901 protein-coding genes, 12 tRNA genes, 3 rRNA genes, 1 other RNA gene, 10 pseudogenes, 2 CRISPR repeat arrays and 1 riboswitch (1 of these 930 only partly in view) are annotated in these 922,746 nt (G+C 48.3%); of the genes and pseudogenes, 408 read left to right on the plus strand and 519 right to left on the minus strand.

Annotation, left to right across the window (positions count from 1 at the left end):
• Positions 1 to 211 precede the first annotated feature (211 nt).
• The 4 genes from WS_RS04325 to WS_RS04340 are packed head-to-tail and all read left to right on the plus strand — an operon-like array spanning position 212 to position 6,446.
• Positions 212 to 1,234, plus strand: a complete 1,023-nt coding sequence (locus WS_RS04325; RefSeq protein WP_158305199.1) for an efflux RND transporter periplasmic adaptor subunit — start codon at positions 212 to 214, stop codon at positions 1,232 to 1,234.
• Positions 1,235 to 1,244: 10 nt separating this feature from the next.
• Positions 1,245 to 4,379 carry a multidrug efflux RND transporter permease subunit gene (locus WS_RS04330; protein WP_011138805.1) on the plus strand — a complete coding sequence of 1,045 codons (3,135 nt, stop codon included), beginning with the start codon at positions 1,245 to 1,247 and terminating at the stop codon, positions 4,377 to 4,379.
• A complete protein-coding gene (locus WS_RS04335) occupies positions 4,372 to 5,820 on the plus strand; it encodes an efflux transporter outer membrane subunit (RefSeq protein WP_011138806.1) in 1,449 nt (482 codons plus the stop codon). Before WS_RS04330 ends, WS_RS04335 begins: the two co-directional genes overlap by 8 nt.
• Positions 5,820 to 6,446 carry a TetR/AcrR family transcriptional regulator gene (locus tag WS_RS04340; RefSeq protein ID WP_011138807.1) on the plus strand — a complete coding sequence of 209 codons (627 nt, stop codon included), beginning with the start codon at positions 5,820 to 5,822 and terminating at the stop codon, positions 6,444 to 6,446. The genes WS_RS04335 and WS_RS04340 overlap by 1 nt, the downstream gene beginning before the upstream one ends.
• A 103-nt stretch (positions 6,447 to 6,549) precedes the next feature.
• On the opposite strand, the gene WS_RS04345 is transcribed toward WS_RS04340, so the two are convergent.
• Genes WS_RS04345 through WS_RS04370 form a run of 6 tightly spaced genes read right to left on the minus strand, consistent with a single transcriptional unit; the run spans position 6,550 to position 12,793 of the window.
• Positions 6,550 to 7,764 carry an NnrS family protein gene (locus WS_RS04345; RefSeq protein WP_011138808.1) on the minus strand — a complete coding sequence of 405 codons (1,215 nt, stop codon included), beginning with the start codon at positions 7,762 to 7,764 and terminating at the stop codon, positions 6,550 to 6,552.
• Entirely contained in the window at positions 7,764 to 8,501 is a 738-nt protein-coding gene (locus WS_RS04350; RefSeq protein ID WP_011138809.1) for an ABC transporter ATP-binding protein, read from the minus strand. The genes WS_RS04345 and WS_RS04350 overlap by 1 nt, the downstream gene beginning before the upstream one ends.
• Complete coding sequence (locus WS_RS04355) at positions 8,489 to 9,271, minus strand: ABC transporter permease (RefSeq protein WP_011138810.1); 783 nt, start codon at positions 9,269 to 9,271, stop codon at positions 8,489 to 8,491. Before WS_RS04355 ends, WS_RS04350 begins: the two co-directional genes overlap by 13 nt.
• An 11-nt stretch (positions 9,272 to 9,282) precedes the next feature.
• Positions 9,283 to 9,693 carry a hypothetical protein gene (locus WS_RS04360; RefSeq protein ID WP_041571748.1) on the minus strand — a complete coding sequence of 137 codons (411 nt, stop codon included), beginning with the start codon at positions 9,691 to 9,693 and terminating at the stop codon, positions 9,283 to 9,285.
• Positions 9,693 to 10,670: an ABC transporter substrate-binding protein gene (locus tag WS_RS04365; protein ID WP_011138812.1), complete on the minus strand. Its 978-nt coding sequence runs from the start codon at positions 10,668 to 10,670 to the stop codon at positions 9,693 to 9,695. Before WS_RS04365 ends, WS_RS04360 begins: the two co-directional genes overlap by 1 nt.
• Before the next feature lie 8 nt (positions 10,671 to 10,678).
• The gene (locus tag WS_RS04370; protein WP_011138813.1) at positions 10,679 to 12,793 is read right to left on the minus strand and encodes a TonB-dependent receptor plug domain-containing protein; all 2,115 of its coding nucleotides are present in this window, start codon (positions 12,791 to 12,793) and stop codon (positions 10,679 to 10,681) included.
• Positions 12,794 to 13,014: 221 nt separating this feature from the next.
• Here WS_RS04370 and WS_RS04375 point away from each other — a divergent pair, with 221 nt between their 5' ends.
• The 3 genes and pseudogenes from WS_RS04375 to WS_RS04385 all read left to right on the plus strand — a co-directional run.
• Positions 13,015 to 13,929, plus strand: a complete 915-nt coding sequence (locus tag WS_RS04375) for a WD40 repeat domain-containing protein (RefSeq protein WP_129545365.1) — start codon at positions 13,015 to 13,017, stop codon at positions 13,927 to 13,929.
• A 94-nt stretch (positions 13,930 to 14,023) separates the two neighbouring features.
• Complete coding sequence (locus WS_RS04380) at positions 14,024 to 14,662, plus strand: Crp/Fnr family transcriptional regulator (protein ID WP_011138815.1); 639 nt, start codon at positions 14,024 to 14,026, stop codon at positions 14,660 to 14,662.
• Between the two features lie 138 nt (positions 14,663 to 14,800).
• Positions 14,801 to 15,979: pseudogene (locus WS_RS04385) on the plus strand (Sec-dependent nitrous-oxide reductase); the annotation flags it as partial.
• A 62-nt stretch (positions 15,980 to 16,041) separates the two neighbouring features.
• Here WS_RS04385 and WS_RS04390 read toward each other — a convergent pair.
• On the minus strand, positions 16,042 to 17,232 hold the full coding sequence (locus WS_RS04390; protein ID WP_011138235.1) for an IS3-like element IS1302 family transposase: 1,191 nt from the start codon (positions 17,230 to 17,232) through the stop codon (positions 16,042 to 16,044).
• 44 nt (positions 17,233 to 17,276) lie between these two features.
• Here WS_RS04390 and WS_RS04395 point away from each other — a divergent pair.
• The 12 genes and pseudogenes from WS_RS04395 to WS_RS10595 form a co-directional block, all read left to right on the plus strand.
• Positions 17,277 to 18,704 (plus strand): annotated as a pseudogene (locus WS_RS04395) (c-type cytochrome); the annotation flags it as partial.
• 107 nt (positions 18,705 to 18,811) lie between these two features.
• Entirely contained in the window at positions 18,812 to 19,585 is a 774-nt protein-coding gene (locus WS_RS04400; protein WP_041572071.1) for a hypothetical protein, read from the plus strand.
• A 9-nt stretch (positions 19,586 to 19,594) separates the two neighbouring features.
• Positions 19,595 to 20,812 carry a nitrous oxide reductase family maturation protein NosD gene (locus WS_RS04405; RefSeq protein ID WP_011138819.1) on the plus strand — a complete coding sequence of 406 codons (1,218 nt, stop codon included), beginning with the start codon at positions 19,595 to 19,597 and terminating at the stop codon, positions 20,810 to 20,812.
• Positions 20,812 to 21,531: a 4Fe-4S dicluster domain-containing protein gene (locus WS_RS04410; protein WP_041571751.1), complete on the plus strand. Its 720-nt coding sequence runs from the start codon at positions 20,812 to 20,814 to the stop codon at positions 21,529 to 21,531. Before WS_RS04405 ends, WS_RS04410 begins: the two co-directional genes overlap by 1 nt.
• Complete coding sequence (locus tag WS_RS04415; protein ID WP_011138821.1) at positions 21,528 to 22,082, plus strand: c-type cytochrome; 555 nt, start codon at positions 21,528 to 21,530, stop codon at positions 22,080 to 22,082. Before WS_RS04410 ends, WS_RS04415 begins: the two co-directional genes overlap by 4 nt.
• Positions 22,079 to 22,543 carry a c-type cytochrome gene (locus WS_RS04420; RefSeq protein WP_011138822.1) on the plus strand — a complete coding sequence of 155 codons (465 nt, stop codon included), beginning with the start codon at positions 22,079 to 22,081 and terminating at the stop codon, positions 22,541 to 22,543. The genes WS_RS04415 and WS_RS04420 overlap by 4 nt, the downstream gene beginning before the upstream one ends.
• Positions 22,544 to 22,549: 6 nt before the next feature.
• The gene (locus WS_RS04425; protein WP_011138823.1) at positions 22,550 to 23,446 is read left to right on the plus strand and encodes a NapH/MauN family ferredoxin-type protein; all 897 of its coding nucleotides are present in this window, start codon (positions 22,550 to 22,552) and stop codon (positions 23,444 to 23,446) included.
• A gap of 21 nt (positions 23,447 to 23,467) precedes the next feature.
• Positions 23,468 to 24,106, plus strand: a complete 639-nt coding sequence (locus tag WS_RS04430; RefSeq protein ID WP_011138824.1) for an ABC transporter ATP-binding protein — start codon at positions 23,468 to 23,470, stop codon at positions 24,104 to 24,106.
• The gene (locus WS_RS04435) at positions 24,093 to 24,548 is read left to right on the plus strand and encodes a nitrous oxide reductase accessory protein NosL (protein ID WP_011138825.1); all 456 of its coding nucleotides are present in this window, start codon (positions 24,093 to 24,095) and stop codon (positions 24,546 to 24,548) included. The genes WS_RS04430 and WS_RS04435 overlap by 14 nt, the downstream gene beginning before the upstream one ends.
• Positions 24,548 to 25,375: an ABC transporter permease gene (locus WS_RS04440; RefSeq protein ID WP_011138826.1), complete on the plus strand. Its 828-nt coding sequence runs from the start codon at positions 24,548 to 24,550 to the stop codon at positions 25,373 to 25,375. Before WS_RS04435 ends, WS_RS04440 begins: the two co-directional genes overlap by 1 nt.
• A complete protein-coding gene (locus tag WS_RS04445; protein WP_011138827.1) occupies positions 25,372 to 25,869 on the plus strand; it encodes a nitrous oxide reductase accessory protein NosL in 498 nt (165 codons plus the stop codon). Before WS_RS04440 ends, WS_RS04445 begins: the two co-directional genes overlap by 4 nt.
• 6 nt (positions 25,870 to 25,875) lie before the next feature.
• Entirely contained in the window at positions 25,876 to 26,319 is a 444-nt protein-coding gene (locus WS_RS10595; protein ID WP_011138828.1) for a hypothetical protein, read from the plus strand.
• Between the two features lie 4 nt (positions 26,320 to 26,323).
• Here WS_RS10595 and WS_RS11210 read toward each other — a convergent pair whose 3' ends face one another.
• The 3 genes from WS_RS11210 to WS_RS04465 form a co-directional block, all read right to left on the minus strand.
• The gene (locus WS_RS11210) at positions 26,324 to 27,475 is read right to left on the minus strand and encodes a methyl-accepting chemotaxis protein (protein ID WP_011138829.1); all 1,152 of its coding nucleotides are present in this window, start codon (positions 27,473 to 27,475) and stop codon (positions 26,324 to 26,326) included.
• Positions 27,476 to 27,550: 75 nt separating this feature from the next.
• Complete coding sequence (locus WS_RS04460; RefSeq protein WP_011138830.1) at positions 27,551 to 28,450, minus strand: DMT family transporter; 900 nt, start codon at positions 28,448 to 28,450, stop codon at positions 27,551 to 27,553.
• A 5-nt stretch (positions 28,451 to 28,455) separates the two neighbouring features.
• Entirely contained in the window at positions 28,456 to 29,055 is a 600-nt protein-coding gene (locus WS_RS04465; protein WP_041572079.1) for a MarC family protein, read from the minus strand.
• Positions 29,056 to 29,180: 125 nt separating this feature from the next.
• Between WS_RS04465 and WS_RS04470 the strand changes: the two genes are divergently transcribed.
• From WS_RS04470 to WS_RS04500, 7 genes are all read left to right on the plus strand, one after another.
• Entirely contained in the window at positions 29,181 to 30,467 is a 1,287-nt protein-coding gene (locus WS_RS04470) for a phenylacetate--CoA ligase family protein (RefSeq protein ID WP_011138832.1), read from the plus strand.
• Positions 30,464 to 30,871: an ACT domain-containing protein gene (locus WS_RS04475; protein ID WP_011138833.1), complete on the plus strand. Its 408-nt coding sequence runs from the start codon at positions 30,464 to 30,466 to the stop codon at positions 30,869 to 30,871. Before WS_RS04470 ends, WS_RS04475 begins: the two co-directional genes overlap by 4 nt.
• Positions 30,872 to 30,877: 6 nt before the next feature.
• Positions 30,878 to 31,570, plus strand: coding sequence for a response regulator transcription factor (locus WS_RS04480; RefSeq protein ID WP_011138834.1), 693 nt, complete (start codon positions 30,878 to 30,880; stop codon positions 31,568 to 31,570).
• Entirely contained in the window at positions 31,571 to 33,331 is a 1,761-nt protein-coding gene (locus WS_RS10600) for a cache domain-containing protein (protein ID WP_011138835.1), read from the plus strand.
• A gap of 74 nt (positions 33,332 to 33,405) precedes the next feature.
• Positions 33,406 to 34,215, plus strand: coding sequence for a sulfate reduction electron transfer complex DsrMKJOP subunit DsrO (dsrO, locus tag WS_RS04490; RefSeq protein ID WP_011138836.1), 810 nt, complete (start codon positions 33,406 to 33,408; stop codon positions 34,213 to 34,215).
• Between the two features lie 2 nt (positions 34,216 to 34,217).
• Positions 34,218 to 35,405, plus strand: a complete 1,188-nt coding sequence (gene nrfD / locus WS_RS04495; protein WP_011138837.1) for an NrfD/PsrC family molybdoenzyme membrane anchor subunit — start codon at positions 34,218 to 34,220, stop codon at positions 35,403 to 35,405.
• Complete coding sequence (locus WS_RS04500) at positions 35,405 to 38,437, plus strand: molybdopterin dinucleotide binding domain-containing protein (RefSeq protein ID WP_011138838.1); 3,033 nt, start codon at positions 35,405 to 35,407, stop codon at positions 38,435 to 38,437. Before nrfD ends, WS_RS04500 begins: the two co-directional genes overlap by 1 nt.
• A gap of 14 nt (positions 38,438 to 38,451) precedes the next feature.
• On the opposite strand, the gene WS_RS10605 is transcribed toward WS_RS04500, so the two are convergent.
• Both WS_RS10605 and WS_RS04510 read right to left on the minus strand, forming a co-directional pair.
• Complete coding sequence (locus tag WS_RS10605; RefSeq protein ID WP_049770644.1) at positions 38,452 to 40,140, minus strand: HAMP domain-containing methyl-accepting chemotaxis protein; 1,689 nt, start codon at positions 40,138 to 40,140, stop codon at positions 38,452 to 38,454.
• Between the two features lie 145 nt (positions 40,141 to 40,285).
• Positions 40,286 to 42,322, minus strand: a complete 2,037-nt coding sequence (locus tag WS_RS04510; protein ID WP_049770645.1) for a GGDEF domain-containing phosphodiesterase — start codon at positions 42,320 to 42,322, stop codon at positions 40,286 to 40,288.
• Positions 42,323 to 42,690: 368 nt separating this feature from the next.
• Here WS_RS04510 and WS_RS11125 point away from each other — a divergent pair, with 368 nt between their 5' ends.
• On the plus strand, positions 42,691 to 42,846 hold the full coding sequence (locus WS_RS11125; RefSeq protein ID WP_232013742.1) for a hypothetical protein: 156 nt from the start codon (positions 42,691 to 42,693) through the stop codon (positions 42,844 to 42,846).
• On the opposite strand, the gene WS_RS04520 is transcribed toward WS_RS11125, so the two are convergent.
• From WS_RS04520 to WS_RS11220, 9 genes and pseudogenes are all read right to left on the minus strand, one after another.
• Entirely contained in the window at positions 42,802 to 44,025 is a 1,224-nt protein-coding gene (locus tag WS_RS04520; RefSeq protein WP_011138842.1) for an MFS transporter, read from the minus strand. The two genes, WS_RS11125 and WS_RS04520, sit on opposite strands and share 45 nt — an antisense overlap.
• A gap of 24 nt (positions 44,026 to 44,049) precedes the next feature.
• Complete coding sequence (locus WS_RS04525) at positions 44,050 to 45,807, minus strand: EAL domain-containing protein (RefSeq protein ID WP_011138843.1); 1,758 nt, start codon at positions 45,805 to 45,807, stop codon at positions 44,050 to 44,052.
• 19 nt (positions 45,808 to 45,826) lie between these two features.
• Entirely contained in the window at positions 45,827 to 46,744 is a 918-nt protein-coding gene (gene pstS, locus WS_RS04530) for a phosphate ABC transporter substrate-binding protein PstS (RefSeq protein ID WP_129545367.1), read from the minus strand.
• Positions 46,745 to 46,749: 5 nt separating this feature from the next.
• Positions 46,750 to 47,538, minus strand: a complete 789-nt coding sequence (pstB, locus tag WS_RS04535) for a phosphate ABC transporter ATP-binding protein PstB (protein ID WP_011138845.1) — start codon at positions 47,536 to 47,538, stop codon at positions 46,750 to 46,752.
• A gap of 9 nt (positions 47,539 to 47,547) precedes the next feature.
• Positions 47,548 to 48,720 (minus strand): phosphate ABC transporter permease PstA, encoded by a 1,173-nt coding sequence (gene pstA, locus WS_RS04540; protein WP_011138846.1) that lies wholly within the window; start codon positions 48,718 to 48,720, stop codon positions 47,548 to 47,550.
• A gap of 12 nt (positions 48,721 to 48,732) precedes the next feature.
• Positions 48,733 to 49,752, minus strand: coding sequence for a phosphate ABC transporter permease subunit PstC (pstC, locus tag WS_RS04545; protein WP_232013743.1), 1,020 nt, complete (start codon positions 49,750 to 49,752; stop codon positions 48,733 to 48,735).
• A gap of 63 nt (positions 49,753 to 49,815) precedes the next feature.
• Positions 49,816 to 49,938, minus strand: a pseudogene (locus WS_RS11215) (phosphate ABC transporter permease family protein); the annotation flags it as partial.
• Positions 49,939 to 50,083: 145 nt separating this feature from the next.
• The gene (locus WS_RS04550) at positions 50,084 to 51,121 is read right to left on the minus strand and encodes a PstS family phosphate ABC transporter substrate-binding protein (RefSeq protein WP_011138848.1); all 1,038 of its coding nucleotides are present in this window, start codon (positions 51,119 to 51,121) and stop codon (positions 50,084 to 50,086) included.
• A gap of 96 nt (positions 51,122 to 51,217) precedes the next feature.
• Positions 51,218 to 52,975, minus strand: a complete 1,758-nt coding sequence (locus WS_RS11220; protein ID WP_011138849.1) for a methyl-accepting chemotaxis protein — start codon at positions 52,973 to 52,975, stop codon at positions 51,218 to 51,220.
• 171 nt (positions 52,976 to 53,146) lie between these two features.
• Between WS_RS11220 and WS_RS04560 the strand changes: the two genes are divergently transcribed.
• From WS_RS04560 to WS_RS04605, 10 genes are all read left to right on the plus strand, one after another.
• The gene (locus WS_RS04560) at positions 53,147 to 53,821 is read left to right on the plus strand and encodes a response regulator transcription factor (protein WP_011138850.1); all 675 of its coding nucleotides are present in this window, start codon (positions 53,147 to 53,149) and stop codon (positions 53,819 to 53,821) included.
• Positions 53,815 to 55,182: a sensor histidine kinase gene (locus tag WS_RS04565; protein ID WP_011138851.1), complete on the plus strand. Its 1,368-nt coding sequence runs from the start codon at positions 53,815 to 53,817 to the stop codon at positions 55,180 to 55,182. The genes WS_RS04560 and WS_RS04565 overlap by 7 nt, the downstream gene beginning before the upstream one ends.
• Before the next feature lie 19 nt (positions 55,183 to 55,201).
• Positions 55,202 to 56,590, plus strand: a complete 1,389-nt coding sequence (locus WS_RS04570) for a bifunctional ADP-dependent NAD(P)H-hydrate dehydratase/NAD(P)H-hydrate epimerase (protein WP_011138852.1) — start codon at positions 55,202 to 55,204, stop codon at positions 56,588 to 56,590.
• 77 nt (positions 56,591 to 56,667) lie between these two features.
• On the plus strand, positions 56,668 to 57,450 hold the full coding sequence (locus tag WS_RS04575) for a thiazole synthase (protein WP_011138853.1): 783 nt from the start codon (positions 56,668 to 56,670) through the stop codon (positions 57,448 to 57,450).
• A 145-nt stretch (positions 57,451 to 57,595) separates the two neighbouring features.
• The gene (locus tag WS_RS04580; protein ID WP_011138854.1) at positions 57,596 to 57,826 is read left to right on the plus strand and encodes a FeoA family protein; all 231 of its coding nucleotides are present in this window, start codon (positions 57,596 to 57,598) and stop codon (positions 57,824 to 57,826) included.
• On the plus strand, positions 57,823 to 59,937 hold the full coding sequence (gene feoB / locus WS_RS04585; protein WP_011138855.1) for a ferrous iron transport protein B: 2,115 nt from the start codon (positions 57,823 to 57,825) through the stop codon (positions 59,935 to 59,937). The genes WS_RS04580 and feoB (WS_RS04585) overlap by 4 nt, the downstream gene beginning before the upstream one ends.
• Before the next feature lie 83 nt (positions 59,938 to 60,020).
• Positions 60,021 to 60,098, plus strand: a tRNA-Pro gene (locus tag WS_RS04590).
• Between the two features lie 45 nt (positions 60,099 to 60,143).
• A tRNA-His gene (locus WS_RS04595) sits at positions 60,144 to 60,220 on the plus strand.
• 13 nt (positions 60,221 to 60,233) lie between these two features.
• Positions 60,234 to 60,310, plus strand: a tRNA-Arg gene (locus WS_RS04600).
• A gap of 43 nt (positions 60,311 to 60,353) precedes the next feature.
• Positions 60,354 to 60,430, plus strand: a tRNA-Arg gene (locus tag WS_RS04605).
• A 43-nt stretch (positions 60,431 to 60,473) separates the two neighbouring features.
• Here WS_RS04605 and WS_RS11290 read toward each other — a convergent pair.
• A pseudogene (locus WS_RS11290) lies at positions 60,474 to 60,590 on the minus strand (hypothetical protein); the annotation flags it as partial.
• 134 nt (positions 60,591 to 60,724) lie between these two features.
• On the opposite strand from WS_RS11290, the gene WS_RS04610 reads away from it, so the two are divergent.
• Positions 60,725 to 61,579 (plus strand): HipA N-terminal domain-containing protein, encoded by an 855-nt coding sequence (locus tag WS_RS04610; RefSeq protein ID WP_011138856.1) that lies wholly within the window; start codon positions 60,725 to 60,727, stop codon positions 61,577 to 61,579.
• Positions 61,580 to 61,616: 37 nt separating this feature from the next.
• Positions 61,617 to 62,807, plus strand: coding sequence for an IS3-like element IS1302 family transposase (locus WS_RS04615; protein ID WP_011138235.1), 1,191 nt, complete (start codon positions 61,617 to 61,619; stop codon positions 62,805 to 62,807).
• 1 nt (position 62,808) lies between these two features.
• Here WS_RS04615 and WS_RS04620 read toward each other — a convergent pair whose 3' ends face one another.
• The gene (locus WS_RS04620; RefSeq protein WP_232013707.1) at positions 62,809 to 63,972 is read right to left on the minus strand and encodes a ShlB/FhaC/HecB family hemolysin secretion/activation protein; all 1,164 of its coding nucleotides are present in this window, start codon (positions 63,970 to 63,972) and stop codon (positions 62,809 to 62,811) included.
• Positions 63,973 to 64,477: 505 nt separating this feature from the next.
• Positions 64,478 to 64,846, minus strand: coding sequence for a hypothetical protein (locus tag WS_RS04625; RefSeq protein ID WP_041571752.1), 369 nt, complete (start codon positions 64,844 to 64,846; stop codon positions 64,478 to 64,480).
• Positions 64,847 to 64,919: 73 nt separating this feature from the next.
• Here WS_RS04625 and WS_RS10610 point away from each other — a divergent pair, with 73 nt between their 5' ends.
• From WS_RS10610 to WS_RS04645, 4 genes are all read left to right on the plus strand, one after another.
• Positions 64,920 to 65,807 (plus strand): polysaccharide deacetylase family protein, encoded by an 888-nt coding sequence (locus WS_RS10610; RefSeq protein ID WP_011138859.1) that lies wholly within the window; start codon positions 64,920 to 64,922, stop codon positions 65,805 to 65,807.
• 82 nt (positions 65,808 to 65,889) lie between these two features.
• A complete protein-coding gene (locus tag WS_RS04635) occupies positions 65,890 to 67,014 on the plus strand; it encodes an iron-containing alcohol dehydrogenase (RefSeq protein ID WP_011138860.1) in 1,125 nt (374 codons plus the stop codon).
• Complete coding sequence (locus WS_RS10615) at positions 67,014 to 69,425, plus strand: diguanylate cyclase (protein WP_049770647.1); 2,412 nt, start codon at positions 67,014 to 67,016, stop codon at positions 69,423 to 69,425. Before WS_RS04635 ends, WS_RS10615 begins: the two co-directional genes overlap by 1 nt.
• A gap of 76 nt (positions 69,426 to 69,501) precedes the next feature.
• Positions 69,502 to 71,052 carry a bifunctional diguanylate cyclase/phosphodiesterase gene (locus tag WS_RS04645; protein ID WP_011138862.1) on the plus strand — a complete coding sequence of 517 codons (1,551 nt, stop codon included), beginning with the start codon at positions 69,502 to 69,504 and terminating at the stop codon, positions 71,050 to 71,052.
• Here WS_RS04645 and WS_RS10915 read toward each other — a convergent pair.
• The 5 genes from WS_RS10915 to nrfH form a co-directional block, all read right to left on the minus strand.
• A complete protein-coding gene (locus WS_RS10915; protein ID WP_129545369.1) occupies positions 70,953 to 71,375 on the minus strand; it encodes a hypothetical protein in 423 nt (140 codons plus the stop codon). The genes WS_RS04645 and WS_RS10915 overlap by 100 nt on opposite strands.
• Positions 71,376 to 71,486: 111 nt before the next feature.
• Complete coding sequence (locus tag WS_RS04655; protein ID WP_011138864.1) at positions 71,487 to 72,140, minus strand: hypothetical protein; 654 nt, start codon at positions 72,138 to 72,140, stop codon at positions 71,487 to 71,489.
• Positions 72,137 to 74,845: a cytochrome c biogenesis protein gene (locus tag WS_RS04660; RefSeq protein WP_011138865.1), complete on the minus strand. Its 2,709-nt coding sequence runs from the start codon at positions 74,843 to 74,845 to the stop codon at positions 72,137 to 72,139. The genes WS_RS04655 and WS_RS04660 overlap by 4 nt, the downstream gene beginning before the upstream one ends.
• Before the next feature lie 65 nt (positions 74,846 to 74,910).
• Entirely contained in the window at positions 74,911 to 76,434 is a 1,524-nt protein-coding gene (gene nrfA, locus WS_RS04665; protein ID WP_011138866.1) for an ammonia-forming cytochrome c nitrite reductase, read from the minus strand.
• 20 nt (positions 76,435 to 76,454) lie between these two features.
• The gene (nrfH, locus tag WS_RS04670) at positions 76,455 to 76,988 is read right to left on the minus strand and encodes a cytochrome c nitrite reductase small subunit (protein ID WP_011138867.1); all 534 of its coding nucleotides are present in this window, start codon (positions 76,986 to 76,988) and stop codon (positions 76,455 to 76,457) included.
• Positions 76,989 to 77,342: 354 nt separating this feature from the next.
• On the opposite strand from nrfH, the gene mreB reads away from it, so the two are divergent.
• Positions 77,343 to 78,356 carry a rod shape-determining protein gene (gene mreB / locus WS_RS04675; protein WP_011138868.1) on the plus strand — a complete coding sequence of 338 codons (1,014 nt, stop codon included), beginning with the start codon at positions 77,343 to 77,345 and terminating at the stop codon, positions 78,354 to 78,356.
• A gap of 10 nt (positions 78,357 to 78,366) precedes the next feature.
• Positions 78,367 to 79,101 carry a peptidoglycan editing factor PgeF gene (pgeF, locus tag WS_RS04680; RefSeq protein ID WP_011138869.1) on the plus strand — a complete coding sequence of 245 codons (735 nt, stop codon included), beginning with the start codon at positions 78,367 to 78,369 and terminating at the stop codon, positions 79,099 to 79,101.
• Between the two features lie 11 nt (positions 79,102 to 79,112).
• On the opposite strand, the gene WS_RS04685 is transcribed toward pgeF, so the two are convergent.
• The 10 genes from WS_RS04685 to WS_RS04730 form a co-directional block, all read right to left on the minus strand.
• The gene (locus tag WS_RS04685) at positions 79,113 to 79,661 is read right to left on the minus strand and encodes a manganese efflux pump MntP (RefSeq protein ID WP_011138870.1); all 549 of its coding nucleotides are present in this window, start codon (positions 79,659 to 79,661) and stop codon (positions 79,113 to 79,115) included.
• A gap of 68 nt (positions 79,662 to 79,729) precedes the next feature.
• Positions 79,730 to 80,935: a sensor histidine kinase gene (locus WS_RS04690; protein WP_011138871.1), complete on the minus strand. Its 1,206-nt coding sequence runs from the start codon at positions 80,933 to 80,935 to the stop codon at positions 79,730 to 79,732.
• On the minus strand, positions 80,932 to 83,991 hold the full coding sequence (locus WS_RS04695; RefSeq protein WP_011138872.1) for an ATP-binding protein: 3,060 nt from the start codon (positions 83,989 to 83,991) through the stop codon (positions 80,932 to 80,934). Before WS_RS04695 ends, WS_RS04690 begins: the two co-directional genes overlap by 4 nt.
• Before the next feature lie 94 nt (positions 83,992 to 84,085).
• Positions 84,086 to 84,595: a GNAT family N-acetyltransferase gene (locus WS_RS04700; protein ID WP_011138873.1), complete on the minus strand. Its 510-nt coding sequence runs from the start codon at positions 84,593 to 84,595 to the stop codon at positions 84,086 to 84,088.
• Complete coding sequence (locus WS_RS04705; protein ID WP_011138874.1) at positions 84,592 to 85,344, minus strand: ABC transporter ATP-binding protein; 753 nt, start codon at positions 85,342 to 85,344, stop codon at positions 84,592 to 84,594. Before WS_RS04705 ends, WS_RS04700 begins: the two co-directional genes overlap by 4 nt.
• A complete protein-coding gene (locus tag WS_RS04710; protein ID WP_011138875.1) occupies positions 85,341 to 86,126 on the minus strand; it encodes an ABC transporter ATP-binding protein in 786 nt (261 codons plus the stop codon). The genes WS_RS04705 and WS_RS04710 overlap by 4 nt, the downstream gene beginning before the upstream one ends.
• The gene (locus WS_RS04715; RefSeq protein WP_041571754.1) at positions 86,123 to 86,965 is read right to left on the minus strand and encodes an ABC transporter permease subunit; all 843 of its coding nucleotides are present in this window, start codon (positions 86,963 to 86,965) and stop codon (positions 86,123 to 86,125) included. The genes WS_RS04710 and WS_RS04715 overlap by 4 nt, the downstream gene beginning before the upstream one ends.
• Positions 86,962 to 87,891, minus strand: coding sequence for a nickel/cobalt ABC transporter permease (gene opp1B, locus WS_RS04720; protein ID WP_041571756.1), 930 nt, complete (start codon positions 87,889 to 87,891; stop codon positions 86,962 to 86,964). Before opp1B ends, WS_RS04715 begins: the two co-directional genes overlap by 4 nt.
• Entirely contained in the window at positions 87,891 to 89,399 is a 1,509-nt protein-coding gene (nikA, locus tag WS_RS04725) for a nickel ABC transporter substrate-binding protein (RefSeq protein WP_011138879.1), read from the minus strand. The genes opp1B and nikA (WS_RS04725) overlap by 1 nt, the downstream gene beginning before the upstream one ends.
• A gap of 329 nt (positions 89,400 to 89,728) precedes the next feature.
• Positions 89,729 to 90,919: an OprD family outer membrane porin gene (locus WS_RS04730; protein ID WP_041571760.1), complete on the minus strand. Its 1,191-nt coding sequence runs from the start codon at positions 90,917 to 90,919 to the stop codon at positions 89,729 to 89,731.
• A 244-nt stretch (positions 90,920 to 91,163) separates the two neighbouring features.
• Between WS_RS04730 and nikA (WS_RS04735) the strand changes: the two genes are divergently transcribed.
• From nikA (WS_RS04735) to WS_RS04770, 8 genes are all read left to right on the plus strand, one after another.
• Positions 91,164 to 92,807 carry a nickel ABC transporter substrate-binding protein gene (gene nikA / locus WS_RS04735; protein ID WP_011138881.1) on the plus strand — a complete coding sequence of 548 codons (1,644 nt, stop codon included), beginning with the start codon at positions 91,164 to 91,166 and terminating at the stop codon, positions 92,805 to 92,807.
• Positions 92,808 to 92,899: 92 nt separating this feature from the next.
• Positions 92,900 to 93,838 carry a nickel ABC transporter permease subunit NikB gene (nikB, locus tag WS_RS04740; RefSeq protein ID WP_011138882.1) on the plus strand — a complete coding sequence of 313 codons (939 nt, stop codon included), beginning with the start codon at positions 92,900 to 92,902 and terminating at the stop codon, positions 93,836 to 93,838.
• Complete coding sequence (gene nikC / locus WS_RS04745) at positions 93,838 to 94,662, plus strand: nickel ABC transporter permease subunit NikC (protein WP_011138883.1); 825 nt, start codon at positions 93,838 to 93,840, stop codon at positions 94,660 to 94,662. The genes nikB and nikC overlap by 1 nt, the downstream gene beginning before the upstream one ends.
• Positions 94,659 to 95,480, plus strand: a complete 822-nt coding sequence (nikD, locus tag WS_RS04750) for a nickel import ATP-binding protein NikD (protein ID WP_011138884.1) — start codon at positions 94,659 to 94,661, stop codon at positions 95,478 to 95,480. Before nikC ends, nikD begins: the two co-directional genes overlap by 4 nt.
• Complete coding sequence (locus WS_RS04755; RefSeq protein ID WP_011138885.1) at positions 95,471 to 96,238, plus strand: ABC transporter ATP-binding protein; 768 nt, start codon at positions 95,471 to 95,473, stop codon at positions 96,236 to 96,238. The genes nikD and WS_RS04755 overlap by 10 nt, the downstream gene beginning before the upstream one ends.
• A 9-nt stretch (positions 96,239 to 96,247) precedes the next feature.
• Complete coding sequence (locus WS_RS04760; protein WP_011138886.1) at positions 96,248 to 97,555, plus strand: MATE family efflux transporter; 1,308 nt, start codon at positions 96,248 to 96,250, stop codon at positions 97,553 to 97,555.
• A gap of 75 nt (positions 97,556 to 97,630) precedes the next feature.
• Positions 97,631 to 98,434, plus strand: coding sequence for a helix-turn-helix transcriptional regulator (locus WS_RS04765; RefSeq protein WP_041571762.1), 804 nt, complete (start codon positions 97,631 to 97,633; stop codon positions 98,432 to 98,434).
• Entirely contained in the window at positions 98,431 to 98,787 is a 357-nt protein-coding gene (locus WS_RS04770) for a hypothetical protein (protein WP_011138888.1), read from the plus strand. Before WS_RS04765 ends, WS_RS04770 begins: the two co-directional genes overlap by 4 nt.
• 7 nt (positions 98,788 to 98,794) lie before the next feature.
• Here WS_RS04770 and WS_RS04775 read toward each other — a convergent pair whose 3' ends face one another.
• Positions 98,795 to 99,967, minus strand: coding sequence for a TsoY family (seleno)protein (locus WS_RS04775; protein ID WP_011138889.1), 1,173 nt, complete (start codon positions 99,965 to 99,967; stop codon positions 98,795 to 98,797).
• Between the two features lie 178 nt (positions 99,968 to 100,145).
• Here WS_RS04775 and WS_RS04780 point away from each other — a divergent pair, with 178 nt between their 5' ends.
• Positions 100,146 to 102,359 carry a TonB-dependent receptor domain-containing protein gene (locus tag WS_RS04780; RefSeq protein ID WP_011138890.1) on the plus strand — a complete coding sequence of 738 codons (2,214 nt, stop codon included), beginning with the start codon at positions 100,146 to 100,148 and terminating at the stop codon, positions 102,357 to 102,359.
• Between the two features lie 88 nt (positions 102,360 to 102,447).
• The gene (locus WS_RS04785; RefSeq protein WP_011138891.1) at positions 102,448 to 102,744 is read left to right on the plus strand and encodes a MoaD/ThiS family protein; all 297 of its coding nucleotides are present in this window, start codon (positions 102,448 to 102,450) and stop codon (positions 102,742 to 102,744) included.
• Here the strand turns inward: WS_RS04785 and WS_RS04790 are convergent.
• Genes WS_RS04790 through selD form a run of 3 tightly spaced genes read right to left on the minus strand, consistent with a single transcriptional unit; the run spans position 102,723 to position 106,645 of the window.
• Positions 102,723 to 103,712, minus strand: a complete 990-nt coding sequence (locus WS_RS04790; protein WP_011138892.1) for a DUF4760 domain-containing protein — start codon at positions 103,710 to 103,712, stop codon at positions 102,723 to 102,725. The two genes, WS_RS04785 and WS_RS04790, sit on opposite strands and share 22 nt — an antisense overlap.
• Positions 103,705 to 105,603: a mechanosensitive ion channel family protein gene (locus tag WS_RS04795; RefSeq protein ID WP_011138893.1), complete on the minus strand. Its 1,899-nt coding sequence runs from the start codon at positions 105,601 to 105,603 to the stop codon at positions 103,705 to 103,707. Before WS_RS04795 ends, WS_RS04790 begins: the two co-directional genes overlap by 8 nt.
• Before the next feature lie 4 nt (positions 105,604 to 105,607).
• On the minus strand, positions 105,608 to 106,645 hold the full coding sequence (selD, locus tag WS_RS04800) for a selenide, water dikinase SelD (RefSeq protein WP_041571767.1): 1,038 nt from the start codon (positions 106,643 to 106,645) through the stop codon (positions 105,608 to 105,610).
• Positions 106,646 to 106,762: 117 nt separating this feature from the next.
• On the opposite strand from selD, the gene WS_RS04805 reads away from it, so the two are divergent.
• Together WS_RS04805 and WS_RS04810 are read left to right on the plus strand one after the other, a co-directional pair.
• Complete coding sequence (locus WS_RS04805) at positions 106,763 to 108,406, plus strand: hypothetical protein (protein WP_011138895.1); 1,644 nt, start codon at positions 106,763 to 106,765, stop codon at positions 108,404 to 108,406.
• A gap of 104 nt (positions 108,407 to 108,510) precedes the next feature.
• Positions 108,511 to 110,157 (plus strand): hypothetical protein, encoded by a 1,647-nt coding sequence (locus WS_RS04810; RefSeq protein ID WP_041571770.1) that lies wholly within the window; start codon positions 108,511 to 108,513, stop codon positions 110,155 to 110,157.
• A gap of 3 nt (positions 110,158 to 110,160) precedes the next feature.
• Here WS_RS04810 and yedF read toward each other — a convergent pair whose 3' ends face one another.
• From yedF to WS_RS04865, 11 genes are all read right to left on the minus strand, one after another.
• Complete coding sequence (gene yedF / locus WS_RS04815; RefSeq protein ID WP_011138897.1) at positions 110,161 to 110,751, minus strand: sulfurtransferase-like selenium metabolism protein YedF; 591 nt, start codon at positions 110,749 to 110,751, stop codon at positions 110,161 to 110,163.
• Positions 110,752 to 110,799: 48 nt separating this feature from the next.
• Positions 110,800 to 112,803 carry a methyl-accepting chemotaxis protein gene (locus WS_RS04820; protein WP_011138898.1) on the minus strand — a complete coding sequence of 668 codons (2,004 nt, stop codon included), beginning with the start codon at positions 112,801 to 112,803 and terminating at the stop codon, positions 110,800 to 110,802.
• A gap of 232 nt (positions 112,804 to 113,035) precedes the next feature.
• Positions 113,036 to 114,301: a uroporphyrinogen-III C-methyltransferase gene (cobA, locus tag WS_RS04825; RefSeq protein WP_011138899.1), complete on the minus strand. Its 1,266-nt coding sequence runs from the start codon at positions 114,299 to 114,301 to the stop codon at positions 113,036 to 113,038.
• Entirely contained in the window at positions 114,298 to 116,592 is a 2,295-nt protein-coding gene (locus WS_RS04830; protein ID WP_011138900.1) for a sulfurtransferase TusA family protein, read from the minus strand. The genes cobA and WS_RS04830 overlap by 4 nt, the downstream gene beginning before the upstream one ends.
• Positions 116,593 to 116,595: 3 nt before the next feature.
• Positions 116,596 to 116,988, minus strand: coding sequence for a M67 family metallopeptidase (locus WS_RS04835; protein ID WP_011138901.1), 393 nt, complete (start codon positions 116,986 to 116,988; stop codon positions 116,596 to 116,598).
• On the minus strand, positions 116,972 to 117,790 hold the full coding sequence (locus WS_RS04840; protein WP_011138902.1) for a HesA/MoeB/ThiF family protein: 819 nt from the start codon (positions 117,788 to 117,790) through the stop codon (positions 116,972 to 116,974). Before WS_RS04840 ends, WS_RS04835 begins: the two co-directional genes overlap by 17 nt.
• Positions 117,787 to 117,996, minus strand: a complete 210-nt coding sequence (thiS, locus tag WS_RS04845) for a sulfur carrier protein ThiS (RefSeq protein ID WP_011138903.1) — start codon at positions 117,994 to 117,996, stop codon at positions 117,787 to 117,789. Before thiS ends, WS_RS04840 begins: the two co-directional genes overlap by 4 nt.
• A complete protein-coding gene (locus WS_RS04850) occupies positions 117,993 to 119,372 on the minus strand; it encodes a sulfate adenylyltransferase subunit 1 (protein ID WP_011138904.1) in 1,380 nt (459 codons plus the stop codon). Before WS_RS04850 ends, thiS begins: the two co-directional genes overlap by 4 nt.
• Positions 119,372 to 120,250 carry a sulfate adenylyltransferase subunit CysD gene (gene cysD, locus WS_RS04855; protein ID WP_011138905.1) on the minus strand — a complete coding sequence of 293 codons (879 nt, stop codon included), beginning with the start codon at positions 120,248 to 120,250 and terminating at the stop codon, positions 119,372 to 119,374. Before cysD ends, WS_RS04850 begins: the two co-directional genes overlap by 1 nt.
• A complete protein-coding gene (locus tag WS_RS04860; RefSeq protein ID WP_011138906.1) occupies positions 120,238 to 120,921 on the minus strand; it encodes a phosphoadenylyl-sulfate reductase in 684 nt (227 codons plus the stop codon). Before WS_RS04860 ends, cysD begins: the two co-directional genes overlap by 13 nt.
• Positions 120,918 to 121,145 (minus strand): DUF2061 domain-containing protein, encoded by a 228-nt coding sequence (locus tag WS_RS04865; RefSeq protein WP_041571771.1) that lies wholly within the window; start codon positions 121,143 to 121,145, stop codon positions 120,918 to 120,920. Before WS_RS04865 ends, WS_RS04860 begins: the two co-directional genes overlap by 4 nt.
• A gap of 215 nt (positions 121,146 to 121,360) precedes the next feature.
• Between WS_RS04865 and WS_RS04870 the strand changes: the two genes are divergently transcribed.
• Complete coding sequence (locus WS_RS04870; protein ID WP_011138908.1) at positions 121,361 to 122,584, plus strand: aminotransferase class V-fold PLP-dependent enzyme; 1,224 nt, start codon at positions 121,361 to 121,363, stop codon at positions 122,582 to 122,584.
• 43 nt (positions 122,585 to 122,627) lie between these two features.
• Entirely contained in the window at positions 122,628 to 123,431 is an 804-nt protein-coding gene (locus tag WS_RS04875) for a class I SAM-dependent methyltransferase (protein ID WP_011138909.1), read from the plus strand.
• 3 nt (positions 123,432 to 123,434) lie between these two features.
• Here the strand turns inward: WS_RS04875 and WS_RS04880 are convergent, their stop codons facing one another.
• The 3 genes from WS_RS04880 to WS_RS04890 form a co-directional block, all read right to left on the minus strand.
• A complete protein-coding gene (locus WS_RS04880; RefSeq protein WP_011138910.1) occupies positions 123,435 to 124,628 on the minus strand; it encodes a multidrug effflux MFS transporter in 1,194 nt (397 codons plus the stop codon).
• A gap of 4 nt (positions 124,629 to 124,632) precedes the next feature.
• Positions 124,633 to 125,931 (minus strand): O-acetylhomoserine aminocarboxypropyltransferase/cysteine synthase family protein, encoded by a 1,299-nt coding sequence (locus WS_RS04885; RefSeq protein ID WP_011138911.1) that lies wholly within the window; start codon positions 125,929 to 125,931, stop codon positions 124,633 to 124,635.
• Between the two features lie 104 nt (positions 125,932 to 126,035).
• The gene (locus tag WS_RS04890) at positions 126,036 to 126,749 is read right to left on the minus strand and encodes a YebC/PmpR family DNA-binding transcriptional regulator (RefSeq protein WP_011138912.1); all 714 of its coding nucleotides are present in this window, start codon (positions 126,747 to 126,749) and stop codon (positions 126,036 to 126,038) included.
• Between the two features lie 165 nt (positions 126,750 to 126,914).
• Between WS_RS04890 and cowN the strand changes: the two genes are divergently transcribed.
• Together cowN and WS_RS04900 are read left to right on the plus strand one after the other, a co-directional pair.
• Positions 126,915 to 127,223 carry a N(2)-fixation sustaining protein CowN gene (gene cowN, locus WS_RS04895; protein WP_041571772.1) on the plus strand — a complete coding sequence of 103 codons (309 nt, stop codon included), beginning with the start codon at positions 126,915 to 126,917 and terminating at the stop codon, positions 127,221 to 127,223.
• Between the two features lie 76 nt (positions 127,224 to 127,299).
• A complete protein-coding gene (locus WS_RS04900) occupies positions 127,300 to 129,201 on the plus strand; it encodes a PilZ domain-containing protein (protein ID WP_041571773.1) in 1,902 nt (633 codons plus the stop codon).
• Positions 129,202 to 129,212: 11 nt separating this feature from the next.
• Here the strand turns inward: WS_RS04900 and WS_RS04905 are convergent.
• Both WS_RS04905 and WS_RS04910 read right to left on the minus strand, forming a co-directional pair.
• Positions 129,213 to 129,289, minus strand: a tRNA-Arg gene (locus WS_RS04905).
• A 101-nt stretch (positions 129,290 to 129,390) separates the two neighbouring features.
• A complete protein-coding gene (locus WS_RS04910) occupies positions 129,391 to 129,678 on the minus strand; it encodes an HU family DNA-binding protein (protein ID WP_041571774.1) in 288 nt (95 codons plus the stop codon).
• Positions 129,679 to 129,890: 212 nt separating this feature from the next.
• On the opposite strand from WS_RS04910, the gene WS_RS04915 reads away from it, so the two are divergent.
• The 3 genes from WS_RS04915 to WS_RS04925 all read left to right on the plus strand — a co-directional run bounded on the left by WS_RS04915 (position 129,891) and on the right by WS_RS04925 (position 133,200).
• Positions 129,891 to 131,372 (plus strand): response regulator, encoded by a 1,482-nt coding sequence (locus WS_RS04915; RefSeq protein WP_011138916.1) that lies wholly within the window; start codon positions 129,891 to 129,893, stop codon positions 131,370 to 131,372.
• Positions 131,373 to 131,389: 17 nt separating this feature from the next.
• Positions 131,390 to 132,580, plus strand: coding sequence for an IS3-like element IS1302 family transposase (locus tag WS_RS04920; protein ID WP_011138235.1), 1,191 nt, complete (start codon positions 131,390 to 131,392; stop codon positions 132,578 to 132,580).
• Positions 132,581 to 132,675: 95 nt separating this feature from the next.
• Positions 132,676 to 133,200, plus strand: coding sequence for an EAL domain-containing protein (locus WS_RS04925; RefSeq protein ID WP_049770650.1), 525 nt, complete (start codon positions 132,676 to 132,678; stop codon positions 133,198 to 133,200).
• On the opposite strand, the gene WS_RS04930 is transcribed toward WS_RS04925, so the two are convergent.
• Positions 133,180 to 134,706, minus strand: a complete 1,527-nt coding sequence (locus tag WS_RS04930) for a hypothetical protein (protein WP_129545371.1) — start codon at positions 134,704 to 134,706, stop codon at positions 133,180 to 133,182. The two genes, WS_RS04925 and WS_RS04930, sit on opposite strands and share 21 nt — an antisense overlap.
• A 232-nt stretch (positions 134,707 to 134,938) precedes the next feature.
• Between WS_RS04930 and gap the strand changes: the two genes are divergently transcribed.
• The 6 genes from gap to corA all read left to right on the plus strand — a co-directional run bounded on the left by gap (position 134,939) and on the right by corA (position 142,640).
• Entirely contained in the window at positions 134,939 to 135,931 is a 993-nt protein-coding gene (gene gap / locus WS_RS04935; RefSeq protein ID WP_011138920.1) for a type I glyceraldehyde-3-phosphate dehydrogenase, read from the plus strand.
• A gap of 6 nt (positions 135,932 to 135,937) precedes the next feature.
• The gene (locus WS_RS04940; RefSeq protein ID WP_011138921.1) at positions 135,938 to 137,200 is read left to right on the plus strand and encodes a glucose-6-phosphate isomerase; all 1,263 of its coding nucleotides are present in this window, start codon (positions 135,938 to 135,940) and stop codon (positions 137,198 to 137,200) included.
• Entirely contained in the window at positions 137,197 to 138,156 is a 960-nt protein-coding gene (locus WS_RS04945; protein WP_011138922.1) for a 6-phosphofructokinase, read from the plus strand. The genes WS_RS04940 and WS_RS04945 overlap by 4 nt, the downstream gene beginning before the upstream one ends.
• A 26-nt stretch (positions 138,157 to 138,182) precedes the next feature.
• The gene (locus WS_RS04950; protein WP_011138923.1) at positions 138,183 to 140,117 is read left to right on the plus strand and encodes an acetate--CoA ligase family protein; all 1,935 of its coding nucleotides are present in this window, start codon (positions 138,183 to 138,185) and stop codon (positions 140,115 to 140,117) included.
• 61 nt (positions 140,118 to 140,178) lie between these two features.
• Entirely contained in the window at positions 140,179 to 141,384 is a 1,206-nt protein-coding gene (locus WS_RS04955) for a phosphoglycerate kinase (RefSeq protein ID WP_011138924.1), read from the plus strand.
• Positions 141,385 to 141,674: 290 nt separating this feature from the next.
• Complete coding sequence (gene corA, locus WS_RS04960) at positions 141,675 to 142,640, plus strand: magnesium/cobalt transporter CorA (protein ID WP_011138925.1); 966 nt, start codon at positions 141,675 to 141,677, stop codon at positions 142,638 to 142,640.
• Here corA and WS_RS04965 read toward each other — a convergent pair.
• Genes WS_RS04965 through WS_RS04980 form a run of 4 tightly spaced genes read right to left on the minus strand, consistent with a single transcriptional unit; the run spans position 142,637 to position 147,662 of the window.
• Positions 142,637 to 143,332 (minus strand): response regulator, encoded by a 696-nt coding sequence (locus tag WS_RS04965; protein ID WP_011138926.1) that lies wholly within the window; start codon positions 143,330 to 143,332, stop codon positions 142,637 to 142,639. The genes corA and WS_RS04965 overlap by 4 nt on opposite strands.
• Positions 143,329 to 144,966: a sensor histidine kinase gene (locus tag WS_RS04970; protein ID WP_011138927.1), complete on the minus strand. Its 1,638-nt coding sequence runs from the start codon at positions 144,964 to 144,966 to the stop codon at positions 143,329 to 143,331. The genes WS_RS04965 and WS_RS04970 overlap by 4 nt, the downstream gene beginning before the upstream one ends.
• Positions 144,963 to 146,144: an ABC transporter substrate-binding protein gene (locus WS_RS04975; protein ID WP_041571776.1), complete on the minus strand. Its 1,182-nt coding sequence runs from the start codon at positions 146,142 to 146,144 to the stop codon at positions 144,963 to 144,965. Before WS_RS04975 ends, WS_RS04970 begins: the two co-directional genes overlap by 4 nt.
• Positions 146,145 to 146,162: 18 nt before the next feature.
• Complete coding sequence (locus WS_RS04980; RefSeq protein WP_011138929.1) at positions 146,163 to 147,662, minus strand: hypothetical protein; 1,500 nt, start codon at positions 147,660 to 147,662, stop codon at positions 146,163 to 146,165.
• A gap of 247 nt (positions 147,663 to 147,909) precedes the next feature.
• On the opposite strand from WS_RS04980, the gene WS_RS04985 reads away from it, so the two are divergent.
• The 7 genes from WS_RS04985 to cutA all read left to right on the plus strand — a co-directional run bounded on the left by WS_RS04985 (position 147,910) and on the right by cutA (position 154,027).
• Positions 147,910 to 149,496 carry a cation:proton antiporter gene (locus WS_RS04985; protein WP_049770651.1) on the plus strand — a complete coding sequence of 529 codons (1,587 nt, stop codon included), beginning with the start codon at positions 147,910 to 147,912 and terminating at the stop codon, positions 149,494 to 149,496.
• 22 nt (positions 149,497 to 149,518) lie between these two features.
• Positions 149,519 to 151,240: a M3 family oligoendopeptidase gene (locus WS_RS04990; protein ID WP_011138931.1), complete on the plus strand. Its 1,722-nt coding sequence runs from the start codon at positions 149,519 to 149,521 to the stop codon at positions 151,238 to 151,240.
• Positions 151,237 to 151,707 carry a hypothetical protein gene (locus WS_RS04995; protein ID WP_011138932.1) on the plus strand — a complete coding sequence of 157 codons (471 nt, stop codon included), beginning with the start codon at positions 151,237 to 151,239 and terminating at the stop codon, positions 151,705 to 151,707. The genes WS_RS04990 and WS_RS04995 overlap by 4 nt, the downstream gene beginning before the upstream one ends.
• A gap of 110 nt (positions 151,708 to 151,817) precedes the next feature.
• Positions 151,818 to 152,525, plus strand: a complete 708-nt coding sequence (locus tag WS_RS05000) for a DUF5644 domain-containing protein (RefSeq protein WP_041571779.1) — start codon at positions 151,818 to 151,820, stop codon at positions 152,523 to 152,525.
• Positions 152,522 to 153,355, plus strand: coding sequence for an HdrB C-terminal domain-containing protein (locus WS_RS05005; protein ID WP_011138934.1), 834 nt, complete (start codon positions 152,522 to 152,524; stop codon positions 153,353 to 153,355). Before WS_RS05000 ends, WS_RS05005 begins: the two co-directional genes overlap by 4 nt.
• Positions 153,356 to 153,379: 24 nt before the next feature.
• Entirely contained in the window at positions 153,380 to 153,691 is a 312-nt protein-coding gene (locus WS_RS05010) for a hypothetical protein (protein ID WP_011138935.1), read from the plus strand.
• Positions 153,692 to 153,706: 15 nt separating this feature from the next.
• Positions 153,707 to 154,027 (plus strand): divalent-cation tolerance protein CutA, encoded by a 321-nt coding sequence (gene cutA, locus WS_RS05015; RefSeq protein ID WP_011138936.1) that lies wholly within the window; start codon positions 153,707 to 153,709, stop codon positions 154,025 to 154,027.
• Here cutA and WS_RS05020 read toward each other — a convergent pair.
• Positions 154,024 to 155,028 (minus strand): LLM class flavin-dependent oxidoreductase, encoded by a 1,005-nt coding sequence (locus tag WS_RS05020; RefSeq protein WP_011138937.1) that lies wholly within the window; start codon positions 155,026 to 155,028, stop codon positions 154,024 to 154,026. The two genes, cutA and WS_RS05020, sit on opposite strands and share 4 nt — an antisense overlap.
• A 125-nt stretch (positions 155,029 to 155,153) precedes the next feature.
• Here WS_RS05020 and WS_RS05025 point away from each other — a divergent pair, with 125 nt between their 5' ends.
• Entirely contained in the window at positions 155,154 to 155,600 is a 447-nt protein-coding gene (locus WS_RS05025; protein ID WP_011138938.1) for a Fur family transcriptional regulator, read from the plus strand.
• A 20-nt stretch (positions 155,601 to 155,620) separates the two neighbouring features.
• Positions 155,621 to 156,499 carry a metal ABC transporter solute-binding protein, Zn/Mn family gene (locus WS_RS05030; RefSeq protein WP_041572115.1) on the plus strand — a complete coding sequence of 293 codons (879 nt, stop codon included), beginning with the start codon at positions 155,621 to 155,623 and terminating at the stop codon, positions 156,497 to 156,499.
• Here the strand turns inward: WS_RS05030 and WS_RS11225 are convergent.
• Positions 156,496 to 158,106 (minus strand): methyl-accepting chemotaxis protein, encoded by a 1,611-nt coding sequence (locus WS_RS11225; protein WP_011138940.1) that lies wholly within the window; start codon positions 158,104 to 158,106, stop codon positions 156,496 to 156,498. The two genes, WS_RS05030 and WS_RS11225, sit on opposite strands and share 4 nt — an antisense overlap.
• 106 nt (positions 158,107 to 158,212) lie before the next feature.
• Between WS_RS11225 and WS_RS05040 the strand changes: the two genes are divergently transcribed.
• On the plus strand, positions 158,213 to 158,431 hold the full coding sequence (locus WS_RS05040) for a hypothetical protein (RefSeq protein WP_011138941.1): 219 nt from the start codon (positions 158,213 to 158,215) through the stop codon (positions 158,429 to 158,431).
• On the opposite strand, the gene purN is transcribed toward WS_RS05040, so the two are convergent.
• From purN to flhA, 4 genes are read right to left on the minus strand one after another with little or no spacing between them, the layout of a single operon-like run.
• Positions 158,428 to 159,018 (minus strand): phosphoribosylglycinamide formyltransferase, encoded by a 591-nt coding sequence (gene purN / locus WS_RS05045; protein WP_011138942.1) that lies wholly within the window; start codon positions 159,016 to 159,018, stop codon positions 158,428 to 158,430. The genes WS_RS05040 and purN overlap by 4 nt on opposite strands.
• Positions 159,019 to 159,261, minus strand: a complete 243-nt coding sequence (locus tag WS_RS05050) for a hypothetical protein (protein WP_011138943.1) — start codon at positions 159,259 to 159,261, stop codon at positions 159,019 to 159,021.
• Positions 159,258 to 160,313, minus strand: a complete 1,056-nt coding sequence (locus WS_RS05055) for a DHH family phosphoesterase (protein ID WP_011138944.1) — start codon at positions 160,311 to 160,313, stop codon at positions 159,258 to 159,260. The genes WS_RS05050 and WS_RS05055 overlap by 4 nt, the downstream gene beginning before the upstream one ends.
• Positions 160,314 to 160,321: 8 nt before the next feature.
• Complete coding sequence (gene flhA / locus WS_RS05060) at positions 160,322 to 162,571, minus strand: flagellar biosynthesis protein FlhA (RefSeq protein ID WP_011138945.1); 2,250 nt, start codon at positions 162,569 to 162,571, stop codon at positions 160,322 to 160,324.
• A 165-nt stretch (positions 162,572 to 162,736) separates the two neighbouring features.
• Here flhA and rpsO point away from each other — a divergent pair, with 165 nt between their 5' ends.
• The gene (gene rpsO, locus WS_RS05065) at positions 162,737 to 163,009 is read left to right on the plus strand and encodes a 30S ribosomal protein S15 (protein WP_011138946.1); all 273 of its coding nucleotides are present in this window, start codon (positions 162,737 to 162,739) and stop codon (positions 163,007 to 163,009) included.
• 46 nt (positions 163,010 to 163,055) lie between these two features.
• On the opposite strand, the gene WS_RS05070 is transcribed toward rpsO, so the two are convergent.
• The 7 genes from WS_RS05070 to WS_RS05100 are packed head-to-tail and all read right to left on the minus strand — an operon-like array spanning position 163,056 to position 170,008.
• Positions 163,056 to 163,829: an energy transducer TonB gene (locus WS_RS05070; protein ID WP_041571780.1), complete on the minus strand. Its 774-nt coding sequence runs from the start codon at positions 163,827 to 163,829 to the stop codon at positions 163,056 to 163,058.
• A gap of 16 nt (positions 163,830 to 163,845) precedes the next feature.
• Positions 163,846 to 164,799: a hypothetical protein gene (locus WS_RS05075; RefSeq protein WP_011138948.1), complete on the minus strand. Its 954-nt coding sequence runs from the start codon at positions 164,797 to 164,799 to the stop codon at positions 163,846 to 163,848.
• Positions 164,796 to 165,149, minus strand: coding sequence for a flagellar motor switch protein FliN (gene fliN / locus WS_RS05080; protein WP_011138949.1), 354 nt, complete (start codon positions 165,147 to 165,149; stop codon positions 164,796 to 164,798). Before fliN ends, WS_RS05075 begins: the two co-directional genes overlap by 4 nt.
• Complete coding sequence (locus WS_RS05085; RefSeq protein ID WP_011138950.1) at positions 165,142 to 165,561, minus strand: chemotaxis protein CheX; 420 nt, start codon at positions 165,559 to 165,561, stop codon at positions 165,142 to 165,144. Before WS_RS05085 ends, fliN begins: the two co-directional genes overlap by 8 nt.
• A gap of 49 nt (positions 165,562 to 165,610) precedes the next feature.
• Positions 165,611 to 166,258: an endonuclease III gene (gene nth / locus WS_RS05090; RefSeq protein ID WP_011138951.1), complete on the minus strand. Its 648-nt coding sequence runs from the start codon at positions 166,256 to 166,258 to the stop codon at positions 165,611 to 165,613.
• Positions 166,251 to 167,435, minus strand: a complete 1,185-nt coding sequence (locus tag WS_RS05095; protein ID WP_011138952.1) for a BaiN/RdsA family NAD(P)/FAD-dependent oxidoreductase — start codon at positions 167,433 to 167,435, stop codon at positions 166,251 to 166,253. The genes nth and WS_RS05095 overlap by 8 nt, the downstream gene beginning before the upstream one ends.
• Positions 167,432 to 170,008 (minus strand): YhdP family protein, encoded by a 2,577-nt coding sequence (locus WS_RS05100; RefSeq protein WP_081454359.1) that lies wholly within the window; start codon positions 170,006 to 170,008, stop codon positions 167,432 to 167,434. The genes WS_RS05095 and WS_RS05100 overlap by 4 nt, the downstream gene beginning before the upstream one ends.
• 67 nt (positions 170,009 to 170,075) lie before the next feature.
• Between WS_RS05100 and mltG the strand changes: the two genes are divergently transcribed.
• From mltG to WS_RS05140, 8 genes are all read left to right on the plus strand, one after another.
• Positions 170,076 to 170,879 carry an endolytic transglycosylase MltG gene (gene mltG, locus WS_RS05105; RefSeq protein WP_232013708.1) on the plus strand — a complete coding sequence of 268 codons (804 nt, stop codon included), beginning with the start codon at positions 170,076 to 170,078 and terminating at the stop codon, positions 170,877 to 170,879.
• Positions 170,880 to 170,955: 76 nt separating this feature from the next.
• Entirely contained in the window at positions 170,956 to 171,918 is a 963-nt protein-coding gene (locus WS_RS05110; protein WP_041571781.1) for a malate dehydrogenase, read from the plus strand.
• A 30-nt stretch (positions 171,919 to 171,948) separates the two neighbouring features.
• A complete protein-coding gene (sucC, locus tag WS_RS05115; protein WP_011138956.1) occupies positions 171,949 to 173,127 on the plus strand; it encodes an ADP-forming succinate--CoA ligase subunit beta in 1,179 nt (392 codons plus the stop codon).
• Complete coding sequence (gene sucD, locus WS_RS05120; protein ID WP_011138957.1) at positions 173,124 to 174,008, plus strand: succinate--CoA ligase subunit alpha; 885 nt, start codon at positions 173,124 to 173,126, stop codon at positions 174,006 to 174,008. Before sucC ends, sucD begins: the two co-directional genes overlap by 4 nt.
• 46 nt (positions 174,009 to 174,054) lie before the next feature.
• On the plus strand, positions 174,055 to 174,378 hold the full coding sequence (locus WS_RS05125; protein WP_011138958.1) for a 4Fe-4S binding protein: 324 nt from the start codon (positions 174,055 to 174,057) through the stop codon (positions 174,376 to 174,378).
• Complete coding sequence (locus WS_RS05130) at positions 174,375 to 175,499, plus strand: 2-oxoglutarate synthase subunit alpha (RefSeq protein ID WP_011138959.1); 1,125 nt, start codon at positions 174,375 to 174,377, stop codon at positions 175,497 to 175,499. The genes WS_RS05125 and WS_RS05130 overlap by 4 nt, the downstream gene beginning before the upstream one ends.
• A gap of 1 nt (position 175,500) precedes the next feature.
• Positions 175,501 to 176,328 (plus strand): 2-oxoglutarate ferredoxin oxidoreductase subunit beta, encoded by an 828-nt coding sequence (locus WS_RS05135; protein ID WP_011138960.1) that lies wholly within the window; start codon positions 175,501 to 175,503, stop codon positions 176,326 to 176,328.
• Complete coding sequence (locus tag WS_RS05140; protein ID WP_011138961.1) at positions 176,325 to 176,879, plus strand: 2-oxoacid:acceptor oxidoreductase family protein; 555 nt, start codon at positions 176,325 to 176,327, stop codon at positions 176,877 to 176,879. Before WS_RS05135 ends, WS_RS05140 begins: the two co-directional genes overlap by 4 nt.
• A 28-nt stretch (positions 176,880 to 176,907) precedes the next feature.
• Here the strand turns inward: WS_RS05140 and dcd are convergent, their stop codons facing one another.
• The gene (gene dcd, locus WS_RS05145) at positions 176,908 to 177,468 is read right to left on the minus strand and encodes a dCTP deaminase (protein ID WP_011138962.1); all 561 of its coding nucleotides are present in this window, start codon (positions 177,466 to 177,468) and stop codon (positions 176,908 to 176,910) included.
• A 95-nt stretch (positions 177,469 to 177,563) separates the two neighbouring features.
• Between dcd and accB the strand changes: the two genes are divergently transcribed.
• The 8 genes from accB (at position 177,564) to WS_RS05185 (ending at position 182,966) form a co-directional block, all read left to right on the plus strand.
• Entirely contained in the window at positions 177,564 to 178,025 is a 462-nt protein-coding gene (accB, locus tag WS_RS05150) for an acetyl-CoA carboxylase biotin carboxyl carrier protein (protein WP_011138963.1), read from the plus strand.
• Positions 178,026 to 179,372, plus strand: a complete 1,347-nt coding sequence (locus WS_RS05155) for an acetyl-CoA carboxylase biotin carboxylase subunit (RefSeq protein ID WP_011138964.1) — start codon at positions 178,026 to 178,028, stop codon at positions 179,370 to 179,372.
• 51 nt (positions 179,373 to 179,423) lie between these two features.
• Positions 179,424 to 180,185 (plus strand): flagellin, encoded by a 762-nt coding sequence (locus WS_RS05160; RefSeq protein ID WP_011138965.1) that lies wholly within the window; start codon positions 179,424 to 179,426, stop codon positions 180,183 to 180,185.
• Positions 180,186 to 180,188: 3 nt separating this feature from the next.
• Positions 180,189 to 181,319 carry a UDP-4-amino-4,6-dideoxy-N-acetyl-beta-L-altrosamine transaminase gene (gene pseC, locus WS_RS05165; RefSeq protein WP_011138966.1) on the plus strand — a complete coding sequence of 377 codons (1,131 nt, stop codon included), beginning with the start codon at positions 180,189 to 180,191 and terminating at the stop codon, positions 181,317 to 181,319.
• A gap of 118 nt (positions 181,320 to 181,437) precedes the next feature.
• On the plus strand, positions 181,438 to 181,824 hold the full coding sequence (locus WS_RS05170) for a response regulator (protein WP_041571782.1): 387 nt from the start codon (positions 181,438 to 181,440) through the stop codon (positions 181,822 to 181,824).
• 2 nt (positions 181,825 to 181,826) lie between these two features.
• The gene (locus WS_RS05175) at positions 181,827 to 182,303 is read left to right on the plus strand and encodes a chemotaxis protein CheW (protein WP_011138968.1); all 477 of its coding nucleotides are present in this window, start codon (positions 181,827 to 181,829) and stop codon (positions 182,301 to 182,303) included.
• A 22-nt stretch (positions 182,304 to 182,325) separates the two neighbouring features.
• Complete coding sequence (locus tag WS_RS05180; RefSeq protein WP_011138969.1) at positions 182,326 to 182,586, plus strand: hypothetical protein; 261 nt, start codon at positions 182,326 to 182,328, stop codon at positions 182,584 to 182,586.
• Between the two features lie 5 nt (positions 182,587 to 182,591).
• Positions 182,592 to 182,966, plus strand: a complete 375-nt coding sequence (locus WS_RS05185; protein WP_041571783.1) for an Hpt domain-containing protein — start codon at positions 182,592 to 182,594, stop codon at positions 182,964 to 182,966.
• A 1-nt stretch (position 182,967) separates the two neighbouring features.
• Here the strand turns inward: WS_RS05185 and WS_RS05190 are convergent, their stop codons facing one another.
• A complete protein-coding gene (locus tag WS_RS05190; RefSeq protein ID WP_011138235.1) occupies positions 182,968 to 184,158 on the minus strand; it encodes an IS3-like element IS1302 family transposase in 1,191 nt (396 codons plus the stop codon).
• 229 nt (positions 184,159 to 184,387) lie between these two features.
• On the opposite strand from WS_RS05190, the gene WS_RS05195 reads away from it, so the two are divergent.
• Together WS_RS05195 and WS_RS05200 are read left to right on the plus strand one after the other, a co-directional pair.
• A complete protein-coding gene (locus tag WS_RS05195; RefSeq protein WP_049770653.1) occupies positions 184,388 to 184,813 on the plus strand; it encodes a hypothetical protein in 426 nt (141 codons plus the stop codon).
• A gap of 61 nt (positions 184,814 to 184,874) precedes the next feature.
• Positions 184,875 to 184,951: transfer RNA gene (locus tag WS_RS05200), tRNA-Met, on the plus strand.
• Positions 184,952 to 184,975: 24 nt separating this feature from the next.
• On the opposite strand, the gene WS_RS05205 is transcribed toward WS_RS05200, so the two are convergent.
• The 19 genes from WS_RS05205 to WS_RS05290 are packed head-to-tail and all read right to left on the minus strand — an operon-like array spanning position 184,976 to position 201,617.
• The gene (locus tag WS_RS05205; protein WP_041571784.1) at positions 184,976 to 186,187 is read right to left on the minus strand and encodes a tyrosine-type recombinase/integrase; all 1,212 of its coding nucleotides are present in this window, start codon (positions 186,185 to 186,187) and stop codon (positions 184,976 to 184,978) included.
• Between the two features lie 45 nt (positions 186,188 to 186,232).
• Positions 186,233 to 186,475, minus strand: coding sequence for a hypothetical protein (locus tag WS_RS05210; RefSeq protein WP_011138974.1), 243 nt, complete (start codon positions 186,473 to 186,475; stop codon positions 186,233 to 186,235).
• Positions 186,472 to 187,203, minus strand: a complete 732-nt coding sequence (locus WS_RS05215; protein WP_011138975.1) for a hypothetical protein — start codon at positions 187,201 to 187,203, stop codon at positions 186,472 to 186,474. The genes WS_RS05210 and WS_RS05215 overlap by 4 nt, the downstream gene beginning before the upstream one ends.
• The gene (locus WS_RS10830) at positions 187,200 to 188,852 is read right to left on the minus strand and encodes a DUF3991 and toprim domain-containing protein (RefSeq protein WP_011138976.1); all 1,653 of its coding nucleotides are present in this window, start codon (positions 188,850 to 188,852) and stop codon (positions 187,200 to 187,202) included. The genes WS_RS05215 and WS_RS10830 overlap by 4 nt, the downstream gene beginning before the upstream one ends.
• A complete protein-coding gene (locus tag WS_RS05230) occupies positions 188,849 to 189,247 on the minus strand; it encodes a DUF7768 domain-containing protein (RefSeq protein WP_049770654.1) in 399 nt (132 codons plus the stop codon). The genes WS_RS10830 and WS_RS05230 overlap by 4 nt, the downstream gene beginning before the upstream one ends.
• Positions 189,248 to 189,257: 10 nt before the next feature.
• Complete coding sequence (locus tag WS_RS05235) at positions 189,258 to 189,572, minus strand: single-stranded DNA-binding protein (RefSeq protein WP_041571787.1); 315 nt, start codon at positions 189,570 to 189,572, stop codon at positions 189,258 to 189,260.
• Complete coding sequence (locus WS_RS05240) at positions 189,569 to 191,380, minus strand: type IV secretory system conjugative DNA transfer family protein (RefSeq protein ID WP_011138977.1); 1,812 nt, start codon at positions 191,378 to 191,380, stop codon at positions 189,569 to 189,571. Before WS_RS05240 ends, WS_RS05235 begins: the two co-directional genes overlap by 4 nt.
• On the minus strand, positions 191,377 to 191,736 hold the full coding sequence (locus WS_RS05245; protein WP_041571788.1) for a hypothetical protein: 360 nt from the start codon (positions 191,734 to 191,736) through the stop codon (positions 191,377 to 191,379). The genes WS_RS05240 and WS_RS05245 overlap by 4 nt, the downstream gene beginning before the upstream one ends.
• Positions 191,733 to 192,644, minus strand: a complete 912-nt coding sequence (locus WS_RS05250) for an ATPase, T2SS/T4P/T4SS family (protein ID WP_011138978.1) — start codon at positions 192,642 to 192,644, stop codon at positions 191,733 to 191,735. The genes WS_RS05245 and WS_RS05250 overlap by 4 nt, the downstream gene beginning before the upstream one ends.
• Positions 192,644 to 192,802 (minus strand): hypothetical protein, encoded by a 159-nt coding sequence (locus tag WS_RS10965; protein ID WP_158305200.1) that lies wholly within the window; start codon positions 192,800 to 192,802, stop codon positions 192,644 to 192,646. Before WS_RS10965 ends, WS_RS05250 begins: the two co-directional genes overlap by 1 nt.
• A 17-nt stretch (positions 192,803 to 192,819) precedes the next feature.
• Positions 192,820 to 194,880, minus strand: coding sequence for a hypothetical protein (locus WS_RS05255; RefSeq protein WP_011138979.1), 2,061 nt, complete (start codon positions 194,878 to 194,880; stop codon positions 192,820 to 192,822).
• Complete coding sequence (locus WS_RS05260) at positions 194,877 to 195,980, minus strand: DNA type IV secretion system protein ComB10 (protein ID WP_011138980.1); 1,104 nt, start codon at positions 195,978 to 195,980, stop codon at positions 194,877 to 194,879. The genes WS_RS05255 and WS_RS05260 overlap by 4 nt, the downstream gene beginning before the upstream one ends.
• Positions 195,977 to 196,906, minus strand: coding sequence for a TrbG/VirB9 family P-type conjugative transfer protein (locus WS_RS05265; protein ID WP_011138981.1), 930 nt, complete (start codon positions 196,904 to 196,906; stop codon positions 195,977 to 195,979). Before WS_RS05265 ends, WS_RS05260 begins: the two co-directional genes overlap by 4 nt.
• Complete coding sequence (locus tag WS_RS05270; protein ID WP_049770655.1) at positions 196,903 to 197,496, minus strand: VirB8 family type IV secretion system protein; 594 nt, start codon at positions 197,494 to 197,496, stop codon at positions 196,903 to 196,905. Before WS_RS05270 ends, WS_RS05265 begins: the two co-directional genes overlap by 4 nt.
• Before the next feature lie 43 nt (positions 197,497 to 197,539).
• Complete coding sequence (locus WS_RS11230; RefSeq protein ID WP_269763967.1) at positions 197,540 to 197,674, minus strand: hypothetical protein; 135 nt, start codon at positions 197,672 to 197,674, stop codon at positions 197,540 to 197,542.
• A 20-nt stretch (positions 197,675 to 197,694) separates the two neighbouring features.
• Entirely contained in the window at positions 197,695 to 198,690 is a 996-nt protein-coding gene (locus tag WS_RS05275; protein ID WP_041571790.1) for a TrbL/VirB6 family protein, read from the minus strand.
• Positions 198,691 to 198,692: 2 nt separating this feature from the next.
• The gene (locus tag WS_RS05280) at positions 198,693 to 200,981 is read right to left on the minus strand and encodes a VirB4 family type IV secretion/conjugal transfer ATPase (protein ID WP_011138984.1); all 2,289 of its coding nucleotides are present in this window, start codon (positions 200,979 to 200,981) and stop codon (positions 198,693 to 198,695) included.
• Positions 200,965 to 201,210, minus strand: coding sequence for a hypothetical protein (locus WS_RS05285; RefSeq protein ID WP_011138985.1), 246 nt, complete (start codon positions 201,208 to 201,210; stop codon positions 200,965 to 200,967). The genes WS_RS05280 and WS_RS05285 overlap by 17 nt, the downstream gene beginning before the upstream one ends.
• A gap of 8 nt (positions 201,211 to 201,218) precedes the next feature.
• A complete protein-coding gene (locus WS_RS05290; protein WP_011138986.1) occupies positions 201,219 to 201,617 on the minus strand; it encodes a TrbC/VirB2 family protein in 399 nt (132 codons plus the stop codon).
• 178 nt (positions 201,618 to 201,795) lie between these two features.
• Between WS_RS05290 and WS_RS05295 the strand changes: the two genes are divergently transcribed.
• The 7 genes and pseudogenes from WS_RS05295 to WS_RS05325 form a co-directional block, all read left to right on the plus strand.
• Entirely contained in the window at positions 201,796 to 202,146 is a 351-nt protein-coding gene (locus tag WS_RS05295) for a helix-turn-helix domain-containing protein (RefSeq protein WP_041571793.1), read from the plus strand.
• Positions 202,147 to 202,150: 4 nt separating this feature from the next.
• On the plus strand, positions 202,151 to 204,928 hold the full coding sequence (locus tag WS_RS05300; protein WP_041572121.1) for an AAA domain-containing protein: 2,778 nt from the start codon (positions 202,151 to 202,153) through the stop codon (positions 204,926 to 204,928).
• Between the two features lie 52 nt (positions 204,929 to 204,980).
• Complete coding sequence (locus WS_RS05305; protein WP_011138988.1) at positions 204,981 to 205,955, plus strand: hypothetical protein; 975 nt, start codon at positions 204,981 to 204,983, stop codon at positions 205,953 to 205,955.
• A 329-nt stretch (positions 205,956 to 206,284) separates the two neighbouring features.
• Complete coding sequence (locus WS_RS05310) at positions 206,285 to 207,925, plus strand: relaxase/mobilization nuclease domain-containing protein (RefSeq protein ID WP_041571794.1); 1,641 nt, start codon at positions 206,285 to 206,287, stop codon at positions 207,923 to 207,925.
• A 107-nt stretch (positions 207,926 to 208,032) separates the two neighbouring features.
• A complete protein-coding gene (locus WS_RS05315; protein ID WP_011138990.1) occupies positions 208,033 to 208,707 on the plus strand; it encodes a ParA family protein in 675 nt (224 codons plus the stop codon).
• Between the two features lies 1 nt (position 208,708).
• A complete protein-coding gene (locus WS_RS05320; protein WP_011138991.1) occupies positions 208,709 to 208,969 on the plus strand; it encodes a hypothetical protein in 261 nt (86 codons plus the stop codon).
• Between the two features lie 484 nt (positions 208,970 to 209,453).
• A pseudogene (locus WS_RS05325) lies at positions 209,454 to 209,767 on the plus strand (transposase); the annotation flags it as partial.
• A 67-nt stretch (positions 209,768 to 209,834) separates the two neighbouring features.
• On the opposite strand, the gene WS_RS05330 reads toward WS_RS05325, so the two are convergent.
• Entirely contained in the window at positions 209,835 to 211,025 is a 1,191-nt protein-coding gene (locus WS_RS05330) for an IS3-like element IS1302 family transposase (RefSeq protein WP_011138235.1), read from the minus strand.
• 143 nt (positions 211,026 to 211,168) lie between these two features.
• On the opposite strand from WS_RS05330, the gene WS_RS05335 reads away from it, so the two are divergent.
• The 18 genes from WS_RS05335 (at position 211,169) to WS_RS10625 (ending at position 231,109) form a co-directional block, all read left to right on the plus strand.
• On the plus strand, positions 211,169 to 211,450 hold the full coding sequence (locus WS_RS05335) for a helix-turn-helix domain-containing protein (RefSeq protein ID WP_049770657.1): 282 nt from the start codon (positions 211,169 to 211,171) through the stop codon (positions 211,448 to 211,450).
• Between the two features lie 108 nt (positions 211,451 to 211,558).
• A riboswitch (guanidine-I (ykkC/yxkD leader) is annotated at positions 211,559 to 211,660 on the plus strand.
• A 47-nt stretch (positions 211,661 to 211,707) separates the two neighbouring features.
• Positions 211,708 to 212,775: a putative urea ABC transporter substrate-binding protein gene (locus WS_RS05340; RefSeq protein ID WP_011138993.1), complete on the plus strand. Its 1,068-nt coding sequence runs from the start codon at positions 211,708 to 211,710 to the stop codon at positions 212,773 to 212,775.
• 9 nt (positions 212,776 to 212,784) lie between these two features.
• A complete protein-coding gene (locus WS_RS05345) occupies positions 212,785 to 213,609 on the plus strand; it encodes an ABC transporter permease (protein WP_041571795.1) in 825 nt (274 codons plus the stop codon).
• Positions 213,606 to 214,343: an ABC transporter ATP-binding protein gene (locus tag WS_RS05350; RefSeq protein WP_011138995.1), complete on the plus strand. Its 738-nt coding sequence runs from the start codon at positions 213,606 to 213,608 to the stop codon at positions 214,341 to 214,343. The genes WS_RS05345 and WS_RS05350 overlap by 4 nt, the downstream gene beginning before the upstream one ends.
• A complete protein-coding gene (locus WS_RS05355) occupies positions 214,340 to 215,065 on the plus strand; it encodes an urea amidolyase associated protein UAAP1 (RefSeq protein ID WP_011138996.1) in 726 nt (241 codons plus the stop codon). The genes WS_RS05350 and WS_RS05355 overlap by 4 nt, the downstream gene beginning before the upstream one ends.
• A gap of 9 nt (positions 215,066 to 215,074) precedes the next feature.
• On the plus strand, positions 215,075 to 215,692 hold the full coding sequence (locus WS_RS05360) for an urea amidolyase associated protein UAAP2 (RefSeq protein WP_011138997.1): 618 nt from the start codon (positions 215,075 to 215,077) through the stop codon (positions 215,690 to 215,692).
• Between the two features lie 89 nt (positions 215,693 to 215,781).
• Positions 215,782 to 219,384: an urea carboxylase gene (uca, locus tag WS_RS05365; protein ID WP_011138998.1), complete on the plus strand. Its 3,603-nt coding sequence runs from the start codon at positions 215,782 to 215,784 to the stop codon at positions 219,382 to 219,384.
• Between the two features lie 2 nt (positions 219,385 to 219,386).
• On the plus strand, positions 219,387 to 220,271 hold the full coding sequence (locus WS_RS05370) for a DMT family transporter (protein ID WP_011138999.1): 885 nt from the start codon (positions 219,387 to 219,389) through the stop codon (positions 220,269 to 220,271).
• On the plus strand, positions 220,268 to 221,593 hold the full coding sequence (gene atzF / locus WS_RS05375) for an allophanate hydrolase (RefSeq protein ID WP_049770658.1): 1,326 nt from the start codon (positions 220,268 to 220,270) through the stop codon (positions 221,591 to 221,593). The genes WS_RS05370 and atzF overlap by 4 nt, the downstream gene beginning before the upstream one ends.
• Positions 221,590 to 221,979: an allophanate hydrolase-related protein gene (locus WS_RS11080; protein ID WP_011139001.1), complete on the plus strand. Its 390-nt coding sequence runs from the start codon at positions 221,590 to 221,592 to the stop codon at positions 221,977 to 221,979. The genes atzF and WS_RS11080 overlap by 4 nt, the downstream gene beginning before the upstream one ends.
• 69 nt (positions 221,980 to 222,048) lie before the next feature.
• A complete protein-coding gene (locus WS_RS05380) occupies positions 222,049 to 222,426 on the plus strand; it encodes an ArsR/SmtB family transcription factor (RefSeq protein WP_011139002.1) in 378 nt (125 codons plus the stop codon).
• Entirely contained in the window at positions 222,413 to 224,536 is a 2,124-nt protein-coding gene (locus WS_RS05385; protein ID WP_011139003.1) for a heavy metal translocating P-type ATPase, read from the plus strand. Before WS_RS05380 ends, WS_RS05385 begins: the two co-directional genes overlap by 14 nt.
• A 155-nt stretch (positions 224,537 to 224,691) precedes the next feature.
• Complete coding sequence (locus WS_RS05390; protein WP_011139004.1) at positions 224,692 to 225,705, plus strand: FecCD family ABC transporter permease; 1,014 nt, start codon at positions 224,692 to 224,694, stop codon at positions 225,703 to 225,705.
• Positions 225,706 to 225,707: 2 nt separating this feature from the next.
• Entirely contained in the window at positions 225,708 to 226,496 is a 789-nt protein-coding gene (locus tag WS_RS05395; RefSeq protein WP_011139005.1) for an ABC transporter ATP-binding protein, read from the plus strand.
• Positions 226,493 to 227,512, plus strand: coding sequence for an iron ABC transporter substrate-binding protein (locus WS_RS05400; protein WP_011139006.1), 1,020 nt, complete (start codon positions 226,493 to 226,495; stop codon positions 227,510 to 227,512). The genes WS_RS05395 and WS_RS05400 overlap by 4 nt, the downstream gene beginning before the upstream one ends.
• A 1-nt stretch (position 227,513) precedes the next feature.
• The gene (locus WS_RS05405; protein ID WP_011139007.1) at positions 227,514 to 229,565 is read left to right on the plus strand and encodes a TonB-dependent receptor; all 2,052 of its coding nucleotides are present in this window, start codon (positions 227,514 to 227,516) and stop codon (positions 229,563 to 229,565) included.
• A 23-nt stretch (positions 229,566 to 229,588) separates the two neighbouring features.
• Positions 229,589 to 230,392 (plus strand): class I SAM-dependent methyltransferase, encoded by an 804-nt coding sequence (locus tag WS_RS05410; RefSeq protein WP_011139008.1) that lies wholly within the window; start codon positions 229,589 to 229,591, stop codon positions 230,390 to 230,392.
• Positions 230,393 to 230,413: 21 nt separating this feature from the next.
• Positions 230,414 to 231,109: an energy transducer TonB gene (locus tag WS_RS10625; protein ID WP_158305201.1), complete on the plus strand. Its 696-nt coding sequence runs from the start codon at positions 230,414 to 230,416 to the stop codon at positions 231,107 to 231,109.
• Positions 231,110 to 231,153: 44 nt separating this feature from the next.
• On the opposite strand, the gene WS_RS05420 is transcribed toward WS_RS10625, so the two are convergent.
• The 7 genes from WS_RS05420 to WS_RS05450 all read right to left on the minus strand — a co-directional run bounded on the left by WS_RS05420 (position 231,154) and on the right by WS_RS05450 (position 239,817).
• Positions 231,154 to 233,973: a type I restriction endonuclease subunit R gene (locus tag WS_RS05420; protein ID WP_011139010.1), complete on the minus strand. Its 2,820-nt coding sequence runs from the start codon at positions 233,971 to 233,973 to the stop codon at positions 231,154 to 231,156.
• A 9-nt stretch (positions 233,974 to 233,982) separates the two neighbouring features.
• On the minus strand, positions 233,983 to 235,149 hold the full coding sequence (locus WS_RS05425) for a Fic family protein (RefSeq protein WP_041571796.1): 1,167 nt from the start codon (positions 235,147 to 235,149) through the stop codon (positions 233,983 to 233,985).
• Between the two features lie 191 nt (positions 235,150 to 235,340).
• Positions 235,341 to 235,775 (minus strand): type II toxin-antitoxin system death-on-curing family toxin, encoded by a 435-nt coding sequence (locus tag WS_RS05430; protein WP_041571798.1) that lies wholly within the window; start codon positions 235,773 to 235,775, stop codon positions 235,341 to 235,343.
• Positions 235,775 to 236,788 carry a hypothetical protein gene (locus WS_RS05435; protein ID WP_011139013.1) on the minus strand — a complete coding sequence of 338 codons (1,014 nt, stop codon included), beginning with the start codon at positions 236,786 to 236,788 and terminating at the stop codon, positions 235,775 to 235,777. Before WS_RS05435 ends, WS_RS05430 begins: the two co-directional genes overlap by 1 nt.
• Positions 236,789 to 236,798: 10 nt before the next feature.
• Positions 236,799 to 237,365: a restriction endonuclease subunit S gene (locus tag WS_RS05440; protein WP_011139014.1), complete on the minus strand. Its 567-nt coding sequence runs from the start codon at positions 237,363 to 237,365 to the stop codon at positions 236,799 to 236,801.
• On the minus strand, positions 237,362 to 238,246 hold the full coding sequence (locus WS_RS05445; RefSeq protein WP_011139015.1) for an ORF6N domain-containing protein: 885 nt from the start codon (positions 238,244 to 238,246) through the stop codon (positions 237,362 to 237,364). Before WS_RS05445 ends, WS_RS05440 begins: the two co-directional genes overlap by 4 nt.
• 8 nt (positions 238,247 to 238,254) lie before the next feature.
• Positions 238,255 to 239,817 carry a type I restriction-modification system subunit M gene (locus WS_RS05450; protein ID WP_011139016.1) on the minus strand — a complete coding sequence of 521 codons (1,563 nt, stop codon included), beginning with the start codon at positions 239,815 to 239,817 and terminating at the stop codon, positions 238,255 to 238,257.
• Between the two features lie 152 nt (positions 239,818 to 239,969).
• Here WS_RS05450 and crcB point away from each other — a divergent pair, with 152 nt between their 5' ends.
• Both crcB and WS_RS05460 read left to right on the plus strand, forming a co-directional pair.
• On the plus strand, positions 239,970 to 240,356 hold the full coding sequence (gene crcB / locus WS_RS05455) for a fluoride efflux transporter CrcB (RefSeq protein ID WP_011139017.1): 387 nt from the start codon (positions 239,970 to 239,972) through the stop codon (positions 240,354 to 240,356).
• Positions 240,357 to 240,360: 4 nt separating this feature from the next.
• On the plus strand, positions 240,361 to 240,666 hold the full coding sequence (locus tag WS_RS05460) for a DUF190 domain-containing protein (RefSeq protein WP_011139018.1): 306 nt from the start codon (positions 240,361 to 240,363) through the stop codon (positions 240,664 to 240,666).
• Here the strand turns inward: WS_RS05460 and WS_RS10630 are convergent.
• Both WS_RS10630 and WS_RS05470 read right to left on the minus strand, forming a co-directional pair.
• A complete protein-coding gene (locus WS_RS10630; protein ID WP_049770659.1) occupies positions 240,614 to 241,120 on the minus strand; it encodes a protein tyrosine phosphatase family protein in 507 nt (168 codons plus the stop codon). The two genes, WS_RS05460 and WS_RS10630, sit on opposite strands and share 53 nt — an antisense overlap.
• A gap of 45 nt (positions 241,121 to 241,165) precedes the next feature.
• Positions 241,166 to 241,777 (minus strand): hypothetical protein, encoded by a 612-nt coding sequence (locus WS_RS05470; RefSeq protein WP_011139020.1) that lies wholly within the window; start codon positions 241,775 to 241,777, stop codon positions 241,166 to 241,168.
• A 252-nt stretch (positions 241,778 to 242,029) separates the two neighbouring features.
• Between WS_RS05470 and WS_RS05475 the strand changes: the two genes are divergently transcribed.
• From WS_RS05475 to fdhD, 7 genes are all read left to right on the plus strand, one after another.
• A complete protein-coding gene (locus WS_RS05475) occupies positions 242,030 to 243,634 on the plus strand; it encodes a 4Fe-4S binding protein (protein WP_011139021.1) in 1,605 nt (534 codons plus the stop codon).
• Positions 243,634 to 244,227: a TorD/DmsD family molecular chaperone gene (locus tag WS_RS05480; RefSeq protein ID WP_041571800.1), complete on the plus strand. Its 594-nt coding sequence runs from the start codon at positions 243,634 to 243,636 to the stop codon at positions 244,225 to 244,227. Before WS_RS05475 ends, WS_RS05480 begins: the two co-directional genes overlap by 1 nt.
• A gap of 87 nt (positions 244,228 to 244,314) precedes the next feature.
• Complete coding sequence (locus WS_RS05485) at positions 244,315 to 244,521, plus strand: hypothetical protein (protein ID WP_011138003.1); 207 nt, start codon at positions 244,315 to 244,317, stop codon at positions 244,519 to 244,521.
• A gap of 50 nt (positions 244,522 to 244,571) precedes the next feature.
• The gene (locus WS_RS05490) at positions 244,572 to 247,391 is read left to right on the plus strand and encodes a formate dehydrogenase subunit alpha (RefSeq protein WP_011139023.1); all 2,820 of its coding nucleotides are present in this window, start codon (positions 244,572 to 244,574) and stop codon (positions 247,389 to 247,391) included.
• 10 nt (positions 247,392 to 247,401) lie between these two features.
• Complete coding sequence (fdh3B, locus tag WS_RS05495; RefSeq protein WP_011138001.1) at positions 247,402 to 248,004, plus strand: formate dehydrogenase FDH3 subunit beta; 603 nt, start codon at positions 247,402 to 247,404, stop codon at positions 248,002 to 248,004.
• A 2-nt stretch (positions 248,005 to 248,006) separates the two neighbouring features.
• Entirely contained in the window at positions 248,007 to 248,927 is a 921-nt protein-coding gene (locus WS_RS05500; protein ID WP_011138000.1) for a formate dehydrogenase subunit gamma, read from the plus strand.
• Entirely contained in the window at positions 248,924 to 249,784 is an 861-nt protein-coding gene (fdhD, locus tag WS_RS05505) for a formate dehydrogenase accessory sulfurtransferase FdhD (protein WP_011139024.1), read from the plus strand. Before WS_RS05500 ends, fdhD begins: the two co-directional genes overlap by 4 nt.
• 53 nt (positions 249,785 to 249,837) lie before the next feature.
• Here fdhD and WS_RS05510 read toward each other — a convergent pair whose 3' ends face one another.
• Entirely contained in the window at positions 249,838 to 250,347 is a 510-nt protein-coding gene (locus WS_RS05510; protein ID WP_011139025.1) for a DinB family protein, read from the minus strand.
• A 152-nt stretch (positions 250,348 to 250,499) separates the two neighbouring features.
• Here WS_RS05510 and WS_RS05515 point away from each other — a divergent pair, with 152 nt between their 5' ends.
• Genes WS_RS05515 through WS_RS05525 form a run of 3 tightly spaced genes read left to right on the plus strand, consistent with a single transcriptional unit; the run spans position 250,500 to position 253,001 of the window.
• Positions 250,500 to 251,087, plus strand: a complete 588-nt coding sequence (locus tag WS_RS05515; RefSeq protein WP_011139026.1) for an LPP20 family lipoprotein — start codon at positions 250,500 to 250,502, stop codon at positions 251,085 to 251,087.
• A gap of 31 nt (positions 251,088 to 251,118) precedes the next feature.
• Positions 251,119 to 252,354: a hypothetical protein gene (locus WS_RS05520; RefSeq protein ID WP_011139027.1), complete on the plus strand. Its 1,236-nt coding sequence runs from the start codon at positions 251,119 to 251,121 to the stop codon at positions 252,352 to 252,354.
• Positions 252,351 to 253,001, plus strand: coding sequence for a hypothetical protein (locus tag WS_RS05525; protein WP_011139028.1), 651 nt, complete (start codon positions 252,351 to 252,353; stop codon positions 252,999 to 253,001). Before WS_RS05520 ends, WS_RS05525 begins: the two co-directional genes overlap by 4 nt.
• Here WS_RS05525 and WS_RS05530 read toward each other — a convergent pair.
• The 7 genes from WS_RS05530 to WS_RS05560 form a co-directional block, all read right to left on the minus strand.
• Positions 252,927 to 253,532: a LysE family translocator gene (locus tag WS_RS05530; protein ID WP_158305202.1), complete on the minus strand. Its 606-nt coding sequence runs from the start codon at positions 253,530 to 253,532 to the stop codon at positions 252,927 to 252,929. The two genes, WS_RS05525 and WS_RS05530, sit on opposite strands and share 75 nt — an antisense overlap.
• A 129-nt stretch (positions 253,533 to 253,661) precedes the next feature.
• Positions 253,662 to 254,429 (minus strand): AraC family transcriptional regulator, encoded by a 768-nt coding sequence (locus WS_RS05535; RefSeq protein ID WP_011139030.1) that lies wholly within the window; start codon positions 254,427 to 254,429, stop codon positions 253,662 to 253,664.
• A 38-nt stretch (positions 254,430 to 254,467) separates the two neighbouring features.
• Entirely contained in the window at positions 254,468 to 255,226 is a 759-nt protein-coding gene (locus tag WS_RS05540) for a DUF364 domain-containing protein (protein ID WP_011139031.1), read from the minus strand.
• A gap of 15 nt (positions 255,227 to 255,241) precedes the next feature.
• Positions 255,242 to 256,879 (minus strand): ABC transporter ATP-binding protein, encoded by a 1,638-nt coding sequence (locus tag WS_RS05545; protein WP_041572128.1) that lies wholly within the window; start codon positions 256,877 to 256,879, stop codon positions 255,242 to 255,244.
• A 1-nt stretch (position 256,880) separates the two neighbouring features.
• A complete protein-coding gene (locus WS_RS05550) occupies positions 256,881 to 257,684 on the minus strand; it encodes an ABC transporter permease (protein WP_011139033.1) in 804 nt (267 codons plus the stop codon).
• Positions 257,681 to 258,616, minus strand: coding sequence for an ABC transporter permease (locus tag WS_RS05555; protein WP_158305203.1), 936 nt, complete (start codon positions 258,614 to 258,616; stop codon positions 257,681 to 257,683). The genes WS_RS05550 and WS_RS05555 overlap by 4 nt, the downstream gene beginning before the upstream one ends.
• A gap of 36 nt (positions 258,617 to 258,652) precedes the next feature.
• Entirely contained in the window at positions 258,653 to 260,230 is a 1,578-nt protein-coding gene (locus WS_RS05560) for an ABC transporter substrate-binding protein (protein ID WP_011139035.1), read from the minus strand.
• A 134-nt stretch (positions 260,231 to 260,364) separates the two neighbouring features.
• Here WS_RS05560 and WS_RS05565 point away from each other — a divergent pair, with 134 nt between their 5' ends.
• Together WS_RS05565 and WS_RS05570 are read left to right on the plus strand one after the other, a co-directional pair.
• Entirely contained in the window at positions 260,365 to 261,663 is a 1,299-nt protein-coding gene (locus tag WS_RS05565; RefSeq protein WP_041571802.1) for a DUF2157 domain-containing protein, read from the plus strand.
• On the plus strand, positions 261,660 to 262,208 hold the full coding sequence (locus WS_RS05570) for a GDYXXLXY domain-containing protein (protein WP_011139037.1): 549 nt from the start codon (positions 261,660 to 261,662) through the stop codon (positions 262,206 to 262,208). The genes WS_RS05565 and WS_RS05570 overlap by 4 nt, the downstream gene beginning before the upstream one ends.
• On the opposite strand, the gene WS_RS05575 is transcribed toward WS_RS05570, so the two are convergent.
• The 3 genes from WS_RS05575 to WS_RS05585 are packed head-to-tail and all read right to left on the minus strand — an operon-like array spanning position 262,205 to position 263,469.
• Positions 262,205 to 262,507 (minus strand): PAAR domain-containing protein, encoded by a 303-nt coding sequence (locus tag WS_RS05575; protein WP_011139038.1) that lies wholly within the window; start codon positions 262,505 to 262,507, stop codon positions 262,205 to 262,207. The two genes, WS_RS05570 and WS_RS05575, sit on opposite strands and share 4 nt — an antisense overlap.
• Before the next feature lie 9 nt (positions 262,508 to 262,516).
• A complete protein-coding gene (locus WS_RS05580) occupies positions 262,517 to 262,849 on the minus strand; it encodes a hypothetical protein (RefSeq protein ID WP_041571803.1) in 333 nt (110 codons plus the stop codon).
• Positions 262,850 to 262,905: 56 nt separating this feature from the next.
• The gene (locus WS_RS05585; protein WP_011139041.1) at positions 262,906 to 263,469 is read right to left on the minus strand and encodes an NAD(P)H-dependent oxidoreductase; all 564 of its coding nucleotides are present in this window, start codon (positions 263,467 to 263,469) and stop codon (positions 262,906 to 262,908) included.
• Between the two features lie 146 nt (positions 263,470 to 263,615).
• Between WS_RS05585 and WS_RS05590 the strand changes: the two genes are divergently transcribed.
• Positions 263,616 to 263,954, plus strand: a complete 339-nt coding sequence (locus WS_RS05590; RefSeq protein ID WP_011139042.1) for a winged helix-turn-helix transcriptional regulator — start codon at positions 263,616 to 263,618, stop codon at positions 263,952 to 263,954.
• A gap of 19 nt (positions 263,955 to 263,973) precedes the next feature.
• Here WS_RS05590 and WS_RS05595 read toward each other — a convergent pair whose 3' ends face one another.
• On the minus strand, positions 263,974 to 264,300 hold the full coding sequence (locus WS_RS05595; protein WP_011139043.1) for a winged helix-turn-helix transcriptional regulator: 327 nt from the start codon (positions 264,298 to 264,300) through the stop codon (positions 263,974 to 263,976).
• Positions 264,301 to 264,420: 120 nt separating this feature from the next.
• Here WS_RS05595 and WS_RS05600 point away from each other — a divergent pair, with 120 nt between their 5' ends.
• Complete coding sequence (locus WS_RS05600; RefSeq protein WP_011139044.1) at positions 264,421 to 265,065, plus strand: flavodoxin family protein; 645 nt, start codon at positions 264,421 to 264,423, stop codon at positions 265,063 to 265,065.
• Positions 265,066 to 265,069: 4 nt separating this feature from the next.
• Here the strand turns inward: WS_RS05600 and WS_RS05605 are convergent, their stop codons facing one another.
• From WS_RS05605 to napA, 7 genes are read right to left on the minus strand one after another with little or no spacing between them, the layout of a single operon-like run.
• On the minus strand, positions 265,070 to 265,423 hold the full coding sequence (locus WS_RS05605; RefSeq protein ID WP_011139045.1) for a chaperone NapD: 354 nt from the start codon (positions 265,421 to 265,423) through the stop codon (positions 265,070 to 265,072).
• Entirely contained in the window at positions 265,420 to 266,379 is a 960-nt protein-coding gene (locus WS_RS05610; protein WP_011139046.1) for a WD40 repeat domain-containing protein, read from the minus strand. Before WS_RS05610 ends, WS_RS05605 begins: the two co-directional genes overlap by 4 nt.
• The gene (locus WS_RS05615; protein WP_011139047.1) at positions 266,376 to 266,873 is read right to left on the minus strand and encodes a 4Fe-4S dicluster domain-containing protein; all 498 of its coding nucleotides are present in this window, start codon (positions 266,871 to 266,873) and stop codon (positions 266,376 to 266,378) included. Before WS_RS05615 ends, WS_RS05610 begins: the two co-directional genes overlap by 4 nt.
• Positions 266,873 to 267,433 (minus strand): nitrate reductase cytochrome c-type subunit, encoded by a 561-nt coding sequence (locus tag WS_RS05620; RefSeq protein ID WP_041571806.1) that lies wholly within the window; start codon positions 267,431 to 267,433, stop codon positions 266,873 to 266,875. The genes WS_RS05615 and WS_RS05620 overlap by 1 nt, the downstream gene beginning before the upstream one ends.
• Entirely contained in the window at positions 267,414 to 268,256 is an 843-nt protein-coding gene (gene napH / locus WS_RS05625; protein ID WP_011139049.1) for a quinol dehydrogenase ferredoxin subunit NapH, read from the minus strand. The genes WS_RS05620 and napH overlap by 20 nt, the downstream gene beginning before the upstream one ends.
• 1 nt (position 268,257) lies before the next feature.
• Positions 268,258 to 269,058 (minus strand): ferredoxin-type protein NapG, encoded by an 801-nt coding sequence (gene napG / locus WS_RS05630; RefSeq protein WP_011139050.1) that lies wholly within the window; start codon positions 269,056 to 269,058, stop codon positions 268,258 to 268,260.
• A gap of 15 nt (positions 269,059 to 269,073) precedes the next feature.
• On the minus strand, positions 269,074 to 271,860 hold the full coding sequence (gene napA, locus WS_RS05635) for a nitrate reductase catalytic subunit NapA (RefSeq protein WP_041572131.1): 2,787 nt from the start codon (positions 271,858 to 271,860) through the stop codon (positions 269,074 to 269,076).
• 186 nt (positions 271,861 to 272,046) lie between these two features.
• On the opposite strand from napA, the gene WS_RS05640 reads away from it, so the two are divergent.
• Positions 272,047 to 272,805: a TSUP family transporter gene (locus WS_RS05640; protein ID WP_011139052.1), complete on the plus strand. Its 759-nt coding sequence runs from the start codon at positions 272,047 to 272,049 to the stop codon at positions 272,803 to 272,805.
• On the opposite strand, the gene WS_RS05645 is transcribed toward WS_RS05640, so the two are convergent.
• Positions 272,802 to 274,184 (minus strand): type IV pili methyl-accepting chemotaxis transducer N-terminal domain-containing protein, encoded by a 1,383-nt coding sequence (locus WS_RS05645; RefSeq protein ID WP_011139053.1) that lies wholly within the window; start codon positions 274,182 to 274,184, stop codon positions 272,802 to 272,804. The genes WS_RS05640 and WS_RS05645 overlap by 4 nt on opposite strands.
• A 17-nt stretch (positions 274,185 to 274,201) precedes the next feature.
• The gene (locus tag WS_RS05650; RefSeq protein ID WP_041572133.1) at positions 274,202 to 274,849 is read right to left on the minus strand and encodes a Crp/Fnr family transcriptional regulator; all 648 of its coding nucleotides are present in this window, start codon (positions 274,847 to 274,849) and stop codon (positions 274,202 to 274,204) included.
• Between the two features lie 173 nt (positions 274,850 to 275,022).
• On the opposite strand from WS_RS05650, the gene WS_RS05655 reads away from it, so the two are divergent.
• From WS_RS05655 to WS_RS11235, 3 genes are all read left to right on the plus strand, one after another.
• Positions 275,023 to 275,328, plus strand: a complete 306-nt coding sequence (locus WS_RS05655) for a c-type cytochrome (protein ID WP_011139055.1) — start codon at positions 275,023 to 275,025, stop codon at positions 275,326 to 275,328.
• 106 nt (positions 275,329 to 275,434) lie between these two features.
• Positions 275,435 to 276,763 (plus strand): hydroxylamine reductase, encoded by a 1,329-nt coding sequence (gene hcp / locus WS_RS05660; RefSeq protein WP_041571807.1) that lies wholly within the window; start codon positions 275,435 to 275,437, stop codon positions 276,761 to 276,763.
• Positions 276,764 to 276,886: 123 nt separating this feature from the next.
• Positions 276,887 to 277,009, plus strand: coding sequence for a hypothetical protein (locus tag WS_RS11235; protein ID WP_269470909.1), 123 nt, complete (start codon positions 276,887 to 276,889; stop codon positions 277,007 to 277,009).
• Between the two features lie 126 nt (positions 277,010 to 277,135).
• Here WS_RS11235 and WS_RS05665 read toward each other — a convergent pair whose 3' ends face one another.
• The gene (locus WS_RS05665; protein ID WP_232013747.1) at positions 277,136 to 277,699 is read right to left on the minus strand and encodes a carboxymuconolactone decarboxylase family protein; all 564 of its coding nucleotides are present in this window, start codon (positions 277,697 to 277,699) and stop codon (positions 277,136 to 277,138) included.
• Positions 277,582 to 277,923, minus strand: a pseudogene (locus WS_RS10835) (transposase); the annotation flags it as partial. The gene WS_RS05665 and the pseudogene WS_RS10835, both read right to left, overlap by 118 nt.
• 74 nt (positions 277,924 to 277,997) lie before the next feature.
• On the opposite strand from WS_RS10835, the gene WS_RS05675 reads away from it, so the two are divergent.
• Positions 277,998 to 278,981 (plus strand): DUF475 domain-containing protein, encoded by a 984-nt coding sequence (locus WS_RS05675; RefSeq protein WP_041571809.1) that lies wholly within the window; start codon positions 277,998 to 278,000, stop codon positions 278,979 to 278,981.
• On the opposite strand, the gene acnB is transcribed toward WS_RS05675, so the two are convergent.
• A complete protein-coding gene (acnB, locus tag WS_RS05680; RefSeq protein WP_011139059.1) occupies positions 278,978 to 281,539 on the minus strand; it encodes a bifunctional aconitate hydratase 2/2-methylisocitrate dehydratase in 2,562 nt (853 codons plus the stop codon). The two genes, WS_RS05675 and acnB, sit on opposite strands and share 4 nt — an antisense overlap.
• A gap of 298 nt (positions 281,540 to 281,837) precedes the next feature.
• On the opposite strand from acnB, the gene cysK reads away from it, so the two are divergent.
• From cysK to moaC, 13 genes are all read left to right on the plus strand, one after another.
• Complete coding sequence (gene cysK, locus WS_RS05685; RefSeq protein WP_041571810.1) at positions 281,838 to 282,764, plus strand: cysteine synthase A; 927 nt, start codon at positions 281,838 to 281,840, stop codon at positions 282,762 to 282,764.
• A 52-nt stretch (positions 282,765 to 282,816) separates the two neighbouring features.
• The gene (locus tag WS_RS05690; protein ID WP_011139061.1) at positions 282,817 to 284,130 is read left to right on the plus strand and encodes an aminotransferase class V-fold PLP-dependent enzyme; all 1,314 of its coding nucleotides are present in this window, start codon (positions 282,817 to 282,819) and stop codon (positions 284,128 to 284,130) included.
• A gap of 116 nt (positions 284,131 to 284,246) precedes the next feature.
• Positions 284,247 to 284,681, plus strand: a complete 435-nt coding sequence (locus WS_RS05695) for a hemerythrin domain-containing protein (RefSeq protein WP_011139062.1) — start codon at positions 284,247 to 284,249, stop codon at positions 284,679 to 284,681.
• On the plus strand, positions 284,678 to 284,929 hold the full coding sequence (locus WS_RS05700; RefSeq protein WP_011139063.1) for a DUF2249 domain-containing protein: 252 nt from the start codon (positions 284,678 to 284,680) through the stop codon (positions 284,927 to 284,929). The genes WS_RS05695 and WS_RS05700 overlap by 4 nt, the downstream gene beginning before the upstream one ends.
• Positions 284,930 to 284,938: 9 nt before the next feature.
• Positions 284,939 to 286,222, plus strand: a complete 1,284-nt coding sequence (locus WS_RS05705; protein ID WP_011139064.1) for a hypothetical protein — start codon at positions 284,939 to 284,941, stop codon at positions 286,220 to 286,222.
• The gene (locus WS_RS05710; RefSeq protein ID WP_041571811.1) at positions 286,203 to 286,844 is read left to right on the plus strand and encodes a Crp/Fnr family transcriptional regulator; all 642 of its coding nucleotides are present in this window, start codon (positions 286,203 to 286,205) and stop codon (positions 286,842 to 286,844) included. Before WS_RS05705 ends, WS_RS05710 begins: the two co-directional genes overlap by 20 nt.
• Before the next feature lie 60 nt (positions 286,845 to 286,904).
• Positions 286,905 to 287,474 (plus strand): GTP cyclohydrolase II, encoded by a 570-nt coding sequence (gene ribA / locus WS_RS05715; protein WP_011139066.1) that lies wholly within the window; start codon positions 286,905 to 286,907, stop codon positions 287,472 to 287,474.
• Positions 287,475 to 287,480: 6 nt separating this feature from the next.
• On the plus strand, positions 287,481 to 288,728 hold the full coding sequence (locus WS_RS05720; RefSeq protein WP_081454366.1) for a molybdopterin molybdotransferase MoeA: 1,248 nt from the start codon (positions 287,481 to 287,483) through the stop codon (positions 288,726 to 288,728).
• Positions 288,729 to 288,730: 2 nt separating this feature from the next.
• On the plus strand, positions 288,731 to 288,952 hold the full coding sequence (locus WS_RS05725) for a MoaD/ThiS family protein (RefSeq protein WP_011139068.1): 222 nt from the start codon (positions 288,731 to 288,733) through the stop codon (positions 288,950 to 288,952).
• A 3-nt stretch (positions 288,953 to 288,955) separates the two neighbouring features.
• Positions 288,956 to 289,393, plus strand: coding sequence for a molybdopterin synthase catalytic subunit (locus WS_RS05730; RefSeq protein WP_011139069.1), 438 nt, complete (start codon positions 288,956 to 288,958; stop codon positions 289,391 to 289,393).
• A complete protein-coding gene (mobB, locus tag WS_RS05735) occupies positions 289,390 to 289,890 on the plus strand; it encodes a molybdopterin-guanine dinucleotide biosynthesis protein B (protein WP_011139070.1) in 501 nt (166 codons plus the stop codon). The genes WS_RS05730 and mobB overlap by 4 nt, the downstream gene beginning before the upstream one ends.
• Complete coding sequence (gene mog, locus WS_RS05740) at positions 289,887 to 290,411, plus strand: molybdopterin adenylyltransferase (protein WP_011139071.1); 525 nt, start codon at positions 289,887 to 289,889, stop codon at positions 290,409 to 290,411. The genes mobB and mog overlap by 4 nt, the downstream gene beginning before the upstream one ends.
• 12 nt (positions 290,412 to 290,423) lie before the next feature.
• Entirely contained in the window at positions 290,424 to 290,900 is a 477-nt protein-coding gene (gene moaC, locus WS_RS05745) for a cyclic pyranopterin monophosphate synthase MoaC (protein ID WP_011139072.1), read from the plus strand.
• Between the two features lie 16 nt (positions 290,901 to 290,916).
• On the opposite strand, the gene WS_RS05750 is transcribed toward moaC, so the two are convergent.
• Complete coding sequence (locus tag WS_RS05750) at positions 290,917 to 292,299, minus strand: glutamate synthase subunit beta (RefSeq protein ID WP_011139073.1); 1,383 nt, start codon at positions 292,297 to 292,299, stop codon at positions 290,917 to 290,919.
• 1 nt (position 292,300) lies between these two features.
• Positions 292,301 to 296,719: a glutamate synthase large subunit gene (gene gltB, locus WS_RS05755; RefSeq protein WP_011139074.1), complete on the minus strand. Its 4,419-nt coding sequence runs from the start codon at positions 296,717 to 296,719 to the stop codon at positions 292,301 to 292,303.
• A 257-nt stretch (positions 296,720 to 296,976) separates the two neighbouring features.
• On the opposite strand from gltB, the gene WS_RS05760 reads away from it, so the two are divergent.
• A complete protein-coding gene (locus WS_RS05760; RefSeq protein ID WP_041571813.1) occupies positions 296,977 to 297,186 on the plus strand; it encodes a hypothetical protein in 210 nt (69 codons plus the stop codon).
• Between the two features lie 3 nt (positions 297,187 to 297,189).
• On the opposite strand, the gene WS_RS10635 is transcribed toward WS_RS05760, so the two are convergent.
• The gene (locus tag WS_RS10635; RefSeq protein ID WP_011139076.1) at positions 297,190 to 298,941 is read right to left on the minus strand and encodes a diguanylate cyclase domain-containing protein; all 1,752 of its coding nucleotides are present in this window, start codon (positions 298,939 to 298,941) and stop codon (positions 297,190 to 297,192) included.
• Positions 298,942 to 299,069: 128 nt separating this feature from the next.
• Here WS_RS10635 and WS_RS10640 point away from each other — a divergent pair, with 128 nt between their 5' ends.
• Both WS_RS10640 and WS_RS05775 read left to right on the plus strand, forming a co-directional pair.
• Entirely contained in the window at positions 299,070 to 300,863 is a 1,794-nt protein-coding gene (locus WS_RS10640; protein ID WP_011139077.1) for a sensor histidine kinase, read from the plus strand.
• A gap of 67 nt (positions 300,864 to 300,930) precedes the next feature.
• Positions 300,931 to 301,581, plus strand: coding sequence for a response regulator transcription factor (locus WS_RS05775; RefSeq protein ID WP_011139078.1), 651 nt, complete (start codon positions 300,931 to 300,933; stop codon positions 301,579 to 301,581).
• Here WS_RS05775 and WS_RS11145 read toward each other — a convergent pair.
• Positions 301,578 to 303,632: a methyl-accepting chemotaxis protein gene (locus WS_RS11145; RefSeq protein ID WP_011139079.1), complete on the minus strand. Its 2,055-nt coding sequence runs from the start codon at positions 303,630 to 303,632 to the stop codon at positions 301,578 to 301,580. The genes WS_RS05775 and WS_RS11145 overlap by 4 nt on opposite strands.
• Before the next feature lie 113 nt (positions 303,633 to 303,745).
• On the opposite strand from WS_RS11145, the gene WS_RS05785 reads away from it, so the two are divergent.
• From WS_RS05785 to hemJ, 6 genes are all read left to right on the plus strand, one after another.
• Positions 303,746 to 304,582 carry a TerB family tellurite resistance protein gene (locus WS_RS05785; RefSeq protein WP_011139080.1) on the plus strand — a complete coding sequence of 279 codons (837 nt, stop codon included), beginning with the start codon at positions 303,746 to 303,748 and terminating at the stop codon, positions 304,580 to 304,582.
• Entirely contained in the window at positions 304,579 to 306,444 is a 1,866-nt protein-coding gene (gene ciaB, locus WS_RS05790) for an invasion protein CiaB (RefSeq protein WP_011139081.1), read from the plus strand. The genes WS_RS05785 and ciaB overlap by 4 nt, the downstream gene beginning before the upstream one ends.
• Before the next feature lie 21 nt (positions 306,445 to 306,465).
• A complete protein-coding gene (locus tag WS_RS05795) occupies positions 306,466 to 307,305 on the plus strand; it encodes a CheR family methyltransferase (RefSeq protein ID WP_011139082.1) in 840 nt (279 codons plus the stop codon).
• A 2-nt stretch (positions 307,306 to 307,307) separates the two neighbouring features.
• Positions 307,308 to 308,000, plus strand: a complete 693-nt coding sequence (locus WS_RS05800; RefSeq protein ID WP_011139083.1) for a CheB methylesterase domain-containing protein — start codon at positions 307,308 to 307,310, stop codon at positions 307,998 to 308,000.
• Positions 307,987 to 308,592, plus strand: a complete 606-nt coding sequence (locus tag WS_RS05805; RefSeq protein WP_011139084.1) for a YigZ family protein — start codon at positions 307,987 to 307,989, stop codon at positions 308,590 to 308,592. The genes WS_RS05800 and WS_RS05805 overlap by 14 nt, the downstream gene beginning before the upstream one ends.
• A 68-nt stretch (positions 308,593 to 308,660) precedes the next feature.
• Complete coding sequence (gene hemJ, locus WS_RS05810) at positions 308,661 to 309,095, plus strand: protoporphyrinogen oxidase HemJ (RefSeq protein WP_011139085.1); 435 nt, start codon at positions 308,661 to 308,663, stop codon at positions 309,093 to 309,095.
• Positions 309,096 to 309,140: 45 nt separating this feature from the next.
• Here the strand turns inward: hemJ and WS_RS05815 are convergent, their stop codons facing one another.
• Positions 309,141 to 310,877, minus strand: a complete 1,737-nt coding sequence (locus WS_RS05815) for a methyl-accepting chemotaxis protein (RefSeq protein WP_011139086.1) — start codon at positions 310,875 to 310,877, stop codon at positions 309,141 to 309,143.
• Positions 310,878 to 311,036: 159 nt separating this feature from the next.
• Here WS_RS05815 and argH point away from each other — a divergent pair, with 159 nt between their 5' ends.
• The 3 genes from argH to ubiE are packed head-to-tail and all read left to right on the plus strand — an operon-like array spanning position 311,037 to position 313,560.
• Positions 311,037 to 312,425: an argininosuccinate lyase gene (gene argH / locus WS_RS05820; RefSeq protein ID WP_011139087.1), complete on the plus strand. Its 1,389-nt coding sequence runs from the start codon at positions 311,037 to 311,039 to the stop codon at positions 312,423 to 312,425.
• On the plus strand, positions 312,422 to 312,856 hold the full coding sequence (locus WS_RS05825; protein ID WP_011139088.1) for an OsmC family protein: 435 nt from the start codon (positions 312,422 to 312,424) through the stop codon (positions 312,854 to 312,856). Before argH ends, WS_RS05825 begins: the two co-directional genes overlap by 4 nt.
• A complete protein-coding gene (gene ubiE / locus WS_RS05830; protein WP_011139089.1) occupies positions 312,853 to 313,560 on the plus strand; it encodes a bifunctional demethylmenaquinone methyltransferase/2-methoxy-6-polyprenyl-1,4-benzoquinol methylase UbiE in 708 nt (235 codons plus the stop codon). Before WS_RS05825 ends, ubiE begins: the two co-directional genes overlap by 4 nt.
• Here the strand turns inward: ubiE and WS_RS05835 are convergent.
• Both WS_RS05835 and WS_RS05840 read right to left on the minus strand, forming a co-directional pair.
• Positions 313,557 to 314,648, minus strand: coding sequence for a tyrosine-type recombinase/integrase (locus WS_RS05835; RefSeq protein WP_011139090.1), 1,092 nt, complete (start codon positions 314,646 to 314,648; stop codon positions 313,557 to 313,559). The genes ubiE and WS_RS05835 overlap by 4 nt on opposite strands.
• Positions 314,649 to 314,676: 28 nt before the next feature.
• Complete coding sequence (locus WS_RS05840; protein WP_011139091.1) at positions 314,677 to 315,720, minus strand: bifunctional 3,4-dihydroxy-2-butanone 4-phosphate synthase/GTP cyclohydrolase II; 1,044 nt, start codon at positions 315,718 to 315,720, stop codon at positions 314,677 to 314,679.
• 97 nt (positions 315,721 to 315,817) lie between these two features.
• Between WS_RS05840 and WS_RS05845 the strand changes: the two genes are divergently transcribed.
• Together WS_RS05845 and WS_RS05850 are read left to right on the plus strand one after the other, a co-directional pair.
• Positions 315,818 to 315,892 (plus strand) — tRNA-Gln (locus WS_RS05845).
• 46 nt (positions 315,893 to 315,938) lie between these two features.
• Positions 315,939 to 316,015: transfer RNA gene (locus tag WS_RS05850), tRNA-Met, on the plus strand.
• Positions 316,016 to 316,073: 58 nt separating this feature from the next.
• Here the strand turns inward: WS_RS05850 and WS_RS05855 are convergent.
• The 5 genes from WS_RS05855 to truD all read right to left on the minus strand — a co-directional run bounded on the left by WS_RS05855 (position 316,074) and on the right by truD (position 320,080).
• Positions 316,074 to 316,796, minus strand: coding sequence for a MipA/OmpV family protein (locus WS_RS05855; protein WP_011139092.1), 723 nt, complete (start codon positions 316,794 to 316,796; stop codon positions 316,074 to 316,076).
• A complete protein-coding gene (locus tag WS_RS05860; RefSeq protein ID WP_011139093.1) occupies positions 316,793 to 317,419 on the minus strand; it encodes a TetR/AcrR family transcriptional regulator in 627 nt (208 codons plus the stop codon). Before WS_RS05860 ends, WS_RS05855 begins: the two co-directional genes overlap by 4 nt.
• 69 nt (positions 317,420 to 317,488) lie before the next feature.
• Positions 317,489 to 318,031, minus strand: coding sequence for a GTP cyclohydrolase I FolE (gene folE / locus WS_RS05865; protein ID WP_041572142.1), 543 nt, complete (start codon positions 318,029 to 318,031; stop codon positions 317,489 to 317,491).
• Between the two features lie 10 nt (positions 318,032 to 318,041).
• Entirely contained in the window at positions 318,042 to 318,968 is a 927-nt protein-coding gene (htpX, locus tag WS_RS05870) for a zinc metalloprotease HtpX (RefSeq protein WP_011139095.1), read from the minus strand.
• Between the two features lie 26 nt (positions 318,969 to 318,994).
• Entirely contained in the window at positions 318,995 to 320,080 is a 1,086-nt protein-coding gene (gene truD / locus WS_RS05875) for a tRNA pseudouridine(13) synthase TruD (protein WP_011139096.1), read from the minus strand.
• A gap of 101 nt (positions 320,081 to 320,181) precedes the next feature.
• Between truD and WS_RS05880 the strand changes: the two genes are divergently transcribed.
• The gene (locus tag WS_RS05880; protein ID WP_011139097.1) at positions 320,182 to 320,580 is read left to right on the plus strand and encodes a hypothetical protein; all 399 of its coding nucleotides are present in this window, start codon (positions 320,182 to 320,184) and stop codon (positions 320,578 to 320,580) included.
• Here WS_RS05880 and WS_RS05885 read toward each other — a convergent pair.
• From WS_RS05885 to WS_RS05900, 4 genes are all read right to left on the minus strand, one after another.
• Complete coding sequence (locus tag WS_RS05885; protein ID WP_408646048.1) at positions 320,569 to 321,690, minus strand: methyl-accepting chemotaxis protein; 1,122 nt, start codon at positions 321,688 to 321,690, stop codon at positions 320,569 to 320,571. The two genes, WS_RS05880 and WS_RS05885, sit on opposite strands and share 12 nt — an antisense overlap.
• Before the next feature lie 654 nt (positions 321,691 to 322,344).
• Positions 322,345 to 323,535, minus strand: coding sequence for an IS3-like element IS1302 family transposase (locus tag WS_RS05890; protein WP_011138235.1), 1,191 nt, complete (start codon positions 323,533 to 323,535; stop codon positions 322,345 to 322,347).
• A 112-nt stretch (positions 323,536 to 323,647) separates the two neighbouring features.
• Positions 323,648 to 324,223, minus strand: a complete 576-nt coding sequence (locus WS_RS05895; protein ID WP_011139099.1) for a hypothetical protein — start codon at positions 324,221 to 324,223, stop codon at positions 323,648 to 323,650.
• Positions 324,223 to 326,193 carry a TonB-dependent receptor gene (locus tag WS_RS05900; protein WP_011139100.1) on the minus strand — a complete coding sequence of 657 codons (1,971 nt, stop codon included), beginning with the start codon at positions 326,191 to 326,193 and terminating at the stop codon, positions 324,223 to 324,225. The genes WS_RS05895 and WS_RS05900 overlap by 1 nt, the downstream gene beginning before the upstream one ends.
• A 137-nt stretch (positions 326,194 to 326,330) precedes the next feature.
• Here WS_RS05900 and metH point away from each other — a divergent pair, with 137 nt between their 5' ends.
• Positions 326,331 to 329,693: a methionine synthase gene (metH, locus tag WS_RS05905; protein ID WP_011139101.1), complete on the plus strand. Its 3,363-nt coding sequence runs from the start codon at positions 326,331 to 326,333 to the stop codon at positions 329,691 to 329,693.
• An 8-nt stretch (positions 329,694 to 329,701) separates the two neighbouring features.
• Here the strand turns inward: metH and WS_RS05910 are convergent, their stop codons facing one another.
• Positions 329,702 to 330,940 carry a hypothetical protein gene (locus WS_RS05910; protein WP_011139102.1) on the minus strand — a complete coding sequence of 413 codons (1,239 nt, stop codon included), beginning with the start codon at positions 330,938 to 330,940 and terminating at the stop codon, positions 329,702 to 329,704.
• Positions 330,937 to 331,587, minus strand: coding sequence for a uracil-DNA glycosylase (locus WS_RS05915; protein ID WP_158305204.1), 651 nt, complete (start codon positions 331,585 to 331,587; stop codon positions 330,937 to 330,939). Before WS_RS05915 ends, WS_RS05910 begins: the two co-directional genes overlap by 4 nt.
• A 147-nt stretch (positions 331,588 to 331,734) precedes the next feature.
• On the opposite strand from WS_RS05915, the gene WS_RS05920 reads away from it, so the two are divergent.
• Complete coding sequence (locus WS_RS05920; protein WP_041571815.1) at positions 331,735 to 332,895, plus strand: hypothetical protein; 1,161 nt, start codon at positions 331,735 to 331,737, stop codon at positions 332,893 to 332,895.
• On the opposite strand, the gene WS_RS05925 is transcribed toward WS_RS05920, so the two are convergent.
• The 14 genes from WS_RS05925 to WS_RS05990 form a co-directional block, all read right to left on the minus strand.
• The gene (locus WS_RS05925; protein WP_011139105.1) at positions 332,892 to 333,707 is read right to left on the minus strand and encodes a TIGR00282 family metallophosphoesterase; all 816 of its coding nucleotides are present in this window, start codon (positions 333,705 to 333,707) and stop codon (positions 332,892 to 332,894) included. The genes WS_RS05920 and WS_RS05925 overlap by 4 nt on opposite strands.
• Entirely contained in the window at positions 333,704 to 336,688 is a 2,985-nt protein-coding gene (mfd, locus tag WS_RS05930) for a transcription-repair coupling factor (RefSeq protein WP_011139106.1), read from the minus strand. Before mfd ends, WS_RS05925 begins: the two co-directional genes overlap by 4 nt.
• Complete coding sequence (locus tag WS_RS05935; RefSeq protein ID WP_041571816.1) at positions 336,675 to 337,100, minus strand: bactofilin family protein; 426 nt, start codon at positions 337,098 to 337,100, stop codon at positions 336,675 to 336,677. The genes mfd and WS_RS05935 overlap by 14 nt, the downstream gene beginning before the upstream one ends.
• The gene (locus WS_RS05940; protein ID WP_011139108.1) at positions 337,022 to 337,948 is read right to left on the minus strand and encodes a M23 family metallopeptidase; all 927 of its coding nucleotides are present in this window, start codon (positions 337,946 to 337,948) and stop codon (positions 337,022 to 337,024) included. Before WS_RS05940 ends, WS_RS05935 begins: the two co-directional genes overlap by 79 nt.
• Complete coding sequence (locus WS_RS05945) at positions 337,938 to 339,140, minus strand: bifunctional folylpolyglutamate synthase/dihydrofolate synthase (RefSeq protein ID WP_011139109.1); 1,203 nt, start codon at positions 339,138 to 339,140, stop codon at positions 337,938 to 337,940. Before WS_RS05945 ends, WS_RS05940 begins: the two co-directional genes overlap by 11 nt.
• Positions 339,141 to 339,149: 9 nt before the next feature.
• Entirely contained in the window at positions 339,150 to 340,592 is a 1,443-nt protein-coding gene (locus tag WS_RS05950) for a GGDEF domain-containing protein (protein WP_011139110.1), read from the minus strand.
• On the minus strand, positions 340,579 to 341,091 hold the full coding sequence (gene lptE, locus WS_RS05955; RefSeq protein ID WP_041571817.1) for an LPS assembly lipoprotein LptE: 513 nt from the start codon (positions 341,089 to 341,091) through the stop codon (positions 340,579 to 340,581). The genes WS_RS05950 and lptE overlap by 14 nt, the downstream gene beginning before the upstream one ends.
• On the minus strand, positions 341,088 to 343,547 hold the full coding sequence (leuS, locus tag WS_RS05960) for a leucine--tRNA ligase (RefSeq protein ID WP_011139112.1): 2,460 nt from the start codon (positions 343,545 to 343,547) through the stop codon (positions 341,088 to 341,090). The genes lptE and leuS overlap by 4 nt, the downstream gene beginning before the upstream one ends.
• Positions 343,548 to 343,582: 35 nt before the next feature.
• The gene (locus WS_RS05965; RefSeq protein WP_011139113.1) at positions 343,583 to 343,924 is read right to left on the minus strand and encodes a DUF6394 family protein; all 342 of its coding nucleotides are present in this window, start codon (positions 343,922 to 343,924) and stop codon (positions 343,583 to 343,585) included.
• A gap of 29 nt (positions 343,925 to 343,953) precedes the next feature.
• Positions 343,954 to 344,925 carry a protein translocase subunit SecF gene (secF, locus tag WS_RS05970; RefSeq protein WP_011139114.1) on the minus strand — a complete coding sequence of 324 codons (972 nt, stop codon included), beginning with the start codon at positions 344,923 to 344,925 and terminating at the stop codon, positions 343,954 to 343,956.
• Positions 344,926 to 344,927: 2 nt separating this feature from the next.
• Entirely contained in the window at positions 344,928 to 346,505 is a 1,578-nt protein-coding gene (secD, locus tag WS_RS05975; protein ID WP_011139115.1) for a protein translocase subunit SecD, read from the minus strand.
• A gap of 8 nt (positions 346,506 to 346,513) precedes the next feature.
• A complete protein-coding gene (gene yajC, locus WS_RS05980; RefSeq protein WP_011139116.1) occupies positions 346,514 to 346,795 on the minus strand; it encodes a preprotein translocase subunit YajC in 282 nt (93 codons plus the stop codon).
• A gap of 82 nt (positions 346,796 to 346,877) precedes the next feature.
• Entirely contained in the window at positions 346,878 to 348,236 is a 1,359-nt protein-coding gene (gene nhaA / locus WS_RS05985; protein WP_011139117.1) for a sodium/proton antiporter NhaA, read from the minus strand.
• A gap of 60 nt (positions 348,237 to 348,296) precedes the next feature.
• Positions 348,297 to 351,014: a RecB-like helicase gene (locus tag WS_RS05990; protein ID WP_011139118.1), complete on the minus strand. Its 2,718-nt coding sequence runs from the start codon at positions 351,012 to 351,014 to the stop codon at positions 348,297 to 348,299.
• Positions 351,015 to 351,182: 168 nt separating this feature from the next.
• Here WS_RS05990 and WS_RS05995 point away from each other — a divergent pair, with 168 nt between their 5' ends.
• From WS_RS05995 to WS_RS06005, 3 genes are all read left to right on the plus strand, one after another.
• Positions 351,183 to 352,064: a DnaJ family protein gene (locus WS_RS05995; protein WP_011139119.1), complete on the plus strand. Its 882-nt coding sequence runs from the start codon at positions 351,183 to 351,185 to the stop codon at positions 352,062 to 352,064.
• A 15-nt stretch (positions 352,065 to 352,079) separates the two neighbouring features.
• Complete coding sequence (locus WS_RS06000; RefSeq protein ID WP_011139120.1) at positions 352,080 to 352,457, plus strand: heat shock protein transcriptional repressor HspR; 378 nt, start codon at positions 352,080 to 352,082, stop codon at positions 352,455 to 352,457.
• Between the two features lie 146 nt (positions 352,458 to 352,603).
• On the plus strand, positions 352,604 to 353,794 hold the full coding sequence (locus WS_RS06005) for a replication-associated recombination protein A (protein WP_011139122.1): 1,191 nt from the start codon (positions 352,604 to 352,606) through the stop codon (positions 353,792 to 353,794).
• Here WS_RS06005 and lolA read toward each other — a convergent pair.
• Positions 353,781 to 354,299 (minus strand): LolA-like outer membrane lipoprotein chaperone, encoded by a 519-nt coding sequence (lolA, locus tag WS_RS06010; RefSeq protein ID WP_011139123.1) that lies wholly within the window; start codon positions 354,297 to 354,299, stop codon positions 353,781 to 353,783. The genes WS_RS06005 and lolA overlap by 14 nt on opposite strands.
• Before the next feature lie 111 nt (positions 354,300 to 354,410).
• Between lolA and secA the strand changes: the two genes are divergently transcribed.
• On the plus strand, positions 354,411 to 356,990 hold the full coding sequence (gene secA / locus WS_RS06015; RefSeq protein ID WP_011139124.1) for a preprotein translocase subunit SecA: 2,580 nt from the start codon (positions 354,411 to 354,413) through the stop codon (positions 356,988 to 356,990).
• On the plus strand, positions 356,987 to 358,198 hold the full coding sequence (locus WS_RS06020) for an ABC transporter permease (RefSeq protein ID WP_011139125.1): 1,212 nt from the start codon (positions 356,987 to 356,989) through the stop codon (positions 358,196 to 358,198). The genes secA and WS_RS06020 overlap by 4 nt, the downstream gene beginning before the upstream one ends.
• On the opposite strand, the gene WS_RS06025 is transcribed toward WS_RS06020, so the two are convergent.
• The 4 genes from WS_RS06025 to WS_RS06040 are packed head-to-tail and all read right to left on the minus strand — an operon-like array spanning position 358,199 to position 360,384.
• Positions 358,199 to 358,456, minus strand: a complete 258-nt coding sequence (locus WS_RS06025; RefSeq protein WP_011139126.1) for an HP0495 family protein — start codon at positions 358,454 to 358,456, stop codon at positions 358,199 to 358,201.
• A 4-nt stretch (positions 358,457 to 358,460) separates the two neighbouring features.
• Positions 358,461 to 358,838 carry a YbgC/FadM family acyl-CoA thioesterase gene (locus WS_RS06030; protein WP_011139127.1) on the minus strand — a complete coding sequence of 126 codons (378 nt, stop codon included), beginning with the start codon at positions 358,836 to 358,838 and terminating at the stop codon, positions 358,461 to 358,463.
• 15 nt (positions 358,839 to 358,853) lie between these two features.
• A complete protein-coding gene (locus tag WS_RS06035; protein ID WP_129545302.1) occupies positions 358,854 to 359,171 on the minus strand; it encodes a hypothetical protein in 318 nt (105 codons plus the stop codon).
• A gap of 22 nt (positions 359,172 to 359,193) precedes the next feature.
• Positions 359,194 to 360,384: an IS3-like element IS1302 family transposase gene (locus WS_RS06040; protein WP_011138235.1), complete on the minus strand. Its 1,191-nt coding sequence runs from the start codon at positions 360,382 to 360,384 to the stop codon at positions 359,194 to 359,196.
• A gap of 30 nt (positions 360,385 to 360,414) precedes the next feature.
• Here WS_RS06040 and WS_RS06045 point away from each other — a divergent pair, with 30 nt between their 5' ends.
• The 9 genes from WS_RS06045 to WS_RS06085 all read left to right on the plus strand — a co-directional run bounded on the left by WS_RS06045 (position 360,415) and on the right by WS_RS06085 (position 372,514).
• On the plus strand, positions 360,415 to 360,774 hold the full coding sequence (locus tag WS_RS06045) for a TonB-dependent receptor domain-containing protein (RefSeq protein ID WP_041571819.1): 360 nt from the start codon (positions 360,415 to 360,417) through the stop codon (positions 360,772 to 360,774).
• Between the two features lie 195 nt (positions 360,775 to 360,969).
• A complete protein-coding gene (locus WS_RS06050) occupies positions 360,970 to 362,733 on the plus strand; it encodes an ABC transporter ATP-binding protein (protein WP_011139129.1) in 1,764 nt (587 codons plus the stop codon).
• Positions 362,730 to 364,514: an ABC transporter ATP-binding protein gene (locus WS_RS06055; RefSeq protein WP_011139130.1), complete on the plus strand. Its 1,785-nt coding sequence runs from the start codon at positions 362,730 to 362,732 to the stop codon at positions 364,512 to 364,514. Before WS_RS06050 ends, WS_RS06055 begins: the two co-directional genes overlap by 4 nt.
• Complete coding sequence (locus WS_RS06060; RefSeq protein WP_011139131.1) at positions 364,511 to 365,728, plus strand: MFS transporter; 1,218 nt, start codon at positions 364,511 to 364,513, stop codon at positions 365,726 to 365,728. The genes WS_RS06055 and WS_RS06060 overlap by 4 nt, the downstream gene beginning before the upstream one ends.
• A complete protein-coding gene (locus tag WS_RS06065) occupies positions 365,715 to 366,917 on the plus strand; it encodes an MFS transporter (protein ID WP_011139132.1) in 1,203 nt (400 codons plus the stop codon). The genes WS_RS06060 and WS_RS06065 overlap by 14 nt, the downstream gene beginning before the upstream one ends.
• Positions 366,918 to 366,919: 2 nt before the next feature.
• A complete protein-coding gene (locus WS_RS06070) occupies positions 366,920 to 367,468 on the plus strand; it encodes a manganese efflux pump MntP (RefSeq protein ID WP_011139133.1) in 549 nt (182 codons plus the stop codon).
• 14 nt (positions 367,469 to 367,482) lie between these two features.
• Positions 367,483 to 368,742 (plus strand): TolC family protein, encoded by a 1,260-nt coding sequence (locus WS_RS06075; protein WP_011139134.1) that lies wholly within the window; start codon positions 367,483 to 367,485, stop codon positions 368,740 to 368,742.
• Positions 368,739 to 369,485 carry an efflux RND transporter periplasmic adaptor subunit gene (locus WS_RS06080; protein ID WP_011139135.1) on the plus strand — a complete coding sequence of 249 codons (747 nt, stop codon included), beginning with the start codon at positions 368,739 to 368,741 and terminating at the stop codon, positions 369,483 to 369,485. The genes WS_RS06075 and WS_RS06080 overlap by 4 nt, the downstream gene beginning before the upstream one ends.
• A complete protein-coding gene (locus WS_RS06085) occupies positions 369,485 to 372,514 on the plus strand; it encodes an efflux RND transporter permease subunit (RefSeq protein WP_011139136.1) in 3,030 nt (1,009 codons plus the stop codon). Before WS_RS06080 ends, WS_RS06085 begins: the two co-directional genes overlap by 1 nt.
• Here WS_RS06085 and WS_RS06090 read toward each other — a convergent pair.
• The 10 genes from WS_RS06090 to WS_RS06135 all read right to left on the minus strand — a co-directional run bounded on the left by WS_RS06090 (position 372,511) and on the right by WS_RS06135 (position 380,866).
• Entirely contained in the window at positions 372,511 to 373,347 is an 837-nt protein-coding gene (locus tag WS_RS06090; RefSeq protein ID WP_011139137.1) for a thiamine-phosphate kinase, read from the minus strand. The genes WS_RS06085 and WS_RS06090 overlap by 4 nt on opposite strands.
• Positions 373,344 to 374,171, minus strand: a complete 828-nt coding sequence (gene nadC / locus WS_RS06095; protein ID WP_011139138.1) for a carboxylating nicotinate-nucleotide diphosphorylase — start codon at positions 374,169 to 374,171, stop codon at positions 373,344 to 373,346. The genes WS_RS06090 and nadC overlap by 4 nt, the downstream gene beginning before the upstream one ends.
• On the minus strand, positions 374,168 to 375,160 hold the full coding sequence (gene nadA / locus WS_RS06100) for a quinolinate synthase NadA (protein ID WP_011139139.1): 993 nt from the start codon (positions 375,158 to 375,160) through the stop codon (positions 374,168 to 374,170). The genes nadC and nadA overlap by 4 nt, the downstream gene beginning before the upstream one ends.
• Before the next feature lie 7 nt (positions 375,161 to 375,167).
• On the minus strand, positions 375,168 to 375,959 hold the full coding sequence (locus WS_RS06105) for a phosphatidylserine decarboxylase (RefSeq protein WP_011139140.1): 792 nt from the start codon (positions 375,957 to 375,959) through the stop codon (positions 375,168 to 375,170).
• Positions 375,956 to 376,693: an arginyltransferase gene (locus WS_RS06110; RefSeq protein ID WP_011139141.1), complete on the minus strand. Its 738-nt coding sequence runs from the start codon at positions 376,691 to 376,693 to the stop codon at positions 375,956 to 375,958. The genes WS_RS06105 and WS_RS06110 overlap by 4 nt, the downstream gene beginning before the upstream one ends.
• A gap of 69 nt (positions 376,694 to 376,762) precedes the next feature.
• Positions 376,763 to 377,941 (minus strand): murein transglycosylase domain-containing protein, encoded by a 1,179-nt coding sequence (locus WS_RS06115; RefSeq protein ID WP_011139142.1) that lies wholly within the window; start codon positions 377,939 to 377,941, stop codon positions 376,763 to 376,765.
• A gap of 6 nt (positions 377,942 to 377,947) precedes the next feature.
• Positions 377,948 to 378,505 carry a DJ-1 family glyoxalase III gene (locus tag WS_RS06120; RefSeq protein WP_011139143.1) on the minus strand — a complete coding sequence of 186 codons (558 nt, stop codon included), beginning with the start codon at positions 378,503 to 378,505 and terminating at the stop codon, positions 377,948 to 377,950.
• Positions 378,505 to 379,068, minus strand: a complete 564-nt coding sequence (gene efp, locus WS_RS06125; protein ID WP_011139144.1) for an elongation factor P — start codon at positions 379,066 to 379,068, stop codon at positions 378,505 to 378,507. The genes WS_RS06120 and efp overlap by 1 nt, the downstream gene beginning before the upstream one ends.
• Positions 379,069 to 379,105: 37 nt before the next feature.
• Positions 379,106 to 380,029 carry a class II fructose-bisphosphate aldolase gene (locus tag WS_RS06130; protein ID WP_011139145.1) on the minus strand — a complete coding sequence of 308 codons (924 nt, stop codon included), beginning with the start codon at positions 380,027 to 380,029 and terminating at the stop codon, positions 379,106 to 379,108.
• A 21-nt stretch (positions 380,030 to 380,050) separates the two neighbouring features.
• Positions 380,051 to 380,866, minus strand: coding sequence for a peptidyl-prolyl cis-trans isomerase (locus WS_RS06135; RefSeq protein WP_011139146.1), 816 nt, complete (start codon positions 380,864 to 380,866; stop codon positions 380,051 to 380,053).
• Positions 380,867 to 380,986: 120 nt separating this feature from the next.
• On the opposite strand from WS_RS06135, the gene WS_RS06140 reads away from it, so the two are divergent.
• Positions 380,987 to 381,502 carry a DUF2628 domain-containing protein gene (locus WS_RS06140; RefSeq protein ID WP_041571820.1) on the plus strand — a complete coding sequence of 172 codons (516 nt, stop codon included), beginning with the start codon at positions 380,987 to 380,989 and terminating at the stop codon, positions 381,500 to 381,502.
• Positions 381,502 to 382,197: an EI24 domain-containing protein gene (locus WS_RS06145; RefSeq protein ID WP_011139148.1), complete on the plus strand. Its 696-nt coding sequence runs from the start codon at positions 381,502 to 381,504 to the stop codon at positions 382,195 to 382,197. The genes WS_RS06140 and WS_RS06145 overlap by 1 nt, the downstream gene beginning before the upstream one ends.
• Here WS_RS06145 and mnmE read toward each other — a convergent pair.
• The 7 genes from mnmE to WS_RS06175 form a co-directional block, all read right to left on the minus strand.
• Positions 382,186 to 383,556: a tRNA uridine-5-carboxymethylaminomethyl(34) synthesis GTPase MnmE gene (mnmE, locus tag WS_RS06150; protein WP_011139149.1), complete on the minus strand. Its 1,371-nt coding sequence runs from the start codon at positions 383,554 to 383,556 to the stop codon at positions 382,186 to 382,188. The genes WS_RS06145 and mnmE overlap by 12 nt on opposite strands.
• The gene (locus WS_RS11150; RefSeq protein ID WP_011139150.1) at positions 383,540 to 384,475 is read right to left on the minus strand and encodes a Jag N-terminal domain-containing protein; all 936 of its coding nucleotides are present in this window, start codon (positions 384,473 to 384,475) and stop codon (positions 383,540 to 383,542) included. Before WS_RS11150 ends, mnmE begins: the two co-directional genes overlap by 17 nt.
• Positions 384,476 to 384,487: 12 nt before the next feature.
• Positions 384,488 to 386,098 (minus strand): membrane protein insertase YidC, encoded by a 1,611-nt coding sequence (yidC, locus tag WS_RS06160; RefSeq protein ID WP_011139151.1) that lies wholly within the window; start codon positions 386,096 to 386,098, stop codon positions 384,488 to 384,490.
• Positions 386,092 to 386,436, minus strand: coding sequence for a membrane protein insertion efficiency factor YidD (gene yidD, locus WS_RS06165; protein ID WP_011139152.1), 345 nt, complete (start codon positions 386,434 to 386,436; stop codon positions 386,092 to 386,094). The genes yidC and yidD overlap by 7 nt, the downstream gene beginning before the upstream one ends.
• A gap of 13 nt (positions 386,437 to 386,449) precedes the next feature.
• Positions 386,450 to 386,785: a ribonuclease P protein component gene (gene rnpA / locus WS_RS10840; RefSeq protein ID WP_081454373.1), complete on the minus strand. Its 336-nt coding sequence runs from the start codon at positions 386,783 to 386,785 to the stop codon at positions 386,450 to 386,452.
• A complete protein-coding gene (gene rpmH, locus WS_RS10845) occupies positions 386,782 to 386,916 on the minus strand; it encodes a 50S ribosomal protein L34 (RefSeq protein WP_081454374.1) in 135 nt (44 codons plus the stop codon). The genes rnpA and rpmH overlap by 4 nt, the downstream gene beginning before the upstream one ends.
• A gap of 85 nt (positions 386,917 to 387,001) precedes the next feature.
• Entirely contained in the window at positions 387,002 to 388,423 is a 1,422-nt protein-coding gene (locus WS_RS06175) for an acetyl-CoA carboxylase subunit A (RefSeq protein WP_011139153.1), read from the minus strand.
• 131 nt (positions 388,424 to 388,554) lie between these two features.
• On the opposite strand from WS_RS06175, the gene WS_RS06180 reads away from it, so the two are divergent.
• Positions 388,555 to 389,325 (plus strand): undecaprenyl-diphosphate phosphatase, encoded by a 771-nt coding sequence (locus tag WS_RS06180; protein ID WP_011139154.1) that lies wholly within the window; start codon positions 388,555 to 388,557, stop codon positions 389,323 to 389,325.
• Positions 389,326 to 389,350: 25 nt separating this feature from the next.
• On the opposite strand, the gene WS_RS06185 is transcribed toward WS_RS06180, so the two are convergent.
• Genes WS_RS06185 through WS_RS06210 form a run of 6 tightly spaced genes read right to left on the minus strand, consistent with a single transcriptional unit; the run spans position 389,351 to position 393,938 of the window.
• Complete coding sequence (locus tag WS_RS06185; RefSeq protein ID WP_011139155.1) at positions 389,351 to 390,319, minus strand: L,D-transpeptidase family protein; 969 nt, start codon at positions 390,317 to 390,319, stop codon at positions 389,351 to 389,353.
• An 18-nt stretch (positions 390,320 to 390,337) separates the two neighbouring features.
• A complete protein-coding gene (gene era, locus WS_RS06190) occupies positions 390,338 to 391,237 on the minus strand; it encodes a GTPase Era (RefSeq protein ID WP_011139156.1) in 900 nt (299 codons plus the stop codon).
• Positions 391,234 to 392,556, minus strand: coding sequence for an HslU--HslV peptidase ATPase subunit (hslU, locus tag WS_RS06195; RefSeq protein WP_011139157.1), 1,323 nt, complete (start codon positions 392,554 to 392,556; stop codon positions 391,234 to 391,236). Before hslU ends, era begins: the two co-directional genes overlap by 4 nt.
• Before the next feature lie 21 nt (positions 392,557 to 392,577).
• Complete coding sequence (gene hslV, locus WS_RS06200; RefSeq protein WP_011139158.1) at positions 392,578 to 393,108, minus strand: ATP-dependent protease subunit HslV; 531 nt, start codon at positions 393,106 to 393,108, stop codon at positions 392,578 to 392,580.
• Positions 393,101 to 393,553, minus strand: a complete 453-nt coding sequence (rplI, locus tag WS_RS06205) for a 50S ribosomal protein L9 (protein WP_011139159.1) — start codon at positions 393,551 to 393,553, stop codon at positions 393,101 to 393,103. The genes hslV and rplI overlap by 8 nt, the downstream gene beginning before the upstream one ends.
• 43 nt (positions 393,554 to 393,596) lie before the next feature.
• Positions 393,597 to 393,938: a ferredoxin-thioredoxin reductase catalytic domain-containing protein gene (locus tag WS_RS06210; RefSeq protein WP_408646032.1), complete on the minus strand. Its 342-nt coding sequence runs from the start codon at positions 393,936 to 393,938 to the stop codon at positions 393,597 to 393,599.
• A gap of 57 nt (positions 393,939 to 393,995) precedes the next feature.
• Here WS_RS06210 and WS_RS10645 point away from each other — a divergent pair, with 57 nt between their 5' ends.
• On the plus strand, positions 393,996 to 394,622 hold the full coding sequence (locus tag WS_RS10645; protein WP_049770660.1) for a M48 family metallopeptidase: 627 nt from the start codon (positions 393,996 to 393,998) through the stop codon (positions 394,620 to 394,622).
• Between the two features lie 133 nt (positions 394,623 to 394,755).
• Positions 394,756 to 395,187: an Hsp20/alpha crystallin family protein gene (locus tag WS_RS06220; protein ID WP_011139162.1), complete on the plus strand. Its 432-nt coding sequence runs from the start codon at positions 394,756 to 394,758 to the stop codon at positions 395,185 to 395,187.
• A gap of 24 nt (positions 395,188 to 395,211) precedes the next feature.
• On the opposite strand, the gene WS_RS06225 is transcribed toward WS_RS06220, so the two are convergent.
• The 3 genes from WS_RS06225 to ispG are packed head-to-tail and all read right to left on the minus strand — an operon-like array spanning position 395,212 to position 398,907.
• A complete protein-coding gene (locus WS_RS06225) occupies positions 395,212 to 396,447 on the minus strand; it encodes a glutamate-5-semialdehyde dehydrogenase (RefSeq protein ID WP_011139163.1) in 1,236 nt (411 codons plus the stop codon).
• 15 nt (positions 396,448 to 396,462) lie between these two features.
• Complete coding sequence (locus WS_RS06230; protein ID WP_011139164.1) at positions 396,463 to 397,791, minus strand: alanine/glycine:cation symporter family protein; 1,329 nt, start codon at positions 397,789 to 397,791, stop codon at positions 396,463 to 396,465.
• Positions 397,792 to 397,806: 15 nt separating this feature from the next.
• A complete protein-coding gene (gene ispG / locus WS_RS06235; RefSeq protein WP_041571823.1) occupies positions 397,807 to 398,907 on the minus strand; it encodes a flavodoxin-dependent (E)-4-hydroxy-3-methylbut-2-enyl-diphosphate synthase in 1,101 nt (366 codons plus the stop codon).
• A 178-nt stretch (positions 398,908 to 399,085) separates the two neighbouring features.
• Here ispG and WS_RS10650 point away from each other — a divergent pair, with 178 nt between their 5' ends.
• Both WS_RS10650 and WS_RS06245 read left to right on the plus strand, forming a co-directional pair.
• The gene (locus tag WS_RS10650) at positions 399,086 to 400,309 is read left to right on the plus strand and encodes a response regulator (protein ID WP_049770661.1); all 1,224 of its coding nucleotides are present in this window, start codon (positions 399,086 to 399,088) and stop codon (positions 400,307 to 400,309) included.
• On the plus strand, positions 400,306 to 402,447 hold the full coding sequence (locus WS_RS06245; protein ID WP_011139167.1) for a WD40 repeat domain-containing protein: 2,142 nt from the start codon (positions 400,306 to 400,308) through the stop codon (positions 402,445 to 402,447). Before WS_RS10650 ends, WS_RS06245 begins: the two co-directional genes overlap by 4 nt.
• Positions 402,448 to 402,456: 9 nt before the next feature.
• Here the strand turns inward: WS_RS06245 and WS_RS06250 are convergent, their stop codons facing one another.
• Positions 402,457 to 402,819 (minus strand): histidine triad nucleotide-binding protein, encoded by a 363-nt coding sequence (locus WS_RS06250; protein WP_011139168.1) that lies wholly within the window; start codon positions 402,817 to 402,819, stop codon positions 402,457 to 402,459.
• Between the two features lie 144 nt (positions 402,820 to 402,963).
• Between WS_RS06250 and pheS the strand changes: the two genes are divergently transcribed.
• From pheS to serA, 7 genes are all read left to right on the plus strand, one after another.
• Positions 402,964 to 403,956 (plus strand): phenylalanine--tRNA ligase subunit alpha, encoded by a 993-nt coding sequence (gene pheS / locus WS_RS06255; RefSeq protein ID WP_011139169.1) that lies wholly within the window; start codon positions 402,964 to 402,966, stop codon positions 403,954 to 403,956.
• Positions 403,953 to 406,313, plus strand: coding sequence for a phenylalanine--tRNA ligase subunit beta (gene pheT, locus WS_RS06260; RefSeq protein WP_011139170.1), 2,361 nt, complete (start codon positions 403,953 to 403,955; stop codon positions 406,311 to 406,313). The genes pheS and pheT overlap by 4 nt, the downstream gene beginning before the upstream one ends.
• The gene (gene aroA / locus WS_RS06265; RefSeq protein WP_011139171.1) at positions 406,310 to 407,623 is read left to right on the plus strand and encodes a 3-phosphoshikimate 1-carboxyvinyltransferase; all 1,314 of its coding nucleotides are present in this window, start codon (positions 406,310 to 406,312) and stop codon (positions 407,621 to 407,623) included. Before pheT ends, aroA begins: the two co-directional genes overlap by 4 nt.
• Positions 407,601 to 408,431, plus strand: coding sequence for a 4-hydroxy-3-methylbut-2-enyl diphosphate reductase (locus WS_RS06270; protein ID WP_011139172.1), 831 nt, complete (start codon positions 407,601 to 407,603; stop codon positions 408,429 to 408,431). The genes aroA and WS_RS06270 overlap by 23 nt, the downstream gene beginning before the upstream one ends.
• Before the next feature lie 83 nt (positions 408,432 to 408,514).
• Positions 408,515 to 410,176: a 30S ribosomal protein S1 gene (locus WS_RS06275; protein ID WP_011139173.1), complete on the plus strand. Its 1,662-nt coding sequence runs from the start codon at positions 408,515 to 408,517 to the stop codon at positions 410,174 to 410,176.
• A 9-nt stretch (positions 410,177 to 410,185) separates the two neighbouring features.
• Positions 410,186 to 410,665: a hypothetical protein gene (locus WS_RS06280; protein ID WP_011139174.1), complete on the plus strand. Its 480-nt coding sequence runs from the start codon at positions 410,186 to 410,188 to the stop codon at positions 410,663 to 410,665.
• Positions 410,666 to 410,681: 16 nt separating this feature from the next.
• On the plus strand, positions 410,682 to 412,268 hold the full coding sequence (gene serA / locus WS_RS06285) for a phosphoglycerate dehydrogenase (protein ID WP_011139175.1): 1,587 nt from the start codon (positions 410,682 to 410,684) through the stop codon (positions 412,266 to 412,268).
• A gap of 8 nt (positions 412,269 to 412,276) precedes the next feature.
• Here serA and WS_RS06290 read toward each other — a convergent pair whose 3' ends face one another.
• The 7 genes from WS_RS06290 to WS_RS06320 are packed head-to-tail and all read right to left on the minus strand — an operon-like array spanning position 412,277 to position 416,724.
• The gene (locus WS_RS06290) at positions 412,277 to 412,483 is read right to left on the minus strand and encodes a DUF5408 family protein (protein WP_011139176.1); all 207 of its coding nucleotides are present in this window, start codon (positions 412,481 to 412,483) and stop codon (positions 412,277 to 412,279) included.
• On the minus strand, positions 412,480 to 413,295 hold the full coding sequence (locus WS_RS06295) for a metal ABC transporter permease (protein ID WP_011139177.1): 816 nt from the start codon (positions 413,293 to 413,295) through the stop codon (positions 412,480 to 412,482). The genes WS_RS06290 and WS_RS06295 overlap by 4 nt, the downstream gene beginning before the upstream one ends.
• Positions 413,288 to 414,055 (minus strand): metal ABC transporter ATP-binding protein, encoded by a 768-nt coding sequence (locus WS_RS06300; RefSeq protein ID WP_011139178.1) that lies wholly within the window; start codon positions 414,053 to 414,055, stop codon positions 413,288 to 413,290. The genes WS_RS06295 and WS_RS06300 overlap by 8 nt, the downstream gene beginning before the upstream one ends.
• Positions 414,056 to 415,369 (minus strand): SH3 domain-containing C40 family peptidase, encoded by a 1,314-nt coding sequence (locus WS_RS06305; protein ID WP_158305205.1) that lies wholly within the window; start codon positions 415,367 to 415,369, stop codon positions 414,056 to 414,058.
• Positions 415,370 to 415,385: 16 nt separating this feature from the next.
• Positions 415,386 to 415,730, minus strand: coding sequence for an arsenate reductase family protein (locus WS_RS06310; protein ID WP_232013717.1), 345 nt, complete (start codon positions 415,728 to 415,730; stop codon positions 415,386 to 415,388).
• An 11-nt stretch (positions 415,731 to 415,741) separates the two neighbouring features.
• Entirely contained in the window at positions 415,742 to 416,059 is a 318-nt protein-coding gene (locus tag WS_RS06315; protein WP_011139181.1) for a branched-chain amino acid transporter permease, read from the minus strand.
• Complete coding sequence (locus WS_RS06320) at positions 416,056 to 416,724, minus strand: AzlC family ABC transporter permease (RefSeq protein ID WP_011139182.1); 669 nt, start codon at positions 416,722 to 416,724, stop codon at positions 416,056 to 416,058. Before WS_RS06320 ends, WS_RS06315 begins: the two co-directional genes overlap by 4 nt.
• 130 nt (positions 416,725 to 416,854) lie before the next feature.
• Here WS_RS06320 and WS_RS06325 point away from each other — a divergent pair, with 130 nt between their 5' ends.
• Together WS_RS06325 and WS_RS06330 are read left to right on the plus strand one after the other, a co-directional pair.
• Positions 416,855 to 418,210 (plus strand): SLC13 family permease, encoded by a 1,356-nt coding sequence (locus tag WS_RS06325; protein WP_011139183.1) that lies wholly within the window; start codon positions 416,855 to 416,857, stop codon positions 418,208 to 418,210.
• A 12-nt stretch (positions 418,211 to 418,222) separates the two neighbouring features.
• The gene (locus WS_RS06330; protein ID WP_011139184.1) at positions 418,223 to 418,969 is read left to right on the plus strand and encodes a M48 family metallopeptidase; all 747 of its coding nucleotides are present in this window, start codon (positions 418,223 to 418,225) and stop codon (positions 418,967 to 418,969) included.
• Here WS_RS06330 and WS_RS06335 read toward each other — a convergent pair.
• Positions 418,964 to 419,428: a low molecular weight protein-tyrosine-phosphatase gene (locus WS_RS06335; protein WP_011139185.1), complete on the minus strand. Its 465-nt coding sequence runs from the start codon at positions 419,426 to 419,428 to the stop codon at positions 418,964 to 418,966. The genes WS_RS06330 and WS_RS06335 overlap by 6 nt on opposite strands.
• 58 nt (positions 419,429 to 419,486) lie before the next feature.
• Here WS_RS06335 and WS_RS06340 point away from each other — a divergent pair, with 58 nt between their 5' ends.
• Both WS_RS06340 and WS_RS06345 read left to right on the plus strand, forming a co-directional pair.
• Positions 419,487 to 420,602 carry a metallophosphoesterase gene (locus WS_RS06340; protein WP_011139186.1) on the plus strand — a complete coding sequence of 372 codons (1,116 nt, stop codon included), beginning with the start codon at positions 419,487 to 419,489 and terminating at the stop codon, positions 420,600 to 420,602.
• Between the two features lie 57 nt (positions 420,603 to 420,659).
• A complete protein-coding gene (locus WS_RS06345; protein WP_011139187.1) occupies positions 420,660 to 420,902 on the plus strand; it encodes a hypothetical protein in 243 nt (80 codons plus the stop codon).
• Here the strand turns inward: WS_RS06345 and WS_RS06350 are convergent.
• A complete protein-coding gene (locus WS_RS06350) occupies positions 420,899 to 421,336 on the minus strand; it encodes a rhodanese-like domain-containing protein (RefSeq protein WP_011139188.1) in 438 nt (145 codons plus the stop codon). The two genes, WS_RS06345 and WS_RS06350, sit on opposite strands and share 4 nt — an antisense overlap.
• Positions 421,337 to 421,425: 89 nt before the next feature.
• On the minus strand, positions 421,426 to 424,776 hold the full coding sequence (locus WS_RS10655) for a PAS domain-containing sensor histidine kinase (protein ID WP_049770663.1): 3,351 nt from the start codon (positions 424,774 to 424,776) through the stop codon (positions 421,426 to 421,428).
• Positions 424,777 to 424,907: 131 nt separating this feature from the next.
• Between WS_RS10655 and WS_RS06360 the strand changes: the two genes are divergently transcribed.
• A complete protein-coding gene (locus WS_RS06360) occupies positions 424,908 to 425,648 on the plus strand; it encodes an SIMPL domain-containing protein (RefSeq protein ID WP_011139190.1) in 741 nt (246 codons plus the stop codon).
• Between the two features lie 15 nt (positions 425,649 to 425,663).
• On the opposite strand, the gene WS_RS06365 is transcribed toward WS_RS06360, so the two are convergent.
• The gene (locus tag WS_RS06365; protein ID WP_011139191.1) at positions 425,664 to 426,269 is read right to left on the minus strand and encodes a LysE family translocator; all 606 of its coding nucleotides are present in this window, start codon (positions 426,267 to 426,269) and stop codon (positions 425,664 to 425,666) included.
• Between the two features lie 102 nt (positions 426,270 to 426,371).
• On the opposite strand from WS_RS06365, the gene WS_RS06370 reads away from it, so the two are divergent.
• From WS_RS06370 to WS_RS06385, 4 genes are all read left to right on the plus strand, one after another.
• Entirely contained in the window at positions 426,372 to 426,656 is a 285-nt protein-coding gene (locus WS_RS06370; protein WP_011139192.1) for a hypothetical protein, read from the plus strand.
• A gap of 175 nt (positions 426,657 to 426,831) precedes the next feature.
• Positions 426,832 to 428,724 carry a methyl-accepting chemotaxis protein gene (locus WS_RS06375; RefSeq protein WP_129545305.1) on the plus strand — a complete coding sequence of 631 codons (1,893 nt, stop codon included), beginning with the start codon at positions 426,832 to 426,834 and terminating at the stop codon, positions 428,722 to 428,724.
• Positions 428,725 to 428,787: 63 nt separating this feature from the next.
• Positions 428,788 to 430,002 carry a putative DNA modification/repair radical SAM protein gene (locus WS_RS06380; RefSeq protein ID WP_011139194.1) on the plus strand — a complete coding sequence of 405 codons (1,215 nt, stop codon included), beginning with the start codon at positions 428,788 to 428,790 and terminating at the stop codon, positions 430,000 to 430,002.
• Between the two features lie 23 nt (positions 430,003 to 430,025).
• Complete coding sequence (locus tag WS_RS06385; RefSeq protein WP_011139195.1) at positions 430,026 to 430,739, plus strand: TIGR03915 family putative DNA repair protein; 714 nt, start codon at positions 430,026 to 430,028, stop codon at positions 430,737 to 430,739.
• Here the strand turns inward: WS_RS06385 and WS_RS11240 are convergent.
• The 4 genes from WS_RS11240 to WS_RS10660 all read right to left on the minus strand — a co-directional run bounded on the left by WS_RS11240 (position 430,736) and on the right by WS_RS10660 (position 435,616).
• The gene (locus WS_RS11240) at positions 430,736 to 432,160 is read right to left on the minus strand and encodes a methyl-accepting chemotaxis protein (protein ID WP_011139196.1); all 1,425 of its coding nucleotides are present in this window, start codon (positions 432,158 to 432,160) and stop codon (positions 430,736 to 430,738) included. The genes WS_RS06385 and WS_RS11240 overlap by 4 nt on opposite strands.
• A complete protein-coding gene (locus WS_RS06395) occupies positions 432,135 to 432,638 on the minus strand; it encodes a PAS domain-containing protein (RefSeq protein ID WP_011139197.1) in 504 nt (167 codons plus the stop codon). The genes WS_RS11240 and WS_RS06395 overlap by 26 nt, the downstream gene beginning before the upstream one ends.
• Positions 432,639 to 432,713: 75 nt before the next feature.
• Entirely contained in the window at positions 432,714 to 433,841 is a 1,128-nt protein-coding gene (locus tag WS_RS06400) for a response regulator (protein WP_041571827.1), read from the minus strand.
• A gap of 2 nt (positions 433,842 to 433,843) precedes the next feature.
• The gene (locus WS_RS10660) at positions 433,844 to 435,616 is read right to left on the minus strand and encodes a sensor histidine kinase (protein WP_011139199.1); all 1,773 of its coding nucleotides are present in this window, start codon (positions 435,614 to 435,616) and stop codon (positions 433,844 to 433,846) included.
• Between the two features lie 99 nt (positions 435,617 to 435,715).
• Between WS_RS10660 and WS_RS06410 the strand changes: the two genes are divergently transcribed.
• On the plus strand, positions 435,716 to 436,882 hold the full coding sequence (locus tag WS_RS06410; protein ID WP_011139200.1) for a cation:proton antiporter: 1,167 nt from the start codon (positions 435,716 to 435,718) through the stop codon (positions 436,880 to 436,882).
• Positions 436,883 to 436,892: 10 nt separating this feature from the next.
• Here WS_RS06410 and WS_RS06415 read toward each other — a convergent pair whose 3' ends face one another.
• On the minus strand, positions 436,893 to 437,258 hold the full coding sequence (locus WS_RS06415) for a c-type cytochrome (RefSeq protein WP_041571829.1): 366 nt from the start codon (positions 437,256 to 437,258) through the stop codon (positions 436,893 to 436,895).
• 68 nt (positions 437,259 to 437,326) lie between these two features.
• Here WS_RS06415 and folD point away from each other — a divergent pair, with 68 nt between their 5' ends.
• From folD to WS_RS06475, 12 genes are read left to right on the plus strand one after another with little or no spacing between them, the layout of a single operon-like run.
• Positions 437,327 to 438,187, plus strand: coding sequence for a bifunctional methylenetetrahydrofolate dehydrogenase/methenyltetrahydrofolate cyclohydrolase FolD (folD, locus tag WS_RS06420; protein ID WP_011139202.1), 861 nt, complete (start codon positions 437,327 to 437,329; stop codon positions 438,185 to 438,187).
• Complete coding sequence (gene lepB, locus WS_RS06425) at positions 438,184 to 439,008, plus strand: signal peptidase I (RefSeq protein WP_011139203.1); 825 nt, start codon at positions 438,184 to 438,186, stop codon at positions 439,006 to 439,008. Before folD ends, lepB begins: the two co-directional genes overlap by 4 nt.
• Positions 439,005 to 439,658, plus strand: coding sequence for a site-2 protease family protein (locus WS_RS06430; RefSeq protein WP_011139204.1), 654 nt, complete (start codon positions 439,005 to 439,007; stop codon positions 439,656 to 439,658). The genes lepB and WS_RS06430 overlap by 4 nt, the downstream gene beginning before the upstream one ends.
• A gap of 34 nt (positions 439,659 to 439,692) precedes the next feature.
• The gene (gene rpiB, locus WS_RS06435; RefSeq protein WP_011139205.1) at positions 439,693 to 440,124 is read left to right on the plus strand and encodes a ribose 5-phosphate isomerase B; all 432 of its coding nucleotides are present in this window, start codon (positions 439,693 to 439,695) and stop codon (positions 440,122 to 440,124) included.
• Positions 440,125 to 440,130: 6 nt separating this feature from the next.
• Positions 440,131 to 440,463 carry a hypothetical protein gene (locus tag WS_RS06440; protein ID WP_011139206.1) on the plus strand — a complete coding sequence of 111 codons (333 nt, stop codon included), beginning with the start codon at positions 440,131 to 440,133 and terminating at the stop codon, positions 440,461 to 440,463.
• 27 nt (positions 440,464 to 440,490) lie between these two features.
• Positions 440,491 to 441,039 (plus strand): adenine phosphoribosyltransferase, encoded by a 549-nt coding sequence (locus WS_RS06445; protein ID WP_011139207.1) that lies wholly within the window; start codon positions 440,491 to 440,493, stop codon positions 441,037 to 441,039.
• A gap of 2 nt (positions 441,040 to 441,041) precedes the next feature.
• On the plus strand, positions 441,042 to 442,244 hold the full coding sequence (gene trpB / locus WS_RS06450; protein ID WP_041571831.1) for a tryptophan synthase subunit beta: 1,203 nt from the start codon (positions 441,042 to 441,044) through the stop codon (positions 442,242 to 442,244).
• Positions 442,245 to 442,277: 33 nt separating this feature from the next.
• Positions 442,278 to 442,838: a DedA family protein gene (locus WS_RS06455; protein WP_011139209.1), complete on the plus strand. Its 561-nt coding sequence runs from the start codon at positions 442,278 to 442,280 to the stop codon at positions 442,836 to 442,838.
• Between the two features lie 14 nt (positions 442,839 to 442,852).
• On the plus strand, positions 442,853 to 444,304 hold the full coding sequence (locus WS_RS06460) for a leucyl aminopeptidase (protein WP_011139210.1): 1,452 nt from the start codon (positions 442,853 to 442,855) through the stop codon (positions 444,302 to 444,304).
• A gap of 3 nt (positions 444,305 to 444,307) precedes the next feature.
• Positions 444,308 to 445,408: a redox-regulated ATPase YchF gene (ychF, locus tag WS_RS06465; protein WP_011139211.1), complete on the plus strand. Its 1,101-nt coding sequence runs from the start codon at positions 444,308 to 444,310 to the stop codon at positions 445,406 to 445,408.
• Positions 445,401 to 446,258 (plus strand): radical SAM/SPASM domain-containing protein, encoded by an 858-nt coding sequence (locus WS_RS06470; RefSeq protein ID WP_041571833.1) that lies wholly within the window; start codon positions 445,401 to 445,403, stop codon positions 446,256 to 446,258. The genes ychF and WS_RS06470 overlap by 8 nt, the downstream gene beginning before the upstream one ends.
• A 32-nt stretch (positions 446,259 to 446,290) precedes the next feature.
• Positions 446,291 to 446,575, plus strand: coding sequence for a hypothetical protein (locus tag WS_RS06475; protein ID WP_011139213.1), 285 nt, complete (start codon positions 446,291 to 446,293; stop codon positions 446,573 to 446,575).
• A gap of 40 nt (positions 446,576 to 446,615) precedes the next feature.
• Here the strand turns inward: WS_RS06475 and WS_RS06480 are convergent, their stop codons facing one another.
• Positions 446,616 to 447,053, minus strand: coding sequence for a nucleoside deaminase (locus WS_RS06480; protein ID WP_011139214.1), 438 nt, complete (start codon positions 447,051 to 447,053; stop codon positions 446,616 to 446,618).
• A gap of 177 nt (positions 447,054 to 447,230) precedes the next feature.
• On the opposite strand from WS_RS06480, the pseudogene WS_RS11295 reads away from it, so the two are divergent.
• From WS_RS11295 to WS_RS06495, 3 genes and pseudogenes are all read left to right on the plus strand, one after another.
• Positions 447,231 to 447,482, plus strand: a pseudogene (locus WS_RS11295) (transposase); the annotation flags it as partial.
• A gap of 309 nt (positions 447,483 to 447,791) precedes the next feature.
• Positions 447,792 to 448,982 (plus strand): IS3-like element IS1302 family transposase, encoded by a 1,191-nt coding sequence (locus WS_RS06490; RefSeq protein WP_011138235.1) that lies wholly within the window; start codon positions 447,792 to 447,794, stop codon positions 448,980 to 448,982.
• 93 nt (positions 448,983 to 449,075) lie between these two features.
• Positions 449,076 to 450,068, plus strand: coding sequence for a hypothetical protein (locus WS_RS06495; RefSeq protein ID WP_041571834.1), 993 nt, complete (start codon positions 449,076 to 449,078; stop codon positions 450,066 to 450,068).
• Positions 450,069 to 450,150: 82 nt separating this feature from the next.
• Here WS_RS06495 and WS_RS06500 read toward each other — a convergent pair whose 3' ends face one another.
• The gene (locus WS_RS06500) at positions 450,151 to 450,438 is read right to left on the minus strand and encodes a hypothetical protein (RefSeq protein ID WP_041571836.1); all 288 of its coding nucleotides are present in this window, start codon (positions 450,436 to 450,438) and stop codon (positions 450,151 to 450,153) included.
• A gap of 212 nt (positions 450,439 to 450,650) precedes the next feature.
• Entirely contained in the window at positions 450,651 to 451,823 is a 1,173-nt protein-coding gene (locus WS_RS06510; protein WP_011139217.1) for an IS3 family transposase, read from the minus strand.
• A gap of 220 nt (positions 451,824 to 452,043) precedes the next feature.
• On the opposite strand from WS_RS06510, the gene WS_RS06515 reads away from it, so the two are divergent.
• Genes WS_RS06515 through WS_RS06525 form a run of 3 tightly spaced genes read left to right on the plus strand, consistent with a single transcriptional unit; the run spans position 452,044 to position 457,608 of the window.
• Positions 452,044 to 453,183 carry an MFS transporter gene (locus tag WS_RS06515; RefSeq protein WP_011139218.1) on the plus strand — a complete coding sequence of 380 codons (1,140 nt, stop codon included), beginning with the start codon at positions 452,044 to 452,046 and terminating at the stop codon, positions 453,181 to 453,183.
• 7 nt (positions 453,184 to 453,190) lie between these two features.
• The gene (locus WS_RS10665) at positions 453,191 to 455,578 is read left to right on the plus strand and encodes a dynamin family protein (protein WP_011139219.1); all 2,388 of its coding nucleotides are present in this window, start codon (positions 453,191 to 453,193) and stop codon (positions 455,576 to 455,578) included.
• Positions 455,575 to 457,608: a dynamin family protein gene (locus WS_RS06525; RefSeq protein WP_011139220.1), complete on the plus strand. Its 2,034-nt coding sequence runs from the start codon at positions 455,575 to 455,577 to the stop codon at positions 457,606 to 457,608. The genes WS_RS10665 and WS_RS06525 overlap by 4 nt, the downstream gene beginning before the upstream one ends.
• Here WS_RS06525 and WS_RS06530 read toward each other — a convergent pair.
• The gene (locus tag WS_RS06530; protein WP_011139221.1) at positions 457,605 to 458,024 is read right to left on the minus strand and encodes a hypothetical protein; all 420 of its coding nucleotides are present in this window, start codon (positions 458,022 to 458,024) and stop codon (positions 457,605 to 457,607) included. The two genes, WS_RS06525 and WS_RS06530, sit on opposite strands and share 4 nt — an antisense overlap.
• Positions 458,025 to 458,106: 82 nt before the next feature.
• Positions 458,107 to 458,940, minus strand: a complete 834-nt coding sequence (gene tupA / locus WS_RS06535) for a tungstate ABC transporter substrate-binding protein TupA (protein WP_011139222.1) — start codon at positions 458,938 to 458,940, stop codon at positions 458,107 to 458,109.
• A 109-nt stretch (positions 458,941 to 459,049) separates the two neighbouring features.
• Between tupA and tupB the strand changes: the two genes are divergently transcribed.
• Positions 459,050 to 459,745, plus strand: coding sequence for a tungstate ABC transporter permease TupB (gene tupB / locus WS_RS06540; protein ID WP_011139223.1), 696 nt, complete (start codon positions 459,050 to 459,052; stop codon positions 459,743 to 459,745).
• Positions 459,746 to 459,747: 2 nt separating this feature from the next.
• Positions 459,748 to 460,797: an energy-coupling factor ABC transporter ATP-binding protein gene (locus WS_RS06545; protein ID WP_011139224.1), complete on the plus strand. Its 1,050-nt coding sequence runs from the start codon at positions 459,748 to 459,750 to the stop codon at positions 460,795 to 460,797.
• Positions 460,798 to 460,813: 16 nt separating this feature from the next.
• Here WS_RS06545 and WS_RS06550 read toward each other — a convergent pair whose 3' ends face one another.
• Both WS_RS06550 and WS_RS06555 read right to left on the minus strand, forming a co-directional pair.
• Positions 460,814 to 461,008: a hypothetical protein gene (locus WS_RS06550; protein ID WP_011139225.1), complete on the minus strand. Its 195-nt coding sequence runs from the start codon at positions 461,006 to 461,008 to the stop codon at positions 460,814 to 460,816.
• Between the two features lie 66 nt (positions 461,009 to 461,074).
• A complete protein-coding gene (locus tag WS_RS06555; RefSeq protein ID WP_011139226.1) occupies positions 461,075 to 461,722 on the minus strand; it encodes a ferritin family protein in 648 nt (215 codons plus the stop codon).
• A gap of 140 nt (positions 461,723 to 461,862) precedes the next feature.
• Here WS_RS06555 and WS_RS06560 point away from each other — a divergent pair, with 140 nt between their 5' ends.
• The 3 genes from WS_RS06560 to WS_RS06570 all read left to right on the plus strand — a co-directional run bounded on the left by WS_RS06560 (position 461,863) and on the right by WS_RS06570 (position 465,121).
• Positions 461,863 to 463,392 (plus strand): sensor histidine kinase, encoded by a 1,530-nt coding sequence (locus WS_RS06560; RefSeq protein ID WP_011139227.1) that lies wholly within the window; start codon positions 461,863 to 461,865, stop codon positions 463,390 to 463,392.
• Positions 463,364 to 464,668 (plus strand): response regulator, encoded by a 1,305-nt coding sequence (locus WS_RS06565; RefSeq protein ID WP_011139228.1) that lies wholly within the window; start codon positions 463,364 to 463,366, stop codon positions 464,666 to 464,668. Before WS_RS06560 ends, WS_RS06565 begins: the two co-directional genes overlap by 29 nt.
• 66 nt (positions 464,669 to 464,734) lie before the next feature.
• A complete protein-coding gene (locus WS_RS06570; RefSeq protein WP_011139229.1) occupies positions 464,735 to 465,121 on the plus strand; it encodes a Gfo/Idh/MocA family oxidoreductase in 387 nt (128 codons plus the stop codon).
• Positions 465,122 to 465,137: 16 nt separating this feature from the next.
• Here WS_RS06570 and WS_RS06575 read toward each other — a convergent pair whose 3' ends face one another.
• Positions 465,138 to 465,800 (minus strand): potassium channel family protein, encoded by a 663-nt coding sequence (locus WS_RS06575; protein WP_011139230.1) that lies wholly within the window; start codon positions 465,798 to 465,800, stop codon positions 465,138 to 465,140.
• On the minus strand, positions 465,797 to 467,125 hold the full coding sequence (locus WS_RS06580; RefSeq protein WP_011139231.1) for a TrkH family potassium uptake protein: 1,329 nt from the start codon (positions 467,123 to 467,125) through the stop codon (positions 465,797 to 465,799). Before WS_RS06580 ends, WS_RS06575 begins: the two co-directional genes overlap by 4 nt.
• A gap of 78 nt (positions 467,126 to 467,203) precedes the next feature.
• On the opposite strand from WS_RS06580, the gene WS_RS06585 reads away from it, so the two are divergent.
• On the plus strand, positions 467,204 to 468,040 hold the full coding sequence (locus WS_RS06585; RefSeq protein ID WP_011139232.1) for a hypothetical protein: 837 nt from the start codon (positions 467,204 to 467,206) through the stop codon (positions 468,038 to 468,040).
• A gap of 21 nt (positions 468,041 to 468,061) precedes the next feature.
• Here WS_RS06585 and rpoN read toward each other — a convergent pair whose 3' ends face one another.
• The 16 genes from rpoN to nifB all read right to left on the minus strand — a co-directional run bounded on the left by rpoN (position 468,062) and on the right by nifB (position 481,452).
• On the minus strand, positions 468,062 to 469,276 hold the full coding sequence (gene rpoN, locus WS_RS06590; protein ID WP_011139233.1) for an RNA polymerase factor sigma-54: 1,215 nt from the start codon (positions 469,274 to 469,276) through the stop codon (positions 468,062 to 468,064).
• Between the two features lie 75 nt (positions 469,277 to 469,351).
• Positions 469,352 to 469,651 (minus strand): 2Fe-2S iron-sulfur cluster-binding protein, encoded by a 300-nt coding sequence (locus WS_RS06595; RefSeq protein WP_011139234.1) that lies wholly within the window; start codon positions 469,649 to 469,651, stop codon positions 469,352 to 469,354.
• Between the two features lie 69 nt (positions 469,652 to 469,720).
• Positions 469,721 to 469,978 carry a nitrogen fixation protein NifZ gene (locus WS_RS06600; RefSeq protein ID WP_011139235.1) on the minus strand — a complete coding sequence of 86 codons (258 nt, stop codon included), beginning with the start codon at positions 469,976 to 469,978 and terminating at the stop codon, positions 469,721 to 469,723.
• Complete coding sequence (locus WS_RS06605; RefSeq protein ID WP_041571839.1) at positions 469,972 to 470,274, minus strand: nitrogenase-stabilizing/protective protein NifW; 303 nt, start codon at positions 470,272 to 470,274, stop codon at positions 469,972 to 469,974. Before WS_RS06605 ends, WS_RS06600 begins: the two co-directional genes overlap by 7 nt.
• A 26-nt stretch (positions 470,275 to 470,300) precedes the next feature.
• Positions 470,301 to 470,549, minus strand: coding sequence for a ferredoxin III, nif-specific (fdxB, locus tag WS_RS06610; protein WP_011139237.1), 249 nt, complete (start codon positions 470,547 to 470,549; stop codon positions 470,301 to 470,303).
• 10 nt (positions 470,550 to 470,559) lie between these two features.
• A complete protein-coding gene (locus WS_RS06615) occupies positions 470,560 to 470,982 on the minus strand; it encodes a NifX-associated nitrogen fixation protein (protein WP_011139238.1) in 423 nt (140 codons plus the stop codon).
• A gap of 3 nt (positions 470,983 to 470,985) precedes the next feature.
• Entirely contained in the window at positions 470,986 to 471,408 is a 423-nt protein-coding gene (gene nifX / locus WS_RS06620; RefSeq protein WP_011139239.1) for a nitrogen fixation protein NifX, read from the minus strand.
• On the minus strand, positions 471,401 to 472,660 hold the full coding sequence (locus WS_RS06625) for a nitrogenase component 1 (protein WP_011139240.1): 1,260 nt from the start codon (positions 472,658 to 472,660) through the stop codon (positions 471,401 to 471,403). The genes nifX and WS_RS06625 overlap by 8 nt, the downstream gene beginning before the upstream one ends.
• Positions 472,661 to 472,794: 134 nt before the next feature.
• Entirely contained in the window at positions 472,795 to 474,141 is a 1,347-nt protein-coding gene (nifE, locus tag WS_RS06630) for a nitrogenase iron-molybdenum cofactor biosynthesis protein NifE (protein ID WP_011139241.1), read from the minus strand.
• Positions 474,142 to 474,168: 27 nt separating this feature from the next.
• Positions 474,169 to 475,698: a nitrogenase molybdenum-iron protein subunit beta gene (nifK, locus tag WS_RS06635; RefSeq protein WP_011139242.1), complete on the minus strand. Its 1,530-nt coding sequence runs from the start codon at positions 475,696 to 475,698 to the stop codon at positions 474,169 to 474,171.
• A 17-nt stretch (positions 475,699 to 475,715) separates the two neighbouring features.
• Positions 475,716 to 477,170, minus strand: a complete 1,455-nt coding sequence (gene nifD, locus WS_RS06640; protein ID WP_011139243.1) for a nitrogenase molybdenum-iron protein alpha chain — start codon at positions 477,168 to 477,170, stop codon at positions 475,716 to 475,718.
• Between the two features lie 10 nt (positions 477,171 to 477,180).
• Positions 477,181 to 477,558: a hypothetical protein gene (locus WS_RS06645; RefSeq protein WP_011139244.1), complete on the minus strand. Its 378-nt coding sequence runs from the start codon at positions 477,556 to 477,558 to the stop codon at positions 477,181 to 477,183.
• Between the two features lie 26 nt (positions 477,559 to 477,584).
• Positions 477,585 to 478,496 carry a nitrogenase iron protein gene (gene nifH / locus WS_RS06650; RefSeq protein ID WP_011139245.1) on the minus strand — a complete coding sequence of 304 codons (912 nt, stop codon included), beginning with the start codon at positions 478,494 to 478,496 and terminating at the stop codon, positions 477,585 to 477,587.
• Between the two features lie 216 nt (positions 478,497 to 478,712).
• Positions 478,713 to 478,943: a hypothetical protein gene (locus tag WS_RS06655; RefSeq protein WP_011139246.1), complete on the minus strand. Its 231-nt coding sequence runs from the start codon at positions 478,941 to 478,943 to the stop codon at positions 478,713 to 478,715.
• Between the two features lie 3 nt (positions 478,944 to 478,946).
• The gene (nifV, locus tag WS_RS06660; protein WP_011139247.1) at positions 478,947 to 480,077 is read right to left on the minus strand and encodes a homocitrate synthase; all 1,131 of its coding nucleotides are present in this window, start codon (positions 480,075 to 480,077) and stop codon (positions 478,947 to 478,949) included.
• Between the two features lie 25 nt (positions 480,078 to 480,102).
• Complete coding sequence (gene nifB, locus WS_RS06665) at positions 480,103 to 481,452, minus strand: nitrogenase cofactor biosynthesis protein NifB (RefSeq protein ID WP_011139248.1); 1,350 nt, start codon at positions 481,450 to 481,452, stop codon at positions 480,103 to 480,105.
• Positions 481,453 to 481,598: 146 nt separating this feature from the next.
• On the opposite strand from nifB, the gene WS_RS06670 reads away from it, so the two are divergent.
• The 7 genes from WS_RS06670 (at position 481,599) to WS_RS06700 (ending at position 488,830) form a co-directional block, all read left to right on the plus strand.
• On the plus strand, positions 481,599 to 482,735 hold the full coding sequence (locus tag WS_RS06670) for an aldo/keto reductase (protein WP_011139249.1): 1,137 nt from the start codon (positions 481,599 to 481,601) through the stop codon (positions 482,733 to 482,735).
• Positions 482,725 to 484,380: an L-aspartate oxidase gene (locus tag WS_RS06675; RefSeq protein ID WP_011139250.1), complete on the plus strand. Its 1,656-nt coding sequence runs from the start codon at positions 482,725 to 482,727 to the stop codon at positions 484,378 to 484,380. Before WS_RS06670 ends, WS_RS06675 begins: the two co-directional genes overlap by 11 nt.
• Positions 484,381 to 484,410: 30 nt before the next feature.
• Complete coding sequence (nifT, locus tag WS_RS06680; protein ID WP_011139251.1) at positions 484,411 to 484,617, plus strand: putative nitrogen fixation protein NifT; 207 nt, start codon at positions 484,411 to 484,413, stop codon at positions 484,615 to 484,617.
• A 9-nt stretch (positions 484,618 to 484,626) separates the two neighbouring features.
• On the plus strand, positions 484,627 to 484,926 hold the full coding sequence (locus WS_RS06685) for a nitrogen fixation protein NifQ (protein ID WP_041571843.1): 300 nt from the start codon (positions 484,627 to 484,629) through the stop codon (positions 484,924 to 484,926).
• A 2-nt stretch (positions 484,927 to 484,928) separates the two neighbouring features.
• Positions 484,929 to 486,122 carry an ATP-dependent Clp protease ATP-binding subunit ClpX gene (gene clpX / locus WS_RS06690; RefSeq protein ID WP_011139253.1) on the plus strand — a complete coding sequence of 398 codons (1,194 nt, stop codon included), beginning with the start codon at positions 484,929 to 484,931 and terminating at the stop codon, positions 486,120 to 486,122.
• Positions 486,115 to 487,653 carry a sigma-54-dependent Fis family transcriptional regulator gene (locus tag WS_RS06695; protein WP_011139254.1) on the plus strand — a complete coding sequence of 513 codons (1,539 nt, stop codon included), beginning with the start codon at positions 486,115 to 486,117 and terminating at the stop codon, positions 487,651 to 487,653. The genes clpX and WS_RS06695 overlap by 8 nt, the downstream gene beginning before the upstream one ends.
• A 67-nt stretch (positions 487,654 to 487,720) precedes the next feature.
• The gene (locus tag WS_RS06700) at positions 487,721 to 488,830 is read left to right on the plus strand and encodes a DNA adenine methylase (RefSeq protein ID WP_011139255.1); all 1,110 of its coding nucleotides are present in this window, start codon (positions 487,721 to 487,723) and stop codon (positions 488,828 to 488,830) included.
• Here WS_RS06700 and WS_RS06705 read toward each other — a convergent pair.
• The 21 genes from WS_RS06705 to exbB form a co-directional block, all read right to left on the minus strand.
• A complete protein-coding gene (locus WS_RS06705; protein ID WP_011139256.1) occupies positions 488,827 to 490,716 on the minus strand; it encodes a methyl-accepting chemotaxis protein in 1,890 nt (629 codons plus the stop codon). The two genes, WS_RS06700 and WS_RS06705, sit on opposite strands and share 4 nt — an antisense overlap.
• A gap of 125 nt (positions 490,717 to 490,841) precedes the next feature.
• Positions 490,842 to 491,225 (minus strand): ACT domain-containing protein, encoded by a 384-nt coding sequence (locus WS_RS06710; RefSeq protein WP_011139257.1) that lies wholly within the window; start codon positions 491,223 to 491,225, stop codon positions 490,842 to 490,844.
• A 112-nt stretch (positions 491,226 to 491,337) separates the two neighbouring features.
• Positions 491,338 to 492,003: a DUF4198 domain-containing protein gene (locus tag WS_RS06715; protein ID WP_011139258.1), complete on the minus strand. Its 666-nt coding sequence runs from the start codon at positions 492,001 to 492,003 to the stop codon at positions 491,338 to 491,340.
• Positions 492,000 to 493,196 carry a PepSY-associated TM helix domain-containing protein gene (locus tag WS_RS06720; RefSeq protein ID WP_011139259.1) on the minus strand — a complete coding sequence of 399 codons (1,197 nt, stop codon included), beginning with the start codon at positions 493,194 to 493,196 and terminating at the stop codon, positions 492,000 to 492,002. Before WS_RS06720 ends, WS_RS06715 begins: the two co-directional genes overlap by 4 nt.
• A 155-nt stretch (positions 493,197 to 493,351) precedes the next feature.
• Positions 493,352 to 493,495, minus strand: coding sequence for a hypothetical protein (locus WS_RS10975; protein ID WP_158305206.1), 144 nt, complete (start codon positions 493,493 to 493,495; stop codon positions 493,352 to 493,354).
• Between the two features lie 10 nt (positions 493,496 to 493,505).
• Positions 493,506 to 493,817, minus strand: coding sequence for a hypothetical protein (locus WS_RS06725; protein ID WP_011139260.1), 312 nt, complete (start codon positions 493,815 to 493,817; stop codon positions 493,506 to 493,508).
• The gene (feoB, locus tag WS_RS06730) at positions 493,814 to 496,093 is read right to left on the minus strand and encodes a ferrous iron transporter B (protein WP_011139261.1); all 2,280 of its coding nucleotides are present in this window, start codon (positions 496,091 to 496,093) and stop codon (positions 493,814 to 493,816) included. Before feoB (WS_RS06730) ends, WS_RS06725 begins: the two co-directional genes overlap by 4 nt.
• The gene (locus tag WS_RS06735; RefSeq protein WP_232013720.1) at positions 496,080 to 496,328 is read right to left on the minus strand and encodes a FeoA family protein; all 249 of its coding nucleotides are present in this window, start codon (positions 496,326 to 496,328) and stop codon (positions 496,080 to 496,082) included. The genes feoB (WS_RS06730) and WS_RS06735 overlap by 14 nt, the downstream gene beginning before the upstream one ends.
• Before the next feature lie 130 nt (positions 496,329 to 496,458).
• The gene (locus WS_RS06740) at positions 496,459 to 497,127 is read right to left on the minus strand and encodes a hypothetical protein (RefSeq protein WP_011139263.1); all 669 of its coding nucleotides are present in this window, start codon (positions 497,125 to 497,127) and stop codon (positions 496,459 to 496,461) included.
• Positions 497,128 to 497,153: 26 nt separating this feature from the next.
• Positions 497,154 to 499,127, minus strand: a complete 1,974-nt coding sequence (locus WS_RS06745; protein WP_011139264.1) for a TonB-dependent receptor domain-containing protein — start codon at positions 499,125 to 499,127, stop codon at positions 497,154 to 497,156.
• 145 nt (positions 499,128 to 499,272) lie between these two features.
• A complete protein-coding gene (locus WS_RS06750; protein ID WP_011139265.1) occupies positions 499,273 to 500,664 on the minus strand; it encodes an efflux transporter outer membrane subunit in 1,392 nt (463 codons plus the stop codon).
• Between the two features lie 21 nt (positions 500,665 to 500,685).
• A complete protein-coding gene (locus tag WS_RS06755) occupies positions 500,686 to 502,617 on the minus strand; it encodes a MacB family efflux pump subunit (protein ID WP_011139266.1) in 1,932 nt (643 codons plus the stop codon).
• Positions 502,617 to 503,804 carry an efflux RND transporter periplasmic adaptor subunit gene (locus WS_RS06760; protein ID WP_081454379.1) on the minus strand — a complete coding sequence of 396 codons (1,188 nt, stop codon included), beginning with the start codon at positions 503,802 to 503,804 and terminating at the stop codon, positions 502,617 to 502,619. The genes WS_RS06755 and WS_RS06760 overlap by 1 nt, the downstream gene beginning before the upstream one ends.
• Before the next feature lie 132 nt (positions 503,805 to 503,936).
• Positions 503,937 to 506,321: a ferric-rhodotorulic acid/ferric-coprogen receptor FhuE gene (fhuE, locus tag WS_RS06765; RefSeq protein WP_011139268.1), complete on the minus strand. Its 2,385-nt coding sequence runs from the start codon at positions 506,319 to 506,321 to the stop codon at positions 503,937 to 503,939.
• A 91-nt stretch (positions 506,322 to 506,412) separates the two neighbouring features.
• Positions 506,413 to 507,375 carry a FecR family protein gene (locus tag WS_RS06770; RefSeq protein WP_011139269.1) on the minus strand — a complete coding sequence of 321 codons (963 nt, stop codon included), beginning with the start codon at positions 507,373 to 507,375 and terminating at the stop codon, positions 506,413 to 506,415.
• A complete protein-coding gene (locus WS_RS06775) occupies positions 507,372 to 507,845 on the minus strand; it encodes a sigma-70 family RNA polymerase sigma factor (protein ID WP_011139270.1) in 474 nt (157 codons plus the stop codon). Before WS_RS06775 ends, WS_RS06770 begins: the two co-directional genes overlap by 4 nt.
• 15 nt (positions 507,846 to 507,860) lie before the next feature.
• The gene (locus WS_RS06780) at positions 507,861 to 508,301 is read right to left on the minus strand and encodes a hypothetical protein (RefSeq protein WP_011139271.1); all 441 of its coding nucleotides are present in this window, start codon (positions 508,299 to 508,301) and stop codon (positions 507,861 to 507,863) included.
• Between the two features lie 14 nt (positions 508,302 to 508,315).
• Positions 508,316 to 510,430 carry a TonB-dependent receptor plug domain-containing protein gene (locus WS_RS06785; RefSeq protein WP_011139272.1) on the minus strand — a complete coding sequence of 705 codons (2,115 nt, stop codon included), beginning with the start codon at positions 510,428 to 510,430 and terminating at the stop codon, positions 508,316 to 508,318.
• Positions 510,431 to 510,536: 106 nt separating this feature from the next.
• A complete protein-coding gene (locus WS_RS10675; RefSeq protein WP_049770668.1) occupies positions 510,537 to 511,211 on the minus strand; it encodes an energy transducer TonB in 675 nt (224 codons plus the stop codon).
• Positions 511,212 to 511,230: 19 nt separating this feature from the next.
• A complete protein-coding gene (gene exbD, locus WS_RS06795) occupies positions 511,231 to 511,614 on the minus strand; it encodes a TonB system transport protein ExbD (RefSeq protein WP_011139274.1) in 384 nt (127 codons plus the stop codon).
• Positions 511,604 to 512,032, minus strand: a complete 429-nt coding sequence (exbB, locus tag WS_RS06800; RefSeq protein WP_011139275.1) for a TonB-system energizer ExbB — start codon at positions 512,030 to 512,032, stop codon at positions 511,604 to 511,606. Before exbB ends, exbD begins: the two co-directional genes overlap by 11 nt.
• A 209-nt stretch (positions 512,033 to 512,241) precedes the next feature.
• Between exbB and WS_RS06805 the strand changes: the two genes are divergently transcribed.
• From WS_RS06805 to WS_RS06835, 7 genes are all read left to right on the plus strand, one after another.
• Positions 512,242 to 514,644, plus strand: coding sequence for a DmsA/YnfE/YnfF family dimethyl sulfoxide reductase (locus WS_RS06805; protein ID WP_011139276.1), 2,403 nt, complete (start codon positions 512,242 to 512,244; stop codon positions 514,642 to 514,644).
• 17 nt (positions 514,645 to 514,661) lie between these two features.
• Entirely contained in the window at positions 514,662 to 515,315 is a 654-nt protein-coding gene (locus WS_RS06810; protein ID WP_011139277.1) for a DMSO/selenate family reductase complex B subunit, read from the plus strand.
• Positions 515,302 to 516,165, plus strand: a complete 864-nt coding sequence (locus tag WS_RS06815; RefSeq protein WP_011139278.1) for a DmsC/YnfH family molybdoenzyme membrane anchor subunit — start codon at positions 515,302 to 515,304, stop codon at positions 516,163 to 516,165. Before WS_RS06810 ends, WS_RS06815 begins: the two co-directional genes overlap by 14 nt.
• An 11-nt stretch (positions 516,166 to 516,176) precedes the next feature.
• Positions 516,177 to 516,827: a TorD/DmsD family molecular chaperone gene (locus tag WS_RS06820; protein WP_041571847.1), complete on the plus strand. Its 651-nt coding sequence runs from the start codon at positions 516,177 to 516,179 to the stop codon at positions 516,825 to 516,827.
• A 37-nt stretch (positions 516,828 to 516,864) separates the two neighbouring features.
• Entirely contained in the window at positions 516,865 to 517,548 is a 684-nt protein-coding gene (locus tag WS_RS06825; protein WP_011139280.1) for a response regulator transcription factor, read from the plus strand.
• Positions 517,549 to 517,678: 130 nt separating this feature from the next.
• The gene (locus WS_RS06830) at positions 517,679 to 519,127 is read left to right on the plus strand and encodes an ABC transporter substrate-binding protein (RefSeq protein WP_173355311.1); all 1,449 of its coding nucleotides are present in this window, start codon (positions 517,679 to 517,681) and stop codon (positions 519,125 to 519,127) included.
• Positions 519,124 to 520,770, plus strand: coding sequence for a sensor histidine kinase (locus tag WS_RS06835; protein WP_011139282.1), 1,647 nt, complete (start codon positions 519,124 to 519,126; stop codon positions 520,768 to 520,770). The genes WS_RS06830 and WS_RS06835 overlap by 4 nt, the downstream gene beginning before the upstream one ends.
• Here the strand turns inward: WS_RS06835 and WS_RS06840 are convergent.
• From WS_RS06840 to WS_RS06875, 9 genes are all read right to left on the minus strand, one after another.
• Positions 520,757 to 521,197, minus strand: coding sequence for a nucleotidyl transferase AbiEii/AbiGii toxin family protein (locus WS_RS06840; RefSeq protein ID WP_011139283.1), 441 nt, complete (start codon positions 521,195 to 521,197; stop codon positions 520,757 to 520,759). The two genes, WS_RS06835 and WS_RS06840, sit on opposite strands and share 14 nt — an antisense overlap.
• 137 nt (positions 521,198 to 521,334) lie before the next feature.
• Positions 521,335 to 521,505 (minus strand): nucleotidyl transferase AbiEii/AbiGii toxin family protein, encoded by a 171-nt coding sequence (locus WS_RS10850; protein WP_158305207.1) that lies wholly within the window; start codon positions 521,503 to 521,505, stop codon positions 521,335 to 521,337.
• Positions 521,477 to 521,902, minus strand: coding sequence for a hypothetical protein (locus tag WS_RS06845; RefSeq protein WP_011139284.1), 426 nt, complete (start codon positions 521,900 to 521,902; stop codon positions 521,477 to 521,479). Before WS_RS06845 ends, WS_RS10850 begins: the two co-directional genes overlap by 29 nt.
• A gap of 212 nt (positions 521,903 to 522,114) precedes the next feature.
• Positions 522,115 to 522,230, minus strand: a 5S ribosomal RNA gene (gene rrf, locus WS_RS06850).
• 130 nt (positions 522,231 to 522,360) lie between these two features.
• Positions 522,361 to 525,243 (minus strand): 23S ribosomal RNA (locus WS_RS06855).
• A 290-nt stretch (positions 525,244 to 525,533) separates the two neighbouring features.
• Positions 525,534 to 525,609: transfer RNA gene (locus tag WS_RS06860), tRNA-Ala, on the minus strand.
• Positions 525,610 to 525,611: 2 nt separating this feature from the next.
• Positions 525,612 to 525,688, minus strand: a tRNA-Ile gene (locus WS_RS06865).
• A gap of 109 nt (positions 525,689 to 525,797) precedes the next feature.
• Positions 525,798 to 527,297 (minus strand): 16S ribosomal RNA (locus WS_RS06870).
• The 16S, 23S and 5S rRNA genes sit together here with 2 tRNA genes alongside, the layout of an rRNA operon.
• A 444-nt stretch (positions 527,298 to 527,741) precedes the next feature.
• A complete protein-coding gene (locus WS_RS06875) occupies positions 527,742 to 528,656 on the minus strand; it encodes a methylenetetrahydrofolate reductase (protein WP_041571850.1) in 915 nt (304 codons plus the stop codon).
• A gap of 192 nt (positions 528,657 to 528,848) precedes the next feature.
• Between WS_RS06875 and WS_RS06880 the strand changes: the two genes are divergently transcribed.
• Positions 528,849 to 530,531, plus strand: coding sequence for an N-6 DNA methylase (locus WS_RS06880; RefSeq protein WP_011139286.1), 1,683 nt, complete (start codon positions 528,849 to 528,851; stop codon positions 530,529 to 530,531).
• A 17-nt stretch (positions 530,532 to 530,548) separates the two neighbouring features.
• Positions 530,549 to 531,179: a CRISPR direct-repeat array (repeat unit 36 nt; unit sequence GTTATAGCCGCCTACTCAGCCATTCCTCGCTATAAT).
• 68 nt (positions 531,180 to 531,247) lie between these two features.
• Here WS_RS06880 and cas2 (WS_RS06885) read toward each other — a convergent pair.
• From cas2 (WS_RS06885) to cas9 (WS_RS06895), 3 genes are read right to left on the minus strand one after another with little or no spacing between them, the layout of a single operon-like run.
• On the minus strand, positions 531,248 to 531,553 hold the full coding sequence (gene cas2 / locus WS_RS06885; RefSeq protein WP_041571851.1) for a CRISPR-associated endonuclease Cas2: 306 nt from the start codon (positions 531,551 to 531,553) through the stop codon (positions 531,248 to 531,250).
• Entirely contained in the window at positions 531,531 to 532,475 is a 945-nt protein-coding gene (gene cas1 / locus WS_RS06890; RefSeq protein WP_011139288.1) for a type II CRISPR-associated endonuclease Cas1, read from the minus strand. The genes cas2 (WS_RS06885) and cas1 (WS_RS06890) overlap by 23 nt, the downstream gene beginning before the upstream one ends.
• Positions 532,476 to 532,481: 6 nt before the next feature.
• The gene (cas9, locus tag WS_RS06895; protein ID WP_011139289.1) at positions 532,482 to 535,661 is read right to left on the minus strand and encodes a type II CRISPR RNA-guided endonuclease Cas9; all 3,180 of its coding nucleotides are present in this window, start codon (positions 535,659 to 535,661) and stop codon (positions 532,482 to 532,484) included.
• A 345-nt stretch (positions 535,662 to 536,006) separates the two neighbouring features.
• Between cas9 (WS_RS06895) and WS_RS06900 the strand changes: the two genes are divergently transcribed.
• Both WS_RS06900 and WS_RS06905 read left to right on the plus strand, forming a co-directional pair.
• Positions 536,007 to 536,726 carry a hypothetical protein gene (locus WS_RS06900; protein ID WP_041571852.1) on the plus strand — a complete coding sequence of 240 codons (720 nt, stop codon included), beginning with the start codon at positions 536,007 to 536,009 and terminating at the stop codon, positions 536,724 to 536,726.
• Complete coding sequence (locus WS_RS06905; RefSeq protein WP_011139291.1) at positions 536,711 to 537,031, plus strand: hypothetical protein; 321 nt, start codon at positions 536,711 to 536,713, stop codon at positions 537,029 to 537,031. Before WS_RS06900 ends, WS_RS06905 begins: the two co-directional genes overlap by 16 nt.
• A gap of 245 nt (positions 537,032 to 537,276) precedes the next feature.
• Here WS_RS06905 and WS_RS06910 read toward each other — a convergent pair.
• Positions 537,277 to 537,353: transfer RNA gene (locus WS_RS06910), tRNA-Arg, on the minus strand.
• Between the two features lie 46 nt (positions 537,354 to 537,399).
• Positions 537,400 to 538,728 (minus strand): histidine--tRNA ligase, encoded by a 1,329-nt coding sequence (gene hisS / locus WS_RS06915; RefSeq protein ID WP_011139292.1) that lies wholly within the window; start codon positions 538,726 to 538,728, stop codon positions 537,400 to 537,402.
• 84 nt (positions 538,729 to 538,812) lie between these two features.
• Here hisS and waaF point away from each other — a divergent pair, with 84 nt between their 5' ends.
• Positions 538,813 to 539,799 (plus strand): lipopolysaccharide heptosyltransferase II, encoded by a 987-nt coding sequence (waaF, locus tag WS_RS06920; RefSeq protein WP_011139293.1) that lies wholly within the window; start codon positions 538,813 to 538,815, stop codon positions 539,797 to 539,799.
• A 42-nt stretch (positions 539,800 to 539,841) separates the two neighbouring features.
• Entirely contained in the window at positions 539,842 to 540,102 is a 261-nt protein-coding gene (locus tag WS_RS06925) for a heavy-metal-associated domain-containing protein (protein WP_011139294.1), read from the plus strand.
• 16 nt (positions 540,103 to 540,118) lie between these two features.
• Here the strand turns inward: WS_RS06925 and WS_RS06930 are convergent, their stop codons facing one another.
• Complete coding sequence (locus tag WS_RS06930; RefSeq protein ID WP_011139295.1) at positions 540,119 to 541,462, minus strand: class II 3-deoxy-7-phosphoheptulonate synthase; 1,344 nt, start codon at positions 541,460 to 541,462, stop codon at positions 540,119 to 540,121.
• Between the two features lie 27 nt (positions 541,463 to 541,489).
• A complete protein-coding gene (locus WS_RS06935; RefSeq protein WP_011139296.1) occupies positions 541,490 to 542,758 on the minus strand; it encodes a citrate synthase in 1,269 nt (422 codons plus the stop codon).
• Between the two features lie 174 nt (positions 542,759 to 542,932).
• On the opposite strand from WS_RS06935, the gene icd reads away from it, so the two are divergent.
• Positions 542,933 to 544,225, plus strand: coding sequence for an NADP-dependent isocitrate dehydrogenase (gene icd, locus WS_RS06940; protein WP_011139297.1), 1,293 nt, complete (start codon positions 542,933 to 542,935; stop codon positions 544,223 to 544,225).
• Positions 544,226 to 544,227: 2 nt separating this feature from the next.
• Here the strand turns inward: icd and WS_RS06945 are convergent, their stop codons facing one another.
• Complete coding sequence (locus tag WS_RS06945) at positions 544,228 to 544,425, minus strand: hypothetical protein (protein ID WP_041571853.1); 198 nt, start codon at positions 544,423 to 544,425, stop codon at positions 544,228 to 544,230.
• Positions 544,426 to 544,602: 177 nt separating this feature from the next.
• Between WS_RS06945 and WS_RS06950 the strand changes: the two genes are divergently transcribed.
• Positions 544,603 to 545,265 (plus strand): hypothetical protein, encoded by a 663-nt coding sequence (locus WS_RS06950; protein ID WP_011139299.1) that lies wholly within the window; start codon positions 544,603 to 544,605, stop codon positions 545,263 to 545,265.
• Here the strand turns inward: WS_RS06950 and WS_RS06955 are convergent.
• Entirely contained in the window at positions 545,262 to 546,197 is a 936-nt protein-coding gene (locus tag WS_RS06955; RefSeq protein WP_011139300.1) for a hypothetical protein, read from the minus strand. The genes WS_RS06950 and WS_RS06955 overlap by 4 nt on opposite strands.
• Before the next feature lie 4 nt (positions 546,198 to 546,201).
• Positions 546,202 to 546,948, minus strand: coding sequence for an NYN domain-containing protein (locus WS_RS06960; protein ID WP_011139301.1), 747 nt, complete (start codon positions 546,946 to 546,948; stop codon positions 546,202 to 546,204).
• 96 nt (positions 546,949 to 547,044) lie between these two features.
• Here WS_RS06960 and WS_RS06965 point away from each other — a divergent pair, with 96 nt between their 5' ends.
• On the plus strand, positions 547,045 to 547,830 hold the full coding sequence (locus WS_RS06965) for a patatin-like phospholipase family protein (RefSeq protein ID WP_049770670.1): 786 nt from the start codon (positions 547,045 to 547,047) through the stop codon (positions 547,828 to 547,830).
• Here the strand turns inward: WS_RS06965 and WS_RS10935 are convergent.
• A complete protein-coding gene (locus tag WS_RS10935) occupies positions 547,783 to 547,992 on the minus strand; it encodes a hypothetical protein (RefSeq protein ID WP_129545309.1) in 210 nt (69 codons plus the stop codon). The two genes, WS_RS06965 and WS_RS10935, sit on opposite strands and share 48 nt — an antisense overlap.
• Positions 547,993 to 548,060: 68 nt before the next feature.
• Here WS_RS10935 and WS_RS06970 point away from each other — a divergent pair, with 68 nt between their 5' ends.
• The 4 genes from WS_RS06970 to WS_RS06985 are packed head-to-tail and all read left to right on the plus strand — an operon-like array spanning position 548,061 to position 550,633.
• Complete coding sequence (locus WS_RS06970) at positions 548,061 to 548,264, plus strand: 2-hydroxymuconate tautomerase family protein (RefSeq protein WP_011139303.1); 204 nt, start codon at positions 548,061 to 548,063, stop codon at positions 548,262 to 548,264.
• On the plus strand, positions 548,265 to 548,834 hold the full coding sequence (locus WS_RS06975; protein WP_011139304.1) for a YqiA/YcfP family alpha/beta fold hydrolase: 570 nt from the start codon (positions 548,265 to 548,267) through the stop codon (positions 548,832 to 548,834).
• A complete protein-coding gene (locus WS_RS06980) occupies positions 548,827 to 549,477 on the plus strand; it encodes a response regulator transcription factor (protein ID WP_011139305.1) in 651 nt (216 codons plus the stop codon). Before WS_RS06975 ends, WS_RS06980 begins: the two co-directional genes overlap by 8 nt.
• A complete protein-coding gene (locus tag WS_RS06985; RefSeq protein WP_081454381.1) occupies positions 549,431 to 550,633 on the plus strand; it encodes a sensor histidine kinase in 1,203 nt (400 codons plus the stop codon). The genes WS_RS06980 and WS_RS06985 overlap by 47 nt, the downstream gene beginning before the upstream one ends.
• Here the strand turns inward: WS_RS06985 and WS_RS06990 are convergent.
• From WS_RS06990 to WS_RS07050, 14 genes are all read right to left on the minus strand, one after another.
• Positions 550,622 to 551,908 carry a DNA recombination protein RmuC gene (locus WS_RS06990; RefSeq protein WP_049770671.1) on the minus strand — a complete coding sequence of 429 codons (1,287 nt, stop codon included), beginning with the start codon at positions 551,906 to 551,908 and terminating at the stop codon, positions 550,622 to 550,624. The two genes, WS_RS06985 and WS_RS06990, sit on opposite strands and share 12 nt — an antisense overlap.
• Positions 551,898 to 552,593, minus strand: a complete 696-nt coding sequence (locus WS_RS06995) for an ABC transporter ATP-binding protein (RefSeq protein WP_011139308.1) — start codon at positions 552,591 to 552,593, stop codon at positions 551,898 to 551,900. The genes WS_RS06990 and WS_RS06995 overlap by 11 nt, the downstream gene beginning before the upstream one ends.
• Positions 552,580 to 553,356 (minus strand): ABC transporter ATP-binding protein, encoded by a 777-nt coding sequence (locus tag WS_RS07000; RefSeq protein ID WP_011139309.1) that lies wholly within the window; start codon positions 553,354 to 553,356, stop codon positions 552,580 to 552,582. Before WS_RS07000 ends, WS_RS06995 begins: the two co-directional genes overlap by 14 nt.
• A complete protein-coding gene (locus WS_RS07005) occupies positions 553,353 to 554,396 on the minus strand; it encodes a branched-chain amino acid ABC transporter permease (RefSeq protein ID WP_049770672.1) in 1,044 nt (347 codons plus the stop codon). Before WS_RS07005 ends, WS_RS07000 begins: the two co-directional genes overlap by 4 nt.
• Positions 554,396 to 555,295 carry a branched-chain amino acid ABC transporter permease gene (locus WS_RS07010; RefSeq protein WP_041571855.1) on the minus strand — a complete coding sequence of 300 codons (900 nt, stop codon included), beginning with the start codon at positions 555,293 to 555,295 and terminating at the stop codon, positions 554,396 to 554,398. Before WS_RS07010 ends, WS_RS07005 begins: the two co-directional genes overlap by 1 nt.
• A gap of 12 nt (positions 555,296 to 555,307) precedes the next feature.
• Entirely contained in the window at positions 555,308 to 556,426 is a 1,119-nt protein-coding gene (locus WS_RS07015) for an ABC transporter substrate-binding protein (protein ID WP_011139312.1), read from the minus strand.
• Positions 556,427 to 556,554: 128 nt separating this feature from the next.
• Complete coding sequence (locus WS_RS07020; RefSeq protein ID WP_011139313.1) at positions 556,555 to 557,016, minus strand: tRNA (cytidine(34)-2'-O)-methyltransferase; 462 nt, start codon at positions 557,014 to 557,016, stop codon at positions 556,555 to 556,557.
• Positions 557,013 to 557,156 (minus strand): hypothetical protein, encoded by a 144-nt coding sequence (locus WS_RS10980; RefSeq protein ID WP_158305208.1) that lies wholly within the window; start codon positions 557,154 to 557,156, stop codon positions 557,013 to 557,015. The genes WS_RS07020 and WS_RS10980 overlap by 4 nt, the downstream gene beginning before the upstream one ends.
• Positions 557,131 to 557,964 (minus strand): formyltetrahydrofolate deformylase, encoded by an 834-nt coding sequence (gene purU / locus WS_RS07025; protein ID WP_011139314.1) that lies wholly within the window; start codon positions 557,962 to 557,964, stop codon positions 557,131 to 557,133. Before purU ends, WS_RS10980 begins: the two co-directional genes overlap by 26 nt.
• Positions 557,965 to 557,992: 28 nt before the next feature.
• Positions 557,993 to 558,865 carry a signal peptide peptidase SppA gene (gene sppA / locus WS_RS07030; RefSeq protein WP_011139315.1) on the minus strand — a complete coding sequence of 291 codons (873 nt, stop codon included), beginning with the start codon at positions 558,863 to 558,865 and terminating at the stop codon, positions 557,993 to 557,995.
• Between the two features lie 5 nt (positions 558,866 to 558,870).
• A complete protein-coding gene (gene mqnF, locus WS_RS07035; protein WP_011139316.1) occupies positions 558,871 to 560,112 on the minus strand; it encodes an aminofutalosine deaminase family hydrolase in 1,242 nt (413 codons plus the stop codon).
• Positions 560,109 to 560,954 (minus strand): mechanosensitive ion channel family protein, encoded by an 846-nt coding sequence (locus WS_RS07040; protein WP_232013721.1) that lies wholly within the window; start codon positions 560,952 to 560,954, stop codon positions 560,109 to 560,111. Before WS_RS07040 ends, mqnF begins: the two co-directional genes overlap by 4 nt.
• Positions 560,955 to 560,957: 3 nt before the next feature.
• Positions 560,958 to 562,202: a metal-dependent hydrolase gene (locus WS_RS07045; protein WP_041571856.1), complete on the minus strand. Its 1,245-nt coding sequence runs from the start codon at positions 562,200 to 562,202 to the stop codon at positions 560,958 to 560,960.
• A 43-nt stretch (positions 562,203 to 562,245) separates the two neighbouring features.
• Positions 562,246 to 563,001, minus strand: a complete 756-nt coding sequence (locus WS_RS07050; RefSeq protein ID WP_011139319.1) for a cytochrome c biogenesis protein CcdA — start codon at positions 562,999 to 563,001, stop codon at positions 562,246 to 562,248.
• Between the two features lie 260 nt (positions 563,002 to 563,261).
• On the opposite strand from WS_RS07050, the gene WS_RS07055 reads away from it, so the two are divergent.
• From WS_RS07055 to WS_RS07075, 5 genes are all read left to right on the plus strand, one after another.
• Positions 563,262 to 564,779: a DEAD/DEAH box helicase gene (locus WS_RS07055; RefSeq protein WP_011139320.1), complete on the plus strand. Its 1,518-nt coding sequence runs from the start codon at positions 563,262 to 563,264 to the stop codon at positions 564,777 to 564,779.
• Between the two features lie 117 nt (positions 564,780 to 564,896).
• Positions 564,897 to 566,021, plus strand: a complete 1,125-nt coding sequence (locus WS_RS07060) for a succinyldiaminopimelate transaminase (RefSeq protein WP_011139321.1) — start codon at positions 564,897 to 564,899, stop codon at positions 566,019 to 566,021.
• Positions 566,006 to 567,325, plus strand: coding sequence for a UDP-N-acetylmuramate--L-alanine ligase (murC, locus tag WS_RS07065; protein ID WP_011139322.1), 1,320 nt, complete (start codon positions 566,006 to 566,008; stop codon positions 567,323 to 567,325). Before WS_RS07060 ends, murC begins: the two co-directional genes overlap by 16 nt.
• Before the next feature lie 3 nt (positions 567,326 to 567,328).
• Entirely contained in the window at positions 567,329 to 567,598 is a 270-nt protein-coding gene (locus tag WS_RS07070; RefSeq protein WP_011139323.1) for a hypothetical protein, read from the plus strand.
• Positions 567,595 to 569,832, plus strand: a complete 2,238-nt coding sequence (locus WS_RS07075) for an endonuclease MutS2 (protein ID WP_011139324.1) — start codon at positions 567,595 to 567,597, stop codon at positions 569,830 to 569,832. The genes WS_RS07070 and WS_RS07075 overlap by 4 nt, the downstream gene beginning before the upstream one ends.
• Positions 569,833 to 569,996: 164 nt before the next feature.
• Here WS_RS07075 and WS_RS07080 read toward each other — a convergent pair whose 3' ends face one another.
• On the minus strand, positions 569,997 to 570,767 hold the full coding sequence (locus tag WS_RS07080) for a UDP-N-acetylmuramate dehydrogenase (RefSeq protein WP_011139325.1): 771 nt from the start codon (positions 570,765 to 570,767) through the stop codon (positions 569,997 to 569,999).
• Between the two features lie 9 nt (positions 570,768 to 570,776).
• On the minus strand, positions 570,777 to 571,043 hold the full coding sequence (fliQ, locus tag WS_RS07085) for a flagellar biosynthesis protein FliQ (RefSeq protein WP_011139326.1): 267 nt from the start codon (positions 571,041 to 571,043) through the stop codon (positions 570,777 to 570,779).
• Between the two features lie 187 nt (positions 571,044 to 571,230).
• Here fliQ and WS_RS07090 point away from each other — a divergent pair, with 187 nt between their 5' ends.
• A complete protein-coding gene (locus WS_RS07090) occupies positions 571,231 to 572,256 on the plus strand; it encodes a cytochrome-c peroxidase (RefSeq protein ID WP_408646039.1) in 1,026 nt (341 codons plus the stop codon).
• A gap of 37 nt (positions 572,257 to 572,293) precedes the next feature.
• Here the strand turns inward: WS_RS07090 and WS_RS07095 are convergent, their stop codons facing one another.
• A complete protein-coding gene (locus WS_RS07095; RefSeq protein ID WP_011139328.1) occupies positions 572,294 to 573,157 on the minus strand; it encodes a menaquinone biosynthesis family protein in 864 nt (287 codons plus the stop codon).
• Between the two features lie 126 nt (positions 573,158 to 573,283).
• On the opposite strand from WS_RS07095, the gene recA reads away from it, so the two are divergent.
• The 6 genes from recA to WS_RS07125 all read left to right on the plus strand — a co-directional run bounded on the left by recA (position 573,284) and on the right by WS_RS07125 (position 577,924).
• Positions 573,284 to 574,336 (plus strand): recombinase RecA, encoded by a 1,053-nt coding sequence (gene recA / locus WS_RS07100; RefSeq protein ID WP_011139329.1) that lies wholly within the window; start codon positions 573,284 to 573,286, stop codon positions 574,334 to 574,336.
• A gap of 9 nt (positions 574,337 to 574,345) precedes the next feature.
• The gene (gene eno, locus WS_RS07105; protein WP_011139330.1) at positions 574,346 to 575,614 is read left to right on the plus strand and encodes a phosphopyruvate hydratase; all 1,269 of its coding nucleotides are present in this window, start codon (positions 574,346 to 574,348) and stop codon (positions 575,612 to 575,614) included.
• A gap of 12 nt (positions 575,615 to 575,626) precedes the next feature.
• Positions 575,627 to 575,890, plus strand: a complete 264-nt coding sequence (locus tag WS_RS07110; RefSeq protein ID WP_011139331.1) for a hypothetical protein — start codon at positions 575,627 to 575,629, stop codon at positions 575,888 to 575,890.
• A gap of 1 nt (position 575,891) precedes the next feature.
• On the plus strand, positions 575,892 to 576,518 hold the full coding sequence (locus WS_RS07115) for an AMIN domain-containing protein (protein WP_011139332.1): 627 nt from the start codon (positions 575,892 to 575,894) through the stop codon (positions 576,516 to 576,518).
• Positions 576,505 to 577,005, plus strand: a complete 501-nt coding sequence (locus tag WS_RS07120) for a shikimate kinase (RefSeq protein WP_011139333.1) — start codon at positions 576,505 to 576,507, stop codon at positions 577,003 to 577,005. The genes WS_RS07115 and WS_RS07120 overlap by 14 nt, the downstream gene beginning before the upstream one ends.
• Positions 577,006 to 577,072: 67 nt before the next feature.
• Positions 577,073 to 577,924 carry a J domain-containing protein gene (locus WS_RS07125; RefSeq protein ID WP_011139334.1) on the plus strand — a complete coding sequence of 284 codons (852 nt, stop codon included), beginning with the start codon at positions 577,073 to 577,075 and terminating at the stop codon, positions 577,922 to 577,924.
• Here WS_RS07125 and WS_RS07130 read toward each other — a convergent pair.
• From WS_RS07130 to topA, 3 genes are read right to left on the minus strand one after another with little or no spacing between them, the layout of a single operon-like run.
• On the minus strand, positions 577,910 to 578,719 hold the full coding sequence (locus tag WS_RS07130) for a YihY family inner membrane protein (protein ID WP_011139335.1): 810 nt from the start codon (positions 578,717 to 578,719) through the stop codon (positions 577,910 to 577,912). The two genes, WS_RS07125 and WS_RS07130, sit on opposite strands and share 15 nt — an antisense overlap.
• Before the next feature lie 17 nt (positions 578,720 to 578,736).
• The gene (locus tag WS_RS07135) at positions 578,737 to 579,576 is read right to left on the minus strand and encodes a biotin synthase (protein WP_011139336.1); all 840 of its coding nucleotides are present in this window, start codon (positions 579,574 to 579,576) and stop codon (positions 578,737 to 578,739) included.
• On the minus strand, positions 579,573 to 581,798 hold the full coding sequence (gene topA, locus WS_RS07140) for a type I DNA topoisomerase (RefSeq protein WP_011139337.1): 2,226 nt from the start codon (positions 581,796 to 581,798) through the stop codon (positions 579,573 to 579,575). Before topA ends, WS_RS07135 begins: the two co-directional genes overlap by 4 nt.
• Before the next feature lie 149 nt (positions 581,799 to 581,947).
• Here topA and WS_RS07145 point away from each other — a divergent pair, with 149 nt between their 5' ends.
• From WS_RS07145 to WS_RS10680, 7 genes are all read left to right on the plus strand, one after another.
• The gene (locus WS_RS07145; RefSeq protein WP_011139338.1) at positions 581,948 to 583,504 is read left to right on the plus strand and encodes a flagellin A; all 1,557 of its coding nucleotides are present in this window, start codon (positions 581,948 to 581,950) and stop codon (positions 583,502 to 583,504) included.
• A 103-nt stretch (positions 583,505 to 583,607) separates the two neighbouring features.
• A complete protein-coding gene (locus WS_RS07150; protein ID WP_041571857.1) occupies positions 583,608 to 585,197 on the plus strand; it encodes a tetratricopeptide repeat protein in 1,590 nt (529 codons plus the stop codon).
• Complete coding sequence (locus WS_RS07155) at positions 585,187 to 585,840, plus strand: 3-methyladenine DNA glycosylase (protein WP_011139340.1); 654 nt, start codon at positions 585,187 to 585,189, stop codon at positions 585,838 to 585,840. The genes WS_RS07150 and WS_RS07155 overlap by 11 nt, the downstream gene beginning before the upstream one ends.
• Positions 585,837 to 586,460: an NAD(P)H-dependent oxidoreductase gene (locus tag WS_RS07160; RefSeq protein ID WP_011139341.1), complete on the plus strand. Its 624-nt coding sequence runs from the start codon at positions 585,837 to 585,839 to the stop codon at positions 586,458 to 586,460. Before WS_RS07155 ends, WS_RS07160 begins: the two co-directional genes overlap by 4 nt.
• 10 nt (positions 586,461 to 586,470) lie before the next feature.
• Positions 586,471 to 587,760, plus strand: coding sequence for a M20/M25/M40 family metallo-hydrolase (locus WS_RS07165; RefSeq protein ID WP_011139342.1), 1,290 nt, complete (start codon positions 586,471 to 586,473; stop codon positions 587,758 to 587,760).
• Between the two features lie 47 nt (positions 587,761 to 587,807).
• The gene (locus WS_RS07170; protein WP_011139343.1) at positions 587,808 to 589,571 is read left to right on the plus strand and encodes a methyl-accepting chemotaxis protein; all 1,764 of its coding nucleotides are present in this window, start codon (positions 587,808 to 587,810) and stop codon (positions 589,569 to 589,571) included.
• 7 nt (positions 589,572 to 589,578) lie between these two features.
• Positions 589,579 to 589,950: a CZB domain-containing protein gene (locus WS_RS10680; protein WP_269470911.1), complete on the plus strand. Its 372-nt coding sequence runs from the start codon at positions 589,579 to 589,581 to the stop codon at positions 589,948 to 589,950.
• Here WS_RS10680 and bioV read toward each other — a convergent pair.
• From bioV to WS_RS07200, 6 genes are read right to left on the minus strand one after another with little or no spacing between them, the layout of a single operon-like run.
• Positions 589,917 to 590,450 carry a pimelyl-ACP methyl ester esterase BioV gene (bioV, locus tag WS_RS07175; protein ID WP_011139345.1) on the minus strand — a complete coding sequence of 178 codons (534 nt, stop codon included), beginning with the start codon at positions 590,448 to 590,450 and terminating at the stop codon, positions 589,917 to 589,919. The genes WS_RS10680 and bioV overlap by 34 nt on opposite strands.
• Positions 590,437 to 592,176 (minus strand): AAA family ATPase, encoded by a 1,740-nt coding sequence (locus WS_RS07180; protein ID WP_011139346.1) that lies wholly within the window; start codon positions 592,174 to 592,176, stop codon positions 590,437 to 590,439. Before WS_RS07180 ends, bioV begins: the two co-directional genes overlap by 14 nt.
• Positions 592,136 to 593,383: a tRNA (N(6)-L-threonylcarbamoyladenosine(37)-C(2))-methylthiotransferase MtaB gene (mtaB, locus tag WS_RS07185; RefSeq protein WP_041571858.1), complete on the minus strand. Its 1,248-nt coding sequence runs from the start codon at positions 593,381 to 593,383 to the stop codon at positions 592,136 to 592,138. Before mtaB ends, WS_RS07180 begins: the two co-directional genes overlap by 41 nt.
• A complete protein-coding gene (locus WS_RS07190; protein WP_011139348.1) occupies positions 593,383 to 594,975 on the minus strand; it encodes a mechanosensitive ion channel domain-containing protein in 1,593 nt (530 codons plus the stop codon). The genes mtaB and WS_RS07190 overlap by 1 nt, the downstream gene beginning before the upstream one ends.
• The gene (aroB, locus tag WS_RS07195; RefSeq protein WP_011139349.1) at positions 594,966 to 596,006 is read right to left on the minus strand and encodes a 3-dehydroquinate synthase; all 1,041 of its coding nucleotides are present in this window, start codon (positions 596,004 to 596,006) and stop codon (positions 594,966 to 594,968) included. Before aroB ends, WS_RS07190 begins: the two co-directional genes overlap by 10 nt.
• A 55-nt stretch (positions 596,007 to 596,061) precedes the next feature.
• On the minus strand, positions 596,062 to 597,474 hold the full coding sequence (locus tag WS_RS07200) for a COG3400 family protein (RefSeq protein WP_011139350.1): 1,413 nt from the start codon (positions 597,472 to 597,474) through the stop codon (positions 596,062 to 596,064).
• Positions 597,475 to 597,536: 62 nt separating this feature from the next.
• Here WS_RS07200 and tgt point away from each other — a divergent pair, with 62 nt between their 5' ends.
• Positions 597,537 to 598,670: a tRNA guanosine(34) transglycosylase Tgt gene (gene tgt, locus WS_RS07205; RefSeq protein ID WP_011139351.1), complete on the plus strand. Its 1,134-nt coding sequence runs from the start codon at positions 597,537 to 597,539 to the stop codon at positions 598,668 to 598,670.
• Here the strand turns inward: tgt and WS_RS07210 are convergent.
• The 4 genes from WS_RS07210 to WS_RS07225 all read right to left on the minus strand — a co-directional run bounded on the left by WS_RS07210 (position 598,667) and on the right by WS_RS07225 (position 602,568).
• Positions 598,667 to 599,851 carry a methyl-accepting chemotaxis protein gene (locus WS_RS07210; protein ID WP_408646033.1) on the minus strand — a complete coding sequence of 395 codons (1,185 nt, stop codon included), beginning with the start codon at positions 599,849 to 599,851 and terminating at the stop codon, positions 598,667 to 598,669. The genes tgt and WS_RS07210 overlap by 4 nt on opposite strands.
• A gap of 72 nt (positions 599,852 to 599,923) precedes the next feature.
• On the minus strand, positions 599,924 to 600,538 hold the full coding sequence (locus WS_RS07215) for a DUF6515 family protein (RefSeq protein ID WP_011139353.1): 615 nt from the start codon (positions 600,536 to 600,538) through the stop codon (positions 599,924 to 599,926).
• A gap of 63 nt (positions 600,539 to 600,601) precedes the next feature.
• A complete protein-coding gene (locus WS_RS07220) occupies positions 600,602 to 601,864 on the minus strand; it encodes an ArsS family sensor histidine kinase (protein ID WP_011139354.1) in 1,263 nt (420 codons plus the stop codon).
• Positions 601,861 to 602,568, minus strand: a complete 708-nt coding sequence (locus WS_RS07225; protein WP_011139355.1) for a response regulator transcription factor — start codon at positions 602,566 to 602,568, stop codon at positions 601,861 to 601,863. Before WS_RS07225 ends, WS_RS07220 begins: the two co-directional genes overlap by 4 nt.
• Positions 602,569 to 602,716: 148 nt before the next feature.
• Here WS_RS07225 and WS_RS07230 point away from each other — a divergent pair, with 148 nt between their 5' ends.
• The 3 genes from WS_RS07230 (at position 602,717) to WS_RS07240 (ending at position 604,317) form a co-directional block, all read left to right on the plus strand.
• Entirely contained in the window at positions 602,717 to 603,376 is a 660-nt protein-coding gene (locus WS_RS07230) for an EF-hand domain-containing protein (protein WP_011139356.1), read from the plus strand.
• 144 nt (positions 603,377 to 603,520) lie between these two features.
• Complete coding sequence (locus tag WS_RS10685; protein WP_011139357.1) at positions 603,521 to 604,027, plus strand: hemerythrin family protein; 507 nt, start codon at positions 603,521 to 603,523, stop codon at positions 604,025 to 604,027.
• On the plus strand, positions 604,024 to 604,317 hold the full coding sequence (locus WS_RS07240) for a hypothetical protein (protein WP_011139358.1): 294 nt from the start codon (positions 604,024 to 604,026) through the stop codon (positions 604,315 to 604,317). The genes WS_RS10685 and WS_RS07240 overlap by 4 nt, the downstream gene beginning before the upstream one ends.
• A gap of 45 nt (positions 604,318 to 604,362) precedes the next feature.
• Here the strand turns inward: WS_RS07240 and ttdB are convergent, their stop codons facing one another.
• Together ttdB and ttdA are read right to left on the minus strand one after the other, a co-directional pair.
• Entirely contained in the window at positions 604,363 to 604,977 is a 615-nt protein-coding gene (gene ttdB / locus WS_RS07245) for a L(+)-tartrate dehydratase subunit beta (protein WP_011139359.1), read from the minus strand.
• Complete coding sequence (gene ttdA, locus WS_RS07250; RefSeq protein WP_011139360.1) at positions 604,974 to 605,873, minus strand: L(+)-tartrate dehydratase subunit alpha; 900 nt, start codon at positions 605,871 to 605,873, stop codon at positions 604,974 to 604,976. Before ttdA ends, ttdB begins: the two co-directional genes overlap by 4 nt.
• Before the next feature lie 209 nt (positions 605,874 to 606,082).
• Here ttdA and WS_RS07255 point away from each other — a divergent pair, with 209 nt between their 5' ends.
• Positions 606,083 to 606,754, plus strand: coding sequence for a GntR family transcriptional regulator (locus WS_RS07255; protein ID WP_041571860.1), 672 nt, complete (start codon positions 606,083 to 606,085; stop codon positions 606,752 to 606,754).
• Here the strand turns inward: WS_RS07255 and WS_RS07260 are convergent.
• The 14 genes from WS_RS07260 to WS_RS07325 form a co-directional block, all read right to left on the minus strand.
• Positions 606,751 to 607,584: a CvfB family protein gene (locus WS_RS07260; protein ID WP_011139362.1), complete on the minus strand. Its 834-nt coding sequence runs from the start codon at positions 607,582 to 607,584 to the stop codon at positions 606,751 to 606,753. The two genes, WS_RS07255 and WS_RS07260, sit on opposite strands and share 4 nt — an antisense overlap.
• A 4-nt stretch (positions 607,585 to 607,588) precedes the next feature.
• The gene (locus tag WS_RS07265; RefSeq protein ID WP_011139363.1) at positions 607,589 to 607,807 is read right to left on the minus strand and encodes an alkylphosphonate utilization protein; all 219 of its coding nucleotides are present in this window, start codon (positions 607,805 to 607,807) and stop codon (positions 607,589 to 607,591) included.
• A gap of 62 nt (positions 607,808 to 607,869) precedes the next feature.
• Complete coding sequence (locus tag WS_RS07270; protein ID WP_011139364.1) at positions 607,870 to 608,874, minus strand: M48 family metallopeptidase; 1,005 nt, start codon at positions 608,872 to 608,874, stop codon at positions 607,870 to 607,872.
• Positions 608,871 to 609,890 carry a YjgN family protein gene (locus WS_RS07275; protein WP_011139365.1) on the minus strand — a complete coding sequence of 340 codons (1,020 nt, stop codon included), beginning with the start codon at positions 609,888 to 609,890 and terminating at the stop codon, positions 608,871 to 608,873. Before WS_RS07275 ends, WS_RS07270 begins: the two co-directional genes overlap by 4 nt.
• 15 nt (positions 609,891 to 609,905) lie before the next feature.
• Positions 609,906 to 610,376 (minus strand): methylated-DNA--[protein]-cysteine S-methyltransferase, encoded by a 471-nt coding sequence (locus WS_RS10690; RefSeq protein WP_011139366.1) that lies wholly within the window; start codon positions 610,374 to 610,376, stop codon positions 609,906 to 609,908.
• Positions 610,373 to 612,211: a menaquinone biosynthesis decarboxylase gene (locus WS_RS07285; protein ID WP_011139367.1), complete on the minus strand. Its 1,839-nt coding sequence runs from the start codon at positions 612,209 to 612,211 to the stop codon at positions 610,373 to 610,375. Before WS_RS07285 ends, WS_RS10690 begins: the two co-directional genes overlap by 4 nt.
• Positions 612,211 to 612,717 (minus strand): acyl-CoA thioesterase, encoded by a 507-nt coding sequence (locus tag WS_RS07290; RefSeq protein ID WP_011139368.1) that lies wholly within the window; start codon positions 612,715 to 612,717, stop codon positions 612,211 to 612,213. Before WS_RS07290 ends, WS_RS07285 begins: the two co-directional genes overlap by 1 nt.
• Positions 612,714 to 613,127 (minus strand): DoxX family protein, encoded by a 414-nt coding sequence (locus WS_RS07295; protein WP_011139369.1) that lies wholly within the window; start codon positions 613,125 to 613,127, stop codon positions 612,714 to 612,716. The genes WS_RS07290 and WS_RS07295 overlap by 4 nt, the downstream gene beginning before the upstream one ends.
• 46 nt (positions 613,128 to 613,173) lie before the next feature.
• Positions 613,174 to 613,722: a GNAT family N-acetyltransferase gene (locus WS_RS07300; protein ID WP_011139370.1), complete on the minus strand. Its 549-nt coding sequence runs from the start codon at positions 613,720 to 613,722 to the stop codon at positions 613,174 to 613,176.
• Positions 613,723 to 613,735: 13 nt separating this feature from the next.
• Positions 613,736 to 615,079 carry a cryptochrome/photolyase family protein gene (locus WS_RS07305; protein WP_011139371.1) on the minus strand — a complete coding sequence of 448 codons (1,344 nt, stop codon included), beginning with the start codon at positions 615,077 to 615,079 and terminating at the stop codon, positions 613,736 to 613,738.
• On the minus strand, positions 615,076 to 616,026 hold the full coding sequence (locus tag WS_RS07310) for a YbgA family protein (RefSeq protein ID WP_011139372.1): 951 nt from the start codon (positions 616,024 to 616,026) through the stop codon (positions 615,076 to 615,078). The genes WS_RS07305 and WS_RS07310 overlap by 4 nt, the downstream gene beginning before the upstream one ends.
• Positions 616,023 to 616,964 (minus strand): ArsA family ATPase, encoded by a 942-nt coding sequence (locus WS_RS07315; RefSeq protein WP_011139373.1) that lies wholly within the window; start codon positions 616,962 to 616,964, stop codon positions 616,023 to 616,025. Before WS_RS07315 ends, WS_RS07310 begins: the two co-directional genes overlap by 4 nt.
• Before the next feature lie 9 nt (positions 616,965 to 616,973).
• A complete protein-coding gene (locus WS_RS07320; protein ID WP_011139374.1) occupies positions 616,974 to 617,243 on the minus strand; it encodes a cory-CC-star protein in 270 nt (89 codons plus the stop codon).
• Positions 617,227 to 618,930: a carbon starvation CstA family protein gene (locus WS_RS07325; RefSeq protein ID WP_011139375.1), complete on the minus strand. Its 1,704-nt coding sequence runs from the start codon at positions 618,928 to 618,930 to the stop codon at positions 617,227 to 617,229. The genes WS_RS07320 and WS_RS07325 overlap by 17 nt, the downstream gene beginning before the upstream one ends.
• A 194-nt stretch (positions 618,931 to 619,124) precedes the next feature.
• Between WS_RS07325 and phnD the strand changes: the two genes are divergently transcribed.
• The 8 genes from phnD (at position 619,125) to WS_RS07360 (ending at position 625,753) form a co-directional block, all read left to right on the plus strand.
• Complete coding sequence (gene phnD, locus WS_RS07330; RefSeq protein WP_011139376.1) at positions 619,125 to 620,069, plus strand: phosphate/phosphite/phosphonate ABC transporter substrate-binding protein; 945 nt, start codon at positions 619,125 to 619,127, stop codon at positions 620,067 to 620,069.
• Positions 620,070 to 620,078: 9 nt separating this feature from the next.
• Positions 620,079 to 620,906 carry a phosphonate ABC transporter ATP-binding protein gene (gene phnC, locus WS_RS07335; RefSeq protein WP_011139377.1) on the plus strand — a complete coding sequence of 276 codons (828 nt, stop codon included), beginning with the start codon at positions 620,079 to 620,081 and terminating at the stop codon, positions 620,904 to 620,906.
• Positions 620,903 to 621,433: a PhnE/PtxC family ABC transporter permease gene (locus WS_RS07340; protein ID WP_011139378.1), complete on the plus strand. Its 531-nt coding sequence runs from the start codon at positions 620,903 to 620,905 to the stop codon at positions 621,431 to 621,433. The genes phnC and WS_RS07340 overlap by 4 nt, the downstream gene beginning before the upstream one ends.
• Positions 621,405 to 621,707, plus strand: coding sequence for a PhnE/PtxC family ABC transporter permease (locus WS_RS11085; RefSeq protein WP_011139379.1), 303 nt, complete (start codon positions 621,405 to 621,407; stop codon positions 621,705 to 621,707). Before WS_RS07340 ends, WS_RS11085 begins: the two co-directional genes overlap by 29 nt.
• A complete protein-coding gene (gene phnE, locus WS_RS07345; protein WP_011139380.1) occupies positions 621,707 to 622,516 on the plus strand; it encodes a phosphonate ABC transporter, permease protein PhnE in 810 nt (269 codons plus the stop codon). The genes WS_RS11085 and phnE overlap by 1 nt, the downstream gene beginning before the upstream one ends.
• A complete protein-coding gene (locus WS_RS07350; protein ID WP_011139381.1) occupies positions 622,513 to 623,412 on the plus strand; it encodes an HAD-IIA family hydrolase in 900 nt (299 codons plus the stop codon). The genes phnE and WS_RS07350 overlap by 4 nt, the downstream gene beginning before the upstream one ends.
• Positions 623,413 to 623,508: 96 nt before the next feature.
• Positions 623,509 to 624,117, plus strand: coding sequence for a class I SAM-dependent methyltransferase (locus WS_RS07355; protein WP_011139382.1), 609 nt, complete (start codon positions 623,509 to 623,511; stop codon positions 624,115 to 624,117).
• A 10-nt stretch (positions 624,118 to 624,127) separates the two neighbouring features.
• On the plus strand, positions 624,128 to 625,753 hold the full coding sequence (locus WS_RS07360) for a GGDEF domain-containing phosphodiesterase (protein ID WP_011139383.1): 1,626 nt from the start codon (positions 624,128 to 624,130) through the stop codon (positions 625,751 to 625,753).
• Here the strand turns inward: WS_RS07360 and WS_RS07365 are convergent.
• From WS_RS07365 to WS_RS07400, 8 genes are all read right to left on the minus strand, one after another.
• Positions 625,742 to 626,239 carry a TlpA family protein disulfide reductase gene (locus WS_RS07365; protein ID WP_011139384.1) on the minus strand — a complete coding sequence of 166 codons (498 nt, stop codon included), beginning with the start codon at positions 626,237 to 626,239 and terminating at the stop codon, positions 625,742 to 625,744. The genes WS_RS07360 and WS_RS07365 overlap by 12 nt on opposite strands.
• Positions 626,236 to 626,718, minus strand: a complete 483-nt coding sequence (locus tag WS_RS07370; protein WP_011139385.1) for a peroxiredoxin family protein — start codon at positions 626,716 to 626,718, stop codon at positions 626,236 to 626,238. The genes WS_RS07365 and WS_RS07370 overlap by 4 nt, the downstream gene beginning before the upstream one ends.
• Complete coding sequence (locus WS_RS07375) at positions 626,715 to 627,365, minus strand: ABC transporter ATP-binding protein (protein WP_011139386.1); 651 nt, start codon at positions 627,363 to 627,365, stop codon at positions 626,715 to 626,717. Before WS_RS07375 ends, WS_RS07370 begins: the two co-directional genes overlap by 4 nt.
• A gap of 4 nt (positions 627,366 to 627,369) precedes the next feature.
• Complete coding sequence (locus WS_RS07380; RefSeq protein WP_011139387.1) at positions 627,370 to 628,515, minus strand: ABC transporter permease; 1,146 nt, start codon at positions 628,513 to 628,515, stop codon at positions 627,370 to 627,372.
• Complete coding sequence (locus WS_RS07385; RefSeq protein WP_041572195.1) at positions 628,502 to 629,773, minus strand: ABC transporter permease; 1,272 nt, start codon at positions 629,771 to 629,773, stop codon at positions 628,502 to 628,504. Before WS_RS07385 ends, WS_RS07380 begins: the two co-directional genes overlap by 14 nt.
• Positions 629,773 to 631,182 carry a Fe-S-containing protein gene (locus tag WS_RS07390; protein WP_011139389.1) on the minus strand — a complete coding sequence of 470 codons (1,410 nt, stop codon included), beginning with the start codon at positions 631,180 to 631,182 and terminating at the stop codon, positions 629,773 to 629,775. Before WS_RS07390 ends, WS_RS07385 begins: the two co-directional genes overlap by 1 nt.
• Positions 631,183 to 631,280: 98 nt before the next feature.
• Positions 631,281 to 631,811, minus strand: coding sequence for an iron transporter (locus WS_RS07395; RefSeq protein ID WP_011139390.1), 531 nt, complete (start codon positions 631,809 to 631,811; stop codon positions 631,281 to 631,283).
• Positions 631,812 to 631,865: 54 nt separating this feature from the next.
• The gene (locus tag WS_RS07400; RefSeq protein WP_011139391.1) at positions 631,866 to 633,791 is read right to left on the minus strand and encodes an FTR1 family iron permease; all 1,926 of its coding nucleotides are present in this window, start codon (positions 633,789 to 633,791) and stop codon (positions 631,866 to 631,868) included.
• Positions 633,792 to 633,962: 171 nt separating this feature from the next.
• Between WS_RS07400 and WS_RS07405 the strand changes: the two genes are divergently transcribed.
• Complete coding sequence (locus tag WS_RS07405) at positions 633,963 to 634,799, plus strand: hypothetical protein (RefSeq protein ID WP_011139392.1); 837 nt, start codon at positions 633,963 to 633,965, stop codon at positions 634,797 to 634,799.
• On the plus strand, positions 634,796 to 636,484 hold the full coding sequence (locus WS_RS10695) for a GGDEF domain-containing protein (protein ID WP_011139393.1): 1,689 nt from the start codon (positions 634,796 to 634,798) through the stop codon (positions 636,482 to 636,484). Before WS_RS07405 ends, WS_RS10695 begins: the two co-directional genes overlap by 4 nt.
• Here WS_RS10695 and WS_RS10940 read toward each other — a convergent pair.
• The 22 genes from WS_RS10940 to WS_RS07520 all read right to left on the minus strand — a co-directional run bounded on the left by WS_RS10940 (position 636,481) and on the right by WS_RS07520 (position 654,415).
• The gene (locus WS_RS10940) at positions 636,481 to 636,702 is read right to left on the minus strand and encodes a hypothetical protein (protein ID WP_011139394.1); all 222 of its coding nucleotides are present in this window, start codon (positions 636,700 to 636,702) and stop codon (positions 636,481 to 636,483) included. The genes WS_RS10695 and WS_RS10940 overlap by 4 nt on opposite strands.
• Positions 636,703 to 636,810: 108 nt before the next feature.
• Positions 636,811 to 638,976: a heavy metal translocating P-type ATPase gene (locus tag WS_RS07420; RefSeq protein WP_049770676.1), complete on the minus strand. Its 2,166-nt coding sequence runs from the start codon at positions 638,974 to 638,976 to the stop codon at positions 636,811 to 636,813.
• Positions 638,939 to 639,271, minus strand: a complete 333-nt coding sequence (locus tag WS_RS11160) for a hypothetical protein (RefSeq protein ID WP_011139396.1) — start codon at positions 639,269 to 639,271, stop codon at positions 638,939 to 638,941. The genes WS_RS07420 and WS_RS11160 overlap by 38 nt, the downstream gene beginning before the upstream one ends.
• A 20-nt stretch (positions 639,272 to 639,291) precedes the next feature.
• On the minus strand, positions 639,292 to 639,618 hold the full coding sequence (locus WS_RS07430; RefSeq protein ID WP_011139397.1) for a hypothetical protein: 327 nt from the start codon (positions 639,616 to 639,618) through the stop codon (positions 639,292 to 639,294).
• Positions 639,615 to 639,932, minus strand: coding sequence for a hypothetical protein (locus WS_RS07435; protein ID WP_011139398.1), 318 nt, complete (start codon positions 639,930 to 639,932; stop codon positions 639,615 to 639,617). The genes WS_RS07430 and WS_RS07435 overlap by 4 nt, the downstream gene beginning before the upstream one ends.
• 3 nt (positions 639,933 to 639,935) lie before the next feature.
• Positions 639,936 to 640,613, minus strand: a complete 678-nt coding sequence (locus tag WS_RS11050; RefSeq protein ID WP_011139399.1) for a ferritin-like domain-containing protein — start codon at positions 640,611 to 640,613, stop codon at positions 639,936 to 639,938.
• On the minus strand, positions 640,600 to 640,923 hold the full coding sequence (locus WS_RS07445) for an HMA2 domain-containing protein (protein WP_011139400.1): 324 nt from the start codon (positions 640,921 to 640,923) through the stop codon (positions 640,600 to 640,602). The genes WS_RS11050 and WS_RS07445 overlap by 14 nt, the downstream gene beginning before the upstream one ends.
• Positions 640,924 to 641,084: 161 nt before the next feature.
• The gene (locus WS_RS07450; protein ID WP_041571862.1) at positions 641,085 to 642,245 is read right to left on the minus strand and encodes an Opr family porin; all 1,161 of its coding nucleotides are present in this window, start codon (positions 642,243 to 642,245) and stop codon (positions 641,085 to 641,087) included.
• Positions 642,246 to 642,314: 69 nt separating this feature from the next.
• Positions 642,315 to 643,250, minus strand: coding sequence for a hydroxymethylbilane synthase (gene hemC, locus WS_RS07455; protein ID WP_011139402.1), 936 nt, complete (start codon positions 643,248 to 643,250; stop codon positions 642,315 to 642,317).
• A complete protein-coding gene (locus WS_RS07460; protein ID WP_011139403.1) occupies positions 643,247 to 643,672 on the minus strand; it encodes an FxsA family protein in 426 nt (141 codons plus the stop codon). Before WS_RS07460 ends, hemC begins: the two co-directional genes overlap by 4 nt.
• Positions 643,672 to 645,384 (minus strand): proline--tRNA ligase, encoded by a 1,713-nt coding sequence (locus tag WS_RS07465; RefSeq protein WP_011139404.1) that lies wholly within the window; start codon positions 645,382 to 645,384, stop codon positions 643,672 to 643,674. Before WS_RS07465 ends, WS_RS07460 begins: the two co-directional genes overlap by 1 nt.
• A gap of 7 nt (positions 645,385 to 645,391) precedes the next feature.
• Positions 645,392 to 646,702, minus strand: coding sequence for a glutamyl-tRNA reductase (gene hemA / locus WS_RS07470; protein ID WP_011139405.1), 1,311 nt, complete (start codon positions 646,700 to 646,702; stop codon positions 645,392 to 645,394).
• Between the two features lies 1 nt (position 646,703).
• A complete protein-coding gene (locus WS_RS07475) occupies positions 646,704 to 647,606 on the minus strand; it encodes a polyprenyl synthetase family protein (protein WP_011139406.1) in 903 nt (300 codons plus the stop codon).
• Positions 647,584 to 648,024 carry a hypothetical protein gene (locus tag WS_RS07480; protein ID WP_011139407.1) on the minus strand — a complete coding sequence of 147 codons (441 nt, stop codon included), beginning with the start codon at positions 648,022 to 648,024 and terminating at the stop codon, positions 647,584 to 647,586. Before WS_RS07480 ends, WS_RS07475 begins: the two co-directional genes overlap by 23 nt.
• Positions 648,025 to 648,026: 2 nt before the next feature.
• Complete coding sequence (locus WS_RS07485) at positions 648,027 to 648,287, minus strand: DUF2018 family protein (protein WP_011139408.1); 261 nt, start codon at positions 648,285 to 648,287, stop codon at positions 648,027 to 648,029.
• Positions 648,288 to 648,296: 9 nt separating this feature from the next.
• Positions 648,297 to 648,926 carry a superoxide dismutase gene (locus tag WS_RS07490; RefSeq protein WP_011139409.1) on the minus strand — a complete coding sequence of 210 codons (630 nt, stop codon included), beginning with the start codon at positions 648,924 to 648,926 and terminating at the stop codon, positions 648,297 to 648,299.
• 83 nt (positions 648,927 to 649,009) lie between these two features.
• On the minus strand, positions 649,010 to 650,308 hold the full coding sequence (gene hisD, locus WS_RS07495; protein WP_011139410.1) for a histidinol dehydrogenase: 1,299 nt from the start codon (positions 650,306 to 650,308) through the stop codon (positions 649,010 to 649,012).
• Positions 650,283 to 651,383 carry a CNNM domain-containing protein gene (locus WS_RS07500; RefSeq protein ID WP_011139411.1) on the minus strand — a complete coding sequence of 367 codons (1,101 nt, stop codon included), beginning with the start codon at positions 651,381 to 651,383 and terminating at the stop codon, positions 650,283 to 650,285. The genes hisD and WS_RS07500 overlap by 26 nt, the downstream gene beginning before the upstream one ends.
• A gap of 129 nt (positions 651,384 to 651,512) precedes the next feature.
• Positions 651,513 to 651,950, minus strand: coding sequence for a Dps family protein (locus tag WS_RS07505; RefSeq protein WP_011139412.1), 438 nt, complete (start codon positions 651,948 to 651,950; stop codon positions 651,513 to 651,515).
• A 97-nt stretch (positions 651,951 to 652,047) separates the two neighbouring features.
• Complete coding sequence (locus tag WS_RS07510) at positions 652,048 to 653,055, minus strand: sensor histidine kinase (protein WP_011139413.1); 1,008 nt, start codon at positions 653,053 to 653,055, stop codon at positions 652,048 to 652,050.
• Complete coding sequence (locus WS_RS07515) at positions 653,052 to 653,354, minus strand: hypothetical protein (RefSeq protein WP_011139414.1); 303 nt, start codon at positions 653,352 to 653,354, stop codon at positions 653,052 to 653,054. The genes WS_RS07510 and WS_RS07515 overlap by 4 nt, the downstream gene beginning before the upstream one ends.
• Positions 653,355 to 653,365: 11 nt before the next feature.
• Complete coding sequence (locus WS_RS07520; RefSeq protein WP_011139415.1) at positions 653,366 to 654,415, minus strand: flagellar basal body P-ring protein FlgI; 1,050 nt, start codon at positions 654,413 to 654,415, stop codon at positions 653,366 to 653,368.
• A 141-nt stretch (positions 654,416 to 654,556) separates the two neighbouring features.
• Between WS_RS07520 and WS_RS07525 the strand changes: the two genes are divergently transcribed.
• Positions 654,557 to 654,635, plus strand: a tRNA-Pro gene (locus WS_RS07525).
• Between the two features lie 33 nt (positions 654,636 to 654,668).
• Here the strand turns inward: WS_RS07525 and WS_RS07530 are convergent.
• The 4 genes from WS_RS07530 to WS_RS07540 form a co-directional block, all read right to left on the minus strand.
• Entirely contained in the window at positions 654,669 to 654,941 is a 273-nt protein-coding gene (locus WS_RS07530; RefSeq protein ID WP_011139416.1) for a hypothetical protein, read from the minus strand.
• 67 nt (positions 654,942 to 655,008) lie between these two features.
• On the minus strand, positions 655,009 to 655,158 hold the full coding sequence (locus tag WS_RS10990) for a hypothetical protein (RefSeq protein WP_158305209.1): 150 nt from the start codon (positions 655,156 to 655,158) through the stop codon (positions 655,009 to 655,011).
• A 149-nt stretch (positions 655,159 to 655,307) separates the two neighbouring features.
• Complete coding sequence (locus tag WS_RS07535) at positions 655,308 to 655,922, minus strand: peptidase E (protein ID WP_011139417.1); 615 nt, start codon at positions 655,920 to 655,922, stop codon at positions 655,308 to 655,310.
• Positions 655,923 to 655,924: 2 nt separating this feature from the next.
• Positions 655,925 to 656,926, minus strand: coding sequence for an agmatine deiminase family protein (locus WS_RS07540; RefSeq protein ID WP_011139418.1), 1,002 nt, complete (start codon positions 656,924 to 656,926; stop codon positions 655,925 to 655,927).
• Positions 656,927 to 657,009: 83 nt separating this feature from the next.
• Here WS_RS07540 and WS_RS07545 point away from each other — a divergent pair, with 83 nt between their 5' ends.
• The 3 genes from WS_RS07545 to tpx are packed head-to-tail and all read left to right on the plus strand — an operon-like array spanning position 657,010 to position 659,137.
• Positions 657,010 to 657,570: a hypothetical protein gene (locus WS_RS07545; RefSeq protein ID WP_011139419.1), complete on the plus strand. Its 561-nt coding sequence runs from the start codon at positions 657,010 to 657,012 to the stop codon at positions 657,568 to 657,570.
• Positions 657,571 to 657,585: 15 nt separating this feature from the next.
• A complete protein-coding gene (gene tsaD / locus WS_RS07550) occupies positions 657,586 to 658,581 on the plus strand; it encodes a tRNA (adenosine(37)-N6)-threonylcarbamoyltransferase complex transferase subunit TsaD (protein WP_011139420.1) in 996 nt (331 codons plus the stop codon).
• A gap of 55 nt (positions 658,582 to 658,636) precedes the next feature.
• Positions 658,637 to 659,137 carry a thiol peroxidase gene (gene tpx, locus WS_RS07555; protein ID WP_011139421.1) on the plus strand — a complete coding sequence of 167 codons (501 nt, stop codon included), beginning with the start codon at positions 658,637 to 658,639 and terminating at the stop codon, positions 659,135 to 659,137.
• On the opposite strand, the gene WS_RS07560 is transcribed toward tpx, so the two are convergent.
• The 4 genes from WS_RS07560 to WS_RS11245 are packed head-to-tail and all read right to left on the minus strand — an operon-like array spanning position 659,120 to position 662,919.
• On the minus strand, positions 659,120 to 659,764 hold the full coding sequence (locus WS_RS07560; protein WP_011139422.1) for a uroporphyrinogen-III synthase: 645 nt from the start codon (positions 659,762 to 659,764) through the stop codon (positions 659,120 to 659,122). The genes tpx and WS_RS07560 overlap by 18 nt on opposite strands.
• The gene (gene guaA, locus WS_RS07565) at positions 659,764 to 661,329 is read right to left on the minus strand and encodes a glutamine-hydrolyzing GMP synthase (RefSeq protein WP_011139423.1); all 1,566 of its coding nucleotides are present in this window, start codon (positions 661,327 to 661,329) and stop codon (positions 659,764 to 659,766) included. Before guaA ends, WS_RS07560 begins: the two co-directional genes overlap by 1 nt.
• A gap of 22 nt (positions 661,330 to 661,351) precedes the next feature.
• Positions 661,352 to 662,791: an L-aspartate oxidase gene (gene nadB, locus WS_RS07570; protein ID WP_011139424.1), complete on the minus strand. Its 1,440-nt coding sequence runs from the start codon at positions 662,789 to 662,791 to the stop codon at positions 661,352 to 661,354.
• Positions 662,791 to 662,919 (minus strand): hypothetical protein, encoded by a 129-nt coding sequence (locus WS_RS11245; RefSeq protein ID WP_269470910.1) that lies wholly within the window; start codon positions 662,917 to 662,919, stop codon positions 662,791 to 662,793. The genes nadB and WS_RS11245 overlap by 1 nt, the downstream gene beginning before the upstream one ends.
• On the opposite strand from WS_RS11245, the gene WS_RS07575 reads away from it, so the two are divergent.
• Both WS_RS07575 and uvrC read left to right on the plus strand, forming a co-directional pair.
• Positions 662,911 to 663,336, plus strand: coding sequence for a hypothetical protein (locus WS_RS07575; RefSeq protein ID WP_011139425.1), 426 nt, complete (start codon positions 662,911 to 662,913; stop codon positions 663,334 to 663,336). The two genes, WS_RS11245 and WS_RS07575, sit on opposite strands and share 9 nt — an antisense overlap.
• Complete coding sequence (uvrC, locus tag WS_RS07580) at positions 663,315 to 665,123, plus strand: excinuclease ABC subunit UvrC (protein ID WP_011139426.1); 1,809 nt, start codon at positions 663,315 to 663,317, stop codon at positions 665,121 to 665,123. Before WS_RS07575 ends, uvrC begins: the two co-directional genes overlap by 22 nt.
• A gap of 152 nt (positions 665,124 to 665,275) precedes the next feature.
• On the opposite strand, the gene WS_RS10705 is transcribed toward uvrC, so the two are convergent.
• A complete protein-coding gene (locus tag WS_RS10705; RefSeq protein WP_011139427.1) occupies positions 665,276 to 666,214 on the minus strand; it encodes a helix-turn-helix transcriptional regulator in 939 nt (312 codons plus the stop codon).
• A 115-nt stretch (positions 666,215 to 666,329) separates the two neighbouring features.
• Between WS_RS10705 and WS_RS07590 the strand changes: the two genes are divergently transcribed.
• Together WS_RS07590 and WS_RS07595 are read left to right on the plus strand one after the other, a co-directional pair.
• The gene (locus tag WS_RS07590) at positions 666,330 to 668,324 is read left to right on the plus strand and encodes a TonB-dependent receptor (RefSeq protein WP_011139428.1); all 1,995 of its coding nucleotides are present in this window, start codon (positions 666,330 to 666,332) and stop codon (positions 668,322 to 668,324) included.
• 105 nt (positions 668,325 to 668,429) lie between these two features.
• On the plus strand, positions 668,430 to 668,903 hold the full coding sequence (locus WS_RS07595) for a pyridoxamine 5'-phosphate oxidase family protein (protein ID WP_041571864.1): 474 nt from the start codon (positions 668,430 to 668,432) through the stop codon (positions 668,901 to 668,903).
• Here the strand turns inward: WS_RS07595 and WS_RS07600 are convergent.
• A complete protein-coding gene (locus tag WS_RS07600; protein WP_011139430.1) occupies positions 668,881 to 669,663 on the minus strand; it encodes an AraC family transcriptional regulator in 783 nt (260 codons plus the stop codon). The two genes, WS_RS07595 and WS_RS07600, sit on opposite strands and share 23 nt — an antisense overlap.
• A 244-nt stretch (positions 669,664 to 669,907) precedes the next feature.
• Between WS_RS07600 and cas9 (WS_RS07605) the strand changes: the two genes are divergently transcribed.
• The 5 genes from cas9 (WS_RS07605) (at position 669,908) to WS_RS07625 (ending at position 678,590) form a co-directional block, all read left to right on the plus strand.
• On the plus strand, positions 669,908 to 674,137 hold the full coding sequence (gene cas9 / locus WS_RS07605) for a type II-B CRISPR-associated RNA-guided endonuclease Cas9/Csx12 (RefSeq protein WP_011139431.1): 4,230 nt from the start codon (positions 669,908 to 669,910) through the stop codon (positions 674,135 to 674,137).
• Positions 674,134 to 675,132 (plus strand): CRISPR-associated endonuclease Cas1, encoded by a 999-nt coding sequence (gene cas1, locus WS_RS07610; protein ID WP_011139432.1) that lies wholly within the window; start codon positions 674,134 to 674,136, stop codon positions 675,130 to 675,132. The genes cas9 (WS_RS07605) and cas1 (WS_RS07610) overlap by 4 nt, the downstream gene beginning before the upstream one ends.
• Positions 675,133 to 675,135: 3 nt before the next feature.
• Positions 675,136 to 675,426, plus strand: a complete 291-nt coding sequence (gene cas2, locus WS_RS07615; protein WP_011139433.1) for a CRISPR-associated endonuclease Cas2 — start codon at positions 675,136 to 675,138, stop codon at positions 675,424 to 675,426.
• On the plus strand, positions 675,413 to 675,994 hold the full coding sequence (gene cas4, locus WS_RS07620; RefSeq protein WP_011139434.1) for a CRISPR-associated protein Cas4: 582 nt from the start codon (positions 675,413 to 675,415) through the stop codon (positions 675,992 to 675,994). The genes cas2 (WS_RS07615) and cas4 overlap by 14 nt, the downstream gene beginning before the upstream one ends.
• 211 nt (positions 675,995 to 676,205) lie before the next feature.
• A CRISPR array of direct repeats spans positions 676,206 to 677,775; the repeat unit is 37 nt; unit sequence GCAACACTTTATAGCAAATCCGCTTAGCCTGTGAAAC.
• Positions 677,776 to 678,005: 230 nt separating this feature from the next.
• Positions 678,006 to 678,590, plus strand: a complete 585-nt coding sequence (locus WS_RS07625) for a hypothetical protein (protein ID WP_011139435.1) — start codon at positions 678,006 to 678,008, stop codon at positions 678,588 to 678,590.
• A gap of 10 nt (positions 678,591 to 678,600) precedes the next feature.
• Here WS_RS07625 and WS_RS07630 read toward each other — a convergent pair whose 3' ends face one another.
• From WS_RS07630 to WS_RS07655, 6 genes are all read right to left on the minus strand, one after another.
• Positions 678,601 to 678,912 (minus strand): hypothetical protein, encoded by a 312-nt coding sequence (locus tag WS_RS07630; RefSeq protein ID WP_011139436.1) that lies wholly within the window; start codon positions 678,910 to 678,912, stop codon positions 678,601 to 678,603.
• Positions 678,913 to 678,916: 4 nt separating this feature from the next.
• A complete protein-coding gene (locus WS_RS07635) occupies positions 678,917 to 680,248 on the minus strand; it encodes an NFACT family protein (protein WP_011139437.1) in 1,332 nt (443 codons plus the stop codon).
• Complete coding sequence (locus tag WS_RS07640; RefSeq protein ID WP_041572204.1) at positions 680,248 to 681,780, minus strand: AAA family ATPase; 1,533 nt, start codon at positions 681,778 to 681,780, stop codon at positions 680,248 to 680,250. The genes WS_RS07635 and WS_RS07640 overlap by 1 nt, the downstream gene beginning before the upstream one ends.
• Complete coding sequence (locus tag WS_RS07645; protein ID WP_011139439.1) at positions 681,777 to 682,649, minus strand: NAD(+)/NADH kinase; 873 nt, start codon at positions 682,647 to 682,649, stop codon at positions 681,777 to 681,779. Before WS_RS07645 ends, WS_RS07640 begins: the two co-directional genes overlap by 4 nt.
• Positions 682,646 to 683,311: a hypothetical protein gene (locus tag WS_RS07650; protein ID WP_011139440.1), complete on the minus strand. Its 666-nt coding sequence runs from the start codon at positions 683,309 to 683,311 to the stop codon at positions 682,646 to 682,648. Before WS_RS07650 ends, WS_RS07645 begins: the two co-directional genes overlap by 4 nt.
• 89 nt (positions 683,312 to 683,400) lie before the next feature.
• On the minus strand, positions 683,401 to 684,204 hold the full coding sequence (locus WS_RS07655) for a J domain-containing protein (protein ID WP_041572206.1): 804 nt from the start codon (positions 684,202 to 684,204) through the stop codon (positions 683,401 to 683,403).
• 157 nt (positions 684,205 to 684,361) lie between these two features.
• Here WS_RS07655 and WS_RS07660 point away from each other — a divergent pair, with 157 nt between their 5' ends.
• The 3 genes from WS_RS07660 (at position 684,362) to WS_RS07670 (ending at position 688,560) form a co-directional block, all read left to right on the plus strand.
• The gene (locus WS_RS07660; RefSeq protein ID WP_041571865.1) at positions 684,362 to 685,111 is read left to right on the plus strand and encodes a sulfite exporter TauE/SafE family protein; all 750 of its coding nucleotides are present in this window, start codon (positions 684,362 to 684,364) and stop codon (positions 685,109 to 685,111) included.
• Between the two features lie 65 nt (positions 685,112 to 685,176).
• Positions 685,177 to 687,990: an excinuclease ABC subunit UvrA gene (uvrA, locus tag WS_RS07665; protein WP_011139443.1), complete on the plus strand. Its 2,814-nt coding sequence runs from the start codon at positions 685,177 to 685,179 to the stop codon at positions 687,988 to 687,990.
• A gap of 120 nt (positions 687,991 to 688,110) precedes the next feature.
• A complete protein-coding gene (locus WS_RS07670; RefSeq protein WP_011139444.1) occupies positions 688,111 to 688,560 on the plus strand; it encodes a rhodanese-like domain-containing protein in 450 nt (149 codons plus the stop codon).
• Positions 688,561 to 688,612: 52 nt separating this feature from the next.
• Here the strand turns inward: WS_RS07670 and WS_RS10860 are convergent, their stop codons facing one another.
• Positions 688,613 to 690,526: an HD domain-containing phosphohydrolase gene (locus WS_RS10860; RefSeq protein ID WP_011139445.1), complete on the minus strand. Its 1,914-nt coding sequence runs from the start codon at positions 690,524 to 690,526 to the stop codon at positions 688,613 to 688,615.
• Between the two features lie 122 nt (positions 690,527 to 690,648).
• On the opposite strand from WS_RS10860, the gene WS_RS10710 reads away from it, so the two are divergent.
• From WS_RS10710 to WS_RS07690, 3 genes are read left to right on the plus strand one after another with little or no spacing between them, the layout of a single operon-like run.
• Positions 690,649 to 691,839 (plus strand): FecR family protein, encoded by a 1,191-nt coding sequence (locus WS_RS10710; protein ID WP_011139446.1) that lies wholly within the window; start codon positions 690,649 to 690,651, stop codon positions 691,837 to 691,839.
• 9 nt (positions 691,840 to 691,848) lie between these two features.
• Positions 691,849 to 693,171: a surface lipoprotein assembly modifier gene (locus WS_RS07685; protein WP_011139447.1), complete on the plus strand. Its 1,323-nt coding sequence runs from the start codon at positions 691,849 to 691,851 to the stop codon at positions 693,169 to 693,171.
• On the plus strand, positions 693,172 to 695,313 hold the full coding sequence (locus tag WS_RS07690; RefSeq protein WP_011139448.1) for a CHASE2 domain-containing protein: 2,142 nt from the start codon (positions 693,172 to 693,174) through the stop codon (positions 695,311 to 695,313).
• Between the two features lie 14 nt (positions 695,314 to 695,327).
• On the opposite strand, the gene WS_RS07695 is transcribed toward WS_RS07690, so the two are convergent.
• From WS_RS07695 to aroQ, 12 genes are all read right to left on the minus strand, one after another.
• A complete protein-coding gene (locus WS_RS07695) occupies positions 695,328 to 695,873 on the minus strand; it encodes a peptidylprolyl isomerase (protein WP_011139449.1) in 546 nt (181 codons plus the stop codon).
• A complete protein-coding gene (locus tag WS_RS07700; RefSeq protein WP_011139450.1) occupies positions 695,845 to 696,774 on the minus strand; it encodes a ribose-phosphate pyrophosphokinase in 930 nt (309 codons plus the stop codon). Before WS_RS07700 ends, WS_RS07695 begins: the two co-directional genes overlap by 29 nt.
• A 66-nt stretch (positions 696,775 to 696,840) precedes the next feature.
• The gene (gene mnmA, locus WS_RS07705; protein ID WP_129545314.1) at positions 696,841 to 697,893 is read right to left on the minus strand and encodes a tRNA 2-thiouridine(34) synthase MnmA; all 1,053 of its coding nucleotides are present in this window, start codon (positions 697,891 to 697,893) and stop codon (positions 696,841 to 696,843) included.
• 67 nt (positions 697,894 to 697,960) lie between these two features.
• Complete coding sequence (fliY, locus tag WS_RS07710; protein ID WP_011139452.1) at positions 697,961 to 698,830, minus strand: flagellar motor switch protein FliY; 870 nt, start codon at positions 698,828 to 698,830, stop codon at positions 697,961 to 697,963.
• Positions 698,827 to 699,891, minus strand: coding sequence for a flagellar motor switch protein FliM (fliM, locus tag WS_RS07715; protein WP_011139453.1), 1,065 nt, complete (start codon positions 699,889 to 699,891; stop codon positions 698,827 to 698,829). Before fliM ends, fliY begins: the two co-directional genes overlap by 4 nt.
• The gene (locus WS_RS07720) at positions 699,884 to 700,588 is read right to left on the minus strand and encodes an RNA polymerase sigma factor FliA (protein ID WP_041571866.1); all 705 of its coding nucleotides are present in this window, start codon (positions 700,586 to 700,588) and stop codon (positions 699,884 to 699,886) included. The genes fliM and WS_RS07720 overlap by 8 nt, the downstream gene beginning before the upstream one ends.
• A 3-nt stretch (positions 700,589 to 700,591) precedes the next feature.
• On the minus strand, positions 700,592 to 700,945 hold the full coding sequence (locus WS_RS07725; RefSeq protein WP_011139455.1) for a hypothetical protein: 354 nt from the start codon (positions 700,943 to 700,945) through the stop codon (positions 700,592 to 700,594).
• Positions 700,946 to 700,990: 45 nt separating this feature from the next.
• Positions 700,991 to 701,860, minus strand: a complete 870-nt coding sequence (locus WS_RS07730) for a MinD/ParA family protein (RefSeq protein ID WP_011139456.1) — start codon at positions 701,858 to 701,860, stop codon at positions 700,991 to 700,993.
• The gene (flhF, locus tag WS_RS07735) at positions 701,857 to 703,260 is read right to left on the minus strand and encodes a flagellar biosynthesis protein FlhF (protein WP_011139457.1); all 1,404 of its coding nucleotides are present in this window, start codon (positions 703,258 to 703,260) and stop codon (positions 701,857 to 701,859) included. Before flhF ends, WS_RS07730 begins: the two co-directional genes overlap by 4 nt.
• Positions 703,261 to 703,274: 14 nt before the next feature.
• On the minus strand, positions 703,275 to 703,760 hold the full coding sequence (gene folK, locus WS_RS07740) for a 2-amino-4-hydroxy-6-hydroxymethyldihydropteridine diphosphokinase (protein WP_011139458.1): 486 nt from the start codon (positions 703,758 to 703,760) through the stop codon (positions 703,275 to 703,277).
• A complete protein-coding gene (locus WS_RS07745) occupies positions 703,757 to 704,779 on the minus strand; it encodes a M24 family metallopeptidase (RefSeq protein WP_011139459.1) in 1,023 nt (340 codons plus the stop codon). The genes folK and WS_RS07745 overlap by 4 nt, the downstream gene beginning before the upstream one ends.
• 2 nt (positions 704,780 to 704,781) lie before the next feature.
• Complete coding sequence (gene aroQ, locus WS_RS07750) at positions 704,782 to 705,282, minus strand: type II 3-dehydroquinate dehydratase (RefSeq protein WP_011139460.1); 501 nt, start codon at positions 705,280 to 705,282, stop codon at positions 704,782 to 704,784.
• A gap of 99 nt (positions 705,283 to 705,381) precedes the next feature.
• Here aroQ and purT point away from each other — a divergent pair, with 99 nt between their 5' ends.
• Complete coding sequence (gene purT, locus WS_RS07755; RefSeq protein WP_011139461.1) at positions 705,382 to 706,545, plus strand: formate-dependent phosphoribosylglycinamide formyltransferase; 1,164 nt, start codon at positions 705,382 to 705,384, stop codon at positions 706,543 to 706,545.
• Here the strand turns inward: purT and WS_RS07760 are convergent.
• Entirely contained in the window at positions 706,535 to 707,773 is a 1,239-nt protein-coding gene (locus WS_RS07760) for a BaiN/RdsA family NAD(P)/FAD-dependent oxidoreductase (protein WP_011139462.1), read from the minus strand. The genes purT and WS_RS07760 overlap by 11 nt on opposite strands.
• 73 nt (positions 707,774 to 707,846) lie before the next feature.
• Between WS_RS07760 and ybaK the strand changes: the two genes are divergently transcribed.
• Both ybaK and WS_RS11165 read left to right on the plus strand, forming a co-directional pair.
• Positions 707,847 to 708,314, plus strand: coding sequence for a Cys-tRNA(Pro) deacylase (gene ybaK / locus WS_RS07765; RefSeq protein WP_011139463.1), 468 nt, complete (start codon positions 707,847 to 707,849; stop codon positions 708,312 to 708,314).
• A 274-nt stretch (positions 708,315 to 708,588) separates the two neighbouring features.
• Positions 708,589 to 711,810, plus strand: coding sequence for an N-6 DNA methylase (locus tag WS_RS11165; protein WP_011139464.1), 3,222 nt, complete (start codon positions 708,589 to 708,591; stop codon positions 711,808 to 711,810).
• Positions 711,811 to 711,812: 2 nt separating this feature from the next.
• Here the strand turns inward: WS_RS11165 and WS_RS07775 are convergent, their stop codons facing one another.
• A complete protein-coding gene (locus WS_RS07775; RefSeq protein ID WP_011139465.1) occupies positions 711,813 to 713,840 on the minus strand; it encodes an ATP-dependent helicase in 2,028 nt (675 codons plus the stop codon).
• 8 nt (positions 713,841 to 713,848) lie between these two features.
• Entirely contained in the window at positions 713,849 to 714,235 is a 387-nt protein-coding gene (gene fliW, locus WS_RS07780; protein WP_011139466.1) for a flagellar assembly protein FliW, read from the minus strand.
• Between the two features lie 148 nt (positions 714,236 to 714,383).
• Between fliW and WS_RS07785 the strand changes: the two genes are divergently transcribed.
• Genes WS_RS07785 through WS_RS07795 form a run of 3 tightly spaced genes read left to right on the plus strand, consistent with a single transcriptional unit; the run spans position 714,384 to position 718,235 of the window.
• On the plus strand, positions 714,384 to 717,011 hold the full coding sequence (locus WS_RS07785; protein ID WP_041571867.1) for a valine--tRNA ligase: 2,628 nt from the start codon (positions 714,384 to 714,386) through the stop codon (positions 717,009 to 717,011).
• 3 nt (positions 717,012 to 717,014) lie between these two features.
• The gene (gene upp, locus WS_RS07790; protein WP_011139468.1) at positions 717,015 to 717,641 is read left to right on the plus strand and encodes a uracil phosphoribosyltransferase; all 627 of its coding nucleotides are present in this window, start codon (positions 717,015 to 717,017) and stop codon (positions 717,639 to 717,641) included.
• Positions 717,642 to 717,656: 15 nt separating this feature from the next.
• Complete coding sequence (locus tag WS_RS07795; protein ID WP_011139469.1) at positions 717,657 to 718,235, plus strand: hypothetical protein; 579 nt, start codon at positions 717,657 to 717,659, stop codon at positions 718,233 to 718,235.
• An 11-nt stretch (positions 718,236 to 718,246) separates the two neighbouring features.
• On the opposite strand, the gene lepA is transcribed toward WS_RS07795, so the two are convergent.
• On the minus strand, positions 718,247 to 720,037 hold the full coding sequence (gene lepA, locus WS_RS07800) for a translation elongation factor 4 (protein ID WP_011139470.1): 1,791 nt from the start codon (positions 720,035 to 720,037) through the stop codon (positions 718,247 to 718,249).
• Positions 720,038 to 720,142: 105 nt separating this feature from the next.
• Here lepA and WS_RS07805 point away from each other — a divergent pair, with 105 nt between their 5' ends.
• Complete coding sequence (locus WS_RS07805; RefSeq protein WP_011139471.1) at positions 720,143 to 720,724, plus strand: 7-carboxy-7-deazaguanine synthase QueE; 582 nt, start codon at positions 720,143 to 720,145, stop codon at positions 720,722 to 720,724.
• Entirely contained in the window at positions 720,721 to 721,422 is a 702-nt protein-coding gene (queC, locus tag WS_RS07810; protein ID WP_011139472.1) for a 7-cyano-7-deazaguanine synthase QueC, read from the plus strand. The genes WS_RS07805 and queC overlap by 4 nt, the downstream gene beginning before the upstream one ends.
• Here the strand turns inward: queC and WS_RS07815 are convergent.
• From WS_RS07815 to WS_RS07825, 3 genes are read right to left on the minus strand one after another with little or no spacing between them, the layout of a single operon-like run.
• Entirely contained in the window at positions 721,407 to 721,949 is a 543-nt protein-coding gene (locus tag WS_RS07815; RefSeq protein WP_011139473.1) for a 6-carboxytetrahydropterin synthase, read from the minus strand. The two genes, queC and WS_RS07815, sit on opposite strands and share 16 nt — an antisense overlap.
• A 9-nt stretch (positions 721,950 to 721,958) precedes the next feature.
• Complete coding sequence (locus tag WS_RS07820) at positions 721,959 to 723,698, minus strand: ATP-binding protein (RefSeq protein WP_011139474.1); 1,740 nt, start codon at positions 723,696 to 723,698, stop codon at positions 721,959 to 721,961.
• Positions 723,699 to 723,737: 39 nt separating this feature from the next.
• A complete protein-coding gene (locus WS_RS07825; protein ID WP_011139475.1) occupies positions 723,738 to 724,604 on the minus strand; it encodes a cation diffusion facilitator family transporter in 867 nt (288 codons plus the stop codon).
• A gap of 194 nt (positions 724,605 to 724,798) precedes the next feature.
• Between WS_RS07825 and WS_RS07830 the strand changes: the two genes are divergently transcribed.
• A complete protein-coding gene (locus WS_RS07830) occupies positions 724,799 to 725,137 on the plus strand; it encodes a hypothetical protein (protein WP_041571868.1) in 339 nt (112 codons plus the stop codon).
• 27 nt (positions 725,138 to 725,164) lie between these two features.
• On the opposite strand, the gene WS_RS07835 is transcribed toward WS_RS07830, so the two are convergent.
• The 4 genes from WS_RS07835 to flgB are packed head-to-tail and all read right to left on the minus strand — an operon-like array spanning position 725,165 to position 728,219.
• Positions 725,165 to 726,925: a peptidoglycan D,D-transpeptidase FtsI family protein gene (locus tag WS_RS07835; protein ID WP_011139477.1), complete on the minus strand. Its 1,761-nt coding sequence runs from the start codon at positions 726,923 to 726,925 to the stop codon at positions 725,165 to 725,167.
• A 12-nt stretch (positions 726,926 to 726,937) separates the two neighbouring features.
• Positions 726,938 to 727,240, minus strand: a complete 303-nt coding sequence (gene fliE / locus WS_RS07840) for a flagellar hook-basal body complex protein FliE (protein ID WP_011139478.1) — start codon at positions 727,238 to 727,240, stop codon at positions 726,938 to 726,940.
• 18 nt (positions 727,241 to 727,258) lie between these two features.
• The gene (gene flgC, locus WS_RS07845) at positions 727,259 to 727,753 is read right to left on the minus strand and encodes a flagellar basal body rod protein FlgC (RefSeq protein ID WP_011139479.1); all 495 of its coding nucleotides are present in this window, start codon (positions 727,751 to 727,753) and stop codon (positions 727,259 to 727,261) included.
• A gap of 28 nt (positions 727,754 to 727,781) precedes the next feature.
• Positions 727,782 to 728,219, minus strand: a complete 438-nt coding sequence (flgB, locus tag WS_RS07850; RefSeq protein WP_011139480.1) for a flagellar basal body rod protein FlgB — start codon at positions 728,217 to 728,219, stop codon at positions 727,782 to 727,784.
• 149 nt (positions 728,220 to 728,368) lie between these two features.
• Here flgB and WS_RS07855 point away from each other — a divergent pair, with 149 nt between their 5' ends.
• Positions 728,369 to 729,529 carry an FtsW/RodA/SpoVE family cell cycle protein gene (locus WS_RS07855; RefSeq protein WP_041571869.1) on the plus strand — a complete coding sequence of 387 codons (1,161 nt, stop codon included), beginning with the start codon at positions 728,369 to 728,371 and terminating at the stop codon, positions 729,527 to 729,529.
• A gap of 5 nt (positions 729,530 to 729,534) precedes the next feature.
• Here the strand turns inward: WS_RS07855 and WS_RS07860 are convergent, their stop codons facing one another.
• From WS_RS07860 to rpsJ, 50 genes are all read right to left on the minus strand, one after another.
• A complete protein-coding gene (locus WS_RS07860; RefSeq protein ID WP_011139482.1) occupies positions 729,535 to 730,080 on the minus strand; it encodes an isochorismatase family protein in 546 nt (181 codons plus the stop codon).
• A gap of 70 nt (positions 730,081 to 730,150) precedes the next feature.
• Positions 730,151 to 730,942 (minus strand): M15 family metallopeptidase, encoded by a 792-nt coding sequence (locus tag WS_RS07865; RefSeq protein ID WP_011139483.1) that lies wholly within the window; start codon positions 730,940 to 730,942, stop codon positions 730,151 to 730,153.
• A 2-nt stretch (positions 730,943 to 730,944) separates the two neighbouring features.
• Positions 730,945 to 732,384 carry a methyl-accepting chemotaxis protein gene (locus WS_RS11250; protein ID WP_011139484.1) on the minus strand — a complete coding sequence of 480 codons (1,440 nt, stop codon included), beginning with the start codon at positions 732,382 to 732,384 and terminating at the stop codon, positions 730,945 to 730,947.
• On the minus strand, positions 732,359 to 732,868 hold the full coding sequence (locus tag WS_RS07875) for a PAS domain-containing protein (protein ID WP_011139485.1): 510 nt from the start codon (positions 732,866 to 732,868) through the stop codon (positions 732,359 to 732,361). The genes WS_RS11250 and WS_RS07875 overlap by 26 nt, the downstream gene beginning before the upstream one ends.
• A gap of 111 nt (positions 732,869 to 732,979) precedes the next feature.
• On the minus strand, positions 732,980 to 734,299 hold the full coding sequence (locus WS_RS07880) for an MATE family efflux transporter (protein WP_041571870.1): 1,320 nt from the start codon (positions 734,297 to 734,299) through the stop codon (positions 732,980 to 732,982).
• Between the two features lie 2 nt (positions 734,300 to 734,301).
• A complete protein-coding gene (locus WS_RS07885; RefSeq protein ID WP_011139487.1) occupies positions 734,302 to 735,174 on the minus strand; it encodes a carbon-nitrogen hydrolase in 873 nt (290 codons plus the stop codon).
• A complete protein-coding gene (locus WS_RS11035; RefSeq protein WP_164997300.1) occupies positions 735,175 to 735,342 on the minus strand; it encodes a hypothetical protein in 168 nt (55 codons plus the stop codon).
• A gap of 2 nt (positions 735,343 to 735,344) precedes the next feature.
• Positions 735,345 to 735,995, minus strand: coding sequence for a tRNA threonylcarbamoyladenosine dehydratase (locus WS_RS07890; protein WP_011139488.1), 651 nt, complete (start codon positions 735,993 to 735,995; stop codon positions 735,345 to 735,347).
• Positions 735,986 to 736,765, minus strand: coding sequence for a 5'/3'-nucleotidase SurE (surE, locus tag WS_RS07895; protein WP_011139489.1), 780 nt, complete (start codon positions 736,763 to 736,765; stop codon positions 735,986 to 735,988). The genes WS_RS07890 and surE overlap by 10 nt, the downstream gene beginning before the upstream one ends.
• 9 nt (positions 736,766 to 736,774) lie before the next feature.
• On the minus strand, positions 736,775 to 737,635 hold the full coding sequence (locus WS_RS07900) for a polyprenyl synthetase family protein (RefSeq protein WP_011139490.1): 861 nt from the start codon (positions 737,633 to 737,635) through the stop codon (positions 736,775 to 736,777).
• Between the two features lie 7 nt (positions 737,636 to 737,642).
• On the minus strand, positions 737,643 to 738,668 hold the full coding sequence (locus tag WS_RS07905; RefSeq protein ID WP_011139491.1) for a PDZ domain-containing protein: 1,026 nt from the start codon (positions 738,666 to 738,668) through the stop codon (positions 737,643 to 737,645).
• 11 nt (positions 738,669 to 738,679) lie between these two features.
• Positions 738,680 to 738,988: a YbaB/EbfC family nucleoid-associated protein gene (locus WS_RS07910; protein ID WP_041571871.1), complete on the minus strand. Its 309-nt coding sequence runs from the start codon at positions 738,986 to 738,988 to the stop codon at positions 738,680 to 738,682.
• A 3-nt stretch (positions 738,989 to 738,991) separates the two neighbouring features.
• Entirely contained in the window at positions 738,992 to 739,357 is a 366-nt protein-coding gene (gene panD, locus WS_RS07915; protein ID WP_011139493.1) for an aspartate 1-decarboxylase, read from the minus strand.
• Positions 739,358 to 739,426: 69 nt separating this feature from the next.
• The gene (locus tag WS_RS07920; RefSeq protein WP_011139494.1) at positions 739,427 to 741,067 is read right to left on the minus strand and encodes a protein HydE; all 1,641 of its coding nucleotides are present in this window, start codon (positions 741,065 to 741,067) and stop codon (positions 739,427 to 739,429) included.
• Positions 741,068 to 741,070: 3 nt separating this feature from the next.
• Complete coding sequence (locus WS_RS07925; protein ID WP_011139495.1) at positions 741,071 to 741,607, minus strand: HyaD/HybD family hydrogenase maturation endopeptidase; 537 nt, start codon at positions 741,605 to 741,607, stop codon at positions 741,071 to 741,073.
• A 22-nt stretch (positions 741,608 to 741,629) separates the two neighbouring features.
• Positions 741,630 to 742,322 (minus strand): Ni/Fe-hydrogenase, b-type cytochrome subunit, encoded by a 693-nt coding sequence (gene cybH, locus WS_RS07930; protein ID WP_011139496.1) that lies wholly within the window; start codon positions 742,320 to 742,322, stop codon positions 741,630 to 741,632.
• An 11-nt stretch (positions 742,323 to 742,333) separates the two neighbouring features.
• Positions 742,334 to 744,064, minus strand: coding sequence for a nickel-dependent hydrogenase large subunit (locus WS_RS07935; RefSeq protein WP_011139497.1), 1,731 nt, complete (start codon positions 744,062 to 744,064; stop codon positions 742,334 to 742,336).
• 11 nt (positions 744,065 to 744,075) lie between these two features.
• Complete coding sequence (locus tag WS_RS07940; RefSeq protein ID WP_011139498.1) at positions 744,076 to 745,236, minus strand: hydrogenase small subunit; 1,161 nt, start codon at positions 745,234 to 745,236, stop codon at positions 744,076 to 744,078.
• Between the two features lie 155 nt (positions 745,237 to 745,391).
• Positions 745,392 to 746,696 carry a UDP-N-acetylmuramoyl-L-alanyl-D-glutamate--2,6-diaminopimelate ligase gene (locus WS_RS07945; RefSeq protein ID WP_011139499.1) on the minus strand — a complete coding sequence of 435 codons (1,305 nt, stop codon included), beginning with the start codon at positions 746,694 to 746,696 and terminating at the stop codon, positions 745,392 to 745,394.
• Positions 746,693 to 747,283, minus strand: coding sequence for a hypothetical protein (locus WS_RS07950; RefSeq protein ID WP_011139500.1), 591 nt, complete (start codon positions 747,281 to 747,283; stop codon positions 746,693 to 746,695). Before WS_RS07950 ends, WS_RS07945 begins: the two co-directional genes overlap by 4 nt.
• A complete protein-coding gene (locus tag WS_RS07955) occupies positions 747,268 to 747,543 on the minus strand; it encodes a NifU family protein (RefSeq protein ID WP_011139501.1) in 276 nt (91 codons plus the stop codon). Before WS_RS07955 ends, WS_RS07950 begins: the two co-directional genes overlap by 16 nt.
• Before the next feature lie 154 nt (positions 747,544 to 747,697).
• Positions 747,698 to 748,048 carry a 50S ribosomal protein L17 gene (gene rplQ, locus WS_RS07960; protein WP_011139502.1) on the minus strand — a complete coding sequence of 117 codons (351 nt, stop codon included), beginning with the start codon at positions 748,046 to 748,048 and terminating at the stop codon, positions 747,698 to 747,700.
• A gap of 26 nt (positions 748,049 to 748,074) precedes the next feature.
• On the minus strand, positions 748,075 to 749,070 hold the full coding sequence (locus tag WS_RS07965; RefSeq protein ID WP_011139503.1) for a DNA-directed RNA polymerase subunit alpha: 996 nt from the start codon (positions 749,068 to 749,070) through the stop codon (positions 748,075 to 748,077).
• 14 nt (positions 749,071 to 749,084) lie between these two features.
• Positions 749,085 to 749,711 carry a 30S ribosomal protein S4 gene (rpsD, locus tag WS_RS07970; protein ID WP_011139504.1) on the minus strand — a complete coding sequence of 209 codons (627 nt, stop codon included), beginning with the start codon at positions 749,709 to 749,711 and terminating at the stop codon, positions 749,085 to 749,087.
• A 17-nt stretch (positions 749,712 to 749,728) separates the two neighbouring features.
• Complete coding sequence (gene rpsK / locus WS_RS07975; protein WP_011139505.1) at positions 749,729 to 750,124, minus strand: 30S ribosomal protein S11; 396 nt, start codon at positions 750,122 to 750,124, stop codon at positions 749,729 to 749,731.
• Between the two features lie 10 nt (positions 750,125 to 750,134).
• Positions 750,135 to 750,503 (minus strand): 30S ribosomal protein S13, encoded by a 369-nt coding sequence (gene rpsM, locus WS_RS07980; RefSeq protein ID WP_011139506.1) that lies wholly within the window; start codon positions 750,501 to 750,503, stop codon positions 750,135 to 750,137.
• Positions 750,504 to 750,506: 3 nt separating this feature from the next.
• Entirely contained in the window at positions 750,507 to 750,620 is a 114-nt protein-coding gene (rpmJ, locus tag WS_RS10865; protein WP_081454389.1) for a 50S ribosomal protein L36, read from the minus strand.
• Positions 750,621 to 750,725: 105 nt separating this feature from the next.
• Positions 750,726 to 750,944 carry a translation initiation factor IF-1 gene (infA, locus tag WS_RS07985; RefSeq protein WP_011139507.1) on the minus strand — a complete coding sequence of 73 codons (219 nt, stop codon included), beginning with the start codon at positions 750,942 to 750,944 and terminating at the stop codon, positions 750,726 to 750,728.
• Positions 750,945 to 750,953: 9 nt separating this feature from the next.
• Positions 750,954 to 751,712, minus strand: a complete 759-nt coding sequence (gene map, locus WS_RS07990) for a type I methionyl aminopeptidase (protein ID WP_011139508.1) — start codon at positions 751,710 to 751,712, stop codon at positions 750,954 to 750,956.
• 4 nt (positions 751,713 to 751,716) lie between these two features.
• Positions 751,717 to 752,976 carry a preprotein translocase subunit SecY gene (secY, locus tag WS_RS07995; protein WP_011139509.1) on the minus strand — a complete coding sequence of 420 codons (1,260 nt, stop codon included), beginning with the start codon at positions 752,974 to 752,976 and terminating at the stop codon, positions 751,717 to 751,719.
• Entirely contained in the window at positions 752,976 to 753,377 is a 402-nt protein-coding gene (gene rplO, locus WS_RS08000; protein ID WP_011139510.1) for a 50S ribosomal protein L15, read from the minus strand. The genes secY and rplO overlap by 1 nt, the downstream gene beginning before the upstream one ends.
• A 9-nt stretch (positions 753,378 to 753,386) precedes the next feature.
• Positions 753,387 to 753,827 (minus strand): 30S ribosomal protein S5, encoded by a 441-nt coding sequence (gene rpsE, locus WS_RS08005; protein WP_011139511.1) that lies wholly within the window; start codon positions 753,825 to 753,827, stop codon positions 753,387 to 753,389.
• 9 nt (positions 753,828 to 753,836) lie between these two features.
• Complete coding sequence (rplR, locus tag WS_RS08010; RefSeq protein ID WP_011139512.1) at positions 753,837 to 754,193, minus strand: 50S ribosomal protein L18; 357 nt, start codon at positions 754,191 to 754,193, stop codon at positions 753,837 to 753,839.
• A 9-nt stretch (positions 754,194 to 754,202) separates the two neighbouring features.
• Positions 754,203 to 754,739: a 50S ribosomal protein L6 gene (gene rplF, locus WS_RS08015; protein ID WP_011139513.1), complete on the minus strand. Its 537-nt coding sequence runs from the start codon at positions 754,737 to 754,739 to the stop codon at positions 754,203 to 754,205.
• A gap of 9 nt (positions 754,740 to 754,748) precedes the next feature.
• Complete coding sequence (gene rpsH / locus WS_RS08020; RefSeq protein ID WP_011139514.1) at positions 754,749 to 755,144, minus strand: 30S ribosomal protein S8; 396 nt, start codon at positions 755,142 to 755,144, stop codon at positions 754,749 to 754,751.
• A 9-nt stretch (positions 755,145 to 755,153) separates the two neighbouring features.
• A complete protein-coding gene (locus WS_RS10870) occupies positions 755,154 to 755,339 on the minus strand; it encodes a type Z 30S ribosomal protein S14 (RefSeq protein ID WP_081454390.1) in 186 nt (61 codons plus the stop codon).
• The gene (gene rplE / locus WS_RS08025; RefSeq protein WP_011139515.1) at positions 755,332 to 755,886 is read right to left on the minus strand and encodes a 50S ribosomal protein L5; all 555 of its coding nucleotides are present in this window, start codon (positions 755,884 to 755,886) and stop codon (positions 755,332 to 755,334) included. The genes WS_RS10870 and rplE overlap by 8 nt, the downstream gene beginning before the upstream one ends.
• A gap of 6 nt (positions 755,887 to 755,892) precedes the next feature.
• Positions 755,893 to 756,123 (minus strand): 50S ribosomal protein L24, encoded by a 231-nt coding sequence (gene rplX, locus WS_RS08030; RefSeq protein ID WP_041571873.1) that lies wholly within the window; start codon positions 756,121 to 756,123, stop codon positions 755,893 to 755,895.
• A gap of 1 nt (position 756,124) precedes the next feature.
• Positions 756,125 to 756,493: a 50S ribosomal protein L14 gene (gene rplN, locus WS_RS08035; RefSeq protein ID WP_011139517.1), complete on the minus strand. Its 369-nt coding sequence runs from the start codon at positions 756,491 to 756,493 to the stop codon at positions 756,125 to 756,127.
• Positions 756,490 to 756,756, minus strand: a complete 267-nt coding sequence (gene rpsQ / locus WS_RS08040) for a 30S ribosomal protein S17 (RefSeq protein ID WP_011139518.1) — start codon at positions 756,754 to 756,756, stop codon at positions 756,490 to 756,492. Before rpsQ ends, rplN begins: the two co-directional genes overlap by 4 nt.
• 2 nt (positions 756,757 to 756,758) lie before the next feature.
• Positions 756,759 to 756,947 (minus strand): 50S ribosomal protein L29, encoded by a 189-nt coding sequence (rpmC, locus tag WS_RS08045; RefSeq protein ID WP_011138201.1) that lies wholly within the window; start codon positions 756,945 to 756,947, stop codon positions 756,759 to 756,761.
• Positions 756,934 to 757,359, minus strand: coding sequence for a 50S ribosomal protein L16 (gene rplP, locus WS_RS08050; protein WP_011139519.1), 426 nt, complete (start codon positions 757,357 to 757,359; stop codon positions 756,934 to 756,936). The genes rpmC and rplP overlap by 14 nt, the downstream gene beginning before the upstream one ends.
• Before the next feature lie 3 nt (positions 757,360 to 757,362).
• Complete coding sequence (rpsC, locus tag WS_RS08055; protein ID WP_011139520.1) at positions 757,363 to 758,073, minus strand: 30S ribosomal protein S3; 711 nt, start codon at positions 758,071 to 758,073, stop codon at positions 757,363 to 757,365.
• A gap of 2 nt (positions 758,074 to 758,075) precedes the next feature.
• The gene (rplV, locus tag WS_RS08060; protein ID WP_011139521.1) at positions 758,076 to 758,405 is read right to left on the minus strand and encodes a 50S ribosomal protein L22; all 330 of its coding nucleotides are present in this window, start codon (positions 758,403 to 758,405) and stop codon (positions 758,076 to 758,078) included.
• Positions 758,406 to 758,417: 12 nt separating this feature from the next.
• Positions 758,418 to 758,699: a 30S ribosomal protein S19 gene (rpsS, locus tag WS_RS08065; RefSeq protein ID WP_011139522.1), complete on the minus strand. Its 282-nt coding sequence runs from the start codon at positions 758,697 to 758,699 to the stop codon at positions 758,418 to 758,420.
• A 14-nt stretch (positions 758,700 to 758,713) separates the two neighbouring features.
• Positions 758,714 to 759,541 carry a 50S ribosomal protein L2 gene (gene rplB / locus WS_RS08070; RefSeq protein ID WP_011139523.1) on the minus strand — a complete coding sequence of 276 codons (828 nt, stop codon included), beginning with the start codon at positions 759,539 to 759,541 and terminating at the stop codon, positions 758,714 to 758,716.
• 13 nt (positions 759,542 to 759,554) lie between these two features.
• The gene (locus WS_RS08075) at positions 759,555 to 759,836 is read right to left on the minus strand and encodes a 50S ribosomal protein L23 (protein ID WP_011139524.1); all 282 of its coding nucleotides are present in this window, start codon (positions 759,834 to 759,836) and stop codon (positions 759,555 to 759,557) included.
• A 2-nt stretch (positions 759,837 to 759,838) separates the two neighbouring features.
• A complete protein-coding gene (gene rplD / locus WS_RS08080) occupies positions 759,839 to 760,453 on the minus strand; it encodes a 50S ribosomal protein L4 (protein WP_011139525.1) in 615 nt (204 codons plus the stop codon).
• Positions 760,450 to 761,028: a 50S ribosomal protein L3 gene (gene rplC / locus WS_RS08085; protein ID WP_011139526.1), complete on the minus strand. Its 579-nt coding sequence runs from the start codon at positions 761,026 to 761,028 to the stop codon at positions 760,450 to 760,452. The genes rplD and rplC overlap by 4 nt, the downstream gene beginning before the upstream one ends.
• A 21-nt stretch (positions 761,029 to 761,049) precedes the next feature.
• Entirely contained in the window at positions 761,050 to 761,361 is a 312-nt protein-coding gene (rpsJ, locus tag WS_RS08090) for a 30S ribosomal protein S10 (RefSeq protein ID WP_041571874.1), read from the minus strand.
• A 171-nt stretch (positions 761,362 to 761,532) separates the two neighbouring features.
• Between rpsJ and WS_RS08095 the strand changes: the two genes are divergently transcribed.
• Together WS_RS08095 and WS_RS08100 are read left to right on the plus strand one after the other, a co-directional pair.
• Positions 761,533 to 762,603, plus strand: a complete 1,071-nt coding sequence (locus WS_RS08095; RefSeq protein ID WP_011139527.1) for an ATP-binding protein — start codon at positions 761,533 to 761,535, stop codon at positions 762,601 to 762,603.
• The gene (locus WS_RS08100) at positions 762,600 to 763,151 is read left to right on the plus strand and encodes a ribonuclease HII (RefSeq protein ID WP_011139528.1); all 552 of its coding nucleotides are present in this window, start codon (positions 762,600 to 762,602) and stop codon (positions 763,149 to 763,151) included. Before WS_RS08095 ends, WS_RS08100 begins: the two co-directional genes overlap by 4 nt.
• Here the strand turns inward: WS_RS08100 and WS_RS08105 are convergent.
• The 4 genes from WS_RS08105 to WS_RS08120 form a co-directional block, all read right to left on the minus strand.
• Positions 763,138 to 764,709, minus strand: a complete 1,572-nt coding sequence (locus WS_RS08105; protein WP_011139529.1) for a hypothetical protein — start codon at positions 764,707 to 764,709, stop codon at positions 763,138 to 763,140. The genes WS_RS08100 and WS_RS08105 overlap by 14 nt on opposite strands.
• Positions 764,710 to 764,795: 86 nt before the next feature.
• A complete protein-coding gene (locus tag WS_RS08110) occupies positions 764,796 to 765,023 on the minus strand; it encodes a DUF2798 domain-containing protein (RefSeq protein ID WP_041571875.1) in 228 nt (75 codons plus the stop codon).
• A 12-nt stretch (positions 765,024 to 765,035) separates the two neighbouring features.
• On the minus strand, positions 765,036 to 766,076 hold the full coding sequence (gene hemW, locus WS_RS08115) for a radical SAM family heme chaperone HemW (RefSeq protein ID WP_011139531.1): 1,041 nt from the start codon (positions 766,074 to 766,076) through the stop codon (positions 765,036 to 765,038).
• Positions 766,077 to 766,116: 40 nt separating this feature from the next.
• Entirely contained in the window at positions 766,117 to 767,256 is a 1,140-nt protein-coding gene (locus tag WS_RS08120) for a glycosyltransferase family 4 protein (protein WP_011139532.1), read from the minus strand.
• 99 nt (positions 767,257 to 767,355) lie between these two features.
• Between WS_RS08120 and WS_RS08125 the strand changes: the two genes are divergently transcribed.
• Positions 767,356 to 768,096, plus strand: a complete 741-nt coding sequence (locus tag WS_RS08125; protein WP_011139533.1) for a UDP-2,3-diacylglucosamine diphosphatase — start codon at positions 767,356 to 767,358, stop codon at positions 768,094 to 768,096.
• Between the two features lie 12 nt (positions 768,097 to 768,108).
• Complete coding sequence (locus tag WS_RS08130) at positions 768,109 to 768,882, plus strand: RMD1 family protein (protein ID WP_011139534.1); 774 nt, start codon at positions 768,109 to 768,111, stop codon at positions 768,880 to 768,882.
• Here the strand turns inward: WS_RS08130 and WS_RS08135 are convergent.
• Positions 768,879 to 769,928, minus strand: coding sequence for an HD domain-containing phosphohydrolase (locus tag WS_RS08135; protein WP_011139535.1), 1,050 nt, complete (start codon positions 769,926 to 769,928; stop codon positions 768,879 to 768,881). The two genes, WS_RS08130 and WS_RS08135, sit on opposite strands and share 4 nt — an antisense overlap.
• Entirely contained in the window at positions 769,925 to 773,716 is a 3,792-nt protein-coding gene (locus WS_RS08140; protein WP_011139536.1) for a transporter substrate-binding domain-containing protein, read from the minus strand. The genes WS_RS08135 and WS_RS08140 overlap by 4 nt, the downstream gene beginning before the upstream one ends.
• A gap of 148 nt (positions 773,717 to 773,864) precedes the next feature.
• On the opposite strand from WS_RS08140, the gene WS_RS08145 reads away from it, so the two are divergent.
• The 6 genes from WS_RS08145 to WS_RS08170 are packed head-to-tail and all read left to right on the plus strand — an operon-like array spanning position 773,865 to position 778,859.
• Positions 773,865 to 774,347: an RNA pyrophosphohydrolase gene (locus WS_RS08145; RefSeq protein WP_041571876.1), complete on the plus strand. Its 483-nt coding sequence runs from the start codon at positions 773,865 to 773,867 to the stop codon at positions 774,345 to 774,347.
• A 1-nt stretch (position 774,348) separates the two neighbouring features.
• The gene (locus WS_RS08150) at positions 774,349 to 775,554 is read left to right on the plus strand and encodes an aspartate kinase (RefSeq protein WP_011139538.1); all 1,206 of its coding nucleotides are present in this window, start codon (positions 774,349 to 774,351) and stop codon (positions 775,552 to 775,554) included.
• A 5-nt stretch (positions 775,555 to 775,559) separates the two neighbouring features.
• Positions 775,560 to 776,108 (plus strand): HobA family DNA replication regulator, encoded by a 549-nt coding sequence (locus WS_RS08155; protein ID WP_041571877.1) that lies wholly within the window; start codon positions 775,560 to 775,562, stop codon positions 776,106 to 776,108.
• A gap of 2 nt (positions 776,109 to 776,110) precedes the next feature.
• Positions 776,111 to 776,743 (plus strand): DNA polymerase III subunit delta', encoded by a 633-nt coding sequence (locus tag WS_RS08160; RefSeq protein WP_011139540.1) that lies wholly within the window; start codon positions 776,111 to 776,113, stop codon positions 776,741 to 776,743.
• On the plus strand, positions 776,724 to 777,869 hold the full coding sequence (folP, locus tag WS_RS08165; RefSeq protein WP_011139541.1) for a dihydropteroate synthase: 1,146 nt from the start codon (positions 776,724 to 776,726) through the stop codon (positions 777,867 to 777,869). The genes WS_RS08160 and folP overlap by 20 nt, the downstream gene beginning before the upstream one ends.
• Entirely contained in the window at positions 777,870 to 778,859 is a 990-nt protein-coding gene (locus tag WS_RS08170; protein WP_011139542.1) for a hypothetical protein, read from the plus strand. It abuts the gene before it with no gap.
• Here WS_RS08170 and WS_RS08175 read toward each other — a convergent pair.
• Positions 778,856 to 779,095 carry a helix-turn-helix domain-containing protein gene (locus WS_RS08175; protein WP_011139543.1) on the minus strand — a complete coding sequence of 80 codons (240 nt, stop codon included), beginning with the start codon at positions 779,093 to 779,095 and terminating at the stop codon, positions 778,856 to 778,858. The genes WS_RS08170 and WS_RS08175 overlap by 4 nt on opposite strands.
• A 163-nt stretch (positions 779,096 to 779,258) precedes the next feature.
• Between WS_RS08175 and WS_RS11000 the strand changes: the two genes are divergently transcribed.
• Entirely contained in the window at positions 779,259 to 779,435 is a 177-nt protein-coding gene (locus WS_RS11000) for a hypothetical protein (protein ID WP_158305210.1), read from the plus strand.
• 90 nt (positions 779,436 to 779,525) lie between these two features.
• A complete protein-coding gene (gene htpG, locus WS_RS08180; RefSeq protein WP_173355317.1) occupies positions 779,526 to 781,388 on the plus strand; it encodes a molecular chaperone HtpG in 1,863 nt (620 codons plus the stop codon).
• Here htpG and WS_RS08185 read toward each other — a convergent pair.
• A complete protein-coding gene (locus WS_RS08185) occupies positions 781,385 to 782,398 on the minus strand; it encodes a glycosyltransferase family 4 protein (RefSeq protein ID WP_011139546.1) in 1,014 nt (337 codons plus the stop codon). The two genes, htpG and WS_RS08185, sit on opposite strands and share 4 nt — an antisense overlap.
• A 63-nt stretch (positions 782,399 to 782,461) precedes the next feature.
• A complete protein-coding gene (locus WS_RS08190) occupies positions 782,462 to 783,652 on the minus strand; it encodes an IS3-like element IS1302 family transposase (RefSeq protein WP_011138235.1) in 1,191 nt (396 codons plus the stop codon).
• A 53-nt stretch (positions 783,653 to 783,705) separates the two neighbouring features.
• Between WS_RS08190 and zupT the strand changes: the two are divergent.
• From zupT to WS_RS08205, 3 genes and pseudogenes are all read left to right on the plus strand, one after another.
• Positions 783,706 to 784,401: pseudogene (gene zupT, locus WS_RS08195) on the plus strand (zinc transporter ZupT); the annotation flags it as partial.
• Positions 784,398 to 785,153 (plus strand): ABC transporter permease, encoded by a 756-nt coding sequence (locus WS_RS08200; RefSeq protein WP_041571878.1) that lies wholly within the window; start codon positions 784,398 to 784,400, stop codon positions 785,151 to 785,153. The pseudogene zupT and the gene WS_RS08200, both read left to right, overlap by 4 nt.
• Positions 785,154 to 785,155: 2 nt before the next feature.
• Positions 785,156 to 786,622 (plus strand): potassium/proton antiporter, encoded by a 1,467-nt coding sequence (locus WS_RS08205; RefSeq protein ID WP_011139549.1) that lies wholly within the window; start codon positions 785,156 to 785,158, stop codon positions 786,620 to 786,622.
• On the opposite strand, the gene WS_RS08210 is transcribed toward WS_RS08205, so the two are convergent.
• On the minus strand, positions 786,619 to 787,215 hold the full coding sequence (locus tag WS_RS08210) for a hypothetical protein (protein WP_129545321.1): 597 nt from the start codon (positions 787,213 to 787,215) through the stop codon (positions 786,619 to 786,621). The two genes, WS_RS08205 and WS_RS08210, sit on opposite strands and share 4 nt — an antisense overlap.
• 91 nt (positions 787,216 to 787,306) lie before the next feature.
• On the opposite strand from WS_RS08210, the gene WS_RS08215 reads away from it, so the two are divergent.
• From WS_RS08215 to WS_RS08230, 4 genes are all read left to right on the plus strand, one after another.
• Positions 787,307 to 788,020 (plus strand): peroxiredoxin, encoded by a 714-nt coding sequence (locus tag WS_RS08215; RefSeq protein WP_011139551.1) that lies wholly within the window; start codon positions 787,307 to 787,309, stop codon positions 788,018 to 788,020.
• 140 nt (positions 788,021 to 788,160) lie between these two features.
• On the plus strand, positions 788,161 to 788,913 hold the full coding sequence (locus WS_RS08220; protein WP_011139552.1) for a DsbA family protein: 753 nt from the start codon (positions 788,161 to 788,163) through the stop codon (positions 788,911 to 788,913).
• A 2-nt stretch (positions 788,914 to 788,915) separates the two neighbouring features.
• Entirely contained in the window at positions 788,916 to 789,851 is a 936-nt protein-coding gene (msrP, locus tag WS_RS08225) for a protein-methionine-sulfoxide reductase catalytic subunit MsrP (RefSeq protein ID WP_011139553.1), read from the plus strand.
• 5 nt (positions 789,852 to 789,856) lie between these two features.
• Complete coding sequence (locus WS_RS08230) at positions 789,857 to 790,417, plus strand: protein-methionine-sulfoxide reductase heme-binding subunit MsrQ (protein WP_232013727.1); 561 nt, start codon at positions 789,857 to 789,859, stop codon at positions 790,415 to 790,417.
• On the opposite strand, the gene WS_RS08235 is transcribed toward WS_RS08230, so the two are convergent.
• The 12 genes and pseudogenes from WS_RS08235 to fliK form a co-directional block, all read right to left on the minus strand.
• The gene (locus WS_RS08235; RefSeq protein WP_041571879.1) at positions 790,379 to 791,656 is read right to left on the minus strand and encodes a (Fe-S)-binding protein; all 1,278 of its coding nucleotides are present in this window, start codon (positions 791,654 to 791,656) and stop codon (positions 790,379 to 790,381) included. The two genes, WS_RS08230 and WS_RS08235, sit on opposite strands and share 39 nt — an antisense overlap.
• A gap of 2 nt (positions 791,657 to 791,658) precedes the next feature.
• The gene (hemN, locus tag WS_RS08240; RefSeq protein ID WP_011139556.1) at positions 791,659 to 793,026 is read right to left on the minus strand and encodes an oxygen-independent coproporphyrinogen III oxidase; all 1,368 of its coding nucleotides are present in this window, start codon (positions 793,024 to 793,026) and stop codon (positions 791,659 to 791,661) included.
• A 9-nt stretch (positions 793,027 to 793,035) separates the two neighbouring features.
• Positions 793,036 to 793,473, minus strand: coding sequence for a DUF2603 domain-containing protein (locus tag WS_RS08245; RefSeq protein WP_011139557.1), 438 nt, complete (start codon positions 793,471 to 793,473; stop codon positions 793,036 to 793,038).
• Between the two features lie 5 nt (positions 793,474 to 793,478).
• A complete protein-coding gene (gene argF, locus WS_RS08250; RefSeq protein ID WP_011139558.1) occupies positions 793,479 to 794,402 on the minus strand; it encodes an ornithine carbamoyltransferase in 924 nt (307 codons plus the stop codon).
• Positions 794,403 to 794,511: 109 nt separating this feature from the next.
• Positions 794,512 to 795,360, minus strand: coding sequence for a deoxyribonuclease IV (nfo, locus tag WS_RS08255; protein WP_011139559.1), 849 nt, complete (start codon positions 795,358 to 795,360; stop codon positions 794,512 to 794,514).
• Between the two features lies 1 nt (position 795,361).
• A complete protein-coding gene (locus WS_RS08260; RefSeq protein ID WP_011139560.1) occupies positions 795,362 to 795,868 on the minus strand; it encodes a hypothetical protein in 507 nt (168 codons plus the stop codon).
• Between the two features lie 3 nt (positions 795,869 to 795,871).
• Positions 795,872 to 796,231: pseudogene (locus WS_RS08265) on the minus strand (LPP20 family lipoprotein); the annotation flags it as partial.
• A gap of 203 nt (positions 796,232 to 796,434) precedes the next feature.
• The gene (locus WS_RS08270; protein WP_011139562.1) at positions 796,435 to 798,435 is read right to left on the minus strand and encodes a motility associated factor glycosyltransferase family protein; all 2,001 of its coding nucleotides are present in this window, start codon (positions 798,433 to 798,435) and stop codon (positions 796,435 to 796,437) included.
• Between the two features lie 77 nt (positions 798,436 to 798,512).
• Positions 798,513 to 800,663: a flagellar hook protein FlgE gene (gene flgE, locus WS_RS08275; protein WP_011139563.1), complete on the minus strand. Its 2,151-nt coding sequence runs from the start codon at positions 800,661 to 800,663 to the stop codon at positions 798,513 to 798,515.
• Between the two features lie 71 nt (positions 800,664 to 800,734).
• Positions 800,735 to 802,972: a flagellar hook-basal body complex protein gene (locus WS_RS08280; RefSeq protein WP_011139564.1), complete on the minus strand. Its 2,238-nt coding sequence runs from the start codon at positions 802,970 to 802,972 to the stop codon at positions 800,735 to 800,737.
• 3 nt (positions 802,973 to 802,975) lie between these two features.
• Positions 802,976 to 803,788, minus strand: coding sequence for a flagellar hook assembly protein FlgD (gene flgD, locus WS_RS08285; RefSeq protein ID WP_011139565.1), 813 nt, complete (start codon positions 803,786 to 803,788; stop codon positions 802,976 to 802,978).
• A 9-nt stretch (positions 803,789 to 803,797) separates the two neighbouring features.
• A complete protein-coding gene (gene fliK / locus WS_RS08290; RefSeq protein WP_041571880.1) occupies positions 803,798 to 805,684 on the minus strand; it encodes a flagellar hook-length control protein FliK in 1,887 nt (628 codons plus the stop codon).
• A gap of 144 nt (positions 805,685 to 805,828) precedes the next feature.
• On the opposite strand from fliK, the gene typA reads away from it, so the two are divergent.
• The 8 genes and pseudogenes from typA to tilS all read left to right on the plus strand — a co-directional run bounded on the left by typA (position 805,829) and on the right by tilS (position 817,085).
• The gene (typA, locus tag WS_RS08295; protein ID WP_011139568.1) at positions 805,829 to 807,634 is read left to right on the plus strand and encodes a translational GTPase TypA; all 1,806 of its coding nucleotides are present in this window, start codon (positions 805,829 to 805,831) and stop codon (positions 807,632 to 807,634) included.
• A 64-nt stretch (positions 807,635 to 807,698) separates the two neighbouring features.
• On the plus strand, positions 807,699 to 810,065 hold the full coding sequence (locus WS_RS08300; RefSeq protein WP_011139569.1) for a ribonucleoside-diphosphate reductase subunit alpha: 2,367 nt from the start codon (positions 807,699 to 807,701) through the stop codon (positions 810,063 to 810,065).
• A gap of 113 nt (positions 810,066 to 810,178) precedes the next feature.
• Positions 810,179 to 811,606, plus strand: coding sequence for a PhoH family protein (locus WS_RS08305; protein ID WP_011139570.1), 1,428 nt, complete (start codon positions 810,179 to 810,181; stop codon positions 811,604 to 811,606).
• 84 nt (positions 811,607 to 811,690) lie between these two features.
• Positions 811,691 to 812,536, plus strand: coding sequence for a fumarate hydratase (locus tag WS_RS08310; protein WP_011139571.1), 846 nt, complete (start codon positions 811,691 to 811,693; stop codon positions 812,534 to 812,536).
• A gap of 17 nt (positions 812,537 to 812,553) precedes the next feature.
• Positions 812,554 to 813,111, plus strand: coding sequence for a Fe-S-containing hydro-lyase (locus WS_RS08315; protein ID WP_011139572.1), 558 nt, complete (start codon positions 812,554 to 812,556; stop codon positions 813,109 to 813,111).
• A 218-nt stretch (positions 813,112 to 813,329) separates the two neighbouring features.
• Positions 813,330 to 814,689: pseudogene (locus WS_RS08320) on the plus strand (anaerobic C4-dicarboxylate transporter).
• Positions 814,690 to 814,797: 108 nt separating this feature from the next.
• Positions 814,798 to 816,117: a 30S ribosomal protein S12 methylthiotransferase RimO gene (gene rimO, locus WS_RS08325; protein ID WP_011139574.1), complete on the plus strand. Its 1,320-nt coding sequence runs from the start codon at positions 814,798 to 814,800 to the stop codon at positions 816,115 to 816,117.
• Positions 816,105 to 817,085, plus strand: coding sequence for a tRNA lysidine(34) synthetase TilS (tilS, locus tag WS_RS08330; protein WP_011139575.1), 981 nt, complete (start codon positions 816,105 to 816,107; stop codon positions 817,083 to 817,085). Before rimO ends, tilS begins: the two co-directional genes overlap by 13 nt.
• Here the strand turns inward: tilS and WS_RS10715 are convergent.
• The 7 genes from WS_RS10715 to WS_RS08365 all read right to left on the minus strand — a co-directional run bounded on the left by WS_RS10715 (position 817,049) and on the right by WS_RS08365 (position 821,983).
• Positions 817,049 to 817,600, minus strand: a complete 552-nt coding sequence (locus tag WS_RS10715; RefSeq protein WP_011139576.1) for a hypothetical protein — start codon at positions 817,598 to 817,600, stop codon at positions 817,049 to 817,051. The two genes, tilS and WS_RS10715, sit on opposite strands and share 37 nt — an antisense overlap.
• 5 nt (positions 817,601 to 817,605) lie before the next feature.
• Complete coding sequence (locus WS_RS08340) at positions 817,606 to 818,115, minus strand: hypothetical protein (protein ID WP_041571881.1); 510 nt, start codon at positions 818,113 to 818,115, stop codon at positions 817,606 to 817,608.
• Positions 818,105 to 819,133: a hypothetical protein gene (locus tag WS_RS08345; RefSeq protein WP_041571882.1), complete on the minus strand. Its 1,029-nt coding sequence runs from the start codon at positions 819,131 to 819,133 to the stop codon at positions 818,105 to 818,107. The genes WS_RS08340 and WS_RS08345 overlap by 11 nt, the downstream gene beginning before the upstream one ends.
• A 94-nt stretch (positions 819,134 to 819,227) precedes the next feature.
• Positions 819,228 to 819,680 carry a hypothetical protein gene (locus tag WS_RS08350; RefSeq protein WP_011139579.1) on the minus strand — a complete coding sequence of 151 codons (453 nt, stop codon included), beginning with the start codon at positions 819,678 to 819,680 and terminating at the stop codon, positions 819,228 to 819,230.
• Positions 819,677 to 820,279 carry a lysophospholipid acyltransferase family protein gene (locus WS_RS08355; protein WP_011139580.1) on the minus strand — a complete coding sequence of 201 codons (603 nt, stop codon included), beginning with the start codon at positions 820,277 to 820,279 and terminating at the stop codon, positions 819,677 to 819,679. Before WS_RS08355 ends, WS_RS08350 begins: the two co-directional genes overlap by 4 nt.
• A 20-nt stretch (positions 820,280 to 820,299) precedes the next feature.
• Complete coding sequence (gene miaB, locus WS_RS08360) at positions 820,300 to 821,601, minus strand: tRNA (N6-isopentenyl adenosine(37)-C2)-methylthiotransferase MiaB (protein ID WP_011139581.1); 1,302 nt, start codon at positions 821,599 to 821,601, stop codon at positions 820,300 to 820,302.
• A gap of 139 nt (positions 821,602 to 821,740) precedes the next feature.
• Positions 821,741 to 821,983 carry an HP0268 family nuclease gene (locus WS_RS08365; RefSeq protein WP_011139582.1) on the minus strand — a complete coding sequence of 81 codons (243 nt, stop codon included), beginning with the start codon at positions 821,981 to 821,983 and terminating at the stop codon, positions 821,741 to 821,743.
• Between the two features lie 182 nt (positions 821,984 to 822,165).
• Here WS_RS08365 and nusA point away from each other — a divergent pair, with 182 nt between their 5' ends.
• The 9 genes from nusA (at position 822,166) to WS_RS08410 (ending at position 833,045) form a co-directional block, all read left to right on the plus strand.
• Positions 822,166 to 823,293: a transcription termination factor NusA gene (gene nusA / locus WS_RS08370; protein ID WP_011139583.1), complete on the plus strand. Its 1,128-nt coding sequence runs from the start codon at positions 822,166 to 822,168 to the stop codon at positions 823,291 to 823,293.
• A 106-nt stretch (positions 823,294 to 823,399) separates the two neighbouring features.
• Positions 823,400 to 824,707 carry a major outer membrane protein gene (locus tag WS_RS08375; protein WP_011139584.1) on the plus strand — a complete coding sequence of 436 codons (1,308 nt, stop codon included), beginning with the start codon at positions 823,400 to 823,402 and terminating at the stop codon, positions 824,705 to 824,707.
• Positions 824,708 to 824,873: 166 nt separating this feature from the next.
• Complete coding sequence (locus WS_RS08380) at positions 824,874 to 826,199, plus strand: major outer membrane protein (RefSeq protein ID WP_011139585.1); 1,326 nt, start codon at positions 824,874 to 824,876, stop codon at positions 826,197 to 826,199.
• A 157-nt stretch (positions 826,200 to 826,356) separates the two neighbouring features.
• Positions 826,357 to 828,111: an aspartate--tRNA ligase gene (aspS, locus tag WS_RS08385; protein ID WP_041571883.1), complete on the plus strand. Its 1,755-nt coding sequence runs from the start codon at positions 826,357 to 826,359 to the stop codon at positions 828,109 to 828,111.
• 14 nt (positions 828,112 to 828,125) lie between these two features.
• Positions 828,126 to 828,698, plus strand: coding sequence for an adenylate kinase (locus tag WS_RS08390; protein WP_011139587.1), 573 nt, complete (start codon positions 828,126 to 828,128; stop codon positions 828,696 to 828,698).
• Positions 828,695 to 829,426, plus strand: a complete 732-nt coding sequence (locus WS_RS08395; protein ID WP_011139588.1) for a competence/damage-inducible protein A — start codon at positions 828,695 to 828,697, stop codon at positions 829,424 to 829,426. The genes WS_RS08390 and WS_RS08395 overlap by 4 nt, the downstream gene beginning before the upstream one ends.
• A 16-nt stretch (positions 829,427 to 829,442) precedes the next feature.
• A complete protein-coding gene (gene ppa, locus WS_RS08400; protein WP_011139589.1) occupies positions 829,443 to 829,988 on the plus strand; it encodes an inorganic diphosphatase in 546 nt (181 codons plus the stop codon).
• Complete coding sequence (locus tag WS_RS08405; RefSeq protein ID WP_011139590.1) at positions 829,954 to 831,492, plus strand: complex I subunit 5 family protein; 1,539 nt, start codon at positions 829,954 to 829,956, stop codon at positions 831,490 to 831,492. Before ppa ends, WS_RS08405 begins: the two co-directional genes overlap by 35 nt.
• Positions 831,489 to 833,045 carry a proton-conducting transporter transmembrane domain-containing protein gene (locus tag WS_RS08410; RefSeq protein ID WP_011139591.1) on the plus strand — a complete coding sequence of 519 codons (1,557 nt, stop codon included), beginning with the start codon at positions 831,489 to 831,491 and terminating at the stop codon, positions 833,043 to 833,045. Before WS_RS08405 ends, WS_RS08410 begins: the two co-directional genes overlap by 4 nt.
• A 7-nt stretch (positions 833,046 to 833,052) precedes the next feature.
• On the opposite strand, the gene WS_RS08415 is transcribed toward WS_RS08410, so the two are convergent.
• Entirely contained in the window at positions 833,053 to 833,988 is a 936-nt protein-coding gene (locus tag WS_RS08415) for a chemotaxis protein (protein ID WP_041571884.1), read from the minus strand.
• Positions 833,989 to 834,095: 107 nt separating this feature from the next.
• On the opposite strand from WS_RS08415, the gene ligA reads away from it, so the two are divergent.
• Complete coding sequence (gene ligA / locus WS_RS08420) at positions 834,096 to 836,048, plus strand: NAD-dependent DNA ligase LigA (RefSeq protein ID WP_011139593.1); 1,953 nt, start codon at positions 834,096 to 834,098, stop codon at positions 836,046 to 836,048.
• A gap of 72 nt (positions 836,049 to 836,120) precedes the next feature.
• Here ligA and WS_RS08425 read toward each other — a convergent pair whose 3' ends face one another.
• The gene (locus tag WS_RS08425) at positions 836,121 to 836,867 is read right to left on the minus strand and encodes a tRNA 2-thiocytidine biosynthesis TtcA family protein (RefSeq protein WP_011139594.1); all 747 of its coding nucleotides are present in this window, start codon (positions 836,865 to 836,867) and stop codon (positions 836,121 to 836,123) included.
• A gap of 6 nt (positions 836,868 to 836,873) precedes the next feature.
• Positions 836,874 to 838,187: an MFS transporter gene (locus WS_RS08430; RefSeq protein WP_011139595.1), complete on the minus strand. Its 1,314-nt coding sequence runs from the start codon at positions 838,185 to 838,187 to the stop codon at positions 836,874 to 836,876.
• A 96-nt stretch (positions 838,188 to 838,283) separates the two neighbouring features.
• Here WS_RS08430 and rdgB point away from each other — a divergent pair, with 96 nt between their 5' ends.
• The 5 genes from rdgB (at position 838,284) to WS_RS08450 (ending at position 844,707) form a co-directional block, all read left to right on the plus strand.
• Positions 838,284 to 838,895 (plus strand): RdgB/HAM1 family non-canonical purine NTP pyrophosphatase, encoded by a 612-nt coding sequence (rdgB, locus tag WS_RS08435; RefSeq protein ID WP_011139596.1) that lies wholly within the window; start codon positions 838,284 to 838,286, stop codon positions 838,893 to 838,895.
• A gap of 96 nt (positions 838,896 to 838,991) precedes the next feature.
• Entirely contained in the window at positions 838,992 to 839,783 is a 792-nt protein-coding gene (locus WS_RS08440; protein WP_011139597.1) for a sensor histidine kinase, read from the plus strand.
• Positions 839,773 to 840,108, plus strand: coding sequence for an ATP-binding protein (locus tag WS_RS11300; RefSeq protein ID WP_408646040.1), 336 nt, complete (start codon positions 839,773 to 839,775; stop codon positions 840,106 to 840,108). Before WS_RS08440 ends, WS_RS11300 begins: the two co-directional genes overlap by 11 nt.
• Positions 840,105 to 844,055 (plus strand): hypothetical protein, encoded by a 3,951-nt coding sequence (locus tag WS_RS08445; protein ID WP_011139598.1) that lies wholly within the window; start codon positions 840,105 to 840,107, stop codon positions 844,053 to 844,055. The genes WS_RS11300 and WS_RS08445 overlap by 4 nt, the downstream gene beginning before the upstream one ends.
• A 4-nt stretch (positions 844,056 to 844,059) precedes the next feature.
• On the plus strand, positions 844,060 to 844,707 hold the full coding sequence (locus WS_RS08450) for a response regulator transcription factor (protein ID WP_011139599.1): 648 nt from the start codon (positions 844,060 to 844,062) through the stop codon (positions 844,705 to 844,707).
• On the opposite strand, the gene WS_RS08455 is transcribed toward WS_RS08450, so the two are convergent.
• Entirely contained in the window at positions 844,697 to 845,266 is a 570-nt protein-coding gene (locus tag WS_RS08455; RefSeq protein ID WP_011139600.1) for a DedA family protein, read from the minus strand. The genes WS_RS08450 and WS_RS08455 overlap by 11 nt on opposite strands.
• Positions 845,267 to 845,393: 127 nt before the next feature.
• Between WS_RS08455 and WS_RS08460 the strand changes: the two genes are divergently transcribed.
• Both WS_RS08460 and flgG read left to right on the plus strand, forming a co-directional pair.
• A complete protein-coding gene (locus tag WS_RS08460) occupies positions 845,394 to 846,227 on the plus strand; it encodes a flagellar hook-basal body protein (protein ID WP_011139601.1) in 834 nt (277 codons plus the stop codon).
• A gap of 12 nt (positions 846,228 to 846,239) precedes the next feature.
• Complete coding sequence (gene flgG / locus WS_RS08465) at positions 846,240 to 847,031, plus strand: flagellar basal-body rod protein FlgG (protein ID WP_011139602.1); 792 nt, start codon at positions 846,240 to 846,242, stop codon at positions 847,029 to 847,031.
• 13 nt (positions 847,032 to 847,044) lie between these two features.
• Here flgG and WS_RS08470 read toward each other — a convergent pair whose 3' ends face one another.
• The 9 genes from WS_RS08470 to WS_RS08510 are packed head-to-tail and all read right to left on the minus strand — an operon-like array spanning position 847,045 to position 853,232.
• Complete coding sequence (locus WS_RS08470) at positions 847,045 to 847,920, minus strand: ABC transporter ATP-binding protein (RefSeq protein ID WP_011139603.1); 876 nt, start codon at positions 847,918 to 847,920, stop codon at positions 847,045 to 847,047.
• The gene (gene modB / locus WS_RS08475) at positions 847,917 to 848,600 is read right to left on the minus strand and encodes a molybdate ABC transporter permease subunit (protein ID WP_011139604.1); all 684 of its coding nucleotides are present in this window, start codon (positions 848,598 to 848,600) and stop codon (positions 847,917 to 847,919) included. The genes WS_RS08470 and modB overlap by 4 nt, the downstream gene beginning before the upstream one ends.
• Positions 848,601 to 848,996, minus strand: a complete 396-nt coding sequence (locus WS_RS10720; RefSeq protein ID WP_158305211.1) for a TOBE domain-containing protein — start codon at positions 848,994 to 848,996, stop codon at positions 848,601 to 848,603.
• Positions 848,993 to 849,364, minus strand: coding sequence for a hypothetical protein (locus WS_RS08485; protein WP_041571885.1), 372 nt, complete (start codon positions 849,362 to 849,364; stop codon positions 848,993 to 848,995). The genes WS_RS10720 and WS_RS08485 overlap by 4 nt, the downstream gene beginning before the upstream one ends.
• Entirely contained in the window at positions 849,361 to 850,200 is an 840-nt protein-coding gene (gene modD / locus WS_RS08490) for a ModD protein (RefSeq protein ID WP_173355312.1), read from the minus strand. Before modD (WS_RS08490) ends, WS_RS08485 begins: the two co-directional genes overlap by 4 nt.
• A gap of 34 nt (positions 850,201 to 850,234) precedes the next feature.
• Complete coding sequence (locus tag WS_RS08495; RefSeq protein ID WP_129545324.1) at positions 850,235 to 850,897, minus strand: molybdate ABC transporter permease subunit; 663 nt, start codon at positions 850,895 to 850,897, stop codon at positions 850,235 to 850,237.
• Positions 850,898 to 850,915: 18 nt separating this feature from the next.
• A complete protein-coding gene (gene modA, locus WS_RS08500; protein ID WP_011139608.1) occupies positions 850,916 to 851,638 on the minus strand; it encodes a molybdate ABC transporter substrate-binding protein in 723 nt (240 codons plus the stop codon).
• 13 nt (positions 851,639 to 851,651) lie between these two features.
• Positions 851,652 to 852,404 carry a molybdate ABC transporter substrate-binding protein gene (modA, locus tag WS_RS08505; RefSeq protein ID WP_011139609.1) on the minus strand — a complete coding sequence of 251 codons (753 nt, stop codon included), beginning with the start codon at positions 852,402 to 852,404 and terminating at the stop codon, positions 851,652 to 851,654.
• A 51-nt stretch (positions 852,405 to 852,455) separates the two neighbouring features.
• A complete protein-coding gene (locus tag WS_RS08510) occupies positions 852,456 to 853,232 on the minus strand; it encodes a TOBE domain-containing protein (RefSeq protein ID WP_011139610.1) in 777 nt (258 codons plus the stop codon).
• Positions 853,233 to 853,380: 148 nt separating this feature from the next.
• Here WS_RS08510 and WS_RS08515 point away from each other — a divergent pair, with 148 nt between their 5' ends.
• The 11 genes from WS_RS08515 (at position 853,381) to WS_RS08565 (ending at position 860,876) form a co-directional block, all read left to right on the plus strand.
• Positions 853,381 to 853,884 (plus strand): 3-isopropylmalate dehydratase small subunit, encoded by a 504-nt coding sequence (locus tag WS_RS08515; RefSeq protein ID WP_011139611.1) that lies wholly within the window; start codon positions 853,381 to 853,383, stop codon positions 853,882 to 853,884.
• 4 nt (positions 853,885 to 853,888) lie between these two features.
• A complete protein-coding gene (gene leuB, locus WS_RS08520; RefSeq protein WP_041571886.1) occupies positions 853,889 to 854,965 on the plus strand; it encodes a 3-isopropylmalate dehydrogenase in 1,077 nt (358 codons plus the stop codon).
• Positions 854,966 to 854,970: 5 nt separating this feature from the next.
• Positions 854,971 to 855,219 carry a hypothetical protein gene (locus WS_RS08525; RefSeq protein ID WP_041571887.1) on the plus strand — a complete coding sequence of 83 codons (249 nt, stop codon included), beginning with the start codon at positions 854,971 to 854,973 and terminating at the stop codon, positions 855,217 to 855,219.
• Complete coding sequence (locus WS_RS08530) at positions 855,210 to 855,593, plus strand: CiaD-like domain-containing protein (protein ID WP_011139614.1); 384 nt, start codon at positions 855,210 to 855,212, stop codon at positions 855,591 to 855,593. Before WS_RS08525 ends, WS_RS08530 begins: the two co-directional genes overlap by 10 nt.
• Before the next feature lie 73 nt (positions 855,594 to 855,666).
• Positions 855,667 to 856,161, plus strand: coding sequence for a hypothetical protein (locus WS_RS08535; protein ID WP_041571888.1), 495 nt, complete (start codon positions 855,667 to 855,669; stop codon positions 856,159 to 856,161).
• A complete protein-coding gene (locus WS_RS08540) occupies positions 856,155 to 856,847 on the plus strand; it encodes a response regulator transcription factor (RefSeq protein ID WP_041571889.1) in 693 nt (230 codons plus the stop codon). Before WS_RS08535 ends, WS_RS08540 begins: the two co-directional genes overlap by 7 nt.
• A complete protein-coding gene (locus tag WS_RS08545; RefSeq protein WP_011139616.1) occupies positions 856,840 to 858,069 on the plus strand; it encodes an ArsS family sensor histidine kinase in 1,230 nt (409 codons plus the stop codon). The genes WS_RS08540 and WS_RS08545 overlap by 8 nt, the downstream gene beginning before the upstream one ends.
• Positions 858,059 to 859,198: a tRNA nucleotidyltransferase/poly(A) polymerase family protein gene (locus tag WS_RS08550; protein ID WP_011139617.1), complete on the plus strand. Its 1,140-nt coding sequence runs from the start codon at positions 858,059 to 858,061 to the stop codon at positions 859,196 to 859,198. Before WS_RS08545 ends, WS_RS08550 begins: the two co-directional genes overlap by 11 nt.
• Positions 859,199 to 859,257: 59 nt before the next feature.
• Positions 859,258 to 859,557 carry a hypothetical protein gene (locus WS_RS08555; protein ID WP_041571890.1) on the plus strand — a complete coding sequence of 100 codons (300 nt, stop codon included), beginning with the start codon at positions 859,258 to 859,260 and terminating at the stop codon, positions 859,555 to 859,557.
• Between the two features lie 11 nt (positions 859,558 to 859,568).
• Positions 859,569 to 860,540: a porphobilinogen synthase gene (gene hemB / locus WS_RS08560; protein WP_011139619.1), complete on the plus strand. Its 972-nt coding sequence runs from the start codon at positions 859,569 to 859,571 to the stop codon at positions 860,538 to 860,540.
• A 15-nt stretch (positions 860,541 to 860,555) separates the two neighbouring features.
• Entirely contained in the window at positions 860,556 to 860,876 is a 321-nt protein-coding gene (locus WS_RS08565) for a BON domain-containing protein (protein ID WP_011139620.1), read from the plus strand.
• A gap of 7 nt (positions 860,877 to 860,883) precedes the next feature.
• Here WS_RS08565 and WS_RS08570 read toward each other — a convergent pair whose 3' ends face one another.
• The 4 genes from WS_RS08570 to panB are packed head-to-tail and all read right to left on the minus strand — an operon-like array spanning position 860,884 to position 864,366.
• On the minus strand, positions 860,884 to 861,510 hold the full coding sequence (locus WS_RS08570) for a LysE family translocator (protein ID WP_011139621.1): 627 nt from the start codon (positions 861,508 to 861,510) through the stop codon (positions 860,884 to 860,886).
• Between the two features lie 11 nt (positions 861,511 to 861,521).
• Positions 861,522 to 862,559, minus strand: a complete 1,038-nt coding sequence (locus tag WS_RS08575) for an AI-2E family transporter (protein ID WP_011139622.1) — start codon at positions 862,557 to 862,559, stop codon at positions 861,522 to 861,524.
• 11 nt (positions 862,560 to 862,570) lie between these two features.
• The gene (gene ruvB, locus WS_RS08580; RefSeq protein ID WP_011139623.1) at positions 862,571 to 863,578 is read right to left on the minus strand and encodes a Holliday junction branch migration DNA helicase RuvB; all 1,008 of its coding nucleotides are present in this window, start codon (positions 863,576 to 863,578) and stop codon (positions 862,571 to 862,573) included.
• Entirely contained in the window at positions 863,578 to 864,366 is a 789-nt protein-coding gene (gene panB, locus WS_RS08585) for a 3-methyl-2-oxobutanoate hydroxymethyltransferase (protein ID WP_011139624.1), read from the minus strand. Before panB ends, ruvB begins: the two co-directional genes overlap by 1 nt.
• 93 nt (positions 864,367 to 864,459) lie before the next feature.
• On the opposite strand from panB, the gene trpA reads away from it, so the two are divergent.
• The 6 genes from trpA (at position 864,460) to WS_RS08610 (ending at position 869,419) form a co-directional block, all read left to right on the plus strand.
• Positions 864,460 to 865,203: a tryptophan synthase subunit alpha gene (gene trpA / locus WS_RS08590; protein WP_041571891.1), complete on the plus strand. Its 744-nt coding sequence runs from the start codon at positions 864,460 to 864,462 to the stop codon at positions 865,201 to 865,203.
• Positions 865,204 to 865,233: 30 nt separating this feature from the next.
• Positions 865,234 to 865,602: a transfer-messenger RNA gene (gene ssrA, locus WS_RS10880) on the plus strand.
• Positions 865,603 to 865,799: 197 nt separating this feature from the next.
• Complete coding sequence (locus WS_RS08595; RefSeq protein ID WP_011139626.1) at positions 865,800 to 866,924, plus strand: acyl-CoA dehydrogenase family protein; 1,125 nt, start codon at positions 865,800 to 865,802, stop codon at positions 866,922 to 866,924.
• A 27-nt stretch (positions 866,925 to 866,951) separates the two neighbouring features.
• A complete protein-coding gene (locus WS_RS08600) occupies positions 866,952 to 867,767 on the plus strand; it encodes a phosphate/phosphite/phosphonate ABC transporter substrate-binding protein (RefSeq protein ID WP_011139627.1) in 816 nt (271 codons plus the stop codon).
• 10 nt (positions 867,768 to 867,777) lie between these two features.
• Positions 867,778 to 868,947, plus strand: a complete 1,170-nt coding sequence (locus WS_RS08605; protein ID WP_011139628.1) for a cobalamin-independent methionine synthase II family protein — start codon at positions 867,778 to 867,780, stop codon at positions 868,945 to 868,947.
• On the plus strand, positions 868,940 to 869,419 hold the full coding sequence (locus tag WS_RS08610; RefSeq protein WP_041571892.1) for an OsmC family protein: 480 nt from the start codon (positions 868,940 to 868,942) through the stop codon (positions 869,417 to 869,419). Before WS_RS08605 ends, WS_RS08610 begins: the two co-directional genes overlap by 8 nt.
• 30 nt (positions 869,420 to 869,449) lie before the next feature.
• Here the strand turns inward: WS_RS08610 and WS_RS08615 are convergent, their stop codons facing one another.
• The 11 genes from WS_RS08615 to WS_RS08665 all read right to left on the minus strand — a co-directional run bounded on the left by WS_RS08615 (position 869,450) and on the right by WS_RS08665 (position 879,839).
• A complete protein-coding gene (locus WS_RS08615) occupies positions 869,450 to 870,067 on the minus strand; it encodes a lactate utilization protein (RefSeq protein WP_011139630.1) in 618 nt (205 codons plus the stop codon).
• Positions 870,068 to 870,282: 215 nt separating this feature from the next.
• Complete coding sequence (locus tag WS_RS08620; protein ID WP_011139631.1) at positions 870,283 to 870,729, minus strand: hydrogenase 3 maturation endopeptidase HyCI; 447 nt, start codon at positions 870,727 to 870,729, stop codon at positions 870,283 to 870,285.
• A 15-nt stretch (positions 870,730 to 870,744) separates the two neighbouring features.
• Entirely contained in the window at positions 870,745 to 871,098 is a 354-nt protein-coding gene (locus WS_RS08625; protein ID WP_011139632.1) for a formate hydrogenlyase maturation HycH family protein, read from the minus strand.
• Complete coding sequence (locus tag WS_RS08630; protein WP_011139633.1) at positions 871,092 to 871,922, minus strand: NADH-quinone oxidoreductase subunit B family protein; 831 nt, start codon at positions 871,920 to 871,922, stop codon at positions 871,092 to 871,094. The genes WS_RS08625 and WS_RS08630 overlap by 7 nt, the downstream gene beginning before the upstream one ends.
• A complete protein-coding gene (locus WS_RS08635; protein WP_011139634.1) occupies positions 871,919 to 872,458 on the minus strand; it encodes a formate hydrogenlyase complex iron-sulfur subunit in 540 nt (179 codons plus the stop codon). The genes WS_RS08630 and WS_RS08635 overlap by 4 nt, the downstream gene beginning before the upstream one ends.
• The gene (locus WS_RS08640) at positions 872,455 to 874,194 is read right to left on the minus strand and encodes a hydrogenase large subunit (protein ID WP_011139635.1); all 1,740 of its coding nucleotides are present in this window, start codon (positions 874,192 to 874,194) and stop codon (positions 872,455 to 872,457) included. Before WS_RS08640 ends, WS_RS08635 begins: the two co-directional genes overlap by 4 nt.
• 9 nt (positions 874,195 to 874,203) lie before the next feature.
• On the minus strand, positions 874,204 to 875,673 hold the full coding sequence (locus WS_RS08645) for a hydrogenase 4 subunit F (RefSeq protein WP_011139636.1): 1,470 nt from the start codon (positions 875,671 to 875,673) through the stop codon (positions 874,204 to 874,206).
• Position 875,674: 1 nt separating this feature from the next.
• A complete protein-coding gene (hyfE, locus tag WS_RS08650; protein ID WP_011139637.1) occupies positions 875,675 to 876,322 on the minus strand; it encodes a hydrogenase 4 membrane subunit in 648 nt (215 codons plus the stop codon).
• 1 nt (position 876,323) lies between these two features.
• Complete coding sequence (locus WS_RS08655) at positions 876,324 to 877,241, minus strand: respiratory chain complex I subunit 1 family protein (protein WP_011139638.1); 918 nt, start codon at positions 877,239 to 877,241, stop codon at positions 876,324 to 876,326.
• Between the two features lie 7 nt (positions 877,242 to 877,248).
• Positions 877,249 to 879,189 carry a proton-conducting transporter transmembrane domain-containing protein gene (locus WS_RS08660; protein ID WP_011139639.1) on the minus strand — a complete coding sequence of 647 codons (1,941 nt, stop codon included), beginning with the start codon at positions 879,187 to 879,189 and terminating at the stop codon, positions 877,249 to 877,251.
• Positions 879,189 to 879,839 carry a 4Fe-4S dicluster domain-containing protein gene (locus WS_RS08665; RefSeq protein ID WP_011139640.1) on the minus strand — a complete coding sequence of 217 codons (651 nt, stop codon included), beginning with the start codon at positions 879,837 to 879,839 and terminating at the stop codon, positions 879,189 to 879,191. Before WS_RS08665 ends, WS_RS08660 begins: the two co-directional genes overlap by 1 nt.
• A gap of 215 nt (positions 879,840 to 880,054) precedes the next feature.
• On the opposite strand from WS_RS08665, the gene WS_RS08670 reads away from it, so the two are divergent.
• On the plus strand, positions 880,055 to 881,791 hold the full coding sequence (locus WS_RS08670; protein ID WP_011139641.1) for an aldehyde ferredoxin oxidoreductase family protein: 1,737 nt from the start codon (positions 880,055 to 880,057) through the stop codon (positions 881,789 to 881,791).
• Positions 881,792 to 881,840: 49 nt separating this feature from the next.
• Here WS_RS08670 and WS_RS08675 read toward each other — a convergent pair whose 3' ends face one another.
• Together WS_RS08675 and WS_RS08680 are read right to left on the minus strand one after the other, a co-directional pair.
• Positions 881,841 to 883,499, minus strand: coding sequence for a methyl-accepting chemotaxis protein (locus WS_RS08675; protein ID WP_011139642.1), 1,659 nt, complete (start codon positions 883,497 to 883,499; stop codon positions 881,841 to 881,843).
• Between the two features lie 149 nt (positions 883,500 to 883,648).
• On the minus strand, positions 883,649 to 884,347 hold the full coding sequence (locus tag WS_RS08680; RefSeq protein ID WP_011139643.1) for a superoxide dismutase: 699 nt from the start codon (positions 884,345 to 884,347) through the stop codon (positions 883,649 to 883,651).
• A gap of 197 nt (positions 884,348 to 884,544) precedes the next feature.
• Here WS_RS08680 and WS_RS08685 point away from each other — a divergent pair, with 197 nt between their 5' ends.
• The 3 genes from WS_RS08685 to WS_RS08695 all read left to right on the plus strand — a co-directional run bounded on the left by WS_RS08685 (position 884,545) and on the right by WS_RS08695 (position 888,578).
• Positions 884,545 to 885,291, plus strand: coding sequence for a thioredoxin domain-containing protein (locus WS_RS08685; protein ID WP_011139644.1), 747 nt, complete (start codon positions 884,545 to 884,547; stop codon positions 885,289 to 885,291).
• 162 nt (positions 885,292 to 885,453) lie between these two features.
• Entirely contained in the window at positions 885,454 to 888,000 is a 2,547-nt protein-coding gene (gene torA, locus WS_RS08690; protein WP_011139645.1) for a trimethylamine-N-oxide reductase TorA, read from the plus strand.
• A gap of 11 nt (positions 888,001 to 888,011) precedes the next feature.
• On the plus strand, positions 888,012 to 888,578 hold the full coding sequence (locus WS_RS08695) for a hypothetical protein (protein ID WP_011139646.1): 567 nt from the start codon (positions 888,012 to 888,014) through the stop codon (positions 888,576 to 888,578).
• Between the two features lie 15 nt (positions 888,579 to 888,593).
• On the opposite strand, the gene WS_RS10725 is transcribed toward WS_RS08695, so the two are convergent.
• The 7 genes from WS_RS10725 to WS_RS10740 form a co-directional block, all read right to left on the minus strand.
• A complete protein-coding gene (locus WS_RS10725) occupies positions 888,594 to 890,099 on the minus strand; it encodes a cache domain-containing protein (RefSeq protein WP_011139647.1) in 1,506 nt (501 codons plus the stop codon).
• Positions 890,100 to 890,279: 180 nt separating this feature from the next.
• Positions 890,280 to 891,407, minus strand: coding sequence for a cytochrome d ubiquinol oxidase subunit II (gene cydB / locus WS_RS08705; RefSeq protein ID WP_011139648.1), 1,128 nt, complete (start codon positions 891,405 to 891,407; stop codon positions 890,280 to 890,282).
• On the minus strand, positions 891,400 to 892,935 hold the full coding sequence (locus WS_RS08710) for a cytochrome ubiquinol oxidase subunit I (protein WP_011139649.1): 1,536 nt from the start codon (positions 892,933 to 892,935) through the stop codon (positions 891,400 to 891,402). The genes cydB and WS_RS08710 overlap by 8 nt, the downstream gene beginning before the upstream one ends.
• 4 nt (positions 892,936 to 892,939) lie before the next feature.
• Positions 892,940 to 893,146, minus strand: coding sequence for a DUF4492 domain-containing protein (locus WS_RS08715; protein WP_041571893.1), 207 nt, complete (start codon positions 893,144 to 893,146; stop codon positions 892,940 to 892,942).
• A 95-nt stretch (positions 893,147 to 893,241) separates the two neighbouring features.
• Positions 893,242 to 893,757, minus strand: coding sequence for a NifB/NifX family molybdenum-iron cluster-binding protein (locus WS_RS10730; protein WP_049770678.1), 516 nt, complete (start codon positions 893,755 to 893,757; stop codon positions 893,242 to 893,244).
• 45 nt (positions 893,758 to 893,802) lie between these two features.
• Positions 893,803 to 894,405, minus strand: a complete 603-nt coding sequence (locus WS_RS10735) for a DUF134 domain-containing protein (protein WP_011139652.1) — start codon at positions 894,403 to 894,405, stop codon at positions 893,803 to 893,805.
• 46 nt (positions 894,406 to 894,451) lie between these two features.
• Positions 894,452 to 895,138: a hypothetical protein gene (locus tag WS_RS10740; RefSeq protein WP_011139653.1), complete on the minus strand. Its 687-nt coding sequence runs from the start codon at positions 895,136 to 895,138 to the stop codon at positions 894,452 to 894,454.
• A 121-nt stretch (positions 895,139 to 895,259) separates the two neighbouring features.
• Here WS_RS10740 and WS_RS11005 point away from each other — a divergent pair, with 121 nt between their 5' ends.
• Both WS_RS11005 and WS_RS08735 read left to right on the plus strand, forming a co-directional pair.
• On the plus strand, positions 895,260 to 895,433 hold the full coding sequence (locus WS_RS11005; protein ID WP_158305212.1) for a symporter small accessory protein: 174 nt from the start codon (positions 895,260 to 895,262) through the stop codon (positions 895,431 to 895,433).
• Positions 895,433 to 897,064: a sodium:solute symporter family protein gene (locus tag WS_RS08735; protein WP_011139654.1), complete on the plus strand. Its 1,632-nt coding sequence runs from the start codon at positions 895,433 to 895,435 to the stop codon at positions 897,062 to 897,064. The genes WS_RS11005 and WS_RS08735 overlap by 1 nt, the downstream gene beginning before the upstream one ends.
• Here the strand turns inward: WS_RS08735 and WS_RS10745 are convergent.
• A complete protein-coding gene (locus WS_RS10745; RefSeq protein WP_011139655.1) occupies positions 897,048 to 899,345 on the minus strand; it encodes a PAS domain-containing sensor histidine kinase in 2,298 nt (765 codons plus the stop codon). The two genes, WS_RS08735 and WS_RS10745, sit on opposite strands and share 17 nt — an antisense overlap.
• Before the next feature lie 286 nt (positions 899,346 to 899,631).
• Here WS_RS10745 and WS_RS08745 point away from each other — a divergent pair, with 286 nt between their 5' ends.
• The 6 genes from WS_RS08745 (at position 899,632) to WS_RS08770 (ending at position 905,475) form a co-directional block, all read left to right on the plus strand.
• Positions 899,632 to 900,621 carry a DctP family TRAP transporter solute-binding subunit gene (locus tag WS_RS08745; RefSeq protein ID WP_011139656.1) on the plus strand — a complete coding sequence of 330 codons (990 nt, stop codon included), beginning with the start codon at positions 899,632 to 899,634 and terminating at the stop codon, positions 900,619 to 900,621.
• 39 nt (positions 900,622 to 900,660) lie between these two features.
• Positions 900,661 to 901,173: a TRAP transporter small permease gene (locus WS_RS08750; RefSeq protein ID WP_011139657.1), complete on the plus strand. Its 513-nt coding sequence runs from the start codon at positions 900,661 to 900,663 to the stop codon at positions 901,171 to 901,173.
• 44 nt (positions 901,174 to 901,217) lie between these two features.
• Positions 901,218 to 902,504 (plus strand): TRAP transporter large permease, encoded by a 1,287-nt coding sequence (locus WS_RS08755; RefSeq protein WP_011139658.1) that lies wholly within the window; start codon positions 901,218 to 901,220, stop codon positions 902,502 to 902,504.
• A gap of 95 nt (positions 902,505 to 902,599) precedes the next feature.
• Entirely contained in the window at positions 902,600 to 903,163 is a 564-nt protein-coding gene (locus WS_RS08760) for a DedA family protein (protein ID WP_041572231.1), read from the plus strand.
• On the plus strand, positions 903,163 to 903,807 hold the full coding sequence (locus WS_RS08765) for a YdcF family protein (RefSeq protein WP_011139660.1): 645 nt from the start codon (positions 903,163 to 903,165) through the stop codon (positions 903,805 to 903,807). The genes WS_RS08760 and WS_RS08765 overlap by 1 nt, the downstream gene beginning before the upstream one ends.
• 72 nt (positions 903,808 to 903,879) lie before the next feature.
• Complete coding sequence (locus WS_RS08770; RefSeq protein WP_011139661.1) at positions 903,880 to 905,475, plus strand: inorganic phosphate transporter; 1,596 nt, start codon at positions 903,880 to 903,882, stop codon at positions 905,473 to 905,475.
• Here WS_RS08770 and WS_RS08775 read toward each other — a convergent pair.
• Complete coding sequence (locus tag WS_RS08775; protein WP_011139662.1) at positions 905,425 to 906,369, minus strand: chemotaxis protein CheV; 945 nt, start codon at positions 906,367 to 906,369, stop codon at positions 905,425 to 905,427. The two genes, WS_RS08770 and WS_RS08775, sit on opposite strands and share 51 nt — an antisense overlap.
• Positions 906,370 to 906,422: 53 nt before the next feature.
• On the opposite strand from WS_RS08775, the gene modD (WS_RS08780) reads away from it, so the two are divergent.
• Entirely contained in the window at positions 906,423 to 907,268 is an 846-nt protein-coding gene (gene modD, locus WS_RS08780; RefSeq protein WP_011139663.1) for a ModD protein, read from the plus strand.
• 19 nt (positions 907,269 to 907,287) lie between these two features.
• Here the strand turns inward: modD (WS_RS08780) and rpsR are convergent, their stop codons facing one another.
• The 7 genes from rpsR to WS_RS08815 form a co-directional block, all read right to left on the minus strand.
• Positions 907,288 to 907,545, minus strand: coding sequence for a 30S ribosomal protein S18 (rpsR, locus tag WS_RS08785; protein WP_011139664.1), 258 nt, complete (start codon positions 907,543 to 907,545; stop codon positions 907,288 to 907,290).
• A gap of 24 nt (positions 907,546 to 907,569) precedes the next feature.
• Entirely contained in the window at positions 907,570 to 908,058 is a 489-nt protein-coding gene (locus WS_RS08790; protein ID WP_011139665.1) for a single-stranded DNA-binding protein, read from the minus strand.
• A 21-nt stretch (positions 908,059 to 908,079) separates the two neighbouring features.
• Complete coding sequence (gene rpsF, locus WS_RS08795; protein ID WP_011139666.1) at positions 908,080 to 908,493, minus strand: 30S ribosomal protein S6; 414 nt, start codon at positions 908,491 to 908,493, stop codon at positions 908,080 to 908,082.
• A gap of 68 nt (positions 908,494 to 908,561) precedes the next feature.
• Positions 908,562 to 909,560: a DNA polymerase III subunit delta gene (locus tag WS_RS08800; RefSeq protein WP_041571894.1), complete on the minus strand. Its 999-nt coding sequence runs from the start codon at positions 909,558 to 909,560 to the stop codon at positions 908,562 to 908,564.
• Complete coding sequence (locus WS_RS08805) at positions 909,541 to 911,502, minus strand: ribonuclease R family protein (RefSeq protein WP_011139668.1); 1,962 nt, start codon at positions 911,500 to 911,502, stop codon at positions 909,541 to 909,543. The genes WS_RS08800 and WS_RS08805 overlap by 20 nt, the downstream gene beginning before the upstream one ends.
• Complete coding sequence (locus tag WS_RS08810; protein WP_011139669.1) at positions 911,499 to 912,320, minus strand: HDOD domain-containing protein; 822 nt, start codon at positions 912,318 to 912,320, stop codon at positions 911,499 to 911,501. Before WS_RS08810 ends, WS_RS08805 begins: the two co-directional genes overlap by 4 nt.
• A 73-nt stretch (positions 912,321 to 912,393) precedes the next feature.
• Complete coding sequence (locus WS_RS08815) at positions 912,394 to 915,051, minus strand: phosphoenolpyruvate carboxylase (protein WP_011139670.1); 2,658 nt, start codon at positions 915,049 to 915,051, stop codon at positions 912,394 to 912,396.
• A gap of 203 nt (positions 915,052 to 915,254) precedes the next feature.
• On the opposite strand from WS_RS08815, the gene ilvC reads away from it, so the two are divergent.
• The 8 genes from ilvC to purH all read left to right on the plus strand — a co-directional run.
• Positions 915,255 to 916,277, plus strand: coding sequence for a ketol-acid reductoisomerase (gene ilvC / locus WS_RS08820; RefSeq protein ID WP_011139671.1), 1,023 nt, complete (start codon positions 915,255 to 915,257; stop codon positions 916,275 to 916,277).
• A gap of 25 nt (positions 916,278 to 916,302) precedes the next feature.
• The gene (minD, locus tag WS_RS08825) at positions 916,303 to 917,109 is read left to right on the plus strand and encodes a septum site-determining protein MinD (protein ID WP_011139672.1); all 807 of its coding nucleotides are present in this window, start codon (positions 916,303 to 916,305) and stop codon (positions 917,107 to 917,109) included.
• Positions 917,106 to 917,348 carry a cell division topological specificity factor MinE gene (gene minE / locus WS_RS08830; RefSeq protein ID WP_011139673.1) on the plus strand — a complete coding sequence of 81 codons (243 nt, stop codon included), beginning with the start codon at positions 917,106 to 917,108 and terminating at the stop codon, positions 917,346 to 917,348. Before minD ends, minE begins: the two co-directional genes overlap by 4 nt.
• Positions 917,349 to 917,351: 3 nt before the next feature.
• Positions 917,352 to 918,494: a divergent polysaccharide deacetylase family protein gene (locus WS_RS08835; RefSeq protein WP_049770681.1), complete on the plus strand. Its 1,143-nt coding sequence runs from the start codon at positions 917,352 to 917,354 to the stop codon at positions 918,492 to 918,494.
• 122 nt (positions 918,495 to 918,616) lie between these two features.
• Complete coding sequence (locus WS_RS08840; RefSeq protein ID WP_011139675.1) at positions 918,617 to 920,746, plus strand: WD40 repeat domain-containing protein; 2,130 nt, start codon at positions 918,617 to 918,619, stop codon at positions 920,744 to 920,746.
• Positions 920,743 to 921,522, plus strand: coding sequence for a DNA processing protein DprA (locus WS_RS08845; RefSeq protein WP_011139676.1), 780 nt, complete (start codon positions 920,743 to 920,745; stop codon positions 921,520 to 921,522). Before WS_RS08840 ends, WS_RS08845 begins: the two co-directional genes overlap by 4 nt.
• Positions 921,519 to 921,902, plus strand: coding sequence for a Holliday junction resolvase RuvX (ruvX, locus tag WS_RS08850; RefSeq protein WP_011139677.1), 384 nt, complete (start codon positions 921,519 to 921,521; stop codon positions 921,900 to 921,902). The genes WS_RS08845 and ruvX overlap by 4 nt, the downstream gene beginning before the upstream one ends.
• Positions 921,903 to 921,960: 58 nt before the next feature.
• Positions 921,961 to 922,746, plus strand: the 5' portion of a protein-coding gene (gene purH, locus WS_RS08855) for a bifunctional phosphoribosylaminoimidazolecarboxamide formyltransferase/IMP cyclohydrolase (RefSeq protein ID WP_011139678.1). It continues 747 nt past the right edge of the window; only the first 786 of its 1,533 coding nucleotides appear in the window; the start codon lies at positions 921,961 to 921,963; the stop codon falls past the right edge of the window.

Here is a 922,746-nt window from a genome sequence, read left to right on the forward strand (position 1 = left end):
AATGATTATAGACCATTGGTTTATATAAATAAAAGCTTTTTTTGGAACAATAGACCGATGGTTTATAAAAACTGATTTTGACTTCGAGGTCGTTTAAATGATTTCTTTTGGCTTAAAAAAAGAGAGATGGCTCCCCTTTGTTATAGCGCTAATTTTAGCTGGATGTGGAGATTCGGAAGAATCAGATAAGAGTTCACAGGCTTTACCTAAGGTGAGTTACTCGCTCGCGAAACCTTGGTCTTTTCCTCTAGAGGAGGATCTTCCAGGAAGAGTGGTGCCTTGGCGTGTGGCGGAGGTTCGGGCTCGAGTGGAGGGGATTGTGCTCAAGAGGCATTTTGAAGAGGGGGCAGAGATTAAAGAGGGACAAAAACTTTTCACCATTGATCCTGCACCCTTCAAGCTTGCACTTCTTAGGGCAGAGGGAAATCTAGCTCAGGCCGAGGCCTCCCTCCAAGAGACCCAAAGTCTTTTTCGCAGAAATGAAACGCTTATTCAAAGCGGAGCGATCAGTCAGCAGGAGTATGAGGCGACTCTGGCAGGCTTCAAGACGGCTCAAGCCAATTGGTTGGTCGCCAAAGCAAGCGTAGAGACGGAAAAGCTGAATCTCGAATATGCCGAAGTGAAAGCACCTCTTTCGGGCAGAATCGGGAAGGCGCTGGTGAGTGAAGGTGCTTTTGTGGGACGAAGCGAAGCGACTCCTTTGGCAATCATTCGTCAAATCGACACAGTTTATGTTGATTTCACCCAGCCTATCGCCTCATGGGTTCGCTTCCAAGAATCGATCAAAGAGGAGCTCCAAAAGACCAAGATTACTCTCGTGGCCGAGGGTTCAAATCACCCAATGGAAGGAGAGTGGGGTTTTGCCGAATCGGCAGTCAGTCAGGAGAATGATCGAATCTCTCTTCGGGCAAAGTTTGCCAACCCGGAGCATCGACTGCTTCCAGGCATGTATGTGAGGGTCAGGTTGCAAAATCAGCAGAACAAAGAGACGCTAGCTCTTCCCCAAAAGTCAATTGTTCGCCATGTCGATGGAAGTGCTTCGGTTTGGGTGATTGATTCGGATAATGCCGTGAGGGCGCGTTTAGTGAAAACGGGGAAAATGCAGAATGGATTGTGGCAGATTCTTGAGGGTCTCCAAGAGGGGGAGAGGGTAGTGAGCGTGGGCGAGGGCAAGATCAGCGAGGGAATGCAGGTCTCTCCTGTGGAGTCGATGATGATGACGCCACGTCCTTGAGGAGCCCTGAATGTCAAAGTTTTTTATCTATAGGCCCAATTTTGCTTGGGTGATTGCGATTTTCATCTCTCTAGCGGGAATATTGTCGATTCCTAAACTACCAATCGCTCAATTTCCTGTGGTGGCTCCCCCTCAAATTAGCATCAGTGCAAGTTATCCAGGGGCTTCTGCGAAGATGGTTGCTGAGACGATTACAAGTATTATCGAAGAGGAGATCAATGGGGTTAAAAATCTTCTCTATTACGAATCATCTAGCAGCTCTGATGGCTCTTCGGAGGTGACGGTGACTTTTAAATCAGGGACAGATTCCGATTTGGCTCAGGTTGATATTCAAAACCGCCTCAAAAAAGCAGAAGCCAGATTGCCGCAAGTGGTCATCAATCAGGGTGTTCAGGTAGAGCAGGCTAATGCCGACTTTCTCATGATGTACGCCCTCAACTACAAAGAGGGGGCTTCAGGCGATTTGGTCACCTTGAGTGACTACGCGGTGAGGAATATCAACAATGAAATTCGCCGTCTTCCTGGAGTGGGTCGCGTCCAGTTCTTTAGCTCTGAGGCGGCTATGAGGGTTTGGATTGACCCCATCAAACTGTTGGGCTATGGACTCTCCGTCTCGGATGTGACTCAGGCTATAAAAGCCCAAAACCTTCAGGTATCAGCAGGTGCTCTAGGGAGGAATCCCACAGATGGGGTGCAGGAGATAGAGGCGATGCTAAATGTCAGGGGCAACCTAGAAAATACAGAGGAGTTCGAAAAAATTATACTCAAGGCCAATTTGGATGGCTCAACTGTCTCACTCTCTGACGTGGCGCGCCTTGAAATAGGCAATTTGGATTACGGTTTTTCCACCAGCCTGAATGGAAAAGAAGCGATTGCTGCGGCAATTCAGCTCGCTCCTGGGGCTAATGCCATCAAAACCGCTGGATTGGTCAAGGAGAAAATGGCGCAACTCTCAGCAGGGTTTCCTGAGGGGATTGAATACTCGATTCCTTATGATACTTCGCGCTTTGTAGAGATTGCTATCCAAAAGGTTATACAGACACTTTTAGAGGCAATCGTGTTGGTCTTTTTCGTGATTTTGCTTTTTTTGCAGAATCTTCGTTACACCCTCATTCCTTCCATTGTTGTCCCTGTCTGTCTTTTGGGTACATTGGCGGTGATGAATGCTCTAGGCTTCTCTGTCAATATGATGACAATGTTTGGCATGGTTTTGGCCATTGGAATCTTGGTGGATGATGCGATTGTAGTGGTGGAGAATGTCGAGCGTATCATGAGGGAAGAGAGAATCTCACCCAAAGAGGCAACCCTCAAAGCAATGAAACAGGTCTCAGGGGCGATCGTGGGGATCACTTCTGTACTAACGGCAGTTTTTCTCCCCTTGGGTTTTATGGAGGGCTCAGTGGGGGTCATTTATCGTCAATTCTCGCTTTCGCTAGCGGTTTCGATTCTCTTTTCTGGATTTCTTGCACTCACGCTCACGCCAGCTTTGTGCGCAACGATTCTTAAGCCAATCAAGAGCGAAGGGGAAGAAGAGGGGAAAAAAGGGAAGTTTTTTGCTGGATTTAACAAGTTGTTTGCGGCTATCGGAGAGAGATATGCAGGCCTCAATAAGAAGAATCTCAAGCGTCCTAGTAGAATTATGCTCCTTTATGTAGGGCTGATTGGAGTTTTGGCGGCACTCTATATTCCTTTGCCTCAAAGCTTTGTTCCTGATGAGGATCAAGGGTATTTTCTGGTGGATATTCAGTTGCCCGCAGGAGCAACCACCCCCAGGACGATGAACGCCACGGATGATGTGGAGGCGTATGCTTTGGGGCGCAGCTCCATGCAGGATGTGATTATCGTGAGGGGCTTTAGCTTTTCTGGGGTGGGATCTAATGCGGCGGTGGCATTTCCTGTTTTGAAGGATTGGTCGGAGCGGAATGGGATGGAATCGGTCGAAAATGAGGTGATGGCTTTTGGGGCCAAGTTTGCAGGCTATGAAGAAGCCAATATCATGGCGATCAATCCTCCACCCATTGAAGGACTGGGTACGTCAGGTGGGTTTTCGTTGCGTCTTCAAGATCGAGGAGGGATTGGAATGGAGGCATTGCTTCAGGCGACAAATGACCTTTTGGCTAAACTCTCCACCTCCCCTCAAATTGCCTATGCCTATATGGAAGGACTTGGCGATGCCCCTAGGCTGAGTTTGGAAATCGACAGGATTAAGGCGGAGAGTTTAGGGCTTAGCTTTGAAGTGATAGGAGATACGCTCTCCTCTGTCTTTGGTTCGTCGATTCTAAATGACTTCCCCTATCAAGGGCGTATGCAGCGAGTCGTGGTTCAGGCGGACGCCCCCTTTCGTATGACCCCTTGGGCGCTAGAAGATCTCTATCTTGTGAGTCGCATGGGGGAGCAGGTGGCGCTTTCAAGCGTGGTGCACTCCAGATGGGATCGAGCGCCCATTCAGATCGTGCGTTACAACGGTTACCCTAGCGTTCGCATCACTGGTGATGCGTCGCCTCTTCACAGTACGGGAGCCGTGATGGCGCTCGTTGAGGAGATCATCAAAGAGCTCCCCAAGGGGATTGGTTATGAGTGGACGGGACTCTCTTTGCAAGAGAGAGAATCGGGGGCACAAGCACCTAGACTTTTTGCACTCTCGATTCTGGTGGTTTTTTTGATTTTGGTGGTACTCTATGAGAGCTGGTTATTGCCTTTTTCGGTGATGCTGATTGTTCCTGTTGGAGCTTTTGGAGCGGTCTTGGCGGCTTGGATAGGCGGGATGAGCAACGATGTCTACTTTAAGGTGGGCTTGGTGACGATCATCGGCTTGGCGGCTAAAAATGCGATTTTGATTGTGGAGTTTGCCAAAGAGATCAGAGCCGAGGGTCATAGCGTTGTCGAATCGGCACTGAAGGCGGCTTCTCTTAGGTTTCGCCCTATCGTGATGACCTCTATGGCCTTTATTTTAGGAGTTTTACCTTTGGTGTTAGCCCAAGGTGCGGGAGCCGCCAGTCAAAAGTCCATTGGGACGGGGGTGATGGGAGGGATGCTCTCCGCGACGCTTCTTGGAGTGCTTTTGGTGCCAATTTTTTATGTCTGGGTCTTTTCTTTAGCGGAACCTAGAGCAAAGAATCAAGGGGGAGAAAAAGGCCATGAGTAGCCGAACCATTGCTATAGCTCTCATGGGAATCGTAGGGATATCGGGGTGCTCTTTGGCCCCCAAGTATGAGCATCCCAGCGTGGTCATGCCTAGTTCGTGGGAGGGGGGAGCGCACCCTAAAGAGAGTGTTTTTGCAGGAGGGAAGCTCTCTTGGGATGAGTTTGTTTTGTCAAAAAATCTCAAAAAAAGTATTCAGATTGCACTAGAAAACAACAAAGACCTAAAGCAGGCACTCATCAATCTGGAGGCAACGCAACGACTCTATGGCATTCAGCGAGCGGATCGATTCCTTCAGCTGGAGGCTCAAGCAGGGGGAAGTCGTCAAAGAATCCCCGCCGATCTCTCGCAGAGCGGAGAGGCAATAATTCAGCATAGCTATAGCGTAGGGCTTGGAGTGAGTGCTTTTGAGCTTGATCTTTTTGGGCGAGTGAAAAGTCTATCAGAAGCCGCTCTTGAAGAGTACCTAGCGACCAAGTATGCCTCTTATGCAGTACGCATTGCCTTGGTGGGAGAGGTGATGCGTGTTTGGATTGAGCGACAAAGAGCGCACGAGAGGGTGAAGATTCTCCTTGGGATGGTGGATTCTCACAAGAAAAGTCAAAGCCTCATCAAAGAGCGCTATGAGAAGGGAGCGAGTGGTGCGATGGAGTATCAGGAGGCGGTGAATTTGGCCATCAAAGCACAGATGGATAGATATAAAGCCCAAGCAGAGCTTCAGCAAGCAGAAAATGCCCTTGTTGCTCTCTTGGGTCTTAAGAGTGCTTTGGAGCTGCCAGCGATGGAAGAAGAAGAGGCAATTTTGCATGGCGAAATCACCCCCTATCTCCCTTCAGAGCTTTTGCAACGACGACCTGATATTGGAGCAGCAGAGCATAGACTCAAGTCCAAATACGCTAATATCGGAGCAGCAAGGGCAGCCTTCTTCCCGAGAATCATCCTCACGGCCAACGGGGGAAGCTCCAGCGAATTGCTATCCAAGCTCTTTGATGGGGGATCGGGGGCGTGGAGTTTCGCTCCTCAGATCACCTTACCGATTTTTGATGCCGGGAAGAATCAAAACTCCTTGGAGCTCGCCAAACTCAGACGCGATGAGGCACTAGTCGAATATGAGAGAAGTATTGAGATTGCCTTTAAGGAGGTGAAGGATGCGTTGTCTTTGAGCGCTTCTCTCCACCGGATTGAAAAGGCCTCCAAGGAATCGATGCAAAACGAAGAGAAAAGGCTGAAACTTAGTGCATCACGCTATTCTGCGGGGATGGATAGTCATGTGCACTACTTAGAGGCCGAGCGTCGATGGTTGTCAGAGCGACTGGCTTGGGTGGAGGCAAAAAGCGCCGATGAGGTTGCCATGGCGACACTATTTAAAGTTTTGGGAGGCGGATGGAATCCCGAGGAGATTCTTGGCGAGGACGAAGGATTGGGTGCAAACAAGGAGGAGTGATGCCAGCGGTAGTGGATAGAGAGGAGAAGGCTAGAGAGATATGCCAGAGGGCTTATGAAGTGTTCACGACAGAGGGAATAGAGAAATTTTCTCTCAATCAATTTATTGCCTTGCTGGGAATCTCTAAGGGGCAGTTTTATCACTATTTTAAAACCAAAGAGGAGCTCATCTTTGCCGCTATATCGGAAAAATCGGAGTGGTTTGTCAAGGAGATCAAAGAGAATCTAAAGGGCGCCAAGACGCTTATAGAAAAGCTTCGAATCCTCTTTGTTTTTTATGTGGGAGAGGAGGAGGAGATGGTGCGTTTTAGAAGAATCCTCTTTGACACTTTTCATCTCTATATCTACTCCAAGGACTTAAAAGCTAGAGAGTTTAACGCTGAGACCTATGAGTGGATGGATCGAGAGCTCGAAGCGATCCTTAAAGAGGAGATCGCCCGCGGCCATCTGCGAGAAGAGGTTTTGGAGTGGGTGGAGATCATCCCCTCTAGTGTGGATGGAATCTATTTGCGCTCTATCATGACGGATGGATATGATCTCAAGAAAGCCTTGGAAGATCTTTTTATAAAAATTGAGAAAATCTTTGGAGTGGAAGGCGAGAGGGGGAGGGGGTTGGATGTGAGATGATTCTTTTTGCTCGATGAAAAGAATCCACTGCTTTGAAAATCCAACCCATGCCAAGCTCCCTCAAGAATAAAAACGAATTGCATTATATATCCAAAAGAGCCTCTCATCCCGCTATCCCATCCGCACGGGGATGTCTTAGGTGGTTTTTGAAGCGATAGTAGTAGAGAATGAAGCTTAGGGCAAAGAGTAGTGCGCTGAGGCCATACCCCCAGCCCTCGATCCAAGTCCCTGAGGCGAATCGAATCAGCACAGAAAAAAGTAGGCTCCATATCGAGAATCCGATGAGCCAATCAAAGACGATTCTTCGTCCTGTATGGACAAAGCCCACGACGAGCATCACCATAAGAAATGATCCTCCCCAAGCTCCCACGGTGAGCAGGTGTCTTGCTTGGCTTAAATAGGGGAGCTCAAAGAGGTAGCTCACTCCTAAAAGCGCGTACCCTCCTGCCATCGTGCCAAAAATAGCGGTGAAAAAGAGAACATAGGGGAGCCAAAAGATTCGCTCAAATCGCAAATGAAAGTCATTAATGATAGCAAGAATCGCTGCACTACTAGCTAGGGCCAGCCAGCCTGATGTGCTCGTCTCTCCCCAAAACTCAACCGCACTAAAAAGAAGCACACTAAAAATAGCGAGGTTGTATCGATAAGGTCTTGCAACAAAGAGATCCTCTCTCTTTTGATCCTCCATGAGTTCATTGATCGCCTCTGTCTGGACGCGTCTAAGAGCCAAAAGAATAAGCACCATGAAGCCTCCAAGGGCTAGATAGAGCCAAGAGAGAGGGGGTGTCTCTATCCATCCAAGGATTGAGGCAAAAAAGGCTCCTTGGAGAAGAGTGAGCCAAAGAATCGTGTACGCAAGAGAGGCGTGGCGTTGGAGTGGATCGAGCACAACAGGCTTAAATGCCCAAAGCAAAAGCGCCAAGGAGAAGGCAAGATTGAGCAGCATAGCAGGGTAGATTCCTATCAAACCCATTGTCCAAAATGTGATTCTCCCTAGAAGATAGAGCGCGACGAGCCATTGGAGTTTTCGACCGACTATGGGGATAACCCCCGGAAAGAGTTCGGGCAGGCCTGTGAGTAAAAAGGCAGCGATTCCTGCAAAACCCACGCCATAAAGAAGCTCATAAATATGCCACAAGAGAGGATCGCCAAAGGGAATCATGGGGATGATTCCGCTAAAGCCAAGCCCCCAAAGAAGGGTGATGAGGGCTATATACCAAGGCAATAAGAGGAAAAAAGGTCGAAATCCATAAGCCCAAACAGGAGAGAGTGATTCTTGAGTGGGGTAATATTGATAGTGTTTAGCAGCGGTGGACATCAGCGTAACTCCCATGTAAAAGTTTGAACGACAAGGGGATGGGCAAGGAGTCTAGCGCTCTCCTCCAAGAGATAAGACTCGTTTCGCTCCAAGGCAGGGGTGGAGAGCTCAAAGGTGTGGATAATCTCTCCAGGGTCGGCTTTGAGAAGCAGGATTTTGTCGCTAAGAGCGATCGCCTCTCTGGGGTCGTGAGTGATGAGAAAAAGAGTGGCTCTGTTCTCTTGAAGATATTCCAATAGCAGGGTCGAGAGCTCTTTTTTGATGCCTATATCTAAAGCACTAAAAGGCTCATCCAAAAAAAGAAGCGTGGGATTTCCCACGAGCGCTCTAGCTAGAGAGACGCGCTGGCGCATTCCTCCGCTTAGGTCTTTGGGGAATTTCTCAAAGTCGCACTCTTTGAGTCCAAAGCGTGAAGCGATCTCTTTAGAGCGATGGATGGCCTCTTTGAGGGGAGTTTTTTGATGAAGTAGTCCTAGGGCGATGTTGTCGATCGTATTTTTCCAAGGGAGCAGTCGCGGCTCTTGAAAGGCGATCGTGGACGAAGCAAAAGAGCACTCAATGCTCCCCTCTTGAATATCCAAAAGTCCCGCGCATAATTTCAAAAGAGTGCTTTTTCCACCTCCGCTTGGGCCGATGATGGAGAGGGTGTCGCCTCGATGAAGATCTAGGTGGATATTTCGAAGAATCTCTGCATAGCCAAAGCGATGATAGAGTCCTTGGACGCTTAATTTCTCCATGATTGCACCTCTCTTTTGATGGGCTCTAGGATGAGATATTCAATAATGAGCAAAGTGCCGACCATCATGCAGACGAGCGCTAAAGCGGTGATAGTCTCTAGATGGCTTCTAGCGATGGCCAATTCGGCTCCGATTCCATCGCTCGAGGAGAGAAGTTCCGCCATGATGACGATCTTCCAACTCATTCCAAGGGCGGCAATATAGGAGGGAAAAAGATAGGAAAAGAGATGGGGGATATAGAGGTGGAAGAGCTTTTGTATCCACGAGAGAGAGAAGGCATCGCACATCTCTTGTGACTCTCCCTCAATAGCGCGACTTCCTTCGAGGGCGCCCACAAAGACGATAGGAAACGAGGCGATAATGATCGTAAAAAGCACCGTTCCCTCGCCCAGTCCAAACCAAATCATCGCCAAAACAATCCAAGCGATTGGAGGAATTCCAACCAAAATCGTGACGATAGGACGCGCTAAAAGACTCGCTGTTTTGAAGAGCCCTGCTAAGAATCCAAGCAGAGAACCTAAGGCTAGAGAGATCAAAAGTCCTTTTAAGGCTCGATGGAGCGTAAGAGAGAGGTGCTCTTGGATTCTTGGATCACCAAGAAGAAGCGTGAGCTTTTCAAAAGTCTCTAAAGGGGAGGGGAGGATGAGGGAGCCATAGAGCTGATGAGCCACATTCCATAGGGCGACAAAAAGAAGAATCGAAGCCACCGATCCCCATCCACTCCATAATGTCCATGGAAGCTCTTTTAAAATTTTGACTGTTGTTTTCACCAAGAGACCTTTTAGAGAAGAAATAGAGCCTGAGAGAGTACCACCAAGAGGAGCATCATCCCAAGGAGAAATCGATGAAAGGCGCTTTTAAAACCCGCATAAGAACGAGTCAAAGGGGGCACAAAAAAAGGAGCGAGATAGAAGAGCACGACAAGGAGAAGCCCCAAAAATGCCTTGAAGTGCAAAAGCCAAGCCGAAGAATCAAAGTAGAGATAATAGAGACAGAGTCCGCTAATAAGCAAGAGAGCGTTGTTGAAGTTGCCAAAACGCCGAGAGTGAATCGCCAAAAGAGATTCGACTTCGCCAAATTTCTCTGTGCCTAGAGAGGGCTTGATTCTAGGCACAATGAGAGTCCGAAAATAGACGCAACCGATAAAAAAGATCGCGGTGATTAGGTGTAGAGTTTTGAGAAAAATTAGCATCAAAAATCCTTAGATTGATAAAAGGAGTCATCGGGGCGCTTCGAGCCAATGAGCCGTGCATCAAACTCCTCCAAGATGGCAAAAAATCTCTCTAGAGATTCGCGCGCTTCATGGATGGGGGTTGAGCGAAAGCGAATGTGAGGAATCGAATCGCTAATGGCTTGAGGAGTGAAAAAAGTGATTTTTTGGGCGATAAGCTCTCCCGCCTCTTTGGGGTGAGATTGATACCACTCTAGTGCCTTTTCATACTCCTCCATCACTCGTTTTTTGAGGTGGGGCGAGAGACTCTTTTTGGCGGCGATACCTGCTTGGGGAATGAGGGGCTCACCGTGGAAGAGCCGACCCCACTCCTCCTGAAGATTGATGGCGCGATAGAGCTCAGGCGCAACAAGCTTGAGCGGAAAGCTCCCCGTTTTTCGCATGGCCATAGAGGTGGCAGGCTCGGCGAGTAAGACATGATCACCCCTCCGTAAAAGGAGCATCTGGAGGGCGTCTGGAGGGGAAGAGACATAGCGAAGCTTTACGTCCTTTTGCGGGTTTAGACCTGCTTTTTGGAGGAGGGCTTGAAGAATAATATCGGGCATATCCGCCCTAAAAGGCACAAGAATCTCTTTTCCTTTGAGATCCTCAAGGTGGCGGATAGAGGGGTCGCGGCTCACGATCTCTAAGATTCCCCATACAGAGACATTCAGCAGTTCGATCTCTTGATTCTTGTGATGAAGAATCGCCGCCACATTGGTCGGTAGGGCAATAAAATCAATCTCTTTTTGAAGAACCAAGGCGCGCAACTCATCGGGATTGTTCCAAAGGCGAAACTCCACCTTGGAGGCAACGTCCTCCAAGACCCCCTCCTCGATCATCTTCAAAAAGGGATGCGAGACGCTCGCCACGGGGCCTGAGAGGATAAGCTTCTCTAGGCGCTCTTGTGCGTAGGCTCCCCAAAAAAGCGTTAGAAGCAGGAAAATGGCTCGACTCATAAGGAATCCTAAAAAAAGTAGCGCAAGCCCGCATACATGACGCGGCCTCGATTGGCAAGGATGTTCTCATCCACTTTTTCACCCAGTACATTATTCATCCCTCCAAAGAGCTTGTAGCGCTTGCTTCCTTCAATCGTGTAGTCGATGGAGAGATCAAGAAAAGTGTCCGCTTTGGCTTTGTAGCGATGCACATTGTCGGAGAGATCGCTTAGTTCGTACTCTTGCGCACCTACATGTCGGAGGGTTGCCCCTAGAATCAATCGAGGGAGGGGTTCGTATTCGGTTTTGAGTCGCACGGTGCGAAGGGGGGTGAGCAGCAGATCCTCTTTAGTCTCTCTATTTTCACTTCTTAGCTCCATCCACCCCAAAGAGCTCTTGAGTGAGTCGCTCCATGCGTATCCTAAGGTCGCTTCGATTCCTAGAGTGCGGGCATCGGCGATGTTTTCAAAGGTGTAGTAGGCGGGGTAGCGCACCATCTCAATTTTGTCTTTGATATCGTTATAAAAGAGGGCTAGATCGTAGCTCCATGCATCCAGTCTGCCCCCTAAGCCAATCTCATAGGCATTCACAAATTCAGGTTTGAGATCGTAGGCGGAGGTTTTGACTCCGCGAATCACCTCTGAACCCAATTGAAGACCCACGGGAGTCTGCTTGCTGATGTAAAGCTCTCGAATATCAGCGGTGCGATAGCCTTGAGAAAAGCTGGAGCGCAGGCGCAAGGAGTCGCTTAGGGCATAGTGGGTGCCAATTTTAAAAGTGGTCTTGGAATCGGCATTGGAAATATCATCGTATCGAACGCCAAAGAGCCAATTCCACCGATCGCTTGCCTCCCACTCATCCTGGAAGTAGAACGCCTTGTAGTCCACTTTTTTAGTCTCCATGGTGCCCTCTTGATTAAAAACGGTGCCCTCGCGCGTCTCATCTCGGTATTCGCCCCCTAAAGTGAGAAGATGGCTTTGGGCAGCGAGATATTGAAGGTAGCTCTCATAAGCGCTTACTTTGACATTGGCATCCATCCCGTTGCTTGCAGAGGCCTCTTTGGAGGCGTACCCCATATCTTCCCAGTAGAGAGCTGAAGTGCTATTACGCTTTTTGTATTTAGATTGATAGGCCTGCCCAAAGAGAGTGAGATCGGGGGTGAGCTTGGCCTTGAAGTGGGTGCCCCAATGGGTGCGGCGATTGGAATCTTCGGATTTGACGGGGATGTTGTAGAGGGGGATTTTATTGCCTCCTGAGCCGTAGTTGCTTGGGTGATAGTTGCCGATATAGTCCCCTTCGCGCTCCTCTTTCATGAAGCTAAAATCCACTCCCGCGGTGAGGGCTTCGGTGAATTCATATTGGAATTTGGTGTTGAGATTGTAAACGGTCGCCTCTTCTGTGAGCGATTCTTGGACGGCATAAAAGTCTTTGACATTATTTTGAAGGGCGGGTAGAGGATGGGTAGAGGGTTTGACCTTGGCTCCACTTACGGGATGTTTGGCATAGACATTGGCCACTTTGCTCTCCTCTTGACCCGCACCCTCTAGGATGCTTCCGCTTAATGCATAGGAGAATTTCTCTTTTTTCCCTCTTATATCCAAATCGCTCATCCCCTCAAACCCTTCTCCTTTGTAGCTTGATTCGCCACGAAGCCCAAAACTGCCTTCGACCTCTTTGGTGGGAGCTTTGGTGATGATGTTGATGACGCCACCCATTGCATCAGACCCATAGAGGGCGCTGGAGGGGCCTTTGATGATCTCGATTCGTTCGATAATGGAGAGGGGGATTCGATCTAGATCATAGGGGTTTTTAACCTCTCCAGCGAGCCTCTTTCCATCGATTAGAAGCAGGGTTCCGCTGCTTCCCAATCCTCGAATTGAGAGGGCGCTTTTGTTTTTGGCGCTTGCTGAGGGGAAGGCTCCATTTTGCAGAGTGAGAGAGGGAAGATTTTCAAATAGATCTCGAAGTCGCCCCGCATGGCTGTTTTGAATCTCTTCTTGGGTGATGACAATCACAGAGGCAGCGACTCCATCGACTCTTTTTTCGCTTTTGGTGGCGCTAGTGATGGTGATGGCTTCTAGGTTTTCACTCGCTTCTAGGGCGAGGCAAGCGCATAGGCTTAGATAGACGATTTTAGACTTCATTCGACAACGCTCCTCATAAATTAAGAATGGGTCGCATTATATGAACATGACGAAGAAAAGGCATTGATTTTCATCAATAAAGAGTATTAAGAAATCTAAATAGAGGAGGAGGGGTTTCATTAGGAGGTCATTAATTTTAAGAAATCGTTTAAAAAACAAGCGAGCTATTTTCGATCTTTGCATAAACTTATAAAAACATAAGATTTTCATAGGACTTGCAAATGATAAAGTTTATTTTAACTTCAATGCTTCTTTGGAGTTTTGGCTGGGGAAAATACGCACTCATTGTCGAGGAGCGTTTGGGTGAAGGAATCGAGGTGAGTGCGCTGGCTATGGAATCATCAGGAAAGCAGATAGCTCTTGGCTGTAGTGATGGCGGAGTGAGAATCGTGGGGATTCCTTCAGGAAGAGTGGAGTTGATTCTAAAGGGGCACGCAAGTCCCGTGAGTGCACTTGCCTTTCTGGATGGAGAGACGCTTCTCTCAGGGGATCGAGGAGGCGAGATGAGGAGATGGAATCTAAAGCTCCAAGAGGGAGAGGTTTGGCCTGAGCGCTCATTGGAAGCAAGAGGGGCAGTGAGGGCGATAGCGGCGCAAGAGGGCTTTTATGCGGCAACCTTCGAGAATCACACTTTGGAGTATCAGGATAGAGAGGGGAAGAAGCACTCTCTTTTTTATCCAAGGAATTTTCAAATGATTGGCTGGAGAGGCTCCTCTCTCTATCTGCTTGGCTGGGATCGGAGGCTTAGGGTGGTCGAAGCCCAAAGCGGCAAAGAGACGCTGGAGAGAGAGCACTCTGATGAGGTGCTTGCCTCGGCTTATTGCGCCTATAGAGATGATCTGTTAGTCGCGGATGCGGGGAGAAGGGTGTGGAAAATTCCTTTTGATTCTAAAAAACCCTCTCAAGAAGTAGGAATGGTGGAGTTTTCCCCTAGCGCTTTAGCGTGCGACCCGTTTGAGAAGGGGGTTTGGATTGGAGGGAGTCAGGGGGAAGTGATCTTTTGGGGGGAGGGGGGAGTCAAAGAGTTTTTAGGTGAGATGAGGAGTGGGGGAGTGAGAGGGTTATTCGCTCCTAGTGAGGGAATTCTCGTGGGAATTTCATGGGAAGGGAGAGTTGTGGTTTGGAAAAAATTATAGATTTCTTATAAATTGATTTAAGTCAATGACTTAAATCTCTTTTTGATATTAAAATTAATGATGGTTTAAACTAAATTTCACGGGGGGATAAAATATGAGGGAAGCCATCAGAGGGCTATTTAAGGATATATCCGAATCGGTGGTGGATGAGATTTTGCTCATGGCGACCCTGCAGAGGGTGAGACATGGAGATCTGATTTTTGCCGAGGGAGAGAAACCTGAGAGGCTTTATGTGTTGATTGAGGGAGAGGTGAAGGTTTTTAAAGTCAATCACAAGGGGGATGAGACGATTTTGCGATTCTTTCATCCTGTACAGTTTATCTCAGAGCTTGCCTCGCTGGACAATCTCCCCTTTCCCACCTCAACCAAAGCGCAGACGGATTTGAGGCTGGCCACTTTTGAGATTGAATCATTTAAAGAGTTGATGCGGGCTCATATTGAGCTTTATGATTTTATGCTCCACTCTTTGTGTCAAAAGCTCCACTATCACATGAATGTGACGATTGCCAAAAATAGTGACAATGAAGATTCTTACTCCAAAATTGCGCTGCTTCTTTTGGAGGATTTTACCTCTTTTGCCCAGACTAAACATTGGAAGATTGCCCAGTCGATCAATGTAGCCCCAGAAACGCTTTCAAGGGTTTTGAGGCGTTTTAGAGAGGAGGGGGCTATTGGGGGCGTGGGGAAGAAAATCTCCCTCCTGGATCGCTCTAAACTGAAAAAATACCTCTAAATCTCTTTTAAAAGATTAGTAGAAAATAAAAATTATTATTTATAAAAATTTTAGTAATACTTAATGACTCAAATCAATGCGCTATTTCCACTTTTAAAATAGACTGTTAATGCCAAATTAACAAAAAGGAGTGGGTAAATGCAAAGATTACTAAAGCAATCTTTGGTTGTGACCGCTAGCCTATTGGCGCTTGGGACAGCCTCTTTGGCTTCGTCTGATCTTCAAACGATCATGAAGGAGCGAAAGCTTACCGAGAAGGATGTGCTAGCGGCGGCTAAGACTTACCAGCCAAGCGGAAGAAAAGATGAGTTCGTTGTCTTCTCTTCGGGGGGTCAGTCAGGTCAGATTCTTGTCTATGGGGTTCCTTCGATGAGAATTTATAAGTATATTGGTGTCTTCACCCCTGAGCCTTGGCAGGGCTATGGGTTTGATGATGATTCTAAAAAGGTTCTTCGCCAGGGGGATATTCGAGGGCGAGAGATCAATTGGGGCGACACACACCACCCCAACTTTACCGAGAAAAATGGTGAGTATGTGGGGGACTACCTTTTTATCAACGACAAGGCCAACCCTCGAATCGCCGTTGTGAATCTGCATGACTTCGAGACCACGCAAATTGTTGTCAACCCCATCATGAAGAGCGAGCATGGTGGATCGTTTGTGACTCCCAATACTGAATATGTGATTGAGGCGAGTCAATACGCCGCCCCGCTTGATCATCAATACCATCCCATCGAAGAGTATGAGGCGGTCTTCCGAGGAGCGGTGACGCTTTGGAAGTTTGACTACGCTAAGGGTAAAATCGATGAAAAGGCCTCTTTTTCTCTAGAGTTTCCTCCCTATATGCAGGACTTGAGTGATGCGGGCAAGGGGGAATCTTTTGGCTGGGCATTCACTAACTCTTTTAACAGTGAAATGTACACTGGCGGAATCGAAAAAGGACTCCCTCCCTTTGAGGCGGGAATGAGCCGTAACGATACTGACTATATGCACGTGTATAACTGGCAGATGTTAGAGAAGCTTGCTCAAGACCCCAAGAATTACAAGATCTATCACGGGCACCGAGTCATCTCCATTGAGGCGGCGGTCAAAGCAGGAGCCCTCTTTTTGATTCCTGAGCCCAAGTCTCCTCATGGGGTGGACGTGAGTCCAGATGGGCGATACATCGTGGTAGGCGGGAAGCTTGACACACACGCTTCGGTCTATGATTTCCGCAAAATCAAGCAACTTATCGACAAAAAAGAGTTTATCGGCGCTGATCCTTACGGCATTCCCATTTTAGATATGAAGAAGACGTTGCATGGGCAAGTCGAGCTATACTGCCACCATTTGTCAAGACAACTTTTTGAGAATTCATCTTCCAGCCTCTAGCCTTTAATTTAAGCAACGTTTTTCAACCCTTCTAGATAAACATTCATGGGCTTTTGATAATTTAGTGCTGAATGAAATCTATTGTGATTGTAAAAATTGATATATCTTGAAACCTTAAATCTGAGATCTGAAATAGAGCTATACTCATTGATATAGATTTCATCATATTTTAAAGTCCTAAAAAATCTCTCAATGGCAATATTATCAATGGATCTGCCTTTACCGTTCATAGAGATTTGAATGTTGTGTTTCTTGAGAAGTTCTGTATGTTCATGGCTGGTATATTGGCTACCTTGGTCGGAGTTGAATATTACAGGAATGTCATATTTTTCAATGGCTTCTTTTAAAACATCTGTTACAAGAGATGTATCCATAGTTGTTGATATTTTCCATGAGAGTATCGTTTTACTGTGCCAATCAATAATGGCGCACAAATACACGAAACCACCCTTGATTGGGATATAGGTAATATCTCCACTCCAAACCTGATTGGCTCTGTTAATTTCAAGCTCTCGTAGTAGATATGGATAGATTTTATGTTTATAGTTTTTAATGGATGTGTGTCGTTTCTTTTTTGGAAAGATTGCCTGTATCCCCATAGTGTTCATTAGCTTATTGACTTTATTTACACCAATTGAAAATCCATCTTCCAAAAGCTGCCTATGCATAAACCGATAGCCATAGGTTGAGGATATATCAGTATATATCTCATCTATCCTTTTCATGATTTTTAAATCATTGTCTGATATGGGTTTAGGTTCATAATAAAGGGTTGAGCGATTTAAATCTATTATTTCACATTGTCTTGCCATGGAGAGATTCTTTAGCTTGGGTGTGACAAGATCTTTTTTATTTGATAAGCCCAAGCTCTTTAGCTTTCCCACTGCCCAATCCCTCTCTATGGTTGTTTTTCCTAATTTCTTTGCTAGAGCATCATTCTCTGTTTTTAGCTCTTCTATCTCATCTTTATAGGCTTTAGTAGCCGAACCTACATCAAATACTAGTGATGCATTCTCTAAAAACTGCTTTTTCCAATCAATGAGACTTTTTGGTGTAATCTCATATTTACTGGCAATCTGTGCTACAGTCTCTTCGCCACCTAGTAATTCTAAGACAACTCTAGTTTTAAATTCTGCACTATAGCTTTTTCTTTTTCTACTCATTTTTTCCTCTCCTAAATCTTTAGAAAATTCTACCATTTAGGAAGATAAACCTTTCAATTTATTGTCTTGAATTTTAGTGGCAGTATAAGCTAGGATTGGGGCCATTACATCACACCTATGATGCGCAAGATGGAATCATCTACACCTCTTTGTATGTCGATTCGCAGATCGTCAAGTGGGATTATAAGAATCTTAAAGTGCTTGATCGGGTGAATGTTCACTACAACATTGGACACCTTGATTCTATGGAGGGTAAATCCGCCAAGCCTAAAGGCAAGTATGCCCTAGCGCTTGACAAACTCTCTATTGATCGATTCAACCCTGTGGGTCCTTTGCATCCTCAAAATCATCAGCTCATCGACATCGGCGGGCCAAAAATGGAACTCATCTATGATCTGCCCATTCCTCTTGGCGAACCCCACGATGTTATCAGTATTGCAGCGGATAAGCTCAAACCTCAAGTGACCTACCCCATGGGAACCAACTCAAGGACGGGCAAGCAACATGAGGCAATGACGCTTGCAGGCCAAGAGCGTGTGGAACGCAAAGGCAATGAGGTGAAGATCTATGGAACACTGATTCGAAGTCACATTAATCCTGAGCACGTCACCGTGAACAAGGGAGATAAGGTGACTTTCTACCTCACCAATCTAGAGCGAGCACAGGATGAGACACATGGATTTGCCGTGAGTGGCTATAACGTCCATGCCTCTGTTGAGCCAGGCAAAACAGTCGCGGTCACATTCACAGCCGATGAAGAGGGTGTTTTCCCCTACTACTGCACCGAGTTCTGCTCAGCGCTTCACTTGGAGATGATGGGATACCTCTATGTCAAAGATCCAAAGAAAAAGTATGAGTCAGTCAAAGAGCTGAAGCTTCAAAAGATGAGCAAAGAGCAATTGGAATCGGAATATAAAAAGGTCATCGCCACCAACAAGGCCACGGATGATGTGATCCAGAGCGTAGTGAAGTTCCTCAAAGATAAAAACTACGCCAAATATCCCAAGGTGAAATCTCTTGTGGAGGATGCGCTTGATCAGTATGGCAAGATTGGCGAAGTGAAGGCCAAAGCCGATGAATCCTATAAAAAGGGCGATGTCAATGGGGCCATTCTTTGGGAGTATCAAGTTTGGCAATACATGGTCAAAACCGCTGATGTAGGACTTCGAGCGAAAAATAACCTTGCTAAAGAGCTGGCCACTCCCATGAAGCCAGCGGCTCAAAAGGGTGAAGAAGCCTACCTCAAGGGAGGTTGCAACGGGTGTCACGTGATTGGTCAGGTGAGTTCAGGCCCTGATCTTACAGGGGTTCTCTCCCGACATGAAAACGCCGAAAAATGGGTGTTTGACTTTATTAAGAATCCCGCCAGCAAGTATGAAGAGGATTATGTGAAAACCATGATCAACTACTTCAATCTTCGTATGCCCAATCAGCATATGAACGATCAGGAGATCAAAGACATCATCGAATACCTCAAATGGATCGATGAGAACGCGGGTCTCTTCTAAAACCCTCTCCTCTCCCTCTTTGGGGGAGGAAAATCTTACAAAACTTTTTTGCTTGCCAGAGAGGTTTTTTAATATTTTGAAGGAGTGAAATCATGGAAAACAGAGGAATCGCCAAATATAAGATTTACACAATTTTGGCGCTTTTGTTGATGACGATTGGCTTTACTATCCCCGTGCTTGGATTCCATGGCATGATGGGCAAGATCAAACAGGGAGAGGCTCTGCCCTCGTATGTCTATCCACTTTGGAACACCTACACCTCTTTTCACTACAAGAATCACATGGTCCCCAAGGAAGTGGCGGGAGATTTAAAGAAAATGATTGAGAGGAGGGCGGAGATTGGGGTTCCCTCCCTCCCCGTATGGTCGGTCTCGCTTGAAGCTCCCAACTATCCAAAATCGGCTTTTCCTAATGGAATCCCCGTCTATTTTCATGTGGATGGATATAGTGGAGATGTGCATGAGATGAACACCATCAATCACTACATCGGGATGTATCCCATGGAGCATGGAGGGAATCTAGAGCGGAGCCTTGTGCCCTATTATCTTCTTCTGGCCACGCTGATGATGCTCGCTTTTCTCTATTATGATGGGCGAGGGAATTCGCTTTTGATGGTGCTGCCCATCATTGCTCCTGCGCTTTTTCTTTCGATTTTTGCGGGCTGGCTCTATTGGTATGGGCACAATATGCAAGAGTGGGGGGCGTTTAAAATCAAGCCTTTCATGCCAACGGTTTTTGGGGATGGCAAGGTGGCGCAATTCACCACGCACTCCTACCCCTCTTTTGGTTTTTGGGTGATGGTTGTCATGTCGGCTCTCTCGATTCTTGCACTATTTTCCAAGAGGCAACACCTCAGACAGAATTCCCCTGAGGCGAAGTAGGTCGTGGGGATGTGGCGAACGGCTCTCCTTGGGTGGGGGCTGGCGACCTCCTTGTTGAATGCCTCGATTCTTCAAGAGGCCATTGATAGGGCTTCGCCTGGAGATATTTTAAGGCTCGCTCCTGGAATCTATCAGGGAGCTATCCGCATCGATAAGCCTCTCACAATTGAGGGACAAGAGGGAAGGGTGATCATTAGAGGCGAAGGCAAGGGCAGTGTGATCCGGATTCTTGCCTCTTCTGTGACGCTAAAAGGGCTTTGGATTGAGGGAAGCGGGAGTGAGCACTCTAGCATTGATGCGGGAATTGTGGCAGAGAAGGTGAGCAATCTGAAGATTCTGGATAATCGTCTGCGAGACGTCCTCTTTGGAATCGACCTAAGAGAGACGCATCGATCGGAAGTCTCTCGGAATCATATCACCTCCAAGCCCTTTGATCTTGGACTAAGAGGGGATGCGATACGGCTTTGGTATAGCCATGACAACACCATTTCAGAGAACACCATCCAAGAGAGTCGAGATTTTGTGGTGTGGTACTCCAGCGGCAATCGAATCTTTAAAAATCACGGAATGGATGGGAGATATTCGCTCCATTTCATGTATGCAGGAAAAAATCTTGTGGAAGATAATCTATTTGAGCGCAACTCTGTGGGGATTTTTTTCATGTATTCAGAGGGGACAACCGCTAGAAACAACACAGTGAAAAACTCCATTGGTTCTTTTGGCGTGGGGATTGGGATGAAAGATGCCTCTAATTTCACCCTCAAAGAGAATACAGTGATCTATAACGCTAGAGGGTTTTATATCGACCAATCCCCCTTTCAGCCAGGAAGTGTCAATCGCTATGAAGGAAATAGAATCCTCTACAACACCACAGGAGTGCAATTTCACGCGACCCAGCATCGCAGTCTCTTTTATGGGAATCTTTTCAAAGGGAATGTCGAGACGATTGCCAATGACACCCCTGGGGCCAAGATTCGCCTCAATGAGTGGCTGGGAAATTATTACGATGATTATGAAGGGCTTGATCGAAACAAGGATGGAATCGGAGATATTCCCCACCATCACTATGCGTATGCCGACAAGCTATGGCTCTACTATCCCGCACTTCGATTCTTTTACGGATCAACGGTGATGAGCGTACTCAATTTCTTGGCCAAGCTCGCTCCTTTTTCGGAACCCGACTTGTTGCTAGAGGATTCTAAGCCCAAAATGGAGGCGAAATTTTGATGGATCGACGAGACTTTATTTTTTATGGAGCGGGCGGGACGGGAGCGCTTTGTGCAGGATTTTTGGGAGGGCATCTCTTGTCTGGATTCTTGCACTCCAAAGAGCCTTTATTGCGGCCTCCAGGCGCTTTAGAAGAATCGGAATTTCTTGCCACTTGTATCAAATGCGGCCAATGCGTGCAGGTTTGCCCCTATTACGCCCTTTCGCTTCTTGATATTTGGCATGGGAGCTCCTTGGGGACTCCTTATGTTGATGCAAGAGAGCGTGGATGCTATCTGTGTGATCTCTATCCTTGCGTGCTGGCGTGTCCAAGTGGAGCGCTAAGCCATGAGACCACAGAGATCAAAGATGTTCATATGGGGATGGCCTATGTGAAGCGAATCGACGCTTGCTTGGCCTTTTTGGGAGAAGAGGTTAAAGCGGAAGCGGTCTCTAGGATGATCCATCGAAAACTTCATAATGATCGAGAGCGAGCTGTGGCAGAGAGAATCGCTGATTCCGTGGGTAACCCCTGTTCCCTCTGCGCCGATCTCTGTCCCCATCCCTCACCCCTAGAGGCGATTGCAATGGTGCAACTTGAGGGGAAGAAGAGGGCTCCTCAGATTCGCTCTGGCTGTGTGGGGTGCGGAGTGTGTCAGGAGGTTTGCCCTGCAAGCGAGTCGGTGATAGAAATTGTTCCAAGAGTGGGGTATGAAGAGCTTTATGGAGGTCAAAAATGAGGAGAGAATGGGTAGTGATTTGGGTGGCTTTGATGCTAGGTTTATCAGGGTGCGATTCTAAGGAGGAGAGGGCTAAGGAGCGATTTCCGACCTCTCTTTCTGAGGTCAAAGAGGCGGGTATGATCATCATCGAAAAGGGGAAGACTCCAGAGGGCGAGAATCCTTTTATCACCTACAACATTGATGGGGAGCGCCAAGTGAAGGTAGGTTTTGGAGAGGATGATAATGAGACCACCAAAAGCATTGGAGCCATCGCCTCCGTGAAAACCCCTTATGATCGAATCAATATAGAGCTTCTCAAGGGACGACTTAGTAAAAACTTTATCCTCAAGTGTTCGGCGTGTCACGATGATTACGCCAATGGAATCATTGGCCCCTCTCTTTTGAAAAAGAGTGAGGCAGAGGTCTTTGACAAGATCATCGCCTATAAAACCAAAAAAGAGGCCAATGTCCTCATGAGAGAGCTGGTCATGCAGATGGATGAGACAGAGATTCGATCCTTGGCTAAAGAGATCAGCGAATTTAACCAACAATTTAGGAGTCAACCATGAAAACAGGTCAAATCATCACCCTCGCTATGGGAGGTGTCGTAGTGGCGTTGATGCTCTATGTCGCGCTTAGCGGGGGAGAATCCACCCCTACTCCCGCCAAGCCGTCTCTCGCTCCCGTCAGCGAGGCTGCTTCTTCGCTTGCTCAAAACCCCAAAGAGGTTGCCTTGGAGGCGGAAGATGAGGAGATGAAGAAGATCAGAGAGCTTCAAGGAAGCGTCAAGAACAGAGAGCTTAAAGTGAGCCATCTCTACAGCCTTAAGTGCGCTCCTTGTCATGGGTATGACGGAGAGGGCAAGATTGCCCCTTCGCTGCTTGGCAAGAGTGAGACAGAGCTTTTGGCTAAACTAAGAGACTACAAAGAAGACAAAGTTCCAAACTCTTTAATGAAGGGGCTTTTGACCAATTCAACTCAGCAGGAGCTAGAGGACTTGGCTAAAGAGATTGCTGGATTCTCCAAGTAGGTTATCATGAACAAATATACGACTAGAGCCACTCTCGCCCATGTTGGTTTTTGGGATAGTTTCGTCTCGACTCGACCCGATGGAAAGAGGCGCCCAAGTCTCCGAGCTTGGCGCTATACAGTCGTCATCTCTGTGCACCTGCTCTTTTTGCTCTCCTATTATGCAGATATTCAGATTTTAGAGGGCTCTATTAGCGGCTCGCGGATGCTTGGGTTTCACCTCGCCGATCCTTTTATCACGCTTGAGGTGATGAGTGCCTACCGCGGAATTCCTACCAACCTCCTCATCGGTGCGGTAAGCATAGGAGGTTTTTATCTTTTTTTTGGCGGCAGGGCTTTTTGTTCTTGGGTCTGTCCCTATGGAATTTTTGGTGAAATAGGAGAGAGGCTGCACCAAAAATTGCTCTCAAAAAAAATCATCCAAGAGCGGACATTCAGCCCCTACTGGCGTTATATCTTTTGGATTTTTTTCCTCTCGCTCTCCTTTTTTGGAGGTTTTTTGGTCTTTGAGCTGTTCAATGTGGTGGGGATCCTTTCTCGATTCATCATCTATGGTTGGAGTGCCGCCATCTCGTGGGTGATTTTGATCTTTGCTTTTGAAGTCTTTTTTTCACAACGAGCTTGGTGCCGCTATGTCTGCCCCTTGGGAACCACCTATACGATGCTAGGGGGTGCGAGCGCAATGAAGATCGCTTGGAGTGAGGAGCAATGCAACCATTGCGGGGTCTGTTCCACCGTCTGCATTGTGCCCCATGTGCTGGATATGACCAAGAAAAAAAGTGAGGGCCAAAAGGGTGGAAAGCACCTCGTCCAAAGTGGTGATTGCACCCTATGCGGACGATGCATTGATGTGTGCCATACGGATGCTTTGGGTTTTGAAAATCGACTCAAAAAGCTCCTCTAAAAGAGCCAAAAGGAGAAACTATTGATTGAGATTGATTGCGTCAGCAAAAGCTTTGGTGGACAAAAGGTGCTAGAGGAGGTCTCTTTGGGAATCGCCAAAGGAGAGAAGCTCCTGCTTATGGGGCAAAATGGCGCAGGAAAGACAACGCTTATGAGGATGATTTTGGGCGAGTATCGTCCCGATAAAGGAGGGGTCAAAATCGATGGATGCGACCCCCTTAGGGAGCGTCAAAAGGCTTTGGCGCAAATCGCGTTTGTTCCTCAGATGCCTCCGCCCCTCAAGCTCACGCTAGAAGAGCTGACCTATTATGTGAGCCAAAGTTGTGGCATAGAGAGCGAACGGGTTTGGAAGTTTGCCGAGGCGATGGAGCTGGAGTGGAAACAAAATCTTAAAAAGACTTTTTTCAAGCTCTCTGGGGGGATGAAGCAGAAACTTTTAATTGCTATTGCCTTGAGTCGTGACGCTCAAGTGCTCATGTTTGATGAACCCACAGCCAATCTTGATCCTAGCGCGAGAATACGATTTGATGCGCTTTTGAGAGAGTTTGCCATGGATAAGAGCCTCATTTTCATCTCCCATCGTATTCAAGAAGTGGAGGGATTAGTAGAGCGAATCGTCGAGATGGATCTTGGAAAGGTGGTGCGTGATGAGAAGATTTAGTTATTGGGCGGCGATTTTAGCGGCATGGTTTCTTTTGGCGGGATGCCAGGAGATGGACACGAGTGCTGGGAAGTTGCGTTTTGATCGAGATATTTGCGAACGATGCAAGATGATCATTAGTGATAGAAATCACGCCCTAGAGGTGGTTTATCCCAAGGAGAGAAGGCGATACTACTTTGATGATGTGGGTTGCTTGGCACTTTGGGTGCGGGACAATCAAATCTCATGGTTGCCAGAGGCGCTCATCTATGTCACTGATTTTTCTAATGGGAGATGGATTGAGGCAAGGAGTGCGGCTTGGGTTGAGGGATACATCACTCCTATGGCGTTTGGCTATGCAGCCTTTGCTCCTGAAAAAAAGGAGATGCTTGAAGCTCAAGGAAAGCATATTTATCAATTTTCTGAAGTGATGGAGACGATCCAAAAAGAGAAGGAGCGCTGATGGGAAAGATTGCTTTAGTGGCATGGCTGGATCTTAAAGAGTCGTTTCGTTCTCGTTGGTTTTTGGTCTATTCGCTGGTTTTTGGAGGAGCGGTGGCACTCTTTTTCCTTGCAGGGGTGACAGAGTCGCGTGTTCTTGGTTTTAGCGGATTAGGTCGATTGCTTCTGCTTTTTATTCAAGTTTGTGTCGTGATTCTGCCCGTATTCATTCTTATGAGCACTGTTAGGGCGATCGCTTCTGATCGAGACAGCAATGTGCTTGAGTACCTGCTCTCCTTCCCTATTTCGCTAGCGGATTACTACTTTGGAAAATCTCTTGGAAGGCTAGTGAGTGTCTTTGTTCCCATTTTTGCCTCTTTGGTGCTAGCCATTGTGTGGGGAGGAATCAAGGGGGCGTCAATTCCATGGGAGATTTTTGGCTTTTATGTTTTGCTCATGTTTTCGCTTTCAGTGAGCTTTTTGGGAATCGCGCTTTTTATCTCTACTCTTGTGAAATCCCAAGAGATTGCCCTTGGATCGGCTTTTTTTGTCTGGTTGATTCTATTGGCTTTCATGGACATTTTGCTTATTGGAGTGATGATGAAAAATGCCTTTCCCGAGGAGGCAATTTTTGGCGTGGCGCTTCTTAACCCTATTCAGGTTTTTCGGGTGGCGGCGATGGCGCTTTTTGATCCAGAGCTCTCCGTGATGGGCCCTGCGGCCTATTTTATTTTGGATAGTTTTGGCAAAGCAGGTTTTGCCCTCTATTCGATTTTCTATCCATTTCTGCTTGGGATGGGATGGCTTTGGGGGGGATATTTGATTTTTAAACGAAGGGATTTAGTGTGAGACAAAGAGTGAAAATAGGGGTAAAGATTTTCCTTATTGGGGTCTGTTTTTCAGGAATCTTGATGGCAGGATCGGGAGTTTCGCCAGAGAGGATGGAGGAGTGGCTCAAAGAGAGCAATACCACATGCCCTATCAAGTTTGTGGACACGAGCCGCTATCCCAAATGGCGCGCTGTGATTCTCTATAAAGACAACCAAAAGGAGTTTTTTAGTTCGCCAAAATCAATGCTCCACTACTTTTATACCCAATCGTATCGTAACTTCTCAGGTGTGCAAGCCCTCTATGTGACGGACTATGAGACAGGAGGTTTGATTGAATCAAGTGAAGCTTATTATGTTTTTGGAAGTCGAATCGTCAGTATGTCGGGAGATGATCTTATCCCCTTTGGCACTAGAGAATCGGCGGAAAAGTTCGCCAAAGAGCACTCAGGGAAGCGAATATTTGAGTTTAAAGAGGTCACTAAAAAGCTCGTGGACTATTTAGAAATCAGGTGATAAGCGATGGAGAGAAGAGCCTTTATTCAGAGCTTTGTCCCTTTGGCGGCACTTCTTTGGTGGGGGGGATGCGAGAAGAGCGAGAAGAAATCCCGATGCGCCTTGTGTGGCATGGATATCACGGAAGTGGAATATTATGCTAAAGCTATCGATTCTAAAGGGAGGGTGTATGAGTTTGATGATTTTGGATGCATGATTTTATACACTCAAAAGCACCCCTTGGCATGGAGCTATTTTGTCTATGCAAGAGATATTGGAGCCTTGGTGGATGCCACTAAAGCTCACTATTCTCGCACCGAGACGACCCCGATGCATTATGGCTTTGGGGCTTATAAGGAGGAGGGGGAGGGAAGGGTGAGCTTTGAGGAAGCCAAAGAAGCGATGCTCAAAAATGAGACCTTGGCCAACCCTCTCTTTAGGCGAGTGCTTCTTAAAAGAGAGGGCCAATAATCCATCAAGAGGGAGAATCCACGAGAGATTGGAGGCCGCTTCTTAGGTACTCGCTACTGTTTTGAAGCCCCAAGGAGACCCCTTGTATCTCCTTGGAATGGATGGAGCGTCGCTCGCCCAATCCTTGAATATTTTGAACCTCTTTGGTGACGCGATTGATGCCCTCTTCGATCTCTTGGGTTGTTCCCAGAATCTGTTCAGATTCCTGGATGTTTCCTAAAAGGATCGACTCAAGCGATCCCATCTCTGTTTTGGTGCTCTCAGAGGCGAGCAGCAAGAGCTCCATCTGCTTGGAGTTGCGATGGATTTTGGATTCATTTGCATCAACGGAGAGGAGAATGGACTGGATGCCTGTATCAATCTGGAGGAGGTTTTTCTGGGTGCGTTCAGCGAGCTTTCGCACTTCGTCCGCCACCACGGCAAACCCTCGACCATGCTCGCCTGCTCTAGCGGCTTCAATGGCGGCATTGAGAGCCAAAAGATTGGTTTGATCAGCAATCTCCTTGATGGTCTCAATCATCTTCTTGGCTCCCTTGGCGTTCTCGGCGAGCCCCTTGAATTCCTCTAAAAGCTCGCGCTCGATTTCGTGCACCATTTGAATTTGGGCGATGAGGTTTCCCACCTCTTTTTGGTTGTCATCAAGCCCTTTTTTGGCCTCTTTTGTCCCTTCTTGGTTCTTTTTGATTCCTTGGGCGAAGAGGGCGAGATTTGTTTTGGCTTCTTGGGAGATTTTCATGGAGCGTTCGATGATGGAGTGCTCTTCCTCCCCAAAAAGACGCACTTCATGTGACACTCGCTCGAGCCGATTGATGTAATTTTGGTTTTGGGTCTGTGCCTTTTGAATGCCTTGAGCGATTGTTTGAATATTCTCTTTAAAAGCGCTAATGGCCTCCAGTGTTTCTTGGGCTTCTTGGTTGTAGCGGGTGTCGATGGAAAGCTTTTTTTGCAGATCCATTTGGGTGAGTTCTTGATTCATCGCCCTAGAGAGATCGACGCCCCAGCGCTTTTCATCAATATCATGAAAGAGTAAAACCAAGGCGCAGGAGTATTGGATCATTTCCCCAAGGGGATTGTCGGTAAAGAAGTAGGCGTTAAAGAGAAGCAGAGCGATTCCTAGATAGTGGATTGCGCGCATACGGAAGAAGAGGGATTTCATGGTGAGGATTCCTTGTTAAAAAAGCAAAATAAGACCCAAGATACCTCACTTTGAAATTTCCTTCATTGATTCATATCAACCCCTGCTTTTTTGTCGATAAAACGCTCCAACTACTCCTAAAAAGATGAGTCCACAGCCAAAGAGTTGCGAAGAGTTGAGCGTCTCGCCCAGCAGAAGGTAGCCAAGGATGAGAGAGAAGAGGGGGATGAGGTTGGTGAATCCTGCGGCTTGGCTTGCCTCCACTTTGGAGAGGGCGTAGTTGTAGAGCCCATACCCGCCAAAGCTCACCACCACTCCTAAGTAAACAATAGCCCCAATCGCTCCAAAATGAAGCTCATCCCTTCCCATGGGTTCACTCAAAGGAGAGGCAAAGGTCAAAACTCCAAAAAAGAGCGCTCCCATGAGCGACTGAAATCCAGTGAGAAAAAAGGCATTGTAGCGCTGGCTTAAACGCTTGACGCTAATGGTGAAGAAAGCGGCGCAGAGCATCGCTAAAAACTCCAAGAAATTCCCCAGCAGAGGGTTGGGAGCGTAGTCACTCAAAGAGGAGGAGAGGCTAAGCCAAAGAGCCCCTAGAATCGCCACTAAAAATCCAATCATCATTCGACTCTTAAGCCGTTCGCCTAGAAGCCATGCGGCCAACAGAGCGACCAATACAGGGAGCATGGATGAGATCATGCCCGCTTGAGAGGCGGTGGTGTTTTCAATCGCTTTGGATTCAAAGACGAAGTAGAGGCAGGGTTCAAGCAGGGCCATGAGAAGCAGAGCGGGGAGGTCTTGGGGGCGAAAAGAGCGAAGAGACATTTTGGGAATAAAGAGGAGAAGAAAGAGCGTGGCAAAAAGGAGTCGCCAAAAAATCACCCAAGAAGAATCGTAACTGATAAACGCATATTTGAGCGCGATAAAGGAGCTCCCCCAAATGAACATCGCTAAGATGAGCGCCCCATAGGGGAGGAGGGTGGAGCGATTTGACATGGGCTTTAGAGGGTGAGGCTGTTTTTCACGCCAGTGAAGATGATCTCCGCTGAGAGCGCGGCTAGGAAGAGTCCTGTGAGTTTAGTGAGGATGCTGATTCCTATTTTTCCAATGAGCTGCTCAAGGTAGCTTCCTAGATAAAGCAGAATGCCCGTGCTTACGACGGCGCCAAAGAGAGCGCTTAAGCTCACAACCATCTCCACGAGCTCCTTGGTCTCGGCTCCCATCACAAGAAGCATCCCCGTGGTGGCAGGTCCAACCGTGACGGGAATGGCCAAAGGAACGACCGCAGGATCACCGACTTCATCACCGATCATGATCTTCTTATCTTGAATGAGCGAAACAGCCGAAAGGAAGAGGAGCGCTCCCGCGCCGATTCTAAACGAATCGATGGTGATTCCTAGCACCTTGAAAATGCCCTCTCCAAAGAAAAAAAGCACAAAAGAGGCGATGAGAATCGCCACAGTGGTTCTTAGGGCGAGCTTGCCCATCGCAGGGCGGCTCATCTCTTTGGTCAGAGAGAGGAAGACGGAGAGAACGAAAAAGGGCGAAAGGATGAAGAAAAACTTCACATAGATGGCAAAAAAGAGGCTGAGCGGACTCACTAGAAACACCTTCGAAAAGATTTGACGAAAATGTAGCATACTTCTCCTTGAGGCGGAGCTCAAAACTGCTATAATCAAAACTTTCCAAGCGATTGGACTACTTCCAAAAAGAGATAGGATAAGCGATGTTTTACGATCCCAACGAAGGCCTCTCTCGCTCCGAGCTAGACGCCTTAGCCCTTCAGCGCTTCCAAGAGACTTTAGCGCGCGCCTCGAAATCTCCCGCCTACCAGAAGAAAAATCTTCCCTCCACTCTCCGTTCCCTCCAAGAGGTTCGCGAGCTTCCCTTTACGCTCAAGCAAGACCTGCGTGATGCTTTCCCCTATGGATTCCTTGCCGCCCCCTTGGAATCGTGTGTGAGGCTCCATAGTTCCAGCGGCACGACGGGCAATCCCACGGTGATGCTCTACACGCAAAATGACTTAGACAATTGGTCTAAGTTGATGGCGCGCTGTATGAGCTTAAGTGGAGCGAATCGCCATGATATTTTTCAGAATATCATGGGATATGGACTCTTCACGGGAGGGATCGGATTCCATTATGGTGCAGAGAGATTGGGGATGCTCACGATTCCTATTGGTCCAGGAAATAGCAAGCGTCAGGGCTGGTTCATGAAGCATTTAGGGGTGAGTGTGGTGCATATCTTGCCAAGCTACGCCTTTAGATTATATTCCCACCTCAAAGAGGAGGGGGTCGATCCCAAAGAGCTTCCTTTAAGAATCGCTTTTATTGGGGCAGAGCCCCACAGCGAGGCGATGCGGCGTGAAATTGAGCGTCTGTATGGAATCAAGGCTTTCAACTCTTTTGGGCTCTCTGAGATGAATGGTCCAGGCGTGGCTTTTGAGTGTCAGGAGCAGAGCGGGATGCATCTTTGGGAGGACTACTACTATGCGGAGATCATTGATCCAGAGACGCTTGAGGTCTTGCCCGATGGAGAGTGGGGGGAGCTGGTGATTAGCTCCATCCATAGAGAGGCGATGCCTTTGGTGCGCTATCGAACGCGCGATTTGACAAGAATTATCCCTGAGCCATGCAAGTGCGGAAGAGTCCATCGGCGAATCGATCGCATCAAGGGACGCACCGATGATATGCTCATTATCAATGGGGTCAATCTTTTCCCTATGCAGATTGAAAAGACGATTCTAGGGATGAAGGGAGTGGGAAGCCACTATATTATCGAAGTGCATAAAGAGCAGTTTCTTGATAAGCTCTATGTCAAAATCGAAATGACCGAGGAGGCATTTTCGGGCAGCCTCAGTGAGTTAGAGGCACTCCAAAAGAGCCTCACAGCGGCGCTCACATCAGAGCTTGGGGTCAACCCCAAGGTGAAGCTAGTCGAGAGAGGGAGTCTGCCTGTGGAAGAGGGAAAAGCCAAGCGAGTCTATGACTACCGAGAAAAGGAGCTTGCATGAGAGAGCATCTATCCATTTTTATGGAAAATAAGCCGGGGATGCTAGAGCGACTCACGCGACTCTTTAGCGAATCGAAAGTGAATATTATCGCTTTTAGTATCGCTAGCGGAGGAGAGTTTGGGGTGGCAAAGTTTTTGCTCGATCAGCCCAAGATTGCCTATGCGGCGCTCAAAAAGGAGGGAATCGCTGTCTCTTTGCGCCCTGTGGTGATTCCTATCATCCAAGAGAAGATAGGAGGATTGCATGAGCTTTTACTTTTTTTGAGAGAGCAGGGAATCAATATCGAGGATAGCTATGGATTCTTGCTCAAAGGAGAATCAAAAGCCGCTGTGGTGCTAGAGAGCAAAGAGGAGCGATTAGAAGAGGTCTTACTAGAAGGCGGGTATGAGTTTTTCAAAGGGTGAAGGGGAGTGAATCTAGAGATTTTTAAAACACAAAGTGTGCTTTACGCCGAAGATGAAGAGGGGATTTCTCGTCATGTGGGGGCGATTTTGGAGATTTTCTTCAAAAAGGTCTATATTGCACGCGATGGGGAGGAGGCGCTAGAGCTCTTTTATCGCCATCAGCCTGATGTTCTGGTTTTGGATGTTTGCATGCCAAAGCTTGATGGATTGATGGTTTTAGCACAAATAAGAGAGCACGATCGAAAGATTCCTGCCATTATGATTACAGCTCATACGGAACAGCCCTATCTTTTGCGTGCCGTAGAGCTCAATATCACTAAATATCTCCAAAAGCCCTTTTCCAAGGAATCGCTCATGGAATCGCTTAGGGCGTGCGAGGAGTATATGCGCGGTTGGCTAGGTGGAGAGCTGAGGGTCGAGATTGATGAATCGCTCTCCTATAACCCTTCTAATAAGAGGCTCCAGATTCAAGAGCGAGAGATTTGGCTCACCAAAAAAGAATCAACCCTCTTGGAGATACTTTTGGCCAAGAGAGGGCAGGTGGTGGGGTTTGATGAGCTTATCAATGAGGTTTGGGGCTTAGAGGGAGGGAGTCGAGAGACACTCAAATTTGTGATCAAAGAGATCCGTCGCAAGGCGGGAAGAGCCTTTATCCAAAATAGCTTTGCTCAGGGTTATTTTATTCCCAAGAGAAGCTAAATGAATCCTAGCCACTTCTCCACAAAAGCCAAAACAATGATTTTAGTTTTGGGGCTTTTTCTGCTTCTCTCTTTTGTTTTTGGATGGCTTCGTTACGCTGATGTCAAGGAGTCAATTCAGGAGGCTCAGCTCAACTACTCTCGTCAAATTGATAACATCTACCAAGCCTCGCTCAATCGCCTCAGCCTCTTTTATGTTAACCGAGGATATGCCAACCTGAACTCTCATGGCATCAGAGAAGCCCTAGAAGAGGGAAATGGGGCAGAGCTTGAGAGGCTTTCTCGTTTTCGTTGGGAGGTTTTAAGTCAAGAGAATCGATACTTGATGCAGATGCGCTTTTATGATACTTCGCTCATGCTCATTGCCTCTCTGGGGGATTCTAATCTGCCATCAAAACTGAGAATCACCTCTCCCTTGGATGAGAATCCTCGCTATGGCTTTGCCCTGTTTCCTCGCTCCTTTAGCTATAACATCTTAATTCCCGCCTACAAAGAGGGGAAGTTTTTGGGAATCTTGGAGTTTGTGGTTTCGGCGGACTATTTTTTGAAAGAGGTGGAGGCTTTTTCGGAGATTCGAGGTTTTATTTTTGTAAGAAGCGAACTTTTTCAGGAGGAGAGGTCTGACTTGCCCCGCTCCACCCCTTTTGTTCTCTTTGCGACCAATCAAGAAGAGCCCATAGCGGATGAAAAAGCCTTGGCTGGAGCGAGCCTTCTCTCTAAGAGAGAACATGAAATTCAAGGACGCTTTTTCGTGACACACGATTTTGGGCTCTACTCCTATGTTAAGGAGGAGGTGGGCAAACTTGTTTTTTTTCAAGAGGTGAGCGCTGCTCACCAGAAGCTTTGGGGGGCGATTTACGGTTCATTTTTTGGAGCATTGGCACTATTTTTAGCCGTGATTGTGATTTTGCACTATGGGTTTGAGGTGTTGATTCGACGCCTTGAAGAATCTAATAAACTTCTTTTGCAAAGCCAAACCAATCTCCAACTTCTCAACCAAGGGCTTGAAGAGCGCGTCAATAGGGAAATTGAACATCGAATGCGCCAAGAAGAAGAATCTAAAGAGAAAGAGCGGCTGCTTCTCCATCAGAGCAAGCTAGCCAGCATGGGCGAGATGATCGGTAATATTGCTCACCAATGGCGCCAACCCCTCACGGAGCTCAGTGCAATTTTTATTCGCTTAGAGATATTGAGCGAACAGGGAACATTGGGGCATCAAAAGCTTCAAGAGGGTTTTAGAGAGTGCGAAAGATTGGTGGGATTTATGTCAAAAACCATTGACGATTTTCGCGGTTTTTTTGTCCAAGATAAGGGGCTTGAACTTTATAGCATCAATGAGGCGTGCAAAAACACTCTCAAGCTTCTTCACTCCGCCCTCCACGCCCACGCTATTGAGGTGGAGATTATTGAAGAGGAGGAGATTTGGATCAAGGGGCATCCAAGAGAATTTGCTCAGGCGATTCTCAATATTTTAGGGAATGCCAAAGATATTCTTCTAGAGCGCCAAGTGCGCTCTCCTCAAATCAAGCTTTTGATCGGCAGGAGAGCGAATCAAGCCTATGTGAGAATCGAAGATAATGGCGGAGGAATCGAGCTCTCTCCTGTCGAAAAAATTTTTGAACCCTACATCTCCACCAAACACGCAGGAAGTGGCACGGGGATTGGGCTTTATATGAGTAAGACAATCATCGAAAAAAATGCCAAAGGAACACTAAGCGCTCACAACTCCTCTGTGGGGGCTGTGTTTGAAATCTATCTTTAGCCTCTTCTTTCCTCTCTAATTCCTCTCTACTTTCGGCTAATCTCCTGGGTTGAAATTCAACCAAAGGAGAGGAGATGGCACACAAGACGCCACTGAGCCGTCGAGATTTTGTGCAAAAAGCAGGGATTTTGCTTGCAGGAGGAACGGCGCTTGGAGGGAATCAAGCCCAAGCGATCAGCCTCCAAAATCCTGGTCGAGATGCCAAAGAGGCTCGTTATATTGGACAAGAGGGAAAGCGCTTTGGGATGGTGATTGATCTGAGATTGTGTGTGGGATGCCAAGCCTGCACGAGCGCTTGTAAAAGTGAAAATAGAGTCCCCAAAGATAAGTTTCGAACCTATGTTCCTGAATATGAATTAGGGAGCTATCCGAGCGTGCGAAAAGCTTTTTTACCTCAGCTTTGCAACCACTGCGAAGCCCCTTCGTGCGTGAGCGTCTGTCCTACGGGAGCCACCTTCAAGCGCACGGATGGAATCGTGGTTGTGGACAACACCATTTGCTGGGGGTGTGGCTACTGTCTTAATGCCTGTCCTTATGACAAACGCTATTTCAATCCTCTCACCAAAGTTGCAGACAAATGCACTCTTTGCGCCCATCGAGTGGATGCAGGGCTCTTACCAGCGTGTGTGGAGAGCTGCGTAGGAGGGGCGAGAATTTTTGGTGACTTGAATGATCCTCATAGCGCAGTCTCAAAGCTGCTTCAAAACGCTCCCGCTTCAGTGCTCAACCCTGCTCAGGGGACTAAACCAAGAGTTTTTTACATCGGACTTAGCCATGAGATACAGAGCATTCCCGTGAGTCAAGCCGTGCTGGATGATTGGGCAAAGAAGCTAGATGGCTTAGCCCCTAGCGAATGGGCTAGCACCTATGAAGGAGGAAAATAGAGATGGATTTTGGATTATTGCTTCACACAATCAGCACTATCACTCCCGATCGACCTTGGGGGATTGATATTCCAAATTATTTTTGGTTCACGGGAAGTTCAGCGGCGGCTTTTATTATTTCTAGTTTTGCTCATGTTTTTGGGATGAAACAGTATAAGCCCATCGCTGGATTCTCTTTGTTGTTGGCTTTTGTGCTTTTGGCCGCCGCACCTTTTAATCTTGTGGATGACCTGAGACAGCCCGGAAGAATCTTTAATTTTTTCCTTTATGGTTGGGAAAACTTCCCCACTTCTCCAATGAAATGGGGTGTTTTGCTGCTGCTCTCCTATCCGATTCTCATTCTCTTTGAGGCACTGATTCTCTATCGACCCTATTTTGTGAGAGCCTATCATCAGAGCCAAAAGGCTCTAGCCCGTCAGGTTTATCGTCTGGCGAGTCTGGGGCGAATGGAGCTTAGCGATGCAGAAGAGGAGAGAGATCATCGTTTAGGATTTATTCTTGGGGCGGCGGGGATTCCTCTTGCGCTGAGTGTGCATGGTTATACGGGCTACATCCTTGGGGCGGTGCATGCGATTCCCCTTTGGCACACCCCTTTGATGCCCATTTTATTCCTTGCTTCCGCGATGGTTTCGGGGACGGGATTGCTTTTGGTGGTTTTGCCGCTATTTCAGAAGTTTTTCACTGACTTCAAACAGGTGGACCGGGAGGTGATGCAAAAGCTCATGAGGCTTTTGGCTTGGTTTATCGTGATTGATTTGGCGATTCGATTCTTTTGGCTCACTTTTGCCATGCCTTTTAATGGCGAGGAGAAGTATGCGTTGGAGCGGTTCTTTTCGCATCATTTCTATGATGTGGTCTTTATTGAATATCTGCTTTGCCTTATTTTACCCATGGCAGTGGGATTCTCATCGCGCTTGAGCCAAAAGACTCCCCTCGTGATTCTTATGGGGGTCATCTGCGCCATTGGCGTGTGGCTTTTTCGATGGAATACGGTCATTGGCGGGCAAGGAATTGGCAAGAGCACCCCGGGGCTTTTAGAGTATCACCCCCATTTTTGGGGGCAGGATAGTCTTTTGGCTATTGCTTCTAATTGGGGAATCTTTATTGCCCTTTTAATGATTGTCATGGCGATTTTTCCTTGGGATAAAGAGATGGCAACCCACTACGAACAAAACAAAGGAGGTCAATGATGGAAGAGGGAAGAAGGCGATTTTTGCTTGGAAGTGGGGTTGTAGCGGGAAGTGCGGCCGTGGTCGGCTACAAAGAGACATTGGGTGCGGTAGCTCTGTTGAAAGATAAGGGCGAGCGAGCCAAGGATTCGATTTATGGAGAGGCAGCGGAGCCAGAGGTGCGATTTGAGTCGGGGAGGACTTTGATCAATCCTAAATACTCAATTCGCCCTAGTGTTTGTAATGGCTGCACGACACACTGCGGGATTCGGGTCAAGATCAACCAAGAGAGTGGTGCGGTGGAGAGAGTTTTTGGGAATCCTTATAGTCTCCTCTCTTCTGATCCTTGGCTCCCTTACAATACCCCTTTAAAAGAGAGCCTAGAGGTACTCTCTGCCCAGAAAGAGAGCGGACTTCATCATCGCTCCACGGCGTGCGCGAGAGGCAATGCAGTTTATGATAAATTGAATGATTCCTTTAGGGTGACAAAACCTTTAAAGCGTGTAGGCAAGAGAGGAGAGAACGCTTGGGTTGAGATATCTCCTGAGCAGCTAATTCAAGAGATTCTCGAAGGGGGAAATCTCTTTGGCGAAGGAGAGGTAGAGGGACTTAGATCGATTCGCCAATTGGATAAGCTCATCGATGAGGAAAATCCAGAATATGGATCCAGCGCGAATCGGCTTTGTGTGCTGGGAACGGCTGATGAGGGTCGGCAGGTGGTGATGGTCCAGCGTTTTGTTCAGAGTTTTGGCACAGTTAATTTCATGGGGCATACCTCTATTTGCGGGCTTTCCATGAGGGCGGGTGAGGCCGCCTATCTTAATGACTTTGTTGGCTATCCTCATCTTAAGCCCGACTTTAAGAACTGTAAGTTTTTACTCAATATTGGGACGGCTCCCGCTCACGCAGGGAATCCATTCAAGCGCCAAGCGAAGCTTTTAGCCCAGGCTAGAACCACGGGAGAGTGTCGCTATGTCACCGTGACTCCCATTTTGGCTAATAGTGACAATATTGCCGTAGGGGAACGCTCTAGATGGCTTCCTGTCGCTCCATCGGGAGATCTAGCATTGGTAATGGGGATGATTCGCCTAATCATTGAAGAGAAGCGGTATTTAGCGGATTATCTAGCAATTCCAAGCCTTGAATCGCAAAAGGCTTTGGAGGAGGTTAGCTTCACCAACGCCACCCATCTCATCATTCAAAAGGGTGAAAAAGAGGGTCAAATTCTTAAAGATTCTCAAGGAAGCCCGTGGGTGATTGATGTTAAAGAGGGAGTCCTAAGGGATTCTAAATCGGTGCTTCGGGGAGAGCTGGATTTTGCTGGTGAAGTAACCCTTGAAGGGGTGAGCTATGAGGTGAAAAGCGCCTTCTTGCTTCTTAAAGAGAGCGCTTTGGCTTACACTTTGGAAGAGTATGCAAGCTTTAGTGGTATTGATTCTAAAGAGATAGTTCATTTGGCGCGCGAGTTTACCTCTTATGGTCGATCCGTGGGCGTGGATTGCCATGGAGGGACGATGCACACCACAGGCTTTTATGCCACCTATGCGGTGATGATGCTAGGGGCTTTGGTGGGGAATCTAAACCACAAAGGGGGGATGAGCATGGGGGGAGGGAAGTTTGAAGACTTTAATGGCGAAGCCTACAACCTCATTGCCTATCCAAATAAGCCCAAGCCCCAAGGAGCGAGAATTGATCGTGCACGCATGGCCTATGAAAAGACCTCCGAATTCAAAAGAAAAGTAGCTCAAGGAGAGAATCCCTATCCGGCAAAAGCACCATGGTATGGGCTTGCTAACGCTCTAGAATCGGACGTAATCACCAACAGCGAAGAGGGCTATCCCTACAAATTGGGAGCGCTCATCTCTTGGTGCGCCAATTTTATTTATGGACAGAGTGGCTCAGAACATCTCCTTGAATCGCTTAAAGATCCAAAGAGAGCCATTCCTCTTTTTATTGCCATCGATCCATTTATTAACGAGACCAGTCGATGGGCGGACTATATTGTTCCTGACAGTGTGATGTATGAGACATGGGGCGTGGTTTCTCCTTGGGGAGCATCGCTCACCAAAGCGAGCCATTTGCGCTATCCGATCCTTCCTTCGCCGAACGCTAAATGGAGCAATGGCGAACCCGTGAGCATGGATAGCTTCATTATTGAACTGGGCAAAGCGTTAGGTTTGCCAGGATTTGGAAAAAATGGAATCGTCGCTAAAAGTGGCGAAAAGTTTCCCTTTGACAGACCAGAAGAGCTCTATTTAAGAGCATTTGAAAACATTGCCCTTTCGGGGAAGGCCGTTCCTGAAATTAGCGATGAAGAGATAGAACTCGCAGGATTAAAGGAGTATGCGAGCAAGCTTCAAGCCATTAATGGAGAGAATTGGCGCAGGGTTGCTTATGTGATGGCAAGAGGGGGGCGATTCGCTCCTATAGAGGATGCTTACAAAGGAGATTCGCTTTCTAGAGCCTATCCAAAGGCTATTTCGATCTACAATGAAGCCCTCGGAACATCCAAAAATTCTCTCACGGGTGAGCGATACAGCGGGGTTCCAAGATTTTATGCCCCTAGATTTACGGATGGCCGAGCGCTAGAAGAGGCGGGATTGGGTGACTCTCGAAGCTTTTTGGCTTTCAGTTATAAATCCAATGTCCTCTCTGCTCCTACCACGGCAAGCCGCCATCTTAAAGAGCTTCGATACACCACCTTTGTGGATATGAATAGCCAAAGCGCCAAGGCATTGGGAATTGTTCATGGAGAGAGGGTGAGGGTTGTATCTAAAGGGGGTTTTGTTATTGGAATCTGCCGTTTAAGAGAGGGAATTCATCCTCGATCCATTGGTATAGAACATGGAGCGGGACGCGAGGGTGAGGGAGCCATAGATTTGCTCATTAATGGAAACGTGATTCGTGGGGAGATTGCAAGACGCAGTGGTGTCAATATTAACAAACTTGGTCTCAAAGACGCCTCAAAAGGAAAAGTGGGAACTTTAAGTGATTTTGTGATTGGCTCTAATGCCAGACAAGGAATCCCCGTCTGGATAGAGAAGCTTAGCTAAGGCATGGAAGAGGTCTAAAACCTCTTCCCTCTCACCTCCTTCACAATTCCCTCAGCCATGCTTGCCACCATACTAGCAATCCCATCCGTCTTATCCGCTACTCCTGCATTTTGTTGGGTTACGGTATCAAGTTGGGCAATAGCCTCATTGATCTGAGTGATTCCTTGGGCTTGCTCTTTAATACTCTCTCCCATCTCATTAATCGATTGAACTAGAACATTGGTATTGGCCTCTATCTCTCCTAAAGACTTCTGAGTTCTCTCGGCTAGCTTTCTCACTTCATCGGCAACGACTGCAAATCCTCTTCCATGCTCTCCTGCTCTTGCGGCTTCAATGGCAGCATTTAAAGCCAGTAGGTTGGTTTGATCGGCAATGTCTCTAATGATTCCAATCACCCCTTTGATCTCTTCAGACTGTTTGATCACCTCAGAGGTTCTATCATTGACACTATGCATAGAGCTACTCATCTCTTCAATAGCGGCGGCACTCTCTTCTAGGCTGGCGGCTTGTTCGTTGGTGCCTTGGCTTAGAGTCTGCATGGAATCATTGAGGAGTCGGCTCTGCTCCTCTAGGCGTTCTCCTGCTTGGAGAGAATCTCTTAGGCTTTGAACAATAGCATTTCTTAGAGTGTTGATGTCATTGACAAGGATCTCAAATACTCCTCCTTTCTCAATTCCTTCTAGTCGGAGCTCTTCCCGATAATCGTATTTGGCATACTGCTCCAGAACCACATTCATATTGGTAAAGTGAGCTTTAGTGGCTTTGATCATTTCGTTGACACTATTTTTGAACTCTTCTAGGGAGGGGTTGGTGGTTTTCTTTTCAATGTATTGACTATACCAGCCATGCTGGACTCGCCTAGCTACCCCTTTAGCCTCTTCAATCAGCTCGCTATCACTGCGAATCTCTTTTTCGATTCTCTCTACATTCTCATTGATCGCTCCTGCCATCTTTCCAAACTCATCACTAGAGTTCAAAGTGATCTTCTTGGCTTCTCTAGATTCTCTTGAGAGGAAGGCAAAGAAAGAGTCAAGTCCCTCCTCTATAGAGGTGAGGGAGGAGGTGATGTTGCGGATGATGAGGAGGGAGATGAGGATTCCTGTGGCGATTCCCGCAAGCAAGAGAATCGTGATGAGCATCTGGGATTGAGCGGCTAGCTCATCATTGGAGTCAGAGAGCTTTTTAGCATCTTCAAGTTTATCCTTGAAGAGATCTTGAACTCCCTTGATAGTCTTGCCTGCTTGGGGCACCCATACGGTCGAAGTCATCTTATCCGCCTCTTCGATGCGGCCTTGTTCAAGGAGCTTGAGTACCTCTAGGGTAATTTTTTTATACTCTTTGAAATTTGCAATTAGCTCATCATGAATCTCTTTGTCTTTGCTATCAAGATAGATTTTTGAGTACTCTTTGTTGAATTTTTCAACATAATCAAAAAAATCTTGACCGACTTTTTCGTAATCCTTAAGGCTAATAAGATTGGTCTTGTATCGATAAAAAGCCACTCGATAGAGGCCAAACTGCGTATTTAGCTCTGAGACTAAAGCAATGGATACAGCACCCTTCTCATAGAGAATCGTATCTGCGTCATTGATTTTTCCTGTTGAGTAAATCCCAAGAACACCCATGACGGACATGATGAAGAGCAGTAATCCTGAAAGAAAGAAAAGCTTGACCTTGACGGAAAGATTTGTCAAAAATCCCATGAGCAACCCCCTTTATTACTAATTGAATACATTTTAACAATAAATTATACTCAATTTTTATCTGATTCTATTATTTTAAATATAGCTTTAATATATATTATTGATTTATACGAAGGGTTGATAAGTTTAATTCAATTGACTGATGCTACTCGGCGCTTAATACAGGAGAGGGCTTGGAGAAGAGGAATCCCTGGAAGAGCTCGCATCCCATGCTCTGTAGTTTCTTTAGCTGTTCTTGGGTCTCTACTCCCTCAGCGACGACATTGAGGTTGAATTTTTTGCCAATGCCAATCATGGTGTCAACGAGAATCTGATCTTGTTCATCCTCTAGGATGTTTTGGATGAAGCATCGATCAATCTTCAGCTCTTGTATGGGGAGCTTTTTGAGGTATTGCAGGGAGGAGTAGCCCGTCCCAAAATCATCAATGGAGAAGAGAATTCCCATGGAGGCGAGAGCGAGGATTTTTTGAATCGACTTCTCAGGGTCTTGGATCAAGATTCCCTCGGTCAGCTCAATGCAGAGGCGATGGGGCGGGCAAGGGGTCTGGTTGAAGTTTTTTTGGACATTTGAAATAAAATCCTCCCTCTCGAACTCTTTGGCGCTGATGTTGATAGAGAGGCGCCAATGAGATTTTTGGGGATCTTTTTGCCATTTTTGGAGCTTTTGAAGCGCGTGCTTTAGCACCCACTCCCCAAGGAGATGGATGTAGCCGCCCTCTTCAGCCAAGGGGATGAACTCTAGAGGAGAGATAAAACCTCTCGCAGGATGTTTCCAGCGCAAAAGAGCCTCCGCTCCCATGCACTCGGCTTGCTCATTCACGCGCATCTGTTTTTGGTAGAAGAGCTCTAGCTGTTCTTTGTCGATGGCGTCTCGTAAATCCTCTTGAAGCTCCAGCCTCTCCTCGAAGCGGCGCTGAAGGAGTGGCTCAAAGAAGCAGATCGTGTTGCATCCCTTTTTCTTGGCATGATGCATAGCGCTTGTGGCGTATTTAATCAGGGTGCGGGGCGAGCGTGCCGTCTCTTTAAAGGAGATGATGCCAATGCTTGCGGTGATGCTAATGGATTGCCCTAGCAGAACAAAAGGAGCCTGAAGTAATTTAGAGATTGACTCGGCGCTTTGTCGGGCTGAGCGGCGAATCTGCTCCTCGCTCTTTGACCCATCTTCCAAAAGCAGGGTAAACTCATCTCCCCCAAAGCGAGCTAAAGCACCCATGGAGGCGGTGGCGGCTTTGAGGCGCTGAGCTATCTCATAAAGGAGCTGATCGCCAAAGGAGTGCCCCTTGGAATCGTTAAAGAGCTTGAAGCGATCCACACCGATAAAAAGGAGCGCGCGATAGCAGCCATTTTGGTGGCTGGTGTGAAGTGATTTTTTGAGGAGATCCTCTAGGAATCGACGATTAGGAAGGGAGGTGAGGGAGTCGTATCGCTTGATCTGGAAGAGCTCGTTCTCTTTCTCTCTCATCTTGGTGATGTCAATGACAGCAGAGAGGCGAAACTTCTCCTCTCCGAGCTCGATAGCCTTGCCTCGAATCATGATAGGAAAGAGGCTCCCATCATTTTTAATTCCGAGGACTTCATAGGGGGGCTGGTCTCTATTTTGCGAGAAGCGTTTGACCTTGTTGCGGAAGCCAAGCGCAATAAAATCAAGAATACTCTTGGAATGAACCTCCTCTAGAGTGTAACCGAAGAGGTTGAGGGCGATGTGATTGGCATAGACGCATTTTTGGTTGCGATCAAAGATGAATAGCCCCTCAATGGTTGCGTCAAGAAGCGCTTTGATGACCTCAAGCATTTGATTTTGTTCCAGCATGATTCCCTCAGGCGAGAGTCTCTGCTCGGTCACGTCGATGGCGATTTGGAATTTCACTTTTCGTCCATCGCTCCATTGCCCCGAATGGCTATGGAGGAGATAGATTCGGCCGTTGTTGAGATTGATATGTTCATGCTGCGTTGATTTGGAGAAAGGGAGTTGCATGCAATGTCCGCAAGGAATCGAGCGATTGTGGATGGCCTCAAAGCAAGGTCTGCCGATGATATCGCTAAATTCTTGACGCATGGCGCGATTGGCATAGAGAATCTCAAAGGTTCGAGGGTCGATCACATGAATCATTACGCGAGATTCATCTAAAATCGCCTTTAGAATTTCTTCAGGCGTTTGGATCTCTGTTTCGGGTGGTTTCAAGGATTCTATCTCTCGGTTTGAATGTTGGAGTTTATCCATAGATAAGCGCGATCCCTCGCGCCTGTTTTGTGATGCGCTTTGATCATTGGGTCTGTTCCTTTGCAAGGATGCAGTCGATATTGCATCATTGGGTCGATTTTTAGCGAGCTATACTCGTGAAATGCCCCTTGGCATGGATTTGACAAATATAACCTATAGGTCATAGACCTAGCCATTGTATATGAATAAAATTGAAAAAGTATTTAACCTATAGGATACTTATTTAGGATATTTTCTTGCTAAACAACAACTATGTGCCCGTCGATGATATTGAAGAATTTCATCGCAAGATTTCTTGTAATATCAAAAGAATTCGCATAGAAAAAGAGATGTCCAAACTAGAGGTTGCCTTGAGTTTGGGGTTTACCTCTGTGACTTTTTACACTAATGCTGAGAATAATAAACGAGGCAAGCACTTTAACTTGGAGCATCTATACAAACTATCTAAAATCTTTGAAGTTGAAGTCGCCGATCTTCTCGCCTAAGAATCGCTCCCTCCTCTTGGCATAAGCCACCCCTATGAGGATGAAAAAGCCTCCAATAAGAGCAATCCCCCAGCGCTCCTCCATGCCAAGCTCCAGCAGATAGCCAATCAGAAGAGAGGAGAGGACGGCGATGAGAGTGAAAAACATATCATTATAGGCAACCACTCGCCCATAATAGCGCTTTTCTATACGCTTTTGAAGCATCGTCATAGTGTAAGACCAAAGCGTGGTGATGAGGATTCCAGCCCCCAGCACCCCAAGAATCGAAGCATAAAACTCTCTCGCTAAAAACGCCCAAAAAATCAACAATACCCCCTCAAGAGCGAGCATCCAGCCAAGATTCTTTTCGCTAATGATTCGACCAAAGATAAAAGGCCCCACCATGGCTGAAAAAGCGCGAGCGGCGTTGATGAAGCCAATAGCAAGCGGGATGGCTAGGGTTTGGTGGTAGTGATTCTTTGCTAAAAGGGTGACGATTGCATCAAAGAGTGTAGTGGCGACTACCGCATGAATGGCCATGATAAAAAGAAGCGACTTTTGGGAGAAGAGATAGAAGAATCCGTCTTGAAGCATGGCAAGAATTGGCTCATTGGGGCTCTCTTCTCGAGGAAGTGGAGTGGCAATTAGAATCATTAGGGCGATGAGATAGAGCGAGGCATCGATCAAAAAAGCACTCTTTACGCCCAAAGAGTGGACTACAATCCCTCCAAGCGCCATGCCAAGCGTGAGGCAGACGGAGTAGATCATGGAGTGAAGCTCATTAGCCCTCTGCAGAGAATCGCCCTCTAGAATCTTTGGCAGAAGGCTCATGGTGGCGGTGTAGTAGGTCGTCCCCGCGGCACTACGAAGGAAAAGAAGCGCTAGAAGCATCCCGAAATCCTCCTTGGCGGTGAAGGCAAGAAAAAGCAAAGTGGCAAGTATCTCCACAAGGAGTAAAAAAGGCAGAAGCTTTTTAGATGAGAAGCGATCAATGAGCGTGCCGCTTAGGGGCGAGAGCAGGATAGAGGGCGCCCAAAAGAGAGCCGCCGCCAAAGAGAGTCCTAGGGCGCCTATGCCATTTTGTGCCATGAGGGTAAAGAGCGCCACTTGGGTGAACATGAGCGCAAAGTAGTTGATGAGCTGGATGAGGCTTAGATTGCGCACCAGCGGATTGGACTTTAAGAGGGAGAGATGAGTCATGCCGACATTATAAAAGAGAGAGGCTTAGAGGAGCGAAGCGATGGCGATTTTTTCTTTGGAGGCTTTGGCGCTCTTTTTGAGCGAGGAGAGGGTGGCATCGAATTCGAGGTTCTTTTTGGCCTTGCATTCAGAGCGGACAAAGAGCACGCCTGCGCTCACGCTAAGCAAAGGAAATCGCTTCTTCTCGCCCTCTCTAGAGCTCAGCATGACATAACCCGCTTCTCGCTCCTCATCAGAGTAGAAGAGCTTGGCATCTTGGGCGAATTTTTGTAAAAGCGCGAGGGTTTCGGGGAGGAGATTCTCTTGAAGCTCCTCCTCTTTGCAGGCGCAAAAGAAGTCATCTCCACCGATGTGTCCAATGAAGTAGCCTTTTTGCTCCAGCCGTTCGCGCATGAGGTCGCTAAACATCAAAATGGCACGATCGCCGCTACGGAATCCATACTTATCATTGAAGGGCTTGAAGTTGTCAAAGTCAAAATAGACAAGCGCAAAAGACTCTTCCCCCATGAAGCAGTCAGAGATGTGGCGGCTGATGAGATTGTTGCCAGGAAGCTTAGTGAGGGGATTTTGGTCGCGCGCAATGAGGAGATTTCGCTCGTTGATGGCGCTAATGAGGGCTTTGGAGTTGAGGAATCCAACATATTTAGAGTTTTCAGTGAGGATGATTCCCTCGTTTTCGCTTCGATTCGCAAAGGTTTCAATGAGCGTTTCTAGAGGTGTGTGGACATCCGCGGTGGGGCAGGGGCTAAGGAAATCCAAGACACTCTTTTTGGAGGCGGATTTGTTGCGCAGGAGAGAGGTTCCATAGGCGGAGTAGACATAATCTTTGAGATCAGAATCTTTGATAATTCCTAAGGGCTCGTTGCGCGGATCAAGGATGGGGAAAAAGGAGTAGTTTTTGTGCTGGCGGAAGAGCTCTAACACCTCTAGCATATCTTGAGCTTTATAGACGGGCGGGATGAGATCGGTGAGATTGCGGATTGCCTCGCTGCCGCCATGATCGCCGCGCTTGTCTTCCATGTAGAGTTTTTGGATTTGCGGATAGAGGGATTTGAGCTCTTTTTGGTGGTGCGTGCGCTCTTGGATAAGTTTCCCCTGAATAAGATCAACGCTCAACTCTTTGAGCAGAAAATAGACCTTTTTGCTTTCGACTTGGGGCGCGATGACGGTGATTCCTAAGACCTTGAGGATTCTCATCAAATGAGAGACAAAGAGGCGCTTTTTGGGGCTCTTTTCGATGTTTTGAATAAAGTAGGGATCAAGTCGTACGAAGTGAGGGCGAATCTCATAGAGGTGGCGGAAGTTGAACCCCCCATCTCCGTAGCGATCAAACATCAGCGTGTAGCCATGCTTGGCGTAGATGCTCACCATGGCATTGAGCTCAATGGAATCGGAGAAGGGTTTCTCTTGAGAGATTTGCAACACAAAGAGCTCAGAGAGAAGATTGACATTCCCAAAGTCCTCTTGCGCGTCCCGATGGATGAAATCAGGCATATAGAGAATCCGAGAATCAAAGGGGTAGAAGAGTTTGTGTTTTTCGTGCAAGCCCTTGCTCATGAAGTCAAAAACTGCTTTTTTGCGAAGCTCTAGCTCGAAAGGAACGAGGATTTTCTCTAAAAGGGCGCGCTCTTTGAGCTCCTCAAAACTTTTAAACCCCTGCTTCTCTGCACCCCCAAAAAAGACCTCAAAGCCATAGGTGGTGCCGCTGAAGGTATCAATAATAGGCTCATACTCCAAGCGAATTGAGTGGAGAATTTCTAGCCAAAAATCTGGCAGTCGCATGCATCCTCCTTCTTTAAGATTATAAGAGCCCAAGTTCTTGCCAACGCTTTTGGATCAATCCTTTTTCTTCTTTATTCAAAGGGATGAATCCAAGTCTTCTAAGGGTTGCATCTCCCTGCTTAAACGAGTAGTCAAAAAAGTGGACCACCTCGCGTGCTTTTTTGCTTTTGAGGGGAAAAATGATGTAGCTTGTAGTGATAAGCGGGTATCCTTTTTCGACATCCACGGGAGAGAGCCACTCTTTGAGATCAGAGGAGAGAGGGAGAAGGGCAGCGCTCAGCTTCTCTTGGAGTTTATAGGAGAGCTCTACATAGCCTAGACTCCCCTCTTTTTGGGAGACAAGCTGGCTCATGCCCGCGTTGCCTTTAGCGCCCATGCCTTTTGGCCAAGCGAGCGCCTTGCCCTTCCCAATGCTTTCGCTCCAAGTCTTGGATTGGTGATCCATGTAGCTTGTGAAGGCAAGGGTGGTTCCGCTTCCATCATTTCGATGAAGGGGGGTGATGGGGAGATTGGGAAGGGGGATGTTGGGATTGAGAGCTCTGATTTTGGGGTCTTGCCAGTGAGTGATAAGGCCCAGGTAGATATCACTGATGAGCTCAGGCGTGAGGCGTAGATCACCATCTTTGAGAGAGGGGAGGTTATAGACTAGGGCAATGGAGCCTCTTAGAGAGGGGAATTGATGAAATCCTACGGCCAATTCACTCTCTTTGAGAGGCTCTTCGCTTGCACCAAAATCGACCACACCACTTTTGATCTGTTTGATTCCTCCGCCTGATCCAATAGAGAGATAAGAGACACGATTTTGGGTGCTCTTTTCATACTCTTTGATCCACTCTGCATAGGCATTAGCGGGGAAGGTTGCCCCCGAGCCAAGCAGGGTTTCGCCTGCTTGCAAAAAGGTCAAGGCCAAGGCCAAAAGAAAAGGAAAAGGGCGCATGAGAATCACCCGAATTTTCCCGTGATATACTGTTCGGTCTTGGATTTTTGGGGGCTAACAAAAATCTTCTCTGTCTCATCATATTCAATGAGCTCACCCAAATGGAAAAAGGCGGTGTAGTTGGCGACTCTCGCGGCTTGCTGCATATTGTGAGTGACAACCACAATGGTGAACTGCTCTTTGAGTGTAACCATGAGATTCTCGATGGTTTGAGTGGAGATGGGGTCAAGTGCGCTGGTGGGTTCATCCATGAGGATGATCTCAGGCTTGACCGCAATGGCTCTAGCGATACAAAGGCGTTGTTGCTGACCCCCTGAGAGTGCTGTGCCCGGGGATTTGAGTTTGTCTTTGACCTCTTCCCAAAGCCCTGCGCCTTTGAGCGATTCTTCAACGAGTTGATCGCAATCGCTTCCCTTTTTGACAAGGTCATGCATGAGGGGGGCGTAGGCGATGTTTTCATAGATGCTTTTGGGAAAGGGGTTGGGCTGCTGAAAGACCATCCCAACACGCTTTCGTACAGCCACCACATCGATGGCAGGGTCATAGATGTTGAATCCATCCACCTCCACAAGTCCCTCCACGCGACACCCACCAACAAGGTCATTCATGCGGTTGAGGCATCGAAGAAACGTCGATTTTCCACAGCCTGAGGGGCCAATGAGCGCGGTGATTTTCCGCTCATAAATATCAATATTGATGTCATGCAATGCCTGTTTTTGGCCATACCAAAGGTTGAGATTGGAGGCCTTGGCTTTGACGCTAAGATCGGAGGTGAGATATTGAGCTTCTTGCATGAATGATTCCTACCACTTTCTTTCAAATTTTTTTCTAAAGTATATCGCGACAGCATTAAGAGAGAGAAGCACCGAGAGAAGCACCAAAATCCCCGCAGCGGTTCTCTCGACATAGGCTCGCTCTGGCATACCTGACCAAGTGAATATCTGGGCGGGCATGACAGTGGCAGCGTGGAAGATGCTATCAGGTGCATCGGGGATAAACGCGATCATTCCTACAATAATAAGCGGAGCGGTCTCTCCCATCGCTTGAGCGAGCGAGATAATGGAACCCGTCAAAATCCCTGGAGTGGCTAAGGGGAGGACATGATCTTTGACGATCTGCCACTTGGTGAGCCCAAGGGCGAAGCCCGCTTGACGAATAGAGGCAGGGACAGCTTTGAGGGCGGCCTTGGAGCTGACGATGATAATGGGAAGCGACATGAGGGCGAGCGTCATTCCCCCTACAAGCGGTGAGCTTCGAGGTGCACCAAAGAAGTTGATAAAGATCGCCAAGCCCAAGAGACCAAAGAGAATCGAGGGGATAGCGGCGAGGTTGTTGATGTTGACCTCGATGATTTGAGTCACTCGGTTATCGGGGGCAAACTCCTCCAGGTAGATGGCGGTCATCACGCCAATAGGCACGGAGATGGCCATCGTGACCAACATGGTGAGGATTGTCCCTATCACCGCAGAGTAGAGGCCTGAATTTTCGGGAATCTTTGAATCGCCCGTAGTGAAGAAGATGGAGTTCCACTTCATCTCCAATTTGCCCTCATTCTTTAGATGGGTGACCATCTCGATTTGGGTATCGCTGAGGCGATGGTGATGGCCTTTGAGGTATTGATCCACTTCGGCTGAGGCGAGTGCCCAAAAAGTGTGAGTTTTGTCCATCCACTCGGGATTGGCACGAATTTGATTGGGAAGATCGCGGAGCCAAGCACGGCTCACAAGGCGGCTGAGCTGCTTTTCTAGCACGCCATAGGGATTCTCAGCCGCTTCTTGTGAGATAGGCATTTCCACTTTGATGTAAGCCTGTTTAAAGGCAGGATAGCCCTGCCTCACCATGTCGTAGAGGAAAAAGAGCAAAAAGGCGATCGAGACAAAAAGTGCGGAGGCGGCAAGAATCTTGAAGCGCTCACCTCGGCGATTCCGCTGGTTGATCTGAGGGATGATGAAAGGATTGTTGGAGTTTGATTCCATGGGTCGCGCCTTTTAAAGGTTGGAGATTTTATATTTTTTATGGAAGCTTCGGATGATCATGACCGAAACCACGTTGATGATGAGCGTCACGATAAAGAGCACCAAGCCAAGCGCGAAAGCAGAGAGGGTGAGAGAGCTGTTAAACTCCTGATCGCCTACGAGTGATTCGACGATCTTGACGGTTACCGTGGTCATATCTTCTAAAGGATTCCATGTGAGGTTAGGACGCAATGAGGCAGCCATGACGACAATCATCGTCTCTCCAAGGGCACGTGAGATGCTAAGCAAGCAAGCGGCGATGATTCCAGGCATAGCAGAGGGGAGGGTGATGAATTTGATCGTTTCGGATTTGTTCATCCCAAGGGCGAGGGAGCCGTTTTTGATATTTTGAGGAACAGAGCTAATCACATCATCTGAGAGGGAGGCGATGATGGGGATGATCATGATGCCCATGACGATCCCTGCGCCCAAAGCGCTCTCAAAAGAGGCTTGGATACCAAAACCTTTGAACACCTCCACGATAAAGGGTGCCACGGTGAGTGCGGCAAAGAATCCATAAACGACTGTAGGGATTCCCGCAAGAATCTCTAGAATGGGCTTGATAAAATCACGCGCCCTTTGGGAGGCGTATTCGGCCATGTAGATAGCCGAGAGCAGACCTACGGGAACGGCGACAAGCATCGCAATGGCAGTGATGTAGAAGGTGCCCGCAAAAAGGGGGACCGCTCCAAAATTCGCCTTGGCGGCGTGAGCCCCTTCTCTAGCAGCTCCCTCAAGGAAGGAGGTGTCAGGCGACCACTCCGTCCCAAAGAGAAAATACCAGACACTCTCTCTGGCAAAAAAGTGCATGGCTTCAAAGAGAATCGAGATCAAGATTCCAAAGGTAGTGAGAATTGAGATGAAAGAAGCAAGGATCAGAAGACCCCTGATGAAACCCTCCACCAAGTCTCGCGCTTTGGTTTTAGAATTGAATCGAAAGAGGATGAAAAGAAGAGCAAAGGCGGCCACGCTAAGGGCGGCGGCAATGAGCATCAAAGGGGGGATGGCATTGATTCCAAAAAGGTATAAAAATACCCCGCACACAGCGATAGAGATCGCGGGCAGACCGGTATAAAGAGCGGCGAACCATCCGTATTGGTCGGGCTGAGAGTGTATTTTTATGCCCTGCTGGACGAGCCTAAAGGCTTTGCCTCTGGCCAAAACATAGCCGATAAACATAAGGGGGATGAGCCCACCAAAAAAGATAAGGTAGAGGTTATCAATACTCAAGATGCTATTCCTTGCACGCGATGATCAAAATCATAAAACATCCATGGCGAGGAGGCTCGCCATGGATAAAAAGGTGGAAGAGAAGAGCCTAGATTTAGGGAAGAACAGTGTGCTTGTCAACCATTTCAGCGGTGAGTTTGGTTTTGGCCTTAACTGTATCTTGAACTTTTTTGAGAAGATCGGGCTGCATAGGGATAAGACCGATGTTCTTAAGAACGCCATTGCCCCCAATCATCTTGTCGCTGATAAAGAGGTCAACGAACTGATCAAGGCCTTTAACGCCGGCTCGGTGAGAGTTTTTGACATAGAAGTAGAGGCTTCTAGAGACAGGGTAGGAGCCATCGCCGATGGTCTTAGCTGTAGGAGCGATACCGTTGATGTTAGCGCCGCTAACTTTATCAGGATTCTCCTCTAGGAAGCTATAGCCAAAGATTCCAAGAGCATTTTTGTCTTGGACGAGCTTTTGAACGATGAGGTTATCGTTTTCACCCGCAGGGATATAGGCACCATCTTGGCGAATTTTCTTGTATTTGCCCTTGGCATCGCCATAAGCATCAAATTTCTTAGAGCCTACTTCCATGACGAGCTCTTCAAAAGCGTCTCGTGTTCCAGAAGTGGTGGGGGGTCCATAAACCACGATGGGTCGATTGGGAAGAGAAGCATCCACTTGATTCCAAGTTTTGTAGGGGTTTTTGACAAGTTTGCCATCAACAGGAACTTCCTCAGCCAAGGCCAAGAAAAGATGCTCAATTTTGAAGTTGATCGCCGCATTGGCTTTGCTTTGAGCAATAGAGATACCATCATATCCGATCATCACGCCTGTGATGTCAGTCACGCCATTGGCGACGCAGTTGTCAAACTCAGACTTTTTGATAGGTCTAGAGGCGTTAGCGATATCAGTAGTGTCAAGTCCATCGCCTGCGCAGAACACTTTGAAGCCGCCGCCTGTTCCAAGGGATTCGACCACAGGAGTTTTGTTGCCAGTGGTGGCGCCAAACTCTTCGGCTACATAGCTGCTAAAAGGATAGACAGTGGATGAACCTGCCATTTTGATTTGATCTCTTGCTTGGGCGCTGAGTGCCAAAACTGCCGCCGCTGTCACGCTTAGGGCGAGCTTACCGAAATGAGCCATTTCTTCTCCTTGATTGATCTTTGGATTGATGTTTTTGCGAGGGAGATTGTAGGATAGCTAGGTGACACAATGGAGACAAAAAGAGGGGCAAGACCCCTAAAAGCGAAAGGCTTGGAGGTCGCTGTATAGGGCGTTAGCGCCACTTTTAAGGGAGAGGGCGATCTCTTCTACACTACTGGCTTGCTGGCGATTGCTTTGGGCGTAGGCGAGCGTTTGTCCGATGGAGGCGAGACAAGCTTCACTTCGCTCTTTGGCCTCTTGACTGATGGCTTGCATGGAGAGAGAGATTTGGGAAGCCTCAAGAATCTCTCTCTGTGCACAAAGCGCCTCTTGGATGAGCTCACTAGCTTGCTCGGAGACTCGATGGAGGTTGCGGCTTAGTTCAGTCATCTCCTGGGTGCTCTCTCCAAACTCATCCAAGACCTTGATGTTGCCTAGACTCTCTTGGGTGCGCTCAGCGAGCTTTCTCACCTCATCAGCAACCACTGCAAATCCTCGACCATGTTCGCCCGCCCTAGCGGCTTCGATGGCGGCATTGAGTGAGAGGAGGTTGGTTTGGGAGGCGATCTCGCTGATGAGATTGAGCATCTCTTTGGTTTGAGAGACTTGGGCGGCGAGCACTTTCATGTTCTCAGAGATGTGCGCCTGTTTAAGGCTGCTTTGCTTCATCATCTCAATCACAAGCCGAAGATTCTCTACAAATCGCTTCAATGTATCCTCGTTTCGCTGAAGGGTTTGGGCGGTTTTTTGCGAGAGGTGCTGGGCGTTTTGCGTCTCTTGGCTCATGAGGAGAATATTGGAATTGAGCTCGTTAATTTGGTCGAATTGCCCTTGGATTCCAAAGGAGAGATTTTCAGAATTTTCTTGGAGGGAGCCACTTGATTCTTGGCTATGGATGGAGAGGGATTGGGCTTTGGCGATGGCGGCTTTGAGGTTTTGAAGCAGGTGAGAGATAGCGCGCGAGATGAAGTCGGTCTCCTCTTTGGAATTCTGCGTGTAGTCGATCTCTTTTGAGAGATCAAAAGAGCCTTTTTGGGCGGTCAGGCCTTCTAAGTATCGTGTGATTTTGCGCAAATCATAGAGGAATCGAGCGATGATGAGCGCCATGGTCATGAGCAAAAGGATAGAGATTCCCATCGCTCCAATGACAAAAAGGAGCGCTTGAAATCCCTTTTTAGCGCCGATCTCTCGCTCTTTGACCCCTTGATGAAGGAGTGATAAATCTTCATCCAACCCTGCATTGATCTCTTTTAGCTTTGTGGCCACATGAAGGGTCTGTTTGCCCTGTTCCTCGCTGATTTTGAGCGATTCTTGGATGATTTTATTGCTAATATCTTCCACCACGACTCGGATATCATCCACAATCATGGAGTTGGGGTTGGACTGGAGAACATTAGAGAGGATGAGAAATTGGCTAGCCGTCTCTTCAATGTAGGGATTTTTGGCGGTGGGAGTCTCCACCCAAGCGCGCAACTCATTGGCAAGTCGTTCGGTTTTGCGCTTTTCGCTCTCTTTGAAGCCAAGCAGAAGAATCTCCCGCATGATGGCTTGAAGCTTGCCCAAGTCCTCATAATAGCCTAGAAACTGCTTCGAACTCTTTTGCATCTTCTCAAAGAGAGCGATTGATTCTTCGTTGCTTTTGGTGGTGTGCTCAAGACTCTCTTTGAGCTCAATAGCGTTTTTTAGCTCTAGGGTGTGGCTCTTTTGGATATGGGAGTAGTAGAGGTAAAAAGCAACAAAAATCGCCAAAAGCGCGAAAAAGAGAAGCGATAAATTCCCGATAAACTTACTGGCGAGAGTGGTCTTTTTGAAAAATCGTTTGTAGATTTTCCATAGGGTTTGGATCTGAATCACGAGATATCCTTGAACATAGAGACGGAATTTGGCGCGCCATGCTACAAAAAAAGGGTAACATCGGGGTGACGAGAGGGTAGGGTGTCGCTGTGTTGTGGCCTATTTGAAACCTTTTTGAAATAAAATAGTCGCGTTGTTTTATAATGGCGAGGAGTGAAAGGATTGTCGAATATGGTAAAGCCGTTGATTGCGATTATTGAGGACGAAGAGGATCTTTTGGAGTTGCTTGAGTTCCATTTGAAGAAGGCAGATTTTGAAGTGGAGGGGTTTTTGAATGTGCAAAACATCGAAAAACTTCTCAAAGAGGAGCCTATTGATCTTCTTTTGGTGGATCGGAATCTCCCTGGGGTGGAGGGGGCAGAGTTTATCAAGCGCCTAAGAGAGAAGGGTTATGCCACGCCCGTGATCTTTCTCACCGCCAAGAGCGGAGACAAGGAGAAGCTAGAGGGCTTTGAAGCGGGAGCAGATGATTACATCACTAAGCCCTTCAAGTTTGAAGAGCTTATCGCTCGTATCAGGGCGGTTCTTAAGCGAACCAAGGGTGAAGAGCAGGAGGTTTATCAATATAGGGATTTGATTTTAAAGCCCAAGAGCCGGGAGCTTTTTGTTGATAGCGAGAGTGTTGAGCTCACGAAGTTAGAGTTTTATCTCCTGCTTGAATTCATCAAGAATCGTCATATTGTGCTCAGTCGCGAATATCTGCTAGAGACGGTTTGGGGGGCTTGTGGTGAGTATCAGGATAAGACCGTCAATGTCGCCATCAAGCGCCTAAGGGAGAAGATTGACCCTGATAAAGAGAAGAACTATTTCCGCTCGGTGCGAGGCGAGGGCTACACTCTTTGCTAAAACTCCACCAGCTCTTCTCCATCAACTTCACGCTCGTCTTTTTGGGCACCTTTGGATTCCTTGTCTTTTTCACCTATCAAAATCACCAAGAGCGCGAGCTTGCGGTGGTGGAACAGAAGCTAAGGACGATGATTGAGATCGTGGATATTTCGATTCTAGAGGGGAGCATTAGCTATGAGTTCACGCGTGATTTGGCGCGGCGGACGGGGACTTATATCGTCATCTTCAATAAAGCACTCGGCACCTTCACTGCAAGCCATGAGGATGCAGTGAACATGGATATATTCCTTGGGATTGATAGTTCCAAGCGCCCCTTGGGGGGAGAGCGGCTTAAGATTGATCGAATCGAGGACAAAGAGGTGATGTATCTCGCCCAAGATACGGTGATTGATGATCGTGGCTATATTATCGCCATTTCACTTCCTATCGAAGGGGCTAAAAGCCCGCTTTATGAGCTTTGGTGGAAGATCGCTCCTCTCTTTTTGGTTTCGCTTCTTCTCTCCTTCGTAGTGGCGCGTCTCATTGAGCGTAATATTAACTTTGAGTTGCGAAAGATCACTCTCTATCTGCGCGAAGTGGCAGAGAAAAACTATCAAGCGACTCTATCGGGCTCTTTTATCGGTGAGTTTGCGGTGCTCTCAGAATTGCTCACGAATTTGGCTAGAAAACTAGAGAAAAAAGATCGCAAGACACGCAAGCAAGCCGCCAAGCTTCGCCTCAAGAATCGTCAAAATGCCGACATTATCTCCGCGATTTCCCATGAGTTTAAAAACCCTATCGCCATCATCATCGGCTATTGTGAGACGCTACTAGGCGAAGAATCGCTCCCTGAGGAGAAGCGGCGGCGATTTTTGGAGCGAATCTCCCACAATGCCCAAAAGCTCTCTACGCTCATTGATCGGTTGCGGCTCACCTTTAGTCTTGAAAATGATATCGCCCGAATCGAACCCACACGATTCTGCCTTAAAAGCCTTGCTCTAGAGATCGCTAAAAGCTTGGAAGAGAAGCATAAGCGGCGCGAAATCGAGGTAGTCGGAGAGGCACGTGAGGTTGAGGCGGATAAGACACTCATGGAGCATGTCATCCACAATCTCGCCGAGAACGCGCTAAAATACTCTAGTGATAAGGTCACGATTGAGGTTGCGCCCAAGGCTTTGTGGGTCGTTGACCGCGGAGTGGGGCTAGAAGAGAGCGAGCTAAAGCTCATCACAAAGAAGTTCTATCGCGTGGATAGCCATAGCTGGGAGAGCTCTTTGGGGCTTGGGCTCTCTATCGTGAAATATATTTTGAAGCTTCATGGAAAGAATCTTCAAATAGAGAGCGAGCTGGGCAAGGGCTCGAAGTTTGGCTTTGAGATTTGAAGATTGAAAAGGGGTTTAGATGCAGCCACTCTTTTTGGAGGTCTCCACACTAGATAGCGCCGCTGTGGAGCTTTTTGGGATGAGTCATGAGCTACTCATGGAGAATGCCGCTAGGAGTTTAGCCGAGCTTATTCGTGCGAGATTTAGAGCAGGAAGCGTGGTGAGAATCGTCTCAGGGTCGGGGAATAATGGCGCGGATGGAATCGCTTTGGCGCGAATGCTTTGGGGGGATTATCGCGTGCGGCTTTGGCTCCCTTTGGGCTGCGCGAGCGATCTAGCCAAACTTCAGCTAAGGCGCGCCCAAGCGCTTGGCATAGAGGGGGTCGAGAAGCTAGGGCAGGGCGATGTGCTAGTGGATGCACTCTTTGGCTCAGGGCTCTCTAGGGATTTGGGTCTTGATTCTTTAGAGGTGATTAGGGAGATGAATGAGGCGAGAGGCTACAAGATCGCTTGTGATATTCCCAGCGGAATCGATTCCAAAGGCAACCCAAGACCCATCGCCTTTAAGGCTGATCTCACCTGTGCGATGGGTGCGATTAGAGAGGCGCTTTTGAGTGATTCTACGAAGGAGTTTGTCGGAGAGCTGGTGGTGGGAAATCTTGGAATCTCCCAAAGGCTTTATGAGCAAAATCAGCCGCCCAGCGCCTATCTTTTGGGTCGCGAGGATGTGAGGCTCCCTTGGCGCGTGCGAGAAGATTCTCACAAGGGAAGCTATGGACACCTTGCGGTGGTTGCAGGGGAGAGGGAGGGAGCGGCGGTTTTGGCCGCTTTGGCGGGGCTCCATTTTGGTGCGGGACTGGTGAGTCTCGTGGGGGAGGTGAAAAACCCTCCCTATGAGCTGATGCAGGGAGTGAGCGTGCCAAAGGGAGCGAGCGCTTTGGCGTGCGGAATGGGACTTGGCGAGAGGGAGTGCCCTAAAGACGCTTGGGAGCTCCCAAGCGTCCTAGACGCGGATATTTTAGGCAGGGAGGAGATACTCTCTCTTTTGGAGAAGAATCCCTCTCTTGTGCTCACTCCGCACCCTAAAGAGTTTGCAAATCTTTTAGGGGTTTTAGGAATCGCCCAAGTGAGCACCCTAGAGGTGCAGAAAGATCGCATGGGCTGGGCGAGAATCTTTGGAGAGCGCTATCCTAGGGCGGTCTTGCTTCTTAAGGGGGCTAATCCTATCATCCTTCAAGGGGAGCGACTCTATATTAATCCTCTAGGGGGAGCGATGCTCGCTAAAGGGGGCAGCGGTGATGTGCTCGGCGGAATCATCGCCTCTTTGCTCGCCCAAGGGAGAAGCCCGCTTGAGTCAGCTATTGAGGGCTCTTTGGCGCACACGCTAGCCGCTAGTAGGGTGGAGAAGGCCAACTACGCACTCACCCCTTTGGACCTTATTCAAGCACTTGGGAAACTCTCTCTTTAGGCACGCTTTAAGAATGCCCCAAGAGGGGGCGTGCTATAAAATCCTCCCTTAAAATCCAACACCAAGGCAACCCCAGGATGAATAGTGACACACTCAATATCGGCAACAAGATTTTTCAGAGCCGCCTCATTGTAGGAAGCGGGAAGTATAAGGATTTCAAGACCACTTACGAGGCGACCATGGCTTCAGAGGCGGAGATGATCACCGTGGCGGTGCGACGCGTGAACATCACTAATCCCAAAGAGGAGAATCTCTTGGACTATTTCAAAGGCTCCTCTGTGCAGTTCCTTCCCAACTCCGCGGGGTGCACTACAGCCGAGGAGACTATCACACTTTTTCGGCTCACTCGCGAGGCAACAGGAATTGACTTCATCAAGCTAGAGATTATCGGAGACACACAAAAGACCCTCTATCCTGATGTGATGGAGACGCTCAAAGCGTGCGAAGTGTTAGCCAAGGATGGATTCACGGTGTTGGCCTATACAAACGACGACCCCATCATGGCTAGGCGTCTTGAAGAGGCAGGCGCGAGCGCGATCATGCCTTTGGCTGCGCCTATCGGGAGTGGCCTAGGTATCCAGAATCGATACAATGTGGTTTTTATCAAAGAGGCGATCAAAGTCCCCCTTATCGTGGATGCGGGTGTGGGGTGCGCTAGCGATGCAGCCATCGCCATGGAGCTAGGAGCGGATGCGGTTCTCACCAACACAGCCATCGCCCAAGCTCAAAATCCTATTTTGATGGCAAGCGCGATGAGGGATGCGGTTAGGGCAGGGCGCCAAAGCTACCTTGCTGGACGGATTCCTAAAAAACCCTATGCGAGTGCCAGCTCACCTACGGACGGAATGGCGCGGTTTTAAACCGCGCCTAAGCTTAACAATCTCCTAATATTCGACTCCTATAATCTCTCTGTAAATAATGATAACGACTGTTAGAATCGCGTTTGACAAGACTTTGTCGTTAGATTACAATAACTATTATCATTAAACAGGGGCGAAAGAATCCATGAAATTGCATGAGTTACAAAAAGGTGAAAAAGCGGTCGTCAAAGGACTGCCTAGTGATCAGATTTTGAGAGAGAGGTTGCACTCTTTTGGGATTTTCAAAGAGAGTCATTTGGAGGTCAAAGAGGTCTCTTTGGTGAAGGCAACGCTAGTGGTTGCGCTCAATCAAAGCCTCATGATTCTCCGCTCCAGCGAAGCAGAGAGTATCGAAGTCGAAAAGCTCGTCTCATGAAGAAGCCCCTCACTGTCGCCCTCGTAGGGCAGCCCAATGTGGGCAAAAGCCTCGTGATTAACGCTATTAGCGGAGCTCACATGAAGGTGGGAAATTTCACCGGTGTGACCGTAGAGAAAGCCGAAGCCTTCTTTAGGCGAGGGGATCAAGAGATCCAGATTATTGACCTCCCTGGAACCTACTCGCTGAATGATTACTCCATTGAGGAGCGTGTGACCAAGCAGTTCTTGGAAGAGGAATCGTATGATTTGATCGTGAATGTGGTCGATTCGACCAACTTGGAGCGAAACCTTCTTCTCACTTCAGGCCTCATGGAGCTTGGGAAAAAGATCATTGTGGCGCTCAACATGAGTGATGAGGCGGAAAAAGAAGGAATTGAGATCGACGAAGTCCAGCTCTCCTCGATCCTTGGCTTGCCCTGCCTCAAAATCTCAGCGGCAACCAAGAGTAATATCGACCAGCTCGCCGATCTTATCATTAAGACGCATGAAGCACCCGCCAGAGAATCGAAGCGAACCTATGGGGATGCCATCGAGGAGGAGCTAGCAAGAATTGAGGAGTTTATTAAAGAGCGCCAAAGCGAGTGTCTGAAAGAGTGGAGAGGAAGCGCTAGAAGCGTGGCTTTAAAGCTCTTGCAAAAGGATAAGGCGCTTTATGCTTTCTTGCATGATAAGCCTCTGTGGATGGAGCTTCAGCCCCTTGTGAATGAGTCGCTGGATCGACTCTATCTTAAGTTTGAGAGCAAGGATGTGCGAGAGATATTTTTAGCCGATGCTCACGCCTTTGCCAAGGGTGCGGCGATGGAGACAAGCCGATCCAAGCCTCCCAAGGCAAAGAACTACACTCAAGTGATCGATTCGATTCTGATTCATAAATATTTGGGTCTGCCTATCTTTCTTTTCTTGATGTGGGGGCTGTTCCAGCTCACTTTTGAGCTGGGGTCAATTCCAATGGACTATATCGAAGCGCTCTTTGGCTCTTTGGGAGATATGGTCAAGGAGAATATTGCTCACGAGGGTCTGGCTTCGCTGCTTGCAGACGGTATTTTGGGTGGTGTGGGCTCAGTCTTGCTCTTTTTGCCCAATATCCTTATCCTCTTCTTTGGAATCGCGCTCCTTGAGACCACGGGCTATATGGCGCGCGTGGCATTCCTTTTGGATGGATTCTTCCATAAATTTGGAATGCACGGAAAGAGCTTTATCCCTTTGGTGACGGGATTTGGATGCTCTGTGCCTGCTTTTATGGCCGCGCGAACACTTAAAAACGAGAAAGATCGTCTTTTGACGCTTTTTATTGTTAACTTTATGAGTTGTGGTGCGAGACTTCCTGTTTATGTGCTTTTTATTGGGGCATTTTTCCCTGAAGAGGTGGCGGGTAATGCCCTTTTTGGAATCTATATCCTTGGAGCGGTTTTAGGGCTTGTAGCAGCGAAGATTCTTCGTCTTACAGCTTTCAAAGGACCCGAAGAGCCTTTTGTTATGGAGATGCCAAAATATCGTCTTCCCAGCCTCCGCTTGGTATGGTTTACTATTTGGAATAAGGCGCTCATGTATATCAAAAAGGCAGGAACCTTCATCCTTGCGGCCTCTATGCTGATTTGGTTTGCGAGCAATTATCCAGGCAATGAGGCACTAGAGGAGCAATTTGGCGCTCAGATTGAGCAGGCGGCGAATAACGAAGAGCTCGTGGCAGAGCTAGAGGCAAAGCTTGCCGAAGCCAAACTGGAGCAGAGCTATCTAGGGCGTGTTGGGCAGACGATCGAGCCAGTTTTCGCTCCTATGGGATTTGATTGGAAAATGAGCGTAGCGCTCGTCTCCGGATTGGCCGCTAAAGAGGTGGTGATCTCCACGATGGGCGTGCTCTACTCTCTAGGAGGCGAGGTGGACGAGGAGAGCGAGACGCTAATGGAGGTGCTTCAAGCGGCAGTTCCTTTCCCCACGGCGATTGCCTTTATCCTTTTTATCATGCTCTATAACCCTTGCCTAGCTGCTACGGTCGTCTTTGGCAAGGAGGCAGGTGGTACAAAATATATCTATTATCTCTTTGCCTTTACAACTGTGGTGGCTTATTTAGTGGCGTTGGTTGGATATGCCATCGCTCAAAGTCTGTGAAAGCGCCTAAAATACTTGACAAAAGCCATCTCTTAGACTATAATTTCACCCTCAAAAGCAACATTTAGTTGCTGGCGGGGTGACGGGGCGTAGCGCAGCCTGGCTAGCGCACCTGGTTTGGGACCAGGGGGTCGCAGGTTCGAATCCTGTCGCCCCGACCATGTTCTTTGAGAGTCTTCCTTAAAGTGGAAGATTTTTTATGTGTGGTGGGCGTAGCTCAGTCGGTTAGAGCATCAGATTGTGGTCCTGAGGGTCGTGGGTTCGATTCCCATCGTCCACCCCATTTTTATTTTTGTGCGTTCATAGCTCAATTGGATAGAGCATCAGACTTCGGATCTGAGGGTTGGGGGTTCGACTCCCTCTGAGCGCACCATAATTCTTCTTTTTTCTTCTTTTCACTTTTTTTCCTTTGGTATGCGCTCGTAGCTCAGCTGGATAGAGCAACAGCCTTCTAAGCCGTAGGTCTCAGGTTCGAGTCCTGACGGGCGCACCACTTCTAAACTTCTAAAATACACCATCTCTAGCACCCCTTGTGAAGTGAGACTCAAATCTCCACCTGAAACAATAGAGCCATTTTGATTGGCAAGGAGAGAGCCTGTATTGACTTTCAGATTGCCTTTTGAGGCGATAAGACCACCCTTGGAGTAGCGGATAAAACTATTAAAATTTTATAAAAAAATACAATATTGGCGTAATTTGACACAAGTTTAGCTATACTTTTAATTATTAAGATTTACTAAATTAGTATAATATTGGCACATTTTGGCATGATTACGAGGGCACTCCAATGGAACATAATAAAGTTAAACAGATTATTCTTGAAGCATTTGAAAAAACACCTGAACTCAGTATTTCTAAATTAGTTGCCAATACCTTCATTGCCAAAAGAACCGTTCAACGCTATGTTGATGAGTTGATTCAAGAGAATAGACTAATCGCATTAGGGCAAGGACGAAGCCGTTATTATCAACGAGTGTATGTTAATGAAGAGACATTGACACGCTTAGCGGTCTTAAAAAATGGCTCACATATGGGTACGCTCATTTTTGCTAACGGTCATTATGAATTTGTCTACGAAAAAGGTTACGAAGATCTTTTGTTTGGGATCAGCTCGACCCATAATAGCTCCGGTGAACTCTACGCCATTTTTGAAAATCTTATTCCTGAACATGATAGGCGAGAAAGACTCACAAGAGGATTTAAAGAGTTAGGATCGATTCTTGTTGGGCTTGATAATGCGCATGGTGATTTTAAATTTATCCCATTAGGGGAGCTCTTTAAACACAAGTCTCCTTTAGAGCAAAGACCCTCATGGCTTGAAAATAAGCACAAGATACTAGGCGTTAACGAATATCCAAATATCATTCAAGCAAAAGTCTCAATCGATGAAGATGTGCTTAACGATACTTCAAGCACAGAACACTCCAACTTAAGCGGATATCAGCATAAAATCGATGTTGATTTTGAAGATAATGAAATTAAAGAGAGTGCACACAGGGCACACTATTTACTTAAGCCTCTTAATAGAACGCTAACAAATTATTTTGAAAAAGATGAAGCAAATCATGCCAATTACTATCCCTTTCTCGCCCTCAACGAACACCTCTTTATGAGCTTTGCCAAAAAAGTATACTGCCACTAAAATTCAAGACAATAAATTGAAAGGTTTATCTTCCTAAATGGTAGAATTTTCTAAAGATTTAGGAGAGGAAAAAATGAGTAGAAAAAGAAAAAGCTATAGTGCAGAATTTAAAACTAGAGTTGTCTTAGAATTACTAGGTGGCGAAGAGACTGTAGCACAGATTGCCAGTAAATATGAGATTACACCAAAAAGTCTCATTGATTGGAAAAAGCAGTTTTTAGAGAATGCATCACTAGTATTTGATGTAGGTTCGGCTACTAAAGCCTATAAAGATGAGATAGAAGAGCTAAAAACAGAGAATGATGCTCTAGCAAAGAAATTAGGAAAAACAACCATAGAGAGGGATTGGGCAGTGGGAAAGCTAAAGAGCTTGGGCTTATCAAATAAAAAAGATCTTGTCACACCCAAGCTAAAGAATCTCTCCATGGCAAGACAATGTGAAATAATAGATTTAAATCGCTCAACCCTTTATTATGAACCTAAACCCATATCAGACAATGATTTAAAAATCATGAAAAGGATAGATGAGATATATACTGATATATCCTCAACCTATGGCTATCGGTTTATGCATAGGCAGCTTTTGGAAGATGGATTTTCAATTGGTGTAAATAAAGTCAATAAGCTAATGAACACTATGGGGATACAGGCAATCTTTCCAAAAAAGAAACGACACACATCCATTAAAAACTATAAACATAAAATCTATCCATATCTACTACGAGAGCTTGAAATTAACAGAGCCAATCAGGTTTGGAGTGGAGATATTACCTATATCCCAATCAAGGGTGGTTTCGTGTATTTGTGCGCCATTATTGATTGGCACAGTAAAACGATACTCTCATGGAAAATATCAACAACTATGGATACATCTCTTGTAACAGATGTTTTAAAAGAAGCCATTGAAAAATATGACATTCCTGTAATATTCAACTCCGACCAAGGTAGCCAATATACCAGCCATGAACATACAGAACTTCTCAAGAAACACAACATTCAAATCTCTATGAACGGTAAAGGCAGATCCATTGATAATATTGCCATTGAGAGATTTTTTAGGACTTTAAAATATGATGAAATCTATATCAATGAGTATAGCTCTATTTCAGATCTCAGATTTAAGGTTTCAAGATATATCAATTTTTACAATCACAATAGATTTCATTCAGCACTAAATTATCAAAAGCCCATGAATGTTTATCTAGAAGGGTTGAAAAACGTTGCTTAAATTAAAGGCTAGAGGCTGGAAGATGAATTCTCAAAAAGTTGTCTTGACAAATGGTGGCAGTATAAAAGAGCTGATCGCTGGAGTGCTGATAGTGACCCGTAAAAGTGTATTGCAGTTCGCTTAGTTGCTGCATCAGCAAAAAATCCACCGTGTAGAGAGAATATTTTTCATTGAGATCAGTTGGATTATAGGCGTTGAACCAATCCGTTCCCTTGGTGTAGCCAAGGGCAAGATAGGCGTAGAGGCCTCTGTTTTGATAGCTGTAATCCATGCTGAGCATGGCCTTGGAGAGATCATAGCTTGCGGTCTCAATCAGGGAATCGCTCAGGTAATTTTCTGTTTTGTATTGAGAAACGGAAGAGCCCATGGAGATTCGATTGAATTGGTCGTGAAAGAGTTGGTACTGGAGAGAGAAGGTGTAGGTCTTGGTGTGGCCATTGGACTCATACTCGTTGATGCCTCCATGGATGAGCTGCCGATAGCTGCTTTGTCGATATCCTATGGTTGCAAGAAGATTTTTGTAGGGCACGGAGTATTCATAGCTATCGCCCGTAGAGTTTTCGTTTTGAAAATGTTTATCGGTGCTGTTGAGATTGATGCTGATTTGGTCATTAATATCAAGTGGATTGTCATAGTTGAGAGAGAGTGATCCTTGCTTGTCACCTGTTTTTTTTATTCCAAAGTTGTTGATTCCAATCACTCCATTGAGTCGATTGGACGGATTATTTTCGATGCTAATATCGGTGTAGCCTAGCTGCTCGCTTGGCAAGAGATTCATAGTGGCGCGATTGCTCGGCAGGCGATTGATGGTCTCTAGGGCATTTTCTAGCTCTCTTATGTTGAGGAAATTTTCCTCTTCTCCTCTAAAAGCATGATGAATATAAGATTCTTCGGGAGTGATTTTTTTGATCCTACCCTCAAGGGCGTAGAGGGTGACCTCTCCATCGGAAATGTTTTGAGGCTTGATATAGACCTGAGAGGTCACATAGCCTTTATCAATATAGAGACCTGTTAGTTGGCGAGCAAGGTTGGTGAGGTCAGTGAGGGTGTTGCATTTTCCTACGTATTGCCTATAAAGAGACTGTTTTTTCTCCTCTTGCAGGAGGGTGATGCCCTCGTCATGAATAGAGCGGGTGATGAAGCAGGGCTCTTCGCTTTCGGGCAATAAGGCGGGTTTGTCAATGGCAAAAGAGTCTCTTCTTTCATTGTCTCTTTGTAATTTTTCAAAGTTGTTAAAAATTTTTATCTGCTTATCAAGCTGTTCATTTTGGTGAATATCATCATTTGAATTAGCGGTAATAGCAGTGATGAGCAATAGAAATAGATATATTTTTTGCTTTGGCGTGTCATGATTTCTCCAGCAGGTGCGCTTGGGATTTTTTGGTGTAAATTATGCATTGATTAAGATTTTTATAATAACAAGAACTATTACTATAATTTATTTTTTATAAAAAATGCCAATTTTTCGGTACTTCTAAAAAGAATACGAATATAAATTAAGAAATTTTGTCAAAAAATATTAATATAAATAACAAATAAATTTTCCCGAAATTCTGCCTTTTAAATAATTATAAAATACTTAAATATTATGAAAATCTAATCTTTTCTATATTGATAGATTTTATTTTTTTCAGTGATGGATATTGATGGGTTTATTAGTTTTTCATCCCCTATCTCTTCAGATAGAAGCTCGAATCTTTTTGCATATCCTTTGGAAAGTCACAATCGGTGAAGGTGGCGAGGTCGCGCATGAAGCATTCGCCATAGTAGAGCTCGTTGCGCGAGGGGAAGAGGTTGGGCTTGGAGTTCTCGAGAATCATGCGCATTCCCGTACTTTTGGCGGGAGTGGGGTGGGGCTGGCGCGCATAGATTTCAAGGAGATAAGTCCAATTTTTCTTGGGGGTGTTGTAGATGGATTGGACGGGTCGGAAAATGACGCTATAGCGCGAAGAGCCAAAGAGATTAGGATCTTTTTTCTCAAAGAGGGGCAGCTCGGCCCACAGTAAGAGGGGCAAAAGAAGAAGCGCAAAATATTTCATAAAAATCCTTGTCAAAATAGAAGCCAAAACGGGTTATTGTAACGGCAAGAAAAAAGATAGTCAAGGAGGCAAGATGCGCTTTTGGATAGGGATGCTCTTTTGGGCGGGGGTCTGTTTTGGCGAGATAGTGCGCTATGAGCCCCTCTCTTTGGATGTTTGGTATCAAGGGAGATTCTATCATGCCTTTCGCCTCCTTGAAGAATCATCGGCTCAAAGCTATCTTGCGTTTGATCATCAGACCCTCCAAGCCCAAAAAATTCCCCTTCAAGAGGCCAAGATCGCCCCTGGTGCCGCTTTAGAGGATTCGCTCTATAAAAAAATGATGAGAGAGGCCTATAAGCCTCCGCGTCTTCTTGCCAATGATGGACTAAAGAGCTTTGGGGGCGAGAGCCACTATTTGAGTGTCGATCTCTGCCCCTCTCGTCATAAAGGCTTTGAGGAGCGGCTTTGGACTCTTCTTGAAGCGAGACAGAAGGCCTTCCCCGTGATCGTTTGCGTGAGCGGTCGATGGATGGATAGTCACAAGGAGGAGTGGGCTGCCTTGATTCAAAAAGAGCGCCAAGGATCACTAGAGATTCTCTGGTGCAACCACACCTATGATCATTTCTATGAGAAGAATCTTCCGCTAGAGCGCAATTTTCTTCGCCACGAATCGCAAAATCTCTCCAAAGAGGTGCTCCAACTAGAAAAGAGATGGCTAAAAGAGGGGATTCTCCCTAGTCCCTTTTTTCGCTTTCCTGGGCTCATCTCCTCCCCCTCTTTGATGCAGGAGCTCCAAAAACTAGGGCTCATTCCCTTGGGGGCGCAGGCGTGGATGGCCAAGGGGGAGATTCCTCAAAAAGGCGGGATTATTCTTTTGCATGGAAATCTCAACGAGCCCTTAGGGATTGATCTTTTTGAGCGATTCTTGGAGGAGAATCAAGGGGCGCATTTTGGGGGAGTGAAAGAAATGCAAAATTAAAGAGATTCTTCAAGAGAGGACAATATAATCCTTCATCATCACAGCTAAGAGCCAAAAATAAGGTAATAATAAGGGGACAGGGATGCACGATTTCACCTTTTTCAATCCAACGAGAATCCTTTTTGGAGAGGGGAGAGAACAGGAGATCGCTAAAGAGATCGGAATCTTGGGGCACCAAAAGGTTTTGGTGGTTGTAGGGGGTGCCTCAGCCAAAAAGAGCGGTCTCTTGGATTCGACTTTGAGGCGCTTGGATGAGGCTAACCTCCTTTGGGTGTTGCATGAAGGAGTGGTCTCTAACCCCGAGCTTGGACATGTCGAGGCGGGAATCGCCAAGGCCAAAGAGCATCGCGTGAGTGCGATTTTGGCTATAGGGGGTGGAAGCGTGATTGATGAGGCTAAAGCGATCGCTCTGGGGGCCTGTAACGAGGAGGAAATATGGAGTTATTTCCTTGAGCGTCGCCCTATTGAGCGGGCGTTGGATCTTTTTGTGATTCTCACGCTGGCGGCCACGGGGAGCGAGATGAACGGCAATAGTGTCATCACGAACGAGCGCACCCGCCACAAACTCTCTATCGCCTCGCCTCGCCTCAATCCCAAGCTCTCCATCCTCAACCCTCGCCTAATGATGAGCGTGCCTGATGCCTATATTGCCTATTCAGCCGTGGATGCCCTCGCCCATATTCTTGAATCCTACCTCACTTCGCAAAAACCTCTGCCTCTCCAAGATTCGCTTTGTGAAGCGGTGATGAAAAATATAGTCTCCTCAGCCGAAGCCATTTTGGCTGATCGAAGCGCCTATGAGCCTATGGCGCGCTTTGCTTGGAGTGCAACCCTCGCCCTCAATGGCCTCTTGACCACGGGCATTGGAGGCTACTCCTTTCCTAATCACATGATCGAGCATAGCCTGAGCGCGCTCTACAAAGTAGCTCATGGAGCGGGGCTAGCGGTGATTGTGCCCGCGTGGATGAGCTGGTATGAGTCAAAGAATCCTGAGGCTTTCAAGCGCTTGGAGCGTGAGTTTATGAGCGCCAAAGAGCTTAAGGCGTGGTTTAAAAAGATAGGCGCTCCCGTGAGCTTGGGAGAGCTTGGAATCAAAGAAGAGGAGATTCCTAAAATCGTCCATAATATTTTAGAGACTGCATCACGCTGGGATTCTAGAGAGTATGACTCCTCTTCGCTTGAGGTCATCCTTCAAAAGGCGCTTTGATGATCATCCAAAGCCTGATCGACAAGAAAATCGAGCCTCTGGGGTTAGGGGCAACCCTCAAAGAGGTTCATGAGCGCATCAAGGAGAGCGGCTGTGGAGCGGTAGCCTTCATAGACGAAGAGAGTCGCCCCGTGGGGATTCTTACAGAGAGAGATATCTCTAGGCTGCTTTTTGAAGGGTGCGGATTTGACGATTTGGCCTTTCCCTTAGCGATTAAGGAGCTGGTGGTCTCTCAGGAGAATCGAGACTTGGAGTATGTGCTAAGCCTCATGACGGGGAATAATATCCGCCGCATTGTCATCTGCAACAAGGCAGGGCGCTATAGCGGAATCATCACGCAAGACACCATTTTCCATGAGTTGGGCGAAGAGATCTACAAGACCAAGCTGAGGGCACGTCATCTCATCAATGCTAAGAACCTCATCCATAAGATCACTCCAAGCCACTCGCTCAAAGAGGCGCTTTCGCTCATGGTGGAGAATAAAATTGGCACGCTCCCGATGCTTGGCGAAGGAGAGCGGATTTTGGGGATGCTCACGGAGCGAAAGATTGTCCGTATGGTGGAGCTTGGCGTCTCTTTGGAATCGCCTGCAGTTGAATTTATCGACAAGAATCCTTATCTTGTGCATGAGGATTCTTTTATCAATGAGATCATTGATATTTTTGAGAAAAATAGCGATTCCCTTTGCGTGCTGGTGATTGATTCTTCGCGCGAGCTCAAAGGAATTATCACCAAACGCGACCTGCTCAAAAATGCTGAGAATAGCTACAAAAACGCTATTGAAGAGAGCTTTCGTGCGACCCGATATGCCCTCAATAACTTTCCCCAAAGCGTGCTTGAGTGCTACTATCTTGAGACCACGATGCTTATCCAGTGGGCAAATAAGCGGGCTTTTGAGCTTCTTGGAAGCGATATTGTGGACAAGCCATTGAGTGCGATTTTGGATCAGGCGACTTATGAGCACATGGCAGAGCGCATCGCGGCAGGCCTTAGGGTCGAACCCTTTAATATTGAGATTGGCGGAAACTACTATGAGGTGACGCTTGCCAAATCGACTCGCCGAATCATGCAGTTGGTTTTCACGGATGTGACCAAACATAAAGAGTATGAAGAGACGCTAAGAAAAGAGCAGCAGGTGGTGCAGGATATTTTGGATTTCCAATCCTCCATCGTGTTGGTCGCAGGGAGTGATGAGGGGGTGCTGAGTGCGAATCGGAGCGCTTTGGACTTTTTTGGCTTTAGGGATGTCAAGGAGTTCAGGATGCACTATCGCTGCATCTGTGAGGCGTTTATCGATCGGGAAGGATTTTTGAAAAATCGTCATGAGGCATGGCTTCATGAGGCGTTGCTGGCCAATCAGACGGGGCGTGATTCTAAAGCCATTATCAAAGACCGTCATAGCGGAGAGGAGAGGATTTTTGTCGTCAAAGTGGGGCGCTACCCTAGAGATTCGCATAAATTCATTGTCTCGCTCACTGATGTGACGGAGCTGGAGATGAGCAAACGAGAGCTTGAGGGGAAGGTGATGGCGCGCACCGCCGAGCTCTCTAGGGCGATGAGCATCTTGGAAGAGGCGCAAAAGATCGCTCGTTTGGGCAATTGGCAGCTCTATCTTCATAATGCGGAGTTTGAATACTCCAAGGAGATCACCAAAATCCTAGGAATCGACGAAGAGGATCGGCTGAGCATCAAGGATTTGATGAGTTTTGTGCATCCTGAGGATAAGCGAAGGCTCATGAGAGGATTCATCCGTTCAGCCAAAAAGGGGCAGAATGCGAGTTGCAATATTCGATTCCTCAATCTTTATGGACAGACTCGTATGACTCATATCCAAATAAAAGCGCCCGATGAGTGGCATGAAGAGAAGATTCTCTTTGGAATCTGCCAAGACATCACCGAGCAGATTGAGCTAGAGAAGATCGCCTACTACGATTCCCTCACCCAAATCTACAATCGCAATAAGTTCAATGAGCTCATTACGCGCGAGATCGAGCTGCTCAAACGCTACAAGCAACCCCTCTCGCTGGTGATTTTTGATATTGATCGCTTCAAGCGAATCAATGACACCTATGGGCATCGTGTAGGCGATGAGGTGCTAGCGGAGCTGGCGGGGATTGTTTCGCGCGAGATTCGGAGCACGGATATTTTCGTGCGATGGGGAGGAGAGGAGTTTGTGATCGTCACACCTCAAACCCCTACGCAAGGGGCGCAGCTCTTGGCGGAGAAGATTCGCTCCAAAATCGAAGAGTGGAAGTTTGAAGGGGTGGAGGAGTGTGTCACTTGCAGTTTTGGCGTGACCAACATCCTCCGTCTAGAGAGTATCGAATCGGCGATAGAGAGAGCGGATGAGCTTCTCTACAAGGCCAAGAACAACGGGCGCAATCAGGTCGTCATGGCTGAGGAGAGATAGCGCCCGTTATTCAATTGTCACTAAGTGTCACTAACATTCCGCTACTATCTATCTTCTTTTTTTGCGGAAGGACACGGTGAATCAACAACTACTCTACGCTGGAATGCTTCTTTATATTGCTGTCGTTCTCATCGTCGGCTATATGGTAGCAGGGAGGGGCGAGAACCCCTCTTTTCTGGCTCCTTTTTTGCTTTTTGTTCTTCCATTGCTTCCTCTCTCTTATCTCTACTTTCGTGGCACTAAAAAGCGTGAAAAAGAGCTCTTTGAGATATTTTACGGGGATCGTTTGACAGGACTTGGGAATCGGCGAAAGCTTCTCAAAGATATCGAATCGACCCCCAAAGAGCAGGCTTTGGGATTGGTGATCTTTGATGTGGACAGCTTTGGTGAGATCAATGACCTCTTTGGAATCCATGGAGGCGATGGGGTGATCCGCCAGATTGGCAACTTTTTGAAAGAGTTTGTCGGGCGCGAAGGAATCGGCGGCAAGGAGGGGGAGTATCTCTATCGTCTCTCTGGTGATGAGTTTGCGCTCCTCTTTCTTCAGGCACCCTCTGAGGATGAGCTTTTGAGAATCTCCGCCAAGGCGGTTTTGGAGCTCTCTCAGCGCCGATTCTTTGTGAAAAGCAACGATATTAGACTCACTATGAGCGCAGGCGTGGCGAGATCATCCAAGCACCAAGAGCTCTATTTTGGTGCCAATTCTGCCAAAAACTATGCCAAAAAAGAGCGGCTGGAGGTGGCGCTTTATGATGAGCGGATGAATCATAAGGAGGCCTACAAGAAGAATCTCTTTTGGCTCAAAAAGCTCAAAGAATCGATTCTTCACCACCGAATCATCCCCTATTATCAGCCTATTGTGAATTCCAAGACGGGCAAAATTGAGAAGTTTGAGACGCTAGCTAGAATGATTGATGAGATTGGAGCGGTGATTCCCCCTTCGCAATTTCTTGAGGTCGCCAAAAAGAGCAAGCTCTACCCAGAGATCACCAAAACCATCATCGAAGAGAGCTTTAAGACTTTTGCCAAAGAACCTTTTCTCTTCTCCATTAACCTCTCCATCAAAGATCTGCTCAACCAAAAAACCATGGATTTCTTTTTTGATCGACTGAAGCACTATGGAGTTGCCTCCAAGCTTTCGGTGGAGATCGTGGAATCAGAATCGATTCATGATTATGAGGGGGCTAGAAGGGTATTAGAGGAGATTCGTCAGGCGGGGTGCAATATCTCGATTGATGATTTTGGAAGCGGCTACTCCAACTTTGGCTACATCTTAAAGCTCAATGCCAAATTCCTCAAAATCGATGGCTCGCTCATCAAAGAGATCGCCCAAGATGAAAAATCGCAATCCATCGTCAAGGCCATTGTCTATTTTGCCAAGGAGACGGGGCTCTTTACGGTCGCAGAATTTGTGCACTCCAAAGAGGTGCTAGAGAAGGTGGTGGGGCTGGGAGTGGACTATCTGCAGGGCTATTATGTGGGAGAGCCTCTGGATGGTCGCGCCTATTTTAGTCGTCCTAAGGAGAATCAACCCTTAGGCTTCTCCTCCCAAGGGAGGGCGCTTGATTGGCAGGCGCTGATGCTCTCTAGCTCGTGGGGGATCGTGCAGTTAGAGCAGTCGTTGTGAGCTTCATTATTGCGAATTGTGAGCTTTCGATGGGGACTAGCATTGCCACAAGCGCTGATGAGTTTGAAGTTGCCAAACTCGGCGATTCCTTCATCATCATAGAGAAAAAAGGGGCAACCGCAGTGGTAGCAGTTGAGCGATTCCATCTCATGGCATTTTTGATTCCTGGCGTAGAGCTCGCAGTAGTTGGGCTCTCTTTGGCGCATATTTTCCCAAGAGAAGTAGCCCCAAATCTCTGCATCGCTCAAACCTTGGAGGCGAAGCAAGCTCTCAAGCCTCTCTCGGCGCGCCAAAAAATCCTTCATCCATGCGGTATAAATCATCTTCTCAATCCTAAAAAAGATTTTCGGGAATCAGAAAAAAATTGATTAGAATTAGAGACTATACCATAAAAAAGCGCGAAATAGAGCAGGACTTTTTGGCCTAGGCAATGACTATTTTTGGAAGGTGGATTCCTCTAGGATGATGGGGTAGATATACCCAGAGCCAAAATCCTTATCCAAAGAGGCTTTTCCTTTGGCGGTGACGATTTCTCCGACTTTAAGCCCTGAAGCTTCTCCGGTAAAGACGATTCTAGCGACCTCTTTCTCTCCTGTTCCATCTTGGATGTGCACCCAATCTCGCCCTAAAATATTGGAGGAGATTTTGACGATTTTGCCTCGAACTTGAACGCTCTTATCTTTGTAGTTTTGTCGATTCTTCACCACTTCATAGACGCTTAGGGTCTCCTTGGTTTGATAGGGGGAGCGATCGACTCGCTCCTTGATGAAGGCGAGGTGGTCACTCTCAGGGATGGGGGTGCGATACTCTAGCGAAGAGGTGAAGATGAGGCGATCAAACTTTCTTTGGAGGGCTTGGGAGGTGAAATTTTCAGCCACTAGCTCCTCAATGAATCGCACCTCTAATCCTGGATTGATAGGCATATCGGTGATGGCGACCCAGTGTTTGGTGCCTTTTTTGTCAATCTCTAGATAGGCGTAGCCGCCTCCATGCAGGACTTGGGTGATGATTCCTTGATGAAGAATCGGCTCTTTGGCGCCAAGAGAGAGTCCAAGGAGAAGAAGGGAGAGCGCGAGAAGTTTTTTCATGAGTTTCCTTTATCTGAATTTTGGAGGTGGCGATGGGGATAGGCGATGAGGCTAAGGAGTGCAAGAGCCAAGGAGAGCGCATAGACCCAAAGAGGAATAGGGAGAGGGTCGCCTTGGGCGTAGGAGTGGAGTCCTGCGAGATAGAAATTGACTCCAAAATAGGTCATGAGAATCGAGCCAAAGCCCCAGAGGGAGAGGAGGGAGAAGAGATAGTCGTAATGTTTGGGTCTAAGCAAGCGAAGGTGCAAGATAAGCGCATAGAGAAGAATCGAGATGTAAGACCATGTCTCTTTGGGGTCCCACGCCCAGTATCGCCCCCAGCTCTCATTAGCCCAAATGCCTCCGAGGAAGTTCCCTATCACCAAAAGGGTGAGGCCGAGAATGAGAGAGACCTCATTGATTTGGCTGAGCTGATGGATGGGCTTATCTAGCGGGGTCTTGAGGTGATCTTTGAGGATAAAAAGAGCGAGGGCAAAAGAGCCCAAAAAAGCTCCTACGCCAAAAAATCCGTAACTGGCGGTGATGACGGAGACATGCAGCGTGAGCCAAAAAGATTTGAGCACGGGGACGAGATTCGTGATCTCAGGATCAATATGGCTTAGGTGTGCTCCAAAGAGGAAGATTCCCGCCATGAGAATGGAAGCAGAGAGTGCAAAGAGGGAGTGTCTAAAAAAAAGGAGCGCGCCGAGCATTCCCGACCAAGAGATATAGAGCATCGATTCGTAGGTGTCGCTCAAAGGGGCGTGACCGCTCACATAGGCACGCAGGAGGAGCCCCAAGGTGTGAAGCGCAAAGAGAATCCACCCCAGGAGGTGGAAACTAACTCTCACTCTATGGGAGGCGAGTGGCGGGAAAAAGAGTAATCCAAAGGCAGAGAGAAGCACCAAAAAGCCCAAAACAAGGTAGGCAGGAGTGAGATGGGGAAAAATCTCAAGACGATTAAAGAGGAGCTCGGCTTGGAGCTTTGATTCGCTAGGAATCACCTCATTTCCTTTTTTGTATTGATAGAAAGAGATCGTTTGGAGCGCCTCTATCCCCTTGAAGTATTGCCGTTCAAAAGCGCTATCAAGGAGGAGTGCGGTGGCTTGGTGGAGGGTTTTGGCCTCCTCTCCCTCTAGCATGAAGATCGATTCTTTGAGATTGAGCCAGCGATGATGAGGATCGCTAGGCAGGGGGAAGAGCTTAAAGAGAGAGCCTTGAAAGACCATGAGTGCAATATTGAGGCGCTCATCGACCTTGAGAAGATCATTTTCATAGCTTCCACGCCTAGAAGGGGGGAGGGTGCTGGCGCGCTCGACCTCTTTTTGGAGCTTGTAGGCGGAGTTCTCATCAAAAAAGTCATTAAAGCGGGCTCTGTTTTGGGGGTGGATTCCGATGAGTTCTTGGAGGGGTTTGGTTTTGACTCGAATAAGAGGCACGCCCTGCCAAGCTCTTGGATTGGAGAGCATCCCCAAAACCACCTGATCCGCGCTCATTCCTAAAAAAGAGCTCTTCCCGCTCAGCTTATAGAGTATTTCGCGATTGAGTGTATTAAGAGGCTCCATGCGCCCCATTTTGGCTTGAACGATGAGCTCTCCAAAGCCTTTAGAGAGCTCCTGACTTCCCTTTTGGTGCTCTTTGAGGTAGCCCTGCAAATAGTCGCTTTGGGCGTAGAGCGAAGAGGCGAGGGGGGAGAGGAGGCAAAGGGGCAGAAGAAGCGAGAGAGAATCTTTTTTGATTCGCCCAAGAAGCACCCTAAAACGCGAAGTCGGATCGAGAAGATTCCAAAGGAGACCCAAAAAAAGGAGAGCGTAACCTAGATAGGTCACCTCTTTTCCGGGGTCTTGATTAAGGGTGAGAATCGTCCCCTTTTCGTCCATGTCATAGGAGGTTTGGAAAAACTTATAACCTCCATAAGAGAGGGTGTTGTTCATAAAGATGGTCTCCTCTAGGGCGACCTTTTGGCTTGGGTCAACAAGAGCGACATGACTAGTGTATTCTGAGGGAGAGCGGCTACCGGGGTAGCGTTTGAGTTCAAAGGCTTTAAGCGAGAGCGAAAAGGGGAGGGGAATCTCTTGGGGGCCATAGGCGAGATCGACTTGAAGATCATCTAGCCAAAGGGTCTCTTTTTGCAAAGAGGAGGCGAGGTTGTGCGTGAAGCGTTTTTTGATTCGCTTCTCTTTGTGGAGTAGCTCCAAATCGAAATAGCCCGAAACACCCAACCCCTCTTTGTGGATAAAAGAATCGACAAGAGCAATCTTTAAGGGCGTGCTTTGGGTGGGAAGGGATTTTTGGAGTCGATTCTTCCATGCGGTGATCTCTAGGGGAAAAAAGTGCGTCCTTGGAGATGTGCCCTCATGAAGAGTGACTTGGAGGTAGGGCTTGGTGGTGAGAAAGCTTGAGGCACTCTCCCCCTCTCTAATGTGCATGATTCCCTCGTTCCCTAAATATCGCGTCAGTCCTGCGCCTAGAAGAATCACGACAAAGGCGATATGAAAGAGGAATCGAGCTTTGAATCGATAGAGTTTAGTGCGATGAATCACCGCTAAAAGATTGAGTGCTAGAACTCCTAAAAGCGCCTCATACCAAAGATGATCATAAACAAGAGCTCTGGCGCTGGCTGTGCCAAAGTCATTTTCGATAAAGGTGGCTATGGCCGCTCCAACGGCAAGAAGAAGAAAGAGGAGCGTCAGGGTGATATAGGAGCTTAAGAGTTTGTATAGCACCGTGATATCCTTATGAAGAGAATCAAAATGAGGCCATCCCTCCTGATGGAGGGCGCCTCAGGGGGTTATTTTTTGGTTTTATCGTAGTAAGAAGACTTCTCATCCACTCCTTTGAGAGACTCAGGATTGAGTCGCCCTTTGGCGATGGCTTGCTTTTTCCACTCTTGCTCTAGCGTCTGCTTGAACTTGAGTTTCTCAGCGATGAAGGCTTCCATATCCACTTTGGCTAGTTTTTGGGCTTTCTCTTTGGTCTCGAAATCAGGAGCGACATAGTCGATCGCGCCATACTTAGCGAGCACCTTGACGAGCTTGATTCTAGCTTTTTGAGCCTCTTCGTTGCCTGAAGCAAGAAGTCTTAGCACCTCTTCAGGAGCGTGGAAGAAAGAGCCATGTCCAGCAATCGCCATATCCGCTCTCCACTGGGCGTGTCGGATGTGGGTGCGAATCTCTTTAAGCTCAGCATCCGTGGCGCCAAGCTCCATCGCTTTGCCGGTCTCTAGGTGGGCTTTGCCAATATTGTCAAACGCGATATCTTGCAAGAACTCTTTGCGCTCAAACTTTTGCTTCACGATATCTTTGAGTTTCTGCTCGCTCTCTCGGTGGCAGTTCATGCAGCTCTTGTCCATGTTATCAAGGGGATTGCCGACTTTGTGATCAGAGTATTTCACCGCTCCCTCTTGAGTGTAGGGCATATGGCAATCCGCACAAGAGACCCCTTTTTGTCCATGGATTCCCGTTTTGTAGAGCTCCCAATCAGGGTGCTGGGCTTTGAGCATAGGAGTCTTAGAGATTCCATGCGTCCAGTCGGCGAAGTTGATCTCATCATAGTAGGCCTCCATCTGCTCAGTGGAGATTCCCTTCGACCAAGGAAGCGTGACGACCATTGCGGTTTTATCTACGCCTTTGTCATCTTTCCACTCTGTCTTTTTGAAGTAATACTCCACATGGCACTGGGCGCATACAAGGGATCGCTTCTCTTGGTGAGTCGATTCGGCAAAGGTTTTAAAGCCTGCTGCACTGAGGCCTCGATCAAGATAGGGCACTTTGGATTTGAGCTCAGCACTCTTATCGTCGTGACAGTTGTAGCAGCCAATCGTGTTGACAATCTCATCTCCATATTTAGCCCACTTGCCCGTGAAATATTCTAGCTCTCCATCTTGCTCAATGATTCTAGGAACATCAGGAGATTTGCAAGTCCAGCAGGCGCTTGGGAGAGGACCTGTTTTGCCATCCACGGGTGCCCCTGTTCTTAGGGTGTTGATATTATCCTGCAGGGCGTAGTAGTGGCCTCTTGGAGCATTGTAGTCCTTAGAGAAGGGATATCCAGCCCAAGCCACCACAAGGGCGGGCTTCTCTTTGAGCATATCGGTAATATTGTCGCTCTCTTTGGTCTTTTTCCAAGAATCAAATTGTCTTGGATAGTATCTCGCCCACTCCTCGCTCATTGCCTTGCCCTCGATGCCTTGGCTGTGGGCTGTTTTGTTGAGAGCGACTCGCTCCTTCTCTCTTTCGTTGATATTGCTCGCGAGTAACCCCATAGAGACGATCGCGACCAGTGATCCCGCAAGTAACAACTTGAATTTTGTCATCTTGGCTCCTTCTTTTAGATTTACTTAACTTCTCTGACACCCAGATTGTCAGGTGTGGCGGTTAGACTTCGGACTTTTCCGTGTGGAACACTTTTGTGGCACTCCCAGCACAACCTCTCGGATGCGCCTTTTGGATCGTTGAATTGGTGATTCCTATCAGCATTCTCAAGCAGTGTTGAGGAGAGAGAGGCGTGACAGGAGATGCAGTTCTCTTGAACTCTTCTCGCCCCATCTTCGCTGATTTTCATGCTGTGATCATAGGTGCCTAGCGTAAAGGCGACGGAGTGATTCCATCCATCCCTTGCCTTGGAGATATACTTCTGCACCATGTTACCCGTGGGGAGGTGACATTCGACACAGGAGGCTCTCTCTGCGTGGGAGCTGTGCTGCCATGTAGCGTATTGCGGATTCATGACATGACAGTTGATGCACGCTTTTGGATCGCTCGATAGATAGGAGAGTGCCTTGGAGGCATTCACCAGATAGACGAACAAGCCCAAAGCGATGGCGAACACCACCAGCGAGCTATACACTAGGAATTTACTTTTATTCACATTCCCTCCTTCAGATGGTAAAACCTTACATAGGTGCTTGCAAAGCACCGCCATGGCCAAAGCCCTAAAAGCTTTTGTAACCCCTCCCGCATGATTTTCATTGAATCATGCGAACCCTCTGAACAACCCTATTTTATTTTGTTGCAAAGGGTTGTTTTGAAAGCTCATCGACAAAAGGGGAGACCACGCTGTAAATTCTAATGAAAATCATAGGGTGAAGTAATTGACTTAAGTCAATATTCTGATTGAGGCTGGGCGGGAAAGATTCAGCTGAGGATTAAAAAGAGAGTTATACAGAGTTTCAACGATGATACTTTACAATAAAGTCAAATAACTTCACACTAGAGGGCAAGAATGATCGATTTTTTCACCAAGCGACGCGATATCGTGATCGACCTAGGGACGGCGAATACTATTGTCTGTCTTGAACCCCAGGGAGTCGTCTTCAACGAGCCCTCTTGTATTGCCATTGAGCGAAAGTATGGCAGCGACAAGGTGGTGGCGATTGGAAGCAAAGCTAAGGCAATGCGCGGCAAGACACCCGAGAAGCTCAAAGTGATCTATCCCCTCTCCAGTGGAGCCATTAGTGATTTTGAGATGACCAAGACCTTTATGGGGACGCTTATTTCAGGGCTTTTGGGACGATTCATCTTTAAGCCTCGCGTGGGGATTAGTATCCCTCAAAATCTCACCCCCGTGGAGCGAAATTCTCTCTATGAGGCGACCCTCTTAGCGGGTGCCAAAGAGGTGGTTTTGATTGAAGACCCTTTTAGTGCGGCGGTGGGTGCAGGGATTGACATCAGCTCTTCAAGGGGGCGTATGATCGTTGACCTTGGGAGTGGGCTTACGGAGGTGAGTATCATCTCTTTAGGGGGATTGGTGGCCTCTAAATCGAGCAAAGTGGCGGGAGATTCGCTGGATATGGCGATTGTTGAATATATCAAGCACCACAAAAGCCTCTCCATCTCCAAAGATATGGCCGAAGAGATCAAGATTAAGCTAGGCAATATCGAGAATCCAAGCCATGAGGAGAGAATGAGCGCAAAGGCAAAAGATCTAATCCATGGACTTCCTGTGAGTTTTGAAATCAGCTCCTATGAGCTCTACACCGCGATTATGCCAAGTATTGAGAAGATCAAAAAAACTATCGCCGAGGCGATCTCTATGACTCCTCCGCAGATTGCCCCTGATATTTTAGAAGATGGTGTGATTCTCACGGGCGGCGGGGCACTGCTTAAGGGCTTGAGGGAGTATCTCTCTAGAGAGCTTCAGCTGGAGGTTCGACTCTCGCCCAATCCTTTGCTTGACATCTCTACGGGAGCACGCGATATCTTAAAGACCATGGGGCATCTCCCCGCGCCACTTTAAGGAGAGGAGGGTGCGCCAGATTTGGAAAGAGGGGGTGAATCTTTGGATGAGCGACCGTTCTTTAGGCGTGAGTCCTCCGCCCTACGAATCGCTCAATATTGCTTTTCATGTGGGAGACAAAGAGGAGAATGTCAAGCGCAATCTTGCCCTCGCGCTCCAAGGGGCGGGGATGGAGAAAAAGAGACTTTTTTACCTTCAACAGGTGCATGGCACAAAAATTTGGGAAGTTGATTCTTCGATATCAGGATTCCCCAAAGAGGGGGATGGACTCATGACGAATGATCCTAATGTGGTGCTTCTTTGTATGGTGGCTGACTGCAACCCCATCGCGCTCTATGATCCCAAAACCCGTGCTTTAGCGCTACTTCATGCGGGCAGAGCAGGGGTTTATAAAAAGATTCTCACCCAAGCTATCCACCAGATGAAGAATCGATATGGGAGCGAGGCTTTGGATCTAAGGGTCTATGTGGGGCCTTCGATTCGAGGGTGCTGCTATGAGGTGGGCGAGTCAATCGCTAGAGAATTTGAGGGCGATTCTTCACTCTCGATGGCAGTGAAGAGGAGAGAGGAGCGATTCTATCTTCATCTCATTGCCCCCCTCCTAGAGGAGCTCAAAGTCTTAGGGGTGAGCGAAGAGAGAATCTTGGTGGATGAACATTGCAGTGCATGCGATGAGCGATTTTTCTCCTATAGGCGCGAGGGAATCACGGGGCGAATGGGGCTTTTTGGTTCATTGGAGGCTTGATTTTTGACCTCTTAAAAGAAGAGGTGCTCCAGAAGAATCTTGCTCCCAATCCCAATGAGAATCACGCCTCCTAAAATCTCCGCCCCCCTCTTGCACTGCTCTCCTGCTCTCTTTCCCCAAAGCACCCCAAGATAGGAGAGGAGAAAGGTAGTGAAAGCGATGATGGTGCAGGAGAGGAAGACATTCACATCAATAAGGTGGAGCGATACTCCTGCGGCGAGCGCATCAATGCTTGTGGCGATGGAGAGAATCAAAAGGGTGCGGTGGCTCAGTTCATCGAGTCGCTCTTCTTCTGATTGGCTCAATCCTTCATAGATCATTTTTGCCCCAATTAGAGCCAATATTCCGAAGGCAAGATAGTGATCAAAAGCCGAGATAAAGGCGATGAAGGTCACTCCGACAAAAAAACCAAGAAGCGGCATGATTCCTTGAAAGATTCCAAAGCTAAGCGCTGGTCTTAAAGATTCTCTTTTGTTATAGCCAAATCGTGCTCCAAGTCCAAGAGAGACGGCAAAGGCATCCATGCTGAGTGCGAGTGAAAGAAGCAGAAGTTCAATCAAGCGATTCCTTGTGAGGTTGGAGGTTTAAGGGGGTGATTGTAGGGAAAATTGGCTTAGAAACCCCTCTTTTAAGGAGTCACTAAGCAAGGAAGCGTAAGGGCGAAGAGTGCTCCCTCTGACTCATTTTGCACGGTGATTTCACCTTGAAGGCTATCCTCAACGATCATCTTGGTCATATAGAGTCCAATCCCCGTCCCCTTTCCCTCCTCTTTGGTGGTGAAATCGGGGTCGAAGATCACCTCTAAAGGTTCAGCGCTGATTCCTCCGCCATTGTCTAGCAGGGTGATCACTAGGCTCTTCTTGCCCTTCTCGTGCGCTATGGCTTTGGCTTCAAGGGTGATCTTACCTCCCTTGATTCCTCTCTCAATGATGGCATCTCTAGAGTTGGAGAGAAGATTGAGGAGGGCTTGCTTGAGCTCATTTTTGTAGCAGTAGAGCGAGAGGGATTGGGTGGGGGTGATGATCTCTAGAGTGATTTTATGCTTGATGAGATCGGGCTGAATGATATTTTTACACTCCTCGAAGGTGCGCTCAATCGTGGTGAGGTCTTTGACTTTATTTTGACGGAGGAAATTGCGGAAGTCATCCACGGTGGTGCTCATGTAGTGAATCTGCTCGCTCATCTCATCATGGAAACGCTGGAGTCGCTCCAGCTCTTTTCCTGCGAGATGGGTGTTGGCCCAATCAAGCAGGAGATGGCTATGGAGAGAGAGAATATTGAGTGGCTGTTTCCATTGGTGAGTGATGATTCCTAGCATCTCGCCCAGGTGGGCGAGCTTGTTTTGGCGAAGGAGGAGCTTCTCGCTCTGAAGACGCTTGGCAAGCTCCTCTTCGACTCGCTTGGCTAGGAGCTCTTTTTGGGTGTTTTGGTGATCTCTATGGAATTTGAGCTCTAGATGATTGCGCACTCGAAGAAGCAGCTCTGAAGGACTAAAGGGTTTTTTGACATAGTCCACCGCCCCCAAAGAGAGTCCGCGCAGAATCGATTCTTCATCACTGTGAGCGGTCAGAAAGACCACGGGAATCTCACCAAGATTCTCTTCCTCGCGTAGTCTGGTGAGCACCTCAAAGCCATCCATTTCGGGCATTCTTATATCCAATAGGATGAGGTCGGGCTGATGTTTTCTGGCGGCTTGGAGTCCTTGGATTCCGCTTTTGGCCATGGTGATGAGATAGCCCGCCTCTTTAAGGACGCTTCCTAGGAGGCGGAGATTTTCGGGGGTGTCATCAATGATGAGAATCTCGGCTTGGTCTTGGTCAAAGGGGTCGCTCATGAACACTCCTTGGGGGAATTAAAATAGGGCTGTAGCTGCCCAAAAAGCGCCTCCATGCGCTCAATCTCAAAAGATTGAGTTGCCTCAAGAAGTGCGCTAGAGAGAGGAATGAGAGAGGGAATCTGCTCTCCAGCAAGCGCCAAGAGGCCTTGGGCGAATCGCTCAATATCGACATTAAGCATTAAGAGCGAAGCTTCTTCGTATTCTCCTTGAAGCGCTTCTTGGAGGAGGGAGTGCTCTTTTGGTGTGAGATCAGGGGCACTCGTATGGAGGGGGCGAGAAGCGAGGTGGGCGGAGAGTTCCTCTAAGAGGGTGGCCTTGGTGAAGGGCTTTTTGATGTAGCCCTCGCAAAAGGAGCGAATCACTCTCTCCTCCTCCTTCATGGCCAAGGCGGTGAGAGCGATGATTTTGGTGGGGCGTGTTTTGGGTGATTCTTTGAGGAGCTTGGCCGCCTCTAGTCCATCTTTGAAAGGCATTTGAATATCCATCAAGATGAGGTCGGGAAGCTCTTTTTGGGCGATAGCGATAGCCTCTAGCCCATCTTTGGCTTCGATAATATGGAGGGGCTGTCCCTCTAAAAAGGCACGGACAATCTCTCGATTGTCACTCACATCATCCACCAGCAAAATCTTAGCGCAGGGGAGGGAGGAGGGAGGGGTTTGAAGGGAGCTCTTAGAGGTTTTAGGGGTGGCAATCTGGAGATGGGGTAGAGTGATAAAAAAGGTGGAACCCCATTTTGGACGGCTCTCTAGCGTGAGATCTCCCCCCATGATCTCCACGAGGCGCTTGGTGATGGTGAGCCCCAATCCTGTGCCCCCATACTTTCTCGTGTTTTGGGCATCTTGCTGAGTGAAGGGCTCAAAAATTCTTGATTGCTGGCTTAGGGGAATGCCTATTCCCGTGTCGCTCACCTCGATAAAGAGGGTGATTTTAGAGGCACTTTGGCGCTGAAATCTAAAAGAGCAGGAGACTTTTCCCTCGTGAGTGAATTTAAAAGCATTGCCAAGAAGATTGAAGAGCACTTGGCGCAAGCGAATCTCATCCATCACCAAAAAATCAGGGATTCCCTCCTGAAGATTCAATTCGTAGGAGAGATTTTTTTTGAGGGCACTGGGGAGGAAGAGTGATTCGAGCTCTTTAAGAAATGCTTTAATATCAGTGGGTGAAGGATGTATCTCCATCTTGCCCGATTCGATCTTGCTGAGATCAAGAATATCATCGATAATAAGGAGAAGGTTTTGGCCGCTGGTGGCGATACTCTCTAGGTATCCAGCAAAACGCTCGTTCTTCTCTAAAGCAGGCTTGAGAAGCTCGGCAAAGCCAAGGATGGAGTTGAGCGGTGTGCGAATCTCATGGCTCATATTGGCGAGGAATTCAGATTTGGCGAGGTTGGCTTGTTGGGCTTGGATGCGCTGCTCTTTCTCCGAGCGCTCCCATCCCCTGCGCTCAATGGCTCCCGCAATGATCGTCGATATGGAGCGCAAAAGCTCGATCTCCTCCTCGCTCCATTCGCGTTTTTTGCGGCAAGAATCAAGCCCCAAATAGCCATAGAGCCGTCCTTGGGCAAAGATAGAGACCGCAAGAATGGATTTTATTCCTTGGGGGGCGAGTGTCTCAGAGAGGTCTAGGGGAAGGGTGGATATATCAGAGGCACAGATCATCTTCTTCTCCACAATAAGAGGCTTCCATGAGGGCATAAGGCTATATTCGAAGTGCTGAAGAAGATGGATTTGCGGAGCGATTCCCTCTTGACACCACTCAAAAGTGTTGGTCGCATAGGAATCATCAGGAGAGTTTTCAAAAATATAGGAACGATCCGCTTGGGTGAAGCGTCCTAGGAGCTCCATCACCTTGGCAATAGATTGATTCCAATCAAGTGGACGGTAGAGGAGATGCAGGACGTCATTGATGAATTTTTGGCGTTCTAGGTTGTTTTTAGTGCGAAGTTCGTACTGTTTGCGCTCCGTGACATCTTGGATGACTCCTTTGAGGTAGCGTAATCTCTGCTTCTCGTAGAGGGTTTTGGCAACCCCTTTGACCCATATCTCTTTGCCATCTTTAGGGCGAGTGATCTTTTGATCTATCTCTAGGTGATCAATTTTGATGGGGTTTTGAGGGTCAAAAAGAGGTAGAGAATCGCGCGGATCTTCTCCAAAGAGGGAGACCCAATCTTCTAGGGTTTTGGGCGAAGAGGGGGAGAGCCCAAGGAGTTGGTCAAAAACCTCAGAGCTTTTGAGTGTTTCTTGGAGAAGATCGAGTGTGAAACTCCCTATTTTTCCAAGCTTTTGAGCCTCTTTGAGCTCTTTTTCGCTTTCATGTAAAGCGGCGATGAGGCGTTTTTGCTCAGTAAAGTTGCGGGTGATTCCGATGATTTTGGCGAGATTGCCCCCCTCGTCTTGCACCACTCTTGCAGTCACCTCCGTCTCAATCACCTCGCCATCATGCGTGTATTGATCGAAAAACTCTGAGAAGATTTTGATTTCTCGGTGGCTTGGATTGCTTAGTCTTAAACGCTCCCCCTCGAGAATTTGCATGGCTCTTTGATAGGAGGAGGGGGTGAGCGTCTCTTCTAGGGACATCGCCTCGGCCTCTTCTTTGGGGAGACCCCGCATTGCTTCCACGGAGGGGCTAATATAGCGGAATCGATTGAGCTTGAGATCATAAACCCAGATCACATCCGTGACATTTTGGGAGATAATCTCAAAGAGCGCCTCTCCCTCCTTTTGTTCGCTAATATCAAAAGAGATACCCACGCGAACGCTTTTTTGAGGCTCAATCTCAATCACTTTGCTATGGCATCGATACCAGCGCTGGGTTTGTCTATTTTGGCTTTGCCAAATATGGCGATGGGGAATAGCACCTGCCTCAAGGCAGCCTTCGCAAGGCTCGCTTCGTCCATACTTTGCCTCATAACAGGGGATCCCCACGATCTCGCCAAGCACCTTCTTGGCCTCTGCATTGGCGTAGAGAATGGAGTAGTTCTCAACATCCAAGACGACCACAAGGGCATCGAGTTCATCAAAGAATCGATGAAAGGGGAGAGGAAGGGGGTCCATAGGGAATCACCTTGTCATGCTCTTTTGGGGATAGGGTGAAATGGTTGGTGCGCTCTTTTTTTGGTTAAAAAATATTATAACCAAAAATTGGCGCTCAATCTTCTACTCCTCTCTCCATGTGGATCGTCTGCCACTCTCCCTCCTCTTTGAAGAGTGCTTGAAAGCCACGCTTTTTCCAAAAGTCAAACCCTCCTGAAAGAAAGGGGTGGGTATGGAGGTAGAGCGTCTCATATCCAATCTCTTGAGCTCTTTGGAGGGCTTGTTTAAAGAGAAAAGAGCCAATCCCTTGACGCTGGAGACTCTCTTTGACATAGCATCGCCCTATTTCACCCACAAAACCCTCCGTATAGCGTAATCTCAAACTAGAGATCCGCTGATCATAGGGAGAGAGGGCGATACAGCCGACAATCTCCTCTCCTTCTAGGGCGATGAAAAAAGAGTAAAGAGGGTCAAGGCGCTCCTTTTTGAAGCGCTCTTGCAGCTCCATGAGGCGCTGGCTAGAGACTTTGGTGCCATAATGGAGACGGAACTGCTCCCAAAGAAATTGCTCGGCTTCGGAGTGCTCCAGGGGGAGATAGGGGAGAATCTGAAGGGAAGAGATCATGAAATCCTTTCTTGTTGGGGTTTAGGACGGGGGAGGGGCAGGAGGGCTCCAAGGAGCTCTTGGGTGCAGGGGTGGCGCGCGAGGTGAGAGGAGCGAGATTCCACCTCCTCGATGAGGCACCCCCCGCAAAGCACGCCAAAGCGTTCGCATAAGGCCAAAATAGTCTCCAGATCATGGGCAATGATGAGCGCGGTGAGACCGCTCTGCTCTTTGGCTTTTTGAAGGAGGCGGATGATCTCAACTTTGGTGGAGACATCAAGAGCGCTTAACGCCTCATCAAGGATTAAAAATTTTGGCTGGAGTGCGAGGGCTCTAGCCAAAGAGACTCTTTGAAGTTGTCCTCCGCTTAGCTCATGCGGATAGCGCCTTAAAAGAGTGGAGGAGAGCTCGACTTGCTCAAGAATCGTAGAGATTTCAGCGAGGCTGGCACGCTTGTTTTGACACCAAAAAGCCTCCTCTAACGCGGTCTGGATAGTAAAGTGGGGATTGATGGAGCGATGATAGTCTTGGAATACCACCCCAATGCGCCCCTCAGCACTTCTCCTCCACCTCTTGAGCGCCACTCCTTGGATATAAATCTCGCCAAGGGTTGGCTGATCGACCCCCATGAGTATCCTCGCTAGAGTGCTTTTCCCACTACCGCTTTCGCCTACAATTCCTCTCCACTCTCCTTGGGGGATATTGAGCGAGAGATTTTGAAGCACGAATCGATTCGCGTAGCGCTTGGAGAGGTTTTGGATGGAGATCATGGGTGGAGTCCTTGGAGGAGGAGTTGGCGATCTTGGATCAGCTTTTGAGTTTGAGGGTGAGTAGGGCGAGAGAATATCTCTTGGGTGGGGGCGCATTCGACTTCTCGTCCTTGATGCATCACCAAAATTCTATCAGCAAGGTGGGCAATGGCGGCGAGATCATGCGAGACGAAGAGCAGGGAGAGGGATCGTGATTCTTGGATGGCTTGGAACTGTTCTAGGATTCGCTTCTGCCAAAGAAGATCCAAGGCGCTAGTGGGTTCATCGGCGATGATAAGCTCAACTTCTTGCGTGATGGCTAGGGCAATCATGACTCTTTGGAGCTCCCCTCCGCTTAGCTCATGCGGATAGCTCTTAAGGATTCGTTCGCTCTCTTGGAGTCCTGCTTGATGGAGGTTTTGATGGGCTATCTCTAGGGCGCGCTCTTTGGGGAATTTGAGGCGCAATGTCTCCACCATCTGCGAGCCGATCTTGGAGAGAGGATCAAAGGCGCTCATAGCCTCTTGGAGAATGAGTGCGATTTTTTGTCCTCGCCAAGGGCGTAGACGCTCTTTTGGAAGGGAAAGAAGGTCGATTCCTTGAAAGTCGATTCTTCCCGTGGGGCAAAGTGAAGGAGGATTGAGCCCTAGGATGCTTTTGCAAAGGAGTGATTTGCCACTACCGCTCTCTCCAATAACCCCCAATACTTCGCCTTGTAGAATCTCAAGTGAGAGAGAATCGATTAGTTTTTGCCCTGTGGGGGCGTGAGTGAGCGTGAGATCATCGATTCGAAGTAGGGTCATGAATGCCCTTTGGGGAAGGAGTGCTTGGGATCAAGAAGTGTTTGGAGGGTGTCTCCCCAGAAGTTGAATGCCAGCACAATGAGCAAAATTGCCATTCCCGGAGGAAGCATTTGGATAGGGTTGAAGCTCATCGCCTCTTTGGCTTCACTGAGCATCACGCCCCACTCAGGAGTGGGGGCTTGAACACCTAAACCCAAAAAAGAGAGGGCTGAGAGACTTAAAACCATCCAGCCTATATCCATCGTGGCAAGCAGAATCACCTTCAAGCTGAGGGCGCGCCAAAGGTGCTTGCGGAGGATGAGGTGCAGAGGGGTTTTGGCGGCTTGAGCAAAAAGAAGATAGTTTTGGTCTTTGAGGTGGAGGGCAAAGGCATAGATCATTCTTGTGTGCCACGCACTTTTAGCGATGATTCCTGCGATGAGGGTGTTGAGGATACCTGGTCCAAGCATCCCCACAATAGCAAGAAACATCAGCTCGCTAGGAAAAGAGAGCATGGCATCACATGCCCTCATGATCCACTCCTCGGCTCGCCTAAAAAAGGCTGCACTAAGCCCCAAAACAAGAGCAATCAAGAGCGATAGCGCAACAATCGCCATGGAGAGAAAGAGGGTTGTTCGCACCCCATAAAGAAGCCTAGAGAGAATGCAGCGTCCCAAATGATCACTTCCTAGGGGATAGTCTAAAGAGAAAGAAGCGAATTTCATCGCCAAGTTGGGGGTGAGGGGATCATGGGGAGAGAGGAGGGGGGCGAAAATCCCCGCAAAGATAAAGAGTCCAGTGACAAGAAGCCAAAAGAGGGCTAGGGGTCGGGCAAGGAGTGAATGGATTGTAAGATTCATGGGCGTGCAACCATCCTAGGGTCAAGGAGACGAGCCAAGAGATCAGCAAGGAGATTGAAGAATAGAAAGAGAATGGCCATCATGAGGATGTAGCCCTGAATCATCGGGTAATCCCGCGCAAAAATCGCCTGCACGCAAATTCGCCCCACTCCGGGTAAGGCGAAGATGTTTTCGACGATGACCGAACCAGCGATGAGCTTAGGAATGGAGACTCCTAGGGCTATGAGCGAAGGGCGAAGGGCGTTTTTTAGGATGTGAGAGCCGATTTGCCACTCACTAAGGCCTCTAGCGCGGGCGTAAAGGACATAAAGCTCGCTCTTTTGCTGGATCATCTCATGGCGCACTAGACGCACATAGGTCGAGATATAGGCACACGCAAGAGTGAAGGAGGGCAGAAGAATCGATGCAGGACTCTCCAATCCTCCCGTGGGAAGGAGATCTAAATGAATTGAAAAGAGCCAGATGAGCCAAAGCCCAAGCCAAAAATTGGGAATTCCTGAAAAGGTAAAGGCCAAGGTTCGAATAAGGCGATCCAAAGGGCTATCTTCATAAAGAGCACTAAGCACACCCAAGCCAAAACCTCCAAAGAGAATCATGACAAGCGATGCAGAGGCAAGGGCTAGCGTGATGGGAAGAGCGGCAAGAATCTCTTGAATTACAGACTCTTTATGAACATAACTCACGCCAAGGTCTCCTTGGAGGGCGGAGGTGAGCCAAGAGAAGTATCGCTCCAAAAAAGGGCGATCCAATCCAAGCTCTAGGCGCACTTCGCGGATGAGATCAGGAGTGGGCACAATATCGTTCATCCTGAGGGCGACCTCCGCGGGGTCGCTGGGGCTCAGGCTCATTAGCCCAAAAGAGAAAAAGGAGATTCCCAGCAAAAGCCAAGGAATCACCAAAAGACGCTTAAAGAGATAACGATTCATCACTTTTTGGAATCAAAAAACATCTTTTCGAAGGGAATCTCGTATTGAGAGACATTGAAGCTAACTCCTTGAAGGGCAGGAGTGAAGACCGCTTTGGTTCTTGAGTAGCTAAGGGGCACATAGACAGCTTGCTGGTCAATATAGGTGAGAATTTCCGTGTAGAGTGCTTGACGCTTCTCTCTATCAGGCTCAATCAAAACCTTTTGGATGCTCTCATCTAGCCACGCTTTACGCTCTAATCCTAGCTGGGCTTGGTAGTCTCCGTGCGTCGCCATCCTCCAAGAGGAGAGGTAGGATTGGGGATCGTAGGGGATGCCCCATGAGAGGGAGTATTGGAGGTCAAAGTCACCATTTTTTTGGCGATCAAGGAAGGCTTGCTTCTCCTCGCCGATAATTTGGAGATCGATTCCGATGGATTTGAGGTTGCTTTGAACGAACTCGCTGATGCTCTTCTCTTGGGCGTTATTGATGTTGTAGTAGAGTCTAAGGGAGAGGGTTTTGCCCTCTTTTTGGCGGTAGCCAAGCTTCTCATCCATCATCCAACCCGCCTCATCCAGCTTGGTTTTGGCTTGATGGAGGTCGAGCTTTTTAGGGGAGAGGGGAATATTGGCGTAGGGAACAGAAGGGGAGAAGAGTGAAGAGGCGGGTGTCTCTAACCCATTGAGGATTCCTTTGGCAATGGCCTCTTTATCGATGGCGTGAGAGATGGCTTCACGAATGCGGACGTCTCCCGTGAGGGGCTGCTTGGTATTGAGCAGAATCGCTCTTGAGGCGATGGGGTCGCTTAGCAAGGTGGTATATTTTTGGGCTTTTTGGAGGGCGTTGAAAGCATCAATGTTCACCATGTCACCATCGGCTCCAAAGATGAGGTCGACTTCGCTTTTTTGAAGCGCTAGTAGAATCGCCTGATGATCAGGCATCACGCGCCATCTAATTGCCTCCAGCCGAGGCTTTTCTCCCCAGTAAGTCGGATTGGCTTTAAAGAGAGCATAGGAGTTTTTCTCATGCTCGGCCAAGATCCAAGGGCCTGTTCCTGCGTAGCTTTTCACTCCGTTTTTGGTTCCGCCATCTATAAAGCTAGCGGGGGAGATGAAATGGAAAGGGCGTGTGAGGGCTAGCTCGATAAGCGTGGGATAATAGGGGTTTTTGAGGGAGAGCTTGAAGGTGTGCTCATCCAGTGCCTCGGTGCTCTTGATGGCGTTGACCAACTCTAGCCAAGCGTGTCTAGATCGATTCTCAAGAATCGCATCGATATTTTTCTTTACCGCGAGTGCGTTAAAGGGCTCTCCATCACTGAATTTCACTCCTTTCCTGAGGTGGAAGAGATAAGTTGTGCCCTCATCTTTGATCTCCCAAGAGGTGGCGAGCCAAGGCTTGATCCCCTCTGGGGTGTTGATCACCAAAGGCTCAAAAAGCATATTTCGTGCTGCCATCTCTCCGCCATAGAGGTGAGGGTTGATATTTCGAATATCTTTAGTGCTCGCATAGGAGAGCTCTGTTTTGGCCAAAGGGGTGGACTTTTTCTCTTCAGGTTTGCCTTGGCAACCCAAAAAGAGAAGAAACAGGGGTAGGAGAAGGAGTCGGCTACAAGAGGTTATAAGAGGTTATAAGAGACATGATGTTATCCTGCGTTTTTTGTTACGAAATACTAAAAAGTATTATAGCGACAAGAGAGAGAAAGTTCAAGAAGATTTTGAATATAAAAATAGTTAATTTTTATGAAAAAACTATTGGAAAAATATTATTTATAAAATAAACTTTTTGATTAATTGAAGAGTATAGAAGATTCGTATATTTTCACTATTAAAGGAGGAGTATATTCCTCCTTTAATATATTTTAGAATTTATAAATAGTGCGGAATCTAAAGGAATCGCCATCACCATCCTTGCCCTCGTTGTCATACTGGGCGCTTAGGGTGAGTCCTTTGAGGGATCCTGAGAAAGCATAGGAGATATAGCCACCCGTATAAGAGACCTCTGTCTTATCATCATCGACATCCACATAGAGGAAGCCTGCTTTGAGGCTTGGTGTGAAGGCATAATCGAGGTTAAACGCCCATGCTTCCATGTTGGGATAGTAGCTGTAAGATCGGATAAGAGAGTAGGTGTAGATGGTATCCGTGCCATTCCCCACCCCATGAACTAGCTGCTCGTTGCGTCCGCTAGCGGTAAGCTCATAGTCAGAGACTTTAGAGTAGGCGGCATAGGCACTGAAGTCAGAGTAGCTGGCTCCAGCTTTAAGGCCATAGAGGGAGGGGGAGCTAGAGCTTTCGTCGCCTGAGTTGTAGCGGTTTTTCCAATATTGTCCAGAGAGGTCATAGCCAAAATCGGCGATTTTTCCCTTGTAGACGGCTTCGCCATAGAAGATATCTAGGTCAGAGGCGCTTCCCTCTTTTTCGATTCTTGCCCAAGCAGCAGTGAGGGTGAGCCCAGGGATAGATTTGTTGATCGCATAGAGAGAATAGGCGCCATCTTGGTATTTGTTGAACTTTCCGATATGCCCCTCTTTATCGGTTCTGGCTTGGAATTTATTAATGTAGAGTAACCCTAGCGTGGTGTCAGGAATGTTTTGGTTGGTGATGGAGTAGCCCTCAAACGATTCTCGGATGAGTCGCGATCCACTTCCTGCGACTAAAGGGGTGCTAATGAACATTCGACCACCCTTGAGGGTTGTTTGGTCGTAGGTGTAGGAGAGATAAGACTCAGAAAGCTGCGCGCCTTGAGCCCACATATCGTTTTTGAACATCTGCTTGGAAGCCTCATCAGCAAAAGGAGTGGCGCTGGATTGGAAAGTGCCTCCCGCTTTAAAACCATAGAAAGAGTCCGTGACATAGTTCATCATCACGCCCGCTGCGAGGATATCTTCACTATTTTTCTTCTTCTCTTGGGTGAAGTAGTAAGCTTTGAGCTCTCCAGCGAATTTCCCCCCTTTGAGGGCGTCCGTGAGACTCTCGGCCGCCAGTGCGCTAGAGGCGGATAGTGCGAGTGCAGAGAGAGTGGCTAGGCTAAATGCAGATTTCAACCTCATCGTTTTGATCCTTTATTTTTAAGAATGATAATCATGATGTTACATTTATTACACTTAATATTTATTTTAAATTAAACTTTATATTTGCAAATATTATTGAAGTAATTAAATATTATATACTATTATTTACATAAATAAAATGGTATAACAAAATTGACAAGAATCTATATTTAATAGTATAATATGGGATTGATTTTCATAATCAAGCAATTTTCCTAACCATCTCCATACAAGAAAGGATCGCATGAAAAAAGTAGGTCTATCCTCTATTGCCGCAACGCTCTTAGGCGCGAGTATGCTATTTTTTAGCGCTTGCTCAGGTGATAAGCCCGCCTCCAAAGAAGAGGCAAAAAGTGAAGCAAAAGTCGAATCTCCCAAGGTTTTGACTTTTGCCAACTTCCGCGACATTCGCGATCTCAATCCACACCTCTACGCAGGGGAGCTTTATGCGCAAAATATGCTTTTTGAGTCCTTGGTTCATATTGATAGCGAGGGGAAGATCACTCCTTGGCTCGCCCAATCTTGGAAAATTTCCGAAGATGGCAAAACCTACACCTTTAAGTTGCGCGAAGATGTCTTCTTTTCTGATGGAGAGAAGTTCAACGCAGTAGCGGCTAAGGCCAACTTTGATGCGATTTTGGCCAACGCTCCTAGGCACACATGGCTAGAATCGGTGCGCCTTATGGAGGCAATCGATAAGGCGGGAGGAAAGTCGGTCGAAGCCACGAGCGAGTATGAGCTTACGATTCGTCTTGATGCCCCCTACTACCCCTTTTTGGTGGAGCTTGGGGTGATTCGCCCTTTCCGATTCGTCTCTCCTAAGGCCTTTATCAATGGAGGCACCAAAGAAGGTGTAAGCGCACTAAGCGGCACAGGTGCTTATATTCTCAAAGAAAATCATAAAGATCAATACGCCATCTTTGAGGCCAATCCTAAATATTGGGGTGAAAAACCTCAAACCAAGCAGGTGGTCGTGAAGGTGATTCCCGACAACCAAACTCGCGTCATGGCGCTAGAGAAGGGTGAAGTCGATCTTCTTTTTGGAACCAATATGATTGATGCGGAGGCCTATAATCGATTCTCCAAGATGAAAGGCTTTGGAGCGGCTATGTCTGCGCCGACCTCCACTCGAATGCTGCTTATCAATACGGCCGATTCTGTGATGGGTGATTTGGCGATTCGAAAGGCGATCCAGCACGCGACCAACAAAGAGACCATCTCCAAGGCGATCTTCTCAGGGATTGAAAGTCCTGCGGACTTGACGCTTGCCCCTAGCGTTCCCTACGCCAACCTTGGACTCACCCCTTATGAGTACAATCTAGCCAAGGCAGAGGCTATTCTTGAAGAATCAGGATGGAAAAAGGTCGAAGGTAAAAAGTACCGAGAAAAAGAGGGCAAAGAGCTAGCTATCACTCTTCACTACAATAGCAACAATGTGGTTGATAAGACGATTGCTGAGTTTGTTCAGGGCGAGTGGAGCAAAATCGGGGTGAATCTAAAAATCACAGGCGAAGAGGAGCAGGCCAATCGGGACCGAATGAAGGCGGGGCAGTTTCAGATCGTCTTTAACATCTCTTGGGGAACCCCCTATGATCCCCAATCTTTCCTTGCAGGGATGAGAAAGCCAGTCTATGGAGACTATTTTGCTCAGCTTGGAATCGCCGATAAAGCAGCGATTGACCAGAGCATTCTTGAGGCCTTAGAGAGCACGAGCGAAGAGAAGCGCCAAGAGCACTATCGATTTGTTTTGACACGCTTGCATGATGAGGCGGTCTATCTGCCTTTGACCTATGAGCGAAACCGTGCGATTTTCAATGAGAAAGTGAAAAATGTCGGTTTTGGGGTCTCTAAGTATGAGGTTCCATTTGAGCGCATGACGCTTCAATAGGAAAAATCTCCTTTTTTGCCTATCGCCACGCCTCTGTGCGAGTCTCCTTTTGTGAGGGGGCGTGGCATTTTTGTTTTTTGAGTAGGGGTGCAATGAGAAACTATATTATTCGGCGACTGTTGTTAGTTTTTCCCATGGTGTTGGCCATTTCGTTTGTGGCTTTTATTTTGATTAGCTTCATCCCTTCCGATCCCGCGGAGGTGGCTTTGAGGGTGAATGAGATTGTCCCCACTCCTCAGGCAATTGCTGATATGCGCGAAAGCTTGGGGTTGAATGATCCTCTTTGGGTGCGCTATTTTCATTGGCTTCAGAACTGCCTCCATCTTGACTTTGGGCACTCCTATATCAATATTGATCGCACCGTCTATGACGAGATCGCCCGCAGCCTTCCTGTCACGCTCAAGCTTGCCGCTTTTGCCTTTGTGATTGTGGTGGCAGTGAGCTTCCCTTTGGGAATCTTATGCGCGGTCTATCGTGATTCTCTTTTTGATAAGAGCATGAGAGTTTTTATTTTTATTTTCACGGCGATTCCCAATTATTGGCTTGCGCTACTTTTGATGTGGGGCTTGGCGGTCTATCTCAATCTCCTTCCTACTAATGGTGCTAGCACATGGAAGCACTACATCCTCCCCGCGGTGACGCTTAGTATGACCTATGTTTCGACCTATATTCGACTCATTCGTAACAGTATGCTCGACAATATGCAAGAGAACTACATCTTTTATGCACGCGTGAGGGGAATCAAAGAGCGATGGGTGATTCTTAGGCATCTACTTCCCAACTCCATCCAGTCCACTACCACAGCCCTTGGAATGAGTGTGGTTCAGCTCATCGCAGGGACTTTTGTGATCGAAAATATCTTTTCGCTTCCAGGGATTGGCCGACTCTGCATTACGGCGATTTTTAATCGCGACTATCCCATTATTCAGGCTTATATCCTCATGATGGGTCTGCTCTTTGTCTTTTGCAATCTTTTGATTGATATTTTCCAAGCGCTCATGGATCCGCGCCAAAGAAGAGGAGTGAAATAGTGGTCAGCTTTATAAGACAAGATAAGCTTGGGGCAATGGCTCTAGCGATTTTACTCGTGGTGTTTATCATGGGAATCTTTGCTTCTTTTTTCGCGCTTCATGATCCGCTGGAACAAAATATTTTGATGAAATTTGCGGGTGTATCGATGGAGTATCCCTTTGGAACAGACCATTTGGGGCGTTGCATCTATTCGCGGATGGTGTTTGGGATCCAAAACACTGTCTTTTTGGCGCTTTTGACCATGGTCTGTGCGATTGTTATCGGAGTTTTAGTCGGAATCGTGGCAGGCTATTATGGGGGAGTGGTGGATGAAGTGATCATGCGTTTTTGTGATGTGATGCTCTCTTTCCCCAGCCAAGTGATGATTCTTGCAATCGTAGGGATCATGGGGGTGGGAATTGAGAATATCATTATTGCCAACATCCTCATCAAGTGGACATGGTATGCGAGGATGATTCGTGGAATCGTGGTCTCTTATGCGCACAAAAATTATGTGCTCTATGCCAAGACGATTGGCAAGAGCGACTCTTTTATCATCTCTCGTCACCTTGTCCCCAGCATCACCTCTGAGATTATTATCCTTGGGACGCTTGATATAGGGTGGGTCATCATCAACATCTCCACGCTCTCCTTTTTGGGGCTTGGCATCCAGCCTCCTTTCCCTGAGTGGGGGGCGATGCTTGGAGAGGCAAAAAACACGCTCATTACTCAGCCAGCCCAAATGATTGCCCCTGGAATGGCGATCTTGACCGTGGTGGCGTGCTTTAACATCTTGGGCGACTCGCTTCGAGACATTCTAGACCCTAAAAGGCATAATCGATGATTTTAGAAGTGAAAAACCTCTGCGTGGACGCCTTCACCCATTCACGGCGGCGATTTCCTTTGGTGCAAGGAGTCTCTTTTTCACTCAAGGAGAATCACTGCATTGGAATCTTGGGCGAATCAGGCAGTGGAAAAAGCCTCACTTGCAAGGCGATTTTAGGACTTTTGGGTGAAGATTTTGAGGTGAGGGGGGAGGTGCGCTTTAAAGGGCGAAATCTCTTGGAGCTCCCCAGAGAGGAGCGAGAGAGGATTCGTCAACGAGAGCTTTGCATGGTGATCCAAAGCCCTATGACTGCCTTTAATCCGCTTTTTAGCATGAAAAATCAGATGCTTGAGACGCTCATGCTCGCCCTCTCTTTGGAGACCAAGAAGGCCACGAAGCTGATCTTGGAGGCCTTTGAAAAGGTCAATTTGCGCGAGGGCGAGGAGATTTTAGAGAAGTATCCTCACCAGCTAAGCGGAGGGATGCTGCAGAGAATCATGATTGCTCTATGCATCGCGCTGAGTCCTGCAGTGATCATTGCTGATGAGCCCACCACTGCGATTGATGTAGCCAATCAGGTGGAAGTGCTCAAAGAGTTTCGCCGAATTAGAGAGCTTTTTGGCACCTCGATGATCTTCATATCGCATGATCTAAGCGTGCTGAGCCAGATTGCTGATGAGCTTTTAGTGATGTGCCAGGGCGAGGTGATTGAGCGAGGAACCCCTAAAGAGATCATTGTCAATCCGACCCACAAAACAAGCCAAGAGTTGATTGGGCGGCGTTTGCAACTGATCAAAATCTTTCAAGAGTGTTTAGGAGAGCGTCCATGCTTTTAGAGTTGCAAGAGATTCACAAGAGCTACAAAGGGGGCTCTGGTATCTTTAAAAATGAGATGAAGCCCATCCTTAAAGGAGTTTCTCTCGCCCTCCGCGAAGGAGAGTGCCTAGGAATTGTTGGCGAATCAGGGAGTGGAAAAAGCACTCTAGGGAGAATTGCTCTAGGGCTTGAGGAGGCTGATAGCGGGAGGGTTCTCTTTGAGGGGAGGAGGCATGACAGGGCTAGCCATCAGGCCATCAGCGTGGTTTTTCAAGACTACACCAGCTCGGTCAATCCTCGCTTCAGGGTGGTTGAGATTTTATCAGAGGGGATTAGATCAACGATGAGATCCTCCAAGGAGCGGCGTGAGTACGCCAAGAACCTGCTAGAAGAGGTGGGGCTATGTGAGGGGATATTGGATCGATTTCCTCATCAGCTAAGTGGCGGACAGCTTCAGCGAGTCTGTATCGCTAGGGCGATCTCAACCAAACCCCGTTTTATTTTGCTGGATGAGGCGGTGAGCTCCTTGGATGTTTCGGTGCAGGTGCAGGTGCTAGAACTCCTCAAAAATCTCAAAGAGAAGTATAATCTCGCCTATCTTTTTATCACTCATGATCTCATGAGTGCCACTTTTTTGTGTGATCGACTGCTCTTTTTTCAAGAGGGGAGAATCGCAGAGACACTGGAAGATATTCGGGAATTGGGCAAGATCCAAAACCCCTATTCTCGATCGCTTCTTGAAGCGGTCAAGGCGCTTGAAGTCCCCCATTTTTGCTAAGGAATCGTATTGGCGATAGGTTATAGAGAATATTTGAGCGTGGCGCTTCCCTTTGTGGTTTCCACGCTCACCCAGCCTCTTTTAGGGGCGGTGGATACGGCGGTGGTCGGGCGGCTTGGTGATGCCTCTTATATTGGAGGGGTCGCGATAGGGACGGTGATTTTTAATACCCTTTATTGGCTTTTTGGCTTTTTGCGCGTGGGGACTTCTGGATTCTCGGCACAATCATTAGGGGCAGGGGTCGCCAAAGAGCAATATTTTGCCTATTTTAGACCCGCAAGCGTGGCACTTTTGATCGGGTTGGTTTTTTTAGTATTGCAAAAGCCTATTTTATCGGGGGCCTTTTGGATTTATCAGCCCAAAGAGGCTGTCATCACGAGTGCTCAGACCTACTTTGAGATATTGATTTGGGGAGCGCCTTTGGTGCTTTTGGGTTATGTCAATCTAGGCTGGATCATGGGGCAGCGCCTCATCAAGGAGACGCTTTGGCTGCAGATTTCCACCAATCTTATCAATATTGCACTGGATGTGATTTTTGTCTTTGTTTTTGAGTGGGGAGTGGCGGGAGTGGCTTATGCGACTCTCATCGCCCAATCTTACGCATTTGCTTTGGGACTTTGGCTTATTGGGCAGAGAATCCCTTTAAAGGATCTCTTGGTTTACGGAGAGGAGCTATGGGATAGGGAATCGCTTCGCCGTCTTATGAGCGTCAATCTCGATTTGATGATTCGCACAATCTGCCTATTGACTATGACCAATATTTTTGTGGCGCAGGGGAGCCGCTTTGGCACAGAGGTGCTAGCGGCCAATGCGATTTTATTTCAGATCCAATACCTTTTCTCCTATTTTTTTGATGGAGTGGCTAATGCTTCTAGTGTCTTTGCGGGGAGGGCTTTGGGGGCAAAAAATGTCAAAGATTATGATGAAGTGGTCAAAATCTCCAATCAAGCCATTGGGGTGTTGAGCCTCTTTTTGGCCTTTTTGATTCTTGTGGGGGGCGAGCTGATGATCACGTTTTTCACGGAGCTCTCAGATGTGCGAGAGATCGCCTCAGCCCATAAACTGTGGTTAGCGATCTTCCCTTTTGTGGGAGGAATCGGGCTAGTCTATTATGGAATCTTTACAGGGGCGACCTTCACGCGCCCTGTTAGGAACTCCATGATTGGAGCATTGGCGTGCTTTGGAGTGGCGTATAGTCTCGCTGTACCCCTTTGGGGGAATCACGGGCTTTGGCTGGCCTTCATTGTTTTTAGTTTTTGCCGAAGCCTCTTCCTCTATGGGGCGCATCGAGAGCTTAGGATGCGCTGCTTAAGATAGGGAGTGCAATTTTATTCAATACAAGGGGTGGTTTTTGAGCTATAGTCTCCTGTGAAATTGCATCAAGGAGAAAGAGTGAGCTTTGTCAAAACCATCCCATCACTCCAAGAGACAGAGTTCTCAAGGCTTGAAGAGCGACTCTGTTTTGCCAAACACGCCCATCCGACCTACTCTATTGGAATTATGCCCTTGGGGCTTAGCCTCTGCCAAGGGGAGGGGGAGACCTACTTTATGGGGCGCCACAAGGTCTGCGTCTATCACCCCGGTGAGGAGCACACTTGTGTCTTTGAACATACGGGGGGAAGCTGGGCTTACTGGAACTGCTATCCCAAGGAAGAGATGCTAAGAGAGTACGCCAGTGAGATTCTTGGGGAGAGGGGTGAACCTCACTTTGCCAAAACCGTGGTCGAAGACCCCTATGCTTATCGTCTTTTTTGGGAGCTTTTTGATTTGGTCGGTAAGGAGAGAGAGCTGCTCGCCCTTCAGGAGGCTTCTCTTAAAGCCTTCTCTTATCTTATCGCGCATCATGCGAGCCCGTGGCATCCCTCTTCTCGATTCCTTTTGATGGAGCGCGCCAAGATCACCCAAGCCAAAGAGCGGATACTTGAGGGGGATGAGGTGGAGAAGATCACCCTAGAAGAGCTCGCCTCTTTGTGTGGGATGAGTCGTTTTCGCTTTTTGAGGCTTTTTGCCAAGCTAGAGGGGATGACACCCCATCGTTTTTTGCTCATGCACAAGACCCAAAAGGCCAAGCGCTATCTTCAAGAGGGGTGCGATATTAGCGAGGCGGCGCTTTTGAGCGGCTTTTGTGACCAAGCACACCTGAGCCGAACGCTCCGCCGATTCTATGGCTACACACCTCGGAGCCTTCGATCGTGAGCGGGGGGCTTAGGACTCTTTGGGGAGAGTTTTTTGGAGCGCGATGCCTTCAGGGGGAATGGCTTGAGATGCCTTTGGCTAGAGAGTTTGGCGAAGGGGGCGTGGAGTGCTTAGGGGGTGAGATGGATTCTTGTGGATGGCGCTTGGTGAGCGCGGGTGAGGGCGGAGTCTTTGAGTCGCCCTTGAGCGATTCTAAGCGTCTTGGTTTTATTCTAGAGGGGCGCGTGGGGGTGAGACTCGCTGGTCAAGAGCGATTCTTGGAGAGAGGAGAGAGCTTTGGGGTTAAGGGTGCGCACCCCTATCGTGTTCGATTCTTAGAAAGAGGAACGATGCTAGAGGTGACACTCCCTTGAAAAATCTTTAGGCGGCTAAGAGTTTTTCGTAGAGTCGCTTAAAGACAATGATGGTGAGAAGCTGCACCGCCACAAAGGGAATTAGGAAAAGGAAATAGGGCAGGGAGAAGGGGGCGATAATCCCCGGACTTAAAAGGGCAAGCGAGAGGAAAAACATCCCAAAGACAAAAAAGGCAACCCCGGGGCAGATGATCGCAAAGCTAGAGGCACTCTTCTCTTCACCCCAGATGAAACGCTCAAAATAACCCACCTTTTTCATCACTTTGTAGCCAAGATAGCCGAACATGAGTTGAAGCGAGAAGATTAAAGAGGCAAGGATGAAGCCGATAAAAGGCTTGGCTTGGGTATGCTCAAATCCATGGGCAAATCCGTGGATCATCCTTGTGGCAGTGATTCCTAATACAGTGAGAATGGGGATGGCAACCCATAGGGAGACGCTGGTTTCGGGGTGAATTCCCTCTTTGATCATCGATTTGGTTCCAGCCACAAGAATCACCAAGCCAAAGGTGATTGCCAAAGCGGCAAAGAAAATAGAGAAGAAGAGTCCTATGGCGTTTACAAGGAGAGACTGGCTCATCGCTCCTGGGGCGGCGAATCCGACAGAGATCATAGAGAAGGCAAAGACGGCGATGAGTTTAGAGAAGTTGGCGTTGCTTTTTGAATCGCATCCTCCAAAAGCGAGCAGACGACTAAAGTAGTCGCCAAAGATTTTAAGGGCGTAAATACCAATGGCTAAAAAAGCGATCAACGCCCCAGGGAAGAGATACTCCACCACACTCCAAAGCCCCGGAACAAAGACACCTCCAAGAATAAAGAGCACATTCACGGTCATGGCGTAGGTGAGGGGAAGTGCCATTAAAGAGACCTCTTCGGGACTATTCTTGAGCCTAGTGAAGGCTTCACTCTTTTTAAAGAGGGAGAACTCTTGGATATTCCACCAAAGAAGGCGAAGGTGGGCGAGGGCAAAAAAGAGGATGATGGCCAAGTCAATCACCACCAAGAGAGAGATGAAATCTCCTCGCATCACATAGGGGAAGATGTCCTCAAAAGTAGCCATAGGGCGCGTGGGGTGAGGAATCATGAACATGAGATAGAGATAAAAAGAGACCGCCAAGCCCCCGCTTCCTAGGGAGGACAAGAAGAGGGATGGCTTGTAACTCTCGACTAATTGAGTGCGCATCAGACAATCCTTTAAATAAGAATATTTTATAAGTTAATTATACATAAAAATATTTAACTAATGGTAAACAGAGAAGAGTGAAGGGTGGATTAGTAATATATTTTTTAACTCCGTATTAATGTTGCTCCGATAATATTAACAATTCATAAAAATTAATATTTTAAAGGAGTCTGGATCGATGGATTGGAAGCTTGGGTATGGGAGTCTAGCACTTGGGATCTCTCTTTTGGCAAGTGAGCCTTTGAGTGTGGAGCTAGAGAGGGTAGAGGTGAGTCAAGAGCGATACATTGCCCCCACGATGCAGACCTATGAGACGGTCTACACAGGGAGTGAAGTGAGTCAAAAAGGGATGGAGCTCTCAGGAGTAAGGGCAAAAAGTAGCGTCTATGAAGCGGCGGGAATCTTGCCTGGAGTTCAGGTGGAGAGTGTTGAAAACAATGGACTAGGGATTGAGCAAAGCAATGTGCGAATCCGCGGGGTCAAGAGCTCTTTGGGAGCGTTGAGTGTCGAAGGGATTCCCAATTACGGCGGGAATCCTATTGGGCCAAGAGATTATCTCTATGACATGGAAAACATGGAGAGCCTTTCGCTTTATAAAGGGGCGATTCCGGGGGATATTGGGACGGGAGTCGGCTCTAGAGGAGGGGCGATCACGCTTCACCCCAAATGGGCGAAAGAGGAGAGCGGGGTGGAGTTCTCTCAAGGGGTGGGAAGCCATGGCTACACGCGAAGCTATTTGAGGCTTGATTCGGGAAGTCTTGGGGGGAGCGGGACGCGTGCTTCGGGTTCATTCTCCTATACAGATGCGGAAAAATGGAAAGGAGAGGGCGATCTTGGAGGGAGAAAAAATGGCAATATCACGCTTGTTCAGCCTCTTGGAGAAAAAGGAAGTCTCAAGCTTTGGGCGAATCGTAACGATCAAGACAGCCATCTTTATCGAGGGTTGAGCTATACACAGGCAAGCGACTTAAACGCCAACGCTCGCCTAGATTACAATGACCAAAAGACGGGTGTGGCGGCAACGGATATCAACTACTACGACTACAACAGAGGCGAGTATCAAAACGATGATTACCTCGCAGTTTTTGACTACGCTTTGAGCGATTCTTTGAAGCTCTCGCTTAAACCCTACTACTCCAAAGAGGACGCGCAGGTCTATCAAGGGGTCACTTCAGGGGGCGGGAGAGTCCAGAAGCGGACGCGAGATATTGAGCGCAAAGGGGTGATTGGAGAGCTTGGAGGGGAGCTTTTAGGTATCAAATCCCTCCTTGGTTACCACTATGAAGAATCGGACATGAATATCTACACTCAAAACTACGCTATCACGGGTCAAACCCTCTCCTATCGAGGCTATGGAGTTTTTGCCACCGCAGGCACAGCAAAGATTCATAGCCCCTATCTTAAGCTCTCCACTCAGAGCGGGAATTGGCACTATCAGGCGGGGATGAAATATTTCCGCTTTGAGGATTCAGATAGCCAAGGCTATGTGAGTAGCGCTGCGGCTCCCTATGGGCTTAATAGGGCAAGCGATTTAGATCGAGAGGGCGAGGTGCATGATCTATGGGTGCCCACGCTTGGAGTGGCGTATGATATCTCTGAGTCGTGGCAAGCCTATGCGAGCTATGGTAAGGGCTTCATCCGTCCCTACTCCTATATGCCGCTTATGAACACCTATCAAAACAATCGTGCCGCTTTTATGGCTGCAGGGGTGAGTGCCAAAGATCTCTTTGATGGCTATGGGTTAGAGAAATCGGACAATTTTGATCTAGGAATCCGCTATAGAGGTGAGAGCTTCGAGATAGCCCCCACGCTCTTTTATGGTCGCCACCAAAATCTCCTCACCAATATATCCGATGATCGGGTGATCGTGGGCGGAAAACCCATCAGCTATCAGCAAAATATCGGCAAGGCGACCAGCTATGGCGTGGAGCTAGAGTTGAATGCCTTTGTGAGCGAGGATTGGACTCTATTTTTCAATCCCACCTACACACGCATGACCTATGATGAGGATTTGAGCTATCAAGGAAGCGTGATGGAGGTCAAAGGCAAACAGGTGGTGGACACGCCAGAGTGGATGTTTCGAGCGGGAGCGATCTACACCTATGGGGCGTGGGAGCTTGCCCCTGCGCTGAGGTATCTAGGGAATCGCTACGGAGATAGCACGCACAATGAGAAGATCGATTCTCATCTCTTGGCCGATGTGCGCCTTAGCTACCTAAGGCCTAAATTCTACCAAGGGAGCTCGCTCAAGCTCTCCCTAGAGGTCAATAACCTCTTTGATAAAAAATATATCTCAGTGATCAATGCCTCCGATGACGCGAGAAATGGAAGCGCGACCTACTATGTCGGAGCGCCTAGAAGCGTGATGTTAAGCGTGGCGCTAGGATTTTAGGGGAATCGTTAGATTTTTTAGGGTCTTTTTGGGGGCGGATTGGTGCTAAAATGGTTGGATGAATTAGAATAATCCAAAAGGAGGCTCCATGAAACTCTCTCTCAAGGCCTTTTCGACTCTGCGCCCTCATCTTAAAGAGCAGAATATAGGTTATCTTGGGGAGCTTTATGAGTGCAAAGAGGGTATCACAGTAAAAGAGCTGGTCGCTCAGCTTGGTTTTAGAGACGAGGAGGTGGAGGGAGCTTTTGTGAACTATATGATCACCCCTAAAAACTTCACTCTCAAAGAGGGGGATCGAGTCGCCCTAGTCCCTCCAGGCACGCCGGGGTCTTGTCGGCTGATGTTGGGAATCAAGGAGGGGAGTCATGAAGAAGAGAATCGATAAGCTCCATCAAGTCTAGGAAGAGATCCAATATCAAGAAGTGTCGAATCATTCGCTTTTTGGACGATTCCTAGATAGCGCTCCAAGACATAGGCGTCACTGGATTGACCAAGATAGTGGCGCTCTTGACCGACAAAAGTCACCACCACATCCCGAGGCTCTAGGGCTAGAGAGCTTTGGATGTAGGGCGTCACCTCAAGGCAGTCGTAGTTGATCTCTCTTTGGCGTAAAAGCCCCAACTCCTCTTCGCTCACCTCGAAAATAACTCCTTGAGTGCTTGCGCCCTTCTCCTTGATGATGTTTAGAAAAATCCCAAGAATCGGCTTTTGGAGTGCGTCAGAGAAGAGGGGCACGGTGAGATTCCACTCGCGTCGATACCCTTGGATGGTGGCGGGGTGAAGTGTGTAGGAGGCGCTTGGGCGTTTGAGCGTGGCGTGGATGCTCTCTGGAACCAAAAGAGAGCCATAGCCAAAGGCGAAGATTCGTCTTGAAGAGAAGGCGCGGCGGTGGCGTTTCACCTCTTTGACCATCCACTCAAAGCGCTTGTAGATGGTGTAGTCTCCTGTGTAAGCACGATAGGCGAAGATAAACTCCTCGAATCTATCCCAATGGCTTGTGATAAGAAAATCAAAATTATAGTAGAAGATATTTTTATCCACCATTCCCTTTTCAAATGCCACAGCAAGCTCTTGAAAAAGATTTAAAAAGGTTCGAATCTTGATGGATATTTCAATCTCTTCAGGTTCCTTGGAGGCGAGCAAAAGGCGAAAGGAGTCGACTCTAGGATTTTGGGCGAGCCACTTTTCAAGGGCGATTCTTAGCTCCATGAAATCTTTGTGGTTGAAGCGCTCAATATAGGTAAAGGCACGATTACGGATGAAGTGCGCGTAGGTTTGTCGCCCCACAAAGAAGGCAACAAGGAGGGTGATAACGATTCCTAGGGCTTCGATGAGGGCTGAGGTTTCAATCATGTTGAGGCTCTTTGAGGCGCTCAAGCGCGTCATTAGGGATGCTTTCGATATAGAGGCTTTGGCTGGGGAAGGCAAATTTGAGTCCGTGGCGCTCGATGATTTCCATGATTTGCAAGATGATGTTCTCCTTGGTGGCGAGCCACTCCGCCCAGACCGTGGAGCGACTGAAGCAGTAGATCAGAATATCGATGGAGGAGGGGGCAAAAGAATCGACATAGACAAGAAGGTTGGATTTGAGTCCTAGGAGATCATCGATAGAGACGATATCGCGTTTGAGGGCGAGGGAGTGATGACGCCCTAGCGATTCTCCTTCGGCTTTGGCGATTCCGGGGTGAGCAAGGAGCATGGCGCGAATCTCATGAACGCAGGCTTCGAGCTTCTCCTTGGGGGAATCGTAGGTGACTCCAACGCTCATCTTGATGCGCCGTCCGATTTGACGCCGATTCCAGTTGCGAATCGATTCGTTGGCGAGTTTGGAGTTGGGGACAAAGAGCATCGCATTGTCAAAAGTTCGGATGGTGGTGCGGCGTAGGCCAATCTCGACCACCGTCCCCTCAACGCCCCCGCATTCAATCCAATCCCCTTGAGAGAAGGAGTTATCAAAGAGAAGCATCACAGAGGCAAAGAAGTTAGCCAATATATCCTTGGCCGCGAGCGCTACAGCAAGTCCACCGATTCCCAAGGAGGCGACAAGCGCGGAGATATCAAAACCAAGACGACTAAGAATCATCAATAGAGCAATTAAAATGACAATGAAGTAGAGAATTTTCAGGGCGAGATTGACCACCTCTTTGCGGAATAGATCGCGATTTTTCTTGGCAAGCGAGGTGAGCCAAAGTGTCCCATAACCCTCCAAGACGGAGATGCTAAACCAAGAAAAGAGGATGATATAGAGCACCCCAAACCACTTTGAGAAGAGCATTGGAACGGGCGAGGGATAGTAGAGGACATTGAGACAGACATCAAAACCATAGAAGAAGAGCAGGAGTGAGAGGGGCTTGGTGATGGTGGTGATGATGTGACTTTTGGTCGAGGCATCTTGCTCCATCCGCGTGGGAAGGGTGACAAAGAGGTAGAAGGTTCCTTTGGCCAAAAGGCGTCTTAGTGACCAAAAGAGAATCAATATAAGCCCGCTGATAAGGAGCTTGCCGAGGTTGAGATTCCAAAGCGAGAGAGGAATCTTGCCGTTTAAAAAATCAATCGCCCCTTTGAGATTAAGACTGGAGAAGAGATAGTTGGGAACAAGGAGGGCGCTGTTGGCGCGGAGATACTCCAAAACCTCCAGATAGGTCGAAAGACTCCCTTCGAGGCGTTCTAGGTTTTGAGAAATCTCTAAATCGATTGGACTCTCGCCCCCTTCCTTGAGCGCCTTTTTGAGCTCTTCTAGGGGAAGAGATTGGAGGGCGAGGATCGATTCATCAAGGCGAGTCTGTATCTCATGGGGCGAAGTGAAGCCTTTGAGCTTTTGTTCTAAATCCTCTAGGGTTGCCAAAAAAAGCCGATCCGCTCGAATCGTCTCTAGGAGAATCTTGTCTCGCCAAACCGCCTTTTTGTAGCCCATTTGGTCGTTGGTTTTGATTTTGATGGCGAGCTCTGATTCCTCTTTTTGAAAGTTTCGCTCTTGAGGGCGGAGACTCTCTTGGTGGCTGGCAAGCAGCATGGGAATTTTCTCTAAAAGAGAGAGCTTGCGCTCAATCACTCCTTGAAACTCCTTGGAAAAAGCGCTTTCATTGGTCTCAAGATTGCGACTTTTGGCAACTTGAAGCTGTTCGTTGATGGTTTGGATGCGCTGAATGATCAAAAAGAGATCGACCGTATCCTCTTGCGCCCTCAAAGAGAGGGGAGGAAAGAGGAGGAGCGAGAGAAGAAGAGAGGCCAAGAAGCGAAGCATGAGGTTATCCAATGTAGAGGGGTTTCTCACCTCTAGGGAGAACCTCTCCCACGAGGGAGGCGTGGGAGATTCCTCCTTGGCGGAGTGCCTCAAGGAGTTTGGGAGCTTCTTTGGCGCTAAGAGAGAAGAGGAGCCCGCCTGAGGTCTGAGCATCATAAAAGAGCATCGCCTCTTCAGCGCTCAAAGAGGCCTCAATGGAGGTGAGAGGCTCCAGGTAGCTTTTGTTTGCATAGCTTCCTGCAGGGATAATTCCCATTTTAGCCATCTCTAGGGCTTCAGAGAGGTAGGGGGTTTGGGAGGCAAAGAGACGGATGGAGCGATTCCCGCACATCTCCAGTGCGTGCCCCAGTAGTCCAAAGCCTGTCACATCGGTGCAAGCGTGAATCTCAAACTCGCTAGCAATCTGGGCGGCATAGAGGTTGAGAGTCGCCATCAACTCACCCGCTTCGTGCGTGCTTTGAGGGGAGAGCATATCGGCTTTGATGGAGGTGGTGAGAATCCCCATACCAATGGGCTTGGTGAGAATGAGCGCATCGCCTTCTTGGGTGGTGTGGTTGCGCCAAATTTTTTGAGGATGGACAAAACCTGTGACGCTTAGTCCATACTTCTGCTCGCGATCATCAATCGTGTGCCCTCCGATGAGAATCCCTTGAGATTCGATGATCTTGGAGAGCCCCCCTTGGAGCACCTCGGAGATCATTTTTTCATCCAAATGACACTTATCCCACATGAGGAGATTGAGCGCAGTTTTGACCCGCCCTCCCATGGCAAAAACATCACTCAGGGAGTTCGCCGCGGCAATTTGTCCATAGAGATAGGGGTCATTCACCACGGGTGTGATGAAGTCCGCAGTTTGCACGAGGGCGCACTCGGGTGAAATCTGGTAGACTCCAGCGTCTTCATTTCCCTCAAAGCCGACCAATAGCGAGGGATCATGGGGCTGGTGGAGCAAGGAAGAGAGATGATGGAGGTCCCCCGGACCTACTTTCCCTGCACAGCCAGCCACCTTGACAAATTGGGTGATTTTGGTGGTTTCGTTCATGGCGTTAGCGTTGGATTCACTCCTTTTGGATTTACAGAGCAGGTTATCGCAAAAATGTATAAAACGCGATAAAATAGCGCTTTTTGAGTGTTGTGAATTCGATTTCAAGGGCATAGTGTGACATTAAAAGAGTGCAATTTGATCGTGCTGGACAAGCCTAGGGCGCTTAGTTCTGAACAAGAGGTCTATCTTGTGGATCAGTTTGGACTCTTTTTTGTTCATCACTCCTTTGAATCGCTTCTCTCCGGTTTCAAGAGTCATCCGATGGATATGATTCTCCTTGTTTTGGAAGCCTTGGGGGGCTCTGAATCGCTCTCGGCTCTCAAGGCGGTCAAGGGGATGTATCCTGAGATTCCTATTCTTTTGGCGACGGATATCGCGCCTGATGAAATTGATAAAAGCATCCCCTTTGCACTAGCGGGAATGCTTCCTGTGGCGTGGCAGGGGGATCGATTCTCTGAAGTGCTCAGAAGTCAAGAATCATCCATCCTTCGCTACGCCAAAAAGGAGCGCGAGCGGCGCGGAGATGCCCCTCAAGAGCTTGGTCTTGAAGAATCGATCGCTCGATTCTTCTCTCATACCAAAGAGAAGCTTGCTGCTTTTGATCTAGAGGCGGAGAGCGGCAAGCGCTTTAACTATCCACTCATGAAGCGCTTCATCCACACCGCCTACAATAATTTCATCGAAGTTGATCCCAAAATACGCTCTATTCGAAAACTCACTGAGGCTAAAGATCGTCTGAGTGAGGCGCTGAGACTACAAATTTTACTGAAGAAGCGAATCGATGTCTCGATTGAGTACAACTATGAAGAGGTCTATCTCAAAAATCAACCCGCCTATATTGACGTGATCCAAAAGCTAGAGCAAACCCTGCACAAGATGGGTGTTTATCGCAAAGAGATGGGAATCTTGACCTCTCAAATGGAGCGATTCAAAGAGGAGATGAAGCACGCAAGTGACCCCTCTCTTAAGGTGGAGGCGGAGCAGTCGTTTAAAAATGCCAATCGCCGCTATGTTGATCGGATGCATGAAATCAAGCAGATGCAAGAATCCTTGGGGGTGATGGAGGCGACTAAGGAGGAGCTTTGGAAAAGGGATTTTGAGGCATTTATGAGGGTTTTTAAGGAGGAGGCGGGGAAGTATGAGCGAGAGTATGAAGAGCTAGTGGATGCGCTCGCCTATCGCTTTGATCGATTCCTTTGGATTGCCGCACGAGAATCAAGGCTGGTGCGAGAATATTTTGAAAAGGGGATGATTGAGGGGGTGTTCTCCTCTAAAACCTATCTAGAATATTATGTCAAACATCTCGATAAAAATCTCTCCTCTAAAGCCAATCGAGAGCTGATTCGATACCGTCACAAGATGGAGGAGGAGAATGCGATTCATGTGGCTTTGGTCGGAAATGTGACCGAGGATCTGCTCCAAGACAAGCGGCGCCTTGAAGCAACGGATGGCTATATTCGCGTGAGTCTTTATGTGCCCCAGACGCTGGAAAATTTCTTTGAAGAGGCCAAAGAGGGGAAGTATGAAATTGTCATGATGGAGGATGTGGTGGGGAGATGGCTCTTTTTTCAGCTTTGGAAGCGTCTCAAAGAGAGCCTAGTTGATTCCTCTTTTTTGCCCAAGCAAGTCCTTTTGGTGCGCCACTACAAAGATCCTGAGCGAATCCGAGAAAAAGCCCTATCCATGCGATGGGAGAATATCCTCACCCCGCCCATCACGCGCGAAAAGCTTAAAGCGCTTCTCCTCTCCATCGCCTAAATCTTGCAAAAATAACCAATTCGATGCGCTAGTCTCTCGCTTTTGAGGCTCAAAGAGAGTAAAATGAGAACGATTCTGCGCTGAAATTTTGCCTAGGAAGTGCCGTGACTTTTAAAGAGTGCCATCTCGTGGTGTTGGATCCCTCTAGGCTCATCAAGCCTCACCAAGAGATCTACCTTGTAGATCAATTTGGGCTCTCCTTTATCTACGATTCGGGTAAAAAGCTTTTTGAGGGGTTGAGAAGCCACCCTATGGATGTTTTGCTCCTGTTCTTGGGGGATGGAGCCAACAAGGAGGCGTTAGAGACGCTTTGTACTCTCAAAGAGCAAAATCCTGATCTTCCCTTGATTATTGCCACCCAAGAGGGGACGGCTGAGCTTGATAAGATTCTCTCCTTTTCATCCATGGGCTATCTCCCTTTGGAGTGGGACGAGGATCGCTTGGCGGGTTTTTTGAAGACCCAAGGCAGGATGATCACTTGTTATGCGCTCAAGGCCTCTAAAGAGCGAGGTTTGGGGATAGAAGAGCGAAGCGTGGAGGAGGCAATTGCCCACTTTTTTGCTCAAGCTAAAGAGCGACTTGGGGTCTTTGAATTTCGTCATGAGGAGAGCAAAGAGCTTGACTACTCTCTCATGAAGCGTTTCATTCATACCGCCTATAACAACTTCATCGAGATTGACCCTAAGATCCAAGGCTTAAAAAAATTGAGTGAAGCCAAAGAGCGCTTTAGTGAGGCATTGGGAATCCAGTATCGTCTCCAGCGAAGAATCGGCTCCTCGATTGCCTACAATTATGAAGAGATATTTTTAAAAAGTCAGCCCCTTTATATTGATACGCTTCGAGCCCTTCAGCAGAGCATCCATAAAATCACTCTCTACCAAAAAGAGATTGGAATCCTCTCGGCGCAGATGGATCGAATCAAGCTAGAGCAAAAAGGAGCAGGTATCGAGCCTGAGAGCAGAGAAGATTTGGAGCGCTCTTTTAAAAATGTCAATCGTCGTTATATCGATCGCGTGCATGAAGTGAAACGCCTCCAAGAGGAGCTTGGGGCGCTGGAGAAGCGCAGGGAAGAGCTTTGGGAGAGGGATTTTGATAATTTTGTGAGAATCTTTAGGGAGGAGGCGGGCAAATATGAGAAGGAGGCCAACGCTCTAGTCAATCGACTTGCCTATCGCTTTGATCGGATTCTTTGGATAGCCGCAAGAGAATCGCGCTTTGTTCGAGGTTATTTTGCCCAAGGGATGATTGAGGGGGTCTTCTCCTCTAAAACCTACCTCGATTACTATGTCAAACAGCTGGATAAAAGTCTCTATTCGGAGTTCAACCATCGCCTCATCAGCTATCGCCAGAAGATGGAGGAGGAGAATGCGATTCGTGTAGCGCTCCTGGGAAATGTCATGGAGGATTTGGCGCAAGAGGGGCGTCAGATGGAGGAGATTGATAGCTATATTCGCGTGGAGGTTTTCACCGCATCAACGCTGGAGCGATTCTTTACCAAGCTTCAAGAGGGGAGGTTTGAAATCATCGTGATGGAGGATGTGGTGGGGCGCTCGCTTTTTACGCAGCTCCATGAGCAGATTCAAGAGAGAATCGCCTCTGGCCTCTGTGCTCCTAAAAAAGTGGTGATTGCCCGCCACGCCAAAGAGCCCTCAAGGATTCGGCAAAAGGCGATGAAATTACGATTTGATGGAGTTTTGATAGTGCCTGTGACGAGGGAGAAGATCAAGAATCTTCTCCTCTCCATCGCCTAGTTTTTAAAGAGAGATCACTCCAGAAGAATCCAAAAGGGTGTTGATTGTCTCAAGAGCATTGCCGATTTTGCCCACTTTGAGCTCCTGAGCGAGACCAAAATAGTCTAGACAAGCTCCGCATGAGTAGATCTCCACTCCTTTTTTCTCAAGCAAAATGAGGTCATCAATGGTGGCTCGATTCTCCTCTTTGGTGGTGAGCCAAACGCCTCGATTGACGAAGATGATCTTTTTAGGGAGGGTGTTGGCCTCTAAGAGCGCCTTGAGGAAACCTCGCGCCAGCTTTTCACCCAGCTCGCTACGCTCTCCGATGCAGTCATCTTTCACGAACATCACCTTCTCACCGCTCTCTCTGGAGGGCTTAGGTGAGGCGAGGGTGCACTCATAGCCCTTGGTGAGAGTGATGAGGAACTCTCCTCCCGCTCTCTCTTCGAGTGAGGCGCCATAGCCGCTATTTTGGGCAAATCGTAAAATGTTCTCCTTGGAGGCTTCGGTATTCCCGAGAACCTCGAGTATGCCTTCCGTGCCTAGGGCATCTAGAGCTTTTTTGGTCCTTATGACGGGCTCTGGACAACCCAAGTTGCGAACATCAATCACTCTCTATCCTTTTTGTTGGAATAAAGCTAAAGCATACCTCAAAAAGGCTCAAAGTTTGAACTGCGAGAGGCGCTCGTTGATCTCGGAGGTCTTCTGGTCAAGGCGATGGGAAGCCTCTGAAATATAGCCCATGCTTTGAGCAATCTCTTGGAGGCGTGCATTGATCTGCTCGCTATTGCCTAGAAGCTCGTTGGAATTTTCGCCAAGCTCCTTGGAGCTTTCTAGCGAGTTTTGGGCGATAGAGACGGCTTCTTGCATGATCTGGGCTACGCTTGTGATCTTCTCTTCCACTTCAGAGGAGGCATCCACGAGCTGATAGATTCGACCTGAATTGTCGTTCATCTGGGCGCTCACATCGCTGATGGCCTGCATGAGGGTGTTGATGGTGATATTGATCTCACCCAAGCTCTTTTGGGTGCGCTCGGCAAGCTTTCGCACCTCATCGCTCACCACGGCAAATCCTCGTCCATGCTCTCCTGCCCTGGCAGCCTCAATCGCAGCGTTGAGAGCGAGAAGGTTGGTTTGGTCGGCAATATCAGCGATGACGGTGAGCACTCCTTTGATGTTTTGGGCGTCTTGATTGAGCGAATGAATGCTTTCAGCGAGCATCTCTTCGGTTTTGGCATCCTCTTTGACGCTTTCAGAGAGCTTGACCATAAAGGAGGAGGCTGCACCCAGCTGCTCTTGGGCTCCTTGAATATCATGGGCGGTTTTATCCGCTTCGGCGAGATTTTGGCTGACCACCTCTTCCATGCGTTTTCCGACCCCAATCGTATTCTCAGAGAGGCTAGAGCTCTGGGCGGTGTTCTGCTTCACGCGCTCAGCGGTAGAGAGGAGATCATGCGAGATTTGAGTGTTTTCATGACTCTGCTTGGAGAGCTCTAGAAGAATCTCCCTAATGGAATCGAGGAATCGATCCAGAGCTAAAGCGATCGTGCCGATCTCATCTTTGCAATGAAGCCCAATAGGGTGGCTTAAATCCTTCTCTCTTTGGATGTGGAGGAGTCGATCCTGCACGATGGCCACCCTAGAGATGATATCTTTGGCAATAAGGAAGCCAAAAAGTAGAGCAAAAAGCACCACAATGGAGATTCCAAGGAGGGCGAGCGTGAACTCCAAGGAGGAGCGCTCTTTGATCTCTACAATATCTTTGATGAGCTTCATGGCAAGGTGATCTTCAACTTTTTTGAGGAGATCGATCTTTTCGGTGATAGTGGAAAACCAGTAGGTCGCCTCGATCCCAAAGCCTCCCTCTAAGTAGCGCTCAAGCGCAATCTTTCTCATGCGCCCCACCTCTTCCACACTTTTGCCTTGGAGGGTTTTTTGGTAGAAGCTCACATCCTCCTTTTGCCCGAAGGTTTGGAAGGATTTCATGAAGGTCTCCTGCTCGGTGAGGAGGGCGACGAATCGCTGGTAAATTCCTGGGGCGAATCGATCCTGGCTGAAGGTGTTAGAGAGGGTCGCACGCTCCAATCCTGCCCGCTCCTTGGAGAGCAAAAAGTTGGTGTAGGCAAAGAGGCGCCGAGTGATCTTGCTGTGTGTACTCATGTTGGCGATGGAGCCGATGGTGTCGATTCCATGGGAGATGGTGGTGGTATAGTAGCCAAGCACTTCGGCGATATTTACATTGAGGCTATCGACTTTTTGGCGGATAGAATCACGATTCTTTATCGCCTTTTGGCCCTCTTGCAAGAAGCCTTGGAAACTTTGATCATAGCGTGTGGGATCAAAGTTTTTCAAAAAGCTCTCCAATTCGGCGATTTTGGTGTTGGTGAGCTGGCGCTGCTCGCGCAAAATATCGCCAAATTTCTCCCCCTTGCTTCCCAAAAATCCCGCTGAGGCGCCACGCTCTTTTTGGAGCTCATGCACTACCTGTGAGATTTGGGTGGAGAGAATGACGCTCTGCTCTAAGAGGAGACTCTCGTTTTTGAGCCTGTAACGCTCTCCTATGATAATGCCCGAGAGGAGAAGAAGGGCAAGAACGGGAATGAAGATAACCAGCTTCATTTTGGTGGCAATTTTGAGATTTTGGATGAAGGCAAGCATGGACATTTCTCGCTTTTGGTTTAGAATAGGTGCAGAATCCTGACTAACATTATAAACAAATAAGTTTTGAAAGGTTCTTGACGCAAGTCAATCAAACATAAAGGATTCTGGAGTAAAATCGCTCCAGATTATTGAGTTGGTCGGGCAAAAGTTTGGTCATGTCCTCTTGCTCGGTAATTTAGGGACTAAATCCTCTGCCATCCCTCCTTCACACACATTGGATTTGGGTCCCGCTTCTTCACTCTAGAATCACTCTCTCCCCTACATAAGGCATCCTTAACGACTCTTTCACCGCTTCTCCAATCACCAAAATCGCTGGTTTTTCACACTCTTTGGCCATCTCTTCTAAGCAGCCTAGATTTCCAATGACACTTTTAGGCGATGGGGAATCGATCTTTGAGACAAACGCGGCTGGAATCGTTAGAGGAACCCCCCGATTCTTGGCTCCTAGCGTGATCTCTCTGGCAAAACTATGCGCCATGAGAACCACGAGCGTATAGGGAGAATCTTTGAGCCACGCCAGCCACTCATCATGAAAGCGACTCTCCTTAAGGTGGGCGGAGACAACCAGTGCGCCCGCGGAAACTCCACGGAGCGTGGGAGTGATTCCGCTTTGGAGGCAGCCCGCCAAAAAGGAGGTGACGCCACTTAAGAGCTCAACCTCGATTCCTTGTTCCATCAAGAATCCAGCCTCCTCCGCCACGCGACCAAACACCATCGGATCACCCCCCTTAAGGCGCCCGACATTAAGCCCCTCTTTGGCGTAGCGCAACATGAGCCCATTGATCTCCTCTTGGGTGTAGCTGTGGCAACCCTTCTGCTTGCTGACGCTGATTTGGAGGCATTGGGGCGATAAAAGATTGAGAATCTCCTCTCCCACAAGTGCATCGATGAGCGCCACATCCAAAATCTCAATCGTCTCTAGGGCTTTGAGGGTGAGATTGCCCACGCTATGGGGGCCACAACCAATCAAAAAGACCTTTCCCAGTGCCTTTTGGATGGAGGGCAGGGCGCTTTTAGGATCGATTCGTCCTTTTTGGCGCTCCTCTTTGAGACGATTTAAAAGCGGTGCAAGAAGCGAGGGAAGGAATCGAGCGATCTTATCACGCACGCCTTGGGCTAGCGTGGGTGAAGCGCCGCCACTACTGACTGAAACGCACAGATCACCCCGCCGCACTGTGGCACTAAAATAGAAGTCGCAAAGCGCGGGAACATCCACCACATTAAGCCAGTAGCGATACTCCTTTTTGTGTTCCCAAAGCCACCTCCCCAAAGCCTCATCGCCCGTGGCATCGATGATGAGATCAAAGCCTTCGAGCTCTTGGGGTGAAAAAGGGGCAAGTTTTACCTCTTTGTCCAAAAAATAGTCATCGCGCACCTCTTTGGCAAGGATAAAGAGGGGGCAGTCTGATTCCAAGATCGCTCGTGCCTTTTGTGCAGCGACCTTCCCCGCTCCAATAAGAAGAATCTTCTTGGGGGTGAGGGCTAGAGGGAGAGGATTCATCGTTTTTGAATCCTCACGCGCCACCCTTTTCCCTCTTTGGTTTGGCCTAGGATGAGGTGACCCTCGTTGGCTACGGATTTGGGGACATTTTCGATGGGAGCGCCCTCATCGAGCAAAATCTCCAAAATCTCGCCGCTTTGCATTTGGGCTAAGTCCATTTTGGTCTTGACAAAGTTCATGGGGCAGGCGACCCCTTGGTAATCTTTAAAGCGATGGGCACTAGAGGAGCTAGAGGTGGGGGCAAGAGGTGCTTCTTTTGGCTGCTCTTTGGCAAATTTCAGGCTATTATCCATGGTGCCATAAAGAGCAATGACCGCCTCACCTAGAGCTTTGAGCTCGATTCTTGGCCTGCCTTCTAAAAGGGGCGCAAAAGAGGAATCAATCAATCCTCCTTCGACAAAAAGTCGCCTGAACGCCTGAAGCACCGAGCGTTCATCGCGCGCCTCTTCGCCTTTGGTGATGAGGAGCATTCTTGAGGCGAGCAGGCGGATTTTGGCGAGATTCTCCTCCTCGTCTCCTCCCTCTAGCGCCTCTTTGAGTGCTTTTTTATCCGCCTCAATTAGGTCATACATTCCCGCGCTGCACTCACCCACTCCTCGACCTTTGAGCGAAAATATCTCTTCGCTTCCGTAGTCAAAGTAGGGGTTTTTATCCTCTTCAAAGCTAGGAATCTTGGCATAGGAAGAGGCGAGGTGGATGATTTGAGCCTCGCCCTCTTGATCCACCCATGCAGCAAAGTTCGCATAATGGGGCTTGGCATGGAGCCAAAGCTTGAGCACCTCTGTCACAAAAAGAGGAAGAGCATAGGCGCTCACCTCGGCGATTTTTTTGGCAAATCGAGTGGAATCTTCTTGGATGATGGCGCCCACAAGGACATTATAGGCGGGATAGGGATGACCTCCCTCTCGATTCACTTTGCCAAAAAATCCCAAATCAGCGATGGCGTGTTTTCCGCAGCTATTGGGGCATCCAGAGAGATGGATTCTAAAGCCTTGAAGCGCATCTAGGTCGATATTGGCTTTTTGGAGCTCTTTTTCTATTGCCACCACGGCTCCTCTGGGGCGCGTGATTCCAAGCTGGCAAGTGGCCGCGCCTGTGCAAGCGACCATATCCCCAAGAATCCTTGCGCGGCTTGATTGTCCTGAGAGCTCTTGAATAAGGGGGTAGAGCGAGAGAAGTTCATCGGCTTGGAGGTTTCTTAGGTAGAGATTCTGATCGCTTCCAAAACGAATCGACTCTTTGCCATACTTGAATCCTTGAAGGGCTTGGGCAAGGGATTTGGCGTGTTCTGATTCCAAGTCGCCCAATTTCAGGGGGACTTTGGCACTGTAGTAGCCTTTTTGTTTTTGAGGGATAACAAAGCGATTCCACCAGAGTTTTTGCTCTTGATTTAATGGAGGAATCTCATCGCTCTCTAAAGGGATTGCCTCAAAAGCCTCCTCTAGCTTAATCTCCCACCCCCCTTGATCGCGAAGCGCTTGGACCTCTTTAAAGACAAGCTCTCTAAATTGCCCCTCTCCAAGCTCCTCGATGAGGAATCGAAGTCTTGCGGCGTGCTTGTTTTTGCGATTGCCGTGCTGGTCAAAAACCTGCTTGATGGCTTGAGAAAAAAGGAATATCTCTTCTTGGGGTAAAAAGTCGATAAAAGCGCTTCCAAGGCGTGATTTAGCCCCCATGCCCCCAGCGACAAATAGACGGAATCCTCGCACTCCTTCGTGGATCTTGGCGATGAATCCCACATCGATGTAGGTGGCTCCGCCCCTATCCTCGCTAGAGCCACTGAAGGCGATTTTGAATTTTCTTGGGAGCGAATAGGAGTCTTTTGTCTCAAGCATTTTCGTGGTGAGAGAGAGCGCACAAGGAGTGACATCAAATGCCTCATCAGGGGCGATTCCTGCATAGGGATCGGCAGTGATGTTGCGCACGGTGTTCCCGCCTCCGCCTCGCCCTGTGAGCCCCATCTCATGAAGCGCTTGGATGATTTGGGGGAGATCTTGGAGCTTGGCATAGTGGAGCTGGACGCCTCCGCGCGTGGTGACATGGAGATGGGGTTTGGCGTAATGCTCGGCTAGAAGGGCGAGCGAGTGGAGTTGAGCGGGAGTAAGAATGCCCCCTGCTAGCTTCACTCTCACCATATAGGTGTCGCTCTCTCGTTGCTCATAGATTCCAAAGGGAACACGAATGGTTTTAAAGGTCAGTGCATCGAGTTTGCCCGCCATAAAGTCGGCGTGACTCTCTTTGAAAGAGGCAAAATCCTCAGCGACGGAGGGGGGTAGGGTGTAGTGGCTCATGATTTAGATCACCTCGATATTTTCGGGAGTGACGACTCCCTCTTTGATTTTAAAAGAGTTTAAAACAGGCTCCTTGGCCAGCGAGACAATGAGGTAGCTGAGGCTACTGTCATAGGCTAGGCGAATATCCTCATCGGAGGGTCTTGCAGGAGTGCTTGGGTGAGAGTGATAGCAGCCAATGAGCCGCAATCCCTCTTTTTGCGCCTCTTTAAAAGCGCTAAATTGTTCGGCGGGATCAAAGCTGAAATGCTCAGGGCTCGCATCGACATTCCTCATAGGAAAGAGCCGCTTCACCTCGCCCTCCACTCCAGCTACATAGCCGCACGCCTCTAAGGGAAGCTCTCTTTGGGCGTGCTCGATAATGGAATCAAAGAGCGCTTTAGGGATTTTGAGCATGATTCACCTCGCATATGGGTTGTTCATATTCGCGTAAAATCTTCACTCCCTCGCCTCCGCAAACACGACAATGGGGGTTTTTGGTGAATTTCACGGTGCGGAAATTCATGCTTTTGGCATCAAAGCTTAAAAGGCGATTATAGAGGGGTTCGCCTACGCCTGTAATCACTTTGAGCGCCTCGGCGGCTTGAATGGTGCCAAGCATCCCTGCAATCGCCCCTAAAATCCCTGCGCTAGAGCAGGTGGGAATAGAGCCAGCGGGGGGAGGCTGATCAAAGACACACGCATAGCAGGCGCTCTCTCCCGGTTTTATGGTCATGCTCTGCCCTGCAAATTTCAAGATTCCACCGTGGGAGTAGGGTTTGCCCGCCATGACACACGCATCATTGATGAGGAATTTGGCCGCAAAATTATCCGTCCCATCGATGATAAAATCGTAGGGGGCGATGATTCGTGAGATGTTTTCGGCATTGATCATGATCTGCCAAGTTTGAACTCGAATATTGGGATTGAGCGCCTTGAGCTTGCGGCGTGCCGATTCGACTTTGGGGATTCCAATCTCATCCGTGGTGTGAATGATCTGGCGCTGAAGATTGCTCCGATCCACCACATCCCCATCGATGATTCCGATCTCTCCCACTCCCGCTGCGGCCAAATAGAAGGCAATGGGCGAACCAAGTCCGCCTGCACCGATGATAAGGACTTTGGAGTTCATGATCTTCTCTTGCCCCTCGATTCCCACCTCTTCAAGGATGATATGCCTTGAGTAGCGTTCTAGCTCCTCTTCGCTAAACTCTCTCATGCGCCCCCTCCCATGAAATATAAAAAGTTAATCGTATCGCCCTCTTTAAGCGAAGTGGTCGCATACTCAGGCTCTCTTAAAAACTCGTCATTGAGCTGAATGGAGACCATTTCAGGCATTTTAACCGATTCTAAAACCAAAAGCTCCTTCACGCTTAAGCCCTCTTTTTCAAAACTCTTATTCTCTCCGTTGATGATGAGATTCATGCTTTTTCTCCTTGTGTGATGGGTGATGGGGTGAGTGTAAAACGATGAGGAAAATATTTTTGCAATAACGCAAAAAGCTCCTCCTCAAAATCATTGACTTGGGGGGATTGGCTTGATTCTTCTAAGCCCTCTAAGACGATTCCTCCGCCTGCGGCATCAAATCCATCCACGATAACAAAACGCCCCAGGGTAGGATTCTCTCTAAAGGCTGTGAGCGCGATGGGGTGGGAGAGACGCAAGATCACTTGACCTGATTGATGGCGATATAAGGCCTCGTTTTGAAGTGATTCTTGAGATTCTTCATCCAAAATGCGCTCGATTCTCTCTAAGGAGGCTTTGACCTTGGCGCTCCCTAGTTTGAAAAGATACTCTCGCCCCGCTTGGAGAGGATTCTTGCCAAGCCAGATGAGATTGGCTTTGAGCCTTTGGACCGACCTTATGGGGGTTCTTTCTTGGGCTTTAGTGAGCACCTCACCGTTTTTGACATAGATCTCCTCTTGGAGGGTGAAACCCACGGCTTCATCGGCTTTAGCACTCTCTTTAAGGGGCGCGCTCCATGTTTCGATGCTTTTTAGATGCGCCTCTTTGCCCGAGGGAAGGAATCGTATCTTCTCGCCTACGCCAATAGAACCGCTTGCGATCGTGCCAGCGTAGATTCTCCGATCATCATTTTCATTGCTGAAGCGATAGACATCCTGCAAGGGCATTGCAAAAAAAGAGTGATCCTCGCGTGGGGCATTCTTAAAGCCATCCAGCACCTCTAACACGCTCTCTCCTTGATACCATGCCATCTCCGGAGCCTTTTGAATGAGGTTTTTACCCTCTCTAGCGCTGATGGGCACAAAGGCTTTAGGGGTGATTCCTAGGGTTTTGAGATAGGCTTCATACTCCGCTTGAATGGCTAAAAAGGCGTTTTTGTCATATCCAAGCGCGTCTAGCTTGTTGATCACAACAACCACCTGAGAGATCCCAAGGAGCGAGAGGAGCAGTCCATGGCGCTTGGAGTTCTCCGCCACCCCCTCAATCGCGTCAATCACCAAAACTGCCGCCACGGCTCTGGAGGCACCGCTCAACATATTGCGCAAAAACTCAATATGACCGGGCGCATCAATGATCACATACTCGCGCGCTTGGCTTTTAAAGAAGATTCGGGCGCTATCGATGGTGATGCCCTGTTTTTGCTCATCTTCGAGTGCGTCAAGAAGCATGGAGTATTCAAAAGGTCGGGCATTTTTGGCGCACGATTCCCTCACGCTCTCTAGCTTGCCCTGAGGCAATGAGCCTGTATCAGCGAGCAATCTCCCCACAAGCGTGCTTTTGCCATGATCGACATGGCCTGTGATGACGATATTCATCCTCTCCAAATGGGCTGACATTACATATACCCCTCTTTCCTCAAAGTTTCTAGCGTGCCGCCACCCTCTTTATCCTGCGCTCTGCCTGAACGCTCTGCAATATCTTTAAACTTCCCGCTCACGAGCTCCTCAATGATCTCTTTGGGATTCTTCGCGCTTGATTCCACGGGCGTGGTGCACGGATAGCATCCCAAAGAGCGGTAGCGCCTCCCTGTGCCTTGATCAAAATAGACAGGAATCACGGGAATCTTCTCTCGCTCGATATACTCCCAAATATTGAGCTCCGTCCACTCTAGGAGCGGATGGACGCGCACATGGGTGCTGGGGGCAAACTCGGTCTTGTAGAGATTCCATAGCTCAGGGGGTTGGGTGCTTGCGTCCCACTCGCTCTTTTCATCTCTGGCCGAAAAGACGCGCTCTTTAGAGCGGCTCCCTTCCTCATCGCTCCTTACGCCCACGATCACTGCATTATAGGCTTCTGCGTGTGCAAACTCTGTCCAAGAATCGCTCCTTGGATCATAGATTCTCCGCGCTCCTGTCCCCTCCAAGGTTCGCTTGAGCGCATCACTCTTGAGGCGTTTGCAGCAATCGAGTCGGCTTAAGCCATTGGGGTAGGTTTCACCTTTGGCGAGCGCCTCTTGATTCTGTCCAACCACGAGACGGAGCTTTAGCTCTTTGGCGATTCGGTCACGATAGGTGATCATCTCTGGAATCTTAAAGCTAGTGTCAATATGAATCAGCTCAAAGGGAACATGACCCAAAAAAGCCTTTTTGGCCAGCCACAAAAGCACCGTGCTATCTTTGCCAATCGACCAAAGCATCCCGATATTTTTAAACGATTTATAGGCTTCGCGCAAGATGAAAATGCTCTGCGCCTCTAGCCGCTCTAACTTGTCCATTGAGCTCCTTTTAGATGTAGTCCGCACTCTTTGTGTTCGGGATTTTCCCACCACCACCTTCCCGCTCTTAGCTCCTCGCCTGCCTCAATAGCGCGAGTGCAAGGCGAGCAGCCGATGCTTCGATAGCCCTCTGTGTAGAGAGGGTGAAGGGGGAGGGCGTGTTCCTTGATGTATTCAAAAACCTCTGTTTCGCTCCAAGTGCTTAGAGGATTGAATTTGAGCAGATCAAAAGTTTCATCAAATTCAACGCTCTTAAGCTCAGCGCGAGTGATCGACTGCTCGGCCCTAAGCCCTGTGACCCATGCACTCTTGCCTTTGAGGGCTTCTTTGAGGGGTTCGATTTTTCGCACACGGCAACAGCGATGGCGATTCTCTAAGCTTTCACGCATCCCCCACTCGCCAAGCTCTCGTTCAAGCTCTAAGAGCGCCTTGGGCGAGGGGTGATACTTTTGGATGGTGAGATTAAAAAATCGCTCCACTTCCTCATGAAAAGCGAGTGTTTGAGTAAAGAGTTTGCCCGTCTCTAGCGTGAAAACCTCAAAAGATCGAGGATAGTGTTTGAGCAAAAGATCGAGAACCACGACATCTTCGGCTTGATGGCTGAAGGCAAGCGTGATGAGGCCTTTGACCTCACAAAGGCGCTCCAGAGATTCTTTTGTGGCGTCTCTCATATGGTGTACTCCGGTGCTTTGGATTTTCCAAAGGAGATGCGATTCCACGCTCGCTCATGGAAATAGTAGAGGGCGGTTTTGGTGATGAGCTCAAATGCTCCAATAGAGAGAGCCGCCGTGAAATTGCCTGTGACAATGAAGCTAATGAGCATCGTATCAAGGGTGCCCGTGGCACGCCAAGAGATGGCTTTAATCAGACTGCGGCGTTTGAGTTCCTCCGCCATAATGATTCCTTGGATGGAATGGATTTGGCGAAATTCTAACGGAATCATTCTAAATAGTCAAGTATTTTGATTGATTTAATATAGATAATAAAATAATAGTCAAATTTTGCTCTAAAATAGGCAATTTTAAAAAACAGAGTAATATACTATACAAAGTCAAAAAAAGATATTGTCTAGTTATTTACTAGGTTTTATTTTAATCAAGGAGAGATCAAGTGAGGGGATTCACCACGAGGGCGCTTCATGTTCCCAAGGCCAAGAGAGACGTCCATGGAGCGCTTCGCACGCCCGTCTATGATAACGCGGCGTTTGAGTTTGAAAATAGCGATGAGATCGCCCAAGTTTCCTTGGGTAGGGCACTTGGGCATGTCTATAGCCGCTCTAGCAACCCCACGGTGGAGGATTTGGAGCAGCGCCTCAAGAATCTCACGGGAGCCTTGGGGGTGTTGGCGCTAGGGAGTGGGATGGCAGCGATCTCAACGGCGATTTTGACCTTGGCGAGGGCAGGGGATAGTGTGGTCACCACCGATCGTCTCTTTGGGCACACCCTCTCGCTCTTTCAAAAGACACTGCCTAGCTTTGGAATCGAGGTTCGTTTTGTGGATGTGATGGATTCTCTAGCAGTGGAGCATGCCTGTGATGAGACAACCAAGCTTCTTTTCTTGGAGACCATCAGCAATCCTCAACTTCAAGTGGCCGATCTAGAGGCTCTCTCTAAAGTGGTGCACGCCAAAGGAATCCCACTAGTGGTCGATACGACCATGACCCCTCCCTATCTTTTGGAGGCAAAACGCTTAGGGGTGGACATCGAAGTGCTCTCTTCAACCAAATTCATCTCAGGCGGAGGAACAAGCGTGGGAGGAGTCTTGATTGATCATGGACTTTTTGAGTGGAAGAGTCTCCCTTCGCTCGCTCCCTATTATGCCAAGGCGGGGCCGATGGCTTTCCTCTACAAGGCGCGCAAGGAGGTGTTTCAAAATCTAGGACCCTCGCTTAGCCCCCACAACGCCTATCTTCAAAGTTTGGGGTTGGAGACGATGGCGCTTCGAATCGAGCGTTCGTGTCAAAACGCCCAAGAGCTTGCGCATTGGCTTTTGTCTATCCCTCAGGTGAAATGCGTCAATCACCCTTCGCTCCCTGATTCTCCTTTTTATGCGATTGCTAAGCGTCAGTTTCGCTACGCAGGCTCGATTCTCACCTTTGAGTTGGAGAGCAAGGAGGCCTCCTATCGCTTCATGGATGCGCTCAAGCTCATTCGGCGCGCCACCAATATCCATGACAATAAAAGCCTCATCCTCTCCCCCTATCATGTCATCTATGCCCTCAATAGCCACGAAGAGCGCTTAAAGCTTGAGATATCTCCTGCAATGATGAGGCTTTCTGTGGGAATTGAAGAGATTGAAGATCTGAAAGAGGATATTTTGCAAGCGCTATGTTAAAATGACATAAAGTTTTAATCCCCTCCCTCCAAAAGGAATCGATATGCACCCCATGACCCTTGATGCGATTGACTTCAATCTCCTCTACCGCCTCCAGAAGCACTCCTCCACCTATAAGAAAAAGAGCCAAGAGGAGTGGGATGGGAAGGCTTGGGAGATCAATGAGAAAATCCATGAAGGATTTTATAATGATGAGATGGAGCGGCGTATTGATTTGGATGGAGTGCAGAGCCTGCTTGATGTGGGATGCGGGCCTGGCACCTTCGCCTTGCGATTTGCTCCAAGGCTCAAACAGGTCTATGCGCTAGATTACTCTCCAAAAATGTTGGAGGTTTTGGAACACAATGCCCAAAAACGCGCGATTAGCAATATCTGCCCCCTTTGTTTGGATCTGGAGGAGAGCTGGGAAGGGGTTGCGCCTTGCGATGTGGTGATCGCTTCTCGATGTCTTGAGGTCGAGGATATGCGTGCTGTGCTCCAAAAGCTCCATGAAAAAGCAAAGAAAGCGGTCTATATCACCTACAAAAATGGCGGAAGCTTCTTGGAGGCGGAAGTGCTAGAGGCGATGGGGCGCAAGATCACTCCAAAGCCCGATTATATCTATCTTCTCAATATTCTCTATCAGATGGGAATTCGCGCTTCGCTTGATTTTATCTCACCCCAAGGGGAGCCTTATGGCACTTTTGATTCATTTGAGAGTTACCATCGCTCGACCCTTTGGAGTATTGGCGAGATGACGCCTCAAGAAGAGGCGGGGCTCAAAGACTATTATGAGGCTTGTCAAAAAAAAGGGAAGACTCCCGCCCACAAAAATAGTAGCTGGGCGTTTATCTCATGGAGGAAATGAAGCCTAGTGGGCTCTCTTTTTTAACATGAGAAAGACTGCGATGGCGCTCCAGCCGCACACCGCGATCAAAAATCCTAACATCAAAGGGGTGGTCGCCCCTAAAGAGCCAACCCCCCAAGTTAAAATTCCCGCAAGAACAAACTGAATTGTCCCAAGGAGCGCGGAGGCAGAGCCTGCGTGCGAGGTGAAGTGTGCCATGGCTAGGGCTGTGGTGTTGGGCAGGATAAAGCCAAGAGCTGTGATATAGCCAAAAAGGGGAATTACAAAAGAGAAGAGCTCATGGGTCGCATAGGCTTGAACCAAAAGCAAGAGTGCACAGAGGGATTGACACAGAAGCGCTCTAGAGAGAATGGAAGTGGAGCTGTAGCGGCGAAGGAGTCGAGCGTTGATTTGTGAGCCAAGCACCAATCCTACGGCATTCGCACCAAAGAGAATCGCATAGCCCTGCTCGGAAAGCCCAAAGTGCTCGATAAAAAGAAAAGGTGAGCCCGCAATGTAGGCAAAAAGTCCTGCCATCGCCAAGCCTCCTGTTAGGGTGTAGGTGAGATAGTGGCGGTGATGGAGCAGGGATGAGTAGCTCTCTAGTGCCTTGGAAAGCTTTAAGGCAGAGCGTTTGGAGGGCTCTCGTGTCTCGGAGATTCCCAAAAAGGAGGAGAGAAGCACGATCGCCCCAAGGAAGGCGAGAAGATAGAAGATCGCCTCCCAGCCAATCGTCCCTAGAATTGAACCGCCGATAATGGGAGCAAGAATGGGGGCAACCCCAGAAATCATCATCATGGAGGAGTAGATTCCTGCCGCCTCTTCGGCCCTAAAAAGATCGCTCACAATGGCGCGCGCAATGACGATCCCCGCGCAAGCGCCGAGGGCTTGAAGAAATCGCAAAAAGATCAGCATCTCCACGCTCTTAGCCCAAACGCAACCTATGGAGGCAACGATAAAGAGAATCACGCCTGCATAGAGTGGCTTTTTACGACCATAGGCATCACTCAAAGGACCATAGAAGAGTTGACCCAAGGCAAAAGCGACAAAAAAAGAGGCGAGAGTGAGTTGAATAGCGCTTGCGTCGGCATGGAAGAATCCTTGCAAAAAGGGAAGGGCGGGGAGGTACATATCAATGGAGAGCGGCGCGAGGCTCGTCATCATCCCAAGAATGATGATGAGCCCAAGGGTGGCGTGTTTTTGTGGTATAGAGTCCAAAATCTTAAGCTTTGGCTAGGGCTTGCTCAAGATCGCCCAAAATATCTTCGATGTGCTCAATTCCCACAGAGAGGCGCACAAAGCCATCGCTCACGCCCGTGCTGAGGCGCTCCTCTTTGGAGAGCTGCTGGTGGGTGGTGCTCGCGGGGTGGATCGCTAGGGATTTAGCATCGCCCACATTGGCTAGATGGGAGAAGAGCTGGAGAGAATCGATAAAGCGTCGCCCCGCCTCCACTCCGCCTTTGATCTCAAAGCCAACAATCGCACCTGCGCCAAATTTGAAGTAGCGTTGCGCTCGCTCGCTCTCGACCTTATCGCCCACTCCTGGATAGATGACTCGTTCGATTTTAGGGTGATTGGAGAGGAAGGCGCTCACTTTTTGGGCGTTTTCAACATGGCGCTCCATACGAAGATGGAGGGTCTCTACTCCTTGAAGAATCAAGAAGGAGTTAAAGGGTGAGATGGCGGCACCAAGATCGCGAAGCACGGATATTCTCGCCTTGATGATGTAGGCGATATTGCCTAGAGGCTCTAGGGCGCTGATGAATTCAGCACCATGGTAGCTCTCATCGGGCGCAGCAATGAGGGGGAATTTGAGCTCTCCATCCTCGCCTTTGACGCTCCAGTCAAACTTTCCTCCATCCACGATGATTCCCCCAAGGCTCGTGCCGTGGCCGCCAAGGAATTTGGTCGCTGAGTAGACTACAATATCCGCTCCATGAAGGAGGGGCTTAAAGATGTAGGGGGTGAGGGTGTTGTCAATAATGAGAGGGATATGGTGCTCGTGGGCGATTTTGGAGAGTTTTTCTATATCAGTGACATTGAGCTTTGGATTCCCGATACTCTCGGCATAGATCGCTTTGGTCTTGGGTGTGATGAGCGCTTGAACACCCTCAAGGCGGCTAGAATCGGCGAATTTGACGGTGATTCCACTTTTTTTGAGCGTGTGCTTGAAGAGGTTGTAGGTGCCGCCATAAAGATTATCCAGCGAGATCACCTCATCGCCCACTTGGGCAATATTAAAAATTGCTGCTGCGATAGCCGCTTGACCTGAGGCTAGCGCCAGTGCTCCCACGCCTCCATCTAGAGCATTGATGCGTTTTTCAAGCACATCAGTGGTGGGATTCATGAGTCGTGTGTAGATGTTACCAAACTCTTTGAGTCCGAAGAGATTCGCGGCATGTTCGGTGTTATCAAACTGGTAAGAGGTGGTCTGATAGAGGGGGACGGCGCGGGATTTAGTCACTGGGTCAATCGTGTATCCTGCATGCAGTAGGGCAGTCTCATCTTTGTGGGCTGGCATAGAATCTCCTTTGGTCAGCTCTAGGGATAGGGTGGAAATTTCCCCTAATCGTAGCCGAAAATTCCCATATTGTCAAGTATCTCTATTGAATTACTAAAGAATTATCAAGCGATGTTGGTGAAAACCGCCTGAACATCATCATCATCTTCGATTCGGTCGATGAGCTTCTCAATGTCGGCCAATTGCTCTTCGCTGAACTCCACAGGGGTGTTGGCGATGCGTTGGAGGCTCGCTTTGGTCACATCAATCTTGAGCTCCTCTAGCGTAGAGGAGAGGGAGCCAAACTGTGTATAGTCGCCATAGACATAGAGGGTCTCCTCTTGTTCATCAAGCTCTTCTAGCCCCGCATCAATGAGGACAAGCTCTAATTCCTCTCTATCCATATGGAGATGGCTTTTGGGGAATTCAAAGACCGCTTTATGAGAGAACATGAACTCCAAAGAGCCATTTTGAAGTAGCTGTCCGCCGATTTTGTTGATATAACTTTTGACATTGGCAACCGTTCGAGTGGGGTTGTCCGTGGCGCACTCGATAAAAAGAAGCACGCCATGGGGTCCCTTGGCTTCGTAGTTCACTTCGGTGATGACAACCCCATCTTTACCCAAAGCGCGTTTAATCGCGGCATCGATGTTGTCTTTGGGCATATTTTGGGCTTTGGCGTTGGTGATGGCAGTGCGGAGTTTGGCATTCATCTCAGGATCAGCTCCGCCCTCTTTGGCAGCAATAGTGATGAGCTTGCCTAGTTTGGGGAAAAGTTTAGACATTTTGTCCCAGCGTTTTTCTTTGGCCGCACGGCGATATTCAAAGGCTCGTCCCATACAGATTCCTTCTTTGGTTTGTAGCATTTTAGGGTTTTATGGCGCGGATTATAGCTTTTTTCCTCTAGGTCGAAGATTAAAAAAGGGCAGAAATGTGGAGCGGAACAGCTTATGCAAAGCGCTCTTGAATAAATGTCGTCTATTTTTATCAACAAAGGAGTTGAAATGATGGAGAGCGAAAAATCAGGGGGCATGGATCGCTATGTCACTTTTGAGCGGATTGACTGTTTTAAAAATGCTCATGAAGTGGTGAGCAATGCGTTACGGGTGCTAGAGGCAAATCCAGAAATGAAGAATCCTTTTTGGGAGAAGTTTTGCTCCAAGATTCCTGACTCTTTTTATAGCTACACGCCCCAAGAAGATCTTCTCTATCTCGTCTGTGCCAATGTTTTTTATCTCGAAGAGCTTTTTGATGAGGCGGAAGATGAAGAGGGGCAAGCGATCATGAGTCGCTGTGAATTTGAGTGCTGTTAAAAGAGTGAGAATTCATCTTTTTATTTTGCTATAATCCAGCTCGTTACGATTCTTGGTTCAAAGGATGGGCGAGGGAATGGAGGAGCTTAGGCGCTATTTTGAGAGCTTTGAGGTGGTCTATATTCAAGATCAGTGTGGGAACTCAGAGATTCTTCCCTATTTTCGTTCCGTCTGTCCAAAGTTTCGAGAGTATCGTCTCTATGAATCTGACCTCTCCCAGCTTGCGCTAGAGGCGCATTTGATGATCTTGGAGATTCCTCGACCGATTGAGGATGATATAGTCAAAATAAGAGAAATTCTAAAAAATTCAAATTACTGGGAATGTTTGATTCTAAGTGATGATTTTAAAAACTACTCCTTATCAAGAATCGCCTTCTCTCACTCTATTGTCGATATTCTTCCCCGTAAACTTGAAGCCTCCGATCTTCATAATCTCACTCGATTCCTTCTTGGAAAGCTCATCACCCGCAAAAAAGAGCGCTTAGCGCACGAGTATCATCGTCGGCTCATTGAACAAGAGGATCGATTTTTTCTCATTCGGCACAAAGGCAGGACGGTTTTTGCCAATCGCCCCTTGCAGCGCTACACTCAAGTGAAGCAGCCCTCTGAAATCGATTCGCTCAACGAGCGAGAGATTCCTCTTTTGGCTAAACTCAAAGAGTTTCAAGGGGCGGGGAGGCAGGTGTGGCAAAACCCCTATAACAAGGAGACATTTCTTATTGAGATGGGGGTGGAGGATGAAAATGGCGAGTCGATGGGGGTTTGCTGGCGAGTCGATTCGAGCTTTTATCGAGAAAAGCGCCAAGAGCCTCTCACGAGAATCCGTTTCACTGAGGCGTTCAAAGATCGTTTGGTGGTGCGCAATGTCAATGATGAAAACCTCTATTTGCTTTGCATTAAAGTCGAAAATGGTCGGAAGATTTTAGAGGATTTTGGGGCGCTGGCTCTCCATGAATTTTCCAAAGAGTTAGTCGAGTATAGCACGAGTTTCGCTCAAGAAGAGGAGCCTCTTTGCACTTTTTGGAATCGAGATTTTCTAGTTTTTTTGCTGGAGAATCGTCAGATTATCGAGATTAAAAAGCGTGTCACTCGGCTTTTTCAAGCGATTCCCTCTTATGATTTCACGCAAGGAATCGTGCCTTTTGTTGATTTGGCAGTGATTGACTTTCGCTATCTAAGCCCCAACGATTCTCTCTTCTTTTTGGATCGATTCTATGAGAAAAATTACACCCCCCAAGAGGGTAAACGTATCATGGTGCGCCTCTCTAGCGCGATGCATGGAGAGGGAGATGAGAATCGTCAAGCGATGTTCTATTTAGAAAACATTCACAGCAAAGAGCAAACCATCCGTATCCTTAATCTCTACAAAGGGCTGAGCGTCCACGCCAACACCAAGATTCTTAAAATCAAAGAGGGTGATATCTATGTGAGGGCTGAGAAGATTCAGCGCTGCCTTATGAATATTGAAAAAAAGATTGTGATCGAATCGGCCAATCTCCCTAGGGATATTCGTGCCGAGGTGAAGTATGTGGATAAGGAGCGCTCCTTCGCAATTTTGTGCGATCCTAGCTTCATGGAATTTTCGGCGAATAATCGCCAATACTCCAGAGTGCAATGCGATATTCGTATTCCCATCACGCTCTCTTCAGGGCGATACGCCTACACGGGTGAGATCATTGATATTTCGATTCAAGCCATCGCGATTCGCTATCGAAGCACCATCAGTCGCAATATTCTGCAAAGTGAGGCACGATTGCACTTCTCTCTTCCTAATATCTCATTTGAGAATAGTCTTGTGAAACTTGCCATGAATGGAAAGGTGGTTGCGATCAAATCTGATGAAGATGGACACACGCGAGTCGTGGTGATGATACGACCCGAATCACCCCATGATGGCTATCTGCTTGAATACATCTATGCGCGTCAAAAAGAGCTGATGCAAGAGATTAAAAAGATAGGAAATTTGGCGTTCCGATAGGAGTTTTGAGGTGGTGTCCACGGCGGGATTCGAACCCACGGCCTTTCGATTAGGAATCGAATGCTCTATCCTGCTGAGCTACGAGGACACTGGCGGCTAAAAAGAGGCGAGATTATAGCAAGGAGTAACTGATAAGAGGATGAAATGTCTCCCTACAAGGAAGCAGGGAGACAAAAGAGGCGAGAAGGGTTATTTCTTAGCCTTGGCAACGAGGTCTTTAAGGCCTTTGCCAGGTTTGAATTTAGGAACGAATTTATCTTTAGTTTTGTATTTTTTGTCGCTTCCAGGAACTTTGCCCTCTTTGCCTTTTTGAAGGACCGCTTCAAATTTACCAAAACCAACGAGCTCAACGTTGCCTTTTTTCTCTAGGGCTTTTTCTACCGCTGCTGTGAAAGCGCTTACTGCTTTTTCAGCCTCTTTTTTGGTTTCAAAACCACCAACCTCTTTAACCAATTCAACGAATTCGGCTTTATTCATGCACTCCTCCAAATATTAATTGTCGACACGCGAAGATTTTATCACAGAAAATGAATTTTTCAGCTACTCCTGCGATATTTTCGAGCTTCTAGTGTGAAAATTTGTAATTTATTTATTTTTTTATCCAAAATAGAGCCCCCAAAATAGGGCTTTTTGTGTCACAATATGTCATGAAAAAGTGAAGAGTTTTTGAGCTCAATGGGAGGAAAAGATTGGAAAGCGTATCCAAAAATAGTTCGATTTTGATTGTCGAGGACGAGGAGCGAGCAAGAATCGACACCCAATCGCTTTTGAGCAAGCATTATGAGCGAGTTTTGAGTGCAGGAAGCGCCAAAGAGGCACTAGAGCTCTACTATGCGCACAAGCCTGATATATTCATCGTGGATATTTTCTTGCCCGATATGAATGGAATTGATCTCATCAAGGCCATTAGGCGCCACTTCCCCAAGGCTTGCGTTGTGGTGATTAGCGGCACAGGGAGCGTGGATTTGCTCGCTGAGGCGATTGAGCTTAATATTGATCGATTTATCAAAAAGCCTTTTGACCCCTCCGCTTTTCTTGAGGTGATTCGCTCTCTTGAGGTGAGGATTCTCTTGGAGCGAGAGAATATCCACCAACAAAAGATTTTGGGTGAATACAAAAAAGCGATTGATGTGAGCAATATCGTCTCTATCACCGACAAAAGAGGAGTGATCAAATACGCCAATGATATGTTTTGTCGCATTTCTGGCTACTCAAGAGAAGAGCTGGTGGGGCAAAAGCACAACATTATCCGCCATCCTGAGATGGAAGATGCGGTTTTTAAAGAGATGTGGCAGCAGATCACGAGTAAGCAGGTTTGGAAAGGGGTGGTGAAGAATCGAGCCAAAGATGGCTCCACCTATATAGTCGATTCGGTGATTGTGCCAATCGTGGATGAGTATGGGCGCATTGAGGAGTATATCGCCATTAGACACGATCTCACGGAGCTCATGCAGAAAAATGCCATCATCAAGCGTCAGAGCACGGATAGCTTGACGGGTTTGGAAAATCGCATCAAGCTCATCGAGGATATTGAATCCTCCTCTTCTGTGGTGCTTTGCCTCATCAATATTGATGGTTTTAGTGATGTAAATGATGTCTATGGAATTGAGTTTGGCGACAGGATATTGGCTTTAGTGGCCAAGCGGATCGTACAATCCCTCCCTGATAGAGACTACAGACCCTATCGTTTGGGCGGGGATGAGTTTGCCATCCTTTTGAGCAGTGCACGAGAGGATTATATGGAGGTGTTCAAAAAAGCGGTGGAGAGCATCACGCTTGAACCTCTTCTTAATGAGGGGCAAATCGTCTATCTCACGGCTCGAATGGGTATTGCAATCAACGAAGGCAGGGACTCTCTTAGCAAGGCTTCTTTGGCGATTAAGCACGCCAAGGAGATGAGGCAGGGAATCATCATCTATGAGCGCCATTTTGATCTAGAGAGTGGATATAAAAGCAATATTCTTTGGGCGAATCGACTCTTTAGGGCTTTGGGTGAGCGTCGTATTAAGCCCTTTTTTCAGCCTATCCTCAATCTTAAAACAGGCAAAATCGAGAAGTATGAGGCGCTGGTGAGGATGATGGATGAAGAGAAGGGAGAGGTGAGCCCCTTCTATTTTTTAGAAATTGCCAAAAAGACTATACTGCCACTAAAATTCAAGACAATAAATTGAAAGGTTTATCTTCCTAAATGGTAGAATTTTCTAAAGATTTAGGAGAGGAAAAAATGAGTAGAAAAAGAAAAAGCTATAGTGCAGAATTTAAAACTAGAGTTGTCTTAGAATTACTAGGTGGCGAAGAGACTGTAGCACAGATTGCCAGTAAATATGAGATTACACCAAAAAGTCTCATTGATTGGAAAAAGCAGTTTTTAGAGAATGCATCACTAGTATTTGATGTAGGTTCGGCTACTAAAGCCTATAAAGATGAGATAGAAGAGCTAAAAACAGAGAATGATGCTCTAGCAAAGAAATTAGGAAAAACAACCATAGAGAGGGATTGGGCAGTGGGAAAGCTAAAGAGCTTGGGCTTATCAAATAAAAAAGATCTTGTCACACCCAAGCTAAAGAATCTCTCCATGGCAAGACAATGTGAAATAATAGATTTAAATCGCTCAACCCTTTATTATGAACCTAAACCCATATCAGACAATGATTTAAAAATCATGAAAAGGATAGATGAGATATATACTGATATATCCTCAACCTATGGCTATCGGTTTATGCATAGGCAGCTTTTGGAAGATGGATTTTCAATTGGTGTAAATAAAGTCAATAAGCTAATGAACACTATGGGGATACAGGCAATCTTTCCAAAAAAGAAACGACACACATCCATTAAAAACTATAAACATAAAATCTATCCATATCTACTACGAGAGCTTGAAATTAACAGAGCCAATCAGGTTTGGAGTGGAGATATTACCTATATCCCAATCAAGGGTGGTTTCGTGTATTTGTGCGCCATTATTGATTGGCACAGTAAAACGATACTCTCATGGAAAATATCAACAACTATGGATACATCTCTTGTAACAGATGTTTTAAAAGAAGCCATTGAAAAATATGACATTCCTGTAATATTCAACTCCGACCAAGGTAGCCAATATACCAGCCATGAACATACAGAACTTCTCAAGAAACACAACATTCAAATCTCTATGAACGGTAAAGGCAGATCCATTGATAATATTGCCATTGAGAGATTTTTTAGGACTTTAAAATATGATGAAATCTATATCAATGAGTATAGCTCTATTTCAGATCTCAGATTTAAGGTTTCAAGATATATCAATTTTTACAATCACAATAGATTTCATTCAGCACTAAATTATCAAAAGCCCATGAATGTTTATCTAGAAGGGTTGAAAAACGTTGCTTAAATTAAAGGCTAGAGGCTGGAAGATGAATTCTCAAAAAGTTGTCTTGACAAATGGTGGCAGTATAGACCAAGCAGTACCACCATATCACCAAGATCATGGTCTCTGAGGGAATCCAAAAAGCGCTAGAGAGTGGCAAGGAGATATCGATCAATCTTAGCGTGGAAGACCTCGAAAATCCTTTCACGCTGGAGTATATCTTTGGTGAATTGGAGCGTTATGGATGCGGGGAGAGGATCATTTTTGAGATCACCGAATCTGAAGGGGTGAACAACTATGAACAGGTGAGAAACTTCATCAAGCACTCCAAGGAGCGCTTTGGGTGCAAGATCGCTATTGATGACTTTGGGAGCGGCTATTCTAACTTCAGTAACATTTTGGAGCTAGAGATTGATTTCCTCAAAATTGATGGATCTATTGTTAAAAATATTCTCGAAGACCCAAGATCTAGAGCGCTTTTAGATGGGATCACGAGTCTTAGTCACAAGCTGGGAATTGAGTGTGTAGCGGAATTTGTCTCAACCAAAGAGATCATGGAGAGCCTTAGGGAGAGCGGGGTTGATTTTGCGCAAGGTTATTATGTTGGCAAGCCAAGCCCAGAGTTAATATCCTCTAAAGCTTGATATGGCCTTGGAGAGTGCCTCAGCAGCAACTTGGTAACGCTCATCTAGGGGCACTTGTTTCTCCAAGAGAGTGCTCTTTTGGACGAGATTCCTCTCTAGTTTCTTCTCAAAGGCGAGCTTGTCTTTTTCTAGGGTGACGATTTTGATCTGCGCCTTCTCAATCTCGCTCTCTAGCTTTTTCTTCTCTCCTAAGACACGCTCATCCTCTTTGTCGAGCTTCTTGATCTGAGTGGAGAGCTCGTTGATCTTCTCTTGAATGGCTTGAGCTTGCGGAGTACCCTTTTTCTCTTGGTGGAGCCGCTTTAGAGAAAAGATCTTATCTTTGGCCTGCTGGGAGACATCAAGCATATGGCGAAACTCGGCTTCAAGTTTTTCAATCTCTTCACCTTTTTGGGCTAAAAAGTTTTTTTGCTCATCGATTCCTGCTTGAATATTGTCGATAAACTCTTTGGTCTTGGCAATATCATCATCGTTTTTTTGGATCTTCTCCAATCCCGCCTTGCGCTGAGCCCCCACTTGAAAAAGGGTTGCACTATTCCAGCGATTCCCTTCTGAATCGATAATATCGGGCTTTTTGAAGCGCTTCCCTTCGGGAGAGAAACTAATGTCACCATTGTAAAATCGCACAAAGGTCTCTGCTTTGCGATCCTTCTCCACCAAGAGTCCTAGAAGCGCTTTGGAGAGATGAAGCATCAAGGTATCAAAGTAGCGACGAAGCAAGAAGTTGGCGTAAGCTTGCTTGATAAGGGGCTCTTCAGAATCGACTTCTGGAGGGAGAAGGGTGAGGAATTTTTCTTGAAAAATCTGGATGAAATTTTTGGCAAAGTAGAGGTTGTCAAAGCGATTAAAGCTAAGCTCGTTATTAGAGAGCTGTTTGGCTAGCGCGTAGAGTTTGTTTTTAAGACCTGATTGAAGAGCCTTCTGCTCAATCTCCAAAAGAGTCTCCTCGGGGATTCCATCAAACATTCGGCGCTCTTTTTCGACCTCGACCTCTTGGAATTTTTTGATCATGATCTGACCACTCACAAAAAAGATCGCATCTCTTGGCTGGAGAGATAGAGAGAGCTTTAAGATGGAGCGAATCACCTCCTTTTTCTCCTCTTCATCGCCTAAAACCTTGAGTTTGTCATAGATAAAGGCGGTCACCTTGTCTTGAAGAAGAAAAACCCCTTTTTTGTTGTTGGCGGGGATGAGATAGGAGTTGGTGTCGCCTAAATTTTCAAGAACCAGCTGGGTGTAGACATTGGAATCAAAGTCAAAAACTTTGGTTTTAAGAGCGATCTCTTTAGGGCTTTTGAAGAAGATGTAACTTTTGAGGCCTCTTTGGCTGAAAAAGAAGGAGAGCGCGCGACGTACCTCCTCTTTGAATCCCTCAAAGTCGCATCCACCAAGCGTTTCAAAGAGGATCGATTCGAGGGTTTGAGTATCAAGGCGCAAGAAAGCCTCTCCATCGCCGAAGAGATTCTCTAGCGTGATGACCAATTTTTCGTAAATCTCTTCTTTCATGATCGCTCGCAAAGGTAAAATAGTGCCAAATTTTGGGATGTGCACGGGCTGTGTCAGCCTGTGCACATATTGTGGCGGGAAAATATAGGAAACATTATCGCCTAAAGAGCTTAAAAAGCTGATTACACTTCAAGCTCTAAAAGGTAACCAAAGACGCCCCAAAGGCGCTTCGTTGGTTAAGTATATCTGTTGTAGGATTCGACTATTCATCTATACTTTTCAAGGAGTGTCAATGGCGTTGAAGGTAGCGATCAACGGTACAGGAAGAATCGGACTTTGCGCGTGTAGAGTGATTGGGAATCGAGACGATATCGAATTGGTGGCGCTCAATACGACTGCGCCTATTGATACGCTAGTGCATCTGCTCAAATACGATTCGGTTCATCGAGACTATGATGCCGAGAAGATTGATGAGCAGACGATTCGCATCGGAAAGCATCGCCATGTCAAAGTCTATAGCGACCGCGATCCTTTGAAAGTTCCTTTTGGCGAGAGCGGGGCCAAGGTAGTGATCGAGTGCACAGGCGCTTTTAACTCTTTGGAGAAATCCTCAATACACCTTCATGGCGGAATAGAAAAAGTGGTCATTTCAGCGCCCGCGGATAATGCCCCTACCTTTGTCTATGGAGTCAATCATGAGAGCTACCAAGGGGAGAGCGTGGTGAGCAACGCCAGTTGCACCACTAACTGCCTCGCTCCCATCGCTAAAGTGCTTCATGAGGCGTTTGGTATCGAAAATGGTCTCATGACCACCATCCATAGCTACACCAACGACCAAAACATCTTGGATGTGAAACACAAAGACCTTCGCCGTGCCAGAGCGGCTGCAATGAATATGATTCCCACCTCCACGGGGGCGGCCAAGGCGATTGGGCTAGTGATGCCTGAGCTAAAGGGCAAGATGAGTGGTTTTTCCGTCCGAGTCCCTACGCCTGATGTCTCGCTGGTGGATCTGAGTGTTAACCTCTCTTGTGCCATCACCAAAGAATCGATCAATGCCGCGATGAGAGAGGCGGCTCTAGGCGCCATGAAAGGGCTGCTGTTGGTGGATGAGGAGAAGAGAGTCTCCTCGGATTTTATCGGTTCTCCCTATAGTGCGATCTTTGTGCCTGACTGCACAACCGTGGTGGGTGAGAAGAGTGCGAAGGTTTTGGCGTGGTATGACAATGAGATGGGCTACTCCCATCGTCTCGTGGATATGGCGCTTTGGGTAGGAACCCACTAATGCTTTATGCTTGAGTTTCAACACTTCTTCACCGCCTCTTTTAGCGATGAGGAGCGAGAAGCCCTTTTGGGTCGAGTCAAAAAGGAGAGAGAAGAGGGGGTGAGCGCCTATTATGACCTCCCTTTTCAAAGGCGTGCCTTAGAGGATAGTGATCGCTACATGAAGGCGAATGCCGCTCTTTTGGAGAGACTTGAGACCATTTTGGTGGTGGGGGTTGGAGGGAGCAGCTTGGGGCTAAAGGCGATTGATTCGCTTCTCTCCCATCTTCCTGAGCGACGCGCTATCGATTTGCACTTTTTGGAACACACCGACCCTATTGCCATCGAAAAGAGCCTTAGGGGAATTCAAACCAAGAGCTCCCTCTTTATCGTGATCAGCAAGTCAGGCTCCACGATTGAGACCTCTTCTCTCACCAAATATGTCCTCAAGCGCTTTGAACTCCTCAAAGAGGAGAATCGCTCTCATTTGTTGGTGATCACCGATGAAGGCTCGCCGCTAGAGCAATGGTCAAAGCAAGAGGATGTAGCGTGCGTGACGATTCACCCTAAAGTCGGGGGTCGATTCTCGGTGCTTAGTGCCGTGGGGATTCTCCCTCTCTCTCTTCTTGGATATCCAGCCAATGAGATATTAGAGGGAGCCAAGGGGATGGCAGTGGAGTTTTTTGCTGGGCGAGCCACACAGATTCTGGATAAGGCGCTCTTTTATGCCAAAGAGAGGAATCGACTCTCGATTAATGTCCTCTTCTCCTATGCAAGCGCTTTCAAAGAGTTTAACGCGTGGTATGTTCAGCTCTGGGGGGAATCGCTTGGCAAGCTCAACGCCCAAGGGAATCGCACTGGAATGACGCCCGCTGCGCTCATTGGGAGTATCGACCAGCACTCTTTTTTGCAACTCATCGTGCAGGGGCCGCTCGATAAGAGTGTCACTTTTTTGAGCATCAAAGAGCCTCTTAAAGAGCCTATTGAGATTCCCAATTGGAGCATGGAGTTTTTGGAGGGGACGGATTTTGTCAATGGCTCCTCCTTTAAGGATTTGCTCAGACATCAGCGTGAAGCGACCATGGAGACAGTGATTGAAGAGGGGGTGCCAACAGACCTTATCCTCATTGATCGGCTAGAGGGGAGAAGCGTTGGAGCGCTCCTTTATTACTACGAACTTCTCACCTCTTGCGTAGGGACTCTTTTGGAGATTAATACCTATGATCAGCCAGGCGTGGAGTTTGGCAAGCGACGCTTAAGGGAGAAATTTCACTCCAAGGATACTTTATGAGGATCGGGCTTGTTTGCTCTGGGGGAGATTGCGCGGGGATGAACCCCGCCACCAAAAAATTCGTTGAATATTCACTAGAGTTGGGCTATGAGCCCTACTTTATCCGCGAAGGTTTAGAGGGCTTGATCGAAGGGAAGATTGAGCCCGCCACCCTCAAAGAGGTCTCTGGAATTCTTCATAAAGGAGGCACCATCCTCCAATCTTCTCGCTCCAAACGCTTTTTTGATCCAGCCTTTCGTCTCCAAGCCTACCAAAATCTCCAGCGCCACTCCATCGAAGCGTTAGTAACTCTAGGGGGTGATGGCTCTTTTAGGGCGATGGAGGTTTTGGCCAAAGAACACTCCCTGCTCTATGCAGGGATTCCCGCCACAATTGATAATGACATCCGTGCAAGCGATTACGCTCTAGGTGTGGATAGTGCACTTAATGTGATTTTGGAGAGCACGGATAGACTTCGAGATACCGCCGAATCATTTCGTCGAGCGTTTGTGGTGGAGGTGATGGGGAGAGATTGTGGCTATTTGGCATTAGCAAGCGCGATCGCTTGTGGGGCGGAAGTCTGCATCATCCCTGAGATGGGCTATTCGCTCCAAAGCCTTGGCGCAAGGCTCAAAGAGGAGCTAGGCACAGGCAAGCGCCGCTATGTATTAGCCATCGTCTCTGAGGGAGCCAAAGCCTCTTCAGAGGTTGTCTCTTGGCTCAAGGAAGAGGTGGGAATCGAGACGAGAATCACGATTCTTGGGCATGTTCAGCGAGGAGGGTCGCCGAGTGTTTATGACCGTTTGATGGGTTTTCGATTCATGCAAAAGGCACTCGATTCTCTTTCGCTAGGCAAGAGTGGCGTGGTGGTATTGCGCGAGGGGAGGGTGGAGTTTCTCTCTTCACAAGAGGCCTCATCTGCCCCCGCATCACTGCCCTTGGATATGGTGAGGCTGGCTTCGCGCCTCATGTTTTGAATTTTTAATCAAAGGAAAGATGGAAAATGACTGAGAGTGAACTTTATTCTTGGCTGCAACGCTATGAGATTCAAACCCCCAAGCATATTCGCTTTGGACTCAACGAAGAGATTGATGTTGATTTTTTCCCCGCTGTGTTGAAGGTGGAATCTTCCAAAGTGATCCACAAAAGCGATGTAGGCGGGGTTGTTGTGGGACTCCACTCTAACGCAGAGCTCAAAGAAGCCAAAGAGATGATGATTCAAAGTATCGCTTCGCACGGGATCACCCTAGAAGAGCGCGATGGATTCATTGTGAGCGAGATGGTGATGGGCGATGAGCTTTACGTTGGGGCGGTGGATGATGAGATTTTTGACCATGTGATTCTCTTTGGAAAAGGGGGAATCTATCTAGAGCTCTACAAAGATATCGCTTATATCGACAGTGAGGCGGATGAGGCAGAGATCATTCGTGCCGTTAAAAAGACCAAATTTGGGAAGCTTTTTGAAGGGTATCGTGGGAGCCCCCATACTCTTAAAGAGGCAGTGGATGTGGTGAAAAAGGTGCAAAAGCTTTTGGCTGAAAACCCCCAAATCATCGAATTTGACCTCAATCCCATCAAGTTAACCAAGCGGGGGCTCATCGCCGTGGATGGGCGAGTGAAGTTTCGAGACAAGCCCAAAGGTCCCAAAAGCAAGAGGGAGAATCGACCCCTCTTTTTGGAGAATCGAAGCGTTGCCATTATTGGCGCCTCCACGGATGAGAGTAAAGTGGGATACGCTATCGCCAAAAACGCCGCTTCCTTCCAAGGGGAGCTCTATTATGTGAATCCTAAAGGAGGAGAGCTCTTTGGGAGGCCACTCTTTCAAAATGTTGAAGCTATTCCTGGTGATGTTGATATGGCGGTGTTGGTGATTCCTGTCTCTAGCGTGATTCCCACCATTGAGAAGCTGGTGTTAAAAAATCTCAAAAACCTTGTCATCATTACCGCGGGCTTCAAAGAGAGCGGGAACGAAGAGGATGAGCTAAAGATCGCCGAGCTTGCCAAAAAGCACAACTTCAATGTCATTGGTCCCAACTGCCTTGGATACTACAACGCCCAAAGCGATCTCAATCTCACCTTTGGAAGCTCCAATGTGCACAAGGGAAATCTTGCGCTCATCTCCCAATCAGGTGCGGTGCTTGCTTCACTGATGGATAAAGCTTATAGTGGGAATGTGGGCTTTTCTCATCTCATTAGCGCGGGCAACATGGTTGATCTTAACTTCTCGGAGATGGTGGATATGCTGGTGGCTGATCCTGCTTGCGAGGCGATCTCTGTCTATGCAGAGGGGATCAAGAATGGTAAGCGATTTTTGCGAAGCATTCGTCGATCGCACAAAAAAATCTATGTCTTTAAAACAGGCAAAAGTGAAGAATCCAAAAAAGCCGCCTTTTCCCATACAGGGAATCTAAGCGGTAACTATGAGATGTTCAAAGGGCTTTTGGAGGGAGTAGGGGTGAAGATGGAGGATAATATTGAAGCGCTCCTCTTTAACCCCACCTATGAAGTGCAAAAGATCGCTATCATCACCAATGCAGGGGGGCCAGCGACGATTCTCACGGACTATATCATCGAAAAAGGCAAGAGCTTGCATGCACTCACCAAGGAGGAGATTGAGCGACTTGATTTGGCCATGCCTCCTCACTGGTCTAAGAATAACCCCATCGACATCATCGGGGATGCACTCCCTGAGCGATACTTGAAGGCGTTAGAGATTGTGGATGAGTTCGAGGAAATCGATCTCATCTACCTGCTCATCACACCCCAATTCATGACGGATGCGTTAGAGACAGTGAAGCTACTAAAACACAAGGATTGGAAACATCCCGTGCTTCCGATTCTCTTGGGGGGCGATATGGTGGAGCAGGCGAAGCAGTTTTGCCGATCCCACAAGATGCAGTTTTTCAAAACCCTACAATCAGCGACCTCTTTTCTATGAAAATAAAAGCTAACTTTTTGTAGAATCCCGACATTTTAATCGTTTTTTGGAGGAAATATTCATGGTAGCGGGTATCAATTTAATGCAGGAAACCAAAAGCATCAGAGATGTTGAGATCGAGGGGAAGCGGGTCTTAATCCGTGTCGATTTCAACGTGCCCATGGATAGTGATTTTAATATCTCCGACGACACTCGAATTAGGGAGGCGATTCCTACGATCAATCATTGCATCGACAATGGCGCCAAAAGCATTGTCCTTGTAAGTCATCTAGGAAGACCCAGAGGAAAAAGTTCGGAGTTTTCACTCAAGCATATCCTCAAACGCCTAGAGCGCCTGCTCAATCGTAGCGTGATTTTTGTCGAGAGCCTTGAGGGCGTCTCTTCGGTAATGGCAACCCTGCCCCAGAAGAGCGTGATTTTGCTTGAAAATATTCGATTCCTTGAGGGGGAAGAGAAGAATGACGAAAAGCTCTCCAAGAACCTCGCATCGCTTTGTGACATCTACATCAATGATGCTTTTGGAGCTTCACACCGCAAGCATGCTTCCACCTATGGTGTGGCGAAGTTTGCCCCTGTGAAGGTGGCGGGATTGCTTCTTAAAAAGGAGATCGATTCTTTTGCCAAGGCGCTCGCTAGTCCGCTTAAGCCTGTGCTTTTGATCGTGGGAGGATCCAAGGTCTCTTCTAAAATCACTCTCCTTAGCAACATCCTTGATGTGGTCGATAAGATTGTGATTGGTGGGGCGATGAGTAACACCTTCTTGAAGTCGCTAGGCTATGATATGCAGCGATCACTAGTGGAAGATCCTCTTGTTCCTGAAGCGGCCAAAATCCTAGGGCTCGCCAAGCAAAAAGGGGTGAAAATTTATCTTCCCGTGGATGTGGTTTGCACCGATGACATTAAAAATCCCAAAGAGATTAAAATCACCCCCGCCCAAGATGTTCCTGAAAACTTCCTTGCCGCGGATATTGGACCTGCAAGCGTGAAGCTCTTTGGCGAGGTGATTAGGGATTGCGAGACGATCATCTGGAATGGACCTATGGGGGTCTATGAGGTGCAAAACTTCTCTCGAGGAACCTTCCAATTGGCGCATGTGGTGGCTGACACCTATGCCTATAGCGTCATTGGAGGGGGAGATACGGCCGATGCGATTGATAGGGCAGGTGAGAAAGACAATATGAGTTTCACCTCCACGGGGGGTGGGGCGAGTTTGGAGCTTCTTGAAGGGAAGATTCTTCCTGCTTTTGAGGTGCTAGAGCGAAAATAGCCTCGATTAAGGGGCTGCAAAGCCCCTTAATACTCCTATTCTGCGACATTCTCGTAACAAAAAATTCAGCGAAACTTGTTATAATTCCACGCCTAAAAAGATAACCTTTGAAAGAAAGGATTTTGTTTTGACAAGCGACCCGGTTCGTTGTTAGCTATGTAGTCACCAAGACTTTGCCTAAGCCTTTTTGACTGCATAGTGAGAAAATTCAAGGCTTTGGCAAACTCTTGCGCCTTTTGTCTCGGTTTGTCGATGGCCTCTTTTGAAAAAACAGAAGAGGAGCACTCCCCATGATGAACATATTCACCAAGCGTGAAGGACTCGTCCTTCGCGAGAGCTTCAGCTCAATTCAGACCCCTCACTCCACTAGTAATGTGCTATGGATCGACCTATTGCACCCTTCGCCAGCTGAGGTTTCTTATATTTCTCAAATCTTTCACTTGGACATTCCGACCAAAGAGGAGCGAGAAGAGATCGAGCAGAGTGCGAGATATTGGGAGGATAGCGAGAGTATCACCATCAACACCTACTTTTTGGTTTCGCTTTTTGCCAGCACCAACAAAAAAGATCTCCACAACGAGACAGTCACATTTTTGCTCTGCAAGGATATTCTCTTCACAATTCGCTATGGAGAGTTTAGAACCTTTGATGAGATTCAAAACAAGGTGCTCGCCAGTCCCAAAAATTTTCAAAATGGCTATGACATTTTGAGCAAGATTTTTGAGATTCGCGTGGAGCAAGACGCGGATATGTTGGAGAACACCGCCAAGGACACAAGAGGGCTTAGAAGTGGGGTCTTTGGGAATCAATTCGGCTATGATGAGCTTTTGGAGAATCTCTCTAGACTGCAAGAGCTCAACATGAGAATCCGTGACAGTCTATTTGATAAAAGACGCGCCATTACAGCCCTTTTGAAGACGGATAAGGCTGATATAGAGGTGAAGAAGAATCTCACCATCGTCCTTAAAGACTTGAATTCACTGGTGGAGTTCACGACTGTGAACATGAACGCGCTGGATAATATTCAGAGTCTCTTCTCGAGTCAGATCAATATCGAGCAGAATAAAACGATTAAAATTTTCACCGTCGCAACCGTTGGATTCATGCCCCCCACGCTAATTGCAAGCATCTATGGGATGAACTTTGATGTGATGCCAGAGCTTCACTGGGAGTGGGGTTATCCGCTCACTCTTTGCCTCATGGTGATCTCCACCATGATTCCAATTCTCTACTTCAAAAAGAAGAAGTGGCTCTAGGCCTCTTCTTCCTCCTCTTCAACTTCCACGAGTGCGCGACTTCCTGAAATATCAGGATGCAATCGGTAGATTTTGTTTTTGATTCGGGTGAGCAGACCTGTGTCCATGAGTTGCTTGAAGGTTTTTACCACCGTGGGTTTGCTGACATTGAGTGCGGCGATGATATCCTCATAGGAGCCATGAAAGACATTGTCTTGATCGCAGTTATCCAAAAGATATTTGATGATCTCAATCTTTTTACCACCAACAAAGACGGAGATGGCATTAATAAGGAGATTTTTTGAGGCAAGCTCGTGAGCTTGCATTTTGGGGAGGAGAGCCTTCTCCATAACCCTAAGCAGATCTTCGACATCAATAGGCTTGAGCACATATCCATCCACCCCCAAGTCAATCGCTTCAAGGAGATAGTGGGTCTCGGCGTGCGCGGTGGTGATGATGGTGGAGATGCTTCGTCCATAACGTTGTCTCATCTCTTTGATGAGCTCGATTCCGCTCACTCTTGGCATCAAGATATCCGTGATCAGAAGATCGATTTTTTGATGGGCGAGAATCTCCAGTGCCTCTTCGCCATTTTTGGCGATATAAAGCTCGCCCGTGTAATCCTCTAGCACCATAGAGGTGAATTTCAACACATCCTCTTCGTCCTCCACGTAGAGAATTCTTGCGTTTTTTAGCACTTCATACTCTTTCATTGCTCCCCCTCGTCTATCTCGTTCTCATTTTTGATCGGCACAGTGATGATGAACATTGCCCCTGTGTAGGTTTTGCGGTCAGTTTCGCAATACCAAAGGCTATTCATCACTTCGATTCGACCGTTCATCTGTTTTTCGATGATCTGCTTGGACATATAGAGCCCAATCCCTGTCCCTACGGATTTGTGTTTGGTGGTGAAGTAGGGCTCAAAGACTTTCTGTATATCATCAAACACGATTCCCCCCGCGTTATCGACGATAGAGACTCTCGCCATCTTGGTGGGATAGATCTCGATTCTCTCTAGAGTGATTTTGATCCTCTTGGGGTGAATCTCTTTCTCCATCAAGATATCTTCGGCGTTTTTGATGATATTCAAAATAACCTGTGAAAAAGCATTTTTGTAGCCTATAATGCGCAAATCATCCTTGGCCTGAACAAATAATCCAATCTCGCTCTGCTTATAGAGCGTCTCAACCAGCGAGATGCAATCTTGCACGCTCTCTAGGACGCTAAAGACCTCTTTGGTTTTGTTGGGGCGGAAAAACCCTCGAAAATCCTCAATTGTTTCAGACATCCCTTTGGCGATTCTCAACCCCTCTTTGACTTGATGCTCAACAAACTCTTTATCGAGTTTGCCATTGTCGGCTTTGCTTTTGAAGCTTTGGATGAGCATGGTGAGGGCATTGAGGGGCTGGCGCCATTGGTGGGCGATATTTTGGATCATCTCTCCCATGGAAGCAAGTCTAGCTTGTTGGTACATGATTTGATCTTTTTTGCGGCTCTCTTGCACTTCGCAGGCGATACAACGCTCCAGGGTAGCGTTTAGTTCTTGGAGCTCTTTGGTCTTCTCGGCCACCTTCTCTTCGAGGGTATAGTGGAGGTTTTCAATGGTTTTGAGAATGAGAGCGGAGAGGAAGAGTGTGACGATCATGATGAGGCACATCATGATGATGATGAGCTTTAAAGTGGTCTGGTAGAGATTGTCGGTGGAGCGTTTGCCGATGGCGGCAGAGTTGAGCTTGTGGCGAATGAGTTGAGAGAGATAGGTGTTGACGATATTGATAGAAGGGTAGAGCTCTTGACGAATCTTTTGGGTTGCTTCACTCTCTTTGTGGAGGGCAAGGAGGGCAAAAACCTCCTCACTAATCTGTCGCCCTAGAAGAATCTTTTCTTCCGTCTTTGAGATCATCGCCCGCTCGCTTAAGGAAGGCTCCCAGAGGGGCTGGGTGTCGTCTTGGAAGAATCGTTTGTGAATCTGTTTGATCACTGAGATGATGCGATTCTCCTTTTGGATGAGCTGCTGGTGTTTGTAGCTTTTCCAAAGATCAGCAATGAGATCTTCGCTGAGCAAAATTGCCTCTTTGGCTTGATGGGGGGTGATATGGCCTTTTTCAAGCTCGATGAGGGTGCCATAGATATTGGCGGTGTAGTTGTTTTTGATCTCTTCAAGCTTGGTGAGCGAGACGGTGTGATTGCGGAAGAGATCATCAAAATCATACTTGATGCTATAAAGCGCGATATAAGAGACCACCCCCAGCGAAAGAAGGCCTGAGGCGATATTAAAAACAAGGAAGCGCGTCCTAGAGCCCAGGGAGAGGCGAGGGAAGAGGCGATTGGCGATCTGGACAATCACGGATAGCTCTTTAGTGTCACAAAGCGACCATTTTCATAACCCGTGATGAAGACCTGTTCAAACGCTTGATGGTTTGTGGCAGAGAATCGAAGCTTTAAATCGCTCAGAAAATCAGGCGAGAGATTCTCCATCGCCTTGATGAATCGTTTGTGGCTGAGGATGGGGCCTGTTTTGTGAAGCGCTTCAACAATGATCTTGGCGCTCAAAAATCCCTCAAAGCTTAGGAAGCAAGGGGGATGACCCATGGATTCGACATAGAGTCGGTGATACTCTCGCACCAGGGGGTTGGAGATATCCCAAGGAGAAGGGGTGACATTGGAGACAAGCACTTGGCGCATGTTCCCTTGGAGCGCCTCGGCCAAAGCGGTGGCGGCGACAAAAGAGATATTGACAAAAAGAGGAGGAGAGGCGGGATTGAGCTCTTTATAGCGCTGGATGAAGAGTGCACTCGCTTCATAGGTTCCCACCATCACGATCGCCTCAGGGCTTTTGGGGTGGATTGCATAGACTGCATCGCTTACAGAGAGGGTGTTTCTGGGGTAGATTCCCTCGGCTACGATTTTGAGACCCCTTTTGTCAAGAGATTGGGTGAGCCCCTCTAGTCCTTCGATTCCAAAGCTATCATTTTGGTAGAAAATAGCGATTCTTTTAAAACCTCGCTCCTCGGTGAGATAGGAGCTAATCGCTTCGATCTCTTCAAAGTAGCTAGGGCGCAGGTTGAAGATGAGTCGATTAAAAGGCTCTCGCAAGAATCTCGCTCCGCTTAGAGGCATGAGGAAAGGAATCTGCTCCTCCAGCGCCACAGGAATCGCCGCCATAGCTGTGGGTGTGCCAATAGTGCCCATGAGGGCAAAGACTCCCTCCTTGTCGATGAGATGGCGAACATTGGATTCGGTGAGCTTGGGCTCATATTTGTCATCATAGGTGAGAAGTTCAAGGGCGCGGCCATAGATTCCACCTTGGGTGTTGACATAGTCAAAATAGGCATTTGCCCCCTGCCTAAAGGAGTTCCCCATGTGCTTGGAGGCTCCGCTTAAAGGGGCGCTTTGTCCTAGCTTGATGACGGGGTAGCGATAGATCTTTTCGGCTTTAAGCACAAAAAAGAGGAAAACAATCACCCCTGCGAGGAAGAGCGTGGAGAAAGATAAAAAGAGGAGGGTTTTGTTTTTGCGTTTCATGAAAAGATTTTAGCAGATTTAATCATCGACTTTGAAAGAGGCGATGGCTTGAGCTAGTGCACGCTTCATCATCTCATACTCCTCAAAAAGCGCTCTGGAGGCTTCGATCTTGTGTGTGATCTGCTTCTCTAACATACGAATCGTCTCAGGAATCTTACGACGCTCTTTGCGCAGATGGTCGAGGTTTTCATTGGTCTCCTCTAGACTTGAGGTGAGGGTGCGATTTTTGGCGAGCCAAAGACTCTCGGAATCGACGAGTTTTTTGAGCGATTCGGGCTGATTTTTGCTCTGCATTTTAAGCTTTTTGATCTCTATGGAGACCCTCTCAAGTTCCCCTTCAATATGCCTTTTTTCCTCCTTGCGCACGATGAGTTTGTCTTCTAGGAGCTTGATCTGCTCCTCCATCTCCTCTTTGCTTTTGCCTAGGTCTAGGATTCTGGTTTGGAGAGTCTCCACTTCGGTGGCAATATAGCGGCGATTTTGGACGAGCTGATAGATGCTTTCACTTTGGTGAATTCGCTCTTTTTCGTCTTTGATGAGGGGTTTTTTGACTCTTTTGGAGGGGGCTAGAAAGGTCACCTTGCCATTGTAAAAGTCGATGAATTTTTTCGCCTCCTTGTCTTTGGCAATGAGTTTGGCTAGAAGTTCTGAGACGACACTTTGATAGATGAGGTCTAGGTTTTCGCGAATTAAGTGCTCACAAAAGAGATTTTTGAGTTGATTGGAGAGAGGGCGCTTCCAAAACTCCTCTAGTGCGAGGCGGAGCTTTTGGCGGATAAAAAAGAGGAACCGCCTAGAGAAATCGATATTGTTCACCCCGCCAATGGGAGTGTGATAGCGCAAAACCTCGGTGGTGATGTCACCCAGCAGAAAGCCCAAATTGACCCCCTCAAGTGAAGAGGCGATCTGGCTCTCTTCGCTCTCGCTGATGGGTTCGATAGAGGAGCGCTTGCCTAGCTCTCTTAACTCGTTGTTGAGGCGCACAAAGTTATAGTCGAAATTTTTAATGTGGGCTTCATTGTCAAAGAGAAAGATTGCATCTCTCACATCAAACCCAAACCCCTTTTTGATCGCTTGGCGTATCACATCTCGCCGCAAAAACTCATCTTTGAAATCAATTAGATTATCCGCCTCTTCAGAGATTTGAGCGATCTCCTCTTGGCTAAATTTTTGCTCTCGAATCGATTCTTTAAACTCCTCTTTGTGTTCCAAAAGCCATCGGGTGAGGAAGGTAACATAGGGGCTTTTGTGAACCTCTTTGATTTTTTTGAAGATTCGGAGACGATCATCTTTTTCAAAAAAGATAAAGACGCTCATACCATGAAGGTGGAAAAAATCGATGATGCTTGCGCGAACACTCTCTCTAGCGAGGCGAATCTCTTCAGGCGAATAGGAGGGGGGGAGGAGCCCCGGGAGAAGCGTGACGTACTGCTCTTCAAACTCTTTCATGCGTGAGCACTTCTCTAGACCTTGAGCGAGAATCTCTTGAACAATCTCATAAAGGGGGTGGGTTTTCATCGTCTCCCTTTGGGCGTTTAGACTGGACTTTGACCACTAAATCGACCAAAAACTAATAAAATAATAATTTTTTGTCCATACTACTATAATTTCTCTTCGAACTCTCTCATGCCTCAAAGGGTCATCAACCTCTCTTGGGAATCGCTTAAAATTGAACATTATTACGATAAAATAAACTCATTAAATTTTTATCAAAGGCCGACCCATAGACTTCTTTATCATCGCCATCGCTGCTTTGGGCATCGCTGTGAGTGTCAATATCTTCTTTAAAAAAATCGGAATTCCTGTGATTATAGGCTATGTGACTACGGGCACGCTGATCGTCTACGCCTTTGGTTTGGCCAGCGTGGCGGGCTCCTCCACCCTTTCGCATATTGCTGAGTTTGGAATTGTCTTTTTGATGTTCATGATTGGCTTGGAGTTCTCTTTTGACAAGATTAAGGCGATGAAGCAGGAGGTGTTGCTTTTTGGAACCTTGCAGATTCTTCTTAGTTGGGTGATTTTTTATCTTGTAGCGCACCTCTTTTTTGGAATTGAGAGCAAAGTGGCCTTGGTGGTGAGCGCGGCTTTTTCGCTCTCTTCTACAGCGATCGTTTTAAAGAGTTTCAATGAGACACGAGAGACCCATACGGGCTATGGACGCAACGCGATAGGAATACTCATCATGCAAGATATCGCGGTGATTCCTATCTTGCTCCTCATCTCTCTGCTAGCCAACCATGAGGCGCGCCTTGAAGAGCTCCTGCTTCATACTTTTTTAAGTGCAGTGTTGGTGCTTTTTATCCTTTTTGTTCCAGGTAAAAAAGTGGCGACGATGATTCTTAAACTAGCGGCTGATGCACGCATGGATGAGATTTTTGTAGGGACGATTCTTTTCATTGTGCTTGGGGCTAGTGCTCTGGCGGGTTATTTTGGATTCTCCTACTCTTTGGGGGCTTTTATTGCGGGAATGATCATCGCAGGAACCAAATATAAATACCAAGCCGAAGCCGATCTTTCACACTTTAGAGACCTGCTTTTGGGTCTCTTTTTTATCACTGTGGGGATGCAGGTCGATTTGGAGTTTTTACGGAATCACCTCTTTAGGATTCTTTGGGTGCTTTTGGCGGTGATGGGGCTTAAAGCGCTTATTATTTATATCATTATCCGATTCTTTAGAAGTGCAAAGGTTGCCTTTAAGACGGCTCTTTCACTTGCACAAGTGGGGGAATTCTCCTTTGCCATCTTTGCCCTCTCGCAATCCAATGGGTTGCTGGATAAAGAGACCCATCAGCTTTTGGTCTTAACGGTCATTTTTTCGATGATTCTTACCCCCTTTTTACTCAAGAATCTTCGCGCTATTTCGGCCGTTTTTGTTCGAGAGCGCGAGAAGAGTGTGCCTGCTTTTAGCGGTACAATAGGGCTTCATAATCATATCGTGGTGTGCGGTTATGGAACCTTCGGGAAGGAGGTGGTGACCTATTTGAAGCGTTATGACATTAACTATATCGCCATTGACTATAACCTCGCTCAAGTGGAGGAGGGAATAAGAGCGGGAGATAATGTTCAGTTTGGGAACATTGCCCAAAAGGCGATTTTAGAAAAGCTCAATCTAGAAGAGTGCGTGGCGGTCGTGGTCGCGGTGGATGACACAAGAAAAATTAGGGTAATATGCGAATCGATATTACAAAAAGCGCCTCACTGCCACATCATCGCCAAGGTGACGACCAAAGCCGAAGAGGAAGAGCTTGGAGAGCTTGACATCTATCGGGTGGTCAATGAGAAGCATGAAATCGCTAGACTTCTTGGGCAAGCCGCCATCTCGTGCGAGTATGAGCGTCTCAAGGGGCGGTGAGGTCTTTTTTAGGAGGTGATTCTTGAAACGATGGGATTTAAGCGCCCTTTTTGAGAGTGTAGAGGCGCTGGATGAGGCACTGAAGGTTTGCGCGAGGGAGAGTGTAGCGTTTAAAGAGAGCTATGCGGGGAGACTCTCAACTCTTGAATCAAGTGCCTTCGAGAAGGCCATTGGAGAGTATGAGAACCTCTCTGATGCCATTGGAAGAATCATGAGCTATGCTTTTTTGGTCTTTGCCGAGGATACCCAAAAGGGTGATTTCTATGCCAAGTATGAGCTTAAATGCAATGAGATTAGCGAACATCTGCTCTTTTTTGAGATCGAGTTTGGGGATTTAGAATCCCTCAAGCGCCAAGAGTTTATCCAAGCGATTCCAAGATACGCCTACTACCTCCAAAAAATCGAAGAGAACAAAAAACACACCCTCTCCCTCCCTGAGGAGAGAATCATGTTAAAGCTCGATCCCGTAGGATCAAATGCCTTCTCAAGGCTTTTTGACGAGCACCTAAGCTCGCTCTCATTCAAGTTTCAGGGCAAAGAGCTGAGCGAAGAGGAGATTCTCGCCCTCTTGCATCACCCTAAGCGCTCTAAAAGAGAGAAGGCCGCCAGATCACTCACTAAGGGGCTCGCTCCTCATCAGGGGGTTTTGGCCTATATTTTGAATGTGGTGCGCAAGGAGAATGCGATTCTTTGTGATATTCGAGGCTATGCAACGCCCGAAGAGTCGCGTCATATCGACAATCAAATCTCTCAAAAAAGCGTTGATTCAATGCTCGAAGTGGTTAATGCAGAGATGGGAATCGTCGAGGAGTTCTATGATCTCAAGCGTGAAATTTTGGGCTATGAAGAGCTCTATGACTATGATCGTTACGCTCCTTTGGGCAGAAGCAAGGAGAAGATTGATTTTGAGAGTGCCCAAAAAATTGTCCTTCAAGCCCTAGGAGAGTTTTCGCCTCGTTTTGGCGAAATAGCGCAAAGGGCGTTTGATGAGGGGTGGATTGATTCGCATCCGCGTCCACGCAAACGAGGGGGAGCCTTCTCCCATGGCACGGTCCCCTCGGCTCACCCCTATGTCCTCCTTAACCACACGGATGGCAGAAGGGATATATTCACGATGGCGCACGAGCTAGGCCATGCTATTCATCAAGAGCTTTCCAAAGGAGTAGGGTGCCTTAATGCCGACACCCCCCTCACCACCGCAGAGACGGCTTCGGTTTTTGCCGAGATGCTGCTGTTTGATAAGATGAAGCGCTCACTTAAACCCAAAGAGAAGAGAACGCTTTATGCGGGGAAGCTGGAGGATATCTTCGCTACGCTCTTTAGGCAGAGCGTATTCACTAATTTTGAGCGCCTCATCCATGGAATCAAAGAGGAGATCAAAGCGGAGGAGTTCAACCATCTCTGGATGGAAGAGAATCAAAAAATGTTCGGCAAGAGTGTGACCTTGACTCAGAATTACGCCTCTTGGTGGAGCTACATCCCCCACTTTGTGCACACCCCTTTTTATTGCTACGCCTATAGCTATGGACAGTTGTTAGTGCTGGCACTCTTTGGGCTCTACAAGCGAGGGCTTCCCCAATTTGAGGATCGTTATGAGGAGTTTTTGAGCCTTGGAGGGAGCAAGAGACCTGCGGAGTTGGTGGGGATTTTTGGCTTTGATATTGAGGATTCAGAATTTTGGAATATCGGGATAGCCGAGGTGCGTTCACTCCTAGAAGAGTTTAAAGAGACGGTGAGATCATGATAGAGCAGATCATCAAAGATAGAAAATTCAAAAACCTCATGGAGGCGCACGCTAAGGCGGTCATTGAGTACCTGCTCTCCAAGCAGATCACTTTTTCGATTCTTTGCAATGTAGGCTTGGTGGAGTTCAATCCTCCCCTCCCCGAGAGCATCACTTCAAGCTTCCGCCCCTTGACCCTTTTTGTATTGGCGGGCTACACTTTTGAGAGCATCGAGCTAGATCATCACAACCTCTACTTTGAAGCGGGTTTTGGGGCGCAGAATTTGGGAAGTTTTGTAACAGTTCCACTCTATAGTATTCTCCAAATTATCCTTCAAGACAGCAACAATATCCAAGATAGCACGCTTTTTGTCAATCTTACGGCGGGAAATGACTCTTTTGAGGTGAATTTGGAAGACGAAGAGGGGGTAAAATCCTCCATGGAGGCACTTCTCTCCAACCCCGAAAACCAAAGATTTAAAAAATAGCTGAATTAAAAAGAGTAATATTGAAACACCAAGGGATGATAATCTTTAATCTTTTCCATGATATACTCGACCAACCTCCCATGAAATCCCATAAAACAGAAGGTTGAGTGATGTCGCTTAAATTGCAGATTGAACTGATACGTTTTGACTCCAAAATGGACTATCTTCCCTATAGCGCTAGGGTTGAAATCCTCTCCACTTCCCCCTCCAAGGAAGGCCTGGTAGAGCTTTATCACCACATTAAGATCAAGATTCCTGATTTTGGTTTTGAGGAGCGCGTTCCCTACTGCAAAATCAATGGTCGCATAGTGTATAAAAATGTAACTATTACCGAAATCATAGAGGGTTTTGGCTCCTCTATCACGCTTGAGCCCATCGCCCCCAAATGGGCGTTGAAGGATCTAATCATTGACAAAAATCCCTACGTCAAAGCCCTTTTTGCCGTGGATGAGATTCTGGACCTTTCTGAAGAGGATTTGGACTACTATCGTGCCATGTTGCCTTTTCGCTTTGCCTCCTCGCTAGCGTTGAGCGATGAAGAGTATTTGGGAGAGGCATTTTTCCTCTTTGTGGCGGAGATGGCAAGGCGCTATCCCAAGGAATCGACGCGACTCTTAGCCCTTCTCTCTGATCCTCAAAAAGGCGTGATGAAGGCGATCCCTCTCCGTGCTCGTCTTTTTCCTTTGGATGATTGGTTTGATGTTGAGATTGAAACACTCCAAAGAAAAATTCTTCAAGGCTATCCTCATCAAGAATCTCGCTGGAAAAACCTAAGAGAGTCGGTAGTGAAGAGCTTTGGTGCGGGAGGCAAGCGATGATAAAAGGGCAGAGATTTTTATTGATTGAGGGCGAAGGGAAGGCCTTTGCCCCTTTGGCGGTGAGCTCTAAGCGTCTTTTGGGGTCCCTTGGGTTGGAAATCATCAAGAGTTATGAGACGCACAGTGATGGAGGGTATTGGGGAAGAGTTGCCGATTTGGAGGGATTCTTGGAGATTTGGGCACTCCTCTTTTCTAAAGCCCAATCGCTAGGAGCGACTCCTTTGGCACTAGAAGAGGATTCTTATCTTAATGCACTCTATGCCTTCAAAATTTTGAGTGAAAATGGCTCTCTTTGTGACAAAATTGCCCATAAAGTCACCCAAAGAGGAGGGGAGTTTGCCTTGTGTGAACCTTTATATCTCCCCTCGATGCTTTTTGAAAGCGGGGTGATGGAGGGCAAAATTCAAAGTCGTTTTGAAGAGTTTAGAGCCGCATGGATTGGTTCGCCACGAGCCTGTGAGCTTCCCTCTAGTGCCAAGGGATGGATGATGGGATGGAAAAAACTCTTGGGGCTTGGGATTATGGAAGGCTTCTTCTCTTTTGAAGGATACGCACAGATGCTCTCTTTTGATCCAAAAGCGGCACTCGCGCAATCCGCACGCCTCTATTTTGAGGCTGTGGATTTGGGAATCGACTTTATTTTAACCACTTCGGCCTCACAATTTGGTATGATGGATGCTCAAAAGGGAGCGATTCTTAAAGCTTCCAAAAGGGATCGCTTGGAGACACCTTTGCTCTACCCCGCACAGCTTCTTTTGATGGCTTTGGGCGAGAGAGAGAGGAAGCATCTAGGAATCGACCTCCATCAGATCAAGGTGGAGATGGTCTAGAGGACCAAAAATAGGAGGACAGAGTTGAAGCATTTTATTCGTTTCTTTGTGTCGCTTTTGGTGGCCATGATCTGGTATCACCTGGGGGGAGGCATGGAGGTCGCGATCTTCTTTTTCCTCGCGCTTTGGGCAATCCTCTCGCTCAATCCTATTAAATTTCAAAACCCTAGACTCCGCGAGGAGTATATTGAGAAGCTCAAGCGTGCCAAGGAGCGCAAGCGAGAGCTTGAAGAGGCACGCTTGGTTGAGAAAAAACGCCTCAAGGATGACGGAATGGATAAAGAGGAGAAGATGCGGCTCGACTTTGAAAATCTCAAAAAGAAAACCCTCTACTAAGAGCAGGAGCTTTTCATGAAAAGTAGTGATTTTATCATCGTCCTCACCACCGCTCCCAAGAGGGAGGAGGCAGAGGCGTTAGCGGCCTATATAGTGAGTGAGCGTCTAGGGGCTTGTGTGCAGATCAAAGAGATAGAGAGCTTCTATCTTTGGCAAGATGAATTGGTCTCTTCAAAAGAGTTTGAGCTCTCCATTAAAACCCTCAAAAAACACTATAAAAAGATCAAAAAAGCCATCACTGAAATCTCAAGCTATGAGCTTCCTCAGATCATTGTCCTGCCCTCTCTTCAAGGGGAAAAAGAGTACCTTGGTTGGGTAAAGGAGGGACTCCGCTAGAGGAGGGGTTCGATCTCCTCTTTGTAGATTCTAAGAGCTTCTTTGGCCTTCTTGTATGAGGCGGTGGCGGGCTTAAGGATGAGCGAGGAGAGAGGGAGATTCTCTTTGAGGGTGCGTATTTTCTCTATGCACTCCTTGGGGGTGCCAATGATCGCCTGATCCAAGATCGCATTTTGATCAAAGAGCTCGGAGCGTAATCTCTCGTATGTGGTGTCTTGGATGATCTGCACAAAGGTTGGGTTATTCTCTTTGGCGGCGTTCATGCACTGAATAAAGATATCAATCGCCATCCGCGCTTCTTCCATCGCTTCCTCGTGACTTTCTGCAACAAAAAAGGCTCGCGTGAGCGCCAGCGTGAAAGGGGTCTCCTCTAAGGCGTTGGTGCGAAAATTCTCCTCTATGAAATGCAACTTCTCAAGCGAAGCACCCATTCCTGCTAGGATTCCATACCCTTCCTTGGCTGCCTCTATGATCGATTCTATGCTTTCAGAAGCGATGTAGGTGGGGATGAGGCGCTGTGGTTTGGGGCGTATGCTCACATTATTGATCTCAAAAAATTCTCCCTGAAAATAGACCTCCTCTTCATAGAGAAGTTTTTGAATGATTCGATTCGCCTCTAGCATGAGAGTTCGATTCTTGTCGGGATTGGCACCCATGGAGATATCAAAGATGGGGAAGGCTCCTTTGGCGATTCCAAAGAGGAACCGACCTTGACTAAGGAGCTCTAGAGTTGCGATGCTTTCGGCCATTTTGATGGGGTGGTAGTGGGCTAGAAGAATCGCGGCTGAACCGATAGAAATTTTGGAAGTGGAGGCAAGTGCATAGCTTAGAAGCGCAATGGGCGAAGGGCAGAGGCTGAAGTTATTAAAGTGGTGTTCCGTCAGCCAAGCCTCATCAAAGCCAAGCTTTTCAGCGTATTGAATAAACTCAATTTGCTCCTTTAGGGACTCTTGGTGGTCTTGATTCCAGTTCTCAAAGAGGCAGAAGATTCCGCTACGCATACTTCCTCCATTGATTAAAAGTTTATTATAAATTTATAAATAGAACATCTTAGCCTCTTTTGGCTGACATCAAGATAATAAAATTTTCTTGCAAATCATTTGCATTTGTAGTAGGATTCCTTCCCATGAAAAATGAAAAAGTTATAGCCATAATGAAGGCTAGGGGAATTAGAAACAGTATCATCAAAAGCAAGATGCTTGAAGTCTTCCTTGAAGAATCAACTCCAATTAATGCCAATCATTTGCATCAAAAAATCAGCTCGGAAATTCAGGTGGATCTGGCAAGTGTCTATCGAAATCTCCACCTCTTTAAAGAGAAAGGGATTCTTCGAGAGGTACTCGGAGGCTCTAACGAGAGCTATTTTGAGCTTGCCACGGGGGAGTTTCCTCTGCACCCTCACTTTTGGTGTCACCAATGCAAGCAGGTTTCCTGTCTCTCGCCCCTAAGTCTAGAAGAGACGCTCTGGCTCTCTTCTTTGGCTAAAAAGCAAAAGGTTCGCTCTATCGACCTCACCCTAAAAGGGGTTTGCGAGCGGTGCTTGCTGGAGCTAGAGAGAGGCTCATCTATTTAATCAACAAAGGAGAAATCATGATGAAAAAGTGGCTAATTGGATTTTGGTTAAGCGCGGGATTGGCGCTTTGGGCTTCGCCCAAGCCGATGGTTTTCGTGAGTATTGAGGCGCAAGAGTATTGGGTGAAAAAGATTGCGGGTGAGGGGGCGAGAGTAGAGAGTCTCATTAAAACAGGCATGAACGCCCACACCTACGAGCCAAAACCCTCCACAATGAAGAAGTTGGGAGAGGCTTCCTTGCTTCTTGGAATCGGGATTGATTATGAGGAGGCATGGTTTCCAAAGTTTCGACAACTCTATCCAAGCCTTAAAATCGTCGCGCTTGACGCAGGAATGGAGAAGATAGAGATGCAAGAGCATGAGCATCATGACCATGGGCATAAACACGATCACAAGCATGGCAAGCTTGATCCCCATGTCTGGCTCAGTGTTAAAAATGCTCAAATTGCCTCTAAGGTGATTCTAGAGAGTCTTGTGGAGGTGGATGGAGCGAATGCGGCAGAGTATCAGAGCAACTATGATCGCTTTGCCAAAGAGCTAGAGACCCTCGATCAAGAGCTTTCTTTAGAGTTGAAGGATCTTAAAGGGGCTCATTTTATGGTGTTTCATCCCACTTGGGGCTATTTCGCCAGGGATTATGGATTGGCGCAGGTGGCTATTGAGGTGGAAGGCAAAGAGCCCAAGCCCGCTCAGTTGAAAAACCTCATTAAAGAGGCCAAAGAGGAGGGGGTGAAGACGATTTTTGTCCAAAAAGGTTTTTCGCAAAAAGCCGCCGCTCAGCTAGCCAAAGAGATAGGAGCGGTGATTTTGGAAACAGATCCTTTGAGTGCAAAGTGGAGCGAGGGAATGCGCTCATTTGCCAAAGCCATCACCCAGGGGGAGGGTACCCCTAAGCCCTAAAGGGAGAATCGCGATAGCTCCTCTTTGAGTCGATGGGAGGAGCTATCTAGCGAATCGGCGACCTTTTGAATCTCTTTGGAACTCTCATCATTCTCTTTGGCAACGTTAGAGATGGCATGAAGAGAGCCCATCAAAACCTCCATCATCTTCTTGGCTTCCTTTTGAATCTGAACCGCTTTTTGAGAGAGATCTAGCGTGGCGTTTAGCTCTTCGTAATTTTGGGAGCTAAGGCTGACAAGCTCAGCCGTCTCTTTGGTCATGTCGCGCAACTCCTCTGTAAGAAGTGTCATCTCAGAGCTGTTGTCTTGAATGGATTGGGCAATAGTGTTAATCGTAATATCAATTTCATGCAGGCTCTTTTGGGTCTTCTCGGCGAGCTTTTTCACCTCCTCGGCGACCACTGCAAACCCTCGTCCATGTTCCCCAGCTCTTGCGGCTTCAATCGCAGCATTGAGCGCGAGAAGGTTGGTTTGATCGGCGATCTCGGAGATGATTCCCAGGACATTTTTGGTCTCTTTGGCTTGAAGAGTGAGGGTTTGCATCTTGCTTGAGAGTCCCTCTTGCCTGGCTTCGGTCTTCTCGATCTCATCAATCGCCCCTTGGAGCTTGGAGGCGAATGAACCTAGATTTTGCTGAGTTTTAAGCAGATCCCCAAGGGAAGATTCGACTCCTTGGGCGGCACTCTCAAGAGAGCCTTGGACATTTTGAGCAAGATCATCGGTGTGAAGAATCTGATCTAGTTGCCTAGAGATGGCCAAAGAGAGAGTCTGGCTCTCTTTGGAGAGGCTTTGGCTAGATCTTGCGCAGTCGTTGGAGACATGGGTCGATTTCTCTAAGGCTTCTACCATAGCGATGCGGAGTTGTTCGAGCGATTCGGACATTTGAGCGATCTCATCCCTGCCTTTGATGGTGAAGTTTTTTTGGAGATTAAGGGTGGCAGCGCTTTGGGAGATGAGGGCGCCTAGGCGTTTGAGGTTAAAGGTGATTTGGTGATTGAGCATGAACATTAAAATCGCGAAAAGCACGATTCCCCCAATGGAGCAGGCAACTTGAATATAGAGTCCGCGAGTGAGCTTCTGGGCGGTCGATTCTTCAATATTTTTGATCGATTCTTGGGCGAGTTGATTCATGAGTTTGAGACGATTCCCGATGTAGTTGTCTCCGATAATCCAATCATCAATGGCCTCAGCCGCCTCCTCTTTGCTGTCTTTGGCGTAGGCTTGCAGGAGTTTATTGAGGACTCCTTGATACTCCCTGTAAGATTGGATCGATTCTTCAAAAGGGGTGCGAATCTTCTCTTGCTGGAAAAAGGTGTTTCCCTTTCCATATTCAAAAAAAGCCTCTAGATTCTTCATGTGGAGCTCTAGGTTGAGCTTGGAGCTTTCACCAAAGTTGGTGTCAGTGAGATAGTCGGAGGCATCTTTGGAGATAAAAACAAAGGTGTCAACCGCTCTTTGGATATTGCTTTGAGGAATCACGGTATCATAATAGATTGTGTCCAATGCCTGAATACCATTCTTTCCATTGCTATACCCGACAAAGCCAATGAGTCCTAAAAGAAAAAGAGTGAAGAGGAGCATCCCCTTGAGTTTGAGATTGATAGACATGAATTTCCCCCAGGATTGAACGCTAGAATCGTTCTTTGAGTTATAATATGAGCTTATTAATTAATAAAAGATAAATAAAAATAATTGATTCACAAAAGGATAGAGGATGGATGAGCAGAGAGAAAGCCTAAAAATCGAGATTGAGGTGCTTTTAAATCGCTTAGGAGGCAAGGAGGTCATGATCGATTCAAAGATGATAGAGCTGTTCCCCACTGAAACACTTGAGGGGATATTGGAGGGTTTGAGAAAGAAAGCAGAGCAGATCAACGAGGACCATTTGGAGTGGCTCGTGGGGCTCGTTGATGGAGAGAAGAGGGGCTCTTAGAGCGTCACCTTCTCTTTTAAGACCCGAAGGATTGCCTCTGGATAGAGGCGATGCTCCAGCGAGTGGAGTCGCGCCTTGAACTCCTCAAAGCTCTCGCCCTCGATTTTGCCCACAGCCTCTTGGGCGATAAGATCACCACTATCGAGCTCCTCGCTCACATAATGGACGCTCACTCCCGCTACTTTCATGGGAGAGAGGTAGCTCTCTTGCATGGCGTTTCCTCCTTTAAAAAGAGGAAGGAGCGAGGGGTGGATATTGATCGCTCGTATTTGGCGAAGAAAAAGAGGAGAGAGAATCCTCATAAAACCTGCCAAAACCGTTAAATTGGGTCGATGAGCTAATATAGCCTGAGCTAGAGCCGCGTCAAAAGCCTCTCGACTCTCAAAGGCACGATGATCGATCACCTCGCAAGGGATGCCAAGCTCTTTGGAGCGCTCGATTCCTTTGGCGTTTGGATTGTTGGTGAGGGTGGCAACGACATGAACTTGAAATCCTTCAAACTCTTTCTTGTGGAGTGAACGAATGATCGCCTCCATGTTGCTCCCCTCTCCGCTAAAAAGAATAACGATTTTTTGGGTAAGAGACATTTAGATAAAGAGTTCCTTGTGGGTTTGGCGAAGATTTTCGATGATTTTAATCATGGCCTCTCTCCCATACTCCTCCTCATCGTCAAACTCATCCAAGGCACTCAAATAGGCATCCATGGCAGCTTCGATCTTATTCTCTTTGATGCCCGCAAAATGGAGAGCTACGCTTAGCATATCGGATAGCTCTAGCGCCATCTCTTCGGAGATGAAATCATCCTGCTCTAATTCAATTTTCTTTTTCATTGGGTTTTCTCCTTGATCATTTGTTCTATATTTTTTTTCACTTCATCATAGAGGAAGCTCTCTTTGAAACCTTCGATTCTTCCGCCAGCGGCATTTTTATGCCCCCCTCCGCCAAAGAGCTCAGCGCTTAGGCGACTCACATCACATCGGTGGTTAGCTCTGAGGCTCACTGAGCCTCTAGGGCCTACATCCATAAAGAAGTCAAATTCAGGGTGGGCGCGCAAAAAGGCATTGGCTAGCACTGAGACACTCCCCATGGAGTAGCTCAAAAACCCTTTATGCCCTCGATATTCTATCATGCAAGATTCCCTTTTGGTGCCAAGAAGGGTGACTTGGCGGAGCGAAGCGATATTATCGAGCGTCTCTTCATTGACCTTGCCTAAAAGTAGGCGTTTTTTCATCGCATGCATCGCATTGTCTAAGCGAATATGTCCCTTGGAATCAAAGAGATAACGCTTGGCCGCTTTGATCATGCCAAATTTATAGTCACGATGCTCCCTGTCAAACATATAGCGATTGAGCTCTTTGGTCTCCACCACCATACGCATAAGCACTTTACCCAGCTCAAAACAAGGCGATTCTTCTTTCCAAAGATCAATGGCGTTAACCACTTCAACAAACTCTCTCATCCATGGAGTATGAGCCTCTTTTTTGGCTTGTAAGCCGAAGCGCTCAAGGAGGGTTTCGTAGGTGATTTTGGTGGCGGATCGCTCATTATCTAGATAATACCATGGATATTTTTGGGCGCAATCGCTTCCGCTGATATGGTGGTCAAGAAGCAGAATCGTGACCTTTTTGTTCTCTTGGGCTAATTGAGCAGCACGCTCTTCCAAAAAGGCGCATTCAGTGAGGGTGAGATTGAGATCGGTGATGAGCCAAAGAATCTCTTTGGGGCGAGCCTCTTTGGTGCGCCTAGCGATCTCTTCAAGCTTTGCGCCCACCTCCTTGCCATAGTTAGCGTTATAGAAGTCGATCTTTTTAAAAAAATGCGAGGCAACAAATTGGCATCCATAACCATCTAGGTCAATGTGTGAGAGATGATGAACGTGCATGGGGCTCCTTAGAAGGGTATAGTGATGGTGCCAAGCACCTCAAATTTAGCGCTGGTATCGATCTCAGCATGGCTTAGGACGACCACATCCAGTCCAAACTGCTCCATCTTGTCGGCAAGAAATTTTCTTAAGAGAGGGTCTACAATGATGACCACGGGAACCACGCCTCGCTGAAGCACCCTTTGAACTTCGCCGCTCACTCCTTCAATGAGTGCATTGGTTTCATTGACACTCAATAGGAACTGTCGTCGCCCCTGCTGATCTTTAACTTTGTTAAGGAGGTGCTGTTCGGTTTGAGTGGAGAGGGTGAGGAGTTTTAGGATTCCATCTTCATTCTTAAAGACGGTGGTGATGACACGCGAAAGTCGGGCACGCACCTGCTCCACGATCACGTCGAGATTTCCACCCACTTGGGGGGCGACATCAGCGATAGTCTCTAGGATGGTGAGCATATCCTTGATGGGGATTCTCTCGTGTAGCAACGCTTTAAGCACTTGCTGGATGAGGCCTGTGTTGGCCGATTTTCTCGCATCTTCCACGATGATGGGGTAATCTTTGGCGAGCTTATCCATGAGCGCGTGCACCTCTTGGCGTGTGATGAGCTCCTCGGCATACTTTTTGACCAACTCGCTCATGTGCGTGGAGATGACGGTGGCGGGATCGACAACCGTATAACCCCTCATAATTGCCTCTTCTTTTTCCCTTGGATCAATCCAGATCGCATCGAGTCCAAAAGCAGGCTCTTTAGTGGGGGTGCCCTCGATCTCATCGGTTACAAGACCACTGTTCATCGCCAAGAATCGATCAGGGAGAACGCTTCCCTCGCCAATAGCGACCCCTTTGAGAAGAATCTCGTAGTGGCTAGGGGGAAGTTGAAGATTATCTCTAATCCTCACCTGAGGCATCAAAAAGCCATAGTCCGCCGCCATTTTGCGCCGCATTCCACGCACTCGCTCTAGGAGGTCGCCCCCTTGATTGCTATCGGCTAGCTTGATGAGCTGGTATCCTAGATCAAGCTCTAGAATCTCCACCTTTAATATCTCGCTCAGCGCCTCCTCTTCTTGCTTCTTGATCTCTTCGGGACTCTTTTTAGGCGGAGTGGCAGGGACTTGCCCTTCGCCCGCTTCACCTGGGGCTGCCCCCTCTTTAGCGGTTTTAGGTTTTTTGCTGGGGAGAGGTGCAGCGAGAGGTTCGCCTGCTTTTTTATTGATGAAGCGCTCCAATAGGTCAAACGCTCCCCCCTCTTCTTGACGCTTAATGAGGTAGGCCATCCCCACAAAAAGAAGCCCCACAAACCCAAGGGAGAGTGTGGGCAGGCCAGGAACCAAAGCAAACATCAGCAAGATTCCCCCCACAATGGTGAGAATCTTTGACTCACTCATGAGCTGGGTGATAATTCCCTCGGCAAAGTTACCCCCCTCGTCATTCTTGCTGGATCGAGTGACGATGATACCTGTGGCGGTTGAGATGATGAGTGCGGGGAGCTGGGAGACTAGACCATCGCCGATAGTGAGGATAGTGAAGGTGGTCGCGCTATTGGCCATGGTGAGATCATGCTGGAATACTCCAATCAAGAATCCGCCGATGATATTGATGAGCGTGATGATGATGCCCGCAACCGCATCCCCTTTGACAAACTTGCTTGCACCATCCATGGAGCCGTAGAAATCGGCCTCTTGAGCGAGCCCCTCGCGGCGTTTTTTGGCCTCTTTTTCATCAATAAGCCCCGCATTCATATCCGCATCAATAGCCATCTGCTTTCCAGGCATCGCATCAAGGGTGAATCGCGCCGCCACTTCAGCCACTCGCGTGGAGCCGTTGGTGACGACCATGAAGTTGATGATGACGAGAATCAAGAAGACGATGATTCCAATTACGTAGTTTCCGCCCACCACGAAATTTCCAAAGGAGCTGATGATATCACTCACAGCATCAGGGCCGTTGTGTCCTTCGCTTAGAATCATCCTCGTGGTCGAGACATTGAGCGCTAGACGGAAGAGGGTGACGATGAGAAGCAGGGTGGGAAAAGCGGTGAAGTCGGTGGGTTTAGCAATATAGAGCGAGATTAGGATGATAAGCACCGAAACGGCAATGGAGATCGTCAAGAAAAAATCTAGCAGTGCGCTAGGAAGCGGAACGATGATGATGGCAAGAATCGAGATGATAAAGACAACGACCGTGAGGTCTTTGGATTCAGAAATCGCTTTTAAAAAAGGCAGAGCCCTCTGCGCGAGCGTTTTTTCTTTGGTTTTTGCCACTCTTTTGTTCACCTGCTTGGAATCTAGACTCTGGAGCTCTCAATGAGATTCTTTAAGAAGTAAAGATTATACAAGACTTAATGTAAATTTTGGCTTTTCATCGGTAGAATGCCCCTCCCGAAAAGTTTCGGGAAAATCCCTAAAAACCAATCATGGAGGTCTATCATGGCTTTAGATTCGGCGATTAAACTAGAGATCATCTCAAAGTTTGCCCGAGGCGAAAAAGATACGGGTTCACCCGAAGTGCAAGTGGCGCTCCTTAGCCGCCGCATCTCTGATCTAACAGAGCATCTTAAAGTGAACGTGAAAGATCACGCTAGCCGACTTGGTTTGCTTAAGTTGGTCGCTCAAAGAAAACATCTTCTTAAATACCTCAAGAAAACCGATTACGCTAAATATAGCGAGCTTATCAGCACTCTAGGTATCCGAGACCGATAAACTCTTTCTCCAAAGAGGCATTTTCGCCTCTTTGGATTCTTCTCTTCTATCTTCCGTAAATCTTATAATAAACTTTAATTCTAATCTTGGTCTTTGTTTTGGGTCGAGGATAGTCTTTGTAGGCAACCTCAATGGTTTTGAGACTGTTTTTATCCAGCAAAGTGTAGCCCACCGAGCGGATAAGCCTAAGATCGCTAATGTCTCCATTGGGATGGAGATAGAACTCCACGGCATTGATTCCCTCTTGCCCCAATTGTCCTGCGATAGAGGGATATTTGAGATAGCGCTGCGTGATAGCGCCAATGGTGCGCAGATTGTCCTCCAGAAACTCCTGCTCCTCTTCGCCCAAGCCAAAAAACTCTTCTCCATAGAGCTCTTTGATGTCGCTATCTTTGAATTTTTTGCTCAAATCATAGGCGGTAGGGGCGGAGGGTTTGGAAGGGGCTTGGCTTTGGTTGCTCTCTTGGGCTGGATGAGGCTCGCTTTTGGCGGAGCTTGGAGCTGGCCTCTCTTGGGTAGCTTTGGGAAGAGGCTTTGGGGTGGGCATCGGTTTGGGTGCAGGCTCCTTCATGGGTGGCTTAGGATTCTCTTGATGCTCCTTTTCCTTTGAAGGAGGGGTTGGTTCTTGTGGAGCAGGCGCGGGCGCAGGAGGCATAGGGGGGGTGAGCTTCAGATTTTGCAAAGAGATTTTTTTCTCTTTTTGTTCACCCTGCTTGAGGGGCTCTTTGGGTGGAGTGGGCTTGGGCATATAAAAGAGCAGCCACAAGAGTAGAGCGTGTAGCAACAATGAGATGAAGAGGGCGATAAAGTTTCTTTGCATGGGTGGTTAAAGTGAGTCAGTAGCGGCTGGCTTTCTCTTTAAAATCCTCGAGTTTTCTATCTTCGCTATTGAGATAGTGCAAAAGGTGATCTCGTTTGCGCTCTAAGAGCCTCTCAAACGATTCTCCCTCCACATAATCTTCTTCAATCTCTTTAGAGGGGTGCGCTCCAATAGGGTAGCGATCAATAAGCGTATTCCCCGCGGCCCCAATGAGAATTAAGTAGCGATAGCCATGGCTTTCAATCGTGACGAAGCGATTCTTGATATCTAGGGGTTTTTGAGAGATGATCTCTATCTCCTCCTTGAGGGGCGTTTTGCTCTTAAAGAGCCATGATTGAGAGGGGAAAAGAGAGCCCTGAGAGCGTTTGGAGCTTGGTGAGAGCGTGCGCTTTCTCCAAAAAAGAAGCAGAGCAAGCGAGAGGATCAAAATTCCAATCATGGCGAGATATTGGTTATAACTAAAGGTTTCAACCCCCATGCCATCGAAGATTCCGCTCGCAGGGGGAGCGGAATCTTCGGAGTTGGTGGCAGGGGTTTTGGCTAGGGCAAGGGCGTTGCTCTCTCTTTTGGGGGAGTTGGAGGGTTTGATTCCCTCCATCTCTTTAATGCGAATCCTTAGCCCAAAGCCATTAGCGGCCTTGGAGGCGGTGATGGCAGGAATCTTGGGACCAATCACCATCAAATAGAGGTCACCCCCTTGACCAAAGATTTTGACCTCTTCAATCCCCATGGCGTCCACACGCTCTTCTAAAACTCCCTCAAAGACAGTATTTTTCAAAACGACCGTGCGATAACCAGCGCCATCTTTTTGAGAAATGGTCTCATTGAAACTCTGCTCAAAAGTGAAGAGCACATCCACCCGATCGGTACGTTTGAAAATCTCGATATCTTTAATAATTCCTCCCGCTAAAAGCGAAGAGGAGAGGGTGAGCCAAAGAGCCAAAAGAGAGCCAAAAGAGGGGTATTTCACGCCTTCTCCCGCGTCAAATAATAGACAATAGCGTTAGAATCAAGAATCTCATTGATACGAATCGCGAGATTCTTCTCATAAACCATCACTTCGCCTTTGCCGATGATTCTTCCATTCACAAAGGTCTCCACGCTCTCTCCTGCGGGCTTTTGCAAGTCAATAATAGAGCCTTTTTCAAATTTTAAAATCTCCGCTAAGGTGATCTTGGTCGCTCCTAGCTCTGCGGTGAAGATCACTTCCATGTCCAATAGGCCTGAGTAGTTTCTAATCACCTCTTCAAGGTAGTTGGAGAGCTCTTGCTGTCGGGGGTTGATAAGGTTGGGGGTTTCAAAGATGAATTCGTTATCCACGCACGGCTCCTATGTAGAGACTGCAAAAAGAGTAGCTTGTCTTGAAGTGGAGCGAAGCCTCGCTCTTGGGTTCAAATTTGCCTATTTTGAGGAATTGCGGCGTAGAGATGGTGAAATCTTTCCCCTCGTCGGAGGCGATGACCTTGGCCACACCCACCACCAAGTTGGAGAGCTCATTGGCCAGATCAATAAGGGTCGCTTCATCAGGCTCTTTTTCACCCAAAAGGCGATTGGCGAGGGCTTGCAAAAGAAGAGGGCGGATGATGAGAAAAACGGGAATTCGCTCTCCGCTAGATAGAATCTCAATAGAGGAGATAAAGCCATTTTTCATCATTCGCTTGGCTTTTTTGGGAGTCTCCTCCAGCATCTCTTGGATCGACTTGATGAATGCTTTTTCAAGAACCTCGATCATGGCGCCCCCACTCCTAAAATATTAGAAGTCATTATATCGGATTTATACCTCACTTGGGTTTGAAATTTTGTCGGGTTTGGCAGAACTCCGTGAGGAAACACTCCTCGCAGAGCGGTTTTTGTGCTTTGCAGAGATAGCGACCAAAAAGCACCATCGCCTGATGAAGAGTGGAGAGATCTTTTTTAAAAGCTTTAGAGAGCTCCTCTTCGGTTTGGGCAGGGGTTTTGGATTTGGCCAGCCCTAGACGATGAGAAACCCTAAAAACATGGGTGTCCACCGCCATAAGATTCTTCTCTAAATACTCAATCAGCACTACATTGGCGGTCTTTTGACCCACTCCAGGGAGCGCCATAAGAAGCGACTGCTCTAGGGGAATCTCGCCTCCATGCTCTTGGAGAATCTTTTGAGCCATGAGGATTAGGTTTTTGGCTTTGTTGTTGAAAAAAGAGCAGCTTTGGATGATTTTTTTCACCTCATCAATCTCGGCTAGAGCGAGCGATTCGGGGGTGGGGAAGCGCTCAAAGAGTGCGGGGGTGATGAGATTGACTCGCTTGTCGGTGCATTGGGCGGAGAGCATGACAGAGACCAAGAGCTCATAAGCATTGCGATAGAGAAGCTCTGTTTTGGCCTCTTTGTAGTGACCAAGAAAACGATGGCGGATAGTCTCAATCGCCTCTTTGGAGGGTCGCTTAGCCATGAGGGATTCCTTTTGAGGAGGATGAGGAGAGTTTTTGGATGATTCCCTGTGCGGCTACATAGGCCGAAGAAAAAGCCCATTGGAGATTGTAACCTCCTAATCTGCCCGTGACATCAAGCACCTCGCCCGCCCAAAAAACTCCCGAACAAAGGCGACTCTCCATGGTCTTAGGGTCGATTTCCCCAAGAGAGACGCCTCCTAGGGTCACCTCGGCCTTGCTATAGCCAAAGTTTCCTGCGGGGGCAAAAGTGTAGGCCATCAGGGCATTCAGCAGGGTGGTTTGGAGGGGGCTTTGGAGGGAATCAAAGGGTCCATCCATGATTCCAAGAGCGTCAAGAAGCGCCTTGGTGAAGCGTTTTGGCAAAGGAAGCGAAGAGGAGATGAAACCCTTGGAGCCTTTAAGATAGCGCAAAGGATCAGACAAGAAAGAGATCTCAATGCTCCCCTTTTTCCAAAAGAGCGAAGCATCAAGAATCAAGGGACCGCTGATGCCTCGATGGGCAAAGAGCATATCCCCTTGAAGTGTGTGATTCTCTACTTTGAGGGTGGCAGGAAGAGAGATTCCGCTTAGCTCTTTCATCCACGATTCGCTGCTTTGGAGTGTGAGTCCTACTAGAGCAGGCTTGAGAGGATTCACCTCGTGTCCCAAAGCTTGCGCGATCTCATAGCCAATCCCGCTTGCTCCAAGCAGGGGATAGCTCATCCCTCCTGTGGCCACCAGCACCAAGGTGGCCTCGATGGAGCCTTTGGAGAGCATGATCTTGAAGCGATTCTCGGGAAGCTTGGTGATTCCTTGGATGCGCTCTCCTTTTTTGAAACTCTGTTTTTGGAGGGAGCGAAGAAGAATCGCCAAGAGCTCTTGGCTATTCTTGGCGCAAAAATATTGGTGATTTTTGACCTTGACATAGGAGAGCCCCTCGCTCTCTAGCCACGCTAGAAGTTCTTTGGGACCAAAGCGATCCAATGCCTCTTGAATGAATCGCTCCTCCCCCACAAAATGTTCGGTGCCTACATATTCGTTAGTAAAGTTGCACCTACCTCCTCCACTGACTCGAAGTTTTTTACCTGCCTCTAGATTGGAATCAATCAAGCAGACGCTCAAGCCCTCTAGCCACCTAGCGGCAAAAAGTCCGCTCGCCCCTGCGCCCAAAATAGCCACATCAAAGCGTTCTCTCATTCTCCAAAGAGCCTCAAAGGGGTTTTGATGAGACGTTCTAAAATATTTAGAGGAGCTTTGAGGGTGTCCTGGGCAAGGTTGGTCTGTGCAATGGGCTTATCTAGCGTGCCTGTAAGGGTGACCTCGGTGGAGAGGGAACCATCTTCTCCCATGATGATGTAGCCAAGCAAGGGGATGTTGCTCACGATGGTGCCAAGGGATTTGAGGGTCTTGAAACGGGTTTGAAACTCAATCTGTGAGCTCTCCAGCTCAATGACACCAGAGCCTTCGCTATCAATGGAGGTTCCATGAAGCAAGAAGCGCTCAACCACTGCGTAACGATCATTGATTCCAATCTCTGCCTCCCCTTGTTTGATCGCATACCCCTCAGCGCTAAATCCAGGGGCTTTGAAGATGAGCAGAGAGGGGATCGAATCAATGAGGGCGATCACATTTTGGAGGGTGTTAAGGTTTTTAAGCGTGGTGTCCCAAATGAAGCTCTTGCCCTTAAAGACTCCGCCTCCATACTCGCCGATGAGATCAAATCTCCCGCCTGAGGCGATCTCTTTGTTGAAAAAGGTGTTCACAAACTCATCATTGAAATGGCGTGCTTCGATTTTGAGCCGTTTGTTTTGGAGGTTGGCTTTGAGGGTACCATTTTTATAGGAGAGGGTGGCGCTGATGTTCTCTTTGCCTTTGAGAGTGGCTTTGAGTCTATTAGAGAGGATTCGCTTCCCTTTGTAGATCAGATGGAGATTTTCCCCCGTGATTTCAGTCTCACTCTTTTTTGATTCCGACTCTTTGGGGTTTGATTCTTCGATGAGAGGAATATCATAATCTCTCAAGAAGAGCTTCGCCTTATCTAAAATCTCTAGGCGAAGACGCCCATCTAGGGAGGAGATTTGGGTGGAGCTAGGGCTGGTTTGTCCTTCGATCTCTAGCGACTCCACAGGGGTTCCATCGCGCTCAGCCAAGGGATAGGAGAGCCCTTGGAGGCTGGCTTGGAGGGAGAAGCGCTCAAAATCTTTGGTCTCTAGGTTGACCCATCCCGCGCGAATAGATTCTTCTTGAAGAAGCCTAGAATAGGGGTAGAGTAGGGCGAGATTTTGGGCTTGGATGCGGTGAAGCCTCTCTCCAAACACAAGACGTGTCTCTAAAGTGGGAAGGCGCAGAGGAATCTCAGCGCTCTTGTAATCGGCGCTAAAGGGAATCTCGATGCCCTTGATGCGGAGAATCTCGCCTCTATCTCCAATAGAAAAGTCAAGAATATGAGCCTTTCCTTCGATGAGCTCTTGGCGTGTATCGATGCTAAAGGCGAGCTCTGAGTCAAGAAAATTGCCAATTTTGATTCTCGAGGGAAGAATCTCAATGAGTGAATTGACCAGCTTCACGCTCGCCTCTTGGGCATAAAAGTCGAGACGATTGAGAGAGAAGTTGGATTTTTTGGTCTCAAAATAGCCGATGGCCTCCGTCTCGTAGTCGTTAAGATCGACCTCTAATTTGAGTTTAGCCAGCGTGGTGGAATCTTTTTGATGCAAAGGAAGCTTGATTTTATAGGCTTTGAGAACCTTATGGATGCGCTCATCTAGCACCGCTTCGGTTTTGATGAGGAGATCAAGCCAAGGCTTCTCCCCCCAAATATCTCGCAATCCCACCTGACTCCCCTCTAGGGAGAAACCCTCAAAGCTTGGCTCATAGAGCTCAAAACTCACACCGCGTTCATCATAGATTACGCTCACGCCACGCCCATGGAGCGGGGGGAGGTCAGGATGGAAGGTGACTTCTGGGGAGGCAATCTCTAGTCGTGCTTTAAGGCGTTTCTCAATCGATTCTAAAATCGCCTTCTCGTTAAGCTCACTATCAAAAGAGAAGGAGGCGAGTTCCATGCCAGGGGAGTGAATGTTGTCATAGAGCCACGCACGAATGTTAGGATTTTCAATCTCAACGACATCTTTGAGGAATCGCAGAGAATCAAAAGGGAGGCTCTCGCCCTCTAGATGGAGGCGCTTGAAGTCGCTCTCTCCACGCACATTGAGATGAATAGCCGAATCGATGGAGAGCATCCCCTCCAAGGTGAGATGATTTTTGAGCACCCCGTAGTCGGCTTTGCCTATAAAGCGCGCCTTATAGGGTTTGTAGAGAATCTCTTGGATTTGGGCAAGTACATGACCTTTCTGTTCATCTAGCGTGATGGAAGCATAGAGGTCAGGGAGGCTCAGCTCATAGCGCTCTCCCCTAAAAAGCAACGAGCCTTGATTCTCCCCTAAAATCACCTCCTTGAGGTGAATCTCTTGAAAGTAGCCTAGAAGAAGTTTCGTGTTTTTGATCCAACCGAGAATCTCGCTAAGGTCAGAGCTCTCTTGTGATGCGGGAGAGTCCAGAAGAGGGGTAAGGTTGAGCGAATCAAGGCGCAGAATGAGCTTTTTATCTAAGCTAAGATAAAATCCGCGCATTTCAATGGAGGCGACTCGAAGTTTTGGAATCTCGATTCCGTTATGGAGCACTCGAAAAAATCCCCACAGCAAGGCGATCATGAAGAGGACAAGGATTATTGCTTTATACACGTTTTTGGAACTGATTTTAATCTTTTTCATGGCCCTGTCGTATCACCTAGCTCAACCGATGCTCTCTAGCAACGTCATTTTTTTGCCCAAAGGCGGTGTGAATGAGATTATAACACACCTCTCCCGCAATCACTTTCAGGTCACGCGTGTGGATGGCTGGGTGATTAGGGCGATGGGCTACCCCCAGAGTGGCTGGATTGATATTCATGCCAATCTTCTCTCTCGGGGTGATTTCCTCTATCGCCTCACCAAGGCCAAAGCTGCCATGAAAGAGGCAACTCTCATCCCCGGAGAGACGCTCCACTTTTTTATCTTGGATCTGGCTCAAAACTTTTCACTCTCCCCACTTAAGCTCAAAGAGGCTTATCACCGCTATGCGCCCCATCCTGAGGGGGTAATTTTGGCGGACACTTATAAGATTCCTTTGGGAATCTCTGAGGAGCATTTGATGTATTATTTGGTCAATCACTCCTTAAGAGAGCACCAAAAACTCTCCAAAAAGATTTTAGGGGTCTATGATGAGGTGCAGTGGTTCAAATATATCACGATTGCCTCCATTATCCAAAAAGAGGCAGCCAACATCGAAGAGATGCCGCTGGTCTCAGCCGTGATTCGCAATCGACTCAAAAAGCGAATGCGGCTTCAGATGGATGGGACGCTCAACTATGGTGAATTTTCTCGCACCAAGGTGACTCCTGAGATGATTCGCCAAGATAGTTCCCCTTATAATACCTATAAGATTGAGGGGATTCCTCCCTACCCAGTAGGAAGTGTAGGATTTGACGCTATCAAGGCGGCTATATTCCCTGCAGATGTGGACTATCTCTATTTTGTGCGCAACAAAAAAGGGACTCACACTTTCACCAACAATTACGAAACACACCTTAAGAATATTAAATGAAAATTTGAAAAATAAAGTAGTTTGTAAGGCTTTTTCGACAAGACTAACGACAAATATCCATGAAGGGGCAAAATCATTGAATAAGAATAAGCGAGTGGGAATCATCGGGGCGGGTCATGTGGGATCAACCGTCGCCTTTATCTTGGCGACTCAAGGGATTTGTCAAGAGATTATCATCAAAGATCTCAACCTCGACACCGCCAGAGGAATCGCCCTGGATATGGGTCACGCCGCCTCGGCGACGAAGACTCACACCATCGTGCGTGTTGCCAATGAACCCTCGGATTTGCGAGGGTGCGATGTGGTGGTTTTTTGTGCAGGCTCTCCAAGACAGCCTGGGATGAGTCGCGATGATCTTTTATTGGCCAATGCCAAGGTGATTCGTACCGTTTTATCTGAAGTGAAGCCCTACATCCAAGAGAGCGTTTTGGTGATGGTCTCCAATCCGCTGGATGCCATGGTTTATACAGCGATTAAAGAGAGCGGGCTCTCTCCTTTGCAGGTGTTGGGAATGGCAGGAATCCTAGATAGCGCCCGAATGGCCTCCTTTATCTTTGAGAAACTCGGCTATGGAAGCGATCAGATTGTGGCCTCAGTGATGGGGGGACATGGAGATGATATGGTGCCCTTGCCTCGCTATAGTAATGTCGCAGGGGTTCCTATCACGGAGCTTCTTGAGCCTCAAGAGATTGAAGAGATCATCCATCGCACCCGAAACGCAGGAGCAGAGATTGTAGGCTATCTCAAAAAAGGCTCTGCCTATTTTGCTCCCGCCAAATCGACCGCGATTATGGTTGAGGCAATTTTGAAAAACTCTCATCAGGTTTTTCCCTGCTCGGTGCTTTTGCAGGGCGAGTATGGCTACAGCGATGTGGTGGGGGGTGTGCCCGTGAAGCTTGGCAGTCGAGGGGTCTGTGAGATCATTGAACTTGAGCTTCTTCATGAGGAGAGAGAGCGCTTTGACCAGTCGATCCAGTCGGTTAAAAGTCTCATTGATGCCCTCTATCACCACGCCTTTTTTGTTTCTAGTCGTCCCTAGATCCCTTAAAACAAGGAGAGAGTTGAGCGTATGAATATTCATGAGTATCAGGCAAAAGCCCTTTTGGCGCAATATGGGGTGGGAATTCCTAGGGGTGGAGTGGCGGAAACGCCTGCTGAGGCGACCGTCATCGCTCAGAGACTTGGGGGCGAGATTTGGGCGATCAAGGCCCAGATTCACGCTGGAGGTCGAGGCAAAGCAGGCGGGGTGAAGCTCGCCAAAACTCCCGAAGAGGCAGGGGAGATCGCTAAAGCGATGCTAGGCTCAAGACTCATCACACACCAAACCTCGCTTGAGGGGAAAGAGGTGCACAAGGTTTATGTCGAAGAGGGGTTGGGAATTGAACGAGAGTATTATCTGGGAATCGTTCTAGATCGTTCTTTGGAGATGCCTGTGATCATGGCGAGCCGCCAAGGGGGCGTGGATATTGAAGAGGTGGCCAAAAATAGTCCTAATGAGATCATCAAGGTGGCGGTTGATCCTATGATTGGATTTCGTCCTTTTCATGGGCGCAAACTCGCTTTTGCTCTAGGGCTTGCTAAAGAGCAGGTGGGACTTTTTGTCGATTTTTGCACTTCGCTCTTTCGACTCTATGTTCAAAAAGATGCAGAGATTGTCGAGATCAACCCTCTTGTTTTCACCTCCTGTAAGCGATTTGTGGCGCTTGATGCCAAAATCTCCTTTGATAACAACGCCCTCTATCGGCACCCAGAGATTGTTGCGATGCGTGATTTAAGCGAAGAGGAATCGAGCGAAATTGAGGCAGGCGAATACAATCTTAACTATGTGAAGCTTCAGGGGAATGTCGGCTGTATGGTTAATGGTGCTGGCTTGGCGATGGCTACAATGGATATCATCAAGCATGAAGGGGGAGAGCCTGCCAACTTCTTGGATGTGGGCGGGGGCGCGAAGCCTGAGACGGTGGCCAAAGGTTTTGAGATCATTCTTAAAGACCCCAATGTCAAGGCGATTTTCGTCAATATTTTTGGAGGAATCGTGCGCTGCGATCGCGTGGCCAATGGAATCTTGGAGGCGGCCAAGATTGTTCATGTCTCCGTCCCTGTAGTGGTGAGGCTTGATGGCACCAACGCCAAAGAGGCCAAAGAGATATTAGAGCAGGCCAATATCCCTAATATTTTCGCCGCTCCTTCGCTTGAGGGTGGAGCGAAAAAAGCCGTGGAGCTAGCTTGTCAAGGAGGTGCTTCATGAGCATTTTGATCAACAAAGAGACTCGCGTGATTGTGCAGGGATTCACAGGCAAAGAGGGGACGTTTCACTCAGAACAGTGCCTCGCCTATGGAACACAAATCCTAGGGGGCGTGACTCCGGGCAAAGGAGGTAGCACTCATTTGGGTCTGCCCGTTTTTGATACGGTCGAGGAGGCGGTGAGAGAGACGGGAGCGTGGGCGAGCATGGTCTTTGTTCCTCCTGCTTTTGTCGCGGATGCAGTGATGGAGGCGGCCTCTTCAGGAATCAAGCTTGCGGTGGTGATCACCGAAGGAGCTCCCATCAAGGATATGGTAGTGGCCAAGCGATACGCCCAAAAATGTGGGATGGAGATCATTGGACCTAACTGTCCCGGAATCATCACGAGTGAAGAGTGCAAGATCGGAATCATGCCCGGTTCGATTTTTAAAAGTGGTTCTATCGGACTCATCAGCAAGTCGGGCACTCTCACCTACGAGGCTAGCCATCAGATTGTCCAAGCAGGCTTTGGAATCTCCACAGCGATAGGAATCGGGGGTGATCCTGTGATTGGTCTAGGCTACAAAGAGCTTTTGGATCGTTTCGAAAAGGATGAAAAGACCGAAGCGATCGTCCTCATCGGAGAGATTGGAGGGACGCTAGAGATTGAGGCGGCCTCCTTTATCAAAGAGAGGGTGAAAAAGCCTGTGGTTGCCTTCATCGCGGGTCAAACCGCTCCCAAAGGAAAGCGCATGGGTCATGCGGGTGCGATTGTGAGCGGCGGGAGTGGGAGCGCAAAGGAGAAGATGGATGCCCTAAGAGAGGCGGGTGTTAGGGTCATAGAGAGTCCCGCAGACATTGGCAAGGCGATCGTCTCGCTTCTTCATCCCGCTCAAACACTCTAGAGTTTGTTTAGATATTTAGGTCAATTTTAAAGAATAGGAAAACATCATGGCAAAAATCAATGCTCCAGCCAACACTCCTGTATGGGTGGATGAGAGTCGCTGTAAGGCCTGTGATCTCTGTGTCTCGCTCTGTCCGAGTGGAACATTAGCGATGAAGGCTGATTCTAAACGAGTGCTTGGCAAGATGATCGCCATCACCCACCCTGAAAGCTGTATCGGCTGTGGTGAGTGCGAGCTTCACTGTCCCGATTTTGCGATTTATGTAGCCGATCGATTAGAGTATAAATTTGCCAAATTGAGCGAAGAATCCAAGGCAAGAGCGGAGAAAATCAAACAAAATCGCTTCATGGCGTTAGAGGAAGTAAAATGAGAGAGCTGATTTCAAGCGGCAATGAGCTCGCTGCGCTGGCGGCGATTGATGCAGGATGTCGATTCTTTGGAGGTTACCCTATCACTCCTTCAAGCGAAGTGGCGCACGAAATGAGCGTGATGCTTCCGCAAGTGGGAGGAACATTCATTCAAATGGAGGATGAGATCGCGGGAATCTCGGTGGCTCTTGGTGCTTCCATGAGTGGAAAAAAAGCAATGACCGCGACTTCGGGTCCTGGACTCTCGCTCAAAGCAGAGCAGATTGGACTCTCCTTTATGGCGGAGGTTCCCCTAGTGATTGTCAATGTCATGCGAGGAGGTCCCTCCACGGGTCTCCCCACAAGAGTGGCGCAAGGGGATGTTAATTTTGTCAAGAATCCCACCCATGGTGATTTCAAATCTATCGCCCTCTGCCCTGGAAGCCTTGAAGAGGCTTACACGGAGACGGTACGGGCGTTTAATTTGGCTGAAGAGTTCATGACTCCCGTCTTTTTACTCCTTGATGAGACATTGGGGCATATGTATGGAAAGGCGGAGATTCCAAATCTAGAAGAGATTGAGCGCAAAGTAAAGAATCGCCGTGTTTTTGAGGGGGACCCTAAGGATTATAAGCCCTATGGTCAGCCCCAAGATGAGCCGGCGATTCTCAATCCCTTTTTTCAGGGGTATCGTTATCATGTCACAGGACTCCACCATGGAGCGATGGGATTTCCTACGGAGGATGAGAAGCAGTGCCAAGCTCTCATCGAACGGCTCTTCAGCAAGATTGAAGCGCATGAGGATCGAATCAAATCTTATGAAGAATATAAGCTAGAGGACGCGGAGATTCTACTGATTGCCTATGGGTCTGTCTCTAGAAGCGCTAAAGAGGCCATCGATCGCTTGAGGGAGGGGGGGCTCAAGGTGGGGCTCTTTAGGCCCATTACGCTTTGGCCTTCTCCTGCTAGAGAGCTGGAGGAGCTAGGAAAGCGCTTTGAGAAGGTGTTGGTGGCGGAGCTCAACATGGGGCAGTATAAAGAGGAGATTGAGCGAAGCATGAAAAAAGAGGTGAGATTCTTTGGCAAGGCCAATGGTCGAGCGATTTCGCCCGCTGAAATCATCCAAAGCGTCAAGGAGCTATAAGATGGCATTTGCATATGATGAATATCTAAGAGTTGACAAGATGCCCACGCTTTGGTGCTGGGGGTGCGGAGATGGCGTGATTTTAAAGTCGGTCGTCAGAGCTATTGAGGCGGTTGGCTGGAATATGGATGATGTTTGTGTGGTGAGTGGGATTGGCTGTAGCGGTCGATTCTCCTCTTATGTGAATTGCAACACCGTCCACACCACCCACGGTCGTGCGCTAGCCTACGCCACAGGAATCAAGCTCGCCAATCCCACCAAAAAGGTGATCGTGGTCTCAGGTGATGGCGATGGAATGGCTATTGGCGGAAATCACACGATTCACGCTTGTCGCCGTAATATTGACATCAATTTTATTTTGGTGAACAACTTCATCTACGGGCTTACTAACTCTCAAACCTCGCCCACCACGCCCAAGGATATGTGGACGGTCACCGCTCAGTATGGCAATGTTGATCCTGAGTTTGACGCGTGCCGACTCGCTGAAGCTGCGGGAGCGACCTTTATCGCTAGAGAGAGTGTGCTTGACCCTAAAAAGATTGAAAAGGTGCTCACGCAGGGCTTCACCCATGAGGGTTTTAGCTTTTTTGATATTTTTAGCAACTGCCACATCAATCTTGGGCGCAAAAATAAAATGGGCGAAGCGGTGGAAAATCTCGCATGGATCAAGAGTCGAATCCTCCCCAAACGCCAATTTGACGAGCTTTCTACCGAGGAGCGCGCGGGCAAATTCCCTACAGGTGTCCTGAAGGCCGATGGGAGCGAGATGGAGTATTGCAAGGCCTACGCGCAGGTGATTGAGAGAGCGCAAAAGGGGACAAAGCGATGAGAACACAGCTACGATTCACGGGCGTAGGAGGACAGGGCGTCCTTTTGGCGGGTGAGATTTTGGCGGAGGCAAAGATTCGCGATAAAGGCTATGGGGTGAAGGCGGCGACCTACACCTCGCAAGTGCGCGGAGGCCCCACAAAGGTCGATATTTTACTCGATGATCACGAGATTCTCTATCCCTACGCTAACGAGGGCGAGATTGATTTTATGCTCTCCACAGCGCAAGTGAGCTTTGATCTATTTAAAAGTGGAATTAAAGAGGGAGGCATGGTTGTCATTGAGCCCAACTTGGTCAAGGTGAGTGAAGAGGATAAAAAGCGACTCCAAATCTTTGAGATTCCCATCATCACCATTGCCAAGGAAGAGGTGGGCAATGTCGTGACTCAGTCGGTGGTTGCACTCGCGGTGACGGTGACATTCACGAAGTGCGTGGATAGGGATCTAGTCTATGAGACGATGATTGAGAAGGTTCCCGCCAAGGTGGTGGAGCAGAACAAAAAAGCCTTTGAGCTAGGCGAATACTACGCCAAACGCGCCCTAGGGGGATAAGAGAGGAGCATCCCTCTCCTCTCCCTAGTTACTTCAAGATTCTAGGCAGGGTGATTCCCTCTTGTTTTTGATACTTCCCTTTTTTATCTTTGTAACTCACTTCACAATCCGCATCTCCCTGCAGGAAGAGCACCTGAGCGATCCCTTCATTGGCATAAATTTTGGCAGGCAAAGGGGTAGTGTTGCTGATCTCAATCGTGATATGCCCCTCAAACTCAGGCTCAAAAGGGGTGACATTGACGATGATTCCGCATCGAGCGTAGGTGCTTTTCCCCAGGCAGATGGCCAGCACATCGCGGGGAATTCGAAAATATTCCACGGTGCGAGCTAGTGCGAAAGAGTTAGGGGGAACGATGCAGATATCCCCGATGAAATCCACCACATTGGCCTCATCGAAATTTTTGGGATCGACTACGGTGGCGTTGATATTGGTGAAGATTTTAAACTCATTGCTCACTCTAATATCATACCCATAGCTGCTAAGCCCGTAACTCACGACATTTTTACCCACTTGATTCTCGCAAAAAGGCTCGATCATATTGTGAGGTAGCGCCATGTCTGTGATCCATCTATCTTCTTTGAGTCCCATGCTTTCCTCTATTTTGGTTTGATACGATTTGTGGTATTATACCGAATTATTCGCCCTGCCAAAGGGCGTTCAAAGACTTCTGCAAAGGCTGTTTCATGAACTTCGACGAAATCAAAGAACTTATAGAAATCTTCAATCAAAGTGACGCTTCCAAGCTTCAAATCTCTAAAGATGAGTTCTCCATCAAGCTCGAAAAACCCACCGCTTCCGCTCCCCTCCAAGTCCCCGCTTACGCCACTCCCGTAGCTCCCTTGGCATTACCCCAAGCCCCTTGCGTTCCTGAGGCGCCTAGAGCGAGCGAATCATCAAACTCTAGTGGTGAGGCAATCACCTCTCCAATGGTGGGAACCTTTTATCGATGTCCTTCACCCGATGCTCCTGCCTATGTCAATGTGGGTGATAAGGTCAAAAAAGGGCAGACGCTCGGTATCATCGAGGCGATGAAGATCATGAATGAGATTGAAGCAGAGTTTGATTGCAAGATTCTAGAGATTGTGCCTTCTGATTCTCAGCCCGTAGAGTATAACTCTAAGCTCTTTATTGTTGAAAGAATCTAAATGCAAAAGAAGAAGCTAGAGAGGATTCTCATCGCCAATCGAGGCGAGATTTCGCTTCGAGCGATTCGCACGATTCGCGAGATGGGCAAGAAGTCTATCGCGGTCTATTCTACGGCTGATAGAGAGGCAAACTATCTGGATGTGGCTGACGCTAAAGTCTGCATCGGAGGGGATAAATCAAGCGAGAGCTATCTTAATATCCCCGCGATTATCTCAGCCGCTGAGCTTTTTGAAGCGGATGCGATCTTCCCTGGATATGGCTTTTTGAGTGAAAATCAAAATTTTGTTGAGATTTGTCAGCATCACGGAATCGAATTCATCGGACCCACGCCTGAGGTGATGGTGCTCATGAGTGATAAGAGCATGGCCAAAGAGGTGATGAAAAAGGCGGGTGTGCCCGTGATTCCCGGAAGCGAAGGCGCGCTGAGTGGCTACGAAGAGGCCAAAGAAGAGGCGAAAAAGATCGGCTACCCCGTGATTCTTAAAGCTTCTGCGGGAGGAGGGGGGCGAGGGATGAGAATCGTCGAAAAAGAGGAGAATCTCATCAACTCTTATCTAGCCGCCGAGAGTGAAGCCCTAAGTGCCTTTGGCGATGGGACTATCTATATGGAGAAGTTCATCGATAAGCCCAAGCATATCGAGGTGCAGGTGCTTGCCGATAAGCATGGCAACGCTATTCATGTGGGAGAGCGAGACTGCTCTTTGCAGAGACGCCATCAAAAACTCATCGAAGAATCGCCCGCACTCGCCCTTCTTCCAGAGACTCGCGAGAAGCTTCTTAAAACCGCCATTGAGGCCACTAAAGCGATCAAGTATGTGGGCGCGGGAACCTTTGAATTTTTGCTTGATTCCAACCAAAACTTCTATTTCATGGAGATGAACACTCGACTTCAGGTCGAACATCCTGTGAGCGAGATGGTGAGTGGATTGGATATTGTAGAGTGGATGATTAAAATCGCTGAGGGCGAAGAGCTCCCCCCTCAAGAAGAGATTCGCTTTAAAGGTCATGCGATTGAGTGCCGTATCACCGCTGAAGATCCAGAGAAGTTTTTCCCTTGTCCAGGAAAGATTACCAAATGGATCGCCCCAGGGGGCAACTATGTGCGAGTCGATTCTCACGCCTATGCGGGATATACGGTGCCCATGCATTATGATTCGATGATTGGAAAGCTGATCGTTTGGGGTGAGACGCGAGATAGAGCGATCGCTAGGATGGCGCGAGCTTTGAGTGAGTTTAGTGTTGAAGGGATTAGGACGACGATCCCTTTCCATCAAAAGATGATGGAAAATGTCGATTTTAAAGAAAGCAAGATTCATACGAAGTATTTGGAACAGAAGGTGCTTTAAGGCTCTTAGACACTCTTGCAAGGAAGCAAGAGCTGAAAAAAGGAGTTTGATATGAAGATAGGACAATCCCAGACCCTGAGCCAAAACATCAACACCACTCTTGAGAAGAGCAAGGCCGAGGAAAAAAAGGCGCTTGAGAATCTAATGCTAGAGCGAGCGCTTGGTTCACAAGATGGCGCAAGCCTCATGAGTGCTGATGCGTTAGTGAGCCAAATCTCCTCCATGATGCAAGGAGTGAAAAACTCCAATGATGCGATCGGAATGCTTCAAATCGCCGATGGCGCCCTGGGAAGTGTCACCGACAGCACCGTTCGTCTTAGTGAGCTCTCCGTTGCCATGGGGAATCCAGCGCTAAGCAGTGATCAGCGCTCTATGATCGAAAGCGAAGCCAAGGCGCTAACGCAGAGCATGAATGATGCCATGGGACAAGCGACCTTCAATGGAAAGAGCGTCTTTGGCTCTTCGATGAGTTTTGTCACCTCGGACAGCTCTTTGGTTGACATGACGCTAAACGCTCCCAATACCGCTGGTTTAAGCGTTTTGGATCAGGATTCTATTCAAGATTTCATGAAGCGTGTGGGTCAGGAGCGGGCGAATATCGGCTCCACAATCAACGGAATCCAGTCTTTGGTCGATTCTCATCTAACCACGGTCGTCAATCTTAAAAATGCTGAGAGCAACTTGCAGGACAATGATGTGGCTGAGAACTACAACGAGCTCAATACGGCCAAAATCAGGGAGGGGGCGGCTCTATACGCCCAAAGCTTCAACGCTCAGTATCTCCAAAGCAAGCTCGGTGCGCTTTTAGGCTAGTCATTGCTTCCTTATAGCCGTCAATCCATTTCGCCTGAAGATATTCAGGTGGTCATTGAAGCCCTAAATAGCTCCTTCCTCACCCAAGGTCCAAGGGTTGAGGCCTTTGAAGAGGCGCTCGCAGATTGCACGGGCGCTAAGTATGCACTAGCGCTCAACTCCGCCACCTCAGCCCTCTACTGCGCCTACGCTGCGGCAGGAATCAAAGAGGGAGACGAGGTAATCACCACTCCCATTAGCTTTGTTGCGACCTCCAATATGCTCCTTGCACTTGGGGCTAAGCCTATCTTTTGTGATGTGAAAGAAGATGGAAACATCGATGAATCGCTTATCCCCTCGCTCATCACCCCCAAGACTAGAGCGATTGTTTCCGTCGATTATTCGGGGAATCCTGTGGCGTTTGATCGTATCGCCTCTATTGCCAAGACTCACGGGCTTGCCTTTATCTCAGATAGCTCCCATGCGATTGGAGCAGAATTTGGCGGCAAAAGAGTGGGGGTTTGGGCGGATGCGACTGTTTTTAGCTTCCATGCGATCAAGCCCATCACCACGGGTGAGGGCGGGGCGCTAGTCACTGATGATGAAGCGATCTATGAGCGAGCCAAACTTTTAAGAAGCCATGGAGTGGAAAAAAAGCGACTTTGGAATAGCGATGTTCACTCTTGGGGGTTTAATTTTAGAATGAGTGACTTTGCTGCCGCGCTTGGCACTTCGCAGCTCAAACGGCTCTCTAGCTTTATTAAAAGGCGTGAAGAGATTGCTCTTTTTTATGACGATTCCTTTAAAGAATCTCCCTATTTTACGACTCTTTCACGCTCCAAAGAGGGGAAGAGCTCCCATCATCTCTATCCAATTTTTCTAAAGCAGGAGTTTTGGTGCCCCAAAGAGGAGATTTTCACTGCTTTGCAAGAGCACGGCTTGGGCGTTCAGGTCCACTACAAGCCCATCCACACCTTCTCTCTTTATGATACGCCTAGAGATTCTCTCTTTTTGCCCAAGGCAGAGTCCTTTTATCTCTCTGAAATCTCCATTCCCTGCCATCAAGAGATGGGACTTAAAGAGGCCAAAGAGGTAGTAGAGACGCTCTCTAAGGTCTTTCAAGAGGCCTCTAAACGCTCCTTGTGTGGGGCATAATCCTTCTCTTCCTCTTGCTTACTAGACAATTACCAAAATTATTGTAGAATCACTCCTAGTTAACGAGGCGTTCGCTCTTTCGTGAGGGAGGGTGTTTCGCGCATAAGGAGTGAGAAATATGGCAAAGCGTGTAGTAATAGTGGACGATTCCAAGACGATTATCGCGACTGCTCAAATGGCCGTCGAAGAGATGGTGAATCGCGGTGAGATCAGTTTCGCCTTCTATTATAACCCAGCCGAGCTCTTGGATGATGCAATCGAAGGAAGCCTTCAGTACGATCTTCTCATTAGCGATATCAATATGCCCCAAATGAACGGATTAGACCTCTCAGCCTCACTAAAAAAAATGGAAACTTTTAAAAACAAGCCCATCTTGATTCTCACCACAGAGAGCTCAGCGGATATGAAGAGTCGCGGCAAGGCGATTGGAGTCACGGGATGGATGGTGAAGCCCTTTGATGGGGTGAAGCTCGCCAAGTCGATCCGTATGCTTCTAGGAATCTAAAGATGGGAGCGATGGAGGCTTCGAGGGCAGGTGTTCGATTTTTGACCTTCTTTTTGGAGGGAGAACACTATGGAATCGAGATTCATCGCGTCAAAGAGATCATCGCTTGGATCAAAGTGACGAAGATTCCTAAGGCTCCTGCCTATATTCGCGGGGTGATGAATCTTCGCGGAAATATCATTCCTGTTTTAGATTTGAGGGCAAAATTTGGACTCCCTTTCCGCGAGCCCGATATGCAGACCTCTATTGTCGTCGTCTCGATTAGCGGAATTAGCATTGGTCTTGTGGTCGATCGAGTGGACGAGGTGATCAACACGGACAAAGAGCACCTCTTTGCTCCTCCCAAATTCAATGCAAAGATCGATGCGAGTGCGATTAGTCAGATGATTCAGGGGGATTTTGGAGTGGTAGCGGTTTTGTCTCTCGAATCGATTTTTAGCCAAGAAGAGTTGGAGAAGCTCGACAACGCTCCGCTGTGAATTTCTCAACAAGGAGGCTATCATGTTCCATATCGAGGGTGACACGCTTAATCTCTCTTGGGAGATGACGCTTGATGAAGTCAAAGAGCTCAAAGAGTTCCTTGAAGAGAAGCTCGTCTATATCGAGGCAATCGAGCTTGATGAAGAGGGCGATCCCTCCACCTCATCATTGCTGCAGCTGCTCTTTAGCGTTAAAAAGAGCAAGCCCGAGATAGTGATTCCTGCGTTAGAGGTAGGGGTGATGCGCTTTGGGCGCTTTGGTAAGATTGGCTGGAGGGTTTAAAGAGCGTGGATAAAGCAAAACTCAAAGAGATATTCATCGAAGAAGCGGGCGAGATCATTGAGAAGCTTGATGTGGAGATTATCAATCTTGAAGAGAATCCTTCGGATAAAAATCTCCTCAATGAGCTTTTTAGGGGAGTGCACACGCTCAAAGGGAGCGCAAACTCATTTGGATTTAAAAGGTTGGGCGAATTTGTCCACGGCTTTGAGGATATTTTAGACTTTTATCGTAACGCCTCCACCCCTCCAAAGGCACGAGCCATTGACCTCTTTTTGCAATCCGTGGATGTGATCAAAGAGATTTTTGAGTTAGAGATCTATACTGCCACCATTTGTCAAGACAACTTTTTGAGAATTCATCTTCCAGCCTCTAGCCTTTAATTTAAGCAACGTTTTTCAACCCTTCTAGATAAACATTCATGGGCTTTTGATAATTTAGTGCTGAATGAAATCTATTGTGATTGTAAAAATTGATATATCTTGAAACCTTAAATCTGAGATCTGAAATAGAGCTATACTCATTGATATAGATTTCATCATATTTTAAAGTCCTAAAAAATCTCTCAATGGCAATATTATCAATGGATCTGCCTTTACCGTTCATAGAGATTTGAATGTTGTGTTTCTTGAGAAGTTCTGTATGTTCATGGCTGGTATATTGGCTACCTTGGTCGGAGTTGAATATTACAGGAATGTCATATTTTTCAATGGCTTCTTTTAAAACATCTGTTACAAGAGATGTATCCATAGTTGTTGATATTTTCCATGAGAGTATCGTTTTACTGTGCCAATCAATAATGGCGCACAAATACACGAAACCACCCTTGATTGGGATATAGGTAATATCTCCACTCCAAACCTGATTGGCTCTGTTAATTTCAAGCTCTCGTAGTAGATATGGATAGATTTTATGTTTATAGTTTTTAATGGATGTGTGTCGTTTCTTTTTTGGAAAGATTGCCTGTATCCCCATAGTGTTCATTAGCTTATTGACTTTATTTACACCAATTGAAAATCCATCTTCCAAAAGCTGCCTATGCATAAACCGATAGCCATAGGTTGAGGATATATCAGTATATATCTCATCTATCCTTTTCATGATTTTTAAATCATTGTCTGATATGGGTTTAGGTTCATAATAAAGGGTTGAGCGATTTAAATCTATTATTTCACATTGTCTTGCCATGGAGAGATTCTTTAGCTTGGGTGTGACAAGATCTTTTTTATTTGATAAGCCCAAGCTCTTTAGCTTTCCCACTGCCCAATCCCTCTCTATGGTTGTTTTTCCTAATTTCTTTGCTAGAGCATCATTCTCTGTTTTTAGCTCTTCTATCTCATCTTTATAGGCTTTAGTAGCCGAACCTACATCAAATACTAGTGATGCATTCTCTAAAAACTGCTTTTTCCAATCAATGAGACTTTTTGGTGTAATCTCATATTTACTGGCAATCTGTGCTACAGTCTCTTCGCCACCTAGTAATTCTAAGACAACTCTAGTTTTAAATTCTGCACTATAGCTTTTTCTTTTTCTACTCATTTTTTCCTCTCCTAAATCTTTAGAAAATTCTACCATTTAGGAAGATAAACCTTTCAATTTATTGTCTTGAATTTTAGTGGCAGTATAGGGCTTGGGCTATTCATGGCGAGAAATATTGTTGAGAATCGTATGTATGGCTCAATCAGTGCCGCTAATACCCCCAATGGAGCGAAGTTCACCCTCTCGATTCCTACCTGCAAGTAATCCATAAAGGAATCCTTTTTGCTTATTCCTTCCCAAATATTCTTTTTGGGAGTTTTGGACGATGCAAATCGCTTCATTGCAAACCTCTCCACTTGCTGGGGTTCTTTCTGACAATCTATCCACTAAAAACCAAGAGACCGTCGCCTCCGCCACGCCAAAGGTCGCCGAGGTCACCAAGCTATCTATTAGTACTGAGGATGCGGGCTATGAGCTCTCCACGAGCCGAGAGACCTATGGACTCATGGTGTTAGAGCTCATGAGTGATCCAGAGTATCAGGCGTTTGAGCGGGCGACTGTCGGCATGACACAGGGTGAGAAGATGGTGGCGGCGCAATCACTCTATCGACTCTCTGAGCTGCAATCGCAAAACGCCAAGGCCTCTTTCCCCCAAGAGCAGAACAATGGATACGCCAAAACGGTCAACTTTGGTGATAAATTTGCGCGAGCGCTCTATCTTGGTGAAACAGGCGTGGACATACGGAGCTAGGCCTCTTGCAAGGCTTGACTTTTTGTCTTTATTAGAGTACAATTTCGCTCTTTAAACGCGTGTCAAGGTAGCTCAGCTGGTTAGAGCGCTGGTCTCATAAGCCGGAGGTCGAGAGTTCAAGTCTCTCTCTTGACACCACCTTCAAATGGGCTTTGTGGTCTTTTATCCCCCTTTCTTCTTCTGATTAGGGTCACCTAAATGGTCACCAAAAAGTCTGATGTTTTTGTTTGCTGACATTGCTTTTCCTCCAATCCACTTCGCATAATGATTGAGTATCATCTGGAGGCTTCCATGGCCTAGAAAGTTCGCTAGTTCCTGAAAAGTGAGACTTTTTGTCTCGAGCGCACGCACTGCGAAGGTATGGCGCGTATTTTTGAGATCTCTATAGGGAATTCCACAATCCAAAAGAAGCCTATACCACTTTGTTGTTTTTTTAATACGAAGATTCTCTTTGATAATTTCTTTTTCTCCTCGTATAATCTCAATGTCGGGCAAATAATTTCCATCATCTCCAGAAAATAGCCAAATTGAGCGTTTTTTCTTTGCTTGAAAATCAAGCGTTTCAATATATGGAAGAGCTCCATCGAGAATTGGAAGAATTCTATCTCGATATGTGGTTTTTGTCTCTTTGATTTTCCCTTTCGTAATGTTGCGCTGAATCCTCAATATCCGATTTTTCAGGTCAATGTCGCTCAGTTGGAGACCAAGGATTTCTGCTGGTGACATTCCCATATTGAAGGCTATCCCAAGGTATTCGTGCAGCAATTGGCCGTACTTCTCTCTGCACTGACTTCTTTGGATTAAAAGGCATGTCTCTTCAACACTAAAGGGTTCTATCTTGTTCAGATTTCGTCTTTCTTGTTGAATTCTGATCTCATCGCAAAGATTGTGAGAAATTAGTTGAGCATCAATGGCAAGCTCAAAAATACCTCTGAAAATTCCCAAGTATTTGAGTTTTGAGTTTTTACTCAAAGGTATTCCTGTTGCTTTATGCTTCAGTGCTTGGAGCCAAAGCTTGATTTCTAGCTTGGTGATACTTGTGATACTTTTTTTGCCAAAGTCTTCCAAAACTCTTGAAGTTCGATATTGAGTGTTTTGGTAGTCATGAAAATTCTCTCGAGCTGCCAAGAAAATGTCCGCAAAGTAAGCAAACTGATGATTTGCTTTTTCTTGGATCTTGAGCTTTTCTTTTTTTCTGGCTATCCAAACTGGAAGGTACTTTGTCTGCATCCATGTGAGACTTTTTTCCCTTTTGGGCACTTTTGTACTCTCTTCGGCCGTGGATCTGTTACCATTGTCAAAGAACACAGTGTATCGAACATACCACATTTTCTTGGCAGCTCGATCCAGAATCATTGCTTTTATTTCTTGCACTTTCACCTCTTTTGAGGATTGGCGCCTATGATTAAGCATGAGATTTTAGCTGATTCGATCCAGAAGTTCAAAAACTTCTGGATCAGCCTTTGAGTTTTCGTAGCCCCTGAGCCAATTCTCGAGAGCCTCTAAATCCCACAGGATGGCTTTTTTTGTTTTAGAGGTGGTGGGTGGAATAAAATAATGAACGCCTGCAACAAACTCTTTTCCCATACGTGCATAGAAGTAATCAACGCTTAAATCAAAAATATCTGGCAAGTTCTTGGTTTGAGCAAATTTTTTTTTCATAATACCCCCAGTAGGTCAAGATTGCTCAACTCTAAAATAAGCACTTGTCCGTCAGCTCTAGTCAATTGCACTTTTTTCTGCTCTGAATCGATTATGCATTTAATAATTTTTTCATCATTTTTCATATTGTAGATTTCTATTTGATTTTGAATTTTTTCTTGAAGAGCATCTCGCTCCCTTTTTTGCTCTTCAGCTGTCCTGGCGTGTTTGAAATTCTCAAAGTTCTCAACAGTCGCAGGATCTCCTGCGCGAAGATTCTCTTTGATCTTGCGCCTGTAAAAGGCTGGATTATTTTTTGCCACTCCCGCCATTGCATCAAGAAAAAGTTTTTCAATTTCACTCTCATCGCCTTTGGTGCTGGAGTTGAAAATTTTCCCTCGAGCTTTATAGACATATTCTTTGGCTCGTTGTGCGTATTCTTCAGCTTTGCGCTTGAGACGCTGAAAGCGTGCATCGAGATTTTCGAGTGCTTCCATCACGATTACAAAAAATCTCAGTGTTTTTGTCCAATTCCATCCCCACGCTTTTGCAAAATACGCTATACTTCTTTGGTTCGGTTTAAGCGAGCCCAATTTTATCGCCTTGAAGTAATCTTCAAGGCTTTTGAGTGCTACTGTGTAGCTCAGGATGCCTCTGGCATGTTTTTGAGCACTCCAGTATCGTCGATCTTTATCCTCAACCCATGTTCTTAGCCAGTCCGGGGTTGGGGTAAAAGCGGCTTTCTTCATCTCTCTCGTCCTCCTTTTTCTATTTGGTTTTGCTGAAGTTGATTGATTGCTTGAAGTTGTAATCGATCTGGTGGTATGAGTTTTGTGATTTCATTAATTTTTTGAAGCAATTTGTTGTGATTATGATTCTGATCCCTGGCTGCACGAATAGTTTGACTGAGTTCATTGCTGAGTTCAGAACGAAGATCACTTGATGCTTGATTGAGAATTTTCAAGGCTTTTAGATCATCATTATGGTCTTTGAGCTGTGGAAAGAGTTCGACGGATTCTCGCTGAAGAATTCCTGCAATCTTCTCTGTCATCCTTATACCATCTCGATCATTATCGGGTGCACGAATGAGCTCAGCATTTGGGTATCTCCTCGAGAGTTCTCCTAATAGTTTTTGAGCAGATTCATTTAGTTGGCCACCTGTCGCGACGAGAAGGGACGAGAATGGATCTATTTTTTTCATTTCAACTAGTGAAAGCATATCGATGGAGCTCTCGCCTATAACCAGAGTTTTGATGTTGGATTGTTTGAGTCCTGTCGCCTTGAGAATTTCTAAGCCTTTTTCCCCAGAATGAAGAGCTTTGATTGGCTTCTCGTAGGGCTTGCCTTCTTTATCTTTGGTGAGTGGGCTCTGCAGTCGTTTGTTATAGCCGACAATCATGATATAGCCACTCTTTTCGTCAAGGGCATAACTAGGAAAGCAGATATTCTTCCGTTCATCGATTTTAATTTCAGAGTAGAGGGCAATAGTCTCTCGAGAGAGTTTACGCACCTTTTCTAAATAAGTGTCTTCACTTTTAGAGTAAGGGGGTAGGGCATTCCAAGTGTCTTGTATTTTTTTCAGATTCGCTGGTGTTCGTGAGGTTCCCGTTCGCTCTATGCTATGCTGTATCTCACCTCCTCCCCTTTCATAGGCTCCTATCAAATCTCGTGCGCTAATTCCACGATTCCTGCAAAAGTCAAAGATTGTTCCACGGTCGCTGTCGTTGTTGGCATTGAAGTAGAGATAATGATCGTCGGGCATCCTGGAGATAACAAGGTTATCTCCAGGGCCACCACGCATAACCACATTATTTCGTGAAGTTTTGTCTCTCTTGGGCTCATATCCAGCAAGCGCTAGGAGCTCATTGAGGGGAATACTAAGTGGGTTTACATCGCTTTTTTGTGGGCTTCTTTGAGAATCTCCATACGCTGAAATAGCTCGCTGTTGTTCTCGTGTAGATATTCCACTCGATCCAGCATCGCCTCGTAGAGCTGCAGATCTATCCCTTCTAAATCTTGCCCTGGCTTGAAGTTCTTCATCTGTACTTGCAGTGCTTCTATCTCGTCGTTGTTCTCCTTCGCGTGGGTGATCAAGTCTTCCATCTCGTCTAGTATCTTTTCTCTCTCTTTCAAGGATTTCTCCCACTCTTCGAATGACCTCTCTTCGCCATGTTCCGCTCTCGATATATTCTCTTGCATTGCCTAGTTCCTCCAGTGTTTTTTGATAATTATGCCCAAATATTCTACCATCGGGCAAAATAACTCTGATTTTTGTTTCACTCTCTATGATTGAGATTTTTAGGTGCTCATTAAACTTTTCAATAGAAACAAATTCTTCTTTCAGTCGTTCAATCTCAAGCTTCAGTGCTTCGCTTTTTAATATCTCTTCGAAACTCATTTGTCTCCTCCTAACTCTGGTACTTCATCGATTAAGAATGTTGGTAGGTTTAACTTTTTGGCTGTCTCAAGTTCAATTGCCATTCCATCTGAGATTCCATATCGAGGGCAAAGTACTAAAGCCTTACATCTAGCTAGTTCTTCCAACCCCAAGCCAATTCCTAATTCTCGCTCTGCGGGATCAAAGTCGTCTAAAACTTGTGCATATAATAAATGGGGCGCTACGACCAAGTAACCCTTGAGAATCAATGATTTCAGGCATACTCTTGCGTAAATTTCGTTTCTGGTTCTTTTGAGCTGTTGGTACCTAATTGCGCTACCATCCCCCCGAATTTCTCCGATTCCTTCGTCATTACCGCCCATGAGGGGCGAACAAAGATAGACCTCTTTTTTCATGATGATCCTCCTAGCAAAGTTGCACAGAATTAGCTTCAAGCCATTTTTTCCGTTGTCGTTTCTTGTCCTTATCCTCGAAAGAATCTTCTCTTAAGGTGCCACTCACCACAACGCCCTTTCCTTTTGTTAAGTGCTGAGCGATAGCTTCTGCATAAGCTCCAAAAACAGTTACTGGCATGAATATGATTTCAGCTTCTCGACCTTGATAGTTATGTGCTATGGTGAAGTTAACTATGGTGAAATTTTCATTCTTCTCTCTTTTTTTGACACTTTTCTGATCGCAATCAGCAATCAAGTTTCCGCTCATTGTGATGGTATTGATCATTTGTTCTCCTTTTTGATTTTTGTTTTTTGACGCTCTGTTCGATCTTTAAAATAAAAATTAGCCTGCGCTAAAATTGGTGTTGCTTTATGCCCAGTGGCGAGAATCAAAACTTTATCTTTTGGGATATTGAGAATATCTTGAGCTGTCACGAGTCGTTTCGCCTCTTCGCTTGTGCTGTAGCTTTGAAGGATTTTGATATCTTGACTTGATGTTGTTTTTTTGTGCGCAGTGAAATCACCAACCTCTTTTGAGATATCTTCTGCTGCTTGCTGCCGATTTGCGCGAAAAACGACCTGATAGGCAACTGTGTCAAGCATGATCTCGAGATCCTCTTGTGAATAGTGTTTGCGAATCTGCGCATAACTCTGCGCTGCAAAAATATTTGGTAAGTTGTAGCTTCTTGAAATGCTTGGAAGCTCAATCATGAAATCAAGTTCACCAAAGCGCATCACTTCATCAAGCTCGAGATATATTCTCTCTTTTGGATCTGTGCTCTCTCTGCTCATGAGCTCTTTCACGATTGTTTCAAGAAGAATTCGAATGATCGGAGAGAGGGAGGGGATATCTTTTTCCAAGCACTTAATGTAAAGCGTGATATTGTCTTCGCGAAGCCTCTCTGGCATGAATGAATTTTGATCTGTGAGCTCTTTCACGCGCAGATCGCCAAAAATACTCATTTTCGTTGAGAATGTCGAGAGCACACTCCCAAATTCATTTGCCGGTGTGCCGAGAAAGCGTCTTGCATCATCACGAATATTGTCATGAAGAGTTTCATTCTCGGCAATTTGCCGAAGGAGAAGGCGAAAAGTATTCACCTCCTCACCAAGTTCCTCCCTTTTTTCCTTCTCATCAAAATATTTGTCTTCAAGCTCGTCTGTCCAGTCTTTCTTTGGAAATCTATAAATTTCGTAAAGTGTTGTGTAGCCATATTTTTCGATGTTATGCATTGCCGCGAACTCGAAAAAAGTTTTCGCCGTTTCTCTCCAGTGTGAATCTTTTTCATCTTTCGGTTTTGGAAATATTGTGCTTCCAACTTGTCGCACGATTGCTGTCTTCTCGGCAAAGCCAAGTTTTGACATTCGTTCAAGATTGAATGGATTGAAATGAAAATTCGAATCCTCTCCAAAGGGATTGAAGATGAATACTTGATTGAGGAGTTTTTTCTGTCTGTATCCAGCCGTGAGGGAGCATATTTCTCCTTTGACATCAATCACAACTTGAGAGTTTGGGATTGATAGAAGATTTGGAATGATGATTGCGCTTGTTTTTCCTGTTCCTGGCGGAGCAATGACAAGTGTAGAAAGTGGAGTGTCATATTTGATCTTTTTACCCCACGCCCGTGCGAGGATAAATCCTCGCTCACAGTTTAATCCCATCTTTTGAATATCCGATTTTTCAGCCCATCTTGCTCTACCATATGCGGTCGATTTGGCGGGAGTGAACAAGTATAACAATGCGAGTGATAGAGGAGTGAGTGCCCATGCAACACATAGCCAAAACTCATTTCGAAGCTTCGAAATATTCGTAGAATCTATACTTTCGATCAGCTTTTGAATTTTTATAGGTGTGTCCAAAAGAGGGATTTCAAAGTAGATCGATAGAGAAATTGCAAAAAGGGGAATGGCAAGAATAGCTCCCAGAAGCACGAAAGAGAGACGCTTGAATAGTGCTTTGAGTATATCCTTTGTTGCAAGTTCGAATCGATTTTTTGAGCTTACAAAAGCTCTAATTGAACTGACGATGAGAAGTAGAAGGGACATTCCAAAAATAACAATAATGAAATGATTTCCAAGTTTTTGAAATATCATAAAACATTCCTCAGTATGAGATTATTTTCTGCGATAACGGACTTGACATCTTTTGCAGCTTTCTTCAATTCGTAGGCTGTTTTAAAAAAATCATTCATGTCTACTTCTTCTATTTTTCCGCTGTTTAGATGGTATGCTATTTGATTGACGTTAGATGTGAGTGATGCGATGAGTCGAATGACTTCAAAGTTCAGTTGTTGACATTTGTAGATCGTTGTGATTTTGTGATTTTGTGCTCGAGCACTAATCAGATCTCTAATATATTTGCTTTTTGTTTTTTTTGCGCGCTTTGCTTGAAATTCAAGTGCGAGCATAGTTTCTTGATCAATTCTGATTTCTAGTCTTTTTGTCTTCATGAGAGCGCTTCTTTGAGATTGAGTATGTCTGAAATGATTCGAGATTTCCCCTCCCTTTTAATTTGAATGATCACATCGATCGCTGATTTGATATATCCCCTCATGATTGATTCTGCGACTGGCTGAGATCCAAACATCGCGTTATTGATGATTGCATGAATCGCATCTGCTGGGGAGTTTGCATGAAGAGTGGAGAGCATACCAGAGTGACCTGTATTTGATAGTCTTAGGTAGGTCATTGTGTTTTTTGTGTCTATTTCTCCAAGCAGAATTCTGTCTGGTCGAAGTCTCATCGCACTATTGAGTGCAAGTTCATAGCTCATACTTTTTGTATCAATTTTTGGGACAAGAATTTGTGTTCGATTTGGATTTTCAACAAAAAGTTCTTCGCTGTCTTCTATCGTGACAATTCTGTCGTCACGGTCAACAAACCGCAAAAGTGCATTGAGAAAAGATGTTTTTCCACTACCCGTTCCACCACTTATCAATACATTTTTTCTTTCTGAAATGAGACGCTTGAGATCATCGTGAGTTGTTTTGATGTTTGGAGAAATCAGAAAATTTTCAATAGGGAAAATATTTGAGTTTGGTACACGAATTGAAAGCGCAATATCACTATCCCGAAGTATGACCGAGTGCAAAGCTTGCACTCGGTAGCGTGTTTGAGGAATTGCGCAGGATAGAGAGCAAAAGTCTTCATTGAATCTCATCTCTCTACTGTTTGCGAGCTCGATACAAAAATCTTTCAGAAATTTTGTCGTGAGACGAGCGTCAAAAATGGGCCCATGCCAACCCCCACCTTTGTCAAGCCAAACCTCTCGCTCTCTATTGATGACAACTTCGTTCACTCCATCTGCTGTGAGATACTCTTCTAGTGTTTTGAGGAGGTTTTGGAGAACTTTCGTCATCATTGTTCCCTCATTTTTTGTTCTAGTTCGGCTAGAAGTTTGTCGTATTTTTCTTTTTTGACGCGCCAAGTTTTTTCTGCTTTTTCTGCCTCTGCTGCTGCTTTTTCTGTGAGTCCAATCAGAGATCGAAGCTCTTTCACTTTTTTTATGAGTTCCATATTTTTCACTCCCATTGCTATTTTGCGATGTATCGCGTCTCTGTTTGCCAAGATTCGGGATCTTCGTATGTTGATCCATCGCCTCGAATGTATTTATGCTTTGATTCGGTTTGCACAATATCGATTGTCTGATTGTTTGCGTGAGGCGATTGATTGATTGCTTGCACCCTGTATATGGTTCCGCAGTATGTATTATTTGGAGGGTCTAATGATATAAAAGTGTAACAACTTCCGTCCTGTTTGATCAAGTTGTAGTTAGTGCTATGCCATCGTTCTCCCATGTAGTTTTGCGCGGAAACTTTGATTGTGTCGTCTGAAAAAAATTGTTTAGTTCCAGTTTCAGTATACATTTGAAATGGACAAGAATTTTCCCATGAATATGATCCGGGAACAAAATGTGAAGGGATTGTGCGGGCGGAGCAATCTAAACTCACAACTCTAGAGTAGTTTGGCGTGTTCGATAGATATGCCTCTACGCCATATATTTTGTACCCCGTTCCATCAAAAGTCACGGTTTTGTTTGTCAATGTCTCAAGCGTTGTGGTTGTCGCTTTTGTGTCTGTGATGACATATGAGATTTGAGTTTTTGTTTTGCATTCATTCTGAAAATCAACTCTCACATTCTCGTCTGTATCGAAGAAATACCATCTGCTTTTTTGATAACTCACTCGCATGGTATCGTTATGATCCCAGCCACAATCCTCCTCTTCGTAAGGATAAGAGCTGCTTGTTTGTACGTCTTTGTCGGTGTATATTTTACGTGTTGTATTAGGCACAATAAAATATTTATTTATCTTCCTTAATGCTTGTCGGGATTCATCCATGTAGATATAGCCAGCAAACTCCTCTATGAGTTCGAGACCTCCGCTTGTGATCGTCTCGCATTCGGTTGCATATCGAACATGATTGTTCATATCTTTGTATGCTAGTCTAGTTTTATAAAATACTCTTCCCTCGAGCTCTTGCCAGTCGCATGTCGTATCATCTTCGTAATGCATATAAGGGAGAATGTCAGGATTATCTACGCACTCACCTACATTATGGCGTGTATTGTTGTATGAATAGAAATATTGTGTTTGATCATAGGTGATACCGTTGATAAAGTCATGTCTATCTTTTGTGCAGCTATTTGTATCGTGTTTGAGTTCAATCTTTTTTCCTGAGGGACGACATGAGCCAATTGTCTTTTTTTCGCCATCAAGATAGTAATAGTATTGCTCCTGAATGAGCGCAACTCCATTGTCATAATCTGGAGTTGCATCGCAATACCCAACCTCGCTATAAAGTGGTATGGCCTCTTTCCATGTGCATGTGCTGACTCGTGCTTCTTTTCCCGTATCAATCGTTGTATATAATTCTACGCCAAGCTCGATAGTGTTGTTTGCATAGTCAATGCGATTCTTGCATGTCGCTGTATTATATTTTTCGTAAATGTTGTTGGATTGATAAGGGGTGCACTGATTATCTTCGATCACATAAACGGTTGCAATTCCATCTTGAACAAATGCACTAGGGCAGGATACTTTGCTGCTGTTCGTGCTATCCTTTGATGTGCTGTCGCTATAGCTTCCGTATGGATTGACTGATGTATATCCATTGCTACCATTTGAGCCATTGCTTCCACCGCTGGCAGTTGCCGCTTGACCTGTGCCCGCATTGCTCTCTTTTTCTTTCCCCTTTTCTTCTTTCTCAAGCTTCGTCTTGTTCAGAATTGCAAGGAGCTCTTCTTTGCTGCCACCCTCAACGATGATTTTTGAGTTGCGCTTGAGAGTCGCGTTCGATGGATCCTTCAGCCTTGCGCTTTTTTCGAATGGTGCTGAGAGATTGTAGGTTTTGTCTTGATATTCGGCCTGATTAAAATTGATCTCTACCTTGCCATCTGGGGCTGTTTTATACTGACCTCGAAGGATCAGCTCCTCATCAACATTGAGCACTGGTTTGGCCTCAATCATGCCCTGGTATTTTAGAATCGTATCCTTCTTGATTGTCACATCAAGCTTGTCGCCGCTACTGTTGTTGTCCTTGCTCGCCCCAAAAAGGCAAACACTCAAAAGTACGAAAAGCCATATTTGTCTCATTTTTTGAACTCCTTGTATTCGGTAAAGTATTGGACTAAAACCTCATTGTCTTTTGGAATCGGAACCCAAATATCAACCGTAGGATTGATGAAAATTCGACTGCCCGCACTGATTGTGATTGTGGGTGCAATCTTGGTCTGTTCTTTGATGATATTGTTCATTATTGTGGAAATGTCGTTACCTGACTTATCGAGCAATGTAGTGGTTTGATGATCGTTTGGGAATTTTTGTGTTTGATTCGCTACAGTCAAAAGAATTGCATTTGCTACAGTTGAGAGACTCAGCGCTAAGCCATACCTATCCCAATACTTATTATCCAGTTCTCCTAGTGCTCCACTCATACCAGTGACATCTGCTGCCTGTGCTTGAGTAAGAAGAATATTGACTCCTTGTGGGGTGATGATTCGAGTCCAGACAATCTGCAAACGATTCTCTCCGAGCTTGTTATTGCTGCCATATATGCCGATTGCCCTAGAGCCTTTGGGGACGAGATTTGCACGCCCCATTGCCGCAAAAATATCATCTTCAATCAGGGCCGTGACTTGACCTGGTAAATCTGAAGTGATTGGTGTGATCAATATTGCTGGCATCATGCGATCTGCCGTGATAGTGCGAAGGAGTCTATGCTCATTTGAAGCAAGATCTTGCTTGTCATAATTCGAGAATCTGTTCGCACCGTAGTCAATTTCTTTTTGCTCTGGAGTGAATTGATTGATAGGTGGGTTGATTTGAATAGGTGCACCAAGTCTTTGCGCGAGCATTGATTGTCGTTTTTGTTCTTTGAGGCGAGCCTCCCCATCATCTCTAGGAAAAATATCCATTGTGTATGCAGTGGTTTTTTTTGAGATTGTCTCTTTGAGAGTGGAAAGCTCTGCCAGTGTATCTTTTGGTTCCTCTTTTTTGGCCTCAATTGTGATCTTTTCTTCTTTTGGCGATTCCTTGTAAAGATAACCGGTGAGCGGAAACTTTGTTTCATCAATAAAGCCTTCAGAGTCGCTAGAATCCTCTTTAGAATCCATCCATGCAACAAGAAAAAAAGACCCCATGAGAAGCAGAACAACACTTGAGCTAATCAGAATTGCCTTGAGTACGGGTTTCATTTCTTCCCTTTTTTGACGCACACCCATTTTTCTCCCGCTCTCAGCGTGAATCTATTCGAGAGAGTCTCCGCGATAATGTAATTTCCGACAACGCGAGTGTTCACTGGGTTGTCATACCCATCAACAACGCGATACACAGCTGGAAACCTAGAATCGGCGCGATTCCTGTCGTAGCGGAAATATGTGAATTTATTATCGTTGAAGATGTCATACGCCTTCAGAGAATCCTCTCCCTCTTGTGCGTAGCCACGCTCAATTTCATCTATTTTCACGCGAAGACGATTAACTTCATCTCCAATCAGGAGATAGTCATCTGCTTCTAGGGATATTTTCTTTTTTGCTTCTTCGGCTTCTTTTTCCGCTTTTGCCAACTCAAATGCTTCTTTTTCGAGATTGCGTATAGGGATTCGTGTGATTTGATCATGTTTTTCACTGACAAAAACAACTAAGTTTGGGTATTTTGTTGAGTTGTGATCTGTTGAATAGAGATAGAAGCTATAGAGCCTTCCGCTTTCTCCGATGATCGTGAGGCTCGTGTCAATACCTATCATTTTTGGCTTGACAATGATGATATTGCTCAAGTCATATTTGTCTTTTGACGGAATCACCTTCTCAAATCCAACACTATCTCCAAGAATTGCGTCAATGATTCTGTCCTCATCCAAAATGATAGTCGTGCTCATCGCATACCTGGTTCGTATACGAAAAGTTTTCCCATGTATAAAGTTGATCGAGAGAATGTTCTCATTTCCTGAGAATTTCTCATTGAGAAAGATTTGTTGGGTTGCTTTGAGATCGATCATTGTTTCTGGGGTGGCCATTGGGGATGAGGGCGTCTTTGTGCTCATTTCTCCTTCATCAAAAATCGATACTTCAGCCCAAAGAGAAGCTGAAGCAAGTAAAAGAATCCAAATATTTTTCATCATAGTGCATCTCCTATGTTGATTTGTGTCACACCGTAGTCATTGACAAGAAATCCTGTTGGATTCATGTTTTTTTCATCAAAGCGAAGTTTTGTATCTGCAAAACCATAAGAAAGGACCGCTCTATATCTCTCCTCCGAGATCGTTGAGCCGTTCTCGCCATTTGTTGTTTTTGCAATGAAATCTACAGTCGAGATTCCTACGCGCAAAAAAGAGATGTTCACCAATCTTATTTCCCTTTTGAGCTTTTTTTGCGCGTATATTGAATTCTCGGTATTCACAAGTGTCTCAAAGCTTCGCCACACCTTTGCACTTGATTGAAGTCTCACTTCTTCGAAACGCTCTTTCTCTGTCATGCGATCGATCATCTCTCTGTTTCGCACATATGTTGCCATCAGTGCTGTCAGAACCGCTTTATCACTACGCAGTTCAGCCCCAGCTCGCTCAAGAGTGACAAAGTTTTGTTCAGCGTTCGAGAAATGGACGAGATACGGCTCTTTTTCCTTTAGAGGAAAAAGAGTGATGATTGCGGTGATGAGCACAACTATCACGAGGAGCTCTGCGATACAAGCCAGCAGGAGATAGTCGATCAATCGTCGCTTCAGACGATGTAGCGATGTCGCTACTCGCACTTTTTCATACACGAGTCATCACCGCAGGGGCAGGGGTGCAAGCGCATGGCGATCGCTCAAGCCCTTTGTATTTATCAGAGCATCCAGCTGCAATTAGTCCTATCGCAATCATCAAAGTGACAGAAAACAATTTTTTCATCTTTTTCATCGCTCTTCCTTTTAACTTGATTTGATTTTGCTTGAAGAATGTTCTTTGGCTTTAAGCCAAGAGTCTCTTGCAGCTTTTCCTACTTGCCACCCCCCCTGAGTGGCCGCTCTGCTAGCGCTCACACTTGCCGCAATTCCATTTATTGCGCCGACGAGACTACCACTGTCGTTTTGAGTGCCAATGATTTGATTGACGAATTGCGGGATTTTCCAAATCACGATTCCAATGATGACTTCGGCGATGATGAGGGCAAAGAGATTTCCAAGATCAAAACTTGATGTCATATCCGCTTTGGTTTGAATTGCGAGCGTGGAGATTTCGGCGAGAAGGTATCCAAAAAAGATCGTGAATGGTCCATACAGAGAATACGAAATATAAAATTTCATCCACCCGAAAAACATACCTCGCGTAGCTTTGAATAGCAAAAAGGGGAGCAAGATAGGAGCAAGTCCTAGAGCAACTATGCTGATCATCTTGCTCACTAGTAGCATGAAAATGATGACCAAAACCAATGCGAGTGAGACGAGCCAAAATATTATCATCGCAAAGATTGCAGAGAATACATTCGAGACTGTCCAGCCCACATTGTCCAATATCACGCCCCCAACATCCCCAAGAACTGTTTGAAGTTGATCTAAAATGATGTGCGGTTCGCTTTCTAACTCTCCGCCTACTACGAAGCTCACGGCTGAAGCGAAGATGTCAGCAGGCAACTGCATCACGCCAAGAAAAAGAAAGAAAAGTTCTCGATTCCAAATGATTGCTTTGACCAAAATGGCCATCAATAAAATATTGATGAGTCGCAACACTCCCTCACGAGTGAATCCACCTTGCATCACTTGAAAAGCGTAGATGATGATAATCACGAGAAAAGATGCTTCAAACCAGGAATTGTTATAGATTGCTTGAGCTGCCTCAAGCATATTGTTGACAACATTCTCTTGAAATGCCCCCATGATTTCACTCAGATAGTGATATGCTCCGATAATCCCTTCTCCAGTTGCCATTCTCACCCCTCCCTTTGTAGATATTTTTCTCTCCAGCCTTCGCCCTCAGCTAGAAGCGCCTTCATCTGTAGGACATCCTCTGCGCTTGAAGAGAATACGCGAAGATATTCTCGTAGTCTGCTTAGATTCACATCGAGTATGACACTCTCTTTCGTGTTTGCATTTTTCCAAAGTAGTTTTCGTTCTAGGGGATTTGTATTTTTTAAAAAGCGCAATTCAGCAGGTGTTAGCTCGATATGCTTTTGTATTGATTCTGTATTTGTCGTGGGAAAGATTGCAAAATGGGCCATTGAGTTGATCCATGAGCTTGCATTTTTGATGTTGTCAAAAAAATCTAAATTTTGCACTCCAAGCGCCACGACACCGTTGAGCTTTCGAATTTCAAGAATTGTTTCAAGAAGCTTATGTGCCATCACATCATTCGCCAAATAATCTTTGAGCTCATCAACAAAGACAAAAGCTCCTTTGCCTTTCGTCTTTGCTTGATATAGGATTTTGTGAAACACATAGTAGGCGAGATGTGAAGCTTTGATTTCGTCTTTGAGCACAGAATCCATGTTGAGGATCGTGATCTGCTTCTGAAACGAGAGTGCATCATCAGGATGTGCAAAAATTCCATCGAGATGAGATTTGTATCGATGTTTGAGATTGGGAACTCGTTCAAGCGATTCGTAAAAATCAAGAAGCGTAATATTTTCAGAATTTTCATAGATACGCTCAAGAGTATCAGCGATTGCATTCACTTCTTCATATTCTCGCTCATCGATATTCCCAAGCAGACGCAGGAATGAATTGAGAAAGAGACTATTCTCGTGCGTTGGTGCTAGCGAGAATGGATTGAGTCGAAATTCGTCATTGATATCACTATAGTCTCCTCCGAGAAAAGTGCAAAAATTGTGCATTCCTCGCAATTTGTCAAGTGCAAAAATATCAATCTCAAACTTTGTAAGACAAGTCATCAGGAAACTCATGAATGTTGTTTTCCCAGCGTATGTATTGCCTATCACAAGCGTATGTCCATTTGGACAGTCTTTTCCAGGACTCATATGAAAATTGAAAAAATATGGAGTTTCGGTGATATTTTTGAAAATTGTGACAGGAGATTCCCCCCAGGAATTTTGAGAAAATCCTTCTATGTCTTTTTCGAAAGTCAGAATTGTTGATATAGCAGTGGAGCTCTGAAGACGAGTTCTGCTATTGATGGTTCTGCCTGGAAAAAAAGAAAAATACAAAGGCTGTTGATTGAGGGTTTCTCGCACGGCAATGAGCCCTTTTGCAACCAAAGCAGCTTTGACTTCATTGCATCGTTGATTGAGCTCCTCTTGAGTCTTTGCGCTCACCATGACCGCAAAGGAAAAGTAGAGGAGCATCTCTCTGTCTGATTGCAACTCCTTCAGCAGGGTATCAAGCTCTGCCACAACAAGCTCATTTTGACTATTCATTTTGATTTTTTGGCTGACTTTCCAAAGCACGCTCTCTTTTGAAATGCTTTGAATTTGAAAGAGTACATTCATGCTGACTGGAATATTGAAGAGCGTGGAGAGGATAGAGGAGCTGATCTCCTCTGTATCGTACGCCTTGATTGCAATGTATCGGCTATAGATCTCACTCCCGTCTCGTTCGTGAATGATATAGTCGCGCTTGAAGAGAATGTTTGAGTCGATGTAGCTGTCACGGAGATAGCCATCTTTGTAGGAACAAAGGGTTGGGCTCATGTTGCAATAGCTTGCGTATACATTCATGAGTTCCTCACCATCCAACGCTCTTGGTCGAAATCGACCCAAATAGAGCTCTAACATTTTGGCCGCATCTTTAAGCTGCTCGATTTTGTAGAGAGAGTTTTCTCCCCCTTCTGTGGTCATTTTCTCTCTCTTTTCCTCCAAAAAAGAGAGGATTCCCTTGTTCTTTGTAGAGAGGATCAAATAATATGAGAGTCGATAGGCGTTGAAGTTATTCTCCCATCTTTGAATGATTCTGCTGCTATGTGGATTTTTTGCACGCGCGTGGTGCTCAAGGGAGAGAGACTCTTTTTTGACTGAGATATCAATGCGTATGTTTGGATTGTTTTTGGCAAAAAATATTTTTCGAGTCAGATGAAGTGCTTCCTCGTCTTCTGGTGTTAATCCGCCATACGAAAGTCCGCCAATCTCAAAGCCTATGGCGTAATTATCATCCTTGGTGACGATGATTCCAGCTGATCTATCGTAGATGCCAATGATATTATTGTCCTCCGCAATAGAATGCATAGGCTTTGAGATGAGCAGCTCTAAGAACCTAGGCAAAATATTCATTTTTTGCCTTCAGTTCGATTTTAGCTGAAAAGATATCCATGATATCTTCATCAAAAAACTCTGCAACATAAAAAAAGCAGAGAAGAAAAATAAAAAAGGGGATATTCCAAAACAAAATGTGAGGAAAAGAGCCACCAGCGATGATCATTGATAGTGCCCATGCGGTTCTGCTCAATCCCTTGATCTTCTCCTTTTTTGTGATTTCACGAATATTGTTTGCTTCAATCATTGCTTCGCCTAGTTGACAATTGCATTCACGATGAAGGTGCCGCCATAGAGAAGAGCAATACCTCCAATGATTCCAACAAACCACCACTTAAACTGCTCAAACATTTTGAACATCAGCATGAAACCCATGATGATGATCACCAGCGAGGCGACACCCGCAACGACTCCATTTTGAATCATGTCATAGACCCTCTCAACGATCTCTGCGAACTTCGCGCCTGGATCTCCGCTTGCAGCCAGAAGAGGAAGCGATAGCAGCCAAAGCCAAACTATTTGTTTCATCTGTTTTCCTTTGTTTTGGTGGGTAGGTAGGGCAGTGGAAGATATCGGAGAGGGTGTCGAGATCTCTCCGATGGTCGAGCCTTTTAACCTCGTGCTTAGGAGGGGTAGAGGGTGATTTGAGCGCATGGCAGGGCACCATGCAAAAACCGTTAATTCGGGTTAATTTGTTATAATGAGTGGTTTTGTCTGTTCGCATTTCGACACCTTTCGACACCAGATGGACAATCTGAACCAAATTCTATTTCAAAATGCGAATAATGTCAAGACAAAATGCGATGCTTATAGATAATAAAGGATTTTGTGAATGGAACAAAAAGTTAAATTCGTGCTAGAACGGCTTTTTGAGGCGTTATCTGTACGCAATAGTTCCGAGTTTTGCGAGATGTATAAAATAAAGCCAAATACTTTAAGCACATGGAAAAAGCGAGGAACTATTCCATACGATTTAATTTTAACTATTTCGCAAAATGCGAATATATCTCTAGATTATATTTTTGGTCTGAATCCAAAAAAAGAAGTTCAGCGTTTGCCATCAGGCTTGGACGACCAAGAGACTGAATTACTCAATTCCTATCGAAAGCTAAGCATCAAAAAAAAGGAGATATATCTTTTTCGAATCAAAGCTGATGCCATTGAAGCAGAAGAGGGGGTTTAGTAGAGTGGTCGATATTAGAAATTACTTAATTTTTTTAAAAAAGGAAGAGAAGACAATCGAGATTCAAGAGGTAGAGCGAAGCGGTGAAAAAACCAAAGTGACATTTATCAACAAAAACACCAAAGCTTATTTCTATAATGATTGTGAGGTTGAAATATTTCAAAATCCTTCTTCGATCGATCCTAAATTACATTATGTTTTAGCTGGTTCAAAAGAGCTAGTTGATATTCAAGAGATTCTCAGTTTTGAAAAGCATACAAAAATATTTTTTAACAATGGCTCGTCCCAGCTTTATCTTAATGAGCTCTTGGAAATCTCGCCCATTCCCAAGGTATTGCAGTATCTCACGAAGATAGCTAAGGTGATTGGCAATAAAAAATCAGAAAAAGATGAGGATTCTGAATATCCTGCGCAAAGTGGCGGTTTTTTGCTCGGACAATATCAAAAGATGCGCATGCATCAAGGTGATATTCTTAAAGACAGCATTCTTGCTAAATATCTTAGTGGTGAACAGCCAAAATCTTTTGATGACCCACAAGAAGATGAGATTATCTTCCCTTTTGGGCTCAACCTGAGTCAGGAAAAAGCACTTAAACGGGTTTTCTCCCATCAGGTGAGCATTATAGAGGGGCCTCCAGGAACAGGAAAAACTCAAACTATCCTAAATATTGTCTCGAACATACTTTTGAGAGGAAAAACAGTTGCCGTGGTCTCAAACAATAATTCGGCAGTTGATAATATCTATGAAAAGTTTGATGCTCTTGGACTTTCTTTTTTTATGGCAAAACTTGGAAATCAAGATAATCGAAAGAAGTTTTTTGATGCCCAGCTGAAAAAGTATCCCTCATTTGATATCAAGACAGACGATCAGCATGGCTATGAAAGTTTAAAAAGTAAAGTCTCAAGTTTAAGAGAAATACTTCAGGTCCATAATGACTTAGCACAAGCGATACACAGCATGGAGGAGCTCAGGCTTGAGAGAACATATTTTGCAAACGAGGTGATCAAGAGTTTAGAAATTGACCATCTTCGAAGTCTTCTTGATTTATCTCGATATAGCGTGGAAGAGATTCTTTCTCTGCTGGCGGAGATTGAGAAGATTGAGGCTGATGGGGTGAAAAATGTAACGCTATTTATTAAAATTAAATTCTTTATAAAGTTCAGAATAACCTCGTTCTCTTTATATAACTATAGCCTTAAGCAGATCGCAATATTTTTAAAAGAGCAATTCTATGTCATTAAAACAAAGGAGCTAGAAGAGAAGATTTCTACTTTAGAGAAAAAGCTCAGCGGAATTGATTTTGAAAATGTATTAAATGAGTACAAAGATATCTCAATGGAGATATTTAAGTCCATGCTTTCCCAAAAGTATAAATCGGGCGAACAGAGAAAAGAGTTCGATAAAGACAGCTTTCGATGTGATGATTTTATGGAAGAATACCCCGTTTTGTTGAGCACAACCCATTCGCTTCGAGAGTGCAAAAAAGATGATTATCTATTTGATTACTTAATCATTGATGAGGCTTCTCAGGTTGATTTGGTTGCTGGTGGTCTCGCCCTATCTTGTGCTAAAAATGCGGTTATTGTTGGTGATCTCAAGCAATTGCCTCCTGTTATTGAGGGCCAAATGGTCGAAAAGGCCAAAGAGCTTCTCTATTTTTTTTCCATAGAGGCTAGCTATGACTATCAAAAAAGCCTACTGGAGAGCATATCTAGAGTCTTTCCTCATGCACCAAAGACTTTGCTGAGGGAGCATTATCGATGTCACCCAAAGATAATTGATTTTTGTAACAAAAAATTTTATAACGGTGAATTGATTATTCTTACTAAAAATTGTGAAGAGACTTCACCTATAGTTTTGATTGAAGCCCAAAGTGATCGAAAGACAGAGAGCAACAAGTGCAATATGCATCAAATCTGCAGTATTTCTAAACACTTATCAGATGCTGATATCAGTGACGCTGCTTGTATTTCGCCCTTTAAAGCTCATAATCAACAAAGCAGAGAAGTGTTCAAAGGGGATAATATTGAGATTGAAGTTAACACTGTGCACAAATACCAAGGGCGCGAGAAAGATACAATAATCCTCTCAACAGTAGTGGACCAAGAAAATAGTTTTGTTGATGATCCTAGACTGCTGAATGTAGCAATTTCAAGGGCAAAAAAGCGACTCTATGTGGCTGTTTCCGATCGAGGACAAAATCAAAATATCAAAGACCTGGTAGAGTATATCAAATACAATCATTTTGAAGTGATTGAGAGCAAGCTTCATTCAATTTTTGATATTTTATTTAAAAGCTACTGCCCTCACTCAAATAAACACCGTATTTCCCTTTTGGATAAATATAAAGCTCGATGGGCACAGCAAGCGGGTCGATCTAAGTATTCCTCTGAAAATTTAATGTATGACCTCATTCAGGAAACCCTATCGGAGCAATTTTCTTCTCTGGCTTTGGATGTCTCGCTGAATTATCCTTTGCGTTGGCTCATCAAAAACAAGGAGATCCTAGAAGAAGAGGAGCTTCGGTTTGTCAACTCTTTTTCTCATGTAGATTTTCTCCTTTATAGCAAAGTGTCTAAAAGAGCAGCTTTGGCCATTGAGGTGGATGGGGTCTCGTATCATCGAAACAATCCCCAGCAAAAAAAGCGAGATGAGCTGAAAAATCGAATATTGGAAAAGTATCAAATACCTCTACTTCGTTTTTGTACTAATGATTTTGAAGAAAAGGAAAAATTGATCAAGAAACTAAAAGAAATAAAAAGCCAAACAGACCAGAGATGAACCCCGTAAAGCTTTTTGCTATAATCCCTAAAATCAATACAAAGGGGAAATAATGAAGAAGTTTTTAGTCGCTGCCGCTATCTCCTCCAATCTAATGGCTGCGCAAGTAGTCACCGATCCCGGATCGTATGTGCATCTGATGAATACGATCAAAGCAATCAATGATCAGATATCTATTGCTACAGATCAGCTCAAAGAGATCAATAAGTTGAATGACATGATCAATGAAACAGAGAAGCTGATTTTTGAATCAAACGAAAAACTTTTCAACCCAGCCACCCGCATCAAAAACTTTGTCAATAATGTTCAAAATATTGATCGAAAACTCAAGCGTTTGGCAAATCGAATTCAAGAGACTGGAATTGAACAATTTGTGAAAAATTATCATAATTCTAATGCCGATACAAAGCTCTATCTTGAACAACTTCTCAGAAATGATAAAGACCCTCTCTATAAAACACTGCTCGAGGACTATCAGAAAGCAACGCATAGTGGAAACTATGATAGCTATGTGCTTGCATCTGATCGACTCAACTCATACATGAAAATCAAAGGAGTTGAACTCAACGAGCTCAAAAAAGAGGCAACCTATGCCAATCTCGATGCGCTCAATAACTATCTCTATAATGAGGATGAAATCAAGGAGCGAGAAGAAAAAGTTCAACGCCTTGCTGATCTCCTCGAAAGTATCCAAAATGAGATTGACATGATCAAGCAACAGCAGATCACTAATACGATCTTGATGGAAATGGTAGAGATATTGACTCGACAGTATGAGCAGTCAATGAAGATGGATTATGCACTTTCGCTCAATATGCTTGTTGCGGCAAATGAGATCAACAAAGAAGATGTCGATAAAAATAAGAAACGCCTAGAGGGCGGTCAAAGAGCAGAAGAAGGCAAGAAGAAAACAGCCGCAGAAATGATGCGAGAAAAGGCTGAGCGTGGCAAGGAAAGAAGACCTAAAAATGGATGGTATGAAACAAGCGATGAAATGTTTGAAAGATTGGGCCTAAAACCCATTTGATTGTCATTTGACAAAGGGTTGGTGTAACTTGTTCTACTTGCTATACTAACCTATGTATTCTCCTTCTCGTATGCTCTTCAATCCGCCTCTTTTTTGATTTGTCGTCTATCAAAATTTTTTAGTAACTCATTTGATTTTTTCTCAATTGAGGGCTAAATACCCCTGAAGATACGATTGTTTCAATATTTTGAGGCTTTTTTGTCCGTAAAAAAGGGTTATCCTGCCTCTATAAGAGCAGCTCCGTTACCGCCAGCTTTTTTTGAGCAAACTTCAAAAAAAAAGGGGGGGGTGGATTTTGATGGAAGAATCTTTTTTGCTATCATTTTTTCATGAAAACTTTTGACGAAGAAATAGCACAACTTCTAGACGAAATTCGAGGCAAGGGCAAGCGCAATAATGAGAAGCTTTCCTCCTCTTTTCGCACGCCACAAATACACAATAAACAAGTTGTTGTAAAGATGATTTCAAATATAGGGGCAGTGGGTGCAAAAAATGCTCTGAAATATATTCTCACGCACTCTTTTCGAGAGACGCTTGAGGATGAGCTTGGAAATGAAAAAAGTGTTGAAGAAGTTTTAAAAGATTGGGGGATTGATTTTTCAAAAACAAAAACAATCCTGAATGGTAAAGTCATTCAGTCTCGAGAAGCATGGCATTTGACTTTTGGAATTGATGAAGAGAATACATTTTCAAACATCAATGCATTGAAAAAAAGTGTGCGCGATGCGATGGAAGCAAATTTTTTTGAGTATCGATATGTCATGGTTGAGCACATGCATCAGTCAAAGCCTCATGTGCATGTGATTGTCAATAAGCGAAATAAATATACGGGGAAAAAACTTCATTTTAAGGGCAAGGATGAGATTCGTGAGTTTTTCAATAAAGTGAGGACTGATTTTGCTGATGCACTCAATGTGAATGGCTCTTTTCAGCGTCAATATGAGAATCGATATGCACACGACAGAAGTATTGATATTCAAAAGCTTCAAGAGCAAGCTGGGGCTATTGCGTTTGAGCAGTTAGAGAAAAAACTAGAGCCAACGCTGAAGCTTGAATATATTCAATGGAGGCTAATCACAAAGATCGAAAATCTTGATGCAAAAATCAATGAAAAAAAGAGAAAAATTTCAAAGATTAAAATCAAAGAACTTGAAGATAAAAAAAACATGAGTTTTGATCGAATCAAGCAATATACCTTCCAGCTCGAAAAACTTGTCAAAGAAATTCAAGAGCTTGAGACTCCTAGGAAAAAGTATTTTGATCTTTTTCAAAAGAACACCGATGCAATCAAAGCAGAAAGCGATAGAATTTTTGATCATTTCTCAAATATTGTGGCAATTCAAAGATCTCTTTCCTCCCTTTCTAAAAACAAAGAGCTTTCACTTCGTGACAGACAAGAGATTGAAATCATTCGTCAAACAGTCGATGAATGCCTACACGATTCTTCTTTTGCAATGTGGGAGCAAACGAAATCTACAAAAATTCAAAAGCTGATTGCGACAAGATACGAAAAAGGCGCATATTTCTATAAGAGTGCGCATAAGCTGATTCAGCTTTTGCGTGAATCAGAAAGAAATCTCAAAACTCTCGAAGCTATTGAGCCAAAAAACAAAAATCTTCTTTGGTATAAAGTTGCGCAGCTCAAAAATATCGAAGATCTTAGAGGGGTGCTCAAACAACGATATGAGTTGAATCTCAAAAAAACAGAGAAGCTTCAGCTTGGCATTGGCAAGAGAGAGGAGAAAATCGGTATAGAGGAGTATATGCCTCTCAAAAAACGCTACATTGCTGAAAATGTCAAAGCTTCCAAGCAAGCTGAATTTGCCCTCAGAGAAAATCGCTTAATCCAAAAATATTTTGAAATCAACAAAATCAAATTTTGCTCAAATCGTGCGCAAGAAGAAGTGCATTTCGAAAGAATTGATCAGCTCAAAGAGTTTATTAAAATGAAAGAAAATAGAGATAGATAAATAGATAAGTAGCTCTTCGTCTGAATTATTTAATTTTAAATAATGTAATTTCAAATTATTTTAAATTACATTACATTAAAATAAATAAAATAACCAAGGAGGAAAGCATGGTAATAACAGTGGCGACGGATAAGGGTGGTAGCGGAAAAACAACAATCGCTATAAATCTCGCAGCTATGCTCGCTCTGAGTGGTGATAATGTCCTAGTCATCGACGCCGACCCGCAGGCATCATGTAGTGTATTTGGAAATATTCGAAGTGAAGCTGGCATAGAGCCGATTTTTTCGCTCATCTCAAAAACTGGACCGAGTCTTGGAGATGAGATCAAGCGTTTAAAAAAACTTTACGATGCTATCGTCATTGACACAGGTGGACGTGATTCTGTTGAGACGAGAAAAGCACTTCTTGGATCGGATATAGTAATTATACCCGTAGTGCCATCTCAACTCGATATTGCAGTTTTTGAGTCAATGATTCGTAGATTTGAAGAAGCAAAAGATTTCAATGAATCGCTTCAAGCAATAGTGGTGGTATCTAAAGCTGCTCCAAATCCATTTTTGGACAAAGAGGTGAAGCTTGCTCGTGAATTTGTGCTTGCGCTAGAAAAAGATGGAATTTTTCTCTCAAGAGGGACGCTCTTTGAGCGTCAAATATACAAAAAGGCGATTTTTGAAGGAATGTCGATCAGCGAGATGCCCGATGGGGCGAAGGCATCATCGGACTTTGGGATTTTTTTTGAAGATGTTCTGACATTAGGACAAAGTTTAATTAAGGGTAGATAACATGGGTTTCAAATCAATGCAAAAAAAAGACTATAGCGAATCTCCAAAAACTGCTGATGATTTTGTCTCAAGTGCAACAGGTGAAACTGCTTTGAGCGAGATCAAAAAAAGCAAGAAAAAACTTGTGACGGTTTATCTCTCGCTTGAGATCATTGATCGTCTCAATCTTTTTGTTGAAACGGAAGCAAAACGTTCAGAATCGAAAAGTGTCATTGTTGAGAAAGCTCTAGAGATGTTTCTTGAAAGTCGTCTCTCTAAATAGAGAGAGATTTTTTTCAAAAAATCTTTTTTAGGTTTTGTATTGTCTTTTATATGCTCCCTAACAAATTCCTAAAACTTTCCTAACAGGCTTTTTTGTCCGTAAAAAAGGGCATGAACAAATTCCTAAAACTTTCCTAACAGGCTCCTGTCAAATAATATTCTACTTTCTCGATGGAGATTGGGAGTGAAAAAAAAGGGGGGATGGTCACCTAAATGGTCACCTAAAGATGAAGAAAAAGCGGGAAAAAGCGTTAATCATAGGCGCTTCATCCCTTGTATTTGCGTATATTTTGAAAATACGACCCCCCTCATAAGCCGGAGGTCGAGAGTTCAAGTCTCTCTCTTGACACCACCTTCAAAACCCCCATAAAATCGAACTTTTAATCTTTTTAATAAAGACTAGAAAACTACAACTGTACCCCTCCCCAAAAACTAGACCGAATATGAGTTGATAACTTCTGCTAAAATAATTGCAGGAGTTAGGAATGAAGAAGAGTAGATTTACAGAGAGCCAAATTGTGGGCATTTTAAATGAAGTAGAAGCTGGGATGAGAGTTTCTGATGTGTGTCGTAAACATGGTGTTAGTAATCAAACCTTTTATGTGTAGAAAAGTAAGTATGGAGGTATGAGCGTCTCGGACATAAAACGTCTCAAAGAGCTAGAGAATGAGAACGCTAAGCTTAAAAAGATGTTTGCAGATATGGCACTTGAAAATCACGCACTAAAGGATCTTTTAGAAAAAAAGCTCTAACGCCTGACGGTAAACGAGAAGCTGTAGAGCATCTTCATAAAGAACATGAGTATACTGCCACCATTTGTCAAGACAACTTTTTGAGAATTCATCTTCCAGCCTCTAGCCTTTAATTTAAGCAACGTTTTTCAACCCTTCTAGATAAACATTCATGGGCTTTTGATAATTTAGTGCTGAATGAAATCTATTGTGATTGTAAAAATTGATATATCTTGAAACCTTAAATCTGAGATCTGAAATAGAGCTATACTCATTGATATAGATTTCATCATATTTTAAAGTCCTAAAAAATCTCTCAATGGCAATATTATCAATGGATCTGCCTTTACCGTTCATAGAGATTTGAATGTTGTGTTTCTTGAGAAGTTCTGTATGTTCATGGCTGGTATATTGGCTACCTTGGTCGGAGTTGAATATTACAGGAATGTCATATTTTTCAATGGCTTCTTTTAAAACATCTGTTACAAGAGATGTATCCATAGTTGTTGATATTTTCCATGAGAGTATCGTTTTACTGTGCCAATCAATAATGGCGCACAAATACACGAAACCACCCTTGATTGGGATATAGGTAATATCTCCACTCCAAACCTGATTGGCTCTGTTAATTTCAAGCTCTCGTAGTAGATATGGATAGATTTTATGTTTATAGTTTTTAATGGATGTGTGTCGTTTCTTTTTTGGAAAGATTGCCTGTATCCCCATAGTGTTCATTAGCTTATTGACTTTATTTACACCAATTGAAAATCCATCTTCCAAAAGCTGCCTATGCATAAACCGATAGCCATAGGTTGAGGATATATCAGTATATATCTCATCTATCCTTTTCATGATTTTTAAATCATTGTCTGATATGGGTTTAGGTTCATAATAAAGGGTTGAGCGATTTAAATCTATTATTTCACATTGTCTTGCCATGGAGAGATTCTTTAGCTTGGGTGTGACAAGATCTTTTTTATTTGATAAGCCCAAGCTCTTTAGCTTTCCCACTGCCCAATCCCTCTCTATGGTTGTTTTTCCTAATTTCTTTGCTAGAGCATCATTCTCTGTTTTTAGCTCTTCTATCTCATCTTTATAGGCTTTAGTAGCCGAACCTACATCAAATACTAGTGATGCATTCTCTAAAAACTGCTTTTTCCAATCAATGAGACTTTTTGGTGTAATCTCATATTTACTGGCAATCTGTGCTACAGTCTCTTCGCCACCTAGTAATTCTAAGACAACTCTAGTTTTAAATTCTGCACTATAGCTTTTTCTTTTTCTACTCATTTTTTCCTCTCCTAAATCTTTAGAAAATTCTACCATTTAGGAAGATAAACCTTTCAATTTATTGTCTTGAATTTTAGTGGCAGTATAAGCTTTTTTATAACTATTTTTCCATGGGCGTAGATTTGCCCGATTCTTTATCGAACAGACATCAAGCTTCGGTTCATAGAGCCAAAGAGATATTGCTCTCAAACATTGCCTCTCCTCTTTCAATCAAGGAAATTGCTTATAAAGCTGCAGTGAATGAGTGTGATTTAAAGAAGGAATTTAAAAAGCATTTTGGAACAACTATGCACACTATGCTTCAGGAATATAGACTAGATATAGCCAAAGAGTTGCTTGTTCGTGGCGACTTAAGCGTTGCAGAGGTGGCGAAGCGAGTAGGATACTCCAGCCTCAGCCACTTTGGAAAAATTTTTCATGAACGCTTTGGACTCCTGCCAAGGGAACTAAAGAGGGGTTAACCTAAAACTTTTGCCTAATTTTTAATCAAAGCACTCTTGGTTGGAGCGGAGAGCTTGCGCTACAATCTCCTCATAACATGTCATGAGGCTGAAAAGCCTCGAGATACGCGAACAGATGGCTAGGGTTCCGATGATCGCTTGATCATGCTGGTCCGAGAGCTATCGGCCTCTTGAGTAGAGGTTACACGGAGGGATAAAAGCCCGGGAGGTTTTCAACCTCTTGGCGTGTTTACCCTTATCTACTCAAGGAGCCTTACATGAAGACCCTCTTGCAAACGACCCTCAAACTACTGGTTGCCTCCTCATTGGTTCTTGGAATGACTGCTTCAACTCTCATGGCGGAGACAAAGAGCAAGTTTCAGGTCGCATGGACGATTTATGTCGGCTGGATGCCTTGGGATTATGCTGCGCAAAGCGGGATTCTCGACAAATGGGCAAAAAAGTATGGCATCGAGATCGAGATGGTGCAGGTCAACGACTATGTCGAATCAATTAACCAATACACCGCGGGCAAATTTGATGGGTGCGTCATGACCAATATGGATGCGCTCACGATTCCTGCGGCTGGAGGTGTTAATTCTACGGCGCTCATCGCAGGTGATTTTTCTAATGGAAATGATGGAATCATCCTCAAAGGAAAAAAGAGACTCTCAGAGATCAAAGGTCAAAAGGTCAACCTGATGGAGCTCTCAGTCTCTCACTACCTTTTGGCGAGAGGGTTAGAGAGTGTGGGGCTTAGCGAGCGTGATGTGAGCGTGGTGAACACCTCGGATGCGGATATTGTAGCGGCCTATTCCACCAAAGAGGTGAGCGCGCTTGTGACATGGAATCCTCAGCTTAGCGAGGTCAAAAGCATGAAAGGGGCGAATCTCGTCTTTGATTCTTCTCAGATTCCCGGTGAGATCATTGACCTTATGGTGCTCAACACTCAAACCCTCAAAGAGAATCCAAATCTAGGCAAGGCGCTCACTGGGGCGTGGTTTGAAGTGCTAGCTCTCATGAAAAAGGGCGATTTGACTGCCTTGAGCGCAATGGCCAAGGCCTCAGGAACCGATCTAGCAGGGTATAAAAAACAGCTTGAGTCAACCAAGATGTTTTATGAAGCGAGCGAGGCGGTGAAGTTCATCACGAGCGCGGAGCTTCCTGAGACGATGAAGAAGGTGAGCGAGTTCTCCTTTGAGCATGGAATCTTGGGCGAGGGCGCCTCTAGTGCTGCATTTGTTGGCATGGAGTTTCCCGGAGGCAAAAGCTTTGGCGACCCCAAGAATCTCAAACTTCGATTCATTGACACCTATGTGAAAATGGCCGCCGAAGGGAAACTGTAAGGTTTCTGCATGAAGAGGCTGATGAACCAAAAGCCCTCTAGGGCGGCGGCGATCTTTTGGGGGTTACTCCCCTTTTTATTGCTCACTCTCTTTTATTTTGTTGCCTCCGAGGCTCGGTTGGCAGAGAATCCTAACGACAAGCTGCTCCCCTCTGCGGGCAGCTTTGCCTCTGCGATGGATCGCATGGCATTCACGCCAAGCCCACGCACAGGAGAGATTCTTTTTGTGGTGGACACGGCTGCTTCGCTAGAGCGTCTAGGGCTTGGGGTGATCATCAGTGTGCTTTTGGGGCTGCTCATTGGGGTTCCTTTGGGGCTCATCCCCTATCTTAGAGCGGGCCTCTCCCCTTTTGTGGCGGCTTTTTCGATGGTGCCGCCGATGGCCATATTGCCGATTCTCTTTATTATTTTTGGCATGGGCGAGCTCTCAAAGGTGGCGCTCATTGTCATTGGAGTGACACCGCTTATTGCGAGAGATATGCAGCAAAGAGTCCAAGAGCTTCCCCTAGAACAGCTCATCAAAGCCCAAACACTAGGGGGTTCGACTTGGAATATCGCCCTTAGGGTGGTTTTGCCTCAAGTCTTCCCTAGGCTCTTGGATGCGGTACGCTTGACGCTGGGGACGGCGTGGATATTCCTTATCTCAGCCGAAGCGATCGCCTCATCAGAGGGACTTGGCTATCGGATATTTTTGGTGCGGCGCTATCTTTCGATGGATGTGATTTTGCCCTATGTGGTGTGGATCACGCTTTTGGCTTTTGCGCTAGATTTTTCTATCAAACGGCTCACCTACGCACTTTTTCCTTGGTATAAAGCGGGAAGGGAGGAATCGTGAGTCTCATCACCCTTAAAAATCTTTGGAAGAGCTATGGCGATCATGTGATTTTGGAGAATCTCTCTCTTGAAATCAAAGAGGGCGAATTTTGCACGCTTGTGGGGCCTTCTGGTTGTGGAAAGAGCACCTTTTTGAGGATGCTTTTGGGGCAGGAGAGTCCTACGAGGGGGCTTTTTCTCTTTGAGGGCGCGCCTTTTCCTCAAGAGCCAAGTCCTGAGCGAGGAATCGTCTTTCAGCGCTACTCAGTTTTCCCCCATCTCAATGTCCTAGAGAATGTGATGTTGGGAATCGAGCTCAAAGAATCGCCCTTTTTAGGGAGGCTTTTTGGCGCTAAAAGGAGGGAGGCTAAGGCACGCGCTTTGGAGATGTTAGAGGCGGTGGGCTTGAGCGATTCGGCACAGAAGTATCCTAGCGAGCTCTCTGGTGGGATGCAGCAGCGTCTCTCTATTGCTCAATCGCTGATTAAGCACCCCAAATTGTTGCTTTTGGATGAGCCTTTTGGGGCGCTTGATCCCGGAATTAGAGCGGATATGCATGAGTTAATCTTGAAACTTTGGAAGAAAAACTCTCTCACTATCGTGATGGTGACGCATGATTTGCATGAGGGATTTTATCTGGGGACGAGGCTTTTGGTGTTTGGCAAAGTGCGCCAAGACCCGCATGCACCGCATGCTTTTGGCTCTTGCATCACCTATGATATTCCTGTGAATAGGGACAAAAAGGAGAAGAAATGAATACGATTGATCCATCTAGGATTCTTTTGCAAGAGATTCTCCCCGGGGGGGCGAGATGGTCTAAGATTATCCATCGGGGGAGCAAGATTCGTCTGATTACGCCTGAGGGCAAAGGTTCGCTCTCAGCGCTTTTTTACAATGCGGACAACACCGCTGAGCGCTACAACTCAGCGGACACGATGAAAATCCAATGGAATGCCTTCCTTGGCAAGGGCAAGGTGCTCTTTTCAGAGCAGGGAAGAATCCTCTTCTCCATCACCGAGGATACAACGGGAGGGATGTTTGATGCGCTTTGTGGCATGAGCCACCCCAAGCTTTTAGAGGAGCGCTTTGGGAAGGGCGATTTTGAGGCGCTTCGCAATGGCTATTACAAGAGCGATCGAGAAAATTTCCTCGTGGAGCTCGGTAAATACGGCATGGGCAAGCGCGATATCATGCCCTGCCTCAATCTCTTTCGCCAAGTGGAGGTCAAAGAGGGGAGCCGTCTCTCTCTATCTCCCAAGCTCCCAAGTGCGGGAAGTTATATTGAGCTGAGGGCGGAGATGAATATCCTTTTAGTGCTCTCTAATACCCCTCACGTGCTTGATGAGGGGCGCTATGCTCCGAGTCCTATTGAACTTTTGATCTACAAGGCGGAGCCTTTGGGTGAAGATGATTATTGCCTCAACAGTGGCCCTGAAGCTAGGCGAGGTTTTGAAAACAATGCACGATATTTTGCCTAGGAGGATGGGATGAGAGAAGCCAAAAACGCAATCCATCAAGAGAGAGTTGCCGCGGGGATTCCTTGGTATCGAGTGGTCAAAAAAGGAGAGGTGATTCGCATCATTGATCTTTTGGGATGTCAAGCAGTGGATACGCTTTTTTATAATGCGCACAATCACGAAGAGCGCTATAGTGCGCCTGATACGATTAGAGAGCAGGGAAGTATCTTTATCACCAAGGGAACGAAGCTCTACTCTAGCGAAGGAAATGTGATGCTGGAGGTACTGGAGGATACCTGCGGGAATCATGACACCTTGGGAGGTCACTGTAGCGCTGAGAGCAACACAGTGCGCTTTGGACATGACAAAAAATATATGCACAGCTGCCGTGATAACTATCTCTTTGCCATAGGCGAGCTAGAGATGAATCCTAGGGATTTGACCAATAATATTAACTTTTTCATGAATGTGCCCGTAGAGGAGAATGGCCACCTTGCGATCGTGGATGGCATCTCCAAGGCGGGCGATTATGTTGAGATGGAGGCCAAAATGGACACGCTAGTGCTCATCTCCAACTGCCCCCAGCTCAACAACCCTTGCAATGGCTTCAATCCAACTCCTATTGAGATTCTCATCTGGGAGGCTTGAGCCTTTAAGAAATGGCCCCTAGGACGACCTAGAGGGTGACTTCACCGATGATGGGACGACCCAAATCCAAACCCCAAAGAGGAACCACTATGTTTCAAAAGGTTTTGATTGCCAATCGTGGCGAGATTGCCTGCCGCATCATACGCACACTTCAACACCTCCAAATCGCTTCTGTGGCGATCTATACGGACGCTGATGCCGATTCTTTGCATGTGGATTTGGCGGATGAGGCCTATTGTATTGGAGAATCTCTTGTGAGTGAGAGTTATCTTCAAGGGGCAAAAATCTTAGAGATTGCCAAGCGAAGCGGAGCGGAAGCGATTCATCCCGGATATGGATTTTTGAGTGAAAATGCCGCCTTTGCCAGAGCTTGCGAGAGAGAGGGAATCGTCTTTATCGGACCTAGACCCGAACAGATGGAATCCTTTGGGCTCAAACACACCGCCAGAGAGCTGGCGATTCAAAGCGGAGTGCCACTGCTTCCGGGGTCGGGGCTTTTGAGTGATCTCTTGGAGGCCAAGAGTGAAGCCAAGCGTATCGGTTACCCTGTGATGCTCAAAAGTACTGCTGGGGGCGGAGGCATCGGAATGCAGCTCTGCTCCAATGAGCAAGAGCTAGAAGAATCGTTCCTCACGGTGAAGCGGTTGAGCGAGAATCACTTCGCCAATAGCGGAGTTTTTTTGGAAAAATATGTGAGCACGGCACACCATATTGAGGTGCAGGTTTTTGGAGATAGGAAGGGAAAAGTGACGATTCTAGGGGATCGGGACTGTTCGCTTCAGCGCCGAAACCAAAAAGTGGTCGAGGAGACTCCTGCGCCTCACCTAAGCCAAGAGTGCCGAGAATCGCTCTATGCGTGCGCCAAGAAGCTCATGGAGAGTGTCTCTTATCTCTCGGCGGGCACGGTAGAGTTCATCTACGATCCTCTAGAACAAAAGTTCTACTTTTTGGAGGTGAACACTCGATTGCAGGTGGAGCATGGAATCACCGAAGAGGTGAGTGGGGTGGATTTGGTGGAGTGGATGGTGCATCAAGCCTATGGACTAGACCCCTCTAGTCCAATCACTCCCCAAGGTCACGCAATCGAGGTGCGCCTTTATGCCGAAGACCCCGCGAAAAACTTCCAGCCAAGCTCAGGGCTTTTAAGTGAAGTTCGATTCCCCAAAGGGGTGCGATGTGACACTTTCGTGCGAACGGGGGTGGAGGTCTCTCCCTATTATGACCCTATGATTGCCAAGCTCATTGTCAAAGGAGAGAGTCGAGAGGAAGCGATAGAGAAGCTCTCCCAAGCCCTTCAAGAGACCAAAGTGGAAGGAATCGTGACCAACTTGGACTACCTTCTTGGTGTCACCCAGTCGGAGACTTTTTTGAAAGGGGCGCAGAGCACGAGATTCTTGAATGATTTTGTCGTGGAGGGGAGGGGGATTGATATCCTCTCTCCGGGAGCCCAAACGAGTGTACAAGATTATCCGGGTCGTGAAGGGTATTGGGATGTGGGAGTGCCTCCCTCGGGGGCTTTTGATTCTTTGAGTTTTCGCTACGCCAATGCGCTGGTAGGGAATCATCTAGAGGCGGCAGGCTTGGAGATGGTGATGAGCGGGCCAACACTACGATTCAACCAAGAGGCGATCATAGCGCTATGCGGAGCGGAGATTCAAGCCGAGCTTGAGGGGCAGATCGTGCCGATGAATAAGGCCATGTTGATTCCCAAAGGAGCCACGCTCAAGCTCAAAAAAATCCAAGGCGCAGGGCTGCGTGCCTATTTGGCAATTCGCGGGGGGATTGATGTGCCTCTCTATCTAGGGAGTCGTTCCACCTTCACCTTGGGGCGTTTTGGAGGCCATGCGGGAAGGAATCTTGTCGCAGGAGATCGGCTCAAGGTGGCTAGCATGATGCAGGGGGAGGCGAGGTTTGAGGTTTGTGCTCCCATGCGCCCTTGGGGCGAACTCTGGGAGATTGGCGTGCTCTATGGTCCTCATGGGGCGCCTGATTTTTTCACCAATAAAGATATAGAGCGATTCTTTGAGGCGGAGTGGGAGGTGCATTTCAATTCCAACCGCACAGGTGTGCGCCTCATTGGCCCTAAGCCTGATTGGGCGAGGAGAGATGGGGGCGAGGCGGGCTTGCATCCCTCTAATATTCACGACAATGCCTACGCCATTGGGGCGGTCGATTTCACGGGGGATATGCCTGTGATTTTGGGGCCTGATGGGCCAAGCCTTGGAGGGTTTGTCTGCCCTGTGAGTGTGGTGAGTGCGGAGTGGTGGAAGATTGGACAGCTCAAAGCAGGGGATAGAGTGAGATTCATCCCTATTGCCCATGAGGATGCCCTAGCGATGCTTGATGCGCAAGAGGAGGCGATCCAAAATCTCGCTCCTTATGATGAGCGCCCCTTTTTGAGGGCTCTTGCGCCCACCACGCCTAGACTCTATGAGGAGGAGGGCGAAGGGGAGCTCCCTGCGCTTGTGGTGCGCCAAAGCGGAGACGCCTATCTTTTGGTGGAGTATGGAGAGATGACGCTGGATATTGCGCGGAGATTTCGTGTGCATCTGCTCATGGAGGCGCTCCAAAAGAGTCAGATTCAAGGAATCATCGATATCACTCCGGGAATTCGCTCGCTCCAAATTCACTTCAATCCCAAAATCTGCGACCGAGGAGAGCTCATTGAGCGGCTCAAGAGGATTGAGCGCAATCTCCCCTCAGCTGATGAGATGGAAGTCCCCTCTCGAACGCTCTATCTGCCGCTCTCATGGGATGACCCTGCCACTAAAGCAGCGATAGAGAAGTATATGACCACCGTGCGACCCGATGCGCCTTGGTGTCCGAGCAATATTGAATTTATTCGCCGAATCAATGGACTATCGAGTATAGAAGAGGTGAAGCGAATCGTCTTTGAGGCGAGCTATCTTGTGATGGGCTTAGGAGATGTCTATTTGGGCGCTCCTGTGGCGACTCCGCTAGACCCTAGGCATCGACTCATCACCACCAAGTACAATCCAGCGCGCACTTGGACACCCGAAAATGCCGTGGGAATCGGGGGAGCGTATATGTGCGTCTATGGGATGGAGGGGCCGGGGGGCTATCAGTTTGTTGGGCGAACAGTGCAAATGTGGAATCGCTACCCTAAAGAGGGTGATTTTGTCGAGGGCAAACCTTGGCTTTTGCGCTTTTTTGATCAGATTCGATTCTATGAGGTGAGCGCTGAGGAGCTTTTGCGTTTGAGGGAGGAGTTTCCTAGGGGGCGCGTGAAGCTTAGAGTTGAGGAGGGGAGTTTTAGCCTTAGGGCGTATCAAGCGTTTTTGTGTGAACATCAAAGCTCCATCGAGGCATTCAAGCGCACCCAGCAGAGCGCCTTTGAAGAGGAGCGGCTCATGTGGGAGCGCACGGGCTTGGCTAATTTCAACGCCCAAGGAGAGGCGCTGGAGTCAGAGAGTCAAGAATCGCTAGATCTTCCTCAAGGGGTTGTCCAAGTGGAATCCCCATTGCAGGGGAATCTATGGAAGATTCTTGTCCAAGAGGGCGAGAGGGTGAGCGAGGGGCAGGTGGTGATGATCTCTGAATCAATGAAGATGGAGATTCCTATCGAGGCGAGCGAGAGTGGCACAGTGGTCAAAGTGCTTGTGAAAGAGGGAGAGAATCTCCATGCAGGCAAGGGGCTTTTGCTCCTTGAAGTTGAGAATTCAAAGGCATAAATATGGAATCAAGAGCGGCTGTGGGTGTGCTTTTTGGGGCTTCGATTCTTTGGGGGCTCTCTTGGATGCCTCTTAAGTATCTCTATTCGCTAGGGATTGGCGGATTGACTCTTGGGGTGGGGGCTTATGGAATTTTGACTCTGCTCTTTGGCGCAAGCCTCTATGGCGCGCGACCCTTTTTGAGCTCTTGGGTGAAGCCTCTCCTTTGTGTGGCGTTTCTTGGAGGGGGCGCAAATCTCGCCTTCTCTTACGCGCTCATTCATGGCGAGGTGATTCGCGTGATGGCGCTCTTTTATCTCTTGCCCTTGTGGGGCGTGCTAGGGGGGAAGATATTCCTTGGCGAGCGCGTGGATGGATGGAGAATCTTGGGTGCCTTTTTGGCGCTTGTAGGGGCGTTTTGGGTGGTGGGAGGCACCAAAGTGTTTGAGGGGGAATTCTCCTTTATTGACCTTATTGCTCTCCTCTCTGGCGTTCTATTTGCGGGGAACAATATCGCCTTTAGAGGATTAGAGGTGGTGAGTCTTAGGGCAAAGCTTGGGGCGATGTTTGGTGGATGTTTTGCGCTTTCGTTCTTTTTGCTGCTCCTTGGAGTGGAGCCATTTCCTTATGAGATTCCTTGGGAATCGTGGGGATTTTTGGCGCTTTATGCGCTCTTTTGGCTTCTGCTTGCCAATCTTGGCTCGCAGTGGGGCGTGACTCAGATGGAGGCGGGGCGCTCTTCAATCATCATCATTACAGAGCTTATTGTGGCGACCCTCTCCGCAGCGATTTGGCTAGGGGAGCGACTCCAGTCATGGGAGCTAATTGGAGGAATTTGCATTGTGACAAGCGCTTTGATGGAAGCGTTTAGGAGCCAAGAAACGCCAAAAAAAGGAGAAAATCGATGAGGATCAAATCACTGCTTCAAGCTTACAAAGAGGGGCGAACAACCCCCAGGGAGGTGATGAGAGAGGTGCGGGAGCGCATTAGAGCGCATGAGGAGAATCCTCTCTTTATCCATCTTTTGAGCGAGGCGGAGCTAGAGCCCTATTTGAGCGCTCTAGAGCGGAGTGAAGCAAAGAATCTCCCGCTTTTTGGGATTCCTTTTGCCATCAAGGATAACATCGATTTAGCGGGGATTCCCACTACAGCCGCTTGTCCTAAATATGCCTATGTGCCAGAGCGCTCCGCTTTTGTCGTGCAGAGGCTCATTGAAGCGGGGGCGATTCCTGTGGGTAAAAGCAATCTTGATCAATTCGCCACGGGTCTTGTGGGGACGCGTTCTCCTTATGGAGCGTGCCGCAATAGCATCGACCCAGAGTATATTTCAGGGGGCTCTAGCTCAGGAAGTGCAGTGAGTGTGGCGCTAGAGATGGTGAGTTTTTCGCTTGGGACGGATACGGCGGGCTCAGGTCGAGTGCCTGCTGCGCTCAATGCGATCTTGGGCTTGAAGCCCACCAAGGGTTGGCTTAGCACCCTAGGAGTAGTCCCCGCTTGTCGAAGTCTGGATTGCGTCTCTATTTTTGCCAAAGAGGGCGAAGAGGTGAGAATGATTCTTGAGGTGGCGGGGGTTTATGATGAGAGCGATCCTTATGCTAGAGAAGAGCGCTCTGTCGCTCCGCTTGCCCTAAATCCCAAAATCGCCGTGCCGCTTAAGGCTCAGAGAGAGTTTTTGGGTGATAGCGAGTATGAGCGCCTCTTTGAAGAGGCGATTGAGCGCTTTAGGGCGCTTGGGGCGAGGGTGGAGGAGGTGGATATCTCGCCTTTGATTTTGGCGGCAAAACTCCTTTATGAGGGGCCTTGGGTGAGTGAGCGCTATGTGGCGATCCAAGAGTTTTTAGAGAATCAACCTGAGGCGCTTTTGGAGGTGACTAGAGGAATCATCCAAGGCGGAGCCTCTAAGAGTGCAGCGGACTACTTCAAGGCAGAGTATCGCCTCATGGAGTGCAAGCGTGAAGCCCAAAAGAGGCTTCAAGGGTTTGATTTTTCTCTATTGCCCACGATTCCTCGACCCTACACGATCAAAGAGGTGGAAGCCGATCCGGTGCGACTTAATAGCCATTTAGGGCACTACACTAATTTTATGAATCTGCTCGATTTGGCGGCCTATGCGATTCCTGCGGGGTTTCGTCAAGATGGGATTCCTTTTGGAATCACGCTCTTTAGCGAGCCCTTTAGTGAGTCAAGACTGATAGAGGCAGGTGAATATTTTTTGAAAGGAGTGAGATGAAAAAGATAGAGATTGCCGTTTGCGGTGCACACATGAGGGGCTTGCCGCTCAATCACCAGCTTCTAGCGTTGGGCGGGGAGTTTCTTAGGGAGGCCAAAACCCTAGCGACCTATCGACTCTATGTAGTTCCTCATAAAGAGCCTGCTAGACCGGGTTTGGTGCGAGATGGTTCAAGCAAGGGGGAGATCGAGCTTGAGGTGTGGGCGTTGCCGATAGAGAATTTCGGAGCTTTCATGACTCAAATCGCTTCACCCCTTTGTCTGGGGACGCTTTGGCTAGAGGGAGGCGAGAGGGTTTGTGGATTTTTGTGTGAGAGCGAAGGGGTGAAGGGAGCTCAAGAGATCACCTCTTTTGGAGGCTGGCGGCACTACCTCGCTTCACTTTAAGACTCTTTTTAGCCCATTCAAACTAATATATGAACAACAATTCATATATTCATACGAAGGAGTTTTGGAATGGGCGAAGATCGTTGCGATTGCAACACGGTGCACTTTGGGATTGTCGCAGAGGTGAGGCGAAAAATGCCTCTAGAAGAGCAGCTCTATGATTTGGCGGAGCTTTTTAAGGTGTTTGGCGACACCACAAGAGTGAAGATTCTCTCAGCACTCTTTGAATCGGAGCTATGCGTTTGCGACATCGCCGATCTGCTTGGCATGACTCAGTCGGCCATCTCTCACCAACTCCGTGTCCTCCGACAAGCTAGGCTTGTCAAACCCCGCAAAGAAGGCAAAGTCGTCTTCTATTCTCTAGATGATGAACACATCAAAAATATCTTTGACCAAGGCATGGAGCACATTTTGGAGCGACAAGGGGGCGAATATGGAGAAGCTTGAAGGCGCTCGATTCTGCCTTGAGGGGCTCAACTGCGCCCACTGCGCGGGGAAGATTGAAGAAGAGATTGGAACGCTCTCTGGCGTGAAGAGCGCACGAGTCGATTTTGCCCAACAGAGATTAGTGCTAGAGACGCTAGAGGGCGAAGGGGAGCGAATCTTTGAGGAGGCAAAGCGCCTCATCAAAGAGATTGAGCCTCATGTCACGCTGCTTAAACAGGAGGAGGCAGGGCATGGACGAGAGGGAGAGCTTGCCCTCAAAGAGGCACTGAAATCCCCTCGATTCCTTCTTTTTGCTCTAGGGAGCCTCTTTTTTGCTCTTGCGGTGTTTCCCAAGGCAGACCCTTCATGGGATGTTTGGATCTATCTGGTGGCCTATGGACTTATCGGGGGCGAGATTCTCCTGTTGGCGTTTAGGAACATCTTGCGGGGTCAGGTTTTTGATGAGAATTTTTTGATGAGTCTTGCCACCATCGGGGCGTTTGCCATCGGGGAGTATCCTGAGGGGGTGGCGGTGATGTTCTTCTATCGCATCGGCGAATTCTTCCAAGATTTGGCGGTGGAGCGCTCTCGTAAATCAATCACCTCTTTGATGGGAATCCGCCCTGAGTTTGCTCGCCTCAAAGAGGGTGAGGAGCTCTTGGAGGTTGAGCCCGCTTCCGTTTTAGTGGGAAGCACGATCTTGGTGCGCCCTGGGGAGCGCGTGCCCCTAGATGGAGTGATCCTCCTAGGGAATTCCACGCTTGACCTCTCCGCACTCACAGGAGAATCGCTCCCTAAAGAGGTGAGCGCAGGCGATGAGATTCTCTCAGGTGCAATCAATAAAACAGGGGTTTTGGAGGTGCGCACCACAAAGAGTTTTGGCGAATCAACCGTGGCAAAGATACTTGATCTCGTTCAAAACGCTAGTGCCAAAAAGGCTAAGACGGAGCAATTCATCACGAAATTTGCCCGCTACTATACGCCTTTTGTGGTGATTTCGGCAGTTTTGTTGGCCTTTTTGCCTCCTTTGTTGATTGAAGGGGCGCTTTTGGAGGAGTGGTTTAGGCGTTCGCTCGTTTTCCTCGTCGTCTCTTGCCCTTGCGCGCTGGTCGTCTCCATCCCTCTCACCTTTTTTGCAGGAATCGGAGGGGCATCCAAAGCAGGAATCCTCATCAAGGGGGGTAACTTCCTTGAGGCGCTTCATGAGGTGGATACAGTGGTGTTTGACAAGACGGGTACCCTCACGAAAGGTTTCTTTGAGGTCGCTGAGACAGTAGCCATGGAGGGCTTCTCCAAAGAGGAGGTGCTCGCTCTTGCCTCCAGCGTGGAATCTCACTCCAATCACCCTATCGCCCTCTCTATCAAGCGAGCCTCGCAAGCGAGCCAAAAGGTCGAAGTGAGCGACTATCAAGAGCTCTCTGGCTATGGCGTGAGCGCCAAAGTGGAGGGGAGAATCGTGTTGGCAGGGAATGCGAAGCTCATGAAAGAGCAAGGGGTGAGTATCCCTTCGGGGATGAGTGATGAGACGCTTGTCTATGTGGCCTTGGAGGGGCGATTGGCGGGTTATTTGATTCTTCGTGATGAGATCAAACCCGAAGCCGCTAGCCTCATTGAGCGCCTCAAAAATCTAGGAATCAAGCAGCTTGTCATGCTCACGGGTGACAAAAAAGAGAGCGCGCAAAAGGTCGCCCAAGCCATTGGGATCACCTCTTTTGAGGCCGAACTTCTCCCTCATGAGAAAGTGGAGCGCTTCGAGGCTCTCTTGGGCGCGCGTGCCACGCAAGGCAAAAGCGTCTTTGTGGGGGATGGAATCAATGATGCGCCCGTGTTGGCGCTAAGCGATGTGGGGATTGCCATGGGGGGCGTAGGATCGGATGCGGCGATTGAGGCGGCAGATGTGGTGATCATGAATGATGAGATTGGCAAGGTTGCCACCGCCATTGCCATCGCTCAAAAGACGCACACGATTGTTTGGCAGAACATCATTTTTGCTCTTGGGGTCAAAGGAGCGATTCTTATCATGGGTGCCTTTGGGGTGGCAACCATGTGGGAAGCGGTCTTTGGAGATGTGGGCGTGGCGCTGATTGCAGTGCTCAATGCCACTAGAGTGATGAACCTCAAAGAATCTTAATCACTTCTATCTGCTCCAAATCCCTTGTTTCAGGGGTTTGGACGCGCTTTTAATTCCTGCCCTATTTTTCATCACACCCCCCTCTTGACATTCTCAGAGCTTTTCTTTAGAATCCGTTATATTTAAAAATATATAACGATACAAGGCTTTGGTTTTTGGGAAAGAAAACGGCAATAGCAGGGATGGGGATTTTGTTGATTCTCGTGGCTCTAGGAGCTCTTTGGATAGGGCAATATCCTTTTTCGATAGAGGAGTATATTGCTGCTTTAAAGAGTCTTGTGGGACTTGAGTCTGGCATAGAAGAGGGTAGAGTAAGGGCTGTGGGGAATATCCTGTGGGATATTCGTCTGCCAAGAATCTTGGCGGCGATTCTAGTTGGTGCCTCTTTGGCGGTTGCTGGAGCGGCTTTTCAAGGGCTTTTTGTCAACCCTCTTGTCTCTCCTGGAATCTTGGGTGTACTTCAGGGGGCCTCTTTTGGGGCGGGACTTGGGATGCTCTTTTCTAAGCCCACGATCATAATTCAATTGAGTGCTTTTGCTTTCGGCTTTTTGGCGGTGCTCTTAGCCCTTTTTATATCGAGAGTCTATGGGAAAAATCGTTCCATTTTAATGCTGGTCCTGGGTGGCATGATCAGCTCGTCATTTTTTGGAGCGCTCCTATCGCTGATCAAATATGTGGCTGACCCTAATAACGCCCTTCCCGCAATTGTTTATTGGCTGATGGGCTCTTTGGCGTCTGTGCAATTAGAGGGGGTCGGGGCGGTCTCGATTCCTATGGGGATTTCTATTTTGATGCTCGTAGGGCTTGGAAAACACCTCAATCTTATGAGCCTAGGAGAAGAGGAGGCCTTGGCGATGGGGGTGGAGGTGAAGAGAATTCGCTTGGTGGTGATTTTTCTGGGGACTCTTTTAGGCTCTTTGAGCGTCATGCTCTCGGGAGTGATTGGTTGGGTTGGGTTGGTAATTCCCCATATTGCAAGACTTTTGATCGGGGCGGATCATACCTATTTAATTCCCTTTTGTGCACTTTTGGGTGGCGTTTTTCTTTTGGTGGTTGATTCGGTAGCGCGAGTTGCAACAAGTGTAGAGATTCCTCTTGGAATATTGACGGCTTTAGTGGGAATTCCTGTTTTTCTTGGGGTGCTTCATCGCTCCTTCAAAAAGGCTTAGAGATGTTGTGTGTCAAAGAGGTCGCGGGGGGTTATGGGGCGAGAGATATCCTCTCTGGCTTGAGTTTTACACTTGAAGCGGGGAGGGTCGTCTCTATTTTGGGGGCTAATGGCAGCGGAAAGAGCACTCTTTTGAAGATGATCATTGGAGCGTTGCCCTATCGCGGAGAGATTTTTTTAGGGGGTAGAGAGGCCAAGACTCTGAGAGCCTCTAAACGAGCAGAATTAGTCGCTTACGTACCTCAAAGTTACCTGATTCCTTTTGAGTTTAGCGTTTTGGAAGTGGTTCTCATGGGAAGATTTAGAGAATCGCCCTTTGGATTTGGCTACTCCAAAGAGGATAGGCGAATCGCCTTGGAGGCGCTAGAGAGAATTGGTGCGCAAACCTTAATCCCTCGCGTATATAGAGAGTTGAGCGGCGGAGAGAGACAATTGGTGCTTTTAGCACAGGCCTTGGCTCAAAATAGCTCCATGATATTGATGGATGAACCCGTCACAGGTTTAGATTTTGGAAATCAGAGGCGGTTGCTTTCGCTCATGGGGGAGCTGGCTGGAGAGGGAAAGAGCATCATTCAGACCACGCACTATCCCGATCATGCGCTCGAAGTTTCCCATCAAGTGATCTGGATAGAGAAGGGAGAAATTTTGGCACAAGGATCCCCTAGGGAGACGATCACGCCCCAGCGAATTTATCAAGTTTATGGCGTGGAGACGGAGCTTGTGAATCATCCCAGGGGAGGAGATAGATTGGTAACCCCTTCGATTCGTTTTGAGCGAGAGGGTATAGCATGAGGGTTTGGCTGGCAATTTGGTTTTGGCTTTTGGTGGGAAGTCTTTGGGCAAATGAAACAATGGTGGATATGGCAGGAAGAGAGGTGGAGATTCCTCTGGAAGTCTCTAAGGCCTTCGCCGCCTCTCCTCCGATGATGACGCTTCTTTATATTCTCGCCCCCGAAAAGATGATGGGGGTGAACTACTCTTTTTCGGAGCAAGAGAAGCGCTTCATGAGGAGAGAGGTTCAAAATCTCCCTGTTTTGGGGGGATTTTTTGGCGGAGGAAATCAGGCTAATCTTGAAAAAATCATCTCCCTTCGCCCCGATGTGGTTTTTGCATGGGATTTGGCATTGGGAAATATGAAGGGTTTTGAGGAGCGCTTGAATGCGTTTGGGATTCCTGTGATTTATTTACGCCAAAACACACTCAAGGACAGCCTTGAGGCGGTGGAGGTGATGGGTCGTTTTTTACACAAGGAGGATCGTGCCCATCAGCTTATTGCCTATGGGGAAGAGTCTCTCTCTAGGGTTGAGAAGAGCGTGGAGTCACTTGGGGACACCCCTAAAAAGAGGGTCTATTTTGCCCAAGGGGAAGATGGGCTCTATACAGAGTGTGACATTGATGCCCAGTCAGAGGTGATTGCTCTAGCGGGAGGGGTGAATGTTCATCATTGTCCCAAAGGTTCGAGGGGGAAACGAGAGCGAATCTCTATGGAGAAACTCTATCTTTATGACCCTGATGTGATTTTTGTCCGTGAGAGGCCATTTTTTGAAAGTCTAAAAAGCAATCGATCATGGCAAAAACTTCGAGCTTACAGGGAGGGGAAGGTCTATTTGGATGCCGCATCACCTTTTAGTTGGCTGAGTCGGCCCCCCTCTTTTATGCGTTTATGGGGAGTGCTTTGGGTGCATCATCGCCTCTATCCAGATCATTTGGAGATGGATGAGGTGAGCGAAGTGGCGCGATTTTATCGACTCTTTTTGGGCATAGAGCTAAGTGAAGAGGATTCTAGAAAATTATTAAAAGGAGAATGAGTTGAAGAATAGTATCGTTTTGTGGGGATCACTAGGGTTGGCTTCAGTTTTGATGGCGGATTCTTCAGTGTATGAATTGGGGCGTGTGGAGATAAACGAGAAGAGTGATATCTCTAAAAACCCAAGCCTAGAGATTGTGACCCAGGAGACCATCAGAGAGACAGAGGCCAAGAGCGTCGTGGACGCGCTCCAAAGCGTGCCAGGAATCTATACGGATTATGCAGGAGCGAGGGGTGAAACTAAGGTTCGTCTAAGAGGCTTCTCTAGCACGCGAGTTCCCCTCTATATTGATGGAATCCCTATCTATGTTCCTTATGATCACAATATCGACCTAGGACGTTTCAAAACTTATGATATTGGGGAGATTGACGTCTCTAAGGGCTATGTTTCTCCCATGTATGGAGCCAACACGATGGGAGGTGCGATCAACTTGGTCACGAGAAGGCCCACTAAAGAGTTTGAAGGAGAGGTGGGAGCAGGAATTTTTAGTGGCAAGGGACAGGAGCAATATCTCACGCTTGGCACCAAGCAAGAGCTTTTTTATGGTCTCATTTCTGCCTCTAATGTTCAAAGAGACTACTATAAGCTTTCGGGTGACTACGAGGAGGCAGGGCATCAGCAGGGAAAGAAGCGATCTAATTCCGAATCTAAGGATCAAAAAGTCAATCTTAAGGTCGGATACACTCCCAATGATACGGATGAATACTCGTTCAACTATATTGTCCAACGAGGCGAAAAAGAGCAGCCTTGGTTTGCAATGGAGAGACGAAAAAACAGCGATGGCAGCTGGAAAGATGGTTCGGGAATGTATAACCGTAACTGGGATTGGGCGGATTGGGATAAGACCAGCTACTACTTGATCACCAAGACGGCAATCAAGGAGCATTATCTAAAAACAAGATGGTATTACGATACTTTCTATAACAAGATTTTCTTTAGAGGCACGCCCGGCTCCCCTACTCAAAACATCATCACTGAGACCTCTGAATACGATGATAATACTTTTGGCGGGATGGTTGAGGGGGATTTGCAATTGGCCAAAGGGCATCTCTTGAAACTGTTCGTTTCCCAGAAATACGATAATCACAAGGACAAAAATTATGTGGATTCTTCTAATACTCGCTATGCTGACTTGAAAGATGAAGGCAAGACCACCTCGTTGGGCGCTGAATACTCATGGCTTATGAGTGACCAATGGACATGGACTCTTGGGGGGAGCTACGACAAAAATGAAGTGACTAAAGCAGAATATCGAAACAGCGCTGGCACGCAGATACTAGGTGAGTTTCCAAAGTATGAGACGAATGCCTTCAATCCTCAGACGATTCTCTCTTATAAGGCCAAAGAGGGGTTGACCTTTTATGGTAGCATCTCCAAGAAGAGCAATATGCCCACACTCAAAGATCGATATTCGTCAAAGTTTGGAGATTATGTTTTAAATCCTGGATTAGACTCAGAGCGTTCCACTACCTATGAGCTCGGCTCTAATTGGGCGGTCAATGAAAATCACTACGCCAAAACAGCACTCTTTTTAACCAAGACCAAAGACTATATCGCCTCCTATTCGGGCGTTTCTAATAGCGATTCGACTCTTGGATGCGTGGGGGCGAACTGCAAACAGATGCAAAACTTTGACCAAGAAGAGCATAAGGGGGTTGAATTGACACTCGATTCTTATTGGAGTGATCAATTCAAGAGCACTTTGTCGTATGTCTATATCGATGCATCAATCGAAGATAGCCAAACCAAAGATGCCAAATACACAACCGACACTCCTGATCACACTCTTTATGCGAGTGTGACCTACTCACCATTTTATTCAATTAATATTACTCCTGTTGTAAGATATGAGAGTGAGCGCTATTTGAGCGTTGATGGAAGCGATAAGAGCACTCCCCACACGCTTGTGGATCTTCGAGTTGCCTATCGTCCCGTGAAGTCATTTGAGGTCGCTGCGGGAGTGAAGAATATGTTTGATAAGAATTACTACATCAGCTATGGCTACCCCCAAGAGGGAAGGAATTATTATCTCAACGTGAGATACTCATTTTGATCGATTAAAAAAGGAACGGTTTTATGAATTCTAGCAACATCGAGGCGATCGATTTTTCGCTTCTCTATACCTTGCAAAAGCGCGCTTCATCGGCCAATAGACGCAAAAATCCTGAAGATTGGGATAAAAAGGCGTGGGAGATGAATGTCAATATCCACGAGGGATACTACAACGACAAGATGGAGGAGAAGATCGATTTAAGCGATGCGGAGACGATTTTGGATGTGGGGTGCGGACCGGGGACTTTTGCCTTGCGATTCGCCCCAAAGGTCAAGCACGCCTATGCTTTTGACTTTTCGCCTAAGATGCTAGAGGTGCTCCACCACAATGCAAGCGAGCGAGGAGTGGAGAATCTCACCAGCTTCTGCATCGATTTGGAGAAGGAGTGGAGGGGGGTGCCTCTGTGTGATGTAGTCATCGCCTCTCGTTGTTTGGAGGTGGATAATATCGCTTCGGTGCTCCAAAAGCTTCACCATCAGGCCAAAAAGCGCGTCTATCTCACTTTCAAAGAGGGGCGGAGTTTTTTGAGTGATGAGATTTTGGAGGTGATGGGGCGTGAAATCATCCCTAAGCCCGATTATATCTATCTGCTCAATATTCTCTATGGGATGGGGATTAGAGCTAAGGTCGATTTCATCGATCCGGGTAATGATGGCTATAAAATGGCCACTTTGGAGGAGTATATCTACTCTCTCACTTGGGCGCAAGATGGCCTCAGCCCTGAAGAAGAGGCGCGCGCTAGAGCCTACTACCTAGAGTGCCAAGCCCAAGGCAAAACCCCCGCCCATCGCAATAATCGCTGGGCGCTCATCTCGTGGGAGAAGTAGAATAAGAGGCGAATGCCCCCTATGAGCGAGAGAAGATATAGCCAAGTTGGGTGGAGTTTCTCGATCGTTCTTCATGGGGCGATTTGGCTTTTTTGGGCTTTTCTTGGGGTGACCCCTCCAGTCATAGAAGAGAGGAAGATTTCTCTCCCTTTGGGGATGATTCTCTCCCAAGAGCCCTCACCCCTTTTGTCTGCGCCCACTCCTGCACCTCCTCCAGTTATGCCCCTTGAATCCTCGGAACCTTTGGAGATTCCTAAGCCCTCTTTGAAGAATCCAGCTCCTCACCCTAAACCCCTTGTAAAGAATCGAGACAAGATGGCTATAGAGCCCAAAGTCACTCCTTTGATGTCCCAAGAGAGAGAATCAATCTCTACGGATAGCCTTTTATCACCCGCTCCCTTGGCAGTGATGGAGGGGGTGAGAGAGACCAAAGAAGTCGAAGAAGAGGCTTATCTCTTTGAGCAGATTCGCCAAATCATCCAAAAGAATCGAAGCTATCCAGAGCGCGCTAGACGAAGAAATATAGAGGGGGAGGTGGTGGTGGAGTTTTGCCTCACTCCTAGGGGCGAAGTCAAAGATTTGGTATTAGTGCAGAGCTCAGGTTCAGCTATTTTGGACCAGCACTCCCTAAGACTCATTGAAGAATCTAAAGAGCAATTCCCTCGACCCAAAGAGAGCATCAAGATCGAACTTCCTATTGGATATAGGTTGCTGTAATAAAAGAGATTGAGTCCTCTGAATAAAATTAATATTTTGAGGACTCAAGTATAGAATCGATCCACAAATGTCATGATCTTGTCTAAAACCCTCGGCACCACTTTTCGCCGCTCCAAAAGCTTGGGTTTGATGTTGAGTGTATTGGCGATATCATCACTTAGCGGGGGTCGCTCGTCATAGAGATAGGTATCGACTACCTTTTTGACCTTTTCTTTGTTTAGGTTTTCCTCTTCGCATAGAGCATCAAACGCTTTGAGTTTCTCTTCGTTCCAAAACTTCTCAAACGCCCCATCCACCATATCGATATCTTCAAGACTCATCAGATGAGCGTCAATAAACCGTTCAATCAATTCTCGTTTGCTGCGTAGCTGCGCATTACCATTGATGATATTGATAATATTTTGGCGCTGTGTTTGGTGTTCTTGCTCCGAAGCATCTTTGAGCTGTGCCAAGAGTTTGAGGATATAGGTGACATTGATTTCATCTTTGTGGATGAGTTCGAGTTCAAAATCTACATCTTCAAGGATGGAGACTTTTTCTTTTCCTTCCCTTTTGATTGTATCGTGGATATCGAGATATTTACTTTTGTACTCTTCAAATTCCTGCTCGGCGATCCCCAAATCTGCAAAGCTGAAATCAGCGAAACTTCCGAGGATATTTTGAATCCGCATCAACTCCCTAAAAGCTTTGATAAATTCGAGCTTGGATTCCTCATCATAGAGGCTATCTACGCTATCGATGGTCGGGGCGATTTCTTTGAGCTTTTTGAGGGCTTCAATAAACTTCTCGACATACTCCTCGTATGATTTCATCAAGATGATCTCTTTGGCGTTTTTGTTCGAGAACAGAGCGATGGCGGCATCGGTCGCTTTTTTGAGATTACGGAAGCAGAGAATATTCCCTTGGGATTTTTTTTCGTTGAGGATTCGGTTGGTTCGTGAGAACGCTTGGATAAGCCCGTGATATTTGAGGTTTTTATCCACATAGAGAGTATTGAGTGTTTTGGAATCGAATCCCGTTAGGAACATATTGACCACGAGAAGAATATCGACTTCTTGATTCTTCACTCGCTTGGAAATATCGTTGTAGTAGTTGTAAAAGCTCTGCGAATCTTTGGTCGTGAAGTTAGTGCCAAACATCGTGTTGTAATGAGCAATATACTCTTCAAGTTTATCACGGCTGTGCATATTGATATGCTCTTCATCTACATGCGCCCCGTCACTCTCTTCAAGTGAATCCAAGCCGTTGGCATCTTTGTCATCTTCGTTGGTGCTGTAGGAGAATATCGTTGCGATTTTTAATCCGTGCTGCTTTGATCTAAAGAGCTCATAGTATTTCGTCAATACATCGACACTGCTCACACACATCATTGCCGTGAATTCTTTGGAGTGAGTTTTGCGGTCGTGATGGGCGATGATGTAATCGACTATCTTCTCCAGCCTCTCAGGCGATTCGAGTAGCTCTTTGGTATCGATGTCTTCAACTTCGATATCGAGGTTGTTTTGGCTCCCTTCGCGCTCTTTGTATCGCCCTATATACTCGACCGAGAATTTAAGGACATTCTCATCGGCTATAGCATCGGTGATGACATATTTATGGAGGCACTCATCAAAGAGCTCTTTGGTGGTTCGTTTGCCGAATTTATTTCCCGTAGCGTTATCCGCAAATATCGGCGTTCCTGTAAATCCTATCATCTGATAGTTGTTAAAAAATTTTGTGATATTTCGATGAGTGTCGCCAAATTGACTGCGGTGGCACTCATCGAAGATAAAGACGATGCGCTTATCTCGTAGATTTTTCATCTTCTCCAAGTAGCGTTGCTTGTTGATAGCGGTATTGAGCTTTTGAATCGTGGTGACGATGAGGCGGGTATCGTCACTGAATTGCCTCACAAGCGAAGCAGTGTTATCGGTGCCATCCACGCTCCCTTGAGAAAAACTATTGAACTCTTTGGTTGTTTGATAGTCGAGGTCTTTTCGATCGACAACAAAGACGACCTTGTGAACATTGGGGAGTTTCATCAGGATTTGAGCGGTCTTGAACGAGGTGAGCGTTTTACCGCTCCCCGTCGTGTGCCAAATATAGCCGTTTTTATTGGTATTGACGACTCTATCGATAATCGCCTCGGTCGCATGGTATTGATAGGGACGAAGAATCATTAGGGTTTTGGTCGCTTCTGCTAATACTACATACTTGCATATCATCTTGGAGATGTGGCATGGCTCTAAAAATAGATCGGTGAACTCGTTTAGATTCGTGATATTTTTGTTCTCTTTGTCTGCCCAAAAGAAGGTCTGTTTAAATGATTGATTGCGGTTGTTGGCATAGTATTTGGTATTAACCCCGTTGGAGATGACAAAGATTTGGACATAGTGGAATAGTGCGCTGTTGGCACCATAGGAGTGACGCTGGTAGCGGTTGATTTGATTAAACGCCTCTTTGAGCTCCAAGCCTCGGCGTTTGAGCTCGATTTGCACCAGTGGCAAACCATTGATGAGAATCGTCACATCGTAGCGGTTTTTGTAGCTCCCCTCGATGGTGACTTGGTGGGTCACTTGGAAGAGGTTTTGACACCAGCGCTCAGTGTCGAGAAATTCGATGTATTTGGTCGTACCGTCCTCACGGGTCAGGGCAAATTTATCTCGGAGGATTTTAGCCTTCTCAAATACATTTCCCTTGTTTAGATGATTGAGGATTCGAGAAAATTCCATATCATCAAGGGTGATTTTATTGTGCCGCTCCAGTTGCGCTTTGAGGTTGGCGAGAAGCTCGGCTTCATCACGGATGAGGACTTTTTCATAGCCTAACGATACGAGTTGTTTGAGGAGGTTTTCTTCAAGGATGGCTTCGGATTGGGTGCTCATGTGTCTCATTTATTTGGTATTCAAAAAATCGGATACAAATCCTTTTTGTTGCAACACATTCATAATACCACGCAAAAGATAGTTGTTAACAAAATGAATTGTGTAGATACGCCCATTTGGCACAATCGGTTGGATCATTTTTTTATCTCTAAGTTTAGCCATTGTTGAAGCTTTTTTCCTGGAATCAGTAATCCCCATGTGACTTAATTCTTCTGATTTCATCATCATGTCATCTTTGGAAACAAGATACTCCAAAATTTTACGCTCTTCAGTAGTAATAAACTTTTGATCATGCGCTATTTTTAACAATGGGAAAAGAATCTCTTTTTCTACATACGACTTGTCTAAAAGGGAATCGATTTTTTCAATCTCATTTTTCAACCCTAAAAGAAAATATTCACACCAAGAAAGTAAATCATCCGATCTCAAAGAATCTGCACGAGAAAGCATCTCGTAGTATTTGTCTCGATTCGTATAAAAAACCGATGAAGGATTGATGAGGCGTCCTTTTTTGACTTTAAATCCAAGCTTTATCAAAAACGCATAATTGAGTAGCCTACCCATGCGACCATTTCCATTATCAAAAGGGTGGATAAATTCGAACCTATGATGTGCAATTGCGACCATCAAAAGCTGATACTGTTCTTTGTGGGGATAATTGATAAATTCAATGAAAGATTCGAAATATTCAGGGAGTATAAAATGCTCAGGTGGCGTATGGCCCGATTGTTTGATATGAACATTATGTCGTCTTAGTTCGCCGGGATTTTTAGAGCCTTCTCCCTTGGGGGGAGGAGTCAAATTGTCCGTTAAAATTTTATGCAGTTGGGAAATGAAAGCACGATCAAAGAGTGTCGTTTCATCCGTATAATCTTCGATAAATCGGATGGCCTTTTCCAAATTACGAATCTCGTCATTTTGTTCATCGGGTGTATCTTGCTCAATAATTTTTTCAACATATTCGGAGAGAGTAGTGTTGTTCCCTTCTATTCGGGCTGATCCAAGCGTTTCAAGGATGTGGAAAATATCTTTAAGTTGGAAAAAGATGTATGGAGGAACATCCCCGCCCAAATGTTTAGTGCGAAGCTTCTCTAAATCAAGAATTATATTGGCTAAATCACTTCCCCATAAAGGGTCTGGAATAATAATTTCTCTTCTGTTACTTCCATCTTCCATAGTGTATTACTTCCTTTTTTAAGCTCGCAAATCACGATATTATAGCACTTTAACAAACAGGTATATCAAAACAGTACTTCCTAACTGCGGAAAGTTTTACTTCCATCTTTTCCCTCTCACACACAAACATCTGCCCAAGCAGACCTTTTTTAAAGTTTGCATATTTCTCTTAATGTCTTCGGATTGGGTGCTCAACTGATTGCCTCCAATAGTTGTAATTTGAGTTCTTCAGAAAATTCATCTTCTTCAATAATTGACTTGATGATGTTTAGCAGTAAATTATCTTTGATCTTCCCTTCTGCAAGCCAAACAACGATCTCTTCCATTTCTAAAACAAATTTCTTGACACAATACGCATATCCATTAATCTCCAAAAAATAAGCGCCCAAAGCAAGACTCGATCTTTTATTGCCGTCATTGAATGGATGAAATTTATTAACGGCACAGATCAAATGTTTTAATTTTTCTGCAAAACTTGGGTAGTAAAGATCATTTTGAATATGTTCAAGCGCACTATCCAAAAGACCTATTTCACGGTACCCATGCAATCCTCCACTCTTTTCGATAATCCAATCATGGACTTCTATGGCGTGTTGAGTGTCAAAATAGAAGATTTGAAGTTCCATCATCTATCTTTGAGTCTTTTTAAAACAGCCAAAGTCTCAGGGTCAGACAATCTCTCTTCCAGTGATTTACTGGTTTCGCCCAAAAATTTATCAAAATCGCTCTGAGGTACAGATCGCACATAGCTTTCTAGCTTTTGGTGCAGCGCATCTCTAAAGCACAAATCTCGGCTTGCCATTTTTGCTCTGGCATCATGGATATGCGGTTCTAAATAAGGGTTTTTAGAAGCCTTAATAATCAGTGCATCAAGTTCTCTAGCGGTAAGTTTTCTACCGAGTCTTTCTGATTCTTGTTTCATTTCTACGCTCAAACCATGCTCAAAGCTGGCAATTGCATTAAGCACTTCTGCGTACATTGTATCTCGTGCTTTGTCTTTTTTGGAAAGATTTAAAACCTTTTTATATTCTGCGGCATTTTCTAAAAATATAATCTGATAAATGGCATTTGTATATTTTCCGTATTTCCATTGGTCGGCTTCCAAATAATCATCCAACGCATTGGTAAACTCTTCTCGATAACTATACTCTTTGTAGGCGGAGGGAAGATATGCTTCATCTCGTTGATTGATGTACTTGGTATGTCCCCCCGATTTTTGTTTCATCACATCGATGACAATATCGAGTATTTTACTTCTGATGATTTTTGCTTTTGGGCTTTCGGTAACAAGCATAGCAATATTGAGTACGGTTCTAAAAGAAAACACCCCTAGGGAGGGAACTTTAGCTATGTCGACGACATTCATGTCGTTGACTAAGACTTGTTTAAATTCTCTAAGTTCCGGACCTCGTAAAATTCTATAACCATTTTTGGTAAGTTCTTCATTATTGCTTTCGATATATCGATCGATCGTTCGTTCATCAATGTCTAAAAGTTCAGCGACTTGTGTTTTAGTAAAAATAGCTTCATCATTCCAATATGTCCCGCCCAAAGATAGATTTGCTTCGATCTGTTCGAGTGCGTAGCCGTTATTGAGAATATTTTGTCTTGAAATATCCGACTGGGTTAAATCTTTCATGCTTTCTCCTTTACACAAACATCTGCTGAAGCAGACCTTTTTTAAAGTTTTTGGAAACATCTAGTTGTTTCGTCACAAGGTCGATTTTGGTATCGACAGCGGAGAGAAAAGAGGCGATTTTAGTTTGTTCATCGATAGATGACGGAATCGTTATTTTTATACCGCCCATTGTGTTATTCATAAGTTTTGGGTTGCCGACATAAGACACATACTTTTTCGTGATAGTATTAAGAATTTCAGCTATACATTGATTAGCATAGCCCTTGTCGCTTTTCAAAACTCCACACACATTAGTACAATAAAATTTTCCTCGTCTTAAATTTGCATCTCCCGCATTAGCTCCGTCTGTTGTCCAAGTTATACAGTCTTCAAACAAATACTCATTGTAATACCCAGTTAATCCATTGTTTTTAGTTTGAGATGAATACACAGGATATTGAAAATCATCCTTTTTTTCTTGTGACATCATAGGAACAGCAAGAACATTCCCACGTGTTATTTCAAAAATTTGACTTATCTTCTTCTCTTCCCACTCCCCACTAAACTCTTTAAAGCGTAGTTTTGGAATATTGCTCATTTCAACCTCCCCAACATCTCCAAAGCCCTACTCTCAAACTTGGAAAAAGCAAACCATTTTTTGCCCAAATCTTTTAAACTTGCCCCGATATGGTAAATCTCTTTTTCATCAAGTATCAAAAATCTATCATGTGCGTCTTTGAACTCTTTGATGGCGATGGGTGGATATTGAGCATTGTGTTTTTGAAGATCAAGCGTAAGTGCTTTAGTGATGGTTTTGGTGTAGATGGTCGCTTTACAAGTTGAAGCTCTTTTGCTCAATATCATCAAAACGCTTTCATTCACATAATTATCCACAAGCACGATAGAACTTTTTGCACTCTTGATGAGATCACTCACAAACACAAAAGCGTCAAACACTTGTCCATCGTAAAAGATCCCCTGTTTTGGTTTTGTGTCTTTGAATTCGATGGCATTTAAAATAGTGTCTATCTTTTCATCGGTTCTTATTTCATAAGAAAATTGTCGTTTTTCTAAAGCTTCGATTTTAGAAAACAGCAAAGTGTTTGTACTGATAAATTTTCTCATTTCCACAAAAACTCTGATAATTTTTACACTTATATTTACGGCGATTTCACTTTTCAAAACCGCACTAAGCATAGATATACCTTGTTCAGTAAAGGCATAAGGATTCACAGAAGAGTGTTTGAGGTTATTCAACCGGTCACAATTTGTGACCAGTTCATCTTTTTCCTGCATAGTAAGCTGAAATCTAAAGTCATCTGGGAATCTTGATTCATTTCTTTTTACAGCTTGATTAAGAACCTTTGTCTCTACACCATAGAGCTCTGCCAAATCTCTATCAAGCATGACTTGCACACCACGGATGGTGTAGATTTTATTTTGTATGACCGTTTCGTTTATAGCTATGACCTCATTCATGTTTCCCCCTAAAACGGCGCACTGATACCGAGCTCAGCACAAAACGCCGCAATGGTCGCATCGGTGGTTTTCATCTGCTCATCGATCTCACGAAGCTCACGGGTGACCGCCTCCAGATCGATCGCTTCCTCTTCCTCAAAGGTATCGACATAACGGGGGATATTGAGGTTGTAGTCGTTTTGGGCTATTTCAGAGAGCGGGGCGAGGTGGGAGTATCTCTCTATTTCGATTCGATTCTTGTAGGTGGTGATAATCTTCTCGACATGCTCATCGGTGAGGATATTTTGATTTTTGGCTTTTTCAAAATCATTAGACGCATCGATAAAGAGGATGTGTTCACTATCCTCACGGCATTTTTTGAACACCAAAATAGAGGTAGGGATTGAGGTGCCATAAAAGATATTGGCAGGCAGACCAATCACCGCATCGAGGTAGTTTTTGTTTTCAATCAGGTAGCGGCGGATCGTCCCTTCGGATGAGCCACGGAACAATACACCATGGGGCAATACAATCGCCATCGTTCCATTTTCATCGAGGTGGTGAATCATGTGCTGGACAAAGGCAAAATCGGCTTTGGAGGAGGGGGCGAGAACTCCGTATTGACTAAAACGATCATCTGACATATGGAGCGGATTGGCTGACCAGTGCGCCGAGAACGGTGGATTAGCAACGATAGCCTCAAATTTCATCGCCCCATGCTGAGGGTGTTCGAGCGTATCTTCTTGCTTGATGTCAAATTTTCGATAATGGACATCGTGCATGATCATATTCATGCGGGCGAGGTTGTAGGTGGTGCGGTTGAGCTCCTGACCGTAGAAGGCGCTCACATCGGAAACCTCTTTGGCGACACGGAGGAGCAACGACCCCGAACCGCAGGTAGGGTCATACACCGATTTGAGTTTGCTCTTGCCGTTGGTGACGATTTTGGCGAGGATTTTGGAGACTTGTTGAGGAGTGTAGAATTCCCCCGCTTTTTTGCCCGCTCCTGCGGCAAATTGAGCGATGAGATACTCATACGCATCACCGAGCACATCACGGTCATGGTTTTTGAGCTCGAAGTTGATTTGATCGAGATGGAAAAGGACTTTGGCGATGAGGGCGTTTTTCGCCTCTTCGGTTTTACCGAGCTTTGTAGAGCTCAAATCGAGGTCTTCAAAGAGATGGACAAAGTCATCTTCGCTCTCGTGTCCCATAGTCGATTGTTCGATACGGCGGAGGATTTTGGTGAGGTCTTCGAGGATGAAGTTGTTTTTATCGCCGTTGCCTCGTTTGGCGATTTGGGTGAACAGCTCAGAGGGTTTGAGGAAATACCCCAGTTTTTCGATCGCCTCCTCGCGGATCGCTTCGAGATATTCTTGACCCTCGGCGCTATTCTCATCGAGTGAGAGATAGCCGATTTCATCCTCTTTGAGAATCTCATCGGCGTAGTATTCCATCTTTTCGGAGAGGTATTTGTAGAAGATAAATCCGAGAATATAGTCACGGAACTCATCCGCATCCATCTTGCCCCGTAGTGTATTGGCAATATTCCAAAGTTGTTGTTCTAATAGTCTCTTTTGCTCTTCGCCCATACCCTATCCATATTTTGAGTTGTATTTTGCGGGTATTATATACTATTGAGTCCTCTGAATAAAGACCGAGATTTTGAGGATTCTCTGACTAGAGGGGGTTTGTTCAGAGGATTCGATTATAATAAAAGAAATTTTCCAAAAGGGCAAAAGCGGTGCAGACACTATTGGCGATTTTTGTGGGAGCGGGTTTTGGGGCGCTACTGCGCTGGTTTTTAGGGCTTAAACTCAACGCACTTGCACCCCTTATTCCCCTAGGGACTTTGGGGGCGAATTGGCTTGGAGGCTATCTCATCGGGCTAGCGCTCGCCTTTTTTTCCACGCACCCTCTGCTCTCGCCAGAGTGGCGATTGCTCATCATCACTGGATTTTTGGGGGGCTTGACCACTTTTAGCACCTTTAGTGCGGAGATGGTGAGTCTGCTCCAATGGGGGCGCTATGGCGCGCTGGCTCTAGGGGTGGCGCTCCATGTGGGAGGCTCCATCGGGATGACACTGCTTGGAATCTTCACCTTTTCATTCATTCAAAGAATCGGAGGATAAGACCATGAAAGGCTACCAACTCACCTTTTCTACGCTTCAGAGTCGAGAATTTCAAGGGAAGCGAGTCATTGACCATCTCGCCCAAATCGCCAAAGAGGAGGGACTTGGAATCACGATCATGAGCGGCGCCCAAGGGAGAGGAAGAGATGGAGAGTGGCGCTCAGCCAGTTTTTTTGAGCTGGCCGATCAGCCCCTAGAGGCGGTGATGAATCTCTCCGAAGAGGAGTGCGAGCGACTCTTTAGGCGACTAGAGGCACTCAAAATGGGGGTCTTTTACACCAAGATTCCCATTGAGTATGGAATCCTCTAAGATTCTTTGTTAAAGCCCTGCGGGGGAAGCTCTGGAGGACTTGGCGCATCCACTCATTCCAAGTGGCATTAGGCTCCCAGAAGCGCTTCACCAGCCCTTGAGGCGGGGTGAAGCTTTGAGGATGGAGCAGGGCGTAGAGATGAAAAAAGGCGCTCACACGGTAGTTTTTGGCGCAGTGCACCCAAATTTTTCTCCCTTCTAAAGATTCCACGATCCGCTCAAACATCCAAAAATCCTCGACCCTAGGCGCATCAAAGCGCACGGGCAGATGAATATAGCCCATGCCAAGCGATTTGATGATTACATCTTCGTGCTCTAGCGCATTATCTGCATCGCTGAGCGCAAGGTTGATGACCACTTCATAGCCCTCTTGGGCAATCGACTCTAGCTCTTTGGCGCTGGGTTGTCCTGAGGTGCAAAGGAGTGGAGAGAGAGGGAGGAGATTGAGAATCATCGGGATTCCTTTGAGGGTTAAGGTGCTCTATTTACCCCTAAAGCTTCAAGCATGAGAGCTTCTCCCAAGAGCAGCATTAAAGAAAGCCAGCTTTCGCATCTCATCCACGGAGAGGGTTTTGACCCTCTTTTGGGCGGGGTCGATGGCGATAAATAGCGGATAACAGGAGCCATCATTACAGGTCTTATAAAGCGCCTCTAAAAAGCGACTTCCCCAAATCTCTGCTCCTTTACCTCCTCGGGGAGAGGCGATTAGATTCTCCAAGAAGTCTTCCAGGGAGACCCCATGCACTCCATCATGTTCTAACATTACTTTAGAGTGGCGAAGTTGCTCATACTCATCTAGCGCCTGAAACTCTTCAGGGCTTTTAAGGGGGTGACAGATCGCCATCTCTACGCCCAGTGGCGAGGCGTGAGCAAAAAGATTCTCATGCACCTCTCTGATTGACCACCCTTGGAGATTCAGATCCAAGACGACGATTCGGCTCTCGGCGATATAGTCACCAAGGGCTTCGTAATAGAACTTGGCTGAAACCTCATCTTTGGGCAACTTAGCGCTGAAGGCATGGTAGCCATTTTGGTGGAGGAAGATTTCAATAGAGGTCTCTAGACAATATCCATAGACCGAGAGGTTTTGGTGGGGTGCAGAAGAGAGCATCTGAATCCTTCGTGGGATTTGGAAAAATCATTATGGCAATATAGCCTAAAAAAGTAAAATTTTTTTTAAACCACACAAAGTACTTGGCTAGATAGTTTACCTATCGTAACGTCCATAAAAATTAGCAAGACTAATGACCATTAGGGAAAAAAGTTAAGATATATTTTAACTATTTCAAACGATAATCCGATATGGATGTTTTTCCATATCGGGCAAGAAGCCCTTTATCTTATGGGAAAGAAGGCCTTGAAAATGTCTGACTTTTTATTGATGGATCCTCCCCAGATCCCAGATCTCCACGCCCCCGAAATCAACTGGTATCTCAAGAACTCTCTTGATTCCAAAGAGGAGAAGCTAAAGACTCTCTCCCTCCTTTATGAGGCAAGAGCCATCAAATTTGATCATGCCCTCCACCAAGACTATGAAGAGAGTGTCTCTCCCTCTCTTCTTATCATTGGAGAGAGTCAAAGCGCCAAAGAGTTTGCCTCTAAAGCTTTAGAATCCTCCTTTGAGGTGGAGATTCTCCCCTATGAGAGTATTGAGAGTATTGAGGGGAAACTAGGAGCCTTTGTAGCCAACCTCACGGATGGAAGCTCTAGAGAGTTTGCCCAAGGAGTCCTCTTTAGGGAGGATGAGTTTGCCTCTAAGTATATGGGGATTGAGAAAGTCTCTGACTTTGAAGATGCCAAAGAGCTTTTAGAGAAACTCCAAAGTCGTCTAGGAATCTATCGCTACAAGACCACCATCACCTATAATCCTGAGATCTGCCAATATCATCATCGCCGAGAGAAGTCCTGTAGTAAGTGCGCCACCCTCTGTCCTACCTTTGGGGTGGTGAATGATGATTCCAAGATGGAGCTCCTCTTCTCCCAACTAGATTGTGTTGGCTGTGGAGGCTGTATCTCCGCCTGTCCCACGGGAGCCATCGATTACGCTCCCTATCCCAAGGAGGCTCTCTATGAGATTGCCCGACTCTACAATGAGACGACGATCTTAATGATCCCTGAGCCCTTCCTCAAAGATCTAGAGGAGGTCACTCTCCCTAAAGGAATCACTCCTTTGATTATTGATCGAGAGAAGTTCCCCTCTGAGATGCATCTTCTCACTCTATTGCAAGAGAGCGGAAGCTCACTTCTCTTCTACTCCCCCATCATCTCTCGCCCCACCAAAGAGGCTAACGAGATGCTCAATCAAATCTATCTCAAGGCCTATGGTGAGCCAGCCCTCTATCTTGCTCAAGATATTCCCACTCTCCTAGAGGCACTCCCTAAGGCTCACAAGATAGAGAAGAGCCTCTATCGCTACACGCCTAAGCCCAACGAGTTAAGACGCAAGACCTTTGGAGAGAGGCTTCGCTATATCATCAAGGAGCAAGAGTTAGGTCAAGTCCCTAGTGGAGATTTCATCCGCTATGGAGAGATTAAAGTGGATCAAGAGAAGTGCACCCTCTGCCTCTCTTGCGTGGGAGCTTGCAATGTCAATGCCCTCACCGCCAACTCCAATGAGTTCACCCTAGATTTTAACGCCTCTTTGTGCACCACCTGTGGCTACTGTCTTCCTAGCTGTCCTGAGAATGCCATCACACTAGAGCTAAGCGGCATCACTTTGGCTCCCTCTTGGTTTGAGTCCAAGGTGATGGCTAGAGATGAGATGTTTAAATGCATTGAGTGTGGCAAGCCCTTTGCCACCAAGAAATCGGTGGAGAAGATCAAGAATCTCATGTCACCCCTCTTTGTGGGTAACGCCTTCAAGTTAAAGACGCTGGAGTGCTGTCCTGATTGCAAGGTGAAGGTGATGGTAGGCTTTAGCAGTGAAGCCGATTCCAAGAGAGAGACTATTTTAGAGGAGGTGGAGTGATGGACGTTCGATCCTTTGATTCGGGACGAATCTTACTGTATGACTTTTTTTCGGGATTATTCTTGCATGATCTGCTAGTTGGGCGCAAGGAGCTTTTAGAGAAGCAACTAGAGATTCTTCTTCAAAGTCCCCTTGAAGAGGGGTTAGAGATTCCTCTTGGGCAGATGCTCTCTATGGTTCAAAAAGAGGGTATGGAGCCTATTGTTGCGGAGTACACCGAGCTCTTTGTGCTCCCCTTTACTCATCGGAGAATTCATCTTCTGCTCTCTCACTATAAAGAGGGATATGTAGGGGGACAGGCCTTACTGGATATTCGCCAGCGCCTCCGAGATTTCCCTATTCGAATGAATGAGGAGCTCTGCAAAGAGAGTGAGGAGCACTTTGGATTCTTGCTGGTTCTCATGAGATTCTTGATAGAGAATCATGGGCAAGTGCCACTTAATAGTGAAGTCAAAGTCTTTAAAGAGTTTATCGCCCCCTATGGAGAGAGCATCACCCAAGAGCTCATCAGCCATCCTCAAGCGAGATTCTACGCTAGTGCTGGCAAGGTATTGGCTAGCTTCTTGGGCTTTGAGCGGAACCTTTTAAAATAACGGAGGAAGCAGAAGTTCCTCCCTTTGAGTGTCGTTGGCGTCGCTCACAGGGAGGAATCCCAACATCCTGTTTGAAAGGAGGAGAGAATGGAAGTTAAAGAGAACTCCCGAAGGAAGTTCTTAGTGAAGGCTGGAAAGACTTCAGTGTTGCTAGCAGGCGGAGCTATCGTGCTCAGTGGCTGCAATAATGAACCTAAAGCCTCACCAGAGCTCACTCGAGGAAAATCCAAGAAGACCGAAATCCTCTACCAAAAGAGTCCTCACTGGGAAGAGTATTTTAGTATTGCACATTAACAAGGCAAAGCGTCAAGTTGAACTTCAAATCTAACAACAAGGAGGAAGTCATGAGTGAAGCGTTAAGCGGACGCGGGAACGATCGAAGAAAGTTCCTAAAGATGTCGGCTTTAGCAGGAGTCGCAGGCGTGAGTCAAGCGGTTGGCTCCGACCAAAGCAAAGTGCTTAGACCTGCAACAAAACAAGAGTTAATCGAAAAATACCCAGTGTCCAAAAAGGTAAAAACGATTTGCACCTATTGCTCGGTCGGATGTGGAATTATAGCGGAAGTGGTCGATGGTGTATGGGTACGCCAAGAGGTCGCTCAAGATCACCCCATTAGTCAAGGGGGTCACTGCTGCAAGGGCGCCGATATGATTGATAAGGCTCGAAGCGAAACAAGACTTCGATACCCCATTGAGAAAGTTGGCGGAAAATGGCGTAAAACTTCATGGGATAGCGCCATGGATAAGATTGCCAAGCAGCTTCAGGATCTCACCCAAAAATATGGCCCTGATAGCGTCATGTTCATTGGCGGCTCCAAGTGTTCGATTGAACAATCCTATTATTTTAGAAAGTTTGCCGCCTTTTTTGGCACCAACAATCTCGATACCATCGCACGAATCTGCCATGCCCCAACAGTTGCTGGAGTCTCCAATACCCTTGGATATGGCGGTATGACCAATCACTTGGCAGACATGATGCACTCCAAGGCGATTTTTATCATTGGTGGAAATCCCGCAGTGAATCACCCTGTAGGCATGGTGCATATCTTGCGCGCTAAAGAGGCAGGAGCAAAAATCATCGTTGTGGATCCCCACTTCAGTCGAACAGCAACTAAAGCCGATCACTATGTGAGATTGCGCAATGGCACGGATGTCGCCTTCATGTATGGGATGATTCGCCATATTGTAAAAAATGGACTAGAAGATAAAGAATTTATTCGACAACGCCTATTTGGCTACGAAGAGATTCTTAAAGAGTGCGAACAGTACACCCCTGAAGTGGTCGAAGAGGTCACAGGCGTGCCCGCCCAACAACTTATTGAGATCACGGAGATCTTCGCTAAAGCCAAGCCTGCTTCACTGATCTGGGGGATGGGTCTCACCCAGCACACCACAGGTACAAGCAACACTCGTTTGGCCCCTATTTTACAGATGATTCTTGGAAACATTGGCAAACGAGGTGGAGGCACTAACGTTTTACGAGGTCATGACAATGTCCAAGGCGCGAGCGACATGGGCAACCTAGCCGACAGTCTTCCTGGCTATTATGGGTTAGACAAAAATGCATGGAATCACTTCTGTGGAATCTGGAAAGTGGATTTCGAAGCAATGCAAAAACGCTTTAAGACCCCTGATATGATGCATAAAAAAGGTTTCAGTGTATCCACATGGAGATATGGGGTGACTGAAGAGGAGAACATCCCCCACAATGCAGGCACTAAACTTCGAGCCTTGATTGTCGTGGGAAGCGGAATCTCTACGATCGCACGCGTGGATACCACCAAAGACGCTCTAGACAAGATGGATTTAGTCGTCTTTTTTGATCCCTATTTCAATGATGCAGCCGCCCTCACCAACCGAAAAGATAATCTCTATATCCTTCCTGCCGCCACACAGATGGAGACCAGCGGAAGCGTCGCAGCGACGAATCGAAGCTATCAGTGGCGATCCATGGTTATGAAGCCACTCTTTGAGTGTCGACCTGACGAAGAGATTCTCTTTGATTTAGCTAAGCGACTTGGATTCTATGAGGAGTACACTCGCTCTTTGGGGGATGGCAAAGGAAACTTTGTATGGCCCGATGATGCGACTAGAGAGGTGGCCAAGGCTATACGAACTGTCGGCTTCCAAGGCAGAACTCCAGAACGACTCAAGGCTCATGCAGAAAACTGGCATATGTTTGATAAGTTCACCCTCAGAGGAAAGGGCGGCCCCGTCAAAGGCGAATACTATGGTCTTCCTTGGCCTTGCTGGAGCGAAAAGCATCCTGGAACACCAAATCTATGGGATGACAGCATCCCTGTAATGGATGGAGGTCTTGGCTTTAGGGTTCGATGGGGTGATGTGTCACCCACAGGAGAAAGTTTGTTGGCCAGCCAGGACAGCTCTTTGCCCGGCTCAAAATTCAAGGGCGGTCATAGCATGATCACCGATAAAAATGTCGAAGCTATCACTGGAATCGCCCTCACCGAAGAGGAAAAAGCCAAAGTGGCAGGCAAGACATGGGCGACTGACACCACCAATATCTTGGTTGAAAAAGCACTCGCCGCAGGTCTCTCCCCTATGGGTAATGGTAGAGCTAGAGCGATTGTTTGGGAGTGGACGGATCAGATTCCTAAACACCGTGAACCCATCTACACAATTCGACACGATCTCATTAGCCAATATCCAACCTTCAAAGACAAGCCCAACCACTTTAGGGCAAATATTCGCTATGAGAGCCGCCAAAAAGAGAAAGATTGGACCAAAGAGTTCCCGCTTAATATGCTTTCTGGACGACTAGTAGCACAGTTTGGCACAGGCACAGAGACAAGATCAGCTCATTACCTCGCCGAGGTTCAGCCTGAGATGTTTGTGGAGATTCATCCCGAAACAGCCACGGATTTAGGCGTGAAGCATGGTGACATGGTTTGGGTGCACGGCACCAATGGGGCAAAGATTCTCGTGAAAGCGAGACATAGCTACAAGGTCAACAAAACAAGTGTTTTCCTCCCCCAGAATTTCGGAGGAATGTATCAAGGAGAGTCACTGGTTCCGTATCATATTGCAGGCACAGAGCCTTATGTTATTGGTGAATCATGCAATACCATCACAAGTGATGCATACGACATCAACACCAGTACTCCTGAAACCAAGTGCGGCCTCTGCCGCATCGAAAAAGCGTAGGGGGTGAAGCATGGAAAGTCAAGCTAGAGTCAAGTTCTATTGTGATGAGGCTAGATGTATTGATTGTCATGGATGTGATGTGGCTTGTAAAGAGGCCCATCACCTTCCTGTGGGAGTCAACCGAAGAAGAGTGGTGACCCTCAATGAAGGTCTTGTAGGCAAAGAGAAATCCCTCTCTATTGCCTGCATGCACTGCTCTGATGCCCCTTGTGCTCAGGTCTGCCCAGTGGACTGCTTCTATGTTCGAGCCGATGGGATTGTATTGCATGACAAAGAGAAGTGCATTGGATGCGGTTACTGCCTCTATGCCTGCCCCTTTGGTGCTCCTCAATTCCCCAAGAGTGGAATCTTTGGTTCAAGAGGACCTATGGATAAGTGCACCTTCTGTGCTGGAGGTCCTGAAGAGACTCACAGCGAGAAGGAGTATAAGCTCTATGGACAGAATCGTATCGCTGAGGGCAAAGTCCCTGTATGTGCAGCGATGTGCTCCACCAAGGCACTCCTAGCAGGAGATTCTGATAGCATCTCGCTCATCATTCGTGAGAGAGTGCTCAAGCGAGGCAGTGGAACAGCCAGTGTTCCTTACACCTGGTCACAAGCCTACAAGGATTAAGAATGAAAAAGCCTCTATTGCCCCTCCTCTCCCTTCTGGGAGCCTTGGGGGCACAAGCTTCTGAGAATCTCAAGGAGCCCTTGGATTTCAGCTACAACACCCAAATCTATGGAAAGCCCATGATTGAGGCAATCCCCACTTGGGGAAGTGGAGGGATTCTAGGTCTTGGAGAGATTGGAGGAATAGGAGGATTAGGAGAGCTCTTCACCTTCTTGCAAAGTGGTTACTTTGCTCTTATCTTCCTAGCGATCATCATCGCTATCCCTTTGGTCTTCCTAGGTCACTATATGGTGATTGGACCCAAGCGATTCTCTCATGAGGGGAAGAAGATCAAGGTCTTTAACACCTTCAACATCATGGTGCACTGGATTGCAGGGATTCCCTTTGTGCTTCTTTGCATCACAGGACTTCTGATGGTCTTTGGAGATGCCCTAGGGGGTGGAGCTTTTATTCGATTCGCTAGAGATGTGCATGGATTAGCCACGATCATCTTTGCGATCTTTGGTCCCCTCATGTTCATCATGTGGGTGAAGCACGCTCTCTTTAAGATGTATGACATCGACTGGATGCTCATTCTTGGAGGGTATCTAAGCAAGGTGAAGAGACCTATTCCTGCAGGCAAATTCAATGCGGGTCAGAAGATGTGGTTCTGGGTCTGCACGATGGGAGGATTCTTCATGGTCTATAGTGGCTATGTGATGTTCTTCCAAGAGGGCAATATTGAGACCCTAAGACTCATGGCGATCTTGCACAATGTAGTGGGGTTTGCTGTGGTGGCTCTCCTTATGACTCACATCTATATGGCAGCCTTTGCGATTGAGGGTGCATTGCACTCCATCCTAGATGGTCATATGGGTGAAGAGGAGGTAGCGATTCTTCATAGTTTCTACTATAAAGAGTTGCAGGCGGAGGGGAAAGTATGAGACACACCGATAGATTTGTTAAAAAGGTGGTGATTGAACGAATCGGCGATCAGAGAGTGCTCGCCGAGGAGGAAGATGTGGTGATCAAAGAGGAGAGAATCTCTCTCTATCTTAATGGCACCAAGCTTATGTCCATGATGTCTCTTCCTTCCGATCAAGATGCTCATGCGGTGGGCTTCTTGATGAGTGAGGGGGTGATTGAGAAGATCGAAGACTTAAAGAGTGTTCAAATCTCTTCTGATGGGAGCTCTGTCTATGTAGAGGCTCTCATCAACCATGAGAACATCACCAATCTCTTCAAAGAGAAGACACTCACTTCAGGTTGTTGTGTCGGAGTGACGGGGAATCTTGAAGGCAATGTCCTAAGAAAGTTCATCGCTACTCCCATGCAGATTTCTTTGGAGAGAATCTGGGAAGGGATGGAAGAGTTTGAGATGAGCAGCCATCTCTTTCATGAGACAGGCTGCGTTCATAAAGCCTCCCTTCTCTTAGAAGATGGAAGCAAGATCACGGCTGAGGATATTGGTCGTCATAATGCAATTGATAAGGTGATGGGTAAAGCCAGGCTAGGGAGAATAGATACAGAGAAGGCTGTGCTAGTGGTGAGCGGAAGACTCTCCATGGAGATGGTGGTTAAAGCTGTCATGCACAACATTCCCATGATTGTCTCTAGGGCAGCAGCAACCTTTCTTGGAATCAAGACAGCCCAAGAGCTAGGGGTGACTCTAGTGGGCTTTGCTAGAGGGGAGAAGATGAATATCTACACCCATTCTGGTCGAGTGGACTTGAGGGCTTGCAAGAGGAAAAGAGGGGTGACTCTTCACGCTCCAAATCAATCTAGCTCTCTTCTTCGTTAGAGAGTTCGATTAAGTTTTTATCGAAGATTCTAGGGGATTCTCCTCTAGAATCTCTACCCTTGACGACTCTCCTCGTAGAGGTAGGCAATATAGTCTAAAGGCTCAAAGTCGTAGCCTAGACTCTCTAGGGCGGCGGTGATTTGACCTCGATGGTGAGTCTGATGGTTAAAGAGATGAAAGAGGATGCTCTCTCGATCCATGGCGTGTTTTTTCCCCTCGGTGGATTGGTATTCGACCACCTTGGCTAGTTTCTCTTTGGTGGTGTTTTTGATGTAGTCGCATAGCACCTTATCCATCCGCTCGCACACCTCCGCTAGTTCCACCAGACCGATTCCCACCTCTTCATGGATATGCGCTCGCGCAAAAGGCTTGCCTTTGATGCGGCTATACCAAAGCTCTGCGACAATGGCGTTGTGATTGAGAATCCCAAAAATAGAACGAAAGTAGAGCTTCAAATCTTCATGAAGCGTCTCTTTGGGAATCTCAGCACACGCTTTGTAGAGGCGCCGATCACACCAGAGGTTGTAGTGCGCCAGCTCCAAAAGGCGATTTTGGGCTTTCATAATCTCTCTCCTTGGATGTTTGGGTAGATTTGACTCAATGGATTATACCCCTGAATGGAGAATCGTTGGTAACTTTTTGGAGTTGAGATAAGATTCTAAAACCTAATTTTTGAGGCGGGTTTTAACCACTATTTCTCCACAAGGGGCGAAAGATGAAACATCTCATAGGAATCACACTGGCGGCGGGCTTGGCTTTGATCATGACAGGATGCTCTCAAAAGGCTGAAATTCCAGCGGGACAAGATCCTGCTTTGGTGAAGAGCAAAATTGAAGAGGCGCCAGAGTGGGTGAAGAATCCAAGCACGCTCAAGCAACTCGTGGGGATTGGCTCCTCTAGAGCGACTCGCGCGGGGATCAACTTCCAGCGCCAAGAGGCACTGGCTAATGCCAGAGATGATCTAGCGCGTTCTCTTGAGGTGCGGGTGAGAAATATGTTCAAAAATTTCACTCAAGGCGTGGGCGTGGATGGCTATGGCGGAATCGATAAGGTGGCCTCCGATGTCTCTAGACAGGTGAGTGCGCAAACTCTAGCGGGCGTAGTGCAAAAGGATATGTGGATCGCCAAAGATGGAGAGATGTTTGTGATGATTGGATTTGAGCCTGAGATGCTCCAAAAAGCGCTCCGCGACAACCTCACCCAAGGCAAAATCATCTCTTCTAAACAAGAGGCCAAAGAGGCGTTTGAGGAGCTAGACAAGATGATTGATAAGATGGTCAAAGAGGAGGGGGGCTATCTGTAGGTCACTCCAGCGTCTCGCTCTCTTTAAGGGGGTGGGACTTTTTTGGCTTTTGTCGATTCGACTTTTCGCCCTTGATGAAGTGCTCAGCCTCAAGATGCTTGAGGAGGGAATCTTTGAGAGTGTGGTGAAGGTGGAGTATCGCTTTGGAGAGAGTGAGACGCTCAAAGAGGTCAAAAAGATCGCTCTAGAGCGCGCCAAGATTCTCGCGAGTGAGAGCGCTGGAGTCTATATTGAGAGCGTCTATGAAAAAGAGGTGACTCTGCAAAAAGAGGAGGAGCATAAGCGAATCTCTTACCTCATCAAAACCCTCTCTTCGGCGATTTTAGAGACCAAGGTGTTGAGTGAGAGCCAAAAGGACTTCACCTACACGCTCATTCTCCAAGCCCGAGCCAATAGCCGAGTCCTCTATGATAAAGCCAAAGAGCTCAAAGCTTTGCGCGAAAAAAACGAAGAGGTGGCGCGGCTGGTGGAGGAGCTGGAGGCACGACATGAGGAGAAAAAAGAGCTCCTCCACCAGCTCAAAGAGATCATCAATGACCTAGAGAGCGCCCAAAATAAGGGAGTCGAAGGGGTAGAGCTAGAGAAGCTTATCGCGCGAAAAAATGAGGCGCTATATCGCATCCAAGAGCAGGATAAGAGCGTGAAAGAGACGCTCAAAAAAGATGAGATTCATCAAAAGATTCTTGAGATTGAGGCCAAAGAACGCGCTGAGCAAGAGGCTTTGGAGCTCAAAAAGCGCCAAGAAGCAAAGAGATTGGCGGATAAGGAGTTGGCGGCTAAAGAGTTTAGAGAGCAGACCAAAAGAGAGCTATTCAAGGAGTTTAGAGGAGTTTATGACCGATTCTTGGAGGCGCTTCTTAATCATCTGGAGCTTCAAAAGCCCACCCCTAAAGTCCAAAAAGGCAAAATCGAGTGGAGCTATGGCTACACCCTCAAAGAGGGCGCCATTGCCAAGGAGAGAGAGGCTTTGGTGGGATTTTTTAAGCGCTACGGGTTTGATGTGCGCAGCGATAGCGAGGGAGTGGCAGTATTAGAGCATGTGGATAGCGAGATGGAGGGGCTCTTTAAAGAGGTATTGCAAGAGGAGCGGCGAAGGCTTAAGGTGCGATTCTTTATCGATAAAAATATGGAAGAGCGGCTGATTCTGGGTCTCTCTCCAAGCCTCCAAGTCGCTCCGCTTATCTGGCAAAGAGGCCTCACACTTCCCTATAAAAAACCCTCTGACATCAACTACGGTGCCAAGGTCGAGGTGGAGGGAAGACCTTGAAGAGAGTCGTTAGCTGGCTTATTCTTGGGTGTGTGGCGTGGTTTTGGAGCGGTTGTGCGACTAAAATATTGGAGGATAAGGAGAGCTCCTCGCTCCTAAAGACGGTGGCTCTTCCCTTTGCGATTGTGGAACTCTATGCCGAGGTGGTCGGGACGGCCGCGGTGGCGATCGCCTCCCCGCCTGTGGCGGCAGTGGGCGATTCGGTCAAGTCGATGGGCTCGGGGGTGAGTCTTGTTGAAGAGGAGGAGAGGGCTAGGGATAGAGGGGTGAAGGAGTTTTCTAAGGGTTTTTTCACCACGAGCTGCGTCCCCCTGCCTCTTGCTCCCAATCGCCGTTGTATCGAGCATGACGCACGCTATGAGGAGGGCAAGATTACCTATAGCGGTTCTCTTTTGAGTATTGAGGAAAAAGAGAGAATCGAGAAGAATTTTGCCTTTTATTGTGAAGCCAATAGCGGAAGGCGTGAGAATCCTAGCCAGTACACGCTGGAAGAGAAGATCCGCTACTATCGCTCTAGGGCGCTCCAAAAGCTTCCTCCTGATCCGCTTCGGCTCAAACGCCTCAGTGCCTCCTCATCCAAGGCTTGGATATGCATCAAAGAGGGGGATATTCTCTTTCGCAAAGAGGGAGAGGCCCTCTGGTATTAGCCCTCGGCCTAGGGAGATGAGGCCAAAGAGAATCAGTGCGATTCCGACTATTTTTTGAATAGGATGCAAAAAAGGCAAAAGTCTCGCTGCGGTGGAGGGGTGACCCAAAAGATAGGCGAGCCCCATATCCCAAAAGAGCAAGAGGGAGATCATCCAAACTCCATAAAAGATTCGTGTGGCGGGGGTGATCTCTGGAGGAAGAATCGTAAAGAGCACCGAGAGGTAAAAGAGTGTGTTTTTGGGGTTGAGGAGGGCTGAGAGGAGGCCTTGCCAGAAAAATCCCACCGCCAAAGAGGGGCGAGGAGTCTCTCCTTGAGTGCCAAAGCGAGGTTTTGGAGAGAGAAAGAGCACTCCTCCAAGATAGATCAAAAAGAGCGCCCCTCCTAATTCAATTAGGGGCAAAAGCCATGAAATTTGACCCAATATCCCATGTCCAAGGAAGCTGAGCGCGATATAAAAGCCATTGCCCATGGCGATCCCTAGGCAGCTCCACCATGCGCTACGGTGTCCATGAAGAAGCGCATGGCGCAAAATGAGGAAAAAATCCTATCCGGGGCTCAATAGGGCAAGAAGATAGAGAGTGGTGAGGGTGAAAAATTCCGCTCCGAGTGTCATGATGACTCCTTTTGGAGCGGAAATCTAACTCAAAGCGCGGAAAAATTATTGAACGAAATTGAGTTGATACTCTCTAGGGGTGAGCGCCACGCGCCGTTTGAAGAATCGCTGAAAGTGACTCTGGTCACTAAAGCCCCCATATTGGGCGCAAAGTGCGAGCGGGATTCCTTGGCGCAAGAGCTTTTTGAGGCGATGGAGTCTTGCATCGGTGTGATAGCGCTTGGGAGTGGTGCCGTAGGCCTTTTTGAAGCGCCGCTCCAGCGTGTAGGGATTGATCTGGAATCGCTTCGATAAAAAAGCGAGGCTCGCCTCCTCTACATCTCCCTCCAGATACTCTGCCACCTCGCTAATGAGCGCGTCTCCTCGGCTGGAGACCTCTAGAGTGTAGCGAGCAAAAAAGCGTTCGCACCATCCCCAAAATGCCTCACCTTTTAGAGAATCATACCCTTTGAGGAGGGATTGAATGAGCGAAGTGAGCCCTTGATACATCATGGGGTCAAAAATCCGAGGGGCGCGCAAGGGGAGGAGGTTTTGGCCTCCTTCGTTAAAGAGTCGCCCCTGAATCTCTAGGCAAAAATCGAGGGATAGGTGGAGGATGAAGTAGCTTCTTGTTTGCGAGGGCAAAGGATTGCAAGCGTGCGCCATCCTTGGGGGAATCACCGCCAGCATCCCTGTTTGAAGTCGAAACTCCTCTCCTTGGAGGAAAAACTGTGTCTCTCCCTCTAGCATCACCCCGATGGAGAGCATAGGGTGGGAGTGCTCTTCATAGATTCGACCGCTCTCTTTGGTGAGGCGAATCTCCAAGAAAGGCATCTCCTTGTGGAGCACCACCTGTGAAGTCGAATCGTCTCTCATGGGATGGGTAGAAAATAGGCAGGATAGGAGAATATCTCTTCCCACTGGTGGCGAAAGAGCGATTCTTTGATGGAGGGCTCTAGGAGCATTGAGGCCACATGGGTGAAGCCGCTACCGCTAAGCCAGCTAGGGTGCACTCCTGCAGAGAATCCTGCAAGGATGCGCACGCTCCCTTTAGGGCTTATGGCGCTGATGGCATCCACGGTCGAGCCGATGAGAGCCGCCCCTGTGATGACGGCGATCTTGGAGGAGGCGAGTGCCTCATACTCAAAAATATCGCTATGCACCTCATCGCTCAGGCGATTCTTCTGCCGACAAAAGACCAGAGGTTTGCGCCCCTCTTGGCGCATTTTTTTAATCACTGGCTCTAAATTCCCGACAAAGACGATCTCATCGCCCTCCTTGGTGAGCTCTAGGAGCTTTTGGGGAAGCAGGGCGCGCGCTCCCTTTTGGAGGGGAATCTTTTCGCTTCCTAGACGATAGCGGGCGATCGCATTGGCTAGGGCTAGCCCTAGCGCCCTATGGAGGGGATCAAAATCCAGCGATTGATCAAAAACCTCTTCGCAGCTTGTGGCGCACAAAGGAGTGAATTCTCCCTCGCCTTGGGGGAGGAGAGCCACACCGATGTAGTGCTGGTTGGCTTGGCGGATAAGGGCATAGACACAGGTGGTGCTGGTGCCAAAATCCTCTAAAATAAGCCCCTCGTGCTGGGCGATAAGGGAGGCTTGGTGGATGAGATTAGCATAAAGACTCATGAATACTCCTTGGGGTTAAGATAGAAAAAGAGGGCACTCTTCGACACTTCCTTCATACGATAGCTTTCCTTCATGCAAGAGACCGATTCTATCACTGATTTTGCGCGCTAGGGCTAGATGATGGGTGATAAAGAGCACGCTAAGACCTCGCTCCACTTGAAGCTCTAAGAGGGTCTTGATCACGCAGGCTTGCACGCTTGGATCAAGGGCGCTGGTGGGCTCATCGGCGATGAGGAGCTCAGGGCTATTGGCAAGCGCTCTAGCGATACAGGCACGCTGAAGTGTGCCAAGGCTCAGCTCGTGTGGATAGCGTTTAAGAAGGTGGAGGTCGGCTTTAAGCCCTGCGGCTTTGGCCAGCTCAAACGCCTGATCCTCTGCCTCCTTGGGGGGAATCTTGGCCAGCCTTAAGGGTTCTAGGAGGCTCTCTAGAATGGAGAGTCGAGGAGAGAGGGCTAGGAGGGGATTTTGATAGACCATCCCGATTCTGAGTCCCTCTTTGGGAGTGCGCCTCCCTTGGGTGGGTTTTAGAACTCCTGCGGCAATCCATGCTAGGGTGCTTTTCCCTGAACCAGAGGCTCCGACTAAGGAGTAAATTTCGCCATGTAAAAGGCGCAAGGAGAGCCCTTGGAGGGCTTGAAAGGAACCATAGTGATGGGTGATATTCTCTAGGTTTAAGAGCTCCTGCATCCCTTGATAGAAGCATCGCCAAGAGCGATTTTCTTGCTCTTGATAGGGGGGAGAAGAGGTGAAGCACTCAGGGAGGGCTTGCGTGCACCTAGGGGCGTAGAGACAGCCCGAATCAGGAAGATGGAGATGCTCTAGATGATCATGTTGATGCAAAGTGTGCAAAGTGTCGTGACGATGGAGCAGGCGATAGGGAGCTTCGCCTTTGATCTTGACAATATCTTTGTGGCGATTCTCTCTGGGGAAAACCCTCGCTAGGGCGATGGTGTAGGGATGGAGCGATTCATCAAAGAGCTTAGAGGAGGGGAGGCGCTCTAGGAGCTGCCCCATGTAGAGGATAAGCGTCTCATCGCTTAGGGTGGAGGCAAGCTCTAGATCGTGGGTGATGAGCAAGATCGCCTTTCCTTGGGCACGAAGCCTCTTTAAGGCGTGAGCGATGAAGTCACGGCTGGATTGATCGAGCGCCCCTGTGGGCTCATCTAAAATCACCACTTTGGGATCATTGGCAAGGGCTAAAGCCAAAAGCGCTCTCTGCGCCTCCCCGCCGCTCATCTCGCCTGAATAGAGTTGGAGGTGGCGCTTAGCTAGTCCCACTAGGGGGAGGAGCTCTTTGATTCTCTCTTGGGCGCCTTGAGGGGGAAGAATCTCCAAAAGAAGGGTCTCTAAAGAGAGGAGAGGATTGAGATTCTCTGCTCCACCCTGAGGCACCCAAGCGATCTCTTTGCCTAGGCGTTCTCGTCTAGCTTGGGGGGTGAGGGAGAGCCAATCTTCTCCAAGAATCTTGATCTTTCCTTGGGTTTTGGCATGGGCGGGGAGACATCCCATGAGGCTTTTGGCTAGGGTGCTTTTTCCTGAGCCTGATTCTCCTACAAGTGCGGTGATAAAGCCTCCTTGGAGAGAGAGGGAGCAATGATCAAGGGCGAGGAGCTGGTGATTCTCCTCCTCATACCAAAGAGAAAAGTCGATCATTTCAAGCAAGCTGAGCTCCTTTGAGGCGAGGATTGAGCCGCTCTTCAACTCTAAAGAGCGCTAGGGCAAAGGCGGAGATAAGGAGCCAAAGAAGCAGAATCGGAGGGAGAATCCAGTAGATAAATCCCTCCAGATAATAAAACCCCATCGCTTGGCGTATCATCATCCCTAGGCTCTTCTCCATGGGCGAGAGAAGCCCCAAGAAGGCGAGTGTGGTTTGCGCGATGATCGCCCCTTTGAAGCGTCCAAGAGCCCCTAGAAGCGCTAGAGGAAGGAGCTCAGGAAGGAGGTGGCGATAGGCGAGATAGAGACTCCCTCCTCCCATCTGAGAGGCGGCGACCACATGCAAAGAGGATCGAGTGATTCGGGCTTGGGCACGAATCACTCGCGCCCCCAAGGGAAAAGAGAGGAGGGCGAGCAAGAGGGCGAGCAGCCATGAGGAGGGCTGGAAAAAGGCGGCAATGAGGATGAGGAGCAAAAGATTGGGCAGGGCAAGGAGAAGATCCCCAACTCTTAACATAAGCCAATCAAACCACCCTCCCCAAAGGGCGCTCAAAATCCCCACCAAGAGAGCGAGAATCACCCCCAAAGAGGCGACGCTCAATCCAAAAAGAATCGCATTGCGATAGGCGTAGAGCCACTCAGAGAAGATATCCATCCCTCCATCGTTGATTCCAAAGGGGTGCTTGAGCGAGGGGGATTCAAAAGGGGTGAAAGAGAAGTCGCTTGGATCATAGGGGGCGAGATAGGGGGCGATCAATCCAAGAAGCAGAATCGCCGCCAGAGCAAAAAGAGCCGCTCTCATCGATTCGCCTTAAAGGAGGCGAGATTCTTTGGCTCAAAGCGAAAGGCAAGCAGATAAAGAGCGCTATTGGCTAGCATCACCAAGAGAGCCAAAAGAAGGATGATGGCTTGGATGAGGGCGGGATCGCGCTTGGCAATCGCACTCAACAAAAGAGAGCCAATCCCGGGATAGGAGAAGATTCCTTCAATAAGCACCACCCCAAAGAGCATCAAGGGGAGCCTCAGCGTTAAGCGTGTTAAAAGGGGCATGAGCGCATTGGGCAGGGCGTGGATATAGCGAAGGCGCGAAGGAGCGATTCCCCTAGTGGCGGCACTTTTGAGATAGGGCGCGCCCATTTGGGGCAGAAGTGCGGCGCGCGTGAGAAGAAAATAGGAGGGGAGATAGGAGAGGGTGAGCGTCAAAAAGGGCAAAAATCCATAATATCCGAGCTCCAAAAGCCGTGCTAGACCCTTTTGGGTGCTATAGGGCTCTTCGCCTCCTTGAAGAGGGAAGATTCCCCAAAAAAGAGCCAAAAAGAGCCAAAGCCCCACACCAAGCACAATTTCAGGAATCGATTCTAATGCCACTAGGGCGTGAAAAAGCCCTCTCTCTAGAGGACTTCCATGCCGAAAAATCGCCTCCACCCCCAAAAAAAGCCCCAAAACAAAGGCGAAGATTTGGGCGCTCAAAGCCAAAGCGAGCGTCCAAGGGAGTGCCTCTAAAAGCAGCGTTGAGATAGGAGAGCCATAGGCGAGCGAGCGTCCCAAATCCCCACGAAGAAGCCGAGTGACATACTCAAAAAAAGTCGGAACAGAGGAGGTGCTTTGCGCCAAAAGTGCCTCCTGCTCGCTATTTAAGACCACATGGGAGGAGGCATAGAGTGCGCTTGAGTAGTCTCCAGGGAGCCAAAGCGGCAGGGCATAGGAGAGGTAGAGCATGACCCAAAATGCCAAGAGATTCCCTGATAGAGGGGCGATGAGCCTCATATCTTAAGGGAGCAGGGCGCGTTTGTTTTGGGAGATGGGAATCCCCTTGGCGATCCCTCCGGGAGTGTAGAACCACTCCACTCCAAGCCTTGTATCAAAGGCAGTGAGTGACTTGGGGTAGTAGAGGGGGATGGCGGGGAGCTCTAGAGCGTGGAGCTGCTGAATCTCTTGGACGAGCTCTTGGCGTTTGGATGGATTCATCTCCTCAATCTGGAGTCTAAGGAGCTCATTGAGCCTAGCATTGCCCTCAAAGCGGGCGCTATTGACAGAGCCTGCGCCTTCATTGGGGGAGATCATCTCATTAAGAATCTTGGCATCGCCGCTTATTCCTCCGTGCCCTGAGACGGCTAGATCAAACTCCCAATTTTTGACCCTGAGGTCTAGCGTGGTCGATTCGAGGGCGAGGAGCTCCACGGTGATTCCGATTCTCTCTAGCATCTTTTGGATCATCTCTCCATCACGATCACTCCCCGCTTGTCCACCTGCAGTAATGGTGGAGGTGAGAAGCTGGAGTTTTAGAGGCTTGCCCTCTTTTTCCATTTTGCCCTCGCGATTGGGCTGATACCCTAAAGAGGCGAGAATCTCCTTGGCTTTTTGAGGGTTGTAGGCGTAGGCGGGGAGGTTAGGAGCGAAAAAGGCGTGATCGCTGGAGAGCAATCCTAAAGAGGCGAGATAGGCCTCGCCCTGTTGAGACTTGGCGATGAGCTCCTCTCGATCGATGGCATAGGAGAGGGCTTGACGGAAGGAACGCTCATTCAAAAGAGGTCGGCGATGGTTGATCATCAGCTTTTTAGTCCACCCCTTCTCATCTTCGATGATTTTGAGGTTGGGATTTTTTTGGATCATCTCTTGCATGGTGGGCTTGATTCCCGCTAGATGAATTTGACCTGCAAGAAGAGCATTGAGGGGTTTATCGCTTCTTACATAAAGGAGGCGTTTTGCCTTGGGTTTGCCCCCGTAATACCCTTCAAACGCTTCATAGAGATAGCTCCCCTTGACTTTATCAAAATCGACATAGCGATAGGGGCCACTCCCAATAAAGGCCTCTTTGGAGAGAAAGGTTTTAGGGTTTTCCACGCCCGCCCAGATATGTTTAGGGAGGATGGGCATCGTCCCGCCAATATCCGAGAGGAAGGGGGAGTAGGGGCGCAAGAGGTGAAAGTGAACTTCATGGGGCGATTTGACCTCCACGCGCTCAATCGCGCTCACATCCACCCAAAAGTAGGGATGGCGGCGGAAATAATCCACCGTAAAGGCCACATCCTCGGCACTCACGCTATGCCCATCGTGCCACTTCGCCTCTGGCTGAAGCAGAAAAATAAAGGTGCGATTCTTCTCATCATAGCGCCACTCCTTCGCTAATGCCCCCCTAAAGCCTGAGCGATCTTTCCAGATGAGCGTGTCAAACACCCAGCTCATGCGCACATACCCAGGCCCTCTGGGGTAGTGTTGGTAGGGATTGGGATAGCCAAAATCCCCTTGAGAATCGCCAATACGAATCTCTTCAAGGCTCGCTGCCCCTAGAAGTGCTCCGCATAAAAGTCCAAGCCAACTTGCCTTTTTGAGCCAATCCTTTGCCATCCCTAGCCTCCGCTTTATGAGTGTTAAGTTATTCGCAATAGTGATATTATAAGATGAGAAGTTTAAGGTAAAGCCTTGATGAACTTTTAGCTAGAATCTAGCTTTTGGATGAAACATTAGATAAAGGCACAAAAATGGCTAAAGCGCCGATGGGTTGGCTGGAGCAAGAAGCTCCAAAGTGGATAGAGCGGGGCTGGATGGACGAATCTAGCCTTAAAGCCCTCTTGGAGCACTATGGAAGCCAAGGGGGAGCCAAACGCTCCGTGATCATTCTCTCCTTGTTTGGATTCTTGCTTTTGGGGCTTGGACTCATCTTGATTCTCGCTCACAACTGGGAGATGATGGGTCGAAGTGAGCGCTTGCTGCTCTCGGCGGGACTTTTGCTTTTAGGGCAGGGAGCGGGAATCTATGCATGGAAAAAGGGGGGCGAGAATCGCGCGCTAAGAGAGGGGGCGGCGATCCTTTGGGTGCTTCTTGTCGGGGCTTCTCTTGCACTCATTGGGCAAACCTATCACCTTGGAGGAGAGTTTAGGGATCTGCTTTGGGCTTGGATGCTCCTTGGGCTTTTGATTCCTTTCTTGCTTAAAGCCGATGGTGCCGCTCTTTTTCTGCTGGCAGGAATCACCGCGCTGCTTCTTGAGGGGCATCAAGAGGGGTGGATGGAGGGGGTCTCTTGGTTGGCTCTAGCGCTCTTTGGAGGCTACTATGCATGGCGATACTCTATGGGGCGAGAGGGTCATGCGCTAGCGCTCCTTGGCTGGGGATTGGCGCTCTCTTTGTCGATTCTTTGGGCTCATCACCACTACTCCCATCATGCGGTGAGTGCGATAGAGATGGTTTGGCTCCACCTGCTCTTCTCTTGGATTCTTTGGGCGGTGGGACGAGAGCTTCATCAGGGGCTCCGGCTTTATCATCGACCCTTTGAGTTTATCGGGAAATTGGGGCTTTGGGTGGTGCTTTTAGGGGCTCTGCCTCTAGGGGGTTGGGAAGCGCTTAGCCAAGAGGTGATTCCGAGGTTTTTAGGGATGGAAAATCCATGGATTCTTCTTATGGGGGTTGCCTATCTCGTGTTTGTATCGTTTATCTGGTGGCGCCGCAAAGGAGTTGAAGGGGGATGGATATTTGAAGTGATGCCTCTACTTTGGGCGCTAGCGCTTGGGATTTTCCTCTCTTTTGGAGCCTTGAGGGCAATGCTCTTTTTTAACTTGGCGGTGGTGGTTGGAGCGGTCTTTATGATCCTCTACGCCTCCAAAAAGGAGCACACAAGCGGAATTAATGAGGGGATGGCTATCCTTTTGGTGGGAATCTTGATTCAGTTTCTTGACAGCCACCTAGGACTTGTGGGCAAGGGCTTGGCATTTATTCTAGTGGGGGGCGCCTTTTTGCTCTTTAATCTCAGGTTTCGCTTCAAAAATTCCAAGGAATCCAAATGAAAAAGAGTCTTTTGTGGGCGGGGCTCGCCGGTTTGGTGATGGTTTGTGCAGCGCAATGGCTCGTGCTATTTTCTCAGATTTGGCGCTATGAGAAGGTGGTGAGCGAGGGGAAGAGCTACTACTTTGAGGTTCGTCCTATTGATCCTTATGATCCTTGGATGGGGCGATATGTGGCGCTAGGCTTTGAGCAGAACAGAGCCAAGGAGGAGGGTGAGAAGATCACCGAATCTAAGGCCTATGCTCTTTTGGAAGAGGATGAGCAAGGGCTAGCGAGAGTCAAAGCTTTGAGGGCGCAAAAGCCAAGTGAAGCAGAGGCTTTCGTGGGGGTGAAGGTGGGAACTCTTGATAAAGAGGGCAATCGGCGCTTTTGGCTCCCCTTTGATCGCTTTTACATGGAAGAGGAAAAAGCCAAGGCGGCGGAGAGGTGGCTGGCAAGCTCCAAAGAGGGTGAGCCTATTGTGGCTGAAGTGAGAGTTTTGGAGGGCAAAGGGGTGATCCATGAGCTCTTTTTGGGGGAGAAGAGACTGGGAGATGTTCTTCCCTAGTCTCCAATGATGACGGTGAAACAGCCTATGGCGATAGTGCCTCCATGGGCGGTGGCATCACCTTGGCGTGCGGCAGGGTGTCCGCAAATCATCACCGTGGAGGAGCCTTGGATGATTCTATCAGTTGGCCCCACGCAGACGCAATCATCCCCCATTAAAGCCGCGGGGAGTGATCCGATGAGAACCGTAGGAGCCCCAGGGCCCAAGATGGGTCCTCCGAGATGGGGAATAGGGTTCATTCCTGTGGGGGTTACCATGGGACAGAGGTGCAGATCGGAGATTCTTGCGGCAGGCGGCATGAGGGCTCCTTAGTTGATCATGACCATCGCGCCTTTGATGGTCGTCTGACCAAAGGCGGAAAGCTCGGCGCTAGTCTTCCCTTTGAGGCTCAAAGAGGTCTCGGCGTGCTGCTTGATATGGGTTGCTTCGATTTTGATGTCGCCTTTGGCGCGGAGAGTCAAATCTCCTTGGCTCTCAAGTGAAATCCCCTTAGAATCAAAGGTGAGCTGGTTTTGGTGGGAGTCTTGGATGAGGAGCGAATCGCTACTCTCACGAATGATGATTCGGTGATTCATTGGCGTGGTGAGAGTGAGTGTCTGAGTCGAGGAATCGTATTCGATTTGCAAGGGGTTGGAATTCATGGCTTGACCTTGAATGGAGTTGTGCTACAAAAGGATTGTAGCACAACCTTCTCAGGCTAGCTTGCAATATATTTGGCGTGAGAGGTCGTCCAATCCTCTTGACGCAAAAGTTCTCGATACTCTAGTGCCTTTTGAGCGAGCTCCTCATCGCTGATTTTGAGGGCGCGATGGATGGCAAAGGTCGGAGTGAAGAGCATACGAGTGAAGATCGCCATGGTCTCAATAGGCTTTAAAATCTCGCTTAGCGAGGACTGAACATAGGCACCGCTTTGGTAGGCATATTCTGGAGAGCCAATAGTTAAGGCAATCTTAAACTCTTTGCCCTGGAGCTTATCGCCACTAGAACCATAGGCGAATCCATACTCCAGTACGCGATCTTGCCAATCCTTTAAAAGTCCTGGGGTGCTAAACCAATAGAGAGGGAATTGAAGGACGATGCGCTCATGCGCTAAAAGGAGGGCTTGCTCTTTGGCGACATCGATATTTTTGGCCTCTTTATAGGTGGCATAGAGATCATGAAGGGTTACATGGGACTCTCCATGGATTGCTTGGATGAGCGCCTTGTTGAGTCTTGATTCGGCAATGTTGGGGTGGCATAGAAGAATTAGGGTCTTTTTCATGGAAAACTCCTTGGGTTTGATTTCAATTTCGAGAAATTTATCTTAAGCATACTTATACTCTACTTAGTGAAATAAATGTAAGTAATAGTGATATTTTATCCCTATAGTAAGGCTGTGATATAATCGAATCAGAAAAGGAATCAAAAATGTACAAAATCGAAAATGAAGCGTTTGTCTGTCCTATGGAGGTGACGCTCCATATCTTGAATGATAAATGGAAGATGTTCATTGTTTATGCCCTCTTGGATGGGCCTAGGCGTTTTAAAGATATCTGCGAGAAATTCCCCAAAATCACCCAAAAGACGATTTCGCAGAAGCTCAAAGAGCTAGAAGCGGCTCACATGGTCAATCGAGTGGTCTATCCTCAAGTCCCGCCCAAAGTCGAATATTCGCTTAGCGAGACGGGAAAGAGAATCGAGCCGATGGTCAAGGCGATGTTTGATTTTGGTGTTTTTTATGCTGAAACTTATGGGTGTGTTGAGTGATAGGCGATGAATCGCTCGCTCATGTCCACTTCTCTCCCCACTTTTTAATCGCCTCAATAATCTCTATCATCTCTTCGCCCTTTGGGGTGAGCGCGTATTCGACACTCGGCGGGATGGTCGGGTAGAGGGTGCGCGTGAGAATCTCGTGCTCTTCTAGCTCTTTGAGTTTCACCGTGAGGGTCTTGGGGCTGATGTCGTGAAGACTCTTGCGAATCTCGCCAAACCTCATTTTGCCGCCCGCTAGATTTTTGATAATCAAAAATGACCACTTGCCTCCAATGATGTTGAGGGCTTTTTCGGTCACACACTCCGCTCCGCCTTCACACTTTGGGACTATTTTTTCCATCTTTTTCCTCCTTTAGTTTCTTTTAGGTAATTATATGGTGAAAATGTAACTACTTGCAATTATATAGTTATTGAATTAAAATTCCAAGGTCTTTATTAAAAATTGAGGAGAAAACCACTCATGAAAGTTGTAGCGATCAATGGAAGCCCCAAAAGCAATGGAAACACCGCCCAGATGATTGACATCATTACCGATGAACTGAATCAAGAGGGGATTGAGACTGAGGTGTTGCATGTGGGAAACAAGATGATTCGAGGCTGTTTTGGCTGTGGGGCTTGCTACAAGAATCAAGATGAGCGCTGTATCGCCAAAGAGGATGACTCTTTTGTGAATGAGTGCATTCAAAAGATGAAAGAGGCCGAGGGGCTCATTCTCGCGTCTCCGGTACACTGGGCGGGAATCGCGGGCGCAATGAAATCTTTTTTGGATCGTGTTTTTTATGTTTCAAGCGCCAATGGCAACCTCTTTCGCCATAAAGTGGGAGCGAGTGTTGTCGCCGTGAGGCGTTCTGGAGGGGTGACGACCTTTGATCAGCTCAACCACTACCTAACCTATGCAGAGATGTTTATGCCCACGACCAACTATTGGAATGTCGGTCATGGGAGGATTCCTGGAGAGGTGCATGAAGATGCCGAAGGGGTGCAAATCGCTAGAGTGCTTGGCAAAAATATGGCTCTTACGCTAAAGATGGTCCAAAATGCCAAAGAGCATCACCTCGTCTTTCCCGAAAAAGAGGCAAAAATCATGACCAACTTTGTCCGCTAGGGCTTCACTCCTCCAACTGGTTTGCCACGCTCCCTGAGTAGAGAATCGTATTGGCATCAAGATTCTCATCGCACAACATCTCAGGCACATTGGGGCTTTGGGTGAGCTTCTGGCGCTCTAGCTCTAGCTCCTCTTCAGAATAGGAGTAGATCATCTCCGCTGAGAGCACTCCTTGGGTCGCTTCGATGGCTTTGAGGATTTTCACCTCCTCATTAAGGCTCTCCGCTTCGAGAGTAAGGATGATTCTCCCTAGCTCATCATGCAGATGATACTCGCAAGAGGGAATCTCTTGGAGGCGTTTGATAGACGCCTCTAGATCCTCGGGCTTGACCTTGGCAACAACACTAGAAATATTCATGGTAACCTCCATCGTAAGATTCTTCTCTCATCCGCTCCGCTCACAAGCTCCTTCTCATCAATAAAAAGAAGGGTGTTGAGTGTGGCTTGATGTCCTTTAAGTGTGGCAATAGGGGCTTTGGTGCGAATTTCAAAGAGGGCGATATCGCTCTCTTCGTTTTTCATATAGGCGCCTCTCTCGCCTTTGGGGCTAATTCCCACCGCATAGATGAGAAACCCCCCTTCAAGTGATTCGGCTGAGCCTCTAGAGAGCGAGAAAATCCCCACGCGCCGATCTTGTCCCGCGCTTAGAATCGTCTCTTTGGCCATGGCGAGCTGATAGACATTATCCTTGTGGATTCCTTTGAGCTTTTTGAGGATGGAGCCATTTTGGCTATCCACAATATCGATCTCCCCGCTCTCATTGGTCGCCGCCAACCTCCCTCTTGTCTCGCTTAGCGCGAGGTCAGAGAAGGTGGAGAGGGAGAGTTGGGTGCGGTAGAGGAATCGGCGGCCAGAGAGCTCAAAGAGGGCGATTTCATTGCTGGTGAGCGCAAGGAGAAGGGTGTTGGGCGTGATGAATCGAGCCTCTTTGATGCTGAGCTGATCTTTTGTAGAGAAGAGCTTCTCTAATTTCTCGTTTTGATACAAAAAGAGCGCGCGTCCGCCATCGCTATCCTCGCTCAAAATAAGCAGCGTCTGCCCATCGAGTGTATCGATTCCAAAGATTTTAGGGGGATAAGAATCCTCAAAAAAGCTTTTGATAGGAGGGAGCTTGAGGCTTTGGAGGTGGCGATTCTCTTTGAGGTCAAAAAAATCGACCACCCCGCTATCAGTGGCGGCAAAGAGCCGCTCTCCATGACGCTCTAGTGAGACGACATTGCCCGTGGCGATAAGCTCGCTAGCGGGTCTAAGGAGTGGCTCAGCCCCCAAGAGAGTGACTCCTAGGATGAGATAGAGGGAAAAAATTGTTTTCATGATTCCTCCTTAAGGGGTAGAGGGGTGAGGGAGATGGCTTGCGTGGGGCAGACTCCGACACATCGCCCGCATGCCGTGCAAGAGGGGGTGATTTCGGGTCGAAAGAGCCCAAGAAAAATAATCGCCCCTTCATCACAAACCTCCTTGCAGGAAGCGCAGAGGGTCTTTTGCCATGCAAGGCACGCCATTACATCAATAGAGACTTCGACATTGAGTTTATTGGGGAGGCTTGCATCAAGCACGCCCTTAGGGCAGGCAAGCGCACATGCTTGGCAAAAGGTGCATCCCCTCTCTTTGAAAGAGAGCCGGGGAATGCCTTTGTCTATTGTGATGATCTCCTCTTCGCAAGCCTTGGCGCAGGGCGCCTCACAGGAGGGGCAAAGCTTGGGAAGAAGAGAAGAATCGACAATATAGGGGAGGAGAAGAGGAGCATTAGAGCCCCCCTCTTCCCTTTTGGATCTCAAAAGAGAGGTGAAAAACCCTCTTCGATCCATCACTTCACCCCTTCATTGAGCGTGTCGATGAGATTGGAGCGATTCTTGGCATCCTCTCCTCGGAATTCAGGACGGAATCGATTATCCACCAAGGGGGTGACATTGGCTTGGGGGGTGTGGCACTGAGAGCAGTTGTATCGTGCCTCATCCATGGCTCCCTTCAAGTCTTCTCCTGTTCTCATGTTGAAAAAGTGAGACTTTGGCATCGGTGTCGCCGCCGCCGCCTCGGCTACTTCAGGGAGATGGCAGGAGGTGCACATATTTATCTCTCTGCTCATATCCATCATTCCCTCAACATCATGAGGAATCATCGGGGGTGCATTCTCAAAAGAACGCTCATAGACCTTAGAGGCTCCTGCGGGCTCTTTGCTGTATTCAAACTCTTTGACTAGAGTTTTGTTCTCGTTGTAAATCGTTGCCTTTCTTAGCCCTAGCTCCTCTTCGCTATAGAGTTTGGCGCTTTGGGTTGTGCCGGTGTTGGAGGTGCAGCCGCTTAAGAAGGCTAAAGCCAATCCCGTGGATGCAACCAGAGTGAGAAAGTTAAGCTTTGATGTTTTCATGCTTTTCATCCTTTTTAAATTCGATCAAACTTCTGATGCTAAAACCTAGCGAATTCCCTTCGCAGACCTCAATGCAGCGTCCGCAGTTGAGGCATTCACCGCTTAGGACATAGCCGCTTTGCTTGCCGATGAGATCCAGCACCTGTTTTTCAGGGCAGACCTCTTTGCATTTCATGCAGAGGGTGCACGACTCTTTTTGGTATCTCACTTTTAGAAGCGAATAGCGCCCAATGAGCGAATAGAATGCTCCTAAAGGGCAGAGATGTCCGCAAAAGCCATTCTTCACCGCCAAGAGATCAAAGAGGAAAACGATCAGAATCGCCGCTCCCCCCATACCCATCCCAAAGATGATTCCCCGATGGAGAATCCCAATAGGGCTGATAAACTCAAAGGCGGGAAGCCCCAAAACAAGAGAGAGTAAAAGCGCCATGCCCAACACCCAATAGCGCGCGTGACGCCTAAGAAGGAGTCGTCTTTGGAGGGTATCAATCCCTAGAAGGCGCCTTAGATAGTTGGCGCTATCGGTGATGAGATTCATCGGGCAGACATAGGCGCAAAACGCCCTTCCTGCAAACAAAGCATAAAAAGCCGCGATGATGAACGCCCCCAAAAGAGCATTGGCACCAAGCGCGCCTCCGGCTAGAAAAAGCTGAAGAATCGCCAAAGGATCGCTTAGAGGAATCACCCCCAGCACCTCCGAGGCGCTGAGATTCCCGCTAAGGAGCTTCCAGCCCGCGTAATTGGCCATAAAATAGAGGAAAAGAAGCCCTAATTGAATCGTGCGCCGAAGGAGTAAGAATCGATAGTGTTTTAAAAATTTCATCTTACAACTCCCCGCTATTGAGGTAATCTTTCACCTCTTTTTCGCTTCGCTTGGTTTGGGTCTTCTCTATTCCTCCTACGCCCTCAAGGCGTCCCTCATCTTTTTCATCCCATCCTTTGATATAGTTGCTGCCCACTCTGCCAAGCGCCACCTCTCTAGGCAGAACAAAAATCGCCGCCTTTTCTGTGACGCAGGCACGCTCGCAAAGTCCGCAACCCGTGCAAGCATCACTATTAACTACAGGGAGCAAAAAGGAGTGTTTGCCCGTTCGATCATTGCGCTTGTATTCAAGCGTGATCGCCTCATCCAGTAATGGACAGGCACGATAGCAAGCATCACACTGAATTCCCCAAAAGGCAATACAGTGATTCTGATCGACCACCGCCACTCCCATCTGAGCCTTTTTGATCTCTAGGCGCTTTTTGCCCTCTATAAGAGTGCTCACAAGGTCGCTCTCTAGCGCCCCGCTTGGACAGGCGGGCACGCAAGGAATATCCTCGCACATATAGCAAGGGGTGCTCCTTGGCACAAAGTAGGGCGTGCCAAGAGGCAGGCCGCTCCCTGCGCTTGCAAGTTTGAGTGTCTCAAAAGGACAGGCATTCACGCAAAGGCCGCATCGAATGCAGCTCCTAAGAAACTCCTTCTCAGGTTTGGCGCCCGGAGGTCTTAAGAGAAGCGAAGCCTTGGCGTTTTCGCTCACAAAGGCGCTCCAAGCAAGAGAGCTTGCGAGCGCGACGCCAATTCCCTGCAGGCTTCCTAGGATAACCCTCCTCCGTTCGTCTGATTGAAGCTCTTTCATCATCCGCTCCTAAAGCCCTTAGGCTTTATAGACCTTCACGGCGCATTTTTTGAAGTCGGTCTGCTTAGAGATGGGGCAGGTCGCATCAAGGCAGACTTTGTTGATATAGACTTTCTCGTCAAACCAAGGCACATAGACAAGCCCAAGAGGGGTTCGGTTTCGTCCTCTTGTGTCCACTCTAGCCTTCACCTTGCCCCTTCGACTCTCCACCCAGACGGCTTCATTTTGTTTGACGCCAAGCTTTTTGGCATCTTCAGGGTGCATATAGCAGAGCGCTTCAGGGACTGCTCGATAGAGCTCAGGCACCCTCATGGTCATTGTGCCGCTGTGCCAATGTTCCAAGACGCGTCCAGTGCATAGCCATAGGGGATATTCGCTACTAGGCATCTCAGGTGGATCCATGTAGGGTCGGAAGAAAATTTTGGCTTTGTTGGTGAGCTTGAACTTCTCCTCTGTTTTAGGGGAGAGCAGATCGCCTCTAGGAAGCTCTTTCATCGCATCGCCATAGAAAGCAAACTCGCCGCTTCCCGCTTTTCTAGCGTAGGGGTCATATTTGGCATTGAATCGCCATTGTGTCTCTTTGCCATCCACGACAGGCCATTTGAGTCCTCGCACTTTATGATAGGTGTCAAAGTCGGCCAAGTCGTGTCCATGGCCATTTCCAAAGCGGCGATACTCTTCCCAGAGGTATTTATGGATAAAGAATCCATACCCCTTAAAGACCTCCCCATCGCTTCCTGCAACATTTCTCCGATCACCAAAGACTTCAGTGTTTTCAAAGCCCTCTCCAATGGGGTCTTTGGCCTTGAAGCTCTTGGCTTCACTGTTGGCAAAGAGCACCTCAAAAAGTGTATCTTCAGGGCTATATCCCATCGCCTTGGCTTTCTCTAGCACATCAGGCAGGGTGAGCTTATCATCGATCTTTTTGGCTCCCCAAACCTCTTTGAGCTTGAATCGCTTGGAGAATTCCGCCATCTGCCATACATCAGGCATCGCATTTCCTACGGGGACGACTTGCTGTCTCCAGTGTTGCGTCCTTCGTTCAGCGTTTCCATAGGCTCCCCACTTCTCATAAATCATCGCTGTGGGCAGGATGAGGTCGGCGACTTTGGCACTGATTCCCGGATAGGCATCCGAGCAGACGATGAAGTTATCCATCTCTCTAGCGGCTTTGATCCAGTGGTTGGCATTGGCGGTGTTCTGCCAAGGGTTATTGACCTGAATCCAAGCAAATTTGATCTTCCCATCCTCAAGGTCTCGCATGATGTTCATGTAGTGCGCGCCCATTTTGGGATTGAGCGTTCCCTCGGGAAGTTTCCAGATTTTTTCACTCACCGCACGGTGTTTGGGGTTGGCCACGACCATATCTGCAGGGAGTCGATGAGAGAAAGTCCCCACCTCTCTAGCGGTTCCGCAGGCACTGGGTTGACCTGTGAGCGAGAAGGCTCCACTTCCGGGTTTGGCTTGTTTGCCAAGGAGGAAGTGGACCATGTAGCTCTGCTCATTCACCCATGTTCCTCTGGTGTGCTGATTCATTCCCATCGTCCAAAAGCTGACCACTTTGCGCTCTTTTTCGATGTAGAGATTGGCGAGTTTTTGGAGCTTCTCTTTGAATGATTCAAGCGATTCTTCGCTGTTTCCTTTGGCGAGCTTAGCGACAAAATCAAGCGTGTAGGGCTCAAGCGCTTTTTTGAAGTCCTCAAAAGTGATCTCCCAGTGATTTCCTGCGGTGGCATTGTGCTTCATCTCCATCACATCGCCCGCTTTCATTCCTAGGTAGCGCAGGGTCACGCCCTCGGCCTCGCTAAGGACTTTGGATCTCTCTTTGGCGGCAATATCAAGCTCTTTGGGGTCATATTTGGCGTGCTTGATATCCGTTCTCATGCCATAGCCGATATCGGTGAATCCTGTGGTGAAGATGCAGTGATTCTTCACAAACTCCATATCAATGCTTTCAGGGTGGTTATAAACGATCTCTCTGGCAATATAGTTCCAAATGGCTAGATCGGTTTGGGGGGTGAAGATGATCTCAATATCGGCAAGGTCAGAGGTTCGGTTGGTGTAGGTGGAGAGATTGATCACTTTGACTTTGTCGGGATTGGAGAGCTTTTTATCGGTGACGCGTGCCCAAAGAATCGGGTGCATCTCGGCCATGTTGGCGCCCCATGTGATGATGGTGTCGGTGAGCTCAATATCATCATAGCAACCCGCAGGCTCATCGATTCCAAAGGTCTCCATGAAAGCCGCCACGGCGCTGGCCATACAGTGTCTTGCATTGGGGTCTAGGTTGTTGCTTCTAAAGCCTCCTTTGATGAGTTTGGCCGCCATGTATCCCTCTTGGATGGTGTATTGGCCTGAGCCAAAAACGCCAATTCCGGTGGGACCAAGCTCATTGTAGGCTCTCTTGAACTGGGCCTCCATCACATCAAACGCCTTTTTCCAGCTCACGGGCTTGAACTTGCCCTGCTTGTCAAACTCACCCTTTTCATTCACGCGAAGAAGGGGATCGGTGAGACGATCGGCGCCATACATGATTTTGGCATTGAAGTAGCCCTTGATGCAGTTGAGCCCTCGATTCACGGGGGCAGCAGGATCGCCTTTGACCGCGACAATTTGGTCATTTTTGGTGGCGACCATGATTCCACAGCCTGTCCCGCAGAATCGACAGACCGATTTATCCCATCTCCAACCCTTCTCGCCCTCTTGTGCCTGAGCGAGGAGTTGGCTAGGAACACTCATTCCTACAGCGCTAGCTGCCGAAGCCGCCGCCGCACTTTTAAGAAATTCACGCCTTGAAAAAGCCATCAAAGCCTCCTTGTGTGATTTTGCATGGGTCAGCATTTTGAGAATGCTTGGACCCATTCTATTCCTCGCCCCAAATCTTTTCCTTGACCTTCGTCAAACTTGACTTTGGTCAAATTCGCTCTATAATGCGCACCACAGAGACGACCTTTTTGGATGAAAAGGTCTATTTTTACGAATGGATAGGTGATGGAACTAGAAGTGGGAATCTTGGTGATCTTGGGGTTGTGTGCCTTTGTGGCGGGGTTTGTCGATTCGATTGCGGGGGGAGGGGGTTTGATCACGATTCCAGCGCTTTTGGCGGTGGGTATTCCGCCAGCGCAAGCCCTAGGGACAAACAAGCTTCAAGCCACTTTTGGGAGCTTTTCAGCCACGCTCTATTTTTGGAGGCGCGGTTATATCGAGCTTGCCGAGATGAAGGGGGCTATTTTGGCGGTTTTTATCGCCAGCAGCGTGGGAACGATTTTCGTGCAGTTTATCGATGCGGCGATTCTTTCGCGTGTGATTCCCTTTTTGCTTATAGGATTTGCTCTCTACTTTCTCTTCTCTCCTAAAGTGAGCAATGAAGGCTCAAAGCGCTATTTGGGAGCACTTGGAATGGCTCTAGCCGCGGGAGTGGTTGGCTTTTATGATGGATTTTTTGGACCGGGGACGGGCTCTTTTTTTGCGGTGGTGTTTGTGGCGCTTGGGGGTTATGGAATCACGCACGCCACGGCTAATGCAAAGCTTTTGAACTTCACCTCTAATGTGGCTTCTCTGCTCTTTTTTGCCCTTGGGGGTAAGGTGCTTTGGATTATTGGCTTGGTGATGGCCATAGGGCAATACCTAGGCGCCCGATTGGGCTCCAGGGCGGCGGTGAAGCATGGAGCTAGAATCATCAAGCCTCTCATCGTCACCGCCTCTTTGGTGATTTCAGCGCGATTGCTTTGGCAGCAATACGGAGGCTAAAGAGGCTTTGAAGCGGGGGGGTTAGGGTAGTGCTTGGCGATATTATCCAAGGACTGCCTGAGGCGCTCTAGGAGTTTTGAGGTGGCGATGAGCTCCTCGCTTGACTGAATGGCGATATCTTCGGAGAGGTCGATCTCTTCGCTGATTTTTCGCTTCTCCTCATCGCTTAGCTCTAGTTTGTCAAGATTGGTCGCCACCTCTTCGGTGATGAGCGCGATCTCTTGGGTAATGCGCTCGCTCAGCTCTTTGGCGCGATTGGAGCTTTGGCGTGCCTCGTCGATTCTTCCAAAGAAGGTGGAGAGATTCTTGGAGACCTCGCTTAGCTCGCTATCACCAGACATTTCAATAAGCTCTTTGGCTTTGTCCTTGGAAAACTCTGAAGAGTCGATTCTCATGGAGGCGAGCTCTTTGGATTTGCGAATGAACTCATCGAATTGATTCTTGATTCCTTTGAGCACAGCAAGAGAGTAGAGTGCAATGAGGAAGAGGATGAGGGCTGAGGCGTATTGGAATGTCTCTAAATAGGTGCGGCGACTCGTTGATTCGACCGTGTAGAGCGCGACCATCTTGTCGATCTCCTCTAGGAGCTTAGGGTTTTCTGTCGCGATGTAGTTGAGGGAGGCGACCACTTTGCCCTGATTGGAGAGCACGCTATAGATGTGCTTGGAGTAGGTCTCCCAAAAGGCATAGGTCTTTTTGATCTCTTCGGAGAGTTCAGGGTATTTTTTGTATTTTGGATGGGTGTAGAATCGAAGAATCGTCTCATTATAGAGCTTGAACGAGGCGTAAAAGTCCTCATAAGATTGGGCGTCCCATTTGTTGGTGTAGCGCATGAGATGGTAGGCCATGCGTTGCGTGAGCATCCTCTGACGCCCCGAATCATCAACATCTTCACCGCTTAGCCCGCTATACACCATCGCCTTGACGATTCGATCCGAGAGAGTGAGCATCTGATTGTTGTTCGCATCAAGGAATCGCTTGTCGTCATCTAGTGCCCGGATGGAAGATTTGAAAAATTCAACCTGCTTTTTGAATTCAAGCCACTTCACATTGATCACTTCGAGCTGATTTTCGATTTTTTTGTTGTTGGGGGGAGCGACTCCGAGTTTTTGATTCCCGTGGCGCAGAATATCGAGCTTGGTTTGAAACTCCTCAATAGAAGCGTCTAGCTCTCTAAACTCGAATTTGTCTTGAGAGTTGATGATGAAGATCTCTTTGGAGATTTTTTGGCTGAGCATCCGCTCTTTGCCCGCGATATTGATGATGTAGCCATCGCTAATTCCCTTTTGGTTGATAAGCACGGTGGAGAGAATGACCGTGCCCACGCAGAGGGAGACGATGGAGCCTACGATGATGAGCTGTTTGACGATTCTTTTCATGCGAATTTCCTAAAATTTCATTGATAAATTTCACTCAGGCGGGAGTGGTTGAGCACCACAATATTTCCCTCAATATCCGTAGCGATCACCCCATCACGATGGAGTTTTTTGAGAATCCTAGAGAGGGTTTCGGGCTGAATGTTGAGCATATAGGCGATATCTTGCTTTTTGAGGGTATTAAACTCCTCCAGCTCTCTATCTAGCATATGGGCGACTTTAGCGGTGCCATCAAAGACGATCTCGCGATTGATAACGCACTGGAGCTCCTTGGTCTTGTGGGTGAACTCTTTAAAAAGCGCCATTAGAATTGCGGGCGAGGAGAAGAAGAGCTCTTTGAGCCCATTTAAATCAAGGCTCAAAATCGAGCAATCTTGCAGGCATTCAGCATTAGCAAAGCACTGAATCGCGCCAAAACAGGAGAATTCGGTGATGAGAGCACTCTTTTTGATAGAGTAGAGAAAAATCTCATTGTCGAATCGATCCACTTTGTAGATTTTGACGATTCCTTTGAGGAGAAAATAGACGCACTCAATCTCATCGTTTTCGTAATGGAGGATTTCACCTTTGGCGTAATGGCGAATTTTCGCTAGTGGAAGAAGCCGCTCTAGCTCCTCTTCTTGGAGGCTTGAGAAGACCTCTAGCATTCGCAAACATTGGGTGGTCATGTGAAGAGGCACCTTTCCTTGAGCAGTCATAAGCTCCTATTCTATCAAAAAAGTTCCATCCGCTCATCTAATTTTTTCCCATCAAGTTACTTTTATTGGAGTTAGATAAGATTTGAAGGTTACTCATTTCGCGGATTTTATTAATCATTACCGATTCAAACAGGCAGATCAAAGTGAACTTTTTAAAACCTCTTTTTCTTACTTTTCTTTTGACTTTTCCACTCTTTGCCCAAGAGAGCGTCGAGATACTCTATCAGCGCTGTGTCCCTTGCCATGGCGAAAATGGCCGCAAAGTGGCGCTTGGCAAAAGCAGTATCATTGGGGGGCAGTCTCATGATCTCCTCATCCAAAAGCTCACCGCCTACCAAGAGGGCACGCTCAGCATTAAAGGGATGGGGCGACTCATGCAGGCACAACTGCGCGACTACACCTATAGAGACCTAGAGAATCTCTCCCGCTACATCGAAAGCCTCCACTAAAAAAGAGTCTCTCGCTTCTTCTTTGGCTGTCATTGATTCCTATCAATGCGCCCTCACCCCCCAAGCCTGTACAATCTCCCAAAGTTTGAAAACCAAAGGAGATTGAATGTCTAATATCGATTTAGCGATGTTCTGTAACCAGTGCGAGATGAGCGCCCCTATGGGCTGTGGAGCCAAAGGCCAAGAGAAGGGCACCTGTGGCAAAGATTCCACTTTGGCGAGACTCCAAGATACCATGATCTATGGCCTCAAAGGGCTTAGCGCCTATCGAGAGCACGCCAATGAGCTTGGCGCTGACACCAAGAGCGTGGATGATGTGATGAGCGAGACGCTCTATTTCACCCTCACGAATGTGAACTTCAACTTCAATGAGCATATCGCTCAGCTCATGAAAGTGGGCAGTGCAGGCGTGCAGGTGATGGAGCTGCTCTCCGATGCTCATGCGAAGAAGTTTGGCGTGCCCACGCCTGTGAGCGTCTCACAAAATAGAGCCGAGGGCAAGGCGATCTTGGTGAGCGGACACAATATGGAGATGCTTCATAAGCTCCTAGAAGCGACCAAAGATAGAGGCGTGAATATCTACACTCACTCCGAGATGCTCCCTGCGCACGGCTATCCTGAGCTCCGCAAATACTCTCACCTCAAAGGAAATATTGGCAAGGCGTGGTTTGACCAAGGCAAGCTCTTTGAAGAGTGGAGCGGAGCGATCGTGGTGAACACCAACTGCATCGTACCTCCAAGAAGCAATTGCGGCTACTTGGATCGCCTCTACACCTACAAAATCGTGGGAGTTGAAGGGGCTAAAAAGATCGAAAATGATGACTTTGAGCCGCTCATCGCTCAAGCACTCTCTCTGCCTAGCGTGGATAGATTTAACGCAGAGACGACTCTAGTCACAGGTCACAACTATCGCACCATCTTAACGCTCGCTCCACAGATTCTAGAGGCGATTAGCGCGGGTAAAATCAGACGATTCTTTGTGATTGCGGGGTGTGATGCTCCGGGTAAGGGCAGGGAGTACTATCGTGAGCTCGCCCAGAGACTCCCCAAAGATTGCGTGATTCTCACGAGCAGCTGTGGAAAATTCCGATTCAATGACATTGATTTTGGCACGATTGAGGGGACGCAAATCCCCCGATACCTCGATCTAGGGCAGTGCAACGATAGTAATGGAGCTGTTAAAATCGCACTTGCGCTCTCTAGCGCGCTTGGCGTGCCGCTCAATGATCTCCCTGTCTCTATTGTGCTCATGTGGATGGAGCAAAAGGCGATCATCATCCTTTTGGCGCTCTTTAGCCTTGGTGTTCAAAATATCCACATCGGACCTAGCGCGCCTGAGTTTGTCAATGAGCCGATTTTAAACTTCCTCGTAGAGAATTTCAACCTCTCCCTCATCTCCAATGTCGAAGATGATTTGAAGAAATTTTTGGGCTAAAGAGTGTCGCTCTTTGGGGGATTCTCCCCTCGGAGCGATAATATAATCAAATTGTAATCATTACTTTTGTATAATTCACCAACTCAAAGAATCCTTTGAGAATCTATTGTGAAAGGAGAAACCATGTATTGCAAATGTTGTGATAGCTATGTAGCGCAAAAGCCTTGCCCTAGCTGCGGTAGCCAGCGTGTTGTCGAGCTCAAAAACATCAAAACACTCAAAAACTACAAACTCTCCAAGAAATAACCCCCCCCTTTTTTTTATAACAACTCTCTAGAATCCTTGTTTTCCTCTTCCTTTGGGGAAGATGGAGATGAATTCCAAAGCCATTTTGGCGACACGGAATAGCCTCAAACCAGTAAGACACTTTTATTAAAAATCTTTTTCGATTTTAAAGGCATCAAAGATGATGTCAATCGCGCTCATGCGTGCGCCGTGGTTGGTGGCATCTAAAATTTCGCCATCATTGTAGCCAAGTTCGCGCAAGGCTTGAACATCTGTTGCGCTCACATCGTGAGGGGTTCGTACGGCTTTGAGAACAAAAAGAAGCATCGCTTTTTCTTTGGCTTCTAGTTTGGCATCGTTGGGGTTAGCACGCATCGCTTCGACCTCTTTGGGAGTCCAACCTAGCCTATTGATGAGAATCGAAGCGTTAAAATCAACACAGTAACTGCAGCTGTTTTTATCGGAAATCAGCATACGAATCGAGGCAAGCAGTGGCATTGAGAGGGCTTTTTGCTTCATCATGTAGTATTCGATGAAACTCATTTGTTGTTTGATAAGCTCAGGGCTTGCGCTGAAGATTTGCGCTGAGTTTGCTACGCGTCCGCGCATCGCTGTGATTTTTTCGTAAAGCTCAGCAAGCTCACCTGTGGCATCTTCTTTTCTAGCCTTCCCTCGAAAAATATTGCTAGCTGTGAGAGTGTCAGACTCCAGTTTTTCATTGGCATCGTTCACTTCTCTTGAGTGTTTTGGATTCCAAGATAAAATAGCTTAAGAAGGCTGCTTTCATTGGGGAATCCCCTTTTGGTTTTGGTGAGTTTACGAAACCGTCTATGGACTGATTTTATGATATTGGTCGTATAGATAATACGGCGAATATCGGTCGAGTATTTGAAGTAGTTTGAAAGATTTGACCACTTGTTTCTCCACGATTGAACTGCTTGGGAGTGGTAAAAATTTCTTATCAATTCGATAGAATTCCAAATTCCAAAGAATGGGTAAAAGGCCTTCAATGAAATATTTCCGATTCTCTTTTGTTCTTGCACTCGTGGGTGTTTTGGTCGCCTATTTTTTCCTTGGCGGGCTCTATGCCGCCTATATTGTGGCACTTTTGGCGCTCCTTGAGGTTTCCATCTCTTTTGACAATGCCGTGATCAACGCCAAAGTCCTAGAGGGGATGACCCCCAAATGGCGCGAGCGCTTCATCATATACGGGATTCCCATCGCGGTGTTTGGCGTGCGCTTCATCCTCCCCATCATCATCGTCTCGTTGGCCTCAGGCGAGGGCATGATAGAGATTTTGAATCTCGCCCTCTCTGATGCAGCCCTCTATGCCGAGAAGCTCGAAGGAGTGATGGGCAAAATCTACGCCTTTGGCGGGGCATTTTTGCTCATGGTCTTTTTGGAGTTTTTCTTCGATGAAGATAGAGAGGTGGTTTGGCTTAGGCGCCTAGAGCAGAATAGAATCACCCAGCGAATCAGCCAAATCAACTTCATCGAGCTTTTGGTGGCGATTCTTGTGGGGGTTGTGCTTAGCTTTTTGAGCGGAGAGCTTGGCGTTAGTCTCGCCTATTTTATTGGGATCGCTCTCTATGCACTCATTCGCGGGATTGATCACGCACTGATCAAAGGGGGCGCGCGAAGCGGAGTGATTGGGTTCCTCTATCTGGAGGTGCTTGATGCGAGCTTCTCGCTTGATGGGGTGATTGGTGCCTTTGCGCTGAGTAGCAACATCTTTATTATTGTCATCGGTCTAGCCATTGGAGCCTTTTTTGTGAGATCGCTCACGATCTATTTTGTCGAGAAAAAGGTGCTCTCAGAGTTTATCTATCTAGAGCATGGCGCGCGCTATGCGATTTTGATTTTGGCGTTAATGATGTTTGTGCAGATTTTTATGCATGTGAGCGAGGCGATCGTGGGGAGTGTGGGCGTGGTGATCATCCTAGGCGCCCTCTTGCATTCGATCATCCACAAGAGGCGCAAGCGCAGGGCTTAGCGCCCTTGGGTGAGGCGGTAATCCTCTATCTCGTGGAAGTTGAGATAGCGATAGATTTGCGACTCTTTGCCTGCGATCTTTTGAGGGATGAGTGCTAGATACTCCTCTTTGGTGGGCAGTCGTCCCAGCATCGCGCAGAGTGCGGCTAGCTCGGCGCTTCCCAGATAGACTTGGGCGTCTTTGCCCATGCGATTGTTGAAGTTTCTTGTGCTCGTGGAAAAGACCACTGCGCCATCTCGCACTCTAGCTTGATTCCCCATGCAGAGGCTGCATCCGGGCATCTCTATCCTCGCTCCCGCGGCGCCAAAGATAGCGTAATAGCCCTCTTGAGTGAGCTGTTTTTCGTCCATTTTGGTGGGGGGAGCGATCCAGAGAGTGGTGGGCACGGCTCCCTCGCCTTTGAGGATTTCGCCTAGGGCACGATAGTGTCCGATGTTGGTCATGCAGCTCCCCACAAAGACCTCATCGATTCGGTGGGGTCTGGCGGGGTTGTTTAGGACTTCGCTGAGGGTGGCGACATCATCAGGGTCATTGGGGCAGGCAAGGATGGGCTCGGTGATCTCATTGAGATCAATCTCGATGATTTCCGCATACTCCGCATCGCTATCAGGCTCAAGCAGTTCAGGGTTTTCGCACCACGCCCGCATTTTTTGAGCGCGTCTAGCGAGTGTCTCTTGGCTCTCATATCCCGCCTCAATCATCGCTTCGATGAGGCGGATGTTGGAGCGCAAAAATTCAATGATAGGCTCTTTGTCCAGTCTCACCGTGCAAGCCGCTGCGCTGCGCTCCGCACTCGCATCGCTTAGCTCAAAGGCCTGTTCGACTTTGAGCCTAGGAAGCCCCTCGATCTCTAGAATCTTCCCGCTAAAGATATTCTTTTTACCCTGCTTTTCGACCGTGAGGAGCCCTCGCTTGATGGCGTAGTAGGGGATCGCATTGACAAGATCGCGGAGGGTGATTCCTTTTTGGAGTTCACCCCTAAATCGCACAAGGATGGATTCGGGCATATCTAGGGGCATGCTTCCTGTGACCGCGGCAAAGGCGACTAGACCGCTCCCTGCGGGAAAGCTAATTCCCACAGGGAATCGCGTATGAGAATCGCCTCCTGTTCCGACTGTATCAGGCAGAATCATGCGATTGAGCCATGAGTGAATCACCCCATCCCCCGGACGCAGAGAGACCCCGCCTCGAGTGCTGATGAATTGGGGGAGGGTGGCGTGGAGCTTCACGTCAGAGGGTTTGGGGTAGGCGGCGGTATGGCAGAAGCTTTGCAGGACAAAATCAGCGCTAAAGCCAAGGCTGGCTAGCTCTTTGATCTCATCGCGCGTCATCGCTCCTGTGGTGTCTTGGCTCCCTACGGTGGCGACTCTTGGCTCGCAGTAGGTGCCAGGAGCGATCCCCTCCACGCCGCACGCTCTGCCGACCATCTTTTGGGCTAGAGTGAAGCCTCTAGCCTTGCCTTGGGGGTTTTGGGGCTTGATGAAGAGATCATCTTCTTTGATTCCTAGGGCTTCTTGGGCTTTGGCGGTGAGACCGCGCCCGATGATGAGGTTGATCCTTCCTCCTGCTCGAATCTCGTCACTTAGCGTGTTGGGCGTGAGATTGAAGGTGGCGACCCCCTCGCCTGCCTTTTCGATTCGGCCTTCATAGGGGTAGAGCGCGATCACATCCCCTTCATTAAGCTTGCTTGCATCCGCAACAATGGGAAGTGTGCCGCTATCCTCACAGGTGTTAAAGAAGATGGGGGCGATAGAGGTGCCAATCACCACGCCACCCGCCTTTTTGTTCGGGATGAAAGGGATCTCGTGTCCCATGTGCCATACCAAGGAGTTGCAAGCCGACTTTCTAGAGCTTCCCGTGCCCACTACATCGCCGACATAGACCAACGGGAAACCTTTTTTCTTTAGCTCCTCGATACGAACAAAGGCGTTTTGGGTGCGATTCTTTAACATACTTTGAGCGTGGAGAGGAATATCGCTTCGCGTGAAGGCGTCACTGGCGGGGGAGAGGTCATCAGTGTTGGTTTCGCCCTCAATCTTAAAGACGGTGAGGAGAATCTTGTGAGGCAGAGGAGGGCGGCGGGTGAACCACTCCGCCTTAGCCCATGATTCTAATATCTCTTTGGCGTAGGGATTGTACTTGGAGAGGGCGAGAATCTCATTGAAGCCTTCATAAACAAGGAGCGTCTCTTTGAGTTTTTCCACCGCCTCTTTGGCGAGATCTTCCTCTAGGCTCAGCGCTTCGATGAGGGGCTTGATGTTGTAGCCTCCAAGCATGGTGCCAAGGAGTGAAATTGCCTCTTTGGGTGAGATGGCTTCACAGGCTAGAGTGCCTTTGGCGATTTTGTCGAGAAACTCCGCTTTGACCTTGGCAGCCTCATCCACTCCCGGAGAGACACGATGGCTAAGGAGCTCTTTAAAAGTCTCTATCTCCTCGTTGCTTGGGTGCAAAAGCCCCTCAATGACGGCTTTGACTTGCTCGGCATTAAGGGGGAGGGGGGGGATATTCTCCTTGGCGCGCTCTAGGACATGCGCTTGATACTCGGCTAAAAAACTCATCGGCAACTCCTTGTGAAAAGTGACTTCAGGCGAATTATGGAAGAATAATTTTAACCAAAGTGACGCTCAAAACGGTTGAAATCCTCCTTTTTTTGATGGTTAAAGTATATTTATTTGGTAAACAATAAAATAAAATACCTCTACAAATATCGATTTATAGGCTTTTATAGCTCAAATAGAAAATCATAACTTTTACTCAACAATTATTGACAAAAACTTTTTTCCGTTGTATAATCCTCCTAGATTAATTGCGCAAGAGAGTTTTAAAAAGATCAAAACTTTAAACGAAGGAGAAAAAATGAAAGTCGCTCAGAATGTTCAAGAACTCATCGGCAAGACCCCCCTAGTTAGGCTCAATTTCGCCTCTAAAGAGAGTGGAGCTAATGTCATCGGCAAATGCGAATTCATGAACCCCTCAGGCTCGGTCAAAGACCGAATCGCCCTAGGGATGATCAATGCCGCCATTGGGGCGGGTAAAATCACCCCTGAGACCATCGTCATTGAGCCCACCAGTGGAAATACAGGAATCGGACTGGCTTCTGTCTGCGCCGCCAAAGGAATCAAGCTCATTCTCACTATGCCAAGCTCCATGAGTATTGAGCGGCGTAAACTATTGGCGGCTTTGGGAGCGCAAATCGAGCTAACCCCTGCCGAAAAAGGGATGAAAGGTGCAGTGGAGAGAGCTTTGGAGCTCGCCCAAGAGACCAAAAACTCTTTCGTTCCTCAGCAGTTTGAAAACCCCGCCAACCCTGAATATCACCGAGTGACCACGGCGGTGGAGATTTGGGAAGATTTAGATGGCAAGGTGGATGTGCTAGTGGCTGGAGTCGGCACGGGCGGCACGATCACAGGCGTGGGCGAGGTGCTCAAGGCAAAGAATCCTAATCTCAAAATCTACGCCGTTGAGCCTATCGATTCTCCTGTCCTCTCTGGAGGCAAGCCCGGCCCTCACAAGATTCAGGGAATCGGAGCAGGATTTGTCCCCAAGGCGCTCAACACCGCCCTCTATGATGAGGTGATTCAGGTGAAGGTGAGCGATGCTTACGAGATGTCTAGACGACTTGGCAAGGAGGAGGGGATTTTGGTTGGAATCTCTGCAGGCGCCAACATTTGGGCCTCTAAAGAGATTGGCAAGAAATACCCCGGAAAAACAGTGGTGACGATTCTTTGCGATACGGGTGAGAGATACCTAAGCACCGAGCTTTTTGACCTTCAGCCTTCCTGATTTTCAGGCTTTTTAGCTATAATCTCCACTATTTTGAGTGGGGAACTAGAAAGTGAGATTGGATTTGTTTTTTGATCGATTGCTAAGCACCGAGGGCGATAAACTCGCCACGGTTGCCAAAAATACCATCTTAGAGCCTTCAGTCGCCTATTTTGACTTCACCGCTTCGGGGTTGGCCTATAGGACGATTGAGGAGCGAATCGCCTCGATTCTTCCTCGCTACGCCAACACCCACTCCGAAGTGACCAATCACGCCCTTTTTATGACCGAACTCTACGATGAGGCGCGCGCCAATCTCAAGCGTCATATGGATTTGGATGAGGAGTTTGCTCTTTTTCCTTGCGGGAATGGCTCCACGGGCGCGATTAAGAAGTTTCAAGAGCTTATGGGGCTCTACCTCCCCCCTCGCACTCAAAAGCGCCTCTCGCTCACTCCTGATCCAGCGCTTTTCCCTGTGGTTTTTGTGGGTCCTTATGAGCACCACTCCAACGAAGTGAGCTATCGAGAGAGCCCTTGTGAGGTGGTGAGAATCCCGCTGGATTCCAGGGGGCTAGTGGATATGGGGGTGCTTAGGGCGAAGCTTGGAGAGTACCAAGGGCGAGAGATCATCACCTCTTTCTCTCTAGCCTCCAATGTAACGGGTATCATCATCCCTTACGAAGAGATTTCCGCGCTCATTAGAAAGGCAGGGGGAATCGTCACTTTTGATATGGCGACGGCTTCTTCTTATATGAACATCCCTTCAAAATTTTTTGACGCAGCCTTCTTCTCTCCGCACAAGCTCCTAGGGGGCGTGGGGAGTTGTGGGCTTTTGGCGATGCGAAAAAGCCTCATCGATTCCACCCTTCCGCCCACTTTCGCTGGAGGTGGCACGGTCACCTATGTCTCTAGGATCGACCAATACTACCGAGAAGATCCCGAATATCGCGAAGATGCAGGCACTCCTGGCGTCCTTCAGCTTCTTCGTGCCTCTTTGGCCTATCAGTTGCGTAACGAGGTGGGGCTGGAGTTTATCGCCAAGCGCAAAAAAGAGCTCTGCGCTCCCCTTGTGGAGGCGCTCAGAAAGATGGAACGAGTAAAGATTTACGGAGATATTGAAAGTTGCAATCGCCTAGGAATCTTCGCCATCAATATCGAGGGAATCTCTCCTTATGAGGTCTGCCAGCGACTCTCCAGGGAGTACCTCATCGAGACGAGGGCTGGATGTAGCTGTGCAGGGCCCTATGGACATGACCTTTTGGGCTTAAAAGATGATGGACTTTTTGCTTCGCGTCCGGGTTGGGTGAGAATCAGCGTCCACTATAGCCACTCTCTAGAACAGATTGAGCGCCTGCTGGGCGCACTTGAGGAGATCGCACGCGATTAAAGCGGTGATGTTCAGTTTATTTTAAATAAAAATTGATTTTTGTCAATTTTTATTCCTTCCGATTCCTCTACAATCCCTCCATAGAAAAACTAAAAACTTTCATGGAGGCAACCCCAATGACAACTATCAAAACCTATCTCACCCAAGACCATCGCGAGTGCGACAAGCTCTTTAGTGATTTGGAAAATCATGTAGCGCAAAAGGAGTGGAACGAGGCAAAGGCACTCTTTGAGCCTTTTGAAAAGGCGATGATTCGACACTTTGAGATCGAAGAGCAGGTCATCTTCCCTGCATTTGAACAAAAGACGGGCTTCGTGGGAGGTCCTACGCGCGTCATGACTATGGAGCATCAGCAGATGCGAGGAGTGATTGAGGGGATGAAAGGCGCCCTAAAGGAGCAAGATAGGAATCGATTCCTAGGACTCTCTGAGACACTCATGATCTTACTGCAACAGCACAACATGAAAGAGGAGCAGATGCTCTACAACATGATTGAGATGCACCTTAAAGAGGAGAATGACGATCTCATGAAAGAGGTGGTGAATCGATGATCGAGCGACGAATCGATGTGAGTGAGCTCCACCATCCCGAGCCCTTTGAGATCATGATTCAAGCCATTGGAGAGCTCAAAGAGGGGGAATATATCCGCATGATTCACCGTCTAGAGCCCCTCCCGCTCTATGAGGTGCTTCATAGGCAGGGATTTATCCATGCCACGCTTCCCCTCAAAGGGGGCGGGTACCATATTCTTATCGCTCACGCCAAGGATCAAGAATCACTTGATCAACTCTCTTCTTAGGAGCACCCCATGTTTCAAGGAATCTCACTCGATCAAGCCCCGCCCTTTAGTGTTCCTGTGCGATTTTTTCTCACAGCACCCCTTTTTTTGATGCTTTCAGGTGTGCTGATGCTTCTAGGTGATCCATCCGCGCTTGAGAGCCGCTGGAGCTACCCATCTCTTGCTTTAGTTCACGCACTCACGGTAGGATTTGGCGGGATGGTGATGCTTGGGGCGCTCACGCAGATGCTACCCGTGCTAGCGGGCGTGAAGCTTCGCTCCCCTTTGAAGCTCGCTAGAATCGTCCATTCGGCCTTGAGTTTTGGGACGCTGGCGATGATCTTTGGCTTTTGGTTCTCTAGTGTCCCTCTGCTCTTTTTGGCCTTAGGGCTTTTGGGGGCAGGATTTGGGCTTTTTCTCTTTGGGTTGGGCTATGAGCTCTTTTTTAGGGTTGCTTTTGTCAATTCCACTATCAAGGCGATGCGTTACGCGGTGGTGGCATTGGTTTTGGTGGTGCTTAGCGGAGGAATTATGCTAGGGCTTCATGCGCTTGGCATAAGTGTGCCTTGGCAGATGGAGATGATCCAATTCCACCTCAAAGCGGGCTCATTTGGTTGGACATTTTTACTGATTTTAGGGGTCTCATTTCAGGTGATTCCGATGTTTTATGTCACCCAAGAGTATCCTTTGTGGTTGCGAGAGAAAGGGGTGAAGCTCTTTGTGGGGGTGCTCCTTTTATCCTTAGGGATGCCTTGGTTTTTAGGGGGAGATGAGGGATGGCTTTTGGATATTTTGGCGATCTTGGCTATTCTTTGGAGTGCATTCACGCTCAAAAATCTTGCCTCTAGAAAGCGTGCCTTGGCGGATACGACGATTCGCTATTGGCAAATCTCTTCTCTCTCTTTGATTCTCTTTGGTCTTCTCTTCTTGCTATCGCCCTATCTCTCTTGGGATAGTTCAAGCTGGCTTTTTTTGCTCTTTGCCTATGGTTTTGGAGTCTCGCTCATCAATGGTATGCTCTACAAGATCATCCCCTTTTTGGTCTGGTTTCATCTAAGCGGGGCAGGAGTCTTTATGATTCCAAGTATGAGAGAGATGATTGAGGAGAAGAGGATGCTTTTGCAGCTCTTATTGCACCTTTTAGCAGGAATCGCCCTAGGGGCTGGGATGGCCCAATCCCTCTTTTTCTATCCTGCGGGATTGCTTTTACTCCTCTCCAATGGGCTTCTAGGGTATAATCTCTACAAGGCGAGCCAAATCTACTACGCCAACCTCCCCAAAGGTGCGGATTCAAATGGAATGGAAAAAGATTGATCTATTCAGCGCTCTAGAAGAGGAGCGGCTGGATTATCTTCAAAGTTTTAGCAAAAAACTCTCCTATCAAGAGGGGAATATCCTCTTTTTTGAGGGGGAGAAGCCAAACCATCTCTATGTTCTCCTGAAGGGAATTTTGAAGATTTACAAGACGGATCCTAGGGGTAATGAAGTGGTGATTCACTACATTCAGCCCCCCTCCTTGGTGGCGGAGTTGGTCAATTTAGAGGGGATGAACTACCCCGCAAGTGCTATTTTTGAGAGCGATGGGGAGATTTTGGCGATTGATTACGCCATTTTTGAGCGGGATTTCTTGAAAAACGGTGACATGGCTTTTTATATCATCAAGTCACTCACTCGAAAAATCAAGGCGCTTGAAGAGGTGATCACTAGCAATCTCACGATGGATACCACCTCTAGGGTGGCTAAATTTTTCTATGACAAATCCGAAGAGCTTCCCTGCCTCTCTCAGCGAAAAATCGCTTCGATTCTTAACACCACGCCTGAAACCCTCTCTCGAATCGTGAAAAAACTCAAAGAGGAGAAGATCATCACAGTGGAAAAAGGGTCAATCATTGAGGTGAACAAAGGGAGACTTAAAGAAGAGTTTGATCTTTTTTAAAGGGTTTTAAACTACAATCCCCGCAAATGTTCAATCGAAAAAAGGAAATGATTCTATACTATGACAGCGCTAAAAGCCTCTCAAAAAGCCAAGCTTCCCACTCGACACGGAATCTTTACGATTCAAGCGTTTGCGCATGAGGGAAAAGAACACTTAGCCATCTTCTCTGACCCCTTACCCCCCGTCCCGCTTCTTCGAGTGCACTCTGAATGCCTCACGGGTGATGTTTTTGGCAGCCTCAAATGCGATTGTGGCAGCGAGCTCTCCATCGCCATGGAGCGAATCGCCAAAGAGGGCGGAATCGCGCTCTATCTTCGCCAAGAGGGGAGGGGAATTGGACTCTTTCACAAGGTCAATGCCTACGCCCTTCAAGATCAAGGGTATGACACCGTTGAGGCGAATCTCGCCCTTGGTTTCAAGGAAGATGAGCGAAACTATGAGGTGGTCGGTGAGATTTTGAGCTTTTATGGAATCGATGAAGTGAAGCTCCTCACCAATAACCCCAAAAAGGTGGAGGCGATGAGCCACTTTGTGAAGATTCACTCCAGAGAAGCGATTCTAGCCCCGCACAATTGCTACAATGAAAACTATCTCAAAACCAAGCAAGAGAAGCTCGGACACCTGCTTTAGGAGGGATTGAATTTGAAAAGAGGCGTGAGCTACGAAGAGGCGTTAGAGATTTTATCGAGCTCTGGCGTGAGGCTAAAGGGCGAGGAGAAACTATTCTTGCACGATGCCCTAGGCAGGGTGCTCGCTAGAGACATCATCGCCCCAAGTGATATGCCCCCCTTTCCCACGGCGGCCATGGATGGGTATGCTTGCTCATCTAGGGATATTAACGAGGGGAGAGCCTTGCGCATAGCAGGGGATAATCCTGCAGGAAATCCTTGTGAGATGGCGCTAGAGGAGGGGAGTTGTATCAAAACCTTCACGGGTGCTAGAATGCCACGGGGGGCTGATACGCTCCTTATTGTGGAGAATGTCAAAGAGGAAGAGGGATTTTTGAAGCTCACCGCTCCTGCCCCTAGAGCGGGAGTTTTTATCCGCCAAGCGGGAGACAACTATCGCCAAGGAGAGATTCTGCTCCCCAAAGGCACTCTTCTCACTCCCTCAGAGATTGGGCTTTTAGCCAGTCTCAACCATCTCTTTGTCCATGTGCGCTCCAAGCCTATTGTGACCATCTTAAGCGGAGGAGATGAGCTTGTAGAGCTTGGCGAGGAGAGCTTGAGAGTCGGTGCGCTAAGGAGCGCGAACAATCATCTCCTCAAAGCCCTGATCGATTCGATGGGAGGAGAGGCTAGACTCACGGACCTTTTACCCGATGAACCCCATGCGATTGAGGAGGCATTAAAGAGTGCTCTAGAAGAATCAGATATCGTGCTCACCACGGGGGGAATGAGCTTGGGGGATTACGACTTCACCCAGCAGGCGATCTATAAGCTCTGCGATGAGGTGCTCTTCCATGGAGCCAAGGTGAAGCCTGGCAAGCCCATTGCCTACGCCAAAAAAGGCGACACTCATCTCTTTGGATTGCCAGGATTCCCCAACTCCTGCCTCATCACTTTTTATCTTTTTGGGCGAATCATCCTCCATCGGATGCTAGGGGTCCCTTTTGAGCCCCTTAAGATTCGCGCTAAACTAGACGAATCGCTCCAAAAAGAGGCGGGTAGGGCAGAGTTTCGTGTCTGTACCCTGAAGCTCCAAAAAGGGGAGTGGAGGGTTGATTTTGAGGGCAAAAAGGGAATCCAAAGCGCTATTATCAACAATCTCTGTGGCCCCACGGCGCTAGTGATCTTGGATGAAGAGTGCACCTTTAAAGAGAGGGGCGAAGAGGTGGAGGTGGTGCTTTTTAAGCCCTTAGAGACTATTTTGCAAAGGAGTTAGCGATGGTGAAAGTAGAATTTTTAGGCCCCATTGGCAAGGCCGATATGGAGCTTGAGGTGAGTTCCCTCAAAGAGCTCAAGGAGGTGCTCAAAAAGGATCAAGAGCTCTCTAGCTGGTTGGAGGATTGCGCGGTAGCCGTGAATGATACGATCGTGAATTCTTTAGAGGTGGCGCTTCGCTCAGGCGATAGGGTTTCGCTTTTGCCTCCTGTGTGTGGAGGGTGAGCGATGTTAGAGCTTTTTTCGGGGAGTCTTGACACTAAAGCGCTCTATGACAGGTGGCATATCATCGCCAGCAAGCGCAACTTTGGGGCTTGTTTGATGTTCACGGGCGTAGTGAGAGATGAGGAGGGGATTAGCGGATTGAGCTTTGATCTCTATGAGCCTATTCTTCGGGCATGGTTTGAGAGATGGCAGGAGAAGGCCAAAGCCCAAGGAGCGCTTTTTTGCATGGCGCACTCCATAGGTGATGTCCCCAATCATGAGAGCTCTTTTGCTGCGGCGATTCTCTCGCCCAAACGCCGCGTGGCGCTAGAGATGATTGAGCAATTTGTGGAAGATTTTAAAGCCAATGCTCCCATCTGGAAGTATGACCTCAAAGAAGGGGAGAGAATCTACGCTAGAGCACGCAGTCACAAGATTGAGGGAAGCGGGCTTCTTGCATGAAGAATCTCGCCTGTGCCTTCACGGGGCGCTCCAATAGCGGCAAAACCACGCTCATCGAGAAGCTCGCCAAAGAGCTCGCCTTCACGCACAAAGTCGCCATCATCAAGCACGACCCCAAGGATAAAGCACGATTTGACACTGAGGGGAAGGATAGCTACCGCTTCTACCAAGCAGGTGCGAGCGTGGCGGTCGTCTCTAGCGTGAAAACCACGATTATGCTTCAAGAATCACGCTCTATCAAAAATATCGCCGCCAGTTTTGGCGAGGTGGATTACCTTTTTGTGGAGGGGCTCAAAGAGATCCCTCTCCCTAGAATCGCGGTGATGCGCGAAGAGGTGGAGGAGCGATTTTTCCCCTATATCAAGGCGGTTGCAGTCGATCACACCATCAATAAAAAGCTCATTCCCCAAGGAATCGATATTCTAAACCTCAATGAGCCTCTAGAGATTTTGGCTTGGATTGACCAAAACGCTCTACCCATTAAGGAGATGCAATGATTAAAATAGGAATCATCACGACTTCAGACCGTGCGAGTGCAGGAATCTACGAAGATATTTCGGGCAAAGCCATCGAATCGACCCTTAAAGAGTATCTCAAAAGCGAGTGGAAACCCCTCTATCGCCTTATTCCTGATGAGCAAAAGGTGATAGAGCAGACGATGATTGAGCTTTGCGACCAAGAGGGGTGCGCCTTGGTGGTGACCACGGGTGGCACAGGCCCTGCACTTAGAGATGTCACGCCTGAGGCGACCGAAGCGGTTTGCGAGAAGATGCTTCCCGGATTTGGCGAGCTTATGCGCCAAGAGAGCCTCAAATATGTTCCCACGGCAATCCTCTCAAGGCAGACCGCGGGTATTAGGGGGAAGAGTCTCATCCTCAATCTCCCAGGCAAGCCCAAGTCCATTAGAGAGTGCTTAGATGCCGTCTTCCCTGCGATTCCCTACTGTGTTGATCTCATTGAGGGGCCCTACATAGAGACCAACGAAGAGGTTATTCAAGCCTTTAGACCCAAAAAATAATCAAGGATTTTCATGGAGCTCACCCATCTAGATGCCAATCACAATCCCAATATGGTCGATGTTTCCAATAAGAGCGAAACCAAACGCGTGGCGGTAGCCAAAGGGACCATTACAATGAGTCAAGAAGCCTATGAGAGCGTCATCTCCCAGACCAATAAAAAAGGTCCGGTGCTCCAAACAGCCATTGTGGCAGCTATCATGGGAGCCAAAAAGACGAGCGATCTTATTCCTATGTGCCACCCACTCTTTTTGAGCTCAGTGGGGTGTGTGATCGAAGAGAATCCCGCCAACCACTCCTTTACCCTCACGGTCACGGCCAAGGTCGAAGGCAAAACAGGCGTTGAAATGGAGGCGCTCACGGGCGTTTCTATCGGCCTTTTAACGATTTATGATATGGTGAAAGCGATTGATAAGAGTATGGTGATGAGTGAAATTTATCTCGTAGAAAAAGAGGGCGGTAAGAGCGGGCATTTCAAAAACGCCCGCTAAGAGGGGAGCCTCTAGGTTAGCCTAGAAGCTTTTTGATGATTGCTTTGGCGGCCTCTCGACCATCAAGCGCAGCATTGACTACAAGATCAGCGCCTCGATAGCAATCCCCTCCTGCAAAGACATTGGGAAGGGAAGTCTCATAAGAATTATCCACGATGATTCCTCCCCAAGGGTGCAGTGCGATTTGGTGCTGCTCTAAAAAAGAGGGTCTAGCAGGATCAAAGCCTAGAGAGAAGATAATCACATCCGCTTCCACGACAAACTCGCTTCCCTCCACGACCACACACTTTTGTCGTCCCTTCTCGTCCATATCGCAAAGTTCGGTTCGGTACGATTCGATTCCAGTAGCTTTGCCCTCGCGGAGAATCACCTGCTTGGGGGCGGCAAAAAATTCAAATTCTACCCCCTCCTCTTTGGCGTTCACATACTCTTTGTGGCTTCCGGGCATATTATTTTCATCGCGGCGATAGAGAATCTTCACCTCCTCGGCTCCCTCTCTAATGGCGGTTCGCACACAATCCATCGCTGTGTCCCCTCCGCCAACCACGACCACGCTTTTGCCCTTGAGTTCGGGCAAAAGGATGGAGGATTCAACTCCAAAGTTTCGCTTTTGAATCGCCGTGAGAAAATCAATAGCGCTATAACAGCCCTCCGCCTCTTCTCCGGAAATCCTTGCCTTTTTAGGGGCGGTTGCGCCAATCCCCAAGAAGATAGCATCAAAGCCTTTAAGAAGCTTCTCAAAAGACATCTCCTTGCCAATCTCTTTACCAAGATGGAGTTTTAGTCCTGCTTGGGTGAGCTGATCAAGTCGTCTCTCTATGACGCTTTTTTCGAGTTTGAAGCCTGGGATTCCATAGGTGAGGAGCCCACCCGCACGATCTTGGCGCTCAAAGAGCTCCACTTTGAAACCTTCTCGAAGCAAGAAGGTTGCTGCTGAGAGTCCTGCTGGGCCTGAACCCACGATAGCCACGCTTTTACCAACGCTTTTAGTGGCAAACTTTGGCTTGTAGCCAAGCTCCATCCCCTTTTCACTGATGAAAGTTTCAATCGCGCCAATAGTGATTGCCCCATAGCCATCATTAAGAGTGCAATCCCCCTCGCAGAGGCGATCTTGAGGACAGACACGCCCCATGATTTCAGGGAAGGGCGAAGTGGCATGAGAGAGCTCAAAGGCGAGGCGAAAATCCTTTTCGGAGACCTTTTTGAGCCACTGAGGGATGAAGTTGTGGAGTGGGCATTTATTGTGACAATAGGGGTCACCGCACTGCACGCATCGACTCGCCTGAGGGGTCGCCTCATCGCTTGAGTAGGGCTGGTAAATCTCGCTATAGTCTTTGACTCGCTCTAGGGCTTGGCGCTTTTTAGGGTTGCTTCGTTCAACTTGTAAAAAATTTTGCATCTTAATCTCCATCCTCAGGGTTCAAAGGGGCTTTTTTCATGTTTTTGGGCAAGACGATCCAGAAGTTTCGCACCTCATCGCGGAAGTAAGCAAGAATATTTTTCGCCTTTTCGCTGCCCGTCTCGTTGATGTGCTGTTTGAGGAGCTTTTTGAGGTAGTGGCGCGCCTCATCTAGCTCATCGGTGTCGATTCGTTTGATTTCGATCAGCTCTTGGTTGACATGGTCGATGAAATCATGCTTTTTGTCATAAACAAAAGCGATTCCTCCCGTCATTCCCGCGCCAAAGTTGATTCCTGTCTCGCCTAGAATCACCACGACGCCTCCCGTCATGTATTCGCAGGCATGATCCCCTGTGCCTTCCACGATCGCCAAAGCGCCAGAGTTTCTCACTCCAAAGCGCTCACCCACTTCACCCGCGACAAAGAGCTTGCCGCCCGTGGCACCATAAAGACAGGTGTTGCCCGCGCAGGCGATTTTGTTTCGCTTGATTTCGGGTGTGATGACGATTTTGCCGCCATGCATCCCTTTGCCCACATAGTCATTTGCCGCCCCTGTGAGGTAGAGCGAGACTCCATGGATGAGGAAGGCGCCAAAGCTTTGACCCGCAACCCCTTCGAGATGAATTTTGATGGCGCCATCACTTAGCCCCTTGTTGCCATAATATTTGGCGATCTCGCCAGAGATTTTGGCGCCAAAGCTTCGGTTGGTGTTGCAGATGGTCTTCTCTAGGACAATCTTGTTTTTATCATTTTTGATGGTGTCATAGACCTCAGCGAGGATGTTTGTCTCAAACTCATTTTTATCAAAAGGCTCATTGGAGGGCTTTTTGCAAATATTTCCCCCTTCAAGTCGCAAAAGAATCGAAGAGAAGTCAAATTTTTTGGCCATCTCATCATCAATCACTTGGAGTAGATCGCTCCGCCCCACGATCTCTTCAATCGTGCTATAGCCCATCTTGGCAAGAATCTCTCGAACATCTTCGGCTAGAAGCGTGAAATAGTTTTTGAGTCGCTCTTTGGTTCCGACAAAATGCTCTCTTAGGCGCGCCTCTTGAGTGGCGATTCCCACGGTGCATCGGTTTTGGTGGCAGACACGGAGCATTTTGCATCCAAGCACAGCGAGCATTGAGGTCCCAAAGGCAAACGATTCGGCTCCAAGCAGAGCGGCTTTCACTACATCTAGACCTGTTTTGAGTCCGCCATCGGTTTGGAGGTGGACAAATTCACGCAAGTGATTCACCTTGAGGGCATTGTGGGCTTCAGAGAGCCCAAGCTCCCAAGGATTCCCTGCAAACTTGATAGAGCTAAGGGGCGCAGCTCCCGTCCCGCCATCGCATCCAGAGATGATGATTTTATCCGCATAGGCTTTAGCCACGCCCGCGGCGATCGTGCCTACACCCAGAGTGGAGACGAGTTTGACGCAGATTTTGGCCTCAGGGTTGATCTGCTTGAGGTCAAAGATGAGCTGAGCCAAATCCTCGATACTGTAAATATCGTGATGGGGGGGTGGGGAGATGAGCGTGACCCCAGGAATCGTGTAACGAAGCTCAGCAATGAGTGGAGTCACTTTGTTGCCGGGGAGCTGACCGCCCTCGCCGGGTTTGGCTCCTTGGGCAACCTTGATCTGAATCTCCTCAGCGCTTCGGAGGTAGAAAGGGGTGACGCCAAAACGACCTGAGGCGATCTGTTTGATTTTGGAGTTTTTAGGTCCTCGGCTGCGCTCCTCTTTCTCGCCTCCCTCACCAGAGTTGGAGCGCCCCCCTAGCTCATTCATCACCTCTGCAAGCGTCTCGTGAGCCTCAGGAGAGATAGAGCCAAGACTCATGGCAGCAGTGTCAAATCGCTTGAAGATCGATTCTTTGGATTCGATTTTTTCTAAGGGGAGGGGTTTTTTGTCCGTCTTGATCTCAAAAAAGTCTCGAATGAACTTCTTGTCACGCCCATCGATTCCTTTTTTTAACTCCAGGAAATCCTCTTTTTTGCCCGTGAGCGAGACTTTGTGGATTCCAAAGATGATATCGGGTCTAAAGTCGTGATACTCATCACCATGGACATATTTGTAGAAGCCGCCCACTCGGATAGGAAAGAGATCGTTTTTGTCCTCAAAAAAGGCATGATGGTGGGCTTTTTGGATACGCGCTTCGATCTCTTTGTAGCCAAGACCAAAGAGGGCGCCATGGGAATCGCTGAAACAATCTTTGAGAATCTCGCGCGAGAGCCCAATCACATCAAAAAGGGCGGAGTTGCGATAGGAGGCAACGGTGGAGATACCCATCTTGGACATGATTTTAAGAATCCCTGCATTCATTGCGCTTCGTGTGTCGCGGAGCTGTTGCTTGATTTCGGCGTTGCTCTTCTCTTTCTCTTTGGCAAGCCCATAAACGGTGGAGTAGAGCATGTAGGGATAGATCGCATTGGCTCCATAGGCGATTAGAATCGCTGCGGAGTGAGAATCATAAACCTCACCGCTCACCGCGACGATGGAGACTTGAGAGCGCACCTTTGCCTCTAGGAGGGCTTGATTCAATCGGCCAATAAGCATCGCCATGGGGATACTTTGATGATTTGCATCCACTCCTCGATCATCAAGAATCACGATCTTGATTCCCTCTTCTTTGACGCTTTGAATGATTTTTTGCACCAAGGTTTCGAGGGAGTTTTTGAGATCCCCTTTAAAAAGGGTGGGGAAGAAGCGATTGTGGAAGCACTCTTTATAGTGAGGCTTCTCTTGGTCGCCATGGGCTAAAAGCACCTCGAAATTCTCCTTCATAAGAATAGGGGAGACGGTTTTGAGGCGCTTGTAGCTGGGATCCTCTTTGAGGATATTGGGAATCGCACCAAAACCTGTGTTGAGACTCATCACGACTTTTTCGCGATAGGGATCAATAGGGGGATTGGTGACTTGAGCGAATTTTTGGCGGAAGAAGTCGCTAAAGGGGCGTTGTTCTTTAGAAAAAGCCGCTAGAGGCGTATCATCTCCCATGCTTCCTACTGCCTCTTTGCCATCCTTGCTCATGGGCTCAATGACCTGCTCGATCACCTCGTGTGTGATGTTGAAGTAGCGTTGCTTTTCTCGCAGATCCTCTCTAGCGTAGTCACTGAAATCTACAAATGTAGAATCCATATGCTCTTGGAGATAGATGAGATTCTCATTGAGCCACTCCATGTAGGGATTGGAATCTTTGAGGTAGTCATTAATATCTTCATTTTTAAAGATTCGACCGCTTTTGAGGTCCACCCCGATCATCTCACCGCTTTGGAGTCTCCCTCTCTCTAGCACTTTCTCAGGAGCAATATCCATCACGCCATATTCGCTAGAGATGATGATCTGATCCTCTTTGGTGATGACATATTTGGCGGGGCGCAGACCGTTTCGATCCAAGATACAGCCGATGTAGCGACCATCCGTGAGGGAAACCGCCGCAGGACCATCCCATGCTTCAAATCTTCCGCTGGTGTACTCATAAAAAGCACGGAGTTTGGAATCCATGTGGGGGGAATTTTGCCATGGGGCAGGGATGAGGGAGCGCGCTGCTTTGAAAAAGTCTGTGCCATTGGCGATGAGGAACTCAAACATATTATCAAGGCTCGCGCTATCGCTCACGCCCCTCTCTAGCAAGGGGAGAATACGGTCCATCTCCTCTCGGGTGAAGATTTGGCTCGCCACCGCTTCGGTTTTGGCCAAGGCGTTGTAGCGGTTGGCCTCTACGGAGTTGATTTCGCCATTGTGCGCAATGGTTCTGAAGGGTTGAGCAAGACGCCATTTGGGGAGGGTATTGGTGGAAAATCGCTGGTGGAAGAGGGCAAAGGAGATTTCAAAATCGGGATCGCGCAAATCTTCAAAGAAGGCGCGAATATAGGTGGGCATCACCAAGCCCTTGTAGGAGATGGTCTTGCTGGAGAAAGAGGCGATGTAGAAGTCGGGATCCTCTTTGAGGGCGTGCTCAATCTCTTTTCGCGCTAGATAGAGGAGCGCTTCAAATCGCTTGGTGGCGATGAGGGAGGCGGGAGCCACAAACGCCTGAATAATCACAGGGAGCGTCTCTAGGGCTAGTGTGCCAAGCGCTTCCGTGTCCACGGGAACTTCGCGGAAGAGAAGCACTTTGAGATCGTTTTTGGCGCAAAGCTCCTTGAAACGCTCTTTGTGCGATTCCTCCTTGATAAAGAGCATGGCTACCGCGTATTGTTGGGGAAGGGAGACCCCTTCTTGATGGGCAACCTTGTGCATGAACTTCTCTGGCATGGAGAGCAAAAGCCCGCTTCCATCTCCACTCTTTCCATCCGCGGCAATCGCTCCTCGGTGCATCATACGCTCTAGTGCCGTGATCGCTGAGACCAGCGTATCGTGCGAAGAGCGATTCTTGATGTTGGCCAACAATCCAAAGCCGCAGTTATCCCTAAAACTATGCAACAGATCCAACGAAAATCCTTTATGGCAAACTCAATTCGGCTGCAAACCGAGAGAAAAATCCTAAGAGTCAAGCCCCTAGACCGCTAAACCCCCTTAATGCCCATGAACTCGAGGTTTTTGGACAAAATTGTAACCTGTTCGTCATTTTTTCCCGAGAAAAAACTGACTATTTTTTAATCACAAAAAAAGAAAAATCTCACGATTTTAAGCTTTTTTTCTCCAAAGCAGGATAAAATCTAGACCAAAAGCCTAAAAAAGGAGCAAAAATGGGCATAGCGGGATGGTCTTGTTCATATATGACAGGGGATAGGTGCGAGCGTCGCTCTTTTAAACCCTGTAGCCCAGGGGAGAAGGGATGCATACTCTATGGAAAAGCCACTTTCACTCCCCAAGAGACTCCCGTAGAAGATCGTCTTAAACGCTCCTTCAGGGAGGCGCCTAAAAACGCTTTTGCCTCCAAGAAGAGAGGGATTTAAGCCCTATAGAGGAAGAGGAGAGATCACGCCTTTATTCCTACCCGATTCTTTGGCTTCATAGAGGGCTTGGTCGGCCATTTTATACATGAGGTCTGGAGTGCACTGGAGGGCGTTGGGGCAGGTGAAGAGCCCAAAAGAGATGGTGAGATAGGAGGAGGATTGATTCCCTTCATGGGGAATCTTAAGTGATTCGATGCGCACTCGAATCGAGTCTAACAGGGTAAATGCCTCTTTGGAGGGGATGGCACTAAGAAGAATCCCAAACTCTTCGCCTCCCATTCTAAAGGCGTAGTCTCCGCTTCGATGGAGCGATTCTTTCATCACTCTAGCCACGGTGATGAGCGCCATATCTCCTGCTTGATGCCCGTAGCGGTCGTTGTATTGTTTGAATCGATCAATATCCAAAATCGCCAAATGAATAGGCCATCCACCGCGAGAGGCTCGTCGAAGCTCCTTTCCAATGGTTTGATTGAAGAATCGACGATTGTAGAGCTTGGTCATATCATCGGTGATGCTAAGCTCCTCGATTCTTTTTTTGTCGGTGATATCTTGGCGGATAGCGGTGTAGCCGATCTTTTCACCTTTGGCATCTCGGAGTATTTCGATATTCATCTCTACCCAGTAAAAATCTCCATTTTTCTTTCGATTTTTGATCTCACCATGCCAAGGTTTATCTTGCGAGATCGTTCCCCAAAGCTCTTGAAAAAGAGAGTCGGGAGTGTCGGGATGGCGAATGATGGAGTGGGGCTGACCTAGGAGCTCCTCTTTGCTGTAGCCAGAGATTTGGCAAAAAGCCTCGCTTGCATTGGTGATTCTTCCTTCTAGGTCGGTCGAAGAGGCGATGACATACTTGTCGATAATTCCAAGATAGCGTTTTAAGGTAGCGTTGAGCCCCTCTTCTCTTCTCCGCCCCTCAATCTCTAAGCGCATCATTTGGTTGATTAGACTTGCAAGCTCTTTGAGTTCTTCAAATTCGATCTTGGAGAGGTTGATCTCTTTGTGCTCTCTGGCAAGTCCTTTGAGCTCTTCTAGGAGAGTGAATATCTCTTTGTCGCTCTTTTTTTGCAAGAATCGAGAGAAGAGCACGATAAATCCAAAAAGAATTAGCGAGAGGAGAATGAAGCGAAGGAGCTCCTCTTGAAGTTTCTCTAACCTCTCTTGGCGTTTCTGTTTGATGTGGTGCTCTAAATCATCCACATGGATTCCACTCCCTATGATCCATGACCATGGTTCATAGGGGGTGATATAGGAGATTTTAGGCGTGGGTAGGCTCTCGCCTCTTTTGTTCCAAAAGTATTGCACAAAGGCTCCCTTTGGATTTGTAGAGAGAGCGTCCTCAAAGAGATCATGGAGGGTGTTGCCTCCGCTTAAAATAATCTCGTTGGTATTAGGAGGGGTGGCGCCATAGATCCCCTCCACTCCCATGAGGATGTCACCTTTAGAATCGACCACAAAAATGTAACCATTTTCATCTCGAATATTGCCCATGGCGTGAAGAAGCTCCAAAACGCTCTCTTGTGAGACTCCTTCAGAGCGTTGATGCTCGATGATTCCTATGGCTTGTTGCATGGCTTGGGAGATAATCTCTTTTTGAGCGCGGAGGTATCGCTCCTCGATCTCTTTGATCTCTTGATTCCAGTGGGCCCAGCTGATAAGCCCCCAAAGGGCGCCCAAAGAGAGAAAGATCACCAGTGCCGAAATGAACGAGGCTCTAAAGGCGAGAGAGGATATCTTTTGAGTGGATGGGGGTTGCATCGCCTTCTCCTCCATGATAAAAGGTAAACTTTTTTCAAACTTTGGCGCATTGTATCACAAGAGAATCAATTCTTGGGAAACGCTTCCATTTTTATAGTATAATTTGTTCCTACACCAAGGGGTTTTGTGTGTTATTAAGGACGCGCTTTCTACTTTTCACACTTCTTTTTGTCCTTTTCGTCGTGGTTTTTGAACTGATGAAGGGGTGGATTTATGTCCATCTCAAAGAGGAGCTCTTTGAAAGAAATATCGCTCTAGCAGGGAATTTTCTTGGGAGTGAGGCGATGCTCATGGCGCTTGGACTCTTAAAGGTTGAAGAGGCGCACAAAGAGAGGCGAGAGAAGATGTTTGAGTCTCTTTGGAGCGCCTATCTTTTGGGTGAGCCGCTGCACTCCCTTAAAAACAGAGCCAAAAATCTAGGCTGGGAGAATCCCGAATTTTTCCTCATTGACCTTGATTCTTTGCAGGTCTCTGATAGCACCGATCCTAGGGCTATCTTGCTTAGATTAAATATTTTCAAAAAGATGCTTCATGCCCAAGCACACCCCCAAAGCGCAACCCTCGGAGCGCTTCCTCGATATGATGCGCAAAGGAAGGTTCTCACGGGCTTTACCTATCGATACGATGCGAAGAATCGGTGCTTTTTAGTGATTCGCGCGGATTACCCCTCTATGGATAGAGAGGTCGCCAATGTCCTTTTTTATGCCAATCACATCCTCTACAACTTCCAAAAACGCACCACTATCAAGAATCTTTTCTATCATGTGCGCTATCAAGATGCAACGGGTTTAGAACATTTGGCCTATTTTGATCTGAAGAGTCCTGAGAAAGTTGATCATCAAAGGGCTCTTGATCTGGCCAAAGAGCTTTCAGATCGTGCTTTGGATATTCCTCTTGAGGAATCGGTCTGGTATCGCTCAAGTCAAGAGGAGGAGCTCTATTTGCAGCGCAAGCGATTCTCCATGAGGGAAGGGGATGTTGATCTTCTCTTGGCGATGGGAGTGGACAGGAAGCACTACTTCACCCACGATGGCTACGCATGGTTTGTGAATGGATTTTTCTGGCTAGGGATGGGGGTTTTTGGCATCCTTTTCTACTGGCTTTTTCAGAGCTGGCTCCTTCTTCCTATCGAGAGAATTGCCCAAAGGATGCATGATAAAGATCCTATTCCTCTCTCTCTAGCGGGAAAAGCCAAAGAGTTTGTGACTCTTTTGGAGACGCACAATCGCCTCCTTGAAGAGTTGCAAAAAGAGAATGAGTTTTCCAAAATGCTTCTTGATAGCCAAGATCAATTTATCAAGGATTCAATCCATGACATCAATACGCCCCTTTCAGTGATTCTCCTGAATGTAGGATTGCTTGAACTTGAGGTGGGAGAGAATGAATATCTGCTCCATATCAAATCAGGAATTCGATCGCTCCAGCATGTTTATGGGGATTTGAGCTATCTTTTGGACAAAGAGGCCAAAGAGGGAGAGGGGGAAGAGGTCTTTGATTTGGGCGAAGTTTTACGCGAGAGAATTGAGTTTTTTCGTATCGTGATTCAGGCGAATGAGAAGAGCATTTTCTTGCATATTAAAGGAGAGGGAATCAGGGTGAAGATGAATGGGGGCAAGCTCAAACGACTCATTGACAACAATCTCTCTAATGCCATCAAACACAGCTTCCCTCAAAGTCGCATCGATGTTTCGCTGGTGAAGCTTGAGCCGCACGCCTTTTTGAGCTTTAGCAATGCGGCTAAGAAGATTGAAGACAAAGAGGCGATATTCATCCGCTACACTAAGGGCGCCGAATCAAAAGCGGGTTATGGAATCGGGCTTTCGATTGTCAAGGAGATTTGCGATGAATATGGAATCGCCATTGATCTCTCCTCAGATGTTTTAACCACCTTCACCTATGTTTTCCCTTTGGAAAAGGGCTAGGGGGCGAAGAGCTCTTTTTATAAAGTTTGTTTGGGGAATTGAATTAAATCAAGGCAAAGGAGTGTCTATGAAAATCTTACTTTTGGAGGATGAGCCGGGAATCTCGATGGCCATTGAGCGCTACTTGAAAAAGCAGGGATTTGAGGTTCGGGCTTTTTCAAAGATCATGGAGGCGCTAGAGGCGATCGATGAGAATCGGGATTTCAATCTCTTTATTGTGGATGTGATGTTGCCCGATGGGAATGGAATCGCCTTTTTAGAGACGATCAAGACTCTCTTTTTTGCTCCTAAAATCATCATGATCAGCGCTGATTCGCGAATTCAGACGATCGAAAAAGCCTTTTTGGGAGGATGCGAAGATTATCTCAAAAAGCCTTTTGATATTCAGGAGCTAGGGCTAAAAGTCAACAAAATCTTTGGTCGCCTCACTCAAGAGATATCCCTCAAAGAGGGAATCGTCTATGAGAGGGTGAAGCGAGCGCTCTATATCCAAGGTGAGGAGTGCCATCTTTCGCGCAAAGAGATGATGCTTCTGGATATTCTCATCCAAAACCTTGGACGCGTGGTGACCAAAGAGGCATTGGAGGACGGTATATGGGAGGGGAATATGCCCTCTGATGATGCCCTAAGGACGACCATCAAACGCCTCCGCCAAAAAATCGGCGAGGGCATTATTAGGAATGTAGCAGGAGTGGGGTATCAGATATCGCTGGATTAGAAGCGATTCTTCTTCACCTCTTCGATGATGTTCTCGGCAATTTCGGCGACCTCTGTCGCTATCCCATCCGTCTTATCCGCCACACTGGCATTTTGTTGAGTTACGGTATCAAGTTGGGCAATAGCCTCATTGATCTGAGTGATTCCTTGGGCTTGCTCTTTAATGCTCTCTCCCATCTCATTAATCGATTGAACTAGAACATTGGTATTAGCCTCTATCTCTCCTAAAGACTTCTGAGTCCTCTCCGCTAGCTTTCTCACTTCATCGGCAACGACTGCAAATCCTCTTCCATGCTCTCCTGCTCTTGCAGCTTCAATGGCAGCATTTAGAGCCAGTAGGTTGGTTTGATCGGCAATGTCTCTAATGATTCCAATCACCCCTTTAATCTCTTCAGACTGTTTGATCACCTCAGAGGTTCTATCATTGACACTATGCATAGAGCTACTCATCTCTTCAATAGCGGCGGCACTCTGCTGAAGGCTAGCGGCTTGTTCATTGCTGCCTTGAGAGAGGGTTTGCATTGATTCTTTAAGGAGTTTGGCTTTTTGGTCGAGGAGCTCGCTATTTTGAAGATTCTCTTTGAGAATCGCCGCGATCTTCTCCCCTAACTCATTCACGGAGATAGAGACCTTGCCCATCGCATTTTCATAACGAATAGAGAAGTTTTGTGTGGAGAAAGAATCAAGCACATGGTAGAGTTTATTGAGATCTCTGGAGACATTTTTGCCTATAGATTCGATCACTTCATTGAAGATTCCTTTGAGTTGAAGGAGTCCGGGATTGGAGGCTTCTTGGGTGATGTGGCAATGGAATTTCCCCTCTTTCATCTCTGTGGCTATTGTCTTGACGTCAGATAAAAAGTTCTCATCCATTTTGGCATTGCGCTCGATTCGCTCGATATTTTCATCAATGACTCCCGCCATCACTCCAAACTCATCCGCCCCTTTGAGTCCGATTTTTTGAGCGTGGGAGCTTTCATGGTTGAGAAAGGAGAAGAATCCTAGAAGGGCTTTCTCGATTTTATTGAGCGGAGAGACGACCACGCGACTCACGGTGAAGTTGATGAAGCCCATAAGGACAAGAACAATCACCAACACAGAGAGGAGGAGCACCTTTTCGACCTCTCGGCTCTCTTTGAGGAAATCTTGCTTCAAAGAGGTGACCACGAGCATCCAGCCCCACGCAGGGAAAAATTGATAGGAGGCGATTCGAGTGCCCGCATTATCCTCATACTCGATCACTCCATGATTCTTGCCTGCAAGCTCTTTGAGATAGGGAAAGGAGCTTGGTTTGGCTTGAGATTCTTCTTTGAGTCCAAATTCAAAGCTATCTTTGGAGGGATCAAAGGCAAAGACATAGCCGCTCTCTCCAATTTGAATTGCAGAGAGCTCCTCTTTAATTCCCTTGAGGGCATCCGTGAAGTCATAACCGATATAGAGAATTCCGATCACTTCACCTTTGGGGGAGAGAATCGGTGAGTATTTGGTCATGTAGTCGCGTCCAAAGAGGTGGGCTTTGCCGACATAGTTCTCTTTGGCCATGATTTTGGCATAGGCGGGGTGGGTTTTGCCAAGAGGAGTTCCAATCGCTCGGCTTCCATCGGGTTTTTTGAGCGAAGTGGTGACTCGATAGAAGTCATCTCCACTCTTGGCAAAGACGGTCGCCGTGGCCTTGGTCTTTTGGGTGAAAAGATCCACAGAGCGGAAGTTCATCACCAGTGATTCCCCATCCAGCGTGAGATTGGGGACTTTAACTTCGCCAATATTTTTGCTCTCGTGGGGATGGAGAATGAACTCTCCGCTGTACTTGATAAGCTCGGCTTCAAAGATCTCGTAGTAGTTATTGGCCGTGACAGTGAGCTGCTTGTTTGAGGTGGAGATGAGCATCTCCACCAAGGCAGCGTTTTGCTTTAGACGGCTTTGCAGGGTCTTCTCTGCGCTATTTTCCATATGATAGGCTGTGAAGAGGGCAAAGGCTAGCATAATGAAAAGGATGATAGCGCCTTGAAGAAGAGAGAGCTTCTTCCCGATACGCATATTGAGTAGTGACATGAATGAGTCCTCGTGCGGTGGGGTCATGATATTAACTCTTAATTATAAAGAGGATAAAATAAATCCCAGCATAATAAAAAACTCTTATATTACCGTAGAAGGAAGCGTTTTCCATGGAGAATTTTTTACTCATCGCCGTGATGGTGATCCTCTTTTTTGTTTACAAGAGTTTCAGGGAGTACTTCGCCAACCCTCAATCCAGGGGGAGTTTAGGGGGACGAATGGGGGAGGGCAGTGAGCCTTTAGAGTCTTACGAAGACCCCTATAGGAATGGAAGTGTGGATGACGAGTATCGCAAAGTGGAGGCTTCTGAATTTGGCGTGATCGCTGCTTTGATGGCAAAGATGGCTTCTGCAGATGGAAAGGTGTGCGAGCTTGAAGAACAGCTCGTGAAAAATATGCTTGATGACCTCTCCAAAGAGTTTCGTGATACTGCAAAAGCCAAAGAGATTCTAAGCGAGCTCTTTGAGCGGGAAGAGCAGAGTCCCGAGGGGGTTGAGCTCTTGGCGCTAGAGTTTACAAGACTCACCAAGGGGGAGTATAAAAAGCGACTCAAACTCGTGGAGTTTTTGCTCACGCTAGCCTATGCCGATGGAGCACTGAGTGAGGGTGAGCGAGAGATCATCATTGATATTGCCGCCTATTTGGAGCTTGACAATGAGGACTTTAACCGAATCTATGATGAGTTTGAACTCTATTTTGCTTCGAGAATCACCAAGGAGAAGATGGACAGAGAGGAGGCGCTCAAACTCTTTGGCCTAAGCGAAGAGGAGGCCAAGGGGGAGACGCTAAAGCGCCGATACAGGGAGCTAGTGAAGGAGCATCACCCCGATATTATTCAAGGCAAAGGGATGGATAAAAACTTTATCGAAGCGGCCACTAAAAAGCTCCAAGAGATCAATGAGGCCTATGAGATTCTTCGCGATCACTCTTCAAAGGTAGAGGCATGAAAGAGCATTTCAAAGAGGATTTGAAGATTCTCTATCGGCTCTTTGAAGAGCGAGACGCTAAGATCAATCAGCTCTACCGCGCTCTCTCCAAGGGTGACTCCAAAGAGAACCAACTCTTTGATGACTTTTTGGAAGGTATTAAGCTCGCACCCACGCCTGAGCATCGACTCGCCCTTGGCTCAAGACTCATCAATCTTCAAGAAGGACCGCTCATGCAGGTGCTAAAGAGCGCCCAAAAGAGCGAAGAGGAGATGGTGCGCATCAAGCATGAGGTGCTTTTGTGGGTGGAACGATTCCATATGCGAGCCCACCAAGAGGCGCTCAAAGAGATGGAAGAAGGGGAGCTTCTCACTCCTTTCTATCGCGCACTTTTGCGCGGAATCCACGAGGTTGGAATCGCGATGAATCGATTCTATGAGGCGTGGCAGTTTGGATTGATCGAAGGGATTAATGCCTCTTTGGCTAAAGAGTTTGAGCAAGATGAGGAGAAGATTCTCGCTCTGCTTCAAAGCGCGCAAGAGGTGAGCGAAGAGGGGGAGGTGAGCGATCGGAGCTACTCCATTCCTCGCCAAGATGAGAAGGGAATTTACCGTGCGATTCCCTATGCGCTCGCATTCCCCAAAGAGATTGAACTTGTGGGGGAGAAACTAGAGCGCCTTGTTAAAGAGCTAGAGAATGAAGGAGATGGAATCCATGGGGCCAAAAAGGCCTATATTGCCTACTTTTTAGCGATCAAAGAGGCTTTTTTGGAGAAGAATCCAGCCAAACTTTTGGAGCGGTGGAGAGCGGTGGATAGAGCTTGGATGGGGATCACTGCGCCTATTCAGCCCGCCCATCCTTTGGAGTATTATGAGGATCGATTCCGCAAAGCGGTCGCGCCTGAGTGGGATTTGAGGATCGCCAGACCCCAAGAGGCCGATTCTCTGCCCATCAAAGAGCAGATGGCTCAATCGCTCAATGAGTGGCTCAATCGCCTTGATAGCGCCAAAGCGCACGAATCCTTGCGTCGATTCTGTCTTGATTCTATCGAGCGCACTCAGCTCTATATCGGAATCCCCGCACTCTACTATGGGGCAGAGCTAGGGGGTCTATTCTCTGCTCAGGTGGTTCCCAATGATGAGAGTGTCTCTAAAGCCTTTGGGAAAAAGATTTTTGCTTTTCCTGATCGGGTGTTGCAAAGTGCTAGACACAAGCCTTTCATGAAGCTCTCTTCGGAGATTTTCCCCGATTCTTTCCTAAGAAGAAGCCGAGAGATTCTCTTCAAAGAGGAGGATTTGTGGCACAAAATCTATGAAATTTCTACGATTGGACATGAATTTGGACATATCTTCTTCATGGATGAGGAGACTGAGATTCAAATGAACGCCAAGGGGCAATTCAAAAATATTGAGGAGTTCAAGGCGACTACGGGAGGCTTGGTGAGCTTCTTTTTGCATGAGGAGGAGGCGTTTAAAGAGGCGCTGATGATTGATCTCATCAAGCGCTCTGTGGGGCTTGTGGCGTGGATGGAGCAGAGCGAAGTGATGCCCTATTATTGCGAAGGGCTTATTCACTTAAGCCTTCTTTTTGGCAGCGGGGTGCTTGATTTTGTGGAGAATCGCCTCCAGATTGATCTCTCTAGTGCGGCGTATGAGCGGCTCAAGGCGGCCTACTTGGAGAGTTATGAGCATCTAGCGCGACACTACTTGGCCAAGGCTGAAGCTTCACTCTTTTTGGAGGGTTACTTAAGCAAAGATCCCAACCACCACTACAAGCCCATCGATCAAAAGACGCGGGCGTTTGTGGAGTTTTATTGGGCACGCTATCAGGCGATCGGTCAGGTGGTCGATCCAGAGGCGAGTAATGAGGATTGGCTTAGATAGGTTTTTAGAGGAGGGCGAAGCATGGCAACTACTTCAAAGGGTTTTTTAGAGAAAGCAAGAGAGGAGATCTACAAGATCACGGGGATCCATCTGGCGGACAATAAAGATTCTCTTATTCTCAATCGAATCGAAAAGCTTGCAAGAGAGCTCAAAATATCCGACTACGATGAGATTCTCAAAGAGGTGAGCTTGGGAAAGTATCGTCAAGAGTTTATTAATGCCTTCACAACCAATAAAACCGACTTCTTCCGTGAACCCTTTCACTTCACAGACATGATGGATCGCGTCTTACCGAGGCTCTGCCGGGAGAAAAACTCTATTAAAATCTACTGTTCAGCGAGTTCGACGGGGGAGGAGCCCTACTCGATTGCCGCGACTCTTCTGCACGCCAAAGAGGTCTATCGATGCGATGGAGTGCCCGCTTCAATTATTGCCACTGATATTGACACAAATGTTCTAGATTTTGCCCAAAAGGGTCAATACAAAGTGGACACCCTCCTTAATAAGCTTCCCACTTGGCTGGAGCTGGATCGCTATTTTGAGATGAAGCCTTTAGAGGGGGAGAAGAGTCGAGAGATACAGATGAATGCTAAAGCGTGCCTAAAATCGCTCATCTCCTTTAAAACGATGAATCTATTTTCCGAGAAATACCCCTTTGCCCGCAATGAGTTTGATGTGATCTTTTGTCGCAATGTGCTTATCTATTTCAAAGTGGAAGATCAAAAAAAGGTGCTGGAGCGACTCTTTAGCCATCTTAAAGTCGGAGGAACACTCTATTTGGGGCATTCTGAAAATATCCTTACGCTTCAAGGCCGCGTGGATCGCCTAGGCCAGAATATCTTTGTAAAGAATCGAGACTAATTATGGCTAAGAGCTTTGATCAGCGAGTCCCTCTAGAAGTGGAGAAAAAACATCACCCCGATCTCCTTCTCCCCTCTAATCCCCATAAAAAAGAGGGCAAAAAAATCATCCTCATTGGCTCCTCCACGGGGGGCGTAGAGGCTCTCACGAGAATCTTCCCTAAGCTCCCCGCAGGGCTTCCGCCTATTGTGATCGTTCAGCATATCCCCAAAGGATTCTCCACCTCTTTTGCTCAACGCCTCAACTCCATCTCGGCTTTTAGTGTCATTGAGGTGAGTGCGCGCGAAGTGCTCAAAGATTCTCACGCCTATCTTGCCCCAGGAGACAAACACCTTGTGATTGAGAATGTCGCTGGAAGCTATTTGGCCAAATGTGTTGATGGAGAGAGGATCAGTCGTCACAAGCCAAGCGTGGATGTGCTCTTTAGAAGTGGAAATAATGCTGCAGGAAAGAATGCGATGGCGATTATCATGACAGGCATGGGGGATGATGGTAGTATCGGAATCAAAGAGCTTTTTGATAATGGAGCCTATACGATTGCCCAGAATGAGGCGAGCTGTGTAGTCTTTGGAATGCCCAAAAAGGCGATTGAAAAAGGGGCGGTGAGCGAGGTGGTGAGCCTGGATGAGATTCCCCAGAAAATCATCGAATACGCCGCTAGAAGTAGCGATAAAGGCAAAAATGAACCCGCCTGAGCTCTTTTTCCCCAAAGAGGAATTTCGCGCCTCTTTTGAGGAGAAGGGCTCGACTTTCCTCTCTTTCTTGATGTCGCACGCCTACTTTGTGGAGCGCTTGAATGCTCTCAGGGCGGAGCACCCTAAGGCGGTTCACTTTGTAAGCGCAAGCCGCCAATTCAATGAATTTGGACAGATTGAAGAATCTTTTAGTGATGATGGAGAACCCAAGGGGACTTCGGGGATGCCCACACTCAAGGTGCTTCGAGGCTATCATCTCATTGATACCGCCCTTATCACCGTGCGATACTTTGGTGGCACGCTCCTTGGAACGGGAGGATTGGTGAGGGCTTACACGCAGAGCGCTAAAAATGTGATCTTGGGAGCGACCCTCCATCCTTATAAGCCATGCATAAACAAGAAGCTCTATTTGGAATACTCACACCTTCAGAGGGCGGAGTACTTGTCTTCGAAGCTTGAGCTCGAGCTTGTGAAGGAGGAGTTTTTGCCCTTGGGGGTGAATTGCCAAATCAAGGGAGAAGAGCAGAGAATCGAAGGCTTTTTAGAGGCTTTTAAAGAACTCTTTGAAAAGCGTTCTAGTTTGGAAGCTTAGGTCAAAATAGATTGGAGCTATGAGAATATAGCTTTACAATAGTGTAATTTAAGGACGAAGGAGATTTCATGGAATACTATATGTGGATTAAGACCTTTCATTTTTTGGCGTTCATCTCTTGGATGGCGATGCTCTTTTATCTGCCTAGGCTCTATGTCTATCACGCAGAACATATCGACAACAAAGATTTTGTCAAAGTGGTGAAAATCCAAGAGGATAAGCTTTACAATTTCATCGGATGGCCTGCGATGATTGCGACGGTTGCCTCAGGAGCGCTCATGATCATCCTCAATCCTTCCATGCTCTCAAGCGGCGGATGGCTCCACGCCAAGATTGTCTTTGCGCTTTTGCTTTTGGCTTATCATTTTGATAATGGTCGATATTTGAAGCTTTTTAGAGAGGATCGCTGTTTTAAGTCAGGGAAATTTTTTCGTGCTTACAACGAAGTGCCCACGATTTTAATGATTGGAATCGTCATCTTCGCAGTGCTTAAGCCTTTTTAATCTCAACCAAGGAGGATATCCATCGATTTCTCCTTGGTTTTCTCGCTAGAATTGGTAATTCTCTAGATTCTTAAGACTCTCTTCGGCTCGCCTCTTGAGTCCTCCTGCTATCCCATCCGTCTTATCCGCTACTCCTGCATTTTGTTGAGTTACAGTATCAAGTTGGGCAATAGCCTCATTGATCTGAGTGATTCCTTGGGCTTGCTCTTTAATACTATCACTCATCTCATTGACAGATTGAACTAGGACATTGGTATTGGCCTCTATCTCTCCTAAAGACTTCTGAGTCCTCTCGGCTAGCTTTCTCACTTCATCGGCAACGACTGCAAATCCTCTTCCATGCTCTCCTGCTCTTGCGGCTTCAATGGCAGCATTTAAAGCCAGTAGGTTGGTTTGATCGGCAATGTCTCTAATGATCATGATGACATTACGAATCTCTTCAGTCTGTTTAGAGACCTCTTCAGCTCTATGGCTGATTCCTCCCATAGAGCTACTCATCTCTTCAATAGCGGCGGCACTCTCTTCTAGGCTGGCGGCTTGTTCGTTGGTGCCTTGGCTTAGGGTTTGCATCGATTCCTCTAGTAAAGAAGCCTCTTTATCAAGATCCATGGCGTTCCTTCGTGTCTCTTGAAGCATGAGAGCGATGCTCGCCCCAAGGGCATTAATCGCGTTAGAGACAACCGATTGACTCTCTTCGTATTTGGCTCTGAAATCCTTGCGAGAGAAGCGCTCCAGCACTGAGGCGAGGCGATTAAGATCATCAGCTATGGCGCTTTTCATGTGGCGTTGAGCTTCATTGAAGTTCTCTTTGAGCTCTAGAAGCTGGGGGTTGGCAGGGCGACCTTGCACCTCATATCCCAAAAATCCTTGCTTCATCTTCTCGACAGAAACTTTCACTTCATCAATGATCATCTTATCTGTTTGTAGCTCTTTTTCGATTCTTTCAATGTTTTGATTGAGAATAGCGGCCATGCTACAGAATTCATCTTTTCCTTTGAGATCGATTGGCTCGGCATGATCGACCTCGTGCCCAAGAAAAGCGAAGAATTGCTCTAGCCCTTGATTGATCTTTTTAATAGGGGCGGTGATGCTTTTGGCCAGCCAAATGGAAGCAGGGAAAACCACAAAAAAGAAAAAGGCAGTGATTCCAGCAATGGCGCTAAGAAGTATCCCCTTGGCCGCACTGCGAATGGAGGATTCAATGGCGAGTCTCTGTTTATCAACATTATCGACATAAACCCCTGTTCCAAGCCAAAAATGGCTTCCTGGAATGGGCTCGGCATAGGAGAGCTTGGGCTGGATTCCTGCTCCTGGCTTATCAAAGTCATAGGAGACAAATCCTCCTCCCTTTTTGGCTGCCTTGGCCAGTTCTTGAACAAAAAAGACCCCCTTGGCATCCTTAAGGCCTGCTAGATCTTTGCCCGCGAGAGAGGCGTTGGTGGGAATGGTGATGACGGTTGTGTCAATATAGGCAAAGTAATAGCCTGACTTGTCCTCTTCATAGCGAATCTCTTGGAGGGCTTTTTTTAAAAAAGCAACCTTCTCCTCTTGGCTGGGATAACCCTCTAGAGCCTTAGAGAGCGAGAGTGCCATGGAATTAACAGAGACTTGGAGTTTGGTGGCGATCTCTTTTTCCATGCTGTTTTTCGCCTCTTGGGCGCCAAGGATTTCGATTTTTCCCATTCCATGCCAAAAGGTTCCTACGATTCCTAAAGCAAGAACTCCTGATAAAAGAATTAATAAGTAGACGCGAAGCTTGACTGAGAGCGCAGAGAGCGACATGATGACCTCCTTGTGTCGTGGCTTGGCGGAGGTGAACGCTTTAGCGTTTCCTATACCAATAAACATTATATCACGAGCTTTGCTGAGTGCATCACAAAGGGTAGCGTCAAAGGAGTTTGGTTATAATTTCTCAAAAAAATAGCCAAAAAGGTCAATCGCATGAAAAAACTTTGGGCAGGGCGCTTTCTTGAAGCAAGCTCTGAGCTTTTGGAGCGCTTCAACGCTTCACTGCCTTTTGATAAGGCACTCTATTTTGAAGATATCAAGGGCTCCAAGGCGCACGCCAAGATGCTCGCCAAGCAGGAAATCATCACCGCCAAAGAGTGCGAGGAGATTTTGGCGGGATTAGAGAAGGTTTTGGGAGAGATTGAGCGGGGTGAGTTTGTTTTCAAAATTGCCGATGAGGATATTCATATGGCCATTGAGGCAAGACTCACGGAGCTTATTGGCGCAAGTGGCAAGAAGCTCCATACAGCACGCAGTCGAAATGACCAAGTGGCGGTCGATTTTAGGATGTTTGTGCTGCGGAAAAATGAAGAGATTCGGGCCCAGATTTTAGAGCTCATGGAGACGATTCTAGAGATTGCTTCCAAACACATCTCGACACTGATGCCCGGCATGACCCATCTTCAGCACGCTCAGCCCGTCAGTTTTGGTTTTCACATGAATGCTTATGCGTGCATGTTCAAGCGTGATGTAGAGCGCCTAGAAGATAGCCACAAAAGACACAACTATTGCCCTTTGGGTTCGGCTGCTCTGGCGGGAACCCCTTATCCCACTGATAGAGAGTTTCTCGCCAAGGAGCTCGGGTTTTTGGCTCCCACGCTTAATGCGATGGATTCGGTGAGTGATCGAGATTTCGCACTAGATCTGCTCTATGATATAGCGATGGTGATGATGCACATCTCAAGGCTAGCCGAAGAGATGGTGCTTTGGAGCAGCTATGAATTTAAATTCATCACGCTTAGCGATGCCTATTCCACGGGAAGCTCTATCATGCCCCAAAAGAAAAACCCTGATGTTCCTGAACTTCTAAGGGGCAAAAGCGGTCGAGTCTATGGGAATCTCCTCTCGCTTTTGACGGTGATGAAGGGACTGCCCCTAGCCTACAACAAAGACACTCAAGAGGATAAAGAGGGGGTGATGGATAGTGTTGAGACCGCACAGATCAGCCTGGCGATTCTTAAAGAGGCGCTAAAAAGTGCGACTATCAACGCCAAAGCCATGGAGGAGGCGTGCAAGAGGGGGCATCTCACAGCCACCGATTTGGCGGATTTCCTCGTGAGAAGTTGCGAAGTCCCCTTTAGAGAGGCACACCATATCACGGGGCAGGTGGTCGCCTATGCCGAATCTAAAGGCAAAGATATCTCTGAGCTGAGCGAAGCGGAGATTCTTGGAATCGATTCAAGAATCAAGGCGGGAGTGAAAGAGGTCTTGAGCTTGAAAAACTCCATGAATGCGAGAAATTCTCTAGGGGGAACTTCGAGTGCCCAAACCAAGGCTCAGATCAAAACCCTGCATACTTGGCTTAAAAAGAGGCTCAAATGAGTCTTGATAGACCTCCGCTAGAGGTGAGGGTAGAGCACACGGGGGAGAAGCGTTTTAGCGCCAAAGGAGCGCACTTGGAGCTGGAGTTTGACACGACCCAAACCTCACCTAAAGAGCTTTTCCTAGCAGGAATGCTGGGGTGCAGTGCCTATGATATGGTGATGATTCCAGCCTCTAGGGGGTATGAAATCAAGAATCTCTCCTTGAGTGTCAAAGCCCATCCAAGCGCTGAGATTCCCCATCGATTCGAGCGATTAGAACTTTTGTACCAATTGGATTCGACCGCCCCCAAAGAGGAGATTCTCTCTTGGGTGGAGGCGACCTTGGAGAGCTACTGTACGACCATCAACACGCTCAGGGGAGGGTGTGAGGTGAGCTACTCTGTCTTGTGTAATAAAGAGATGATTTTAAGCCAAAGGAAGCTGTTTTGAATAAACAAGAGACGATTGTAAAGATGTTTGATGAGATTGCACAGAGCTACGACTTGGCCAATCGAGTGCTTAGTTTTGGCATTGATGTCTCATGGAGAAAAAAGGCCTGCTCACTCTCTTTTGAGCATCTAGGCAAAAAAAGCGTGCGCATCTTAGATGTGGCATGCGGAACAGGAGATATGATCCTTCACTGGCAAAAAAACGCCAAAGAGCAGGGGATTGAGATCGAAAAAGTGATTGGGATTGATCCCTCTTCAGGAATGCTCAAAGTCGCCAAGGAGAAGCTCCCTGAGATAGAGTTTATTCAAGCCGAAGCCAAAGCTCTCCCTTTGGAAGAGGAGAGTGTGGATATCATCTCCATCGCCTATGGGATTCGTAATGTCATAGAGCGCGACAAGGCGCTAGCGGAGTTTCACCGTGTCCTCAAACCCGGCGGAATCTTGGCGATCTTAGAATTCACCAAAAGCGAGAATGACTCGATTCTCGATTCCTTGGCAAGCTTTTATACAAAAAAGATCCTTCCCTCTATTGGGGGAATCATCTCCAAAAATTACGCCGCCTACAAATATCTCCCCGATTCCATCGAAGAGTTCTTGACCAAAAGTATGCTCAATCGCGAGCTTGAAGCCATCGGGCTAGAACCGCTCTACAGTCGTAGCTACTCTGCGAATATCTCCACGCTCTTTATTGCCAAAAAGCGCTAATTCTCTTTTTTCTTTGGGGTGAGGTCATCCATCAGCGAGGCGGCCTCTCTTAGGCGCTCTCTATCAAAGTGAGTGTAGATTCTAGAGGTATTGAGATCGGCATGTCCGAGCGCCTCTTGGACGAGCACAAGATCACGCTTTTTTTGGTAGAGGAGGGTGGCAAAAGAGTGGCGGAGCATATGAGCGCCATTTTTCTCCTTACGGATTCCAGCCCAAAGGAGAATCTGTTCCACGATGCGGCTCACATAGGCTTGCGTAAGCCTTCCGCCTTTTTGGTTGCAAAAGAGCCAATCCTCTTGGGCATTGAGACTTTGGCGCACTCCAAGCCACTCATCCAGCTCTTTTTGAATGGGCTCTTTTTTCACCATCACCATGCGCTCCTTGTTGCCCTTGCCTCGAATTTTTAAAAGATAGGAATCCTGATCGGGCAAAAAATCTTTGAGCCTTAAGCCAAGGGCTTCGCTGACGCGGATTCCCGTGTAGAGGATGAGTTTGATCACGAGGCGATTTCTAGCGCGAATATCGAGTGAAAACTCATAAGAATCAAGTGCCTCCAAGAATCGCTCCAGCTCCTTTTCATTCATGTAGGCAGGGAGTTTCTCTCCACTTTTACCCCGCAATCCACCCCAGTTTTTGAGCTCGATTCTAAAGAGATGCGAGTTTCCTTGGTCGTCTTGGTTTTGCTTGTCAATGTAGCCAAAAAAGGAGAGGAGGGCGATACGGTGGTTTTTTTTGGAGGCGTCTGAAAGTCCGCTCGTGGCAATGACAAGGTAGTCGCTTAGCATCTCCTCATCGATCTCTTTCATGGAGGCAAGCCCTAGATAGCTTAGGCGTTCATAGAGCTTGATGAGAGGATTGACGTAGGTGTTGATTCCAATTAGCCCTGCATTGCGAGCCTCTTTGCCACACCATTTGAGCTCCTCAATGTTGGTGATTCCTCGAGTGAGCTTGAGGAGAACTGCATCAAGCCGTTTTCTCTCTTTGACCTGATGGTTGGAGAGCGTGGTGACTTTGTTGCGAACGAAGCGTTCCATCCAAAAGAGAAGCGTCTCCTCAAAACGATCCTTGAAATCGATGGGGTATCTCATTTAGTATTGAAAACCATAATTTTCAAACTCATAATTGAATCGGTCCGCCCTGCAGAACGATCTTCTCTGTCACATTCAATCCAAAGCCTGAAAGCCCCACATACTCGCGATTCTCTTCAGAGGTGAGCAATCGGAAGTTTTTGATTCCAAGAAATCTTAGCATCTGCGCTCCAATTCCAAAGTCTTTGATTTGAGGAGCGGCGTTTTGGGGAGTGTCCATGAAAATAATGAGCCCATTCTCCTCTTGGATCTTTTTGATTGCCTGCATAAGAGTCGAATATTTCTTTTCGCTCTCCAGTAAACTGAGATCTTTGCCCACGGTATGATATTTCACCAAAGAATTGTCGATGATTTTGCCAAAGGCATAGAGGGTATGTTCTCGACGATGATGATCTTGGAATACATAGCGCTCTGCCCTTTTGCCTAGAAATTCCACTTCGCTTCTCTCTTTAATGAGAATGAGCATCTCATTTTGCATTCGATACTCGATGAGATCAGAGATGTAGACGATTTTAAGATGGTGCTCCTTGGCAAATTCCATCAAATCATCGCGTCTAGCCATGTGACCATCTTTTTTGATGATTTCGCAAATCACGGCCACGGGAGCAACGCCAGCAAGCTTGCAGATGTCCACGGAGCCCTCAGTATGGCCTGTGCGTACGAGCACCCCACCCTCTTTGGCAATCAAAGGAAAGATATGCCCTGGACGAACGAAATCTTCAGGCTTGCTGGTGCCATCCACCATCTTGCGGATGGTTAAGTCGCGCTCAAAAGCTGAAATCCCTGTGCTGCACTCTCTAGCGTCAATGGAGACGGTGAAGGCGGTTTCATGCTGAGAGTTATTTTCGCGCACCATAGGGGCTAGGCCGAGCCGATCACTGCAGGTCGAGGTGACGCAGACACAGACAAGACCTTTGGCCTCAGAGACCATGAAATTAACCTTTTCAGGGGTTGAAAAAGCAGCAGCATAGACGAGATCGCCTTCATTTTCGCGATCTTCATCGTCCATCATGATGATCATTTCACCTTTTTTAATGGCTTCGATCGCCTCTCTGACTCGATTTAATGGCATATGAATCCTTTGGAAGTGCGGTTTATGCGAGGATTATACCAGCATTTGCTTGACAAGTAGTCAAAAAGTGAATATAATTCCAGCCTCACAACGATGTTGGGGTATCGCCAAGCGGTAAGGCAGCTGGTTTTGGTCCAGCCATCCGGAGGTTCGAATCCTTCTACCCCAGCCACTGTGTGGAGTTTTTTCTTTTATATACTTCTTCAAAAAATCCGTGACGCGGGATAGAGCAGTCCGGTAGCTCGTCGGGCTCATAACCCGAAGGTCGTCAGTTCAAATCTGGCTCCCGCAACCAACCCCATTAAAGTCAAACTCACTCAATCAATCAGGCTCTCTTCAAATTCTACACCCTCTTAAAAACGATAATTGATTCCCACCACTCCCGTCAATCGCGAGCTATCTTCGATAAGGGGACTATCTTTGATCTCGCTGCCATAGCGTAGCCACTTCCCTCCTCCAAAGAGCGTCCACGATCCACCAAGACGATAGTATCCGCTAAGGCCTAGATAGGTATTGGTTGAGCCGCTAGGAGTATAGGCATCCCGCCCCGCTCGTGCTTCAGAAGAGCGCACACCATAGTAGTAATCGCTCAAATCTTTAGAGAGATATTCAATTCCAACAAAAGGCGTCAAACCCCAACCGTTTTGATGGTAGTCGTAGCGATACTCTAGCTCGGTTGCATATCCATTGTGCACCCCAAGGAGATCATGGCTGAGGGTCGCCTCAAAGGTTCCAAAGGGCGTCTGGAGTGCCCCCTTCACTCCTCCATCAAGACTATATTTTCTCGTGTTCATTCCTTCTAAATAGCCGCTCTCTTGACGCTTGAATCCATCCATGCGCCCCTTGACTAAAAGAGTCAAAGAGAGGGGTGATTCTTGGTGGATTTTGTATCCCGCCTCCAATCCGTTGAGATAGAGCGATTCTCCTTGATAATTGACCCAAGGCATGGCCAGCACTGTACTATCATCATCCTTGTAGGGACTCGTTTGGTACCCTACTCCCGCTCCAAGCGAGAACTCACTCGCCTCTAGGATACAAATCCCCAACAAGGCAAACAGCCATCCTTCTCTTTTCATGCTTTCACTCCTTCGTGTTCATTATCTAGCAAAATCCACGCAATCCCCTCGCGTGTCATGTGAGGCTTCAAAAGGGCTAGAATGTTTTCTATCACACCCTTAGTCTCCTCTTCAAAGAGCCGCCCTTCAATCTCCAAGAAGAGATTCCAAAAATTAGAGACTATCCAAAGGTTTTGCGTGAGGATTTTTTTGAGCTCCTCTTTGAGTGGGCGCAAGATTCCTGCCTCTTGGAGCACTCCAAGCATCTTTTCTATCTCTTTGAGTCTTTTTTGCTGAAGTTTTCCAAAGCGTTCTTTGAGGCTTGGATCGTTTTGAAAGAGAAGCATCATCTCTGACTGAAAGAATCGATACTCCCAAAAGTAGTGCTCTCTTCGCTTTAGTAGGCTTTTTGGTGAGGGGAGGTGAGCCGAATCAAAGTCATAAACCTCTTCAAAAAGCGCTTCGGCACGATCAAGAATCGCATGGATGATGGCCTCTTTGTGGGGAAAGTAGTAGTAGAGATTCCCAGGACTAATCCCCATTGCCTCAGCGATGTGGCGCGTGGAGACATTGGCGCTCCCTTGCTCGTTAAAGAGTTTTAGCGCTGTATTAAGAATCTCATCTCGTCTAGAGGGGGAGGACATGGGGGCTCCTTGAAAAAAGTATCCCTATTTTAGAACAATTATTCTAAATAATCAAGAGCCCCTAGAATCTTAATGACGGATATGCCCCATGAACTCCTCTCGGGTACGTGCATCTCTTTTGAAAAGCCCCCTCACTGCACTGGTGACCATGACGCTCTGCTGTTTTTCCACGCCTCGCATCACCATGCACATATGGGTCGCTTCAGCCACGACCATCGCCCCTTTGGGCTGGAGCACCTCCATGAGTGTGTCGGCGATCTGGCCTGTCATCTTCTCTTGGATTTGGAGTCGGCGAGCAAACACCTCGACTAGACGCGCCAATTTACTGATACCCACGACTTTTTGGTCGGGAATATAGCCGATACTCACCTTGCCAAAAAAGGGGAGCATATGGTGCTCGCACATGGAGTAAAACTCGATGTTCTTAAGCACCACCATCTCATCGCAAGCACCGTCTTCAAAAACAGTGCCAAGAATCTCTCTAGGGTCTTGAGTGTAGCCGCTGTAGAGCTTATCCCATGATTTGACCACGCGCTTGGGGGTGTCAAGCAACCCTTCGCGATGGCGATCATCTCCGATGAAGTCAAAAATGGAGCGAATCGTCTCCTCCATTGCGATTTTTTTATCTTCCAAGTAGAGCCTTTATTCGATTTTCAATAGTGGGATGAGTGCTGAACGCCTCTTTGGGGTCAAAGAGGTAGGCAGCACGGCGCGTTGGGTTGGCATCAACCTCGCTAAAGTCGCTTTGAGCGTAGTTTGTGCTAATTTTTTGGAGGGCGCGAATCATGGGGCGATTATCCTTCATGATGTAGGCTGCACCGCTATCGGCCATGTATTCACGACTTCGACTGAGGAACGTTTGCAAAAACATGGTGATGAGCGGAAGGATGAACTGAAGCACCAAGAGGATGGTTCGTGCACTCTGCGCCCCCTTATCCCTGCTGTTCCCCATGAACATATAGACGGCATAGTTGGCGGCTAAGAGCATGATATTGCTGAGCACGCCCACCACGAGAGTGAGGCGAATATCGCCATGGCGAATGTGGCTTAGCTCATGCGCCACGACCGCTTTGAGCTCATCTCGATCAAGCTTTTGCATAAGTTCGGTGGTCACAGCGATGAGGGAGTTTTGCTCGCTCCAGCCGCTTGCAAAGGCGTTCATGTAGGGCGCCTCCATGAGGTAGAGCTTGGGAGTAAAGGGAGTGTTTGACTCTCTGACCACCTCTTGGAGAATCTGAACAAGATCTGATTCTTGGCGGGAGAGGGAGCGATCTGAAGGAAGAAGCTCTTTATACTCGCTTCCACTGAGCATGATTCGCTTGAAATAGAGAATCGTCACTCCAATGGCTCCAAGGGCCAATACGCCCATGCCAAGCGTCACCAAAGGGGTGATATGAAAAAAGATGAGGGCATAAAGCCCCTCTTGAAGGCTTGGGGCGTTGATGCGCACGACATCCACCAAAAGTCCGATAAAAAGAAAGATAGCGACATAGAGCGCTAGAACGAGTTGGGTTTTGGTTTGATTTTCGCGTATCACTTTTTCAAACATTCTTTAGAGCCTCCTTTATTTTGGGATTAGTCGATTTTGATTTCACGATGGGCTAGCTCTTCGATGAGCACGGTGGCATAAGAGCCTTTGGGAAGGTAAAAATTGAGCTCTCCATGCGCCTCTTCTTCGATATAGCGATACTCCAAATCTTCAGGGAATATCCACGCAAGACGCCGACTCCCCTGCTCCTGTATCTTTTCATCGATAAAGGGCGCCTCATAAAGATGGGCGATACCCTCGGAGCTTTTGGCCTTGGTGCCGCTTAAAAGTCCTGCAGGCACGATATCTTTTTCCACGAATCGCCTTGATTCCTCTTCCATATCCTCCGCAACAAAGATCTTGCCATGGGGGTAGTGATGGAGAATCTCCCCCGGAAGAATCTTGAAAGGATGGGGCTGCTTCTGGAGTGCTTTGAGCTGCTCCACAGGGATCATCGGCGCAAGGCGTGAGGCTTCAGAGGGGGTGAATTCGGCTAAGATTTTGGAGAGCTTGATCCGCTCTTTGAGCCACTCATTAAAGAGCTTGCTCTGATAGGCGCTGAGCAAAAAGGTGCGGCGTTTAGGGCTTGTGACCCTCTGCTCTCCATGAGCGATTTTGCGCCCTATTTCGTGGTTGTTGCCATCATTTCCAAAACGTTGATAGCCAAAATAGTTAGGGATTCCCCACCTCTTGATCTCCTCTAGCACCCCTTGGATTTTGAGTGAATTGAGGGGGGAGAGCTTTTTGAGGCGGATAAAGAATCGATTTCCTTTGAGGTGCCCGATACGGATCTTGTTCTCGTGTCGCACCTGTTCTAAAATCTTCACCTCAGGATGATCAAAAGCTTCTAGTTTATCGCCGAATTTAGCAGGAATCGAGAGGTGTTGGAGGGTGAGTGCAGACTTATCTTTGAGTCCTGCGTAGCCGATTTCTCGGCTTTTGATTCCAAGGTGAGAGGAGAGAATATCGACCAATTCAAAGGTGCTTAGATTCCTCTTGCGAATCTTGAGCACGAGATGTTCGCCCGCACCACTAAAAGGATAGAGGGGAATCTCTTCCACGACAAAGTCCCTAGGGGTCTGGGCGAAGTGGAAGTCAATGGGTGCGTGGTTTAGGTAATACAATCTCTCCATAAATCTCTCTTTGAACTAGGGTTTTTAAGCCCACCATTATAGCAGTCGGAGGTTTTGAGTATAATAAGCCCTTTGGAGATGAAAATTAGGTTGGAGGGAATATGGAGTTTTTGTATCAGAAACCTTGGGATAGCGCTTCATGGGAAGCCTATGTGAAAATGAGTGCTTTAGCGCTGATGTTGAGTGTTTTTTTGATGATGGGGTTGATGTATGTGGCGATGGGGTCGCTTATCCTTCCTCAGATCATTTTGGGTGTGGTGTTCACGCTGATTTTTGTGGCGCTCATCTACTTTTTGCGACGCAATGTCGTGGGGAAAATTTTTGCCGTTTTGTTTTTGGTGCTTATTGTGGTGGGGACGATCACAGAGGTCTCTTCGGTTTTAGAATCGGAGCTAGCGATAGGCTTTGTACTAGTGGATCTAATCCTTCAATTTGCCAAGCTCTACGCTATCACACGACTCACGATTCTTCTTTTTGATTACAAGCGCCTAGCGGAGTGATTCTCCGCCCTGGGCCACCTTGGTATAGCGTTTTTTACCCGCCTCTCTAAGAGTGTGTTCAGCTAGCTCATAGACCTCTGTCGCTATCCCATCCGTCTTATCCGCTACTCCTGCATTTTGTTGAGTTACAGTATCAAGTTGGGCAATAGCCTCATTGATCTGAGTGATTCCTTGGGCTTGCTCTTTAATACTATCACTCATCTCATTGACAGATTGAACTAGGACATTGGTATTGGCCTCTATCTCTCCTAAAGACTTCTGAGTCCTCTCGGCTAGCTTTCTCACTTCATCGGCAACGACTGCAAATCCTCTTCCATGCTCTCCTGCTCTTGCGGCTTCAATGGCAGCATTTAAAGCCAGTAGGTTGGTTTGATCGGCAATGTCTCTAATGATCATGATGACATTACGAATCTCTTCAGTCTGTTTAGAGACCTCTTCAGCTCTATGGCTGATTCCTCCCATAGAGCTACTCATCTCTTCAATAGCGGCGGCACTCTCTTCTAGGCTAGCGGCTTGTTCGTTGGTGCCTTGGCTTAGAGTCTCCATGGAAGCTCTAAGATTTTTGGCTTTCTCCTCCAGCTCTAGCGCCATATGAGTATTTTGGGAGAGCATGAGAGAGACGCTATCTCCTAGTTGATTGAGGGCAATGGCGACTTTTCCTTTGGCATTTTCATAGCGTGCGGTGAAGTCTTGCGCCGCATAAGAATCCAAAAGAGCGAGCAGTCGAGGCAAGTCACCTGAGACATTTTGACTGACGGATTGGATGATCTCATTGAGAAGCCCTTTGAGCTCCATGAGCGAGGTGTCTTGGCAGGTGCATTTCACTTCATTGCGGAAGTGTCCCTCCTTCATCTCAGCGGCGATCTTTTTCACTTCGTTGAGTAAGGTGCGATTCTCATTGGTCTGTTCTTGGGCTCGTGCCATTTTTTGATTGAGAATTGCCGCCATTTTTCCAAGCTCATCCCCGCTGCTAAAGTCAATCGCCCTAGCCTCTTGGCTCAACCCCTCGAGGTAGGCAAAAAATCCATCCAAACCGTGCGAGATTTTATCGATGGCCTTAATAAAGTAGCTAGAGCCAAGCAGCATGATGAGCAGGATGACGATTCCCACGATCGCTACAGCGATAGAGAGTTGGATGGTGGTGGAGACAATCTCCTCTGCAAAGAGCTTTTTATTCTCATTGGCGCTCTTGGCGGCGGCATCGATAGATTTTTGCAAAGAGGCTTTGTATCCTCGCCAAATTCCTGTGTTCTCTTGAATCTGTGTGCTAGAGATGATCTCTTGGCGTTTGGCTTGCTCATAGAGCGCCTTGGTGTGCCCAAAAAATTTCTCATACCCCTCTTTCATCGCACTAAAAACCTCAGGACTTGCAGCGTTTAAGGCTTGATTGTGCGAGGAGAGAATCTCCATGGCTGTGGCTAGATTCTCCACCGCTTTAGTGTCTTTGGGGTTGATGTGGATATTGCGAAGCGCTTGACCGATTTGGAGCGCCTCGGCGATGGAGCTTTTTAGTGTGTCTTGAATGAGAAGCTCGTGATCGGTACGCTCAAAAGTCTCTTGGATGTGGTTTAGCTTAATATAGAGCATGACCCATGTAGAGAAGAGCAGAGCAAAAATGAAAAGCGTGGCCATTGTAACTTTGGCTTTAATATTGAGACTAGACAAATGAAGTTCCCTCCTTCAGGTGTTTTTCTTGAGCGTATACTGCCACCATTTGTCAAGACAACTTTTTGAGAATTCATCTTCCAGCCTCTAGCCTTTAATTTAAGCAACGTTTTTCAACCCTTCTAGATAAACATTCATGGGCTTTTGATAATTTAGTGCTGAATGAAATCTATTGTGATTGTAAAAATTGATATATCTTGAAACCTTAAATCTGAGATCTGAAATAGAGCTATACTCATTGATATAGATTTCATCATATTTTAAAGTCCTAAAAAATCTCTCAATGGCAATATTATCAATGGATCTGCCTTTACCGTTCATAGAGATTTGAATGTTGTGTTTCTTGAGAAGTTCTGTATGTTCATGGCTGGTATATTGGCTACCTTGGTCGGAGTTGAATATTACAGGAATGTCATATTTTTCAATGGCTTCTTTTAAAACATCTGTTACAAGAGATGTATCCATAGTTGTTGATATTTTCCATGAGAGTATCGTTTTACTGTGCCAATCAATAATGGCGCACAAATACACGAAACCACCCTTGATTGGGATATAGGTAATATCTCCACTCCAAACCTGATTGGCTCTGTTAATTTCAAGCTCTCGTAGTAGATATGGATAGATTTTATGTTTATAGTTTTTAATGGATGTGTGTCGTTTCTTTTTTGGAAAGATTGCCTGTATCCCCATAGTGTTCATTAGCTTATTGACTTTATTTACACCAATTGAAAATCCATCTTCCAAAAGCTGCCTATGCATAAACCGATAGCCATAGGTTGAGGATATATCAGTATATATCTCATCTATCCTTTTCATGATTTTTAAATCATTGTCTGATATGGGTTTAGGTTCATAATAAAGGGTTGAGCGATTTAAATCTATTATTTCACATTGTCTTGCCATGGAGAGATTCTTTAGCTTGGGTGTGACAAGATCTTTTTTATTTGATAAGCCCAAGCTCTTTAGCTTTCCCACTGCCCAATCCCTCTCTATGGTTGTTTTTCCTAATTTCTTTGCTAGAGCATCATTCTCTGTTTTTAGCTCTTCTATCTCATCTTTATAGGCTTTAGTAGCCGAACCTACATCAAATACTAGTGATGCATTCTCTAAAAACTGCTTTTTCCAATCAATGAGACTTTTTGGTGTAATCTCATATTTACTGGCAATCTGTGCTACAGTCTCTTCGCCACCTAGTAATTCTAAGACAACTCTAGTTTTAAATTCTGCACTATAGCTTTTTCTTTTTCTACTCATTTTTTCCTCTCCTAAATCTTTAGAAAATTCTACCATTTAGGAAGATAAACCTTTCAATTTATTGTCTTGAATTTTAGTGGCAGTATATAGTGCGGGAAAGATTCTTGGAGCTGTGGAAACTAACTTAATTATAAGTTCAAGGATGCTTTTACCAAATAGAGCGACCCTTGACGCTCTGATAGAGACGCTCTAGCAGGGCTAGTTGATTGAGAGCCAGAAGAAAATGGAGCCAATAGACCTGCTCTATTTTGGCGGTGATTCCTGCCTGCTCGCAGAGAAAGTAGAAGAGAGCCGAGAGGGATAGGCCGACTAAATAACCTTTTTGTTTGGTCACATCAAGAAGAGTGATGACACTTTTGTGGCGAAAAACCATCGTCTCAGCCCTCACCAAAAAAGAGCCAAAAAGAAAGATGAGTTGATAGAGCGCATAGATTAAAAGAGCGGTGGGGTAGCGCTCAGGAAAGAGTAAAAAGAGTGCGATCATCCCCAGGGGAAGAATCTCCACCCAAAAGAGAATCCTCACATAATAGAGCGCATTGAGGATTCTAGGGTAGAGGTGAGCCACCCCCCACATTCCAAGGGCGAGTAAAATCCCGCCGATGGAGTAGATGATGGGCTCTAAGGGAGCGTAGATGATAAAAATGGTGCTAAGCGATAGACCGCTAAAGAGCGCATTGAGAAACTTATATCCCAAGTAGGGTCTGAGTTTTGGATGGAATCGCATCAGAAAAAGTACTTCACGCCCGCGCCAAAGGTGCGTTCAAAATCATAAGGATAGTAGGCATTCTCTCGAACGAGGATGGCGTTTTTATCATCCAAAAGATTATTGATGTAGGCATAAAGCTCCCAATCTTTAAAGTGATAGCTCGCCCCAAGAGAGAGATTCTTATAGCTTGGTGTTTTGGTTTGGGTGTTGGCAAAATCCTCATAGGCGTAGGCTTTGGAGCCATATTTATAGTTGGCCAAAAGCGTGAGCGAAGAGAGGGGTTGATACTCTATCCCTAGGTGGAGGGTGTGCTTGGAGGCTCCGGGGAGCTCTTTGCCCGCAAAGGAGAGTGCACCTTGGGTCTCCTCTAGGATTTTAGCCTGCACGAAGGCATACTCAATAGAGGTGGAGAGATCAGGAAGCCATCTTGTTTTATAGCTGATCTCCATCCCCCTCTTCTCGCTTTGATCAAGATTGGTATTGGTCCAAGTGGCAGGATTGTAATAGATCTCATGGCGAAGGCGAGTGTAAAAAAAGGTTCCGCTTAGAGCGTGCCTTCCTTGGATGGTGCGTGCGCCCAGCTGATAGGTGTCGCTTTTGGAGGGGTCGATAAACTCATTAAACCCTCCGCCAAACTTAAAGAATCGATCCACATCGGGCGCCAAAAAGGCGTGCTGATAGGCAACAAAGAGCTTGGTCTCTGGAAGGAGAGCATACTCATAAGTCGCCTCATAGCCTTCTAAGGAGTGATGCTTCTGGTCTATGTAAGTTCCGCCATCTCGCCTATAGGCGATGCGTTCATGCCTAGCCCCAATCTTAAGGAAGTGCGCCCCTGCCTCTTTGGAGAGAGTCGCCCAGTAGGCATCGCTATCCTTGGAGATAGAATCGTGACTCCAAGGGGCGTCATCTTGGCGGAGATTCTCTTTGAAGGTTGAACCCACCTCTAAACGGTGACCTTCAAAATCATAACTCGTGCCAAGATCTAGGCTCTCCCCCCGATACTTGGAAACCGAGGGAGAAGAGCCTCTCCACTCTCCTGTGGCACTATAGCCACTCCCATCAAGACTCACCTGCCACTCATCGCTCAAGTGATAGGTCGCGCCCCCCAAAGCCCTCTTTTCGTGTCTGGCGTAGTGATTGTAACCTACACCTGTTTGAGCGGGGTTTTCTAAAAATTGCTTTTGGGTGAGGGGATTGGCGTATTTGGCGTCATATTGGCCATAATCACCGCTCGCTCTTAAGAGGAGTTTCTCTGAAGGAGTGAAAAAGAGTGAACCGCCAGCGTTGCGATTCTTTTTTGCATCTTTTTTATCCCCCTCGCCGATTCCCCGATCGCCCTCCGTGTTGAGCCCTTGGGCGTAGGATCCGATGTTCAAAGTGTCTTGCACATAACGACCATAAAAGCGCCCATCATGGGTGGCGTGCGAGGCGCTAGAGAGGTGGACCAATCCGCCGCTCTGACGCTTGGTGGTGATGTTAAGAATCCCTGCATGAGCGCCATCGCCATACCTAACTGATCCAAGACCTCTAATGATCTCTATCTTCTCAATCGCATCCAAAGGCAAGAAGCTAAGAGAGATGGGGCTTATGTCGATCCCCTCTCGCCTCACTCCATCCACGATGATGGCGATATTTTGATGACCATTCTCCCCATATCCGCGCATATCAAGTGATTGAACAAAGGGATTTCCATAGTTGGGTTTAGCCATGAGGAGGGTTTTTTGTTGAAGAAACTCATAGACATTTTGAGCATAGGAGCGAGCAAAATCTTGAGCGGTGTAGCTCTCCACCCATGCCCTCTCTTCTCCTTCGCCCAACTCACTCTGTGCGTAACGCTGCACCTTGGCGGCATACGCTCCTTGGGTCGCTTCATCACTCTCTTGGGCGAGCAGCGAATCATTAGCACTAAGAAGGCTGACGCCTGCATTGAGGGCTAGAATCGCCGCTAGAGAGAAGTAGCGCCCTTTAAAACCTTTGGCTGTTTTCACGAATCATTTCTCCTTGAATCTTTTTGACCCTTAAATCCCAAGGGCAATCTTGCAATAATATCAAAAAACATATTGTATTTTCAATTTTTTACAATCTTTTTTGCGATAGAATCGAGTCAAAAAATGGATAAAACCCAATGAAAATGGAACAATTTTTTGAGATTCATCGTCAAAGAGTGATGATTTTAGATGGTGCGATGGGCACAGAGATACAGAAGTTTGACCTCAAAGAGGAGGACTGGGAAGAGAAGGCAGGATGCAGTGAGATTCTCAATGTCACTAGAGGCGATGTGATTCTCTCTATCCACCGCTCCTATCTAGAGGCGGGAGCGGATATTCTTAAATCCAATACTTTTGGAGCGCTCCCTTGGGTGCTAGAGGAGTATGGGATTGGAGGGCGAGCCTACGAGATGGCTTTTGCAGGGGCGCAAATCGCTAAAGAGGCGTGCGATTCTTTTGCCCCCTCCCCTAGATTTGTTGCTGGCTCCCTAGGACCGGGGACGAAGCTCCCCTCCTTGGGACATATTGATTATGACACGATGTTTGAAGGCTACAAAGAGGCGGCACGCGGACTCAAAGAGGGTGGCGCGGATCTCTTTCTTTTAGAGACCTGCCAAGACCCCCTGCAGATCAAGGCGGCGGTTCATGCCTGCAAAGAGGTCGATTCTTCTATGCCTATCATGGTCTCTGCGACTATTGAGACGACAGGCACGATGCTTATTGGCACCGATATTAAAACGCTTGCGGTGATTTTGGAGCCTTTAGAGATATTTTCATTAGGAATTAACTGCGGGCTTGGGCCTGATATGGCCGAGAAACACCTTAAAGCTTTGGCCCAATACGCCCCCTTTCCCCTCTCTATTCATGCGAACGCAGGGCTTCCTCAAAATGTCGGAGGGTGCACTTTCTACCCTATGGAGCCCAAGGAATTCGCAGAGATCGAGGAGGAATTCTTGGGGATTGAGGGGGTCGCCTTTTTGGGAGGGTGTTGCGGCACCACGCCCGAACATATCCGCCAGCTCAAAGAGCGTGTGGGCATAAGTCGCCCCACCCCTCCAGCTAAGCGCACCCCTGTAGCGCTTGCCTCTTTGTTTGAGAGCGTGGAGTTAAAACAGTCTCCCGCCCCCCTGCTTATTGGTGAGCGGAGCAACGCCACAGGCTCAAAGGCCTTTAGAGAGCTTCTAGTGGCCGAGGATTACGAGGGAGCGCTAGGCGTGGGCTTAGCTCAAGTCAAAAGCGGAGCACACGTTTTGGATGTGAGTGTAGGCTTTGCGGGACGCGATGAGAGACGCGATATGCGCGAGGTGGTTTCTCGCTACGCGACCAATCTACCCCTCCCTCTTATGCCCGATTCCACGCAGTCTGAAGTGCTGGAGGTGGCTCTCAAGTGTATTGGGGGTCGCCCCATCATCAACTCCGCCAATCTAGAGGATGGCATTGAGAAATTTGATCGTGTCTGTGCGCTGGCCAAGCGTTTTGGAGCGGTGCTCATCTGCCTTACCATTGATGAGGAGGGGATGGCCAAGACCAAAGAGCGCAAAGTGGCATGTGCTAAGCGTATGATGGAGCGTGCCGTGAGCGTGCATGGACTACGGGAGCGCGACATTATCTTTGACACCCTTACTTTCACCATCGGGAGCGGGGATGAGGAGTATTTCACCGCAGGAATCGAGACGCTTGACGCCATCCAAGAGCTTAGCCAGCTCTACCCTGAGGCGGGAACCACCCTAGGGCTCTCCAATATCTCCTTTGGCCTCTCCAAAGAGGCGCGAATCTACCTCAACTCTATCTTTCTCTATCATGCGGTGCAAAGGGGACTCACGAGTGCGATCGTGAATGTCTCTCACCTTCTGCCCTACGCCAAAGTGAGCGATGAAGATCGAGCCTCATGCGAAGCGCTCATCTTCAATCAGACCCAAGGCGCAGCCCCTCTTTATGCCTTCATTGATCACTTTAGTGATAAAAAAGCGGAGCTTGCGAGCGATTCAACGCTAGAGGGAATGGACACTCAAGAGAAAATCGCTCATCTGCTCATCCAAGGGGATAAAGAGGGGATGAAAGCCCTTCTTCCTAGCGCCAAAGAGGAGATTGCGGCTGAACGAATCATTAATGAGATTCTTATCGAGGCGATGAAGGTGGTGGGAGAACGCTTTGGCAAAGGAGAGATGCAGCTTCCCTTTGTACTCCAGAGTGCCGAGGTGATGAAGATGAGCGTGGATTATCTGAACGCCTATCTGCCTAAAACAGAGAAGAAGAATCAAACCACAATGATTCTAGGAACCGTCAAGGGCGATGTGCACGATGTGGGCAAGAATCTCGTGGATATTATCCTCACCAACAATGGCTATAAAATCGTCAATATTGGAATCAAGGCCGATATTGAGCAGTTCATTCAAGCCTATCATGAGCACAAGGCGGATGCCATCGGTATGAGTGGGCTTTTGGTCAAATCCACGCTAGTGATGAAAGAGAATCTTGAAGAGCTTGCTAGACGAGGGATCCATTGTCCCGTCATTCTTGGAGGAGCCGCCCTCAATCGCGCCTTTGTGGATGACTATTGTCGAGGAATCTACCCAGGAATCATCTTCTACTGCAAGGATGCCTTTGATGGGATGGCGGCGATGGAGAAGATTGAAAAGCAGGATTTTAGCGATCTGCGTCTTCCTAGCGACAAGAGTGTTCCCGAAGTGGAGGAGCAAATCGCCCCCAGTGTAGAGGATTCTTTGCCTCCAGTCAAAATCACTCCGCCCCTTTTTGAACAAAAGATCTACAAGCCTCCTTTTTGGGGGCGTCAAGTGATCTCTGATCTTGATCCTGAAACGATCTTTTCGATCATTGATCGAAATCTCCTCTATAAACATCGCTGGGGCTATGGCAAACGAGGGCTTAAGAAGGAGGAGTATGCAAAACTCTGTGAAGAGCTACTCCATCCCACTTACGAGAGATTAAAATCTCAAATCCTCGATCAAGGACTCTTTGAGCCTGTGGTGCTCTATGGCTATTTTGAGCTCACTAGAGAGGGGGAGTGCCTCATGGCGAAGAATCCTAAAGGGGGTGAAGTGAGTTTTGATTTTCCTAGGCAAAAAAAGGGAGAGTTCCTCTCTATCCCCGATTTTTTCCCACTTCAAGGAGGGGTTTTACCTCTTTCTCTAGTCTCTAGCGGGCATCGATTCTCTCCTTTTGAACAAAAGCTCTACGAGAGGGGTGAGTATCATGAATATTTCTTGATTCATGCCCTGGGGGCGGAGCTGGCGGAGGCTTTGGCTGATTTTGTGCACCAGAGAGTGAGAGAGGAGTTGGGGATTGGGGAGAGGCAAGGGTGTCGCTACTCTTTTGGCTATCCTGCTTGCCCCGACTTGACTCAAAATCAGGGAATCTTCACACTTTTAGAGCCCCAAGAGTTTCATATCACGCTCTCTGAGACCTTTCAAATGCACCCTGAGCAGAGCACCTGCGCGATCATCACTCCTCATCCTGAGGCGAGCTATTTTGCGATCTAGAGCAGCTGCTAATTAATAGGGATGAAGCGATCTGGTTTGGTCTGATAGAGGCGGATGGGGTAGTTCACCTGATTGCCTTCTAGCTTTTCATTGAAATAGGGAATCGCCTCAGGGAAGACGGTGCGATAGAAATATTCAACCCCTAAAGAGGTGGAGTAGTTGATCCAGTCATACTGCAAGTCACTCTTTAAAATCGCGCTATATTCGATAATTTCGCGTGAAGCTTCGCCGATAGAGTTGGCGATGTAGAGATTTTCGCGATCTTTGGGTTGGGTGAGCGAGAGAAGTGAGTGGTTGTAGTTGATCTGTGTGGAGAGAATATCGCTTGGCTTGTAGCCGTTGTAAGTGAATTGAGAGAGGATGAGACTGCTCTTGACGATGGGGGTGTTCAAAAAGACGCTAGAGCCTTGGATGAATCGCCCTTGTGACTTGACGCCCTTGTTGAACTCTGCCGCCTTGGTATTACTAAAGGATTCTTCAAAGCCCACCTGAGCCCCCGCAAGCTTGACATACTCCCCGATCTTTTGGCCAATATAACTATCATCATTATAGAGACTCACCGTGGAGCCTTTGGCATAAGGGAGAAGCGCACGAATCTGCGCCTCATAGTCGATCCCCCCAAAGAAGATATTTTTAGGGGGAGTGCCTGCTTGAAGCACCTGCTTTTGATGGACGGAGGGGATATAGAGAGGAATCTTGAGAGAGAGCTTCACGAGCTCTGATGCCCCTTGGTGGGTCACAAGTGCAATGGCATAGTCAAAGCCTTTGGATTCGACCTTTTGGATGGCTTTGGCTAAAGAGGTTGCACTTTCATCTTGGCTGTCAAACACCTCAAAAGAGAAAGCACCCTCCTTGGAGACGAGATAGGCAAGAATCGTGTCAATCGTCGTGACAGAATAGCGTCCGATACTCTTTTTGGGGACAAGAAGAGCGATCTCTAGCTTGGATCGACTCTTTTTGACCATATAAAAGGGGGCGGCATGAATATCATTTTCCTCCATGAGTATCGCTAGTCGCGCCCTTAGTGCCTCACTTGTGATTCCAGGGTGGAATCGTGCGATAAAAGAGAAGACCTTCTCCTCTTTGTCCAATCGATAGAGACACGCCTCATCGCACGGCTCCGTTTCGATATTGATTGCCTCTTGATGGGGAAGCGGAAGGGGGGAGAGGAGATGGGCTTTGGCCCAAAGCGAAGGAGAGCCTAGCGCAAGCGCCAAAAGAAGCGAAAGGGACGAAGAGGGTTTCATAAGCAACTCTTTATAAGAAGGAAGTCCTTGAGCGCCTCTTTTTTGGCCGTAGGATTACGGAGGAGGTAGCTTAGGCTATGAGCGGGGATGAGAGTGCGTCCCGCCCAGACGCTTTTTTGGCCTCGATATTGAGAAAAATCCCCTCGCTCATCCGTCAAATAGCGATAGGCCACCTCTCCTAGCGGCACGATGATGGCCGAGAGAGGAAGCAGATCAATCTGCTTGAGGATGTAGGGTTTGCAGGAGCTAAAAAGAGCCGAATCGACCTTTTGAGCCAAGGAGGGGTGACACTTAAGAAGTGAAAGAAGTGAAACCTCCCCCTCCTTGAGTCCCAATACATTGCGGACAATATTACGCAACATCTCTCCGCTCCTGCCCACAAACATCGAAGGATGCTTAGGATCAACCAGGGGGGTCTCAGAGACAAAAACCACCTTGGAGGTGGTCTGACACATCCCAAAAATAGGCTTGCCTTCGCCTTTGGATAGCTCACAAAGCACGCATGATTCGATGATGCCTTGAAGCGAGAGGAGTCCCTCGGGGAGATGACTCACGCCCTCAGCTCCCAAAGGAGAGGCGTGGGTGAAGGGCTCGATATAACAACGACCGCTTGCGCGCTCTTGATAAAGTTTTTTGAGTTGAAGCATTTTTTCCAATCGATACATAGCGAAGATTTTAGCAAAAAAGGGGTAAAAGTCTATAAGAGAAAAAAGGTCTTGATTTCCTCGCTTTTGGGCTACTTTTGGCACAAAATTTGCTTCTAATTTGTCATAAAAACAATGAGGAGTGAGACGATGGAGATCAATCTATCTCAAGCCATTCAGGATGCACTGTATAACAAATCCGCCGAATCTAAGCGCCTATCCACCCCTTCTAGCTTAGATGACTACTTTAAAAAACAAGAGATGACCGAACGCGCTATAAGAGAGCTGGAGAGCGGCGGGGGCGTGAGCTCGGAGGTGAAGAAGTATGTTGATGTGGCGGCACTAAAAAAGAGTCTTGACGAGGCCAAAAGCCTCTCTTCAGAGGACGAAACTAGTGATGCCGCTTCGATGATTGGTTCAGCGGGAGGCTCTAAGAGCGGAGATCGATTCGAAAAGTCCCCTCCCCCCGATAAAAATGTTCTCTCCATGGAAGAGTATGAGAAGGCAAGTAAAAAATTGATGCTTCAGCAGCTTATTAAGCAGAGCGCTTCAGAGAAGCTAGAATTGGAGAATCAAGTAGAGCAGAGTGTCAACCTCGTGGATTCCCTCAAGAGCAAGACCATTGTGAACTCCTCTACAACCTACACGCCTGAGAATGCCTCCGCTCTAGCCAACCCTCTCACTCAAAATCAAGCCAAGACTCAAGGCGTGAGCTTCGTGGACGAGTATTCTCAAAAAGAGGTGACCGTCCCCCTTGATGAAGACAATCTCCAAAAATTGGTTGAGAAGTTTGGCTCAGCCCAAGAGGCGAGTGACTATGTGAAGGGCTGGTATTACGAAGCGGCGTATGGCGTAGGGTATCTTCAAAATGACACCGATGGAGATGGAGTGATCTCTAAAGAAGAGGCAAAGAATCTCAAGGCACTTGTCTCTCTTACAGGAGAGAGCGAAAACTCTTACAAATCCCTCAATGAGGCTTTGAGCGATGATGCCGCGCGAGATGCCTTCTTGGATGAGTTTGGCTATATCGATTCTCTCTCGGCCTTTATCAACCACTCCATTCGCCAAGATGTCGATACCAGCGGCTCTTTGAGCTTTTCTGAGCTAGTGGGCGAGAGCAACGCGCAAAATGTCGCGCAGGCTATTGTAGGGAAGGAAAACCTTGACCTCTTTGCCTTTCACCATCTCATCCTTCGCAACAATGAAGGAAGCTATGACTATCTCGCCTCTCTTATGAATGGGTCAAAAGAGAGTGAGGTGGCTAGCACCTCTTCTTCAAGCCAAGACGAGGATAAGCCTCTAGAGGTCTAATACCTAAACGCCTCCAAGCTCTTTTGGGGGGCTTGGCGGTCGATGGCTTTCAGCTTGTAGGCCTCGATGCATCGACCCACCTCATCTAGCTCCATCACCATCATCTGAAAAACCGTTCGGCAAGAATCAGGCACCTCTAGCCTAGAGGGCATTCCCGTCAAGAAGCGCTCAATAGGGGCGCTTCTCTCCATGCCGATGATTCCATCCATACAGCCTGTCGCCCCCACATCACTCACTCCAAAAGTCCCCTCAGCGATCTCTAAATCATCCGTACCCACATGCGTGTGTGTTCCTAGCACGGCACTCGCTTTGCCATGAAGCAGCCAAAACATTCCACGCTTCTCGCTTGTGGCTTCGGCATGAAAATCGATAATGATATGGTTGATTCCCTCGTGTTTTAGGCGTTCCACCTCTCTCTTGGCACACAAAAAGGCGTTATCCACATAGGGCATGGCAAAATGCCCCATAAGGTTGAGCACCGCGAGCTTTACGCCCTCCACTTCATAGACTCCAAGCCCTTTCCCCACCACTCCCTCAGGGTAGTTATGAGGACGAAGAACCCTCGATTCTTCTCTTAAATAGGCGATGATCTCCTTTTTGTCCCAAGTGTGATTCCCGCCTGTGATCACATCAACCCCTGCACTAAAGAGCTCCTCGGCGCACTTGATGGTCGTCCCAAAGCCATGGCTCACATTCTCGCCATTGGCAATGACAAACACCAGCCCTAGCTCTTTTCTAACCAAGGGAAGATGATAGGCCAAAGCCTTCCGTCCGGGTTTTCCGATAATATCGCCGATGAATCCAATTTTCACGCACTTTTTCCTTGTAGTTGCTCCAAAATAGCCGCCAAGAGATCATCGTCATCCCGACTTTTGGCGCTGAAGCTCTTTTTGGTCTCATCACGATAGAAGAAGGTGATGTTTTGATTGTAGTTGGTGATGGTCTTGATTCCTTGCAGGGAGGCGAGCACCTTAATGAGGATGAGCTCTAAAAACTGCTTGGTGTAGAGGTCGGGTGAGCCGAATCGATCGTGGATTTCCACCTCTATCTCGTTCACCTCTTGGGTGCTCTCACAGCGGGAGAGGCGGCGATAGAGCTCTAAGCGCAAACGATCGCTCTCGATGAGCTCAGGGGAGAGAAAGGCGTTGATGGAGAGCTTGAGATCCACATCCTCCCGCTTAGGAAGCGCCTTGGAACTGAGTGAGTGAATCGCCTCTTCGAGCATTTTGAGATAGAGGGCATAGCCAATTCCCTTGATGTGGCCACTTTGCGCCTCACCCAGGAGATTTCCCCCGCCCCGAATCTCCAAATCATGATAGGCGAGCACCGAACCACTCCCCAAGAAGGAGTTACTCTCTAGCGCCAAAAGACGCTTTTTGGCTTCGGGCGTGAGCGATTCTTTCTCTTCTACGAGGAAATAGCAGAATCCCTCTTTGCTTCCTCGTCCTACACGACCCCGCAGCTGGTGGAGGTCGGCGATTCCAAATCGATCGCTTGAATCAATAATGATCGTGTTGGCATTAGGGAGATGGATGCCCGATTCGATAATGGAGGTGGAGAGGAGCAGGTGATATCGCCCCTCTTCAAAGGCTAGCATGATCTCTTCCGTCTCTTTTTCGGGGATTTGAGAGTGAAGGATGGCGATTTTGAGGTTTGGCATCAGCTCCAAGAGCTCTTTTTGGCGACGCTCAATGGTGGCGATATTGTTATGAATGTAAAAAATCTGCCCCCCTCGCCGAATCTCTCGATGGACGATCTCTTTTAAAAGTGCCTCTTGATACTCTTTGACAAAAGTGCGCACAGGGAGCTTCTCGCTTGGAGGGGTGAGGAGTGTGCTCATCCCTTTAATGCTAGAGAGCGCCATATTGAGCGTTCGAGGAATGGGTGTAGCGCTCATGGAGAGCATATGAACATCTTGAGCAATCGCTTTAATACGCTCTTTTTGCTTCACGCCAAATTTATGCTCCTCATCCACGATGATGAGCGCTAGGCGTTTAAAAACAGCCGAGAGGATGGCGTGAGTTCCAACGACCACATCCACTTCCCCCTCTTTGAGGGCGTTCAGTAGGCTGGTGCGCTCTTTGCTACTTAGGAATCGATCCAGGCGAGCCATCTTGATGCCACGCCCCTCAAAGCGTTTTTTAAGGCTTTGGAAGTGTTGGTGCGCCAAAAGAGTTGTAGGAGCAACCAAGGCCGCCTGATAGCCGCTCATCACGGTTGCAAGAATCGCATTCATCGCCACTTCAGTTTTGCCAAAACCTACATCTCCGCTAAGGAGTCGATCCATCACCTTCCCGCCCTCTAGGTCAGAGAATATCTCGCGGATGCTCTTCTCTTGGTCGCTGGTATAGACAAATCCGCTAGAGTGCTGAAAAATCTCAATCTCAGGGAAATCCGTGCGAATCGCCCTCCCCTCAATGAGCTCTCGTTTGGCCGCTAGAGCGACAATCTCGCTTGCAATCTCTAAAAGTTTTGTTCGAATCTTCTCTTTGAGTTTGGCAAAGCTTCCTTTTCCAAGGCGGTCCACCGAAGGAATCGAGCCACTATCAGCTACATAACGATCAATATAGTCGAGATTTTCCACGGGGAGCAGGAGTCGGTCTTCTCCCTGATAGGCCAAGAGAATGAAATCTCTCAAAGCCCCCAAAACTCGCTCTTGGATGATTCCTTTAAAGATTCCGATTCCATAATCTTTATGGACGACATAATCCCCCACGCGAAGCTCATCGATGGCAAAGGTGGGTCGTCTTTTTTTGGCGCTTTTTTTGGTGTTTTGGTTGAGGGAGAGAATCACCTCTTTGGGGGTGAGCAAATTAACACAAAAGTCGCCAATCTGCTTTTTGCAAGGAATCTCCTTGAGGTCAAACGCCCTAAAAAGCGCCTCGTTTCTAGCAATAATCGTGATCTCTTTATTGGCATGAAGCGAAAGAAAAGAGAGAAAATTGGCAGGAGAGATGATGATATCGCTATGCTCTAAAGGAGTGGCTAGAAGGTTTAAGCCCTCCAAAAAGCGGAGTTCATCGCTCTCTTGTAGCTCCAGAAGCTCCAAGAGCTCCTCTTTGGCTCCTGCGGTGAGAATCGAGGGCACACGCCTTGGCAATACTTCGCCCTTGTCCTTTAAGTACCATAGTCCAAGGCTCATCAGATCCTTAGAAAAAGCCCCATAGCTTGAGGCACTCACCAGCTCCTCAAGCTCCTTTTGGGTCGCTTCGTCCAGCGCAAAGAGCGCAGGAGTGATCTCGATTCGATCTAGCTCCTCCCTCTCGCACATCTGCGTCTCTAAATCAAAATATCGAAGGCTCTCAATCTGTGTATCAAAGAGGCTAAGGCGCACAGGGGAGGATTCTTGAGGAGGAAAAACATCAATGATGTCTCCACGAAATGAGACCTCTCCAGGAAGCTCAATGATCTCCACAAATTCATAACCAAATCGATAGAATCGCTCTTTGAGCTCCCCAATATCCAGATTGTCACCAAAACCTAAATGGAAGCTTTGAAGTAACTCTTCTTTGGGGAGAGGATGGAGGAGAGAGCGCAAAGGAGCAATAAGCAATAGGCGCTCTTTGGGCGCTCTATACCATTTTCTAAGCGCCCCAAGAAGGGCGAGTAGCTCCTCTTTGTAGCTCCTTAGATCATCGCCCTTTTGGGCTCTAAAATCGGGGAAAAGAATCGTCTCAAAACCCCTAAAGCGTGCCACTTCAGAGGCGAGATAGCTCTCTTTGTCATCTTGGGTAATGAGAATCTGATAGGGAAAGGGATTCTTTAAGGCGTGATATAGACTACTTTGGATCAATGACTTTATCTGCCTTTTCTGCCTTCTCTATTTTGGAAAGAGTGCCAAATTTGCTGCCATCTTCTTTGATTTTGCTCTCGCCAACAAAGTATCCTTTGCGTTCAATCACAAGCTCTTTGGTGATAATCTGTCCATCGATTCGCCCTTGGGGCATGATCTCAATCACATCGCAATCACAACTTCCCGTGAACTTCCCGCTCACCACGAGCTTTTCGGCGTAGATTTCGCCACCCACTCCTCCGCTCTTGCCAATTGTGACACTGTTTTTGGATCGGATCACCCCCTCAAACTCCCCATCGATATGGAGATTGCAGTCAATGACCACCTCCCCTTTTATCTTGGTTCCGCTGGCGATGATCGTGGTGCCTGAATTTCCATTAGATTGTTTATCGTTGTTAGCAAAGATTGCCATTTGACGCTGGTCTCCTTCTCAAAAATGTTGGTGTAGTCCTTCATAGTCCAATCGATGAAAGGCCTTGGATCAAGATGGTTGCCCAAGAAACGAATCTCATAGTGCAGATGAGGTCCCGAACTCATCCCAGTGTTCCCACTATAGGCGATTAGCTGACCCTTCTTGACAAAATCCCCTTTCTTGACGATTAGTTTACTCAAATGTGCATAAAAAGTCTTAAAGCCAAAGGAGTGGTCAATTTTCACGAGGTTTCCATAGCCCCCGTTGTATTCGCTCCTAGAAAAATCAACCACTCCATCCGCAGCGGCATAGACAGGAGTTCCCACGGGTGCACGCAAATCGATTCCTGTGTGAAACTCTCGGCGCTTTAAGATGGGATGGATTCGCCAGCCATAGTCGGCTGAGACTTGGTTGGAGTTGATGGGGTAGCCATTGGGGATGAGGCGCATCACAAAACCCTTTTGCACGCCCGTGATACTGGCTAAATCCACGCGCTCAATGAGGCTCAGATCACCAGAGGACTCTTCATCTTTTTGAACACCAATGATTCCCTCTAGATCCTCCACTCGATCGCTGATGGTGATCAGCTCTTCGCTCTTTTGCTCAATCTCTTGGCGCAACTGCTCATTCCTCTCTAGCGTGTCAGCGTACTCTTGAATAAGGCTGTCGCGCCGCTCTTGAATCTGCTTCACCTCAGAGAGCAATAGGCGTATAGAGACTCCCCCTAGAAGAATGAGCGCCACTAAAAAGAGAGAAAAATAGAGGACGATTCGCCGCACAAATTGATGAAGATTATACTGTTTAGAGCCATGAACATCGGTGATGGTGATGATGAGCCTATCTTTCATCTTCCTCCTTTAATTGCTTCAAATATTCCTTCAAATAACGCTCTTTGAACGCTCCGATCACGCTAAAAGAACCAAAAACAAGATAATCCTTCAAAGGGTCAAGCTCCCCTTGGAATCTCTCGCAAGCCACTCCAAGCTCCTTGGCGCAAGCCTCCAAAAGCACAGGGTTAACAAGGCGGGGATTCCCCTCCAAAGGTAGGAGATGAAGCTTCAATATATAAGGGCGAAGAATGGCAAGAATCTCACGATAATTTTTATCCTTATAGGTATTGTAGATGAGATCGAAGGGCTTGCCTTGAAGTGTTTCTAGGAGTGCTCTAGCGGCTTGAGGATTGTGCCCTACATCAAGAATGAGGCGTCCATGCCTCTCCATCCTTCCTGCCAAATCCAAAGGAGGAATCTTAGAGACCTCCCATTCCACCCCCAGCCACTCCATCGCCTTAGCGGCCAAGCGCCAATTCCAGCGCTGGTACAAAGGCAGAGGATAGGTTGAAAAGTAGGCCTCTTCTCTTGAGATGTCGCTCTCTCGCATCCTCTCGTCTTCTAAAATATAGAGGGAGGAGGAGCGCTCATTGGCGATTCTTTGGGCGAGAGGCTTGATTTGGTCAAGATCATACTGCTTACCCAAAATAGCCCAAGGAGCCATGCTTTTAAGCTTGGTGAGAGCGATCGCCTCTAGCCCCTCCCCTAGAAGCTCTTCATGGTCGATTCCTATGGGCGTAAAGAGGGAGATATCTCGCCTAAGGGCGGTGGTGGAATCAAATTCCCCCCCTAGCCCCGCCTCAATAACCCAAAACTCAAGCCCCCCAAAAACATAGAGCGCGAGCAAGGTGGCGTACTCAAAATAGCTCGCCTCATGAAAGATTCCCCTCTCCCAAAGGGCTTGGTGAGCCTCCTTGAGGGTGGCATTAGAGACTATTCCCCCGTTGATCCAAAAGCGCTCTCTGAATTCATGGATATGAGGAGAGGTGAAGTGCCCCACGGTATGCCCAGCGGCTTGGAGCATGAGGGCAAGGAATCGCCCCGTGCTTCCCTTGCCATTGGTCCCCACGACCTGAATCACCTTGGGCGAAGAGGAGGAGGGAAAAGTGGTTAAAAAGCGCTGATAGAGAGCAGGGAATCGAAGAGGATCAAAAGGGGCATACTCAGCTGCTTTAGCGTCTAGGTAAGATTGAAGAGAGGGAATTGACAAAATCTGATCCTAAGAGAGTAGCGGGCGGATCTGATTACGACCCCCCTCTTTGGCCTCATAGAGTCTCGCATCGGCAAATTTAATGAGAGCCTTGCGATCTTCACACTCACTTCTCTCCGCAATTCCGCCGCTCACGCTCACCTTGATTCTCATGTCTTGATAGACAAAAACACTTCTTTCAACCAAAGCACGGATACGCTCCGCAAAACGCCACGCTTCGACAAGATTCATCTCAGGCAGAATCACGATAAACTCTTCGCCCCCATAGCGTGCAGCGATATCCTCTTGACGCACGGACTGCTTAAGCAATCTTCCAAAAGTGGCTAAAACGCGATCGCCCGCTTCGTGTCCATACTTGTCGTTGATTTTTTTAAAGAAGTCAATATCAAAAAAAGCCACAGAATAGCGACTCTCGTAGCGTAAAAAAAGCGCCTCAAATCGGCTGAGTGACTCCTCCAGGAATCGCCTCGTATGAACCCCCGTGAGAGAATCGATACTTGCCTCCTCTTGGGCGCGACAGAGCTCTTGGGTGAGCTCTTCGATCTTGGATTGCAAAAACTCAATCTCGCTCTTCTTCTCCGCTACTTCTTTGTTGAGATTTTGAATGTGAGTGTCGATTTTTTGAGTGATTTCAATGAGACGGCCCTTGGTCTTTTCCAATGATCTTGGGTCAAGAATCATCTCTTCGAGCGTCTTGCCGATGTGGGTGATCTCATCTTGGTAATGGATCCCCGCTTGGGCGAGCGTGGAGAGCTTTGAAACCAACACCTCAATGATCTCGCCAAGCTCCAAGCCTTTGCGATTGGATTCTCTCTTGTCTACAGCGATTCTTCCTGAAAGGGCAAGGTCTAGCGTCTGGCGAGCGCTCTTTTCAAGAAGGGTTGCGGGAGCATTTTTGAGCAGACTTTTGGCTTCAAGAATCTCCGAAGGGAGGAGGGGTGAGAGCGAAGGAGTCAAAAAAGGCTCTAAAATTTTGGCAAAATCTCGGCTGGGATCATGGCGTTCAAGTTGATTCTTTAGCGATTCATTCCAGTGATCCTTGAGGGTTGATAAAACTTTAGAATCGCTAAGCGAATCGAGTTTAAGAAGTGTCTCCTTGGCGAGTTCAGCGACCTCAGGCGAGGAGGCCAAGAGTTTTAAGATGACCTTGAGAAGCTCTTTTTGAGCCAGAATGGACTCTTTGTTCTCTCCACTTCCCATTCGCGTGAGGATTCCTGCGATGAGCGAGATGAATTCATCGGGAGTTTTGATGGGGTGGGCTTGGATTTGAGCCTTGGTCTTAGGGTCAAACTTTTGACTCCAGCGTGATTGCCATTGGCAATCTTCCACGGATAACCCTGCGCTTTTGGCCTCATAGCAAAAGGCCTCTCTGTAGGCATCAGGAGTGGCGATCTGCCCCTCTTTCTGTAGTCTTAGTAGCGTCTTTTTGACGACCTCTTTAAGGTTGGACACCTTTAGCCCCTTGCATTGCAATATGAGAGATAAAGTGGTCGATGGCTTGAATAGAGGCGCTTTTGATTGCCTCGAAACGCTTTGAATCGCTCAAAATAGAAGAATCATCAATGGAGAAATCATACCTTCCTATGGAGTTGAAGCGACGCGCTTTGCCCTCTTTATCTTCATAGGCAAACCCCAAAGAGACTTGGGCGCGATAAAAGGTGGTGAAACCCTCTTTATTGTCCGCCAAAGAGGTGAAATTGGCGGAATTGAGGGTCACCCTAAGAGTGGAATCGGCACTCTCCTTGGAGGCAAGCTTGCCATGAAGACGCGTCATGATCGCCTGTGAAAGAGCATCTTTGATCAAAACGCTATTTTCAGGGTCTCGGAGGTTGATAGCAATATCCACATAGATGCGCTCCCCTAGCACCTCTTTGGCGTATTGCGCCACGGGCTTATAGCCACACCCCGCAAGCAAGAGGAGAATCGCTCCAGTGAGTGCCAAGATTCTCATGGTTTCACAACCAAATTGACTAGTTTATCGGGCACCACGATCTCCTTGATGATGCTCATCCCCTCCAGCCACTTGGAGACCTCATTTTTAGCCGCCTCAAGCATCGCCTCATTGGAAGAGCCCGGCGCCATCTCTATCTCGCCTCGCTTCTTGCCATTGACGGTGATGGCGATGGTGAGCGAGTCGCTCTTAAGCGCTTGGGTATCAGGGGTAAGGGGCTTGAAGTTGGCCAAACCAAAATACTCTTGGCTGAGCTCCCATGCCACATGGGGGATGATGGGCTCAAGAACACTCAAAAGGATAAAATAACCCTCCGTGAAAATGGCAGGATTCTCTTGATCGCTCAAAGCATTCAGCGCCTCCATGCACGAAGCAATCAATGTATTAAAGGCGTAGGCATTTTTGCGCGAATAGACCTCTTGGGCCTTAAGAAGCGTCTCGTGAACCTTTTTGCGTGCCAATTTCTCCGTCTTGCTCAAGGTTGCCGTCTCTATTTGGGGCAATGAAGAGACCTTTTGGACAAACTGCGTTTTATCACAAAGTCGCTTGATGAAGCGATAAGCTCCTTCTACGGCGCTGTCATTCCACTCTAGCTCTCTTGTAGGGGGCGCGGCAAAGAGGACAAAGAGCCTTGCCGTATCCGCTCCAAAACGCTCGATCAACTCATCAGGATCGACCACATTGCCCTTGCTCTTGCTCATTTTAGCGCCATCTTTGAGCACCATTCCTTGGGTGAGAAGATGCGTGAAGGGCTCATTGGTTTCCGTGTAGCCAAGATCCCTTAGCACTTTGGTGAAGAATCGCGCATAAAGAAGGTGCAAAATCGCATGCTCAATCCCGCCGATATACTCATCCACGCCCATCCAGTAACGTTGCATTGCCTCATTAAGGGCGTGCGTCTCCCACTCTTCTTTGGGGGTGGTGTAGCGCAAAAAGTACCAGCTTGATTCGACAAAGGTATCCATCGTGTCGGTCTCTCTTGTGGCTTTTCCCCCACATTTTGGACATCGACACTCTTTCCATGCAGGATGTTTCTCAAGGGGATTCCCCTCTCCATCAATGATTACATCCTCAGGGAGTGTGATGGGAAGATTGGAAAAATCCTCAGGAACGATTCCGCAAGAGGGACAATGAATCAGCGGGATGGGTGTCCCCCAATAGCGCTGTCTGGAGATTCCCCAATCCCTTAGGCGATAGTTGATCACCCCCCTTCCCAAAGAGTGCTCTTCAAAGTATCGAATGATCTTCTCTTTGGCGCTTTCACTCTCTAGACCATCAAAGATTCCAGAGTTGATGAGCGTGCCACTCTCTGTATAGGCCGCCTCGTCCAAAGAGGGAGCCGCGCCAGAGAGAATCACCTGCTTTTGAGGGAGTTGATACTTCTTGGCAAACTCAAAATCCCTCTCATCATGCGCCGGCACTGCCATCACCGCCCCACTGCCATAATCCGTGAGGACAAAATTGGCCGCCCAAAGAGGAATGGCCTCTCCTGTTAAAGGATGGATCGCCTCAAGTCCCAAGGCCACTCCCTCTTTGGGAATCATGGCGCGCTCTTTGGCGGGGATATTTTGCATTTTTGCAAGCGCTTCTAGGCTCTCTTGGGGAAGTTTGCCCTGCCTCATTAGCTCTCTTACCAAGGGATGCTCAGGCGCTAAGGCACAGTAAGTGACGCCATAGAGGGTGTCGGGTCGCGTGGTGAAGACCTCAAAGGAATCAAAACTCCCCCCTATTCTCTCCTTGGAGGAGGAGGTGAGTTTGAAAGCAAAAGAGAGCCCTTCGGAGCGTCCAATCCAGTTGCGCTGCATCGTGAGCACTTGAGAGGGCCATCGCCCCTCTAGGGTGTCAAGACTCCCTAGGAGCTCCTCAGCATAGTCAGTGATCTTGACATAGTATTGGAACATCTCTTTTTGCACCACTTCCGTGTCGCATCTCCAGCATCGACCCTCGATCACTTGCTCATTAGCTAGCACCGTCTGATCGTTGGGGCACCAATTTAAAAATCCTTTTTTCCGATAGATAAGCCCCCGATTCCACATATCAATGAAAAACTTCTGCTCCCACTTGGAGTAGATAGGATCGCAGGTGGCAAACTCTCGCTCATTGGAAAAAGATAGCCCCAAAGAATCGAGCTCTTCTCGCATATTGGAGATGTTGTCATAGGTCCATTTCTTGGGGTGGCTCTTGTGCTTGATCGCTGCATTTTCCGCTGGCATGCCAAAAGCATCCCAGCCTATAGGATGGAGCACATTGAAATTCTGTTTGCGAAAGTGTCGCGCGATGGCATCGCCAATGCAGTAGTTGCGAACATGCCCCATATGGATTCTTCCGCTAGGATAGGGAAACATACTCAAAATATATTTTTTGGGAAGCGAGGTGTCACTCAAAGGCTCGTGAGTCCTCTTGTTTTTCCAGTGCTCTTGCCACTTTTTCTCAATGGCTTTGGGATTATATTCCACGGCGATCAACTCCTAAAAATCAATGAAATTAAAAACTAAAAATCCAAGTCTCGTGCTTTGGCGCTCTCCACAATGATAAGCGCAGCGGAGAAAACATTAGCCGCAAATGCCCCAAAGGCGAGTGCCACAGCCACAGCGGCGTTATTAAACACCTGAAGATAGATAAATCCAGGGATAAGATGGAGATCTGCCACTAGCGAGCTGGCCAAGAGCTCAGCTGAGAGGATATTCTTCACCCCGATCTTAAGAATCGTGGAGATGATATTCACCCCCGCAGCAATGAAAAGCATGGTCGCGTTTTGTTCATAGAGAAAGCCTACCGTCGAAGTGAGGCTCATGAGATTAAAAAAGACGAAGGTTACTTTACCCCAATCCATGAATTATGCTCCTTGAGTTTTTTGAAGGATCAAACGACCCCCTTCTCATACATTGATCGCATTCGCTCTTTTTCAGCCTTCTTCTTGGCCTCATCAGAGAGTTTTTGGTAGTAGCCCTGAAGATCAAAGCCGAGCCAAATCACAATCTGCATGGCGATAAAGACGGAGCTATAAGAGCCCACGACCACTCCCACGAGCATGGGAAGGCTAAAACCTCGGATGATCTCCCCGCCAAAAGCATAGAGGGTGAAAACCACAAAAAAGACCGTCAAGGAGGTGAGAATCGTTCTGGAGAGGGTCTTGGAGACTGCCTCATTCATCACCTCTTTGAGTGTGTCAAGTTTATTGCCTTGGAGTCTCTCGCGAATACGGTCAAAGATGATAATCGTGTCATTGATCGAGTAACCAATGAGCGTTAAAAGTGCCGCCACCACATCCAGACCAAAATCGACCTCAAAAAGCACAATGGCTCCCACGGCAATGGTCACATCATGCACCAACGCCAAAACCGCGGCAATAGCAAAACGCCACTCGTAGCGAAATGCCACATAAAGAAGCATTCCAATGCTTGCCAAAACAAGAGCAAGTGTCCCTTTGGTACGAAGCTCATCGCCCACTTTGGGGCCGACCATATCCACGCGCCTCACCTCAAAGTTGCCTGTTCCTTGGAGCACTTCAGCGGCAATATCTCCAATATCTCGCGCCACGGAACTAGTAGAGGCAGGAACCTTGATAAGCGCCTCCTCTTTGGAACCAAACTCGCTCACCTGAGCCCCTTTGAAGATCTCATTTCCTGCCAAAGCTTCGCGAATTTTCCCTAAAGGAGCAGCCTCTTTATATTGGACCTGAACGACGCTTCCCCCTGTGAAGTCGATTCCATAGGAGATTCCTTTGGTGAAAAAGAGCCCCAAAGAGAGCGCTAGAAGTAGCAAAGAGAGGAGCGAGGTGTAGCGTCCCCAAGCCACAAAGTCATAAACTTTATCGTTTTTAAATAGTTCCATGCCTACTTTCCTTGTTTGAAGCCAAACCAGAAAGCGGTTTTTTGGCTCTTGGCGATTTTGGGTCCTAGCCACTCATAGACCCCATGTGTTCCGATAATCGCCGTGATCACAGAGGCAACAATACCGATGCTAATGGTCACGGCAAAGCCTTTGATAGGACCTGTGCCATAGGCATAAAGCAGCACTGATGTGATTAGCGTGGTGAGGTTGGAGTCGAAAATGGCTCGTGAAGCATTAGCATAACCCTCGCTAATAGCCTTGACGACTCCTTTGCCCTCCCTCAGGCACTCCCTAATTCGTTCATTGATAATCACGTTGGCATCCACGGCCATCCCTACTGTGAGGACGATTCCCGCCATACCTGGCAAGGTGAGGGTCGCTCCAAAAAGCGCCATGACCGCAATAATAAGCAATAGGTTGGCCACCAAAGCGATGTTGGCGATCACCCCTGCCATTCCATAATAGAACATCATAAAAAGAACCACTAGAGCAAAGCCTGAAGCTAAAGCAATCATAGAGGCCATGATGCTATCGCTTCCTAGACTTGGGCCTACGCTTCGTTTCTCAAGCATCTCAATGGGTGCAGGCAAGGCACCACTGCGCAGAGCAATGGCAATATCGCTCGCTTGATCCACGGTGAAACCGCCACTAATCTGACCGCTTCCTCCGCCAATCCTCTCGCGAATCACGGGAGCCGAATAGACCTTATTATCCAAAACAATGGCCATTCGATTCCCAATATTCTTCCCTGAAAAATCCCCAAAAATCTTTGCCCCTTGCGAATCGAGCGAGAAGTTGATGACGGGCTGGTTGTTTTGATCATAAGCCACGCGAGCATCGGTGAGCATACTTCCATCAAGGATAGGAATGGCTTTGAGCAAAATCTTGGCCTGCTCATTTTGGGCATAAGGAAGAATCACACTCCCTAGCCTCTCCGCCTCTTCGGGAGTCATGCTCGCCACTCTATCATTGCGAGCCTCATCCACGGCCATCATTTGAAGATGGGCTGATTTAGCGATAAGCTCTTTGGCTCTCTGCTCCTCTTGGGCGCTCTTAATTCCAGGAAGCTCAACAAGAATATAGTCTTGCCCCTGTTTCGTCACGCTGGGTTCAGCCAATCCAAATTGATCCAATCGGTTACGAATCGTCCCAATCGCCTGCTCTACGGCAAAATTTTTAATGGAGGTAATTTCGCTCTCCATCAAAGTAACACGATAGCGACCTTGATCAAAATCGATACGAAAGTGACCATTTTTGCCCAAAAACTCATCCACTTTGCGCTTCTCGTCCATATCCAAAAGCTCAAAAGTGACACTATCGCTAGAGGCCTTGAGGGAATCGATGAGAATCTTCTGCTCTTGGGTATAAAAACCTAGGGAAGAGGCGAGAGATTTATACTTGGTTTTGATGGCCTCATCGGTCTTCACTCCCAAAAGCATATTCAGACCCCCTTGGAGATCTAATCCTAGAGTGATTTTGGGACCGCTAATGGAGGAGAAAAAAGAGGGGAGCGAGAGGGCTAGCCCTAGAATAAAAGCTAGGAGGAAGACTCCTAGCTTTAGGTTAAAGACGCCTTTCATGAACGTGCTTACTTCACTTCATCTTGCATTTTGTAGGCGACAAAGTCCTTGGCCAGTTTAGCGGTCGTCTCGTCGTTAAGCTTGACGGTGAAGTGATTCTCTTCAACCTTGATCACTTCGACAATAAACCCCCCTTGCATGACGATCTTATCACCCTTTTTGAGGTTAGCGATCATCTCTTTGTGGCGCTTTTGCTGTCTTTGCTGAGGCATGATGATGAGGAAATAGAAGATGGCAAAAAGCACCACGAGGGGAAGAAGAGATTGGAGAATTTCGGCTGTTCCTTGCATGATTTTCCTTTGTTGTGTTTAAGCTGGCCCTGTTTGGAGCCAAGCCAAGAGGTGGGAGATTGTATCACCTCTTGGCTGGAGGTTAGCTTTTGATCGTGCAGCAAGCCTCTTTTTTCTTTTTGAAGCGGCATCGAATCGAAATGAAGAAATAACCCAAAGCTCCTGCAAACAATGAAGCAGAGAGGATGGCGATTTTAGCCACATCGGTGGCTTCAGGGTTGGTGAAGGCGAGGTTGGTGATAAAAATAGACATGGTGAAACCAATCCCTGCAAGCATTCCTGCCCCCAAAATATCAATCCACATGACCCCTTCTGGTCGGGTGGCAATTCCCATCTTCTCGGCTAAATAGGTGAGTCCGAGGATTCCCACAGGTTTACCCACAATAAGGCCAAGCATGATTCCTGGCAACACCCCATCAATATCAAAATGAATATTACTACTGATGGCCACACCCGCGTTGGCAAAAGCAAAGACGGGCATAATGAAGTAGGCGCTCCAAGGATGGAGGGCATGCTCAAGTCTCACTAGCGGACTTTGAACGCTCTTAGAGTGCTTGCTGAGCAACTCGACGCTATGCACCTGCTCGCTCGCTAAAAGAAGATTGGCACGCTCTTTGTCATGGCTCAAGAATCGCTCCAATAACTCTTTAGCCTCTTGGGCAAAGTTCTCACTCTCAATTTTTGGCTTCACAGGAATCGTGAAGGCCAGCGCCACAGCAGCGATTGTGGCGTGAATTCCACAGTTATGCACGGTAATCCAGAGCAACACTCCAAGAATCGCATAGGGGAAGAGCGATCGCACACCCATTTTGTTAAGTCCAATAAGAAGCCCTAAAATCACGACAGAATAGAGAAGCCAAAGCGTTTGAAGGTCTTCGGTGTAAAAAATAGCAATCACTACCACCGCGCCTAGGTCATCCACTACCGCCAAAGAGACAAGAAAGACTTTGAGCGCCAAAGAGACTTTGTCTCCCAGGAGGAGAAGCACACCCAAGGCAAAGGCAATATCGGTAGCCATAGGAATACCAAAGCCATGCGCCGAATCGGTGCCAAAGTTAAAGAGCGTATAAACAATCGCGGGAACGATCATCCCACCCAAAGCGGCAATAGCAGGAAAAGCAGCGCGCTTAATACCTGCAAGCTCCCCAAAGAGCAATTCGCGCTTGATCTCTAGCCCCACCATCAAGAAGAAGAAAGACATAAGAACATCATTGATCCAGTGATGGAGACTCATGCCAATAAAGGTCTCACCGATGAAAAACCCGATCTCTGTATGCCAGAGATGAAAGTAGCTCTCGCTCAATGCCGAGTTGGCGCTAATCATCGCGACTACAGCACAAAAGAAGAGGAAAATCCCACTAAAGGACTGACTGTGGATGAAGTTGAGAAGTAGCGCTTTGATGCCACCATTTCCCGAAGCGTAATCTTGATTCTCTGCCATGATGTTTAATCCTTGCTAAAAATTGAATAGACCCATGTCGCGATTCGCCCCGATGAGGTTTCACACCTCAATGAGGCGAATCTCCTCACCATAGATGAGCAAAAAACCTACAGAAGGCTTTTGCAGGGCTTTGGAGGCGAAGGTCTTGTACGATTCCACCTGCTGATAGTAGCCCTCTTTAAGAATGGAGGTGCTTTTGTAATCCACCACAAAAACCCTCTCCTCGCCCTCTATAAGCAGGTCAATGCGTCTCATTTTACCGTTTTCTAAAAACGGAATCTCACATTTTACCCTACCTTGGTTAAGAATCGGTCTCAAAAGATTACCATTTGTCACATCCATGCATTTGGTTATGATTTCTTTATCATCATTCTTATTGAGGAAATGGCCATATTGGTTGAGAACGAGGGTCATTAGCTTCTCTGGGGAACTCGCGTAATGGAGGCGATGTTCAAGGCAGAGGTGAAAAGCCTCTCCATAATAGACAGCTCTTGGCGCATAGACCCTTTGACTCTCTTCTTTTTTTAGAAAATCCTTTTGTCGTCCGAAATCTTTAGAAACAAAGGTGCGACCCTTTGAGGGGAGCATGGCAGAGGGTTTAGGGGGGAGCCCAGAGGGAATCTCTCCTTTGGTGCACGACTCTAGCGCTAGAGATTCCATAGCCCCTTTTTCGCTCTTCTGTAGAATATGGAGTGATTCTTTGGCGCGCGTGAAGGCAACATAGAGCATATTGAGGAGGTCTTGAGCTTTGGCCTCCTTCTCTTTTTCTAGTGCTCTTGCATAGGTAGAATCAAAATTTTCCCGCTCTTTGAGGCGGTAGAGGATAGCGCGCAAGTTGATTCCCTCGTAATCATAAAAGAGTGCGGGGCTTTGATTGGAGGGATTGGAGAGACGATCCATCACGATTACATGGGGGAATTCCAAGCCTTTAGACTTATGAATCGTGAGGATTCTCACCCCCTCTAACTCCTCTGCACTAAGAGGCTCATCCAAGCTCTCGCATCGAAGAAGAAGCTCATCCACCAAGGGATACTCTAGAGAAATCTCCAAGAATCTCCTCGCTGAGGCGCTAAAGAGTTTGAAGTGTTCCATAAGGGCAAGAAGAATCTGGCTACTCTTAAGAGAACTTAAAGAGCGCAAGAACTCAAGTCGATCTAGATGAGGCGGCTCTCCAATGAGACTCAAAAAGCTCACCCCATCCACTTCTTTGCCCTCTTGGAGATAAAAAAGAGCGCGATGGAGCGCCCTCACCTCTCTTTGCTCTAGAAGCCTAGCGCTTGTCTCAGTGACCACTTTGAGTGCCTCAAAAGAGTCTTTGAGGCACTCTGCCACACGCAATACATCGTCGTTGCTAAAAACAAGAATCGCTATATCACTAGGGGTTGTCCCCTGCTCTAGCAAGAATCCTAACTCTTTTTTTAAGCTCTCTAGCACCTCCTCCTCTTGCAAAACCGCGACAAATCCTCCGCTTTTTTGGGGAATCTGCGGTGAGTAGCTCTTGTAGTGAGGAGCAAAAACTTGATTGATGAAATCGACCACAACCGCGCAGGATCGATAATTATTGGGGAGCTCTTTGACTTTCATCCCCCTAGAAGCCCACTCAAAGAGGAGCGCGTGGCTTCCACGGAATCGATAGATTGACTGCTTCATGTCACCCACATAAAAAAACGTCCGATAGAGCGAGCGCGAGATTCCCGACTTGATCTCCTCAATGAGGGGCTCTAGGATTTTGAATTGCAAAAGGCTGGTGTCTTGAAACTCATCAATGAGAATATGAGTGATCGCTCCATCAAGGCGAAAATAGAGAAACTCCCGATCAATCTCTTCTCCAAGAAGACGATAGGCGCCTTGAGTCACCTCATCAAATCCAAGAATCCGCTCTTTTTGACTCCAGCGCTCCAAACTCTCCTTGAAGATTCCCAAAAGTCGCAAAAGTCGCCCTAAAAGTTGCGACTCTTTGGAATTGAAATAGTCCACAAGAAGCTCTTTAATCTTAAAAAGCTCCCCATCCAAATCCCCTATAGAGAGCTTTTTAAAGTAGTTATATTCCACTAGAGAATCTTTGGTGAGCCAAGTTTTACCGCGCCTTAGCAACCCCTCCACATCCTCAAAATCAACCGCCTCTTTGGCTTTGGTGGAAGCGCCCTCTTCCCCTAGGACTCGATTTTTAATCTTGAAGGCTGCCTCCATGAGCTCTTTGGAATCAAACTCTCTAAGCGTGGGCCTATACTCTTGGGAAAGCTCCCCCTCTTTATGCCAAAGATCACGCAAAAATCGAAGAATCGCTTCAACGCCTTTGGATTCTTCCACGCTCAGCTCTAGAAGCGATTCTTGATCTTTGGCGGAGAGGCGAGAGAGAAAATCCTCCATAATAGCCTCTTCATCCACCGAAGCGATGGTGAAGTCATGAGGGATTCCAATATACCAGCAAAACTTCCTGACGATGGAGTGAAGAAACGCATCAATGGTGGTGATTCTTAAGTCGGCTTGCAAGAATCTCCAATAGACCTCCGCCCTCTTCTCTTGGATGGCCTCCTCGGTGATTCCTGCCTCCACAAGACCCAAAAGATAGGGATTCTCCTCTCCTTGCTGCAATGCCACGAGGGCTTGGGTGATACGCTCTTTCATCTCAAGAGCGGCTTTGCGCGTAAAAGTGAGTGTCAAAATCTCAGAGGGGTGGGCTCCTTTGAAAAGGAGGGCGAGGTAGCGCAGGGTGAGTGCGAAAGTCTTGCCGCTTCCCGCACTGGCTCTAAGGGCTAGTAGTTCATCTCTCTCCATGGGCGACCTTTGGGAGGTTTGGGTTTCTTGCTCTATTATAGCGACCTCCTCCTAAAAGGCTCTAAAGGCGGGGGATGGAGTCAAAGTTGATTGACATATACTAAAGTTACATGATATAATCACTGCAACTTTTTAGATATTGAGATTTTGAAAAAGAGGAGAGGCGCCATGTCCAAGAGCCTTTATGACACCCTAGGAGTCGATTCGGGGGCGAGTGCGGAGGAGGTCAAACGAGCCTACCGCAAGCTCGCCAGACAATACCACCCCGACATCAACAAAGAGGCGGGCGCGGAGGAAAAATTCAAAGAGATCAACGCCGCCTACGAGATTTTAAGTGATGAGAAAAAGCGCGCCCAATACGATCAATTCGGCGATTCGATGTTCGGAGGGCAAAACTTCCATGACTTTGCGAGGAATCAATACAGCCAAAATGTCAATCTAGATGAGATTCTAAGCTCCATTTTTGGCGCGAGTGGCGGCTTTGGCGCGGGCGCTGGAGGTTCGTTTGGGGGATTTGGCGGCTTTGGGGGTTTTGGAGGATTTGAAGGGGTCAATCTTGACCTCACCTCTAGAATCACCATTCCCTTTGCCACTGCGATTTTGGGTGGAAAGCAGCGCGTCAATCTCCAACATGACTCTTTTGAGATCAAGATTCCCGCAGGGATTCAAAGCGGCGAAACCATCCGCCTCAAGGGCAAAGGCAAAAGCTTGCAGGGTCGAAGTGGTGATCTTTTGCTCAAAGTCGAGGTGGCCCCAAGCCAAGAGTACCTCCGAGAGGGAAATGATCTCACCAAAAGCTTTGACCTCCCCCTAAAAACCGCTCTTTTTGGGGGCAAAGTGACAATTCCCACCCTCCACAAAGAGATCACACTCAAAGTCCCCGCCAACACCAAAAACGCTCAACAGTTCCGCGTCAAGGAGCTCGGAGCGCCCAATCGCAAAAGCGGTGTCAAGGGCGATCTCTATCTCAAGGCCAACATCATTCTTCCCCCTATCGAATCGCTTGAGCCTTCGCTTCGTGAGGCGCTCGAACAACATCTACCTGAATGAATCAAGGAGTGAATCGTGTATAGCTATGATGAACCCGTCTATCTGATCAGCGTGGTGGCCAAGATTCTCAATATCCACCCTCAGACTCTACGCCAATATGAGCGCGAAGGATTGATTGAGCCAGGAAGAACCGATGGCAAGATGCGCCTCTACTCCCAGCGTGATATTGACAAGATCAAAACGATTTTGAGGCTCACGCGCGATCTAGGCGTGAATTTAGCGGGCGTGGATATTGTCCTACGGCTTAAAGAACGCCTAGATGAGATGGATAATGAGCTTGAAGAGCTTCGCCAAAATTTAGAGAAGATTCGCTGTCAAGAGGATGGAATCTCTAAGGGCTCGATTGTGACCAAACGAAGCTCCTATGAGATCATCGTATTCAAAGAAGATTAGCGGAAAAGCGGATTGTCTAGTCCATACATCATAAAGAGAATCGAGCCCATCATGAGCATCCCAATGAGCAGTGGAGAGTATTTCTTCATCTCTTTCCTTTTTAGAGAGGGTATAGGCAGAGAGTATAGCCAAGCCGTGGTTAAAAAATGAAACAGTTCGCTCAGCTGCTCCGCCCTACAAGCTTTGAAGATCTGATTGGTCAAGAGCATCTCTTTGGCGCCAACGCTCCACTTAGGCGATTGATTGAGCACGGTAGCCTCCCCCACGCCTTCTTTTATGGTCCTCCGGGCACAGGCAAAACAAGTGCCGCCAAAATTATTGCCAAGCGGCTTGACCGTCCCTTTGCCCTCTTTAATGCCACCACTTTCAAAATCGAAGAGCTGCGCTCCTACCTCAAGGAGTATAAAAACGCACTTCTTAAGCCCCTCCTTTTTATTGATGAGGTTCATCGCCTCTCCAAGAATCAGCAAGAGGTGCTCTTGCCGCTCATGGAGAATCACGAGGCCATCATCATCGGCGCCTCGACTGAGAATCCCTACTTCGCCATGACGGGTGCGATTCGTTCGCGCTCCATGCTCTTTGAGTTTAAGCCTTTAGGGAAAAAGGAGCTAGAAATCCTCCTAGAGAGGGTCTGCGAGAATCACTCGATTCTTCTTGATAATAGCGCTAGGGATTATCTCTTGCGCTCTAGCGAGGGGGATGCGCGCGCGATGCTCAATCTTCTGGATTGCGCCTACAGCCTAGGCGAATCGCCCCTTAGCCTAGAGACGCTCAAAAGTTTTCGACCTGTCTCTTTGCATGAGGGAAGCAGCGAGGGTGACACCCACTACAATCTCGCTAGCGCGATGATTAAAAGTATTCGAGGGAGCGATGAAAACGCCGCGATCTATTATCTTGCTAGATTGATTGAAGGAGGCGAGAATCCTGAATTTATCGCTAGACGATTGGTGATTTTAGCCAGCGAAGATATTGGAAATGCTAACCCCCAAGCTCTCAATCTTGCCACCAGCACCCTGCTCTCCGTGGCCAAAATAGGCTACCCCGAGGCGCGTATCATCCTCGCACAGTGCATCATCTATCTCTCCGCCTCCCCTAAATCCAATAGCGCCTACAAGGCGATTAATGAAGCTCTAGAGTTTGTAAGAAGCAAAGAGAGATTGGAGATTCCCCCTCATATCAAATCATTTCACGAAGGGTATCGCTATCCGCATGACTTTGGCGGATGGGTGGAGCAGCGCTACTTGGAGCGCCCTCTCTCTTTTGTGAAGTGGATTCCCGTGGGGTTTGAGAAGACGCTCAAAGAGTGGCTAGAGAAGATTCGCTCTATTGGCGGATAAGATCAATCTCCCCACTAGGCATAAAGAGGAACATCTCCTTTTCGAGCACGGGATTGATTTCGGCATTTTTAAAGATGATCTGCACTTCATTGTGAAGCTTGTCTATAAAGAAGACTTTTTGGGGCTCTCCCTTCTCATCGGCTAAAATCTGGTACTTTTGTTCAAACACGGTCGCCTCATAGATTCCCTCACTGTTGCGCTTGGATTGTCTAAGGAGCGCCATAAAATCGATGGAGTTTTGAAGAGAGGAGACGGTCGCCTGCTCTAACGCAGGCTCATAGATCACCACCTGTTTATCCACGATGTATATCTCTTTTTCCATTGGCTTTTCATACTTCCAAAGCCCATAGTAAGGGGATTTGGCATAGACACGACCTCGATATTCGATAATCTTTCCATCTTCAGAACGGATGGTTTGGACAAATTCCGATCTAAACGAGCCGATCGACTCAAACGCTGCCAAAGCCAAAGCTCCAAAAGCGACCCAAAGTAGCGCGATTCTCATACTTCTCCTTGCGCGGGGATAAATCGTGTAATTTTATCTCACTAACATATCGATTGTGTTAAAATCGATCCCAACTAGTCCAAACTTCGATACCACAAGGCTCTAACTGACATGATCACTCAATTAACCCGCAAGATTTTCGGAACCAAAAACGACAAGCTCGTGAAGAAGTATCGCCAAAGGGCGCAAAAGATCAATGAGCTTGAGGCCAAATACCAAGTGATGAGCGATGAGGCGCTCAAAAGTGCGTTTACCTCCCTCAAAGAGAGCGTCCAAAAGGGCGAAAAGAGCCTCGATGATGTTCTTTATGACTCTTTTGCCATCACACGAGAGGCGAGCAAGCGCGTCCTAGGAATGCGCCACTTTGATGTTCAGCTCGTCGGGGGAATGGTGCTTCACGAGGGAAGAATCGCCGAGATGAAGACAGGCGAAGGAAAAACTCTCGTCGCCACCCTAGCCGTCGCACTCAATGCCATGAAGGGCGAAGGAGTGCATGTCGTCACGGTCAACGACTATCTCGCCAAGCGTGATGCCACCGAAATGGGCGTGCTCTACAGCTTCTTAGGCTATAGCGTGGGAGTCATCACGGGCGATCTCTATGGCGATTCGGAGCGATTAGAGCAATACTCCTCAGATGTGGTCTATGGCACCAATAACGAATTTGGCTTTGACTACCTCCGCGACAACATGAAATACTCCCTTGAGGAGAAGGTGCAAAAAAGCCACGCCTTTGCGATTGTGGACGAGGTCGATTCGATTCTTATTGATGAGGCGCGAACCCCTTTGATCATCTCAGGACCCGCCAATCGCAAACTCGATAACTACAAAATCGCCAACAGTGTCGCCCTCTCCCTCCAAAAAGAGAAGCACTTCACAGTCGATGAGAAGAATCGAGTCATCTTGCTCACCGAAGAGGGAATCAGAGAGGCCGAAAAGGGCTTTGGCGTGGACAACCTCTACAGTATCGAAAACGCCATCCTCTCCCACCATCTCGACCAAGCACTCAAAGCCAATCACCTTTTTGCCATCGACAAAGATTATGTGATCAACAATGGCGAAGTGGTGATCGTGGACGAATTCACCGGACGACTGAGCGAGGGGCGGAGATTCAGCGAGGGGCTCCACCAAGCCCTAGAAGCCAAAGAGGGCGTAGAGATCAAAGAAGAATCGCAAACGCTCGCCGACATCACCTTCCAAAACTACTTCAGGCTCTATAAAAAGCTCGCAGGTATGACGGGAACGGCGCAGACTGAAGCGAGCGAATTCCTCCAAATCTACAAACTTGAAGTCATTTCAATTCCCACCAATGTCACTGTAATGCGAAAAGACCTGAACGATCTCATCTACAAAACCGAGCGAGAGAAGTTCAATGCGGTGATTCAAAAGATCAAAGAGCTCAACCAAAAAGGTCAGCCCGTCCTCGTGGGCACCGCTTCCATCGAAAAGAGCGAGCTACTCCACTCTCTACTCCAAAAAGAGCGCATCCCCCATACGGTGCTCAACGCCAAACAGCACGCCAAAGAGGCCGAAATCATCAAAGATGCGGGTAAAAAAGGGGCTGTAACCATCGCCACAAACATGGCGGGACGCGGGGTGGATATCAAAATCGATGATGAGATTCGATCCCTTGGCGGACTCTATATCATCGGCACGGAGCGGCATGAGAGCCGAAGAATCGACAACCAGCTAAGAGGCCGAAGCGGTCGTCAGGGTGATCCGGGTGCGAGCCAATTCTACCTAAGTCTTGAGGACAACCTCCTCCGAATCTTTGGTAGCGACAAAATCAAAAACATCATGGATAAGCTTGGATTGGCTGAGGGTGAACATATCGAATCGGGGCTCGTCACCCGCTCGGTCGAAAACGCCCAAAAGAAAGTCGAAAGCATGCACTTTGAGTCGCGTAAACATCTACTAGAGTATGATGATGTAGCCAATGAACAGCGAAAGGCAGTCTATAAATTCCGCAATGAGCTCCTTGATAAGAGCCACGACATCAGCCATCGAATCGAGGACAACAGACGCGATAGCCTGCTCAATCTTCTCTCCAAGGCTGATATTTTGGAAGGAGTCGAGAAAGAGGAGTATGACCTAGATCGTCTTCTTGCGCTCTTTACCGAAGAGTATAACACCCCAATCTCAAAAGAGCTGCTAGAGGGCAAGGAGTATGAAGCGCTCCTCTTGACCCTCGAATCACACCTCAAAGAGAGCTATGAGACCAAAATGTCTCTTGTCGATGAGAACCAAAAGCATGACATTGAGCGCCTCATCTACCTCCAAGTACTAGACAACGCTTGGCGTGAGCACCTCTATCTCATGGATAACCTCAAAACAGGAATCGGACTCCGCGGATATAACCAAAAAGATCCCCTCGTGGAGTATAAAAAAGAGAGCTACAACCTCTTCATCGAGCTTATCGAAAACATCAAATTTGAATCGATGAAAGCGCTCCACAGCATCCAGCTCCGCACCAAAGAGGAGCAAGAAGAGCGACAAAGAGCCCAAGAGGCGGCCATGCAAAGACTGCTAAGCGAGATGAATGCCGAGGCGAACGCCAATCTTCAATTCAGCCATCAGCCCCAATCCGAGGTCAAGGTCTCTCGAAATGATCCTTGTCCTTGCGGTAGCGGCAAAAAGTATAAGAACTGCTGCGGTCAGAGCGGCCCCAAAAAAGGTCTACTGGCCCAAGCATGAAGCAAGAAACCGCCCTCATCCCCTACCTCACCAAGCGCTATTTGCGCTTTGATAAGAGCCAGCCTTTCATCTCTATCGCCGCGATTCTCGCCTTTGCGGGAGTGGCGATAGGCGTAATGGTGCTGATTGTCGCGATGGCCATCATGAATGGTTTTGACAAAGATTTTGAGCGTAAGCTCTTCACGATGAACTACCCCCTCACCCTCTACCCCAAAGTCTCTCAAGGAATCTCCGAGGAGCTACTCAAAGAGCTCGAATCCTCTTTCCCCCATCTGCTCTTTAGCCCCTATCTGCGTACTCAAGCCATCTCCAAATCAGGCGATGCGATGGAGGGGGCGGTCGTCTTTGGGGTTGATTTTGAGCGGGAGAAGCAGATCAATGAGGTGATCGCCGAGGCGCTCAAAGAGAGCGAAATATCGGGGCGATTCGATATTCTCGTGGGAAGCGAGCTAAGGAATGAATTTTTTCTTGCGCGCGATTCCAAGCTCATGCTCATCTTCACCCAGCTAGAGCCCACGGGGCTTAGCCTCTCGCCGACTATGAAGCGCTTTGATGTGAAGGGGTTTTTCCGCTCTGGACTCACCGCCTATGACAAAGGCTATATCTTTGCCTCCCTAGAGGCGATAAGGGCAATCAAGAAGAAAGAAGAAGGCTACTATGATGGCATCCATGTCTTTGCCAAAGAGCCGATGAAAGAGATCGACTCCATCCGTGCCAAGCTCCCTTTAGAAGCAGGAATCGTCGGCTGGTGGCAGCAAAATGGCAACTTTTTCGCCGCCCTTCAGCTAGAGAAACGCGCGCTTTTTATCGTGCTCATGCTCATCATCCTCATTGCCTCGCTCAACATCATCAGCTCCCTGCTTATGACCGTGATGAATCGGCGGCGTGAAATCGCCCTACTCCTCACGCTGGGCGCGACTCAGAGCGAAATTAAACGGACTTTTTTCAGACTAGGAAACACGATAGGGCTTAGCGGAATCGCTCTAGGGGTCTTGCTCGCAGGGATAGCCCTCTGGGTGCTTAGCACCTTCCCCATCATCTCCCTGCCAGCGGATGTCTATGGAAGCTCGAAGCTCCCCCTAGAGCTCTCTTGGATCGACTTTGGGATGATTCTCCTAGGGAGCACTCTCATCGTCTTGCTCTCCTCCTACTACCCCGCCTATCAAGCGACCAAGATCGATCCGCTGAGTGTGCTTCGCAACGAGTAGCTAGATCACCATCTTGATTGAGGCGTGCGCGCGGAATCTCGCAAAGATTTCGTTGCGCTCCTCTTCACTCTCCACGACTAGCTCGATATTGAAGCTCTGATATTTTCCTGTGCGACTTTGATTAGAGGGGGTGAAAGAGTGCTCCTTGTCGATGACTTCAAAGACCGCTAGGCGCACGCCCTCTTCGCTCTCCCCGATGACTCGATAGCTCCACTTGCAAGGATAGAGAATCTCTGCCTTGCCTTCGATGATCTGCACTCATTCACTCCTTGGAAAAAAGTTCGAGAAAAAAGTCGGGTATTTTAGCGACTTTGCCCCCTTTGAGGCAAACCACCTCCACCTCCATGGCAAAGAGAATCTTGCCGCTATCATCACCCAAGCGAATCTCTTGAATCAGGGTCAAGGAGGCACTCTTGATGAGCTTTGGGGTGGCGCTCACCCATATCTCATCCCCTAGGCGCGCAGAAGAGAGGAATCGCGCCTGAAGATTTCGCACCACAAAGCTATAGCCTCCCTCCTCTGGCCTCATTCCTTGGGCAAAAAAGAGCTCGCTTCTAGCCCTCTCGCAAAACTTGAGATAATTGGCATGATAGACGATCCCGCCGCAATCGGTATCTTCGTAATAGACTCTAATTTTCACTTTCTCTTCCCCTCTTTAGAAATTATAATTTATGATATATCTAGTTCCTCTACCTGTCGTACCCTCGACTTTTTTGATACACCCTTTTGCCAATAAATCTGTAATATCTCTTGAAGCATTAGTTTCAGCAGTGTCTGCAATTTTTACATATTTTGCTTTTGTAAGATCGCCTTTAAAGTTTTCACTTCCAATATCAAGGAGTCGATTAATTACTTTTATCTGTCTTGCATTGAGTTCATCTTCTCTGTGAGCATCCCAAAACTTTGTTTTTTCTACTATGTAGTTAAGTTGTATACTGCCACCATTTGTCAAGACAACTTTTTGAGAATTCATCTTCCAGCCTCTAGCCTTTAATTTAAGCAACGTTTTTCAACCCTTCTAGATAAACATTCATGGGCTTTTGATAATTTAGTGCTGAATGAAATCTATTGTGATTGTAAAAATTGATATATCTTGAAACCTTAAATCTGAGATCTGAAATAGAGCTATACTCATTGATATAGATTTCATCATATTTTAAAGTCCTAAAAAATCTCTCAATGGCAATATTATCAATGGATCTGCCTTTACCGTTCATAGAGATTTGAATGTTGTGTTTCTTGAGAAGTTCTGTATGTTCATGGCTGGTATATTGGCTACCTTGGTCGGAGTTGAATATTACAGGAATGTCATATTTTTCAATGGCTTCTTTTAAAACATCTGTTACAAGAGATGTATCCATAGTTGTTGATATTTTCCATGAGAGTATCGTTTTACTGTGCCAATCAATAATGGCGCACAAATACACGAAACCACCCTTGATTGGGATATAGGTAATATCTCCACTCCAAACCTGATTGGCTCTGTTAATTTCAAGCTCTCGTAGTAGATATGGATAGATTTTATGTTTATAGTTTTTAATGGATGTGTGTCGTTTCTTTTTTGGAAAGATTGCCTGTATCCCCATAGTGTTCATTAGCTTATTGACTTTATTTACACCAATTGAAAATCCATCTTCCAAAAGCTGCCTATGCATAAACCGATAGCCATAGGTTGAGGATATATCAGTATATATCTCATCTATCCTTTTCATGATTTTTAAATCATTGTCTGATATGGGTTTAGGTTCATAATAAAGGGTTGAGCGATTTAAATCTATTATTTCACATTGTCTTGCCATGGAGAGATTCTTTAGCTTGGGTGTGACAAGATCTTTTTTATTTGATAAGCCCAAGCTCTTTAGCTTTCCCACTGCCCAATCCCTCTCTATGGTTGTTTTTCCTAATTTCTTTGCTAGAGCATCATTCTCTGTTTTTAGCTCTTCTATCTCATCTTTATAGGCTTTAGTAGCCGAACCTACATCAAATACTAGTGATGCATTCTCTAAAAACTGCTTTTTCCAATCAATGAGACTTTTTGGTGTAATCTCATATTTACTGGCAATCTGTGCTACAGTCTCTTCGCCACCTAGTAATTCTAAGACAACTCTAGTTTTAAATTCTGCACTATAGCTTTTTCTTTTTCTACTCATTTTTTCCTCTCCTAAATCTTTAGAAAATTCTACCATTTAGGAAGATAAACCTTTCAATTTATTGTCTTGAATTTTAGTGGCAGTATAGGTTCAAGTAACGCCAATAACAAAATCGAAAACACTCCTGCCTTCACCGCCAAAGCAGGCGTCTCCTACACCGATCCTAGCGGGGTTTATGGTCGATTTGATGTAAGAGCGCAGGGAAGCACCTATTTTGATGCCGAAAACACCCTCAAAGAGGAGAGCTATGTGATCGCCGATGCCAAGGTGGGCTATCGATGGTCTAACTGGGATGTTTATAGCTATATCAAAAACATCACAGACAAAAGCTACATCCAAAACGCCACCAATCGAAACGATGGCTCCGTTTTTGTTGCCTTTGGAACGGGTCGATCCTTTGGTATTGGAGGGCGATACCTCTTCTAAAATATTCCCACGCTGGTTTTGTTCTCGCCTCGGTATGACTTTGCGCTTCCCGAGGCGCTCCTTGGAGGGTGCATAAAATCCCCCTATCGCTAAAAAAAATCCTTGCAACGATATTACGGTATTGATAACGATTCTTCCTTTGGACTACAATTCCCCATCCTAAAATCAACACAAAAAGTTTATCGAGGAGTTTTCATGAATTCACAAGAAAAACCCTCACAGGGAGCGCTATGGCCTATCATGGCACCCGTGAAGGTCGAAATAGGCGTGGCGATATTCCTCGCAGCGCTCGCAGCGCTCGCTTCCATTGTGGGGCTAAGCGCTCTGGCTCTCTCTATCGCCTCTTTGGTTCATGGGGCAATCGAGTGGGAGAAGGTGATTCTCGCGGGAGGATGCATGATAGCTAGCTTCACCTCTAGAATGTTTGCCTTTAGAATCTCCCATCTAGGCGCCTTTAAGCTAGAGCAGATTCTGCGCACCAATCTCTCTACCCATCTAGCCCAAATCCCTTTGGGGCATATCATCACGCTTGGTTCAGGCTCACTCAAAAAGGTGATGCTTGATGATGTGAAAAATCTTCATGCCTTTGTGGCTGATAGCACTCCTATGATTGGTCGTGCTGCGATCACCCCCTTTGCCTCACTCATCGCAATGGCGATTTTTGACTGGCGGCTGGCATGCGTGAGCCTAGGGGTGCTCCTTCTAGGAGGAGGAGTGATGTATTGGGTGATGAGAGATTCAGTCGAGTATCGCCGAAGCTATGAGCAAAATCAGGGCAAAATCAACGCCGCAGTGATCGAGTTCGTCCAAGCCATGCCTGTGGTGCGAACCTTTGATGATGGAAGCAGCTCCTTTGGTCGATACCAAAATGCCCTAGAGGAGTATCGCCGAAGCCTCAAGGAGTGGATCGCCCTCACAGGAACCTCTGCAAGGATTGGCATGATGGTGCTAAGCCCTATTCCCACGCTCCTAGCTATTGCTTCGGTGGGCTCTTGGCTCTACTTGCAAAATGATCTCGAATTTGGAGCACTCATCGCTACTCTGCTTCTTGGCACGGGGATGGCGGATGCGATGATGCCCCTTATGTGGCTTAGCAACTTCATCAAAAAATCCGAATCCGCGGCTCATAAAATCCGCGACATTCTCCGTATCGCCCCCCTTCCTTCATGCCCAAACCCAGAGATTCCACGCGATTCTTCGGTGCGCTTTGAGGGGGTGAGCTTTAGTTATGAGGGGCGAGAATCTCTTGCGCTCAAAGAGGTGAGTTTCGAGGTTCCCGAGGGAAGCGTGTGCGCTCTAGTGGGTCCTTCGGGCGCAGGAAAAAGCACCGCCGCCAAACTCATCCCGCGCTTTTGGGATGTGAGCGAGGGGAGGATTCTTCTTGGGGGCGTGGATGTGCGTGAAATCGAGCCAAGCGTGCTCATGGATCATGTCTCTTTCGTCTTTCAAGACACCTTTTTATTTCAAGACACCCTGTTCAATAACATCCTCATGGCCAAGCCAAACGCCACCAAAGAGGAGGCGATAGAGGCGGCAAAAGCGGCGCAGATTCACGATTTTATTCTCACGCTCCCCCAAGGCTATGAGACCCTTGCAGGAGACCGAGGAGCGAATCTCTCGGGCGGACAAAAGCAGCGCATCACCATTGCGCGTGCCATCCTCCGTCATGCGCCCGTTGTTGTGCTCGATGAAGCGACCGCCTTTGCCGACCCTGAAAATGAGGAGGAGATCATCAAGGCACTCGCTGAGCTCATGAAAGGCAAAACCGTCATTGTCATTGCCCACCGACTAAGCACCATCAAAGATGTCGATCAGATTATCGTCTTTGACCAAGGGCGCGCTATCGAGCGAGGCAAACACGAGGAGCTTTTAGAGCACAAAGGGCTCTATGCTAAGCTCTGGGGGCACTACCAGCAAGCCCAATCATGGGATATTCACCACAAGGAGGCTCAATCATGAAAAAATCCGAATCATCCTTCACCAGCCTGCTTGATTCTTATAAAATATCACTACAAATTGCAGGCTCCCGCGCGGGCAGTCTCAAAAAAAGCCTAGGATTCTTTATCCTCTCCTACACGCTTTTAGGAGCGAGTTTTAGCTGCTTTTACCCTCTACTTGAGGCGCTCTACGCTCTTGATGTTGTTCAAACATGGAAGTGGATTCTTCTCATGGCAGGGGTGGGGTTTTTAAGCCTTGTGACTCGATGGCTAGGGCATGAGTTTGACTACTCTGGGGAAATTGTTGAGATCACTCATGAGCTCCGCATGAAGCTTGGCAAAAAGCTCCGCCATATGCCTCTAGAGACGATGTATCGCCACCAAACAGGGGAACTAAACTCTGTCTTTGCTAGCAATGTTGATGAATCCGTCCTCCACCTAGGTGTGGTCGCTTCGCTCTTTTTTGAGATTCTTTTGGTGCCTTTCTCGGTGATTCTTATCACCTTTTTCATCGATTGGCGCATGGCGCTCACAATGCTTTTAGTGCTTCCCCTCGCCCTCCCCCTCTACCACTGGAAACGCCGCGCCTCCATCGAGGAGAAGCGTGACTTCACCGAGGGTAACGCGCGCCTTGAATCAGATCTCATCGAATATGTTCAAGGACTTCCTGTCTTGCGCTCCATCAACCAAGTCGGAGTGAACGCCAAAAGACTCCAAGAATCAACTGCTTTGGTGAAAGAGATTCAAAAAAGGGGTGTGCTCTCCTCCACTTTGCCCATGATTCTTATGTCCACCCTCGTAGAGATGACGATGATTCTAGCGCTCACCCTTGGAATCTTTTGGGTTTTGGATGGCTCTTTCACAATTCCAAAACTCGCTGCAATGCTCGTCATAACCGCTAGACTCACCGAGCCTCTCTCTATCTTTTTGGCTGTCGCCTCTGTCTTTGACCTCATGGCTTCTGCTTTCAAGCGCATCCAATCGGTCTTAGAGACCAAGGAGATGCACTACACCCCGCCCCTCCAATCACCTCTGCAATTTGAAATCGCCTTTGAAGGGGTGAGTTTTGCCTACAATCACAAGCCAGAGCTCGCGCTCAAAGAGGTGAGTTTCCGCATTCCTCCCCGCTCTTTAGTGGCGATTGTCGGAGCCTCAGGGAGTGGCAAAACCACGCTCACCAAGATGATCATGCGCTACGCTGATCCCAAAGAAGGAAGTGTCAAGATCGGGGGAATCGATATTCGCTCCATGTCCCAAGAGGAGCTGATGCGCCAACTCTCTGTCGTCTTTCAAGATGTCTATCTCTTTGATGACACCATCTTGAATAATATCCGCATGGGACGCCCTGAAGCCAGCGATGAAGAGGTGAGAAGCGCCGCTAGATCGGCTTTTTGCCATGAATTCATCGATCGCCTCCCCCAAGGCTACGACACTCCCATTGGCGATATTGGAGGCTCGCTCTCTGGAGGGGAGCGTCAGCGCCTCTCTATTGCTAGGGCGATTCTCAAAGATAGCCCCATCATCATGCTCGATGAACCCACCGCCGCCCTAGACACCGAGAGTGAAGTGGCGGTGCAAAAGGCGATTGATTCGCTCATCAGAGACAAAACTGTCATTGTGATCGCTCACCGCCTAAGCACCATCGCAGGCGCGGACAAGATTTTAGTCATGGAAGAGGGGCGATTGATCGAAGAGGGGCGACACCATGAGCTTCTTGAGCAAAGAGGTCGATACGCCAGACTTTGGGAAGCTCAGAGCCGCACCAAAGCATGGCATCTCTCCTCTAATGTGTCCAACCTATGATAGGGGTCGCCTCGCTTCCCCTCTGCCAGATTCTGCTTCTAGGGAGTCTCTATATCACCCAATATTTGGGGCTTGGATTCTTCATGGAGGCACTGGTAGCGATTCTTAGGCGAGAAGGGGTGCCCTTAGAGCAGCTTGGGCTTGTCTATCTGCTCGCCTTCTTTTGGGTGGTGCGATTCCTCTGGTCGCCCTTTGTGGATCGCTTCATCGCCCAAAGAGGAGGAGCATACAAGGGCTTCTTACTCTTTGTTCAGTTCATTCTCGTGCTGATGCTCGCCCTCATCTCTTTTCTAGAGATTCCCCAGCATCTCCCTCTCATTTTTGCAGCCTGCCTGCTTTTTGGATTCTTCTCAGCCACTCAAAGCATCGCCACTGATGCACTCGCCTTCAAACTCCTCAGCGAAGAGAATCGAGGCATTGGCAACTCCATCAAAGTCTCAGGCAATCTCCTGGGCCATATCCTAGGGGGTGGTGCGGCTCTAGTGATCTATGAGTATTGGGGCTGGAGCGTCTCGCTCTATTTTATCGTGCTGCTCACGCTCCTCTCTTTTATCCAGCTTCTCTTTTTCCAAGAACCTCAAAGCCGACTCATCCAGCGTGCCGATGAGGTGAACTTCAAAGCGATATGGGAGTTTTGGCGAGGAGCGAGGCAAAAAAAGTGGCTCTATCTTCTCTTCCTCTATCCCACAGGAATCTGCATGAGCTACGCGCTTATCACGCCCATTCTCGTGGATGCGGGGTGGGGTTTGGATCGCATCGGCTTTATTGTGCACACCCTAGGCACCTCCATGGGAGTCGCAGGGGCTCTTGCCACAGGCTGGATGATCCGCGTCTGGGGTCGGCGGCGGATGCTCTTATCCCTCGCCCCCATTCAAGCTCTAGGCGTGCTCATGCTCTTTTTACCCCTTTGGGGCTATCACAGCGAATGGATCGTCTTTTTGAGTGCAGGCACCATCTACTTGCTCTATAGCCCTGTCATGACGCTACTCTCCACGCTCATGATGGATAGAATCAGCCCCAAATCCCCTGCCACCGAATACGCCCTCCAGCACAGCCTGTTGCTCCTGCTTGGCTTTGTTGCGGTGGCTATCGGGTTGATCTTGGCTGGCAAAATCGGCTACCAAGGGGTGATTCTCCTCTCTTCACTCCTTTGCATTCTCTCCTTTTTCTACTCTATTCAATTTTATAAGGATATCTTCCATGAAAGAGATTAATGCCCTGCTTCTCACCAACATCCTCTGCGTCTCGGCCATGATGGCCTTTCTATCGGTAGTGGGCCCTATCATTCGCGCCCTTGGCATGGCGGAATGGCACGCGGGTGTCACGGTCGCCATCGCTGGAATCGTCTGGATTTTTCTCTCGCGCTATTGGGGAAAAAAGAGTGATAAAATCGGTCGAAAACCTGTCTTGCTCATTGGCGTGGCTGGTTTTGCGCTCTTCTATTTTGCCCTCTCTTTTTATATCGATTTTGCCCTCCCCTCCCCTCAAAGCGTTTGGCTCTCTTTGGCGGTCTTGATACTCACTAGAGGATTGATTGGAGCGTTTTACTCAGCCATTCAGCCCGCCAGCACCGCACTCATTGCGGATAAAATCGCTCCCGCATTGCGCGCCTCCTATATCGCCAAGATTGGTGCAGCGAGTGGTCTTGGGATGGTGATAGGTCCAATGGCAGGAGGAGCGCTCGCTCACTATGGCCTCTCGGTGCCGCTTTACGCCTCTTCGATTCTTCCTCTTTTTGCCCTAGGTGCGCTCTGGTATCTTCTCCCCTCCAAAGAGATTCGCCAAGAGGAGGTGAGCGAACCTGTCAAGATTTTTGACTCTCGGCTTAGACTCCCCATGTCTGCAGCGTTTCTCACGATGTATAGCGTGGTGAGCTCCCAAGTGTGCACGGGATTCTTCATCCTTGATAGCTTTAAAGAATCCGCCATACAGAGCGCCCAAACCACGGGCTATGTCCTCTCGATGGTTGGATTCCTCTTTATTTTTGCCCAAGTGATCGTGATGAAAAAGAGGGAGGTCGCCCCTGAGACTTGGCTCAAAAATGGCGCGCTCCTCTCGATGCTAGGATTTTTGATCGTGGCGTTGATGGAGAGCAAAGGGGTGCTGATGCTTGGCTTTGGAATCGCCGCTATTGGCTTAGGGATGATCTTCCCCGCCTTTCAAGCACTTGCGGCCAACTCAGTGGGTGCAGATGAGCAGGGCGCAGCCGCTGGCACCGTCTCCTCAGCCCAAGGCATGGGCATCATCATCGGCCCCCTAGCAAGCACCGCGCTCTATCAGCTTGCCCCCCTCCTGCCTTTTCTTGTGGCCTCCTTGGCTTTTGCCACGCTCACTATCATGGCGTTTCTCACCCTCCGCAAAGAGGCGAAACGCGCCAAAGCGGCGCTGCAGAGTCAAGGCTAAACATGATTGAGCTCACCGCACTTGCCATCGCACTTAGCATGGATGCTGTGGCGGTCTCCATCGCCCTAGGATCCAAATGCGAAGAGGAGATTCGCCAACTTGCACTCAAAGCGGGAGGATTCTTTGGGGTGGCGCAGATGGTGATGCCTCTTTTGGGATTCTATCTTGGGGTGCAGCTCCATGATTACATCGGAGGCATCCACCACTGGGTCGCCCTGGGAGTGCTTGGCTTTTTGGGACTGAAGATGATTCGCGAGGCAACCCAAGGAGAAAAAGAGCTCGCCCTCTCCTCCCACCCCTCTTCATCAAAGCTTCTTCTCCTTGCCTTTGTCACCAGCCTAGATGCGATGGCGGCGGGATTAACACTCACTCTATTGGGGCTACCGCTCTGGTTTTGTCTCCTTTTTATCGGAGGTTCTACCTTTCTCCTCTCTTTTGGTGGAGTGCACCTTGGGCGAAAGAGTGGCACCTACCTCGAAGAAAAAGCGGAGTATTTGGGTGGTATCATTCTGATTTTAATTGGAGTTAAAATTTTCATCGAACATTCGTGAGAGAGGATTAGAGCATGAAGGTATGGCTCAAGGGAGCGATTTTGCTTGGAATCTGCCTAGGAAATATTGAAGCCAAAGAGCTTCAAGAGCTTCTCCTTAGCAGTCAAAACAGCTCTAGGATGGAGGCGAAAGAGCGCGCCATACAAAGCGCTAGGCTTCAAGAGGAGGCGCTCTTTGCAGGCTATCTCCCCAAAGCGAGCCTAGGGTATGACCACCAGCGCCTCTCCAAGGCCTCTGCCTACACGCCCACACGGGTCAATCGAGGCTATGGAGAGGTGAGTGTGGTGATTTTCGATGGCTTGGCTAGAGAGGAGCGATTGGAGCAGTTTGAGCGCCTCAAACAGGCCAGAATCCACGAAGCCAACTTTGAGCGCGAAAATCTAGCCTTAGAGATTATCGAAAAATATTTCAGCTACCACTACACCCAATCCCTCCTCCAAAGCGCCCTCCAAAAAGATAGAGAGCTTGGCGAGAGCCTAAGACGCTCCAAAATCCTCCACGATTCTGAGCTCATCCCCTTGGACGAACCAAGCGCTTTGGAGGCCGCTTTGGAGCAGAATCGCTATGAGATAGAAGCCTATCGTCTCCATCTCTTTCGCTACCAACAGCAGCTTGAGCTCCTAAGTGGCTCTCCCCTTGAATCGCTCCAAGCCAATTCTCGCCTCAAAGAGCCCACAGGAGGCGAGAGTGGCATTTTAAGAGAAGACCTTAGGGCACGAGAAGAGGAGGTGAACGCCCTAGAGCATCAAGCCAAAACACACACCTACTGGCCTACTTTGAGCGCAAAAAATAGCTATTCACACTATGACTTTAACTCCTATCTGGGCGAGGGAACTCCAAGCGCTCAACCTGAACGACAAAATGAATTCTTGCTCTCAGCCAAGATGGATATTTTTGATTTTGGGGCGATTGCCAAGGCGCGAGAGAGTGTGAGGATGCAAAAGCTCAAAGCTCAAAGCGAGCTCAACTATGCCAAAGAGAGCCTCCAAAAGGAACAAAAGATCGCCCTCTTCACACTCCAAGTCCTAAAACAGCAGCTCAAAGCCGCCCAGCTCTCGCTCAAAGCAAGCTCCACCGCCCTGGAGATACAGAGGCAGAAGTTCAGCGCCCAGCTCCTCTCTCACACCGATTATCTCGCTGCTCTATCGCAGGAGTTTGAAGCCAAGGCCAAGCTCCAAACCGCTCTCAATGAGTATGAAATTGCCAAGGCGCGATTCTACTTTGCCCTAGGCGTCCCCCTTTTTGAACAAATCACTTTGGAGAATCGACCATGATTAGGACTTTGGCTTTTTTAGGGCTCTTTGGGATTCTGCTCCATGCTCAAACCCCCACAGGAATCTACGCCACCTTCGAGGTGCAAGCCGTGCAAGATGCTTCGCTCACTCTCCCTATCGCTGGAGTGGTGAAGGCACTTTATGCCGAGGTGGGCGATCACAAGAAAAAGGGAGAGATTCTCCTAGAGCTTCGCAACGAAGAGCAAAAAGAGCGAGTGGCGATGGCCAAGGCAGAGCTAGAAATGACACGCCAGCAGTATCTCTTCTCCAAAGCCCAATTTGAGCGCTACGAACGATCCCAAAGCGTGATTGAAAAGAACACCTTTGAGCGGATCGCTTTTGAGTATAAAAGCAAAGAGGAGGAGCTAAAAAGGGCGCAAAAGTCGCTCGCCTATGCCAACGAGATCCTTGATCAGACGATTCTTCGCGCCCCTTTTGAGGGAATCATCGCCCAAAAAAGCGTCGAGGTGGGGGATGGCATCAGCGCCAATAGCACTAAAGCCTTTCGACTCATCAGCCCAAAGCGCAAACTCCTGCTCTTGCTAGATAGCAAACATCTAGGAAGAATCGCTCTTGGAGATTCTTTTGTCTATAGCCTTGATGGGGTGAACTACAACCAAAGCGCCCCCCTCATCAAAATCTATCCCACTGTTGATCCTAAAACGCGAAAAGCCCAAGCCGAAGCTCTCATAGAGGGGCTGGAGCCCGGAATCTTTGGCGATGGCCATATCAAGGGGCGCTGATGTATCAATTCGCCATCCGCCGCCCCATCACCACGCTGATGTTTGCCCTCGCTCTCTGTTTTTTTGGAGTGATGGCACAAAATCGAATGCCCGTGAGCCTCTTCCCAGATGTTGATATTCCCGTGGTCACCATCACCACCACCTACAAAGGGGCGAATCCAGAGACCATCGAATCCAAAGTGACCGACAAAATTGAGGAGGCGATTGGAGGAATCGATGGGATGGATCAGATATTCTCCACAAGCGCTCAGAATCTAAGCTATGTCACCGCACAGTTTGTCCTTAGCAAGGATATCGAAGTCGCCGTCAATGATGTGCGAGACAAACTCTCCGCACTCAATCTCGGAAGCGAAGTGGATAAACCCATCATCCAAAAGTTCGATGTAGGGGCTGCGCCCGTGCTCTCCATCTTCCTAAGCTCAACAACCAAAGAATCAACCGAGCTCATGAAGCACGCCGACCAAGTGATCAAACCCCTCCTTCAACGCATCCAAGGGGTGGGCAAGGTCAACCTCGTGGGCTATAAAGAGCGTGTGGTGCAGATTCTGCCTGATCCTTTTGAGATGAATCGCTTGGGGCTTGATTATCGTGATATCGCCGCTAAAATCGGAGCAGAGAATCTTAAAATCGATGGAGGGCGCCTCATTGCATCCAAGCATGAGTGGAAAATCACCACCGATGCGGACGCGACTCTCATCGAAGAGCTGGGCAATATTCAGATTCTTCCGGGAATCTTGCTCAAAGAGATTGCCAAGGTCCAAGATGGGCTCCAAGAGGCGCGAAGCTTCGCTAGCTTTGGAGAATCGCCAGGCGTGATACTGGAGATCCAAAAAATTTCAGGGAGCAACGAAATCGCCATCGCCCAAGGAATCAAAGAGCGCCTCCCCTATTTGCGCTCCCTCTCAGAAGGCTACGAGCTCTCCATCATGCGCGACACCACTCAATACATTCAAGATTCCATCGATGATGCGCGATTTGACCTTTTGCTTGGCGGGGTTTTGGCGACCCTTATTGTCCTGCTTTTTCTGCGCAACCTCACCATCACCCTTGTGGCTTTTTTAAGCCTCCCCATCTCTATCTTTGGCACCTTCGCCATCATGAGTGCCACAGGCCAAAGCCTCAACCTTCTCACCCTCATCGCGCTCACCCTCTCCATTGGAATCATCATTGATGATGCGATTGTCGTCATTGAAAATATTTACAAAAAGCTTGAAGAGGGCATGGAGCGAGGCAAGGCGGCGCTAGAGGGCGTGAGAGAGATCGGATTTTCCATCATCGCCATCTCAGCGATGCTCCTCTCTGTCTTTGTACCCGTAGCGAATATGGGTGGGGTTGTGGGGCGATTCTTCACCTCCTTTGGAGTGACCGTCTCTGCGGCGATCATCATCTCTTACATCGTCGTGATCACCTTCATCCCGATGATTAGCTCCCTCATCGCCAACCCCGAGCAGAATCGATTCTATCGCTTGAGCGAGCCTTTTTTTATTGCGCTGGATCGAACCTATCTTAAGATTCTTGAGGGGGTTTTGAGATTTCGCTATTGGATTGTTTTGGCCATCTTTTTGCTCTTTGCCTTTTCACTTTCGCTCGCAGGAAAATTAGGGATGAACTTCATGCCCGATGAGGACAAGAGCGAATTTGAGCTCTTCATCAAGGCTCAACCCGGAATCTCGATTGAAGAGATGCACCGCCAAAGCACACTCATCCAAGAGGAGCTCCTAGGAGTGCCCGAGGTGCGCCAAAGCGTGCTTTATATCGGATACACCACGCAACAAAAAGTCTATGAGTCCAAAATCTATGTCAAGCTGAGCGAAATCCACGAGCGCACACGAAGCCAAGATGAGATCATGCAAGAGCTTCGAAGGCACTTCAGCCAAAGGGCGGGGCTCACCCTCTCCCTCTCTCCCATTCCCAACATCTCAGGAGGCGAAAACAACTCTCCTTTCAAGGTGATCTTCACCGCCCAAACCACAGAGCAGGCCAAAGAGGTCGCGGATCGCTTCACCTCGATTCTGCGCACCATGAAAGGAGCGATCAATATCCAAGATGACCTTGAGGCCTATTCGCCCGAATATCGCCTCACGCTCAGACGCGAAGCACTCGCTAGGCTCAATCTCACCGCTCAAGAGGTCGCCACCTCCATCATGCGAGCCTTTTCAGGCGATCAGCCTATCGCCTACTACCGTGAAAAAGGAAAAGAGTATGACATTATCTTGCGTCTAGAGGGAGAGAATCGCGCCGATATCGCCTCCCTCTCGCGCCTCCAGCTCCGCCTTGATAGCGGAGAGATGCTCTCCTTGGAGGGAATCGCCATGATTGAAGAGCGCGAAGCGATCACCTCCATTAAACGAAAAGATCGCCAACGCCAAGTGATGGTCTCCGCCTACCTTGACAAAGGAGGCCTTAGCCTTGGCGAGCTAGTCAATGCGATGGAAGAGCGCAAAGAGGAGTGGCTTTTGGAGGGGGTGAGCTATGATCTAAGCGGGGATATCAAAAACATGAAAGAGACGAGCGAAGCCTTTGGAATCGCCATGATCATCGCTATCGTGATGATCTATCTCATCCTCGCCTCACTCTATGAATCGCTCCTGCAACCCCTCATTATCATGACCGCCTTGCCACTAAGCTTCACGGGCGCTTTTTTGGCGCTTTTTGTGAGCGGACAGACCCAGAGTCTCTTTAGTCTCATGGGACTTTTGCTGCTTCTTGGGATGGTCGGGAAAAACTCCACCCTCCTTGTGGATGTCGCCAACCACAAGCTTCGCGCGGGCGCTAGCGTCAAAGAGGCACTCCTTGGTGCGGGTGAGAGTCGATTGCGTCCGATTCTCATGACCACCATCGCGATGGTCTTTGGGATGCTCCCCCTCGCCATCTCCCAAGGTGCAGGCTCAGCCGCCAAAGCTCCGATGGGAATCACCATGATTGGAGGCCTAATCATCTCGATGATTCTAAGCCTCTTAATCGTGCCAGCGATCTACTCGATTCTCGCTCCTTTGGATCAGAAACTACGCCGATTCTATGAGCGCTAGGAGTGATGCCCCAAGCAGGGAGCCCTATAAGATCCGCGCTTCGCCCTAGCAAAGAGGTGGAGGGGGGTGCGATGCTTTTGGGCGATTCTTCTGATTTTGGAGAGATTTTTGGGAGGAATAACCAGGAGCATCTCATACTCCTCTCCACTGCGACCAAGGCGTTTAGGGAGAGGCTTGGTGAAATAAAATCCCAGATGATTGAGGCGAGAGAGGCGTTCGCACTCAAAGAAGATTCCATCAGAGATATCCATTCCTCCCCTCAACCAAGGGGTCATCTCGGCGATGAGTTTAGGGCGAAGAGTCGGTCGAATGAAGCGGGATTGAGAAGAGAGGCGTCCCCCTCGAAGAAGCGTAGTGAGCCCCTTAAGAGAATCGCCCACTCTGCCTGTGTAGGCGAGGTAATCTCCTCCTTTCATCCCTCTTCTTTGGAGGGTTTTCTTGGAGGCTTGCCCAATGAGCGTGAAAGAGAATCCTAGGAGTGAAGAGAGAATCGTATCCCCGCCAATGAGCTTCACCCCAAAAGCCTCGCACGCCTTAGCAATTCCAAGCGAGAGCGAGGTGACCTCTTTGGCCGAAAAGTCGCGAGGAATAGAGAGGGAGAGGAGTGCATAGAGAGGCTTGGCGTTCATGGCGTAGAGGTCTGAAACATTGACCGCCAGCGCCTTATAGGCGAGCTTTTCTAGACTCATCCAGCCCCGCTTGAAGTGACTCCCCTCATTAAAAGCATCCATTGCATAGACAAGCTCGCCTATCCTGACCCCATCATCTCCAATTCCAAAGCTCGCTCCACTTTTCTGGAGGGTTTGGATCAAAAGCGCCTCTCTATCCCTCATCTCATCTTCAAACTCATATCCAGCCAGCGTGCCTGATGAATGAGCGAACCGCTGCTAATTGCATCCACCCCAAGCCTCGCATAGACGAGAAGATTCTCTTCAGTGATGTTACCACTCACCTCAAGCTTCACCCCCGGGGCGAACCTAGCACGATATTTGACACACTCCTCAATATCATGGAGGCTCATATTATCGCACATCACAATATCCGCACCCGCCTCGCACGCCTCGATCATTCTTTGCACGCTCTCGACCTCCACTTCGATTCGACTCGTCCAAGGAATCCTTGTTCGTGCCTCCTTGATGAAGGCATAAAGATCATCGATATGCCTTAAATGCGTGTCTTTGAGCATAAGGCAATCATCAAGCCCTAGACGATGGTTGATTCCCCCGCCATTGCGCACGGAATATTTCTCAAAGGCTCTTAGCAAGGGTCGCGTCTTGCGCGTGTCAAGAATCTTTAGATTCGAGCCAGAAGGGATGAGATTCACCAAACGCCTCGTCTGCGTCGCAATTCCGCTACTGTGCTGAAGAAGATTAAGAAGCGTGCGCTCAATTTGAAGCAGGCTCACATAATCTCCCTCTAGCGCCACAAGCCTCTTGGATGGCTCAAACACCTCTCCATCTTTGATTCCAAAAAGCGCCTCGATTCCTCTCATCTCGCAAAGCTCTCTAGCATAAAGCTCACCCGAGAAGATCCCCTCGCTTTTGGCGATGATCTCCGCTTGCACGCGCATCTTGATATCCATCAAGGCAAAGAGATCGCCTCTCCCTATATCCTCAGCCAGCGCCGCCTCCAAAAAGGGTCTCAAATCTTCTCTCATGAGAGCTCCATCATTCGTGAAAGAGCGAGGTGCGCCTCTAATCTCACCTCCTCCTCTAGCGTGATCTCATTGAGCGGCTCGCCTCGCTCAAACGCCTTAAGGCACTCCAAAATATCCTCCAAAGTCGTCTCATTCATCGTGGGACACTCAGGCTTGGTGCTGCTTAAAACATAGGTGTTCTTCTCTCGGAGACGATTGACGAGGTTATATTCTGTGCCCACCGCGACTTTCTGCTCTAGGGGAAGATTTTTCACAAAAGTGATGATTTGGCTAGTCGAACCCACAAAATCAGCCCTTTCCACCACGCTTGGATCGCACTCAGGATGAACGGCAATGAGAATATCCGGGAATTTTTGGCGATAGAACTCAATGTCTTGCGGGGTGAAGAGCTGATGCACGGAGCAGAAGCCATCATAGCAGATGATATCCGCCCCAAGCACCTCCTCTTTGGAGCTGCTTCCGAGCACGGCCGATTTTTGCCCGCCCTGTTTGGCAAGATTCTGCCCTAGACATCGATCGGGCAAAAAGAAGATTTTTTTGCCCGATTCTTGAGCTTTTTGCATGATCTTCACCGCATTGGCCGAGGTGCAGACCAATCCCCCCATCGCCCCGACTTTGGCTTTCACCTCGGCGCTAGAGTTGATGTAAGCGAGCGGAAGAATCGCCTCTTTTAAAAGTCCATACTCTTCTAGCTTTTGGATCGATTCATCAAAATAGGCACTATCAATCATTCTTGCCATGGAGCAACAGGCTAGACGCGGCATCACCACGCGCTTTTGGGGGGCTAGAATCTTCACGCTCTGCCCCATGAATCCCACTCCACAAAAGACCACCAAAGAGCGAGGTGAGCCCATCGCCCTCTTGGCAAGCTCTAAACTATCGCCTGTGATATCGGCAATCTCTACAATCTCATCTCTCTGGTAAAAGTGAGCGACCAAAACCGCATCCAGTCGCTCTTTTAAAATCCTGATCTCTTCTTGAATACTCAATTGATTTTCACTCCCTCTCTTTGATTCCGATGCTTTGGGCGTAGCGAACCCTCTCTCCCTCTTTGAGGGCGAGATTCCAGTTTTTGCCCACCATCACCACCGTCGAACCCATCCTAAAAAGCCCTATCTCTTGACCTTTTTTGAGGTGCAAGGGGCGCTCATAAACATAACGGGCATCGCCAAGCTTGGCATTGGTCTTGATTCTTGACTCAAAATGAATCGCCATTTGACCCACATTGAGCGCTCCTACGGCCACATAATAGAGCCAATCCCCCCAAGCATCACGACACTTGAGCACCACGCGCTCATTGCGCACAAAAAGACGAGAGTGCTTCTTGAGCGAGGAGAGATTCACACTTAAAAGCTCCCCGCTAAAATAGCGACTCTCCACCACCTCCAAATCACAAGGCGCATGGAATCGATGGTAATCACTAGGGGAGAGGTAGAGATTGAGATAGGAGAACTCCTCCTCCAAATCTTCACCCAAGAGCTCTCCTAGCGGATACTCCATCCCTTTGATTTGAAGCGCTTTTTGATCGACGCTATCTCCAAGCGCCATCACAAGCGAATCGCATGGAGCCACCAAAACACCCTTTTCTCTATCCAAAGGACGATCTTTGATGAGACTTCGAGTGAAGAGTGCGCTTAGCGTAGGGTAGGAATCGATCGTGTCAAACTCCTCCATAGAGATGCCAAAAAGCTTCACATAAAATTCGTTGATTAGAATCTGCAAGCGGCGCGGGAAAGGGTATGAGGCAAAAGCCCCAAAAACTCTAGAGAGGCGGTTGCTCCAATTCATTCATTTTCTCCTTGTAGGCTCCACTCAGGAAGTGCGTCAATATCGGGTTCATTACGCAGAATCTCATAAGGAGCGAAACGCTCTTTATACCCCATACTGGGATGATTCTTGATCCAATAGCCCGGATAGAAATAGTCAATCTTTAGTCGCTTAGCTAGCTCCAACTGCTTGAGAATCGAGAAGATTCCCAAGGAGAAGTCGCTGTAGTCATGGTCATAAAAGCAGTAAACCGCCGAAAGGGAGCGCTCCAAAATATCGACAAGCGCGATTCCTACGAGCCTTTCATCACGATAGTAGGCAAACTCATAGCCAAATTCACCCGACCCCTCCACGAACATCTCATAGTAGCTCTCCATCGTGATAGGGCTATACTCCCACCCCTTTTTTTCGCTCATGCGGCGATGGTAGCGATCATAAAGCTTGAGGTGTGCCTCGGTGATCATAGGGCGCTGGATCACTAGACCCGTTTGGCGATTCTTGGACAATACCCTTTTAAAAGAGCGCGAAAACTCCAGATTCGCTAGAGGTTTTCTCACCGAGAGGCACGCTTTGCAATTTTTGCAAATCGGCACGAAAAAATATTTCCCAAAACGCCTCCAGCCTCGCTCCAATAAGGCTTGGTAGAGATCGCTAGAGCACTCCTCAATATGAAAATAGCGAAAGAGGGAGCGCTCCTCTTTGAGGTAGCTGCAAGGTTTTTCTTTGGGAATGAATTCAATAATGTTTTCTCGCATGGTAGAAATTTTATCCAAAAAAATTGAAAGAACTCCCCCTAAGAAAAAGCCCTAAAGAGCGAAGCGAATCTAGGGCTTTTCGTAGACAATGAAGCTTCGCTTGGCTTCAGTCACTTTTTTGAGATAGTTTCTCGTCTCCTCATAAGGCAAGGAGGTGCGAAGTTTTCGATAGACCTCTTGAGGGGTCTGGGCATTGATTTTGCCAAGGGCTTTGGTGCGATTGCCATCAAAGGTCCGAAGCACATTCCCGCTCCCTGTATTGTAGGCGGAGATGACGCAATACTCAAGACTCTGAGGGTGTTTGACCCCCTCAAGATAGCGCGTGAAGAGAATCCTCAAATAGGTCGTCCCATAGCGAATATTGGTCTCTGGATCAAAAAGCATGGAGCGCGTTGGGAATCCATCCACTCCATGAATCTCTTTGTGTGCATCACGACCTGCGCTCTGAGGCACGATCTGCATCAATCCATAGGCGGGTGCTTGGCTCACCGCATAGGGATTAAAACTGCTTTCGCTTTGGATGATGGCCAACACCAAGGCTTCGTTGAGATGGTGAAGTTTGGCGTATTTTTTGACAATATCGCCATACTTAGCACTTCGCACCTTCACATAATCCCGAGTCATGGGAATCATCACATAATAGACCCTCTGCCCGCCCTTAGCGGTGCGCTCTTTAAGGGAGTTTTTCAGCAGGTAGTCCGCGTATCGTGAGGCACGCCACTCATAGAGTATCACCTTCTCTTCGTGGTCCTTCACCAAGCCCGCCAGATAAGGAGTCCCCTCAAACTTTATCTCTTTGTCGGAATAGAGATCCACTCCTTCGGGGTCTTGAGGAGTAAGGAGGGTTGTAATGATCGCTTTTTTGAGCGACTGGGTCGAATTCTCCAAGTCGATGGTCTCCACCACAATCTCGCCTTTTTCAAAATCGACTTCCGCTCGACTTTTGTAGTGGTCGGTGTATTTGACATAGACCTTTTGGCTCGCGCTCCTTGTCTCCTCTTTGCCCCATTTTTTAGAGACTTCACCCAAAAAGAGGGCACGAATTTTGTCAAAATCGATTTTGATGTTTTCAAGGTCTCTCGCGAGTGCCTTGGGATTCTTGGCGTATTGGAGTGATTTTTGTCTAGCGAGTGCCGAGGCGGCGGCTGAAGGGTCTTTGGAGAGTGCAGCCCTAGCGATGCTTTGATAATCGCTAAGCGAGCAGCCCAAAAGAAAAAGGAGAATGAGTGCGGGAAGAATAAAACGCATCAAACCTTACGAATCGCTCACCAACATCGCTCTAGCCACCTCATCCCTTTGGGCTTTTCCAAAGAGCTTCTCCACTAGCGCCAAAGCAAAAGGAAGCGCTGTGGCAGGGCCTTGGGAGGTGAATATATGGTCTGATTCTACAACGAGAGATTCGACGAACTCACCTCTTTGAATCTTCTCTTGGATGCCCGGATAGCAAGTGTATTGGCCCTCTATCACTCCGATTTCGCTAAGCGCATAGGGAGCGGCACAAATTGCACCGATAGGCTTTTGACGCTTATGAAGCGCCTCAACCATGGAGCGCACCAGAGGATGAGAGGCGAGTGCCACGGTTCCACCCCATCCTCCTGGAAGCACGATCATATCGATATTTTGAGGCTCGATCAGCTCCATTTTGCTATCGGGACGGATAAAGATTCCTCCTTGGGATTGAACAAGGTCGGTGCTATCGAGTCCAGCGACCACCACCCTAGCGCCCGCACGGCGCAAGACATCAATAATCGTCACTGCCTCCAGCTCCTCAAAGCCTTTGGCTAGAGGAACAAGCACCACCTTTTGCATCATCACTTCACCTTTTCGATATATTCACCCAACTCCGTATTGACTCGCACCACATCCCCCTCAAGCACATGATAGGGAATCTGAATCACCGCTCCCGTCTCTAGGGTCGCAGGTTTTTTGCTGCCGCTAGAGGTGTCGCCTTTGAAGTTAGGAGGGGTCTCGGTGATTTTGAGCTCAACCACCTGGGGAACATCCACGGAGATGGCTTTATTGTTGTGGAAAAGAATAGAAACCGTCATTCCATCAGTCATCCATTTAGCCACATCGCCCACTTGCTCGTCACTCAAAGCGATCTGTTCATAACTCTCCACATCCATGAACTGAAAGTGGTCACCGTCGTGATAGAGGTATTGCATATTCTTCTCTTGAAGATTGGGCTCCTCGCACTTATCGCCCGCGTGGAAGGTCTTCTCTAGCACTCTGCCATCAAAGAATGATTTCATCTTCACGCGCACAAACGCCGCACCCTTGCCAGGTTTGACATGTTGATATTCGACGATTTTGTAGGGTACGCCCTCTATCTCGACTTTTAGACCTTTTTTGAGATCGCTCATTGAGTAAGCCATTCACGCTCCTTAGAAAATTATAGATTTGAGTTGATTTTTAGATTTTTCCAGCACTGCCAAGAATCTGCATTCGCTCGACCATCACCTTTTTCATCGCCTTCATTCCAGGGGCAAAGAACTTACGGAGGTCAAACTGCGTGTTATCTTCATTGGCAACTCTTCGAACTTCTGCCATGAAAGCGATTCTTAGGTCGGTATCCGTGTTGACCTTGTTGATTCCCCCTTTAACCGCCTCTTGCAAGAAGGCAAAAGGAACCCCTTTGCTCCCCTTAAGGTCGCCTCCCGTAGAGAGAAAGGCCTCTTTGACATAGTCAGGAATCGCGCTTGCTCCATGGAGCACAAGGGGAATATTGGTGCGGCGCTTCACCTCTTGAAGTCTTTCAAAATCAAGCTTGGGCTCGCCTTTGAACTTGAAAGCTCCATGGCTAGTGCCAATGGCGGGTGCAAGAAAATCCACACCACTCTCTTTGACAAAAAGTTCCGCCTCTTCAGGATTGACCAGCACGGCATCTTTTTCATCCACGCTAATGTTATCTTCGATTCCCATGAGCCGTCCAAGCTCTGCTTCCACACTCACACCGCAGGCGTGTGCCATCTCCACAACCCTTTGGGTCTCATGAAGATTCTCTTCAAATTTATGGTGGCTCGCATCAATCATCACTGAGGTGAATCCTGCTCTAATTGCCTTAGCACAACTCTCATAGGTGGTGCCATGATCTAGGTGCAACGCCACAGGAATATGAGGATAACGGGAGGAGAGGAGTCTCACCAAGCCCACCGTTACTTCCATTCCCATATATTTAATCGCCCCTTCGCTGGCTTGAACAATGATCGGAGAGGAGGCCTCATGGGCTGCCTCAAAAATCGCGCTCAGCATCTCAAAGTTGACAAAGTTAAACGCCCCGACTCCATAACCCTCTTTATGAGCTCTCTGAAGAATCTCGCTTCCGCTTCTTAGCATCCATCCACTCCTTGGTTGAAGTTATTTAAAAGTGACTTGAGCCTTCTCTCGAAGCTTTTTCGCTGTAGAGGAGACGCTGTCTCTGAATTTTTGGATTTTAAGATTCTGCTCGATTTGAGGCTTGACATCCTCATAGGGGAGTACGGCCTGCGCTTTTTTATCTTCAGCATAGATAACATGGTAGCCAAATTGAGTCTTCACAGGGGTCTTGCTATAGCTTCCTTTTTGAAGGGCAAAGGCTGCGTTGGCAAACTCAGGCACCATCTGATCTTTACTAAACCATCCAAGCTCCCCTCCATTTTGCCCCGCAGGGTCGATGGATTTGCTCTTAGCAAGCTCGCTAAACTTCTCGCTCGCCTTGGCACCTGCTTTGCCAATCTCGGCGATCACCTCTTTGGCCTCTTTCTCGTTTTGCACCAAAATATGCTTTGCCTTCACGAGCTCAGGCTGAACAAACTTCTCTTTATTCTCATCATAAAATTTTCGCATATCGCCTTCAGAGACCTTAGCATTATTCATCTGCTGTCGCATCCAAACCTCAAGCGTCAAATCCTCTTTCGCATCCTCTAGGGCGTCTTTAAACTCCTTGGAGTTCTGAATCCCCTCGCTTTTGGCTTGTTTGGCTAGCAATTTGCGCTCAATGGCTTGCTCTAAGACCTTCTTTTGCATATCTTCAGGAAGCTGATCGTAGCTCACTCCAGGCATGGCTCGAAGCATGACGCTAATGTCTTTATCGGTGATCTCATCTCCATCGACGCTTGCCAATGTTTTAGCACTCAAAGAGAGGCCACTTAGCAACAGAATCGCCGCCACACTACTGATTAAACTCTTTCTCATTGTTTCTCCAATTTTTCGTTTAAACTTACGACTATTGTCGCTTAAGGCAATCAAATCCAATGGCTCATTATAATGCAAGACGACTTAAAGAGTATCTTCAAAAAGAGGCTAAGGCTCCCTATGACCCCTCCTGTTTTCACTCAAGCAGAGCGCGAGCTCATCCGCACCTATATCAACTCATCCGCTTCGCTTTTCTACTATGAGAGCGCTTTCACTCGCTTTCGCCTAAGGGGCTTTGACTCCTTTGCGTGGTGCTGGTCTTGGTGGGCTTTTTGGGGTGGACCGCTCTTCTTGCTCTATCGCAAGCTCTACATAGAAGCGATTTTGCTCTTTATTGTGGGGCTATTTTTACACTCCCTTCCCTTTGGAACCATCCTCTATATGGTGCTTCGAGGAGGAGTTCTCCCCTATCTCATCTATCGCCGATTCCAAAATAAGCTTGCCCACGCCAAGGCTTTGAGTGATAGCTTTGAAGAACAGAAGCGATTCCTTCAAAAAGAGGGTGGCACCAGCCTTGGTGCACTTTTGGCAGGAATATTCGCTTATCTCTTTTTTGGATTAGGCCTCCTTCTCCATCTAGGTCTTAGCGTGGCCTTTTGGCTCCTTGTGGTGGGGCCTTTGGGAGAGTGGGTGTGATGGAGCTCTACTCTAAAGCCCTCCAAGATGCGCTCAGTCGCCCCATGATTCTTCTTGCCCTCTTGCCTCTTTTTACAGGAGCGGTGATCGCCTATTTTAGTTTTTATTTTCTCATCGAACCGCTTCATGCTCTGATTCTTGATTGGCTTCAAGGAGGAGTTCTCCCCTATTGGATCGATTCGATTCTCAAAGCTCTTTGGGGGATTCTCTTGGGGGTGGGGGCGATTTTGTGGTTTGTGATGGCGGTGATGATCGTGCAACTCTTTTTGGGAATCTTCTATGCGCCCTGGATCGTTGCTTATGTCCAAAAACGCCACTATCCCTCTCTAAGACTTCTAGAGGGAGAATCTCTTCTTGGGGGAATAGGCGATTTCACCTCTTTGCTTTTTCGCTTTTTGGGGATTCTTCTCCTCTCGCTCCCGCTCTCTTTTATCCCCTTTGTGGGGCCACTGATTTGGCTTTGGCCTTTTTTCTATCTCTTTTATCAAAGCCTCATGCTCGATGTCTCGGGTGTCATCTTTTCCAAAGAGGAGAGAATAGCCCTAGAGATTCGCCTTGGGTGGAGAATGAAACGATTCCTCCTTGGACTCTATCTCTTAGGGGTGATTCCTCTACTCAATCTCTTTGTTCCAATCTTTCAGATTCTAAGCCTTGCCCACTTTCTCTTGAGCGAAAAAGAGCGGTCACTTTCCTAGGCAAAACTGCCCAAACATCACATCCAAAAGCTCGCTCGTCTCATAGGGGCGAGTGATGAGAGAGAGCTCTTTGAGTGCTCCTTGGATATGATAGGCAAAGAGCTCCAACTCTCCCTCAATAAGCCTATCTCTTGCCTCTTTGAGCTCGCCTAGGGCACTTTTGACACAGAGAAGCTGTCGCTCTGAAGTGAGCATGAGCTCCTCCCCTCCCCCTTGCTCATCTAGCCAAGAGGCAAGCAGGGATAAAAGCTCCTCCACTCCTCCCTCTTTGGCTGAAATATAGCGATGAGGATAGCTTTCTAGCTCACTATCTTGGAGCTCCCTTGAGAGGTCGCTTTTGTTGAAAAGCACCAAGATGCGGCGATTCTCCTGATGAGCACGCAAGAGCTCTTTGATCTGCTCATCTTCAGGACTCAGAGACTGACTTGAATCAAAAAGAGCCAACACCATGTCGCTCTCCTTGAGCGCCAAAAGAGTGCGCTCTATGCCGATCTTCTCAATCGCATCTTGAGCCTCTCTAATTCCTGCGGTATCCACGATCCTCACCCAGTGATTCCCTAGGTGCAGGCTCTCTTCAATCGTATCGCGCGTGGTTCCGGGGATGTCACTCACAATCGCCCTCTCCCACAGAAGAAGGGCGTTTAAAAGCGAACTTTTACCCACATTGGGACGACCGATGATGGCTAGCTTGTAGCCCTCCACCAGTGATGAGCGCCGTTTGGAACCTTGATAGATTCGCTCTAAATCCTCTGCAATACGCTCGATCTTCTCGACCATTCTTGCCTCTAGATCGCTTGGCAAATCCTCTTCGGCATAATCGATGCTCACTTCAGCATAGGCGAGAATCTCCACAAGTGAGCCTCTCACCCCCTCCACATAGCGCCCCAGCTCCCCTTTGAGCTGCTTGAGGAGCACCTTGTACGACTCATCGCTCTTGGCTTCGATTAGCTTACCAATGGCTTCGGCTTGGGAGAGGTCAATGCGTCCATTAAGAAAGGCCCGATAGGTGAATTCCCCTGCTCTAGCCACTCTAGCACCCAAAGCGAGCGCCTCTTGAATGATCTTGCGCGCAATGAGCGTCCCTCCATGGCACTGGATCTCCACCACCTCTTCGGCGGTATAGCTGTGAGGCGCCTTGAAATAGATCAATATCGCCTCATCCATCATCTCATCTTCGCGATTCCAGAGATTGGCGAGGGTGGCGTGGCGTGGCTGCAAGTGATCGCGTCTAGAGAGTTTGAGTGCTATCTCTAGCGCCCTAGAGCCGCTTAGTTTCACGACTGCCAAGGCTCCCGCTCCTGAAGGAGTCGAGAGGGCGATAATAGTCTCTGGGGTGGAGGAGTTATTTGTTGAAATCATTCACAATCACATAGCGCTCATTGTCGCTATTGAGACGGAAGGAGACATACTTGTCGGGGAACTCCTCTCGGAGCTGCTTGAGAGCGATATGGGCGAGCACCCCATCAAGAGGTCGCGTCTGACCTCGGCCAAACTTTTTGATATTCTCAATCACAGGAGAGAGATAATTGCGAATCATCTCCTCTTGATTCTTAAGAAACTCTGCAATCTCTAAGCGAATCATGAAACCATACTTGCTATTCACCCAGTTAAAAAGTAGATAGGAGAGTGCTTTGTATCGATACCCCTCTTTTCCAATGAGAAGCGCCGAATCTTCACCCTTGAACTCAATAAAAAGAGTGGTTTCATCAAAAGGTCTGACACGAATGCGCTCAATTTTGAAAGGGAGATTCAAAAAGAGAAGATTGATCTCGTCTTCCACCTCTTGGGCGATTCGATCAATATCATTCTTCTCCTTGAAGAAGTTGCTATCAATGAGCGCATCCACTCTCTTTGAAGTCGCCAAGCTCGCCGATGGGGTGCTCATCGGGGGTGACTCTATTTCCTTAGGAGCAAGAGAGCTTTCCCTAGAAGCCATTAGGGCATCGCGCTCCTTCTCCCTAGGATTCTCCCTCTCCTTGGGGCGTCGCTCCAGAGGGAATCGCTTTGGCTCAGCTCTTGTCTCACAAGAGGGGCGTATCACCTCTTGCCTCTCGCGATGCTCTCGCAAAGGGCGTCTAATCTCCCTCTCGGGGATTACGGGAATTGCACTCACAGGAGCGATGGTCGCAACAATCTTAGCCGCTTTTTTACCAATCCCCCAAAAGCCCTTTTTGGGCTGCTCAATAATCTCATACTCCACATCTGCCACAGAGCAAGAGAGCTCCTTGGCGGCTAGAATGAGCGCTTCTTCTAGCGTTGGCGCTTCAATCTTTACCACGAGATAAAAGCCTCAATCACTTAAGCCACTTGGCTTGGCAGCTGCCGCGCGCTTTTTAGCCTCTAGCGTCTTATTGATGAAGAGTTGTTGAGCAATAGAGAAGACGTTGCTCACAAACCAATAGAGCACTAGACCTGAGGGGAAGGTGACAAAGAAGAAGGTGAAAATCAGTGGCAAGAACTTAAACACCTTCTCTTGCATTGGGTCGGTGAAAGTCGTGGGAGTGAGATGTTGCTGCAAGAACATCGAAGCCCCCATGAGGATAGGCAAAATAAAATAAGGATCCATCACCGAAAGGTCATTGATCCAAAGAATCCAATCCGCCCCTTTGAGCTCGATGGCGTTGTAGAGAACTCGATAGATGGCAAAAAAGATAGGCATCTGCAAAAGCAGGGGAAGGCATCCTCCCATAGGGTTGGCGCCATGCTTTTTGTAGAGCTCCATCATATGCACCTGAAGCTTTTGGGGGTCACCCTTGTACTTTTCTTGGATCTCTTTCATTTTAGGGGCGATATCTTTGAGCTTCTGCATGGAGACCATCCCCTTATAAGTGAGGGGAAAGAGGATGATTCTCACCACCAAAGTGAGAAGAACAATCGCCCATCCCCAGTTGCCGCAGAATTTATAGAGCCAATCCAAAAGCAAAAAGAGGGGCTTGGCAAAGAAGGTGATGAAACCATACTCCACCACGTCCGTGAGCGAAGGATAGATGCTCTCTAAAAGTCTAAAATCTTTCGCGCCAATGTAGCCTGAGAGTTTCAGATGATCAAGCGCCTCTACAAAAGGCTCAGGATTCTTCTCGGCATTTTTACTAATCACCACTCTTAGCCCTTGAGGTTCCTTCACAAAAAAGAGGGTAGTGTAGTATCGATCGACACTCGCCACAAAGCGAGCTCCTTCAAAGATCTCATCTTTTTTAGCATCACCATCTTCAGTGGTATGGATAGTTCCGCCGCTCTCTTTAAGCACCACTCCATTGAAGGCAAACTTGTCGCTTTCAGCGATAGGTCTAGCCCCAGGAGAGAGAAAAAAGCGCTTTTGAGAGCCTGAGGTCTCAACCTCTAAATCGTAATTTCCATCGGGATAGAAAGTGAGCTTCTTGGTAAGTTTAAATCCCTCTAGCTCTTGAGTGAGCGTGAGAGTCTCTGGGGTATTCCTGATCTCAACAAGATCACGATCAGAGTAATAACTCTTAGCAAAAGCCTCTTTATTAGTGGTCGCATCAGAGAATCGAACCTCTAGAGGACGCAAAGAGGAGAGGGGGGCGAGTAAGGGAAGCTCTTTTTGTTCTTTAAGAAACTTCGCGTCCTTGAGGTAAACCTGAGCGATTCTTCCCAAAGAATCGATCTCTAGCCTAAAGTGACTCCCTTGCACTGTGGCGATGATATCTTTAGAAGGCGAGGTCTCAGCCATAGCTACTGATGAGACTTGACCCTCTTTGGGGGATGAAGAGGTTTGAGGTGCGGCCTGCTGCTCGGCTCTCTCCATTGAAGTGCTCTCCTTTAGAGGAGCCTCTTTCACGGGGGCAAAGAAATAGGAGTAAGGAATAAAAAACAGTAGCGAAATGGCGGTGGCGATGAGGATTCTCATCTGTAGATTGAGTTTGTCAAAATTGTCTAGCACTGGACTACCTTCATTGATTTGATGAGATAAAACTTCCCTTTCGCGCTCCAGTCCTTCTGGGGGCAGAGGGGGACTAGCCAAACCTTAATCAAGCGGGGCGAACCAAAAATCGGAGTGATCCTTTTGGAGATGATTGGATAGTCAATCCCTCCCTCAAACAGAGAGTTGCAACGCAAAATCCTCCGCAAGGAGAAGAGAAGAGCATACCAAAAATTGGAGTAAGAAAAGAGCCAAAGAGCGTATTCCGAGCAGGAGGGGTAGTATCGACAGGTGGGGCGCTTCAGAGGTGAAATCACCTTCTGATAAACCCAAATCATCCCAATCAATAGTGTTCGCATCCCAAGGGACTCACTAGACTTTTTCGTTCAAGATCTTCAATTTTTTGGCTGCGTGGATGAAATCCCTCTCCAAAAGGTCAAACTCCAACTCTAGCAGAGGAGCCTTTGCAACAATCACCAAGACTCCCTCTTTCAAAGAAGAGGAGTATTGCTGATAAAGCGCCCTCAGTCGTCTTTTGGCGAAGTTTCTTTTAACGGCATTCCCGACCTTTTTGGAGACGGTAAAGCCTACTTTTTTTTCTTTGAAAGGACGATAAAAAAGAACAAAGGCCGAAGCATGCCACTTCGAACCATGACTATAAGCGGAATCGAACTCTCGGCTCCGCTTGAGGGTCTCTAAACCTTTTATACGGCTAGCCTTTTTCTACCTTTAGCTCGTCTAGCATTGATCACTTTTCGTCCATTTTTAGTCTTCATTCGAAGTCGAAAACCGTGCGTTCTTTTTCGTGGAGTATTGTGGGGTTGATAAGTTCTTTTCATGTTGAAGTTAACCTCTCTTGAATTTTAAAAAATTTTGGTCGTGGATTTTATCTTTATTTTACTTAAATCTCTATCAATGAATCTTCTAAAGACCCGCACGTGCCGCAATAGCCGCTGCGATCACGGCTGCAATGTCCGCAGGCTCTTCGATATCTTTGGGCATAAGCTCGCCCATCTTCTTCTCGAGATAGGAGGTGTCAAAGTTGCCCTTGCGAAAGTCACGATCTTTACAAATGTTGATAAGAAAAGGGATGGTGGTCTTGATTCCCCTCACGGTAAACTCCCCAAGGGCACGCTTCATCTTGTTAACGGCCAAATCATAACTAGTAGCGCGCACAATGAGTTTGGCGACCATCGAATCATAATAGGGGGGAATCGTATAATCTTTGTAGATACAGCTATCCACTCGCACAAAAGGTCCAAGAGCTGGGTAGTAGGAGGTGATTTTACCCGGGGAAGGGACAAAGTCATTTTTAACATCCTCGGCATTGATGCGCACCTCAATGGCAAAACCTTGGCAGAGGACATCGTTTTGATTCATGTCCAAAATCTCGCCGCTGGCAATCCGAATCTGACGACCGATCAGATCCAATCCAGTGATCTCTTCAGTGACGCCATGCTCCACTTGGATTCGCGTGTTCATCTCCATGAAGTAGAAGTTATTGTAATCATCCACCAAAAACTCTACTGTTCCCGCGTTTGAATAGCCTGTCGCCTTGGCCGCCGCCACCGCGACCGCTCCCATGCGACGACGCAAATCTTCACTCATAGTAGGAGAGGGCGCGATCTCTACGAGTTTTTGATGGCGACGCTGAATTGAACAATCACGCTCCATCAAATGAATCACATTGCCATAATTATCGGCTAAGATTTGAAACTCTATGTGCTTGGGGTTTTGGACATATTTTTCCATGAATACATCATCATTTTTGAAAAATGCCATCGCTTCGCGCTTGCAGGCGTTGAAGCTATCCTCTAGCTCCTCCTCTTTTTGAACGACCCTAATCCCTCTTCCGCCTCCCCCGCTGCTTGCTTTAAGAATCACGGGGTAACCGATACGCCTGGCATGGCGTTTGATACTCTCCATGCTCTCCTTGTTGAGCGGTTCTGTTCCGGGAACCACGGGGATTCCATGCCTCTGCATGATCTCTCTGGCCGCATTTTTATCACCCATCTTGGCGATTACTTCGCTATTGGGGCCAATCCAAACCAAACCCGCCTCGGCAACTTTCTTGGCAAAAAGAGCATTTTCGCTCAAAAATCCATACCCTGGGTGAATGGCCTCCGCACCGCTTAGCTTGGCGACTTCGATAATACGATCAGGGTCGAGATAGCCCTTGATAGGATCTTCGCTGATTTCATGGGTCTCATCCGCCATCTTCACATGCATCGAATCGCGATCGGCTCGCGAGTAGATAGCCACGCTCTCAATGTTTAGGTCATTACAGGCGCGAATAATTCTAACGGCGATCTCTCCTCGATTGGCGATCAAAATCTTTTTGAACATAAGACCCCTTCAAAACTCAAATTAGCCCCTCAAAAACGCGGGCGCAAGAGCTTGGATTTTAACAAAAAGAGTCTTAATGTGTTACAATTCCGCGCTTCTTAGGCTTCTATTTTTGCGAAAAGGCTACTTTCATGGACATATTCCACGCCATCATCTTAGGAATCGTCGAAGGACTCACCGAATTCCTCCCCGTCTCTTCCACTGGCCATCTCATCCTCGTCTCCGAGCTATTAGGAATCAAGCAGGATGATTTCCACAAAACCTTTGAAATCTCCATCCAACTAGGATCGATTCTCGCCGTGCTTGCCCTCTTTAGAGAGAGACTCTTCTCGGGGGTTGATATTTGGCTCAAACTCGCCGTGGCCTTCATCCCTACAGGCGCTCTAGGATTCCTCCTCTATAAGCACGTCAAGGCGCTCTTCGCCCCCTCCACGGTCGCCTATGCGCTTATTTTAGGCGGAATTGTCTTTTTGGTGCTAGAGTGGCTCCACAAGGACAAAGAGTATAAAATCAATAGCGTGGAATCCATTGGCTACAAAGAGGCGCTCGCGATTGGCTTTTTTCAGGCACTCGCCATGATTCCTGGCACTTCAAGAAGCGGATCGACGATTGTGGGCGGGCTTATTTTGGGGCTCAATCGTAAAGTAGCGGCGGAGTTCTCTTTCCTCCTAGCGCTCCCTACGATGTTCATCGCTACAGGCTATGATCTCTACAAAAACTCTCACACCCTCTCTATTGAGAATCTAAGCGCTCTAGGAGTGGGGTTTGTGGTGGCATTTATTTTTGCTATGATTGCCGTGAAGGGCTTTTTGAAGTTCATTTCGCGGTTTAATTTCGTTCCCTTTGGAATCTACCGCATCATCCTTGGAATCATCTTTCTCTTTTATCTTGATCTAATCTAAAAAGCTAGCCCATTGTGGCCGAGAATCACTTCTCTGCCACAATTTGCATTTTATCTTTCACCAACTTCACATAGAGCTCTTTCTCTCCTGAGAAGGAGTAGCTAGGAGCGTTGTAAATCTCATAAAAGCCGATTCGAAAGAATCGCTCTCCGCGCTCATTGGGATAGGGAGAGACATTGATATTCTGAAAGACGATGGTCTTATTTTCGCCCTTGTTAAAAACACGCCGCTTATAATCCCTAAACGCCTCAAACTTCATCCCATCAAAACGCAAAAAGTCCTCTTTGTCATAGTAGCCTAGATAGCTCTCCAAATCATTGAATTTCCAAGCGTTTCTCCATCTAAAGAGGTCACTCAAAAGAATCACCAGCTCCTCATTTTTAACCTCAAAGAGATTCCCATCGCCCGTAATAAGCAGACTCTCTTTATGATTGATCGAGCCATCAATGGTCTTGAGCAATTGGTTATCAATCGCGATGCAGCCCTTGGTGTTGATCTCTCGGTCGCCATTGAGGGGCAATCCGTGAATCCAAATCCCCGAACCACTCTTTTTTTGCAAACTATCATAGAGATTGGGGTAGGAGGTGACAAAGGCTAGAGGTCCATAGAGCTGATCTAAACGAGTGAGTTTGGCGGTGAGATCATAGACGCCGATGGGGGTTTTAAGATCGCCCTCTATGCGTTTATCTCCCTTTTTTGAACCCATGAGCGCTTTGGTGTGCGCCAGTCGTTCTGGCTTTTTACCGCCAAGTTGGTAGAGCGAAAGCTCCGAGAGGGCTTTATCGGCGATGAAAAGATACTTCACGCTCTCATAATAGCCAAAGCGCGCATCCGCCCCTTCTAGACTCTCTTTCCAATATTCTCGACTTGTCAAAGCCTCTTCGAGCTTGCCCTCAACGGCTTTGAGGCCGCCTTGGCGATAGGCCTTCACATAGTCAAATTCAAAAGCCCAAACCGAGCTCAACATCCATAACAGCACTAATGCAATTCTCATTGTCTCTCCATGCGTGATTTAATCCTCAAAATCGTATCCAAAATCCATCAGCCTCTTTTTGTCCTTGCTCCAACCCTTTTGGACTTTGACAAAGAGCTTCAAAAAAACCTTTTTCCCACTCATCTCCTCCATCAAAAGGCGCGCTTCTTTGCCGATTCTTTGAAGTGTCGCGCCCCCCTTTCCGATGAGCACCCCTTTTTGACTATCTTTCTCTACGACGATGGTCGCGCTGACTTTATCTAATCCCCCCTCTTCTTCAAATTTATCAATCACCACATCGCTCTCATAGGGAATCTCATCACTCACATTCTCGAAAATCGATTCTCGAATGAGCTCTTTATAGAGTTGGCGAAAGTTTTCAGTGGTCAAGATATCTTCCTCAAAAAGCGGTGGAGAGGGAGGCATCTGCTTGGCTGTCTCGCTTAAAATCGCCTCTTTGCCCACTCCCTTTTTGACCGAAACAGGAATAAGCGCCTCATAAGACTCCGCATAAGGAGCGTATTGGGCTATCTTTTGGAGTAGTTTTCCATTGTCCACGGTGTCAATTTTAGAGAGCAGAAGGAGATGTTTTTTTCCTTCTGAAACGCGCAAAAATTCCTCATAATGCGAGATAGAATCGCTCACGGGAGCCAGAAAAAGAATCAAATCGCAATCGCCAATCGCTTTGAGCGCCTCTTGGAGCATGAATTGATTGAGAAGTTTCTCTTGATGATGGAGTCCTGGGGTGTCCACGAAGATGATCTGAGCCTCTTGATGGGGGATGATGAATTTCATCCGCTTGCGTGTTGCGTTGGCCTTGTGCGAGACCATCGCGAGCTTTTCGCCCACAAGCCAATTAAGAAGCGTACTCTTACCCGCATTGGGGCGACCCACGACCGCCACAAAGCCCGCTTTGGTGATAGAGGTCTCCGCACTCACAGGATATACCTCGCCACATCGACATTCTCCACCAAATCATCGAGTCGCTCATGCACTCTCTCTTTGGTGATCACCACTTTTTCGCCTTGATGCTCTTCTGCTTCAAAGCTGATCTCTTCTAGCACCTTCTCAATCACCGTATGGAGCCTTCGCGCCCCAATATCTTCGGTCTTTTCATTGGCTCTCTGCGAAAGTTTCGCAAGTGCCCTAATCGCCTCATCCTCAAAAACAAGCTCCACTCCCTCCGTCTCCAAAAGAGCGATGTATTGCTTGAGAATCGAATTTTTGGTTTGCGTGAGAATCTTATAGAGCGTCTCCTCATCCAAAGAATCAAGCTCAACTCGAAGCGGGAATCGACCTTGAAGCTCAGGAATAAGATCGCTTGGCTTGCTTAGATGGAAAGCTCCTGCGGCGATAAAAAGGATGTAGTCGGTCTTGATCTGCCCATGCTTGGTGCTCACCGTGCTCCCCTCCACGATAGGAAGCAGATCTCGCTGAACCCCCTCTTTGCTTGGGTCTTGACGCGAAGAAGAGCCTTGAGAGACGGCAATCTTATCCATCTCATCAATAAAGATAATTCCCTCCTCCTCTGCTCTTCTTAAGCCCTCCGCCTTGATCGTCTCCATATCCAAAAGTGCCTCGCTCGCTTCAATTTTTAGAAGCTCCTTGGCCTCTTTGACGGTGACCTCCTTTTTCATCTCCTCTTTTTGGGAATTGAGAAAGGCTTTGGCTAGCGATTCTTGGATACGGACAATCTCAGGGGGAACATTTCCCTCACTAAAATCCACGCTCTTTTTAGGGGGTTGAATTTCGATTTTAAGATGATCCACTTCGCCATTGATAACGCGCTGCTTCATCCGCTCATAAGAGGATTCATACTCCTGCATCTTTGCTTCGCTCGCCCCTTTGGGAAGCGGAGGAATGAGCTTTTGGACGATCTTTTCGATCACATAGGCGTCAATCCCCTCTTGATTCTTCTCTTTGTGCTCCTCTTTAACCAGCGCAATCGCCGCACCCACAAGATCTCGAACCATCGACTCCACATCACGACCGACAAATCCCACCTCGGTGTATTTGCTCGCCTCCACTTTGATAAAAGGCAAACCCATCATGCGCGCCATTCGCCTAGCAATCTCCGTCTTTCCTACGCCCGTGGAGCCGATCATGAGGATGTTTTTAGGAATCACCTCCTCTTGCATCTCTTTGGATAGCTTCATGCGCCTGTATCGATTCCTAAGCGCGATCGCTACGCGCTTCTTTGCCTCTTTTTGCCCGATGATATACTCATCTAAGTAGGCAACAATCTCCTTGGGCGTCATTGCTTGCTTCACGCCTGCTCCTTAAAGTTCTAAAAGTTTGATGTTGGTGTTGGTGTAGATGCAGAGTTCACCCGCGATCAGTAGCGATTCTCTCACTAGCTCTGATTCGGGAAGATCGGCAAATTTATCCAGTGCTCTAGCCGCTGAGAGAGCGTAGTTCCCCCCGCTTCCAATGGCTGCAATCTTGCCATCTTCAGGCTCCACCACATCCCCTGTGCCGCTCAAGATAAAGAGACGCTCTCTATCCATCACAATCATCATCGCCTCAAGGCGTCTTAGATATTTATCCTTGCGCCACTCTTTAGAAAAATCGATCACCGACTTCACCAAATCGCCCTTACGATTCTCTAAAATCCGCTCAAACATCTCAAAAAGCGTGAATGCATCCGCCGTGCTACCCGCAAATCCGCTCAAAATCTTGCCATTATAGAGCATACGAATCTTGGTCGCATTGCCCTTTAGGACGCAGTTACCAAAGGTCACCTGCCCATCTCCGCCAATCACGGAGTGATTCTCGCCTTTATAGGCGAGAATCGTAGTGGCTTCAAACATTGCTTCCCTCGACATCAATCTTGAGCTCGGCATGGATTCCATGCCCAAGCTTCACCTCAATCTCATAAATTCCAGTGCTTTTGATGGGGGTTTTGAGCTCAAAACTCTTCTTGTCCACTTCAATTCCTTTTTGCGCCATCAAGGCTGCACTTAGGTCTTCTTTGGTGATCGCACCATAAAGTGAACCATTGGCACCCACTTTTTGGACGATTTTAAGCGTCACGCTCGCCAACTCTTTGGCAACATTTTTGAGTCTCTCAAGCTCTTGTGCCTCTTTTTCAGCGCGTCTTTTTTGCTCCGCTTTCCATCGATTAATCACTTCATTAGTCGCTATTTCAGCCATGCCTTTGCCCACGAGAAAGTTTCGTCCATAGCCATCTTTGACTTCATGAATCTCGCCTGCTTTGCCTAGGCCTTTAACCTCTTTGGTCAATAATACTTTCATGTTAAAACTCCTTTAATTTTTATCCATTTTAACGAAAAAAACTTTATGCTTTGGAAGAGAGACTCGCTTCGATAAACTCTTTGGAGCAGTAGATTCCGCAGTGACAATGCCCCTCATGGGGGATTTCATGAGCAAGAGCTGGCTTGCAGGGACAGAGGCGATCTTCCTTGGTGTGGGTCACAAAAAAACAGGGGCAGTAGCGCTTACCATGGAGCATTTTGTGGCGTGTCAAGCCTAGCTGAATTGACTCATTCACCTCAGAATCAGGATTATAGAAAAATCCAAACTGCTGGATAACCTTGTCGGTGAATTGCTTGGTTTTCTGAAGCTCACTCAAGAATTCAGGAGAGTTCATGTCGATTTTTTGGGTAGAATCAGAGGCCAAAAGATTTCCTTGGTGAATTTTTGCCCTAATCCTAATGTAAAGAAGGTAAAAAACCCCTTGCAAACCCTCCCCTGTCCGCTTGAAATTCGCCGCTCCCCCCAAACCAAAAGAGTCCGTCTCACCCTAGGAGCTGACCTCATTTTGCGACTCAGCGCCCCCATGGGCTACCCCAAACATCGCTGCTTGGAGTTTGTCCATGCCCAGCATGAATGGATCACTTTGCACCTAGAGCGCCTCACGAAAGCCAAAGAGAATCTAGAAGAGATTTTAAGCGCACACGAAGGAGAGATTCTTCTGGCTGGAGAGTGGGTCTCGCTCGCCTCTCTTCCTAGGCCCTGCCCCAAATCTCTGCGCACACTCTTTCAAGAGAGGCTCAAAGATCGCCTAGCGTTTTGGAGCGACCAAATGGGGCTCTACCCAGAGCGATTCTCCCTCCGCAAAACCAAAAATCGCCTAGGGAGCTGCTCCTCTAATGGGGCGCTCTCCTTCTCGCTCCAACTTCTCTTTGTCCCTTTAGAGGTGCTTGATTATGTGATCGTGCACGAACTGGCCCACCTCAAGCACCCCAATCATTCCAAAGCTTTTTGGAGTCTCGTCCGCTCCCATCTTCCCTCTTTCCATGAATCAAAAATTTACCTCCGCCAGCACCACGCCCTCCACCTTCGATTGCAAGAGAGAATTTAGCACTAAAATACAAATAGTGCTAAAAAATATTGACATTTACTCTCTATTGGGATAGAATTCTCCCAAAGTTGATTGTATGTGTATCAACTTTAATGACTTAGTAGTCATAAATAAATCAATAGGAGGTTCTATCATGTTTTTGACTCGATTTGATCCCCTAAGGGATTTAAAAGAGATTGAGAGGCGTTTTCTTACCCCCTTTGGTGAGGGAGGAGAAGGGGGTGCAAAATCCAACCTCAGAGGATTTGCCCCTGTAGTGAATACTCGAGAAGAGGAGAAGGGTTACTTCATCGAAGTGGATCTTCCTGGCGTGCAAAAAGAGGATATTCATATTGATGTGAAAGAGAACACCCTCTCTATTACGGGTGAGCGCAAGCTCAAAGAAGAGGTCAAAGAGGAGAACTACTATAAAGTTGAGAGCTTCTTTGGAAAGTTCCAGCGGAGCTTTACATTGCCCGAAAATGTAGATAGTGATGCCATTACCGCCCAAAGTAAAGATGGCGTTCTAGAGATCTTCATCCCCAAAACCGCCCCCAAAGACGCCAAAAGAATCGCCATCTCCTAACAGAGAGCCCGTTCTTGGGGCTCTCTACTTTCGAATCTGACCCTCTCCATAGATTTTGAATTTATAGGTGGTGAGTTCGTTGATTCCCATGGGGCCGCGCGCGTGGAGTTTGCTGGTGGAGATTCCCACCTCCGCTCCAAAGCCAAACTCTCCCCCATCCGTGAATCGCGTGGAGGCATTGACATAGACGCTAGAGGCATCCACCTCTTCTAGGAATCGTTCGGCAATGGAGTGATTTTGCGTGATGATCGATTCGGAGTGTTGCGAGCCATAGATGGCGATATGTTCTAGCGCCTCCTCAAAGCCTTTCACCACCCGCACATTGAGAATATTTTCGCCATACTCGGTGTGGAAATCCTCCTCGCTTGCCCTCTTGCCTCCAAGAATCTTCAAGCTCTTCTCGCACCCTCGAATCTCTGTTCCCTTCTCCTCCAATAGGGGTCGAAGCTCCAGAAGGAATCGCTCATGAATCGTCTCATCCACTAGAAGCGTCTCAATGGCATTGCAGACGCTTGGACGCTGGGTTTTGGCGTTGATGACGATGGGGAGCGCCTTGGCAAAATCGGCCTCTTCATGGATATAGAGATGACAAAGCCCTTTGTCGTGCTTAATCACAGGAATAGTCGCATTCTCACTTACAAAAGAGATGAGCGCGTTCCCTCCACGAGGGACGATCAAGTCCACATATTGATCCATTTTGACCAATTTTGCCACCCCCTCGCGCGAGGCATCGGGAAGGAGTGAAATCGCCTCTATGGGTAGGTTGTTTGCCTTAAGAACCGCCTGCATCACCGAAGCGATCGCCTCATTGCTTCGCTTGGCCTCTTTGCCGCCTTTGAGCACGCAGACATTCCCGCTCTTAAAGCAGAGTGCAGCGGTGTCGCTCGTGACATTGGGGCGTGATTCATAGATGATTCCCACCACACCAATAGGAGTGCTCACCTTCTCGATTCTTAGGCCATTCTCCACCACCCATCCATCGACGATTCTCCCCAGGGGATTCCTTAGCATTGCGATCTCTTCAATCGCTCTTGCCATTCCTGCAATCTTTGGGCCATCCAGAGCCAGACGCTCTAGCATAGAGCCTTTAAGCCCTGAGGCTTGCGCCTCCTTGAGATCAAGTGCATTGACATTTAAAATCATCTCCTGCGATTCCCTAATTGCTCCTGCCATCGCCCTTAAAATCTCATTGCGTCTCTGGGGCAAGAGGGTGGCAATCGCTCTTGAAGCCTGTTTGGCCTTCTGCAAAAACGCTTCCATGAGAGAATCCTTTCTTTATGCCTTGGTCGAAAAATAGCGATCCGTCTCGGCTTTGATCACCTTGGAGAGGAGCAAGAGCGCGATGAGGTTAGGAATCGCCATGAGGCCATTGGCCATGTCGGAGAAATTCCAGACAAACTCCAGCTTCACCATCGCTCCCACAATGATAAAGGAGACAAAAATCGCCCTGAAGAGCTTGATTTTTTTATGTCCAAAGAGAAACTCAAACGCCTTCTCTCCGTAGTAGCTCCAGCCAAGAATGGTCGAGTAGCCAAAAAGCACGGTCGCAAGAATCACCACGCTGGCGCCAAATCCTCCAAGATAGTGCTCAAAGCTCCTTAGGGTCAGCTCGCCCGCACTCACCCCTTCTAGCCACTGGGGAGCACTCAAAATCACCACCGCGGTCATGGTGCAGACCACCAGCGTGTCAATAAAGGTCTGAGTCATAGAGACGAGTGCCTGCTTCACAGGGTCATTGGTCTTGGCCGCCGCTGCTGCAATGGGCGCAGAACCTAGACCTGATTCGTTAGAGAAAACCCCGCGCGCCAAACCATAACGAATCGCGCTAGCCACCATCGCTCCAACAAAGCCTCCTGAGGCAGCGTGAGGGTTGAAAGCATAATAAAATATGTCGCCAAACACAGGGAGAATCTTATCCGCGTGCATCACCAAAATAGCGATGGCTGTTGTGGTGTAAACCACAATCATGAAGGGCACCAAAAAGGCAGTGAATTTACCAATGCTCTTGATTCCGCCAAGAATCACAAGCGCAGTGAGGACTAACATCACAAAGCCTGAGACCCAAGCGGGAATCTCCATACTAGAGAAAAGCACTGAAGAGACGGCATTGGCTTGAGTCATATTGCCAATCCCAAAAGAGGCAAAAACCGTGAACACCGCAAAGAGAACGCCTAGCCATTTGAGCTTCAATCCCTCGGTGATGTAATACATCGGCCCTCCCTTAAAGCCCATCGCTCCACTTTGGCGATACTTCACTGCCAAGACCGCCTCGGCGTATTTGGTCGCCATCCCGACTAGCCCTGTCACCCACATCCAAAAGACCGCTCCTGGTCCCCCCATGCTGATGGCTGTAGCCACGCCTACGATATTCCCGATTCCCACCGTCGCAGCAAGCGCCGTGGTGAGCGCAGAGAAGTGGCTGATCTCTCCTTCAGAGTGAGGCTCTTTATGAAAAATAAGCCTAAAGGCGTGCCCCAAAGCTCTAAACTGCACCCCTCTAAGCAGAATCGTGAGATAGATTCCTGTCCCCACCAACAAAACCAACATCGGCACACCCCAAACAAATGAGGCAATCGATGAGACCAGATTCTCCAAGATTTCCATACTCCTTAACCCTCCTTAATTTTTAAATGAATCTTCCAAATATTCGCGCTCTAGCTTCTCCGCCTCTTCCACAAGCCGATCGACTAGCTCTTCTTCAGGGAGTTTGCAGAGTATCTCCCCTTTTTTGATAATAAGCCCATCTCCACGCCCAAAGGCGATGGCGATGTCAGCGTGCTTGGCCTCTCCAAGCGCATTCACCGCACACCCCATGACAGAGATTTGAAGCGGCGCTCTAATATGCTTCACGCGCTCCTCCACGCGCTTCACCGCGCTCACTAGATCGGCTTCAATTCTTCCGCAAGTAGGGCAAGAGATGAGATAGACCCCCTCTTTCTGTCGCCCCGAATATTTAAGAATCGCCCGCGCCACCTCGACCTCTTGCTCTAACTCACCCGTGATAGAGACACGCATCGTATCGCCGATTCCCTCTAAAAGAAGCCCCCCTAGCGCCATAGAACTCTTGATCATTGAATGAAAAAGCGTGCCCGCCTCCGTCACCCCCAAATGGAAGGGATATTCCACCAAAGGACGCAGCTCGCGATAAGCTAAAACCGTGCGCTCCACATCACTCGCTTTAAGTGAAACTTTAATATTGGCGAATCCAAAATCCTCTAAAAGTTTAATATTATAGAGCGCTGATTCCACCATTCCCCTGGGAGTGGCACCATATTTTTGCTCAAACATCTCCTCCAAGCTTCCCCCATTCACTCCGATTCGAATAGGAATCCCTCGCTCAGCACACGCATCCGCCACCGCTTTGATCTTCTCTTTAGAGCCAATATTTCCAGGGTTGATGCGGATACAATCCACGCTTTGAGCAGCGATGAGGGCGAGCTTATAACGAAAGTGAATATCCGCCACTAAAGGCAGAGGACTCAGACGCTTAAGCTCCTTAAGCGCGTTGGCATCCTCATGGTCGCTTACGGCTACGCGCACAATATCGCATCCCGCCAACGCAAGACGATCAATTTGTGCCTTGGTCGCTCCAATATCCGCTGTTTTACTAAAGGTCATTGACTGCACCGAAATGGGCGCATCACCCCCAATCGCAACATCACCAACAAATATCTTTTTTGTTTTCACTCTCTCTTGCAAAATAGAGCGCTCCCTTACCATGAGGCTTTAAAAGGGATAATCATACAAAAGTTTGGATTGATTTTCCACTTGGCTGAAACTAACAAGGGGCAAGATTCATCAAAGAATAGATGAAGTATAATCTTTAAAAGTGTCGCAAATATCGCTATTTGGGCGCTTCAACTTTTGGGGTTGCCCATTTTCGAGGCAGGGGGATGTCATGCACGATTCATCACCATCAGGCAAAGAGAGACTCAACGTTTCGATCCTCTATGTGGAGGACGAGGAGAATATTAGGCAGGTTCTAGCCAAGATTCTGCTCCGCAAGTTCAAAGAGGTGGTGACCGCCTCTAACGGTCTTGAGGGGCTAGAGCGCTACATGGAAAATAAGCCTGATATCGTTATCACTGACATTAGAATGCCTGAAATGAGTGGAATCGAGATGAGTCGCCGCATTCGCGCCATCGACCCTGACGCTCTCATCGTCATCACGACCGCTTTCACCGATGTAGAACACTTTCTAGATGCAGTCAATCTAGGAATCAATCGCTTCATCCTCAAACCCATTGATGCCGAAAAGCTCGAAGAATCAATCTATGAGCTTGTTCAGACGGTCAATAAGCGTCAAGATTTCAAAAATGTCAACCAACTTTTGAATGAATACAAAAAAGCCGTTGATTCTAGTGCCATCGTCTCCAAGACTAACAAGCGCGGAATCATCACCTATGTCAATGAAGCCTTTTGCCACATATCGGGCTACAGCCAAGAAGAGCTTCTTGGCAAGCCCCATAATATCGTGCGTCACCCTGTCACCCCCAAACAGGTCTTCAAAGAGATGTGGGAGACTATTTTAGCGGGCAAGATATGGAAAGGCACCGTCCAAAACAAGAAGAAAGATGGCAGTCACTACACCGTAGAGGCGACCATCGTTCCCATCCTTGATGCCAAGGGTGAGATTGTCGAATTTATCGCGATTCGCTACGATATCACCGAGCTTTTGGAGATTCAAAAGGAGATGGAACGCTATAGAGTCAAACAGCTCACCCAAAGCGTTCAAAAAGCCTCCGAATTGCGCCTAGAAACCCTCCTCTCTGCCCTGCCCCACCCCTCTTTCATCATCGATTCCGAAGACACCATCATCGCTTTCAATCATCATTCCGAGGCACTTTTTGATCTTTATGGTCACAAAGGGTGGCTAGAGAAACTCAAAAAAGGCTCTTTAGACTTCAAAGAACTTGCCGATAGTGAAGAATCGCTCTTTCTCTCTCCTATCGACTGGAAGCATCTGATTTTGGAGCTAGAGCCCCAAGAATCTAAAAAGCTCTTGCTTGCCATCCCTTCACCCTCTAGTCGCTATATCCTAGGGCTCTCCAGACTTCAAGGGGAGACTAAAGAGCGACTCCTTCTCACCCTAACCCCGTTTAATCCCGAGGAGGCTTCATGATTCCCGTTCTCAACCGCCTCAAACTCAATGGGAGTGTTTTGGAGTTTGGAATCACCCCTGAGAGTATTATCATTTTGGATAATTTTTATAATCTCTACGAGATTAATCGCTCCACTTTTCAATTTCAAAAAAGCGTGCAAATCACCAAAACCCACGAAGTTCACCATAAATTTAGCAAAAGTCTTGCCGCTTCCAAGGGAGGATACACGGTTTTTGCCCTCAATAAAAGCACTAAAGGAATCGTGCTTAAGGTGGAACACAACCTAGAGAAGATTACCTCCCTTGCTTGGCACAAGGCAGACATCTCCAACTCTATTTTTTCCAAAGATGGCAAATATCTCGCCACAGGTGGCGAGGATGGTCGAACGCTCATCTATCAAATTCCAAGCTTCAATCTTCTTGCTACCCTTCTGCCAAGACCTGACTATATCTGCGGAATCGCTTTCTCCCCCGAATCTTCACTTCTGGCAGTGAGCTGCTTTGATCGCTCCACACTTCTTTTTAGCCTAGAGCGTAACCTTGAAATCGCTACATTTGAGACGGCGGAGGTGGTGGAGGATATTGGCTTTTTCAACCAAAATAAAAATCTTCTTTTTGTCTGCAAAGATGGCACCACGGGCATCTTTGATGTGGCCAAAAAAGAGATTATCTCTGAAGAGAAACGATTCTCTCAGTGGCTCACTCGCCTCTGCACCACCGAGGATGGCAACTATGCCTATATTGGCACGCGCGAGAATCTCCTCCATCTCATTCGCACCAAAGACAATCAGCCCATCGCCTCGGTTCAGACGGAGCACATTGGAATCGCCTCGCTTCATCTGGAGGGAAATCGCCTCTTTATAGGCTATGTAGATGGCTATATGGAGGTTTTGGAGCTGGATCGAGGAATCGAGGAGTTTGAAACTCACCTCAAAATCAACGACCTCATGAAGGCCAAAATGCTTGCCGAAGAGAAAAATATCTTCCTCAAAACCTCTCCTCTCTACCTCCAAAAGCTTGATGAAAAATGGAAAGAGGTGCTCAAGGAGGCGATTGATCTATTGGCAAAGGATAAGTTCCAAGAGGCACTTGCTCTTGTGGCCCCCTTCATGGAAGACCCTAGCAAAAAAGAGGAATTTAGCGAATACACCGCCCAAAAAGAGTTTGTCTCCAAATTCCTTGACGCCTTTGAGAAAAACGATATCGCCGAAGCCTATAGAATCGCTGAAGCACATCCTGATATTCGCAAACTTTCCGCCTTTGAAAAACTCGAAGAGTATTGGCGTAAAATCTTTGAGGCGTGCAAAAAGCTCCTCGCCGCCCACGCCGCGACCAATCTTCCAAGGGCACAGGAGTTGCTCAAACCCTTTGCCTCCATCAAAGAGAAAAAAGAGAGCGTTTACACACTCCTTCACAATTCCGATAAATATGTCGCCGCCGACAATGCAATCAAAGAGCGAAACTACGCCGACTACTTCCGACTGGCGGAAAAATTCCCTTTCCTTAAAGAGACAGAGACCTATAAAAAAACTTACCTGCTGGGTCAGCAACTCGTGGATCGAATCGCTCTTTTAGAAAACGCCAAAGATTTCGATAAAGCCATCGAGATCTCTAAATTCCTTGGCGGCCTCTTTCCTTTTAAAAATCTAGCGAGTGAGCGAATCAAGCTCATCGAGAAGAAGCGCGCCTTCTTGGAGGCTCACAGCGCCAAAGACCTTAAAAAAGCCTACACACTCATTGAACAAGAGGAGAATCTCAAAGCCCTTCCTGAATATATTCAACTCATGGAGCAGTTCTCCATGCTCAATGAACGCGCCTATAGCCTCGCCTCCAAGGGGCTTAGCGCTGATACACTTTTGGTCTTAGAGGATTATTTAGAGATTCCTTACTGGCAGGACAAAATCGCCTCCACAATGAAAATTGCCTATCTCTATGAGATCAAGGGGGTAGCCGCCAAATCTTCATCCGAAGAGATTGATTGGAAAAAATCGATTGAAATCTATGTAGAGCGTTTTAGCAAAGATGATGAGCTGATGAAGATATGCGAAGGGAGCGGGCTTAAAAAATCGCTAGATGAGGTGACCCAAAAAGGAGATCCGCAAGGCTACAAAAACAGCCCCTACCTCTCCTCTGTCATCGTTCGCTTTGAAGGGGATTAACCCCCCCCCTCAAAGACTCTTTTTGGCCTGATTTTCATTCTCCCTTAGATCCACCCAAGCAAGTCTAGTCCCCCCAAGGATATGAAAATGGAGATGAGGAACCTCTTGTCCGCCGTCATACCCGATATTGGTGATCACACGATAGCCCGCCTCATCTAGCCCCAGTTTTCTGGCCACCTCTTGGATAAAAGAGGTCATCCCCCCCATCCAAGAGGGATCCACCTCTTGAAAACTTCTAGCGCACTTTTTAGGAATCGCGAGCACATGGATGGGGGCCTTGGGATTGATGTCGTGAAAAGCTAGGAAATCACTGTTTTCATGCACTTTATTGCAAGGAATCTCTCCCGCGACAATTCGTTCAAATAGAGTCATCTTCTCTCCTTTTTTCAGGCTTCTTCAATCGTTATACAGAGGGCAATTATAGCGATTTTTGGGGTCACTAGAAAAGTTATCTCTATGTAAACTATTTTTAACTAAAATATCGCCAAATTGAACAACTCAATAGGAACACCGACGTTGGATAGCTTAATCAATGAGATCAAGAGCGCTCAAAGCTCTGCTGAATTAGAGGAACTCCGTATCAAGGCGCTGGGCAAGAAAGGAATCTTGACGGCTCAGTTTGCCCTCCTTAAGAATCTCGACGAAGAAGAGAAGAAGGAGAAGGCCAAAGAACTCAATCAACTCAAAGGGGAGTTTGAGCGAGAGTGGACGCTCAAAAAAGAGATCATCGCCACCGAGGAGCTGCACAAAAAGCTTCTTGAAGAGAAGGTTGATATGACTCTTTTTGCCCCCTCCAAAGGAGTTGGTTCCGCCCACCCTGTCATGATCACCATGGAGAGAATTGTTGACTATTTTGTCTCTCTCAACTTTGCCATCAAAAGCGGTCCTCTCATCGAGGATGATTTTCACAATTTTGAAGCTCTCAACCTACCAAAATATCATCCTGCAAGGGATATGCAAGACACCTTTTATTTTAAAGACGGGATGCTTCTTAGAACCCACACCTCACCCGTGCAGATTCGCACTATGGAGAAAGAGACTCCCCCCATTCGCATGATCTGCCCTGGAGCCGTCTTTAGGAGAGACTATGACCTCACCCACACCCCAATGTTCCACCAAGTGGAGGGGCTCGTGGTCGAAGAAGAGGGGAAGGTCTCCTTTGCCAACCTCAAGTACATCTTGGAAGATTTCCTCCGCTTTATGTTTGGCGAGGTGCAGGTGCGCTTTAGAACAAGCTTCTTTCCCTTCACAGAGCCAAGTGCTGAGGTGGATATCAGCTGCATCTTCTGCCATGGCGAAGGGTGTCGCGTCTGTTCTCACACAGGCTGGCTTGAGGTGCTTGGATGCGGCTTGGTGGATGAAAATGTCTTCAAAGCCGTAGGTTACAAAAATGTAAGCGGATACGCCTTTGGTCTGGGCGTGGAGCGTTTTGCCATGCTCATTCACGCCGTCTCAGACCTTCGCGCTTTTTTTGAGAGCGACTTAAGAGTATTGGAGCAGTTTCGATGATTTTCACCAAATCCCTTATCAACCCCTTTGTTCATCTCTCAGCCATCCCCACCCAAAGAATCTACAAGACCTTAAACGATATCGGGCTTGAGGTCGATTCTTTCCACTCACTCCGCGCTCCCGATAGGGTGGTTGTTGGAAAAGTGCTCGAGTGCGAAAAGCATCCCGATGCTGACAAGCTCAATGTCTGCCAAGTCGATATTGGCGAGGAGCGGCGCCAGATTGTCTGCGGCGCCAAAAATGTTGCCGCAGGGCAGTGGGTAGCCGTGGCTTTAGAAGGGGCTAAGATCAGCGACACTCTCACCATCAAAAAGGCAAAACTCCGAGGAATCGAGAGCCAAGGGATGATCTGCTCCTCTAGCGAGCTTGGATTTCCAAAGCTCAATGAGGGAATCATGATTCTTGATTCCTCTATTGGAGAACTCAAACTTGGCAAGCCTCTCCACGAATACCCCCTTTTTAGCGATGATATTTTTGAGATCGATATCACCCCCAACCGAGGTGACTGTCTAAGCCTCTATGGAGTCGCTAGAGAGCTCGCGGCGGCGTATGATCTTGATTTTAGCGAGTACCCCAAAGAGCAGGAAGAGGACAATGTCCTAGGAATCGGTCGCCTCCTCCAAGTCTCTCATGAGGGCAAGCTTGATTCCTCTCTCCTTTATAAAACCGTTCAGCTTAACGAGCTCAAGCTTCCCCTCTCTATCGCTCTCACCCTGGCCTACAACGACCTCCTTGGCGAAAGCGTGTTGCAAAACTTCATCCAATACGCCACGCTAGTAAGCGGGGTTTCCATCAAGGCTTATCGCCATGATGCCTGCCTCCCTGCCTCCACCTCTGACGAGAAGCCCCTCAAGGCTTCCATCATGATCAAAAAAGATGAAAACGGACTAGAATCGGTCTACGCAGGAGAGAAGAAACTCTCAACCATTGGCGTCTCACAAAACAGAGAGACCATGCCCCTTGATGCGCCTGAGGTGGTAATTTTGGAAGCAAGCTACACCCCTCCTGCGATCATCTCTGAGGGGGTCGCCCGCTCTAAAGTCGAGAAAGAGACGCGATTCTTCTATCGAGCCTCCAGAGGAAGCAACCCCCATCTTCCTTCAGGAATCACGCTTCTTTGTTCCGCGCTTCACAAAATGGGTGGAGCCCTCATTTATTCAGGCACCCATGAGATCACCCAAAACTATAAGCCTGCCACCATTACGGTCGATCTCCACTCACTCTCCGCCTTCATCGGCCAAGAGGTGCCCAAAACCAAAGTGGTCTCCTTGCTTAAAAGCCTTAAATTTGAAGTCGATTTGGCTTCAGATGACTCCTTTTTGGCGATTCGCCCCCCTCTTTTTAGGCATGACATTCATAACAAACAAGATATTGCCGAGGAGATTGTACGGCTTTTGGGAATTGACACGATTCTTGCCAAGCCCCTTTATTTCGCCGAAAAACGACGCACCGATGAGGAGTATATCCTCTACAAACACCACCGTTCTCTTGCGAAACGCGCCATGGTAGCGGGGTTCAATGAAACGATTCACTTTGTTTTTAATCAAAAAAGCCGCCTTAAAGAGTGGGGCTACACGACGATAGATGAGAGCGTGGATCTGCTCAATCCTATTACGAGCGAGCTAGACACTCTACGCCCCACCCTTTTGCTCTCGCTGCTCGATTCGGTGGTTCGCAACAAGAATTTAGGCTACTCTCAAATCGCCCTCTTTGAGATGGGCTCAACCTACACCGCCGCACGTCAAGAGCGTTTTAGTTTAGCGTTTGTGGCTAGCGGACTTAAAAAAGAGGCGATCTATCCCTATCCCAAGGGAGAAAAGTGGAGTCTCTTTGGTTTTGCCGAAGAGATTGCTTCGGTGATTGGAGAGTTTTCCCTAGAGCAGCGCGCCCCTCAAAGCGAAAAACTCTTTCATCCCGCCCAGTGCGCCTACATCATCCAAAAAGGGGAGCGAATCGGGACGATCGCCAAACTCCATCCCCTCGCCCAAGAGGCGTTTGACCTAGAGGAGACCTTTGTGGCCGAGATCGATCTTGAAGCTCTAAAGCCAAGCCTGATCCAAGCCCAAAGCTTCTCCAAGTTCCCCAAATTGCAGCGAGACCTCACGGTGCTCATTGGCAAGAATCACCCCTTTAGCGCTCTACGCCAAGAGATCAAAAAGCTGGGAATCATCGAGATCAAGGAGCTATTCCCGCTAGATATCTACACCGATGAAAAGATTGATGAGGAGCAAATCAGTCTCACGATTCGCCTGCTTATCCAATCTGATTCCAAGACGCTTGAAGAGGAGGAGATTGTCTCCATCACGCAGAAAGTTTTGGATCTTTTAAACCACCGCTTTGGAGCTAAACTCCGATGAGAATCACCCAAGTCACTCCCCTTAAAGAGGGTTTTGAGATAGAGATTCCCAACATCGCCTCCGATAAGTCGATCTCCCATCGAAGCGCGATCTTCTCCCTTCTCTCCTCTAGTCCCGCTCGCATTCACCGCTATTTGCAAGGTGAAGACACGCTCCATACGCTCCAAATCGCTCAGCAGCTTGGACTCGAAGTGACAAAAGAGGGAGAGGGGATGGTCTTCACCCCGCCTCCTTCAGGAATCAAAGAACCCTTTGATGTGCTTGATTGCGGGAATGCTGGGACGGCGATACGCCTATATGTGGGATTGCTTGCCGCCTCCAAGGGCTATTTTGTTCTCAACGGAGACGCCTATTTGAGGCGACGCCCCATGAATCGTGTCGTCAAACCCCTTCAAAGCGTGGGGGCTCAGATTTTTGGACGAGATGAGGGAAATCTCGCTCCATTAACGATTCTTGGGCGTCCTTTGGCGGCTTTTGATTATCAAAGCCCCATCGCCTCAGCGCAGGTCAAAAGCGCCATGATTCTTGCCGCTTTGCAGGGCGAAGAGGCCTCTTTTTTTAGTGAACCCGAGAGAAGCCGAGATCACACTGAAAGAATGTTGCGCGGCATGGGGGCAAGAATTGATGAAGACCAAGAAGGCAGACTGACTCTTTTTCCTCTTCTTGGAAAACGCCTTGACCCTTTAGAAATGACAATCCCTGCCGATCCCTCTAGTGCCTTTTTCTTTGCAGTCGCCGCTGCGATTATCCCTGGTGCTAGGGTGAAACTCCAAAATGTCCTCCTCAATCCCACCCGTATCGAGGCTTTCAAGGTTCTAGAATCAATGGGAGCTCGCCTCCACTACTCCATCACCTCTGAAACCTACGAAACTATCGGCGATATTGAGGTTTCCCACCACACCCTCCAAGGGATCACCGTGAGCGAAAGAATCTCTTGGCTTATCGACGAGCTCCCTGCTCTAGCCATCGCCATGGCACTCGCCCAAGGCAAAAGTCGCGTCCAAAACGCTAAAGAGCTTCGCGTCAAAGAGAGCGATCGTATCAGCGTCGTAGTGAACAATCTTCGTCTCCTTGGAGTTGAAGTGGAGGAGTTTGAAGATGGCTATGAGATCACGGGCGGAACGCTTCAAGGCGGAGTCACTATCGATAGCCATGGAGACCATCGAATCGCTATGAGTTTTGCTCTAGCGGGTTTGGTAGTGCCTCTAACCATTAACGATTCGGCTTGCATTGATGTCTCCTTCCCCAACTTCCTTGAAATCCTCTCCTCCATCGCAAAGGTAATCCATGAAAGTCAAACTAGCCGATAAACATGGGTTTTGCTTTGGGGTGAAGCGGGCGATCAAACTCGCTGAATCACACCAAGGAGGAATCACTCTAGGGCCTCTTATTCACAACAAAAAAGAGATCGAACGCCTCAAAAATGATTTTGGTGTGACGGTCGAAGAGAGCGTCGAAAATCTTCCTCGAGGCTCTGAAGTGATCATCCGCACCCATGGAATTCCAAAAGACGATTTGGCCAAGCTCACTCAAAGTGCCGAGAAGATTATTGATGCCACTTGCCCTTTTGTCACCAAACCGCAAAAAATTTGTGAAATCATGAGTCAAGAGGGGTACCAAATCATCATTTTTGGTGACATCAACCACCCTGAAGTCCAAGGGGTGATGAGCTACTCCTCCAGCGAACCCATCGTGGTGATGAGCCCCAAAGAGCTCTTTGGGGCCAAGCTCAAAGAGAAGGTGGCGTTGGTTTCTCAAACCACTAAAAAAATCGAAGATTTCTTGGGTGTAGCCAGTTTTTTGGTTCAAAGATGTGCCGAGGTGAGGATATTCAACACCATCTGCAATGCCACTTTTGACAACCAAGAGGCGGCACGCCACCTCAGTCAAGAGGTCGATATCATGATCATTGCTGGAGGAAAAAACTCCTCCAACACCAAGCAGCTCCTCTCCATCTGTTTAGAGCACTGCCAGGATAGCTATCTCATTGAAGATGAGAGCGAACTTGATCCTCAATGGTTTACGAACAAGAAGACCTGCGGAGTGACGGCAGGCGCCTCTACACCCGAGTGGATCATTGAAAGAGTCGTGCGAACTATCGAAGGGTATAAGGGCTAATTTATAGCGAGCAAAGGAATGATTAAGTATAATTTGCTTAAGACGCGAAAGAATCTAACAACAAATACTGACAAAGGGTTACAATGGTCGAGAATCAGAAGTTTAACAACGAACACCTAGGCGAAGATGAAGACTTCGCCTCTATGCTAGAGGAGTCTTGGGAAAAGAGCGAAAACGAAACCATCACCAAAGGAACTATCGTCGCCATCAATGATGACACTGTGCTAGTGGATGTAGGCGAAAAAATTGAGGGACGCATCAACATTGCTGAGATTTTGGACGAAGAGGGCAAGCCCAAGTACAAAGCGGGTGACGAGCTCCCTATCATCATCACAGGCAATCGCAACGAGCGCCCTATGATCTCTCACCAAAAAGCGATCCGACGCGAGAAACTCAAAGAGAAGATCGCTGCGTTTGGCGAAGACTACCGAGATGTGGTTGTCGAGGGGGTGATCACCAAGAAAAATCGAGGCGGATATGTGATCGAATCAGAGGGCTTGGAGTATTTCATGCCCAAGTTCATGTCTGCCCTCAAAGAGGATGCCAAGAATCTTGGCAAAACCATCAAAGCTTGCATCATTAACATCAAGCCCGAAGATGACACGATTGTCGTTTCTCGTAAGCGATTCTTTGAGCTAGACAACAAGGTCAAAAAAGAGGGTGCCGCCAAGCTTCTTGAGGCAACTGAACCCCTTCCTGGAGTGGTCAAAAAGATCACCAGCTTTGGAATGTTTGTCGAAGTGGATGGCGTAGAGGGCTTGGTGCACTACACCGAGATCAGCTACAAAGGTCCCGTCAACCCCTCCAAGATCTACCAAGAGGGTGATCAGGTGAGCGTGAAAGCGATCGCTTATGACGAAGAGAAAAAGCGCCTCTCCCTCTCCATCAAGGCTACCGTGGATGATCCTTGGAGAGAGATTGAGAATGAACTTGAAGTGGGCGATGCGATCAATGTCACCGTAAGCAATGTAGAGCCCTATGGTGCATTCGTGGATCTAGGCAATGACATTGAGGGCTTCCTCCATATCTCTGAGATCTCATGGGATAAAAACATCAAGCACCCTGGAGAGTACCTCAAATCAGGCCAAGAGATTGATGTGGAAGTGATCGAGATCGACACCAAAAAACGCCGACTTCGCGTCTCCCTCAAGAAACTTCTAGAGAAGCCTTTTGAGCAATTCATGAAAACCCACAAAGAGGGCGATGTGATCAAGGGCGCTGTGGCCACTTTGACCGATTTTGGTGCCTTTATCCGAATTGGGGCTATTGATGGACTTCTCCATAACGAAGATGCCTTTTGGGAGAAGAATGGCAAATGCAAAGAGGTGATGAAAGAGGGGGACGAGGTTGAGGTTAAAATCGTCAAAATTGACAAAGATAAAGAGCGTGTCTCCTTAAGCCGAAAAAGCCTTATCGCCTCCCCTGCGGAGGATTTCGCCAAAAATCACCAAATCGATGATAGCGTGATTGGAAAAATCCGCGACATTAAAGATTTTGGCGTCTTTATCAACCTAGAAGATGGAATCGATGCCCTCATCCGAATCGAAGACCTCGCGCCTCTCAAAAAAGAGGAGCTCAATATCGGCGACGAGATTGAAGGAGTCATCTCTTTGATCGACAAAGAGAACAACAAAATCCGAGTCTCTGTAAGACGATTGGAGCGCAAAAAAGAGAAGGAGAGCATGAAGGCCTTCAACTCCGATGACAAAATGACTCTCGGAGATATCCTTAAAGATCAAATCTAACGATCTTCTATGCAGCATCGACCCCTCATCATCGCTTTGACCCTCTCGACCTTGGGTGTGGCGGGGGCGATGGCATTTGTCTATTTTCAAACCTTGAGCGATACCGCCAAGCTCTCCTTTGAAAGCCCCATGGAGGCAGAAGCCCCCAAGAGAGAGGGGCGATTCTCTCCTCTCTCTTGGACAAGCAAATTTTCAGGAAAAGAGACACCTGCCTATCTCTACCCTGCCCCTGAACTCCATGTCAAGCTTGACTTCCCCAAGGATTCTCTTGCCGCCCTCAAAACCTTTCGCGTGGTGGTGGGCGAGCTGGATCCTTATCGATTCTTCTGTCTTAATCAAGTGCTTTTGGCTCATGGAATCGATTACGCCTACTACAAGGCTGGAGGCGATATTCGCCTCATCGTCACCACCAAAGACGAAGCCTACCTGCGAAGCGTTCTCAAAGAGCTTCAACGGTACGAAATCACTTACGAACTTCATCAATCTTAACAACCGAGGATAGATCATGGCTAAACATAAAATCGTTGTATGTGACCATATTCACCAAAAGGGATTAGACCTTTTAGCTAAAGAGGCTGATATTGAACTTCTCAATGCTTCTTCTGTTCCCAAAAGCGAGCTTTTGCCCCTATTGCAAGATGCTGATATCGCCATCACCCGAAGCTCCACAGATGTGGATTCTGCTTTTTTAGAGGCGACCAAAAAGATTCGAGCTGTGGTTCGAGCAGGTGTGGGCGTGGACAATGTGGATATTGATGGTTGCAGTCGTAAGGGGATTGTCGTCATGAACGTTCCCACCGCTAATACCATTGCCGCGGTGGAGCTGACACTTGCCCATATGCTAAGCGCTTGCCGCAACTTCCCTGGGGCGAACGACCAACTCAAAAACGCTCGCCTTTGGAAGCGCGAAGATTGGTATGGAACAGAACTCAAGGATAAAAAACTAGGCGTGATCGGCTTTGGAAACATCGGAAGTCGTGTAGCGCTTAGAGCTAAAGCCTTTGAGATGAACGTCATTGCTTATGACCCTTACATCAAGCCCTCCAAAGCAACGGATCTAGGCATTGCTTACACCTCTAATTTTGATGATATTTTAGCGTGCGACATGATCACCATCCACACCCCTAAAAACAAAGAGACCATCAACCTAATTGGCAAAGAAGAGATCGCCAAGATGAAGGATGGGGTGATTCTTATCAACTGTGCCAGAGGAAATCTCTATAACGAAGAGGCTCTTTATGAGGGGCTTCAAAGCGGCAAGATTCGATGGGCGGGGCTAGATGTATTCAATAAAGAACCCGCCACCAACAACCCTTTACTTGACCTTCCCAATGTCTATGTCACGCCCCATATTGGCGCGAACACTCTAGAATCTCAAGAAAAGATTGCCATTCAAGCCGCTGAGGCTGCCATTGAGGCCGCGAGAGGCTCTAACTATCCCAACGCCCTCAATCTTCCTATCAAAGAGAGCGAGCTACCACTTTTTGTGAAGCCCTATCTCGAGTTGGTTCAAAAGATGGGATTCTTTGCCACTCAAGCCAACAAAGCCCCCATTCACTCCTTTAAAATCATCGCCGAGGGCGAGATTAGCCAATACATCGATTCTCTCTCCACCTTTGGACTCGTTGGCGCGCTCAATGCAAGCCTAGGAGACAAGGTCAACTATGTCAACGCTCCCTATGTCGCAACCGAGAGAGGGATTGAGCTAAAGAGCGAATCCAAAAGTGCTCAAGGGGGCTACAAAAACAAGATCACCGTGAAGCTCACCACCGAAAAAGATATTATGACGCTTAGCGGAACCGTCTTTGATGAAAACGTCCAAAGAATCGTTGAAATCAATGGCTTTGGACTAGATATTGAGCCCAAAGGACGAATGATTCTCTTTAAAAACACCGATGTTCCCGGTGTCATTGGCATGATTGGCACCACGCTAGCCAAGCATCAAATCAACATCGCTGACTTCAGACTCGGACGCAACAACCACAATCAAGCACTTGCGGTGATTATCGTGGACGATGATGTCAAAAAAGAGGTGATCGAAGAACTTCGAGCCATCAAGGCTTGCTTGGGTATTGAGAACGTTGTTCTCTAACCCCTCCCTCACTCCTTGGAGAGGATTGCGGTGAGCTGAGCCTCAAGGCTCTCCACCCGCCGCTCCAACTCCTTTTGCTCATGACTCATTTTCGCCACGGCGGCGGTTTGATTGAGCAACATCCACCCACACCCACTCCCTAGAATAAGTAGCACAAGCAACGCCAACAGTGAGATTTTGACCGCTTTGAGAGCGATTTTTTCGTGATTATTCATCGCTGGTTTCCTTTGTATAAGATTTGTCCTAGGAGCAAAAGAGAGAAAGAGAAGGCCGCCACCACGATGATCACCGCTCCACTAGTGAGATCATAAAGATAGGAGAGTACCAATCCCGCCACAATAAAAAACCAAGAGAGGAGCGAAGCGATCACCATCATCTGGTGAAGAGAAGAGGAGAGACGCTCAGCCATATAGGCGGGAATACTCAAAAGAGCAATCACAAGGATAAGCCCCACTGCCCTCATGCTGATCACCACGCCAAGCGCCATGAAAAGGAGAATCAGCGAAGAGAGCCAAGGCGTATTGATTCCTTTGAGTCTTGCAAAATCGGCGTCATAAGAGAATCCAAGAATCGCCCGATAAAAAAGAGCGATAAAACCCACCAACAGGAGATCATAGCCAAGCGCGATATAGAGATCTTCTTTGGAAATCGCCATAATGCTTCCAAAAAGATAGCTCATGAAATCCGCACTATAGCCCGGCGTAAGATCAATAAAGATGATTCCAAGCGCCATCCCCACTGCCCAAATCACGCCAATAATGGCATCGATTCTCTCTTTGGCATGAAGCAAGAGGTAGGCCAAGAGAAGCGCCAAGAAGAGGACAAAAAGAGAGGCACCCAGCATCACTGAGAATCCAAAAAAGACCGCGATTCCTATTCCGCCATAGGCTCCATGCGCCAGCCCGCCCGCCAAAAAGACAGTCTTGTTCGCCACACAGAGTGAGCCGATGATTCCACTGCAAATACTAATGAGAATCGAGGCCCAAAGAGCGTTTTGAATGAACTCATAACCAAGCAATTCACTCACGCTCACTCCTTCGCTTCTCCTCTTCTCTGTGTTCAAATGCCTGCAAAAATTCCACCTCGCAGAGATGCTCATCAGCAACAGGAAGGACTCGATGAATCTCTTCTAGCGTGTGCATCACCGCCTCATGATTGATATAGAGCGCCTTGCTAGCGTACCCTTTGAGCAAAGAGACGTCATGGCTAATCACTATCACGCCCCTCTCTTGGCTTAGCTCCTTTAAAAAAGCGTAAATCTCCCTTTGTCCACGTGCATCAATGCTTGCAGTGGGTTCATCCAGCACCAAAAGCTTTGGATCGCCCGCCAAAGCCCTCGCGATTAAAACTCTTTGGCGTTGCCCTCCGCTCAAATCTCCGATTCTTCGGCGGGCAAACCCTCTCATCCCAAGGCTCTCTAGTAGCTCCATCGCCCGCTTTTGTTCCTCTTGGCTTGGGGCGTGCATCCCAAAGCCTTTGGGCTTCAGAAAACCCATCAGCACCACATCAATCGCGCGAATAGGAAAATCCTTGTTCAGCGAGGTGTCCTGAGGCACATACCCCACCCCCTCCATGCCCATTCTCTTTTTCCCCTCATGAAGCACTCTTCCCTCTTGGGGCTCCAAAAGACCCACGACAATCTTCCCAAAGGTGCTTTTCCCTCCGCCATTAGGGCCGATGATGGCGCACAGCTCGCCTTGATGAAGCTCTAGATTCACCCCCTCAATCACCCTTTCTTTGCCATAGCCAAAGCCAATTCCCTCGCAGGAGAGCAGAGGAGGAGTCATTTAGGGCTTCTTGATCTCTAGCGGCGAGAGGAGATTCCTAAAACCCTCCAAGCGATGAAGAAGGAGGCTCTTCTCCTTGACTCCCTCCACTCCCTCGCCCACGCTTAAGTCGGTGATCACCACTCCGCCAAGGATCAATCGACCCTCGCCTTCACTCCCCTCTGTCCTAATCCCCCAAGCGTCATGCAAAACCATAGCGCGCCCTTTGTGCTCGCCAATATAGAGCATGATGTGCCCTTTGAGATAGAGGAGGCTCGCCCAAGGAATCGCTTCAGCTAGGATTCTGCTCTCCTTCTCCTTAGGCTCTAGGGCGGAGAGATCGACAAAACCCCCTTGAAATTTGGCTTGCGCCGCCGAGTTTCGGGGAAGCCAAACCCCCATACTACCCACTAGATCACGCACCATAGCGGAGCAGTCACGATTCCCATACATCCCTCCCCAGCCATATTTTTCACCCATGAGCTTGGCAGCGAGTCTCGCTCCATTTTCTGGAGTAAAGGAGAGGGGGAAAGGGGCAAAGTCGCTTCGACTCACTTGGCTCTCTTGCCATATCGCTTCTCCGCTAGCTCCTCGCTTGGGGACTTTGAGCGTGAGTGTTTCACCCTCTAATGCATGAATAGGATAGAGCTTGCCAAGGCGTGCGCGATCCAAAAACTCCCCTTGTGAGTCATAAAGAGGAATCGAATCATTTAAAGGAATCGCCCAGCCCAAAACTCCCTCCACTTCCCCTTTAAACGCAGAAGAAGCCCTCGCCACAGCCAAAGATCGCACCCATCCGCTCACAAAAGAGGCTTCCACATAGAACCATTCCCTATCGCGCGTGGCGTGTGTGATGAGCACGGGCGTGCCAGAAAAGAGGTAGGAGTTTTGCCAATAATCAAAAGGGTAACCCTCTCCCGCCTTTTTAAAATCATAGAATCGAGGCTTGTGGGTGGGCATCACGCGTGCATCAGTATCTTGAGTGATGATTCCTGGCTCAAGCAGGCTTGGATAGCCCTCTTCGTTCATCTCATACTCTAGCCTCTCTATCCACTCTTTAGAATTAGGGAGTCGATTCTCTCCATAGCCTGGATGGCTCTTCGCGCTTCTTAAACCCCAAAAGGTCGAGAGGCGATTCTCCCTAGGGGCGGTGGAGCTCCACGGAGAGAGGTGGCGTGTGAGATAATCCTTGGCTAAGGCTTGCTCTCTCTCTTGATCGAGGGCATAAGAGGAGGCGAGATAGAGAGCGGGATCTTGCGAGAAGGAGGAGAGCGGCTTGGGGGCTGGCGTCTTAAAGGAGCAGCCTGAGAGGAGTAGTCCCCCCGCGAGTGCCAAAGTTACAATGAACCCCTTAGTCATCAAAGCGGCTTTCATACTCTTTGAGGTCAAATCCCACCATCACTTCGCCAGAGCCAAGCTCTATGATAGGTCTTTTGATCAAAAGGGGCTCCTTGGTGAGCCACTCAATCTTCCCCTCCTCATCCAAAGCCAGCTCTTTGAGTCCAAGATTCCTATAGGTAGCGCTTTGAGAGTTGAAGATTTTGCTGATTGTGAGGCTCTTAAGCCACCGCTCAATATCAGGTCTAGTGGGATGGAAGAGCTTCAGATCGACAAACTCATAGGGAATCTTTCGTGATTCCAAAAAACTCAAAGCCTTCTTCACGCTCCCGCAACTCTTAATGCCATAAATTTTCATCAAAAAATACCTTAAAATAAATGTAGAACCGTCATATAGAAAAGCACTCCTGAAAATATACTCAAAAGTGCATTGCGAAACCATAAATGAGTCACCACACTCAAAGCGATTCCGCCAAGCTCCCTCCAGCCATAGCTCTCACTCCATGAGACCTCTTTGAGCGCATAAAAGACAAGAATCGTCATGATCGCCAAAGGCATATTTTGTTGCAAAAAAAGGAGCCAAGACGAAGGCTTGGAGCGCCCAAAAAGCCAAAAAGCCAGGATTCTCGTCACATAAGTTGCTAAAGCCGCCACTAAAATGGCCAGCAGGAGATATTCATGATTCATGATCGTCGCTCCAAAAGATACCCCCCATAAAGCAACCCCACCACCGTGAGAATCGAGAGGATGAGCATATGCGCGCTAGGAAAAAAGAAAAGCCCCCCTACCCCCACCAAAAGCGCTAAATAAAAAGGCTTTTTAGAAGGATTTTTCAAAAAAAGCTCAAGGGTAAGCACCACAAAAAGTGCGGTGAGTGAAAATTCGATTCCTTCCCATGAAAAGCCCGAGCTCTCTCCTAGAGCTATCCCCATGACACTCCCAAGACACCAATAAAAGTGGTGCAAAAGCGCCATGAGAAAAAAGCTCTCTTCTCGCTCATTTGGGGCTATCTCCACCCCCTTTAAAAGCGCGAAAGTCTCATCCGTGAGGGCGAATCGGATATAGTGGCGACGCCAGCCAAAACCTTTGGTCTCCTCCATGATCGAAAGCCCATAAAAAAGGTGGCGGAGGTTGAGCAAAAAAGTGGCTATGGCGATCTCAGCATAACCCGCATGAGCGGCAAGCAATGCCACGAGGAGAAACTGCCCCGATCCCGCATAGACAATAAGAGACATCAAAAGACCATAATACCAAGGAGTTCCCAGCTGGGTATAGAGCAGTCCAAAAGCCATCCCCAGCGGGATGTAGCCCATTAAAACGGGGAGCGTCTTGAGGAATAGCTTTGAAAGCAAATTAAGACAACCTTATGAAAATAATATTAATGAATCTTATCCTAACCTCGTTTAAACTTGGTTTTTGTAGAATAGGGTAACACGCCCCTAGGGGGTGGGATCAAAACCTGAACATAGGGAAAGGAATTTTATGGGGGAGTGGAGAGGGATTCTGATTGGGATGGCTGTGGCGATAGTGGCTTTTTTTGCGGTATCAGAGTATGCTTCCTTGCCTCTAGCTCAATCCCTCTTGGTGGCTTTGGTGGCTTTCATGGTCGTGCTCTGGACTAATGAAGCTCTCCCCCTTGGAATCGTTTCACTTTTACCCATTGTCCTCTTTCCCGCTTTTGAGATTCTCTCGATCCAAAAAACCACCGCCAACTACGCCAATCCCATCATCTATCTCTTCTTGGGGGGATTCATGCTGGCGGTAGCCACAGAGAAGACAGGACTGCACAAGATTATCGCCAAGCGCCTTTTACAAGCTTTTCCCAACACTCCTAGGGGAATCATCGCCTCTTTGGGAATCACCGCCTCTTGCCTTAGTATGATTCTCTCCAACACCACCACCGCCCTGCTCCTCTTGCCTGTAGCCCTCTCTATCTCTGAGGATCGATTCTTAAAGATTCGTTTCCTCTTGGCGGTGGCTTTTGGCGCTAGCATCGGAGGGATCACCACGCCCATTGGAAGCCCACCCAACCTCATCCTCTTAGGCTTCCTAGACAAGCAGGGAATGGATCCTATCGGATTTGCCGCATGGGTAGCGATGATGCTCCCCGTGACGATGATGATGCTCTATATCATGGTGAATGTCCTCTCCTTTAGGAGCGGTGACCACACGCTCAATGCTGAGGCATTTCATGAGGTTCACTTTGATCGCCACCAAAAAAGACTCACTTGGATTTTAGGCATTCTTGTCACGCTACTCTTTGTCAATTCCCCCATCAAGCCCTTCTACTCAGGATTAGGACTCAATGAAAACGCTATTTTGCTAGGATTTGGGATGCTGATGTTTGTCCCCAAAATTGGCTTTTTGGAGTGGAAGGACAGCAAAAAGATTCCCTATGAGATCATGTTCCTCTTTGGGGCAGGATTCTGTATTGCAAGCGCCTTCTCTGACACAGGGCTCGCCCAGAGTGTTTCTAAAGCCCTAGAGCATGTCAGTGCCCTGCCCATTATTCTCATCGTCTTGGCGGTGGCAACGTTTGCTATTTTTGCTACCGAGATACTAAGCAACACCGCCCTCATCTCGATTCTCCTTCCTATTGTCTATGCGGCGGTACACACACTTGATTTCCCCCTGGAAGAGGAGCTCATCATGATCACCGCGACCATCTGCACCAGCTATGCCTTCATGCTCCCCATCGCCACTCCCCCCAACGCCATCGCCATCTCTGGGGGCGACCTCAAGGTCTCTGAAATGGCAAGATTTGGATTCTTGCTCAACATCGCAGGCGTCTTGATTGTCAGTGCCATTGCGCTAAGCTACTGGAAACTTTTCCTCTAAAAGGATTTCCTTGTGAGAGCCCTCCTCCTCTCTTCTCTCCTACTCCTTCTTCTTGGCGGTTGTGTCACCTCCAACCCCTACACTTCGCGTTCTCAGCTCATGCTCATCGACAAAAAAGAGGAGCTCAAAATGGGAAGGGAGGCGAGCGAAGAGATTCTCAAAAATTCCAAAAAAAGCTCTAATATGCAAGCCACCAGGCGTGTGATGGAGGTGGGAACCAAAATCGCTAGAGTTGCCGAGCAGAGTGACTTTGCGTGGGAATTTCACCTCATCGAAGATCCAAGCATCAATGCCTTTTGCCTCCCCGGGGGCAAAGTCTTTGTCTATACGGGAATCCTCACCCTAGTAGAGAGCGATGATGAGCTTGCTGTGGTCATGGGGCATGAGATCGCACACGCTATCGCTCGTCACGGGGCGGAGCGGCTTAGCGTCTCAATGGCGAGCGAGCTAGGGCGGAATCTCATCGGAATCGCTCTAGACATGAAGCAACCTCAGAGCAAAAAGCTCTTTGACACCGCCTATGGAGTGGGTATGAATGTCGGAGTGATGCTTCCCTATAGCCGCACCCAAGAGCTAGAGGCGGATAGAATCGGTCTCCTCCTCATGAAGCGCGCAGGCTACAATCCAAGCGCTGCCCTCACCTTTTGGGAGAAGATGCGGGCAAATCAAGGGGGAGGCAAGGGGAGCGATTTCCTCTCCACCCACCCTAGCGATTCCAAGCGAATCGAGGCGATTCGTCAAGCCATCCCCTCGCTATAGGCGAAGCAGTCCATGATTCTTTAAAAGAGTTTTCACCCCCTCCTCAATCATCTCAAAAACCTTCTCAAACCCCTCTTCTCCGCGGTAGTGGTAGGGGTCGGGAATATCCTGCCCTGCCAATCCAAACTCTCCTAACAAAAAGAGTTTCTCCTGAGGAAAGCCAAATCGCTTCAAATCGGAAAGATTGTTTTGATCCATCGCAATGATAAGATCAAAACGGCTCGCATCCTCTTCCCTCACCTGCCTTGCTCTAAGCATCGAGATATCCACTCCTCTTTTTTGAGCAATCCGCACCGAGCCCTCACAAGGAAGCTCCCCCCTATGCCACGCACCCGTGCCTGCCGAATCAAGCTCTAGCTCCACCCCCTCATATTCCGCTAGATTTCTAGCGATCCCTTCGGCTAGCGGAGAGCGGCAGATATTTCCCAGACAGACAAAAAGAATCGAACGAACACTCAAAAAAGACTCCTTAAATAAGATACAATGGATCGACTTTTAACCCAAGGCCTGTTGCTCAATGATCAAAATACTCTTTCCTCTTTTGCTTCTAGGGAGCTTTACGCTCATCCACTATTTGGCCTACAAGGTAGGGTCACGCCTCCTCTTTGAACATCCAAGAAGCCGCCAAGTGGCCAGAATCATCCTTGGGTTCAATCTCCTCTGCGTCCTTGGGTATCTTTTATCGCGCTATTTTATCACGACTCCACCCGCGCTCTACTTTATCTTTTCACTCTCCATAGGGCTTGGCTTCATTCTTTTGGTGACTCTTTTGCTTTGGCTCCTCTTCACTCCTTTGCTCTTTTTGCCCTTAAAACCCTCTAGACGCCTCGCACTCAAAAAAAGCTTGGGATACGCTAGTGGACTCTTTTTGACAGGATATAGCACCGCTTCGCTCATCGAGGGAAGGTTGCCTCCAGAGGTGGTGAAGCTCTCCTTAAAGCTCCCTCGCCTGCCTCAATCCTTTCGAGCCATCCAGCTTAGCGATCTGCATATTGGAGGATTGATCGAAGAGCACTACATGGAGGCACTTGGAGAGAGAATCAACGCCCTCAAGCCCGACATGATCTTTCTCACGGGTGATATTACTGATGCCTCGTGCGAACAGATTCGCACACCCCTAGAAAAGCTCAAAGCCCTTCAAGCGCCCCTAGGAATCTATTTTGTGAGCGGGAATCATGAATTTTTCCACGGCATCCAAAAAACAATGGATTTCCTAAGGGAGATGGGAATTGTTGTCTTAGAAAACGATTCTCGCACGATTGAGGGGCTGGTCAATATTGCTGGTGTGCATGACCTCTTTGGACGAAGAATCGGCTTTTTGGAACCTGATTTAGAACAAGCCCTCTATGGAATCGACCCCTCGCTTCCCACGATTCTCCTCGCTCATCAACCCAAATTTGCCAAAGAAGCCCTAGGCTATCCTGTCGATCTCATCCTCTCAGGCCACACCCATGGGGGCCAAATCGCCCCTTTTGGGCTTTTGGTGAGGCTGGATCAAACCTATCTCCAAGGGCTCTATGAGCTCTCGCCCCAAACTAGACTCTATGTCAATCCAGGCACAGGCTTTTGGGGCCCTCCCATGCGATTCCTCTCTAGGGCTGAGATCACACTCTTTGAATTCACCCCCTCTTGATCGTCTCTGGTTTCTGCTATGATAGGAGAGTGATTTTGCATCCAAAAAGGGCAAAGAATGGAGACGCAAAGCGATCAGATTGAGGCACAGGAAGAGCGCTCAAAGCTCTTGACGGCGAGATTTTATGAGGTGCTAGAGGGGCTTGGGGTTAATACAGCGGATATTTCTAGAGAGCAGATTATGAAGATTCACTGCATCTTTGATGGTTGGAAAAAAAGCTTGAAAGAGAGCTGTCGTATAGAGGTCTGCTTTGATCTCTATACGCGCTCTTACGATGTCGTAGTGATTGCCGAAAACTAGGGCTTTACAAGAACATCGGTGATTTTATCGCGTGGCCAGCCTTGTTGTCCTTTAGTGAGGATAAAGAGTCGCTCTTTGGCGATTCCCTTACTCATCATATAATCGTAGGCTTTCTCTGCGCCCCCACCGCCTCTAGGGCAGACAATGACAATAGGCTCATCTTTTCCAAGTTTTGCAATAGCACTATCTAGCTTGGCTCTCTCCTCATCACTTTTGACGGGATAGGCATAAGTGGGAATCGCGCCTTTGAGGTGCTCAGCGTCAAACTCTTTTTCCACTTGAATGTCCACAAGGCTCACAGGCTTGCTCTCACGAATGAGCGTAGCCGTCTCTTCGGCGCTAATCATGTTATATTTGCCACCAAAAATTCCAAAACCTGAAAAGGCAACCACAGCGACGAATGCTAGGGCAATCGTTCCGATGATCTTTCTCATTTTTTAACTCCATTCCCGATAGGTTTAGCCCCCAACCGAGAGCCACGGGAAAGGAATATTTTACCTAAAGAGGCTTAAAAAGGCGCCCCTTAGGCAATCGCCTCACCCATGGGTAAAACAATCTCAAAAACCGCACCCTCATCGTCATTGTAGGCTTTAAGCACCCCACCCATCTTCTCCTCGATAATCACCCTAGAGAGCGAGAGTCCTATGCCCATCCCGCGTGCCCCCTTGGTCGAACTAAAGGGCTCAAAAATCTTCTCTGGAAGCAACTCAGGCGCAATGCCTCCTCCGTTATCCCTAAAGCACGCCACCACCTCCTTGGATCCTTTGGTGATCTCCACCCAAAGGCGCGGCTCTTGGGTTTGACGCTCCAAAAAGACATCCCTGGCATTATTGAGGATGTTGAGCACCACTTGCTTAAACTCTCCGCTATAACCAAAGGCGATCACCCCTAGCTCTCCTTTGATTTTAAACTCAATGCCCGCTTTGGCAAACTCCCCATGAACAAGATTCCCCACCGAACCAATGGCTTTGGAGAGGAGAAAAAACTCTTTCTCTTTGGACGGCTTAAAGAAGTTTTTAAAATCCTCCATAGTGGTGGCCATGAAATTGACCATCTCGACCATCTTTTGGCAATCCTTGAGCACCAACTCCTTCTGGAGCGCCTCCTCCTTGGCATCCAACTCAAGGCTCTGAATCAGAATCGAGAGGACATTGAGTGGCTGTTTCCATTGATGCGTGATGGCTCCGATCATGCTACCAAGCTCCGCTTGTTTGGACTGCTGAATAAGGTAAGCCTGCTCTCTCTCCCTTGCGCGCTCCAGACTTCTCACCTCCGTCACATCGCGCCAAATTGCAAAAATCCTTGCTTTGCCCTCAACTTGCGCAGGGATAAGAATCGTCTCCAAGAGCACCTCTTGCCCTAGGCGATTCTCATAGATTCTCTCAATCTTTTGATTCATCTCCTCCTCTTTGAGAGGAATTTTTTCACCTTGGAGAAGTTCAAAAACCCCTCTCCCCTGCAGTGCTTCCATCTCTTCACCAAGCATCCCTAGGGCTGCAGGATTGGCCTCTAGGATATTTCCACCCCCATCAAGAATCAAGAATCCTTCAGGACTCTTCTCAAAGAGAATCCTGAAGCTCTTCTCGCTCTCTAAGCGCTTGCCTAGCTCATATTCGACCTCTTGCCCAAGAATCTGATTGAAATCACTCAGCGCCTCCTCCATCTGCTTGTGCTCGGTGATATCCGTAAAGATTCCAATCATGCGAGCCGCTTCCCCTTGGGCATTTCGCTTCACCACCATGCCCCTGGAGAAAATCCAGCGATAACCTCCCTCCTTACAATTCACGCGAAACTCATCCGCGTATTGCCCCTCTCCCTCTTTGAGGAATCGATAGAGGGTCGATAAGACACGCGCTCTATCCTCTTTGAGGATAAAACTGGAGGCCTGCTCCATACTCTCGCCCATCTCGCCCCGAGCATAGCCAAACATCTCTTGCAATCGAGCGGACAAGAAGAGTCTATCCTCCATCACCCCCCAATCCCAGATTCCATCCCCTGAACCCTCCAGTGCAAACTCCCATCTCTGCTGGCTCTCTTTGAGCGATTCTTCAATGAGATGACGCTCGGTGATATCCCTCACATAGCCATACCACCTCACTGCTCCCTCCTCTTTCTGAGGGGCAGCATTCACCTCGATCCATCGATACTCTCCCCCTACCCCCCAAATACGAAACCGATTATGCGGCGCGGTGAGATTTTGAGCGGCATGACTGAATATCTCGCGCAGCCTCTCCCTGTCCCCCTCCTCGATTCTCTCCCAAAAAAGAAGGGAATTTTGCTCTAGCTCGTGAGCCCTCAAACCCAAAAGCCTCTCTGATCCCGCACTCACATAGGGAAAGCTCTCGCCTCCTCTATCCAAAAAGAGATATTCAAAGAAGAACCCCAAAAGGTTATTAGCGATCTTTTCTAGGCGCTTGGAGAGATTCTGCTGGAGTGTCATGAGGTTTTCAACCCTCACCTTTTCAGTGATATCCTTAAAGATCACCACCGCACTCTTTTCACCTTCGCACTCCTCCAAGAGGTAGCTTGAAACAGAAACGACAAACAAAACTCCATTTTTTCGCCTAAACATCTCCCTGCCCTCATAGGAGATTCCCTTTTTGATCGTGCGAAGGATAGGGCAGTCCGCACCTCTTAAATAGCGATTTCCCTGATGAGAGTGGAAAAGCTCATGAGAATTCTCTCCTACAAGCTCCTCTTTGGTGTAGCCGAGCATCTCGCATGCCTTGGGGTTGGCATAGGTGGTTGAACCTTGGGCATCAAGCAACAAAAGCCCCTCTGTCATCTTGGAAGAGACAAGCTCCCAGCGCCTCTGGCGCCTTTTTTCCTGATTCTTTGAGTGAAAAAACCAAACCGCTCCCAAGACCAAAAGAAGGAGAACCGCCTGCACCGCTCTTAAAAGATGACGATAATACTCATCCAGAACTGCCAAACTAGGCGCCTTAGCGATTGTCACAAGCTGAGCAAACACCTCTCCTGAATACTCCTTGATGGGCGTAGCGACCACCACCAAAAAGCCCGATTCATCTTCCATCACCTGCCCCACGGAGAGCTCTTGGCTAAGCAAAATAGGGGTAGGATTGGGGCTTTTGAGACGCTCAGTCATCTCAATATACTCTCCCAGCCGATTCGCCTCTCCAAACTCCTCTAGCAAAAACCACTCAGAACCAAAAGCACTCCCAAAGCTCTTGTAGCGGGTATTTTTAAGCAATCTCTCCATCCTCTCGCCTCGCTTAAAGATGACGAAGAGCTCCTTGTCCGCCTGAGTAGCGGCAAGCTTGCGAAGGATTGATTTAAAAGAGAGCCCGAGCTCCACGCTTCCTATGTGCTTTTCCCCTTCCATCAAAGGGAAAAGACTCTTGTACCCCACCGTGGTGGTGCCGACCACAAAGCTATGTTGCGGAAGAAGGGTTTGATTGAGCTCGCCCAAAATAGAGGCTTGAGGAATCCTCTCTCCTGCAATCTCAGGAAGATGCGCGCGAAAAATGATGCGATTATCGGGCGAAAAGAACCCAACATTATCGATTCCTCTTCCTTGAAGCAGCTCATAAAGCGGGGTGATCTCTTGGCTCAATGCCAATCTAGCCGAAAGAGATTTTCTCTCATCCAAGGAGAGAAGCTCAGGAAAACGGCTCAGATAAGCTTGGGGCTCAATGAATGCCTTGAAGTAGCTCTCGCTCATTTGACGATGAAACTCCACCATCGTTTCCAAGGAGAGCTGCTGAAGCTCTATCTCTTTTTGAACCGCTAAATCAAACGCTCTGGAGCGCTCTTGTTGCAGATAGAGATAGACAAGAAGCGCTAGCGAGGCGCCCACCAAGGCACTCCAAAGAAAGGTTTTCAAGATTGAAGGAAGAGAAGATAGAAGTTTCACAGCAAGGTTCTCATTTGATAATCGTTATTTTTTGTTTATAATTTTTATAGTTTTAGCGAGCAAAGTTGATATTCTATCGAATTTTTTGATTGTGCTATACTAGGAAAAAATAAAGTTCCAAAGGAGCTCCTATGCGAATCATCCTCCTCTCCCTTCTCCTCTTTTTCTCTTTCTCGTTGGCTAAATCCGAAGAGAGCCTTGAGGGCTTCACTCTCTCACGAGAAATCTCCCTCCAAGAGAAGGTCACCCCTAGTCGCTATCTCTCTAGCCCAAGCCTCAGAGCGAGCGAATACCTGCGAAACAAGCCCGACCTCACTTCGGCTGAAAAAGCTCAAATCACCCAAGCACTCAATCAGATTCTTGATCGCGTCTCTAAAGAGAAGTTTTGCAAAGGGGGCAGCTACTCCATTGACCCTCTTTATGAGTTCAACGAGGGTCGTCAAAAGCTCATCGGACACCAGCTCTTTTTAAATCTCTCTTGCACCCTTAAAAACGAAGAGATCGCTCGCTTTAACGCGCTCATCAATGACATCGACAAGATGGCCTCAGGCAGCGGATTCCTTCTCTTTTCTGTCCCCTCACTAAGCGCCACCTTGAGCTCTGAAGATATAGCCATGGCCAAAGAGGCGGCCTATGAGAAGATCTTGGCTTTGGCACTTGATAAGGCCAAGGAATATTCCCAAATTGCCCTCAAAAAGTGTTCGCTCATCGGGGTTGAGTTTGATTCGACTCCCTCAATGACCCCAAGAGTCATGAGCGCTAGACTCAAAAGTGGCGATTCAATGGAGAGCTCTGCCATTGAGCCCGGAGTGCCTCTAGTGCAAGAGGAGGATCTCCCCATTAGCGCCCAAGTCACCTATCGTTGCAAATAAGAGGGGTTTTCCCTCTTAAAGCCACCGGCTTAGCACCCCCACCCAAAGCGTCAAACCAAACCAAGCCATCACTCCCGCTGAAAAAAGGCTAAAAAAGGCCGAAATTCGAGGAGAGATGAGGTGTTTGGTTTTGTAAATCAAAAAGGGCAAAAAGGTGATCCAGCACAAAATCGCTATCACTAATCCTACAATCAGCCACTGCCCTTGATATTTGGGTGAAGCGGTCAAAGAGGCGACAGAGAGCCAAAAAGCGATCGTGTAGGGATTAGAGAGAGTGAGGAGATAGCCCTTGGCTAGACTTTTGAAGAAAGGGTGATGCTTTTGTGATCGCTCTTGGATGCTCTGATTTCGTCCCTTATAAAGCAGCAGCGAAAGATAAAGGAGAAATGCCCCTCCAAGAAGGGATAGAATCTCTTGAATGAGGAGCGATTCCAAAAAGAGATGGAATCCAAGAAGAGTCACTCCTAAATAGGTGAGATCGGCCAACATCGCACCAAATCCAACTCCAAAAGCACTTCTAGCGCTACTTAGGGCGGTGTTCATAATAAGAACATTGATGGGGCCAAGAGGCACCGCCGCCCCCAATCCTAGCAAAATTCCTTGCAAAAGCGAACCAAGCAAACTCTATCCTTGATAAAGAGATTTTCTTTATAATAAACTGACGAAAAAGTGCTATGATACCCCAAAGGCTCTTTAAAAAGCCCACCCAAAAAGGAGGACGCCATGCAAATCAACGCCTCTTCTATCCAAGCCCATAGCTCTTGGATGAACAACTCTTCTCACAATGTTGCCAATGTCAACACCCAAGGGTTTGGGGCGCTCCAAACCAATTTAGAGGAGAGCCCCACTCAAGGAATCACCGCCAATAGCTCCAAAGGCGAGGGAGCTACCGATCTTGCCAAAGAGCTCCCTGAACAAATGATCGCCGAACGGGGAATCGAGGCTAACGCCCAGACCATCAAAACCTACCATGATGTGCTTGGCACCGTTTTAGACCTTAAAGCCTAACGCCTCTGTGCCAAGACTTCTCTTGGCGCACCCTTAGCTTGTCATTTTTTTGTCATACAAATCGCTTATAACTTCAAAAACTCCTCCAAAGGCTTGCTGATGAAACGATTTGCTTCACTTGGTGTAGGCTCCAAGGTCACGCTAATTCTCTCTATACTTACTGGTTTTGTGTGCCTTGCTCTTCTCAGGCGCCAACCACTTCCAAGCCTCTCAAACCATCAACGAACTCAATCACTCCGCTCAAAATCAAAGCGCCAAGAGCGGAGCGCTCTTTATTGAAAACTACTTCCAAGAAAAGCTTCGTGTCGTCCAAGGTCTAGCGGGTTTCATCCATCCTCAATCCAGAAGCGATGAGGCAAGAATCCATGAAACCCTTAAGACCATCGAAAAAAGTGGCGGTTTTGACCTTGTCTTTGTTGGATTTGAAGAGGATGGACGAATGATTCGATCCAATGGTCGCCACCAGCTTCCCAAAGATGGATACGATCCCCGCACTCGTTCATGGTACAAGGAGGCCAAAGAGCGTAAAAGCGCTGGAATCACCAAGGCCTATATCACCTCCACGGGGAACAAAATGGCCATCTCCTTTTTCACCCCCCTCTATCAAGACAACGCCCTTCTTGGGGTGGTGGCCTCAGATCTCTCTTTGGAAAATCTCCAAAAAGAGATTCTAAAACTTCAAGGTTCCCCTTCACACTACTCTTTTGTTCTCGATCAAGAGAATCGTCTCCTTGTTCACCCCGACAGCGCTCTCCTCATGCAGTCTCTCGCCCCCTACAATGAGCTTCCTGCCCACCTAAGCGCTCACCCTCAAACCCCGTGGCACTACAACGATAAAGGAGTGGAGCGCATTGCCTCTTGTGCCCCCCTTGGCTCTCAAGGCTGGCTCTTTTGCTCTTCTTTACCCCTAGATGAACACGCTAAACATCTCGACCGACAACTTCAAAACTCTATCGTCATGGGTGTCTTGTTTATCCTGTTTGGAATAGCTGCCCTCTACTGGCTTCTAGGAAGGATGCTGAGCCCCATTGGAGCGCTTCAGGGCGGATTGCAACGATTCTTTGACCTGCTCCATCACAAAAGCGACACCTGCCCTCCTCTCTCCATCAAAGGAGAGGATGAATTTGGGGTGATGGCGCGTCTCATTAACGAGAATGTAGAGACCACCCTTAAAAACCTCTCCCAGGATCGCTCTTGCGTCAAAGATGCAATTTTGATGGTTCAAGAGATCAAAGAGGGGCGTCTCACAGGAGAGATCAAGGCCACCCCCAGCCATCCTCAACTCTTAGAGCTTAAAGCGCTGCTCAATGAGATGGTCGCCACCCTTCGTCAAAAAATCGGCGCCGATGCACGAGTGCTGCTAGAAAACCTCCATGCCTTCTCTCGCTATGACTTCTCCGTATTTCCACCTGAGGCCCAAAGCGAAATGGAGAAGAGCATTGAAAAGATCGCTAGAGAGATCTCTTCCTTGCTAGAAGAGAATATCGCCTCCTCCAAGCTCCTCGACCAAAAAGCCAAACTCCTTAAAGAATCAATGCAAACCCTCTCTCAAGGTAGCAATGAACAGGCAGCTAGCCTTCAGCAGAGTGCCGCCGCTATTGAAGAGATGAGTAGCTCTATGCATAGTGTCAATGATAGAACCTCTGAGGTGATCAAACAGTCTGAAGAGATTAAAGGGGTGATTGGAATCATTAGAGACATTGCCGATCAAACCAACCTACTGGCTCTAAATGCTGCCATTGAAGCTGCAAGAGCAGGAGAGCATGGAAGAGGATTTGCAGTCGTTGCCGATGAAGTGAGAAAGCTAGCGGAGAGGACTCAGAAGTCTTTAGGAGAGATAGAGGCTAATACCAATGTTCTAGTTCAATCGATTAATGAGATGGGAGAGAGCATTAAAGAGCAAGCCCAAGGAATCACTCAGATCAATGAGGCTATTGCCCAACTTGATACCGTAACTCAACAAAATGCCAGTGTGGCGGATAAGACGGATGGGATAGCGACAGAGGTGAGCCAGCTGGCCATCTCTTCACTTGATGAACTCAAGCGATTCCGCTTTTTAGAGAAGTAGTTTTATAGATTGCATTTTGCAATATTATAGAGAGGCTCTAGCCTAGAGGGATAGAATCCCTCCATGACCCTAGAAGAGAAACTCGCCCTCCTATCTGATTCGGCCAAATATGACGTCTCGTGCGCTAGCTCTGGAGGCAAAAGCCCCTCTAGCTTGCCCGCTGGTGTCTGCCACAGCTTCACTAGCGATGGGCGCTGCGTCTCGTTATTAAAGATTCTTCTCACCAATCACTGCATCTATGATTGTGCCTACTGCATCAATCGCGCCTCGATGGATCGCCCCAAGGCCAAATTCTCTCCCGAAGAGATTGCCTCTCTCACGATAGAGTTCTATCGTCGTAACTATATTGAGGGGCTTTTTCTAAGTTCTGGAATTTTTAAAAGTCCTGATGAAACCATGCAAGAGATCATCCTTACCCTAGAGCTTCTGCGCCACACCCATCAATTCAAGGGCTACATCCACGCCAAAATTATCCCTGGTAGCTCTAGCGAACTCATCCACAAGCTCTACAGACTCGCGGATCGAGTGAGTTCCAATATCGAGCTTCCTACTAGTCGCTCTCTCGCCCTTCTCGCCCCCCAAAAAGAGAAGAGCGATGTCCTCTCCCCCTTTTTATTGCTTCAAAAAAACCAATCACTCTCCACCCCCAAGGCGAGCACCCAGATGATCATTGGCGCTAGTCCTGAGAGCGACGCGGAGATTCTTGCGACCTCAGAAGCACTCTACTCAAGAAGGCTTCTTTCGCGCGTCTACTACTCCGCCTTCACCCCCACCACCCACGATTCGCGTCTCCCCCTCATCACCTCTCCCCAAACTCTCCTTCAGCGCGAACATCGACTCTATCAAGCGGATTGGCTTCTGCGATTCTATGGATTTAACGCTAGGGAGCTCTTCTCCACAACCCGCCTCAATCTCGGTCTTGATTTTGACCCAAAGACCCTTTGGGCACTTGAAAACCTCCACCTCTTCCCTCTTGATCCACACTACGCCCCCAAGGAGATGCTCTTGCGAGTTCCGGGAATTGGCGTGAAAAGCACACTCGCCCTACTTAGAGCGAGGCGTTTTGGCCGACTTTATGAGAGCGATCTGAAGCGCCTAGGAATCTCTCTCAAAAAGGCGCGCTATTTCCTAGCCCTCCAAGGCAAACCTCTCTCTCCTTTCAAGCTTGAAGAATCTCGCCTTCGCCAAGAGTTGCGCTCTCTCTCCAAGACCCCTTTGGTGCGCCCCACTCTTTTTGATTTTTACCATCTCAATCCTGCGCTAAGTGGTGAGTTATGATCTTTAGAATCCAAGGGGATGAGGTGAGTTTTTTGACCTTAATTGATCACCTCTATCGACACGCCCTCATGCCTGAGGCGATTCACACCCTCAAAGAGAGGAGAGGCAAAATAGAAGGCTCTTTATGGGGTGAGCGGGAGATCATAGGAGAGGAGGAGGTGGCGCAAAAGGTGTGGAAAGCGATTCTAGCGCGCTTTGATTCAAAGAGCATCTCCCTCCTTAGAGACGCTTTTCTCGCCCCCTCACCCCCCTTTTTAGAGATGCTCTCTTTTGTGATTTTAGGCTTTAAAGAGCCCAAATTCCTCCAAAATCCAAATATCCCTTGCGTGAGAAATCTAGAGCGCCTTCACAGGGCCATCCATCGAGAAATCCATCGCTACATAGGTTTTTTGCGTTTTAAAGAGAAGGAGGCGGGATGGCTCTATGCCGCTTTTGCCCCTCAATATCTAATCTTAGAGCCCCTAGGGGATCACTTCGCTCAAAGAATGGGTCAAGAATCGTTCATCCTTCATGATGAGGCTAGGGGAAGTGCTTTTTTCTACTCACAAGGAAGGAGGACGATCAAAACAGGGGTGAGCGTTACCAAAAAGGAGAATGAAGAGAAGAAAGGAACATGGGAAGAGCGCTGGAGGCTTTTCTTGGAGAGCGCCACGATTCCAGAGAGGAGAAACGAGAATCTCCAGCGCTCTCTTCTTCCCCTCTCCTATCGAAGATTCATGACTGAATTTGAGCCTTAGCGCCTTTGCGCCTTCTCATCAATCATCTTCTCCATGAGATCAAAGAGTTGTGCACTGGCAGCTTCTACCTCCTTGAACTTATTGACCATCGAGAGAGAATCGCATACCTTTTTCGTCACGCACTCCACCGCCTCAATCGCCCTCTGATGGACGATCTTGTGCGGCTCTTTGATGAGGGGATAGCTTGGCGTATCGCCATAAAGCCCCTTGCCCTCTTCATCATACCAATGCCCAAATCGACACTCATGATGGTTGACCAAAACCCCCTCAAGATTACCTGTCGTGGCGGCATGATAGGCATTATCTTTAAAGACAACATGATCGACCATGACGAGATTAAGAAAGATTCGACTCTTAATATCTTGGATGGAGTGATTGACATCCACGGTCGTATCGTTGAGACCTCGAAGCGTCTGTTCAAAATCTCGCATGATCACATTGAAGCGCTCAATCACCTCATTCATCTCTTCAGAATTGGTGTGAATATCTCCGCTATCTTGCTGAAGAATCTGAATGGAGGCGCGAATCTCTCCCGTGGCCTTTTGGGTCTTTTCGGCCAGCTTTCTCACCTCTTCAGCCACCACGGCAAATCCTCTTCCATGCTCTCCCGCCCTAGCGGCCTCAATGGCAGCATTGAGAGCGAGGAGGTTGGTCTGCTCGGAAATGTCGTTGATGAGATTGATGATAGAGTTGATCTCCGAGGAGCGATTGAGAAGCATTTTGGTCGCCTCTTTATTGGAGGCGATGAGCTCAGTGAGGGAGTGGAGACTATCGACCACCTGCTGAATCTCACCGATTCTTCCGCCTGATTCTTTAGCGGCCCCCTCCACGCCCTTGGCGATCTCTTCAAGCTTGTCCACGCTTCTCATGAAGCTTTTTTGGAGATGCCCTAGCTGCTCTTTGTTCTGATTAACCTCATAAAGCTCCGAGGCAACCCCTTCTTTGAGGGCATTAAGGTGGTTTTGGCGCATCACCTCAACGGTTTGGTTGGTCTTACTCCCCTCTCTAGCAAAGGTCGGGTTCATCCCTTCGACCATAAACTTTCGAAAGAATCGATTCTGGCTAGCGTAACGAATGGCCGTGTCGCTCTCCCTGATGAAGGTCTCCACCTGATCCAAAAGGTTGTTAGAGCTTCGAGCGATACTGCCTACGGTTCCGAAATCTTTGATGTGCGTGACTCGCGGCTCAAAATTCCCCTTGGCCGCTTCATCCATCACCGCCTTGACCTTCTCGATACAGAAGCGCATTCTTTGCAACTGATAGAGTAGCAATCCCACCGCTATGATAGAGACCAAAAATCCTGTGAAAGCGATCCAATGGAATCCTATCAACCACGCCTGCACCACATCGCCAATCACCAAGAGAGCAATGAGGAGCCAACCAAGCCCTAGAGCATTAGAGAGATAGGATGTATTCTTCATAACTTTTCCCTTGTTGTTTTAAAATCTCTTGCAAATGGCGCTCAGAGCCCTCCATCCCTTGGCTCTTCTCGATCTCAAGGAGCTGTTTGTAAAGAGGCTTGATTACCCCCAAGGCTTCAACCTTTGGCTTGCGCCGCACGGAGTAGTATCCCACCACTTGATTCTTGTGATCAAAAGAGGGGGTGACATTGGCAAGCACCCAGTAATAGGAGCCATCTTTGGATAGATTCTTCACGTAAGCGTTGATCTCTTCGCCTTTTTTGATGTAATCCCATAAAAATTTAAAAATGACTCTAGGCATATCAGGATGACGCACGATATTGTGATGCGCCCCCAAAAGCTCTAGCTCTTTATATCCGGAGAGCTCGATAAAGAGGTCGTTCCCATAGGTGATTCGCCCTTTGGTGTCGGTTTTGGATACAACAATCTCACTCGCTTCAAAAACCCGCTCATGATCATTAGGAATGGGTCTATTCATTGACTTTCCTTGTGCTGAATTTTATTTTTTATATATTTTTTAAACCCTAAATAGATTGGCGCGATTGTAGGGCTTTCAAGCTAACGGCGAGTTGAATTTTTTGGGATTCCTGCTCAGCGTAATCTCCAAACCCCGAATCTCCCCTCGGTCCACGATCTTGATCATCCCATCAAAGTAGCGCCGCAAAAGATGCTGAGCCACAAAAAGCTCCATATCGCGGCGCTTCTCCTCAAAGCCTCCCGCAAAAGGCTCGAACATCACCTCACTCCAGCACCTCCCCGCACAAGCCACATCCGCCATCCAAATCTTCACCTCGCCCTCAAAACTCTCGCAAACCACCCGCACCAATAGCTCTCCTCGATTCACCTGATCGCACAACGCCATGATGGCCTTAAAGACCTCCAGCAATATCTGCACCAGCATCCCTTTGAGCCCAAAAATCACCTCATCATTCCCTTCGATTTCTAAGAGACATCTCGCCTCCTGCGCCAAAGGTTCCGCAATCTCAAAGGCATCTTTTAAAACCGTGTGAAGCCCAAAGTGACGCCCCACCTCCTCTTTGGCAAAAAATGTATCTGAGAATCGAGAGATGACACGAGAGAGGCGGAGCGATTCGGTCACGATTTTATCCGCAAGATGATGGGTGTCTTCATGCCCCTCAATACCCCTCTCATCCAAATTGAGCTTAATATTTTCGGCGGTGATACTAATGACATTGAGAGGTTGGCGCCAATGATGAGCGATAAGGCGAATAAGCTCTTTTTTGGATTCAAAGAGAAGCGAACGGATTCTCTCTTGCTCTGCCTCCTCTTTTTTGAGCTTGGCAAGCTTGATATGCCTGAAATCCTCTAGAGTCTCCATCAGCCGTCCAGGTTCAATGGGTTTAGGAAGGAAGAGATGAACCCCAAGCTCGATGGCTTTAATGAAGTATTTCATCTCACTAAAAGCGCTAATGACGATGACATAAGGCTTGGCTCCACCGGCTTTGATGCGATCTAGCATCTCCAGCCCCCCAAGCTTTGGCATTCGAATATCAGTGATGATCACATCAGGGGCGTGCAACCCAAAAAGCCTCTCTCCCTCTTCGCCATCCCCCGCGCTCCAGACTTCAGGAAAATGGTTCGAGATGATCGTGCTAAGCCACTCTCTCGCATCCGTATCATCTTCAACAATCAAAATCTTTAGGGCTACCTCTCTCTCCATTTTCATGCCTCCTTAGAAGGAAAAAATTTCAAGCGAAACTTCGCACACTCTGGATCAACCAGCTCAATCTCCCCTTGAAGATGCTTTTTCAAAATGACTTGACTCATATAAAGCCCCACACCCGTTCCCTCTTTTTTGGTGGTGAAGTAGGGCTCAAAAACTCTCTTAGCGACCTCCAAAGGAATCCCTCCCCCGCTATCGCTCACCTCCAAACAGATCGCTCCTTCTGATTCATAGCCTTGGATGTGGATAATTTTTTGAGGCGGACAGTTGGATTGAATCGCGTCTCTAGCATTGCCAATGAGATTGAGAATCACTTGGGTGAAATCTCCCTCCACGCAAGAGATCTCCAAATGAGGCGGGATCTCCACCTTGCACTCAATTCCATGATAGGCCAAAGAGGCGTCCAAAATGCGAATCGTCGAAGTGACCATCTCTTTAATTGAGCGCCTTTTGCGCTGGCGCTGAGGACGGAAAAAATCCCGAAAATCATCAATTGTCTTAGACATCAGCTGAATAATACGCCGACTCTCCTGATAAACCCCCTCAACCGAGCTTTGAGTGAGTTTTCCCTCATTTGATTCTTCTTTTAGCTGATAGAGAATCATCCCTAGCACATTGAGGGGTTGGCGCCACTGATGAGCAATATTGCCCACCATTTCGCCCATCGCCGCCATCTTGCTCTGCTGGATGAGCATCTGCTCGTTTTCAAGATTCTTGCGAATCTCCTCTTGCACACGGCTCTCTAGATGGCGGTTGAGCTCTAGACGATTCTCCTCTAGAAGTTTCTCTCTAGTGAAATCCCTAGCAATTCCTAAGATTCCCACCACCTTGCCTCGCAAAAGAATGGGGCTCTTGGTGATAGAGAAGAAGAATCTTCCCCTCAAAGGATGCCCTCCGCCATACTCCAAACGGATATTTTTTCTGAAGCGCACCACCTCTTCGTCGCTCTTTTGAGTGAGTCGTAGCTGCTCTGCATCCAAAATATCTGCATCGCTCAGCCCCTCCATGCTCTCCTTGCCAAAAAAGTCGCAAAAGGCCTTATTTGCCCCCAAATAGCGCCCATCAACCCCTTTATAAAAGATCAAATCATCGGTCGTATCAATCAAGTTTTTGATGATTTTATTTTGACGATCGCTCTCTCCATGAAAAATTCGAAAAACCCAAAGCGCAATGAGGATCAAAAATCCCCCTTCGCCAAAAACTCTGTAGAGCTGGTGGGAGAGCGCCTTTTTCACATAGGCTACATCCACCTCAGCGCAGGCCAGATAGACGCGCCCTCCAGGACTCACTTGGGGGATAAAAATCGTCCTGAAGCTTCCCCATCGATCCTCATACTCATCCACTCCTCGCTCCCGATTCCCTAAAGCGGCTTTGAGCTTGGAGCTGGCGTCATTGTAGAGCTCAAAATATTGCACATAATTACCCAGTCGCTCCTCTTCTTGGGAGCGACTGCTCGTGGTGAGGTAATAATCCTCTCCCTCTTTGATCACGGTGTAGAGGAAATGAAGTCCATTGGCACGCGCATATTGCGTCAATCGAACGATATTACGCTCATCCTCTTCGGCTGAAATCGACCCTGCCCCGTAAGCACGATCATGAAAATCTTCCGCCAAAATTTTGGGAATCGCGCTCGCAGCCGTGTGAAGATTGCGATCGATTCCTTCTAAAATGCTCTCTTTGGTGCTCTGGTAGGAGAAGGCCATGTAGATCAAAATCCCCATCGTATAACCCCAAAAAGCCAGCACAAAGAGCCATCGATTCTCCTTTACCATAGGGTTTTCCCCCTATAGGAGCAATCCAAAGAAGTCAAAAGAGGAACTTTGGTAAACTCCTCTTTTGAAGTTTTGCTCCAAGGGGTGGTCGCTTTATCCATGGAAAATCTAATCGTTTTTGGAATCATCTCTGTCCTCATAGTCATCTCTCCCTTTGTCAGTGCTCTCTCCAGAATTCCGCTAGTGGTCGTGGAGATACTGCTTGGAATGGCGGCTTTCTACATGGGTGTCATTGAACATTCTGATGCTCTAAAGATTGTAGCGAAAATTGGTTTTTTATACCTTATGTTTTTGGCAGGAATGGAGGTGGACCTCAAAAGTTTTCTCACCCTCGGGAAGGAACTACTCAAAAAGGCCGCCATCTACTTTGGCGTGCTCTACACCCTCACCCTCACCCTCGTCTTTTACATGGAGCTTCCCGCGATCTACATTGTCGCTTTTCCCGTCATGTCGCTTGGCATGATCATGGCGCTCATCCAAGACTATGGAAAGCAACAACCTTGGCTCAATCTGGCGCTAAAAATAGGAATCATCGGAGAGCTTATCAGCATCGCTGCCCTCGTGATTATCAATGGTGCCTACTCTTTTGGCATGACCATTGACCTCTACAAGACTCTCGCCGTGCTCCTCATCTTTTTGCTTGTGATCATCATCCTCTTTCGATTCGCCAAGATCATCTTTTGGTGGTTTCCTTCGCTCAAGCTTCTTTTGGTGCCTCATGAAAATTCAATGAATCAAGACATTCGATTCAGTATGATGCTCTTTTTCGTGATGATTGGAATCGTCTTGTACTTAGAGCTTGATGTGGTGCTTGGCGCCTTTTTGGCGGGAATGTTCTTGGCGACCTTTTTTCAATACAAAAAAGAGCTTCCTGAGAAGCTTCACGATTTTGGATTTGGCTTTCTTGTCCCCCTCTTTTTCGTCTATGTCGGCTCCACGCTTGACATTCATCTTATCATCCAAAACCCTCAGCTCCTAAGCCACGCGCTCTTTGTGACGCTCTCCATGATCACGATTCGACTCATCGCCGCCTCCATCGCTTATGGAAATTACTTTAAAAGCGCGCGAAACACCCTGCTCTTTGCCCTAAGCGACTCCATGCCACTCACCTTCCTTGTCGCCACTGCCACGCTTGGAATCCAGCTAGGAGCCATCACTCAAATGGAGTATTACGCCTTTGTGATCGCCGCTCTCATGGAGGGAATCCTCTTCACGATGCTGATCAAATTCATCTATGTTTGGAGCGAAAAGCGCAAAATCAGCTAGGGAGTGTTGTCTATTTCTGCTTTTTGGGGAGAGGAGGGGTGCTTTTGTAGCGCTTCATCTCTTGCAAATAGCGATAGATCGCCTGCAGTTCCGAATCTTCGAGATGATACTTTGGCATCACCTTGTTCTCTTTGAGGGTCGCTTGGGAGAATCGCTCATAGGAGAGCTCATTAATAGGGGGAGCGATGAGCGGTTTGAGCTTGCCTTTATGCTGGTATTGGGCGATGATGGAGCCCTCGCCCTCTTTGCCGTGACAATGAACACAGCCAATTCCCCTAGGGTTTTCATAGAGCATCTTGCCATATTCAAAGGGTGTGATAAAACTGCTCTCCGCACTCAACATCACAGGAAAGAGCCACCACCACGCAAGCCTCATGCCCACCCTTAAAGTAAAAAAAATAGAGTTTCCCCTATAATACCCGACTTCACTTTTAAAGGCGATAAATGCAACTGCTCGATGGCAAAGCCCTCTCTTTGGAGATTGAAGCCAAAGTCAAAGAAGAGGTCATGATTCTCACCTCCTCTAGAGGAGTTACTCCGGGATTGGCGGTGATCCTAGTCGGCAGCGATCCGGCCAGCCAAGCCTATGTGAACATGAAAGCCAAAGCCTGCAAACGCGCAGGAATCTACTCCATCACACACGAGATGCCAGAGAGCACCACCGAATCACAGCTCCTCAATGCCATTTCGATTCTCAACAATGACCCCAATATTGATGGAATCTTAGTCCAGCTCCCCCTACCCAAACACATCAACACCGCCAAAGTGCTTGAGGCGATCGCCCCCCACAAAGATGTCGATGGATTCCATCCCCAAAATGTGGGCAGGCTCACCTCCAATCTTGGCGGATTCGCCCCTGCTACCCCCATGGGAGTGATGCGACTGCTCCAAAAATATGGGATTGACCCCCAAGGTAAAAACGCTGTGATCGTGGGCGCAAGCAATATCGTGGGCAAACCCATGGCCTCACTCCTGCTCAACGCCAACGCCACCACCACCCTCTGCCACATCTACACCAAAGACCTCGCCTCTCACACCCAAAACGCCGATATCCTCTGCGTGGGCGTGGGCAAACCCAACCTCATCACCGAATCGATGGTGAAAAAGGGGGCGGTGGTGATCGATATTGGTATCAATCGTCTTGAGGATGGCTCCCTCGTGGGTGATGTGGATTTTGCCTCCGTCGCGCCTAAATGCTCCTACATCACCCCCGTTCCCGGAGGCGTGGGCCCCATGACCATCGCTTCTCTTTTAGAAAATACGCTCAAAGCCGCCAAAACTCGACAGGAAACACCCCAATCATGAAATGGTTCAAAAAACTCTACGACTTTGCCAACAGCTGGACGGGAACCCTTATTATCGTCCTTGGAATCATCTTCTTTGTCGCCCAAGCCTTTGTGATTCCAAGCGGAAGCATGATTGGCACCATGCTCATCGGGGACAATCTCTTTGTGAAAAAATTCGCCTATGGCACCCCCACCCCAAGACTCCCTTGGCTAGAGTGGAAGGTGCTTCCCGATTTTAACGACAACGGCCACCTCATCGAGGGCGATCGACCCAAAAGAGGCGATATTGTCATCTTTCGATTCCCCTTGCAAGACACGATTCACTATGTGAAGCGCTGCGTAGCCAAAGAGGGAGATGAGGTGATCTACGCCGAGGAAGGGTTCTATTTTCGCCCCATCGAGGGAGACGCCTATATCCATGAGCGCTACAAAGGAGTCAAAACGCGCCATTTCTTTGGGAAGCTCTTCGTCTATGATCCCTATTTGAGCGAACATTCGGGCGTCCACTATGAGAAAAAAACAATGAACGCCTTCGCCCAAATGCTCCACTACGCTAGCGCCAATCAACTCTTCATGAGCGCCCACAGAAGCGCAGAAGGAGAGATATTTTTCTATCACAAAGTCGAAAAAGATCACTTCTTTATGATGGGAGACAATCGAGACAACTCCAACGATTCCCGATTCTGGGGAAGCGTGCCCTATAAAAATGTCGTCGGCAAGCCTTGGTTTGTCTATTTTAGCTGGGATGAAGATTACAAAATCCGCTGGAATCGAATCGGCAAAAGCATCGAAACTTTAGAAGACGAGCTACGAGACGCTAAAGCCAAGGAGGCCTTGTGATAGAGATCAAAGGAATCGACCCCCTCTATCAGATCATCACCCTCATCCTCGCCCTCTTGGTAGCGATTATTGGGCATGAGATCATGCACGGCTATGTCGCCTATCGCTATGGGGATTTCACCGCCAAAAATGCAGGTCGATTGAGCATCAATCCCTTGGTTCACATTGATCCCATTGGCTCGATTTTGGTGCCCGGACTCCTCTATATATCAGGCGCTCCTTTTCTCTTTGGCTGGGCCAAGCCTGTGCCTGTGGACTCTTATGTGGTGCTCAAAAATGGAGGATACAACGCAGGAATCGCCGTCTCTCTTGCAGGCATAGCCTATAACTTTGCCCTAGCGATTCTCTCGGTCTTGCTTCTTGGGATCGTCAATACCGAAGAGTTCTTTGGCGCGATCGTTGCCCTCTTTTTGCTCCAGCTCACCCTCTATAATGTTGTCTTGGGAGTCTTCAACCTTTGGCCTATCCCTCCGCTTGATGGCTCTAGAGCCCTTGCTTACGGATGTCTCAAGTATCGCTTCATGAGCCTTCCCCGCCTTTTTGGCCAGCTAGAACCCTATGGGATGATCATCCTAGTGGCCATTTTGGCCACCCCGCTCTCCCAATGGTTCTTCTACCCCGTGAGGCTAATTTATGGTTTTTTGCTATAATTGACCCGACTTTAACGACACGAAGGATTGAGTTTTGACCTACTTCATCGCCACTGATCACGCTGGATTCTCCATTAAAGATCATGTCAAAGAGTTCATCCGCCAAAAAGGCCACGAGGTGATCGACCTAGGACCTGCGAGCGCCGATAGAGTTGACTATCCTGACTACGCCCACGAGCTCTGCCAAAAGGTTTTAGAGAACAGAGAGAGCGCAGGGATCTTAATCTGTGGGACAGGGATTGGCATGAGTATCACCGCCAACCGCCACAAAGGAATCCGTGCCGCCTTGTGTCATGATGCCTACACCGCCACCCTCACCCGAATGCACAATGACGCCAATGTCCTCTGCATGGGAGAGCGTGTGGTCGGGCTGGGCGTGGTCGATTCGATTCTAGAGGCTTTTCTTAGCACCCCGTTTGAGGGGGGTCGTCACGCCTGCCGCATCGGCAAAATCGAACAAGAGTAGGATTCTATGTTTCTTGAGTGGTTCGTCGTCTCCAGTCTTATCCTCTTTGTCCTTTTCATGCTGATTAAAACCTTTTTCTATAAGAGTGTCGCCCAAAAGGAGGAGAAGAGTAGCGCCGTGATGAAACTCACTCTACAAGAGGCAGAGATTCTCATCCGAAAGCATCAGCTCCAGCTCCAGCGAGCCCTTGGAAACATTGATATTCTAACCGATGAAATCACCTCGTTACGCAACGAAGTTAAACTGCTCAAGCAGCGCAACTCCCAATACCGAATCGAGAGTGAAAAATACAAAAGCCGCATCAAAGATCTAGAGCAGAAAATCGAAGCTCTCCTCTAGAATTGCATCTGGCCTTAAGGAGTTTTTATGTCCGTCCTCGATGAGAATCAAAAGCAGTTTTTGCTTGACTCTATCCGTAACATTCCTGACTTTCCCAAGCCCGGAATCCAATTCAAAGATATCACCACCCTCCTCAATGATCCCAAGGCGTTTGGCTTTTTGATCGATTTTTTAACCGATCGTTACGCCCGTTTTGAGCTTGATTACGTCGCGGGTATCGAATCGCGCGGGTTCATCTTTGGCGCCGCTCTTGCCGCCAAGCTCGAAGTCGGCTTCGTCCCTATTCGGAAAAAAGGGAAGCTCCCCTCCACCACTATCGCCGAGAAATACTCGCTGGAGTACGGCTTTGATGAGGTGGAGATTCATATCGATGCTTTTAGAGAAAAAGAGGGAAGCCGAGTCCTCCTCATCGATGATCTCATCGCTACAGGCGGGACGGCTGAGGCGGCAGTGAAGCTGATCCAATCCGCCAAAGGTCACTGTGTGGAGGCTTGCTTCCTCCTGAATTTAGAAGAGCTGGGAGGGGCCAAAAAGGTCTCCAATCTCGCTCCACTCTACACTCTATTGGATATTTGACCATGTTTATGCCCACCCCTAGTCAATTTGACCCCGATGAGAGAGGCCATTTTGGAAAATTTGGCGGGAGATTTGTCCCTGAGACACTGATGCCTGCGCTCTTAGAGCTAGAGAGTGCCTACAATGAATTACGCTTTGATCGAGAGTTTTGGAGCGAGGTGGACTACTACCTCAAAGAGTATGTGGGTCGCCCCAGCCCCCTCTATTATGCGGAGCGTTTGAGCGATGAGTTAGGAGCCAAAATCTACCTCAAGCGCGAAGACCTCAACCACACGGGCGCTCACAAAATCAATAACACTGTCATCCAAGGACTACTCGCCAAACGCCTTGGCAAGAAGAAGATCATCGCCGAGACAGGCGCAGGGCAACATGGAGTCGCGACCGCGACCATCGCCGCGCTTTTGGGTCTAGAGTGCGAGGTCTTTATGGGCTCCAAAGACACCGCCAGGCAAGAGCTTAATGTCTTTCGCATGAAGCTCCTTAGCTCCAAAGTGCAAAGCGTGGAATCGGGCTCAAAGACACTCAAAGATGCGATGAATGAAGCCATCAGACATTGGGTCACTCACGCGCGAGACACCTTCTATATCATTGGCACCGTGGCAGGCCCCCATCCCTATCCCATGATGGTGAGGGATTTTCAGAGTGTCATCAGCTTTGAAGCTAAAAAGCAGATTTTAGAGAAAGAGGAGCGACTGCCCGATTATGTCATCGCTTGCATCGGCGGAGGGAGTAATGCCGCAGGGATGTTTGCTCGATTTCTTGATGAGGAGAGCGTGAGATGCATCGGCATTGAAGCAGGGGGGCTTGGCATAGAGAGTCATCACCATGGCGCCAGTCTCGCCAAGGGATCACCTGGGATTCTTCATGGACAGATGAGCTACCTCCTTCAAGATAGCGAGGGGCAGATCGAGGAGGCCTATTCTATCTCGGCAGGACTTGATTATCCAGGGATTGGCCCTGAACATGCCTACCTCTTTGAAAGTGGCGCGGCGGAGTATGATCATGTGACCGATGCGGAGGCTTTGGAGGCGTTTGTGTGGCTAAGCCAAAAAGAGGGAATCATCCCTGCTTTTGAGAGTGCTCACGCCATCGCCTACCTCAAAAAAGCGCGCGAGCGCTTCAAAGATAAAGTGGTGATTGTCTCGCTTTCAGGTCGAGGGGACAAGGATATGATTCAAGCAAAGAATCTTCTCAACTTCCACTAATTCATCTCAAAAAATCAACACGAGGCAAACGACGTGGAAGAGCTATTTCTTGGCTGGTTGAGAGATTACGGTTACACGATTCTCTTTATCTGGAGCATGATGGAAGGCGAGATGGGGCTCATCATGGCAGGCATCATGAGCCACACAGGCCATATGCAGATTCTCATCGCCATTGTCGTGGCAGGGCTTGGAGGCTTTGTCGGCGATCAGATCTATTTTTATATTGGGCGCTACAACAAACAGTTCATCTACAGGCGGCTCAAGACCCAGCGCCGCAAGTTCGCCCTCGCCCATCTTCTGCTCCAAAAATATGGCTGGCCTATCATCTTCATCCAGCGTTACCTCTATGGAATGCGCACGGTGATTCCCATGTCCATTGGCGTGACCCGTTATAGCGCGAAGATGTTCGCTCTCATCAATTTCTGTAGCGCCATTGTTTGGGCTGCATTCACCATATCGCTCGCCTATATTTTGGGCGAGGAGCTCCTCGCTATTGTTCACTGGATCAAAGATCACTTTTATCTCGCCATCCCCCTAGCGCTTCTTTTAGGCGGGGGAATTGCTTGGTATTTTCACTATCAGACCCGTAAATAAAAGGATAAAAATCGATGGAAATTTTATGTCACTCGGCTCCTTTGCATGAAATCAAAGCCGAAGCTTCACTTATTTTTGTCATCAATAAAGAGTTTTCTCACGAATGGATTGCCGATTCTGAGCTGTTTGGGAGTGTCGGCTTTGAAGGCAAAGAGGGGCAGACGCTCTTTATTCCTCAGAGCAAAACCCTCTATTATGCCCTCGATTCCCTCACGCCTGATTCCATCCGCGAATCAAGCGCCAAAGCCCTAAGGGCTCTCAAAAAATACCCCTTCTCCTCCTTCAAAGTCGGAATCTACACTCAAGAGTCACTAGAGTGCCTAGAGGCGATGGCGGCGGGATTTTTACTCGGAGATTACAACTTTGAGACCTATAAATCTCAAAAAAGTGAAAGCAAACTCACCCAAATCCTCATCTCACTCCAAACCCATCTAGGTCGCCAGATCGATTCTAAGAGCTTTGAGACGATTTTGGCTCGCCAGAGTGCGATCGCTAGAGCAGTCAATCTCGCTAGAGAGCTAGTCAACACTCCACCTGAGGATGCGACCCCTCAAAAGATTGCTCAAGCCGCCCAAAAGGTCGCTCAAGAGCATCAGCTAGAGTGTCGAATCGAAGATGAGAAGTTTTTGGAAAAGGAGCAGATGGGCGCTTTCCTCGCGGTCTCTAGAGCGAGCATCCACCGCCCTAGACTTATCCATCTCACCCACCAAAGTCCAAAGCCCAAGCTCAAAGTCGCTCTCGTTGGCAAGGGTCTCACCTATGATAGTGGCGGTCTGAGCCTCAAGCCTGCGGATTTCATGGTGACCATGAAAGCTGACAAAGGCGGAGGTTGCGCCGTCATCGCCATTCTCCAAGCCGCCAAAGAGCTAGGATTGGAGCTGGAGCTTCATGGAATCGTAGGAGCCACGGAGAATATGATCGGAGGCAACGCCTACAAGCCCGATGATGTTTTGCGTGCCAAAAATGGCAAAACCATCGAGATCCGCAATACAGACGCCGAGGGGCGATTGGTATTGGCTGACTGCCTCGTCTATGCCCAAGAGCTCAAACCTGACTACATCATCGACCTCGCCACCCTCACGGGGGCTTGCGTAGTGGGGCTTGGTGAATACACCTCAGGCGTGCTAGGACACAGTCAAGAGCTCAAGCACCGCTTCATCGAGTGCGCCACCCAAAGCGGTGAGCTGACCGCTGACCTCCCCTTCAATCGCCATCTCAAAAAACTCATCGAATCCAAAGTCGCGGATGTCTGCAATGTGAGCTCCACACGCTATGGTGGCTCCATCACTGCGGGACTCTTCCTCTCTGAATTCATCGAAGAATCTTACAAAGAGAAGTGGCTCCACCTCGATATCGCTGGGCCTGCCTATGTGGAAAAAGAGTGGGATGTCAACCCTCATGGCGCAAGTGGCGCGGGTGTGCGCATGGTCTTACAATTTTTAGAACAACTCACAAAGGAATCATAAAATATGGCACTTAGCATCGGAATCGTAGGTCTCCCCAATGTCGGCAAATCCACCACTTTCAACGCCCTCACCAAAGCGCAGAATGCGGAAGCGGCCAACTACCCCTTTTGCACTATTGAGCCCAACAAAGCGATCGTGCCCGTGCCTGACTCGCGCCTTGAGGCACTCGCTAAAATCGTCAATCCTCAAAAAATCCAATACTCTGTCGTGGAGTTTGTCGATATCGCTGGATTGGTCAAGGGTGCAAGCAAGGGGGAGGGGCTGGGGAATCAGTTCCTCGCCAATATCAAAGAGACGGAGGCGATTTTGCATATCGTTCGCTGCTTTGAAGATGGCAACATCACCCATGTAGAGGGAAGTGTTGATCCTCTGCGCGATATTGAGATCATCGAAACAGAGCTTTTGCTAGCGGATATGCAGACCCTAGAGAAACGCATCGAGCGCCTAGAGCGCACTGCCAAAACCGACAAAGACGCCAAAGACGCCCTAGAAATCGCCCAAGCGCTCATGGCACACATCGAATCAGGAAATGCCGTCCGAATCTTCCCCCAAAAAGAGCACGAAAGCTTCAAAGAGCTCAACAAAGAGCTTCGATTCCTCACCAATAAAGAGATCATCTATGGTGCCAATGTAGACGAGGAGGGGCTTGGCGAGGACAATGCCTTTGTCTTGATCGTCAAAGATTACGCCCAAAAAAATGGCTGCGAAGTGATCAAGCTCTGCGCCAAGATCGAAGAGGAGATGGTGAGCCTAGAGCCAAACGAGAAGCAGGAGTTTTTAGAATCACTCGGAGCTAGCGAATCGGGACTGGATCAGATCATCAAAAAGGGCTTTGAAAAGCTTGGACTCATCAGCTACTTCACCGCTGGAGTCAAAGAGGTGCGCGCATGGACGATTCGCAAAGGCTCCACCGCCCCCCAAGCCGCCGCAGTGATTCACAAAGACTTTGAGCGAGGATTCATCCGTGCTGAAACCATCGCCTATGAAGATTTCATCAAACATGGCGGAGAGCAAAAAGCCAAAGAAGCAGGGGCGCTCCGCGTCGAAGGGAAAGAGTACATCGTCCAAGATGGCGATGTGATGCACTTCCGCTTCAATGTCTAAACCCTTTTACAAGATTCATATCGAGATCACCGATTTTTGTGGGCTCTCCTGCCACTTCTGCTCTCCTAGGAAGAATCATCGAGGGGTGATGAGCCTAGAGCTCTTTGAGCGCTCCCTCCTGAAGTGCGCTCCCCACACCGATCTCATCGCCCTCCATCTGCTGGGCGATCCTCTCACGCTCCCCTCACTCCCAAGCTACCTAGACGCATTAGAGCGCCACTCTCTGCGCGCTGAGGTGACGACTTCGGGCTTTTTTCTAGGCGAGAGAGAGCGATCCGCCCTCGCCCACCCCGCCATCAAACAGGTGAATCTCTCGCTCACGAGCTACTTCTCCAACGCCAAGCGCCTTGGGCTAGCGGAGTATTGGAGCAATATCTTAGCGCTTCTAAAAGAGCGAGAGAATCGAGGCTCTCCAGAATACCTCAACCTCCGCCTTTGGAATCTCCATAGCGAACCGCGCCAAGAGGAGCTCTTCCAAAGAATCGAATCGCACTTTGGATGCAAGCTCGACCTCTCCAAGAAGCGCCAGCGGCTCGCCCCCAAGCTCATCCTCGATCTAGATGAGCTTTTTGAATGGCCCAACCCCCAAGCTCCCGCTCAAACCCAAGGCTACTGTCTCGCACTCCAGACCCATCTGGGTATTCTCTCTGATGGAACGATTGTCCCCTGTTGCTTAGATGCCCTAGGCGAGCTAGCCCTTGGAAAGATCCAAGAAGGCTCGCTTGATGAGGCACTCCACTCTCCTAGGGCCACAAAAATCAAAGAGGGGTTTCTCGCGGGAAGGCGAATCGAGCCCTTTTGTCAGCGCTGTGGCTATGTGAAACGATTCGACAAGGAAAATGGGCTATAATCATCCCAAACCTCCAAAACCAAGGAGCCCCCTTGACCATCTGGAAAGCTCTCCTCTTTATCCTCTTCTCGCTCTTTATCTATGTCGCATGGATCATGCTCGGCGGCAACAACTACGAAGCCTTGGCGCTAGCGCTCGTGGTCTTTTTGGTGTTGCTCATCAATCCCCTCAACATCAAAAAAATGACTCTCGGCGAGGCAGTGGATAAGCGCTACCAATACAACAAAGAGCGAATCGTCGAAATCGAAAAAGAGAAGCTCAAGCACCGCACAGAGCAGAGCAAGAAGCGGGCGCTAGAGGAGATGAAGAAGAAGTGAGTGCGCCCTAGCGCCTTTGATGATGCTTGGTGTGGATTGGTCACACTCCGATGTCTTCATTCCATAATTCGGGATTCTTTTGGATAAAAGCCTCCATCAGCTCGCGACATTTTGGGTCATTGATCACTTTGACTTCAACACCTCTTGATTTGACATACGCTTCTGGACCACGAAAGGTTTGATTTTCGCCAATCACTAACTTGGGAATACCATAAAGCAAAATGGCGCCGCTGCACATATCGCAAGGCGATAGCGTCGAGTAGAGCGTGGCTTTGCGATAATCACTAGCACTCAGTCGCCCCGCATTTTCCAAACAGTCCATTTCTGCGTGCAAGATAGAGCTTCCTTTTTGCACTCTTTGGTTGTGACCGCGCCCCACTATTTTGCCATCTATCACCAACACCGAACCAATGGGTATGCCACCCTCATCTAGCCCTTTTTGGGCTTCTTCTAGGGCTGCTTCTAAAAATTTGTCCATCGTTTTGCCTTTTTCATATTTCTAGAGTGCTTTGCATTATATATATTTTATTCTATGGTGGCTAGCCCCAGACTCTCTCGTGACCTTTTCACAACGATACAAACCCTGTACCCCTCCCCAAAAACTAGACCGAATATGAGTTGATAACTTCTGCTAAAATAATTGCAGGAGTTAGGAATGAAGAAGAGTAGATTTACAGAGAGCCAAATTGTGGGCATTTTAAATGAAGTAGAAGCTGGGATGAGAGTTTCTGATGTGTGTCGTAAACATGGTGTTAGTAATCAAACCTTTTATGTGTAGAAAAGTAAGTATGGAGGTATGAGCGTCTCGGACATAAAACGTCTCAAAGAGCTAGAGAATGAGAACGCTAAGCTTAAAAAGATGTTTGCAGATATGGCACTTGAAAATCACGCACTAAAGGATCTTTTAGAAAAAAAGCTCTAACGCCTGACGGTAAACGAGAAGCTGTAGAGCATCTTCATAAAGAACATGAGCTTTCTCTTCGTCAGGCATGTAAAATAGTTGGACTAAATCGTAGCAGTTTTTATTATCAAGCTACACCAAAAGAGGATAGAGAGGTGATTGATGCGCTCAATCACTTTGCTACTAAGCACATCCGTAATGGTTTTAAAAAGCTCTATCTTCGAATTCGTAATGCAGGATATGATTGGAATCATAAACGAGTATTATACTGCCACTAAAATTCAAGACAATAAATTGAAAGGTTTATCTTCCTAAATGGTAGAATTTTCTAAAGATTTAGGAGAGGAAAAAATGAGTAGAAAAAGAAAAAGCTATAGTGCAGAATTTAAAACTAGAGTTGTCTTAGAATTACTAGGTGGCGAAGAGACTGTAGCACAGATTGCCAGTAAATATGAGATTACACCAAAAAGTCTCATTGATTGGAAAAAGCAGTTTTTAGAGAATGCATCACTAGTATTTGATGTAGGTTCGGCTACTAAAGCCTATAAAGATGAGATAGAAGAGCTAAAAACAGAGAATGATGCTCTAGCAAAGAAATTAGGAAAAACAACCATAGAGAGGGATTGGGCAGTGGGAAAGCTAAAGAGCTTGGGCTTATCAAATAAAAAAGATCTTGTCACACCCAAGCTAAAGAATCTCTCCATGGCAAGACAATGTGAAATAATAGATTTAAATCGCTCAACCCTTTATTATGAACCTAAACCCATATCAGACAATGATTTAAAAATCATGAAAAGGATAGATGAGATATATACTGATATATCCTCAACCTATGGCTATCGGTTTATGCATAGGCAGCTTTTGGAAGATGGATTTTCAATTGGTGTAAATAAAGTCAATAAGCTAATGAACACTATGGGGATACAGGCAATCTTTCCAAAAAAGAAACGACACACATCCATTAAAAACTATAAACATAAAATCTATCCATATCTACTACGAGAGCTTGAAATTAACAGAGCCAATCAGGTTTGGAGTGGAGATATTACCTATATCCCAATCAAGGGTGGTTTCGTGTATTTGTGCGCCATTATTGATTGGCACAGTAAAACGATACTCTCATGGAAAATATCAACAACTATGGATACATCTCTTGTAACAGATGTTTTAAAAGAAGCCATTGAAAAATATGACATTCCTGTAATATTCAACTCCGACCAAGGTAGCCAATATACCAGCCATGAACATACAGAACTTCTCAAGAAACACAACATTCAAATCTCTATGAACGGTAAAGGCAGATCCATTGATAATATTGCCATTGAGAGATTTTTTAGGACTTTAAAATATGATGAAATCTATATCAATGAGTATAGCTCTATTTCAGATCTCAGATTTAAGGTTTCAAGATATATCAATTTTTACAATCACAATAGATTTCATTCAGCACTAAATTATCAAAAGCCCATGAATGTTTATCTAGAAGGGTTGAAAAACGTTGCTTAAATTAAAGGCTAGAGGCTGGAAGATGAATTCTCAAAAAGTTGTCTTGACAAATGGTGGCAGTATAGTCTAAAAATTGGGGAGGGGTACATGAGTATGAGAAAAATTCAATCTAAATTACTTCCAAATGATTGGTTGAAAAGAGTAAAAGATTTTGATATAGACAAATCTTCTCTCTCTGACAGCCAGAAAACAATTTCAAAATATATCAAAGGCTATATTATTACTGAAAAAGAAAATTCTCTTAGTGATTCACTTTCTGTTGTATTCATTAAGTATGTAATATTTAACAATGACTTTTTACTAAATTATAATGATTTACCAATTAATCTTATTGAAAATGCAATGAATGAATTGAATGGTATGAGCGGATTAGAATTTAGTAAGAAGTTACATTCCATCTTTATTGAATTTATGACATATCAAAAATTTTATGAGTTTGGATATGTTATCAATACATTCAATAGAGATAATGGATCTTGTGATTTGGTTATGAATAAGAATAATGAAACTTTTAATATTGAAGTTAAATTCAAAGAAAATGATGACATATCAATTTCAAGATTATTTGATATTATTGATGGATTTAGTTTATTGAATAAAAATGGATTTGTAAGAGATTTATTTTTAGAAATTAATTTAAAAGTGGAAAATATCAATAAGTACAAAACTGAAATCATAGCTGAGATTAGAGACTTTTTTCAATTACAATATGATGTATATAATGGAAATTATCTACAAATTTTTAACTCAAAAAAGAGAAACCAATTAAATAGAGATATTCATACCAATTCTCTGTATATAAGTAAATTCATCATCTCTGATGAATTGGAAGACTTAATTCATGCTAAACGAATGATTAAAAAGTTATTCATTGGGAAAGATAGACATATTACAAATCTAATTAAAAAATCTTCTGAATATCAAAATTTTATTGGTTGTCTATCTTGGGCAATTCCATTCCATAATAGTGTTGATTTTAAAATTATTGAATTGGCTTTTAGAGAGTTATTGGATTTAGATTTTGATTTACATATTTTTATCAGTCATATGGTCGATGGAGAGTACCATTTCATTCTAAAAAAATGATACTAAAATCTCAAATTTTTTAAATAAGTTACAAATAAAAAAACTAAAATTATTTTTATGTTTTTATAAAATAAAAATGAAACTACTGAGATAATTCCTTATACTTAGTTGTATCATTTATATCAATAGTAATCTGATTTTTTAATTTGTCTTCCATAAATTTATTCTCAATAAATATTTCAATTGTCCAATAATTTTCATTCAGTATTTTTTTTAAATCTTTAATTTCAGATATTTCATACAGAAATTCTTTCTTTATTAATACATTTAATGTTGAAGTGATAACACCATCATCTGTCACTATAACTCTAAATTGAATTCCATCACTAACTTCTCTTATTGTTGATTTTTTTATGTTTACATCAATCATTTACTCTCCCATCTCTTTTAACTTCCCATTCAGAGAATTTTTCTTATTAGATGAACGACTTTTGATTTTAGAGTATCCAATAAACTTACCATCTTTATCATTTGGATTGATTTCACAAATCTCACAGTAAGATAAACATTTCTTTTTTAATGTATCCAATATAATGCCCCTAAAAATCAACACACCACTCTCCAACTTTTTATTTTCACCTCTCACGCTACTGTCTGTGCTTCAAGGTAGACATTCATCGGTTTTCGGTATTCGATCGATGAGTGAAATCGCTTGAAGTTGTATTTGTGGATATAGTTCTTGATGCCCTCCTTGAGCTCTTTGATGGTTCTGTAATCATTGATATAGATGCTACTGTGCTTGAGGGTTCTAAAGAACCGCTCAATAGCGATGTTATCGATTGACCGCCCCTTGCCATTCATGGAGATGGCGATCTGGTGCTCCTCTAGCAGCCGGGTATGCTCTTCACTGGTGTACTGGCTACCCTGGTCAGAGTTAAAAATCCTGGGAGCTGGGTGGGTCTGCAGGGCCTCTTTGAGCGTATCAACGGCCAGTGAGGCATCCATTGTATTGCTGATCTTGTAGGCGAGTATCGCCTTGGAGTGCCAGTCGATGATGGCGCATAAATACATGAAACCACCGTTCATGCGGATGTAGGTGATATCACCACTCCACACCTCGCCGGGCCTATCCACCACTACCTGCTTCTTGCTGTTGTGGTACTGGCTGAGCAGATAGGGGTAGCGTTTGTACTCCAGGTTGTGGATGCTGGTGTGCTTTCGCTTTTTCGGGTAGAGAGCTCGCAAATTCATCACCCGCATGTATTTGAGCACCCGCTCTTTGCCGATGCGATATCCATCTTCTAAAAGCTGCTGATGGATAAAGCGGTAGCCATACTCGGCGTTATCGGTGGCGATCTCGCCGATGGCGTGCATGATCTGCAGGTTGGCTCTACTTAGGGAGATCGGTTTATAGTAGTAGGCCGATCGGCTGATGCCCAGAAGTTCACACTGCCTTGCGATACTGATGGTTTCGGGCTTGGACTCGACAAGAGCTTTTTTATTCGATAAGTCCAAGCCCTCGAGCTTTTTTGCTAGCCACTCCTTCTCGGCGACCGATTTGCCCAGCTGTTTTTGTAGCTCTTCGATCTCCTGCTCTTTGCTTTGTATCTGGTCTTTGTATTCCTGCAAAGCCTTAGCTGGCTCAAAGGCCAGGGAAGCGTTGGCTAAAAACTGTCGCTTCCAGCTGTTTAGCGTCTGGCTGGTGACCTGATAACGACTGGCAATCTGGGCTAGGGTCTCCTCCTCTTTGAGCATCTCCAAAACAATCCTAGTCTTCTGCTCGGAGGTATAGCTCACTCCTTTTTTACGGCTCATGATGTACGCTCCATGGTTTGACTCTCCATTCCTTGGTTTATTGTATCTATTGTATCTGGTTGGAAAATCAATTTGGGTGAATGGGTGTTTGGGATTTTGGGGGCATTATAACTGGACGCTGGCACAGATTTTTGAACGCTCCCCGTCGTCCCCACCCCTTCTATTCAGCTCTCTTTATAGCAAAACCTGCTAACTTTCCATTTTCGATTCGGGGGCGGTCATGAAAAACTTTACCTTGTCGGTCATCATCTACATCACCATCATCACACTCTCGCTCATGTATATCACCCAACCCTTACAGCCGCTCTTTTCCAAAGAGTTTGATGTCCCCATCGCCAAGGCCTCATTTCTCACCTCGATCATCCTGCTCCCCCTCGCCCTCGCCCCTATATTTTATGGCTACCTATTAGAAAAGAGCTCTCCCAAAAAGATTCTCATCTTCTCTCTCTCCTGCCTAGGAATCCTTCAGATTCTCATCTCTTTGGTGGAGACCTATGAGCTCTTTTTGGGGGTTCGATTCCTTCAGGCGCTCTTCATCCCCGCCGTCCTCACCACTATCCTCACCGTCCTCACAAGAATCGATCAGCAAAACATCCAAAAATATGTGAGCATCTATGTCGCTAGCGGCGTAGTGGGTGGATTGGCTGGGCGGCTATTTGGTGGCTATTTTGCCACTGTCTACTCTTGGCAGAGCGCCTTTTTGATTCTTGGGATTCTCGTGCTTCTTGGCGCCTATCTCGTGAGTCGCCTAGAGAGCTCTCCGCGCGCCAACCTCATCAAACTCACGCCTAGAGACATTCTTGATCACCTCCAAGATAGACGCTACGCTCTGCTCTTTTTCACCGTCTTTATTCTCTTTTTCTCTTTTCAAGCGATTCTCAACTTCCTTCCTTTTCGCGCCAAAGAGCTCAATCCTGAGATCAAAGAGAGCATGATTGGGCTTCTTTACATGGGGTATGCTATTGGAGTGGTTGTCTCGCTTTTAGCGGGTCGCATCACCAAGTGGCTGGGCTCCAAAGAGATCGCGATTGTCTTTGGACTCTCTATCTTTGCCCTGAGCACGACCTTGACCCTGAGCTCCCAATTTGCGTGGCTCATCGGCTCAATCTTCGTGCTTTGCGCAGGGATGTTTATCGCTCATTCGATTCTTTCGAGCTTGACCAACTCGATCTCTCCAGAAAAAAAGGGGATCGTCAATGGCCTATATTTAGCGTTTTATTACGCAGGAGGGACTATAGGCTCCATCGCCCCCGGAGTGATTTATAAACATTTCGGGTGGAGTGCTTTTGCGCTCTTTGTCGGAGGGATGCTGCTTTTTAGCGCCTCTCTATTCTTCTGCTATCGAAAACTCTTTAGGTGATATTTGCATGATTCAATCTTTTAAAGACTTCTTTATCCTCGTTCACAACGAGGATTGGGAGCCTCTCTCGCCTGTGCTCCCTCAAGGTCTCATCGACTCTCTCCAAGAGGAGGGGATCGATCTCTACACGGTTTTGTTAGCCTGCAACGCTCGCAATTTTGAAGTCTATGCCAAGATAGAGTTCTTGCAAGAAAAGAGTCAAGCTTGGCTAGGAGAGAATCTCAGCCTAGAAGGAATCAAGCTCCTCCAGCTCGCCACGCTCACGCTTTTAGTCGAATTCCCCTCCTCAAGAATCTTTCAAGAGATTCTAGATCGCCTCGCACGCCTCAAAAAAGAGGGGGTGCTCCTTTATGAAGAGGAGCAGAGAATCCGCGCGATCATGCATCAGCTCATCCCTGCCCACGCTGAGAGCCAAAATAGTTCAAGCACTTTGGCGTTTGAATCCTCAGGTGATATTTTTGAGGAGAGCTTCCTTAAAAGTGGCCTCCAAAGAATCGATCGCGTGATTGAGGCGTTTCACCGCTCTTTCCCAGAACATCGCGCCACAGGAGAGCTAGAGCGCGTGCGAGGAGAGCTAGAGAGCCAGAAGTTCTCCATCGGAGTCACGGGTGTCATGAGCGCAGGCAAAAGCACGATGCTAAACGCGATTTTACAGCGAGAGATTCTTGGGACTTCGGTGATTCCTGAGACGGCCAATCTCACGATTCTTCGATTCGACCAAAATGAACGCGCCATTGTCCGCTTTTGGAATCGCCACGAGTGGGAGATGATCGCTCAAAGTGCCCAGTTTGACGAGGGAATCGACTACTTCATGAAAGAATCGCTCACTGTTTTTGGGACGGTGCTCCACGAATATATCACCCAAGAGGGGCGCACCTATGAGATTCCGTTAGAGGAGCTCTCCACCTACACCTCCGCCAAGCACCCCTCCAAGCTCTGTAATCTCGTCAAATCAGTGGAGATTTTCACGCCGCTAGAGTTTTTGGATGATGGGGTGGAGATCGTGGACACCCCGGGGCTTGATGACCCCCTCACCCAGCGCGAAGAGATCACCAAAGAGTATCTCGCTAGGTGTGATGTGATGCTCCATCTCATGAATGCCGCCCAGCCCGCAACCCAAAAAGATGTCGATTTTATCATCGATGCGCTCATCTATCAAAATGTCTCTCGACTCCTTGTGATTCTCACAAGAGCTGACTCGCTCACCCCTCAAGAACTCCAGCAGTCGATGAACTACACCATCTCCAGCATCAGAGAGCGATTGTGGGTCTATAACCAAAAGGCGAGCTTTGAAGAGATCACCGAGCGCCTTGACTTCCTCCCTATCGCCGCCAAACTCGCCCTCCTCCACCGCACAGGCAAAGGAGAAGAAGCGCTAGAGAAAGGCTATGAGCTAGAAGACACGGGTATTCTCAAAGTCGAATCTTATCTCAGGGAGATGCTCTTTGGCCCCAAAGCCCAAAAGCCTAGAACCCTCCTCTATGGAGCGTGCAAAGAGATGCTTCGCCTCTTTGAGACACTCTTTAAAGAGATCGAATTGCAAAAACATTTCCTAGCCGAATCGCTAGAGAGCCTCAAAGAGCGCCTAGAGACCCTAAGCCAAAGAGAGCGCCACATTCAAGGAGTCATCCAAGAGATTCAAAAGGCAATGCAAGAGGCGCGCCAAAACCTCATCGAATACACCCAAAGCCTCAACTCCAGCGTGGAATTCAAACTCCTAGAGACGCGCAATATCCTCCAAGAGCGCGTCATGGATGATGTCAATTATGAGTTTGGCAAGGAGCGTAAACCCACCAGCGCGCGCTTAGAAAATATGATCGAGCTTGGGATTAGAGATGGAATCGCCGACACCGCACGAGACTATCGCCACAAATTCGCCAAAAAGCTCCACTTCCTCACCCAAGAGATGGAGGCGGAGTTCGCCAAGCTCTCCGATCTCCTCCCCCTAGAATTCCTCGAAGAGACCCTCCGAAGCTTCAATGGAATCCTAGGCGATGATCTCAAAGAGGGGCGCTTCATTGAGAGCGGCTCGATTCTCAAAAAGAGCGTGGCTAGCAGTGTCGCTAAATACTCCAAGCCCAACGACGAGAAGCTAGAGCAAGAGCTAAGAGGGGCTTTTGAGTTCTCTTTTCGCTCGCTCATCCAGAGCGCCCACCAAAAGACCGAGGAGCTCAATATTCGACTTTTAGAGCGCTTTGATGCCATCATCGCCAAGCTCTACAAAGAGGCGCAAAGCGTGCTAGAACGCAACCGAGCACTCTTGGCGCAAGAGATTCTCCAAAAAGAGCAGAGTGAGGGCAAAAGAGAGCAACAAGAAAAAGAGCTTCTCTTCCAAGAGGAGGTGCTCCTCAACGCCCAAGAGGAGATCGAAAAGCTTCTCAAGGAGGTCGCATGACGCTGCTAGAACAATTCATCCAAGCCTACAAAGAGGGAAGCGAGGTCATTCAGCCCACTTTTGATGAGAATCTCCTAGGTCTTCTTGATCTCTGTCGCTACACCCTGAGCAATGAAAAATTCCTCCCCTCCAAGGAGCTCAAAGAATCACTAGAGGGTCTGCGCCAACGAGCCCTAGAGCCTATGAAAGTCGCCATCATCGGTCAGTTTTCTGCGGGCAAATCAACCTTTTTAAATGCGATTCTCTCCAAGCCCATCCTCCCCACGGGCATCACGCCCGTCACCTCCAAAATCTGCCATCTGCGCTATGGCGAGGAGTTTTCCTTAGAGGTGATTTTAGAAGATGGGCGCACGGAGTTTCACAAAATCGAGAATCTCAAAACCATCGAAGAGGACCACACCCGCAAGATCAAGCAACTCACCGTCTATGCGCCCGTGGAGCTTCTCAAAGAGGTCACTTTCCTAGACACGCCGGGATTCAACTCCCAAAACGAGCGCGACACCAAAGTCACCTCCGAGGTGCTCGAAGAGGTCGATGGCATCATCTGGCTCACCCTCATTGATAATGCAGGCAAACAGAGCGAGCTAGAGATTCTCCAAAATCATCTCTCCAAATACGCCACCAAGAGCCTCTGCGTGCTCAACCAAAAAGATAAGTTCGATTCACCCGAAGAGATCGAAAACACCGTCTCTTATGTCAAGAATCGCTTTGGGGAGTTTTTCGCCGAGGTGATTCCTGTCTCTTCCAAGCTCGCCCTCCAAGCCAAGGGCTTTGACAAGGGCGAGATCGCCCAAGAGGAGCTTTGGCAGCTCTCTAGGGAGTTGATCCAACTCTCTAGCACTAAAGAGTTCAACAAGGAGAAGATTCTAGGATTGATCATGGAGCATGAGAGGCGCGTGGAGGGCTTTTGCGTGGAGGATTCTCAAAAGGCGATGCGTCTTTATGAAGAATCCAACTTCAAGCCCGTTCTCTCCTTCATCCACCACTCCATCCGCCCTCAAGCCCTGAGCGCCAAAGAGTTTGCACTCAAACGAGAGCTCCTTAAGACCATCGAGATTCTTAGAATCCAATATGAAAATTTCCATGGAATCTATGAGAAGCTCGAAGGCGTCTTTAAAAGCTACGAAGAGAATCTCGAAAGCTCCTTAAGAGAGCTCAAAAATAGCCATCGCCAAGAGCTCCATCTTATCGCCCAAGATATTCGCTACCATCTGGAGAATATCGCGGAGATTCTCTTCCGGCATATCCGCAAAGAGGATCGCTTGCATCTCTCCAAGCGCTCCAAAGCGCTCTTTGGAATCGCCTCCATCCATCAAAGAACTCTCCTAGTCGCACGCTTAGATAAGGATCGAATCAACGAAGAGCTCTTTTTAGGAGATTCTAAAAATGTGCGATTCTTCAAGGCGCTCCAATTTAAAATCAGGCGAGCTGCTGAAAAAATGGAGAGCTCTTTTGAAGGGCTATTGCGCCACCTAGAGCAAGAGATCAAGCTTTGGCAAGAGCCCTACGAGCTCGCACGCAAGCGCCATCCTCTAGGCTCAGACAGCGCCCACTCCAACCTCAGGAAATTTGCCGCCAAAAGCTATGAGATGCTTCTTAAAGATTTCACTAAACATCAGCACGAGATGGCGACTTTTGTTCATGCGGAGCTTGGTTCTCTGCTTGCACTCTTTAGCGGAGCGCACGAAAAGATGCTGGAGCTGGCAATTTTACGACTTGAAGAGCGCATGGAGAGTTCGATTCTTCGACACCTCAACAACCCCGCGGATTTTTCGATCTATCATCCAAGCCTTGATGAGATTCGCACGCTTCTTGAAGAATCGTTTGCACTTCACACCTATTTGCCCAAGATCGAGGGCGAAGGCACGGTCGCTGATCGAGCTTATCAAAAGATGTTTGCAGGCTCTCATCAACTCCTTGAAGAGAAACACACCATCATCAAAGAGCGTCTTACAACCATGCAAGAGAGACTAGCGACCCTAGAATCGCTCAAAGAGAAGATTCTATCAACCGCCAAAAATGGAGGCTAGGCGTTGACATTGATTGAGGAGGCGGTGCCTTGAAGGGCTTCAAGCTTCCCTAGCATCTTACTCCAAAAGCCTGCACCCCCTGCATCTCCACTACTCATAAGCGTCTGCATCATGCTTTTGACCTTGGAGAGCACATTGGTGCGCTCATCATCACTCTTCGCCTTGCTCGCTCCCGTGGCTTCAAGAAGCGAAGAGGCCTCTTTCTCGCTCATTTGACCCACTTGCACCATGATAGAAGTGAATTGCTTGAGCTCACTAGCGCTCATATTGGTGAAATCGTAGCGGTTATTAAACTTTTCAGAAACTTCTTGGATTGTCTTTTTATCCGCTTCGCTGAGCGTCTTGCTGGTCGTAGCCGCGCTGGAGTATTTAGAGAGGATATCCGAATCGTAGTAGGAGGTGGAAGTCACTTGCATGTAAGCCCCTTTGAAGAAAAGTAATCTTTCTTCAAAGAAGCAATTTCTATACCCAAGGCGAGAATCCGTCCCGCCTCAACGATCACTTTCGTGTTTTTGCATCAGGAGTGAAAAGCTGTTTGTCAAGAAGTTTGAAGTTGGCAATCTCCGCTTGCATCTTCTCTGAGACGATCCAGTCGATGAACTGCTTTGCGCCTTTGTAATCCGCTTTTTCGCATCGCTTAGGATTGACCGCCATGATGGAGTAGAAGTTTTTCAGCGTGTTGTCGCCCTCTAGCACGATCACCATAGGGGGCTTGCCCTTGTGGTTGGACTCGTATTTGATAAAAGTGCCACGATCGGTGAGTGTCAAGCCTTTTTGCTCCTCGGCGATATTGATGGTCGCGAGCATCCCTTGACCTGCCTCAATATACCAAGACTCTTTTTCGGGAATCTTGCCAAGCGCCTCTTTCCAAACCTCTCGCTCTTTGCTGTGCGTTCCTGATTTATCCCCTCGGCTCACAAATTTCACCTGCTCTTTTTCAATCAGTTTGAAGGCCTCCGCCACGCTCATGCCTGTGAATTTTTGCTTGAAGGAGGGGTTTCCAATGATGACAAAATCGTTATACATGACAGGAGTTCTATCGATTCCAAAGCCTTTTTCGACATACTCTAGCTCGACTTTGGGCGCATGGACAAAAACCACATCCACATCGCAGTTTTCACCAAGCTTGAGCGCATTGCCCGTGCCCACGGCAACCCACTTGAGATCCACGCCTGTATCTTTCTTGTAGGCTGGAGCCAAAACATCCAAAAGACCCGTATTGTCGGTGCTTGTGGTGGTCGCCATACGAAGCTCGGCCGCCCCAAGGCTCACGCCAGCCGCCAATAAGGCAATAAAGAATTTACTTTTTAAGCCGTTCTTTACAGAAAACATTCAATAATCCTCCCGTCGTTGTGATAATTTGAAATAGCGTCTATTGTATCTCGTTTACCACTTAAAGTAAAATTAGAATTGACCAAATATTAACACTCAGGATTCTCTGTTGGACTTTATTACACAAGGGTTAATCGAGGCCTTTTGGCTTCTTTGGCACCTCGACCCCGAAACCCTCTCCGCCATTATCATTACGCTCAAAAGCTCTAGTTTTTCGATTCTCTGCGCCCTTATTATCGGGCTCCCGCTTGGCTTTGCCTTGGGCTACTTTGAATTCCCTGGCAGACGGGCGCTCAAACTCCTCTCTGACACCCTACTAGCCATCCCCACCGTCGTGGTGGGGCTCATCATCTATGCGCTCATCTCCTATCGTGGCCCTCTAGGACAGTATGAGCTTCTCTACACGATCAAGGGAATCGTGATGGGACAAACCCTCCTAGCCCTCCCCATCATCATCTCTCTCACCGCCGCCACCATCGAGGGGATGGATCGCAAGCTCTATCTCACCCTGCTCTCTTTTCGCCCTACTCCTCTTCAGATGATTCGTAGCGTGGCGTGGGAGCTGAGGCACGCCCTAGTGGCGGTGATTGTGACGGCCTATGGTCGTGTGGTCGCTGAGGTGGGCGTGGCGATGATGATTGGGGGGAATATCAAATGGCACACTCGAACCATCACCACCGCCATCTCTCTAGAGACCAGCAAGGGGGAGTTTGCCATGGGAATCGCCCTAGGCATTGTGCTCATCTCCATAGCCTTTGCGGTCAATCTCTTTCTCCATTTCCTTAAAAAACGCTCCCGAGGCTAGGCATGAATCAACCCCTTTACTCTATCAGGCAACTCCGCAAAACCTACCTCCACAAGCCCGTGCTCAATCTCTCCTCTCTAGAGATCAATGAGGGTGAAATCATAGGAATCGTAGGCTCCAATGGAAGCGGCAAAAGCACCCTCTTGCGCCATCTTGCCTTTTTGGAATCGCCTGATAGCGGAGAGATTCTCTACAAAGGTCACCCCGCTGGCACGCTCTCTTTGGAGACCAAGCGCGAGGTCTCTATCCTCTTTCCTGAGCCCTATTTGCTCAAGCGAAGCGTGGAGGAGAATCTTCTCTATGGACTCTTGATGCAACAAGAGAATCTCACCCAGCCTGAGCTTTACTCACGAGCCAATGAGGCTTTGGAGCTGGTGGGTTTGCGACCTGATAAATTCCTCCATCGCTCTTGGCATGAGCTCTCCAGCGGCGAAACCCAACGAATCGCTCTAGCGAGCCGCCTCATCCTGCGTCCCAAAACGCTTCTTTTGGATGAGCCGACCAATAGCCTTGATTTTAGCGGGATTCCCCAATTCTCTGAGGCGATTTTGCACGCCAACCAAAACTGGGGCACCACGGTCATCATCGCAAGCCACGACCTTATCTGGTTAGGAAGTTTGGCGCAAAGACAAATCGGGCTTCACTTTGGGCGTTTGATGGAGTTTTCGACAAGCAATTTGATTCTAGGTCGGTGGGAAGAGGAGACAGAGGGGCTAATTTATCGCTTTAGTGATGGGCAGAAGATTCAACTCCCCCAAGGGACTCGAATCGGTAGCAAAAGAGGGGTGGCGATCGACCCAAGACACCTGCGCATCTCTCATGAAAAGCCCCTAGAGATCGCTCCCAAGGAGACGACTTTAGAGGGTCAGGTGGTCGCCATTTCGCATCTCAAAAAGAGTGATGAAATCTCTCTAAAACTCTCTGTGGGAAATCAGACCCTAGAGGGAATCTTGGACTTCCAAGCCTTCTCTCTAGCCCCTTTTTACCCTTCGCAAAAGGCTTTCATCACCTTTGATCTTGAGCACCTTCAAACCTCATGGATGAAGGATTAAAAGCTCACAAGGTCGTTTAGAACGCCTTGTTTTCCATCACCTCTTTAAGCCACGCTTTGGCTAGATCAACGCTCTCAAACGCTCGGCTTTTGGCGACTTGCTGAGTGCCCTCGTAGAATCGAACACGGATTCCATCTTCGACTTCATCAATCTTGATTCGGGTGATTCTAGCGAGGTTGAGGATGACGCGCTCATTGAGTTGAACAAACATGAAAAGCTCCTTTATGGATTAGGTTTGGATGAGGGCATTGTACCCAAACCCAAACCTAAAAAAGGCTTAGTAGAGATGCTCTCTCTTGAAATACTCTTGAGGCACCTTGCACAAAGGACAGGCTTTGGGGGCTTTTTTGCCTCGATGCACATGTCCACACACCTCGCAGACCCAGACCTCATCTTCGTCACTCTCAAAGAATCCCTCCTCTTCAAGTGCTTTTTTGAGCTCTCCATACTCTCGTTCATGCTCCACTTCCACCTTGGCGATCGCTTCAAAAAGTCTCACAAGCTCCTTGTGCCCCTCTTCTTTGGCAATCTCGGCAAAGTTTGGATACATGATGGTGTGTTCGTAGTTTTCACCCGCCATACCATATTCAAGATTCTTCTTGGTGGTGTCAAGCTCAAAGCCATGCGTCATTTTGTTGTAGGCCTTATATTCCGCCATCGCATGATATTTCTCATTAAGCGCCGCCTCTCTAAAGTGAGCCGCGACCGCATGAAGTCCCTCTTCCTCGGCTACATCGGCATAGAAGTCATACTTGTTGCGCGCCATTGATTCACCCGCGAAGGCTTTCATGAGATTCACTTCCGTGAGACTGGAGGTGATCATCTCCATCGCCTCGCCACAACAGGTGAGCTTGCCTCCTCCTGCTTTTTGCACCTCCACTTCGTTTCCACACTTGTTACAGCGATAGGTTTGATACTGCTTCATGAGCCTCTCCTTATGATATGATTAATGAAATAGAAAGCCCCTAATCAGCGGACTTTTATCTTTCAATCATGACCTAATTTTGCTTAAGAGGAAAATACTATAATCTTTTCAAGCGTTTTGCCCCCTTCCAAAGGAATCGGATGAGCTCTCACGAAAACCCTAGCCAAATCGCCATCCTCTATGTAGAGAGCGACACCGACTTGCTGCGTCCTGTCGCTTCGCGTCTGCGCAGTCTCTTCTCTAGGCTCTATATCGCTGAAAATGGCACAGAGGCGCTTGAAATTTTTAAAAAATATCGCCCTCAAATCATCGTGACCGACCTTCAGCTTCCCCTCTTAAGCGGTCTTGAACTCATTCGCCAGATACGAGCCCAAGAGGGCTCTCAGCCCGCCATTATCGTCACCACCTCCAATAGCGAGAGCGAGGTGCTCATTGACTGCATTGAGCTTAGAGTCGATTCCTATATCCTCAAGCCTTTCAGGCTCATCCATTTTGTCTCCGTACTCCAAAAGATATCCCAAGGACTCCTCCTTGAGGAGAAAATCTACCAAAACCACCAATACCTGCTCGCCCTCTATGACAATATCCCTTTCTTTAGAATGAGCACCTCTTTTTCAATCCTAAGCCTCAACCCCAGGCTCATCCAGCTCTTTGAACAGGGGGGTGAGGAGCGATTCATCGGAGAAGAGGCCGAAAGACTCTTTGCCCCCTCCTCTTTTGGGGCTTTCAACGCCGCCAAAACGCAGCTTCTCTCGCAAAAAGAGCCCTATTGGCAAGGGACGCTCACCCTCAACACCACCGAATCGACCGTTTGCTACGCCTCTATTTTTCCGATTCGTCGAAGCCATGGAGAGGTCTATGAATTTATCTGTATCATGCGGGATATCACCCTCTCGCACAAACTCCAAAAACTCAAAGAGACGCTTATCTCCCAAGAGCGTGAACGCGAAATGCTCTCTAAACTCAATCAAACCAAAGATGACTTTTTGGCAATGTTTAGCCACGAGCTCAAAACTCCACTCAACGCCATCATCAACTTCGCCCCCTATGTCCACTCCAAAATCAGCGAAGTGGAGATTCCCGAAAAAGAGAAGCTCAGCAAGCTCTTACTCTCTATCGAGCGCAATGGCCGTTTGATGCTTGAGATGGTGAGTGGGATGCTTGATGCTGCTCGCTTAAGAGCTGGCAAAATGGAGTTTCGCCCTGCCCTCTTTGACCTCTCCGCACTCATTGAGCAGATCACCCAAGATAAGACCTTGGGCATCCCCGAATCCCTCCAGATTCATGGAAATCCCAAAACCCTCATCTACTCTGATGAGCTACGAATGCGCCAAATCCTCACCAATCTCTACCATAATGCCCTCAAATATGGTGGAGGAACCATACATATTGATTATAATGTGAAAGATAAAGAAAATTTTTGTATTATCATAGAAGACAATGGAAAAGGAATCGAGGACAAAGAGGGGGTTTTTGAGCTTTATACGCAAGAATGGGAGCTTTTGAGGCGTCGATTGAGCGGAAGCGGAATCGGACTCTACCTTGTGAGGCTACTCTGTGATGCTCTTAAACTATATATATTTTTAGATGATTCGCCAAAACTTGGCGGAGCGAGATTTACCCTTTGCAAAGGAGATGAATATGCCAAAGAATATCCTAGTGGTGGATGACAACGAGGACAACCGAATCGCGCTTGAGATTCTTTTAGAGCGCTTTGCTGATCTCAAGATTTTTAGCGCCCAGAATGGCCAAGAGGCGGTGGAACTTTGTCAAAAAGAGCCCATGGATATTGTCTTTATGGACATCATGATGCCTGAGATGGATGGAATTGAGGCCACCAAAAAGATTCGAGAGTTTGATCGAAGCACGATGATTGTCGCTGTCTCTGCGCTAGGCGATGAAGAATCGCAAAAAAAGATGATTCTCTATGGAGCCGAAGACTACATCGTCAAGCCCATCATCCAAGATGTCTTTAAGCGACGTCTTCAAAACTATCTCGAAATCATCGCCTCACGCAAAAAAAGGCATTTTGACCAAAAGGCGCACAACCTTTTCACCAAGCGCGTCTTCAATCGCTCTCTTCTCTTTCGGATCAATCACCCCACGGGTCTGTCGGAGTTTTGGGAATACTATCTGCTCGATTCTCCCAAGAGCTCTGAGGAGATTCATGCTTGCGTGAGACTGCTCTATGCTTTTGGACGCTTTATTCTCAAAAGTGGTGCTTTAGCGGAGATTATTAGCGAAGAGGATCACTCCCATCTCTACCTCTCCCTCACCTCCATTGATAAGCTCAATCGCTCTTCGCTTCAACGCGTGATTCTCAAAAACTATCCCGAAGCGCAGTTTATCCTCTCCTCCTCCATGCTCACCTTCAAGCTCCCCAAAACCCTCACCTCACTCACGTGCGCCCCTCTCTTGGAGAGCAAAGAAGAGAGTTATGAGATGTGCATCTTGCGCAAACGCCATGTCGATTGCATGGACGCTAAAACCTATGTCGAAAACACCCCCTTTAGCCTCCTCAATTCTGTGGATATGCTCGAAGACAACGAGGATGTGATCGATAAGGCGATCAGTCGATTTGAAAACTTCCCTACACTTGGAAATCTGCACGCTATTGGAGAGCTTTTTGCAGGGCATGCCGAGGTGCTAGAGCAGCTTTTAGAGTTTGAGCACCTCGCTTTTGGAGTGCGCTCTTTGAGCACTCTTTTGGCCACCCTTGATGATTCCAAGCTCTCGCTCGTCGCCCCGAAATTTCTTGGCGTGATGCTCACCACGATCTTAGAAGATCTCACCCAATGGAGGCGCAACATCTTCCTTGATAAAAATGCTCGGGATATTCACTATCTTGATAGCTCACTCTTTAGCTCCTGCCTCCAAGCCCAAGCTCTTTTTGAGGAGAAAAGTCCCTCCCAAGAGGAAGACGACAACGATTTGGAGCTCTTTTAACACTTATTCAAGATATGTCGTTCTATACTCACCCCCTAGACTAACACACCATAGGGGGTTACATAGATGAAACAAGTCACGGTCTTACTGATTGGATTAGGCAGAATGGGAAGTCGATTCTTCGATAAGTTCGTTGAAATCGGCGAAGAGAGGGTGAAAATCGTGGGCGTCTGTGAGCTCAATGAGCAAAACCCTAAGGTCTTAGAGGCCAAAAAGAGAAACATCCCGCTCTACCCCTCTTACAAAGAGGCACTCACCGATCTGCACGAATCAGTGGACATTATTCTTGACACTTCCAACATCTCTGAGGTCAAAAGAGATATTAGGGAGCTTCTCAGCCGCCAAAACAACCAGCACTCTGTCTTGCTCCCCATGGTAGCGGACTACCTGCTTTGGTATATGTTACCTAACGCTGAGGAAATTCCTCAAGACCACACCGATATTGGCTACTAGAATTTGGGGGGGAGGGTCAACTTCCCCAAGAGTAGTAGAATCCTTCAATATGTTTGAGCTCCCCAAGGAGAATCAACATATCGCCTTGACTCACCACATAATCAGAAGTGGGATTCTTCTCCCATCTCCCCTGATGTTTGCACGCCATGATGCGAATATTTCGCTCCTGCTCTACCTCAATCTCCCGAAGACTCTTGCCCACAAGCGACCCTGAAGCGAGCACCTTGCCCACCTTGATTGTATTGGTCACATCCACCACCTCAAAGGTCGGATTGGCAATGAAATCTCTCACCAGCTTTTTGGCCGATTCCCTCTCAGGATAGATCACCTTAAACGCCCCAATCTTAGCCAAAATCTCCCCGTGAATAGGGGTGACAGCTTTGGCGATTACGATCTTGTTCCCCAAATCCTTCAACGCCATGACCGTGAGAATGCTCGCCTCAATATTCTCCCCAATGCTCACAATGACCACATCAAGCCCCGTGATTCCAGCCTCTTTGAGGGCATGCGCATCCGTAGAATCGAGCACATAGACGCTATCGGTGAGCTCTTTAACCTCTTTGACTCTCTCCATGGAATGGTCAATCGCGATCACATTCGCCCCCTGCTCAATCAAGCCTTTAGCGACATAAAAACCAAACTTTCCCAAACCAATCACAGCATAACTTTTTGATTTCATAAGATGATTCTCCCCTCAGGATATTGGACTCTTCGCGGGGATGATGCCCCAAAAAAGACGATAGTGAAAGCCAACACTCCCACCCGCCCCAACAACATCAAAACAATCATAAAAAACTTGCCAAAAGTATCAAAATTGGCCGATAGACTGAGCACGCCTCCATCTCCTGCAGAGAGCCCCACGGTGCCAAAGGCGGAGGAGACTTCAAGCAACAAAGGCAAAAAGGAGACCCCCTCCTCAATCATGGAGAGTGCCATGGCCGAGAGGATGATGTAAATCGCTGCCCCTAAAAGAATCACAAAGGACTTTTGTACCACCTCGTCCGCCACTTTGCGCTTAAAGATCACTGGCTCGCCTTGACGCAAAGAGGCCCAGCCATAGAGAAGCAACACCGCCACAGTGGTGACCTTGATTCCCCCAGCCGTTCCTCCAGGCGCTCCTCCAATGCTCATAAAGACCGAGGAGAAGAACATGGTTGCATCACGAAACCCTCCAATATCAAGCGTATTAAAGCCCGCTGTTCGGAAATTGACCGAGGCGAAATAGGCCGCCATGAAGCGCTCCCAAACAGGGAGCTCCCCTAGGGTTCTAGGGTTGTTCCACTCCAAAATCAGCACCACCAAAGCCGCAAAAACCAAAAGCGCCGCCGTCATCGTCACGACCACTTTGGTGTGAAGCGAGAGGTGGAAAAAGCGCTTTTTGTGATGCTCTCGAAGCTCAAGGAGGACAAAATAGCCAAGCCCCCCAATAATGATGAGCGAGGTGATGATAAGATTGATGGCTACATCCCCACGATACTCCATGAGATTGCTCTCAAAAAGCGAAAATCCTGCATTGTTAAAGGCCGAGACCGCATGAAAAATCGCTAGCCAAAGCGCCTCCTCCATCTCCTTATCAAGAGAGAATCGCCCAAAAAGCAACAGCGCACCGACTAACTCGATATAGAGCACAAAAAAGACGATTCGCCTCATGAAGCGAATCAAGCCATCCATCGTAGGATAATCGAGCGTCTCTTTGAGCACCTGCTTCTCGCGAAAGCCCAAGCGACGGCGTAGCACTAGATAGAGAAGCGTGGCAAGCGTCATATAGCCAAACCCACCCACCTGAATAAGGAGCAAAATCACCAATTGTCCCCAAAAAGTGAAGTCGCTCGCGGTATTTTGAACGATGAGTCCCGTCACACAAACAGCCGAGGTGGAAGTGAAAAGAAGATCAACAAAAGGTAAAGGAGCCCTCTGCATGGGAGGCAAGGAGAGCAAAAGAGCGCCAAGGAGCGCGATGAGCATATAGCTAAGCAAAAGAATCCGAACGCTTCTTATATCCATGACTCACTGATTCCTTTGTGGATGATGCACGATTTTAGGAGTATAATAACCCTTTGACTTTTTCAAAGGACGGAATCGATGATTATAGTCCCCACGAGCTTGATCCACTCTAAAGGTTCCATCAACAAGCTCTTCTCCATTAAGAACAAAGAGTATGTCAATCTCCCTGCCAAAGAGCATCATCGAGAGCTTCAGCGCTGCCACCGCTTGGTGAGCGAACATGAGTGGCTCCAAAGCTTCACCTCGGCCTATGATATTGATCTAGATGAGATTGGCTACCTGCGCCAGATGGATGAGCAGAAGCTTGAAGAGGTAAGCTATAGAGAATCTCCTCTTTTGTATGTGATTTTTGATAGCGAGATTGATAAGATTCTCCAAATTATCCTCTCTCCCAACATCGAACACCGTCCTTGCGAGCCTTTCCACTCCAAAAAACCCCCCAAAGATCTTCTCATCCTCATGCAAGAGGAGATTCTCTCCCTCCCCTCGCTTGATGAAGAGGTGCAAAAGGCCGCCCACGCCTTTGAAGTGGAGAGCATTGACATGGCGGATTTGAGGGAAAAAAGAAAAGACAATATCCTCAAAATCTTTGGAATCTATCTCTCTTTCTTGCTCCATCAAGAGCTAAGAATCTTGCGTCAAAATGTCTATCTCCACTACATCACTGTCTTTGACACCCAAGAATCGCAGCTCCCCTACCCCGCGCACTCCGATGATTTGCGTCTAATTGAAGAGTTTTTAGAAGAGAAAGAGTGCGCCAAGGAGAGCTACTATCGTCGTACGCTCATCCCCCTCGCCCTCCAAGAAGAGATTGGAGCGATCGTGATCACCGCCACTCCTTTTGAAAATGACAAGGTGCTTTTTAAAAATATTCGCCTCATGAGCCAATTCGTTCTGCTTGCCCTCTCCAAATAGAGAAGCTCAAGGAGAAGGGCTTTAAGAGACAGCGAGACTTTTTACTTTGAGGCCTTGAAGCTTTTTGCGAAAATTAGGAGAGGGGATTCCTAGCTGCTCTCGATACTTTCCAATCGTGCGCCTCACAATATGGACGCCAAACTTTCGCTTCACTAACTCGCTTAGCTGCTCATCAGAATAGATTCGCCCGCCCTGCTCTTGGGCAATGAGAGCCTTGATAAAAGCGCGAATCTCCTCTCCGCTCACGCCATTTTTTGCCTCATAGGGGAAAAATTTGCGTAAAGGAAAAGTTCCTCTAGAGCAACAGAGAGACTTTTGAGCGATCGCCCTAGAGAAGGTGGGCTGGGAGATTCCAATCTCTAGAGCCGCCTGAGAGACGGAAAAGGGTCGTAGCTCTCCACCCTGAAAAAAGTCGCGTTGCAGATCAACGATCAGGGTCGCAATTTTTCTTAAAGTGGAGTGGCGCATATTGAAATAGTCACACAAAAGCCGTGCCTCTTTTTTGAGGCTATTCTTCTCTTTGACCCCGCACGCCTCAACGCCAAGCTCAAATTCATCCCCCCAAACCTCAATCCGGAAGACTCCCTCATCCTCGGCCACTAAAATATCAGGTCGCCTAAAGGCCTCGCCCTGCATAAACTCAAGCGCAGGAGGAGCGCTAAAACGCTTGGCTAGATCGATCGCTTCCAAGAGTCTAGCTTGACCTTGGAGATGATGAATCTGCCCTGGAGAGCGGAGGATTTCATAAGCCAAAGAGGAGAGATCCTCATCATAGTCGCTCTCCAAAAGACGAAACTCAAACGCCTCTAGCGAATCCTTGGCTCCCACGCCGCAAGGATCAAGCTTCCTGAAGCGTTTGCGAATCTTCTCCACCTCCGCCTCGCTCGTCCCAAACTCCTCTGCAATGGCCGACTCATCGCCCTCAAAATAGCCTTCAACATTGAGCTCTTCAATGATTTTAGCGGCGATTTTTTGGGAGAATTCGGTGGGAAAAAAGGAGGAATCGATCTGATCCAGGAGCGATTCCTGCAAAAAACGCTCCTTAGGACTGTTTTCGATGAAGTCGCCCGAGGAGAAGGTTGGGAGGCTTTTGCGTCTGAATTTTAAAAAAGGATTCTCCAGAGCCGCCTCGGAGAGCTTTTTTTCCAATTCCGATCCACTCGCTTCAAGCACCGCGCACCACTGCCGAACACTTAGGCGCAAAGCTTGCTTTTGCGAGATTCTTAAACTCTGCAAAACCCTCTCCTCTTTTTTCTTTAATGCTACCCTTTTGCTTCCTTGATGAAGTCCTTAGGGGTGCCTAAATTTTCATCAATATCGAAGTCGAATATAACCGCCACCCTTCACGATCTTCATTTGGCATGAGAGTCGACTATTGATGGTGTGATCTGGCATGGTGGAGAGGACTTTTTTCTCCTTCTCATTGAGGGGGCTTAGGTATTCCATCCCTTCTACGACTGTGATCACGCATGTTCCGCACTCGCCATCTCGACAGCCAAAGGGAATACTAGAGCCTGAGCGCTCCGCCACCTCTTGAATCGTGCACCCTTCTGGAACTTTGATCGCTAGGAAGTCGTTCACAATCTCCACTCTCGTTAGATTCTCAGACATCATCTCTCCTTTAAATTTGACTTTGAAAGTTGTATTGCACGATTGCAACACAAATTTCAAGGTCGAGGCCTAAAAGGCCTTCTCGACTAACTCTAGCTCCTGCTCCCTGCAGCCAAAAACCCATCCAAGCTCGATGAAATCGATCTCATAGACTCGTATGGTCTGGAGAAAGTAGCCCATCTTTTTCACATACCCTTCACTCCCCTCAGGCACAAGAATCTCGCCCGTTTTGGCAAAGGGGAAAGTGCCATCATTACGCATCTCTTTGGTGAGTCGAACACGATCCCCCACCTCAAAGAGCGCCTCTTCACCCTCAGGCGCTAGCATGTTGAACACTCCCCAATACTATGGCAAGCCGCACACTTGCTCTCCCCCCAAACCTCTTGCGCACTAGGGGCGTTATGGAGAAAAGTTTGATAGATCGCCAGAAGCGCATTCCTGTAGAGGAGTAGCTTTTGAGATTCGGAGGCATCCACCCACTCAAGTTTTCGAATCGTGTCACCAAAATATTTGAGGATATGGAGGCGTTTGGCGCGCATCACCTTTTCATCGTAAGGGATTCCAAAAAACTCAAAATACTCTTCGCACTGTCCTAGTCGCTCAAAAGCTTGTAATGTTTGCATCTCTTTCTCCTCTTTGTGATCTAGCCTTAGGCGGCGTGGGTGAAGCACCCTTTGGAGCAGACTTTGGAGCAGACTTTGCATCCAATGCACTCCGCCTCTTTAACTAAAATCATGAACTTATGCTCTTCGCCCTCATCATCTTCCTCTTCAGTGAGCGTCATCACCTCTTTGGGACAGGATTTATAGCAGCGCCCACAGGCGATACAGGTCTCTTTGTTGAGACTCACCACATACTCTTGAACCCAATCCGCTCCACCTTTAGTCTTTGCCACCATCGCTTCTCCTTTATGCAAAAATAGATCGATACTTCTCAAACGCCTTGAGTGCATCGCCTAGAGCGCCCCCGCCCTTTTTGTCTAGCTCCTCTAGCGAGCCAAAGCCAAACTTAGACGCATCGCGGATCGTCTTATCCAGCACGATCAATCGCCCCACGATCACCAATATCCGACCATAACCCTCAGAGTTGAGCTCCATCATCACATTGGCCATCTCGCCGCATCGCTTCTCAAAAGCCACCGCAAGCGCTTGATAATAGAGCTTGATGTTGCGCGTGGTCGCCTCATCCACCTCAGCACAAGTGGCGCTCGCCCCTTTTTCTCTGATGTAGAGTCGCCCCAAAAGCTCCTCATCACTTAGACGATTCCAGTGTCCATAGGCATCCAAAGCCCTAAACTGGTCGATGAGCGCCTGCTTAAAAACCCCTTCCATCGCTTATTCTCCTTGGCTTTGCACCAAAATTTTCTTGATCCAAGGCGGAGGATTCCCCGCGAGCATCTTGGTGAGCTCCTCTAGAGCCTCTTTGATGGACTTCTCTTCGTTCACCTTGATGGGGTGGATTTTGGCTCGCACCACTTTGGCCGCCGCCGTAGGCCCAATGGCTTGGCAGTAGAGGATTCCTGCCTCTTTGATTCCTTCGATTCTTCGATCGATTTTCCCCTCTTCATCTTCATCCTCTTCATCATGCTTGATGATCTCCGCCAAGCGAAACCCTCGCTCGCTCACCTCATAGATGAAAAATTGTCGTGCCCAGCCAAAATGCTCGTTCACAAACTCCGAATCTTTGCTGGCAAACGCCACCTTGATGATCGCTCCATCACCCTCTAGAGAATTTCCGTAAATGGTTGTCTTAATCATGCGCTTGGTGCTCCTTCAAGAATAGGTTGGCTAGCTCTTTTAAAAGATAACATCCCCCTTCATAAAGGATGTCATTGCCTAGCCCCGTGCCGATACGCTCAAAGATGGGGTAACCGCGCACAAGCCAAGGGGTCTCCTTTGGAAGGAAGCCTCCTAGGCGTTCACAGGCGATCACCCCCTCTGATGACTCTATATTTTGCATAAGGTGTTCCAAATCCCCAACCACTGCCTCTTTGGCACTGATTTTTGTCATCGCTGGCCCCCCCGTGGTCGCCACCGCTAGCTCAAAGCTCATCCCCACCTCTTCTAAAATCTTGGAGATTCCTAGCAGATGGTCATTCTCTAGCGCTGCAATCACTCGCTTGCCTCCTAGGGCAAAATGGCTATCTAGCATCATGTCCTGAAGCCTGGCCCTCCAGCGCTTAATCCTCACAGAAGGCTCATGGCCTGTCCAATCCATGAGAGCGCGGATTAATGCATCGCTAGAGCGGAGTCCATAGAGCGATTCGACATTGAGATCAAAGGCGCCTGGATTCTTTGCCAAAAAGGCTTGACGAGCCTTGCGCGTGCTCTCTCCGATGCTAAGAATCATCCCCGCCCTAGAGGCCTCTTCTATCTCTTCGAGCGTGATTCCCCCTTTGGACACGCTCCCTTGTCGCTCCTCTAGGTGACCATCAAGGCTCCCCGAGAGATCAGGCAATGCCAAAGCCCTCACTCCAAAATCTTCCAAAAACTCTTTAAGCTTCTCCACCTCTAAAGGCGTCATGGAGGCGTGAGGGAGGATAAGGGCGAGCTTTGGATCAGGGGTGGTGACGCTCACCATCCTCTCTTTGATAAAGACTTCGATGGCTAGAGCAAACCCCTCTTCCAAACCTCCCTCATAATCAGGTGTGGGAAAGTAGAGCGCTGGATAGGAGAGTTGCCCAATGGCTCCCTTTACATCATCCCCCTTGGTCTCGGTCAATCCCGTGGTGATGATGGCCGCCAATTTAAAAGGAGACTTCTTGGCCAAGGTGTCAATCGCCTCCGCCACACAAGCTCCTCCATCAAGCACGGCTGTGATGTCATTGACCGCGGTGCTATGAGAGACGATCGGTTCGCTGAAGTGTCGAGTAAAAAAGACTTTGGAGAAGTTAGAACACCCTTGTGCGCCATGAATGATGGGCATCACCCCATCCACGCCCAAACAAGCCAGATGCGCCCCCATCACGGGAGAGAGTTTATGAGGATTGACTTGTAGTGGTTTGCTCATGACTCTGCTCCTTACATTTTTGTATATTGGGCTTTACAATCTCTCCAAAAGCCCTAGAACACCACAAAAAATCCGTCTTGACGCCCAGATTTTTAGAGCTGCCCTTTACATTTTTGGAAAATAAGAATCAAGCCTCACTCCCAAGGAGCCTTTTGTGAGACCAACTTAAAGACAGGGTTGCATAGAGAGTGGCTCAAATCTTTGGCGAACGCCACGAGTCCCTCATAAGCCCCATAACTAGTATGCTTCTCTTGATTCACGTCCACAAAGGCAACTTTGCGCTTGATCGCTCCATAGAGACTTCGACCTCCCGCTAGAAGCATATCTGCTCCTTTTTCTTCGAGCACTTTATACTGCTCAGCACCAGGATTCTCCATCAAAACCGCTCCCTCTCCTAGGAGCTCTCTGCATCTAGCCTTATCATCTTCGGTGCACTTTCTCACGCTGGTGGCGACCACCTCAACTCCCAAGTCCTGAAGGGCAGAGGCGATCGACCACGCTTTGTTCCCACCCGTGTTTAGCACCGCTTTCTTACCAAGGAGGATCGGCATGTAGGGCTCAAGGTTTTTGACGCACTTTCTCTCTTCCCGCTCTATGAGAGTTTTGGCCTTTTCAATGAGCTCTACATCCCCCAAGGCTTTGACGATAGAGAGAAGGGATCGGCTGCTCTCTCTCATACCGTAAAAGGAAGCAGAGATGTAAGGGATTCCATATCGCTCTTCCATCTTTCGTGCCAAGCTCACTAGAGATTTGGCGCACACTAGCACATTGAGCTTCGCCCGATGTGCTTGCATGATAGAATCGATCCTTCCATCTCCACTCAAGGCGCCAAGCACCCTAATCCCTAGTTCATCAAGCAGAGGTTTATAACGCCACATATCTCCCGTAACGTTATATTCGCCGATCAGATTAATGTCATAAGGCGTGAGGGTTTCGGGCTCTTTGCGCCCGATGAGTTGCTCTAAAAGCTCCTCTCCCGCGATTCGACTTCCTAGATTCTTACTCCCGACAAATCCTGCCGCACGAACCAAAATCACAGGAATCCCAAATCGCTCTTCCGCCTCTTTGCACACTTTAGGCGTATCATCGCCAATCATGGCACAGACACAGGTCTCATAGACAAAAGCTGCCTTTGGAACATAACGAGTGATGAGATACTCTAGCGATTCTTTAAGCTTTCGCTCCCCGCCAAAAATCACATCGTGCTCACTTATGTCTGTACAAAAACCCATCTTGGTGAAACCTCTGTTGGCACTACTTGGAGTCTCTCGTGTTCCCCAACTAGCGCCAAGACAGGTTGATGGGGAGTGAACGAGATGGATGGCTTCATCATAGGGAAAAAGAGAGATTTGCGAACCCTCAAAAGCGCAACCCCCCGAAGCATTTCCAGGCTTGGGGCGGTTACAGGCGCTCTTTTTGGAAGCGGAGTGCGCGCACGCACTCTCGTTTAGCAACTCTTTGACCACTTTTTTATCCATCATCTCGCACCTCCTATAGAAGCACCCTGCTTATCGCACCGCGTCAAAGAAGAAGTCGGTTTTGGCGATCTGCTTGGTGTCCTCATCCATTTTGTCAAGAACTTTGTTCACGATCCATGTCAAAAGATTCAAGGTTCCTTTGTATCCTGAGATGCTGTATCGGTGCAAATGGTGTCGATCAAAGATAGGGAATCCTACGCGAATGAGGGGGATTCCTGTATCTCGCTCTAGCTCTTTACCATAGGTGTTGCCGATCATGAAATCAACAGGCTCAGTAAAGAGAAGGCTTCTCATGTGCCATAGGTCTTTGCCTGCCCAGACATGAAGATCCTTAGCAGGAGAGGTGGCAAGAAGGGCTTTCATCTCCTCTTCCCAGCCATCAGGGGCATTGTGGCAAAGCACATGTTTAGGCTCTGCCCCCATCTCGATGAGGAAGCTAACCGCTCCGATAAGAAAATCAGGATCGCCCCAAATCGCAAAGCTTTTACCATGCATATAGGGGTAGCTATCCTGCATTGCATCCACAAGGCGACCGCGCTCATCTTTGAGCTTTTGGGGGACGCTCTTGCCTGTGAGCTTAGAGATCGCGCTCACAAAAGCATCAGTTCCCGCTAGACCGATAGGGTTGAGCTCTAGCGTCTCTTGTTTGAACTTCTTAGCAAAGCTCTTCATCGTTCTTGGCGTAGTGTACTTCTGAAGCGTGATGGTCACTTTGCTCGCGCCCGCATCTCTTGCATCATCAAGCTTGGTGCCGCCGCTGAACATCTGGTATTTACCCGCAGGCATATCCCACTGCTCAGAGTGATCCCCTAGCATGATGTAGTCCGCTCCAAAAGCCTCAACGATCTCTTTCACTTCGCGGAGGCTTCCGATATAGGGCTCAAATCCAGGGATGATGTTGATTCGATCTTTTTTGTCAGCGCTCTGAGAAACATTGGAGAGCTGAGTGATGATCGAATACATCATGTTGTCATAGCCCGTGATATGAGAGCCCTTGAAGCTAGGAGTATTCGCATAGGGGACAGGGTAGTCCGCAGGAATACTTCCAGCGCTTCGAGCGTTTTCAACAAACGCTTGAAGGTCATCTCCGATAACTTCAGCCATGCAAGTCGTAGAGACGGCAATCATCTCAGGCTTATACATAGCGTAGCAGTTGGCTAGACCATCGATCATATTCTGCAATCCTCCAAATACCGCCGCATCCTCGGTCATAGAGTCACTCACGCAAGGCGTGGGCTCTTTGAAGTGGCGCGTGAAGTAGGATCGGAAGTAAGCCACGCAACCGTGACTTCCATGAACATAAGGCATAGTGTTTTCAAATCCAAGAGCCACCATGACCGCGCCAAGAGGCTGGCAAGCCTTGGCAGCGTTGATGGTGATCGCTTCTCTGGCGAGGTTTTTCTCTCGATACTCCCAGCTCTTTGTCCAATCAGCAACTTTGGCGACCTCATCGCAACTAGGCATGCCTTCAAATTCGGCGCGCTTTTGGGTGAAAATCTCCTGATACTCAGGTCTAAGGAAGAGATCTTTTCCTGTGACGATATTTTCAATAGTTTGCATCTTTCATCCTTTCCTAATCAATCCCAAGGGGCAGTGTTGTGTGCCCATACAGGAGAGTTGACCGCCATCTCAATGTCTCTAGCAAAGATAGCAAAGCCATCATAGCCATGGTAAGGACCGCTGTAATCCCAAGAGTGCATCTGTCTAAAGGGCAGACCCATCTTTTGAAAAACATACTTCTCCTTCACCCCGCTAGCCACGAGATCAGGTCGGAGTTTGTCAACAAACTTCTCAAGCTCATACTCGTTCACATCGTCATAAACCAAGACGCTGCCACTCACCTCTTCTTTGGTTCTCTGATAGTCATCATCATGGGCAAACTCATATCCAAGTCCGATCACTTCCATGCCAAGATCCTCATAAGCACCAATGATGTGTCGCGATCTGAGACCTCCGACATAAAGCATCACGGTTTTGCCCTCAAGTCTTGGCTTGTACTTGGCGATGACAGCTTCAGTGATCGCCTTATACTTGGCGATAACCTCTTCGGCTTTCTTCTCGATCTCAGGGCCAAAATGTTTGGCGATGGCTCGAAGAGAAGCTTCGATCTTGCTTGGACCAAAGAAGTTATACTCCATCCAAGGAATCCCGTACTCCTTCTCCATGTGTCTAGCCACATAGTTCATGCTTCGATAGCAGTGGAGAAGATTGAGCTTCGCCTTGGGCCCTGCTGTGATCTCTTTAAAGGTGCTATCGCCACTCCATTGAGCAATGACGCGAAGCCCCATCTCTTCAAGCAAGATTCTAGAGCTCCATGCATCTCCACCGATGTTGTAGTCGCCGATGATCGCTACATCATAGGGTGTAGCGACAAAATCTTTATTGACCTCATCGCTCAAGGGGAACATGATGTCTCGAATCGTGTCATTAGCAATGTGGTGACCCAAAGATTGGGAAACCCCTCGGAATCCTTCACAGGAGACCGCTACGACTGTTTTGCCTGTTTCGGCACTCTTTTTTCTAGCCGCGGCTTGAATGTCATCCCCAATCAGACCGATAGGGCACTCAGATTGAACGGTGATTCCATGATTGAGAGGGAAGAGATCATTGATCTCATCGATCGCTTGCTGGAGCTTCTTGTCTCCCCCAAAAACGATATCTCGCTCTTGGAAATCGGTGCTGAAGTTGACGGTAACGAATGTATCCACCCCTGTGGTGCCGATGTAATAGTTTCGTCGTCCGCCTCGGCTGTATTGACCGCATCCAATAGGTCCGTGGCTGATGTGAACCATGTCTTTGACAGGCCCCCATACCACCCCTTTACTCCCAGCGTAGGCACAACCTCGCTGAGTCATCACGCCAGGGGCGGATTTTTTGTTGCTTCGCACACCGCCGCAAGTCTTTTGGCTCTCATCATCGGGAGCACCTACACCTAGATGCTTAGAGCGATTCTTCGCGGTTTTTTCCGGATAGGCGGCCAAAACCTCTTCGATGGCCTCTTTCTGTAGGGCCTTTAGTTCTTCTGCTCTCATCGCGATTCTCCTAGTTGTAGATAACGTCGATCGTTAGCGGCTCCATACCGTCAAATTTTCTGCAAAGATCAAGCGTTTCATCATCTTTATCAAGCTTTTTGCTAAGCTCACTCATTTGATACTTGTTGGTGTAGTAGAGGTATCTTGGAGCTTTCTTCTCGTTGCCCTCTTGGAAAAAGTGAACCAACGCCTTCGCTAGAAGCGTGTTGGTGTTTTGGTAGGTCTTAAAAAGCTCTACGGAAGTGCTTTTGTTGCTACCCATATAGATTTTGATCTCTTTGACTTTAGCCATGCTATCGCCAAGCGCACCTTCTAGCTTCTCGATCACCTTCTCAGAAGGGATTTGGTTGCCCATTTCGGCAGGGAAGTGGAATCCTAGTACAAACATGATCTCTCTCCTTCTTCTTTTATTTCTTAAGCTTCCGCTTTTTTGCCGACATTTTCTTCGTCGAACTGCTCAGCGATACCAAACTCCATGAGGAGCGATTCAAGGTCATCCATGTTCATAGGGGTAGGAATGACTTTGAGGTCGTTATGAACGATCTTGCGAGCCAACTCTTTATACTCCTCCGCTTGAGTAGAGGTCTCTGCGTACTCTACGACTGTCATTCGTCTAAGCTCAGCGTGCTGAACGATATTGTGTCGGGGCACAAAGTGAATCATCTGAGTTCCAAGCTTGGTCGCTAGTGCGTTAGCGAGGTCATACTCTCGGTCAGTCATCCTAGCGTTACAAATCAATCCAGCCAGTCTCACACCGCCGCTGCTAGCGTATTTCAAAATACCTCTAGAGATGTTATTGGCCGCATACATCGCCATCATCTCTCCAGACATAACGATATAGATCTCTTGAGCTTTACCCTCACGGATAGGCATCGCAAAACCGCCGCAAACAACGTCACCCAAAACGTCATAGCTAACAAAGTCAAGCTCATCGGAATAGGCACCCTCTTCTTCAAGGAAGTTGATCGCAGTGATAACCCCTCTTCCTGCGCAACCTACGCCTGGCTCAGGACCGCCAGATTCGGCGCATTTGATCCAACCGCCACTAGGGCTTGGCTGCTCAGGATTAAAAGGCCCCGCTCCAGGCTTACAGACATCTTCTAGCTCTAGGTCTTCAACTGTGCCCACCTCTGCTGCGAGCTGCATAATCGTGGATTGTGCTTTCTCGTGCAGAATCAATCGAGTTGAATCCGCTTTAGGATCGCACCCTACGATCAAGATTTTTTTACCAAAGTAATACGCCATTGCCGCCAAGGTGTTTTGAGAAGTAGTCGATTTACCGATACCGCCCTTACCATAGAAGGCTATCTGTCTCAAGCCTGCCATTTCATCTCCTTTGTTTTGTTTTGGTTACGCCCTACTTATTGCATACTCTATTCCGAGAAAAAAATATTTAGGGGAAAAAGTTTTGGGCAGAGCAACTTGGTGTAAAAAAGGGAGATGAAATATCGATTCGGTGGGGCTATGGAGAGAAAATTGGGAGAGAAGGTTATCTGGATTATTGAATGAAGAATCAAAAAGCGATTTGCACTGGGCGCCCTCTCACCCCAGCAGTCGTTCGATCTCATCAAGATCAAACTCCCCATAAAAACTCATATCAAAGAGCTTCTCCAGCGCCTTGCGGCAGCAGACTCGATCACACCCCGTGACGAGCTTTTTGGCTTTGCGAAAGGGAAGGCTTGTATTTTGGAAGATGACGATCGCCTCGCGGGTGGTTTTGCCCCCGCACTCGCAGACGATTCTATCCAGCACACGGTGATGAGGGTCAAACACCGCTTACCCCTCTTTTTGGGAGTGGCGCTTGTGCGAGAGGTAGAGACAAAAGAGCTCTTTAGCGCTCAGGGGTTTTTTGTTTTTGGTGACGATTTCACGCACCAGTGGGAGTAGATCGCTCGCTTCGCCCTTCTCGATCAGTGGGACAAACTGCTTGAGATGATAGATTAGATTGGCACTCCCTGAATGCTTGCCAATAGGGTATTCGCGGCTCGCACCCACCAGTTCAGGGGAAAAAGGCTCATAGAGGCCCTCGCTTTTTTGATTTCCATCGGCATGAATTCCGCTCTCATGCCAAAAGAGGCGACTCCCCACCACAGGAGCCGTGGGGGCTAGAGCCACGCCTGCGGCTTTGGCGACCTTTTGGACAAGGGCTTTCAAAATAGTAGAATCGAGTGTACGATTTTGTCCAAACTGCCCGATGAGGCTCAAAAGAACCTGCTCAAATCCCGCATTCCCTGCGCGCTCACCGATTCCTATCACGGTCGTATTGACGCTTTGGGCTCCCGCCTCGATTCCTGCAATAGAGTTCGCCACCGCCATCCCATAATCATTATGGCAGTGCATCTCAACAGGAAGCGTGCAATGGCGCCGAAGAGAGCGAATCGCCCTGTAGGTCTGGAGTGGCGTGAGGATACCCACCGTATCACAAAATCGCACTCTATCCGCACCCCTCTCCATGGCCAGTGCGATCACCTCCTTGAGGAATCGAGCGTTCGCGCGCGATGTATCCTCCATCCCCACACAGACAAAAAGCCCCTCTTTTTTAGCGATAGTGAGGGTCTCTTCTAGATTGGAGAGCACTTTGGCATACTTCCCGCGAAACTTCGCCGCGACCATTTTAGTCGAGACAGGAATCGAGAGATCGACCGCCTTCATCCCACACGCCAAACTCGCCTCTAGGTCGCTTTGGGTGGCTCGATTCCAGCTCATGAGGCGCAAAGGAAGCCCGAGAGAGAGGATGGCTCTAATGTCTTCGCGCTCTGCCTCACCCATGGCTGGGATTCCAATCTCTAGCTCATCCGCTCCCGCTTCATAAAGAAGCTTGGCGATCTCGCACTTCTCCTCTTGGGTGAAAGCCACCGTGGGAGCCTGCTCTCCATCCCTAAGCGTTGTGTCGTTGATCGTGATCATGGCGCCCCCTTTGTTTTGGTGCGGTTTAGTTGGCCTCTAGCTCCTGCGGTGCGATCATCCCCAAAGCCTCGTGGAGTCTCATCCCCTCTGCTTCGATGCAAGTAATTCCCGCTTTTTGGAGCTTCTCTCTAGGTGTTTTACCGATTTTGGCGGTCACGAGATAGTCGATATCATGGAGTTTTTGCAAAATCTCTTCAATCGGATTGGCCTCATGACAGCTGCTCTTGCCTTGGCAGTAACTCCCTTGGAGCCGTCTCACCCCCACGGCTTTGAGGTGATCTCCGATCCACTCATAGATGATAAACTCTTTGGCGTCTCCAAAATGAAGATCCGCTCGCTCCTCTAGACGGCTAGTGAGCGCGATGAGCTTGCCTTGGGTAGCCATGGAGGGCAGTTTGCCCTTTTGGGGAATCGCCTCTCTTTTTTGGAGGAGCCGCTCCTTGGTGGCTCTTCTAGAGGGGAGATCATAGAGAGTGGCGAGCTCCTCCATGGGGAGTGCGAGAAATTCGCCTTGGGCAAACTCCGAGCTTCTATCTTCGCCCAAGATTCCCACCGCATCGGCTCGACACTGTCGGCAATGGCTCATCTGCTCTACGCCAATATCGCACCGCTTTCTCATCTCCTCTACCTGCGCATCCGTGGCGCTAGGCACCCCATGATCGGAGAAGTATGTCCCAAACTCAGGCAAAGAGAGCAGCGGCATGATGTTGTGGAGCGCCACGCCCATGCTCTTGATCTTTTTGGCGACATGGGGAAGCTCCTCTTCATTGACCCCAGGGATCAGCACCGAGTTAATCTTCACCATCATCCCTAACCTCACGCACTCTTCGATTCCCTTAAGCTGGCGATTGAGCAAGAGTTCTGCTCCCTCCTCCTTGGTGTAGCGCTTTTTGCTGTGAGTGTCATAGACCCACGCATAGATCTTTGCGCCTACGCTAGGGTGAATGGCATTGAGCGTCACGGTGAGGTGATCCACACCAAGCTCTTTGAGTTTTTTGGCGTAAAAAGGGAGCATGAGTCCATTAGTGGAGATGCATAGCTTCAGGTCGGGCGCATACTCTTTAAGAAGCCCTAGCGTCTTAAAGGTCTGCTTGGGATTAGCGAGCGCATCTCCGGGGCCTGCGATCCCCGCCACGCTCAATCCTTCGATCTTTGATCCTGCATAAAGAACCTTCTTCACCGATTCCTCAGGCGAGAGCTTCGTGGTGGTCACGCCCGGTCTTGATTCGTTACTGCAATCAAACTTGCGGTTGCAGTAGTTGCATTGAATGTTACACGCGGGCGCCACGGGGAGGTGGATACGAGCAAAGAGCCCGTGCGCCTCGTGGCTATAACAGGGGTGGTCTTGGTTTGCGGGGTTGCATGAGGTGCTCATGGGTGGCTCCTGTGATTTAAAATCAAATCTCCCCGAAAGATTGCATACCCTGTTCCAAAAATGACTGCCTATTTTTTAAACAGTCAAAATTTCAAAAATGTCATACAATGCCACCACAAACTTCCATTTCCGTCAAGGAGAATCAAATGAGAATCAAAGGATGCGCCACAGCCGAATCGACCAAGGCTTATGCGGCGCATTTTGCGCAGGTTGATGGATTTTACAAAATTGCGCAAGGCCTGACATTTTCCTCTTTGGGTGTGGGAAGTTTTGCTCCTGAAGCGTATAAAGAGGAGAATTATCTCTACACTTTTAAAGAGCCTATAAAAGAGGCAGTCCTCAATGGAATCAACCACATTGACACCGCCGCTAGCTACCGCTACAACCAAAGCGAGCGCGAGATTGGCGAGGCGCTCGGTGAGCTTTTAGAGATGGGCACCCAAAGAGAATCGCTCATCATCGCCTCCAAGGGGGGCTTTTTCCCTCTAGAGTATCCCTTCCCGAACAACCCCTATACATGGATTAAAGAGAGGGTCATCAAGCCAAATCTTGCCCAAGAATCAGACATTTTCACCGATGAATATTGCCTCTCTCCTGATTATCTCCGCTGGAGCCTAGAGCGCTCTTTGGAGAATCTAGGGCTAGAGAAGCTCGATATTTTTTACCTCCAAAACCCCGAACACGCCCTAGGTCACCTCACTAAAAAAGAGCTTCTATCTCGTCTAGAAAAGGTTTTTTGCGCGATGGAATCGTGGGTTAGCGAGGGATTGGTGAGCTATTTTGGCATCGCCTCTTGGAATGGATTCCTCAATGACCCCACCCATTTAGAGTATCTTTCGCTTCAAGAGATCGTGAACATGGCCCAAAAAATAACCAACGATTCTCACTTGAAATTTGTCCAAATTCCCTACAATCTCGCCAAAATCCAAGGGGTTGGCTACGCCAATCAAGCCGTGGGCAAAGAGGGCTACTATCCTGCTTTCATCGCGGCTCAAAAATTGGGCTTGCACTCCATCACCAGCTCTTCACTTCTTAGGCTTCACCTCTTTAAACGCCCCTTTTCTGAGGAGTTTCGTGCGCTTTGCGGCAAAGAGGCGATGAGCGATCTTCAGCGCGCCTTGCAATTTTCACGCTCCAATCCTTACGCGCTAAGCGCCCTCTTTAGCACCAAAAATGCCGACCATCTACTCCATAACATGGAGCTAAAAATGATCAAACCTCTCTCCAAAGAGGCCTATTTCAAGCTATTTTCAACACTAGGGAGGGATAGAGATGCTGTATGACTTATTGGTGATTGGGAGCGGAATCGCAGGGCTTAGAGCGGCGATAGAGGGGAGCCAAAGAGGGCTTAGGGTCGCGCTTTTGAGCAAAGGAGCATTCATGCGCTCCAATAGCTCGCTAGCCTGTGGCGGTATCAATGCTGCACTTGGCAACGCAGAGCCCGATTCCCCTCTTGTTCACCTTGAGGACACCCTAAGAGGGGGTGATGGTCTCGCCCTCAAAGAGGCGGCGCAAATTCTCTGCCAAGAGGCTCCCGCGGAGATTGGATTCCTCGCCTCCATCGGTGTGGCGTTTGATCAGCAAGATGAGAGAATTGCCCAAAGAGCCTTTGGCGGGATGGGCAAAAAGCGCACCTGTCATATTGGCGACAAAACAGGAGGAGCCATCACGCAGACTCTCTTTAGAGTCATCATGCAAAAATACCCCATCCACTGGATCAAAGAGCGGATGCTTCTCTCGCTTTTGGTGCACGAGGGAGTCATCTCAGGAATCACCGCGCTCAATCGCCAAACCTCTGAGATCGAGCTTTTGGGTGCTAAGGCGGTCGTGCTAGCAAGCGGAGGCTATGGCGGAATCTATCACGAACACCACACCAACACTCCAGAAATCACCGGAGATGGTCAAGCCGCCGCTCTTAGAGCGGGGCTTCGACTCTCCAATATGGAGTTTGTCCAGTTCCACCCCACCACACTCCCTAGAACCCACGCGCTCATCAGCGAAGCCGCGAGAGGCGAAGGGGGAATCCTCATCAACGAATCAGGGGAGCGATTCATCGATGAGCTCCTCACGCGCGACAAGCTTGCACGAAAAATTGCCAAAGAGCTCTCAGAGGGGAGACGGGTCTTTTTAGATGTGCGCCACTTGGGTGAGGCGCTTTTAGAGCGTAAGCTCCCTTCGCTGCTCAAAATCGCCATGAGCGAGGGAATCAACCCCATCAAAGAGCCTATCCCCATCATCCCCTCCGTGCACTACTCCATGGGAGGAATCGAGTGCGATCTTGGCGGAGCGACCGCGATTAAAGGGCTCTATGTCGCTGGAGAAGTGGCTTGCAATCTGGTCCATGGCGCCAATCGCCTTGGGGGCAACTCCCTCCTAGAATCGGCTGTTTTTGGGCGTATCGCGGGAGAAAATGCCGCGAAATTTGCCCAAAGTCACGACTATCACGACTTCCGCCTAGAGCCCATCGCCAAGGACACCAATCTCGTCGAGCATATCCTTGGAGGCGAAAATCGCTATAACTTCCAGAGTATCCGCAAGACCCTAGGCAAGACCCTCTACGAAAAAGCGGGGATTTTCCGCACCCAAGAGGGCTTGCATGGGGCGCTGGATTATGTCTCCTACCTCAAAAGAATCTGGATTGGGTGCCACTGTATCCACAAACAAAAAGAGTATAACAGCGAGCTTCAGGCGATTCTTGAGCTTCGCAATATGCTAGAGGTGAGCGAGGCCATGCTCCTTAGCGCCCTAGCGCGAGAAGAGAGCCGAGGGGCGCACTATAGGGAAGATTTCCCCGAAAAAGATGAGAAGCTTTTTGGTACTCCAAGCTTCGTCAAAAAGCTAGAGAGCGGCAGGCTTTACATGGAGTTTGAGCCCAAAGAGGGTGCCAAGGGATGGCTCAATCGCCTCAAAAAGCGGCTCACCCGCTAGAAATTCAACCCAAAAACAAAGGAGATTTAGATGGCTAAAGTGATGCTAACCCAACGAGGCGAGGAGATCAAATTCTATATCGCCAAAAAAGATATGGAAGAGGTGATCGAAAGCGTGGAGATTGATGGAGAGACTTACGGGGGCGAAGTGCTTCTCAAAAATGGCGATCGCTGGTATTTCGACCCCATCCCCAAAAAATTTCCCGCGGATGTAGTGGCCAAGAGAGTCGGGGAGTAGGAAACTCTCATGGAAAAGATTCTGGCGATTCTGCAAGAGCATGCCGCTTCGCCTTATGCTAGGGAGGTCATCGCTCCGATGATCGCTGAGCGAGCCTATGGAAAAAACCACCTCTATGAGGATATGGGTTTTCCCTCTCGCAAAGATTACAACGCCTTCATGGCGATTCATTTTCCCCTCTTGGCACAAGAGAAGCCAAAGGAGAAGCGTTGGAAGAAATTCCTCTTTGACACCATCGGCGAAATCGCCCCTGCCTGTGCATTTTGTGGCGATACAGATGAGTGTTTTAGCTGTGATTTGGTGGTATAACGATGAAAAATTTACAATGTTCTTACTGTGGCAAAAAAGAGCCCTTGGTGAAGCGAATTTTTGGCGGCAGCCATCAAGCTTTCATCTGTAATGAGTGTATTGTAGAGTTTTTTAACCTCTTGGAGCGCGAAGAGGAGAATCGCAAGCAAAAGGATGTCCGCTCGCACCTCCCCAAGCCTCAAGAGATCGCTCAATTTCTAGACCAATATGTGATCTCGCAAGAAAAAGCCAAAATGGCGCTCTCAGTCGCCCTCTACAACCACTACAAACGCATCTCCTACCCCAAGCACCATCACATTGAGCTAGAGAAGAGCAACATCCTCCTTCTAGGGCCAAGCGGGAGCGGCAAGACTCTGCTGGCTAAAACCCTCGCTAGAGTGCTCAATATCCCCTTTGCTATGAGCGATGCCACGGCGCTCACTGAGGCGGGCTATGTGGGCGAGGATGTCGAATCGATTCTCTCTCGACTCCTCCATGCCGCCTCCTTTGATATCGAAAAAGCCCAAAAAGGAATCGTCTATATTGATGAGATCGACAAGATTGCCAAAAAAGGCGAGAGCGTGCAGAGCGGTCGAGATATCGGAGGCGAGGGAGTCCAGCAAGGGCTTTTGAAGATTTTAGAGGGGGCTAGCGTCTATGTTCCGCTCAAAGGGGCACGCAAAAACTCCAACACCGAAACCGTGCTCTTTGATACCAAAGATGTGCTCTTTATCTGCGGGGGCGCGTTCGTGGGAATCAAAGAGGAGCGAGGCGAAAAAAGAAGTGGATTTTTGGCCTCCAACCCCTCATCTCCCACCCAAAGAACCCTGCGCAAACAGCTCCTCTCTTATGGGATGATTCCTGAATTCATCGGACGGATTCCCCTGATTTTGGAGCTAGAACCTCTCAACCTAGAATCGCTTGTGAAGATCCTCAAAGAGCCCAAAGATTCGATTATCGCTCAATATCAATACCTCTTCTCACTCGATGGCGTGAAGCTTGAATTCACCGATGAGGCCCTCCTGGCCATCGCCCAAAAATCCCTCGATGAAGAGCTTGGAGCAAGAGGCTTGAGACATATTTTAGAGGAGATTCTCATGCCTCTTTTATTTGAAATTCCCTCCAAAGAGGAGGTCACCCAAGTGAGCATCACTCAAGGATTCGTCTTAGGGAATAGCGAAGCCCTCATTTTAGAGCCAAGGAGAGAAGATGGATAATTCCTGTCACACCCCCTCAAATCGATGCACCCGCTATCAGGAGCTACGCGCACTCTATGATATCTCTTTGGCTTTAGGGGGAAGCGTCGGCGAAGTGAAAAAGGCGTTTGAAGAGGCGCTTGGACTGCTCAAGCGCCACTTTTTCCTCGATAAAAGCGTCTATTATGAGCTCAGCGAAGAGAGTCAAACCCTCAATGTCTTTGCCTCTGCAGGGCTCAGCAAAGAGCAGGAGTTCCTCGCTAGCTACAAGGTAGGCGAAGGCGCTACAGGGCTAGCCGCCAAAGCTAGAGAGCCCATCATCGTGGAGAATATCCATCAAAACCTCCTCTTTTTGAATAAAAGCGGCAGTCGCAACGAGGGGGAAATCTCCTATCTTGCCGTCCCCGCTCTCTCCCAAGAGAGAATTCTTGGAGTGCTTGGCGTGAGCCTCACCAAACACTCTATGAGTGATTTTGATGAGATGGTGACAATTCTCACCATCGCCGCCTCTCTCATGGCGCAGGCAAGACGCATCCACCAAAGCATCCACGAAGAGAAGAAGCGCATCAGCGAAGAGAAACTCTACTACAAAGAGGAGCTTCTCAAGCAGAGCGAGATCATCGGCTACAGTCCACCTATCAAGCGAGTCTCAGAGATCATCGCCAAGATCGCCCCCTCTAGCGCTACGGTGCTCATCCGAGGCGAGACGGGCACAGGCAAGGAGCTCATCGCTAAAGCGATTCACAACTATAGCCCACGCAAAGAGAAGCCCTACATCAAGCTAAACTGCGCCGCTATCCCAGAGAATCTTCTAGAGAGTGAGCTTTTTGGACACGAAAAAGGGGCTTTTACAGACGCGAGGGAGACGCGCAAGGGGCGATTTGAGCTCGCCGATGGCGGGACGCTCTTTTTGGATGAGGTGGGCGATTTGAGCCTGCCTTTGCAAGCGAAGATTCTCCGTATTTTGCAAGAGCAGGAGTTTGAGCGCGTGGGCGGAAGCAAAACCATCAAAGTGGATGTGCGCATTGTCGCTGCGACCAATCGAGACCTCGAAGAGATGGTGCGCATGGGGGATTTTAGAGAGGATCTCTTCTACCGCCTCAATGTGATTCCCATCTTTTCGCCCCCCTTGCGCGACAGGGGCGATGATGTGATTCTTCTTTCGCGTTACTTTCTGGAGCGATTCTGCAAGCGCCACGCCAAAGAGCTCCACCTCACCCCTAAGGCCGAGGAGCTTCTTAAACACTACGATTGGCCGGGTAACATTCGCGAACTGGAGAATAGCATCGAGCGGCTTGTTTTGCTTGCCCCCTCAGAGAGCATCGATGAAGAGGTGGTGCTCTCTGTGCTTCCTGGTCGTGTGCATGGCTACACCAAAGAGGTCAAAACTAGAGCCGACTTAGAGGAATTGGAGCGCTCAGCGATCATCAAAGCGCTCAAAGAGTGTCATGGAATCAAGCTCCAAGCCGCCAAAAAATTGGGAATCACCAATCGCCAAATCGGGTACAAAATCCAAAAATATGAGATTGAGCCTGAGGATTATTTAAGCTAGTGTTTTCTATTTGACTTTGCTTCACGAATCTTTTATAATCGCCCCACTTTAATCAAGCGAGCGATATTTGAAAGAAAAGAGACCTCTTCAGCCCTTCATCAAGTGGGCAGGCGGCAAGGAGCGAGAGCTCCCCCTCATCCGCCCCCATCTCCCCTTGCGCATGGAGCGCTATTTTGAGCCTTTTATTGGAGGGGGAGCGCTCTATTTGGACACCCAAGCCTCCGCCTACTACATCAATGACAAATCCAACGAGCTCATCTTGCTCTATCGCCTCATCCAAACCCAAGAGGCGACCTTTTTGGAACACCTAGAGCGCCTCAATCAATCCAAAAAAGCGCTCCTATCTCTCGCCCAAGAGCGCCTCGCTCTTTGGATTTGCGAAGAGTCGCTCCATCTTAAGGACTCTTCGCTTTTAAATTGGCTAGAGGCACAAAAAGCCTCCATAGGGGAGATCGAAGGGGCTCTTTTGGGTTGTATGAATGGATTTATATTTCATTTCATTCAAGAGGCAATGCTTGATAAACTTTCTCGCATGAAAACGCTCGAAAAAAAACGTGGGATTTTAAAAGCGGAGGACAGAATCAAGAATCTCTCCTCCGCGATCCAAGCAGGGCACTACACCGCCCTAAGAGAGCTCTACAATCACCCTGAGCGCTATGACTACTCTGACTCTTTTTTGGGAGCGCTCTTCTTTTTTATCCGAAGCTACGCCTATTCGGGGATGTTTCGCTACAACTCCAAGGGAGAGTTTAACGTCCCCTATGGCGGTATTGGCTACAACAAAAAATTTCTTGACCGCAAGATCGCCTTTTTTAAGAGCGAAGAGCTCCACGCCAAGCTCCAAGCCACTCAGATAGAAAATCTCGACTTTGAGGAGTTTTTGAGGAGACACTCCCCCACGAAAGAGGATTTTATCTTTTTGGATCCACCCTATGATTCGGAGTTTAGCACCTATGCGGGGAATCTCTTTGGCAAGGAGCACCAAGAGCGCTTGGCTTCTTATCTCCTCAATGAGTGCGAGGCGCGCTGGCTTATGGTGATCAAGGAGACCGATTTTATTTTGGGGCTTTACACGCAAAGAGGGATCACCCTCTCGCGCTTTAAGAAGCGCTACGCCGTCTCATTCAAAAACCGCAACGACCCCCACGCCACGCATCTCATCATTCAAAACTATTAGTGTGTTTTAAAGCGCCCTAACACGCGGCTAAGCTCATCGGCGGTCTGCTTGATGGCACTTGAGATTCCCACGATGGCTTCGATTCCCTCGGCGTTGGAGCGGGCGAGCGTGTGAATATTAGCAATCTCTTCGCCAATCTTCTCGACTCTTTTAGAGAATCCTCCAATCTCTTTGGCATTTTCCCTGATCTTCTCTGCACTCAAAGAGACCCCCTGGGAGGCCTCAGTGAGGCGCGAACTGATCACTTCAGACTGCCCTGCGATGGCTTCGATTCCTTTAGCGCTCTCATTCATCATTGAGCTTGAGTCACTCACGGATTGGACGATAAGATTGATGATTCCATTGATCTCGCTGAGACTCTTTTGGGTGCGCTCAGCTAGCTTTCTCACCTCATCGGCCACCACGGCAAAGCCCCTGCCATGCTCTCCAGCCCTAGCGGCTTCGATGGCGGCATTAAGCGCAAGGAGATTGGTCTGATCGGCGATATCGTTGATGATAGTGAGCACGCCTTTAACACTATCAGCCTCCCGGCTCAACTGCTCTAGCTTCATAGAGAGCTCGCCCTCGGCCACAGAGGTGGATTGAATGGATTGGAAGATTCCAAGGATTTCACCGCGCGTCTCCTCCAATATTTGAACCGCTTCGAGCATCTCTTCTTTGGTCATCTCAGCCTTTTGAGAGGTCTTGGAGGCAAGCGCGCTCACCTCTAGCCCCTCTTTGGAGAGCGACTGGATGATGAGCGATTCCTCCTTGACATTGCGATCCATCCGCTCAGACGCCCCTTGCAAAGAGACGGAGAGATCGGAGTTTTTCCTCGCGTCCTCTTTGGAAGCATGAACAATCTCGCGAACCGCCCCAATAAAGGCGTTAGTCGCCACCGCGATCTCCCCAATCTCATCTTGGCTCTTGGTCTCTAGGCGCTGGGTCAAATCCCCCTCTCCTCGCGCCAATCCCTCGGTCATCTTCTTTAGCTCAATCATGGGTGCAATCAGCACCTTTAACACTGCCACCACCAAAATCACCGTCAATAAAAGAAATCCAACCCCCATCATCACGCCCAAAAGCGCGCTCTTCTTTGCACCTGCATAGACCTCCGACTCTTTGGCGAGGCTGAGTGCGATCCAGCCATTAGAAAGCTTGGCATAAGAGATCATGAAATCTTCGCCTCCAATTTGAGCGCTTCCCACTCCTTCGCTCTCTTTGGAGATGGCGCTTTTAAGTCTAGTCAAAGAGCCATCAAGTGCTTCTAGTGGCTTCAGCAAAAGCGATTCTTGAGGGTGAGCAATGATCTCTAACTTTTGATTGAGAAGCATTCCATAGCCGCTCGGAGAGATTTTGGTGGCGCTCACCTGCTCTTGAATCATCTTCATGGCGACATCAAAGCCCACTACTCCAGCAAATTTCTGCCCCTCCAAAAGAGGCGCAGTGAAAGAGATAACCATTTGATTCGTAATAGAATCCACATAAGGCTCTGTCACATAGGGCTTGAGCAATGCTTTGGTCTCCATATACCATGGTCGCTTATGGTGATCATAGGTGGCAGGCGGAATCCAATCCGTCCCATCGATAAATTTCCCCTGCTCAAACGCCGCATACACTCCTAGGTAGCCTGTCGACTTGAGGCTCTCTTTGAGTAGGGGAAGCGTATCTCTAGAATCGACACGCGCAATGGCACGCGCGGTGAGATCAGTCAAGCTCTTATTGAGAGCAATCCACTCTTCGATCTTCTGCTTTTGACCTGTTGTCACTTTCAAAAGTCCGTGTTCCATGCTCTCATTCACCATAGAGAGACTCTGGCGATAGCTCAAAGCCAGAATCGAACCCATGCTAATGATCGCAACCGCCCCAACCGCCGCGACAATTTTTTGCCCAAAACCCCACGCCATTCGCTGCTCCTTGCCACATTAAAATATCAAAAAATTCACTGTCAAAATAGTAACAGAATTTTATTGCAGAAATAGAAATTCGTTAAGGATTAAGATTAATTTTTAGGCACTTTATAAGCCAAAGCTTACTCGCCCTTCACGCGATACCCTGCTCCCCCTAAGGCATGAATCGCTTTATAAACTCTATCTTCTCGCACTAAAATATAGTCCGTATCGTAGGTCGAAACCACAAAAATGGAGATTGATTCTTGGGCGAGAATCGAGCTGATTTCAGCGATCACTCCCACCAAAGAGAAATCAAGCACGCCCAAGATTCCAAGCACACGCCATCCCCTCTCTGCCTTGACCCCCATAGGGATACTCTCCTCTAGGGCAACGATAGAGAGCTCTTGATTGGTGCGTGTAATAGAAAAAAACTCTCCCCTCATCGCCCACTCTGGAATCCTAGATGAAGATTCTAGGCGACACACCCCAAAGCTCTCTTGGAGCAAAACCAACTCTAAATTCATAAAAAACCTTGTTTTGTCGCAAAAGTTGTGGATTAAAAGAAGAGTTTAGCAGGTTATTGAGAGGCTTGCAAACTCCCCGCCCAAAAAAGGGAGGGGAGGAAGGAGGAAATATTTAAGGCTTGAGATTCCAGTCAATCCCCTTCTCAGTTTTAAAAACGAGCGTGTAGATATAGACTCGCTCATCATACTCTTGATCTCCCATCACCCCTTTGTTCTCATCGGTATGGTTCACCTCCGCAAGATACATTCCCTTCCATGGGGTTAGGATAGTGATTTTTCCCTCATCATTGCTCTTAAAAGTCTTAGACCATTTGTGGGGTGCGTAGAGCGTGACATCAACCCTAGGGAGAGGCTTGCCATCAAACATCACCGTGAAGGTGTCGCCCCCAGCCTTCTCAGGCACCAAATCAAGAATCGTGAGAGATTTCACCTCTCGTCTCCCCTCTCTGGCGAGGAAGGTGTATTGAGTGGCTTTGTTGGTGAGTTTGCTTTTACGCACGGGCATCGCTTCGATTATTGCCGTATCCCCCACTTTGGAGAGATCAAATCGGACATGATTCTGCAAGCGCTCACTCTTTTTAAAAGAGCCTTCGGGCAAAAATTGATCAAGTTTTACATTGTCAAACGCCTTGCCCTTCTCCTCCATTAGATCATGCGACCAGTGCCCAAAATACGCCTTGATCACATCTCCCTCTCGCTCCATCCACACTTGATGCGCTTGAGCGCTCAAAGCCAAAGCGCATCCAAGCGCCAAACCGATTAGACCTTTTTTCGTCATGATTGCTCCTTTTTAAATTTGAGGTTGAAAAGTGAAATGCGAGAGAAGGGATTCTTCTTCCACCACAAATAGAGTCCGCTAATGCAAGCCCATGTGATGACCAATCCTAAAATCGCAACAAAGATCCGCCCCCCTATACCCGCAATCTGTCCTGAGTGGAGTGGAAACTGAAGATGGGTGAAACGATCCCCAACGCTTCCCCTCCCCGGAATATAGCGACTCACATACTCGCCGCTCTCCGCATGAATGACAATCCTTGGAGTGCCATATCCTAGGGGGTGCTTGGGCCCAAAGAGCACCATATAGCTTCTAAAGCCCCCTAGATAGAAGATGGAGCGAGGTTCAAGCTCGATTCCCTCGCCCGCCAACGCCACCCTTGCCCTCTCTAACGCCTCATCAAATTCCACCTTAGGGCGAAACTTTGGATCAGGCGGATAGCGTTTGAGCGCCTCAAAGGGGAGAGGGGTCAAAGGCGAAAAGAGTCCCACCACAGGGCGAAAAAGCTCGTTGCGAAGATTGAGCGCAACACTAGAGAGCGCTAGGAGAAAGAGAGGCAAGAGGAGCCACATCCCAAGCGCTCTATGGGTATCCAAAAACCAGCGATAGCGCTTTGCCCCCCATTTGATCTTCCATGAAGGCTTGAAGCGATGCCAAAAGCCCTCTTTGAAGAGATTGGGGGTGCTAAGCCACACGCCTGAGAGCGTGATAAAAAGCCAAAGGATCGCCACCCCGCCCATGAGCCACACGCCATAGCGATCAGGAAGACCGAGCGTGTAGTGGAATCGATAGAGATAGGGGATGATCGATTCTTGACTGCAACACCTCATCGTGTTTCGTCCGCCCAAAACCTCACCATCCCTTGGATCAATAAAGAGCTGATTGTAGTCACTCCAAGGCTCAGGTGCCCCCTTGCCAAACTTCACTCCCGCCAAAATCGAATCACTCGATTTTTGAGGCAGATGATAGGAGTTGATATGAGCCTGCGGAAAGCGCTCTTTGACCTTGGCGATCCACTCACTGCTCTTTAGCGCCACTCCCTCTTTAGAAGAATCGATAGAGAAGAGCTTGGGATTGAGCCAACGGTCGATCTCATCGGTAAAAGCGATGATAGAGCCACTCAATGCGGCGATGACAAGAAAGATCGTGGAGAGTAGTCCCAGCCACTTATGAATCCAGAGAAAAAAACGACGCATACAGGGCGCTCCTTGCGCATAAACTTTGGGTTCTAAAACTATTTTGAAGATATTTTTTGCGGGCTAGCCCCCTAAAGAATTCCGCCCCCACCCCGAAGAAACTAGCAAAAAGGGCGAGAGAGGGAGCGGCGATTCACCCAAATCATTCCCCCTGTTCAGGGAAGCTTTTTTGACTTCCCCGAACAGGACTTTCCGCCTCCGCAACCACAATCGCGATCTTTAGAGAATATCTGCTTATAGAGAATCCAAATCGCCAAAAGCAGAAATCCTCCCAAGATGGCGCTCTCAAAGGGCTCCATCCTAGACTCCTTAGTTGAGAATCTTTTGGCTCTTGATCTCGACAAAGTGCCCCTCGCCGCCATCAAAAACCACGACATACTCACCATCAGGCTTCTTGAAGGTCGCTTCACTGTTTTTGTCAAGCTTCATCTCTTGCACGACTTTGCCACCTTGAATCACCTTCAAAGTCGCACCCGCCGCGCTTGAGCCATCGCTAAAACCTGCTTCACAACTCACGCTCTTGTCGCCATTGTCAAAGCAATTCATGAGCGCCGTGTGCGCCAAGAGAGATTCTCCTGCTAAAAAAAGCCCCAAAAGGGCGATCCCAAGGGATGATTTCATTTATTCTCCTTTAAAGTTTGATGAAAATTTCTAGGAAAGAATCCAAGCGCCAAAAGGAGCGCTAATAGAATCCCATAAAAGCCAAGAAGCGCTCCCATCGCCGAAAGCTCCAAAGCATTCCCGATAGAGTAAACCCCAATGGCAACCGCAAGCGCCAAAAGGAGCGGATAAAGGAGGGCAAAAAGCGTCCATCTCCAACTCCCTAGCTGAGTCTTTAGCACCACGATAGTCGCGATGCAAGGGGGCGTGAGCGCCATAAAGAGAATCATCGCCACTCCTGCTAGAGCCGAATAGCCCCCTTGAGTCCTAATCCCCTCCTCAGGCCTCACCCCTCCATCGCTCGATTCTTCAAAGAGCGCGCCAAGAGTGGCCACAAAGCTTTCACGCGCGGCAAAAGAGCTCAAAAAGGCGATGTTGATCTTCCAATCAAAGCCAGCGTATTGAGTCACACTCTCTAGCGCACGACCCGCGATTCCTAAATAGGAGTTGGCGATCTTCTCATCTTTGACCTCTCGAAAGAGAGTCTTGCGAGCCGAGATGATTTGACGGAGCGCGCGCTCCACCTTGGCCGCCTCTTTGTCGGATCGATCGCGCACGATCTTAAAAAAGAGGGGTTCGATTTGGGCGTATTTCTCATCAAGCCTTGATAACGCCTCTTGGGTCGTGATTCCCATGCGCTTTTGCTTGTAGTTCTCCGAGAACTCAATGAGCGCCATGACTCTCTGAGGAGTATTGAGTGCTGCCTGATAGGAATTCCCCTCCAAAGCATCCACAAAACGCTCATACGCCCCCTGGATAGAGCGATCAAACTCCTCTTGGCGCTCCTTAGAAACTCCAGGAAATTGGATGAGCACAAAGAGCACGACCGCCACAGCGAGCACGACCGTGACTACCTTTTTGAGGTAGAGCCACACCTTTTGCCATGCCGCAGTGAGCACACCTCGAAGCGTAGGCAGGTGGTAGGGCGGGAGCTCCATGACAAAAGGAAGGGTCTCCTTGGAGCGAAGAAGCGTCAAAGAGAGAATCTTTGCCATGATGAGCGCCACCATCACCGTGAGCGTGGAGATGACAAACATCACCAGCGCCTTCTCCTCCACAAAGAGCACTGAAACCACCAAGACAAAAAAAGGCGTCTTGGCAAGACAATTGAGAAAAGGAACAGTGAGAATCGTCGCCCACCGCGCTCGAACATCGCCAATCCCTCGACTCGCCATAATCGCAGGCACCGCGCATCCACCGACCACCACGCCTCCCATCACATAAGAGAGCGTGCTCTGCCCATGCAAGCCATAGCTCCGAAAGAGCCGATCAAGCGCAAACGCCATTCTCGCCATGTAACCCGAATCTTCGAGAATCGCAATGAGCGAAAAGAGAATCATGAAGATGGGGAGATAGTTCAAAAGCGCCAAAATGCTATTGGCCATCCAAACCCCAAAATCTCGCAAAATAGGAATAGCGCCTAGATGCTCTGGGGGAAGAAGCGAAACAAACTCTTGCTTCAGCCACGCTAGATAAGGCCAAGTGTAGTTGGTGAGCTCATAGCCACGCACGATTGAGAGATCATAGATCGCGTAGATGACCGCGAGCAAAATAGGAAGTGCAAGATAGCGGTGGAGAACGACCTTGTCGATTCGATCACTCAGAGAGCCCTTGGTGCGAGGATCTTTGATAAGGACACTCTCTAATATCTTTTCGCACGCCTCATAGCGAGCGATGGCGATATTTTTTGATTCCTCTCCCTCGCTGAATTGAAGGATTGGCGTGGGAGCATCACTCTTTAGTGCCTCTTGGATTGCATCTAGGATTCGCTTTTTTTCGCTCTTTTGGCGCGCATTACAGAGAATCACTCCGATTCCAAGTTGAGCCTCTAGCGCCTCTAAATCGTAGCGATAGCCCCTGCCCTTAGCGACGTCAGCCATATTGAGCACCAAAAGCACAGGGATTTTAAACTCCATCGCCTGAGTGGTGAGATAGAGTCCTTTGAGGGGATTGGAGGCGTCAATGATATTGAGGATGAGATCAGGCTTCTCTTCTCGCAAATAGGCGAGGCTCACTCGCTCTTCAGGTGAAAAAGTGCTCAATGAGTAGATACCCGGAAGATCGATTAGCTCGACCTCCTGATCCCCCAGCCTAAAATAGGCACTTTTCTTGTCCACCGTGACACCAGGATAGTTGGCGATGTGCTGTTTGGCTCCGCTTAGGGTGTTAAAAAGGGTTGATTTTCCGCAGTTGGGCTGACCCAAAAGAGCGATCTTTAGAGGTCTATTCGAGGCCACAACTTCCCCTGCCCACTTCAATCAGCATCGCTTCAGAGCGCCTAATTCCCACATCACCACTCGCCACCCTCACCCAAAGAGGGTCAAGGAGGGGAGCTTGGCGGATGACTTCGATCTTTCGCCCTGGAAAAAAGCCCATATCAAGAAGCTTGGCAAGTAGCGCGCCTTCGGCCCTCACCTCAGAAATCATCGCCTCTTGGCCATGAGGCAGTTCTGTCAAAGTCATAATTATCATTCTCTCTTTTGGATTGGTAGGGACGCATGATAACAAAAAGAGCGCCATAATTCAATAATCATTATCATAATTGAAAGATTATTCCCTTTTCCGAGGTTTTTTATTCCCCTTTTTGGTACTCATTGGCGGGCTACTTAGCGGGCTCCACCCAAGCGATTCCGCTCTCGTTGACAAAGACTAGCGTCATCACATAGTTGCTCTTCTCATACTCTTTTCCATTGACCACACCCTTGGCCTCATCCATGTAGCTGGCTTCCATGAGATACATCCCCTTCCAAGGAGTCTGAATAGTGACCTTGCCCTCATCATCGCTCATGAGACTTTTAGACCACTTGTGTGGCGCATAGATCGTCACTTTGGTGCGCGCTAAAGGCTTGTCGCGGAAAAGAAGCATAAAAGTGTTGCCCTCAGCGCTCTGTGGAACCAAGTCCAGCTCCATGAGCGCTTTAGTCTCACTTCGCCCATGGCGCGCCAAGAAAGTGGTGCGGATGATCGTCTCCACCATCTTCCCTTTTCTTGGATCTAGCGCCTCTATGAGCGCAATATCCTTGACTTTGCCCAGCTTTAGCTCGATTCCATCCTCAAGAGGCTCGCTCTTTTGAAGCGCTCCTTGGGGGAGAACCTCTTTGCCCTTGATCTCGCCTAGACGCTTGCCACTCCTTTTTTCCATAAAATCGTGCGACCAGTGACCATAATAGGCCTTCGCTACACTCCCCTCTCGCTCAAGCCAGACCTGATGCGCTCCCGCACTCAAAGAAAATCCTGCCACTAGTGCCAAGGTTAAAAGACTCTTTTTCATGTTTTTCCTTTAGGGTTAATTTGAAATTAGAATTTATATTTCACAGCCAATCGAACATCTCGACCCGCCTCTTCAACGATCGAATCGCCACTCTCAAAAGAGCTCTGCTCATAGTAGCTCTTGTCCAAAAGATTGTGCACCGCGAGCGACCATGTGAGTCCCTTGATTGAAGCGGGTCTCCACTGGAGCTCTAAATCATGTGTCACATAGCCAGCGCGCCGGTAGAGCGCAGGAACATCATCGAGCTTATCCACGGCGTGCAGTGTGTAGCCCAACAAAAGTTCAGGCGTCATCTGATAGCTCACATCCCAAACGAATCGATCCCCCATAGAAGCAGCCTTGCGGCGTGAGACCACCACGGGTTCGCCCCCCTCTTCCATCTCGACATGGATAAACCCTAGCGATGTCGCCCAAGCCTCTTTTTCCCAGGAGGCTTTGAGCTCATACCCTTTAGAGATAAGATCCTCCTCTTGGTTGAAAATTTTGGTGATTTTCCCTGAGGGGCCTCCGCTTCGCGTATAATCGATGAGATTTTCGATGGTGGTTTTAAAGAGGGTGGCGCTCAATTTCATGCGGTCATTGTCGGCGAAAACTCCCCGCGTGGAGTATTTGATCCCGCCCTCTTTCTGTTTGGAGATTTCAGGCTTGAACGCTTCGCCATTGTTAAAATTGGCGCTTTGGGTGATGCCCGCCATCCACTGAAGAGGGATGATACCCCCCGCACGAACCGATTCGCTGTAATTGGAAAAAAGCGCCAATCCAGAGAGCAGCTCATACTCTGCGCCGAAGTTGGGCGAGAGCTCATCTCCGCTCAGCGTCTTTGGACCAAAGTCGCTTTTGTAATCATCCCATCGAAGCCCATAGTGCAGCTTCAACGCCTCAACCCTAGTGAGCCCTTGGAGGAAAAGTCCTGTGGTTTTCGCCTCGTTTTCATAGAGAGAGTTCTCTACGATTCCCTTCTCCTGCTCATAATCGCCTCCCAAAGTGAAGCGATGCTGAAAGATTCCAGAATCTAGCGTCATCACATTTTTAAGACTTCCGCCAGTGGTTTGGCTCGTGACATCAAGAAGGCTGGTTCGATTCTCCAAATGGCGCTCGTTACGATAGATCTTGGTTTGAATATCAACATAAGGATTTTCAGGATTGTAGCGATGATCCAGCGTGTAGGTGTCTCGCTTTAAGACCTGAAAATCGGCCTTCTGAGAGGCGCTTGGCGCCCCCATATCACTCCCTGTACTGCCTGAGACATAGTGCCCTGAGCTTTTATTGTGGGTCGCCCCCACTTTGAGCGTGTGCCCCTCAAGATCAAGAAGGCTTAGCTTGGCAAAGTAGTTGCGATCTTTGGTGGCGGTGTAGAGAGCATCCTCTCCACTTCCCCCTCGATAATCATCCTCGTTTTGGCCTGACACATCCACCAAGATTCCCAAATGATCACTGAGCAATCCATAGACAGAAGTGCCCCCGAGATAGCCATCTGAAGCGCTTGCATAGCCACTTCTTAGCATCATGCCAAGCTTTTGATTTCCTTCTAATAGATCTTGGGCGTCCACCGTCTCAAACGCGATACTCCCTCCAAGCGCTCCGCCACCCGAATCGGCGCTAGAGAGCGTGGAGACCTCCACCTGCTTTAAAAGGTCAGGATCAATTCCAAAAGAATCTCCTCGATGCTGGAAGAGGCTTCGCCCCTGTTTGGCTCCATCCACGGTGATATTGAGATTGTTACTCTCAATCCCTCTGAGGTAGATTCGCTGAGCATTTCGACCGCCCCCTCCGATATCCACCGAAGGCTCATTGGCAAAAAGCTCTTTGAGGTCTTTGGCCTGCTTTCGCTCTATCGTTTCAGCATTAATGACCGCAGGAGAACCTCTCTCCTCTTTGGCTTCCGCTGAAACTTTGACGCTGTTTAGCTTCAAACTGGGTGCAAAATCTTCTGCATAGGCCAGCCCCGAAGCCAAACAAAGCGAGAGCGCTACACTCACCCCCCTTCTCTCTATTCCCATTTCGAACCTCCTTCAAAATCGAATGTATCTATCTCTTCATAGCTATTTGAATAACTATTTGGAACGGAGAATGAAACCAAAGTAGGGCTTAAAAGGTGATTAATATTGATAATTGTTCTTATTTATTAAGAACAAAAAAGCGATTTTACTCGCTCTTTTGCCATCCACCCCCTAGGGCTTTATGAAGAGAGAGGAGCGCCAAGAGATGAGTCAAACGCTGTTGAACCCCTTGATCTTGGGCACTAAAAAGAGTCTTTTGAGAATCAAGCAGCACAGAGACATCAATGAGCCCCTCTTTGTAACGAATCTCTGCCAAACCAAGAGAGCGCTTGGATTGCGCGATCAGCTCCTCTTGAATCTTCTCCCGTTCGGCTCCATAATAAACCGCATTGAGGGCATCTTCGACCTCTTTAAGCGCCACAAGAATCGTCTTTTTATAGCTCTCTAGCGCCACTCTGGCTTTGGATTGCTCTGCTAGGAGGGCGTAGCGGAGCTTTCCTCCATCCAAGAGATTCTGCGTCACCCCAAGAGAGAGTGAGAGCGTGGAGGTGGGGTCGGCCAAAGAGAGGAGCGATTCGCTCGCAACTCCTCCTGCGCCCGTGAGCGAAAAAGTGGGAAAAAGCGAAGCATAGGCCACATCCACAAGAGCCTCATTGGCCTCTATCTGCGCTAGAGCCGAAGCCACATCAGGACGAGCCCTCAAAATATCCGAGGGCACGCCCGCCTCCACTCTTGGAATCAAGACCCTCTCTAGACGCGCCCCTGCAAGAGCGAATCCTTGGGGTGCTTGCCCTGTAAGAATCGCCAGAGCGCTCCAATATTGGCGCTCCTCTAGCTCAAGTGACTTTAGGCTGGCTTTCTGAGAGAGAAGGGTTGAAGTTTGAGAGCTCACATCCAGCGCACTCACTGCTCCTTGGCGATAGCGCTCTTGAACAATTTTCAAAAGCCGCTCCGCAATCGCTAGGTTTTCCCTCGCTAACTCCAAGCGCTCTTGGGTGGCAATGTATCGAAAATAGCCCTCCGCCACACCCGCAATAAGACTCAATTTAATCGTCTCATAATCATAGCGATTCACCTTCAAAGTGGCTTCTGCCGCCCTCTTTGAAGCCCTGATTTTGCCCCAAAGATCAAGCTCATAAGAGAGCGATAAAGAGGCGCTGCTGGCGTGTGAGGAATCAAACTGGCTGCTTCCCTTGGGCGCGCTCGCCTTCTCTCCGCTGCTTCCTAAGAGCCCAAGCGAAGGAAAGAGCGAAGCTCCCGCCACTTTGAGCGACAGCTCCGCCTGCTCTATCTTCTCAGCCGCGCTCAAAAGATCAGGACTTAAAGCCAAAGCCTCCTCAATGAGGCGCTCCAGCTCTCTAGAGCCAAAATGGCTCCACCAAAGCGGAGAGATTCCTTCTAGTGCACCAATGGAGCGCTCATATTGCGAGGGCAACACCACTTCTTCGGGCTTGATTGGCTCCCCTCGACTCGCACACCCCGCCCCCATGATCGCCACGCACAAGCCAGAGACGATGAGTCTGATTCTATATTTCAAATACTTCTCCTTTATCCAAACTCACTCCGAAGCGAGTGCGACCACAGGGTCTAATCGGGCGGCCTTGCGAGCTGGCAGATAGCCAAAGAGCAATCCTGTCACAAAAGCGCATCCAAACGCCCAAACAATAGGCATAAGCGAGTAATAGACAGGTGTGCCAAGACCCTCTATGAGCGCACTCACTCCTAGCCCTATCACCACACCAATCAAGCCCCCAAGCGCCGAAACCACAACCGCCTCAATCAGAAACTGCTGAAGGATATGGCGCATTCGTGCGCCCGTGGCGATACGGATTCCTATCTCTTTGGTGCGCTCTGTCACGCTCACTAGCATGATATTCATCACCCCAATTCCCCCCACCAGCAACGAAATCGCCGCGATAGACCCTAAAAGAATTGTGAGCGTGTTTTGCGTCTGGGTCACATCCTCGATCAAAGAGGCCATATTGCGAATCCGAAAATCTTCAATTCCCCCATGGCGAGCCAAAAGCAGTGAGTGAATCTCTCTCTCCGTCTCACCCATCCTAGAGAGATCGTCCACGGCCACCGTGATATTGCGGAGGAATTTTTGACCGATGAGATGGAGGCTCCCTGTTGTATAGGGGACTAAAATCACATCATCCTCATCCTCTCCGCTAGCCGAAGCCCCTCGATTAGACATCACGCCAATGATTTGAAACATAATATTGTCCACCAAAATAAAACGCCCTAAGGCATCCTCCTCCCCAAAAAGCGCCTTCTCCACCGTCTTCCCCAGCACCACCACTTTGGCGTAGCTCTTCTCGTCCTCCTCGGTGAAAAAAACTCCTTTGCCAAGAGGCCAATTCCGCACCTTTGTGAAGTGCGAGGAGGTGGCATTGAGCGAAGTGCTTTGGTCGTTGTTGCCATATCTAGTCGTGACGCTTTTTTTGTTCTCTGGCATTGCAGCGATGATATTATCTAGCTCCATGATTGCTTCCATATCTTCAGGAATCAAAGTGGCAATATTTGAAAATCCTCTAGAGTTTGGCATCCCTGGACGAATCACAAGAATATTCGTCCCCATGGCGCTGATACGCTCCAAAACCGCGTTTTTTGCTCCATCTCCAATAGCCAACATCACAATGACTGAGGCGACCCCGATGACGATTCCAAGAAGCGTGAGCACGGTGCGAAAAAGATTCATTTTGAGTGAGCGAAACGCCATCTTCATCGCCTCAAAAAGCTCCAAAAGAATCGAAGAGTGACGCACACCAAAAGGGGAGCGAACCTGGTTGGATTCTCTTATTACGGGCTCTTGGCGATGGGTGATCTGGCCATCCTTCATCTCGATCACACGATTGGCGTGCGAGGCGACATGAGAATCGTGCGTGATCAAAATGATCGTATGCCCTTGGCGCGAAAGCTCCATGAGCAGCTGCATCACCTCTTCACCGCTCCGACTGTCCAGCGCCCCTGTTGGCTCATCCGCTAAAATCACGCGCCCCCCATTCATAAGCGCCCTAGCAATGGAGACGCGTTGCTGCTGTCCTCCAGAGAGCTGAGAAGGGCGATGATGGAGCCTCTCGCCAAGCCCCAAAGAGCCAAGAAGCTCCTCCGCCCTCTTCTCTCGCTCAACGATTCCAGCCCCCGCATAAATCGCAGGCACCTCAACATTTTCGCGCGCATCTAGAGCGTGAATCAGGTGATAGCTCTGAAAGATAAAGCCAAACTCTTCACGCCGAAGCTGGGCAAGGTCATCTCGATGGAGCAAAGAGACGCTCTCGCCCCTAAAGAGATACTCCCCTTGGCTTGGTCTATCTAGACAACCCAAAATATTCATCAAAGTTGATTTGCCCGAGCCCGAAGCCCCCATGATAGCGACAAACTCACCAGGGTAGATTTGGAGGTCGATTCCCTTTAAAACCTCAACCGCCAATCCTCCTAGGTTAAAAACACGCGAGACCCCTTTGAGTTCAATAAGAGGCTTTTGCATTAAAACATCCTAGGCGGAGGCACACCACCCCCTTGACGCTCCTTAGCGCTTCCACCCCCTACGGGCTTCACGCCCCCTACCATCACGCGCTCGCCCTCTTTGACTCCAGAGAGAATCTCCGCCTGCAAGCGACTGGTGACTCCAACCTCCACCATTCGTTCCTCAATAGCCCCTTCTAGTGTCACGACACGAACGATTCCCTGTTTGGTCTTTTTACCCCTTTGAAGCTCTAGCGCACCCATGGGCACCAACAGGACATCTTTGACCGAAGAGACGACAAAAAAGACCTGCGTGGTCATATCACTCATCAATCGTCCCTCAGGATTCTCCACATCAAAGAGGGCGTTATAGAGTACGACATTGTTGGTGGTGGTCGGGGTAGGCTCAACCTTATCTAGCTGGCTCATCCATCGCTTATCGCTCCCTAGCGTGGTGAAATAGACCCCCATTCCTTTGCGAAGTCTATTGACATCTGCCTCAGAGACCTGAGCCTTGATCGTCATCACCGAGAGATCAGCGATACGAAGAATCGTTGGAGCCTGTTGGTTGGTGTTGAGCGTCTGCCCTTGACGAGCCGTGATAGAGACAATCGTGCCCGTCATGGGAGCGTAGATTTGGGTGTAGTTGAGATTCGCCTCATCGGCGCGCAAGGTCGATTCGAGCTGCTCAATCTGCGCCTTGATCATCTCTAGTTGCGCCAAAGAGGATTTCCAAGTCGCTTCAGCGCTTTGATACGATTCAAGACTCGTGGCATCACTCTCATAGAGCCCTTTTTGACGGCGATAGTTAAGTTCGGCCAAAACCAACTGAGCCTCTTTGTCGATCTTCTGGGCTTTTTGATATTTGAGTTGGGCACGGCTTGCATCCACCTTGGCTTTATAGACCGTCACATCAATCTCGGCGAGCAGATCACCCTCTTTGACATAGTCACCCACTTGCACATGAATGCGCCGCAACTGCCCTGAAACTTGAGCGCCCACATCCACATACTCTCTTGGCTGAATCGTCCCCGTCGCACTCACGAGATTCTCAATATCCCCTCGCACAACAACTGCGCTAGGAGGAGCGCTCTTGGCACCACGATCACGCCCCACTCCTCCATAGTAGTAGAGAGCCGCCCCTATCAACAGAGCCGCTAAACCTATCCATCCCCAGCACCAACGGTGCCTCACACACAAAGATGCCATAAAGCTCCTCGATAAAACAAAAAAGAATCATTCCCATGATTTTATATAGAATCATCCAAGGGGTGGATTAAAAAAGAGATTCTCGCCTTGGGAAACTAGCCAAAACCAAGGCGAGAAGAGAAGAGTGGAAGATTAAAATTTATACTTTATCGTCAAGAGGGCATTTCGGGGGGCTCCATACGCCAATTGATCATAAAAGCCAACATTGGTGTAGTACTTTTTGTCAAAAAGATTGTTGAGGTTGAGTTGCGCCGAAAACTCCTTGGTGAACTCATATCGAGCCATGAGATTCGCCACCGCAAAAGAGGATTGAGCGATCTCTTCGCTAGCGAGCGTGACGGGATTGGTGGTTAGCGCGTAGCTTCGACTCTCCCAATTCACGCCCCCTCCAACCGTTAGCTTCTCCATCATGGGCAGGCGATAGGTGGTGAAAATCTTTGCCATTCTTTTGGGGTGCTGCGTATTGATCTCCGCTCCATTGGCATCTTGAGTTGAAAAGATTTGAGAGTAGCCCAAAAAGAGATTCCACCCCTCGCCAATCTCGCCTGAAACATCCAGCTCAAATCCCTCACTTTTGGTGCCTTTAGCGGCTTCATGGATGGATTTTCCCGTCACGGGATTGAGCCCCACAAGTTGAGCTAGATTATCCTGCAAGATTCGATAGAGGGTGAATCCTGCATTCAATTTGCCTTCAAAAAACTCTCCCTTGATTCCTGCCTCATAGGTCTCCCCTGTGATCGGATCAAGATAGTTCCCGCTCGCATCTTGGGCATCTTGCGGAGTGAAAATATCCGTGTAGCTCACATAGAGAGAGAAGATATCATTGAGATCATAGATCAAGCCCGCATAGGGGGTGAGGGTGTCGTTGTGCTTATAGCTAAAGCCATTTCCCCACGAAACGCCCTCTCTCTCCCAATAACTCAATCGACTTCCCGCAATGAGCCAGAGGGAATCGGCCAAAGAGAATCGCGCCACTCCATAAAGAGCATTTTGTTTGGTGGTGTAATCCTCGCTAAGGCTCCGATCTCCCCATGCAGGCTCCGCATAGGAGCCATCCCATCCAAAGAAACTTCCAACCAGAGGAGCGCCGCTTCCGCTGTAGCTATAATCCTTGAAATCCTGCTTGGAGTGCGAGAGCCCCCATCCAATCTCATGGGTTCGACCAAGAATCTCCACAGGTCCATTCACCTGCAACACCACATCATCCTGCTCTCTTAAAACATCGTATCGAGCCGCCGAGGCACCAAGTCCCAATCCTGTGCTTTTATCCACGGTACCCGAGAGATAGAGCAGCTTCATGTTGGCCTCATTTTTGGTTCGACTCAAAGCGAGTTTCATGCGCCAATCATTCTCCCATCGATGATTCAAGTCAGCGAAGTAGGTCGTGTGTGCGGTTGCCCATGAAGACCATTGGGCTGCGGTGGTTTTGGAACGATCCCAATCCGTCCTCGTGCCATCGCTATACCAAGAGGGCAAGCCTCCCCATGTGGAGCCCAAAGGTTTGTTTTCTTGGTAGCTTGCCCCTACACTTAGACGCGTTAGAGGGGTGATATCCATATCCACCACTCCATAAAAGACACTCTTCTCCTCGCTAAGCAGATCCATAAAAGAATCTTTGTCCCTGTAGGAGCCGACTACGCGTGCACGAATCGTGCCTTCGGCATTGAGCGGCGTGGTCACATCCACCGTCCCCTGGTAATCATCCCAAGAGCCCACTCCTCCCACCACACTTCCTGTAAACTCTTTACTATCGGCGTGCTTACGAACAAGATTGACCGCGGCGGAGGGATTTCCTGCCCCGCTCATAAGACCTGTCGCTCCTCGCACAATCTCCACGCGATCATAAATCGCTGTATCCATGAGCGTCTCGCCCGCGCTCCATCCCGTAGACCAGTTTTTGGAGATTCCATCAATTTGAATATTGTCAATATCAAAACCTCTAGCCGAAAAACCCGAACGACTGCTATCATAGAGCCTAGAGGAGATTCCTATGGTGTTGTTGACCACATCCGTGAGGGTCTCTAGCCCCTGATCTTCGATTCTTTGACGAGTCATGACGCTCACGGATTGCGGGGTGTCGCGCGCTGATAATCCCAAGCCCGTTGCAGTGGACATCGACTTCATGGTGTAGGATTGGCTCTTCTCGCTGGAGCGATTCTCTGAATCGGCTTGCACCTTGACCGCCTTCAAAGTTTGAGCGTTAAGCAAGGAAATCTTTTGGATGATGATTGTATCCCCTTCGATTCGCCCCTCCAAGCCGCTCCCCTCTAGCAACCTCCGTAGCGCTTCTGAAATCTCCATCCTTCCCGAAACCTCTTGAGATTGTTTCCCCTCAACAATCTCAGAAGCAAAGATTAGCTGCATCTTCGCCTCTTGGGCGAGCTCTTTGAGGGATTGAGCTAGAGACTTAGGGGCGATATTCACGCTCACCTCGGCGGCCACTAGCCATGTGGGCGTAGCCAGCGCCAATATAGCGCTTAACGCTAAGTGTTTCAAATTGATTTGAGATGCTTGCATCTAGACGACTCCTAACTAAGATTGAGAATAATTCTCATACAGTAGAAGACGCTTAAGAGGGGTCAAAACCTGACCTCCATCCAAAAAAAAATTATCGCTGCCCCAGCGAAGAGATACTCTGTCCGCCTCCTGCCTCGCTTCTCACTCTCACGGGGATGATTTTGGGCAGAGCACGGACGAAGCTATCAAGGCGCCTGATCTCAAAGCTCCCCGTGATCCTCATCCTTTTTGCCCCTTCATCTTCCAGCACAATTCCTGTCTCTCCATATCTGGCAAACTCATCAATCGCCTCTTGCAAGGTCACCTCATCAAACTCAAGCCGACCCGCCAAAAAAGGAATCGTTCCCAAAAAGAGCCCTTCTCGCTTAATGATTCCTCCATCACCTTTGATTCTCACTCCTTCGCCCCCAGAGAGCTCTTCAAAAAAGCGATATTCATCCTCGCTAAATCGCTGCCCCACTCTCACTCGCCCCTCTTCGACCGCCACGCTCACACCCTCTTTCAGGTGACGCACGCCAAATTTTGTCCCCACAACCTCCACCGCCAAGTCACCCGCTAGCACCCGAAAGGGTCGTTTGGCACTCTTGCTCACCTCAAAAGCTGCCTGCCCCTCTTCTAGCCTCACCTCTCGGCGATTCTTATAGAATCGAACCCAAACGCGACTCGCGGTATCTAGCACCAAATGGCTCCCATCAGGAAGCTCCACCTCTCTTAGCTCGCCTCTTTGAGTGGCATAATGCCCCTCAAAACTTGGCTGCCCCTCTCTCCATTGTAATCCCGCCACCAGCAGCATACAGGCAAACATTGCCACAACAATTCCCTTTTGCCACGCTCGGCGATTCTTTGGAGTCTCGTATTGGGGATTATTGGCGGCTCTGTTTTTAAGAGGAAGTGAATCAAGCGCTCTCCATGTCCTTTTCATGCGCTCTAAGGCCGCTTGATGCTCAGGCGATTCCCCTAGCCAAGCCTCAAAATCGACCTTTTGCGCCTCATCCAATCCCTCATTGCACCGCACCCACCATGTGGCCGCCTCTTCTCGAATAAGCTCGCTCATCTCTTCTTCTCCGCCTCTTCTAGGGCTCGCTCACACTCTAGGAGCGCCTTGATGATATGCTTCTCGACCATATTCTTGCTAATTCCCATCTTCTCGGCCACCTCTGCTTGGGAGAAGCCCTCTAGCTTGTGAAGCACAAAGGCCTCCTTGCATCGAGGCGGCAGGGAATCAATAGCCCTAAGAAGCGTCTCTTGAAGCTCGAAACTCTCCTCTCCCTGCCACTCCTGCACGCAAGCCCTCGCCTGCTCATGAAGAAGATTCTCTTGGCGCCGATTCCTGCGATATTCATCCACGGCGATATTTTTTGCCGTTTTATAGAGGAGTGCCCTAGGCTTGGCGATAGGAATCTCCTTGGCTTGGAGTGAAAGGACGCGCGCGTAGGCCTCCTGAACAACATCTGAAGCAAGATGAATATCGCCCAAGCTCTTCTGAAAATAGCCCAAAAGCTCTCGATAGTAAGCCTCTAACAATTCATTCCTTGAAAACTATTTTTTAGCCGCTTTGTTAAGCTCCAGCACCTTCTGCCACTGCTCTGGTGTTAGCACCTCTTGAAAAATGCCAATCACTTCAAGCTTCACATCCATCGCCTCTCGCTTCAAAACCGCCACCTCGTCCATGAGCTTTTTGATCTCTTCTTTCTCACGCTTTTGATCGATTAGGCGTCCGATTCGCTTCTCAAGCAAAAATGCCTCTTGCATCTTCACCTGATAGTGTTCATGCATTAGAGGGCGAACCCTCTCCATGATCTTTGCCACCTGCTCACCCGAGAGATCCAGCGCGCCCGTGCGAACATATTTGTTAGGCATATCAACTTTGACTAGATCGCTCACGCTAAGCGAGCTCTTCTTCTCCTCTTTGACCTCTCCCTGTGCTGGAGCCGCCAAGAGTCCCGCGCTCATGCATAGAGCCAATACAACTCCTCTCATCCCTTCTCCTTTGATTAAAAGTTATATCGTGCGCCAAGATAGAAGAAGAGCCCAGGGTCTCCTCCAAGAATCGTTGGCACTTTTCGATCAAGCAGATTGTCAATTCCGCCAAAAATCTCTCCCCCTTTGACAAAAGAGGGGGAATAGCTCGCCTTGAGCCCCACTAGCGTAAAGCTTCCCACTTTTTCCTCTTCGGAAATGTATTGTTCACCGATGGTTCGGCTCATGAGCCTGAAACTCCAAGCCTCTAAAGGCGTCCACTCGATAGAAAGATTGGTTAGAGTTTTTGGCACATTCATGAGCTTGATATCTTCAGCCTTATTCATCGCATCGATATAGCTAAATGCTCCCTCGATCCACCAATCCTCATGGAGCATGATTCCAAGCGAATTCTCCACCCCTTTGATCTCAGCTTCGCTCACGTTCCTAAAGGTGTTGTAGGCGATACCACTCACCGCACCGACCTCTTGCACCTGCTCGATTTTGTTGTCCACTTTGGTCTTGAAGATTCCAAGATCATACTTCCATCGCTCTCCTCGTGTCGTGATTCCTGCTTCAAAGGTGTCACTGCTCTCGGCTTTAAGCGTGCTGGCGGTTGTTTTGTCCAGCGTAAGTACCTCAGAGCCTAACATTGCGCGCCCTTGGGGATTGATTTGATTCACATAGAGCACCCTATCATCGGGCGCTTTAAAGCCTTGGGCGTAGTTAAAGCGGAGCTTGGTTTTATCGCTCAAAGAGTAGATTAATCCACCTTGGAATGAGGTCTGATTCTCCCCAATGGAGGTGCGATCATAACGCGCGCCATAGACGAGATTAAGATCTGGGGTGAGTCGCCATTCATGTTGCGCGTAGGCTGATTTGTAGTTACGATCATTAACGTTATAGGCGGTCGATTCGACATCATTGGTGCGATACTCCGCTCCTGTGGTGAGGGTATGCTCTGGACTAGGATTCCATGTCGCCATCAACTCATGACTCCACTGCTCCATCGTGGTGATGTTGGTGGAGTTTGCCGAGGCAGCAGAGCTCGCATAACCCAAGTCTGCGTAGATAAGAGAGTAGATGTTGCGATATTTTTTATATTTGGTGTAATCCGCGGTGTATCGAAGGTCTAGCTCTCTAGCCACCTCCCAATCCAAAATCGCCGCCACATCAAAGCGTTCATTGTCATCTCTCCACTCAGCAGGAGTGTTAAAGACCATGATTTTATTGGCGCCGTTGTAGTAGTTGCTTGGGTAGTTAGCGGCGATATAACGGCTGTGTCGATCCTCTTTCATGTAGTTGGCTTCGATTCGGAGCGAAGCATTCTCGGCGAGCCTTTGACGAATCGCGCCCCCTGCAGTGAAGACCTCCGCATCATCTCGATAATCCACCTCAGCTCCATACGAATCTTTCACATTGTTTCGTATGGGAGCAAAGACACCCCCCGTGGTGGCAGAGGGCTTGCGATCAATTCCTGCCTGCCTCACAAGCACATTCGCCACCTCTTGCTCGGCGTAGGGATTACGATCAAGTGCGTTCGCATAGGCCCTAAAAGAGGTTCGCTCATCTCCACCATAGAGTTGAAGATCAAAAAGAGATTTTGACCCCTTCCCGTGCGAATTGGTGCCCCCACTCACTTCGATTCTTCCGCCTAGCCCCTCTTGAGGGCGCTTGGTGATGATATTCACCACTCCCCCTAAAGCATCAGAGCCATAAAGCACGCTAGAGGGTCCTTTGATGATCTCGATGCGCTCAATGATTCCTGCAGGGATTCTCTCTAATTCGTAGGTGTTGCTAAACTCCCCTTTGATTCGGCGGCCATCGAGCAAAAAGAGAGCGTTGTCTTGCGATAAACCGCGCATAACCATCCCCCTGCCATCGGGTGAAACATAGACTCCAGCGCTATTTTCAAGCGCCTCCCTAAGCGTGCTCGCCCCAAGCTTCTCAATCTCTTCTTGCGTGATGATGAGCGAAGCCATAGGGGTCTCCTCGACCCATCTCTCTTGTTTGGTGGCGGTGGTCACCTTGATGGGCTCTAGTTTTTCGATCACCCCCTCTTCGCTTGCCCCCAAAGACGAGGCCACAAATGCTGGCAAAGCGATAGCCAAAATGCCCCTTCCCCTTGTGCGACTTCCAACTTTTTGCACAGAATCTCTCCTTACTGTTTTATAATGAGAATGAATTCTATTACTAAATAATAAGGAGTAACTTAAAGATTAAAAAATTCTAAATAATAAGAATTAGTAATATTACCTAGAGTAACTCATACGCGATAGGGACTTGGATTTTGATTCGCCGATTAGGCGAAGGAAAGTCTGCTGAAGCCTTTTTGAGCACTTCCATAGCGTGACCATCTAAAAGCGTATAGCCTGATCCCCTCACCACTTTCACCCACGAGAGCTCTCCATTATCCTTGAGCCCAAACTCAAGCACCACTTCACCCTCCATCTTCATTCGGATGGCTTGACGCGGATAGCTTTTGTGCTTAAGAATCGCCGCATAAATCCTCTCCAAAAGCGCCCTATCTGTTTCCATTGTGGCCGTCGCTTCCCCCTGGGGGAGGATAGAGCTTGGAGCAGGGGCACTCGAGGTTGCAACATTCACCTCTTGGGGATGGCTCTCCGCCACAGCAGGGCTCTCCTCTAAAATGGGCTCCTCCTTGGGAACAGGCACAGGAGTCTGCTTGACCACGGGCTTGGGTTTAGGCTTTGGAAGCTCTTTTTTCACCTCCTTGGGAGGGGGTGGAGGAGGGGTCTCTTTCACAGGCTCAGGCGGAGGAGGAGTCTCTTGTTTGGGCGCAGATTCAATCTTTGCCAAAGAGAGCGTGATGGTCTGACCTGGAGCTTGGAGTTTGAGTGTCTCCTCAGGAAAAAAGAGGATTCCCGAAATGAGTGCAGAGTGGATGAGGCAAGAGGCCCAAAGCCCCATCCAAAACCTAGAAGGAGGATTAGGATTGCTGTTTGGCGACGATTTGGAGGTTTTCATGTCCCTTAGCCTTTAGTATATCCACGACTTGGATGAAGATATCAAACTTGCTCTCCTTGTCGCTTTTCAAAACCACAGGAAAATCCTTGGTCAAAGGGGCGAGCTTGGCGCGAAGCTCATCAAGCGTCACCTTGGTCTCGTCCACAAAAAGTTCATTATCCGCATTGATCACAATCTCAAGCTTCCGATCAAATGGCTTTGTCTCGGCCGATGAAGCCTCAGGCAGATCAACTTTGATCTTCCCTTGTGCAATAAAAGTGGAGATCGTCAAAACAATCGCCAAAAGCACCAGCATCACATCGATAAAGGGGACAATATTGAGCCCTTCAGGTCGCTTAAGCCGCATGATCGAGGCTCTTCCATGCGGCGATATGAACATCCACTTTGCGCAGACACGCCGTGTAGACGATCAGCGTAGGAATCGCCACCAAAAGCCCAAGTGCAGTCGCTTTGAGCGCCAAAGAGAGTCCGATGAGCACCGCATTAGTGTCAATTCCTGCGCCACTACCCATGTCATAAAAGGTGACCATGATTCCAATCACAGTGCCAAGCAGGCCAATATAGGGAGCGTTTGAGCCGATAATGGAAAGAATCGTAAGATTCTGTGTCAAGTCATTTTCGAGCTGATTCACATCTTTATACCGATCAACTTTGATGTTTTTGTAATAGAGGAATCGCTCAATCGCGTATGCTAGCGCCAAAAGGCTCATGAAGCCCAAAATACCGAAAATCGCGTGATCCATGTAAGCTTTAATCAAGTGCATTGAGAGACCTTTGGGGGAGTTTAGTTTCGACCTTTGGGCGGATAGTAGCACAAAGCGGATTATATTTCAATAATCGTTCCTAAAATCGTTCCTAAACGCTCTTCTTCAGCGGATTTCATCACTGATAATGCACGACATTTTTTCCCCATTTTTTCCCAATACAATCCTCTCTGAACACCATCGATTCATCGATCACTCAAGGAGCGAATATGCATCTTATCAATCGACGACAATTCTTACAATGGAGCGGGGCACTAGGCGGGGGTATCGCCGCTGGAGCACTCCTTCCCCTCCCCTCGCTTGCCCAAAAAGAGTCACTCTCCAAGGGGGAAAACGAGGAGATGAAGTGGGCAGGATGCGCCATCAACTGCGGAAGCAAATGTCCTTTACGCGTCTTTGTCAAAGAGGGGAAAATCACGCGAATCGAGACAGACAACACCCAAGAAGATGAGTTTGGAGCTCACCAAGTGCGAGCCTGCGTGAGAGGTAGATCGAGCCGATTCAAAGTTTACAACCCCAATCGACTTCTCTACCCCCTCAAACGCGTTGGCAAGCGGGGCGAGGGCAAATTTGTCCGAATCAGCTGGGAAGAGGCGATAGAGACGATCGCTCAAAAACTCCTTCAGGTGAAGGAGAAATATGGCAACGAGGCAATCTATGTCAACTACGCCACAGGCACCACGGGAGGCATCATGTCTCGCTGCACCAAGGGACCTTGGGCGAGACTCCTAGCGCAATTTGGCGGTCATCTCAACTACTACAACTCCTACTCTACCGCCCAAATCACGGATGGACTCAAACACTTCTATGGCACAAGCGCGGGGAGTGATATCGCCAACATCGCCCACTCCAAGCTGGTAGTGATGTTTGGCAACAATCCCGTGGAGACCCGTATGAGTGGGGGCGGAACAGGCTACTCCTACAAAGAGGCACTCCAAAAAAGTGGCGCTAAAATCATCCATTTCGATCCTCGCTATTCTGATAGCATGGTTGGGGCATGCGATGAGTGGATTCCCATTGCACCAGGCACTGATGCGGCACTCATCGCGGCAATGGCGTATGTGATGATCAATGAAGACCTTCATGACAAGGCTTTTTTAGATCGATACTGCGTGGGATTCTCTCGCGAAACCCTGCCCGATTCCGCCCCAGAAAATAGCTCATACGAGGATTATGTGATGGGAAGAGGAGAGGATCAAACGCCCAAAACTCCCGAATGGGCAGAGAGAATCACCAAGATTCCCGCTCAGACGATTCGACGCTTGGCCAAAGAGATTGCCACCACCAAACCCTGCTTCATCGCCCAAGGATGGGGTGCTCAACGACAATTCAATGGGGAACAGAGCAGCCGTGCCATCGCCACGCTAGCGGCCATGACGGGCAATATTGGCATGCTAGGAGGCAACAATGGAGCTAGAGAGACCTCCACTCTCTCCATTGATCCTGCGTGGCTCCCCTCCAAAAACCCCATTAAAGATTCAATCTCCTGCTTCCTTTGGACGGATGCGATTTTGCACGGCGAAGAGATGACGGATATCAAAGATGGCGTGCGCGGCACTCAAAAGCTCAAAAGCTCGATTAAATTTCTTTGGAATACGGGCGGAAACTGCCTCATCAACCAGCACAGCGACAGCAATCGCACGGCCAAGATTCTCGAAGATGAGACGCTATGCGAGATGATCGTAGATATCAACATCGTCCGAACTCCAAGCAATCGATACGCCGACATCATCCTCCCTGATGCAACCCATCTTGAACAAGAAGATTTCATTCGTGCTAGCGCAGGCTACTCCAGCGACCGCCCCTATGTCATCTACTGCCAAAAAGCGATCGAACCTTTGGGTGAGTGCAAGGGTGTCTATGAGATGTGCACTCTTTTGGCTGAGCGGCTAGGAGGAGAGTCTTTTAAAGCAGAATTCACCGAGGGACGCACCCAAGTGGAGTGGCTGGAGCATCTATGGAATCAGACACGCGCGAAAAAACCTGAGCTTCCAAGCTTTGAGGAGATGCGCCAGAGAGGACTCTACAAAGCCCCGCGCGCGAAAAAACCCAAGGTGATGTTTGAGGGGTTTGTGCAAAATCCTGAGGCCAATCCGCTCAAAACCCCCTCAGGCAAAATCGAAATCTATAGCGAAGAGCTTGCTCAAAAGGCAGCAACTTGGATTCTGCCCGAAGGAGCAAAGATCACTCCGCTTCCTGAGTTCATCAACACCAAAGAGGGGCCTTTGGATCCGGCCAGAGAGCAGTTTCCTCTGCAATTTTTTGGCTATCACTACAAGGGCACGACTCACTCTAGCTTTTGGGAGAGTGCGCCTATTCGAGAAATCAACCCCCATGAGGCATGGATTAATCCCATGGATGCCAAAGCTAGAGGAATCAAAACGGGCGATAGAGTGCTTGTATTCAATCGCTTTGGCAAGATCATCGTCACCGCCAAAGTCACCCCCAAGATCATGCCGGGAGTCTCCGTCTGCCACCAAGGCGGCTGGTACAAGCCCAAAAACGGAATCGACGAGGGGGGATGCATCAACACTCTCACCACGCTTGAGCCAAGCCCTATCGCCAAAGGGAATCCTCAACACTCGATTTTGGTACAGATTCGTAAAGTGTAAGTGAAAAAGGAATCATCATGGAAAAAAATCAACAATTTGGATTCTATCTCGACCAGACAAGATGCGTGGGCTGTCGAACCTGTCAAATGGCTTGCAAGGATGGCAAAGATTCTCCACTGGGAGTGAATTTTAGACGCGTAGTGGAGTTCGAGGGAGGCGCTTGGCTCACCGAAAATCCAGACACCCCCACACCCGTGGGTGTCTTCGCCTACTACACCTCCATAGCGTGCAATCATTGCGACGATCCCGCCTGTATCAAAGCCTGCCCAACGGGCGCGATGCACAAAGGGCTATATGGAATTGTCGAGGTGAATCAAAGTCGCTGTATCGGCTGTAAAGCCTGCGCGATGGCCTGTCCTTATGGAGCGCCCCAATTTGACTCACGCCAAGGACACATGAGCAAGTGCGATGGTTGCAAAACTCGTTTGGAGGAGAATCTAGCCCCACTTTGCGTGGAATCATGCCCCTTTAGAGCGCTTGAGGCAGGCCCTATCACAGAGCTTAGAGCCAAGCATGGCCACGCTGCTTCCATCGCCCCCCTTCCCCCTTATGAGCGCACCCGTCCCAATCTCTGCCTCAAACCAGAGAAAAATTCCCAGCCCTCAGGTGATTCTAGAGGCATTTTCCATCTTCCACAAAACCATTCGGAGGTGAATCATGACATTGTCTAATCTTATTCTAGGCGAGCTTCCGCTCGTCCTATTCACGGTGATGACCCAAGCTGTCGTGGGATTTTCGTTTGTCTATGCACTAAGCACTCGAGCCAAAACTTCCACGCTCGCTTCAAGGAAGCGCTTTGGCCTGACCTTTTTATTCCTTTTAGCTATCGCCCTGCTTCCTTCTCTTTTTCATCTTGGCGACCCCACCCATGCGCCTTACCTCTTGATGCGTCTTGGAGCGTTTGAATCAGGGGGTGCTTGGCATATCGCTTGGCTTCCTAATGAGATTCTTGGCGTGGGAGTTTTGTTTGCCCTAGGAATCTGGCTCTTTTACACAGGCACCCTGCTCGCGCTCTATCTGCTCCCTCTAGCGGGAATCGTGACGCTCTTTTTCATGAGTGGAATCTATGGCTCCATGCAGAACACCGTGCTCACTTGGAACTTCTCCCTCACGCTTTGGCTCTTTGGATCTAGCGCCCTCTTTTTGGGTGGACTACTCTATCGAATTCTGCACGACCTGACCCACGAAGATCGTCTTGGAGCCTTCCTCTTCTCACTTATTGGCTTTGCCCTTCTCTGCCTAAGTCTTGCCTTCTACACCCTCCATGTGGGTCAGAGCCAAATTGAAGGGATAGGGAGCGCCTACACTCTTTTAGGAGAGCACTACGCCCTCTTTTTGGGTACGGGGGTGATTTTGAGTGTGCTGGCGCTGCTCCTTTGGTTTTTGAAAGATTTCTCAACGCTCCCCTTTGGTTCACCAAGGAGTATCGGAGCGATTGCACTGCTTTTTGGATTGCTTGGAGTCTTTAGCACGCGAGTGCTCTTTTATGGCCTCATCCATACCCATCTTTGGCTTGGGTAGAGGAGACACAGATGGACTATGAAGCCTTCGCCCTAGGGGCAAAAATCCTCAGTGGATTCTTCATTGAACCTCCTTCTTTGAAGCGCTTTGAACTCTTAAAACAGCAAGGCTTGCTTCAGGGGTGGTTCATCACCTCTCCCCACTTTGCCAACACCCAAGGCAAAGAGCTCTGGGAGCAATCCCTTAGATATGACGATTCTTCGGAGATAGCCGCGGATTTCACACACCTCTTTATCGCTGATGAGGAGTATCTCAAAGCCCCTCCGTACGCCTCCTACTATCTCGAATCAAGTGGCGAAACTTTCACCCAAGAATCCGATGAATTGAGCAAGCTCTACGCCTCGCTCAATTTCACTCCAACCCTCTATCCCCACGAGCCCTGCGATCATCTCGCTAGCGAACTAGAGTTTTTAGCGCTTCTCTTGGAGCAAAATATTGCCAATCCTTCTCCAAACGCCCTGCTCCTCTCTTTTTTGGAGTATCGTCTCACCCCATGGTCCAATGAGTGCCTCGCCTATCTCCAAAAAAATGCCCTCACCCCCTTCTATCAAGGCGTGGGCTATCTCACCCAAGATCTCCTTGAGACTCTCAAAGAATCACTAGGAATCAAGGCTCAAAAACGGACAATTTATCGTTCTATCAGGGTAGAGAGTCAAGAATAGCGTCATGATATTTTCATCCCCCCAAAGGAGGTCGCCCATGGAAGCTTGGCAAGAATCGCTCAAAAACCTCACCCTACTCTATGTGGAGGATGAGGAGGGGATTCGCCGCCCGATGGTCGATACTCTCTCCTACTACCTCAAAGAGGTCTATGAAGCAGAAGATGGAGAAGCGGGGCTTGAGTGCTATTACACCCATCGACCCGACATCATCTTCACCGATCTGAAGATGCCCCACCGAGATGGACTTTGGATGGTTCGCGAGATTCGCAAACACGACAAACACACCCCCATCGCAATGATCACCGCCCATTCGGACAAAGAGTATCTCCTTAGTGCCGTGGAACTGAAAATGGAGAAGTATCTCATCAAGCCCATAGCGCTAGAGGAGCTACTCCATGTTCTAAGGCTCTGCATCGAGGATATTGAGGAGGAGCGGGGAATTGTGCTGGAGTGTGGGAGCGTTCGCTTTGATCTCAAAAATCGTCTCTTCATCAAAGAGGAGAGAGAGACTCCCCTCACCCAAAAAGAGAGTGACTTTTTAGCGCTTTTATTGCGCAAAAAGGGGCAACTCATCCCTTACGAAGAGATCGAAAGTCAGGTTTGGCGGGGGGAATTTATGAGCACGGATGCCCTAAGAACGCTCGTGAAGAATCTGCGCAAAAAGCTAGGAATCCCTTGCATCAAGAATCACTCCCTCGCGGGCTACAGTTTTGAAGGCTAAACTTTTTCTCCTAAGTCTCCTAACCCTTGGGCTTTTGGCTCAAGAATCGTCCTATAGGGAGGATGATAGCGCTTCTAGAGCCATCAAAGAGCGAGACTCTCGATCGCATATTAAGGTCCTTTTTCCCTCTATGCCCTATGTCTATGTCTCTCGCCTCATCAATGAAGGATTAGTGCGACTCGCTGAAAATGACCAAGGCTGGGAATATTCCCTCGCCACCGACTGCCCCAAGCTCTCTCCCACGCTCTATGAGTGCACCTTGCGCCAAGGGGTTCGATTCCAGGATGGAACCCCTTTTAACGCCGATTCGGTGATTAAAAATTTTGACTACTTTCTCGCCCAACCCTTCAACTACACCGATATTCACCGCTCCCTTAAGGCGGTCGAAAAGGTCTCTCCATACAAGATTCGCCTCATCCTCTCCCAACCCTATGGAATGCTCTTTCGAGACCTAGCGAGAATCTTCTTCTACTCAGACGCCTACCTTCGCCAATATGGCTGGGGAGGGGCCGAGACGGGAGCGAATATCAAAAGCGCAGGGAGCTATGGGCTTGGACCTTATATCTTAGTCGAAGGGATGATCACGGGTCGCAAACAGACCCCCAAGGCCATCCTCAAAGCCAATCCCTACTATTGGGAGAAGGGTTTTCCCAAGATAGAGACAATCACTGTTTTCACCGAGCTTGAGACGCAAAGCGCTTTAGAATCGCTTCTGGAGCGCGAGGGGGAGCTTGACTTCATGCCCATCCCCTTCAATAAAAAGATTGAAACCCTTCTCTCTCCCTACACCAAGCTCATCATCACTCCCTCCACCAACAATTTCACCATCTATTTCAATCTCCATAAGCATGATTCCAAGGTCTTTGACCCAAAAGTCAGACAAGCCCTCAATTGTGCGCTCAATCAAGAGAATCTCCTCAACTTTACCTACAAAAAGGAGGGACGACCCAACACGGGTGCCTACACCCACGAGGATTGTCCTTTTAGCTTGCGTGAGCTTCATGAGATTCTTCGAGGGTTAAAGTTCAAAGTTGCCACTCAAGATTCGCTCCTATTTTTGTGGAGAGGAATTGAATATCAACTCTCGCGCTATGGCGTGGAGTTAGAGTTTCTCCTCACCACCAGTGAAAAAGAGATTTATGATCTCGCCCAAAAGAATCACCAGCAAACGCAAGAGTGGGATATGCTCATCCAAGGGACACAAGACTGGTATGGTCGCCATCCTTGGCCTATTTTTATCCGCTATCAAGAGGGAAATCCATGGAGCTTTGTCACAGGAGATATCAAGATGCGAGAGGCTATCAATCAGCTCTTTCGGCACGAGCAGGGAACGCCTGAGTTTGAAGCGCTGTGCCAAACCATCATCCAGCGCGCCAAAGAGAAAGCCTATATGCTCTTCATCCCCACACCTCACGCCGTCTATGGGATGAACAAAGAGCTCCACTTCACCCCACATGGAATCGGGCTTCAACCCCTTTGGAAAGCCGAGGTGACAAGCGAGCACTGGTCTTTGCGCGGAGACAAGCCCTATCCAGAATCGCTCCAAAAACCCATCCTGCCACAAAGAATCACGCCATGAAAAAGATCAAAATCGAATACAAGCTCTTTCTACTCTTTGGGGTGGCTTTCATCGGAATGATCTTTTTAGCGCACAAAGCTCTTAGCGTGAGCGAGGAGAATATCACCAGCACTCGCACCCTTTTTGAGAACTCTACCACCATCCAAAGCCTTCAAGAGCACTACATTGAGCCCCTCAATCTCTTGCGAGAGATGTCCTTGTCCCTAGTCATGTCGCCCAATGAAAGCTTCCGCCGCTCCATCGAACAAGAGCTCATCTCCTCTATCGCCAAGCTGGATGAACGCTTTCTCTCCCTTGATCCAGAGAGTCAAACTGCATGGCAGGAGTATCTGCGCCTCCTCAACCAAACCCGCCTTTATGTCTCGCAGGGCTTTGAGGAGGGAGCGTTTGTCAATGCCAACACCACAGAACGCACTCGTTACTATGAGCTCCTAGAGCGTCTTAAAGCCCTTCAGTCCAAAGAGATCACCCAAGCCAAAGGGAATTTTGCCCACATCCAAGAACGTGCCAAGATTCTTAAGTATGAGGTGATTCTAGCCGTCGTCATTCTCTCGATTCTCGTCTTTTTGCTTGGCTACTTTCTCTCACGACACATCGTCTCTTCGATTCTCACCCTCCAAGAGGGGCTTCAAGATTTCTTTGACTACCTAGAGCGCAAAATTCCCCGCCCCAAACCCATCTCCCTCCAAAGCAGGGATGAGCTTGAAGAGATGTCCAAGCTCCTCAATCACAACATTCTCAAGGCGGCTAGAGATATTGAGCAGGATATTCTCTTCGTTGAAAACGCCATCTCCGTGGTCACTCAACTCAAAAGCGGTCACCTCTCCTCTCGTTTGGAGACCATGGCTCAAGCCCACGAGCTCAAACTCCTCAAAAATGTAATCAACGATATGATCGACAACCTCGAATCCAAAATCAAAGAGGAGATTGAGAAACGGAGCGAGCAAGAAAAGCTCTTAATCCAGCAGAGCAAACTCGCTAGCATGGGGGAGATGATCGGCAATATTGCCCACCAATGGCGTCAACCCCTAAGCGAGCTTGGCGCGATTTTGATGAATCTTCAAGTGAAGCACCACTTCAAAGATTTGACCGAGGAGACTTTCAAGGCGCAAGTGGAAAGAACTAACGAAATCACCGCTTTCATGAGCCACACCATTAGCGACTTTCAAAACTTCTTCACCCCCTCCAAAATCAAAGAACCCTTCAGCGTCCGCCTTGCGTGCGAAAAAGCAATCGCTATTATCGAAGCCTCTTTACGCTATCACAATATCATCCTTGAGTTTCGAGAAAGAGGGGATCGCATCGCCTATGGCTACCCCAATGAATACTCCCAAGTGGTGCTTAACATCCTCTCCAACGCCAAAGACGCCCTCATCTCCAGGGAGATTTCCCATCCTCGAATCCATATCGAGCTTATCAATGGAAAAAACTACTCTGTCGTCAAAATTGAAGACAATGCGGGAGGAATTCGCGCCCATCCCATGGAGAAGATTTTTGAACCCTACTTCACCACCAAGCATTCACGCCAAGGCACGGGAATTGGACTCTATATGAGCAAAATGATCATCGAAAAGAATATGGATGGAATCATCACCGTGGAGAATACCGCAGAGGGGGCGCGGTTCAAAATCAAGATCCGCTAAAGCCTTTGCGCTCTTGCCTCTCCCAAAGAGCCAGGCTCGCCCTATCCAGAAGGGAGTCGATTTTAGAAACAATCGTGTGAGGCGCCTCGTAGGCCATCTCTTTGTAGCGCCCCTGCATCTGCAACACGTCCGCCTCTTGACGCACCACCTCCAAAAGGCGTCCATTTTGGTTCGCCGCTTCGATTCTCCCCGCAAAATCAGCCAAAAGATCAAGGGAAAAGTGAGGATTCCGCTCCAAGGTCGCTAGGAGATTCTTGTTTTTTTTGAGAGCAACGCCAATATCGATGATGTCTCGGGGCTTGAGCTCTTTGTAGCGATAAAATATCTTCTTGGCGATGATCTCCTCAATTCTCTCGACACAAATATCTGCATAGCCAAACACATTCATGGGAGACCACGGCTTAGCCGTCAGCGCATTGCTTGGCATGAATTGAATCTTCGCATTCTCCCCAAAAGAGTACTCTAAATAGTAACCATTGTGATAGAAATCGACAAAACCAAGATCATAGAGCTCTTTGAAGATTTTGGACTGAAGCTGGCGATTTTTAGGGTTGGGGATGAGACTCAGAATATCTTGCCCCCATAAAGAAAAATATCAATATCAGTGGAGAGTCGATGCTGCCAATACATTGCTGAGAGCGCTGTACCTCCACCAAAAGCCCAAAGAGAACGGGGGAATTGCACATCAAGGATGAGGCGAGCGAGCTCAAAGAGTCTTTTTTGTTTGGCAAACACGATGAATACTTTGGATGAATTTTTGCATGGCAGGCTTTTGCGACAAAGAAGCATGAAAGCTCTTCTCTACGTCTAAAAGAGGAATCTGAAGGTCTTGAATCATCGCAATGAGATCATCGACCAAAAAGTCAGAAAAAACCCTCTCAGCGATCCAAGCCAAGTGCTTCTCTCCCGCAAAAGCCGCCAAAATATCGGCGGAAGGAATGGGTTGGGCGGTATTGTATTGCAACTTACGCCGATAACCCTTGCTCAAAAGATGATTAGCATAAAAATTAGCCACCATCAGCACCTTAGACTGGCTTCCCGCTAGCCCTTTTCCCTCTTTGACAAGCTTTTTCGCGCTCGCCGCTGTTCGCAGAGAGCTCCCTGTCAAACGGGCTAAATCAATTGTTCTCATAAAAATCCTCAACCAAAGAGATCGCTGGTCGCATTATGCGCTTTTTGCATAAATTCAACCTAAATCCAATCACAACAATTGAGTGAATATTGGATTAAAAGAAGGCAATGATGTTTATATTTGATTTCTAAAATCTATTTGATTGAGTTCAAAGAGTATAAAAACAGAAGGGATTAGAGTCTCTATTGAGGTCAAAGAAGGTGTTATCCCCCTCCCCGCACCAACCTACGTTTCCACACCTGAAAGATGCAGTATTATCGGCGATGGAGAGCTTAACTGCCAGGTTCGGAATGGAGCTGGGTGTAGCCTCTCCTCTATAGGCACGAGAAAAAGGGAAGAGAAGATAGATAAGAATATATCCTCTATTCCCTCTTGCTAGTGAAGAAGGATCAATGAATAGTCAATAGCCCTAGTAAAAACGACGCTCAACAAGGCAGTGGCGTTTATAGAAGTAGATAAATAATAAGCCAAACGGTCTATTAGTATTGGTCAGCTAAACATGTTACCATGCTTACACACCCAACCTATCAAGCAGGTAGTCTTCCTGCGACCTTCAGGGAAAGTTCATCTTGGAGTCGGCTTCCCGCTTAGATGCTTTCAGCGGTTATCACGACCATGCGTAGCTACCCAGCGGTGCTCTTGGCAGAACAACTGGTACACTAGTGGCATGTCCATCCCGGTCCTCTCGTACTAGGGACAGCTCTCCTCAACTTTCCTACGCCCACGGCAGATAGGGACCGAACTGTCTCACGACGTTCTGAACCCAGCTCGCGTACCGCTTTAAATGGCGAACAGCCATACCCTTGGGACCTGCTCCAGCCCCAGGATGCGATGAGCCGACATCGAGGTGCCAAACCTCCCCGTCGATGTGAGCTCTTGGGGGAGATCAGCCTGTTATCCCCGGGGTACCTTTTATCCTTTGAGCGATGGCCCTTCCACACAGAACCACCGGATCACTATGACCGTCTTTCGACTCTGCTCGACTTGTTTGTCTCGCAGTCAGGCTGGCTTATGCCATTACACTCAACGAATGATTTCCAACCATTCTGAGCCAACCTTTGCAAGCCTCCGTTACTTTTTAGGAGGCGACCGCCCCAGTCAAACTACCCACCAGGCATTGTCCTGCTTGAGGATAACTCAAGCCAGTTAGCAGACAGAAACATTAAGGGTGGTATCTCAACGGTGGCTCCATCTCCACCAGAGTGAAGATTTCAAAGCCTCCCACCTATCCTGCGCATAATGCTCCCATCGGCAGTGCCAAGCTGTAGTAAAGGTCCACGGGGTCTTTCCGTCTTGCCGCGGGTAGGAGGAATTTTCACCTCCACTACAATTTCACTGAATCCCTGGTTGAGACAGCTCCCATCTCGTTACGCCATTCATGCAGGTCGGTATTTAACCGACAAGGAATTTCGCTACCTTAGGACCGTTATAGTTACGGCCGCCGTTTACTCGGGCTTCAATTCAAAGCTTCGCCTTGCGGCTGACAGATCCTCTTAACCTTCGAGCACCGGGCAGGCGTCACACCTTATACTTCCTCTTACGAGTTGGCAAAGTGCTGTGTTTTTGGTAAACAGTCGGGAGGGACTCTTTGCTGAGACCCCCTTGCGGGGCACACCTTATCGCGAACTTACGGTGTTAGTTTGCAGAGTTCCTTAACCAGAGTTCTTTCACGCGCCTTAGAATACTCATCTCATCCACCTGTGTCGGTTTACGGTACGGGCGACCGTGGCTAAACTTAGAGGCTTTTCTTGGCACGACGGTATCAACGATTCTCCTATCCATCCGAAGACTTCAAAGAGCCTGTGAGGTTTCGGATACAGGGGTGGATTTGCCTATCCCCCAACCTACGCCCTTCGACCAACTATTCCGTCAGTTGGCTCGTTTAACCCTATGCGTCCCCCCGTCGCACACCACGGTCGGTATCGGAATATTAACCGATTTGCCATCGTCTACCCCTTTCGGACTCGACTTAGGACCCGACTAACCCTACGATGACGAGCATAGCGTAGGAAACCTTGGATTTACGGCGAAGTGGATTCTCACCACTTTTATCGCTACTCATTCCTGCATGCTCACTTCTAGCCGCTCCAGCACTCCTTGCCGGTATACCTTCAACGCTGACTAGAACGCTCTTCTACCACTGTGCATCAGCACAATCTACAAATTCGGTGCATACCTTAGCCCCGTTATATTTTCAGCGCAGAATCACTAGACCAGTGAGCTGTTACGCTTTCTTTAAAGGATGGCTGCTTCTAAGCCAACCTCCTGGTTGTCTGAGTAACTCCACATCTTTTTCCACTCAGGTATGACTTTGGGACCTTATTTGGTAGTCTGGGTTGTTCCCCTTTTGACGATTGATTTTATCACCCACCGCCTGACTCCCAAGATACGGTAATAAGTATTCGAAGTTTGACAGGGTTTGGTACCGCGGTGAGCAGCCCTAGCCCAATCAGAGCTCTACCCCTTATTACTATCACTTGAGGCTATACCTAAATATATTTCGAAGAGAACCAGCTATCACTAAGTTTGATTGGCCTTTCACCCCTATCCACAGCTCATCCCAGCCCGTTTCAATGGGCACGAGTTCGGTCCTCCGGTGAGTGTTACCTCACTTTCAACCTGGCCATGGATAGATCACTTAGCTTCGGGTCTGCAGCATCTGACTAAAGCGCCCTATTAAGACTCGCTTTCGCTACGGCTACGCGTTCGCTTAACCTCGCCAGATACCACAACTCGCAGGATCATTATGCAAAAGGCAGTCCGTCACCCTGGATAAACCATAGGGCTCCGAATGATTGTAGGCAGATGGTTTCAGGTTCTATTTCACTCTGATCGCTTCAGTTCTTTTCACCTTTCCCTCACGGTACTGGTTCGCTATCGGTGTAGTAGGAGTATTTAGGGTTGGAGAGTGGTCTCCCCTGCTTCAGCCCGGATTTCTCGTGTCCTGGCCTACTCTGGATACTGCTACCTATGAAACATCTTTAATCTACGGGGCTATCACCCTCTATGGCTCTTCTTTCCAAAAGATTCTACTAGATGTTCCAAGTGGATGTTGCAGTCCTCAACCCCAGTAGCAAGCTACTGGTTTGCCCTGTTCCGCGTTCGCTCGCCGCTACTAGCGGAATCTCATTTGATTTCTTTTCCTCTAGCTACTGAGATGTTTCACTTCACTAGGTTCGCTCCATTAAAGGTAATACATATCTCTATGTATTGGGTTGCCCCATTCGGAAATCTTCGGATCAAAGTCTCTTGGCAACTCCCCGAAGCTTATCGCAGCCTAGTACGTCCTTCATCGCCTCTACTACCCAAGGCATCCACCATCTGCCCTTAAAAGCTTATTTCTACTTCTATTCCAATGAGTTATTCTTTGGCGCCACTGCCTTGCTGAACGTCTCCGTTACAACAAGATAGTTGCGTGATTGTAGTTTTTACTATTTTAGGCTATTGACAATTAATTGTTAAATAACATTTAGAGATCTCTCTTGATCAACTCAAGAGTGAAGTCTAATGCCAACCCTCTTTAAAAAAGAGCTTGCATTAGACCTAAGGGATTCTAAGCGGTGTTAATTTCTATTCTTTTATCTCTTTGACTTTGTCTTATCTCTCGATACGACTCTTCTTCTAAAGGCTTTGGTGGAGAATAGCGGGATCGAACCGCTGACCTCCTGCGTGCAAAGCAGGCGCTCTCCCAGCTGAGCTAATTCCCCAATGGTGGGCTTAAGAGGAGTTGAACCTCTGACCTCACCCTTATCAGGGGTGCGCTCTAACCACCTGAGCTATAAGCCCCTATATCTTTGAAGCGTGCGTATCGGGTGACAATCTCTGAAAACTAAGCAAGTAGCGATTATCTTCTTGTCCCGCCAGAGCCAAACGAATGACTCCGGCCTCTCTCTAGAAAGGAGGTGATCCAACCGCAGGTTCACCTACGGTTACCTTGTTACGACTTCACCCCAGTCGCTGCATCCGCCGTGGACGGTAGCCAGTTTAGCGTCCCGGCTTAAGGCGAATACAACTCCCATGGTGTGACGGGCGGTGAGTACAAGACCCGGGAACGTATTCACCGTAGCATTGCTGATCTACGATTACTAGCGATTCCAGCTTCATGTAGTCGAGTTGCAGACTACAATCCGAACTGAGATGTGTTTTAAAGATTTGCTCCACCTCGCGGTATTGCTTCTCTTTGTACACACCATTGTAGCACGTGTGTAGCCCTGGGCGTAAGGGCCATGATGACTTGACGTCGTCCTCACCTTCCTCCTCCTTGCGAAGGCAGTCTCACTAGAGTGCTCGGCCGAACCGTTAGCAACTAGTGACGAGGGTTGCGCTCGTTGCGGGACTTAACCCAACATCTCACGACACGAGCTGACGACAGCCGTGCAGCACCTGTTTTCAAGCTCCAGTAAACTGGCACTCCCATATCTCTATAGGATTCTATCAATGTCAAGCCCAGGTAAGGTTCTTCGCGTATCTTCGAATTAAACCACATGCTCCACCGCTTGTGCGGGTCCCCGTCTATTCCTTTGAGTTTTAATCTTGCGACCGTACTCCCCAGGCGGAATGCTTAATGTGTTAACTGCATTACTGCCCTGACAAGCAGGGCAACAACTAGCATTCATCGTTTAGGGCGTGGACTACCAGGGTATCTAATCCTGTTTGCTCCCCACGCTTTCGCACCTCAGCGTCAGTAATGTTCCAGCAGGTCGCCTTCGCAATGAGTATTCCTCTCGATCTCTACGGATTTTACCCCTACACCGAGAATTCCACCTACCTCTCCCATACTCTAGCCTTGCAGTTTCAAATGCAGTTCAACGGTTAAGCCGTTGGATTTCACATCTGACTTGCAAGGCCGCCTACGTGCTCTTTACGCCCAGTGATTCCGAGTAACGCTTGCACCCTCCGTATTACCGCGGCTGCTGGCACGGAGTTAGCCGGTGCTTATTCCTAAGATACCGTCATAATCTTCTCTTAGAAAAGGAGTTTACAATCCGAAGACCTTCATCCTCCACGCGGCGTTGCTGCTTCAGGCTTTCGCCCATTGAGCAATATTCCCTACTGCTGCCTCCCGTAGGAGTCTGGACCGTGTCTCAGTTCCAGTGTGTCCGATCACCCTCTCAGGCCGGATACCCGTCATAGCCTTGGTGAGCCATTACCTCACCAACAAGCTGATAGGACATAGGCTGATCCCATAGCGAAAAACTTTCCCCTCTCGGGAATATCCGGTATTAATCACCGTTTCCAGTGGCTATTCCAGACTATGGGGCACATAACCTATGCATTACTCACCCGTGCGCCACTCGTCAGCAGTATAGCAAGCTACACCCTGTTACCGTTCGACTTGCATGTATTAGGCACGCCGCCAGCGTTCACTCTGAGCCAGGATCAAACTCTCCATAATAGTTTAGTTATTAGGAGAGGATAACCCTTAGCTAATCAATCAAAAAAACGACAAAGAAATGACGTAATAGATATAATTAACATAAGAGGTTATCTCTAGCTATAAGCTATAATTGCCACCTTTAAAAAAGGATGGCGAAAAATTCATGTTCTTTTAGACTCTTGTCCGTGATAGACAAAGAGGTATAAAGGTCCATCAAGCTTCTATAAAGAAGACAAGTGGAAGAACAAGAAGAGATAACCGCTATCTTGCTTAGTTGTCAAAGATCGTAACCGATAAGTGCTTTGAGATAACAAAACAGTTATTGGTTTAAAGAACAAACACTCATCTTATCCTAGATGAAAAGGCCCTAAGTGATTGAAGATCCAAGGAGGTTGAAAGTCCGTTGGGGTCGTTGTCAATCGGGAGTGGAAGTATAGCGAAAGAGGCTTAATAAATTCTTAGTTAGGTGGGAGGGGGAGGAAGAATCTCTGAAGCAAGCTTGGTATTGTTCGCACTCATAAAGTGAATCTTTGGATGAAAATCCCATAGCCCTAACCATATATTGCGACTGAGTTCAAGCCCCACCCTTCTCTCCTCTTCTGGGTTGATTTTTGAGGCTGCCTCTAACTGGCTTAACCACTCATTTGGGATATAGACCCCAGGGAGCTTGGAGTAGAGAAAATGGGCTGTCCTATAACTCACCACAGGAAAATAGCCCAAAACAAGCTCACTAAAGGTTCCTAGCTCTTGATTAATCTCGTGCACCCAGCCCAAAAGTGTTTTAGCCACCTCCAGATCATAGATGGGTTGAGTCACAATGCCTATGGCTCCCGCCTCAATCTTTTGTCGAAGACGCTTTTTGAGCGATTCGGGACTTTGTGAGTAGGAGTTGATCACCGCCAAGGGATAGAGCGGGCGAAGGGGGCTTTTGAGTGGCTGACCCTGAAGATCGATTCCGCGATTGAAGCTTTGAATGATCTCCAACAAAAGCGTGCTCTTGCCCTCAAACACTCCCTTGGCCTGAGGCTGATCCCCCAAGCGAATCGCATCGCCCGTGAGTGCCAAAATCGCCCTCACATCAAATTCATTGGCCCCCATGAGTTCCCCCTGAAGCGCCAAAGAGTTGCGATCCCTCATGCTGAGCGTGCAAATCACGGGTTTTTGAAGCGATTGCTGAAGTTTGATCGTCGCTAGAATCGAAGAGTGACGAAGCTTAGCCAAAGGCGAATCGGTGCAGACAAAGCCATCCACACGCTTCTCCAGGCCTACACTCTGGATAGAGTGGATCAATGGAGTGAGGGTCGGGGAGGCGTGAGGCGCCACCTCAAGGGTCAAAAAGTGATCTTTTTGGAGCTTGTGAATGAGGGTTTCAATCATAGTTTTTGTGCCATTTTTTAGATTTTTGGGGGATTTTATCATAAATAACTAGAAATACAATATGTATTTTAGATTTTATGTCGATTCGCCATGGGGTGTTACGCTTTCACACAAAAAATTAAAAAACAGCTTGTATTTATAAAAAAAGGGCTAAAATCTTTAAAGTTTTCTAAAAAAGCCAAAGGGGATTTTGTGCGGGAACTGCTCCAAATGTTTGACTACATCAAGCGCTATCACTCCGATATCTTTGAGAGTCTCGCCCTCGCCTTGCAGTTTTTCATCTTTAAACTAGAGCAAAAAGAGGCACTCCTAGAGTTTGTGTCACTTCACCATCGGCGCAAAGAGTTTCGCCCTCTCTATGAATACGACCTCAAAGAGCTCATGGGCGAGGAGCTCTACACTAGGGCCGACCCCAATCTCAATGTCGGCAAGATTCTCAAAACCATCGCCGAAACGCCTCTCACCCCTGAAATCATCGAACAATTCATCCACACCATCACCATCAAGCGCACGCTCAATAAGCTCTATGTCTATTCCACCCCGCAAGAGGTGAATGAGCTCATCATTTCTCTGCTCGATATTGCGCCCAAAGATGAAGTCTATAACCCCTGTTATGGCATGGGAACGCTCTTTTTGAGTCTCAGTAAACGCTCCAAAACAATCCGGCTCTTTGGCGAAGAGCTCGATGGAAGACTCGCCAAAATCGCCAAACTCATGGCACGCGTAGGGGGAATCCAAGAGATGCACCTCTTTGTCAATGACATCCTCAAGAAACCCGTATTCAAAAACGAAAAGGGGTTTAGGCAGTTTGACAAAATCGTCTGCAATCCCCCCTTCTCAGCACACTTAGGAATCGAATACCTCAAAAATGATGAGCGATTCTCCCGCTATGGAATCCTCGCTAAGAGCTCTCCAGAGCTTGTTTTTCTAACTCATGCCCTCATGCACCTCAAACAAAGAGGGGTCTTTATCGTGCGCAATCAGACACTTCAAAAATCTTTTCTCGAAGAAAAACTACGCGAAAGAATGGTTGAGGATCGGGTGATTGAGGCGATCATTGAACTCCCTAAAAATATTTTCCCCCATCAGAGTCATGACTTCTCCATCCTTGTCCTCGCGGCGCATAGCGATTCGATTCTTCATATCGATGCCACTTCGGAGCGCTTTTGGCAAAAAGATGGCAAATACAATCGCCTCATAGGAATCGAAGAGATTCTCGCCCTCTATAGGCAAAAACGCGAAAGCGAATACTCTAAACTCACCCCCATCGAAGAGATCGATATTCACGATCTAAGGGCGCAAAACTATCTTCGATTCTGTGCGCTCAAACCTCAAAAAACCCTCTCGCTCGCCTCGCTCAAGCCTCTCATCTTTCGAGGACAGCGCGTCTATGGCGGCAGCAAGGATGTGCCACTTGAATACCTTGATATCGGAATCCAAGACTTCGCCCCCTACTGCTTCACCGACCATCGGGGTACCTTGCGAAGCAGCGGCGATAGAGAAAAAATCCTCCGTTATGCACTCAAACCCTATGATATCCTCCTGCCTCTTCGGGGAAGCTCGCCCAAAGTGACCCTCTTGGGTGAGGGCTACCGCGACAAGCTCGCCATCGCCAACGCGGGAATCATCGTGATTCGCCTCCCTCAAAAAGAGAAAGCGATCGCACTCTACCTCTATCTCTTCTCCAAGGAGGGGCAAAAGCTCGTCTCTGGACTCTACGAATCAAGCGCAGCAAGCATCATCACTCCTGAGAATCTCCTAGAGCTCGCCCTACCCGCAAGTTTTGAGCATGATTCCTCAAAGCGATTTGCCACGCTGGAGCGCCTCGCCAAAGAGATCGCCTCTTTGGAAGAGGAGATTGATCGCATTCGATAAAATTTGACGATAAACCCGTTATAGCCGCCTACTCAGCCATTCCTCGCTATAATTCGCCAAAGAAGTTACCAATCTAATTGAGCGTTATAGCCGCCTACTCAGCCATTCCTCGCTATAATAAGGTTGATCTTGTTTTCATTGCAACAAGGGTTATAGCCGCCTACTCAGCCATTCCTCGCTATAATGAATACATCGACACGGCTAGCACCATAACAGTTATAGCCGCCTACTCAGCCATTCCTCGCTATAATAGCTTGAGGATGGTACATATACCCTCACAAGTTATAGCCGCCTACTCAGCCATTCCTCGCTATAATAGCTACATAGCCTGCAACTGAGTCGAAATAGTTATAGCCGCCTACTCAGCCATTCCTCGCTATAATAAAAGAATGGTACAAGAAGTACGCTAACACGTTATAGCCGCCTACTCAGCCATTCCTCGCTATAATCCAAGCAATCATGCCTGAGGGAGGAAGTATAGTTATAGCCGCCTACTCAGCCATTCCTCGCTATAATATTTCAGGGGCAAGGAAATAGAAGCTGATGGTTATAGCCGCCTACTCAGCCATTCCTCGCTATAATCATCAGTATGCTCAGAGCAGACGACAAAGAGTTATAGCCGCCTACTCAGCCATTCCTCGCTATAATAGTTCTCCTCAAAAAGCCCTATAATAAGGGCTTTTTGACTCTTTCTCTCAACAAAAAACTGCTCAAATTCAGAACAATACAAGCTGTTTTGCCCCGATTTTTTCTTGGGATTTTGGCCCTCCAAGGAGGATATGCATCCGTTCATATTGACTATTTGTCAACACAAGGCTACGCACATGGCCTTTTGGTGGGATGTTTCGGCGGATGCGATCCTCATAAGCCAGCGCCATATCTGCCCCACGGCATATCCTCACATAGACCGAAAACTGCATCATCTCAAAGCCCTCCTTGATTAGAAACTTTCGAAAGAGTGTGTAGGCTTTGCGCTCCTTTTTTGTCCCCGTCGGCAGGTCAAACATCACCATCAGCCTCATAAACTTCACCTTGTACATCATCTTCACCCATCCATGGCAAAATCAGCCGCCTGCTCTCCTTCTGTTCTCCTGCACTCACCAAAGACCGTGCAATAATCTGTGTCGCCGACAAAAGCGTCTCATATCGCTCAGTCATGATACAGCTCTCGCCTAGTATCTGTGCGATCCGCATACGCTCTTCTCGCGTCAGCGGGTCATCGCCCGTGCGCTCGAGAAAGAGCCCCCATACGAGCAAGTCGACAAAAGGACGAAACGGTTCTATCAGATCATCCGCAAGATTAAAACTGTTTAGCTCTCCAGCGTGATGCAATCCAAATGCCGGGATCAACCCAGCTCCAGCAATAGCGCGCCCCAATGCTCCGCGCAACACGGCATAGCCGTAATTGAGGCCGCCATTTCGTGCATCCAGTCCACCATCCCATCGCTTGAAATTGACAAAAAGTGAGCGCCAATAGACCTGCGCCGCCTGTGCCTCTACCCCAGTAGTATCTCCAGAAGTGACTTTGCCGACGAGATTTTCCAGCCTACGGGCAGCATCCTCCGCCCCAACCCGACGCAGCACCTCCGCCTGAGAGGAAACCTTGGCACGGACGATCTTTTGCCAGCAGCGCTTTTTGAACGGCTCACTCCATACTGCCTGCACCCGCGCGGCACGCGTATGACGGCTGTGCGTCCCAAAAGGAGCGAACACACCATCAGGAAGATGGGAGCTGTCACAAGACATGAGCGCCGTCCCCTCCTGTGCCAGTGCCGAAAGGAGTGCTGCCGATAGTGTCACTTGAGGGTTTTCGACGATCACCACACCTATATCGGCAAGCGGCAACTGCGTCCTCTCCCCCTCTCTCGACTCGATAACCAACTGCCGATCACGCACGCGCAAGTGACAAGAAGTCGCGATCACCACCGTCCGCCATGCCGCCATGACTTGCTACTTCTTGACCAATTTTTTAGCTGAACGCATCTGTGGAATTGTCCCCAAGCGCTTTTCCTGCTTGACTTCGTAATAATAACCCAAGGGATCAATCTGGTATTTTTTAACATCTAACGCAAATTTTACTCCTTGATCACACTCAAACTCTTTTCGAGGAGGTCTTAGGCCCTCCTGACTCCAATAGTCCAAAAACCCTTGAAGACATCGCCCCGCAATTCGATTCTCTTCAGGACACAGCTTACATTTGTCCTTGTGCTTTTTATCCATACTGACTGGAGTGCATGTAAAGCCCTCACATGGACTGTTATTGATTGATGACAAAACCATATTGGCACCATGCATATTTTTAAAATACCCCATGATGATTTTTGCAGGTTTTTTTGGCGTCCCTTGTGTTTGTATAGAAATTAAATCATCTTTAAAAATAGAAAACTTGAAAAAATTTTCATCCATGGCTTCAGGATTTGTACCAAGAGAAAGATTTGGCAATTCATTCAAAACCATTTCATGAAGATAGATCGGCACTAGATGAAATTTTCCTTTTTTATGATAGACATCGACTCGCGGAATTGTACTCGTTTCGTAGAAATTTTTTTGATTGGCACTTGCAACGCGATCTGCCTTGAATGATTCAAATTTCTCCTCATCAATAGGAGCCAATCTCCACTTTTTCTTGTTTTTGACTTGTTTGATCCTCGGATAGGGCTTGGCGGTCTGCTCATGAGCCTGCCCGGTCACTCTGGCACGCGGCGGGCGGCTGATCAGCAGTCGTTTGACTTCGACGCCCTCTTTGACCGTCTCCGTGTTCTCTATGCGCGTTGCCTCTTCTACCGCGTCGCGGAAGTTTGCCAGCGGAACGGCAAGCTTCGGTCGCTCCTTTTCGCGGTGCGTCTCCTTGAAGCGATAGTACTCTGAGAGTTTTTGGACCATTCCCTGCGTACTAAACGCGATGATGATTGCATCGACGGCGTGATGCGTATGGCTTTCGCGATCCTTGCTCTCTAGCCCCCATTGATAGCGCAAAACGCTTGTCAGCTTGCCACTGCGTACTTGCACAGGGGCTTTAGTGTGGGAATTTTTAAAAACCCAATACTGCTCACAGTAGGTTTTGATCGCGCGCGCCATATAGCGAGTATCGTTGAGATTACGATCCTTGAAGGCCATTTCACTATTTTCATCAAAGTTTTTTTTCAGCAAGCGATCAATTTTCCCCTTGCCCGTACGCACACGATTTGACGGGGCGCTGGTCCTTGTCTCAAAAGCATTCCATCGCGCCGCATCATGCCCAAACCACTCATAGGGCGTCCGGTCTGTCTTCTGCTGATTGGCCCTGGCCAAACAGAGGACTTTGTTGGCAAAACTGTCATCCGCACTTCGACTGCGTGGCAAAATATGATCAATCTCGCAATACCCCTCGTCAAACAGCCTCTCTAATTCGATCACATCACCCGTATAAGCACACCGACCATCCTGTTGAATATAGAGTCGTTTTTTGAGGATATTTTTGCGCGTGAGGGGCACTTGAAAACTAGTTTCGGCAATCCAGTCCGCAGCCTCTTTGCGCTCTTTTTCATTTTTGCGCTGACTCTCTTTGATATCTTCGATTTCGCCCTTGGTATTGATTTCGCGCGCCAGTTCGAAATGCACCCTATCAAAAGCTCCATATTTGCGCACAAGCGCATTGGCGACTTTGCGAAACTGCGCAAATGCGCGGATAACCGTAGGGTTGAGTATGTCAATATCCGTCTTATTGAGCGGCGGCAAAATTGCCGATTTTTCCTTATGAGGCACGCCAAGCATCAGCACTGCTTCATCATAGCGGGCACCACTTTCCATCGCGGGCAAGATATCTCGGATAGCCTTAAGCGAAAGCTTCAAAAAATCACTAAAGCCGATTTTAACTAACCGTTCCACCATCTCGGCCTCAAGCGGCAATTTTGTAAGTTCGCGACGCTTTTGTCCTTCGTCTTTGTAATAGGTCAGTATCTTGGTCGCTTCGTCAGCATGCTTGCCTAATGCGACAAATCGACCATAAAACTCATTGCCTAGAGCCTCCCTTAGTTTAGCAGCTCCCCTGAGACTTATCCATGCCTTTTTTTCGGCTTCGACTTTGTCAAACTCCAACTCTGTGGGTTCATTAGGATCAAAAAGCGTCGCTTCTCTTTTTTTGGCTGTTTTGGGTTTGCCTTTGTAATGCAACCCTTTGAAAATTTCATTGTCGCTTAAATCCAAAAACTTCCGTAAATGCCTAAACTCGACCTTTTCTCTGCTAACCGCAAAATCAAGCAACTCTTCAAGCGTCTTGCGTTCGATGATTTTTTGCTCCCAGCCCTCGTTGTCGATGATAACCGTTGAAAAGAACTTGCTTATCGCGATAAACTTCTCTGCCGTCGGTGCAGACTTGGGCGCACGCCTCTCTTCCGGGAAATAGGTGCAATGCCCCACCATCTTTTCGATTCTCTGCATCGGACGCACAAAAAAAGCGATCTCCCGATAGGCAGCTTTAAGTGCATCGGTCGCTATAGTGCTTCTCATCTCCTGCTGTGCTACAAAAATCGCTTCAACTTCTTCAACAAGCAAGTCACGATGAATGGAGATTTCGTAGTCTCCATGCTTATTGCGTTTTTTGCCGTTTGCTCCTCGCTCTCGCCAGAGCCATTCGCCGACCGTACGACACCCTGCCGCTTCAAAGTTTTGCCGCAAGACAACACCTGCTTTTTTGACTTTACCGCTCTCTTCATCGGCTTCATCGTCCCCGATAAATTTATACCCGCGATGCTTGGCGATATGAATCAACACCCGCGCCAACTCATCCCCTTTCAAAAGACGGTAAAGCCCGTCATGGCGCAACTCCCACACATCGGCCCTGTTGGCTTTGCTATAAAACATTCCGCCCTCGCCATCCAAATCAACATCTTGAATCAGTCCTGCCCTCAAAAAAAGTTTTTTGATCATATTCATTCGCACGCGACGGCGATTGAGGACGCGACGAATGCCACGCGCCTCACGCCGTGCTTTGTTGGGGCTCTCTTTTTTTTTGGGGGTTTCTGCAGCGGTAAAAAGTCTCACTCCACAATCAATGATACGATTTGCCGCTTCATCGTCTTTGTCATACTCAACAATCGCCCATCCTAATGAGCTAATCCCCAAGTCTACCCCTAAAATCCGTTCAATCATAAGCTTCGCTCCAAATTTTAGTATTTTTTAAAAAAATCTAACATATAATCGTCGTCGCTGCGCGAAATGGCTGAGTAGGCAGCGGCTATAATAAGGGGTGTGGAGGCATCCTGCGAAGTTCTACTCTACGGAGTATCTTCTAAATGGTATTTCTTACCTAACCTCCATTTCTCCCATCTCCCCTCCCTAGGATCATCCCTCGCTCAAGTTATTCATTTTATTAGGCAGCAGGGAAACTATTCGTTTAGCTATACGATTATATTATATACATGATACTTAGCTATACTTTAAATTTCTTAGCCATTTTTGTATTACAATGTGTGTTTCTTTACGCCCAGATGGAGTTTGAAACCAAGAAAAAGCAAGGCAGCGATTGATTTTCACCTGCGTCAAGGGCGCAATCTAGGCGTAGTCTCCAGGGCGATTGAGCAAGAGGACGACTACCTGCAAGTCGTAGCCAAGATCGATGAGCGCACGACCAACATTTGCCGCTCCATGCACCTCCGTGTCATCCCCCTCTCTCATCTCAAAAAACAGTATAATTCAATCATCCAAGCCAAAAGCGTCGATGAAGCCAAAACAACCACCAACCTCTCTCTTGAGCGTGCAGGGGCGTGGAGCCACAAGCTCCCCGCCAATCTCGGAATCCCTCCCTATCATTTCGGATGCAGGACGATATTGCGCCAAATGAGCGACATTCAAGTCAAACAGATGAAACTCGATGAGTTTGGGAGAGAATACGAGGTGGGAGATGAGATTGATAAAAAAATTCTCAACAAACATCTCAAAAAGACGAGATACAGAAGTGTCGATGAGCTTTTGCGCGAAACGATGGGAAACATCAGCCGCGAGGGGGTTCACCATGAACATGGTGATAGGCGCACTATCTTGGGCAGCAACGGTGTGCTCGTCGTGCTCAGTCGTGATGGCAAAATCATCACCGCCTTTCCGCCTGACACAGATAGCACGAAATACTACGACAAGTGGACGGCTCACACCTACTTCGACAAAGTCGAACACCGCTTAAGTCTCTTAACAAGGATTCAAAAATGGCTAGGACTCTAATCATTGAAAACGACTGCTACAACTGGGACATCAGCGAAAGTGGCGAGCCTCCAGAATACGAAGGGGGCGATGAGCCACTGGGCAACTATGGGATTTGGCGCACCAATAAAGAGAGAATTCTCTATCTTTTTAGTTGCGACGTGTCCAACGCCCAAATTGAGGAATCCAAAATGGATTCACGCTTTCTTGAGGTGTGCGAATTCACCCACCCACAAAGCGGAGTTCGATTCACTGGCACATGGATAGATGCACTAAAATTCATTCAAAAGACGCTCACAGAAGCTCAGAAGAGGGGGCACTATTGAAATCACTTTTGGAGAACATCGCCCGCACGGTGGTCAAAAGTGCTCAAGCCCTCGCTCCGATCAAAACGGGCGAGTTTCTCACCTCCCCATAGATCGTTCACATCTTTCGTCTTCGGGAATGTCCTTTTCTTGTTTTTCCAATTAAAGCAGGCCGACATGGTGGGAAGAAGACTCAATCGCACAGGCGAAAGCCTATCACAAGGGTTGAATTGTCTGATCACAGTACGATTCGGAAGTTTTATAAGTGGTGCGCTCGGAGGAATTCGAATCCCCGACCTACAGGACCGCAACCTGTTGCTCTATCCAGCTGAGCTACGAGCGCATGGAAGATATAAAAGAGGCGAAATTGTAGCGAAGAATCCTTTGATTTAGCCTAAAAGGATCTCCGCCGCCGCCTCGATTGAGATGCAGGGCTTTTGATCGCCCCATTGCATATCTTTGAGTGTGACCACCCCTTGCTTGAGCTCATCCTCACCGATCACCGCGACATAGGGGTGTCCCTTGCTATTGGCATAGGCCAGCGACCTCTTTGGCTTCACCGCCTCAGGGTAGACCTCGCTCTTGATTCCAAGAGTGCGTAGCCTCTCCGCCACCTTGTAACTATAGGCGAGCTGCGATTCCTCCATGCACGCCACCAAAACCTGCGCCGAAGTCCCCCGCCCCTCAAGCAACCCCAGCTCCTCAAGCGCAGCGAGCAGTCTATCCACGCCAATAGAGGCTCCCACGCCACTCATGCGCTCTTTGGAGAAGCTCTGCGTGAGATTATCGTATCTTCCCCCTGAGCAGACGCTACCAATACTAGGGAGTGCATCTAGCGTCGTCTCATAGACGATTCCTGTGTAGTATCCAAGCCCTCTAGCGATAGAAAAGTTGATCTTGTAGCATGCCCTGTCCATCTCTAGCGTATCCAAGATCGCATAGAGCGCTCTCATTTCGCCCATTCCCTCTCGGAGCGAATCGCTGAGCCCCTCATAAGAAGCCACCTTGGCAAAAAACTCCTCGCTACTCCTCTCTTGCTTCAAAGAGGTGAATCCCAAGATTCCTCTAGCGCTCTCTTGACTCAACCCAAGCTCCTCAACAAGCTCCTTGATCACGCTCTCTTCGCCAATCTTATCGAGCTTATCGATAATACGCAAAACATCACTCGTTTGCTCTTTGACCCCAAAATAGTCGCAGATTCCATTGAGGATTTTGCGATTATTCATCGAGATAGTGAAACGCTCAATACCAAGAGCCTTGAGAGAGGCATAGATCACCTGGATAATCTCTGCATCGCTTCCAATGGATTCGCTCCCGATAAAGTCAAAGTCACATTGAGTGAATTCACGATAGCGACCCCTCTGCGCTCGTTCTCCACGGAAAACATTCCCAATAGCATAGCGCTTAAAGGGAAGTCCTAGCGCATTGCGATGCTGAGAGATGAAACGAGCCAAAGGCACGGTCTGATCAAATCTAAGTGCTACATCCCTTCCGCCATGATCGAAAAATCGATAGAGCTCTTTTTGAATTTCATCACTCCCCTGCTTCACAAGTATCTCTGCATACTCTAGATGGGGCGTCTCGATGGGCACGAACCCAAACCCTTCAAAAACTTCGCTCACTGTGCGCAAAAGCCGACTTTTCGCCATTGCCTCTTGGGGAAGTCGATCTTTAAAGCCACTCAGCGTTCTTGGGGTGATCAATGCCTGCTCTTTCATGTCTCTCCAATGGGTTTGAAATCCCCTATTTTAGCGCCCTAAAGGTAAAAATTGTATAATTTGGCAAACACACGAAGGTCATCCATGAAGATTTTGGTTAGGCTTCCCACCTGGCTTGGAGATGCCGTGATGGCGACCCCAGCCTTGGAGCTCCTGCATGATCGCTTCCCTCACGCCCAATTCACCTACATCGGCTCCCCTGTCTCGTGCGCTCTTTTTGAGCGAGATTCTAGAGTATCGCGCCTCATTGTCGATGATAGCAAAAAGGCCAAAAGCCGTCTCAAAGGGATTCTTCATATCGCCAGACGCGCTGGCAGACATGATATCGCCCTCACTTTTCAAAACAACTTCCTCTCCGCCCTGCTCCTCTTTCTCACCCGCACCCCAAGGCGCCTTGGTTATGCTAAAGAGTGGCGCTCTTTTTTGCTGAGCGATTCCCTCCAGACCCCCTCTTCGCTTCATCAGGTGGAGCGCTACGCCAAACTTCTTGAGCCACTCATCGGCGCTCTTAGCGAGATTCCCTCCCTCAATATCACCCACCAGCCCCGCCCCAAGCCCCTCCCTGTTCCCAAACTTATCGGAATCAACCCTGGAGCCGCCTATGGAAGTGCAAAGCGATGGCCAGAGGCGCATTTTGCTCACCTCATCTCTTCGCTCCTCCAAGAGGGCTATGGAGTGATGCTTTTCGGAGGTGAGGGCGAGAGAGAGGGGAATGAGCGCATCTTGCGATCTCTTGAGCCCTCCCCCCTGCTTCTAGACCTCACCGCCCAGACTGACCTTAGCCAACTTATCGATGTGATTGGCACGCTTGATCTCTTCATCACCAACGATAGTGGCCCCATGCATCTAGCTTGCGCACTTGGGATTCCCCTCATCGCCCTCTTTGGACCCACTGATTCCAAAGAGACTTCACCATGGAAGCCCATGAGCGAGACCCTGCTCCTCTCCAAGCACCTTCCCTGCGCCCCATGCAAAAAGCGCATCTGCCCCCTTGGGCATCATCACTGCATGACCCTCCTCGCCCCTCAAGAGGTTTTGGCGGCTGCCTCTCAAGTGTTAGGAGATTCTTAACCATTTCACGCTAAAGTAATCCAAAAAACAGGAGAGATTCTCATGAAGAAGAGTTTTGAAGTGATGAATGTGAAGTGCGGAGGTTGCGCCAATCGCGTCAAAGAAGCGCTGAAAGAGGAGTTTGGAGAAGTCGAAGTGGATGTGGAGCAAAAGAGTCTCACCCTAGAGATCGAAGACGCCCAAGAAGAGGCACTGAAAAAAAAGCTCAAAGAGCTTGGCTATCCCGTGGTAGGTGATGAGAACGGATTCTTCACCAAGGCCAAGAGCTTCATCTCCTGCGCCATTGGCAAAGCCCAAAGCTAAGAATCCTTTTCGATTCTTAGCGTTTTTTCAAAATCTCCGCGATCAAAAAGGCAAGTTCAAGCGCCTGAGTCGCATTCAATCTTGGGTCGCACTGCGTGTTGTAATTGCACGCTAGACCCTCTTCGGTGATCTTTTGGCTTCCACCGATGCACTCTGTTACATCCTGACCCGTCATCTCTAGGTGAATTCCCCCCGCATAGGTGCCTTCTGCCTTGTGAATATCAAAGAACGAGCGCACTTCAGAGAGGACTTGATTGAAGGCTCTAGTCTTGTAGCCACTGCTGGCTTTGACCGTGTTGCCATGCATGGGGTCAATACTCCACAGCACCTTGCGTCCTTCCTCTTTGATGATTCTAAGGAGTGCAGGAAGCTTTTCACCGATCTTTTCAGCGCCCATCCTCACGATGAAATTCAATCGCCCTGCCTCATTGAGGGGATTGAGAATGTCACAGATTCCAAGAAGCTCCTCTTTGGTTGCGCCAGGCCCAACCTTCACGCCCACAGGATTGTTAACCCCTCGTAAAAACTCCATGTGCGCGCCCTCTAGCTCTCTAGTGCGCTCTCCAATCCAAAGCATATGCGCCGAGCAGTCATACCAGTCGCCTGTAAGACTATCTTTTCTCGTGAGTGCCTCTTCGTAGTTGAGCAAAAGGGCTTCGTGAGAAGTATAAAACTCCGTCTCATGGAGCATGGGAGTGGTGGCTGAGGTGATTCCGCACGCCTCCATAAAAGAGAGCGTCTCTGTGATGCGATCGCAGAGGGCTTGATACCTCTCTCCAAACGAGCTCTCAATAAAGCCTAGATTCCAGCGATGCACCTCGTGCAAATCTGCCAATCCCCCTTGGGCAAAGGCACGAATGAGATTCAGGGTAGCCGCAGATTGGTTGTAGGCCTTGAGCATTCGCTTGGGATTGGGCTCACGCGCCTCAGGAGTGAACTCTATGCTATTGATAATATCTCCGCGATAGCTGGGTAAGCTCACGCCATCCATCACCTCTTCATCACTTGACCTTGGCTTGGCAAACTGCCCCGCCAAGCGCCCCACTTTGACGATCGGGCAGCTCCCCGCAAAGGTCAAAACCACCGCCATTTGCAAAATCACTTTGAACATATCGCGGATGTTGATCGCATTGAACTCCGAAAAACTCTCCGCGCAATCACCCCCTTGGAGCAAAAACGCTCGCCCCTCCGTCACATCAGCAAGTCGCTTTTTGAGCGATCTAGCCTCTCCAGCGAAGACCAAAGGGGGATACTGCTTAAGCTCGCGCTCAATATTCTTTAGATGCTCTCTATCTTTATAGGTTGGTTGCTGGCGGATAGGCTTCTCTCTCCAGCTTTGCGGATTCCACTCGTTTTGCATTGATTGATTCACTCCAAAATTGTTTCGTTATTTTCCGACATACATCTGTCGGGGACGCGTGATTTTGACATTGGGCTCTTGAAGCAGCTCTAAAACTTGCCCACACCACCCAGGCATCCTTCCGATGGCGAAAATGGGCGTGAACATGCTCTTTGGAATCTTAAGCGCTGTGAGGATGATTCCTGAGTAGAAATCAACATTGGGGTAGAGACTCCTGGAGAGAAAATATTCATCTTGCGTCGCCACCTCTTCGATCTTCTCGGCAATCTCCACGAGGCGCTGATTCATCTTGACCCCTTTTTGGTCTAGATCGTCTTTGAGTTTTCTGAGAATTCTAGCCCTTGGATCATAGCTCTTATAGACTCGATGGCCAAAGCCCATCAATCTAAAGGAGTCGTTTTTGTCTTTGGCTTTGGCAATGTAGCGATCAACATTTTTAACATCGCCAATCATCTCAAGCTGATCCATAACCGATTCGTTCGCCCCTCCATGAGCCTTGCCCCAAAGTGCGCTCAAGCCCGCTGATAGAGCCGCATAGGGGTGGACTCCCGTACTAGCAACATTGCGCACTGTGGCCGTAGAGGCGTTTTGACCATGGTCAGCATGAAGCATAAAGATCGTATCAAGCGCACTCACTTCAATGGGTGAAATCTCCTCTTTAAGCTTTCCATGAGGATAGGCTCTAAGCATATAAAGGAAGTTTTCCACATAGCCGCGGTCTGCATCAGGATAGACAAAAGGTGATCCCACAGAGCTTCGATAGGCAAAGGCTGCTAGCGTGGGGGTTTTGGCGATGATTCTTCGTGCCATCGTCTGATACTCTGCCTCATACTCCATGTCGATATGATCGTAGTAGAAAGTCGAGAGCGCGGAAACGGATGAGGAGAGATTCGCCATCGGATGAGCGCCATCAGGAAAAGCATCGATAATCTTTCGGAGCCCCTCGTGGATGTAGGAGCGGCGCACTAGCTCACGCTCAAATTGATCCGATTCCTCTTTGGTGGGAAAGATATAGCCATTTCCAATGAGCAGTTTAATGACATCAACAAACTTATACTTCTCCACCAGCTCTTCGATAGGGTGTCCATAGTAGACCAGCTCACCCTTTTTTCCATCCACAAAACTGATCTCTGATTTACAGTTGGCGGTCGAACCATAGCCAGGGTCAAAGGTGAACATTCCTGTTGTCTCATAAAACTTCGAAAAATCGACCAACTGCGGACCTCGCGTGGGGTTGAGAATTTCAAATTCAAATTTTTCGCCCGTTTCGTTATTCGTGAAAGTGACTGTGCCCATGCAAGATTCTCCTCGGTAAAAAGTCAATTCAATTCGATACCAAACTGAACCCTCTATGAGTTTAAGTATATTTAAACTTTTTCAAGAATTTGCTGAATGGCGCGAGCGTAAGAAAAAAATATTGGAGTTCTTGATACACTTTGAGGCAAAAGTTTCAAACCACAAGGAGCGCGCATGGCTAATTTTGAAGGCTACAATCCCCGATTTCTCCCCTTGCCCACCGAAGGCGAGGCAATCACCCTCACCCCTGAGGGAATCCTCCAGGTCCCTGATCACCCCATTATCCCCTACATTGAGGGCGATGGCATTGGCATGGATATCACGCCAGCGATGAAAAGTGTTGTGGACGCTGCGGTGAACAAGGCCTATGGAGGCAAAAGAAAAATCGCATGGTATGAGGTCTACACGGGCGAGAAGTGCTATGAAAAGTTTAAAAATGAAAAGAGCCTCTCTCCGATGGATCAGTGGCTCCTCCCTGATACGATTGATGCAATCAACTACTTCAAGGTCTCCATCAAAGGCCCTCTAACCACGCCCGTGGGCGAAGGATTTCGCAGCCTGAATGTTGCCTTGCGCCAGATGATGGATCTCTATGTCTGCCTCCGCCCTGTGCGCTGGTATGGCAGCCCCAGCCCTGTCAAAGAGCCTCACAAGGTCGATATGGTGATCTATCGCGAAAATAGTGAGGATATCTACGCGGGAATCGAGTTTGCCGCCGAGAGCAAAGAGGCCAACAAAGTGATCCAATTCCTCCAAAACGAAATGGAGGTGAAAAAGATTCGATTCCCCAAAACAAGCGCCATCGGAATCAAGCCCGTGAGCAAAGAGGGGAGTGAGCGTCTCATCAGAAAAGCCATCCAATACGCTATCGACAACGACCGCGCCTCCCTCACCTTTGTTCACAAAGGCAACATCATGAAATTCACCGAGGGCGGATTCATGAAGTGGGGTTATGAGCTGCTCAAACGAGAATTTGGCGCGACCGAGATCGATGGAGGTCCTTGGTGCTCCATGAAAAACCCAAAAACAGGCAAAGAGATCATCATCAAAGACGTCATTGCTGATGCCTTCTTGCAGCAGATTCTCTTGCGCCCTGCTGAATATGATGTCATTGCCACCATGAATCTCAATGGCGACTATATCTCTGACGCGCTCGCTGCGATGGTTGGAGGAATCGGGATCGCTCCTGGTGCCAACCTCAATGATAGCGTGGCGATGTTTGAGGCGACTCATGGAACCGCGCCCAAATACGCTGGACTTGACAAGGTCAACCCCGGCTCTCTTATCCTAAGTGCAGAGATGATGCTGCGCCACATGGGCTGGATCGAGGCGGCCGACCTCGTCGTCTCCTCCATGAAAAAGGCGATCGAATCCAAAAATGTCACTTACGACTTTGCCCGCTTGATGGAGGGCGCCAAAGAGGTGAAATGCTCCGAATTTGCCCAAGTCATGATTGAGCGAATGTAACCTCAGGGCTTGGAGCTTTTAGCTCCAAGCTCCTCACCTAAGCGCTTGAGTTTCTCGTAACTCTTTCTTGATTCCTCCACTGCCTCCATGAATTTAAATCCCAAGAGAATCGTTTTATAGAGGTTAGGCTTCTCCTTACGCCAATTATAGAGTGTCTTCGTGTCCACCCCCAAGTATCCAGCCATATCTCGTTGAGTCATGCTTGCCCCCTTTTTGGGCAAAATTTACTCATTCCATCATGAGGCCACAACAAAGGAACATTTCCATAAAGTTTATATAAATTCAGTAATATTTACCTTTTTATAAGATAGAATTAGGGATTATTTTCTTTTAAATATCTACTATTTTCAAGCTAGAACAACCCCCAAAGGCGAATTATGACTCAATTCCCCTTGCGACACTCCCTGCTTCTTGAAGGCGAAGCCCACCTTGTCAGTCAAGCCGCGACAAGGATCGCCAATGAGTGGAGAGAATCTCTACAGCTTATCACCTGCCTAGCCGAAAACCTAGACGACCCAGAAGGAAAGCTCCCCTCTCTTACGAGGATTCAATCCTTGCAAAAAGCGATTCTAAAAGAGGTTGATCTCATAAGCCAACAGATCGCTCGATTTTGCGACCTAGCCCAAAACGACACCCATCCCTCCCTTTTTCGACCTCATGCCGAAATCTCCAAAATCCTCCAACTCCTAGAGGGAGATTTGAAAGCCAAGGGGATCGTCTCTTGTGTCCAACAGGGGGAATCATTGGAGCTCTTTGGATTAAAGCATGATTTTCAAAAAGCCCTCTTTGCCCTCTCCCTCCTCCTTCTTCATCAAGCCAATGGGGGAGAATCTTTGATCTGGGAGCTTAAACTCCAGTCAAACCTCCTCCAAATTCAGGTTAAACTCCATCCCTCCCCCTCTCTTGGAGGCGAATCCTTACCTCTTCGATCCTCTCTTCTCCTCTTAAGTCGAGCCCTTCTTAAGCACTCTGGCCATCAGCTCTCCTATTATCCCAAAGAGTTCTCTTTTAGGATTCTCGCTCCTCTTAGTCCATTCTAGAACGATTCGATTAGCTCCCCCACCCTCTTTATATGCCTCTCTTGCGCCTTGATTTTTCTCTCATAACTATCAGGACGCCTGAGATTCTTGATCTCCTCGCGAAGCCTTGCAAGCTCATCCCTTGGGGAGAGCGGGCTCTTTTTGAGAAAGTCGGCGTATTGCTCTAGCGTCTCTTTTGTCCTATCTAGATAGACATTTGTCTCCTCAATTTGAAAGGTGATCAAGGCAATAAATCGCTCACTCGCCCCCTGCCAATCCCCCTCTCCCACGCGCTCCTCTATGAGCCGCTCTAGCACCCTTGTCTCGTAATCATCCAAAGGCACATCCTTGCCGCTTCCACCATCAAGAATATAGAGTATCGAGGGACCATGGTCATTCTCTTGGCGAATCTTCTGACAAGCCTCCACAGCCCCCTGGAATTGCGCCCAATAATCGCGTGTGATTCCAAGCGCTCTATCTCGCTCTAGTTTCTCGTCATTAAACAGCGCCAGCCTCTCATATAGAGGAAAAAGCCTCCCCATCTCACGCAGATAATACTCTCGATTCCTCTCAAAAAAGGGGCTCTTTGGAGTCATCTCTCCCTCTTGGCACTTTTGTAGCTCACGCTTAGCATCCTCGATGAGATAAGCGATGGAGCTTTTGTGCCTGTAGGCGATATCATCGTAGTAGCGAAGTTTATCTTTGAGATAGACCGCTTTCTCCTTGGGAGCCTCGAAGCCCTCAACATCCTTCATCGTGCGCCTCATCCACTCCAGCCGATCACGCCCAAAATAGGCACAATCCACCCCCTGCGCCTTGGAGAAATAGTCTTGATAGAGCGCCTCATACGCTCCCCTATCAGGAAAAATCGACCCTTTATGATAATCCCACGCCAAAGCCAAAAGGATCGAAATAACCACCAAAAGAGCGACTAGGTATTTTAGATTCTTCACACTCCTAAGACCTTAAACGAACCATCACATGGGTGTTGGAGGAGCCATCTTTGAAAGGAATCTTCTTTAGCTCAACAAAATCAAGCGTCTCAATCAGCCTGCCAAGCTTGTCATATCCATAGTTTCGCGGATCAAAAGCAGGATGATTCTTGGAAATATAGAGTCCAATGCTCGCCAAAGGCACCCAATCATCCTCTTTCATGGTGGCTTTAATCGCAGGCTGAATGATGCTTTTGAGTGCCTTGGATTCGCTCTTGCTCCATGAATCATTCCAGCTGCTCTCAGGGCGTCTTTGCTCCTCTTGACGCAGGATCTCTGTGTAGATGAACTTATCGCACGCCGCCACAAACGCCTCGGGAGTCTTCTTCTCTCCAAAGCCATAGACGACTAGCCCCGATTCTCGAATTCTTGTGGCTAAACGCGTGAAATCACTATCCGAGGAGACGAGGCAAAACCCCTCCAAAGGCGCATCATGAAGCAGATCCATCGCATCAATGATGAGCGCCGAATCAGTCGCATTTTTGCCGCTAGTGTAGTTAAACTGCTGAATAGGGGCGATGGCGTATTTATGCAGATGCTCCTTCCAGCTTTTGAGATTGCTGCTCGTCCAATCCCCATAGGCTCGCTTGATATTGAGCGTCCCATACTTAGAAATCTCCGCTAAAAGCTCGCCAAGCACGCTCGCTTGGGCGTTATCAGCATCAATAAGTACAGCAAGACGCTTTGAGCCGTTCTCTTTTTCTATCTCCATCTTTTTCCTTTTTGGAAGTTTGGCTTGGCTTGTAGTCGTTTTGAGCGCCAAAATATGTTTAAATTATGCCTAGATTTCACTCAAAAGCGAGCCCCCATGAGCCAAAAACAACCGATCAATCTTGTCCTCTCAGGCGGCGGCACTCGCGCCATCGGACATCTCGCCATCATCTCCGCCCTCCTAGAGCGGGGTTTTGAGATCAGGGCTATTTCAGGCTCCAGCGGAGGAGCGATCGTAGGTTCACTGCTTGCCAGCGGCAAAAGCCCCAAGGAGTGCTATGATCTCCTCTTAAAGACCAACTTTGTGCGCCTCTTTGCCTTCAAAATGAGCCAAGGTGGACTCTTTCATCTTAAGCGCGGAGAGGCCTATTTGGAGAAGATTCTTGGAATCAAAGAGTTTAGTGAGCTCTCTTTGCCTCTATATGTCTGCGTGGTGGATCTCAAAGAGGGGCGACCTTTTTTCTTAAGCGAAGGGAACATAGCCAAGGCGGTCATTGCCTCTAGCTCCATCTCCCCTTTTATGCGACCCGTAGAGATGGAGGGGCGGATGGGGGCGGATGGGGGAATCATGAACAACCTCCCCATAGAGCCCTTTTTGGAGGAGAATCTCCCCATCATTGGAATCAATGTCAACCCAAATCGCCCCTTTCACAGCCACTCCATGGTCTCCATCGCCAAGCGCGCGCTCTTTTTGCAATTTTATTCTAATATCCTAGAGCGCTCCAAACTCTGCTCTCTCTATCTAGAGCCTAGCGGAATTGATGCCTACACTATCTATGACCTCAAAAGCCTAGAGAGCGTCTATAACCTATGCCAAGAGTGGTGCGAAACGAATCTAGACGCTCTTATCGGTGATGTTCCCCTTCATGTTCTCCGGCCGTAGCTTCATACTGCTTGGCTCGACAAACCCAAAAGGTTGACTCTCTAGCCGTTCGTTGTTAGACTTGATCACCTCGGTGATGGCAGGGGTCAGGCTCACGGCACTTTTTTGATGTTTTTGCGTCTCATGAAGAGAAGGGAACGCGGTATTAAGGCTCACTTGCATCGGCTCCTCCTTGAGCGTTTAGTGTATAATATTCCTCATTTTCACCCAAGAACGCTTAAAGGATTCCCATGCCCTATGTGAACATCAAAATCACCCAAGAGGGGGCGACCCCTGAACAAAAAGAGCGCCTCATCCAAGGTGTCACAGAGCTTCTTCAAAAGGAGCTGGGTAAAAATCCTGCCACCACCGTGGTGGTGATTGAGGAGGTGCCAACAGACAACTGGGGCGTGGGAGGCGAGAGCATCACCAAGCGCCGCGCCAAAGGGGTCTAAGTGCACTTTCTCTACATTCATGGCTTTGCTAGCAGCGGGGAGAGCCATAAGGCCAAAGCGCTTAAGGCGGGGCTTGCACCTTATGAGGTGATGACGCCCACCCTCTCTTATGTTCCCTCTCTGGCATTTCAAACCCTTCGCCAACTCGTCGATGAGAGTCTCGCTCAAAAAGAGGAGCTAACCCTCATTGGCGCCTCTTTGGGGGGCTATTATGCAACCCAGCTCTCTTGGCTCTATAATCTCAAAGCGATTCTCATCAATCCCGCCATTACCCCCTATGAAACGCTCAAACTCGCCATCGGTGAAATAATCAACTACTCCACCAAGGAGCGATTCCTTTGGACGCACGCCCACCTAGAGGAGCTCAAAACGCTCTACACTCCCCACCCCGACGAATCCAAGCTCCTTCTGCTCCTCCAAAAAGGGGATGAGCTCCTTAACTATCTTGATGCCCTCAAACGATTCCCTAAGGCAAAAAATATCATTGAGGAGGGAGGAAATCACCAATTCCAAGGAATCGAGCGCCACATTGAGATGATTCTTCACTTTGCCAAGGGAGAAGATGCGTAGAATCTTTATTCTTGAGGACGACCCCCTTCTTGGCGAGATTTTAGAAGAACACCTCCAAAAGCGCTTTGAGGTGACACTTCTTCAAGAGGGGCTGGCGGCTGAAGAGTGCCTCCTTAAAGAGCGATTTGACCTCTGGCTCCTCGATATTCAAGTTCCAGGCCTAAACGGTCTAGAACTTCTTAAAAATCTCCGCACGCTTGGCTTTAAAACCCCTGCTATCTTCATCACCTCTCAAAACAGCTCCAAAGACCTCAAGGCAGGCTTTGAAGCGGGTGCGCACGACTACATTCGCAAGCCTTTTGATCTTGATGAGCTGGATGCAAGAATCCAAAACCTCTCTAACCTCTTTGGCCTAGGCGAAGAGGAGGAGGTCGCCCCTGGAATCACCTTTTTAGCCAATCGCAACCTTCTCATCCTCCAAGGCAAGAGCTTTTCGTTGCGCAAAAAAGAGGCGGAGATATTCTCTCTCTTCCTCCAAAATCGCGGAAAAACACTCACGCCCGCTGAGATCATCGCCAACATTTGGAGGTATGAAGAGACGCCCACCCCCTCCACCTTACGAAGCCACATCAAAAGCCTTCGCAAACTCCTAGGAGATGAGCTTATCCAAAATATTCGAGGCTTGGGGTATCGCTTTGGTTGAGTATGAGAGAGGCTCGCTTTTACGCTTCCTTGGACTCTATCTTGGCTCCACGCTTCTCTTGCTAGGAATCATCATCGCCCTCTTCTACCAAAATAGCCAAAAATCTCTCCTAGAGAGCGCCTATTTGAGGCTTGAGGTGGAGGCGGGCGAGATCGCCAAAGAGATTGTCTTGGCCCATATGCACGGTCAAACCCTTACCGCACTCCATCACCCCATCGATGCCCATCTCACCCTTTATGATATTGAAGGAAGAAGAATCGCAGGACTTGAAGCCCCTTTTGATCTCACGATTCGGCGAGGGGAGATCGAGGGGCTTTTGTATGTGGTGAACGACTCAGCCTTTGGGCATTTAGGCATCGATCACATTGTCCTCTCCATGGAGAAAAACCTCCAAAGCCTTGAGAGCCTTAAGGGCTATCTGCTCTTGGGATTTGCCCTCTTAGCCCTTCTTTTGGGGCTCTTCTCCTATCTGCTTTCACGCCTCTTTTTGCGCCCTATCAAAGAGGAGATAAAGCGCATCGACTCTTTCATCAAAAACGCCACACACGAGCTCAACACACCCCTAACTGCCCTGCTTGCCACGGCTAAATCTCTTCAAAAAGGAGAGGTGGATGAAAAAAAGATCTCCCGATTGCTCCTCATCGCCAAACAGATTGAGCACCTCTATAGTGACCTCTCCTATCTCTTTTTTAAAGATATTCGCCACCAAGAGGATCGATTCTTTGATTTGGGAGAGTTGGCACGCTCTAGGGCACTCTACTTTGAAGAGCTCGCCAACAACCGCGCTCTTTTTATCCAAACCACCCTGCACTCCTTAGAGATCAAGATGGATGAGGTGCTAGCGGAGCGAATCATTGACAATCTACTCTCCAATGCCATCAAGTATGCCCATGCGGGCACTTCCATTGAGCTGATTGTCCAAAAAGAGGGGTGGCTCTATGTCCAAAATGAGGGGGCGGAGATTCCACAAGAAGAGGGAGAGAAAATCTTTGAGCGCTACTATCGATTCCACCCCTCTTCCAAGGGGGCGAGCGGCCTTGGTATCGGACTTAGCATCATCAAGGAGATCACCTTGAGCTACCATCTTCCCCTTTTTCTCTCCTCCAAAGAGGGAAAAACGCGCCTAGGAGTGGACTTCTCGTCCCTAATCTCCTAGAGAATCAAGGCGAGAATCTAAACTCTTTTTGCTCTTCACCCCCAGCTCCCTGAGTCGCTCAGCACGCCGTATCAGATTCCCTTTGCCCTCTTTGAGCTTGGCTAGTGCTTCGCTGTAGATTTTCTCGCTCTTTTCGATCTGCTCTCCAATCTTTAAGAAATCCTCGGTGAATCCAACCAGCTTGTCATACATACTGCCCGCCTCTCTAGCGATCTCTTCGGCATTTTGACTCTGTCGTTCATACCGCCAAATATGGTGAATGGTTCGCAAAGTCACCAAGAGCGTGGAGGGGCTCACTAGAATGATGTTCTTCTCATAGGCCTCCACAAAAAGCCTAGGATCGTGTCGCAACGCCTCAATGAAGGCTCCCTCAATAGGAATGAACATCAGCACAAAATCAAGACTTCGCTCTTTAAGGAGAGAATCGTAGCTCTTAGAGGAGAGCTCTTTGAGGTGATTCTTGATGGAGCGGATATGCTCGGCAATGTCTTGAGGCTGCTGCGAATGGATGAAGCGCTCATAGGCGGTGAGCGAGGCCTTCGAATCGATCACTACATCGCGATTCTCCGGGAGGTGGACAATCACATCAGGACGCAAAAGCCGCCCCTCTTCACTTTTGAAGCTCGTCTGCACCTCATACTCTCGCCCCTTGGAGAGCCCCGAATCCTCCAAAATCTTCTCCAAAATCATCTCGCCCCAGCTCCCCTGCGTCTTGCTCTCGCCCTTGAGCGCTTGGGCTAGATGGAGTGCCTCTTCAGAGATTTTGAGATTGAGTGCCTTGAGATTCTTGATCTCATTCTCCAAAACCGCTCGCCCCTCCATCTCTTTGGCATGAGTCTCTTCCACTTTTTGACGAAAGGTTTTGATCTGCTCGCTGAGGGGCTTAAGAATCAGCCCCAGGGTCTCATTCTGCTTTTGCCCTAGGCGCTCACCCTTCTCCTCGAGGAACTTTTGCGCCAGCTCGCCAAACTCAAGCTTGAGCCGCTCTTGGGTCTGAGTCAAAAACCGCTCCTTCTCCAAAAGCATCTCACGCTCTTTTTGAAGCGTAGTCTCCAGCGAAGAGATTTGCGCAATATAGCGATTCTCCTCCTTTTGGCGCTCCTCTAATCGCCCCTCTAAAAGTCGCTTCTCCTCTTTGAGGGTGGAGAGCTGTTGCTGGGATAGATCGTTTTGGAGTTTTTGCGACAAAAGCTCATTTCTTGTTCGCTGAAGAAAGAAGAGAAGCAGAATGATTCCCGCCCCCAAGAGGGCAAGAAGAAGAATCTCAACCTCCAAGGTAGCGCTTTTTGATCTCGGCGTTATGAAGGAGATTAGAAGCAGCGTCACTCAAAACCACCTTGCCATTTTCTAGGACATAGGCTCTATCGGCGACTTTGAGCGCAGCAAAGGCATTTTGCTCCACGAGCAAGATCGTGATTCCCTCACTTCTTAGTCGTGTGATCGTGTCAAAAAGCTCTCCCACGATCTTGGGGGCCAGCCCTAAGCTTGGCTCATCGAGCATCAAAAGTTTAGGCTCTCCCATGAGCGCTCTAGCGATGGCTAGCATCTGCTGCTCTCCTCCGCTCATCGTACCCGCCAACTGCGCACATCGCTCTTTTAAACGAGGGAAAAGCTCATACATTCGATCCCGCATGCGCTCGAAATTTTCATCATTGTTGTAGGCTCCCATGCGAAGATTCTCTTCAATGGTGAGGTTGATGAAGACCTTTCTTCCCTCTGGCACGAGTGCGATTCCTCGCTGGATGATCTTATGCGTGGGGAGCTTAGAGATGTTCGCTCCAAAAAACTCCACCTCTCCTTTGGTTTTGACCGAATTGACGATCGCGCCAAGCGTGGAGGTTTTGCCCGCCCCATTGCTTCCAATGAGGGTGACAATTTCATGCTCTTCGATGTGGAAATCCACCCCTTTAAGCCCCTCAATGAGCCCATAATAGACATGGAGTCCTTTAATCTTCAACATTGGCAATATCCCCCAAATAAGCAGCGATCACGTGCTCATCGTTAATCGCTTCATGCGGCGTGCCGCTAAAGAGCATCTTGCCATAATCCAATACCAAGACGCGATCGCAAAGACGATTGACAAAAGGCATATCATGCTCAATCAAAAGGACACTCAATCCAAAATCCTCTTTCATCCGAAAAATAAGCTCGGCCAGCTCCTCGGTCTCCTTGGGATTCATCCCCGCGGCTGGCTCATCAAGGAGCAGAAGCTTTGGCGAGGTGGCAAGAGCTCTGGCGATCTCGACCTTGCGCTGATTCCCATAGCTAAGATTGGTGGCCTTCATCGAGGCGAACTCTTCGATTCCGATATAGCGGAGAATCTCCATCGCCTTCTCTCTTGCCTTTTTCTCTTCGGAGAAGAATCGACCAAAGCGAAATGCCGCCTCAATAAAGCTATAGCGCATGGAGGCGTGAAAGCCAATCAAAACATTCTCTAGCACGCTCATGCTCTCAAAAAGGCGAATGTTTTGAAAGGTTCGCGCGATTCCCTTGGTGACGATTTTATTAGGCTTATATCGAGTGATCTCCTCTTCTAGGAGCTTCACGCTCCCCGAAGTGGGCTTGTAGTTAGCGGTGATGATGTTAAACATAGTCGTTTTGCCTGCCCCATTGGGCCCAATGAGTCCAAAAATCTCTCCCGATTCAATAGAGAAGCTCACGCCATCAATCGCTCTTAATCCGCCAAACTGCATCACGGCGCTAGAAACTTCTAAAATCTTCATGAGCGCCTCCTTCTAAAGAGCTCCCACAGCTCTTTTTTGCCCATGATTCCCTCTCTCGCAAAAAGCATGAGAATGAGCAAAATGACCGAGAAAATAACCATTCTAAGACCCGGATAGGTGCCAAGATCTTGTCCAAAAAAGGAGAGGGGCTGATCGAGGAATCGTAGCCACTCGCCCCCGCCAATGACAATAATCGCCCCCAAAATAGCTCCGCTAGTGCTCCCTAGGCCCCCAAGCACGATGATGATGAGAAGCTGGAAGGTGAGCATAAAATCAAAAAGATCAGGAGAGATCGTAGTGAGGAGCGCGGCAAGCAACCCTCCGCCGATTCCCTCCAAAAAGGCGCTCGTGGTGAAAGCGCAGGTTTTGATTCTAAAGGTGTCAATCCCCATCGCAATCGCCGCATCCTCATCATCCCTCACGGCTTTCATCGCGCGTCCAAACTTTGAATAGACAATTTGCAGAATCAAGATCGTTGCCGCCAGAGCGATGATTCCACTCCAGTAGATGTTAGTGATTTGAGGAATCTCGTTGAGTCCAATCGCTCCGTTGGTGATTTGGGGGTTGTTCACCGCCAAAATCTTGATGATGAATCCAAACCCTAGCGTCACAATCGCTAGATAATCGCCCCTCACTCTAAAGACAGGGAAGGAGAGCAGAAGTGCCAAAAGAGCCGCACAAACCCCGCTAGCTAGGAGCGCAGGAATGAAGCTAGAGCTCATCCAAAGCACCAGTGCGTGGGGATCGGCGAGCTGATACATATCCAGCTTTGCCTCAGGACTTAGGAGCATGATGGAGGTGATATAGGCTCCCACTGCCACAAAGCCATTGGGCTCCAAAGAGAGCTGACCCGTGACTCCATTAATGAGGTTATAACTCACCGCTAGAATCGCGAAAATGAAGATGTTATTCATGATTCTTAAGATGTAGTCATTGAAATAGTTCTGACTCATCCATAGCCAAGAGATCAAAAGCGCATAGAGAATCGCATGAAGGAAAAGGGTCTGAATCGAATTTTGAGGTTTGAAAATCTTCTCCATTAGAATCGACTCCTCTCCAAGCGCTCATCCCCCATGATTCCCACAGGTCTAAAGAGAAGCACTAGAATTAAAAAGAGGAAGGCAAAGGCATCCTTATAGCCGCTTAATTCAGGAAATAGCGCCACCACAACCACCTCAGTGAATCCAAGGATAAATCCTCCAAGCACTGCGCCCGTCACGCTTCCAATCCCGCCCAAAACCGCGGCTGCAAACGCCTTAAGGCCAATAAGAACCCCCATTAGCGGATCAATGGTGGGGTAGCTAATCGCATAAAAAATCCCTCCCACGGCCGCTAGAGCACTTCCCATGATAAAGACGATAGAGATAATTTGATTGGCATCCACCCCCATGAGCCTCACGGTGTTCACATCAAACGCCACCGCTCTAATGGCCATCCCTTGCTTGGTGCGATAGAGCACATAGAGCAAGATCCCCAAAAGAAGGAGCGTCACCAAAGGAACAATCAGAGCGATATGGGTCAAAACGAGATGCGAAAGCGAGAGGGTCTCATTGAAAAAAGCGGGAGCCTCAAAGGATTTGGGAGTGCTTCCAAAAAAGACGTTGAAGATGTTCTCCAAGAAAAAGCTCACACCAATAGCCGTGATGAGCATGGAGATTCGGGGGGCGTTTCTTAAGGGTTTGTAGGCAATCTTGTCGATCACCACTCCAAGAAGCGCTGAAAAAAGAATCGAAAGCAATGCAGCCGCCCAAAAAGGGAGAGCAAAGCTAGAGACCCCAAAAAACACTAAAAAAGCGCCCACCATCATCACATCCGCGTGCGCGAAGTTTATGAGGCGCAAGACCCCATAAACCATCGTATAGCCAATCGCAATGAGAGCGTACATGCTCCCAAGGCTTACGCCATTAATTAACTGTTGAAAAAAGGTTAAAATATCCATCAAAGCCCTAGATTAAGGATTAATCGTGGTCTTATAGACCATCTCTCCGCTCTTCACCTCGTTGATGACCGCGCTCCTCACCGCATCGCCATTCTCAAGCGAGATGGTTCCTGTGATTCCCTCGAAATTCTTTGTGGCGCGAATGTTTTGATTCACGCACTCTTTGTCTTTAGGGTTGGTGCACTTCTCCATGGCGCTGGTGATGATTCCATAAGCATCGGCAATCATAGCGGCGAAGGTGTGGACTTTCTCGTTGTTGTATTTTTTCGCATAAGCCGCCATAAACTCTGCGCCCTTGGGGGTTTGCTTGGCATCAGGAGAGTAGTAATCCGTTGCCATGTAGCCCTCAATCGCCTCTTTGCCTACTTCAAAGAAGACCTTATCCGCGGCAATTCCATCTCCGCCAATAAAGGGAACATTGAGACCTAGCTGCTTGGATTGAATCGCGATCAAAGCCGCTTCGTTGGAGTAAATAGGAATATAGACTACATCCACACCCTTGGCTTTGACGCTAGAGATTTGCGCTTTGAAATCCTTGGTGCCCGCAGGAACTTGAGCCTCAATCTCAATCTTACCTCCTAGCTTGGTGAACTGCTGCTTGAAAGCCTTGGTGAGGCCGATAGAATAGTCACTGCCGCTATCAAACAAAACGGCCGCTTTTTTGGCCTTGAGATCGTTGTAGGCGAGATTAGCCCCAATAACCCCCTGAAAACTATCCGAGAAGCAGACACGACTCACGTAGTTGCGTCCCTTGGTCACTCGGTCGTTGGTTGCCACAGGAGCTATCAAAGGCGTCTTGGTGTCATCGGCGATCTTGGTCATGGCCAGCGTGTTAGTCGAGGTGAGCGCTCCAATAACCGCGTCCACTTTATCGCTGGAGACGAGCTTTTGCATGGCGTTGGCCGATTCGATCTTGTCGCTTTTGTTATCAACAACCACGAGCTTGATGGTGTCGCCATTGGCGAGCGTGGGTTTGAGCTCATTGATCAGCGTGATGCCTTTATTGGCGGATTGTCCATAACCGCCAATAGCGCCACTTAGGGGCAAAACCACTCCGATTTTCACTTCAGCCGCGACAAGTGAACCCGCCGCTACCGCTGATATAAGTGCAAGTTTGAACATTCCCTTCATCTTTGTCTCCTTTTTGTCATCGATTTGGATTTAAAAAATGCGAATATTATAGTGAGCGCAACCTTTAGATTCCTACACCCAAATGCCCAAAATATGAGCATTGTTTCGTTTTTTCTTACGGGGCATCCCTAAAAAAGAGGATAATTTTGACGAATCGCCTCATAGAGCACAATACCTGTGGCTGTGGCTAGATTGAGACTTCGGTTTCCCTCTTTCATTGGAATCTTGAGCATGGCTTGAGGGTGCGCCTCTAAAAGCACTTGAGGAAGCCCCGCATCCTCACGCCCAAAATAGAGATAGGCGCTAGGAGGCAATGAGGCCTCAAAATAGGCGCGCTTGGCTTTGGTGGTGAGCAAAAAATGACTCTCGCCAAAAGGGTGTGCCTCTGTAAACGCCTCCAAAGAGCTCCACTCATAGAGCTCTAAATGCTCCCAATAGTCCATCCCTGCGCGCTTAATCTCTTTTTGAGAGAGGGTGAATCCTAGCGGATGAATGAGATGGAGTGCGCTTTGAGTGGCGGCACACAAGCGCCCAATATTGCCCGTATTTTGGGGGATTCTTGGCTCAACCAAAACGATCTGCAGCTTCATTCTCTAGAGCCTCTAAGCCAAGCCTTCAAAAGGAGAGCGAAGCTTTTGGCGTGACTCTTCATCATTAATCCCAGACGGCGCTTGATGATGAGCTGGCGAACCTCTTGGGCCTCTTTAGAAGATAACGGTTTTGTTGCCATGGACGAAAATCCGATCATGGAGCGCTAGATTGAGCGCCCTAGCCAAAACCACCTTCTCCACATCGCGCCCTGCTTTTTGCATATCGCGCCATGTATAGGAGTGGTCAATCTTGATGATGTCTTGGGCGATAATGGGACCTTCGTCCAGATTGTCATTGACAAAGTGAGCGGTCGCACCAATGATCTTCACCCCTCGCTCATGCGCCTGCTTGTAGGGATTGGCTCCGACAAAGGCGGGAAGAAAGGAGTGGTGAATATTGATGATTTGACGCTCATAGTGATGGACAAACTCAGGCGATAGAATCCGCATATACTTAGCGAGCACTAGATAGTCGGGCTTCAAAGCGGCGAGACACTCTAGCATCCTCTGCTCATGCTCTTGGCGCGAGATTCCTTCGTGCGAGATTCCATAAAAGGGGATTTCAAATTTCTCACTCAAAGGCTTTAGGTGGTCATAGTTGGAGACCACCGCTTTAATGTTGGCCTCTAGCTCTCCACTATCATAGCGAAGCAAAAGATCGCCTAAGCAGTGATTCTCTTTGGTGCAGAGAATCACAATATCTTTGGGGCGAATCTCCTCTAGCTTCACCTCGGCTCTCTCTGGAAGTGACGCACGAATCTCCGCCAAAAGCGCCAGAGGATCGGTCTCACCGCTAAACTCGGCACGCATAAAGAATCGATTCTCTTCACTATCGACATACTCATCGTTCTTGTCGATATTGAGCCCTCGCTTGAAGATAATCGAGGTGACTTTGTAGATGAGACCTTTCTCATCGGGGGAGAGGATCAGTAAGACATATTTTTTCATCGCGTTAAATCACAACCTTCTTAAAAATTTAATAGATTCCAGAGGCTAAGAGAGTGGAGAGTTGAAGAGTCGCTTGGCTCATCCACCGCTCCATATATTTTTCCCAAGGCTCTTTTTGAAGCCATAGGGGCTCCTTGACTCCGCTTAGCTCTTCGAGCGCCCTTTTGGCATCGCTTTTGATTCCAATCTGATCAATCAAGCCAAGCTCCAAAGCCTCTGTAGCGCTAAAGACTCGCCCCTCAGCATACAGCGGGCTAACCTCTTGATCAAGCCCCCTAGCCTCCGCCACATCCAAGACAAACATCTCATACTGCTTCCTCACGAGCCTCTTAATCTCTCCCTCTTCATCTTCATTCCACGGACGCATAAAGGTGCCTGCCTCTTTATATTTTCCCGCCTTGATGGTTTGGGTCTTGATTCCAATTTTACTGGCTAGCTCGCTCACATCCGCCCCATTGAAGATCACCCCAATGGAGCCAATCAGGCTCCCTTTATTGGCGATGATTCTCTTCGACCAAATCCCCGCATAATAGCCTCCGCTTGCCATCACCCCTTGAGCATAGACCACCACAGGAACCTTGGCGGAGAGTCGCTTGATCTCTTCAGATATCTCCACCGAAGGAGCGATCGCTCCCCCTGGAGAATCGACCACCAAAAGCACCCCTGCAAGCCTAGGAAGTGATTCGATTCTCTCTAGCTCTTCCAAAAAAGAGTCCGGATTAAGAATCGCCCCCTTAAGCGAGATTTCGGCTAAATTGGTCTCATTGATGGCGCTAGAGCCCTCATTGGCTCCAAAAATCCACACCACAATCACCAAAAAGAGTAGCGCCTTAAAATAGCGCGTCACAAACTCCAAAGGCGCCACCAGTACCCTGCCGATTCGCTTTATCCACTCCCACATCTCTTCTATTTCACCTCGACTTTCTTGCCCTCAATATAGAGCGTTTTGACTTTTTTAGCGTGGAGAATCCACTGCAGTGCCTCTTGTGTGCACTCTCCTATTCCTTCTAGCTCAAAGAGTGCCAAATCAGCCTTCAATCCCTCTCTTAACTCGCCGCTCTCTAGACCCAAAGCATACGCCGCCCTCTTAGTTACCGATAGCACAAGCTCTCTAGCCCACGATTCTAGAGGCTCTTTGGCATAGGCAAAGAGCGCGATTCGTAGCTCCTCTAGGAGCGATAGAGAGGTATTGGAGCTCAATCCATCCGTGGCCAAAAGAAAGGGAATCCCCGCTTTTTTGACCTTAGAGATATCCAAAAGCTCTCCACCTAGGAGACGATTGGAGCGTGGACAGCTCGCTAAAGAAGCGCCTAGAGAGGCTGCTTTGGCAAGCTCCTCTTCATTCATCTGCACTCCATGCACAAGCATCACCCTCTGCCCCTCTAAAAGCTCCAAAAACTCTAGGGGCGTGCTAAGCGCCTTGGGCTTGACTCCTCCAAAGAATCGAGCAAAAAAGTCGCCAAAAAAACCTCTAGATTCCTCCAGCCACTCCCTCTCCTCTTTTGATTCCATGAAGTGCGTTGAGACCACCCCTCCTAGTCTCTTGGCCTCCAAAAGGGCTCGTTTAATCAAAAAAGGATGCACCGAATAGGGAGAGTGGATGGCCACTAAAGGCGTGAAACGCGAGCTTTTAAACTCTTCGCTCCGCTTTAGGCGACCCAAAAAATCTTCCCAAAGAAAATCAATCGCGGAGGGGTTAGAGCCAATCACCTCGTTAAAAAAGAGCACCCTAAGGCTTGAGTGAGCCAGAATCTCCAAATCAAGACCCGCGCTACTGATTGCCCCTATGGTAGTGGTGCCGCTAGAGAGAACCTCATCCAAAGCTCGCCTCATCGCCTCCTTTGCCCCCTCACCCATGAGCACATCTCGATGAGTGATGACGCTAGAGAGCCATCGATCAAATCCTCCATAGAGAAGAGTGGTTTGATTCGCGCTGAACTCTAGATGAAGATGGGCATTGATGAGCCCCGGGAGCAGAATCCCTTGAGGATGATACTCGGCCAAAGCCTCTGGATAGCGCTTTTGGAGCTTTTCATAAGAATCAACCGCAAGAATCTTATCACCTAAAAACGCAACCGCACCCTTAGAGAGGAGGCGAAACTCCTCATCGCACAATAGCACCCTCTCTGCGCCTAAAATATGGATCAAAGGGTCCCTTTAGAGATGAGATTGACATCCAATTTGTTATAGGGAATCTCTATAGCCGCCTCATCTAAGGCTAGCTTAATCGCCTCATTCACCGCGATTTGCACGGCGAAAAACTCCTCTTTTTTCACCCAAGCGCGCACGATAAAATCCACTCCACTCGCTCCAAGCGACCCGACTCCGACCAAAGGAGCGGGCTCTTCAAGAAGTCGTGATTCGCTTTGAAGCGCGAGCAAAATCACCTCTTTGGCGCGCCGAATATCGCTCTCATAAGAGACGCTAAAAGTCCACTCCAAGCGCCTCGTTGGATTGGAGGTGAAGTTGATGATTTTGGCTTGAGCAATAGAGGCATTCGGAAGAATCACGCTGCGATTATCAGGCGTGGTGAGCTTGGTGTGAAAGAGGCTGATCTCTTCGACGTTTCCAAGCGTTCCATTGAGTTCGACCGTGTCCCCTTTGGTGAAGTGGCGAAAGACGATGAGCATGATTCCTGAGGCAAGGTTAGAGAGGGAATCTTTGAGAGAGAGGGCAATGGCTAGACCTGCCGTTCCAAGCACGGCAATGATAGAGGCGGTCTGCACGCCAAGATTGGAGAGGGCGGTGATGAGGGTGAGCACCACCACACCCGCATAGAGCACCCGCGCAAGGAATCGGCTCAAAATCTCATCCTTGGTGACTTTAAGCAGCAGCCTAAAAGTGTAGCGTCTGGCTAGCTTCGCAAGATAGAGCCCCAAGATGGCGATAAGAATCGCAGCCAAAAGCTTGGGCGAGAAGGTGAAAAGAGAATCAAGCAATGACTGGCTCCACCCCGTGAATAGCTTCATCCAATAGCTCATCTCTGGCATCTCTTATCCCTTCTTCTCTCGTTTATAGACCGTCTCTCCCGCGATGATGGTGCGCTCCACCTCTCCATAAAGAATCGAATTGTAGTAGGGCGAGAAATTATCCTCCACCACCTTGGAGCTCTTGATATCCACGAGAATCAGATCTGCATCCGCTCCCACGCCTACATAGCCCTTACTCTCCAGCCCCAAAATCTCAGCGGCTCGCTTGGCTGTCACTCGGCTTAAATCGCTCATGCTCAACCGCCCCTGCTTGATGAGATAGGTGTAGCAGAGCGAGAAGTGATTTTCGATATTATCCACCCCAAAGGCAGCCTCTTCAAAGGCGACATCTTTTTTAGAGAGAGAGTGTTCAGACTGCAAAGAGGTGACCACATCCACGACTCCCTCTTTAAGAAGCTGGAGGAGTTTTTTGCGAGTACTTTCAGATTTAAGCGGGGGGCGGATTTTAGCGCCTGTGTTGAATCCTGAGCAAAAATCCTCCGTGATGGCGAGATGATGGATGGAGACCTCCGCAAAAAGGGAGGGGTTTTCCTCTTTGGCTCTCTCAATGATGCGCAAACTTCGCTCATTGGCGAGGGCTTGGAAGAGCACTGGAGTCCTCATGAATATCGCTGTTTCTGCCATCTTGGCGACCTCTTTAGTCTCGCTTAGGCTAGGAATTCCGGGTAATCCCATCCTAGAGGAGAGATAGCCATCGTTCATCACGCCCGACCCTCGAAGCGAGACATCCTCGCATCGGCAGAAAATCGGTGCTTTCATCATCAAAGAGTATTCGCACACCCTTCGAGAGAGATTACCATCCAAAGAGGATTCTATAGCGATCCCTCGACACCCCATCTTATGAAGAATCGAGAGGTCAGAGAGCTTTCCATCCTCTTTTTTGGTTGCGGAGGCGATAGGAAAGATTGAAGCAGGAAGCTCGCCTTTGTAACTATTGAGAAGCTCAATGGCTGCCTCATTATCTAGAGAGGGAGAACAATCAGGCATCAAAGCGAGGCTTCCCACGCCCCCTTTGGCGGCTTTTTTGGCGAGAGTGGCGAGATTTTTGCCCGTAAGAGAATCATTGGCCACACGGACATTGAGATCAACCATCGCAGGCAGGAGCGATAGCCCCTCTGCTAGCACCACCTCTTCGCCCTTTTCAGGAAGAATCGACTTCTGTATCTCGACAATCTTCCCCTCCCTGATCCTCACATCGTTCTTTTGTTCCCGCTCATAATCGCAGACGATGGCTCCCTTGATGACCATAGATTTCCTTTCTTGATGTAGTTATTGGGCGAAAAAATAGCGCTTAAGCCAAGCGCTCTAAAAACCAAGCCGAGAGCTTCCCCAAACCTCCCGTGGCGACCAAAATCCCAATGAACACCAAAAGCCCCCCTGATAGCCACTCTATAGCTCTCATATAGGCCTTCATTTTACCGAGCCACCCAATCATCGTGCTCACCAAAAGCGCAGAGAGCAGAAAGGGGACTCCAAGTCCTGCGGCATAGACGCTCATGAGGGCAATCCCTTTAGAGCTCTCGCTTGCAGCCATAGAGATGATTCCTGCAAAGATTGGCCCGATGCAAGGCGTCCAGCCCAAAGCAAAGGAGATGCCCAAAAGAAGAGGAGCCAAAAGAGTCATCCAAAAGCCCTTGCCCTTCTCCTCCAAGGTGCCAAAATCCGCTCTCTTCTCGTAATTCAAAAAGGGAATCGTGATGACTCTTGCCACATGAAGACCAAAGAGAATAATAATCCCTCCCGCCACATAAGCAATAATCTCATAGGTGAAGATATTGCCTATGATTCGCGCCATGGAAGCCCCCAAAAGCACGAAGACCAACGAGAATCCAAAAACAAACATAAGGGCTGAGCGAAAAATCAAAAGACGCGCTCGCCAACTCAAAGAATCACCGCTCCTAAGCTCCCCCAAAGAGATTCCCGAAACATAAGAGAGATAGGCAGGGATAAGGGGCAACACGCAAGGGCTCAAAAAGGTGAGCATCCCTGCAAGAAAACTCACCGCATAAGGGGCGGAACCAAACCAACCAGTCAGGGCTAATTCCATAATCTCACTCTCTCCTTTAAAAACTGGCGCATTATAGCCCTTCCTTTTTTTAGTTCTTCTAAAAATAGCCCTTGCTGGCTTTTTTAGGTTTATTTTAGTATAATCAGGGCGTTTTTTTCGCATTTGTGAGGAGCGGGTCCGATTTTAGCCGTGCATAGACGCTATATCCACAATCCAACAACCCTCTGCACCCCCAATGGGCCTTCCAAGTAAATCCGTCAAATCAATCATAATTTAAAACAAGAGAGTAACCAACACCCATGGATAACCACGTAAACGCACACGAAGAGCAAGAGCAAGCAGGATTTGAGCAGTTTGGCTTCAAAGAGAATCTTCTTAGAGGGATTCACGAAGCAGGCTTCAAAGTTCCTAGCCCCATCCAAGTCGAAGCCATTCCCTTGGTTCTTGGAGGCCACGACCTCATCGCTCAAGCTCAAACAGGGACAGGCAAAACGGCTGCCTTCGGACTCCCTATCATCCAAAACCTCAAAAATGATGGCTCCATTGAAGCCCTTATCATCACTCCTACGCGAGAGCTCGCTGTCCAAATCAGTGATGAAATTTTCAAACTCGGCCGCAACTGCCGCACCAAAACCGTCTCCGTCTATGGCGGTCAAGCGATTCGACGCCAGGTTGAGCTCCTAGAGAAAGCTCCCCAAGTCATCATCGCTACCCCCGGACGACTTCTTGATCACTTAAGAAATGATCGACTCAAAAATTTCAACCCCACCACTATCGTCTTAGACGAATCCGATGAGATGCTTGATATGGGATTCCTCGATGATATCGAAGAGATTTTCACCTACCTGCCCGCTAGTCGCCAAACCCTTCTCTTCTCTGCGACCATGCCCGCCCCCATCAAGAACCTCGCTCAAAAGATTCTCCACAACCCCAAAATGGTGAAGGTGACCACCAACGAAACCACCAACAGTGACATCTCCCAACGCTACTACATCATCAATGAATATGAGCGCGAAGATGCGATTGTGCGGCTCATCGATAGCGAAGCGCCCAGCAAAACCATCATCTTCACCCGAATGAAAAAAGAGGCCGATGACCTCTCCAATCGACTTATCGCTAAGGGCTACCAAGCAGGAGCGCTTCATGGTGATATGGAACAACGAGAGCGCCAAGCTGCGGTGAACGCCTTCAAACAAGGGGCGATTGATATTCTTGTGGCCACCGATGTAGCGGCACGAGGACTCGATATCAGCAATGTAAGCCATGTCTTTAACTACCACATCCCCCTCAATCCCGAGAGTTATGTCCACCGAATCGGGCGAACAGGCCGCGCAGGTAAAAAAGGGATCGCTATCACGCTCGCCACTCCTTTGGAATTTAAAGAGATTCGACGAATCTCTGAAACCACCAAAGCCACGATTGAGCTCTATGAAATTCCCACCATCGCTGAGACCCTCAAGCAGACCGATTCTAAGCTCATTCAAAATCTTCTCAACCACTCCATCACCGATGATGCCCTCCGAATCTATGAGCAGATTCGAGGAGAGATTGACACCACGCAGCTTGCGTGCAAACTCCTCTCCATGCTCATGAAAAAGAGTTCTATCATGGGGCCCAACAAGATTGGTCTCTCCAAAGAGGATCTTATGCAGCTCAAAAACCGCCTAAGTGGCGATGATAGGCGCGATCGAAACTCTAGAGGAGGCAAAGGGGGCTCTAGAGGAGGCTCTAGAAACTCCGGCGGCTACCGAAGAGATAGCCGTGATGGGAATCGCTCCTCTGAGGGCAACTACTCTAGACGCAAAAGACGCGACTAACTCTCCCTTTCTCAAAGCTACTTTTAGCTAGAATCCCTAAAAAACAAAGGGCGCCTCTCCTCTGCTTTGGCTAGAGGATAGAGGGTCGCCCCTCTTCACTTTTTTGGAGATTGGCCCTTGAAATTTGAATCCTACCCTTTTGAGAAGCTTCGCACCCTTCTAGCCCCCCTCACCGCCCCCAAAGAGAGACCCCTTTTAGAGCTCACCATTGGAGAGCCCCAGTTTGAGACCCCCTCTTTCATCCAAGAGGCGCTCGCCCAAAATAGCGCTCTACTCAAAAAATACCCCAAAAGCGCTGGAGAATCCTACCTCAAAGAGGCACAGCTCCATTTTATTGAGCGGCGCTACAACCTCAGACTAGAGCCCTCCGAGCTTATTCCCACTTTTGGGACGCGAGAGGTGCTCTTTACCCTCCCCCAATACCTCCTCTTTGATAAGCCCTCTCCCGTGATGGCGCATCCCAATCCTTTCTATCAAATCTACGAAGGAGCGGCCATTGCCTCTAGGGCGCACACCCTCTATATGGAGATAAACGCCTCTAATGGCTTCACGCCAAGCCTCACCGAAGAGGAGATGAAAGAGTGCGACTTGGTGATTCTCAACTCTCCCAACAATCCCACAGGGCGCACTTTGAACCTAGAAGAGCTAGGGGTTTGGGTGAAACACGCCCTAGAGTTTGATTTCATTCTCATCAACGATGAGTGTTATGGCGACATCTACGCTCACACCCCTGCCCCTTCGATTCTAGAGGCAAGCGTGGCCGTGGGGAATCGAAGCTTTAAAAACATCCTCGCCATCAACTCTATCTCCAAACGCTCCTCCGCCCCAGGCCTAAGGAGTGGCTATATTGCTGGCGATGCCTCGATTCTCAAAGGTTATGGAGAGTATCGCACCTATGTAGGATGCGCCATCCCTCTTCCTTTGCAAAAAGCCGCGGCTTTGGCATGGGAGGATGGAGAGCACGCCGAAGCGATTCGCTCCAAATATGCCCAAAACCTAAAGCTTGCCCAAGAGATTCTAGGAATCCCCGTGGAGCCTTGGAGCTTTTATGCGTGGCTCTTTGTGGGGGATGATATTGCCTTCACCCAAAAGCTCTATCAAGAGGAGGGAGTGGTCGTGCTCCCCGGCTCTTTCCTCGGTCGCCAAGGCGCAGGTCAAGGCTATGTTCGCCTTGCCCTCGTCCATGAACCCTCCACTCTCCAAAATGCTCTTTTGAAGGTCGTCTCATGTCTAAAGCGCTAAAAATTCACTTTGTTGGTATCGGAGGAATTGGAATCTCTGGCCTAGCTAAATACCTCAAAGCCCAAGGGGCTGAAGTGAGCGGCTCTGACATCGCTGAAGGAACCACCACCAAATACCTCAAAAAGATGGGGATTCCCCTCTCTATCCCTCATGATGCGGAAATCATCACCAATCAAGAGCTCCTCATCCACTCCGCCATCATCAAGCCTGATAATATCGAGTTGGTGCGCGCCAAAGAGAGGGGAATCACCATCCTCTCCCGCGCCGAGGCACTTCCCATGATTTTGGGTGACAAACGAGTCTATGCCGTCGCAGGAGCCCATGGCAAAAGCACCACCACCGCCATCTTGAGCTCTCTTTTGCCTGATTGTAGCGCCATTATTGGAGCGGAGAGCAAGGAGTTTGGCTCCAATGTCCGAGAGGTTAGAAGCGAGTGTGTGGTTTTTGAGGCGGATGAGAGCGATCGAAGCTTTCTCAACTCCAACCCCTATTGCGCCATCGTCACCAACGCCGAGCCTGAACACATGGAGAACTACAACTACGACCTAGATCTCTTTCATGGTGCCTATAGAGAGTTTTTGCAAAAAGCCAAAAAGCGCGTTATCAACGCCGAAGACGCCTTCCTCTCCACACTCACCTCCCTAGAGGCCACGCGCCTCTATCCCAGTCGTGACATCACCGAGCTCTCCTACGAGCTCATCGAAGGCGAGCCCTACACTCGTTTCAAACTCCTTGACCTTGGGGATTTTCGTGTTTGGGGCTTAGGGGAACATATCGCACTGGATGCCTCTTTGGCGATTTTGGCGGTGAGGGATGAGATGCCTCTAGCCCTCATCAAAGAGCGCCTTCAAAACTTCAAAGGAATCAAAAAGCGCTTTGACATTCTTCAAAAGAGCGCTCCGATTCTTATCGATGATTACGCCCATCACCCCACCGAGATCGAAGCGACCCTAGGCGCGGTCAAAAAATACTCTGCACTGCTTGGCGACCTCCCCGTGACCGCCATTTGGCAACCGCATAAATACTCTCGCACCCTCTCCAATCTTGAGCGATTCATTGAGTGCTTCAAAGGGGTGGATCGGCTCATCATCCTGCCTGTTTATGCCGCAGGAGAAAAGCCCGTGAGTCTTGATTTGCAAACCCTCTTTAAGCGCTACTCCCCCCTCTTTGCCACCCACCTCAAACGAGAATCTTGGGGTCTCTCTCTGTGGCATGAAGGGACGCTTCTTGAAGAGCTTAAAGAGGGGCTTATCGTCGGCTTTGGAGCGGGAGATATCACCTATCAACTCCGAGGAGGAATCTAACCCATGCCTAGATATCTCATAGCCCTCGCCATCGCTCTAATCGTGATCCTGGCGGGCTCTTATGCCACCTTGCAAAAAAAGCGCTCTGAAAGAGAGGCACGCCTCATCACTCTCTTTCGCCAAGGCAAAAGTCTGCAGTGCCAAGAGTATCGAGTCAACCAAGAGCAATTCAACTTCGTGAGTGGAACGCTCAGCTTCATAGGCAAAGCCAACACCCCCTATCACGGAATCACTCTCTCCATTGAAACTTGCCAAGAGAGCTCCGAATCGTGAATGATCCGCACTATTTTGAGCTTGCCAAAAAGCTCGATCTAGAATCTTTCCTAGAGCTTTTTGCCTCGTTCCTCTCTCGCCCCAAGCCCCCTCACATGGAGGGTGATATCCATCGTCACCGCCAATTCATAGAAGCCCTAGACAAAATCCAATTCAATCCCCCTCCTCCCATCGCCCCTTTAGAACGCGATATCATCCATCTTAAAAAATTTGGATTCCTGCGGCGTGATGAGATTTTTGAGTGGGTGAAGCTCTGGCGTTATATGCTCTACCTCAAAAACCTCCGCATCGAGGGAATCCTCTTTGATTGGTTCGCCCAGATTCGCTTTCCTGAGACGATCTTAGAGATTGAGCATCGTTTTGACAAAGAGGGGAATCTCAAAGAGGGAATCTACCCTGAGCTTGATTCGGTGAATGTCTCTCTCAAACGCACCAAGCAAGAGATCAAAGAGGCACTTTTGCGCCTTTTATCCAATGCCTCCCTGCTCCCCTACCTCATTGACCGCCAGATTCACCTCATCAATGGCGAAGAATCGCTTCTCGTGCGAGGCGGATTCAATCATGCCATCAAGGCGCAGGTGATCGGACGAAGCGCAGCGGGATTTTTCTATGTGCTCCCTGAGAGCGTCTCTAGGCTTAAAGAGAGGGAGGGAGCGCTTTTAAGCCAAATCACCGAGATGGAGTTTCTCATCTGCAAGGAGCTCTCCGCGATGATGGGCAAACAGCTCCCCTTTCTTGGCTACCTCGATAAAGAGTTTGACCGATTCGACCACTATCAGGCGCGTGTTGCGTTTGCTAGAGCCAAGAATCTTGAGTTCATGACTCCAAGCCGAGACACCAAAATCATCTTGGAGGGCTTCTGCCATCCCGCCCTCAACAACCCCAAGCCCATCTCGGTGAGATTTGAGAAGAGCATTCTCATGGTGACAGGGGTCAATGCAGGAGGAAAGACGATGCTCCTCAAATCGATCCTCTCTAGCGCCTTTTTGGCTCGCTACCTCATCCCCATGCCTATCCTAGCATCAAAGTCAAGCATCGGCTCTTTCAAGGGAATCGCTGCGGTTTTGGATGATCCTCAAAGTGCCAAGAACGATATCTCCACCTTTGCAGGTCGAATGCTCTCCTTTGAGCGCTTTTTCAAAGAGCGAGGCTTTCTAGTGGGCGTGGATGAGATCGAGCTTGGAACCGATAGTGACGAGGCGGCTAGCCTTTTTAAGGTGATCTTAGAGCAACTCATCAAACGAGACTTCAAAATCATCATCACCACCCACCACAAACGCCTCGCGGCTCTCATGGCGGCCAATGAAGAGGTGGAGCTCATGGCCGCTCTTTATGATGAAAAGCGCCAAATGCCCACTTTCTCTTTTTTGCAAGGCACCATTGGCAAAAGCTACGCCTTTGAAACCGCCGAACGCTACGGGATTCCACCCTTTGTCATCAAGGAAGCCAAAGAGGTCTATGGACAGGACAAAGAGAAGCTAGGCGAGCTGATCGAAAAGAGCGCCCAGCTAGAGATTGAGCTTGGGCAAAAGAATCGAGCGCTAGAGCTAGAGCTAGAGCGCGTGCGTCAAAAGCGCGAAGAGCTGAATGACACCCTAGAGAAACAAAAAGAGGCGCATCGTCACCACCTCCAAAGACTCGACCAGCGCTACCAAGAAGCGATCGACGCCGCCAAAGAGGCCGCCAAGGAGAGTCAAGCCGAATCGATTCACAAGGGGATGAATAACGCCAACAAACTGCTTCAAGCCATCAAAGAGGAGGAGCGCTCCAGAAGCATCTCCAATCCCTCGCTCAAACATGAGTTCAAGGCGGGCGAGAGGGTCCGATACCGCCAAAGCCAAGGAACGATTCTCTCTCTTGGCGAACGGGAGGTGATGATCGAATTGGATGAAGGGTTTAAACTGCGCGTCAAAAAAGGGGAGCTCCGCCCCCTAGGTCAGCTTCCTAGACCCAAACCAAAGGCACCCAAGATCTCTGTCGAGGGAGCTAGGAGCGCCCAAGTCTCGCTGGATCTGCATGGACTAAGAGGCGATGAAGCGGTGGAGAAGCTCGATTCTTTCCTCTCTGATGCTCTGCTCGCGGGATTCGATGAGATTCTCGTCTATCATGGAATTGGCACGGGCAAGCTCGCCTACGCCATCAAAGAGTTTCTCAAAACCCACCCCAAAGTGCGCTCTTTTGAAGATGCCCCTGCGCAAATGGGCGGTTTTGGTGCTAAAATCATTAAGCTTTAAACCCCAAAAGGAGAATCGATGAAAACAGGAATCCTCACCCTCTTGCTCATCTTCATCGCCGCTTTAGGCATGAGTGGGTGTGAACGAAACGACTACCAACACCCCCTCCATCGAAACAATCAGAACAAATAAAAACACCCCTCGATTCTAGAGGGGCTGTTGCCTCACAAGATCACCACCTCAGGCTCAAGCTTAATTCCAAACGCTTCGTGCACTCTTTTTTGTGCCTCTTTGATGAGCCAATGCGCATCTTCAAAGCTCGCGCCTCCTTCATTGATGAGGAAATTCGCATGGAGCGGGCTAAAAATTGCCCCTCCTCTTTTGACTCCTTTGAGCCCTACCGCCTCGATGAGTCGCCCCGCATAATCACCTACAGGATTCTTAAAGACACTTCCAAAGCTCGCCCCCTTGGGCTGGCGTGAGCGCATCAAGCGAAACTCCTCTAAAAGCTCTCCTCTAAAACCTTCGATTCTTTTAAAAAGAGCGTAGAAGATGATCTCATCAATGCCGCTGCTTCGATAGCCAAGCCCAAGCTCACTCGCAGGGACAAACCCTCTAGCGGTGATGATTCCTTCTAGAATCTCTTTGATCTCATAGCTCTTCATTCCCGCATTCATCTTGACTAGCCCCCCCACACTCCCAGGAAGGGCGCCAAGCATCTCAAAACCTCGGAGATTCTCTCTTTTAGCGTAAGAAAAAACTCTTCCTGAGGGGGTCGCCGCCCCCACTTTTAAAAACCCATCCTCTAGGGTAATACCCTCAAAGGAATCGCCCAATACGGCAAGCGAAGAGGCTTGGGACGAGAGGAGGAGATTGTAGGCGTGCCCAATGACCTGCAATCCTTCGCACCTCCCTATCTCCTCGATCACCTCCACCTCCAAGAGAGGGCCAATCTTCACGCTTGAATAGAGCGAAAAGTCAATCCAACGCTTCATACCCAAAGCCTAAAAGGGAAAATCGGGGATCATCTTAATAAGGCGCGTGGTGAAGTCGATGAGCATATTCATCATCCATGGCATCGTGAGGATCACCACCACAATCACCACAAGAATCTTAGGAACAAAGGTGAGGGTCTGTTCGTTGATCTGTGTGGTGGCTTGAAAAATACTGATCAAAAGTCCCACCACCAAGCCCGCCATCAGCATTGGAAGCGAGAGAATCAGCGTGATTTTATAGGTCTCAATCGCCAAAGCCATCAGTTTCGCTTCCATACTCCCCTTTCTCTAGGAAAAATCTCTTGATTCTAACCTCTTTCTCCCCCAAACTCCCTGATTTGGAAAAATATTTCAATACCAAAATATACTAATCAATAATTTTTATCTTCTTCTAAAATATATTCTATACAATTAAATCCTATCTTTACAAATCTAAGGAGGACTTATGTTAAAGCAAGTTGTAATGTTTGGAAGTATGGTGTTGGCTGCAACCACCCTGCTCGCTGATGATGCCGCACTCATCAAAAAAGTCAAAGAGGCAGGAATCCTCGCTCTTCCCAAAGACCCCAAGGCGCTCACCAAGCTAGCCGAGCAATCCGAAGATGCCAAACTCAATCCCACCACCAAAGAGAAGGTCGAGCTAGGCAAAAAACTCTACTTTGATCCTAGACTTTCTCGAAGCAATCTCATCTCCTGTAACACCTGTCACAATCTAGGCCTTGGAGGTGCGGACGCCGTTCCCGCCGCTATTGGACACAAGTGGACTGCCAACCCCTCTCACCTCAACTCTCCCACGGTCTATAACAGCGTTTTTAACAGCGTTCAATTTTGGGATGGACGAAGCGCTCACCTCGCCGATCAAGCCCAAGGCCCCATCCAAGCAGGCCCTGAAATGGCAGCTCCCAAAGAGCTAGTCGAAGAGCGAATCAACTCCATTCCCGCCTATGTTGCCGAGTTCAAGAAGGCTTATGGCAAAGATGTCAAGGTGGATTTCAAGCTCATCGCTGATACGATCGCCGTTTTTGAGCGCACCCTAGTCACGCCTTCTCGCTTTGATGATTTCCTCAATGGCGATTCCAAAGCCCTCAGCAAAGCCGAAAAAGAGGGTCTTGATCTATTCATCGAAAAAGGATGCACCGCCTGCCACACAGGAGTCAACCTCGGCGGAACCATGCAACCCTTCCAAGTCGCCGCTCAATACAAATTCGCTAGCCTAGGAGACTTCAAAGGAGATGCCAATGGCATGGTGAAAACTCCCACGCTAAGAAACATCACCGAAACCGCCCCCTACTTCCACAATGGAGCCTTCTGGTCGCTCAGTGATGCAATCAAAGAGATGGGCAGCACCCAGCTAGGCATTGCAATCAGCGACGCTGAAGCGGGTAAAATCGCCACCTTCCTTGGTTCACTCGAAGGCCGCAAGCCCAAAGTTGACTATCCTATGCTTCCTGCAATGACAGACGCTACTCCCAAGCCTACTTTCGACTAATACTCTCCAAGCCAAGGCTCTCTCGCCTTGGCCCCTCTTAGCTTCTTCTTAGCTCTTCGTACTCTTTGGGGAGCAAGAAATCCTCAACCTTGATTCTCTCATCATAAATTTGGTGCTCATATCCGATGGCAAAAAGCCTATCTAGAGCCTTTAGTTGCTCCTCATCCATAGAAATAGAGCGCTCATTAGCATAGAGATTCAAGTATTGCTCTAGCTCCTCATCCTTCACGCGCAACAGCTCACGCTCATGGAGCATCTGGCTTAGTCGTTTGGGATTCTTTCTCGCCACCGCCACGGCCTGCATCAAGAGATCCTCAACCTTTAAGGCCGCATGAAGAGGGATCGAGCGGCGGATTCCCATCCCGCCTAAAGGCAAAGGGAGCGATTCCTTGGCCAGCTCTTGCCACACCTCCCATATCTCGCGCTCCACCACCAAACTCTCGTCAAAGCGGAGAATCGATTCATGGATCAGAACGCCCGCATCCACCTCTCCGCTCAAAACCGCCCCCTCAATCTCTAGGAAATTTTTATAGGTGATTCGTGCCTCAGGGTAGGCGATCCTAAAGAGCATCGCGTTGGTCGTGTAGCGTCCGCTAAGCGCAACTTTAAAGTTGCGCTTAAGCTTGGTGTCGCGTTTTTTGATGAGCTTTGGTCCATACCCCTCGCCAAAACTCACCCCTGTTCTAAGCAGTGCATATTCAGAGCGAACATGGGGATAGAGCGCAAAAGAGATCGCACTCACATCATAGAATCCTTGAAGGGCTTTTTGGTTGAGCGTCTCAATATCCAGCGCCTCATTCTCAAAGCGAAAACCTTCATTCCCCACCCAGCCAAAGGCCATCGCGTAATACATAAAAATATCATCGGCATCGGGCGAGTGGGCGACATGAATCTTTCTCATCGGGTGGTTCCTAGCATGAATTGGATTGAAGATTACAAAATGCAATCAATTTTTTCATTTTAACCCAAACTTCGTTAAAATCCTCCGAACATCAAGACTTTAACCCCAAAGCAAGAGAGGTATTTCATGGCACTAGATGAGAACAAACGCAAAGCGATCGATCTAGCGATCAAACAGATTGACAAGGCCTTTGGCAAAGGCGCCCTCGTGCGACTTGGCGAAAAACCCGTGGAAAAGATCGATTCGATTAGCACGGGCTCATTAGGGCTCGACATTGCCCTAGGAATCGGAGGAATCCCCCAAGGAAGAATCATCGAAATCTATGGACCTGAGAGCTCTGGAAAGACCACGCTCGCACTTCAAGTGATCGCTGAGTGTCAAAAAAAGGGCGGAATCTGCGCTTTTATCGATGCCGAGCACGCCCTAGATGTCTCCTACGCCAAACGCCTTGGGGTGGATGCAGAGAATCTTCTTGTCTCCCAGCCTGATTATGGTGAACAGGCGTTAGAGATTCTAGAGACCCTCACACGAAGCGGAGCGGTCGATCTCATCGTGGTCGATTCGGTGGCTGCCCTCACCCCCAAAAGTGAAATTGATGGCGATATGGGCGATCAACACGTAGGGCTCCAAGCACGCCTCATGAGCCAAGCCCTGCGAAAAGTCACGGGCGTGCTCCACAAGATGAACACCACCGTGATTTTCATCAACCAAATCCGTATGAAAATCGGAATGATGGGCTATGGAAGCCCTGAGACGACCACAGGCGGAAATGCGCTCAAATTCTATGCTAGCGTGAGAATCGATGTAAGAAGAATCGCCTCCCTCAAACAGGGCGAACAGCACATTGGGAATCGCGTCAAAGCCAAAGTGGTCAAAAACAAAGTCGCGCCCCCCTTTAGAGAAGCAGAATTTGACATTATGTTTGGTGAGGGAATCAGCCAAGAAGGCGAGCTCATCGACTATGGCGTGAAACTGGACATTGTCGATAAGAGCGGCTCATGGCTCAGTTATGGTGACAAAAAATTAGGTCAAGGCAAAGAGAATGCCAAAGCCTTTTTGAAAGAAAACAAAGAAATTGCAAATGAAATTCAGGCTAAAATTATCGGCGCCATCGGCTCAAGTGATGAAATCACTACTTTTGGGGACGATGAAGACGAATCAGAAAACCTAGAATCATAAGGAATTGGGATGATTTATATCGATAATATTGTTGCTCAAGAAGTCATGGATAGCCGAGGCAATCCGACCGTCAAAGCCACCGTGACCCTAAGCGATGGAAATAGCGCCAGCGCTATCGTTCCAAGTGGTGCCAGCACAGGGAAAAGGGAGGCTTTGGAGCTTCGAGACGGCGATTCTCGATATTTAGGCAAGGGAGTCTTGCAGGCCTGCGAAAATGTCAACACCAAGCTCTCCGAGGAGCTCATCGGATTGAGCCCTTTTGATCAGAGTGAGATTGACGCCATTATCCAAGAATTAGATGGCACGGAAAACTTTGCCAATATCGGCGCCAATGCCGCTCTTGGAGTCTCTATGGCAGTGGCTAGAAGCGCGGCGAAAAGCCTCAATATTCCTCTTTATCGCTATCTTGGCGGAGCCAATGCCCTCACCCTGCCCGTCCCCATGCTCAACATCATCAACGGCGGAAGCCATGCCGATAACACGGTGGATTTTCAAGAGTATATGATCATGCCCCTAGGCTTTGAGAACTTCTCCGAATCGCTTCGCGCTAGCGCCGAAGTCTATCATCACCTCAAAAAGATTCTCAAAGATTCCAAACATATCACCAGCATTGGAGATGAGGGGGGCTTTGCACCCAACCTCAAAACTAATGAAGAGCCCATCCAAATCATCATACAGGCGATTGAGAAAGCGGGTTATCGACCCGGCGAAGAGATCGCTCTCGCCCTTGATGTCGCTAGCAGCGAGTTTGTCAACGAGCAAGGCCTCTATCACCTCGAGGGAGAAGGACGCACGCTTAGCAGTGAGGAGCTTGTGGGCTATTATGAATCTCTCATCGCCAAATATCCCATTGTCTCCATTGAAGATGGTCTGAGCGAAGATGATTGGAAAGGATGGAAATATCTCACCGAGAGATTGGGCGGCAAAGTTCAGCTTGTAGGGGATGATCTCTTCGTCACCAACGCCAAAATCCTCCAAGAGGGAATCTCTCAAGGAATCGCCAATGCGATTCTCATTAAGCCCAACCAAATTGGAACCGTGAGCCAAACCATGCAGACCGTTCGATTGGCTCAAAGAAATCACTATCGATGCGTGATGAGTCACCGAAGTGGCGAAAGTGAAGATTCCTTTATTGCCGATTTTGCCGTAGCGCTCAACACAGGCGAAATCAAAACAGGCTCCACCGCCCGAAGCGAACGAATCGCCAAATATAATCGCCTGCTTGCCATTGAGAGCGAGCTTTGCCGCTCTGAATATCTTGGCCGCTCTCTTTTTTAATATTGGACTATAATGACCCACGAGAGCCCCGATGATTTGCTAGAGCCAAAGAAAAAAGGGGATTCCTCGTGGTTTCTCCCTTGGCTTAGCATTCTTTTAGGGGTCATGCTTTTTGGTGTCTACATCGGAAATCTTCTCTTTGGAACCAACTCCTTGGAGGTGCTCTTGCGTCTTAGAAGCTACGAAAATGAGCTCAAACACCAAGTGGAAAGGCTCCGAGAGGAGAATGCACGACTGCAGAAAGAGTATTTCGAACTTAAAGGTCTGGAGCCCTAACATGAAAACTCTATGGATACTTCTTCTCCCTCTTTGGATTTTTGCCCGCGACCCTTTTGAGCCCCTCATGACCCCCAAAGAGAGCGGAGAGGTCTCCCTGCCTCCTCAGCCCAACTACTTCAAAGAGCAGAAGATCACCCTTCCCTCTAGCGCGCGTAAGATCAAAAAAATCACCCTCACCTACCAAAACATGGATGGCTCTATTTCTGAGCAGGAGACCCTTTTAGAGGGGGATATTGATTGGCACTTCCCCTTCCTCCTCTCCCAAGAGATTCGCCCCCTAGATGCCACTCCTGCTATCCAAAAACCCACTCCCGCTCCTGGAGTTTCAAAATTCGAGCCTTTTGAGGAGTTTGTTTTTGAGCTCTCTGGAAAAAAACTTCTCATCCAGACTCCCTATTTGATTCGCCGAGATTTGGCTCTCGCCTCACCCTCTAAGATTCTCATCGACTTCCAAAAGAAGACCAAAAAGGTCCTCATCAAAGATTTTCCCACAGGCCTTCCCTATATCAAATCCATTTCGATTGGAACTCATGAGGAGTTTTATCGTGTGACTCTTGAGCTTGATGGTCAATACCGCTACTCCATCAAACCGCAAAAAGAGGGATTCTCTATTGAGCTCCGCTAAAGGCTCTAATCTCATTCTCATTGGATTTATGGGAAGTGGAAAAAGTAGCGTGGCTCGGATTTTAGCCAAGGAAAGCGGTCACCTTTGGGTCGATACCGATTCATTGCTGGAGTTACGAGAGGGGATGAGCGTTGCTCAGATTTTTGAACAACACAAAGAGGAGGGATTTCGCGCTCTAGAGAGAGAGCTTGCCTTTCAAATGCGCCACTCCCTCCAAGAATCTATCATCTCCACAGGAGGCGGGATGCCTCTCTTTTGTGACCTTTCCTCTTTGGGCAAACTCTTCTTTCTTGATCTTCCTTTCGAGGCTATTTTAGAGCGCCTCTCCAAAGAAGAGCGTGCCAAACGCCCCCTTTTAAACGACCTATCAAAGGCTAAAGCGCTTTTTAATCAGAGGCGCAGCTCCTATCTTCATCTAGCTAATCACACCCTCCAAGCCGACCAATCCCCACTCAAAGTAGCCCAAGAAATTCTCTCTCTTCTCTAGCCTTAGCCCACAAGGAACGCTATTTGCTCACTCCTTCAAAAGCCGATTCGAAGGGAGAAGAAGTTTCATGGAGACGATGATCATCACTCACGAAAATGGGATTCTTCAAATTCACCTAGAGCCTCATCATCCTCTAGTGCCAAGAATTCAGGAGTACGTCAAAAAGCACTTCTATGAGTTCTATTTCGGGCGAAACTCCATCATCCTCTACCCCGATCTATCCAACGATTCCACTACACTCAAACGCCGCCATGCGCTACTTAGCCAGCTATTTGAAAAAAGTTCTCTCCCTCCTTTGGAACAAGAATCCCTCCTAGCCCACTACAAAAAAACCGTGAAATTCAAAATACAACCCCTTGAAATCGCTCTCCCAAGAGTGGCAATTCCTACCGTCAAACTCTGGAAGCTAAGCGAAGAGAGGGTGGCGCTATGGCTTGAAGAGGGAGCCTCTCCTTGGCTCTTCTCCTCTCTTAAGTCACTCTTTCTTTTCTCTCTTTTGAGTTATGATGAGTCCAAAAGAAGCCTCACCCTTCACACCAAAGCCCCAGGCTTTAAAGATTCACTTCGCTCTCTCCTTGCCAAGCGCCAAGTTTTAGGGAAAAGAATCGAGCTCATCTACGAAGAGCACCACTTCAAGGCCTTCCTTGAGGAATCGTCTCATTCCAAAACAAGAACCTTTGAAAGCTCGCTAGAGAGAATCCAAAAGATCCGTCAAGCCCGCGCCCTTTTTCAGCTCTCTCCCCACGAGCTGAACGAACAGAGGCTCAAAGAGCGCTACAAAACGCTCGCTAGAGAATCGCATCCCGATCTAAGAGAATCGAGTGAAAAAGAGGAGGCCACGGAGCGCTTTTTAATGATCAAAGAAGCCTATGAGACTCTGCGAAACTTCCTCGCTCAAAGCCCCTTAGCCGGGGCTTGATTCTTCTCCAAGCCCGCTATTGAGTGCCTCGCACAAGCGCATCCCATAAAGCAGAATTGCCCACGAGAGATAGACCCAGAGCAGGAAAAAAAGCAGAATGCTAAAAGAGCCATAGAGCGTGAGGTAGGCTTTGTTGTGAAACACATAAAAGACAAATGCCCATTTTGAAAAGAGCCACACGAGCGCAGTGAGGAGCGAGGAGAGGAGTGAAGCGCGCAAAGTGAGGGGTTTGTTGGCTGAGATTTTAAAGAGAACAAAAAGCATCACCCAGACCAAGAACGCTGGCACGATTCCACTCACCCCAGGATCAAGCCGATGGTAGCCGCTCTCCTCCAAGATCATCTGTGCTTGCGTGCTAAAAAAGATCGAGAGCGAGAGCCCAATAGGAAGAAGCGTCATGAGCGTCCAATAGACGGTCACGCTACTCCAAAAATCCCTTGGCTTAGAGTTGAACATCTTAGCGACAATGTATTGGTAGTTTTTAAAAAAGAGGAGTGATGCGATAAGCACATAGACAAGTCCCATATTTCCAAGCTTAGAGGAGTTTTCCATGAAGCGATCTAGATAGAGAGAGACAACTTCGGTGTTGGTGGGCATGAGATTGGAGAGGAGGAAACCTTTGAGCTCCAAGAGTTGGTCTTGGAAATTCGGAAGGTTGGCTAGGAGCGAAAAGACGATGAGAAGCAGAGGAATGAGGGCAAAGATCGTATAAAAACTCAGGCTTGCGGCATAAAAGCTGAGCTCCGCATCAAAAAATGTCCAAAGTCTAGCGAGCCTCTCCTTCCAAAATCTCACCCTCTGCCTATCCATGGCTAGTGGCACGCCTCAGCGATCTCAAATCCAAAGGAGCGAATCATCGCAATGTCTTCACTAGGCCTATTTCCCTTGGTGGTGAGATAATCTCCAAGCACCACCGCGTTGATTCCCGCTTCAAAAAGGGGTTTTTGCGCTTGACCAAAGACCTTTTCGCGCCCCCCTGCGATCATCAATCTAGCACTTGGAAGATACTCTCTAGCGAGCCTCACGCACTCTAGCGCCTCCTCTTGAGCGAGCGCCTCCACCTCCAAAGGCAAGGAGGGGTTAGGAATATAGAAGTTCACGGGCACACTGTGAGGTGAGAGGGTTTGGAGCGCATGGAGAAACTCTAGTCGCTCACTCCACCCCTCTCCAAGTCCAAAGATTCCGCCCGTGCAAAGCCCAAGCCCCACCTCAAGCGCACTCTCGCAAGTCTCATATCGCTCTTCCCATGAGTGCGTGGTGCAGATTTTTGGGAAAAAACTCTTGGCGGTCTCTAGGTTGTGGTTGTAGCTATCCACGCCATTTTTTTTGAGCTCCGCCAAAGCCTCTTTTGTGGCACTCCCGCAACAGGCAATCAGATGAAGCTCTAGCCCAGCCTCTTTGATACTTCTAGCCGCCTCGGAAATATAGGCGGTTTTGGCGCTATCTAGCGACCTTCCTGCGGTGACCAAGCAAAAGCCAAGCGCTCCGCTTGCTCTAGCGCGTCTAGCCTCTTCTAAAATATTCTCCAAACTCTTTTGTTTGTACTTCTCAATATCCACGCGATACTTTGCACTTTGGGTGCAATAGGCACAATCTTCGGCGCACCCACCGCTGCTAACATTACAAATGGAACATAAAAAAATATCTTTCACTTCTCTTCCTCATTTCTCTCTTCAACTTCGATTCGATCTTTGCAAGCGATGCACTCGTGCACCTCTTTTTTGCGATAAGTGCGCTTGGCCATCATGCCTCCGCACTTTTGGCACTTCTCATTGATAGGCTCATGAGAGCTTATAAAGTCGCACTTAGGATAGTTGGCGCAACCAAAGAAATTACCCCGCCTAGAAGAACGCTCGATAATCTCTCCTCCGCACTTGGGGCACTTCACCTCTAGGACTTTTTTAGGGGTGCTGCTCTTTTTGAGAGACTTGGTGTTTTTGCAATCTGGATAGCCACTACACGCCAAAAATTCACCATTGCGTCCGCGCTTTTTAACCATTGGCTTGCCGCATTTCTCGCACACCTCCTCGCTCTCCTCGCCCTCTTGCTCAGGAGATGATTCTTGAGGTTTGATATATTTACACTTAGGATAGCCACTGCAAGCGACAAACTCCCCATATCGACTCATGCGCCTCACCAGCTCCGCACCACACTTGGGGCACATCTCGCCTGTGGGGATCGCCACTTTTTGACTTTCAATATTTTTTTTGCCCAGGGCGATCTTGGCATCAAACTTCTCATAAAAATCCCAAAGCACCTTCTGCCAATCTTTCTTTGATTCGGCAATCTCATCGAGCTCCTCTTCAAGGGTTGCCGTGAAATGGCTATCCACAATCTCCGTGAAATGCGCCTCTAGCACCTCGATCACTTTAAAGGCGACCTCTTCAGGGATGATCTGCTTCTTCTCGATTCGGATGTAGTCACGACCCGCCAAAAGCGAGATAGTCGGTGCATAGGTGGAGGGGCGGCCGATTCCTAAGGCTTCAAGCGTTTTGATGATAGAGGCTTCAGAGAATCTTGCGGGCGGCTCCGTCTCATGGCGATTGGCTTTGCACTCTTCTAGTTTGAGTGCCTCTCCTTTTTGGAGCTCCGGCAGAAGCTTATCCTTATCCTCGCTCCCCATCACACGATAAAAACCATCAAAAATGAGCTTGCGCCCGCTCACCTTAAAGACCCCCTTGGAGGAGCCAAGCAGGATAGTCTGGAGTTCAAACTCCGCATCATTCATCTGCGAGGCAAGGAATCGATTATAGATGAGCGAGTAGAGCTTGAGCTCATCGCCTTTGAGATATTGTGCGGCTAATTGCGGAGTGAAGTCAATTAGAGTGGGACGAATCGCCTCGTGCGCCTCCTGGGCGGATTTAGACTTAGTCGTGTAAACTTTGGGCTCTTTAGGCAGATAACGCTCCCCATAGACCTCTTTGATTCTTGATCTAGCCGCCTCTTGAGCCTCTTTGGCGATATTGAGGCTATCGGTTCTCATGTAGGTGATCACTCCCATCACCCCCTGATGAGTCATCACCCCTTCGTAGAGCTTTTGGGCTGCCATCATGGTTTTGCTAGGTGAAAATCCAAGCACCGAAGAGGCGCTTTGCTGAAGCGTGGAGGTCATAAAGGGGGGAGGAGTGGAGGTCTTGCGTCTTTTATGCTCAATTCCCGTGATGCTCCAGCTCTCTTTTTGAAGCACCTTGACCATCTCGTTGGCTTTTTTAGATTCTCCGATGGAGAGCTTCTCTAGTTTTTCCCCTTCAAACTCAATCAGTTCCGCCTCGATTCCCTTTTCAAAGAGCGCCTCAATCGTGAAGTAAGTCACAGGCACAAAGGAGCGAATCTCCCTCTCCCTATCTACGATGAGCTTTAGAGCGCTACTTTGGACTCGACCCGCGCTCAACCCTTTTTGAATCTTGGAAGAGATCAGCGGAGAGAGGCGATAACCCACGATTCGATCTAACAAACGCCTCGCCTGTTGAGCGTTCACCATGTCCATATTGATGGAGCGAGGAGTCTCTAGGGCGTGCTTAATGGCGTTTTGAGTGATCTCGTGAAAGACGATTCGCGGGAGTGTAGTGGGGTCTTTGTCGATCGCATGGGAGATATGATAGCCAATCGCCTCTCCCTCTCGATCCTCATCGGTCGCGATATAGATGGTTTTGGCCTTTTGGGCAAGCGCTTTGATCTCCTTCACGACTGCCTCGTGACCCTTTTCAATCTTGTAGTCAGGGAGAAAGCTCTGCCCCTCTATCTTGATTCCAAAGTTGTGCTTGGGAAGATCGCGGATATGCCCCTTGGAGGCGATCACTTCATACTCTTTGCCCAAAAAATTTTTGATGGTTTTAGCCTTGGTCGGTGATTCGACAATAATCAGGTTTTTCAATTTCTGCCTTTCGCAATTAGTAGGAAGCTTGGGGGCGGCTTGCGGCTAGAATTCTAGCATAAAAAATTTCCCTAAACTTTTTTAGAAAAAAAGCGATATAGTTCCTAAGAAGCAAGGATGCTTCAAGCAATACCAAAAAGGAGTTTACCATGGCATTTCAAATCAACACCAACGTTAGTGCGCTTAACGCTCAGGCTCAAGGGGGCTTCAATAGCACCAAACTCAGCAGCTCTTTGGAAAAACTAAGCTCAGGTCTTAGAATCAACAAAGCAGCTGATGACGCTTCTGGTATGGCGATTGCCGACTCTTTGAGAACGCAAGCCAACTCTTTGGGTCAAGCGATCAAGAACACCAACGACGGTATCGGAATCGTTCAAATCGCCGACAAAGCGATGGATGAACAGATCAAGATTCTTGATACTATTAAAACCAAAGCGACCCAATCAGCTCAGGATGGTCAAACCACGACTACACGAAAGGCTCTTCAAGCGGATATCAACCGACTCATCGAAGGTCTTGACAACATCGCGGCTACCACTAGCTACAACGGTCAATCCCTACTTTCTGGCTCTTTCACCAACAAAGAGTTCCAAGTAGGTGCTTACTCAAACCAAACCATCAAAGCCTCTATCGGCGCGACCAGCTCTGACAAGATCGGTCAAGTACGACTAGAGACTTCAGGTCAGATCGTAGCATCAGCAGGGGGTTCTTCTTTGACTTCCGTTGCGCTCAAATTCGTCAACGTGGATGGAACCAACTCTGTTCAGCTCGAATCAGTCAAAATTTCGACCTCTGCAGGAACAGGAATTGGGGTTTTGGTTGAGACTATCAACAAAAACTCTGACGCTCTTAACGTCAAAGCCTCTTGGAGTGTTCAAGCAACAGGTTCAACCAATGTTGCCTCTGGAACTATCAAAGGTCTTGAGATCAATGGTATTACCATTGGAACCGTTACTGATGTCCAAAAGAACGACTCTGATGGTCGACTAATCGCGGCGATTAACGCGGTCAAAGATCAAACAGGGGTTGAAGCCTCTATTGATGAGCAAGGTCGATTGAACCTCAACTCCACTGATGGTCGAGCGGTTCAAGTTAAAACCACCTCTGCCTCTACCATACTTGGTGGCGGAAGCATGGGAACAGCCTCAGCGGGCGCAGGCGCAACCACTGTAGGCCGAATCACTTTGACTCGATTGGATGCAAGAGATATTCAGATTAGCGGAACCAATGCTAATCTTGTAGGTCTTGTAGCTAGCGGCGGCGGTGCAGGCAGCGGCATTGGAGCAATGGCTGAAACCACTGTTAACTTGCGAGACGTTAAAGGCAAGTTCAACGAGAACGTTGCCTCGGCTGCGGGAGCTAACGCTAACGCTTCTATCGCCACAGACAATGCTAATGGTATTGGCGCGGGCGTCACTAGCCTCAAAGGCGCCATGGTGGTCATGGATATCGCTGAGTCTGCGATTAAAATGCTAGACAAAGTTCGATCCGACCTCGGTTCTGTTCAAAACCAAATGACCAGCACTGTAAACAACATCACCATCACGCAGGTGAACGTCCAAGCGGCTGAGTCTAACATTCGAGAAGTTGACTTTGCAGCAGAAAGCTCTAACTACAGCAAGCTAAACATCCTTGCGCAGGCTGGAAGCTACGCAATGAGCCAAGCTAACTCTTCTCAGCAAAACATTCTCCGACTCCTTCAGTAGTCATCTCTTCTTTCGCCTCCCTCCTTGGGGGGCGATTTTCTACTTTCTACTTTATCTCCTTTTTAGCCCTTCCTCTGCTACAATGTGAACAAAAAGTCCAGCCATGAGCACCGAAAATACTCTCTCGCTAGAAGACTCTTTGCAGATCGCCCTCACCCTCTACAACCGAGGCGATTTTCAAAACTCTCTCTCGCTCTGCACACAGATTCTCTCCCTTTTTCCTCACTGCTCTGACGCTTGGAATATCGCCGGACTCAACGTTCTTGCGCTCAAGCTTCCCGATAAGGCGATTGGCTATTTCACGGAAGCCTACACCCACCGCGCCCTCCCCTCCTACCTCACCAATCTCGCCGAAGCCCATCGGCGCAATCACGAACCAAGAGAGTCGATTCGGATTCTCGCCGCACTCCTTGAGCACGATTCTTGCAACCCTCTGCTCCTCTACAATCTCGCTAGAGCTTTTCAAGATGCGGGAGATCCGCAAGAGAGTCTCCGCTTTTATCAAAAAACCCTCCAATACGCGCCAGAGGATAGAGATGCGCTCTATAATCTTGCCAACCTCCTCTCTTGCTCTTCACCCAAAGAGGCACTAGAGTTTTATCAAAAAGCCGCCATGCTTGGCCACCCCTATGCCGCCCAAAACCAAGCGCGACTTTTGGTGGAGATGGATCTTTTAGAGGAGGCGCTCGCGCTTTATCGCTCTCTTCTTGCCAAAGAGGAGAAGAATCATGAGCTTTGGTTCAACTACGCCAACGCCCTCGCCCTCCATGCCTCCTACGCTCAAGCCAAAGAGGCTTACCAAAAAGCCATTCACCTCTCTCCCCGAAGTAGCGCCTATCGCCTCAATCTCGCTTACCTCCATCTGCGCCTAGGAGAGCTTGGCGCAGGATTTGAACTCTATGAGGCAAGACGCGAGTTAGAGGGGGTGACCCCCAACCTCTCTTCGCTTTGGCAACCAGGAGAATCCCTAGAGGGCAAAAGGATTCTTCTCTATCATGAGCAGGGACTGGGCGATACGCTGATGTTTTCTCGCTTTATTCCCCTCCTTGAAGCCAAAGCCTCAAGCGTGCTCTTTCTTCCCCAGCGCCCATTGACACCACTTTTTACGAAAGCACTTATTGAACTGCCTCCCAAAGAGAGCTATGACATAGCCCTCCCTCTCCCCTCTCTCCCTCTAGCCCTTCACCTCACCTCCCCCCTTGCACCACCCCCCAAAGAGAGCCGCCGAGCCCTCTCCAGGAGAATCAAAGTGGGGTTTGTCTGCGCCAGCCACTCAAACTTCCCTGGCGCCAAAGAGAAGTCCATTGATCCAAGAATTCTCCTTGAATCACTCCAAGGCCTTCCCTTTGCCCTGCACTCTTTTCAGGTGGAGGGAATCGATGTTTCACTCATTGAAGCCTTTGGGCTTGTGGATATAGGCTCCACCCTTCGTGATTTCAAGGAGACCCAAGAATCTCTTTTGGAGATGGATTACTTCATCACCATCGACACCGCCATCGCTCACCTCATCGGCAATCTAGGGATGGAAGCCGCTCTGCTTCTCCCCAAACGAGCGGATTGGCGCTGGGAGATCAAAGAGCACTCTAGCTGGCACCCAAGCTTAAGACTCTTCCGCCAAGTGTGCCTAGGCTCATGGGAAGAACCCTTAAGTGAACTTCGAGAATATTTAGAGGAGAGATGGAATGCAAAATAGTTTCGAGCTCCTGTGCCACCTCAAGGCTCTTGGCTACATCAAAGAGGAGGTCGATGAGTATTGGTGGCCTAATAGTGGCACTTTTGAGGTGGTTCCTGGGGTTATTTTGGTTCAAAATACCAAATGGAAGCTAGTCGAGCGCGCCCTAGGCAACCTCCGCTCCCAAGATCTTCTCTCTTTTGAAGCTCTCGCTGAAGTCGATCTTCCCCTTCTAGAAGAGCTGATCAAAGAGGTGGGTCTCTACAAGACCAAAGCCGCTCGATTAAAACGATTTTGCCAAAATGCCACAAAAGACTTCGCTGACTTTGAAGATTTCCGCGAAGGAGCGGATAAAGAGTGGCTCTTAGCCCAAAAAGGAATCGGTCTAGAGAGCTGCGATAGCATTCTCTGCTACGCCTGTTTCCACGAAGAGATGGTTGCAGATAAATACGCCTACAAGCTTCTTAGCTCCTTTGGCTACACCCTAGAGGGGTATCATGAGATCAAGGAGTGGCTAGAGCAAGGAATCAGAGAGCATTATAAAGAAGTAATGGAGCTTTATGGATATGAAATCTCGCTCCATAAAGTTTTTGCCCGCTTCCATGGAAAGATCGTCGAGCATGGCAAAGATCGCCACAAACAAACCCTCAAGGAGACCCTATGAATCCCCTCAATCTCTCAGAAATCTGGAACTACCGCCACGCCTGCAAAGCGTTTGACCCCGCCAAGCCCCTCCCTCAAGAGGCGCTTTTGGAGATTTTAGAGGCGGGGCGGCTGAGCGCTAGCTCCTTTGGACTAGAGCCATGGAAATTTCTCGTGATTCAAAATCAAGAGATGCGCCAAAGGCTCGTCCCCGCCTGCTTTAATCAGCCCCAAATCGCCACCTGCGTAGAGCTCATCGTGATTCTCATCCGCAAAAATCTCCGCCCCGATAGTCCCTATGTCTTAGAGCAGTTTAGTCGATGGAATCTCCCCCATGAGGCGCTTCAAGGGATACTATCTTGGTATGGTGGCTATATCTCTTCTATGGATGATCGCGCCTTGGTAGATTACGCCGACAAGCAGGCCCATATTGCACTAGCCAATATGATGACCTGCGCCGCCTCCAAAGGAATCGATTCTTGCCCTATTGGCGGTTTTGACCCCAAGAAGTGTGCCCAGATTCTAGGGATTGATGAGACGCTTTTCGCACCCGCTCTGCTTTTACCTCTTGGCTACCGCGCCAAGGAGCCTTCACCCAAAATTCGACTCCCTTTTGATGAGGTCGTAAGTTTTATCTCTTAAAGGAATCTCTATGTTCTCTTCTCCTCTTGAGCTTTTTAAGGCTCTCACTCAAATCCCCCATTCAAGCGGGGATACTACCTTGATGCAAAAGTTTTTGATTCAGAGCGCCCAATCCTTTGGTGCTCTCGTGAGCGTTGATTCGGCGGGAAATATCCTCTGCCAAAAGGGCGATTCCCCACGATTCTGCCTTCAGGCGCACTACGACATGGTCTGCGTGGGCAAAGCCCCAGAGATAGAGCTTTTTGAGGAGGGGGGTTGGCTCAGAGCCAAAGATTCCTCTCTAGGCGCAGACAATGGCGCGGCTTTGGCTTGTTTCTTGATCTTGCTTAAGCAAGAATCATCCATTGAGATTCTCTTCACCAATGACGAGGAGATCGGCATGCTAGGAGCCAAAGCTCTAGAGCTCACCCCAAGCGCGCCCCTCATCCTTAATGTCGATAGCGAGAGCCTCCAAGAGGTGGTCATTAGCTGTGCGGGGGGATATGATCTAGAGCTTGAGATTCCCGCCACCTTCAAAGAGACTCCCGCTGAGGGCTACCTCTATGAGCTCTCCACACAAAACTTTCTAGGAGGGCATAGCGGCATTGACATCATCAAAAATCATCCCAACGCCCTCGTGGAAATGGCACATCTTCTTGCCTCTCTTCCTGTGGAGATTCTCTCTTTTGAGGGGGGCGAAAAGAGCAACTCCATCCCCGTCCATGCCAAGGCCTCTCTTTTTTCCTCTCGTCCCCTAGAGCATCTCCCAAGCTGGATTCGTGCCACCGCCAGGCCTCTCTCCTCTCCTCTTAAAGCCCTTGATCAAACCCCTCTCCTTGATCTCCTCAGAGCGCTTCATAGCGGAATCTTTGCCTATGATGAAGAGAGCTCTGGCGTGCTTGATTCGCTTAATATCTCCCTGCTCAAAGCCCACGAAAAAGGGTGGACTCTCACGCTTATGGGGCGAGCCAACGACAAAGAGCGCCTATGGCGAAACTTGGAGCGCGCACGACTCATCGCCCGTGCCTTTGGAATCAAAGAGGATCGCCTCAAAGACTTTTACCCTCCATGGGAAAAAGCCAAAAGCAGCTCCTATCTCGAAAAGATCAAGGAAGTTTATGAGCGTGAGCTAGGGGTCTGCCATGTCCGCTCTATTCACGCAGGTCTTGAGTGCGCCGTGCTTCAAGAGAAGCTCCCCAAGGCAGAGTTCATCTCCATAGGCCCCACGATTCTCCACCCCCACTCCACGCGCGAAGCACTGGATATCAAAAGCTTCGAGAGATTCTGGGAGATTCTCCAAATCATTACAAAAGTCTTATAAATTTTAGTTACAATTGTGATTAAATTCATTGTGAAAGGGAGGGTTTAATGTTTCAAAATATTTCGCTAGGCAGGAAGATAGAGATTCCTATTGCTATATCGATCTTGTTGGGTCTTTTCGCTGTTTTTGTCCACTATCAATGGACGCTTTCAGGGCTTCAAAAGGAGGTTTACGAAACAGAAAGCAAGGTGATGAACCAAGCATTTCAGAGAGCCTTAGACCAAAAGCTCGAAGTTGCCCTCACCAACGCGATCAATATTGCTAACAATCGCGTCGTGATCGAAGCTCTAAAGAGCGGCGAGCGCACCCTGGCGATTGCTCCACTCAAAAAACTCTCTCAAGACTTTAAGGATCACACCCTATTTCAAAACATCCAAATCCATGTCCACACCGCTGATATTAAAAGCTTCATTCGCCACTGGAGCGATAAACATGGTGATGATTTGAGCGGTTTTCGCCAAACCATTATTGAGGTCAAAAAAAGCCAGAAGCCCTTCCCCGCTATTGAGCTTGGCGTGGCAGGCCTTGTGGTGCGCGGACTCTCTCCCATCAAAGAGGGGAATGAATATCTTGGTTCGGTGGAGTTTATCCAAGGTTTTGGCGCTATCGTCCAAGAGTTTCGCCAAAAAGAGAATCTAGAGCTTGTGGTCGGGGTCGAGGAGGAGATGGTGCAAAACATTGCTACTGAGCTTAAAAATGCACCCAAGTTCAATAACGCCTACCTCGCCATCAAACCCCAATTCATTGACGAGGGATTTCTAAAAGAGGTGAGTAGCGTCTCCTTCAAAGACTCCAGCGCCAAAGGCCCTCACTATTTCATCCAAAAGCTTCCCATCAAGGACTTTTCAGGCAAAGTGGTTGCCTACGCCTATGTTGGAGCCAAAAATAGCACCATAGAGAGTCTCATCCAGCAATCCAAGAAAGCCCTCATCTCTCAAATGGTTGTTATTTTGGCCATTTTTATTGCGATGTTCCTCTTCCTTGTGGTGAGCATCCGAGCCCTTGTCACCATGCCTATAAGACGCTTTGAAAACGTCGCCAAGGAGCTCTCCAGCCAAAATGCCGACCTCTCCACAAGGCTTCATGTCACTTCCAAGGATGAGATCGGAAGAACCGCGGAGAGCTTCAACGCTTTCATCTCCAAAGTCGAAGCCATCGCCAAGGCAGCCGAAGAAGAATCCAAGACAGCCAAAGAGGCAACGCTAGAAGCCAAACAGAATCTCAAAAAAAGCAATCTCACCGTGAGCCTCACCGAACACATGACCGAAGGGGTGATTCACAACGCCCAAAGCATCCAAAAGAGTCTTATCGTCAATATTGAAAGCATCAAAGAGGTGAATGAGCTCAATGAGACCAATGAAAATGTCGTGAGCGAAGTCCAAGAGAACACCCAAGAGATCATCACGGCTCTAGAGAACATCATCCACATGATCGAAGAATCCAAGAGCAACGCCGAGAGCCTCTCTAAGAATGTGGATGAGATTATGAATGTGATGAATCTGATTAAAGACATCTCTGACCAGACCAATCTGCTTGCTCTCAACGCCGCCATTGAAGCCGCCAGAGCGGGTGAGCATGGTAGAGGCTTTGCCGTAGTGGCCGATGAGGTGAGGAAGCTAGCCGAGCGCACCCAAAAAGCCACAGGCGAAGTAGGAGCCAACATCAATGTGCTCAAACAAAACTCCTCTGAAATGCTAGGCAACAACGAAGAGATGGAGAAACACGCCCAAAACTCCCAAGGCAAGCTAGATGGCTTCAGGGAGGTTCTAGGACGACTCGTGGAGAACGCGCGGCCAAATCAAAGAGGATAACCAAGCGATCTCTTATGAGCTCTTTGGAAACCTCGCCAAACTCGACCACCTCGTCTTTAAAGCCAATGCTTACGCCTCTATCTTTGCCATGAACACCAAAGCTGAATTTGCCGATCACCACCACTGCCGCTTGGGCAAATGGTATGAGGAGGGTGAGGGCAAGAAATTCTTCAGTCACACCCCCAGCTACAAAGCGCTTGAAGCCCCCCATAAGGCGGTGCATGATGCTGTGCTTAGATCGGTGGAGTGCCTGAGAAAAGGAGATTGCGTCGCTCAAGCTGAGGAACTCATCAACAACTTCAAAAATGCCGAAGAGAATAGCAAGCGACTCTTTGAGATTATCAATCAGATGATCGATGAGGCCGAAAACAAGAAGTGATGACGGTTTTTAAGCCAAAAAATGGTCACGGGGAGCGTCTGGAAAAACTCCAGCGCCTCCTTGGCATTGATGATTCCATCCCTCTCCCCCAAATAGACCTCCACTCTCACTCCTCGCTCTAAAAGCGCCTCAAACTTCTCTCTCTTCCACTCATAGGCCAAAAGCGCGTCTAACTCCTCTAGGGTGCCTCCACGAAAATAGGGGCGAATCTTCTCAACATCTCCCCCCTCAACACTTTGAGACAAAAAACGCTCATGATAACGCGAGGTATCCTTGATAAAGGCGAGTCGCTGAGCCTTTTTGAAAGCAGCGCTTTGGGTTTGAAAAAAAGCAGGAGAGAAGAGTTGAAGAATTTGGAGACGCTCCAAAGAGCTTAGGGCGTGCTCTAGAGCCTTTTGCGCTCCATAGCTAAAGCCTGAGAGGTTGTATCGCCCCTTTTGAATAAACTCCTCAAAAAGAGGCTCTTCCCCCTCAAAGCCAAAACCACTAAAATAACTCATGCAGAATCTCTTTGAGCTCTTCACGGCTAAGGCGCTCCCTCTCTAAGAGCCTCTCTTCTAAAATTTTGAGGGCATTTTTGGAATTTTCGAGGAAATCTCGCATCTCGCTTTTGGCTTGAGCAAGAATCTCTTGAGCATCACTCAAATCCCCCATGAGCCTCTCCCCCATCCCATAGCGCTCCGCCATCTCAATGGCAAGCTCCTTGGCCTTGCTTAAATCCTCTTCGCAGTTGGAGTAGCTCTCGCCATAAATCATCTCAAGCGCCACAAGACCAGAGAGGAGAACCTTGATCTTGTTTTGCATCTCGCTTTTGCCCACTAGCTCCTTGTCAATCTCTTTGATTCCCTCGTTGACCAAAGAGACCTTGTCAAACTCAATCTCCATCCAATAGGCCGAAAGCGCCTTGGCGGACTGATAGGTGGCAAGAATTTTCTTCTCCTCGTCGCTAAAACTGAGCCGCTTGCGCTTGCCCAAGATCACTTTGTCTTTGGTGGCTAAAATATCTTCATGCGCAATGGCATTAGAGCGTCGACGGATGGCCCTAAGGGCTGCTTCGTTCACCAAAGAGGCGAGCGATGCTCCGCTAAAACCCACCGTGAGTCTAGAGACCTCTTCAAGATTGAGCTCATGCTGCTTGCCCTTTAGATGCACCTCCAAAATCTTCACTCGCTCCAAAAAATCGGGCAATTCGACATAGATTCTTCGATCAAATCGACCCGAACGAAGCAACGCCTCATCGAGGACATCGATCTTGTTGGTCGCCCCAATGACAATCACTCCGCTGGAATCTTCAAATCCATCCATCTCCGTAAGAAGCTGGTTAAGTGTGGTTTCGCGTTCATCATTACGCAGACCTCCACGCGCCTTGCCCACCGCATCAATCTCATCAATAAAGATGATTGAAGGGGCGGAGAGTTTGGCACGCATGAAGAGATCGCGCACCCTCTTAGCTCCCATTCCCACATAAATTTGGGCAAAACTGCTTCCGCTTTGGTAAAAAAAGGGCACCCCTGCCTCTCCCGCTACAGCCTTGGCAATGAGCGTCTTGCCCACCCCAGGAGGCCCCATGAGAAGCACTCCCTTGGGAAGCTTGGTGCCAAATTTTTGATATTTAGCAGGATTCTTGAGAAAATCGATAATCTCTTCAAGCTCCTCTTTCACCTCTTTGATTCCCGCCACATCCTCAAAAGTCACCTTAGAGAGAGTGGGTGAGATTTTGCCCCCTAGCTCATCCACGCCTCCAACACTCTCCTCTAAAAGCCTAGGCGCACCCATGGAGGTGGAGGAGTTCTTGTTTGGAGGATTCTTGGTGTTTTTGGCAAACAGATCACTGCCATTTAAATTCCTAAAGAATCGAAAAAGCCCCCAAAGAGCCAAGAGTAAAAAAAGCAGAAGCAGCATATCGATGGCCTCTGAAGCGACCCCCATGCTCCCCCCTTTGACCTCAATAGGCGTTTGACTCATCACCTCTTTAAGATCGATTCCCTCTTTGATCACTTTGTAATTTTGATGGTTGATCTTGGCGTAGAGATACTCTCCTTGAATATAACCATACGAAGGAGGAGAGAGTCGCGCGAGCGCAGCAAAAGAGCTAGGACTTAAAAGCTCTGCCCTATCCCTCCAGATTCCATAGCCAAGCAATCCAAGCGCCAAAAGAAGCGCCCCTAGACCGATAATAAGATTTTTAGAGTAGTTCCGCACGATTGATCTCACTTTCTGCTTCATAGTCGCTCACCTCTAGCCATCGACCCGCTAGAGAGTCGCTAGAGCGAATCTCGATTCGATTGAAAAATTGATCAAGCCCTTGATAGAGCCCCCCTTCACGTTCGCTCTCGATGAGCACCCAAAGCTTCTCTCCCTTTTGGCGAAAATGGTGATTGTTCTCCCTCACACGCTCCTGCAAAATTCTCATGCGCTCTTTGGCAATATTGCCTGAAATGCGATCTTTCATGAGGCTAGAGGGGGTTCCCTCTCTAGGGCTATAGACAAAAGCATGAAGGTGCGTGAGCGGAAAAGCCACAAACCTCTCCCATGCTTCCTTCCACACCTCCTCACTCTCTCCAGGATGCCCAAGGATGAAGTCCGTCCCTAGTGCATACCCTTTTTGAGCGAGCCTCTCAAAGAGGGCAAGATCACCTTGGGCTTCATTGCGGCGATTCATGATTTGAAGCATTTTGGGGCTGGTGTGCTGAAGTGCAATATGAAGATGGCGCGCCATAAAGGGCTCTTCTAAAAGCTCCATAAACTCTGCATCTATCTGAGAGGGTTCTAGACTCCCAAGCCTTAGGCGCTTCACTCCTTTGATTTGAGAGAGAGCTTTGAGGAGTTTGGCCACATTAAGCCCGCTCTCCTTCCCATAGCTCCCGACATTGGTCCCCGTGAGCACAAACTCACCAAATCCATGCTGGGCAAGAATCTCCACCTGAGAGACGATTCGATCCACGGGCAAGCTTCGCGCTTTTCCCCGCACGCTTGGAATGATACAGTAGCTACAACTAAAGTCACACCCCTCCTGCACCTTTACAAAGGCACGGCTTTTGCCAATAAATTCCGTGATCACCGTGGAATCGATATGCTCCAGATCGCCCTTGAAGCTAAAACGGGTCTTTTGAGAGAGAAGAGAATCGATCTGCTCTTTATAGGAGTGCCCAAAAACCCCAAAGGCAAGCTCTTGCGTGAAAATCTCCTCTCCGCGCGTGAGCACTCCACAACCCGTGAGATAGACACGCTTGCCCTCACTCTTTAGACGATGAAGATAGCTCCTCACCCCGCTATCGGCCCCATTGGTCACCGTGCAAGAGTTGACCACTACAATATCCGCACTCTCCTCTATTTCGGTGAGCTCAAAATTTTGGAGATTCTTGATCATGATTTGGGTGTCAAAGAGATTGGTGCGGCACCCAAAGGTCTTGAAATAGACTTTAGGACGCATCACAAATGCACCGGAGGAATCGCCCCATCACTGGGGGGCAAGGGCTCTTTTGGGGCGCGCACGGTCGTAGTGGGATAGGCAATCTCAATGTCAGGCTCCGCTAAAAGCGCATCCACAATCTCGCCTGAGATCGTGCTTCTGAGCGTGAGCGCGGCGTAGGCATTGGTCTGATACCAGATAGAGATTCTAATTCCATTGGGTTCTAGCATCGTAAATGCCCTAGGCTCGACATTGGTGTTGCGCAAAGAGTAACGATCGCGCAGACGGTTGAGCTGTTTGCGCGTGATCTCCGTGTAGCCCTTGGCATATTTCTTGGTGATATCTAGCGCGATTTGCACCATTTTACGATGATTGCTCTCAAAGGTGATCGTGAAGTCAATCCCATCCCAAACCGTCTTCATCCCGCTATGGGTGTAGTTGGCAAACATGGTGGTGAAAATATAGTTATTAGGAACAAAGATGATTCGACCCGCTCGGCGATTCTCCATGTAGGTGGTGAGAGTGATTCCTTCATGCATCGTGATTCGCAGGATAGAGATATCAAGCACATCTCCAATATAGGTGCTTCCATCCTTGGTGACGCGGATTCGATCTCCCACATGCACCGCTCCGCCAATGACAATCACAATCCAGCCAAGCACCGACATAAAGAGGTCTTTCATCGCGATTGCCAAACCCGCTGAGGCAAAACCCAGTACGGTGACGAGATAGGTGACATTCTCCAAATAGGCAAAAAGAAGGATGAAGATGATGAGCGTCAGGTTGGCAAAGTTGATGATCTTATTGGCGGTGTAGATTCGTTCGTTGTCGTGGATATACTTCTTGATTCCCATTTTCATCAAAAGCGCAAGGACAAAAAGCAGAAGCACTGCCACACCGATATAGACCGCCTTCACAGCTTGTGCTTTGATCTGCTCCGTGAGGCGCTGAGTCTGCTCCTCAACCTTTTTGCGATAGAGGCCTAGCGTCGTACTAAAGATATTTTGAGTCGATTCAAGCTCGCCTAGAGCGTTCTGGGTCTCTTTATACTCCATCACCTCCTCTTCAATTCCCTCCAAGACCACCAACTCATAGAGGAGCGCCTCTTTGGTCTTGAGTGATTCGACCACTCTTTTGAGTGATTCAAAGTTACGCTCCAGCGTCTCTAGCTCCTGTTTGGATTGACGAATGTGCGAGAAGGCTTGAATGATCAGAATCGGATTGGTCACGCTCGCCACTTCGCCTCTTTCTAGGGGCTGAATAAGCTCTTTAAAGGGATTGTCTTTATACTCCTGCATTAACTCTCGCTGCTTCTCCAGCGTCTCTAAACGACGCTCTAGCGTGGCGACTTCGTTTTGATTGGCGAGGGTTTTGGAGCGCTTCTGAAAAAGTGAGAGGCGCTCTTTCACACTCTCAATCTCAGCGACAATATTGCGATAGGCGCGGAAATTGGCATATTTTTTCATCCAAATATTGTTTGAATCTTCCAAAAAGCGATTGATCTCTTTGAGATTCTCCCGCATTTGATCGGCTTTTAAAGGAGTACCCACCTCTTCGGCGTGAAGCGCTAGAGTGCTTAGAAAAAGAAAAATCAGAGAGAAAATTAGTCGCAAAAGGCCTCCAATACACTCAAAACCATGCTTTTGGAGAGATCGTCGCGAAAGGCAACTCCGCCAATTCCCTCAGGGAGGATGAACTTGATCTTTTGATTTTCACTCTTCTTGTCCAAGAAAAAGAGATCATAGAATCGCTCCACATCCCCAATCGCGTAACGCGTGGGAATCTCATAGCGTGCTAAAAGCTTCTCAATCCGCTCCGCCTCGCTCTCTTTGAGCAGCCCCAGTCCGCACGCCAGCGTGTTGGCCATCACCATTCCCATCCCCACGGCTTCTCCATGGAGGTAGTGCCCATAGCCGCTCTCATGTTCGATCACATGACCAAAAGTGTGTCCATAATTGAGCGCCGCCCTGATGCCCTGCTCCCTCTCATCCATCGCCACCACGCGAGCCTTGATCTTCACGCAACGCTCAATTCCTTTCAGCAAAAAGGAGTGATCCCTCAAATCTCCCCGCTCCAACTCCTCAAAGAACTCTCGATCAAAAGTGACTGCCATCTTCACCATCTCAGCCACTCCCGCGCCAAACTCCCTAGGAGGCAGACTTTTTAAAAAAAGGGGATCGATATAGACAGCTTTGGGTTGGTGAAAAAGTCCGATGAGATTCTTACCAAAAGCGTTATTGACGCCTGTTTTACCCCCCACGCTCGCATCCACTTGAGAGAGAAGCGTGGTGGGAATCTGAACAAAACCAATCCCTCGCTGAAAAATCCCCGAAGCAAAGCCAACCATATCTCCAATCACTCCTCCGCCAAGCGCAATCATAAGCGATTTTCGATCAAGGCGATGGTTGAAGGCCGATTCCAAAATCATCTCAACACTCTCTAATGTCTTGTAAGCCTCTCCATCAGGAGTCGTGCAGACAAAAACCTCTCTCGCCCTAATTCGCTCTAGCACATAGGAGAGATAGAGCCCTCCGACTTTAGGGTTAGTCACCACAAGCACCGCTCCAGCGTGCTCCAAGCACTCCATCGTGCCAAGATGGATAGGATAGGATCGCTCGTTTAGTTCAATCTCTATTTTTTTCACTTTAAATCTCTTTTCATCGTTATTTTCATTCTAACCTCTTGGAGCTTTACGGAAGCTACACCGCGACAGGAACAAAAAGCTGGTGGTGCTTTTTGAGCTGGAAGCAGAGTCGCTCAATGTCGGTGGAAAAAAACCAAAAGAGCCGCGCCTTGGCCACTCCTTTGTTATAGGGGAGAATCTGAAGCACATTTTCACGCTTTTTGAGCCAAAGGATCGGATTTTGAGTCGAGCTAGTGATGATCTCTAGCTTTTTATTAAAAATTCGTGCGATGTTGTCATAGTGCTCCAAGCTCTCCCCTCTAAAAGAAGAATCGGGGTCAAAATCATAAAGCCAAACATCGTTGCCAATCTGCGAAGAGAGGTCAAAGACCACCGAGGAGATCTTCTCGCTCTCCTCTAGCTTATCGGTGAGCACCACGACCGTCTCTTGAGTTTGGCTGAAATTCTCCTCACCCAATTTCATCACCGGCACGCCCAACTCATAGAGCACGCGACGATGCAGTGCGGTGGAAAAAAGACGGTCAGAGAGGAGGATGAGCCCGATTCCGCCATAATGCTCAAAATCCTCCTTGAGCACCGAGGTGAGTGTCGTTAGACGATATTCAATATTGACATTCACCGCCCCTTGATCAAGCGCTTTAAACTCCTCAAGCGCCTCGAAGTCGCAGGGGTTGATGAGGCGAATATAGAGGCGATTATTCTTCAGCTTATCATGGAGCCAAAGCGCCTCGCCAATCTGCTTTTTAATCGCCTCTAGGCTCTCTTTTGTCATGTCGCAATAGAGAAAGATGTTATTGCCAAAAGGAGCGGGGAACTGCCCTATATCCTCTTTGATTCGGCGATAGACCTCAGAAAGGACGCTTGGCTCTCCCACAATGAGCAGAGAATCATTGGGCTGAATCACCAGTGAATATTTTGCGAGTATCATCCTTCCGCCCCGATAGAGCGCCACGATTTTCCAGTTTTTCTGCTGAATCGACCCAATCGTGCGATAGGCAAAAGAGCTCCCAAAAGGAACACTCGCCTGCATCACTTCTCCCTCGCCCAGTCCAATATTGCGAGCGACCACGGGGACATTAGGGAGACGCTCAACCAATCTAGAAGTGACCAAAGGGGCTTGGGCAAGACAGTAGAGATTTTTATCCTCTAGATGGCGCTCGCCATCTAAAACAGTGAGGCGTATCCTTGCAGAAAATTTGCGAATGGATTCATAGACGATTTGACGCTCGCTTGGATCCTCCATCACCACAAATGCATCAGTGATCTCTTTGGAGAGAATCGCACCCATTTTTCTCGCTGAAGTCGGGTCAAAAAGATGCACTTCAAAAGTCTCAGGAATCTTCAGAGGAACGATCGTGCTACTTGGTGTCACCACGATATATTGGTTTTTGCCGTAGTATTTTTTCGTGAGGGTTTCTAAAAAATCTTTGGCTACAATTCCATCGAGCACGAGAAGGATTTTTCTCAAAACATCACCACCTTACACCCTATGCGGGAATGAAAAGCTGATTATACCAAAGGCACCTATAAATGAATTTTACCCTTCATGTCACCGATGGACGCGCTAGAGCGGCGACCCTAGAGCTAGCACACGGCTCCATCCCTACGCCCATCTTCATGCCTGTAGGCACCCAAGCAAGCGTGAAGGCACTCGATCATACCGATCTTTTAGAGCATATTGATGCCCCCATTATTCTAGGCAACACCTACCATCTCTATCTGCGCCCCGGAGATGAGAACATCGCCAAGCTTGGAGGGCTGCATGGCTTCACAAAGTTCCCGCGGAATTTTCTCACCGATAGCGGAGGATTCCAAGCCTTCAGCCTCAACACCAATACCAAACACTCCGAAGAGGGGATCATCTTTAAAAGCCACATCGATGGCTCGAAACACCTCTTCACACCCGAGAAGGTGTTAGAGATCGAATACAACCTCAATAGCGACATTATGATGGTGCTCGATGACCTCGTGGGACTGCCTGCCCCAAGGGAGAGAATCAAAGAATCGATTGAGCGCACCACGCGCTGGGCAGAGCGCTCACTCCTCTTTCATCAAGCCCAAAAAGAGCAGGGCAAAGCCCTCACCAATCACCTCTTTGCCATTGTTCAAGGAGGCACAGATGTCGAGTTTCGAGAAATCTCCTCCAAGGCACTAGTAGGACTAGGAGAGTTTGATGGATTCGCCATTGGCGGATTGGCCGTGGGCGAGCCCAACGAGGAGATGTATGCCACTTTAGAGTACACAACCCCTTGGTTGCCCAAGCACAAACCACGCTATCTCATGGGAGTGGGCACTCCAGAGGATATTATCGAGGCGATTGATCGAGGCGTGGATATGTTTGACTGTGTGATGCCCACGCGAAATGCCCGCAATGGCACGCTCTTCACCCATTTTGGCAAGCTCTCCATCAAGTCACCAAGGTATAAGCTCGATGAGAACCCTATCGATTCAGAGTGCGACTGCTACACCTGCAAACACCACTCTAGAGCCTACCTCAACCATCTCTATCGCAGTGGGGAGTTTAGCTATTTCCGCCTCGCCTCCATCCACAACCTGCGCTACTACCTCAACCTCGTTCGAGGGGCTAGGGAGGCGATTCTCTCACGCACTTGGGCAGAGTATCGGCGCCAATTCTATGCCAAAAGAGGCGCGGATGAGGCTTAGGCCTCAGTCAGCTTGGAAGCAAAACTAGAGATGGAGATGAGTTTCTTGTTGATCTCCTCCACATCCGCACTCTCTTGCTGAGCACTGGCATTAATCTTCCCGATCTCCTCTTGAGTCACCGTCATCTCTCTAGCGGTTTTTTGCAACGCAGGAACAATCTGGGCGACCACATTTTGAATCTCTTGAATAGAGTGCCTGATTCCATCCGTGGATTGGTTGCTCTGTTCAGCCAACTTCCTCACCTCATCCGCCACGACCGCAAATCCTCTTCCGTGCTCCCCTGCCCTAGCCGCCTCAATCGCCGCATTGAGTGCTAGGAGGTTGGTCTGGGAGGCTACATACTTGATCGTGTCTGTAATCGTTCCAATTTTGGTGACTGCGTGAGCCAACTCTTGGGCCAGCGCATTGGTTGAGCGGACATTCTGCACCTCGCCCTCCAACTTGCTATTGACGATGGCGATTGTGTGCGCCGTGTCGTCAATGGAGAGCGATACTCCCTGGATGATTCGCGCGATCTCTTGCGTCTGAGAGGCGAGCTTTTTGGAGAGATTTTGCGATTCTTCGAGCACCTTGGATTGATTAAAAAGCGTGATTTTTTGCGTCAAGTCGCTCACCGTAGCGATCGTTGCCGTTCTTGGTGGACTAGGAAGCACGATAGCATCCTCTCTTAGATAGGCTCCATATTTAGTGTAGAGCGCCTTACCCTCAGAGACATAACCATCGGTGCCGATAATATAGCGGCAGACTCGAAGCGCCTCTTTAGTCTCCTCTTCGCTACACTCATCAAAAGGCACGATATGAAAGGTGAGATGACCCAGATTGTACTGTTTGAGAAACTTCAGCATCACCTGAGCCCCTGAGACGCTGTTGTTAAAAATAGCCACCTCTTCTCCCGCGGGAAACTTTGCCACTTCGACAAAAAACTCTGTCGGAGGCAAAAACTCCACGGCGATCACTTTGTCCTCTCCATAAAGCTCTACCATCTCTTTGTAACGATTGACAAAACAGACAAGATAGTCAAATCGTCCCGCGTCAAATTCGCGAAAGTTCGCCAAAGTGGCACACTCATAGACCACCGAGCTCGCCAGCGTCGCCTCCACTAACGAGACGAGCTCTTGGGTCGTCGCCTCATTAGCGCCGATCAAAAGTAGATTTACGCTCATTTTCCCCTCTTTAAACATGTGGTGAATGCTAGGGTATAACTCTCTTGGTTAGACGCTTCTATGATTTTTTATTTAATTTCATTGATAGGTTTAAGGATTAACCACGATATAAACCACACGACCATTCCGGACTGAGGGCATAAAGTAGAGCCCCTCAAAACGATAATATTGCGCTCCATCAATCACCGTGGATACCGCGCCGCTTGGGAGCAACTCCACAATATCCCCCAAGCGATATCCCGATCCCGAAATAGAGATGCTCGCCGATGCGCTTCTCTCCCCTAAAGAGGCAGAATCAACCACCCTATACCCCGAAGCCGAACCATCCCAAGCATAGTAGATTCCCTCATAGACAAAATATCGCTCACCTCCAATAAAGAGGCTTGAATACCCCGCTGGCAATCTAGGCACAATTGCCCCATAGGGAGGCTCTGCCACAATATAACGCCCATTGTAAGGGCGATAGAAAGCTCCATCAGCAAAAAAGAAGGCTAGATTTCCCCATACAATACGAAGACTCACCCTAGGAAGAGTATCCACAAAATAGCCTGGGCGATGATGAGGCGCGGGTGGATAGTAGGGGCGATAGTGGGGATTTTTTTCATAGGAGTGTCCGCCCTCGCCCCTCATCATCTCTCCTCTTGGAGGTTCTGCCACCAACAACAGGGGCAATAACAGAACGAACAAAAATATCTTCATTTTCATCTTCCTCTCCTTATTTGGTCTTTTTTTGGTATAATTCGCTTGGTGCCAAACCTCGGCAAATCCTCAAATCGACTGTTTGATAGAGGGTTTGCCACATTCTATCTCTTCTCTCTTTTCTTCAGCTCCGATGGCCCATATGTTTTTTCCCTTTTGATATCCATACCAAAGATGCAATCCTTGAATCTCTAGCACCCTCTTGGTGAGATAGAGCCCAAGCCCGCTTCCTCGTTCATTACGGATGCTTGTCTCCTTGTAAAAAGGCTCAAAATATCGCTCAATAGGCTCGCTTAGCGCCTCGCCCCGATTCTTGATAAGAACCCTCCCCGTGAAGTAGGCACACTCCACCTGATGATCCGTCGAAAACTTTAGACCATTATCGATTAGATTGGTCAAGGCAATATGCATCAATCGCCGATCACACACCATCTCCACCTCAGGCAAAATCTCCACCACACACTCCCTCTCGTTTAAAAAAAGTTTCTCTCTCACCTCTAAACAGAGTTGTCGAAGAGACAGTCTTTCCATGTGAGGCTTTAGCTCCCTAGCCGAGAGCTCTTCGGCCATGATAATGCTCTCTAGATTGCTCTGCATTTTCAAAAAGATATCAAGCAGCCACTCTTTGTGTCTTGGATTCTCAATCATATGCGCCACCACCATCCCTTTGGCAATGGGAGTCTTTAGCTCATGAGCCGCATTGCGTAAAAAAATCTCTCGCGAATCAAGCAGCGCCCGCACCTGCAAGGCACTCTCGTGAAATGCCCTCCCCACGCGCGAAACCTCATCCATCCCTCCCCAAAGACTCTTCTCTGGAATCTCCCCTGAGGCAAATTTTAAAATCTGCCGCTCCAAAAGATGCAAGGGCAAAAGACTGCGCATGATGGCTCGATAAAATCCCCAAATCCCCAGAATCGAGAGAAAAAAGAGGATTCCAAGGAGCCAAAATCCACTAGCTTGGCGTAAATCCCTGAGCGCCAATCCGCCTTGCTCGCTATCTTCAATAAGCACTTGACGCATCCAGCCCTCATCCTTTACAAGAATACGTCTCCCCGCCATCTCCATCACTCGATGCCCCTTTAGCCCCAAAAGCCGCTCTCGTTCACTCTCAGAGAGCAGCTCTATCTCAAGTGATTCGAGCACCACTCCTTCGGGATGATTCTTCGCAATCACAAACAAAGAGGCATAATTTTGATCGATTCGTCTCATGAAATCACCCCCCTGCCTGAAGTGATGCTCCAACCCTAGCACCAAAAAAACCGCTAGAAGGAGAAAAGCAAAAAGCGCAAAAAAGAGGCGGACTTTAAAAAAAATAGAGGATCGCCGACTCATCGACCAAACCTATATCCAACGCCTCGAACAGACTTAATGTAACGAGGATTCTTGGGATCATCCCCGATTTTGACGCGTATCCGCCCTATGATTGTATCCACGCTCTTTCCCACGCTCTCCCATCGCAGTGCCTCGGTGTTATCCACAATAAAGTCTCGCGTGAGCGCCTTACCCTCATGCTTCAAAAGAAGCGCAAAAACCTCATACTCCCCCTTGGTGAAAGGAATTGCCTCTCCCCCTTTGTCAATCTCTAACGCCTCCTCATCCAACGCAAAAACCCCAAAACTCCTCTTGCTCCCCAAAGCCAAAGGAGTACTCCCTGATTCTTTACGGAGAGCCGCGCGAATTCTTGCCACCAGCTCTCGAGGATCAAAAGGCTTAGGGAGATAGTCGTCCGCACCCAGCTCCAGCCCCAGCACCCGATCACTCACCGAACCTCTAGCCGAAATGATGATGATGGGAATCTTGTGGCGCTCTTTAAGAATCTGGCACACCTCCAAGCCCTCCATCTGGGGGAGGTTGATGTCTAAAATCACGATGTCAAATCCCCCTTGATCAATCGCCCTAATCCCCTCATCGGGGAGACGAAAATAGTGCGTCTCTATCGCATAAGCTTTGAGATACTCTGTGAGAATCTCACACATCTGGCGATCATCTTCAATGAGTGCGGCGCGAATCGATGGGTTTTTGGCGATGGTTTCCATAAAGAGATTCTACCTCATCCCCAGGTCTTTCTGGATTGGTTGACTTTTGGTTGACTTTTGGTGGGTCTAGGGTTGCTTTTTTTTGGTCATGATTATAGAGCGCCTTTTGGTCACAAAGGGACGCGCCCCATCTTTTAGGAGGAACCAAATGAGCACGATTAGCACGAGCAGTTACTATAATAGTTACTCGCTCTATTCTGGCTATTCCAGTGTTCAAGGAGGAACCAGCACAACTGAAAATCTCAAGACAAAACAACAAGAGATCTTCAGCCAAGCTGACACGAACGAGGACGGTTCAATTGACTCAAGCGAGTTCGCCGCCATGCTAGAGAGCATGCCTCCGCCGCCACCCCCGCCTTCGGGCAGTAGTAGTAGCGAAGCATCTAGCAGCGAGGATTTGTTTGCTAGTATCGACACTGATGGCGATGGATCCCTCTCCCAAGAGGAGCTAGAGGCCAACGCCGAGAAGATGCGCGAAGAGATGCGCAATAAATTCGACCTTGCCTCACTCCTTGGGACACTAGGACAAACCGAAGGTGAAGATTCCAAAGATGATCTCTTCTCCAAAATTGACACGGACGGTGATGGTGCGATTAGCGAAGATGAATTCACCGCTCATGAGCAAAAAATGAGAGAAGGAATTCCAAACCTTGCTGCAGGTAGCGACGAACAAAGTGCGAGCGATTCTACGGATAGCTCCGTTCTGACCTCTTCGCAAATCCTTCAGTTCTTAAGCCAATACAAAAAGATGGCCTTCTCAAGCGAAAGCTTGACCCAAGAGAGCCTCTTGAATATGGTTAGCGCCTAAACTCTCTCCATCCCTTGTTTTTCGAGTGGGAATCTCTGTGGTGGAAGATTCCCACTCACCCCTTCTTTTCTCCTCTTTTTCACTTCACCTATGCTATTATCTATAATTTAGCAGTTCCCTTTTAAGAACCCAGGAGGATTAATCATGCCTGAGAGAATCTTGCAATGGAAAGAGGAATATAGCATCGGCGAAGAGGAGATAGACTCTCAACACAAGAGGCTTTTTGAGATTGCAGCGGGGGCTTTTAGTATTGTCTCGCCTAGCGAACGCGCCGCCAAAGTCAAAGAGACGATTCGCCGCCTTGTGGAGTACACGCGATTCCATTTTGACGAGGAGGAGCGCTTCATGAAAGAGGAACTCTACCCCCATCTAGACACCCACAAAGAACTTCATGAAGAGATTATCATCTCCATGAATGCTTTCATGCGCAGAATTCCAGAGATGAAAATCCAAGAGCTAGAAAAAGAGTTGGCTTTTTCGATTCAGTCATGGTTCATCGACCATATCACCCAAAAAGACAAGCAGATTCAAGCGTGGCTTCAAAAAAGCGTCGCTTTGAAGGATTGTTGGAGTGGAATGAGGAGTATGCGCTTAAGTATGAGCCGCTTGATGGTGCCTACAAAGCGATTCTGCTGGAAACCAAGGAGATGATTTTAGCAAGAGAAGAGACGCCCAAACAGCTTTTGGCCAGACTAGAGCAGAATCTCATTCAACACTACCGCGACGAAGAGGCCTATCTTCAATCAAAAAAGATCCTCACCCCTGAACATTTGCTCGCCCACAAAAAGATCATCGATATCCTTCAAAATCTCATCAAAAAGATGCGCTTTAATGATCAAAATATGCTAGAAAGAGACTTGGCTCTTTTTTTTCAAGGCTATCTCACTCGACACAAACATTCCCTCTTGATGAACCAAGAATCCCTCTCCACCTCCTTGTAGTCTTCAGCTAATCCCTTGCCTCGCCGCAAGGGACTCTCCGCCTCACTAGTGACTTTGCATAAAAGAGGCCACAAATTTTTCAACCTTGGCTGATTCCTCTTTTTGGCGTTCCCTGAAGGTGTTTTTCTTCTCTTCAATAAAATTATTTCCCTCGGTATCAATAGAGACGATCAGAGGACCAAATTCTTTAACTCTTAATATCCAAAAGGCCTCAGGCATTCCAAACTCTGGCCATTCCAAGCCTTCGATCTCTTCAACTTGTTCGGCCGCAATCACTGCACATCCTCCTGGAAAGATTGCGTGAATCGCCACGCTCTCTTTGCACCCTTGAGCGGTTTTATTCCCCATCCCCCCTTTGCCAATGACAAGTTTCACCCCTGTCTTTTCCAGAAACTCTTTCTCATAGCGCTCCATTCTCATGCTCGTGGTTGGGCCAACTGAAATCATCTTCCATCCCCCTTCCACCTCTTGGACAATGGGGCCTGCATGGAGAATAGCGATTCTATCCAAGGGCAACTCGGGCATAACCCCCTCCTCAATCACGCGCCGATGGCCATCATCTCGACACGTCACGAGCGTGCCTGTAAGATAGATAATATCGCCTACACGCAAATCTTTGATCTCCTCATCTTGAATGGGGGTGTGAATAACCTTTTTCATAGCTCAACTCCTTGATGAGAGATCATTGTATATTGAAGATTCTTGTTAAATTGAATAATTCCATGGCGATTTGCCCAACATCCAACCGTTACACCCACGCCTAGCACCGAAGGATGGTGGGCCATCCCCTCAACATGGACCCCAAGCACGCTTCGATGCCCTGAAATCCCCTGTGGTCCAAGCCCAATGGCATCTAAACCCTCTTGAATTCTCCTTTCCATTTCAGCCGCTCTTGGATGCGGATTAGAGCTTCCTAGTTTTCTCAACATTGCCATTTTAGAAAGTTTGGCAGCCGAGGTGGAACAAGTCCCTATCCCCACTCCAACGGTCAAAGGAGGGCAAGCATTGATTCCCCATTCCACGATGGTGTCAAAAACAAACTTGACTGCCCCCTCATAGCCTGCCAAAGGAGGGAGCACGATTGATCGTCCTGGCAAAGAGCAACCTCCGCCCGCCATATAGACTTCAATCTCCACACTATCGTCATCAGAAACAATATCCCATTCAATCCATGGCACTTTAGTTCCGACATTAGTGCCAGTGTTTTTTTCATCAAAAGGCTCAACCGCATTGAGTCTCAGCGGAGCTTGCTTGGTCGATAAAATCGTTGCCTCTTTCAAAATCCCCCGAAGCTCCCCAAGGTAAGGGAATTTTGCTCCAGCACGAACAAAAAATTGGATCACGCCCGTGTCTTGACAGGTAGGCCGATTGAGCGATTCAGCTTTTTCCATATTTTCAAACATACATGCATACAGACTCTTGGCTAGGGGTTCGGTTTCAATCCCTTTCAACTCTGTAAGCTTTGCCATGACGTCATCAGGTAATCTTTTAGAAACCAATGAGACAAATTTACCCAATGTTTCAGCCATCAATTGATGCCCGCTAGAAGCTTCCATCCATCCTCCTTGTTAATATTATAATTAACTAGTGATATCTAATCACATATTAATGATTAATTGTAAGTAATACTAACTTAGGAATAGCCTTGATATAAAAATTAAATATGAGCACTTGGCTTGAAGTGGCTTTGAGTCGTTGCAACTCCCCCCGCAAACATGATATACTTTCCCAAAATTAAATGGAATGACCACTCCAAGGAGAGGGAATGACTTTATTAAAAAAAGTGCGGATGCTTCCTGCTAGAGAGCAAGTGGCTTCGATCTTGCGCTCATCCATCCTTTCAGGTGAAATCGCCCAAGGTGAGTCGATCACGCTAGATGGTATTGGGGAGCAGGTAGGAATGTCTAGAACGCCCGTGAGAGAGGCTTTTCAGATTTTAGCCTCTGAGGGGTTGCTGGAGCTTCGACCCAATCGATGCGCCATTGTCAAAGGAATCTCCCCCGATACAATTCGTGATCACTATGAGTTAAGAATGATTTTGGAGACAGAGGCGCTCAAAAGAGCTTGCGAAAGAATGACTAGCGAGGATCTGGCCTCTCTCGAAGAGATCAATCAGCAAGGTAAACTTGCCAAAGCTCGAGGGGATGTTTCCACCTATAACCTCATCAATCAAGCTTTTCACATGGTGATTTGGACGGCGGCAGGAAGCGAGAAACTCAAACACTTCCTTTCGCTCCTATGGAATGGCCTCTCCATGAATAAGCGGATAACCGCCCAAGAGTATGCCACCACCTCTCAAGATGAGCATAGCGAGATATTAGAAAAAATCTTGCAAAAAGATTCGCAAGGGGCATGTCATCTTATGCGCGAGCACATTCGCCATAGCATGGAAAGTATGCTGATGAACTTCCACAAAGAAGACGAGGCCAGAAGCTAGCGAATCTGTTCGATTCCTTTGCCCGCCACGAGCTCCACTTTTTGGCTCCGTATGGCTTCGCCAAGCGCTCGCTTGAATCCTTTTTTGCTAAGCCCCGTGATTTTGGAAATCTCATCAGGATCAGAATCGTAGTGGAGCTCCAGCTTTCCCCCTGCACTCTGGAGTGCTTTCATGAGCTTTTCTAGCTCCTCCTTGAGTCCGCCTGCTCCTTGGCTCTTTCGCAGACTAAGATCGATCTTCCCATCAGGCCTTACGGCTTTGATGTAGCCCTTTCTTGCCTCGCCAAGGGGAAGCTTCTCAAAGGTCTCATTATTAAAAAGCATCCCGAAATAGCGCCCATTCACCATGCAACCATAGCCCAGCGTGCTCCACTCAAAAGGAAGAATCTCCACCTCAGTGAAAGGTCGCAAGGTCACAGGAGCGTTTTGGAGGTAGTTTTTCACCCCAATTCGAGCGATGAGGCGCTTCTCTTTATCAAGATCAAGCCTCACGACCACCTTTTGTCCCTCATGAAAACTATAGGGATTCTTGCAAGGCATGAAAATGTCTTTGGCGATTCCCAAATCGAGGTAACATCCCCGTTCGCTCACGCTCACCACTTCCAAAGCGGCCACTTCGCCAAGAATCGCTTTGGGTTTTAGTGTCGTGGCCACGGGGCGATCCTCGCTATCTGTATAGAGAAATACCTCAAGCATGGCGCCCATCTCCAGCCCCTCAGGCACATAGCGCTTAGGCAGAAGAACCTCTTCTTGCGTGAGCTCCTCTAAAAGATAGACCCCAAAGTCGAGAAATTTGATGGCTTTAAGCCTTTGATAGGTGCCGATTTTCACCTCATTAGGCCTTTTTAAGGAAGCAGGTCTTAAGCACGATGACGCCTTGTTTCTCCACTCTCCCCTCAATCTCATCCTCTTTGGCGGTGAGCTTGATATTTTTCACTAGCGTTCCTCGCTTGAGGGTGATGGAAGCGCCTTTGACCTTGAGATCTTTGATCACAAGGACACTATCGCCCTCTTGAAGCTCCGCTCCATTGCTATCTCTTACGCTCATGAACATCCTTCAAAGTGATTTATTTAGGGTAGATTATAGTGAGAAAAGGCTAAGTTTCCTATAAGGAATTAGGGTCTAGCCTCCAAAAAAGGCTCGATTCTCTCTTTTGTGGGAGGGTGAGTGAGGAGAATCGAGGGTATCTCATCCCCTTGATCAAGCCTAAGCAGAATCTCTGCCAGACGCCTTGGCGCGATCCCTGCCCTCTTCAACCCCTCTAGGGCAAAGGCATCCGCCTCGCGCTCCATCTCTCTTGAGTAACCCCGCTGAAGCAAAAGCGCAGGAATCCCTGCCGCCAAATCCGCAAAAGCGCCCACATCACCCACGCCTACGGAGATGAGCACACCCGTCCCTAGCGTCTGCAAAAGCATCCGAAGGGCGTGCGATTCTTTGAGGTGACCGATCTCGTGCGCCAGAACGGCGATGATCTCTTCATCATGCTCGCTCTTTTCCACCAGCTCATCACTCAAAATAATCACCTCACCCGCCAAAGCAAAAGCGTTTGCCCCCAAGACAGGGCTGGAGCGAAACAAAAGCTGATGCGCCCCGCACTCATTCACCGCGCAAAATCGCTCCAATCCTCGCTTTATCTCCTCTTGGCGCGAGAGGCTTAGGGTCGATTCCTTAAGATAGAGCCGATCCAAAATCTCCAGCGTCTCTGAATCCATAGCAAGCCTTACTGAAGCAGGAGCCTGTTTGGCCACCCACAAGGAGAGCTGGGGCAATCCATAAAAGATTCCCGCCCAAAGCACTCCAAGCGCCAAAAGAATCGACAACGCCACATAGCGAAGCTTTCCCTCAAAAAATCGCGCCAAATGCTCAGGCGAAGTGCCCCCTATCCAGCACTCTAGAATCTTGGATTCCTCTAGGCTTAGCCCATGAATCTCCCCTCCAGCCTCTAGATGCAAGACCCCTCCAGCCTCGCCCACAGAAGGCTCCATTCGAAGCGCTTTTTTACCCAAAGAGAGCTGGAGGTCCTCCCCTCTTAGCTCCAGTCTATCCCCAAGAATCTCAAGGGTAACAGAGTGAGCCTTGGAGCTCTCTCCATCAAAATAGCTCGCCTCTATCAAGCTCACCCTACCCCAACATCCATATCAAAAAAGTCCGACATCTCCGAGCCCAAAGCCCCCACATCGGATTGTATCTTGGCGCTATAACTCTCCAAGTCCGGCGCGATCACCTCAAGATGTAAAGCCTTGTATCGAGCGATGCGCACACTCGCAAAAGGGGTGAAAAGCCCAAGCGTCACCATGACCAAAAAGAGATTTGAGAAGTAGATCCAAAGCATCTCTCGCGCGCGCTGTGTCGAGTGGAATCGAGCCTCTCCCATCTGCGTGTGGTTGTAAAAAAGATTGGCCACTCGCGTCTTGATAATCGCCATAGCAATGGGCACAAGAGTGTAGAGCAAAACAATCATCACCAAAAGCAAAGAGGCTCTAGCTCCTTTTTCAAAAGCCGAAGAAGCCATCAATCCAAAAAATCCAAGCATCATCAGCCCTAGTGGAAGCGCCACCAAAGCAAAAACCCAGATATAGAGCTTCCAAAAGGGTTTGGATTGGCCTTCATAGAGGCATTGAACGCTCCCATAGGTGTAATTGGAGGCGAGATATTTCACCTGCACATACGCCGCATAGGGGAGCGCCAATCCCAGCGTGATGAGTGAGACAAAAGGCCAAAGCAAAAAAGCCTTTGCCGCCCCACTCACGCTACCAACAAAACCGAAACGGATTCCTCGATAGCTGCTCTGCAGCGCATTAAAGCGCAACGATCGAACGATAATCCATGGAGAAAGCGCCAGAATCAAAAGTAAGATTCCCATCCCCACGAGCGGCAAAATCTCTGAAGTGATGACATACGCGATAAAAAACGCCGCCGCAATAAGCCTGCCTTTGAGTATCTGCATCGGGGTGGCGAGATAGACAAACGCCTGATGATCTAAAATCGTATGCCCATAAAACCAGCGATTTGTTCGCACCTTAGCCCAAGCGGAATAGATTCCCAAAGTGATGAGACTAAGGGCGATATTGACGATCCAAATTTTGAAATATTCACTGCCTTTTCCAGTGAAATTCAAAGGGTAACGAGTAGACATCTTTCTCCTTGTAGATTATTCAGTTTTTGCCTCCCTAGCGCAGAGGCTCTTCTCCCACTCTAAAATCGCCTTTTTTCGCTCCACTCCCCCTCCGCTATAGCCCCCTAGTCCATTTTGGGCTACCACGCGGTGGCAAGGGTAGAGAAGAACGATCTTGTTGCTCGCCATCACGCGCGCCACGGCTCTTTGGTGCACGCCTAGGGCACGCCTTCCAAGTTCGCTATAGGTCACCACCTCCCCAAAAGAGAGTTTGGCAAGCTCCTCTAAAACACGCCTAGATAGCTCACTTGCAAAGGCGCAGGGAAAAGGCAAAGGGTGCACCGCTTTGCCCATCAAAAATGCCTCTAGCGCCTCTTTGGCTCTCTCTGTGAGTTCATTTGCAGAGGCCTCCAAAGGCTCAGGAACAAAGAGGATTCCCTCCACTCTCCTAGCATCAGCCCTAATCTCCACCCACCCAAAAGGGGTTTTAAAGTAGTCTCTATTCATCGAGTCTTAGGTGAGTCACAAAGATGGAATCGCCGCTCAAACTCCTCATCAACCTCTAGCAACCCTCGCGCCTTAAGGGATTGGATCACCTCTTTGGTGCAATCTGTCTCTAGCGGCCATTCTCTTAGGTGTCCATCCACCGCCCCTTTGTCTGTGGCATCCACGCTCACGAATTTCTCAAAAAGACGCACATCTCGTTTGGCGTCTATATTGTTCACCACACGCCAAAGAATCATATAGAGATTCTCCAAATCATTTTTTTCTTCATCCACAAAGACCACGATTCGTAGGTGATTTTGAAGCTCCTCTAAGGGGGAGAGCGCTTTGGTGATGGAGCGATCCTTTTTGTTCACTCCCACGAGCGCGATAGGGCTGGGGGTGTCAGTGAAGATTTGTCTCACCCGTGCCACCTCGGGCAAAAGCTCTCGAAGTCGCCCAAGAAGCGCCTCGTCACTCAAAAGAGAGAAAGTAGGATCAAAACCAAGGGCTGCTCCTGTGGCATCCACCCCAAGCTTGCCTCCTAGCGCATACTCTGGGCTAGCATGATCAAGCGCATCACAAACTCCATCACTAAGCAGAAGCCTAGAGGGGTGGAATCGCGCCAAGACATGATTCATAAGCGCCTCATCCTCTCGCAAAGAGGGGGCATCCTCATCCACAAACAGAGCGTGCTTCACAAAGCTCATCTGTCCCACACCCCAAAAAGCGTGCATGATCTGCTTAGCATGCCCAGGGTAGCTAGGAGCGATTTTGGCCAAGATGAGATTGTGAAAGACTCCATTTTCGGGCATATAGTAGTCAATGAGGCTAGGAGCGGTGGTCTTTAAGAGGGGGAGAAAAATCCGCTCGGTTGGATAGCCTAAATATTTGTCCTCCAAGGGGGGCTTGCCCACGACCGTGGCCACATAGATAGGGTTTTTCTTGTGGGTGATCGCGCTCACCTCTAGCTCTGGATAGGGCTCAATGGGCGTGTAGAATCCTGTATGGTCACCAAAAGGTCCTTCAAGTCGCATTTTGCTTGTATCCACCCAACCTTCGATGACAAAATCAGCATCAAAGGGGACAAAGAGCGGATTGGTGAGGCAAGAGACCAGCTCGGCGCGCCTACCCCGAATAAAACCATAAAGAAGCAGCTCAAAGACTCCATAAGGAAGCGGAGCCGTGCCGCACCATGTATAGAGAGGATCGCCTCCAATAGCGATGGAGACGGGCATTTTTTGACCTGCGGCTTTGTATTGATTGAAAAAATGGGTGGAATCTTTGTGAATCTGCCAATGAAGCCCTAAGCGATTCTTCTCATAGAGCTGCAGGCGATACATTCCGAGATTTTGAACCCTTCCCTCTAGGTCTTGCGTATACACCTGTCCCATCGTGATGAAAGGCCCTCCATCCTTCTCCCATGTGGTGAGGATAGGAAGCTCGTAGAGATCGACCTCTTCGCCCTGCTTAATGACCTGCTGGCAAAGTCCTTTGGTTTTGAGTTTTTTAGGCACAACATGACGCAAGCGCGCCAATTTTGGAAGCATCGCAAGCGTTTGCGCCCATCCCTTAGGGGGCTTGAATTGGACAAATTCCCCCACGCTTTGAGCGATCTCTTCGACCTCACCCACGAGAATCTTCACTAGCTCCTCGCTTCCAAAGAGATTCATCACCACGGGAGTTTCAAACTCTTTGCCGCTTTTTTTATCGATGGGTCGAGTGAAAAGGAGGGCTTTGCTCTCAGGTTTTTTCACCTCGACATAGGCGATATGGGGAATCTCCAGGTGGATATCCAAGGGCTCATCAATCACTCGTAATAGATTGTGCTCTTTGAGTAGGTCAAGGTAACTTCTCATCACTTCTCCTCGCGCGATTCTTCTAATCGCCTTTCACGGCGTTTTTGGGCTTTTTTGTAGCGTCTCTCCTCTTGGGGAGTCTCAGGCACGAGCCTTGGCACACTCACAGGGCGTCCCTGCTCATCAATAGCGACCATCGTGAAATAGCAGCTATTGGTGTGAGTCACCACGCGCTTGTGGATATCTTCAGCAATCACTTTGATTCCAATCTCCATCGAGGTGTTCCCTGTGTAATTCACCGAAGCAAGAAAGGTGACAAGATTTCCGATCTCGATGGGATTTTTAAAAATCACTCGATCCACCGATAGTGTCACTACAGGCTTAGCGCAGTAGCGAGAGGCGCACGCATAAGCCACCTGATCAAGAAGCTTGAGCAGATCACCCCCGTGCACAAAACCTCTAAAATTCGCCATGGCAGGCGTCATAAGGATGGACATTGTGAGGGTTTTAGTGTCAAAGACATCCTCTCTTAGGGTGTTGAATTGGAGCTCATCGAATCGATTCATCGAGAGAGTCCCCATTTGCCTCCGCCCATCAAAATGAGTGCGATAGCCCCCACCAAAAAGAGCAAGGGCAGCTCAATCAAAAGCCCACCCTGAGGCGTGAGCGCTAAGAGCTTGGAACCATAAGCAACATAGATTGCCACCACCATCGTGAGCGCGATAACGAGCGCATTGAGTCGCGTATAAAGCCCCAAAATCAAAAGCGCGGGCGAGAAAATCTCGCCAATATATGTTCCATACGCCATAAATTCTGGCAGTCCATTATTCACGAGCATCTTCTCAATCCCGCCGATACCATTTTTGAGCTTGTGGATTCCATGCATGAGCATAAGACCGCCCAAAGCGAGCCGCAACAAAAGAGCACTCAAATCATAGCTATGAAGCTTGGCAAAAAACGATTCTAGACTTTGCATTTTCAATCACTCCAAAAAATTAAGATTAGTGAGAACGATTTTAACTCTAAGTTGCTTTACCCTCGCCAAGCCACTCTCGTTTTAAGATGGCGTACTGATATGTGTTTTCATAGCGGGGCGAGCCATCAGGATTATTTATGAATGAGATAAATTCAAGAAACAGACCTTCTCGCCTCATTCCCAAACGATCGCAAAGCCTTTGGGAGGGGAGGTTATCCTCTTCAACATAAGCATAAATCCTCCTTGCGCCACCCCGAAAAAGCTCCTCTATAGCGGCCTTAACCGCTTCGGTTGCATACCCTTTTCCGCCATAATTCAGATTAAAATTCCATCCGATGCTATAGGTGTCTGGCTCCTCTTTGACCCAAAACACCTCCCCGATAAGCCACTCTGCATTCTTCAAGCATACCGCATAAAAATCACCCTGATCAGACTGACCTTGCCTCTCTCGAATCTTTCTTAGAGCCTCGTCATAAGAGTTGATCTTTTCGTCCAAAAAACATCGAACAGGAGGATTGGCAAGATAGTCATAGAGTCTCTCCGCGTCTCTCTCTTCAAAGTCACGAATCACTAGCCTATCGGTTTCTATGCGCATGGCAAAAGCCTTTTTATGAAGATACACGGAGAGTGTTTTGCATCGCCTTCGCCTCTTGCGCACTTCTTTTGGCGCTCACTATAGGAGCAAGATAGCGCTCTTTTAGCCCCTCCCACCGCTCCTCACTGCTCCAGTTTTGAGTAGAGATTCCCCTTAATTCAGGAATCCAGCGCTTCACATACTCTCCCTTGGGGTCAAATTTGAGGCTTTGGGTGTAGGGATTAAAGATGCGGAAAAAAGGCTGAGCATCCGCCCCGCTCCCCGCACACCACTGCCAATTACCGGCATTTTGAGCCACATCATAATCCAAAAGCTTGGAGGCAAAGTAGCGCTCGCCCCAACTCCAATGGAGGTGAAGATTCTTAGTGAGGAACGAGGCACAGACCATCCGCGCCCGATTATGCATGAACCCCGTGTGATTGAGCTCCCTCATGCCCGCATCCACAAGCGGCACTCCGCACTCTCCTTTTTGCCATCGCTCCAAGCGCTCTTGAGATTCGCTCCACCTCATCTGCATGGGCTTAAAATCCTCTCGCTCACTATGAGGGAAGTGATAGAGGAGCATCGCATAAAACTCCCTCCAAAGAATCTGACGATAAAAAGGAGCGACCTTGATTCCCTCTTCTTGCCACACCTTGAGTCTTCTTATAACCTCTCTCACCCCTAGCGTGCCAAAGCGCAAAAAGAGCGATAGCCCCGAAGTGGCCTCGGCTTCAAGAGAGTCTCGATCCAAGGCATAACGCGTGATCTTGGATGAAAACTCCTCCAGCCTCTTTTGGGGAAGAATTTTCAGAGATTCCAAAAGAGGCAGAGGAGAGAAGCCCATCGATTCTAAAGAGGGAGGGGCGGGGATAGGATAGGGAGCGAGCTTTTTGGGAAGATCCAACCCTTTAGCATAGTGCCCTTCAGAGAGAATCTTGAGGCTTTGATTGTAGTAGGCACTAAAGATAGTGTAGGGTGAACCCTCCTTTTTAAGCACCTCATTGGGGTCAAAGAGGTAGTTATCAAGAACAAAGCGACAATCCAAAAGCTCTCTTGCTGCTTCATCCCTAGAAAGCGCGTATGAGTCATAATCTTGCGAGGCAAAAAGCCTAGAGAATCCCTGCTCTTTGAGCCTAGAGAGAATCTTTAAAGGCTCTCCATAAAAGATCGCCAAATCTAGTCCGCGCGCCCTAAGCTCTGACTTTAACCTCATCACCTCCCCATAGATATAACCCACGCGCCGATCCTCCTTGGGCAGGGGAGAGAGCAGGTGGGAATCAAAGATAAAAAGAGGCAGCACCTCGCCAGAGGCTTGCTCAAAAGTGCGATTGTCTTCTAAGCGCAAGTCACGACGAAACCAAATGAGGCTCTTCACTTATAGGCCTTCAAGTCCGAGCGAAGGGCAAAGTCCCTTGGATAAGGCTCAAAAAAGATCTGATCTTGTAGGTAGCCAATTCCATATTGCTTGGCATAGAGGCGCAAAAGCCTCACAGGCAGCACCAAAGGGACAATCCCTTCTCTAAACTCCTGCATGGCGCTTCTTAGCTCCTCTTTTTGGGTGGGAGTGAGATGATTCTTCAAAAAGCCCGCGCAGTGCTCTAGCACATTGTAGGTGGTGGAGATTTTATTCTTTTTAGCAATCGCCTGCAAAAAGAGCTCACCAAATTGCAAGAGAATCTCCCCTAGAGGCTTTTGATCACTATTGGCGACCACGCGCCCCATCTCTCGATAGAGTCGCTCATCTTTGGCTTGCAAGAGGAATTTATAGCGCGTATAAAAATGGACTAAATCCCCCATCTTTGGCGAAGAGAGAGAAAAGAGGCGCCATGATTCGTAGGCAAAAATCTGCATGATGAAATTCTCTTTGATCCATGCATCATAGAGTCGTCCATCCTCCTCGATAGGGAGGTGTGGCATGGCTTGACGCAACATTTTGGCAAAGATTCCCGCCTCACTCTCGCGCTCTGGCATCCCTTGAGGATTATAGACTTTCACCCTCTCCATCCCACAGGTGGGGGATTTGGCTTTGAGAATAAAGCCACAGACCCCCTCCTCTTTGAGGCGCTTAAGATACTCTTGTGAGATTTGCGTCAGTGGCTGGGTGTAGTCTCTCTCGCTCTTGTGTCCTTTGACTTTAATTCTCCCCTCCTCCTTCACAAGACGAATCGTCTCTCTTGGCACGCCAAGCACGGGAGCTTCGGGACAGAGCGGCACATACTCGACATATTTAGCCAAATCTTCACTCACAAAAGGGTAGCGATTGTGCCCTGCACTCCAGTTGCACTCGACTCCAAGCAAACAGGCCGAAACCCCAATCTTCATCTCTCCTCCTTGAGGCACCGCTCCAGCTCATGGACAATAAGCCCCAAGCCCTCACGACCCAAAATATCTTCATCTTGAAGTGGAATCTTCCAAAGCCGCTCCCCTTTGAAAACCTCATCAATCTCAGCCAAATAGCGTGCTTGGCTCTCTCCTCGCTTGGCAAAAAAGGGGTCGTGACTGGGGGGCATGATTTTGTTGATGATGAGCGCGTAGGGCTTAAGACTCTCATGCTTGAGGGAGTGAAGTGCACGCTTGGTCTCTTCAATGGCGAGATGCTCCGGGTTGAGCACGAAGAGAATCCCGCACTCTTTGGAGTCTTTGAGGCGATTATTAAAGGCACTGTAGCGCAGATAACGCTCCTCTAGACGCAGCATGATATTAGAAGAAGAATCGCTTAGATGCCCCAATGCACTCTCGATCTTTCCTCCCCTCTCCTGCTGACTAAGAAGTGTTTTGCTCCACTCTTTGAGGGTTTTAGGCAGAGTAAAGAGGCGCAAAGTGTGACCCGTAGGGGCGGTGTCCACGACGATTCTATCCCACCTAGAATCAGGCTCAATGATGAGACGAATAAGACGATCAAAGAGGGCTGATTCTTGTGCGACTCCACTACTGGCAATGGATTGGTAGTAATTGTCCAGCATCGCATAGGAGTTGGCCGAAACAAAGCGCTTGGTGTCACTCGCTACGGCTTGTATATAGCGCTTCACCTCTTGGCGCGGATCAATCTCGATGGCGTGAAGATTTTCGCTTAGCGCTAGAGCTTCGTTCCCTAGCCTCTTCTCGAAAATGTCGCCGAGATTGTGCGCAGGGTCTGTGGAGACAAGAAGGGTCTTTTCGCCTCTTTGGGCTAGGAGCGAAGCGATGGAGCTAGAGAGCGTGGTTTTACCCACGCCCCCCTTGCCCCCGACAAAAAGGAGTCGAGGAATTTGAAGCGACATGGGAGACCTTTAGCAACACGTGCAGGGGAAATTCTCAAAAGGAGACTCATTGAGCCCCACCTTTTGATGCCACACGTGGAATTTGGGCATGAGTTCAGGCAAAAGCTCTAGCGTGTAGAGCTCGTAGGGATTAGGAATCCCCATCATCTCTGAAAAAGTGATAATCATAAAAAAATCGTCAATCTCCTTTTGGCTTTTGGCGAGCACGCCCCGATAGCTCGAGGCGTAATACTCATCCAATCCCTTGGAGAAAGCGACAAACTTATGAATGAGCTTCATTTTTCTGTTCGCGCAAGATCTGAGCAATGGTCGAAAGCGCCGAGAGGACGACCATCACAGTGACAGCAATCACCACAATATTGATTCCAAAGAGGAGCCAGTTTTGCGCTTTGAAATAGTCTCCGAGCTTCACAAGGGCTGCCCAAAAAGACATAGTCAAAACAAAACTCATCGGGATGAGGGTCACTAGCGATCCACCAAGGCGCTTGCTCTTAATAAGAATCACCGAAACCGTTAAAAGCGTGAGAGAGGCAAGAAGCTGGTTAGTCGCTCCAAAGAGAGGCCAAATCGCCACCTCATTTTTGCCCCCTGCACCCACGCCATTGATCGCCAAAAAGAAAGAGAGTGCCACTGCTACGATAGTCGCTATCCCTTTGCCGCGAAGTGCAGGAATTTTATAGATTTCGCCCCACTCTTGGATGATGTAGCGCTGGAGTCTGATTCCCGAATCCATCGTAGTCGCCGCAAAAAGAATCAACATAAGCGAAAGCAGGGTTTGCGAGACACCAAAGGGGAGTCCGATTCCCTCGCTCATGATCGCCCCGCCTCCATTGGCAAAGTTGACCGCACCGCCTTTGTAGAGGCTCGCCCATGAAGAGGGATTGAGGTCGCCTCCGCTTGCTAAAAGCCCCACGCCTGCAACGCATGCAATGATCGTTGCAAGCGAAAGAGAGCCCTCGCCCACCGCCCCTAGATAACCAACAAATCGAACATCGCTCTCCTTGTCCACCTGCTTAGAAGTGGTGCCGCTAGAGACAATTCCATGGAATCCGCTGATCGCTCCGCACGCCACGGTGACAAAGAGAATCGGCACGATGATGCTCCAACCACCCGGCTCTTTAATTGCAGGGATGAGGCTTGGAGCAACCACGGTGGGGCTCACGATAACCACAGAGACATAAAGGAGCGCCAAGCCCACGAAGAGCTGGATTCCATTCACATAATCCCTTGGTTGAAGGAGCATCCAAACAGGAAGAATCGAGGCGATTCCGCAATAGATGAAGAGAATGACAATCCACTGTCTAAAAGAATCAAGCCCCATGAAACTCTCGGGCAGACTCACAGGCACCGCCACACCTAGAGGTACAAGCGCATAGAGCGCCGTGACTGCGATCACTGTGACAAGTGCAAGATTCATCTTGAATTTGTAGATTGCCTGTCCCATCACAAGTGCAATAGCAATGGCGCCCCACGCGGGGATGATGGTGGTGGGGTATCGCACTGATTCCTGGGCGATGATGACACCAAAAGCAGCATTAACCATCAAAAGCACCAAAAAGATGACGATCATAAAGAGCTGACCAACCTTGGAGCCGATGTATCGCTGGCAAATCGTACCAATTGATTTACCCTGATTGCGCACACTCGCCCAAAGGGCACTCATGTCATGAATTCCCGCAAAAAAGACCGTCCCAAAGACCACCCACAAAAAAGCAGGTAGCCAACCCCATTGCACCGCAATCGCTGGCCCGACAATGGGTGCGGCTCCCGCTACGGTCGTGAAGTGATGCCCCCAAAGCACAAACTTATTGGTGGGCACATAATCGATGTTATCCTTAAACTCGTGCGCAGGGGTTTTAAACTCATCGTTTAGCTTCAAAATCTTTGAAGCGACAAACTTGGAGTAGAAAAACCACCCCGCCAGATACATGAGGACGCCAATCACTAACAGCCATAAAGCGTTCATTCCGTTACCTTCCTTCACAAAAGTTTCGTCAATCTGTTGAAAAAAACTATGCTACATCATTTATCACCAATTTATCTTTAAAGTGCATTTCCAATCTCCTCTTCCTTCATGCGTGCATTCTAGCAATCAAGCTGTAATCGGCGAATCCTAGAATCTCAAGTTAAAAATTTACCAAACAAAAGAAGGAGAGAGAGATGAGAGCGAGTCGAGCCTTTTTAGGACTAATCTTGGGTGCAAGCCTAGCATGGGGAGGATTCTCCCTGGATAACCGATACGAAGATAAAGATGGCGATATGGTGGCCGACACCCCCAGTGATCTATCCAAGCAGGTGGATCCAAAGACACTGATCTTTGCCTACACGCCCGTAGAAGACCCCTCCGTCTATGTTGAGGTTTGGTCGGAGTTTTTGGCTCACATGGAAAAGGTGACGGGAAGAAAAGTACAGTTTTTTCCCGTTCAAAGCAATGCCGCCCAAATTGAGGCGATGCGAGCGGGAAGACTCCATATCGCTGGTTTTAATACAGGCTCTAACCCCATCGCTGTGGCGTGCGCAGGCTTCAAACCCTTTGCGATGATGGCCGCTGAAGATGGCTCTTATGGCTATGAAATGGAGATCATCACCTATCCCGGTTCAGGAATCAAAGAGCCCAAAGACCTCAAGGGCAAAAAGATGGCTTTCACCTCTCAGACCTCCAACTCTGGCTACAAGGCTCCCTCGGCGATTCTCAAAGCCCAGTATGGACTAGAGGCAGAGAAGGATTTTGAACCTGTCTTCTCTGGTAAACATGACAATTCGATCCTTGGTGTTGCCAACAAAGACTACCCTGCCGCTGCGATTGCCAACTCCGTCTTGGTGCGTATGCTAGAGCGAGGCGTGGTGAAAAAAGAGCAGTTGGTGAGCATCTACAAATCCCAAAGCTTCCCCACCACAGGTTATGGCATGGCTTACAACCTTAAGCCTGAGCTACAAGAAAAAATCAAAGAGGCCTTTTTCACCTTTGATTGGAAAGGCAGCAAGCTAGAAAAAGAGTTCAAGCCCGCCAATCAGACTCGATTCATTCCTATCACCTTCAAAGAGCATTGGGCGGTCGTGCGCGAAATTGATGAGGCGATGAATGTCAATTACACCTGCAAGTAAGGGGATTTTTTGCTAAAGATAGAGAATCTCACCAAGCGCTACAAGGGGGATGAGATTGCCCTCAAAGGGGTCTCCTTGGAGATCAAAAAGGGGCAAGTGGTCGGATTGATTGGCCCTTCAGGAGCGGGAAAATCGACCCTCATCCGTTGCATCAATCGCCTCATTGAGCCCAGTTCAGGAGAGGTGTGGCTAGAGGGAGTCAATCTCCCCTCCCTCTCTCGCACCAAGCTCAAAGAGGCACGGCGAGAGATGGGGATGATTTTTCAAGAGTACGCGCTTATTGAACGTCTCAGTGTGATGGAAAATGTCCTCTCTGGACGCCTTGGCTATCACTCTTTTTGGCGCACCTTTTGGCGAAGATTTCCTGAGGCAGAAGTGGAGAGAGCCTTTTATTACCTAGAGCGCGTGGGGCTCATAGAGCACTACAACAAGCGTGCCGATCAGCTCTCAGGAGGTCAAAGACAGCGTGTGGGAATCGCTAGAGCCCTAGCCCAAGAGCCCAAAGTGCTCCTCGTGGATGAGCCCACCGCTAGCCTTGACCCCAAAACCTCCCGTCAGGTAATGCGGCTCTTATTAGAGCTTTGCCGTGAAAAAGAGCTTTTAGCGATTGTGAACATCCACGATGTCCCCCTAGCCCAAGCCTTCATGGAGCGAATCGTTGGACTTAGAGCAGGAGAAGTGGTCTTTGATGGCGCCCCTAGCGAGCTTGATGAGAGAGCCCTCACGGAGATTTATGGCGAGGAGGAGTGGAAAACCCTCCAAAAAACCCACCAAGAAGAATCCTCTCTGGGCGAAGATTCTTCCCTTCTTTATGCCAAAGCGGAGATTGCAGGATGACTCCTTCGCGTGCCACCTCTTGGCGCCCTCCCCACTATCTTCTTCCCTCTCCTTGGATGCGATACGCTCTTTTAATGGGAGCGCTCCTCTATCTCATCCTCGCGCTCTCCACTCTAGAGATCAACTGGCTTAGGGCATACGAGGGGCTAGATCGCGGATGGCGATTCTTGCAGGGATTCTTAAGACCCGATTTCACCTCAAGGGGCACGGATATCTACCAAGGACTCTCTGAGAGTCTTACCATGAGCATCACCTCCACTCTAGCAGGAATCTTGCTCTCCATCCCTTTTGGAATCGGAGCCGCCTCCAACATCTCCCCCAAACCCCTCTATCTCTTTTGCCGCTCCTTTATCGCCCTCTCGCGATCCATCCAAGAGGTGATTGTCGCCATCTTTTTGGTTGCCCTCTTTGGGTTTGGAACGCTCGCGGGCTTCCTCACTCTCACCTTTGCCACCATCGGATTCCTCGCCAAACTTTTGGCCGAAGAGATTGAGGGGGGTGCAAAAGAGTCAAATAGAGGCGATTGATTCCACGGGAGCTTCGTGGTGGCAGAGACTCCACTACGCCATCACTCCTCAAATCATGCCCCGATTCATCGGACTCTCTTTCTATCGCCTTGATATCAATTTTCGCGAATCAGCCGTGATTGGAATCGTGGGCGCTGGAGGCATTGGTGCCACCCTCAACACGGCTATTGAGCGCTATGAGTATGATTCTGCGGGAGCGATTTTGATCCTCATCATCCTCATTGTGATGCTTTGCGAATACGCCTCAGGCTATCTAAGAAAGGCGGTGAGCTGATGCAACCTGAGTCAAAATCGATCCTCTGGGCGCGCCAAAATGCAAAAAAAGAGCGATTCTTGTGGCTTCTTTGGCTGGGAGGAATTATCCTCTTCATCCTCGCTTGGCAAGAGATGACCAAAGATACCCTTTGGATTTTCGTCCTAGATGCCCCCACCCAAGCCCAAGACCTCGCTTCTAGGCTCTTTCCTCCACGATGGGAGTATATCCACAAGCTCTATGGAGCCCTTTGGGATACTCTCAACATCGCCACGCTAGGCACCCTCCTAGGGATTGCAATGGCCTTTCCCATCGCCTTTTTGGCGGCACGAAACACCACGCCATCGCGCCGATTCATCCGCCCTCTTGCGCTTCTTATCATTGTCTCTTCGCGCTCAATCAACTCGCTTATCTGGGCGCTTTTGCTAGTCGCCATCCTTGGACCTGGGGTGTTAGCGGGAATCATCGCCATTGCGCTTCGCTCCATCGGTTTTGTCGCCAAGCTCCTCTATGAGGGAATCGAAGAGATCAATCCCATCCCCTTAGAGGCGATTCGTGCCACGGGGGCTTCAGAGCTTCAGGTGATCGACTACGCCATCACCCCTCAAATCATGCCCGCCTTCCTCGGAATCTCCCTTTTTCGATGGGATATTAACATCCGAGAATCGACCATTTTAGGGCTTGTCGGCGCTGGAGGGATCGGACTGCAACTTCAAGCCTCTTTAGGGATGCTAGCTTGGCCTCAAGTCTCGCTTATTATTTTGGTGATTCTTGGCACCGTTGTCCTCTCTGAGGCTCTCTCTTCTAAACTTAGAAAGGCGATTCTATGAGCCATCTTCCCTCGCTAGAGAGCTTTTGGCGTTACGAATCGATCCGTGATCGCCTCCCCCTCTCCCCCCTCCTCCCCCCTGCGACCATGCTCGCCTCCAAAGAGGAGCTTGTTGAAGTCTCTAAAGGCTTTTTTCTTGATGCTTTTGGGGTGCTCAATGTCGGTGAAAAGGCTATCAAAGAGGCGCTAGAGTTTGTCGCGATGCTTCGAGCCAAAGGCAAGCCTCTCTTTGTCCTCACCAACTCCGCCTCCATCCCCAAAGAGCGACTTGTCGCCTTTTTCACCGCCTTGGGCTATGACTTCGCCCCCCATGAAGTGATCAGCTCTAGAGAGGTGCTGTGGCGCCATCTGGGAGAACCCGCCCCAAGCTATGGAATCATTGCTCCTGAGATTTGGACGCTAGAGCGCCCCCTTCAGGGTTATGGAGTCTGGCATGAAGAGTTTTGGGAGAGCGAGACGTTTCTTTTTTTAGGGAGCGGCGTCTGGAGCGAGGCTTTACAAGAAAAACTGAAGAAAACTCTTCGCCAAAGAGCACGCCCCATATGGGTCGCCAATCCTGACATCACCGCACCTAGAGGCGAGGGGAGATACTCTTTGGAGCCCGGCTTTTACACGCTCTTAGAAGAAGAGGTGCTCTTTGAGCAGATGCGCTTTATTGGCAAGCCCTTTCCTTCTATCTTTGAACACGCCCTAGCGCGAGCTAAAGAGGAGTGGAATCTCCTCGCTTCAGAGATCGCCATGGTGGGCGATACGCTCCACACGGATATATTGGGAGCCAACGCCATGGGAATAAAGAGTGTCCTTTTAGAGGGGTATGGCTTTTTTGCTCAAGGGGGTGCCAAAGAGGCGATGGAGCAATCTCAAATCCACCCCTCCTATCACCTGCTGCACTACTAGATCCAAGTCGAGCCAACACCGCCCCTAAGTTCCAAAGGCATCTATAAAACTTTTTGGGTTAGTATTGGCTCCACTTTCGCTCCACAAGGAACACCCATGAGCCATTTTGACTCCCAAGCCCCCACATGGGATGAAAATCCCAAGCGCTCTCTCATGATCAATGCCATCGCTGAGGCTCTACGCTCCCATCTCCCTTTACGAGAAGATTTTAGAGTGATGGATTATGGCTGCGGGACAGGAGAGCTCTCTTTGGCGATTCTCCCTTGGGTGGGCTATGTAGAGGGGATTGATACCTCCAAAGGAATGATTGATCGCTTCTCCCAAAAGATACAAGAGAGAAACCTCCCTAACATCAAAGCCAAATTCATGCGCGCAGGAGAGGCGCTAGAGGGAGAATTTGATCTAGTGGTCTGCAACATGGTCTTGCACCATATCCCTGATCCCCTTCTTTATATTCGTCAATTTGAGAGCTCCATCCGCCCTGGAGGTCATCTCGCCATCATCGATTTGGACAAAGAGGATGGAAGCTTCCATCCTCAAGGCACGCCTGGAGTTTTTCATCAAGGATTCTCCTATGAAGAGATTCGCGCTTGGCTGGATTATTGCTACCTTGAGGAGAGGCTTCACCACCCAAGCCTTCATCTCATTCAAAAAAATGAGAGAGAGTACCCCCTCACACTCACCCTTGCCCAAAAACCGCACTAAGGAGCCTTGGATGCCACTGGATGACAGCGCTTGGCTTGGCGAATACAAAAAGGCTCTAGATGAGAGCAATATCGTCTCCATCACTGATCTAGAAGGACGAATCGTCTATGCCAATGAGAAGTTTTGCGAGATTTCAGGCTACTCCCAAGAGGAGCTCCTAGGAAAGCCTCACAACATCATCCGACACCCCGACACCCCCAAAGAGACCTTCAGGGAGCTTTGGAACACCATCCAAGCGGGAAAAACATGGCAAGGCCTCATCAAAAATAGAACCAAAGATGGCCGAGACTACCTTGTGCACAGCACGATCATCCCTATCTTTGACCAAGAAGGGAAAATCATCCACTACATGGGAGTGCGTCACGACCTCACGCCGCTCATCGAGAAAGAGCAGCTCATCGCCCGTCATATCAAAGATGACCTCACCCACCTCCCTAACCGATCCAAGCTACTAGAGGATATCACGACCCTCCCCTGCCCCACCCTCTCGCTCATTAATATTGATGGCTTCAGTCAGATCAACGACTTTTATGGGCTTAGCATTGGCGATGAGGTGCTCAAAAGCTTTGCCCATCTCCTCCAAGAGGCTTTTGGCGAAAAACAACACCGAATCTATCGCCTCCACAGCGATGAGTTTGCGATCCTCACGCCAAGCCCACAAGATGAGGAGGATCACTTCCAGCGACTCAAAAACTTTCTCATGCAGCTCAAACAAGAGCCCATCCTCTTTGAGGCAGGAAAGATCTATTTGAGTGCAACCGCGGGAAGCGCTGCAGAGAAAGAGACTATCATGGGCAAGGCGAACATGGCTCTTCGCTACGCTAGAGAGGAGAAGCAGCTCCACAAAGTCTATGATGAAACCCTGCTCATCAAGCAGCGCCAAGAGGAGAATCTAGAGTGGATTCACAAGATTCAGGGGGCGATTCGCCAAGAGCGAATCATCTCCTATTTTCAGCCCATCTACGATGTCAAGAATCGCCGCATCTCCAAATATGAAGCCCTCGTGCGCCTCATGGACGAAGAGGGGGCGATCATCGCTCCTTGGCAATTTCTTGATATCGCCAAACAGAGCCGTCAATACCCTCTCATCACCCAAACCATGCTCTCTCACGCCGCCATTGCCGCCAAGACGCACCAAGTGAGCATCTCCGTGAATCTCACCACCGAAGACCTCACCCACGCCGATGTGCTCAAGCATATCGATTCTCTCATGAGAGTTTATGAGTGCGCCCCCTATCTCATCTTTGAGATCACAGAGACCGAAGAGATCAGAAACTATGACGATGTGCGCAACTTTATCCGCCTTGTGAAAGGAAAATATGGCTCTAAAATTGCCATTGATGACTTTGGGAGCGGTTATTCAAACTTCGAGCACCTCTTAGAGCTTGAGTTTGACTACCTCAAAATCGATGGCTCCATCATCAGCAAGCTAGAGACCCACGGCCAATCCCATGTCCTTATTGATGCTATCGTTGCCTTCACGCAAAAACTTGGAATCAAGACCGTGGCGGAATTTGTCAGCTCTAAAGCTATTTTTGATCTCATCAAAGAGAAGGGAATCGACTTTGCCCAAGGCTACTTCATCGGCACCCCTCAAAAAGAGCTGCTCCCTGCGGAATTTCGCCTAGAGGAGTGAGCGCACCTCTTCTTCCAAAACCCTTTGGGGCACCAAGCCCAAAAAGTGCTCCTTGGGTGCTCCCGTCTCATCAAAAAAGAAAAAGAGCGGCACCCCCATCACTCCTCCGACCGCTCGGCTGAGATAGTCACTCGAAGAGGGATCAGAGAGCACTTTAAATCGAATGGAGTGGCGCTTTAAAAACTCCAAGTCGCTCTTGATTCCCCGACTCCCGCCAAGCACTCCAATCACTTCAAAACGCTCTCCCCATTGCTCCTCAATCGCATTGAGATAGGGAATTGCCTCTTTGCACGCACCGCAAGAGGCGGTGAAAAAGAAGAGCAGGTAGGGCTTGGGGGATGAGAGCTGAAGTCGCTTCTGTTGTGGAGAGAAGCGGGTGGTGATTCCTTGGTCGCGGTTTAAAACCATATGATGCTTCTCCCCAAGCTCCTCCTTGCAGCCCCCAAGCCAAAGCATCATCACCAAAGCAAGCGCGAAGATTCTCATAGGATTCCCAAAATCCTTCCGCGCGTGCTTGCCCAAGGCTGCTCACCATAGATCTTATCGCGCAGCCGTCCCTCTTTATCAATAAGGAACATCGTGGGAATCGCCACCACTCCATATCGCTTGGTGGTGATGTCTAGATCATCCTTAAGAAGGGGATAGCCAAGATGATACTGTTCCTTGAACGCCTCCATCTCCCTAGAAGAATCTTGGGCGTTGATGGCTAGAATCACCAACTCTTCCTCATGCTCCCTCCAAAGCTCCTCCAAAAAGGGCATCTCCTTGACGCAAGAGGCGCAACCCTTTGCCCAGAATCGGAGCACGACCGCCTTGCCGCGATAATTTTCCAGCTTCACCGCTTCGCCTTGAAGATTCTTCGTTGAAATTTCTGGTGCACTCTCGCCCAGCGCCACTCCTTGGGGGTTACATCCGCCAAGCCAAAGCGCCAAAAAAAGAGCGGCTCCTACCCCAAAAAATCTCACGCCTCCATCCTTCCATGCCTGAGTCTCACCACCTTATCGCCATAGCGCCCCAAGTCAGGGTTGTGTGTGATGAGGATGATCGTCTTCCCCTCCTCTCTTAGGCGACAAAAGAGGTCTAAAATCACCTTTTCATTTTGCTCATCGAGATTCCCCGTGGGCTCGTCCGCCAGCAAAATATCGGGATTATTAATGAGCGATCGAGCGATGCAGAGGCGCTGCTGCTCTCCACCTGAAAGCTCTGAAGGGCGATGGGTGAGGCGATGGGTGAGGCCGACTTTGTGGAGCGCCTCTTTGGCATCCTCCTCATCCACGCTACTGTGATAGTATTGAGCGATCATCACATTTTCTAAAGCGCTCAAATAGGGGATAAGGTGAAACTGCTGGAAGATAAGTCCGATCTTCTCTCGGCGAATGAGGAGCTGCTTGGCTTCATCCAGTGCGCTCGCATCCTCACCACCAAGATGATATTCACCCCTTGTGGGAGTGTCCATAAGGGAAAGAATATTTAAAAGGGTGGTCTTTCCTGAGCCTGAGGGACCCATGATACTAGTCCACTCTCCTTTATTCACCACGAGATTGATTCCTTCTAGAGCGACCACCTCGCCAAAGCGTTTTTCAATATTTTTTAGTTCTAATACGACTGACATGGGATCACTCTCCTCGTAAAATATTCGCCACTCCAAGATGGAGGGTTCGTTTGATGGGATAGTAGGCGGCTAGCGCGGCAAAAAGCAGGGAGATTCCTATCGCCAGCGGAATGGAGAGGAATCGAAAATCAATCCCTGAACCAAAAATCGCCAACCCCAGCCACTGAGCCAGAAGGATTCCTAGTAGCGCCCCCGCTAAAGAGGCGCTGAGCGTCATGATAAGCGTCTCGCTTCCAAAGAGCTTCACCACCTCTGCCCTAGAAGCCCCCATCGCCCTTAAAAGCGCGATTTCTTTGGTTCTAGCAAAGATGATGGAGCTAAGCGTGGTGTTGACACACATCGAGGTGATCAAAAGGACGGTGAAAGCCACAAGCGCCATGAGGAGCTTGATCTTCTCAAGCACAATTCCCTCTGAAAGCGAAATACGAGCCAAGGGCTTGGCGAGCACTCCCTCCTCTCTTAGGCGCTCTCCAAGCTCTCCAAGCTCCCTAAAATCCCCCAAAATCACCGCCTCGGCCAGATGCACCTCCCCCTCTCTTCCGAGGGCTTTTTGCGCCAAGGGGAGCGAGACAAAAAGAAGTCCATCTTCCTTGTCTCCGCTAGAGACGATTCCCTTGATTCTTACAGAGGTGGCAAATCCGCTCTTCTCATTCACCAAGTCCACGACCGAGCCCACTTTGAGCTCCATCTTTTTGGCAAGGTCGATTCCCGCTAGCGCATTTCGCTCATCAAAATCAACATTGATATAGGAGCCATGCACCACCTCCAAGAAGGGCTTTGTCTCCTTCATCCCCGCAAAATCAACCCCCGCGATGAGCGCCTCACCTAGGCTTAAGCGCACCAACCCATAGAGATAGGGAGTCGCGCCCATAAGCTTGGCGGGCTCTATTTGAGCTTTGAGCTTGTGATAGAGCTCTTCGGAGAAAGAGAGCTCCTCTTTTTGCACCAAAGGGGCAAAGATGAAATTCGCTCCATACGCCTTAAGCTCTTTGCGCATCTTGGAATCGATATCCAAATAGACATTGATAAAAGCCCCGCTCACGCACGCCCCCAAAGCCACCGCGACAAAAATCACCGCACTTTGGGTGAAGCTAAAACGCAGACTCTTCATGATCATCTGCAAGAAGAATCGCCCCCTATTTACGACCATAAAGCACCTCCGCGGGCAAAAGATCGACCACCCCTCTCATAGGAAGAAGCGAGCCAAAAAGCGCAACTAGAAGCGCAAAGCTGACCGTGAGAGGCAGAATAATCCAGCTCACCCCTAGCGTATGGCCAAAGATTCCTAGCGCCATAAGCATAGAGATTCCATAGCCAGCCAATCCCCCTAAAGTGCCCGATAAAAGCGCGACTAGAAGCGATTCGGAGACAAAAAGGGCGTAGATGGAGAGGCTGCTTGCCCCTAGCGCTTTGAGCAAACCGATCTCTTTTTTGCGGCGGTGAATCTCTGAAGCCATGAGCGAGGCGATTCCGATGGAGGCGCTAAGAAGCGCAAGAAGAGTCACCACACCCATAAGGGATTGAATCTTCTTCACCACTTTGCTCTCGCCATCACTCACCTTCATGAGAGCCTTAGCACTCGCCCCCTTATACTCCTCCTCGATTTGATAGGCGATGGAGCTCACATACGCGGTGCAATACCAAGTGTCATACTCTAGCGCATCCAGCGCCTCAGGGTCGCGTCGCGCCTTGATGGATAGATCGTTCTCAGGCACAGTGAGTGCAGAGACTTCAACTCTAGAGACTTTTCCTTGAGCATCAAGAAGCTTTTGCACCAAGCTCAAAGAGGCGATGATTTTATAATTCCCCTCCTCAAAGCCATGCAAAATCCCCTTCACTTTGAGCTCCAAAGCACCAAGCCAAATCGTATCGCCGATCTTTAGCCCCCGATTCTTCGCTAGCTCCTCCCCTAGGAGAATCTCTGTCATAGAATCATCTTCAATCCACTCTCCCTCCACACTCCAAAAGGGGTAGAGGATTTTAGCGCCCGTCTGGTAGCTAGGCTCATCCGCAATGGGAACGATTTTGTCAAAATAGGTTCCCGCTAGCGTCCAAACTTCTCCCTCTTTATCTTTGATTCTCCCCTCCAAAAAGGGGGCAAATCCCACGATATTGTTACGCCAAAAAATCTCTTTGATGCTTTTAAGGCGCGATTCTTCAAGGTAGGTCTCCCCCTGCAAGGGTTGAAACTCCTGCCCCTCAATCTCTAGACTCAAAGAGCCTCCATGGGGCAACACAACAATATTGGAGCCATAGCTTCTTAACTCCTTGGCGATCTTATCCCCCACGCCCAGGGTGAGGTTGAGCATGGCTGCAATGAGCGAGGAGGCGAGAAAAATCGTGAGAAAGGCGAGCCCTTTTTGGGTTTTGTTCCCCCAAATAGCCCCTTTGATGATTCTAAACTCCATCATTTTGTCTCCTCCATCGCCTTATAGCCTTGAGCCCGCCAGTGGGCATGGGTCGCCTCACCCGCAAATGCTTCGGGATTCTCTTTGAAGCGCTCGTAATTGGCCTCATTTTCAAAGTAGTAGGTTTTGCCGCCAAAGATATAGGTTTTGGGGGCTTTGAGATTGATGATCTTCGCGCCACTCACAGGGTCACTCACGCTCTTTTCAACCACCTCAGAGAAGTAGTGCACCCCTTTTAAAATCGTCTCTAGCTTAATAATCACCTCTTTTCCATCAAACTCATAGGGGAAGGGGATCGGATTGCACCCGCCCTCTTTGCCCACCGAAGGAATGAAGATTCGGACATTGCACGCAATGCAGATGAGCTCCTCTCCCTTTTTGACATAACCCATATCTCCGCAGATCATGCACGCATCAAAGACCGCAACAGGCGCATCTCTATCAGGATAGCGATTGAGCAAGAAGAATCGCACCTTATTCCCCTCGTCCGTCACATAGGCGAATCGATGGAGATCATTGTCCCTTAATCGCTCCATGGCAATTCTAAACTCCCCATTCACAGGCTCAAGCACCTCAGGAGTCGATATCTTGGGAGGTCTGGAGGCATAGAGGTCGTAGTAGAGCAAAAATCCTGCACTCAAAAACAGGATCGCCACCGAAGCACCAAAGAATCGACCCATCCTCTCCCGCTCTGCCTTCAATCGCCTAAAAAGAATTGAGCCAAGCTCCTCTTTGGGGCGCAAAAGGGGGCGTTTTTGGATATAAAATCCAAGAAGAATCAAAGCGATTCCCCCATAGATATAGGGGAGCCAAAAGGCGTAGTGCAAGAGCTTTGCCACGAGCGAGAGGAGCCACGCGTGGGTGGGCAAAATCCCCAATCGCATGAGTGCGATTCCCACCTCACCAAGAATCTTCCCAAGAAGCAAAAGGGTCACCAGCCAGAGGCAGACCCTCTTAGCCTGAGGCGAAATCGAAGCAAAAATGCGAGAGAAGAGCCACAAAAGGAGTGCCAAAAAAAGGAGTGCCAGGACTAAAAGCCCCAAGGAGAGAATCGAAAGGGTGTCTAGCAGCTCTCCTTTTAGGAGAGGAAAATCTTGACTCATCACCCCATACTCCACCCCAAAACCCACACCCAAAAGAGCGATCCAAAGGCGCTTTGGCCAAGGATTCGCTAGCCAAAAGAGCGGCCAAAAGAGCGCCAAAAGAGCCAAAAGCATCCCATCTGTGGCGATTTTAAGGGTGGGGGATAGGAGATAGAGGGCAGAGATCTCATAGAGTGAGATTCCCCCTAGGGCTCCCAAGGCCAAAGAGAGGAGCGATTCTAAAAGGGTGATCTTGGGGCTCCAGAGAGCCAAAAGGAGAATCACCCCAAAAAACGCCTGCATGGCGTGAAAGAAGTAGATGGACATTAATCTTCCTATGGAGTTAGAACTTTCGCCTGCCTGCACTCCTTATAAGGGGAGATACAAAAAGGCGAAAGCCCTAGCGGGCAAAGAGGAAAACCTCTTTACTCGGGGGCGCCAGTGTATTTGAATTTATAGACGGCGGTGAAAGGCTCAAACCATTTGCCCACGCCCGAAACCTTATCCGCGTGTCGGCCAAAGCCTTGCTTGGAGGGGTTATCAATGTGGAATTTCACCTCGTAGTTGCCCACGCCTAGCATTTTGATGTTGGCTCCATAGTGAGGACCATCCACCGCGACCATAGGCATGAGGTTACCGCTTTTGCTTTTGCCTGTGTCAAGGTTTTTGATCTCATACCCTACGGTCAAATAGGGAATCCACTCGCCCGCGGCAAAGCCATTTTTATTGCCCTCGGTCGCCTTGATGTCTGCTTCTAGGTGAATATCCGCCAAAGAAGGCGCTAGGTCGATTCCTTTTGGCTCCATGTCGATGGGCTTGAGATAGACCGCGGCGATGCTCATGTTGTTCATCTCCACCTCTTCACCGATGGGATACTCTTTGAACTCCTCAGCATTCGCACCCAAAGTCAAGACCACAGCCAAAGCCAAGACGGATTTGGTTAACATTTTGAACATTTTTTCTCCTCTAAATAGTTTTTTTGGATCTCAAAAGTTACCTCCTTTTGAGATTCAAGCCCTCTTGGCTTGAATCTTGATATAGACACTCCCTAGAATCACCCCCAAAAGCAAAACCGCTTGAGGCAATAGACTCTCCATATAGGGATAAACCCCAAGCCACGCCACTGTAGGAAACCCTTCAATCAAAGTCGGCTCAAACACCTTGCCCTCGACAAGCTCCATGATTCCCTTCCCTGCAAAGACCACCGACATATAAAAAATCACCGCGCTAGTCGCCATAAAAAAGGGTCTGATAGGAATCTTCACCGCCCCCCATTTAAGCAGATAGTAGAGCACCACAAGCACCACCAAGCCCACGCCAAAACCTAAGGCAATGAGGCTATAACCTCCCGCCCCTTGAGCGTCAAACAGGAGAGCTTGATAGAAAAGCACCGTCTCCGCCCCCTCTCGATAGACCGCCAAAAAGACTGTGAACCAAAGCGCCTTAGCCGATCCGCTAGAGAGCGATTCGCTCACTTTGCCCGAGATGTATTGACTCCACTTTTTGGCGTGAGCGTTGGAGAGAAGCCAAAATCCAACATAAAAGAGCAGAAGAACCGCCACTAGCATGGTGATTCCCTCAAGCATCTCTCGCGATTCTCCAGAGGCGTTAAAGAGGTAATTCATCACCACCGCCGTCACAAAACTAAGCGCGATCGCCGCCCAAAGCGAGCTATAGACCAGCGCGAGACGATGGGCGTTGCCACTTTTAATGAGGTAGGCAATCACCGCCGTGATGACAATGAGCGCTTCCACCCCTTCGCGAAGAATAATGATGAGCGAATAGATAAAGAGCGCCCAAGGAGTGGAAGCCCCTTGAAGCTTGCTCGCCCCCTCTTCTAGCTGAGCGTAGAGAATCTCCATGGAGCGCTCAACGATCTCCTCTTTGCTCCCATTTTTCATAAGGGCGACAATCTGGCTAAAAGTGCCTTCGATAGAGGTTTTAAGAGTCGCATCCACGGCACCGATCTTCACCTCCATCCCGCTAGCCTCAAAAATATCAAAGTAAGAATCTTGCACTAAGCTCATCGCTTGGCGACCCTTGCCCTCTTTGTAGAGCGCGAGCGCCTTTTGGGTTTGCGCCCTCAAAGCCTCAATGGTTGGAGCGAAATCTTGTCGAACCTGCTCCTCTTTGGGGAGATTCTCCACTTTGACCTTTGCAAGTTCCGCCGCCTCTGCGGGCAAATCCGCCAAGGCTAAGCGAATCTGCTGAGTCACCCTAGAGAGCTCCTCCTTGAGCTCATTGGCCTCCTCTCCTCCATTGATAGAGCGGACGATTTTGCCCATCTCGCTCTGGATCTGACCATCTCTGATTTGCGAGAGGTGGCGACGAATCGCCGTCTCAGCCATGCCGTTGCGATAATCCTCAAACTGAGCGGCAATCACGAGACGCTTCGCCTCCTCTTTGTCCCCTTTTTGAAGTGCTTCAATCGCTTTGGCGTATTTGAGCTCTATTTGTCCAAGAAGCGCCTGCCAGCGAGCATCCAAGCCTCTCTCCGCTAAAGAGGATGAATTAAGACTCGATTCTTTGACTTCGTGGGGCTCCTCGCTTCGCTCCGCAACGAGCTTGACTCCTTTTTCGAGTTTTGGCAGAACCTCATCCATCTCCAAAGAGAGGCTCTCCATGAGCGCCTTCACTTCGCCTAAGGGAGCGCCCTCAGAAATAAGCTTGCGAATCTTGACAAATTTTGATTCCATGGCGTAGGCTTTGCGCCCTGAGACATTGATTCGAATGGGGCCTTCGAGATTTTCAAACAGCTCAAAATAGGCACTCTGCGCCACGAGCTTTGCCTCTTCTTGCTCGCCTTTTTCATAAAGTGTCAAACTCTCTTGAAAAGTCTGCTTGATTCGCGACATGATGTCAGCATAATCAAGATTTCTCGCCAAAAGAAGGGTCGGAAGAATCAAAATCATCAAGAATCGAAAGAAGATTTTCATAAAAAGCCTCACGGGTAGGGTGATTTAACATTGAATTAACGTACAAGAGAGGGATTGTATCAGTGGCAAGCTTTCAATAAAATAAAAACCGTTCTTACAATTGTAATTGGAAGTTAAGGAATATTGTTGTTATATTCATTCCCAAAAGAGACTCAATAAAAAGGTTAGACTTTGAGAAAAATATATTTATTATTTATTTTTATCCTCGCATTGGGCTCCCAAGGGCTGGCCTCACCCCTAGCCTCCGTCTCTCTTGTTGAGCTTGACTTGGAGCGCGCCCTCAGCCTCTATCGAATCGGTGATTCCAAAAACGCCAAAGAGGAGCTCAAATTCGCACGCTACCATGGCTTTAAAAACACTGGTTTAGAGGCGATGATCAAAAAAGAGCTCTCCTATGCGCACGCCAAAGAGATCGAAAATCACTTCTCTCGCCTTGAATCAATGATCGATTCCTCCCTCTCCTATGAAGCCCTCCATCAAGAATCAGAGGCGCTTTTAGAGAGACTCTATCAAATCACCCAAGGCCTGCCTGAGCTAGAGCAGCAGGGGACAGTGAAAAATTGGCACGAGGTGGTGAAGAGAATCGATCTCGCCTTGGCTGAGGCCCTAGATCTCTACGCTCAAAACGCCATGAAACAGGCGATTTCAAAGGTTCAATCCGCCTATTTTGATATTTTTGAGGAGAGCGGAATGGAGCAGGCGATCCTTATTCTTAGCGAAGATCGCAAGCTCAAAGCCGAACAACGCTTCAGAAGCCTCACTGACATGATGAAAAAAGGCGAATCCCCGAGTCGCCTCAAAAACTATGCCAACGAGATGCACCAAGACTTCAGCCAGCTTGCCGAAGCACTCACCCCCAAAGAGCTCCGCCAAAACAACTACTCGCCCCTCCCTCTTTTGGAGCGCCACTCTCTTTTGCCTTGGCTTGCCATCACCTCTCTCCTGGCCCTCCTCTCCCCCCTATTTCTTCTCTTCTCTCTTCGTAGGGCTAGGAGGAGAAGGGATTGAAGCGTCGTCTTTTAGGGCTAATGTTTGGCATTGGCCTTTTGCTTTTTGGGATATTGATCGCCTTCTCTTTTCAGAGCCTCCAAAAATATGATCGCCTTGAAAATCTCGCCATCCAAGGGGAAGCTCTCCGCTCTCTCTATCTTATCAAAGAGTTTTGGGACGAGCGCAAGCTAAGCCTCGCCGCCCCAGAAGAGTCTGGCACCTCCTTGCTTTTAGATCGCACCAAGCCAGAGGACGAGAGAAGACTTCAAGCGATGGGGATTGACTTTAGCTGGTTGGAAAAGCGTCTAGAGCACGAGACCTTTGCACTCTTTCCTCTCTATCATGACCCCAAACGCTGGTCTATTTGGATCAAGGAGGGCAAGGGGATCTATCGTGGAAAAGAGGTGAGGCTTGAGGCAAGGGCAGAGAAGCGTTTTAGTGATCTCCTCCAAAAAGGGGTGAAATTCACTCTATTAGAGGATTCCTCAAAGCTTAGCTCCGCCAAACTCTTTTTTGAGGAGGGAGAGCTCTCCTATCTCTTTCAAAAAGGGGTGAGTTTTGTGGATATCTATCTCCCCTTTGCTCCTGATCTCTACCTCCAAGTGACTCTTGATCGAGGCTTCTACTCGATGATGCGCACCGATTGGCGTATGAGTCTCTTCTACCTCTTTCTCTCTTTAAGTGCGATTCTGGCGCTTTTTTATCTCTTTTTGGAGCGTCTCATCCTCTCTAAAATCTCCCACATCTCCGCCAAAGTGCGTCAAATCGAAGAGACTCATGATCTCTCTTTACGAATCGATCTTCAAGGAGGGGATGAGCTTGGCGAGTTGGCGGCTTGGATCAATGGAATGCTTAAGGAGATTGAGCGATTTCAACAAAGAGAACTAGGCAAAAGGGAGATTCTCTTGGAAAATGAGCGGCGATTCTTGCAAAAGATCATCGACTCTTGGAATCATGCCCTCTTGGTGATGGAGGGGGAGAAGATTCTCAAAACCAATGACGCCTTCAAGAGGCTCTTTGGAGAGTTTGACGCCCTTTCGCCAAGAGAACGAGAATCGTTTCTGCGCCCCCTATTGGAGGCCAAACCTCAAGAGAGTGTTCCGCTCTGCCTGGAGAATCAATGCCTCTTTTTTAGAGTCGATTCGCACTATCTTGGAGAGGGGCAAAGACTGCTCACCCTCACAGATGTCTCTAGGCTCAACGAGCAACTCCAAACCCTTCAAGATAGCGCCATGCGAGATTCTCTCACAGGGCTTCTCAATCGGCATGGAGTGCTCCATTTCATTCAAGAGCACCTAGAAAAAGAGGGATTTGGAGTGCTGATTTTTGATCTTGACCACTTCAAAAAGATCAATGACACCTACGGCCACCCCATAGGCGATGAGGTGTTGAGGGGCTTTGGCCTGATTCTTTCTGAGGGGCAAAGAAGCGAAGATGCGATAGGGCGTTGGGGCGGAGAGGAGTTTATTTTGGTGCTTTCAACCAAAGAATCCTCTGTGCTTCACTCTATCGCCGAGAGAGTGCGTCAAAGGCTCAAAGCGACTGCCTTTAGCGATGGTTGTCAAGGAACATTTAGGGTGAGTGTGAGCATCGGTGGGGCGATACTGAGAGAGGGAGAAAGCTTTGAAGGAGTCTATGAGAGGGCGGATAAGAATCTCTACCAAGCCAAGGCACTTGGCAGAGACCAAAGCATCGTGATTTAAGATTCTTGAGCGATCTCTTTCTCTTTAGATTCTCGCTCTTTTTTTCCTTGATAGAGGAAGTGATGCCACAGGCTAAAACCCACCAATGCCGCACCAGCACCTACATGCAGGCGCTTCATGGATCGATTCTTCAGAAAAAAGGAGGTCGCCACTGTGGCGGCCAAAGCCCCTGTCATACCAATCTTGGCGATCTCTTTCTTCTCTTCAAGACTCCACACGACGACTCCTTTTCTCTCGGATTTTCTTAAATTTTTTGCAGCTGCCTTGATAGGTTTCATAGCTAAGCCACACCGTCAAAACAGCCGTAAGAGGCAACAAAAAAGGCATCAGAGCTCCTTTGGATCGCGAATCTTAACGCCACCTAGAGCGTTTAAGAGTAGCCCAATGGTGGTGCCATTATGAAGGAGTGCTGTCCTCACAGGACTCAACCACCCAAGCGCCGCCGCGCCAAGAATCGCACTATTGATTCCCAATGTAGCCTTGAAATTGCCATTGACCTTGGCGAGGGTTGCATTGGCGACCTCTTTGGCATCCGCCACGGCGGCAATATCATCGCGGAGCAAAACCACATCCGCCGAGGCCTTGGCGATGTCGGCTCCTTTGTGCATACCAATCCCTGAGTGAGCCTTCATGAGGGCGGGTGCGTCATTGATTCCATCCCCTACAAAGGCCACTTTCTTGCCCTCTTTCATGAGACGCTCTAATATCTCTGCCTTTTGCGTGGGAAGCAGATTGGCAAAGTAACGGTCCACCCCGATACTCTCTGCCACCTCTTTAGCCTTCTCCTCTCCATCACCTGTGAGCATCACCACCTCTTGAACGCCCGCTTTTTTGAGCCGCTCTAGAGTCTCTTGGGCATTGGGGCGAATCTCATCTTTGAGCATCACCACCCCAAGAAGCTCTCGATCATAGCCGATATAAAGAGGCATATGCCCTTGGCTTAGATAACCTTTGAGCTCTTTTTGGTGAGAAGAGAAGTCGATTCCCTCATCATCTTCGAGAAAGTGGCGACTTCCAATCACGACGCTCTTGCCCTCAATCTCTGTCTTCACCCCATGGGCGACGATGAACTCCACCTCATCATGATGCATATGCACAAACTCTCGCTTGCGCGCTGCCTTCACAATGGCCTGTGCCACAGGGTGAAAGTAGTGCTCTTCGGCACTGGCGGCTAGATTGAGAATGGAGGTCTCATCCCATGCGCTTGAGAAGGAGTGCACCTCAATCACCTCCAGCTCCCCTTTGGTGAGCGTGCCTGTTTTGTCAAAAACAAAGGTGTCTGCCTCATGAAGTGCCTCTAAGCTCTTGGCTCCTTTGATGATGATTCCCATCTTGCCCGCACTTCCAATAGAGGCCTTAAAAGCCACGGGAGTCGCAAGTTTGAGCGCACAAGAGTAGTCCGCTTGAAGCACTGAAGCGAGTCGGGTAAGGTCTTGACTCACCACATAGGAGAGCACCGCAAGCCCAAGAGTGATGGGAACGAGGCCATCAGCCATCTTGGAGGCCTCAAGCTGAAGGGAAGATTTCTCTTCAAGAGAGCTTTGGATGTAGCTTCTAATCCTCGCTGTGGTCGTCTCATCACCTACATGCTCCGCCCATATTTTGATGCGCCCCTCTTCCACAACTGTGCCTGAGAGCACGCGATCGCCTCGTGACTTTCTCACGGGCTCCGCCTCTCCCGTCATGGAGATTTGGTTGAGCATTGCCTCTCCGCTCATCACATGCCCATCCACAGGAACAATCTCGCCAGCGCCTACCACCACAATATCACCCGATTTCACCTCTTGGATAGGAACAAGAATCGTCTCGATTCTCCCCTTTTGGTGCTTCTCAATCCAAACCTCTTCCACTTGCGGCTTGGAGAGCTCCTTGATCAGGTCATCGCTCTTATAGACGGTGGCCTCTTCGATATACTCCCCAAGCGCCAGCATAAAACTCGCAGAGTTGGCTGCACGAAAATCTTGGCGATAAATAGAGATGGCCACCGCCATCGCCTCTAGGACTTTGGAGGTGAGTCCATGCTCAAAAAGGTCTTTGATTCCATCCCAGACGATGGGCGTAGAGCCAATCGCAGCCGCTCCAAGCTTGGCGTTAGGATTTTTCAAAAAAGGTTCAAGAAGGAGAGAGGTCCCCGCTCTCACCACTCCACCTGAAGAGGGAATCTCCTCACGTAACACCAAGCAGCTATCCTTGGAAGCGCACGCTTTGCCCCTCAGACTCACTCGTTCCAAGACTCCCTTGATTGCGCTTTCCATCTCTTTAGGCTCTCGCCCCTCATGCTCTAAAATAAGATTATTAAGAGCAGGATTGACGCGCGCGCTTTTGATTCCCTCTAGCGATTCAAGAGCGATCTGGAGCGCCATAGGCTCAGGTCTGCACCCTCCCTCATAGCAAAAAGAGTAGCGCACACGCTTGGAAGTAGCGTGCTCCAGCCTGAGAGAAAAAAGCTCGGAATTACTCGCTTTTTTGGGCTTCAAGCTCGGCCTTTGCATCCTCGTAGCGCTCTTTGAGCTCTTCGACTCCAATTTGCATCATTGAAGAGGCTTTGGCGAATGCCTTAAAAATAGCCTTTTGAGCAGTCTCATTCGTTAAAAGAAATGTAGCCGCCGCGCCAATGAGTGCTCCCTTGACAAAGTCTCCATTTTCTAGCCCCATAAAAGCTTTGGGTGCCTCGGGCGCACTAGAGGAGAGGGCAAAAGGATCAAAGGCTTGAGCCTGAATGTAAGGATTCTCTCCGATGGAGGGATAATTCTTGGTACTGGTCTCGTTGTTTTTGTAATCGCTCATCTTTTCTCTCTTTGATTGGGTTATTCAGTGATTAATTTTGGAGAATCATCAAGAAGGAGATCGGCTCCCTTCTCAATAGCATAGACGCACGCCGCACCGACACTAAGGGAGGCCAGCGCTTTAAAATAGCCCGCAGGCGTTCCGATATGATTGGCTACTGCAATGGCTGAAGCTGTCACTGCGCCCCCTTGAAGGGTTTTTTTCAATGTGTCAACCCCAGCCTCTTTAGTGCTCATCTTACCCTCTTCGACACGCTTGTAGTTGATCGCTCCAGAGACAATCAATGAAGCAATCGAACCGCTCACCCAGTGACCCAAAACAGATCGAGGCATTCCCGTGTTGATCATGCTTGCTCCCCAGAAGCTGGCTCATTGGCGACCTTTTTTTTGGCTTGACTCTGGCGTGAAGGCTTTTTGGGAGCTGGCTCTTTTTTGGGGTTGGCAGATTTTTTCAAACCCTTGGCGGGAGCCTCTTTGGGGCTCTTTTGGAGCTCTCCCTTCACCTCTTCATATTTTGCCTTTGACCTCTCCACTCCTTTGGCTGCAAGCTCTTTGGCTTTTTGGGCTCCAAGGGTGATCTCTTTTTGCAAAACCTTTCTTTTGGTGAAGGCCAACATCGCCACGCTTCCTAGGGCCAAGCCCGCAATAAATGGTAAAGGCATCTTCTACTCCTTCTCTTTTGGATTTTCTTCTCTACTCTCTAGCCACTCTTTAAGCACCACGACACCCGCTCCCCCCAGAAGCAATCCCCCTAAAAAAGAGAGGTTGAATCCTTGAAGAAATCGAGTCAACTCCTCAGGTGAAGCCTTGCCTTGGGAGAATCGCTCCGCCAGCGCTCCTGCCTCTCTCCACTTCTCCGCCCCCTCTTTCCCCGCAGGAAAGAGTGCGCCCCACAACTCCCCTAAAGCGTCTTGGCTCCTAGGGGTCTCTTGCAGATGGGCTCTAAAAGCAGGGAGATGATGGTTATAAGAGGCGGCTTGCAGGCGATAAAAAATATCTCTCACCTCTGCATCTTGTGCCGCAGGCAGTAGCCGATCGTAAAGAGCAATATTCTCTATCTCCGCCTCCACTCCTAAAGCATAAGCTTCTTGAAGCGAGTTTGGAGGGGTGATTGCCCCTGCGAAACGATTCGGAGGGATCGCCACGCCTAGGCGTCTTGCTGCTCTCATGAGGGCTTCAATGTGTCGCGCCTCCGATTCAACAATACGGCCAAAAGGAATCTCTGATTGAAATTTGATCGCAATCGCTTTATAGGTTTCAAATGCCCTAAATTCATCCTCTAGGGCCAAAATAATTGCCTCTTCTTGCGTCAGAGAGCCTAGCCTCTGGCTATCCTCTTGCACGAATCTCCTTTGTCAATGTATCGATTCTAGCGGCCACCTCTTCGAGATTCTTCCGCCCCAATAGATCCTCCCAAAGAGAAAAAGGGAAGATCGCCTTGTCATACTCTATCGTGAGCGAAGCCACGAGCTTGTTGATCTTAAGACTCTTGATACCTGGAATCTTGTCAATGAATGATTCGACATCTAGGAGTGAAGTTTCTGTTGATTCTTTTTGGATGGCAGGGTCAACCCTTAGGCGAATCCTCCCGGGAACATGATGGATAGGGGTGAAATAGCGAGACAAGCGCTCTAAGTCATGCGCTTCAATCATTCAAGACTCCGTTTTAAAACATTTACGAAAACGATAGTAGCCTCATTTGGCTTACGTGATTTTTAAAGATTCTAGGAGTCGTTATTAAGATTATCTAACCCCACCAAAGCACCCCTTTAAAGGGCACTTTGCATGGATCACAAAAGGAGATAGATGAAGTTTTAAAAGGAGTATTTAGCCAAGGCTTTTACGATGTTATAGCTATCTTCTCTATTATCGTTCTTGACTCGTGCATAGATGAGCTCCGTGTTGAGGTTTTTAATAAAGCCATAACCCACACTCAAATCAAGCTCTTTCTCTTTGAGTTTTTTATCATCAGCAAGACTGAAATATTTGGTTTCACCATAGAGTGCTTCAAAGCTGAACCCCTCATACTCATATCCTGCCTTGAGGTAGTAGGTCTTGGCATCTAGCCCATAGACCCAATTGCCCTCTTCAAGAGGATTTTGATCTCCGTAGGAGGCGAGGATTCCATCTTCAACATTTGCGCCATATCCTGCACCGCCTTTCTTGTCGGTCTTGATATAGCCCACTCCTGCATTGGCTCCAAAAAATTCGAGGTTCTGCTCAATCTGCGCCACATAACCATCTTCATGATCTTGAATTTTACTATCCACATCAGCAGCCACATATTGAGCCATGGTGGAAGAGGTAAAGTCTTCGCCCAAAGCCAAAGTTGCAGTGGCTTTCAAGCCAGGCGCTCGAAGCGCTTCAGGCGCGTAATAGACATAGGGGTTGAGTTCAAGCCACTCTAAAGGAGAGTATTTCACATCCAAAACATAGACGCCTCGACTAGCGTTCATCTTCTCAAATCGCTCACTCACCTCATCAAAATCAACCACCGCTTGACGGTTGGCCCACCCTAGAACAATGGAGAGATTTTCTACAGGAGTGACGCTGCCCACCGCTCCTTCGATATAGTCTGTCAACCACTCAAGATCAACCTCTTGGCGGCCTACAACCACTTCTCCCATTCCCTCGTGAGCCACTTTGATGTAGGCTTTGTGGAAAATAGCATTGCTCTCTATTGTCTCATCATAGCCGTCATTTTTTTCGCCAAATTTTGTCGTTCCCCATGCGCCCAATCCTAGGCTCACTCCATGCAAAGGAGCGGTCTCATAGCCAATAGAAGCACTTCCTGAGGAGAATCCTACTTTTTTAGGATCAGCGTCTTTATTCTTTTGATACTGTCCATAGACCGCCACATGACCTTCAAACTGGCCATTCTTAAAAGCCTCTTCGAGAGAACTTCCTGCTTCAGCGTTTGCCAAAGAACTTCCAAGAGCTAGCGCCAAAACAGCACTAATTGCGGTTCTTTTCATTGTTTTACCTTTTGTTTTTGGTTTAATTATGATAAGAGTTATTATAATCAACCAAAATAAAAAGGCGCTTTATTGAAAGGCCATCTCCTCGGCGCGTCTCAACAATTCACGCGCTCCCTTAGCTATAAGGCGCGCGGCAAGCTCTCTCCCTAGGCGCACTGCCTCACCCTTGGGGGCACTTAGACGATCCATGAGGATCTCACTCCCATCAGGGAGCCCCACCGCTACTTTTAGATGAAGGGTCTCTCCTTCCAAATAGGCATTCGCCCCGATTGGCACTTGACAACCCCCCTCTAGCACACGCACAAACTCTCTCTCGGCCGTGGTTTCGATTCTTGCTTTCTTATCCTCGAGAATCTGCGTGAGCCTAAAGGCCTCACTCCCCTCTTTGCACTCAATTCCCAAAGCCGCCTGCCCCATCGCGGGAATCATCATCTCCGTGTCAATAGGAATCACATAATTGACCTCTTTCCAAAGATCGAGCCGATTCACTCCCGCCGTAGCAAGGATAATGGCATCAAAATCTCCCTCTTTGAGGCGCTTGATTCGCGTCTGAACATTTCCCCTCAAGCTCTCGGTGTCCAGGTCACTTCGCATCGACTTGATCTGCATAGAGCGCCTAAGAGAAGTGGTGCCCACCTTGGCTCCCAAAGGAAGTGTCTCTAGCGAAGCGTATTTATCGCTTAAAAAGCAGTCTCTCACATCCTCTCGCTCCGTGATCGCTGAGAGAGTGAGGCCTTCGATAAGCTCCACGGGAACATCCTTAAGAGAGTGCACGGCAAGGTCAATTTCGCCTTGAAGCATCATCTCCTCCAGCTCTTTGGTGAAAAGCCCTTTGCCACCGACCTTAGCTAAAGGCACATCTAGGATTTTATCGCCCTTGGTTTTGACGATTTTTAGCTCCACGCTAAGCCCCTCATGAGCCCTCTCTAGCTCCGCTTTTACATACTCCGCCTGCCAAAGCGCCAAGACGCTTCCTCGGGTTCCAATGATGATTTTATTCAATCTTTTGTGTCCTTCTTTTGGTCTATCTCAATCACTTCCACATCGATGATTCTCTCATCCCTTGGATACTCTTTAGGGGAGGGGCGATGGGGATAGAGGAGTCGGAATGCCATCCCTCCAAGCACCCCAAACTGCAACATCACCCCCAAAAGATCACTCAAAACCCCTGGCAACATCAAGAGAATCGCCCCTACGATTCGCAAAAGATTGGCGCCAATAAACTCTCCCTCGGAGAGTTTTCCCGCTCGAAGCGCTAAGAAGGTCTCCTCTAAAGAGTAGCGAAAATTCACCAATATCACGCCGCCCACCAGACCGCTTAGAATAATCTCCGCAAAGAGCCCCACGCCTCCAATGGCTTCTCCTAGCTCTAGGGTGACTAGCACCTCCAAAAAGAGATAACCAAGGAGAATCCACCAAGGCATCAGAGCTCCAAGATTCGCCCAAGGATATCATCCGCCAAGACGATTCCTTTTTGGAGATTGGCTCGATTCACCAGCTCTACCTGCCCCTCTATAAGCCCCTTGCCTACAATCACGGCGTAAGGAATTCCAAGCAGCTCAAAATCGGCCATCTTGGAGCCATAGCGCTCATCACGATCATCCAAAAGCACTTCGATTCCCTCTTTTTGCAAGGCATTGTAGAGATTCTCGGCATAGGCTTTTTGGGAGGGATCTTTGACATTAGAGACCACAATCACTAGATTAAAAGGGGCGGTTGATTTCGTCCAAATGCATCCCTTTTCATCATGATGCTGCTCAATCACCGCCGCTAAAAGTCTAGAGACCCCAATCCCATAACATCCCATCACCAAAGGCTGACTTTTCCCCTCTGGATTGAGGAAATTTGCCCCTAGGGGCTCAGAGTAGCGAGTGCCCAACTGGAAGATATGCCCCACCTCGATTCCTTTTTTATAGGTCAGGCGCCCCTCGCAAAGAGGGCATCCATCCCCCTCTCCTACTTCGGCTAGATCTTTGTAAATGAGTCCCTCAAACTCGCCTAGATTGACCCCGACAAAGTGATGATCGCGCTCATTGGCGCCTGCGATCAATCCTTGGGCATCCTTGAGCTCTAAATCAAAGAGGATATGGTTGGCACCTGTGAGATTCTTTAGAGCATAAGGCCCAATGAATCCCGGCTCAAGCCCCGCTTTGATGAGCTCCTCTTCACTCACATCCAAAAGCTCATTGGCGCCAATGGCGTTACACGCCTTGGTCTCTTGAAGAGAATCGCACCCTCGCAAAAAGAAGAAGGCAAGCTCGCTTTTGCCTCCATCAAAAAAGGCTTTTTTGACCACTACCTTAAGCGTGTAGAAGGGATCCACTTTGAAAAACTCCGCCAAGGCTTCAATACTCTTGACTTCGGGGGTTTTGAATTTGGAAAATGAGGCGATAGGCGCAGGAGAATCGACTTTTTTGGCTCTTCGTTTGGCGGCCTCGATATTGGCGGCATATTCACAAGAATCGCACACCGCAATGGTATCCTCACCGCTTTGAGCTAGCACCATGAACTCCTTGCTTCCACTCCCTCCAATGGCGCCACTATCGGCTTCAACCACGCGAAAATCCAACCCAAGACGCGTGAAGATTCTCTTGTAGGTTGCCTCCATGAGCTCAAACTCTCGGATGAGATCAGCCTCGTTGGCATGGAAGCTGTATCCATCTTTCATCACAAATTCGCGTCCTCGCATGAGCCCAAAACGAGGGCGAATCTCGTCGCGAAACTTGAGATGAATCTGATAGAGGTGCAAAGGGAGCTGTTTGTAGCTTTTGACATAGCCTTTGGCTAGCTCCACCACCATCTCTTCATGCGTAGGGCCTAGGACAAAATCATTCTCCTTGCGGTCTTTGAAGCGCAAAAGCTCTTTGCCATACTTCTCAAAGCGGCCACTGTTACGCCAAAGCTCGGCGGGTGTGACGAATCCTAGCATCACCTCTTGCGCCCCTGCTTGGTCCATCTCCTCTTTGACCACTTGGCGGATTTTATCCATCACGCGCTTGCCTAGGGGCAGGAAGTTATAGATTCCGCTTCCCACCTGCTGGATATACCCCCCGCGAATTAGATATTCATGGCTTTTAAGCGTGGCGTCTTTAGGCGCCTCTTTTAGCGTGGGGGCAAAAAATGCCGAAAATCTCATGGTTTTTCTATTCCTCTCTCTCTTTTGAAGTCGTATCATATTCGCATTTATAACGATCCAGCATCAAGCCATCCTCTTGGATTCCAAAAAGGAGCTTCACCGCTTCCACGACCGTATCAGACTGCGGCTCTTCAGATATCTCTTTGAGCTTGATGGTGGGGTGGTGCAAAAAGGTATTGAAGGAGTTGTGGATGATTTTTTCGACACTCTTTTCGCACTCTTTAGGGAGGTATCCTTTAGAGATGGCCTTGGTGATCTCCTTGAGTGCCGCCTCTTTGGCCTGTTCTCGCATCGCTTTGATGATAGGATCGACAGAGAGCGACTGGAGCCACTTATAAAATTCTTGTGTGAATCGCCCGATGATTCCATAGGCTCGCTTGGCCTGCTCTTCGCGAAGAGAGAGGTTTTTATTCACAATCTCTTGGAGGTCATCCACGGCAAAGATTCGGATGGTCTCGCTCTCAAATGCCTCAATGTCTCTTGGCACGGCAAGATCAAACCAGTAGCGTCTAAAACTCTTTGGCTCAACCATATCCTTGCTGATGACCGTATGAGGGGCACCCGTGGCGCTAAAGAGCATTTTGTGATGGTTGAGAAGCTCGCCCAATCTAGGGAATCCCTCCACGCTCACCATCCCTCCAAACTCCTTAGCAAAGGCCTCGGCTTTAGCTTTGTCTCGATTGACTAAAATCACATTGCATCCAAGCGCCGTGAGATGCTTGATGGTGAGCTGGCTCATCTCACCAAGTCCCACCACAATCGCTGTGTCTCCCCCCAAATCGCCCAGAATATCTTTAGCCTTGGAGACAGAGGCCGAAGCGACAGAGACGGGATTTTTGGAAATCTCGGTGCAATTTCGCACACTCGCGGCGCACTTGAAGGCGAAATGCATGGCTCTAGAGAGCTTTTGAGAGCAAAATCCACCATCATAGGCAAATTTAAAAGCGCTTTTGAGCTGACCCGCGATCTGCGTCTCTCCCACCACAAGACTATCCAAGCTGCTACAAACACAAAAAAGATGATGGATAGCTCCCGTGTCCTCGTAAACATCAGCGCGCTCGCTCAGCTCCTCCTTGGGAATCTTGGAGTACTCCGAGAGTTTCTCCATGAGAAAATCTCCCGCTTTGTGAGCCTCTTTGACGCTCAAAATAAACTCGACCCGATTACAGGTGGAGAGCAAGATTCCCTCATTGATAAACTTATTGGCCACCAGCTCTCGCAAAAAGCTCTCGCTCCTTACGCCATTATCAAACGCCAACCTCTCTCTTGTGGCAATGTCGGTGTTTTTGTGAGAATAGCTGACAATGAGATAGTGCATCTTAAAACTCTCTTTCAATCATTTCGCGCATGATCACTTCCAGCTTTTCACACTTTTGGGAGCGAATCTGCTCAATTGCCTCTAAGCCTAGAGAACGAGCCAGCGCATAACTTTGGGCGATCGCTCCATGCTCGTGCATCTTCTCTTTGATCCATGCGGCCTCTTCTGGGGCCAAAGTTCTAGCAAAGGATGCCTCAAGGCGTGCTTTATCCGCAGAATCGAGCGCACGATGAAGGTAGATATAAGGAAGGGTCGATTTTCCCTCGCAAAAGTCGTTGAGGGCAGGCTTGCCAAGCGTGGTCGAATCTTGGGTAATATCAAGCAGATCATCGATAATTTGAAAAGCTAAGCCGAGATTTTTGCCATAGATTCGAAAGGCTTCGCTATCTCTGGAGACCAAGAGTGCAGCGGCTTGGGCGGCGGCTTCGATAAGGGAGGCGGTCTTATCCTCGATCATCTGCATATAGAGGTGTTCCTCTAGATTGAAGGTTTGTGCCAAAGTCACATCCGCAAGCTCCCCGAGAGAAAGGCGCACAACCGCGTGTGAGACGGTGCGAGCGATCAAAGGAGAGAATCGTGTGAGCTCAAAAAAGGCTTTGGAATAGAAGATATCTCCCAACATGATGGCATTTTTGTTGCCAAAGGCGGCGTTGATGGAGGGTTTACCACGCCTTGTGAAGGCATCATCAATCACATCATCATGAAGCAGCGAGGCGCTTTGGATGAGCTCCACGGCGGCGCAAAGAGAGAGGCTCTCTTCGCTCTCTCCCGCGATTGCTAAAATCAGTTTGCTTCGTAGCATTTTCCCTGAACTGAGGCTTTGAGACATCTGCAGAGCTTCCTTGCTGCCGACCTCTAAAAGCCACTCTTTAACCCTTGCTTCAATACGCTCTAAAACCGACACTACCGACCTTTTCTTGAGAAATCATGGAGAAATCTTTGCCGCCATCATGGATATAGAACTTCAATCTAGCGCGTTTGACATCTCGTCTGTAATCCTTAAAAACCAGCCAAAAATAGGGCTCTCCCATTGCTTTGGGCTCAGGAGAGAAGAGCGGAATCTTAAACCCTGAACGCTGATAATCTCGATAGAGCACAAATTGATGGACAAATCCATCATATTTAAGGTGCACGACCAAGCCCTCATTTTTAAAGAGCGTCCAACGAAAAAAGAGATCCTTGAACTGCTCTTTTTGCTTGAGGGATATTTTATAAACCTCATCTTTGGCGAGCTCTAGCTCTCCTTGGTATTTCCACTCTGCCGCGAATGAAAAGATCGCCAAAAAAAGCCAAAAAAGCCCACCGATGAGGGGTTTTTTCATCGTTACTCGTTTTGCGAGAGGATGCGACCCATCGATTCTATCGCAAGGCTACCCATTTTTTTCTTGACCTCGCTCAAATTTTCCTGCGCCTTGAGCCTCTCTTCCCACGAAGGGTCAAGAGAATCAAGTGAGTGCTCCAAAAGGGAGAGTCGCTCTAAAAGGAAGAGAAGCTCATTTTGAGCTAAGGTGCGATTGGCATGAAAGAGAATCTCCAGCCACCGCTCCTCTGGAGTCCCCTCAAAAATCTCATGCGTCAAATCCAAAGATTATCCTTAGGCATGGAGCGCGGCGACATAGCGCTTAGTTGATTCGATCCCTTCATGGAGACCTAGCTCGTAATTTTTGGTGACAAAATCCCAATTAATGCTCTCCCAAAACTTATCCAAATAACCAGGTCGTGCGTTACGGAAATCAACATAATAGGCATGCTCCCATACATCGCAAACCAAAAGAGGGATTTTACCTGAAGTGAGGGGGGTGGCAGCATTTTGAGTCTGAACAATCTCTAGTTTACCCTCTAAATCGAGCACCAACCAAGCCCAGCCCGAACCAAAAAGAGTCGTAGCGGCTTTGAGATAAGCCTCTTTGAAGGCCTCAACGCTTCCAAAGCCTGCTTTAAGCGCCAGCTTCAACTTCTCAGGAATCTCTTGGGGGGCGGTGGCAATACAGTCCCAATAGAAATCATGATTGAACACCTGAGCGGCATTGTTAAAGATTCCTCCTTGGGATTTTTGGATGATATCCCAAAGCGAAGAGGCGGAGAATTCACCCTCTTTAGTGAGATTATTGAGATTATTGACATAGGCGGCATGATGCTTGCCATGGTGATAATCCAAGGTCTCTTGAGAGATGAAAGAGGCCACTTGCTGAGCTTCAAAAGGTAGTTTTCTTAAAGTAAACATAATTTTTACTCCTAATGTTGGTTTCTTGAAAGCTCCATCTTGCCCTAGCCTCTTTTATGGCTGGCTTAAATGGCTCAAAGCCCCTAAACAAGGCGCGCTAGAACTGATTCTTTGTGAGCGTCCAGCCCCTCAGTCTGAGCCAATTTGGCACAGTGGTGTCCTAATTCTCTGATTCCTCGCTCAGAAAAGGAGAGAATCGAGCTCTTCTTCATAAAGTGCTCCGTAGAGAGAGGGGAATAAAATCGCGCCGTTCCGCCCGTGGGGAGCGTGTGATTAGGGCCAGCGATATAGTCTCCGATGGGCTCAGGCGTGTTCTCACCCAAGAAGATAGCCCCCGCGTGACGAATCTCAGGTAGCCATCCAAAGGGATTCTCCACCAAAACCTCTAAGTGCTCAGGGGCAATCTCATTCATGAGACTCACCGCCTCATTCATGTCTTTGGCGATAATGATCGCTCCGCGTGTGTAGATCGACTTGGAAGATATCTCCTTGCGATCCAGCCGCTCCAAGGCACGCTCCACCTCAACATCTACCGCATCGGCGAGCTCAACACTTGGCGTCACCAAAATAGAGCTTGCCATCTCATCATGCTCAGCCTGAGAGAGCAGATCTAGGGCGACCCAAGGAGCTTTGGCGCTCTCATCAGCCAAGATTCCAATCTCGCTGGGCCCTGCGACCATGTCAATATTGACCTGCCCAAAAACGAGCTTCTTGGCAGTGGCAACATAGATATTACCCGGCCCCGTGATCACATCGACGCGTCCTAGGCTCTCCGTCCCATAGGCCATCGCCGCAATCGCGCTCGCTCCACCCACTTTATAGACCTCTTTGATTCCACAAAGGTGACAAGCCGCTAAAAGAAGCTCATTGGGCTCATTCTCTGGCGTGGGCGTGCAGACAACGATCTCCTTGACTCCCGCCACAATTGCAGGAATCGCATTCATTAAAAGCGAGCTTGGATAGGCGGCTTTTCCTCCGGGGATGTAGAGCCCCGCACGATCCATCGGAGTCACCTTTTGACCTAGAATCGTTCCATTCTCCTCAAAATCAAGCCAAGATTGAGGTTTTTGCTTGGAGTGAAAAGAGTGGATACGATTATACGCAGAGTGCAATGCCTCCCTCAAAGAGGCTTCAAGCCCCTCGTAAGCCCTCTTCATGAGGCTTGGATCGATTTTAAGTTCCATAGCACTTTTAGGATTCCATCGGTCAAACTTCGCCACATGGGCTAGCAAAGCCGCATCTCCTTGCGTGCGTATCTCTTTAATCAATCCCGAAACCACAGGAATCACTGTATCCATGTCTACATTGCCCCTCAAAAGGAGCTCATCAAACTCTCGCCGAAACTCCGCCAAGGAGCTATTCAGTCTTTTGATCTTTCTCATCTTCGTCTCGCTTTTTCTCATCTTCTCTTGATATTTTACTCTGTTTATCGGCGTGGTTTTTCTGGATTCGCGCTCGCTCTTTAGCAAACTGCTGCATATCCGCCACCTCATCCATCTCATCTAGAATCTCTACACCCAAAAGAGTCTCGATGGCATCTTCTAGGCTCACCACACCCGCGGTCTGTCCATAGCCATCCCTCACTAAAAAGAGGTGTTCTTTGCGCTTGACAAAAACATCAATGAGGCGCAAAACAGGGAGATTCTCTGAGACGGCAAACATCGGCTTCATCAGCTCTCGCACGCTCATCTCATGATGCCCTTCGATACTCTCCTCTAAGATGGTTTGACTCATCACCATCCCAATGACATTATCCAAACTCCCCTCATAAATAGGAATCCTAGAGTGCATATAGAGGCCATCTTGCTCAATCGCATCCTTGACCTTGATCTCTGCATCTAGCGCAAAAACCACGCTTCTTGGCGTGAGAATATCGCGTGCACGATAATTTTTGAGCTCCAAAAGATTCTCAATCAGATCGCTTTCTTGACTTTGGAGGGTTCCACTCCGCTCTCCCATCTCCGCCATCACGATGATCTCCTCACGACTCATGGCATGGGGGGGCTGTTTTTTGAAAATCTTGGTGATTCCCTTGGAGATGAACAAAAAAGGCACAGTCACTTTGGTGAAAAAGTAGATGGTATAGACCGAAGGCACCAAAAGCCTCCTCCAGTAAACCGCTCCGATGGTTTTAGGAAGAATCTCTGATAGGTAGAGGATGATTAGTGTCAATCCCACCGCAATGAGCGTCTGCCACTGCGCCCCAAAAATCTTCTCTGCCTCAGCCCCCACACCCGCTGCGCCCATGGTGTGCGCAAATGTATTGAGTACAAGAATCGAGCCTACCGAGGCGTCGATATTCTCCTTGAGGTATTTGAGAATCTTGCCCGCGGCTTGATTTTGCCTCGAAAAGGTCTCAACAAAAGAGGGGGTGACCGAGAGAATGACTGCTTCCAAAACAGAACAAACAAAGGAGAGAGAGACGGAAATCGTCAAATAGAGCATCAAGAGTGACATAAGTCGGTTTTTCCTAAATAGGGTGATTTTTCACATACAGAGAGGGTGTGGATTATAGCACACGAAAGAGAAGAGAGGGTTACGGTAGGAGTGGAGCGCCATCTCTGACGCTCCTTGTTCGAGGGATAACTATCCAAGTTGAGCTTTGAGCATCCAGATGCTCTTTTCAAACGCGGCGACTTTATCATCCGCCAAAGCGGCTGTGACTTTATCTCCCGCCTCATCCGCTAGCTTGGAGAGTTTTTTGAACTCACCCGCAAGAAACTCATAATCTTTCAAGACCGCCTCAACAATCACTTTGGAGGTGAAAGAAGTGGCTTCCTCTTCTTTGATTCTAGCGTTAGCCAAAACCGCCTTGAGCGTAACAAAAGGCTTATCTCCGAGCTGCAATACGCGCTCAGCTAGATCATCAAGCAAATCGGCGAACTGATCATACATCTCTTCTGTTGCCCCATGCACAGGATGGAAATCCATGCCTTTGACATTCCAGTGGAAGTTATGCAACTTCATGAAAAGAACTGTGCTGTCCGCCTGAAGAGATTTAAGTAGTGCGATTACATCTTTCATCGTTGATCCTTTTATCAGGTTTTTTAATCATATCAGCTTTCGCTTGAAGAGATTATAAAGAAATAATTCTTAAAAAGAAATAATCATCATTTAGGAATTATTTTCTTATTCTAATTTCAAATCCCTTTTTTTCTCCCTCTATGAGTCTCACACTTCCCTCGTGCGCCTCGATGATTCGCAAAGAGAGCGCAAGCCCTAAGCCATTACCTTTGATCTTTGTGGTTTTGAAAGGCTCAAAAAGGATATTTTTATTCTCGATAGGTTTGCCATCGTCATAGATCTCAAAGATTCCAAACTCTTCCTCTTCTCGGTAGAGAAGCTCGATTCTCCCCTCTTCGCCCTCTTCCACCTCTTCGATCGCATCAATGGCGTTAAAGACGAAGTTTTGAAGCACAATTCCTATGAGATCAAAATCCGCCTCCATCATCGCCTCTGGCGGAATCTCAAAAGAAAAATCAATATTTTTACTATAGGGGTAGTAGCTCATGGAGAGCTCGATCTCCTCTTTGAGGCGCTCTAGCGCGAAAGAGGCCTTGCTCAGTTGGAGTCCGCGCGAGAATAACAATGTCGCTTTGATAATGCGTTCCACGCGCCATGTTGCCTTTTTTATCTCTAAGACGATGGGCTTAGTGGCAGTATCGACGCGCTTTAGAAGCGTGGAGCTAAGAAGTGTCACCGAGCCGATGGGATTTCGAATCTCATGCGCCAAATGCGCCGCCACCTGCCCCATAGAGATGAGGCGTTCTTTGCGCTTCTCATCGGTGATGTCGGTGGCAGAGATGATTTTCTTGCCCATTTTTTGATTGATCTGCACAAGATAATGATTTCCCTCCAGTTCCATCTCGCCGCCGCTTTGTCGCTCCAAAATAAACTCTAAGAGATTCTTGATTTTGAGCGATTCGCTGTTTTGATAGACCAATCCCCCCTCTTCATCCAACACCCAAAGCGCATTGGGAAGCAACTCCAAGACTCCTTCAAAAAGTCCTTTGAGCTCAACAAACTCTTTTTCCACTTTATAGGATTGATCGATTAGCTCCTTTAGTCCCTCCATAAGGGCTTGCTTGTCGCTGCTGCTAAGAGAATCAAGGAGCTCTTGTGTGATCATCGCGTAAGGTTTTGCTGCTCTTTGAGATAGTTAAAAAGTAGATCGCTATAGCCAAATCCGCCAGAGAGACTTTGGCTGAGCTGCTCTTTATACATCGATTCGTAGATTTCGTGCCCCGCCTCTTTGGGGTAGAGTGGATTGTCAAATTTGAGCGCTGTATCGAGCAAAACCTTGACCATGATCGCCTCAAAGGCATCCGTCTGTTCTTTTAATTTCTCATCGTCGCTCTTGGCATTTTCGATAGTAGGGACTTTCTGTGCTCCATAGAGGGCGCTTGAAGAATCGATAGAGGATAACATCTTGACTCCTTTTACAAAATCTCTAAGTCAGCGCTAATCGCACCTGAACGCTTGATTGCCTCTAGAATCGAGATGACATCTTTGGGGGTAGCGCCCATGCGCTGTAAAGCCCTAGCCACGCTTGAGACGGTAGGAGTTTGTCCGCTGGTGCTAAGCGTGTTGGTGTTGAGACTGAGCTTGATTCCCTCGCCCATATCCATAGCCCCATTGTCCGCACTCATCTCGGGCGTGATCTTAATCGTGATCTCCCCATGGGTCACCACCACGGGCCCGACCTTCACTCCCACTCCCGCCACGACTGTGCCCGTGCGCTCATCGATAACGATTTTATTCTCTCGATTGTAGTCGATCTCCACCTCTTCCACTCGCGCTAAAAACTCCACCATACTCATGCTCTCAGGACGCTGGAGCTTGATCGTGCGGGGGTCGATAGCGATAGCCACTTGAGTGCCAAAATTTTGATTGAGGCTCTCTTGGACTCTTGCCGCATTTTGAAAATTAGAGCTTTTGAGGCTCAAAGTTGCGCCTGTCTTGGAGTAGAGGTCCAGAGGAATCTCGCGCTCAATGATTGCTCCGCCATAGAGCATCCCCGCGAGGGGGTGATTCACGCCGCCCCCTCTCTCATTTTTGCCTCCAATGCTAATCGCGCCCTGAGAGGTGGCGTAGATTCGCCCATCCACCCCTGTGAGAGGCGTGAGGATAAGCGTCCCGCCCTCAAGCGATTTGGCATCACCGATTGAAGAGACGAGCACATCGACCTTGTCGCCTTGACGAGAAAAGGGAGGGAGCTTGGCTGTGACCATCACCGCAGCGACATTCTTGGACTTAATATCATCCGCATCAATTTTGACATTCACGCTCTCTAGCATGTTGGCGATGGATTGCATAGTGAATTTTGAGGTGGTCTTATCACCCGTGCCATTGAGCCCCACCACGAGACCATAGCCGATGAGTTGGTTATCTCGCACGCCCACGATATTGGCAATATCCTTGATACGCTCCGCCTGAAGCGAGAGAGAGAACAAAAGAAGCGGGAGGAGAATCTTGATAGCTTTCGACATGTTAGGCGTCCTTTTCCATCGGTGTCGTTTGATTTATCGTAGTAAAAGCAATTAACATTCCAAGGCGCATTTTTTCGTTTCAACTATTTTTTAAAATTGCATGGCTATAATTCCGCTCCCCAAGTAACTCTCACAAAGCGTCGGAGTGTAGCGCAGCCTGGATTAGCGCACACCCTTGGGGTGGGTGAGGTCGCAGGTTCGAATCCTGTCACTCCGACCACTTTCTCTCGCCAAAACTCCTATCTTTATTACTCTACAAAACATAAAATTCTTTGTGAAGATTTTGATTTTTTATCTTTTTGCTTGCCGATTCCACGAGGGCTTTATAACGCGCTTCATCTAGATTCATAGCCGTTAGAATCTCCTCCATGATAGCACCAGAAACAAGCAGATTAAGGGCTTTGAGCTCTTTTTTAGTGAGGTGTCTTTTGAGGCAGAGAGCAAGTTCTTCTTCGCTTTTGAGGGCACCGCGAGTGCCGAGTAGATGGGTGATGATTTGAGCAGATTGGATTTCGGAAAGTTTCATGCGATTCCTTGAGATAGGGATTTAAAGGGCGAAATCATACACCACCCCACCCCAAATCCACCCCAAGCTACATGACTATCTTCACGATTCCCACGATAAGGAGCGACAAGCCCACGCCCAAGGCCATCCAAAAGAAGATTTGGCGCCTCTTTTTGGGCGAAAGATCGCGCTCGTAGTCGCTGATTTCCCTTAGGTTGGGCTCTTTTTCTGATGCCATCTTCTTCCTCCTTGGATTGATTTTTCCCTAGACGATAGCGAAAATTGGCTTAGTTGGCATTGTGCTCTGAAAATATAAAAATCAACTTCGACAAAAAGGCTCTTTGGTTGGGTTTCCAAGAATCCCGCGAGTGTGCTTTGACTTGATGACTAGTTTTGTAAAATTTTTACCTCACTACCGCAAACAGAAATTGCTTGTTGATTATTGATGGGAAGCAAATTGAGCGTGCCCGAATAGGCATCCACCATGGATTGAGTAACTTTTTTAAAGGGGGCGGTCCCAAAATGAGGAACTGGGTAAAATTCAACCAAATCCAAAGCATCAAACCCCTTTAAATCAGGAGCTTTTTTCACGCTATCCATCTTTTTCGCATATTCTATGTTTTTTGATACCACCATAGCTCCAGCCGATTCGCCAATATACAACTTGCCCGCATTGACCTCTTTTGCAATAATCTTATCGGCCCCTGTTCGCTGTAGCTCTTGCAAAAGAAAAAAGGTATTCCCTCCAGTTATATAGATAAAATCATTGCTCTCTATTTTGCTTTTAATTTCCTTTTCGTGTGCCATAGACACTTCAAGCACATCAACCAAAAGCCCCATCTTTTCAAGAGCCTTTTTTCCCGCTTCTACATAAAATACGACTTTCTCAACAAGGCTCGCCGTAGGAATAAAAGTTACCCTTTTGCCCAACAAATTGGATTCGAAGTCTTCAAAAATCTTTGCAACGTCTTGAAAAGATGATGCCAAAAATAGCTTTTTCATGCTCACACCATCCCCTCGACCAGCTGCATACTCACGCAGTGGAGGCTTCCGTGCTGGCGAATAAGCACACGACAGTCTATGGGCACAATCTCATGATTAGGACAAGCGCGCTTCATCGTCCTAATCGCCTCTTGGTCTTTCTCATCTCCATAGATAGGCAACAGCACCGCTCCATTGACAAAGAGGAAGTTGGCATAGCTAGCGGGCAAGCGCTCCCCATCATAATAGATCGCCTTGGTGAAAGGCAGAGGGATGAGCTCTAATGGCTCACCATCAACTCCTCTTAGCTCCTTTAGCTCCTCCTCCATCTGCTTTAACTCCTTGTAGTGCTCATCGCTCTCATCTTCACACTTGAGATAGACGATGCGATTCTCCCCGACAAAGCGCGCCAATGTGTCGATATGCGAATCGGTGTCATCGCCTGCTAGATAGCCATGGTGACACCAAAGCACCTTCTTCGCCCCTAATTCTTGGGTGAGGATGGATTCGATCTTCTCTTTGGAATATTCGGGGTTACGATTGGCCTCAAGGAGGCACTGCGTGTTGGTGAGAATGAGACCCGCGCCATTGCTCTCGATGCTTCCCCCCTCTAAAATGAGATTCTTTGTCTCTAGGGGCACTTGGTAGATTCCCTTTCTAGCGAGAGCTCGATTCGCTTGATTATCCAAAAAAGAGGCAAATTTCAGCCCCCATCCATTAAATCCAAAATCGAGCAGTCGCTTCTTTCCATTCTCCTCGATTCCAATGGGTCCAAAGTCGCGTGCCCAAGTGTCATTGGTGAGCAACTCCAGCGGGATGAGATTAGAGAGGTGACCTAGGCGCTCCTCATAGAGCTTCCAGTCGTCCACCAGCAGAAGACATCGCTCACGCTTTGTGATCTCCTCAATGATTTGGATGAAATTCTCTCGCGCCTCCTCTAGGTAGGGATACCAATCGCTCTCTTCGTGTGGCATCGCCATCAGCACCGCACTCTGTCGCTCCCACTCCGCTGGCATTCGTCTCATCGCTTTTCCTTTATTGACTTTTTGCCGATATTATAGTGAAAAATGATTTTGACCATCCACCACAAAGCTTAAGGAGAAGCGCCATGGAAATCAAAGCCCCCTACACTTCCCAAACCTCCCTCAAAACATCAAGCAACCCCTACACCCAAGAGGGCAAAGAATCGATCAAAGAAGAGGCCCAAAAGCTCAACGCCAACACCATGATGATGGAATATACGCTACAATTCCAGCTCAACATCACTAGCCTCTCGCAGGACAACCTCTCCTCTCAAAGTGCGATGGAGAATCCTTTCAAGCTCAATAATATTTTGAGTGGAATCGACTACGACTTCATCGGCTATACAGGCAAGCCCATCAATGAGCTAAGCCAACAAGAGGCCAAAGAGCTCATCTCCGAGGAGGGCTACTTTGGAGTCGAAAATACCTCTGAGCGACTCGCTCAATTTGTCATCCAAGGCTCAGGAGGCGATTTAGACCTCCTCCAAAAAGGGCGCGAAGGAATCGTGAGAGGTTATGAGCAAGCCGAAAAACTCTGGGGTGACAAGCTCCCTGATATCAGTCAGCAGACGCTCGCCAAAGCCCTAGAGAAGATCGATAAGGCCATCGCCGAAAAAGGGGGCAATGCCTTAAGCGTGGAGGCCTAAACAAGGGAGATTTGATTGATTTTAAGCATTGAAAGCAGTTGCGATGATAGCTCTATCGCGATCACACGCCTAGAGGATAGGGCGATTCTATTTCACAAGAAAATCTCTCAAGATTCCGCTCATAGTCCTCATGGCGGGGTGGTTCCAGAACTTGCGAGCCGCCTTCATGCCGTGGCGCTCCCTAAAATATTAGAGGAGTGCGCCCCCTTCTTCCCTCGCCTCAAGGCTATCGCCGTGACCAATGAGCCGGGTCTTAGCGTCACTCTTTTAGAGGGCGTGATGATGGCCAAAGCCCTTGCGCTTGCCCTCCATCTCCCCCTTATCGCAGTCAACCACCTCAAAGGCCACCTCTACTCGCTCTTTTTAGAGCAAGAATCACGATTCCCTTTGGATGTGCTGCTCGTCTCAGGGGGACACACCATGGTGCTTCATGCACGCTCTTTTGGCGAGATTGAGATCATCGGGCAGAGTATGGATGATAGCTTTGGCGAAAGTTTTGATAAAGTCGCCAAAATGCTCTCTCTAGGCTATCCCGGAGGCCCGATCGTGGAATCTTACGCCAAAGAGGGGGACGCTTCGCGATTCCCTTTGCCCCTTCCTCTTGCGGGTAAAAAAGAGGTCGCCTTTAGCTTCTCTGGACTCAAAAACGCTGTGCGTCTAGTCATACAATCCCTGCAAAATCCTCCAAATGAACAAGAAAAACGCGATATATGCGCCTCTTTTCAAGCCACTGCAATCGCCCATCTAATCCAAAAATGCCGCCTCTATCTCGCCACCTCCAATGCCCCTTATTTGGCTATCGTGGGGGGAGCGAGCGCGAATCTGGCTCTCCGAGAGGAGATGGAACGGCTTGGTGAGCATTTTGGCAAAAAACTCCTTCTCGCCCCTTTGGCCTACTGCTCCGATAATGCCGCGATGATTGGACGCGCCGCCCTTGAATCCTACGCCCTAGGAGCCTTCACTTCCCCCCTAGAGCTCACCGTGCGCCCTCGCACCCCAAGCCTTTGTTAAAGCCAAACTCTTCTACAATAGTGGCGTTTTTCAAAAACCACTCCAAGGAGTTTTCATGGCAAACACCAAGCTAAAAGGCCATCCCGTCCAACTTGGGGGCACCGAGCTAAACCTCGGCGATCTAGCCCCAAAGATCGCACTCGTAGCTAAAGATTTGAGCGAGAAGAGCGTAGGGGGAGCGAGCGGGAAATATCAGATCATCAATGTCGTTCCTTCGCTTGACACGGGCGTATGTGCGACCCAGACAAGAAAATTCAATGAGAAAGCCGCCGCTTTGCCAGAGGTTGAGGTCTTTGTCGTCTCCATGGATTTGCCTTTTGCCCAAGGGCGATTCTGCGCCACTGAGGGAATCGAAAATCTCACCGTCTTGAGTGACTTTAGAAGCAAAAGCTTTGCCCAAAGCTATGGTATGCTGCTAGCCGATGGTCCCTTGGCGGGCGTGACGGCTAGAGCGGTTTTTGTGGTCGATCCAGCAGGGAAAATCATCTACAAAGAGTTGGTTCCTGAGATCACCGAAGAGCCCAATTACGAGCTAGCCCTAGGCGCGATTGGCTAACTCTTTGGCTTTTTGGACGCACGCCTCAAGGCTCACCCTTGGGGCTAGATGCGCCCTCACCCCCTCTTTAAACGCCGCAAGCGTGGTTTTCCCAATGGCTATGGCCTCATAGCTCTCCTCCCAATCAAAACTCATCAAGAAATGGTCATAAGCCGAAGGGGCTGTAAAGATAAGAATCGAGCCCTTAGGAGGCTTTAGGGAGGCTTCAAGAAGAATCGGACGATTCTCATAAAGAATCGCCTCCTGCACCTCTATTCCCTCTTTTTGGAGTTTTTCACCCACTCCAGAGAGAATATGTTTGGCTCTTGCGTAAAAGACTCTCTTCCCTCTAAGTGGCTCTTTAATCTCCTCAAAGAATCCCTTGCCATGTCCATCGCTAGAGACAAAGGCGACGATTCCCCCTTGTTTCTTCACTTCGCCCTCACAAGCCTCACCAATCACCCATGCAGGGATTTTCTTCCACTCAGGCGTGATCTGATCAAGGGCAATGAGAGCGTTTTTGGAGGTGAGGATGAGAGCGTCAATCCCCTCTAGGGAGAGGGGGGGTGAGAGATGAATAATGGAAGAGACGATGAGACTCTCCAAGCCCTCACAGGGCTTGGAGCCGATGAAATAGATCTTTGGCATCACTCCCACTCAATCGTGGCAGGCGGCTTGGAGCTGATATCATAGACCACGCGGTTGATTCCATCCACTTCGTTGATGATTCGTGTGGACATTCTCTCTAAAAGCTCATGGGGCAGATGCGCAAAAGTCGCAGTCATCCCATCAATCGCCTCGACCACGCGAACGCAGACCGTGTTGTCATAGGTGCGGTTATCGCCCATCACGCCTACGCTTCGCACATTCAGAAGCACGGTGAACGCCTGCCAAGTTTTGTCATAAAAGCCACTCTTTTTGAGCTCATCAAGCATGATCACATCTGCTTTTCTCAAAAGCTCCAAATCTTCAAAGTTGACCTCGCCCATGATACGGATAGCTAACCCCGGTCCGGGGAAAGGATGGCGCATGAGCATCTCTCTTGGCATCCCAAGCTCCGCTCCAAGCGCCCTCACCTCATCCTTGAAGAGCTCTCTTAGGGGCTCAATCAGCTCAAAGGTCATCCAATCAGGCAGTCCGCCAACATTGTGGTGGGACTTAATCGTCTTGCTGGGGCCCTTGACGGAGACCGATTCGATCACATCAGGATAGAGCGTGCCTTGAGCAAGATATTGGATGCCATCATGCTTTTTCGCCTCCACATCAAACACCTCAATGAAGGTCTCGCCGATGATTTTACGCTTCGTCTCTGGATCGCTCACCCCTTTGAGCTTGCCAAGGAAAATCTCGCTTGCATCCACCGTGATCAGAGGAACATGGAGATTCTCTTTGAACATCTTCTCGACCGCCTCGCGCTCACCTGCCCTCAAAAGCCCATGATCGACAAAAACAGGAATCAGCTTCTCCCCAATCGCGCGATATAAAAGCGCAGCCACTACGCTTGAATCAACCCCACCCGAGACGGCGCAGAGCACTTTGCCCGACTTGACGCGCTCTTGAATCTTTTTGATCTGCTCCTCGGCGAAGTTATGCATATTCCAATCATTTTCGCAGCCACAGATTCCTAGAGCGAAATTTTTAAGATAGAGCGCTCCCTCTTCAGAGTGGACGACCTCGGGGTGAAACTGCACCGCATAAAAAGGCTTCTCTTGGTGGGCAATCGCCGCAAAGGGAGAGTTCGTGGAGTGGGCGATTCTTGTGAATCCTTCAGGCAATTTCTCCACCTTGTCGCCATGGCTCATCCAGACCACTTTGCCGCTATGGCACCCTTCAAAAAGCTTCGACTCACTCCCCTCAAGGGCATCAAAAATCACCTCAGCCTTGCCATATTCATGATGCTCCGCCTTGGCCACCACACCGCCAAAGTAGTGGGTCATGAGCTGCATTCCATAGCAGATTCCAAGAACAGGAATTCCAAGCTCAAAAACCGCCTTATCAATCAAGAAAGCATCCTCTTCATAGACGCTCGCTGGTCCCCCGCTGAGGATGATTCCCTTGGGTTCGCGTGCTTTAATCGCCTCTAGCTTCTCGTGGTAGGGGACGATTTCGCAGTAGATTCCATACTCCCTTAGTCGCCTTGCGATGAGCTGAGTGTATTGGCTCCCAAAGTCCAAAATCAGTAGCGAAACCTTATCGTGTAGTTGAATACTCATCCATTCCTCTCTATGCGTGAATTTAACCGATCATGTAGTGAGCGCCAAGGGATTCTTGGCGCGCCAATGCCCCTTTGATGATCTCTTGGGCTGTCAATAGGCGCAGGCGCAACATCCGCCCCACCCCTGTGCGAAGCATCACTTCCACTCCACCTAGGGCTTCATTGAGCCCGCTTCTCTCTCTTGCGATTCCTACTTTGTTCCACATGAGCGAGCGAAGCACCCCTTTGAGTTCATTGTCATATTCGCGCTCTAGATTCTCCTCGGTGAGGCGAAACTCTCTAGGCTTGAAATGGGTCTCTTTGCCCATGATATGCTCCGCCGCCATTTGAGAAAAGACCAATCCCTCTAGAAGTGAGTTGCTCGCTAGGCGATTAGCTCCATGGACTCCCGTCCTTGCACACTCACCGACGGCGTAGAGATTCTCCATTCCCAAAACGCGCGCAAACTCATCCGTCTCAATTCCCCCCATGCAGTAGTGAAACGCTGGTGAGATGGGGATTTTATCCTCAGGGATTCTAAAGCCATAGGAGGTGAGATTGCGATAAATATTGGGGAATCGCTCCCTAAAAAAGTTCTCTTTAAAGGAGGCGAGGTCGAGATAGACCTCGCTTTGCGTCCGTTTTTTGTAATCAAAAATCGCCCTAGAAATCACATCTCTGGGGGCTAATTCACCGCGTGCATCGTAATCGACTAAAAATCGCCGACCCGATTCATCGACCACCTTTGCCCCCTCCCCCCTAAGGGCTTCCGAGAGAAGAATCTTTCGTGCATGACTGCTCTTGACAAAAACGGTTGGATGGAACTGTAACATCTCCATGTCGCGGAGCTTCAAGCCATGCTCAATAATCATCCCGTGCAGGTCACTGCTGATGGTGTGAGCATTGGTATGGTATTCAAAAAGCGCTCCCACACCGCCTGTAGCGATAATCACTTCATTAGCGTAGAGGTTGTAGTTGCCTCGCTTGGTGGTGACGCTCACGCCATGGCAGCGCGTGTCATCCAAAAGCAAATTAGTGACGGTGGCATTCTTCCAAAGCGTGTGATGAATGGATCCCATCAGATGGCTATGCACCACGCGCCCCGTCCCATCGCCTCCTGCATGAACGATCCTTGAGATGGAGTGCGCGCCCTCTTGGGTGTAGAGGAGATTTCCCTCCAAGTCCCGATCAAAAGGAACTCCTCGACGCAATAGATCAGCCAGCACCCCTAGGCTTTTTTGGCTCAGGGTCTCCACTGCTTTAACATCGCAAAGTCCTACGCCCGCACCTAGCGTGTCACTCACATGAAGAGGCACATCCTCTTGGTCTTTGGCGAGGGCGATTCCTCCTTGGGCATAGAAGGTGTTGCATTCCCAAGGTTGGTCTTTACAGAGAATGAGGACTTTTTTATCCTTGGGGAGCTGGAGGCTCGCATAAAGCCCTGCGATCCCCGCCCCAATAATAATGACATCATAAACCATCAAGAGGAAACCTTTTGGGTGTTTTGGGGTTTATAAAAGGGGTCATCTTTGTAACCGCAGCCACTTAGGGCAAGAAGGGCGTATGCTATAATCACCGCATGAAAAAGGCGAACGAAATCGTGGCTCATCTGTCAGAGGCTCCTCAATATACGAAACTCCAAAAGCAATCAACATGGAATCGCTTCAAAAACCTCTTGCCTTTCAGCCTTCGGCAGTCGATTCTCTTCATGTATGAGCGAGGCGGTGTGCTCTTTTTCGCCCTCAATCATCCCGGTTACTTAAAGGAGTTTAATTATAAGCTCTCTTTGATAAAGTCGTTATTAAAAGAGGCAGCCGCACTCCTCCCTGATCTTCGCTCCATCAACGATGTGAAGGCATTTGTGAGCCATCAAGCCCTTGGCACAGAGGAGAAGGATAGCCTTAGCGACTACCACTACACAGAGAATTCTCAAGCCACCTTCTCCAATTTGGCCACCACCCCCGAAATCCACGACAAAATCGAAGAGATACGAGAGATTATCCATTGCAATCAGAAACCCTCCTAGAGACCCTTCAAAATCTCCCCGATCAAAGTGGAGTCTATCACTACTTCGATTCTCGCTCCAAGCTCCTTTATGTGGGTAAAGCCAAGAGCCTCAAAAAGCGCGTGAAGAGCTATTTTCAATTCACGCCGACTCTTGCGCCCTCACCCAAGCTCTCCCCTCGAATCCACAAAATGATCAGCGAAGCCGCCTTCATCCGCTACATCGTAGTGGAGAACGAACACGATGCACTCATCCTTGAAAACTCCCTCATCAAGCAGCTCAAACCCAAATACAACATCCTCCTGCGCGATGACAAAACCTACCCCTATATCTATTTTGACGAAAATGAATCCTTCCCTCGCCTAGAGATCACGCGCAAGATTCTCCCCCACAAAGGCGTGCGCTACTTTGGTCCCTACACCACAGGAGCTAGAGAGCTACTAGAGAGCCTCTATGAGTTGCTCCCTTTGGTGCAAAAAAAAGGGTGTCTTAAAGCCCAAAAGGCGTGCCTTTTCTATCAGATCCATCGCTGTCTCGCTCCTTGTGAATCCAAAATCTCCAAAGAGCGCTATGGGGAGATTTTCAAAGAGGCTCTAGGGCTTCTCCAAAACCACTCCAAGCTCATCTCCCGCCTCAAAGAGAGGATGGAAAAACTGGCAGAGAATCTTCGTTTTGAGGAGGCAGGAGAGCTGAGGGATCGAATCGAAAAGATCAAAAGAATCGAAGCCTTCTCTGGAATTGATCTCGCTAGATTAGAGGATCTCGATATTCTCGCCATTGCCACTAGCGGCAAGCACTCCATGCTTACAAGACTCTTCATGCGCGAAGGCAAGGTGGTCTCTAGCACCAGCACTCCGCTCAAAGCCCAAGAGGGGCTGGATGAAGAAGAGGCCTATAGGCGTGCGATTCTTCACTATTACGACTCTTTCATGCCCCTCCCCCCCAAGCAGATTCTTCTTCCTTTGGAGCTTGAATCCAAAAGAGAGCTTGAGGCTCATCTTGAGGGGCTTTTTGGACGAAAAATCCCCCTTCATCACCCCAAGCAAGGGAGTAAAAAGGCTCTCATCGACCTTGCTTTGAAAAACGCCGAAGAGCTTTTGAGATTGGAGGGGGAAAAAGAGGAGATTCCCCTTTTAGAATCGCTTCAAGAACTTTTGGGGCTCGAATCGCTCCCAAGAAGAATCGAAGCCTTTGACACCTCCCACCTAAGAGGCGAGGCGTGCGTGGGCGCGATGGTGGTCTATGAGGAGGGGTTTTGCAAAGAGAGCTATCGCCGCTACGCCCTAGAAGGCAGGGATGAGTATTCACAAATGAGAGAGATGCTGGGGCGCCGCGCTGAAGCATTTGATCGAGAATCGCCTCCTGATTTGTGGCTTCTTGATGGCGGATTGGGTCAGATTCGACTCGCGCAAGAGATCATTGAGAGCCTTGGAGCCAATGTCGAAATCATCGCCATTGCCAAAGAGAAGATTGACGCCAAAGCCCATCGCGCCAAAGGAGCTGCCAAAGATATTCTACGCACCCCCACCGAGGAGATTCGCCTCCTTCCCAGCGACAAACGCCTCCAGCTGCTACAAAAAATCCGAGATGAGGTGCATCGATTCGCCATCACCTACCATCGCCAACAAAAACTCAAAAAAGATCGCCAAATCGATCTCCTGGAGATTAAGGGAATCAAAAAAGGCAAACTCAAGCGGCTTTTGGACTTTTTTGGAAGTTTTGAGGCCATCAGAGAAGCGAGCTTTGAAGAGCTTTGCAAAGTGGTGAGTGAGGGCGAGGCGAGAGCTATTTTGGAGGCTTCATTTTAGGAAGTTTGCTTCAAAAGTAACATTTTTAGCTATAGTGATCTTTTGGGTTTCTATTTTCATGCGTTGTCACCATTTGACCTTTTTTTGAATGCACCTCAAGGAGAGCTTTGACCCGAAGCTCATCCCGCTCTATCCTTGCCCGTGATCTTTTCCTAATCCTTCCATGATTTCGCCACCTCTTTAGGCAAGACCCCAAAATGCCTAAAGAAAGCGGCGCTAAAGCTCGACTGTTGGGCGTATCCCACCTCTTTGGCGACTTCGCCCACGCTAAAGATTCCCTCTTCTAAAAGACCTCTGGCGCGTTGCATTCTAAAGAGAAAAAGCATCTCATAAGGAGCCACGCCAAAGAGCCTTTTAAACCCAAACTTGAGCTTGAATTCGTTGAGATGAATCGCTCTGGAGAGCTCGATCAAAGAGGGGGGATTCTTGAGATTTTGCTCCAAAATAACCCTCGCTTTATGAAGCGCCTCAAGATCATATCCCGAAAGCTTCACTCGCTCCATCCCTCCTCTCGTCTCCTCTCTTTGAAGCTCGCATGAAAGAATCTCCAAAATCTGGCTCTCCACTCTCAGTCTATCCGCATCGCTCTGGGCGCCTCCTCGCCCTTGATAGAGGCTTTTGGCGATCCATTCGACTTTGGGATTAGAGGGGAGCAGTCGAGGCTCTTTGGCGATCTTTTTCCACTCGATTTCACGAGATCGTAAAAAATCCTCGTGAATATGAATCCCAATGCTATGCACGCTCACCCCTCTCGCCACTCTAGTGATTCCGCTGGGATGCAAAGCCTCCATCGCCGTGGTGTATCCGCGCCTGTATTCAAAAGAGCCTTTGGGCTGGCTCGTCTCAAAACTCACGCCGCCTTCCAGCACCACATGAATAAACGCCCCACCAAAAAAAGCGCTCTCCTTTTGCTCGATGACCACCTCATCTTCGGCTCTCAAAGTGCATTTAAACAGGGTGATTCCTGATGCGATCCACTCTTTTTGGGCTCTATAGATTCCCCTCTTTTGCGGAAAGACCAAATGCTCACAAGAATCACTCGTCTCACTCATGAATTCTCTAAGATTCTCAATATTCAAGCGATACGACACAAAATCCCTCCCAAGAAAAAAATAATCCTTCACGCCTAAAAGAGTGGTTGATTTTGATATTCATTCCCAATTATACTCCGATTCGATAAAATCCAACTCACAGGAATCAACCCAAATGAAAACTGCACACTCTCTCTTCTCTTCACTTGTGGCTCTCTCCATGCTGCACACCTCAGCTCTTGCCAACGATGAGGCTTTAAGCCTTGAGAATGTCACCATTACCGCTCAAAAACAAAAAGAGAATCTCCAAGAGGTCCCCTTGAGTGTCACCGTTTTTCAAGAGAGCGATTTAGAAGATCGCAACATCCGCTCCCTCCAAGAGCTCGCCCCCTATGTTCCCAACTTTTTCCTTTTTGATCTTGGCAACATGGGTGCCCTCTCGCCCACGATTCGAGGACTCAGCACCAATGTCACGCTAGGCTCTCCCACGGTAGGGCTCTATGTCGATGGCGTCCCCTACACAAGCACCATCGGATATGATGTCATGATGGAGGAGGTCGAGCGCATCGAGGTGTTGCGAGGGCCTCAAGGCTCGCTCTATGGCAAAAATGCCGAAATGGGCGTAGTGAGTGTCATCACCAAGCAACCAAACAACGAATTTCGTGCCAAAGCAGGCGTCACTCTAGGGAGCGACAATCTTCGTGAATATACCGCCTCCGCCTCTGGGCCACTTGTCCGAGATAGACTCTACCTAGGAATCGCGGGCAAACATTATGAAAAAGATGGCTTCATCGACAACACTTACACGGGCGAAAAATATGATGACCGTGAGCACAACTACGGCAAGATTCAGCTTCGATATACTCCCAGCGAATCCCTAGATATTTCACTCATCTCTTCGCGCCTCAAGTATGATGACAAAGCCCTCTCCATGAACGCCTATCCCGTTCTTGATAAACGAAAAATCTCCAGTGATGCGGGCTTTAACAAGTCTGTAGTCGAGACTCACGCCCTCCATGTCAAATACGCACCCAACGACTACCAAATCGAATCAATCACCACCTACAAAAAAGACCGCGATTATCGCCTCTCAGATATGGACTTTACCTCTTCTGTGGGCTATCACACGCTCCAAGATGTGGCTCAGCGCAACCTCTCAGAGGAGTTGCGACTCAGCACCCAAAAAGATCACTACAACTGGCTTCTTGGTCTCTATGGCGACCATGGAAAAAGCCAAGGAGGCTATGAAGCCTTCTCGCCTTGGCCGGGATACGCAGGAGTCTTTCGCCAAAGCCAAAAGAGCCGATCCCTTGGAATCTTTGCCCATGCAGGCTATCAATTTGATTCGCACTGGAAACTAAGCGGCGGCGTGCGTTATGATCGCGACAAAAAATCAATCGATGACCCAAGCTATGGAGTGCAGGGCGATGAGAGCTTTAGCGAGGTCTCCCCTAAAATCGCTCTTGAGTATCGATTCTCCCCTGAAACCAGCGCCTATATCTCCGCCACCAAGGGCTATCATAGCGGCGGATTCTATGTCTATTCTGCCCCGGGCTACTCCAACCAATACGATAAAGAGACGCTCTGGAGCTACGAGGCTGGGGTCAAAAACTCCCTCTTTGGGAATCGTCTCATGCTCAATGCCTCCCTCTACTATATGGATATTGACGATATGCAGGTGCTCTCTGTTGTCAACAGCTATGGACAAGGCTATGTCTCTAACGCCGCCAAAGCAACCTCCAAGGGCGCCGAGCTAGAGCTAGCCTTTCGTGCGAGCGAGAGCGTGACTCTTTTGGCGGGGGCGGGCTACAATCGCACCACTTTTGGAGAGTTTAGCGATTTTGCGGGCGACTACAAAGGAAACACCAATCCTTTTGCCCCTCGATACAACTATAGCCTCGGAGCACAATACCGATCCATTGAGGGATTTTATGCAAGAGTGGACTGGATGGGGTATGGCAAGATGTATCTTGATAATGCCAACGCCTACGAAAAAGACGCCTATGGCTTGATGAATGCCAAAGTAGGCTATGAGGCCGATTCTTTTGATCTCTATCTCTATGCCAAGAATCTCTTTGATAAAAACTACGATTCAGAGGGTTATTACGGAAGATACACCTACCTCTCTAAGCCAAGAGAAGTGGGCGTTCAGGGTGTCTATCGATTCTAAGTTTTGCCGCTAAGAGACTCCTCTTGGCGAGCAATTTTCGGATTGCTTTGCTTGGCATCTTTCCCTATACTCGCCACCTATCACTTTAGAGAAAGGATGGCAAAAATGCAACATCGCACCAAAACACACCTCCTCACCAAAGAGGAGATCAAAGAGGCGCTCAACCTTGCCCAAGTCGGTCGAATCGGAATCGTCTGCAGCGATGGATTCCCCTATGTCCTACCCCTTCACTTTGTCTATGCCGACGAGAAGATCTACCTGCACGGACTCCCCAAAGGAAAAAAGATCGAAGGGATAAAACAAAATCCCAATGTCTGTTTTGAGATTGATCAAATGGTCTCACTTCTAAAGGAGGGAGTTGAGAATCCTTGTGATGTCAACACCGAGTTTAATAGCGTGATTCTGCAGGGAAAAGCCTCTTTGGTGGGCGACTTTGAAGAGAAAAAAAGCGCGCTAAAGAGAATCGTAGAAAAGTTCACGCCTCTTTTAATCAACCAAGAGATTCCCGACAAAATGATCCAAGGCACCGCCATCATCCGAATCGACATCCTCAACTCTACAGGTCGATATTATCGCTAAATCCAAAGGAGCCCTTCTCTCTAATGTCATCCAAAAGAGAGAGAGCGGCTCCCCGCTCGATACGCCATCGATGACCACTCATGGCGCCGCTTCTTGAGATAATCCCGCAACAAGGAATCAACCCCTCCACTCGATCTTCAAGGTGTCTAGAGAGATTAATGAGCGCTTTCCATGCATTCACTTGAGAATTGGTTCCAAGATTCCACGGTGACCCCTCCTCGCCTCTATCAAAAATATATCCGAGATATTTTTGAGCGGCTTTTTCATCATATTCCAAAATAGCCTCTCCCCAAAGCTCATAGAATCGGCCGAGGATTTCAAGCTTGTTGTCGCTCATCAAGCCGAGATAACATATCCCCTTGTCGGTGAATCCAATCAAAGCCTCACCAAAAGGAGTCTGCCCAAAGCCATAGGTGACAAGAACACCTCTTCCTCGTTCTCGCCACTCTCTGGGCGTGACACCGATAAGATTGACAAAAAGCTCATGAAGTCGGCTGGAGCTGGAAAGCCCAATGTCTAGGCTACTCTCAAGAATCGATCTTGATTCTTTGATATGCTCTTTGGCGTAGTTGAGCGTCACGCAATGGAGGAATTGCTTTGGGGTCACTCCTGCATACTCCTTGAACACTCGGATGAAGTGGTATTTGCTCATCCCTACATTTTGGGCAATCTCGTCCACGGAAGGGTGTGCTCTGAAGTTTTCATCGATATATGTTATGGCTTTTTCAATCTGTGCGTAACGATGCTCAAGAGGTATCATCTCCCTTCTGTGCCCCTCTCTTGGTTTGAGATTCTATCCTCAAACCCTACCCTAATTCTTCAAAAATAGCTACTTAAAATAGTTGCTTCATTTTTAGAAAGAGGGATTCTGCACCTTCGATCTTTAAAGAAAAAATGTACATCAAGGGTTGTTTTAAAATATTCATAAAAAATAAAAATATGCTTATCTAAGTTTAATAGTATGAAGGGTAGTATATTTTCCACACTAATTTCAGGGGGTCTTAATGCTTGTCTCTCCCATTTCAGTCGACCTAGGTGGTAAAAATACGGGTTTTTTCAGTTTTACGGATTCTTTGGATAACTCACAATCCGGCACGGTTATTTATGATGAAAGCTTTGTACTATCGCAGGTTGGCAGACGAAGCAAAAGACACTCCAAAAGAAATAACCTAAGAAACAAACTTGTCAAAAGACTGTTTCTGCTGATTTTACAAGAGCACCATGGCTTGTCTATAGATGTTTTGCCAGACGAGATACGGGGGTTATTTAACAAGCGGGGCTACACATACGCAGGGTTTGAGCTAGATGAGAAAAAGAAAGACGCACTAGAGAGCGACACGCTAAAAGAGTTTTTGAGCGAAAAACTGCAAAGTATAGATAGAGATAGCGATGTAGAAGATTTTTTAAACCAAATAGCTTCAAATGCCGAAAGCTTCAAGGATTACAAAAAAGGATTTGAAGCTGTTTTTGCCTCTGCGACACATTCGCCAAATAAAAAGCTAGAACTAAAAGATGAGCTAAAAAGTGAATATGGTGAAAACGCAAAAGAGCTTTTGGCTGGGCTACGGGTCACAAAAGAGATACTTGATGAATTTGATAAGCAAGAAAATCAAGGTAATTTGCCAAGAGCAAAATATTTTGAGGAGCTAGGCGAGTACATAGCTACAAATGAAAAAGTAAAAAGCTTTTTTGATTCAAATAGCCTAAAGCTAACAGACATGACAAAGCTAATCGGCAATATTTCAAACTATCAACTCAAAGAGCTTAGACGCTACTTTAACGACAAGGAAATGGAAAAAGGCGATATTTGGATACCGAATAAGCTTCACAAAATTACCGAGAGATTTGTTAGAAGTTGGCATCCAAAAAACGATGCAGACAGACAAAGACGGGCAGAGCTAATGAAGGATCTAAAATCCAAAGAGATAATGGAGCTTTTGACAACAACCGAGCCTGTGATGACGATACCGCCGTATGACGATATGAACAATCGTGGAGCCGTCAAGTGTCAAACACTTAGATTAAATGAGGAGTATCTCGACAAGCATCTCCCAAATTGGCGAGATATTGCCAAACGCTTAAATCACGGAAAGTTTAACGATGATTTGGCGGACTCCACCGTAAAAGGCTACAGCGAAGACTCCACACTACTCCATCGTCTGCTAGACACCTCAAAAGAGATAGATATTTACGAGCTACGGGGTAAAAAGCCAAACGAGCTGTTGGTAAAGACGCTAGGACAAAGCGACGCAAATAGGCTGTACGGATTTGCACAAAACTACTACGAGCTTATCCGCCAAAAAGTGCGTGCGGGTATTTGGGTGCCTGTGAAAAATAAAGATGATAGTCTTAATCTTGAAGATAATTCAAATATGCTAAAACGATGTAACCACAACCCGCCGCACAAAAAAAATCAAATTCACAATCTAGTAGCCGGAATTTTGGGTGTAAAGCTAGATGAGGCAAAATTTGCGGAGTTTGAAAAAGAGCTTTGGAGTGCAAAAGTCGGCAACAAAAAGTTATCGGCATATTGCAAGAACATAGAAGAGCTACGAAAAACACACGGAAATACTTTTAAAATAGATATTGAAGAGTTGCGAAAAAAAGATCCAGCAGAATTGAGCAAAGAAGAAAAAGCAAAATTGCGCCTAACGGATGATGTAATACTGAATGAATGGTCACAAAAAATAGCAAACTTCTTTGACATAGACGACAAACACAGACAGAGATTTAACAACCTGTTTTCAATGGCACAACTACACACCGTAATAGACACGCCACGAAGCGGCTTTAGCTCTACTTGCAAACGGTGTACGGCGGAAAATAGATTTAGGAGTGAAACGGCGTTTTATAATGATGAAACGGGAGAATTTCATAAAAAGGCTACGGCTACTTGCCAACGCCTCCCCGCCGATACCCAAAGACCTTTTAGCGGCAAGATAGAGCGGTATATCGACAAACTAGGATATGAACTAGCCAAAATAAAAGCAAAAGAGCTAGAGGGCATGGAGGCAAAAGAGATAAAAGTGCCGATAATACTCGAACAAAACGCTTTTGAGTATGAGGAGTCGCTTAGAAAATCAAAAACAGGCTCTAATGATAGAGTAATAAACTCAAAAAAAGATAGAGACGGTAAAAAGCTAGCTAAGGCAAAAGAAAATGCAGAAGACAGGCTGAAGGATAAAGACAAGAGAATAAAAGCCTTTAGCAGTGGTATATGCCCGTATTGCGGCGATACTATCGGTGATGACGGAGAGATAGACCATATATTACCCAGAAGCCATACGCTTAAAATTTACGGGACAGTGTTCAACCCTGAAGGCAATCTGATATATGTCCATCAAAAATGCAATCAAGCAAAAGCGGACTCTATTTATAAGCTCTCAGACATCAAAGCGGGCGTATCGGCGCAGTGGATAGAAGAGCAAGTGGCAAACATCAAAGGCTACAAGACTTTTAGCGTATTGTCTGCCGAACAGCAAAAAGCGTTTCGATATGCCTTGTTTTTGCAAAACGACAACGAAGCATATAAAAAAGTAGTGGATTGGCTCCGCACCGACCAAAGTGCAAGGGTAAACGGCACACAAAAATACCTAGCCAAAAAAATTCAAGAGAAACTAACAAAAATGCTTCCAAACAAGCATCTATCTTTTGAGTTTATTTTGGCGGATGCTACAGAGGTTAGCGAGCTAAGGCGGCAATACGCAAGACAAAATCCACTCCTCGCAAAAGCTGAAAAGCAAGCCCCGTCAAGCCACGCTATAGATGCGGTAATGGCTTTTGTGGCTAGGTATCAAAAGGTGTTCAAAGACGGCACACCGCCAAATGCGGATGAAGTGGCAAAACTGGCAATGCTAGATAGCTGGAATCCTGCATCCAACGAGCCTTTGACAAAAGGGCTATCGACAAACCAAAAAATAGAAAAAATGATAAAAAGCGGCGATTACGGTCAAAAAAATATGAGAGAGGTTTTTGGCAAGTCGATTTTTGGAGAGAACGCAATAGGCGAGAGATATAAGCCGATAGTTGTTCAAGAGGGCGGTTATTATATTGGCTACCCAGCAACAGTTAAAAAAGGATATGAGCTAAAAAACTGCAAAGTGGTTACTTCAAAAAACGACATTGCAAAACTAGAAAAAATTATTAAAAACCAAGACCTGATTAGTTTAAAAGAAAACCAATATATCAAGATATTTTCGATTAATAAACAGACTATAAGCGAACTGTCGAATCGGTATTTCAATATGAATTATAAAAATTTGGTCGAGCGAGACAAGGAGATAGTCGGCTTATTGGAATTTATTGTTGAAAACTGTAGATACTATACAAAAAAAGTAGATGTTAAATTTGCCCCAAAATATATTCATGAAACAAAATATCCATTTTATGATGATTGGCGAAGATTTGACGAAGCTTGGAGATATTTACAAGAAAATCAGAATAAAACAAGTTCTAAGGATAGATTTGTAATAGATAAAAGCTCATTGAACGAATATTATCAACCCGATAAAAACGAATATAAACTTGATGTCGATACCCAACCTATATGGGATGATTTTTGCAGATGGTATTTTTTGGACAGATACAAAACTGCCAATGACAAAAAGTCTATTCGTATAAAAGCTAGAAAAACTTTTTCGCTTTTGGCGGAAAGTGGCGTTCAAGGTAAGGTATTTAGAGCTAAAAGAAAAATACCTACCGGATATGCTTATCAGGCATTACCAATGGATAATAATGTGATAGCTGGAGATTACGCCAATATCCTTTTGGAGGCAAATTCAAAAACTCTATCATTGGTTCCAAAATCCGGCATAAGCATTGAAAAACAACTTGATAAAAAATTGGATGTAATCAAAAAAACGGATGTTAGAGGATTGGCGATTGATAACAACTCGTTTTTTAATGCCGACTTTGATACTCATGGTATTAGATTGATTGTCGAGAATACAAGCGTGAAAGTAGGCAACTTTCCAATATCGGCAATAGATAAGAGCGCAAAAAGAATGATTTTTAGGGCTCTTTTTGAGAAAGAAAAGGGCAAAAGAAAAAAGAAAACAACCATTTCGTTTAAAGAAAGTGGCCCAGTTCAGGACTACCTGAAGGTATTTCTTAAAAAAATTGTAAAAATACAGCTTAGAACAGATGGCAGTATTTCTAATATTGTAGTTAGAAAAAATGCGGCAGATTTTACTTTGTCGTTCAGAAGTGAACATATACAAAAACTCCTAAAATGACCAAACACCTCTACATCGACGAATACGGCTCGTTCGTCGGCAAGACAAGCGAGAGACTGACGGTCTCGCAGGGCGGGGAGTTAAAGGCTGAAATCCCGCTTAGTCGCCTAAAAAGCGTCAATATTTTAAAGGGTGGAATATCGTTATCAAGCGATATTATTGAGGCTTGTTCTCTTCGTGGAATCAAGATATTTTTCCTTGATTTTCGCAATGTCGCCCACACGGCTATCACAAGCACAGCCAACCATGCAGTAGCCAATGTGCGCAAAGCACAATTTTTGACTATCGAATCAAACCATGGTAGAGAAATAGCAAGAACACTGATAGTTGGTAAGCTCAAAAATCAAAGAGCCACACTCCAATACTTTTATAAATATCTTAAAAACACAGACAAACAGAGCAAGAAGCTAGAAAGTGCAATTGAAAAAATCAAAGAAACAATAGAATCTCTAAAGAATATCGAGCTTTCAAACAACAAACACTGGTCACAAATCATTATGGGCAAAGAGGGCGGGATGGCGGCAATATACTTTGACGCTATCGGCGCAGAGCTTTTAGAGGAGTGTGATTTTACCACTCGTATTGGCAGAGGCGCAGAGGATATAATGAACTCTGCCCTCAACTATGGCTATGCGATACTAACAAGTTTTGTTTGGCAATCCATTATCAATGCAGGACTTGAGGCTTATGCGGGAGTCCTCCACACAAACCGCCCTGGCAAGCCATCGCTTGTTCTTGATGTCATGGAAGAATACAGGGCATGGGTGGTGGATAGAAATATCATCAAACTCAGATCCTCCCTCGCGGGCAAAAAAGAACTTGACGCGGAGCTAAAAAAGAAAATTATCACAGAAATCAATGCCACAATGAATAAAAAACATCTCTACAATGGTAAAAATCTCTCATTACAAGGAGTAATGCAAAGACAAGTTTATCGCCTAGTTGGTGCTTTCATGCAGCAAAATCGCTATAAAAGCTATATTTTTAAATGGTGATGTATGAAGCTATTTTTTGAAGTTATTGTCTCTTATGACATAGAAGACAATAGAAATCGTAAAAAACTTTTTGAGGAACTAAAAGACATGGGACTATCGCCTATTCAAAAATCTGTCTTCTGGGGACACCTCAAGCTAGCAGAGATAAAAATCCTTCCGAATCTTTTTTGCAAATATTGCTCTGATGGCGATAAAGCATTCTTTGTAAAAGCTCGGCTATCCTCCGAGATAGTTAAAAATGGTTTTGGCTACACTAGTAAAATCTTTGAAATCAAAGAATATGACATCATATAAACTACCAATAAATCTTATTCGTCAGTATCTTTTTTGCCCTAGGGTTGTCTATTTTTTAGAGGTACTAAATATCCCCAAGGCATCTCCAGTATGGGTAAAAGAAGGTAGTGCGCACCATAGAAAACAAACTGAACTTTTCAAACGCCGCACACTCGCTAGATTTCATCTTGAGAACGCCAAGCTATCTACAAATGTGATGCTCTTTCATGAAAATTTTAACTTTTATGGTATATGTGATATTTTAATTATTAGCGAAGAGAGTGTCTATCCTGTAGAAATAAAGTTACACGGCGAGAAGATAACAAAGGCACAAAAGGCACAAATTGTAGCTTATGGTGTTCTTGCGGAGGCAATCTATAGAAAAAAGCTTGAGATGGGGTTTGTGCTATTTGAAAAAAATAGCAAAACCATACCAATAAAAATATCAGATGGAGACAAGGCGGAGATAAATAATTTCGTAAAGAAGATAATAGAAATGATAGAGTTAGGCAATCTACCTCACTCCAGTGCCGACGGAAGTAAATGCACGCAGTGTGAGTTCTTGAACTACTGCAATGACAGGTTTTAAAAAGTCCCGCCATGTACAATACAGTGGGCGGGTCTATTATATCTTTTTGATGATTTCAAGGCATCGAACGGATTTGCTATAAAGTGTTGCGGGAACATTCTAACAAATTTTTCTAAAAAAAACCTTGTTTTGGCACAAGGTATCAATTTTAGAAAATTTTACGATTCTCATCCTCTGCAAATACCCAAAAAATGGACATCTTCAGAGGGGGGCAACACTTTATAGCAAATCCGCTTAGCCTGTGAAACCCGCATACAGGGCAAACCACATCTATCAATACGCTATGCAACACTTTATAGCAAATCCGCTTAGCCTGTGAAACTCGGTAAGCTCAATTAAGCCCTGTAATAGTTGCTTCGCAACACTTTATAGCAAATCCGCTTAGCCTGTGAAACTAAACCTAGAAAACGGAATACTCGCCGCGCCTGAAAGCAACACTTTATAGCAAATCCGCTTAGCCTGTGAAACTCGACAATCACGGTGACGATTTCATGAGCACGCAAGAGCAACACTTTATAGCAAATCCGCTTAGCCTGTGAAACCTCTTCAAATTCTACAAATGAGGCGGGTTCTACTTTCAGCAACACTTTATAGCAAATCCGCTTAGCCTGTGAAACATCAACCCAAACTTTTTTAGTATATAAGCGACTCTTCAAGCAACACTTTATAGCAAATCCGCTTAGCCTGTGAAACGTTTCGCAGAGTAGCATGAGTGCCACCCTGTATTGCAACACTTTATAGCAAATCCGCTTAGCCTGTGAAACTCTGTGTAAATATCTGCATTAAACCCAAGTCTTGATAGCAACACTTTATAGCAAATCCGCTTAGCCTGTGAAACTAGATTTATTGTTTTCCTTCTTCACCCCGCCCACGGCAACACTTTATAGCAAATCCGCTTAGCCTGTGAAACCATAAGAGTGGCGTTCCTCATACTCATATTAGTTTCGCAACACTTTATAGCAAATCCGCTTAGCCTGTGAAACTTCTTTCTTGCCCCTTAACTGTTTTTGTTGTGGTAGGCAACACTTTATAGCAAATCCGCTTAGCCTGTGAAACACAACATCAATCTGAGCATCGACGCAGAAGAGTTTGCAACACTTTATAGCAAATCCGCTTAGCCTGTGAAACGAGCTCACCGAAGCTTTTCAGTCTGCGCTAGCACCGCAACACTTTATAGCAAATCCGCTTAGCCTGTGAAACCTGATACTCATAGAGCCTACGAGGCACGGGCTGTAGCAACACTTTATAGCAAATCCGCTTAGCCTGTGAAACACTCCGCAAGAGCGAATCTATCGAACTACAATGTGAGGGCAACACTTTATAGCAAATCCGCTTAGCCTGTGAAACCAAAAGGGCATTTTAGAGATCTACCCGCTGATGAGCGCAACACTTTATAGCAAATCCGCTTAGCCTGTGAAACCCGCTTGAAACATTGTATCGAACCACTACCGCAGGGCAACACTTTATAGCAAATCCGCTTAGCCTGTGAAACTTTTTATCTCTTTGTAGTCAAAACAAATATCAGTTTGCAACACTTTATAGCAAATCCGCTTAGCCTGTGAAACCCTCAATATGGATGCTTGATTTTGCCATCTTTCCCCGCAACACTTTATAGCAAATCCGCTTAGCCTGTGAAACTTGGGAACTGCTCCCAACAGGGTTGTTTCCTTCTTGCAACACTTTATAGCAAATCCGCTTAGCCTGTGAAACTTTGACCGAGTGAAATTTCGGGTGCTCAATTCGAGCAACACTTTATAGCAAATCCGCTTAGCCTGTGAAACTTTGAAATCTCCCGACAGACTGTCAAAAAGCGATTCCGCAACACTCTATAATAATCCCATCCAGCTTTAACAAAGCATTCTTTGAATCTCAACCAGCGGTCGATTCTTAGGCGAGCGGTTAAAATATTTCAAAAATTATATTTTTTAGATATGATGAATTCCCACCAAGTTCTTCAGATAGTGTTACGACCAATGGAGGTAAAAGCCTCTCTACAAAAAGGAGAAATTCCATGGCAACGCATCAAAAAGCTTCCGTAGAAATCGTCAATCAAAGCGGACACAAGCTTCTCAGTGTCAAAATCATCCACAAATATAGTGACATCGCCTCCTACACCAAGCAGCTCGACTGGACCTCTATCCCAAATGGCGCTAAAAGCTCCAATGCTCAAGAGGTTGATTACAACACAGGAGCCTTCACCACAGGCAGGGATTGGTGGGAGGTGACTTGGGTGAACGATCTTGGTGAAGTCTACTTGACCGACCCACACAACTTCAGAAATCTTCTCGACTTTGGAGAGAAGATTGGTAAGTTTCTCTCTGCGCCAGCCATGGCTATTGGTTCCAAAGTCGCCATCACCAGCCCAGAGCCCACCAGCAAGACCATTGGGGCAGCGGTGGCAGCGACAGGCTTCATCGCCGAACTCCTTCTTAATAGCGGGACGACTGATGGCTACAAACAGCACATCCTACGGAGCGAGGACACCAAGGTGACGACTCAGGTGATCATCAAGGGCAACGAAGTGGAATTCAAATCCAAATCGGGTAGCTCACACACAGGATTCCGCAAGGTTCACACCTTCCCGCTTCCCTATTAAAAAGAAGCTTTCACACTGTGATGTCTAGGATATGGCTAGAGCGCGGAGGGGCGGGAGCCTCTTCCTCTGGCTCCTCTTTCTCTGACTCCTCTTCCTCTTGATGTTTGGCGGACTGCTCTTTCTCTTTTTCCCTATCAGGATCAAGCGCCTCGGTCTCCTCGGTGGGTCTTACCTCTTCGATCTCATCGAGCTTGTCGTCCATCTCTTGGAGATTGACCATCGCTTGAAAGTCGAGTCGTTGTTGGGCATTGGCGTGTTGGATGGAGGAGGTTTGCATATTTTGGTTGATGTAGGTGACATTGCCGATGGGAGAAACAGCCATGAGTTCACTCCTTTTTTACGGTGATAGTCTCGTGCTTGGCATAGACGACTTGCGCGCCCTCCGTGATCTTGACAAATTTCCTTTTAGTAAAATCGACCCAATAATTCCCGCCTGAAACATCCAAGAATCCGACTAGAATCTCCGCCGCCTTTTGCAATATATTAGCATGAATCTTCCCTTTTCCGCCACGAAGAATCATATGCGAAGAGGGAATATCCCTCACATGGAGCCATGTGTCCTCTGCCTTGGCGCTCTGGAGGAGTTTCACATTTTCTCTCTCATTCTTCCCAAAGGAGACCTTCACCCCCTCAATGAAAAAGCTCTCAAACTCCTCTTTTTTCTCCTCGCTCTTGAACGCGCGCTGTTTTTTTGGCGCGAGAATCATCACATCCTCGACACTCTTAGCGGCTTTAATAAGCGCTATTTGGCGATTATAGAAGAGAATCTTATCCTCTAGCATCTCCCGCTCAATGTGGAGATTCTTCGCCTTTTGTTCTAGCTTCTTGGAGCTTTCAAAAAAGATCTGTGCCGCCTCACTGAAGCTCCTCGCCAAAGGAGGCATCTCTAGGCTCACCTCGCCCTCTTGGCTCTCAAGCTTCACACAAGAGGAGAAGGAGGAGAGCTTGTAGAGATTCGCAAGCAGAAGAGCTCCCTGCCCCCTTAGGCGCTTTGCTTCTTGTGCCAACTCCTCTTCGTTGGTGATCTGGCTTAGCGAGAGGAGCAGTCGCTCTCGCTTCTTCTCAATAGAGAGAATCGCTCCTTTTTGACGCTCCAAGAGCTCTCTTTCAAGGCGCTTTTGATACTCCATCTCCAAAAGCTCTTGGATGCCAAGCCCCTCAGGCAATGCCCTCTCTGCTAGAGGCTTGGAGGGTTCGGGCAAAGAATCGAGCTTCTGTCCGATTTTCACCTCTCTAAAAGAGCGCTCATTTCCGATATGACGGAGCGCATCAATCACCACTCCCGCTTCATCTAACAAAATCGCATTCGTATTGCGCCCCGTGAATTCGAGCTGGAGAATCGAACGGAGACTCTTATAGCTCCCCCGATTCTCTAGGCCGATTTGAAGGATTCGATTCCCCCCCTCCACTCGCGCCCAAAGGATATTGGCTCTAGCGGCATAGCGCTGGAGCGAGAGGTCAAAAGGGGCTTGATACTGCTTCATACCAAAAAGAGGCGGAGCGATAAACGCCGTGGATCGTCCCCGCGTCAAATCGATATAGTAGAGCGCATTGTCACACTCAAGCTTGAAGAGGTTATCGCCCGTGCGTTTGAGATTGACGAGCGTCTGATGAGAGGCGAGTTGCTCAGAAAATCGCCGAAGCAGAGAGAGATTCATTAGGGCTTGGACTCAAGACGCTTTTTGGCAAACTCAAGCGCCTCAGGCGTGATCTCGCTTCCACTCACGATTCGCGCAATCTCTAATATCTGCCCCTCTCTATCAAGCCTCTCAATCGTGCTTCCTTTAGCCTCTTTTTTGACCAAAAAGTGGCGATGGGCGTAGGAGGGCATGTGGGGCTGGTGCGAGATGGCAAGAATCTGATAGGAGCGCGAGAGCTCTTGGAGCACCCTGGCCACCCCTTCTGATTCCTCACCGCTTAAATTGCTGTCGATCTCATCCAAGATAAGCACTCCAAGCCTCTTGGAGTGCCTCGCCTCAAGCGCTAAGAGGGCAAGCCTTAGGCGGTTAAACTCCCCTGAGCTCACCGATTCGGCTTTGGCATTCCCCAGCATGAGTCGCACCCAATCCTGCCCCTTGGCATGAAGAGTTGATTCTTCTAAAGCAAGCTTAGCGCAAGGAAGCAGAAGTGCTCCTAGACGCTCATTGAGCAACGACTCAAGCTTTGGAACATAGCTCAATCGACTCTCGTGGAGACGACTGGATAGGGCTTTGGTGCTCTTCTCTAGCTGGGTGAGCTCTTTTTGGAGTGCCTCTTTGGAGAAGGTGAGATTCTCATAACGCTCCAGCTCTTTTTGCTTTTGCACCAGATAGGCAAGCGCCTCCTCCTCTCCACCATAGCGCCGATTCAAATCCGCGAGCTTCTCAAGACGATCTAAGAGGCTCTCTGCATCCATCTCCTCTAGCTCCAAAAGATGGCCTCTCTCCTCTTCAATGAGCGCTCTTAGCTCGTTCATCACCGATTCAAAGAACTCTTTCTCGCGCCCTAGAAGCTCCAAAAAAGCATTCACCGAGCGCTCCCCCTCCAAGAATCGCTCTACTTTTTCACACGATTCTTGTATCTTCTCTTTTTTGGAGAGGCTTTTTTTGAGCCTCATGAGCTCCTCGTGCTCCCCTTTTTTGGGATTGATCTGGCGGATTTTGGCGATCTCAAAGCGGGCAAACTCTTTGAGCTCTTCGACCCTTGACTCCTCCTCGGCGACTCTTTTTAGCTCCTCTTTGACTCTTGTAAGCTCCAAAAATCGCTCCGCATAACTCTCTAGGAGCTCTTTAAAAGAGGGTTCTTGATGGAGGATAAAGCCATCTAGCAGACCCAAAAGCCTCGCAGGCTCAAGCTCCTCACCATTTTTGGGATTGACATGCTTGATAAACCCTGAGGCGATCTCCGCTACACGCTTCTTGGAGAGGGATTGGGAGTTGACAAAGTAGCGCACTTTCTCCTTTTTGAGAATCGAGAAGGTGGTCTCCTCCTCATGAGCCACTCCCCACTCTTCTAACGAATAGGGAATCTCCAGCACCCCCTCAATGAGCTCGGCGTTGCTCTCTCTAAGACCAAAGAGGGCTAGAATCGATTCCATAAGGAGTGACTTTCCCGCACCACTGGCTCCACTAAAGACATTGAATCCCTCATGAAGTTCAAGGCTCTCATGAGCAAAGGCGGGGGAGTTTTTGATGAGCAGTCGCGAGATCAAGCATCCCCCCAACTGAACTTCTCTCGAAGCACTTGGAAGTAGTTATGCTCCTTTTTATGCACCAAGAGCGCGGGTCGCTCCGCCACTTTCAATCTCAGTCGATCCCCGTACCCAAAATCCATGATCTCCTGCCCATCCACTACGATATTGGCAAATTCTCCCTCCAGCATCTCCAGCTCCACCTCAAATTCGCTAGGCAGCACCAAAGGGCGCTGAGTGAGCGAGTGGGCGCAAATAGGGGTGAGAATCATGTTTTTGGAGTAGGGATAGACCACAGGTCCGCCTGCACTGATGTTGTAGGCGGTAGAGCCTGTTGGGGTGGCGACAATGAGACCATCGCCAAAATAGGTGTTAAAGGGCTCCTCTCCGATGGAGGCTTTCACATGGATCATCCCTGAAATAGGTCGCCTTGTAACGATGGCTTCATTAAAGGCAAAGAAGCGCTGAGTGCCTTTAGGACTGGAGAGCTCACCCTCTAGCATGAGACGAGAATCGATACGATACTCGCCTGCTTTGAGCTTTTGGACGAACGCCTCCACTTCATCTTGGCGCACATCGGTCAAAAAACCCAATCGCCCCATATTGATTCCAAGGATTGGCTTCCCATAGGGATAGCTTCGGCGCACCACTGAGATGAGCGTCCCATCTCCTCCAATAGAGACGAGCATATCCGATTCACTGCAGAGGCGCTGAAAATCGCAGCCATAAATTCCGATCATCCCGCCGCTGATACTATCAAGCATCACCTCGATTCCCTCTCTCTCAAAAAGAGAGCGAACCTGAAGAAAAAATTCTTTGAGTGAGGGGCTGGAGGGGCGCAGAATCACGCCCACTTTAGAGAGAGAGGAGAGGGGCTGCATAAGAATCACTCAACAAAATAGGCTTTGATTCGATAGCCTCGGTGGTTGGCCTCTTGCACACTAGGGCCTTCAAAGACGACCGCTCTAGGGAGCTTCTCTTGAATCATCCTAATCGCCTCTCTCGCTCGAAAACTCGCCAAACCTTCTTGCTTGAGCTCAGGAGAGAGTCCGCGATAAGGAGTCGAATCGACGATTCCCTGCACTTCAAACGCGACCACTCGCTTATCCTCCTCCAGCTCTTTGTTGACATTGGCCGCCAAAGAGAGGGCACAATTCTCAGGAATCGCCCAAAATCCAACATTCATCGCGTAGCACTCGGTGATGATTCTCTCTTTGGGCTTGAGGGTGTATTGGAGCTTGATTTTCACGCTATCTTGCTCGCTCTTAGCTCCCGCTAGGCTTGTGCTGAGGCGCTCAATCTGCTTTTGTTTGCTCTCTAGCTCAATCTTTAGGCGCTCTAGCTCAGGACTAGTTGATTCGCCTGAGAGAGCAGGAAGAATCGGCTTCTCCATAGGGGCGTTACCTCCCCCAAAAAGCGGCTTGTCTTTGCTTTTGGCCCAGAAGACATAATAGACACTTCCTAGCACCACCAGCAACAAAAAGGTGAAGAGAAAAATATAAAAAACAGCACTTGATCGCTTTTTTTCTTCTATCTCGACTTCTTCTTCCATGGGGCTTCTCCTCCTTGACTCAATCTCAGTTTTTAAGAGGCAATAAGTCTAGATTGTATCACAGGGAGGATTAATCGGGTATTACGGAATCAAGCGATTTGTCGGAGGCTCACTTTGAGGCGTTCATAAGCCTCTTGAATGCTTCTAAATCGTTCGGTATAGCCCTGCACAATCGAGGAATCTTGCCCATAAACATTATCAGGATGAAACTCCCTAGCGAGCTCTAGGTAGCGGTTTTTAATCGTGCTCCAATCATCATTCACCTTGCAAGAGAGCACTTTGAGGCTTTGGCGAATGAGCCTCTCCTCTTTGGTCATGTAGTCCCATGACTCAAACCCTTCAAAGCGATTGTGCGCCTTGAACGAATCATAATCAAAATCGAGCACCACATTGTGGATCACTTTTTGGGAGAGGATTCCCATTAGCTTTTCCCAGAACTGCGTCCTCGTGCTATCAAGATAGAGCTCTTGCTTGCCATAGCTCACGATATACTCTTCAAAGGCCGAGATAAGATAGCGGCGCGCCAGACGGCTTGGCCTATTGAGGCAGAGGGCGATTCGCTCGGGCTGGATGAATCGCATCGCCACCTGAACATACTCTAGCACGCTCGCCTCGTCCATGATCTTGATTCGAATGGGAAGCTCACTATTCTCTAACAGTCTCTCAAAAGGGACACTTTTTTGGCGCGACTCTTTCTGGAGTCCGATATGATAAGCCCAATTGAGAAAGTAATCTTTTTTGAGCCGCTCCCCATCATCAAGAATCAAAATCGAGCTAGAGAGCCGATAGCTCTGCGAAAAATGGCGCGTGGCAAACGAGATCGCACGCTTCAAAAACTCGGAGTCTCTTTGGATGCTGATCTGAATGTATTTCTCAAAAAGTTCAAGCTTCATCTCTACTTCTCCGCTTCGATTCTTGGGGTTGCATCGAGGTTTTATTAATCCAAAGAAGCAAAGCGCGTTCCACAAACTCCTTTAAGGGGGGCGCTATATAATAGTCACTTCAACTTCGAGCCTCTAAAACTTTACAAAAGAAAGTAAACAAGCGATCATGGAATATCCGATTCTTCTTGGCCTAGGCCTTTTTGCTGGAATCTTGGCAGGATTCTTTGGCATTGGTGGAGGCACCTTCATCGTGCCTGCAATGATTTTAATGGGGCATGACATCAAGACCGCGGTGGGAATCTCCATTATGCAGATGACCTTCTCCTCTCTCTTTGGCTCCTATGTCAACTTCAAAAAGTCCAATCTCGATCTCAAAGATGGCCTCTATGTAGGCATCGGCGGGTTTCTTGGCGCCATGTGGAGCGGTACAGTGGTCGATAATGTCCCCTCCAAATTCCTTGAAATCGCCTTCTTTTTTATTGTGATCTACTCCATCTATCGATTCAGTCGCAACCCTGCCGCTGGCACCAACGACCCCAATCACCCCACGCCAAGCCGCTGGCTCCTCATCGCTATTGGGGCTTTCACGGGAGTCTTTGCCATCTCGCTAGGGATTGGCGGAGGGATGATGCTCGCCCCTCTTCTTGGCTATTACCTCGGCTACAGCTCCAAAAAGGTGATTCCCATCGCCCTCTTTTTTGTCATCTTCTCCTCTGTTTCAGGTTTTGCGAGCCTTGCCTATCATGGCTATGTCGATTATGAACATGGACTCATCGTGGGACTGGCCTCCCTCTTTGGCGTCCAAACAGGAATCTATCTCCTCCAAAAAATCGATGCCAAGCGCCATAAATACGCCCTTCTACTCATGTATATCGTGGTGCTTCTTGTCATGCTCAAGAAGATTCTAGGTCTCTAACTCGCCCCTTTTAGGGGGCAGATGATATAATCGCCCCCTTAAAATTGTGCGCGTAAGGAATCATCTTGATCGACAAAATCTCTGTTTGGGGCGCCAAAGAGAACAATCTCAAAAATATCAACCTTGAGATTCCCAAGAATCGTCTCGTCGTCTTCACTGGTCTTAGCGGCAGCGGCAAGAGCACGCTTGCTTTTGATACCCTTTATGCCGAAGGGCAGCGCCGATACATCGAATCGCTCTCTAGCTATGCACGGCAGTTTCTTGATCGCGTGGGCAAGCCCAATGTGGACAAGATTGACGGACTCACACCCGCCATCGCCATCGACCAAAAGACCACCTCTAAGAATCCTCGCTCCACCGTGGGCACAATCACGGAGATTTATGACTACCTGAGGCTCCTTTACGCGCGAATTGGTACACAGCACTGCCACCTCTGCGGTGAGCCCATCTCCCAAATGAGTGCGAGCGATATCATCGAGCAGGTGCTCTCCCTCCCCCAAGATTCCAAGGCGATCATCCTCGCCCCGATCATCAAAGAGAAGAAGGGGACCTTCGCCGATAAGATCGAATCACTTCGCCATAAAGGCTATGTGAGAGCGCAGGTCAATGGCGTGATGGTGCGACTGGATGAGGAGATCAACCTAGCCAAGACCAAAAAACACACCATCAAAATCGTGATCGATCGCGTGGTGATCAACGAAGCCAACAAAGAGCGAATCGCACAAGATGTCGAAAAGGCGCTCAAAGAGTCTTATGGAGAGGTGGAGGTGGAGATTCTCGGCCAAACGCCTGATGAGCCCAGCCGACTCATCCACTACAGCGAGCACCTCGCCTGCTTTGATTGCAAGGTGAGCTTTGAGCCCCTAGAGCCTCTCTCCTTCTCCTTTAACTCCCCCAAGGGAGCCTGCCCTGAGTGCGATGGACTTGGAATTCGCTACAGCATCGATGTCAAAAAAATCATCGATCCCCACCTGCCCCTAGGCAAAGGCGGAATCAAAGTGATCTATGGCTTCAATAAAGGTTACTACAGCGAACTTTTCCACGCTTTTTGCGCCCAAGAGGGAATCGACCCCCAAAAGAGCTTTGAGGAGCTAGAGGAACACCAGAAGAAGTGGGTGCTCCACGGAAGCGCGAGCGATGTCACCTTCACATGGAAAAGCTCCACACTCAAACGCCCCTGGCGAGGTATCATCCAAATCGCCTACGATATGTTCAAGGATGAAAAAGAGCTCAATGATTACATGAGTGAAAAGGTGTGCGATCTCTGTCATGGCCATCGGCTCAAACTCTCCTCACTCGCCGTCAGGGTCGCCCAAAGAGGAATGGGCGAGATTTTGGATATGCCCATTGAGGAGTGCTACAGCTTCTTTGAGGATGAGGCCAACTTCCTCTACTTGAGCGAGCAAAAGCGCTTCATCGCCGCACCCATTCTCAAAGAGATTCGCGAGAGGCTCTATTTTCTCTACGATGTAGGTCTAGGCTACCTCTCCCTAGGGCGAGACGCGCGAACCATCAGCGGAGGAGAATCACAGCGAATCCGTATCGCTAGCCAAATTGGCAGCGGGCTTACGGGCGTAATGTATGTCCTAGATGAGCCCAGCATCGGGCTCCATGAGCGAGACACGCTCAGACTCATCAAAACCCTCCGCAGCCTTCAAGAAAAAGGCAATAGCGTCATTGTCGTGGAGCACGACAAAGAGACCATCGAACACGCCGACTTTATTGTGGATATTGGTCCGGGTGCGGGGAAATTTGGCGGAGAGGTGGTCTTTGCTGGAACTCTAGAGGAGCTCAAAGCTCAAAGCACCCTCACTGCGCAATACCTCAAGGGTGAAAAGAGAATCGAATATTTCCATCGCCGGCCTCAGCAAGATTGGCTAGAGATTAAAAATGTCACTATCAACAACATCAAAAATCTCAATGTGAAAATCCCTCTAGCCAATTTCGTCTGTATCACAGGCGTGAGCGGCAGCGGCAAAAGCTCACTCATCCTCCAAACCCTCCTTCCCGTAGCCCAAGAGCTACTCAACAATGCCCGCAAGGTCAAGAAAGTGGATGGAGTGGAGATTGAGGGGTTGGAGAGACTGGATAAAGTGATCTATCTAGATCAAAGCCCCATCGGTCGAACCCCAAGAAGCAACCCCGCCACCTACACGGGCGTGATGGACGAGATTCGCTCCCTATTTGCCGAGACCAAAGAGGCGCAGATTCGAGGCTATGGCGTGGGACGATTTAGCTTCAATGTCAAGGGCGGACGATGCGAAAAATGCCAAGGCGAGGGCGAGATCAAAATCGAGATGCACTTCTTGCCCGACATCATGGTCAAATGCGACAGTTGTCATGGAAGCCGCTACAACCTCCAAACGCTTGAAGTGGCCTACAAAGGCAAAAACATCGCCGATGTGCTGGGCATGAGCGTGGATGAGGCGCTCGAATTTTTCGCCCCGATTCCCAAAATCGCTCAAAAGCTCCAAACTCTAAGCGATGTAGGGCTTGGCTACATCACCTTGGGACAAAATGCCATCACGCTAAGCGGCGGGGAGGCACAGAGAATCAAACTCGCCAAAGAGCTGGGACGAAAAGACACAGGGCAGACGCTCTATATCCTTGATGAGCCCACCACAGGGCTTCACTTTGCCGATGTGGATCGCCTCACCAAGGTGCTCCACCATCTCACTGACTTAGGCAATAGCGTGATTGTCATTGAGCACAACCTCGACATGATCAAAAATGCCGACTATGTGATTGACATTGGGCCTGAGGGCGGGAGCAAGGGAGGAAGAATCGTGGATGAGGGCACGCCCGAAGAGGTCGCCAAGCGATGGAGAGAGCGAGGCAGCCACACGGGTGAGTTTCTCGCCAAAGAGCTGGGGATGTGAGTTTTTTGATAAATTAATCGTTTATAATGAATAAAAAATAGTTATAGTTTAATAAAAAAAGATAAGCTCTTATGATTTAACATCTCTCTTGGCTTCAAACTAAATCTAAAGGAGGAGAGTATGTTTCGTCTCTTTGTCACCGCTCTTATCATAGCTCTTGGGTTGGCGCAAGCACAGGCCGCCGACATGGGAGAGAAATTTGATGCAACATTCAAGGCTCAAGTGAAAGCCGCCAAGGCTGATATGGTGATGCTAAGCCCCAAGGATGCCTATAAACTTCTTCAAGAGAATCCCGACATCACCCTCATTGATGTGCGAGATCCTGATGAGCTCAAAGCGATGGGCAAGCCCGATGTCAAAAACTACAAACACATGAGTCGAGGCAAGCTAGAGCCTCTGCTAGCCAAGTCAGGCCTTGATCCTGAAAAGCCCGTGGTGGTATTCTGTAAAACAGCAGCTAGAGCTGCCCTAGCAGGCAAAACCCTCAGGGAATATGGATTTAAAACCATTTACAACTCCGAAGGCGGAATGGACAAGTGGCTTGAAGAAGGGCTTCCCTCTTTGGATTAACTTCCTCTTTTTTTTGGGCTACAAGAGAGGTGAATTCCCTCATTCACCCCTCTTAAACCTCTTTATACATCTCCCTCACCTTCAAAATTTCCTCTAGATTCTCGAAAAAGACCTCAATAAGCCTTGGATCAAAATGCCTCCCTTTTTCCTCTTCTAAAAGCGCGTAGATTCGCTCCAACTCCCAAGCCTTTTTATAGCATCGATCACTCCCCAGCGCATCAAAAACATCCGCTAGAGCGACAATACGCCCATAGAGGTGGATATCTTCGCCCTTTTTGCCCTGAGGATAGCCCGTGCCATTCCACTTTTCATGGTGCTCATGGGCGATGGCGGCTGCGGCTTTGAGGATACGGCGATTGGAGTGTTTGAGCGTCTCATAGCCAAGCCTAGAGTGGCTCTTCATGACCTCAAACTCCTCTTCGGTCAATTTCCCCGGTTTTTTCAAAATCGCATCAGGAATCGCCACTTTGCCAATGTCATGCATGGGCGAGGCGACCTTGACCAGCTCCGCTTCTAGCTCACTTAGACCCATGCCTAGAGCGAGAATCTTGGAGTATTCCGCCACGCGCTTGACATGAAAACCTGTCTCTTTGCTCCGGCTCTCACCAATCTCGGCCATGGTGTAGATGATCTCTTTTTGGGTCTCTTCGATCTCGGCATAAAGCATCGCCGATTCTAGGGCACTCCCTGTGTAGGTCGCCGCCAAAGTGAGATACTTCGCATCCTCTTGGCTGAATCCTTGCGAGAGGGTCATTTTGTTGATCGCCTGATAGGCTCCGATGATCTCGCCCTCACTATTAAAAATGGGCAGTGCGATGATAGAGCGAGTCAGATAGCCCGTTTTCTTATCCACCTCTGGATTGAAACGAGGGTCGTTATAGGGATCATTGATCACGAGGGTCTCGCCCTTTTGTGCCACATACCCAGCGATTCCGCTCCCTAAAGGGATTTTAATCGCATCGATTCCATGAGCGATTTTTGTCCAGAGCTCCCCTTTTTCTCTATCAATCATCCAAATAGTGCATCGATCGGCTGTGACGATCTGCCGCGCCATGCCCGCCATGAGAAGCAGTAGGCGCTCTAGGCTCCGCTCTTGAGCAATCTTGCCCACACACTCAAAGATGATTCCCAAAATCTCTTCTTTGGTTGGCTCCTCCCTGTGACCCTCAAAGAGCTCGGCTGGATCAAAAGGGATAAAAGCCCCATCAGCAAGGATTTTCTCTCGCGAACGCAAAAGCCCTATCGCCCCAACCTCTTGGATGATCTCCTCCCTGTAGGCGGGCTTTAGATGGAAGAGATGGAAGAGCACCTCTTGGCGCACCAATTGAGCGCGCGCCTCTTGAAGGAGCTTGGGCGTAAGATGAGCGGAAGATTTGGCCAGCTTGGCAAAGCGAGAGGGGAAAGAGAGATCAATCACCACCTGCTTGATTTCAGGTCGATGATCGATAAGCTCCCAAATCAAAGGAGAATCATAAGTGTCTGAAGTGAAGTAGATCGCCTGATTCTCTTTTTGAATGATGTATCCCAATGAGCCTTCAGTATGCTCCCCCTTGATGGCTTCAAGACTCACCCCCTCTTCCAACAAAAAGCGATCTCCCGCAGAAATCGCCTCAAAGCACAACGCCTTCTCACTAGAGCCCAAGAGATTAATCTCATGAAACGAGGGCCAAAGCGATCCATCAAAAAGCTTTTCTCGAAGCGTCTTGATGGTCTCCTTGCTCCCATAGACGCAAAGGGGTCGCTTCATCTTGCCATAGTGATAATCAAGCCAAAAGGGAATGTCCACGAGATGGTCAAGATGCGCGTGCGTGAGGAATATCTTCTCCAGCAAAGGCTCCTCTTCCTTAAACCCACGCAAAAGATTTCCCGCATCAATCGCTACGCTTGGCGTCACCCTCACACAAGTGGTACCACTCCTCCCTTCTCTTCCCCCAGAACTCCCCAAAAATCTGATTCCCGATGCCATCTCGCCTCTCCTTGGAGAATGTTTTGTTATTGAATAAAGTTTATCAAATTTAAGCTACAAATAAATAAAATATTACACCAAGTCAGCCTATTTCCCCGCCAAACCTTAAAGGAGTCTCCTCTATGAAGTTCTACAGAATAGGAGCATGTTTGCTCTTTTTTTGCGCTACGTGGCTAAATGCAGGCGTGGGGAAAATCTCCCTGCTTCAGGGTGAAGCGACCCTCACCCGAGGTAATGATTCTCTTCGGGCTCAAAATGCAATGCCCCTAGAAGAGGGGGATTTGATTAAAACAGGCGCGGGGAGTCGCCTTCAGCTGCTTTTTGATGACAAGACAGTGGTCACCTTGGGCGAAGCCACGCTCTTTAGCGTCACCGAATATCTCAAAGAAGGGAGTGATCCCAAGGCAAAATTCAATGTCGCCCAGGGGGCCTTTAAGGTGATTACAGGGCAAATCGGCAAGGTTGCTCCTCAAAACTTTCAAATTCAGACCAAGACCGCCACCATTGGCATCCGAGGAACCATCATCTGGGGAGTCATCGGAGAGGACGGGGATCAAATCGGCTGCCTTGATGGGAGCATTGAAGTGGGCTCCTTGGGAGGAGGTGAGTCTGTGCTTCTTCGGCCCAACCAGATGAGCTTTGTTCCTCCTATGGGACCCCCTACTCCTCCTGCTCCCCTCAATCCTTCCCTCTTCTCCCCTGAAGCCAACTCAGGAGGGGCTCCCATGACTCCTGCTCCTCCTTTGACTTCAGAGAATCAAGGAGAAGGCATGGGTTTGGGAATCCAAGAGCTAGCCAATCAGCTGATCACCCAAGCCAATAACCAACGCCAACTCCAACAGATCGAAGAAAATCTCTCCCCTGTGATGGGGCTTACTCCTGCTTCCTATATTGAAAACCTCATCGTCCAAAATATTTCCCTTGAATATCAAGGAAACATTCATGGCACCGTTACAGATATGAGCTCCAACACTTATAACATTCTTCAAAATGAAGACAATCGCTTCACTCTGGGTATCAATTTTGGAAGCAATTCAAGCTTTGATGTCTTCATGAACTTTGAGATTGGCACCCCCATGGCTCCCACCTATCTCTCAGAGCTTGGATTTGATGGGGATCTCATTGTTAATCCCTCCACCTCTAGTTTTGCCGGAGAGCAGAATAGCGGCATGGGTGTATCAGGTGGCTCAATTTCTGGAGTGTTTAATGGAAGCGGAGCCAATAGCGTCACAGGAGCTATCAATGGTGAGCTCTCACCCCCCTCTTCACCCTCTTATATTCTCAATGGCACCTTTAGTGCCATCAAGCAATAAGGAGCCCCCATGAAAAGAGTTCAACTCTTTGGCGCTTTTTTCGCCTCGGCTCTCTTCCTCTCCTCAACCCTTTGCGCTCAAGATTCTCTAGCCGAGCTTACCCAAGCCCTAGAACTTTTCAAGAATCGTGACTACGCCAACGCCTATCCCCTCTTAGAGAAACTCTCCGAGGCTCACCCTGAAAATCTCGACCTCAACCTCATGCTAGGCGCTAGCGCTCTAGAGCTTAAGCGCTACCACGAGGCGATTGCGGCTTTTGATCGCGCGCTGATTCTTGATCCTCGCAATCTCACTGCAAGAATCCAGATCGCCAAGATCAATTACCTCCTTGGGAACACCACTTTAGCTAGCCAAGAGCTCGATGCTCTGCTCAAGGAAAGTCTCCCTTTGAGCGTGCGCGAAGGAGTGCAGGGGCTTAAAACCCAAGTGGATCAAAGCCAATCCAAACACTCTTTTGGCGGGGCATTCATTCTTGGGGGTGAGTATGACAGCAATGTCAATAACGATATTGGCGGGCGCAACTTCACTCTCCCCTCGCTCAATCTCCAGCTCTTTGGCACCAACACCAAGAGTGACTACGCCCATTTTCAAACTCTAGTCCTTAACCACTCCTACGACATGGGAGAGAAGGAGGGGTGGAAGTGGGATAGCTCTTTGGTTGCCTACAACAAGACCTATTTTGACACCTCCACACGTAATCTTGTCCTCTTTTCGCTCAGCACAGGTCCAAGCTACACTCAAGATGGTTACCAGCTCTCTCTCCCCGTGACTCTAGACAAAGTCTATCTTGCCTCCGATTCTTATCTTGATATCGCTGGAGCGGGAATCCGTCTCAAAAAACTCCTTTCGCCCCGCCTCATGCTTGATGGAGGTTACAGTCGCAAATATAACTCCTACGCCCAAGAGTTCAAGGCACGCAACAGCGACACCAACCTCTTCTATCTAGGTGCTCGCCAAGCCATCGGCGAGGAATCCCCCTATCTCCTCTCGCTCTACTTCGCTTACCGCACCGACAAAGAACGCAATGATCTGCGCTCTGATGTCTCTTACGATGAGTGGGGCGGACGCATAGAGCTCTCCAAGGAGATTTTTGACAAATTCTCTCTCACAGGGGGATACTCCTACAAAAAAACCTCCTACAGCGACACCGACGCTCTCTATCTCAACCACCGCGAAGACAAAGAGAGGCGCTATGAGCTGGGAGTAACCCATGAGCTCTCTAGACGCTCGACGGTCGGACTCAATGTCGCCTACGTCGATCACCCTTCCAATCATGATCCCTTTGATTACGACAAAAGAGTGGTCACTCTGCGATATATGGTCGGTTTTTAAGTGAGCCGCTCAAACCTCCTTGGAATCCTTCTAGTCGCGATTCTCGGATTAGAAGGATTCCTCTATTTCAAACCCATCCCGCTTCTCCTCTCCCTAGAACACAAAATCAAAGATGCGATGTTTTGGTGGCGAGGCGAGAGGGCAGGCAACCCCAACATCCTCATCATCGATATTGACGAGAAAAGCCTCCAAGCCCTAGGCCAATGGCCTTGGAGTCGCGATAAAGTCGCGGTGATTTTAAACAATCTCACCCAAAGCGGCGCGGGAATTATCGGCCTCGATGTGGTTTTTGCCGAGGAGGACGCTAGCTCGCCCGTGAAGATTCTTCAATCCTTGGGAATTGATTCTTCTGGTCTTGTTGATTATGACACTCTCTTAGCCCAAACCCTAGAGAGCTCGCCCGTGGTGGCAGGATATGTCTTTGCGATGCAAGAAGATGGGGTCACCCCACACGGCTCTCCTGCAAGCCGCGCCATAGTGATTGAGCGAGAGAAGCCTGAGCACTCCTATCTTCCTAAGCCCTATCGCGCGATTCTCAACATCCCTCTTCTCCAACAAAGCGCCTACTCAAGCGGTTATTTCAATACCCTCCCTGATGAAGATGGTGTCGTGAGAAGCGTTCCTCTGCTGATGGAATATGAAGGGATTCTCTATCCTGCGCTCTCACTAGAGATGATTCGGCTCGCCCTAGGGGTAGGGAGAATCGAGGTGGAATATTTTGAGCAAGGGGTGCAGGCGGTGCGCCTAGGCGATATCCTCATTCCTACAGATGCGTTTGGTCGGATGCGCCTCAACTACACAGGGGGAGCCAAAAACTACCCCTATCTCTCCGCCTTGGATGTCTATAAAGGGGAGTTTGAGAGGGAGCAGGTCGAGGGCAAACTCCTCCTCCTTGGCACCTCTTCTGCAGGGCTCCTAGACCTCCGTAGCACCCCTTTTGAGAGTGTTTTCCCTGGGGTAGAGGTTCACGCCAATGCACTCGATAACCTCCTCTCAGGCGACTTTATCGCCAAGCCCCTCTGGAGCATGGGGGCGGATGTGACTCTTCTTTTACTGCTCCCTCTAGCGGGCTGGCTGATTCTTCGTCTCTTTGGAGTTTTGCTCTCCTTTTTGGGGATGACATTGCTTCTTTGGGTGCTTTTTGGCGGGCACTACTATTTGATGTTTTCCCAAGGGGTGATTCTCCACACCCTCACCCCCTTAATCGCGACCCTTTCGCTCTTTTTCGGAGGGATCATGATCAACTACTTCTTTGAATCACGCCAAAAAGAGCTCATCAAGGCTAAATTCGCTCGCAAAGTCTCCAAAGCGGTTGTGGAAGAGCTCACCAAAAACCCTAGCGCCCTCTCATTGGAGGGCAAAGAGGCGGAGATCACTATCTTTTTCAGTGATGTGCGCGATTTCACTTCGATTTCAGAGAGCCTCCCCTCCCCTCAAGCGCTCATCGACTTGCTCAACGACTACATGACTCCGATGGTGGAGATCATCACACGCCACCAAGGAACCATCGACAAGTTCATCGGGGATGCGGTGATGGCCTATTGGAATGCGCCCAAGGCTGTCCCTTTTCATGCCGATGAGGCACTCTTGTCCTCTATTGAGCAAATCGAAGAGCTCACCCCTCTCAACGAAAAACTCCAAAACCAAGGGCGCCCCCTTATTCGCATCGGAATCGGGCTTAACAGTGGAAAATGTATCGTTGGGGAGATGGGCTCTTTGGGGCGATCTGATTACACTTGCATTGGCGATCCCGTCAACCTCGCCTCTCGAATCGAGGGACTTTGCAAGGGTTATGGTGCGCTGATTTTGCTCTCAGAATACACTCTTGCTCTCCTTCAGAATCCCAACCGATACGCGCTTAGAGAGATTGATTTTGTTCGAGTCAAAGGCAAAGAGAAGCCCGTGAGAATCTATGAGTGCTTAGGATTTAAAGAGCGCCCATGGAAGGAGAATCCTAGCCAATTTGCTGAGGCGCTGGCGCTCTATAGGCAGGGGCGTTTCAAAGAGGCGCTGGAGGTTTTTGAGAAGCTTAAAGCCCAAAACCCAGAGAAGCTCTTCTCACTCTATACCGAGCGATGCGAGCATTATCTCAATGAACCGCCTAAAGATTTTGATGGAGTGTTTGCCTACAAAACCAAGTGAGCCCTAAAAAAGGGCTACTTGAGGTAGGCTTTGAGGATTTTCTGCTCTTTTTTGGGGCGATCGCTTCGATCCGTCTCGGTGTATTCAATGCGTCTCACCACATCAAACCCTTTAGAGACCTCACCAAAAATGGTGTGCTTGCCGTTGAGCCAAGGGGTGCGAGCCGTCGTGATGAAAAACTGGCTTCCATTACTATTGGGGCCAGAGTTAGCCATCGCCAAGAGCCCCTCTCTATCAAAGGCATAACCTAGAGCAATCTCATCTTCAAAGGGTTTACCCCAAATCGATTCTCCTCCTGTGCCTGTACCCGTAGGGTCGCCCCCTTGGAGCATAAACCGCTTGATCACACGGTGAAAAATGAGCCCATCGTAATAGCCATTCTTTACGTGCGTGGTGAAATTCTCCACCGCCTTGGGAGCAGCCTTAGGGAAGAGGGTGAGCTCGATGGTTCCGCTTGTGGTCTCTAAAACCACCACGGGAGACTCAGCACTCCAAAGCCATGCAGGCAGGAGCATAAAGCCCAAAAAGAGTTTAAACAAAGAGGGAGTTGACGCTCTCATTATGATAGACCCTCCTAATTACTTCAGCAAAGAGCGGCGCAACGCTCAACACTTTGATTTTGCTCGACTCTTTCTTCAAAGGAATAGTGTTCGCCACCACCATCTCATCCAAAGCCCCCTTCTCAATCTTCTCATAGGCCGATCCACTAAAAACAGGATGGGTGCCAAGGGCGATGACACTTGTAGCCCCTTTGCTTTTGAGCACTTCAGCTGCCTTGGCCATCGTGCCTGCGGTGTCAATCATATCATCCACCAAAATCACATCTTTGCCTTGAACATCACCGATGATGTTCATCACTTCGCTGACATTGGCTTTTTCGCGTTTTTTATCCACGATGACTAGGTCAAGTCCAAGCTGATCAGCAAAATATCTCGCCCTCGCCACGCCCCCAATATCAGGGCTAGCGATAATAGGATTGGGGAGGTGTTTGCTCTTCACATAATCCCTAAAGACGATGGAGCCATAGAGGTTGTCCACAGGAATATCAAAGAATCCTTGAATCTGCCCCGCGTGCAGATCCATCGTGATGACACGAGTCGCCCCCGCTCTCTGGAGCAGATCGGCCACAAGCTTAGCGGTGATAGGGACTCTAGGTGCAGCCTTTCGATCTTGTCTGGCATATCCAAAATAGGGAATCACTGCATTAATCGAGCTGGCAGAGCTTCGTTTGAGCGCATCAATCATGATGAGCAGCTCCATGAGATTATCATTGGTCGGAGCACAAGTGGGCTGAACAATAAAGACATCGCGTCCACGGACGCTCTCAGAGATTTGGATATTAATCTCTCCATCACTGAAGCGATTCACTGTCGCGCTAGAGAGAGGGATACCCAAATATTTGGCGATTTCGCCTCCAAATTCGGGGTGGGCGCTCCCCGTGAATATCTTATAGCCTCGCATGAAAACATCGTCCTTTTGGAAGTGGATTTTGGAGCGGTTTAAACGCGAATTATAGGCTAATCTCTCTTAAGATTTGAGCGAAGAATCAAGAATCCATCCTCCGCCTATGACCAAATCCTCTGCATAGAGCACGAGCGCCTGCCCATTGGCGACTCCATAGACCTTCTCTTTCAAATGCGCCACCAAGCGCCCCGACTCATCCAGCCTCACCTCCGCCTTGACTTTCAAAGAGCGATAGCGAATTTTCACCTCGCCCTCAAAGTGCTCAAACCCTTCAGGCAGGGCAAAAGGATCGGCATAGACAACATTTTTGGCGAGCTCCTCCTTAGAGCCCACGATGAGGCGATTCTCTTTGGGGTCGATGGAGAGCACATAGTGTGGATCATGCGCTCCCTTGACCGTGAATCCTTTGCGCTTGCCGATGGTGTATTGCATATAGCCCTTGTGCTCGCCCACCACGCGTCCGCTTGAATCTTGGACGATTCCCTTCTGCTCCACAGGGAAGTGGCGCCTTAGAATATCGATATAGTCGCTCTCCACAAAGCAGATCTCCTGCGATTCTTTGTAGCTCTCCAGCGTCCCAAGCCAAGGCAAAATCTCCAAAGCTTCGGGCTTAATCTCACTTTTGAGTCGATCTCCTAAAGGAAAGATGAGCCTAGAGATGACCGATTCTTTGAGACCAAAGAGGAAGTAGCTCTGATCTTTGCTTTGATCTTTCGCCTCTTGGATTCTCCCCTCTTTCACCCTCGCATAATGCCCTGTGGCAATCTTTTCACACCCTAGCTCAAGAGCCCTCTCTAGAGCAAATCCAAACTTCATGAAGGGATTGCAAAACGCGCAAGGGTTGGGGGTGAGACCCTTTTGATAGGAATCGACAAAGTAGTCATAGACATGCTTTTTAAAGAGCTCTTTAGCATCAAAAATATGAGTCTCTATCCCCAATTTTTGGGATACTTTCTCTATATTTTGAATATTTTGAGCGTGCTTTAGGTCGTTGTCGTGAAGCTTGAGGTAGATTCCCACCACCTCATGTCCAGCCTCTTGAAGAAGATAGGCCGAGTAGGAGGAATCGATCCCTCCACTCATCAATAAAGCGACTTTCATGAGAGTTTCCTGAATTTTTTGGCGGATTCTACCCTAGGAAAGTTTAATCTAATCTATACTAAATCTAGCAAATTAATAGACATTATCCTCGGAGCTGTTCAAGACGCTCTCGTTTGGTGCCGATCTCGGTGATCTGGATTCCGAAGTTTCCATCCACGATCACCACCTCACCCTTGGCGATCACCTTATCATCCACTAGAATCTCTAAAGGGTCATTGGCAAGCTGATTGAGCTCCACCACGCTTCCAATATCCATTGAAATGACATCTTTAAGGAGCATCTTCTTCTGTCCGATTCGCACCTTCACTTGGAGCTTGACATCCAAAAGCATCCCGATATTTTTCATCTCAGGCTCGCTGAGATTTACATTGGGTGCACCGCTATAACTCCCGCCAAATGAACTTCCACTCTCGCTATACGAGGACGCAGAGGCGCTAGGAGCACTCTTTGGCTCAAAAATCTTCACAAACGAAGAATCGACTGCCAAGTAGAGCTCAGAGCGAATCGTGTTGAGCGAAAAAGAGAAGGTGAAGATTTTTTCAAAAGAGGAGAGGTCGATACTCCCCCCTTGAACAAAGTCCGCCTTTTCAGGAGCGAAATTGAGCTTAGGGAGCTCTTTTTGCGCACTCAGGGCGGTGGAGATGGCTCCAAAGATATTGGAGGCGATCTCTTTAGTCGCGTCCACATCATCCTCGCTCATCTCCTCGCGACTCTCCCCCTCGCCCCCAAGCATCAAATCTGCAAGCGCCGTTCCAAGCGCAGGCGGCACAAGAAAGGCGATCTTTCCGCTTCCCTCGCCTGTGGTGTTAAGGTAGATAAGCGCCATGGGAGCTTGGATGTTTTTTGTCGCCACCCCTCCCTCGTCCAAATAGGAGACATCAGGCGTATGCCCTGTCAGCCCCTCGATGGTGGCTATGGTCTCTTGCGTGATATGCTTGATAAACTCTTTCATTCGCCCTCTTCTCCCTTAACATCACTCGCTCGGCTCTTTCTTTGGGCTTCGAGCATTTCAAGAATCTCTTTGACCTGATCTTTTTCGGTTTTAATGACCTCTTTGATTTTAACGGTTTTGCGGTAGCGTTGCAAGCCGATAGTAGCGATATATTTCTCGCGTCCATCCACATTAACAATGACCGTATCATCAGCGGGTCGATCCAGCCTCACGATATCTCCCACGCCAAGCTCCAAGACCTCTTTAAGATCAAGGCTTGTTCCGCCAAGCACTGCAGAAATATTGACCGCCGCACCCCCAAGCAAAGCCTGAAGCTCTCGATTTCGGCTCTTTTTAGAGCTAGTCTCTGAGAGCATCAAATCACGGCTTGCCAGTCGGGAGAGCACCGATTCTAGAGAGATGACTGGATAGCAGAGGTTCATCATGCCACTAGAGTGTCCGATGATGATCTCCATCACCACCATAATGACAATCTCATTTTGCGCTACGATCTGAACGACGTTTGGACTTGATTCTTTGGCGTCCACCGAGGGGAAAATCTCTGCCACAGGCGCCCACGCCTCTTTGAGATTCTGCATCATTTGGCGCAAAATAGTGTCTAAAAGATTGAGCTCAATATCACTGAACTCCCGTGTCGCCTCATAGGGATCGCCCTTGCCACCCAGGAGACGATCAATCATTGGAAAAGCGATAGAGGGGTTGATCTCCAAGACTCCCGTCCCATCCAAAGGCTTCATCGAAAAGACGTTGAAGCTCGTGGGCGAGGGGAGTGACATCAAAAACTCTCCATAAGTCATCTGATCTACTGAGTGAAGCTGAATCTCTACAATAGAACGCATAATGGCAGAGATTTGGCTACTCAGGTTCCTCGCCATTTTGTCATGAATCCCCCTAAAGGCTCTGAGTTGCTCCTTGCTAACGCGATTGGGGCGCTTGAAGTCATAGAGGGTGACTTGCTTTTGGCTGAGGATATCATGCTTCTCTAAAACCTCAGTATCACCATCATCATCGACCACTTCAAGCAGTGCATCAATCTCTTCTTGGCTTAGAATATCAGCCATGGGCCCCTCCTAACCTCTCGCGGATTTTTTTGATCACCTCTTTGTGGATTTGAGAGATTCGCGATTCAGTGATCTCTAGCACCTCGCTAATCTCCTTCAAATTGAGCTCCTCAAAGTAGTAGAGCTGGATGATGAGCTGCTCGCGCTCACTCAGCGATTCCAGTATCTCGCTGATGATTCCCACCAGCTCCTCTTGCTCGATTCTCCCCTCGGTCGCCTCCTCGTGGAGTGCGCTCAGCTGATCTTCAATCGGCATGAGAACATAGATATCCGAGGCGATTTTAGCCTCTCTGATCTTTTTGATATCCTCGCCCAAAACCTCTGCAAGATACTCATCGCTTGGCTCGCTTGAGTGTTCGTTCATGTAGTGGGAAATCTCAACATCAATCTGCTTGATGAGCTTTCGATTCCCTCGGCTCACCACATCCAGACTCCTCAAATAATCAAGCATCGCCCCTTGCACCCGCGTTTTAGCAAATCCCCAAAAGGAGTCATTGAGCGCCTCGTTATAGCGCCTAGAGAGCTTGATGAGCTCCTCCGCTCCAATGGAGACGAGGTCGGCCGTATCTATCGAGCTTGGCAGTCGCTCTTTGAGCCGATAGGCCATCGCCTTGACCGCTGGGAGATAGGAGACCGCCAGCTCATCTTGGCTGTATTTAAGATGTTGCGAATACCCCTGCCCCTCTTTTGGTGACATCACTTACGCCTTTTTGGGTTTTCCTGAAGTGGCCTCAGCTTCCTCATCATTCGCTCCGAGTTCCATTGAGCGAATGAACTCTCTTACTTTATCGACCACTTTCTCTCGTTTGTCAAATTCGTGGACGAAGTACTCTAGCGTCGAATCGTGGCGCTTTTTATTGAGTCGTTTGCTATTGTAGTCAAAAAAGAGCATGAAAAACGAAGCGGAGAGCAGGACGAGAAGATAGAGCCCCACTGTGACAAAAAAAGTCCAAATCACGATCATTTCAGGTGCGTCAAACTTCAAAATCGCCAGCACAAGACCGAGGAAGAATCCATTCACGATCGCAAAACTGATATAGTTGTCCAGTTTCATCCAGCCAAGCTCCTTCTATAAACCATACCCCAAAACCGCTTGATCCTAGAAGTGCCCCAAAATCCTTTTGAAGAATCTTCCAAAGCGTTTGTCTTCATTCACAAGCACTTTACGTTCCACCTTGTTAGCCACGCTTCTAGCGATATTTTGAAGCTCCAAGGAGGCAGGGGCGTTGGGTTGCTCCTTGGCAAAAATAGTGCGAGTCTTAGTCGCCCTAGCCACGGCGCCATCTTGCTCTAACTTGCCCAAAAGCTCAAGCCTAAGGCCATTTCCGATGTTTTGGTCGGCGACCTTTTTAATCTTTTCGAAGATTCCGCTCGCCTCTTTCTCGTTTTTGACCATATTCATAAGCATGAAGATTCGCTTCTTTTGACGTGCCGTCACCTTGATGGTGGCGTAGGCATCCGTGATGGCAGCGGGGTCAGGGACGGTCACCACGATCACCTCATCACTGCTATTGAGAAAGGCTTGGATATGCTCTCCAATGCCCGCACCCGTATCCACCACCACAAAATCAAGCGAATCAAGAAGCGCTGTCTCCTCCATGAATCGCTCAAACATCAACTCACCTGAGTATTTCAAAATCTCCGCCCCGCTCTCACCAGGGATGAGATAGAGCCCCTCTTCGATGGCGATAATGATCTCTTCTAGCTTGCACTCCCCTTTGAGGACATGAAGGAGATTCTTATCGCTCTTGACCCCAAACATCACATCCAAGTTGGCTAGACCGATATCCGCGTCCAAAATCCCCACGCGAAAGCCCAGGCTCCAGAGGGTGTAGGCAAGATTGGCGCTAATAGTGCTTTTGCCCACGCCTCCCTTGCCGCTTGTGATGGCGAGAAATTTGGTGTTGGAATTTTTAGGAGTCTCCTTCTCCTTCATGAGCTCCTCAAGCTTTTGAGCTTGATTCTTCATCGATCCACCTTTTTAAAGCCATCCAGCAGACAATCGACCAAATATTCACTCGTTCCCACGATCAGATCCGTGGGCACCTCTTGCCCGATGGAGAGGTAGCTCACAGGTTTTTTGGTCTCGTGGATAAGGGAAAAGACATTTCCAAAACCGCGTGTCTCATCGAGCTTGGTGAGGATGAGCGTGTCCACATTAAGCACGGAGAAGGTGTGGTAAATGTCTCTTAAATCCTCGTATTTGGTGGTGGAAGAGACCACCAAACTCACATCAATACTACAGTGCGGATCGCTATTGACATAGCTTCGGAGCATATCGATCTTTTGCTTGTCGTGTTGAGAGCTTCCCACCGTGTCGATGAGGATATAATCGCAATATTTAAGCGAATTGATCGCTCCCACGAATTCTGTCGGATCAACCACCGTATCGATGCTCAGCTTCATCTTTTTAGCATAAAACATGAGCTGGTCAACCGCGCCGATTCGATAGGTGTCCAGCGTAATGATTCCCACTTTGTAGTTTTTGCTCATCATGCGCGAATAGCGGGCAGCAAGTTTGGCAAGCGTGGTGGTTTTGCCCACGCCCGTAGGACCTACGAGCATCACGATCTTGCGCGCGCCGCTCTCTAGATTCTCTTGGCGGCAATAGACCATCTTGCGGAGCACCTCGCGAAAGTAGCGTTTGATGAGAATCGAGTTTTCCCTCATCTTCACAGGCATGAGCTCCAGCGTGAGCTGCATGATCTTATCGAGATGATCACGATGCATCCCGCTGCTCTTGGCGATTCGGTAGATTTCGGCAAACTCGTGAGGGATGATGAGCCCCTCACGCTTAGGCCCCTTCTCCTCCCAAAACATATTCTGAATGAGCTTGATTTTGTCGTTGAGTTTGTCAATCTCGCTCTTGATGAGCTTGAGCTCCTTCACATCTTCCCTAGAGGCACTCTCCATCACGCGAGGATGCGAAGAAGCGCTACTGGAGGGAGAGGACGCAGCAGGAGTGGCTTCATGCATGACCCGCGGAGGCTCTTTTTTTGGAGGTTGCGCGGTGGAGACATTGGCGATCTTGGAGATTTGACGCACCGCATCAGAGAGCTGGAGGGAGACGTCATCAAGCTTCCCTTGGGGGGCTTGAAGAAGCGTTTTTCGCCGTTCGCGCTCTTTTTGAGCGATCTCTTCGAGTCGCTCCGCCACTTTGTTGCTTTTTTGAGAGAGGCTCTCCTCCTCTTTTTTGAGCTGCACCTTCTCCTCATCCACAGCAATGACAATCTCATAGAGGGCTGGCTGCGTCAAGGAGCGCTTGCGAATCTCCTTGGTGCTCACCACCAAAGCCTCCTCGCCATGCTTCTGCTGTGCGACTCTCAGTGCCTCCGCCGGCGTTTCGCCGTTGTAGGTAAATAGTTTCATCCGCCCTCTTTGTTTTAAGAATCTAACATCAATGGAATCAACACAAAATCCCGCTCCGCCCAACAAGGATGGGGAATCGTGAGGCTTGGAGTTTTTATCTTCATCCCATCAAAGAAGAGAATGTCGATATCAAGACTCCTCGGAGCGTTTTTAAACGCTCGCTTCCTAGGCCGTCCAAAGCGCCTCTCTAGATAGCTTGTATAGGCGAAAAACTCCCCATAACCCCCACTCCACCCAAGCCTCATGGTTGCATTGTAAAAAGGGGCTTGCTCTGTGTACCCAAACGCTGGGTTGTAATAGAGCGGCGATGTTGAAATTATATCCACTCTTTTGGCTTTTTGAAGCGCCCTAAAGAGCCCCTGCAAAGAGCGCGGAACCTCACCTAGATTCCCGCCGACTCCAATCACGACCTCATAGCGCTTTGAAGAGGGACGAAAGGGGGAAGGGAAAAACTTATCATAGCATAAAGCCCGATTCTCACCCAAAGGCGCGATGATCATAACACCCGAGCCTTGCCCTCTCTCATCACTACGAGATCTTCGATTCTCACGCCATAATGATGGGGGATATAGATGCCAGGCTCCACAGAGAAGACCATCCCCTCCTCAATCACCGTCTCGCTCCTTTTGGAGATGATGGGCAACTCATGAATATCTAGTCCGATTCCATGTCCCGTAGAGTGGACAAAGTAGCTCCCATAACCTGCCTCCTCAATCACGCCTCTTGCAAGAGCGTCAATCTCTTTGGCTTTCATCCCGACTCTAGCGTGTTTGATGGCGTGTTCTTGGGCTTTGAGCACCGTGTCATAAATCTTTTGGAGGGTTGAGTCCTTGAAGTGCTGAGTCTTATCAAAGCTCATTGCCTCTCCCACGCAGGCCGTGCGAGTGCGATCAGAGCAGTAGCGCTCAAACTTCACTCCTGCATCAAAGAGGATCAAATCTCCCTCTTTGAGTCGATCGCTCGTGGGAAGCGCGTGGGGCTTGGCGGCGTTGCCATTGATTCCTACGATGGGGTTGAAGCTGAGCTCATACTTTCCCTTCTTTTCCAAGAATCGCCGTGCCTCAAAATGGAGTCTGGATTCGGTTTTTCCCTCGCCCTTTTCACTCAAATAGCGTGCAAATCGCTCATAGGCTTTGACATTGAGCCTTTGGCTTTGGGCTATTAGCTCCACTTCGTAGGGAGTTTTAATGATGCGACGCTTTTGGTGAAAATGGGGCACTGGAGTGAAGCGGGTCTTAAGCCCTCGACTCAAATCGTTAAAGAATCCAACGCTTAGCTCCAAAGGATTGTAGATCATCCGCCTAGGAGAGAGTCGTTTGAGCATGGCTCTAGCGGATTTCACTAGGTCGCTACTCTCGATCACTTCAGCGTTTTGGATGACCCCTTTGGCCTCCAGGCTATAGCGTCCATCGGTGAAAAAATAGCGCTCCTCCCCCAAGCGGAGAAGAATCGCATTGTCACAACTATACCCGCACTCATGGTAGAGCGCATTCTCATCTCTTGTGAGATAGAACTCCATGATTAGGATTCCTTAGCACCCTCTTGGGCTTGAGCTTGCGCTTTGGCTTGTGCCTCTTTGAGCGCACCAAGTTCGCTAAGAATCTGATGCATCGCGATCATCGCCATGTGATAGCCAAAAGGTCCAAAGCCCGCAATCACGCCTGCCGCAACTTCAGCCGTGAGGCTATGTCGGCGAAACTCTTCTCTGGCATGAATATTGGTGATGTGCACTTCAAGCGTGGGCAGAGAGACAGCTGAGATGGCATCACGGATGGCGATAGAGGTGTGAGAGTAGGCGGCAGGATTGATGATGATCCCATCGGCATCACCTAGGCACTCTTGGATCTTATCCACAATCTCACCCTCAAGGTTGCTTTGAAAAAACTCCACCTCCATACCGTTTTGATCGGCAAAGGTTTTCATATTTTGATGAATCTGCTCTAGCTTCATAGGGCCATAGAGGCGTTGCTCTCTAATACCGAGCATATTGAGATTGGGACCTTGGATGACGACAACTTTCATACGATTCCTTCTTTTTTTAAATGTGAGATTAATGAGGTGGATTATACACAAAGAAGGTTATAATATTTTGAGAATAATCCCCATGGATAAAGGATTCCTATGAAGTTCCCCTCTCCTTTTACACCCAATAGCATCAAAATCATGCTCCTTGGCAGTGGCGAGCTAGGCAAAGAGGTCATCATTGAGGCCCAGCGACTAGGTCTTGAAACCATCGCGGTGGATAAGTATGAAAATGCTCCCGCACACGGCGTAGCCCACCGCTCTTATGTGGTCAATATGCAGGATAAAGAGGCGCTCCTAGATCTCATCCAAAAAGAGAATCCCACCTACATCCTCCCTGAAGTAGAGGCGATCAGCCTTGAGGCGCTACTGGAGGCGGAAGAGAAGGGGTTTTGCGTGATTCCAAGCGCCAAGGCTGTCAGCCTCACGATGAATCGCAAAGGAATCCGCACCTTTGCCGCCGAGGAAGTGGGAGTCAAAACCAGCCAGTATCGATTCGTCAAAACGCTCGATGAGTTACGTTCGGCTGCAGAGGAGATCGGCTATCCTTGCGTGATCAAACCTGTCATGAGCAGCTCAGGACATGGGCAGAGCGTCTGCCGTATGGCTGAAGAGATTGAGGCGTGCTTTGAGGAAGCCAAAGAGGCTAGAGGCGATAGCAGCGAGCTCATCGTGGAGGAGTTCATTCCTTTTGATTACGAGATCACCCTCCTCACCCTCAACAATGGCAAAAAAATCACCTTCTGCGACCCCATCGGGCACATCCAAAAGGGGGGTGACTACATCTTCTCATGGCAACCCGCCCAGATGAAAAAAAGTGTCCTCAAAAAAGCTCAAAAAATCGCCCGCGATGTCGTCTCCGCCCTTGGAGGAAGAGGCATCTTTGGCGTAGAGCTCTTCATCAAGAAAAATGAGGTCTATTTCAGTGAAGTAAGCCCAAGACCGCATGACACAGGCATGGTGACACTGATCACGCAAAATTTCAGCGAATTCGCCCTCCACCTAAGAGCCGTACTTGGCGCGCCCCTCCATGTAGAGCGCATCAGTGCGGGTGCAAGTGCGGCTTTTAAATCCTCCCAAGAATCACAAACCCCTAGCGTAACCCTCCCCAAAGAGGCCTACGCCAAAGATTGTGATTTTCGCGTTTTTGGAAAGCCCGTAAGCCATGAGGGGAGGCGCATGGCCGTCTTGCTCATCAAAGATGAGGAGGCCGAATCGGCGCTCAAACGAGCCAAGAAGCTCATCAAAAAGGTCAGCGAGTGAGGAGACTCCTCGCGGCCAAATAGGCGCTCGCCCACGCAAAAGCGAGGTTATAGCCTCCCCTTTTTCCTACAATATCGAGCATCTCCCCGATGATGTAGAGCCCTTTTACTCTCTTTGATTCCATCGTATGAGGGTCGATCTCACTCGTCCTCACCCCTCCTCCGCTCACCTCGGCATGCTTGAATCCATGCGTCTTGGTGATGGGAAACCTCCATGATTTCATTCGCCCCAGAATCGATTCAATCTCCTTGGGGGCTAGCCCTTTTAGGGAAAGCGAGGGGTCGATTCTCAAGCTTTTGAGAATCGCTTGAGCGATTTTGGGCGAGATGAATCCTCCCAAAATAGAGAGAATCGAGCGATTAGGTGAGCTTTGGCGTAGATTTTGAAGCGATTCTTGGAGTGCTTTTTGGGTGAAGATAGGAGCGATGTCCAGCTCAATCTCCGCCTTTTGACCCAACAGAAGTGCCAAGGAGGCGGCTTGGGAGAGGTCAAGAATCGCGAAGCCTGAAATCCCATAAGAGGTGAACAAAAGATCGCCCTCCTCCTCTTGGACTGGCTTGCCCAAAACCCAAAGCCGTGCCCTTCCTTCGCATTTCACCCCTGCTAGACGCGAAAGCAGAGGGGAATCAAGATGCAACTGCACAAGCGAAGGGTAGAGCGGAGCGATCGTGTGCCCCAGACTTTGGGCTATAGAGTAACCCTTCTCTCCTCCTCCTAGCTGAGGAGCGGCATTTGAGCCTGTCGCAAGAATCACTGCCTCATACCCACCCAAGCGCTCTCCTGAGGAAAGCTCCAGCTCAAAAGCCCCCTTAACACGCCTTAGTCCCCCCACCAAAGAATCAAGATGCACCTTCACGCCTCTCTCCCTTGCGCTCTCTTCAAGTGCATAGAGCACGGACTTGGCCTCGTTGGAGGCAGGATAGCAGCGTCCAACTTCTCGCACGCTCAGATAGAGGCCGATAGAGCGACAAAACGCCTCAAATTCGGGGAATCCAAACCTCTCTAGCGCCTCTTTGGCAAAGGAGGGGGATTCACCAAAGTAGTCTCGCTCGCTCGCGCTCACATGGGTGATATTGCACCGTCCATTGCCCGTAGCAAGGAGCTTTTTGCCAACGCTGGAGTTCTGCTCAAAGATCTCCACGCTCTTTGACTCGCCAAGCCAAAGACTCGCCAAGAGCCCCCCTGCTCCCCCACCAACGATGGCAATCTTGGCTCGTGATGGCTTCATAGCACACTCCTTGGGCGATTTTTGAGAGGGATTGTAGCATAATGGCGGGAGAGAAAAAGAGGAGAGAATCCCAATGAGCCAAAAGACTAACGCCGCGCGAATCCTCGATAAAAAGGGAATCGCTTACGAGATTATCGATTATGAAGTGGACGAAGAGGATTTGAGCGCCGTGCATGTAGCGCAGACGCTAGGGATGGATGAGGAGGAGATATACAAGACGCTTGTCTGCGTGAGTGAGACGGGCGAATATCTCGTGATCTGCCTCCCTGCCCCTGCCACGCTTGATCTCAAAGCGCTCGCTAGGAATGCACAATGCAAGCGATGCGAGCTCATTCCGACCAAAGAGCTGCTCAAAGTGACGGGCTATATCCGTGGGGGATGCTCTCCACTAGGGATGAAAAAGCACTATCGCACCTTTATCGATTCTCGCGCTAGGGAGCGGGAGTGCGTATGTGTGAGCGCTGGGATGCGAGGCAAACAGATACGCCTAGCGCCAGAGAAACTTAAAGAGGCATGCGAAGCAGAGTGGGTGGATCTCTAGCGCACCCCCAAAAAAAATCATATAAGCTCAAAGTACTAATGGTTATAATACCAGCCAAGCTGGCACTTCAAAAGATTTAACAACAAACAACTAGGGGTTTTATAATGACAATATCCGATATTCTTAGAGATTCAGACTATAGTTTAGATTTATTAGAAAAACATATCGATGACTTGACAATCTTCCAAAAAGAGCAAAAGAGCGGTTTAACCCCCCCCCCTATACGGTTTGCAAAGTCCGCAAAAAAGAGATAAAACTTACTCCCGAAGAGGTAGTGAGACAACTCTATCTCATCAAACTACACAAAGAGTATGGCTACCCCTATGAACGGATGCAATTAGAATTTGCCGTCCATTTCGGACGAGAGGTAAAAAGAGCCGACATCGTGATAATGGACAAAATCCAGCCGACCGTCCCCTATATTATCATCGAAGTCAAAAAGCCCAAACTCAAAGACGGCAAAGACCAACTCAAAAGCTATTGCAACTCTACGGGTGCGACGATGGCGATTTGGACAAACGGCAAAGAGATAGTTTATTACCACCGCAAAGACCCGAATTATTTTGAGCCGATTCCCAATATCCCCTCGCAAAATCAAAGTCTCAAAGATATTTTGACCGAGCGGGTAAGCATAGACGACCTCATAAAAATAGACATCCTCAAAACCCAACGCCGAAGCTTGAAAAATATCATCCTCGATATGGAGGACGAAGTTTTGGCAAATGCGGGAGTGGATGTTTTTGAAGAGGTTTTCAAGCTTGTTTTTATCAAGCTTTTTGATGAACTCCAAAACACGAGAAAACTATCCACCCATTTAGAGTTTAGAAACTACGGAGAATCAGATAGCGAACTCAAAGTAAAAATAGAGGAGATTTTCGCCAAAGCCAAAAAACAATGGGGCGGAATCTTTAACGATGACGAAAAGATACGCCTTACCCCCTCGCATCTCTCCGTTTGCGTCTCCTCCTTACAAGATGTCAAGCTGTTTAATTCAAACCTCGATGTCATAGATGATGCCTTTGAATACCTCGTAAACAAAACAAGCAAAGGAGAAAAAGGTCAATACTTTACCCCTCGCTATGTGATAGATATGTGTGTAAAGATGCTCAACCCCCAAGAAGAGGAGACGATGATAGATACCGCAAGCGGTAGTTGTGGATTTCCTATCCATACCGTTTTTGAGGTGTGGAGAAAAATCTACAAAGATTTAGGGATAGAAGAATCGCACCTCTTCACGGCGGAGAAAAAGCACGAGCGGGCTTTAGAGTATGTACGGGAGAAGGTTTTCGGGATAGATTTCGACGATAAGAGCGTACGAGTGAGCCGTATGTTAAACATCATCGCAGGAGACGGACATACCAATGTACTCAATCTCAACTCCCTTGATTTTAGCAGATGGGAAGAGACGACCAAAGATGAGAGTTGGCAAGATATATATTTTGATGGGTGGCGAAGGCTCAAAAAACTACGGAGCGACAAAAACAGCGACAAAGCCTATGAGTTTGATATAGTGATGGCAAATCCTCCTTTTGCAGGGGATATAAAAGAGAGCCGCATCCTCCACCAATACGAACTAGGCAAAAACGCAAGCGGTAAATTTCAAACCAAAGTCGGGCGAGATATTTTATTTATCGAGCGAAACTTGGAGATGCTAAAAAGTGGCGGACGGATGGCGGTAGTCTTACCGCAGGGGAGATTTAACAACTCTAGCGATAAATATATAAGAGACTTCATCGCCTCCAAGTGTAGAATCTTAGCCGTCGTAGGGCTACACGGCAATGTATTCAAGCCACATACGGGGACGAAAACAAGCGTCCTTTTCGTACAAAAGTGGGATGCTATATTGTGCCCCAAAAAAGAGGACTATCCGATATTTTTTGCCACGATGCAAAAGAGCAGTAAAGACAACAGCGGCGATAAAATCTATGTCAAAAATAGTGATGGTTCAAATAGGCTGGATTCCCACGACCATCTTATCGTGGAGCACGACCTATACAATCACGACGGTATCACCCAAGACGGCATCGCCGAAGCCTTTTTGGAATTTGCAAAAAAAGAGGGGCTTAGTTTTGCATCGGGAAAGTGTGAAAGCCCATTTGATGAAGCGAAATATAGAGCTTTGTTGGATGGGCTGGAAGCGGTAGAAATAAAACTTAGTGAAGTTTTGGAAGACAATGATAGATTTAGAATAAATAGTGAATTTTTTAGAAAAAAATATATTATTGTTAAAAATAAACTTGAGAGCTTAGATTCAAATCATCTATTCGATTATTATTCATTCAATGCTAGGTATGGACAACCCATATATGATGAAAATTCTACGCTTAAAGTATTGAATAGTCAGTATGTTAGAGATTATTTTTTAGACTATGAAAGCGCAAAAACAGGCTACGGAGAGATAGTGCCAAAAGAGGCTGTTTTGATAAATGCAACTGGAATCGGAACGCTAGGTAGGGTTAATATTAATTATCTAAATGATAGTTTTTCGGTTGATAACCATGTAAATGTCATTATCGCAAAAAATATAAACCCTTATTATTTAACGATTTTTTTAAAATCATATTACGGGCAGTCTCAAATTAATAGATATTATAGTGGCAGTTCTGGGCAAATAGAAATATATGCAAAAGATTTTAATAATTTTTTAGTTCCAATTTTTTCAAATAACTTTCAATCGGGCATAGAATTATTGGTTAAATCTTCCTACCAAAAACTATTAGAGAGTAAATCCCTCTACAAAGAATCCGAAGAGCTACTTTTGCAAGAGCTTGATTTGCTGGACTTTAAACCAAGTGATGAAAATATCGCCGTGAAATCATTTCAAGAGAGTTTTGGAAATAGCGGACGACTTGATAGTGAATATTATCAGCCAAAATATGATGAACTTTTGAAACACATCAAAAAAACAAAATTTGACAGACTTGGCAATATAGTAAAAATCAAAAAATCTATCGAACCCGGAAGCGAAGCTTATCAAAACGAGGGGATACCGTTTGTAAGAGTTGCAAATGTTACAAAATTTGGTATCACGGATACGGATATTTATCTAACTAAAGATATGTTTAGTGAAAAGGATTTGAAACAGCTCCACCCGACAAAAGAGACGATTTTGCTATCAAAAGACGGCACGGTGGGCATCGCATACAAAATCAAAAATGAGACCGATATTATAACTTCGGGTGCATTATTGCATTTGACAATCAAAAGAGATGATGTATTTTCTGAATATTTGACTTTAGTTTTAAATAGTTTGGTAGTGCAGTTACAAGCCCAAAGAGACGCTGGAGGCTCTATAATACAGCATTGGAAACCTTCTGAAATCGAAGAGATTCTAATCCCAATAATCGACCAATCCATCCAAGCTCAAATCGAAGAAAAAATCAAAAAATCGTTTGAGTTGAAAGAGGAATCAAAAAGGCTTTTGGATTTGGCAAAAAGGGCGGTGGAAACGGCTATTGAGGAGAGCGAAGAGAGGGCTTTGGAGATGCTGAGATAAAACTACTCCGCCTTCACTAGCCCCGCTTCAAGAAGAAATTGAGAGGGGGCGTAGGTGAGATTCTTGATCGCATCACTTTTAGCGTAGGAGAGATAGAGGAGCTCCTTGGCTCGCGTCACAGCGACATAAAAGAGCCGTCGCTCCTCTTCGATATTGCCATTTTGCGCCATGAGCTTCCGATTAGGGAATCGCCCATCCATGAGATCGATGATATAGACCTCCTCATACTCCAATCCCTTGGCTCCATGCACGGAGAGGAGATTGACCCCCTCCCCTTCGCTCATTTCGCCACTTCCTAGAATCATTGCATTGAGGAATCGCCCAAGACTTTCATAATGCCCCGAGAGATCTCTTAGGAGGCGCACTTTACGCTCGATTCGCTCAAGCGCCTCTTTGTAGCGATCCTCATGGATGGAGCCGTCTTTTTGAGTGGCTCGCTCCTTGGCTAGATTTCTAGCGATTCCTTGATAGAGTTCGGATGAGAAGATTTTCACGATCAATGCACTGGGATTGGATAGCGCTCTAAAGGCTTTGATTCCTTGATAGAATCGATACAAAAACTCCGCCCCCTCTTTGGTGAGCTTGGGATGTTTGAGGATTCCATTCCCAAGGAATCGCTCCTCAAACCCCAAATCTTTAAACCGCGAAACACTCCCTAGCTCAAAAAAATCATCAAAAAGCCCCATTTGCGTGTTTTTCGCTCGCCTTTTATAGGGCTCTTTGACCTCTAGATCGGGATGGAGAAGCCCTGTGATCGCATTGCCCTTGCCAAGCTCTGTGAGCGCCTCATAGATATCCTTGGCAATAGCACTCCCAATTCCCTTGCCATAACTTAATACATGAATGAAGGCCATCATATCCTTGGGATTATGGAGGAGCGAAGCGATATCAAGCATAAGCGCAATCTCTTTGGAATCAAAAAAGCTCACCCCTCCTTTGCGCTTGCTAGGGATACCAAGCTCTCTGAGACTCGCCTCAATCCCATCGGCACTCGAGTTATTGCGAAAGATCACGGCAATTTGCGCGTGAGGCTTGGTCGATTCTCTGATGCGTCTAGCAATCGCTTGGTATTGCAAAAAAAGCTCATCATAGACAAGCAGCCTAGGAGGCGGAGCGGCGACCTTTTGCTTCACCACCTCAAGGCGCTTAGGATAGATTCGCTCATTCTTCTCAATGACGCTATTAGCCAGTGCGAGGATAGGGGCAGTGGAGCGATAATTTTTGGTGAGCGTGAAGATTCGTGCATCCTCAAAGGATTTTTCAAAAGAGGCGATGATCGAGATATCCGCTCCATTAAAGGCATAGATGCTTTGGTCATAATCTCCCACGCAAAAGAGAGAAGGAGGATTGATCGCCTGAAGGATAGAATATTGGAGAGGATTGGTGTCTTGATACTCATCCACCAACACCTCTTTAAAAGGCGATTCTTCCTTGCTCATCTCCTCGCGGTAGAGCAGCAATAGATCGTTGTAGTCCACATAGCCATACTCTTTTTTGAGCGCACTAAACTCTCCCCACGCATCCTCATAGATATCAAGATAGAGCGCCTGATCGGCTTGGCGCTTCTTCATCCATTCGATAAATGGCTCGCTCGTGCTGTTTTGATAGAGCGAATAGAGATCATAGAGATAGTTAGCCGTGTAGGGAGGCTGGGAAGAGCGCTGGACAAAGACGCGGCGCTCGTAGATACTCTTAAAGAGTGTTTTGAGCTCTCTAGGCTGCTTGAGTGACACGGCAAACTTCTCTTTGAGGTAGCGATAAGCGACCGCATGAAAAGTTCCCGCCTCAACCGCCTTAGCCTTGCTCTCGCCAAAAAGAGCGGCGAGGCGCGAAATCATCTCATTGGCCGCTTTATTAGTGAAGGTGAGCAGAAGAATCTCTTGGGGTGTGATTCCCTGATGCATGAGATGGGCAATGCGCCCCACAATGGTTGAGGTCTTGCCGGTGCCAGCGGATGCGATGATTAGATTGTGACCTAGGGGAGCGGAGCTAGCCGCTTGCTGCTCCGCATTGAGAGAGGAGAGAGGCAAAAGAAGGGTTACTCCTTCACATAGTTTTTGATCTTGTCCGCCACGCTAAAGTCGGGATAGTCCTTGATCGAGAGAGCGATTTGAGCCGCCGTCTGGTTGTCATCATTAAAAATAAGAGGCGCAAGGAAATTGACTCTAGATTCATCGATGGGATTTTGGATCACCACCGTGCAAAAAACGCGAACTTTGCTTTGTGCATTTATATCCAAAAGAGCCTGAATGTACGCAGGAATATCAAAGGAATACTCTCTGAGCGCATAGGGGTTAGCAAGCGTGATCTCAATGGAGGGGTTATTGATTGCTTTAATCTTGGCAAACATCTCATCCACTTCAACTAGATCAAATTCCTTGATCTCTTCAAAACCTAAGAGGGGAGATTTCAATTCATACACCACGGGAACTCCTTTTTTTAGGGTGGGGGAGAAACTTCAAGAACCTAAGCCTTATTGAGGCTTGAAGATGATTCCGCTATAATCCGCACGATTTTTGAAGTCTATACAGACTCCAAGCAAAAGCCATACCAACACCAAGGAAACCCCCGTTATGAGCCAAGAGGAAACCAAAGGCTACAACCCACGAGAGATAGAAGAATCATACTACAAAATCTGGGAAACCCGAGGCTATTTTGAGGTCGAGGGGAATGCTCAAATCCAAAAGCCCAATCAAAACTTTGCCGTCATGCTCCCTCCGCCCAATGTCACAGGAAGCCTGCACATCGGACATGCGCTCAACCACACTCTCATTGACATTATGACACGCTACAAGCGAATGGATGGTTACAAAACCCTCTGGCAGCCCGGCACCGACCATGCAGGAATCGCCACCCAAAATGTCGTGGAGAAGCGCCTGCTTTCCAAGGGAATCAAAAAAGAGGAGCTGGGGCGCGAGGCGTTCCTTGAAAAAGTGTGGGAATGGAGAGAGGAGAGTGGCGGAACGATTCTCTCTCAAATGCGCAAACTCGGCACCTCCCCAGCGTGGAGCCGCACCCGATTCACCATGGACGAGGGGCTTAAAAACAGTGTCGCGCGAGCCTTTGTGAAGCTCTATGAGGAGGGCTACATCATCCGAGGCAACTACATGGTCAATTGGTGCACTCATGATGGGGCGCTAAGCGACATTGAGGTGGAGTATGACGCCAACAAAGGCAAGCTCTACCATCTGCGCTATTTTTTCAAAGATTCTAGCGACTATATTGTGGTCGCGACCACGCGCCCTGAGACCTTTTTTGGTGACACGGCGGTTATGGTGCACCCCGAAGATGAGCGCTACGCCCATCTCATCGGCCAAACCCTGGTGCTTCCCTTGATTGGTCGCGAGATTCAGATCATCGCCGATTCCTATGTCGATAGGGAGTTTGGGACGGGGATGGTCAAGGTCACGCCTGCCCATGATCCCAACGACTACGAAGTGGGCAAGCGCCATGATCTTGAGTTCATTACCGTCTTTGATAAAGAGGGATACCTCAACCATCACGCGGGCGAATTTGAAGGGCTAGAGCGCCTTGAAGCACGCGAGGCCATCGTGGCCAAACTCCAAGAAAAAGGCTATATCGAAAAAATCGAGGAGCATGAGAATCAAGTGGGCAAGTGCTACCGCTGCGGCAATGTAGTCGAGCCCTACATCTCCAAGCAGTGGTTTGTTAAAAAAGAGGTCGCCCAAAAAGCCATTGAGCGAATCAATAGCGGAGAGGCGGCGTTCTATCCTGCCCAATGGAAAAACAACTACAACGCCTGGATGAAAGAGCTAAGAGATTGGTGCATCAGCCGTCAGCTCTGGTGGGGACATCAGATTCCCGTCTACTACTGCGACTGCGGGCATGAGTGGGCGAGCGAGACGACCCCTAGCCACTGCCCCAAGTGCCAAGGATCTCAGTTCCATCAAGACCCCGATGTGCTAGACACTTGGTTCAGCTCTGCGCTTTGGCCTTTTAGCACCCTAGGATGGGGCAATGGTGAGGCGGGCAAAGGGAGCTGGTGGAGAGAAGAGGATCTCCAAGAGTTCTATCCCAACTCTCTCCTAATCACAGGCTTTGATATTCTCTTTTTCTGGGTGGCACGAATGCTCATGATGGGTGAACACTTCCTTGACAACCTCCCCTTTAAAGACATCTACCTCCACGCCTTGGTGCGAGATGAGAAGGGACAAAAGATGAGCAAGAGCAAAGGCAATGTCATCGATCCCTTGGAACTTATCGAAAAATATGGTTGCGATTCGACTCGATTCACCCTAGCGATTCTCTGCGCTCAAGGAAGAGATGTGCGGCTTAGCTCTCAGCAGCTAGAGATCAGCAAAAACTTCACCAACAAGCTCTACAACGCGGCCAACTTTCTCTTGCTCAACGCCTCTAGCTTTAAGACGCTTGATGAAATCACCCCCCAAACCCCTCTAGGTCGCTACATGGCCTCACGCTTTAGCCTCTGCGTGGAGGAGCTAAGAGGAGCGCTGGATGGCTATCGATTCAATGATGGTGCGACCGTGCTTTATCGATTCCTCTGGGGTGAATTCTGCGATTGGGGAATTGAGCTCAGCAAAGCCAACAAAGAGGCTATCAATGAGCTTGGAGCCATCTTCAGAGAGGCGATGAAACTGCTTCATCCCTATATGCCTTTCATCAGCGAACACCTCTACCAAAAGCTTGGAGGAGCCAGACTTGAAGAATCGACCTCCATCATGATCCTCCCCTATCCTAAGGCAAATTGGAGAGAGGAGAAGATCGAGATGACCTTTGAGGTGATCATGGATGCCATCATCTCCACTAGACGCCTCAAAGCCACCCTTGAGCTTGCCAACCAAAAAATCCCCGTGGTCTTTATCAAGGCGCCCCAAGGAATGGATGAATCACTCATTAACACCTTTATCCCGCGGCTTGCCAAAGTGGATTCGATTGAGCTTTTGAGCGAAAAACCCGCGGCTTGTGTCGTGGATGTCGGCGAGAAGTGCGAGATCTATCTCTCTACAGCCCAGCTTGATCTTAGCCCCATTATTTCGCGCCTAGAGAAGCAACAAGAGAAACTTCAAAAAGAGGTGGATAAACTCCTAGGTATGTTAAATAATGAAAAGTTTGTCGCCAATGCCCCTCAAAATGTCCTAGAGCAGAATCGTGTAGCCCTCAAAGAGGCTCAAACCAAGCTCGATAAAGTCAAAGTCGAGCTTCAAGGAATCAAAGGTTAATCCATGGCTGTTATCGAAGTCAAACATCCGCTCATTGAGCATAAAATCACCAATATTCGCGATGTCAACACGGACACCAAGAGCTTTAAAGAGAATCTCGCGGAGATCTCCTCTCTGATTCTCTATGAGGCGACCAAGCAATTGGAACTTCAAGAGGTGGAGGTGGAGACCCCTTTGACCAAAACCAAAGCCTACCGCTTAAGCGATAGCTCGCTTGCGGTTGTGCCCATCTTGAGGGCAGGACTTGGGATGGTGGATGGCGTCATGAGTCTCATCCCCAATGCTCGAATCGGCCACATTGGAGTCTATCGCGACGAAGAGACGCTAGAGCCCAAACACTACTACTGCAAACTTCCCGAGGATATCGCTAAACGAAGCGTCTTTTTGGTCGATCCAATGCTCGCCACGGGTGGCTCAGCCATCTATGCCATCGATTATCTCAAAAGCCAAGGCGTCCCCAAAGTGACCTTCCTCTGCATCCTCGCTGCTCCTGAAGGAATCAAGGCCGTCACCACCGCGCATCCTGATGTGGATATATTTATCGCTAAAATTGATGAGCGCCTCACCGAACATGGCTATATCTTCCCTGGTTTGGGCGATGCAGGCGATAGAGTTTTTGGAACCAAGTAAAAAAAGGAGTCACCCATGAAAAATCTCATCCTAGTTGCAAGTTTCGCTTCACTTTGGTTGCTTGGCGGTTGCGCCAACAAAGTCGAGCACGCCTATGTTGATCTATACAAGACTTGCTATCAAAAAGAGTATCAACTCAGTATTGGTGATATTCGAAGCGATGGCACCAACGAGCTTGATATCAGCTCCAATGATGTTCGTGATGCTCTATTGCAAGCCCTAAGAGATAGCAACTGCTTTGAGCTCTCCAGCAGCGGTTCAGGCTATGGCGCAGGGTATAGCACTGATCTGCTCTACACCTCTAGAATCATCAAAGAGAAGTTTGATAAAAACATTGTCACTTCCGAAGAGAAGACCTTCTTAATCGTGGAAACCGTCATCACAATGCAAAATTTCAACGAGACCAAGACCTATCGAGGAAAGAGTCAGTTTGAGATGAAGAACACGAAGATTTTAGGAATCGGGAATGAGACCCAAGTGAACTATAGCGACAAGATTCGCTCTATTCAGACCGCCGTGAGAAGCGCGGTCAAAGAGGCGGCTGAAGATCTGCGCACCTCTAGACGCACTGCGCCTAGAGGCACAGGCTTTTAATCCTTCTTAGATCAGTCGATCTTAAGCACCGCAAGGAAGGCTTCTTGCGGGAGCTCCACTCGACCAATCGCCTTCATCCGCTTCTTGCCCTCTTTCTGTTTTTCCAGGAGCTTTCGCTTTCGCGTGATGTCTCCCCCATAACATTTGGCGGTAACATTCTTGCCCATCGACTTGACCGTTTCACGCGCAATGATCTTGTTGCCCACACTCGCTTGAATCGCCACCTCAAAAAGTTGCCTTGGGACGATCTCTTTCATCGCTTCAACCAGCTCTTTACCCCGCTCGTATGACTTCTCTTTAGGCACGATAATGGAGAGTGCATCCACGATTTCACCCGCCACGCGGATATCCAGCTTCGCCAAGTCGCCCTCTCGATATTCGATAGGCTCATAATCAAAGCTTGCATAGCCCTTGGTGCCTGATTTGAGCTTGTCGTAGAAGTCCATGACGATCTCATTGGTGGGAATGGCATAGACAAGCATCACTCGCGTCTCGTTGATATATTCCATCTTCTCCTGCACTCCTCGGCGCCGGCTCACCATCGTGATCACATTTCCAAGATATTCGCTAGGCACGATGATGGTCGCGCGGACATAGGGCTCTTCCATCTTGGCAATCTTCTGCTCAGGCGGAAGCTCGCTTGGATTTTGCACGCTCACCTCGCTGCCATCTGTAAGTGTGAGATGGTAGATAACCGTGGGTGCGGTAGCGATGAGATCAAGATCAAATTCTCGCTCCAAGCGCTCCTTGATCACCTCCATATGAAGCATCCCCAAGAATCCTACACGGAATCCAAATCCAAGCGCTACAGAGGTCTCAGGCTCATACTGGATCGAAGAATCGTTGAGTTTAAGCTTGTTGAGCGCATCCCTTAGCTCCTCAAATCGATCGGTGTCAATGGGATAGAGCCCCGCAAAGACAAAAGGCTTGGCGGGCTGAAATCCATCAATCGCCTCTTTAGTCGGATTCTTTGCATCCGTCATGGTGTCACCCACGGCGATATCCGTCACATTTTTCAATCCCAAGACGACGATTCCAATCTCGCCCGTCTTGATCTCTTGGGTCTTTTGGGGGGCAAGAGGATGGGGATACATAAGGTTGAGCACTTCATGTTTTTTGCCCGTGCTCATCACAAGGATGTTTTGCCCCACCTTAATGCTTCCATCCACCACGCGCACAAGCGCCAAAGCCCCCAAATAGTTGTCAAACCAAGAATCATAGATGAGCGCTTTAGTCGAAGCACTCTCTTGACCATTGGGCGCAGGAATACGGCGGATGATCTCATCCAAAAGCTCTTTGATTCCAAGCCCTGATTTCGCACTCACATGAAGCGCTCCACTGCAATCCAATCCAATAGTCTGTTCGATCTCCTGCTTCACTCGCAAAGGATCAGCCGCGGGAAGATCGATCTTGTTGATGACAGGGAGAATCTCCAGCTCATTATCCAGTGCAATATAGACATTGGCGATCGTCTGCGCCTCCACTCCTTGGCTGGCATCCACAACCAAAAGCGCTCCCTCGCAAGAGGCAAGCGAGCGGCTCACCTCATAACTAAAATCAACATGCCCAGGGGTGTCGATGAGATTGAGGATATAATCCTCCCCTTCGTAGCGATAGCTAAGCCTCACGCTTTGCGCTTTGATGGTGATTCCTCGCTCCTTTTCGATGTCCATCGTGTCCATGAGCTGAGCCTTCATGTCGCGTGCCTCGACCGCGCCACACTCTTGGATGAGACGGTCAGCGAGCGTGCTTTTGCCGTGGTCGATATGGGCGATGATAGAGAAGTTTCGGATGTTTTTCATGCGCCAAAGGTGCCTTTTTTGTTTGATTTTAGGTGGGCGATTCTATCCTAGAAGCCCTTTAAAGCTCCAAAAATGTTATGATTCCGCTTAAAAAAGCAGAAGTTCATGTATCCCGTCACCGAAATTTTCTACTCCATTCAAGGTGAAGGCCACCACTCTGGCAAAGCGGCCCTCTTTGTTCGTCTGCATGGATGCAATCTCGCCTGCGATTTTTGCGATGAGCCCTCCCACACCCAAGGCGAATATGAGAACCAGAGCCAAGAGGCGATTTTAGAGCAACTTCGCGCCTACCCCGCGCACTTTGTCGTCATCACAGGGGGCGAGCCCACTCTTTTTGATCTCAATCCGCTCATCAAGTTTCTCCAAAAAGAGGGCTACTTTGTCGCCATCGAGACCAATGGATATAATTTGGCACACATCCAAGCGGCTGATTGGATCACCTACAGCCCCAAAAATTGGAATACCCTCGCCAAAGAGGGGTATGATGAGCTGAAATTCATCATCCACCACGCCTCAGACATCACTCCGCTATTAGCCCTGTTCCAAGAAAAACCCCTCTACCTCCAGCCTCAAAGCGATGGCTCTGCCCTCAATGCCGCCAATGTCGCTAGATGCGTGGAGCTCATCCTAGAACACCCAGAGTGGCGACTCAGCCTCCAAACCCACAAAATATTGGAGATTCCATGACCTCTTTGACTCCTTCAGCCCTCTCTTCATCCCATGCTCTCGTGGTCTTTAGCGGAGGACAAGATAGCACCACCTGCCTTGGCTGGGCGATTAAACACTTCAAAAGCGTGGAGGCGATCACCTTTGATTATGGACAGCGCCACCGCATCGAGATCGAGCAGTCGCGCCTCATCGCCCAAAAGCTTGGAATCAAGCAGTTCATCCTAGAGTTTGACCTCTTTAGTAAGCTTGGCGATTCGGCTCTTCTTGAGACAAGCAGCGATCTTAAAGCGAGCCCTCATCGCACCAAACCCCATCTCCCCGCCTCATTTGTCCCCAATCGCAATGCCCTCTTTTTCACCCTTGCTCACGCCTATGCCCAAAGAGAGGGATTGACCCACATTATCACAGGAATCAGCGAAGCGGACTACTCAGGTTATCCTGATTGCCGCGAAGAGTTTATCACCCACCTAGAGCGCACGCTCAATCTAGGGAGCGATTCTTCGATCCTTTTTGCCTATCCCCTGCTTCATCGAAACAAGGCGCAAACCTTTGCGCTGGCTAAAGAGTGCGGGGTGTTAGATCTCGTCCTCGAAGAATCGCACACTTGCTACAATGGGGATCGAAGCCATCGCTATGAGTGGGGGTATGGGTGCAAAGAGTGCCCCGCGTGCGGACTCAGAGAGAAGGGGTGGAGAGAGTATCAGGCCTCATTATAGACCCTCGCACGACTTTTGGGGGTCTCTAGAAACTCCACGCTAGAGACTTTCACGCCCAAGGGTTGGATGCGCGAGCGTAGAAGCTCTAAAAGCCACGAGGCGATCGATTCGCTAGTAGGGACGAATCTCACCACTACAAAGCTCTCATAAAGCTCTAAGATAGGGCTTGATTCTCCTTTGATTCGCTCAAAATCAACGCGCGCATAGCCCTCTTCCATCCACACAAGGGCGCTCTTATCGGCAAAATGGGGCAACAGCGTGGGAAAGAGCGGATCGTCAATATCAATGATGAATCGGTGATCCAAGACCTCATCAATGAAGCGCTTGAACCAATTCAGGTGAGCAAAATCCGTCACCATGCCCCTCTGAAGCTCTCTGCTCTCTAGATGGACAATCACCTTGCCCTGATGCCCATGCAGATGGCGACAAGAGAGACAAGGATCAAGCGAGAAGTCAGGATTGAGCTCCTGCGACCAAACACGATGCCCGTAACAAAAATCAAACTCTTTAGCAATTTGGTAAATCATAGGTCAAACTTATACCACAAATCCCATCGATTTCTCGCTATCAAAGTTACCTGATAGCTCCTTTTGGATCTCCTCCTCAAAATCATGAAGCAAAAAGAGGGGTTTCTCCTTGGCAGCAACCTTATAGGCCGTATTTTTCACCACAAGAGTGATCTGGCCGCCCGTGAGTGCATATTTGGTGAGCTTCTCAATGGAGAATCCCTCCTCAAATTGAGCGTTTTTAGGAAGAAGGCGCTTCCAGAGCTCTAGGCGCTGCTTCTCATCAGGCTTTTTAAACTCAATCTTATAGTTAAAACGCCGCGAAAAGGCGCTATCAATGGTCTCTAAAAGGTTGGTCGTGGCGATGAGGATTCCTTCAAATTTCTCAATCTGCTCCAAGAAGATATTTTGCATTTGATTGTGCATCTTCTCCGCACCCCCTGCGCTGGATGAGGTTCGGGTGCTGAGAAACTGATCAGCCTCATCCAAAAGCAAGATAGGCTCATTTTTGCTCTTTTGGGAGAGCTCTTTGTAGGTGTCAAAGATTTTGCGAACATTCTTCTCGCTCTCCCCCACATACATGGAGAGAATCTTGGAGCAATCAAAGCTGAGCACGGGCTTTTTGAGTGACTTGGCCAGTGAGAGCGCCGTCATGGTTTTGCCTGTCCCTGCGGCTCCATAGAGGATGATTTTGGCATCAATTCCTCTTCGTTTGTCTTTGATTCCCCACTCTTTAAGGAGGTTGACCACACGCACATCAACCTGTTTAAGAAGACTATTGAGCGTCTCTCGTGTCTTTGGGTGAAGCACCACATCCTCTAGGCTTGTCTTTGGCTCGATAAACTCAAAAATATCTTGCTCTTTGATGAGCGATTCGAGTTTGATTTTTTGGCGCTTCTTTTTCTTTTGAGGATGGGTGATTTTTTGCAAAATATCCTCAGGAATAAAGAAGGTGCGAGAGATTCCCCCAAAGGGAGTGAGCATCTCGTCATAATCGATGATGGCGCTATCGACTAGCTTGCTCTTCTCATCCAAAAGCGCTCGATTCTTGATTCGATCATACTCATCCTCACTCACTAGGTCAATGAGGCTGTTCATGTCGCGCATCTGATCATCGCTCCCTGCATACTCCTCTTTCAAAAGTGCGATAAAGATCGTGCGCTCCTTCTCATTCAGCCCACACTCTTTGAAAAACCCCTCCAGCTCCATCTCTTTGTCCGTGATCAAGACACGCTCTTTGATGCGCTCTTCAAGAAGCTTGAGCTTATATTTATTGCGCCCCAAAGAGGGAGAATCTTGTGTGTGACTCTGCTTGAGTGAATTGATCTTGTGCAAAAGGTCGATTCTTAGGAACTGATCCTTGAGGTATTCGAGGTGATCATCATAGGGGGTCACCTCTGGCAACTCCATGTGAATCTCCCCATCTTCAAGAAGCTTAAGAAAAGTGGAGCTAAGCGAGATAGAACTGTTGAGAAGCTCTAAAATCGCCACATCATTGAGTTTGACATGGAGAAAGCTGTTTTGGATAATCCAACCAAGCTCTAGCAGATTTTTGATGCTCTTGAGGAGTTTGAGATGCTCAAATCCCTTGCCCTCTTCCTCAAAAAGCGTCCCTAGAATATCAATCGCCACCAAATCATCATTCCCCTTGAGAAGCTCTAGCGTCATGTAGCGAAGAATCTCCGCCTCCTCCATGGAGCATTTGAGATGGGGGTAGATAGCCGTAGAGGAGAGGTCGGCAGCATGAATGAACTCAAAAAGGTGTTTCAATCCGTTTCCTTGCATAAAATTGGTGCGAGTATATCACATTTAAGAATCATCGAAAGGATCAAGATGCACCGTGATGCTCCAGCGCACCCCTTGATCTAGCGCCTCAATCGCCGCCTCGATTCTATCAGAGACGGCGTGTGCTTCCACCAGCATGAACTCTCGCCCAAACACCAAATGGACATCGACAAAGCGATCACTCCCCGCCTCGCGAGTTTTGAGATGGTGGAAGCTGCTCACCTCAGGACAAGCCGCGATGATGGAGCGAATCTTCTCGGTCATCTCCTCGTCCATCGCTTTATCCAAGAGCATCCAAACTCCCTCCTTGATGAGACCATAGGCGGAATAGATAATATAAAAGGCAATAAGGATTCCAAGCACTCCATCAATGAAGTGATACTCCGTCCAAGCGATAAAACCTAGAGAGAAGAGAATCACGCCATTGCTCAAAAGATCCGTCTGATAGTGGAGCGCATCGGCCTTGATGACCATGTTTTGGCTTTTTTTGGCCACATAAAGAAGGAAAAGCACCAAAGCCAGCGTCACGACAAAAGAGATTCCCATTACAATGATAGAGGGGGTGAGGTGCGAAACCTCCTCGCCATAGTAGAGTTTTTGGATTGATTCATAAAGAATAAAAAGCCCCGAGAGCGTGATAATCGTCCCTTCAATGACGCTCGCTAGCGCTTCGATTTTGCCTCGTCCATAGTTAAAAGTCTCATCTGCGGGCTTTTCAGAGTTGTGAAGGGCGACATAGTTAAAGAGCGAGATGGTCAAATCCAAAATCGAATCAATCGCCGAAGCCAGCACCGCCACCGAACCACTCGCCAATCCCACCACAAACTTGATGATCGCAAGCGTTCCTGCGGTGAGGCTAGAGATGAGGGTGGCTTTCTTTTGGAGGGTCATAAACTATCCTGTGAATATCTTTTTCAAAAGCTTGATTCTACCCAATATCGACTTGGAAATCCTCCCATGCAAAGTCTGTTTCTTAAACTAGGATCTCTTTTTATGTTATAAAATAAACTTATTTTTAAATTTTATTTTAAAGTTCTTTCGATACGATTTACTCACCAATCAACCTCAACCTAAGGATGGAACTCATGAAATTGTTGAAACTGATCTTCGCAGGATTTGTAGCGTTTTCTTTGATGTCAGGCGTAGCGTTTGCTGACCCCGTAAAAGGCCAAAAATACTACCTCAAAACCATGTCTAAACAAACAGGTCTTAAGGGCGACAAGTTTGCCGCATTGCACACTCAAGCGGAGTGGAAGAAGCTTTTTGAAAACAATGGCGAGGGCTTCATTAAAGAGATGTCGGCCAAGTTCCCCAGCCTAGCTGAATTCTTTGCTAGTGACAACTTTAAAAACAAAATCATGGAAGATCTAAAAGACTTCTGCATCCACTACGCTAGCGACAGCGGTAACGTTCCCTCTTGCTAACCCTTAAGCGCCGAGAGGTTTCTCCTCCTACTCGGCGCTTCTTCTATTGAGATACTTCTCCTGCACCAACAACTCCACAATACTCTTATAGACGGGCACCGCGGTGCGTGCTGCAAAATACTCCTCGCTCGCATCAGGTTCAAAAACCACCACACCAATCGTATAACGCGCTGAGCCATCCGCAGCAAAGCCAAAGAAGGAGCTGTTGTACATATTGACATACTTGCCCCCTTTAGCAATATGGGCTGTCCCTGTCTTGCCTCCGACCACGACCCCCTCTAGGGCTGCTCCCTTGCCCGTGCCGCGCTCCACGATCTTGACTAATAGCTCGCGCATTTTAAGGGTGGTCTCAGAGGAGAGAACGGGAATTCCTGCTTCGTGTTTGATTTTGTAGCGAATATCATTATTATCGATGATGTGCTCCACCACATAGGGATTAACCATCATGCCATTATTGGTGATGACATTATAGGATTTAAGCATCTGCATGAATGTCGCACGCATTCCATAGCCATAAGAGACAGTCGCCTTGTAGAGCTCATCGCGAAACATATTGACATTAGGAATCGTCCCAATCTTCTCATAAGGGAGGTCGATTCCCGTGGGCTCGGAGAATCCTAACAACTTCAAGCCATTAAAATATTGGCTAGAAGTGAAAGATTGAGCGATTTTAGCCATCCCGATGTTGCTAGAGAAGACGAGCACATCCTCAATAGTGGATTGGGCCACCTTATGAGTGTCAGTGATCACAAAGTTTTTGATCTTGTAGCGTCCATTGTGAAGCTCAACCGTGTGGTTGGGGTTGATGAGCTTTTGCTCCAAAAGGAGCGAGAATACAAGAGGCTTGATGATGCTTCCTGGCTCAAAGGATTGCTCAATGGCAGAGTTATTGAGGAATTTATACTCTTTTTGCTTGATGGAGTTGGGATTGAAGCGATTTGTGCTCGCTAGGGCGAGGATTTTTCCGCTCTCTGCCTCCATGATTCCTACAACAATCTCTTTAGCTTTGAGGCGCTTATTAGCTTCATCGACGATTCTCTCGACCTTTTTTTGAAGCTTCAGCGGCACGCTTAGCGCGACACTGTATCCATCAAGACGCTCTTTGAAGTGAGCGTCTTTATTGAGAATTACATTAAATCCAATATCGCGATCACCTCGCATGATTCCATCGCTTATGGGCTCAAGCTTGTCATCATAAGATTTCTCCACCCCTTTGACCCCGCTTACCCGCGTGATTCGCTTATCTTCTGTCTTTTGGACATAGCCGATGAGAGGCTCCATGGAGTTTTCATAGAGATAGTCGCGCTTCTCCCCGCTCTCTAGAATGGAGAGTCCATATTTAAAGACCCTCCCGTTTTTATCCTCAAACTCTCTGAAAACGCCATAGGTGTTAAGCTTGTAGGCAAGCTGCTTGAGATTAGCAGCTGTTTTGGAATCAATGTTGTAGGAGAGGACCACATTCCCCTCTTTTTGGAGGCGCGCTTTGAGCTCTTCTTTGGAGATTCCACTATAGATGGAGAAGAGATTGATGAAAAGCTCTTTCTTATCGGGATCGATATTATAGGTATTCACGATCGCCTTATAGAGCTTTTTACTAGAGGCGAGCACGAAGCCATCTTGGCTATAGATGGCTCCCCTAATGGCACTTTCTACTTTTTTGGTTTGGAGGGTTGGGAGTTTGCGGTCGGTTAGAATCGTGTAGTAGACGGTCGAGAGAAAAAGGAAGAATCCTAGGAGCAAAAACCCAAAGAGGACGAGAATCTTACTAGCTTTGGCGTATTGCTCCATATCAAGATGAGATTAAATCTGCGTCCTAAGAATCTCTTTATAGGCGCTTATGGCTTTATTCCTCACTTCAAGCATGAGCTTCATGCTATTTTCAGCCTTGCCAATAGCGATGGCGGCTTGGTGTAAATCTTTGACCTGTCCTGTAGCAATGTCCGCTAATGCCTTTTCACTCTCTTTTTGGAGGAGGTTGCCCTCATCAATAGAACCCTTGAGAATCTCGGCAAAGCTCTTCCCTTCGCTCTCTACGGGGCTAGACGTAGAGGAACTGGAGGTGGCGAGGCTAGTGACCTTATTTAAAGTGTTGATCTCTGCCATGATCTACTCCTTCAAGAGTTAAGCTTGGAACATGGTAAGCGCGGTGCTCGCCATGTTTTTAGCACTTTGGAAAGCGGATACGTTCGCTTGATACGCCCTCGTGGCTTCGATTAGATCGGCCATTTCCACGACGGGATTAATATTGGGATAGGCCACATAGCCTTCGCTATTGGCATCAGGATGGGAAGGCTCATACTTCATTCGAGGCTGCGAATCGTCTCGCACCACCTTATCCACATAAACACTCATAATAGAGGGTTTAGGCTCAAGCCCCCACTCATCCTCGTCAAGAGGATCTTCGTATTTTAGCAAATTATTGTTCTCTCCAAGCTTTTGGTTGAGCACTTCATCAAAGTCAAAAGCTTTAAAAATCACCTCTTTGCGTCGATAGGGACCGCCCTCATCGGTTCGTGTGGTGTTGGCGTTAGCGATGTTAGAAGAGATCATATTGACTCTAAAGCGCTGGGCTGAGAGTCCATATCCGCTAATATCGAAACTGGATAGAAATGCCATCTCTTTTCCTTCTTATCCTAATTCAAGCCTAGAGCGACTTGCTCGCTTCAATAGCGTAAGTAAAAATCGTTCCATGTTTTTTGAGGGAGCCCACAAGCGCCTGATACATCACGCTGTTTTTCCCAATCTCACTGCTCTCCACATCCAAATCCACGCTATTGCCATCATTTCTCGCCATGTGTCCATCACGGAAAAAAATGGTTCCTTTAGAATCGCTCGTGTCCATGGGCTCTAGATGCATAGCGTTGGTCTGCCCTAGTCCAAGCGTTTTATTCTGCTCATTAGAGAAGAGCTTTTGACTCTCGCTCGTGAGCACCTCTTCAAAGTTGATATCGCGAGGGCGATACATTGGAGTATCGACATTGGCGATGTTTGAAGAGATGAGGTCTTGGCGGAGCGAGCGATAGTCAAGCGCCTTGTAGGCGAGTTCTCTGGCTTGACTGTAGCTGTAGATGCTCTCACTCATGATCTCTCCTTGCTTTGGACTTCTAGGGATTTCCTAACTCTGAAGCAACTATTATTCCATAAAACTTCCCTCCCACGCAAGTTTCCGCCCCTTTTTTCGACAAAAAACCACGATCCATGGTAAAATAAAAATAAAATTTCGGATAATTCATGGCGGATCGACCCCTCTTTTTTCTCACCACACTAGCCATCACCATTGGAGTGATCTTCTCCTACTCCCTCTCAGCTTATGCGACCCTTTTTTACGGATACAACGAATTTCACTTTTTTATCCGCCAGCTCATTGCAGGAATCATCGGCATCTATCTCATGTGGCAAGTCTCTCGGTTTGACCCTGAAAAGCTCATCGTCAAGCTTGGATTCACTCTCTTTCTATTGTTCATGGTGCTTATGTTTGTGATGCACTACCTCCCTGAGAGCATGGCCACTAGTGCGGGTGGAGCAAAGCGCTGGATACGACTCCCCTTCTTCTCTCTCTCGCCTGTGGAGTTTTTCAAGATCGGTTTTGTGGTCTTTTTGGCGTGGAGCTTTTCGCGCAAATTTTCCCACACAACCAAAGTCCCCTTGGTGGATGAGATGAAGATTTTCGCCCCCTACGCTGCGCTCTTTTTGCTCGCTGTCTTTTTGATTGCCGTGTTGCAAAATGATTTGGGGCAGATCTTTTTATTAGGAATCACCCTCGCGCTCATGGTGGTTTTTGCAGGGAGCAGTTTTCGACTCTTTTTCTCCCTCTTGATGGGGGCATTAATACTCGCTATCGCCGTTATCATCAGTAGCGACCACCAAATCTTGCGTATCAAGCTTTGGTGGGCAAATGCTCAAAATTTCGTCCTCTCTATCGTGCCAGAGGGGCTTGCTAAATCCCTTCGTGTAGAGAATCTCCCCGAACCCTATCAAATCCACCACTCGCTCAACTCCATCCAAAATGGAGGATTCTTTGGTGAAGGGCTTGGTAATGGACTCATCAAGCTTGGATTCCTAAGCGAGGTTCACACCGATATTGTTCTTGCAGGAATTGCCGAAGAGACGGGCTTTGTCGGGCTCTTTTTCTGCACGCTACTCTTTTGCGCGATCATCTATCGAATCTTCAAAATCGCCAATCGAAGCGAAAACAATGTCTTCTATCTCTTTTGCGTGGGAGCAGGAATTTTGCTCTCTTTCTCTTTCATGATCAACGCCTATGGAATCTCAGGCATCACCCCCATCAAAGGAATCGCTGTCCCCTTTTATAGCTATGGTGGAAGCTCACTCGTAGCCAACTGCCTCGCGATTGGGATGATTCTCAGCATTAGTAAAAAGGCAAAGATGTAGCCCTCTTATTTGATGATTTTTAGCATCTCCCTAAATCGGTCATCTCCTGCCCTCTGAAGCCACTCTAGAAGAATCGATTCGCTTGTGGTGAGCCAAATACCCTCTTGCTCCATCCTTCTTAAAGCGATCTCTTTGTCTCTTGGATTTCTCGAATCGATGCAGTCACTCACCACCACGACTTCATAACCCAAGGCTTTGGCGTCAATGGCGGTTTGCAAAACACAGACATGCGCCTCGATTCCTCCAAGAACAAGCGTTCCCCTCCCCTGCGATTCCACTTCGCGGAGAATCGCCTCATCCGCCAAAGCACTAAAAGCGATCTTTTCAAAATAGGGCTTCTCGCTGCCAAGAAGGCTCCGTATCGCCTCTACACTCATCCCAAGCCCTTTGGTGTTTTGCTGGGTTAGAATCGTTGGAATCCCAAGGAGCTTCACCCCCAAAAGCCATCGAGTGGCTTGAATCAAAAGCGCCTCTTGATTAGCCATCGCTGGCATCAACCTCTCTTGATAATCCACCACCATCACCAAAGAATCTTCAGGTAAAATCCTCATCCCTCCCTCCTTTTTCTCCTATTTTAGCACGCTCCACTCTATTCACAAAACCCACACAAGAGTATCCCCTCTAGTGCGAGTGGCAGAGAATCTCAGGGCGATATTCAAAGTGCATCGTGTCATAGTGCCCCCACTTGCCACCCCAGATGAATCCCTCCCGCTCGAAAATCTCCACAATCTCTAAAGGGATGGTGTTCTCGTAGCGGACTTGACCTTTTTTCTCTCTATCCCAAAGCCAGTAGCGGCTCGCCTTGGGATCCAAATCCAGAGCGATTCCAAAACTATGCATACTCAAAATGGAGCTTCCCGCAATATGGCGCCAATAAAATCCTCCCGAAGGATGAAGTGCAATCGCTCTTAGAGACTCAGGGAGTTGCTCGATTTGACGAGAGATTCGCTCGATTCTTTGGTCGATTCCATTGATGGTAGTCACCTCCACGCTCACCCCTTTTTGGAGAGAGGGGAGCCATGGGACTCTTCTTAAAGAGCGTTTCACCTCTTTGGGTGTCGCTCCATAGATTCTTTTAAAGAACTCCATGGAGCGCAAACGACTCGAATCCTCTCCCATCCTCGGCACCTCAAATTCCCTTCCCTTGGGATAGGGAAAAGCGAATTGATCTTCAAGATCAGCCGCTAAAAAAGCCTCTTCATAACTCTTTGTCTCTCCATCATCCCAAAGCATAGAGGAGCCCTCTTTGAAATAGACACGATTCTCCTCTATTTTCTCAATCCAATCAGGATAGGAGCGAAGCAGGCAGGCCTGAGCGGGAGAGAGTGGCTCAAGCGCTCTTAGGGGGGAGAGAAGAGCCCCCAAAAGAATCACTCCGCCAAGCAGGGGGCGAAGAAGAGTGATCAAGGGCATTTTCAGGCGGCGGCTTTGATGTTGGCGTGTGCCTTTTGCAGAGTGGAATCAAGGAGTGCAAAGAGCTTCGCGCTCTCCTCTTCCATAATTTTGAGGTTGCTCACGATATATTCGGGCTTCTCTAGCGTGGTCTTCTCATCAATGCACTTGATGGAAGCTTGAATCGTCTCATTGATTCTCTCTCGCGGAGAGTCGATGAGCTTAAAGCTATCAATCATCCCAAAGCGTCGCATCGCATCGGGATCCTTAAGGCGCTCTGAGGTCGCCTCGCGCGTGAAGTCTTGGATCTTCTCGCCCTTGGTGAAGCTCATGTAGGTGTTGGCTTTATAGACGATGTGATCAATCTTGGAGACGATCATGAAGATTTGATTCTCCATATCCTCAGAGGAGGCAGAGAGCCTTCTTGCCTCTTGCTCTAGCTTCTCAAAGAGCTCTTTAAAGGAGCTCACCTCTTCATGTGAATGTTTGGCCAAATCCGTGATCCTCTCCGAATCATCCTCAATCACATCAATATCCTGTTGCATCGTCTGAATCGAGATTGAAATCTCCGTCGTCGCCTTGCGTGTTCGATCGGCCAGATTCCTCACCTCATCGGCCACCACCGCAAAACCTCGGCCATGCTCTCCCGCCCTCGCGGCTTCAATGGCAGCATTGAGGGCAAGCAGATTGGTCTGATCGGCAATATCCACAATAAGGCGAATCACCCCGCTAATATCTTTGGAGCGCTGAGCGAACTGCTTGATGGTATCGTTGCTGTTTTGGATCAACTCCATAAGCTCACTGATGTAGGCGGTGATTTTGACAATGTCCTCTTTGCTGCTTTGAGACTGCAAGGTGATCTCGGTAATATCCTTGGACATCTCCGCCATCATGGCGATATTGGAACTAAGGTCATCTTGCATCGTCTTGAGACCTTTATTGAGGTTCTCAGAGCTTAAGTCAGAGAGCTGCTTGCTTAGGGCGTTGATGCGGTTGAAGTTCTCATTCTCCTCCATGGCATCCAGCGCCAGATTGATTCCTTCGATATTAACCACAAATCCTCCCCTAAGCCCTTCAGGGAGTGCCTTACGGAAAAACTTCTTATCGCGGGCATACTCAACGGAGGTCTTGATCTCTCGCATGAACCCCTCAATCTGATCCAAGAGATTATTGAGATTCCAGCAGAGCTCACGAAGCTCCGCCCCATCGTTGATGTGCGTGATTCTCCCTTCAAACTCCCCATGCTCCGAATCTTTGACGATCCTAGCCACTGTGCTGATGGTGGTCTGGACTTTTTTGATGTTGACAAACATATACCACGCCAAAGCGAAGTTCGCTACGCTGATGATTCGCACATAGTCAAAGCCATAATGGATCACCTCCACTACAAGCGCCACCGTGAACGCCACGAGAGAGATGATGTTGGCGTATTGAATCTTAGAGAGAGAGGACATATTGTTCATAACTCATACCCTTGCTTTGAAGTATCTCTTGAAGTCGATTCATCCCCGATTCTATGCCACCTTGCTTCTCACACTCCAAAAGCTCAGCATAGAGAGCCTTAATCTGCTCAAGTGCCTGAGGACTGGGGGAGCGTCTCATGGAGTGGTATCCCACGATTTCACGCTTTCCATTGAATGAGGGGGTGATGTTGGCGAGCACCCAATAATAGCTTCCCTCTTTGCTGAGATTCTTGACATAGGCAAAAATCTCTCTCTTCTCTTTAAGAGAATCCCATAAAATCTTAAAGATAGTTCTGGGCATATCGGGGTGTCGGACGATATTGTGAGGCTTGCCAAGAAGCTCCTCTTCAGAGTAGCCGCTTAGACGAATGAATATCTCATTTCCATAGGTGATTCTCCCTTTGGTATCCGTCTTAGAGACGATAATGTCGCTCTTTTCAAAGTGCAACTCTCGCTCCAAAGGGAGGGGTCTGTTTCCCTGCATAATAGTGTGTGGCTCCATCAATCGTAGTTTGGTCATCTTGTGGACAAACGAGGATAATATAAGAAAATAACTTTATATTCCTTTACCTTTTGAGAGTGATTCCGAGGGCTCTTAGATATTCACACCCTTCCAAATGCCCCGCTTAAAAAGCGTCCAAAAGATCCAAGCCCGCCAAAACGTCTCAAGACTCAGTAGTGCATAAATCCATCCAAGAGGATAGCCTCTTGAAGCGATAAAGATCGCAGGAACAATCCGAATCCCCCAAATGGAGAGCGCATTGACCCAAAGTGTCACCTTGGTCGCTCCCGCTCCCCTTAGGGCTCCATCCAAAATAAAGACCATCGCCAAGGGTATCTGTGAAAATCCAATCATCCAAAGATAGAGGGCTCCTAAAGTGATCGTCTCGGCATCCTGACTAAAAAATCCTGTCAAAACTTCAGGAATAAAAATCATCCAAAGCCCAAGAATCCCCATGAAAATACCTCCAAGCCAAAGCGTCGCCCTCACGCAAGCCTCAGCCTCACTGGGATTCTTTGCGCCAAGATTCTGCCCCACAAGCGTCATGGCCGCCACCATAAAGCCAAAGCCCGGCATAAAAGCAAAACCCTCGATTCTAACAGCGATCTGATAGCCCGCCAACTCAGGTGTTCCATAGCTTGCCACGAGCTTAGTGATCACCAAAATTGATACAATCGTGAGACAGCGCTCCGCCCCTGAAGGAAGTCCAACCTTCACCCCTCTCTTGATGTAATCCAAAGAGACCTTCCCGCTCCAAGCCACGCTCTTTTTACCTCGCCAAAAGAGGTAGGTTAGAATCAAAAGCTCCAAGATATTCACCACTAGCGTTGAAAATGCCGCGCCAGAGACTCCAAGCTCAGGGAAACCTGCTTTTCCAAAAATCAAAAGATAGTTCAAGAGGGCATTAAGGAGAGAGGAGAGAAGCTTGATTACAAAAGGGGTTTTTGTGTCTCCACTGGCTGAGAGAGCGCTTACCATGACGGTTTTAAGGACAAACACAGGGGCTACAAAGATTAAAATTGAAAGATATTCCAATCCCAATCTTTTGGCTTCACTAGAGGTGCCAATCAGATCAAAAAAGCCCTCGTATGAAAAAAAGGCTGCACCAAAAAGCGGCACCCCAACCCCCAAAGCCGCCAAAGCCATCGAGCTAAAGGCCTCATTGGCCGCCTTAAAATCTTTCGCCCCAAAAAAGCGAGAGACCATCGCATTGGTGCCGACAAAAAAGACAGTCGTCACCACATAGATAAGCATGAAGTAGTTGAGCCCCACCCCAACGGCCACGGTCGCCTCCGTGGAGATCATACCGACCATCAAAAGATCAATTGCAATGGAGAGGATATCCAAAAGAGAGTTGAGGCCCGCAGGAATCGCTATAGCAAGAATCGCCTCCGCTCGGTGGCGATTTTGCAAGCTTAATCGAGGAAGCGCTTGGTCAAACCGTCGTAACACTCAATCCGTCGATCGCGCAAAAAAGGCCATATGCGGCGCACCTCTTCGGAGCGCTTCATATCCACATCCACCCAAATCACCTCTTCGCTCTCCATACTCCCAAGAGCTAGAGGTTCCCCCTGGGGACCAAAGGCAAAGCTGTGCCCCCAAAATCGAATCCCCTCCAGCACCCCCGAAGAATCCTTTTCAAAGCCCACTCGATTGACCGCCACCACAGGCAATCCATTGGCAACAGCGTGTCCGCGCTGGATAGCGATCCATGCCTCTTTTTGTCGCTCTTTCTCATCCAAATCATCCGCATCAAACCAGCCAATCGCCGTGGGATAGAGGAGAATATCGGCTCCTTTAAGCGCCATAAGTCGCGCCGCCTCAGGATACCACTGATCCCAACAGACGAGCACGCCAAGTTTTCCTAGCGAGCAGGAGATGGGCTCAAACCCCAAATCTCCAGGTGTGAAGTAGAACTTCTCATAAAAACCGGGATCATCGGGGATATGCATCTTGCGATAGCGACCCGCGATGCTTCCATCTTTCTCAAAAACCACGGCGGTATTATGGTAGATTCCAGCGCTTCGGCGCTCAAAAAAGGAGCCCACTAACACCACGCCCCCCTCCTTGGCAATGGAGGAGAAGATTCTCACATCTTCTTCGTAGAAAGAGGCGTAGTCAAAGAATCGCGTCTCTTCGCTTTGGCAAAAATATTCGCTCGTATGAAGCTCCTGCATCACCACTAGCTCAGCGCCCCCTTTGGAGGCCTCCAAGATAAGTTCGCGGCTTCTTTGGATGGTGGCCTCACGACTCCCATGAAAGGCTTGCTGGATGAGTGCTACTCTCATTTAATAGTCATCCCCTTCATATTCACGGGTTGGATCGCTATAGTCATCATCATCATAGTCATGGCGACCATAATCCTCGTCCTCGTCCTCCTCGTCATACTCCTCCTCTTCGCCCTGCTCCTCTTCATCATCGCCATAAGCCCAGAGCTTCTCCTCTTTAAGTTCCATTTTCACTCCTTGACTAAGATTTTGCGTATCGCTTCACTGGCTAATTGTAACCCAAAAGAGCCCGTGACCGCACTAAAACTCCCCAGTCCTTTACACTGAGGCGGTTCGGGACTAAAAACCACCAAAAAATCATCCTCAAAGCCCTCTTTTTTGAGCGCCTCCCTAAACTTTCTGGCAAACTTATCTCCATAGCTCTTCCAGATCGAATCGACTTTAATGTGGAGAGGATTAAGCTTTTTGGCACTTCCTGTAGAGCTAAGGAGCTTGGTGTGCGCTCTCTTAGCGAGAGCCACCTTGGCAGGAATATCATCAATCGCATCCACCACCACATCAAACTCCTCTAAGCTAAAGCCCTCCAAAAAAGCCTCATCCACATTCGCAACGATAGGCGTGACCCCCTCATAGCGCCTCGCTAAAGCCTCCACCTTCTTCTCTCCGAGCGCTTCAGAGCCGATCTGCCGATTCTGATTGGTCACATCAAACTCATCACAGTCAATAATCGTGATCTCTCCAACGCCCGTTCGGTAGAGAGAATCAAGCACGAAGCTGCCCACGCCCCCCACGCCAAAAATCACCACTTTGGAGCGTTGTATCTTCTCAAAGCCCTCTCCAAAGAGCACTCTAGTGCGGGAGAATCGATCCACTAAATCCACGCTTCAAGCTCCTTAATATCCTCATAGCTGGTGAGATCAAGCTTAATGGGCGTGATGGAGACATACCCCTCAGTGGCCACTTTGAAGTCCGATTCTCTTGCATTATTGCGCTCATTCCAAGCTAGAGGGTGAAGTCCCAACCAGTAGTGCTCCTCGCCCCTTGGGTTTCGGTGCAGATGCGCATCATTTCCATAGAGTCGATAGCCCATCTCGGTGACCTTGTAACCTTTAAACTCCTCAATTCCCACATAGGGAATATTGACATTGAGAAATTTTCGATCCCCCAAAGGAAATCCGCCCGAGAGAATCTTCAATGTAAGCTCGCGCACCACTTTTTTGGCTAGCGCAAAGTCAAAGCCAAAGGTGTTTTTATCGTGCAAAAGTTGCGAGAAGGCAACTGAGGGAATCCCATGGATCACCCCCTCCATCGCTCCACTAGCCGTGCCTGAGTAGGTGATATCCTCTCCCATATTGGAACCTAAATTGATTCCACTGATGATCAAATCAGGCTTGCTATGCTCCTCGTAAAGAGCGTTGAGCGCCAAATAGATGCAATCTGTCGGGGTTCCATCGCGTAGCTTATAAACATCATCATCAAGCTTAATGAATCGCAAGGGGCTAGTGAGCGTGAGCCCATGCCCGCAGGCCGATTTTTCATTCGCAGGAGCCACCACGGTGAGGTGAGCCACATCACAAAGCGCCTCTTTAAGCGCTAGAAGTCCAGGGGAATCAAAGCCATCGTCATTGGTGATAAGAATCCGTTTAAGCACGCGTTTCCTTTATGATTTAAACTGTTTTTCTAAAATCTCAAGCAGGGTCAAAGAGAGTGCTTCGGGGAAGAATCCAAGCAAGACGCGCACTTCCTCTTTGAGTCTAGCGTGCTCCATCCTCGCTCCTTCCAAGCCCAAAAGATTGACATAGCTGTTTTTAGCTCCATCGTTTTGGGTGGTTTTGCCCGCCTCCTCTTCGCTCCATGTCGCATCGATAATGTCATCTTGCACCTGAAAGAGAAGTCCAAGCTTCAGGCCAATCTCCTCTAATCGCGCCTGCTCCTCTTTAGAAAGCGCCGCGATGATCGCCCCCATCTTAAGTGAAGCGGCGATGAGACGGCCTGTCTTGTGGAGGTGAATGAATCGGAGCTTTTCAATCTCAAGCTTTTGATGTTCAAAGTAGCAATCTAACGCCTGCCCTAGCACCATTCCTCCCGCTCCGCCTGCACTAGCGAGCTCTCGCACAAGCGCAACCTTGGTGTCGCTCCCCAAGGGGGCTTGGGCTAGAAGGTAAAAGGCGTGTGTGTTGAGTGCATCTCCAGCCAAAACCGCGCTCGCCTCATCATACTTGACATGAAGCGTGGGATGCCCCCGCCTAGTGGCAGCATTATCCATCGCAGGAAGATCATCGTGGATGAGCGAATAGGTGTGGAGAATCTCTAGCGCTAAGGCGGGTGCATAAGCACTCTTCACAAGTAGCGGAGCTAATGCACTCACCACCCCCAAAAGCAGTCTAGGGCGAAAGCGCTTCCCCCCATTTCTCACCATCTCCCAAAGATACTCATTGTAATGGGGGTGAAATCCCTCAAAAAGAGGCGCCTCTTCCTCCAAGAAGCGCTCAAAGCCCTCCATCACCGATTCTAAATTCATCGCCAAATCAATCCTCCGCGTTTTTGGGCTTTTTGTTCACTTTGATGAAAAATTCAAACTCTCCTCGGCGAATGAGCCAGCTCATCTCTTCAGAGGCAAAGCGGCTCAAAAGCCTCAAGCCCTCCTCGCCTTGGGGCATATCAATCCCATTGACGCGAAGAATCTGATCTCCCGCCTGAAGATTCTCTAGCCCCCTGCCCTGCATTTTGTGTGCGGCCTGCAAACTCCAATCTTGAGAAAATCGAAGCCCCACGCGCTCTAGCAGATGATCGGGCAGAAGCATCCCGCCAATCCTTGGATAGACTCGCGTCTCAAAGCTCACCACCTCACCCTCTCGCATCACACTCACGCGAACCTCTCTGCCGGGAGCCAGCCCATAGATTTGATTCTCCAGCTCGCTCCGACTTCCTATCGCCCTCCCCTCAAGGCTTAGCACCCTATCCCCTAAACGAAAGAGGTTCTCCTCGATAAAAGGGTCAATAAGAGCGACCACGGGCTCTCTTCTATTTTTTTCGAATCGAATCAGAAGATCGCCATATTGCACGCGCTTTTGTTCTAGGAATCGCTTGATATAGGAGCTCTCGATGAATTCATTGCCCCCCACGCCTAACCCATAAATCTGATAGCAGATGCTGCTGATGATGGAGTTGGGGGGACTTTTTTGGCTGAAACGCGCATAAGCGAGCAGACCGCTCATCCGCTGAGTGATATTCCCCTCCATAAAGCCCTCTGGGGTGCCCGCGCCAAGAATATCCTCCATCGTCTCAGGGGTGATATCGCGGAGCTCCAAGGGGACCTTAGGCTTTTTTGCCTCCAAAAGATAGAGACCTACATAGGGGTCAGATTTGAGGATTTTATAGCCCTTGGGCGGGGTTTTGGAGTAGTGAAGCAGACGTTTCTCATCAATCGCAAGTCCATAAGAATCGCCCACTTTCTCACTAGAGAGAGCGATTCTCTCACCGCATCTAGAAAAATCATAGCCAAAGAGTGCCATGCCGCTCCAAAGGAGCGCCATCCCAAGCCACCACCTCATCTCTTTACTCCTTAGCTCCCAAAAGGGAAAGGTGCCATGCCGCCGAGCATCCCTAGCGTCATCGATTTTTTGTTTTCTTCCACGCTTTTGTAAACATCATTGATCGCGCTGATAAGGAGAATCTGGAGCGATTCTTTGTCTTCTAGCAAAGAATCATCAATGCTTACATCCAAGAGTTCGCCCGCGCCACTCATGCTCACGCTCACCAGTCCTCCCCCGCTTTTAGCAGTGAAAGAGGTGTTGTGGCTCTTCTCCTCCATCTCCTTGGCTTTATCTTGAAACTGAGTCAGCATCTCACTGAGCTTTGAAGGGTCAAACATCACTCACACCTCATGCTTGATTTGGACAATATCGTTCTTCTCATCCACTAATACCACGGTGGGTTTGTAGCTAGATAGCTCGCTTCGATCATACTGTGCGTAGGCAACAATAATGATCTTATCGCCAATGGCGACTTTTCGCGCGGCTGCGCCATTGAGACAGATCTCTCTACTTCCGCGCTCACCCCTAATGACATAGGTGCTAAAGCGCTCTCCGTTATTGACATCAAGAATCTCGACCTTCTGCCCCACCAAAAGCTCCGCCGCCTCCATCAACTCTTCATCAATCGTGATGGATCCGACATAATTGAGATTGGCATCGGTGACGGTCGCTCGATGGATCTTGCTCCATAGCATATCGAATTTCATATTCTAGCGTGCTCCTAAGGGGATTAAGGAACGGATTCTAGCATATTTCTAGCTTCCGCTCCTTAAGGCCTAGGAAACAAAATCCAAGGGGGTCTGCAGGGGAAAATGGAGTTGAAGATGTTTGGGAGTGTATTGCAAAATCTTGTTTAAAAAGGCTCGATTCGACAAGAGGGAGCCACTTAATATCACCCTCTCTTGAGCAAAGTTTTCACTCATATCTCTAAGCAGATTGCCCCAAAACTCCGCTAGGCTATCAATCACACCAAAGGCGAGAGTCTCATCATCAATTCCTGCGAGCTTGAAACTCATGCAGGAGCGAATCACACGAGTCGCATCAAGTCCCACGCGACCCGATTCCTCTTTTTTGAGGGGGAAGTCCACCCTGGGCCCTTTGGCTCCGAGAAAGGCTTTGGCTTTACTCCAAAGTGCTTCCTGTGCTCCTTTGGGATTCCACTCCTCTTGGAGTCCAAGGAAGAATCCTGCCATTCCCACCCAGTCATTGAGATTTTCAGAGACTCCTTGAGCTTGGCTATTTTGGATGCGCTTGGCCAACCCTGGAAACTCTCTAGAAAAGTTTTGAGTCAAACTCTCTCCTGTTTCGCCGCTTTGTGCGATCTCTTGCCATAAAAGCGCGGGGTTTAAAGGGAGTTCAAAGCGCATGACACTCCGTCTAGCCTCCCCTTGGATGAGCCAAAAATAGCTAGGGGCGTGATGGCTTAGATGAAGCGCCAAAGCTCCTTCGTGAAGATGATTCTCCTCAAGGAGTTTTGAGATCAGGGTTGAATAATCAGGAATCAACCCTCCCCTCTCTCGATCAGTCACAAGAACCGTCGAATCATCACTCACGCACACCTTGAGCGACTCTAGGGGCTCACTATTCTCATAAAAGAGTCCTTCGCCCTCACCCTCTAAAGCCCTCTCTAGAACCACCATCTCCACCTCGTGGGCACGAAGAAAGTGCGATAGAATCATGAGGGGTAGGTCGTAGGGCAAAAGCACCTCCACGCCACTCTCTGGATAGAGCGCTCCCTCAAAACGATCCAAAAAGACCCCTTTGGGGGCAAGCTCGATTCGGGGTTTTTCCCAAGTCGCAAGAGCGTTGAGCTCAGGTTCACAGACACGGAAAAGAAGCTCGGCTGAGGCCACATCCAAGGGCATGAAAAGGGGCTTATTCTCTCCCTTTTGGGTTTTTTTGGTGCCTTTGAGTGAGAGTTGATAGAGTCCTCTACGCGTGGTGATCAAAATCGATTCCCCTTCGAGCACCTTCTTAGCCAAGGCTTCAAAGGCCTCATAGAGAGCCTCACCCTCTAGGTTCTCTCTCTTCTCTCCTTTGAGCTGAAAGCTCACCCGCCAAGGGAGAGATCTCAAAGATCGCTCGCCCTCTTTAGGTAAAAACGCCTCCATCTCTAAAGGAGTAAAATCCATCACCCCTTGAGCAGGATTCTCCGCCAAAGTTTCCAAAGAGGGGGGCTCCCCCTCTAGCGGCTCCACTTTGATGAAAAAGAAAAAGAGGGAAAGAGGAAGGTTTTTAGAGAGATTCTCCGAAAAGCGAAGGAGCGATTCACGCTCTCCGCCCACCACGAATCCATAACTAAAAGAATCAAAGAGTGAGCGCTGAAAGCGGAGCGACTCCTTTTTGGCCTCCTTGATTAGAATCGATTCCAAAAAAGGAACAGGGGCGGTACGCCGAAAAATAAAATTCAACCACATGGACTAAAAACCTTTGTAAGAGAGGGGGGCAATCTCATCGATCGTCTTTGAATCGATTCGCGTGATCTCTACTCCCAACTCTTGAAGATGATTGAGGACGATCTTCTCCATCGTCACACTCGCTTCTGCCACCTCTTTTGAGAGATCAAAGGCCGTCTCACTCCCAATGATCGAAGGGATTACTCCCACGATTTTCACAGGGGGTAGATCGCCATTAACCTCAGTCATCCGAAGAGTCTGAAGCATCTCCACCTCATGCGCGCTTCCTTGCCAAGTGATCACATTAGGGACATTGTCAAAATCAAAGAAGTAGACCTCTCCGATTTTTCCTCCGCCTGCGTCCACGCAATCAATAACAATCACATAATCATAGGAGGTGATGAGAGGGATGAGGAGTTGCGCGAGTGTGCCCCCATCGATCACATCGACTTGGTGGGGGCCTTCAAAACGATAATTTACTTTGAGGAGGTTGGAGAGATGCACCCCAATCCCCTCATCGCCAAATAGGATATTCCCTATTCCTAAAACCAATATCTTCAAAGCACTGTTTCTTTAAAGAAGATTAATAGTGTTTTTTGTGGTATCGGAAACCACTAAAAATTGAATCAATTCCGCCATTAGGATAGCGCGCGGAGTTCCATGTCGCCATATAGATGTGGACAGGAATAAAAATCACAAACGCCCAAGTGGTGATATGGTGGATGGCTCGCACATTGGCCAACCCTCCAAACATCACTTCAAGAGGTTTAAAGATTGCAAAAAGAATCGCCCCTAGTCCATCATGATAGACATTATAGTAGAGGATGATTCCCGTGACAGAGATGAGCAGGATAAGCACCATCAAGCCCATATAGGCTGCTAGCTGAACGGGATTGTAAACCCCTTTGAGATGGGGGTGAGGTCCAAGAAGCATATAGTTTCTTAGTTGCCTAAACCATGTCAAAGGATTGATGAGATCCCAAAAAGAGGCTCGCTCAACCCTGCACCCTTTGTCAAAGATAAAGAGGTAGACTCTAAAAATAGTCACCGCAATAAGGGCAAAGCCAAAAATCTGATGCCAGCTTCGAGCCAAAGCGTACATGAAATTGGTCGGCTCAGAGTTCTTGATCGGCGTTAGGAACGGATAGGCAATATAAAAACCCGTCACGATCAGCACGAAAATGGCAATAGCCCTGATCCAGTGGAACCAGCGAGTGAGAGCTGTAAACTCCAACTCTCGCTCAAAAGTCCCCTCGGTATTCGCTCTGTTTTCCATGAGAAACTCCTTTAAAGGTTGCAACCCACCGTGATAGGATCGACTCGATATTGACTTAGCTCGTTGCCCTTGGTATCCATGACATGAACCGCGCAGGCGATGCAGGGGTCAAAAGAGTGAATCACTCGGATGATCTCTAAAGGCTGAGAAAGATCTTGCAACTTCATGCCAACCAACGAGGCTTCATAAGGTCCTTTGGTTCCATTAGCATCTCTAGGGCCTGCGTTCCAAGTGGAGGGAACGACCGCTTGATAGTTTTGAATGACACCATTTTTGATTCTCACCCAGTGGCTTAGCACGCCTCGGGGCACTGTCCCCATGTATCGACCTTTGTATTCTTTGTTTTTGTCGATCTTGTAGGTAGTGTAGGTGGATTGATCCACTTTGAGATTGGCGATAAGTGAGTTGAACGCCTCAAAGCCATAGTCGGCTGAAAGTTTACACTCAAGCATCCTAGCCGCCGTTCTTCCAAGCGTGGTGAAGAGCGCTGCCAAAGGAAGTCCTGTATCTTTAAGGAATTGAGTGGCCACCTTCTCGATTCGGGGATTCTTCGCTGCCAAACCAACTACGATCGTCGCCAAAGGTCCAACCTCTAGAGGTTTACCGCCATACCTTGGAGCTTTGATCCAAGTGTATTTGCCCTTCTCGTCAATGACTTTGGTTTTGACCATCGTGCCATCAGGTCCGACTGTCTCCATGTCTTTGAAGCCTGTGTAGTTGGGATCTTGCTGTCCATCATAAGGATGGAGGGCTTTATTCTCTTTATACCAAGCGTGAGTCGCCTCTTCGGTGATAAGATCTTCGTTGATCTCATGAACCTTGGTGATGTCTCCATCCATTACGATTCCCGTGCTATACATCCATTCAGTCTTATTAAGAGGAATCTCTTGATAGGAGTAGAAGTTTTTCACATTGCATCCTCCAAGAACACTTGGCTCGCTCTTGAAGACTTCGGCCGCCATCACCACATCAGCATAATAGGCACGATTGACAAAGTCGGCCACATATTTGTACTTGGTGAGCCAATCCCCTAGTCGACTAGGATCAAGGGCATCCATAACGGAGGTCACACCCCCTACGGTGAGGCTTTGAGGGTGAGGCTGTTTTGCACCCCAAATCGCCATCATCTGCGCCGCTACTCTTTGAACTTCAAGCGCCTTGAGGTAGTGAGAGAGGACAATGAGGTTTTGCTCAGGGGAGAATCGATAGGTTTTGTGGCCCCAATAGGCGTTGGCGAATGGTCCAAGATTTCCTTTAGCGGCAAACTCAGCCACGCGCTTTTGCACCGCTGTGAGCTCATCCGCTCCCGTAGCGATAGGGTTGGGGGAGTATTTAAAGGCTAGCTTGCTCGCGGCCACGGGGTCAGCTTTGAGCGCAGAGGTGATGTCGCACCAGTCAAGCCCGTGAAGGTGATAAAAGTGAACTGTGTGATCATGGAGAATCAAAGAGATGCTCATTAGTGAGCGGATTAGCTCCGCGTTTAGAGGAGGTTTGATTCCCAATGCGTTTTCCACGGCACTGATTCCTGCTTTGTAGTGGGAGTAGGTGCAGACGCCACAGATTCTTTGCGTGAAAAAGCCCGCGTCTCTTGGGTCTCTGCCCTTAAGGATTGTCTCCAATCCTCGCCAAAGGGTCGCCGTGGAGAACGCATCTTGAATGACGTTGTTTTCATCCACTACCACTTCGATTCTTAGGTGTCCTTCAATTCGAGTGATAGGATCTACTACGATTCGTTTTGTCATAAAGCCGCTCCTTAATTATTCTCTTTATCTTTGACCATCATGGACAATACCGCGTGCGCCGCCACACCTACGGCTGTTGCCGCTAGTAGCGTGATACCGATTTTATCCGCCGTCTTATCTGCACCTAATCCATCAAAAGCTGTGGCATAGAGTCGATTGGCCACAGGCTCTTCAAAAGGCCCCATGGTATCCCAAAAATCAGGCTCAGAACAGCCGATGCATCCATGTCCTGCCTGAACAGGCCAGCTAGTGTGCTGATTGAATCGAAGTTTAGAGCAGTTGTTGAAAGTGTAGGGACCTTTACAACCGACTTTGTAGAGGCAGTAGCCTTTTTTAGCTCCCTCATCTCCGAACTCTTGAACAAACTCGCCCGCATCAAATCGACCGCGTCGCTCACATAGGTCGTGGATTCTAAGACCATAGGCCCACATGGGTCGATTGAAAGCATCGACAGAAGGAAGGGTTCCAAAAAGAATAAAATGGAGAACGTTTCCTACGATGTTCTTCTCGCTAGGAGGACATCCAGGGACATTGATGACAGGCTTGTTGGTAACTTTGCTGAGGGGCTGAGCGTTGGTAGGATTGGGGCGAGCCGCTTGAACTCCTCCAAAACTGCTACAGGAACCGATCGCAAAAATAGCGGCTGCATTAGCTGAAGCGTGTCTAGCGTGCTCTGCACCTGTGGTTCCGTGAGGCCCTACGGTGAGATAAAACTCACTACTTCCCGCAGGAATACCTCCCTCAACCATGAGGACATAGCGACCTTTGTATTTCTCGATAGCGTGCTCTAGGTTGTGCTCAGCTTGCCAGCCCGCAGCCGCCATAACGGTTTCATGATACTCTAGGGAGATGTAGTCAAAAATGAGACTGTCAATCCCCGGACCATCGGTTCTTAGGAGACTCTCGCTACAACCTGTACACTCAGCCATATGGAGCCAAATCACAGGCAATCGATCCGCCAACTCAGCCGCTTTGGCAGTGAGAGGAGTAAAGGTCGCTGGCAAAGACAACATCGCTGTCATCGCTCCCGCCCATTTCATGAAATCTCGCCGCTCGATGCCCTTCTCTTCTAGCATCTGCGGAATATCTTTATCCTCCCTAATTGCAGGCAAGGAAGACAACTCTTGTAGTCTTTGCGAAGCCTTTTTAAAAAGCTCTTGGGTTCTCTCCATGTCCATTCCTTCATTGAATTGGTGTTAAGGCATAGCGCCTTACAGGAACATGGTTACTTTACTCTTTACTTTCTTAAAAAAGCATATAAAAAAAATTTAACTTTTCATCTAATTTGAACTTCTCAAGTATTATTAATATAAAAGAAATAATAACTTTATCGCACTCCCCTAATTTCACCAAGAGCCGATAGCACCGTCTCTCTGTCCTTCATGGGAATTTTCTGCGACCCAATGATCTGCTCCGCCTCATCCCCCTTGCCAAGGATTAGTAATACTTCTTGCGCTTCCAATTCTTTCACGGCTCGCCTGATGGCCTGCACCCTATCAGGCTCCTTGACGCACTTTTGGCAATGGTGAATTCCCTTCTCTATCTCTTCGATAATAAGAAGGGGATCTTCACTCCGAGGGTTGTCGCTGGTGAGGTAGATACGCTTCGCGTAACGATCGGCCACTGCTCCCATTTTAGGGCGTTTACTCCGATCCCGATCTCCGCCAGCTCCAAAGAGCACTACAATTTCTTGATGGGGAAAAGATTCAAAAATCTGCCTCATCCCATCTTCGGTATGGGCAAAATCAACCACCACCAAAGGCTCTTCGCTCACGCGCTCCATGCGCCCCTCCACGCCCCCAAAACGCTCCGCCATATCACAAATCTCCTGCAACTCGCCTCCTATGAGACGATGCACAGCGGAGACGGCCGCAAGAAGATTGTAGAGATTGTGCTTGCCAAAAAGCGACGAGGAGAGCGAGGCCTCTTTTTCTAAAAAGGCAATTCGTGCTTCAATACCCCCGTGAAGCGAGTAGGCTTTGACATGGTAACTGGAGGGATGCTCGATTCCATAAGAGAGGGCATTTTGGAGATTAAACTTCGCCTTTGACTCATCCTTGTTGATGAGTTTTGGGGTCGAATCGTCAAAGAAAGAGTTCTTGGTTTGAATGTAGTGCTCTAGGCTCTTGTGGTAGTCCAAGTGGTCGCTCGTGATATTGGTGAGAATCTTAAGCGCAAAATTGAGCCCCTCGATACGCTTTTGGTCAATCGCATGCGAGCTCACCTCCATCACAAAAAAGTCACACCCTGCCCTCTTGGCACGATCGATTCGCTCATAAAGCTCCAAAAGAGGAGGAGTGGTGAGACCTTTGGGCTCAATGAGCTCATCATTCATGAAAAAGCCTCGCGTCCCCAAAAGTGCCACCTTATATCCCAAATCAAGCAGAATCGAATAGATCGCCGCACTCGTGGTGGTTTTGCCATTGGTGCCTGTGACCCCAATAAGAGGAATATCGGTCTTTAAGAATCGATGGAGATCTTTAGGCTCCAAGAAGAGCTTACACCCCTTCTCTCTAGCCGCCGCCTCATAAACTCTAGAGCTCTGAGTGAGCAAAAAGGCACTCTTTGGAGTGCACTCTCGTGAATCATCGCTGATAAACTCCACCTCGTCTTGATGAGAAAAAACCTTCATCGCTTTGCCGCCTTCTCATAAAGTCTCTGGAAACGAGGATCATAGGCGAGTGCATCACCCGTGGCCTCTAAATAGTTGAGGGCAATTTCGCTAAAATCATATTCAATAAGAGAATCCAAGAACTCTAAAAACTCTTCTTTGCTGGTGATGATGATTTTAGTGCTGAACATCAAATCCTCAAACGCTCGCTTAAACCCCCCTCGATTCTCAACCAGATGCTGAAAATCACTATAGAGAATTCCCTTGACCGAATCGACATTCACACTATTAAAAGCATTAATCATAGCCGATATCTCACTCACATTCCCATCAAAGCTCTCCACTAATTCCAGCATGATTTTGTGAGATTCTTCGGGATTTTGGCGCTTGAGAATTTGGTAGTATTCATAAAGAGCTTTCGATTCCTCCTCATGATCTAGCGCCATATCCGCGAGCAAGAGCCCCACCCTTGATTCCAAATCCTCACTCCTCTCTGCAAGAATCTGCGAGTAGGAGCGAGTCGATTCATCATACCTGCCTTGAATATAATCCTGCTCGGCCTTCAACTTCAAGGAGTGTAAAAATTTCTTATCTATAAGCTTCTCCATTCGCTCTCCATGCCATGCGGCACATTGACAATTTCAATTTCGGGATGAATCTCTAGGCGCATCTGCCGCTCAATTCCATTCTTAAGCGTGAGCGCACTACTTGCACAGCCCTTACAAGCCCCCTCCAATCGCACATAGACCTTGGGGGCGGCGACGCCAATCAAAGAGACATCCCCTCCATCCAGTGCCAAGGTGGGGCGAACCTTCTCCAAAACTCTCTCAACGGGCTTCAAAAGATCATCATCACTAAAGGGAAACACGATTAATTCTCCTCAAAAAGGGGTTAGAAACGGGTAATGAGGGCGATTTTACAATAAAGTTTCATGGTTTTAAATTAAGGGAAAAAGAGGGGAAAGAGGGGTTACCTTGCCCTCTCCTGCTTTAAAAAGCAGAAGAGGGCAAGGTGAAAAAAGTTTAGATGAGTTCGATGAAAGCTAAAGGAGCAGCATCGCCCTTGCGAAGACGTGTTCGGACGATTCGAGTGTAACCGCCTTTGCGATCGCTATACTTAGGAGCGATCTCCACCACAAGTTTGTTAGTGGCGTTTTTGTCTTGAAGGTGTGCAAAAACTGCTCTATGCGCGTTGAAAGAACCTTCAGAAGCCTTAGTGATTAGCTTTTCGATATAACTCTGAAGTTCTTTAGCTTTGATGACCGTGGTCTCAATCTTCTGATTCTCCACCAAAGCGATAGCCAGATTCTTCAAAAGCGCCTTTCGATGCGCTGAAGTCCTGCCTAGCTTTCTATAACCGTGGTTGTGTCTCATAGGTTATCCTTATTTGCTTTTTATCGTTATTTTAGTTTATTTAATCGCTTCTGAAGTGCACTCGACACCTCTTCAGCCAAGTCTGAACCCACAGGATAGCCAATCTCTTCAAGCTTGTCTTTGATCTCATCAAAAGACTTCTTGCCTAGATTCTTCACTTCTTTAAGCTCATTCTCTCCCAAAAGCACTAATTCGCCGACAAATTTCATTCCAGCGCGATCAAGGCAGTTGAAAGAACGGGCGCTCAAATTAAGAGCTTCGATCTTTTGAAGAAGGGGCTTGAGCTCAGGGTCTTCCTCATCGCTTGAAGTTGATTCAGCTGAGGAGACGCTCCACTCACTATTAAAAACAGACATCTGTTTTTGCATCACACCCAAAGCGTCTTTAAAAGCCGCGATAGGCTCAATGAGACCATCCGTTTCGATTTCCAAAACGATCTTCTCGTAGGTGGGATTGTCCTCTACAAGGACATTTTCGATCTCGTAGGTGGCTTTCTTCACGGGGGTGAAGTAGGCATCAAGAGGAATATAGCCCTCAGGAATCAGATTCCTTGTCTCTTCACTAGGAACATATCCAATTCCCTTCTGGACGATCAAGGAGAAGGTCAAAGTCGCATCTTCGTTGATGGTGGCTAGGTGCTGATTAGGCGTAACCACGTCCACATAATCATTCACAAGATCAGAGCCCTTAATGGTGGCTGGTCCTTTGAAGGAGTAGTCCAAAGTGACGCGCTCGGCATCTCCTCTCATCTTGAATCGAATGCTTTTAAGATTGACGATGAAGAGAGCCACATCCTCCATAATCCCACGAACCGAATCAAACTCGTGTGCGGCTCCTTCGATTTTTAGGGCGGTAGGTGCAAATCCCACAGAGCTACCCAAGAGAAGTCTTCTCAAGGGGTGAGCAAGGGTGATTGCATAGCCCGACTCAAAAGGATAGGCAGAGATCTTGATCTTGTTCTTGCCGATTTCCTGAATGGAAATATCCGTCGGAATATAGGGAGAAGTTTTAATATTTTTCATTATGCCGCACCTAATTATTTAGAGTATAGCTCAACGATTAGTCTCTCTTCGACAGGGATTACAACCTCTTCGCGCTCGGGAAGTCGAGTGAAGATTCCAAAGACTTTAGCTTGATCCACATCCACCCATGGAGCGATACCTGTTTGCTTAGTGAGCTCGATGGAGCGCTGAACTTGGGGATTGTTTTTGCTTTTTTCGCGAATCTCTACCTTCTGTCCAGGAAGAACCATATAAGAAGGAATATTCACACGCTTGCCATCAACTAGAACATGCCCATGGCTAACCATTTGTCGAGCAAATCTTCTAGTGGTCGCAAAGCCCATTCGGTAGACCACGTTATCAAGGCGTCGCTCCAAAAGCTTAATCAAAAGCTCTCCCGTGTTGCCTTCGAGTCGGTTAGCCTCTTGGAAAATGCTTCGGAACTGCTTCTCAGAAATTCCATACATGAATTTTGCTTTTTGCTTCTCTCGGAGCTGTAGTCCATACTCAGAAATTTTGCTTCTTCTTTGACCATGCTGACCGGGAGCGTAAGGTCTTTTTTCCAAGGAGCTTTTACCGGCGAGTCTTCGCTCACCTTTAAGGTTAAGGCTGACTCCAAATCTTCTTTCGATTTTTTCTACTGGTCCTCTATATCTTGCCATTTACATTTCTCCTTAACTTACACTCTTCGGCGCTTGGGCGGTCGGCATCCATTGTGGGGCAATGGAGTGACATCTTTAAACCACAATACTTTGATTCCTTCAATAGAACCGAGGCTCTTTACGGCTGTTTCGCGTCCACTTCCAGGACCTTGAACCTTGATTCCAAGTTCCTTGATTCCGTGCTCTTTGGCCTTTACTACTGCATCCTCAACCGCTTGTTGCGCTGCATAGGGAGTCGATTTTTTGCTTCCCTTGAAGCCCAAAGCCCCCGCGGTACTCCAGCAAATAACATTTCCCATCTCATCAGTGATCGTAACGCTAGTGTTATTGAACGTTGCAGCGATGTGAATGATTCCTCGGGCTATATTCTTCTTGACAACTCTTTTTTTGTTTGTTACTTTTCTTTTTGCCATTCCCTACCCCTTACTTGCTCGCGCTTCCGACGGTTTTTCTCTTGCCTTTTCTAGTTCTCGCGTTGTTCTTAGTGGTTTGACCGCGAACAGGCAGACCCTTTCGGTGTCGAAGACCTCGATAGCTTCCTAGATCCATCAACGCTTTGATATCCATAGTGACTTTTTTTCTCAAATCACCCTCGACAGCGTATGATTCTTGGATCTTCTTGCTGATAAGCGAAACTTCGTCTTCGCTCAACTCTTGGACGCGCTTGTCCAAAGAGATATTGACGGCACTTAGGATATCTCTGGAGGTCTTGAGTCCAATTCCATAGATATAGGTGAGTGCATATTCAATTCTTTTTTTCTTGGGCAAATCAACACCAGCAATTCTCGCCATGGTTTATCCTTGTCTCTGTTTGTGTTTAGGGGTGCTGCAGATCACTCTGACGATCCCTTTTCTCTTAATGATTTTGCATTTATCGCACATCTTCTTGACTGATGGTCTTACTTTCATCGTTGTTTACTCCTGTCATTTAAACCAAATCAACTTTTAGCCAAACCGAAATTGTATTTTTCAAGTAATCAAGGTCGGCGATTCTACATTAAAGTTAATTAAAAGCTACTTATATCTAAACGTGATTCGGCCCTTGTCTAGGCTATAGGGGGTGAGCTCAATCTTGACCCTATCTCCAGGGAGAATCTTGATATAGTGCATTCTCATGCGCCCCGCGATGTGACACAAAATCACATGCTTATTATCGAGCTCTACCCTAAAAGTCGCGTTGGGTAGCGCCTCGATCACCTTTCCGTCCACCTCTATCACATCATCTTTTGCCATTTTTGCTTTCTACTCCTTTGAAAGTATCTCGGCTCTTCCATTGACGATTGCCACGGTGTGCTCGTGATGGCTTCCGTTGAGTCCGTCATGGGAAACCACCGCCCACTTATCTGACAATATCTTTGCCTCTCCGCTTTTTTGGCAGATCATCGGCTCAATACAAAAGACCATTCCCTCACGAATCTTGGGTCCCTGCTTGGGATTCCCTCCTTCAAGATAGTTAGGAATCTCAGGTTCTTCATGAGGTTTTCGACCAATTCCATGACCGCAGAATCCCCTCAAAGGGACCATACCCCTCTTGAGAATAAACTGCTCAATCAAATGACTCAGCTCTTTAAAGCGCATATCCACCCGAATCGAATCGATGGCATACAAGAGGGCATCACGAGAGCAGGCCATAAGGGCTTCATCGTTTTGGGTCACAGCGCCAATCCCAAAGGTTGCAGCGCCATCTCCAAACCAGCCTTTATACTCTGTCCCAATATCCACTCCTAATATATCTCCCTCTTTGAGCTGATAACCATTTGGAATCCCATGAATGATCACCTCGTTGACGGAGGTGCAGATCGCACCTGGGAAACCATAAAGCCCTTTAAATGAGGGCCTTGCCCCTTGGGAACGGATGAAATCCTCCGCTATCTTATCTAGCTCTAAGAGAGAAATTCCGGGTTTTGCATGCTCCCGAAGGAGAGAGAGGGTCTGAGCAACGATCCGATTGGCCGATGCTAGAGCCTTGATCTCTTCGGGTTTGCGAATTGCAATAGCCATGTTCTTATAAGCCCACGGCGCTTAGGGTTTGATACTTGCTCATGTAAATCTGAGCCTCAATCTTTCTCATGGTGTCAATAGCGACTTGAACAACGATGAGCACTGCGGTTCCTCCAAAATAGAAAGGAACCCCCATGCTTTTGACAAGCACCCAAGGAAGGGTTGAGATGAGCGCCAAATAGAGCGCTCCCCAAAAAGTCAAACGGCTGGCAACCTCATTCAAGAATCCTGCGGTTCCCTCACCGGGGCGCAATCCTGGAATAAAGCCTCCCTGTCGCTTGAGATTCTCAGAGATATCCTTCGCGTTGAACACGATCGAAGAGTAGAAATAGGCAAAAAAGATCACTAGCCCAAACATAATCACATTATAGGCGTAGCCATTAGGACTCAAAAAGTCCGCAATTGCCATGACGGTGCTGTTGCTTGACGCCTGTAAAAGGGTCGAAGGAAACATGAGCAACGCCGAAGCAAAAATAGGAGGAATCACCCCGCTAAGGTTGAGCTTAATCGGAATATAGTTCATCACGCGCTTGTTTTGATTCTGCATCATCACCTTGCGAGCATAAGAGACAGGCACTCGCCTCTCGCCAAGCTCCACGAAAATGATGGAGAGAACTGTAGCGATGATGATCACCACAATCGCCAACAACACCAAGAAGTTGATCTCGCCAGTATTGACTAGCTTGAAGGTTCCTCCAATGGCGGCTGGGATTCCAGAGACGATACCCGCGAAGATAATTAGACTGATTCCGTTCCCCATGCCTCGCTGAGTGATCTGCTCTCCAATCCACATGAGCATCATGGTTCCTGCCAGCATAGAGAAAGCCGAAACCGCAATGAACACGTTCATGTCAATTAGAATCGCCCCTTGAGGACCTCCGCCGATACTTTTAAGTCCAATAGAGACTCCCACAGCCTGAACCAGCGTGATGACCACGGTCGCATATCGCACAATCTGCATATATTTAACCATTCCATCGCGCTCTTTTTTCATTTTGGCCAATGTGGGGAAAGTCGCGGCAAGAAGCTCCATGATGATGGAGGCAGTGATGTAGGGCATGATCCCGAGCGAGATGATGCTGAGGCGCTCAACGGCATTACCGCTGAACATATTAAAGAGCCCCAGCGCGTTGCCGGAGTTGCTATCAAAGAAAGCTTTGATAACCGCCGTATCAACGCCAGGAACCGGAACGTACGCCAACACTCTATAGGCTAGCAAGAAGCCGAGCGTAATGAGAATCTTGTTGACGATCGCTTTATTCATTAGGCTCGTCCGCTTGTGGTGATTCTCTCGTCTTTGATTTTGGAAGCTAGCTCAGAAGCTCCTTTGCCGATCAATTTGATCTTGAGCGTGCTAGCAGGGAATTTATGGACGGAGGCGATGCTATCAAGAGTGATTTCAGCCAGCTCAGCCACTTTAGTGATCTTCTCTACGTTGATCACATAAGGTTTGGCGATTTGAGTGGTGAAGCCCACCTTGGGAAGTCGTCTCTGGAGGGGTTGCTGACCCCCTTCAAAGCCTCTCTTCGCCTTGTAGCCTGTTCGAGCGGTTTGACCTTTGCCTCCTCTAGTGGAGGTTTTGCCCATGCCGCTTCCTTGACCTCGACCGACTCGTTTTCGATCTTTTGTGCTGCCTTGGGCAGGCTTGAGGTTTTCTAGTGCCATGGCTTTTCCTTACGCTTTGATTCGGCTCAACGCATCAATCGTAGCGCGAACTACGTTGTATGGGTTGTTTGAACCTAAAGATTTAGTCAAGATATCCTTAATGCCAGCCAATTCGATCACAGGTCGAGCCGATCCACCGGCGATCACCCCTGTACCCTCGCTAGCAGGCTTAAGAAGAATCTTGCTTGCATTATACTTATGCTCGATATCATGAGCGATGGTGGTTCCTTTGACATTCACCTTGATGATGTTTTTGAACGCATCATCCACCGCTTTTTTGATCGCATCGGGAACCTCTTTAGCTTTTCCGAGGCCAAAGCCTACCAAGCCATTTTTGTTACCCACGACTACAAGAGCGTTGAAGCGGAATCTTCGACCCCCTTTGACGACCTTGGTCACTCTGCCGATGTTAACGACAACCTCTTTAAATTCGTCTCGATTGATTTCCATTTTTACCCCTTACAGACCGATTCCGTTCTCTCGAAGAGAGTCCGCAAAACTAGCAACGACACCGTGATAGAGGTAACCGTTACGATCAAACACTACTTCTTTGATACCGGCTTCCTGCAATGAGGCCGCAAAAGAAGCGGCGATTTTCTTCGCCTCCTCTTTATTGTTTCCAAGACCAAGCTTCTTACCATCCACGCTCGCTAGAGTGAGACCACTCTCATCATTGATCGCTTGCGCATAAAGGTATCGGTTGGAGCGGAAGAGAGAGACTCTAGGCTTCTGGGCGGTGCCGAAAATCTTGCCTCGAACGCGAAGTTTTCGCTTAGCGCGGAGGGCATTTTTTCTTTTCAATACTTTTTCTAACATGACCTATCCTTACTTCTTAGAAGTCTTGCCGGCTTTTCGGATGATGGTTTCATCACTATACTTCACGCCCTTGCCTTTGTAAGGCTCAGGAGGCCTGAACTCTCGAATCTCTGCCGCAATCTGACCGATTTGCTGCTTATCACTTCCCTTGATGGTGATGACGTTTTTCTCTACGGCAATCTCCACACCTTCGGGAATCTCATAGTTCACAGGGTGGGAGAAGCCAAGGGCAAGCTCAAGAACGCTACCCTTTACGGCTGCTTTGTAACCCACGCCATTGATCTCTAGTTGCTTGGTGAAACCGGCGGAAAGCCCGATAACGATGTTGTTCGCCAAGGCTCGATAGGTTCCCCAATAAGCCTTAGACTGAGCATCTTCGCCTCCTAGTTTTAAAACTAGCTCGCCATTAGCGATCTCAAGTCCTACGCGACCGTATGTCTCGAGGACTTTCTCCTGCTTTCCTTTGGTAAACACAATTTTGCTTCCTTCGATTTTGGCATCAACGCCACTTGGAATGCTAATAGGTCTTTTACCGATTCGTGACATGCTCTTTCCTTACCAGATGCTGCAAAGCGCTTCGCCGCCAACATTGGCTTTGTAGGCTTCTTCATTGCCGATCACACCTTTAGAGGTGCTCACGACGATGGTTCCATAACCGTTCTTGAATCGCTTGAGCTCGTCTCGCCCTTTATAGACTCTTCGTCCGGATTTACTGATTCGCTTGATTTCACTGATCACGGATCGTCCCTTCTCGTCATATTTCAAAACAACGTTAATGGACTGTTTTCCGTCTTTATCGATCACTTTATAGCTCTCGATGAAACCTTTAGCAAGGAACACCTCTAAGATGGAAACTACGATTTTGGCATAGTAAAGAGTGGTGTAATCCAATCTTCTCATCGCCGCGTTTCTGATTCGGGTTAGAGAATCCGCAATAATATCATTCACCATTTCTTCTCCTTACCAGCTAGCTTTTCGAAGACCAGGGATGAGTCCCTCGTTGCCCATTTTTCTTAGGCAAACTCGGCATAGACCAAAATCTCTGTAAACAGAGTGGGGTCGTCCGCAGACCTGGCATCGTGTATAAGCTCTTACTTTAAATTTAGGTTTTCGGCTAGCCTTAGCCACCATTGATTTCTTAGCCATTGACTCTTCCTTTTGCGAAAGGCATACCAAATAGCTCTAGCATTTTGAACGCCTCTTTATCATTGTTGGTCGTTGTAACCATCGTGATGTTCATACCGTGGCTCACCATAATGTCATCATAGACGACCTCAGGGAACATGAGCTGCTCGTTTAGACCAAAGCTGTAGTTGCCTCGACCATCAAAGCCATTTCGAGGAACGCCTCGGAAGTCTTTCACTCTAGGAAGAGCGATAGAAATGAGCTTCTCAAGGAAGTTGTACATTTGGTTACCGCGAAGGGTCACTTTCACACCCATGGGCATTCCCTCTCTCATTTTGAAGCCCGCTACGGACTTTTTAGCGATCGTGATGACCGCTTTTTGTCCTGCGATAAGAGAGATAGTATCTGCGATGTTTTGCATGACTTTAGTGTCTTTAGCATGATCGCCCGCGCCCACGCTAATCACGATTTTTTCTAGTTTAGGAAGAAGCATGGGGTTTTTGATTCCGAGCTCTTCGCTAAGTTTAGCTTTTAGTTCTTCGTTATAAAGTTTTTTGAGTTGATACATGGATTCTTACGCCTCCACTTTTTTCACATTGGAGATGTGTATAGGCATCTCTTTGTTCACAAAACCACCCTTGGGGTTTTGCTCGCTTGGCTTGACGCTCTTTTTGGCGACTTTGCAGCCCGCGACGATCACTTGGGAGCTCTTGGGCATCACCTTGATCACTTCAGCGACCTTACCCTTGTCATCTCCGGCAATCACCTGAACCTTGTCGCCTTTTTTAATCTGAAACTTAACCATATTAGAGTACCTCCGGTGCAAGAGAGACAATTTTCATGAAGTTGGCGTATCGCACTTCTCGACCTACGGGTCCAAAAATACGCGTGCCTACAGGCTCTCGCTTGTTGTCAAGGATGACCGCGGCGTTGTCATCGAATCGAATCAAAGAACCATTGTCTCGCTGAACCTCTTTTTTAGTTCGCACGACAACAGCCTTCACCACTTGACCTTTCTTGATCTTTCCATTGGGAAGGGCTTTCTTAACAGAAGCGATAATCACGTCGCCAACGGTTGCGTATCGTCTCTTGCTTCCGCCAAGAACCTTGATGCACATTACCTCTTTGGCGCCACTGTTGTCAGCGACTGTCAATCTAGTAAAACTCTGGATCATGCTTCAACTCCTACCGAAAGGACTTTGTGCAAGCTGAAGGATTTTCGCTTAGAAAGGGGTCGACATTCGATCGCTTCGATCATATCGCCTACTTTCACTGCATTACTCTCATCATGCACGATATATTTCTTGAATCTTTTAACGATTTTTCTATATTTGGGGTGGGTCACTCTTCTTTCAACAAGAATCGTCACGCTCTTGTCGCCCGCTTTAGTGACGACTTTCCCTTGAATAACTCTTTTGTGTGCTTGTTCGTTGCTCATGATTAACCCTCTTTAGCTGCAAGCGCCGTATTGATTCTCGCGATATCTTTTCTGACGGCTTTGATTTCGTTGGGATTGCTAAGCTGCATGGTTTTGAGTTTGAGCCTGAGTTCAAACAGCAGCGACTTCTTCTCTTTGAGTAGCTTTTGCAATGCCGCTACTTCTTGGTCTTTCAATTCAGTAAATTTCATTTTCACTCTCGCTTGTCACGATTTTGGTTTTGAAAGGAAGTTTGCTTTGAGCAAGAGCTAGAGCTTCGCGTGCCAACTCCTCTTCGATTCCCGCCATTTCATAGACGATGCGGCCAGGCTGAATATTCATTACCCACTTATCCACAGAGCCTTTACCTTTACCCATACGAGTCTCAAGAGGCTTCGCCGTCAAAGGCTTGTCAGGGAACACTCTGATCCAAATCTTACCCGCTCTTTTGATGTGTCGGGTCATGGCGATTCTCGCCGCTTCAATCTGTCGAGAGTCGATTCGACCGTGCTCTGTTGCTTTGATTCCAATATCACCAAAGGCTAGAGAGTTTCCTCGGAAAGATTTTCCTCGGTTTCGACCCTTCATCTGCTTTCTGAATTTGGTTCGTTTTGGCATTAACATGGTTTATTGCCTCCCTCTTCTTCGTGTGCCTCTACCCTCTTTATCTCGAGCAGGAGCCTCTTCTTTCTTCTCAGGCTGGATTCCTTTTTGAAGAACTTCACCTTTAAAGATCCAAACTTTTGCCCCGATGATTCCATAAGTGGTCATCGCCTCAGCAAAACCGTAATCAATCTTCGCTCGCAATGTATGAAGAGGAACTCGTCCTTCCATATACCACTCTGTTCGCGCCATCTCCGCTCCAGCCAATCGACCTGAAACTTTGATTTTGATTCCTTTAGCGCCTGCTTTCATAGCCGCTTGCATCACTTTTTTCATTGCGCGTCTAAAAGCGACTCGTCGCTCTAGTTGCATAGTGACATTTTCAGCGGCCAATTGAGCGTTCGCTTGGGGGCGCTTCACTTCCTTAATATTAATAGAGATCTCTTTATCAACGATCTTTTTGAGTGCTTCTTTGAGTTTCTCAATATCTGCACCTTTTTTACCGATGATGATTCCAGGTCGAGCCGCTACCACAGTCACTCGAAGCTTCTTAGCCGTTCGCTCAATGATAATCTCGCTCACGCCCGCATAATAGAGCTCTTTTTTGAGGAATTTTCGAATCTTGTGATCTTCGCTGATATTCAAAGGAGCGGTTTGATAGTTAGGGAACCATCGTGACGCCCAGTTTCGGTTGATGCCTAATCTAAGACCTATAGGATTGACTTTTTGACCCATGACTATTTATCCTTACTTTGTTCTACAACTTCCACGAAGACATGGGAAGTAGGTTTGCGAATAGGAGTGGCTCGGCCTCTAGCTCTAGGAGTGAATCTTCTCAAAACGGGACCTGCATCCACTCGGCAAGACTTAACCACCGCGTTTTCTGCGCCCATTCCGCCATTAGCTACGGCTGAAGCGATCACTTTAGAGATAACTTTGGCCGCTTTGTTGGGCATGAATTCCAAAGAGGCAATCGCCAATTCAGCGTTCATTCCTTGAACTTCGCGAGCAACAAGTCTAGCCTTTGTAGGTGAGAGTCGGATGTATCGTAATAGTGCTTTGCTCATTTTCTACTCTCCTTACTTACCGATCTTCTTCTGAACACTACCCTTGTGTCCTTTGAAGGTTCTTGTGGGGGCGAATTCACCCAATTTGTATCCCACGTGATTCTCAGTCACATAGACAGGAACAAATGCTCTGCCATTGTGAACATTGAGGGTAAGACCGATCATATCAGGCACAATCGTGCTTCGTCGTGACCAAGTCTTGATGGGCTTGTTGTCTTTGGTCTCTTTGCTTTTGAGCACTTTTTTCATCAAGTGGTCGTCGATAAATGGACCTTTTTTAATTGATCTAGCCATGCTACGCTATCCTCTTATTTTTTTCTTCTTGAAATGATGAGCTTGTCACTAGCTTTTTTCTTTCTAGTTTTAAAGCCCTTCGCTGGCATGCCCCAAGGAGATACAGGATGTCCACTGGAACCTGTTTTACCTTCACCACCACCATGGGGGTGATCAACAGGGTTCATGGCCGCACCACGAGTTTGAGGTCGAATACCGCGATGTCGATTTCGTCCTGCTTTACCAATAGAGATATTGGCGAAGTCCGCATTGCCGACTGTTCCGATGGTTGCCATGCACTCTTCAAGAATGTATCTCATCTCACCACTGGGCATACGAATGATGGTGTATTTACCTTCACGACCCATGATTTGAGCTGAAGCCCCCGCACTTCGAGCTAGCTGACCGCCTGCTCCAGGATGGAGTTCAATATTGTGGATGATGGTACCAATAGGGATGTTTTTAAGCTTCATCGCGTAACCTGTCTTAATGTCAAGTCCGCCCTCAGCTGAAATCACTAGATCACCTACAGCTAGGCCAGTAGGCTGAATAATGTATCGCTTCTCGCCATCTTTATAGGTGACAAGGGCGATTCGGCAGTTTCGGTAAGGATCGTATTCAATGGCGCTCACGGTTCCTTCGATGTTGAACTTGTTGCGCTTGAAGTCGATGATTCGATAGAGCTTCTTCGCTCCGCCCTCTTTGTGTCGGCTAGTGATTCGGCCGTTGTTGTTTCTTCCCGCTGTGACAGGAAGTTTCATCAAAAGGCTTCTCACACTGGGTTTGCTGGTGATGTCGCTAGAGCTTAGGCCTGTCATGAACCTTCGGCTGGGCGTATAGGGTTTATAGGTTTTAATTGCCATGTTTCTCTTCTCCTTATACCGCTAGCGATTCGATTTTAGCGCCCTCAGGGAGCTTCACGTAGAATTTTTTGAAAGAGGCTCGTTTGCCCTCTACACCACGGAATCGCTTGATTTTTCCTGCTTGTCGGAGCGAATTGACTCTCACGGGAGTGAAGCCAAAATACTCTTTAAAGACCTCTTTGAGTTGATTCTTGCTCACTTTAGGAGAGGTTTGCACGACTAGCACTCCGCTCTCTTGGATTTGAAGCGACTTCTCTGTGTACATAATGGATTTGATATCAGTAATATCCGCCATGATTAGCCCTCTTTTGTGATGTTTTCAAAGAGTGATTTCTCGATCACTACAGATCGGAAAGCCGCGACCAAGTAAGCATTGAGCTCGTTTGCATCGGCTAGATAGCACTCTTTAAGGTTGCGGAACGCCAAGAAAGTCTTCTCATCGCTGATTTGGGAAACAAATAGCGTGCTTCTTTCGTTGAGTGTTTTGAACATTGCATAAGCATCTTTAGTCTTGCCGCTGTCCACTTGGAGAGAATCGACAACATAAAGCTTGCCCTGCTCGGCTTTTTCCATGAGAGCGTATTGAAGCGCCAATTTCTTTTGCTTCTTGTTGACTTTGAGGTCATAGTTTCGGTTGTTGCTAGGTCCATGAGAAACGCCCCCGCCCACAAATACAGGAGAGGTGATGCTTCCAGCTCTAGCGCGACCGCCACCTTTTTGGCTCCAAGGCTTTTTGCCTCCGCCGCTCACTTCGCCTCGTTTTTTAGCTTTGGCGCTGTTAGCGCGCAAAGAAGCCAAATAAGACTTTACATATAGATAGAGGTTGTGAGAGTGGATCTCTTTAAATCGTTCAGGCAGAGCAACCTCGCCGTTTTTTTGTAGTTCGTTGTTTAGAATAATTGCCTTGCTCATTTCACTACCTTTATTCTTCCAAATGCACCGTTGAATCCGGGAATTGAGCCCTTAAGAACAAGAATCTTGTTCTCAGCATCAAAAGAGACAATCTCATTTTGAACGGTCACTTTTTCATTACCATATTGACCTGCCATCTTTTTGCCTGGCTGGACTCGACCTGGCCATTCTCGGTTACCGATAGAACCGGTTCGTCTTTTGAATCGGTGACCATGCGCCGCGGGACCGCCCGCAAAGTTCCATCGTTTCATAACGCCTGTAAAACCTCGACCTTTCGTTTGAAGGGAGACTTTAACACGCACAGCTTGCGCCAAAGGAGCTACATCTTGATCGCCCGCTTCGCCGTTAGCGACTTCCAATGTGGCAAATCGGTTAAACTCTTTGCTTAGATTGTATTTTTTTTGCTGACCCTCGATCGCTTTGTTGGCATCTTTGCCTTGAGCGTAAGCGACAAGCGCCTTGCCGTTTCCTAGAACTTCGCATACCTTGGCGTCTTTAACCTTGAGCAAGGTAACGGGTGTGCTGGGAACGGAGATTGTTCGGCTCATGCCGATTTTTTCTACTAGAAATTCCATATGCTATTCCTTCACCTATTCTTACTTGCCCATAGATCTGACTTCAACATCCACTTCGGGAGCCAAGTCGAGCTTCATGAGGCTGTCTACCGTTTCTGACGTCGCTGAGACAATATCGATAATTCGGCTATGAACGCGAATCTCAAACTGCTCTCGTGAATCTTTGTTGATGTGTGGAGATCGAAGAACGGTGTATCGTCTTTTCTTAGTGGGAAGGGGAACGGGACCTCGGATTTCTGATCCGGTTCGTTTAACTGCTTCTACGATAGAAACAACGGATCTATCGAGAACTCGGTGATCGTAAGCTTTGAGCTTAAGTCGAATTTTTTCCATTTGGTTTTCCTTAAAAGAACTCACCGAAAGGACTCCGGTGTATTTTTGGGGAGCGCAATTATACTCTATCCATCAAACTTCCGTCAATATAAAAAGTGCGTTTTTTGGGGATTTTGAGCGATTCTTATTGAAATTTATTTCCTTTTAAAAAGGAAAGGACTACTATTTTGCATGGAAATTTTAGAACGACTCTGGGAAAAGTCGAAAAACAGTCCCTCTTTTATGCCACGAAAGATCGCTCTAAACGACCCTAGAGCGATTCTGTGCGGCCCACCAAAGTCGGGAAAAAGCTCGCTGGCTAAAAGCTATCTCAAAGAGCATGAGCGCTCCCTCTATCTCAACCTCAAAGATCCGCGCGTGGAATCTTCTCTCTCCAGCATCACACAGCACCTCGCCCCTTTTTGCCAAAAAAATCAGATTCAAGCCTTGGCGATTGACAACTACACGCCTGGTTTCCCCTTGCCCAATGCGGAATCGATTCTTCTAGTGAGCGAAAAGAGAATCGAGGCGCGAGGCTATGCGCGATACTCTTTGCGAGGGCTCGATTTTGAGGAGTATTTGAGCTTTGATCGGCGCCACCAGAGCGTGCGCCACCTCTTCAACTCTTTTCTCAAAGATGGCTCTTTGCCTGAGATTTCACTCTGCGAAGATTCTAAAAAGAGTGAGCGCAAGCAGGAGATTTTGCGACTTTTATGCGCCAATGAGAGTGAATTTTTTATCCTTCAGGGACTCCTTTCGCACATGGGACACAAGGTGAGCGCCCATCAGCTCTACACCCACCTAAAAAAGCGAATCCAACTATCCAAAGACCGAATATATGCGGTTTTTCTCGATTATCAGGCGCGAGGGATTCTTCACCTCATCGAAAAATTTGAACAAAAAAGCGCGCCCAAAAAGCTCTTTTTCTGGGACTTCACGCTCGCTAATGCGCTTAGCTATGAGAGAAATTTTGGAGCGCTGATTGAGAATATGGTCTTTTTAGAGCTGCTCAAACAAACCGAAGAGATCGCCTACACCGACAAGGTCGATCTTCTCTTGCCAAGTCATGAGTTAGGCGTGCTTGTGGTGCCCTTCGCCACCCCTGAAAATGTCGAAACAAGGCTCGCTAAGATTCGTGAAGAGCGTGAATTTTTAGAATCATTTCTTATCATTAGCATGGGGCTTAATCACGAAGGAGAGAGCCTCGGCACTCCCTACACCGTGCTCCCCTTTTGGGAGTTTGCCCTTGGAGAGAAAGAGTGAGAATCTGTGGAATCGATGAGGCAGGAAGAGGCACGCTCGCAGGAAGTCTTTTTGTGGCGGGAGTGGTTTTGGAGATAGAGATCGAGGGGCTTAGAGATTCTAAAAAACTCTCCAAAAAGAATCGATTCAGACTTTATGATGAAATCGTCCAAAACGCTTCTTTTCATATCGTAGAATCAAGCGCCCAAAAGGTCGATTCCCTAGGGCTTGGAATCTGTCTTAGGGAGTCGATTCTAGAGATATGCACCCAAGTGAGTGCCGATTCTTATATCATGGATGGCAACACCTCATTTGGCGTCCAAGGAGTGGAAACGCTCATTAGGGGCGATTCCCTGCTCCCTTGTATCTCCGCGGCAAGTATCTTGGCCAAAGCCTCCAAAGACAGGGAGATGGAGCGACTGGATCGGCTCCATCCTGAGTATGGATTCGCCAAGCATTGTGGCTATGGCACCAAGGCGCACCTAGAGGCGATCTTGCACCTAGGCTACTCCCCTTTTCATCGCCAAAGCTTCAAGCTCAAACGCCTGCTCTACCCTACCCTTTTTTAAGAGTGGGGAGCAGACACTCTAACATCTTAGCCAACTTCTCCTCCCCTAGACTCTTCTTTAGCGTCAGGCAACGATGGGTTTTGAGTGATTCCTCTCTCGCATCGCCAAAGCCAAGCACCCAGCAAAAGATCTTGGCATCAGGGCTTGGGGTGTGCTGCTCGAAAAACTCCAACCACTCCTCTATCTTGATGGATCGAATCTCCATATCGACAAATGCCGCATGCACAGAGACGCTTTTGATATAGGGCATCGAATCGACTCCACGAGAAAAGGCATAGACAAGCACATCCTTCTGCGCGCCCAAAAGGCGGCGTTTGAGCATCATGGCAAACTCCGCATCCTCTGAGACCACCAAAAATTTGATCGTCTCTTTTGCCTCATACTCGCACAAATAGCGATAGAGCTCCTTGTCTTGGAGGCTAAGGCGACTCTTATCCAGAGGCTTGAGATAGTAGCGCAGAAAAGAGAAGGCGTTGAATCCCCCTTGGATTCCCTGATTGTAAAAGCTGGAGGCGATATTTTTAGAAGTCGATGCGTGCTCCCAAATCGTATAGTCCAACACATAGCCTAGATAGTCCAAAATGCGCCTCAGATAGAATCGCACCTTCTCTTTCTGCTCCCCAAAGTTATACGCCTCCATCAGCTCTTCAAAGTTGGCTTTTTCAAAGCGCTCCATCTGCACACCCAAAAGCTCCACACTCTTTTGTCTGAGCGCTAGCTCCCTTTGGCACGCCTCGCTCTCTTTGGCAAGGTGAGCCATCTTCTCCTCATAAGAGATTCGCATCTTGGGGTCGCTCACCGAAGCGGCGCGCTTCTTTAGGGTCTCCAAGTCAAAGGGGATTTTTTTCGCTCTTGCCTCCAATTGGCTCACTCGCTCTAGCTCTAGAGAAAAACGGCGCTTGGCCTGAAGATAGACGATCTGATGCTTTAAAAACATCTCCTCAAAGAGCGCTCTTGATTCGAGTCTAAAGACCCAATCCATTCCCTCTAGGAGGGCTTCGAGCTTGCGAATATCCTGCTCTGCTTCCAAAAAAGGCTCATACCCTATGGAGGGGTCAAGACTCAGGAGATGGGCTTTCGCCTTTTGCAAGAAGGGCTTGAGCTTGGCGTAGTCAACAAAGCGGTAAGAAGATTCGTTGGCAAAGAGCTCCTCGTAACGCGTGAGCATCTCCAGCTCCTCAGAGAAAAAGAGGTCAAAACAACGATCCATCGGGAGAGTGAGAGGGAGGGGTTTGGCGGGATCCAGCGTATGGATTCCTTGAAGAATCAGCGCCTCTTTCGCCTCATTTGAACGCTCTTCTAGCTTTTGATCATCAGCCGTCGCCCAAAAATCGTTCTCGCTGATAGGGTAGCTCTTTTTGAGCTGCTTGAAGCTCGATTCTTTACAGTCGGTCACCTTGCCGTGTTCATCTAGGCGAAAATCGACAAACATCTCCCGCTCAGGCAGACTCCGCCTATCATGCCAGCTCTGTTTGGTGAATTCAAAGACACGGCGATGCAAATTGGCGATAGTGCCCGTGCCAGTCATATCATTGTAATAGAGAATCCTTCCGTGCAAACCCTAGCCTCTCTTTCATGGTGCGCTAGGGAGATTATATATTGTTTTTGCCAGCAAAGTTCAATTCTAAAAATGGACCCAACTTTCTAATCCCTCATCAGCCTCTCTGTAAGCCTTTTGACGATAGGCACAACAAAAAGTGCAATAGGAAAAGCCACAATAAAAGCGCCGGGGAAAGCGACAGCCAGCCAGCGATAGAAAAAGTCCGAGACCAGCCCAATATTGAGCATCGTGATGACTCCCGACATAAAAAACGACATGATTAAAGACATCAAAAGGGCAAACACGGGCGAATGGAATCGTCTAGGGAACATTCAAATCCTTTGTTAAGATAGATAAAGGGCGATCTCATCGGCGAGAAAGAGATCATTGGCGAGGATTCTTCCCCGCTCCTCCCTCACCTTACCCCCTGATAAAAGCAGCTCAAGCTTAGAGCGATTCGCCTCATGGGGCGCGATCCCCACCTCCGATCTGAGCCCCAAAAAGAGCCTCTCTAGCCTCTTATCCTCGTGGCTTAATGGCTCTTCTTCTCGCCAAAGCGGCTCTTTGATGTAACGCTCTATCTCTTTGGCGGGATAGTAGCGCACTCCCCCTAGGCATCCTACCGCGCCCGCGCCCACCCCTATGTAATCCTTTGCCATCCAATAGCCAAGGTTGTGGGATGAGCGATAGCCTCTGGCGTAATTGCTCACCTCATATTGCACAAATCCATCTTCTCCTAGTCTCTCTCGCACCAAAGAGGCGTAGGATTCTCCCTCCATGCCTTTTTGACCTTTGGCGAAAAATCGACTCCCCTCCTCCAGCGTCAAACTATACGCCGAGAGGTGATCGATAGGGAGAGTGGAGGCTCTTTGGATCTCTTTGGAGAGGAGGGTTGGCGAATCAAGCGGAGTGTCATAGATAAGATCAATGCTGATGTGCTTGATTCTAGCCTTAAGGAGCGATTCCATGGCACGCTCAATCTCTCCCTCGCCATGATCACGCTCTAGCCATGCCAATTTCTTCCTCTCAAAGCTCTGCACCCCCAGACTTACACGATTCACCCCAAAGGAGTGCATCCTCTCTGCCCAAGAGGGGGTGAGCGAGCGGGGATTGGCCTCGATGGTGATCTCCGCCTCTTTGGAGAGATAGGGAGAGAATCGCTCAAAAAGTGGCTCAAAAAGATGGCTATCCAAAAGAGTGGGCGTCCCACCCCCAAAATAGACGCTCTCAATCCTCTCCTCTTTTAGCTTTGCTAGCTCCGATTTAAGCGCCACAAGGAGCGCTTGCATATAGGGAGCGTGCCAGCTAGAAGGAGCGCTTCTAGAATCAAAAGCGCAGTAGCCGCACTTGCTCGCACAAAAGGGGATATGAAAGTAGAGAAGCACGCTTGGATGACCTTTGGATGAGGATGAATCACTAGGGCGATTATACCAAGGGCACCTTTTGGTGCTCCTTGTAAAAACTCTCCCAGCTTCTCCTAATTCCTAGGCTAAGCATCGCACTCGCTCCCCTCTTCCCCCACTCTTCTCGCACCAAAGGCTCTTGGGCTAGATGGATAATCGCCTCTTTCCACGCCTTGTGATTCTTAGCGTCCAAGATATAGCCGCTTTGGGTCATAGAGACGATCTCCTTGGGCCCTCCCTCATCGCTCACCACCGCGGGCAATCCACTCGCACACGCCTCCATCACCGCCTGCCCCAAAGTGTCCGTGCGTGAAGGAAAGAGAAAAAAGTCGCTACTGGCATAGATCTTGGAGAGCTCCTCCCCTCCTTTAAATCCAAGATAGTGAATATCCAAATCTTCATCCGCCAACGCTCCGCTAAACTCTCCCTCGCCCACCACCACAAGCTCTAAAGGCTTGGCATAGTGCGCCTTGAGCTCCCTCCATGCCTCCAGCAAAAAGAGGAAATTCTTCTCCTTGTTGAGCCTCCCGACATAGAGCGCCTTGGGGGCATTCATGCACAATCCCCACTCTTTCCAGATCGTGCGATCCCGAAATCTTGGGCCAAAGCGCGTCAAATCGATTCCTGCTTGGATGACCCCCACCCTTGAAGGCTCTATCCTAAGCTCTTCAAAAAGCTCTCTAGAGTGAGTCATAGAGCGCAAAAGCAGACGCGAAAAAGGGGCATAAAACCAGCGCAAGCACCGAATCGAGAGGCGTTTTAAAAAAGAGCTTTGGGTGTTTTCCATGATATAGGCGGGAAAGTCGGTGTGGTAGGTGCCACAAAGGGGTTTGCCTAGCCTCTTGGCGATGATTCTCCCGCACAGCCCGACAAAGCCTGGCGTGGAGATATGGATGATGTCAGGATTAAGCTCTTTAGCGAGCGACCAAAAACGCCAAAAAGGGGGAATCGCCAAATCCAGCTCAGGATAAAAGGGCATCCTAAAGCGCCAAAAAGGCTTCTCGTTGTGAATATAGAGGGCGCTCTCGTAGCGCTTTTTGAGCGTAGAGCCAAAGATATGAAGCTCCCCTTGGCTCTCTTGCGCCTCTCTCCCCATGTCCGTCACAAAACGACTCACCCCATTGGCATCGCCTAGGGTGTCGGTGAAGAGTAAGATTCTCACAAGCGCTCTCCTTGGGACTATTTTTTGTAATGGTTTGCTCACCATTGTAGTGTAGGATGGCAAGCGAACTATTACAAAAACACCAAAGAGCCCCTCTGCATGAAATTCAAAGCTGTCTTCATCTCTGACACCCATCTCGGCACCAAAGATTCCAAAGCCTCTTTATTGCTTGAATTCATCAAAGAGATTGAAACCAAAGAGCTCTATCTTGTCGGTGATATTATCGATGGCTGGTCGCTCAAGCGCAAATGGATCTGGCTACAGCCCCACTCGGATGTGATTCAAAAGATACTCAAAGCCGCACGCAAAGGGGTGAGGGTCACCTATATCTTAGGGAATCATGATGAATTCATCCGTCCCTTTTTGCCTCTCGCGCTTGGAGATCATATCCGCGTGGTGGATGAAGCGACCTACAAAGCCAAAAACAAAAAGCGCTACAAAATCGTCCATGGCGATCTCTATGATTCCATCACCATGACCAAAAAGTGGTTGGCGATCCTAGGGGATAATGGCTATCAGTTCCTCCTGCGTCTTAATGATCCCATCAACACCCTCCGCCAGCGCTTAGGATTCCGCCGATACTGGTCTTTTAGCCAATTCATCAAAGACCATGTCAAGCAAGCCGTCGCCTACATCAGCGACTTTGAAAAGATTTTGGTGGCGCACGCAAGAGAAGAGAAGTTTGATGGTATCATTTGTGGACACATCCACAAAGCCGAGATTCGAGACATTGAGGGAATCACCTACATGAATTGTGGGGATTGGGTGGAATCGTGCACCGCTTTGGTGGAGACTCTAGAGGGAGAGTTCAAAATCATCCGCTGGCTGGATGAACGCTAAAAAGGACAAACCATGGAGAAAAAACCTCTACGCGCCTACTGCAACGCCACTCGATACGACTTCAACGCCCTAAGAGAGTTTCTGGAGAATCGCCATCGCGTGATGCTCGTTCGAGACTGCCTCCAAATCGAGCTCAAAGAGGGCCTAGTCTTTCTCTTTGAGTATGGCGGGGTGGTCTTTTGGGATTGCGACTACGAGACCCAAAAGGCGCTTCTTGATTCCATCGCCCCCTTTAGCGTGGGAATCTTAAGCGAGGTGGTGGTGGATGATTTTGAATATATCCTTGAGCCAGAGGCTTCAAGTCGCATCCATAACGACACGATTCGCCTAAGCGAAGAGACTCCTTTGCAAAAACTCGCCTTCTCGCATGGCATCATCCAATCCACCAAACTCGCCAGCTTTGAGAATCTCATCCAAAGCACTATTGATGAGACGCGCCACCTGCCTGAAAGCCTCGCTCAAAGCGGTAAGATTCTCTTAAGCCGCAGAGAGATTGCCAAGCTTCGCGGCAAGCTTTTTCTCGCCAAAGCCGACATTCACCTTCACTTTGAGCTCCTGGATACTCCAGAGTTTTTCTGGGAATACCCAACCCTAGAGCCCTATTATCAGGAGATTCGCCAATATCTAGATATTCCCTCTCGAATCGAAGTTTTGGGGCAGAAGCTAAGCGTCATTGAAGAGCTTCTCACCATGCTAGCTGACGAGCAGAATCACAAACACTCCGCCAATTTAGAGTGGATCATTATCATTCTCATCGCCATTGAGATTCTTCTCTATCTGCACTAATCGTCGCGGAAGGTTTCATATATCTCAATAAATCGCTCTTCCAGCTCCAAAAAGGTGTCAAACACCTGAGGGTCAAAGTGATTCCCGCGACCCGCCCTCATCACCTGCATCGCCCTCTCGTGCGACCAAGCCTCTTTATAGACGCGTTTGTTCACCAACGCATCATAGACATCCGCGAGCGCCATGATTCGAGCCGATAGAGGAATCGCCTCCCCCGCCAACCCTCTAGGGTAGCCGCTCCCATCAAATCTTTCATGGTGAGAGCCCGCGATCTCTAGAGCGCAAGAGAGGAATTCACACTCGCCCGCATTGTGGATGAGCTTGGCGATCGCCTGCTCCCCAATAAGGGTGTGGCGCTTCATCTCCTCAAACTCTTCAGGCGTCAGACTGGCGGGCTTTAAGAGGATGTGGTCGCGGATTCCCACCTTGCCAATATCATGCAAGGGCGCAGAGAGGAAGAGTGTCTGAATGTATTCAGGATTTAGAATCATCAAAAATTTTCCCTTCTCATAGAGGCGTTGTGCCAGCTCTCTTACATAGTGTTGCGTGCGCTTGATGTGCCCTCCCGTCTCAGGGTCTCGATACTCCGCCATCCCTCCTAGCGCCTCAATGACAGCATTTCTAAGCTTTTCCACCTCTTGAGTGCGCTCACTCACGAGTCTCTCTAGGTGGTTTTGGTATCGGCGAAGCTCTAAATGGGTGCGCACCCTAGCGAGCAGTTCCGCTCCACTAAAGGGCTTGGTCACATAGTCCACACCACCGCACTCAAACCCTCGAGCGATGTCCTTTGGGTCGATCTTGGCAGTGAGGTAGATGACGGGAATCGAAGCGGTCTCGGCGCTCTGCTTCAGGCGTATCACCGTCTCATAGCCATCCATCTCAGGCATCATCACATCCATAAGGATAAGATCGGGATGATGAATAAGGGCTCGCTCTAGGGCTTGCTTGCCACTAGTAGCGTAGATGAATTCGCATCCCAGGGGCTTGAGGTGATTCATCGCCACCTTGATGTTGTCCAAAATATCATCCACAATGAGAAGCTTCACTCTTTTTCTCCTTCCAAGAATCGCTCCATCCCCCTGAAGCGCTTCTCTAAAGTGTCAATCTCAAAGCCCTCAACCCACTCCAAAATCTCTTTGGAGAGCCCCTCTAGTGCGTCATTTCCCTCTTTGGCAAGCGCATGAAGATAGCTTGCGAAAGCCTTAGCCTCTTCTAGGCTTCCTTTGGTGAAATAGGAGCGAATGAGCTCAAGAAGAAACGTTTGATGCGTGCTAGAGAGCGAAGCGAGAACCGCCAGACTTGGCTTAACCTCCATGGAATCTTCTTGCGTCTCTACGGGCGTGAAATAGCGCAAAAGCAGGGCTTGAAGCGTTTGAAGTGGGAGTGGCTTTTGCCAAATCTCATCAAAGAGGTCTTGATGCGCCTCCATCTTGCCCTTTTCGATCAGCGAAGCGGTGAGGGCGACTATAGGAGTGGAGCGAAGCGCTTTGAGCTTTCGCATCTCCTTGGTCGCCTCAAAGCCATCCATTTTGGGCATCCTCAAATCCATCAAAATCAGCTTTGGTTCCAAATTTTGTGCGATCTCCACCGCCTCCTCTCCATCTTTAGCGGTGGCGACTTGGAGCCCAAATGCCTCCAATAGGGCGGAGGTGAGCTCTAGATTCTCCTCCACATCATCCACCACGAGCACCCACTCAGACCCAAAGCGATAAGAGGGAGAGATGCGCTCCAAGGGTTGATCCACCACGCCCGCGATCACCCCTTGGAGAGAGACGATGAATTCGCTTCCCAAGCCCTCTTGGCTCACCAGCGAAATCTCGCCATCCATGAGTCTAGCGAGGCGCTGGCAGATAGCAAGCCCTAGACCTGTTCCGCCATAGAGGCGGTTGTCTTGTCCGCTCTGCTGCTCAAACGCTTCAAAGATTTTATTTGAATCGGCTTGAGCGATTCCAATCCCGCTATCTTTGATACGCAAAACAAGCTCGATTCCTCCCTCGCTCTCCCTCTCTCCCCGCTCCACAGAGATGCGGACATAGCCCTTGTGGGTGAATTTGATCGCATTGCCCACAAGATTAAAGAGAATCTGTCGCACCCTCGTCCCATCAATCACCAAAATCTTTGGCAAGCGTTCATCAATCACTAGATCGAGATCGAGATTCTTCTCCTTGGCCTTCATTAAAAAGAGTCCATACACCTCTCTCACAAGCGCTTCTAGCTCCACGGGATGCTTTTGGATAAGCATCTTGCCCGCCTCCACCCTAGAGAGATCCAAGATGTCATTAATAATATCCATGAGCACCTTGCCCGATTTGAGGATATTCTCTGCATAGCGCTGCTCTTTGATTCCCAAAGAGGAGTGCTGGAGAATCTCAGCAAATCCAAGAATAGAGTTGAGCGGTGTTCGAATCTCATGACTCATATTAGAGAGAAATTCGCTCTTAGCCCTATTGGCGCTCTCGGCCAGCTCTTTGGCTTTCAGCAACTCCGCCTCAACCTCCCTGCGACGACGCACCTCACGACTTAGATTTCGATTGACAAAAAGCATAAACAAGACAAACAAGAGCGCAATGCTTAAAATCTGAACGATCATCTTCCAATTGGTCTTAGGAGCGATATCAAACTTTGACCAGCGATTATAGATCTCTTGCTTCTCCTTCTCAGGAATCGCCGCAATCGCTTTATCAATCAGGCTAGCCAGCTCAGGATGCTCCTTGTAAAAGCCAAAAGTGAGGCTAAAATCCTGATCGATTCTCCCCAAAAGCTTGGCTCCTGAGTAGCCCTCTTGGGCGATGATATAGTTGATCGTGGGAAGATTCTCCAAGAAAAAATCGATGCGCCTATCCACGAGCGCCTTCATTCCCTCTTTGGCATTAGCATAGGTCATCACCTCTATCTCTACGCCAGAACGCCTCAAAAGCTCCTCAGTGTAGTATCCCTTCACTACACCCACCTTAGAGCGCTTAAGCGCAGAGAGATTTTCGATGAATCCTCGACGCTCATCATGTCCCACGATCACTAGCGGGAAACTAAGGTAGGGGGCGCTAAAGAGGAATCGATTCTCTCGAGCAGGAGTTCTTATGATGGTGGAGAGCATATCCAATCTTCCCTCCTCCAAATCCTTCATGAGCCTTGGCCAATCTTTGCCCGATTCAAGCTCCAGCTTCACCCCCAAAAGCTTTTGGACTTTAGCCAGCATCTCAGGTGCCACGCCTAGGTGTTTTCCACTCTCTGGATCGATCCACTCAAACGGAGGAAAATCCCTCTCCGCTCCGATTTTAATGACGGGATGCTCTTCTAGCCACTGCCGCTCTTGGGGCGTAATATCCAGCTCTTCTGTCTCCAATATCCCAATATGTCGGGTCAAAATCCCCTGCATCTCCCCCGAACTCTCCATCTCTAGCAAGGCGCGATCAATCATTCCTTTGAGGGGCGATAGCGATTCGTGGACGAGGAAGTCACCTCGATAGTTTTCTGGCAAAAGACGGAAAAACTCCACCTCCCTAAGCCCCATCTGCTGCGATAGAGCCAGCACGGGATAGTAGGCGTCCACGAAAAGGTCAGCCTCTTTGGAGAGAAGAAGGCTAAACGCCTCTTGATAATCTTTGGCAAAAAGAAAATGGTTATCCTCGTGAATACTGGGTAAAGAAGAGGGAAGAACCCCCTCAAGAAAGACGATACGGCGCCCCTTGAGGGCAAAAACCCTCTCTAGGCGCTTGAGATTCTCTTTGAGGGCAAAAGAGGCGAGAGGAATGCGTGTGTAGGGAAGAGTGTGCAGATAGTCCTGAGGCTTGACTTTACAATCCAAAACATCCACCAAGGTGGCCACCTTGGCCTTGCTTAGGCAGAGCTCTTCGGTGAGTTTAGCGTAGGGGAGCAGCTTAGGAGAGAGCTTCACGCCCATTTTTTGACTGAGCGCTTCTAGCACCTCAGGGAGGATTCCTCTCGCCCTGCCCTCGCCATCCATCCACGAGTAGGGCGGCAGATTTCCATCGCCCAAAACAGTGATTTCAGGAAAACGCTCGGCAAACTCCTCCTCAGCTCGAGTGAGCGCCAAACGCTTCTCAAATCCCCCGACCCCTTCATAGACCCAGCGAAAAAAGATTCCCTCGATTTCAGAGGTGGGAATCTTGGCCACGCTTTTATTGAGAATTGAAAAAAGAATCTCTTGATCTTTTTTGACCCCAATAGAGAAAGTTTGGGGCGATTCTTTGAAAATGCAGGCAAGCTGAACCTGTGAGACTCCCCACTGTTTGAGCTGATAGACTCCCGCTTGCATATGGTCAAGGTAGAGATCCGCTTCATCGCGCATGATCCCCTCCATCGCCTCAATGAAACTGCCATAGGCGATCGTCTCTGCCTCTCCCTTGAGCGCTTCTTGAAGAATCGAATGCGCCGCAAAATCCTTCAAAACAGCGATTCTTTTGCCCCTTAACTCCCTCATGCTCGTACAGGTTTGGGAGGTCTTTGAAAAAAGCGCGTAGGGGAAAGAGTGGAGGGGGTGGGTGAAACGAAGGCTCTTTTCGCGTTCCGTACTCGGCTGTCCGATAAAGCCCTCAATCTCGCCCGATTGGCTTTTGGCCACCACTTCGCCGATAGGAAGATAGGCCGCCTCAATCTTAAAAGGGGTGTACCGACCCAAAAGAGCGACAATATCAGGAAGGATTCCCACCTGAGTCTCTTTATGTTTAAAGCTCATGGGCGGGTGATTATCAATCACTCCCAGAGTGATAGAGGGATGAGCGGCGATATATTCGCGCTCCCTCGCACTCCACCCATCCGCTCCCCACGCAAGCAAAGGAAGGAGCCAAAAGAAGATTATCCATTGGTATTTCATGGCTCAGCCTCCCGCTTCTTAGATGAGTGACTCCAAGTTTTCAATGATAACATAACTTCATCTCCGCCAATCAACTCTTTTTAAATCGTTTTTTCTTATGATTAAAGGACAGAATCTATACTTTTTTGGAAGCGACCCTAAAGCAAACATGAGCGAACCCAAACAGACCAAACGCCACTATCGACCCAATGTCGCCGCCATCATCCTCTCCTCGAAGTACCCTCACGCGTGCGAAATATTCATCGCCTGTCGCAACGACATCAAAGACGCGTGGCAGTTCCCCCAAGGGGGAATCGATTCAAACGAATCGCCCAAAGAGGCGCTGCTTCGAGAGCTAGAGGAGGAGATCGGCACCAAAGAGGTCGATATTGTGGCGGAACACCCTGAGTGGGTGAGCTATGATTTTCCTGAAACAGTCGCGCCCAAGATGTATCCTTATGACGGACAGACTCAAAAATATTTTCTTGTTCGGCTAAGGCATGATTCTCTTGTCAACCTCAACACCCAAGAGCCTGAATTTAGCGACTATAAATTCGTCTCCTACGAGAATATTTTCCATCACATCACCTACTTTAAAAGACCCATTTATAAGCAGGTGCTCGAATACTTCAAGAAAAAGGGATACCTCTAAGATGTTAATCGTGCAAAAATACGGCGGAACCAGTGTCGGTGATCTCGATCGAATCCAAAATGTCGCCAACAAGGTCGCCAAAACCAAAAAAGAGGGTCATCGGCTCGTGGTGGTGGTCTCAGCCATGAGCGGAGAGACCGACAAACTCCTAGGATACGCCAAGCACTTCAGCCAGATTCCTGATCCTAGGGAGCTGGATATGATTCTAAGCTCTGGCGAGCGCGTCACTAGCGCTCTTTTGGCATTAGCGCTTCAAGCAATGGGCTTTAAGTCCATCTCGCTAAGCGGACGAGGCGCGGGAATGATCACGGACAAAAGCCACAGCAAAGCCCGAATCGATCACATCGACACCGCGAGAATCGATTCCCTCTTAGAGGATGACACCATTGTAGTGGTCGCAGGCTTTCAAGGAATCACTCCCGATGGCGAGGTGACCACCCTAGGGCGCGGGGGAAGCGACCTGAGCGCCGTAGCCCTTGCAGGTGCCCTCAAGGCCGACCTATGCGAAATCTACACCGATGTCGAAGGAGTCTACACTACCGATCCAAGAATCGAACCCAAAGCCAAAAAGATCGACAAGATCAGCTACGATGAGATGCTAGAGCTCGCGAGCATGGGAGCCAAAGTCCTCCTCAACCGCTCTGTAGAGCTCGCCAAAAAACTCAATGTCAACCTCATCACCAAAAGCTCTTTTAGCGACAATCCCGGAACCCTCATTACAAAGGAAGAAGAAATCATGGAAAACCCCGTAGTCAGCGGAATCGCTCTAGATAAAAATCAAGCTCGCGTGAGCATCACCAACGTCCAAGACAGACCTGGAATCGCCGCTGAAATTTTTGGCGCACTGGCTGAGGCTAATATCAATGTCGATATGATCGTTCAAACCATCGGTTACGATTCTCTCACTGATATGGATTTCACCATCCCTAAAACCGAGCTAGAGAGCGCCAAGCTCGTGCTCAAACGCTTTGAAGGAAGCGTCGGAGGAATCGAGTTTGACGACAACATCGCCAAAGTCTCCATCGTAGGCGTGGGCATGAAGTCTCACACAGGCGTGGCGAGTAAGGCTTTCAAAGCCTTAGCTCAGGACAACATCAACATCATGATGATCAGCACCAGCGAGATCAAAATCTCCATGATCATCAACCTCAAATACGCCGAGCTCTCCGTCCGCACGCTTCACGCCACCTACGAGCTAGACAAGTAGGCTTGATGCAAGACCTGCTCAAATGGACTATTGAGACCATCCGCAATGATGAGAGCATGATGAGCTGGCTAGAGGAGCGCAAGTTTGAGTGGGTTCCTCTAGCAGCCAACACTATCCGTCACCTCTTGGAGGGATACAGTGTCATCGTCATGACCGATAGCGAGCGGAGCTGGTTTGGGAGCTACATCGGCGCCTCTATCAACAAGCCTCAAAAAAATCGCCCCTTCCTCCCCATCTACAACATCAAATCGATCTATCCCCATGTGGAGTACATCAAAAACGAAGAGGATGGGGCGCTCATCAACGATATGCTCTCCATCTCCTTCAAAGATCAATACATCTTTTGGTATATCGGAAAGAGTGAAGATCGGCGTGCCAAGCTCGCCTTTAGCAAGGATGATAGCTTCAACTGGATTTTGGATGAGGGGATGCAAAATAGCTTCGTGCTTAGCTCCAGCGATGATCTTTTGGATATGAGACTTTTCCAACTCTATCGAATCTTTGACAAGACCCTCTCCGCCGCGCTCTTTGGTCACGTCTCTCTGGATATCTAGGCATGGAGCGCCCAAGCGGATACATCCTCCTCACCTCCAATCTAGCCGCTTCTATCGAGGAGCTAGGGGCTGGAGGATCCAATGAACATCAAAAGCTCTTTTTCAAAGAGGAGTTTTTAATCGATGACAGCAAAGAGGTGATCGCCCAAGCCTACATTGCCTCCAAGGAGCCTGTGAGAGTGATCATCGCCGCGCAAAACTACAACCTCTACGCCCAAAATGCTCTTTTGAAGATCTTAGAAGAGCCTCCCAAGCACATCTCATTTATTTTGCTAGCGACCTCCAAATCTTCGCTCCTTCCCACGATTCGCTCGCGCCTCCCCATCATCGATCATCGAGAGCCTCTCTCTCAAAACCCTTTCCCCCTAGCGCTCTCCTCGCTCTCACTCAAAGAGGTCTATGGATTTCTCAAAGAGCTCACCCGCGAAAACCCCTCCAAAGAGGAGACCAAAAGGCTCATCGAATCGCTTCTTTTTGCCTGCAAAGAAGAATCGCTCCCCTTGCGCGCCCAAGATTTAGAGCTTTTTGGACGAGCGATCGTGCTGGCTGAGCAATTTGAGCGTCCCGCGCATATTTTTTTACCCCTTCTACTTCTTCTTTTACAAAGGAAAAAGAGTGTTCGTCCAAAAAATTGATCCTGCCAACCTCACCGCCTATCTCACCGCCCTCCACTCCGACAAAGGCGGAATCCACATCATGGCCAAAAAAGGCGAGCAGTTCTTCTTCAAAATCTATCGCCTCAAAACTCAAGCCGCCCTCATCCTCAAACAGGATTGTCTCTCGCTTGGGGCAGAATTCGCCACCCCCAAAGAGGCGATTCTCTTTAAAGAGCCCTATCAAGATGGCATCCTCATCGCCAACCAAAAACATCTAGAGCTTCTCATTAAAAAGTGCCAAACTCAACCCTTTGGACTCAAAGAGCTCGCCCAAACCCTCAAAAGCTATCTCAAAACCCCCTCTCAGCCCCTCCAGCTTATGGGAATCATCAACGCCAACGAAGATAGCTTCTATGACAAGAGTCGATTCCTCGGAGAAAATGCTCTTTGGCGCATCGAAGAGATGATCAAGGAAGGGGCTCACATCATTGATATTGGCGCAGCCTCCACGCGTCCGGGGAGTGATTGGGTGAGCGAAGAGGAGGAGCTAAAACGCATCCGACCCATCGCCAAAGCGATTCAAGAATCGCGTCTCTTTGAGCGGGTGAAATTCAGTATCGACACCTACAATCCTAGCGTCGCAGAGCTCTGTTTGGATTGTGGATTTAGCCTCATCAATGACATCACCGCGCTCAAAAATCCTCGCATGGTGAGCCTCGCCAAAGAGCGGCAGTGCGAGGTAGTGATCATGCATATGCAAGGAGAATCTCCTCGATTGATGCAGCAAAATCCCCACTACGAAAATGTGATCGAGACGGTCGATCGATTCTTTGTCGAGCGAATCGAAACCCTCCACGAATCGGGAGTGACTCAAATCACGCTAGATGTGGGAATTGGCTTTGGCAAGAGCGTGGAGCACAATCTCAAACTCATCCGCCACCTCTCTCACTTCAAGCGCTTTGGTCTGCCGCTCCTTGTAGGGGCAAGCCGCAAATCTCTCATTCACGCCCTCTCCCCCTCAATGACTGAGGAGCGCCTCCCTGGCACTCTCATCCTCCACGCCGAAGCCCACAAGGCGGGAGCAAGCCTCATACGATGCCACGATGTCAAAGAACACGCCCAAGCCTTCAAAATCCTGCAAGCCCTAGAATCGACTGAGGCGTAGATGAATCTCAATCGCGAGGAACTCATCGAACAGCTCATCCACCACGGTCACTCCATGAATGAGCTTCAAAGCATGCAGAGCGAAGCACTCAAGGACCTCTTCACTCGCGAGACGATGGAGCTCATCCGCCTCTTTCCCTCCTATCTCAAAGAAGAAGAAGAGGAGGAGAATCCCTCCCTTCCCTCCCCTCTGGACGGAATCGCGCCACTTTCACTGAAAGAGTTTTGGCAGAAAATCAAAGAGAACTCCAAGAATCCCGACTCGCTCTATCTCGTGCTTGATGAACTAGTGCACACCCACGACTACCAAGACATCCTTGAACTACTCGCCAATCACACCACCGACCAACTCTACAAGCGCCTAGCGCGGATGGTCAAAATCAAATATCGAGAGTATCAAGAGTGGCTCCTTGATGATATACAGAGGCACTATCGCGAGCTCCCCCCCGAAGAGCTTGCTGTGCAAATGCACGAATATGAGCGCCAACGAGAGAATATTCATCGACTCAAAACCGTCCTCCTCACACTCAAGAATCCCCATCGAAAAGAGCAGATCATTCACCTCGCCAAGATGAAAAATGACCTCTTGAAGCAGTATCGACGCGATGAAATCGAGGGCTACTATAGAGAGTTTTATGAAAATAGCGAAGAGAAAAAAGGAATCATCACTAAAATCATGAAAGTGACCAACGCCTACACCGCTGAAAAGCTCAAAACCATGAAAGTGGAGGAGCTGGAGGAGATGTATGCGATCTTGCTTGAAACGATGGCTCAAGAGCGCCGAGAAAGGGCGAAACTCAAGCACTTCTTGAAGCTCTTTGAGGAGAGCATCTATCAAGATAGCGAAGAGGTTTTTGATAACCTATGCCACCATGCGCTAGTCGAGCTAAGCGATGAGCAGATGCGCAAGGTTGTGGAGTTCATGGAGGGAATGAACTCCCTCTTTGCCCAAAAACTCAAAAACCTCCTCAAAGAGGTCTCTAGGCGCTAGATTCTCCTCCCCTCTTCCACAAAGTGACAAATCCCCATCTCTTGGAACTGCTGTTTTAGCTCTCTAAAACGTCGAGAATCGATATAGAGCTCTAGCCAGCTCTCTACCCATCGGGGTATATTTTTGCTGCACCCCCAATTGCTCACGGTCTGCTGAGAGAGTCCCACAATCTGCGCAAACTCTTTTTTTGACAATCCCGCCTGCTTTAGCATCACTTTCAAATCTCGGCTTTCCATAAGCGACCTTGGAGCAAAAGCCGTTCCAATATTTTTCTTAAAATATACTCTTTTTAGTATTTTTATGACATAATACTTACTCTAATGGGTATTTATTAATTCATATTTAAGAATTCAAAAGTATAATATTTTCATAAATTTTGTCCACCAAAGGGGTTTTGGGATGTCGATAGAGGGGAAGATGGGAGCGCTCAAAGAGAGGCTGCTTTGGATGAAAAGACACGAAGGGAATCTGAAGGATACAGAGGTGGCACACCTCAAAAAGCTGGCGGCGGAACTCAAGAAGATGCACCTTCAATTTCGATGCGATTGTCACCGCCGTGCCAATAGTTGTAAGTAGCGCTGGCATATAACCTTATACGATCTCTATCAACTTTAAGGTTTTTTATCAATCTTCTGTTATAATTGCCAGAAATTTTTCCAAGGAGAGATTTCTATGGCAAAACACACCTTTCAGACCGAGGTCAATCAACTCCTTGACCTCATGATTCACTCGCTCTACTCTAACAAAGAGATTTTCCTCCGCGAGCTCATCTCCAATGCCTCCGATGCACTAGAGAAGCTCCAGTATCTCACCCTCACGGATGAGAACCTCAAAAACCTCCAATACACTCCAAGAATCGACATCCACTTTGATGAGGAGAAAAAGATTCTCACTCTAAGCGATACGGGAATCGGGATGAATGAGAGCGACCTAGTCGAAAACCTCGGCACCATCGCTAAAAGCGGGACCAAGAGCTTCGTCTCGAGGCTCAGTGGCGACAAGAAGAAAGATTCGGCGCTCATCGGCCAGTTTGGAGTGGGATTCTATGCGGCATTCATGGTCGCTGACAAAATTGTTGTCACCACGAAAAAAGCGGGCGAAGAGAGCGCCTATGCGTGGCTTAGCGAGGGCAAGGGCGACTATGAGATCACCCCATGCTCCAAAGAGAGCCATGGAACCGAGATCAAACTCTTCCTCAAAGAGGAGGAGAAGGAGTTCGCTAGCCGCTGGCGACTTGAGGAGATCATCAAAAAATACTCCGACCACATCCCCTTCCCCATCTTCCTCCACTACACTCAAAAAAAGAACGACCAAGAGGAATCCAAAGAGGAGCAGGTGAACAAAGCTTTCGCCCTGTGGAGAATCTCCAAAAACGAGCTCAAAGAGGAGGACTACAAAGAGTTCTACAAGAGCCTAAGCCACGATTCTCATGATCCTCTAGCATGGGTGCACATCAAGGTCGAGGGAAGCCAAGAGTACACCACGCTCTTTTACCTCCCCTCCAAGGCGCCCTTTGACCTCTATCGCGTGGACTATCGCTCAGGCGTGAAGCTCTATGTCAAGCGTGTCTTCATCACCGATGATGACAAAGAGCTCCTCCCTAGCTATCTGCGATTTGTGCGGGGAATCATCGATAGCGAAGACCTACCACTCAATGTCAGCCGGGAGATTCTCCAGCAAAACCGAATCCTCGCCAATATCAAATCCGCCTCGACCAAAAAGATCCTCGCCGAAATCGAGAATCTTGCCAAAGACGAGGAGAAGTATGAAGCTTTCTTCAAGGAGTTTGGACGAGCGCTCAAAGAGGGTCTCTATGGGGATTTTGAGAACAAAGAGAAGCTCCTAGAGCTCATGCGATTCCACTCTAGCCTCAGTCCCAACAAGAAAATCTCTCTCCAAAGCTACAAGGAGCGCATGAAAGAGGGGCAAAAGGCGATCTACTATCTCATGGGTGAAAACGCCGATTTGCTTCAGAACTCGCCCCTCTTGGAGAAATTCAAAAAACGCGAAATTGAGGTGCTCTTCTTTGACGAGGAGATCGATTCTATCGTCATGCCTATGGTGAATCAGTATGGCGACCTCCCCCTTAAGGCGATCAATAGCGCCGAAGCGGATAAGGACTTTGAAGAGGAGAGCGTGAGCGAAGAAGAAAAAGAGCGCTTCAAGCCCCTGCTAGAGCGCTTTGAAAAGGCGCTCAGCGGAGAGATCAAGAGCGTGCGCCTCTCCAAGAGACTCGTTGATTCTCCTGCGTGCGTGGTGGCGGACGAGGACGATCCTAACTTTGCCATGATCAAAATGATGCGCCAGATGGGCAATGCCCTAGGTGACTTCCCCGAGCCCAAACCCATCTTGGAGCTCAACCCCGAACATCCTATGGTGGGCAAGCTTCTAGCGCTAGAGGATGAGGAGCGCGCCAGCGACTACGCTCATCTATTGCTAGATCAAGCCAAGCTCCTAGAGAGCGGGAGTCTCAAAGACGCCGTAGGCTTTGCTAAGCGGCTCAACGCTATGCTAGAGAGGGCGATCTAAGCCCTCTTCTTGGCGCGCCGCTTTTGGCGCACCTTGAAATTCACTAGCGCGTGATAGAGCCAGTTGTACCCCACCACAAAAAGAAGAATCGTCAATATTAGCCACTTCTCGTTGCCCTTATACCCAAGGGGCAAAAAGATAAAGGGGGCGGTGAGCATCCATACAAGAATCGAGGTCTTGGGGTTGTTTCTGGCCTTGCGCTTAAACAGGAGTGAATGGAGATGGATGCCATCGGGGTGGAGCGCGGAGAGCCCCCGCACCAAACGGCGGCGATAGACGGAGAAGAGCACCTCATAGACGGGATAGATCATCACCCCAAGCACAAACCAAGGCGAAATCTCTTCGTGCTTTTGGCTCAGCATGATCGCAATCTCAACGATCACAAAACCCAGAAAATAAGCCCCGCCATCCCCAAGAAATATCTTCCCCTTGGGGAAATTGAGCACAAAAAATCCAAGCGTCGCTGCTAGCACGCTCAAAGAGAGGCAAAGGATCTCTCCATCTCCCACCGAGTGTGCCGCCAACGCCAACGAGAAGAGTACCATCATCGCCACTCCCGAGGCAAGCCCATTGAATCCATCAATGATATTGATCGAATTGATCGCACCCACCACCGCAAAGAGCGTGAAAACAAGCCCCAATCCCCAAGGCAAAATCCAATCAATCCCTATATCAAGAATCAATGCATCCACCAGCCACACTCCCGCCAAAGCAGCACTTAGCTGGATAAAGAGGCGCACCTTTGGCGTGAGGGTGCCTTTAAAATCTTCGATGATTCCACTAGCAAAAGCCAAGGAGCTCGCCAGCATAAAAGCCCACCCCCAAGGGATCAGCCACACTACCGCCAAGGAGGCCAGGAAAATCGCCAGCCCTCCCGCCCTAGGTGTGGGCGCATGGTGGAAGCGCTGGGGCTTGCTTGAGTCGTGATCATCAAGGAAAAAGCCTTTGTGAGAAGAAGCTTGCATCACAACAATAGAAGAGAGCAGCGACACCAAAAACACAAACACCATATACTGCCACCATTTGTCAAGACAACTTTTTGAGAATTCATCTTCCAGCCTCTAGCCTTTAATTTAAGCAACGTTTTTCAACCCTTCTAGATAAACATTCATGGGCTTTTGATAATTTAGTGCTGAATGAAATCTATTGTGATTGTAAAAATTGATATATCTTGAAACCTTAAATCTGAGATCTGAAATAGAGCTATACTCATTGATATAGATTTCATCATATTTTAAAGTCCTAAAAAATCTCTCAATGGCAATATTATCAATGGATCTGCCTTTACCGTTCATAGAGATTTGAATGTTGTGTTTCTTGAGAAGTTCTGTATGTTCATGGCTGGTATATTGGCTACCTTGGTCGGAGTTGAATATTACAGGAATGTCATATTTTTCAATGGCTTCTTTTAAAACATCTGTTACAAGAGATGTATCCATAGTTGTTGATATTTTCCATGAGAGTATCGTTTTACTGTGCCAATCAATAATGGCGCACAAATACACGAAACCACCCTTGATTGGGATATAGGTAATATCTCCACTCCAAACCTGATTGGCTCTGTTAATTTCAAGCTCTCGTAGTAGATATGGATAGATTTTATGTTTATAGTTTTTAATGGATGTGTGTCGTTTCTTTTTTGGAAAGATTGCCTGTATCCCCATAGTGTTCATTAGCTTATTGACTTTATTTACACCAATTGAAAATCCATCTTCCAAAAGCTGCCTATGCATAAACCGATAGCCATAGGTTGAGGATATATCAGTATATATCTCATCTATCCTTTTCATGATTTTTAAATCATTGTCTGATATGGGTTTAGGTTCATAATAAAGGGTTGAGCGATTTAAATCTATTATTTCACATTGTCTTGCCATGGAGAGATTCTTTAGCTTGGGTGTGACAAGATCTTTTTTATTTGATAAGCCCAAGCTCTTTAGCTTTCCCACTGCCCAATCCCTCTCTATGGTTGTTTTTCCTAATTTCTTTGCTAGAGCATCATTCTCTGTTTTTAGCTCTTCTATCTCATCTTTATAGGCTTTAGTAGCCGAACCTACATCAAATACTAGTGATGCATTCTCTAAAAACTGCTTTTTCCAATCAATGAGACTTTTTGGTGTAATCTCATATTTACTGGCAATCTGTGCTACAGTCTCTTCGCCACCTAGTAATTCTAAGACAACTCTAGTTTTAAATTCTGCACTATAGCTTTTTCTTTTTCTACTCATTTTTTCCTCTCCTAAATCTTTAGAAAATTCTACCATTTAGGAAGATAAACCTTTCAATTTATTGTCTTGAATTTTAGTGGCAGTATAGTTTCTCCGCTGGCGTGATGATTTATGTCTCCTTCATGGAGATTCTCCCTAAGTCGATGGAGGCCTTTGCACTCATCTACCCGGGGAATCTAGGGCAGATTCTCGCTCTGCTCTGCTTTTTTGCTGGGGTCACTCTTTCTGCACTCATTGACAAGCTCATCCCCAAAGATGTCAACCCCCACGAGCTCAAGAGCCAAAAAGAGCTCTCCCCGCTCAAGCGCGACTACGCCATCACTAGCTCGCTCAAGCGCACGGGAATCTTCACCGCCATCGCCATTAGCATCCACAACTTCCCCGAGGGGTTTGCCACCTTTATCTCCGCCCTTGATAATCTCTCCTTTGGCCTCATGATCGCCCTTGCGGTTGCCATCCACAATATCCCCGAAGGGATGGCCGTCTCGCTGCCCATCTATCACGCGACAGGCGATCGCAAGCGCGCCTTTTTTTACTCGACCCTCTCAGGCCTAGCCGAGCCTCTTGGGGCGGTGGTCGGATTCTTCTTGCTCTATCCTTTTTTGGGCGATTTCACGCTTGCGCTCACCTTTGGAATCGTGGCAGGCATCATGATCTATATCTCCTTTGATGAGCTCATCCCTGCCTCTAGAGTCTATGGACACGCCCACGACACGCTCTATGGACTCGTCACAGGCATGGCTGTGATGGCTTTTAGCCTCGTGGCTTTGGGGAATCTCGGGTGAAACTCTTGGAGGGATTTCACCTAGGGACAGGAGCACTCCTATTCTTAGCGCTTCTTGTGATTCTCTTTTTGTGGCGTTCCCATCCGCTCCTAGCGCGCCAAAGTCTCATCGCCTCCAGTCGCGCCCTCATCCAAATCTCCCTCCTTGGTGTGGCGCTTTTGTGGATTTTTGAACACGATTCTTGGTTTTTTAACCTCACCGCACTGCTCTTGATGCTTTTGTTTGCCTCTTTGGAGGCCAAAGAGAGTGGTTTTTCTCGCCGCCCTAGATTGATTCTCTTTTTGGTGCTGGGTGGCTCCTCTTTGATCGCTCTGCCTTTAGGGTTGCTCACCCAAACTCTCTCAGGCTCTTCGCGCGAATTCATTCCCATCGCAGGCATGGTCGTGGGCAACTCGCTTAGCGCCTATCTTCTGTGCGCCAAAACCCTTCAAGAGCAACTTCTAGGGAATCTCCCCCTCATTGAAGGCAAACTGGCCCTAGGCGACACACTCGCGCACGCCACCCAAGAGGAGCGCCAAAGGACGATGGAACGCGCCATGCTCCCCCTTCTCAATAATCTCAAAAATCTAGGGGTGATCTTTATCCCTGGGGCGATGACAGGGATGCTGCTGGCGGGCTTTGAGCCGATGCAGGCAGCCTCTTTGCAGCTCTCGATCATGCTTTTGCTCTTTTTTGGCTCCCTAAGCGCTTGCTATATCACGAGTCATTACCTCTACAAAGAGGTCTTTTATATTCCCCGATTCAAAGGATAAACATGGACAATCTTGAACTCTATCTCCTCATTAGCGCCCTCTTAATGCTTCTTAGCGTGGTTTCTAGCAAGCTTTCAGACAAGTTTGGAATCCCTGCGCTTTTTATCTTTTTAGGGCTTGGGATGCTAGCGGGATCCGATGGGATTCTTGGAATCTACTTTGACAACGCCAAACTCGCCCAAAGCGTTGGCACCCTCGCGCTCATCTTCATCCTTTTTGGCGGAGGGCTTGACACCTCATGGAAAGCGATCAAGCCCGTGCTAGGCGCAGGACTCGCGCTAGCCACTTTTGGGGTGATTTTCACCGCACTCTTTGTGGCGCTCAGCGTGCGCTATTTGCTTGATTTCACATGGCAAGAATCGCTCCTTCTAGGCGCCATCATCTCTTCAACCGATGCCGCGGCTGTTTTTGCGATATTGCGCGCCCAAGGAATCTCACTCAAAAAACGCCTCGCCCCTCTACTAGAGCTTGAATCAGGCAGCAACGACCCCATGGCGATCTTCCTCACAGTGGCGATTTTGCAGATGATTCTCCTCCCTGAGAGCTCCTCACTAGGGGAGTGGATCGGGAAATTTTTCCTGCAGTTTTTAGTCGGGGGAATCATGGGCTATCTTTTTGGGATTCTCCTCCCTCCTATCTTCAATCGCATTCATCTGGGGCACTATGGACTCTATCCTGTCTTTAGCATCGCATGGGTCTTGCTCCTTTTTAGTGCAAGCTCTTTTTTGGGAGGGAATGGATTCTTAGCCGTCTATATCGCAGGCATCGCCTCTAATGCCCGCGAATTTGTCCACAAAAAGAATCTCATCGGATTCCATGATGGGCTCGCATGGATCATGCAGATCGCCGTTTTTCTCACGCTCGGCCTCTTGGTCTTCCCTTCTGATCTCCCCGCCATCGCCCCTGCAGCCATTGGTATCTCTTTGTGGCTTATCTTTGTAGCGCGTCCTTTGGGGGTTTTTCTCACGCTCACTTTCAGCTCTTTAAGCCTCCAAGAGAAGAGTTTCATCTCTTGGGTGGGTCTTAGGGGCGCAGTTCCGATTATCCTAGCGACCTATCCGTTTTTAGCAGGACTGGAAAGCTCTTCGCTCATCTTTAACACCATCTTTTTTATCGTGCTCACTTCCATACTCATCCAAGGCACCACCCTCCCAAGGGTCGCCAAATGGCTCAAGGTCGAAGAATCCAAAGAGTCCAAAGTGCCCGAACCAAGCATCATCGCCTCGCCTCTTTTGCATCACACGCTCAAACAGTTCTATATCACTAAAAACTCTAGCGTCATTGGCAAAAGTATTGCCGAGCTGGAGCTTCCTAGTGAATTCTTGATTCTTCTCATCAAGCGAGAAAAAGAGCAGATCAAGCCCACAGGCTCAACCCTCTTTGAGGAGGGCGATATGCTTCTCATCCAGTGTGAAGATCCTGCACTCTTTCGCCAGATCGTTCGCTCTTTCGCGCCTTTGGAATCTTAGCGCTCCTTCCACCTATACTTAGGATCGCTCCCCACGCCAATCCAATAGAGCTTAGAAGATTCCCGCCAAGGATCGAGCACGATTCCCTCCGAGAAGCTCCCGCCCTTTGGGATCACCACCACGGCATTATGCTCGTCATTCTCTCCAAGATTGGCAACCCCAAAGCGGATTTTGAGACTCTGGGGGCGAAAAGTTTTGAGATGATTCCCTAAATCTTCTGCCCACTGATAGCAGAGTCCTCGATCGCGAATTCCCGCGTTGACGAGAAAATTATGGAAAAGAGGAGGCGAGATGAGATTGTAGGAGTTGGCCAGCTGCTTTGGATAGGTGATCGCCTCGTGCGCAATGAGCTCTGCCTCTTTGGGATCAACCTCAGGGGATAGCGCCAAGAGCTCTTTTTGGAGGGTTTTGACCTTTTGATTCTCTTGAGCTGTGGGTTCAAAACTCTCATATTTAACCGCGCATCCACTCCAAAATAGCGCTCCTATAAGCCACCCAACGACCCATCGCCCCATCGATTCTTCTCCCTCTTTGCGGATATTTTGAGAAAAGATTCTATAAAAGCCTAGAAAAAAATCTCCTTTGGTAATCAAAAACAATTTTTCCTAATCGATAATTATTTTCTTTTAAGAAATAATCTTATATTATTCCTTCACGCCATTTAAGAAACCCAAAGGAGAAAGCATGGCATGCGACACTGGAGTCAAAGCAATCGATTCCAACAATGAAAAAACTTCTGTTTCCAATGATCAAAACCTATCCACCAAGGAGAATAAAAATATGTCCAGTTCACTTGTTCTAAGAAAAATGCCCGCGTTTGAGACCATGGCTTATGATGCTGCCACAGGCCACTACAAAAAAGTCTCCAGCCAAGATTATGAAGGCAAATGGACGCTCATCTGCTTCTATCCTGCTGACTTCACCTTCGTCTGCCCCACTGAGATTGCCGCAATGAATGCGCATCTTGATGAGATCACGGGCGAGCTTGGCGTAGAGGTGCTTGCCGCTTCCACGGACACCCACTTCTCTCACAAGCGATTCGTGGAGACTGAGCCCATCCTCAAAGGCCTCAAAATGACGATCGCTGCCGATCCAAAAGGCGATATGGCGAGAGCTTTTGGAGTCATGATCGAAGAGGAGGGTTTGGCGCTTCGCGGTCGATTCTTAGTCAATCCCGAAGGCGTAGTCGTCGCCCAAGAGGTTCAAGCTCCTATGGTGGGACGAAATGTCCAAGAGCTTATCCGACAGATTCGCGCATGGCAGCACGCCACTCAAACCGGTGAAGTTTGTCCCGCGGGCTGGAGACCCGGCAAAAAGACTCTCCCCGTGAACACCGATGCAGAGAAAATGACGGGTCGCGTGGGTGATTACATCACTCTTGAAGAGCTCCTCTCTTAATCCTCCTCCTCTATCACTCCCTCTATCCAAGCCCCCCTATTCAAAAAAAAGGGGCTTGGATGACCTCCATCAAGAGAGCCAAAAGCGATTTCCGATACAATAGATGCCACTGACTTTCATTTTGTTCCAAAGGAATCTTCATGACAAAAACCCTGCTCAAAGTCGCCCTCGCCAGCTCCCTTGTCGCCTCCTTGGCTCTTGCTAAAAGCTTTGAAGAGAATCTCGAAGCTCTAGTCCAAACCAAAACAGGCATGCCCATCAAAGTGGTCAAAAGCTACGAACTTGAAGGCTTCAAAGAGATGAAGTTCGTGAGCGTTGAGAGCGCCACTAGCGGCCAGCGATTCCCTCTGTTTGCCTCACTAGATGGCAACAATATCATTGGATTCTCTAATCTCTTCTTCACCCAAAACGCCAAAAATGATGAGATCGTCCAAAACGCTATCAAAGAGATTCAAAACTTCAACGAGACCGCCAAAGGCAAAAAGCTCAACGAAATTTTCAAATCGATTCCTGAGAATCGCTATGTGAATCTCAAATCCACAGGCAACAATGTCAAAAAGACGCTTGTGGTCGTCACCGACCCTGAGTGCCCCTACTGCCGCAACGAGATGAAGACGATTGAAGAGAAGCTCAAAGATCACCACATCAAAATTATCCTCGCTCCCGTGGGTGCACGCACCGCTTTTGTGAAGAGCCAGATCGCCATGGATAAGATTAAAGAGGCCAAGAGCGATAAAGAGAAGATCTCTATCCTAAGAGAGGTCTATGCAGACAGCTACAAAATTCCTGAAAACCTTCGCAATCAACCCACCAAACTCATCGATGAAAATGCCGAAAAGATCTACAGTAGCGGTCTTATTCGAGGGGTTCCTTTTGTTTTTGAAATGGAATAGTCATGAAGCCAAAGCCTAGCGATGTCACTCCCAAGGAGCTATTTGACCAAAGGCGAAGCTTCCTGAAGCTAGGCGCCGCCTCAGTGGTGGCGACTGGCTCTGTGAGCAATCTTCTAGCCGCACTCAAGACCAAGGCGCCCTCTCCGCTCTCTTTTATCCCCTCTGAAAACCTCGAAAACCTGAAGCCAAACTCTTTTGAACAGGCTAGCGGATATGTCAATTTCTATGAATTTTCCACCTCCAAAACCGCCCCTGTAGGCCTCTCCAAGACACTGCGCCCCTACCCTTGGGAGCTTTTGGCTAGTGGAGAGGTGGAAAATCCCCAAAGCCTCTCCATTGATGAGCTTTATCAATTTCCCTTGGAGGAGAGAATCTACCGCTTTCGATGCGTGGAGGGCTGGTCTATGGTGGTGCCATGGATTGGATTTCCTCTTTCCGCTCTCCTAGAGAGGCTAAAGCCAACCACCAAGGCCCGATATGTCAAATTCACCACCCTCTTGGATCCCACCCAGTTTCCCGATCAAAAAAGGGGCGCACTTGGAGTGATTCCTCATCCTTATGTGGAGGGATTGCGTCTAGATGAGGCGATGCACCCGCTCACTCTCTTGGCGGTGGGGATGTATGGCGAGAAGCTCCCCGCACAAAATGGCGCCCCTCTTCGCCTCATCGTGCCATGGAAGTATGGATTCAAATCGATCAAATCGATTGCCAAAATCGAGCTCACCCAAGAAGAGCCCCTCAACACATGGAAACTCCTCAATCCAAGAGAGTATGGTTTCTATGCCAATGTGAATCCAGAGGTCGATCACCCACGCTGGTCTCAGGCCTCCGAGAGGCTTCTTGGCTCATTACTAAAGCAAAAGACATTGAAGTTTAATGGATATGAAAAAGAGGTCGCCTCTCTTTATGCAGGCATGGACCTAAAGAGAGATTTTTGAAAAAAGTGGCTCTTGCAGGGATTCTTCTCATCCCTCTCATGATTCTCCTCTATAGGATTCTAGGGGGTGAGAGCCCTGATCCACTTAAAGAGATTTACACTTATACGGGTCTTGGCGCGCTAGCATTGCTTTTTGGCACGCTCGCGCTCACCCCGCTTTCTCGCTACTCTTCCCCAAAACTCATCTCCTATCGTCGATTCCTTGGACTTTTTAGCTTCTTTTATGCCACCCTCCACTTTGGCGCCTACCTCATTCTCGATTTGTCCCTAGAGTGGAGCGCCCTATGGAATCAGGCGGTGCAAAAACCTTTTGTCCTTCTTGGATTTTTTGGATGGATGATCTTGGCGGGGTTGGCGCTAACTTCGATTCCCAAGCTCTGGAAAAGATTCCAAAGAGGACACATTGTGATCTATTTAGCCCTTTGGCTAGGGGCGATTCACTACTTCATGGCACAAAAAGTCGCCCAAAGCCCGCACTACTTTGTGCTCTTTTTAGCTCTACTCCTCACCCTTCTTAAGGCGATTAGGCTATCCTCTCGCCTTAAGCGCCTCAGCAATAAGCTCTAGCGGATGGGCAAACTCCACATCAATCTTCTCATGATCTAGTGCATTGGTGAGTTGCATCCTGCAGGCACTGCACTCCGCACTCACGATTTTTGCCCCTGTCTCTTGGATCATTTTCGTTTTGGCGATTCCCACTTTTTTGGAGTATTGATACTTCTCCGTCTGGAGCGTGACTCCACCAAAACCACAGCACTGATTAGGATCACTCATCTCAACGATCTTATAGTTCGCCCCAAGAAGCGCTCTAGGTTCTTTAAAGACCCCGAGCACTTTGCGCGCATGACAGGGATCATGATAGGTGATGCTTTTGTCCATTTTCACAGAGAGCGCCTCAAGACGCTTCAAAAGATCGGTCTTGTGGTAGAGCCAATCACTCGCGATGAAAATTTTAGGCAACAATCTAGCGATACGCTCTCTCCATTCGGGCTGATTGTGCATGAAGCGCTCCCAGTCCTCTAGAATCATCGCGCTACAGGTCGCCTCAGGGATGATGATCGCCTCGACCTCATCAATAAAGCTCTCAAAATAGGTCACATTCTGCTTGATCAGCTTATCCACAGTAGGAAAATCTCCCGTAAAGTAGGCAGGTGCGCCACAGCACTGCTGCTTTTTGGGGATAAAGGCATCAATTCGGAGCTCTTTTAGAATCTCCATGAGAGAATCGCCGATTTTGGTGTAGTTGTAATTGGCCAAACAGCCAATAAAAATCGCCACACGGCGAGGATTCTCCCTATCTGAGTTGAGTGTCTCTTCGGGGTAGCTCTCCATAAAGCTCTTAAAGCGAAGCCACATGAAAACTCGCTCCCCGATGAGGGGGAGTTTAAAGCGTGGTTTCACGGATTGATGCTTGGGCAGATTCTTAAAGAGTAGCGGCGTGAAAACCGACCCTAGGGCAAACCCCCAATCCATCAGCCAGCGATTCCTGAGCAAGAAAAAGTAGGCTCGCTTAAACCAAGCGATCCCGAACTTTTGCGCAATCTCAGCACGCACATTCTCAATCACCTGATCAGTCGGGAGGAGATTGGGGCAGACATAGGTGCAATTGGTGCAGAGGAAGCACTTTTCAAAAATATCTTTGGCGTTTTTATCTAGCTCTAGCTCCCCGCGCTGGTAAGCGCCTAAAAGATCGATAAATCCTCTAGGTGAAGTCACCTCATCGGGGTGGATGTTGTAGATGGTGCAAGAGGGGATACACTTCCCGCACTTCACGCAAGATTGGCTGGTTTGTTGGTAGTTGAACATGATCACACCGTTTTACTGAATTTGCGCTCTGAAAGAGGACTCTTTTTCAAAAAGGCGTCAAAAGGCATGGCAATATTCCGAATGAGCATGGTTCCTGTAGGAGAGACCGCGATTCCCTCCTCGTTGAGCTCCAAAAGCCCCGCTTCTTCGTACTCTTTGAGCTCTTCTAACGCCTCGGCAAAGTAGGATTTAAAATCGATTCCATAGCGCTCATTAAGGGGGGCAAAGGCGAGCTTGAAGTTACTCATGAGGCTCATGATCACCTCTTTGCGCAATCGATCATCTTCGCTGAGCAAGATTCCTTTGTGGATAGGGAGATGTCCCTCATCCAGCGCCCTTTCATAGGCCTCCATCTCTTTATGATTCTGCGCGTAATAGTCGCTCCCTTCCCCAATAGAGGTGAGGCCGATTCCTATCGTCTGGCTTTTACCTTTGGTCGTGTAGCCTTGGAAATTTCGCCTGAGCTCCCCTTTTTCAATCGCCTTAAAGAGCTCGTCTTCGCGCTTGGCAAAGTGATCCATTCCGATGGTCTCATAGCCGCTATTTTGAAGAAACCCAATCGTGTGCTCCAAAATCTTGAGCTTCTCTTTGGGGGAGGGAAGCGTGGTCTCATCAATCTTTCGCATGGTCTTTTTCATCCAAGGCACATGCGCATAGTTAAAGACCGCGAGGCGATCAGGGGAGAGCTTCACCACCTCTTCTAGGGTTTTGGCAAAACTCTCAAAATCTTGATAGGGGAGGCCATAGATGAGGTCAAAATTGATAGAGTTGATTCCATGCGCTCTAGCCATCTCCACCGCTCTAGCGACCAACTCGACACTCTGAGTGCGATGGATCGCCTCTTGAACACCAGGGTTAAAGTCCTGCACCCCAAAACTAAGACGGTTGATTCCTCCCCTTTTGAGTGCTTGCATCTGCTCTTGGGTGAAGAATCGAGGGTCGATCTCACAGCTAAGCTCTGCATCATCGCTGAATCGGGGAAAAGTCTCATGGAGAAGATCAAGGATTTCTGCGAGCTGGGAAGCATCCATGAAGGTGGGGGTGCCCCCACCAAAGTGGAGCTGGGTCACCTCACGGTGCGTATCCATCGCCTCCTTGAGCAGGGCAAGCTCTTTTTTGAGATAGCCAATATAGCGCTCTTTTTTATCCTCTTTGCTGGTGTAGATGACATTGCAACCGCAAAAATAACAGGCGCTTCGACAAAAAGGGAGGTGGATATAGAGTGAAAGCGCTTTGGCTGGGTCTTCTCTCCGCAAGGCCTCTCTATACTCTTTTTCACCAAAGCCTTCATGAAACTCATTGGCGGTGGGATAGCTGGTGTATCTAGGGCCTGCTTTGGAGTAGCGGGCAAACTTTTCAAAATCAATCACGCCCGCCCCTTAATCCAACATCTCTTCTTTGGCGCGCCCAAAAAGGTCGCCCAATTGAAAAAAGAGATTGGGATGGCGGCGCTTGATCTCCTTGATGAGTCGCTTGGTGTCCACATAGGAGGGATTGGCATTTTCTCGATGAATCTCCTGAAGCGCCACTTCCCAAACATCCTCAAAATCAATAGGCATCTGCTGAAGAATATCGCGCTCCAAGTTGAGCTTGACACGCTCTTCACGCCCCTTTTGCAAAAGATTCACAAGACCAAGAAGAAGATGCTTTGGAAGTATCACATACTCCTCTCCTTGTGCTCCTTTCACATGACAGGGCTCCTCATTTCCTAGACGACCCTTGGTGAGTTCCAGAAGCGCTTCATTGCCCTCAAAGGGGTGCAGGAGAGCCTGATTCCTCTTTTGATTAGAAGAGAGGGATTCAACTAGCTTCTCCATCGTCCCTAGCTCCTTTTTCGATCTAGCCAAACCATAATTCCTTTCTGAACATGAAGGCGATTCTCTGCCTCATCAAAAATAAGACTCTGAGGCCCCTCAAGCACCTCTTCGCTCACCTCCTGCCCTCTATAGGCGGGAAGGCAGTGGAGGAAAATTGCATCGCTTTTGGCCAGTCCCATGAGCGCACTATCCACGCAATAACCTTGGAAATCGCGCGCGCGCTTCTCTTTCTCCTCTTCCTGTCCCATCGAAGCCCAAGTGTCTGTAGTCACCACATCCGCTCCCTCAACCGCCCTCTTTGGGTCGTTTGTGAGCGTGATTTTGGCTCCGCTTAGGCTAGCGATCTTTTGTGCCTCCTCAAAAATCTTCAAATTAGGCTCATAACCCCTAGGGGTCGCAACCCTCAGCTCAAAACCAAGCTTAGAGGCGAGCATGAGCCAAGAGTGGGTCATATTGTTTCCATCTCCCACATAGGCTACGATCGGGTTTTGATCTTTGCCCTGCTCCATCATCGTGAGATAGTCAGCCATCAGCTGAACAGGATGATAAGAATCGGTGAGTCCATTGACCACGGGCACTTGGGAGTATTTGGCAAACTCCTCGATTCGCTCATGTCCTGAGGTGCGAATCATCACCATGTCGACCATACGCGAGATCACCCGTGCCGTGTCTTTCATCGGCTCGCCACGACCTAGCTGAATGTCACGATTGGAGAGGAACATCCCCATGCCACCGAGCTGATAGATTCCGCTCTCAAAGCTCACACGCGTTCTTGTGGAGCTCTTCTCGAAGATCATCCCTAGCACCTTGCCCTGCATCAAAGGAGGTCGAATCCCTTTTTTGAGGTCATCCTTGATCTCTTTGGAGAGGGCGAGAATCTCTAGAATCTCCTGTGCACTAAAATCTTTTAGGGTTAAAAAGTGTCTCAACGCTTTGCCTCGAATCGAAGTTTTCTTAATAAAAGTTAAGATTTCCGCTGGAAAAAGTCAGAATATACTTGAAAGATGTTGATAAAAACCTTTAGCCTAGAAACTCGCTTTATTCCTTGATTAAGGAGTAAAGGAGGGTGATCTCCTGCGCCCAAAGAGCCTCATCAATCGTCTCTAAAATCAGAGGAATCCCATCCATGCGAGGATCATTCATGATAAATTCAAAAGGAGCGATTCCAAGCTCTCCCATCCCTAGGCTATGATGCCGATCCACACGGCTTTGAAACTTCACCTTGGAATCATTGAGGTGCATTCCTTTAAGATAGCACCACCCCACTTCTCTATCCAAGATCGCCATGCTCGCCTCATACGCCTCACGCGTGCGAATGTCATAACCCGCGCTGAACATATGACAGGTGTCAATACAGATTCCCACACGGCTCTTGTCGTGGACTTGATCGATAATCTCACCTAGATGGCGAAAATCATAGCCGACATTGCTCCCCTGCCCTGCGGTGTTCTCAATCACTGCGATCACCCCAGAAGTGGCCTCTAGCGCAAGATTGATCGATTCGGCGACACGACTTAGACACTCACTCTCGCTGATAGCTCCAAGGTGGCTTCCAGGGTGAAAATTGAGCCGATCCAGCCCCAACTGCTCACATCGCCTCATCTCATCCAAAAAAGCTTCCCTAGATTTGGCGAGCTCCGCCTCTCCTGGATGGCCTAAGTTGATGAGGTAGCTATCGTGCGGCAACACACAAGAAGGCGCAATCCCTGCGGCTTTGAGGTTAGCCTTAAACTGCTCAATCTCCTCCTCTTCTAGCGCTTTGGCGCTCCATTGGCGCTGATTCTTCGTGAAGAGCGCAAAGGCCTTTGCGCCGATCTTTTGAGCGTTGAGCGGAGCGTTTCGCACGCCTCCACTAGCACTCACATGGGCACCGACAAATTTTTTCAAATCAAAGCTCCTTGATCATGAGGGCGGTTTTATTGATTCTATCACGAAAGAGGGTTCCCTTCAAAGAGCGCTCATAGACAATGTCGTAATCAGGCGAGACGAGATGCTGACGAATCAGTCCTTGCTCTGTGAGCTTCCCCTCTCCTTTGAAGATATCCTTGCCTTGAATTATCTCTTCCAAAAGGGTCTCGTAAGCGACACTAGCGCCAAAAATCTCCTCATTCACCCGCGCCTTGGAGTGGCACTCTCCATTGAGGCAGATCGAATCAGAGCGAATCTCCAGCACCAGCATCACCTGACCAATGGAGTAGATCTCCACGGAGATTTTGTCGTTGTAGTGCTTCACAAATCCCGTGTCATTGAATCGAAACCCAGGGGTGGCAAGCAAAATCAGCTTAGGATCTGAAGAGAGAAGGAGGCTTGGTTTTGGCGCGCACGCGAGAAAAAAGAGGGGAAAAAGAGAGAGGGCGAGAGCCTTTAGGCTCCCGCGGAGAGAGAGGAGAAGCAACGCTTAAAACTCTTCGCCCGTAAGGATTCGATACCAGCGCTTCCCATCTAGCTTGAGCTCCATGCTCACTTGGCAAAGACCATCTTTATAGACCGTTTCAACGATCTCTGCATTTCGAATCACAGCCAGCACCTTGGTTTTAACAGTGGAGTTTTTAAGCACCATGTCCCTCACGGTATCTTGAGCGTTGACACGGATTCCATACATTTTTTCACCAATTTGTCGGTAGGCATCCACAATCGCCGCCCTCTTGGCTAGCGCTAGCGCTTGGGCTGGAGAGATGGTGTTCTCAGGAGCGACCCCCATGCCCACAGCACTGATTTCAATAATGCTAGAGGGAGTGATCATAGGAGCGTTGGGGATCACTACCTCATCCGCTTGTACTTCATTGCCTCTTAGGGCATTGGACTTGTAGGAGTTTCGGTTGGGATAGGCATCCACCGCTCCGCTTTGCACATTTGATGTGACCGTTGTTGTTCCATCCGTGGCAGCCAAAGCTCCCGTTGCTAGGAGTAGCGTTCCTGCAACGATAGAGGAGTAAATCATTTTTGTCATCGCAATTCCTTTTATTGACCTAGGGTTTCTATGCTTGAAGCAACAGCCGTTCCACTTTTGATTCGAGCCTTCAAAACAGCACCCGCATACTCGCTTTTGAAGCGCTTCATTCCCTCTGCAAATATACTCCTAGCGCGCTCAAAAAAAGTTGAAATATCATTGCTAGGTATATGAATCGCATCCAAAAGAAGGGCTTGGAGATAGTGCGAAATGCTTCCGCTCAAAAGCGTCCCGATAAAAGGATGGCGTCTGCTATGAGAAGCCAAAAGCGCAAACGCCTCATCAATGAAGGCAAAGAGCTCTTTTTTGGTGCTCACAGGGCGCGCCCAAAGCTCTTCAAACACCCTCACTAGCTCCTCCCAATCAAGAAGGTGAAAATCTCTCTTCTCCTCCCTAAAGAGCTGGCTCGTCTCTTTCACAAACGCCCGCTTAAACTCCTCTAGGGCGCTTTTTTTATCAATCTTTCTAAGTTCAAATTCTGCAGGATGGGTGGGTCTTGCCCCTTCGATATAGGCGCCCTCCCCTAAATTGAGCACCATTTGGGGAGTGAAAACCTTGATCGCGTTTTCGAGATTCTCCCTGGAGAGGGAAAAGATCGAATCAGAATAGACCTCTTTAGTTCCATTGCCTCTCACTGCAAAACAACCCGAAGGAATCTCTATCTCTTCCTCTCCATAAAAGGAGTTTTGGGCGTGCTTCTTTGCCCCTTTGATGTAGCCGCAATCAAGCCCTGCGATGAGCACATCACTCCCAAAAAGACACGCCAAAGCAAACGCCGCATTTCCGACAAAAGGCGAGGAGAATCCTAGGATAAACTCGGGCTTATGCAGCTCGCTCACCGCACTCCCCCCACGCTGAAAGAGATAGGATTCTTTGGCAAGCGAAAGCGCTTTGGGATTGACCATCGTGCCCGATAAAAGAGGGATTTCACCCAAAGGAGCCCCCTCTAAAACCTCATGCAAAAAGTCGATTCGTTCGATCTCTACCTGAAAATCAGGGGTGATTCCATGAGAGAGGAGCGGTTTGAGCGCGGTTCCTGAGCTTAGGATGATCATCTTGTTGGCATTTTGTCGGATAAAGGGGAGGAGCGCATCTAGACTTGGTCCATTACCCACCACACAAAGGGGCGCATTGAGGCGCTTAGGGTTAAGAAGCACGGGGTGCTTTTGCTCCTCTTTGAGATAGGAGACATTTTCTAAAGCGTTTCTCACCCCAATCATCTCATCCTCAAAAGTTCCCCATCCCCTCGCATTCACCGCATGAGCCTCCGCGATTGCCTCGCGAATCGTAGCGATTTTAGGGGTCTCATAGAGGCTCAGCTCCAATCGCAAGAAGTTGGAGCTCACACGCCGTACCTCAAAAAAGTTTTTGATGAACGCCCGATCGCTCACACTCTCCACAAAGAGATAGCAGGCTCTATCTGAGACCTGATCAAAAAGCGCAGAGAAGTCCACCAGATGACAAGAGATTCTAAAAAGATCCATCGATTCTTCAAAGATGAGCAGGGAGTGAATCTTGGCGTAGCGCTCCCTCAAACACTCTAGATGCAACCCACCTGCCAGCCCTAAAAGCGTCACAGAGGGGAGAAAGTCATTAGGCAGATGCATCCCCTCCGCCAGCATCCCCTCCAAGCTGGCACTCTTTAAGAGCTCATTGTGCATGAGTCCGCTCAAAGGAAACTTCTCCTCATCCATGAAATGAGGGCGGAGGTCGTTAGTGTAAAGCTTCCAGTTGGGATGCGTGAGTGGAGAGGAGGCGAGGTATTTGGCGGAGGCGAGCATTCCATGGCGCCCCTCCACCTCAGGGAAAAGCAGGCTTTTCTCTTGAAGGTTGACGACATTGATTCCCTTCTCATCCAGCCAAAGATTATACTCCCTTGCAGGCTCTTGAAGGGCTTTGGCCAAAGGGTCTGAAAAAGAGGTAAAGAATTGGAGATTAGAGAGGAATCGCTCCTTGAGAGCTTGTTGAATGGTCTTGATATCGGCACTCTCAAGAAGGGTGATTAGGCTCATGGGGGCTCGCTTTTTTAGAGAGCATTGTAGCAAAAAGCAGACAAGGGCGCTAAAAGCGCCCTATGAGTAAGATGAAATTACTGCTTGAGCTGAAGGAGAGTGTTGAGAATCTGGTCGGAAGTGGTGACCGTTTTAGAGTTGGCTTGGAATCCTCTCTGCACCACGATGAGCTGGGTTAAGCTTCGGCTTAGATCCACGTTACTCATCTCTAGAGCCGAAGGAGATATCTTTCCTCTTCCTCCTGAGCCTGCCGTGCCGACGACGGGTTCGCCTGAGTTGGCCGTCTGAGAAAAGAGGTTAGAACCCTCAGCTTGCAAGCCTCCATTGTTGGTGAAAGAAGCGATGGCCACTTGAGCCAGCGCCAAATCTTTCCCATTGCTAAACTCTCCGATAAGCACTCCATTAGAATCAAATCGCCAATCCTCTAAGACTCCAGACTGGTAACCATTTTGATAGATGTTCCCTGTAGCACTCTCTTTATCTGTGCTTGTGAGGCCTTGAAATGTTCCTGAGACCCCAAAATCTAGATCGATTCTCTGGGGAGAGGAGGCTCCGCTTTTAGGGTTAAACTGAATCGTGGGAGGGTTCATCCCTGTGAGCCCCCCATCCTCTCCAAAGGTGACACGACCCCCTTCAAAATAGTTAGGTCTCTCTCCTGAGCCATTCACAAAGGTGGCAGGTTCAGGCACATGGAGACTGAAGCTCCACTCTTGAGGACCCACTTTCCTAAAGGTGACGGTGAGGGTGTGCTTGTTTCCAAGGCTATCCACAATATCAGTCGTTGCTGTATGCTTTGCCGCCATAAGAGAAGCCGAAGTGGTGGAGGAGCCTCCTTCAACCAAGATTCCTGTATTGAGACCCTTCATGGCACTCTTAAAGAGAACGTTACTAGTCACGTTAGTGTCATAATAGCTACTCACCGTTAGGCTTAGATTGCCCGTGGTGGTGTCGCCATCATCTTGGTTAAGAATCTCAAACATTCCTGTTTTGTTGATCGTCACCTTGACCGAGGCGTTAGTGCCTGTACTATCCACATAACCGCCCCCGTGCTTGATGTTGTTGGCATCTTGCTGGAGGAGTGCCCTTAGATCCTCGGTTGTCCTAAAGAGTCGAGAGGTCGAATCGGCATCACTTGCAGTGGTATAAGCATATCGGAACGCGGTGATGGAGTTATCCGCTGCCGTAAAGTTGGCCAAAGCACCGCCTGAAGCGGTGATAATGACATTCTTTTTGCTTGCATTTCCATCAAGACTGTTGTCATTCACCAATCTTAGCTGTCCACCCGTGGCAAAGGCTTCCACGCCTGTCTCGGATTTTTTAGCATTGATGGCGTTTTGAGCCGCCACCAGAGAGCTTACGCCTGAGATGGTCGAATCGTTAGTGAAGGTAATGGTGGTGCCATTGAGAGTGATCGTACCCGTGGTGGCAACTGCAACCGCCTGAGTGGCGGTTGCTTGGCTATAGCTCACCCAAACGCCTTGACCCTCAGAGAGTTTGAGGGCGTTTCCGCTCGCATTAAAGAGTACACCCATGTCTTCGGCCATCTGGATTTTATTGCCTGCACTATCGTATCTCGCGGCGATTCCATCTGCAGCTGTCACACTCGTGGAATCGAGTGCATACATACAACCAAGCTTATCTGTGGTGTCCCCTGCGGTCAAGTTGGCATCTAGATTCACCTGAGTGGTGGCCTTGGCAGGAATCACCATCTTTGGCTCAATCTTGATCCCACTAATAGGCACGGTGGTATCCACCACATTATAGAGCGCATCACTGTAGCAACTGGTGCTACCAGAGTTTAGATCTCGCGTCCAACCCTGCACGATATAACCCGCATTGTTGACCATGTTTCCTGCGGCATCAAATCCAAAAGCTCCATCTCTGGTGTAAGCATTGGTTCGTCCGCCATTCCCACTCACGATAAAAAACCCATCCCCACCGATGGCCAAATCCATCTTGTTGGTGGTATCTTGAATAGAGCCTTGCCCAAAGATCTTGGTCGTGGAGTTAATGCTCGTTCCAAGACCGATGGAGTAATCATTCTGACCTCCAAGGCCTCCATAAGGTGAGGTGGCAATTCGATTGACTTGAGAGAGCATATCCGAGAAGTTCGCCCTAGAGTATTTAAAGCCTGTCGTGTTGACGTTGGCGATGTTGTTACCCTCGACATCTAGCGCGACTTGGTGTGCCTGCATTCCACTGACACCTGACCATAGCGATCTGAGCATCTTCGATCCTTTATTTGTTAAAGTCGTTTATTCTTGTCATTTTAAAAGCAAAAAATATTCCAAATCAAGCCTTATTTCTTGAGCCCAATTGCCTCTTTGATGAGCTCATCCCCCGTCGTGAAAGCCTTGGCGTTGAAAGAGTATCCTCGCTGGAGAACGATCAACTCGGTCAATGCTGCACCAATGTCCACATTGCTTGTCTCTAGCATACTGTCAAGCACTTTTCCAAATTTCAACTGTCCTGTCTCATCCCATGCCAGGATGGGTGCTCCGCTAGAGTAAACGGGCTGACCCCCATTGACGCTGATAGAGGTCATTTGGAACATATTTCCTCCCACCTTTTGCAAACCCTGGTCATTCACAAAAGCCGCCAATCCTACGCGACCCATCACCTCTGACTTTCCGTTGGTGAAAGTGAGAATAATGCGTCCATTGCTATCCACTCCAACATCATCCAATCGCCCCGCAGGAGAGCCATCTTGACTCTTGGCTTTGACGCTTGATTCCACATAGGTGTAGTTAGTGGAGAGTTTGCCATCTTCGGTTTGAGCAGGATTATAGGTGATAGTTCCTCCATCAAAAGGAATAGCCACGCTCGCGGCACTCGCCACTCCATTGTCAAAAGTCATTTCATGCACCACCGGAGCCGTGCTTACCATACTCTTGCCCGTGGAATCGTAGATTGCGCTTCTCACCTCCCATCGCTCGCCCACACCATCATTTCCCGAATCAAGCAAGTAATAGGTGGACTGGAGAACATACTTGGTTCCATCAGAGCTATAGACCTCTACGCCACTCGTATAACTAGGGACGGCGAATTTGGTCGTTGAGCGCGAATCATTCCCCACTTTTGTCCAGTTGGCACTATCGGTATAGGGATCAGAAGCGCCCGAAGCGCCTGTGCGTTTGTAGAGGATTCCATTGTGACTTACAATATCATTGGTGTTATAGGTCGTCCCCTCCGCGTAGTTGGGCAGACTCCCCGTCGCACTCGCCCCCAAATCCTCCCAATCTGCGGGATTGGTCGCAGGGTCGGAGTTGCCCGCCGTGCCGATTCTTCGATAGAGCAACCCGCCTTGCTCCACCACATTACCCACTTCGTAGGCAAGTGCGGTATTGTAACCCTCGATGGCCGAAGAATCGATTCTCTCCCAGTTAGTGGTGTCGGTGTGCGGATCGGAGTTGCCCACACTGGTCGTACGTCGATAAACAACGTTATCCAGCATCACGTACGCCCCCACTTCATAATTTGTTGCGCTCGCATTGTAGGCTCCAACAGCACCACTGGAGAAATTCTCAGAATTTCCATTGAGCCCTAGCTTTTGTCCAAGCTTTCCACTCACGCTAATATTCATATCATAAAGAGTGTCATTGCGGAGTGACATGGTGCATCCTGCGGGATTTCCACTCGAATCTCGCGTAATATCCAGCGTCAATCCCGTCTGCGCTTCAATCAAGCCTTTAAGCTCTCCCACGGTTTTAAATCCATTGCTTCCACTCCCTCCGTAGGTGAAGGTATGACTCTCTGTCTTGCCTGAGGGGAGCGTGGTGGTGATCGTGAGATCTTTATAGTTAAGCGCGTCAATGAGCTTAAGATCGCCATCCATGAGAGCGTTCATGTCTTGTGCCAAGAACGCCTCTAGGTCAAAAGAACCATCTGCATTCAAAAAGACCTCATTGACCCCTGTGCCCGTGGCGCTCTTGTTGAGGTTCACTGCGGCTCCGACTTGGGTCGTGACCGTAGGCTGGTAATAGAGATCTTCAGGGATTTTGAGGGGAGAGAGATTGGAACCCGAGAGAGCAAGATTGTCCGCGGCTTCATTTCGGCTCGCGTTGAATGTGCCTGTCTCTGAGATTTTTCCTAGATCAATTCCATAGAGATAATAACCACTGGCATTCACCAAATACCCTTCAGAATCTCGACTAAAAGAGCCATCTCTAGTGAAGTAGTTCTTTTGTGTTGCCGCAACCGTGGGGTTTTGAAGATCAAAACTTCCACTTTTTTGCGTCCCGACAACAAACCATCCTTTGCCCGCATAGGCGATATCAAACTCGCCATCAGAGCTTTTGTAGCTCCCGTTTTTATTGCTAATGGCATTGCTTGAGACGGTCACCCCGTGCTCAAAGTCATTATTGATGGGAGAGCTTGAGTTGATATAGCTCATGCTCTTGGCAAAAAGTGTCTCAAATTGCGGAATATTGGCGCGATAACCTGTCGTATTGACGTTAGCGATGTTATTTGAAACGCTATCAAGCCCCACTTGATGAGTTAATATCCCACTGAGGCCATTAAAGAGAGTGGCGTTCATGGCTTAGCCTTTTTCGTAGAATTGAGTCACATTGCCAATAGGAAGAATGAGGTTATCTCCAAGCTTCACGTAGGGGACGCTATTTTCATAGAGGATGCTTTGAACCTCTCCCCGACCGATTCGCGTCTCTTTATATTTATTGGTGGCAGAATCAAGATTGTATTCTGCTGTTACATTGTAAGCTCCATTGGCCACATAACTCCCTCCAGAATCCTTGGTATCCCACTCAAATGTGACATAACCTTTTTGCCCATTGTAGGCGCTCAAATCCACCTCTTTGATTAGCTCGTTTTTCTCATTATAGATCTTAAGCATTGGGGTTCCCTTGCTCGCATCAATAGGCTCATCAAAGTAGAGATCGAATTTCACCGCATCATTACTAGTGATATTAAGCCCCGTGACATTGGTCTCGGCCACCTTACCAATCATACCCACGGAGTTATATCCTGCAAGTTGTGCCAAGAAGGTGGTGACGCTGGTGCTATTGTCAAGGCTTGTCCCAAGGTCTTTGAGGGTGTTTGACATCGTCTCTTGGAGCTCAGCGAGTTTAGTGCTCGTGTCGGTCATCGTCTTCATTGTGTCGGTCATGCTTGATAGCGTTTTTTTCATCTCCTCTTGCTGTTCGAGCTGAGTGAGCATTGCCGTCTGCTCCAAGATTTTCTCCGTCTCCATGGGAGAGGTGGGGTCTTGGGATTTGAGCTGCTCCAAAAAGAGCCTCATGAAAGCATCTTTGTCTAGTGTGCCGTTATTATTTTGAGCTACATCACTTGAGCTGGTGTAGGTTGAAGTGGAGTTGGTGTTGGTTATAGTGGCCATGGGTTCCTCCTAGGCGTATTTGGGTAGGGTGATTTCCATCAAGCCTAGACGCTCGGATTCTTCTAAATCCGCGCCTCCAAGCGCATTTGCTTTATAGGCGAACAAGCCATTTTCGTTCCCTTTTTGAGGGTGTCCTCCCGAAGAATCTCCCCCACCAAAGCCCCCGCTAGAGGCGCTTCCATCGCTAAAGCTCATCGAAACATCACCAAACCCAGCATTAGCTAGCTGCTGTCTAAATTCGGCGGTATTGTTCATAAAAAGCTGAATCGCTTGGGTATTAGAGACCACTTGCACAAGGAGATTCTGTCCTCGTTGCGTGATGGTGAGCTCCACGCTACCGAGATTTTCGGGGTTAAGCTCCACGGAGAGCTTGGTGAGCGGAGGTTTGTAGTTTTGCACCTCCTCTTTAAGCGTGGCGGTGAAGTTTTTGAGCGTCTCTTTGGCGAGCGCGCTTTTGAGGGCAAGGTCACCCTTGGTCTCGCTTAGAGAGGAGAGTCGCCCCTCTATCCCCATAGACGCTTCACTCTTTCCTAAGGTCGTCTCTTTGCTCTCGCTCTCCTCTTTTTTGCCCAAGGAGACCTGCTTGCCCCCTGCCCCCACAAGCTCCTCTAAAGCACTCTTGAGTCTGTTCTCTGCTATTTGATTGCTTTGCTCACCCGCACTTTGACTCTTTGGCGCCAGCTCTTTTGATTCTAAAATCGCGCTGGCAATAGGATTTTTAGGAGATTCTTGGGAGCTCTTAGAGGAGCTCTCTCTGAATGAAGTCTCCCCTTTGATTGCCTCTTTGACCGCCTCGTTGGTTGTCTCTTTAGAAACCCCTTTGGTCTTCTCTTTTGATTTCTCTTTTTGGCTCTCTTTGGCCTCCTGCTTCTCCGTGACTATCGCCTCTTGGCTTGCCTTGGTGGAGCTTTTTTTCTCTTTGGTAAGCGTTAAGATTCCAGCCAAATTGGCCTCGGCTTGAGGGGCTTTTTCAGCGCCTTCTTGCCTCTTGTTTTCTCCTGCAGGCCTTGAGGCAAAAGGATCAGAATCGAGGGCTAAAGAGCGATTTTTTACAAGAGACAACTCTTCTTTATCCTTGGGTTTATCCTGAAGAGGGATATCCTTTGAGCTTGGAGCGGAGGGGGTCTTGGAGCTTGTTTCTCCTTTTTGATTCTCCTCTTCTTTGGTGAGCTTTTCTCTCTTTACAATAGGCGCAGCGCTGGAGATCTCTGCGCTTTTTGGAGTGCTTTTTTCTACGGTTTTTTCTGGAGCTTGACTATTTGTGAGTTCTTCTTTAATGAGCGTGCTTTTGGGTGAAACTTCCGCGGAAGTTTCACTTTGAGCCTTGATGGAGCTGGGCTTGAGTGCCAAATCTTCGGCTATCTTAGCGACATCTGAGAGCTTTTTGGTCTCCTTGGGGGTCTCTAATGAAGCGCTTTGAGCGGAGATAGGAGCCGCGCTCAAACTCTCTTTTAGATTCTCTCCTTTAGGGCTCTCTTTTTTGAGGCTCTCTCCCTTGGAGGAGACGAGAATCTCTTTGGAGCTGCTCTTTGCCTCTTTAATGGCATTTTTAGCCTCTTCTAAGAGCTCTTTTAGTGTCCCGCCCGCCTCTTTGAGAGTGCCTTTGAGTCCTTGCGTGGAGAGAGAGGAGAGAAAAGGTGAGCTAGGGCTCAAAAGATTGGAGGGCGCCCCTAAAGAGCTCTTTTCACCACTCTCCACACTCAAGTTGTTTTTCTGTTTTTCTAGCTTTTGAGTGAGCGTGCTAGCGAGTGTTCCGCTCTTAAGAGTGCTTTTGAGGGCTTGGTTAAAAAGCCCCGCAAAAAGCTCGCCCGATTCCTCGCTAACACCATTAGAGGAGCTTGAGGAGCCTTTGGCGCTCTTAGAGCTAGAGAGACTTTGTAGGATTTCTTGAAGCATTTAATCTCGCTTTTAAGGGGAATCATTCTCCTTGCCAAAGCAATCCTCGTTCCGACCTTGCAGCCAACTCCCCCTAGCTCCCCCTAGGGGGTTGGCTTAATGATAAATAGGGTAAAATTGGGATAAAAATTATCTAGGAGTTTGATGCAAAGTATAAGAAACATCGCGGTTATCGCGCACGTTGACCACGGCAAAACAACGCTTGTGGATGGGCTTTTGAAGCAGTCAGGAACTTTCGCCTCACATGAGCAGGTCGATGAGCGCGCCATGGATAGCAACGCCATCGAAAGAGAACGAGGGATCACCATCCTCTCTAAAAACACGGCTATCCGATACAAGGGACACAAAATCAATATCATCGACACCCCTGGACACGCCGACTTTGGCGGTGAGGTGGAGCGCGTGCTCAAAATGGTTGATGGCGTTTTACTCCTAGTGGATGCCCAAGAGGGCGTCATGCCCCAAACTAAGTTTGTCGTCAAAAAAGCGCTTAGCATCGGCCTTAGACCCATTGTTGTGGTGAACAAAATCGACAAACCTGCCGCTGATCCTGATCGAGTGGTCAATGAGGTCTTTGACCTTTTTGCCGCCATGGATGCGACCGAAGAGCAGCTTGAATTCCCCGTCATCTACGCCGCGGCAAGAGATGGCTATGCAATGAAAGAGCTAAACGATGAGAAGAAAAATCTTGAGCCCCTTTTTGAGGCGATTTTAGAGCACGTTCCTGCTCCTAGTGGCTCAGCCCAAAAACCCCTTCAGATTCAAGTTTTCACGCTTGACTATGATAATTATGTCGGCAAAATCGGAATCGCACGAATCTTCAACGGTGTGGTCAAAAAAGGTGAAACCGTCATGCTCGCCAAAGCCAATGGCGAGAAGAGTAGCGGAAAGATCACTAAGCTAATTGGCTTCCACGGCTTGGCTAGGATGGAGATTGACGAGGCCGAGGCGGGAGATATCGTCGCAGTAGCAGGATTCCACTCCATCGATGTGGGCGATAGCCTAGTGGACCCCAATAACCCCATGCCTCTTGACCCTATGCACCTTGAAGAGCCAACCATGTCGGTCTATTTTGCCGTCAATGATTCTCCTCTAGCGGGCACCGAGGGCAAGCATGTCACCGCCAACAAAGTCAAAGACCGTCTCGAAAAAGAGATGCAGACTAACATCGCCATGAAAATGGAGGAGATGGGCGAAGGAAAGTTCAAAGTCTCAGGGCGAGGCGAGCTTCAGATCACTATCCTAGCGGAGAATCTTCGCCGTGAAGGGTTTGAGTTTAGTATCTCTAGACCCGAAGTGATCGTCAAAGAAGAGGATGGCGTGCGCATGGAGCCTTTTGAAAATCTCGTGGTTGACACTCCCCAAGATTACGCGGGGAATGTCATTGAGAAGCTCGGACGAAGAAAGGCAGAGATGCGCGCCATGAACCCTATGGGCGATGGCTACACTCGATTGGAGTTTGAGATTCCTGCTCGTGGCCTCATCGGCTACCGAAGCGAATTCCTCACGGACACCAAGGGTGAAGGCGTCATGAACCACTCTTTCTTGGAGTTTAGACCCTTTAGTGGAAGCGTGGAAAGCCGAAGCAACGGGGCGCTTGTCTCCATGGAAAATGGTGAAACGACAGGATTCTCCCTCTTTAACATCCAAGAGCGCGGCGTGCTCTTTGTGGGTCCTCAGACCAAAGTCTATGTCGGCATGATCATCGGCGAGCATAGCCGAGACAATGATCTTGATGTCAATCCAATCAAAGCCAAAAACCTCACCAACATGAGAACCAGCGGCAGCGAAGAGGCGATCAAGCTCATTCCCCCTAGAGAGCTCACGCTAGAGAGAGCCTTAGAGTGGATTGAGGATGATGAGATTCTAGAGGTCACCCCCCTTAACATTCGAATCCGCAAAAAATATCTTGACCCCACCGTCAGACGAAGATACGCTAGACAATCTTAAACCACCTCCAAGCCTCTTGGCTTGGGGAAAACACCCGCACGAAAAATTCACAAGGAGGGCTTGAATGCTAACCGTTATCAAGCGAAGCGGACGGGTAGAACCACTGGATGTGACCAAAATCCAAAAATTCACCCATAGTGCTGTTTTAGGGCTGGAAAATGTCAGCCAAAGCGAGTTGGAAGTGGATGCCAAAATCCAATTCCGAGACAAAATCACCACCGAAGAGATTCAACAGACCCTCATCAAAACCGCTGTGGACAAGATCGATGTCGATGCTCCTGAGTGGACCTATGTCGCCGCACGCCTCTTTCTCTATGATCTCTACCACAAAGTCAATCGCTTCACGGGCTATGGCAAACTCAAAGACTACTTTGAGCGAGGGGAGAGCGAGGGGAGAATCATTAAAGGATTGAGAGGGAAATTTGACCTTGATTTTCTTGACACCAAGATTGTTCCTGAGCGCGATTTGCAATTCAACTACCTCGGAATCAAAACCCTATACGATCGCTACCTCATCAAAGATCGCTCCAATAAACCCATTGAGCTTCCTCAGCATATGTTCATGTCTATCGCCATGTTTTTGGCGCAAAATGAGAGGGAACCCAATGAGTGGGCGGTGAAGTTCTACGATCTTCTTAGTCGCTTTGAGGTGATGGCCGCCACCCCAACCCTCAGCAACGCCCGAACCCCCCGCCACCAGCTTAGCTCTTGCTACATTGGAAGCACCCCTGATAACATCGAGGGAATCTTTGATGGATACAAGGAGATGGCGCTCCTCTCTAAATATGGCGGGGGGATTGGCTGGGACTACAGCAAGGTGCGAGGACTTGGAAGCTATATCGATGGACACAAAAACGCCGCAGGCGGAGTGGTGCCCTTCCTCAAAATCACCAACGATGTCGCCATTGCCGTGGATCAGCTTGGCACACGAAAAGGGGCGATCAGCGTCTATCTTGAGCCTTGGCACACCGATATTTTTGACTTCATTGATCTGAAGAAAAACAGTGGTGAAGAGCGGCGAAGAGCGCATGACCTCTTCCCTGCCCTTTGGATTCCTGATCTCTTCATGAAGCGCGTGGAGGAGGATGGAGCTTGGACACTTCTTGACCCTCATGAGTGTCAAGATCTCACCAATTTACATGGAGAGGCTTTTGAGAAGCGCTACTTGGAGTATGAATGCATGGAGGGAATCATCAAAGAGACCATCCGCGCCAAGGAGCTATGGAAAAAGGTGCTCACTAGCTATTTTGAGATTGGAAGCCCTTTCCTCTGCTTCAAAGACAACGCCAATCGTCTCAACCCCAACGCCCACAAGGGAATCATCCGAAGCTCTAACCTCTGCACGGAGATTTTCCAAAACACCGAGCCCAACCACTACCTCATTCAAGTGGAATATGAGGATGGTTCCAGCGAACGCTTTGAAGAGCACGCAATCATCACCACCGACACAGGCGTAGAGAAGCGAGCCAACAAAATCACTTCCATGGATTCCCTCCAAGGCAAAAAGGTCTTTATTGCGGAGCGAATCGCTCAAGAGGGAAAAACTGCCGTCTGCAATCTCGCTAGTATCAACCTCTCCAAGATTCACACCCAAGAGGATATCGAGCGAGTCGTGCCCATTGCTGTGAGAATGCTTGATAATGTGATTGACCTCAACTTCTACCCCAACAAAAAGGTCAAACGCACCAACCTCGAAACTCGTGCGATTGGCCTAGGCGTCATGGGTGAGGCTCAAATGCTCGCTGAATCCAAAATCGTCTGGGGGAGCCAAGAGCACCTAGAGAGAATCGATGAGATCATGGAGCAGGTGAGCTACCACGCGATTAAAGCAAGCAGCACCCTTGCCAAAGAGAAGGGAATCTATCCTGATTTTGAAGGCTCCAACTGGTCTAAAGGAATCTTCCCCATTGACCTTGCCAACAGTGAGGCCAAAAAATTGGTGGATCGAGGGGGGCTCTTTGGCACAGATTGCGACTGGGATTCCTTAAGAGAGCAGGTAAAACGCGATGGAATGCGCAATGGCTACCTCATGGCGATCGCCCCTACCAGCTCCATCAGCATCCTCGTGGGCACCACCCAAACCATCGAGCCTATCTACAAGCGCAAGTGGTTTGAGGAGAATCTAAGCGGTCTCATCCCCGTGGTCGCCCCCAATCTAAGCCTAGAGACTTGGAACTTCTACCAATCGGCTTATGATTTGGATCAAAATCTTCTCATCAAAGCCGCCTCCATCCGCCAAAAATGGATCGACCAAGGCCAAAGCACCAACATCTTTATCTCCCTAGATAAAGCCAGCGGTAAATATCTCAATGACATCTATGTGAACGCTTGGAAACTAGGTCTCAAATCGACCTACTATTTAAGAAGCCAAAGCCCTCAAGCCGAGGAAAACACCATGGATCGAAGCATCGAGTGCGAGGGTTGCCAATAACCCTCCCACCTCGCTGTTACCGAGGTGTTCCCGCCTTTATCGACAGATTGAGTCTAAATATGCCATAATCTAAGGGTTATCTAAATCTTGCTCATAAGGATTCCCTCCAAACGATGGCAAAGAAAACCCCCAAAAGCAAGTCCTACCTCTTGGATACTTCCGTTATCCTTGACGACACGGACAACCTCGAACACCTCTGGCAAAACGGCGAAAACTCCATCTTCATTAGCGATGTCGTCCTCTCTGAGCTCAACAAGAAAAAAGAGCTTCTCAGCGAGACGGGATTCTTTGCGAGAGAGTTTTTTAGACTCATCAACAACGATAATGGCAAAGAGATCGCTCTGCACGATTTCAAAAGCGCCGCCACCTTAGAGGGGGACTATATCCGCCTCATGTACCTAAAGAAAAAGGAGCGGGAGATCCCCATCTATATCGTCTGCCGCCAGCACTATCGCACCAAGGGGCTAGAACATGGGCTTAATGACGCAAGAATCGCCGAAATCGCTAAAGATTTCAACCTCATCTTGCTCACCAACGATATCGCTCTGAAGATCCACTCCCTCTCCCAAGGAATCAATGCCCAATCTCTCTATCGTGATCGCGTAGAAAATCCCGGCGAAATCGACTTTTGGCATACGCTCAACCTCCACAAAGATTATGACTTCTCCAACCTCTCTAAGCGAAAAAACTTCAGTGAACTCTCTGACTGGAGCATCATTGAGGTGAACGAGGAGGACAACACCGAGAGCTCCCTCTATCTCACGGGCAAAAAACGCTTTGGGCTCAAAATTGAGGGGCGCTTTGAAGAGCAGCGACTCGATGAGATTCTAGAGGACACCAACCCCTATATCAAGCCCATTAACCTAGAGCAGAAACTCTACTACTCTATGCTCATCCACCCCAAAAATAAAATCACGGTCGCCACAGGAAGCACGGGAAGCGGTAAGACCCTCATCGCCCTTCAAGCAGGAATCCATCTTGTCAAAAAAGGGGTCGTGGATGGGATCGTCTATCTGCGTAACACCGTCACAGCCAATGACAAAGAGGCGGAACTTGGATTTCGCAAAGGAGATGAGGGGCAAAAACTCGGCTATTTCATGTATCCACTCTATAGCGCCGTCAATTTCACTATCGAAAAGATGCAAAAAGAATCCCTTGCCAAAAAAATCGAATACCGAGGCGATGTGAACAGTATCGAAAAACAGGAGGCCACCGAGTATTTCCTGCAAAAACACAACATTGAGGTGATCGATATTGCACACGCTAGAGGGGTGACCATCGCTCGAAAATTTGTCATTTTTGATGAGGCACAGAACGCCTCTAGTGCCACCATCAAGCTTATTGGAACACGCATGGGCGAAGAGAGCCGTATCGTATTTTTGGGTGATTGGGCGCAGATTGACCACCCCTATCTCAGCAAATTTCGTAACGGAATCGTCTCCATGCTCCAAAAGGCCAAGCAGGATAACTTCATCGCAGGAATTCAGCTCAAGCAGACGATTCGTAGTGAAATCGCGGGATGGTTTCAACAAAACTTTTAATCCTTAGCTTAGTTTTTATTTTTACGATTGGGCATAGAAAAGTAGGAGTAAAATTTATCGATCTTATAAAAAAGGAGAAAAATTATGAGAGCAGTCACCGCTCAAGCCATTACAGAGGCTGTCGCAAAACTCTGTAAGGAAGCCTGCTACTATGTCACACCTGATATGTACGCCGCCTTCAAAAAAGCCGAAGAGACGGAGGTTTCACCCCTTGGCAAGCATATTCTAGGAAGAATCATAGAAAACGCTGACATTGCCAAGAGAGAGGATATGCCTATCTGTCAAGACACCGGGATGACAGTCGTCTTTGTAGAAATCGGTCAAGAAGTCAAGATCGAGGGGGGCTACATTGAAGACGCCATCAACGCGGGCGTAGCCAAGGGCTACACTGAGGGCTACCTACGAAAATCTGTCGTTGGCGAACCTCTCTTTAACCGAGCTAACACCAAAGACAACACTCCAGCGGTCATTCACACTCGAATCGTTCCCGGAGATAAACTCAAGCTCAAAGTCTGTCCCAAGGGCTTTGGAAGCGAGAACAAAAGCGTTCTTAAGATGCTTGTTCCCGCCGATGGTCTTGAAGGAGTCAAAAAAGTATTCCTTGAAGCCGTCAAACTCGCTGGTCCTAACGCCTGCCCTCCTATGGTCATTGGTGTAGGCATCGGTGGAACCATGGAAAAAGCGGCGATTCTTGCCAAAAAAGCAGCGGTTCGCTCCGTTGATTCTTATAATGAGCATCCTGACTATGCGCAACTTGAAAAAGACCTGCTAGAGATGGCTTGCGCCACAGGGGTAGGCCCTCAGGGTCTAGGCGGAATCAACACCGCTGTCAAAGTCAACATTGAGTGGTATCCCACTCATATTGCTGGCCTTCCCGTCGCTGTTAACATCAACTGCCACGCCGCTAGACACGCTGACGTCACGCTATAAGAAGAAGGAGTTTTATTATGTCACACGCTATTAAAATCACTGCACCCTTTGACAAAGAGACCGCGAAAAAACTAAAAGCTGGCGACAATGTCCTGATCAGCGGAACCATCATCGCTGCTAGAGATGCCGCCCACAAGGCCCTCACTGAGGCGCTCGCTAGAGGTGAGACACTTCCTGTTGATCTCCAAAATGAGACCATCTACTATCTAGGTCCAAGCCCCGCAAAGCCCGGCGAAGTGATCGGTGCTGCAGGCCCCACCACCAGTGGACGGATGGATAAATACACCCCCACAATTCTTGATCTTGGCGTGAGTGGAATGGTCGGCAAAGGCTATCGCTCCAAAGAGGTGATCGAATCCATCAAGAAAAATGGTGCGGTTTATATGGTCGCTATCGGTGGCGCTGGAGCACTAATCGCTAAGTCCATTAAAAAATATGAAGTTCTCGCCTATCCAGAGCTTGGACCTGAGGCGGTGGCTCGATTGACTGTGGAAGATTTCCCTGCAATTGTGGCGATCGATTCTGAGGGCAACAATTTCTATGAAATGGGTCAAAAACCCTACGCGAAAATCTAGCTTTAGGTTAAAGAAAAGATGACTAAGGTGCACAAGAATCCTCTTTCTATGCCCTTGGTTGGGTTGTTTTTCTTCTGTTCGTATTATACGAACAGAATAGTTAAAATGGTTTAGTTTCTCTTGTAGAAAAAACCTTATAATCGTTAGCGTTACCTTTTATATGTTATCAACTAGGATAACTTTCATAAAAGGATCAAATTAAACACGAGGGGAAAATTATGGAATTCTTTCTTCAGCTGCTAGTCGTCTTGGGGTGCCTCTTTTATGGTGCCAAAAAAGGGGGGTATAGCACTAGGTCTATTGGGCGGTATTGGTCTTGTCATCCTCATCTTTGGTTTCCACTTGCCTCCAGGCAAAGCACCCGTAGATGTTATGCTCACCATTATTGCCGTAGTTGCAGCGTCAGCGACATTGCAAGCTTCAGGCGGTCTTGATGTTATGTTGCAAATCGCTGAAAAAATTCTGCGAAAAAACCCAAAATATGTAACTATTTTGGCTCCTTTGGTCACCATGATTCTTACCATGCTTTGTGGAACAGGTCACGTGGTCTACACCATCATGCCTATTATCTACGATATTGCGATCAAAAACAACATTCGCCCAGAACGACCTATGGCGGCGGCTTCTATCTCCAGTCAAATGGGTATCTGCGCTAGTCCCGTTTCTGTTGCTATCGTCTCTTTCGTTGCTCTTTTGGCAAAGTCACATTTGGCTAATGGTGCTGAAATCAGCCTCATTACCGTTCTCCAAATCACCATTCCATGCACCATTGCAGGGGTATTAGCAATTGGTATCTTCAGCTGGTTCAGAGGTAAAGACCTTGATAAAGATCCTGATTTCCAGGCTTTCATCTCTAACCCTGAAAACAAACAATATGTTTATGGCGAAAGCGCCACTCTTTTGAATCAAAAACTTCCCACCAGCCAATGGGTAGCTATGTGGATATTCCTTGCAAACATCGCTGTTATTGCGCTTCTTGGTATGTTCCCCGAGCTTCGCCCCTCTTTCCCTGATGCAAAAGGTGTCCTTAAACCAATGAACATGGTTCTCACCATCCAAATGTTCATGTTCCTTGCGGGTGCATTGATTGTTATCTTCACCAAAGTGGATACATCTAAAATCTCCAAAAATGAAGTTTTCCGATCAGGTATGATCGCGATTGTCGCTGTTTTTGGTATTGCATGGATGGCGGAAACCGTATTCTTGGCTCACCTCGCCGACATGAAAGCAAGCCTTGGCGATGTAGTAAAACAACATCCTTGGACATACGCCCTTATGCTTCTCCTTGTGTCTAAATTCCTAAACTCTCAAGCGGCCGCAGTTGCGACTATGGTTCCTGTAGCCCTTGGCGTAGGTGTTGAACCTGGATATATCCTAGCTTTTGCAGCAGCGTGCTATGGTTACTATATTCTCCCCACCTATCCAAGCGACCTTGCCACCATTCAATTTGACCGATCTGGCACTACCAAGATTGGTAAATTCGTTATCAACCACAGCTTTATTCTGCCTGGACTCATCGGAGTGGGCACCTCTTGTGTGTTTGGTTTTATTTTGGCAAGTGTGATGGGTTACGTATAAATCACCGCTATCACCTTCTAACCCTTCACACCTCTTTTTCTTTCCATATCTTGGGGGTTCCCCCCGAGATATGCTATACTCCTCATCTATCTTTTTTTCAGGATTTCCATGTCAAAAAAACTCCATCTCATCTCTCTAGGCTGCACCAAAAACTTAGTCGATAGCGAAGTGATGCTGGGACGACTCAAAAGTTATGAGATCACCCCTTTAATCGAAAAAGCCGATGTGATCATCGTGAATACTTGTGGATTCATCGAAGCGGCCAAACAAGAGAGTCTATCGGTTCTCTTTGAAGCGCTAGAGCGCCGCAAGAAAGGGGCGATTCTTGTGGCTAGCGGCTGTCTTAGCGAGCGCTACCATGAGGAGCTTTTGAGAGAGATTCCAGAGATTGACATCATCACAGGCGTGGGGGATTACGATAAAATCGATCAGATGGTGAGAGAGCGCCAAGGCTTCCACTCAGGCGAAGTCTTTCTTGCTAGCGAAGAGCAGGAGCGAGTCATCACTGGTTCTAGCGTGCACGCCTATGTGAAGCTAAGCGAAGGGTGCAACCAAACCTGTAGCTTTTGCGCGATTCCTCAATTCAAGGGCAAACTCCACTCCAGAACCCTCGAATCCACCCTCAAAGAGGTGAAAAACCTCATCGCCAAAGGCTTCACCGACTTCTCTTTTATCGCCCAAGACACCAGCTCCTACCTGCGCGATCGCGGCGAAAAAGAGGGGCTCATCCAGCTTATTGGAGCACTTGACTCTCTAGAGGGAATCAAAAGCGCTCGAATCCTCTACCTCTATCCCTCCACCGCCAGCGCCAAACTCATCCAAGCCATACAAAAATCTCAAGTGGTGCAAAACTACTTTGATATGCCCCTCCAGCACATTGCCGAATCGATGCTAAAGAGGATGAAACGCGGAGCCAATCAAAAAAAACACAAAGAGCTCTTAGAGCGAATGCGCCAAGTGCCCCACTCTTTTGTGCGCACCACGCTTATTCTTGGGCATCCAGGCGAGAGCGAAGAGGAGTTTGAGGAGCTTTGTCGCTTTTTAGAAGAGTTTCGATTCGATCGGGTGAATCTCTTTGCCTACTCCGATGAAGAGGGTACAAGCGCCCACAAAATGGAAGGCAAGCTAGACAAAAGGGTGATCAACGCCCGCCTCAAACGCCTTGATAAGATCATCCAAAAACAGCACAGAGCCCTTCTAAAAGAGATGGTAGGGCAAGAGATTCCCGTGATCTTAGAGGGCGGATCGAGTGAACATGAGTTCTTCTATTCCGCTAGAGACGCTCGATGGGCGCCAGAGATTGATGGAGAGATTTTGATCAACGAGACCCTTCTTCCCCAGCCCGCCCCTGGTCACTACTGGGCTAAAATCACCCAAGTCGCAGGCAAACAGCTCCTAGCCACCCTCACGAGGCGATGGGAAAAATAATCCAACTCCAAGAGGAAGAGCGACTCCGCCAAGGAAAGAATCTCTTAGGATTCTCAGGAGGGGTTGATTCCACAGCCCTCTTTTTCCTCCTCCTAGAGAGGGAGATTCCCTTTGACATCGCTTTGGTGAATTACCATCAAAGGGCTCAAGCCAAAGAAGAAGAATCATACGCCAAAGAGCTAGCCCATCGCCACCAAAAACGCTGCTTCACTCTCTCTTGCCCTCTTGGCCCCTCCAATTTTGAACACCAAGCACGCCTAGAGCGCTATCGCTTTTTTGAATCCCTCATCCACCAAGAGGGGTATGCACGACTCCTGCTCGCCCATCATCTAGGGGATCGCTTGGAGTGGCTCCTCATGCGACTTGCCCAAGGGAGCTCTCTATCCACCCTTCTTGGCTTCTCATCGCGTGAGATTCGCCTAGGCTATGAGCTCATCCGTCCCCTAGGAGAGATCACCAAAGAGGCGCTTTATGACTACTTGCATCAGCACCAGATTCGCTATTTTGAAGATGAAAGCAATCGCGACCCTAAGCCGCTGCGCAATCGCTTCCGCCCTTTGAGTGAAACTCTCCTCAAGGAGCACGCCCAAGGTCTCCTTCAAAGCTTCCGATTCCTCCAAGAGGAGCGAGAGATTCTCTATGGAGAGGACCCAAGAATTCGCCGCGATTCTCTCTTTTATTTCCCTTCCCAAGAGAGAGAAACCCAAAACCTCCACCTCATCGACCTCTCTTTAAAGGCGCTTGGATATGTGATGAGCCAAGGGGAGCGCCAAGAGCTGTTAAAGAGCGGATTTTGCGTGGTTTTAAAAGGAAAAGTGGCCATTGGCAGGAGTGAGAGGGGAATCTTTATCGCCCCTTTTGAGCGAGTGATTATCCCCAAAGCTCAAAGAGAGAGGCTAAGAATCGCCAAGATTCCTCCCAAAGTGCGCCCCTACTGCTTTATGGCTGGAATCGATTCGCTTTTATAGAGCTCCAAGTGGGCACGGAAAAAGAGCGCATTTGATTCACTCTTTAGCAAAACAGGGAAATCCACCTTCACGACTCGCCCCATTTTGGAGACCTCATCCATGAAGCGATGGAGCAAGGAGGAGTTGGCCGCACGCCCCTCAATCACAAATCGTGCCACCTCAAAGCCAATCTGGCGTTTCTCCCTAGAGAGCTCACTCACCTTCAAATCCTCAAAAAATCCCGACAAAACACTCTGGAGCACTTGAGCGTCACTGGTTTGGGCGAGTGCCTCTAGGGTTGCGGCATTGAGCTCTTTGAAATCACGGAGCTCTTTATCGATGGCATCATAATCTTTTTTGGTCTCATTATAGAGGAATTCAGACTTTCGATACTCAATATTGGCGCGACGAAAATCATCCAGCGCAGGAAGCACCCACCCAAGAAAGAGAAGCGCCACCCCCACTACATAGAAGAGGAACCAAAGCGTGTTGCGAATCCAGTCGATCTCGCGAAGCGATTCAGTGAAGTTATTCATGATTTTTAGGGCTCCTCTTTGAGTCGGCTCACCGAGACGAAACTAAACCAACCATTGGGAAGCGCGTAGAAATCAGCGCGACTCTCATGAAAAATAGAGCGCAAAGGCACTTCAAGCAAAAAGCTATAGATCTCTTTAGAGGGAGTGATTCCCTTGATGGTGAGCCTATCGCGCTCCATCTCAATCGCTTGGAGGGTGATTTGATCGGGAATGAGCTCAAAGAGATTCTTCACGCTCTCAGAAAGCATTCCATTTTGCGTCCTCAAATCATCGGCGAAGCTCTTCTCAAAGCGCACTCTCTCCATCTCGCTCTTAAGCGCGGCGATCTGCACCAAGAGCTCTTGCTTGCTCTTTTCGCTCTCTAGGGCGCTTTTGAGCATATAGTCTCGTTGCATCTGCAAAAATCCCACGAAAAAGAGCAAGATTCCAAAGGTCAAGATGACATAAAAGAGCCAAATCCTCGTGATTTTGAGCAGAATTCTCTTGGGTTGGGGTGCGATGAAACTATATCCCACGCGCCCCTCCTTCTCTCTCTTTGATCTCAAGCTCCGCCATCTTCACCAAAGAGGAGGTGACATCGAGCGCATGGGTCTTGATATCGATAAGGAGAGTGTTTTTGAGATAGGTGAGCGCCCCTGAAGAGATTCCATAGGTGTCCAAAATCACAATCTCATCGATAAAGTCACTTCGATAGACCTCATTTTTGTAAAATTCGCTCAAAGAATCCTTGATGAACTTTGCCACACTAATCGCCCTTGCAAAGTCATCCAGCGCACTCCTCTCCTCCTCTTTTTCGTTGTGTTTGGGCAAAGGAGCTTCATGCTCTTCAAAATCCTCAATCATGACGCTATCATCAAGCTCCTCTAGCTCCCCAATCTCCTCCAGCTCATTATCCAATGCGCTTAGTGCCTCAGTGATTTTGGCTGGAGAGGCGGGCTCTAGGGGCGTCTCTCCAAGCGCCATCTCCTCCTCTGGCTTCTTCTCTGTGCTCGCTTCCATCTCGCTCTCTAGAATAAAAAACCCGCCAAAATAGAGCCCCTTGGCGTTCATGATTGCCAAAGCCAAATCCGATTGCTGCTGAAGCACATAGAGGCGCTTCTTCTCATCCAATCGCCCCTTGATTCCCTCATAAAGCAGTGCAAAAGGAGAAAAGAGGAAATCAACCCCTTGGCTTTTGGCAAACTTCCCTCTCGCCTCAGCGATTCCTTCTCTAGAGATGTAGGCACTCCATGCCTCCTGAACAATGACGCTTCTCACCTCATTAGAGCGGATTCCAAACTTCAAATACTCATCCGCCCTAATGGTGTCTATCGCCCCTTGGTGGATGGAGTGGCTTAGAGTGGCGACATAGGTAAAAGGGTGCTTTTTACGAAGTTTGCGGATGAATTTAGCCGCCTCAATGGGAATATCTCCAGGAACTGTCCTAAACTCCTTGAGCTCGTCGTGGAGGATTTTCCCCTTTTTGAGCGTCAATACACGAGTGTAGCAATTCCTCGAATCGACATTCACGCCAATGATAAGCGTGGAGAACATATCCTTAACGATGCGCTGTATGCTCAAAGGTTAACCCCAAAATTCTCTCTTTTTGTAATCTATTATATTAAGGTAGCTTTGCTTAAGAGCACCTCTAAAGTGCCTTGAGTTCTCGATCCAGCCGTTTATACCACGATTCTAATCGTTCCCTCTCCTCTTTGAGCTCCAAGCTAGAAGGAGCCCCGCTTCCCATGGAGGCAAACTGCTCTAGCGTCATCTTCACTAGCCACTCCAATCGCCTCTTCTGCTCCAAGCTTAGCTTAATCCCAAGCGAGTGCTCTATCTCCCCTTTTCGCTCCTTGGCCTCCCTCAAAAGCCCCTGCCACTCTCGCTCTTTTTTGGCCTCTTTGAGAACACTCATGGCTAGCCGATTGTAAGGGTCCAAACCCAGCGATTCTTGCGCCAATCGCTCTGCCTCTTTGTATTCACCTCGCGAGAGCTCGTATTGAGCCAAAAAAGCCCCTTGATAAGAGGGGGTGAAGTAAAGGTAGGTCAAAAGTCCAAACGCCAAAAGCGCCAACAGGGCAAAAAGCGGGGTTTTATTCACTCTATCTCCTCGGTCATCTTGGCATAAATGAGTGTTTTAGCCTCCTCTAGGCCAAGCCCTGATAGATCAAAAGGATCCCGCGCAATGAGCGTCACCCTAGAGAAGGGCTTGGGGATAAAAAACTTATCCCAACTCTTTAGCTGCCACGCCTCCTCAAAAAAGGCTCGAAAGACCACAATAGGACGCTCCGTCTTTTGAGAGATCATCACGATTCCATCCGCCACGCTATGGTAGGGTCCCCTAGGTCCATCAGGCGTGATGGCAATATCCCCTCCTCCTTCTAGCTCTCTAATGGCCCCAAGAAGCACTCGCTTAGCCCCCTTGCTGCTTGAGCCTCGCAAAGTCTTGAAGCCAAAAAAACCAATCATTCGTGCGATAATCTCTCCATCAAAATGGTCACTAATCATCACCGAGATTCTTGGCTTAGCTCTGATTTGACGATACAAAAAGGGCTGAAGCAACAGCTCTCCATGCCAAAACGCCACGACAAAGGAGCTCTCTTTAGAGATTTTCTCACTCACCACGAAGCGTTTTTTGCAACTCCAAAAAAGCAAACGCGTGATGCAGTATCCCAAAAAAGGCAAGATAGCCAGCGCCAAAGCGCGTCCCGTCTCTTTTTTTATAGCGGCTCTCCTATCAAAAAGGCTCGATAGGCCTCTTTTATTCTCACGGGAGTGATTCTACCCAAAAACTCCTCGCCCCCCTTCATCCTCACCATCTTTCCTGTATCCGTGCGCCCCTCGCACCACCCCTCATCCCTTCTTTGATGCTCCCAGAGTACGGAGTGAATCGCGCCGACCTCTTTTTGATTCAGCTCCTCCAATATCTCTTTGTGGCGCGCTTGCAGTCGATGAAGTCGCTCGCTTGCCACCTCCTCATCCACGAGATTCTCCCATGAGGCTGCTTCAGTGTGAGGTCTTGGTGAATAGACAAAGCTATAGAGCGTCTCAAAACGCACTCTCTCTAGCACCTCCATCGTCCCTAAAAAATCCTCCTCGCTCTCTCCGGGGAATCCTACGATAATATCCGTTCCAATCGTCGTCTCTGGAGCAAGCGCCTTGAGTCTTTCAACGCGATTGATAAACCACTCTTGGCTATAGCCACGCCTCATGAGCGAGAGGATTCTTGTAGAGCCGCTCTGGAGGGGCATATGGATGCTTTTGCAGATCTTGGGATTGCTCGCAAACTCCTCCAAAAACTCATCATCCATATGAAGAGGATGGGGCGAAGTGAATCGAAGGCGCTCGATTCCCTCCACTTGGCTAAGCTCGCGCAAAAGCTCGGTAAAGCTGATCTTTGGATGAGCCGAAGAGAATCGCCGTCCATAGTGATTGACATTCTGCCCCAAAAGCAAAATCTCCTTCACCCCTGCACTAGCAAGCCGTCTTGCCTCTCCCAAAATCAGATCACTAGGCACGGATATCTCTTGCCCGCGAGTGTGCGGCACGATGCAATAGGCGCACTTTTTATCGCACCCTATGGAGATATTGACCATCGCCTTGTAATCGTTTCGGCTTCCTGTGGCAAAGACATAGCTGCTATCATCATAATCTGTCGCCACCTCGACCGCCTTCTCTTGGTGAATCACTCGCGAAATCTTGGAGACATTGCGCGCGCCAAGCACAAAGCTCACGCTGGGTGCCTTTTTAAGAATCTCACTCCCTAAATGGCTCGCGGTGCATCCGCACACGCCGATCTTGGCCTCCTCTTTTTTCTCTTTGCTAAACTGTCCGATCTCAGAGAAGAGCTTGCGTTCAGGCTTCTCTCGGACACTGCAGGTATTGATGAGAATGAGATCAGCCTCTTTGGGATCATCAGTGAGGGTGTAGCCCTCTTTGGCTTCAAGCTCAGCGATCATATGCTCACTATCTCGCACATTCATCGCGCATCCGAGCGTCTGAATGAAAAGTTTTTTACTCACGGTCAAATTGCCTTTGTTATGGATAAAATTTCGGGATTTTGATACTTTTTTGGTTGGAGAGAGGATTTTAAAGAGAGGGTGTCAAAACATAGAGGCGGGGTCGGCGAGACCGCCTCAAACAGCCAGCTCCAGAAGCGTTTTAGATGATGTGCACCTCATACATATAGTCGCTCTCATCTAGCCCATAGCGAATCTCTCGAAAATAGACGCTACGCCCTTTGGACTCGAAATAGTCGATGAGATTCATCATGTCTTTGTGAGAGTTGTCTTTGTCAAAATAGAAGATCTTCTGGCCTTTGGCTTCCAACCTCTCTTCAAGCTTCTCTACCGAAATCTTCGTGGGCTTTCCCTCTATTTCGGTGCGTGCTAGTTTAATATCCATGCGTGTTGTGCCTTCCTCTCTTTTCAAGACTAAAAATGGATGGATTTTATCGGCTTTTGGCTTAAACTCTAAGCGAGTTTTCCCTGAGAGTCAAATAAAGCCCGTACAAAGTAATCTTATTATATAATTATAGACTACACCGAAAAAATCACCCCCAAATATCACATGAAGGAATCACAACTTTGGAAAAAATCTTAGACATCATCGAACTCATCGCTTACGAGAAGGGTCTCAAGATCGATAGCGTCGCGGGCGCCGTCAAAGAAGCCATCATCATCACCGCCAAAAAGAGTCTAGATGAGCATATCGCCTATGATGTAGAGATCGACAAGAAGAACAAGACCCTCAAACTCTATCAGAAGATTCTCGTCTGCCCCCCAGGTGATGAGCGTCTATCTAGCGATCCTGACAACCATATCTCTATCACCGAAGCCAAGGAGATGGATGAAGAGGTCGAAGTGGGTGATGAACTAAGATATGAGTTAAGCCTAGAAAATATGAGCCGAAGCGCCGTGAACACCCTCTACAAAGAGCTTGAATTCCACATCCAAAGACTCATTGAGACCCAGCTTTTTGAAAAATACAAATCCCAAGTAGGGAAGATAGTCTCAGGAAGCGTGGTGAGGGTGGATGATGAGGGGAATACCTTTGTCGAAATTGATGAGATTCGCGCCTTCTTGCCCAAGAAAAATCGAATCAAAGGAGAGAGTTTCAAAGTCGGTAATGTCGTGGGGGCGATTCTCAAGCATGTCTCCATTGATCGCAAAAATGGCATCCAGATCGAGCTCTCCCGCACCACCCCCAAACTCCTTGAAGAGCTGCTCCGCCTTGAAGTACCCGAGATCAAAGATGGAGATGTGACGATCGAAAAATGCGCTCGAATCCCAGGCGAGCGAGCCAAAGTCGCCATCAGCTCCTCTAGCCCCAAGATCGATGCAGTGGGCGCGACCGTGGGGGTCAAAGGAGTGCGAATCAACGCCGTGGGCAAAGAGCTCAAAAATGAAAACATTGACTGTATCGAGTATTCGCCCATCCCTGAAATGTTTGTCGCGCGCTCCCTTTCTCCTGCGCTCATCTCTAGCGTCAAGATCGATGGCACCAAAGCCATCGTCACCCTCCCTAGCGAGCAAAAGCCTAAAGCCATTGGCAAAAACGGCATCAATATTCGCCTCGCCTCCATGCTCACAGGCTATGAAATCGAGCTCATCGAGCAGGGCGGGGTCTTGGGTATCCCTACCGCTTCACTCACCCAAACCCCCAAAGAAGAGAAAAAAGATATCAGCTCACTCGCCTCACTCTTTAAAGAGTGAGAAGCGATTGCTCACTTTTTAATCAAAAACTTTTCTCCTTTAATCTTCTCTACGAAAAAATTACATTATAATTACCGCCTTTTCATTCAACACAAAAGGAGATGAGATGAAACTAGCAAAAATCAGCCTCGCGGCTGCAGTAGCACTCGGCGCGCTCTCTACAGCGAGCTTCGCCCAACCCCTCGAAGAGGCGATCAAAGGTGTGGATGTCAGCGGTATGCTTCGATACCGATACACCGATGATCGATTCAAAAACGCTAGCCATGCCAGTGGCGATAACAACACTGACGCTAAGCACGCATGGAGAGTCAACGCTGACTTCAAAACCCCAGTGGTGAACAATGTAGCCTTTAACCTTGGTATTGTCTATAACAATAGCAACAACACTAACAAGGGAAGCGGAACAGAACCCGGTCAAGGAACAGAGCAGTTCTTTGGAACAGGTCTTGGTGCGGGTGAGGATGGCAAGTTTGGCGTGGCCACTTTCTACGCGACCATCACCCCCTCTAGCACCAACACCGTGATCAATGTGGGTAAAATGAGACTTGACACTCCCGTGACTGACGCTCTAGATGACCGAGGCACAGGGATTATCGCTCTTAATAGCGACCTGCCCCACTGGACATTCGCGGGTGTAGCCCTTGATACATGGGCACTCGATGATGTGAATGCACCCGGAACAACTTCTGTCACCAAGGGTCTATATTCTGTAGCCGCTCTAGCCAACTATGGTGATTTCAATGCTCAGGTTTGGTATTTCAATGTAACAGACGCGCTCAAAAGCTTGATCTTCACCGAGCTATCCTACAAATATGACTTCTTCAGCATCAAGGGTCAGTATGCCTACAGCGATCTTGAAAATGGCGACAGCGGTCTCTTTGGTAAAAACTACCTAGGAGCTGGCAATGCTCTACCCAACAAAAACGCCCTCTACACACTCGAAGCAGGCGTGAGCTTCGCTCCTGTGAGTGCAAGAGTGGGCTATATCGGCTCTGACAAAGATGGCTACAAAGTCTCTTTTGACAACCAAGGCACCTACAGCATGGGGGGCAAAATTTGGAACGACCTAAGCATCACAGGCGTGAACTATAGCCCCGTCTCCGAAGCTCCTGTTGCGGGCGAAAAAAGAGAGTTAGAGGTGTTCTATGGCGCTGTGGATGTGGATGTGACCGATACATTGGCTCTAGGCCTAGAGTATGTCAAGGGTGAAAACAAAATCACCGATGCGGCTGGCTCTGACAAAGTCAAATTCCAAGAGATCACCCCTACCGTGACCTACCAATATAGCAAAAATCTCACCCTCTCTTCCTATTATGCAATGCTTAAAGTGAAAAACGATAGCCTAAAAAACAATCCTGGCTACGCTGATGCCAAGCAAAATGAACTTCGATTTGAGGCGCTTTACAAGTTTTAAGCCTCTCTTAACCCACTCTTTTGGAGGTTTCCTCCAAAAGAGTTAACCAAACCGTAACCTTTCGCCCCTCCCCTCCCCTAATTTCGCCCCTCGTATTGCATTCTCATTCCTTTTTGTATATAATCGATGCGTTGATTGAACTTCACCCAACACAAAAGGAGAATGAATGAAACTAGCAAAAATCAGTCTAGCTGCTGCAGTAGCGCTTGGCGCGCTCTCTACAGCGAGCTTCGCACAGCCCCTCGAAGAAGCCATCAAAGGCGTAGATGTAAGCGGATACCTCCGATATCGATACAATGATGATCGATACAGCGACAGAAACAATGTGAAAGATGCATCTGAAACGAGTGCGACTCATCAATACAAAGTGAAAGCGGACTTCAAAACCCCCGTAGTGAACAATGTCGCTTTCAACTTGGGAATCCTCTACCACAACGATCAAGCAACCACTAACAGGGGAAGTGGAACAACACCCGGTCAAGGAACAGAGCAGTTCTTCGGAACAGGTCTTGGTGCGGGCGAGGATGGCAACTTCGGTGTGAGCACCTTCTATGCAACCTACACTCCAGATAGCACCAAAACAACCGTCATGATCGGTAAACAGCTCCTCAACACTCCTGTAACCAACGCAGGCGATGAAGATAGAGGAACAGGTATTCTTGCTCTCAACAGCGATATCCCCAATTGGACCTTCGCTGCAGGTGCTTTTGATACCTTTGCCATCAATGACCTTATGAAGGGCTACATAGGCAATGAGAGATCAGTCACTAAAGGGCTTTACACTCTCGCTGCTTTGGCTAACTATGGTGATTTCACTGCTCAAGCATGGGCATTCGCTATCGAAGATGTCGTTAAAAATCTCTTCTTCGTAGAACTTGCTTATAAATACAGCATGTTTGGCATCAAGGGTCAGTATGCTTATGCTGCACTTGATAATGGCGACAATGGTCTCTATGGCAAGAATTATCTTGGAGCTGGAGATGAATTGGCCAAGAAAAACTCTCTATACACCATTGAAGCAACAGTAGACTACAAGCCTGTTGACTTTAAACTCGGCTACATCGGCTCTGGAAACGATGGCTACAGCGTCTCCCTAGATGATGAAGGTAAATTCAGCAAAGCGGGTAAACTCTGGTGGCAAAATAACGCTACTGGTGTCTCCATTAGCGCCCTTCCTCTTGGCTCTAAAGCCCTCCCAGGAAAAGATGAAGAAGATGAGTTGACCGTGGTCTATGTTGATCTTGGATACAAAGTCCTTGACAATTTGAGACTAAACATTGAGTATGTGGACGGAGAAGCGAAATTCAAAAGTCCTGGCGTAGCAAATGATAAACGAGAGTTTACTGAGCTTACTCCTGGGTTCAACTATCAATACAGCAAAAATCTTAACCTTTCTGGTTACTATGCAATGCTCAAAACAGATACTAACACACCTGGAGAAGAAGACGAGAAACGAAATAGAGCTCGACTTCAAGCTCTTTATAAGTTCTAAGAATCCCCTCTCATCTCCTTCAGACCTTTGCGGGTTTTCCCGCGGGGGTTTGTTATCTCTCCTCCTTTTTTAATCCTCCCCCTTCCTTAACCTTCCCACAGCTCCACTATGTTAGAATCGTCTATTATTTTCTGCATAAGCAACAGGAGTGTATGTTTTGAGAACCCATCTGTGCACACAATTAGGAGAGGGGAATATCGGCGAAGAGGTGATTCTATGTGGGTGGTGCAACACCTACCGCGATCATGGCGGCGTCATCTTCATCGACCTTCGAGATAAAAGCGGCATCATACAGCTCGTCTCCGATCCAGACGATAGTCCCAAAGCCCATGAAAACGCTAGAGTCGTCCGAGACGAATTCGTCCTCATCGCCAAAGGCAAAGTGCGCGCTAGAGGCACTGGATTAGAAAACCCCAAGCTTGCCACGGGCAAAATTGAGGTGATCTTAGAGGAGCTCATCATCGAAAACAGAAGCCTCACGCCCCCTATCACCATCGGTGATGAGAGTGTGGGTGAGGATCTGCGTCTTAAGTATCGATTCCTCGATTTGCGCAATCCCAAGGCCTATGACACCTTCAGGCTCCGAAGCAAAGCCGCGATCGCCGCGCGAAACTCTTTGGATGGCATGGGATTTTTAGAGGTGGAGACCCCTATCCTCACCAAAGCCACCCCAGAGGGCGCGCGCGACTATCTCGTGCCTAGTCGAGTCCACCCCGGAGAGTTTTTTGCCCTGCCCCAATCCCCCCAACTCTTCAAGCAGCTTCTCATGATCTCAGGCTTTGATCGCTATTTTCAGATCGCCAAATGTTTCCGAGACGAAGATTTGCGTGCAGATAGGCAGCCTGAATTCACCCAGATTGATGTGGAGATGAGCTTCTGCGACCAAGAAGATGTGATGGGAGTCGCCGAGAAGCTTTTGGGCGATATTTTTAGCGCTTGCGGACACACCATCCCTGAGCACTTCCCTCACCTAACCTATGACAGAGCCATGGAAGAGTATGGCTCGGACAAACCCGACCTCCGCTTTGAGATGCCGCTAGTGGAAGTGATCGATCTTTTTGGCGATTCAAACAACGAGATTTTTGCCAAAATCGCCCAAGATTCTAAAAAGAATCGCTTCAAAGCCCTCAAAGTCAAGGGCGGAGACCTCTTCTTCACTCGTAAAACCTTGGGAGTCTTGGAGGAGTTTGTCAAGAAATTTGGCGCGGCAGGTCTTGCCTATATCCAAGTCAAAGAGGAGGGACTCAAAGGTCCCTTAGTGAAATTCATGAGTGAGCGTTCCCTCTCTCTCCTCCTAGAGCGCCTAAACCCCGAAGTGGGAGATATCATCTTCTTTGGTGCGGGCGAGAAGAAGAGCGTTTGGGACTACATGGGACGATTGCGCCTTGAGGTCGCCAAGCAGATGGGACTCATCGATCCCAATCAGCTCTGCTTCCTTTGGGTGGTGAACTTCCCCATGTTTGAAAAAGATGAAGGCAAGGTCAAAGCCCTTCACCACCCCTTCACCATGCCCAAGAATCTTGACTGCGAGGATGTCGAAGAGATCAGCTCTATTGCCTATGATGTCGTGCTCAATGGCGTAGAGCTTGGTGGAGGAAGCATCCGTATTCACCAAGAAGCGATCCAAAAGCGCGTCTTTGACCTCCTAGGTATCGCCCCAGAAGAGGCCCAAGAGAAATTTGACTTTCTTCTTGAGGCACTCAAATTTGGTGCGCCTCCCCATGGCGGCTTTGCGATTGGCTTTGATCGGCTCATCATGCTGCTCACCCAATCCCCAAGCATCCGTGATGTTATCGCTTTCCCCAAGACACAAAAGGCCACTTGCCCTCTCACGAGCGCCCCAAGCCCCGTGAGCTCTGAGCAGCTCAAAGAGCTTCACATTCGTATCAAAGAGAAAACCCAAACCCACTAAAAAGGACGAAAAACATGAAAAAACTCTTCCTCATCATCGGCGCCCCTGGTAGCGGAAAGACCACAGACGCAGAAATCATCGCCAAAAACAATCCCGATTCTATCAATCACTACTCCACGGGCGAACTTCTCCGCGCCGAAGTAGCCAGCGGTAGCGAACGCGGCAAGATCATCGAAGGCTTCACCAGCAAAGGCAATCTTGTTCCCCTAGAGATCGTGGTCGAAACCATCGTGAGCGCCATCAAAAACGCTCCCAAAAATGTCGTCCTTATTGATGGCTACCCCCGAAGCACCGAGCAGATGGAGGCACTCGATAAGATTCTAAAAGAGGAGAGCGATGTTGAGCTCACCAATGTGATCGAGGTCGAGGTGAGCGAGCAAGTCGCCTGCGATCGCGTGCTAGGGAGAGCCAGAGGAGCCGATGACAACGCCGAAGTCTTCAGGAATCGCATGAGCGTCTATCTCGCCCCCCTCAAGCCTATCCAAGCGTTCTACACAGCCAAAGGCATCTTGCACAAGATCAATGGCGAACGAACTATCGAGGAGATCGTGAGCGAAATGGAAGGATTCATCAAGAGCCGACTATGAAGATTGACCGCTTCTACTCTGTGATCATCGGCACCGAACTCCTCAATGGAAGGCGCAAAGATAGCCATTTTGAGTTTTTAAACGCTCGCTTGGTGGAGCGTGGATTCTCCCATGTGGCTAGCTTTCTCCTCAAAGATGACCCCAAGCTTATCAAGGAGTGCTTTGAGCTGATCAAAAGGGATGAGAGGGCGGCGATGTTCTGCTTTGGCGGAATTGGCGCCACGCCCGATGACCTCACGCGAGAGATGGCGGCTTTAGTCTTCACCCAAGGGGAGAGCGCCTTTGAACCAAGCGCCAAGAGAATCATCCTTGAGCGCTTTGGAGAAGAGGCCTACCCTAACCGCATCCAAATGGCCTATGTGCCCTTGGGTGCCAAACCCCTAGCCAATCCCATCAATCAAATTCCCGGCTTTGGGCTAGAGAATCGCTATTTTTTCATGCCCGGATTTCCCTCTATGGCACAAGCCATGGTGCTGGAGGCGATCACGAGCTTCTTTGACCGCTATGAGACCGTCCATGCCATCAGTGTGGAGATCCAAGCCCCTGAGGAGCGTATCATCGCCTTCATGCAAAGCCTCCCTCAAGAGATCGAAGCAAGCTCGCTTCCTTCGATGGATTTGCGGCTGGTCTTTAGCATGAGATGCGAGAGGCTGGAGATTCTTCAAGAATCTTATGCCAATCTCACAAGCTACCTTCAAGAGCGAAATCTAACCTATCAAACCCTCTAAACGAAAGGAACTTTCAATGAATATCGAAAAAATCTGCTATGGCGAGAATCCCGACAAACTCAACGCGGTGATTGAGATCCCCTATGGCTCCAACATCAAATATGAGATCGATAAAGAGAGTGGCGCGGTGGTCGTAGACCGCGTGATGTATAGCGCCATGTTCTATCCTGCTAACTATGGCTTTGTGCCCAACACGCTAGCTGATGATGGCGATCCTGCCGATATTTTGGTGCTCAACGAATATCCCTTGCAAGCGGGAAGCGTGATTAAATGCCGACTCATTGGAGTGCTCGTGATGGAAGATGAGGCGGGAATGGACGAGAAGCTTCTAGCCGTGCCTGTGACGAAGATCGACCCACGATACGAGGGAATCCAAACCTATCAAGACCTCCCTAAAATCACACTGGATAAGATCAAAAACTTCTTTGAAACCTACAAGATGCTAGAGCCCAACAAGTGGGTGCGCGTCAAAGAGTTCAAAGATAAAGACGAAGCGGCCGCACTCCTAGAGAAGGCGATCAAAGCTTATGGAGGCGAAGGCTCTTGCTGCTGCGGCAAGTAACTTCTCCCCTCCTCCCTTGGGGGGTGAATGGATGACACCCATATTCCTTATCTTCATCCCCGCCCTATTTGCCCTTCTTATGCCCCTCTTTGCTCTGATGAAGATCGTCGAGCTCCGTTTTGTGGTCGCGCTTTTTTGTCTGCTCTTGTGCCTCATGCCCCTTCCTTTTTTGGAGAGCATACAAGAGAGCGGGGTCATTATCCAAAATATCAACTTTTTCTCCTTCTTTGAAGTGACCCTCACCATGGGATTCTTCGAGCTGATGTTCATCACTTTTTTCTCCTTTGTCTCCTTTGTCATTTCGCTCTATGGACTCTCTTATGAAGCCTTGAGTGCGCCTAGCGAAGATTTGCGTCGCTCTATCTCTTTCTTGCTGGCTTTGGCGGGAAGCTTTGGGATGTTGCTCTCTAGCAACTTTGGAAATCTCCTCTTTTTCTACCTCTTCACCAACACCTCTATCTACTGGCTCATCAAGAGCAATCTTGGCACAGAAGCCGCGCGTAAAATCTATCTCTTCTCCAACTTTCTCTCCTCCTCCTTTTTGATTCTTGGAGTTTTCACGATCTATCAGACGCTAGGGAGCGGGGATATGTATGAGTTTGGGGCGAATCTCAAAAACATGGATCGATTCTCACTCTACATGGCGATGGGGCTTTTTCTTCTCTCTTTCTTTGTGAAAGCAGAGATATTTCCCCTCAATGTTTGGATTGTCAACCTCTATAAAGAGAGCGAACCTCAAAATGTTGCCTTTTTCTCAGCCGTCACCACCAAAGCCTACTTCATCGCGCTCATCCAGCTCCTAGCCATATTTTTCAAGCTCTCCCCTCTGCTCCAAGAGGCGATGATTCTTGTAGGAGGGATTAGCATGGTTTTTGCCAATTTCCATGCCCTGCGCGAGCTCTCCATCAAGCGCGTGCTCGCCTACTCCTCCATGTCACAAATCGGCCTCATCATCATGGGGATTGGCTATAATCTCCATCAAGTCAATGAGGGCATCTTCTTCCATCTCATCAACCACTCGCTCGCCATCAGTCTCATGTACCTCTCTGTGGGCTATATTGCTAGACAATACAAGGGTGATGACACGGGGCTCTTGCGCGGCTGCTCCATCGCTATGCCCATTAGTTCCTTCTTTTTCACGCTTGGGGCGATGTCGCTCATGGGATTTCCGCCTTTTTCGGGATTCTTTAGCAAACTGCTCATCCTCAAAGGCTTTGCCGACTATCAGCTTTTCACCCCGATTCTCTTTATCTTTCTCGCCTCGCTAGGGGAGGCCCTACTCTATTTCCGCATCATTCGCACCTTCTACTCCAATCGCCCCAGCAAGCTCATCAAGCACACCATTGTCCCCAACCTCATGTACGCCTCTATCATGATTCTTGGGGCGCTAGTGATCTATCTTGGAGTTTTCCCTTCAAGCCTCTTTTTTATTGTGAGCAGTGGCGTGGAGGAGTTCATGAATGGCAAAATCCTCATCCCCATCGGAATAAGGGCGTTCCAATGAATGTTCAGCTGCTCTTTCTTCTCTTTTTTGCCGCACTAGCTCTCATCTCGCTCTCTATTTTGGGGCGCTCAAGAGATCTCATCTCCATCATCTTCTCCTTTGCCCCTTTTCTGATCCTTCTTACTCTCCTTAATGAAGGAAGTGAGTTCCTCTACCACTATGATCTTTCTAAAATCATCACACTCTCTTTCAGCTTTCGAATCGATGGAATCGCCGCCTTTTTTGGAATCTTGATCACCCTAGCTGCACCGATTGTAACGATTCTTGTCTATCGTCAAGAGCTAAGCGAGCGATTCCTCTCTCGATTCCACCCCCTCTTTCACACCCTTCTAGGCGGCGTGCTCATCATCATCTTTTCGGGCGATTTCATTAGCTTTATTGCAGGCTGGGAGATTATCAACTGGAGTAGCTACTTCCTCCTCATGCTCAGCAAAAGCGAGAATCGCCGCGGTCTTTTGCGCTACCTGATCGCCACTCAAATCTCGACTCATGCCCTCTTGCTGGGCTCACTCATCCTCTACTCTCACACGGGCAGTTTTCTCTTTTCAGGGAATGAGTCGATTCTCAAAACCCTCAGCGAAGAGACCCAAATCCTTTTGCTTCTACTCTTCTCCAGTGCCTTTTTGGTGCGCATGGGAGCGCTTCCCGTGCTTGAATCCTACTCTAGGATTCTCCAAGACGCTCCTAGGGCACTCTCGCTCTTCCTCGCTGTCGCCCTCTCCAAGATTCCCCTCTATGGGCTTTTTCTCTTTAGCTTCTATTTTGTCTTTGATCACTTTGACGCCTCCGATAAAGTCCGCCAACTCTACCAATATTTTTTGGCGCTCGTGGGTGTAGGCACGGTGCTTTTTGGCTACTACAAAACCCTCAAGGAACGCGGAGGCGTTGGATTCTTGCCCTCGCTCTCTATCGCAGAGGGAGGCTATCTAATCGTCTCGCTCTCCTCGCTCTCTTGCTACTCCTTTAGCGGATTCTTTTTGCTCACGCTCAACCACACGCTCTCGCTCACGCTGCTTTATATCGTCTGGCTCTGCCCCCACCATCTTTGGTATAAAAGCCACGAACCCACCTCCAAAGGGCGGCGAAACTTCTCGCTCTCCTCTTTTATTGGAGTCTTTAGCCTCCTTGGAATCCCGCCCTTTTTTGGTTTCAGCCTCAAAATCATGCTCCTAGAATCGCTCGTCTATGAAAATCTCTTCATCATCGGTGCGCTCGTGTTGCTCGGATATGCGATGGCATGGTGGCTACTTTTCCATCAGGCAAGAATCGCACTAGAGCAGATCAGAGCCAAAGAGTTTCAGGTCTCCGAACCGCAGAGCTTTGTGGGTGCTATTGTGGCAGGAGTCATCCTCACCCTAGGGATATTTCCGATCATCCAGCAAAAAATCATGGAGGCCCTTTTTGAGAGCATCGGCTGGTTTGGGCTCTCTTGGGCACCCTTCCCGCTCTTCTCCGCCCTCACCTACTCGATGGTTCCCTATCTTGGCGCGACCGTTGTTTTGTCGATTCTAAGCCTCGTTTGGATCTCTTTCTTGCGCCGCAAATGGGCGTAAAAGTCCTTTAAGAGAGGTACTCCCTTAAGGCTTGCTCGATCTCGCGTGGATTGGATTTAGAAACAAACCCATCCGCATTGAGTTTGGTGGCCATATTTTTATTCGAATCGCCACTCATGGAAGAGTTGACAATGATAGGAATCTCCCTTGCAAGGGCGTCCGCTTTCATTCGCTTGATCACTTCAAAACCCGAAACTTCAGGCATTTCCAAATCAGTGATCACCACGCCCACCTCCTCGATCACGCTTGGGGAGCTAAAGAGGTAATCAAGGAGCAATTTGCCATTCCCAAAATCGTGATGCACCACGCCCAACTGATCCAAAATCTTCTGCATCATCTTCATTGCACTCGGAGAATCCTCAGCCAAAAGCACCATTTTATCCGCCTTGATGCTTTTTATGTTTTTCAGCTCATCCTCTTTTTGGCTCTCCAGATGAGGGAAAACATCCACGAGCATCCGCTCAATATCGACAATTTGGACGATTCGACCATCTTCGTAGCGCACGGTGGCTGTCACCTTTCCATGGGCAATCCCCTGTTCGGTGGCCTGCGTCACCTCATCCCATTTCCGACTGATGATTTTTTTCGCCCCATAGATTCTGACACCGACCACAAAATCAGAAAAATCACAAACCGCCACGATGATCTTCTCTCCAGGCGTGGAGAACTCTCGAAGCTCACTCCAAGGAGAATCATACGCTGCAAAAATCCATCGCCTTAGATCAAGCAGAGGGATTGTCTCGCCCCTCACGCTCATAAAGCCCATCATCACGCCATTATTAGAGCCTTCTGTTTGCGAGAGCGATTCTGAATATTGAATGATCTCGCGCACTTTAAAGACATTGGTCGCATAGATCTGTCCCTCAGGCTCTAGCTCAAAACAGAAAAATTGAACCTCATTATTGAGGTGAAGCGAGGTGGTCTGATCAATATTTATCATCATAAAAACCTTTTCATCGTGGTGGATGTGTAGCCATTTTGGATTATACCCAAAAGTTTGCAAGCGAGGCTAAGCTATAATCCTCTCCAAAAAACCCAAAGAGAATCTTCATGAACCCCGACCAATATTCCCAAGCCATAGAGCGTCTCAATGCGTGGGCACACGCCTACTATGTGCTGGATGCACCCCTTGCCACTGATGAGGAGTATGACCAACTCTATCACGAAGCGCTCGCTTTTGAGCGCCAAAACCCAGAGCGCATCCACCCCGCCTCCCCCACTCAAAGAATCGGAGGAGCCCCTTTGGAGGGATTTCAAAAGGCCTCTCACTTGGAGCGAATGTGGAGCTTGGAGGATGTTTTTGATTTTGGTGAGCTCAAATCTTGGGCGGAGCGCCTCTACAAGCAATTCCCGCATGCCACTTTTGTCTGCGACCCCAAGTTTGATGGGGCGAGCCTCAACCTTCTTTATGAAGAGGGGAGGCTGGTACGTGCCGCCACAAGGGGTGATGGGCTTATTGGCGAAGATGTAACTCAAAACGCCCGCACGATTCCCTCCATCCCTCTCTCTATTCCCCTTTTAGAGCGCATTGAAATTCGCGGAGAGGTGGTGATTCCTAAAGAGGATTTTGAGAAGCTCCAAGAAGAGCGTCTCAGGGAAAACGAATCCCCTTTTGCCAATCCAAGAAATGCCGCAGCAGGCAGTCTGCGCCAGCTCGATCCCGCCATCACAGCCAAGCGCAAACTTCGATTCATCCCTTGGGGGGTGGGGGCGCATCCTTTTAAGACGGGGAGTTTTTTTGAGATCATGAAGAGCCTAGAATCGTATGGATTCATCCGCTCACCTGAGCGCACTCGCTGCCATAATATTCACGAGATTGAGAGAGTCTATGCACTCCTAGTGAGCGAACGCAGCACCCACCCTGTGATGCTAGATGGGATGGTGGTGAGGGTCGATGAGATCGCCTACCAAAGAGAGCTTGGCTACACCATCAAAGCCCCACGCTTTGCCTGCGCCTACAAATTCCCCGCCATAGAGAAAAAGGCTAGGCTTCTTAGCATCACGCTCCAAGTGGGGCGAAGTGGCGTGGTGACGCCCGTGGCCAATCTAGAGCCCGTGGAGATCGAAGGGGCGATGATCTCTCGCGCCACTCTCCATAATTTTGATGAGATCAAGCGCCTTGATGTTCGCGAGGGGGACTGGGTGAGCCTTATTCGCAGCGGAGATGTGATCCCTAAGATCATCCAGCCCTTCGCCCATTTGCGAAGTGGCGAGGAGAAGCCTCTCTCTCGCCCCACCCACTGCCCCGAATGCGGGAGTGAGCTGCTGGTTGAAGAGGTGCTCATCAAGTGCCAAAACCTCAGCTGTCCCGCTAGAATCAAAAACTCTCTCATCCATTTTGCCAGCAAAAAGGCACTCAATATAGATGGCTTAGGAGAGAAGATCATTGAACAACTTTTTGAAGCAGGGCTAATCAAAGAGTTTGAAGATCTCTTCTCCCTCACTAAAGAATCGCTCCTATCCCTAGAGGGGTTTAAAGAGAAAAAGGCGCAAAACCTGCTTGATGCTATCCAAGGGGTTAGGGGTTGCGACCTATGGCGATTCATCAACGCCCTAGGAATCGAGCATATTGGCGAGGGTGCGGCTAAGAAACTCTCTCATGCTTTTGGGCTAGCCTTCCACCTCCAAAACCACGAGGCCATTATCGGCCTAGAGGGTTTTGGAGAGGAGATGGCGCAATCACTCCTGGAGTTTTGCCGTGTCAATCATGAGCGAATAGAGCATCTCCTAGGGCTCATAGAGCCGCTTGCCCCCATACAACTCACGCCTCAAGATTCCCCTATAGCGGGCAAAAGCTTTGTCATCACAGGCACTCTCTCCGCCCCCAGAGAGCACTTTGTGGAGCTTCTCACCTCGCTAGGAGCCAAGGTGGTCTCTAGTGTCTCCAAAAAGAGTGACTTTCTCCTCTATGGAGAGAGTGCGGGGAGCAAGCTAGAGAAGGCCAGAGAGCTAGGCGTGAGATGCGTGAACGAGGAAGAGCTCGGGGAGATTCTTGAATCTTAACGGAAAATTGCGTAGACCTTATAAAAGAGCAAGCCCACAAGGGCCAAAAAGGCTAGATAAGAGTATTCCATTCTAGCGCTCCAAGAATCGCTCATCCATGAAGCTCTCCGCATGGACGCGCTCAAAGGCGCTCTTGAGCGAGACGAAAAAGTCAGGATTCTCCTGTTCCATCTTCTGGAGCATCTTCTTGGTCTGCTCTCTGGCAAAGGGAGGCTTATCATGCTGGGCGGGGCAGTTACAAAGAGGCGTTTGGAGGTTGTTTTTGAGCACAAAATCGACCATTTGCCGCTCCCTTAGCCAAATGAGCGGACGAATCACCCAAAGCCCATTGTAAGCACGATAAATAGGCGGCATGGAGCGAATCGCGCCATTGTAAGAGAAATTCATAAAAAAGCTCTCCGCCGCATCATCGAGATGGTGCCCCAAAGCAAGCTTGTTATAGCCCCCCTCTAGCGCCTTGGAGTAGAGCGCGCCGCGCCTTAGGCGAGAGCAGAAGCTGCAATAAGAGCTATTCTCGCGCCGCTTCTCCTGCATCACCTCCATAATGTTGGTCTTAAAAACCTCATGAGGGATCCCATTCTCGGCGCAGTAGTTTTGAAGATAGCTGAAATCCTCCCCGATTCCATAATCCACCGTGAGCGCTTTGAATTCAAACTTAAAAGGAGCATGACGCGCAAGCCGCGCTAATAGGGTCGCCAAAAGGAGCGAATCTTTCCCTCCGCTAAGTCCCACAAGAACACGGTCATTCTCGGTGATAAGCTTAAAATGGGCGTTGGTCTTGCCAAAAGTGCTGATAATTCTCTTGCTGATCTCTACCATGAAGCCCTACTTCATTCTCTCTAAAATCGTCTCGCCGCTCACGCTACTTTGGTCATACTTCACAATCGCCACTCTCTCATTCTCATTCACATACCACTCTAGCACCCCTTCCATCTCCAAAAGACGCGAAAATCGCTCCCTTGGATACTCTAGGAGTGAGAGGTAGAGATTCTTTTGATGGGCAGGATTCTTCATCCGAAAGATGAGAATCAGCCAAATGATCGAAACACTTCCCACAAAACAGGCGATGGAGAAAATCCCAAACCACTGGTAAAAGTGCCCGCCCAAAAGCCCGCCAAAAAAAGAGCCGAGATAACCAAAAGAGGTAAAAACCCCAAGGGCCGCCCCTTTTTGATGAGCTTTGGCGTATTTGCTAGCCAAGCTCTGCATAATGGGCTCGTGCGCCGAAAAACCGATAAAAAAGAGCATCACGCCAAGGATAAAGAGCCAAGGCTCGCGGCTCACCATACAGGTGTAAGAGAGCGCAAACATCACGATTCCAAAAAGTAACACCCCTTTAAAGTAGCCCTTTTTCTCGGCCAAAATCGCCGCGGGTGCCATGGAGAGTACCCCAAGAATGGCGGCGGGAATATAGACCTTCCATAAATCTTGGTGCTCAAAATGCATCCCCTTGACCAAAGCCAAAGGGATGATCAAAAAAGCAAGCGTCATGAAGGCTTTTTGGAGGAAGTTGGTGAGATTCATCAGTTGAAGATTCTTATCGTGCAACACCTCTTGCCAGCGGCTCTCCTCTGCCTCAAAGGAGTAGCTCACCAAGGGCGCCTCAGGGACATTGATAAAGAGCACCAAAATCGCCAAACTTGCCAAGAGGGCGGTGAGCCAAAAGAGCTTATCCACGCCAAAGGAGCTGCCAATGATCGGCCCTAAAATCATCGCGGCGGTGAAGCTCATGGAGATAGTCGCCCCCATCACAGCCATGGCCTTGGTGCGCCGCTCCTCCTTGACCAAATCCGCAATCATGGCGCTCACCACGCCCCCAATCGCCCCTGCTCCTTGGAGGAATCGCCCCACAATGAGCATCTCGATACTCTCCGCCATTGCACAGACCACCGAGCCAAGAACAAAGACCAATAGACCAAAAAAGATCGTCTTCTTCCGTCCGATACGGTCACTCACCAATCCAAAAGGAATCTGCAGGAGCACCTGCGTGAGCGCGTAACCTCCGATGGCGATTCCCATCAAAATCGGCGTCGCCCCCTCCATCTCTAACGCATAGAGAGAGAGCACAGGCATGACAATAAAAAGTCCAAAAAATCGAAGGGCCAGGATTCCGCTTAGGGGGAGCACCTGCTTAATCATCCATAAACCTCGTTTGAGTTAAGATTCGAGTCCTCTAAAAGGGTTTTGTTCTCAAAGCCCGAATTGTAACCCAACGCTTCATGCAAGGAGCTGAATTTGAAAATCCTCATCGCCACAGGAAACCGTGACAAACTCCAAGAGATCGCGCAGATTTTTAGCGATCACGAAGTGATGGGTTACCATGAAATCATGGAACCCTTTGAGATTATCGAAGATGGAGAGAGCTTCCAAGCAAACGCCATCATCAAGGCCAAGGCGATTCATGAGAGACTCTCGGCTCAAGATAGAGCGCGCTACCTCATCCTCAGCGATGACAGCGGGATCTCCGTGCCACTGCTTCATGGAGAGCCCGGAATCTACAGCGCCAGATACGCGGGAGAACCCCTCAGCTCCAAACGCAACCTTCAAAAACTGATCGAAGAGATTCAAAAAAGAGGAGCGGAGAGGACTCCCGCTCACTACACCGCCGCCATGGCAATGATTTTAGAGGGAAGAATCTATACCGTTCATGGATGGATGCATGGCGAAGCGATCATTGCCCCTAGGGGTGAGAGGGGCTTTGGATACGATCCGATGTTCATCCCTCAAGGGGAGAATAGGACGCTAGGGGAGATGGAAGAGTCAGAGAAAAACGCGATTTCCCATCGCGCCAAAGCCTTGAAGTTAGCTCGCAAGCTCCTTCAAAGTCTCACAAAAACCGAAGGCTGATTCTCGCTAAGTGCTCTTCTAGATGCCTAAAGATAGTGTCGATCTGTGCTATCATCTTTCACTTCTCCTTTGATTTATAGACTAAAGGAAGCAAAAATGATTCCTTATCGATTCATGAAATTTTTCAATGGGCGAAGTCTGCACGATCTCCACACCAAAATCATCCTTCTAGCCGCCCTGCTCCTCTCACTGCTTCTCCTACTCATCGCACTTAGCGAATATCCTTCTCTCTCCGAGCAGGGCAAAGAAGAGACCTTGCGATTCTTGCTCAATAGCTTTGTGATGGGGGCGCTTCTACTCTTTGGGGTTTGGATTTTGTTACGATTCATCACCTACCGTCTTCAAGATGAGCTGGTCAAATTCCTCCGTCTCTTCCAAAAGGCGCTCACCCAAAAAGCGCGCATCAACCCCAAAGAGGTGCGATTTTTAGAGACCAAAGCCCTAGCGCGTGAGGCCAACACGCTCATCGCGACCCTCCAAGAGCTCAATGAAGAGTTAGAAGGTCGCGTGCAAGAGAAGACAGAGAGCCTAAAAAAGCGCAACCAAGAGCTCAAAGAGATGGTGCTCTCTCAGGATCGATTCCTCAAAAACGCCATTCACGATATCTACACCCCTTTGAGCGTCATCTACGCCAACACTGACCTTTTGGAGCTAAAAATCGGTGACAATCCCCACCTGCACAAAATCGAAGCCGCTGCCAAAAGCCTGCACAACATCTACTCTGACCTCAGCTATCTCATCAAGAAAGAACGAGAGAGTTTCGTGAAGGAGCGCGTGGATCTGTGCGAATTCATCCGTGCTAGAGTGGACTACTTCCGTGAGATTGCCGAGGGGAATCGGCTCACTTTTTCTCTAGAGCTAGAGGGGGGGAATCTTCATCTCTTTTAGCCCTTTAGAACTAGAGCGGCTCTGTGACAACACCCTCAGCAACGCCCTCAAATATAGCCACGAATCAAGTGTTATAAAAGTTTTATTAAAAAAAGAAGGAAACTATGCTATTTTAAGAATTATCAACCAAGGTCGCCCCATCCAGAATCCCTCCAGACTTTTTGAGCGCTACTACCGCGAAGATGAAGCCAAGGGAGGGTTTGGCCTAGGGCTTAGTATCATCCAAGAGATTGCCGAGAAAAATGGCGTGAGTATTGAGGTCGATTCCCAGATAGAGAGCGGCACTAGCTTTGCTTATCGTTTCACATTAGAGGAGGAGAGATGAGAAAAATTCTAGCGTTTTGGGGCTGGCTCGCCTTGACCCTTCCCCTGCTAGCCGCTGATCCCCAATGTTCCGCCGTCTTTAGCAATGCCGTAGGGGTGACCACCTATAATCTCACCGCCAACTCGGGCGCCAAACTCTATAACACTGAGGACAACAGCAATGTCATCAATGTGGGCTCACTCTCTGGAGTCTCCACAATCTGCCAAGGGGGTGCAGCCACTTGCGTGGTCAATTCTCATGCTCCTTTGATGACAATTCCCAATGCTCCCATTTTTGGTTCACTCATTGGCTACACTCTCAACTCAGGCCAAAATGACACCCTCAGCTTTAACACCACTCGCAGTAGCTTTACTATCAATGGCACTCTCAATCTTAATGGCAACATCTATCTCAATTCCAAAAATCTTTTAGGCACCGCCCAATCCTTCTCACTCAACAATGGAGGAGTCCTTAATATCAACGGCAATGTGACGATTTATGCCTCCACCCTCACCCTCAATGGCACCATCAATATCAACTCGGGCTCTCTCACCCTTATTGTTGATAGTTTCAACTACAATAGTGGCGCCAAAATCAATGGAAACAACACTTATGACAAAGTGGTGATTCTAGCGCGCAACTCCATCGCCATCAACGATTCCATCCCTGCGATTCTCTACTCCAATGGAAGCGCCACAGTCAATAGCCAAGGGGTAGTCTATGGGGCTTTGACCGCGGGAAGCATCATGCTTAATGGCACCATTCACTACATCCAATCCGCCACCACCAGTGCCGAGATTCCAGGGTGCACCAACAATTTCTCAGGTAGCAACCTCCGCGCCTTCACTAGAGCCTATCAAACCAGCCTCAATGGAGGAATCAAGATCATTGGCAACACGATTTTAGGACAAAAAAACAGTAATTCCACCATCTGCCCCACTAACAACACCAATAATGCTGAAGTTACCCTCAGGTATTGGGATATCGATTCTGATTCGTCCACTTTTAGCTCTTCGAGTAGCACCCTCACGCTCACCTCAAATTCTGAAATCGTCAAAGCCTATCTCTATTGGCAGGGGATTCTCTCCGCAGGAAACAAAGCAGAAGCTCAAAGCGTCAAGCTCAAAACTCCCACGCAAACAAGCTATGTGGAGATCACCAGCCAAACATCCAAATTCAATTGGGCGGAGCAGAACTACTCTGGCTACTACTACTCCTATCAAGGGGTAGCCGATGTCACCAGCTATGTCAAAGAATCGGGAGTCTATACCGTCGCTGACCTCTCCACCACTCAAGGGACAATCAACCAGCTAGGAAGCTTTGGCGCATGGGCGATCGTGGTGGTCTATCGCAACAACTCCGAAACCTTCAAAAATATCACCCTCTTTGATGGATACGATATTGTTAGCAGCGGAAATAACAAAAGCTACACCCTCTCAGGATTCCTCACCCCCACCAAAGGTACCGTGAAGTCCAGCTTCCTTACTTTTACAGGAGAAGGCGATGTAGACATCACAGGGGATTACATCCAGCTGGGAGGCACTCGTCTTAAAAATATCAATGGGGTGACCAATAACGCTTTTGACGCTTCCATCACCGAAGGAAGCAACTACTTCACCGCCAAAAACCCCAACTGCCAAAACAACTTCGGAATCGATATCCATGATTTTGATGTAGGCTCTAGCGGTCAAAATATCATCAACAATAGCCAATCTAGCGTGGGCATCACCCTTGGTTCCACCCAAGATACCTATTTCCCAGGACTCTTTGCCTTCTCCACGGATCTCTATGTGCCTGATGTCTGCTACGAAGAGAATCTCACCAAAAATGGCATAGAGCCCACCAGTATTGTTATTGGCGACACACTTGATATCAATGTCACCATCTCCAACATGAACTACGAGCCCGCCAAAGGGGTCTCTATTGCCAAGTTTTTCAACACCTCTTTGGAGTATGACAAAGAGAGCACTCAGGTGCGCAATAGCACTGGAATCTACGTTCCTAAAACCGATGCAGGCGGAGATGATGTGGTCACCTATAGCGATAAGGGTAACGAGCAAAAGCTCCGTATCAACCTAGGCACAGGAGCGAGCGCTTCAGGAGGGGGGACGATTGGTCATGAGCAAGAGGAAGCTTTTTACTATCGCTTTAAAGTTCAACAAGATGGAAATCTCACCAATGAATACAAGGTCTCCTATCGCGATGAGAGCGATCCCTACAATGTAGTGGAGCACAGCGAGATTGCCATTGGGAAGTGCTCCAACCGCAACATCACCTCCTCCATCATCACCGTCTCACCCCTGGGCAAAGCGAGAATCGTAGAACGCGGGGCGGGCTGGAGTACCAACGGAGGAAGCCTCTCGACTAAAATTTCGGGAGACAATCTCGCCTTTGACCTTCTCTATGCCACGGATAGCAGCGGAGCGACTCTCGCCACGGGAGTGGTCAAAAAAGTAGAGCTCTATGACTACTCCAATCCAAGCACCCCTGTTCTGGTTAGATCCCTCATCACTAGCGATAGAACCATCAACCAACGCTATGAAATTCCTGCCTTCTCCATGACGGCTCGAGCCTATCAAGATTTGCGATTCCAAATCACGCTAAGCGATGGAACCATCGCCACCTCGAACAACTTTGCCCTGCGCCCCCATCGATTTGAAATCGCAGGGACAACTCCCACCACCCCCAAAGCGGGCGAGCCTTTCACGCTCACCATCAAAGCCCTAGATACCCTAGGCAACCCTACCGCAGGCTACAATCAAGCGCTAAGCCTCTCCCTCTCCCCCAAGCTCACCTTTAACGAAGAGAAGAGCGAGTGCAAAAAGGGGAATCTCAAAATCACGGGCCATTTTGTCGATGGAGTCTTCACCTCTGACGCCATCACCTACGATGAGATAGGACGCATCAACCTCCAAGTCTCCGAGGTCACAGGGAGTGAATGGGGAATCAATGACGCTCTAGATACGCCAGAGGAGACGCGCTACATCACCCCCTCTGAAGTTTTTCCCCTAGGGGTTGTCCCCTCTCAATTTTCCCTAGAGTCCCTCGCCCTCACCTCAGAGTTTGGCGATTTTTCCTACTTTGATGCCCCATGGGATAAGGCCCTCAAGCTCGACTACACCCTCACCGCCCAAAATGCCGAGGGCAAAACCACCGAAAACTACAGTGCCCAATGCTACGCCAAAGAGGTCACGGTGAAACACACCCTCAATCCCGCTATCACAGAAACCAGAGACGAAGAAAAAGAAAATGTGAATGTGCGCACCAGCGCTACAACCGCCCCCTTTGATGGCGCCACCTTGCCCGACCTCATCGCTCCCCAGTCAGGCTTCACCAAGGGAGAGCAGAGCATCACCCATCCCTTCACCTTCACCACCATTAATCGCAAAAAACCCAAAAGCCCTTTCTTCCTCTCTAGCGCCACGCAAACACTCAAGCTAAGCGCCAGTGATGGCACCACCCAAGGAGAGGGAGAGGTGAGCACCCCCATGAAGCTCTTCTTTGGTCGAATCAACCCCATCGATTCCACCAATACCGCCAAAGAGCCTGCCAAAGTCTATTATGAGGTCTATTGCAGGGGAAGCGATTGTGCTAGTTTTGGCCTCTCTAAGCCAAGTGTCAATAGCGCCTACTGGTATCAAAACCCCAAGCACGCCTCTCCCCCCTTAGAGATGGATCACTTCACCTCCACCACCAAGCCCAACCCCTCGGGCGGAATCGGCTCTCTTAGTGGTGCCTCACAAAATCTCGAGTTCGTTTTGAACGAAGGAGAGCGCAAACGCGTGGATATCACTCATGGTGATGAGGCAGGCAAGTTTCCTCTCTATCTCCATTTTCACCCCTATAGCACCACCCCTCTCACCAGCTTCTTTGTCTCTCGCCCTCTGGAGGACAAGACCGTAGAGAAAACGATCCAGACTAACGAAACGACACGCCAAACCAAAGGCGCCTCTAGGATAGGAGAGTGAAAAGGTGAAGATTTTGCTATTGGAAGATGAGAGGATGTTAAGAGAGAGCCTAAGGGAGTATCTAGAGACCCTAGGCCATGAGGTGAAAGAATGCGAGGGGGGAGAGAAGGCGCTCGCTCTTGGACTCTCCCAGCCCTTTGATCTCTTTTTGTTTGATGTGAGCACGCCCCAAAAAAGCGGCTTTGAGGTCGCCAAAGAGCTCTCTTCAAGACGCATTCTCACGCCGCTTATCTTCATGACCGCTCGCGTAGAGATTGAGGATATCTCCAAGGGATTTGAGCTAGGGTGCATCGACTACATCAAAAAGCCCTTTCACCTCAAAGAGCTCGCCCTCCGCCTCCAAAATCTCCCCCAAAAGACCTCCGCCCCTAGGCTCATCGCTCTAGGCGGACACTATGCCTTTGACCTCGCCACCGCCACTTTATACGAAGGGGAGCATCCTAAAAATCTCACCCCTCGTCAGCGAGAGATTCTCAAGCTCCTCTGCGAGAATCAAGGAAAAGTGGTCGATTTTGACCTCTTTAGGGAGAGAATCTACACCGAAGGATTCGTGGATAACGCCACCATTCGCGCGGAGGTGAGCCGTCTTAAAAAACTCTTTGACGAAGAATTCATCCAAAACATCCGCGCCCTAGGCTACTCTATCGCTTAGAGCCTTTTTTGGAGACACTTCCCATCCACAGCCACAACCCCCCTAAAAGAATCGCCACCAAGATAGGGGCGAGATAGGGGCGAAGCGAGAGGATCTCAAAGAGCTCCATAAAAAGCTCTCCTGAGAAATAACCCCCTAGACCAATCACCACCGCCCAGACCAAAGAGGCAAAGAAATTGTAGATTCCAAACTTCCAGTCATTATACTTCGTGAAGCCAATCGCCAAGGGAACGAGGGTCTTGATTCCATAGATATACTTTTGAATGAAAATTACCGCGTTGCCATAGCGCTTCATCCAAAGATGGGCGAGGGCGAGCTTTCGGCGCTGCTTCACCAAATAACGCATCACCTCACCCTTTTGGTAACGAGCGAGATAAAAAAGCCCTATATCTCCAAGAAAATTGGCGATTCCTGCCACGAGCATTGAGACGCCAAGGTCCATCTTGCCTGCATACGCGAGCACACTAGCCGCCACTAACCCCACAAAGCCTCCCCCCAGGGAGTAGAGGAAGAGGAAGAGGTACCCATAGGTACTTAAGGAGGTGAGAGTCTCTTGCAAAATGAGATTCCTTGCTAAAAAAATGATTCGCCATTCTATCGAAATTCAGCCTCAAAAAGGAGTCTCCCAAAAAGGAACGCTCCTTGCTTCACTCTGCTTGAAAATCTAGCGCACGACAAGGACGGAGATGCAAAGCGGATACTACAGCTCCACAGGCGGGATTGTCACACAATTTCACCGACTGGATATGATTTCTAACAACCTAGCCAACGCAAATACCACAGGTTTTAAGCGTGATGATGTGGTGATTGGGGACTTTCTTCGACTCTATGAACAGCAAAAAGAGCCCCTCCCTCTAGAGGATCAGACGAGAGAGGCGGCCAAATTTCTCAATCGAGCCATGGATCGAGTCCCTTCCATCGTAGAAGAGTACACCGATCGAAGCATCGGAGGAATCACCCCTAGCGAGAATCGATTTGATTTTGCACTCCAAAGCGAAAACGCCTATTTCATGATTGAGACGCCCGAGGGGATTCGATACACCCGCGATGGCTCTTTCACGCTAAATAGCGAGGGGAGATTGGTGACCAAGGAGGGCTTTGCCGTGCTTCCTAGAGAATTTGTCCAAAGTCGCCAATATATCGATATTCCCGATGGTGTAGTCATCGAGGCGGATCGCAATGGGAATCTCTACTCAAGAACGCTCAATAACGACGAGCTAGGCGACATTATTCCTTTGGGAAATATCGCCATCGCCTCCTTTGAGAATCCTAAATACCTCGAAAAAACAGGTAAAAATCTCTATGAATACCCCCAAGAGCGCATGGGAGAGCGAAACCTAGCCACTAACAGCGGTGCACTCGTTCAGGGCTATCTAGAAAAGAGCAATGTCAATGCCGTCTGGGAGATGACGGGACTGATTGAAACCAACCGCTTGGTCGATATGTACTCCAAAGTCATGAAGACCCACATGGATGATCTCAACACCGAAGCCATCACCAAACTGGCCGTCAAAGCCTAAAAGGACTAAACCATGATGCGAGCACTCTATACCGCCACCACAGGGATGATGGGACAGCAACTCCAAATTGATGTCACCTCCAACAACATCGCCAACGTTAACACTATCGGCTACAAAAAACAGCGCGCTGAGTTTGCTGATCTCTTCTATCAAGTGATGGAGTATGCGGGTTCTAGCACCTCTGAGACCACCCTCTCCCCTACAGGGATTGAAGTGGGTCTAGGCGTGCGACCCACCGCCATCACCAAGATATTCTCTCAAGGAAACTTCAAAGAGACGGGCAACAACCTCGATATTGCCATCACAGGGAATGGATTCTTTCAGATTCAGCTTCCCGATGGCACCACCGCCTACACACGAAATGGCGCTTTCAAACCTGATGATGAGGGCAATATTGTGAACTCTGATGGTTATCGCCTCATCCCTGAAATCACCATCCCCGAAGATGCCACCCAGATCAATATCGGCGTGGATGGAACCGTCTCCGTCCTCCAAGGCAATCAGACCGAAGTGAACACCATCGGTCAAATTGAAATTGCCACTTTCATTAACCCCGCAGGTCTTCACTCCCTAGGAGATAATCTCTATCTCAACACCAACGCCTCAGGCGATCCCATCGTGGATACCCCAGGACTGAATGGTTTTGGGCAATTGCGCCAAGGGTTTGTGGAGTTAAGCAATGTCAAGTTAGTGGAGGAGATGACCGATCTCATCACGGGGCAGAGAGCCTATGAGGCCAACTCCAAGTCAATCCAGACCGCCGATTCGATGCTGCAGACCGTCAACTCACTCAAACGAAACTAATCTCATCAGCCCTCTAGGTCGCCTTTAGCACCAGAGGGTTGAAGGCTTTAGAGGAGATGATCACACTATCCCCCACTCCAAGCCCTGCTATCTCTTCTTGACTCGCCGCCACCTTGATGATCTCATTCCCCACCAAGACACTAAGCGTATAGAGAAGATCGCTCTTTTGGACTTTGAGAATCTCTCCATTAAAGCGAAACTTCCCACTGATCTTGCTCCCTCCAAAAATCTCGCTAGGGGCGCCATCGCGAATCACCCTCCCCTGACTAATCTCTAGCACACGACTAGAGAGGCGAAACACTTCGCTTAAATCATGGCTTACTAGAATAGTCGTCACGCCAAAGTGCCGCTGAATCCTCAAAAGCTCTTCTTGGAGTTTGCTCCGCATGGCGTGATCTAGTGCACTTAAGGGCTCATCCAAAAGCAGAAGCTTTGGCTCCCTCACTAGCGCTCTTGCTAGCGCCACGCGCTGCTTTTGCCCTCCTGAGAGCCTCTCAGGAAGCTCTTTGCGCAACGCCCCAAGCTCCATCACCTCTAAAATCTCCTCCACCCTATGGCGCTCTTTTGAGTGCTCAAGGGCATAGAGAAGATTCTTCTCCACACTCATATGAGGAAAGAGCGCATAATTTTGAAAAACCATCCCCACCCGCCGCTTTTGCGGGGAGAGAGAGAATCTTTTTTCGCTCTCTAGCCAGCGCTCACCCTCAACGATAATTCTCCCCCAATCAGGCTCTAAGAGTCCCGCGAGGATTCTTAGAATCGTGGTCTTTCCTGCACCACTTTTACCAAAAAGTGTCACAAACGAGCCACTCTCTATCTCTTTTTCCACCTCTAGATCAATCTCCCCCTCGCTACTTTTTAGCTTTTTTTTCAGTTGAAGTTCGATCATGAGAAATCCGCCTTGATGAAGTGTTTGTTGAGTGCATAGACCAACAGAAGAATCACAAAAGAGACGATAAAGAGCGTGAAGGCGTATTGATGCGCCAGGGCATAGTTGAGCGCCTCCACCTCATCATAAATCGCAATACTCGCCACCCTCGTCTCTCCCATGATGTTGCCCCCAATCATCAACACCACGCCAAACTCGCCCACGGTGTGGGCAAAGGTGATGACGGCTCCTGTAAGAATCGAAGGCTTCATGTTGGGGAGCATCACTCCAAAAAGGGTGGCGATTTTGCTCTTTCCCAAAGTCCACGCCGCCTCGATATAGCTCCTAGGGAGCGCACTAAAGCCGCTTTGAATCGGATGCACCATAAAAGGGAGACTAAAAAGCACCGATGCAATAATCAACCCCTCAAACGAAAAAACCAGCTTGAGTGCAAAAGTCTGCTCCAGCCATGCCCCAAAAAAATTCCTTGGGCTAAAGGCAATCAAGAGATAAAACCCAAGCACACTCGGAGGGAGCACCAAAGGCATCGAGACGATCGCCTCTATCACGGGCTTGAATGGATTCTTGGTGTAGGCGAGATAGTAACCTAGAGGAATCCCAATAACAAGGAGAATCAAGGTCGTTAATCCTGCCAGCTCAAAGGTGAGCCTCATGGTTGTCACAAAAGAGTCTTCAAACATCTACTCTGTCCTTAGAGTCATTTCGTTAGACTTGACAAACCATCGCGCCTTCGCCCCCACCCTAAGCCCCAACTCCTCTGCGGCTCCATGGGTAATAATGGAGCGAATCTTCTCTCCATGAAAATCAAGCGTCACTTGTGTCAGAATCTCTCCCTTCACCATCTCGATAATCTCCCCCACAAAGGAGTTTCGAGCACTCACTTTAGAATCAATCGTTGCGAGAATCACCTCTGTCTCTTTAAAAAGCATCTCCACCCAAGCCTCCACCTCTAATCCCTCTAGATTAGAGGCATCCAGCATTAGTGCGCTAAATGATTCCTTGTGCGCCTCTAAGCTCACAAGAGCAATCTCTCCCGCCTCTTTAATCCCTTTGGCTTGCGCCCTTAGATAGTTCACCTCTTCTCCTTGGGGCATTGGCAACTTCCCATGAACATCCACTCCGAGCTCTCCTTAAGACTCTCTAGTCGCTCCTGGATGAGCCCCCCTTTGGGTAAGCTCACGGGCAGTATCTGCCTCCCCACAAGCTTAGCGTGCAATATCCCAGGAATATCTTCGGCAATCACAATGTGAGCGTGGCACTTTCTAGAGAGCATTTCTGCGAGCTCTTCCCAGCGATCAAGAAAATGATTCGCTTTTTTACCTTGGGCTAGGCAGTAGCGCGAAAAACTCCCATCAGGGCGCTTTTTATAGACATAAAGTCGCTTAGAATCCTGCAAAGCCCCTTGAATAGAGACACCATCTTGACTAGCCACCACGATATTCATCCCTCGCTCCTTTTTTTCATCCGAACTTTGATATCTAAAGGATTGGCATGGTAGGGGGCTGAGGTGACAACAAAATCCACCCCGCTTTGGGCGATCTTCATCACATTTTCAATCTTCACGCCCCCTGTAGCTGAGAGAAGCAACGAAGGATAGGCGCGCTTAAGCTCCACGCAACGCGCCAGCTCCCCTAACTCCATCTTCTCGCACTGCAAAATATCTGCACCCCAAGAGGCAAAGAGTTTCGCCTCCTCAAAATCGCTCACCTCAACCGCAATCTTCTTCTCCAAAAGACGCCTTTTGAGCGCTTTAAAAGCTTGCTCTAGCTCCGCAGGAGTCTCCAAAAAGACTCGATGCTGTTCAAAAACCAAAACCGAATCAAAAAGCCCCAATCGATGCGGCCATGCTCCTCCGCTCAAAATCGCCTGAAGCATTAGGCGCTTGCTCCCGGGAAAATTTTTGCGCGTGGTGAGAATCTCAATAGAGGGGTTGATTTTTTTGGCGCAAGTGACCATTTCGTGGGTGAAAGTGGCGATTCCGCTTAGGTATTCAAGGAGGTTTTGAGTCACTTTCCACGCCTTATGCAAAGCGATCGCCTTCCCTTCACCTCGCAAAATCTCTTCACCCGCCTCCACCCAAGCGCCCTCTTTGACTAAGGCTTCAAGCTCAACTCCGCAGGCCTCACCCAAAGAGAGCGCCTCTTTGATTCCAGAGATGACGCCCCCCCTCTTGGCGCTAAAGGATATCTCTCCTCTCTTCTCTCCAATCCCAAGCCCCAAGGTCGTCCAGTCGATATAGTCCGCATCTTCTCGCCATAATCGCTCTATCTCTTGATTCACCACTTTCTATCTCTCCTTGCTCTATTTTGAGGCTTTAATTTCGATAAGCCATTTTTCGTAGTATGCCAAAAACCATTAAAGAAAAAGCCCCCAGCACTGCACAAAGCACTAAGGCTTTCTCTGTCTCGCCACTAAAGGCGTGATTGTAGATAGCAAGACTCATCGTATCAGTCTCACCAATGATATTACCCCCTAGCATCAAGGTGATTCCCACCTCTCCAAAAGAGCGCCCCAATCCCAAAAAGAGCGAGGAGAAGATCACCTTCGAGATAGAGGGGAGCAACACCCGATAAAAGGTCTGAAATTTCCCCTTGCCAAGCACATACGAGGCCTCAGAATAGATTCTGTCCTGCTCATCCAAAGCGCTTTGAATGGGTTTGACCACCAAAGGCAATCCCGCTAGAAACGAAGCGATGAGCACTCCCAAAGGAGCGAAAACGATCTCAATCCCGAACTCTTTAAGGGGTGCGCCCAAAATTCCATTTTTTCCCAAAAGCAGAAGCAGTAAAAACCCCAAAGCAATAGGGGGAAAAACGATAGGAATCGTGATGAAAATATCCACTATGCCTTTGAGGGGGTGAGGCTTGCCTGAGAGCGTCCACGCCAAAGCGATTCCAAAGAGGGCATGAAAAAGAAAGGTCCATGAGGCAATCTGGAGTGTCAAAACCAAAGGATTCCAAAGCCAAGGTTCTAACACGCTCACCCTCCTTTGTGATTAAAGGCCATGCGCCCTCAAAATCTCTCTAGCCTCGGGGCTCTTCAAAAATTCTAACATGGCGCGCACTTCAGCCTCTCCCTCTTTGCCTTTTAAAACCACGCCAATAATTTTAATGGGTGAATAGAGCTTAGAATCAACCTCAAGGGCTTGTCCCACCTTCTCTTTGATTCCGATGTAGTCCGTCTTGTTGATCAAGCCCGCATCCAAATCACCACTCACCAAATAGGCGCTCACCTGTGGTACCGTCTGGAGCACCTTGAGTTTGTCGCTCATCTTTTCCCAGACTCCTGAGCGGCGAAGCGCCTCCTCTCCAGCGATTCCATAGATGGCGCTCTTGGTATCGGGAATCCCCACGCTTTTGACCAAAGGGGTCGCAAGAGAGGCCATCTCCAAGGCTGCTTTAGAATCCTTAGAGAATACAAGCATCAGCTTGCCCTCGCCAAGTTCCACCTTCTCCTCATGGGGAATCCCAAGCTTTTGAATAAACTTCTCATCCCCAAAAAAAAGGGAAATTTTATCACTCTCCTTGATCTGAGCACTCACCTGTTGCATATTTCCAAACATCATCTTTACTTGGTGAGAACTCTTTGCCTCAAAAGCTTTCGCGATCGCCTCCAAGGGGCGCTTATACCCTGCACCCCCTGCCATATAGAGGTCTCCCGCCACAAGCCAAGAAGAGAGAAGAAGCCCTAATCCGAGCCCCCCAAATAACTTTTTCATTCAAATCTCCTCTCTATTTTTTTGCAGGAGCATTGAAGCCATACTTTTCAAAAATCGCTCTAGCCCTATCTGAAACAACATATTCAGCAAATGCTTTGGCTAAATCGCTATCTTTGGCTTTTTTGGTGATGACAAAAGATTGCGCCATGGGCGAGTATTTCGAGGGATCAATCGTGATATATTCGCCCTTAGCTCCATCCCCTTGTCGAAGCAAAGAGTAAGCGACCAAACCAATCTCTGCCGCACCGCTATCCACAAAGTGGACGGCTTGAGAGATATTATCCCCCATGACGATTCTTTTTTCTACTTTTTCGAAGATTCCATAGCTCTGAAGAATCTCAACCGCAGCAACACCATAAGGGGCAACCTTGGGGCTAGCGATTGAGATGTGCTTAAACTTCTCATTTACCAAACTCTCTACGCCCCCCTCTAGGAGCTTCTCGTCCAAGGCATAGAGTGCCACCACGCCCATAGCATAAATCGCTGGCGCGGAGCCTGCGTTTCCATCTTGCTCAATCTGAGCCGCATATTTGGCATCAGCAGAAAAAAACATATCATAGGGAAAGCCATTTTTGAGCTGTTGGTAGGCCTTGCCTGAGGCGCCAAAATTGAGCTCAATCTCATCATTTTTGCGATTTTTGAGAAACTCATCCTTGATCTCCGTCACCGCATGGCGAGCACTCGCTGCGACAAATACATTGATCTTCTCTGCATAGAGCTGAACACTTAAGGCCAATATTCCCAGAAGGATTCCTAGCTTCTTCATCGATTTTTTCCTTTATATATTTTTTTATATAACGATAGCACTCAAGAGCGCTCACACGCCCAAGAGTACATGGCTGGCTTTGATGATGGCGTAGGCTTCCATGCCCGCCTTCAACTCCAGCTCTCTGATGGCTTCATTGGTGATAATAGCCGTGAGGAGTTTTTCGCCTACCTTAATCTTCACCTCGCCATTGACCGCTCCCTCGACCACCTCTTGCAAAACACCTTTGAGTCGATTTCTCGCACTCAAACCTTTGGGGTCACCCACGCCAATCATCACCCAACTAGCCTTGATGATCGCATAGGCTTCCATGCCCACTTCAAGCCCCATCTCTTCTAGGGATTCGTTGGTGATGATGGCATAGATCGTTCCACCCCCAATCTCAAGCGCCACTTCAGAGTTCACCGAACCCCGAGTGATCACACTCACCTTACCGTTGATTTGGTTTCTTGCACTCGTTTTCATATTGATTCTCCTTGCTCTCTCCATCGCCTCTTGCCAATCCTCTACGGAATCGCCCAACACCTCAAAAAGTCTCTCTTGGATTCGCTCCAGTTCTCTAAACGCCTTGATGGCCTCCTCACCCTCAGGAGTGATGAGTGTTCCTCCTCCTCCTTTACCTCCGCTGGTGCGCTCCACCAAGGGCGTGGGAGAGAGGTTGTTCATCGCATCCACTGCATCCCAAGCCGCTTTGTAGCTCATCTGCATTGCCTTGGCCGCTTTGGAGATGGAGCCTTCCCTCTTAATCTGTTCGAGGAGCTCCACTCTACCTCTGCCTAAAAAGCTTGCCTTTTGGCGCTTGATCCAAAGCCTTCCTTCAATCTCCATGATCCATCTCCATCGCTCTTGCTATTTTCCGCATGAAGTCCGTATTATAAAAAAATATATAACGCTTGTCAAACCCTCACCTAAAAGATTCCTTTAACGCAAAAAAAGCTAGAATCATCCCACAAGACCACCAAAAAGGGCAGTTTCCATGAATATCCAACAAGGAAAAGTGTGGAAGTTCGGAGAGAACATCGATACCGACCTCATCATCGCCGCGCGCTACCTCAACACCAGCGACCCCCAAGTGTTAGCCAGCCATGTTATGGAGGACGCTAGACCTGACTTCCTCCAGCACTTCACCAAGGGTGACTTTATTGTTGCGGGTGAAAATTTTGGTTGCGGAAGCAGTCGCGAGCACGCACCCGTAGCGCTCAAAACCGCGGGCGTGAGTGCAGTCATCGCCAAGAGCTTCGCGCGAATCTTTTATCGCAACTCCTTCAACACAGGGCTTCCTATTCTTGAAGTTAAAGAGACCGATGAGATTAGAGAGGGTGATACCCTTGAAGTGGATATGGCCCAAGGCACCATCAAGAATCTCACCCGAAATCAAACCTACGCCTTCAAACCCATTCCTCCCTTTATGATGGAGCTTTTAGAGAGTGGCGGGCTCATCGAACACGCCAAAGCGAAAATTGCCCAAGGAGTCTTATAAGATTATGAAAAAATATGAGATTGCGATCATCAAAGGTGATGGAATCGGTCCTGAAATCGTTGATGAGGCCAAAAAAGTCCTCGATGCCATCTCCTACTCCCATGGCTTCGAGCTCTCCTATCACGACTATCTCATGGGTGGAATCGCCGTGGATAGGGCAGGTGTACCCCTGCCTGATGAGACCATTGAGGGGTGTTTGAGGGCGGATGCCGTCCTTTTTGGGGCCATCGGAGGAGAGAAGTGGGATTCGCTTCCCAGAGAGCTTCGGCCTGAGAGTGGGCTCTTAAAACTCCGCAAATCTTTAGAGATTTTTGCCAATCTCCGACCCACCGTGGTCTATGATGAGCTGATCGAAGCCAGCACCCTCAAAGAATCGGTGATCAAGGGAGTGGATATTCTAGTGGTTAGAGAGCTCATCGGAGGAATCTACTTTGGGGAACCCAAGGGCAGAGAGGGAGATAAGGCGTTCAACACCATGGTCTACTCTGTGCCTGAAATTGAACGGATTGCCCATGTTGCCTTTAAAGCCGCCATGCGCCGCCAAAAGCGCGTCTGCTCTGTGGATAAAGCCAATGTCTTGGATGTGAGCCAGCTTTGGCGCGAAACAGTCACAAGAATTGCCAAAGAGTATCCAGAGGTGGAGCTAAGCCATATGTATATCGACAATGCCGCGATGCAGCTTATCCGCAACCCCAAGCAGTTTGATGTGATTCTCACAGGCAATCTTTTTGGGGATATTCTAAGCGATGAGGCAAGCATGCTAAGCGGTTCTATTGGACTGCTCCCCTCCGCCTCTATCGGGGGTAAAGCTGCCTTGTATGAGCCTATCCATGGCTCTGCTCCTGATATCGCTGGACAAGGTATCGCCAATCCCATCGCCACCATCGCCTCAGCCTCCATGATGCTCCGCCACTCCCTGGGAGAGGTCGAGGCCGCCGATGCGATTGATAAGGCGATCGTCAAAACCCTCAAAGAGGGCTACCGCACCAAAGATATCGCCGCCTTTGGAGCCAAAGAGATTTGCACCACGGATGAAATGGGCTCCATTATCGCCAACTACGCCGCTAAAAAAGGTGAGTGATTCTCATGAAAACCCTCACTCTAGCCTCCATTTATGAGCTTCAAGGGCTCAAAGAGGAGGCTTTAGAGATATACAAAGAGGTCCTCAAAAAAGAGCCTCACAACGAAGATGCCAAAATCGCCATCCGACGCCTATCGGGAATGAGAAAGAAATACGATGGGGTGAACGAGGAGATGAAAAAATTCTTCATTCGCATGGACACAGAGATTGAATTCAACGAATTTGAAAGGTGGCTTGTAAAACTATGGAACTAAAAGAGGCGATTTTATCCACTCTCGCGGAGCTCCAAGAGACTCCCACCTCAAAAAATAGCGAATCTTTTGGCACTCCAGAGGAGACTATTCAAGCTCCTCTCTCCCCCCAGTCTCCCCAAATCACCCCGCTCCCCCCTGAAGAGAAGCCTCTTCCTGCCTTCATCGCCCCTCTCTTGGAGCCTGAGAGTGCTTCTAATGAGATGCGCGAAGAGGAGAGGCGCTTTTTGGAAGGATTGCGCGAGCGTGTATTGGTACTCTTTGAAGGGATGCAATCCCCAAACAACCGCAATATAGAGGCCAAGGTCGAGCTGACTCTCAACTTTTTTGAATATCTACTTTCCGTCATTGACGAGCGGCTTGAGAAGAAAAACTAGGGGAAATCCTATTGTTTACCCTCCATTTACTTTCACTTTTTATAATTTTCCCATCTCAACCTAAGGAGACAAGGTGAGACATAGAAAGAGTCTTTTCCAACAAAGCTCTTTCTTGGTAGATTTTGCAAGTGTGACATTCATCCAAGGAGAGGGAAACCCCCAAGACATCCCAACCCCCTCTCTGAAGATGGCTTGCAACTTCGAACATAAGCTTAGTCGACCTGAGCGACTCTTTGAAATTGGGGCGAGTGCAGACGCTCCCAAAAAGAAGAGAACGACTCAAAAGGGTCTTGACATAGCCGTCCCCGCTAACTGTCTAAGAGAGGCAACGAATCGCTTCTTCCCTCTAGCTCTTTTAGGGTTTTGCAGCGCCTTTAAAAGATATAGAGAGGTTATCACGGAGTGTTCGACCTTGATAGACGAGTTCTTTGACACGATATCGCTAAAGCAGCATGAGGTCTTTTTCAAATGGTGTGTTATTGCAAAGCAAAACCCCAACCCCAACCCATTCCTTCATATGAAAATGACCGCCAAACCCCTCCTTTTGTGGAAGAGCGCCTCATGCTAGAGATTCTGATGATTGAGGACGACCTAGAGCTGGCATCCATCCTGAGCGAATACCTCAAGGAACACGACATGAACGTGACCAGCTTTGACGAACCCTACACGGGTATGAGTGCCATTGGCACCAAGCATTTCGACCTCCTTCTTTTAGATTTGACACTCCCCAACCTTGATGGACTTGAGGTTTGCAAAAGGGTAGCCAAGCAGAAGAAAATCCCTATCATCATCTCCTCAGCAAGAAGCGATATCAACGACAAAGTCAATGGATTAGAGTATGGCGCGGATGATTATATCCCCAAGCCCTATGATCCCAAAGAACTCGTAGCCCGCATCCATAGCGTGCTACGCAGATACACCCCAGACAAAGAGACCAATCCTTCTTCAGAAAAATCCTCATCGCGCTCCCCCTTCCGACTGGAAGGGGAGAGCCGCGAAATCTATTTCAAAGAAGCGCTCTTGGATTTAACCCGAGGAGAGTACGAAATCTTGTCCTATCTCATCCAAAAAAAGGGTGCCGTGGTCTCACGAGAAGAGATCGCTATCCACTCCCCCTCTATCAATCCTGATAGCTCCAACAAAAGCATCGATGTGATCATCGGGCGCCTTCGAGCCAAAATCGAAGACAACCCAAAAAATCCTACCTATATTCTCTCCGTGCGTGGCGTAGGCTACAAACTCGACCATGACTAAAAACTCCATTATCGTCAAAATCACGATTCTCTTTGCTGTGGCACTCCTTAGCCTTAGCGCTTTCTCCTTCTACTTCATCAAAATGCAAATCGACAAAGAGAGCTCCGAATCTCAACGCAAATATGGCCAATTCATCGCCACCATCAACCAAATCATGCGTTATGGGGGGAATGTTGAGCTAATCGAAAAGTATCTCGCGGAGCTAGAGTTTCATATCGTCAATGACGACCAGATCAAAGAGAATCTCTCCAAGCAAATCGATCCTCACTTCAAAGGAGTGATCGCCAAGATCGTTCGCGACAACGAATCAATCTATCTCCTCCTGCAGACTCCAGAGCGCGTTACGCTCTATCGCGATTCCTTTAAAACGGTCTTTAAAAACTACTACCTGCTCACTTTTATCGCCTTTTTTATTGTCGTCTTTCTCTATGTGCTCGTCATCAAGAGCCTCCTGCCGCTCAAAAGCCTAAGGAAAGAGATTCGTAAATTTGCCGAAGGGCGCACCGATATTCACTGCGCCTTGGAGCAAAACGATGAGATTGGTGAGCTTGCTAATGAGTTTGACAACGCTGTCAAAAAGATTGCTGCTCTCAATGAATCGCGTCACCTCTTTTTGCGCACCATCATGCACGAGCTCAAAACTCCCCTCACCAAGGGAAGAATTGTCGCTGAAATGATCGACAGCCCCAAGCAAAAAGAGCGCCTCTGTTCGGTCTTTCATCGCCTCAATGGACTAATTGATGAGTTTGCCAAAATCGAAGAGATGAGCTCCAAAAACTATCAAGTCTCCAAAAACGAATATCGTCTTCATGCGATTTTGCACCATGTCCTCAAAAAACTGATGATCGAATCAGAGCAAGCCCCTACCCTTCTTGATCTTCCCGCCCAAGAGGTGATCGTGAAGGCTGACTTTGAGCTCCTCTCTTTGGCCATTAAAAATCTTTTGGACAACGCCCTCAAATACTCTCACGGAGGAAAGGTATTCCTGGAGGCAAGGGGCGATTCTTTGAATGTGAAAAACTTTGGCGCCCCCCTTCCCTACCCTATAGAAGAGTATTTCAAGCCCTTCTTTAAAGATGCCAAAAACCCTCATAGCCAAGGGCTAGGGTTAGGGCTATACATCGCCAAAAGCACGCTTGAAGCCCAAGGCCTCCCCCTGCTCTATCAATACGAAGAGGGTGTGCATCAATTCACCCTTAAGGGCGTTGTGGTTGAGAAGTGAGGCTTTTCTCTCCTCCCTCCCGCCTCCAATCGAGTCCCAAGCTAGAGAGCTTTTAGAGTTTTTCAAGCCCCATGGTGCCAAGGTTTATGCCGTGGGGGGCTCGGTGCGCGACTTTCACCTAAGACGCCCCCTCAAAGATCTTGACTTAGAGATCCACCAAATCACCCCTGCTCTTTTTGAAAGCTTGATGGAGCGTCTTGGCGCCAAAGGCGTAGGAAAGAGTTTTTTTGTCTATAAGTGGCAGGAGATCGACCTCTCCCTCCCAAGGCTTGAGACCAAAACCGCTCTAGGGCATAGAGGCTTTGAAGTGAAGCTAGCCAGCTCCCCCAAAGAGGCAGCCAAGAGGCGTGATTTCACCATCAATGCGCTGATGCTAGAGCTTGAAAGCGGGGAGCTTTTCGATTTTTTTGGCGGGATGGATGACCTAAAGAGGCGACGCCTCCATATCATCTCTCCTCAAACTTTTCAAGAAGATAGCCTAAGGGTGCTTCGCGCGGCTCGCTTTGCCTCTGAGCTTGGCTTTAGAATCGCCCCCGAAGATATTCCGCTCATGCGCTCCATTGAGGTTGATGACCTAAGCAAGGAGCGAATCTATCATGAGACCAAGCGCCTCTTGGAAGGGGCTCATCTGCCCAGAGGGGTTCAGGCGCTTCAACTCTTAGCGCTAGATCAAAAGATCTTTCACCATCCCCTCACTCCAGCACTTTTTCATCAATTCCTTAAACTCCAAAGGCGATTCCGTCCTCGCACCCTAACGCATGAATACGCCTTCTTGCTACCCCTCTACCTCCTTTGGATAATTCGATTCGCCCCCCTGGCTCATCTCCTTGAATCACTCTCTGCCATGCCTAAAAAAGAGCAACGATTCCTCCAAAAACAGAGGCGATTCCCTAAAATCATCCGCGATTCGTTTCTTGTGCGGCTCTCACTTCTCTATCCGCTCAAAGAGTGGCTGGCTCTCCACGACCCCACTCTTCTTCAAAGAGCCAAAAATTTAGGAATCTTTGACCAAAGCTTCATCCCAAGCACCACCCCTTCCAAGCTTCTTAAGGAGGGCTACCAGGGGAAATCCCTAGGAAAAGAGTGGCAAAGACGCGCCAAAGAGGAGATTTTAACTCTATTTAACTAAGCGTCTCTTATGATTGAATGTTTGTATTCATTCCTTCAAAAACAAAAGGTAAAAAGGTCATGGAGATAGAGCTTACGCGGCGTGGTAGCGATGTTTTGGCTGAAATTTCTGGGGTTATCAAAGGCAATGTTGATTCGGAGAAATTCAAAAAGGCAATCGATGAGTGTGGTGAAATCACTCGCCTAGAGATCATCATCAAAGAATCGTTCTCTATCACCTCCACCATTATCGGCTACCTCAACAAAAAAAGTGCCATTAAAAAGGTCCGCGTCCTTTTAAGCATCAGAGACAAGCGTCTCTACGATCTGCTGGATGAACTCAATCTGCTTGAATCCTTCAACGTTACCCTGATTCAATAAAAAGGTTTTTTATGTTCAAAAGATTGCGCCGAGTGCGCCTCAACCCTACCCTAAGAGAGTTGGTCCAAGAGCACCATCTTCGCCCTAGCGACTTCATCTATCCCCTCTTTATCCGCCATGGTGAAGGAATCAAAAATGAAGTCGCCTCCATGCCGGGCGTCTATCAAATGAGCCTTGATGTGGCGCTCCAAGAGTGCGAAGAGCTCCTAGCGCTAGGACTCTCTAGTATCATCCTTTTTGGAATCCCAGAAACCAAAGACAGCATCGGAAGCGAGGCGCTTTGCGAACATGGCATCATGGCCCAATCCCTTCGAGCGATCAAAGAGCGCTTTCCCAAGATGTTCGTGAGTGTCGATCTCTGTTTTTGCGAATACACCGACCACGGCCACTGCGGTATTATCGATCCCAAAACCCAAAGCGTGGACAATGATGCCACCCTAGAGATTCTCGCCGAGCAGGCCTTGATTTTGGCTCAAGCTGGAGCGGACATGATCGCCCCTAGCGGCATGATGGATGGGATGATCACAACCCTAAGAAGCGCGCTGGATAAGGCAGGATTTGTCAATCTCCCCCTCATGAGCTACTCGACCAAATTTGCCAGCGCCTACTATGGACCTTTCAGGGATGTAGCCCAGTCCGCCCCCAGCTTTGGCGATCGCCGCACCTATCAGCAAAACCCTGCCAATCGACGCGAAGCGATTCTGGAGAGCTTGAGGGATGAAGAGGAGGGGGCTGATATTCTCATGGTCAAACCCGCGCTTGCCTATCTTGATATCATCCGAGATGTGCGCGAGCGCACTCTTTTGCCACTCGCTGTCTATAATGTAAGTGGCGAGTACGCGATGCTCAAAGCTGCCCAAAAAGCAGGAATCATCGACTATGAACGCGTCATGATGGAGACGCTTCTTAGCTTCAAGCGCGCTGGAGCGGATATCATCATCACCTATCACGCCAAAGAGGCCGCCAAGCTTCTCTCAATCTAATTTCAAGGAGTTTCTATGATGACGAAACGGTTTTTCACGGCTCTTTGTGTCGGTGCTCTTCTCTTTGCTTCTCTTCAAGGTTGTGCCTCCAAAAGCGGCCAGGAGAGCACCGGAGAGTATCTTGATAGCACCGTGATCAGCGGTAAAGTGCGTGCCAATATCCTAGCTGATAAAGAGGTGAGCATCTTCAAGATCGACGTCACCACCTACAAAGGTGTGGTGCAGCTCAGTGGATTTGTCAAAACCACCAAAGAGAAAACCCGTGCCGAAGCGATTGCCAAAGAGGTCGAAGGCGTGAAAAAGGTGATCAATAATATCGTCGTAAAGGCGGACTAGTCCTCTTTTACGCTTTCTGCAGCCAAAGCCGCACCCCAAGATAGATAAAAAGTGCTCCAATGATTTTATAAAACCACGCCATGATAAGAGCATGGCGTTGGAGCTTGTGCGTGAATGTCGTGGCACTCCATGCAAGAAAAATGCTCCAAAGCACTCCATTAAAGGTGAACACAGCTCCCAAAAAAAGCATACTAAGCACTTTATGTGACCCCTGCGCATCGACAAACTGAGGCAAAAAGGCGAGAAAAAAGAGTGCAACTTTGGGATTAAGAACATTAGTCAAAAACCCTTGCCAAAAAATTACCCTCAAGGAGCGTGTCGCGCTCTTCTCCACCAGGGAGGGAGTTGAGCGAAGAAGAATCAATTTCACCCCAAGATAGACAAGGTAGAGCGCTCCTATCGTCTTCACGACCATAAAAGTTGTAGCTGATGCCATCAAAATTGCCGACAACCCCACAGTCGCCGCCATGACATGGACGAGACACCCCATGCCAATCCCCAACGAAGCGATGAAGCCGCCCTTAAATCCTCGCGCCAATGAGCTAGATAACACATAAAGGGTATCCACGCCCGGCGTGAGGTTGAGCAATAGCCCCGACAAGACAAAGAGCCAAAAATCGTGAATATCCAACATGCTTCACCCTCTCACTCTTGAATGTGTAAAAAACCTCGCTCATAGAGCCGAAGGAGGGCGATAAAAAAGGCTGTGATCGTCGGCCCTAGCACCATCCCCCAGAATCCAAAGGTCGTAAGTCCCGCAAAAATCGCAAAGAAAATCACTAGTTCGTTAATCTGAACGGGATTCTTCAGAATCACACGATTGATCAATCCAATGAGTAGCGGCTTAATCACATTGTCCGCCACTGTAGCAATCACGATCATCGAGTAGAGTGCGATGAGGAGCGAGTTGCCCGTATTGCCCAGATAATACTCATACGAGGCAAGCGGCAGCCAGACCAAAAGCCCCCCGACCACAGGAACAAGCGAAGCCACACCATAGAGCACCCCAAAAAGAAAACCGTTATAGCCCAAAAAGGCGATCATCACCGCAAAAAGAAAGCCCTGGAGAATCACTGAAGCGAGCGAAGAGTAAAAGACCACACCAAGCACCCCCGCTACCTCGCCAAAGAGCTGATGACTCTCGCGACGACTAAAAGGAATGAGTCGTAAGGCATAGTCATAAAACGCCCGCCCATAGTAGAAAAAGAGAAAAAGAAAAATGGTCACAAAAACCGTGTCCGTGACAAAAGAGAGGCTCTTCTTCCCTAGCGCTCCACTCCAAGCGAGTGCGTGTTGCAAAATCGCGCTGGCATTGATTTTGTCAAGATTCTCCATGAGCTTCTCTTGGGCAAAAGGAAATAGCGCCATCCACTTAAACATCTGTGCTTTGGAGCTCTCAACAAACCCCCTAAAGCTATCGGGGTCAATCTTTGAGAGGGTGTCTGCCAACACCGCTGCCACATAAAAAAGCGGCACAAAAAGGAGTGAAAGCAGCAAAACCACCACCAAAAGCGAGGCGAGCCAAGAGAGCTTCACCCGCTTCTCGATTCTCTCTTTAAGGCTCGTGGTCGCAATACACAAAAGCCCTGCCACCAACATATCCATCAAAAAAGGCTTGAAAAGATAGAGCATCCAATAGAGACTAAAGACAAAAAGGATCCAAAAAAAATGTATCGGGCGCACTTTAGAGCCTCCTAAAAAAGTGTCGCATTGGGCTCAAAGGGGAGCGAAAAGAGCTCATAAGTCTGGCGGGTCGCCACCCTCCCCCTTGCAGTGCGCTCTAGATAGCCGTGTGCTAAGAGATAGGGCTCCACCACATCCTCGATCGTCCCTTCATCTTCACTCATCGCCGCTGCAATCGTGCCAAGCCCCACAGGCCTGCCTTTGCTCTGCACCAAAATCCTCAAATAGCGCAAATCCAAATCATCAAAGCCATGGTCATTCACTCCAAGCTCATGAAGCGCGTAGCGTGCCTGCTCGATTTTGATCTCCTCCTCATTAGCAACCTCGGCAAAATCCCTCACCCGCCGAAGTAGTCGAAGTGCAACCCTTGGCGTGCCCCTAGAGCGTCTAGCGATCTCTTTGGCACTCTCTAAAAGACACCGTTTTTTGAGCTTGATTGAAGCAAGCGTGATGATTTGAGAGAGCTCTTCAATGTTGTAAAACTGCATCCAAAAGTTCATCCCAAAACGCTCTCTAAGCGGCTTGCTGATCATCCCTGCCCTCGTGGTCGCTCCAATAAGCGTGAATCTTGGCAGATCAATCTTCACCGTCTGTGCCGCTGGTCCTGAGCCGATGATAATATCCAGCCGAAAATCCTCCATCGCAGGGTAGAGAATCTCCTCAATCGAAGCCGAGAGGCGATGAATCTCATCGATAAAAAGAATATCTCCTTCGCTCAAATTGGTGAGAATCGCCGCCAAATCCCCCGCTTTTTCGATCATGGGCGCAGTGGTGACTTTGATATTCGCACCCATCTCGTGCGAAATAATATGAGCGAGCGTGGTCTTGCCAAGCCCCGGAGGACCAAAAAAGAGAATATGATCCAAGCCCTCCCCTCGCCGTTTGGCCGCCTCGATGAAGACGCCCAGATTACGCTTGATCTTCTCTTGCCCGATGTAATCATCCCAGCCGCTTGGACGGAGCGAAACCTCCTCGGCTTCCTCTAGCTCCATCTTCTCTATCTCGATGATACGCTCCATCAGTAGCTCTCAGCCTCCGAAGGGAATCGCCCCTCTCGCACATCTTTGGCGTACTCCCTCACCCCTTGACGGATAAGGCTCGCTCCCTCAAGATAACGGCGAACAAATTTAGGCGTGAATCCTTCAAAAAATCCCAGCATATCGCTCCACACCAGCACCTGACCGTCCACTTGCGATCCGCTCCCAATCCCGATGACGGGCACGCTCACGCTTCTAGCGACCTCTTGGGCGACCTCTGCCTTCACCCCTTCAAGCACGAGGGCAAAGACTCCTGATTCTTCTAGCGCTTTGGCGTCTCTTAGGAGAGATTGAGCTTCGCCCTCCTCTTTGCCTTTGACCTTGTATCCTCCCTCAGCACGCACAAATTGGGGCTTGAGCCCTATGTGCCCCATAACGGCGATTCCATTTTCACTCAAAAGCGCGATGGTTTCAGCCTTTTGAATTCCCCCTTCAAGCTTTACCGCGCTAGCACCACTCTCTTTATAGGCACGGATGGCGTTATGGAGGGCTTTTTCCTTGGTGTCGTAACTTCCAAAGGGCATATCAATCACGACAAGGGACTTTTCCGCCCCCCTACAAACAGCCTTGGTATGATAGATCATCTCATCCATTCCAATAGGGAGGGTGTCTTCCTCACCCCCAAAGCTCATCGCCAAACTATCTCCCACAAGCAAAATATCCACTTCACCATCAAAAAGCCTCGCAAAAAGCGCATCATAGGCAGTGATCATGGTGATTTTCTCTTGGTTTTTCTTCTTTTTAATCGAAGAGACGGTAATATTTTTCATCTTTCCGCATACCTCGCGCAACGCCCTTTTTGAGGGGCGGTTTTTGCCCCATTCTATCCAAGGTTTGCTTTGGAGTCCTTTGGAGTTTTATCTATGAAGAAGCTCGTCGCCTACATCACCGCCGCCCTCCCCGATAAGGAGTTCACCATCGACCTTGCGCTTGCCCTAAGTGCTAGCGGAGTCGATTCTTTGGAGCTTGGAGTTCCCTTTTCTGACCCTGTGGCCGATGGCCCGATTATCGAGCACGCCAATCTTTTAGCCCTGCAAAAGGGCTTTAGCCTCCAAGACCTCTATGAGATCACCGAGAAGATATCCCCAAGCATTGACACCCTTTGGATGGGCTATCTCAACCCTTTTCATAAGGTGGGGTTTGAGCAGACCTGCCAAAAGGCCAAAAGCCTAGGAGTTAGTGGGCTCATCATTCCCGATGTCCCCTTTGAAGAGAGTGCGCCCTTTGAGGAGCAATGCCTCCAAAACAATCTCGCCCTTATCCGCTTCATCGCTCCCACTCTAGGCACCTCTAGAATCGCCACCATTGCTCCCATGGCGAGAAAATTCATCTATCTTGTCGCTTACGCTGGAATCACGGGTAGCGGCAGAGAAGAGCCTCTCTCGCCTCTTATTGAGGAGATTCGCGCCATCAACCCTGAGATCCCCCTCTATCTTGGATTTGGCGTGAATGAGCACAACGCCAAGGAGAAATCCAAAGAGGTGGATGGTGTCATTGTCGGAAGTGCACTGGTGAAAGTCCTGCTAGATGAGCGCTTGACAAACACCCAGAAAATGACTACAATCTGCGCCCTCGCCAAAAGCATCAAAGAGTCGATCAACTCTTAAAGCCCAAAGGCGCGTTTCCCGCACGATTCTGGGGTCGACTTGGATTTCGACGGGAGCTAAATAGCCTCGGTTGCATGTCGGCATGGGCACGCCGTAAAACTACCCGCAATCAATAAACGCAAACAACGCAAACTACGCTCCCGCTTACGCCAAAGCTGCGTAAGTCTAACTCTTCGGAGCCGTCAAGCCTCACAATGCTAACTAGTGGGGATTTGGCGTAACTTTGTTAGCCGCTCTCTCGTCTCATCCGAAGCGAGGGAAAAGATTAGGATTGCCCATCACTTCCGCCTTGGGGGCTTGAGCAAAGCGATGGAAAGAGCTTTCAACCCCATCTAAGCATGTAGAGACTGGGGTGGGTTTGGCTTTCGGACTGGGGTTCGATTCCCCACGACTCCACCACTCTTATCTTCCAAACCACCTAAAAACAGAGGCTTTCGCCTCCTCCTTGCTCCTTCCTCAAGTTTTAATTTTAATTTGATATACTAGACCAAATCGCTCAAGTAGGTGAAAGTTTTACCTATCTCTTTGAGAGCGAATCCACCCCGTGGAGAGGCAGCGGTCGTTGCGCAACCCCAACCAAAAACTACGGAGCCTTCATGCACTTCTATGATAAAGCCAAGCAGTTCTCCCTCAAAGAGATCAGCCCCAAGGCGGAGAGAATCGACCAAGAGGCGATTTTCCCTGAAGATATTTTTGATCAAATTGCCAAAGAGGGGTACTTCTCCCTTCTAGTGCCCAAAGAGTATGGCGGCGAGGGCAAAGGCCTTAGCGAACACACACAGGTCTGCATGGCCTTTGCCGAGGGGTCTGCCACAGTCGCACTCTGCTATATGATGCACAATGTAGCCCTCAATTGCATCAATCAGCATGGAGATGAAGCGCTCAAGCGAAAAATCTTTACCGAAGTGGTCGAGAATCAAAAAATGCTCGCGCTTGCCTATAGTGAAATCGGCACAGGCACTCACTTCTACAAGCCCGAAATCACGGCTCAATATAGCGATTCAGGTGTGGTCTTGAATGGAATCAAGAGCATGGTCACCTCCGCAGGCTACGCCTCCTACTATCTCGTGCTCTCCCCCGCCAAAGACCCTGAGAATATCAACAATTGGGTTGTCCCCCTAGAGAATCAAGGGCTTAGCTTTGCACTCTCTAAATGGAATGGTCTTGGCATGAGAGCCAATGTCTCTTGCCCTATGGAGATGAAAGATCTCTTCTTGGAAAACCTCTACAAAATCGGGGAAGAGGGTTCTGGAGCAACTCAGGTCTTCGCCACGGTCGCCCCTTTCTTCCTTGCGGGACTCGCCTCAGTCTATAGCGGACTTGGCACGCAGATATTCCAAGAGGCTATCCAGCACGCCACGACACGAAAATACGCCGAAGATTCCTCCCTCGCCCATATCGAAACCGTGCAGATTCACCTCTCCAATCTCTACACCAAAAGCTCCTCCGCTAGAGCCATGACCGCTGAAGCGGCAAGAAGCTACGACCACCAAGAGCCAGACGCCGCCGCCAAAATCATTGCCGCAAGAATCTTCGCCTCTGAAAGCGTGATCGAAAACGCCACGACCGCAATGAGAATCGGTGGAGGTAAAAGCTACAATAAGCAAACCCCCCTAGAGAGATTGCTTCGAGATTCCTTCGCAGGGCAGATCATGGCTCCAAGCGTGGATGTGCTGAAAGTTTGGCTTGGCAAAGCGTTGAGTGGCCAACCTATCCCTTAAATAGAATCAAACCTAAAGGCCAAATTCATGAGTCAAAACGCTATCACTATCGGCGCGGTCATCTACGACCCTAAAGTCACTGTCATCTGGGGAATCATCGCAGACTTTTTCAAAGAAAACGCCCTAGAGGTGGAGCCTCTATTTTTCAAAGATTATCAAGCCCAAGTCGATGCCCTCCTCAAAGGCGAGATCGATATCGCATGGAATTCGCCCCTAGCATGGGTGGATGCGGATATTCGCTCTCACCATCGATGCCTCAAAAGTGCGATGCGAGACACCGACCAAAATCGAAAGAGTCTTTTTCTAGTCCAAGCCAAATCAGGAATCAAAAATCTTCAAGAGCTCCAAGGAAAAAAGATCGCCTTTGGAGCGATCGATTCTCCTCAGGCTCGACTCATCCCGATCAACCACCTCGCCCGCAAAGGTTTGGTGGCTAGCAAGGACTATGAAGAGGTGATCTTCAATATCGGCTATGGACTCCATGGCGACCATGTAGGCGGCGAGAGAGACGCTCTTGAAGCTCTCAAATCAGGAAGTGTAGAGGCTTCAGTCTGCTTAGATCTAAACTATGAGGCGTGGGTGAAGGATGGCACGATCGATGAGAAGCAGATTCTCCTCATCGACGAGACCCCTCTTTTTGACCACTGCATCTTCACGGTGAGAGAGGGATTTGCACCAGATCGCCTCAAAGCTTGGGAAGAGGTGCTCTTCAGGATGGACTACAACAATCCCAAACACAAAGAGATGATGGATATGGAAGGGCTAAAAGCATGGGTGCAAGGGCGCACTTCTGGCTTTGAGCAGCTCAAAGAGGCGGTCGAAAGACTCCGCTTCTTTGCCTAAAGATCCCCCTATGCAACCCTCCTTACCCCTTTTTCCCATCAGCCTGATTGGGAGCTGGCCTAGAGAGAGCGAGATTTTAAAATATCTCCACCGACACCAAGAGGATGAACGCTTTAGAGAACTGATCAAGAATCAGAGCGCTAAAGTCGTCAAAATCCAAGAGGAGTGCGGGGTGGACATCCTCACAAGCGGAGAGCTCTCTAGGGATAACTACTGCTCTTTTGTGGCGAGCAAGCTATCAGGGGTGACGCTCATGTCGATGGTCGAGATGCTTGATTTTATCGAAGATAAGGAGGCGTTTGAAGAGATATTGACCAAGCTGGATGTTCCGGGCTTCAGTATCAAAAACGCCATCTGCACCGACAAAGTCCGCCACGATCAAAATCTCGTCCTTGATGAGCTTTCGCTCTTGCAGAGCTTGACTCAAAAGCCTCTCAAAATGACACTCCCAGGCCCCTATCTGCTGACTCGCTCTATGTGGCTCCCTGCGCTCTCAGGCAAACACTACGCGAGCAAAGAGGAGCTGGGGCACGATGTCGTAACCATGCTCAAACAGGAGATCGATGCGCTCGCCTCACAAGGCGTCTATATGATCCAGCTCGATGAGCCCGTGCTCACAGAGGTGGTCTTTACGCAAGGCAAACCAAGAAGCTTCATGTGCGCCGCGCTCTCTGAGCGAAAAGACCCCACCGAGGAGCTAGAGTTTGCAACCCAGCTCATCCAAGAGGTGATTTCGCATATCAATCAAAGAGGGGTTCGCTCAGCTCTCCATGTCTGCAGGGGCAACTGGAGTAGCGATGAAGCAACCTTGCTGAGCGGTCCTTATACGCCTTTGATCCCTGTTTTTGAAGCCTCAGGGGCGAGTGTGTTGCATCTGGAGTTTTCGACTCCTCGTGCGGGCGAAATCGCCTCCCTATTCAAAAACAGCACTCTAAGCGAAAAGATCATCTTAGGGTTAGGCGTGCTCAACCCAAGGACACCCGAAGTGGAGCGGGTCGAAGAGATCGTCTCCAGGGTGAAAGAAGCGTTACGCTACCTGCCCAAAGAGAAAATCTGGCTCAACCCCGATTGCGGATTTGCGACCTTTTCTAATCGCCCCGTAAATGTGCAGATGATCATCGAATCCAAGCTCACCGCCCTCCACCAAGCCGCTCTAGAGCTAAGGGGTGCTCATGCTTAGCCAGCCCCTAGCCGAGCAAAGTCAACACAAATCGCTCTTTCGTCTTTTCCTCTCCGCGAAAAACGAGGTCAAACTCTACACGCGCAACCAAAGTCTCACGCTCAAAGAGGTGGTCTCCTTTGATTCTAAGGCACCCCTCCCCTCTAGCCTAGAGCTCTTCATCACCGCTCTAGCGAGCAGCTACCTCCTCACCCTTCAAAAAGAGGCCAAAAAAGCCAAGCTATCCTTAGGGGAGATGGAGGCTCAGCTCACCTGCACACTCCAAAACCCCCTAGAGCTCCTAGGGGTGATCGGATATGAGGAGGAGGCAGAGATCAGTGCTATCACAGGTAAGCTCTACCTCTACACCGAATCCGATCCTCTCAAACTCCAATCGCTCTGCCAAAAAGCCCTAGAAAAGTCGCTCATCTATCGACTCCTCGATCAGAATCGAGTGAGTGTCTCTATTGAACCTCATATTCTTTGTCTGTAAACGACAAAAGTTGTGGTGGGCTTGCTTAAATCAATACCCATAGTCCCCCTCTATAAATATAACCTTGATTCGTCCCTTCTCAAATTGACCTGTTATTAACACAAAGTCATTGCAAATTCGCTGAGAGTGGTGACAGTCAATACATTTAGCAAGCTTCACGCAGGGGGTCTCCTTTGCTAATCGCCTCGCGTCCAATGGTGCAGCAATCTGGCGGGTACGCCAAATTGCATCATCGACTGATTTTACGATTTTATTTGTTCCAACAACAGCGATTACCTGCTTTGGTCCATAGATAATGGGCGCAACACGACTACCGTTTCCATCAATATTAAATAGCTTTCCATCAATCGTCACAGCATTGATTCCTGTTAAAAATGTATCTGCTCGAAAGTTTTGAAGATAAATCTCCCGCTTTTCTTCGCGATTTAAACCCGTCCTATACTTGTCCAAAAAATTATAAGAATGATTTCTCACATATTCGTATACACCACTCTGCTCTAATGTGACAGAATCGCCGCATCCTACAGTCTGTCCTTCTGGCATCAGTCGATAAAGTAATTCATGTAGCTGCTGAATGGATTGGGTGTAATATCCAGCCATGTGATTTCTGTTTAGATTATCTATCGTCTTTCTGACAATATCTTGCATCGTGCTCCCTGCCTTAATACGATTAGGTTCTTTTCTGGGCAAACCTATCTTGCGAAATTCAATATAATACCGCCATCTTCCCGTGTAAATTGATTAATTGCTTTGCGTTCGATGTTTAAAGGTATTTTGCAGTTCACAACTTCATCTATTTGGCCATTCAATATCGTCTAGGTGCAGATTTGTTTACGATTGAAGCTCTTTGGGTTTGTACAGCCCTACCCCTTTAGCATCCCATCAAGCTCTTTGATTCTCCCCAGCGCCACAAAAGCCGAATCGCTCGCTCCTTGGCTCAATCCTTCACTGAAGTGCAAGACATTTTCAAGCAGCACCGAAATCCCTAGGAAGATCGTCTTAGAGCAGATTCCCCTCAGGTAGCTGATGAGAATCGGCGTAGGAAGATTGTGGGTGGAGTAGAGGTAGGTGCGCTCATCGCTCAAGTCTAAAAATTCTATCTCCCCCTCTTTAAATCCACTCATTGCATCCGCCACCACAATCACATCAGGTGCTAGTTCGCGTAGCTTCCCAAACTCGCTCTCTGGCGTGTCATATCCAAAAAAGACGCTCCACTCTGGCATCTGCTCCTCGACAAGCCGCCCCAAAGCGATCGCCACGCCATCATCTCCTCTTAGCTCATTCCCCACGCAAAGAAGCACCTTTTTCACTATTTTTCCCCTCTTTTAAGCATGTTTAAAATCTTTTCTCAGCACCAAATAGCCCTCTCTTAGCTCTTCTAACACCTTTTTAAAGGGGCACTCCATCATCTCAGGCAGTAGCTTAGCAGCGTGCTCTGGAAAGACCTCGACCTCAAAATATCGGCTCAGATTCCCTAGCTTAAAGCGCAGATACTCCCCGCCATTTTGGAGTATTGCTTCAAACTCCGCAGGGGGAATCTCCAAAACCTTCTCACTAAAGTCAATGGTCCCCACTCCGTGCCCCACGCAAGTGGAGAAGATTTTGATCTGATTGAGAAGGGCTGATTCTGACTTAGCGCCATCAAGGTGGCGCTTGGTGAGCCGATAGACCTCTACCACTTGCCCTCTCCCCACGAGATTTGATTGAGTGCGATCTTCTCCTCCTCCTCGCAAGGAACATACGCCGAATAGACCTCATTATGCAAGATTCCCATGCACTCTGCATAGCGCGGGTCACTCTCCTCTTTCATGGCTAGCACAAGAGCGGCTTTGGCGGCTTTGGGATTTTTGACCTCAGGGCTTTGCGCGAGGGCGGCGAGGTATTTATCATAGAGCGTCCGCCCAAACACATAGCTCATGAGGCGCTTGGCGTACACCAATAGGTCTCGCTCAAAAAGGGTGTTCCCCAAAAGCGAATCGCCCACCAAAGGGGGCATCTCGCTATCATGTTCAAAGCTCACCCGCTGCAGCTTCTGCTCCATCACACCAAGAGCCGTCGTGAGCCCATAGATGATACTCGCAGGATGAGGCGGACATCCAGGGATATAGACATCCACGGGGATGATTTTGTCGATCCCACTCAAGACGCTATAGGCATCATAAAAGATTCCTCCCGTGGAGCCACAAGCACCTAAAGCCACCACAAGCTTGGGGTCTGGAGCAGCCTCATAGGCACGCAAAAGCGGATAATACATCTGCCTCGTCACAGGCCCTGTGCAGAGCAGAATATCCGCATGGCGTGGATTGGCCACGAGCTTAAATCCAAAGCGCTCTGGATCCCACAAGGGCGTGATCGCAGCAAAAATCTCGATCTCACAGCCATTGCAACTCCCGCAGTCGATTCGATAGACGCTGAAGCTCCGCCCAATATGTTTGAGGAGCTCCAGCTTCTGCTCTATCTCATTGGCGACTTTTATCTCTTCGGGCATATCATAGATTTTCATGAGATCACCTCCTCATCCCCGCGTGTGAAATGAAGCACCGCGGCATTTTTTTTGCACTCAGGGCATATCTTGGCATAGTTCTCCGCCTCTTTGAGCCTCTCTTCTCCTATATTAGCCTTGCTGAGGCGATCTAGAGTGTATTTGACGAGTCTTTTGGCGGTGAAAGGCTTTTGGCATTGGGTGCATTGGTGGACATCAAGCTCCCCTCGCTGAATCAGAGCCGACTTGTCAAACTTGACCGCCAACTCAAACTCTTCGCTCAGCCTAATCGCTCCTGTGGGGCAGACCTCATCACATCGCCCACAAAAGATACATCGCCCGCAGTCAAACTCCCAAATGAGCTTGTTTTGCTCTTGGTTGAGCTCGACTGTGATGGCATTGGAAGGGCAGGCCACTCCGCACGCCGCACAGCCGATACAGAGGTCAAAAACATAGGCCGGTTTCCCGCGAAAGTGGTCGGCGACCTTATAGGGCGCAAAGGGGTATTGATGGGTGATCTTCCCATACTTTTCGCTGATATCAAGAAGCTTCATCATTTTAGATCCTTTAACGGATTTCCTTTGAGGGTTTTGGAGAAATCTTCCAAATCCAATCGGGTCAAAATCTTGCTCTTTTTACTTCTCACATCCACCACCGTCACACGCTCTGTACAAGAGTAGCATGGATCAAGACTGCAGACGATAAGCGCCGCATCGGCAATTGTGTTGCCGCGGAACTGGAATCGCAAGCTTGGCCAGTTGTTATAAGTGGCGGCTCGACATCTCCAACGATAGACCTTTTGGGCGCTTCCTTGCATGATCCAATGGACATTATCTCCTCTTGGCGCTTCAACATAGGCCAAAGCAAAATTCTCAGGCTGAACATGGAAGGTGGGGTCGATCATGATCGGAGTCTGAGGCATCAGCTCAAAACACTGGCGAATGATAGAGACAGAGCTTTTAAGCTCCATATAGCGCACCATCTCGCGAGCAAAGACATCGCCTCCCTGGGCGGTCGCCACCTCAAACTCAATCTGATTAAAAAAGTCATAGGGGTGGTCATAGCGAGTGTCTCGCTTGATTCCGCATCCGCGGATATTGGGCCCCACAGGGGAGAAGTCTCTCGCCACCTGCTTATCCAAAATCCCCACGCCTTTCCAGCGGCTAATCTGGCGCTTATCGTCCATCACCGCATCCCACACCTCTTCCACTTGGGTCTCGATGATCTGAAGAATTTTTAGGCTCTCTTTGATCTCAGTTCCCGTCATGTCGCGTCTGAGTCCACCCATCACGACATTTCCATAGGTCTTTCGTCCACCCGTGACCAGCTCGGCTAGCTTCATGGAGTATTCACGGATTCGGAAAATATGCATGAAGGCGTTGTAGTTGCCCGTCACCTCGCACGCTAGGCCTATATTGAGGAGGTGGCTGTGAAGCCTCTCAATCTCCAGACAGACGATGCGAATCGCCTGAGCCCGCAAGGGAATCTGGAGATTAATCGCCTTTTCCGCCGCTTCGATGCAGGCGATGGCGTGCGCGTAGCCGCAGATTCCGCACACCCTCTCTGCTAGATAGCCCATCTGATCGTAGTTCATGCGATTCTCGGCGAGCTTCTCCATCCCTCTGTGCTGGTAAAAGAGTCGATAATCCGCATCAATGATCGTATCTCCATCACAAAAGAGCCTGAAATGCCCCGGTTCATCTGCAGTGATATGGAGAGGCCCCAAGGGGACATCGATGATTCCCGAGCCCTCAGGGCGCAAGAATTCAAACTCTGGCTCCATATAGTGCTCTCTCATATCAGGACGATAGCGGTAATCCATCGCATCTTTGCGAAGCGGGAAAAGATCATTAGGCCAATCATCACTGAGGGCTAGACGCCGCTTATCAGGCAATCCCTCCGCCACCAATCCAAACATATCATACGCCTCTCTCTCATACCAGACACACGCTGGTACCAAAGGGGTGACAGAGGGGTAGGTCGGATTATCGGCAGGAATGAGTGCTTTAATCGTGATGAAGCACTTCTCCTCTTGGGCAAGCTCATCCCCCTCAAACATCTTACCCCCCTCCATGGAGAGCGCGTAGTAGAGGGCGTAGTGTTTATTGATCTCGCGCTCATCATTGGCCACCATCGTGGAGAGGTATCCGCCTTTTCCATAGTATAAAAAGGAGACTGCCTCAGGGAGATCATTGAGCTCCACGAGCGCTGTCACTTGGTCTTCGTATTGTCGGGTGACCTCTAAGACTTTCACCCTTTGGCTTAGCGCCTCAATCAAGCTATCACATTTCATGCAAAAGTCCTATTGTTTTATTATCGACTTGACGCTCTCATCAAGGAGAAAAGTCAAGGAATCAAACTGCCAAACCCCAAAGGCGACAACCAAAAAGGCGAGCAGAATCAAAGGGAGATTCTCCCCTAGCTTCATTTCACTCCCATGCACCACCTCCCCCTCGACCTTGCCAAAAGTGGCGAGGAAAAAGTGAGAGAAGTCCGCGATAAAGATGATGGCAAGCGCCACAGCAAAGATCGCCATCAAGAAATAAGCCTCTTTTAAAGCCGCCGCTTTGAAGATCAAAAACTCACTCACAAAGATCGCAAATCCGGGAACCCCGACTAGCGAACAGATGGCGATTCCAAAAAGGATAGTCGTTAGCGGGGCGATGCGAATCATGCCCCCCATTTTGGTCATATCTTTGGTTCCATAAACCCTGGCGATGTTACCTGTGGAGCAGAAGGCGAGCGCCTTAGTGAAAGAGTGCGCCACACAGTGAAAGAGTGCCGCAAAAAGCCCGATGGCTCCGCCCACGCCAAGCCCAAAGGCGATCACACCCATATGGGCGATAGAGTGATAGGCGAACATTCGCTTCACATTGTGCTGGCGAATCAAGAAAAAGGCCGAGACAAAGAGGGTCAAAGTGCCGCTTATAAGCATCACCGATTCGACAAAGTCAAAGCCAATTCCATTGGCCACAATCGCATAGAATCGAATTAATCCCAGCATGGCGCACTTCAAAAGGACTCCTGAGAGCAGAGCTGAGGTGGGCGCAGGCCCCTCGGCGTGAACATCGGGTAGCCATGTATGCGTGGGGGCTAGCCCCGCCTTGGTACCAAAACCGATGAGCGCGAAGATAAAGACCAGCTTGAGCGCCATCGAATCGACCTCTTTAGCCCCCGCCAAAAGATTGGTGTAGAGCATCGCCTCGCCTTGAATATGGTCATGCGCAGCGGCATAGAGCAAGATGGTCGCATAGAGCGCAAAAGCAAGCCCGATACTGCACAAGACGATGTATTTATATCCGCTCTCCGTGGACTTCTTGTCCTTCTTGACCGCCACAAGGAAGACCGATGCCAAAGTTGTGGCTTCAATCGCCGCCCACATGAAGGCGATGTTGTTACAGATGACGCTGAGGCTCATCGTCCATGTGAAGATAAAGCTAAGCGCAAAGTAGTTTTTCGCCTCTTTGGGAGTAATATGCCCCTCCTCCAGCTCCCACTTCAAGTAGGTGGTCGCATAAACATTGACCAACAATCCCGTAATGGCGATGAGCGATAGAAAGATTGCCCCTAGAGAATCAAGAAAGAGAAAATGATCAAAGGCACTCAACTCATTCCCGCGCACCACTTCTCCCACCGCTAGAAGGAGAATCGATGAAACCACCAAGCTTAGGAGGATATGGAGTTTGGATAAAAATTTGAACCAAACAGGCATGACAAACATGAGCGCGCCACAAAGAAGCGGCACGATAAGAATCAACGAAAGAGTCTCCATTTTATCCCCTTAAATTTATCGCTTTGGAAGTGTCAAGGCTCTCATAAGCGCTGTAGAATCGCTTCGCCAAAACTCCCATGATAATCACCGCAAAAATAGCATCCGTCAAAATACCCACCTCGACCAGCTCATGAGAGTTGTAGGCCATAAGGGCAAGACTTAGATGGATTCCATTCTCAAACAGGCAATAGGAGAGAATCTGCTTCAAAAAGGAGTTTCTCAAAACAAAGCCAAAAATCCCCATCATAAAAATGAACGAAGCAGCAAAGAGCGGCAAGGGGTCTTGGAAGATAGAGAAGTGGACAAAGACCTTATAGAACATCATCGCCACCGCCAGTGAAAAACTAAGCGCCACCACAGGCGAGATAAAGAATCCCCCCACAGGCTCATGCTCATAGACCACCCCAAGCTTATCCGCCAACTTCCACAAAAAGAGGGGGACAAAAACCACCTTCATTACAAAGGCCGTGAAAGACCAGATGAGAAGCTCATGCGCATCGTATTTGAAATGCAGCATCAAAAAGACGCTCACCAAAAGAAGCGTCTGAAGCGCATACGCCGCAATACTCCAGCGATACTGCCTAAAGGCAAAGACCGCCAAAGAGGTTCCCATCATCAAAACCGTCACTAGATCAATCAAAAGTTCCATATCACACCCCAATCACATAAAGCATTAGCGCAAGGCAGGCAATACTAAAGGGAAAGAGCATCGTGATTCTCACCCCTTTGTTCATGGTGAATCGAGGTCCAAAGTTATCGATAAACACCGCCAAGACATAGAGCACCCCAACCTCCACTAAGAAGAGCAGAAGCGACAAGATAGAGTGCCCCATCCCCCAAGGCTCAAACACAATCAAAAAAAATCCGAGCATCGAAAACTGCTTGAGCATCAGCGCCATATCAATGATGGCAAGGTCTTTACCGCAATACTCGCCCAATACCCCCTCTTGGAGCTCCTGCTCCGCCTCGGCTAGGTCGTAGGGTTTGCGTGCCGTTTCGACATACATCACCCAAAGAAAAGCAGTCGAAGCGATGGCGTAAGAGGGAATCAAATAGCCATACTCTCCCGCTCTCACCGCCTCAACAATCACAGGAAGATTGGAGTTCCCCGCCCCTAGCATCACCACCACCAAAGAGATGATGATCACCGCCTCACTATAAAATCCGATGGTCGCCTCTCGGCTTGAACCCACGCCCGCAAAGGGGTTGGCAGTGTCAAAGCCCGCAATGATAAAGACAAATCGAAAGAGCGCACTGAGGTAGAGCAGCACAAAAATATCAGAGATTCCCGCCAAAGGAGAATCGACGCCATAGGTGATAGGCAATAGACAGAACATCGCCGCCGCACTCACAAAAAGCAGATAGGGCGAGAGCGTGTAGATGAAACTCGTGCTATGAGACTTGGTTCTTCCTCGCTTAAGAAGCTTGAAGAGGTCTCGATAGGTTTGAAAGATGCTTGGCCCCACGCGGGATTGGAATCTCGCCCTTAGCTTTCTCGCCATCCCATCAAAAAGCGGAGCGACCATCAAAGCCGCTATCAGTTGTAAAAGTAGATAAAAGAAGCTCATGGTGTCCTCACAGATGGTAATAACCAAAAATCAGCACTAGGCAAAGATAGACCAAAATATAACCCGCATAGAGATTCGTTCGACCGTTTTGGAAAATTCCAATCTTATCAGCCGCCTCCATCACCCAGCTAATCACAGGCTCATAGAGTCGATCCCAGAAGAGATCGCGAGCTTTTTTCTTATAGGTCACCCTAGAGAAGTAGCCCTCCATTTTGCTCTCACTCTCATACCTCAACAAGAATCGAAGTGCACGGCGAATATCGCCCGTGAAGGCATTGGAGCCAATCTGCATGTTTTTGTTATAGATAAATCCGCACGCCCAAGGCTCGGTGACTCGAATGGGGGCGTGATTGGCCTTGGTGATGTAGAGCAAGACAAAAGGCACCACCGCACACAAAAGCATCACTAACACCACCAAAGGCATGGAGAGGGTGCTTGCATCCTCGGCATTGGCCGTAGGAATATAGCTCGCCACCATCGTTGAGAGCAGAGAGACCACCTCGCCCATAAAGATTCCAAGTCCCACACAGAGACTCGCCAAAAAGGCCAAAGGCCACAATCTGATACTAGAGACCTCTTGGATTCCCTCATAGATTGCCTCATCCCTTGGGAGTCCCAAAAAGAGTGCCCCATAAGCTTTGGAAAAAGCCATGATCGCCAAGGCTCCACCCACAGCCAATGCAATGATGCCAAAGGTAAAGAAGAGACGAGGAGCAATCCCCTCCTCTACGCCTCCTTGAAGCATCGCCTGATAGGTGACCCACTCACTAGCAAAGCCATTGAGCGGAGGAAGTGCGCCAATGGCGAGCACCGCCACAAGAAAGAGGATAGAGGTGAAAGGCATCTTTTTGTGAATCCCCCCCAAAGAATCCATCTCTTTGGAGCCTGTGGCTGTGTAGAGATTGCCGCTTAGCATGAAAAGGAGCGATTTAAAGAGCGCATGGTTGAGGATATGAAAGAGCGCCGCGACAAAACCAAGCAGCGCTACAACAGGAAGATTCTCCCCTATTCCATAAAAAGCCGCTCCTAGTCCCAAAAAGATAATGCCCACATTCTCGCAAGAGCTATAGGCGATTGCAGCCTTATAATCATTGGCAACCACCGCATAAAGCACCCCAAAAAGAACGCTAAGTCCCCCAAAAAGGAGGAGGATATATCCAAAAGTGCTCGAGAGCGGGAGCAGGAGTGAAAACTTGATGAAGGCAAAAAGCGCCACCTTGATCATCACCCCACTCATAAGCGCTGAGGCATTTGAAGGGCATTGACCATAAGCCAAAGGAAGCCAAACATGAAAGGGAAACATCCCCGCCTTTGACCCAAGCCCCACCAATAGCAGCAAAAAGAGTGCGATACTCGCCCCCTCGCTAATATCCAGCCGTCCAAACTCGCTAAATTCAAAGCTACCCGCCAAACTTGCCATTACCAAAAGGGCGACCATTAGGCAGAAAGCTCCTAGTTGGGCGATTCCTAGATAGATCATCGCCTTTTTGGAGGCACCTTCGCCATCATTGATTAGAATCAAGAGGGCTGAGATGAGCGTCATCACCTCCCAAAGCAACATGAAAGAGAAGACCCCATCACTCGCCACCACAAGCAGCATGGAGAGGATGAAGGCATTCATAAGAGAGGCAAAGGCTGCTAGATTCGCCTTTTTTTCATAGAATCGAGCATAATCAAGGCTAAAGAGCGAGACCGCAAACGCCACCACCGAGATTAAGAAGCTAAAGAGCATCCCCAAGGAATCAAGCCTAAAAGTGGGCGCACTGATGAAGCTTCCAGGGAGTTTCCACACCAGCGTCTCCCCTAGATGAGAAAAGAAGAAGATCGCCGCATAAAGTGAAAATAGACTCGCGAGTGCAAATCCCAATCTATGCGCCCAAAGAGGCTTCTTATAGAGCGCGATAGAGAGGAGAGAGGCGAGCAGAAAGAGAGTGTAGATCGTTTCCATTAGGCTTCTCCTTGGTTAGATTGCGGAGTCTCAGGTGAATCGGGGCTTGGCTCCTTGGGCTTTTTGAGCACAGGAGCGGGAATATTCAAAAACTCCACTTCAGGGGCGATTTTTTTCAAAAAGGGAGTCATATCGGCTTTGAGTTTTTTGCCAAACTTGCACTCCATCAAGATGGGATCCACCATCAAAAGCGCCCCTTTAGGACAAGAATCAATACACGCTGGCCCCTCTTGGGCGCCATGACAGAGATCGCACTTGATGGCAATACTTTTAAGACCACTCACGCATCCCGCCTCTAGATTCCTCTCAAATTCCCCCACGATGGAGGGAGGAACCTCCGCCTCAATCACAACCGCTCCATAAGGACAGGCGATGGTGCAGAGCTTACAGCCAATACAGATCTCTTCACAAAGCTCGACGGTTTGATTGGAGATTCGCAAAGCACCTGTGGGGCAGACATTTGCGCAGGGTGCATCATCGCATTGGCGACACTGATTGGGCATCTTGCCACTCTCTAGCGAGAGAACATCCAAACGACTCTTGGCCAATTTCCCCCGTTTATAGGCCTGTTTGATACACGCCTTCATGCAGGCGTTACAGGCGACACAAAGCTCTGGATTGGTGATAACAAACTTATGAACTTTCGACATGGGCTAATCCCCCTGCAGTTTTTGTGGCCTTTGGCCAACTTGAGCAGGAATCAAAGGCGACCGCTCGCCCTCCTTGTGACTCCAACGCTCAAATGATACGCCATTTTCATAGCGTGAAAATAGCTTGATGATAAGTTATCACCTCTGCTATTTTCGTGCTATGAACTTGCTATACTATAGCTAGTGTGTTACTAAAAACTGATAAGGAGAACATCATGTTAGACAAAATCTACCGCGTCAATATGACGACTATGGATTTTTCTATAGAAGAGGCACCCGCTGAGTGGATGGGGCTTGGCGGTCGAGGTCTTACTTCAACCATTGTTGCAGCCGAAGTTGACCCTGAGTGTCATCCTCTAGGACCCAACAACAAACTCGTCTTTGCTCCGGGTATGCTCTCAGGCACAAGCGCTGCTAACAGTGGCAGGAACTCCTGTGGAGCCAAAAGCCCGCTTACAGGCGGAATCAAAGAATCCAATGTCGGTGGAACCAGCGCAGCGATCATGGCCAAACTAGGCGTCAAAGCGCTCATCATCGAAGGAATGCCTAAAGAAGGGGCACCTTTTTACCATCTGCACATCACAAAAGAGAAGGTCGAATTCTTCCCTGTACCCGAACTTGTAGGCAAAAACAACTACGAAGTGCTCGATTATATGCTTGAGAAATATCACAAAAAAGTGGCGGTGATGAGCATCGGGACTCCCGGAGAGATGCGCATGAATCTCGCCAACATCTCCGTCAAAGATCCCGGAGGCAAGCTACGAAGCCACGGTCGAGGCGGCATGGGTGCAGTGATGGGCTCTAAGAAGGTCAAATGCATCACCGTGGATGCTGAGAGCTACAATGAGATCACTCTCGCCAATCCTGAAAAATTCAAAGAGGCGAGCAAAATTTTCACCAAAACCCTCCAAGAGAATCCCATCAGCGGCCAAGGCCTACCCGCCTTTGGAACCAATGTCCTTGTCAATATTCTTAATGAAGCAGGGGGGCTTCCCACGCGAAACTTCAGAGAGGGTCGATGGGAATTTGCCGAGAATATCTGCGGTGAGACAATGGCAGAAAATATCAAGGCTCGCGGCGGAAAGACCACGCATGGATGCCACGCAGGATGCGTGATTCAGTGTTCCCAAATCTATAACGATGCGGATGGAAACTACCTCACTTCAGGCTTTGAGTATGAGACTATTTGGGCGTTTGGCTCCAATGCAGGAATCCAAGACTTAGACCAAATCGCCAAAATCGATGCACTCATGGATGATCTTGGGGTCGATTCGATTGAAACAGGGGTCACCCTAGGCATCGCCGTGGATGCGGGAATCGTCAATTATGGCGATGGAGAGAAGATTTATGACCTCATCAAAAACGATATTGCCAAAGGAACTCCTTTGGGCAGAATCTTAGGGGGCGGAACCCATCTTGTCGGGAAGCTCTATGGCTTAGTGCGCGTTCCGACCGTCAAAGGACAAGGGATGCCCGCCTATGAGCCCCGCGCTGTCAAAGGACAAGGGGTCACCTACGCCACCTCCACAATGGGTGCTGACCACACCGCTGGCTATGCGGTCGCGACCAACATCCTTAATAGCGGTGGTTATGTCGATCCACTCAAAAAAGAGGGTCAAATCATCCTCTCTCGTAACCTCCAAATCGCCACCGCCGCGGTGGATAGCACAGGTATGTGTATCTTTGTCGCCTTCCCTTTGCTCGATGACCCAAAATCACTAACCGCGCTAGTGGATATGATCAACGCGCGCTTTGGCACCTCCCTCACAGGAGATGATGTCACCAATCTAGGAATGAAAATCCTAAAGACCGAGCGCGCCTTCAACCTCAAAGCAGGTCTCACCCCCTCAGATGATCGCCTGCCTGAATTCATGAAATACGAAAGCCTCCCTCCCCATAATGTCGTGTGGGATTTCACCAACGAGGAGCTCGATTCCTTTTGGGATTTCTAGCCCTCTCCCAGCCCCAAGAGGAGTCTCCCTCCCTCTTCTTGGGGCCCTTTTAGAATCGACTCTTCTTTGCCTCTTCAACCAAAGAATCCGCTCTCTGCGCCACCCCTTGAGCAATCGAATCGGTCTGCTCAGCGATAGCAGCGTTTTGTTGCGTCACACTATCGAGTTGAGCAATCGCCTCGTTGATTTGGGAGATTCCCTGTGCCTGTTCTTTGACGCTCTCGCTCATCTCATTGATGGACTGCACTAGAACATTGGTGTTAGCATCAATCTCTCCGAGGCTCTTTTGGGTGCGCTCCGCAAGCTTTCTCACCTCATCGGCCACTACAGCAAAACCCCTTCCATGCTCCCCTGCCCTAGCGGCTTCAATCGCAGCATTAAGAGCCAAGAGATTGGTCTGGTCCGCAATATCGCGGATGATTCCGATCACATTTTTAATCTCTTCGGTCTGTGCGACCACCTCTCCTGATCGCATACTCATCTGTTGCATGGAGCTAGTCAGCTCTTCAATCGCTGCGGCACTCTCTTCTAGACTAGCGGCCTGCTCGCTGGAGCCTTGGCTTAGCTCCTGCATCGAATGTTTAAGGCTTTGGCTCTCGCTTTGGAGGGATTCTCCGCTCTGCAATGAGTGGTGCAACATTTGACTGATCGTCTCCCCTAGGTAGTTCACCCCTCGGGTAAGCAAAAGAAGCTGTCCTTCAATCGCCCCTGATTCGATTCGCTTGGTGAAGTCATTTTTGGAGAAGGTTTGGAGCACCTCTAAAATAGTCGTGATTTGAGCATAAAGTCCGCGAAGCATACCATTGAGCACCCCTCTTAGCTCAACAAGCTGAGGATTGTTGGGTATGGCGGAAATCTGAAGGTCAAAATATCCTCGCTTCACCCCATTGGCCACTTCAAGCGATTCTTTGAGTGCCTTAGCATCTTGGATAAGCCCCTCCTTGATACGCTCCACTCCGCCATTGATCATGCTAGCCATCTCCCCAAATTCATCCTTGGAGTTAAGCTTAATAGCTTCAACATCGCTCTTTTCGTTTCTCAAAAAGGCAAAAAAGGAGGTGAGCCCCTCAGTGATCACTCCTAGGGAGCAGAGAATGTTGCGAGTGATAAAAAGCAGAAGCAGACAGGCGAAAATGGAACTTGCGGCAATGATTCCAAGGGTTTGAAGTGCTGCTTGATCCAGACGCCCAAAACTTCGCTCCATCTGCCCCTTGCTCCACTTGTCCATATCTTGTGTGAGCTCATTGAAGAGAACAGCACTCTCAGCCGTGATTCTCTGTAGAGTTTTTCCCTCGGGAGTTTGAGCAAAATCCTCTTGATTGATGGCTTTTTGATGCTTGATCATAATCTCCCATCTAGGACGATTAAGCTCGCGCCACTTCTGAATCTTCTCCACAATGGCTCTCTGCTGATCCCTTGACCCTTGAGTCACAAGCATCATTCTAACTTTCTCTAGTCGAGCCAACGATTCATCAAGACTCTCTTCATACATCTTCTTAAAATCATCGCGAAAAAGGAGCTGATAGCCTCGGATTCCGCTCATGGCGCGCTCTAAATCGGTGTTGGTGTGACCCAAAAGTTCAAATCGCTGAGCCACCCCCTTGGCAGTGTTAGCGGCTTGGTAAAACGACCAGCCCAAAAAAACAAAAATAGAAACCAATACCAAAGCAAAGAGATAAAGTTTTGCTTTAACCGATAAATTTATCATACTCCCTCCTTCTCGCGATTTGATAAGAATCTATATTCTTTCATCATTGAGAATTCTATATGAGTTATGAGAAAAAATCAATAGGGAAGAATCCCCCTTGGAATCGAAATCCCAAGAGGGGAGAAGATAAAAAGGAGAGTCTTTAGAGGTTACTTCACGGCTTGGTCAAACAGTTTGTTCACTTCGTTCCAATTGACGACCTTCCACCACTCTTTGAGATAGTCGCCACGGCGATTCTGATATTTGAGATAGTAGGCGTGCTCCCAAACATCCAGCGCCAAGATAGGAGTACCCTTCACTTCAGCGATATCCATAAGGGGGTTGTCTTGGTTGGGAGTGGAGGTGATGGCAAGCTTCTTATCCGCTGTGACCACGACCCATGCCCATCCAGAGCCAAAGCGTGTGGCTCCCGCTTTCTCGAATGCCTCTTTCATCTTATCCAGCGAACCAAAATCTCTATCAATCGCTTTGGCTAGCGCACTAGAAGGAGTCCCGCCTTTGCCCACAGGCGCCATGAGTGTCCAAAACAGGGCGTGGTTATAGTGTCCGCCTCCATTGTTTCGCACCGCCATGTTATAGCTAGAGATCTTCGCCATGATCTGCTCTAGGCTCATTTTGGCAAGCTCGGGATAGGTTGCGACTTGAGCATTGAGGTTATTGACATAGGCTTGGTGATGCTTGCCGTGGTGGATTTGCATCGTCTCTTTGTCAATGGCTGGTTCTAGCGCATCAAAGGCATAGGGCAAAGGAGCCAGGGTGAATGGATTGGCCATCGCCACTGAGGCTGTGAGCGTCAAAAACGAGGCAACCAGTAGGCTCTTGAAAGAAGAAACGGTACTCTTTAGCATGAGTTTTCCCTCCGGGCTATTTTAGTACTACCTCAAAAGAAGCTTGCGGTAGCCTCCTTTAAGCTTTTTCTAAAACTCAAACGAGGCGACCTCAAAACGCGAATCTGACTCATTATAACCAAAAATTCTTTTTAAAAAATATTTACGCTCTATTATCTTTTTGCCTGTATAATTTCCAAAAACCCCAAAGGATTTTCGTGAAAAAACTTCCCCTACTCGCCCTCTCCCTCGCCTCTCTCCTTTTTGCAGGAGAGTTTGAGACCAACCTCGCTCAAAGCGTCCAAAAAGCCGCCCAAGTCGAAGTGAAAGTTCTCTCTAGCACCTCACTCTCTAGCCTCAACAACCTAAGACTCGCCATCATCCAAGCCAGCGATGGAAGTCAATTCCCCCTCTATGCCTCTAGCGACGGAAAGAGCTTCATTGGCTTTAGCCCTGTCATGAGCCTAAGCCCAGAGGATGTGGGGCGCGTTGATGCACTTATGGAGGAGCTAAAAGGGGCACAAATGCGCCAAAGCGCAGAGGAGAAAGCGACCCTAAGCAAGCTCTTTGCCTCTCTCCCCAAGGAGCGATTCCTCCTCCTCCCCTCTTCGGATAAGAGCGTGAAGAAGAGCCTTATTGTCGTCTCTGACCCCGACTGCCCCTACTGCAAGCAGGAGCTTGGAAATATTGAGGAGCGCCTCAAGAGCGCCAATATCAAAATCATCTTTGCCCCCGTGCATGACGACACTGCTTTTATCAAATCCCAGCTCATCATGGATGAGGCCAAAAAGCTTAAAGAGAGCGATGTGAAGGGCAAAGTCGCCCTCTTGAAAAAGTATTTCGAGAAGATCGAGCTCAGCGAGGCTCAAAAAAAGACCGATATCTCCAAGATCAAAGATAATGCCGCCAAAATCTTTGGAACAGGCATTATCACGGGTGTCCCTTTCGTCTTTGAGGCGGAGTGACCCTCTCCCTCCAAAGGGAGGGATTCTTCTCTATATTCAGCTAGACAAAAGCTATAACTTCTTCAAATAATAGACATTTTTCATCATACCTCCTTAAGAGAACAATACGCACAATAGGAGCGTTTATACCCGTTCAAAAATCTCTTTCTTAAGGGGGAAATCATGGAAAATCAGATGAACCGTCGTTCATTTTTGAAGTTTGGAAGCGCCGCCACAGGCGCAGCCCTGCTCACAACAAGCTCGCAAGCGATTCCTTTTGTGGGGGATTCGCTCATGCCTCACCACGATCAAGCTATGAGCGCCAGCCACTTTGGAGCTTTTCGCGCTTCAGTCAAAAATAGCCGCTTTGAAGGGGTGATCCCTTTTGAAGAAGATGCCTATCCCACCTCTATGCTCCAAGGTCTGCCCAGCCGTACCTACGCTCCTGGTCGGATTCTCTACCCTTGCGTTCGAGAGGGATTCCTCAAGCATGGACACAAGAGCGATCGAAGCAAACGAGGCTCAGAGAAGTTTGTCCGAGTCTCTTGGGAGACTGCTCTTAACCTCGTTGCCAGCGAGATTCAGCGCGTCTATAAAAGCTATGGCGCCGAGAGTGTTTATGGAGGAAGCTATGGATGGTTTTGCGTGGGAAGCCTCAACAACCCTCAAGCCCTTCTAGGCCGAATGCTAGGAATCGCAGGTGGATACACCTCTAGAACCCTCACCTACTCCACCCACGCTATCCGCGCCATCACTCCTTATGTCACGGGTGGCGATGAGTCGAGCAACCAGCAGACTGCCTATCCCAATGTCATTGCCAATTCCGAGTGCATCGTCTTTTGGAGTGCTGACCCCATCAACACCAACCAAATCGCGTGGGGCGTGCCCGACCACCAATCCTACGCCTACATGATGGAGCTCAAAGCAGAGGCGAAAAAACGCGGAATCAAGTTCTACTGCATCGATCCCGTCTATAACAACACCGCCAGCTACTTTGGCGCCACCCATATCAAAATCCGCCCGACCACCGATGTGGCGATGATGCTTGGTATGGCGCACCACCTCTACACTGAAAATCTCTACGACAAAGAGTTTGTCTCTAAATACACCTCAGGATTTGAGGAGTTCAGAGCCTACCTTTTAGGCGAAGGCGAAGACAAAGTGGCCAAAACTCCTGAGTGGGCTGAGAAGATCTGCGGAGTGGAATCAAGCCTCATCAAAGCGCTTGCCAAAGAGTTTGTCAAAAAACGCACGATGCTTATGGGTGGATGGGGATTCCAGCGCGCACACCATGGCGAGCAGCCCCACTGGATGCTCATCACGCTCGCTAGCATGATCGGACAGATCGGACTTCCCGGAGGTGGATTTGGATGCGCCTACCACTACTCTGATGGAGGCGTTCCTGCTCCAGCGGCTGCCACAGGCAACCCTCTTAGCGACGTCAAATCAGGCAATGGAAACATGGGAGCCGTCGCAAGCGAAAACGCCCCCGCCGCCTCTCCGGGTCTCACAGGCATCAGCGTCAACTCCAAAATGGAAGGCCCTTGGCGCAAACGCAAGATTCCTGTCATTCCCGTTTCAAGAATCGTGGAGTGCCTAGAGAATCCCGGAAAAGAGATTCTCTTTGATGGCAAAAAAATCACCTATCCCGATCTCAAGCTAGCCTATTGGGCAGGCGGAAACCCCTTCCATCACCACCAAGATCGCAACCGTATGATCAAGGCATGGAGGAAGTTTGAGACCTTTATCGTCAATGAGTGCTTCTGGACGGCGACGGCGCGAATGGCGGACATCATCCTGCCTGCCACCACCGAGCAAGAGCGCAATGACATCACCAAATCCCACACCAATAGCTACATCTTTGCGATGAAAAAAGCGGTCGAGCCCGCGGGTGAAGCGCGAGATGACTTTGATATTTTCGAGGATATCCTAAGACGCTTTGGCGCCGATGAAGTGCTTGCTTTCACCGAGGGCAAAAACAAAGAGGCGTGGATTCAATCCTTCTATCAGCAATCCAAAGAGAAAGCCGCTAAATCAGGCGTCCCTATGCCAAGTTTTGAAGAGTTTTGGGAGAAAGGATATGTGAAGTTTGAGACCCCTGAGAGTGCTAAAAACTTCATCAAATACAAAGATTTCCGTGACAACCCCATCACCCATCGCCTCGGCACCCCTTCGGGGAAAATCGAAATCTTCTCTAGAAAGATTGCAGGCTATGACTACAAAGAGTGCAAGGGGCACCCCAGCTGGATGGAGCCCATGGAGTGGCTTGGCAGTTCCGTGGCCAAAGAGTTCCCCCTTAATCTCGTCTCGCCCCACCCTAAATATCGCCTCCACTCTCAGCTCAACAACACATGGCTAAGAGATCTTGAAGAGGTGCAGGGAAGAGAGCCCATCTGGATCAACCCCAAAGATGCTCAAAAACGAGGAATCGCCAATGGTGATGTCGTGAGAATCTTCAACAAACGAGGAGCGATTCTTGGAGGAGCCGTCGTGACGGATTATGTCATGGAGGGAGTCGTGAGGATGCAAGAGGGAGCATGGTATGACCCTGTTGAACCGGGTAAAGCAGGAAGCCTCTGCAAACATGGCGATGTCAATGTTCTTATCGCAGACATCCCCACTTCTGAGCTCGCCCAAGGGAATCAGGCAACCGCCCTGGTGGAGATTGAAAAATACAAAGGGACACTCCCCCCCATCACCGTCTTTGATGCGCCTCAAATCAAAATGTAAAAGGAATTCTCATGCGCTTTATTCACACGATTCTACCCCTATGTCTCGCCTCCTCCCTCCTTTGGGGGGCGCAAGGGGTCGCCTACCTCAACCAAAATGTCACGCTGAGCGCCTCTAGCGATGGCTCCAAGCCCACGGGAGAGCTGATTGTCGCTACAAGCGTGAGGGAGCTTGGCACCCAAGGGGAGTTCGCTGAGGTTGAGTTCCTCGGATATCAACCCCAAGGAAGCCAACTGGTCTATGAGAGAATGGGGGTCTTGATGGTGGGGTATGAGATCATTGATCCCACCTCCATCCAAGCCATCGAGGAGAAAAAAGATGAGTATGGCAATGTCTGGGTGAGCACCAAAGCCAAAGGCTGGATTCCCAAAAAAGCCCTCACCTCCGAGAAAAAAAGTGTCATCACCGCAGGCAAAAATCTCTTCATGGAGCGATGCGGTAGCTGCCACGCGCTCCATAGCGAGGATGAGTTTGATGCCAATGTCTGGCCTAATATCGTCGAGGGGATGGGTGAGCAGGCAGGACTTGGCAAAGGAGAAAAAGACCTCATCATCAAATACCTTCAAAACGCCCGCTAGCCTAGAATCATCCCCCTAGGAGGCGAGAATCGTCTGATTCTTGCCTTGGCGTTTAGCCTCATAGAGCGCCTCATCCGCCCTAGAGATGAGAGAATCAAAATCCATCCCCTCCCTAAATTCGCTCACTCCAAAGCTACAGGTCACTTTAAAACGCGGATCAAAGGCGTGTCTGGCGATTTTTTGGCGGAGACGCTCAGCGATCTCATGGGCACTTGAGATAGAGGCGTGATGGAGATAGATCACAAACTCCTCTCCACCCCATCGCCCCGCCATATCTTCACCGCGAATACTCTCCTTGGCGAGTCTAGCAATCTGCTTGAGCACCTCATCGCCTGCGCCATGCCCATAGGTATCATTCACCCTCTTAAAATCGTCAATGTCAAAAATCACCATGGAGAAGCTTTGCCGCTCCAATTCAAACCTTGAAATTGACTTTCGGATTCTCTCCTCTAGCGCCCTGCGATTGGCAATCTGCGTGAGATGGTCAAAAAAGCTGAGATGCTCTAGTGTCTGATTCTTCTCTAGTAGCCACGCCTCATAGAGCCTCATCCTCGCCTCATATCGATGGTAACCAAAACGCAAAATCCCCAAAATCAAAAGCCAAAGCACTCCACCAATCGCAAGCGCCACCCCCCAAAGTCTAGAGGCTTGATTCATGTAGTAGTTGATGTTTTTGTTGATGAGTAAGATTCCGATATTCTCGCCCTTTAAATCCTGAAGCTCCGCCCCTTTAAAGATGATGTAATGATTCTCTCCCACTTTTTTATAGAGGTAGTTCTTCTGAACCCTCCCCCAATCCTCTTCACTCTCAATCAAGTCGCCAAAGCCCTTGTAAAAGGTGTATTCGCCTAGAGTCTTGGCGTGAGGATCTCGCTCAGGATTGCTCTCATAAAAAAATTGGATCTTCTTCTTGTCAACCAAGATCGCACTCCTCACCCCAAACTCATCCAAGAGCATTCGAGAGAAGGCTTCAAGGCGAACCCCAAACTCCAGCACCCCTAAATGAGTCATTCCCTCCATAATGGGAATTCCCACCCGATAGCCAAAGCCATATCTTCCCACCTCAATCGCGCTCCTTGCCGCACCACTTTGATTGATGAGCGCGATAAGCGGCCTCTCTTGGCTTAGATCATCCCCAAATGTTTCAGGTCGATGAAGCCTCAAAAAGCTTCGATTCTCTGGGGTATGAAAATGCATATTTTCAAGCTCAGGGTCTTTCTCTTTGAGTAGATTAAAAAGGGGAAGGGTGAGATGATGGAGTTGCTCTCTATCTCCGCGCTTGATCGCTTCAATCACCTTGGAATCAGAGATCACATAGTAGCCCATGGTGCGATAATAGTCTTCGATTCGTCCAAGAAACTGGGGGTAAGTCTTCTCCAGACGCTCCTTCACCTCAAGCGAAAGAGTGTCCACGACAAAGTGGTGATAGAGGTGAAAAAGGTAGAAAAAGACCAAGATGAGCACCGTTACGATGCTCATCAAGAAAGTCAGCACAGACTTGGCCTTAATCCTCTCATCCATTGGATTTCCCCCTCACAAGATGAGCCGATTTTATCACAGATTAGGCTATTTGCGGAGGTTTCTCTCCGTCTGGTCCATATTCAACAAGATAAACTTATAACAAACATAAATCACTACAGGCCATGAAATGAGCCACAATAGTGAATGAACATAGTTCACCATCACTCCTCCTTTTAAAGATTAGTAGAGATGAGAATCGCCACCCACCTCGTGGGTCGTGATCTTTTTTTTGTCCATGAGCCGCCACACATAGGTGATATATCCAAGCACCAAGGGCACAAGCAACGAGACATAAGCCATCACGCTGAGCGTGTAGTGGCTTGAAGAGGCATTTTTGATCGTGAGCGAATCCTCAGGGTGCGTGTAGGAGGGGTAAAAGGGGGTTCCATTAAGACCCGCGAGCAGGAAAACCCCCATCACGCAGAGCACTACACCTGCACCAAACGCAAAGATTCCCCGAGAGCTCTCCGTGAGCGCCCCCTGATAAATCCCCAAAAGCACTCCCCCTACACCCGCAATCATCATCACTCCAATCCATGGAAGCGCTAAAAGATTCTTGGCGTATTTATACGATTCGACACTCACGCCTCCAGACAAATCATAGCTCCACCCCTCTTTGGTCAATATCCACCCCAAAAAGGCAAGGAAAAAAGGTAAAAAGTAGAGTGTATTCCTAAGCACTGCCTTGCGAGCTTTTTGGCGAATCGAAACCTCGTTGACATGATTAATAAAATAGAGAGAAGCTCCGATTCTAGAGAGGAAAAAAAGCGCCAATCCCAGCAGATAGACATAAGGAACCAATAGCGTCTCCAATCCTCTAAAGGGCGTCTGCCAAAGAGGGAAAAAATTCTCACTCAAAGCAAAAGGGCTCCCGCTAAAAAAGGTGCTCACTGCCGCACCAATAAGAAAAGGCGCCAGAGCTCCATTGATGTAAAGGAACGCCTCATAACTCTTTTGCCCCAAAAAATTGTCGGGCTTTCGGCGATACTCGTAGCTCACCGCTTGGATAATAAAGCAAAAAAGAATCAATAGCCACACCCAATACGCCCCGCCAAAACTCGTCGCATAAAAAAGCGGAAACGCCGCAAAGCAAGCCCCTCCAAAGAGCACTAGTGTGGTGAATGTCAGCTCCCATTTTCGCCCTAAAGAGTTGATGAGCACACTCTTTTCAAGCTCATTTTCGCTGAGAAAGAAGAGGAGCGTCTGCCCGCCTTGCACAAACATCATAAAGACCAAAAGCCCTCCAAGCAGGCTCACAATCACCCACCAATAGACCTGCAATGCCTCAAGACTCCAACTCTCAAACATGGCGACCCCCTTCAAAGCCCAAGCGAATCTGCTTGAGCATGATCTTGATCTCAGCGATCAGAAGAATCGTAAAGAGTATGGCGAACATAAAAAAGGAGATTTTGACATTCACACTCGCTAGATTGGTCGCGGCAATTCCCACGGGCATGAGGTCCTGGATCGCCCAAGGCTGTCGCCCCACCTCCGCCACAATCCAGCCTGCCTCCGCAGCCACATAACCAAGAGGAATCGACCACAATGCAAGCCATAGCCACTTCCTAAAACGCTCAATCTCATTGGCCATACTTAAGTAGAGCACCACCAAAAAGAGCACGATAAACCACGACCCAAGCGCCACCATCACATGAAAACTATAAAAAGTGAGCGCCACGGGCGGAACGGTCGCTTCAGGAGAGGAGAGATAGCCATAGCCAAGGTCTTTGATGTTGGCTTCTAGAAGCGCTTTGGATTGATTCATACGCGCAAAATCACCCTCTTTTTTTGCCTCTTGAAAGCTTTTGAGGGCACTAAGCGCCTCTTTGCCTCGGGCGATTCTCTCTGAAGCAGGAGCGATTCCTTTGGCCTCATTCCCTAACACCAAATCATCAATCCCCGGGACAAAAGCATCAATATCTCGATGCCCAAGAAGCGAAAGCGCATAGGGAATCTCTAGATCAAACAAGAAAGGGCTCTTTGCATCACCGATCTTTTTGCTGGGATCTAAAATTCCAAAAGCGATGATTCCTGCTCGATGCTCTCCTTGGTAGATTCCCTCCATCGCAGCTAGTTTCATGGGCTGCTTTTGCGCCACCTGATAGGCACTCTCATCTCCTGTTAGTGCCAAAAAGAGCGAAGTGATAAGCCCAAAGCTTGCTCCCACCACGAGACTCTTTTTGGCCATGATGAAGTCACGATTCCTAAGGATGAACCACGCCGAGATTCCCACCACAAAAAGCGAACTGATCACATACCCGCTCGCAACCGTGTGAAGGAATTTGGAGATCGCTACGGGCGAGAGCGCTACATCAAAGAAACTAAGCATCTCATTTCTGACACTCTCAGGATTGAAGCGCATCCCCACGGGATATTGCATCCAGCCGTTGGCGACAAGAATCCAAAAAGCGCTCAAGTTACTTCCGATGGCAACAAGCCAAGTGGAGAGCAGATGGAATCCCTTTGAGACACGATCCCACCCAAAAAACATCACTGCAAAGAAGGTTGCCTCCAAGAAAAAGGCTAAAATCCCCTCCACGGCTAAAGGAGCACCAAAAATATCACCCACAAACCATGAGTAGTTTGCCCAGTTGGTGCCAAATTCAAACTCCATGATGAGGCCCGTCGCCACCCCAATGGCAAAATTGATCCCAAAGAGCGTCATCCAAAATCGCGTGATTCTCTTCCACTCCTCATTACCGCTCCTCACATAAAGGCTCTCCATGATTGCAATGATAAAGGAGAGCCCCAATGTCAAGGGCACAAACAAGAAGTGATAGATAGCCGTGAGGGCAAATTGCGCCCGCGACCAGTCCACACTCGCCAAATCTTCCATCGCTTCACCTCTCTTTAATCAAATTTTCTAAAACAAAGCCCGCCCTCTCCTCTTGGCTCTTGAACATCGTTCCAAGCGTTGTATCAAAGACGAAACCTTTTAGGATCACAAACATCACCAAAAGCTTGAGAAGAATCAGCTTCCACAGAGTTTTGCCCAAAGTGAGATTCCTAAAACCCTCGTAATAGAGCTCCCAAGCTTTTCGCCACATCTGTTGCTCCTTTAAGACTTTCAAAATAGACGACGGGATTATAGAACTTCTTCATTAATTAATTATTTATTAATAATAATTATTTAAAGAATATTCTATGCCTTTAATACTCCATATCCTCTAGGAGCCCCCTCTTTTCTGCGGCGCTCACAACATCGCTCACCTTTACCATGACCTCTCTCTTCGCACTCACCCTCTTTGTGCTCGTGTCCATGACCGCCGCAGCACTCATGATCTTCACCATGACCTCCACAGCACTCATGATCTTTCTTTTCGCTCTCTCTGCATGATCCTTGCTCAATCTCTTCGCTCAAACGCCCTGCCTCATAAGCATCCAAAAGCTTTTCTAGATCTTCTCCTGCTTTTCCCCCATAAACTTTCACACCCGCCTCTTTGAGGATATTGAGAGGTTTTTCACCCATCTCATGTGCAATGACCGCTTTCACTCCGCCTTTGATGAGCATTCCAGCGATCACTCGACCTTTTTTCCACTGGTTTTTCATGATGGAAACCTCATTAGAATCATTCAAGATTCCGATGAATTTGCATTTCCCAAAGTGGGGAGAAAGTTTCAACTCTTTGCCTTCGTTTTGAAGCATAATCGCTACCATCTGTTTTTCCTTTTATTTTGTATTAAAGCCCCTTTAAAGAGGCGTTCAGATCTCTTGCATAACCTCATCTAAATGGATTTTAGAAGAGACCACCACACTTAGTCCCAAGCTCTCTAGATTCCTCTTAAAACCCTCACCAATCTCTCTCACCACCAAAAGTGAGCTCCCCTGCAAAAGGGGCGCTAAGAGTTTGAATCGCCCTCCACCACCACCGCCTCCTAGGCACCCGTTCTCCTCTTTGGGCAGAGGATTCTCTTCATAGGTGAGCGCCTTAATCTCGCCCTCTTCCACTTGAGCAAACCCTAAAAATTTGGCTTCCAAAAGCGATGGGGCTAGATGAATTCGATCATGAGTAGGAAAAGCAAGCACAAAGCGACTAGAGGTCTTCTCTATGCGCAAACGCTTCCCGTGGATAAAAAAATCGACGCTTTTGCGCCGTGCCACTTTGAGCATCTTGGAGAAGGTGGGGCGTGAGATTCCCATCGCCCTAGCGCACTCATCGTGATAGAGCCCTTGAAAGTCGGCCAAAAAGAGCGCTTCGAGCTCATCGTCCCTCAGCCAAATCTCCTCCTCGCTCTTGCACTCCTCGCAAAGGAATCGAAAATAGAGAGGCTTGAGGCGTTTGAGGCGCTTTTTGGTCTTATTCATTCGGGCTCCTTTATTTTGAACATATGTAAAATATATTCGATTGCAATCATATGCTTTTATTTCTGAATCTAAACAAAAGTTCCCTAAGTCTCATGGGTCTCATCTCGCTCTTCTCCCAGCTGGCATTGAGGCAAAAAGAGTTGGGTGTGTCGTAGCTATGCGTGTGTCCATGAATATTGAGCGTGCAGTGCGCCTCCTCATAGAGCGCCTCAAGCACGCGCTTAGAAGATTCATATCGATGATCAAAGGGGTTGATGTCAAACACGGGCAGATGGCTAAAGAGGATTCGCTCCATCCCAAGATCAGCCACAATGGCGTGCAGATACCTCTCTTCCTTGAGGCGTTTAGAAGAGAATCGCCTCTTTAGAGATTCTAAAATCTCCTCCTCTTGCGGGATATAGAGCTTGATTCCTGTATGAATCAAAAATCCTGCCTCTTGGAGCATGGGGAGGTTTTTGAGGTCATGATTCCCAAGAAGGAGATGCTTCTCCCCATGGAGTCGCCCTAGATAAGCCCTCCCCTCCTTGCCCGCCACATCGCCAAGATGAAGGAGTGGCTCTTTAGGGGTGATGGAGCGATTCCAGCGCCTTAGCATCCACTCAAAAACATCCCCCTCTTCGCCCTCTTGGTGCATTGTGGTGATCCTAGAGGGCTCTTTCTCTAAGATTCTGGCATGACCAAAGTGGGTGTCTGAGGCGATCCATAGCTCTTCATTGATCCAAAGTTTTGACACGCATTGACTCCTTTTGAGATAGCCTAATCCAATTTCGAAGCCATGATTCTACCCTCTTTGGGAGTCGCCTTAGAGTTGAGCTATAATCTTGCCTTATCACCAAAAAGATAGAAGGAAATGCATGGAAATGATGGACGGGGGGATCAAGTTTGCCTACGCGCTCACGCTTTTGAGCACGCTTTTGTGTGTACTATATGGGATAAAATATTGGAACAAAGAGGAGAAGGGGAGCGCACAAGAGAAAGAGCGCTCGCGCTGGCTTAAAGCTGAAGAATCACTCAAAGAGGAGTTTTGATGGGAATTATCGAAACACTCGCGATTCTTCTCTACTTGGGAATCACTGGCTATTTGGGCTTTCTTGGATACAAACAGACCAAAGATGAGACCGACTACCTCTTAGCAGGGCGCAACACCCATCCCTTTGTCATGGCGATGAGCTATGGCGCCACTTTCATCTCCACCGCGGCCATCGTCGGATTTGGAGGGGTAGCGGCGTGGCTAGGGCAGTCGCTTTTGTGGCTCGCCTTTTGCAACATCTTTGTGGGTGTCTTCATCGCGTTTGTCTTTTTGGGCAATCCCACGCGAAAGCTTGGCTATCGCCTTAACGCCCACACCTTCCCTGAGCTTTTAGGCAAGCGCTACGATTCCAAAGGAGTCCAGCTCTTTGGCGGTCTCCTCATTGCCACCTTTATGCCGCTCTATGCTGCGGCGGTGCTCATTGGGGGGACTCATTTTGTCGCCGAATATTTCAGAATCGACTACCATGTCGCTCTCCTACTCTTCTCCGTCATCATCACCGCCTATGTGATCGCAGGGGGACTCAAAGGGGTGATGCTCGCGGATGCTCTTCAGGGGAGCGTGATGTTTGTCGCGATGATTCTTTTGCTCTTTTTCACCTTTGATTCTCTTGGGGGAGTCGCTCCAGCCTTTAAAGCCCTAGGAGAGAGCTGGCAAGCCACGGTTGAGCCGCTTAGAGCGCGCCCCTTGGGAGAATTTGCCCCTCAAAGCCCTGACTTTTTGATGCGCTTATCTTTGGCTTGGGGATTTGAAGGATGGGCAAAAATGCCTGATTTCCTCTCAGAAGGGTGGCTTTTTGTCATCACCACCATCACTTTGGGGGTAGGGATTGGGGTGCTGGCTCAACCCCAGCTAGTGGTGCGTTTCATGACGGTCAAAAGTGCCAAAGAGCTCCAAAGAGCCGTTCCTATTGGAGGAATCTTCATCCTTGTGGCGGTAGCGATTGTTTTTGTGGCGGGTTCGCTGAGCAATGCGTGGTATTTTATCCATGAGGGCAAAAATGCCCTGCAAGCCGCGGGCGGCGTCAACAATGTGATACCACGATTCATCAACGACGCCCTTCCCTCTTGGTTTGGGCTCCTCTTCTTCTTGGCCCTTATCTCGGCGGCCATGAGCACCCTCTCCAGTCAGTTTCACGCCATGGGCACGGCCATAGGTCGAGACACGCTAGAGCAAATATTCCCCCAGAGCAAGCATCACTCCGCCCTCGTGACCAAAGCAGGCGTGCTAGTGATGATCCTCATCTCCGTCTCACTCGCCTACCTCTTTGACAAACAACCCGCCATCATCGCCCGAAGCACGGCGATCTTCTTTGCCCTTTGTGCGGCGATTTTTTTGCCCAGTTACCTCGCCGCCCTCTTTTGGAAGCGCGCGACTAAAGCGGGGGTCTTTGCCTCTATGGCCATAGGAGCCCTCACTTCAATCTTCTGGATCACCCTAGTTCATTTCAATGAAGCCAAGGCCTTAGGAATCGCCAAAGCCCTCTTTGGGGTTAACTCGATTCTAAGCGGAAAGATCATCTTTGTGGATGCGCTCATCATCGCACTGCCTCTCTCTTTTTTCGCGCTCTATTTGGGCTCGATTCTCTCTAAACCCTTCAAAGAATCTCACCTCAAGCGTTGCTTCTAGCCCCGCTTAGTGGAAGCCTGATCTCAAAGACCGCGCCTTTTTCTTCGTTATAGGCGCGGATCTTTCCATTCATGTTCTTCTCAATAATCATCTTGGCGATGGAGAGTCCGATCCCCGTCCCCTTCTCACCCTTGGTGGAAAAATAGGGCTCAAAGATATTCTTTAGAATCTCATCAGGGATTCCGCCTCCATTATCTTTGATTCTTGCGCAAGCATAATCCCCCTCAGAAGAGATTCTCACCTCGATCTTCCCTGAGATTTTTTCCCCACATCGAATCCTCTCTTCAATCGCATCTCTAGAGTTATTCATAAGATTGAGCGCCACCTGCTTAAACTCATTGGGGTAACCATACGCCACCACGCTCCCCTCACCCTCTTGCGTGATGCGCACCTCAATATCATGCTTGGAAAATTGGGGTGCAAGAATACTGTGCATCTCCAAAAGGGCCTCTTTGAGTGCAAAAGCACACTTCTCTTTGGAGGGCATGAAAAAGTTTCTAAAATCAGTGATCGTACGGCTCATGAACTCCACCTGCTTCATGGCGCCTGAGACAAAACGATCCATCTCCGCCTCATCCAGCTCATTATAGGCGAAGCTCTCTTTGAGCCCTTGGCACATGAGATAGATGGCATTGAGCGGTTGCTTCCATTGGTGGGCGATCGCCCCGATCATCTCCCCCATGCTCGCCATTTTGCTCTGCTGCACGAGAAGATTCTCCTGCACTCGCTTCTCCTCTTCCAATCTCAAGCGCTCCGTGATATCACGCGCCGAGACATAAAGCGTCCTCTTCTCCTCAAGAAGAAAGCTCTGAATCGAGAGCTCTATGGGGATGCTCCTATGTTCAAGCAAGACAAAGTGGCTCTCAATCAATGCTCCACCCTTAAGCGGCAACTCTTTTAGCAGCCTCTCCACCCCCTCACGCTCTCCTTTGTCCACCAAAGAGGCAAATGCTAGCTCCTCAAATGCCCCTTGGGAGTAGCCAAACATCTCATGGGCACTCCAGTTGGCTTCCACAATTTGAGCTACCCCCTCCTCTTCGTCCATCTGAACGACAAAGATTCCATCTCGACCACTGTCAAAGAGCTGCTTGTAGCGTCTTTCACTGTTGAGTCGCCCCGAGATTTCATACTCCATCTGCTTCTCTAGCTGCTCGCTGAAAAACTCTAGCTGCTCTTGACGCTCTTTGAGCTCCCTCTGGGATTGATGATATTCGCTCATGTCCACAAAAAATCCAAGAATCCCTACAGGCTCATCAAAGTTATTGGTGAGGAGCGTCTTGTAAACTCGAATGAAACACTCCTCCCCTCGATGATCAACAAAGCGAATATCGTGTGATGGGCACTCGCCCTTCTCTTTTAGGTGCCGCTCGCACTCCTCAATCTCCATGGCGCTCTTCTTATCCAAAAGGTCGCCCACCCTAAACCCGATCACCTCTTCACGGCTTTTGCCTGAGAGCTCAAGGAATTTGGAGTTGCACCCCAAATAGGAGCCTTCCATATTTTTGTAAAGAATAGGCATGGGAATAGATTCGATGATTTTGTCAAAAGCTCGCCCCTGACTATAGCCAAGCACGCTCTCCTCAAATCTCTCTTTGCGAAGTGCCAGCACAAAAGAGAAGACAAAGATGAGAATCGAAACGCCCAAAATGAGATTCCCCACCGAGTTGAAAGAGTCATAAACCGCGCCTTCCAAACGCCTCGTATCTAAAAAGAATCGAGCCTCGATTCGATCAAAGCGATTCTCAATGATCGAATCAAAACGCCAAGGGGCATAAAGCTCGCCCAAAAGCAGCGCTCCAAAACCCTTGGGTGTTCGCTCTAGCTCCAAAGAGGAGCACTCTTGGAGAGGCTTAGCATAGTTGCTCTTTCGATCCAAAAGATAGGCCCCGATGGGATGTTTTTGATTCACCAAACAGGCATAAGAGACATCTGCGGAGTTGGAGACATAAAGAGCCAAACGCCCCAAGAGATCATGGCGCCTAGGGTTGTCGGTGTCAAAAATCGAAATATCGGCTCTAGAGAGCTCGTTTCGAAAGAGATGCTCAATTCCCTGTAGTCGCTCAAAGCCCCTCTGCCGCTCTTGAGTGAGAGTTTGATGGTAGTCATAAACTCCATAAACCCCAAACCCCAAGGCGCAAGCGATGAAGACTCCCGCCACAATGAGCTTTTTTTGCAGAGGAGAGGAGGCTTTTTTAGTGTCAATCTCTCTTTTGAGGGTAAAGCTCGCCAACAGAAGCGACAAAAGAAAGAGCACGATAGAGAGGTAAAAGGTGACAAACATGGCGATTCTTCCTGCTTTTCTGAATTAAAAAAATTAGTAAAATATAATTATTATTGATCAAGGTTATTTCGTATTGATACACCTATGATAGCTTTTGCGAGCAAAAAAGTAACTTTTCTAAACCAATTACCCCCTCTTTCCCCGCTTTCTTTTCTTTTTTGAAACAGAGGCGAGGCGATTTAAGCTCCAAAAAGGTAAAATTTTTTTGTTCACCTTAGGCCATGTCTCATGGCGCCCCTCTTTCACAACAGGGGGAGGGTCAAATATCCCATAGAAAGGAATCACCATGAAGCTTTTGTCCACTTTGGTTCTTTCAGCTGCTTTGGCCGTCTCAGCCTTTGCACAAAAGAGCTACACCATCAAGTTTGCCCACGTCGTGGCTTCCGCTACCCCCAAAGGCAAAGCGGCCGACTTCTTTGCTAAACGCCTAGAGGAGATCACCAACGGACAGATTAAAGTCCAAGTATTTCCTAGTGCTCAGCTCTATGATGACGATCGCGTCTTTATGGCGATGAAGATGGATAACGTCCAAATGGCCGCTCCAAGCTTCTCCAAGTTCACCCCGCTGGCTCCTGCGTTCCAGCTTTTTGACCTTCCTTTTATCTTTAGAGACACTGCTCACCTTCATAAAGTCCTAGATGGAGAAGTGGGTGAGGCGATCAAACAAAAGATCGAAGACAAAGGCTTCGTGGCACTTGATTATTGGGATGCTGGATTCAAGCAATTCTCTTCCAGCAAAAAGCCTCTCATCGTTCCTGATGATGCCAAAGGTCAAAAGTTCAGAATTATGTCCTCCAAAGTGCTAGAGGAGCAAACCAGAGCCGTTGGCGGAAATCCCCAGGTTCTTCCCTTCTCTGAAGTCTATTCAGCTCTTCAGCAAGGAGTTGTGGATGCAGCGGAAAACCCTCTATCCAACTTCTATAATAGCAAATTCCACGAAGTTCAGAGCTCTTTGACCATCTCTGACCATGGATATCTTGGCTATCTTGTGGTGGTGAGTGACAAATTCTGGAAATCCCTCCCCGACGATCTCAAGGCCAAAGTCAAACAAGCCATGAAAGAGGCGACTCAGTTTGAGCGAGAAGAATCAGCCAAAGATGAGGCGATCTTGCTTGCCAAAGTCGAAGAGTATGCCAAGAATACAGGCAAGCTCCAGATCACCAAACTCACTCCTGCACAAAAAGCAGAATGGCAGAAAGTGATGAGCACCATCTATCCCAAGTTCTATGACGTCATCGGAAAAGACCTCATCGAAAAAACCATGAACACTAAATAGTTCAATTTTTAAAACTCTAAACGAAAAAGTCTAAATATCATGAGTAAATTCTTCGAGATTTTAGACCTCGGAATCGCGGCGATGAATAAAAGTATCGCCGTGATCGGAATCTCCACCGGGGTTATTTTGGCATTCATCAACGTTGTTTTGAGATATTTTTTTGATAGCGGCCTCACTTGGGCTGGCGAGACAATCAACTATCTCTTTATTTGGTCGGCACTTTTTGGAGCGGCTTATGGGTTTAAAAAAGGGATTCATATCGCCGTCACGATTCTAGTCGAACGCTTCCCTCCCCTTTTGGCTAAGGCTTCTCTGATGATTGCCAGCCTCATCTCTCTCATCTTCCTCCTCTTCATCGCCTATTTTGGCCTGCACTATGTGCTTTTGGTGAAAGATATGGGCTTCATGAGCGTCGATCTTGGCATTCCACAATGGATTCCCATGGTGGTAATCCCCGTGGCCTTTTTTGCCGCGAGCTACCGTGTGGGCGAGAAGATTTATGAGATATCCAAGCAGCCCGCCGACACCGTGGTCAAGAGCGCAGGCCGATGAAATTATCCACGATTCTGTGGTCAAAGATTGATGAGGACTAGAATTTGAGTATTGCGTTTCTTTTTATTGGCCTTTTTGGCTTGATGCTAATTGGCGTCCCCGTTGCGGTGGCGCTTGGAACCAGCACCGTTTTATCAATGTTGCTCTTCACTGAGCTAGACCCGATGTCCATCCCTCAGCTTGTCTTTGATGGCATCAACAAATTCTCTCTCATGGCGATTCCGATGTTCATCCTTGCAGGAAACCTGCTGAGCAAAGGAAGCTCTGCCCGCCGAATCATCGACTTTGCCAAGTCCATGGTTGGACACCTTCCTGGCGGACTCCCTATGAGCGCCATTTTTGCTTGTATCATTTTTGCTGCCGTGAGCGGTAGCTCTCCTGCCACCGTTGTAGCGATTGGTTCAATCATGTTTGCAGCGATCAAAGATGCAGGCTATCCCGCCAGCTACGCCGTAGGAGGAATCACCACCGCAGGAAGCCTTGGAATCCTCATCCCTCCCTCCATCGTCATGATCGTCTATGGGGTTACAGCGGAAGAATCCATCGGTAAACTCTTCATGGCGGGCGTCATCCCCGGACTCATGATTGGAGCGATGATGATGCTTCAGACCTACTGGGGGGCTAAACGCCTTGGCTTTAAAGCCACCGAGCCTGCGCCCTTTAGAGAGCGACTCCAAAAGCTTGGCAAAGCTTTTTGGGCTCTCATGGTCATCTTTGTTGTCATTGGCGGTATCTATGGCGGCATCTTCACCCCGACTGAGGCTGCGGCTGTAAGCGCCGTCTATGCTTTTGTCATCTCCTATTTTGTCTATAAAGATATCCAACTCAAAGACCTCTACAAGGTTTTCCTAGAATCAGCCATGACCACCTCCATGATCTTTTTCATCATCGCCAATGCCGTGGTTTTTGCACACTTCCTCACCAGCGAGCAGATTCCTCAAACCATCGCTCAGACGATTCTAGATCACAATGTAGGCAAGATTGGATTCTTGATTCTAGTGAACATCATCCTCTTTATCATGGGTCAGTTCATGGAGCCCTCCAGTGTGGTGATGATCATGGTTCCTCTGCTCCTCCCTATCGCCACAGAGCTAGGAATCGACCCCATTCACTTTGGTATTATCATGGTGGTCAACATGGAGCTTGGCATGATCACGCCTCCCGTGGGACTCAACCTCTTTGTCGCTAGTGGGCTCACGGGAATGAGCCTCAAAGATGTCGTGATCGCCTCGCTCCCTTGGACGATCACTATCTTTATAGGACTCATTCTAGTCACCTATGTTCCTGCGATCTCCCTTTGGTTGCCCAACCTGATGTTTGGCACCTATTAAATTGAGATTAACCCTCCCCTTCCTTGGGGAGAGTTAATCCCCTCTTTGGCTCCTTTGAGCTAGAATTCCTCCTATCTTCTCTTGGGGTCATTTGCATGAGTGAAACATTCCTCTCCCTTATTCTTGAATACAGTTATCTCATTCTTTTTGTCTGGTGTATTTTTGAAGGAGAGGTGGCACTGATCGCCTCAGGCGTCTTCTCTCACACGGGTCAGATGTACTATCTTTTTGCTCTGATTGCTGGCACCCTGGGGGGCATGGCAGGGGATATATTCTGGTACAGCACGGGACGATTCAACAAAAAATACGCCCTCAAGATTCTCAAATCTCACCGACGCGAAGTGGCACTCGCTCGCATTCAGGTCTATCGATATGGCGCCTATATTGTCTTTATCCAGCGCTTTATTTATGGAGCACGTTTGGTGGTGCCCTTGCTTATTGGTGCTTCGCGTTACAACTTTAGGCGTTTTGTGGTGATCAACTTTTTTAGCAGCTTCCTTTGGGCGCTCCTCTATCTCACGATCGCCTACTTCTTGGGTGATTCGATCATCGCCTTTTTTCACTACCTCAAAAGCCACTTCTATTGGGTCTTGCTCTTTTTGGGAATCCTCTCCCTCTTAGCCATTCTCTACCTGAAGCGCTACTCCAAAAAAAACTGATGAAGAGATTTCTCGCGCTCATCCTTGCGCTCATCCTGCTTGGGGGCTGGTTTTGGCGACATGAGCTCCTAGAGCGCTATGCGCTCCTCTTTTGCATCGACACCGCCCAAAGGGGAGCGGATGCGATTTTGGTTTTGGGTGGGAACAAATCCTCTAGGCTACCTCATGCCATCTCTTTGCTCAAAGCGGGTTACGCTCCACTTCTTTTAGTCACCGAGGTGAAACGCTACTCCAACCAAACCTTTGACGGACTCCTGCGCCACGAGAGTGACGAAGTCGTCCATATCCTCTCCTCGCTCCACCTCCCCCATCATCTCATCCCCTCTCTCAAAGGAGGGGCGACTAGCACCTATGATGAAGCCTATGACTTTTTTGCCTACGCTAAAGATTCCAACATCCGCTCCATTATCATTGTCACGGACGCCTTCCATACTCGGCGCGCCCTAGGGGCTTTTTTGAAAGTCCAACGCCGCCTCCAAGAGGAGAAGATACAAATCCAAATCTCCCCTGCTCCCAACACTCACTTCAATGAAAAAGATTGGTATCTCACCGAAGCGGGCCTTCAAGCCTATATTCTTGAGGGAATCAAAACTTTTCTCTATCTCATCACCAGCCAAAATCTTCCTTTAATCAAGGAGCGATGATTCCTCTTCGCTCCCCTTAATGACAATTTCGTTACAATTCTTTTACACTAGCTTGCATTTCATGGGGATGTCATGGACATAAAAAACCTTAATCAAATTGAGAAGGCAACCAAGTTTGGCCAAAGGGATGTAGCCAAGCTTGGACTCGCGATTCTCTTTGTCTTTTGTGCGGCCGCTTTGGCCTCTCTCTACTCCACCACCCTCTCAGGGAACGTGGGAATTCTTGTCATTGCTACGATGATTGGCGGATATATGGCGATCAACATCGGCGCCAATGATGTGGCCAACAATGTAGGACCAGCGGTAGGCTCCAAGGCTCTCACCATGGGGGGAGCCATTTTGATTGCAGCCATTTGTGAGGCAAGTGGGGCCATCATTGCTGGGGGTGATGTGGTGGATACAATCCGCTCAGGAATCATCTCCAAAAGCATCCTTCAAGATCGCGAAACTTTTATCCTACTCATGCTCTCCGCGCTCATTGCTGGAGCCCTGTGGCTCCATCTAGCCACGGCGATTGGAGCGCCCGTTTCGACCACTCACTCTATCGTCGGGGGGATATTGGGTGCAGGAATCGTTGCAGGAGGAGCGGGGATTGTTAATTGGGCTGAAGTAGCTCGGATTGCGGCTAGCTGGGTGATTTCACCTCTATTTGGAGGGGTGGTTGCCGCCATTTTTCTCATGCTCATCAAGCGTGCCATCACCTATCAGATCGACAAAATCGCCGCAGCTAAAAAGGTGGTGCCTTGGCTCCTCTTTGTCATGAGTGGCTCTTTTGCCCTCTATCTCGTCACCAAAGGACTCAAGCGTCTCATTCCCCTCTCCCTTCCTTTGGCGCTTCTCATCAGCCTCGCCATCGCTGTGATCGTCTTTTTCCTTTCGCGTCCCTTCATCCTTAAAGTCGCAGGCAGCATGCAAAACACCAAAGAGGAGATCAACCGCTTTTTCACTATTCCTCTCATCTTTGCCGCTGCTCTTTTGAGCTTTGCCCATGGGGCTAATGATGTCGCCAATGCCATTGGTCCCCTAGCAGCCATCAATGAGGCCTTGATAGGGTTTTCGCATGGAGATAAGGCGGGGGTTCCTCTTTGGATCATGGCGATTGGTGGAGCGGGAATCTCTTTAGGCTTAGCCCTCTATGGTCCTAAGCTTATTAAGACCGTAGGAAGCGAGATCACCGACTTGGATCAGATTCGCGCCTTTTGTATCGCCATGTCAGCCGCCCTTACCGTGCTCATCGCTTCCCAGCTAGGCCTTCCGGTGAGCTCAACGCATATTGCCGTGGGAGCGGTTTTTGGTGTAGGATTCTTGCGAGAACATCTCAAAAAACGCTACTATGAGATGGAACAGCAGATCATTGAGGCGCACCAAGATGAGGATGGGGCGAAGGTTCAGGAGTTTTTGCGACGATTCAAAAAAGCCTCCACCCCCAAAAAAGAGCTCATGCTCAAAAGCCTTAAGCGCAAAGTCGCCCTAGAGAGCGCGGATCCAGAGGCACCCAGATTTAACAAAAAAGAGAAAAAACAGCTCAAAAAAGTCTATAAACAAGAGCTTGTCAAGCGTTCTGCCCTCAATAAAATCGTAGCCACATGGATCATCACCGTCCCTGCGGCCGCTCTTTTAAGTGCTGGAATCTTCGCTTTTTTGAAGAGTCTCTCTATTGATCTTTAGGCAATCCACAAGCATGGCGTAGAGCGCTGGGTAGTCTCCTTTGGTGATGAGCCCCTCTGCTCCCAAGCTCTTGACTTTTTCCATCACTCCCTTGTTGGACATAGAGCTATAGACCCATAAAGGAATCTTCTCTAAATTCTTTTGACTCCGCACACTCAAAATCACCTGATAGCCATCCATCCGTGGCATCTCAAGATCTGTGAGCACTAGCCCGATCTCTTCAGGGTGCTCCATTTGCTCTAGCGCCCCAATAAGCTCCTCGCCATCCCCAAAAAATCTCGCCTCCAAGCCAATCTTTTCTAAAAAGCTTCTCAAGGCCTCTCTGGCGCTGGCGCTATCCTCGGCCACCCAAATCTCCTTGGAGCCATTCACCCTCTCAAAACCCTCTTCGCCCTCTCCCGCCAGCCCGCACTCCATCAAAAGGCGCTCAATATCAAGAACAAGAATGCTCTCCTCTTGATTTTTAAGAGTCAAAATGACACTGTAAGTGAACGCCTCTCCCAAAGAGATTTCGGGCTTTTGCAGAGAGTGGATAGGGACATTGTGAATGTTTTCGATCTCCTGAATGGGGAGGGCGAGAATTTGGTGGCTATACTCGCACACCAAAAGCACTCTATTCTCCTCTTCTTCCCCGCTAAATCCCAGCCACTTCTCTAAGGATAGCACAGGAATGGCTCGCCCCTGATACTCTATAAAGCCCACCAAATAGCCATCCTTCAGGGAATCCCCTGAGGAGCGGAGCAGGGGATAGCGCCTCGCGTCTTCAAAAGAGAGGATTTTGGAAACATTAATCCCATATCGACGCCCCTCTTTCAAGGTGAAAATCGCCAATTGCATGATATTATGCAGATGAGTTTTAGATCGCTTTTCCACCCGCTTAAAGAGCTCCGACATGAGGTTTCCTTTGGAAAAAAGTCCTATCAGTATAGCAAAAAAGGGAGGTTCACTTGTCTTATATTCTCGATTCTCAGCTTGAAAAAATTTTAGAAGAGAACGCCCCTTTTGGGGATTTGACCACGCAAGTCCTAGGAGTGAAGAATCGCCACACCGAAATTGTCATCATCGCCAAAAACGACATCATCTCCTCGTGCACCGAAGAGGCGGTGAGAATCTTTGAGCTCACGGGCTCCAAAGCCTCCCTCATCTCGCGCTCAGGCGATCGCCTTGGCAAGGGAGAGGTGCTCTTAGTGGCCGAGGGAGAGTGCGAGAATATCATGCTTGGATGGCGAGCCGCCCAAGGGCTGCTTGAGTATTGTTGTGGAGTCTCTACCCTAGCGGATCGCTTCACTCAAAAGCTCAAAGAGAGCGCTCTTCCCATCGCTCTACTCTTTAATACCCAAAGCATCCCCTCCACAAGAAAATTTGCCTCCAAAGCGGCTCTAAGCGGAGGAGCGATGCCTCATCGATTAGGGCTTTCTGATTCAATTCTCATCTATCCTGAACACCTCAAGCTCTTCAAAAGCAAAGAGGAGGCAAGGAATCAAATCTCTCAAATCAAAGCCGCTCTACCGGGCAAAAAAATCATCCTAGAGGCAAGAAGCGAAAAAGAGGCGTTAGAGGCGATGCAGTTTGAGGTGGACGCCCTCCAGCTAGATCGATTTTCCCCCAGCTCTCTTAAAAAAATATGCTCCAAGATTCAAGGCTTAAAGCCTGAAATAGCGCTGCTGGCAGTGACCAATACAGAGGCACGATTCTTTGAAGAGTATATCATGGAAGGGATTTCGGGGATTGTGAGTGGGGCAATCTTTTATGCTCCCCCCGCCGAGCTGAAGGTTACCATCAGTCGGTCTTAGGAGGATCAGGAAAAAGAGGTTAGATCTTAAAAGGGTTCTCGACCACTTTTTTGCGATCGATGATATAGGGAATGAGCGCCATGTGTCGGGCACGCTTGATGGCTACCTCGACTCGCTCTTGCCAGCGCTTGGAGTTACCTGTGAGGCGTCGGGGCATGATTTTATATCGCTCAGACAAAGAGTGCTTGAGCATCTCTACATCTTTATAATCGATAAACTCGATTTTGGCTTCAGTGTACTTGCAATACCGCTTGGAATATCTTTTCTTTTCTGCCATAGGGTTTTTCCTCTCTATTTTTTTCTAAAAGGGTATTTCATCGTCATCGATGTTGATTTCGGGAATTTGGGGCTCTTTATAAGGAGCTTGTGTATTGGGAGCTGATTTGGCCGAAGAGGTCGCACCATAAGAGGGGGTTGAATCATAAGAGGAGTAATCCTCTCCTTCATACCCTCCTTGGGAGGCTCCCTTGCTATCAAGCATCTGGAGGCTCTCCGCCGTCACGCTATGTTTGGAGCGTTTTTGACCGCTTTGATCCGTCCAGCTCTCTAAGACCAAGCGCCCTTCGATCAAAATTTTAGAACCTTTTTTCAAGTACTGATTGGCGATCTCAGCCGTGCGCCCAAAGAGATTCACGTCCACAAAGCAGACCTCATCCCCCTGGCTCCCATCCTGCTTTTTAAAGCGTCGATTCGTCGCAATTCCAATTTTGGCTAAGGCACTTCCGCTGGGCAGATAGCGCAACTCGACGTCTCGGGTGAGGTTGCCGACTAAGATGACCTTGTTGTACATGAGGCTCCTCCTTGGTGGGGTTTAGGCTTCTGGGGTCGCTTCGGGAGCTACAGGAGCTGTCTCTGGAGCTGCTACAGGAGCGCTCTTTGGAGCTTCAGCTTTTTTGTTAACCTTATCGACCATAGTGTTCCAAGCGTTTTGCTCTTTTTTGCTTTCATATTTAATGACAATAAATCGCAAGATATCTTCATTGATTCGGTAGAGTCGCTCTAGCTCAATCACCAAAGAAGGGGCAGATTTGAAGTAGACAACAAAGTAGTAACCGCGCTTGTTTTTGTTGATTTCATACGCGAGGTTTCTCATCCCCATGTCTTGAGTGGCGCAGATTTCTCCGCCATTCTTGATGATCGCCTCTTTATAAAAATTGATTTTCTCGACGATCTCTTCAGGGGTCAACGTGGGCTTAACGATAAACATCGTTTCGTAATGTCGCATAAAACTCCTTTTGGATTTAGCCCTTTTGTAACAGTGTCAAAAGAGCAAGGATTAAGGGGCGGATTATATTAAAGAATTGCTTGAATTTTAATTAACGCTAAGAATAACCCTCTCCCTCGGCTCCGTCCCTGCATGATCTTCTCCCTCCACTCCTGAAGAGCTGTGAAAATCCTAAAAAAGTGTGCCTCTTTAAGCCCAATCGCCGCTCTTGCCTTCTTCTCTTCGATCATTTTGGGAAGCTTGTATCCTAAAATCTCAGATGAATCGCTGTTTCCATGAACTCGAATGTGCGCATAAAAGAGAAAAAGCTGATAAAAGAATCGCTCCATCTCGCCACAAAGCGCCATCTCCTCAATCCCCTCCTCTTCTAGAGCTAAAGCGATCTTGAGCGCCTCTTTTTTCTCCAAAAGCGCCACGCAAAGCTCCTCAACGCTCACGCTCCCCAAGCCATAAGAGAGTCTCTCAATATCTCGCATCTCAGGCTTTCTGCCCAGCAGAGCGAACTTCTCTAGCTCATTATAGGCAAGCCCTAGCTCTTGGTTTTGCACCATCCAAAGCGAAAGAAGCCATCGATCCTCCACCTCCATGCCAAGAGAGAGCGCTCGCTCCCTTAAAATAGCGAGCGATTCGCCTTGGTTAGGATCAAAAAATCGCACCTCAGCACGCTCATTCCCCTTAAAAGAGCCCGCCATCGCCTTGCAGTCTTGGGAGTATTCCGTGGCGCTTTTATTCTCTGCTTTGTAAAACTCAATCAGCCAATAGGCACTAGGATTCTTCTCTAGTGCCCCCAAAAGGGCATCGATCTCTTTTTTGGGAAGCTTCTTTTCCAATCTCAACAAAACAAAGCTTCTATCCCCAAAAAGCGAGGATTGGGCCAGGATTCCTTTGAGAGCTTGAAACTCATACTCGCCAAAATAGAAGGAGTTTTTCTCTTCGGGCAAAAGAGAGAGTCGCTCCACCACACGCGCTCCATAATAGCCGATTAAAAAGGGGTTCTCCCCGTATAGAAAAAGCGCCCTAGGAATCTTGCCTGAGGCCAAAAGAGTATCAAACTCCCGTTTGTACACGCTTCTCCTTGATGATTCCCACCACTTTGCCATAGATTTTAGCACTCGCCACATCCACATCCATAAGGCGAACCCTCACCCTAGAGAGGCGCTCGACCAAACCCTTGCCAAGCACGATTCTCGCCCCTTTTAAAAAGCCCTCTGCTCTAGCTAGGGGCGGACTCTCCTCGTCCACCACCACTGCCTCGACTACCTCTCCAAGTCTCTCTAGTGCCAAGCGAGCGTATTTTCTATCTTTGTAGTCCATCTCCACTCTCGCGCTCTCGCGCTCCAAAGCGCTCAGCGAATCGCACAAAGGCGCCAAAGCATCGAGATAAAACTCCATCTTTCTCTTCTCGCCTTTAAGCTCTGCTTTGAGCAGTCGATGAAGAACAAGGTCGGAATAGCGGCGAATAGGTGAGGTGAAGTGGCTATACTCCTCAAACCCAAGGCCAAAATGGCCTATCTTTTGGTGTGAGTAGCGGGCTTGCGCCTGCGATCGGATGATCATTCGATCCACCTCGGTGCGGATTCCCTTCGCCTCTGCCTCTTTTTGAATCGTAGCAATCGTCGCATGAAGCGTCTCTTTGGGTTTGGCCTCTAAGCCAAGTGACCTCAGATCCCAAAGCAGCTCCTCAATCTTTTCGAGCTTGGGCTCTTCGTGAACGCGGAAGATTCCTTTCTCTAAGTGCTTGGCGCTATAGATGTTCGCCAAAAGCATGCACTCTTCAATGAGCGAATGCGAGGGGGTCTCCTTCTCGCTCACGATAGAGATGAGATTGAGATTCTCATCCATAAGGAGTCGATTCTCCTCGTTAAAAAACTCATAACCTCTCTCTAGGCGCTTGGCACGGAGTTTTTTGGTTCGTGCGTAGAGATTCAAAAGGGGCTCTTGAAGCTCTTTTAAGATCGTGCTATTAGCCTTGGGCTCCTCCAAAAACTCATCCACCTCCTCATAGCTTAGCTTCTGTTTGGAGCGGATGATCGCCTCGTGAAGCTCGGCTTTGAGCGGCAGGGCGGTGCGCTTATGGAGGCGAATCTTCCAGACATAGGCGAGCCTATCCTCTTGGGGTTTGAGCGAGCAGATATTCTCACTGAGATTCCTTGGAAGCATGGGGATGCTTTTGTGTGGCAGATAGATCGTGAACCCTCGCACTCGCGCCTCTTTGTCGATAGGGGAGTGAGGGGTGACATACTCGCTCACATCGGCAATCGCCACATAGAGAATCGACTCTTTAGCGTCAAAATAGACGGCATCATCGTGATCTTTGGCATCAATAGGGTCGATGGTGCAAAAAGGGAGTGAGCGAAAATCTTGGCGCGCGGGATACATCGATGCCTCCACCTTGCGGCCAAAACTCTCCGCCTGCTCCTCACACTCCCTAGGGAAGGGCTCACTCTTGTTAAAGAGCGCCAAGGAGATCTTCTCATCCACCCTTGGGTCACTCAAAACCCCCAAAACCTCAATGATTCTTCCCTCTCTCACATCAAGACGAATCACGGTTTGAGGAGGCAAGGCTTTGAGTGATTTGGCGGAAGCATTGAGGGGGAGCGAGAGTCCATTTTTGATATCTAAAGCTTCGATTCTCCCCGCATGTTGATCAAGGTAGGCGACAAGAATGGCGTTCTTTTTTTCCAATACCTCCACCACTTTAGCGCTTGGACGACCCCCTTTGTGAGAGTAAACCCTCCTAGCCAAGACCACATCGCCCTTAAAGGCTCCCTTGAGATCAGATTTTTGAATCAACAGGTCTTTGCCGCTAGAGCCAAAGCTCTCTAAAAACCCAACCCCTTCCCTAGAGATGTCCAGCACTCCCACGCGAAAAGCCAAATCTAAAAAGATTCGCTCTCCCTTGGCTTGCAAAGCACCTTTTTCTCGAAGGGTTTCCACTAGAGCGAGGAAGGATCGCGGAATGTCTTTGGTTTTTATCCCCAAAGCAAGAGTGGTGAGGAACTCTCTCATGAGCTCTTGGGTCGTCTCTCAAGAGGAATGGCTTCCATGAAGCCCTCCTCTTTGAGTCCCGCTTCCGCAAGCAACCCTCTAGCTGCCTCTAGGCGATCAGGAGTGTAAGCCTCATAGAGCGAAATGATCATACGCACTAGTGCCAAAGGATAGGCGTAGGGGCGCGTCTTCTCTGGGGCTTGGGCAGGATTTTGAATATGAGCGATGGCGCTGGTCATCATCTCCTCAAAATTCCAATGCTCAAACAAGAGTGCGGCCACCTCAAAGGAGCTCATTCCAAAAAACTCCTTCTCCACTTCACTCACAGGTGTCTCTCCTCGACCCAAAAGTCGCTCGTGTAACTCTCTTGATCGTCCTGTCTGTTTAGCCTGCTCACTCAAAACCACCACCCCAATCTCCAGCAGAAAAGAGGCGGGTGCGAGAATATCGAGCATCCCTCGATTGACCCTCCCAAACCATCGCACCATGAATCCACTCTGCTCTTCAGAGATTCGGATGAAGTCTGCTGCGGTGAGCCCATAGGGGGAGAGATCCATTTTGAAGCTACTCTTCACCGCGCTAGCAATCGCAAACCCCTTCACCGTTGCCATCCCAAAAAGGGTGACCGCTTGGGCGATCGTGGTGATTTCACGAGAGAATCCATACAAGGGTGAATTGGCTGCTTTGAGCAGGTTAGCCGTGAGCGGAGGGTCCTTTTCGACCACCTTAATGAGGTCGGCGACACTTGAACTCGGGTTGTTGCAAATGAGCTGAATCTGTCGCACCGCATCAGGCATCGGGGGAAGGGACTTGATCTGTCTAATAATATCTTCGTTCATAGCGCTTATTCCTTGCTCAAGCTTCAAATCTTTTATAGTTTATAATAAATTTATTATACACTCCTTGAATCCCTCAACCCGTGTTTCTCACCCCTTGAGCAATCCCTACAATGGTCGAAGAGATCTGCTCAATGATTCGCTCTTGCTGCTTTTCGTAGCTTGAGGCACGATACTTCTTGATGAGCTCAATTTGGAAAAGATTGAGCGCAGTGAGATAGGGTCGGCGCAAAAGAATCGATTCCCGCAAAACCCGCTCGTTCTCCAAGAGTTCGCGCTCGCCCCGCACATAGAGAATCCAGTGAAGCGTCTTTTGATACTCCTCTTGGATCATACCCCAAATCCGCTCCCTAACCTCCCCGTCCTCTACGAATTCATTGTAGAGCGAAGCCACATCCAAGTCCACCTTGAGCAAGGCTTGGGCGATATTATCGAGTGTGGTTTTGAAAAAAGGACACTCCCCATAGCACTCTTTAAGAATTTCTTCTCCTCCCGCAAGCGCCACGCTTTCCAGTCCTGAGCCAACCCCAAACCACGCAGGAATAATGCTCCGATTCTGCGTCCAGGCAAAGACCCAAGGAATCGCCCTTAGATCCTCTACACGATGGGTCTCTTTGCGCTTAGAGGGGCGAGAACCGATGTTGAGCTTTTGGATGAAGCCAATAGGGGTGGCCTCCTTGAAGTAATCCATAAAGCCCTCCGTCTCATAAACCAAACGACGATAGGCCTTATAGGAGGCCTCGCTAACCCCTTGCATCACCGAAGTGAAGCGGTCGCTCTTCCCACAATCGATCCGTTTGCCAAAGCGATCATAGACCGACTTTTTAAGGAGGGCGGCGATGGTGCTTGAGAAGTTGAAATCACAGATGAGCGGATTGAGATATTTGGAGCTGATCACTTCGCCCTGCTCGGTGGTTTTGAGCACTCCTGCCACACTTTTGGCTGGAGAGGCCATGAGGGCTGATTCCAAAGTTCCGCCGCCACGACTCACGCTTCCTCCTCGACCGTGGAAGAGACGAAACTTGATTCCCAGCTTCTCCTCTAACTCGGTGAGGTGATAGACAGCGCGATTGAGGGAGAAGTTGCTCGTGAAGATTCCCCCATCTTTGCTCGAATCAGAGTAGCCAATCATGATCTCTTGAATTCCTTGATGATCCCTGAGATAGAGCGCGTAGTGGGGATTTTTGGCAAGCTCCTCCATAATCATCCCCGCCTTTTGCAAATCCTCAATCGTCTCAAAAAGAGGCGAGATGGAGATTCTTGTTCTCTGCCCCTCTCTCCACAACCCACTCTGTTTAGCCAGCCAAAGCACCGCCAAAAGATCGGTGGAATCTTGAGTCATGGAGATGATAAAGCTATCAATAATCTCCTCGCTGATATTCCCTTTAGCCCATTCGATGCGCAAAAAGGCGCTGATGATCTCTTCGCTTTGGTGGCTCACCCTACCCAGAAGAGCATTGAGATTGAGGCGAGGAAGGCTCAAGGCTCTATCCAAAATCTCTGCTCGCTTGGAAGGGGGGAGCTGTCCAAAGTCGCTATCAGAGTAGCCAAGAAGAGAAAAAATCTCGCTGATGGCGTCCCTGATGGCATCTCGATGCTCTCTAAAGTCTAGCTTCATAAGGTGAAAACCTGTCAAAAGAACGAGGTTTCTAAACTCTCTAAGGTATTTGCCACTTAACGAATCAAGGCTCTCCAAAACAAGGTCAATATCTTCGATAAGCTCTTTGGGGGTTTTATAGACAAATTCCATATCGCTGGCGTAATTGACAAAGATGAGGCGATTTTGGAGCTTCTTTTTCATAAGGATAAGCTTGGCTCTAAAAGGCTCATTTTTGTGGAGCTTTGCCGCTGAATTCTCTAGCTCGCTCGATTCTCTCTCTAGCGACTCAAGGAGGCCCAAGGAGGGCTCGCAAAGGTCAGAAGCGATAGAGAGTTCGCGGATGAGACGCTCAATTTTGCCAATATAGTGGGAGATGATCATCTCATGTTGAATCTTCATCACTCTCGTCATCACCTCGTTGGTGACATAGGGATTTCCATCTCGATCGCCCCCAATCCAGCTCCCAAGACGAATAGGCGAGCGTTTAAGCGGAGCCTCTACCAACCGCTCCACCTCAGAGCAGACCTTCACCGCGCTTTTGAGCATCGAGCTCTCGATGATATAGAGCAGGTTGTCCAGCTCAAAAAGCACTTCAATCTTCTCATTGCGCACCAGATGGCTCTTCCAAAGAAGCATCAGGCGGTAGCGTAGATGTTCGTGTGCCTCTTTGGCGTCCCCTTGGTGAAAGATTCTCTCCAAATCGGTGCTGATTTCATGATGCGATTCCAAAAAGGTTCGGCGGCGCGATTCGGTGGGGTGAGCCGTGAATACGGGGTAGAATCGAAGCTCTTCGAGCACTTCTAATACATCATCCCTCTCATACCCTTCGGCTTTTAATTCCTTAATCATCCCCTCAATGAGCCCCATCGCATCCGAATCGACACTATGACGCTCTTCGACAATATTAAGGAGCATATTATAGAGCGAGAAGGCCTTGACAAGCTCGGGAATCTGCTCTTTAAGAGGAGAGGAGGAGAGGAGGCTTTTCACTCGCTCTTTGTCCAGTTTGCCCTGAGTGAAAACCTCTCTAAGGCCGAGAAATTGTGGTTTTAGAGCGGAAGCAACCTCATCAAGGAGCTCTAACATCTTCTCAAACACAAATTGCACCTCTTGGTGCATCTTCTCACTCGTCATGCTACTCTCCTCAATTTGCGCTTCAAAAGATGCAGGTTTTGACACCAAAACCCAATAACGAGGGGAATTATAACACATATACGGGCATGCCCAACGCCATAAAGTGGTTGCTAAGTTTCTATCTAATATAATTTTTCACTTATAGTTTTGACTCGATTTTCCCTAATTTGCACAACTTCAAACTCATACAAAGGACCCTTCACATGGCACTTAGCGTTTATTATGACAAAGATTGCAATCTTGATTTGATTCGAAGCAAAAAAGTCGCAGTGGTTGGCTTTGGTTCTCAAGGGCACGCACACGCTGAAAACCTCCGAGATAGCGGCGTTGAAGTGGTGATTGGACTTCATAAAGGAGGCAGCTCTTGGAGCAAGGCGGAGGCGAAAAACTTCAAAGTGATGGAGGTCGCTGAGGCGAGCCGATACGCCGATGTGATCATGATTTTGATCCCTGATGAGCTTCAGGCTGAGGTTTTTGAGCGCGATATTCTTCCCAATCTCTCCGAGGGCAAAGCGATCGCTTTTGGCCATGGATTCAATGTCCATTTCGGTCAAATCAAAGCTCCCAAGGGTGTGGATGTCATCATGATCGCCCCTAAGGCTCCTGGCCATACTGTGCGAAGCGAATTTGTCAAAGGAGGCGGGATTCCCGACCTTATCGCCGTAGAGCAAAACGCCAGCGGAATCGCCAAAGAGATCTGCTTGAGTTATGCAAGCGCGATTGGCGGCGGACGAACAGGAATTATCGAAACCACCTTCAAAGATGAGACCGAGACTGACCTCTTTGGAGAGCAAGCGGTACTTTGCGGTGGCGTTACCGCGCTTGTCAAAGCAGGCTTTGAAACGCTCGTTGAAGCGGGCTACCCCGAAGAGATGGCCTATTTTGAGTGCCTCCATGAGCTCAAACTCATCGTTGACCTCATCTTCCAAGGAGGCCTCTCTGATATGAGATACTCCGTCTCCAACACCGCCGAATATGGCGATATGGTGAGTGGCCCCCGAGTGGTCAACGAGACCTCCAAGGCTGCCATGAAAGAGATTCTTAAAGACATTCAAGAGGGACGATTTGCCAAAGATTTCATCCTAGAGCGAAAAGCGGGTTATGCACGAATGAACGCGGAGCGCAAAAATCTTGCCGCCCACCCCATCGAGCAAACAGGCGAGCGCCTCCGAGCCATGATGCCTTGGATCGGTGCGAACAAAATCATCGATAAAAACCGAAACTAATCCAGCCAACAAAGAGGGTCTTTTAATGGGTATTGTGATCACCGTCACCTCAGGCAAAGGAGGGGTGGGTAAATCCACCACCTGCGCCAATATCGCCGTGGGCTTAGCCCAAGAGGGCAAGCGCGTTGTGGCCGTTGACTTTGATATTGGTCTGCGCAATCTTGACATGATTTTGGGTTTAGAGAATCGTATCGTTTATGATGTCGTGGATGTGATGGAGGGAAAATGCAATCTCTCCCAAGCCCTCATCAACGACAAAAAGACCAAGAATCTCTACTTCCTTCCTGCCAGCCAATCCAAAGATAAAAATATCCTCGACAAGGAGAAGGTGCGCGCCCTCATCGATGCTCTCAAGCGAGAGTTTGACTTTGTGCTGCTCGATTCTCCTGCAGGAATTGAGGGCGGCTTTGAGCACGCGGTCTTCCTCGCTGATAGGGCCCTCATCATCTCCACACCCGAAGTGAGTTCCGTGAGAGACGCCGATAGGGTGATTGGGATCATTGACGCCAAGAGTGAAAAGGCCAAGCAGGGAGACGAGGTGGAAAAGCACATCATCATCAACCGAATCAAGCCTGAAATGGTCGAACGTGGAGAGATGATGAGTATTGATGATGTCCTCAATATCCTCGCCCTCCCCCTCATTGGTGTGGTGCCTGAAGATGAGCGCGTAGTGAGCGCCACCAACTCAGGCGAGCCCGTCATTTATGGCACTTCCATCTCAGGTCTCGCCTACAAAAGAATCGCTAAACGAATCTTGGGTGAGAGCGTGGAGTTCCCTGAGCTCAAAAGCAAAAGCGGAATCCTTTCGGCTATCAAGAGGCTCTTCTCATGAGCTTCTTGGATAAGTTTTTTGGCAAAGAGAAGAGTAGCGCCAAATCGGCTTCTGATCGCCTAAAGCTCGTCCTGGCGCATGAGCGAGCGGTCAACCTCCCCTACTTAGAGGAGATGAAACGCGAGATTTTAGAGGTGATCAAAAAATACACTCACGCTGAAAAGATTGAAATTAAGGCCGATTCCAATCAACAAATCGACACCCTAGAGGTCGAGATCGTCCTAGGAAAGAACTCCTAGCTCTTGGCCGCCAAAAAGCGAATCTCCCCCACCCCCAAGAGGCGTGTGTCCAAAAACCCCCGCACCGCCTCCAATCCCAAAAATTCCCCTCGAAAGATCGACAAAGGCATTCTTTTTGCCATCATCATCTCCGCCCTACTTTTGGGAATTTTTGGAGGATATGCTCTCTTTAACGCCTTCTCTGCACCCGCCCCCAAAGAGAAGCTAGAGCACCCTAAATTTCCCCCTGCCACTCCTCCCAAAGCCCAAATTTCCCCCTCCCCTTTGGCTCCTGAACCAAAGACGGAGCAGCTCATTGACAAGAATCTTGCCCTGCTTGAAGAGCTCGCCTCCAAAAACCTCCCCAAAGAGGAGCCCCACACACCTCCTTCTCTGTCCAATGAGCCCGACAAGCTTGCCTTACTCACGCCAGCCCCTCCTCCCAAGGTGAGCGAACCCCAAACGCTTCTTGCACCCAAAAAACCCAAGGCCGCCCCCTTGGCACTCCCTTTAGGCTCCAAGCCGAGATTGGCCATTATTATTGATGATGTGGGCTTTATGCCCCAAGCCGAGGAGATCAAAAAGCTCCCTTTTAGGGTGACTCCCTCCATTTTTCCCAAGGGAAAATTCAACCCCAAGAGCCACGAGATCGCTAAAGAGTTTGATTTTTTCATGGTGCACCTCCCCCTAGAGGCGCGTGAGTTTTATCAAAAGGAGCATGAGTGGCTCCGAATCGAAGACAAAGAAGAGAAGATTGAGGCTAAAATCAAAGCACTCAAGCGAGATTTCCCTCGTCTCACTCACCTCAATAACCACACAGGAAGCAAATTCACCGAAAACCTCCCCGCGATGCGGCGATTTCTCAAGGTTTTAGAAGAGGAGAATCTTACTTTTGTGGATAGTCGCACCACTCCCTACTCCAAGGCGCCGCAGATTTTTGAAGAGGAGGGGAAACTTCTCCTCTCTCGCGATGTATTTTTAGACAATGAACGCTCGATTTCCTATATCAAAAAACAGCTCCAAGAGGCGGTCAAAATTGCCAAAAAGCGAGGCTATGCGATTGCCATTGGACACCCTCATGCCGAGACTTTTCAAGCACTCAGAGGGTCAAGCCATCTCAAAGAGGAGGTGGAGTTTGTCTATGTAAAGGATCTTTTCAAGCCATAAATCTCCTTATGATTTTTCTCGCAAAGCCCTCTTCTCGCCCTCTAAGCCTCCCCTAAACCCTACTCATTCTTATGAAAAGATGATAAAATGGTCACAACTTGTCAGAATAAGCGAGTGAATCCATGTTGAATATCAAGCGTCTTATCCAGCTCGAAGGAAGCGCCCTAGCCATCTCTAGCACCTCCTCTTTCGTGGCCGCCTTGGATAGTGCCTATTTTTTAACCTTGATTGATTCGACTAGCTTTAGTGTACTCAAAAGCATCCAGCTCACCAAAAATACCGAGCTCCCCCACCGCTACTCCAACGCCTACAGCATCGCCCCTAAAGAGTACTTTTGCGTCCCTTTTATTGGCACCAAAAAGGCCATCATTTTAGAGCTTGAGAAAAGCCTTGCCAAAAAGGCAATCATCCATTGGCATGACTCGGATATCGAATGCTCTGCCTTTAGCCCTGATGGGCGATTCCTTGCCACAGGCGGACAAGACGGTAAGGTTTTTATCTTTGAAAGCGCCACCTTTAGGCTGCTTAGCTCTATCATTCCACGCGCTGAGTATATTAATGATCTCACCTTCTCTAGCGATTCAGAGATGCTGGCTTGCTCAGGGTTTGACAAATTCACTGTCATCTTTGATGTGGCGCGGAATAAGACTCGATGCGTAGTCCAGACCCCTGATGTCGCCGAGAAAGTCGCTTTTTTTGACCGCGACCAAAAGCTCTACATGATTCTTCGCAATGGCGCCTCAGCGGTCTATGATCTCTTGGAAAGGAAGCTTTTAAGTGTTGAGAATCCCTTTAGCTTTTGGCCTAGCGCCCTAGCGATCAGCCCTGATGAGCGCTTTGCCATTGTAGGCACAAGAGGAGATATGCTCTATGTAATGAATCTTGAAGAGAACGCCCGAATCCTAGAGATCAAGACGGAGACCTCAGGAATCGCCTCCTTGGAGTTTGTCTCCGAACATCTCTGGGTGGGTTCAGTGGATGGGACGATTCTCGTGGTTGATCACAAAGTGGGCGAAGAGGAGCTAGAGCTCAGCCTCAAAGTCAAAGATTATCGCAAGGCGCGAGACACAGTGGAGAAGAATGTCTTCCTCACGATTCACCCCATGATGAAGGTCTTTGATGAGGATTGGCCTCAGATTCTCAAACAATCCATCACCTTGCTCAATGAGAATCGAATCGATGAGGCGGTGGAGCTGGTGGATCCTTTTGTCATTGATGCACGCAAGAAGCGCGAATTTGACTTCTATCTTGCCCAAAAAGATGTCGTCACACAGTTTGCTGAGCTCGTCAAGCATAAAGACTTTGCCAAGGCTTACGAGATGACCTTGACGGTGAAATTCCTCTCCAAAACCCTTGCCTACACCGAACTAGAGACCCATTGGAATAAAAGCTTCCTCCAAGCCAAAAAACTCCTTGAAGAGAATCCTGGCCTCAACCTCAAAAAAGCCGAAATGCTTCTTAAGCCCTTTGAGACAAGTCTCAAAAAAGAACTTATCTCTCAGCTCCTCAAAAATGCCAAAGTCTTCACCCAAGCCGACCAGCTCCTAAAGAATCGAGACTTTAAGGGCTACTTCACGCTGGTTAATCAGTTTGGTTTCTTGCGCGACACCGAGCTTTATAAAAAGGTCCTAAGTCTTGGCGAAAAGATGATGGACGACTTCATTGAGCTTGAGAAGAGTGGAAAATTTGAGCAGGCCGAAGAGGCCTCTAAATACCTCCTCAACTTCCCCCCATTCAAGCGCGCGGTCACAGAACGCCTCATCTTGATGCAGCAGAAAAAACTGATGTTTGATGCCATCGAAAAGAACAACATCAAGCGTGTCTATGAGATCGCACTGGAGTACGAAACACTCAAGAATCTACCCGAGTTCAAGAGTTTCTGCAAAGATTTTGAAGAGAAATTCGAACGCGCCAAGAGCTACGCTTTTAATGGAGAGCCCAAAAGGGCGATGCTCACCCTCTCCATCTACATGGAGGTTCCCTACTGGATTGATCGGGTCGCCTCCCTCCTTAAGATCGCCTACCTCCAAGAGATCCAAAACCGTCTCCACGAGAGTGATGTGAACTGGCCCCTCACGATTCGCCGCTACACCGATCGTTTTGGCAAGGACACCGAAATCGAGCACCTCTTGGGCGAAAACAACCTCCTTCACCATCTCGAAAAGATCGAAGGCGAGGGAGACAGGGAGGGCTATCGCCGTCATAAATTTATCGAGGAGATCGTGGTCTATCTGGTGGATAAGAGTTCATGATTCTCCCTCTTCCCTCCCTCCCTCCAGAGCTTCTCCTTCTCCCCTCTCCGCCCAAAGCTCTCTTTTATCATGGAGACCTTTCACTTCTAAAGCGCCCCAAGGTGGCTATCGTAGGCACGCGCCACCCCAATGCTTACACCAAAGCCATGACGCGCGAGTTGGCACGATTTTGGAGCGAGAGAGGTGTGGTGGTCGTGAGTGGAGGGGCTTTTGGAGTTGATGTTTTGGCGCACGAGGCGGCCTTCCCCTCAACGATTCTCATCTCTCCCTCCAGCCTAGACCTCCCCTACCCTCCCTCACACAAGCCTATAATCGAAAGAATCGCTAAAGAGGGGCTACTGCTTAGCGAATACGAATCCTCTTTTATGCCCAAGCGCTACACCTTTTTAGAGCGAAATCGCCTCATCATCGCTCTCTCCAGCCTCATCATCATCCCTCAAGCCGATTTAAAAAGCGGCTCCATGCAGAGCGCCCACACCGCCATCAAGCTTGGCAAACCCCTCTATGTCCTTCCCCATCGGCTCAAAGAGAGCCTAGGCACCCAATCCCTCCTAGAAAGAGAGCTAGCCCTGCCTCTCTATAACCCTCAAACCCTCTTAGAGCGCCACTTTCCAGAGCTAGCCAAGCCCCTTAAAAAGAGCAAAGATGATCTCCTCCTCTATGCTCAAACCCTGCCAAGCTACGAGGAGGCGGTGGCGCGCTTTGGAGAGCGAATCTTTGAATATGAGCTAGAGGGAAAGATTCTCATCAAAGAGGGGAGGATCATGCCCCTATGATTATTGCTGTGGATATTGGCCTAAAGCGCCTAGGGGTCGCCCAATATGCTGCGGGAGTGGCACTCCCCCTCGACCCTATCTTGCGTAAAAATCGCCATCAAGCTGCACGCGACCTTGATCTCCTCCTTAAAGAAAAGGGGGCGCAAAAGCTGGTGGCGGGAATCCCCAAAGAGGGCAGTAGCAGCGAGGAGATGGAGCGAAGAATTCGCCATTTCATTGGACTGCTAGAGTTTAGAGGGGAAGTCTGCTTTGTAGATGAATCCTATAGCTCCAAAGAGGCTTTTGAGCTCCTTAGGGGGCGGAGTAGAGATCGGCGTGATGGGAAGCTTGATTCTCTTAGCGCCCTTGTGATTTTGGAGCGATATTTAGGCTCTCTCTAACCTCCTCTTGGCTATAATCTGCCCTATTCACCCCAACCATTCCAAGGAATCCTCCAACATGAACGCCCTACTTAGTGTCAGCGACAAAACCGGAATCGTCGAATTCGCCCAAGAGCTTTGCGCCCTAGGCTACACTCTCCTCTCCACAGGAGGCACGCTCAAACTGCTCCAAGAACACAACATCAAAGCCAAAGAGGTGGGCGAATACACCCAAAGCCCTGAGATGTTTGAGGGAAGAGTCAAAACCCTCCACCCCAAAATCCATGGAGGAATCCTCCATCGGCGCCACCTCAAAGAAGATGTCAAGACCGCAAAGGAGCATGGAATCGAGCCTATTGATATCGTCTGCGTCAATCTCTATCCCTTTAAAGCGACCATAGAGCGCACTGATGACTTTGAGGAGATTATCGAAAACATCGATATTGGCGGTCCGAGCATGGTGAGAGCCGCAGCCAAAAACTATCGTGATGTACTCATTATCACCGATCCCAAGGACTACGCCTCCGTCATTGAGAGTCTCAAAAAGGGCGAGAATGATGAAGAGTTTCGCCGCGACATGATGATCCGCGCCTTTGAACATACCGCCGCCTATGATAGCCTCATCGCCAACTACATGAACACTCGATTCAATAATGGCTTTGGAGCGAAGCGATTCCTTGTAGGGGAGCGCGTCTGCATGACACGATATGGCGAAAATCCCCATCAAATGGGTGCTCTTTATGAGTTTGAGCGATTTTGGCGCGACTCATTTAAGACGCTTAAAGGCGAGGCGAGTTTCAACAACTTCACCGACTTAAGCGGAGCGGTTAAGATCGCTTCGGCCTTTGGAGATTCGCCTGCAGTG

The organism is Wolinella succinogenes DSM 1740 (genome assembly GCF_000196135.1).
GTDB lineage: Bacteria > Campylobacterota > Campylobacteria > Campylobacterales > Helicobacteraceae > Wolinella > Wolinella succinogenes.

Coding starts and splice junctions, on each gene's coding strand:
- WS_RS04790 (WP_011138892.1), bottom strand. CDS start 103,712: ATGATTGAAACCTCAGCCCTCATCGAAGCCCTAGGAATCGTTATCACC.
- trpB (WP_041571831.1), top strand. CDS start 441,042: ATGTTTATGCCCACCCCTAGTCAATTTGACCCCGATGAGAGAGGCCAT.
- WS_RS05995 (WP_011139119.1), top strand. CDS start 351,183: ATGTCCAAGAGCCTTTATGACACCCTAGGAGTCGATTCGGGGGCGAGT.
- sucC (WP_011138956.1), top strand. CDS start 171,949: ATGAATATTCATGAGTATCAGGCAAAAGCCCTTTTGGCGCAATATGGG.
- WS_RS06685 (WP_041571843.1), top strand. CDS start 484,627: ATGGAAAAGATTCTGGCGATTCTGCAAGAGCATGCCGCTTCGCCTTAT.
- infA (WP_011139507.1), bottom strand. CDS start 750,944: ATGGCAAAAGATGATGTGATAGAGGTGGACGGAAAGGTGATCGAGGCG.
- WS_RS05345 (WP_041571795.1), top strand. CDS start 212,785: ATGAAGAGGCTGATGAACCAAAAGCCCTCTAGGGCGGCGGCGATCTTT.
- WS_RS08410 (WP_011139591.1), top strand. CDS start 831,489: ATGAATGTTCAGCTGCTCTTTCTTCTCTTTTTTGCCGCACTAGCTCTC.
- WS_RS10690 (WP_011139366.1), bottom strand. CDS start 610,376: ATGAATAGAGACTACTTTAAAACCCCTTTTGGGTGGGTGGAGATTAGG.
- WS_RS05650 (WP_041572133.1), bottom strand. CDS start 274,849: ATGACCACCCAATGTTTGCGAATGCTAGAGGTCTTCTCAAGCCTCCAA.
- WS_RS04700 (WP_011138873.1), bottom strand. CDS start 84,595: ATGATCTCTTCCCTTCAGATTCTCCCCTATCTCCCCCTGGAGCACTCC.
- WS_RS04755 (WP_011138885.1), top strand. CDS start 95,471: ATGCTTTTAGAGTTGCAAGAGATTCACAAGAGCTACAAAGGGGGCTCT.
- WS_RS05170 (WP_041571782.1), top strand. CDS start 181,438: ATGGCAAAGCGTGTAGTAATAGTGGACGATTCCAAGACGATTATCGCG.
- WS_RS07010 (WP_041571855.1), bottom strand. CDS start 555,295: ATGGATATTTTAACCTTTTTTCAACAGTTAATTAATGGCGTAAGCCTT.
- WS_RS08555 (WP_041571890.1), top strand. CDS start 859,258: ATGGAGATAGAGCTTACGCGGCGTGGTAGCGATGTTTTGGCTGAAATT.
- rpsS (WP_011139522.1), bottom strand. CDS start 758,699: ATGGCTAGATCAATTAAAAAAGGTCCATTTATCGACGACCACTTGATG.
- WS_RS06380 (WP_011139194.1), top strand. CDS start 428,788: ATGACCCTAGAAGAGAAACTCGCCCTCCTATCTGATTCGGCCAAATAT.
- WS_RS10745 (WP_011139655.1), bottom strand. CDS start 899,345: ATGTTTGTCACCTTTTACCTCTCTATCGTGCTCTTTCTTTTGTCGCTT.
- WS_RS05880 (WP_011139097.1), top strand. CDS start 320,182: ATGGAGTTTTTGTATCAGAAACCTTGGGATAGCGCTTCATGGGAAGCC.
- WS_RS05920 (WP_041571815.1), top strand. CDS start 331,735: ATGGAGATCAATCTATCTCAAGCCATTCAGGATGCACTGTATAACAAA.
- WS_RS08530 (WP_011139614.1), top strand. CDS start 855,210: ATGGAACTAAAAGAGGCGATTTTATCCACTCTCGCGGAGCTCCAAGAG.
- WS_RS06360 (WP_011139190.1), top strand. CDS start 424,908: ATGCGAATCATCCTCCTCTCCCTTCTCCTCTTTTTCTCTTTCTCGTTG.
- WS_RS07070 (WP_011139323.1), top strand. CDS start 567,329: ATGCCTAGATATCTCATAGCCCTCGCCATCGCTCTAATCGTGATCCTG.
- WS_RS07935 (WP_011139497.1), bottom strand. CDS start 744,064: ATGACAAAACGAATCGTAGTAGATCCTATCACTCGAATTGAAGGACAC.
- WS_RS08175 (WP_011139543.1), bottom strand. CDS start 779,095: ATGGAAAGCCGAGATTTGAAAGTGATGCTAAAGCAGGCGGGATTGTCA.
- phnD (WP_011139376.1), top strand. CDS start 619,125: ATGAGAGCGAGTCGAGCCTTTTTAGGACTAATCTTGGGTGCAAGCCTA.
- napG (WP_011139050.1), bottom strand. CDS start 269,058: ATGATGAAAGAGCTTCAATCAGACGAACGGAGGAGGGTTATCCTAGGA.
- WS_RS06340 (WP_011139186.1), top strand. CDS start 419,487: ATGATCAAAATACTCTTTCCTCTTTTGCTTCTAGGGAGCTTTACGCTC.
- tgt (WP_011139351.1), top strand. CDS start 597,537: ATGAATTTTACCCTTCATGTCACCGATGGACGCGCTAGAGCGGCGACC.
- WS_RS04470 (WP_011138832.1), top strand. CDS start 29,181: ATGTTTTACGATCCCAACGAAGGCCTCTCTCGCTCCGAGCTAGACGCC.
- WS_RS07240 (WP_011139358.1), top strand. CDS start 604,024: ATGATTTTAGCAAGAGAAGAGACGCCCAAACAGCTTTTGGCCAGACTA.
- rplP (WP_011139519.1), bottom strand. CDS start 757,359: ATGTTAATGCCAAAACGAACCAAATTCAGAAAGCAGATGAAGGGTCGA.
- WS_RS06740 (WP_011139263.1), bottom strand. CDS start 497,127: ATGAAAAAGAGTCTTTTAACCTTGGCACTAGTGGCAGGATTTTCTTTG.
- WS_RS05360 (WP_011138997.1), top strand. CDS start 215,075: ATGAGAGAAGCCAAAAACGCAATCCATCAAGAGAGAGTTGCCGCGGGG.
- WS_RS05070 (WP_041571780.1), bottom strand. CDS start 163,829: ATGCAAAGAAACTTTATCGCCCTCTTCATCTCATTGTTGCTACACGCT.
- rimO (WP_011139574.1), top strand. CDS start 814,798: ATGTCAAAAAAACTCCATCTCATCTCTCTAGGCTGCACCAAAAACTTA.
- secA (WP_011139124.1), top strand. CDS start 354,411: ATGATCACTCAATTAACCCGCAAGATTTTCGGAACCAAAAACGACAAG.
- WS_RS07150 (WP_041571857.1), top strand. CDS start 583,608: ATGAGCACCGAAAATACTCTCTCGCTAGAAGACTCTTTGCAGATCGCC.
- WS_RS06325 (WP_011139183.1), top strand. CDS start 416,855: ATGGGGGAGTGGAGAGGGATTCTGATTGGGATGGCTGTGGCGATAGTG.
- WS_RS07315 (WP_011139373.1), bottom strand. CDS start 616,964: ATGTCGCTTCAAATTCCTCGACTCCTTTTTGTCGGGGGCAAGGGGGGC.
- queC (WP_011139472.1), top strand. CDS start 720,721: ATGACCTCTTTGACTCCTTCAGCCCTCTCTTCATCCCATGCTCTCGTG.
- WS_RS07625 (WP_011139435.1), top strand. CDS start 678,006: ATGGCAACGCATCAAAAAGCTTCCGTAGAAATCGTCAATCAAAGCGGA.
- WS_RS07515 (WP_011139414.1), bottom strand. CDS start 653,354: ATGTTATCCTCTATCGATTCTTCAAGCGCCCTCTATGGAGCACAGAAA.
- WS_RS06250 (WP_011139168.1), bottom strand. CDS start 402,819: ATGACTCTATTTGAACGAATTGTCGCGGGAGAGATTCCTTGCAATAAA.
- WS_RS07265 (WP_011139363.1), bottom strand. CDS start 607,807: ATGTTCATGAGCGTAAGAGATAGCAATGGAGCGGAGCTTCAAGAGGGC.
- WS_RS04570 (WP_011138852.1), top strand. CDS start 55,202: ATGCAGCCACTCTTTTTGGAGGTCTCCACACTAGATAGCGCCGCTGTG.
- WS_RS08660 (WP_011139639.1), bottom strand. CDS start 879,189: ATGGAAACGATCTACACTCTCTTTCTGCTCGCCTCTCTCCTCTCTATC.
- WS_RS05940 (WP_011139108.1), bottom strand. CDS start 337,948: ATGAAAGATAGGCTCATCATCACCATCACCGATGTTCATGGCTCTAAA.
- WS_RS05025 (WP_011138938.1), top strand. CDS start 155,154: ATGAAAAATGAAAAAGTTATAGCCATAATGAAGGCTAGGGGAATTAGA.
- WS_RS05295 (WP_041571793.1), top strand. CDS start 201,796: ATGGAACAAAAAGTTAAATTCGTGCTAGAACGGCTTTTTGAGGCGTTA.
- WS_RS06550 (WP_011139225.1), bottom strand. CDS start 461,008: ATGTTTGTTCAACTCAATGAGCGCGTCATCCTCAACCTCGCTAGAATC.
- WS_RS07365 (WP_011139384.1), bottom strand. CDS start 626,239: ATGAGAATCTTCGCGCTTGCTTTGGTGATGATGCTTTGGCTTGGGGGC.
- WS_RS05265 (WP_011138981.1), bottom strand. CDS start 196,906: ATGATGAAAAATATTTGGATTCTTTTACTTGCTTCAGCTTCTCTTTGG.
- WS_RS05435 (WP_011139013.1), bottom strand. CDS start 236,788: ATGAAAGATTTAACCCAGTCGGATATTTCAAGACAAAATATTCTCAAT.
- WS_RS07720 (WP_041571866.1), bottom strand. CDS start 700,588: ATGTCACCAAAAGAGGGGCAGGGGTATTCGCAACATCTTAAATACAGC.
- WS_RS05470 (WP_011139020.1), bottom strand. CDS start 241,777: ATGCTCTCTTCTGCACCCCACCAAAACCTCTCGGTCTATGGATATTGT.
- WS_RS08235 (WP_041571879.1), bottom strand. CDS start 791,656: ATGTTCAACTACCAACAAACCAGCCAATCTTGCGTGAAGTGCGGGAAG.
- WS_RS04575 (WP_011138853.1), top strand. CDS start 56,668: ATGAATAGTGACACACTCAATATCGGCAACAAGATTTTTCAGAGCCGC.
- pstB (WP_011138845.1), bottom strand. CDS start 47,538: ATGCAAGAAGCTCAATATCTCACCTCCGATCTTAGCGTCAAAGCCAAG.
- WS_RS07650 (WP_011139440.1), bottom strand. CDS start 683,311: ATGGAAGAAGAAGTCGAGATAGAAGAAAAAAAGCGATCAAGTGCTGTT.
- WS_RS11000 (WP_158305210.1), top strand. CDS start 779,259: ATGTCGATAGAGGGGAAGATGGGAGCGCTCAAAGAGAGGCTGCTTTGG.
- WS_RS06290 (WP_011139176.1), bottom strand. CDS start 412,483: ATGAATAATCACGAAAAAATCGCTCTCAAAGCGGTCAAAATCTCACTG.
- WS_RS06840 (WP_011139283.1), bottom strand. CDS start 521,197: ATGCCAAGCAATGCGCTGACGGCTAAGCCGTGGTCTCCCATGAATGTG.
- WS_RS06695 (WP_011139254.1), top strand. CDS start 486,115: ATGGATAATTCCTGTCACACCCCCTCAAATCGATGCACCCGCTATCAG.
- WS_RS05760 (WP_041571813.1), top strand. CDS start 296,977: ATGGGCATAGCGGGATGGTCTTGTTCATATATGACAGGGGATAGGTGC.
- WS_RS06145 (WP_011139148.1), top strand. CDS start 381,502: ATGGAGCTCTACTCTAAAGCCCTCCAAGATGCGCTCAGTCGCCCCATG.
- WS_RS04580 (WP_011138854.1), top strand. CDS start 57,596: ATGAAATTGCATGAGTTACAAAAAGGTGAAAAAGCGGTCGTCAAAGGA.
- WS_RS10595 (WP_011138828.1), top strand. CDS start 25,876: ATGGAGAGAAGAGCCTTTATTCAGAGCTTTGTCCCTTTGGCGGCACTT.
- WS_RS07390 (WP_011139389.1), bottom strand. CDS start 631,182: ATGTCCATCTACTTCTTTCACGCCATGCAGGCGTTTTTTGGGGTGATT.
- WS_RS04885 (WP_011138911.1), bottom strand. CDS start 125,931: ATGCCAGCCCACAAAGATGAGACTGCCCTACTGCATGCAGGATACACG.
- cas1 (WP_011139288.1), bottom strand. CDS start 532,475: ATGGCGGCATGGCGGACGGTGGTGATCGCGACTTCTTGTCACTTGCGC.
- WS_RS11240 (WP_011139196.1), bottom strand. CDS start 432,160: ATGAAGAATACATCCTATCTCTCTAATGCTCTAGGGCTTGGTTGGCTC.
- WS_RS05515 (WP_011139026.1), top strand. CDS start 250,500: ATGAAACATCTCATAGGAATCACACTGGCGGCGGGCTTGGCTTTGATC.
- WS_RS06370 (WP_011139192.1), top strand. CDS start 426,372: ATGCAAATCAACGCCTCTTCTATCCAAGCCCATAGCTCTTGGATGAAC.
- WS_RS05250 (WP_011138978.1), bottom strand. CDS start 192,644: ATGACGAAAGTTCTCCAAAACCTCCTCAAAACACTAGAAGAGTATCTC.
- fliE (WP_011139478.1), bottom strand. CDS start 727,240: ATGGCAGAGATCAACACTTTAAATAAGGTCACTAGCCTCGCCACCTCC.
- WS_RS05550 (WP_011139033.1), bottom strand. CDS start 257,684: ATGAGAGCGGCTCTTTTTGCTCTGGCGGCGATTCTGCTTCTTGGATTG.
- WS_RS06175 (WP_011139153.1), bottom strand. CDS start 388,423: ATGTTCAAAAAGATTTTGATCGCCAATCGAGGAGAGATCGCCGTTAGA.
- WS_RS10625 (WP_158305201.1), top strand. CDS start 230,414: ATGAGCGAGAGAAGATATAGCCAAGTTGGGTGGAGTTTCTCGATCGTT.
- WS_RS05395 (WP_011139005.1), top strand. CDS start 225,708: ATGTTGTGTGTCAAAGAGGTCGCGGGGGGTTATGGGGCGAGAGATATC.
- ispG (WP_041571823.1), bottom strand. CDS start 398,907: ATGGTAAGGGAGCGCTCTATTTTGCAAGAGAGAGTGAAAACAAAAAAG.
- WS_RS07400 (WP_011139391.1), bottom strand. CDS start 633,791: ATGAAAATCTTCTTTCGATTCTTGATGATTTTGATTCTTCCGACCCTT.
- WS_RS06315 (WP_011139181.1), bottom strand. CDS start 416,059: ATGAATCATGAATATCTCCTGCTGGCCATTTTAGTGGCGGCTTTAGCA.
- icd (WP_011139297.1), top strand. CDS start 542,933: ATGGCTAATTTTGAAGGCTACAATCCCCGATTTCTCCCCTTGCCCACC.
- WS_RS11160 (WP_011139396.1), bottom strand. CDS start 639,271: ATGAGCGATTACAAAAACAACGAGACCAGTACCAAGAATTATCCCTCC.
- WS_RS08190 (WP_011138235.1), bottom strand. CDS start 783,652: ATGGTAGAATTTTCTAAAGATTTAGGAGAGGAAAAAATGAGTAGAAAA.
- WS_RS06270 (WP_011139172.1), top strand. CDS start 407,601: ATGAAAGTCAAACTAGCCGATAAACATGGGTTTTGCTTTGGGGTGAAG.
- folE (WP_041572142.1), bottom strand. CDS start 318,031: ATGGAGGAGACGATTCGCTCCATTTTTGACTTCATCGGAGATGATCGC.
- flgC (WP_011139479.1), bottom strand. CDS start 727,753: ATGGCATTTCTATCCAGTTTCGATATTAGCGGATATGGACTCTCAGCC.
- WS_RS06745 (WP_011139264.1), bottom strand. CDS start 499,127: ATGGGAATAGAGAGAAGGGGGGTGAGTGTAGCGCTCTCGCTTTGTTTG.
- WS_RS07670 (WP_011139444.1), top strand. CDS start 688,111: ATGTTTCGTCTCTTTGTCACCGCTCTTATCATAGCTCTTGGGTTGGCG.
- WS_RS07015 (WP_011139312.1), bottom strand. CDS start 556,426: ATGAAGGGAATGTTCAAACTTGCACTTATATCAGCGGTAGCGGCGGGT.
- phnE (WP_011139380.1), top strand. CDS start 621,707: ATGCAACCTGAGTCAAAATCGATCCTCTGGGCGCGCCAAAATGCAAAA.
- rpsM (WP_011139506.1), bottom strand. CDS start 750,503: ATGGCGAGAATTGCTGGTGTTGATTTGCCCAAGAAAAAAAGAATTGAA.
- WS_RS06415 (WP_041571829.1), bottom strand. CDS start 437,258: ATGAGGCTTGCGTGGTGGTGGCTCTTTCCTGTGATGTTGAGTGCGGAG.
- WS_RS08280 (WP_011139564.1), bottom strand. CDS start 802,972: ATGAACGCCACTCTCTTTAATGGCCTCAGTGGGATATTAACTCATCAA.
- cas1 (WP_011139432.1), top strand. CDS start 674,134: ATGACCAAACACCTCTACATCGACGAATACGGCTCGTTCGTCGGCAAG.
- pstC (WP_232013743.1), bottom strand. CDS start 49,752: ATGCTCATTGCCGCCGCCCTTAGCGTGGCCGCCTTTGCTCTTCTTTTC.
- WS_RS06080 (WP_011139135.1), top strand. CDS start 368,739: ATGATTAGGACTTTGGCTTTTTTAGGGCTCTTTGGGATTCTGCTCCAT.
- WS_RS06280 (WP_011139174.1), top strand. CDS start 410,186: ATGCAGCATCGACCCCTCATCATCGCTTTGACCCTCTCGACCTTGGGT.
- WS_RS07095 (WP_011139328.1), bottom strand. CDS start 573,157: ATGAGAAAGATTCATGTCGCCCACTCGCCCGATGCCGATGATATTTTT.
- atzF (WP_049770658.1), top strand. CDS start 220,268: ATGAGGATCAAATCACTGCTTCAAGCTTACAAAGAGGGGCGAACAACC.
- WS_RS08170 (WP_011139542.1), top strand. CDS start 777,870: ATGAATCTCAATCGCGAGGAACTCATCGAACAGCTCATCCACCACGGT.
- hslU (WP_011139157.1), bottom strand. CDS start 392,556: ATGACGCCCAAGGAGATTGTTGCCTACTTAGATGAGTATATCATCGGG.
- WS_RS11235 (WP_269470909.1), top strand. CDS start 276,887: ATGTATTGCAAATGTTGTGATAGCTATGTAGCGCAAAAGCCTTGCCCT.
- folD (WP_011139202.1), top strand. CDS start 437,327: ATGCAACTGCTCGATGGCAAAGCCCTCTCTTTGGAGATTGAAGCCAAA.
- bioV (WP_011139345.1), bottom strand. CDS start 590,450: ATGAGTTATTTTAGTGGTTTTGGCTTTGAGGGGGAAGAGCCTCTTTTT.
- WS_RS05560 (WP_011139035.1), bottom strand. CDS start 260,230: ATGGCAAAGGATTGGCTCAAAAAGGCAAGTTGGCTTGGACTTTTATGC.
- WS_RS08790 (WP_011139665.1), bottom strand. CDS start 908,058: ATGTACAACAAGGTCATCTTAGTCGGCAACCTCACCCGAGACGTCGAG.
- WS_RS04375 (WP_129545365.1), top strand. CDS start 13,015: ATGATAAAGTTTATTTTAACTTCAATGCTTCTTTGGAGTTTTGGCTGG.
- WS_RS06670 (WP_011139249.1), top strand. CDS start 481,599: ATGAGAATCAAAGGATGCGCCACAGCCGAATCGACCAAGGCTTATGCG.
- waaF (WP_011139293.1), top strand. CDS start 538,813: ATGAAGATTTTGGTTAGGCTTCCCACCTGGCTTGGAGATGCCGTGATG.
- WS_RS04900 (WP_041571773.1), top strand. CDS start 127,300: ATGGAGGAGCTTAGGCGCTATTTTGAGAGCTTTGAGGTGGTCTATATT.
- cysK (WP_041571810.1), top strand. CDS start 281,838: ATGAAAGTCGCTCAGAATGTTCAAGAACTCATCGGCAAGACCCCCCTA.
- WS_RS11035 (WP_164997300.1), bottom strand. CDS start 735,342: ATGGAACTTAAAGAGGAGAAGCTCTGGGCTTATGGCGATGATGAAGAG.
- WS_RS06460 (WP_011139210.1), top strand. CDS start 442,853: ATGGAAATTTTATGTCACTCGGCTCCTTTGCATGAAATCAAAGCCGAA.
- WS_RS06815 (WP_011139278.1), top strand. CDS start 515,302: ATGACATTGTCTAATCTTATTCTAGGCGAGCTTCCGCTCGTCCTATTC.
- WS_RS06565 (WP_011139228.1), top strand. CDS start 463,364: ATGCCAAAGAATATCCTAGTGGTGGATGACAACGAGGACAACCGAATC.
- WS_RS04730 (WP_041571760.1), bottom strand. CDS start 90,919: ATGAGGTTGAAATCTGCATTTAGCCTAGCCACTCTCTCTGCACTCGCA.
- exbB (WP_011139275.1), bottom strand. CDS start 512,032: ATGCACTTGATTAAAGCTTACATGGATCACGCGATTTTCGGTATTTTG.
- WS_RS08140 (WP_011139536.1), bottom strand. CDS start 773,716: ATGAAATACCAATGGATAATCTTCTTTTGGCTCCTTCCTTTGCTTGCG.
- WS_RS04440 (WP_011138826.1), top strand. CDS start 24,548: ATGGGAAAGATTGCTTTAGTGGCATGGCTGGATCTTAAAGAGTCGTTT.
- WS_RS08510 (WP_011139610.1), bottom strand. CDS start 853,232: ATGGAGATTGAAGGAAGGCTTTGGATCAAGCGCCAAAAGGCAAGCTTT.
- napH (WP_011139049.1), bottom strand. CDS start 268,256: ATGAAATTTTTAAAACACTATCGATTCTTACTCCTTCGGCGCACGATT.
- WS_RS05580 (WP_041571803.1), bottom strand. CDS start 262,849: ATGAATTCCAACCCCTTGCAAATCGAATACGATTCCTCGACTCAGACA.
- hisD (WP_011139410.1), bottom strand. CDS start 650,308: ATGAGAAAGATCAAAAGACTGAATAGCTCCTTGGCGGAGTTTCGGCGA.
- WS_RS05785 (WP_011139080.1), top strand. CDS start 303,746: ATGGAGAATTTTTTACTCATCGCCGTGATGGTGATCCTCTTTTTTGTT.
- WS_RS06830 (WP_173355311.1), top strand. CDS start 517,679: ATGCCCTATGTCTATGTCTCTCGCCTCATCAATGAAGGATTAGTGCGA.
- rpsC (WP_011139520.1), bottom strand. CDS start 758,073: ATGGGTCAAAAAGTCAATCCTATAGGTCTTAGATTAGGCATCAACCGA.
- msrP (WP_011139553.1), top strand. CDS start 788,916: ATGAAGCCAAAGCCTAGCGATGTCACTCCCAAGGAGCTATTTGACCAA.
- WS_RS07965 (WP_011139503.1), bottom strand. CDS start 749,070: ATGAAAAATATTAAAACTTCTCCCTATATTCCGACGGATATTTCCATT.
- ybaK (WP_011139463.1), top strand. CDS start 707,847: ATGAGCCAAAAGACTAACGCCGCGCGAATCCTCGATAAAAAGGGAATC.
- WS_RS05535 (WP_011139030.1), bottom strand. CDS start 254,429: ATGCCTTTCTTGGAGATTCGCCTCACCAAAGAGAGCGGTCGAATCTAT.
- WS_RS04405 (WP_011138819.1), top strand. CDS start 19,595: ATGTGGCGAACGGCTCTCCTTGGGTGGGGGCTGGCGACCTCCTTGTTG.
- nikA (WP_011138881.1), top strand. CDS start 91,164: ATGAAAAAAGTAGGTCTATCCTCTATTGCCGCAACGCTCTTAGGCGCG.
- WS_RS06835 (WP_011139282.1), top strand. CDS start 519,124: ATGAAAAAGATCAAAATCGAATACAAGCTCTTTCTACTCTTTGGGGTG.
- WS_RS04365 (WP_011138812.1), bottom strand. CDS start 10,670: ATGAGTCGAGCCATTTTCCTGCTTCTAACGCTTTTTTGGGGAGCCTAC.
- WS_RS04380 (WP_011138815.1), top strand. CDS start 14,024: ATGAGGGAAGCCATCAGAGGGCTATTTAAGGATATATCCGAATCGGTG.
- WS_RS04340 (WP_011138807.1), top strand. CDS start 5,820: ATGCCAGCGGTAGTGGATAGAGAGGAGAAGGCTAGAGAGATATGCCAG.
- WS_RS04795 (WP_011138893.1), bottom strand. CDS start 105,603: ATGCTTCGCTTCTTGGCCTCTCTTCTTCTCTCGCTCCTCCTCTTTCCT.
- WS_RS07685 (WP_011139447.1), top strand. CDS start 691,849: ATGAAAAGAGTTCAACTCTTTGGCGCTTTTTTCGCCTCGGCTCTCTTC.
- WS_RS06600 (WP_011139235.1), bottom strand. CDS start 469,978: ATGCTAGCGCCTGAGGGTGAAGAGGCGCTCTTTGAGGTGGGGGATCGT.
- WS_RS08595 (WP_011139626.1), top strand. CDS start 865,800: ATGCACTTCTATGATAAAGCCAAGCAGTTCTCCCTCAAAGAGATCAGC.
- WS_RS05475 (WP_011139021.1), top strand. CDS start 242,030: ATGTCTGACTTTTTATTGATGGATCCTCCCCAGATCCCAGATCTCCAC.
- WS_RS08810 (WP_011139669.1), bottom strand. CDS start 912,320: ATGAACGAAGATATTATTAGACAGATCAAGTCCCTTCCCCCGATGCCT.
- ribA (WP_011139066.1), top strand. CDS start 286,905: ATGACAGCGCTAAAAGCCTCTCAAAAAGCCAAGCTTCCCACTCGACAC.
- WS_RS06530 (WP_011139221.1), bottom strand. CDS start 458,024: ATGCAAGTGACTTCCACCTCCTACTACGATTCGGATATCCTCTCTAAA.
- WS_RS05895 (WP_011139099.1), bottom strand. CDS start 324,223: ATGCGATTCCATCCAAAACTCAGACCCTACTTGGGATATAAGTTTCTC.
- mog (WP_011139071.1), top strand. CDS start 289,887: ATGATTAAAATAGGAATCATCACGACTTCAGACCGTGCGAGTGCAGGA.
- WS_RS08645 (WP_011139636.1), bottom strand. CDS start 875,673: ATGGAGACTCTTTCGTTGATTCTTATCGTGCCGCTTCTTTGTGGCGCG.
- WS_RS07510 (WP_011139413.1), bottom strand. CDS start 653,055: ATGATCACACAAGAGCTCCTTGATTCTCTTAGCAGCAGCGACAAGCAA.
- WS_RS04390 (WP_011138235.1), bottom strand. CDS start 17,232: ATGGTAGAATTTTCTAAAGATTTAGGAGAGGAAAAAATGAGTAGAAAA.
- secF (WP_011139114.1), bottom strand. CDS start 344,925: ATGGAACTATTTAAAAACGATAAAGTTTATGACTTTGTGGCTTGGGGA.
- WS_RS08130 (WP_011139534.1), top strand. CDS start 768,109: ATGGAGAAAAAACCTCTACGCGCCTACTGCAACGCCACTCGATACGAC.
- panB (WP_011139624.1), bottom strand. CDS start 864,366: ATGAAAAATATTACCGTCTCTTCGATTAAAAAGAAGAAAAACCAAGAG.
- WS_RS05020 (WP_011138937.1), bottom strand. CDS start 155,028: ATGCGTAGCGGAATCTTCTGCCTCTTTGAGAACTGGAATCAAGACCAC.
- WS_RS06780 (WP_011139271.1), bottom strand. CDS start 508,301: ATGAGAGGAGTTGTATTGGCTCTATGCATGAGCGCGGGACTCTTGGCG.
- WS_RS10975 (WP_158305206.1), bottom strand. CDS start 493,495: ATGGAGCCCTTTGAGAGCGCCATCTTGGGAGGATTTCTGCTTTTGGCG.
- WS_RS05645 (WP_011139053.1), bottom strand. CDS start 274,184: ATGAAAAGAATCGTCAAACAGCTCATCATCGTAGGCTCCATCGTCTCC.
- WS_RS06595 (WP_011139234.1), bottom strand. CDS start 469,651: ATGTCTGAGAATCTAACGAGAGTGGAGATTGTGAACGACTTCCTAGCG.
- WS_RS08160 (WP_011139540.1), top strand. CDS start 776,111: ATGGAGCGCCCAAGCGGATACATCCTCCTCACCTCCAATCTAGCCGCT.
- WS_RS08110 (WP_041571875.1), bottom strand. CDS start 765,023: ATGTTCCCTAGACGATTCCATTCGCCCGTGTTTGCCCTTTTGATGTCT.
- WS_RS07700 (WP_011139450.1), bottom strand. CDS start 696,774: ATGCGAGGCTATAAGATATTCACGGGGAGCGCCCACCCCGAATTTGGA.
- WS_RS04980 (WP_011138929.1), bottom strand. CDS start 147,662: ATGAAAACCCACCCCCTTTATGAGATTGTTCAAGAGATTCTCGCTCAA.
- WS_RS04420 (WP_011138822.1), top strand. CDS start 22,079: ATGAAAACAGGTCAAATCATCACCCTCGCTATGGGAGGTGTCGTAGTG.
- WS_RS07945 (WP_011139499.1), bottom strand. CDS start 746,696: ATGAAGGTTTTTTCTCATCAAGACGAGGTGGAGTTTATCAGCGATGAT.
- rplF (WP_011139513.1), bottom strand. CDS start 754,739: ATGTCACGAATCGGTAAAAGACCTATTAGCATTCCAAGTGGCGTTGAT.
- WS_RS07635 (WP_011139437.1), bottom strand. CDS start 680,248: ATGAATCTCTCTCTGCTTCGGCGATTTTCTGAGCAACTCGCCTCTCAT.
- WS_RS08680 (WP_011139643.1), bottom strand. CDS start 884,347: ATGCTAAAGAGTACCGTTTCTTCTTTCAAGAGCCTACTGGTTGCCTCG.
- WS_RS05355 (WP_011138996.1), top strand. CDS start 214,340: ATGAATACGATTGATCCATCTAGGATTCTTTTGCAAGAGATTCTCCCC.
- WS_RS05485 (WP_011138003.1), top strand. CDS start 244,315: ATGGAAGTTAAAGAGAACTCCCGAAGGAAGTTCTTAGTGAAGGCTGGA.
- WS_RS04850 (WP_011138904.1), bottom strand. CDS start 119,372: ATGTCAGCCCATTTGGAGAGGATGAATATCGTCATCACAGGCCATGTC.
- tpx (WP_011139421.1), top strand. CDS start 658,637: ATGGCAAACACCAAGCTAAAAGGCCATCCCGTCCAACTTGGGGGCACC.
- WS_RS04635 (WP_011138860.1), top strand. CDS start 65,890: ATGCACGATTTCACCTTTTTCAATCCAACGAGAATCCTTTTTGGAGAG.
- rpsQ (WP_011139518.1), bottom strand. CDS start 756,756: ATGAGCAACGAACAAGCACACAAAAGAGTTATTCAAGGGAAAGTCGTC.
- WS_RS04610 (WP_011138856.1), top strand. CDS start 60,725: ATGGAACATAATAAAGTTAAACAGATTATTCTTGAAGCATTTGAAAAA.
- rpmJ (WP_081454389.1), bottom strand. CDS start 750,620: ATGAAAGTAAGACCATCAGTCAAGAAGATGTGCGATAAATGCAAAATC.
- WS_RS07355 (WP_011139382.1), top strand. CDS start 623,509: ATGAGCCATTTTGACTCCCAAGCCCCCACATGGGATGAAAATCCCAAG.
- WS_RS07155 (WP_011139340.1), top strand. CDS start 585,187: ATGCAAAATAGTTTCGAGCTCCTGTGCCACCTCAAGGCTCTTGGCTAC.
- rpsJ (WP_041571874.1), bottom strand. CDS start 761,361: ATGGAAAAAATTCGACTTAAGCTCAAAGCTTACGATCACCGAGTTCTC.
- WS_RS05835 (WP_011139090.1), bottom strand. CDS start 314,648: ATGAGATACCCCATCGATTTCAAGGATCGTTTTGAGGAGACGCTTCTC.
- WS_RS04615 (WP_011138235.1), top strand. CDS start 61,617: ATGGTAGAATTTTCTAAAGATTTAGGAGAGGAAAAAATGAGTAGAAAA.
- tilS (WP_011139575.1), top strand. CDS start 816,105: ATGGGAAAAATAATCCAACTCCAAGAGGAAGAGCGACTCCGCCAAGGA.
- WS_RS08315 (WP_011139572.1), top strand. CDS start 812,554: ATGTCACACGCTATTAAAATCACTGCACCCTTTGACAAAGAGACCGCG.
- WS_RS08610 (WP_041571892.1), top strand. CDS start 868,940: ATGCTTAGCCAGCCCCTAGCCGAGCAAAGTCAACACAAATCGCTCTTT.
- WS_RS07170 (WP_011139343.1), top strand. CDS start 587,808: ATGTTTCAAAATATTTCGCTAGGCAGGAAGATAGAGATTCCTATTGCT.
- rpsR (WP_011139664.1), bottom strand. CDS start 907,545: ATGGCAGAAAAGAAAAGATATTCCAAGCGGTATTGCAAGTACACTGAA.
- WS_RS04785 (WP_011138891.1), top strand. CDS start 102,448: ATGAAACTCTCTCTCAAGGCCTTTTCGACTCTGCGCCCTCATCTTAAA.
- WS_RS08270 (WP_011139562.1), bottom strand. CDS start 798,435: ATGAGCCTAATCACCCTTCTTGAGAGTGCCGATATCAAGACCATTCAA.
- ruvX (WP_011139677.1), top strand. CDS start 921,519: ATGATTATTGCTGTGGATATTGGCCTAAAGCGCCTAGGGGTCGCCCAA.
- WS_RS07545 (WP_011139419.1), top strand. CDS start 657,010: ATGGAAATCAAAGCCCCCTACACTTCCCAAACCTCCCTCAAAACATCA.
- WS_RS05315 (WP_011138990.1), top strand. CDS start 208,033: ATGGTAATAACAGTGGCGACGGATAAGGGTGGTAGCGGAAAAACAACA.
- WS_RS11210 (WP_011138829.1), bottom strand. CDS start 27,475: ATGAAATCCCTCTTCTTCCGTATGCGCGCAATCCACTATCTAGGAATC.
- panD (WP_011139493.1), bottom strand. CDS start 739,357: ATGAAATTCGATATGCTATGGAGCAAGATCCATCGAGCGACCGTCACC.
- flgB (WP_011139480.1), bottom strand. CDS start 728,219: ATGAGTGAGAGCATCTACAGCTACAGTCAAGCCAGAGAACTCGCCTAC.
- cydB (WP_011139648.1), bottom strand. CDS start 891,407: ATGTTTGAGAGTTGGAGTCTTGAGGCATTGCAGGTCTATTGGTGGGTG.
- aroQ (WP_011139460.1), bottom strand. CDS start 705,282: ATGAAAGTTGTCGTCATCCAAGGTCCCAATCTCAATATGCTCGGTATT.
- napA (WP_041572131.1), bottom strand. CDS start 271,860: ATGGCTTTTTCAAGGCGTGAATTTCTTAAAAGTGCGGCGGCGGCTTCG.
- WS_RS10650 (WP_049770661.1), top strand. CDS start 399,086: ATGCACGATTCATCACCATCAGGCAAAGAGAGACTCAACGTTTCGATC.
- WS_RS10980 (WP_158305208.1), bottom strand. CDS start 557,156: ATGGCAACAAAACCGTTATCTTCTAAAGAGGCCCAAGAGGTTCGCCAG.
- WS_RS05140 (WP_011138961.1), top strand. CDS start 176,325: ATGAGAACACAGCTACGATTCACGGGCGTAGGAGGACAGGGCGTCCTT.
- rpsE (WP_011139511.1), bottom strand. CDS start 753,827: ATGGAAATCAATCGAGACGAATTTAAAGAGGTTGTCGTTAACATCGGC.
- WS_RS05605 (WP_011139045.1), bottom strand. CDS start 265,423: ATGAATATTTCTAGTGTTGTTGCCAAGGTCAAGCCCGAGGATCTAGAG.
- WS_RS06960 (WP_011139301.1), bottom strand. CDS start 546,948: ATGGAGATAGAAAAAGAGAACGGCTCAAAGCGTCTTGCTGTACTTATT.
- ttdA (WP_011139360.1), bottom strand. CDS start 605,873: ATGGAAGCTTCTAGCGGGCATCAATTGATGGCTGAAACATTGGGTAAA.
- WS_RS07460 (WP_011139403.1), bottom strand. CDS start 643,672: ATGCCTTGGTGGATTCTCCTTGGTTATCTCTTTTTGGAGGTGCTAGTC.
- WS_RS10635 (WP_011139076.1), bottom strand. CDS start 298,941: ATGCAACCCCCATCCACTCAAAAGATATCCTCTCTCGCCTTTAGAGCC.
- rplD (WP_011139525.1), bottom strand. CDS start 760,453: ATGAGCAAGGCAATTATTCTAAACAACGAACTACAAAAAAACGGCGAG.
- WS_RS04840 (WP_011138902.1), bottom strand. CDS start 117,790: ATGAGAGAGTTTAGCGAAGAGGAGCTAGAACGCTACTCAAGGCATATC.
- aroA (WP_011139171.1), top strand. CDS start 406,310: ATGAGAATCACCCAAGTCACTCCCCTTAAAGAGGGTTTTGAGATAGAG.
- WS_RS05610 (WP_011139046.1), bottom strand. CDS start 266,379: ATGAAAACAATTTTTTCCCTCTATCTCATCCTAGGAGTCACTCTCTTG.
- moaC (WP_011139072.1), top strand. CDS start 290,424: ATGGAGCTCACCCATCTAGATGCCAATCACAATCCCAATATGGTCGAT.
- WS_RS06615 (WP_011139238.1), bottom strand. CDS start 470,982: ATGGAAGGGGTTTTTAAGCAGGCGCTCATCGACCAGTTTAGGGCTTTG.
- rplE (WP_011139515.1), bottom strand. CDS start 755,886: ATGTATCAACTCAAAAAACTTTATAACGAAGAACTAAAAGCTAAACTT.
- pstA (WP_011138846.1), bottom strand. CDS start 48,720: ATGGAATCAAACTCCAACAATCCTTTCATCATCCCTCAGATCAACCAG.
- WS_RS08695 (WP_011139646.1), top strand. CDS start 888,012: ATGCGCTTTATTCACACGATTCTACCCCTATGTCTCGCCTCCTCCCTC.
- WS_RS04875 (WP_011138909.1), top strand. CDS start 122,628: ATGCACCCCATGACCCTTGATGCGATTGACTTCAATCTCCTCTACCGC.
- WS_RS04835 (WP_011138901.1), bottom strand. CDS start 116,988: ATGCTCAAAATCCCTAAAGCGCTCTTTGATTCCATTATCGAGCACGCC.
- WS_RS07290 (WP_011139368.1), bottom strand. CDS start 612,717: ATGAATCGATTCGATGAGCTCCAATTCAACACCCTAAGAGAGGATGTC.
- WS_RS06185 (WP_011139155.1), bottom strand. CDS start 390,319: ATGAGAATTGCATTAGTGCTGTTATGGATGTTGAGCTCGGTTTGGGCT.
- WS_RS08745 (WP_011139656.1), top strand. CDS start 899,632: ATGAAGCTTTTGTCCACTTTGGTTCTTTCAGCTGCTTTGGCCGTCTCA.
- WS_RS04550 (WP_011138848.1), bottom strand. CDS start 51,121: ATGGCTCATTTCGGTAAGCTCGCCCTAAGCGTGACAGCGGCGGCAGTT.
- WS_RS06570 (WP_011139229.1), top strand. CDS start 464,735: ATGAAACAAGTCACGGTCTTACTGATTGGATTAGGCAGAATGGGAAGT.
- WS_RS07210 (WP_408646033.1), bottom strand. CDS start 599,851: ATGTTTAAAGAGGGGAAAATGAGCGTAAATCTACTTTTGATCGGCGCT.
- WS_RS08430 (WP_011139595.1), bottom strand. CDS start 838,187: ATGATTAAGCAGGTGCTCCCCCTAAGCGGAATCCTGGCCCTTCGATTT.
- WS_RS06120 (WP_011139143.1), bottom strand. CDS start 378,505: ATGATGCAAAAGGTGGTGCTTGTTCCTCTAGCCAAAGGCTTTGAGGAG.
- hyfE (WP_011139637.1), bottom strand. CDS start 876,322: ATGGAACTTTTGATTGATCTAGTGACGGTTTTGATGATGGGAACCTCT.
- modA (WP_011139608.1), bottom strand. CDS start 851,638: ATGAAAAAGTTATTTGGGGGGCTCGGATTAGGGCTTCTTCTCTCTTCT.
- WS_RS05240 (WP_011138977.1), bottom strand. CDS start 191,380: ATGATATTTCAAAAACTTGGAAATCATTTCATTATTGTTATTTTTGGA.
- WS_RS05910 (WP_011139102.1), bottom strand. CDS start 330,940: ATGAAACCCTCTTCGTCCCTTTCGCTTCTTTTGGCGCTTGCGCTAGGC.
- WS_RS10870 (WP_081454390.1), bottom strand. CDS start 755,339: ATGGCTAAGAAATCAATGGTGGCTAAGGCTAGCCGAAAACCTAAATTT.
- WS_RS05825 (WP_011139088.1), top strand. CDS start 312,422: ATGAGTCTTGATAGACCTCCGCTAGAGGTGAGGGTAGAGCACACGGGG.
- WS_RS07785 (WP_041571867.1), top strand. CDS start 714,384: ATGAGCCAAGAGGAAACCAAAGGCTACAACCCACGAGAGATAGAAGAA.
- WS_RS06085 (WP_011139136.1), top strand. CDS start 369,485: ATGTATCAATTCGCCATCCGCCGCCCCATCACCACGCTGATGTTTGCC.
- thiS (WP_011138903.1), bottom strand. CDS start 117,996: ATGAATCTCATCATCAACGGAGAGAATAAGAGTTTTGAAAAAGAGGGC.
- WS_RS04830 (WP_011138900.1), bottom strand. CDS start 116,592: ATGAGCCACTACACCCTACCCCCCTCCGTCGCTGAGGATTTTGCCTCT.
- WS_RS08600 (WP_011139627.1), top strand. CDS start 866,952: ATGAGTCAAAACGCTATCACTATCGGCGCGGTCATCTACGACCCTAAA.
- lolA (WP_011139123.1), bottom strand. CDS start 354,299: ATGAGAATCGCGCTACTTTGGGTCGCTTTTGGAGCTTTGGCTTTGGCA.
- WS_RS07885 (WP_011139487.1), bottom strand. CDS start 735,174: ATGAGAGTAGCACTCATCCAGCAAGCCTTTCATGGGAGTCGTGAGGCC.
- clpX (WP_011139253.1), top strand. CDS start 484,929: ATGAAAAATTTACAATGTTCTTACTGTGGCAAAAAAGAGCCCTTGGTG.
- WS_RS07090 (WP_408646039.1), top strand. CDS start 571,231: ATGTTTGGAAGTATGGTGTTGGCTGCAACCACCCTGCTCGCTGATGAT.
- WS_RS07500 (WP_011139411.1), bottom strand. CDS start 651,383: ATGTCACTCTTGATGCTCTATTTGACGATTTCCGTCTCTCTCTCCTTT.
- WS_RS05800 (WP_011139083.1), top strand. CDS start 307,308: ATGGCTAAGAGCTTTGATCAGCGAGTCCCTCTAGAAGTGGAGAAAAAA.
- WS_RS06300 (WP_011139178.1), bottom strand. CDS start 414,055: ATGACTCCTCCTCTGCTCTCCTGCGAGGGAATTGGCTTTGGCTATGGC.
- sppA (WP_011139315.1), bottom strand. CDS start 558,865: ATGTGGGAGTGGATAAAGCGAATCGGCAGGGTACTGGTGGCGCCTTTG.
- efp (WP_011139144.1), bottom strand. CDS start 379,068: ATGGCTTACTCAATGAGCGATCTCAAAAAAGGTCTAAAAGTCGAGATA.
- WS_RS06985 (WP_081454381.1), top strand. CDS start 549,431: ATGAGCTTATCCAAAATATTCGAGGCTTGGGGTATCGCTTTGGTTGAG.
- WS_RS06725 (WP_011139260.1), bottom strand. CDS start 493,817: ATGAAATCATCCCTTGGGATCGCCCTTTTGGGGCTTTTTTTAGCAGGA.
- WS_RS07350 (WP_011139381.1), top strand. CDS start 622,513: ATGAGCCATCTTCCCTCGCTAGAGAGCTTTTGGCGTTACGAATCGATC.
- WS_RS05180 (WP_011138969.1), top strand. CDS start 182,326: ATGTTCCATATCGAGGGTGACACGCTTAATCTCTCTTGGGAGATGACG.
- WS_RS04925 (WP_049770650.1), top strand. CDS start 132,676: ATGGTCTCTGAGGGAATCCAAAAAGCGCTAGAGAGTGGCAAGGAGATA.
- WS_RS08445 (WP_011139598.1), top strand. CDS start 840,105: ATGAGAAAAATTCTAGCGTTTTGGGGCTGGCTCGCCTTGACCCTTCCC.
- WS_RS07855 (WP_041571869.1), top strand. CDS start 728,369: ATGGCGGATCGACCCCTCTTTTTTCTCACCACACTAGCCATCACCATT.
- WS_RS06545 (WP_011139224.1), top strand. CDS start 459,748: ATGAATCAACCCCTTTACTCTATCAGGCAACTCCGCAAAACCTACCTC.
- WS_RS10630 (WP_049770659.1), bottom strand. CDS start 241,120: ATGATTCTCAATCTCCTCCCTCTCTCTCCACTCCTTTGCACCTCAGGA.
- WS_RS07045 (WP_041571856.1), bottom strand. CDS start 562,202: ATGGTCATCAAGGGAGCCATCGTCTGCGATTATGAGCGGGAACAAAAG.
- WS_RS07655 (WP_041572206.1), bottom strand. CDS start 684,204: ATGAAGCTTGAACTTTTTGAGAAATACATTCAGATCAGCATCCAAAGA.
- WS_RS07445 (WP_011139400.1), bottom strand. CDS start 640,923: ATGATTGAAGCGCATGACTTAGAGCGCTTGTCTCGCTATTTCACCCCT.
- WS_RS10965 (WP_158305200.1), bottom strand. CDS start 192,802: ATGGAACTCATAAAAAAAGTGAAAGAGCTTCGATCTCTGATTGGACTC.
- WS_RS08615 (WP_011139630.1), bottom strand. CDS start 870,067: ATGCAAGATATTGTCAGAAAGACGATAGATAATCTAAACAGAAATCAC.
- WS_RS05460 (WP_011139018.1), top strand. CDS start 240,361: ATGAAAGGCTACCAACTCACCTTTTCTACGCTTCAGAGTCGAGAATTT.
- sucD (WP_011138957.1), top strand. CDS start 173,124: ATGAGCATTTTGATCAACAAAGAGACTCGCGTGATTGTGCAGGGATTC.
- WS_RS07255 (WP_041571860.1), top strand. CDS start 606,083: ATGACTTTATTAAAAAAAGTGCGGATGCTTCCTGCTAGAGAGCAAGTG.
- uca (WP_011138998.1), top strand. CDS start 215,782: ATGTTTCAAAAGGTTTTGATTGCCAATCGTGGCGAGATTGCCTGCCGC.
- exbD (WP_011139274.1), bottom strand. CDS start 511,614: ATGCGGCTTAAGCGACCTGAAGGGCTCAATATTGTCCCCTTTATCGAT.
- WS_RS04350 (WP_011138809.1), bottom strand. CDS start 8,501: ATGGAGAAATTAAGCGTCCAAGGACTCTATCATCGCTTTGGCTATGCA.
- tupA (WP_011139222.1), bottom strand. CDS start 458,940: ATGTTTTCTGTAAAGAACGGCTTAAAAAGTAAATTCTTTATTGCCTTA.
- hemB (WP_011139619.1), top strand. CDS start 859,569: ATGTTCAAAAGATTGCGCCGAGTGCGCCTCAACCCTACCCTAAGAGAG.
- WS_RS06060 (WP_011139131.1), top strand. CDS start 364,511: ATGATAGGGGTCGCCTCGCTTCCCCTCTGCCAGATTCTGCTTCTAGGG.
- rplQ (WP_011139502.1), bottom strand. CDS start 748,048: ATGAGACACAACCACGGTTATAGAAAGCTAGGCAGGACTTCAGCGCAT.
- WS_RS06075 (WP_011139134.1), top strand. CDS start 367,483: ATGAAGGTATGGCTCAAGGGAGCGATTTTGCTTGGAATCTGCCTAGGA.
- WS_RS11250 (WP_011139484.1), bottom strand. CDS start 732,384: ATGAACAATATGTCCTCTCTCTCTAAGATTCAATACGCCAACATCATC.
- WS_RS05160 (WP_011138965.1), top strand. CDS start 179,424: ATGAAGATAGGACAATCCCAGACCCTGAGCCAAAACATCAACACCACT.
- lepA (WP_011139470.1), bottom strand. CDS start 720,037: ATGAAAAACATCCGAAACTTCTCTATCATCGCCCATATCGACCACGGC.
- nifH (WP_011139245.1), bottom strand. CDS start 478,496: ATGGCAGGCTTGAGACAGATAGCCTTCTATGGTAAGGGCGGTATCGGT.
- WS_RS07910 (WP_041571871.1), bottom strand. CDS start 738,988: ATGTTTGACCCTTCAAAGCTCAGTGAGATGCTGACTCAGTTTCAAGAT.
- WS_RS07900 (WP_011139490.1), bottom strand. CDS start 737,635: ATGAATTTAGAATCGGTGATGGAGGGCTTTGAGCGCTTCTTGGAGGAA.
- WS_RS06585 (WP_011139232.1), top strand. CDS start 467,204: ATGATTATAGTCCCCACGAGCTTGATCCACTCTAAAGGTTCCATCAAC.
- WS_RS06925 (WP_011139294.1), top strand. CDS start 539,842: ATGAAGAAGAGTTTTGAAGTGATGAATGTGAAGTGCGGAGGTTGCGCC.
- WS_RS10710 (WP_011139446.1), top strand. CDS start 690,649: ATGAAGTTCTACAGAATAGGAGCATGTTTGCTCTTTTTTTGCGCTACG.
- WS_RS05100 (WP_081454359.1), bottom strand. CDS start 170,008: ATGAAAAAGATTAAAATCAGTTCCAAAAACGTGTATAAAGCAATAATC.
- WS_RS07825 (WP_011139475.1), bottom strand. CDS start 724,604: ATGACCCTCCAAAAGAAAGCCACCCTCATCTCTAGCCTCACCGCAGGA.
- WS_RS04910 (WP_041571774.1), bottom strand. CDS start 129,678: ATGAATAAAGCCGAATTCGTTGAATTGGTTAAAGAGGTTGGTGGTTTT.
- hemA (WP_011139405.1), bottom strand. CDS start 646,702: ATGCACTATCTCATTGTCAGCTATTCTCACAAAAACACCGACATTGCC.
- WS_RS08845 (WP_011139676.1), top strand. CDS start 920,743: ATGATTCTCCCTCTTCCCTCCCTCCCTCCAGAGCTTCTCCTTCTCCCC.
- WS_RS08540 (WP_041571889.1), top strand. CDS start 856,155: ATGCTAGAGATTCTGATGATTGAGGACGACCTAGAGCTGGCATCCATC.
- WS_RS11125 (WP_232013742.1), top strand. CDS start 42,691: ATGTCCAAACTAGAGGTTGCCTTGAGTTTGGGGTTTACCTCTGTGACT.
- WS_RS07215 (WP_011139353.1), bottom strand. CDS start 600,538: ATGAAAATGAAGATATTTTTGTTCGTTCTGTTATTGCCCCTGTTGTTG.
- WS_RS08300 (WP_011139569.1), top strand. CDS start 807,699: ATGCTAACCGTTATCAAGCGAAGCGGACGGGTAGAACCACTGGATGTG.
- WS_RS06735 (WP_232013720.1), bottom strand. CDS start 496,328: ATGATAATTATGACTTTGACAGAACTGCCTCATGGCCAAGAGGCGATG.
- WS_RS07480 (WP_011139407.1), bottom strand. CDS start 648,024: ATGAAAAAACCCCTCATCGGTGGGCTTTTTTGGCTTTTTTTGGCGATC.
- WS_RS06950 (WP_011139299.1), top strand. CDS start 544,603: ATGACTCAATTCCCCTTGCGACACTCCCTGCTTCTTGAAGGCGAAGCC.
- WS_RS06820 (WP_041571847.1), top strand. CDS start 516,177: ATGGACTATGAAGCCTTCGCCCTAGGGGCAAAAATCCTCAGTGGATTC.
- metH (WP_011139101.1), top strand. CDS start 326,331: ATGAAAATGGAACAATTTTTTGAGATTCATCGTCAAAGAGTGATGATT.
- WS_RS05545 (WP_041572128.1), bottom strand. CDS start 256,879: ATGATCGACTTTTCTCTTTGGTATGAGGAGGAGAATCACCAGCTCCTC.
- WS_RS08380 (WP_011139585.1), top strand. CDS start 824,874: ATGAAACTAGCAAAAATCAGTCTAGCTGCTGCAGTAGCGCTTGGCGCG.
- lepB (WP_011139203.1), top strand. CDS start 438,184: ATGAAATGGTTCAAAAAACTCTACGACTTTGCCAACAGCTGGACGGGA.
- WS_RS07520 (WP_011139415.1), bottom strand. CDS start 654,415: ATGTCGAAAGCTATCAAGATTCTCCTCCCGCTTCTTTTGTTCTCTCTC.
- WS_RS08440 (WP_011139597.1), top strand. CDS start 838,992: ATGATTCCTTATCGATTCATGAAATTTTTCAATGGGCGAAGTCTGCAC.
- cas4 (WP_011139434.1), top strand. CDS start 675,413: ATGACATCATATAAACTACCAATAAATCTTATTCGTCAGTATCTTTTT.
- WS_RS05310 (WP_041571794.1), top strand. CDS start 206,285: ATGAAAACTTTTGACGAAGAAATAGCACAACTTCTAGACGAAATTCGA.
- WS_RS05990 (WP_011139118.1), bottom strand. CDS start 351,014: ATGGAGAGAGATGAACTACTAGCCCTTAGAGCCAGTGCGGGAAGCGGC.
- WS_RS05775 (WP_011139078.1), top strand. CDS start 300,931: ATGAAAATCTTACTTTTGGAGGATGAGCCGGGAATCTCGATGGCCATT.
- WS_RS06715 (WP_011139258.1), bottom strand. CDS start 492,003: ATGACGAAAAAAGGTCTAATCGGTTTGGCGCTTGGATGCGCTTTGGCT.
- WS_RS05510 (WP_011139025.1), bottom strand. CDS start 250,347: ATGAAAGCCCAAAATCGCCTTTTGGAGCTGGCGCACTACAACCTCTGG.
- WS_RS07590 (WP_011139428.1), top strand. CDS start 666,330: ATGAAAACTGCACACTCTCTCTTCTCTTCACTTGTGGCTCTCTCCATG.
- mreB (WP_011138868.1), top strand. CDS start 77,343: ATGATCGATTTTTTCACCAAGCGACGCGATATCGTGATCGACCTAGGG.
- WS_RS04560 (WP_011138850.1), top strand. CDS start 53,147: ATGGTAAAGCCGTTGATTGCGATTATTGAGGACGAAGAGGATCTTTTG.
- ttdB (WP_011139359.1), bottom strand. CDS start 604,977: ATGAAAAAGGTTATTCACACCCCCATTCAAGATGAGGAGATCAAAGAT.
- leuB (WP_041571886.1), top strand. CDS start 853,889: ATGAAAAAATATGAGATTGCGATCATCAAAGGTGATGGAATCGGTCCT.
- nifK (WP_011139242.1), bottom strand. CDS start 475,698: ATGCAAACTATTGAAAATATCGTCACAGGAAAAGATCTCTTCCTTAGA.
- WS_RS07375 (WP_011139386.1), bottom strand. CDS start 627,365: ATGTCAGTCGTATTAGAACTAAAAAATATTGAAAAACGCTTTGGCGAG.
- WS_RS04950 (WP_011138923.1), top strand. CDS start 138,183: ATGACTGAGAGTGAACTTTATTCTTGGCTGCAACGCTATGAGATTCAA.
- WS_RS05590 (WP_011139042.1), top strand. CDS start 263,616: ATGTACAAAATCGAAAATGAAGCGTTTGTCTGTCCTATGGAGGTGACG.
- nhaA (WP_011139117.1), bottom strand. CDS start 348,236: ATGGCAGAGAATCAAGATTACGCTTCGGGAAATGGTGGCATCAAAGCG.
- WS_RS05400 (WP_011139006.1), top strand. CDS start 226,493: ATGAGGGTTTGGCTGGCAATTTGGTTTTGGCTTTTGGTGGGAAGTCTT.
- WS_RS05595 (WP_011139043.1), bottom strand. CDS start 264,300: ATGGAAAAAATAGTCCCAAAGTGTGAAGGCGGAGCGGAGTGTGTGACC.
- selD (WP_041571767.1), bottom strand. CDS start 106,645: ATGAACGAAACCACCAAAATCACCCAATTTGTCAAGGTGGCTGGCTGT.
- WS_RS05195 (WP_049770653.1), top strand. CDS start 184,388: ATGCAAATCGCTTCATTGCAAACCTCTCCACTTGCTGGGGTTCTTTCT.
- nikD (WP_011138884.1), top strand. CDS start 94,659: ATGATTTTAGAAGTGAAAAACCTCTGCGTGGACGCCTTCACCCATTCA.
- cowN (WP_041571772.1), top strand. CDS start 126,915: ATGATGGAGAGCGAAAAATCAGGGGGCATGGATCGCTATGTCACTTTT.
- feoB (WP_011138855.1), top strand. CDS start 57,823: ATGAAGAAGCCCCTCACTGTCGCCCTCGTAGGGCAGCCCAATGTGGGC.
- WS_RS04780 (WP_011138890.1), top strand. CDS start 100,146: ATGGATTGGAAGCTTGGGTATGGGAGTCTAGCACTTGGGATCTCTCTT.
- WS_RS05175 (WP_011138968.1), top strand. CDS start 181,827: ATGGGAGCGATGGAGGCTTCGAGGGCAGGTGTTCGATTTTTGACCTTC.
- WS_RS04695 (WP_011138872.1), bottom strand. CDS start 83,991: ATGGACCCCCTTCCTCTCCCCTTTCATCGATTCTTTGATGAACTCGAT.
- WS_RS05385 (WP_011139003.1), top strand. CDS start 222,413: ATGGAGAAGCTTGAAGGCGCTCGATTCTGCCTTGAGGGGCTCAACTGC.
- WS_RS06040 (WP_011138235.1), bottom strand. CDS start 360,384: ATGGTAGAATTTTCTAAAGATTTAGGAGAGGAAAAAATGAGTAGAAAA.
- WS_RS06495 (WP_041571834.1), top strand. CDS start 449,076: ATGAGAAAAATTCAATCTAAATTACTTCCAAATGATTGGTTGAAAAGA.
- WS_RS07725 (WP_011139455.1), bottom strand. CDS start 700,945: ATGAAACTGGACAACTATATCAGTTTTGCGATCGTGAATGGATTCTTC.
- WS_RS08570 (WP_011139621.1), bottom strand. CDS start 861,510: ATGTTGGATATTCACGATTTTTGGCTCTTTGTCTTGTCGGGGCTATTG.
- WS_RS10735 (WP_011139652.1), bottom strand. CDS start 894,405: ATGAATAAGACCAAAAAGCGCCTCAAACGCCTCAAGCCTCTCTATTTT.
- WS_RS07695 (WP_011139449.1), bottom strand. CDS start 695,873: ATGAGAGCGTCAACTCCCTCTTTGTTTAAACTCTTTTTGGGCTTTATG.
- WS_RS05290 (WP_011138986.1), bottom strand. CDS start 201,617: ATGCGCTCAAATCACCCTCTACCCCTCCTAAGCACGAGGTTAAAAGGC.
- WS_RS06005 (WP_011139122.1), top strand. CDS start 352,604: ATGAAACAGTTCGCTCAGCTGCTCCGCCCTACAAGCTTTGAAGATCTG.
- WS_RS04975 (WP_041571776.1), bottom strand. CDS start 146,144: ATGAAACGCAAAAACAAAACCCTCCTCTTTTTATCTTTCTCCACGCTC.
- WS_RS10860 (WP_011139445.1), bottom strand. CDS start 690,526: ATGGCATCGGGAATCAGATTTTTGGGGAGTTCTGGGGGAAGAGAAGGG.
- fdxB (WP_011139237.1), bottom strand. CDS start 470,549: ATGGTGGCAAAGACTAAAGGTGGAGCGGATTGGGTTCAAGAGTATGTG.
- WS_RS06395 (WP_011139197.1), bottom strand. CDS start 432,638: ATGAATAGACCCATTCCTAATGATCATGAGCGGGTTTTTGAAGCGAGT.
- WS_RS08815 (WP_011139670.1), bottom strand. CDS start 915,051: ATGACGAGTGAGAAGATGCACCAAGAGGTGCAATTTGTGTTTGAGAAG.
- nifE (WP_011139241.1), bottom strand. CDS start 474,141: ATGATGGATAAAAAAGTGGTCAAAGAGTTGCTAAACGAGAGTGCGTGC.
- WS_RS04710 (WP_011138875.1), bottom strand. CDS start 86,126: ATGACCCTACTTCGAATCGATGATCTCACGCTCACTCACGCCCCCACA.
- WS_RS08095 (WP_011139527.1), top strand. CDS start 761,533: ATGGAAATTTTAGAACGACTCTGGGAAAAGTCGAAAAACAGTCCCTCT.
- WS_RS05260 (WP_011138980.1), bottom strand. CDS start 195,980: ATGAAACCCGTACTCAAGGCAATTCTGATTAGCTCAAGTGTTGTTCTG.
- WS_RS07795 (WP_011139469.1), top strand. CDS start 717,657: ATGAAAAATCTCATCCTAGTTGCAAGTTTCGCTTCACTTTGGTTGCTT.
- WS_RS06445 (WP_011139207.1), top strand. CDS start 440,491: ATGTCCGTCCTCGATGAGAATCAAAAGCAGTTTTTGCTTGACTCTATC.
- WS_RS05135 (WP_011138960.1), top strand. CDS start 175,501: ATGGCATTTGCATATGATGAATATCTAAGAGTTGACAAGATGCCCACG.
- rplB (WP_011139523.1), bottom strand. CDS start 759,541: ATGGCAATTAAAACCTATAAACCCTATACGCCCAGCCGAAGGTTCATG.
- WS_RS10725 (WP_011139647.1), bottom strand. CDS start 890,099: ATGGATGAGAGGATTAAGGCCAAGTCTGTGCTGACTTTCTTGATGAGC.
- WS_RS05450 (WP_011139016.1), bottom strand. CDS start 239,817: ATGGGCGAAGAGCAAAAGAGACTATTAGAACAACAACTTTGGAATATT.
- WS_RS06470 (WP_041571833.1), top strand. CDS start 445,401: ATGTCTAAACCCTTTTACAAGATTCATATCGAGATCACCGATTTTTGT.
- WS_RS05230 (WP_049770654.1), bottom strand. CDS start 189,247: ATGAAAAAAGAGGTCTATCTTTGTTCGCCCCTCATGGGCGGTAATGAC.
- WS_RS07860 (WP_011139482.1), bottom strand. CDS start 730,080: ATGAGGATTTTACCTGAAGATTCTTTGGTGATGGTGGTGGATTATCAA.
- WS_RS04520 (WP_011138842.1), bottom strand. CDS start 44,025: ATGACTCATCTCTCCCTCTTAAAGTCCAATCCGCTGGTGCGCAATCTA.
- cobA (WP_011138899.1), bottom strand. CDS start 114,301: ATGAATCCTCTCCCTCTAGCCCTCACCCCCAAGAAGATTCTTCTTATT.
- WS_RS06825 (WP_011139280.1), top strand. CDS start 516,865: ATGGAAGCTTGGCAAGAATCGCTCAAAAACCTCACCCTACTCTATGTG.
- WS_RS06905 (WP_011139291.1), top strand. CDS start 536,711: ATGGCTAGGACTCTAATCATTGAAAACGACTGCTACAACTGGGACATC.
- WS_RS05730 (WP_011139069.1), top strand. CDS start 288,956: ATGTTAGAGCTTTTTTCGGGGAGTCTTGACACTAAAGCGCTCTATGAC.
- WS_RS06560 (WP_011139227.1), top strand. CDS start 461,863: ATGAGCTCTCACGAAAACCCTAGCCAAATCGCCATCCTCTATGTAGAG.
- WS_RS05500 (WP_011138000.1), top strand. CDS start 248,007: ATGAAAAAGCCTCTATTGCCCCTCCTCTCCCTTCTGGGAGCCTTGGGG.
- rplX (WP_041571873.1), bottom strand. CDS start 756,123: ATGGTTAAGTTTCAGATTAAAAAAGGCGACAAGGTTCAGGTGATTGCC.
- WS_RS05640 (WP_011139052.1), top strand. CDS start 272,047: ATGGAACTAGAAGTGGGAATCTTGGTGATCTTGGGGTTGTGTGCCTTT.
- WS_RS06130 (WP_011139145.1), bottom strand. CDS start 380,029: ATGCTAAGAAGCGGAAGCGAGATTCTTCAGAGAGCTCATAAAGAGGGT.
- WS_RS06180 (WP_011139154.1), top strand. CDS start 388,555: ATGGACATATTCCACGCCATCATCTTAGGAATCGTCGAAGGACTCACC.
- WS_RS10915 (WP_129545369.1), bottom strand. CDS start 71,375: ATGATTTATACCGCATGGATGAAGGATTTTTTGGCGCGCCGAGAGAGG.
- WS_RS07050 (WP_011139319.1), bottom strand. CDS start 563,001: ATGGAATTAGCCCTGACTGGTTGGTTTGGTTCCGCCCCTTATGCGGTG.
- WS_RS06720 (WP_011139259.1), bottom strand. CDS start 493,196: ATGCGTCGTTTTTTTCTCTGGATTCATAAGTGGCTGGGACTACTCTCC.
- ciaB (WP_011139081.1), top strand. CDS start 304,579: ATGAAAGAGCATTTCAAAGAGGATTTGAAGATTCTCTATCGGCTCTTT.
- WS_RS07430 (WP_011139397.1), bottom strand. CDS start 639,618: ATGATCAACACGGGAATGCCTCGATCTGTTTTGGGTCACTGGGTGAGC.
- WS_RS05490 (WP_011139023.1), top strand. CDS start 244,572: ATGAGTGAAGCGTTAAGCGGACGCGGGAACGATCGAAGAAAGTTCCTA.
- rplC (WP_011139526.1), bottom strand. CDS start 761,028: ATGGAATTTCTAGTAGAAAAAATCGGCATGAGCCGAACAATCTCCGTT.
- hslV (WP_011139158.1), bottom strand. CDS start 393,108: ATGTTTGAAGCCACTACGATTCTCGCCTATAAAGGCGAGAATCACTCC.
- WS_RS06345 (WP_011139187.1), top strand. CDS start 420,660: ATGGAGACGCAAAGCGATCAGATTGAGGCACAGGAAGAGCGCTCAAAG.
- WS_RS05155 (WP_011138964.1), top strand. CDS start 178,026: ATGCAAAAGAAGAAGCTAGAGAGGATTCTCATCGCCAATCGAGGCGAG.
- WS_RS05210 (WP_011138974.1), bottom strand. CDS start 186,475: ATGAAAAAAAAATTTGCTCAAACCAAGAACTTGCCAGATATTTTTGAT.
- WS_RS07285 (WP_011139367.1), bottom strand. CDS start 612,211: ATGAGAAGTTACCTTGACCTACTCAAAGAGCACAATCTATTACGAGTG.
- WS_RS04460 (WP_011138830.1), bottom strand. CDS start 28,450: ATGTCAAATCGCTCCACCCTCCTCCCCTATGGGGCGCTCATCTTAGCG.
- WS_RS04820 (WP_011138898.1), bottom strand. CDS start 112,803: ATGTCCATGCTTGCCTTCATCCAAAATCTCAAAATTGCCACCAAAATG.
- WS_RS10675 (WP_049770668.1), bottom strand. CDS start 511,211: ATGGGGCTTTGGGCCTCTTGCCTCATCCACTCTGCACTCATTTCGGGA.
- WS_RS05890 (WP_011138235.1), bottom strand. CDS start 323,535: ATGGTAGAATTTTCTAAAGATTTAGGAGAGGAAAAAATGAGTAGAAAA.
- nifB (WP_011139248.1), bottom strand. CDS start 481,452: ATGAGCACCTCATGCAACCCCGCAAACCAAGACCACCCCTGTTATAGC.
- WS_RS08145 (WP_041571876.1), top strand. CDS start 773,865: ATGAGCGAACCCAAACAGACCAAACGCCACTATCGACCCAATGTCGCC.
- WS_RS08525 (WP_041571887.1), top strand. CDS start 854,971: ATGAAAACCCTCACTCTAGCCTCCATTTATGAGCTTCAAGGGCTCAAA.
- WS_RS07830 (WP_041571868.1), top strand. CDS start 724,799: ATGAAATTGTTGAAACTGATCTTCGCAGGATTTGTAGCGTTTTCTTTG.
- WS_RS10715 (WP_011139576.1), bottom strand. CDS start 817,600: ATGAATAACTTCACTGAATCGCTTCGCGAGATCGACTGGATTCGCAAC.
- WS_RS05750 (WP_011139073.1), bottom strand. CDS start 292,299: ATGCAAAATTTTTTACAAGTTGAACGAAGCAACCCTAAAAAGCGCCAA.
- WS_RS06710 (WP_011139257.1), bottom strand. CDS start 491,225: ATGAATTTAGAGTTGGTTTTGCTCCAAGAGAGCTTTGGGGTGTGTCGC.
- WS_RS04435 (WP_011138825.1), top strand. CDS start 24,093: ATGAGAAGATTTAGTTATTGGGCGGCGATTTTAGCGGCATGGTTTCTT.
- WS_RS05000 (WP_041571779.1), top strand. CDS start 151,818: ATGTCGCTTAAATTGCAGATTGAACTGATACGTTTTGACTCCAAAATG.
- WS_RS06645 (WP_011139244.1), bottom strand. CDS start 477,558: ATGTTTGTACTAGGATTCCACTTCCCTGCCGAAATGGGCAACCAAATC.
- WS_RS04330 (WP_011138805.1), top strand. CDS start 1,245: ATGTCAAAGTTTTTTATCTATAGGCCCAATTTTGCTTGGGTGATTGCG.
- WS_RS10615 (WP_049770647.1), top strand. CDS start 67,014: ATGATCATCCAAAGCCTGATCGACAAGAAAATCGAGCCTCTGGGGTTA.
- WS_RS08310 (WP_011139571.1), top strand. CDS start 811,691: ATGAGAGCAGTCACCGCTCAAGCCATTACAGAGGCTGTCGCAAAACTC.
- WS_RS08545 (WP_011139616.1), top strand. CDS start 856,840: ATGACTAAAAACTCCATTATCGTCAAAATCACGATTCTCTTTGCTGTG.
- WS_RS08735 (WP_011139654.1), top strand. CDS start 895,433: ATGGGAATTATCGAAACACTCGCGATTCTTCTCTACTTGGGAATCACT.
- rpmC (WP_011138201.1), bottom strand. CDS start 756,947: ATGAAATTTACTGAATTGAAAGACCAAGAAGTAGCGGCATTGCAAAAG.
- WS_RS07490 (WP_011139409.1), bottom strand. CDS start 648,926: ATGTTTACTTTAAGAAAACTACCTTTTGAAGCTCAGCAAGTGGCCTCT.
- WS_RS05320 (WP_011138991.1), top strand. CDS start 208,709: ATGGGTTTCAAATCAATGCAAAAAAAAGACTATAGCGAATCTCCAAAA.
- WS_RS04500 (WP_011138838.1), top strand. CDS start 35,405: ATGGAAGAGGGAAGAAGGCGATTTTTGCTTGGAAGTGGGGTTGTAGCG.
- yajC (WP_011139116.1), bottom strand. CDS start 346,795: ATGCAAGGAACAGCCGAAATTCTCCAATCTCTTCTTCCCCTCGTGGTG.
- WS_RS10730 (WP_049770678.1), bottom strand. CDS start 893,757: ATGGTAGCGATTATGCTTCAAAACGAAGGCAAAGAGTTGAAACTTTCT.
- WS_RS06510 (WP_011139217.1), bottom strand. CDS start 451,823: ATGAGCCGTAAAAAAGGAGTGAGCTATACCTCCGAGCAGAAGACTAGG.
- WS_RS06410 (WP_011139200.1), top strand. CDS start 435,716: ATGGAAAATCTAATCGTTTTTGGAATCATCTCTGTCCTCATAGTCATC.
- WS_RS08220 (WP_011139552.1), top strand. CDS start 788,161: ATGACAAAAACCCTGCTCAAAGTCGCCCTCGCCAGCTCCCTTGTCGCC.
- folK (WP_011139458.1), bottom strand. CDS start 703,760: ATGATCATCGCGCCTTTGGGTGAGAATCGGGCTTTATGCTATGATAAG.
- WS_RS06675 (WP_011139250.1), top strand. CDS start 482,725: ATGCTGTATGACTTATTGGTGATTGGGAGCGGAATCGCAGGGCTTAGA.
- rpsF (WP_011139666.1), bottom strand. CDS start 908,493: ATGCGACATTACGAAACGATGTTTATCGTTAAGCCCACGTTGACCCCT.
- WS_RS07295 (WP_011139369.1), bottom strand. CDS start 613,127: ATGCAAAGTCTAGAATCGTTTTTTGCCAAGCTTCATAGCTATGATTTG.
- WS_RS04475 (WP_011138833.1), top strand. CDS start 30,464: ATGAGAGAGCATCTATCCATTTTTATGGAAAATAAGCCGGGGATGCTA.
- WS_RS07835 (WP_011139477.1), bottom strand. CDS start 726,925: ATGGAGCAATACGCCAAAGCTAGTAAGATTCTCGTCCTCTTTGGGTTT.
- rplV (WP_011139521.1), bottom strand. CDS start 758,405: ATGAGCAAAGCACTATTACGATACATCCGACTCTCACCTACAAAGGCT.
- cas2 (WP_041571851.1), bottom strand. CDS start 531,553: ATGAGGCTGATGGTGATGTTTGACCTGCCGACGGGGACAAAAAAGGAG.
- WS_RS05095 (WP_011138952.1), bottom strand. CDS start 167,435: ATGAGAGAACGCTTTGATGTGGCTATTTTGGGCGCAGGGGCGAGCGGA.
- WS_RS05855 (WP_011139092.1), bottom strand. CDS start 316,796: ATGAAAAGAGAAGGATGGCTGTTTGCCTTGTTGGGGATTTGTATCCTA.
- WS_RS05430 (WP_041571798.1), bottom strand. CDS start 235,775: ATGGAACTTCAAATCTTCTATTTTGACACTCAACACGCCATAGAAGTC.
- WS_RS06065 (WP_011139132.1), top strand. CDS start 365,715: ATGAAAGAGATTAATGCCCTGCTTCTCACCAACATCCTCTGCGTCTCG.
- nadC (WP_011139138.1), bottom strand. CDS start 374,171: ATGAGAGAAGATTTGAGACCCTTTTTGGAGGCGGCGCTGGCTGAGGAT.
- WS_RS10935 (WP_129545309.1), bottom strand. CDS start 547,992: ATGCAAGTGAGCCTTAATACCGCGTTCCCTTCTCTTCATGAGACGCAA.
- trpA (WP_041571891.1), top strand. CDS start 864,460: ATGAAGAAGCTCGTCGCCTACATCACCGCCGCCCTCCCCGATAAGGAG.
- minD (WP_011139672.1), top strand. CDS start 916,303: ATGGGTATTGTGATCACCGTCACCTCAGGCAAAGGAGGGGTGGGTAAA.
- mtaB (WP_041571858.1), bottom strand. CDS start 593,383: ATGCGTCCTAAAGTCTATTTCAAGACCTTTGGGTGCCGCACCAATCTC.
- purU (WP_011139314.1), bottom strand. CDS start 557,964: ATGAAAAAATATGTCTTACTGATCCTCTCCCCCGATGAGAAAGGTCTC.
- pstS (WP_129545367.1), bottom strand. CDS start 46,744: ATGCGCCCTTTTCCTTTTCTTTTGGCCTTGGCCTTGACCTTTTTGCAA.
- WS_RS08665 (WP_011139640.1), bottom strand. CDS start 879,839: ATGTCGAAAGTTCATAAGTTTGTTATCACCAATCCAGAGCTTTGTGTC.
- WS_RS07865 (WP_011139483.1), bottom strand. CDS start 730,942: ATGCCCTTGATCACTCTTCTTCGCCCCCTGCTTGGCGGAGTGATTCTT.
- WS_RS04860 (WP_011138906.1), bottom strand. CDS start 120,921: ATGAGAGACGCCACAAAAGAATCTCTGGAGCGCCTTTGTGAGGTCAAA.
- WS_RS04965 (WP_011138926.1), bottom strand. CDS start 143,332: ATGAAAGAGTATGAAGTGCTAAAAAACGCAAGAATTCTCTACGTGGAG.
- WS_RS08640 (WP_011139635.1), bottom strand. CDS start 874,194: ATGAAATGTGATAGCTTGATTGAGGCGCTAAGCCAAAGGGTGAAAGTC.
- WS_RS08670 (WP_011139641.1), top strand. CDS start 880,055: ATGTTAGACAAAATCTACCGCGTCAATATGACGACTATGGATTTTTCT.
- WS_RS10610 (WP_011138859.1), top strand. CDS start 64,920: ATGCGCTTTTGGATAGGGATGCTCTTTTGGGCGGGGGTCTGTTTTGGC.
- WS_RS06945 (WP_041571853.1), bottom strand. CDS start 544,425: ATGACTCAACGAGATATGGCTGGATACTTGGGGGTGGACACGAAGACA.
- WS_RS07805 (WP_011139471.1), top strand. CDS start 720,143: ATGTATCCCGTCACCGAAATTTTCTACTCCATTCAAGGTGAAGGCCAC.
- rpsH (WP_011139514.1), bottom strand. CDS start 755,144: ATGGTGAATGATATTATTGCGGATTCTCTAACCCGAATCAGAAACGCG.
- flgE (WP_011139563.1), bottom strand. CDS start 800,663: ATGCTCAGATCGCTATGGTCAGGTGTCAGTGGAATGCAGGCACACCAA.
- WS_RS07110 (WP_011139331.1), top strand. CDS start 575,627: ATGACCCACGAGAGCCCCGATGATTTGCTAGAGCCAAAGAAAAAAGGG.
- WS_RS05235 (WP_041571787.1), bottom strand. CDS start 189,572: ATGATCAATACCATCACAATGAGCGGAAACTTGATTGCTGATTGCGAT.
- WS_RS04775 (WP_011138889.1), bottom strand. CDS start 99,967: ATGCGCACTCAATTAGTCGAGAGTTACAAGCCATCCCTCTTCTTGTCC.
- WS_RS05305 (WP_011138988.1), top strand. CDS start 204,981: ATGAAGAAGTTTTTAGTCGCTGCCGCTATCTCCTCCAATCTAATGGCT.
- WS_RS08305 (WP_011139570.1), top strand. CDS start 810,179: ATGGCAAAGAAAACCCCCAAAAGCAAGTCCTACCTCTTGGATACTTCC.
- WS_RS06490 (WP_011138235.1), top strand. CDS start 447,792: ATGGTAGAATTTTCTAAAGATTTAGGAGAGGAAAAAATGAGTAGAAAA.
- fdhD (WP_011139024.1), top strand. CDS start 248,924: ATGAGACACACCGATAGATTTGTTAAAAAGGTGGTGATTGAACGAATC.
- WS_RS04370 (WP_011138813.1), bottom strand. CDS start 12,793: ATGAAGTCTAAAATCGTCTATCTAAGCCTATGCGCTTGCCTCGCCCTA.
- WS_RS06275 (WP_011139173.1), top strand. CDS start 408,515: ATGGTCGAGAATCAGAAGTTTAACAACGAACACCTAGGCGAAGATGAA.
- typA (WP_011139568.1), top strand. CDS start 805,829: ATGCAAAGTATAAGAAACATCGCGGTTATCGCGCACGTTGACCACGGC.
- WS_RS08460 (WP_011139601.1), top strand. CDS start 845,394: ATGCAAAGCGGATACTACAGCTCCACAGGCGGGATTGTCACACAATTT.
- torA (WP_011139645.1), top strand. CDS start 885,454: ATGGAAAATCAGATGAACCGTCGTTCATTTTTGAAGTTTGGAAGCGCC.
- WS_RS05445 (WP_011139015.1), bottom strand. CDS start 238,246: ATGAATGAGGTCATAGCTATAAACGAAACGGTCATACAAAATAAAATC.
- WS_RS08395 (WP_011139588.1), top strand. CDS start 828,695: ATGAAGATTGACCGCTTCTACTCTGTGATCATCGGCACCGAACTCCTC.
- WS_RS04655 (WP_011138864.1), bottom strand. CDS start 72,140: ATGAAAAAACTTCTCGCGCTCTCCCTTCTTCTCCTTGGACTCTCTCTT.
- WS_RS08605 (WP_011139628.1), top strand. CDS start 867,778: ATGCAACCCTCCTTACCCCTTTTTCCCATCAGCCTGATTGGGAGCTGG.
- WS_RS06875 (WP_041571850.1), bottom strand. CDS start 528,656: ATGATTGAAACCCTCATTCACAAGCTCCAAAAAGATCACTTTTTGACC.
- WS_RS05420 (WP_011139010.1), bottom strand. CDS start 233,973: ATGAGCACCCAATCCGAAGCCATCCTTGAAGAAAACCTCCTCAAACAA.
- rplN (WP_011139517.1), bottom strand. CDS start 756,493: ATGATCCAGAGTTTTACTAGATTGACAGTCGCTGACAACAGTGGCGCC.
- WS_RS07230 (WP_011139356.1), top strand. CDS start 602,717: ATGAGCACGATTAGCACGAGCAGTTACTATAATAGTTACTCGCTCTAT.
- WS_RS04920 (WP_011138235.1), top strand. CDS start 131,390: ATGGTAGAATTTTCTAAAGATTTAGGAGAGGAAAAAATGAGTAGAAAA.
- WS_RS08675 (WP_011139642.1), bottom strand. CDS start 883,499: ATGATAAATTTATCGGTTAAAGCAAAACTTTATCTCTTTGCTTTGGTA.
- WS_RS10990 (WP_158305209.1), bottom strand. CDS start 655,158: ATGGCATCAGAAAAAGAGCCCAACCTAAGGGAAATCAGCGACTACGAG.
- WS_RS10605 (WP_049770644.1), bottom strand. CDS start 40,140: ATGGGATTTTTGACAAATCTTTCCGTCAAGGTCAAGCTTTTCTTTCTT.
- WS_RS07000 (WP_011139309.1), bottom strand. CDS start 553,356: ATGAAGATTTTAGAAGTTTCTAGCGCCGTGATGCAGTTTGGCGGATTA.
- WS_RS08515 (WP_011139611.1), top strand. CDS start 853,381: ATGAATATCCAACAAGGAAAAGTGTGGAAGTTCGGAGAGAACATCGAT.
- WS_RS06755 (WP_011139266.1), bottom strand. CDS start 502,617: ATGCAAAAGCCTCTTATTGAACTCAAAGGGGTCTCGCGTGTTTTTAAC.
- WS_RS05030 (WP_041572115.1), top strand. CDS start 155,621: ATGAAAAAGTGGCTAATTGGATTTTGGTTAAGCGCGGGATTGGCGCTT.
- gap (WP_011138920.1), top strand. CDS start 134,939: ATGGCGTTGAAGGTAGCGATCAACGGTACAGGAAGAATCGGACTTTGC.
- WS_RS08710 (WP_011139649.1), bottom strand. CDS start 892,935: ATGGAAGATTTGGCGAGTGTGGACTGGTCGCGGGCGCAATTTGCCCTC.
- cas9 (WP_011139289.1), bottom strand. CDS start 535,661: ATGATTGAACGGATTTTAGGGGTAGACTTGGGGATTAGCTCATTAGGA.
- upp (WP_011139468.1), top strand. CDS start 717,015: ATGGCTGTTATCGAAGTCAAACATCCGCTCATTGAGCATAAAATCACC.
- argH (WP_011139087.1), top strand. CDS start 311,037: ATGAAAAAACTTTGGGCAGGGCGCTTTCTTGAAGCAAGCTCTGAGCTT.
- WS_RS07530 (WP_011139416.1), bottom strand. CDS start 654,941: ATGAAACTTTCCGAAATCCAATCTGCTCAAATCATCACCCATCTACTC.
- pheT (WP_011139170.1), top strand. CDS start 403,953: ATGATTTTCACCAAATCCCTTATCAACCCCTTTGTTCATCTCTCAGCC.
- WS_RS05540 (WP_011139031.1), bottom strand. CDS start 255,226: ATGAGTCTTTATGCTAATCTCATCCACCAAGCCTCCCTTATCGCCCAG.
- WS_RS05695 (WP_011139062.1), top strand. CDS start 284,247: ATGACAACTATCAAAACCTATCTCACCCAAGACCATCGCGAGTGCGAC.
- WS_RS06225 (WP_011139163.1), bottom strand. CDS start 396,447: ATGGAAGCGTTTTTGCAGAAGGCCAAACAGGCTTCAAGAGCGATTGCC.
- purN (WP_011138942.1), bottom strand. CDS start 159,018: ATGTCTCTTACCCAAAAAATCGTTATTCTTTTTAGCGGAGAGGGGAGC.
- WS_RS04345 (WP_011138808.1), bottom strand. CDS start 7,764: ATGTCCACCGCTGCTAAACACTATCAATATTACCCCACTCAAGAATCA.
- WS_RS04865 (WP_041571771.1), bottom strand. CDS start 121,145: ATGGCGGAGGAACTCAAACGCCGCAGTCTGATTAAAGCCATCTCTTGG.
- ilvC (WP_011139671.1), top strand. CDS start 915,255: ATGGCACTTAGCGTTTATTATGACAAAGATTGCAATCTTGATTTGATT.
- WS_RS06555 (WP_011139226.1), bottom strand. CDS start 461,722: ATGAAGCAGTATCAAACCTATCGCTGTAACAAGTGTGGAAACGAAGTG.
- WS_RS07180 (WP_011139346.1), bottom strand. CDS start 592,176: ATGAAGCAGAAAGTGAGATCAATCGTGCGGAACTACTCTAAAAATCTT.
- WS_RS08805 (WP_011139668.1), bottom strand. CDS start 911,502: ATGAGAGAGTTCCTCACCACTCTTGCTTTGGGGATAAAAACCAAAGAC.
- fliY (WP_011139452.1), bottom strand. CDS start 698,830: ATGAAAGAGTTTATCAAGCATATCACGCAAGAGACCATAGCCACCATC.
- WS_RS07940 (WP_011139498.1), bottom strand. CDS start 745,236: ATGGAGAGAACCCAAGAGCTTTTTAAAAAGGCTTCGCAAAGACTACAA.
- WS_RS06805 (WP_011139276.1), top strand. CDS start 512,242: ATGCATCTTATCAATCGACGACAATTCTTACAATGGAGCGGGGCACTA.
- WS_RS05860 (WP_011139093.1), bottom strand. CDS start 317,419: ATGTCCTCCCCCTCTAGACGAGATGAGATTCTTAATACAGCGCTAAAA.
- WS_RS07040 (WP_232013721.1), bottom strand. CDS start 560,954: ATGCCAGAGATGAGCTATTGGATGAAGCTATTCACGGGGTGGAGCCAG.
- WS_RS05620 (WP_041571806.1), bottom strand. CDS start 267,433: ATGAAAACATCAAAGCTTAACTTTCTCACTCTGGTTGCATCCACGGGA.
- WS_RS07540 (WP_011139418.1), bottom strand. CDS start 656,926: ATGAGACGAATGCCAGCGGAGTGGGAGCGACAGAGTGCGGTGCTGATG.
- WS_RS08655 (WP_011139638.1), bottom strand. CDS start 877,241: ATGAGCTTCTTTTATCTACTTTTACAACTGATAGCGGCTTTGATGGTC.
- ruvB (WP_011139623.1), bottom strand. CDS start 863,578: ATGGAGCGTATCATCGAGATAGAGAAGATGGAGCTAGAGGAAGCCGAG.
- WS_RS08840 (WP_011139675.1), top strand. CDS start 918,617: ATGTTGAATATCAAGCGTCTTATCCAGCTCGAAGGAAGCGCCCTAGCC.
- WS_RS07020 (WP_011139313.1), bottom strand. CDS start 557,016: ATGAAGCTGCAGATCGTTTTGGTTGAGCCAAGAATCCCCCAAAATACG.
- WS_RS07380 (WP_011139387.1), bottom strand. CDS start 628,515: ATGGTCGTAAATAGGGGGCGATTCTTCTTGCAGATGATCATGAAGAGT.
- acnB (WP_011139059.1), bottom strand. CDS start 281,539: ATGAGTTTTTTAGCCGAGTATCAAGCGCATGTCCTAGAGCGCGCCAAG.
- WS_RS11225 (WP_011138940.1), bottom strand. CDS start 158,106: ATGTCTATCAATCTCAAACTCAAGGGGATGCTCCTCTTCACTCTTTTT.
- WS_RS04995 (WP_011138932.1), top strand. CDS start 151,237: ATGATAGAGCAGATCATCAAAGATAGAAAATTCAAAAACCTCATGGAG.
- WS_RS04360 (WP_041571748.1), bottom strand. CDS start 9,693: ATGCTAATTTTTCTCAAAACTCTACACCTAATCACCGCGATCTTTTTT.
- WS_RS08750 (WP_011139657.1), top strand. CDS start 900,661: ATGAGTAAATTCTTCGAGATTTTAGACCTCGGAATCGCGGCGATGAAT.
- WS_RS06770 (WP_011139269.1), bottom strand. CDS start 507,375: ATGAGCGAGCTTATTCGAGAAGAGGCGGCCACATGGTGGGTGCGGTGC.
- WS_RS07055 (WP_011139320.1), top strand. CDS start 563,262: ATGGATAACCACGTAAACGCACACGAAGAGCAAGAGCAAGCAGGATTT.
- WS_RS06995 (WP_011139308.1), bottom strand. CDS start 552,593: ATGTTGAAGATTAAAGGACTCCATGTCTATTATGGGCTCATTGAGGGG.
- WS_RS05840 (WP_011139091.1), bottom strand. CDS start 315,720: ATGCCATTAAATCGAGTCAGAGAGGCGATCGAAGCCATTAAAAAAGGT.
- WS_RS05050 (WP_011138943.1), bottom strand. CDS start 159,261: ATGAAAAAGAAAATTGAATTAGAGCAGGATGATTTCATCTCCGAAGAG.
- WS_RS05600 (WP_011139044.1), top strand. CDS start 264,421: ATGAAAGTTGTAGCGATCAATGGAAGCCCCAAAAGCAATGGAAACACC.
- WS_RS06965 (WP_049770670.1), top strand. CDS start 547,045: ATGAGCCAAAAACAACCGATCAATCTTGTCCTCTCAGGCGGCGGCACT.
- eno (WP_011139330.1), top strand. CDS start 574,346: ATGATTTATATCGATAATATTGTTGCTCAAGAAGTCATGGATAGCCGA.
- WS_RS06980 (WP_011139305.1), top strand. CDS start 548,827: ATGCGTAGAATCTTTATTCTTGAGGACGACCCCCTTCTTGGCGAGATT.
- WS_RS08375 (WP_011139584.1), top strand. CDS start 823,400: ATGAAACTAGCAAAAATCAGCCTCGCGGCTGCAGTAGCACTCGGCGCG.
- WS_RS04690 (WP_011138871.1), bottom strand. CDS start 80,935: ATGAGCGACCCCTTTGACCAAGACCAAGCCGAGATTCTCATCATTGAT.
- WS_RS05565 (WP_041571802.1), top strand. CDS start 260,365: ATGGCTAAAGCGCCGATGGGTTGGCTGGAGCAAGAAGCTCCAAAGTGG.
- WS_RS08565 (WP_011139620.1), top strand. CDS start 860,556: ATGATGACGAAACGGTTTTTCACGGCTCTTTGTGTCGGTGCTCTTCTC.
- murC (WP_011139322.1), top strand. CDS start 566,006: ATGTCTAAAGCGCTAAAAATTCACTTTGTTGGTATCGGAGGAATTGGA.
- corA (WP_011138925.1), top strand. CDS start 141,675: ATGATGAACATATTCACCAAGCGTGAAGGACTCGTCCTTCGCGAGAGC.
- WS_RS07815 (WP_011139473.1), bottom strand. CDS start 721,949: ATGATTTACCAAATTGCTAAAGAGTTTGATTTTTGTTACGGGCATCGT.
- dcd (WP_011138962.1), bottom strand. CDS start 177,468: ATGGGACTCAAAGAAGATAGATGGATCACAGACATGGCGCTACCTCAC.
- WS_RS06230 (WP_011139164.1), bottom strand. CDS start 397,791: ATGGAAATCTTGGAGAATCTGGTCTCATCGATTGCCTCATTTGTTTGG.
- WS_RS07125 (WP_011139334.1), top strand. CDS start 577,073: ATGGAGACGATGATCATCACTCACGAAAATGGGATTCTTCAAATTCAC.
- WS_RS06525 (WP_011139220.1), top strand. CDS start 455,575: ATGACGCTGCTAGAACAATTCATCCAAGCCTACAAAGAGGGAAGCGAG.
- WS_RS06140 (WP_041571820.1), top strand. CDS start 380,987: ATGACCCCTCCTGTTTTCACTCAAGCAGAGCGCGAGCTCATCCGCACC.
- mnmE (WP_011139149.1), bottom strand. CDS start 383,556: ATGATTTCAACAAATAACTCCTCCACCCCAGAGACTATTATCGCCCTC.
- WS_RS07905 (WP_011139491.1), bottom strand. CDS start 738,668: ATGAGGTGGTGGCTTGGGATGGCGCTCCTTTGGAGCGGCATGGCACTC.
- WS_RS06930 (WP_011139295.1), bottom strand. CDS start 541,462: ATGCAAAACGAGTGGAATCCGCAAAGCTGGAGAGAGAAGCCTATCCGC.
- flgD (WP_011139565.1), bottom strand. CDS start 803,788: ATGGCCACTATAACCAACACCAACTCCACTTCAACCTACACCAGCTCA.
- WS_RS08185 (WP_011139546.1), bottom strand. CDS start 782,398: ATGGTGTTTGTGTTTTTGGTGTCGCTGCTCTCTTCTATTGTTGTGATG.
- WS_RS05575 (WP_011139038.1), bottom strand. CDS start 262,507: ATGCCGCCTGCCGCAAGAATCTCCGATCTGCACCTCTGTCCCATGGTA.
- WS_RS07535 (WP_011139417.1), bottom strand. CDS start 655,922: ATGAAAAAGCTATTTTTGGCATCATCTTTTCAAGACGTTGCAAAGATT.
- WS_RS06810 (WP_011139277.1), top strand. CDS start 514,662: ATGGAAAAAAATCAACAATTTGGATTCTATCTCGACCAGACAAGATGC.
- truD (WP_011139096.1), bottom strand. CDS start 320,080: ATGGAGAGATTGTATTACCTAAACCACGCACCCATTGACTTCCACTTC.
- WS_RS08485 (WP_041571885.1), bottom strand. CDS start 849,364: ATGAATATCGTGGTGGCTAGTCAAGATGGTGTCTCTATTCAAGGGGCT.
- WS_RS05280 (WP_011138984.1), bottom strand. CDS start 200,981: ATGAATATTTTGCCTAGGTTCTTAGAGCTGCTCATCTCAAAGCCTATG.
- WS_RS05425 (WP_041571796.1), bottom strand. CDS start 235,149: ATGGAAGATGGAAGTAACAGAAGAGAAATTATTATTCCAGACCCTTTA.
- WS_RS07630 (WP_011139436.1), bottom strand. CDS start 678,912: ATGGCTGTTTCTCCCATCGGCAATGTCACCTACATCAACCAAAATATG.
- WS_RS05615 (WP_011139047.1), bottom strand. CDS start 266,873: ATGGATCGAAGAGGGTTTTTCACCTCTCTTTTGAGATCCAAAAGGGAA.
- rpsK (WP_011139505.1), bottom strand. CDS start 750,124: ATGGCAAAAAGAAAAGTAACAAACAAAAAAAGAGTTGTCAAGAAGAAT.
- WS_RS07450 (WP_041571862.1), bottom strand. CDS start 642,245: ATGAAAAGAACCGCAATTAGTGCTGTTTTGGCGCTAGCTCTTGGAAGT.
- WS_RS07300 (WP_011139370.1), bottom strand. CDS start 613,722: ATGCGCATAGAAACCGATAGGCTAGTGATTCGTGACTTTGAAGAGAGA.
- nifT (WP_011139251.1), top strand. CDS start 484,411: ATGGCTAAAGTGATGCTAACCCAACGAGGCGAGGAGATCAAATTCTAT.
- WS_RS08245 (WP_011139557.1), bottom strand. CDS start 793,473: ATGGAGAAGCTAGTTGAATCCCTCTCTTCTAATCAAAAGAGGAATCAG.
- WS_RS07225 (WP_011139355.1), bottom strand. CDS start 602,568: ATGGAAACCATCGCCAAAAACCCATCGATTCGCGCCGCACTCATTGAA.
- WS_RS08155 (WP_041571877.1), top strand. CDS start 775,560: ATGCAAGACCTGCTCAAATGGACTATTGAGACCATCCGCAATGATGAG.
- WS_RS08390 (WP_011139587.1), top strand. CDS start 828,126: ATGAAAAAACTCTTCCTCATCATCGGCGCCCCTGGTAGCGGAAAGACC.
- WS_RS08775 (WP_011139662.1), bottom strand. CDS start 906,369: ATGTCGGAGCTCTTTAAGCGGGTGGAAAAGCGATCTAAAACTCATCTG.
- WS_RS07005 (WP_049770672.1), bottom strand. CDS start 554,396: ATGGAGAAGATTTTCAAACCTCAAAATTCGATTCAGACCCTTTTCCTT.
- WS_RS04410 (WP_041571751.1), top strand. CDS start 20,812: ATGGATCGACGAGACTTTATTTTTTATGGAGCGGGCGGGACGGGAGCG.
- WS_RS07320 (WP_011139374.1), bottom strand. CDS start 617,243: ATGAAGCTCATTCATAAGTTTGTCGCTTTCTCCAAGGGATTGGATGAG.
- WS_RS07660 (WP_041571865.1), top strand. CDS start 684,362: ATGGAATATCCGATTCTTCTTGGCCTAGGCCTTTTTGCTGGAATCTTG.
- WS_RS05585 (WP_011139041.1), bottom strand. CDS start 263,469: ATGAAAAAGACCCTAATTCTTCTATGCCACCCCAACATTGCCGAATCA.
- WS_RS07325 (WP_011139375.1), bottom strand. CDS start 618,930: ATGAACGCTTTATGGCTGTTAGTGATTGGCGTCCTCATGTATCTGGCG.
- WS_RS05370 (WP_011138999.1), top strand. CDS start 219,387: ATGGAATCAAGAGCGGCTGTGGGTGTGCTTTTTGGGGCTTCGATTCTT.
- nikB (WP_011138882.1), top strand. CDS start 92,900: ATGAGAAACTATATTATTCGGCGACTGTTGTTAGTTTTTCCCATGGTG.
- flhF (WP_011139457.1), bottom strand. CDS start 703,260: ATGAAACTATTTACCTACAACGGCGAAACGCCGGCGGAGGCACTGAGA.
- WS_RS05440 (WP_011139014.1), bottom strand. CDS start 237,365: ATGAGCAATATTCCAAAACTACGCTTTAAAGAGTTTAGTGGGGAGTGG.
- WS_RS06245 (WP_011139167.1), top strand. CDS start 400,306: ATGATTCCCGTTCTCAACCGCCTCAAACTCAATGGGAGTGTTTTGGAG.
- WS_RS07595 (WP_041571864.1), top strand. CDS start 668,430: ATGCAACATCGCACCAAAACACACCTCCTCACCAAAGAGGAGATCAAA.
- WS_RS07730 (WP_011139456.1), bottom strand. CDS start 701,860: ATGAAGAATCAAGCTCAAAAGCTTGAGGAGCTCATGAAGGAGAAGGAG.
- WS_RS06020 (WP_011139125.1), top strand. CDS start 356,987: ATGAAGCAAGAAACCGCCCTCATCCCCTACCTCACCAAGCGCTATTTG.
- WS_RS07760 (WP_011139462.1), bottom strand. CDS start 707,773: ATGAAGCCATCACGAGCCAAGATTGCCATCGTTGGTGGGGGAGCAGGG.
- WS_RS05380 (WP_011139002.1), top strand. CDS start 222,049: ATGGGCGAAGATCGTTGCGATTGCAACACGGTGCACTTTGGGATTGTC.
- WS_RS07165 (WP_011139342.1), top strand. CDS start 586,471: ATGTTCTCTTCTCCTCTTGAGCTTTTTAAGGCTCTCACTCAAATCCCC.
- WS_RS07145 (WP_011139338.1), top strand. CDS start 581,948: ATGGCATTTCAAATCAACACCAACGTTAGTGCGCTTAACGCTCAGGCT.
- WS_RS05410 (WP_011139008.1), top strand. CDS start 229,589: ATGAATTCTAGCAACATCGAGGCGATCGATTTTTCGCTTCTCTATACC.
- WS_RS10830 (WP_011138976.1), bottom strand. CDS start 188,852: ATGAGTTTCGAAGAGATATTAAAAAGCGAAGCACTGAAGCTTGAGATT.
- WS_RS04425 (WP_011138823.1), top strand. CDS start 22,550: ATGAACAAATATACGACTAGAGCCACTCTCGCCCATGTTGGTTTTTGG.
- WS_RS08125 (WP_011139533.1), top strand. CDS start 767,356: ATGAAATTCAAAGCTGTCTTCATCTCTGACACCCATCTCGGCACCAAA.
- WS_RS07115 (WP_011139332.1), top strand. CDS start 575,892: ATGAAAACTCTATGGATACTTCTTCTCCCTCTTTGGATTTTTGCCCGC.
- WS_RS06705 (WP_011139256.1), bottom strand. CDS start 490,716: ATGGCGTGGGGTTTTGGGCAAAAAATTGTCGCGGCGGTTGGGGCGGTT.
- WS_RS05935 (WP_041571816.1), bottom strand. CDS start 337,100: ATGGCAATCTTTGCTAACAACGATAAACAATCTAATGGAAATTCAGGC.
- ligA (WP_011139593.1), top strand. CDS start 834,096: ATGAACCCCGACCAATATTCCCAAGCCATAGAGCGTCTCAATGCGTGG.
- WS_RS06935 (WP_011139296.1), bottom strand. CDS start 542,758: ATGGGCACAGTCACTTTCACGAATAACGAAACGGGCGAAAAATTTGAA.
- WS_RS05285 (WP_011138985.1), bottom strand. CDS start 201,210: ATGATTGAAGCAAACAATATTCGTGAAATCACAAAAAAGGAGAAGATC.
- WS_RS10660 (WP_011139199.1), bottom strand. CDS start 435,616: ATGGTAAAGGAGAATCGATGGCTCTTTGTGCTGGCTTTTTGGGGTTAT.
- yidD (WP_011139152.1), bottom strand. CDS start 386,436: ATGCGAACACTATTGATTGGGATGATTTGGGTTTATCAGAAGGTGATT.
- WS_RS04415 (WP_011138821.1), top strand. CDS start 21,528: ATGAGGAGAGAATGGGTAGTGATTTGGGTGGCTTTGATGCTAGGTTTA.
- hisS (WP_011139292.1), bottom strand. CDS start 538,728: ATGAAAGAGCAGGCATTGATCACCCCAAGAACGCTGAGTGGCTTTAAA.
- WS_RS05480 (WP_041571800.1), top strand. CDS start 243,634: ATGGACGTTCGATCCTTTGATTCGGGACGAATCTTACTGTATGACTTT.
- WS_RS05255 (WP_011138979.1), bottom strand. CDS start 194,880: ATGAGACAAATATGGCTTTTCGTACTTTTGAGTGTTTGCCTTTTTGGG.
- nadB (WP_011139424.1), bottom strand. CDS start 662,791: ATGGTTTATGATGTCATTATTATTGGGGCGGGGATCGCAGGGCTTTAT.
- WS_RS05815 (WP_011139086.1), bottom strand. CDS start 310,877: ATGTCGCTCTCTGCGCTCTCAGTCAAGCTTCGCGTCTACTTATTAATT.
- cas2 (WP_011139433.1), top strand. CDS start 675,136: ATGAAGCTATTTTTTGAAGTTATTGTCTCTTATGACATAGAAGACAAT.
- WS_RS06135 (WP_011139146.1), bottom strand. CDS start 380,866: ATGAGAAAGAGTTTAATCAGTAGTGTGGCGGCGATTCTGTTGCTAAGT.
- lptE (WP_041571817.1), bottom strand. CDS start 341,091: ATGAGAATCTTGGCACTCACTGGAGCGATTCTCCTCTTGCTTGCGGGG.
- nifV (WP_011139247.1), bottom strand. CDS start 480,077: ATGATCACGATCAACGACACAACGCTTAGGGATGGAGAGCAGGCTCCC.
- accB (WP_011138963.1), top strand. CDS start 177,564: ATGAACTTCGACGAAATCAAAGAACTTATAGAAATCTTCAATCAAAGT.
- WS_RS08715 (WP_041571893.1), bottom strand. CDS start 893,146: ATGTGGCGAAAAGCTTGGGAGCTCTATTACGAGGGTTTTAGGAATCTC.
- WS_RS07220 (WP_011139354.1), bottom strand. CDS start 601,864: ATGAGTCGGCGATCCTCTATTTTTTTTAAAGTCCGCCTCTTTTTTGCG.
- WS_RS04525 (WP_011138843.1), bottom strand. CDS start 45,807: ATGCGACTGCCAGATTTTTGGCTAGAAATTCTCCACTCAATTCGCTTG.
- serA (WP_011139175.1), top strand. CDS start 410,682: ATGGCTAAACATAAAATCGTTGTATGTGACCATATTCACCAAAAGGGA.
- WS_RS07080 (WP_011139325.1), bottom strand. CDS start 570,767: ATGAAGCGTTGGATTGACTTTTCGCTCTATTCAAGCGTGAAGATTGGC.
- WS_RS05805 (WP_011139084.1), top strand. CDS start 307,987: ATGAACCCGCCTGAGCTCTTTTTCCCCAAAGAGGAATTTCGCGCCTCT.
- WS_RS04705 (WP_011138874.1), bottom strand. CDS start 85,344: ATGATCTCCATCCAAAACCTCTCCAAGCGCTACGCGAATCGATTCGTG.
- WS_RS08770 (WP_011139661.1), top strand. CDS start 903,880: ATGGACATAAAAAACCTTAATCAAATTGAGAAGGCAACCAAGTTTGGC.
- WS_RS04335 (WP_011138806.1), top strand. CDS start 4,372: ATGAGTAGCCGAACCATTGCTATAGCTCTCATGGGAATCGTAGGGATA.
- map (WP_011139508.1), bottom strand. CDS start 751,712: ATGGCTATTGCAATTCGCAAACCCGAAGAGATCAAGGCTCTAGCATCG.
- secY (WP_011139509.1), bottom strand. CDS start 752,976: ATGAATAAAGCGATCGTCAACAAGATTCTCATTACGCTCGGCTTCTTG.
- WS_RS06845 (WP_011139284.1), bottom strand. CDS start 521,902: ATGAGAACAATTGATTTAGCCCGTTTGACAGGGAGCTCTCTGCGAACA.
- WS_RS07275 (WP_011139365.1), bottom strand. CDS start 609,890: ATGTCTACTCGTTACCCTTTGAATTTCACTGGAAAAGGCAGTGAATAT.
- purT (WP_011139461.1), top strand. CDS start 705,382: ATGAAGTTCCCCTCTCCTTTTACACCCAATAGCATCAAAATCATGCTC.
- WS_RS08630 (WP_011139633.1), bottom strand. CDS start 871,922: ATGAAAATCTATGATATGCCCGAAGAGATAAAAGTCGCCAATGAGATA.
- WS_RS08405 (WP_011139590.1), top strand. CDS start 829,954: ATGGAGGCGAAGGCTCTTGCTGCTGCGGCAAGTAACTTCTCCCCTCCT.
- flgG (WP_011139602.1), top strand. CDS start 846,240: ATGATGCGAGCACTCTATACCGCCACCACAGGGATGATGGGACAGCAA.
- WS_RS06515 (WP_011139218.1), top strand. CDS start 452,044: ATGAAAAACTTTACCTTGTCGGTCATCATCTACATCACCATCATCACA.
- fliK (WP_041571880.1), bottom strand. CDS start 805,684: ATGCTTCAAGAAATCCTACAAAGTCTCTCTAGCTCTAAGAGCGCCAAA.
- WS_RS08150 (WP_011139538.1), top strand. CDS start 774,349: ATGTTAATCGTGCAAAAATACGGCGGAACCAGTGTCGGTGATCTCGAT.
- WS_RS06400 (WP_041571827.1), bottom strand. CDS start 433,841: ATGGAGAGAGAGGTAGCCCTAAAGATTTTGATTGTTGAAGATGATACG.
- nrfA (WP_011138866.1), bottom strand. CDS start 76,434: ATGACAAAATTCAAGTTGTTACTTGCGGGATCACTGGTCGCGATCGTC.
- WS_RS08215 (WP_011139551.1), top strand. CDS start 787,307: ATGGCATGCGACACTGGAGTCAAAGCAATCGATTCCAACAATGAAAAA.
- WS_RS07505 (WP_011139412.1), bottom strand. CDS start 651,950: ATGAAAGATGTAATCGCACTACTTAAATCTCTTCAGGCGGACAGCACA.
- WS_RS07395 (WP_011139390.1), bottom strand. CDS start 631,811: ATGTTCAAAATGTTAACCAAATCCGTCTTGGCTTTGGCTGTGGTCTTG.
- rpsO (WP_011138946.1), top strand. CDS start 162,737: ATGGCTTTAGATTCGGCGATTAAACTAGAGATCATCTCAAAGTTTGCC.
- WS_RS04890 (WP_011138912.1), bottom strand. CDS start 126,749: ATGGGACGAGCCTTTGAATATCGCCGTGCGGCCAAAGAAAAACGCTGG.
- WS_RS07360 (WP_011139383.1), top strand. CDS start 624,128: ATGCCACTGGATGACAGCGCTTGGCTTGGCGAATACAAAAAGGCTCTA.
- WS_RS11080 (WP_011139001.1), top strand. CDS start 221,590: ATGAAAAAGATAGAGATTGCCGTTTGCGGTGCACACATGAGGGGCTTG.
- rplO (WP_011139510.1), bottom strand. CDS start 753,377: ATGGCACTAGAAAACCTCAAGCCTGCCCAAGGCAGCACAAAAGATCGA.
- WS_RS07160 (WP_011139341.1), top strand. CDS start 585,837: ATGAATCCCCTCAATCTCTCAGAAATCTGGAACTACCGCCACGCCTGC.
- fhuE (WP_011139268.1), bottom strand. CDS start 506,321: ATGCAAGCATCTCAAATCAATTTGAAACACTTAGCGTTAAGCGCTATA.
- WS_RS08425 (WP_011139594.1), bottom strand. CDS start 836,867: ATGGTAGAGATCAGCAAGAGAATTATCAGCACTTTTGGCAAGACCAAC.
- WS_RS11145 (WP_011139079.1), bottom strand. CDS start 303,632: ATGTCACTACTCAATATGCGTATCGGGAAGAAGCTCTCTCTTCTTCAA.
- cutA (WP_011138936.1), top strand. CDS start 153,707: ATGAAAAGTAGTGATTTTATCATCGTCCTCACCACCGCTCCCAAGAGG.
- WS_RS06500 (WP_041571836.1), bottom strand. CDS start 450,438: ATGATTGATGTAAACATAAAAAAATCAACAATAAGAGAAGTTAGTGAT.
- WS_RS06605 (WP_041571839.1), bottom strand. CDS start 470,274: ATGCAAACATTACAAGCTTTTGAGCGACTAGGACAGTGCGAAGAGTAT.
- cysD (WP_011138905.1), bottom strand. CDS start 120,250: ATGGACAAGTTAGAGCGGCTAGAGGCGCAGAGCATTTTCATCTTGCGC.
- WS_RS07310 (WP_011139372.1), bottom strand. CDS start 616,026: ATGAAGATTGGGGTTTCGGCCTGTTTGCTTGGAGTCGAGTGCAACTGG.
- rplR (WP_011139512.1), bottom strand. CDS start 754,193: ATGTTAGAAAAAGTATTGAAAAGAAAAAATGCCCTCCGCGCTAAGCGA.
- WS_RS07745 (WP_011139459.1), bottom strand. CDS start 704,779: ATGGAGTTCTATCTCACAAGAGATGAGAATGCGCTCTACCATGAGTGC.
- dsrO (WP_011138836.1), top strand. CDS start 33,406: ATGGCACACAAGACGCCACTGAGCCGTCGAGATTTTGTGCAAAAAGCA.
- nrfD (WP_011138837.1), top strand. CDS start 34,218: ATGGATTTTGGATTATTGCTTCACACAATCAGCACTATCACTCCCGAT.
- cas9 (WP_011139431.1), top strand. CDS start 669,908: ATGCTTGTCTCTCCCATTTCAGTCGACCTAGGTGGTAAAAATACGGGT.
- WS_RS10685 (WP_011139357.1), top strand. CDS start 603,521: ATGCCTGAGAGAATCTTGCAATGGAAAGAGGAATATAGCATCGGCGAA.
- opp1B (WP_041571756.1), bottom strand. CDS start 87,891: ATGAATCGTTATCTCTTTAAGCGTCTTTTGGTGATTCCTTGGCTTTTG.
- WS_RS05040 (WP_011138941.1), top strand. CDS start 158,213: ATGGATGAGCAGAGAGAAAGCCTAAAAATCGAGATTGAGGTGCTTTTA.
- WS_RS06760 (WP_081454379.1), bottom strand. CDS start 503,804: ATGGCATCTTTGTGTGTGAGGCACCGTTGGTGCTGGGGATGGATAGGT.
- WS_RS05245 (WP_041571788.1), bottom strand. CDS start 191,736: ATGAAGACAAAAAGACTAGAAATCAGAATTGATCAAGAAACTATGCTC.
- WS_RS08415 (WP_041571884.1), bottom strand. CDS start 833,988: ATGATGATAAATATTGATCAGACCACCTCGCTTCACCTCAATAATGAG.
- WS_RS08365 (WP_011139582.1), bottom strand. CDS start 821,983: ATGGATATTAAACTAGCACGCACCGAAATAGAGGGAAAGCCCACGAAG.
- minE (WP_011139673.1), top strand. CDS start 917,106: ATGAGCTTCTTGGATAAGTTTTTTGGCAAAGAGAAGAGTAGCGCCAAA.
- WS_RS08205 (WP_011139549.1), top strand. CDS start 785,156: ATGGACAATCTTGAACTCTATCTCCTCATTAGCGCCCTCTTAATGCTT.
- WS_RS07465 (WP_011139404.1), bottom strand. CDS start 645,384: ATGAGATTTTCGGCATTTTTTGCCCCCACGCTAAAAGAGGCGCCTAAA.
- WS_RS05275 (WP_041571790.1), bottom strand. CDS start 198,690: ATGGCAACTGGAGAAGGGATTATCGGAGCATATCACTATCTGAGTGAA.
- nifD (WP_011139243.1), bottom strand. CDS start 477,170: ATGAGAGCAGAAGAACTAAAGGCCCTACAGAAAGAGGCCATCGAAGAG.
- cybH (WP_011139496.1), bottom strand. CDS start 742,322: ATGGAAAACAGAGCGAATACCGAGGGGACTTTTGAGCGAGAGTTGGAG.
- WS_RS05125 (WP_011138958.1), top strand. CDS start 174,055: ATGGCAAAAATCAATGCTCCAGCCAACACTCCTGTATGGGTGGATGAG.
- ppa (WP_011139589.1), top strand. CDS start 829,443: ATGAATATCGAAAAAATCTGCTATGGCGAGAATCCCGACAAACTCAAC.
- WS_RS05675 (WP_041571809.1), top strand. CDS start 277,998: ATGAAATATTTCCGATTCTCTTTTGTTCTTGCACTCGTGGGTGTTTTG.
- WS_RS08075 (WP_011139524.1), bottom strand. CDS start 759,836: ATGGCGGATATTACTGATATCAAATCCATTATGTACACAGAGAAGTCG.
- WS_RS05700 (WP_011139063.1), top strand. CDS start 284,678: ATGATCGAGCGACGAATCGATGTGAGTGAGCTCCACCATCCCGAGCCC.
- WS_RS05915 (WP_158305204.1), bottom strand. CDS start 331,587: ATGCTTCAACTCAAAAAACTTTATCAAGAGCGCGCAAGCGGTCGTTGT.
- WS_RS08470 (WP_011139603.1), bottom strand. CDS start 847,920: ATGATCGAACTTCAACTGAAAAAAAAGCTAAAAAGTAGCGAGGGGGAG.
- WS_RS07420 (WP_049770676.1), bottom strand. CDS start 638,976: ATGCAAAGGCCGAGCTTGAAGCCCAAAAAAGCGAGTAATTCCGAGCTT.
- WS_RS10665 (WP_011139219.1), top strand. CDS start 453,191: ATGATTCAATCTTTTAAAGACTTCTTTATCCTCGTTCACAACGAGGAT.
- hemJ (WP_011139085.1), top strand. CDS start 308,661: ATGGAATACTATATGTGGATTAAGACCTTTCATTTTTTGGCGTTCATC.
- WS_RS04930 (WP_129545371.1), bottom strand. CDS start 134,706: ATGAAAGAAGAGATTTACGAAAAATTGGTCATCACGCTAGAGAATCTC.
- WS_RS06220 (WP_011139162.1), top strand. CDS start 394,756: ATGTTTTTGACTCGATTTGATCCCCTAAGGGATTTAAAAGAGATTGAG.
- WS_RS06110 (WP_011139141.1), bottom strand. CDS start 376,693: ATGCGAGAAAACATTATTGAATTCATTCCCAAAGAAAAACCTTGCAGC.
- WS_RS05005 (WP_011138934.1), top strand. CDS start 152,522: ATGATAAAAGGGCAGAGATTTTTATTGATTGAGGGCGAAGGGAAGGCC.
- guaA (WP_011139423.1), bottom strand. CDS start 661,329: ATGAGTATTCAACTACACGATAAGGTTTCGCTACTGATTTTGGACTTT.
- WS_RS07920 (WP_011139494.1), bottom strand. CDS start 741,067: ATGTGGTTGAATTTTATTTTTCGGCGTACCGCCCCTGTTCCTTTTTTG.
- WS_RS06105 (WP_011139140.1), bottom strand. CDS start 375,959: ATGAATTGGAGCAACCGCCTCTCTAGAGTTTTTGGGGCTTTTGCCTCA.
- nth (WP_011138951.1), bottom strand. CDS start 166,258: ATGGCTAAGCGACCCTCCAAAGAGGCGATTGAGACTATCCGCCATCGT.
- WS_RS04625 (WP_041571752.1), bottom strand. CDS start 64,846: ATGAAATATTTTGCGCTTCTTCTTTTGCCCCTCTTACTGTGGGCCGAG.
- fliM (WP_011139453.1), bottom strand. CDS start 699,891: ATGGCTGATATTCTAAGCCAAGAAGAGATTGATGCACTGCTTGAAGTG.
- WS_RS08635 (WP_011139634.1), bottom strand. CDS start 872,458: ATGATGAAGCTTCTTGATATCAGCGAAAAGTATGGGAAGATCACCCAT.
- hcp (WP_041571807.1), top strand. CDS start 275,435: ATGTCTAATATCGATTTAGCGATGTTCTGTAACCAGTGCGAGATGAGC.
- WS_RS10600 (WP_011138835.1), top strand. CDS start 31,571: ATGAATCCTAGCCACTTCTCCACAAAAGCCAAAACAATGATTTTAGTT.
- WS_RS07875 (WP_011139485.1), bottom strand. CDS start 732,868: ATGCAGGGAAACAGACCCCTCCCTTTGGAGCGAGAGTTGCACTTTGAA.
- WS_RS06310 (WP_232013717.1), bottom strand. CDS start 415,730: ATGAAAATTTATGGCATTAAGAGTTGCGGGAGCGTGAAGAAGGCTTTG.
- ychF (WP_011139211.1), top strand. CDS start 444,308: ATGGCACTTAGCATCGGAATCGTAGGTCTCCCCAATGTCGGCAAATCC.
- WS_RS06350 (WP_011139188.1), bottom strand. CDS start 421,336: ATGAGAAAGATCATCGGAACGATTGCCCTAGCATTCGTCGCTGTGGTT.
- WS_RS07385 (WP_041572195.1), bottom strand. CDS start 629,773: ATGGAGTTTAGAATCATCAAAGGGGCTATTTGGGGGAACAAAACCCAA.
- WS_RS06970 (WP_011139303.1), top strand. CDS start 548,061: ATGCCCTATGTGAACATCAAAATCACCCAAGAGGGGGCGACCCCTGAA.
- secD (WP_011139115.1), bottom strand. CDS start 346,505: ATGAAAGGCGTCTTTAACCTAAAGCTAGGAGTCTTCCTCCTAGCTTTT.
- WS_RS07600 (WP_011139430.1), bottom strand. CDS start 669,663: ATGATACCTCTTGAGCATCGTTACGCACAGATTGAAAAAGCCATAACA.
- rpmH (WP_081454374.1), bottom strand. CDS start 386,916: ATGAAAAGAACTTATCAACCCCACAATACTCCACGAAAAAGAACGCAC.
- WS_RS06035 (WP_129545302.1), bottom strand. CDS start 359,171: ATGAATTCTCAAAAAGTTGTCTTGACAAATGGTGGCAGTATACAACTT.
- nifX (WP_011139239.1), bottom strand. CDS start 471,408: ATGATTAAGACAACCATTTACGGAAATTCTCTAGAGGGTGATGGAGCG.
- WS_RS05055 (WP_011138944.1), bottom strand. CDS start 160,313: ATGCACGTTCATCATCTCTCACACATTGACCTAGATGGTTATGGATGC.
- WS_RS06055 (WP_011139130.1), top strand. CDS start 362,730: ATGAAAAAATCCGAATCATCCTTCACCAGCCTGCTTGATTCTTATAAA.
- WS_RS04945 (WP_011138922.1), top strand. CDS start 137,197: ATGAGGATCGGGCTTGTTTGCTCTGGGGGAGATTGCGCGGGGATGAAC.
- WS_RS05710 (WP_041571811.1), top strand. CDS start 286,203: ATGGAATGGAAAAAGATTGATCTATTCAGCGCTCTAGAAGAGGAGCGG.
- WS_RS05215 (WP_011138975.1), bottom strand. CDS start 187,203: ATGAAGAAAGCCGCTTTTACCCCAACCCCGGACTGGCTAAGAACATGG.
- WS_RS06090 (WP_011139137.1), bottom strand. CDS start 373,347: ATGAGGGATAGAGAGGCGCTTTTGATCCAAACCCTCCAGAAAAGTGGA.
- rpsD (WP_011139504.1), bottom strand. CDS start 749,711: ATGGCAAGATATAGAGGACCAGTAGAAAAAATCGAAAGAAGATTTGGA.
- modB (WP_011139604.1), bottom strand. CDS start 848,600: ATGTTTGAAGACTCTTTTGTGACAACCATGAGGCTCACCTTTGAGCTG.
- WS_RS05705 (WP_011139064.1), top strand. CDS start 284,939: ATGTTTCAAGGAATCTCACTCGATCAAGCCCCGCCCTTTAGTGTTCCT.
- WS_RS06115 (WP_011139142.1), bottom strand. CDS start 377,941: ATGCGTTTTATTCTTCCCGCACTCATTCTCCTTTTTCTTTTGGGCTGC.
- WS_RS05190 (WP_011138235.1), bottom strand. CDS start 184,158: ATGGTAGAATTTTCTAAAGATTTAGGAGAGGAAAAAATGAGTAGAAAA.
- WS_RS04940 (WP_011138921.1), top strand. CDS start 135,938: ATGCTTGAGTTTCAACACTTCTTCACCGCCTCTTTTAGCGATGAGGAG.
- WS_RS06440 (WP_011139206.1), top strand. CDS start 440,131: ATGTTTCTTGAGTGGTTCGTCGTCTCCAGTCTTATCCTCTTTGTCCTT.
- WS_RS07950 (WP_011139500.1), bottom strand. CDS start 747,283: ATGGAGAAGCTTATAGATAAGAAATTTTTACACTCCTTGAAGTTGAAG.
- WS_RS04955 (WP_011138924.1), top strand. CDS start 140,179: ATGGTAGCGGGTATCAATTTAATGCAGGAAACCAAAAGCATCAGAGAT.
- WS_RS05965 (WP_011139113.1), bottom strand. CDS start 343,924: ATGGATTGGGGTAAAGTAACCTTCGTCTTTTTTAATCTCATGAGCCTC.
- WS_RS08760 (WP_041572231.1), top strand. CDS start 902,600: ATGAGTGAAACATTCCTCTCCCTTATTCTTGAATACAGTTATCTCATT.
- WS_RS05330 (WP_011138235.1), bottom strand. CDS start 211,025: ATGGTAGAATTTTCTAAAGATTTAGGAGAGGAAAAAATGAGTAGAAAA.
- WS_RS07435 (WP_011139398.1), bottom strand. CDS start 639,932: ATGCCTTTACCATTTATTGCGGGCTTGGCCCTAGGAAGCGTGGCGATG.
- fliQ (WP_011139326.1), bottom strand. CDS start 571,043: ATGGAAGCGAAACTGATGGCTTTGGCGATTGAGACCTATAAAATCACG.
- WS_RS08345 (WP_041571882.1), bottom strand. CDS start 819,133: ATGTTCTCCACGCTTATCATTGGCGTGAATGTCGATTCGAGGAATTGC.
- WS_RS06070 (WP_011139133.1), top strand. CDS start 366,920: ATGATTGAGCTCACCGCACTTGCCATCGCACTTAGCATGGATGCTGTG.
- recA (WP_011139329.1), top strand. CDS start 573,284: ATGGCACTAGATGAGAACAAACGCAAAGCGATCGATCTAGCGATCAAA.
- WS_RS07560 (WP_011139422.1), bottom strand. CDS start 659,764: ATGCCAAAGATCTATTTCATCGGCTCCAAGCCCTGTGAGGGCTTGGAG.
- htpX (WP_011139095.1), bottom strand. CDS start 318,968: ATGTTTGAAAAAGTGATACGCGAAAATCAAACCAAAACCCAACTCGTT.
- WS_RS05130 (WP_011138959.1), top strand. CDS start 174,375: ATGAGAGAGCTGATTTCAAGCGGCAATGAGCTCGCTGCGCTGGCGGCG.
- WS_RS11230 (WP_269763967.1), bottom strand. CDS start 197,674: ATGAAAAAATTGTTTTCTGTCACTTTGATGATTGCGATAGGACTAATT.
- WS_RS05570 (WP_011139037.1), top strand. CDS start 261,660: ATGAAAAAGAGTCTTTTGTGGGCGGGGCTCGCCGGTTTGGTGATGGTT.
- rplI (WP_011139159.1), bottom strand. CDS start 393,553: ATGAAAGTATTATTGACCAAAGAGGTTAAAGGCCTAGGCAAAGCAGGC.
- WS_RS05340 (WP_011138993.1), top strand. CDS start 211,708: ATGAAGACCCTCTTGCAAACGACCCTCAAACTACTGGTTGCCTCCTCA.
- WS_RS05085 (WP_011138950.1), bottom strand. CDS start 165,561: ATGATCGAGGTTCTTGAAAAAGCATTCATCAAGTCGATCCAAGAGATG.
- fdh3B (WP_011138001.1), top strand. CDS start 247,402: ATGGAAAGTCAAGCTAGAGTCAAGTTCTATTGTGATGAGGCTAGATGT.
- WS_RS06050 (WP_011139129.1), top strand. CDS start 360,970: ATGAATTCACAAGAAAAACCCTCACAGGGAGCGCTATGGCCTATCATG.
- WS_RS11245 (WP_269470910.1), bottom strand. CDS start 662,919: ATGAGCCACGATTTCGTTCGCCTTTTTCATGCGGTGATTATAGCATAC.
- WS_RS06575 (WP_011139230.1), bottom strand. CDS start 465,800: ATGAAATCAAAAAGTTATGCTGTGATTGGTTTGGGAAAGTTTGGTTTT.
- modA (WP_011139609.1), bottom strand. CDS start 852,404: ATGAAGAAGCTAGGAATCCTTCTGGGAATATTGGCCTTAAGTGTTCAG.
- WS_RS07340 (WP_011139378.1), top strand. CDS start 620,903: ATGACTCCTTCGCGTGCCACCTCTTGGCGCCCTCCCCACTATCTTCTT.
- WS_RS08765 (WP_011139660.1), top strand. CDS start 903,163: ATGAAGAGATTTCTCGCGCTCATCCTTGCGCTCATCCTGCTTGGGGGC.
- WS_RS04715 (WP_041571754.1), bottom strand. CDS start 86,965: ATGAATCTTACAATCCATTCACTCCTTGCCCGACCCCTAGCCCTCTTT.
- mobB (WP_011139070.1), top strand. CDS start 289,390: ATGAAGAATCTCGCCTGTGCCTTCACGGGGCGCTCCAATAGCGGCAAA.
- WS_RS11005 (WP_158305212.1), top strand. CDS start 895,260: ATGGAAATGATGGACGGGGGGATCAAGTTTGCCTACGCGCTCACGCTT.
- WS_RS06480 (WP_011139214.1), bottom strand. CDS start 447,053: ATGGACAAATTTTTAGAAGCAGCCCTAGAAGAAGCCCAAAAAGGGCTA.
- WS_RS06580 (WP_011139231.1), bottom strand. CDS start 467,125: ATGGATATAAGAAGCGTTCGGATTCTTTTGCTTAGCTATATGCTCATC.
- WS_RS05725 (WP_011139068.1), top strand. CDS start 288,731: ATGGTGAAAGTAGAATTTTTAGGCCCCATTGGCAAGGCCGATATGGAG.
- WS_RS05795 (WP_011139082.1), top strand. CDS start 306,466: ATGGCAACTACTTCAAAGGGTTTTTTAGAGAAAGCAAGAGAGGAGATC.
- WS_RS06625 (WP_011139240.1), bottom strand. CDS start 472,660: ATGAGCAAACCACTACAAGTCAATCCTCATAAACTCTCTCCCGTGATG.